817 protein-coding genes, 8 tRNA genes, 3 rRNA genes, 15 pseudogenes and 2 riboswitches (2 of these 845 only partly in view) are annotated in these 922746 nt (G+C 70.5%); of the genes and pseudogenes, 521 read left to right on the top strand and 322 right to left on the bottom strand.

All coding sequences use genetic code 11. From position 1 onward, the window contains the following. Both OG780_RS20470 and OG780_RS20465 read right to left on the bottom strand, forming a co-directional pair. On the bottom strand, positions 1–1252 hold the 5' end (the start) of the coding sequence (locus OG780_RS20470) for a S8 family peptidase (RefSeq protein ID WP_328450244.1). The gene continues 2483 nt to the left of window position 1, outside the view; the window shows 1252 of its 3735 coding nt (coding positions 1–1252); it begins with the start codon at positions 1250–1252; its stop codon lies off the left edge, out of view. A 305-nt stretch (positions 1253–1557) separates the two neighbouring features. Then, positions 1558–2901, bottom strand: coding sequence for a COG1470 family protein (locus OG780_RS20465; RefSeq protein WP_328450242.1), 1344 nt, complete (start codon positions 2899–2901; stop codon positions 1558–1560). Positions 2902–3181: 280 nt separating this feature from the next. Between OG780_RS20465 and OG780_RS20460 the strand changes: the two genes are divergently transcribed. The 4 genes from OG780_RS20460 (at position 3182) to OG780_RS20445 (ending at position 10070) form a co-directional block, all read left to right on the top strand. Next, on the top strand, positions 3182–3850 hold the full coding sequence (locus OG780_RS20460) for a helix-turn-helix transcriptional regulator (RefSeq protein WP_328458258.1): 669 nt from the start codon (positions 3182–3184) through the stop codon (positions 3848–3850). A gap of 192 nt (positions 3851–4042) precedes the next feature. Next, complete coding sequence (locus OG780_RS20455; RefSeq protein WP_328450240.1) at positions 4043–7252, top strand: hypothetical protein; 3210 nt, start codon at positions 4043–4045, stop codon at positions 7250–7252. Further along, the gene (locus tag OG780_RS20450; RefSeq protein WP_328450238.1) at positions 7249–7956 is read left to right on the top strand and encodes a DUF4255 domain-containing protein; all 708 of its coding nucleotides are present in this window, start codon (positions 7249–7251) and stop codon (positions 7954–7956) included. The genes OG780_RS20455 and OG780_RS20450 overlap by 4 nt, the downstream gene beginning before the upstream one ends. Positions 7957–8030: 74 nt before the next feature. Next, positions 8031–10070 (top strand): AAA family ATPase, encoded by a 2040-nt coding sequence (locus OG780_RS20445; RefSeq protein ID WP_328458256.1) that lies wholly within the window; start codon positions 8031–8033, stop codon positions 10068–10070. Positions 10071–10094: 24 nt separating this feature from the next. Here the strand turns inward: OG780_RS20445 and OG780_RS20440 are convergent, their stop codons facing one another. Continuing rightward, positions 10095–12116: an eCIS core domain-containing protein gene (locus OG780_RS20440; RefSeq protein WP_328450236.1), complete on the bottom strand. Its 2022-nt coding sequence runs from the start codon at positions 12114–12116 to the stop codon at positions 10095–10097. Between the two features lie 247 nt (positions 12117–12363). Here OG780_RS20440 and OG780_RS20435 point away from each other — a divergent pair, with 247 nt between their 5' ends. The 17 genes from OG780_RS20435 to OG780_RS20355 all read left to right on the top strand — a co-directional run bounded on the left by OG780_RS20435 (position 12364) and on the right by OG780_RS20355 (position 32031). Next, positions 12364–13920, top strand: a complete 1557-nt coding sequence (locus tag OG780_RS20435) for a phage tail sheath family protein (protein WP_328450234.1) — start codon at positions 12364–12366, stop codon at positions 13918–13920. Positions 13921–13977: 57 nt separating this feature from the next. Continuing rightward, positions 13978–14418 (top strand): phage tail protein, encoded by a 441-nt coding sequence (locus OG780_RS20430; protein ID WP_189151609.1) that lies wholly within the window; start codon positions 13978–13980, stop codon positions 14416–14418. Beyond that, positions 14415–14909: a zinc-ribbon domain-containing protein gene (locus tag OG780_RS20425; protein WP_261706760.1), complete on the top strand. Its 495-nt coding sequence runs from the start codon at positions 14415–14417 to the stop codon at positions 14907–14909. The genes OG780_RS20430 and OG780_RS20425 overlap by 4 nt, the downstream gene beginning before the upstream one ends. After that, positions 14906–15064, top strand: a complete 159-nt coding sequence (locus OG780_RS20420; RefSeq protein ID WP_189151611.1) for a DUF6760 family protein — start codon at positions 14906–14908, stop codon at positions 15062–15064. Before OG780_RS20425 ends, OG780_RS20420 begins: the two co-directional genes overlap by 4 nt. A gap of 4 nt (positions 15065–15068) precedes the next feature. Further along, complete coding sequence (locus tag OG780_RS20415) at positions 15069–18074, top strand: hypothetical protein (RefSeq protein ID WP_328450231.1); 3006 nt, start codon at positions 15069–15071, stop codon at positions 18072–18074. 23 nt (positions 18075–18097) lie between these two features. Further along, on the top strand, positions 18098–18523 hold the full coding sequence (locus OG780_RS20410) for a phage tail protein (RefSeq protein ID WP_261704786.1): 426 nt from the start codon (positions 18098–18100) through the stop codon (positions 18521–18523). A gap of 58 nt (positions 18524–18581) precedes the next feature. Further along, positions 18582–19301, top strand: a complete 720-nt coding sequence (locus OG780_RS20405) for a CIS tube protein (protein WP_326786600.1) — start codon at positions 18582–18584, stop codon at positions 19299–19301. After that, positions 19298–21121, top strand: a complete 1824-nt coding sequence (locus OG780_RS20400; RefSeq protein ID WP_328450227.1) for a VgrG-related protein — start codon at positions 19298–19300, stop codon at positions 21119–21121. The genes OG780_RS20405 and OG780_RS20400 overlap by 4 nt, the downstream gene beginning before the upstream one ends. A 60-nt stretch (positions 21122–21181) precedes the next feature. Further along, positions 21182–21499 (top strand): PAAR domain-containing protein, encoded by a 318-nt coding sequence (locus OG780_RS20395; protein WP_328450225.1) that lies wholly within the window; start codon positions 21182–21184, stop codon positions 21497–21499. Positions 21500–21611: 112 nt separating this feature from the next. Beyond that, complete coding sequence (locus OG780_RS20390; protein ID WP_261704782.1) at positions 21612–22034, top strand: GPW/gp25 family protein; 423 nt, start codon at positions 21612–21614, stop codon at positions 22032–22034. After that, positions 22034–24007, top strand: coding sequence for a putative baseplate assembly protein (locus tag OG780_RS20385; RefSeq protein WP_328450222.1), 1974 nt, complete (start codon positions 22034–22036; stop codon positions 24005–24007). The genes OG780_RS20390 and OG780_RS20385 overlap by 1 nt, the downstream gene beginning before the upstream one ends. Continuing rightward, positions 24004–24567, top strand: a complete 564-nt coding sequence (locus OG780_RS20380; RefSeq protein ID WP_328450220.1) for a phage tail protein — start codon at positions 24004–24006, stop codon at positions 24565–24567. Before OG780_RS20385 ends, OG780_RS20380 begins: the two co-directional genes overlap by 4 nt. A gap of 12 nt (positions 24568–24579) precedes the next feature. Then, positions 24580–24960 (top strand): hypothetical protein, encoded by a 381-nt coding sequence (locus OG780_RS20375; protein ID WP_328450218.1) that lies wholly within the window; start codon positions 24580–24582, stop codon positions 24958–24960. Between the two features lie 466 nt (positions 24961–25426). Beyond that, on the top strand, positions 25427–26128 hold the full coding sequence (locus tag OG780_RS20370) for a zinc ribbon domain-containing protein (protein WP_328450216.1): 702 nt from the start codon (positions 25427–25429) through the stop codon (positions 26126–26128). Positions 26129–27056: 928 nt separating this feature from the next. Next, positions 27057–29069: a YncE family protein gene (locus OG780_RS20365; RefSeq protein ID WP_443062182.1), complete on the top strand. Its 2013-nt coding sequence runs from the start codon at positions 27057–27059 to the stop codon at positions 29067–29069. A gap of 807 nt (positions 29070–29876) precedes the next feature. Further along, entirely contained in the window at positions 29877–31007 is a 1131-nt protein-coding gene (locus tag OG780_RS20360) for a hypothetical protein (RefSeq protein WP_328450212.1), read from the top strand. A 457-nt stretch (positions 31008–31464) separates the two neighbouring features. Continuing rightward, on the top strand, positions 31465–32031 hold the full coding sequence (locus tag OG780_RS20355) for a GNAT family N-acetyltransferase (RefSeq protein WP_328450210.1): 567 nt from the start codon (positions 31465–31467) through the stop codon (positions 32029–32031). A 351-nt stretch (positions 32032–32382) separates the two neighbouring features. Here the strand turns inward: OG780_RS20355 and OG780_RS20350 are convergent, their stop codons facing one another. After that, positions 32383–33312 carry an alpha/beta hydrolase gene (locus OG780_RS20350; RefSeq protein WP_328450208.1) on the bottom strand — a complete coding sequence of 310 codons (930 nt, stop codon included), beginning with the start codon at positions 33310–33312 and terminating at the stop codon, positions 32383–32385. A gap of 109 nt (positions 33313–33421) precedes the next feature. On the opposite strand from OG780_RS20350, the gene OG780_RS20345 reads away from it, so the two are divergent. Next, the gene (locus OG780_RS20345; protein ID WP_328450206.1) at positions 33422–33868 is read left to right on the top strand and encodes a MarR family winged helix-turn-helix transcriptional regulator; all 447 of its coding nucleotides are present in this window, start codon (positions 33422–33424) and stop codon (positions 33866–33868) included. Positions 33869–34019: 151 nt separating this feature from the next. Here OG780_RS20345 and OG780_RS20340 read toward each other — a convergent pair whose 3' ends face one another. Next, positions 34020–34517 carry a hypothetical protein gene (locus OG780_RS20340; RefSeq protein ID WP_328450204.1) on the bottom strand — a complete coding sequence of 166 codons (498 nt, stop codon included), beginning with the start codon at positions 34515–34517 and terminating at the stop codon, positions 34020–34022. A gap of 319 nt (positions 34518–34836) precedes the next feature. Between OG780_RS20340 and OG780_RS20335 the strand changes: the two are divergent. Continuing rightward, positions 34837–35034: pseudogene (locus OG780_RS20335) on the top strand (integrase); the annotation flags it as partial. An 89-nt stretch (positions 35035–35123) separates the two neighbouring features. Here the strand turns inward: OG780_RS20335 and OG780_RS20330 are convergent. Further along, positions 35124–35197, bottom strand: a tRNA-Gly gene (locus OG780_RS20330). A gap of 500 nt (positions 35198–35697) precedes the next feature. Here OG780_RS20330 and dcd point away from each other — a divergent pair. Further along, a complete protein-coding gene (gene dcd / locus OG780_RS20325) occupies positions 35698–36273 on the top strand; it encodes a dCTP deaminase (protein ID WP_328450202.1) in 576 nt (191 codons plus the stop codon). A gap of 10 nt (positions 36274–36283) precedes the next feature. Continuing rightward, entirely contained in the window at positions 36284–36781 is a 498-nt protein-coding gene (locus OG780_RS20320) for a phosphoribosyltransferase (RefSeq protein WP_328450200.1), read from the top strand. A gap of 106 nt (positions 36782–36887) precedes the next feature. Here OG780_RS20320 and OG780_RS20315 read toward each other — a convergent pair whose 3' ends face one another. The 3 genes from OG780_RS20315 to OG780_RS20305 form a co-directional block, all read right to left on the bottom strand. Beyond that, positions 36888–37937, bottom strand: coding sequence for a Yip1 family protein (locus OG780_RS20315; protein ID WP_328450198.1), 1050 nt, complete (start codon positions 37935–37937; stop codon positions 36888–36890). A gap of 114 nt (positions 37938–38051) precedes the next feature. Continuing rightward, on the bottom strand, positions 38052–39545 hold the full coding sequence (locus tag OG780_RS20310; RefSeq protein ID WP_328450196.1) for an FG-GAP and VCBS repeat-containing protein: 1494 nt from the start codon (positions 39543–39545) through the stop codon (positions 38052–38054). A 458-nt stretch (positions 39546–40003) separates the two neighbouring features. Continuing rightward, positions 40004–42280 carry a (Fe-S)-binding protein gene (locus OG780_RS20305; protein WP_328450194.1) on the bottom strand — a complete coding sequence of 759 codons (2277 nt, stop codon included), beginning with the start codon at positions 42278–42280 and terminating at the stop codon, positions 40004–40006. Between the two features lie 266 nt (positions 42281–42546). Between OG780_RS20305 and OG780_RS20300 the strand changes: the two genes are divergently transcribed. The 7 genes from OG780_RS20300 (at position 42547) to OG780_RS20270 (ending at position 51568) form a co-directional block, all read left to right on the top strand. Then, positions 42547–43662, top strand: coding sequence for an undecaprenyl/decaprenyl-phosphate alpha-N-acetylglucosaminyl 1-phosphate transferase (locus OG780_RS20300; protein WP_328450192.1), 1116 nt, complete (start codon positions 42547–42549; stop codon positions 43660–43662). Positions 43663–43809: 147 nt separating this feature from the next. Then, the gene (gene dnaK, locus OG780_RS20295; RefSeq protein WP_328450190.1) at positions 43810–45654 is read left to right on the top strand and encodes a molecular chaperone DnaK; all 1845 of its coding nucleotides are present in this window, start codon (positions 43810–43812) and stop codon (positions 45652–45654) included. Next, entirely contained in the window at positions 45651–46310 is a 660-nt protein-coding gene (gene grpE / locus OG780_RS20290; RefSeq protein WP_328450188.1) for a nucleotide exchange factor GrpE, read from the top strand. The genes dnaK and grpE overlap by 4 nt, the downstream gene beginning before the upstream one ends. Before the next feature lie 33 nt (positions 46311–46343). Further along, complete coding sequence (gene dnaJ / locus OG780_RS20285; protein ID WP_328450186.1) at positions 46344–47531, top strand: molecular chaperone DnaJ; 1188 nt, start codon at positions 46344–46346, stop codon at positions 47529–47531. A 7-nt stretch (positions 47532–47538) separates the two neighbouring features. After that, on the top strand, positions 47539–47991 hold the full coding sequence (locus tag OG780_RS20280; RefSeq protein WP_328450184.1) for a heat shock protein transcriptional repressor HspR: 453 nt from the start codon (positions 47539–47541) through the stop codon (positions 47989–47991). A 703-nt stretch (positions 47992–48694) separates the two neighbouring features. Continuing rightward, positions 48695–49777, top strand: coding sequence for a sugar ABC transporter substrate-binding protein (locus OG780_RS20275; RefSeq protein ID WP_328450182.1), 1083 nt, complete (start codon positions 48695–48697; stop codon positions 49775–49777). 726 nt (positions 49778–50503) lie between these two features. Further along, on the top strand, positions 50504–51568 hold the full coding sequence (locus tag OG780_RS20270) for a helix-turn-helix transcriptional regulator (protein WP_328450180.1): 1065 nt from the start codon (positions 50504–50506) through the stop codon (positions 51566–51568). A 67-nt stretch (positions 51569–51635) separates the two neighbouring features. On the opposite strand, the gene OG780_RS20265 is transcribed toward OG780_RS20270, so the two are convergent. After that, positions 51636–52628, bottom strand: a complete 993-nt coding sequence (locus OG780_RS20265) for a helix-turn-helix transcriptional regulator (protein ID WP_328450178.1) — start codon at positions 52626–52628, stop codon at positions 51636–51638. 182 nt (positions 52629–52810) lie between these two features. Here OG780_RS20265 and OG780_RS20260 point away from each other — a divergent pair, with 182 nt between their 5' ends. Continuing rightward, entirely contained in the window at positions 52811–53107 is a 297-nt protein-coding gene (locus OG780_RS20260) for a hypothetical protein (RefSeq protein WP_328450176.1), read from the top strand. Beyond that, a complete protein-coding gene (locus OG780_RS20255; protein WP_326786561.1) occupies positions 53104–53439 on the top strand; it encodes a hypothetical protein in 336 nt (111 codons plus the stop codon). The genes OG780_RS20260 and OG780_RS20255 overlap by 4 nt, the downstream gene beginning before the upstream one ends. 161 nt (positions 53440–53600) lie before the next feature. On the opposite strand, the gene OG780_RS20250 is transcribed toward OG780_RS20255, so the two are convergent. Beyond that, a complete protein-coding gene (locus tag OG780_RS20250) occupies positions 53601–54014 on the bottom strand; it encodes a pyridoxamine 5'-phosphate oxidase family protein (RefSeq protein ID WP_328450172.1) in 414 nt (137 codons plus the stop codon). Between the two features lie 130 nt (positions 54015–54144). On the opposite strand from OG780_RS20250, the gene clpB reads away from it, so the two are divergent. Next, complete coding sequence (gene clpB / locus OG780_RS20245; protein ID WP_328450170.1) at positions 54145–56757, top strand: ATP-dependent chaperone ClpB; 2613 nt, start codon at positions 54145–54147, stop codon at positions 56755–56757. 185 nt (positions 56758–56942) lie between these two features. Further along, positions 56943–57491 carry a YbjN domain-containing protein gene (locus OG780_RS20240; RefSeq protein ID WP_328450168.1) on the top strand — a complete coding sequence of 183 codons (549 nt, stop codon included), beginning with the start codon at positions 56943–56945 and terminating at the stop codon, positions 57489–57491. 70 nt (positions 57492–57561) lie between these two features. Here the strand turns inward: OG780_RS20240 and OG780_RS20235 are convergent, their stop codons facing one another. Then, on the bottom strand, positions 57562–58761 hold the full coding sequence (locus OG780_RS20235; RefSeq protein WP_328450166.1) for a hypothetical protein: 1200 nt from the start codon (positions 58759–58761) through the stop codon (positions 57562–57564). A 397-nt stretch (positions 58762–59158) separates the two neighbouring features. Between OG780_RS20235 and OG780_RS20230 the strand changes: the two genes are divergently transcribed. Next, positions 59159–61102, top strand: a complete 1944-nt coding sequence (locus OG780_RS20230) for a hypothetical protein (RefSeq protein WP_328450164.1) — start codon at positions 59159–59161, stop codon at positions 61100–61102. 19 nt (positions 61103–61121) lie between these two features. On the opposite strand, the gene OG780_RS20225 is transcribed toward OG780_RS20230, so the two are convergent. Further along, a complete protein-coding gene (locus OG780_RS20225) occupies positions 61122–62330 on the bottom strand; it encodes a pyridoxal phosphate-dependent aminotransferase (protein ID WP_328450162.1) in 1209 nt (402 codons plus the stop codon). A gap of 324 nt (positions 62331–62654) precedes the next feature. Between OG780_RS20225 and OG780_RS20220 the strand changes: the two genes are divergently transcribed. The 20 genes from OG780_RS20220 (at position 62655) to OG780_RS20125 (ending at position 85602) form a co-directional block, all read left to right on the top strand. Then, on the top strand, positions 62655–63020 hold the full coding sequence (locus tag OG780_RS20220) for a hypothetical protein (RefSeq protein WP_328450160.1): 366 nt from the start codon (positions 62655–62657) through the stop codon (positions 63018–63020). 709 nt (positions 63021–63729) lie between these two features. Then, entirely contained in the window at positions 63730–64236 is a 507-nt protein-coding gene (locus tag OG780_RS20215; protein ID WP_328450158.1) for a hypothetical protein, read from the top strand. 915 nt (positions 64237–65151) lie between these two features. Beyond that, entirely contained in the window at positions 65152–65682 is a 531-nt protein-coding gene (locus OG780_RS20210; protein WP_328450156.1) for a DUF2617 family protein, read from the top strand. 255 nt (positions 65683–65937) lie between these two features. Continuing rightward, the gene (locus OG780_RS20205; RefSeq protein ID WP_328450154.1) at positions 65938–67605 is read left to right on the top strand and encodes a polyamine aminopropyltransferase; all 1668 of its coding nucleotides are present in this window, start codon (positions 65938–65940) and stop codon (positions 67603–67605) included. A gap of 67 nt (positions 67606–67672) precedes the next feature. Beyond that, entirely contained in the window at positions 67673–68824 is a 1152-nt protein-coding gene (locus tag OG780_RS20200) for a carbon monoxide dehydrogenase (RefSeq protein WP_328450152.1), read from the top strand. A gap of 55 nt (positions 68825–68879) precedes the next feature. Continuing rightward, the gene (locus tag OG780_RS20195) at positions 68880–69674 is read left to right on the top strand and encodes an aldose epimerase family protein (RefSeq protein WP_328450150.1); all 795 of its coding nucleotides are present in this window, start codon (positions 68880–68882) and stop codon (positions 69672–69674) included. Positions 69675–69684: 10 nt separating this feature from the next. Next, positions 69685–70233, top strand: a complete 549-nt coding sequence (gene pyrE / locus OG780_RS20190) for an orotate phosphoribosyltransferase (RefSeq protein ID WP_328450148.1) — start codon at positions 69685–69687, stop codon at positions 70231–70233. Positions 70234–70418: 185 nt separating this feature from the next. Further along, positions 70419–71441: a class II fructose-bisphosphate aldolase gene (gene fbaA, locus OG780_RS20185; protein ID WP_328450147.1), complete on the top strand. Its 1023-nt coding sequence runs from the start codon at positions 70419–70421 to the stop codon at positions 71439–71441. 117 nt (positions 71442–71558) lie between these two features. After that, positions 71559–73142 carry an MFS transporter gene (locus OG780_RS20180; RefSeq protein ID WP_328450145.1) on the top strand — a complete coding sequence of 528 codons (1584 nt, stop codon included), beginning with the start codon at positions 71559–71561 and terminating at the stop codon, positions 73140–73142. A gap of 227 nt (positions 73143–73369) precedes the next feature. Further along, entirely contained in the window at positions 73370–73783 is a 414-nt protein-coding gene (locus tag OG780_RS20175) for a DUF3151 domain-containing protein (protein WP_328450143.1), read from the top strand. A 233-nt stretch (positions 73784–74016) separates the two neighbouring features. Continuing rightward, entirely contained in the window at positions 74017–74862 is an 846-nt protein-coding gene (locus OG780_RS20170) for a tryptophan 2,3-dioxygenase family protein (RefSeq protein WP_328450141.1), read from the top strand. Beyond that, positions 74855–76057, top strand: coding sequence for a kynureninase (kynU, locus tag OG780_RS20165; RefSeq protein ID WP_328450139.1), 1203 nt, complete (start codon positions 74855–74857; stop codon positions 76055–76057). The genes OG780_RS20170 and kynU overlap by 8 nt, the downstream gene beginning before the upstream one ends. 273 nt (positions 76058–76330) lie before the next feature. After that, entirely contained in the window at positions 76331–77320 is a 990-nt protein-coding gene (locus OG780_RS20160; protein WP_328450137.1) for an alpha/beta hydrolase, read from the top strand. Between the two features lie 219 nt (positions 77321–77539). Next, positions 77540–78544 carry an alpha/beta hydrolase gene (locus tag OG780_RS20155; RefSeq protein ID WP_328450135.1) on the top strand — a complete coding sequence of 335 codons (1005 nt, stop codon included), beginning with the start codon at positions 77540–77542 and terminating at the stop codon, positions 78542–78544. Further along, positions 78537–79796 carry an acyltransferase family protein gene (locus OG780_RS20150; protein WP_443062181.1) on the top strand — a complete coding sequence of 420 codons (1260 nt, stop codon included), beginning with the start codon at positions 78537–78539 and terminating at the stop codon, positions 79794–79796. Before OG780_RS20155 ends, OG780_RS20150 begins: the two co-directional genes overlap by 8 nt. A gap of 292 nt (positions 79797–80088) precedes the next feature. Next, entirely contained in the window at positions 80089–81423 is a 1335-nt protein-coding gene (locus tag OG780_RS20145; RefSeq protein WP_328458252.1) for a sensor histidine kinase, read from the top strand. A 24-nt stretch (positions 81424–81447) separates the two neighbouring features. After that, on the top strand, positions 81448–82128 hold the full coding sequence (locus OG780_RS20140) for a response regulator transcription factor (RefSeq protein ID WP_326786538.1): 681 nt from the start codon (positions 81448–81450) through the stop codon (positions 82126–82128). Between the two features lie 137 nt (positions 82129–82265). Further along, positions 82266–83633: a sensor histidine kinase gene (locus OG780_RS20135; RefSeq protein WP_328450133.1), complete on the top strand. Its 1368-nt coding sequence runs from the start codon at positions 82266–82268 to the stop codon at positions 83631–83633. Further along, a complete protein-coding gene (locus OG780_RS20130; protein WP_326786536.1) occupies positions 83630–84313 on the top strand; it encodes a response regulator transcription factor in 684 nt (227 codons plus the stop codon). The genes OG780_RS20135 and OG780_RS20130 overlap by 4 nt, the downstream gene beginning before the upstream one ends. A gap of 68 nt (positions 84314–84381) precedes the next feature. After that, positions 84382–85602 (top strand): cytochrome P450, encoded by a 1221-nt coding sequence (locus tag OG780_RS20125; RefSeq protein WP_328450130.1) that lies wholly within the window; start codon positions 84382–84384, stop codon positions 85600–85602. Positions 85603–85810: 208 nt separating this feature from the next. Here OG780_RS20125 and OG780_RS20120 read toward each other — a convergent pair whose 3' ends face one another. Both OG780_RS20120 and OG780_RS20115 read right to left on the bottom strand, forming a co-directional pair. After that, positions 85811–87424, bottom strand: a complete 1614-nt coding sequence (locus OG780_RS20120) for an ABC transporter permease (protein WP_328450128.1) — start codon at positions 87422–87424, stop codon at positions 85811–85813. Further along, positions 87421–88416 (bottom strand): ABC transporter ATP-binding protein, encoded by a 996-nt coding sequence (locus tag OG780_RS20115; protein WP_328450126.1) that lies wholly within the window; start codon positions 88414–88416, stop codon positions 87421–87423. The genes OG780_RS20120 and OG780_RS20115 overlap by 4 nt, the downstream gene beginning before the upstream one ends. Positions 88417–88518: 102 nt before the next feature. Between OG780_RS20115 and OG780_RS20110 the strand changes: the two genes are divergently transcribed. Next, a complete protein-coding gene (locus tag OG780_RS20110) occupies positions 88519–89019 on the top strand; it encodes a GbsR/MarR family transcriptional regulator (RefSeq protein ID WP_328450124.1) in 501 nt (166 codons plus the stop codon). A 236-nt stretch (positions 89020–89255) separates the two neighbouring features. Here OG780_RS20110 and OG780_RS20105 read toward each other — a convergent pair whose 3' ends face one another. Beyond that, positions 89256–90113, bottom strand: a complete 858-nt coding sequence (locus tag OG780_RS20105; protein ID WP_328450122.1) for a diacylglycerol kinase family protein — start codon at positions 90111–90113, stop codon at positions 89256–89258. A 200-nt stretch (positions 90114–90313) separates the two neighbouring features. On the opposite strand from OG780_RS20105, the gene OG780_RS20100 reads away from it, so the two are divergent. Continuing rightward, a complete protein-coding gene (locus OG780_RS20100; protein WP_328450120.1) occupies positions 90314–91597 on the top strand; it encodes an adenylosuccinate synthase in 1284 nt (427 codons plus the stop codon). A 119-nt stretch (positions 91598–91716) separates the two neighbouring features. Here the strand turns inward: OG780_RS20100 and OG780_RS20095 are convergent, their stop codons facing one another. The 5 genes from OG780_RS20095 to OG780_RS20075 all read right to left on the bottom strand — a co-directional run bounded on the left by OG780_RS20095 (position 91717) and on the right by OG780_RS20075 (position 98833). Then, entirely contained in the window at positions 91717–93543 is a 1827-nt protein-coding gene (locus OG780_RS20095) for an RICIN domain-containing protein (protein ID WP_328450118.1), read from the bottom strand. Between the two features lie 38 nt (positions 93544–93581). Continuing rightward, the gene (locus tag OG780_RS20090; RefSeq protein WP_328450116.1) at positions 93582–94403 is read right to left on the bottom strand and encodes a carbohydrate ABC transporter permease; all 822 of its coding nucleotides are present in this window, start codon (positions 94401–94403) and stop codon (positions 93582–93584) included. Then, on the bottom strand, positions 94400–95290 hold the full coding sequence (locus OG780_RS20085) for a carbohydrate ABC transporter permease (protein WP_328450114.1): 891 nt from the start codon (positions 95288–95290) through the stop codon (positions 94400–94402). Before OG780_RS20085 ends, OG780_RS20090 begins: the two co-directional genes overlap by 4 nt. Positions 95291–95603: 313 nt before the next feature. Beyond that, complete coding sequence (locus OG780_RS20080; protein WP_328450112.1) at positions 95604–96842, bottom strand: sugar ABC transporter substrate-binding protein; 1239 nt, start codon at positions 96840–96842, stop codon at positions 95604–95606. A 53-nt stretch (positions 96843–96895) separates the two neighbouring features. After that, positions 96896–98833 (bottom strand): glycoside hydrolase family 127 protein, encoded by a 1938-nt coding sequence (locus tag OG780_RS20075; RefSeq protein ID WP_328450110.1) that lies wholly within the window; start codon positions 98831–98833, stop codon positions 96896–96898. Between the two features lie 343 nt (positions 98834–99176). Here OG780_RS20075 and OG780_RS20070 point away from each other — a divergent pair, with 343 nt between their 5' ends. Then, a complete protein-coding gene (locus OG780_RS20070) occupies positions 99177–100247 on the top strand; it encodes a LacI family DNA-binding transcriptional regulator (RefSeq protein ID WP_328450108.1) in 1071 nt (356 codons plus the stop codon). A 180-nt stretch (positions 100248–100427) separates the two neighbouring features. Here the strand turns inward: OG780_RS20070 and OG780_RS20065 are convergent, their stop codons facing one another. From OG780_RS20065 to OG780_RS20055, 3 genes are all read right to left on the bottom strand, one after another. Then, complete coding sequence (locus OG780_RS20065) at positions 100428–101078, bottom strand: hypothetical protein (protein ID WP_328450106.1); 651 nt, start codon at positions 101076–101078, stop codon at positions 100428–100430. 204 nt (positions 101079–101282) lie between these two features. Further along, a complete protein-coding gene (locus OG780_RS20060; RefSeq protein WP_328450104.1) occupies positions 101283–101978 on the bottom strand; it encodes a GntR family transcriptional regulator in 696 nt (231 codons plus the stop codon). 192 nt (positions 101979–102170) lie between these two features. After that, a complete protein-coding gene (locus OG780_RS20055; RefSeq protein WP_328450102.1) occupies positions 102171–103526 on the bottom strand; it encodes an aspartate aminotransferase family protein in 1356 nt (451 codons plus the stop codon). A 260-nt stretch (positions 103527–103786) separates the two neighbouring features. Here OG780_RS20055 and OG780_RS20050 point away from each other — a divergent pair, with 260 nt between their 5' ends. After that, complete coding sequence (locus tag OG780_RS20050) at positions 103787–105853, top strand: serine/threonine-protein kinase (RefSeq protein ID WP_328450100.1); 2067 nt, start codon at positions 103787–103789, stop codon at positions 105851–105853. 167 nt (positions 105854–106020) lie between these two features. After that, a complete protein-coding gene (locus tag OG780_RS20045; protein WP_328450098.1) occupies positions 106021–107553 on the top strand; it encodes a substrate-binding domain-containing protein in 1533 nt (510 codons plus the stop codon). 17 nt (positions 107554–107570) lie between these two features. Here OG780_RS20045 and OG780_RS20040 read toward each other — a convergent pair whose 3' ends face one another. Continuing rightward, entirely contained in the window at positions 107571–108314 is a 744-nt protein-coding gene (locus OG780_RS20040) for an SLATT domain-containing protein (protein WP_328450096.1), read from the bottom strand. 306 nt (positions 108315–108620) lie between these two features. On the opposite strand from OG780_RS20040, the gene OG780_RS20035 reads away from it, so the two are divergent. The 7 genes from OG780_RS20035 (at position 108621) to OG780_RS20005 (ending at position 115279) form a co-directional block, all read left to right on the top strand. Then, on the top strand, positions 108621–108965 hold the full coding sequence (locus OG780_RS20035; RefSeq protein WP_326786519.1) for a YbaB/EbfC family nucleoid-associated protein: 345 nt from the start codon (positions 108621–108623) through the stop codon (positions 108963–108965). A 99-nt stretch (positions 108966–109064) separates the two neighbouring features. After that, the gene (gene recR, locus OG780_RS20030) at positions 109065–109664 is read left to right on the top strand and encodes a recombination mediator RecR (protein ID WP_328450093.1); all 600 of its coding nucleotides are present in this window, start codon (positions 109065–109067) and stop codon (positions 109662–109664) included. Continuing rightward, entirely contained in the window at positions 109657–110316 is a 660-nt protein-coding gene (locus OG780_RS20025; RefSeq protein ID WP_328450091.1) for a DUF5063 domain-containing protein, read from the top strand. The genes recR and OG780_RS20025 overlap by 8 nt, the downstream gene beginning before the upstream one ends. Positions 110317–110619: 303 nt before the next feature. Beyond that, on the top strand, positions 110620–111912 hold the full coding sequence (locus OG780_RS20020; RefSeq protein ID WP_328450089.1) for an aspartate kinase: 1293 nt from the start codon (positions 110620–110622) through the stop codon (positions 111910–111912). Next, the gene (locus OG780_RS20015) at positions 111909–112970 is read left to right on the top strand and encodes an aspartate-semialdehyde dehydrogenase (RefSeq protein ID WP_328450085.1); all 1062 of its coding nucleotides are present in this window, start codon (positions 111909–111911) and stop codon (positions 112968–112970) included. The genes OG780_RS20020 and OG780_RS20015 overlap by 4 nt, the downstream gene beginning before the upstream one ends. Before the next feature lie 552 nt (positions 112971–113522). Then, positions 113523–114149, top strand: coding sequence for a SigE family RNA polymerase sigma factor (locus tag OG780_RS20010; protein ID WP_326786515.1), 627 nt, complete (start codon positions 113523–113525; stop codon positions 114147–114149). Beyond that, the gene (locus tag OG780_RS20005) at positions 114146–115279 is read left to right on the top strand and encodes a hypothetical protein (protein WP_328450083.1); all 1134 of its coding nucleotides are present in this window, start codon (positions 114146–114148) and stop codon (positions 115277–115279) included. The genes OG780_RS20010 and OG780_RS20005 overlap by 4 nt, the downstream gene beginning before the upstream one ends. 54 nt (positions 115280–115333) lie before the next feature. Here OG780_RS20005 and OG780_RS20000 read toward each other — a convergent pair whose 3' ends face one another. Next, positions 115334–116191, bottom strand: coding sequence for an SURF1 family protein (locus OG780_RS20000; protein ID WP_328450081.1), 858 nt, complete (start codon positions 116189–116191; stop codon positions 115334–115336). A gap of 49 nt (positions 116192–116240) precedes the next feature. Beyond that, positions 116241–116615: a nuclear transport factor 2 family protein gene (locus OG780_RS19995; RefSeq protein WP_328450078.1), complete on the bottom strand. Its 375-nt coding sequence runs from the start codon at positions 116613–116615 to the stop codon at positions 116241–116243. Between the two features lie 207 nt (positions 116616–116822). On the opposite strand from OG780_RS19995, the gene OG780_RS19990 reads away from it, so the two are divergent. After that, the gene (locus OG780_RS19990) at positions 116823–118652 is read left to right on the top strand and encodes a S9 family peptidase (protein ID WP_328450076.1); all 1830 of its coding nucleotides are present in this window, start codon (positions 116823–116825) and stop codon (positions 118650–118652) included. A 297-nt stretch (positions 118653–118949) separates the two neighbouring features. Here OG780_RS19990 and OG780_RS19985 read toward each other — a convergent pair whose 3' ends face one another. Continuing rightward, positions 118950–120884 (bottom strand): potassium channel family protein, encoded by a 1935-nt coding sequence (locus OG780_RS19985; protein WP_328458250.1) that lies wholly within the window; start codon positions 120882–120884, stop codon positions 118950–118952. A gap of 271 nt (positions 120885–121155) precedes the next feature. On the opposite strand from OG780_RS19985, the gene OG780_RS19980 reads away from it, so the two are divergent. The 7 genes from OG780_RS19980 to rarD (OG780_RS19950) all read left to right on the top strand — a co-directional run bounded on the left by OG780_RS19980 (position 121156) and on the right by rarD (OG780_RS19950) (position 129207). Then, positions 121156–123111: an Ig-like domain repeat protein gene (locus tag OG780_RS19980; protein WP_328450074.1), complete on the top strand. Its 1956-nt coding sequence runs from the start codon at positions 121156–121158 to the stop codon at positions 123109–123111. A 1091-nt stretch (positions 123112–124202) separates the two neighbouring features. Continuing rightward, the gene (locus OG780_RS19975) at positions 124203–124385 is read left to right on the top strand and encodes a lysine biosynthesis protein LysW (RefSeq protein ID WP_443062180.1); all 183 of its coding nucleotides are present in this window, start codon (positions 124203–124205) and stop codon (positions 124383–124385) included. A 127-nt stretch (positions 124386–124512) separates the two neighbouring features. Continuing rightward, positions 124513–125244, top strand: a complete 732-nt coding sequence (locus tag OG780_RS19970) for a TauD/TfdA family dioxygenase (protein WP_328450070.1) — start codon at positions 124513–124515, stop codon at positions 125242–125244. After that, positions 125241–125951, top strand: a complete 711-nt coding sequence (locus OG780_RS19965; RefSeq protein ID WP_328450068.1) for an aspartate/glutamate racemase family protein — start codon at positions 125241–125243, stop codon at positions 125949–125951. The genes OG780_RS19970 and OG780_RS19965 overlap by 4 nt, the downstream gene beginning before the upstream one ends. Next, positions 125948–127369 carry a DUF6025 family protein gene (locus OG780_RS19960; protein WP_328450066.1) on the top strand — a complete coding sequence of 474 codons (1422 nt, stop codon included), beginning with the start codon at positions 125948–125950 and terminating at the stop codon, positions 127367–127369. The genes OG780_RS19965 and OG780_RS19960 overlap by 4 nt, the downstream gene beginning before the upstream one ends. A gap of 66 nt (positions 127370–127435) precedes the next feature. Further along, positions 127436–128158, top strand: coding sequence for a hypothetical protein (locus tag OG780_RS19955; protein WP_328450064.1), 723 nt, complete (start codon positions 127436–127438; stop codon positions 128156–128158). After that, positions 128155–129207 carry an EamA family transporter RarD gene (rarD, locus tag OG780_RS19950; RefSeq protein ID WP_328450062.1) on the top strand — a complete coding sequence of 351 codons (1053 nt, stop codon included), beginning with the start codon at positions 128155–128157 and terminating at the stop codon, positions 129205–129207. Before OG780_RS19955 ends, rarD (OG780_RS19950) begins: the two co-directional genes overlap by 4 nt. Before the next feature lie 67 nt (positions 129208–129274). On the opposite strand, the pseudogene OG780_RS44655 reads toward rarD (OG780_RS19950), so the two are convergent. Then, positions 129275–129349: pseudogene (locus OG780_RS44655) on the bottom strand (NADPH-dependent FMN reductase); the annotation flags it as partial. Between the two features lie 45 nt (positions 129350–129394). Between OG780_RS44655 and OG780_RS19945 the strand changes: the two are divergent. Continuing rightward, positions 129395–130483, top strand: a pseudogene (locus OG780_RS19945) (LacI family DNA-binding transcriptional regulator); the annotation flags it as partial. Between the two features lie 121 nt (positions 130484–130604). Here the strand turns inward: OG780_RS19945 and OG780_RS19940 are convergent. From OG780_RS19940 to OG780_RS19930, 3 genes are all read right to left on the bottom strand, one after another. After that, a tRNA-Pro gene (locus OG780_RS19940) sits at positions 130605–130678 on the bottom strand. A 28-nt stretch (positions 130679–130706) separates the two neighbouring features. Next, positions 130707–131507, bottom strand: coding sequence for a Pr6Pr family membrane protein (locus tag OG780_RS19935; protein WP_328450060.1), 801 nt, complete (start codon positions 131505–131507; stop codon positions 130707–130709). Between the two features lie 461 nt (positions 131508–131968). Beyond that, a complete protein-coding gene (locus OG780_RS19930; RefSeq protein ID WP_328450058.1) occupies positions 131969–132895 on the bottom strand; it encodes a metallophosphoesterase in 927 nt (308 codons plus the stop codon). A 292-nt stretch (positions 132896–133187) separates the two neighbouring features. On the opposite strand from OG780_RS19930, the gene OG780_RS19925 reads away from it, so the two are divergent. Beyond that, on the top strand, positions 133188–133904 hold the full coding sequence (locus tag OG780_RS19925; protein WP_328450056.1) for a maleylpyruvate isomerase family mycothiol-dependent enzyme: 717 nt from the start codon (positions 133188–133190) through the stop codon (positions 133902–133904). A 448-nt stretch (positions 133905–134352) separates the two neighbouring features. On the opposite strand, the gene OG780_RS19920 is transcribed toward OG780_RS19925, so the two are convergent. Both OG780_RS19920 and OG780_RS19915 read right to left on the bottom strand, forming a co-directional pair. After that, positions 134353–135234, bottom strand: a complete 882-nt coding sequence (locus OG780_RS19920; protein ID WP_328450054.1) for a metallophosphoesterase — start codon at positions 135232–135234, stop codon at positions 134353–134355. 141 nt (positions 135235–135375) lie between these two features. Then, a complete protein-coding gene (locus OG780_RS19915) occupies positions 135376–135744 on the bottom strand; it encodes a recombinase family protein (RefSeq protein ID WP_328450052.1) in 369 nt (122 codons plus the stop codon). A 22-nt stretch (positions 135745–135766) separates the two neighbouring features. On the opposite strand from OG780_RS19915, the gene OG780_RS19910 reads away from it, so the two are divergent. After that, positions 135767–136231: a GatB/YqeY domain-containing protein gene (locus tag OG780_RS19910; RefSeq protein ID WP_328450050.1), complete on the top strand. Its 465-nt coding sequence runs from the start codon at positions 135767–135769 to the stop codon at positions 136229–136231. A 138-nt stretch (positions 136232–136369) separates the two neighbouring features. Here OG780_RS19910 and OG780_RS19905 read toward each other — a convergent pair whose 3' ends face one another. Further along, a complete protein-coding gene (locus OG780_RS19905) occupies positions 136370–138655 on the bottom strand; it encodes a transglycosylase domain-containing protein (protein WP_328450048.1) in 2286 nt (761 codons plus the stop codon). A gap of 405 nt (positions 138656–139060) precedes the next feature. Between OG780_RS19905 and wblA the strand changes: the two genes are divergently transcribed. After that, the gene (gene wblA, locus OG780_RS19900) at positions 139061–139399 is read left to right on the top strand and encodes a transcriptional regulator WblA (RefSeq protein ID WP_028799159.1); all 339 of its coding nucleotides are present in this window, start codon (positions 139061–139063) and stop codon (positions 139397–139399) included. Positions 139400–139562: 163 nt separating this feature from the next. On the opposite strand, the gene OG780_RS19895 is transcribed toward wblA, so the two are convergent. Together OG780_RS19895 and OG780_RS19890 are read right to left on the bottom strand one after the other, a co-directional pair. Then, on the bottom strand, positions 139563–141020 hold the full coding sequence (locus OG780_RS19895) for an ArsA family ATPase (protein ID WP_328450046.1): 1458 nt from the start codon (positions 141018–141020) through the stop codon (positions 139563–139565). After that, entirely contained in the window at positions 141017–141994 is a 978-nt protein-coding gene (locus OG780_RS19890) for an ArsA family ATPase (RefSeq protein WP_328450044.1), read from the bottom strand. Before OG780_RS19890 ends, OG780_RS19895 begins: the two co-directional genes overlap by 4 nt. Positions 141995–142109: 115 nt before the next feature. Here OG780_RS19890 and OG780_RS19885 point away from each other — a divergent pair, with 115 nt between their 5' ends. From OG780_RS19885 to OG780_RS19870, 4 genes are all read left to right on the top strand, one after another. Continuing rightward, positions 142110–142271, top strand: a complete 162-nt coding sequence (locus OG780_RS19885) for a DUF4177 domain-containing protein (protein WP_261704751.1) — start codon at positions 142110–142112, stop codon at positions 142269–142271. Then, positions 142268–142738, top strand: a complete 471-nt coding sequence (locus OG780_RS19880) for a RidA family protein (RefSeq protein WP_326786491.1) — start codon at positions 142268–142270, stop codon at positions 142736–142738. The genes OG780_RS19885 and OG780_RS19880 overlap by 4 nt, the downstream gene beginning before the upstream one ends. Before the next feature lie 352 nt (positions 142739–143090). Continuing rightward, positions 143091–143960, top strand: coding sequence for an NUDIX hydrolase (locus OG780_RS19875; protein ID WP_326786490.1), 870 nt, complete (start codon positions 143091–143093; stop codon positions 143958–143960). Next, a complete protein-coding gene (locus OG780_RS19870; RefSeq protein ID WP_326786489.1) occupies positions 143957–144787 on the top strand; it encodes an MBL fold metallo-hydrolase in 831 nt (276 codons plus the stop codon). The genes OG780_RS19875 and OG780_RS19870 overlap by 4 nt, the downstream gene beginning before the upstream one ends. A gap of 66 nt (positions 144788–144853) precedes the next feature. Here the strand turns inward: OG780_RS19870 and OG780_RS19865 are convergent, their stop codons facing one another. Next, on the bottom strand, positions 144854–145672 hold the full coding sequence (locus tag OG780_RS19865) for a nucleotidyltransferase domain-containing protein (RefSeq protein WP_328450040.1): 819 nt from the start codon (positions 145670–145672) through the stop codon (positions 144854–144856). A gap of 109 nt (positions 145673–145781) precedes the next feature. Continuing rightward, positions 145782–146456: a Crp/Fnr family transcriptional regulator gene (locus OG780_RS19860; protein WP_006382668.1), complete on the bottom strand. Its 675-nt coding sequence runs from the start codon at positions 146454–146456 to the stop codon at positions 145782–145784. Between the two features lie 336 nt (positions 146457–146792). Between OG780_RS19860 and nth the strand changes: the two genes are divergently transcribed. From nth to OG780_RS19845, 3 genes are read left to right on the top strand one after another with little or no spacing between them, the layout of a single operon-like run. Then, entirely contained in the window at positions 146793–147851 is a 1059-nt protein-coding gene (nth, locus tag OG780_RS19855; RefSeq protein ID WP_328450038.1) for an endonuclease III, read from the top strand. Between the two features lie 52 nt (positions 147852–147903). After that, positions 147904–148614, top strand: a complete 711-nt coding sequence (locus tag OG780_RS19850) for an NUDIX hydrolase (protein WP_328450036.1) — start codon at positions 147904–147906, stop codon at positions 148612–148614. A 13-nt stretch (positions 148615–148627) separates the two neighbouring features. Next, a complete protein-coding gene (locus tag OG780_RS19845) occupies positions 148628–149827 on the top strand; it encodes a MarP family serine protease (protein WP_328450034.1) in 1200 nt (399 codons plus the stop codon). A 67-nt stretch (positions 149828–149894) separates the two neighbouring features. Here OG780_RS19845 and OG780_RS19840 read toward each other — a convergent pair whose 3' ends face one another. The 6 genes from OG780_RS19840 to OG780_RS19815 form a co-directional block, all read right to left on the bottom strand. Further along, positions 149895–150074 carry a hypothetical protein gene (locus OG780_RS19840; protein WP_328450032.1) on the bottom strand — a complete coding sequence of 60 codons (180 nt, stop codon included), beginning with the start codon at positions 150072–150074 and terminating at the stop codon, positions 149895–149897. A 150-nt stretch (positions 150075–150224) separates the two neighbouring features. Beyond that, complete coding sequence (locus tag OG780_RS19835) at positions 150225–151172, bottom strand: alpha/beta fold hydrolase (RefSeq protein ID WP_328450030.1); 948 nt, start codon at positions 151170–151172, stop codon at positions 150225–150227. Beyond that, positions 151169–151645: a phage holin family protein gene (locus OG780_RS19830; RefSeq protein WP_326786482.1), complete on the bottom strand. Its 477-nt coding sequence runs from the start codon at positions 151643–151645 to the stop codon at positions 151169–151171. Before OG780_RS19830 ends, OG780_RS19835 begins: the two co-directional genes overlap by 4 nt. Positions 151646–151688: 43 nt before the next feature. Further along, the gene (gene nhaA / locus OG780_RS19825; RefSeq protein WP_328450026.1) at positions 151689–153083 is read right to left on the bottom strand and encodes a Na+/H+ antiporter NhaA; all 1395 of its coding nucleotides are present in this window, start codon (positions 153081–153083) and stop codon (positions 151689–151691) included. Positions 153084–153409: 326 nt separating this feature from the next. Next, positions 153410–155410, bottom strand: a complete 2001-nt coding sequence (acs, locus tag OG780_RS19820; RefSeq protein WP_328450024.1) for an acetate--CoA ligase — start codon at positions 155408–155410, stop codon at positions 153410–153412. Positions 155411–155794: 384 nt separating this feature from the next. Then, positions 155795–158182 carry a SulP family inorganic anion transporter gene (locus OG780_RS19815; protein WP_328450022.1) on the bottom strand — a complete coding sequence of 796 codons (2388 nt, stop codon included), beginning with the start codon at positions 158180–158182 and terminating at the stop codon, positions 155795–155797. Positions 158183–158510: 328 nt separating this feature from the next. Here OG780_RS19815 and OG780_RS19810 point away from each other — a divergent pair, with 328 nt between their 5' ends. Further along, entirely contained in the window at positions 158511–159803 is a 1293-nt protein-coding gene (locus tag OG780_RS19810) for a hypothetical protein (protein WP_328450020.1), read from the top strand. A 93-nt stretch (positions 159804–159896) separates the two neighbouring features. On the opposite strand, the gene OG780_RS19805 is transcribed toward OG780_RS19810, so the two are convergent. After that, positions 159897–160877, bottom strand: a complete 981-nt coding sequence (locus OG780_RS19805) for an ATP-binding protein (protein ID WP_328450018.1) — start codon at positions 160875–160877, stop codon at positions 159897–159899. Positions 160878–160978: 101 nt separating this feature from the next. Between OG780_RS19805 and OG780_RS19800 the strand changes: the two genes are divergently transcribed. Continuing rightward, a complete protein-coding gene (locus tag OG780_RS19800; RefSeq protein ID WP_328450016.1) occupies positions 160979–161803 on the top strand; it encodes an oxidoreductase in 825 nt (274 codons plus the stop codon). A 366-nt stretch (positions 161804–162169) separates the two neighbouring features. On the opposite strand, the gene OG780_RS19795 is transcribed toward OG780_RS19800, so the two are convergent. Beyond that, positions 162170–163003 carry an HAD family hydrolase gene (locus OG780_RS19795; protein WP_328450014.1) on the bottom strand — a complete coding sequence of 278 codons (834 nt, stop codon included), beginning with the start codon at positions 163001–163003 and terminating at the stop codon, positions 162170–162172. Positions 163004–163575: 572 nt separating this feature from the next. On the opposite strand from OG780_RS19795, the gene ssd reads away from it, so the two are divergent. The 5 genes and pseudogenes from ssd to OG780_RS19770 all read left to right on the top strand — a co-directional run bounded on the left by ssd (position 163576) and on the right by OG780_RS19770 (position 172874). Continuing rightward, positions 163576–164670, top strand: coding sequence for a septum site-determining protein Ssd (ssd, locus tag OG780_RS19790; protein WP_328450012.1), 1095 nt, complete (start codon positions 163576–163578; stop codon positions 164668–164670). Positions 164671–164762: 92 nt separating this feature from the next. After that, positions 164763–165824: pseudogene (locus tag OG780_RS19785) on the top strand (TadA family conjugal transfer-associated ATPase); the annotation flags it as partial. Between the two features lie 1034 nt (positions 165825–166858). Beyond that, entirely contained in the window at positions 166859–167116 is a 258-nt protein-coding gene (locus tag OG780_RS19780; RefSeq protein ID WP_328458248.1) for a helix-turn-helix transcriptional regulator, read from the top strand. A gap of 225 nt (positions 167117–167341) precedes the next feature. Continuing rightward, positions 167342–168880, top strand: coding sequence for a UvrD-helicase domain-containing protein (locus OG780_RS19775; RefSeq protein ID WP_328450010.1), 1539 nt, complete (start codon positions 167342–167344; stop codon positions 168878–168880). Positions 168881–169346: 466 nt separating this feature from the next. Further along, the gene (locus OG780_RS19770; RefSeq protein ID WP_328450008.1) at positions 169347–172874 is read left to right on the top strand and encodes an NB-ARC domain-containing protein; all 3528 of its coding nucleotides are present in this window, start codon (positions 169347–169349) and stop codon (positions 172872–172874) included. 194 nt (positions 172875–173068) lie between these two features. Here OG780_RS19770 and OG780_RS19765 read toward each other — a convergent pair whose 3' ends face one another. The 5 genes from OG780_RS19765 to OG780_RS19745 all read right to left on the bottom strand — a co-directional run bounded on the left by OG780_RS19765 (position 173069) and on the right by OG780_RS19745 (position 177181). Beyond that, positions 173069–173704: a hypothetical protein gene (locus OG780_RS19765; protein ID WP_328450006.1), complete on the bottom strand. Its 636-nt coding sequence runs from the start codon at positions 173702–173704 to the stop codon at positions 173069–173071. Between the two features lie 140 nt (positions 173705–173844). Further along, complete coding sequence (locus tag OG780_RS19760; RefSeq protein WP_328450004.1) at positions 173845–174357, bottom strand: hypothetical protein; 513 nt, start codon at positions 174355–174357, stop codon at positions 173845–173847. Positions 174358–174384: 27 nt separating this feature from the next. Beyond that, on the bottom strand, positions 174385–175059 hold the full coding sequence (locus OG780_RS19755; protein ID WP_328450002.1) for a hypothetical protein: 675 nt from the start codon (positions 175057–175059) through the stop codon (positions 174385–174387). A gap of 250 nt (positions 175060–175309) precedes the next feature. After that, the gene (locus OG780_RS19750; RefSeq protein ID WP_328450000.1) at positions 175310–175768 is read right to left on the bottom strand and encodes an ArsI/CadI family heavy metal resistance metalloenzyme; all 459 of its coding nucleotides are present in this window, start codon (positions 175766–175768) and stop codon (positions 175310–175312) included. Positions 175769–175819: 51 nt separating this feature from the next. Next, a complete protein-coding gene (locus tag OG780_RS19745; protein ID WP_328449998.1) occupies positions 175820–177181 on the bottom strand; it encodes an NAD(P)-binding domain-containing protein in 1362 nt (453 codons plus the stop codon). A gap of 112 nt (positions 177182–177293) precedes the next feature. On the opposite strand from OG780_RS19745, the gene OG780_RS19740 reads away from it, so the two are divergent. Both OG780_RS19740 and OG780_RS19735 read left to right on the top strand, forming a co-directional pair. After that, entirely contained in the window at positions 177294–177659 is a 366-nt protein-coding gene (locus OG780_RS19740) for an ArsR/SmtB family transcription factor (RefSeq protein WP_326785211.1), read from the top strand. Next, positions 177656–178150, top strand: coding sequence for a GNAT family N-acetyltransferase (locus OG780_RS19735; RefSeq protein ID WP_328449995.1), 495 nt, complete (start codon positions 177656–177658; stop codon positions 178148–178150). The genes OG780_RS19740 and OG780_RS19735 overlap by 4 nt, the downstream gene beginning before the upstream one ends. On the opposite strand, the gene OG780_RS19730 is transcribed toward OG780_RS19735, so the two are convergent. From OG780_RS19730 to OG780_RS19715, 4 genes are read right to left on the bottom strand one after another with little or no spacing between them, the layout of a single operon-like run. Then, a complete protein-coding gene (locus OG780_RS19730; protein ID WP_328449993.1) occupies positions 178143–178682 on the bottom strand; it encodes a DinB family protein in 540 nt (179 codons plus the stop codon). The genes OG780_RS19735 and OG780_RS19730 overlap by 8 nt on opposite strands. Positions 178683–178726: 44 nt before the next feature. Continuing rightward, entirely contained in the window at positions 178727–179767 is a 1041-nt protein-coding gene (locus tag OG780_RS19725) for an ArsO family NAD(P)H-dependent flavin-containing monooxygenase (RefSeq protein ID WP_328449991.1), read from the bottom strand. Continuing rightward, positions 179764–180558, bottom strand: coding sequence for an MIP/aquaporin family protein (locus tag OG780_RS19720; RefSeq protein ID WP_328449990.1), 795 nt, complete (start codon positions 180556–180558; stop codon positions 179764–179766). The genes OG780_RS19725 and OG780_RS19720 overlap by 4 nt, the downstream gene beginning before the upstream one ends. A 43-nt stretch (positions 180559–180601) precedes the next feature. After that, on the bottom strand, positions 180602–180916 hold the full coding sequence (locus OG780_RS19715) for an ArsR/SmtB family transcription factor (RefSeq protein WP_328449989.1): 315 nt from the start codon (positions 180914–180916) through the stop codon (positions 180602–180604). A 71-nt stretch (positions 180917–180987) separates the two neighbouring features. On the opposite strand from OG780_RS19715, the gene OG780_RS19710 reads away from it, so the two are divergent. Both OG780_RS19710 and trxB read left to right on the top strand, forming a co-directional pair. Further along, positions 180988–181410, top strand: a complete 423-nt coding sequence (locus tag OG780_RS19710) for an arsenate reductase ArsC (protein ID WP_328449988.1) — start codon at positions 180988–180990, stop codon at positions 181408–181410. Between the two features lie 7 nt (positions 181411–181417). Continuing rightward, positions 181418–182416, top strand: coding sequence for a thioredoxin-disulfide reductase (gene trxB / locus OG780_RS19705; RefSeq protein ID WP_328449986.1), 999 nt, complete (start codon positions 181418–181420; stop codon positions 182414–182416). An 89-nt stretch (positions 182417–182505) separates the two neighbouring features. Here trxB and OG780_RS19700 read toward each other — a convergent pair whose 3' ends face one another. Genes OG780_RS19700 through OG780_RS19690 form a run of 3 tightly spaced genes read right to left on the bottom strand, consistent with a single transcriptional unit; the run spans position 182506 to position 185926 of the window. Then, positions 182506–183195: an ATP-binding cassette domain-containing protein gene (locus OG780_RS19700; RefSeq protein ID WP_328449984.1), complete on the bottom strand. Its 690-nt coding sequence runs from the start codon at positions 183193–183195 to the stop codon at positions 182506–182508. Next, positions 183183–185015, bottom strand: coding sequence for a phosphate ABC transporter permease subunit PstC (pstC, locus tag OG780_RS19695; protein ID WP_328449982.1), 1833 nt, complete (start codon positions 185013–185015; stop codon positions 183183–183185). Before pstC (OG780_RS19695) ends, OG780_RS19700 begins: the two co-directional genes overlap by 13 nt. Before the next feature lie 2 nt (positions 185016–185017). After that, complete coding sequence (locus OG780_RS19690) at positions 185018–185926, bottom strand: phosphate ABC transporter substrate-binding protein (protein WP_328449980.1); 909 nt, start codon at positions 185924–185926, stop codon at positions 185018–185020. A gap of 263 nt (positions 185927–186189) precedes the next feature. On the opposite strand from OG780_RS19690, the gene OG780_RS19685 reads away from it, so the two are divergent. Next, a complete protein-coding gene (locus tag OG780_RS19685) occupies positions 186190–186615 on the top strand; it encodes an ArsR/SmtB family transcription factor (protein ID WP_328449978.1) in 426 nt (141 codons plus the stop codon). Positions 186616–186639: 24 nt separating this feature from the next. On the opposite strand, the gene OG780_RS19680 is transcribed toward OG780_RS19685, so the two are convergent. From OG780_RS19680 to OG780_RS19660, 5 genes are read right to left on the bottom strand one after another with little or no spacing between them, the layout of a single operon-like run. After that, on the bottom strand, positions 186640–187347 hold the full coding sequence (locus OG780_RS19680) for a glutamine amidotransferase-related protein (RefSeq protein ID WP_328449976.1): 708 nt from the start codon (positions 187345–187347) through the stop codon (positions 186640–186642). Further along, positions 187344–187688 carry a hypothetical protein gene (locus tag OG780_RS19675; RefSeq protein ID WP_328449975.1) on the bottom strand — a complete coding sequence of 115 codons (345 nt, stop codon included), beginning with the start codon at positions 187686–187688 and terminating at the stop codon, positions 187344–187346. The genes OG780_RS19680 and OG780_RS19675 overlap by 4 nt, the downstream gene beginning before the upstream one ends. Continuing rightward, positions 187685–189223, bottom strand: a complete 1539-nt coding sequence (gene gpmI / locus OG780_RS19670; RefSeq protein WP_328449973.1) for a 2,3-bisphosphoglycerate-independent phosphoglycerate mutase — start codon at positions 189221–189223, stop codon at positions 187685–187687. Before gpmI ends, OG780_RS19675 begins: the two co-directional genes overlap by 4 nt. Continuing rightward, positions 189220–190530: a 3-phosphoshikimate 1-carboxyvinyltransferase gene (aroA, locus tag OG780_RS19665; protein WP_328449971.1), complete on the bottom strand. Its 1311-nt coding sequence runs from the start codon at positions 190528–190530 to the stop codon at positions 189220–189222. Before aroA ends, gpmI begins: the two co-directional genes overlap by 4 nt. A gap of 34 nt (positions 190531–190564) precedes the next feature. Then, positions 190565–190876: a hypothetical protein gene (locus OG780_RS19660; RefSeq protein WP_328449969.1), complete on the bottom strand. Its 312-nt coding sequence runs from the start codon at positions 190874–190876 to the stop codon at positions 190565–190567. A 552-nt stretch (positions 190877–191428) separates the two neighbouring features. Here OG780_RS19660 and OG780_RS19655 point away from each other — a divergent pair. Continuing rightward, positions 191429–192400, top strand: a complete 972-nt coding sequence (locus tag OG780_RS19655; protein ID WP_328449967.1) for a helix-turn-helix transcriptional regulator — start codon at positions 191429–191431, stop codon at positions 192398–192400. Between the two features lie 105 nt (positions 192401–192505). Here OG780_RS19655 and OG780_RS19650 read toward each other — a convergent pair whose 3' ends face one another. From OG780_RS19650 to OG780_RS19640, 3 genes are all read right to left on the bottom strand, one after another. After that, positions 192506–194107, bottom strand: coding sequence for a GNAT family N-acetyltransferase (locus OG780_RS19650; RefSeq protein ID WP_328449965.1), 1602 nt, complete (start codon positions 194105–194107; stop codon positions 192506–192508). 73 nt (positions 194108–194180) lie between these two features. Further along, positions 194181–194462 (bottom strand): hypothetical protein, encoded by a 282-nt coding sequence (locus OG780_RS19645; RefSeq protein WP_328449963.1) that lies wholly within the window; start codon positions 194460–194462, stop codon positions 194181–194183. Between the two features lie 240 nt (positions 194463–194702). Beyond that, positions 194703–195074, bottom strand: coding sequence for an ArsR/SmtB family transcription factor (locus OG780_RS19640; RefSeq protein WP_328449961.1), 372 nt, complete (start codon positions 195072–195074; stop codon positions 194703–194705). A 96-nt stretch (positions 195075–195170) separates the two neighbouring features. Between OG780_RS19640 and OG780_RS19635 the strand changes: the two genes are divergently transcribed. Continuing rightward, complete coding sequence (locus tag OG780_RS19635; protein WP_328449959.1) at positions 195171–196235, top strand: permease; 1065 nt, start codon at positions 195171–195173, stop codon at positions 196233–196235. A 108-nt stretch (positions 196236–196343) separates the two neighbouring features. Here OG780_RS19635 and OG780_RS19630 read toward each other — a convergent pair whose 3' ends face one another. After that, positions 196344–196664: an ArsR/SmtB family transcription factor gene (locus tag OG780_RS19630; RefSeq protein WP_328449958.1), complete on the bottom strand. Its 321-nt coding sequence runs from the start codon at positions 196662–196664 to the stop codon at positions 196344–196346. A 189-nt stretch (positions 196665–196853) separates the two neighbouring features. Between OG780_RS19630 and OG780_RS19625 the strand changes: the two genes are divergently transcribed. Further along, a complete protein-coding gene (locus tag OG780_RS19625) occupies positions 196854–197027 on the top strand; it encodes a hypothetical protein (protein ID WP_328449956.1) in 174 nt (57 codons plus the stop codon). Between the two features lie 41 nt (positions 197028–197068). Then, positions 197069–198316 (top strand): pyridoxal phosphate-dependent aminotransferase, encoded by a 1248-nt coding sequence (locus OG780_RS19620; protein WP_328449954.1) that lies wholly within the window; start codon positions 197069–197071, stop codon positions 198314–198316. Here the strand turns inward: OG780_RS19620 and OG780_RS19615 are convergent. After that, positions 198316–198461, bottom strand: a pseudogene (locus OG780_RS19615) (cation transporter); the annotation flags it as partial. The gene OG780_RS19620 and the pseudogene OG780_RS19615 sit on opposite strands and share 1 nt — an antisense overlap. Beyond that, positions 198461–198774, bottom strand: a pseudogene (locus tag OG780_RS19610) (ArsR/SmtB family transcription factor). The pseudogenes OG780_RS19615 and OG780_RS19610, both read right to left, overlap by 1 nt. A gap of 302 nt (positions 198775–199076) precedes the next feature. Between OG780_RS19610 and OG780_RS19605 the strand changes: the two are divergent. The 13 genes and pseudogenes from OG780_RS19605 to OG780_RS19545 all read left to right on the top strand — a co-directional run bounded on the left by OG780_RS19605 (position 199077) and on the right by OG780_RS19545 (position 212199). Continuing rightward, positions 199077–199583 (top strand): DUF6932 family protein, encoded by a 507-nt coding sequence (locus OG780_RS19605; protein WP_443062179.1) that lies wholly within the window; start codon positions 199077–199079, stop codon positions 199581–199583. Next, complete coding sequence (locus OG780_RS19600) at positions 199580–200542, top strand: hypothetical protein (RefSeq protein WP_328449950.1); 963 nt, start codon at positions 199580–199582, stop codon at positions 200540–200542. Before OG780_RS19605 ends, OG780_RS19600 begins: the two co-directional genes overlap by 4 nt. A 143-nt stretch (positions 200543–200685) precedes the next feature. Continuing rightward, entirely contained in the window at positions 200686–202500 is a 1815-nt protein-coding gene (locus OG780_RS19595) for a TniQ family protein (RefSeq protein WP_328449948.1), read from the top strand. After that, complete coding sequence (locus OG780_RS19590) at positions 202497–203264, top strand: TnsA-like heteromeric transposase endonuclease subunit (protein WP_328449946.1); 768 nt, start codon at positions 202497–202499, stop codon at positions 203262–203264. The genes OG780_RS19595 and OG780_RS19590 overlap by 4 nt, the downstream gene beginning before the upstream one ends. Then, positions 203261–205351 (top strand): transposase, encoded by a 2091-nt coding sequence (locus OG780_RS19585; RefSeq protein WP_328449944.1) that lies wholly within the window; start codon positions 203261–203263, stop codon positions 205349–205351. The genes OG780_RS19590 and OG780_RS19585 overlap by 4 nt, the downstream gene beginning before the upstream one ends. 17 nt (positions 205352–205368) lie before the next feature. Continuing rightward, positions 205369–206481 (top strand): TniB family NTP-binding protein, encoded by a 1113-nt coding sequence (locus OG780_RS19580; protein WP_328449942.1) that lies wholly within the window; start codon positions 205369–205371, stop codon positions 206479–206481. Positions 206482–206564: 83 nt separating this feature from the next. After that, a complete protein-coding gene (locus tag OG780_RS19575; RefSeq protein ID WP_328449940.1) occupies positions 206565–208328 on the top strand; it encodes a TniQ family protein in 1764 nt (587 codons plus the stop codon). 382 nt (positions 208329–208710) lie between these two features. Next, positions 208711–209172 (top strand): annotated as a pseudogene (locus OG780_RS19570) (hypothetical protein); the annotation flags it as partial. A gap of 1 nt (position 209173) precedes the next feature. Next, complete coding sequence (locus tag OG780_RS19565) at positions 209174–210031, top strand: type II secretion system F family protein (protein ID WP_328449938.1); 858 nt, start codon at positions 209174–209176, stop codon at positions 210029–210031. Then, entirely contained in the window at positions 210028–210807 is a 780-nt protein-coding gene (locus OG780_RS19560; RefSeq protein WP_328449936.1) for a type II secretion system F family protein, read from the top strand. The genes OG780_RS19565 and OG780_RS19560 overlap by 4 nt, the downstream gene beginning before the upstream one ends. Before the next feature lie 75 nt (positions 210808–210882). Next, positions 210883–211146, top strand: coding sequence for a DUF4244 domain-containing protein (locus tag OG780_RS19555; protein ID WP_328449935.1), 264 nt, complete (start codon positions 210883–210885; stop codon positions 211144–211146). Beyond that, positions 211133–211603 (top strand): TadE family type IV pilus minor pilin, encoded by a 471-nt coding sequence (locus tag OG780_RS19550; RefSeq protein WP_443062178.1) that lies wholly within the window; start codon positions 211133–211135, stop codon positions 211601–211603. Before OG780_RS19555 ends, OG780_RS19550 begins: the two co-directional genes overlap by 14 nt. Continuing rightward, on the top strand, positions 211600–212199 hold the full coding sequence (locus OG780_RS19545) for an Rv3654c family TadE-like protein (RefSeq protein ID WP_443062177.1): 600 nt from the start codon (positions 211600–211602) through the stop codon (positions 212197–212199). Before OG780_RS19550 ends, OG780_RS19545 begins: the two co-directional genes overlap by 4 nt. Positions 212200–212212: 13 nt before the next feature. Here OG780_RS19545 and OG780_RS19540 read toward each other — a convergent pair whose 3' ends face one another. Then, positions 212213–214738 carry a DEAD/DEAH box helicase gene (locus OG780_RS19540; protein WP_328449932.1) on the bottom strand — a complete coding sequence of 842 codons (2526 nt, stop codon included), beginning with the start codon at positions 214736–214738 and terminating at the stop codon, positions 212213–212215. An 80-nt stretch (positions 214739–214818) separates the two neighbouring features. Here OG780_RS19540 and bldG point away from each other — a divergent pair, with 80 nt between their 5' ends. The 11 genes from bldG (at position 214819) to OG780_RS19485 (ending at position 231982) form a co-directional block, all read left to right on the top strand. Continuing rightward, the gene (gene bldG / locus OG780_RS19535) at positions 214819–215172 is read left to right on the top strand and encodes an anti-sigma factor antagonist BldG (protein WP_037625427.1); all 354 of its coding nucleotides are present in this window, start codon (positions 214819–214821) and stop codon (positions 215170–215172) included. A gap of 99 nt (positions 215173–215271) precedes the next feature. After that, positions 215272–215697: an ATP-binding protein gene (locus OG780_RS19530; protein ID WP_328449929.1), complete on the top strand. Its 426-nt coding sequence runs from the start codon at positions 215272–215274 to the stop codon at positions 215695–215697. A gap of 351 nt (positions 215698–216048) precedes the next feature. Further along, positions 216049–218457 carry a sodium-translocating pyrophosphatase gene (locus OG780_RS19525; RefSeq protein WP_328449927.1) on the top strand — a complete coding sequence of 803 codons (2409 nt, stop codon included), beginning with the start codon at positions 216049–216051 and terminating at the stop codon, positions 218455–218457. Positions 218458–218687: 230 nt separating this feature from the next. After that, the gene (locus OG780_RS19520) at positions 218688–219284 is read left to right on the top strand and encodes a small secreted protein (protein WP_328449925.1); all 597 of its coding nucleotides are present in this window, start codon (positions 218688–218690) and stop codon (positions 219282–219284) included. A gap of 154 nt (positions 219285–219438) precedes the next feature. Next, positions 219439–220968, top strand: a complete 1530-nt coding sequence (locus OG780_RS19515; protein ID WP_328449923.1) for a class I SAM-dependent methyltransferase — start codon at positions 219439–219441, stop codon at positions 220966–220968. 617 nt (positions 220969–221585) lie between these two features. Further along, positions 221586–221783, top strand: a complete 198-nt coding sequence (locus OG780_RS19510) for a hypothetical protein (RefSeq protein ID WP_328449921.1) — start codon at positions 221586–221588, stop codon at positions 221781–221783. A 248-nt stretch (positions 221784–222031) separates the two neighbouring features. Further along, positions 222032–224830, top strand: a complete 2799-nt coding sequence (gene topA / locus OG780_RS19505) for a type I DNA topoisomerase (RefSeq protein ID WP_328449919.1) — start codon at positions 222032–222034, stop codon at positions 224828–224830. Between the two features lie 268 nt (positions 224831–225098). Beyond that, complete coding sequence (gene tmk, locus OG780_RS19500; RefSeq protein ID WP_328449917.1) at positions 225099–228437, top strand: dTMP kinase; 3339 nt, start codon at positions 225099–225101, stop codon at positions 228435–228437. Positions 228438–228829: 392 nt separating this feature from the next. Next, positions 228830–230035, top strand: a complete 1206-nt coding sequence (locus tag OG780_RS19495; RefSeq protein WP_328449915.1) for a DNA polymerase III subunit delta' — start codon at positions 228830–228832, stop codon at positions 230033–230035. 178 nt (positions 230036–230213) lie between these two features. Further along, entirely contained in the window at positions 230214–231800 is a 1587-nt protein-coding gene (locus tag OG780_RS19490; protein WP_328449914.1) for an alpha/beta hydrolase, read from the top strand. Positions 231801–231908: 108 nt separating this feature from the next. Continuing rightward, positions 231909–231982 (top strand) — tRNA-Thr (locus OG780_RS19485). A 126-nt stretch (positions 231983–232108) separates the two neighbouring features. On the opposite strand, the gene OG780_RS19480 is transcribed toward OG780_RS19485, so the two are convergent. Next, a complete protein-coding gene (locus OG780_RS19480) occupies positions 232109–233422 on the bottom strand; it encodes a tyrosine-type recombinase/integrase (protein WP_328449912.1) in 1314 nt (437 codons plus the stop codon). Continuing rightward, positions 233419–234099, bottom strand: coding sequence for a hypothetical protein (locus tag OG780_RS19475; RefSeq protein WP_328449910.1), 681 nt, complete (start codon positions 234097–234099; stop codon positions 233419–233421). Before OG780_RS19475 ends, OG780_RS19480 begins: the two co-directional genes overlap by 4 nt. Before the next feature lie 105 nt (positions 234100–234204). Between OG780_RS19475 and OG780_RS19470 the strand changes: the two genes are divergently transcribed. The 13 genes from OG780_RS19470 (at position 234205) to OG780_RS19410 (ending at position 241292) form a co-directional block, all read left to right on the top strand. Further along, positions 234205–234459, top strand: a complete 255-nt coding sequence (locus OG780_RS19470) for a helix-turn-helix domain-containing protein (RefSeq protein ID WP_443062176.1) — start codon at positions 234205–234207, stop codon at positions 234457–234459. A gap of 128 nt (positions 234460–234587) precedes the next feature. Then, a complete protein-coding gene (locus OG780_RS19465; protein ID WP_328449908.1) occupies positions 234588–235223 on the top strand; it encodes a hypothetical protein in 636 nt (211 codons plus the stop codon). Between the two features lie 105 nt (positions 235224–235328). After that, complete coding sequence (locus OG780_RS19460; protein WP_328449906.1) at positions 235329–235862, top strand: hypothetical protein; 534 nt, start codon at positions 235329–235331, stop codon at positions 235860–235862. Further along, entirely contained in the window at positions 235859–237082 is a 1224-nt protein-coding gene (locus tag OG780_RS19455; RefSeq protein WP_328449904.1) for an AAA family ATPase, read from the top strand. Before OG780_RS19460 ends, OG780_RS19455 begins: the two co-directional genes overlap by 4 nt. A 393-nt stretch (positions 237083–237475) precedes the next feature. Then, on the top strand, positions 237476–237676 hold the full coding sequence (locus OG780_RS19450) for a hypothetical protein (protein WP_328449902.1): 201 nt from the start codon (positions 237476–237478) through the stop codon (positions 237674–237676). 56 nt (positions 237677–237732) lie between these two features. Further along, the gene (locus OG780_RS19445; protein WP_328449900.1) at positions 237733–238104 is read left to right on the top strand and encodes a hypothetical protein; all 372 of its coding nucleotides are present in this window, start codon (positions 237733–237735) and stop codon (positions 238102–238104) included. Between the two features lie 116 nt (positions 238105–238220). Continuing rightward, the gene (locus tag OG780_RS19440; RefSeq protein ID WP_328449898.1) at positions 238221–238640 is read left to right on the top strand and encodes a hypothetical protein; all 420 of its coding nucleotides are present in this window, start codon (positions 238221–238223) and stop codon (positions 238638–238640) included. Then, positions 238637–239491: a hypothetical protein gene (locus OG780_RS19435; RefSeq protein WP_328449896.1), complete on the top strand. Its 855-nt coding sequence runs from the start codon at positions 238637–238639 to the stop codon at positions 239489–239491. The genes OG780_RS19440 and OG780_RS19435 overlap by 4 nt, the downstream gene beginning before the upstream one ends. Before the next feature lie 116 nt (positions 239492–239607). Continuing rightward, positions 239608–239820 carry a hypothetical protein gene (locus OG780_RS19430; RefSeq protein WP_328449894.1) on the top strand — a complete coding sequence of 71 codons (213 nt, stop codon included), beginning with the start codon at positions 239608–239610 and terminating at the stop codon, positions 239818–239820. A gap of 51 nt (positions 239821–239871) precedes the next feature. Beyond that, positions 239872–240279, top strand: a complete 408-nt coding sequence (locus OG780_RS19425; RefSeq protein ID WP_328449892.1) for a helix-turn-helix domain-containing protein — start codon at positions 239872–239874, stop codon at positions 240277–240279. Then, positions 240248–240595, top strand: coding sequence for a hypothetical protein (locus OG780_RS19420; RefSeq protein ID WP_328449890.1), 348 nt, complete (start codon positions 240248–240250; stop codon positions 240593–240595). Before OG780_RS19425 ends, OG780_RS19420 begins: the two co-directional genes overlap by 32 nt. After that, positions 240592–241068: a hypothetical protein gene (locus OG780_RS19415; RefSeq protein WP_328449888.1), complete on the top strand. Its 477-nt coding sequence runs from the start codon at positions 240592–240594 to the stop codon at positions 241066–241068. The genes OG780_RS19420 and OG780_RS19415 overlap by 4 nt, the downstream gene beginning before the upstream one ends. Next, positions 241068–241292 (top strand): hypothetical protein, encoded by a 225-nt coding sequence (locus OG780_RS19410; RefSeq protein WP_328449886.1) that lies wholly within the window; start codon positions 241068–241070, stop codon positions 241290–241292. Before OG780_RS19415 ends, OG780_RS19410 begins: the two co-directional genes overlap by 1 nt. 778 nt (positions 241293–242070) lie before the next feature. On the opposite strand, the gene OG780_RS19405 is transcribed toward OG780_RS19410, so the two are convergent. Further along, a complete protein-coding gene (locus OG780_RS19405; protein ID WP_328449884.1) occupies positions 242071–242433 on the bottom strand; it encodes a helix-turn-helix domain-containing protein in 363 nt (120 codons plus the stop codon). A gap of 257 nt (positions 242434–242690) precedes the next feature. On the opposite strand from OG780_RS19405, the gene OG780_RS19400 reads away from it, so the two are divergent. From OG780_RS19400 to OG780_RS19390, 3 genes are read left to right on the top strand one after another with little or no spacing between them, the layout of a single operon-like run. Beyond that, positions 242691–242915 carry a helix-turn-helix transcriptional regulator gene (locus OG780_RS19400; protein ID WP_328449882.1) on the top strand — a complete coding sequence of 75 codons (225 nt, stop codon included), beginning with the start codon at positions 242691–242693 and terminating at the stop codon, positions 242913–242915. Then, on the top strand, positions 242915–247564 hold the full coding sequence (locus OG780_RS19395; protein WP_328449880.1) for a hypothetical protein: 4650 nt from the start codon (positions 242915–242917) through the stop codon (positions 247562–247564). The genes OG780_RS19400 and OG780_RS19395 overlap by 1 nt, the downstream gene beginning before the upstream one ends. Before the next feature lie 6 nt (positions 247565–247570). After that, entirely contained in the window at positions 247571–247870 is a 300-nt protein-coding gene (locus tag OG780_RS19390) for a hypothetical protein (protein WP_328449878.1), read from the top strand. A 90-nt stretch (positions 247871–247960) separates the two neighbouring features. On the opposite strand, the gene OG780_RS19385 is transcribed toward OG780_RS19390, so the two are convergent. The 4 genes from OG780_RS19385 to OG780_RS19370 all read right to left on the bottom strand — a co-directional run bounded on the left by OG780_RS19385 (position 247961) and on the right by OG780_RS19370 (position 249658). Further along, on the bottom strand, positions 247961–248614 hold the full coding sequence (locus tag OG780_RS19385; protein WP_328449876.1) for a class I SAM-dependent methyltransferase: 654 nt from the start codon (positions 248612–248614) through the stop codon (positions 247961–247963). A 77-nt stretch (positions 248615–248691) separates the two neighbouring features. Continuing rightward, entirely contained in the window at positions 248692–249192 is a 501-nt protein-coding gene (locus OG780_RS19380) for a hypothetical protein (RefSeq protein WP_328449874.1), read from the bottom strand. Positions 249193–249270: 78 nt separating this feature from the next. After that, entirely contained in the window at positions 249271–249474 is a 204-nt protein-coding gene (locus OG780_RS19375; RefSeq protein ID WP_328449872.1) for a hypothetical protein, read from the bottom strand. Between the two features lie 4 nt (positions 249475–249478). Then, positions 249479–249658: a hypothetical protein gene (locus OG780_RS19370; protein WP_328449870.1), complete on the bottom strand. Its 180-nt coding sequence runs from the start codon at positions 249656–249658 to the stop codon at positions 249479–249481. A 117-nt stretch (positions 249659–249775) separates the two neighbouring features. On the opposite strand from OG780_RS19370, the gene OG780_RS19365 reads away from it, so the two are divergent. Further along, positions 249776–250537: a helix-turn-helix transcriptional regulator gene (locus tag OG780_RS19365; RefSeq protein WP_328449868.1), complete on the top strand. Its 762-nt coding sequence runs from the start codon at positions 249776–249778 to the stop codon at positions 250535–250537. Positions 250538–250659: 122 nt separating this feature from the next. Here OG780_RS19365 and OG780_RS19360 read toward each other — a convergent pair whose 3' ends face one another. From OG780_RS19360 to OG780_RS19285, 16 genes are all read right to left on the bottom strand, one after another. Further along, on the bottom strand, positions 250660–250830 hold the full coding sequence (locus tag OG780_RS19360; protein ID WP_328449866.1) for a DUF397 domain-containing protein: 171 nt from the start codon (positions 250828–250830) through the stop codon (positions 250660–250662). Next, positions 250827–251438, bottom strand: coding sequence for a DUF5753 domain-containing protein (locus OG780_RS19355; RefSeq protein WP_328449864.1), 612 nt, complete (start codon positions 251436–251438; stop codon positions 250827–250829). Before OG780_RS19355 ends, OG780_RS19360 begins: the two co-directional genes overlap by 4 nt. Positions 251439–251627: 189 nt before the next feature. Continuing rightward, positions 251628–253778 carry a cell division protein FtsK gene (locus OG780_RS19350; RefSeq protein WP_328449862.1) on the bottom strand — a complete coding sequence of 717 codons (2151 nt, stop codon included), beginning with the start codon at positions 253776–253778 and terminating at the stop codon, positions 251628–251630. A gap of 95 nt (positions 253779–253873) precedes the next feature. Continuing rightward, positions 253874–254050 carry a hypothetical protein gene (locus OG780_RS19345; protein WP_328449860.1) on the bottom strand — a complete coding sequence of 59 codons (177 nt, stop codon included), beginning with the start codon at positions 254048–254050 and terminating at the stop codon, positions 253874–253876. Between the two features lies 1 nt (position 254051). Further along, the gene (locus OG780_RS19340; RefSeq protein ID WP_328449858.1) at positions 254052–254264 is read right to left on the bottom strand and encodes a hypothetical protein; all 213 of its coding nucleotides are present in this window, start codon (positions 254262–254264) and stop codon (positions 254052–254054) included. 76 nt (positions 254265–254340) lie between these two features. Next, positions 254341–254772, bottom strand: coding sequence for an HNH endonuclease signature motif containing protein (locus OG780_RS19335; protein ID WP_328449856.1), 432 nt, complete (start codon positions 254770–254772; stop codon positions 254341–254343). Between the two features lies 1 nt (position 254773). Continuing rightward, entirely contained in the window at positions 254774–254959 is a 186-nt protein-coding gene (locus OG780_RS19330) for a hypothetical protein (RefSeq protein WP_328449854.1), read from the bottom strand. Positions 254960–254978: 19 nt separating this feature from the next. Further along, positions 254979–255380: a hypothetical protein gene (locus OG780_RS19325; protein WP_328449852.1), complete on the bottom strand. Its 402-nt coding sequence runs from the start codon at positions 255378–255380 to the stop codon at positions 254979–254981. After that, positions 255377–255550, bottom strand: coding sequence for a hypothetical protein (locus OG780_RS19320; RefSeq protein ID WP_328449850.1), 174 nt, complete (start codon positions 255548–255550; stop codon positions 255377–255379). Before OG780_RS19320 ends, OG780_RS19325 begins: the two co-directional genes overlap by 4 nt. A gap of 5 nt (positions 255551–255555) precedes the next feature. After that, positions 255556–256854: a hypothetical protein gene (locus OG780_RS19315; RefSeq protein WP_328449848.1), complete on the bottom strand. Its 1299-nt coding sequence runs from the start codon at positions 256852–256854 to the stop codon at positions 255556–255558. After that, on the bottom strand, positions 256851–257105 hold the full coding sequence (locus OG780_RS19310) for a hypothetical protein (RefSeq protein WP_328449846.1): 255 nt from the start codon (positions 257103–257105) through the stop codon (positions 256851–256853). The genes OG780_RS19315 and OG780_RS19310 overlap by 4 nt, the downstream gene beginning before the upstream one ends. Positions 257106–257298: 193 nt before the next feature. After that, a complete protein-coding gene (locus tag OG780_RS19305) occupies positions 257299–257670 on the bottom strand; it encodes a DUF6907 domain-containing protein (RefSeq protein ID WP_328449844.1) in 372 nt (123 codons plus the stop codon). Next, positions 257667–257882, bottom strand: coding sequence for a hypothetical protein (locus OG780_RS19300; protein ID WP_328449842.1), 216 nt, complete (start codon positions 257880–257882; stop codon positions 257667–257669). The genes OG780_RS19305 and OG780_RS19300 overlap by 4 nt, the downstream gene beginning before the upstream one ends. Then, on the bottom strand, positions 257879–258055 hold the full coding sequence (locus tag OG780_RS19295) for a hypothetical protein (protein ID WP_328449840.1): 177 nt from the start codon (positions 258053–258055) through the stop codon (positions 257879–257881). The genes OG780_RS19300 and OG780_RS19295 overlap by 4 nt, the downstream gene beginning before the upstream one ends. Next, positions 258048–258749, bottom strand: a complete 702-nt coding sequence (locus OG780_RS19290) for a DUF6907 domain-containing protein (protein ID WP_328449838.1) — start codon at positions 258747–258749, stop codon at positions 258048–258050. The genes OG780_RS19295 and OG780_RS19290 overlap by 8 nt, the downstream gene beginning before the upstream one ends. Before the next feature lie 108 nt (positions 258750–258857). Next, entirely contained in the window at positions 258858–259325 is a 468-nt protein-coding gene (locus OG780_RS19285; RefSeq protein ID WP_328449836.1) for a hypothetical protein, read from the bottom strand. A gap of 255 nt (positions 259326–259580) precedes the next feature. On the opposite strand from OG780_RS19285, the gene OG780_RS19280 reads away from it, so the two are divergent. From OG780_RS19280 to OG780_RS19265, 4 genes are all read left to right on the top strand, one after another. Then, a tRNA-Pro gene (locus OG780_RS19280) sits at positions 259581–259680 on the top strand. Between the two features lie 647 nt (positions 259681–260327). Beyond that, positions 260328–260738, top strand: a complete 411-nt coding sequence (locus tag OG780_RS19275; RefSeq protein WP_328449834.1) for a hypothetical protein — start codon at positions 260328–260330, stop codon at positions 260736–260738. Between the two features lie 75 nt (positions 260739–260813). Beyond that, positions 260814–261488, top strand: coding sequence for an ABC transporter ATP-binding protein (locus OG780_RS19270; RefSeq protein WP_328449832.1), 675 nt, complete (start codon positions 260814–260816; stop codon positions 261486–261488). After that, positions 261485–263776, top strand: a complete 2292-nt coding sequence (locus tag OG780_RS19265; protein WP_328449830.1) for an FtsX-like permease family protein — start codon at positions 261485–261487, stop codon at positions 263774–263776. Before OG780_RS19270 ends, OG780_RS19265 begins: the two co-directional genes overlap by 4 nt. Before the next feature lie 346 nt (positions 263777–264122). On the opposite strand, the gene OG780_RS19260 is transcribed toward OG780_RS19265, so the two are convergent. The 4 genes from OG780_RS19260 to OG780_RS19245 all read right to left on the bottom strand — a co-directional run bounded on the left by OG780_RS19260 (position 264123) and on the right by OG780_RS19245 (position 267045). Further along, complete coding sequence (locus tag OG780_RS19260) at positions 264123–264863, bottom strand: beta-ketoacyl-[acyl-carrier-protein] synthase family protein (RefSeq protein WP_328449828.1); 741 nt, start codon at positions 264861–264863, stop codon at positions 264123–264125. 283 nt (positions 264864–265146) lie between these two features. Next, positions 265147–266343 (bottom strand): acyl-CoA dehydrogenase, encoded by a 1197-nt coding sequence (locus tag OG780_RS19255; protein WP_328458244.1) that lies wholly within the window; start codon positions 266341–266343, stop codon positions 265147–265149. After that, the gene (locus tag OG780_RS19250) at positions 266344–266493 is read right to left on the bottom strand and encodes a hypothetical protein (RefSeq protein WP_328449826.1); all 150 of its coding nucleotides are present in this window, start codon (positions 266491–266493) and stop codon (positions 266344–266346) included. It lies immediately after the preceding gene. Positions 266494–266694: 201 nt separating this feature from the next. Continuing rightward, positions 266695–267045 carry a hypothetical protein gene (locus tag OG780_RS19245; RefSeq protein WP_328449825.1) on the bottom strand — a complete coding sequence of 117 codons (351 nt, stop codon included), beginning with the start codon at positions 267043–267045 and terminating at the stop codon, positions 266695–266697. A gap of 504 nt (positions 267046–267549) precedes the next feature. On the opposite strand from OG780_RS19245, the gene OG780_RS19240 reads away from it, so the two are divergent. Both OG780_RS19240 and OG780_RS19235 read left to right on the top strand, forming a co-directional pair. Next, positions 267550–268041 (top strand): MarR family winged helix-turn-helix transcriptional regulator, encoded by a 492-nt coding sequence (locus OG780_RS19240; protein WP_328449824.1) that lies wholly within the window; start codon positions 267550–267552, stop codon positions 268039–268041. A 223-nt stretch (positions 268042–268264) separates the two neighbouring features. Then, a complete protein-coding gene (locus tag OG780_RS19235) occupies positions 268265–269878 on the top strand; it encodes an MFS transporter (protein WP_328449823.1) in 1614 nt (537 codons plus the stop codon). Between the two features lie 96 nt (positions 269879–269974). Here the strand turns inward: OG780_RS19235 and OG780_RS19230 are convergent, their stop codons facing one another. After that, positions 269975–271537 (bottom strand): APC family permease, encoded by a 1563-nt coding sequence (locus OG780_RS19230; protein ID WP_328449822.1) that lies wholly within the window; start codon positions 271535–271537, stop codon positions 269975–269977. A 345-nt stretch (positions 271538–271882) separates the two neighbouring features. On the opposite strand from OG780_RS19230, the gene OG780_RS19225 reads away from it, so the two are divergent. From OG780_RS19225 to OG780_RS19215, 3 genes are all read left to right on the top strand, one after another. Further along, a complete protein-coding gene (locus tag OG780_RS19225) occupies positions 271883–272308 on the top strand; it encodes a DUF3052 domain-containing protein (RefSeq protein WP_328449820.1) in 426 nt (141 codons plus the stop codon). 113 nt (positions 272309–272421) lie between these two features. Next, positions 272422–273336 (top strand): glycosyltransferase family 2 protein, encoded by a 915-nt coding sequence (locus OG780_RS19220; RefSeq protein WP_328449818.1) that lies wholly within the window; start codon positions 272422–272424, stop codon positions 273334–273336. A gap of 428 nt (positions 273337–273764) precedes the next feature. After that, the gene (locus OG780_RS19215; RefSeq protein WP_328449816.1) at positions 273765–277847 is read left to right on the top strand and encodes an AfsR/SARP family transcriptional regulator; all 4083 of its coding nucleotides are present in this window, start codon (positions 273765–273767) and stop codon (positions 277845–277847) included. Between the two features lie 108 nt (positions 277848–277955). Here the strand turns inward: OG780_RS19215 and OG780_RS19210 are convergent, their stop codons facing one another. Continuing rightward, positions 277956–279647: a bifunctional 3'-5' exonuclease/DNA polymerase gene (locus OG780_RS19210; RefSeq protein WP_328449814.1), complete on the bottom strand. Its 1692-nt coding sequence runs from the start codon at positions 279645–279647 to the stop codon at positions 277956–277958. Positions 279648–279740: 93 nt separating this feature from the next. Then, positions 279741–280514: a Clp protease N-terminal domain-containing protein gene (locus OG780_RS19205; protein WP_328449812.1), complete on the bottom strand. Its 774-nt coding sequence runs from the start codon at positions 280512–280514 to the stop codon at positions 279741–279743. Positions 280515–280771: 257 nt separating this feature from the next. Between OG780_RS19205 and OG780_RS19200 the strand changes: the two genes are divergently transcribed. Continuing rightward, entirely contained in the window at positions 280772–281899 is a 1128-nt protein-coding gene (locus tag OG780_RS19200) for a DUF2786 domain-containing protein (protein ID WP_328449810.1), read from the top strand. A gap of 139 nt (positions 281900–282038) precedes the next feature. Here OG780_RS19200 and OG780_RS19195 read toward each other — a convergent pair whose 3' ends face one another. Further along, on the bottom strand, positions 282039–282596 hold the full coding sequence (locus OG780_RS19195; RefSeq protein ID WP_328449808.1) for a DUF4232 domain-containing protein: 558 nt from the start codon (positions 282594–282596) through the stop codon (positions 282039–282041). A 176-nt stretch (positions 282597–282772) separates the two neighbouring features. Further along, a complete protein-coding gene (locus tag OG780_RS19190; protein WP_328449806.1) occupies positions 282773–283282 on the bottom strand; it encodes a hypothetical protein in 510 nt (169 codons plus the stop codon). A gap of 207 nt (positions 283283–283489) precedes the next feature. On the opposite strand from OG780_RS19190, the gene OG780_RS19185 reads away from it, so the two are divergent. The 4 genes and pseudogenes from OG780_RS19185 (at position 283490) to OG780_RS19170 (ending at position 285562) form a co-directional block, all read left to right on the top strand. Then, entirely contained in the window at positions 283490–283876 is a 387-nt protein-coding gene (locus OG780_RS19185; protein WP_328449804.1) for a VOC family protein, read from the top strand. 281 nt (positions 283877–284157) lie between these two features. Continuing rightward, a pseudogene (locus OG780_RS19180) lies at positions 284158–284487 on the top strand (ArsR/SmtB family transcription factor); the annotation flags it as partial. Positions 284488–284591: 104 nt separating this feature from the next. Then, positions 284592–285071 carry an SRPBCC family protein gene (locus OG780_RS19175; RefSeq protein ID WP_328458242.1) on the top strand — a complete coding sequence of 160 codons (480 nt, stop codon included), beginning with the start codon at positions 284592–284594 and terminating at the stop codon, positions 285069–285071. A 206-nt stretch (positions 285072–285277) separates the two neighbouring features. Continuing rightward, the gene (locus tag OG780_RS19170) at positions 285278–285562 is read left to right on the top strand and encodes a DUF397 domain-containing protein (RefSeq protein ID WP_037625978.1); all 285 of its coding nucleotides are present in this window, start codon (positions 285278–285280) and stop codon (positions 285560–285562) included. A gap of 138 nt (positions 285563–285700) precedes the next feature. Here the strand turns inward: OG780_RS19170 and OG780_RS19165 are convergent, their stop codons facing one another. Beyond that, entirely contained in the window at positions 285701–286222 is a 522-nt protein-coding gene (locus OG780_RS19165) for an ATP-binding protein (protein ID WP_328449802.1), read from the bottom strand. A 338-nt stretch (positions 286223–286560) separates the two neighbouring features. Here OG780_RS19165 and OG780_RS19160 point away from each other — a divergent pair, with 338 nt between their 5' ends. The 4 genes and pseudogenes from OG780_RS19160 to OG780_RS19145 all read left to right on the top strand — a co-directional run. Further along, on the top strand, positions 286561–287385 hold the full coding sequence (locus OG780_RS19160) for a helix-turn-helix domain-containing protein (protein WP_326790861.1): 825 nt from the start codon (positions 286561–286563) through the stop codon (positions 287383–287385). Positions 287386–287520: 135 nt separating this feature from the next. After that, a complete protein-coding gene (locus tag OG780_RS19155) occupies positions 287521–288981 on the top strand; it encodes an aldehyde dehydrogenase family protein (RefSeq protein WP_328449799.1) in 1461 nt (486 codons plus the stop codon). A gap of 114 nt (positions 288982–289095) precedes the next feature. After that, on the top strand, positions 289096–289644 hold the full coding sequence (locus tag OG780_RS19150) for a DinB family protein (protein ID WP_328449797.1): 549 nt from the start codon (positions 289096–289098) through the stop codon (positions 289642–289644). Between the two features lie 25 nt (positions 289645–289669). Further along, positions 289670–289818, top strand: a pseudogene (locus OG780_RS19145) (PadR family transcriptional regulator); the annotation flags it as partial. A gap of 220 nt (positions 289819–290038) precedes the next feature. On the opposite strand, the gene OG780_RS19140 reads toward OG780_RS19145, so the two are convergent. Continuing rightward, positions 290039–291445, bottom strand: a complete 1407-nt coding sequence (locus tag OG780_RS19140) for a glutamate decarboxylase (RefSeq protein WP_328449795.1) — start codon at positions 291443–291445, stop codon at positions 290039–290041. A 68-nt stretch (positions 291446–291513) separates the two neighbouring features. Beyond that, on the bottom strand, positions 291514–292800 hold the full coding sequence (locus tag OG780_RS19135; RefSeq protein WP_328449793.1) for an ion channel protein: 1287 nt from the start codon (positions 292798–292800) through the stop codon (positions 291514–291516). A gap of 152 nt (positions 292801–292952) precedes the next feature. Between OG780_RS19135 and OG780_RS19130 the strand changes: the two genes are divergently transcribed. After that, positions 292953–293720, top strand: a complete 768-nt coding sequence (locus OG780_RS19130; protein ID WP_328449791.1) for a MerR family transcriptional regulator — start codon at positions 292953–292955, stop codon at positions 293718–293720. Between the two features lie 185 nt (positions 293721–293905). Here the strand turns inward: OG780_RS19130 and OG780_RS19125 are convergent, their stop codons facing one another. Beyond that, complete coding sequence (locus OG780_RS19125) at positions 293906–294271, bottom strand: YbjQ family protein (protein WP_326786343.1); 366 nt, start codon at positions 294269–294271, stop codon at positions 293906–293908. 140 nt (positions 294272–294411) lie between these two features. On the opposite strand from OG780_RS19125, the gene OG780_RS19120 reads away from it, so the two are divergent. Then, a complete protein-coding gene (locus OG780_RS19120) occupies positions 294412–295635 on the top strand; it encodes a VTT domain-containing protein (RefSeq protein ID WP_328449788.1) in 1224 nt (407 codons plus the stop codon). Positions 295636–295711: 76 nt separating this feature from the next. Here the strand turns inward: OG780_RS19120 and OG780_RS19115 are convergent, their stop codons facing one another. Together OG780_RS19115 and OG780_RS19110 are read right to left on the bottom strand one after the other, a co-directional pair. Next, complete coding sequence (locus OG780_RS19115) at positions 295712–297370, bottom strand: threonine/serine ThrE exporter family protein (protein ID WP_328449786.1); 1659 nt, start codon at positions 297368–297370, stop codon at positions 295712–295714. 155 nt (positions 297371–297525) lie between these two features. Beyond that, on the bottom strand, positions 297526–298017 hold the full coding sequence (locus OG780_RS19110; RefSeq protein WP_328449784.1) for an inorganic diphosphatase: 492 nt from the start codon (positions 298015–298017) through the stop codon (positions 297526–297528). A 127-nt stretch (positions 298018–298144) separates the two neighbouring features. On the opposite strand from OG780_RS19110, the gene dacB reads away from it, so the two are divergent. The 6 genes from dacB (at position 298145) to folE (ending at position 305993) form a co-directional block, all read left to right on the top strand. After that, a complete protein-coding gene (gene dacB / locus OG780_RS19105) occupies positions 298145–299653 on the top strand; it encodes a D-alanyl-D-alanine carboxypeptidase/D-alanyl-D-alanine endopeptidase (RefSeq protein WP_328449782.1) in 1509 nt (502 codons plus the stop codon). Positions 299654–299781: 128 nt separating this feature from the next. Next, positions 299782–300930, top strand: coding sequence for a zinc-dependent metalloprotease (locus OG780_RS19100; RefSeq protein ID WP_326786338.1), 1149 nt, complete (start codon positions 299782–299784; stop codon positions 300928–300930). A 193-nt stretch (positions 300931–301123) separates the two neighbouring features. Continuing rightward, on the top strand, positions 301124–302287 hold the full coding sequence (gene tilS, locus OG780_RS19095) for a tRNA lysidine(34) synthetase TilS (RefSeq protein ID WP_328449779.1): 1164 nt from the start codon (positions 301124–301126) through the stop codon (positions 302285–302287). A gap of 166 nt (positions 302288–302453) precedes the next feature. Next, positions 302454–303014 carry a hypoxanthine phosphoribosyltransferase gene (gene hpt / locus OG780_RS19090; RefSeq protein ID WP_261704688.1) on the top strand — a complete coding sequence of 187 codons (561 nt, stop codon included), beginning with the start codon at positions 302454–302456 and terminating at the stop codon, positions 303012–303014. A 200-nt stretch (positions 303015–303214) separates the two neighbouring features. Beyond that, entirely contained in the window at positions 303215–305242 is a 2028-nt protein-coding gene (gene ftsH / locus OG780_RS19085; RefSeq protein ID WP_328449777.1) for an ATP-dependent zinc metalloprotease FtsH, read from the top strand. A 145-nt stretch (positions 305243–305387) separates the two neighbouring features. Continuing rightward, a complete protein-coding gene (folE, locus tag OG780_RS19080; protein WP_328449775.1) occupies positions 305388–305993 on the top strand; it encodes a GTP cyclohydrolase I FolE in 606 nt (201 codons plus the stop codon). Between the two features lie 84 nt (positions 305994–306077). On the opposite strand, the gene OG780_RS19075 is transcribed toward folE, so the two are convergent. The 6 genes from OG780_RS19075 to OG780_RS19050 form a co-directional block, all read right to left on the bottom strand. Continuing rightward, a complete protein-coding gene (locus tag OG780_RS19075) occupies positions 306078–306566 on the bottom strand; it encodes a DUF3180 domain-containing protein (RefSeq protein ID WP_328449773.1) in 489 nt (162 codons plus the stop codon). Between the two features lie 72 nt (positions 306567–306638). Continuing rightward, complete coding sequence (gene folK, locus OG780_RS19070) at positions 306639–307250, bottom strand: 2-amino-4-hydroxy-6-hydroxymethyldihydropteridine diphosphokinase (RefSeq protein ID WP_328449771.1); 612 nt, start codon at positions 307248–307250, stop codon at positions 306639–306641. After that, entirely contained in the window at positions 307247–307606 is a 360-nt protein-coding gene (gene folB / locus OG780_RS19065) for a dihydroneopterin aldolase (protein ID WP_037625942.1), read from the bottom strand. The genes folK and folB overlap by 4 nt, the downstream gene beginning before the upstream one ends. A gap of 246 nt (positions 307607–307852) precedes the next feature. Continuing rightward, the gene (locus tag OG780_RS19060) at positions 307853–308347 is read right to left on the bottom strand and encodes a nuclear transport factor 2 family protein (RefSeq protein WP_328449768.1); all 495 of its coding nucleotides are present in this window, start codon (positions 308345–308347) and stop codon (positions 307853–307855) included. Next, complete coding sequence (folP, locus tag OG780_RS19055; RefSeq protein WP_328449766.1) at positions 308344–309255, bottom strand: dihydropteroate synthase; 912 nt, start codon at positions 309253–309255, stop codon at positions 308344–308346. Before folP ends, OG780_RS19060 begins: the two co-directional genes overlap by 4 nt. 99 nt (positions 309256–309354) lie before the next feature. Next, positions 309355–311184: a phosphatidylglycerol lysyltransferase domain-containing protein gene (locus OG780_RS19050; protein ID WP_443062175.1), complete on the bottom strand. Its 1830-nt coding sequence runs from the start codon at positions 311182–311184 to the stop codon at positions 309355–309357. A gap of 198 nt (positions 311185–311382) precedes the next feature. Here OG780_RS19050 and OG780_RS19045 point away from each other — a divergent pair, with 198 nt between their 5' ends. Together OG780_RS19045 and OG780_RS19040 are read left to right on the top strand one after the other, a co-directional pair. Then, positions 311383–312513: an alpha/beta hydrolase gene (locus OG780_RS19045; protein WP_328449762.1), complete on the top strand. Its 1131-nt coding sequence runs from the start codon at positions 311383–311385 to the stop codon at positions 312511–312513. A 339-nt stretch (positions 312514–312852) separates the two neighbouring features. Further along, positions 312853–314580 (top strand): hypothetical protein, encoded by a 1728-nt coding sequence (locus tag OG780_RS19040; protein WP_328449760.1) that lies wholly within the window; start codon positions 312853–312855, stop codon positions 314578–314580. A gap of 180 nt (positions 314581–314760) precedes the next feature. Here OG780_RS19040 and OG780_RS19035 read toward each other — a convergent pair whose 3' ends face one another. Further along, positions 314761–316080, bottom strand: a complete 1320-nt coding sequence (locus tag OG780_RS19035) for a PH domain-containing protein (RefSeq protein ID WP_328458238.1) — start codon at positions 316078–316080, stop codon at positions 314761–314763. Between the two features lie 68 nt (positions 316081–316148). Beyond that, on the bottom strand, positions 316149–316652 hold the full coding sequence (locus OG780_RS19030; RefSeq protein WP_328449758.1) for a PH domain-containing protein: 504 nt from the start codon (positions 316650–316652) through the stop codon (positions 316149–316151). 31 nt (positions 316653–316683) lie between these two features. On the opposite strand from OG780_RS19030, the gene OG780_RS19025 reads away from it, so the two are divergent. After that, positions 316684–317835, top strand: coding sequence for an NADH-quinone oxidoreductase subunit D (locus tag OG780_RS19025; RefSeq protein WP_328449756.1), 1152 nt, complete (start codon positions 316684–316686; stop codon positions 317833–317835). Here the strand turns inward: OG780_RS19025 and OG780_RS19020 are convergent. Then, on the bottom strand, positions 317800–318954 hold the full coding sequence (locus OG780_RS19020; RefSeq protein ID WP_328449754.1) for an SAM-dependent methyltransferase: 1155 nt from the start codon (positions 318952–318954) through the stop codon (positions 317800–317802). The two genes, OG780_RS19025 and OG780_RS19020, sit on opposite strands and share 36 nt — an antisense overlap. 183 nt (positions 318955–319137) lie before the next feature. Between OG780_RS19020 and OG780_RS19015 the strand changes: the two genes are divergently transcribed. The 3 genes from OG780_RS19015 to OG780_RS19005 all read left to right on the top strand — a co-directional run bounded on the left by OG780_RS19015 (position 319138) and on the right by OG780_RS19005 (position 321818). Next, the gene (locus tag OG780_RS19015; RefSeq protein ID WP_328449752.1) at positions 319138–320340 is read left to right on the top strand and encodes a sensor histidine kinase; all 1203 of its coding nucleotides are present in this window, start codon (positions 319138–319140) and stop codon (positions 320338–320340) included. Between the two features lie 52 nt (positions 320341–320392). Next, complete coding sequence (locus OG780_RS19010) at positions 320393–321064, top strand: response regulator transcription factor (protein WP_328449750.1); 672 nt, start codon at positions 320393–320395, stop codon at positions 321062–321064. Between the two features lie 121 nt (positions 321065–321185). After that, positions 321186–321818, top strand: coding sequence for an AAA family ATPase (locus tag OG780_RS19005; RefSeq protein WP_328449748.1), 633 nt, complete (start codon positions 321186–321188; stop codon positions 321816–321818). A 60-nt stretch (positions 321819–321878) separates the two neighbouring features. Here the strand turns inward: OG780_RS19005 and OG780_RS19000 are convergent, their stop codons facing one another. Then, positions 321879–322988, bottom strand: a complete 1110-nt coding sequence (locus OG780_RS19000) for a DUF5937 family protein (RefSeq protein WP_328449746.1) — start codon at positions 322986–322988, stop codon at positions 321879–321881. A gap of 160 nt (positions 322989–323148) precedes the next feature. Here OG780_RS19000 and OG780_RS18995 point away from each other — a divergent pair, with 160 nt between their 5' ends. After that, positions 323149–323370 carry a hypothetical protein gene (locus OG780_RS18995; RefSeq protein WP_328449744.1) on the top strand — a complete coding sequence of 74 codons (222 nt, stop codon included), beginning with the start codon at positions 323149–323151 and terminating at the stop codon, positions 323368–323370. A gap of 47 nt (positions 323371–323417) precedes the next feature. Here the strand turns inward: OG780_RS18995 and OG780_RS18990 are convergent, their stop codons facing one another. Continuing rightward, positions 323418–324653, bottom strand: coding sequence for a threonine aldolase family protein (locus OG780_RS18990; protein WP_328449742.1), 1236 nt, complete (start codon positions 324651–324653; stop codon positions 323418–323420). 218 nt (positions 324654–324871) lie between these two features. On the opposite strand from OG780_RS18990, the gene OG780_RS18985 reads away from it, so the two are divergent. The 10 genes from OG780_RS18985 (at position 324872) to OG780_RS18940 (ending at position 333138) form a co-directional block, all read left to right on the top strand. Continuing rightward, entirely contained in the window at positions 324872–325810 is a 939-nt protein-coding gene (locus OG780_RS18985; protein WP_328449740.1) for a Rossmann-like and DUF2520 domain-containing protein, read from the top strand. Next, positions 325807–326799: a pantoate--beta-alanine ligase gene (gene panC, locus OG780_RS18980; protein WP_328449738.1), complete on the top strand. Its 993-nt coding sequence runs from the start codon at positions 325807–325809 to the stop codon at positions 326797–326799. Before OG780_RS18985 ends, panC begins: the two co-directional genes overlap by 4 nt. Further along, the gene (locus tag OG780_RS18975) at positions 326796–328565 is read left to right on the top strand and encodes an L-aspartate oxidase (RefSeq protein ID WP_328449736.1); all 1770 of its coding nucleotides are present in this window, start codon (positions 326796–326798) and stop codon (positions 328563–328565) included. The genes panC and OG780_RS18975 overlap by 4 nt, the downstream gene beginning before the upstream one ends. 5 nt (positions 328566–328570) lie before the next feature. Beyond that, positions 328571–329548, top strand: a complete 978-nt coding sequence (gene nadC / locus OG780_RS18970; RefSeq protein WP_328449734.1) for a carboxylating nicotinate-nucleotide diphosphorylase — start codon at positions 328571–328573, stop codon at positions 329546–329548. Positions 329549–329556: 8 nt separating this feature from the next. Next, the gene (locus OG780_RS18965) at positions 329557–330354 is read left to right on the top strand and encodes a type III pantothenate kinase (RefSeq protein ID WP_326786315.1); all 798 of its coding nucleotides are present in this window, start codon (positions 329557–329559) and stop codon (positions 330352–330354) included. 225 nt (positions 330355–330579) lie between these two features. After that, positions 330580–331206 carry a hypothetical protein gene (locus tag OG780_RS18960; protein WP_328449731.1) on the top strand — a complete coding sequence of 209 codons (627 nt, stop codon included), beginning with the start codon at positions 330580–330582 and terminating at the stop codon, positions 331204–331206. Positions 331207–331219: 13 nt separating this feature from the next. Continuing rightward, entirely contained in the window at positions 331220–331405 is a 186-nt protein-coding gene (locus OG780_RS18955; RefSeq protein ID WP_328449729.1) for a hypothetical protein, read from the top strand. A gap of 137 nt (positions 331406–331542) precedes the next feature. Beyond that, positions 331543–331995, top strand: coding sequence for a BlaI/MecI/CopY family transcriptional regulator (locus tag OG780_RS18950; protein ID WP_328449727.1), 453 nt, complete (start codon positions 331543–331545; stop codon positions 331993–331995). Positions 331996–332004: 9 nt separating this feature from the next. Further along, positions 332005–332574, top strand: coding sequence for an amino-acid N-acetyltransferase (locus OG780_RS18945; protein WP_328449725.1), 570 nt, complete (start codon positions 332005–332007; stop codon positions 332572–332574). A 228-nt stretch (positions 332575–332802) separates the two neighbouring features. Next, positions 332803–333138: a histone-like nucleoid-structuring protein Lsr2 gene (locus OG780_RS18940; RefSeq protein WP_326786311.1), complete on the top strand. Its 336-nt coding sequence runs from the start codon at positions 332803–332805 to the stop codon at positions 333136–333138. Here the strand turns inward: OG780_RS18940 and OG780_RS18935 are convergent. Beyond that, on the bottom strand, positions 333117–333848 hold the full coding sequence (locus tag OG780_RS18935) for an SCO3374 family protein (RefSeq protein WP_328449723.1): 732 nt from the start codon (positions 333846–333848) through the stop codon (positions 333117–333119). The two genes, OG780_RS18940 and OG780_RS18935, sit on opposite strands and share 22 nt — an antisense overlap. A gap of 430 nt (positions 333849–334278) precedes the next feature. Here OG780_RS18935 and OG780_RS18930 point away from each other — a divergent pair, with 430 nt between their 5' ends. Next, positions 334279–336804, top strand: coding sequence for an ATP-dependent Clp protease ATP-binding subunit (locus OG780_RS18930; protein WP_328449721.1), 2526 nt, complete (start codon positions 334279–334281; stop codon positions 336802–336804). A 97-nt stretch (positions 336805–336901) separates the two neighbouring features. Here the strand turns inward: OG780_RS18930 and OG780_RS18925 are convergent, their stop codons facing one another. After that, entirely contained in the window at positions 336902–340033 is a 3132-nt protein-coding gene (locus OG780_RS18925) for an NACHT domain-containing protein (protein ID WP_328449719.1), read from the bottom strand. A gap of 558 nt (positions 340034–340591) precedes the next feature. On the opposite strand from OG780_RS18925, the gene OG780_RS18920 reads away from it, so the two are divergent. After that, the gene (locus OG780_RS18920; RefSeq protein ID WP_328449717.1) at positions 340592–341278 is read left to right on the top strand and encodes a M23 family metallopeptidase; all 687 of its coding nucleotides are present in this window, start codon (positions 340592–340594) and stop codon (positions 341276–341278) included. A gap of 213 nt (positions 341279–341491) precedes the next feature. On the opposite strand, the gene OG780_RS18915 is transcribed toward OG780_RS18920, so the two are convergent. Then, a complete protein-coding gene (locus tag OG780_RS18915) occupies positions 341492–342085 on the bottom strand; it encodes a TetR/AcrR family transcriptional regulator (protein WP_326786306.1) in 594 nt (197 codons plus the stop codon). A 171-nt stretch (positions 342086–342256) separates the two neighbouring features. Between OG780_RS18915 and OG780_RS18910 the strand changes: the two genes are divergently transcribed. Continuing rightward, the gene (locus tag OG780_RS18910) at positions 342257–343870 is read left to right on the top strand and encodes an MDR family MFS transporter (protein ID WP_328449714.1); all 1614 of its coding nucleotides are present in this window, start codon (positions 342257–342259) and stop codon (positions 343868–343870) included. A gap of 138 nt (positions 343871–344008) precedes the next feature. On the opposite strand, the gene cseC is transcribed toward OG780_RS18910, so the two are convergent. The 5 genes from cseC to OG780_RS18885 form a co-directional block, all read right to left on the bottom strand. Then, on the bottom strand, positions 344009–345556 hold the full coding sequence (cseC, locus tag OG780_RS18905; RefSeq protein WP_328449712.1) for a two-component system sensor histidine kinase CseC: 1548 nt from the start codon (positions 345554–345556) through the stop codon (positions 344009–344011). Positions 345557–345563: 7 nt separating this feature from the next. Next, the gene (gene cseB / locus OG780_RS18900; RefSeq protein WP_328449710.1) at positions 345564–346268 is read right to left on the bottom strand and encodes a two-component system response regulator CseB; all 705 of its coding nucleotides are present in this window, start codon (positions 346266–346268) and stop codon (positions 345564–345566) included. A gap of 19 nt (positions 346269–346287) precedes the next feature. Continuing rightward, complete coding sequence (locus tag OG780_RS18895; protein WP_328449708.1) at positions 346288–346938, bottom strand: hypothetical protein; 651 nt, start codon at positions 346936–346938, stop codon at positions 346288–346290. After that, positions 346926–347465, bottom strand: a complete 540-nt coding sequence (locus tag OG780_RS18890; RefSeq protein WP_328449706.1) for a SigE family RNA polymerase sigma factor — start codon at positions 347463–347465, stop codon at positions 346926–346928. The genes OG780_RS18895 and OG780_RS18890 overlap by 13 nt, the downstream gene beginning before the upstream one ends. Positions 347466–347718: 253 nt before the next feature. Continuing rightward, on the bottom strand, positions 347719–348636 hold the full coding sequence (locus OG780_RS18885) for an A/G-specific adenine glycosylase (protein WP_328449704.1): 918 nt from the start codon (positions 348634–348636) through the stop codon (positions 347719–347721). A gap of 191 nt (positions 348637–348827) precedes the next feature. Here OG780_RS18885 and OG780_RS18880 point away from each other — a divergent pair, with 191 nt between their 5' ends. After that, positions 348828–349667: a hypothetical protein gene (locus OG780_RS18880; protein ID WP_328449702.1), complete on the top strand. Its 840-nt coding sequence runs from the start codon at positions 348828–348830 to the stop codon at positions 349665–349667. Between the two features lie 115 nt (positions 349668–349782). On the opposite strand, the gene disA is transcribed toward OG780_RS18880, so the two are convergent. Together disA and radA are read right to left on the bottom strand one after the other, a co-directional pair. Then, a complete protein-coding gene (disA, locus tag OG780_RS18875) occupies positions 349783–350907 on the bottom strand; it encodes a DNA integrity scanning diadenylate cyclase DisA (protein ID WP_326786298.1) in 1125 nt (374 codons plus the stop codon). Positions 350908–350975: 68 nt separating this feature from the next. Further along, entirely contained in the window at positions 350976–352385 is a 1410-nt protein-coding gene (gene radA, locus OG780_RS18870; protein WP_328449701.1) for a DNA repair protein RadA, read from the bottom strand. Positions 352386–352724: 339 nt separating this feature from the next. Here radA and OG780_RS18865 point away from each other — a divergent pair, with 339 nt between their 5' ends. Beyond that, complete coding sequence (locus OG780_RS18865) at positions 352725–354527, top strand: BACON domain-containing protein (protein ID WP_443062174.1); 1803 nt, start codon at positions 352725–352727, stop codon at positions 354525–354527. Positions 354528–354615: 88 nt separating this feature from the next. Here the strand turns inward: OG780_RS18865 and OG780_RS18860 are convergent, their stop codons facing one another. Next, positions 354616–355455 (bottom strand): hypothetical protein, encoded by an 840-nt coding sequence (locus OG780_RS18860; protein ID WP_328449699.1) that lies wholly within the window; start codon positions 355453–355455, stop codon positions 354616–354618. 125 nt (positions 355456–355580) lie between these two features. On the opposite strand from OG780_RS18860, the gene OG780_RS18855 reads away from it, so the two are divergent. The 4 genes from OG780_RS18855 to ilvD all read left to right on the top strand — a co-directional run bounded on the left by OG780_RS18855 (position 355581) and on the right by ilvD (position 360652). Then, on the top strand, positions 355581–356513 hold the full coding sequence (locus OG780_RS18855) for a Ppx/GppA phosphatase family protein (protein ID WP_328449698.1): 933 nt from the start codon (positions 355581–355583) through the stop codon (positions 356511–356513). Between the two features lie 653 nt (positions 356514–357166). Next, positions 357167–357991, top strand: a complete 825-nt coding sequence (locus OG780_RS18850) for a sugar phosphate isomerase/epimerase family protein (protein ID WP_261704640.1) — start codon at positions 357167–357169, stop codon at positions 357989–357991. Further along, a complete protein-coding gene (locus OG780_RS18845; RefSeq protein WP_328449696.1) occupies positions 357988–358605 on the top strand; it encodes a TetR/AcrR family transcriptional regulator in 618 nt (205 codons plus the stop codon). The genes OG780_RS18850 and OG780_RS18845 overlap by 4 nt, the downstream gene beginning before the upstream one ends. Before the next feature lie 193 nt (positions 358606–358798). Further along, on the top strand, positions 358799–360652 hold the full coding sequence (gene ilvD, locus OG780_RS18840; protein WP_328449694.1) for a dihydroxy-acid dehydratase: 1854 nt from the start codon (positions 358799–358801) through the stop codon (positions 360650–360652). A 144-nt stretch (positions 360653–360796) separates the two neighbouring features. On the opposite strand, the gene OG780_RS18835 is transcribed toward ilvD, so the two are convergent. Continuing rightward, positions 360797–362959: a serine/threonine-protein kinase gene (locus OG780_RS18835; protein ID WP_328449692.1), complete on the bottom strand. Its 2163-nt coding sequence runs from the start codon at positions 362957–362959 to the stop codon at positions 360797–360799. Positions 362960–363093: 134 nt separating this feature from the next. Here OG780_RS18835 and OG780_RS18830 point away from each other — a divergent pair, with 134 nt between their 5' ends. The 3 genes from OG780_RS18830 (at position 363094) to OG780_RS18820 (ending at position 365047) form a co-directional block, all read left to right on the top strand. Then, entirely contained in the window at positions 363094–363414 is a 321-nt protein-coding gene (locus tag OG780_RS18830; protein WP_328449690.1) for a peptidase, read from the top strand. A gap of 67 nt (positions 363415–363481) precedes the next feature. After that, positions 363482–363979 (top strand): EamA/RhaT family transporter, encoded by a 498-nt coding sequence (locus OG780_RS18825; RefSeq protein ID WP_328449688.1) that lies wholly within the window; start codon positions 363482–363484, stop codon positions 363977–363979. A 243-nt stretch (positions 363980–364222) separates the two neighbouring features. Beyond that, positions 364223–365047 (top strand): class I SAM-dependent methyltransferase, encoded by an 825-nt coding sequence (locus OG780_RS18820; RefSeq protein WP_328449686.1) that lies wholly within the window; start codon positions 364223–364225, stop codon positions 365045–365047. On the opposite strand, the gene OG780_RS18815 is transcribed toward OG780_RS18820, so the two are convergent. Next, positions 365011–366432, bottom strand: a complete 1422-nt coding sequence (locus OG780_RS18815) for a SulP family inorganic anion transporter (RefSeq protein WP_328449684.1) — start codon at positions 366430–366432, stop codon at positions 365011–365013. The two genes, OG780_RS18820 and OG780_RS18815, sit on opposite strands and share 37 nt — an antisense overlap. 308 nt (positions 366433–366740) lie before the next feature. Between OG780_RS18815 and OG780_RS18810 the strand changes: the two genes are divergently transcribed. From OG780_RS18810 to proC, 3 genes are all read left to right on the top strand, one after another. Beyond that, positions 366741–367607 (top strand): ABC transporter ATP-binding protein, encoded by an 867-nt coding sequence (locus tag OG780_RS18810; protein WP_328458236.1) that lies wholly within the window; start codon positions 366741–366743, stop codon positions 367605–367607. Further along, positions 367604–368437, top strand: a complete 834-nt coding sequence (locus OG780_RS18805; RefSeq protein WP_328449682.1) for an ABC transporter permease — start codon at positions 367604–367606, stop codon at positions 368435–368437. The genes OG780_RS18810 and OG780_RS18805 overlap by 4 nt, the downstream gene beginning before the upstream one ends. Positions 368438–368627: 190 nt before the next feature. Continuing rightward, positions 368628–369437, top strand: coding sequence for a pyrroline-5-carboxylate reductase (gene proC, locus OG780_RS18800; RefSeq protein WP_328449681.1), 810 nt, complete (start codon positions 368628–368630; stop codon positions 369435–369437). 99 nt (positions 369438–369536) lie between these two features. Here the strand turns inward: proC and trpS (OG780_RS18795) are convergent, their stop codons facing one another. Then, complete coding sequence (trpS, locus tag OG780_RS18795) at positions 369537–370541, bottom strand: tryptophan--tRNA ligase (protein ID WP_328449679.1); 1005 nt, start codon at positions 370539–370541, stop codon at positions 369537–369539. A gap of 837 nt (positions 370542–371378) precedes the next feature. On the opposite strand from trpS (OG780_RS18795), the gene OG780_RS18790 reads away from it, so the two are divergent. The 12 genes from OG780_RS18790 to OG780_RS18735 all read left to right on the top strand — a co-directional run bounded on the left by OG780_RS18790 (position 371379) and on the right by OG780_RS18735 (position 384670). Then, a 16S ribosomal RNA gene (locus OG780_RS18790) occupies positions 371379–372904 on the top strand. Positions 372905–373218: 314 nt separating this feature from the next. Continuing rightward, positions 373219–376341, top strand: a 23S ribosomal RNA gene (locus tag OG780_RS18785). A gap of 89 nt (positions 376342–376430) precedes the next feature. Then, positions 376431–376547, top strand: a 5S ribosomal RNA gene (gene rrf, locus OG780_RS18780). The 16S, 23S and 5S rRNA genes sit together here, the layout of an rRNA operon. Before the next feature lie 85 nt (positions 376548–376632). Continuing rightward, positions 376633–377277 carry an HAD family hydrolase gene (locus tag OG780_RS18775; protein ID WP_328449677.1) on the top strand — a complete coding sequence of 215 codons (645 nt, stop codon included), beginning with the start codon at positions 376633–376635 and terminating at the stop codon, positions 377275–377277. Between the two features lie 134 nt (positions 377278–377411). Further along, positions 377412–378143: a VC0807 family protein gene (locus tag OG780_RS18770; protein WP_328449673.1), complete on the top strand. Its 732-nt coding sequence runs from the start codon at positions 377412–377414 to the stop codon at positions 378141–378143. Positions 378144–378273: 130 nt separating this feature from the next. Then, positions 378274–379497: an MFS transporter gene (locus tag OG780_RS18765; RefSeq protein WP_328449671.1), complete on the top strand. Its 1224-nt coding sequence runs from the start codon at positions 378274–378276 to the stop codon at positions 379495–379497. Next, positions 379448–380620, top strand: coding sequence for an acetoin utilization protein AcuC (locus tag OG780_RS18760; RefSeq protein WP_326786280.1), 1173 nt, complete (start codon positions 379448–379450; stop codon positions 380618–380620). Before OG780_RS18765 ends, OG780_RS18760 begins: the two co-directional genes overlap by 50 nt. 128 nt (positions 380621–380748) lie before the next feature. Continuing rightward, positions 380749–381564, top strand: a complete 816-nt coding sequence (locus tag OG780_RS18755) for a phosphatase (protein WP_328449669.1) — start codon at positions 380749–380751, stop codon at positions 381562–381564. A gap of 129 nt (positions 381565–381693) precedes the next feature. Next, the gene (locus tag OG780_RS18750) at positions 381694–381903 is read left to right on the top strand and encodes a helix-turn-helix domain-containing protein (protein ID WP_093781815.1); all 210 of its coding nucleotides are present in this window, start codon (positions 381694–381696) and stop codon (positions 381901–381903) included. Positions 381904–382045: 142 nt separating this feature from the next. Continuing rightward, positions 382046–382144, top strand: coding sequence for a 30S ribosomal protein bS22 (locus OG780_RS18745; RefSeq protein ID WP_003948845.1), 99 nt, complete (start codon positions 382046–382048; stop codon positions 382142–382144). Positions 382145–382544: 400 nt separating this feature from the next. Beyond that, the gene (locus OG780_RS18740; protein WP_328449666.1) at positions 382545–383606 is read left to right on the top strand and encodes an NAD-dependent epimerase/dehydratase family protein; all 1062 of its coding nucleotides are present in this window, start codon (positions 382545–382547) and stop codon (positions 383604–383606) included. Between the two features lie 14 nt (positions 383607–383620). Continuing rightward, positions 383621–384670: a lysophospholipid acyltransferase family protein gene (locus OG780_RS18735; RefSeq protein ID WP_328449664.1), complete on the top strand. Its 1050-nt coding sequence runs from the start codon at positions 383621–383623 to the stop codon at positions 384668–384670. A 106-nt stretch (positions 384671–384776) separates the two neighbouring features. Here the strand turns inward: OG780_RS18735 and OG780_RS18730 are convergent, their stop codons facing one another. The 3 genes from OG780_RS18730 to OG780_RS18720 all read right to left on the bottom strand — a co-directional run bounded on the left by OG780_RS18730 (position 384777) and on the right by OG780_RS18720 (position 388580). Beyond that, positions 384777–386006 (bottom strand): DUF5667 domain-containing protein, encoded by a 1230-nt coding sequence (locus OG780_RS18730; protein ID WP_328449662.1) that lies wholly within the window; start codon positions 386004–386006, stop codon positions 384777–384779. Positions 386007–386260: 254 nt separating this feature from the next. Continuing rightward, positions 386261–387031 carry an ECF subfamily RNA polymerase sigma factor, BldN family gene (locus OG780_RS18725; protein ID WP_326786275.1) on the bottom strand — a complete coding sequence of 257 codons (771 nt, stop codon included), beginning with the start codon at positions 387029–387031 and terminating at the stop codon, positions 386261–386263. A gap of 607 nt (positions 387032–387638) precedes the next feature. Beyond that, complete coding sequence (locus OG780_RS18720) at positions 387639–388580, bottom strand: HAD family hydrolase (RefSeq protein WP_328449658.1); 942 nt, start codon at positions 388578–388580, stop codon at positions 387639–387641. Positions 388581–388763: 183 nt separating this feature from the next. Between OG780_RS18720 and OG780_RS18715 the strand changes: the two genes are divergently transcribed. From OG780_RS18715 to OG780_RS18695, 5 genes are all read left to right on the top strand, one after another. Then, positions 388764–389063: a glutaredoxin family protein gene (locus tag OG780_RS18715; RefSeq protein ID WP_328449656.1), complete on the top strand. Its 300-nt coding sequence runs from the start codon at positions 388764–388766 to the stop codon at positions 389061–389063. 342 nt (positions 389064–389405) lie between these two features. Continuing rightward, complete coding sequence (locus OG780_RS18710) at positions 389406–390164, top strand: redox-sensing transcriptional repressor Rex (RefSeq protein WP_328449654.1); 759 nt, start codon at positions 389406–389408, stop codon at positions 390162–390164. Then, positions 390161–391870 (top strand): glutamyl-tRNA reductase, encoded by a 1710-nt coding sequence (locus OG780_RS18705; protein ID WP_328449652.1) that lies wholly within the window; start codon positions 390161–390163, stop codon positions 391868–391870. Before OG780_RS18710 ends, OG780_RS18705 begins: the two co-directional genes overlap by 4 nt. Beyond that, complete coding sequence (gene hemC, locus OG780_RS18700; protein WP_328449650.1) at positions 391867–392826, top strand: hydroxymethylbilane synthase; 960 nt, start codon at positions 391867–391869, stop codon at positions 392824–392826. Before OG780_RS18705 ends, hemC begins: the two co-directional genes overlap by 4 nt. Beyond that, positions 392823–394526: a bifunctional uroporphyrinogen-III C-methyltransferase/uroporphyrinogen-III synthase gene (locus OG780_RS18695; RefSeq protein WP_328449648.1), complete on the top strand. Its 1704-nt coding sequence runs from the start codon at positions 392823–392825 to the stop codon at positions 394524–394526. Before hemC ends, OG780_RS18695 begins: the two co-directional genes overlap by 4 nt. A 77-nt stretch (positions 394527–394603) precedes the next feature. On the opposite strand, the gene OG780_RS18690 is transcribed toward OG780_RS18695, so the two are convergent. Then, positions 394604–394798, bottom strand: a complete 195-nt coding sequence (locus OG780_RS18690) for a DUF397 domain-containing protein (RefSeq protein WP_328449646.1) — start codon at positions 394796–394798, stop codon at positions 394604–394606. Further along, positions 394795–395637, bottom strand: coding sequence for a helix-turn-helix domain-containing protein (locus OG780_RS18685; RefSeq protein WP_328449645.1), 843 nt, complete (start codon positions 395635–395637; stop codon positions 394795–394797). Before OG780_RS18685 ends, OG780_RS18690 begins: the two co-directional genes overlap by 4 nt. A gap of 151 nt (positions 395638–395788) precedes the next feature. On the opposite strand from OG780_RS18685, the gene OG780_RS18680 reads away from it, so the two are divergent. From OG780_RS18680 to hemB, 3 genes are all read left to right on the top strand, one after another. Then, the gene (locus OG780_RS18680; protein ID WP_443062173.1) at positions 395789–396223 is read left to right on the top strand and encodes an ATP-binding protein; all 435 of its coding nucleotides are present in this window, start codon (positions 395789–395791) and stop codon (positions 396221–396223) included. 288 nt (positions 396224–396511) lie between these two features. Further along, positions 396512–397609, top strand: coding sequence for a helix-turn-helix domain-containing protein (locus OG780_RS18675; RefSeq protein WP_328449642.1), 1098 nt, complete (start codon positions 396512–396514; stop codon positions 397607–397609). Between the two features lie 19 nt (positions 397610–397628). Next, positions 397629–398621: a porphobilinogen synthase gene (hemB, locus tag OG780_RS18670; protein WP_328449640.1), complete on the top strand. Its 993-nt coding sequence runs from the start codon at positions 397629–397631 to the stop codon at positions 398619–398621. A gap of 58 nt (positions 398622–398679) precedes the next feature. Here the strand turns inward: hemB and OG780_RS18665 are convergent, their stop codons facing one another. Next, on the bottom strand, positions 398680–399426 hold the full coding sequence (locus tag OG780_RS18665; protein WP_328449638.1) for a DUF4232 domain-containing protein: 747 nt from the start codon (positions 399424–399426) through the stop codon (positions 398680–398682). A gap of 229 nt (positions 399427–399655) precedes the next feature. Between OG780_RS18665 and OG780_RS18660 the strand changes: the two genes are divergently transcribed. The 4 genes from OG780_RS18660 to OG780_RS18645 all read left to right on the top strand — a co-directional run bounded on the left by OG780_RS18660 (position 399656) and on the right by OG780_RS18645 (position 403558). Continuing rightward, positions 399656–401164 carry a transcriptional regulator gene (locus tag OG780_RS18660; protein WP_328458234.1) on the top strand — a complete coding sequence of 503 codons (1509 nt, stop codon included), beginning with the start codon at positions 399656–399658 and terminating at the stop codon, positions 401162–401164. 74 nt (positions 401165–401238) lie between these two features. Then, on the top strand, positions 401239–402141 hold the full coding sequence (locus OG780_RS18655) for an SAM-dependent methyltransferase (protein ID WP_328449636.1): 903 nt from the start codon (positions 401239–401241) through the stop codon (positions 402139–402141). Between the two features lie 14 nt (positions 402142–402155). Further along, positions 402156–402347: a hypothetical protein gene (locus tag OG780_RS18650; RefSeq protein WP_328449634.1), complete on the top strand. Its 192-nt coding sequence runs from the start codon at positions 402156–402158 to the stop codon at positions 402345–402347. After that, the gene (locus tag OG780_RS18645) at positions 402344–403558 is read left to right on the top strand and encodes an aminotransferase-like domain-containing protein (RefSeq protein WP_328449632.1); all 1215 of its coding nucleotides are present in this window, start codon (positions 402344–402346) and stop codon (positions 403556–403558) included. The genes OG780_RS18650 and OG780_RS18645 overlap by 4 nt, the downstream gene beginning before the upstream one ends. Here OG780_RS18645 and OG780_RS18640 read toward each other — a convergent pair. The 5 genes from OG780_RS18640 to OG780_RS18620 form a co-directional block, all read right to left on the bottom strand. Continuing rightward, the gene (locus OG780_RS18640) at positions 403488–404648 is read right to left on the bottom strand and encodes a CU044_5270 family protein (protein WP_328449630.1); all 1161 of its coding nucleotides are present in this window, start codon (positions 404646–404648) and stop codon (positions 403488–403490) included. The two genes, OG780_RS18645 and OG780_RS18640, sit on opposite strands and share 71 nt — an antisense overlap. Then, positions 404641–405300, bottom strand: a complete 660-nt coding sequence (locus OG780_RS18635; RefSeq protein WP_443062172.1) for an RNA polymerase sigma factor — start codon at positions 405298–405300, stop codon at positions 404641–404643. The genes OG780_RS18640 and OG780_RS18635 overlap by 8 nt, the downstream gene beginning before the upstream one ends. Before the next feature lie 167 nt (positions 405301–405467). After that, on the bottom strand, positions 405468–406346 hold the full coding sequence (locus OG780_RS18630; RefSeq protein ID WP_328449628.1) for a DUF4253 domain-containing protein: 879 nt from the start codon (positions 406344–406346) through the stop codon (positions 405468–405470). 282 nt (positions 406347–406628) lie between these two features. Then, positions 406629–406730: a DUF397 domain-containing protein gene (locus OG780_RS18625; protein ID WP_328449626.1), complete on the bottom strand. Its 102-nt coding sequence runs from the start codon at positions 406728–406730 to the stop codon at positions 406629–406631. Positions 406731–406916: 186 nt separating this feature from the next. Further along, a protein-coding gene (locus OG780_RS18620) for an IS5 family transposase (protein WP_328458229.1) occupies positions 406917–407716 on the bottom strand; the annotation gives its coding sequence in 2 pieces (ribosomal slippage) (positions 406917–407378 and positions 407381–407716; 798 coding nt in all). 379 nt (positions 407717–408095) lie between these two features. Between OG780_RS18620 and OG780_RS18615 the strand changes: the two genes are divergently transcribed. Both OG780_RS18615 and OG780_RS18610 read left to right on the top strand, forming a co-directional pair. Next, positions 408096–409604 (top strand): RHS repeat domain-containing protein, encoded by a 1509-nt coding sequence (locus OG780_RS18615; protein ID WP_328449624.1) that lies wholly within the window; start codon positions 408096–408098, stop codon positions 409602–409604. 7 nt (positions 409605–409611) lie between these two features. After that, the gene (locus tag OG780_RS18610) at positions 409612–410097 is read left to right on the top strand and encodes a hypothetical protein (RefSeq protein WP_328449622.1); all 486 of its coding nucleotides are present in this window, start codon (positions 409612–409614) and stop codon (positions 410095–410097) included. A gap of 169 nt (positions 410098–410266) precedes the next feature. Here the strand turns inward: OG780_RS18610 and argS are convergent, their stop codons facing one another. After that, positions 410267–412036 carry an arginine--tRNA ligase gene (argS, locus tag OG780_RS18605; protein WP_328458226.1) on the bottom strand — a complete coding sequence of 590 codons (1770 nt, stop codon included), beginning with the start codon at positions 412034–412036 and terminating at the stop codon, positions 410267–410269. Positions 412037–412202: 166 nt separating this feature from the next. Between argS and lysS the strand changes: the two genes are divergently transcribed. Continuing rightward, positions 412203–413945, top strand: coding sequence for a lysine--tRNA ligase (gene lysS / locus OG780_RS18600; protein WP_328449620.1), 1743 nt, complete (start codon positions 412203–412205; stop codon positions 413943–413945). 131 nt (positions 413946–414076) lie between these two features. On the opposite strand, the gene OG780_RS18595 is transcribed toward lysS, so the two are convergent. The 3 genes from OG780_RS18595 to OG780_RS18585 all read right to left on the bottom strand — a co-directional run bounded on the left by OG780_RS18595 (position 414077) and on the right by OG780_RS18585 (position 417638). Beyond that, the gene (locus OG780_RS18595) at positions 414077–415576 is read right to left on the bottom strand and encodes a DUF2637 domain-containing protein (RefSeq protein WP_328449618.1); all 1500 of its coding nucleotides are present in this window, start codon (positions 415574–415576) and stop codon (positions 414077–414079) included. A gap of 163 nt (positions 415577–415739) precedes the next feature. Further along, positions 415740–416645, bottom strand: coding sequence for a DUF3558 domain-containing protein (locus tag OG780_RS18590; protein ID WP_328449616.1), 906 nt, complete (start codon positions 416643–416645; stop codon positions 415740–415742). A gap of 147 nt (positions 416646–416792) precedes the next feature. Continuing rightward, positions 416793–417638, bottom strand: coding sequence for a DUF3558 domain-containing protein (locus tag OG780_RS18585; protein ID WP_328449614.1), 846 nt, complete (start codon positions 417636–417638; stop codon positions 416793–416795). Positions 417639–417840: 202 nt separating this feature from the next. Here OG780_RS18585 and OG780_RS18580 point away from each other — a divergent pair, with 202 nt between their 5' ends. Further along, positions 417841–419034, top strand: a complete 1194-nt coding sequence (locus tag OG780_RS18580) for an RtcB family protein (RefSeq protein WP_328449612.1) — start codon at positions 417841–417843, stop codon at positions 419032–419034. A 41-nt stretch (positions 419035–419075) separates the two neighbouring features. Here OG780_RS18580 and OG780_RS18575 read toward each other — a convergent pair whose 3' ends face one another. From OG780_RS18575 to OG780_RS18560, 4 genes are all read right to left on the bottom strand, one after another. Continuing rightward, a complete protein-coding gene (locus OG780_RS18575; protein ID WP_443062171.1) occupies positions 419076–419945 on the bottom strand; it encodes a hypothetical protein in 870 nt (289 codons plus the stop codon). A gap of 190 nt (positions 419946–420135) precedes the next feature. After that, complete coding sequence (locus OG780_RS18570) at positions 420136–420318, bottom strand: hypothetical protein (RefSeq protein ID WP_328449608.1); 183 nt, start codon at positions 420316–420318, stop codon at positions 420136–420138. Next, positions 420315–421082 carry an SDR family NAD(P)-dependent oxidoreductase gene (locus tag OG780_RS18565; protein ID WP_328449606.1) on the bottom strand — a complete coding sequence of 256 codons (768 nt, stop codon included), beginning with the start codon at positions 421080–421082 and terminating at the stop codon, positions 420315–420317. Before OG780_RS18565 ends, OG780_RS18570 begins: the two co-directional genes overlap by 4 nt. 87 nt (positions 421083–421169) lie before the next feature. Next, positions 421170–421505 (bottom strand): YnfA family protein, encoded by a 336-nt coding sequence (locus tag OG780_RS18560; RefSeq protein WP_328449604.1) that lies wholly within the window; start codon positions 421503–421505, stop codon positions 421170–421172. A 343-nt stretch (positions 421506–421848) separates the two neighbouring features. On the opposite strand from OG780_RS18560, the gene OG780_RS18555 reads away from it, so the two are divergent. After that, positions 421849–422352, top strand: coding sequence for a MarR family winged helix-turn-helix transcriptional regulator (locus tag OG780_RS18555; RefSeq protein WP_328449602.1), 504 nt, complete (start codon positions 421849–421851; stop codon positions 422350–422352). Here the strand turns inward: OG780_RS18555 and OG780_RS18550 are convergent. Then, positions 422325–422738, bottom strand: coding sequence for a winged helix-turn-helix transcriptional regulator (locus tag OG780_RS18550; RefSeq protein ID WP_328449600.1), 414 nt, complete (start codon positions 422736–422738; stop codon positions 422325–422327). The two genes, OG780_RS18555 and OG780_RS18550, sit on opposite strands and share 28 nt — an antisense overlap. Positions 422739–422860: 122 nt before the next feature. Between OG780_RS18550 and OG780_RS18545 the strand changes: the two genes are divergently transcribed. After that, the gene (locus OG780_RS18545; RefSeq protein ID WP_328449598.1) at positions 422861–423751 is read left to right on the top strand and encodes an NADP-dependent oxidoreductase; all 891 of its coding nucleotides are present in this window, start codon (positions 422861–422863) and stop codon (positions 423749–423751) included. 15 nt (positions 423752–423766) lie between these two features. On the opposite strand, the gene OG780_RS18540 is transcribed toward OG780_RS18545, so the two are convergent. Further along, the gene (locus OG780_RS18540; RefSeq protein WP_328449596.1) at positions 423767–425188 is read right to left on the bottom strand and encodes an MFS transporter; all 1422 of its coding nucleotides are present in this window, start codon (positions 425186–425188) and stop codon (positions 423767–423769) included. Between the two features lie 264 nt (positions 425189–425452). Between OG780_RS18540 and OG780_RS18535 the strand changes: the two genes are divergently transcribed. Continuing rightward, positions 425453–426544, top strand: a complete 1092-nt coding sequence (locus tag OG780_RS18535; RefSeq protein WP_328458224.1) for an LLM class flavin-dependent oxidoreductase — start codon at positions 425453–425455, stop codon at positions 426542–426544. Then, positions 426541–427257: an FMN reductase gene (locus OG780_RS18530; RefSeq protein WP_328449594.1), complete on the top strand. Its 717-nt coding sequence runs from the start codon at positions 426541–426543 to the stop codon at positions 427255–427257. The genes OG780_RS18535 and OG780_RS18530 overlap by 4 nt, the downstream gene beginning before the upstream one ends. A gap of 183 nt (positions 427258–427440) precedes the next feature. On the opposite strand, the gene OG780_RS18525 is transcribed toward OG780_RS18530, so the two are convergent. The 3 genes from OG780_RS18525 to OG780_RS18515 form a co-directional block, all read right to left on the bottom strand. After that, the gene (locus OG780_RS18525; protein ID WP_328449592.1) at positions 427441–428961 is read right to left on the bottom strand and encodes a sensor histidine kinase; all 1521 of its coding nucleotides are present in this window, start codon (positions 428959–428961) and stop codon (positions 427441–427443) included. Then, the gene (locus tag OG780_RS18520; RefSeq protein WP_328449590.1) at positions 428962–429675 is read right to left on the bottom strand and encodes a response regulator transcription factor; all 714 of its coding nucleotides are present in this window, start codon (positions 429673–429675) and stop codon (positions 428962–428964) included. 148 nt (positions 429676–429823) lie between these two features. Continuing rightward, positions 429824–431785, bottom strand: coding sequence for an amino acid transporter (locus tag OG780_RS18515; protein WP_328449588.1), 1962 nt, complete (start codon positions 431783–431785; stop codon positions 429824–429826). Between the two features lie 664 nt (positions 431786–432449). On the opposite strand from OG780_RS18515, the gene OG780_RS18510 reads away from it, so the two are divergent. Next, entirely contained in the window at positions 432450–432644 is a 195-nt protein-coding gene (locus OG780_RS18510; RefSeq protein ID WP_328449586.1) for a hypothetical protein, read from the top strand. 17 nt (positions 432645–432661) lie between these two features. Here OG780_RS18510 and OG780_RS18505 read toward each other — a convergent pair whose 3' ends face one another. Together OG780_RS18505 and OG780_RS18500 are read right to left on the bottom strand one after the other, a co-directional pair. After that, positions 432662–433366 carry a class F sortase gene (locus OG780_RS18505; RefSeq protein WP_328449584.1) on the bottom strand — a complete coding sequence of 235 codons (705 nt, stop codon included), beginning with the start codon at positions 433364–433366 and terminating at the stop codon, positions 432662–432664. A 304-nt stretch (positions 433367–433670) separates the two neighbouring features. Then, the gene (locus OG780_RS18500) at positions 433671–434339 is read right to left on the bottom strand and encodes a hypothetical protein (protein ID WP_328449582.1); all 669 of its coding nucleotides are present in this window, start codon (positions 434337–434339) and stop codon (positions 433671–433673) included. 463 nt (positions 434340–434802) lie between these two features. Between OG780_RS18500 and OG780_RS18495 the strand changes: the two genes are divergently transcribed. Next, the gene (locus OG780_RS18495) at positions 434803–435540 is read left to right on the top strand and encodes an SDR family NAD(P)-dependent oxidoreductase (RefSeq protein WP_328449580.1); all 738 of its coding nucleotides are present in this window, start codon (positions 434803–434805) and stop codon (positions 435538–435540) included. Between the two features lie 110 nt (positions 435541–435650). Here OG780_RS18495 and OG780_RS18490 read toward each other — a convergent pair whose 3' ends face one another. Continuing rightward, complete coding sequence (locus OG780_RS18490; RefSeq protein WP_326790851.1) at positions 435651–436088, bottom strand: hypothetical protein; 438 nt, start codon at positions 436086–436088, stop codon at positions 435651–435653. A gap of 578 nt (positions 436089–436666) precedes the next feature. On the opposite strand from OG780_RS18490, the gene hemL reads away from it, so the two are divergent. From hemL to ccsB, 7 genes are all read left to right on the top strand, one after another. Continuing rightward, positions 436667–437983, top strand: a complete 1317-nt coding sequence (gene hemL / locus OG780_RS18485; protein ID WP_326786238.1) for a glutamate-1-semialdehyde 2,1-aminomutase — start codon at positions 436667–436669, stop codon at positions 437981–437983. Next, on the top strand, positions 437980–438681 hold the full coding sequence (locus OG780_RS18480; protein ID WP_328449577.1) for a histidine phosphatase family protein: 702 nt from the start codon (positions 437980–437982) through the stop codon (positions 438679–438681). The genes hemL and OG780_RS18480 overlap by 4 nt, the downstream gene beginning before the upstream one ends. 151 nt (positions 438682–438832) lie before the next feature. Continuing rightward, positions 438833–440095, top strand: coding sequence for a hypothetical protein (locus OG780_RS18475; RefSeq protein ID WP_328449575.1), 1263 nt, complete (start codon positions 438833–438835; stop codon positions 440093–440095). Positions 440096–440161: 66 nt separating this feature from the next. Beyond that, positions 440162–440779: a TlpA family protein disulfide reductase gene (locus OG780_RS18470; protein WP_328449573.1), complete on the top strand. Its 618-nt coding sequence runs from the start codon at positions 440162–440164 to the stop codon at positions 440777–440779. Positions 440780–440829: 50 nt separating this feature from the next. Continuing rightward, on the top strand, positions 440830–441567 hold the full coding sequence (locus tag OG780_RS18465) for a cytochrome c biogenesis CcdA family protein (protein ID WP_328458222.1): 738 nt from the start codon (positions 440830–440832) through the stop codon (positions 441565–441567). Between the two features lie 3 nt (positions 441568–441570). Further along, positions 441571–443409: a cytochrome c biogenesis protein ResB gene (resB, locus tag OG780_RS18460; RefSeq protein WP_328449571.1), complete on the top strand. Its 1839-nt coding sequence runs from the start codon at positions 441571–441573 to the stop codon at positions 443407–443409. Further along, positions 443406–444524 (top strand): c-type cytochrome biogenesis protein CcsB, encoded by a 1119-nt coding sequence (gene ccsB / locus OG780_RS18455; RefSeq protein WP_328449569.1) that lies wholly within the window; start codon positions 443406–443408, stop codon positions 444522–444524. Before resB ends, ccsB begins: the two co-directional genes overlap by 4 nt. 79 nt (positions 444525–444603) lie before the next feature. Here ccsB and OG780_RS18450 read toward each other — a convergent pair whose 3' ends face one another. The 5 genes from OG780_RS18450 to OG780_RS18430 all read right to left on the bottom strand — a co-directional run bounded on the left by OG780_RS18450 (position 444604) and on the right by OG780_RS18430 (position 451140). Then, a complete protein-coding gene (locus OG780_RS18450; protein WP_328449568.1) occupies positions 444604–446148 on the bottom strand; it encodes a hypothetical protein in 1545 nt (514 codons plus the stop codon). Next, complete coding sequence (locus OG780_RS18445; protein ID WP_328449566.1) at positions 446148–448268, bottom strand: hypothetical protein; 2121 nt, start codon at positions 448266–448268, stop codon at positions 446148–446150. Before OG780_RS18445 ends, OG780_RS18450 begins: the two co-directional genes overlap by 1 nt. Before the next feature lie 136 nt (positions 448269–448404). Continuing rightward, on the bottom strand, positions 448405–449355 hold the full coding sequence (locus OG780_RS18440) for an isopenicillin N synthase family dioxygenase (protein WP_328458220.1): 951 nt from the start codon (positions 449353–449355) through the stop codon (positions 448405–448407). Between the two features lie 82 nt (positions 449356–449437). Continuing rightward, positions 449438–449896, bottom strand: a complete 459-nt coding sequence (locus tag OG780_RS18435) for a nucleoside deaminase (protein WP_328449564.1) — start codon at positions 449894–449896, stop codon at positions 449438–449440. A gap of 260 nt (positions 449897–450156) precedes the next feature. Next, entirely contained in the window at positions 450157–451140 is a 984-nt protein-coding gene (locus tag OG780_RS18430) for a quinone oxidoreductase family protein (RefSeq protein ID WP_328449562.1), read from the bottom strand. A 109-nt stretch (positions 451141–451249) separates the two neighbouring features. Between OG780_RS18430 and OG780_RS18425 the strand changes: the two genes are divergently transcribed. Beyond that, positions 451250–451588, top strand: a complete 339-nt coding sequence (locus OG780_RS18425; RefSeq protein WP_328449560.1) for an ArsR/SmtB family transcription factor — start codon at positions 451250–451252, stop codon at positions 451586–451588. A gap of 98 nt (positions 451589–451686) precedes the next feature. After that, the gene (locus OG780_RS18420; RefSeq protein ID WP_328449558.1) at positions 451687–452727 is read left to right on the top strand and encodes a DMT family transporter; all 1041 of its coding nucleotides are present in this window, start codon (positions 451687–451689) and stop codon (positions 452725–452727) included. Here OG780_RS18420 and OG780_RS18415 read toward each other — a convergent pair. Further along, on the bottom strand, positions 452612–453517 hold the full coding sequence (locus tag OG780_RS18415; protein ID WP_328449555.1) for a LysR family transcriptional regulator: 906 nt from the start codon (positions 453515–453517) through the stop codon (positions 452612–452614). The two genes, OG780_RS18420 and OG780_RS18415, sit on opposite strands and share 116 nt — an antisense overlap. 1 nt (position 453518) lies before the next feature. Continuing rightward, entirely contained in the window at positions 453519–453917 is a 399-nt protein-coding gene (locus OG780_RS18410) for a PLD nuclease N-terminal domain-containing protein (protein WP_326786224.1), read from the bottom strand. Between the two features lie 89 nt (positions 453918–454006). Between OG780_RS18410 and OG780_RS18405 the strand changes: the two genes are divergently transcribed. From OG780_RS18405 to OG780_RS18370, 8 genes are all read left to right on the top strand, one after another. Continuing rightward, positions 454007–455458, top strand: coding sequence for a menaquinone biosynthesis decarboxylase (locus OG780_RS18405; RefSeq protein WP_328449553.1), 1452 nt, complete (start codon positions 454007–454009; stop codon positions 455456–455458). Continuing rightward, positions 455455–456357 (top strand): menaquinone biosynthesis prenyltransferase MqnP, encoded by a 903-nt coding sequence (mqnP, locus tag OG780_RS18400; RefSeq protein WP_328449551.1) that lies wholly within the window; start codon positions 455455–455457, stop codon positions 456355–456357. Before OG780_RS18405 ends, mqnP begins: the two co-directional genes overlap by 4 nt. Before the next feature lie 31 nt (positions 456358–456388). Continuing rightward, positions 456389–457078, top strand: coding sequence for a UbiX family flavin prenyltransferase (locus tag OG780_RS18395; protein WP_328449549.1), 690 nt, complete (start codon positions 456389–456391; stop codon positions 457076–457078). 63 nt (positions 457079–457141) lie between these two features. Further along, positions 457142–457597: an Lrp/AsnC family transcriptional regulator gene (locus OG780_RS18390; RefSeq protein ID WP_328449547.1), complete on the top strand. Its 456-nt coding sequence runs from the start codon at positions 457142–457144 to the stop codon at positions 457595–457597. 83 nt (positions 457598–457680) lie between these two features. Continuing rightward, positions 457681–458844 (top strand): aminofutalosine synthase MqnE, encoded by a 1164-nt coding sequence (gene mqnE, locus OG780_RS18385; RefSeq protein ID WP_328449545.1) that lies wholly within the window; start codon positions 457681–457683, stop codon positions 458842–458844. 1 nt (position 458845) lies between these two features. Next, entirely contained in the window at positions 458846–459379 is a 534-nt protein-coding gene (locus OG780_RS18380; protein WP_328449543.1) for a GNAT family N-acetyltransferase, read from the top strand. 106 nt (positions 459380–459485) lie between these two features. Beyond that, positions 459486–459791, top strand: a complete 306-nt coding sequence (locus OG780_RS18375; RefSeq protein ID WP_328449541.1) for a DUF4229 domain-containing protein — start codon at positions 459486–459488, stop codon at positions 459789–459791. A gap of 47 nt (positions 459792–459838) precedes the next feature. Beyond that, a complete protein-coding gene (locus OG780_RS18370) occupies positions 459839–460513 on the top strand; it encodes a TetR/AcrR family transcriptional regulator (RefSeq protein ID WP_328449539.1) in 675 nt (224 codons plus the stop codon). Positions 460514–460552: 39 nt separating this feature from the next. On the opposite strand, the gene OG780_RS18365 is transcribed toward OG780_RS18370, so the two are convergent. Together OG780_RS18365 and OG780_RS18360 are read right to left on the bottom strand one after the other, a co-directional pair. Beyond that, positions 460553–461845 (bottom strand): DUF6716 putative glycosyltransferase, encoded by a 1293-nt coding sequence (locus OG780_RS18365; protein ID WP_328449537.1) that lies wholly within the window; start codon positions 461843–461845, stop codon positions 460553–460555. 216 nt (positions 461846–462061) lie between these two features. Beyond that, positions 462062–463123, bottom strand: a complete 1062-nt coding sequence (locus tag OG780_RS18360) for a MaoC/PaaZ C-terminal domain-containing protein (protein WP_328449536.1) — start codon at positions 463121–463123, stop codon at positions 462062–462064. A 497-nt stretch (positions 463124–463620) separates the two neighbouring features. Between OG780_RS18360 and OG780_RS18355 the strand changes: the two genes are divergently transcribed. Beyond that, on the top strand, positions 463621–465525 hold the full coding sequence (locus OG780_RS18355; RefSeq protein WP_328449535.1) for an AMP-dependent synthetase/ligase: 1905 nt from the start codon (positions 463621–463623) through the stop codon (positions 465523–465525). A gap of 125 nt (positions 465526–465650) precedes the next feature. On the opposite strand, the gene OG780_RS18350 is transcribed toward OG780_RS18355, so the two are convergent. Further along, positions 465651–465854, bottom strand: a complete 204-nt coding sequence (locus tag OG780_RS18350; RefSeq protein WP_010986243.1) for a cold-shock protein — start codon at positions 465852–465854, stop codon at positions 465651–465653. A 343-nt stretch (positions 465855–466197) separates the two neighbouring features. Between OG780_RS18350 and OG780_RS18345 the strand changes: the two genes are divergently transcribed. Together OG780_RS18345 and OG780_RS18340 are read left to right on the top strand one after the other, a co-directional pair. Continuing rightward, the gene (locus tag OG780_RS18345; protein ID WP_328449533.1) at positions 466198–467046 is read left to right on the top strand and encodes a menaquinone biosynthetic enzyme MqnA/MqnD family protein; all 849 of its coding nucleotides are present in this window, start codon (positions 466198–466200) and stop codon (positions 467044–467046) included. Positions 467047–467130: 84 nt separating this feature from the next. Continuing rightward, a complete protein-coding gene (locus OG780_RS18340; protein WP_328458218.1) occupies positions 467131–468984 on the top strand; it encodes a protein kinase domain-containing protein in 1854 nt (617 codons plus the stop codon). Between the two features lie 108 nt (positions 468985–469092). Here OG780_RS18340 and OG780_RS18335 read toward each other — a convergent pair whose 3' ends face one another. The 4 genes from OG780_RS18335 to OG780_RS18320 all read right to left on the bottom strand — a co-directional run bounded on the left by OG780_RS18335 (position 469093) and on the right by OG780_RS18320 (position 476264). Next, complete coding sequence (locus OG780_RS18335; RefSeq protein ID WP_328449531.1) at positions 469093–470190, bottom strand: CU044_5270 family protein; 1098 nt, start codon at positions 470188–470190, stop codon at positions 469093–469095. Beyond that, complete coding sequence (locus tag OG780_RS18330) at positions 470187–470885, bottom strand: RNA polymerase sigma factor (protein WP_326786212.1); 699 nt, start codon at positions 470883–470885, stop codon at positions 470187–470189. The genes OG780_RS18335 and OG780_RS18330 overlap by 4 nt, the downstream gene beginning before the upstream one ends. 142 nt (positions 470886–471027) lie before the next feature. Continuing rightward, the gene (locus tag OG780_RS18325; RefSeq protein ID WP_328449528.1) at positions 471028–471630 is read right to left on the bottom strand and encodes a hypothetical protein; all 603 of its coding nucleotides are present in this window, start codon (positions 471628–471630) and stop codon (positions 471028–471030) included. 68 nt (positions 471631–471698) lie between these two features. Beyond that, positions 471699–476264, bottom strand: a complete 4566-nt coding sequence (locus OG780_RS18320; RefSeq protein ID WP_328449526.1) for an FtsK/SpoIIIE domain-containing protein — start codon at positions 476262–476264, stop codon at positions 471699–471701. 277 nt (positions 476265–476541) lie between these two features. On the opposite strand from OG780_RS18320, the gene OG780_RS18315 reads away from it, so the two are divergent. After that, positions 476542–476847, top strand: a complete 306-nt coding sequence (locus tag OG780_RS18315; RefSeq protein ID WP_164369568.1) for a WXG100 family type VII secretion target — start codon at positions 476542–476544, stop codon at positions 476845–476847. Between the two features lie 68 nt (positions 476848–476915). On the opposite strand, the gene OG780_RS18310 is transcribed toward OG780_RS18315, so the two are convergent. Beyond that, a complete protein-coding gene (locus OG780_RS18310; RefSeq protein WP_328449524.1) occupies positions 476916–477608 on the bottom strand; it encodes a hypothetical protein in 693 nt (230 codons plus the stop codon). 84 nt (positions 477609–477692) lie between these two features. Here OG780_RS18310 and OG780_RS18305 point away from each other — a divergent pair, with 84 nt between their 5' ends. The 10 genes from OG780_RS18305 to OG780_RS18260 all read left to right on the top strand — a co-directional run bounded on the left by OG780_RS18305 (position 477693) and on the right by OG780_RS18260 (position 485202). Beyond that, entirely contained in the window at positions 477693–478007 is a 315-nt protein-coding gene (locus OG780_RS18305; protein ID WP_328449522.1) for a hypothetical protein, read from the top strand. Next, positions 478004–479287: a putative T7SS-secreted protein gene (locus OG780_RS18300; protein ID WP_328449521.1), complete on the top strand. Its 1284-nt coding sequence runs from the start codon at positions 478004–478006 to the stop codon at positions 479285–479287. The genes OG780_RS18305 and OG780_RS18300 overlap by 4 nt, the downstream gene beginning before the upstream one ends. Before the next feature lie 12 nt (positions 479288–479299). Beyond that, the gene (locus tag OG780_RS18295; RefSeq protein ID WP_328449520.1) at positions 479300–479872 is read left to right on the top strand and encodes a hypothetical protein; all 573 of its coding nucleotides are present in this window, start codon (positions 479300–479302) and stop codon (positions 479870–479872) included. Then, positions 479869–480570 carry a hypothetical protein gene (locus OG780_RS18290; RefSeq protein WP_328449519.1) on the top strand — a complete coding sequence of 234 codons (702 nt, stop codon included), beginning with the start codon at positions 479869–479871 and terminating at the stop codon, positions 480568–480570. The genes OG780_RS18295 and OG780_RS18290 overlap by 4 nt, the downstream gene beginning before the upstream one ends. Further along, positions 480567–481112 (top strand): hypothetical protein, encoded by a 546-nt coding sequence (locus tag OG780_RS18285; protein WP_328449518.1) that lies wholly within the window; start codon positions 480567–480569, stop codon positions 481110–481112. The genes OG780_RS18290 and OG780_RS18285 overlap by 4 nt, the downstream gene beginning before the upstream one ends. Before the next feature lie 205 nt (positions 481113–481317). Beyond that, positions 481318–481632: a hypothetical protein gene (locus OG780_RS18280; RefSeq protein ID WP_328449516.1), complete on the top strand. Its 315-nt coding sequence runs from the start codon at positions 481318–481320 to the stop codon at positions 481630–481632. After that, the gene (locus OG780_RS18275) at positions 481629–483032 is read left to right on the top strand and encodes a hypothetical protein (protein WP_328449514.1); all 1404 of its coding nucleotides are present in this window, start codon (positions 481629–481631) and stop codon (positions 483030–483032) included. The genes OG780_RS18280 and OG780_RS18275 overlap by 4 nt, the downstream gene beginning before the upstream one ends. Before the next feature lie 69 nt (positions 483033–483101). Then, positions 483102–483920, top strand: a complete 819-nt coding sequence (locus OG780_RS18270; protein WP_328449512.1) for a hypothetical protein — start codon at positions 483102–483104, stop codon at positions 483918–483920. Then, positions 483917–484603 carry a hypothetical protein gene (locus OG780_RS18265; protein WP_328449510.1) on the top strand — a complete coding sequence of 229 codons (687 nt, stop codon included), beginning with the start codon at positions 483917–483919 and terminating at the stop codon, positions 484601–484603. The genes OG780_RS18270 and OG780_RS18265 overlap by 4 nt, the downstream gene beginning before the upstream one ends. Further along, positions 484603–485202 carry a hypothetical protein gene (locus tag OG780_RS18260; protein ID WP_326786199.1) on the top strand — a complete coding sequence of 200 codons (600 nt, stop codon included), beginning with the start codon at positions 484603–484605 and terminating at the stop codon, positions 485200–485202. Before OG780_RS18265 ends, OG780_RS18260 begins: the two co-directional genes overlap by 1 nt. A 207-nt stretch (positions 485203–485409) precedes the next feature. On the opposite strand, the gene OG780_RS18255 is transcribed toward OG780_RS18260, so the two are convergent. Next, positions 485410–486390 (bottom strand): hypothetical protein, encoded by a 981-nt coding sequence (locus OG780_RS18255; RefSeq protein ID WP_328449506.1) that lies wholly within the window; start codon positions 486388–486390, stop codon positions 485410–485412. Positions 486391–486440: 50 nt separating this feature from the next. Continuing rightward, complete coding sequence (locus OG780_RS18250) at positions 486441–487094, bottom strand: hypothetical protein (protein WP_328449504.1); 654 nt, start codon at positions 487092–487094, stop codon at positions 486441–486443. 382 nt (positions 487095–487476) lie between these two features. Between OG780_RS18250 and OG780_RS18245 the strand changes: the two genes are divergently transcribed. The 13 genes from OG780_RS18245 (at position 487477) to OG780_RS18185 (ending at position 501102) form a co-directional block, all read left to right on the top strand. After that, positions 487477–488127, top strand: a complete 651-nt coding sequence (locus tag OG780_RS18245; RefSeq protein ID WP_328449502.1) for a hypothetical protein — start codon at positions 487477–487479, stop codon at positions 488125–488127. 95 nt (positions 488128–488222) lie between these two features. After that, positions 488223–492821: a DUF6531 domain-containing protein gene (locus OG780_RS18240; protein ID WP_328449500.1), complete on the top strand. Its 4599-nt coding sequence runs from the start codon at positions 488223–488225 to the stop codon at positions 492819–492821. Between the two features lie 11 nt (positions 492822–492832). After that, the gene (locus tag OG780_RS18235) at positions 492833–493417 is read left to right on the top strand and encodes a hypothetical protein (protein ID WP_328449498.1); all 585 of its coding nucleotides are present in this window, start codon (positions 492833–492835) and stop codon (positions 493415–493417) included. A gap of 99 nt (positions 493418–493516) precedes the next feature. After that, a complete protein-coding gene (locus tag OG780_RS18230) occupies positions 493517–494137 on the top strand; it encodes a hypothetical protein (RefSeq protein WP_328449497.1) in 621 nt (206 codons plus the stop codon). 383 nt (positions 494138–494520) lie between these two features. Next, complete coding sequence (locus tag OG780_RS18225) at positions 494521–495252, top strand: RcpC/CpaB family pilus assembly protein (RefSeq protein ID WP_328449495.1); 732 nt, start codon at positions 494521–494523, stop codon at positions 495250–495252. A 20-nt stretch (positions 495253–495272) separates the two neighbouring features. Then, positions 495273–496133 carry a hypothetical protein gene (locus OG780_RS18220; protein WP_328449493.1) on the top strand — a complete coding sequence of 287 codons (861 nt, stop codon included), beginning with the start codon at positions 495273–495275 and terminating at the stop codon, positions 496131–496133. Further along, the gene (locus OG780_RS18215) at positions 496130–497440 is read left to right on the top strand and encodes a CpaF family protein (protein ID WP_328449491.1); all 1311 of its coding nucleotides are present in this window, start codon (positions 496130–496132) and stop codon (positions 497438–497440) included. Before OG780_RS18220 ends, OG780_RS18215 begins: the two co-directional genes overlap by 4 nt. Positions 497441–497559: 119 nt before the next feature. Further along, on the top strand, positions 497560–498489 hold the full coding sequence (locus OG780_RS18210) for a type II secretion system F family protein (RefSeq protein WP_328458215.1): 930 nt from the start codon (positions 497560–497562) through the stop codon (positions 498487–498489). Beyond that, entirely contained in the window at positions 498486–499409 is a 924-nt protein-coding gene (locus OG780_RS18205) for a type II secretion system F family protein (protein WP_328449489.1), read from the top strand. Before OG780_RS18210 ends, OG780_RS18205 begins: the two co-directional genes overlap by 4 nt. A gap of 63 nt (positions 499410–499472) precedes the next feature. After that, positions 499473–499724 (top strand): hypothetical protein, encoded by a 252-nt coding sequence (locus tag OG780_RS18200; RefSeq protein WP_328449487.1) that lies wholly within the window; start codon positions 499473–499475, stop codon positions 499722–499724. Between the two features lie 9 nt (positions 499725–499733). Continuing rightward, on the top strand, positions 499734–500195 hold the full coding sequence (locus OG780_RS18195; RefSeq protein ID WP_328449485.1) for a TadE family protein: 462 nt from the start codon (positions 499734–499736) through the stop codon (positions 500193–500195). Further along, the gene (locus OG780_RS18190; protein ID WP_392964220.1) at positions 500192–500638 is read left to right on the top strand and encodes a TadE/TadG family type IV pilus assembly protein; all 447 of its coding nucleotides are present in this window, start codon (positions 500192–500194) and stop codon (positions 500636–500638) included. The genes OG780_RS18195 and OG780_RS18190 overlap by 4 nt, the downstream gene beginning before the upstream one ends. Further along, positions 500635–501102, top strand: coding sequence for a pilus assembly protein TadG-related protein (locus OG780_RS18185; RefSeq protein WP_328449483.1), 468 nt, complete (start codon positions 500635–500637; stop codon positions 501100–501102). The genes OG780_RS18190 and OG780_RS18185 overlap by 4 nt, the downstream gene beginning before the upstream one ends. A gap of 72 nt (positions 501103–501174) precedes the next feature. On the opposite strand, the gene OG780_RS18180 is transcribed toward OG780_RS18185, so the two are convergent. The 9 genes and pseudogenes from OG780_RS18180 to OG780_RS18140 all read right to left on the bottom strand — a co-directional run bounded on the left by OG780_RS18180 (position 501175) and on the right by OG780_RS18140 (position 505316). Then, the gene (locus OG780_RS18180) at positions 501175–501558 is read right to left on the bottom strand and encodes a hypothetical protein (RefSeq protein WP_328449481.1); all 384 of its coding nucleotides are present in this window, start codon (positions 501556–501558) and stop codon (positions 501175–501177) included. A gap of 44 nt (positions 501559–501602) precedes the next feature. After that, positions 501603–501932, bottom strand: coding sequence for a hypothetical protein (locus tag OG780_RS18175; RefSeq protein WP_328449479.1), 330 nt, complete (start codon positions 501930–501932; stop codon positions 501603–501605). A gap of 34 nt (positions 501933–501966) precedes the next feature. Beyond that, positions 501967–502182, bottom strand: a pseudogene (locus OG780_RS18170) (hypothetical protein); the annotation flags it as partial. A 44-nt stretch (positions 502183–502226) separates the two neighbouring features. Further along, positions 502227–502688, bottom strand: a complete 462-nt coding sequence (locus OG780_RS18165) for a DUF4279 domain-containing protein (RefSeq protein WP_328449477.1) — start codon at positions 502686–502688, stop codon at positions 502227–502229. An 8-nt stretch (positions 502689–502696) separates the two neighbouring features. After that, a complete protein-coding gene (locus tag OG780_RS18160; RefSeq protein ID WP_328449475.1) occupies positions 502697–503119 on the bottom strand; it encodes a DUF4279 domain-containing protein in 423 nt (140 codons plus the stop codon). Continuing rightward, a complete protein-coding gene (locus tag OG780_RS18155; protein WP_328449473.1) occupies positions 503116–503814 on the bottom strand; it encodes a hypothetical protein in 699 nt (232 codons plus the stop codon). The genes OG780_RS18160 and OG780_RS18155 overlap by 4 nt, the downstream gene beginning before the upstream one ends. 54 nt (positions 503815–503868) lie before the next feature. Continuing rightward, positions 503869–504228 (bottom strand): toxin-antitoxin system YwqK family antitoxin, encoded by a 360-nt coding sequence (locus tag OG780_RS18150; RefSeq protein WP_328449471.1) that lies wholly within the window; start codon positions 504226–504228, stop codon positions 503869–503871. Between the two features lie 24 nt (positions 504229–504252). Then, on the bottom strand, positions 504253–504456 hold the full coding sequence (locus tag OG780_RS18145) for a DUF397 domain-containing protein (protein ID WP_328449469.1): 204 nt from the start codon (positions 504454–504456) through the stop codon (positions 504253–504255). 8 nt (positions 504457–504464) lie between these two features. Continuing rightward, the gene (locus OG780_RS18140; RefSeq protein ID WP_328449466.1) at positions 504465–505316 is read right to left on the bottom strand and encodes a helix-turn-helix domain-containing protein; all 852 of its coding nucleotides are present in this window, start codon (positions 505314–505316) and stop codon (positions 504465–504467) included. A 236-nt stretch (positions 505317–505552) separates the two neighbouring features. Between OG780_RS18140 and OG780_RS18135 the strand changes: the two genes are divergently transcribed. From OG780_RS18135 to OG780_RS18115, 5 genes are all read left to right on the top strand, one after another. Beyond that, positions 505553–505957: an ATP-binding protein gene (locus OG780_RS18135; protein ID WP_328449464.1), complete on the top strand. Its 405-nt coding sequence runs from the start codon at positions 505553–505555 to the stop codon at positions 505955–505957. A 527-nt stretch (positions 505958–506484) separates the two neighbouring features. Continuing rightward, on the top strand, positions 506485–509517 hold the full coding sequence (locus tag OG780_RS18130; protein ID WP_328449462.1) for a BTAD domain-containing putative transcriptional regulator: 3033 nt from the start codon (positions 506485–506487) through the stop codon (positions 509515–509517). 118 nt (positions 509518–509635) lie between these two features. Continuing rightward, positions 509636–510373, top strand: a complete 738-nt coding sequence (locus OG780_RS18125) for a prepilin peptidase (protein WP_328449460.1) — start codon at positions 509636–509638, stop codon at positions 510371–510373. 187 nt (positions 510374–510560) lie between these two features. Further along, on the top strand, positions 510561–511760 hold the full coding sequence (mqnC, locus tag OG780_RS18120; protein WP_328449458.1) for a cyclic dehypoxanthinyl futalosine synthase: 1200 nt from the start codon (positions 510561–510563) through the stop codon (positions 511758–511760). A 7-nt stretch (positions 511761–511767) separates the two neighbouring features. Continuing rightward, positions 511768–512367, top strand: a complete 600-nt coding sequence (locus tag OG780_RS18115; RefSeq protein WP_328449456.1) for a hypothetical protein — start codon at positions 511768–511770, stop codon at positions 512365–512367. Between the two features lie 20 nt (positions 512368–512387). Here the strand turns inward: OG780_RS18115 and OG780_RS18110 are convergent, their stop codons facing one another. Further along, the gene (locus OG780_RS18110) at positions 512388–513431 is read right to left on the bottom strand and encodes a chitinase (RefSeq protein WP_328449454.1); all 1044 of its coding nucleotides are present in this window, start codon (positions 513429–513431) and stop codon (positions 512388–512390) included. A gap of 348 nt (positions 513432–513779) precedes the next feature. On the opposite strand from OG780_RS18110, the gene OG780_RS18105 reads away from it, so the two are divergent. The 4 genes from OG780_RS18105 to OG780_RS18090 all read left to right on the top strand — a co-directional run bounded on the left by OG780_RS18105 (position 513780) and on the right by OG780_RS18090 (position 518954). Next, complete coding sequence (locus OG780_RS18105; RefSeq protein WP_328449452.1) at positions 513780–514229, top strand: hypothetical protein; 450 nt, start codon at positions 513780–513782, stop codon at positions 514227–514229. Positions 514230–514248: 19 nt separating this feature from the next. Then, the gene (locus OG780_RS18100) at positions 514249–516573 is read left to right on the top strand and encodes a bifunctional polysaccharide deacetylase/glycosyltransferase family 2 protein (protein WP_328449450.1); all 2325 of its coding nucleotides are present in this window, start codon (positions 514249–514251) and stop codon (positions 516571–516573) included. After that, entirely contained in the window at positions 516574–517989 is a 1416-nt protein-coding gene (locus tag OG780_RS18095; protein WP_328449448.1) for an acyltransferase family protein, read from the top strand. A gap of 269 nt (positions 517990–518258) precedes the next feature. Then, positions 518259–518954: a demethylmenaquinone methyltransferase gene (locus tag OG780_RS18090; protein ID WP_328449446.1), complete on the top strand. Its 696-nt coding sequence runs from the start codon at positions 518259–518261 to the stop codon at positions 518952–518954. A gap of 41 nt (positions 518955–518995) precedes the next feature. On the opposite strand, the gene OG780_RS18085 is transcribed toward OG780_RS18090, so the two are convergent. After that, on the bottom strand, positions 518996–519328 hold the full coding sequence (locus OG780_RS18085) for a PASTA domain-containing protein (protein ID WP_328449444.1): 333 nt from the start codon (positions 519326–519328) through the stop codon (positions 518996–518998). An 81-nt stretch (positions 519329–519409) separates the two neighbouring features. After that, on the bottom strand, positions 519410–519916 hold the full coding sequence (locus tag OG780_RS18080; protein ID WP_328449442.1) for a GNAT family N-acetyltransferase: 507 nt from the start codon (positions 519914–519916) through the stop codon (positions 519410–519412). Between the two features lie 98 nt (positions 519917–520014). Between OG780_RS18080 and OG780_RS18075 the strand changes: the two genes are divergently transcribed. Then, entirely contained in the window at positions 520015–521316 is a 1302-nt protein-coding gene (locus OG780_RS18075; protein ID WP_326786165.1) for a geranylgeranyl reductase family protein, read from the top strand. Between the two features lie 200 nt (positions 521317–521516). Here the strand turns inward: OG780_RS18075 and OG780_RS18070 are convergent, their stop codons facing one another. Further along, the gene (locus OG780_RS18070; protein ID WP_328449439.1) at positions 521517–522350 is read right to left on the bottom strand and encodes a C40 family peptidase; all 834 of its coding nucleotides are present in this window, start codon (positions 522348–522350) and stop codon (positions 521517–521519) included. Between the two features lie 724 nt (positions 522351–523074). Between OG780_RS18070 and OG780_RS18065 the strand changes: the two genes are divergently transcribed. From OG780_RS18065 to nuoN, 14 genes are read left to right on the top strand one after another with little or no spacing between them, the layout of a single operon-like run. Continuing rightward, a complete protein-coding gene (locus OG780_RS18065; RefSeq protein WP_037627175.1) occupies positions 523075–523434 on the top strand; it encodes an NADH-quinone oxidoreductase subunit A in 360 nt (119 codons plus the stop codon). Positions 523435–523447: 13 nt separating this feature from the next. After that, positions 523448–524002, top strand: a complete 555-nt coding sequence (locus OG780_RS18060) for a NuoB/complex I 20 kDa subunit family protein (RefSeq protein WP_003998928.1) — start codon at positions 523448–523450, stop codon at positions 524000–524002. Beyond that, positions 523999–524739 carry an NADH-quinone oxidoreductase subunit C gene (locus OG780_RS18055; protein ID WP_328449433.1) on the top strand — a complete coding sequence of 247 codons (741 nt, stop codon included), beginning with the start codon at positions 523999–524001 and terminating at the stop codon, positions 524737–524739. The genes OG780_RS18060 and OG780_RS18055 overlap by 4 nt, the downstream gene beginning before the upstream one ends. Then, positions 524736–526076 (top strand): NADH-quinone oxidoreductase subunit D, encoded by a 1341-nt coding sequence (locus OG780_RS18050; protein ID WP_328449431.1) that lies wholly within the window; start codon positions 524736–524738, stop codon positions 526074–526076. Before OG780_RS18055 ends, OG780_RS18050 begins: the two co-directional genes overlap by 4 nt. Continuing rightward, positions 526073–526915 carry an NADH-quinone oxidoreductase subunit NuoE gene (gene nuoE / locus OG780_RS18045; RefSeq protein WP_328449429.1) on the top strand — a complete coding sequence of 281 codons (843 nt, stop codon included), beginning with the start codon at positions 526073–526075 and terminating at the stop codon, positions 526913–526915. The genes OG780_RS18050 and nuoE overlap by 4 nt, the downstream gene beginning before the upstream one ends. Beyond that, a complete protein-coding gene (gene nuoF / locus OG780_RS18040; RefSeq protein WP_328449427.1) occupies positions 526912–528264 on the top strand; it encodes an NADH-quinone oxidoreductase subunit NuoF in 1353 nt (450 codons plus the stop codon). Before nuoE ends, nuoF begins: the two co-directional genes overlap by 4 nt. After that, on the top strand, positions 528261–530765 hold the full coding sequence (locus OG780_RS18035; RefSeq protein WP_328449425.1) for an NADH-quinone oxidoreductase subunit G: 2505 nt from the start codon (positions 528261–528263) through the stop codon (positions 530763–530765). Before nuoF ends, OG780_RS18035 begins: the two co-directional genes overlap by 4 nt. After that, positions 530762–532141, top strand: coding sequence for an NADH-quinone oxidoreductase subunit NuoH (gene nuoH / locus OG780_RS18030; RefSeq protein WP_328449423.1), 1380 nt, complete (start codon positions 530762–530764; stop codon positions 532139–532141). The genes OG780_RS18035 and nuoH overlap by 4 nt, the downstream gene beginning before the upstream one ends. Then, the gene (gene nuoI / locus OG780_RS18025; RefSeq protein ID WP_328449421.1) at positions 532134–532763 is read left to right on the top strand and encodes an NADH-quinone oxidoreductase subunit NuoI; all 630 of its coding nucleotides are present in this window, start codon (positions 532134–532136) and stop codon (positions 532761–532763) included. Before nuoH ends, nuoI begins: the two co-directional genes overlap by 8 nt. After that, complete coding sequence (locus OG780_RS18020) at positions 532760–533575, top strand: NADH-quinone oxidoreductase subunit J (RefSeq protein WP_328449419.1); 816 nt, start codon at positions 532760–532762, stop codon at positions 533573–533575. Before nuoI ends, OG780_RS18020 begins: the two co-directional genes overlap by 4 nt. Then, positions 533572–533871, top strand: a complete 300-nt coding sequence (gene nuoK, locus OG780_RS18015) for an NADH-quinone oxidoreductase subunit NuoK (RefSeq protein ID WP_009190046.1) — start codon at positions 533572–533574, stop codon at positions 533869–533871. Before OG780_RS18020 ends, nuoK (OG780_RS18015) begins: the two co-directional genes overlap by 4 nt. Positions 533872–533885: 14 nt before the next feature. After that, positions 533886–535799 (top strand): NADH-quinone oxidoreductase subunit L, encoded by a 1914-nt coding sequence (gene nuoL, locus OG780_RS18010; RefSeq protein ID WP_328449416.1) that lies wholly within the window; start codon positions 533886–533888, stop codon positions 535797–535799. A 5-nt stretch (positions 535800–535804) separates the two neighbouring features. Further along, a complete protein-coding gene (locus OG780_RS18005; RefSeq protein WP_328449414.1) occupies positions 535805–537376 on the top strand; it encodes an NADH-quinone oxidoreductase subunit M in 1572 nt (523 codons plus the stop codon). Next, the gene (gene nuoN, locus OG780_RS18000; RefSeq protein WP_328449412.1) at positions 537373–539031 is read left to right on the top strand and encodes an NADH-quinone oxidoreductase subunit NuoN; all 1659 of its coding nucleotides are present in this window, start codon (positions 537373–537375) and stop codon (positions 539029–539031) included. The genes OG780_RS18005 and nuoN overlap by 4 nt, the downstream gene beginning before the upstream one ends. 61 nt (positions 539032–539092) lie before the next feature. Here the strand turns inward: nuoN and OG780_RS17995 are convergent, their stop codons facing one another. Continuing rightward, positions 539093–539731 carry a hypothetical protein gene (locus tag OG780_RS17995; protein WP_328449410.1) on the bottom strand — a complete coding sequence of 213 codons (639 nt, stop codon included), beginning with the start codon at positions 539729–539731 and terminating at the stop codon, positions 539093–539095. A 290-nt stretch (positions 539732–540021) separates the two neighbouring features. On the opposite strand from OG780_RS17995, the gene recQ reads away from it, so the two are divergent. Then, a complete protein-coding gene (gene recQ, locus OG780_RS17990; protein ID WP_328458211.1) occupies positions 540022–542031 on the top strand; it encodes a DNA helicase RecQ in 2010 nt (669 codons plus the stop codon). 249 nt (positions 542032–542280) lie between these two features. On the opposite strand, the gene fahA is transcribed toward recQ, so the two are convergent. Further along, entirely contained in the window at positions 542281–543510 is a 1230-nt protein-coding gene (fahA, locus tag OG780_RS17985; protein WP_328449408.1) for a fumarylacetoacetase, read from the bottom strand. A 614-nt stretch (positions 543511–544124) separates the two neighbouring features. On the opposite strand from fahA, the gene OG780_RS17980 reads away from it, so the two are divergent. Continuing rightward, positions 544125–544934, top strand: a complete 810-nt coding sequence (locus tag OG780_RS17980; RefSeq protein ID WP_326786150.1) for an HAD family hydrolase — start codon at positions 544125–544127, stop codon at positions 544932–544934. A gap of 198 nt (positions 544935–545132) precedes the next feature. On the opposite strand, the gene OG780_RS17975 is transcribed toward OG780_RS17980, so the two are convergent. Together OG780_RS17975 and OG780_RS17970 are read right to left on the bottom strand one after the other, a co-directional pair. Next, positions 545133–545894, bottom strand: coding sequence for a transglycosylase SLT domain-containing protein (locus OG780_RS17975; protein WP_328449405.1), 762 nt, complete (start codon positions 545892–545894; stop codon positions 545133–545135). Positions 545895–545898: 4 nt separating this feature from the next. Further along, a riboswitch (cyclic di-AMP (ydaO/yuaA leader) is annotated at positions 545899–546059 on the bottom strand. Between the two features lie 441 nt (positions 546060–546500). Further along, a pseudogene (locus OG780_RS17970) lies at positions 546501–548475 on the bottom strand (CocE/NonD family hydrolase). Between the two features lie 345 nt (positions 548476–548820). On the opposite strand from OG780_RS17970, the gene OG780_RS17965 reads away from it, so the two are divergent. Then, complete coding sequence (locus OG780_RS17965) at positions 548821–549831, top strand: polyprenyl synthetase family protein (RefSeq protein WP_328449403.1); 1011 nt, start codon at positions 548821–548823, stop codon at positions 549829–549831. Between the two features lie 151 nt (positions 549832–549982). Here OG780_RS17965 and OG780_RS17960 read toward each other — a convergent pair whose 3' ends face one another. After that, positions 549983–550576: a hypothetical protein gene (locus OG780_RS17960; protein WP_328449401.1), complete on the bottom strand. Its 594-nt coding sequence runs from the start codon at positions 550574–550576 to the stop codon at positions 549983–549985. Positions 550577–551016: 440 nt separating this feature from the next. Here OG780_RS17960 and OG780_RS17955 point away from each other — a divergent pair, with 440 nt between their 5' ends. From OG780_RS17955 to OG780_RS17945, 3 genes are all read left to right on the top strand, one after another. Next, positions 551017–552282, top strand: a complete 1266-nt coding sequence (locus tag OG780_RS17955; RefSeq protein WP_328449400.1) for a LolA family protein — start codon at positions 551017–551019, stop codon at positions 552280–552282. A gap of 32 nt (positions 552283–552314) precedes the next feature. Further along, complete coding sequence (locus OG780_RS17950) at positions 552315–553358, top strand: ABC transporter ATP-binding protein (RefSeq protein WP_328449398.1); 1044 nt, start codon at positions 552315–552317, stop codon at positions 553356–553358. 85 nt (positions 553359–553443) lie between these two features. After that, on the top strand, positions 553444–554328 hold the full coding sequence (locus OG780_RS17945; RefSeq protein ID WP_328458209.1) for an ABC transporter permease: 885 nt from the start codon (positions 553444–553446) through the stop codon (positions 554326–554328). A 9-nt stretch (positions 554329–554337) separates the two neighbouring features. Here OG780_RS17945 and OG780_RS17940 read toward each other — a convergent pair whose 3' ends face one another. Both OG780_RS17940 and OG780_RS17935 read right to left on the bottom strand, forming a co-directional pair. Beyond that, entirely contained in the window at positions 554338–554922 is a 585-nt protein-coding gene (locus tag OG780_RS17940) for a flavodoxin family protein (RefSeq protein WP_328449396.1), read from the bottom strand. A 420-nt stretch (positions 554923–555342) separates the two neighbouring features. Beyond that, positions 555343–557790 (bottom strand): hypothetical protein, encoded by a 2448-nt coding sequence (locus tag OG780_RS17935; protein WP_328449394.1) that lies wholly within the window; start codon positions 557788–557790, stop codon positions 555343–555345. A 382-nt stretch (positions 557791–558172) separates the two neighbouring features. On the opposite strand from OG780_RS17935, the gene OG780_RS17930 reads away from it, so the two are divergent. Further along, positions 558173–558730 (top strand): hypothetical protein, encoded by a 558-nt coding sequence (locus tag OG780_RS17930; RefSeq protein WP_328449392.1) that lies wholly within the window; start codon positions 558173–558175, stop codon positions 558728–558730. Positions 558731–558798: 68 nt separating this feature from the next. On the opposite strand, the gene OG780_RS17925 is transcribed toward OG780_RS17930, so the two are convergent. The 11 genes from OG780_RS17925 to OG780_RS17875 form a co-directional block, all read right to left on the bottom strand. Then, on the bottom strand, positions 558799–559923 hold the full coding sequence (locus OG780_RS17925; protein WP_328449390.1) for a zeta toxin family protein: 1125 nt from the start codon (positions 559921–559923) through the stop codon (positions 558799–558801). Beyond that, the gene (locus tag OG780_RS17920) at positions 559920–560228 is read right to left on the bottom strand and encodes a hypothetical protein (RefSeq protein WP_328449388.1); all 309 of its coding nucleotides are present in this window, start codon (positions 560226–560228) and stop codon (positions 559920–559922) included. The genes OG780_RS17925 and OG780_RS17920 overlap by 4 nt, the downstream gene beginning before the upstream one ends. Before the next feature lie 17 nt (positions 560229–560245). Continuing rightward, entirely contained in the window at positions 560246–560683 is a 438-nt protein-coding gene (locus OG780_RS17915) for a DUF4913 domain-containing protein (RefSeq protein WP_328449386.1), read from the bottom strand. Continuing rightward, complete coding sequence (locus tag OG780_RS17910; RefSeq protein ID WP_328449384.1) at positions 560680–562437, bottom strand: type IV secretory system conjugative DNA transfer family protein; 1758 nt, start codon at positions 562435–562437, stop codon at positions 560680–560682. Before OG780_RS17910 ends, OG780_RS17915 begins: the two co-directional genes overlap by 4 nt. Positions 562438–562572: 135 nt before the next feature. After that, on the bottom strand, positions 562573–564105 hold the full coding sequence (locus tag OG780_RS17905) for an ATP/GTP-binding protein (protein WP_328449382.1): 1533 nt from the start codon (positions 564103–564105) through the stop codon (positions 562573–562575). Next, entirely contained in the window at positions 564102–565595 is a 1494-nt protein-coding gene (locus OG780_RS17900; RefSeq protein WP_328449380.1) for an SCO6880 family protein, read from the bottom strand. The genes OG780_RS17905 and OG780_RS17900 overlap by 4 nt, the downstream gene beginning before the upstream one ends. A 200-nt stretch (positions 565596–565795) precedes the next feature. Then, entirely contained in the window at positions 565796–566926 is a 1131-nt protein-coding gene (locus OG780_RS17895; RefSeq protein ID WP_328449378.1) for a hypothetical protein, read from the bottom strand. 13 nt (positions 566927–566939) lie between these two features. Further along, positions 566940–567716, bottom strand: coding sequence for a hypothetical protein (locus OG780_RS17890; protein ID WP_328449376.1), 777 nt, complete (start codon positions 567714–567716; stop codon positions 566940–566942). A gap of 39 nt (positions 567717–567755) precedes the next feature. Beyond that, positions 567756–568055, bottom strand: coding sequence for a hypothetical protein (locus OG780_RS17885; protein WP_328449374.1), 300 nt, complete (start codon positions 568053–568055; stop codon positions 567756–567758). A gap of 496 nt (positions 568056–568551) precedes the next feature. Continuing rightward, entirely contained in the window at positions 568552–568809 is a 258-nt protein-coding gene (locus OG780_RS17880) for a hypothetical protein (protein ID WP_328449371.1), read from the bottom strand. Further along, entirely contained in the window at positions 568806–569426 is a 621-nt protein-coding gene (locus OG780_RS17875) for a hypothetical protein (RefSeq protein WP_328449369.1), read from the bottom strand. Before OG780_RS17875 ends, OG780_RS17880 begins: the two co-directional genes overlap by 4 nt. Positions 569427–569599: 173 nt before the next feature. Here OG780_RS17875 and OG780_RS17870 point away from each other — a divergent pair, with 173 nt between their 5' ends. The 3 genes from OG780_RS17870 to OG780_RS17860 are packed head-to-tail and all read left to right on the top strand — an operon-like array spanning position 569600 to position 573440. Further along, positions 569600–570634: a peptidoglycan DD-metalloendopeptidase family protein gene (locus tag OG780_RS17870; RefSeq protein WP_328449367.1), complete on the top strand. Its 1035-nt coding sequence runs from the start codon at positions 569600–569602 to the stop codon at positions 570632–570634. Between the two features lie 14 nt (positions 570635–570648). Beyond that, the gene (locus tag OG780_RS17865; protein WP_328449366.1) at positions 570649–571404 is read left to right on the top strand and encodes a hypothetical protein; all 756 of its coding nucleotides are present in this window, start codon (positions 570649–570651) and stop codon (positions 571402–571404) included. 8 nt (positions 571405–571412) lie between these two features. After that, positions 571413–573440: a hypothetical protein gene (locus tag OG780_RS17860; RefSeq protein ID WP_328458207.1), complete on the top strand. Its 2028-nt coding sequence runs from the start codon at positions 571413–571415 to the stop codon at positions 573438–573440. 37 nt (positions 573441–573477) lie between these two features. Here OG780_RS17860 and OG780_RS17855 read toward each other — a convergent pair whose 3' ends face one another. The 3 genes from OG780_RS17855 to OG780_RS17845 form a co-directional block, all read right to left on the bottom strand. After that, the gene (locus OG780_RS17855; RefSeq protein WP_328449365.1) at positions 573478–573954 is read right to left on the bottom strand and encodes a VOC family protein; all 477 of its coding nucleotides are present in this window, start codon (positions 573952–573954) and stop codon (positions 573478–573480) included. 136 nt (positions 573955–574090) lie between these two features. Continuing rightward, on the bottom strand, positions 574091–575191 hold the full coding sequence (rarD, locus tag OG780_RS17850) for an EamA family transporter RarD (protein ID WP_328449363.1): 1101 nt from the start codon (positions 575189–575191) through the stop codon (positions 574091–574093). Between the two features lie 189 nt (positions 575192–575380). Next, positions 575381–576235, bottom strand: a complete 855-nt coding sequence (locus OG780_RS17845; RefSeq protein WP_328449361.1) for an SDR family oxidoreductase — start codon at positions 576233–576235, stop codon at positions 575381–575383. Positions 576236–576364: 129 nt separating this feature from the next. On the opposite strand from OG780_RS17845, the gene OG780_RS17840 reads away from it, so the two are divergent. After that, positions 576365–576781: a winged helix-turn-helix transcriptional regulator gene (locus tag OG780_RS17840; RefSeq protein WP_328449359.1), complete on the top strand. Its 417-nt coding sequence runs from the start codon at positions 576365–576367 to the stop codon at positions 576779–576781. Between the two features lie 19 nt (positions 576782–576800). Here OG780_RS17840 and OG780_RS17835 read toward each other — a convergent pair whose 3' ends face one another. From OG780_RS17835 to OG780_RS17815, 5 genes are all read right to left on the bottom strand, one after another. Beyond that, entirely contained in the window at positions 576801–577880 is a 1080-nt protein-coding gene (locus tag OG780_RS17835) for a 2-oxoacid:ferredoxin oxidoreductase subunit beta (protein ID WP_328449357.1), read from the bottom strand. Continuing rightward, positions 577873–579816, bottom strand: a complete 1944-nt coding sequence (locus OG780_RS17830) for a 2-oxoacid:acceptor oxidoreductase subunit alpha (protein ID WP_328449355.1) — start codon at positions 579814–579816, stop codon at positions 577873–577875. Before OG780_RS17830 ends, OG780_RS17835 begins: the two co-directional genes overlap by 8 nt. Positions 579817–580052: 236 nt before the next feature. Beyond that, positions 580053–580712: a response regulator transcription factor gene (locus OG780_RS17825; protein WP_276313648.1), complete on the bottom strand. Its 660-nt coding sequence runs from the start codon at positions 580710–580712 to the stop codon at positions 580053–580055. A 359-nt stretch (positions 580713–581071) separates the two neighbouring features. Then, a complete protein-coding gene (locus OG780_RS17820; RefSeq protein ID WP_328449351.1) occupies positions 581072–582427 on the bottom strand; it encodes a sensor histidine kinase in 1356 nt (451 codons plus the stop codon). Between the two features lie 241 nt (positions 582428–582668). Beyond that, positions 582669–583868, bottom strand: a complete 1200-nt coding sequence (locus OG780_RS17815; protein ID WP_328449349.1) for a sensor histidine kinase — start codon at positions 583866–583868, stop codon at positions 582669–582671. 306 nt (positions 583869–584174) lie between these two features. Here OG780_RS17815 and OG780_RS17810 point away from each other — a divergent pair, with 306 nt between their 5' ends. The 13 genes from OG780_RS17810 (at position 584175) to OG780_RS17750 (ending at position 596428) form a co-directional block, all read left to right on the top strand. Then, entirely contained in the window at positions 584175–584588 is a 414-nt protein-coding gene (locus OG780_RS17810; RefSeq protein WP_328449347.1) for an NADH-quinone oxidoreductase subunit A, read from the top strand. Further along, the gene (locus OG780_RS17805) at positions 584579–585226 is read left to right on the top strand and encodes an NADH-quinone oxidoreductase subunit B (RefSeq protein WP_326786119.1); all 648 of its coding nucleotides are present in this window, start codon (positions 584579–584581) and stop codon (positions 585224–585226) included. The genes OG780_RS17810 and OG780_RS17805 overlap by 10 nt, the downstream gene beginning before the upstream one ends. Then, positions 585223–586521, top strand: a complete 1299-nt coding sequence (locus tag OG780_RS17800; RefSeq protein WP_328449345.1) for an NADH-quinone oxidoreductase subunit C — start codon at positions 585223–585225, stop codon at positions 586519–586521. Before OG780_RS17805 ends, OG780_RS17800 begins: the two co-directional genes overlap by 4 nt. Further along, a complete protein-coding gene (locus tag OG780_RS17795; RefSeq protein WP_328449343.1) occupies positions 586518–587486 on the top strand; it encodes a complex I subunit 1/NuoH family protein in 969 nt (322 codons plus the stop codon). Before OG780_RS17800 ends, OG780_RS17795 begins: the two co-directional genes overlap by 4 nt. Before the next feature lie 2 nt (positions 587487–587488). Then, positions 587489–588181: a NuoI/complex I 23 kDa subunit family protein gene (locus tag OG780_RS17790; RefSeq protein WP_328449341.1), complete on the top strand. Its 693-nt coding sequence runs from the start codon at positions 587489–587491 to the stop codon at positions 588179–588181. Continuing rightward, positions 588178–588843 carry an NADH-quinone oxidoreductase subunit J family protein gene (locus tag OG780_RS17785; RefSeq protein ID WP_328449339.1) on the top strand — a complete coding sequence of 222 codons (666 nt, stop codon included), beginning with the start codon at positions 588178–588180 and terminating at the stop codon, positions 588841–588843. Before OG780_RS17790 ends, OG780_RS17785 begins: the two co-directional genes overlap by 4 nt. Beyond that, a complete protein-coding gene (gene nuoK / locus OG780_RS17780) occupies positions 588843–589223 on the top strand; it encodes an NADH-quinone oxidoreductase subunit NuoK (RefSeq protein ID WP_328449337.1) in 381 nt (126 codons plus the stop codon). The genes OG780_RS17785 and nuoK (OG780_RS17780) overlap by 1 nt, the downstream gene beginning before the upstream one ends. Further along, a complete protein-coding gene (locus tag OG780_RS17775; protein WP_328449335.1) occupies positions 589220–591211 on the top strand; it encodes an NADH-quinone oxidoreductase subunit 5 family protein in 1992 nt (663 codons plus the stop codon). Before nuoK (OG780_RS17780) ends, OG780_RS17775 begins: the two co-directional genes overlap by 4 nt. Before the next feature lie 6 nt (positions 591212–591217). Then, positions 591218–592792, top strand: a complete 1575-nt coding sequence (locus OG780_RS17770) for a complex I subunit 4 family protein (RefSeq protein ID WP_328449333.1) — start codon at positions 591218–591220, stop codon at positions 592790–592792. After that, on the top strand, positions 592789–594288 hold the full coding sequence (locus OG780_RS17765; protein WP_328449332.1) for an NADH-quinone oxidoreductase subunit N: 1500 nt from the start codon (positions 592789–592791) through the stop codon (positions 594286–594288). The genes OG780_RS17770 and OG780_RS17765 overlap by 4 nt, the downstream gene beginning before the upstream one ends. A gap of 208 nt (positions 594289–594496) precedes the next feature. Further along, complete coding sequence (gene htpX, locus OG780_RS17760) at positions 594497–595360, top strand: zinc metalloprotease HtpX (protein ID WP_328449330.1); 864 nt, start codon at positions 594497–594499, stop codon at positions 595358–595360. Then, positions 595357–595749, top strand: a complete 393-nt coding sequence (locus tag OG780_RS17755; RefSeq protein ID WP_328449329.1) for a YccF domain-containing protein — start codon at positions 595357–595359, stop codon at positions 595747–595749. Before htpX ends, OG780_RS17755 begins: the two co-directional genes overlap by 4 nt. Positions 595750–595861: 112 nt before the next feature. Further along, positions 595862–596428: an SMI1/KNR4 family protein gene (locus tag OG780_RS17750; protein ID WP_328449327.1), complete on the top strand. Its 567-nt coding sequence runs from the start codon at positions 595862–595864 to the stop codon at positions 596426–596428. Between the two features lie 99 nt (positions 596429–596527). Here the strand turns inward: OG780_RS17750 and OG780_RS17745 are convergent, their stop codons facing one another. Further along, positions 596528–597772 carry an APC family permease gene (locus OG780_RS17745; RefSeq protein ID WP_328449325.1) on the bottom strand — a complete coding sequence of 415 codons (1245 nt, stop codon included), beginning with the start codon at positions 597770–597772 and terminating at the stop codon, positions 596528–596530. A gap of 188 nt (positions 597773–597960) precedes the next feature. Here OG780_RS17745 and OG780_RS17740 point away from each other — a divergent pair, with 188 nt between their 5' ends. Beyond that, the gene (locus tag OG780_RS17740) at positions 597961–598227 is read left to right on the top strand and encodes a GlsB/YeaQ/YmgE family stress response membrane protein (RefSeq protein WP_326786102.1); all 267 of its coding nucleotides are present in this window, start codon (positions 597961–597963) and stop codon (positions 598225–598227) included. A gap of 121 nt (positions 598228–598348) precedes the next feature. On the opposite strand, the gene OG780_RS17735 is transcribed toward OG780_RS17740, so the two are convergent. Beyond that, positions 598349–598837 carry a YajQ family cyclic di-GMP-binding protein gene (locus tag OG780_RS17735; RefSeq protein WP_328449323.1) on the bottom strand — a complete coding sequence of 163 codons (489 nt, stop codon included), beginning with the start codon at positions 598835–598837 and terminating at the stop codon, positions 598349–598351. Positions 598838–599037: 200 nt separating this feature from the next. Here OG780_RS17735 and OG780_RS17730 point away from each other — a divergent pair. The 3 genes from OG780_RS17730 to OG780_RS17720 all read left to right on the top strand — a co-directional run bounded on the left by OG780_RS17730 (position 599038) and on the right by OG780_RS17720 (position 601314). Next, positions 599038–599119 (top strand) — tRNA-Tyr (locus OG780_RS17730). 443 nt (positions 599120–599562) lie between these two features. Beyond that, positions 599563–600390, top strand: coding sequence for a hypothetical protein (locus OG780_RS17725; RefSeq protein WP_328449320.1), 828 nt, complete (start codon positions 599563–599565; stop codon positions 600388–600390). Between the two features lie 711 nt (positions 600391–601101). Next, positions 601102–601314 (top strand): hypothetical protein, encoded by a 213-nt coding sequence (locus tag OG780_RS17720; RefSeq protein ID WP_328449318.1) that lies wholly within the window; start codon positions 601102–601104, stop codon positions 601312–601314. A 75-nt stretch (positions 601315–601389) separates the two neighbouring features. Here OG780_RS17720 and OG780_RS17715 read toward each other — a convergent pair whose 3' ends face one another. Continuing rightward, entirely contained in the window at positions 601390–602046 is a 657-nt protein-coding gene (locus OG780_RS17715; RefSeq protein ID WP_326786096.1) for an SDR family oxidoreductase, read from the bottom strand. A gap of 162 nt (positions 602047–602208) precedes the next feature. Here OG780_RS17715 and OG780_RS17710 point away from each other — a divergent pair, with 162 nt between their 5' ends. Then, on the top strand, positions 602209–603264 hold the full coding sequence (locus tag OG780_RS17710; RefSeq protein ID WP_328449315.1) for a hypothetical protein: 1056 nt from the start codon (positions 602209–602211) through the stop codon (positions 603262–603264). Positions 603265–603518: 254 nt separating this feature from the next. Here OG780_RS17710 and OG780_RS17705 read toward each other — a convergent pair whose 3' ends face one another. Then, positions 603519–604766: an amidohydrolase family protein gene (locus OG780_RS17705; protein ID WP_328449313.1), complete on the bottom strand. Its 1248-nt coding sequence runs from the start codon at positions 604764–604766 to the stop codon at positions 603519–603521. A 490-nt stretch (positions 604767–605256) separates the two neighbouring features. On the opposite strand from OG780_RS17705, the gene OG780_RS17700 reads away from it, so the two are divergent. The 8 genes from OG780_RS17700 to OG780_RS17665 all read left to right on the top strand — a co-directional run bounded on the left by OG780_RS17700 (position 605257) and on the right by OG780_RS17665 (position 610619). Then, positions 605257–605329 (top strand) — tRNA-Thr (locus OG780_RS17700). Positions 605330–605375: 46 nt separating this feature from the next. Beyond that, positions 605376–605448, top strand: a tRNA-Met gene (locus tag OG780_RS17695). Between the two features lie 87 nt (positions 605449–605535). Then, a complete protein-coding gene (gene rpmG / locus OG780_RS17690) occupies positions 605536–605700 on the top strand; it encodes a 50S ribosomal protein L33 (RefSeq protein WP_003948671.1) in 165 nt (54 codons plus the stop codon). A gap of 188 nt (positions 605701–605888) precedes the next feature. After that, complete coding sequence (locus OG780_RS17685) at positions 605889–606341, top strand: MaoC family dehydratase N-terminal domain-containing protein (RefSeq protein ID WP_328449311.1); 453 nt, start codon at positions 605889–605891, stop codon at positions 606339–606341. 1 nt (position 606342) lies between these two features. After that, a complete protein-coding gene (locus OG780_RS17680) occupies positions 606343–606771 on the top strand; it encodes a MaoC family dehydratase (protein ID WP_328449309.1) in 429 nt (142 codons plus the stop codon). Between the two features lie 221 nt (positions 606772–606992). Further along, positions 606993–607562 (top strand): TetR/AcrR family transcriptional regulator, encoded by a 570-nt coding sequence (locus OG780_RS17675; protein ID WP_328449307.1) that lies wholly within the window; start codon positions 606993–606995, stop codon positions 607560–607562. A 244-nt stretch (positions 607563–607806) separates the two neighbouring features. Continuing rightward, on the top strand, positions 607807–609372 hold the full coding sequence (locus OG780_RS17670) for a DHA2 family efflux MFS transporter permease subunit (RefSeq protein WP_328458205.1): 1566 nt from the start codon (positions 607807–607809) through the stop codon (positions 609370–609372). 191 nt (positions 609373–609563) lie between these two features. Continuing rightward, entirely contained in the window at positions 609564–610619 is a 1056-nt protein-coding gene (locus tag OG780_RS17665) for a UDP-N-acetylmuramate dehydrogenase (RefSeq protein WP_328449305.1), read from the top strand. A 47-nt stretch (positions 610620–610666) separates the two neighbouring features. On the opposite strand, the gene OG780_RS17660 is transcribed toward OG780_RS17665, so the two are convergent. Then, the gene (locus tag OG780_RS17660) at positions 610667–611299 is read right to left on the bottom strand and encodes an NAD(P)-dependent oxidoreductase (protein ID WP_328449303.1); all 633 of its coding nucleotides are present in this window, start codon (positions 611297–611299) and stop codon (positions 610667–610669) included. A 125-nt stretch (positions 611300–611424) separates the two neighbouring features. Between OG780_RS17660 and OG780_RS17655 the strand changes: the two genes are divergently transcribed. Beyond that, positions 611425–612069: a TetR/AcrR family transcriptional regulator gene (locus tag OG780_RS17655; protein ID WP_328449301.1), complete on the top strand. Its 645-nt coding sequence runs from the start codon at positions 611425–611427 to the stop codon at positions 612067–612069. A 4-nt stretch (positions 612070–612073) separates the two neighbouring features. On the opposite strand, the gene OG780_RS17650 is transcribed toward OG780_RS17655, so the two are convergent. Next, a complete protein-coding gene (locus OG780_RS17650) occupies positions 612074–613093 on the bottom strand; it encodes an adenosine deaminase (RefSeq protein ID WP_328449299.1) in 1020 nt (339 codons plus the stop codon). Positions 613094–613266: 173 nt separating this feature from the next. Further along, entirely contained in the window at positions 613267–614493 is a 1227-nt protein-coding gene (locus OG780_RS17645; RefSeq protein WP_266761701.1) for a pyridoxal phosphate-dependent aminotransferase, read from the bottom strand. A 248-nt stretch (positions 614494–614741) separates the two neighbouring features. Here OG780_RS17645 and OG780_RS17640 point away from each other — a divergent pair. From OG780_RS17640 to OG780_RS17590, 11 genes are all read left to right on the top strand, one after another. Then, positions 614742–614814, top strand: a tRNA-Trp gene (locus OG780_RS17640). A 109-nt stretch (positions 614815–614923) separates the two neighbouring features. Continuing rightward, entirely contained in the window at positions 614924–615205 is a 282-nt protein-coding gene (gene secE, locus OG780_RS17635) for a preprotein translocase subunit SecE (protein WP_103549158.1), read from the top strand. A gap of 77 nt (positions 615206–615282) precedes the next feature. Next, positions 615283–616188 carry a transcription termination/antitermination protein NusG gene (gene nusG, locus OG780_RS17630; protein ID WP_328449294.1) on the top strand — a complete coding sequence of 302 codons (906 nt, stop codon included), beginning with the start codon at positions 615283–615285 and terminating at the stop codon, positions 616186–616188. Between the two features lie 192 nt (positions 616189–616380). Beyond that, complete coding sequence (gene rplK / locus OG780_RS17625; RefSeq protein ID WP_261705301.1) at positions 616381–616815, top strand: 50S ribosomal protein L11; 435 nt, start codon at positions 616381–616383, stop codon at positions 616813–616815. A 94-nt stretch (positions 616816–616909) separates the two neighbouring features. Then, positions 616910–617635: a 50S ribosomal protein L1 gene (gene rplA, locus OG780_RS17620; protein WP_328449291.1), complete on the top strand. Its 726-nt coding sequence runs from the start codon at positions 616910–616912 to the stop codon at positions 617633–617635. Positions 617636–617835: 200 nt separating this feature from the next. After that, positions 617836–618783: a hypothetical protein gene (locus OG780_RS17615; RefSeq protein ID WP_328449289.1), complete on the top strand. Its 948-nt coding sequence runs from the start codon at positions 617836–617838 to the stop codon at positions 618781–618783. Positions 618784–618986: 203 nt separating this feature from the next. Next, a complete protein-coding gene (locus OG780_RS17610) occupies positions 618987–619835 on the top strand; it encodes a DUF1396 domain-containing protein (RefSeq protein ID WP_443062321.1) in 849 nt (282 codons plus the stop codon). 323 nt (positions 619836–620158) lie between these two features. After that, a complete protein-coding gene (gene rplJ / locus OG780_RS17605) occupies positions 620159–620689 on the top strand; it encodes a 50S ribosomal protein L10 (protein ID WP_326786081.1) in 531 nt (176 codons plus the stop codon). 110 nt (positions 620690–620799) lie between these two features. Continuing rightward, positions 620800–621180, top strand: coding sequence for a 50S ribosomal protein L7/L12 (gene rplL, locus OG780_RS17600; protein WP_328449285.1), 381 nt, complete (start codon positions 620800–620802; stop codon positions 621178–621180). A gap of 639 nt (positions 621181–621819) precedes the next feature. Beyond that, a complete protein-coding gene (gene rpoB, locus OG780_RS17595) occupies positions 621820–625305 on the top strand; it encodes a DNA-directed RNA polymerase subunit beta (protein WP_326786079.1) in 3486 nt (1161 codons plus the stop codon). Between the two features lie 114 nt (positions 625306–625419). Continuing rightward, entirely contained in the window at positions 625420–629319 is a 3900-nt protein-coding gene (locus tag OG780_RS17590) for a DNA-directed RNA polymerase subunit beta' (RefSeq protein ID WP_328449281.1), read from the top strand. A 119-nt stretch (positions 629320–629438) separates the two neighbouring features. On the opposite strand, the gene OG780_RS17585 is transcribed toward OG780_RS17590, so the two are convergent. From OG780_RS17585 to OG780_RS17565, 5 genes are all read right to left on the bottom strand, one after another. Further along, positions 629439–630812, bottom strand: a complete 1374-nt coding sequence (locus OG780_RS17585; protein ID WP_328449279.1) for a M48 family metalloprotease — start codon at positions 630810–630812, stop codon at positions 629439–629441. Between the two features lie 81 nt (positions 630813–630893). Then, positions 630894–632369 carry a PE-PGRS family protein gene (locus tag OG780_RS17580; RefSeq protein WP_328449277.1) on the bottom strand — a complete coding sequence of 492 codons (1476 nt, stop codon included), beginning with the start codon at positions 632367–632369 and terminating at the stop codon, positions 630894–630896. A gap of 3 nt (positions 632370–632372) precedes the next feature. Further along, positions 632373–634550, bottom strand: a complete 2178-nt coding sequence (locus OG780_RS17575; protein WP_328449275.1) for a hypothetical protein — start codon at positions 634548–634550, stop codon at positions 632373–632375. Continuing rightward, complete coding sequence (locus OG780_RS17570; protein ID WP_328449273.1) at positions 634547–635536, bottom strand: hypothetical protein; 990 nt, start codon at positions 635534–635536, stop codon at positions 634547–634549. Before OG780_RS17570 ends, OG780_RS17575 begins: the two co-directional genes overlap by 4 nt. 281 nt (positions 635537–635817) lie before the next feature. Next, on the bottom strand, positions 635818–636531 hold the full coding sequence (locus tag OG780_RS17565; protein WP_328449271.1) for a Crp/Fnr family transcriptional regulator: 714 nt from the start codon (positions 636529–636531) through the stop codon (positions 635818–635820). Between the two features lie 431 nt (positions 636532–636962). On the opposite strand from OG780_RS17565, the gene rpsL reads away from it, so the two are divergent. The 5 genes from rpsL to gdhA all read left to right on the top strand — a co-directional run bounded on the left by rpsL (position 636963) and on the right by gdhA (position 643052). Beyond that, positions 636963–637334 (top strand): 30S ribosomal protein S12, encoded by a 372-nt coding sequence (gene rpsL / locus OG780_RS17560; RefSeq protein ID WP_003948652.1) that lies wholly within the window; start codon positions 636963–636965, stop codon positions 637332–637334. A gap of 2 nt (positions 637335–637336) precedes the next feature. Next, positions 637337–637807 carry a 30S ribosomal protein S7 gene (gene rpsG, locus OG780_RS17555; protein WP_003992340.1) on the top strand — a complete coding sequence of 157 codons (471 nt, stop codon included), beginning with the start codon at positions 637337–637339 and terminating at the stop codon, positions 637805–637807. Between the two features lie 39 nt (positions 637808–637846). Further along, positions 637847–639976: an elongation factor G gene (fusA, locus tag OG780_RS17550; RefSeq protein ID WP_328449269.1), complete on the top strand. Its 2130-nt coding sequence runs from the start codon at positions 637847–637849 to the stop codon at positions 639974–639976. A gap of 143 nt (positions 639977–640119) precedes the next feature. Next, positions 640120–641313, top strand: a complete 1194-nt coding sequence (tuf, locus tag OG780_RS17545) for an elongation factor Tu (RefSeq protein WP_326786071.1) — start codon at positions 640120–640122, stop codon at positions 641311–641313. A gap of 383 nt (positions 641314–641696) precedes the next feature. Next, a complete protein-coding gene (gdhA, locus tag OG780_RS17540; RefSeq protein ID WP_328449266.1) occupies positions 641697–643052 on the top strand; it encodes an NADP-specific glutamate dehydrogenase in 1356 nt (451 codons plus the stop codon). Between the two features lie 86 nt (positions 643053–643138). Here the strand turns inward: gdhA and OG780_RS17535 are convergent, their stop codons facing one another. From OG780_RS17535 to OG780_RS17525, 3 genes are all read right to left on the bottom strand, one after another. Continuing rightward, positions 643139–643522, bottom strand: a complete 384-nt coding sequence (locus OG780_RS17535) for a hypothetical protein (RefSeq protein ID WP_328449264.1) — start codon at positions 643520–643522, stop codon at positions 643139–643141. A 60-nt stretch (positions 643523–643582) separates the two neighbouring features. Next, positions 643583–644545, bottom strand: coding sequence for a helix-turn-helix domain-containing protein (locus tag OG780_RS17530; RefSeq protein ID WP_328449262.1), 963 nt, complete (start codon positions 644543–644545; stop codon positions 643583–643585). A 250-nt stretch (positions 644546–644795) separates the two neighbouring features. Continuing rightward, a complete protein-coding gene (locus tag OG780_RS17525) occupies positions 644796–645272 on the bottom strand; it encodes an ATP-binding protein (protein WP_328449260.1) in 477 nt (158 codons plus the stop codon). Positions 645273–645447: 175 nt separating this feature from the next. Between OG780_RS17525 and OG780_RS17520 the strand changes: the two genes are divergently transcribed. The 3 genes from OG780_RS17520 to OG780_RS17510 are packed head-to-tail and all read left to right on the top strand — an operon-like array spanning position 645448 to position 647173. Beyond that, a complete protein-coding gene (locus OG780_RS17520; RefSeq protein WP_443062170.1) occupies positions 645448–646260 on the top strand; it encodes a helix-turn-helix domain-containing protein in 813 nt (270 codons plus the stop codon). Further along, the gene (locus OG780_RS17515; protein ID WP_328449256.1) at positions 646257–646526 is read left to right on the top strand and encodes a DUF397 domain-containing protein; all 270 of its coding nucleotides are present in this window, start codon (positions 646257–646259) and stop codon (positions 646524–646526) included. Before OG780_RS17520 ends, OG780_RS17515 begins: the two co-directional genes overlap by 4 nt. Before the next feature lie 41 nt (positions 646527–646567). Further along, positions 646568–647173, top strand: a complete 606-nt coding sequence (locus tag OG780_RS17510) for a hypothetical protein (protein ID WP_328449255.1) — start codon at positions 646568–646570, stop codon at positions 647171–647173. Between the two features lie 18 nt (positions 647174–647191). Here the strand turns inward: OG780_RS17510 and OG780_RS17505 are convergent, their stop codons facing one another. Then, positions 647192–648211 carry a hypothetical protein gene (locus OG780_RS17505; RefSeq protein ID WP_328449253.1) on the bottom strand — a complete coding sequence of 340 codons (1020 nt, stop codon included), beginning with the start codon at positions 648209–648211 and terminating at the stop codon, positions 647192–647194. A 647-nt stretch (positions 648212–648858) separates the two neighbouring features. On the opposite strand from OG780_RS17505, the gene rpsJ reads away from it, so the two are divergent. The 31 genes from rpsJ to truA all read left to right on the top strand — a co-directional run bounded on the left by rpsJ (position 648859) and on the right by truA (position 666470). Continuing rightward, positions 648859–649167: a 30S ribosomal protein S10 gene (rpsJ, locus tag OG780_RS17500; protein WP_003948644.1), complete on the top strand. Its 309-nt coding sequence runs from the start codon at positions 648859–648861 to the stop codon at positions 649165–649167. A gap of 17 nt (positions 649168–649184) precedes the next feature. Continuing rightward, positions 649185–649829 (top strand): 50S ribosomal protein L3, encoded by a 645-nt coding sequence (gene rplC, locus OG780_RS17495; protein WP_037627001.1) that lies wholly within the window; start codon positions 649185–649187, stop codon positions 649827–649829. 4 nt (positions 649830–649833) lie between these two features. Continuing rightward, positions 649834–650490 (top strand): 50S ribosomal protein L4, encoded by a 657-nt coding sequence (gene rplD, locus OG780_RS17490; protein WP_037627000.1) that lies wholly within the window; start codon positions 649834–649836, stop codon positions 650488–650490. After that, on the top strand, positions 650490–650906 hold the full coding sequence (gene rplW / locus OG780_RS17485; protein WP_103549184.1) for a 50S ribosomal protein L23: 417 nt from the start codon (positions 650490–650492) through the stop codon (positions 650904–650906). The genes rplD and rplW overlap by 1 nt, the downstream gene beginning before the upstream one ends. Before the next feature lie 39 nt (positions 650907–650945). After that, positions 650946–651782 carry a 50S ribosomal protein L2 gene (gene rplB / locus OG780_RS17480; protein ID WP_153289116.1) on the top strand — a complete coding sequence of 279 codons (837 nt, stop codon included), beginning with the start codon at positions 650946–650948 and terminating at the stop codon, positions 651780–651782. 12 nt (positions 651783–651794) lie between these two features. Continuing rightward, on the top strand, positions 651795–652076 hold the full coding sequence (gene rpsS, locus OG780_RS17475) for a 30S ribosomal protein S19 (RefSeq protein ID WP_024755409.1): 282 nt from the start codon (positions 651795–651797) through the stop codon (positions 652074–652076). Between the two features lie 42 nt (positions 652077–652118). Next, positions 652119–652466 (top strand): 50S ribosomal protein L22, encoded by a 348-nt coding sequence (gene rplV / locus OG780_RS17470; RefSeq protein WP_006604878.1) that lies wholly within the window; start codon positions 652119–652121, stop codon positions 652464–652466. Next, the gene (gene rpsC / locus OG780_RS17465; protein WP_326786061.1) at positions 652466–653314 is read left to right on the top strand and encodes a 30S ribosomal protein S3; all 849 of its coding nucleotides are present in this window, start codon (positions 652466–652468) and stop codon (positions 653312–653314) included. The genes rplV and rpsC overlap by 1 nt, the downstream gene beginning before the upstream one ends. Before the next feature lie 5 nt (positions 653315–653319). Further along, positions 653320–653739 (top strand): 50S ribosomal protein L16, encoded by a 420-nt coding sequence (gene rplP, locus OG780_RS17460; protein WP_010986348.1) that lies wholly within the window; start codon positions 653320–653322, stop codon positions 653737–653739. Continuing rightward, positions 653739–653963 (top strand): 50S ribosomal protein L29, encoded by a 225-nt coding sequence (gene rpmC / locus OG780_RS17455; protein WP_003998824.1) that lies wholly within the window; start codon positions 653739–653741, stop codon positions 653961–653963. Before rplP ends, rpmC begins: the two co-directional genes overlap by 1 nt. Beyond that, positions 653963–654247, top strand: coding sequence for a 30S ribosomal protein S17 (gene rpsQ / locus OG780_RS17450; RefSeq protein WP_181863401.1), 285 nt, complete (start codon positions 653963–653965; stop codon positions 654245–654247). The genes rpmC and rpsQ overlap by 1 nt, the downstream gene beginning before the upstream one ends. A gap of 118 nt (positions 654248–654365) precedes the next feature. Beyond that, positions 654366–654734 (top strand): 50S ribosomal protein L14, encoded by a 369-nt coding sequence (gene rplN / locus OG780_RS17445; protein WP_003998823.1) that lies wholly within the window; start codon positions 654366–654368, stop codon positions 654732–654734. Between the two features lie 2 nt (positions 654735–654736). Continuing rightward, a complete protein-coding gene (gene rplX / locus OG780_RS17440; protein ID WP_328449240.1) occupies positions 654737–655060 on the top strand; it encodes a 50S ribosomal protein L24 in 324 nt (107 codons plus the stop codon). Beyond that, the gene (gene rplE / locus OG780_RS17435) at positions 655060–655617 is read left to right on the top strand and encodes a 50S ribosomal protein L5 (RefSeq protein ID WP_328449238.1); all 558 of its coding nucleotides are present in this window, start codon (positions 655060–655062) and stop codon (positions 655615–655617) included. Before rplX ends, rplE begins: the two co-directional genes overlap by 1 nt. A gap of 5 nt (positions 655618–655622) precedes the next feature. Next, positions 655623–655808, top strand: coding sequence for a type Z 30S ribosomal protein S14 (locus tag OG780_RS17430; protein ID WP_261705331.1), 186 nt, complete (start codon positions 655623–655625; stop codon positions 655806–655808). 210 nt (positions 655809–656018) lie between these two features. Further along, complete coding sequence (rpsH, locus tag OG780_RS17425) at positions 656019–656417, top strand: 30S ribosomal protein S8 (RefSeq protein ID WP_261705332.1); 399 nt, start codon at positions 656019–656021, stop codon at positions 656415–656417. Positions 656418–656438: 21 nt separating this feature from the next. Further along, positions 656439–656978: a 50S ribosomal protein L6 gene (rplF, locus tag OG780_RS17420; RefSeq protein WP_269247080.1), complete on the top strand. Its 540-nt coding sequence runs from the start codon at positions 656439–656441 to the stop codon at positions 656976–656978. Positions 656979–656981: 3 nt separating this feature from the next. Continuing rightward, on the top strand, positions 656982–657365 hold the full coding sequence (rplR, locus tag OG780_RS17415; protein ID WP_060901491.1) for a 50S ribosomal protein L18: 384 nt from the start codon (positions 656982–656984) through the stop codon (positions 657363–657365). Positions 657366–657431: 66 nt separating this feature from the next. Further along, positions 657432–658034: a 30S ribosomal protein S5 gene (rpsE, locus tag OG780_RS17410; RefSeq protein ID WP_055513610.1), complete on the top strand. Its 603-nt coding sequence runs from the start codon at positions 657432–657434 to the stop codon at positions 658032–658034. Beyond that, positions 658034–658216, top strand: coding sequence for a 50S ribosomal protein L30 (rpmD, locus tag OG780_RS17405; RefSeq protein WP_055553514.1), 183 nt, complete (start codon positions 658034–658036; stop codon positions 658214–658216). The genes rpsE and rpmD overlap by 1 nt, the downstream gene beginning before the upstream one ends. Positions 658217–658218: 2 nt before the next feature. Next, positions 658219–658674 carry a 50S ribosomal protein L15 gene (gene rplO / locus OG780_RS17400; protein ID WP_190037513.1) on the top strand — a complete coding sequence of 152 codons (456 nt, stop codon included), beginning with the start codon at positions 658219–658221 and terminating at the stop codon, positions 658672–658674. Between the two features lie 244 nt (positions 658675–658918). Further along, entirely contained in the window at positions 658919–660232 is a 1314-nt protein-coding gene (gene secY, locus OG780_RS17395; protein ID WP_328449232.1) for a preprotein translocase subunit SecY, read from the top strand. After that, a complete protein-coding gene (locus tag OG780_RS17390; RefSeq protein ID WP_328449230.1) occupies positions 660232–660888 on the top strand; it encodes an adenylate kinase in 657 nt (218 codons plus the stop codon). Before secY ends, OG780_RS17390 begins: the two co-directional genes overlap by 1 nt. 220 nt (positions 660889–661108) lie before the next feature. Then, a complete protein-coding gene (map, locus tag OG780_RS17385) occupies positions 661109–661948 on the top strand; it encodes a type I methionyl aminopeptidase (RefSeq protein WP_328449228.1) in 840 nt (279 codons plus the stop codon). A 263-nt stretch (positions 661949–662211) separates the two neighbouring features. Beyond that, on the top strand, positions 662212–662433 hold the full coding sequence (gene infA, locus OG780_RS17380; RefSeq protein WP_003948620.1) for a translation initiation factor IF-1: 222 nt from the start codon (positions 662212–662214) through the stop codon (positions 662431–662433). Positions 662434–662502: 69 nt separating this feature from the next. Then, on the top strand, positions 662503–662616 hold the full coding sequence (gene rpmJ, locus OG780_RS17375; protein ID WP_003998809.1) for a 50S ribosomal protein L36: 114 nt from the start codon (positions 662503–662505) through the stop codon (positions 662614–662616). 217 nt (positions 662617–662833) lie between these two features. Next, positions 662834–663214, top strand: coding sequence for a 30S ribosomal protein S13 (rpsM, locus tag OG780_RS17370; RefSeq protein WP_081218901.1), 381 nt, complete (start codon positions 662834–662836; stop codon positions 663212–663214). Positions 663215–663283: 69 nt separating this feature from the next. Then, the gene (gene rpsK, locus OG780_RS17365) at positions 663284–663688 is read left to right on the top strand and encodes a 30S ribosomal protein S11 (RefSeq protein WP_003956432.1); all 405 of its coding nucleotides are present in this window, start codon (positions 663284–663286) and stop codon (positions 663686–663688) included. 176 nt (positions 663689–663864) lie between these two features. Further along, the gene (locus OG780_RS17360) at positions 663865–664887 is read left to right on the top strand and encodes a DNA-directed RNA polymerase subunit alpha (RefSeq protein WP_003966937.1); all 1023 of its coding nucleotides are present in this window, start codon (positions 663865–663867) and stop codon (positions 664885–664887) included. 126 nt (positions 664888–665013) lie between these two features. Continuing rightward, a complete protein-coding gene (gene rplQ, locus OG780_RS17355; RefSeq protein WP_266761767.1) occupies positions 665014–665511 on the top strand; it encodes a 50S ribosomal protein L17 in 498 nt (165 codons plus the stop codon). A 92-nt stretch (positions 665512–665603) separates the two neighbouring features. Next, positions 665604–666470 carry a tRNA pseudouridine(38-40) synthase TruA gene (gene truA, locus OG780_RS17350; RefSeq protein ID WP_328449226.1) on the top strand — a complete coding sequence of 289 codons (867 nt, stop codon included), beginning with the start codon at positions 665604–665606 and terminating at the stop codon, positions 666468–666470. 112 nt (positions 666471–666582) lie between these two features. On the opposite strand, the gene OG780_RS17345 is transcribed toward truA, so the two are convergent. Next, positions 666583–667470, bottom strand: a complete 888-nt coding sequence (locus tag OG780_RS17345) for a hypothetical protein (protein ID WP_328449224.1) — start codon at positions 667468–667470, stop codon at positions 666583–666585. Positions 667471–667544: 74 nt separating this feature from the next. Between OG780_RS17345 and OG780_RS17340 the strand changes: the two genes are divergently transcribed. From OG780_RS17340 to glmM, 4 genes are all read left to right on the top strand, one after another. Further along, positions 667545–668741, top strand: coding sequence for a glycosyltransferase family 87 protein (locus OG780_RS17340; RefSeq protein ID WP_328449222.1), 1197 nt, complete (start codon positions 667545–667547; stop codon positions 668739–668741). A 223-nt stretch (positions 668742–668964) separates the two neighbouring features. Continuing rightward, positions 668965–669408: a 50S ribosomal protein L13 gene (gene rplM / locus OG780_RS17335; RefSeq protein ID WP_168529673.1), complete on the top strand. Its 444-nt coding sequence runs from the start codon at positions 668965–668967 to the stop codon at positions 669406–669408. A gap of 42 nt (positions 669409–669450) precedes the next feature. Then, on the top strand, positions 669451–669972 hold the full coding sequence (gene rpsI / locus OG780_RS17330; protein ID WP_261705341.1) for a 30S ribosomal protein S9: 522 nt from the start codon (positions 669451–669453) through the stop codon (positions 669970–669972). A gap of 195 nt (positions 669973–670167) precedes the next feature. Further along, on the top strand, positions 670168–671526 hold the full coding sequence (gene glmM / locus OG780_RS17325; RefSeq protein ID WP_328449216.1) for a phosphoglucosamine mutase: 1359 nt from the start codon (positions 670168–670170) through the stop codon (positions 671524–671526). Positions 671527–671643: 117 nt separating this feature from the next. Here the strand turns inward: glmM and OG780_RS17320 are convergent, their stop codons facing one another. Both OG780_RS17320 and coaA read right to left on the bottom strand, forming a co-directional pair. Beyond that, positions 671644–672597 carry a DUF389 domain-containing protein gene (locus OG780_RS17320; protein WP_328449214.1) on the bottom strand — a complete coding sequence of 318 codons (954 nt, stop codon included), beginning with the start codon at positions 672595–672597 and terminating at the stop codon, positions 671644–671646. A 42-nt stretch (positions 672598–672639) separates the two neighbouring features. Further along, entirely contained in the window at positions 672640–673629 is a 990-nt protein-coding gene (coaA, locus tag OG780_RS17315; RefSeq protein ID WP_328449212.1) for a type I pantothenate kinase, read from the bottom strand. Positions 673630–673797: 168 nt separating this feature from the next. Here coaA and glmS point away from each other — a divergent pair, with 168 nt between their 5' ends. From glmS to OG780_RS17275, 8 genes are all read left to right on the top strand, one after another. Then, positions 673798–675645, top strand: a complete 1848-nt coding sequence (glmS, locus tag OG780_RS17310) for a glutamine--fructose-6-phosphate transaminase (isomerizing) (RefSeq protein ID WP_328449210.1) — start codon at positions 673798–673800, stop codon at positions 675643–675645. 52 nt (positions 675646–675697) lie between these two features. Further along, the gene (locus OG780_RS17305; protein WP_326786047.1) at positions 675698–676069 is read left to right on the top strand and encodes a holo-ACP synthase; all 372 of its coding nucleotides are present in this window, start codon (positions 675698–675700) and stop codon (positions 676067–676069) included. 316 nt (positions 676070–676385) lie between these two features. Next, on the top strand, positions 676386–677816 hold the full coding sequence (locus OG780_RS17300) for an NAD(P)H-hydrate dehydratase (protein ID WP_328449208.1): 1431 nt from the start codon (positions 676386–676388) through the stop codon (positions 677814–677816). Positions 677817–677972: 156 nt separating this feature from the next. Beyond that, positions 677973–679049, top strand: coding sequence for a L,D-transpeptidase family protein (locus OG780_RS17295; RefSeq protein WP_328449206.1), 1077 nt, complete (start codon positions 677973–677975; stop codon positions 679047–679049). A gap of 81 nt (positions 679050–679130) precedes the next feature. Further along, a complete protein-coding gene (alr, locus tag OG780_RS17290) occupies positions 679131–680303 on the top strand; it encodes an alanine racemase (protein ID WP_328449204.1) in 1173 nt (390 codons plus the stop codon). A gap of 141 nt (positions 680304–680444) precedes the next feature. Further along, the gene (locus OG780_RS17285) at positions 680445–681680 is read left to right on the top strand and encodes an alpha/beta fold hydrolase (protein ID WP_328449202.1); all 1236 of its coding nucleotides are present in this window, start codon (positions 680445–680447) and stop codon (positions 681678–681680) included. After that, positions 681646–682179, top strand: coding sequence for a tRNA (adenosine(37)-N6)-threonylcarbamoyltransferase complex ATPase subunit type 1 TsaE (gene tsaE, locus OG780_RS17280; protein WP_328449200.1), 534 nt, complete (start codon positions 681646–681648; stop codon positions 682177–682179). The genes OG780_RS17285 and tsaE overlap by 35 nt, the downstream gene beginning before the upstream one ends. Positions 682180–682388: 209 nt before the next feature. Continuing rightward, positions 682389–682574: a hypothetical protein gene (locus OG780_RS17275; RefSeq protein WP_326786041.1), complete on the top strand. Its 186-nt coding sequence runs from the start codon at positions 682389–682391 to the stop codon at positions 682572–682574. Between the two features lie 29 nt (positions 682575–682603). Here the strand turns inward: OG780_RS17275 and OG780_RS17270 are convergent, their stop codons facing one another. Next, positions 682604–683158, bottom strand: coding sequence for a hypothetical protein (locus OG780_RS17270; protein ID WP_328449198.1), 555 nt, complete (start codon positions 683156–683158; stop codon positions 682604–682606). A 111-nt stretch (positions 683159–683269) separates the two neighbouring features. Here OG780_RS17270 and tsaB point away from each other — a divergent pair, with 111 nt between their 5' ends. From tsaB to OG780_RS17250, 4 genes are read left to right on the top strand one after another with little or no spacing between them, the layout of a single operon-like run. Then, on the top strand, positions 683270–683923 hold the full coding sequence (tsaB, locus tag OG780_RS17265; protein ID WP_328449196.1) for a tRNA (adenosine(37)-N6)-threonylcarbamoyltransferase complex dimerization subunit type 1 TsaB: 654 nt from the start codon (positions 683270–683272) through the stop codon (positions 683921–683923). Positions 683924–683940: 17 nt separating this feature from the next. Continuing rightward, positions 683941–684414 carry a ribosomal protein S18-alanine N-acetyltransferase gene (rimI, locus tag OG780_RS17260; protein WP_326790839.1) on the top strand — a complete coding sequence of 158 codons (474 nt, stop codon included), beginning with the start codon at positions 683941–683943 and terminating at the stop codon, positions 684412–684414. Beyond that, positions 684407–685510, top strand: a complete 1104-nt coding sequence (tsaD, locus tag OG780_RS17255) for a tRNA (adenosine(37)-N6)-threonylcarbamoyltransferase complex transferase subunit TsaD (protein ID WP_328449194.1) — start codon at positions 684407–684409, stop codon at positions 685508–685510. Before rimI ends, tsaD begins: the two co-directional genes overlap by 8 nt. Then, positions 685507–685764 (top strand): hypothetical protein, encoded by a 258-nt coding sequence (locus OG780_RS17250; RefSeq protein WP_326786037.1) that lies wholly within the window; start codon positions 685507–685509, stop codon positions 685762–685764. Before tsaD ends, OG780_RS17250 begins: the two co-directional genes overlap by 4 nt. Positions 685765–685962: 198 nt before the next feature. Here OG780_RS17250 and OG780_RS17245 read toward each other — a convergent pair whose 3' ends face one another. Genes OG780_RS17245 through OG780_RS17230 form a run of 4 tightly spaced genes read right to left on the bottom strand, consistent with a single transcriptional unit; the run spans position 685963 to position 691454 of the window. Then, positions 685963–688281: a glycoside hydrolase family 3 N-terminal domain-containing protein gene (locus tag OG780_RS17245; protein ID WP_328449191.1), complete on the bottom strand. Its 2319-nt coding sequence runs from the start codon at positions 688279–688281 to the stop codon at positions 685963–685965. 50 nt (positions 688282–688331) lie between these two features. Beyond that, positions 688332–689231: a carbohydrate ABC transporter permease gene (locus OG780_RS17240; RefSeq protein WP_328449189.1), complete on the bottom strand. Its 900-nt coding sequence runs from the start codon at positions 689229–689231 to the stop codon at positions 688332–688334. 4 nt (positions 689232–689235) lie between these two features. After that, a complete protein-coding gene (locus tag OG780_RS17235; RefSeq protein WP_328458202.1) occupies positions 689236–690144 on the bottom strand; it encodes a carbohydrate ABC transporter permease in 909 nt (302 codons plus the stop codon). 2 nt (positions 690145–690146) lie between these two features. After that, complete coding sequence (locus OG780_RS17230) at positions 690147–691454, bottom strand: ABC transporter substrate-binding protein (protein ID WP_328449187.1); 1308 nt, start codon at positions 691452–691454, stop codon at positions 690147–690149. 138 nt (positions 691455–691592) lie between these two features. Here OG780_RS17230 and OG780_RS17225 point away from each other — a divergent pair, with 138 nt between their 5' ends. From OG780_RS17225 to OG780_RS17195, 7 genes are all read left to right on the top strand, one after another. After that, positions 691593–692621 (top strand): LacI family DNA-binding transcriptional regulator, encoded by a 1029-nt coding sequence (locus tag OG780_RS17225; RefSeq protein WP_328449186.1) that lies wholly within the window; start codon positions 691593–691595, stop codon positions 692619–692621. 355 nt (positions 692622–692976) lie between these two features. Beyond that, complete coding sequence (locus OG780_RS17220) at positions 692977–694353, top strand: endo-1,4-beta-xylanase (protein ID WP_328449184.1); 1377 nt, start codon at positions 692977–692979, stop codon at positions 694351–694353. Between the two features lie 116 nt (positions 694354–694469). Then, positions 694470–695555: an LCP family protein gene (locus OG780_RS17215; RefSeq protein WP_443062169.1), complete on the top strand. Its 1086-nt coding sequence runs from the start codon at positions 694470–694472 to the stop codon at positions 695553–695555. Positions 695556–695860: 305 nt separating this feature from the next. Then, positions 695861–696727 carry a hypothetical protein gene (locus OG780_RS17210; RefSeq protein WP_328449182.1) on the top strand — a complete coding sequence of 289 codons (867 nt, stop codon included), beginning with the start codon at positions 695861–695863 and terminating at the stop codon, positions 696725–696727. Between the two features lie 59 nt (positions 696728–696786). Then, on the top strand, positions 696787–697365 hold the full coding sequence (locus tag OG780_RS17205) for a Uma2 family endonuclease (RefSeq protein ID WP_328449180.1): 579 nt from the start codon (positions 696787–696789) through the stop codon (positions 697363–697365). A gap of 171 nt (positions 697366–697536) precedes the next feature. Continuing rightward, the gene (locus tag OG780_RS17200) at positions 697537–697893 is read left to right on the top strand and encodes a YciI family protein (protein ID WP_328449178.1); all 357 of its coding nucleotides are present in this window, start codon (positions 697537–697539) and stop codon (positions 697891–697893) included. A gap of 63 nt (positions 697894–697956) precedes the next feature. Further along, positions 697957–699240, top strand: a complete 1284-nt coding sequence (locus OG780_RS17195; protein WP_328449176.1) for an RNA polymerase sigma factor — start codon at positions 697957–697959, stop codon at positions 699238–699240. 175 nt (positions 699241–699415) lie between these two features. Here the strand turns inward: OG780_RS17195 and OG780_RS17190 are convergent, their stop codons facing one another. After that, positions 699416–700609: a class I SAM-dependent methyltransferase gene (locus OG780_RS17190; protein WP_328449174.1), complete on the bottom strand. Its 1194-nt coding sequence runs from the start codon at positions 700607–700609 to the stop codon at positions 699416–699418. A gap of 258 nt (positions 700610–700867) precedes the next feature. Between OG780_RS17190 and OG780_RS17185 the strand changes: the two genes are divergently transcribed. The 3 genes from OG780_RS17185 (at position 700868) to groL (ending at position 704039) form a co-directional block, all read left to right on the top strand. Continuing rightward, complete coding sequence (locus OG780_RS17185) at positions 700868–701620, top strand: polysaccharide deacetylase family protein (protein WP_328449172.1); 753 nt, start codon at positions 700868–700870, stop codon at positions 701618–701620. Positions 701621–701949: 329 nt separating this feature from the next. Further along, positions 701950–702258, top strand: coding sequence for a co-chaperone GroES (gene groES / locus OG780_RS17180; protein ID WP_266761820.1), 309 nt, complete (start codon positions 701950–701952; stop codon positions 702256–702258). Positions 702259–702413: 155 nt separating this feature from the next. Then, a complete protein-coding gene (groL, locus tag OG780_RS17175) occupies positions 702414–704039 on the top strand; it encodes a chaperonin GroEL (RefSeq protein WP_326786024.1) in 1626 nt (541 codons plus the stop codon). 402 nt (positions 704040–704441) lie between these two features. On the opposite strand, the gene OG780_RS17170 is transcribed toward groL, so the two are convergent. From OG780_RS17170 to OG780_RS17150, 5 genes and pseudogenes are all read right to left on the bottom strand, one after another. Continuing rightward, positions 704442–704891: a hypothetical protein gene (locus tag OG780_RS17170; protein WP_328449167.1), complete on the bottom strand. Its 450-nt coding sequence runs from the start codon at positions 704889–704891 to the stop codon at positions 704442–704444. 165 nt (positions 704892–705056) lie between these two features. Further along, complete coding sequence (locus tag OG780_RS17165; RefSeq protein WP_328449165.1) at positions 705057–705230, bottom strand: hypothetical protein; 174 nt, start codon at positions 705228–705230, stop codon at positions 705057–705059. A 646-nt stretch (positions 705231–705876) separates the two neighbouring features. Then, positions 705877–706170: pseudogene (locus OG780_RS17160) on the bottom strand (ester cyclase); the annotation flags it as partial. Between the two features lie 157 nt (positions 706171–706327). Continuing rightward, complete coding sequence (locus OG780_RS17155) at positions 706328–707101, bottom strand: SDR family NAD(P)-dependent oxidoreductase (protein WP_328449163.1); 774 nt, start codon at positions 707099–707101, stop codon at positions 706328–706330. A gap of 150 nt (positions 707102–707251) precedes the next feature. After that, positions 707252–707920 (bottom strand): MOSC domain-containing protein, encoded by a 669-nt coding sequence (locus OG780_RS17150; protein ID WP_328449161.1) that lies wholly within the window; start codon positions 707918–707920, stop codon positions 707252–707254. Positions 707921–707999: 79 nt separating this feature from the next. On the opposite strand from OG780_RS17150, the gene OG780_RS17145 reads away from it, so the two are divergent. Next, positions 708000–708896 (top strand): LysR family transcriptional regulator, encoded by an 897-nt coding sequence (locus OG780_RS17145; RefSeq protein ID WP_328449159.1) that lies wholly within the window; start codon positions 708000–708002, stop codon positions 708894–708896. 213 nt (positions 708897–709109) lie between these two features. Here the strand turns inward: OG780_RS17145 and OG780_RS17140 are convergent, their stop codons facing one another. Further along, positions 709110–709439 carry a WhiB family transcriptional regulator gene (locus OG780_RS17140; protein ID WP_328449157.1) on the bottom strand — a complete coding sequence of 110 codons (330 nt, stop codon included), beginning with the start codon at positions 709437–709439 and terminating at the stop codon, positions 709110–709112. 389 nt (positions 709440–709828) lie between these two features. On the opposite strand from OG780_RS17140, the gene OG780_RS17135 reads away from it, so the two are divergent. The 4 genes from OG780_RS17135 (at position 709829) to OG780_RS17120 (ending at position 714662) form a co-directional block, all read left to right on the top strand. Continuing rightward, the gene (locus OG780_RS17135; protein ID WP_003948568.1) at positions 709829–710440 is read left to right on the top strand and encodes a response regulator transcription factor; all 612 of its coding nucleotides are present in this window, start codon (positions 709829–709831) and stop codon (positions 710438–710440) included. A 432-nt stretch (positions 710441–710872) separates the two neighbouring features. After that, positions 710873–711448, top strand: coding sequence for a sigma-70 family RNA polymerase sigma factor (locus tag OG780_RS17130; protein ID WP_326785994.1), 576 nt, complete (start codon positions 710873–710875; stop codon positions 711446–711448). A gap of 444 nt (positions 711449–711892) precedes the next feature. Beyond that, the gene (gene guaB / locus OG780_RS17125) at positions 711893–713401 is read left to right on the top strand and encodes an IMP dehydrogenase (RefSeq protein ID WP_328449156.1); all 1509 of its coding nucleotides are present in this window, start codon (positions 711893–711895) and stop codon (positions 713399–713401) included. Positions 713402–713537: 136 nt separating this feature from the next. After that, entirely contained in the window at positions 713538–714662 is a 1125-nt protein-coding gene (locus tag OG780_RS17120; protein ID WP_326785992.1) for a GuaB3 family IMP dehydrogenase-related protein, read from the top strand. 123 nt (positions 714663–714785) lie between these two features. Here the strand turns inward: OG780_RS17120 and OG780_RS17115 are convergent, their stop codons facing one another. Continuing rightward, positions 714786–715394, bottom strand: coding sequence for a hypothetical protein (locus OG780_RS17115; RefSeq protein WP_328449153.1), 609 nt, complete (start codon positions 715392–715394; stop codon positions 714786–714788). A 151-nt stretch (positions 715395–715545) separates the two neighbouring features. Further along, on the bottom strand, positions 715546–716754 hold the full coding sequence (locus OG780_RS17110) for a nucleotide sugar dehydrogenase (protein WP_328449150.1): 1209 nt from the start codon (positions 716752–716754) through the stop codon (positions 715546–715548). A gap of 270 nt (positions 716755–717024) precedes the next feature. Between OG780_RS17110 and OG780_RS17105 the strand changes: the two genes are divergently transcribed. Then, a complete protein-coding gene (locus OG780_RS17105; protein ID WP_328449148.1) occupies positions 717025–718731 on the top strand; it encodes a glycerol-3-phosphate dehydrogenase/oxidase in 1707 nt (568 codons plus the stop codon). A gap of 91 nt (positions 718732–718822) precedes the next feature. On the opposite strand, the pseudogene OG780_RS17100 reads toward OG780_RS17105, so the two are convergent. After that, positions 718823–719536, bottom strand: a pseudogene (locus tag OG780_RS17100) (serine hydrolase domain-containing protein); the annotation flags it as partial. A gap of 304 nt (positions 719537–719840) precedes the next feature. Between OG780_RS17100 and OG780_RS17095 the strand changes: the two are divergent. The 7 genes from OG780_RS17095 to OG780_RS17065 all read left to right on the top strand — a co-directional run bounded on the left by OG780_RS17095 (position 719841) and on the right by OG780_RS17065 (position 734503). Next, the gene (locus OG780_RS17095) at positions 719841–721925 is read left to right on the top strand and encodes a serine/threonine-protein kinase (RefSeq protein WP_328449146.1); all 2085 of its coding nucleotides are present in this window, start codon (positions 719841–719843) and stop codon (positions 721923–721925) included. Between the two features lie 167 nt (positions 721926–722092). Further along, a complete protein-coding gene (locus OG780_RS17090; RefSeq protein ID WP_328449144.1) occupies positions 722093–725140 on the top strand; it encodes a protein kinase in 3048 nt (1015 codons plus the stop codon). A 188-nt stretch (positions 725141–725328) separates the two neighbouring features. Beyond that, on the top strand, positions 725329–726963 hold the full coding sequence (locus tag OG780_RS17085; RefSeq protein ID WP_328458198.1) for a serine/threonine-protein kinase: 1635 nt from the start codon (positions 725329–725331) through the stop codon (positions 726961–726963). A gap of 108 nt (positions 726964–727071) precedes the next feature. Further along, positions 727072–728727, top strand: coding sequence for a serine/threonine-protein kinase (locus tag OG780_RS17080; RefSeq protein WP_328449142.1), 1656 nt, complete (start codon positions 727072–727074; stop codon positions 728725–728727). Positions 728728–728834: 107 nt separating this feature from the next. Then, positions 728835–730637 (top strand): serine/threonine-protein kinase, encoded by a 1803-nt coding sequence (locus tag OG780_RS17075; protein ID WP_328449140.1) that lies wholly within the window; start codon positions 728835–728837, stop codon positions 730635–730637. Between the two features lie 145 nt (positions 730638–730782). Then, entirely contained in the window at positions 730783–732594 is a 1812-nt protein-coding gene (locus OG780_RS17070; protein ID WP_328449138.1) for a succinic semialdehyde dehydrogenase, read from the top strand. A gap of 88 nt (positions 732595–732682) precedes the next feature. Further along, on the top strand, positions 732683–734503 hold the full coding sequence (locus OG780_RS17065) for a GMC family oxidoreductase (protein ID WP_328449136.1): 1821 nt from the start codon (positions 732683–732685) through the stop codon (positions 734501–734503). A gap of 138 nt (positions 734504–734641) precedes the next feature. Here OG780_RS17065 and OG780_RS17060 read toward each other — a convergent pair whose 3' ends face one another. Continuing rightward, a complete protein-coding gene (locus OG780_RS17060) occupies positions 734642–735628 on the bottom strand; it encodes an LAETG motif-containing sortase-dependent surface protein (protein WP_328449134.1) in 987 nt (328 codons plus the stop codon). Positions 735629–736375: 747 nt separating this feature from the next. Continuing rightward, complete coding sequence (locus OG780_RS17055; RefSeq protein ID WP_326785978.1) at positions 736376–736660, bottom strand: chorismate mutase; 285 nt, start codon at positions 736658–736660, stop codon at positions 736376–736378. 329 nt (positions 736661–736989) lie between these two features. On the opposite strand from OG780_RS17055, the gene guaA reads away from it, so the two are divergent. Beyond that, complete coding sequence (gene guaA, locus OG780_RS17050) at positions 736990–738570, top strand: glutamine-hydrolyzing GMP synthase (RefSeq protein ID WP_328449131.1); 1581 nt, start codon at positions 736990–736992, stop codon at positions 738568–738570. A 41-nt stretch (positions 738571–738611) separates the two neighbouring features. Here guaA and OG780_RS17045 read toward each other — a convergent pair whose 3' ends face one another. After that, positions 738612–739082 carry a pyridoxamine 5'-phosphate oxidase family protein gene (locus tag OG780_RS17045; RefSeq protein ID WP_328449129.1) on the bottom strand — a complete coding sequence of 157 codons (471 nt, stop codon included), beginning with the start codon at positions 739080–739082 and terminating at the stop codon, positions 738612–738614. A gap of 154 nt (positions 739083–739236) precedes the next feature. On the opposite strand from OG780_RS17045, the gene OG780_RS17040 reads away from it, so the two are divergent. Next, the gene (locus OG780_RS17040; RefSeq protein ID WP_326785975.1) at positions 739237–740031 is read left to right on the top strand and encodes a class II aldolase/adducin family protein; all 795 of its coding nucleotides are present in this window, start codon (positions 739237–739239) and stop codon (positions 740029–740031) included. Between the two features lie 71 nt (positions 740032–740102). Here OG780_RS17040 and OG780_RS17035 read toward each other — a convergent pair whose 3' ends face one another. Next, a complete protein-coding gene (locus OG780_RS17035; RefSeq protein ID WP_328449126.1) occupies positions 740103–740999 on the bottom strand; it encodes a DUF4429 domain-containing protein in 897 nt (298 codons plus the stop codon). Between the two features lie 267 nt (positions 741000–741266). Between OG780_RS17035 and OG780_RS17030 the strand changes: the two genes are divergently transcribed. Continuing rightward, positions 741267–742562, top strand: coding sequence for a hypothetical protein (locus OG780_RS17030; RefSeq protein ID WP_328449124.1), 1296 nt, complete (start codon positions 741267–741269; stop codon positions 742560–742562). A gap of 486 nt (positions 742563–743048) precedes the next feature. After that, positions 743049–743573: a DoxX family protein gene (locus OG780_RS17025; RefSeq protein WP_328449122.1), complete on the top strand. Its 525-nt coding sequence runs from the start codon at positions 743049–743051 to the stop codon at positions 743571–743573. A 66-nt stretch (positions 743574–743639) separates the two neighbouring features. Here the strand turns inward: OG780_RS17025 and OG780_RS17020 are convergent, their stop codons facing one another. Together OG780_RS17020 and OG780_RS17015 are read right to left on the bottom strand one after the other, a co-directional pair. Continuing rightward, positions 743640–743864: a hypothetical protein gene (locus OG780_RS17020; protein ID WP_328449118.1), complete on the bottom strand. Its 225-nt coding sequence runs from the start codon at positions 743862–743864 to the stop codon at positions 743640–743642. After that, a complete protein-coding gene (locus OG780_RS17015; protein WP_328449116.1) occupies positions 743851–745236 on the bottom strand; it encodes a PspC domain-containing protein in 1386 nt (461 codons plus the stop codon). The genes OG780_RS17020 and OG780_RS17015 overlap by 14 nt, the downstream gene beginning before the upstream one ends. Before the next feature lie 140 nt (positions 745237–745376). Here OG780_RS17015 and OG780_RS17010 point away from each other — a divergent pair, with 140 nt between their 5' ends. Both OG780_RS17010 and OG780_RS17005 read left to right on the top strand, forming a co-directional pair. Further along, positions 745377–746702 carry an ATP-binding protein gene (locus OG780_RS17010; RefSeq protein WP_328449114.1) on the top strand — a complete coding sequence of 442 codons (1326 nt, stop codon included), beginning with the start codon at positions 745377–745379 and terminating at the stop codon, positions 746700–746702. Continuing rightward, on the top strand, positions 746699–747463 hold the full coding sequence (locus OG780_RS17005) for a response regulator transcription factor (protein WP_328449112.1): 765 nt from the start codon (positions 746699–746701) through the stop codon (positions 747461–747463). Before OG780_RS17010 ends, OG780_RS17005 begins: the two co-directional genes overlap by 4 nt. An 84-nt stretch (positions 747464–747547) precedes the next feature. Here OG780_RS17005 and OG780_RS17000 read toward each other — a convergent pair whose 3' ends face one another. Continuing rightward, on the bottom strand, positions 747548–748651 hold the full coding sequence (locus OG780_RS17000) for a C40 family peptidase (protein ID WP_328449110.1): 1104 nt from the start codon (positions 748649–748651) through the stop codon (positions 747548–747550). A gap of 537 nt (positions 748652–749188) precedes the next feature. Between OG780_RS17000 and OG780_RS16995 the strand changes: the two genes are divergently transcribed. Further along, positions 749189–749542, top strand: coding sequence for a hypothetical protein (locus OG780_RS16995; RefSeq protein ID WP_328458196.1), 354 nt, complete (start codon positions 749189–749191; stop codon positions 749540–749542). A gap of 115 nt (positions 749543–749657) precedes the next feature. Here OG780_RS16995 and OG780_RS16990 read toward each other — a convergent pair whose 3' ends face one another. After that, positions 749658–750620, bottom strand: a complete 963-nt coding sequence (locus OG780_RS16990; RefSeq protein ID WP_328458194.1) for a tellurite resistance/C4-dicarboxylate transporter family protein — start codon at positions 750618–750620, stop codon at positions 749658–749660. Between the two features lie 150 nt (positions 750621–750770). Next, positions 750771–751949 carry a C40 family peptidase gene (locus OG780_RS16985; protein ID WP_328449108.1) on the bottom strand — a complete coding sequence of 393 codons (1179 nt, stop codon included), beginning with the start codon at positions 751947–751949 and terminating at the stop codon, positions 750771–750773. A gap of 8 nt (positions 751950–751957) precedes the next feature. Next, positions 751958–752126, bottom strand: a riboswitch (cyclic di-AMP (ydaO/yuaA leader). A 373-nt stretch (positions 752127–752499) separates the two neighbouring features. On the opposite strand from OG780_RS16985, the gene pcrA reads away from it, so the two are divergent. Continuing rightward, positions 752500–754986, top strand: coding sequence for a DNA helicase PcrA (gene pcrA, locus OG780_RS16980; protein ID WP_328449106.1), 2487 nt, complete (start codon positions 752500–752502; stop codon positions 754984–754986). Positions 754987–755128: 142 nt separating this feature from the next. Here pcrA and OG780_RS16975 read toward each other — a convergent pair whose 3' ends face one another. Both OG780_RS16975 and OG780_RS16970 read right to left on the bottom strand, forming a co-directional pair. After that, positions 755129–756937, bottom strand: coding sequence for a peptidoglycan DD-metalloendopeptidase family protein (locus OG780_RS16975; RefSeq protein ID WP_443062168.1), 1809 nt, complete (start codon positions 756935–756937; stop codon positions 755129–755131). 139 nt (positions 756938–757076) lie between these two features. Beyond that, positions 757077–757940 (bottom strand): esterase/lipase family protein, encoded by an 864-nt coding sequence (locus OG780_RS16970; RefSeq protein ID WP_328449102.1) that lies wholly within the window; start codon positions 757938–757940, stop codon positions 757077–757079. Positions 757941–758724: 784 nt separating this feature from the next. On the opposite strand from OG780_RS16970, the gene OG780_RS16965 reads away from it, so the two are divergent. Continuing rightward, positions 758725–759141, top strand: a complete 417-nt coding sequence (locus tag OG780_RS16965; RefSeq protein WP_326785961.1) for a cobalamin B12-binding domain-containing protein — start codon at positions 758725–758727, stop codon at positions 759139–759141. A 429-nt stretch (positions 759142–759570) separates the two neighbouring features. On the opposite strand, the gene OG780_RS16960 is transcribed toward OG780_RS16965, so the two are convergent. Both OG780_RS16960 and OG780_RS16955 read right to left on the bottom strand, forming a co-directional pair. Beyond that, the gene (locus OG780_RS16960; protein ID WP_328449099.1) at positions 759571–761184 is read right to left on the bottom strand and encodes a DUF5691 domain-containing protein; all 1614 of its coding nucleotides are present in this window, start codon (positions 761182–761184) and stop codon (positions 759571–759573) included. Between the two features lie 153 nt (positions 761185–761337). After that, on the bottom strand, positions 761338–762693 hold the full coding sequence (locus OG780_RS16955; protein WP_328449097.1) for an SWIM zinc finger family protein: 1356 nt from the start codon (positions 762691–762693) through the stop codon (positions 761338–761340). A gap of 133 nt (positions 762694–762826) precedes the next feature. Between OG780_RS16955 and OG780_RS16950 the strand changes: the two genes are divergently transcribed. From OG780_RS16950 to sucD, 5 genes are all read left to right on the top strand, one after another. After that, positions 762827–763972 carry an ATP-binding protein gene (locus OG780_RS16950; RefSeq protein WP_328449095.1) on the top strand — a complete coding sequence of 382 codons (1146 nt, stop codon included), beginning with the start codon at positions 762827–762829 and terminating at the stop codon, positions 763970–763972. Further along, complete coding sequence (locus tag OG780_RS16945; RefSeq protein WP_443062167.1) at positions 763969–766686, top strand: DUF5682 family protein; 2718 nt, start codon at positions 763969–763971, stop codon at positions 766684–766686. Before OG780_RS16950 ends, OG780_RS16945 begins: the two co-directional genes overlap by 4 nt. Continuing rightward, positions 766683–767846, top strand: coding sequence for a VWA domain-containing protein (locus tag OG780_RS16940; RefSeq protein ID WP_328449093.1), 1164 nt, complete (start codon positions 766683–766685; stop codon positions 767844–767846). The genes OG780_RS16945 and OG780_RS16940 overlap by 4 nt, the downstream gene beginning before the upstream one ends. A 426-nt stretch (positions 767847–768272) precedes the next feature. Next, a complete protein-coding gene (gene sucC, locus OG780_RS16935) occupies positions 768273–769451 on the top strand; it encodes an ADP-forming succinate--CoA ligase subunit beta (protein WP_328449091.1) in 1179 nt (392 codons plus the stop codon). Between the two features lie 21 nt (positions 769452–769472). Continuing rightward, entirely contained in the window at positions 769473–770357 is an 885-nt protein-coding gene (gene sucD, locus OG780_RS16930) for a succinate--CoA ligase subunit alpha (RefSeq protein WP_261705930.1), read from the top strand. Positions 770358–770491: 134 nt separating this feature from the next. Here sucD and OG780_RS16925 read toward each other — a convergent pair whose 3' ends face one another. After that, on the bottom strand, positions 770492–771688 hold the full coding sequence (locus tag OG780_RS16925) for a helix-turn-helix domain-containing protein (protein WP_328449084.1): 1197 nt from the start codon (positions 771686–771688) through the stop codon (positions 770492–770494). A 108-nt stretch (positions 771689–771796) separates the two neighbouring features. On the opposite strand from OG780_RS16925, the gene OG780_RS16920 reads away from it, so the two are divergent. Next, positions 771797–773737 (top strand): cell division protein PerM, encoded by a 1941-nt coding sequence (locus OG780_RS16920; protein ID WP_328449082.1) that lies wholly within the window; start codon positions 771797–771799, stop codon positions 773735–773737. An 82-nt stretch (positions 773738–773819) separates the two neighbouring features. Here the strand turns inward: OG780_RS16920 and OG780_RS16915 are convergent, their stop codons facing one another. Next, positions 773820–774698 (bottom strand): hypothetical protein, encoded by an 879-nt coding sequence (locus tag OG780_RS16915; protein ID WP_328449081.1) that lies wholly within the window; start codon positions 774696–774698, stop codon positions 773820–773822. A 471-nt stretch (positions 774699–775169) separates the two neighbouring features. Between OG780_RS16915 and purN the strand changes: the two genes are divergently transcribed. Continuing rightward, entirely contained in the window at positions 775170–775790 is a 621-nt protein-coding gene (gene purN / locus OG780_RS16910; RefSeq protein ID WP_328449080.1) for a phosphoribosylglycinamide formyltransferase, read from the top strand. Beyond that, positions 775787–777376 carry a bifunctional phosphoribosylaminoimidazolecarboxamide formyltransferase/IMP cyclohydrolase gene (gene purH, locus OG780_RS16905; protein ID WP_328449079.1) on the top strand — a complete coding sequence of 530 codons (1590 nt, stop codon included), beginning with the start codon at positions 775787–775789 and terminating at the stop codon, positions 777374–777376. Before purN ends, purH begins: the two co-directional genes overlap by 4 nt. A gap of 88 nt (positions 777377–777464) precedes the next feature. Here purH and OG780_RS16900 read toward each other — a convergent pair whose 3' ends face one another. Continuing rightward, positions 777465–778100, bottom strand: a complete 636-nt coding sequence (locus tag OG780_RS16900; protein WP_328449077.1) for a hypothetical protein — start codon at positions 778098–778100, stop codon at positions 777465–777467. 334 nt (positions 778101–778434) lie between these two features. Between OG780_RS16900 and OG780_RS16895 the strand changes: the two genes are divergently transcribed. The 4 genes from OG780_RS16895 to OG780_RS16880 all read left to right on the top strand — a co-directional run bounded on the left by OG780_RS16895 (position 778435) and on the right by OG780_RS16880 (position 783193). Beyond that, the gene (locus OG780_RS16895; RefSeq protein ID WP_081218974.1) at positions 778435–779289 is read left to right on the top strand and encodes a bifunctional methylenetetrahydrofolate dehydrogenase/methenyltetrahydrofolate cyclohydrolase; all 855 of its coding nucleotides are present in this window, start codon (positions 778435–778437) and stop codon (positions 779287–779289) included. Positions 779290–779671: 382 nt separating this feature from the next. Next, positions 779672–780250 (top strand): DUF3017 domain-containing protein, encoded by a 579-nt coding sequence (locus OG780_RS16890; RefSeq protein ID WP_328449074.1) that lies wholly within the window; start codon positions 779672–779674, stop codon positions 780248–780250. Positions 780251–780621: 371 nt separating this feature from the next. Next, on the top strand, positions 780622–781539 hold the full coding sequence (locus tag OG780_RS16885; RefSeq protein WP_328449072.1) for a helix-turn-helix domain-containing protein: 918 nt from the start codon (positions 780622–780624) through the stop codon (positions 781537–781539). A 664-nt stretch (positions 781540–782203) separates the two neighbouring features. After that, positions 782204–783193, top strand: a complete 990-nt coding sequence (locus tag OG780_RS16880; RefSeq protein WP_326785946.1) for a malate dehydrogenase — start codon at positions 782204–782206, stop codon at positions 783191–783193. Positions 783194–783278: 85 nt separating this feature from the next. Here the strand turns inward: OG780_RS16880 and OG780_RS16875 are convergent, their stop codons facing one another. The 4 genes from OG780_RS16875 to OG780_RS16860 are packed head-to-tail and all read right to left on the bottom strand — an operon-like array spanning position 783279 to position 790187. Beyond that, entirely contained in the window at positions 783279–786611 is a 3333-nt protein-coding gene (locus OG780_RS16875) for an SAV_2336 N-terminal domain-related protein (protein WP_328449069.1), read from the bottom strand. Positions 786612–786613: 2 nt separating this feature from the next. Next, positions 786614–787564: an AAA family ATPase gene (locus OG780_RS16870; RefSeq protein ID WP_328449067.1), complete on the bottom strand. Its 951-nt coding sequence runs from the start codon at positions 787562–787564 to the stop codon at positions 786614–786616. 52 nt (positions 787565–787616) lie between these two features. After that, positions 787617–789764, bottom strand: a complete 2148-nt coding sequence (locus OG780_RS16865) for a VMAP-C domain-containing protein (protein ID WP_328449065.1) — start codon at positions 789762–789764, stop codon at positions 787617–787619. Between the two features lie 3 nt (positions 789765–789767). Beyond that, entirely contained in the window at positions 789768–790187 is a 420-nt protein-coding gene (locus OG780_RS16860; protein WP_328449063.1) for a CU044_2847 family protein, read from the bottom strand. A gap of 395 nt (positions 790188–790582) precedes the next feature. On the opposite strand from OG780_RS16860, the gene OG780_RS16855 reads away from it, so the two are divergent. Further along, entirely contained in the window at positions 790583–791590 is a 1008-nt protein-coding gene (locus OG780_RS16855) for a hypothetical protein (protein ID WP_328449061.1), read from the top strand. A gap of 20 nt (positions 791591–791610) precedes the next feature. Here the strand turns inward: OG780_RS16855 and OG780_RS16850 are convergent, their stop codons facing one another. Continuing rightward, on the bottom strand, positions 791611–792525 hold the full coding sequence (locus tag OG780_RS16850; protein ID WP_328449059.1) for a bifunctional helix-turn-helix transcriptional regulator/GNAT family N-acetyltransferase: 915 nt from the start codon (positions 792523–792525) through the stop codon (positions 791611–791613). A 252-nt stretch (positions 792526–792777) separates the two neighbouring features. On the opposite strand from OG780_RS16850, the gene OG780_RS16845 reads away from it, so the two are divergent. Genes OG780_RS16845 through OG780_RS16825 form a run of 5 tightly spaced genes read left to right on the top strand, consistent with a single transcriptional unit; the run spans position 792778 to position 799944 of the window. After that, positions 792778–794289 (top strand): aldehyde dehydrogenase family protein, encoded by a 1512-nt coding sequence (locus OG780_RS16845; protein ID WP_328449057.1) that lies wholly within the window; start codon positions 792778–792780, stop codon positions 794287–794289. Positions 794290–794341: 52 nt separating this feature from the next. Next, positions 794342–795874 carry a GMC family oxidoreductase gene (locus OG780_RS16840; protein WP_328449055.1) on the top strand — a complete coding sequence of 511 codons (1533 nt, stop codon included), beginning with the start codon at positions 794342–794344 and terminating at the stop codon, positions 795872–795874. Beyond that, entirely contained in the window at positions 795871–797034 is a 1164-nt protein-coding gene (locus tag OG780_RS16835; protein WP_328449053.1) for a quaternary amine ABC transporter ATP-binding protein, read from the top strand. The genes OG780_RS16840 and OG780_RS16835 overlap by 4 nt, the downstream gene beginning before the upstream one ends. After that, positions 797034–798983 (top strand): ABC transporter permease subunit, encoded by a 1950-nt coding sequence (locus OG780_RS16830; protein WP_328449051.1) that lies wholly within the window; start codon positions 797034–797036, stop codon positions 798981–798983. The genes OG780_RS16835 and OG780_RS16830 overlap by 1 nt, the downstream gene beginning before the upstream one ends. 1 nt (position 798984) lies before the next feature. Then, positions 798985–799944 (top strand): ABC transporter substrate-binding protein, encoded by a 960-nt coding sequence (locus tag OG780_RS16825; protein WP_328449049.1) that lies wholly within the window; start codon positions 798985–798987, stop codon positions 799942–799944. 67 nt (positions 799945–800011) lie between these two features. Here the strand turns inward: OG780_RS16825 and OG780_RS16820 are convergent, their stop codons facing one another. Further along, positions 800012–800728: an isocitrate lyase/PEP mutase family protein gene (locus OG780_RS16820; protein WP_328449048.1), complete on the bottom strand. Its 717-nt coding sequence runs from the start codon at positions 800726–800728 to the stop codon at positions 800012–800014. A 32-nt stretch (positions 800729–800760) separates the two neighbouring features. Continuing rightward, positions 800761–801324: a carboxymuconolactone decarboxylase family protein gene (locus tag OG780_RS16815; protein ID WP_328458192.1), complete on the bottom strand. Its 564-nt coding sequence runs from the start codon at positions 801322–801324 to the stop codon at positions 800761–800763. A 62-nt stretch (positions 801325–801386) separates the two neighbouring features. Here OG780_RS16815 and pdxR point away from each other — a divergent pair, with 62 nt between their 5' ends. Next, positions 801387–802778, top strand: a complete 1392-nt coding sequence (gene pdxR, locus OG780_RS16810; protein ID WP_328449047.1) for a MocR-like pyridoxine biosynthesis transcription factor PdxR — start codon at positions 801387–801389, stop codon at positions 802776–802778. A gap of 172 nt (positions 802779–802950) precedes the next feature. Here pdxR and OG780_RS16805 read toward each other — a convergent pair whose 3' ends face one another. Continuing rightward, positions 802951–803805 carry a hypothetical protein gene (locus OG780_RS16805; RefSeq protein WP_326790832.1) on the bottom strand — a complete coding sequence of 285 codons (855 nt, stop codon included), beginning with the start codon at positions 803803–803805 and terminating at the stop codon, positions 802951–802953. Between the two features lie 129 nt (positions 803806–803934). Between OG780_RS16805 and OG780_RS16800 the strand changes: the two genes are divergently transcribed. Both OG780_RS16800 and OG780_RS16795 read left to right on the top strand, forming a co-directional pair. Further along, positions 803935–804276, top strand: coding sequence for a hypothetical protein (locus OG780_RS16800; RefSeq protein WP_328449046.1), 342 nt, complete (start codon positions 803935–803937; stop codon positions 804274–804276). 96 nt (positions 804277–804372) lie between these two features. Continuing rightward, positions 804373–805557, top strand: coding sequence for a glutathionylspermidine synthase family protein (locus OG780_RS16795; protein WP_328449045.1), 1185 nt, complete (start codon positions 804373–804375; stop codon positions 805555–805557). Between the two features lie 91 nt (positions 805558–805648). On the opposite strand, the gene rocD is transcribed toward OG780_RS16795, so the two are convergent. Further along, positions 805649–806863 carry an ornithine--oxo-acid transaminase gene (rocD, locus tag OG780_RS16790; protein WP_443062320.1) on the bottom strand — a complete coding sequence of 405 codons (1215 nt, stop codon included), beginning with the start codon at positions 806861–806863 and terminating at the stop codon, positions 805649–805651. Between the two features lie 305 nt (positions 806864–807168). Between rocD and OG780_RS16785 the strand changes: the two genes are divergently transcribed. Further along, positions 807169–808614, top strand: coding sequence for a glycine hydroxymethyltransferase (locus tag OG780_RS16785; protein ID WP_328449041.1), 1446 nt, complete (start codon positions 807169–807171; stop codon positions 808612–808614). 50 nt (positions 808615–808664) lie between these two features. On the opposite strand, the gene OG780_RS16780 is transcribed toward OG780_RS16785, so the two are convergent. Then, on the bottom strand, positions 808665–809405 hold the full coding sequence (locus OG780_RS16780) for a hypothetical protein (protein ID WP_328449039.1): 741 nt from the start codon (positions 809403–809405) through the stop codon (positions 808665–808667). Between the two features lie 387 nt (positions 809406–809792). On the opposite strand from OG780_RS16780, the gene trpS (OG780_RS16775) reads away from it, so the two are divergent. Together trpS (OG780_RS16775) and OG780_RS16770 are read left to right on the top strand one after the other, a co-directional pair. Further along, the gene (trpS, locus tag OG780_RS16775; protein WP_328449037.1) at positions 809793–810806 is read left to right on the top strand and encodes a tryptophan--tRNA ligase; all 1014 of its coding nucleotides are present in this window, start codon (positions 809793–809795) and stop codon (positions 810804–810806) included. A gap of 230 nt (positions 810807–811036) precedes the next feature. Continuing rightward, a complete protein-coding gene (locus tag OG780_RS16770) occupies positions 811037–811618 on the top strand; it encodes a 2'-5' RNA ligase family protein (protein WP_326785929.1) in 582 nt (193 codons plus the stop codon). 13 nt (positions 811619–811631) lie between these two features. Here OG780_RS16770 and OG780_RS16765 read toward each other — a convergent pair whose 3' ends face one another. Next, positions 811632–812387: a decaprenylphospho-beta-D-erythro-pentofuranosid-2-ulose 2-reductase gene (locus OG780_RS16765; RefSeq protein WP_328449034.1), complete on the bottom strand. Its 756-nt coding sequence runs from the start codon at positions 812385–812387 to the stop codon at positions 811632–811634. Between the two features lie 82 nt (positions 812388–812469). Beyond that, complete coding sequence (locus OG780_RS16760; RefSeq protein WP_328449032.1) at positions 812470–813819, bottom strand: FAD-binding oxidoreductase; 1350 nt, start codon at positions 813817–813819, stop codon at positions 812470–812472. Positions 813820–814009: 190 nt separating this feature from the next. Here OG780_RS16760 and OG780_RS16755 point away from each other — a divergent pair, with 190 nt between their 5' ends. The 4 genes from OG780_RS16755 (at position 814010) to OG780_RS16740 (ending at position 817047) form a co-directional block, all read left to right on the top strand. Then, a complete protein-coding gene (locus tag OG780_RS16755; RefSeq protein WP_328458191.1) occupies positions 814010–814540 on the top strand; it encodes a phosphatase PAP2 family protein in 531 nt (176 codons plus the stop codon). Further along, a complete protein-coding gene (locus tag OG780_RS16750) occupies positions 814533–815477 on the top strand; it encodes a decaprenyl-phosphate phosphoribosyltransferase (RefSeq protein WP_328449030.1) in 945 nt (314 codons plus the stop codon). The genes OG780_RS16755 and OG780_RS16750 overlap by 8 nt, the downstream gene beginning before the upstream one ends. A gap of 134 nt (positions 815478–815611) precedes the next feature. Next, positions 815612–816025, top strand: coding sequence for a GtrA family protein (locus OG780_RS16745; RefSeq protein WP_328458189.1), 414 nt, complete (start codon positions 815612–815614; stop codon positions 816023–816025). After that, positions 816013–817047: a YihY/virulence factor BrkB family protein gene (locus tag OG780_RS16740; RefSeq protein ID WP_328449028.1), complete on the top strand. Its 1035-nt coding sequence runs from the start codon at positions 816013–816015 to the stop codon at positions 817045–817047. Before OG780_RS16745 ends, OG780_RS16740 begins: the two co-directional genes overlap by 13 nt. Here OG780_RS16740 and OG780_RS16735 read toward each other — a convergent pair. Beyond that, positions 817001–818230: a D-alanyl-D-alanine carboxypeptidase family protein gene (locus tag OG780_RS16735; protein WP_328458187.1), complete on the bottom strand. Its 1230-nt coding sequence runs from the start codon at positions 818228–818230 to the stop codon at positions 817001–817003. The genes OG780_RS16740 and OG780_RS16735 overlap by 47 nt on opposite strands. Here OG780_RS16735 and OG780_RS16730 point away from each other — a divergent pair. The 4 genes from OG780_RS16730 to OG780_RS16715 all read left to right on the top strand — a co-directional run bounded on the left by OG780_RS16730 (position 818154) and on the right by OG780_RS16715 (position 821731). After that, positions 818154–818312 carry a hypothetical protein gene (locus tag OG780_RS16730; RefSeq protein WP_328458780.1) on the top strand — a complete coding sequence of 53 codons (159 nt, stop codon included), beginning with the start codon at positions 818154–818156 and terminating at the stop codon, positions 818310–818312. The genes OG780_RS16735 and OG780_RS16730 overlap by 77 nt on opposite strands. An 87-nt stretch (positions 818313–818399) precedes the next feature. Further along, positions 818400–818642 carry an SCO4848 family membrane protein gene (locus tag OG780_RS16725; protein ID WP_328449026.1) on the top strand — a complete coding sequence of 81 codons (243 nt, stop codon included), beginning with the start codon at positions 818400–818402 and terminating at the stop codon, positions 818640–818642. 16 nt (positions 818643–818658) lie between these two features. After that, positions 818659–820029, top strand: coding sequence for a metallophosphoesterase (locus OG780_RS16720; RefSeq protein ID WP_328449024.1), 1371 nt, complete (start codon positions 818659–818661; stop codon positions 820027–820029). A 145-nt stretch (positions 820030–820174) separates the two neighbouring features. Further along, a complete protein-coding gene (locus OG780_RS16715; RefSeq protein WP_328449022.1) occupies positions 820175–821731 on the top strand; it encodes an ABC transporter substrate-binding protein in 1557 nt (518 codons plus the stop codon). 98 nt (positions 821732–821829) lie between these two features. Here the strand turns inward: OG780_RS16715 and OG780_RS16710 are convergent, their stop codons facing one another. The 3 genes from OG780_RS16710 to OG780_RS16700 all read right to left on the bottom strand — a co-directional run bounded on the left by OG780_RS16710 (position 821830) and on the right by OG780_RS16700 (position 826467). Continuing rightward, positions 821830–824013, bottom strand: a complete 2184-nt coding sequence (locus OG780_RS16710; RefSeq protein WP_328449020.1) for a sulfatase-like hydrolase/transferase — start codon at positions 824011–824013, stop codon at positions 821830–821832. A 313-nt stretch (positions 824014–824326) separates the two neighbouring features. Further along, on the bottom strand, positions 824327–825781 hold the full coding sequence (locus OG780_RS16705) for a sensor histidine kinase (RefSeq protein WP_328449018.1): 1455 nt from the start codon (positions 825779–825781) through the stop codon (positions 824327–824329). Beyond that, positions 825778–826467, bottom strand: a complete 690-nt coding sequence (locus OG780_RS16700) for a response regulator transcription factor (protein WP_328449016.1) — start codon at positions 826465–826467, stop codon at positions 825778–825780. The genes OG780_RS16705 and OG780_RS16700 overlap by 4 nt, the downstream gene beginning before the upstream one ends. Positions 826468–826626: 159 nt before the next feature. On the opposite strand from OG780_RS16700, the gene OG780_RS16695 reads away from it, so the two are divergent. Further along, on the top strand, positions 826627–829041 hold the full coding sequence (locus tag OG780_RS16695) for an MMPL family transporter (protein ID WP_328458185.1): 2415 nt from the start codon (positions 826627–826629) through the stop codon (positions 829039–829041). A gap of 57 nt (positions 829042–829098) precedes the next feature. Here OG780_RS16695 and OG780_RS16690 read toward each other — a convergent pair whose 3' ends face one another. The 4 genes from OG780_RS16690 to OG780_RS16675 form a co-directional block, all read right to left on the bottom strand. After that, the gene (locus OG780_RS16690) at positions 829099–829923 is read right to left on the bottom strand and encodes a TetR/AcrR family transcriptional regulator (RefSeq protein ID WP_328449014.1); all 825 of its coding nucleotides are present in this window, start codon (positions 829921–829923) and stop codon (positions 829099–829101) included. Positions 829924–829932: 9 nt separating this feature from the next. Next, positions 829933–830463: a thiol-disulfide oxidoreductase DCC family protein gene (locus tag OG780_RS16685; RefSeq protein WP_328449012.1), complete on the bottom strand. Its 531-nt coding sequence runs from the start codon at positions 830461–830463 to the stop codon at positions 829933–829935. Between the two features lie 5 nt (positions 830464–830468). Beyond that, a complete protein-coding gene (locus OG780_RS16680) occupies positions 830469–830876 on the bottom strand; it encodes a hypothetical protein (RefSeq protein WP_328449009.1) in 408 nt (135 codons plus the stop codon). Between the two features lie 159 nt (positions 830877–831035). Next, positions 831036–831461 carry a VOC family protein gene (locus tag OG780_RS16675; RefSeq protein WP_328449007.1) on the bottom strand — a complete coding sequence of 142 codons (426 nt, stop codon included), beginning with the start codon at positions 831459–831461 and terminating at the stop codon, positions 831036–831038. A gap of 169 nt (positions 831462–831630) precedes the next feature. On the opposite strand from OG780_RS16675, the gene OG780_RS16670 reads away from it, so the two are divergent. Together OG780_RS16670 and OG780_RS16665 are read left to right on the top strand one after the other, a co-directional pair. Continuing rightward, entirely contained in the window at positions 831631–832023 is a 393-nt protein-coding gene (locus OG780_RS16670) for a hypothetical protein (protein WP_328449005.1), read from the top strand. Beyond that, complete coding sequence (locus tag OG780_RS16665) at positions 832020–834485, top strand: DUF4132 domain-containing protein (RefSeq protein ID WP_328449003.1); 2466 nt, start codon at positions 832020–832022, stop codon at positions 834483–834485. The genes OG780_RS16670 and OG780_RS16665 overlap by 4 nt, the downstream gene beginning before the upstream one ends. Here the strand turns inward: OG780_RS16665 and OG780_RS16660 are convergent, their stop codons facing one another. The 6 genes from OG780_RS16660 to OG780_RS16635 all read right to left on the bottom strand — a co-directional run bounded on the left by OG780_RS16660 (position 834486) and on the right by OG780_RS16635 (position 839424). Then, positions 834486–835097, bottom strand: a complete 612-nt coding sequence (locus OG780_RS16660) for a Uma2 family endonuclease (protein WP_328449001.1) — start codon at positions 835095–835097, stop codon at positions 834486–834488. A gap of 152 nt (positions 835098–835249) precedes the next feature. Beyond that, on the bottom strand, positions 835250–836029 hold the full coding sequence (locus tag OG780_RS16655; RefSeq protein WP_328448999.1) for a succinate dehydrogenase iron-sulfur subunit: 780 nt from the start codon (positions 836027–836029) through the stop codon (positions 835250–835252). After that, a complete protein-coding gene (sdhA, locus tag OG780_RS16650; protein WP_328448997.1) occupies positions 836029–837783 on the bottom strand; it encodes a succinate dehydrogenase flavoprotein subunit in 1755 nt (584 codons plus the stop codon). The genes OG780_RS16655 and sdhA overlap by 1 nt, the downstream gene beginning before the upstream one ends. Before the next feature lie 23 nt (positions 837784–837806). Beyond that, on the bottom strand, positions 837807–838298 hold the full coding sequence (locus OG780_RS16645) for a succinate dehydrogenase hydrophobic membrane anchor subunit (RefSeq protein WP_328448995.1): 492 nt from the start codon (positions 838296–838298) through the stop codon (positions 837807–837809). A gap of 5 nt (positions 838299–838303) precedes the next feature. After that, entirely contained in the window at positions 838304–838684 is a 381-nt protein-coding gene (gene sdhC, locus OG780_RS16640; protein ID WP_078943667.1) for a succinate dehydrogenase, cytochrome b556 subunit, read from the bottom strand. A 167-nt stretch (positions 838685–838851) separates the two neighbouring features. Further along, positions 838852–839424: a 2-oxo-4-hydroxy-4-carboxy-5-ureidoimidazoline decarboxylase gene (locus OG780_RS16635; protein ID WP_328458183.1), complete on the bottom strand. Its 573-nt coding sequence runs from the start codon at positions 839422–839424 to the stop codon at positions 838852–838854. A gap of 393 nt (positions 839425–839817) precedes the next feature. Between OG780_RS16635 and OG780_RS16630 the strand changes: the two genes are divergently transcribed. From OG780_RS16630 to OG780_RS16595, 8 genes are all read left to right on the top strand, one after another. Then, on the top strand, positions 839818–841452 hold the full coding sequence (locus OG780_RS16630; RefSeq protein WP_443062166.1) for a beta-N-acetylhexosaminidase: 1635 nt from the start codon (positions 839818–839820) through the stop codon (positions 841450–841452). Positions 841453–841640: 188 nt separating this feature from the next. Next, the gene (locus OG780_RS16625) at positions 841641–842402 is read left to right on the top strand and encodes a DUF4328 domain-containing protein (protein ID WP_328448992.1); all 762 of its coding nucleotides are present in this window, start codon (positions 841641–841643) and stop codon (positions 842400–842402) included. A gap of 178 nt (positions 842403–842580) precedes the next feature. Then, complete coding sequence (locus tag OG780_RS16620; RefSeq protein WP_328448990.1) at positions 842581–843153, top strand: hypothetical protein; 573 nt, start codon at positions 842581–842583, stop codon at positions 843151–843153. A 176-nt stretch (positions 843154–843329) separates the two neighbouring features. Beyond that, the gene (locus OG780_RS16615; protein WP_328448988.1) at positions 843330–843710 is read left to right on the top strand and encodes a hypothetical protein; all 381 of its coding nucleotides are present in this window, start codon (positions 843330–843332) and stop codon (positions 843708–843710) included. Between the two features lie 196 nt (positions 843711–843906). Continuing rightward, a complete protein-coding gene (locus OG780_RS16610; RefSeq protein ID WP_326785905.1) occupies positions 843907–844524 on the top strand; it encodes an RNA polymerase sigma factor in 618 nt (205 codons plus the stop codon). A gap of 291 nt (positions 844525–844815) precedes the next feature. After that, positions 844816–845616 (top strand): hypothetical protein, encoded by an 801-nt coding sequence (locus OG780_RS16605; RefSeq protein ID WP_328448985.1) that lies wholly within the window; start codon positions 844816–844818, stop codon positions 845614–845616. Between the two features lie 546 nt (positions 845617–846162). Further along, the gene (locus OG780_RS16600; protein ID WP_326785903.1) at positions 846163–846825 is read left to right on the top strand and encodes an RNA polymerase sigma factor; all 663 of its coding nucleotides are present in this window, start codon (positions 846163–846165) and stop codon (positions 846823–846825) included. Next, positions 846825–847913, top strand: a complete 1089-nt coding sequence (locus OG780_RS16595) for a hypothetical protein (RefSeq protein ID WP_328448982.1) — start codon at positions 846825–846827, stop codon at positions 847911–847913. The genes OG780_RS16600 and OG780_RS16595 overlap by 1 nt, the downstream gene beginning before the upstream one ends. Positions 847914–848284: 371 nt before the next feature. Here the strand turns inward: OG780_RS16595 and OG780_RS16590 are convergent, their stop codons facing one another. Next, entirely contained in the window at positions 848285–849175 is an 891-nt protein-coding gene (locus OG780_RS16590) for a L,D-transpeptidase family protein (RefSeq protein WP_328448980.1), read from the bottom strand. Between the two features lie 286 nt (positions 849176–849461). Between OG780_RS16590 and OG780_RS16585 the strand changes: the two genes are divergently transcribed. The 3 genes from OG780_RS16585 to leuE are packed head-to-tail and all read left to right on the top strand — an operon-like array spanning position 849462 to position 852034. Next, entirely contained in the window at positions 849462–851042 is a 1581-nt protein-coding gene (locus OG780_RS16585; protein ID WP_328448978.1) for an acyl-CoA mutase large subunit family protein, read from the top strand. Then, positions 850988–851332: a Uma2 family endonuclease gene (locus OG780_RS16580; RefSeq protein ID WP_328458179.1), complete on the top strand. Its 345-nt coding sequence runs from the start codon at positions 850988–850990 to the stop codon at positions 851330–851332. The genes OG780_RS16585 and OG780_RS16580 overlap by 55 nt, the downstream gene beginning before the upstream one ends. A 51-nt stretch (positions 851333–851383) precedes the next feature. Further along, positions 851384–852034 carry a leucine efflux protein LeuE gene (gene leuE / locus OG780_RS16575; protein ID WP_328448976.1) on the top strand — a complete coding sequence of 217 codons (651 nt, stop codon included), beginning with the start codon at positions 851384–851386 and terminating at the stop codon, positions 852032–852034. Positions 852035–852056: 22 nt separating this feature from the next. Here leuE and OG780_RS16570 read toward each other — a convergent pair whose 3' ends face one another. Continuing rightward, positions 852057–853478, bottom strand: a complete 1422-nt coding sequence (locus OG780_RS16570) for an FAD-dependent oxidoreductase (protein WP_328448974.1) — start codon at positions 853476–853478, stop codon at positions 852057–852059. A gap of 62 nt (positions 853479–853540) precedes the next feature. Here OG780_RS16570 and OG780_RS16565 point away from each other — a divergent pair, with 62 nt between their 5' ends. Next, on the top strand, positions 853541–854200 hold the full coding sequence (locus OG780_RS16565) for a TetR/AcrR family transcriptional regulator C-terminal domain-containing protein (protein ID WP_328448972.1): 660 nt from the start codon (positions 853541–853543) through the stop codon (positions 854198–854200). 151 nt (positions 854201–854351) lie between these two features. Here OG780_RS16565 and OG780_RS16560 read toward each other — a convergent pair whose 3' ends face one another. The 4 genes from OG780_RS16560 to OG780_RS16545 all read right to left on the bottom strand — a co-directional run bounded on the left by OG780_RS16560 (position 854352) and on the right by OG780_RS16545 (position 859078). After that, on the bottom strand, positions 854352–854759 hold the full coding sequence (locus tag OG780_RS16560; protein WP_328448970.1) for a hypothetical protein: 408 nt from the start codon (positions 854757–854759) through the stop codon (positions 854352–854354). A gap of 601 nt (positions 854760–855360) precedes the next feature. After that, positions 855361–856524 (bottom strand): acyltransferase family protein, encoded by a 1164-nt coding sequence (locus tag OG780_RS16555; RefSeq protein WP_328448968.1) that lies wholly within the window; start codon positions 856522–856524, stop codon positions 855361–855363. 242 nt (positions 856525–856766) lie between these two features. Then, positions 856767–858101 carry a polysialyltransferase family glycosyltransferase gene (locus tag OG780_RS16550; RefSeq protein WP_328448966.1) on the bottom strand — a complete coding sequence of 445 codons (1335 nt, stop codon included), beginning with the start codon at positions 858099–858101 and terminating at the stop codon, positions 856767–856769. Further along, positions 858098–859078 carry a glycosyltransferase family 2 protein gene (locus tag OG780_RS16545; RefSeq protein WP_328448964.1) on the bottom strand — a complete coding sequence of 327 codons (981 nt, stop codon included), beginning with the start codon at positions 859076–859078 and terminating at the stop codon, positions 858098–858100. The genes OG780_RS16550 and OG780_RS16545 overlap by 4 nt, the downstream gene beginning before the upstream one ends. 198 nt (positions 859079–859276) lie before the next feature. On the opposite strand from OG780_RS16545, the gene OG780_RS16540 reads away from it, so the two are divergent. The 21 genes and pseudogenes from OG780_RS16540 to OG780_RS16440 all read left to right on the top strand — a co-directional run. Continuing rightward, positions 859277–860611, top strand: a complete 1335-nt coding sequence (locus OG780_RS16540) for a DUF6716 putative glycosyltransferase (protein ID WP_328448962.1) — start codon at positions 859277–859279, stop codon at positions 860609–860611. A 77-nt stretch (positions 860612–860688) separates the two neighbouring features. Next, positions 860689–861996: an N-acylneuraminate cytidylyltransferase gene (locus OG780_RS16535; protein WP_328448960.1), complete on the top strand. Its 1308-nt coding sequence runs from the start codon at positions 860689–860691 to the stop codon at positions 861994–861996. Between the two features lie 13 nt (positions 861997–862009). Beyond that, on the top strand, positions 862010–862945 hold the full coding sequence (locus tag OG780_RS16530) for an N-acetylneuraminate synthase family protein (protein WP_328448958.1): 936 nt from the start codon (positions 862010–862012) through the stop codon (positions 862943–862945). 38 nt (positions 862946–862983) lie between these two features. Next, complete coding sequence (locus OG780_RS16525) at positions 862984–864063, top strand: hypothetical protein (protein WP_328448956.1); 1080 nt, start codon at positions 862984–862986, stop codon at positions 864061–864063. A 260-nt stretch (positions 864064–864323) separates the two neighbouring features. Next, on the top strand, positions 864324–865445 hold the full coding sequence (gene pstC, locus OG780_RS16520; protein ID WP_328448954.1) for a phosphate ABC transporter permease subunit PstC: 1122 nt from the start codon (positions 864324–864326) through the stop codon (positions 865443–865445). 1 nt (position 865446) lies between these two features. Next, complete coding sequence (gene pstA, locus OG780_RS16515) at positions 865447–866742, top strand: phosphate ABC transporter permease PstA (protein WP_328448952.1); 1296 nt, start codon at positions 865447–865449, stop codon at positions 866740–866742. Beyond that, positions 866742–868511, top strand: coding sequence for a phosphate ABC transporter substrate-binding protein PstS (locus OG780_RS16510; protein ID WP_328448950.1), 1770 nt, complete (start codon positions 866742–866744; stop codon positions 868509–868511). Before pstA ends, OG780_RS16510 begins: the two co-directional genes overlap by 1 nt. Then, a complete protein-coding gene (locus OG780_RS16505) occupies positions 868508–871261 on the top strand; it encodes a hypothetical protein (protein WP_328448948.1) in 2754 nt (917 codons plus the stop codon). Before OG780_RS16510 ends, OG780_RS16505 begins: the two co-directional genes overlap by 4 nt. Positions 871262–871398: 137 nt before the next feature. Further along, entirely contained in the window at positions 871399–873393 is a 1995-nt protein-coding gene (locus OG780_RS16500; protein ID WP_328448946.1) for an Ig-like domain repeat protein, read from the top strand. 120 nt (positions 873394–873513) lie between these two features. Beyond that, a complete protein-coding gene (locus tag OG780_RS16495) occupies positions 873514–874422 on the top strand; it encodes a sortase (RefSeq protein ID WP_328448944.1) in 909 nt (302 codons plus the stop codon). Positions 874423–874682: 260 nt separating this feature from the next. Continuing rightward, positions 874683–875465 carry a phosphate ABC transporter ATP-binding protein PstB gene (gene pstB / locus OG780_RS16490; RefSeq protein ID WP_328458176.1) on the top strand — a complete coding sequence of 261 codons (783 nt, stop codon included), beginning with the start codon at positions 874683–874685 and terminating at the stop codon, positions 875463–875465. 582 nt (positions 875466–876047) lie between these two features. Beyond that, complete coding sequence (locus OG780_RS16485) at positions 876048–877271, top strand: M20 family metallopeptidase (protein WP_328458174.1); 1224 nt, start codon at positions 876048–876050, stop codon at positions 877269–877271. 339 nt (positions 877272–877610) lie between these two features. Next, positions 877611–878669 (top strand): BMP family lipoprotein, encoded by a 1059-nt coding sequence (locus OG780_RS16480; RefSeq protein WP_328448942.1) that lies wholly within the window; start codon positions 877611–877613, stop codon positions 878667–878669. A gap of 338 nt (positions 878670–879007) precedes the next feature. Next, positions 879008–880060 carry a BMP family lipoprotein gene (locus tag OG780_RS16475; protein ID WP_328448940.1) on the top strand — a complete coding sequence of 351 codons (1053 nt, stop codon included), beginning with the start codon at positions 879008–879010 and terminating at the stop codon, positions 880058–880060. Between the two features lie 243 nt (positions 880061–880303). Further along, complete coding sequence (locus tag OG780_RS16470) at positions 880304–881995, top strand: ABC transporter ATP-binding protein (protein WP_328458172.1); 1692 nt, start codon at positions 880304–880306, stop codon at positions 881993–881995. Next, positions 881995–883119 (top strand): ABC transporter permease, encoded by a 1125-nt coding sequence (locus tag OG780_RS16465; RefSeq protein ID WP_326785888.1) that lies wholly within the window; start codon positions 881995–881997, stop codon positions 883117–883119. The genes OG780_RS16470 and OG780_RS16465 overlap by 1 nt, the downstream gene beginning before the upstream one ends. Beyond that, entirely contained in the window at positions 883116–884381 is a 1266-nt protein-coding gene (locus OG780_RS16460) for an ABC transporter permease (protein WP_328448937.1), read from the top strand. Before OG780_RS16465 ends, OG780_RS16460 begins: the two co-directional genes overlap by 4 nt. Beyond that, on the top strand, positions 884378–884791 hold the full coding sequence (locus tag OG780_RS16455) for a cytidine deaminase (protein WP_328448935.1): 414 nt from the start codon (positions 884378–884380) through the stop codon (positions 884789–884791). The genes OG780_RS16460 and OG780_RS16455 overlap by 4 nt, the downstream gene beginning before the upstream one ends. Positions 884792–884856: 65 nt before the next feature. Next, positions 884857–886140, top strand: coding sequence for a thymidine phosphorylase (locus tag OG780_RS16450; RefSeq protein ID WP_328448932.1), 1284 nt, complete (start codon positions 884857–884859; stop codon positions 886138–886140). 95 nt (positions 886141–886235) lie between these two features. After that, positions 886236–886820 (top strand): Uma2 family endonuclease, encoded by a 585-nt coding sequence (locus OG780_RS16445; protein ID WP_328448930.1) that lies wholly within the window; start codon positions 886236–886238, stop codon positions 886818–886820. 54 nt (positions 886821–886874) lie between these two features. Further along, positions 886875–887114: pseudogene (locus OG780_RS16440) on the top strand (STAS domain-containing protein); the annotation flags it as partial. A gap of 39 nt (positions 887115–887153) precedes the next feature. On the opposite strand, the gene OG780_RS16435 reads toward OG780_RS16440, so the two are convergent. Both OG780_RS16435 and OG780_RS16430 read right to left on the bottom strand, forming a co-directional pair. After that, a complete protein-coding gene (locus OG780_RS16435) occupies positions 887154–888212 on the bottom strand; it encodes a sigma-70 family RNA polymerase sigma factor (protein ID WP_328448929.1) in 1059 nt (352 codons plus the stop codon). Positions 888213–888416: 204 nt separating this feature from the next. Then, positions 888417–889724, bottom strand: a complete 1308-nt coding sequence (locus OG780_RS16430; protein ID WP_328448928.1) for an MFS transporter — start codon at positions 889722–889724, stop codon at positions 888417–888419. Between the two features lie 62 nt (positions 889725–889786). Between OG780_RS16430 and OG780_RS16425 the strand changes: the two genes are divergently transcribed. Beyond that, positions 889787–890749 (top strand): LysR family transcriptional regulator, encoded by a 963-nt coding sequence (locus OG780_RS16425; protein WP_328448926.1) that lies wholly within the window; start codon positions 889787–889789, stop codon positions 890747–890749. A gap of 63 nt (positions 890750–890812) precedes the next feature. Here the strand turns inward: OG780_RS16425 and OG780_RS16420 are convergent, their stop codons facing one another. Next, positions 890813–891574 carry an alpha/beta hydrolase gene (locus OG780_RS16420; RefSeq protein ID WP_328448925.1) on the bottom strand — a complete coding sequence of 254 codons (762 nt, stop codon included), beginning with the start codon at positions 891572–891574 and terminating at the stop codon, positions 890813–890815. Between the two features lie 113 nt (positions 891575–891687). On the opposite strand from OG780_RS16420, the gene OG780_RS16415 reads away from it, so the two are divergent. Together OG780_RS16415 and OG780_RS16410 are read left to right on the top strand one after the other, a co-directional pair. Next, positions 891688–892842 (top strand): adenosine deaminase, encoded by a 1155-nt coding sequence (locus tag OG780_RS16415; protein WP_328448924.1) that lies wholly within the window; start codon positions 891688–891690, stop codon positions 892840–892842. Between the two features lie 143 nt (positions 892843–892985). Continuing rightward, complete coding sequence (locus tag OG780_RS16410; RefSeq protein WP_328448923.1) at positions 892986–893342, top strand: ATP-binding protein; 357 nt, start codon at positions 892986–892988, stop codon at positions 893340–893342. Between the two features lie 190 nt (positions 893343–893532). On the opposite strand, the gene OG780_RS16405 is transcribed toward OG780_RS16410, so the two are convergent. From OG780_RS16405 to afsQ1, 5 genes are all read right to left on the bottom strand, one after another. Next, on the bottom strand, positions 893533–893736 hold the full coding sequence (locus OG780_RS16405) for a PspC domain-containing protein (protein WP_328448921.1): 204 nt from the start codon (positions 893734–893736) through the stop codon (positions 893533–893535). An 84-nt stretch (positions 893737–893820) separates the two neighbouring features. Continuing rightward, on the bottom strand, positions 893821–894402 hold the full coding sequence (locus tag OG780_RS16400; protein WP_328448919.1) for a VanZ family protein: 582 nt from the start codon (positions 894400–894402) through the stop codon (positions 893821–893823). Between the two features lie 63 nt (positions 894403–894465). Beyond that, positions 894466–895044 carry a hypothetical protein gene (locus OG780_RS16395; RefSeq protein WP_328448917.1) on the bottom strand — a complete coding sequence of 193 codons (579 nt, stop codon included), beginning with the start codon at positions 895042–895044 and terminating at the stop codon, positions 894466–894468. Between the two features lie 248 nt (positions 895045–895292). Then, positions 895293–896882 (bottom strand): HAMP domain-containing sensor histidine kinase, encoded by a 1590-nt coding sequence (locus OG780_RS16390; RefSeq protein WP_328448915.1) that lies wholly within the window; start codon positions 896880–896882, stop codon positions 895293–895295. Next, positions 896879–897556, bottom strand: a complete 678-nt coding sequence (afsQ1, locus tag OG780_RS16385) for a two-component system response regulator AfsQ1 (protein ID WP_037625670.1) — start codon at positions 897554–897556, stop codon at positions 896879–896881. Before afsQ1 ends, OG780_RS16390 begins: the two co-directional genes overlap by 4 nt. Before the next feature lie 297 nt (positions 897557–897853). On the opposite strand from afsQ1, the gene OG780_RS16380 reads away from it, so the two are divergent. Next, on the top strand, positions 897854–898648 hold the full coding sequence (locus OG780_RS16380) for a SigE family RNA polymerase sigma factor (protein ID WP_328448912.1): 795 nt from the start codon (positions 897854–897856) through the stop codon (positions 898646–898648). A 279-nt stretch (positions 898649–898927) separates the two neighbouring features. Here OG780_RS16380 and OG780_RS16375 read toward each other — a convergent pair whose 3' ends face one another. Beyond that, positions 898928–899566 (bottom strand): uridine kinase family protein, encoded by a 639-nt coding sequence (locus OG780_RS16375; protein ID WP_328448910.1) that lies wholly within the window; start codon positions 899564–899566, stop codon positions 898928–898930. A 249-nt stretch (positions 899567–899815) separates the two neighbouring features. Between OG780_RS16375 and OG780_RS16370 the strand changes: the two genes are divergently transcribed. After that, positions 899816–900223 carry a hypothetical protein gene (locus OG780_RS16370; protein ID WP_328448908.1) on the top strand — a complete coding sequence of 136 codons (408 nt, stop codon included), beginning with the start codon at positions 899816–899818 and terminating at the stop codon, positions 900221–900223. A 154-nt stretch (positions 900224–900377) separates the two neighbouring features. Here the strand turns inward: OG780_RS16370 and OG780_RS16365 are convergent, their stop codons facing one another. From OG780_RS16365 to OG780_RS16350, 4 genes are all read right to left on the bottom strand, one after another. Next, positions 900378–901283 (bottom strand): aldehyde dehydrogenase family protein, encoded by a 906-nt coding sequence (locus OG780_RS16365; RefSeq protein ID WP_328448906.1) that lies wholly within the window; start codon positions 901281–901283, stop codon positions 900378–900380. Then, entirely contained in the window at positions 901284–902741 is a 1458-nt protein-coding gene (locus tag OG780_RS16360; protein ID WP_328448904.1) for an aldehyde dehydrogenase family protein, read from the bottom strand. It lies immediately after the preceding gene. Between the two features lie 6 nt (positions 902742–902747). After that, complete coding sequence (deoC, locus tag OG780_RS16355; protein WP_328458170.1) at positions 902748–903743, bottom strand: deoxyribose-phosphate aldolase; 996 nt, start codon at positions 903741–903743, stop codon at positions 902748–902750. A gap of 452 nt (positions 903744–904195) precedes the next feature. Next, positions 904196–905053, bottom strand: a complete 858-nt coding sequence (locus tag OG780_RS16350; RefSeq protein ID WP_328448901.1) for a class I SAM-dependent methyltransferase — start codon at positions 905051–905053, stop codon at positions 904196–904198. An 89-nt stretch (positions 905054–905142) separates the two neighbouring features. On the opposite strand from OG780_RS16350, the gene OG780_RS16345 reads away from it, so the two are divergent. Both OG780_RS16345 and OG780_RS16340 read left to right on the top strand, forming a co-directional pair. Next, on the top strand, positions 905143–905583 hold the full coding sequence (locus tag OG780_RS16345; protein WP_328448899.1) for a helix-turn-helix domain-containing protein: 441 nt from the start codon (positions 905143–905145) through the stop codon (positions 905581–905583). A gap of 52 nt (positions 905584–905635) precedes the next feature. Beyond that, a complete protein-coding gene (locus OG780_RS16340; RefSeq protein WP_328448897.1) occupies positions 905636–906313 on the top strand; it encodes a PH domain-containing protein in 678 nt (225 codons plus the stop codon). Positions 906314–906480: 167 nt separating this feature from the next. Here OG780_RS16340 and OG780_RS16335 read toward each other — a convergent pair whose 3' ends face one another. The 4 genes from OG780_RS16335 to OG780_RS16320 form a co-directional block, all read right to left on the bottom strand. Further along, on the bottom strand, positions 906481–907701 hold the full coding sequence (locus OG780_RS16335) for a hypothetical protein (RefSeq protein WP_328448895.1): 1221 nt from the start codon (positions 907699–907701) through the stop codon (positions 906481–906483). Positions 907702–907876: 175 nt separating this feature from the next. Then, positions 907877–909508, bottom strand: coding sequence for a phospho-sugar mutase (locus OG780_RS16330; RefSeq protein ID WP_328448893.1), 1632 nt, complete (start codon positions 909506–909508; stop codon positions 907877–907879). Between the two features lie 82 nt (positions 909509–909590). After that, on the bottom strand, positions 909591–910415 hold the full coding sequence (locus OG780_RS16325) for a purine-nucleoside phosphorylase (RefSeq protein WP_328448891.1): 825 nt from the start codon (positions 910413–910415) through the stop codon (positions 909591–909593). A 284-nt stretch (positions 910416–910699) separates the two neighbouring features. Further along, complete coding sequence (locus OG780_RS16320; protein ID WP_328448889.1) at positions 910700–911137, bottom strand: gamma-glutamylcyclotransferase; 438 nt, start codon at positions 911135–911137, stop codon at positions 910700–910702. Positions 911138–911244: 107 nt separating this feature from the next. Between OG780_RS16320 and OG780_RS16315 the strand changes: the two genes are divergently transcribed. Continuing rightward, positions 911245–912693, top strand: a complete 1449-nt coding sequence (locus OG780_RS16315; RefSeq protein ID WP_328448887.1) for an NAD(P)H-quinone dehydrogenase — start codon at positions 911245–911247, stop codon at positions 912691–912693. A 167-nt stretch (positions 912694–912860) separates the two neighbouring features. Beyond that, complete coding sequence (locus OG780_RS16310; protein ID WP_326785860.1) at positions 912861–913826, top strand: DeoR/GlpR family DNA-binding transcription regulator; 966 nt, start codon at positions 912861–912863, stop codon at positions 913824–913826. Between the two features lie 251 nt (positions 913827–914077). Here the strand turns inward: OG780_RS16310 and OG780_RS16305 are convergent, their stop codons facing one another. Next, positions 914078–914623, bottom strand: a complete 546-nt coding sequence (locus OG780_RS16305) for a TetR/AcrR family transcriptional regulator (protein WP_328458168.1) — start codon at positions 914621–914623, stop codon at positions 914078–914080. 314 nt (positions 914624–914937) lie between these two features. After that, positions 914938–916710: an acetyl/propionyl/methylcrotonyl-CoA carboxylase subunit alpha gene (locus tag OG780_RS16300; RefSeq protein ID WP_328448882.1), complete on the bottom strand. Its 1773-nt coding sequence runs from the start codon at positions 916708–916710 to the stop codon at positions 914938–914940. Between the two features lie 355 nt (positions 916711–917065). Here OG780_RS16300 and OG780_RS16295 point away from each other — a divergent pair. After that, a pseudogene (locus OG780_RS16295) lies at positions 917066–917506 on the top strand (hypothetical protein); the annotation flags it as partial. Between the two features lie 421 nt (positions 917507–917927). Here the strand turns inward: OG780_RS16295 and OG780_RS16290 are convergent. The 4 genes from OG780_RS16290 to OG780_RS16275 form a co-directional block, all read right to left on the bottom strand. Continuing rightward, positions 917928–918548 carry a Maf family protein gene (locus tag OG780_RS16290; RefSeq protein WP_328448880.1) on the bottom strand — a complete coding sequence of 207 codons (621 nt, stop codon included), beginning with the start codon at positions 918546–918548 and terminating at the stop codon, positions 917928–917930. 52 nt (positions 918549–918600) lie between these two features. Further along, on the bottom strand, positions 918601–918729 hold the full coding sequence (gene mmpB / locus OG780_RS16285) for a morphogenic membrane protein MmpB (protein WP_328448878.1): 129 nt from the start codon (positions 918727–918729) through the stop codon (positions 918601–918603). 194 nt (positions 918730–918923) lie between these two features. Further along, entirely contained in the window at positions 918924–919133 is a 210-nt protein-coding gene (locus OG780_RS16280) for an acyl-CoA carboxylase epsilon subunit (protein ID WP_328448876.1), read from the bottom strand. Positions 919134–919162: 29 nt separating this feature from the next. Then, positions 919163–920755, bottom strand: a complete 1593-nt coding sequence (locus tag OG780_RS16275) for an acyl-CoA carboxylase subunit beta (RefSeq protein ID WP_328448874.1) — start codon at positions 920753–920755, stop codon at positions 919163–919165. Positions 920756–920918: 163 nt separating this feature from the next. On the opposite strand from OG780_RS16275, the gene OG780_RS16270 reads away from it, so the two are divergent. Both OG780_RS16270 and OG780_RS16265 read left to right on the top strand, forming a co-directional pair. After that, a complete protein-coding gene (locus OG780_RS16270) occupies positions 920919–921788 on the top strand; it encodes a biotin--[acetyl-CoA-carboxylase] ligase (RefSeq protein WP_328448872.1) in 870 nt (289 codons plus the stop codon). Positions 921789–922249: 461 nt separating this feature from the next. Then, positions 922250–922746: the 5' end (the start) of an adenylate/guanylate cyclase domain-containing protein gene (locus OG780_RS16265; protein ID WP_328448870.1), read on the top strand. The gene runs 901 nt beyond the window's last position; only the first 497 of its 1398 coding nucleotides appear in the window; it begins with the start codon at positions 922250–922252; its stop codon lies beyond the right edge, outside the window.

The following is a 922746-nucleotide window of genomic DNA, read 5'->3' as shown; positions in this document are numbered from 1 at the left end:
CGATGTCCGGCTTCATGCCGCCGGAGTAGGCCAGCGGGCCGGTGCTGGAGAAGGACGCGAGCTGGTCCTGCTTGTCCGTGGCGGCCACGGTCAGCGCCGAGGCGGCCGCACCCGGGGCGGAGACGCTCTCCGGGCCCGCGTTGCCGGCGGCTATGACGAACAGCGTGCCGTACTGCGCGGACAGCGCGTCGACCGTCTGCGACATCGGGTCGCTGCCGTCCGTCGGGTAGGTGTCGCCGAGGCTCATGTTGACGACGTCCGCACCGGACTCGGCGGCCCACTGCATGCCGGCCATGACCCAGGAGTCCTGGCCGTAGCCCTCCGCGCCGCCGAGCACCTTGCCGACGAACAGGTCGGCGCCGGGGGCGACACCCTTGTAGTCGCCTCCGGAGGCGGCGCCGGAGCCGACGATCGTGCTGGCCACATGCGTGCCGTGCCCGTTGACGTCCGTGACGCCCTCGCCCGGCACGAAGCTCGTCGTGCCGTCGATCACGCCCGCGAAGTCGGGGTGGTTGACGTCGATGCCGGTGTCGAGCACCGCGACCTTGACGCCCTTGCCGGTGTAGCCGTCCTTCCAGGCCTCGGGCGCGCCGATCAGCGGCACGCTCTCCTTCAGGCTGGCCTTCACACGTCCGTCGAGCCACAGCTTCGACACACCCGCGCCCAACTTCGCGCCGCCCCGCGGCGCGACGGTGGTCCAGAAGGTGCGGGCCCGCCGCTTCTCGGTGCTCAGCGCGGCACCGTGGATGCCCTTGAGTTTGCGGGTCAGCCTGCTGCCGCGGGGGGCCGTCGGCTCGACGGCGGAGCGGGACTTCGGCCGGGTGTACGCCGCGATCAGCGGCACCGCGGCCGACTTCGCGTCGTCGTAGCCCATCTTGATCAGGGCGGTGACGTCGAACAGCCGCCGGTCCAGCTTCCCGGCGCCCAGCAGCGGAGCCGCCTCGTCCGGGACGACGAACAGGTCGCCCTTGATCTCCTGGATCTTCACGCCTCCGACGGCGCTGTCCGGACGGTGGACGTCGGCGGTCTGCCTGCCGTCGGCCATCGTGGTGACGGTGACGACGTCGCCGGTGACCAGGGTGACCTTGTGGGTCGCCGAGGGCCTGGCGGGAACCGTGGGCTTGGCCGGAGCGGCTTGTGCGGGCGCTTGCAGAAGCGCGAGCCCCGACGCCAGCAGCGGCAACGCGGTGGCGGCGGACACGAGCCGCCGGCGTCTGCGCCGAAAGGCGGAGGACTGAGAGGGGGAGGACATGCCATGGGTCTATCGGCCGGTTCACACCGACGTGAAGGCCGGACGGCGGCAAGTCCTCGCCATGGCAAGGACTTGCCGCCCGCAAACCACGCACGCCCAGGCGACCCGAACTTTTCGGACACCGGCGCTCGCGTTACTTGCCGGTAATCGTGGCGATGCCGTCAGTCCGACTGCTGTATGTGTGCCGTCTGTGACTGGATGTCATTTTTGAGACCAGGATTATCGGATTCTGGACAGAATCGATGGCCACTATTTACAGATGTAGTCGACATCAATCGAAAATGATCGAGAGTTTGAAGTGCGGTTCACTCGGTGCGGCTGACCACGCCGCTCACGTTCAGGACTTCGTGACATCCCTGTGCCTGGCGGCCGGTGGCCGGAGTGCCCGGCTTCGTGCAGGTCACTTCGATGGTCACGGTGTTGTTCGCGGGGATCTTGATGGGGGTGACCCAGTGGTAGTCCTGGTTGCGGAAGGTTTCCAGGGCGATCGTGGTGATCTTGCGGTTGCCGAAGCTGATCGTCATCACCCCTTCATCGCCCTGGAAGTTGGCGACGACGATGTCCGTCACACCGAAGACGCTCTTCTCGGGCACCTTGTAGGTGCCGGCCTCGGTCGCCCCGCCGGAGGTCTTCAGGTCGATGGTCGCCGAGCTCTGCTGACCGCCGCCGACCGCGGTGCCGTCTCCGGTCGAGGTGCCGTCGCCGCCCGCTCCGGAACCGTTGCCGGTGCCCTTGCCCTGACCGTCGGGCGAGGCGCTCGCGCCGCCGGAACCGTTGCCGGGTGTCTGCCCGTTGCCGCCCTGCTCTCCTGCGGGCGTGGGGCGCGGCTGGACCACCTCGTTGGCCGCCTCCTTCGCGGCGCTGCGCACCGCCGGGCGGACCAGCGTGAACCAGGCGAGCAGCAGCGCGAGCAGCACCGCGAGCACGGCGAGCAGCCACTTCGGGAAGATGGGGATCTGGACGAACTCCGCGTCCAGCGGCGGCCGGTCGGCGGTCTCGTCCGGCTGGGTCCCGTCCCGGTCACCGGTCTCGGCGGTGGCCAGGGTGAACGGCCACACCGCCGGGGAGCCGAACCACACGGGCTTGCCCGTACGGACCCGCAGCCCGACCTCGACCGACTCGCCGGGCTCCAGCTTCGGCTCGGCCGAGTTGAAGGCGAACGCCAGCTCCTCGCCCGCCTGGCCGGGGGTGAAGCCCACCTGCACCGGGGTGTTGCCCTGGTTGCGTACTGCAAGCCGGTAGCGGCCGCGCAGCCAGCCGCGCCGGCGGCGCGGGGCCAGCTCGGTCCGCAGCTCGTGGAACTCCTCGATGTGCACGGTGGTCTCGGGGACGGTCACTGCGTCGGGATGCTCGGTCGGCAGGACCCGTACGCCCAGAGGCAGCTCACCGGCGCGTATCTCCGGCGAGCGCGGCGGCTCCAGACGGATCGTCACCGTCTCGGAGGTGCCGGGGTAGAGGGAGACCCTAGGGGGTTCCACGGTGGCCCAGGAGGCGCAGTCCCCGACGACCTCCAGGCTGTACGCCTCGACGATGTCGCTGTCGTTGCGGACGGTCAGACTGGTCGTGGCGGTGCTGCCGGGCGCCACCGTCACGGCCGGGATGTCGAGGCTGGGCGCACCGGGGCCGGAAGAGGCTGCAGAAGGCGTCACGCGACCACGGTAGGAGCGGGCCCGGGCCGCCACGAGGGATACGAGGGCAACACGCGGGCAGTCGTGATGCCTTTGAAGCCCAAGTCAACTCCTTTACGTTTGTAAGCCGTTGATGTGGCCCGCCGTCGTGCCCACTCCGCTTTCCGGCCTTTCCGGCCTTTCCGGCGATCGCCCCGCCCGCCGCGTCCATGCCCCCCCACGCACTCATGAATCAGGTGGTAATACGGCCATGTTCCGTTCGGACGAGCACAATCCGGCCTCATCGGCCCTCACGGCGCCTATGGTCGCCCCGGCCCGGGCCACGCACCAGTCCTCCCACTCCGATCGTCCGGTCCGGGTGACCCTGGCCGTCTACGCCGCCGATCCGGTCCTGCGCGTCGGCGTCGTCCAGCAGTTGCGTCAGCGCCCCGAGATCGACCTGCTCGACGACGCCGACGTGGAGCAGGCCCAGGCGTCGCTGGTGGTCGTGGACCACGTCGACGACGATGTGGCCGCCCTGCTGCAGCGGCTGCGGCACACCGGCAGCCCTACGGGCCTCGTGGTCGGCACCCTCGGTTCCGGCGCACTGCAACGCGTCATCGAGTGCGGCGTGTCGGCGGTGCTGCGGCGCGCCGAGGCCGACCAGGAGCGGCTCCTCCACCTGGTCCTGGCGATAGCCAACGGCGAGGGCGTGCTGCCCGGCGACCTGCTCGGCAAACTGCTCAGCCACGTGGGCAGCCTCCAGCGCTCGGCGCTCGACCCACGGGGCCTGTCCCTGTCCACACTGACCACCCGCGAGGCGGACATGCTGCGCCTGGTGTCGGAGGGCCTGGACACCGCGGAGATCGCCCGCAAGACCGCGTACTCCGAACGGACCGTCAAGAACGTCCTGCACGAGGTCACCACCCGGCTGCAACTGCGCAACCGGGCCCACGCGGTCGGCTACGCACTGCGCAACGGACTGATCTGACAACGGCCCGCGACGAGCCGGTCCGACGACGCCCGGGCACCCCGGCGCTGCCTGAGGGCTCACCGCACTGCCCGAAAGCACACCCCGCGCTTCCCCCGGGTACGGCCCCGCCGCCCTGCCGCGCCGCGTGCGGCCGTCGCACAGTGGCAGGGGTACGTCCAGATGCTGCACCAGACTGCGAGGTGGACCGTGATGCGCACCGCCGGCCCCGGTGGGCGGTACCGCCCGGGGAGACTCGGGGCGTCGTTGTTGCTGGTGATCCCGCTGTTCGTGGTGACGGCGGCCTCCGGACAGGGCAGCGCCGAACCCCGGCCGCAGCCGACGGCCGGCACCACCGGCACCCGGATCGCCTACGCCGGTACCGGGCACCGCAGCCTCGGCACGGTCGCCACCACCACCTCCAGCAAGCCGTTGTTCGCTGCGAGCCCGGCCCACTACGACGTCCAGCCGTCCGCCCTCGGTGACCAGATGGTCTTCGCGAGCCGGCGCGACGAGAAGACCCCGCAGATCTACCTCCGCGCCGCCGACGGTTCCGTACGACGTCTCACCTTCGGCATGGACGCGGCGCACCCCCGGCTGACACCGCGCGGGCAGTCCGTGGTGTTCGACGCGGCCGGGTCCGGGGGCCCGGACGGCGGGACGCAGCGCGACCTGTGGCTCGTACGCACCGACGGCACAGATCGTCCGACGCGGCTCACCGACACCCCCGCCGACGAGGAGGGCCCGACGGTCTCCCCCGACGGGAAGCAGCTGGCGTACTCCAGTGACGGCGACGTGTCGGTGGGACGGCAGATCTACGTACGGCCGCTGGCGGGCGGCACCCCCACCCGGATCACCGGTCCCGCGAACGGCACGGCGTCCGAGCCGGCCTGGAACCCGGTGAACGACGACGAGAACCGGGACTGGATCGCGTACACCGCCACGACCACCGTCGACGGGAAGAGCGTGCCCCGGCTGCGGGTGGCGAACGCGGCCGGGACCGCCGACGAGCCGCTGTTCGGGGGTGCATACGCGACCTGGCGTGCCCACGGGGCGGCGTGGAAGCCCGACGGGGACGGGGTGGTGTTCCTGAGCCCCGAGGTCACCTGCACGTGCGAGGGCGACTACGACCACGTGTTCGGTTCGCTCGCGCACTCCGACCAGGAACCCGCGCTGGTGCTCAACGAGGACCGGGAGGTCCTCTCGCCCACCTGGCTCGGCCCGCTCGACGGCGGCGGCGTGGTGGTGGAGCGCACCTCGGCGGCGGCCCCCGACAAGAACCACCCCGGCGCGCACGTGGTGACGCTGCAGGACGTCCGGGCGGACGGGGCCGACCCCCGCGACCTGGGGCTGACGATCCTCAACGAGGACCCGGCGGCCGACACCAACACCGATCCCGCCAAGGACCCGCTGTTCCGGCCGGCGTCCGGGTACGACCCGTGGACCGAGCGGCAGAGCTACACGCCCGACGGACGCCGGATCGTCGTCACCCGCTTCGAGACCGACGCCGACGGCCGGCGGATCGAGCGGATCTGGATGGTGGACGCCGACGGTTCCAACGCGGTGCCCATGCCGCTCAAGGACCGCGCCGCGACGGACTGGGACACCGACCCGACGTTCTCCCCGGACGGCAAGTACCTTGCCTTCACCCGGACTTCGCCGGGCGGCGTCGGTGAGGCCGCGGGTCCCAGCAGCATCCTCATCGCGGACGCGACCACCGGGGAGATCGCCGGCGAGGTCACCCCGCCGGCCGGACAGCTCCAGGGCCAGGACGCCCAGCCCACCTGGTCCTCCGACGGCACCACCCTGGCCTTCACCCGCAACATGGAGATCAACGGGGGCGGCGGCAACAAGCACATCTGGACCGTGCCCGTGAACGCCCTGACCCGGCAGGACGACCTGAGCGCCAGGATCTGCCCGGGCGACTGCGAGGTCATCGACGACAGTCCGGCGTTCTCCCCGGACGGTCTGCGTATCGCCTTCAACCGCAAGAACGGCGCCGGCCGGATCGACGAGCAGAACGGCATCCTCCTGACGTCGCTGTCGGGCGACGACTGCCGGGTGCTGCTGCCCACCGCCGCCCGTGGCCTGCCCGGCGCCTGCGGCCGGGAACTGCCGGAGAACACCGGTCCGTTCCAGCCCCGGGACGCCGCCTGGACGGCCGACGGCAAGGGGCTGGTGATCAGTGCCCGTCCCAGTCGTCCGGTCAACACCCCCGAGAAACTGAAGCTCCTGGACATCGCGTCCGGCACGCTCACGAAGCTCACGACCGAGCTCCCGGGCCGGCACAAGGAACCCAGCGTCCAGCAGTCCGTGGACCTCGCCGTCAAGGCGCCCGGCACCGCCCCGGAGGTGACCGTCGGCGACTCCACCACGGTCCGCGTCGACGTGGTGAACAACGGCCCCGCCGCCTCCCCCGGCACCACGCTCACCATCGCCCCGCCGGCCGGTGTGCAGGTCACCGAGGTGACCCGGCCCGGGGGCACCTGCGTCGCGGCCTCGCTCCAGTGCGACGTCGGCGTGGTGGAGCCGGGCAGCACCGTCCCGGTGACCGTCACCCTCACCGGGGTCACCGCCGGCGACCAGCCGGTCGACTGGTCGGTCGCCGGTACGGTCCTGGACCCGGAGCCCAGCGACAACGCCGGCCGGACCGTGGTGCCGGTGCGCGAGGCCACGCCGCCCCCGGCGCCCACCCCGACGCCCACGCCCACCCCGACGCCCACTCCGACTCGGACTCCGACGCCGACACCCACCGTGCCCCCGCAGGCGCCCGAGCCCGACGCCGGGCCCGGGGTGAGCGTTTCGGCCCGGCCGAACCCCGGCTACGTCGGCGGCCGCGTCGTGGTGACGTACACCGTGCGCAACGGCCGCAACGCGCTGGCGACCGGGCTGCGGCTGCGCATCGGCCTTCCCGGCATCCCGAACAGCGGGCCGCCGGCGGGCTGCGATGCCTCCTGGGTGTGCGCGCTGCCGGATCTGACGCCGGGCGCGAGCACCGTCGTACGGGTCGTCCTCAGCCCCGACAAGGCGCTGACCGGCCGTGTCACCGGCGTCCTCACCACCACCGGCACGGACGCCAGTAAGAGCGACAACACCGCACGGCAGCGGCTGCGCATCCTCCAGCCCCGCATCGTCGCGGTACCGGCGATCGGCAGGCCCGGCTTCGTCACCTCGGTGCGCGGCAAGGACTTCCCGCCGGGAGTGCCGGTGCGGTTCACCTGGAATCCGGGGATCACCGCGGCGGCGGCGCCGACCGTGCCGAAGCCGGACGGCACCTTCATCGGCCAGCTGCTCATCCTCGCCAAGGACCAGACCGGACCGCGCACCATCACCGCCAAGGGCCCCGGGTTCTCACCGGTGAAGACCGACTTCCTGGTGGTCAGCGGCAGCGTGCAGCCGCCCGACGAGGTGACCCGCCGGTGATCCACGAGGTCGACGAGGGGCTGCGCCGGCTGCTCGGCGAGTCCGGCCTGCAGACGTCGGGCATCGACGTGGTGTTCGACGCCCCCACCCGGGACTGGGCGGCGCGCCGCAGCGCCCCGACGGTCTGCGTCTTCCTGTACGACATCCGCGAGGACGCCGTCCGGCGCGGCAGCGGCGCCGGGGAGGTGTACGACGCGGACGGGCACCTGGTGGCGCGGCGCACCCCGCCCCGCTGGTTCGAGCTGACGTACCTGGTCACGGCGTGGGCGAGCCGCCCGCAGGACGAGCACCGGCTGCTCTCGCAGGTGCTCGCGACTCTGGTGGCCACCGACACGCTGCCCGCGCGGCTGCTCACCGGCACGCTCGCCGAACTCGGCCTGACCGTGAGCCTGGACGCCGGAGGGGCCGGGCTCGACGCGCCGGCCGCCTCCGATGTGTGGTCGGCGCTCGGCGGAGAGCTGAAGGTGTCGCTCGGGGTACGGGTACGGGCCCCGCTCGCCGGGGTGAGCACGGTCGTCGCGCCGCCGGTCACCGAAGGGCTCGTCGTGCGCTCCGCCGCCCGCGGCGAGGACGGCGAACCGGCGCCGGGACGTCGGCTGCGCTACAGGGAGACGACGGACCCGGGCCAGGACGGCTTCGCCGGCCCGCGTGAGCGGGGCCCCGCCCCGGCCAGGCGGCGCCACCGGGGAGACCGCCAGCCGTGACACACACCGCCGAACCCGTTGTCGTCACCGAACCCGCTGCCGTCACCGAACCCGTATCCGTCGACGCGGACCACCTGTGGGCGCGACTTCGCGTGGTCGAGGGACGGGTGCGGCACGCCGTGGCCGTCCGTCGTGCCGTCGATCCCGATCCCGACGACCCGTACCGGGGGCAGTACCTCAGCCCCGAGGCGGTGGCTCGCATCCTGGACGAGCCGGGTGGTCTCGACGTACCCGCCCAGGAGCCGTGGCGCCCGCCGGCCGGGTCCGTTCTCGACGGCCTCGCCCGGCGGTTCGGGCTGTCCCCGCTGGATCTGGACCTGCTGCTGGTCGTGGTGGCGCCCGACCTGGACGCCCGGTTCGAGCGGCTCTACGGCTATCTCAACGACGACCTGACGCGCCGTCGGCCCACGGTCGGGCTCGCCCTGGAGCTGTGCGGGCTCGCCGGCGCGTCAGCCGCCCGGTTCCGGCTCGCCCCCGGGGCGCCGCTCGTCGAGGGCGGTCTGGTGGAGATCGCCGATCCGGAACGGCCGCCGCTGTCACGGGTGCTGGCGGTCCCCGACCGGGTCACCGCGCACCTGCTGGGCAGTGCGCGGCCCGACGCCCGGCTCGCCGGGGTGCTCGGCGAGACCCGCGAGGACCCGACCGCCGAGGCGGCGGAGGTCCACCGGACGGCGGCCGCGGCCGGGACCGGTACAGGCCTCGTCCATCTGCGCAGCCTGGGCGGCGACGCCGAGGGGCTGGCCATCAGCGCCCTGCACACGGCCGGGCTGCGCCCGCTCGTCCTCGACGCGGTGGCCCTCGCCCGGCGTCCCGGCGACGTACCGGAGTTCGCCCGGGTCGCCGCCCTCGAAGCCCGTCTGACCGGTGCCGGGGTCGTTCTCGGCCCGCTGGAGTCGCTGCCCGCAGAACCGGGCGAACGGGCCCGGACGCTGGGGGCGTTGTGCGCGGCGCTGCGCGGGATTCCCCTGCTCACGCACGGCACCGGCACCTGGGACCCGCTGTGGGCGGCCGACACCCCCGTCGTCCTGAACGTGCCGGCGCCTTCGCCCGAACGGCAGGCCGAGCGGTGGCGGCACGCCCTGGACCGGGCCGCCGGTGACGGCTCGGCGACCGGCACCGGCGACGCCGACGAGCTCGCCCGGGCCGTCGCCGCGCACCGCCTGGACTCCGGGCAGCTGCGCCGCGCCGTCGACGTGGCGACGCGTACGGCCGCCCTCGCGGGCCGCCCGGTCCGCGCCGACGACCTGCGCACCGCCGTACGTGCCCAGAACGGCGCGGGGCTCGACCGGCTCGCCCGCCGGGTGGAGCCGGGCGTCGGCTGGGACGACCTGGTGCTGCCGCCGACCACTCACCGGCGGCTGCGCGAACTCGCGCTGCGGGCCCGCCACCGCGAGCAGGTGCTCGGGCGGTGGGGGATGCGGCCCGGTGGCGGCCGGGGGCGCGGCGTCATCGCGCTGTTCGCCGGCGAGTCGGGCACCGGCAAGACCATGTCCGCCGAGGTCGTCGCGGCGGACCTGGGCATGGACCTGTACGTGGTGGACCTGTCCACAGTTGTGGACAAGTACGTCGGGGAGACCGAGAAGAACCTGGAGCGGATCTTCACCGAGGCGTCGGCGGTCAACGCGGTGCTGCTCTTCGACGAGGCCGACGCGATCTTCGGCAAGCGCTCGGAGGTGAAGGACGCGCACGACCGGCACGCCAACATCGAGTCGGCGTACCTGCTCCAGCGCATGGAGTCCTTCGACGGCATCGCGGTGCTGACCACGAACCTGCGGGCCAACCTGGACGAGGCGTTCACCCGACGCCTCGACGTGGTGGCCGACTTCCCGGTGCCCGACCCCGGCCAGCGCCTCGCCCTGTGGGAGCGCTGCCTGGGCGAGCGGCTGCCCCGGGCCGACGACCTGGACCTCGCCTTCTGCGCGGACCGCTTCGAACTCGCCGGCGGCTCCATCCGCGCCTGCGCGGTGACCGCGGCCTACCTCGCGGCGGAGTCCGGCGAGCCCCTCACCATGCGGCAGGTGGTGACGGCGGTCGCCCAGGAGTACCGCAAGCTGGGGCGGCTGGTCCTGGAGGGCGAGTTCGGGCCGTACCTGGCGACGGCCAACGACGCCTGAGGCCGGTGGGGTCCTGCCGCCCCGTCAGGACTTGACCCGCAGCGTGGCGTTGCTGAGATCCACGCTGTTGGGCAGCATCGCCTGCGGACGCAGGAGGTCCTTGAGGAGGAACTTCATCAGTTCCGTACCGGACATGCTCTTCAGCCGTTCCGCCAACGCGGGGTTGACCTCCTCCAGCCGCATGATCTCCAGCACCGCGCGGTCCACCAGGCCGGGCACGATGTCCCTGCCCTTCAGCGTGTTGGAGCGGAGCCGCTCCTTGTACTCCTTCTTCCGGTCGCCGGAGCCGTAGGTCATCGTGCTGTGCTCGTCCGCCGCGGCCTGGGTCTTCGCGTACATGATCTGGGCTCCGCGCTCCGGGTCCGGCTCCTGCTTGGACAGCTCCATGATCTTCATGAGGTCCACGTCCGCCTTGCCGGCTCCGAGGTCGAAGTTCCGCACGGGCAGGGAGAATTCGGCGGGCATCTTCTCCTGGCGGGTGGGCAGCTCGCTCTTGGTGGCCGAGGGGTCGGTGGGCTTGGCGTTGATCGTCGGATACTCCCGCTGGGCGAAGTCGCTGAGCATCAGCCAGCCCTGGGACTCCAGGGGTGAGTCCGCGAGCGGAATATCGAAACGGGCCTTTCCGAACCGGGTGTCGCGGAACTCGCTGTCGGGCGCCTCCAGGAAGAAGAAGACGAAACCCTCGTTCGCGAGGACGTGCTTGTCGTAGCCCTCGGAGTTGTTGGGCGCGGCGGGGTCCGCCTTCAGCAGCTCTGTCTTCGACTTGATGTGGCCTGCCTGCTGCAACTGCCGTGCGCGGTCCTCGTCCTTGGTGTAGTGGACCAGCACGCTCTGCCGCAGCGCGGTGCCCAGCGCCTGCCCGACGCCGCTCATCCAGTCCTTGCGCCCGCGGCTCGTGATCTCGTTGGCCATTCCGGCCCGGTTCATCTCGGAGAGCTCGCGGAAGTAGCTCGGCCCGCTCATGGCGAACGCCACGGCGCTGTCGGCCCAGTCCTCCTCGTTCCAGAGCAGGCCGTTCGCGGTCATCGCCTCGAAGGGGGCGCGGGCCTCCGCGGGGAAGTCGGCGTCCCGGCCGATCTGTTCGGTCACCCGGTCGTTCTCGGCCCTGAGAGCCGTGCGGGCCGCGGTCAGGAAGTGCCTGGCGGACGCGGTCTCCCGGTCGGGCTTTCCTTCGAGGTCCTCCTCGGCGCTGCTGACGGCCAACAACAGGCCGACCACCTGCTGTATACAGTGCATGGGGTCACGCTTGGGATCCCCGTCGTACCCCGCGATGGCCTGGCGGATCTCCGTCAGTTCCGGAGACTCCTGCGCGGGAGCGCGCGAGAAGGACTTGAGGAAGGACGACAGGGGGTTGCCGCCGGCCCCTACGGCAGGCAGCTTGCCCGAGAGTTCCTCCGTGCCCTTGCGCTGGATCACCGCCGCACCGGAGGACGCGGGCGCCGCGGTGTCCGCCTCGGCCCGTTGCACGGGCGCGGGCCCCGCCATGATCCGGTGCGCGTTCGTCTCCGCCTCCCGTTCGAAGCGGTCGGAAGGGTCGGACACGCGCAGGCCGTTGCCGTGGTCCGTGCCCGCGACCGGACCCTGCCGCTGCTGCACGACGTGGGTGAGTTCGTGGGCGAGGGTGTGCTTGTCGCCGCCCCCGGCGCCGAGGACGACATGGCTGCCGGAGGTGTAGGCGCGTGCCCCGACGGCGCGGGCCGAACGGGCGGCGGCCGCCCCGGTGTGCAGTCGCACGTCGGAGAAGTCGGTGTCGAACCGGGACTCCATGTCCTGGCGCACCGGCGCGGCGAGGGGTTTGCCCGCGGAGCCCAGGACCTCGTTCACTCCGTGGTCGGGCCGATCCGGGGCGGCCGTGGGGCGGACGCGGCGGGCGATCATGGCGGCCACCGCGGCGTTGCCCGCGCCGCGCTGGGACGCGCGGAGCGCGTCGGCGGTGAGCGGGGGCGGTACGGCGCTGCCCGCGGACGTCTCCCGGCGGGCGGCGGCGGTGCCGCGCGTCGGCTGCAGCGCCTCGTTCTGCTCGGCGTGCGCCCCGGACTTCCGCATCTGCTGCCTCCTCATGGGCGCACCCCTGCCGCCGCCACCAGTGGACCGTCCGGGCGAACGGGATGTCCAGGTCCGTACGGGCAGAACGAGGGCAAGTCCGGGCGGCGGCCGGTCGGTTCGCACAGGCAGCGAAAGGCAGTGATCCTGCCCCTCACCAGGTCCCCGCGGCCCTGTCGTCCCGGCGGATACCCGCGCAGACTCGCCCTGGACACAGGTGAACCGACCCGCAGGACGCGAAGGAGCAAGCATGCCGACGTACCTCACCCCGGGCGTGTACGTGGAGGAGGTGCAGTCCGGTGCCCGACCGATCGAAGGGGTCGGCACCGCCGTCGCCGCGTTCGTAGGGTTCGCCGAGAACGGCCCGTTCCACACGCCGACTCTGGTCACCAGCTGGGACCAGTACACCCAGCAGTTCGGCGGCTTCACCGAGGGCGCCTACCTGCCCCTCTCGGTCCACGGCTACTTCGCCAACGGCGGCGGCGCCGCGTACATCGTGCGGATCGGCGGCCAGGCCGAGGACGCCTCCGCCCCGTCGGTCAACGGCGGTCGGCGCGGCGACAAGGCCGCGGAGCCGGTGGCCCTCGGCGGCTTCCTCGTCGCGGCCAGGCCGGGCGTCACCGGGGTGTCGGTCGAGGTCGCCGACGCGGACGGCGAGAACACGCCGGAGGACCGCTTCAAGGTCCTGGTCCGCCAGGGCGACCAGGTCGCGGAGACGTACGAGGCCTCCACCCGCAAGAACGTCAAGGGCTACCTGGTCAACCAGGCCCGCGCCTCCAAGCTGATCCAGGTCACCGAGCAGCAGGCCGCCGCCCAGACCAGGCCCGCCGCCCAGACCCTGGCCGTGCCCGACGCCCCGGCCGCGCCCGCCGCGAACGGCTCCGGCGAGGTGGCCCGCCTCAACCCGGCGGAGTACGTCGGCGACGCCGCCGCCCGCACCGGGTTCGGCGGTCTGGAGACCATCGACGAGATCACCATGGTCGCCGTGCCGGACCTGATGAGCGCCTACCAGCGCGGCGACATCGACGCCGAGGGCGTGCGCACCGTGCAGCTCGCGGTGATCTCGCACTGCGAGCAGATGGGCGACCGCGTCGCCGTCCTGGACGCCCCGCCCGGACTGGGCGCCCAGCAGGTGCGCACCTGGCGCAACGACGAGGCGGGCTACGACTCCCGGTACGCCACCCTCTACTACCCCTGGATCCGTGTCTTCGACCCGGCCACCGGACGCAACACCACCGTCCCGCCGAGCGGCCACATCGCCGGTGTCTGGGCGCGCAGCGACGGCGAGCGCGGTGTGCACAAGGCGCCCGCCAACGAGGTCATCCGCGGCGCGGTGGACCTGGAGCTCCGGCTCAGCAAGGGCGAGCAGGACCTGCTCAACCCGATCGGCGTGAACTGCGTACGGGCCTTCCCCGGCCGCGGCATCCGCATCTGGGGCGCCCGCACCCTCTCCTCCGACCCGGCCTGGCGCTACCTGAACGTGCGCCGCCTCTTCAACTACCTCGAAGAGTCCATCCTGCTGGGCACCCAGTGGGTGGTCTTCGAACCGAACGACGACCGGCTGTGGTCCAGCATCCGGCGCAACGTCACCTCCTTCCTCACCGAGGAATGGCGCCGGGGCGCGCTGTTCGGCCGCACCGCCGAAGAGGCGTTCTACGTGAAGTGCGACCGGGACAACAACCCGCAGGAGTCCATCGACCAGGGCCGGGTCATCTGTGAGATCGGCGTCTCGCCGGTCAAGCCCGCGGAGTTCGTGGTGTTCCGGCTGGCCCAGTTCTCCGACAGCACCAGCCTCGTCGACGAGTGACCACGGGTCAGTAGAGAAGCAGAGAAGAAGACCCGTAAGGAAAGGTGACAGACAGTCATGGCAACGGGCGATGCTCTTTCCACCCACGTCTTCGGCGTGCAGCTCGGCGGCTATCTGGTCGAGTCGATCCAGGAGATCAGCGGACTGACCGTCGAGGAGGAGGTCGTCGAGGTCAAGCAGGTCAGCGCGGAGGGCAAGCAGATCATCCGCAAGCAGCCCGGCGCCCGGCAGGCAGGTGAGATCACGATCACCCGGGGACTCGACCAGAGCAGCGAGTTCACCAAGTGGATCAAGGAGACCCTGAACAACGGCGCCGTGAACTCCGCGCGGCAGAACCTCACCATCGAGATCAAGGACACCGAGGGCAACACGGTCCGCCGTATCCAGCTGATGCAGGGCTGGGCCTCCAAGTGGGAGGGCCCGTCCCTGAAGGCGGGCGAGTCGTCTCCGGCCACCGAGTCGGTCACGATCGTGTTCGAGGAGATCATCGTCGAATGAGGCGTCGTACGGTGACGGCGGGCAACCTGGAGGAGATCCTCCAGGCGACGGAGCCCGCCCAGGCGCCGGAGCGGACGGCGGCACCTCCCGCCGCCGCCCCGCCGCGCCGCGAGGACCACGGGCTGCGCACCGAGTTCGAGTTCGAGCTGCCGCGCGGGTACGTCGACGAGGCGGGCACGGTGCACCGCCACGGCTCGATGCGCCTGGCCACGGCCCGTGACGAACTGCGGCCCCAGATCGACCTGCGGGTCAAGGAGAACCCGGCGTACCTGAGCGTGGTGCTGCTGAGCCAGGTGATCACCCGGATCGGCTCGATCAGCGATGTGCACGCCGGGATCGTGGAGCGGATGTACGCCACCGACGTCGCCTTCCTCCAGGACTTCTACCGCCGGGTCAACAGCGAGGGCCACACCCGCGCTGCGGTGACCTGCCCGCACTGCGAGGGCGGCTTCGAGGTCGACCTCTCGGGTGGGCGCCTGGGGGAATCGTGACGTACGCCCTTCCCCGGCTCCGGGAGGAGATCGCGTACATCGCCTACCACTTCCACTGGCGGCGCGAGGAGATCCTCGACCTGACCCACGACGAGCGCCGGCAGTGGGTGGCGGAGATCGCCCGTATCAACACCCGTGTGAACGAAGGCGGTTGAGCACATGGCATGGCGGGACAGGCTGCGCCGCCGGGCCGCCGCGCCGGACATCGCGGGACCCGGGTCGCCGGGCGCGACCGGCACCCCGGGGCCGTCCGTGACCGGCACCCCGGGTCCGTCCGCGGGCGGCGACCCGGGCTCCGCCGTGCCCGGCGACTGGGACGGCGGCTGGCGCCGTACCGTCGCGCCGGAACTCACCGTTTCCCGCGCCCCGTTGGGCGTCAGCGACGGCCTCGCCTTCCGTGCGGGCCTCGCCGCCTGGCAGAACCCGTCCTTCGACGCCGGCCTCGGCCACGCCCTGCTGCCCACCGCCCCGACCGGCCTGGTGAGCGGCGTCACGCGCCCGGCCGCCGCCCCGCGGCACACCCACAGCGCCGGGGGTCCGCTGCTGCTCCGGGCACTGCGTCCGGAGGGGGCGGACGGTCCGGGGGAGAGCGAGGGCACGGCGGACGCGCCGACAACCCAGGTCTCACGCCGGACCCGTCCGGGCGCACGGCCATCCGGTCCGGCACCCCTCGCGCGGTCATCCGGTCCGACACCCCTGGGGGAGCGCTCCGGCGACAACAGCACTGCGGGGAAGGCCCGTTCGGGCGAAGCCGGGCGGGCCCGCGGCCTCACGTCCGCGCACGCGCCCGCCGTGCTCTCCTCGTCGCCTCCCGCTGTCCGACGAGCCGGGCGGCCGGACGCCGGCCCGGTCGTGACGCCGGCCGCTCCCGCGACTTTGCCGGTACGACGTGTGGCCGTGGTCCCGCCCGCGGCCGCTGACGGGGTCATGGCCCGGTCCTCTGCCAGGACGCGGCCCGCCCCGGCCGAGCCGTCCCGTCCGCCGGCCGGTTCCGGGGGCCGCACGCCTTCCGGACCGGCCGTCCAGCGCACCGCGGCGGGGCCGCAGCCCGCCGGGGGAGCCAGGCAGCCGGAGGCATCCCGTGCCGCCGGCTCCGACGTGTCCCACCCGGCCGTCCGGCTCCGCCCGGTGGGGCCTGCGCTGACCGTCGCCCGGCGCCCCGCCGGACCCGCGCGCCGGGTTCCCGCCCTGCGGCCCGCCGCCGCACCGGCGCCCGGCAGCGCCACCACCCCTGACCCGTCCGGCCCGGCCTCCGCCCCCGTGCAGCGCGCCGCCACGCGCGAGGCCGGCCGCGGGCCCCTCGGTACCCCGCTGAGTGAACTGCCCTCCACGGCGACACCGTTGCCGCAGAGCACCCCCGCGCCCGGCGCCGGATCCGCGACCGGTCCGGCGCTGCCCGTCGTCCAGCGCCAGGCGGAAGGCGGGAGCGGCACTCCGGGACCGTACGACGGCGGTACGAGGGGAACGGCGCCCGCCGCCCCGCGCCGGACCCCCGACCCCGGCAACCGCGGGGCACGCGCGCGTGGCGGCCTCGGTGCGCCGCTGTCCGCGCTGCCGCCGAGCGCCGAGGTGCCCGGTACCAGCGCGTCCGGTGCCCGAGCCTCCCGCCCGGACATCCAGCGCGCTACGACACCTCAGGAACCGGGGTCCGGCGCCGCTCCGGCGCCGCCCACGCCGGATCGCGACCGGACGCCCACCGAGGCCGCACCCCGCACGCCGGGCGCGCCGCTGCTGGGGACGGGCGACGTCCAACGCCGCCTCGCGAACCCGTCCGCCACCGGGGGCACCATGCCGCCCGGCCCCGCGGACCACGGAAACGGGCCCGCCACACCGCTGGTGACGCCGTCCGCAGCCGCCCCGGCCCGCGGTCCGGCGGGCGCCGTGAGCCCGGAAGGCCCGGCCGGGAACGCGCCACGACCCGGCCCGACGTCCGGCGGGCAGCAGCCCCAGGGCCCCTCCGTTCCGGGCCCGGTCGTCGTCGCCCGGGCCGTGGCCGACGCCGCCGGGGGCGACCGGACTCCCGGCGGGCCGGGCGCCGACGGACAACGGCCCCGGGACGCCGCTGTCCAGGGCCGTGCCGCCCAGGGCCCGGCCGTCGTCGCGCGAGCGACGGAAGGCACGGGATCCGGCTCCGGCAGGCACCGGTCCCAGGGCCCCTCCGTTCCGGGCCCGGTCGTCGTCGCCCGGGCCGTGGCCCGAGGCACCGGAGGCGCCCAGCCCTCCGGCCCGGCAGACCCGCACGGGCTCCCCGTGACCCGCTCCACAACGCACTCCGCCCCGGCGGCACCCCGCACCCTCTCGCTGCTGGCCGAGCGTCGGCTCACCCTGAACACCCGTGCCCCGGAAGGGGTGGCACAGCCCGCCGTCCCCCGCTCCGGCGGCCGCCCCGTGGTGGCGGCGCGCTGGCCCGGCGCACCGGCCGCGCCCCGGAGCGACTCCACGCCGGCCGCCGAGCCGTCCGCGCGCCGGTCCGGCACATCGGCGCCCCCGCCGGGCGGCCCCGGGACCCGCGCGCGCCCGGCGCCCGGTCCGTCCTCCCTCGCCCCGGCCACGCCGCAGGTCCAGCGGGCAGCAGCCCCGTACCCCGGACCGGAGGGTCCGGGCGTACCGACGGCCGGCTCCCCGGCCCCCGTTCAGCGCGTCCCGGTCGTCCGGCCCGCGCCGCCCCGCCAGGGGGCGGCCGCCCCGGTCGCCGCCGTACCGGCGAGGCCCCTGCCGGTGACCGCCCCGCAGGCGCCGCCGCTCGCGGACCGTCCGCCGGCCGGCCCGGCACCGGGGGGAGCCGTCCCCGTGGTCCGGCCGAGGACCGTTACGGCCGCCGGTGGGACCGGTGAGGCGGCACTCGCGGTGCAGCGCGACGCACGCGGCCGCACGCGGTCGTCCTCCGCGCCCCCCGCACCGTCGGCAGGCGCACCGGCCAAGGAGGTTCCGGCACCCGGCCGGAAGCGGTCGTCGTCCGTGTCCTCCGCGGCCCCCGCGGCCACCGCTTCATCCGCCGCCTCCGGCGAGAAAGCGGCCCGCCGCACCGAGACACCCCAGGACGACCCCGGCCTGGACCTGGACGACCTGGCGCGCCGCCTGCTCGACCCGGTGGCCCGACTGCTGCGCACCGAGCTGCGCCGCGGCCGGGACCGCACGGGCCGCCCCTACGACGGACGCCGCTGAGAGCCGGAACGGATGACGGACGAATGACGGACAACATCTTCGCGACGAGCGTTTTCTTCCGGCTCGCGATCGGCGGCAACGACCTGGGCGCCTTCCACACCTGCTCCGGCATGGGCGCCGAGGTGGAGATGGAGAGCTACGCCGAGGGCGGCAACAACGGCTTCACCTGGCAACTGCCCGGACGCGTGACCTGGTCGAACATCACGCTCACCCGGCCGGTCACCGCCGACACGGCGAAGATCGCCCGCTGGCTCGACGAGACGCTGAAGCGGGTGGAGCCCAAGGACGGCGAGATCGTGGCCCTGAAACCGGACCTGACGAAGATCATCAGCTGGCAGGTGTTCGGGATCGTCCCGGTGCGCTGGCAGGGGCCGTCCTTCGACCCCGCCAGTTCGCAGGCCGCGGTGGAGACCCTGGAGATCGCCCACGAGGGGCTGCGCCCGTCCTGACACGCCCTCATCGACCAGTTCCCCAGCACGTATCGGCCCCCGGAAAGGAGGTCCCGCCATGTCATCAGCGCGCGCCAGTCGGGCCAGGGCCAAGCTGACCCTGAAGGAGCCCCCGGCGTCGGTCGGCGCGAAGCCCGGCGGGACCGTCGCACAGCTCGACCTCCAGTTCAACCCCTCCACCCTGCAGTTGAGCAAGACCACCGAGTGGCGGCGCTCCCCGTCCCGGATGGCGGGGCAGTCGGCACTGCCCGAGTTCGTCGGCAGCGGCCCGCGCACGCTGAGCCTCGAGGTGTTCCTGGACGCCACCGCCCGGCACGACAACTCCGTGGAGCAGGCGGTGGAGAAGCTGATGAAGGCGTGCGTGCCGACCCCGGCCAGCCTGGGCCGCAAGAAGCCGGCCAGCCCGTGGGTCCGGTTCACCTGGGGCACCGCCCGGACGACGTCGTTCGACGGGGTGCTCTCCAGCCTGTCGGTGTCGTACACGCTGTTCGACGTCGACGGCAGGCCGCTGCGGGCCACCTGCGCGCTGTCGATCGAGGAGGCGAGCGTCGACCCGCCGGGCCAGAACCCGACGTCCGGCTCGCGCACCGCCCGCAGTACGCACACCGTGGTGGCGGGCGACAGCCTGGCCATGCTGGCCTGGCGGGAGTACGGCGACGCGACGGCCTGGCGGGTCATCGCGGAGGCGAACGGAATCGACGACCCGATGGCGCTCGCGCCCGGCACCGAACTGGTGGTGCCGGGGCTGCGGGACGCGGACGGTGAGGAGGAGCGATGACCGCCGAGGCAAGGGGCCGGTTGTTCGCGGCGGACCCCGTGGTGGAGACGCCCGCCGAACTCCCGCAGATCTGGGCCGCCCAGCTGGTCAGCTGTGTGGTGGACGAGAACGTGGGCCTGCCCGACGCGGCACAGCTCACCTTCCGCGACCCCGACCACGAGTTCCTGCAGGCGACCGGCATCACCATCGGCACCCCGCTGAAGGTGTCGGTGGTGACCGTGTCCGGGCAGGCGCGCGAGCGGCTGTTCAACGGCGAGGTGACGGCCCTCGAACTGGACCGGGACAGCACGGGCTCGTTCACCGTGGTGCGCGCCTACTCCAAGGCGCACCGCCTCCAGCGGGGCCGGAAGGTGGTGGCGTACCGGAACATGACGGCGTCGGCGATCGTCCGCAAGGTGGCCGCCGGGGCCGGGCTGGCCTGCGGCACCGTGCAGGCCGCGCCGGTCACCTACAAGCAGCTCTCGCAGGCGAACGTGTCCGACTGGGACTTCCTGCAGTTCCTGGCGGGGGAGAGCGGCGCGCTGGTGCGCGTCGACGACAAGGGGCTGCTCCAGTTCACCAAGCCGGTCAAGGCGTCCGGCGCGCCCGCGCCGTCGACCTCGTCGTCCCGCGACCCGATGGTGCTGGAGTACGGGGCGAACCTGCTCGCGCTGCGGGCCTCGCTGTCGGCGGCGGACGGGGCGTCGCAGGTGGAGGTGCGCGGCTGGGACGTCACCACCAAGAAGCCGCTGGTGTCCCGGCAGCCGTCGGTGATCAGTGACACGGTGGTTCCGGGCCTGAGCCCGGCGCTCGCGGCCGCCCGGTTCGGCAAGTCGGCGAAGCTGACCGTCACGGACACCCCGTACCGCACCCTGTCCGAGACGACCGCGGCCGCGGACGCGGTGTCCGATCAAGTCAGCGCTGGTTTCGGTGAGTTGGAGGCGGTGGCCGAGGGAAACCCGCAGCTGCGGGCGGGCAAGCCCGTGGCGCTCGGCAACGTCGGGCAGGCGTTCTCCGGCAAGTACACGGCGACGGCGGTGCAGCACGTCCTCGAACCGCACGGCGGGTACCGGACGACGGTGTGGGTGAGCGCCGGCCCGGACCGCTCCCTGACCGGCCTGGTGACCGGCGCCGACGCGCCCGGCCGCGGCTCGCGCCTGCCGGGCCTGGCGATCGGCGTGGTGACGGACATACGCGAGACCGGCGGCGCCGAGAACGGCTCGGTGAAGCTGAAGTTCCCCTGGCTGGACGACACTTACACCACCGACTGGGTGCGCACCGTGCAGTGGGGCGGCAAGGGCGGCGGAGGCGTGTTCAGCCCCGAGGTCAACGACGAGGTCCTGGTCGGGTTCGAACAGGGTCTGCTGGACAGCCCGTACGTCATCGGCGGGCTCTACAACGGCGTCGACAAGCCGTCGCCCCACAAGGTCCCGCTGATCGACAAAGCCACCGGAAAGGTCAACCGCCGCTCCGTCGTGTCGCGTTCGGGACATCGGATGGAGCTCCTGGACGCGAGGGCTCCGGGCCAGTCCGGCCTCAGGCTCGTGAGCGGTGACGAGCGCCTCGAAGTAAGCCTCGACCAACGGCGGGGCCGGATCGAGCTGACGGTGTACGCCGGGAAGGGCAGACAGCCCCTCACCTCCGTCCTGCTCGACAAGAAGGGCATCACCCTGGACGCGGGACGGGGCGACGTGAGCATCTCGGGCGGGAACGTGGACATCCAGGGCCGGGTCGGGGTGAAGATCGGCGGCCGCACGGTGAGCGTCACCGGCAGCTCCGACGTCACCGTCGACGGCGGTCTGCTCGGCGTCCTCAAGGCCAAGCTCATCCGGATCAACTGAGGCTCGACACCGTGACCAGCGAATGAGGATCGACACCGTGACCAGCGAAAGGAGCACCGCATGCCGGCCGCAGCCCGTACCGGTGACCCCACCAACCACGGCGGCGTGATCGCCACCCCGCCGCCCGGCGCCGCCGCGGCGGTGGCCCGGGTGCTGATCGGCGGCCGTCCCGCCGCCGTCGTGGGCAGCCTGCACGCCTGCGTCATTCCCCCGCACGCGCTCCTGGGACCGGGCAACGTGATCATGCCCGACCTGGCCGGGCTCGCCTCGGGCCAGGTCCTCATCGGCGGGCTGCCGGCCGCGCGGGCGCGCGACAAGACGACATGCGGCGCGATGATCGTGACCGGCGCCCTCAACGTCCTGATCGGGGGCCTGTGATGAGCGAGCGGTTCGATCGGCGTGGGTGTCCGCTCCCGACGCGGGCCGGGCGCCCCGCGTGCGGTGGCGTGGTCCTGCCCGGCGCTCCGGGCGTCCGGACCGGGAGCGTGTCATGAGCGACCGGTTCATCGGCCGGGGCTGGGCGTTCCCGCTGCGGGTCGGGCCGACCGGCGGGATCGGCATGGTCGAACGGGAGCGGGAGATCGAGGAGGCGATCCGCCTGGTACTCGGCACCGCACCCGGCGAGCGCCCCATGCGCCCTGAGTTCGGCTGCGGCATCCACGACTACGTCTTCGCCCCCGGCGACGGCGCCACCGCCGGACTCGTCGCACAGCAGGTGCGCGAGGCCCTGGAACGGTGGGAGCCGCGCATCGCGGTGGACGACGTGGTGGTCGCCTACGACGCCGTCGAGGCCGGAACCCTCTACATCGACGTGCGCTACACCATGCGTTCCACCAATGACCGGCGCAACCTGGTCTTTCCCTTCTACACGATCCCCTCCGAGGAGGGGGCCGAGGAATTGGTCGCCGACTGATGGCCCTGCCCTCCCCCAACCTGGACGACCGGCGGTTCCAGCAACTCGTCGACGAGGCGAAGCGGTACGTGCAGCAGCGCGCCCCGGAGTGGACCGACCACAACGTCTCCGACCCGGGCGTCACCCTGATCGAGACGTTCGCCTACCTCGTGGACCAGTTGCTGTACCGGCTGAACCGGGTCCCGGACAAGAACTACACCGCGTTCCTCGACCTGTTGGGCATCCGGCTGTTCCCGCCGGCCGCGGCCGCGGCCGAGGTCGACTTCTGGCTGTCGGCGCCGCAGCCCGACACGGTGACGCTGACCCCGGGCACCGAGGTGACCACCGCGGGCGGCGAGGGCGACGAGGCCGTGGTGTTCACGACCGTGGACGAACTGCGCATCGTGCCCAGCGAGTTGGTACGGCTGGTGACCGCGCCCCGGACCGGTGAGCAGACCGACCGGACCAGGACGCTCGCCGAGGCCGGCGACGTACGGTGCTTCCAGCCGGCACCGGAGCCGGGCGACGCGCTGCTGTTCGGCCTGCCGACGGCGGTACCGCGCTGCGTGGTCGCCGTACAGCTGGACAGCCGCACGGAGGGCGTCGGCGTGGACCCGCGCCAGCCCCCGCTGGTGTGGGAGGCGTGGGCCGGCGGCGGCTGGCAGGTGTGCGAGACCGGTGAGGACACCACCGGCGGCCTGAACCGGCCCGGCGAGGTCATCGTGTACGTACCGGCCGGGCACACGGCGTCGGTGATCGGCGGGACCCGGGCCGGCTGGCTGCGCTGCCGCGTCACCGAGCCGGAACCGGGCCAGCCGTTCTACTCGGAGTCCCCGACGGTGCGCGAGGCGGCGGTGTTCACCGTGGGCGGCACCATGTCCGTCGAGCATGCCGAGACCGAGACCGACGTACCGCTCGGCACCTCGGAGGGGGTCTCCGGGCAGACGTTCCGGCTCGGCCGCCCGCCGGTCCTCCTCGACGGCGAGCCCCCCGTGGTGGAGGTGTCCTCGGAGGAGGGCTGGCAGCGCTGGGAGGTGGTGGAGCACTTCGGCCGCTCCGGCCCCGCCGACCGGCACGTCCGCGCCGACGCCACCACCGGCGAGTTCAGCTTCCCGCCGGTGCTGCGCGAGCCGGACGGCACGCTACGGCAGTGCGGTGCCGTGCCGCCCAAGGGCGCCCAGATACGGGTGGCCCGCTACCGCACCGGCGGCGGACCGGCCGGCAACGTCGCCCGCGGCGCGATCTCCGTGCTGCGCAGCTCCGTTCCCTACGTCGCCCGGGTCGTCAACCGGGAGGCGGCGCTCGGCGGTGTCGCCGGCGAGACCATCGACAACGCCAAGCTGCGGGCACCGGACGCGCTGCGGATGCAGGAACGCGCGGTGACCGCCGAGGACTACGAGATCATCAGCCGTCAGGCGGCACCCTCGGTGCGCCGGGTCCGCTGTCTGTCCGCGGCGGAAGGCGCGGGCGCGGTACGGGTCCTGGTGGTGCCGGACGCGGTGGCCGACGAGGGCGACGACCGGCTCCGCTTCGAGCAGTTGATCCCCTCCGACCAGGTGCTCGAAGCGATCACCGCGAGCCTCGACGAACGGCGCCTGATCGGCACCCGCCTCGTCGTGGAGCCACCGGCCTACCAGGGCGTCACCGTGGTGGCCCGGCTCGCGGCGGCGCCGGGCGACACCGACCGGGTGCGCGACGCGGCGCTCGCCGCGCTGTTCCGACACCTCAACCCGCTGCACGGTGGTCCGGACGGCACCGGGTGGCCCTTCGGACGGCCGGTGCAGTACGGCGACGTGTTCGGCGTGCTGCAACGCGCCACCGGCAACGCGCTGGTGGAGGAGATCCTGCTGTTCGCCGCCGACCCGATCACCGGGCGGCGAGGAGCACCGACGGACCGCGTCGACGTGGCCGCGGGCGCGCTGGTCTTCTCCTACCAGCACCAGGTGGTCGTCACGGCGGTCGGGCCGGACGCGGGGACAGGGATCCGGGGATGAGCCGCGCCGCCGTACCCGGCCTCCCCAGCCAGTACCCGATCGGCGGGCAACTGCCCGCCCTGTACGCCGACGACGACTTCGCGCAGCGGTTCACGTCCGGCCTCGACACCGTCCTCGCCCCGGTGTTCGCGACCCTCGACAACCTGCCCGCCTACCTCGACCCTCGGGTGGCTCCGAGCGACTTCCTGGCCTGGCTGGCGTCATGGGTGGGCGCCGCCGACCACCCGCAGTGGCCGGTGGAGCTGCGCCGCGAGGCGGTGGTCCGCGCGGTGGAGCTGCACCGGTGGCGCGGCACCAGGCGCGGCCTGGTCGAGGGACTGCGGCTCGCGCTCGGCGTGCACGCCGAGGTGAGCGGGGACGGCGGCGCGGCGTGGTCGAGCACCGCCGGTACCGACCTGCCGCCCGAGCCCCCCGCCGAGACCCTGGTCCGGGTGTGGCCGGGCCGCGAGGCGCGGGTGGACGAGCGCCGGGTCCACGAGGTCGTCCGGGCCATGTGCCCGGTGCACACCGTCTGCCGGGTGGAGATCCTGCCCGGCCCGCCCACCGACGAAGGGAGGTGATGTCATGCGCGCATGTCCCGTGTGCGGGGCATCCAACGGCTCCACGGACGACTTCTGCGGCAACTGCGGTTCGTACCTGGGCTGGTCGGACAGTACGTCGCCTTCGGGTACGCCTGCGGAGCCGTCGCCTTCGGGTACGCCTGCGGAGCCGTCGCCTCCGAGTACGCCTGCGGAGCCGCCGGCATCGAGTACGCCTGTGCCCCGGCCCACGGCTTCAGAGCCGCCGGTATCGAGCACACCTGCCGAACCCTCGGCGGCACCGGATACCACCCGGCCCGAGCCGCCGGCCGCCGCTCCGGCGCCCTCGTCACCCCCGGCCGAGGAGCCGGCGTCCGCCGCGCCCGCCCGCGGTTCGTCGCTGCGCACCCGGCTGACGGGTCGCGGCCGCGGTGAGGAGCGGCGGGCGAGCACGGCGTCGGCCGCGGGCTCACGCGACCGCGACGGCGATGGCGCGGGCTCACGCGACCGCGACCGCGAGGGTGAGGGCGCGGGCTCCGGGACCACCTCCGGCCAGTACGGGGAGACGGCAAGCCCCGCACCCCGGCCCGGCCCCGACGATGCCGGTGCCGAGCTCTCCGCTCCCGCCCCCCGCCCGACCACCCGCGAGGCCTCCCACACCGATGAGGCCGCCCCCACGAGCACGGCGCCCGCGGCCCCTTTCCCCCACCCTGCTCCGGCCACTCCACCCGCTCCGGCCACTCCACCCGCTCCGGCTCCTCGGAACTCGCCGGGCCCCCGCCCCCCGGTCGTCCCCACCCCCACCCCCGACACGCCGACTCCCGCGCCCATCCAGCCCGTACGCCCCGCGAAGCCGGTGGCCCCCCGCCCGGTCGTACGCCCCGCAGAGGTCCCCGACGAAGTGGCAGGCGCCCCCTGCCCCTCCTGCGGCACCCCCAACCCGCCCGGCCGCCGGTTCTGCCGGCGTTGCGCCACCGCGCTGAACCCCGCCGCGAAGCCCGAACCGCTGCCGTGGTGGCGGACCGTGTGGCCGTTCCGCCGTCGGGTGCGGGCGGGTTCGGGCAGGGCGGTGCGACTCCTGGTGATCCTGGCCGTGGTGGTGGCGCTGTGCGCCGGCGCTCTCCTGCTGCTCCCGGCCGGGCGTGCCCTGTTCGAAGACACCCGGGACAAACTGGGCAAGCCCGAGCCCGTGACCCCGGTGGGCGTCAGGGCGAGCGCCGAGATCCACGGGCACCCGGCGAAGAACACCACGGACGGACTGAGCAACAGCTACTGGGGCGCGCCCGCGCCCGGCGCCTCGGTGACCTACACCTTCGGCAAGCCGTTCCGGATGGTCGACCTCCTCATCACCAACGGCCCGTCCAAGAACCCGGAGGACTACCACAGCCAGGCACGCGCACTCCAGATGGACCTGGAGGTGACGACGTCGGACGGCGAGCGGCAGAACAAGCGGCTCACCCTCAGCGACAGACCGGGCGACCAGACGATCCCCACCGGGATCAGCGACGTGAAGACGGTACGCCTGACCCTGCGCTCGCCCGTCGGCCTGACTTCGGGCCGGCAACTGGCCCTCGCGGAGGTGGAGTTCTTCCAGCGGAGCTGACTCGACGCCGATGGCGAACGGCCCTACGAGGACTGCTCGGCCGGCCCGTCCGTGACAGGCCGGCGAGCGCGGCTCCGGCGGCCGTACGCCGCCTGGGCCGCCTTCTGGGCATCACCGGCCGGCACGCGAAGGCCGAGGTCGGGGTTCTTCCGAGCGGGCAGACCGGTGCGGCCTCGACGCGACCGCACGCCAGGAAGCTGCTGCCGTGCCAGTAGAGGGCACCGATGATCCGGACGAACACCGTTCTGGCACGGATCCGGCACGCGGCGAGTGATCACAGCGGACAGCAAAAAGGCCCGGGTCGATGACCTGGGCCTCTGTCATGGAGCGGGTGACGAGAATCGAACTCGCACTCTCAGCTTGGGAAGCTGAGAGCATCTAGGGCTTGCTCTCGGACTGACCTGCGGTGGAGGAACGCAGGCGCGCTGTAGACGGCAGATCGGTTCCCTGCTGTTCCCCGTGGTTCCCCGCACGATCTGGCACAGGTCTGGCACGACCTCTTCGTCCCGAACTATGGGCGGGACGGTCGTTGAGGTCTGCTCGGCAGATCACGTGGGTGTTCGGAGACATTGACGGCCGACTGCGGTCGTGGTGGTTGCTGTACAGCCCCGCTGTACTGCGGTCGGGGCCTGGGGCACTCTCCTGCCGCACCGCTGGGCACTGCTGTGATTCAGCAGCCGTTGAGTGCCGTCCCTGGGCATCGTCGGTCGCGTGTCTGAAAAGTGCTTCGGACACCCACGGCTGGCCGCGATCTACGACCCGCTCGACTCCGATCGCAGTGATCCGAGTGCGCGCCTGCGAAGGTGTCCGGCTTCTCGGCAGCAACCGGCGGGACCTGCGGAAACTTGCGCAGGTGTGCCGTGCAACCCTGAAGGGTCTCCAGGGGTCTTGTGGGCGGTCTTGTCTTCCTAGTGGGGGTTGTATCACTGTGCGTGTGCGCAGCATTTCGGCCGTGACGGCGCTCGCGGTCGCTTTCAGTTCTGTCGCCCTGATCGGGTCGGTCGCGGGTCCTGCCGTCGCCGACAGCAGCGCCGCACTGCCCATCAGGTCCAGCGGCGACATCATCGTGGACGGCGTTCACCAGCGGGTCTTCATCAGTGACCCGTCGGGAGGCAAGGTCGTCGCCACCGACTACAACGGCACCGTCATCGGGACGGTCACCTCGCTGCCGGGGGCTGACGGCCTGGAGCTTTCCGCCGACTCGGCAACGCTCTACGTCGCCGTGCCGGGAACTGATGAGATCGTGGCCATCGACACGGCGACCCTCACCAAGGCCGGGCGGTACGCGACGGGCGACGGCACAGATCCGCAGCACCTGGCGCTCGCGGGCGGCAAACTCTGGTTCGGCTATGGCGGCATCGGTCACGGCAACATCGGCTCTCTCGACCTGTCCGGCGGGCAGGCGCGGGTTTCGCTCGCCCAGGAGGCCGAGGGGACTTGGAAGGACGCGCCCCTGCTGGACTCGGCACCCGGCGCTCCCAATACCCTGGCGGCGGGCTCGCGCCAGTACTACTTCACCCTCGGAATCTATGACGTGTCGTCCGGCACGGCCGGCCGGACCGCGTTCCTCGGCGGTCAGGACGCAGCCATCGGCGGCACTGCGGAGGACCTGGCGCTCACCCCGGACGGCACAGAGCTCGTGGTGGCCAGCTCATCACGCGACTTCCAGCAGGTCTACCGGACATCGGACTTGTCGGAGACCATCAGGTATCCGAGCAGCTACTGGGAACAACGGTCGGTGGACGTCGCGCCGAACGGCCTCGTCGCGATGGGCACCGACACGTACGCCTCCTTCAACCTCCCCCAAGTATCCATCTACAAGCCGGGCGGCACGGCACCGAGGCGGACCTCCAATTTCACCGACGAACAGGGTGGAGTCGCCCAACAGACCTTGCTCGACCACGGCGACCTCGCTTTCGCGCCGGACAGCAGCCGGCTCTTCGCGGTCACACGCGACCTCCAGAGCTATTACCGCCTGCGCGTTGTCACCGACCCCGCCAAGGCCGTCACCACCATGACGGTGAACGCCCCGGCGACCGCCGTCCGTGCCAAGTCGCTGACCGTCTCCGGCAAGGTCACGAACACGCTCGGGCTGCCCGCGGGGGCCACCGTCGCAGTCACCCGAACGGACCTGGAGTCCCCGAACGGCAAGGCGCTCCCGGCCGCGACGGTGAAGGCGGACGGGACCTTCTCCTTCACCGACACCCCGCCCGCGGGCAGCAAGGTCACGTACAAGGTCTCCTATGCCGGCGGCGCCGATCGCACGACTGCCTCCGCCTCGGACACAGTCGAGGTCTCCCGGACCTCGCCGACCCTGACCGTGAACAAGAACGGCACCGTCTACGACTACGCCAGCAACGTGACGTTCACCGCCCACCTTGGCACGACGTACAAGAACCGGACGCTCTCGCTCTACGCGGACACCGCGGGCGACGGCAAGGGCAAGTACCTGGTCAAGACTGGCACGGTCAACAGCGCGGGCAACCTGGCGGTCACCTTGCCCCTGAAGCGCGACACCACGGTGAGCGCGTCCTTCTCCGGCGACGCGCGGACCGCCCCGAAGACGGCCTCCAGCTGGGTGGGCGCGAAGGTCAAGGTGTCGCTGAGCCTGAGCCGCCACTACAAGACGGCCACGGTCAACGGGTACACCAAGTACTACTTCCGGAAGACGACCAACCCGCTTTTCACGACCACGATGACGGCCTACCCCAGCCGCGCGCAGAAGCTGGAGTTCCAGATCTACTCCGGCGGAGCCTGGCGGTCGGCGGGATACAACTACTTCAACCTCGACTCAACGGGCAAGTCGGTGGTGCAGCTGGGCGGCACGCACCAGACCGGCTACACGATGCGCGTGCGGTCGTCCTACATCAACAACTCCTCGAACGACACCGTGAACTCGACCACGAACGGCTCCTGGAAGTACTTCACCTTCACCAGCTGAGACCGCCCACCCCCCAGGCCCGGCGCATCCGATGACGCGTCGGGCCTCGGGATGTGACGATCGGGCTGGATCGGATGTCCGAGGGCAGGGCAACGAGACGGCTGAGCGAAGCAAATGACCCCTTGCCTGCGGGAAGGCCGCAGGCAAGGGGTCATTGATGATGCGGGTTACTTCTTCCTGCCCTGGGTCTTGCCGGAGATCTCGGCGGCCTGCTTTTTCGCAGCTCAGGGACGGTGGGCTTGTACGCTTGGCCGTCGTGTTAGTCGTCATTGGCCGCTGTTGAGCAACGTCGGACGGCCCAGAGACGGCCCAGGCGCGCGCTGACTGACGGTCCGCACCCCCGATGCGCGCCCTCTGAACCTCAGCCGAAGACAGTCAGCCACGGCGGCGTGTGCGCCGACCGATCAGGCGCGCGTATGCCTCCCTGCACCCCCACCAATCCCAGCCACGCTATCGCCCGTCGACCAGCGCATACCTCGACAGCCGATCCGGGACGACGATGCCGGAGCCATCAGCTTGGGAGGCTTGGGTCGTCCGGAGGCGGATACCCGGATAACCTGCCGGCGAAAAGGCAACGAGGCCTGACCGGCCGGCGCCCTGTTTTTCGCCAGCCTCCGTCGTTCCCTGCACTCTCTGGCGCGACGTCCTCGGCCATGAACTCCCGCTTCGCCCTCCCTCGCACGTTGGGGGGCCCGTGGCTTTCGTCGGTGTCCGCCGCTTCACCGCCCAGCTGATCCATGCCGCTTGATCTTCGTGAAACGATGCGGCAACCGTGGCAGGGGGCGGTCCAACGACATGGGGGGTTCCATGACATCCATACCACCGAGATCCCGGAGTGCTGCTCGCAGAACAGCGCTCGTTCTGGCGGCAACAGCGACCGGCGGGCTGTTGTTCGCGACTCCGGCACGAGCTGCTTACGACGACACCGAGTTCCGCAGCGTCTCCATCAACAACGGCAAGCCGATCGTCCTGGGCACGACCGACTCGGTGACGGTGCCGGTCAGCGCCCAGATCTACGACGATTCCGGGGGCATCGACACCATCGACGCGGCCGTGGCAGGCACCTTCCTCGAAGGTCCCGTGGACCACAACATGACATGCGTGCATACCACCGCCACCGTGTCCACCTGTACCGGGACGGCGATTCTCTACCCAGGGGGCAATCCCGGACGTATCGGGCTGCGGGTATCGGGCTATGCATATGACGGCGGCTACTACCTGGAGTCCACCCTTTACCCGCAGTACGAGAACCTGCCGGGTAACAATGCGCTGCTGCTGATGAAGACTGGGCTGGCAGCGATGAATGCCACTCCTGAGCCGGCCCGTAAGGGCGGTACCCTCACCTTCGCCGGTCGCCTGACACGTCCTGACTGGCACGCCACAGAAGTGGATGGTTCGACGAAGGCTACGGTCGGATATCCAGACCAGCCGGTGAAACTGCAGTTCAAGAAGAACGGCGCTACGTCCTACGCCACTGTCAAAACAGTCACCTCAGGGACGGACGGCAAGCTGAAGACGACCGCTACGGCGAACAACTCGGGCTCTTGGCGCTGGCTGTTCGCCCAGAACACCACGTCTTCCTCTGCCGCGTCGACGGACGACGCTGTCACGCTGTTGAAGGCGTCGAAGCTGACAGTAAATGCTGGCCCGGAACCCGTAGCGAAGGGTGCCAGACTGACGGTTGACGGCCGCCTCACCCGCGCGACGTCGGACGCGGCCACAACGTTCACCGGCTACGCGAGCCAGCCTGTGAAACTGCAGTTCAGGAAAACGGGCAGCAGCACATACACGACGATCAAGACCGTCCGCACGGACGCAACAGGCCGCTTGAGCACTACGACGACGGCCAACGCTACAGGCTACTGGCGATGGTCATACGCAGGGAACGACACAGTGGCCTCCGTCAATGCCACGGCAGACGGAGTCTCTTTGAAGTGAGCTCCATTGCCCCACCCGGTACCAGAAAGCTCACGAGCTTCGGCCGAGGGTGACCTCCTGTGTAGAGACCGACGGCCCCGGACCAAGATCGGTCCGGGGCCTTTTGGCTGGTGCCCCGGCAGGATTCGAGCCTGCGACACCCGCTTTAGGAGCGAGGTTGGGCCATGCCTTGGCTGACCTGCGACATCATCGCCTGTGCTGGTGTCGGTCTGAGATGCCATCAGGCACCGGGATTCCCCGTGGCTCCCCGCTCCATCTGGCACGGTTGTGGCACGGGCCGACCGGCGAGTTGGTGGCCACCGCGGTGGCCTTGCATCCCTCGCGTCCGGTGAAGCAAGTGGGTCACGACATCGAAGCAGCACCTACTCAGCACCTCGCGGACGCATGCCTCTACCGTGATGCATTTGGAGTGCATGGCCGCCTGCGCCTGCACATCGGCTGAGGTGGCAGGGGCGATATGAGCGACATTTGGGTGGGCGAGAAGGTGCGCTTGCGGGGCGTCGAGCCGGACGACTGGGAGAGCTTCCGCGCGTTTGCCCAGCACACCGTCGACGTTCGCAATGCGGATCTCGTCGAGCCGCCCCGCTCGGGGGAGAGTTTCCGGTCCTGGACCGCCGAGCGTGCTGGACGTGCACCAGGAGGCGAATCCTTCCGGCTGGTAATCGAGACAGTAGCCGATCAGACCTTCGCAGGATCTGTGACGGTCGGGGAAACCGACCCCCGCGCAGGACGATTCAAGACAGGGATTGCGATCACCCGCGATCATCGCGGCAACGGTTACGCTACGGAAGCCACTGAGCTGATCCTTACCTACATGTTCGCCGAGCAGCGGTACAACAAATGCGAAGTCGAGGTCTACGCATTCAACGATGCCTCGCTCGCCCTCTATCGCAAGTCCGGCTTTGTCGAAGAAGGACGGCTGCGGCAGCACGAATTCTTCGCGGGCAGCTACCACGACCTCGTGCTGATGGGCATCACTGCCGACGAACACTGGGCCGCTCACCGACGCCCGTCAGTGCGCTGACCGGCAGGGCAGCCTGATCACGACAGGGGCACGGCCGGCTTGTGGCCGACGACGGCGAGAGGTTGGCTCCGAGGCTTTGGGCGGGAGCTGCCATGGGGCGAGTGATCATGGCCCCTTGAGCTTCCGGCGAGTCGGGCAGTATGTGGACCTGCCCGGTAAAGCACGAGGTTGGGGCCATGACCTTCGAGGCTCGCCCCAAAGTGGCTGCGTAAAGCCGTGGAGCCGACCGCCCCAGCCAGATCGGGTGTCCCCCCTCACGCCCGCAGCTCGCTAATGAAGTTGAACCCGTGATGTCGGCGACGGTGCTCCTGTGGCCGTCGCCGACATCACGGGGAGGCCGCCGGGTCGGTGTCAGTGGACCGGTTCGAGATGGTCGGCGCCCGGGCGGGTGGCGCTCAGGTGGGCGGTGAGGAAGCGGGCGGCGCGGTCGAGTGCGGCGTCCGCCTCGTCGAGGCGGCCGTAGTGGTGCTGGAAGACGTGGGGGAGGCCGGGGCCGACTTCGAGTGTGACCTCGACGTCGTCGGCGCCCGCGCGGCCGGCCAGTCGGACCGCGTCGTCGAGGAGTACCTCGTTCGCCCCGACCTGCACAAGGAGTGGGGGCAGTCCGGTGAGGTCGGCGAACACCGGGCTGGCCAGGGGATGCGACCGGTCGCCTGCGCCGACGTAGAGATCGGCGCAGGCGCGCACGTCGGCCGCTGTGAAAATGGGGTCGGCGCCCTCCTTGGAACGGATGCTTCCGCCTGTGAGGGTGAGGTCGGTCCAGGGGGAGAAGACGACCACGGCGGCTGGTTGCGGCAGCCCGGCCTCCCGGGCGGCGAGCAGCGTGGCGATGCTCAAGCCGCCTCCGGCGGAGTCACCGGCCATGACGAGGTCCCGTGGGTCGGTGCCCGACGCCAGCAGCTCGCGGTAGGCCGCGAGCCCGTCGTCGAGAGCCGCGGGGAACGGGTGCTCGGGCGCCAGCCGGTAGTCCACCGACGTCGCGCGCAGCCCGGTGCGGCGGGCCAGTTCACCGACCAGCCCTGCGTGGGTGTCTGGTGAGCCGACGACGTAGCCACCGCCGTGCAGGTAGAGCAGCCGGCCGCGGCCGGAGGCTCCGGCCGGTTCCAGCTCCAGGGCCGGCCGCCCGCCCAGGACGGTCCTGCGGGTGACCACGTCCTCCGGCGCGGGGCGGGTGAGGGCCGCGGCGAAACCGCTGCGCTGCTCCTCGGGAGTGGGCTGCTTCTCGCTGCGGGGGGCGGAACGGAGTATGGCGTCCAGTGCGTCGCGCTGCTGTCGGGACATGTGGGGCCTCCATGGGTCGGGGTGCGAGGATGGATTCCTGGGAATCCACCTGCCCGCCTCAACCGGATTCCAAGGAAGATGATTCCCAGGAATCTACTGGAAGGCCAATGTGAGCCACATCACCCCGATCTTCATCGACCTGGTCCGCGTCGAGACCCGGCTCTACAACGCGGTGAGCGCCCGGCTGCGCGCCGAACAAGGGCTGGGGCTGGGACAGTTCGAGTTTCTGGAGATCATCGACCGCGTGCCGGGGTGCCGTGTGCTCGACATCGTCGGCGAACTGGCGATCACTGTGGGGGCCGTCAGCAAGGCGGTCGACCGGCTGGTGGCTGCGGGCTGGTGCCTGCGGGTCGCGCACCCCCAGGACCGTCGCTCGTCCGTCCTCCGCCTCACAGCCGCGGGTGAGGAGCGGTTGGCCGCCTCCCGCCCCATTGTCGAAAGCGAGCTCATCTCACTGACCGCGGCGGTTCCCCCCGACGACCTGGCCCGCATCGGCTCAACCGTGGCCAGCCTTCGCGCAACCCTCGAGGCGGGCCCCCACGGCCGGCCGGAATGACGGGACATGGCCCGCGAATGACAGCCGACCTCCCAGAGTCGAGTGACACTGTTTGGCCCCGCAAGGCCGACATCACGAATTCAACTTCAAGCCAGTAAAGAAGATTGTTGCTCGGCAGCCGGCAGACGCTGGTGATCACGGGCCGGTCGGGTCAGAGCGGCGGATCTTCGGTCCAGCCTTCGGTGTTGCTCGTGCCTGAACGCCGTGAGGAGCTGTCCGGCGATAGGTCGGTGTCGCAGAGCAGGAAAGGATTCCGTCGGCCCTCCAGCCCTGAGGAGTCCTCGTCCCATGCGTCGAGGGCATCGATGGCCCGTTCCCGGTGCTGCCAAAGCTCGCTGGTTCCGAGCACCTGACGGACCGGGGGAACCAAGACTGCACGGTGGTGCCGCAACCGGACGTCGTCCAACAGTGGGATGCATGCGGCGATCGCCGCTTCGCTTACGTGGCGGTCGACGTCGTGGAGGCAGGGGACGGCGACTGAGAACAGAAGCGGTCGCATCTCCTGCATGGCTACGGCCGGCGGGTGATCGTCGAGAGGGAATCCGTACTGCCGGTGTATGGCATCAGCCGCGTCGGTCACCTCGTTGGCGACCGATCCGATCCGATCCAAGCCGATCCGATCCAAGCCGGCAGCTCGGCGCGCATACATCCGGGAAAGGCTCCTCGGATCTTGTCGACCGGAAGCAGCGTCCTCGGATCGGAGAGGATCGAGGCTACGTACCGGGCCGTGGGCACCGTCGCCTCATGGATCGCGTTCTGGTGGTGCAAGACGCCGTGCAGGTCGCCCAGTGCCTGGGTTCTCACGCCCTGATCGGTATCCGGTAGCGCGATCAGCATCTCGGGTGCATCCGAGGCTGGTCCATAAGCATGTTGCGGCGCAGCCCAGTTGGGTCGGGTGACCATCCCGTGGGCACTGGGCAGGGCGGAGTCGGCCGGAAGCCCATGGTCGTCACTCACGTGATGCGCCACAGCGGGGCGCCACCCTCAAGGACGCGATGGTCCGCGCCGGCCAGTCCTCCGAGAAGGCCGCGCTGATCTATCAGCACTCCGACGACGGGCGGCAACGGGACGTGGCGGCCGGGCTCGACGACATGGTGCGTGCCGAGCGGGCGAAGCACCACGACGACGACCGGGCGCACCACAAGGAGGACTCCACAGGCACCTAGTCGGTCGTTATGGTGCGGTTGTGGTGCGCGCCCCGCTCATCGGTTTGGGCAACAAAGAACCCCCGGGTCATCGACCTGGGGGTTTCACATGGAGCGGGTGACGAGAATCGAACTCGCACTCTCAGCTTGGGAAGCTGATGTTCTACCACTAAACTACACCCGCGTAAGACGCCGGTTTCGGCCGGTGTCGAATGCTCGCTCACTGTACCTCATGCCCGACCACCGGCGTCGAAGCCGCGGGGCCCGTTCGCGTTTCGGAGGGTGGACGCGGCTGCGGGAGACGGGAGTTGGGGCGTACGGTGGGGACGTTGAAGTGGGTCCCGGCGGGGTCGGAGTGCCGCCTGGAGAGCCATCCCTTTCATCCCGTAATGTGGCTTCGCGGTCAGGGCATCAGCCTGACGCGGCTCTTGGGGAAGGGACTCTGGGACTTGATGGAGCGCACCGTCGTCCGTTGTGCCGAGGGGCACGTGTTCAGCACCGCTTCGTTCCCGATGCAGCAGGCCGAGCGGCTCGGCCCCGGCCGGCTGCTCCGGTGTCCACGGTGTGCCCGGCTCCGCAGTGTGGTGCCGGTGGCCTTGGAGAAGACAGTGTCGGAGCGCTAGTACGAGCGCGCGGGGCCGTCACGATTGTGGTGGCTCCGCCCGCCTTGCGTATCCTCAGGACGTGCTTCTCTCAGACAAGGACATCCGGGCCGAGATCGACGCCGGGCGGGTCCGGATCGATCCCTACGACGAATCCATGGTGCAGCCGTCGAGCATCGACGTGCGCCTCGACCGCTACTTCCGGGTGTTCGAGAACCACCGCTACCCCCACATCGACCCCGCGGTCGAGCAGGCGGATCTCACGCGGCTCGTCGAGCCCGAGGGTGACGAGCCGTTCATCCTCCACCCCGGAGAGTTCGTCCTCGCCAGCACGTACGAGGTCATCTCGCTGCCCGACGACCTTGCGTCACGGCTTGAGGGCAAGAGCTCGCTGGGACGGCTGGGCCTGGTCACCCACTCCACCGCCGGGTTCATCGACCCCGGGTTCTCCGGGCACGTCACCCTCGAGCTGTCCAACCTCGCGACCCTGCCGATCAAGCTGTGGCCGGGGATGAAGATCGGGCAGCTGTGCATGTTCCGGCTCAGCTCGCCGGCCGAGTTCGCGTACGGCAGCGACCGGTACGGCTCCCGTTACCAGGGCCAGCGCGGGCCGACGGCCTCGCGGTCCTTCCTGAACTTCCACCGCACCCAGGTCTGAGGCGATACCCATGTCTCCCGTGCGCGAGAACCTCACTTACGAAGGGTTCGGCGTCGCCGTACGCGAACTCGCCCGGACCATCGCCGCCGACGGGTACGAGCCGGACATCGTGCTCTCCATCGCCCGGGGCGGCGTCTTCGTCGCGGGTGGGCTCGCCTACGCCCTCGACTGCAAGAACATCCACCTGGTGAACGTCGAGTTCTACACCGGGGTGGGGACGACGCTGGAGATGCCGGTCATGCTGGCCCCCGTCCCCAACGCGATCGACTTCTCCGACAAGAAGGTCCTGATCACCGACGACGTCGCCGACACGGGCAAGACACTCAAGCTCGTGCACGACTTCTGCGTCGGCGAGGTCGCCGAGGTCCGCAGCGCCGTGATCTACGAGAAGACCCAGTCGCTCGTGAAGTGCGAGTACGTCTGGAAGCGGACGGACGAGTGGATCAACTTCCCGTGGAGCTCCGAACCTCCCGTCGTCCGGCGGTCCGGGCAGGTGCTCGACGCGTAGGCGCGGCATGCGCCCATGACGGTTCGCGGTCATGTGACGTGAGAGGGACCCCCGGCGGTGTGCCGGGGGTCCCTCTTTGTCGGTTCCGGGGGTGTGCCCTACGGCGTCAGAACGTGCCGAGCTTGATGATCGACAGGATGGCGATCAGCTGGATGGAGGACGCGGCGAGGGCCTTCGGCCAGGGAAGGTCGTGGGACTTGCCGACCATCAGGGTCAGCAGGGCGCCCGCGGCGACCCAGGTGATCCAGCCGAGGAGCTTGACGAAGGATGCGTCGCCGCCGAGGAACATGGCGAGGAGCAGCCGCGGGGTGTCCGTGATGGACATGATCAGCATGGAGAGGCCGACCGTGGGCTGCCAGGCACCGTCGCCGCCGAGCTGGCGGGCCAGGGTGTGGGTGACCACGCCCAGGACGAACGTGCTGAGCACGAGGGCGACAGCGGTCGTCAGGACGATCGGGACGGCGTTGGAGAGGGTCGCGTTGATGGCGTCCTCGCGGGCGCCGTCGAAGCCGAAGACCGCCAGCAGGCCGTAGAGGAACGTCACGATCAGGGCCGGGGCCCACATCGTGTAGTCGCGCATCTGGAGGAAGGTCCGGTTCGGGGCCGTCACTATGCCCTTGAGCAGGTCCTTCCAGTGCAGCCTGGGGCCGACCGGCGGAGCGGCCGCCTGACCCGCCCGGTAGACGTCCCCCTGGTTGTAGGGGTCCTCGCCGATCGAGAAGGCCTGGGTATGGCCGGGGCTGTTCGCGGCGTACGGGTCCGGGCCCTGCTGCGGGTGACCGTCGCCGAAGTACTCCGGCTCGCCGTGCCCGCCGGCATGTCCGCCGCTCTGGGGCCAGCCGCCCTGCTGCCCACCGCGGTAGGGCTGACCGCCCTGCTGTCCGCCGTACGGCTGCTGTCCCCCGTACTGCGGCTGCGATGGCGCGGGCGGATAGCCGTACGGCTGCTGCCCGCCTCCCTGGGGGGACTGCTGTCCACGTCCCTGGGAGGACTGTCCGTACGACGGTTGTTGTTGCGGTCGCCCTTGCGAGGCACGGTTGTCCCGGCCCCCGCGTCCGATCCTGAATCCAGCCACGTCATCGAACGTACCTGGTCCCGGAGAGTGACGTGGCGGAGCCGGGGCAACGGGCCCGGCATTGGGTCCGAGCTGTGACATCCCCTAAGGGGCACCGCGAGCGGGGCCCCTACGGGAGGGTCTGTTCGACGGAATGCCACGTGGAGGGGCCGTCCGGGGACGGTCGGCCCCTCGGCGGCGGTCAGTCGGCGGCGGTCAGTCGGCGAAGACGGCGCCGAACTGCGGGGTGCCCGATGTCGAGACGCCCGACGTGCTCGGCGAGACGGTACGGGAGCCGGTCGTGGTGATCTTGCCGCCGCTGGAGGGCAGGTAGGTGACCGCGCCGTCGGCGGCGTTCTCGTACGAGCCGACGATCAGGTCGGCCCTGCCGTCGCCGGTGACGTCGTCGAGCTTGACGTCCGCGCCGAACAGGTCGCCCTTCTCGTCGCTGCCGGGGACACCCGCGGTGCTCTGCGCGAACGCCTGGGTGCCGGAGGAGACGTTGATGCCGGCCGCGGAGCCGTACAGGACGGTGACCATGCCGGTGTTGGTGACGCCGCCGATGTCCTCGTTCGGGGCCGAGACGACCAGGTCCTGGTAGCCGTCTCCGTTGACGTCGCCCATGTCCAGGTCCCAGCCGAAGCCGTCGCCCTTCTCCGAGGTGCCCGGGACGCTGCCGCTGTTCTGGGTGACCCCGGTCGTGCCGGCCGGGCCGGACGCCGAGCCGTAGGTGATGTTCACCTTGCCGCCGTTGGCGGAGTCCGGGACGGGGGTGCCGTCGTCCAGGGCGGAGTCCCAGCCGGCGCCGCTGACGATGTCGCCGAAGCCGTCGCCGTTGATGTCGCCGATGCCGGTGACGATGCCGGGCTTGAGGGCCTTGGCGGACGCCACGCTCAGACCGCTCGCCGTGCCGGGTACGTAGTAGTTCGTGTTCCAGCCGTAGTCGGAGTTCGTCTCGAAGCCGTCGACGATCAGGTCGGTCCTGCCGTCGCCGTTCACGTCGCCCGCGGTCAGGCTGAGCGGGCCGTAGGGGTTGTCGTTGGTGCCCGACACGATCGGGGGCTTGATCGTCGTACGGGCGCCGGGGGTGCCGGCCGTGGTGAAGCCGCCCTTGTAGACGTAGACCGTGCTCGCGGAGCTGCCGACGGCGAGGTCTGCCTTGCCGTCGCCGTCGAAGTCGCCGGCGGCCAGGTCCTTGCCCCAGTAGTCGTGCGAGGAGGGGGCCGGGTCCGGGACGCCGACGCCCTTGCCGGTGAGACCGCTCGCGGAGCCCCACAGGATGGCGAGGCCGCCGCCGTTGGTGTCGGTGCCGACCTTCTCCGACGGGGAGGCGACGGCGAGGTCGTCGTACCCGTCACCGTTGAAGTCCGCGTACGCCGACTCGGCGCCGAAGGCGTCGCCGGCCTCGGCGGTGCCGGGCACGCCGGTGGTGTTCTGGCTGATCGTGCTGCGCTTGGCGGACGAGACGCCGGTGGCCGTGCCGTAGAGGGCGACGATCTGGCCGGCGCCCGCGTGGCCGCTGACGTAGGCGCCGTGGGCCGAGAGGGCCACGTCGCCCTTGCCGTCGCCGTTGAAGTCGGCCTGCGGGACCGTGGTGGAGTCCGCGGCGGTCGCGGTCGCGGCCGAGAAGGTCAGAAGACCGCCCGTCAGAGCGGCGGCCGTCGCCGTCGCGAGGGCGAGACGCACGTGGTGCGGGTGACGCATGTGCATGCGGGATTCTCCTGCGGCATGCGGGGACGCTGGGCACACGTCCCCTGTCAATAGGGATCCGAGCGTCTGTGTTTGCCTGGAGTTGTCCGGCAGTTCACTGGCCGATCGGCGAACAGGAGACCGCTGGTGGGCCTCAAGGGTTGTACGTGAGTTCGGTTGTTTCCGTGGACAGATTTCGCAGACAGGTTCCGCGGACGGCATCGGTGGACGGCATGCGTCGCCAGGTCGCGTGGACGGTATCCGCGCTCGGGTCCGGTGGACGGCGGCCGCGGCCCGGGGCGAGGGCGCGCGGGGGCCGGGACACGGCGACACCCCCGTGCTCCGCGGAGCACGGGGGTGTCGGTCGTACCGATCCGGACCGGGCCGGTCGGCTGTGCCTGACGGCCGGGTCAGGCGGCTGTGTCAGACATACGTGTCGTCGGACGGTCGTGCGGGACCGCCGGGCCGGACGGGGCCGGCTACTTCACCGGCTCCGGCTCCGGCTCGCTCTCCGACTCGGCCGCGCCCGCCGGGGGCTCTTCCTCGACCGGGGTCCTGACGGATTCGAGGAGGAGCTGGGCGACGTCGACGACCTGGACGGACTCCTTGGCCTTGCCTTCGTTCTTCTTTCCGTTGACCGAGTCGGTCAGCATGACGAGGCAGAACGGGCAGGCGGTGGAGACGATGTCGGGGTTCAGCGACAGAGCCTCGTCGACACGCTCGTTGTTGATGCGCTTGCCGATCCGCTCCTCCATCCACATCCGCGCGCCGCCGGCGCCGCAGCAGAAGCCGCGTTCCTTGTGGCGGTGCATCTCCTGCTGGCGCAGGCCCGGGACGGCGGACATGATCTCGCGCGGGGGCGTGTAGATCTTGTTGTGCCGGCCCAGGTAGCACGGGTCGTGGTACGTGATCAGACCCTCGACCGGGGTCACCGGCAGCAGCTTGCCCTCGTCGATGAGGTGCTGGAGCAGCTGGGTGTGGTGGATGACCTCGTAGTCACCGCCGAGCTGCGGGTACTCGTTGCCGATCGTGTTGAGGCAGTGCGGGCAGGTGGCGACGATCTTCTTCGCCGTCTTCGGCTTCTTGGTGGACTCGTCCTCGTCGTCCTCGCCGAAGGCCATGTTCAGCGCCGCGACGTTCTCCATGCCGAGCTCCTGGAACAGGGGCTCGTTGCCGAGACGGCGGGCGGAGTCACCGGTGCACTTCTCGTCGCCGCCCATGATCGCGAACTTGACGCCCGCCATGTGCAGCAGCTCCGCGAAGGCCTTCGTGGTCTTCTTGGCCCGGTCCTCCAGGGCGCCGGCGCAGCCGACCCAGTACAGGTACTCGACCTCGCTGAGGTCCTCGATGTCGCGGCCGACGACGGGGATCTCGAAGTCGACCTCCTTGGTCCACTCGAGGCGCTGCTTCTTGGCCAGACCCCAGGGGTTGCCCTTCTTCTCCAGGTTCTTGAGCATCGTGCCCGCCTCGGACGGGAACGCGCTCTCGATCATCACCTGGTAGCGGCGCATGTCGACGATGTGGTCGATGTGCTCGATGTCGACCGGGCACTGCTCGACGCAGGCGCCGCAGGTGGTGCAGGACCACAGGACGTCCGGGTCGATGACGCCGTTCTCTTCCGCGGTGCCGATCAGCGGGCGCTCGGCCTCGGCGAGGGCGGCCGCGGGGACGTCCTTGAGCTGCTCCTCGGACGCCTTCTCCTCGCCCTCCATGGTCTTGCCGCCGCCGGCCAGCAGGTACGGGGCCTTGGCGTGCGCGTGGTCGCGCAGCGACATGATGAGGAGCTTGGGGGAGAGCGGCTTGCCGGTGTTCCAGGCGGGGCACTGCGACTGGCAGCGGCCGCACTCGGTGCAGGTGGAGAAGTCGAGCAGGCCCTTCCAGGAGAACTGCTCGACCTGGGAGACGCCGAAGACGTCGTCCTCACCGGGGTCGGTGAAGTCGATGGCCTTGCCGCCGCTGGTCATCGGGAGCAGCTCGCCGAGGGCGGTCGCGCCCTTGGCGTCGCGCTTGAACCAGATGTTGGGGAAGGCGAGGAAGCGGTGCCAGGCGACACCCATGTTGGTGTTCAGGCCGACCGTGATCGCCCAGCCCATGGTGACGCCGAGCTTGATCATGGCGGTCAGGTAGACCAGGTTCTGCAGCGTTCCGTAGCTCAGGCCCTTGAAGGCGGCGACCAGGGGGTACGAGGCCCAGTACGCGGCTTCGTAGTGGTCGACACCGTGGATCGCGCCTTCCAGGCCGCGCAGGGTCATGATCGCGAGGCCGATGACGAGGATCACGGCCTCGACGAAGTAGGCCTGGCCGGTCTTGGAGCCGGCGAAGCGCGACTTGCGGCCCGGCTTCGACGGCCGGTTCAGCTGCCGTACGGCGATCAGTACGAGGATGCCGAGCGTCGTGAACAGGGCGATGAACTCGGTGTAGAGCTCGTACGGAAGCCAGCCGCCGAGGACGGGAAGCGTCCAGTCGGCCTTGAAGAGCTGGCCGTAGGCCGTGACGATCGTCAGGCCCAGGGTCAGGAAGCCGACGGCCACGAACCAGTGCGCGACGCCGATGATCCCCCACCGGTTCATACGGGTGTGGCCGACGAATTCCTTGGCCAGCGTGACGCTGCGGGCCTTCCAGTCGTCGGTGCGGCTGCCGGCGGGTACGGGCTGGCCGAGCTTGATGAACCGGTAGATCTGCGCGACGGCCCGTGCGATCAGGGCGACGCCGACCACGGTCAGGACCAGCGACACAATGATCGCGGCGAGTTGCATTCGGGGGCTCCTCGGGCCTGCGAGGTGTTGCTTCGAGGGTGACCTCGAAGGTGATTACTAAGCGGTAACTTATGCAGTCCGTCTGAGACTACCCACTTCCTCCGCCGCACTGTAGTCAGAGGTGCGGTGATCTGCGTCGCTGAGGGAAGCCTGAGTGGCCGCCCGGGAGGCGGGCAGTAGCTCCGTTTCGCCCGGGGCTGACAGGACACGTAAACCCGATCGTGTTATTCACCCAATACTGTGACAATTACCCCTAAATTGGCGACGTGCTGTACGGAATCACGGCCGCCACCGCCGCTCTGCTCCTGACCGCCACGCTCACCGCGCTGCTGCGGTCGTTCTCCCTGCGCCCCGGCCCGGCCGAAGGGAGGGGGCTTCCCGCGCGCCGGGCGAAACCGCGGGCCCCCGGAAGAGGGAGGCCGGTTCCGCTCCTCGGCGGGGTCGCCGTGGCCGGCACGACGGCGCTCGTCGGCTGGGCCGGGGACTGGACGGGCGCCGCCCCGCTCGGGCCGGAGACCGGCCGGCTGCTGGTCGCCGGGATCGCGATCGCCCTGCTCGGCCTGGCCGCCGATCTGCTGCCCGTACCCCCGGTGGTGTGCGGGGCGGGCGTCGCCGTCGCCGCCGCGCTGACCGTCCCCTACGACGAACTCGGCATGCCGGCCGGAGTGCTGGCGGTGGCCTGGGTCGTCCTCGTCACGCAGGGCTTCCGTTCGCTGGACCACGCCGACGGGGTGATGGGGACGGTCGGCGTCATCACGGCGTTCGCCCTCGGCGCGTGCGCGGCCGCCGAACTCATGGACGGTCTCGCGGCGCTGCTCAGCGTGCTGGCCGCGGCCCTCACCGGCTTCCTGATGCACGGATGGCCGCCCGCCAGGATCGCGCCGGGGCGGTGCGGGTCGCTGTTCACCGGCTTCGTGCTGGCCTCGGCGGTCGTGCTGGTGCACGCGGAGCGGCCCGCCGGGACCGGCCTCGGCGCCGCCTTCGCGCTGACGGCCGTGGCCAGCGCGGACGCCGTCCTCGTCCTGGTGTCGCGGCGGCGGGCGGGGTGGCCGCTGCTGCGCCCGGCGCCGGACCATCTGGTGCACCGGCTGCGGCGGGCGGGACTCACCCGTCAGGGGGTCATGGTCGTGACGGGTCTTGCGGCGTTCGCGGCTGCGCTCGTGGGGGTGTGCATCGACCTCGGGTGGCTGGGGGCGGGGGCCGCCTGGTGGGTGGCGGGCGCGGTGGCCGCTGTCGCGGTTGTGGGGGCCGTACGTCCCGGGGTCCGCCCGCGCCGTGTCCATCCGCATGCGATTCCCGCCCCCGGGGGACCCGTCCCGAGGTCGCTGGGGCGTCCGGGGCGCCCCCGTCCGGAGGCTCCGGGTGCAGTAAAGGTGCACTGACTCTGCGAGAAAACAGCAGCTCAGAGGCTCCATGCGTGTAAGGAGCGGATAAGAGTTGAGCCCCCACGACTCAGGTCTGTTGACCGAGAGGCGGACGTCGTGCACACTTGAGTCCGTTCCACTCAAGTCATTGCTGGAGGAATCGAAATGGCACGTGCGGTCGGCATCGACCTGGGCACGACTAACTCCGTCGTCAGCGTTCTCGAAGGCGGCGAGCCCACCGTCATCACCAACGCCGAAGGCGCCAGGACCACGCCGTCCGTCGTCGCCTTCGCGAAGAACGGCGAGGTGCTCGTCGGCGAGGTCGCCAAGCGCCAGGCGGTCACGAACGTGGACCGGACCATCCGTTCGGTGAAGCGTCACATGGGCACGGACTGGAAGATCGAGCTCGACGGCAAGAGCTTCAACCCGCAGCAGATGAGCGCCTTCATCCTGCAGAAGCTGAAGCGCGACGCCGAGGCGTACCTGGGCGAGAAGGTGGCCGACGCGGTCATCACCGTTCCCGCGTACTTCAACGACTCCGAGCGTCAGGCGACGAAGGAAGCCGGTGAGATCGCCGGTCTCAACGTCCTTCGTATCGTCAACGAGCCGACCGCCGCCGCCCTGGCGTACGGCCTCGACAAGGACGACCAGACGATCCTCGTCTTCGACCTCGGTGGCGGCACCTTCGACGTGTCCCTCCTGGAGATCGGCGACGGCGTCGTCGAGGTGAAGGCCACCAACGGTGACAACCACCTCGGTGGTGACGACTGGGACCAGCGTGTCGTCGACTACCTGGTGCAGCAGTTCCGCTCCGGTCACGGTGTGGACCTCGCCAAGGACAAGATGGCGCTCCAGCGTCTGCGCGAGGCCGCCGAGAAGGCCAAGATCGAGTTGTCCTCGTCCACCGAGACCTCGATCAACCTGCCCTACATCACGGCCTCCGCCGAGGGCCCGCTGCACCTGGACGAGAAGCTCACGCGCGCCCAGTTCCAGCAGCTGACCGCCGACCTCCTGGAGCGCTGCAAGACGCCGTTCCACAACGTCATCAAGGACGCCGGCATCCAGCTGTCCGAGATCGACCACGTCGTTCTCGTCGGCGGCTCCACCCGTATGCCCGCCGTCGCCGAGCTCGTCAAGGAGCTGACCGGCGGCAACGAGGCCAACAAGGGCGTGAACCCGGACGAGGTCGTCGCCATCGGCGCCGCCCTGCAGGCCGGTGTCCTCAAGGGTGAGGTCAAGGACGTCCTGCTCCTCGACGTGACCCCGCTGTCCCTCGGTATCGAGACCAAGGGAGGGATCATGACCAAGCTCATCGAGCGCAACACCACGATCCCGACCAAGCGCTCCGAGATCTTCACGACGGCCGAGGACAACCAGCCGTCCGTCCAGATCCAGGTCTACCAGGGCGAGCGCGAGATCGCGGCGTACAACAAGAAGCTCGGCATGTTCGAGCTGACCGGTCTGCCGCCGGCCCCGCGCGGTGTCCCGCAGATCGAGGTCGCCTTCGACATCGACGCCAACGGCATCATGCACGTGACCGCGAAGGACCTCGGCACGGGCAAGGAGCAGAAGATGACCGTCACCGGCGGCTCCTCGCTGCCGAGGGACGAGGTCGACCGGATGCGCCAGGAGGCCGAGAAGTACGCGGACGAGGACCACGCCCGCCGCGAGGCCGCCGAGACCCGCAACCAGGGCGAGCAGCTCGTCTACCAGACGGAGAAGTTCCTCAAGGACAACGAGGACAAGGTCCCCGGCGAGATCAAGACCGAGGTCGAGGCCTCCGTCGAGGAGCTGAAGGCCGCGCTCAAGGGCGAGGACGCCGCCGAGATCCGCACCGCCACCGAGAAGGTCGCCGCGGTCTCGCAGAAGCTCGGCCAGGCCATGTACGCCGACGCCCAGGCCTCCCAGGCCACGGGCGGCGACGCCCACGGCGCCGAGGCCCCGAAGGCCGACGACGACGTCGTCGACGCCGAGATCGTCGACGAGGACCGCCGGGACGGTGCCGCGTGACGGAGGAGACCCCGGGCTTCGAAGAGCAGCCCGACGTCCCTTCCGGCGCCACCTCTGACGACGCCGAGCCGCAGTCCGCCACCCCCTCTGCGGAGGGGGCGGCGGCCCCGGACGGGGACGCAGCAGCACAGGTGACCGGCCTGACGGCACAGCTGGACCAGGCCCGCATGGCGCTCACCGAGCGCACCGCGGACCTCCAGCGGCTCCAGGCCGAGTTCCAGAACTACCGCCGCCGTGTCGAGCGCGACCGGATCGCGGTCAGGGAGGTCGCCGTGGCGAGCCTCCTGACCGAGCTCCTGCCCGTACTCGACGACATCGGCCGCGCGCGGGACCACGGGGAGCTCGTCGGCGGATTCAAGTCCGTCGCCGAATCCCTCGAGACCGTCGCGGCGAAGATGGGGCTCCAGCAGTTCGGCAAGGAGGGCGAGCCCTTCGACCCGACGATCCACGAGGCACTGATGCACTCGTACGCGCCGGACGTCACGGAGACGACGTGCGTGGCGATTCTGCAGCCGGGGTATCGCTTCGGCGAACGCACCATCCGCCCCGCGCGGGTGGCCGTCGCCGAGCCGCAGCCCGGGGCGCAGCCGGTCAAGGCCGAGGATCAGGCCGAGTCGGCTGAGGACAAGGAGAGCGGTGGCCCGGACGAGGGCTGAGCTTGAACGGACGAGGAAGGAGGGACGTCGGGGATGAGCACCAAGGACTTCATCGAGAAGGACTTCTACAAGGTCCTCGGCGTCCCCAAGGACGCCACCGAGGCCGAGATCAAGAAGGCGTACCGGAAGCTCGCCCGCGAGTTCCACCCGGACGCCAACAAGGGCAACGCCAAGGCCGAGGAGCGCTTCAAGGAGATCTCCGAGGCGAACGACGTGCTCGGCGATCCCAAGAAGCGCAAGGAGTACGACGAGGCACGCGCCCTCTTCGGCAGCGGTGGCTTCCGGCCGGGTCCCGGCGCGGGCGGCGGCAACTTCAACTTCGACCTGGGCGACCTCTTCGGAGGCGGTGCCCAGGGCCAGGGAGCGGGAGGAGCTGGCGGCTTCGGCGGCGGCATAGGTGACGTCTTCGGGGGCCTGTTCAACCGCGGCGGTCCCGCCACGGGCACGCGTACACAGCCCAGGCGCGGCCAGGACATCGACACCGAGGTCACACTCTCCTTCACGGAGGCGGTGGACGGCGCGACCGTTCCGCTGCGCATGACCTCGCAGGCGCCCTGCAAGGCCTGTTCGGGAACCGGCGACAAGAACGGCACACCGCGCGTGTGCCCGACCTGTGTCGGCACCGGCCAGGTGGCGCGGGGCTCGGGCGGCGGGTTCTCGCTCACGGACCCCTGCCCGGACTGCAAGGGCCGCGGCCTGATCGCGGAGCACCCCTGCATGGAGTGCGCGGGCAGCGGGCGGGCCAAGTCGTCCCGCACGATGCAGGTCCGCATCCCCGCGGGGGTCAGCGACAACCAGCGGATCCGGCTGCGGGGCAAGGGCGCGCCGGGCGAGCGGGGCGGCCCGGCCGGTGACCTGTACGTCACCGTCCACGTGGACGCCCACCCGGTCTTCGGCCGCAAGGACGACAACCTCACCGTCACCGTGCCCGTCACCTTCGCGGAGGCGGCACTGGGTGGCGAGGTGAAGGTTCCGACGCTGGGCGGCCCCCCGGTGACCCTGAAGCTGCCGCCGGGCACGCCCAACGGACGGACCATGCGCGCCCGGGGCAGGGGCGCGGTCCGCAAGGACGGCACGCGGGGCGACCTCCTCGTCACCGTCGAAGTGGTGGTCCCCCAGGACCTGTCCGGCAAGGCTCGTGACGCTCTGGAGGCGTATCGCGAGGCGACCGCGGGTGAGGATCCGCGGGCGGAGCTGTTCCAGGCCGCGAAGGGAGCATGACGGAGCCATGGACACGACCGGTCGTCGACGCAACCCCTATGAACTGACCGAGGAGACCCCGGTCTACGTCATCTCGGTGGCGGCCCAGCTCTCCGGACTGCACCCGCAGACCCTGCGTCAGTACGACCGGCTCGGTCTGGTCTCCCCCGACCGCACGGCCGGCCGGGGCCGCCGTTACTCGGCCCGCGACATCGAGCTGCTGCGCACCGTCCAGCAGTTGTCGCAGGACGAGGGCATCAACCTCGCCGGCATCAAACGCATCATCGAGCTGGAGAACCAGGTGGTCGCGCTCCAGTCCCGTGTCGCGGAGCTGGAGTCGGCCCTCGACGGCGCCGCGGCCGCCATGCAGCAGCGCGAGGCCGCCGTGCACGCCTCCTACCGGCGTGACCTGGTCCCGTACCAGGAGGTCCAGCAGACCAGCGCGCTGGTGGTGTGGCGCCCCAAGCGGGCGGCCGACTAGAACCCGGTCGCCCGGGCGGTACCGGACGAACCCGAAGGGCCCGGAGGTCATCGACCTCCGGGCCCTTTCGCGCGCCCGCGCTTTCCGGCCGGAACGGCGAGGTTGACCGTTTTTGACCGAGTGGCTGAAACATTCTCCCCGAGGTCCGTTTTGCGCATGTCGTCCCCGTAAGCCCGATAGTGGGAGTTCGGGCTGCCCTTTTCGTCAGGCGTGAGCGGGCGGCGATAAGGGCTGTTCGTGTTGAAATGCCGTCAATGAAGCGGTGGTGTGCGCTTGGTCACTATGGGGGCGGCCGTGCCGGCCGCGCCGAGTGGTCCGCTCGCGGGGGCGGGCGCGGGGGCCGAGGTGGGGGCGCCTCGCGTGGGAGTGCCCTTGTCCATGTGTTCCTTCGGGTCTGACCGATCGTCAACGGCGGTTAAAAACCGTCGGCGATCGCGACTCCTGTGAACGGACGTCGGATGTCCTTGTGAATGACAGAAGGTGAAGCTGAGGGGATCGGTCGATGGATGGGCGTAGTCTTTTCCCGTCGCGTTCACTTGTGGAACACGAAACGCCGTTGCCATCTCGTTAAGTGGTTACTCCTTGACGCTGAGGTGATCGCCGCGTTGGCTTTCAGCCACCTGGGTCGCAATGCTGCAACCTCGCCCGGAAGGCACCTGATGTGAAGACTCGTAACACCGGCCTCCGCCGTACCGTCATAGCCGTGGCGTCATCCGCCACGGCCCTCACCCTCGCCGGATGCGGCGTGGTCGACTTCGGTGGGAGTGGCAGCACGGCCAGCGCCACGAAGGGCGACGACATCACGGTCGGTCTGCTCCTTCCGGAGAAGGAGAACACCCGTTACGAGAAGTTCGACTACCCGATCATCCGGGAGCAGGTTCAGAAGCTCACCGAGAAGAAGGGTGACGTCCTCTACCTGAACGCGGAGCAGGACGCCGCCAAGCAGCTCCGTCAGATGCAGCAGATGATCGACGACAAGGTCGACGTCATCCTCGTGGACGCCGTGGACTCGGTGTCGATCGCGAAGGGCGTGCGCAAGGCCAAGGAGGCCGGGATCCCGGTCATCGCCTACGACCGCCTGGCGCAGGGTCCGATCGACGCGTACATCTCCTTCGACAACGAGCTGGTCGGCGAGACCCAGGGCAAGGCCCTGGTCGCCGCGCTGGGCTCCAACACCGCCTCGAAGAAGATCATCATGATGAACGGCTCGGTGACCGACCCGAACGCCGCGCAGTTCAAGAAGGGCGCCGAGTCCGAGCTCAAGGACAAGGTGATCGTCGCCAGCGAGTACGACACCAAGGACTGGAACCCGGTCAACGCCAAGGCCAACATGGAGAAGTCCATCCAGGCCGTGGGTCTGAGCAACATCGCCGGTGTCTACGCCGCCAACGACGGCATCGCGGGCGCGGTCATCGACGTCTTCAAGTCCGCGGGTGTCAGCAAGGTGCCGCCGGTCACCGGCCAGGACTCCGAGCTCATCGCCGTGCAGCGGATCATCAAGGGCGACCAGTACATGAGCGTGTACAAGTCGTACCCGGAGGAGGCCAACGCGGCCGCCGAGATGGCCGTCGCCCGGGTCCAGGGACGGACGATCGAGTTCGACGCGCTCACCCGCGACAAGGTCAGCAGCCCCACGAACAAGGACGTCCCGTCCCAGCTCGTGCCCGTGGTGGCCCTCACCAAGGAAAACATCGAGAACACGGTCGTCCAGGACGGCATCTACGCCGTCGACAAGATCTGCACGACGCCCTACAAGGCGCTCTGCAGCTCGCTCGGCATCAAGTAGGACGCTCCGCCCGGTCGTCTCGGCACCGAGACGGCCGGCGAGGACGGTTCCGGCCCCGCTCGCGGGTGCGCGCCGACGGCGCGCACCCGCGAGCGGGGCCGTTCCTGTAACCACCCCGGTCCGGAAAGCCCCCAGGGGCGCGCTGTACGGCCTCCCGCCGTTCCGGAGCCCCGCACCGCCGCCCCGGCGCGCCCCGGCCCCCACGGCGCCCTCTGGGGTCGCACGCCCCCTTTCGGCATGATCGCCCCGCGCCCACCGCCCCGCGCCCACCGCCCCGCGCCCACCGCCCCGCGCCCACCGCCCCGCGCCCACCGCCCCGCGCCCACCGTGGGTGCCGTTCAGGCGGTCTGCGGGTCCGGTGGACTTTCGTCGCGGTGTCCGGTCCCGCGCAGCCTCCGGTTCCTGGGGCGGAGTGCCGTCGGCGGCTGCGGCCGGGGCGGGTGAGCTCGCTGCAAGTCCCCCGAAAGTGAACGGAGTTGGGGCTTCGAGGGGAGCGTCTCGGAGTGTGCTCCGGGGCGTGTCCGGGGGGTCCGGGGGCGGCCCTTCAGCTTGTTGCAAGGGGCGCGGCGGAGGTCAGGATTTATGAGGACGAGCAGGGGCGAACGGACACTCCTCGGCCGCACAGCCTTGTTGCGATGCCGGTCGCGTCCGCGCATAGTTGCGCTGCGGAGGACGCCCTGACGCGGGGCTCACGCCAGGGGTTGGAGCTGGAGCCAGGGGTGGGAGATGGCCGGGCACGGGACGGACAGGCATCCGCACGGCGCTGACCGGCTGTGCGATGCGGGCGACCGGGTGTACTCCCGGGCCGTGCGCCGGGGCCGGGTGCCCCGCGAGGACGCCGAGGCGGTGCCCTGCCTGCTGGAACTGGCGCTGCTGCACCCCGATCCGGACGACATGGACTGGCTGGTGCCGACCTCGCCCCAGGAGGTCATGACCCGGCTCCTGCGGGGCGTGTACGAGGAAGTCAGCGCGAGCCAGGCGCGGGTGGGCGACGCGGTGTCGGCCTTCGAGTGGTACGCGGGCCTCGGCGGCCGGGTGCGGGCGCCGGCCGAAGGGGTGGCGATCCGGGTCCTGGACGGGCTGCCGCGCATCCACGCCGCCATGGACAAGGCGACCGAGGAGTGCACCCGTGAGGTCCTGACGGTGCAGCCGGGCGGCATCCGGCGCGAGGACGAACTCGTCGAGGGACTGCACCGGGCGCTGGAGATGCGCCGGCGCGGGGTGCGGATGCGCGATCTGTACACCCACGTGGCCCGGCACGGCCAAGGCCTCCTGAACTACATGGAGTTGATGGGCGACGCCGCCGAGGCCCGTACCCTCGACGAGGTCGTGGAGCGGCTCATCCTGTTCGACCGCACGGTCGCCTTCATCCCCGCCAACTCGGACCGCACGATCGCGCTGGAGCTGCGCCACCCCGCGCTGGTGGACTACCTGGTGACGGTCTTCGAACGGCTGTGGCGCCTCGGGATCCCGCTGACCTCACCCATGCCCTCGACGGGCATCGAGGGCATCACCCACCGGGAGCGGTCCATCGCGGCCTTGCTGGCCGAGGGGCATCAGGACGCGGTCGTCGCGGAGCGGCTGGGCATCAGCGTGCGGACCTGCCGGGCGCACATCGCCCGGCTCTCGGAGACGCTGGGCGCGGCGAGCCGGACGCAGCTGGGCGTGCGGATCGCCCAGGCGGGTCTCGACGGGCCGCAGCGTTCCCCCGGATTCGAGCCGGTCCCCGTCGCGGAGGCCACGTCGGGAGCGCCCGCCGTCCCCGACCGCGGATCCCCGGCCGGCCGCTGAGAACGGCGGTCCGGGCGAGGCTTCCGGAGCCCGGCCGGGCGCGCCGGACGATCTGGCGCCAGCGGGGTCACTCCCCTCCCTCGGGCTGGTCCAGGAGTCGCGACTGCGCTATCAGGAAGCCGAGTTGGGCCCGGCTCCCGCTGCCGAGGGCGGAGGCCAGCTTGGCGATGTGGGCGCGGCAGGTACGGACGTTCATGCCCAGGCGGCGGGCGATGGCCTCGTCCACGTGCCCCTCGATGAGCAGTTTGGCGATGGAGCGCTGGACGCCGGTGATGCCGTTGGGGCCGACATCGTTCGGGACGTCCTCGGTGAGCGGGACCGCCCGCTGCCAGAGCTGCTCGAAGACCTTGCTCAGGTACAGCACGAGTCCGGGGTGGCGGAGTTCGAGGGCGACCCGCCGGTCGTCGCTGGCCGGGATGAAGGCGACGGTCCGGTCGAAGATGATCAGCCGCTCGATGAGTTCCTCGAGGGTGCGCACCTGGATCCGGCCGCCGGATATGCGTTCCACGTAGGCGAGCGTCCCCTGGCTGTGCCGCGCGGTGTGCTGGTACAGCGTGCGGATGCGCACGCCCCGGTCGGTGAGCGGCCTGTCGCGCTCCAGGGCCTGCATCAGGGCGTCGGCGGGCCGGCCGCCGCCCGGCTGGATCGTCAGCATCTCCGTCTGGCACTCGGCGGTGGCCGAATTGAGTGCCGCGTTGATCCGGTCGAATCCCTCCAGGACGGTGATCGCGTGGATACTCGCGGTGCTCTGTGTGCTGATCGAGATGAACGGATCGAAGGAGTCGGTCAGTTCGATCGCGAGCCGCCGGCGTTCCTGGATCTCCCGTTCCAGGGGCTGCAGGCGCTGGGCGAGCGCGACCGACGGCGGGACGGGACGCAGCCACTTCTCGTCGTCGGGGTCGGGATGAAGCAGCGCGAACTCCAAGAGGCAAGGGGCCGTTTCCACTTCGACCCGGGTGATGCGGCCGGAGTGCAACGCACTGGCGTAAAGGCGTGTTCCTTCGTCACACAACGTGGTGACAGCGTGGGGATGTGTCGGTTGTGAGTTGTTTGTGGGCAAATCTCCACCCCCCAGGGTCCTGAACGTGCAGGAACATGATGCATCGCTGCTGTGGCATTGACGTGCCTGAATGAGCCATCGTCTTGTGACGACGGGGGAGAAGATTCCATCAAGTGAGGACGAAGCCGACTATGCGAGCGAGATTGCTTGGTTCAGTGCTTGCCGCAGTCTTCTCTGTCGCTGTGGCGTCCGGCTCTCTGGGAGCCTCGGGTCTTGATGCCGGGGGTGCCCGGACCTGGGCCGGCCCGGACAGCGGTTGGACCAGTGTGAAGGCGGCCCTGGCGGACAGCGGCTGGACCTCCGCCGAGGCGGTCCCCGGGGACAGCGGCTGGACCGACGTCGAGGCGGCGGCGCTCCCGGGCGACAGCGGCTGGACCAGCGTGGAGGCGACTCCGGCGGACAGTGGCTGGAACGATGCCGAGGCCTCGGTGCCGGCGGACAGCGGCTGGACGGTCATCTCCGCGAGCGCAGAAGCATGAGCATTCCGCCCGACGACCGCTCCTTCCGCCGAGAGATGGCCACCGCCTACCGGTCCGGCTGGCACTTCATCGACCTGGTCACCGCCATCCCGTACAGCGGCGACTCGCTGATGGTGACCGTCTTCGGAGAGCCCGTCGTCGTCACCCGCGACGACGACGAGGACGTACGGGCCTACCGCTGTCTGCGGCGGCCTCGGGGGGCGCCGCAGCCCGTCCGGTGCGCCATCCGGTATGGAATGATCTTCGTGAACCTCGACCAGCGTGACCACCAGCTCACCGGGCCGGACGTCCCGGACATCGAGACCATCGCAGCCACCCCCCGCAGTGCCTGACGCGATTCCCCCGTCGTAGTAGATCGCGCAGGTACTTCCCCCCGCAGCGGCGTCACCGTGACCTGAACACGGTGACGCCGCTGCAGTTTCCGGGGAAATCTCCGGGTTTCGGTCCGTCCTCGCCAGGGTCGGCAGTGGCCGTGGGATGCCCGCCGGTGGCCTCATCCGCGGCCCATCGCCGCCGTGAGCTCGATCTCGATCGCCACCCGGGACGGGTTCGGCGACGGCACGCGCTCGTAGCGTTCCGTGTAGCGCCGCACCGCCTCCGCGACACGCGCCGGGTCCGTGGAGACCCGTGCCCGCCCCTCCAGCGTCGCCCAGCGCCGGCCGTCCACCTGGCAGACCGCCACGCGGGCCCCGTCCGGCCCGGCCGCCAGTACGTGGGCTGCCTTCCGGCTGGACTTGTCGGTGATGACCCGAGCGAGACCGGCCTCGGGGTCGTATGTAACGCCGACGGGCACCACGTGCGGGCTGCCGTCGGGCCGGAGGGTGGTGAGCGTGCACAGATGGCGCTCGCGCCAGAAGCTCAGGTAGGCGGCGTCGGGCTGCCGCGGGTCCACCGGATAGGAAGCCATGAGGCCTGAATCTACGCCTGGTGGGCGTCTCTTTTCCCGTCCTTGCAGACTTGAGTGGAATAGACTCAACTTTGTGTACGCTAGATGAGTCAGGGAACCGTCAGGACGCCAGGAGGAGGAGAACGCGAACGTGGACGCCGAGCTGACCAACAGGAGCCGGGACGCGATCAACGCGGCCAGTAACCGGGCCGTGCGGGAGGGGCACCCGGACCTCACCCCCGCCCACCTGCTGCTCGCTCTGCTCGAGGGGCAGGACAACGAGAACATCATCGATCTGCTGGCGGCCGTGGACGCCGATCAGGCCGCGGTCCGCTCCGGCGCCGAGCGCGTGCTCACCGGTCTGCCCAGCGTGACCGGCTCCACCGTCGCGCCCCCGCAGCCGAACCGTGAGGCGCTCGCGGTCATCGCGGACGCCGCCGGGCGCGCCAAGGAGCTGGGCGACGAGTTCATCTCCACCGAGCACCTGCTCATCGGCATCGCCGCGAAGGGCGGAGTGGTCGCCGACGTACTCTCCCAGCAGGGCGCCAGTGCGAAGAAGCTGCTGGACGCGTTCCAGAAGACACGGGGAGGGCGCCGGGTGACGACCGCGGATCCCGAGGGCCAGTACAAGGCGCTCGAAAAGTTCGGCACGGACTTCACCGCCGCGGCGCGTGAGGGCAGGCTCGACCCCGTCATCGGCCGGGACCACGAGATCCGCCGGGTGGTGCAGGTCCTGTCCCGCCGTACGAAGAACAACCCCGTCCTCATCGGCGAGCCCGGCGTCGGCAAGACCGCCGTCGTCGAGGGGCTCGCCCAGCGGATCGTGAAGGGCGACGTCCCCGAGTCCCTGAAGAACAAGCGGCTCGTCTCGCTCGACCTGGGCGCGATGGTGGCCGGCGCGAAGTACCGGGGCGAGTTCGAGGAGCGCCTGAAGACCGTGCTCGCGGAGATCAAGGACTCCGACGGGCAGATCATCACCTTCATCGACGAGCTGCACACCGTCGTGGGCGCCGGCGCGGGCGGCGACTCCGCGATGGACGCCGGCAACATGCTCAAGCCCATGCTCGCCCGCGGTGAGCTGCGCATGGTCGGCGCCACCACCCTCGACGAGTACCGCGAGCGGATCGAGAAGGACCCGGCGCTGGAGCGGCGCTTCCAGCAGGTGCTGGTCGCCGAGCCGACGGTCGAGGACACCATCGCCATCCTGCGCGGACTCAAGGGACGCTACGAGGCCCACCACAAGGTCCAGATCGCCGACAGCGCGCTGGTCGCCGCGGCCGCCCTGTCCGACCGCTACATCACCTCCCGTTTCCTTCCCGACAAGGCCATCGACCTCGTCGACGAGGCGGCCTCACGGCTGCGCATGGAGATCGACTCCTCCCCGGTCGAGATCGACGAGCTCCAGCGGGTCGTCGACCGGCTGAAGATGGAGGAGCTCGCGATCGGCAAGGAGACGGACGCCGCCAGCAGGGAGCGCCTGGACCGGCTGCGCCGCGACCTCGCCGACAAGGAGGAGGAGCTGCGCGGTCTCAACGCCCGCTGGGAGAAGGAGAAGCAGTCCCTCAACCGTGTCGGTGAGCTGAAGGAGAAGCTCGACGAGCTGCGCGGCCAGGCCGAACGTGCGCAGCGGGACGGCGACTTCGACACCGCCTCCAAGCTGCTCTACGGCGAGATCCCCACCCTGGAGAGGGACTTGGAGGAAGCCTCGCAGGCCGAGGAGGAGGTCGCCAAGGACACCATGGTGAAGGACGAGGTCGGACCGGACGACATCGCCGACGTCGTCGGCGCCTGGACCGGCATCCCCGCCGGCCGCCTCCTGGAGGGCGAGACGCAGAAGCTGCTGCGCATGGAGGAGGAGCTGGGCCGCCGGCTGATCGGCCAGACCGAGGCCGTGGGGGCGGTGTCCGACGCCGTGCGCCGCACCCGTGCCGGGATCGCCGACCCGGACCGGCCCACCGGCTCCTTCCTCTTCCTCGGCCCGACCGGCGTCGGCAAGACCGAACTCGCCAAGGCCCTCGCCGACTTCCTCTTCGACGACGAGCGGGCGATGATCCGCATCGACATGTCGGAGTACGGCGAGAAGCACAGCGTGGCCCGGCTGGTCGGCGCGCCGCCCGGGTACATCGGCTACGAGGAGGGCGGCCAGCTCACCGAGGCCGTGCGCCGCCGCCCGTACAGCGTGATCCTGCTCGACGAGGTGGAGAAGGCGCACCCCGAGGTCTTCGACATCCTGCTCCAGGTGCTGGACGACGGCCGGCTGACGGATGGTCAGGGGCGGACGGTCGACTTCCGCAACACCATCCTGATCCTCACCTCGAACCTGGGAAGCCAGTTCCTGGGCGGGCAGAGCCTCGCCGATCCGCTGTCCTCCGAGGAGGACAGGAAGGGGCAGGTTCTGGACGTCGTCCGAGCCTCCTTCAAGCCGGAGTTCCTGAACCGGCTGGACGACCTCGTCGTCTTCTCCGCGCTCGACCAGCGGGAGCTGGAGCGCATCGCCCGGCTCCAGATCGACCGCCTGGCCAAGCGGCTCGCCGAGCGCCGGCTCACCCTGGAGGTCACCGACGCGGCGCTGGCCTGGCTCGCCGAGGAGGGCAACGACCCGGCGTACGGAGCGCGCCCGCTGCGGCGCCTCGTCCAGACCGCCATCGGCGACCGGCTGGCCAAGGAGATCCTGGCGGGCGAGGTCACGGACGGTGACACGGTCCGCGTGGACGCCTTCGGCGACGGCCTGATCGTGGGACCGGCCACGGGCAAGACGCTGTAGCCGGCTCCGGAACCCGGTACAGGAGGGCCCTCGGCACACCTGCCGTGGGCCCTCTCCCTTTGCCGGTCCGAGGCCCGTACATGACCGGATCTTGTCAGCCCCCGGCGGACAGGGACCGCCAGAGGTTGCCACTCCCCGCCCCGCATGAGAGAGGATGGCAGCATCCGTACGAAGGGAAATACACGGTGAGCATCGACCCGTCCTCGATTCCGAATTTCGGGGGCCAGCCCGAGCCGCAGCCCGGCGGCCCCGCCGGCCCCGTGGTCCCGGATCAGGACCTCGTGAAGCAGCTCCTGGAGCAGATGGAGCTGAAGTACGTCGTCGACGACGAGGGTGACCTCGCGGCGCCGTGGGAGGAGTTCCGTACGTACTTCATGTTCCGCGGCGAGGGTGACCAGCAGGTCTTCTCGGTGCGGACGTTCTACGACCGGCCGCACCAGCTCGAGGAGAAGCCCGCGCTCCTCGAGTCGATCGACGACTGGAACCGTCGCACGCTGTGGCCCAAGGTCTACAGCCACACCCACGACGACGGCACCGTCCGCCTGATCGGCGAGGCGCAGATGCTGATCGGCACCGGCGTCAGCCTGGAGCACTTCGTGTCCTCCACGGTCAGCTGGGTGCGCGCCGCCATCGAGTTCGACAAGTGGCTCGTCGAGCAGCTCGGCCTGGAGCAGGAGATCAACGAGGCGGAGAAGCCCGAGGACGACGGCGAAGCCGAAGCCGAAGACGAGTAGGCCCGTCCTCGCAGCGGCGCTCCTCCCGCGTGCACCGGCCCCCTGGGACAGGTCCCCTCCGGGACAGGTCCTAGAGCGGGGTGTGCGCGATGACGACCAAATACGCGCCGTAGGCGAACGAGAGCCCGGCCAGGGCGCCGACCACCAGGGTCGCGTGCCAGGGGCGGGCTCTCGCCGTTCGCACCAGGGCGCGGGCCAGCGGCAGCAGCAGCGGGAACGCCGGGATCAGGAACCGCGGCTTCGACTCGAAGAATCCCGAGCCGCCCACGGCGATGAGCAGCAGGATGCCGCTGTGGACGAGCAGCGGCAGGGGCGCCCGGTCCGCGATCAGCAGCGTGTACAGGAGCACGGCCGCGGCGACGATCACCATCGTCATCGGGAACACGAACCGGTCCCCGTGGAGCAGCAGGTGCTTGGCGAAACGGAGCGACCCCTCGCCGAGGTCGAAGCGCGAGCCCCACAGCCGCTGCACCTGGAAGTAGCCGCCGAGCCAGTCGCCCTCGCGGTGTCCCACCCACAGCACGTAGCCGGTCCAGCCGGCCGGCGCGAGCGCGGCGCCCGTCCACACCCTGTGGGAAACTTTTCCGCGGCTCCGCCAGACCTCCTGCGCCGCCGCCACGAGGACCGCCGCGGCCACCGCGAAGCCGTTCGGCCTGGCCAGCCCCGCGAGCGCGGCCAGCGAGCCGGCCCACAGCCAGCGTCCGTCGAGCACCGCGTACAGCGACCAGGCGGCGAACGCGGTCAGTACGGGCTCGGTGTACGCCATCGACAGCACCACGGAGTGCGGCAGCAGCCCCCACAGCACCACCAGCGCCGTACCGACCGCCCGGCCGTGCAGCCGGGCTCCGATCGCGTACACCCCGCACGCGGCGGCGGCCGCCGCGGCCCAGGAGACCAGCAGCCCCGCCGAGCCCCCGGTCAGCGGTGTCAGCGCGGTGACGGCCCGTACGAGGGCGGGGTAGAGCGGGAAGAACGCGAGGTCGCTGTGGACGACCGTGGGACGGAAGTGGAGCGTCCTGCCGTATCCGTGCGCGGCGATTCCCAGGTACCAGGCCGAGTCCCAGGACCGTGCGAGCAGGGCGACCGGGTGCCTGCCGGTGGCCCAGGCCGTCCCGGCGAGCACGAGCAGGCCGGCCAGGCGCGCGGCGGCGAACAGCCCGAGCGCCGTGATCGCGGCGGACGGCAGGCTGCGTGCGGCGCGGGACGGGCGGACGGCACGGTCGCCGGGCTCGGGGAGAGCGGGGCGAGCGAGGGTACTCGGGTGGGTCACACCCCGAACTGTGCGTTCCCCACGGGGCATTCGCGAGCTTTGCTCGTCCGTGCGGGTTCCGTTGCGAGGCCTCCGGCGCGCCGCCCGCACCCGGGGTGCGCGCGATGCTAGACGGCTCGGCCGGGGGCATCTGCCGCGAGGCCGCTCCGGAGCTTTTGCCGGCTTGCTCCGGGACCTTCGCCGGGTCGTTCCGGGGCCGGCTGCCGGGCTGGCCTGCCTGGGCTGTGAGTCCGCTTCGCGTCGGCGGGGACGCCGCCTCCGGCTCGTCCTCCCGGGCTGTCGGCGACGGCTCCTCCTCCGGAGCCCTTCCGCCCGCTGTCACCGGGCGGCTCCGGGGCCCGGAACGCTGCCGCCGCCGGGGTGTGGCAAGCGGGCGGCAGTCCCGCATAATCCTCGCGTGTCACAGACCCCGGCCCCGATACCGGCCCCGCCCTCCCGCTTCGCTCCCGCGGGCACCCCTGTTTGGACCTCGGAAGAGGCGGCCCGGTGGTCGCACCTCCGCCCCGCGTCCTGGGCGCGCCCCCTCTGGTCCGTCCTCGCGCTGCTGATCACCGTGGCGTGGGCGATCGCGGCGGCGCCGGAACCGCCGTGCACCGATGCCGCGCCTTGCGGTGCGGACTGGCCGGGCATGGTGGAGATGGGCCTGGCGGTGGGGCTGCTGTACTGGCTCGCCCGGCTGCCGGAGCTGACGCTGGTCGCCGCCCCCGTGCTGGCGGCGGTCGTGGCCCGGGTGGAGCTGCCGGACGCGGAGCCGAACTCCCTCGCCGCGAACCTCTGCGTCCTCGCCGCTCTGGGATTCGGGTGGGCCGCCGCCTGTGAACGGGTCGCCGCCCGCCGACGGCAGCGCGACCTGGTGGAGCGCGCCGCGGGCGTACGGCATCCGCTGCCCGGACCCGTCGCCCCCCTGCGGCGCGGAACGATCCCGATCGCGGCGGGGCTGGTGCTCGTCGCCGTCGCCGCCTTCAGCGTGGTTCAGGGGCTCGCGGGCATCCGGGACGACGGGCAGCACGCGGACCGCGCGGTCCCCGCCGTGGCGAGGGTGATCGACCGCGACGACGAGTCGGTCCGGGTGCGCGGCGGCGACGGGCGGCGGCTGACGCTCGACTCGCTGTATCCGGAGGACCACCGCGTCGGCGGCACGGTGACCGTGCTGGAGGACGGGGCGTGGCGGCGCCTGGCGTCCGAGCCGTACGACGCCATGGGCCCGCAGCTGGCGGTTCTGGCCGCCGGTCTTCCCGGGCTCTCCCTGCTCGTCACCGGTCTGCTCGCCCGGCGCCGCGCCGCCGCGCTGCGCCGGGGACCGGTTCCGGTCCTGCGCGTGCTGGAACACATGGACGAGGACGGTCTGATCCGGATCTACGCGGGCGACGACACCGTCGGCCTTCGGCCCCTTCTCGCCGCGAGCTTCGCCGCCGAGGCCCCGGGCGGGGACGAGCGCGGAACCGCGCACCCTGCGGACGACGAGCACGAATCCGCGCACTCTGTCGAGGAGGAACACGAGGCGGCGCACTCCGCGGACGACGATCACGGGCCGGCGCACCCGGCGGACGACGAGGACCGGGAGGAAGAGCGGATCCCGGCCGGCACGCGGCCACGTGAGGCCGTCCTGTTCGGATCCCCCTGCGAAGGCGGCGAGCTGCTCCTCGTCACCACGTCCCGGGACGACGTGCCGGCCGTCCTCCGTACGAGCGGCTCCGTCCGGCTGCCGAGCCCCGGCGGGCGACCGGAGTCCGCCCCGGAAGAGGAGGCGTACGCCGCGACCGGCGGCGTCGCCACCGCGGTCCCCGCGACGCTGGTCACGACCGGACGCCCGCTGCGCTGGGGGCCCAGCGCCCTGGCGCGCGCCGGTGGTGCGGCCCTGGCCCTGATCGTGATCGCGGGCGTCGCCTTCAACGCCCGTACTCTCGTGACGGACGGGATCGGCCTGAAGGCGGTCTTCTTCCTGCTCTGCCTGCTGACCTGGCTCGAGAATGCCGCGGAACTGCTCAACTGGCGTGTCACCGCCGACAGTTCGGGGCTGTGGCTGGCAGGGGGCTGGAGGGTGCGGCACGTGCCGTGGAACCGGCTGCGGTCGGCCCGCTGCACCAAGGACGGGACCGTGCAGATACGCATGCCGGACGGCGACGAGTGGAGACTGCGCGGCCTGGGAGTGCCGAAGCTGGAACGGCGTCTCGGCCTGGCGCCGTCCCACCTCCGCATGACCCGGGAGGTCACCGCGCTCCGCGACCACCCCGAACTACGGCCTGCCGAACCGGCCTCCCGCCGCGACCGGGGCTTCTCCCTCGGCCCCGTCCTGCTCGTCGTCACCGTCGTCGTGGCCTCGGCCTGGGCCCTTCACTGAAGCCTGCGTCGCCCCTCCGTCAGGACGAGAGGCGACGCAGCCGCCCCGCGGCCTCGTGGAGCACCTCGTCCCGCTTGCAGAACGCGAACCGTACGAAGGGCGCGCCCGCCTCGCGGTGGTCGTAGAAGACGGCGTTCGGGATGGCCACGACGCCGGCTCGCTCGGGCAGGGCGCGGCAGAACGCGAAACCGTCGCTCTCGCCGAGCGGCCGGATGTCGGTGGTGATGAAGTACGTCCCCCGCGGCCGGTAGACCGCGAAGCCCGCGTCGGCGAGGCCCGCCGCCAGCACGTCGCGCTTGCGCAGCATGTCCGCGCGGAAGTCCTCGAAGTACGCGTCCGGCAGCGCGAGCGCCTCGGCGACGGCGTACTGGAACGGCCCCGACGCCACGTACGTCAGGAACTGCTTCGCCGACCGTACGGCGCTGACCAGGGCCGGCGGCGCGGTCACCCAGCCCACCTTCCAGCCGGTGAACGAGAAGGTCTTGCCGGCGCTGCCGATGGTGACCGTCCGCTCGCGCATGCCCGGCAGGGTCGCCAGTGGTACGTGCTCGGCGTCGTCGAAGACGAGGTGTTCGTAGACCTCGTCCGTCACCACGAGCAGATCCCGCTCGACGGCGATCCGCGCGATCTCCGTCAGCTCGGCGCGGGTCAGGACGGTGCCGGTCGGGTTGTGCGGGGTGTTGACCAGCAGCAGCCGGGTCCGCTCGGTGACCGCGTCGCGCAGCTCGTCGAGGTCGAGCCGGAAACGCCGGTGGCCGTCCCCGTCGGCCTCGTCGGGCCGCAGCGTCACGGGCACGCGCGTCCCGCCCGCCATGGCGATCGAGGCCGCGTACGAGTCGTAGTACGGCTCCAGGGCGATCACCTCGTCGCCGGGCTCCAGGAGCGCGAGCAGCGCGGCGGCGATGGCCTCGGTCGCGCCCGCAGTCACCAGGACCTCGGTGTCGGGGTCGTACGACAGGCCGTAGTGGCGCTTCTGGTGCGAGGCGATCGCGGTGCGCAGCTCGGGGACGCCCGGACCCGGCGGGTACTGGTTGCCGCGGCCGTCCCGCAGCGCGCGGACGGCCGCCTCCCGGATCTCCTCGGGACCGTCCGTGTCCGGGAAGCCCTGTCCGAGGTTGATCGAGCCGGTGCTCATCGCCAGGGCGGACATCTCGGCGAAGATCGTCGTCCCGAACTCGGCGAGCCGGCGGTTCAGAAAGGGGCGCGCGCTGGAGGTCATGCCGGCCATCCTGCGCCCAAGCTCCGGAGTTCCTCAACTCACCTTCACGGACAGGCACCCGCGCAAGCGCAGTGTGCGCCGTCTCCGAGCAGGGGAGAGTTGTCGCCGACCGGCGTCGTCTGTCGTCGTCGGCCCCCTCGGACGGCCCGGAGACGGCCCCAGGGACAACCTCGGGGCCGGCAGTTTCCCGTTGCCTGCGGCAACCTCAAATATTGATCAATTGAGTTGATCTTGCGTGTGTGATCTCCCTAGGTTTGATCTCGTCCACTGCGCCGCTGACCACGGTGCAGTACAGGCGTCATTCGCGCCATGCAATAAGAAACTGGGGGAAAGTTGAAGACCAAGCTCGTCTCGGTGGCCGTATTGGGTGCGCTGGCGTTTGGGGTGACTCCTGCGTATGCCCAAACTCAGGAGGAAGTGTCCGGCAGGCAGACCTCTTCTGTCGTCGCCGCGCCGGCGATCGACACCTGGCAGGATATTGCGGCAGGGAAGTGCTACTACGGCGACAAAGAGTCCTGCGAGATCATGATCAAGGGTCTCAAGATGTCCAAGAAGGCCAAGGACTGCTTGATCAAGGGAGCCGTCGCAGGGGCCGGAGCTCTCATAGTGGGGCGGTTCAACAAGGACCTGGCCGAGAAGATAGCCCGCAACACGGTGGCCGCCGGTGCGACCGCCTGCGTCGCGGCCCTCGCCGGCTAGAGCCTGCTCTCTTCTCTATGGCGCTGGGCTCGCTCCGGCAGGCCCCATCCTGCCTGCCGGGGCATCTGGCCATAGCGCAGTCGCACCCACGGACGTGTCTCCGGCTCGCGGAACGGCTGGGAGACCATGAAAGGCGGCAACTATGTTGAGGATCGCAATATTCGCCGCATGGGCGGCAATTCTCTTCTCTGTCAACAAGTTCATACTTGCGGACGGATGGCCGGAATATGCATTCACGTTCGCTTCCAGTCTGCTCGTGTTCATCTTGTTCGCGATGGTGAGTCGGGCCAGGGGTAAATCGGTCTCCAGTTGATCGAGAACTGCTTGGGTATTCGGATTGAAGTCTCTCGCAGGGTGCGCTGTCTGTCTTTCTTTTGAGAGACCCAGGGTAATTAAAGGCGTCACCCGGTCGTGGCCTTCCGGGTGGCGCCTTTCGTGTTGTCGGTGCGAAGCTTCCGCAACGCCTTTTCGGCGGTCGCGGAGCTGACTCTCCACTCCTGCGCATCCGTACTGCCGGACGCGGGGGAGAACATCGAGGCTGTCGGCGATTACGTGGGGCACGCCGACCCGGCGTTTCCGTATTACCGGTGGATGCCGGTGGATGCCGGTGGATGCCGGGGTGCCTCCGGCCATGCCGTGACCGTCTGCCATGCTGCGCGGGCAATCATGCGCAGACCGGCCGCGTACGGCCGGGGGAGGCGGGACGGACATGTCGGAATCCCAGGTGAGCGGGGCCCCGGCCCTGGAGGAGATCCGCTTCCGGCTCGGCATCTGGCAGTGTGTGCCGCCCTTGCTCCTCATGACCGCGTGCCTGTGGTTCGGCCCCGTCCTGGGGGCGGTCACCGGTGTAGGCCGGCCGTCGTTCGATGCGTGGACCCTTGCCATGTGGATCGTGTTGGTGGTGTTGGTGGTTTCACCCTTCGGGGTCACGTTGACCCCGTCGGCGGCCCGGGTGCACGACCTCCGCCGCCGCACCGTCCCGTGGGCGTCCGTGCAGAGTGTCCGCGTCGAGCAGGTCATGGGCGGCCGGGTCGTCGTGCTGTACGAGGCCGACGGCCGCCGCACCCGACTCCGGGCACCGGTCACCGGATTCCTTCAGCGGGACCGCGGCTTCGAGGAGAAGTTCCACGTCATCGGCCAGTGGTGGCTGGCGTACCGCGGCACCGACTGGGTTCCCGTTCCACCTCCCGGAAGCGGCACGCCGACCCGGCGTTGACGCTGCGGGCCTGTGCCCGCCCGATGTCCGACGGCTGGGAGCGCTCCCGACACGCAGGTCAGGGGTCATCCCCGCATTTGCATGCTCAGGAGTTCCTCAACTCTGCTTTGCGTCGCGGGGCGTGGGGGCATCCCCCTGTCACGCAAGGCCGGAACCGAGAAGCACGGCCCACGGGGGGCTGTTTCGGGGGAACGAAAGGAGGGTGACGCCATGTTCATCGGCATCATCCTGGCGGTCGTCCTGCTCGTTGTGATCATGGGGGTCGTCGGCGGGAGCAGGACTCGAGGGCGCCCGTCCAGGGGCGCGGCCGGGGTCAGGAGGGGACGTCGCTCCTCCCGGGGCTCCGGTGGCAGCGACAGCAGCTGGTGGGCCGGCGGCGCGGGCGGTGCCGCGTCCTCCTGTTCGTCCGGCGGTTCCTCGGGCGGTCACGGGGGTCACTCCTGCGGGGGCAACTCGTCGTGCGGAGGCTCGTCCTGCGGAGGCGGGTCCTCGTGCGGCGGCGGAGGCGGATGCGGCGGAGGCGGCTGACACGGGGCGGCCAGGCTCCTGGCGGGAACCGCAACCGAGTACGAACGCGCCCGTCGGCCGGTGACTGCCGACGGGCGCGTTCGCGCGCCGGGCGCACGTCGTGGTTGAACAGTTGAACTGTGGAGCCCTCGGGGGGATGGAAACCCCACGAAGTTGGGTAAAAACGCTGTGGCGGCACCACAGTTCATGATTCCCTCTAAACCACCAAAGCGGCCCTGGTGCATCACCAAGCAGCCCTGGGCCGACAGGCCTCGGAAGTCCATCGGATGGTCGTATCGGACGCGTCCGCCGGATGTCCTTCCGGCCGGGCCGGCCGGGCCGTTCCCCCGGTGCTGACCGGGTGCGCAGGAATCCCACCTCACCTTTGCGTGCTAGCGGAGCCGACCCATGCTCACGACCCTGAAAACCTCGTACACCGACACGCGCGCGGCCGATCTCGCCTGGGCTCTGGGCCGCGAACCGCTGCCGGCCCTCGCCACCCTCGATCTCGAACTCGCCGGGGCGAAACTCCAGTTGAGACTTCTCGGCGCGTCCCACCAGGTCCTTCTGGAGGAGAAGCGGGGCAGTTGTTCGGAGACCGTCGCCTGTATCGCAGGCAGCAGCACGCCCCTGCCGCTCGGCGTCGCGAAGAGGTTCGACGACTGGGAGTACGAGTTCGCGGCCCGTGTCGAGATCATGTCGCCCGGCTCCTTCGCGGGCCGCGCCCAGGAGTTGCTGGCTCTCGTCTCCGACCACCCCCAGGGTCTGGCCGGCGTCTTTCCCGGCAGCCCGCACGCGTTCACGGCGATGCTCGCCCAGCGTCATGAGGGCCAGGTCCACTGGCGTACGTGGCACGCGTACCCGCAGGACGGCCAGTTGGTGGCGACGCGTACGCGAGTCGGCGTACGGACGGGAGCCCTCAGCGCGTCCGGTGCCTGACGGTGCAGAGCGCGAACGGGCACGTGCAGGTGTCCCGTGCGGGGGCAGGGCAGGGCAGCGCGGGGCGGGCGGGCGTAGGGGGCGTGTCCGGCGCCGACCCGCGGTTCGGGGGCGGGGGCGGCTCGGCGGCGATCCGCGGTTCGGGGGCCGTGTGCCGGGAAGATGCCCAGGTCAACTCCGTACACCAGGAAGAGCAAGGGTTTCCACACGTGTGGGTGACGTGACGTGGTGGCGGCGTGACGTAGCGTTCACGACGTGATCGAACCGCACGCGCCAGCCCCACCCGGCGCGCCGCCGCCCTGGGGCGTCCAGGGCCAGGCGCGGCTGCCCGTCCGGCCGGGCATCGGCAGGTTCCTCGTCCTGGCGGGAGTGTTCGTCTGCGCGGCCTGCGGACTCGTGTACGAGCTCGAACTGGTCGCCCTCGCCTCGTACTTGATCGGTGACTCGGTCACCCAGACATCCGTCGTCCTCTCCGTCATGGTGTTCGCCATGGGTGTCGGTTCCCTCGCGGCGAAGCGGCTGCGCCCGTGCGCCGCAGCCGGGTTCGGCGCCATCGAGGCGACGCTCGCCCTCGTCGGCGGATGCAGTGCGATGGCGTTGTACGCGGTGTTCGCCTGGACGGGCGGATGGGGCGGCCTGTGGGCGGACGGGCCCCGCTGTCTGCTGGTGGTCTTCTCGCTCACCATCGGCCTGCTCATCGGCGCCGAGGTCCCGCTGCTCATGGAGCTGATACAACGCATCCGCCGCCAGGACCCCGGCGGCGCGGTCGCGGACCTGTTCGCGGCGGACTACGTGGGCGCCCTCTTCGGCGGCCTCGCCTTCCCGTTCCTGCTGCTGCCCCAGCTCGGCCAGCTGACGGGCGCGCTGCTGACCGGAGCGGTGAACGTGATCGCCGGCGGTGCCCTCGTCCTCGGGCTGTTCCGGAACGACCTGACCCGCCGGGCACGCTGGACCCTGATCGTCGCCAACGTCGTCGTGCTCGGTCTCCTCGCCTCCGCCGCGCTGCTGGTCGGCGACTTCGAACGGGCCGCGCGGCACGCCCTGTACGGGGCGGACGCCCGTGTCGCGCTCCGCACCGGCGTCCAGGAGGCCGTCCTCACCGGAGGCACCCACGGCCGTCCGCTCCGCTTCTTCCTCGACGGCCGGCTGCGCTTCAGCGGCCGCGACGAACGCCGCTACCACGAGGCGCTCGTCCACCCCGCGATGAACGGACCGCACGCGCGCGTGCTCATCCTCGGCGGCGGTGACGGCCTCGCCGCCCGTGAGGTGCTGCGCCACCCCGGTGTGCGCCGCGTCGACATCGTCGAACCCGACGCGGACGTGGTCCGGCTCGCACGCCACGACGTCGCGCTGTCCGCCCTCAACCACCATGTGTACGACGACCCCCGGGTCCACGAGGTGACGGCGGACGCCTTCAGCCGGCTGCGTCACGCGCGGTCGACGTACGACGTCGTCATCTCGGACCTGCCCGACCCGTGCGTCACCGCCGCCACCAAGCTGTACTCGCAGGAGTTCTACGGCCTCGCGCGCCGCGTGCTCGCCCCCGGCGGACGTCTCGTGGTCCACGCGGGGCCGCTGGCCGGCCGGCACCGGGCCTTCTGGACGGTCGACGCGACGATCCGTGCGGCGGGCCTGTTCACCAGGCCCTACCGCGTCGGCGGCCGGGACTCCGGCTTCACGGCCCGGCCCGGCGGCCACGCCGGTCGGCTCACGGGGCCGGGGGGCGCGGCGGGATCCGTGGGCGACTGGGGTTTCCTCCTCGCCTCCCGCGCGCCCGAGCCCCTGCGGCTGGACTCCTCCTGTCCGCGGCTGCGCACCCTCACCCAGGCGGCCCTGACGGTGGACGCGCGCGCCGCCTCCCGCAGCCGCCTCCACCCTTCGCTCCCGCCCTCCACGCTGGTGCGTCCGCGCTACACCGACTGAGGGGTCGGGCCGGAAATCCCGTGATAGGCGGGTGCGGTCCGGTTCGTGCTGGGTAGGCTCGGCTGACATGGAGCATGAGGTGTTCGTTCCGTTTCCGGCCGGGCGGCTGAGAGAGGCGCTGGCCGATCCCGTCCGGGTCGCCCGCGCGGTCCCCGGTCTCCAGCAGGACGCGTCGGCCGTCGCCGACAGCGCGGCGGAGACGGACGGGGGCTCGCCGCCCGTCTCCGGGGCCGGGCAGGACGCAGTCGGCGGGTCCGCGGCTGCCCGGCGCGGACGGGACACGGGGGTCGCGCGGGTCGCCGGGCGGCTGAAGGTCCGCGTCGCCGGCCACACGATCACCTATCGCGGCGCCTTCTGTGTCACCGCCCAGGCCGACGGCTCGTACGCCGTCGAGGGCGACGCCACGGAGGTGCGCGGCGCCGGTGCCGTGAAACTGGCGCTGACCCTGCGGCTTCTCCCCGCCGAGGGCGGTACCGCCCTCGCGTTCGACGGCACGGCCTCCGGCGACGGCCGCCTGGCGGAACTCCCGCACGACGCGGTGACGTCGACGGGCGCGCGCCTGCTGACCCGCTTCGGCGAGGCCCTGACCACGGACCTCGCGTCACGGCCCGGCTCCGAGCCGGGAACCGGAGCCGAGCCCGCGCACGGAGCCGCCGAGTCCGGCCACCGGGCCGAATCCGAAACCGGTCCGTCAGCCGGAAACGTGCCCGCGGCCGGATCAGAACGCGAACCTGCACCCGAAGCCGAAGCCGAAGCCGAAGCCGAAGCCGAAGCCGAAGCCGAAGCCGAAGCCGAAGCCGAAGCCGAAGCCGAAGCCGAAGCCGAAGCCGAACCGGAAGCCGGCCTCGGACCCGACGCCGAAACCGACGCCGACGCCGAGGGCGAGGCGGTTCCCGGGTTCGAGGCGGACGTGACGTCCTCCTCGTTCGATTCGTCCGGCGAGGACGACGAGTTCGGCGGGGAGGACTTCGTGGCGGAGGCGGAGGCCAGGGAACCGGGACGGGCGGACGCCATGGCCGAGGCGGCGCACGCGCGGCGGACGATGATCGGGCGGAGCGCGGAGGAGGTCGACCACGCCCCTCCGCGGGGCCGCTACGCCCCCGTCCCGCCCCCGGAGGCCACCGCCGCACGCGCCACCCTCCGCTGGGCGGCTCCCGCGGCGGCCCTGGCGCTGGCCTCGGCGATCGCCCTGACCCGGGTGCTGCGCAAGCGTCGTTGAGACGGTTCCGAGGTCGGAAAGCACACAGCGCTCCCGCCCCAGTAGGGTCGGCTCCGTGAGTAACGAAGACATCACGCTGACCGCGGGTGACGCGGAGGTGACCGTGTCGCCGGGAAACGGCGGCCGGATCGGCAGTCTGCGGGTCGGCGGCGTCGAACTGCTGCGGCAGGGCGCGAAGTTCGGGTGCTTCCCGATGGTCCCGTGGTGCGGACGGATCCGCGACGGCAGGTTCCTGGACGGCGCCGCCGTCCGGCAGATGCCGCTCAACTCCCCGCCGCACGCCATCCACGGCACCGCCCGCGACGGTGCCTGGAGGACGGCCCGCGTCACCGCGGACGACACCGTGATCACGTACGACCTGGTCGAGCCCTGGCCGCACCCCGCCCGTGTCACCCAGGCGTTCACCCTCACCGAGGACACGCTGACGATCACCATGGCGGTGGAGACGTACGGGGAGTCGTTTCCGGCCCAGATCGGCTGGCACCCCTGGTTCAACAGGAACCTGGGAGACGGCGGCGAGGACGTCCGCGTCGACTTCCGGCCCGCCTGGCAGGAGGAGCGGGGCGACGACCACCTGCCCACCGGCCGCCGCGTCGACCCGAAGCCCGACCCCTGGGACGACTGCTTCGGCATGCCGGAGGGCGTCGACGTCACGCTCACCTGGCCGGGGCGGCTGGAGCTGAAGGTCGCGAGCCGTGAGCAGTGGGCCGTCGTCTACGACGAGCAGGAGGCCGCCGTGTGCGTGGAGCCGCAGACGGGTCCGCCGAACGGGCTCAACACCCACCCCCGGCTGGTCACACCCATCGAACCCCTCGAAGCCACCACGACCTGGAGCTGGCGGCGGCTCTAAGCTGGCGTCCATGAGTGATGTACGCGGCGCGCTGCTGCAGCAGATCAAGGACAAGGCCGTGGTGCACGGCAAGGTGACCCTCTCCTCGGGTCTTGAGGCCGACTACTACGTGGACCTGCGCCGGATCACGCTGGACGGTGAGGCCGCCCCGCTCGTCGGGCAGGTTCTCCTCGACCTCACCGCCGGCCTGGACTTCGACGCGGTCGGCGGGCTGACCATGGGCGCCGACCCGGTCGCCGGGGCGATGCTGCACGCCGCCGCCGCGAACGGGCGCAGGCTCGACGCCTTCGTCGTCCGCAAGGCCGCCAAGGCGCACGGCCTGCAGCGCCGTGTCGAGGGTCCCGAGATCAAGGGCCGGCGTGTCCTCGTGGTCGAGGACACCTCGACCACGGGCGGCTCCCCGCTGGAGGCCGTCCAGGCCGTCCGGGAGGCCGGGGCCGAGGTCGTCGGCGTCGCCACGATCGTCGACCGCGCGACCGGTGCCGCCGAGAAGATCGAGGCCGGCGCCGGTGTTCCGTACCTCTTCGCCTACTCCAAGGGCGAGTTGGGGCTCGACTGACGAAGCTCCCGCGGGGCCCCGCCGACGGCAGGGTCCCGCATGTCGGATGGGGGTCTGGAGCATCCGGCGATGTCTGGAAAGATGGGGCCGACGATGATGTCGCCCCCCTAGGTCAGGGCCATAAGCACCAGTCCCGTCGTACCGCAGCAGCAGTACGCAGACCCGCACATACAAGGAGCGGACAGATGCCCATCGCAACCCCCGAGGTCTACAACGAGATGCTCGACCGGGCGAAGGCAGGCAAGTTCGCCTACCCGGCCATCAACGTGACCTCGTCCCAGACCCTGCACGCTGCGCTGCGCGGCTTCGCGGAGGCGGAGAGCGACGGCATCATCCAGATCTCCACCGGTGGTGCGGAGTTCCTGGGCGGTCAGCACAAGAAGGACATGGTGACGGGCGCCGTCGCGCTCGCCGAGTTCGCGCACATCGTCGCCGCGAAGTACGACATCACGGTCGCGCTGCACACGGACCACTGCCCCAAGGACAAGCTGGACGGCTACGTACGTCCGCTGCTCGACATCTCCGCCGAGCGCGTCGCCAAGGGTGAGAACCCGCTGTTCCAGTCCCACATGTGGGACGGTTCCGCCGAGACCCTCGCCGACAACCTGGCCATCGGCCAGGAGCTGCTCGCCAAGGCCGTCGCCGCGAAGATCATCCTCGAGGTCGAGATCACCCCGACCGGTGGCGAGGAGGACGGCGTCAGCCACGAGATCAACGACGAGCTGTACACGACCGTCGACGACGCGCTGCGCACCGCCGAGGCCCTCGGCCTGGGCGACAAGGGCCGCTACCTGCTCGCCGCGTCGTTCGGCAACGTGCACGGTGTGTACAAGCCGGGCAACGTCGTCCTGCGCCCCGAGCTCCTCAAGGACCTCCAGGAGGGCGTCGCTGCCAAGTACGGCAAGGCGAGCCCGTTCGACTTCGTCTTCCACGGCGGCTCCGGCTCCACCGCCGAGGAGATCGCCACCGCGCTGGAGAACGGCGTCGTGAAGATGAACCTCGACACCGACACCCAGTACGCCTTCACCCGTCCGGTCGTGGACCACATGTTCCGCAACTACGACGGCGTCCTGAAGGTCGACGGCGAGGTCGGCACCAAGTCGAAGTACGACCCGCGCACCTGGGGCAAGCTCGCCGAGGCCGGCATGGCCCAGCGCGTGACCGAGGCCTGCGCCGCCCTGCGTTCCACGGGCACCCGGCTCAAGTAGTCGTCCGGTGGTCCGCCGGTAGGCCTCCGGCGCTCCTTCGCCGGTCCTCCGGCAGTCATCCCTGCGCAAGGGCCCGGCACCTCCCACGGTGCCGGGCCCTTCCGTATGCTCCGAGGTATGGCTGTGCCGGCGCGGGACGCATCGGACCTGTCGGACGGCAGATCCGCGGTACGGATCGCCTCCCCCAAGGGGAAGTGGATCCTGCTGACCACCGTCCTCGGCTCCAGCATGGCCCTGCTGGACTCGACCGTCGTCAACGTCGCTCTGCCGACCATCGGCCGTGACCTGGACGCGAGCCTCGCCGCCCTCCAGTGGACCGTGAACGGCTACATGCTGTCGCTGGCCGGGCTGATCCTGCTGGGCGGCTCGCTCGGGGACCGTTTCGGGCGCCGGAAGATCTTCGTCATCGGCGTGGTGTGGTTCGCCGCCGCCTCGCTGCTGTGCGGGCTCGCGCCGAACGTGGGCGTGCTCATCGCGGCCCGTGTCCTCCAGGGCGTCGGCGGGGCGCTGCTCACCCCCGGCTCGCTGGCGATCATCCAGGCCTCCTTCCACCCGGACGACCGGGCCCGCGCCATCGGCCTGTGGTCGGGCTTCGGGGGTGTCGGGGCCGCCGTCGGGCCGTTCCTCGGGGGCTGGCTGGTGGACGGGCCCGGCTGGCGCTGGGTCTTCCTGCTGAACATCCCCGTCGCGCTGGTCTGCGCCCCGATCGCCCTGCTGCACGTTCCGGAGTCGGCCGGCGGAACCTCCCGCCCGGCCGAGGCCGGGAGCGGGGGAGGTGGGTCGCACCGCGGCTTCGACGTCCTCGGAGCCGTCCTCGGAGCGCTCTCGCTCGCCCTGGTGACGTACGCCCTGATCGAGGCCCCGGGCGGTTCCCCGCTCGTGTGGGCGGCCGCGGTCGCGGGCGTGGCGGCGGGGGTGGCCTTCGTGTACGTCGAGCGGCGGCGACCCGATCCGATGATGCCGCCGGACATCTTCGCCTCGCGTCAGTTCACGGCCGTCAACCTGGTGACCCTGTGCGTGTACGCGGCTTTCGGCGGCTTCTTCTTCCTGACCGCGCTCCAGCTCCAGGTCGTGGCGGGCTACTCGGCGCTCCAGGCCGGCACGGCACTCCTGCCCACCACCGCCTTGATGCTGCTCTTCTCCGCCCGCTCCGGCGAACTCTCCCAGCGCATCGGCCCGCGCATCCCGCTGACGGTCGGGCCGCTGCTGTGCGCGGCGGGCATGCTGCTGATGCTGCGGGTCGGCGAGGACGCGTCGTACGTGACCGACGTGCTGCCCGCGCTGCTGGTGATGGGGCTCGGCATGGTCACCCTGGTCGCGCCGCTGACCGCGACCGTCCTGGCCTCCGTGGACACCGGGCGGGCGGGTCTGGCCAGCGGGATCAACAACGCGGCGGCCCGCGTGGCCGGGCTCCTCGCCGTGGCCGCGCTGCCGCTGCTCACCGGGATGGGAGAGGAGGCGTACCGCTCGGCGGCGGCCTTCGACGCCGCCTTCCGCCGGGCGATGCCGCTGTGCGCGGGTGTGCTGGTGGTCGGCGCGGTGCTGGCCTTCACGACCGTACGACGCCCGCCGCCCGGCTGCCTGCGCCCCGAGTGCCGCAGGCACGGTTCGCTGACGGCACCCCCGCTGGAGCCGGAGCGCTCCCGGGGCGTCCTCGGCGCCCAGGAGTCCCCGGGCCCGCCGGGATCCCCGGGGCGTTAGGGCGTGCCAGGCGTCGCCGGGCAGGCGCGACTTTGCGGACACGCCCTAGGCCGTCCGGCGCCGGTCCGGCTTCGTGATCGCGGCGGTGCCGTCGCGCCTGACGACTGTCCCGTTCGGCGTGAACGCGATCGGCGGGCACTGATCGCGGTCCGGCCGCGGAACGGATCCTTCCCCGGGCGCCACGGGCAACCGTTACCGATCACGGAGAATGCAGCAGACTGGAACCCATGACGATTCACGAGAACCTTCTCGGGGGACCGCCCCCGACCCGTCTCCCCGACGACCCGGAGCCGCGCGAGCTCCTCGCCAACGGCACGGCCCCCGCCGATGTCGCCGCGAAGTACCCCACCTCCTCGCTCGCCTGGGCGCAGCTCGCCGACGACGCGTTCGAGCGGGGCGGCGTCGTCGAGTCGTACGCCTACGCCCGTACCGGCTACCACCGTGGCCTGGACGCGCTGCGCCGCAACGGCTGGAAGGGGCACGGTCCGGTGCCCTGGGACCACGAGCCGAACCGCGGCTTCCTGCGTGCCCTGCACGCCCTCGCCCGCGCCGCGCAGGCGATCGGAGAGCAGGAGGAGTACGAGCGCTGCAGCCAGTTCCTGAAGGACTCCTCGCCGACGGCGGCCCAGACCCTGGGCTAGGGCGGACGGCGGGCCAGGACCGGCCCTGGGCCGGGGCGGACCGGCCCTGGGCCGGGACAGAGCCTTCACGCGAAGCCCCGTCGGTGGGGCTTCGACGCGGGTCCGCCTGGTGTGACCAGGCGGACCTTGCGGTTTCGGGGGACGATTGTGGAGGATGCCCGGTGGGGACCGGGGCCCCCGTGTCGGTAACGGCAGGGGCGGACCGCTACCCGGAGCACAATCAGGAGACAGCGATGTCCCACCAGGCTCAGCCCGCGCAGGCTCAGGAGCCCGAGACCCCGCATCTCGACTTCCAGGGCACGACCCCGTACGAGGACTACGTACAGGCGGACGTGCTCACCCACCTCCAGCACACCCTCTCCGACGACCCCGGAGAGATGGTCTTCCTGGTGACGACCCAGGTCATGGAGCTGTGGTTCACGGTCATCGTCCACGAGTGGGAGACCGCGGCCAAGGCACTGCGCGCCGAGGACGTCCCCGTCGCGGTGGCCGCGCTGAAGCGGTCCGTACGGGAGCTCGAGGCGCTGAACGCGTCCTGGCGCCCCCTCGGACAGCTCACGCCCGCGCAGTTCAACGCCTACCGGTCGGCCCTCGGCGAGGGTTCCGGCTTCCAGTCGGCGATGTACCGGCGCATGGAGTTCCTGCTCGGCGAGAAGTCCGCGTCGATGCTCGTCCCGCACCGGGGCGCGCCGCGGGTGTACGCCGAGCTGGAGAAGGCACTGCACGAGCCGAGCCTGTACGACGAGGTGCTGCGGCTGCTCGCCCGGCGCGGGCACGCGATCCCGGCCGCCGTGCTGGAGCGTGACGTGTCGCTGCGCTACGAGCCCGTGCCCGAGGTGCAGGCCGTGTGGACGGCCCTGTACTCCGGTGACGACACCGACGAGCTCGCCCGTCTCGGCGAGGCGCTGACCGATGTCGCCGAGCTGGTGTGGCGCTGGCGCAACGACCACCTCGTCGCCACCCGGCGGGCGATGGGATCGAAGACCGGCACCGGCGGCAGCGCCGGGGTGGCCTGGCTGGAGAAGCGCGCGCAGAAGAACGTGTTCCCCGAGCTGTGGACGGCGAGGTCCTATGTCTGAGCGAGCCTCTGTGTCCGCGCCGGCCGCGCGGGCGGCGGAACTGGACGCGGCCGACGAACTCGCCGGGCTGCGCAAGCGGTTCGTGCTCGACGACGTCGTGTACCTGGACGGGAATTCGCTCGGCGCGCTGCCGGCCGAGGTCCCCGGCCGGGTCGAGGACGTCGTCCGCAGGCAGTGGGGCGAACTGCGCATCCGCTCCTGGGAGGAGAGCGGCTGGTGGACCGCGCCCGAGCGGATCGGCGACCGCATCGCCCCGCTGGTCGGCGCGGCGGCCGGACAGATCGTGGTCGGCGACTCGACGAGCGTGAACGTCTTCAAGGCCCTGGTGGGCGCGGTACGGCTGGCGGGCGAGGGGCGCGACGAGATCCTCGTCGACGCGACGACGTTCCCGACGGACGGGTACATCGCGGCGTCGGCGGCCCGTATGACGGGCTGTGAGCTGCGTCCGGTCGACCCCGCCGAGGTGCCCTCGGCGCTCGGCCCCCGCACGGCCGCGGTGCTGCTCAACCACGTCGACTACCGCACCGGCCGGTGCTACGACCTCCCGTCCCTCACCTCCGCGATCCACGCGGCGGGTGCGCTCGCCGTCTGGGACCTGTGCCACAGCGCGGGCGCCCTGCCGGTCGGGCTGGACGAGCACGGCGTCGACCTGGCGGTCGGCTGCACCTACAAGTACCTGAACGGCGGACCGGGTTCGCCCGCGTACCTCTACGTCCGCGCCGGGCTCCAGGACCGCTTCGACTCCCCGCTGCCCGGCTGGAACTCGCACGCCGAGCCCTTCGCGATGAGCTCGTCGTACGAGCCCGCGCCGGGTGCGCTGCGCGGACGGGTCGGCACGCCGGACATCCTCTCGATGCTGGCCCTGGAAGCGGCGCTCGAGGTGTGGGACGGCGTCTCCATCGACAGCGTGCGCGCCAAGTCGCTCGCCCTGACCGACTTCTTCCTGGAGTGCGTCTCGGCGTACGTCCCCGAGGGCCGGGTCGAGTCCGTGACCCCGTCCGCCCACGCGGAACGGGGCAGCCAGGTGGCCCTGCGCTGCGCGGACGCGGGTGCCGTGATGAAGCGCCTGATCGACAAGGGCGTCGTCGGCGACTTCCGCCACCCGGACATCCTCCGCTTCGGCTTCACCCCCCTGTACGTCGGCTTCGCGGACGCGGAGCGGGCGGCGAGGGTCCTGGCGGAGACGCTGAGCTGAGAATTTCAGCCCCTCCGGCGTTTGAGGAGCGGGGTCTGGGACGGAGCCCCAGATATGGGACGGGCAGGGGCGGAGGGGGCGGAATTCCCTCCGCCCCTACCCGTACGCCGGGTACCTGGCCCGCCCGGGGGCCACGGAAAAGGAGAGCCGTTCCCCCTTGACCGAGAGTGACAGCCCGCTGCCGACCCATGGCACCGGCCTGATACCGTCCCCGCAAACGGCCGAATTGTTCCCTCGCCCGCCAAATCCGTTTCACCGCTGAGAGGTTGGAGCATGCAGGACGACGCCGCACCCCGGGACGGCGACGACGACGCCGTCGCGCGCGACGCAGCCGAAGAGGCGTCCGCCTTCTCGCACCCGGAGGTGGCCCCGGACGTCACGATGGCGTACGGCGACCACCCCGACCAGGTGATCGACTTCTACGCCCCGCGCGATCCCGACCCGGCGGTCCCCGCCCCGGTCGTGGTCGTCCTGCACGGCGGCGCCTGGCGCGCTCCGTACGACCGCCGCCACATCACGCCGTTCGCCGACTTCCTGACCCGCCGCGGATTCGCCGTGGCGAACGTCGAGTACCGCCGGGGAGAGGCGGCATCACCCGCTCCGCGCGGGCCCGTGATCCCCGCGCAGGGCGGCCCCACGGATCCCGGGCGGGACGACGCGGCCTCTTCCGGGGCCGGCGGCACCGCCACCGGGGGTCCGGTCGCCGGCCGCTGGCCCGACACCTTCGACGACGTGGCGGCCGCACTCGACGCGCTGCCCGCACTCGTACGCCGGGCACTTCCGCAGGCCGACCCCCTGCGCATGGTGGTCACCGGCCACTCCGCGGGCGGTCACCTGGCGCTGTGGGCCGCGGCGCGCCACCTCCTGCCGGCCGACGCGCCCTGGCACACCGACCGCCCCGCACCGCTGCGCGGCGTCGTCGCCCTCGCTCCGATCGCCGACTTCGAGGTCGCGGAGAAACTCGACGTGTGCGGCGGGGCCTCCCGCCAACTCCTCGGCGGGGAGGTCACGTTCGCGGAGCGTCTGCCCTACGCCGACCCGGTGCGGCTGCTCCCCACCGGCATCGCCACCACGCTCGTCCAGGGCCGTACCGACATCGTCGTCCCACAGGCGGTCGCCGAGTCCTACGCGGACGCGGCGGCCAAGGCAGGCGAGGTGGTGGGTCTCACCCTGCTGGAGGACGTCGGCCACTTCCCCCTGATCGACCCGGCCGCCGACGCCTGTGCCGTGGTGGCGGAGGAGATCGCCCAACTGGCCTGGTAGCAGGGTCCGGACCCCGGTGCCGTCGGCCGAAAGTTCCTCTCCAAGAACGCGGCCGATCAAGGGAGTTGACCCGCCCTCACCGAACCCCGGTCATACCCGTAGTACCTGAGAGCTACCTCTCGGATGGGGCCCACAGCGGGACGCGGGCGACGGGTGGCGATCCGTAATTTCCCTTCCAGTGACGCCCGATGAACGGGCGCACGGGGAGGGACGGACACCATGGATTTCCGGGCGAAGCCGATCGTCAGGGGGAACGCGGACACCTCACGACAACGGCCGCGGCGACTGCGCCGGCGGCTGGGCCGCACGCTGCTCGCCGCGCTCGTCACGGCCGCGGTCGTCGTCCCCTTGTCCGGCGCCGCCCGCCCGGAGATCCCCGCGCCGCCACCCGCGGTCCTCGCACCGCTGACGGCGTCGACCCTGGATGCGGCGTACGCGGCGAACCGGGCCGACGCCGCGGAGGCCGCCCGGATGGCCGCGGACCACGGCGACCGCACCCGGGCAGCCGCCGACCGCGCCATGGCCGCACCCTCCCGCCGTTTCCTCTCCTTCGACGGCCGGGGTTCCGGCCGGGCCGTCGAGGTCTTCGGCGACCTCGCCCACGTCGACCGCGTGGCCGTCCTGGTCCCTGGCTCGGACACCACGCTGGAGACGTACGGCCGTTTCCGCGCCGGCGCCCTCGCCCTGTACGACCGACTCGGCCCGCGCGGCGCCGTCGTCGCCTGGCTCGGGTACGAGACGCCGGGCACGGTGAGCACCACGGTCATCACGCCGGACCGCGCCGAGCAGGCGGCCCCGCTGCTGAGGGCGTTCCTGCACCGGCTGCACGGCGTCGTAGGCCGGTCGGCGCACATCTCCCTGCTCTGTCACTCGTACGGCACGGTGGTCTGCGGCCGCGCCGCCCCCGGCCTGGACGTGAGCGACATCGTCGCCTTCGGCAGTCCGGGCACCGGCGCGTCCTCGGCCGCCGCGCTGCGCACCCCCGCCCGTGTCTGGGCGGCCCGCGGCTCCGCCGACTGGATCGCGTACGTCCCGCACACGAGCGTCGGTCTTTTCGGTACGACCGTCGGCCTCGGCCCCGACCCGGTGTCCCCGTCCTTCGGCGCACGGGTCTTCCGGGCGGGCACCGCCGGCCACAGCGACTACTTCGCCCCGGGCTCGGTGTCCCTGGCCAACCTCACCCGCATCGTCCTCGGCGACACCTCGGAGGTCACCCGTGCGTGAACCGACCGGCACGACCGCCCTGACGGGCAGCACCACCCCGGCCGGCAGGACCGCCCTGACCGGTGTGCGGACCGCGATCCACCGCGTCGACCGGGCCACCCCCGCCGAACGGGACCGTTCCGTGGACGCCCTGCGCGCCCTCGCGATCCTGGGTGTGGTCCTGGGCCACTGGCTGGTGACGGCGCTCGTCGCGGACGGCGGCGCGCTGCGGACCGCGAGCCCCTTACAGCACATGCCGTGGCTGACCCCGGTCTCCTGGGTCTTCCAGACACTCGCCGTGTTCTTCCTGGTGGGCGGTCATGTGGCGACGAAGAGTTACGCGTCGGCGCGGGCGCGCGGCACGACGTACGGGCAGTGGCTGCGCGCCCGGGCGGTCCGTCTGCTGAGGCCGGTGGCGGCGGTGCTGACGCTCTGGACGGTGGCGACCGTTTGTCTGCTCGCCTCCGGCGCGGACTTCGGCACGGTACGCACGCTGGTGAAGCTGGCCCTGTCCCCGCTCTGGTTCCTGGTGGTGTTCGCCGGACTGACCGCGGCGACACCGCTGTTGACCCGTCTCAGCCCGCTGTGGCCGCTGGCCGTCGTTCTCCACGTCGACGTCATCCGTTTCGGCCTCGGCGGCCCGGCATGGCTCGGCTGGGTGAACCTCGCGGCGGGCTGGATGGTGCCGTACACCCTGGGCGCGGCCTGGACCCGTGGCGAGCTGGAGGGACGGCGCGCGGGATGGGTGCTGTTCGGCGGGGGCGTGTCGGCGACAGTGGTGCTGGTGGCGTGGGCCGGCTATCCGGCGTCCATGGTCGGCATACCGGGGGCCGCGGTCTCCAATCTGGACCCGCCGACACTGGCCGCGGTCACGTTCGGCCTGGCCCAGTGCGGACTCGCCCTGCTGCTGCGCGAGCCGCTGCGCCGGGTGATGCGGCGCCCGGTGCTCTGGGCGGGCACGGCCTTCGCCAACCTCTCAGCGATGACGATATTCCTCTGGCACCAGAGTTCCCTGATGGTGGTGACCGCCCTCGGCCTGCTCGCGGGCCGGCTTCCCGGCCTGCACACCACCCCCGACTCCCTGGCCTGGGTGGCCGCGAGAGTCGCCTGGCTGCCCGTCTTAGTGTGCGCCCTCACCTTGTGCTGGTTCGCCTTCAGCGCCCACGAGCGTGGACCCCGCCGCCCCACCGGCCGTCCTTCCCGGGTCGTCCGGGTCCACCGCGTGCGCCGCGGCCCCGGCCCGGCCACGCCCAAGGCGGCACCTCGTGCCTAGGGTTGACGGCGTGACCAGCGAGGAGCACAGCCCCCGGGACGACGAGCCCGCAAGGCTCCCTGACGTGCCCTCAACCTCACCTTCACCCTCACCCACGCTCGAGCCACCCGAGCTCGCCACCGCGCCGACCACGCCCGTCGACCACGCCTCCCGCACTCCCCGGACCTCCCGCGGGACGCGCGCCGTCCACGCGATCCGCGCCATCCGCGTCCAGACCCTCGCGCGGACCCTCGCACAGACCTCTCTTCCCTTCCTGCGCGGGATTCTGGGCGAACTGGCGGTGCCGGCAGCCATGCCGCTGCCGCCGTTGTCCCGGCCCCGGCGTCTGCGCCGACTGCCGCATGTCGTGGTGTGCCTGGTCGCCTTCGGGCTCGGGCTGGCGGCCATGGACGAGCTGAGCGGCAGTTATCGACTGGGTTTCCCGCTGGGCACGGCGAGCGGGTTCGCGCTGGGGGCGGCGGTCGCGCTCGCGCTGTGGCGCCCGATTCCGGCCTGGTGGCTGTCGCTGGGCTCGACCGTGGTCGCCGCCGCTGCCGCTGTCCGTACGGACCCGGTGGCGGGCTTCCCGGGATCGGGACCGGACTGGCCCTGGAGCGGGCCCGCGATCACGGCGCAGGCGATCGTGCTCTTCCTGCTGGCCCTGCGGACGCCCACACGCGTCGCGGTCGGCGCGCTGTCGCTGACCGGCCTGGCCACCTACGGGCTGCAGGGCCTGGCCGGCGGCCCGTCGTACCTGCGGCCGGGCATGCTCGAGGGCCCGTCGTACCTGCGGCCGGGCACGCTCGGGGGCCCGTCGTACCACCCGACGGGAGCGACGGCGGTGATCGTCTTTGCCATCGTCGTCCTGCTCGGTACCGCGCTGCGCGGCCGCCGCGAGGCGCGCAGCCAACTGGTCGAGCAGGCCTCGCTGACCGAGGAGGAGCGCGCCCGCCGCACGGTTCTGGAGGAGCGCAGCCGTATCGCGCGCGAGCTGCACGACGTGGTGGCCCACCACATGTCGGTGATTTCCATCCAGGCGCAGGTCGCCCCGCACCTGGTGGAGAATCCGACGGACGAGCTGAGGGAGAACCTCCACGGCATCCGGCAGAACGCCCTGGAGGCGCTGACCGAGCTGCGCCGGGTGCTCGGAGTGCTGCGTTCGGAGAATCCGGAGGACCCGTACGGCCTCGGTGCGAGTGCGGGCGTGGCGCCGGACGCCCCGCAGCCCACGCTGGACCGGCTCGACGCCCTGGTCGAGAACACGCGCGCCGCGGGACTGGACGTGACCACGGAGATCGCCGGGGAACAGCTTCCCCTGGCCCCGGGCGTGGAGCTGTCGGCGTACCGGATCATCCAGGAGGCGTTGAGCAACGCCCTGCGCCACGCGCCGGGTTCGGCGGTCAAGGTGGAGCTCTGGCACTTCCCGCGGGGCCTTCAGGTGAGGGTCGTCAACTCACGGCCCGCGTTTCCCGCCCCGCCGTCCCCGGGTGCGGGGCACGGACTGCTCGGTATGCGCGAGCGCGTCGCGATGCTGGGTGGCACTCTCGTGACCTCGGAGACGTCCTGCGGAGGTTTCGCGGTGGCGGCCTTCCTCCCGGGCAACGGCGTCGAGCCCACCGACGACGTCACCCGGACGACGACACCTTGACCGGCCTCCCAGGAGAAGAGACGTATGACGACCGTGAGCGGCACCATCCGCGTTCTGATCGCCGACGACCAGCAGATGGTCCGCCAGGGATTCACCGTGCTGCTCAACGCGAACCCGGGCATCGAGGTGATCGGCCAGGCGGTCGACGGACTCGACGCGGTCCGCCAGGTCGCCGAACTCGCGCCGGACGTCGTCCTGATGGACATCCGCATGCCCGAACTCGGCGGCATCGAGGCGACCCGCCGCATCACGACCGAAACCCCGCACATCAAGGTCCTGGTGCTCACCACGTTCGACCTCGACGAGTACGTCTACGAAGCCCTGCGCGCCGGTGCCTCCGGCTTCCTCCTCAAGGACGCCTCGGCCGATCAACTCGCCGAGGCGGTCCGTGTGGTGGCCGCCGGCGACGCCCTCCTCGCCCCCGGCATCACCCGCCGTCTCATCGCCGAGTTCTCCCGCCTCGACTCCACCCCGCGCGCTCCCCTCAAGCAACGCGTGGGTGATCTCACCGAACGCGAGACCGAGGTCCTGGCCCATATCGCCCAGGGTCTCTCCAACGCCGAGATCGCCCAACGTCTGGTGGTGGCCGAGCAGACGGTGAAAACCCACGTCGGCCGCATCCTCGTCAAACTGGGCCTGCGCGACCGCACCCAGGCGGCGGTCTTCGCCTACGAGTCGGGGCTGGTCCGCCCCACCGGCTACTGATCGCCATACGGGCCGGCCGAAGACCGGCCACCACCTCCTCGCGAGCCCGGCCCTACCCGTAGTACCTGAGACGGACCCCGAAGGACCCTCCTAGCAGGTGACGACCCCACCCCCCGCCCGGGCCTACCGTTCTGAGCGTGACCGAGACGACCCACACGCAGACGACGTCCCCGCCCCCCGGCGGTGCCAGGGCCAAGCCCCGCAGCCCGGAGTACCGCCTCGCGGCGGACGCCGTGCGCGGCCTGCGGCAGGACATGTTCCACGACGCCTTCGCCTACCGCCCCCTTCGCCGCATGCGCACGGACGGCCCCATCACCCGCCGCCTCCCCGGGACCCTGCGCGCGTACGCGGCCTGGACCCCGCACGCGGCGGTGGTGGCGGCCGGCCTGCTCGCGATGACCGCGGCCTACAGCGCCGAGACCGGTTTCGGCCCCGGCGGCGGCACGGTCGCACCCCTGCTGTGCGGGTTCCTCGCCCTGCTTCCGGTCCTGGCGACCCTGGTCCGGCCGGTCGGCGCCTTCTGGTTCTCGATCGCGGCGGCCCCGGCCGTCGCCATGTTCGGCAGCGCCTGGAGCGACTGGCCGTGGGCGCCCGGCAGCTTCATAGCGCATGTCACGGTGCTGACGGTCGTGGCTCTGCGCTCACGCCCTCGCGTCGCGGCGTGGATGTGGCTGCTGACCGCGGCGTACGGCCTGATCACCGAGACCCTGTTCGGAGGGGGCTACTACAGCGTCAACACGTTCCCGCTGCTCTTCGTCTCCGCTCTGGCCCTCCTGGTCGTCACGGTGCTGAACATCCGCAGGGAGGCCGAGCAGGAGGTGACGGCCCACCAGTCGGAGACGGCCCAGGAGCGTTCCAAGCGCACGCTGCTCGAAGAGCGCACGACGATCGCCCGCGAGCTGCACGACGTGGTCGCCCACCACATGTCGGTGGTCGCCATCCAGGCGGAGGCGGCGCCCTACCGGGTGGAGAATCCGCCCCCGGAGCTGGAGCAGGCGTTCGTCACGATCCGGGAGAACGCGGTGGCGGCGCTCACCGAACTGCGCCGGGTGCTGGGCGTGGTCAGGGCCGAGGACTACGAGGCGCCGGACGCGCCGCAGCCCACCCTCGCCGATCTGGACGGGCTCCTCGCCAATGTGCGGGACGCGGGTCTGACCGTGGACAAGGCGGTCACCGGTGCGGTGCGCGAGCTTCCGCAGGGCGTCGAACTGTCGGCGTACCGGATAGTCCAGGAGGCCCTCAGCAACACCCTGCGGCACGCGCCGGGCGCGCCGGCCCGCGTCGAGATCGGCTATGTCCTCGGCGGGCTCGGCCTGCGCATAGTCAACGGGCCCGCGCCCGTGACGACCTTGGAGAAGTCCACGCACGGCGCGGGGCACGGCATCACGGGCATGCGCGAGCGCGTCACGATGCTGGACGGCGAGATGACGACGGGCACCATGGACGACGGAGGGTATGAGGTGGTGGTGTTCCTGCCCGTGCCGTCGGGGGAGGAGACCGGATGACGGACGGTACGAGTCGCGCGATCCGTGTGCTGATCGCCGACGACCAGATGATGGTCCGCGAGGGCTTCTCCGTGCTGCTCGGCGCGATGCCGGACATCGAGGTGGTCGGCGAGGCGGTCAACGGCCGGGAGGCGGTCGACCGGGTCCGTGAGCTGCGCCCGGACGTCGTGCTGATGGACATCCGTATGCCGGAGATGAACGGCATCGACGCGACCCGGGAGATCGTCGCCGCGGACGGTGCCGCGAAGGTGCTGGTGCTGACGACGTTCGATCTCGACGAGTACGTGTACCAGGCGCTGCGCGCGGGGGCGTCCGGGTTCCTGCTCAAGGACGCCTCGGCCCGCCAGCTCGCCGACGGGGTGAGGGTCGTGTCGGCCGGGGAGGCGCTGCTCGCCCCCTCGGTCACCAAGCGGCTGATCACGGAGTTCTCCAAGCTCGCGGAGGAGCCCCGGCTGTCGGCGACGGCGCACGGGGCGTACGGGGATCTCACCGACCGCGAGACGGAGGTGCTGGTGCTGATCGCGCAGGGGCTGTCGAACGCGGAGATCGCCGGGCGGCTCGTCGTCGCGGAGTCGACGATCAAGACCCATGTGAGCCGCATCCTGGTGAAACTGGGCCTGCGGGACCGGACACAGGCCGCGGTGTTCGCTTACGAGGCCCGGCTGGTCACCCCCAGGTGACGGCGTCCGGCGCCCCCGGAACGGGTCGGCCCTGGTCAGCGGGGGGTGGGTCGGGCTAGCGTCCGTTCATGGCAGCTTTGGAGAGTTCGCGGGCCTTCGACCCGTGGGATCCGGCCTTCGTGGCGGACCCGTACCCGGCGTACGAGGAACTGCGTGCGCGGGGCCGGGTGCACTACTACGAGCCGACGAACCAGTGGCTGGTGCCGCACCACGCGGACGTGTCGGCACTGCTGCGGGACCGCAGGCTGGGCCGGACGTATCAGCACCGGTTCACGCACGAGGACTTCGGGCGGACGGCACCGCCGCCGGAGCACGAGCCGTTCCACGTGCTCAACGATCACGGGATGCTCGACCTGGAGCCTCCGGACCACACGCGGATCCGGCGGCTGGTGTCGAAGGCGTTCACGCCCCGCACGGTCGAGCGGCTGAAGCCGTATGTGGAGGGGCTGGCGGGTGAGCTGGTCGACCGGCTGGTCGAGGCGGGCGGCGGGGATCTGCTGGCCGATGTGGCGGAGCCGCTGCCGGTGTCGGTGATCGCGGAGATGCTGGGTGTCCCGGAGTCCGAACGGGCGCCGTTGCGGCCCTGGTCGGCGGACATCTGCGGGATGTACGAACTGAATCCGTCCGAGGAGGTGGCGCGGAAGGCGGTGCGGGCGTCGGTCGAGTTCACCGAGTACCTGCGGGGCCTGATCGAGGCCCGCCGCAAGGAGCCCGGGGACGATCTGATCTCGGGGCTCATCGCGGCGCACGACGAGGGCGACCGGCTCACCGAGCAGGAGATGATCTCCACGTGCGTGCTGCTGCTGAACGCGGGGCACGAGGCGACGGTCAACGCCACCGTGAACGGCTGGTGGACCCTGTTCCGGTATCCGGAGCAGCTCGCGAGGCTGCGGGCCGACCACACCCTGATCCCCACGGCGGTGGAGGAGCTGATGCGCTACGACACCCCGCTCCAGCTGTTCGAGCGGTGGGTGCTGGACGACATCGAGATCGACGGTACGACGGTTCCGCGGGGTGCGGAGATCGCGATGCTCTTCGGTTCCGCGAACCGTGACGCCGAGGTGTTCGCGGACCCGGAAGCGCTGGACCTGTCCCGGACGGAGAACCCGCACATCTCCTTCAGCGCGGGTATCCACTACTGCATCGGCGCTCCGCTCGCCCGGATCGAACTGGCCGCGTCCATGAGCGCGCTCCTGACCAAGGCCCCCGGTCTCCGGCTCGCCCAGGAGCCGGTCCGCAAGCCGAACTTCGTGATCCGCGGACTGGAGGGTCTGTCGGTGGAGGTCTGACAACCGTCACCGCTGCCCGTCCGGCGGGCGCGACCGCCCGTTCCTGCCGGTCCGGCGGCGCGACCGCCCACCGCTGCCCGCCCGGCGGCGCGACCCCGACACCGAAGTCCTGGTGACGGCGGGCGCGACCGCTCGTCTCGGCAGGTCGCGCCGCCGGGGGCTCGTCAGCGGCCTGGCCGCCTTCCGGCTCGGCCGGGCGGCCCGCCTCTCATGTCGCCAGGTCGCGGCGGCGCAGGGACACCAGTCCCGCTGCCGTCAGGGCCACAGCGATCGCGGTGAGGACGAGGACCGGTGTCCAGGCCATGTTTCCGCCCGGCAGCTTCGGCAGGTGGCCGAAGGGGGAGAGGTCCATGACGGCCTGCGGGATCTTCAGGGCGGGCCCGATCCAGCCGAGGAGGAGGGCGAGGCCCGCCGCGGCCCAGGCACCGGGGGCGATCCGGGGGGAGAGGCCGTGGAGCAGGACGGCGAGGCCGCCCAGGGTCCAGACCGCCGGGACCTGGACCAGGCAGGCGCCGAGGATGGCGCCGAGCTCGGCGCCGTAGCCGAGAGCGAGGCCCAGCCCGCCGAGCAGCATGATCAGGACCGTGCCGCCGAAGGCGAGGACGAGGTGTCCGCCGGCCCAGCGCAGCCGGCCGACGGCGGCGGCGAGGAGGGGTTCGGCGCGCTGCGAGGTCTCCTCGCCGTGCAGCCGCAGCACGGAGGCGACGATGTAGAGCGCGGCGACCATGCCCAGCATGTTCACCATGGCGGCGAGGAACGCGTCGGTGATCCCGGCCTGCCCGCCCATCCGCTCGATGATCTCGCGGGTCTTCGCGTTGTCGCCGACCAGGTCCGCGGCCCCCTTCGTGATGCCGCCGAACGCGGCGCCCGCCGCGAGGAATCCGAGGCTCCAGCCGAGCACCGCGCCGCGCTGGAGACGCCAGGCCAGCGCCCCGGCCGTGCCGAGGCGTCCGGTCGCGGGTCCCGGCCGGGTGGGCAGGAAGCTCATGCCCACATCGCGCCGCCCGGCGAGCGCGTAGGCCGCGGCGCCCTGGGCGGCGACGGCGGCGGCGAACAGCAGCAGGACCCACCAGCGTTCGTCCGCGAAGGCGCGGACGTTCTCCAGCCAGCCCACCGGTGAGATCCAGGTCAGCGCCGACGAGCCGTCGTCGGTCGCGGAGTCGCCCGCCGCCCTGAGGACGAAGGCGGCGCCGATCAGCCCGCCCGTCAGTCCCTTGGCGAGCCGCGCGCTCTCCGTCAGCTGGGCGACGATCGCGGCCATGGTCGCGAAGACCATCCCGGTCGCGCCGATCGCGAGCCCCAGCGCCAGGGCCCCGGCACCGCCCTGTCCGGCGAGGCCGATCGTGATGAGGAGGGCGAGAACGCCGTTGGCGACGAGCGCCGCGAGCAGGGCGGCGGTCAGCGGCGCCCGCCGTCCGACCATCGCGGCGGAGACGAGTTCCTGGCGTCCGCTCTCCTCCTCGTCCCGGGTGTGCCGTACGACGACGACCAGGCTCATGACGGCGGCGAGCACTCCGGCGTAGGCGCCGATGCGCCAGGCGGTGAGTCCGCCGAGCGAGTCGCCGAACACCGGTCCGTAGGTGGCGCGCAGGGAGCTGTTGGCGAGCATCTGCCGTGCCAGGGAGGCGCGTTCGGCCGGGGTGCTGTAGACGGACTTCAGCGAGGCCGGCAGGGAGAGCACCATCAGGGCGATGACGCCGATCCACAGCGGCATCACCACCCGGTCGCGGCGCAGCGCGAAGCGCAGCAGGGTTCCGGTGCCGGCCAGGGGGCGGGAGCCGCCGACGCGTGCGGCGAAGGGGCCGGCGGTCGTGGCGGTCATCGGGCCATCGCCCCTTCCTCGGATCCGTCGGCCCGTACGTCGTCCTGGTAGTGCCGCAGGAACAGCTCCTCCAGGGTCGGCGGGGTCGAGGTCAGGGACCGTACGCCGGAGTCGGTCAGCGACCGCAGGACCGCGTTCAGCTTGTCGCTCTCGACGTGGAACCGGACCCGGCAACGGACGCCGTCCTGCCGGACCCCGGTGTCCTGGACGTCCAGTTCGTGGACTCCGGGCAGGGACGCCAGTCCGTTCGGCGGGCCGGTGAGTTCGGCGGTGACGCTGGTGCGCGTGAGGTGGCGCAGATCGGCGAGGGAGCCGCTCTCGACGGTCCGGCCCTTGCGGATGATGCTGACGCGGTCGCAGAGCTCCTCGACCTCGCTCAGGATGTGCGAGGACAGCAGGATCGTGCGGCCCCGGTCGCGTTCCTCCCGGACACACTTCTGGAAGACCTCTTCCATCAGCGGGTCGAGGCCGGAGGTCGGCTCGTCCAGGATGAGCACGTCGACGTCGGAGGCGAAGGCGGCGACGAGGGCGACCTTCTGGCGGTTGCCCTTCGAGTAGGTGCGCCCCTTCTTGGTGGGGTCGAGTTCGAAGCGCTCGATCAGCTCGGCGCGCCGCGCCGGGTCGAGGCCGCCGGTCCGCCCGCCGCCCGGTCCGCCGCGCCGGGCGCGGCCCCCGTCGTGCAGCCGCCCGTAGAGATCGATGACCTCGCCGCCGGAGAGGTTGCGCCACAGGGTGACGTCTCCGGGGACGTAGGCGACCCGGCGGTGCAGTTCGACGGCGTCCGCCCACGGGTCCATGTCCAGCATCCGGGCCGTGCCCGAGTCGGCGCGCAGCAGGCCGAGCAGGACCCGGATGGTGGTGGACTTCCCGGAGCCGTTGGGGCCGAGGAAGCCGTGCACCTCACCGGCCTCGACCTCCAGGTCCAGACCGTCCAGTGCGTGCGTCCTGCCGAACGACTTGTGCAGTCCGGCGACGCTGATTGCCTTCGTCATGACCCGAACGTACGCTTCTTTCAGAAATTTGTGAAGTTAAGGAAACGTATAAATCCTGGATACACTCGACGGTGACGCGTGAGCAGGGGAGATGATCGACAGATGGCGGAACCGAGTGCGGCGGAGCGGGACCCGGAGGCGGTCTCACGGTTCGTCGAGGGCTTCGCGGCCCAGCTCGTCGAGGCCGGCATGCAGCGGATGCCCGCCCGCGTCTTCGCCGCCCTGCTGGCCTCCGACTCCGGTGCCATGACCTCCGCCGAACTCGGCGAACAGCTCCAGGTCAGTCCCGCCGCCGTCTCCGGCGCGGTGCGCTATCTCGCGCAGCAGCACATGGTCTCGCGCGAGCGGGAGCCGGGCTCACGGCGCGAGCGGTACCGCGTGCACAGCAACCAGTGGTACGAGGCGCTGACCAACCGTGACGCGGTGCTCAAGCGCTGGGAACTCGCCCTGCGCGCCGGTGTCGACTCCCTCGGTTCCACGACCCCCGCCGGGCGGCGGCTCTCCGAGACCCTCGCGTTCTTCGAGTTCGTCGACGGTGAGGTCGCCGCGATGATGGAACGCTGGCGCGCCCACCGCGAGACGCTGTTCGGCGACGACGTCTGACCACCGGACCGCTCCCGGTCCCGCCGGAGGACCCCGCCTCCGTCCCCCAAAACACCCGCCCCGGTTCCGCCGGAGCACCCGCCTCCGGCCCGCCGGAACACCCGCCCCGGTCGCGTCGGAGCACCCGCCCCTTCCCGCCGGAGCGGATCCGCGTTCCGTCCCGCCACCCGGTCGCCAGGGCGCTGGGGCCACCGGGGCGGCCAGGGGCCCGCCCCCGCCTCCCGCCCCTCACACCGTCAGGGTGTCGCCGGCAGGGTCAGGCCCCAGGCCGACTCCCGTACCGTCCACGTCCGGGTCCGCACCGGGCCGCTCACCACGGAGTCCGCGCCGTAGCGGAAGTCGGCGCCGGAGACGGTGACCTTGTGGCCCAGCAGCCGCAGGGGCGAGGACCCGGCCCCCACGGACGCCGCGCGGACCTCGATCTCGGCGCCGGTGCCCGAGCCCCCCGGTGTCACCGACACGGTTTCCACGGGCTGGTCCAGGTCCACCACGCACACCCCGTCGACCTCGATCCGCAGCCGGGAGGGCCCCGTCGCCGGTGCGGAGGCGAGCCGGGACGGCCGGGAGGCGATGGTCCGTACCAAGGACTGGCAGGTGCGCAGCCACGGACGCGCGCCGGCTTCCTCCCCGGGCACTCCCACGGGCACCGGAGCGGACGGCCGGGAGGGCAGCGAGGGGATGCGCAGCGCGCCGAGCACCACACCGTCACTGTCGTCCACGAGCAGGTCGAGCCGCCGTTCGGCCCCGTCGAGGACCGCCCTGGCCGCCGCGACGGTTCCGATCGGCACCCCGAGCGAACGGGACAGCGACAGCGCACCGCCCACGGGCACGAAGGACAGCGCGCACGCGGCGAGTTCCCGCCGCCGGTGCAGCAGGGACACCGCCCGCAGCAGGGCACCGTCGTCACCGATGACGACGGGTCGGCGCGCACCCCGTCGGATCAGCGCCCGAGCGAATTCCTCGGGCCCTTCCGGGAGGCACACCTTCGTCGCCGCACCCGCGCTGAGCACGTCTTTCGCGATCCGGACGGACTCGCCGTCCGTCCGTCGGGCGACCGGGTCGATGACCACCAGGAGCTGGTCGGAAGCCGCCACCTCGGTCCTGCCTCGCTTCCTCGGGTAGCATCTTTCTGCAAGAGCCCCTTGCGCCTTTGCGCCAGGGGCTTCGTCTATTCCGGGGCATCCGGTCCGACGGTCGCGGCCAATGGTGGTCGCCGGTGTACGCAGCCGTAGCCACAAACGGCCACGTACGTCCCCGACCTTGGACATGCCCCGCCCGGAAGGGGTGTACGCCTGTGCCCGCACTTGTGCTGCTCGGTGCTCAGTGGGGTGACGAAGGCAAGGGAAAGGCCACCGATCTGCTCGGTGGATCCGTGGACTATGTGGTGCGCTATCAGGGCGGCAACAACGCCGGCCATACGGTAGTCGTTGGCGACCAGAAATACGCTCTCCACCTCCTCCCTTCCGGAATCCTCACGCCGGAGTGCACTCCGGTGATCGGCAACGGAGTCGTCGTCGACCCGTCCGTCCTGTTCTCCGAGCTGAACGGACTGAACGAGCGCGGCGTCGACACCTCCAAGCTGCTGATCAGCGGAAACGCTCACATCATCACGCCTTACAACGTCACTGTCGACAAGGTGACGGAACGCTTCCTCGGAAAGCGGAAGATCGGCACCACCGGGCGCGGAATCGGCCCGACCTACGCGGACAAGATCAACCGCGTGGGCATCCGCGTCCAGGACCTCTACGACGAGTCGATCCTCGTCCAGAAGGTCGAGGCGGCGCTGGAGGTCAAGAACCAGCTGCTCACCAAGCTCTACAACCGCCGCGCCATCGAGGCGAGCCAGGTCGTCGAGGAGCTGCTGGGCTACGCGGACCGGCTCAAGCCGTACGTCGCGGACACCGTCCTGATCCTCAACCAGGCGCTGGAGCAGGACAAGGTCGTGCTCTTCGAGGGCGGCCAGGGCACGCTCCTGGACATCGACCACGGCACGTATCCGTTCGTGACGTCGTCGAACCCGACCGCGGGCGGCGCCTGCACGGGTGCCGGCGTCGGCCCGACCAAGATCAGCCGGGTCATCGGCATCCTCAAGGCGTACACCACCCGGGTCGGCTCGGGTCCGTTCCCGACCGAGCTCTTCGACGCGGACGGCGAGGCGCTGCGGCGCATCGGCCACGAGCGCGGTGTGACGACCGGCCGTGACCGGCGCTGCGGCTGGTTCGACGCGGTCATCGCCCGCTACGCGACCCGCGTGAACGGTCTGACCGACTTCTTCCTCACCAAGCTGGACGTCCTGACCGGCTGGGAGGAGATCCCGGTCTGCGTGGCGTACGAGATCGACGGCAAGCGCGTCGAGGAACTCCCGTACTCCCAGACCGACTTCCACCACGCGAAGCCGATCTACGAGACCCTCCCCGGCTGGTCGGAGGACATCACCAAGGCGAAGACCTTCGGTGACCTCCCGAAGAACGCGCAGGACTACGTGAAGGCGCTGGAGGAGATGTCGGGCGCCCCGATCTCCGCGATCGGCGTCGGACCGGGCCGCACCGAGACGATCGAGATCAACTCGTTCATCTAGCGCGGAGCGGTATCCGCGGCGGTGCCCGAACCGGGTCCGCGGCGGTGTCCGAAGCGGTTGTTCCACGAGTGCGCCCCCGGCCGACATCCGGGGGCGTACCCGTACCCGGGGAGCCGGCCTCAGCGCGAGGTCAGCCTCCACAGGTGGTCGGCGGTGCCGTTGTCGTCCCACTGGAGGACCTGGGCGCCGGTGGAGGTGCTCATGCCGTTCACGCCGAGCAGCAGACCGCTGTTGTAGTTGGCGATCTTGTAGTAGCCGTCACCGGCCGGGATCAGCTGCCACAGGTGGTCGGCGGTGCCGTTGTCCGCCCAGATCAGCGCGGTCCCGCCGGCCGCCGTGCTCGCGTTCGTGATGCCGAGCAGCAGACCGCTCGCCTTGTTGGTGATCTTGTAGAGGCCGGATCCGGCGGAGGAGAGGGTCCACGACTGGCCGGCGCCGGTGGTGGACGTCGCCTGGACGACCGCGGTGCCCTGGGCCGTGCCCGCGCTCTGGGTGTCCAGGGCGAGGGCGCTGTTCCTGTTGGTGATCTGGTAGGTCCCGGCGAGCGAGGTGGAGCTGCCGCTGGGGGTGATCACCAGGTGGTAGCCGTCCGAGGCGTTCATGGCCACGGGCACGGTGACGGACCCGTTCGAGACCGTGTAGTCGGCCTCCGAGATCGTGTACGGCGCCGCGACGGCGGTGGTGCGGCCCTTGGACGGGGTGTACTCCAGCCTGGCGTGCACCGTGCTGCCGAACGCGGACAGCGAGCCCAGGCCCTTGACGGTCACGGCCGTCGAACCGGTGCCGCCGCCGAAGACGACGCTGATCTGCCGGCCGTCCCCGGTGCGGGACGCGGCTCCGTCGATGCCCGTCTGGGCCGGAGGCGTGGTGGGGACCATGCTGCCCGACATGTCGCCGTACCACTTGAAGAGCCAGTACGAGCCGTTGGGCGATCCGCCGGTGTCCGTGAGGGTGTCGCCGAGGGTGCCGTAGTGGTTCCAGAAGGCGAGCTCGGCGTCATGGACGCCCGTCCGCTCGAACTTGGCGACATACCCGACGAGTGAACCCGGCACCCCCACCTCCGTCGGCGTCCCGTACTCCTCGATGGAGATCGGCCGGGCGCTGATGCCGAGGCCGCTCTCCAGGGAGCGGTACGCCGCGACGTGCGCCGCGATGTCCTGGGAGCCCTGGAGTTCGTGCCAGGCGACGATGTCGGGGACGGTGCCGGCGGCCTTGGCGGCGGTGAGGAACGTGCTCATCCAGCTCTGGTTCCAGGCCGAGTGGCTGGGCCCCTGGATCGGCGTGGTGGTGTCCTTGGTGCGGACCTCCTTGAAGGTGCGCGTCCAGCCCGCCTCGAACGTACCGGCGTTCGTGGTGTCCCAGGTCCAGTCGGGTTCGTTCCACAGCTCGTAGGCGCGGATGTTCGTGGCCGAGGAAGACCTGACCGACGCGATCTGGGTGTCCACCGCGGACAGCCAGTTGCTCCAGCTCACCCACTTGTAGGGGAAGTTCGGGTACCAGTCGGGCATGCGGACGACGACCCCGGCGCCGGCCCGCGCCGCCTTGGAGGCCACCTTCAGCGCGTCGCCCCCGGGCGCGGGTTCGCCGTTGGGGAGCTGGGAACCACCCGGTGCCATCTGTACGAAGGTGTTCGGCTTGAGCGGGGTGACCAGGCTGTCGGCCGGGGTGCTCGCGTCGGCGAGGCCGTACAGACTGCCGCTCGCCGCATGGGTCACGGAGCGGAGGGTCTGGTCGGCGTTGACGACCAGGGTCGTGGCCGCGGTGGGGGCGGCCTGGGCGGGGGGTGCGGCGAGCAGGGCGGTGGTGGCCAGGGCGACGGCGCCCAGGGTGGCCAGGGCACGGGCGCGGTGGTGTCCGGCGGTCGGGGTCGGTACGGCGGTGGGGGTGGCCGGCGGGGTGATGCGTAACGTCCGGGTCGTGCGGCCTGAGCGGCTCGTGCGGCTCATGGTGGAGCCTCCTGGAGGTGGGAGCGGGTAACGCCTGCTCAGTCCTTCACGGCGCCCGCGGTCACACCCGCGGCCACATAGCGTTGCGCGAGGACGAGCAGGACAGTGGCGGGGACGGACGCGACGACGGCGGTGGCCATGATCGCGTTCCATTCCTGGTTGTTGTTGCCGATGTAGTGGTAGATGCCGAGGGTGATGGGGCGCATGTCGCCGCCGCCGTCGAGGGTGTTGGCGAAGATGAAGTCGGACCAGGCCCACAGGAAGGCGAAGAGCGAGACCGTGACGATCGCGTTGCGGCTCACCGGCAGGACGACGGAGCGGAAGATCCGCCAGGTGCCCGCGCCGTCGATCCGGGCCGCGGAGATGAGTTCGCCGGGGATGCCCGACATGAAGGCGGCGAAGATCATGACGCCGAACGGCACGGAGATGGTGGAGTCCGCGACGATCAGGCCCCACCAGGAGTCGATCAGCCCGAGGTCGAGGAAGAACCCGTAGAAGCCCATCGCCATGACGATCCCCGGGATCATCTGGGCGACCAAGAGGGCGAGTCCGAGCGGGCCCGCGCCGGGCGGGCGCAGCCGGGCCAGGGAGTAGCCCGCCGGCGCGGCGAGTGCCAGCGTGAGGGCGACCGTGCCGAGGCCGATGAGCAGGCTGGTGCCCAGGTAGGGCAACTGGTCGTTCAGGACGGCCCGGTAGCCCTCGAAGGTGGGGTGCAGCGGGAACAGGTCGGGCGGGCTCTTGCGCATGTCGCGCTGCGGGGTGAGGGACACGTTCAGCATCCAGTACACCGGGAAGAGCATGAGAGCGGTGAGGGCGACGCCGATCACGGTGTGACGGCGGCCGGTCGTACGGGACTTCACGGCTCCTGCCTCCTCTGGACGCGGATGTGCAGCAGCCCGAAGGCGAGGGCGATGACGATGAGGATGTTGCCGACGGCGGCGCCGGGGCCGAACTTGGGCAGCAGGGTGCCGAATCCGAGCTGGTAGGACCAGGTCGCCAGGGTGGACGAGGAGTCGCCGGGGCCGCCCTTCGTCATGATCCAGATCAGGTCGAAGACCTTGAGGGTGTAGACGAGACCGAGCAGCAGAGTGATCGCCGAGACCGGGCGCAGCAGCGGGAACGTGATGCGGCGGAACTGCTGCCACGTGCCCGCTCCGTCCAGGGCGGCGGCCTCGTACAGCTCGGCGGGGATGTTCTGGAGGCCGCTGTACAGGATGACCAGGTTGAAGGGGATGCCGATCCAGATGTTGGCGACGATGACCGAGGTCAGCGCCCAGTGCGGTGAGGTGAGCCAGCCGACGGGGTCGACGCCGATCAGATGCAGGGCGTAATTCACCACGCCGGACTCGCTGTTGAACATCCAGGACCAGGTCGACGCCGACACGATCAGCGGCAGCAGCCAGGGGATCAGGAACAGTGCCCGCAGGGTGGGGGCCAGCGGGAAACGGCGGTCGAAGAAGACGGCGAGGGCGAGTCCGGCGGCGTACTGGACGGCGATGGAGGCGAAGGTGAAGATCATCGTGTGCCGCATCGCCGGGGCGAAGGACGGGTCGTCCAGGACCGTGCGGAAGTTGTCCCAGCCGCTGAAGGGGGCGTCGCCCGCGACGAAGGACCTGACCGTGTAGTCGCGCAGGCTCAGGTCGAGGTTGCGGTAGAGGGGATAGGCGTAGAAGGCGGCGAGGTACGCGGCCAGCGGCGCGAGAAAGGCCAGCGCCGTCAGCCGGCTCCGGCGATGGTGGGTGAGCATGCGGGGGCCTCTGCGGTTTCCGGGTGCGGTGTCGGTCCGGTGGGGGGTCGGGGCCGTGCCGGTACATCCGCCCGTCGCCGTTGGATCAGACGTCAGTCCGGGAGGGAGCCGCTGCTCGATCCGAACGTAAGCGACGGGCATGTGATGTACCGGCACGGCCCCTTCCGCCGGATCCCGGCTGCGGGTGTGCGGTGGCTCGGGCGCCGTTCCTCGCGGGCGTGATTTTCAGCCCCTCCGGCGTTTGAGGAGCGGGGTCCGGGGCGGAGCCCCGGGTACGGGTCGGGTAGGGGCGGAGGGGGCGAGGGAACGCCTGCTAGCCCTTGGACGCGGAGGTCTGGGCGTCGGACAGGGCGGCGGCGGGGGCCTTGGAGCCGGAGAGGGCGGCCTGGACGGCGGTCCACAACTGCTGGGAGATGGTGGGGTACTTGGTGCCCAGGCCGCCGCTCGTGCGGCCCCGCGCCGACGCCACCGCGTCCACCCACGGCCCGAGCTTCGCGTTCGCCTTGACCTGCTGGGCCTGGACCGCCGCGGTGGGTGCCACATAGGTCAGCGTCGTGTCGCTCGCCAGGAGGTTCTCGGCGCTGGTCAGACAGGTGACGATCTTCTTGGTGGTGTCGTAGCGGCCGGTGTCCTTCTGCACGGGAACGGTGACGAACTCCCCGCCGGTGGGGACCGGCGCCGAACCGCCTTTCTGCGCCGGGATGTTGACCACTCCGTACGGGAACCCGGCCTTCTCCGCGTTGGCGAGCTGCCAGGTGCCGTTCTCGCCGAAGGCGTAGTCCCCGGTGGCGAACTCCTGCCAGCTGGTGGTCTGGGTGTTGTTCAGTACGTCCTTGGGGGCGTAGCCCGCGTCGACCCACTGTTTCCACAGGGTGAGGGCGGCCACGCCCTTGGCGGAGTCGAGCCGGGTGAGGTCCGCGCCGGCGCCCCAGAACCAGGGCAGGAACTGGAAGCTGCCCTCCTCGGTGTTGATCGCCGAGAAGGTGATGCCCTTCTTGCCCGCCGCCTTGATCTGCTTGAGGGCCGCCGTCAGGGACGCCCAGTCCTTGATGCCGGCCGGGTCCACGTGCGCGGCGGAGAGGACGTCCTTGTTGTAGTAGAGGGCGAGGGTGTTGGCGCCGATGGGGACGCCGTAGGCCGCGTCGTCGAGGGTGCCCGCGCCGATGATGTTCTTCTGGATCGAGGCCGTGTCGAGCCCGAGGTCGCTGGTTCTGGTGAGGATGCCGGCCTCCACGAGGGTGGAGACGACCGGGTTGTCGACCAGCATCACGTCGGGCGCGTTGCCCTGCTGGGCGGCGAGCAGCGCCTTGTTGCCGAGGTCCGTGGTGTCGTACGCGGTGCGCTTGATCTTCACCCCGGCGCCGGTGCCGCAGGCGGTGACGCGCTTGCCCCAGTCGGACGAGGCGTCGAACTGCGGGTACGGGTCCCAGAAGGTGTACGTCGAGGACGTACCGGACGAGGAGGAGCCGGAGCCGCCGCCGCACGCGGTGACGGAGGCGAGGGCACAGGCGGTGGCTATGGCTGCGGTCAGGGTGCGGCGGGTGCTTCTCACGGGGTGACCTCGTTGTCGGGAGACGGGGAGAGAGGTGTGCGCGGGTGCGCGGATCAGGACGTGGGCAGCCAGACGCGCATCGCGCCGTCCTCGCGGTTGGCCCAGGCGTAGTAGGGGATCGCGGTGAGCTCGACCGGGTCCCCGGCCGGGGCCGCCGTGTGACCGGCGGGGCGGTAGGGCCACCAGGAGCCGTCGTCGGGGAGCTCGCGGCGGTGTCCGGCGGCCAGCACGGTGGTGACGCCGCCGAGCAGTTCGGGGCGCTGCTTGACGGCGAGCGGGCGGGCGGTGTCGAGGACGATGCCGTCCAGGCCGCCGCCCGGGTGGTCGGCCTGCTCCAGGCAGTACACGAGCGGGCCGCGTTCGATCGCCGCGCAGCCGCGTACGGCGTCCACGCGCGGGTCGGCGGCGGTGAGCCGGGCGTCCAGGGCGAGTTCGAGGATCACCCGGTCGCCGGGGGTCCAGGTCCGCTCCAGGCGCAGCCAGCCGTCCCGGACGGGCGCGTTCGTGCCGTCGTAGGTCCGTTCGCCGTCGTGGACGCGGAAGGAGCCGCACCACTGGGGGATGCGCAAGGAGAGGGTCCAGGGGGCGTCGGGCGTCTGCTCGACGGTGAGGGCGACCGTGCCGTGCCAGGGGTAGTCGGTCTCGGCGCGTACGACGACGGGGGCGCCGGCCCGTTCGGCACGGTACTCGCCGGTGACGTACTGGTGGATCTGGAGACCGTCCGGGCCGGTGGAGGCGAGGTAGTGCTCCAGGGAGGCCAGCAGACGCATGACGTTGGGCGGGCAGCAGGCGCAGCGGAACCAGCGGGTGCGGCGGGCCGACTGGTCGCCGCCGGGGTCGGTGTGGCCGTCGCGGACCTGGAGCGGGTTGACGTACAGCCAGCGCTCGCCGTCCAGGGAGACCCCGGCCAGGAAGCCGTTGTAGAGGGTGCGTTCGATCAGGTCGGCGTAGCGGGCCTCGCCGGTGAGCAGGGCCATGCGCCAGCTCCACTGGACGGAGGCGATGGCCGCGCAGGTCTCGCAGTAGGCGCGCTCGTTGGGGAGTTCGTAGGGATCGCCGAAGTCCTCCTCGTCGTGGTGCGCGCCGAGCCCGCCGGTGAGGTGGGTCTTCGTCGCCACCATGGCCTGCCACAACCGCTCGGTGGCCGCGCGGAGTTCGGCGTCGGCGGTCTCGGACGCCAGGTCCGCCGCCGCGGCCAGCAGATACAACTGCCGTACGGCGTGGCCCTCCACGGTGGTCGCCTCGCGCACCGGGACACGGTCCTGGCAGTAGGCCTCGCCGCCGAGCAGGCCGTGGCCGTGCCGGTCGACGAAGTAGCCGGCCAGGTCGAGGTAGCGGCGTTCGCCGGTCTCCCGGTAGAGCTCGACCAGGGCGGTCTCGATCTCGGGGTGGCCGTCGATGCCGTCCAGGGGTTTCCCGCTGTCCGGGACGCCGAACACCGTGTCGATGTGGTCGGCGAAACGGCGGGCCACGTCGAGGAGTTCGGGGCGCCCGGTGGTGCGGTGGTGGGCCACGGCCGCCTGGATGAGGTGGCCCGCGCAGTACAGCTCGTGGCCCCAGCGCAGATCCTGGTAGCGCTCGCCGTTCCCGCGCAGCTGGAACCACGTGTTGAGGTAGCCGTCGGGCTGCTGGGCCGCGGCGACCAGGGCGATGATCCGGTCCACCTCGGCGGCGAGGGCGCCCGTGGGCTCCCCGGCCAGCCGCCAGGCGGCGGCCTCCAGCCACTTGTAGACGTCGGTGTCGAGGAACGGGTACGCGCCCTGGAACACTCCCTCGGCCGTGCCCGCCGCCAGCCGCAGGTTGTGCAGGTTGCCCGCCGACTCCAGCAGGTCCGGGCCCTGGGGGACGGAGGTGCGCGCGTTGACCTCACGGCGGGTGTGCCAGAAGCCGCCGCCGATGGTGGCGGGCGCGGGGCGCAGTGCGCCACGGGCACCGGGAGTGGGGTGGACGGGTCCCGTGCCGGGGCGGGCGGCGGAGCGTGTGCGGGGCATGGTTCTCCGGTTCTCGTCGGAACGCGTTCGACAGGTCGTGACGTGTTCGAGGACGGGTACGGCAGGGCGCTCGGGTACAGGCAGGGGCGCGGCCGACTGCTCGACCACGGGCGGCACGGTGCTCGGGCGGGAGCCCGGCCGATTGCTCGGAGCTCGTTTGAGCAACCGTTTTCCTGCCCGAAAGTAGAGGGGAGGCGGCGGGAGGGGTCAAGGGTCGCGGCGCAATATTTTCTCTGCTGCTCCGGCTCTGGCTCGGATCCCTGGCCGCTGGCACGATGGGGTAGCCAATGTCGTCGACGAGGGCCGGTGCCGTCCTGGTCGACGCGAAGGAAAAGGATTGCCCGTGACTTCTGCTCCGCGTTCGTCCTTCGCAGGCCGGGCCAAGCTCGCCGACGTCGCCGCCCTCGCGGGGGTCAGTGTGGGCACGGCGTCGAAGGCGCTGAACGGCGGCGGGCGGATGCGGCCCGAGACCCGCCAGCGGGTTCTCGACGCCGTCGACTCGCTTGGCTTCCGGCCCAACCAGCACGCCCGGAACCTGCACACCGGCCGAAGCTGGACGGTCGGACTGATGACGACGGACGGCATCGGCCGCTTCTCCACCCCCGTGCTGCTCGGCGCCGAGGACGCGCTCGGCGCCGGGAAGATCTCCGTGCTGCTGTGCGACACCCGGGGCGACTCGATCCGTGAGCAGCACCATCTGCGCAACCTGATGGACCGCAGGGTGGACGGCATCATCGTCACCGGCCGCCGCACGGACCCGCGCCCGCCGCTCACGGGCGTCGACCCGATCCCCATCGTCTACGCGCTCTCCCCGTCCACCGACCCGGCCGACACCTCCGTCGTCTCCGACGACCGGGGTGGCGCCCGGCTCGCGGTGGAACACCTGCTGGCGGCGGGCCGCACCCGGATCGCGCACGTCACCGGCCCGGAGCACCACGCCGCCGCCCGCGACCGGGCCCGGCACGCGGCCGAGCACCTCGGGCGTTCCTCGCTGAGGCTTGCCACCGGACGCGTCCACTTCGGCGAGTGGAGCGAGGCATGGGGGCGCCGGGCCGCCGACGCGGTGCTGCGCACGGCCCCGGACACCGACGCCTTCTTCTGCGGCAACGACCAGATCGCCCGGGGTGTCGCCGACGCGCTCCGCGAGCGGGGTGTGGACGTTCCCGGTGACATCGCCGTCGTTGGCTACGACAACTGGGACACCATGGCGCTGGCCTGCCGTCCGCCGCTGACCACCATCGACATGGACCTCAGCGAGATCGGCCGGATCGCCGCGCTGCGCCTCCTGGAGGCCATCGACGCCGACGCCGAGACCGAGACCGGTACCGAGGACGACGCCGGGGACGGCGAGGAGCCGGGGCGCGGGGGCGTCCACACGGTTCCCTGCCGGCTTGTGGTGCGCGAGTCGAGCTGACGGGTCGGATTTCCGCTTCCGGTCCGGTCCGGCTCGCTCGGTGCGCCGGCCCTACGAGCGAGCACCCGCCCTACGAGCGCCCGCCCCAGCTGGGCTGACGACCGGCCGGGCGGACTCCGTCCCCGCCGGTGCGGGGCCACGCGGGCACGCGGCCGGGCCCCGCACCGTGGGACGGCCGGATCAGCTGAAGACGATCATGGAGCCCTGGGCGAGACTCCGGGTCGCGGCTGCGTGCAGGCCCAGCCAGACGTGACGCTCACGGGCGAAGGGGCTGGAGTCGTAGGGGGACGGAGCGGCGGGTTCCTCCAGCTCCGTCGGGGCGCTCGGGGGCTGTGGTGGGGCCGGCGGATTCGCCGGGTCGATGCCGATCGAGGGGGCCACGAACTCGAGTTCGCGCAGGAGAGCCTGGGACGAGCCCAACGGCCCGCCGCCCGCGAGGAGTTCGTCGTTGGCCAGCGGGTGCGGGAACTCCACCGGAACGTAGGCGCCCGCGTGGTCGTAGTGCCAGACCAGATGGGACTGCTGGGCGTTCGTCTCGAACATCTCCAGCAACTGCTCGTAGTCGCCGCCGAGTTCATCGACCGGCGCCACCGCGAGCCCGCACATCTGGAGCAGGTACGCGCGGCGCAGGAAGTGCAGCGCGTCGTAGTCGAAGCCGGCGACCGGGGCCACGTCACCCGACAGGCCCGGCATGTACGCGTACACCGGCACCGGGGGAAGCCCGGCCTCGGCGAGCACCTTGTCGTAGAGCGCCAGTTCCTCGGCGAAGGGGTTGTCGGGGGTGTGGCACAGCACGTCGACGAGCGGGACCAACCACAGGTCACAGGCCAACAGACGGCTCCTCTTGCTCCTTGGGGTGCAGGGTGGTCAGGGCAGCGTAATGCGCGTGGCGGTCCTGTGAAGAGGCCGGTACGCAAGTAGGCCTCCCGATGGCCGGGGTCGACCGCTCCCCGGGGACACCTCCCCATCCCCCCGATCGCCCGCGGGGGGTGTCCTCAAACACGGGAACGGGACGATCCGCGTCCGGACCGCGGCTCAGGGGGCGTCGAGGCGCTCGATGAGGGTGAGCGCGTGCTCGTTGTACGCCGTCACGATCGCCCGCGCCCCGTCGGCGTCGCGGCGCGCGAGGGCGTCCACCAGCTCGGTGTGGCCGGACCACAGATGGCCCTTGAGATCGGAGACGTGGCGCAGATGCTGGACCGTGCAGACCCAGGACTGGACCCGCATCCGGTGCAGGAAGTCGGCGAGATAGGCGTTGCCGAACAGGTTGCTGAGCTCGCGCCAGTAGCGGAGGTCGTAGCCGATGAGGATCTTCAGGTCGCCGGCGGTGGCCGCGCGCTGGGCCTCCTCGCCGCGGCGCCGGACGGCCGCGAGCTGGGCGAGCGCGCGGGGGTCGTCCGCCTGGGGCATGCCGGTGGCCACGAGGCTCTGGAACATGCCCTCCGTGATCAGACTGCGCGCCTCGATCATGCCGCGGTAGTCGGCGCCCGAGTACTCGTGGACGCGGAAGCCGCGGTGCTGGTCGGCGTCCAGGAGGCCCTGGGCCGACAGGTCGACCAGGGCCTCGCGGACCGGGGTGGCGGACACGCCGTACTGCTCGGCGATCTCCTTCACCGTGAACTCCTGGCCCGGCCGGAGGCGACCCCCGAGCACCTCGTCACGGAGCGCGTCCGCGATCTGCTGCCGCAGGGTGCTGCGTGTTACGGCGCCACTGCCGCCGATGCCGGCCATGGTGGTGGTCTCACTCCCCGTCGCGTGGGTTGGGTGCGCGTATCTACTCGCGTATCTCTACGAGCAGGACACCATACGCCGTGGGGGCCGGCGGACGGACTCCCCGGCACCCCCGAAGGGGCGCGGGGAACCGGTACGGCCGACCCACCAGGGACGGGAACCCCCTGAGGCCTGTCAGACAGGCCCCGGACCTCACACCGTGTGCTCGTCCGCCACCGACAGTGCCGCGTCCAGGGCCGCCAGGCCCTCCTTGGCCTCGGCCTCGGTGATGTTGCACGGCGGTACGACGTGGGTGCGGTTCATGTTGATGAAGGGCCACAGACCGCGGGCCTTGGCCGCGGCACCGAACGCCGCCATCGGCGCGTTCGCCTCGCCCGACGCGTTGTACGGGACCAGCGGCTCCCGGGTCTCCCGGTTCTTCACCAGCTCCAGCGCCCAGAAGACACCCGTGCCGCGCACCTCGCCGACACTCGGGTGCCGCTCGGCCAGGTCGCGCAGCCCCGGGCCGAGGACGGTCTCGCCGATGGAGGCCGCCTGGCCGACGATCCCCTCCTCCTCCATGACGTTGATCGTCGCGACGGCGGCGGCGCAGGCCAGCGGGTGCCCGGAGTAGGTGAGCCCGCCCGGGTAGGGCCGCCTGGCGAAGGTCTCGGCGATGGCGGCGGAGATCGCCACGCCGCCCAGCGGCACATAGCCGGAGTTCACGCCCTTGGCGAAGGTCATCAGGTCCGGCGTCACCTCGTAGTGGTCCGCGGCGAACCACTTGCCGGTGCGGCCGAACCCGGCCATGACCTCGTCCAGGATGAAGACGATTCCGTAGCGGTCGCAGATCTCCCGCACCCCGGTCAGGTAGCCGGCCGGCGGCGTCATGATCCCCGCGGTGCCCGGGATCGTCTCCAGGATCAGGGCCGCTATGGTCCCCGGTCCCTCGAAGGCGATGGTGTCCTCAAGGTGCTGGAGCGCGCGCTCGCACTCCTGCCGCTCGCTGTCGGAGTGGAAGGGGCTGCGGTACAGGAACGGCGCCCAGAAGTGGACGACACCGGCCGCGCCGCTGTCGTTCGGCCAGCGCCGGGGGTCGCCCGTGAGGTTGATCGCCGTGGAGGTGGCCCCGTGGTACGAGCGGTAGGCGGAGAGCACCTTCGGACGGCCGGTGTGCAGCCGGGCCATCCGCGTGGCGTTCTCGACGGCCTCCGCGCCGCCGTTGGTGAAGAAGATCTTGTCCAGGTCGCCCGGGGTCCGCTCGGCGATCAGCCGGGCCGCCTCCGAACGCGCCTCGACGGCGAAGGCCGGCGCGAACGTGGACAGGGTCGCGGCCTGTTCCTGGATCGCGGCGACGACCTTCGGGTGCTGGTAGCCGATGTTGGTGAAGACGAGCCCGCTGGTGAAGTCCAGATACCGCTTGCCTTCGTAGTCCCAGAAGTACGACCCCTCGGCGCCTGCGACGGCGAGCGGGTCGATGAGCTCCTGCGCGGACCAGGAGTGGAACACGTGCGCGCGGTCCGCGGCCTTCACGGCGGCGCCGGCCTGGGGGTTGGGCTGAGGGGTCATGCGGCGAAGCGTAAATGTCCGCCGGCCGGGCGCGACATCGGCGTCCTGTCTGCGGTCGGGGGCTTTCCGCGACAGTCTGTCGGGCTTGGCCGGGAGGCAGCCCGGGGCGGTCCCCGGCGGGGACGGCAAGGACAACGGTGGGACCCGTTACCAAAACGGCACCAGTCGTGACGGAACCGTGGACACTGCCCCGCCCGATGCCCGGTACGGCGCACTATCCTCGGTCTGTTGCACACGTACGGGGGAGGGTGGGCACTGCCATGGAGAACCTGGGGGCGGGGGATCCGCAGCAGATCGGGGCGTACCGGCTGCTGGCGAGACTCGGTGCCGGAGGGATGGGCCACGTCTATCTCGCACGGTCCGACCGGGGACGTACCGTCGCGGTCAAACTCGTCCGGCCGGAACTCGCCGAGCAGGAGGAGTTCCGGGCCCGCTTCCGCCAGGAGGTGCGGGCCGCGCGCCGGGTCGGCGGGCTGTGGACCGCACCCGTCCTGGACGCGGACACCGAGGCCCCGATCCCGTGGGTGGCCACCGGCTATGTCGCGGGGCCCTCGCTCCAGGCCGTCGTCGGACGCGACCACGGCGCGCTGCCCGAGCGTTCCGTGCGCATTCTCGCCGCGGGCCTCGCGCACGCGCTGAAGGACATCCACTCCGCGGGCCTCATCCACCGTGACCTCAAGCCCTCGAACGTCCTCGTCACCATCGACGGCCCCCGCGTCATCGACTTCGGCATCGCGCGCGCCTTGGAGACGCTGACCGAGGGCGGCCTCACCCACACCGGGGCCCTCGTCGGCTCACCCGGGTTCATGGCCCCCGAGCAGGTGCGCGGCGACCGCGTCACGCCGGCGTGCGACATCTTCTGCCTCGGCTCGGTCCTGTCGTACGCGGCCACCGGCGCCCTTCCGTTCGGCGCGGCCAACAGCGGTGTGCACGCCATGATGTTCCGCATCGCGCAGGAGGAGGCCGACCTCACGGGGGTGCCCGAGGGGCTGGCCGACCTCGTGCGGGACTGTCTGCGCAAGGATCCCGGCGCCCGGCCCGGTCTCGACGAGATCCTGGAGCGCACGGGCGCGGAGGAGACCGTCGCGGAAGGACGCACCCTCGACCCCTGGCTGCCCGGCTCGCTGGTGGCCCAGCTCGGGCGGCACGCCGTGCGGCTGCTGGACACGGAGAACCCGGACGGGGGACCGGAGCGGCCCCGGGCGGGTGCTCCGGCCGCCCTGCCGCCCGCGCCCGGTGCCGCCCCCGCCCTGCCGCCGGCACCCGTCGCCGCCCCCGATTTCTCCAAGCCCCCCACCGGCTCGCCCTCCGCCTCCTCCTCGGCTTCCGCCGCCTCCTCGACGCCCTCCGCCTCCTCCTCGGCGCCCGCCGCGTCCAGCGAGGCCTCCCCGGAGCACGCGCCCGCCGAGGGGGGCGCCAACCCGCCCCTTCCGGGGCAGCCCGGCCCCGTGAACCACCTCCCGACCGTGATCGCGGGCCCGGGCGCGACGCCTCCCCCGGCGGCGCCGGCCGGCCCGCACCCCGCGTACGGCTATCCGCAGCAGCACCCGCAGCCCCCCGTCCAGGGCCCGGCCCACCCCGCGTACGGCTACCCGCAGGCCGGCTGGGGCTCGGCCCAGCCGCCCTACGGCTCGACGCCTCCCTACGGTCCGGGTGCGGCCGCCCATCCGTACGGGCCCGGCGGCGCGACTCCGCCCTACGGCGCGACCCCTCCGTACGGTCCCGGCGTCGCCCCGCTCGGACCGGAGCCCCCGCACCGGAGCGGCCGGTCCACGGCCCTGCTCGTGGTCGTGGCCCTGGTCGTCGCGCTCGGCGCTGGCGGCAGCGTGTTCGCGCTGCTGAACGGCCGGGGCGGCGGAGGCGGCCAGGACGACCCCAAGGCGTCCGCCACGGCCTCCGGCGCGACGACACCGGGGCAGAGCGCGTCGCAGCCTCCGGCCACCGCCTCCGATTCGCCCAGCGACCCGGCGACACAGGGCGGCACCGTCCCGGAGGCGTTCCTCGGCACCTGGGACGCGGTCATCGACAACGACAGCGGACACCACACCCGCCGGATGACCATCCAGCAGGGCGAGGTCGGAGACCCGGTGCTGACGGTCACGGCGGACGGCGGCAACTACCACTGTGTCTTCCAGGCCGCCCTCGCCACGGCCCCGGGAGCCGGCGGTCCGCTGGAGATAGGCCCCTCTCAGGTCACCGTCGGGGAACCGCCGTCCTGCAAGCCGGGCGACGCCTCCGAGGTCACCCTCCTGCCGGACGGCCGGCTGCGGCGGGCGAAGACCGGCTCGGCGGCCGAGGCCGAGCTGACCTACACGAAGACCGGCTGAGCCCGGAACGCGCCGGGGGTTCCGCGGGCTGTGGCCCACGGGACCCCCCCCGGGAACGCTCCGGCCGCCGTACCGGCCACGGCCGTCGAAGTTCACTTCCCGTATGTGGGTTGTTTCCGGCCAGAGCCGTACGGTGACCGCACCGCAGGCTCGGGGGAGTGGCTCACGTGGAGTGGCTGAGCGCAGAGAACGTCGTGGCCGTCGGGACGGCCGTCATCGGTGTCGTCGCCTCCGCCGTGATGGTCTGGTACGAGCGCAGGGTGCCGCGCCGCAAGAGGGTCGGCTACCGCGTGCAGATGGACAATCCCATCGGCGACGACGTGCGCTCGGGACGCGCGAACGTACGGCTCGGGCTGTTCGACGAGGCCCCCGGCATGTCCGACGCCACCCTCGTGCTGCTGCGGATCGAGAACGACGGCTCGCAGAGCATCGCCGGGGACGACTACACGAGCCGTGAACGGCACGGACTGACCGCGGTGTTCACCGACCGCACCATCCGCGGTGTGTCCGTGACCCAGCCGCCCGGCACCGACCACCTGATGGACCACTTCACCCAGGCCGCCGGGCTCGGCTACGAGGACGGCACGCTGCGCATCCCGAGGGTCCCGCTCAACCGGGGCGAGCACTTCAAGCTGCTCGTCCTGCTGTCGGGCGGCGACGTGGGATGTCCGATACGGATCGTCGGCGGCATCCGGGACGGTGAGGTCCGGCCCAACCGCAGTACGACACCGGACGACCAGCCACCGCTGTTCAGCCGCGCGGCCCGGCTCATCACCGTGCTCCTGACGGTCTGCGTCGTCGCTCTCGCCCTGATCGTCGTCCTGCGCGACGACTCCCCGCCGCCGATCGGCTGCGCGCAGGGCACGCTGACCGTCACCGGCTCGACCGCCTTCGCGCCCGTGATGCGCGAGCTGGCCGAGAAGTACGAGCACGCCTGCCAGGGCTCCGCGATCACGGTGGACGCCCACGGCAGCACGGCCGGCGTGCGCGAACTCGACGCGGCGGGGCAGGCGTCGAAGAAGGGGTCCCCGGCCCTCGTCGCCCTCTCCGACGGTCCCAAGCCGGGTGTCTTCCCGCAGTTGCGGGAGAGCCGGATCGCGGTGTCGGTCTTCGCGCTGGTCGTCAACGACTCCGTCCCGGTCAGGAACCTGTCGCTGACCGACGTGCGGCGGCTGTACCGCGGCGAGATCAGGAACTGGAAGCAGCTCGGCGGACCCGACCGGCCCGTCCTGCTGGTCAGCCGGGACGCCAACTCCGGTACGCGGCAGGTGTTCCAGCGCCGGGTGCTCGGGCGCGGCGAGATCGCCAACTCCTCGCTGGACTGCGCCCACAAGGACGACGCGACGGCCCCGGTCGTGCGGTGCGAACTCGACTCCACCGAGCAGGTGCTGAACGCGGTGGCCGAGCTGCCCGGCGCGATCGGCTACAGCGAGCTCAACGGCGCCGCCGGCCACAAGAGGCTGCACAGGATCAGCCTCGACGGCCACACCGCCTCCGTCGAGGACCTGGAGCGCGGCACCTCGGACTATCCGTACCGCGAGATCGAGTACGCCTACACCTACGGACAGCCGCCCGCCGACTCCCTCGCCTCCAGCTTCCTCTCCTACATCACCCGGGGCAGCGGCCAGGACGTCGTCCGCACCCACGGACATCTCCCCTGCGGGACGCCGGTCGGGCTGAGGATCTGCGGAGCCGGCTGACGCCGTGGCACCGGCCGCTACCGGGGCTCGGGCGGGCGCTGGCGGGGCATGTTCGGGCGGGTTCCCGGCGGCAGCGGGGTGCGCCCGTTCAGCGGCGGTCCCTCGGGCCGGGGCGCTCCCGCCGACGACGACTGGATCCCCAGTGGCGCCGGTCCCGTGCGGAACTCCACCATCCAGTCCGCCGTCTCGGTGCGCACCAGTTCCGTGATGTCCTCCGAGAACCTCCGCAGCACCCCGATGCACCGGTCGGCCGCCTCGCTGGCCGTTCCGTCGGCGGGTCCGAGGACCTCCCGGACGCTCTCGGAGGCCCAGTCGAACTGAAGTGCCTGGAGCCGCCGTTGCACGGCCTGCGCGGTGGCCACGTCCCTTATCCATCCGGAGGTCACACCGAAGAACCGGTCGACGGCGACACAGGAGACCGCGAGCAGCAGCGCCAGATAGCCCCACGGAGCCGCCCCCCGCACCGCTCCGGTGAGGTCGAGCAGCGGCAGCGCGGCCCCGGCGACGGCCCCCAGCGTCGCGCCGGACCGCAGCACCCGCGCCGTCCGTCGCTTCCACACGCGGTCGGAGAGATACCAGGCGGCCGTGTCGAGCGCCCCCTGTTCCACCCAGCGGTAGAGCTCGTGGAGCCGCTCGGCGGGCTCCCCCCAGTCGCCGAGCGGAAAGGGCCGACCGGTCAGGTCACCCGGCCGCAGCCCCGCCGCGCCCTCGCTCCGCCCGTCCTGGAGCGGCCCCTCCGGCTGCATCTCCGGCTGACTCACCCGGCACTCCCTAGTTGACGACGGTGATGGGGACGACGCTGACGACCGTGACGACGGCGACGGCACCGACAGCGCGTGACGTCGTGTGACGCGTGGTGCGAATGCGCGGCCCCCTTCCTACCGCTCAATGGGTGGCGATGGACCGGCTTTACCGGCTTTTCCGCCCGGAAGTGGGCCTTGATCAGGTATAGGCGCTGCTGTGATGTCACTCGAAAGAGTGCTTGGGCGACGGGCCCGTCGACCACGTAGGCTCATGCTGGACAGGAGAAAACGCTCGGACAGCCGTACTCGAACCAGGAGCTGATCGTGATTCCCGGTGGTGGCCAGCCCAATATGCAGCAGTTGTTGCAGCAGGCCCAGAAGATGCAGCAGGACCTGGCGAACGCGCAGGAGGAACTGGCGCGGACCGAGGTCGGGGGCCAGGCGGGCGGCGGCCTGGTGAAGGCGACCGTGACGGGCTCCGGAGAGCTCCGCGCCCTGGTGATCGACCCGAAGGCGGTCGATCCCGAGGACACCGAGACACTCGCCGACCTGATCGTCGCGGCCGTCCAGGCGGCGAACGAGAACGCGCAGGCGCTCCAGCAGCAGACGCTCGGCCCGCTCACCCAGGGGCTCGGCGGCGGCAGCGGCATCCCCGGTCTGCCTTTCTAAGACCGGCGGCATCCAACTACCGTACGCACCAGGAAGAAACAGTAGGAAGAACAGCGGGACGGGACCAGGCGGTACCGGAGCACTCGGAAAGGCAGTCCGTTGTACGAAGGCGTTGTTCAGGACCTCATCGACGAACTGGGGCGGCTCCCCGGCGTCGGTCCCAAGAGCGCGCAGCGGATCGCCTTCCACATCCTGCAGGCGGAGCCGACGGACGTCCGTCGGCTCGCGCAGTGCCTGATGGAGGTCAAGGCGAAGGTCCGCTTCTGCGCGACCTGCGGCAACGTGGCGCAGGAGGAGCTGTGCAACATCTGCCGCGACCCGCGCCGCGACCTCTCGGTGATCTGCGTGGTGGAGGAGCCCAAGGACGTCATCGCGGTCGAGCGCACCCGTGAGTTCCGGGGCAAGTACCACGTGCTCGGCGGCGCGATCAGCCCGATCGAGGGCGTCGGCCCGGACGACCTGCGGATAAGGGAACTCCTGACCCGTCTCGCCGACGGAGCGGTCACCGAGCTCATCCTGGCCACGGACCCGAACCTGGAGGGCGAGGCCACGGCCACGTATCTCGCCCGCATGATCAAGCCCATGGGCCTCAAGGTCACCCGCCTGGCCAGCGGCCTCCCGGTGGGCGGCGACCTGGAATACGCGGACGAGGTCACGCTCGGCCGCGCCTTCGAGGGGAGACGACTTCTAGATGTCTGACGCCACGCTGCACGCGACCAGCCCGGACCCCGACGACTTCGTCGTTCAGATCGCGGACCAGGTGGAGAGCTTCCTGGTCGCTGTCAACGAGGTGGCCAAGGGCGACGAGCCGGACTCGGCCGTGCCCTTCCTCCTGCTGGAGGTCTCCCAGCTCCTCCTGGCCGGCGGCCGTCTCGGGGCGCACGAGGACATCGTTCCCGACGAGCGCTACGAGCCGGACCTCGGCCCCGAGGCGGACGTGGACGATCTCCGCGAGCGTCTCGCGGTGATGCTGGAGCCGATCGACGTCTACTCCGAGGTCTTCGACCCCTACGAGCCCCGCAAGGCCCCGGTCCCGGCCCGTATCTCCGACGACCTCGCCGATGTCATGACCGACCTGCGCCACGGCATGGCCCACTACCGCGCGGGCCGCACCACGGAGGCCCTGTGGTGGTGGCAGTTCTCCTACTTCTCGAACTGGGGCTCCACCGCCTCCGCGACGCTGCGCGCCCTGCAGTCCGTGGTGGCCCACGTCCGGCTGAACCAGCCTCTGGAGGAGCTCGACGGCCTCGACACCGACCAGGAGATCGGCGAGGAAGCGCTCGCGGAAGAGGCCGGCAAGGTGATGGCGGAGGAGATCGCGGGGCCGCTGGGCCTGCGCACGGTCAAGTGACCGACCGCGCTCCGGCGGGGCCCCGCCGTGCCGACGGGCGCGGGAGAGAGCCCGCCGTGCCGACGGCCGCGTCCCGCCCGTCCGTGGTGTGACCTGGGGCACGTTCGGAGTGGCGGGGCTCCGGCACGGGCAGGTGCCGTCTCGGAGCGGCCGGATCTCCCTTACCGACCTGACAGCCCGGAGTGATCACGTCGTGAGCGGGACATCTCACGATGCGATACCCCGGAAGGGAAATCCGGCCGCTCGTTAGACTGAGCCGACCGCAGTATTGCGGTGCAGAGACGGACTGAGCGAGGAGCGCACGTGGGCCTTGTCGTGCAGAAGTACGGAGGTTCCTCCGTAGCCGATGCCGAGGGCATCAAGCGCGTCGCCAAGCGGATCGTGGAAGCGAAGAAGAACGGCCACCAGGTGGTCGTGGTCGTTTCCGCGATGGGCGACACGACGGACGAGCTGATCGATCTCGCCGAGCAGGTGTCTCCGATGCCCAGCGGCCGGGAGTTCGACATGCTGCTGACCGCCGGAGAGCGGATCTCCATGGCCCTGCTGGCGATGGCGATCAAAAACCTGGGCCACAGCGCCCAGAGCTTCACCGGCAGCCAGGCAGGCGTCATCACCGACTCGGTCCACAACAAAGCCCGGATCATCGACGTCACCCCGGGCCGTATCCGTACGGCGCTCGACGAGGGCAACATCGCCATCGTCGCCGGCTTCCAGGGCGTCTCGCAGGACAAGAAGGACATCACCACGCTGGGCCGCGGCGGGTCCGACACCACGGCCGTCGCGCTGGCCGCGGCGCTCGACGCCGAGGTGTGCGAGATCTACACCGACGTGGACGGCGTGTTCACCGCCGACCCGCGCGTGGTGAAGAAGGCGAAGAAGATCGACTGGATCGCCTTCGAGGACATGCTGGAGCTCGCCGCCTCCGGCTCGAAGGTGCTGCTCCACCGCTGTGTGGAATACGCCCGCCGCTACGACATCCCGATCCACGTGCGCTCGTCCTTCAGCGGACTTCAGGGCACCTGGGTCAGCAGCGCACCACTCGTTCGAAAGACACAGCAGCAAGGGGACCAGAAGGTGGAGCAGGCCATCATTTCCGGTGTCGCTCACGACACCTCCGAGGCCAAGGTCACGGTCGTCGGCGTCCCGGACAAGCCGGGCGAGGCCGCCGCGATCTTCCGCGCCATCGCCAACGCCGAGATCAACATCGACATGATCGTGCAGAACGTGTCGGCGGCGACCACGGGCCTGACGGACATCTCCTTCACCCTCCCCAAGACCGAGGGCCGCAAGGCCATCGACGCCCTGGAGAAGGCGAAGAGCGTGATCGGCTTCGAGTCGCTGCGCTACGACGACCAGATCGGCAAGATCTCGCTCGTCGGCGCCGGCATGAAGACGAACCCGGGTGTCACGGCCGGCTTCTTCGAGGCGCTCACCGACGCCGGGGTCAACATCGAGCTGATCTCGACCTCCGAGATCCGTATCTCCGTGGTCACCCGCGCCGACGACGTCAACGAGGCTGTACGCGCCGTGCACAGCGCCTTCGGGCTCGACTCCGACAGCGACGAGGCCGTCGTCTACGGAGGCACCGGGCGATGACCCGACGACCGACGCTCGCGGTCGTGGGAGCGACCGGAGCCGTCGGCACGGTCATGCTCCAGATCCTGTCCCAGCACGCGGACATCTGGGGTGAGATCCGACTGATCGCCTCGCCGCGCTCGGCGGGCCGCAAGCTGGCCGTGCGCGGTGTGGAGGTCGAGGTGACGGCCCTGTCGGAGGACGCCTTCGACGGGGTCGACATCGCCATGTTCGACGTCCCGGACGAGGTGGCCGCCCAGTGGGCGCCGATCGCCGCCGCCAAGGGCGCGGTCGTCGTCGACAACTCCGGCGCCTTCCGGATGGACCCGGAAGTGCCCCTGGTCGTCCCCGAGGTGAACCCGCACGCCGCGCGTGTGCGCCCGCGCGGGATCGTCTCCAACCCGAACTGCACGACCCTGTCCATGATCGTGGCGCTGGGTGCCCTGCACGCCGAGTTCGGACTGCGTGAACTCGTCGTCTCCTCGTACCAGGCGGTCAGCGGCGCGGGCCGCGCGGGCGTCGACACGCTGCGCCGGCAGATGTCCCTCGTCGCGGGCACGGCACTGGGGAACAGCCCCGGTGACGTACGCCGGGCCGTGGGCGACGACACGGGCCCGTTCCCGGAGCCGGTCGCCCTGAACGTGGTGCCGTGGGCCGGGTCGCTCGCCGAGGACGGCTGGTCCTCGGAGGAGATGAAGGTACGCGACGAGACCCGCAAGATCCTCGGGCTGCCCCGGCTGAAGGTCGCCGTGACCTGCGTCCGCGTTCCCGTCGTCACCACGCACTCCCTGACGGTGCACGCCCGCTTCCAGGACGAGGTGACCGTCGACAAGGCCCGGGAGATCCTGGACACCGCGCCCGGCGTCGTGCTCTTCGACAACCCGGCCGCCGGCGAGTTCCCCACGCCCGCCGACGTGGTGGGCACCGACCCGACCTGGGTGGGCCGGGTCCGCCGGGCACTGGACGACCCGACGGCCCTCGAACTGTTCGTGTGCGGGGACAACCTGCGCAAGGGCGCCGCCCTGAACACCGCTCAGATCGCCGAGCTGGTGGCGGCGGAGATCAGCAGGGCCTCGTAGACCGTCAGGACCCGGTGGATCGCCAGGACCCGATGTCTCATCAGGACCCGATGGATCACCCGGACCCCCTGGATCCGGTTCTCCGCCGGGGCGTAGGCTCCGCAGGTTCTGCGCTCCCGGAGCCTTCCGGCCGTAAACCCGGTGCCCCGCGGCGGGCGGGTTTGTAAGATTCCTGTCGGTTCAGTGATCAACTTAATGGTCCTGACCACTTGAACGGACCCGTATCGGCGTTCGAAGATTTTGCTACCGCCCCGCCGCAACCGCGCGCGGGGCCGTGAGCGTCTTCGCCGTCGCCATTCAGGGGCGTCCGGGGGGCGGCAGAGCATTGGGCACAGGGGAAGAGCTGTTACGCATGAGGGCATCTGGTGCACTGTCGCGCGCGCGGGTCCGTGTGACGGCGGGGGGCCCGGGCGGCGTTCCGAAGGGCGTGACTCCGGCGGATGTGGCACACGAAACGAATGTGATGACATTCGCGTACAACCCTCCTGGGGGGACGTGTGTCCAACTGGCGTGGCAGAGGTACTCGAATTCACCGCGGTCCAGACAAGGGGCATGGCCCTGCGTCCACCCCGCCGACTCCGCAGCCCCGGCGCGCCCGGCGGCATGCCGGTGATCGCGCCCATGCCCTCAGCGCGGCCCGCCCGCATCCCGAGTCAGCGTGACGGCGCCGAGGACAGCCTGGCGGCGGGCACGACCGTCGACCATCTGACCGAGACCTACCGGGCGCACTACCGGTCCCTCCTCGGTCTCGCGGCACTCCTCCTCGACGACACGGCCTCCTGCGAGGACGTCGTCCAGGAGGCCTTCATCCGGGTGCACTCGGCGCGCAAACGCGTCCGGGACCCCGAGAAGACGCTCGCCTATCTGCGTCAGACCGTCGTCAACCTGTCGCGTTCGGCCCTGCGCCGGCGCATCCTCGGCCTCAAGCTCCTCTCGAAGCCGATGCCCGACATGGCGAGCGCCGAGGAAGGCGCGTACGACCAGTTGGAGCGCGACGCCCTGATCAAGGCGATGAAGGGACTCCAGCGGCGCCAGCGCGAGGTCCTGGTGCTGCGCTACTTCGCGGACATGACCGAGGCCCAGGTCGCCGAGACGCTCGGTGTCTCCCTGGGTTCGGTGAAGGCGTACGGCTCGCGGGGCATCGCCGCGCTCCGCGTCGCCATGGGGGCTTCGGCATGAGCGAGCACGACGACCGGCGGCACCCCGAGGACGAGGGGCGCCCGGACCACGAGCACAAGCAATCGCACGCTGGGAACGGAAATGTGAACCACGGCCCCGACGAACAGCCCGGAACACCGGACGTGGACGGACTGGGACCCGAAGGGCTCGGGAGCGACGAGCTGGCACTGCGCCGGCTGTTGCACCAGGCCGTTCAGGAGATCGAACCCACCGACGGCACCCTGGACCATCTGCGCCGGGCGGTACCGGCGCGGCGCGCCCGCAAGCGGCAGGCCGTGGTCGGCATGGCGGCGGCGGCGCTCTTCATGGGCACGGCGATCCCGGCGTTCGTCCACGTCTCCAACTCCTCGGGGTCGAACCCCGACCCGTCCATCGCGGCCAACAGCTCACAGGCCCAGGGCGGCGTGAGCCAGGGCAAGGGCTCGGGCGGCAGCTCCGGAAAGGACACGGGCGGCTCGGCCGGCACGTCCGCGGGCGACGGCGACAGCGGCAAGACCGAGTCACCGGGCGACAAGGACAAGAACACGGGCGGCGCGGGCACGGGCGGCACCGACCCCTCGGCCTCCGCCCCGGCCGCCCTCACCTGCACCGCGGACCAGCTCGGCGGGGCTTTCGGCACGGCCGCGGCACCGGACGCCGCCGGCGCGGTCTACGGCTCCTTCACCGTCTCGAACGTCTCCACCTCCGCCTGCACGGTCACGGGCGCCGGCAAGGTCGACACGCTCGCCCAGGGCGCGGCGGACGGCGCCAACGTCGGAGTGGCGACGCACGTGGGGGGCGACGCGGCCGCCGGGCTGCCCGACCCCTCCACGGAGGTCACCTCCCTGGTGCTCCAGCCGGGCACCTCGTACGTGGTGAAGTTCGCCTGGGTGCCCTCGTCGACGTGCCCCACCGCGGCGGAGCCCACACCGGACCCGACCCCGACGCAGGGCACCGGCGAAACCGGCGGCACGACCTCCGACTCCGCGGTGGCCGGCACCTCGCCCCAGCTTCTCGTCGAGGACGGCACGCTGGACGGCAGCGTCGTCGTCTCCAGCACGGCGGCGACGGGTGGCGCGACGGCATCGGTCACCGTGTCCAACGCCTGTGCGGGCACGGTGTACCACACGGGGATCCTGGCCTCGTCCTGACGGACCGGTGACCAGCACGGCATCGGGCGGCGGCGCTTGTGCGACGCCGCCCGGTCAGGCCCTCGTCGACGGCTTGACCGCGGTGACGCCGGCCTCCTCGGCCCCGTCCGCCGGGGTGGCCGGGGTTTCGGGGGTGCCCGAGGCCTCCTGGGTATCCGGGAGCAGTCCCAGTTCGGCGTCGCGGACGAACTCCACCTCGCGGCGCAGCAGGCGGAACCACATGAAGACGACGAAGCCCGCGAAGACGAACCACTCGCCGGTGTAGCCGAGGTTCTGGAACGCCTTGAGATCGAGGCCGGTGTTCGCCGGCGCGGACGGAGGCACCGCCTTCATTCCGGCGTCGGCCTTGTCGAGCGTGATCCACGCGTCGTACGGGGTGTACGGCACGAGGTTGACCAGCGACGAGGCGCTGATCGCGGCCGTCTGCCCCGGGGGAAGCCCGCCGACCGCGCTGACACCGTTCGAACCGGGACTCTCGGACGCCTGGAGGGCGCCCGTGACCGTGACCTCACCGGTCGGCGCGGCCGGGGCCTTCGCCGCGTCCGCCGTACCGGGCAGCCAGCCCCGGACGACGGGCAGTGCCTTGCCGCCGTCGACCCGCAGCATCGTCAGTACGTAGTACCCGCTCCTGCCGTCCAGTTCCCGGCCCGGCACCAGCAGCTGCTTGTCGTACCGGCCCTTCGCGGTGGTCTGCCTGCCGGACGTCTGCATGGTCACGGGCAGCATCGAGGCCAGCGGCCGGGCCGGGTCCGTCTTGGCCGCCGAGGCCGCCGCGTCCGCCGTCCGGTGGTCCTGCACCCGGTCCTCGAACCGCCCCAACTGCCACGACCCCATGAAGACACAGAAGGGGATGGCCAACAGCACGAAGACGTTGATCCCCCACCAGCGGGGCGTCAGCAGGAACCGGTACACGCCGTCCACGGTACGGGGCCCTTGAGCCGGACTCGTCCCTGGGGCCCGCTCAGTACCGCTCGGCAAGATGGTCCCGGCCCGCCGGAGGCTCGTACGGCTCGGGCCAGAAATCGGTCACCGTGGAGATACGGCCCGACGCGTCCGCCGTGAAGAACGTGATCGCGTGCATCTTCTCCAGGCCCACCGTGACGTGGGTCCAGGTGACGGCCTGACCGGCTTCGGCTATGACGCGCTCGATCTGGACGTGCCAGTCGCCCGGATACTCGCGGTTGAACTCGACGTACCGCTCCCGGCCGCTGATGCGCTCCCGTGTCTGCGGCAGGGTGTAGACGACGTCCTCGGCGAGCAGTTCCGCGAACGCTTCCCAGTCCCGGGCGTCCGCGGCGGCCCAGTAGCTCTCGGCGGCCTTGCGTAGATCGGTCATGCGAAAAAGTCTGCACCCCGCCACTGACAACGGCCCTGACCTGCGCACACGGCCCTGCGGAACGACCGGCCTCGACTTCGTTCCCGGAGCGCCGGGGCGGCTTCCTGCGCCGTTCGGCGGCTTGTTGAGTACGCGGGGGCCGCGAGGTTGTCCACAGGCTGGGGGCCTCTCCGGCGCGAGGCGGGCCGGGCCAGGCACTATGGGGCCATGACTGAGAGCACCAGGTCCATCGAGCCGCAGCAGGCAGACATGCCCGACTGGGAGAAGCGCTTCCGGGCACCGCGGGTGTCGCTGCCGGACTGGGCGGAGGACGCCCCGCACCGTTCCCTGTTCGTCTCGAACGCGACGGGGACGTACGAGCTGTACGCATGGGACCGCGCGACGGGGGAGCAGCGCCAGGTCACCCACCGGGCGAACGGCACGACGGACGGGGTGCTCTCGCCCGACGGCGAGTGGATCTGGTGGTTCGACGACAAGGACGGCGACGAGTTCGGCATCTGGCGTCGCCGCCCGTTCGACGCCGCCCTGGTCGTGGGCGGTGCCGACGAGCCGGCGGTTCCCGGCCTCGACCCCTCCTACCCGGCGGGCCTGGCCATCGCCCGCGACGGGCGTACGGCCGTCGTGGGCCGCTCGACGGACGACGACGGATCGACGATCCATGTGGCCCGCGCCGGTGAGGCCACGGTGGAGATCTACCGGCACCGCGAGTCGGCCGGGGTCGGTGACCTCTCGCACGACGGCTCGCTGATCGCCGTCGAGCACACCGAGCACGGCGACGCGATGCACTCGGCGCTCAGGGTGCTGCGCCCGGACGGTTCGGCGGTCGCCGAGCTCGACGACACCGAGGGCGGCACGGTCGAGCTGGGCCTCGAGGTGCTGGGCTTCGCCCCCGTCGACGGGGACAGCAGGCTGCTCATCGGGCACCAGAGGCGCGGCCGCTGGGAACCCCTGGTGTGGGACGTGGTCACCGGCGAGCAGACCGACCTGGGCCTCGACCTGCCCGGCGACGTGGCGGCGGAGTGGTATCCGGACGGCTCCGCCCTTCTCATCGCGCACAGCTTCGAGGCGCGCAGCGACCTGTGGCGCTACGACCTCGCCTCCGGTGAGCTGACCCGGGTCCCGACCCCGCCCGGCACGGTGTCAGGGGCGACGGCCCGCCCGGACGGCACGGTGGAGTACCTGTGGTCGTCGGCGGCCGAGCCCTCGGCCGTCCGTTCGACGACCGGCGAGATCGTCCTGGACCCGCCCGGCCAGAAGTCCCCGGGATCCGTCCCCGTGGAGGACGTCTGGGTCGAGGGCCCCGGCGGCCGCATCCACGCCCTGATCCAGAAGCCGGCCGGCACCACCGGCCCGCTGCCCACCGTCTTCGATATCCACGGCGGTCCGACCTGGCACGACAGCGACTCGTTCGCGGCGGGCCCGGCGGCCTGGGTCGACCACGGCTACGCCGTGGTCCGGGTCAACTACCGCGGCTCCACCGGCTACGGCCGCGCGTGGACCGACGCGCTCAAGCACCGCGTCGGCCTCATCGAGCTGGAGGACATCGCGGCGGTCCGCGAATGGGCGGTCACGTCCGGCCTGGCCGACCCCGACCGGCTGATCCTCACCGGCGGTTCCTGGGGCGGCTACCTCACCCTCCTCGGCGTCGGCACCCAGCCCGAGGCCTGGGCCCTCGGCATCGCCGCCGTCCCGGTCGCCGACTACGTCACGGCGTACCACGACGAGATGGAGGCGCTGAAGGCCATGGACCGCACGCTCCTCGGCGGCACCCCGGAGGAGGTCCCCGAACGCTTCGAGGCGTCCTCCCCGCTGACCTACGTCGACGCGGTCAAGGTCCCCGTGTACATCTCGGCCGGTGTCAACGACCCCCGCTGCCCCATCCGCCAGATCGACAACTACGTCACCCGCCTCGCCGCCCGCGCAGCCGTCCACGAGGTCTACCGCTACGACGCGGGCCACGGCTCCCTGGTCGTCGACGAACGCATCAAGCAGGTCCGCCTGGAACTCGACTTCGCGGAACGACACCTGGGCAGGTGACACCGGCGTGCCGCCGGGCGTCCCGGGGCTCCGACAGAGGGCCCCGGGACCGGGGTGGTGCCGGTTGTCCCGGTCCCGGGGTTGCGCCGGTCGTGCTCTGGGACCTGGCTCGCACCGGTTGCAGCCCGGGACCGGCCTGGCGTCGTTCGTGCCCCGGGCCGGGGCGGGCCGACGCGGTACGGGCGAGAACGTGCCGACGACCCCGACGCGTCGGCCTCGACGTGCCGATGCGTCGGGGCGCCGGCGGACAGCGTGCCCGGCGTACCGCGGTCGCGACGGCCGACAGAGCGCTCCCGTCTACGCCCCTGCGCGCTGCAGGGGCCGTCGGCCGAGCAGTTCCGCCAGGCCCCGCCGCGTCGCGGCGAGGACCACGCGGTCCTCGGGCCGCAGGACATAGGTGGAGGGCAGGTCCCACACCAGCCGGGGACCGCGCGCGCCGGACGCCTGGTCCGCCCGGCGCTCCTCGGGAGTCGCCGTGTCCAGCGCGAGCACCCGCCAGGCCCCCGCCCGGAACGCCTCACCCACCGTGCGCCCCTCCAGCTGCGGATGCCCGCCCACGTCCACCGCGGCGAACAGCAGCACCCGCCGCTCGACGGGAATCGCCCCGAGGATCTGTCTCCCCAGCATCGCCCCCGCGAACGCGGGCGCAGCCAGATGGGACACGCTGCGGCTCCGGGTGAGCGCGCCGGGATGCGCGGCCCGGAGGGTGCGGTAGACCGCGGTCGCGAAGTCGTCGTCGTACAGCCGAAGGACGACGCGCAGGTCCGGGTTCAGGGTGCGGGCGGAGAGTACGGCCTCCAGGTTCATGGTGTCCGCGCTGGTCAACGCGAGCAGCGCGTGCGCGCGGTGGATCTTGGCGGCCTCCAGCACCCCTTCCTGCGTGACGTCCCCCAGCACCACGGGCACGCGCAGACTCCGTGCCAGCGCGAGCCCCCGGGCCTCCGGATCGGCCTCCACGCACACCACGGGGATGCGCAGCTCACGAAGCCGCGCCAGCACCCGCGTACCGATCTTGCCGACCCCGAGCAGCACCACATGCCCGGACAGCCCGCGTGGCGGCTTCCGCAGGGCGGTCCCGCTGCGGAAGGTGCCGAGCGCCTCGAGCACGGCGGCGAGCAGCACCGGCAGGAGCAGCAACCCGACCATTCCCGAGCAGAGTTGGAGGATCTGGCGCCCGAGCGGCTGCCCGATGGCCGGATCGTTGATGGCGAAGAGATCGAGCAGCGTCAGATAGGTCGCCTGGAGCGGGGGCTCCCCGGTGACCAGCATCGAGGCCACGGCGAGCCCGACCACACACGAGACGAGCCCCACGAACGACCAGCGCAGCCTCCGGGACAGCAGCGAGCCGAACCACGGGACGACCCCTCGTCCGGGGTTCAGTTCGGGACCGGAGTACGACACGTTCTCCAGGACGACGGTGCCGCGCCCGGTGGCGGCGGCCACCGCCCTTTCGTCGGGCAGGAGTTGAGGTCCCTGCGCACCACTGCTCTCGGAACCGTCGGCGCCGGCTGGGTCGTTGGTCGTGGCGGAGAGCAACGCCAGTGTGCACAGCCCCGGATCGGCGACCTCGCCCGGACCGGGCGGCGGCCGCTCCACCGCGCGCAGCATCAGTCCGTCGGTCTGGACGACCTTGCTGGTACCGGTCATGGCGGTCGCGGAGAGAGCGGGCGCGGCCGTGTCGGCGTCGGACAGCACGGTGGTGGAGGTGTCGTAGACCTCGGTGTTCCCGTCCGCCGGCGGGGCGTTCGTCCCCGGGGCTCCTCCGGCGGCCAGGGCCGAGGCCTGGTCGAGGAGGGCTTCTATGTGCTGTCCGAGACGCCGGTTGTAGAGCCGCAGAACCAGCCGGATCCGCGGGTTGAGCCGCCGGGCGGTGAGGGCGGCACGGATGTTGGTCTCGTCGTCGTCGTACACGAGGGCGAGGGCGGTGGCCCGATCGACACCCGCGTGGGTGAGCGTGACCTCGGTGAGCTCGGCGACCTCCACGAGCCGCTCGGATCCGGGCGGCTCGTCGCCGGGGCCGCCCCCTCCCCCTCCCCCGTTGCCGTTGCCGGAGGCCCGGTTGACCGCCGCGGACACCCGGTCGAGCAGGGCGGTGGCCCGCGCCCGCCCGACGACCGGCAGCCGCACGCCGCCCTGCGCGGGCGGCACCACAAGGGTCACCCGCTCGCCGTACACCCCACGCAACTCGGCGGCCAGCCGCTGGGCCAGGGCGTCGTCCCCGGCCACCACCATGTGCTCGGCGGCGTCGCTCGACGCGCTCTGAGACGGAAGATTCCCCACGAAGGAGAAGACTGCCGTACGGATACGGGTGGTTCCAGCGAGGAGGCCCGGCAACAAGGGCCGCCGCCGAGCCCGGAAGAGACGAAGGGGCCCCCTGTGCCGCGGTTCCCCGCAGCATGATTTATTCTTCGCTCACTTGCCACACGCGGTACACGGGTTTTCACAGACCGGACGCATGGGTGGCACCCTCTCGCGCTCACCTTCATTCCGGGGGTTCGACACTGTGCGTCTGCGCACTCTTCCCGTCGCCGCAGCCCTGGCGGCCCTGTTCGGCTCGGTGGTGCTCGCCGTACCGGCGTCCGCCGACTCCAGCCGGTCCATAGCGCTCTTCGGAGTGAACGACACCGTGGTGGACGGCGTCCACCAGCGGGTCTTCATCAGCGACGCCTACAACAACCAGATCGTCGTCACCGACCTCACCGGGAAGGTCGTCAAGACCCTCGCCGGCCTGTCCCAGGTCCGCGGCCTGGAGCTGAGCCCGGACTCCGGCACGCTGTACGCCGCGCTCTACGGCGCCGACAAGATCGTCGCCATCGACACCGGGCAGCTCACGCAGACCGCCGAGTACCCGACGGGCGACGGAACGACCCCCTCCGGAGTCGTCTACGCCGACGGCAGGCTGTGGTTCGGCTACGGCGACCAGTGGGAGTCCGGGCTCGGCGAGGTCGACCTGACCGCCGAGACGCCCACGGTGACCCTCGACCTGGCGGCCGGCCACGACTTCGCGAGCCCGCCGGCGCTCTACGCCGACCCCGACAACCCGGGCACGCTGCTCGCCCTCGACGCCGGGATCAGTTCCGGGCCGATCATCGTCTACGACATCTCCTCGGGCACCCCGGCGATCCGCGTCTCCGCCGAGAAGGGCGGTTTCTACAACGACGCGGCCCTCACCCCGGACGGCCAGAACGTCGTCGTCGCGGGCCCCGGGAACCGGGCGCTCACCGAGTACCGCCTCTCCGACCTGTCCGAGGTGCGCACGTTCCCGACCGTCTCGGAACCGGAGACGGTCAGCATCGCCCCGGACGGCACCGTCGCGGCGACCGTCCTCGACACCGACAACGTCGGCGACACCCTTGTCTTCAGCAACGACCCAGCCCGCCCGGCCGGCGTCCGCAACCTGTCGCGCGACTGGATGCCCTGGGGCGGACACTCCACCAACTGGTCGGCCGACGGCTCGAAGCTTTACGTGCTGACCGGGAACAGCAACACCATGCAGTTCCAGACCGTCGACGAGCCCCGCAAGTACGCCTCCACCCTGACGGTCGACGCCCCGACGAAGGCCACCCGCGCCGCTTCCCTCACGGTGAAGGGCAAGCTGACCGCGAACCTGGCGCTGCCCGCGGGCACCCCGCTCCAGGTCACCCGCACCGACCTGGAGTCGCCGAACGGCAAGTCCCTCGGCACCAAGTCCCTCGGCACGGGCGGCGCGTACTCCTTCACGGACATCCCGCCGGCCGGCGGCACGGTCAAGTACACGGTGACGTACGCCGGTGACACCACGCACACCGCCGCGACGGCCACCGACACCGTCGACGTCTCGCGCGCCACGCCCACGCTGACGCTGAACAACAACGGCAAGGCGTACGACTACGCGCAGTCCGTCACCTTCACCGCACACCTCGGCACCACGTACAAGAACCGCACGGTCGAGATCTGGGCCAACCCGTACGGCGCCGACAAGCCCAACAAGCTGGTGAAGTCCGGCACGGTCAATTCCAGCGGCAACCTGTCCGTCACCCTCAGCCTGACGCGCAAGACCGAGCTCACGGCGAAGTTCACGGGCGACGCGCGCTACGCGCCGAAGACGACGACCAGCACGGTCGGCGCCAGGGTGAAGGTGTCCACGGCGCTCGGCGGCTCCTACAAGACCCAGTACACGTGGAGCCACACCTACTACTACTTCCACCAGTCCAAGGACCCGGTCGTCACGACCACGATGACTCCGTACCAGGGCCGCAAGCAGCTGCTGCAGATCCAGGCCTATTCCGGCGGTGTCTGGCAGACGACGGGCAAGGAGTACTTCAAGCTCGACTCCGCGGGCAGATCTGTCGTCACGCTCACAGGCACCCCGCCCACCGGCCGGCGCTTCCGGGTCCGCGACTCGTACGTCAGCGGCTCGGGCGACAGCGTGAACACGACGACGTACGGCGCCTGGAAGTACTTCACCTTCACACACTGAGGTCCCTGCGCCGGCGGCCACGGACGGCATCTTCGGCTCAGACCGACGCGGGTCGTAGGCACTCAGGAATCGACAGTCACGCAGTTGGCGACAGCAGCAACGCCAGAGGGCCCTCACCGATCCGGTGAGGGCCCTCTGAACTGCTGTCCAGCTGTCGGGGCGGCGGGATTTGAACCCACGGCCTCTTCGTCCCGAACGCGACCGGGCCCCTCGTGACCTTGATCCGGAGGCATTGACCTGCCAGTTCGACTTCGGCGCTGTCCATCACTGTCCGGGACGGTCCTGGCGTGGTTACCGTGTTTGGCCCCCCGACTGTCGCTTTTCAGGCCGTGTCTGGGCTGGTGAGGGGATGCTCACGAGGCGAGCGGATGCCTTCGGTCGCTTGTGGTTGTGCGCCGGTGCCGGCGTACAGCGATTCGTCGTTGTTGAGTTCTCGCCGAACGACGGACGCGAATGCCCCCACCCGGACGGCGCGTTCCGGAGACCAGCGCATTCACGTTCCGACGGAAGAAGGCTCCACCCCCATTGCTTCGGGGGCAGAGCCTTGGTGGGCCATCCCGGCCTCGTCCGGACGTCAGCCCATCCAGCCGGAGGCTCCGTGTCTGCCTCATCGGCAGAGAAGGCCAGGTCGCCAACTGGTACAGAGCCTGACGCGAGCGGCGCCAGGAGAGCCGCCGATCCGCCGAATATGGAGCCGGCCGATGTCCTGGCTCCCGCCTGCCGGCACGTCCGCATCCGGAGCCGGTGGATCACGCCTCCCTCGCCGCGGGTGGCGTGGAGCTGGTGGGTCCGGCCTTCGACGTCGATAGCCGAGACGCATCGCTCCTGGAGTCGCCCAGGGACGTCCGCGATGCGGGGCCCGGAGTCCCCAGGATGACGTTGGTGCCACGTCTCATGGGCCTCAGGGGCGAGGCGAGATCCTCTCGCACCTCCGCGGCGGTAAGCGAGACGCTTAGGCGCGGGAGAGAAGGGGCAACACGGCGCGTCTCCGTGGATGCCTTCGTCGCGGACGCACGCGACGTGGGCACGGTCGTACCGTCCTTTCGAAACGGCATTCCGGCGGTGTTCTCCGGAACAACCGATCGAAAGGAATGCGTCCTGTGCCCACCGTGCAGGCCTGTCCCGAGTGCGAGGACGAGGTGCGGGTCAGCCAGACGGCGCGGCTCGACGAGATCATCGATTGTGCCGGGTGCCGGAGCCAACTGGAGACCGTGGCCCTGAGGCCGACGGTGCCCGCCCGCGCGCCCGAGGTCGAAGAGGACTGGGGAGAGTAGCAGTCGGCATCACTTGTCCGTGCCACCTGGAAATGAGAAGAGTCCGGGAAAGCCCAGAGCATTGATCTTCCGCTCGGAATTCTGCCCGCAGTTCACCAAGTGGGTTTTCAACTGAAAGGAACATGCAATGACACAGCTGATTGCCATGGAGCCGATCGAGCTGACCGAACAGGACTCGGCCGGCGCCGGCACAGACCTGGTGGCCGGCCGACTGGCCACGTACGGCTGGGCGTATGTGGGTTCCGTTCCCCGCGGCTTCGACTACGTCGGCTTTCTGCAGCAGTTCGGCGACCTCCTGCCGCAGTACCGCGGCGAAAAGGTATGGGACCTGAAGCCGGAACCCGACATGGACGACGTCTATCACTCCAACAACACCAGGGCCCTCATGCCGCACACCGAGGGCTATGAACAGCCCGGCCTTCCGCCGCGGTACGTGGCGCTGTGGTGCGTTACTCCGTCCACCGGACCGGGTGGGGAGACAACCCTGGCGGACGGCTACGAGATGCTGGGTGGCTTGACGGAGCGGGACAGGGAGTTGCTGCGCGAGCGCCAGTACGAATGGCACTGCAGCGAGGGTCTTGCCCGCCAGGGCGTCCACCTCAGCAACAGCCATCCGGTCCTGGAGTCCTACGCCGGCGTGGACGTGCTGCGCTACTCGTACAACAACGTCGAGTGCGTGCCCGACGGACTGCTCATCCCCTACCTCGAAGCCGGCAAGGAGTTCTTCGATCGCGAGCACTCCTCCGTGCTGATGGCACAGGACGCACTGCTGATCTGGGACAACTGGCGCATGATGCACTCGCGGAACGCCTTCACCGACCGCGGCCGCCACTTCAAGCGGGTGCTGATCGGAGCATGAGCGCCACACAGGTCGCGGCAGGGACGTACCGCAGACGTATCGGTGTCATCGCGGGCCTCGGACCACTGGCCGGCGCCAACTTCTACATGCGCCTGGTGACGGCCACGCCGGCAGGCAGCGACCAGGAGCACCCGGATGTCGTTCTCCTGTCCGACCCGGCCGTCCCCAGCCGCCTCGACCATCTCCAGGGGTGCGGCCCGTCGCCTGTCCCGCAACTGCAGGCCATGGCCCGGCGACTCGAGGCGGCCGACTGCGAGCTGCTCGTCCTGACCTCCGTCACCACCCATGCCTACTTCACGGACATCGCCGCGGCAGTGACCGTTCCGGTGGTCAACGGCCTCACCGCGACAGCGCATGCGCTGCGGTCCGCCGGCATCGTCCGGCCGGCGTTGGCCGTGACGACGCCGGCCCGGTCGCTGGGCATCCTCGATGCGGCGTTGCGCGAGGCGGGGATGGAGCCGTGCTACCCCGATCCGCAGACCCAGCACGAGATCCAGTCGCTGGTGGAGGCGGTGAAGGGCGGACGCCCGCTTCCCTGGCTCGCACGCGACCTGGATGCCGCCCTGGACCGGGACTGGACCCGGGGAACGGACGCGGTCCTCGTGGGCTGTACGGACATCTCGCCGCTCGTGCCGTACCTGCGGGGCGAGGTCCATGACGTGGCGGCGATCCTCGCCGAAGCAGCCCTGGCGGAGGCGCGGCGATGACGGCCGAGGGTGGCTACCGGCTCGTGGTCGACCTCGGCCTGGACAGCGTGCGGGCCCAGGAGGAGTGGGCCGCGCTCAACGCGCGCGAGACCGGCTTCGCCTGGAATCACCTGGGGAACTCGACCGTCCCCCTCGACCAGGTGCCCGGCACCCTGCTCACGGCGGGTGTGCGCCCGCCTCGCACCGGCCACATCGGGGACTGGCGGGACATCTGGGCCGGGCGCAGCACCGTACTGGACTACAACGCGGTCGTCTGCCGGGACGTCGACGCGGGATACCCGCTCCTCTACGACCTCACCCAGACCGAGACCGCCGCGCTGGACGCCGGGGACACCCTCTTCCAGCCCGGCGCGCTGTTCCATGACGGACGGCGCGAAACCCTGAACCTGCTCCGCTGGAGCGACGGCGGGTTCGTCCCGCACGACGGCAGCACGCCTCTGTTCGTCCCCTTCACCGCAGTGGAGTACGAGGGACGGCGCCTTCCGCTGGCCGCCCTGCACCGGGACCGCAACGGCACGGCGCACGGCCTGCGGTACCACTCCGACCTGCTGCTCCACCACCGTGGTCGCTACCGGGAGCTGCTGCTGTGCCTCATCGACGCCGCCGAGGACGACCGGCGGCTGGGGGCGGTCTTCAACCGTGTCGCGTCCAAGGACGGCCGCCTGGAGCGCCGCCCGGTGACCCGGAACGGAAGGGGATTTCGGGCAGGCGACCAGTACTACCCCGACGCGGAAGCACTGGTCGACGCGAGTCTGATCCCGGCCGAGGCGGCCACGCGCCAAGGAGGGCTCGCGGACCTTCTCAAGTGCACCCCACAGGAGGTGCCGCTCGTCTCGGTCGAGGTGGTGGCGTTGTGCCATGCCTTTCTGGGCGCGCACCGGTCACCGCCGGGGCCGTCGGAAACCGGCGCGGCCGAGGTCCATGTCCACTGGGGTGCGCTGGCCATGGCCGGTGCCCCGCCCCGTCGGCGCGGGTACTTCGGCAAACAGGTCAAAGCGGTCCGCTGGATGTACGACGCGGTGGTCGCTGCGTTGCCGTGGACGTCGCCGGTCTACTTCGTGCTGGCGCCCGTGGCTCCGTACTTCCTGTGGCTGCCCGAGACCGATCAGTCGAGCCGCGAGGCGCTGGGCGAGTTGGTCCGGCGGACGCGGCACGCAGTGGCTCGGTGGCCGGACCGCTTGGACCTGATGGTCCCGGCGTTCGACCATGTCCTGGAGAGCTGGATTCTGGAAGGGCACCTCAGCCCGGACCTGAGCCGCAGATTCCAGTGGGCGGACCGGGAATCCCCGCATCCCGCGGACTGCGACCCCGTGCGTCTGGCGCCTGTCGACGCTGCCGGCCGACTGACCGTCCAGCAAGCGTGCCTTCTGGTCGGCGGACTCACGCGGGCGGCGCAGCGTCAGCCCCTTCCGGCCTGAGCTCTTCCCCGCTGATCACCTCCCCTGATCCCCCCAGCCCGTGACAGACGAACAGAGGATGCCGAAGTGACCGACACAGTGAGCGCCGAGCCGATCCACAGGATCCTCACCACTTCGCGAGACCACGCCGAGTACAGGGACATGTTCGCCCTCGACGAGGCAACCCTCCTTGCCGGTCCGGTACTCGACTGCGCCGCCGGGGCGAGCGACTTCGCGCTCCGCGCACGCGCGGTCGGCGCCACGGTCGTCAGCGTGGATCCCCTGTACGACTCGCTTCCTCACCACCTGTCGGCGACGGTCATCGACGAGCTGGAACGGGGGACGCGACGAGCGGCGCAGGTCCCCGACCTGTACGACTTCTCATGGACCGGCGGGCTGGACGCGTACCTCGCACGCAGGCGGCACGCTGCCGAGTCCTTCCTCGACGACTACGCCGAGAACTGGTCGAGGCCGGACGGCGGCTCAGGCCACTATGTTGCGGCGGCCCTTCCGCAACTCCCCTTCACGGACGGCTCCTTCGCCCTGGGCCTGGTGCCCAACCTGCTGTTCACCTACGCCAACCTCTTCGACCGGGCCTGGCACGCGGCGTCCGTACGGGAGGTACTGAGGGTCGCCCCCGAGGTGCGGATCCATCCCGTCACGGACACCAACGGACGCCCGTACGGCGAGCTCGCACTGCTCCTGGAAGAACTTGCCGCCGAAGGAATCGACTCCCGCCTCATCGACGTGGACTACCGGCTGCACCAGGGGCCCAGCCACACCCTCGTATGCCGGAGTGCGCGACGATGACCCGCCAACGGCAAGGAATGGCGGCCGCCGTCGCGGCCTATGCGGCGTGGGGATTGTTCCCCCTCTACTGGCCGCTGCTCAAGCCCGCGGCCGTGGGCGAGATCCTCGCCCACCGGGTGGCCTGGTCCGCGATGGTGGCAGTGCTGCTGACGGCGGCGTGGCGGCGGGGGCCCGCGATCAAGGCCGTCCTGAAGTCTCCCGCCCGGCTCGGACTGATGAGCCTCGCGGCCGTGCTGGTGGGCGCCAACTGGGGCATCTACATCTGGGCGGTCAACGCGGACAAGGTCGTCGAGACGTCGCTCGGCTACTTCATCACTCCCCTGGTGACGATCGCCCTGGGAGTCGTCTTCATGGGCGAACGGCTGCGCCGCGCCCAGTGGGCAGCCGTCGTACTGGGCCTCGTCGCGGTCGTGGTCCTGACGATCGGCTACGACACGGTGCCGTGGACCGCACTGTCACTGGCGGGGACCTTCGCGACGTACGGCGCGCTGAAGAAGAAGGCGAACGTGCCGGCCCTCGAAGGCTTCACGATCGAGACGGCCGTACTGTTCCTGCCGGCTGTGGTGGCAGTGACAGCCTTCCAGGTGACGGGCAGCGGCACGTTCGTCAACCGGGGCCCGAGCCATGCTCTGCTCCTGGCGGGCGCGGGCCTGGTGACCGCGGTCCCCCTGCTGTGCTTCGGCGCCGCCGTGGTGCGGATGCCACTCTCGCTGCTGGGGATGGTGCAATACCTCGCGCCTGTCTTCCAGTTCATTCTCGGCGTCCTGCTCTTCGGGGAGCCGATGCCCCTCGCCCGCTGGCTGGGCTTCCTGCTGGTCTGGGCCGCCGTGGTCGTCCTGCTCACAGACGCCTGGCGCCAGCACATCCGGCACCGGAAGCAGACGCCCGGCGGCGCCCCGGCCCGCGTCGGGCGGACCGTACCCTCCCCGCGTGGAGCGACCGGCCCCGGCAGTCCAGGAAGGCCACACGGAACGGTCGCGGTTCTGAAGCCGCGGGCGGCCGGTCGTGACCGGGCCGGTTCCCGGGTGGAACGAGGGGTGTCGAGATGACGGGCCGCGCGCGGACCGTGGCTACCTGGAGTTCGGCCAGGACGAACCGCAGCGCCTCGGCGGCCCGGGCTCCGGCGCCCCAGCCGCCGTGGCTGATGATCCCGGCGGCCTTGCCGTCCCACTCCCGGTAGACGTAGTCCAGGGCGTTCTCCAGGGCTCCGGGGCAGGAGTGGTTGCACTCGGGGACGAGGACGCTGTCGACGAGGGGCTGCGCGACTCCAACCCGGCAACCAAGCGCCGCGGACGAGGAAAGCGCGCCGGCCGCTCACGCAATCGGGGCCCGGAAAAGGCGGTCACGACCGCACTCGGCATCCTGCTGCTCGCCGAGAGAATGGCGCTGCTGTCCGGCTGCGACGACGAGTTCGTCGCCGGCGTCAATCAAGGGCTACACCGGCATGCGCTGGGGCGAGATCGTGGGCCTTGAGCCCTAGTTCGTCCGGCCGAGGAGCATCCGCGTGGAGTGGCAGCTCTACGAACTGGACACCGGCGAACTGCACCGCTGCCCGCCCAAGGACGACTCCTACCGCGACATCGACACTCCCGATTTCCTCGCCTCGCTGCTTGCCGGCCACATCGCCCGGACGAGACCGAAGCCTTGCGAGTGCCACGGACTGGCCTGCGTCTTCCGCGGCCACGGAACCGCCAACGGGTCCGCAAGCCGCCCCGGGGCGAGGCTGGTCGACGTGGCACGCCGCTCCGGCGTGTCGACCGGCACCGTCTCCAACGTCCTCAACCGCCCGGATGCCGTGGCGGAGCCGACCCGCCTGAAGGTGCTGGAAGCCGTCAGCGATCTCGGATACATCCGCAACGCCGCATCGGGGGAGTTGGCCGCTCACTGGCGGCGCTCCGGTTTCGCCACGTGGCTCTTTCGCCCGGCCGCGACAGGGCGGTACCCGGGGAGGGGCACTCAGGAAGAGCGGCTGGTGCCCGTCGTTGCCGAGCCGTGGCCTGGCATACCGGCGCGTGGGCGAGGAGCCTCCAAGCGGGCTGAGGCGTGCTGGGTGCCGATCGCCCCGGGGCTCACCCCGCACGGCCTGCGCCACACGCACAAAACCCTGATGAGAGAAGTGGGGACCCCGCCAAAGCTCATGGACGAACGCATGGGCCACGAGGACGGCTCCGTCCAGTCGCGCTATGACCACACATCACGCCGGGGATGCGGCAGGCGCTGATGGCCGCGCTCACCGGGATGTGGGAGGAAGCGTTGGACGCGCGCCGGACGATGAGTCTCGGCTCGCCCGTGACCGCTCTGGATGCGTTGCTGAAAGCCCGCTAGCAGGCGCCGATCCGGAGACGGATTCCAAGATCTTCTCCAGGATTTCTCCAGAGAGCCCCTGGAGAACGAGACAGGCCCGGTGCTGATTACTCAGCACCGGGCCTGACCTGCGATTTAGCTGTCGGGGTGGCGGGATTTGAACCCACGACCTCTTCGTCCCGAACGAAGCGCGCTGCCAAGCTGCGCTACACCCCGATTGTCGCTGCTCTCGCGGCGACGTCGTTTACTTTAGCCCACCGTTGGCCTGAGACGAAATCCGGTTTTCTGGGCGTCGGAGGCGGCGTCGGACCGGGTCGGGGCGCACGTGGTCGAGGACGACGATGAGGAGGGCCAGGGCATAGAAGGCGACGCCGAGGATGGCGGTGTTGCCGAGGACGCCTCCGTAACCGTGCTGGTCCACGTCGGCGAAGGGGTAGAGGTAGCGCGCCGGGGTTCCGGGCGTCAGCATCGCGCCGCGGGCGAGGCAGAAGGCCAGATAGGCGAGGGGATAGATCAGCCACGTCGCCGCGTTGCGCAGCGCCAGCGGGGTCGGGCGGGTCAGCAGCAGCCAGTCGAGGACCACGGCGATCGGCGTGACCGTGTGGAGGAGCTGATTGGCGACCGCGTGCCAGCCGGAGAGCGTGTCGTTGCCTCCCGTCATGGAGAACGGGATCGACTGGTTCGCCAGGATCAGGTGATAGACCAGGCCAGTGATCGAGATGTAGATCAATGTGCCGCCGGTCAGCACCCCGGGCAGGGGCCTGCGTGCCGACCAGGCCCGGCGGGCGGATGCCGCGAAGACCACGGCGACGAGCAGATTGGTCTGGATCGTGAAGTAGCTCAGCACCCGGCCCGGGGTGCCCAGCTTCATCTCGATGGCCACGCCCGTCGTCGCCGCGAGGGCCACCAGGACGCGGTAGGCCGCCGTGGCCGGGCGGCGGGAGGGAGCCACCACCGCCGTCGCGGGGACGAAGGAGCGGGTCGACGGGAGGATGCCCGGTATCGCGGGGAGATCGGGTATGTCCCTGGGCATGGGGGTGATCATGCCCTCACGCTAAGCGGATCGGGGCATTTGGGCGATATGAGTCGACTGGGTGGGTTACGCGGCCGTTCTGTGACGTCCTGCGGTGACGGCGTCCTGCAGTGACGGCGTCCTGCGGTGACGCCCTACCCCAGCGGTGATGTCGCCCGGTGGCGTCGCCATGTCGACGTCGGCGCCGGCCGTCGGCCCCTGTGGTGACGGTTCGTGTTGTTGGGATGGCTCTGTGGCGTCTTCGGTCTGTGGCAGTCGAGCCCGCGTCCTCACGGTTCGGACCGGCCCGGTTCGGCAGAATTCATCCCCGTTCCGGGCCGCCCGGCCATGACGTGACCGGGCCCTGAGCCGGCCATGGTGCGCCCTCGACCCTGACCCCGACCAGGGCACCGACTCCGACCTCGACCGGGGCCCACCTGCCGTTCCCCGTCTGCCGACCCGCGACCGGCTTCGCCCCTGTGCCCCCGGAACCCCTACGCCCGCTCCACCAGCGTCAGCAGTGACGCCTCCGGCGGGCAGGCGAAGCGGACCGGTGTGTAGCGGCTCGCGCCGCAGCCCGCCGAGACGTGCATGTACGAGGTCCGGCCCTCCGCCGTATGCCTGGAGAGGCCCTTGACGCGGTCCGTGTCCAGGTCGCAGTTGGTGACGAAGGCGCCGTAGAAGGGGAGGCAGATCTGGCCGCCGTGGGTGTGGCCCGCCAGGATCAGGGGGTAGCCGTCGGCCGTGAAGGCGTCCAGGCTGCGCAGGTACGGGGCGTGCACGACGCCCATCGAGAAGTCGGCGGACGCGGACGGGCCGCCGGCCACGCGGGCGTAGCGGTCGCGCTTGATGTGCGGGTCGTCGAGGCCGGTCAGCTCGATCTCCGTGCCCTCTATCTTCAGCGTCCCCCGCGTGTTCGTCAGGTTCAGCCAGCCCGCGGTGTCGAAACCGTCGCGCAGGTCCTCCCACGGGTTGTGGACGGCGCCCACGACCGGCTTGTTGCCGTTCAGCCCGTGACGGCCCGCCGCCTTCTCGAACAAGTAGCGGGCGGGGTTGCGGAGTGTGGGGCCGTAGTAGTCGTTCGAACCGAAGACATAGGCGCCGGGGAGTTCCATCAGGGGGCCGAGTGCGTCCAGCACCTCGGGCACGCCCTCCGGGTCCGAGAGGTTGTCCCCGGTGTTGATCACGAAGTCGGGGCGCAGTCCGGCCAGGGAGCGCAGCCAGCGCTGCTTCTTGCGCTGTCCGCTCACCATGTGGATGTCCGAGACCTGAAGAATGCGCAACGGCCGCATACCCGGAGGCAGGACCGGAACGGTCACCCGCCGCAGGCGGAAGGAACGGGCTTCGAACCCCGCCGAGTACAGCAGACCGGCGGCGCCCACCGCCGTGATTCCCAGGGGTACTCCGTATCGCGCGCGCATAGTCCCATCGTGTCAGACTCCGGTGAGCGCTCTTGACCGCCTGTGGACAGCCCCGGCAACCCCGTCCGGGACAGCGGGGGAAGGCGGTTGCGGACGGCCGCCGGCCCCTCGGTCGGGCGGCGCCGCGAGATCAACGGGCGTCCGCATCACCGCACCCGCGACACTTGACGGCATGACCACAGTCAAGGCTCTTTCAGCTGCCTATTGGCTGGGGTGACTGCCGGACCTGAGAAGCCGTTGCTCAGGTCCGCCCGTTGCTCGGCGACGACTGCCCCGCCACTACGGTACGAGCATGCTCGACACATCCGAGGAAGTCGCCCGCTCCGGTGCTCGGATCACCGCAACCCTCGACGCGCTGACCGACCTGGAGATGCGTGCACCCACGACGCTGGTCGGCTGGACCCGCGGCCACGTCATCACCCACTTGTCTCACAGCGTCGGCGCCTATCAGCGGCTGCTCGCCGGGGCCCGTACCGGCATTGAACCCGCCCCGAGGACGGATGCCAAGGCGCTCGCCCGTGCCGTCCGTGAAGGCGCCGACCGCCCCGCGGCCGAACTCGTCGCCGATCTGCGCAGCCGTCTTGCGTACCTGGCCGAAGACGTCACATCGATGCCCGCGGAACGTTGGGACACCCTGGTCACTGCACTGGCGGGGTGGCGTCACCCGGCCTGGTACACCCTCCACCGCTGTTGGCGCGAGCTCGAAACACACCACGTCGACCTGAACGTCGGCTACCGCACGACCGACTGGCCCAGCACGTACGTGACCTGGGCCCTCGACGACACCATCACCGCGCTCGCCGCGCTCGACTTCCCCGTCGCCCGAGTCGAAGCCCTCGACCTCGGCCGATCCTGGACCCTGTCCCCGACCGGCCCCGACATCACCGGCTCCGGCCACGCCCTGCTCGGCTGGCTCAGCGGCCGCGCGCTCGATTCCCCGCTCACGTCCGACCATCCACTGCCGGTCCCGCCCGACTGGCCCCTGCCACCAGCCCCCGGCTGGCGCTGATCGCGAAGACCTCCCTAGGGGGCGTCGAGTTGCTCGGAAGACCCTGCCTTCATGCCCGACCACGGGAAGATCGTCCAACCGGGACCCCGTGTCCGGCCGCCGGACGAACTTGGCGGTACGACAACGGCTTCTGATGCTTGCACCAGACATGGGCCCGCCCGCCCTCCTGGACGACGAGGGGGAGCGAGCGGGCGGGTGTCTGTTGCAACCCTGACCCTGCGGTTGCCGTGGGGCCCCATCTCGCCGGGGCGGGGTGGCTGGATCAGTCGTCCGGCTTTGTCCACGGGATTGGGCAGCAGTCGTTCAGCACTTCGGACATCACCCCAGTGGGCTTTCGATGCGAACAGTCGATGGTGACAGCGGGGTGCTGGAGGCAGCAAGCAACCGGGCTGTGCCTGGCGGAGTGCCGCTCGCGGGAGTGGCAGACGGGGCCGGTGCAGCGCCCACCTCAGTTCGAGCTCACGGTGGAGGAGGGGCCGAGCCTCCCGATGACTTCGCGCATTTCCTCCTCGTCTGCCTCGTAAATCGTCTCCCCGATACGCGGGTCGCGGACGTGGAGCGTGTGGATGAGTGGCCCGTGGGGTGCTCCGAGGTGGACGAGGGAGGCCGACGGGCCGTGGACGGCGCGCTCGGTGCCTGGGCGGGCGGTCAGGTCGATGCGGCTGACGACGCCGGGCGTGACCCATACGGTCGCCTGTTCCAGACGCGCCAGAATCTGCAGGTGGAAGTGCCCGCACAGGATGAGTTGGACGTCGGTCCCACGTATCGTCTCGGCCAGCTCAGCGCTGTTCTGCAGGCCCAGCGCCCGCTGGACATCGACGTCCATGGCGATCGGCGGGTGGTGGAAGGCCAGGACGGTGCCTAGCGGTGCCGGGGTGGCGAGCAGTTCGCCCAGCCAGTCGAGCTGGCCTCGGTCCAGTCGACCGTAGCCCTTGCTCGGAACGAGTGTGTCCAGAGTGATCAGCCGCCACCCTCCGACGACGCTCGCCCCCGCCCGCTCGCCCGCCGTGCCCTGGTACACCGCCTCAGGCTGGACATGGCCACTGCCGAGCACGTCGGCGAACGCGGTGCGGTCGTCGTGGTTGCCGGTCGTGTAGAAGACCTCCGCACCTCTTCGGCCGGCGTATCCGGAGAGGAGTTCACGCGCCCGCACGTACGCCTCGCGGGAACCGTCGTCCGCCACATCGCCGGTGACCACCACCGCGTCGAGATCGTGCACGTGGGCCAGTTCGGCCAGCAGGCAGCGCAGTGCAGCAGTGCCGTCAGCCCCGTCGGCGTCGGGGCCGCCGGACCGGTCGAGATGAGTATCGGAGAGATGCAGGATCCGCATCGTCAGAAGATAGACCCAGCACCCGTGTCCTGGGGGAGGCTCTATTCACTACGGTCCGCCCCTCAGGCTGTCCTTGGACCAGCCCACGAAATCGAATGGGCGGCAGAGCCGGGTGCTGTCCAAGATCGCGCGGCTGCCGCGTCAGGCGATCCGAGTGAATGTCAGGATGTGGCGGACGTGGCCGGACCGTGCGGCCTCCAGCAGCTCGTCCCAACCCCTGCGCTTTCGGTTGCGCTGCCAGGCTGATCGGATGTTGTCCACGTAGATCATGTCGTGGGTGACAGTCACTCCGAGCTGTTCCGTGATGTCACGGCAGATACGCTCTTGTCGGTCGACGCCCGTTTGGTCGTCATCGTTCACGTGGGAGATCCGGCAGTGGATCGCCGCCGGTCCTCCCGTCCAGTCGGTACGTCCGCGTCGTCGGGCCTTTTGAGTTTCGGTCATCCGGGCCAACTTGCGGAGGCGTGCCGAGTCGCTTGTGACCTGCGATATCTCGTTGACCGGGTCCATGACAAAAGGCTATGAATAAACCATGACCACGCTCAAGTCGAAGTTGCAGGAAGACCTCAACGCCGCGATCAAGGGGCGCGACGAGCTCCGCTCCTCGACGATCCGGCTGACCCTCTCCGCGATCACCAATGAGGAGGTCGCGGGCAAGACCAAGCGCGAACTCTCCGACGACGAAGTGCAGAAGGTGATCGCCCGCGAGGCGAAGAAGCGTCGTGAGGCCGCCGAGGCCTTCACACAGGGCGGGCGCTCCGAGTCGGCCGAGCGCGAGCGGGCGGAGGGCGAGATCCTCGCCGCGTATCTGCCCAAGCAGCTTTCCGACGAGGAGCTTCAGCAGATCGTCGCCCAGGCCGTCGAGGAGGCCAAGGCGGCCGGAGCCGAGGGGCCGCGCGCGATGGGCGCCGTCATGAAGATCGTGAGCCCGAAGGTGGCCGGGCAGGCCGAGGGCGGCCGTGTCGCCGCCGTCGTGAAGCAGTTGCTCGCGGGCTGACGCCATCGCCGATGGGGCCTGTACGGGTCCGGTCGCGCCCGCCGCGCGACACCCGAAGCCCCTGACGCCGAACGCCCCGTGGGCCAGGATCGATTCCTGGCCCACGGGGCGTTCGCGCGTCTGCTCCCGGCGTACGGGTCAGCGTTGGCCGCCGTCGCCGCCGTTGCCGCTGTTCGTGTTGCCCTGGATGAACCCGTCGGGGAGGGAGAAGGAAGGCGTCGGGAACACCACTCCGCCGTCGCTCTGGCCGCTGATGGTGCTGCCGTCGGTGGTGTTGCCGTTGCCGTTGCCGTTGCCGCCGTGCCGGCCGCGGCCGCGGTTGTCGTCGTCCTGGCCCTTGTCCTTGTTCCTGTCGGGGTCGGGAATGTTGACCAGATTGAAGGACGGGGCGTCCTTGCCCGTGAGAGCGCCCGTCATCAGGTCCCGCCAGATCGGCCCGGGGACCTGACCGCCGTACACCTTGTCGTGCCAGACGCCGCCGATCTGGATGCCGCTCATCTTGACCTGCTGGGTGGCGCTGCCGACCCAGACGGCGCCGGAGAGGTTCGGCGTGTAGCCGACGAACCAGGCGTTCCTGCGCTCGTCGGTGGTACCCGTCTTACCGGCGTTGGCGCGGTCGGTGAGACCGGCCTGCTGGCCCGTACCGGAGTCGATCACGCCGCTCAGCAGGCTGTTGACGGTGTCCGCGGTCGTCTCGGACATGGCCCGCGAGCAGGTCGACTTGGGCACGTCCAGGGACTTCTCACGGCCGCCGATCTGCTGGCTGATCGACTCGATGGCGACCGGGGTGCAGTACATGCCGCGGGAGGCGAAGGCGGCGTAGGCCGTGGCCATCGTGAGCGGTGAGATGCCCTTGGCGCCCAGGGCGATGGAGGGCACCTGGGGGAGCTTGTCGCCGTTGCCCTGGACCACGCCGAGCTTGCCGATCTGGTTCATGACCGGGCACAGGCCGATGTCGGAGATCATCTGCACGAAGTAGGTGTTGACCGATTTGGCCATCGCCTCCTTCAGCTGGTACGGGCCCTTCTCGGACTCGCTCTCGTTCGGGACCTTCTCGTTCCTCTGGTTCGTCCACGGCTTGCTGCCGCAGGTCTGCACCGGGCTGGGGTAGGGCATCGAGTTCGGCGAGGAGTACTCCTGCGTCGCCGGCCGGCCCTGTTCCAGCGCGGCCGCGGCCACGAACGGCTTGAACGTCGAACCGGTCGGGAAGCCGAAGTTCGAGCCGCCCATGTCGTAGTTGACCGAGTAGTTGTACTCGGTCTCGTTCTTTCCGTAGCCGAACGGCTTCGACTGGCCCATCCCGAGGATCTTCCCCGTGCCGGGCTCGACCAGGGTGGCCGCCGCCGCGACCTTGTCGGACTTGTAGACGTGGTCCTTCAGCGACGCCTGGATCGACGCCTGGGACTGCGGGTCGAGCGTCGTACGGATCGTCAGGCCGCCCTGGTTCCAGACCTTCGCCCGGTCCTCCTTGGTCTTTCCGAAGACCGGGTCGCTCAGGAAGACCTTCTCCACGTACTTGCAGAAAAAGCCGGCGCCCTTGATCGCCGTGATGCAGCCGTTCTTCGGCTGGCTGACGTGCAGTCCGAGCTTCGTCTCCTTGGCGGCGTCGGCCTGCTCCTGGGAGATGTCGTGCACCTCGGCCATGCGCTGCAGCACGGTGTTGCGGCGCTTGATCGCCTCTTCCTCGTCGTTCACCGGGTCGTACCGGCTCGGCGACTGGACGATGCCCGCGAGCAGCGCGGACTCCTGGAGGTTCAGTTTCTTGGCGGGTTTGGAGAAGTAGCGCTGGGAGGCGGCCTCGACGCCGTACGCCTGCTCCCCGAAGAACGTGATGTTCAGGTAGTTCTCGAGGATCTTCTTCTTGCCCAGCTTCTCTTCCAGCTGGATCGCGTACTTGAGCTCGCGGATCTTGCGGCCGATGGTCTGCTGGGTGGCCTGGGCGACCTTGGTCGGGTCGTCGCCGGCCTCTTCGACGAAGTAGTTCTTCACCAGCTGCTGGGTCAGGGTGGAGGCACCCTGGGCCACGCCGCCGTTCTGCGCGTTCTGGTTGACCGCGCGCAGGATGCCCTTCAGGTCGATCGCGCCGTGCTGGTAGTAGCGCGAGTCCTCGATCGCGACGATCGCCTTCTGCATGTAGGGCGAGATGTCCTTGAGGCCGACCACGGTGCGGTCGCGCGAGTAGACGGTCGCGATCTGCCCGCCCTTGCTGTCCAGGATCGTGGTCCGCTGACTCAGCGACGGACTCTTCAGATTGTCCGGAATGTCGTCGAACCCCTGGACCGAGCCCTTGGCCGCCAGGCCGAGCGCGCCCGCGGCGGGCAGCGCGATTCCGGCCATGACGGCGCCCGCGAGCACGCTGACACCGAGGAACTTGGCGGCCTGCTGCGTAGAGGACAGACCACCGCCCGAGCGCTTCTTTGGCATGAGGGCAGCCTACGTTCTCATTCGCCGGACACGCGTATATGCCTTGGCCTAAGCTGCTCTCAACTGTCACAGCAGTGCGGCCACGTATCAATACGTCCGGCGACCCCGAATCGTTCCGGAGGTTCCGCGTTCTTGTGGAGCGCGTGTCCGAATCAACCTTGTGTGTCACATGGTGCCCGTTGTGACTCGACCCAACTGTCCTGGTTTGCCGGGATGGTCGCGCATGTCCTCGGCTCACTCCCCCGGGTGATCTGCCGCTTACGCATAGTCCGTTCGGGCCATTCAAGATTGGGCCCGAAGGGGGTGTTGCGCTGTGCCCACCTTCCGTAACGTCCTCAACTGGCGGCGGTGAATATGCCGCTGCCGCCGTGGGGGAGCCTCGATTCGGGAGAGGACGGCGCCGGTATGGGCTGGGTAACCGACTGGAGTGCGCAGGCGGCCTGCCGCACTACCGATCCAGATGAACTGTTCGTTCAAGGAGCAGCGCAGAACAGGGCCAAGGCGGTGTGCACCGGATGTCCGGTTCGCACGGAGTGCCTCGCCGACGCGCTCGACAACCGCGTCGAATTCGGCGTGTGGGGTGGCATGACCGAGCGTGAGCGCCGCGCATTGCTGCGCCGGCGGCCGACCGTCACCTCGTGGCGTCGCCTGCTAGAGACCGCGCGTACGGAGTACGAGCGCGGGGCGGGCCTGCTGCCCCTCGACGAGGAAGAGGTGTACGAGCGCTACGCGGCCGTGGGGTGAGGGAGCCGCCCGGTGCGGCCAGGACGTCGCTCTCGGGCCCCTCAGGCCCGCGCGGACCCTTACCCGGGCCCGCTCGGTGGTCGCGGGGGCCGGGCAGGGACTGAGCGTCCCCGCGGGGTCTCCGCACTCGGCTTTCGGGGAGCTCCGGCCGGTGGGCCGCGGCTCAGCTTTCGGGGAGCTCCGGCCGGTGGGCCGCGAGCCGGTTCCCGATGTCCCGCAGCCCCGCGAGATCGTGCACGTCGCCCGGCAACGCGGCCACTTCGGCCACCGGCACCTCCGGGTGGCGCGCGGCGAAGCGGTCACGTGTGCGCTGCTCGCGGGAGAGCAGCTGCATGCGCTCGGCGTGCAGTCGCAGCAGGCCTGCGGTGAGCTGGTCGATGGATCGCTCGGGGTCCGTGGCGGCGGTCCTGTCCGTGGCGGTGGTGTGGTCCGTGCCGGCCGTTCTGTCCGTGATGGCGGGGGAGCCTTCGTCGGGAGCTGATGCACCGGAAGCCGGTGATTCTGAACTGCCGTACGTGCCGGGAGCGTTACGAAGTCCAGCTTTCCCGTCCGCCTGATCCACAATGCGGGCCTCGGCAAGATTTTCCGCGGTGTCGGTTTCCGGGTTTTCCGCTGCGGCGGCCTCAGCGGTCTCCCCGGTGGATTCCGGGTTCTCCGGGTCGGCGGAGTCGGTGGCGGAGTCGTCGGCGGAATCAAGATCCTCCGCGGCGGCGAGCGCCCGCTCGGCGGACAGCTGGGTGGCCCCGCTGCCGTGCACCCGGTTGAGCACCAGCCCGGCGAACGGCATCTCCTCCGCGGCCAGCCGCTGCACGAAGTACGCGGCCTCGCGCAGCGCGTCCCGCTCGGGCGCCGCCACCACCAGGAACGCGGTGCCGGGCGCCTGGAGCAGCTTGTAGGTGGCGTCGGCCCGCGTACGGAAACCGCCGAACGTGGTGTCCATGGCAGCGACGAACGTCTGCACGTCCTTGAGGAGTTGGCCCCCGAGCAGCTTGCCCAGGGTGCCCGTCATCATCGACATCCCGACGTTCAGGAACTTCATGCCCGCCCGGCCGCCCAGCTTCGCCGGCGCCGTCAGCAGCCGGATCAGCCGCCCGTCGAGGAACGAACCGAGCCGCTTCGGGGCGTCCAGGAAGTCCAGTGCCGAGCGCGACGGGGGCGTGTCGACCACGATCAGGTCCCACTCGTCGCGCGCCCGCAACTGGCCCAGCTTCTCCATCGCCATGTATTCCTGCGTGCCCGCGAAGCCCGCCGAAAGCGACTGGTAGAAGGGGTTGCCGAGGATGGCCGCCGCCCGGTCGCCGTCCGCGTGCGCCTCGACGATCTCGTCGAACGTGCGCTTCATGTCGAGCATCATGGCGTGCAGCTCGCCGCTCCCCTCGACGCCCTTCACCCGGCGCGGAGTGTTGTCGAGGGAGTCGATCCCCATCGACTGCGCCAGCCTGCGCGCGGGGTCGATGGTGAGCACGACCACCTTGCGGCCGCGCTCCGCGGCCCGCAGCCCGAGAGCCGCCGCCGTGGTCGTCTTGCCGACGCCGCCCGAGCCGCAGCACACCACGATGCGGGTCTCAGGGTCGTCGAGCAGCGGGTCGAGATCGAGGACGCGGGCGGGGTCCAGACTCATGACATCCCTTGCTTACGCAGCTGTGCGGCCAGTTCGTACAGTCCCGCCAGATCCAGGCCCTCGGCGAGCAGCGGGAGTTCGTGCGACGGCAGGCCCTGCTCGGCCAGTACGCTCCGCTGCTCGGTCTCCAGCGTGTACCGCTCCGCGTACTCGTCGGCCTGCTGGAGAAGAGGGTCCACCAGCCGCTCGGCGAGCCCGCCGCGACGCGCGCCGCCGAGGCCGGCCGAGGAGAGCGACTTGGCGATCGCCGAACGGGGAGCCGCCTTCGCCAGCTCCAGGTCGACACCGTCGAGGAGTGCCGGGCGCACCATGTTCACGACGATCCGGCCCACGGGAAGCTTCGCCGCGCGCAGCTCCGCGATCCCGTCCGCGGTCTCCTGTACGGGCATCTCCTCCAGCAGCGTCACCAAGTGGACCGCCGTCTCCGGCGACTTGAGGACACGCATGACGGCCTGGGCCTGATTGTGTATCGGGCCGATCTTCGCGAGGCCGGCGACCTCGTCGTTGACGTTCAGGAAGCGGGTGATGCGGCCGGTGGGCGGCGCGTCCATCACCACGTAGTCGTACGTGAAGCGGCCGCTCTTCTCCTTGCGCCGTACCGCCTCGCAGGCCTTGCCGGTGAGGAGCACGTCCCGCAGTCCGGGCGCGATGGTGGTCGCGAAGTCGATCGCGCCGAGTTTTTTGAGGGCCCGGCCGGCTCCGCCCAGTTTGTAGAACATCTGGAGGTAGTCCAGCAGCGCCAGTTCGGGGTCGATGGCGAGGGCGTACACCTCCCCGCCACCTGGAGCGACGGCGATCTTCCGCTCCTCGTAGGGCAGCGCTTCTGTCTCGAAGAGCTGCGCGATGCCCTGTCTGCCCTCGACCTCGACGAGGAGGGCACGCTTGCCCTCTGTCGCGAGGGCGAGCGCGAGGGCCGCGGCCACCGTGGTCTTGCCGGTACCGCCCTTGCCGCTGACGACCTGGAGCCTGCTCACGTATTCGAGCCTAACCAGTCCGCCGCCGGAGTAAGCAGGAGGCTGTGGACAAGTGGTGCCGGCGGCGGGTGGCTCGGGCGGGAGCGGGTGGTCGCCAACGGCTACAGTCGGCCACATGACCAAATGGGAATACTCCACTGTGCCGCTGCTCGTCCACGCCACGAAGCAGATTCTGGACACCTGGGGCGAGGACGGCTGGGAGCTGGTCCAGGTCGTGCCCGGCCCCAACAACCCCGAGCAGCTCGTGGCCTACCTGAAGCGCGAGAAGTCCGCGTGAGCGGGGCTGTCGAGGCGAAGCTCGCCGAACTCGGACTGAGCCTTCCGGGCGTCGTTCCGCCGCTGGCCGCGTATCAGCCCGCGGTGCAGTCGGGCGTGTACGTGTACACCGCGGGCCAGCTTCCGATGGTGGACGGGAAGCTTCCGGTCACCGGGAAGGTGGGGGCCGAGGTCACGGCCGAGGAGGCCAAGGAACTCGCCCGTACGTGCGCGCTGAACGCCCTGGCGGCGGTGAAGTCGGTCGTGGGCGACCTCGATCGCATCGCGCGTGTCGTCAAGGTCGTGGGGTTCGTGGCCTCGGCGTCGGACTTCACCGGGCAGCCGGGTGTGCTGAACGGCGCAAGTGAGCTGCTGGGCGCCGTACTGGGCGACAAGGGTGTGCACGCGCGGAGCGCGGTCGGCGTGGCCGTGCTGCCGCTGGACGCGCCGGTCGAGGTCGAGATCCAGGTGGAGCTGACGCACGCGTAGCCCTCCGGGCATCTTCGGGTGCCTGGTTCGTTGTGGGTCGGGGCCGTGCCAGTACATCCGTCCGTCGCCGTTGGACCAGACGTGGGCTTCGTAGGGAGCCGCTGTTCGATCCGGACGTGAGCGACGGGCATCCGATGTACCGGCACGGCCCCTTCCGTGCGTTTCCGGCTGCGGGTGCGCGGTGGTTCGTGTGCGGCCCCTCACTTGCGTGATCTTCAGCCCCTCCGGTGTTTGAGGAGCGGGGTCCGGGGCGGAGCCCCGGGTATGGGTCGGGTACGGGCGGAGGGGGCGAGAAGGGCTTGTGGGGCGGTGAGGCCTCGAACATCCGCCCGGCTCGGGATAGCCTCCGGCCATGGGGAATGGGCAATGGTTTCCGGCGGAGTGGCCGGAGCGGATTCGGGCGCTCGCCGAGGGCACGCTGACGCCGGTCACGCCCCGGCGCGCCGCCACGGTGATGCTGGTCAAGGACAACGAGGCCGGCCCCGTGGTCCACATGCTGCGCCGACGCGCCTCCATGGCCTTCGCCGGAGGCGCGTACGCGTATCCGGGCGGCGGCGTGGACCCGCGCGACGACGAGCAGCAGATCCGCTGGGCGGGTCCCACGCGCGCGTGGTGGGCGCGGCGGCTCGGCGTGGACGAGACCTCCGCGCAGGCCATCGTCTGCGCGGCCGTACGGGAGACGTACGAGGAGGCGGGCGTCCTGCTCGCCGGCCCCAGCCCGGACAGCGTGGTCGGTGACACCACGGGGGACGACTGGGAGGCGGACCGGGCGGCCCTGGTCGCCAGGGACCTGTCCTTCGCGGAGTTCCTCGACCGCAGAGGGCTCGTGCTCCGCTCGGACCTGCTCGGGGCCTGGGCCCGCTGGATCACTCCGGAGTTCGAGTCCCGCCGCTACGACACGTGGTTCTTCGTGGCCGTCCTCCCGGAGGGCCAGCGCACGCGGAACGCCTCCACGGAGGCCGACCGCACCGTGTGGATCCGTCCCGCCGACGCGGCGGCGGGCTACGACAAGGGCGAGCTGCTGATGATGCCGCCCACCATCGCGACCCTGCGCGGGCTCGTGGAGTACGAGAGCTCCGCCGACGCCCTCGCCGGCGCGGCCGCCCGGGATCTGACCCCCGTCCTGGCCGAGGCGCGCCTGGAGGGCGGCGAGGTCGTCCTCTCCTGGCCCGGACACGACGAGTTCACCAAGCACATCCCGACCGGCGGAGCATCCGCATGACCGAAGCAGCGGCGCTCCCCGGCCAGCCGCGAGGAACGGTCCTCTCCGGCCCCGCCACCGCGCGCGCGGTGAACGTCCTCGCCCCCAACGCCTCCGCGATGACCCTGGACGGCACGAACACGTGGATCGTGTCCGAGCCGGACTCCGAGCTCGCGGTCGTCATCGACCCGGGCCCTCTGGACGACGTACATCTGCGCACGGTGCTGGACACGGCCGGGAAGGCGGGAAAGCGGGTCGCGCTGACCCTGCTCACGCACGGGCATCCCGACCACGCGGAGGGCGCGTCGCGCTTCGCCGAGCTGTCGGGGACCGCCGTCCGCGCCCTGGATCCCGCGCTGCGGCTCGGGGACGAAGGGCTGGCCGCGGGAGACGTGATCAGCCTCGGCGGGCTCGAACTGCGTGTCGTGCCGACTCCCGGGCACACCGCCGACTCACTGTGCTTCCATCTCCCGGCCGATCGGGCCGTGCTGACCGGGGACACCGTCCTGGGGCGCGGGACGACCGTGGTGGCCCACCCGGACGGGCGTCTGGGCGACTATCTCGACTCCCTGCGCCGCCTTCGCTCGCTGACGGTCGACGACGGCGTCCACACCGTCCTGCCCGGTCACGGACCGGTCCTCGACGACGCGCAGGGCGCGGTCGAGTTCTATCTGGCCCACCGTGCCCACCGGCTCGCCCAGGTCGAGACCGCCGTCGAGAGCGGCCTCCGGTCCCCCGAAGAGGTCGTCGCCCGCGTCTACGTGGACGTGGACCGGTCGTTGTGGCCCGCGGCCGAGCTGTCGGTGCGGGCCCAGATGGACTACCTGCGGGAGCACGGCCTCATCTAGGGGCGTGTGTCCGTGGTTAGGGGGCTGTGTCCGTGGCGCCGTTTTCCGGGGTTCTGGAGGAGGCCTTCAGGGGCGGGGCGCCTTGATGCCGTGCACGCGCGCGTACTCACCGGCCAGCCATGGCCCCAGGTCGTCCGCGTACGAGCGGAGCACGGCGGAGTCGCCGGTCGGCTCGTACCCGCGTACGGCCGCGCCGCGCAGGTCGGCGGCCCGCTCCGGGTAGTACGCGCCGAACGCCTCGGCCATCTCCCCGAGGTCGCTGGTCCAGCCTTTCCAGCGCGGCATGACGAGCGTGAAGCCGGTGCGCACGAGATGCCGGGACATCGAGCGGACCAGCGGGCGCCTGGCGTCGTCGGTGTCCGCGGCCGCGGCGATCCGCTCGCGCCAGCGCGGCAGCAGCAGGGCGAGGTCGCCGTTCGTCTCGCGGGCCAGCAGCGTGTCGGGGCGGTAGCGCGGCAGGTGTCCGGCCAGGTCCTCGCCCAGGAGGGGGGTGCACAGGCAGGCGACGAACCAGCCGAGGTCGTGGGTCTCCAGGTCGCTCAGCAGCCGTGTACGGCTGAACAGCAACGTTCCCACACCGTCGATCTCGGCGAACTCCTTGTCGAGCGCCGCTTCGAGCGCGCGGGCGTCCGTGCGGTCGGTGCCGGTCGGCTCCTCGCGCAGCGACAGCAGCAGGTCGAGATCGGAGCGTCCCACGCGCGCGGTGCCGCGTGGGATCGAGCCGTAGAGGTACGCGCTGTCCAGCCGCATCCCGAACATGTCCTGAATCCGGTCGCTGGCCGCCGCGACGACGGTCCTGAAGGCGTACGGGACGCGCGCGAGTGACCCCTCGCGCTCGATGTACCCCTGGGCGTCGAGCCCTCTGCGGTGCCCCTGTGCGGCCATGCGCCCACTGTGCGGGGAAGGGCCGCCGCGGCGCAGGTCATTTACGGGTGACGACGACGGGGTCCCGCCTCGGTGAAGGCGGGACCCCGTCGTCGTACGGCCAAAGGCGTCAGCGCGAGCGCTTGGCGAGCCGCTCGACGTCCAGGAGGATCACCGCGCGGGCCTCCAGGCGGAGCCAGCCGCGGCCCGCGAAGTCGGCGAGCGCCTTGTTGACGGTCTCGCGGGAGGCGCCGACCAGCTGGGCCAGCTCCTCCTGCGTGAGGTCGTGCACCACGTGGATGCCCTCTTCGGACTGCACACCGAAGCGGCGCGACAGGTCGAGCAGGGCGCGCGCGACACGGCCGGGCACGTCGGAGAAGACCAGGTCGGACATCTGGTCGTTGGTCTTGCGCAGGCGCCGGGCGACGGCGCGCAGCAGGGCGGCGGCCACCTCGGGGCGGGCGTTCAGCCAGGGCTGGAGGTCGCCGTGGCCGAGGCCGAGCAGCTTGACCTCGGTGAGCGCGGTGGCGGTCGCCGTGCGCGGGCCCGGGTCGAACAGCGACAGTTCGCCGATCAGCTCCCCGGGGCCGAGGACGGCGAGCATGTTCTCGCGCCCGTCGGGGGAGGTGCGGTGGAGCTTCACCTTGCCCTCGGTGACCACATAGAGGCGGTCGCCGGGGTCGCCTTCATGGAAGAGGGCGTCGCCTCGCGCGAGGGTCACCTCACTCATGGAGGCGCGGAGCTCCGCGGCCTGCTCGTCATCGAGCGCCGCGAAGAGCGGGGCGCGCCGCAGAACGTCGTCCACGAGTTCTCTCCTTGTCGACCTGCTCAGGGGACCGTGCTCCCCCTTGGTACCAGGGGACCGTGTTCCCCATCTTGCCGGACGGTCCAAACAGTGTGATCAGTCACAAGTCTGCCGCACTGGCGTCCCGACGAGTGCGGCAGGGGGCCAATTGGGGGCCGATCTTCAGGGTCCGGGGCGGATGTCGGTGCCGGGCTTTAGGCTGGCCGGGTGTCCAAATCGCCGGTGAGAGCACAGGCCAAGGGGGCTGGACGGGTGGGTGTACGTCGCGATTCCGCTGTGGGCGAACAGGCCCTCGACGGAACCAAAGAACAGGCGAAAGCGACAAAGTCGACGCCGGTGAAGGCGGTACCGGGGGCGGCGTCGAAGGCGGCATCGACGACCGCCGGCGGGAAGAGCGCGGAGAAGGCGGCCCCTCGGACCGCCAAGAAGGTGATACCCGCGAGAACGGCCGCCAAGAAGGCGACCCCGGCCGAGGCGGTGCGGGCCGAGGTGTCCTCCGGAAGGACGGCCTCCGGGAAGTCTGCCTCGAAGAAGGCCGTTCCGGTGAAAGCCGCGTCCAAGAAGGCGTCGCCCGGCGGGGCCGTCTCCAAGAAGACGACGGCCGCCCCCGTGCCGCCGCGGAACGAGTCGCACACCGCCCTCGTCCGCCGCGCCCGCCGTATCAACCGCGAACTCGCCGAGGTGTACCCGTACGCCCACCCGGAGCTGGACTTCGAGAACCCCTTCCAGCTCGTCGTCGCCACGGTCCTGTCCGCCCAGACCACCGACCTGCGGGTGAACCAGACGACGCCGGCGCTCTTCGCCAGGTACCCGACCCCCGAGGACCTCGCCGAGGCCAACCCGGAGGAGGTCGAGGAGATCCTGCGCCCGACCGGGTTCTTCCGGGCCAAGACCAAATCCGTCATAGGGCTCTCCAGGGTCCTGAGGGACGACTTCGGGGGCGAGGTGCCCGGCCGCCTCGAAGACCTCGTGAAACTGCCCGGAGTGGGCCGCAAGACCGCCTTCGTCGTGCTCGGCAACGCCTTCGGGCGGCCCGGGATCACCGTCGACACCCATTTCCAGCGGCTGGTGCGGCGCTGGCAGTGGACCGCGGAGACCGACCCGGACAAGATCGAGACGGCCGTCGGCGGGCTCTTCCCGAAGAGCGAGTGGACCATGCTGTCGCACCACGTGATCTTCCACGGCCGCCGCATCTGCCACGCCCGCAAGCCCGCCTGCGGCGCCTGCCCCATCGCCCCCCTCTGCCCGGCGTACGGGGAGGGCGAGACGGACCCCGAGAAGGCGAAGAAGCTCCTGAAGTACGAGAAGGGCGGCTTCCCCGGACAGCGGCTCAACCCCCCGCAGGCCTATCTGGACGCGGGCGGCAGGCCGGCACTCCCGCTGGGCACCGGATGACGGAACGAACACGGTCCCGGCGGGCGTTGGGAACAGCAGAACGGGGGTGGCGATGAAGCACGCAGGCAACACGCAGAACACGAGCGACGCACAGGGCGGGCCGGTGCTCAGCAAGGACGGTCTGCCCGGCTGGCTGGACCCGGTCGCGCAGGTCGCGGAGACCGTGGAACCGCTCCAGCTGAGCCGCTTCCTGCCGCCGGCGAACGGCGCGGGCCGCCAGTCCGCGGTGCTCATCCTCTTCGGTGAGGGCCCGCGCGGCCCCGAGCTGCTGCTCATGGAACGGGCGGGCACCCTCAGATCGCACGCCGGGCAGCCGTCCTTCCCCGGTGGCGCCCTCGACCCCGAGGACGGCGACCCGAGGACCGACGGGCCGCTGAACGCCGCCCTGCGCGAGGCCGAGGAGGAGACCGGCCTCGATCCGAGCGGCGTCCAGCTCTTCGGCGTACTGCCCAAGCTGTACATCCCGGTCAGCCGGTTCGTGGTCGCCCCCGTCCTCGGCTGGTGGCGCCGCCCGACGCCGGTCGGCGTCGTCGACCCGGGCGAGACGGCCCGGGTCTTCACCGTCCCCGTGGTGGATCTCACGGATCCCGCCAACCGCGCGACCACCGTCCACCCCAGCGGTCACCGAGGCCCGGCATTTCTGGTCGAATCGACCCTGGTCTGGGGTTTTACGGCCGGAGTGATCGACAAGATCCTGCACTTCGCGGGCTGGGAGCGTCCGTGGGACCGCGAGAAGCAGGTCCCGCTCGACTGGCGCGCGTGACAAGGTGACCTTCGTGAATGTGCTGGACATCCTGTTGCTGGTCGCCGCCGTGTGGTTCGCGATCGTGGGCTATCGCCAGGGCTTCGTCGTCGGCATCCTGTCGGTGATCGGCTTCCTGGGCGGTGGTCTCGTCGCCGTCTACCTGCTCCCGGTCATCTGGAGCTGGACGACCGACGACAGCAAGGTGAGTACGACCGCCGCCGTCGTCGCCGTGGTCGTCGTGATCGTCTGCGCCTCCGTCGGCCAGGCCCTCACCACCCACCTCGGCAACAAGCTCCGCCGGCACATCACCTGGTCCCCGGCCAGAGCCCTGGACGCGACCGGCGGTGCCCTGGTGAACGTCGTGGCGATGCTGCTCGTCGCCTGGCTGATCGGCTCCGCCCTCGCCGGCACGACGCTGCCGACGCTCGGCAAGGAGGTCCGCAGCTCCAAGGTGCTGCTCGGGGTCTCCCGCGCGCTGCCCGCCCAGGCCAACACCTGGTTCGCCGACTTCTCCTCGGTCCTCGCGCAGAACGGCTTCCCGCAGGTCTTCAGCCCGTTCGCCAACGAACCCATCACCGAGGTCCAGCCGCCCGACCCCCAGCTCGCCGCCGGCCCCGTCGCCACCCGCTCGCAGAACTCCATCGTCAAGGTCATGGGCACCGCCCAGAGTTGCGGCAAAGTCCTCGAAGGCACCGGTTTCGTCTTCGGCGACCGCCGCGTGATGACCAACGCGCACGTGGTCGGCGGAGTCGACGAACCCACCGTCCAGATAGGCGGCGAGGGCAAGAAGTACGACGCCACGGTCGTCCTGTACGACTGGGAGCGCGACATCGCCGTACTCGACGTACCGAATCTGAAGGCGCCCGCGCTGCGGTTCAGCACCCAGGACGCGACCAGCGGCGACAGCGCGATCGTCGCCGGGTTCCCGCAGAACGGCTCGTACAACGTCCAGCCCGCGCGCGTGCGAGGCCGCATCACGGCCACCGGCCCGGACATCTACCACCGCAAGACGGTGCGCCGCGACGTCTACTCGCTCTACGCGACGGTCCGTCAGGGCAACTCCGGCGGACCGCTGCTGACACCCGACGGCAAGGTGTACGGCGTGGTCTTCGCGAAGTCGCTCGACGACGCCGAGACCGGTTACGCGCTCACCGCGGACGAGATCCGGCAGGACATCGCCAAGGGGCGTACGGCCGACCAGCAGGTGGACAGCGACAGCTGCGCGCTCTGACCGGTGGGCGGGACCTCAGCCGGCCGCGTGTGCGGCGACGGCTGCCCGTTCTGACAGGTGGCGGGACTCAGCCGCGTGGATGGCGCAGCCGCACGGATACCCAGCGAGCCCGGCGCCGCAGAATATGCGGAATCCCCACACGCGGATCCGTGCCCGTCAATTGCGGGTAGCCCCCCTGACGAGAGCTCAGACCCGAGGCCGAGCGGCGATTGCGTGCTGCGTCACTGTAGTCGTGCGTCCAGCCCATACCCCGACGTCTGCCCCTGCCCCAAGGTCGATAACCTCGCCCCGGCCCCTCAATTGGCCTATGCGCCAGGCAATTGGCCGTTCGGAGGACAGGTGTTCGCCGTCCGCGTTCCGGACGCGTTCGCGCGGTCACGCCGGGCTGACCGAGGTGTCACCGATCGGGTTCCGGATCCTTCAGCCAGTTGATCAGTTCGGTGGAGAAAGCGACCGGATCCTCTTCGTGCGGGAAGTGGCCGAGCCCGTCGAACAGCCGCCAGCGGTACGGTGCTTCGACGTACTCTCCCGAGCCCGCCGCGCTGCGCGTCCGCATCACAGGATCGAGTGAGCCGTGCAGATGCAGGGTCGGCACCCGCACCGGCGGCTTCATGCGCCGGTTGAACTGGATGCCGTCCGGGCGCGCCATGGACCGCACCATCCACCGGTACGGCTCGATGGAGCAGTGCGCGGTCGACGGGATGCGCATGGCCCGGCGGTACGTCTCCAGGGTGTCCTCGTCCGGCTGCCGGGGGCCCGACCAGTCGCTCACCAGACGGCCAACCAGGGCGGCGTCCTCGGCGAGGAGTTGGCGTTCGGGGATCCAGGGGCGCTGGAACCCCCAGATGTACGAGCCGGCCGTCGTCTGCCTGATGTCGGAGAGCATCGCGGAACGCCAGCGCCGCGGATGCGGCATGGACGACACCGCGAGCCGGCGGACGAGCTTGGGTCGCATGGCGGCCGCCGTCCACGCGAGATAGCCGCCGAGGTCGTGCCCGACCAGAGCGGCGTCGGGCTCGCCGAGGGAACGTACGACCCCGGTGATGTCGAGAGCGAGGTTGGCGGGGTCGTAGCCGCGCGGGGTGCGGTCGCTGCCCCCGACGCCCCGCAGATCCATGGCGACGGCCCGGAAGCCGGCGTCGGCGAGCGCGACGAGCTGGTGCCGCCAGGTCCACCAGAACTGCGGGAAGCCGTGCAGCAGCAGGACGAGCGGCCCGTCGCCGAGCTCGGCGATGTGGAAACGCGCGCCATTGGCGGCCACGTCCCGGTGGATCACTTTGTGTCCGGGAAGGTCGATCCGTACGGCCGAGGTGGGTTGCGCCGGAGATGTGGCGGGGTCCGTCATGAGGATGAGCGTGCCACAGCCTTGACGGCGTCCTCGACCGGTTCGGGCCGGGGGTGCGGCTTGGCGTTCGGCAGAACACCCGCCGTCTCCTTCACGGAGGCGGCCACCTTCTGCGGGCCCTGGCTCTTCTTGACCTTCTTCGCGAAGATCACGCCGATCAGCGCGAGCACGGCCGCGACCAGCACGTTCGCCGCGAACGACAGCAGGAAGCAGATCGCGAGGTTCCAGTCGCTCCAGGTCCGGATGCCGTACGCGAGGGCGAAGCTGAGCATCGGCAGGGAGAAGATCAGGGTCATGCCGGCCGCCGAGAACGCCCCGCCGCTGACCGCACCGCGCTTGACGTCCTGCTTGAGCTGAGCCTTCGCCAGCGCGATCTCGTCGTGCACCAGCGCGGACATCTCGGTCGTCGCCGCGGCGACCAACTGGCCGATGCTGCGTTCGGCACCGACCGGGCTCCCGTCGGGTGCGCTCATCGCGATCTCCCTCTTCTGCATGTGTTTGTACGGTCCTGTCAGATCATGCCGGACCGTCGTCCCCCTCGCTTGCCCCACCCGCCACTTCGGCAAGCCTGCGGTGTTCCGCGGCTTTCCGCTCGTAGATCGCGGCCATGCGCAGGTGGTACGCCGGCTTGTCCTCTTCGTAGATGTCGGGGATGCCGTCGTGGTCCTCGTCGCGCTCCTCGGCCTCGCACAGCGAGCGGTACTTGGAGTTGCGCATCTTCAGCATCGCCGTGGCGAGTACGGCCGCGATGAACGAGCCGATCAGGACGGCGGCCTTGGTCTCGTCGGTGAGGCTCGTATCGCCTTCGAAGGCGAGCTCACCGATGAGCAGGGAGACCGTGAAGCCGATGCCGGCGAGGGTGGCGACGGCGGCGACGTCGGCCCATTCCAGTTCGTCGCTGAGCGAGGCCCGGGTGAACCGGGCCGTCAGCCAGGTACCGCCGAAGATGCCGACCGCCTTGCCGATGACGAGTCCGAGCACCACGCCGAGCGTCTCGGGCCGGGTGAACACATCGTGGATCGCGCCGCCGGAGACCACGACGCCGGCGCTGAACAGGGCGAACAGCGGTACGGCGAGTCCCGCCGACACCGGGCGCACGAGGTGCTCGATGTGCTCGCCGGGGGAGTGCTCCTCGCCTTCGTGCGGATGGCAGCGCAGCATCAGGCCCATGGCGACACCGGCGATGGTGGCGTGGATGCCGCTGTTGTACATCAGGGCCCAGACGACCAGTGCGAGCGGCACGTACACGTACCAGCCGTGCACGCCCTTGCGCAGCAGCAGCCAGAAGAGGCCGAGACCGACGAAGGCTCCGGCGAGCGCCGCGAAGTTGATGGTGTCGGTGAAGAAGAACGCGATGATCAGGATCGCGAACAGGTCGTCGACGACGGCGAGGGTGAGAAGGAAGGCGCGCAGGGCGGACGGCAGTGACGTCCCGATGACGGCGAGCACGGCGAGCGCGAAGGCGATGTCGGTGGCGGTGGGGACGGCCCATCCTTTGAGCGAGCCGTCGCCGGCGATGTTGGTCAGGACGTAGACGATCGCGGGCACGGCCATGCCGCAGACCGCGGCGACCACGGGCAGGACCGCGGCCTTCGGATCCCGCAGGTCCCCGGCCACGAGCTCGCGCTTCAGCTCGATGCCGGCGACGAAGAAGAAGACGGCGAGCAGTCCGTCGGCCGCCCAGTGCTCCACGGAGAGATCGAGCCCGAGGGCGGCCGGTCCGAAGTGGTAGTGCGAGACGGTCTCATAGCTGTGCGGCAGGGTGTTCGCCCAGATCAGTGCCGCGACCGCCGCGATCAGCAGGAGCACGCCGCCCACCGTCTCGGTGCGCAGCGCGTCCGCCACGAAGTTCCGCTCGGGCAGAGACAGTCGGCCGAAGAACTTGTGGTTGGTGTTGGGGGGCGCGGCCACGGGGAGGACCTCCGGTCGAGCAGGCAGGACGGAGTACTCGCCGACCAGACTTCCCGGCACACCATGAACGATCTTGTCGCGTCTTTGACGCTTTGCTTACTTTACCCATGGTGCGGCCGGCTCGGTGGGGGATCTTCACGGTACGGCCGAACCGGGCGCGGGGCCCGCTGGATGGGCCGATGGGGCACCGGGCTGATCGGCATCGGCGGTTGGCGGCCGGGGGCCACGAGGTTCGGCGGTGGTACGGGGAAATGCGTGAGGGGTGCGGGAGCACGGTGAGCGTGCTCCCGCACCCCTCAGGGCCGGGCCGGCGGGGTGTTCCCGCCTCAGTCCTCGCTGGGCGCGGCCGGCAGCTTCGCCTGGATCAGATCCATCACCGTGGAGTCGGTGAGCGTGGTGACGTCACCGAGCTCGCGGTTCTCGGCCACGTCGCGCAGCAGTCGGCGCATGATCTTCCCGGACCGGGTCTTCGGCAGTTCGGCCACCGGCAGGACCCGCTTCGGCTTGGCGATCGGGCCGAGGGTGGTGCCCACGTGGTTGCGCAGGTCCGCCACCAGTCCGGCGTCCTCGGCGGAAGCCGTCCCGCGCAGGATGACGAAGGCGACGATCGCCTGCCCGGTGGTCTCGTCCGTCGCACCCACGACCGCCGCCTCGGCGACCGACGGGTGGGAGACGAGGGCCGACTCGACCTCGGTCGTCGAGATGTTGTGCCCGGACACGAGCATCACGTCGTCGACGCGCCCCAGAAGCCAGATGTCACCGTCGTCGTCCTTCTTGGCCCCGTCCCCGGCGAAGTACTTGCCCTCGAAGCGCGACCAGTACGTGTCGAGGAACCGCTGGTCGTCACCCCAGATCGTGCGCAGCATGGACGGCCACGGCTCGGTGAGTACGAGGTAGCCGCCACCGCCGTCGGGGACCTCGTTCGCCTCGTCGTCGACCACCGTGGCCGAGATGCCGGGCAGCGCCCGCTGCGCCGAGCCCGGCTTCGTCTCGGTGACCCCGGGCAGCGGCGAGATCATCATCGCGCCGGTCTCGGTCTGCCACCAGGTGTCGACGATCGGCGTACGATCCCCGCCGATGTGCTTGCGGTACCAGATCCACGCCTCGGGGTTGATCGGCTCGCCGACCGACCCGAGCACCCGCAGCGAGGACAGGTCGAACTTCGCGGGGATGTCGTCGCCCCACTTCATGAACGTACGGATGGCCGTGGGTGCCGTGTAGAGGATCGTCACCCCGTACTTCTGCACGATCTCCCAGAACCGGCCCTGGTGCGGAGTGTCCGGCGTCCCCTCGTACATGACCTGTGTCGCGCCGTTCGAGAGCGGTCCGTACGTGATGTACGAGTGCCCGGTGACCCAGCCGACGTCGGCCGTGCACCAGTACACGTCGGTCTCCGGCTTGAGGTCGAAGACGGCGTGGTGCGTGTACGAGGCCTGCGTGAGGTAGCCGCCCGAGGTGTGCAGGATGCCCTTCGGCTTCCCGGTGGTCCCGGACGTGTAGAGGATGAACAGCGGCTGCTCGGCGTCGAACGCCTCCGGCGTGTGCTCGGCCGACTGCCGTCCGACGATGTCGTGCCACCACACATCGCGGCCCTCGGTCCAGGCGACGTCCTCGCCGGTACGGCGCACCACCAGCACCTTGTCGACCCCGTCGACCCGGCTCACCGCGTCGTCGACGGCCGGCTTGAGCGCGGACGGCTTCCCCCGCCGGTAACCGCCGTCGGAGGTGATGACCAGCTTGGCGTCGGCGTCCTGGATGCGGGTGGCGATCGCGTCCGCGGAGAATCCGCCGAACACCACCGAGTGCGCGGCGCCGATACGGGCGCAGGCCAGCATCGCGACGACGGCCTCGGGGATCATCGGCAGGTAGACGGCGACCCGGTCGCCCTTTTCGATACCCAGCTCGGTGAGGGCGTTCGCGGCCCTCGACACCTCGTCCTTGAGCTCGGCGTAGGTGATGGCCCGGCTGTCGCCCGGCTCGCCCTCGAAGTGGATGGCGACGCGATCGCCGTTCCCGGCCTCGACATGCCGGTCCACGCAGTTGTACGCGACGTTCAGCTTTCCGTCGGCGAACCACTTCGCGAACGGCGGATTGGACCAGTCCAGTGTCTCGGTCGGCTCGGTGGCCCAGGTCAGCCGGCGGGCCTGCTCGGCCCAGAAGCCGAGCCTGTCAGCCTTGGCCTGCTCATACGCCTCCGCGGTGACATTGGCGTTCGCCGCCAGGTCGGCGGGCGGCGCGAACCTGCGCTCTTCCTTCAGCAGGTTGGCCAGGCTTTCGTTGCTCACGACATCTCCCTTTCCCAGGGTGTCCGTTGTGTCCCAGGCCACAGCTCATCAGACCGGGGGGCCTGGTGACAAGGGCCGACCTGGAATTGGTTTAGACCTATCCTGGTCACCGACCCGGGCTCTCGCTCCACACGGCACACCCGCGCCCCGAGGTACGGCCCGTCGGCCTTCAGGCGACCACCCGGGTCCGCACGAGTCTGCCCCCTTGTGACACGCACGTACCGGCCACCGGGTTCATTCGGGGGTATCCGGCCCACCTGGCGCCCCGGTCACCTCCACGCCCGTTCGTCGGCCGGGGGGTGTCGACTTCCTTGGCCAGGCGTGTCGGAGCCCCGCCCCGCGACCGCGAGCGGGGCCGGAGCTCGGGCAGCGGACGCTGCGCGTGGTGCGCGGCCCCGCCGACCGGGACCGCGCACCACCGTGCGATCACGCCGGATGCCGCAGCTCCTCCGCCGCGCCCGCAGGATCGAACGCGCCTACGTGATCGAACAGTTCGTCGCCATCGGCCTCGGCCAGCAGATAAGCCTGGGCCTCCCCGACGTGGAAGTACATCCCCTGCAGTTCGAGCACGCCCTCCCGGAGGGCGCGTGCCACGGACTCATGTGCCCGCAGGTGCTCCAGCTGCTGCACCACGTTGGTCAGGCAGAGCTGCTCCACCGAGTCGGCGGGTGCCCGTCCGGCGATCCGCGCCCACGGTCTGCCGTCGGCGGCCATCCGGTCCAGGCTCGGCCGCCCGTGCCGCAGCCACCGCTTGAGCGGCGTGAGCGTCCCACCCGGCTCCGACGCCAGCAAGGCCTGCATGGCGCCGCACCCGGAGTGCCCGCACACCGTGATGGACCGCACCTTCAGCACGTCCACCGCGTACTCGATGGCCGCGGCCACCGAGTCGTCCCCGCTCTCCTTTCCCGGCAACGGCACGAGGTTGCCGACGTTGCGTACGACGAAGAGGTCTCCCGGACCACTGGACGTGATCATCGAGGTGACAAGCCGGGAGTCGGCACAGGTCAGGAACAGCTGGGACGGCTGTTGCCCTTCCCTGGCCAGGCGGGCCAGCTCATCGCGCACCAGGGGTGCGGTGTTGCGCTGGAACGCGCTGATTCCGCGCGCCAGTTGATGTCCGCTCGGTCTGGCCTCGCCCGGCTCCTCCTCCTGTCCGTCCGAAAGCGCCTCCGAGGGCAGGGGCCCCGGCTCGGCGGCGGCATGGCACTGGTGGTTCCGCCAGGGTGTCCAGGGCCGGCAGCGGCAGTGTCCGGAGTTCGCGGGTTCGGCGATCCGCGTTCCGGTCCGCCCGCCGAGATCGACGGTGCCGCCCTGGGCGACGTGGGTGCTCTGCCAGTCCTGCAGTGACTCGTATGCCGCGTGGTCCATGAACGAGCCGTCCAACCGCACGACGGCGTCCGCCCCTTGGGGCACGAGGTGCAGGGTGCGGCTGAGCCGGGGCACCGCCAGGAACGTCAACTGGCCTCGTACGTGTACGTGATGGACTCCTTCCCTCTCTTCGTGTGTGATGCGGGTGCGGCCGAGACGCTGCAGGGCGACACCGACGGCGACGGAGATCCCCAGCGCCACGCCCTCGAGAACGCCGAGGAACACGACGCCGAGCGTGGTGACGGCGTAGACCAGCACTTCGCGGTGACGGGTGACCGTGCGGATGTGGTGCAAGGACACCATCTGGATGCCGACGGCCATCACCAGGGCGGCGAGCGACGCGAGGGGGATCAGCTCGAGGATCGGGACCATCAGCAGCGCGGCAATCACTACGAAAACGCCGTGCAGGATCGTGGAGTTCCGGCTGACGGCGCCCGCTTGCACATTCGCGGAACTTCGCACCGCGACCCCGGCGACGGGCAGTCCGCCGAGCGCGCCGGAGACGACATTGGCAGCGCCCTGCCCGAGCAGCTCCCGGTCGAGGCGGGAACGCCCCACACGACCCTGGAGTTCCGGGCGGCCGCCCACCAGCTTGTCGACGGCGACGGCCCCGAGCAGCGACTGCACGCTGCACACCAGCGTCACGGTGAGGACGGCGGCGACGACGCCGAGCACCGGGCCCTCGGGCAGCCCGGCCAGCGCGTGGCTGCTCCAGGACGGCAGTTCGACCCTCGGCAGCGTCAGTCCCGCGAGGGAGGCGGTCAGGGTGGCTCCGGAGACGGCGACCAGCGCGGCGGGGACCTTGCGCAGCACCCGCCCGGTCCGTCCGGGAAGGCGCGGCCAGGCGAACAGCAGCACCAGCGTCAGCACGCTCATCGACACCGCCGCGGAGTGCAGGCGGGCCACCTGGTCCGGCAGTCCGACGAGGTTGTCGAGGACGGAGCTCTGCGGGATGCCTCCCAGCACGATGTGGAGCTGGGCCACGGCGATGGTCACCCCGATGCCGGCGAGCATGCCGTGCACGATGGCGGGGCTGACGGCCAGGGCCGTACGGGCCACGCGCAGGCAGCCGAGACCCAGCTGGGTGATTCCCGCCAGCACGGTGATGGCGCAGGTCGTGCGCCAGCCGTAGCGCTGGATGAGCTCGGCCGTGACGAGGGTGAGCCCGGCGGCGGGCCCGCTCACCTGGAGCGGTGAGCCGCCGAGCCGTCCCGCGACAAGTCCGCCGGCGGCGGCGGCGACAAGGCCGGCCTGGAGCGGCGCGCCGGTGGCGAGGGCGATGCCGAGGGACAGGGGAAGGGCGATCAGGAAGACCGCGATCGAGGCGGACAGATCGGCGCCCGCGACACGGAAGCGTCGGGGCGGGGTCGGCGGGGGGCTGTGGGACTGGTGAACCTGCGCGGGCCGAGTCGGGTCGGCGGCGCGGGTGGGGACGCAGGCAGACATGGTTCCCGTCTCCTCCGGGGCAGCGCGGTCGCGGAACAGGTGATCCCCCGTCCTGAGGCGGCGGGGGGCGGGTCGCGGCCGTGGGTCACGGCGTGCAGCGGCGGGATTCTTCAACGCTCGGTAAACGGATCGTAATGCAGAGTAAAGGGTCGATGCTGAAAATGGGGGCAAATGGGGTATTAATTCACCCTCTGGAGTGAAGTGAGCTTTTGATCGGCTTGTCGTACTTATTTCTTTTCGGTCCCGTGAAACCTTGGCGGCGCTGCCGGTGCACAGCCGAGCCGGCGCCCCGACCGGCGCCGCCCGACCGAGGAGAAGAGGGCGGGACATGGCCGTCACCCAGAGGATCGCCGCGGGTGTGGCAGTCGCCGCGGCCTGCGCCACGGCGCTCGCCGGTTGCGCGGGCGCCGGCACGCCTTCCCGCGAACGCGCGCACGGCGCGAAGAGGACGGCGGGGGCCCCGGCGCCCAAGGCGGCGGTCCGCCTGATCGGCGACGGTTCCACCTCGTACACCGGGGCGCAGCCGCATCTGCCGCGGCCCGAGCGGCTGAAGCCGGGCCACGAGCCACCGCAGTTCGTCGTCTTCTCCTGGGACGGTGCCGGCGAGGACAGCCAGAAGCTCTTCTCCCACTTCCGGAAGCTCTCCAAGGCCAACCGGGCGACGATGACGTACTTCCTGAGCGGCGTGTACCTGCTGCCGGAGGACAAGCGCGACCTGTACCGGCCGCCACAGCACTCGCCCGGCAGCTCGGAGATCGGCTTCAACGACCTGCAGGGCATCTCGGACACCGTGAAGCAGCTGCGCGGCGCGTGGCTGGAGGGCAACGAGATCGGCACGCACTTCAACGGCCACTTCTGCGGCACGGAGGCCGGGGTCGGCCAGTGGTCGGTCGCGGACTGGAAGAGCGAGATCGCCCAGGCGAAGTCGTTCGTGAAGTCCTGGAGGACCAACGCGGGCCTGAAGGGCGCGGCTTCGCTGCCCTTCGACTACGACAAGGAACTCGTCGGCGCCCGTACCCCCTGCCTGGAGGGCCGGGAGAACTTCATGAAGGCGGCCCGCGAGCTGGGCTTCCGCTACGACACCAGCGGCGTCGGCGACCAGGTCTGGCCGAGGAGGAAGGAAGGGCTGTGGGACCTGTCGATGCAGCTCGTGCCCTTCCCCGGGCACTCCTACGAGCAGCTCACCATGGACTACAACTTCATGGTCAACCAGTCGGGCACGCAGACTCAGGGCGACCCGGGCAAGCAGGAGCTCTGGGGCCGTCAGATGCGTGACGGGCTGCTGAAGGGCTTCGACCGAGCCTACGACGGCAACCGCGCGCCACTGATCATCGGCAACCACTTCGAGTCCTGGAACGGCGGCACCTACATGCGTGCCGTCGACGAGGTCGTCGAGCGGGTCTGCACCAGGGCCGAGGTGCGCTGTGTCTCCTTCCGTCAGTTGGCCGACTGGCTCGACGCCCAGGACCCGGCCACCCTGGCCAAGCTCCGCGGCCTCCAGGTCGGAGAGGCCCCGAAGCAGGGCTGGGCGTCGTTCCTCTCCGGACGCCCGGCCCCGGCCCCGAAGGGTGTCCCCGGGGCGCCCGCGCTCAGGCCCGGGATGCCCGCGCCCAAGCTTTAGCGGTGCCCCGGGCCGGCCCGTCGCCGAGGCCGAAGCGGCACTTCGGGCGGTCTGTCCCTCAGCCCGAAGCGGCGCTGTCGGCCGACCGGCCGCTCACGCGGTGGCCATGGGGCTCTCGCCGAGCACGAAACCGGGGTCGACCTGTCCGGTGAGGTCCGCCCCGGTCTTGGCGTTGCCCCAGCCGGCGGCGTTCTTCAGGTGGAACTGCACCATTTGGCGCGTGTACCGCTCCCAGTCGCGCAGCTCGTACGTGGCGTCGGCGGCGGTCCGCAAGGCGTGCAGCGAGCGCCGGTTGTTCTCTTCCAGAGCCTCGAACCGGGGCGGGCGGCCCTTCTCCATGGCGCGCACCCAGTCCGAGTGCCCGACCGTGACCAGGAGGTCGTCACCGACCTCCGCCCGCAGGAAGTCGATGTCGTCCTGGTTCTGCACCTTGTTGCCGACGACTCTCAGGGCGATGCCGAAGTCGCGGGCGTACTCCTTGTACTGGCGGTAGACGGAGACTCCCTTCCGGGTCGGCTCGGCGACGAGAAACGTGATGTCGAAGCGGGTGAACAAGCCGGACGCGAAGGAATCGGAGCCCGCCGTCATGTCGACGACGACGTACTCGCTCCGGCCGTCGACGAGATGGTTCAGGCAGAGCTCCACGGCACCGGTCTTGGAGTGGTAGCAAGCCACCCCCACATCGGCCTCGGTGAACGGGCCGGTGACCATCAAACGGATGACGCCACCGTCGAGTTCCACCGGCCGGGCGCAGGCGTCGTACACCGGATTGGTCTCACCGACCCGCAGCAGCCGGGAGCCTTCCCCGGGTGGGGTCGTCTTGATCATCGTCTCGGCGGACGCGATACGCGGGTTGGAGCCGCGCAGGTAGTCCTTGATGAGCGGAAGACGCTCACCCATGGCGGGGAGCGCCGCGGCCTCCGTCTCTTCGAGCCCGAGCGCGGCCCCCAGATGCTGGTTGATGTCGGCGTCCACGGCGACGACAGGTGCCCCCGAGGCGGCGAGGTGGCGGATGAAGAGCGACGACAGGGTGGTCTTGCCGCTGCCGCCCTTCCCGACGAAAGCAATTTTCATGTTCACCAAGAGTAGTGCGATCGTCGCTACAGGTGCTCGCGCCGCGTGAAGAAGACCACTCCTTCGTGGGGCGCGGGCCCGGGGTGCGTAATGTCGTACTCATGAGTACGACAGGTGCGGCCGCCGATCCGCTCGCGGCCCTCGGTTCACTTCCCGGGGTGGCCGATTCCGTGGAGTCCGTGCGCAAGGCTGTGGACCGGGTCTACGGACACCGGATCATGCGGCGCCGCGGCAACGAGATCACGTCCGAGGCGGCGTTGCGCGGGGCCCGTGGTTCCGCGGCGCTGTCCGGTGCCGACTGGGCCCTCGAAGAGGTGCGCCGGCGTACCGACTTCAGTGCGGGGGAGGGGGACCGTACGGTCGGAGCCGCCCTGCGGCTGACCGCCGAGGCGGGCCAGCTCCTGTCCATCTGGCGGCAGTCGCCCCTGCGCGTGCTGGCCCGGCTCCACCTGGTGGCGGCGGCCGACCGGGGCGACGCGGTGGGCCGGCCGAGGCGGAGCGGGGAGAAGGCCGATGAGCCCCTGGTGGAGCTGCCGCTGCCGGACGCGGACGAGGTCGCGGGCCGTCTCGAAGGGCTGTCCCAGCTGATCATCGCCGGCGGTTCCGCCCCGGCCCTGGTCACGGCGGCCGTCGTTCACGGCGAACTGATCGCCCTGCGCCCCTTCGGCTCCCACAACGGACTGGTCGCGCGCGCTGCCGAGCGCATCGTCCTGATCGGCAGCGGTCTCGACCCGAAGTCCATCTGCCCGGCGGAGGTCGGTCACGCGGAACTCGGCCGGGCGGCCTATCTCGCGGCCCTGGACGGTTACGTCTCCGGCACTCCGGACGGCATGGCCGCCTGGATCGCGCACTGCGGCCGGGCCGTCGAGCTGGGCGCCAGGGAGTCCGCCGCGGTCTGCGAGGCGTTGCAGCGCGGCGCCGCGTAGCGGGGTCCGATCGCCTGGAAAAGGGTTGCGGCGGTACGAGTTCTCGTACCGCCGCTGGCATGTTCACCGGGTTACCAAGCGTCCTCGAGATATTGCCCATCAGGTCGGGAACTTTGCCCGTCACCTGGTGCGGCTGGCCCGTAATCGACGGGTCGACGTCGCGTGGGTGCTCGATGTTCATGCTCGGTCCGTGGGGCCTGGTTGCGTTTGAAGGTGATCCTCGCGGATGTCCTTGGTCTCGCGGGCCGTTAAACCCTTTGTACTCCAGGTCCGGAGGAAGCGGAACCCCTGACCACACTTCTTTACTTTTAGGTTCAAAAGGGTGAGAAATGGACTTCAATGGAATCGTCGCGCGCGCGTGACGATTCACACCGCCGTCGCGCGGCGCCGGCTGGCGTACCAGACGAGCCCCGCGGTGGCCGCCGCGGCTCCTATGGCGGCCGCTGCCACGAGAGCGGGGCGAGGAGGTACGGACAGGGCGGGCAGTCGTTGCTTCAGTCGGACCGGGCGGTGGAAATCCAGAATCGGCCATGAGCGGGCAAGCGCCTCGCGGCGCAGTGCGCGGTCCGGATTCACCGCGTGCGGGTGTCCGACGGACTCCAGCATCGGCAGATCGGTCGCCGAGTCGCTGTAGGCGTAACAGCGAGGCAGGTCGTACCCCTCGGAGGCGGCCAGCTCCTTGATCGCCTCGGCTTTGGTCGGCCCGTAGGCGTAGTACTCCACCTCGCCGGTGAAGCAGCCGTCCTCTCCGACGACCATGCGGGTCGCCACGACCCGGTCGGCACCGAGCAGTTCACCGATCGGCTCCACGACCTCGGCGCCGGACGTGGACACGATCACGACGTCGCGACCGGCCTTGTGGTGCTGCTCGATGAGTGACGCGGCCTCGTCGTAGATGATCGGGTCGATGAGGTCGTGCAGGGTCTCGGCGACGATTTCCTTGACCTGCTGGACGTTCCAGCCGCGGCACATCGAGGACAGGTACCTGCGCATCCGCTCCATCTGGTCGTGGTCGGCGCCGCCCGCCAAGAACACGAACTGGATGTATGCGGTGCGCAAGGCCGCCCTGCGGTTGATCAGTCCGCCTTGGTAGAACGACTTGCTGAAGGTGAGCGTGCTCGACTTCGCAATGACCGTCTTGTCCAGGTCGAAGAAGGCCGCTGTGCGAGGCAAGGAGTGGTTTTCCACGAGGTTGAGCATAGGGCCCACCATTCGGCGTAAGGTGAGGCGCGTGGGTTTGCCTGAGAAGGCTCTCGGGTACACCATGGAAGTCACGGATCGTTCGCGACCGTGCTAACCCGGTCCGACTCCTCCCCCCCCGAGTCGGCCGTGGGGACGACCCCCGCTCTCCCCCCCGGCGGGGGTCGTCGCATGTCCGGATGGGTTTTCTCCTCTTCTGCGCGGCCCCGGAGCCTTCTCGGCGCCCTCGGTTCCGCGCTCTTCGCATGCCCACGATCCGTCACTGTGTGTAGTTGTCAGGATGCTCTGCGGAAGTCGTTGAGCGTTCACCGGTAGGCGTGAAGGCGATATTCACAGCCGCTGAGTTGTCCACAGTTTTCGACCAAGATCCACATGATTTCCGGGATCGCTGCACCGTGATTCTCACGCGCTCCGTTCGCGGCCGGTTCATGGCCGGGTTCCGTTTGTCGGACGCGTTCGGCCGGTTCGTATCGGCCGTGCATATGGAGGCCGCTTGCCGGCTCTTCACACGAGCGGGATTCACGGGGTCCTGGAGGGCCCCGCGCAAGAAGCAGCGAAGGGGGCTGGAGATCGTGGCAGGAGCCATCATCCATGACCGGCCGCCCACCGCCGAAGGGCGGCAGGGCGGACCATTGATCGTCACCGAGGATGTCGACCTCCTCGACGACCTGTTGCGCCTGTGCGCCGCCGCGGGCGCGCGGCCCGAGGTCCATCACGGGATTCCGGAACGCAGGGGCAGCTGGGAGGCGGCACCTCTCGTCCTGGTCGGCGACGACGCGGCACCGCGCGTGCGGGGCGCCGCGCGGAGAAGGGGAGTCGTCCTGGTCGGCCGGGACCAGGACGACTCCGGAGTCTGGCGGCGGGCCGTCGAGATCGGCGCCGATCACGTCCTGGTGCTGCCGGACGGCGAGCAATGGCTCGTCGACCGCATCGCGGATGTGGCCGAAGGAGTCGGCCGGCCCGCTCTCACCGTCGGCGTGCTCGGCGGCCGCGGCGGGGCCGGTGCCTCCACGCTGGCCTGCGCGCTCGCCGTCACCTCGGCGCGTGAGGGGAAGCGCACCCTGCTCGTGGACGCGGACCCTCTCGGAGGCGGACTCGACGTACTCCTCGGCGGAGAGACGGCCGAGGGGCTGCGCTGGCCGGCCTTCGCGGCCTCCCGCGGCAGGGTCGGCGGAGGCGCCCTGGAGGAGTCCCTGCCCCGACTGCACGCCCTGCGGGTTCTGAGCTGGGACCGGAGCGACGCGGTCACCGTTCCCCCGCAGGCGGTCCGCGCGGTGCTGGCCGCCGCCAGGCGGCGCGGTGGTGCGGTGGTCGTCGACCTGCCCCGCCGCATCGACGAAGGGGTCGCCGAGATCCTCGCCCAGCTCGACATGGGGCTGCTGGTCGTCCCCGCCGACCTGCGCTCCATCGCGGCGGCCGGGCGGGTGGCGTCCGCGGTCGGCATGGTTCTGCGCGATCTGAGGATCGTGGTCCGCGGACCCTGCGCGCCGGGCCTCGACGACCGCGAGGTCGCCCGTCTGCTCGACCTGCCGCTGGTGGGTGAACTGCCGGCGGAGTCCTTCCCGATGGACGGCGGGCCGCCACCGGGGAGCGCGGCGAAGGGTCCTCTGGCCCGGTTCTGCACGGCCTTCTGGGAGCGGGTTCCGGTCGAAGGAGGGGACGTATGAACTGGGACGCGACCCGAGTCACGAACCACGGTGCGGGAACCGACAGCCGACCGGGAGCCCGGCCTCAGGGCGCATACGCGGGCCACGCGCCCGTGCGGACGGACACATGGGAGGGACATGCGGCTTCTCCGGCCGGCCCGACGGACACGCGGGACGGGCCCGGGCCGCATCCGCCCGGACGAGCCGACGCGCGGGACGGACCCCGGCCCTATCTCTCGCGGCGGAAGGAAACGCGAGGCGGCCCCGCAGGCTTCGTGCCCGCAGGAACGGAGACGTGGGACGGGCCCGGGGCCGGCCCGGACGGAGGCGCGGGACTGCTGGACGGCGTGCGCCAATGGCTGGCCGAGAACGGATCCGAACCCACCCCCGCGCGCGTGGCACAGGCGCTGCGCGAGCAGGGGCGGGTGCTCGGGGACGCCGAAGTCCTGGGCGCGGCCGAGCGGTTGCGCTCCGAGCTGGTCGGCAGCGGTCCGCTGGAACCGCTGCTCGCCGATCCGTCGGTGACCGACGTGCTCGTGTCGGCGCCCGACCGGGTCTGGGTGGACCGCGGCGGCGGCCTGGAGCTGACCCCCGTGTCCTTTCCGGACACGGCAGCCGTACGACGTCTCGCGCAGCGCCTCGCGGCGGTGGCCGGCCGACGGCTCGACGACGCCCGCCCCTGGGTGGACGCCAGGCTGCCGGACGGAACCCGTCTGCACGCGGTGCTGCCACCGGTCGCGGTCGGCTCCACCTGCCTCTCCCTGCGTGTCGTACGGCCACGCGCCTTCACCCTCGACGAACTGGTGGCGGCGGGAACGGTGCCGCCCGGCGGGGACCGGGTGCTCAGAGCGCTGCTGGACGCCCGGCTGTCCTTCCTCATCAGCGGAGGCACGGGCTCGGGCAAGACGACCTTGCTGAGTGCGCTGCTGGGACTCGTGGGTCCAGGAGAGCGGATCGTGCTCGCCGAGGACTCGGCCGAGCTGCGGCCCGACCATCCGCATGTGGTGCGCCTGGAAGGGCGGCCCGCGAACCAGGAGGGCGTCGGCCTCGTCTCGCTCCAGGATCTCGTCCGGCAGGCCCTGCGGATGAGACCGGACCGACTGGTGGTCGGCGAGGTGCGCGGTCCCGAGGTCGTCTCGCTGCTGGCCGCGCTGAACACAGGACATGAGGGCGGTGTTGAACGGCGCTGAATAGTTCAGTCGCGCGCGAAAGAGTTCAGTGAGTCGTTCAGTAGCGCATTGAACTGTTCAGTGCCGCGGCGTACATGCGGGGAAGCCCCGAGGGGACCTGTAGGGAGCGTCGACCCGCGTCGGTTGGACCGTCGGCCCTGGGTCGAAATGAACAACCCGCTCACGGTGGAGGTCCGAGCCGATCTCGCGGTAGCCATCGCCGGACGTGAAGGCCGCCATGGGGCGTCGTGGTCGTTGTGCCGCAAGCATGATTCGGGTTCAGGGGTTCGATGCCCACATGGATCACGTTCTGGCAGGTCTGTCTGGGGTAAATCCCGGTGCCGCAACGAAGTTCCAGAACCCATTCAGCAACGTCAGGGGGGGCAGCGGCACGCAACTCGGCTCCACTCCGGTTCAGTTCGCTTCGACCCACTCCCCAGGTTCACTGGGATGTTCCGCCAAGAGCATGTCCATCGAAACCGGCTGACTTGGCGACGTGGTCCTGGGTGCAATGGGCTCCGGGACGGTAGCTGCATGAGGGATGGCTGTGGCGCAGCCACCGCAGGTATCGGCAAGATGCCAAGTCCGTCCACGGTCCGCGCGGATGAGCAGGAGTCGCAGCGGTCCGGAACAGGGCCCCACGCGTCGGTGCCACGCACAGAGCCCCTCGCGGCATTGGCAGGTACGCAAGTGTGGAGGCAGTTGAGCCTGCAGCAAATGGCGCGCAAGGTGCCGACGAATCGCCTGGAGGCCGACACCCTCCGCGGCTGAGGCCCTGAGTGAGCAGGCGCTGCATGTAAGCACTGGCCGCCCGGCTGGACTGCTGATTGTCAAAGTCCAGGCACGCGAAGGCGGGGCGGTGTTCATCGGTCCTCCAAGCCGTATTCGATGAAGCCGAGTCCCCCGTCGACGGCGGCTCGGAGCGCGGACACCGTAGTGCAGACCTGTGCCCTGGCGAGGATGCCTCCGTACCCCCGCAAATAGGGCAGAGGTCTACACTGTCAGGGCAGTGGTCTGCACCGTCGGATGGTCGGGTGAAGATCTCCCCGCCGCCGGATCCCGACCCGACGGCACTGCGGCAGTCCCTCGCCCGCCGGCGTGCGGAGCAGGGCTGGAGCTATGACCAACTTGCCGCACACAGCGGCTTGTCCCGCCGCACTCTCATCGAGATCGAACAGGGTCGTACCGTCGGCTCGCTGGCCACCTGGCACGCCCTTGCACACGCCTTTTCTGTTCCGCTGGGTGAGCTCCTCGACCCGCTGTGTGCCCCTCACGATCCGCCTGGCTCGGCAGGCTGACCCACGGCATTCGACGGCACCCGAAAGGGATCACGCTCCCGTACGCCAGTTCCCGATTCGAGCGTGTGTCGCGCCTCCGTCACCGCATCGAGGGGATAGTGCGGCGCGTGCGAGGGTGGCGGGCGTGTCTGCTGGCACTTTTACTCCGGCACCTGCCCCACGGCAGGTCTCTACGGTTCGCCCGCTCCGCCGAGCGGGCCGCTACCTCTCCCGGAGAGCCCACCCATGTCCTACGCCCCCACTGATGAACAGTCCGCCGCCGCTGAGGCATTCACCAGTGGTGAACCGCTTGCTATCCAGGCCGGAGCAGGCACCGGCAAGACCTCCACGCTGGCCTTCCTGGCCGAGCAGACGCCGGGCCGCCGCGGTCGCTATCTCGCCTTCAACCGTGCTATCGCCCTGGACGCGGCCAGTCGGTTCCCCGCGACCGTGGCCTGCAAGACGGCCCACTCTCTGGCCTACGCGGCCATCGGCTACCGCTTCCGGGACCGTCTCAACAGCCCGCGCAGGCCCGGTTGGCAGGTCGGGCAGGATCTGGGGCTCCACACCCCCGCCCGCATCCACGGCCGTGATCTTCCAACATCGACCCTGTCCAATACGACCCTGCGGACGGTGACGCGCTATTGCCAGTCTGCCGACAGGGAACTGGCCCACCACCATGTTCCGCGCCTACGAGGTCTTGAGAGTGAAGACGCCCACGAAGAACTGGCCAACCTCGTCATTCCGTACGCGATGAAAGCCTGGGCGGACCTGCAGTCTCCCCAGATGGGCATGGTGCGTTTCGAGCACGACCACTACCTGAAGATGTGGGCCCTCACGGACCCTGTCCTGCACGGTGACTACCTCTTGCTGGACGAGGCCCAGGACACCAACGGCGTGGTGGAGCAGATCGTCCTGGCTCAGAGGGGCCACAGCCAGATCGTGATGGTCGGCGACTCGGCCCAGGCGATCTACGGCTGGCGCGGTGCCCGCGACGTGATGGCCGACTTCGACGCCCGTCACCTCACCCTCACCCGATCCTTCCGCTTCGGTCCTCTCCTCGCCGACGAAGCCAACCGCTGGCTCACGATCAGCAAGGCTCCGATCCAGCTCACCGGGTCCGCTGACATCTCCACCTCGGTTGGCCCGCACACCGGCCACCCGGATGCCGTCTTGTGTCGCACGAACATCGGGGCGGTCAGCGAGATTCTCAGCCTCCTGAAAGACGGAATCCGCCCAGCGCTGGTGGGAGGCGGCGAGTCACTGCGAGGGCTCGCCCAGGCCGCCCATGACCTCATCCAGGGACGGCGCACCCACCACCCAGAACTCGTACTGTTCACCACCTGGGCGGCCCTGCGTGAATACGCCGAGCATGATCCCGCCGGCAGAGACCTGCAGCCATTCGCCAACCTCGTCGATGAGCACGGCCCCGATGCCATCCTCCAAGCCGTCGGTCGACTCCTCCCCGAGGAACAAGCCCAGGTCGCCGTTTCCACCGCACACAGAGCGAAAGGCCGGGAGTGGGCTCGGGTACGCATCGCCCCCGACTTCACCCCGCCGCCTGACACTGACGAAACCGATGCCACTGGCCGCCCCGTTCCGGGAGCGATCGACGAAGCAGAAGCCCGCTTGGCCTACGTTGCCGTCACCCGCGCCCGACGTCATCTCGACCCCGCTGGCTTGGCCTGGATCAACCAGCATCCCGACAACCCGGAGCCCGCGAGCGTTGAGCCAAAGCAGAGCAGGGCACAACCTCATGCGACGGGGCGAATTCTAGGCAGTTAATGGGAGTTCCCACTGGCAGCAATCTCTCCTGTCGCCATACGGCTTTGCACCCAGTGGTGGCTCGTTTGAGCGCTTTCGCGAGTACGCCGACACCGTCTGAACGTTAACGCCCGCACCGAACGCTTGCTTCTTGGACCGTCATCCAGACTTCGACCTCCACTGAGGGCCTCCCCGGAAACGCGAAAGGCCCGGGCCTTACGGAAAATTCTCGAGCCGTAGGTCAGCGGCTCCCCTCAGTCACCTCGGGGAACGCTCCTCCTCGATTCCGGGAATGCCCGAGGTGGCATCGCAAGTCGACGCCACCGATCAAGGCGGCGACAGCGGGGCGCGGGGGCCAAACACTGCGGTGATCGGCGGAACTCGAAGCCCGCCACGCCACGGTGGCCGACCAATGTACTGCCCTTTCGCGTGGGCTCTGAGGCCTCGCAGTGTTTTGCTGATGGCGGGCGGGGTTGCCGCTAGCGTCGTGCAGAAGAACGTTGCCGGGGGTGGCGAGGTGCGTGTGCGATTGTGGTCGGCGGGAGTGGTAGCGCTTGCCGTTTTGGGCATCGTCTTGTCGTTACTGCTGGCTCTGGCAGGTAACCCCGCCACGGCTGCTGACCACTGGCCCTGGCCCCTGGATGAGCTGCGTCAGCATTCGTGGCGATCCGTCGCCGTCTTCGGGACGCTTGCAACCGTGGCAGGCGGCACTGCGGCGTGGCTGCAGCTGCGACCGCCGGCGGTCGTGAACGACCCCCTGCCTCCATCGCCGGTGACGATGCCCGACTGGTTCGTGGACCGCTCCCAGACCCGCGCCACGGTGTCGGCGGTATGCCGTAGAGGTCGGGCCGTGGCTATCACCACCGCACTGTTGGGAGCGGGAGGGTTCGGCAAGACCACGCTGGCGGAAGCGGTGTGCGCCAACAGGCGGGTACGGCAGTACTACCGCTCCCGGATCTACCTCGTCACCATTGGCCGGGACGTTCGCGGACGAGCAGCGGTCGCGGCCAAAGTCTCCGAGGTCACCCGGTTCATCACTGGCGACACCGAGGAATTCGACGACCCCGCCCTGGCTGGCGCCCACCTCGGGCGGCTCTTGGATCAGCGGCCCCGCACCCTTCTCGTCCTCGACGACGTATGGGAAACGGAGCAGCTCGAACCCTTCCTGCACGGGGGGCGCTCCTGCGTACGGCTGGTTACCACGCGTAAACCAGACCTGCTACCGCCCGGTGCCCGCCGCATCCAGGTCGACCAGATGTCACACGCCCAGGCCAGGAATGTGCTGACCTGGAACCTGCCATCCCTACCCGCAGCCTTGGTGGACGCCTTGCTGCAGGCCACCGGACGATGGGCTCTGCTGCTGCGCCTGACGAACCGCCTGATCACCGAGCAGTGCGCCAGCGGCGCTGACCCCACCTCGACCGCCGAGCAGATCCTTCACCGGCTGTGCAGCAACGGGCCGGCAGCTGTGGACGACCCGGCCGGCACATGGAATCTTGACGACCCCCACCTGCGCAACCAGGTTGCCCAGGCGTCGATCGAAGCCTCAACTACCCTGCTGCCCCCCGGTGGCCCGGACCGCTTCACCGAACTCGGCATCTTCGCGGAAGACGAGTCCATTCCTGTTCCTGTCATCGCCCTGCTGTGGCAGGCCAGCAGTGGGTTGACCGAGGAGCAGGCGCGCACCCTGTGCCGCAACTTGGAACGCCTGTCCCTGCTTACCCTCAGCCAGGTGAACGGCGGCACGATCAGCCTCCACGATGTCGTCCGCGACTACCTCCGCAACAAACTCGGTGCGGACGGCTTGGCGCGTGTCAACCGTCTCCTGCTTGACACGGTCGCCGCCACCCTGCCCCCTGCCCAAGCCCTCGCTACGAGGCAGCCCAACCCCGAACGCGCCTGGTGGCGCCTCACCGACGGCTACCTGCTAGACCACCTCATCAGTCATTTCCTCGCAGCTGGACACACCACCCTGGCCGAGGCCGTGGCCGGCGACCTGCGGTGGGTGGAAACCCGTCTTATCCACCGCGGACCCACTGCCCCCTGGAGCGACCTCGCCCGCATCGATACCCCCCACACCCGCCCCCTGGCCCGCAGTCTTGCCCAGGCCGCCCACCTCCTCACCCTCACCGAACCTTCCCGAGGCCTCACCAACATCCTCCACACCCGCCTCGACAGCCACCCACACTGGCGTCCCCAGATCACCGCACATCACTACGACCCAGCCCAACGCCCCTGCCTCGCAACTCGCTGGCCCCTGCCCGACGCACCCTCTTCCGCCCTCCAGCGAAACCTGACTGGCCACACCAGCTTGGTGAGAGCGGTTGCGGTTGGTTCGGACGGCACCTGGCTGACCACCGGAAGTGGCGACGGGACGGTGCAGGTGTGGGACCGAGTCACCGGAACCTGCATCGCCATCCTCACCGGCCATACCGGCTGGGTGTGGTCGGTTGCGGTTAGCCCGGACGGCGCCTGGCTCGCCAGCGCCAGCGAAGACCGGACTGTGCGAGTGTGGGATCGAGCCACCGGAACCTGCATCGCCATCCTCACCGGCCACAGCGACGCGGTGAAAGCGGTGGCGTTCAGTCCGGACGGCGCCTGGCTGGCCACTGCTAGCGACGACCGGACGGTGCGGGTGTGGGACCGGGTTACCGGAAGCCGCATCACCACCCTCACCGGCCACACCAAGGCGGTGAACGCGGTTGCGGTCAGTCCGGACGGCGCCTGGCTGGCCACTGCTAGCGACGACCGGACGGTGCGGGTGTGGGACCAGGTCACCGGAACCTGCACCGCCATCCTCACCGGCCACGCCAACGCGGTGAAGGCGGTTGCGGTCAGCCTGGACGGCACCTGGTTGGCCACCGGAAGTTCCGACCGGACGGTGCGGGTGTGGGACCGGGGCACCGGAACCTGCATCGCCATCCTCACCGGCCATAGCGGCTGGGTGTGGTCTGTTGCGGTCAGCCCGGACGGCGCCTGGCTGGCCACTGCAAGTTCCGACGGGACGGTGCGGGTGTGGGACCGGGGCACCGGAACCTGCATCGCCATCCTCACCGGCCATAGCGGCTGGGTGTGGTCGGTTGCCGTCAGCCGGGACGGCACCTGGCTGGCCACCACCACCGACGAGACGGTGCAGATCTGGGACCCAGAGGTCGCTGCCCATATCTCCTCTACTTCTGCCCACACCGGCTGGGTGGACGCAGTGGCGGTCGGCCCGGACGGCACCTGGCTGGCCATTGGAGGTGGCGACGGGATGGTGCGGGTGTGGGACCGGGTCACCGGAACCTGCACCGTCACTATCACCGCCCACATCCTCGGGGTGAAGGCGGTTGCGGTCGGCCCGGACGGCACCTGGCTGGTCTCCGCGGGCGACGGGATGGTGCGGGTGTGGGACCGGGTCACCGGAACCTGCACCGTCACCATCACCGACTCGGTGAATGCGGTTGCGGTTGGTTCGGACGGCACCTGGCTGGTCTCCGCCGGCGACGGGATGGTGCGGGTGTGGGACCGGGTCACTGGAACCTGCATCGCCATCCTCACCGGCCACACCGACGCGGTGAACGCGGTTGCGGTCGGCCCGGACGGCACCTGGTTGGCCACCGGAGGTATCGACCGGACGGTGCGGGTGTGGGACCGGGTCACTGGAACCTGCATCGCCATCCTCACCGGCCACACCGACGCGGTGAACGCGGTTGCGGTCAGTCCGGACGGCACCTGGCTCGCCACTGCCAGCGACGACCAGACGGTGCGAGTGTGGGACCGAGCCACCGGAACCTGCATCGCCATCCTCACCGGCCACACCGACGCGGTGAACACAGTTGCGGTCAGTCCGGACGGCGCCTGGCTCGCCACTGCCAGCGACGACCAGACGGTGCGGATCTGGAGCACGGCTGATCGACGCACCGTGGCTGTAACCCGAGCCGAAGAGCGCCTGACCTCATGTGCATGGGGGGCTGGCCACGAACTCGCAGTGGGAGGGGTACGAGGGCTGTACCTTTTCGTCCTCCTCACCTGAAGTACCGCCCCTACGTTGCGACTGATCGCATGCGCCACGCCACACTGACGCGGGTGTCCAGCCACGTTCTACGCAAGGCCGGAAAGGGCACGGTCTCCAGGGGAGTCGGGGCCCGCACGTGAATGCAGCGGTCCTGCTGATCGCGATCAAGCGGTTGCGGTCGTGCAATGAGTGAGTGCCTGTTCTGGCGGGCGTCAAGCGGAGGGTGACGCGCTGTCCAGAACGGGCGTCGAGCTGTCCTCCCAGTCGTCTGGCAGGGGATTGTTGTCCATCACTGCGATCGTCCGCTGGTAGGCCTCCTGGGAAGCCTTGTCCCAGGCGTTTCGGATCTCGGACTGCTCGGGGCTGCGCGTCACCTCGTCACCGTTCATGTGGCCACCGATGACGTGGAGGGCCCCGTTGGTCATCTTGATCTTGTCCTGCTTGAACTCGGCAGTGGAGTAGTTCTCGGGACGCTTGCGCTTCAAGTCCACCAAGAATTCGAGGAGGAGCTCGCGGTGTCGGCCCTCGGGGAGGACTCGGGCGTACGACCGGATGCGGTCGATGACCGGGGCCTGATCCTCCAGCCACTGTGGGTCAGTTCCGTGCTTCTGCAGATCCGCTCGGTGCGTCAGCAGGAGATCCATGATGGCCATCCCGGCCTCCCGGGCTTGCACGGCCTCCCGCTCATCCTTCGCGAGTTCTCGGGCGTCATTGCCCTGTATCCGCAGGGCTTCCAGCGACTTCCGAGCCTGATACATCGCCACCACGAATGTGGCCACCCCGCCGACGAGGGCGCCCAGCAGTGCAGATACGAAGTCTTTGGACCACAGGTCCTTCAACACGTCCATGCGGGTCATCATGCCGACGGGGCCAACCGCTGTGGGGCTGATCCCGTCAAGTCCATCCTGGCCGGCTCAGCTCCGACAGCTTGACTCCACCTGCCACGACATCGTGGCGCAGGCACTCACTGACGGGTTGCAAGACGGGGCTATACGAACGGGGAGATGGCCTCCACCATGGCCTGCTGATCAAGGAAGAAGGGGGAGGGGCGCGGGAGCGGATCCTCCCGAAGAAACGCGGAGAGGACCGCAACGGCCTCCCTGCATAGGGCGTCGATCCACAAGTTGGATTCTTGGCGTGTTTGGCCAAGCGCCTCGTAGTACCCGATGAGCCTCACGACCTCGAAGACCTGCTCGCGCATCTGGTCGCCGTCGGGCACGACGTGGAGAGCGGCGTCGAAGGTCACCGTCCAGTCGATGAACGCGTCAGTCCAGGCGCTCTCGCTTTCCGGGGTATCAGTTCGGTTCGCGGCGGCCTGGCGGAGGCGGATGAGCATTTCCAGCGCGGTTTGGCCTGCTGCGTACCGGCGCCCCTCACGGCGCTCGGCCTTGGCGGTGTTTGCCTGGTGTCGCTGCTGGAGCCATCCTCCGAAGACCGCACCGCCGGCACCGATGACGGCTCCGCCGAGACCGATCAGGCCCACCAGTGTCTCTGTCTGCATAGCTCCCCCCTCAGGTCCTTACGAACATCACGACGCGGCTTCGGGCTCGTCAGCTGAGGGCTGGGCAGGATGCGGGATACCGAGGTACTCCCGGATCTTTCGGGCTTCCTCCTTGTCCGCTTCATCCAGTTCGCCATGCTCCGCCGCGGCGTTGAGCGAGTCCAGTGCCTTCTGCGCTCGCTCGCGGCTGTGGGCGTCGATCGCCTGTGTGAGCACCGCGTCCATGTCCCGTGCCTCCGGAGCCTCCGACCCTCGGACAAGCAGCCCCAAGTGCTTGATGGACTCCGTCAGCAGGAGCCTGGTAGCAACCTTGTATTCAGCCCAACCGAACAGGCCGTTGAAGTTGGTGATCATGTTGAGTGCCGTCATGGCGGGTGTCCGCGTCTTCTCATACTGATCCGGCAACAGCATGATCGCGCTCTTGGCCGTGGTGAGCTGTGTCCGCAGTTCCCGGTTCCACGCTGATCGGGTTTCTGCCGTGCCTCTTCCCTGGAAAGTTTGGGCTTCCAGATGCGCCCTGAGCGTGGTGATCGCTTCGAACCCGCGTAGCGCATGCCCCTGTGCCTGAACGCGAGCTGTGGCTTTGTTGCTCACGGACGTCTGCCACCAGGCACCGAGGATGCTGAAGGCTCCACCGGCTACGGCACCGAGCAGCGCGGCGCCGAACTCCATCGACCAGACCTTGTCAAAGAACTCGTTCATGCTGGTCATCATGGCGACGGGAACAACCTGCATGGGGGCTGTTTCCGTCAACTCCTCGGTGGCGGACTCGCGTCAGGCGCGGGCAGGCTTCCATCTGTCAGGTATCGAAGTGTCACTGTCGCCCTTGGGTGTCGTAACCGCGCTTAAGTGTGCAGCTGCTGAGGCACCGGGCAGGCAACGCGGCGCGGGGCCGCGACCGGTCCCCCGTTCCGGTCGCGGCCTCGCTGGTCTGAAGGTTGGTCGTCAACGGTCAGCAGCTTGCCGATGAGTCCGTCGACTCGCCCGGCGCGTCCTCGCTCGGGCCGGTGCAGCAGGTGCTGCCCTGTTGCTTGGTGAGAGTGTCGGCGTCTGCCTTCACGACGTAGACCTCCCAGGGTTCCTGTCCTGGGCCGTGGACCCAGACCTTGTCCTGGAGGGCGTAGCAGCAGGTGGTGTCGTTTTCCACGTCGGTGGCCAGGCCGGCCTCGGCCAGGCGGGCGGTGGCGCCGTGCACCGCTTCGGTCGTCTCCACCTCCACTCCGAGGTGGTCCATGCGCGTTGCCTCACCTGCGGCGCCTTCGATCAGGACGAGCTTCAGCGGCGGCTCAGTGATGGCGAAGTTGGCGTAGCCGTCGCGGAGTTTGGCGGGCTCGGTGCCGAAGAACTCGGTGTAGAAGGCGATGGACGCGGCGAGGTCGGGGACGCGGAGGGCGAGCTGTACGCGGGACATGGCGAGCCTCCTGCTGGGTGATGGGTGGGGTGGCGGGTCTGGAGCTGTGGGTCAGCAGCCGCCGGACTGGGCCGGGGCGCCGACGCCGATCTGGAGGGTGGTCGGGGCCGCGCAGCAGCCTCCGCCGGCGTTGTCCTGGGCGGCGGTGGGGTCGTCGAAGAGGCCGGCGCCGCCGCAGACTCCGGTTTCCGGCAGGGTCAGTTCGACCCGCTCGGCGGCTTCCTGGTCGCCTGCGAGGGCGGCGGCGATCGAGCGGACCTGCTCGTAGCCGGTCATCGCGAGGAAGGTGGGGGCGCGGCCGTAGGACTTCATGCCGACGAGGTAGACGTCCTTCTCCGGGTGGGAGAGCTCGTTGACTCCGTGGGGGTAGACGGTGCCGCAGGAGTGCTGGTTGGGGTCGATGAGCGGGGCGAGTTCGGTCGGGGCCTGGAGGCGTTCGTCGAGGCCGAGGCGCAGCTCGTTCAGGAAGGAGAGGTCGGGGCGCAGGCCGGTGAGGACGATGACCTCGTCGACCGGGTCGAGGCGGTGTCCGTCCTCGGCGACCAGGACCAGCCGGCCGCCGTTGCGTTCGACGGCGGTGGTGCGGAAGCCGGTGACCGCGTCGGCGTGGCCGTTGTCGACGGCTGCCTTGGCGGCGAGGCCGAGGGCGCCTCGGGCGGGCAGCTGGTCGGCGGTGCCGCCGCCGAAGGTGGAGCCGCTGATACCGCGCCGCAGGATCCATACGGCGTGGGTGCCGGGGGTCTTCTCGGCGAGGTCGGCCAGGTGGGCGAGGGCGGTGAAGGCGGAGGCGCCGGAGCCGATGACGGCGGTGCGCTTGCCCGCGTACCGGGCTCGGACCGCCGGGTCCTTGAGGTCGGGGATCCGGTAGGAGATCCGGGCGGCCGCCGCCTTCTCGCCGAGCGCGGGCAGACCGTCGCCGCCGATGGGGCTGGGGGTGGACCAGGTGCCGGAGGCGTCGATGACGGCGCGGGCGGTGATCCGCTGCTCGGTGCCGTCGGCGTTCAGGATGCTGATGGTGAAGGGCTGCCGCTCGCGGTCGGCGTCGACGATGCGGTCGCGGCCGAGGCGGGACACACCGGTGACCTGGGCGCCGTAGCGGACCTTGTCGCCCAGGACGTCGGCGAGCGGCTGGAGGTACTTCTCGGCCCAGTCCGCCCCGGAGGGGTAGGTCGAGCCGTCGGGGGCGGTCCAGCCGGTGGGCGCGAGGAGCTTCTCGGCGGCCGGGTCGACGAGCTCGGACCAAGTGGAGAAGAGTCGTACGTGACCCCACTCGCGCACCGCGCTGCCGGCGGCGGGCCCGGCCTCCAGGACCAAAGGCGCGATGTCGCGTTCGACCAGGTGTGAAGCCGCAGCGAGGCCGGCAGGGCCGGCGCCGATCACGACGACGGGCAGAGCTTCGGTGTGTGTGGTCACGGCGGACTCCCATTGATTTGACGGACGTCGATATCTCGATGCCACCAGAGTGGACCACGAATCGACGTTCGTCAATATAGACATCTGTCGAATCTCGCCGCATGATGGATACATGTCCACTGTGAAGGTGCTGCCGCTGCTGGAGCCGGAGGCCGTGGCCCCCTGCTGCCCGCCACTGACCGAACGCCCGCTGACGGCCGACGAGGCCGAGCGGAGTGCCGTGATGTTCAAGGCGCTCGGCGATCCCGTACGGCTGCGGCTGTTCTCGTTTGTCGCCTCGCACGAGGGCGGCGAGGTCTGCGTGTGCGACATCTCGGACGTCGGTGTGTCCCAGCCGACCGTCTCCCACCACCTGAAGAAGCTCAAGGAGGCCGGGCTGCTCTCCTCCGAGCGCCGAGGCACCTGGGTCTTCTACCGGGTGGAGCCTGCGGTCCTCGCCGCCATGGGCCGGCTCCTGACCCGCGCGGGTGCCGCGTGAGCGCGGTGATCACGCCTCTCGGCGAGGTGCACGCCGAAGAGGCCCTCGCGATCTACCAGGCGGGCATCGACGAGGGAAACGCCACCTTCGAGACCACGGCCCCCACCTGGGCGGACTTCGATGCGGCCAAACTCTCGGATCACCGCTTCGCCGCACTCGACGAGTCGGGCAAGGTCCTGGGCTGGGTGGCGGCCGCCAAGGTCTCCGACCGCTGCGCGTACGCAGGCGTGGTCGAACACTCCGTCTACGTCCACCCCGGCGCCCGCGGACAAGGCGTCGCCAAGGCGCTTCTGCACGCGCTGATCGCCTCCACCGAAGCAGCGGGGATCTGGACGATCCAGTCCGGGATCTTCCCCGAGAACGCCGCCAGCCTCGCCGTCCACGAGCGGGTCGGCTTCCGTGTCATCGGTACCCGTGAGCGCATCGGCCGCCACCACGGCGTGTGGCGCGACGTGGTCCTGCTCGAGCGCCGGAGCCCGCGGATCAGCTGACCTCGCCGTTCAGGGTGAGCTGGCGGCGGTGGAAGTCGAAGTGCCGGGTCGGGTAGCGGTAGATGTCGGCGAGCGTCATGAAGTCCTGGAAGAACGGGTCCCAGCGGACGGGGTAGTGCATGCCGCGGGCCAGGTCGGCATCGGATTCCACCGCGAGCCGGCGGTGCAGGGAGTCGATGACCCGGTCGAACGCGGCGCCCGTCCGGCGTGGCCCGAAGACCTTCACGGCCCCGCACGGGCCGACGTGGTTGACCCAGTGGAACGGGACCGTCGCAGCATTCAGCGCGCGGGCGAAGACCCTGCTGGCGCTGCGGGGCAGCCGCCCGAAGACGCGGGCGAGGACCAGCAGCACCCGGACGACCATGTAGCCGAAGAGCATGTGCCACAGCAACTGCTCGTTGGTCCACCGGGTACCGCGGGTGGGGCGGGCGAGGTCGGCTTTCGTGGCGGCGTCGAGCAGGTCGTGGAAGGTCTGCCGTGCGTGTTCGTAGTCCGCGGACACGGCCTGCCGGTCCATCGCCATCTCGTTCATCGTTCGCGCCTGTCCACTGCGATGATTCCCGCCCCTGGGCGGTTTCAGGCGCCGAGGAGTTCGGCGATCTCGCGGGTGGCTCCGCGGGCTGTGCGGCCGACGCCGATGAGGGTGGCGGAGGCGGGGCCGGTCCAGTCGCCGTAGCCGAGGAGGTGGATCCGGGGGTCGGCTACGGCGCGGGTGCCCTCGGTGGGGATGCGGCCGCCCTCGGTGCGCAGGCCCAGGGGCGACAAGTGCGAGAGGGTGGGGCGGAACCCCGTGCACCAGATGATCGCGTCGCAGGGCCAGCTGCCGCCGTCGGCCCAGCGGGCTCCGTCGGCCGTCAGGCTGTCGAACATCCGGTGGTCCGGGATGAGTCCGGCGTCGCGGGCGGCGCGTACGGGCGGGACGGCGACGATGTCGCCGAGGTCTGAGATGCGGGGGCCGCCGGACTGGACGCGCCGGGTGGCGAGTTCGAAGAGGGCGCTGCCGTCGATCTCGTCCGGGAGATAGCGGGCTGGGCGCTGGGTGACCCAGCGGACGGTGGCGTGCGGGGCGAGGTCAGCTGCGACCTGGGCGCCGGAGTTGCCGCCTCCCACCACGATGACGCGCTGTCCCGTGTAGTCCCGCGGGCTGCGGTAGTCCACCGTGTGGCGCCGGCTGCCCTGGAAGTGCTCGCGGCCGGGAACGGCCGGCAGGAAGGGACGCCACCAGGTGCCGGTCGCGCTGATCACGGCGCGGGCCGTGAAGGCGCCGGAGTCCGTTTGGACGTGCAGGAGAGGTGCCTGGTCGTGGACGGCCTCGACGCGGACGCCCCGCTGGATGGGGAGTTCGTACCGCTTCTCGTAGTCGGCGAGGTAATCCAGTACGTGGGACACGTCCGGGAACGTCTTGCCTGCCTGCGCCGGCATGAGCCGGCCGGGCAGGGAGGAGTAGGCGGCCGGGGAGAACAGGTGCAGCGAGTCCCAGGCGTGCTGCCAGGCTCCGCCCGGGGTGGCTTGGGCGTCGAGGATGGTGAAGTCGATGCCCGCCCGGCGCAGGTAGTAGCCGGCGGCGAGCCCGGCCTGGCCGCCGCCGACCACCACCACATCCGCGTGCCGCGTCATGCGGCGGGCTGCCCGCTGCCGGTCTTGCCGCGCATGAAGATGACCGCCACCAGGGCCAGGCCCGCGACCGCACCTGCCAGCTGCGCGCCGATGAACGCCGGGACTGAAGCGGGGGCGATGCCGGCGAAGGTGTCGGTGAAGGCGCGGCCGATGGTGACGGCCGGGTTGGCGAAGGAGGTGGAGGAGGTGAACCAGTAGGCGGCGCCGATGTACGAGGCGACCGCGACGGGGGCGAAGCGCAGCCGGTCGGTGCGGGCCAGCCCGAAGATCAGCAGGATCAGCCCGGCCGTCGCGACGACCTCGCCCAGCAACAGGTGCCCCGCCGAGCGATCGTGCGTGGACCACTTCACCAACGGCTCGCCGAACATCGCGTCGGCCAGAACGGCGCCCGCGATCGCACCGACAATCTGGGAGGGCACGTACACGGCGAGCTCGCGGGCGTTGACGCCGGCGCCGCCGCGGCGGGCGGTCCACCACTCGGCCAGGGTGACGGCCGGGTTGAAGTGGGCGCCGGAGACCGGGCCGAGGAGGGCGATCAGTACGCCGAGGCCGAAGACCGTGGCGGTGGAGTTGGCCAGGAGCTGGAGGGCCACGTCCTGGGTGAGCTCGGTGGCCTGGATGCCGGAGCCGACCACGACCGCCACGAGCGCGGCGGTGCCGACCAGCTCGGCGGCGGCCCGGGCGATGAGCGGGGTGCGGGGCGGGGTCGCGCCGGGTGCGGGCTGGGGCGCGTCGGCGGCTATGACGGTCTCCGCCGCGGGGGCGGTGCCGACGGGCTCGGTGGCGGTCAAGGCAGGTTCTCCTCGGGCAGGTGAGGCAAAAGAGCGACCCGGGCTACGGGCAAGACCGCTTGATGTTCGCTTCGGCGGTGGCACGCGCGGTCTGAGCGAGGTCGGCGAATTGACCGGCGATGGCTTCGATGACCTCAGGACGCACGCGGTAGTACACGAACCTTCCGCACGGCTCCGTCTCCACGACCCCCGCCTCGCGCAGCACCTTCAGGTGGTTCGAAAGGTTCGTCTGCTTGGCGCCCGTCTCCTCCACGAGGTGGGTGGCGCACAGCGTCTCCTTGGCCAGGAGGGTCACGATCTGGAGCCTGAGCGGGTCGGCCAGAACCCGGAACAGATCAGTGTCGACTGACATCATCATGTGCTGATACTCTCACATCACTCGGGGCTGATACCAGTCCGGGCTGAGTCATTGGATTGAAGGAAGAGACGATGTCCTCCACCCCGCTCGCATCCGTGCTGTTCGTCTGCATCCACAACGCGGGCCGATCGCAGATGGCCGCCGGATTCCTGCGCCACCTCGCGGGCGACCGGGTCGAGGTCCGCTCCGCCGGCTCCGTGCCCGGAGACCAGATCAACCCCTCCGCCGTCGCGGCGATGGCCGAGCTGGGGATCGACATCTCCGACCAAAAGCCGAAGGTCCTCACCACCGAGGCCGCCCAGGCCTCCGACTACATCATCACCATGGGCTGCGGAGACGCCTGCCCGTACTTCCCCGGCAAGACCTACCTGGACTGGCAGCTGGAGGACCCGGCCGGTCAAGGCGTGGAGGCCGTACGCCCCATCCGGGACGAGATCAAGGGCCTGATCGAGGGCCTCATCGCCGAGATCGACGCGAAGAAGCAGGAGAGCTGACCGCATCATGACGACCAACCCGACAGGCGCCCAGGACGTGCGCGAGGTCATCATCATCGGCTCCGGCCCGGCCGGATACACCGCGGCTCTCTACACCGCCCGCGCACAACTGAAGCCGCTGCTGTTCGGCAGCTCCATATTCGTCGGCGGCTCGCTCACCACGACCACCGAGGTCGAGAACTTCCCCGGCTTCCCCAGCGGCATCGACGGCCCGGACCTGATGGACAACATGCGGGCCCAGGCGGAGAAGTTTGGCGCCGAGATGATCGATGACGACATCGTCTCCGTCGACCTCAGCGGCGACATCAAGCTGCTGACCGACTCCGAGGGCACCGTCCACCGCGCGAAGGCCGTGATCATCGCGACCGGCTCCGGCTACCGCAAGCTCGGCCTGCCGAACGAGGACACGCTCTCCGGCCGCGGAGTCTCCTGGTGCGCCACCTGCGACGGGTTCTTCTTCCGCGACCGCGACATCGTCGTGGTCGGCGGCGGCGACACCGCCATGGAAGAGGCCACCTTCCTCACCCGCTTCGCCCGCTCGGTCACCATCGTCCACCGCCGCTCCACCCTGCGCGCCTCCAAGGCCATGCAGGACCGGGCCTTCGCCGACGAGAAGATCTCCTTCGCCTTCGACAGCGAGGTCGCCGAGATCAAGGAGAGCGGCGGCATGCTCTCCGGCCTGGTCCTGCGCGACGTCCTGACCGGCGAGACGCGCGACCTCGACGCGACGGGCCTGTTCGTCGCCATCGGCCACGACCCCCGTACGGAACTCTTCGCCGACCAGCTCGAACTGGACGACGAGGGCTACCTCAAGACCCAGGCCCCCACCACCCGCACCAACATCCCCGGCGTCTTCGGCGCGGGCGACGTGGTGGACCACATCTACCGCCAGGCCATCACCGCGGCCGGCTCCGGCTGCGCCGCCGCCCTGGACGCCGAGCGGTACCTCGCAGCCCTCGGCGACGCTGCGCTGACCGGCGAACCCGAGCTTGTAGCGGCGGGCTGAAAACAGACGCCGGGCCCGGTCCGTCGTGATTGCGACACGACGGACCGGACCCGGTTCCGATACCTGCTGCGGTTCTCTGCGCCCCGTGCTCAGACGGCTGCCGAGGAGACTGCCAGGGTTTCCGGCAACTCCAGACGTACCGTGCGGTCACAGAGCCGCTCCACCTGCGCCGGATCGTGTGAGACGAGGAGGACCGTGCGGTTGCCGCGAAGGGCGGCCACCGACTCCTCGACCGTGTCCCGGCTCCGCTCGTCCAGGGCACTGGTGGGTTCGTCCAGCAGGAGGGCCGCCGGTTCCAGGGCCAGGGCACGGGCCAGGCACAACCGCTGGCGCTGTCCGTTCGAGAGCGTTTGAGCCGGGGTGTCCAGCCGGTCGCGGACCTCGTTCCACAGACTCGCCTCCCGCAGCGCCTGCTCCACACGGTCGCGCATGTCCGCTCGGGAAGCACGCACCAGGTGCCGGAGGCCGAAGAGCGCGTTGTCCAGGATGCTGCCGCCGAAGACCACGGGTGTCTGCGGCACCAGGACGACCGTGCTCCGCAAGCCCGCGTCCCCCTTGCCGCGGCGGATGGTTCGCCCCTGAACCTCCACATGGCCGTCGCGGGTGAGGCCGTGGGGCAGCAGGTCGACCAAGGCCCGCAGCACCGTGGACTTGCCGGCGCCCGAGGGGCCGCACAGGCCGGTGGTCGATCCGGCTGTCAGCTCGAAGGTGACCGGGCCCACGAGAGTCTTCTTGCCGTCGAGAACCCGCAGGTCGCGGACGGTTATCACGTTGTCCATCGTGCTCCTTCGAAGCGGTTGCGCAGTGCCACCGCCAGGCTGAGAAGTGCTGCGGTGATCAGGACCAGGACCAGTGCGCTGCCCCATGCCTGGTTGATCGCCTCCGGGGCATTCGAGTCCTGGGACAGGGTGAAGATGTGGGTCGGCAGCGCTTGCACCGGGGAGTCGACGATCCCGGTCGGCAGGGCGGGTGCTCCGAAGAACACCGTGGCGGTGAAGATCAGGGGGGCTGTCTCGCCCGCTGCCCTGGCCAGGCCGAGCAGGAGACCGGTGAGTGTGGCCGGCCAGGTGTAGGGGATGACCACGGAGCGGATGTACTGCGCCCGGGTCAGGCCGAGTGCCAGGGCGCTCTCGGTGAGTTCGCTCGGCATGCTCCGGATGCGGCCTGCGGTGGTCAGCGCGATGACTGGTACGACCACGGGGACCAGGACGATGGCCCCGGCCAGCCAGGACCGGCCCCATCCCATGGTCATGGAGAAGAGGACGTATCCGGCCAGGCCCAGCAGGATGGTCGGTGTTCCGCCGATGGCCACGGTGACGGTCTCCAGCACGCGCGCTGTCCGCGGGGAGGCGTGGGCGCCGATCAGAATGCCGGCGCCGTAGCCGAGGGGCAGCGCGATCAGGGCCGCGGTGGCCAGTAGCAGGAGTGTCCCGAGGATCTGGCCGCTCACACCGCCACTGGCCGCACCGGTGGCGGGGGAGAACCAGAAGGCCGGGTTGAGCGCGGAGCTGCCCCGTGTCACGAGGATGGTGAGCATCCCGACGAGGAGTGTTCCCGGCAGGAGCAGGGCTCCCAGTCGCAGCAGCGTCGCGAGCCGGTCCCGCGGAATGCGCAGCCACGTGGTGGCCCGGTGGGCGCGCAGCCCGCGCTTCGTGGCACGGCTCGATGTCCTTCGGGTGCCCCACACCGTGGCTGCGGCCACCAGTGCGAGCAGGATGATGCCCAGACCGCACAGCGCCGCGAAGTAGGGGCCGGAGGTTCCCGCGAGCATCGGCTCGGGGCCCGCGAGTTTGGTGGTCAGGGTCTGACCGGGGTGCACCAGGGAGGAGAAGAAGCCCCCGAGCGACTCCGGAAGCCTTCCGTCGGCCCGTCCCACGACCAGGAAGACCGCGATCGCCTCGCCGAGGGCCCGGGCAAGACCGAGCAGGACGCCGGCGCGCATCCCCGATCGTGCCTGGGGCAGCACAGCCGACCGTACGACCTCACGGCGCGTCAGGCCGAGGGAGTAGGCGGCTTCCCGGTAGCGGCTGGGTACGGCGGCGAGGGCGTCCACGCTCACAGCCACGATCGTCGGCATGATCATTACGGCGAGCACGATGCCCGCGGCGAGCAGACTGTCGCCGCCCGGTACGTCACCCAGCGCGGCGACGAACGGGCGGACGACCATGACGCCGATGAGGCCGTAGACGATGGAGGGGACTGCCGCCAGGAGCTCGACGCTCAGCCTCAGGGGCTTGGCAAGGCGGGGTGGCAGGTATTCCGTCAGTGCGATGGCCGCCGCCCAGCCGACCGGGACGGCCAGCAGCAGGGCGAGGACACACACGACGGCCGAGCCGTAGATCATGGCCAGGGCACCGAAGGTGCCGCTCACCGGGTCCCACGTCGGGTTGGTGGCCAGGTCGGACCAGTCGACATGGCCGCTCGCGATGCCGGTGGCCAGGTATCCGATCAGCACCGTCAGGATGAGGGCGACCGAGAGCAGTCCGGTGTAGACCCATCCCCAGACCCATCGTGCCCGCCCGGGGCGGCCGCCCTGGGCGGGCGGCCGCGGCGTGGCGGGTCCGGGCGCCTGGGGAGGGCGCTCCAGAGTGAGACTCACGGTCACTTCCCCATCTGCTTGAGGGTCAGGTAGCCGTGCTTGGGCAGCAGCTTCTGGCCTTCCGGCGAGAGGACGTAGTCGATGTACTGCTTGGCGGTGCCCTGCGGCTTGCCATCAGTGATCATGAACAGCGGTCGGGTCATCGGGTACTTGGAGGACTTCACGTTCTCGAGGGTGGGAGCGGTGCCGTCCAGGGCCACGGCCACCAGGTCGTCATGGCCCGCGATGAAGCCGGTCGACAGCGGGCCGATGGAACCCGGGGTGGACTCCAGCTTGTTGAGGGTCTCCGTGTTGCCGCCGACGATGGCGTAGTTGTCGGACTTCGGGGGCGGCGGGGCCTTCTCCTCGCCGTAGACGAACTTGTCGAGCACCTCGCGGGTGCCGCGGCCGGGCTCCTTGTCGTAGACGAAGACCTTCAGGTCCGGGCCGCCCACCTGCGACCAGTTGGTGATCTTCCCTTCGAACAGGCCCTTGACCTGCTCCTTGGTGAGGCTCTTGACTCCGGCGTCGGCGACCTTCTTGCTGATGATGACGCCGACCGCGTCCGCGCCGATCTGCGTCGGGACGAAGTCGGTGTCGGGGTAGGCCTTGCGGTCCTCGTCCGCCAGGGGCTTGGAGCTCAGTGCCATATTGATCTGCTTCGAGCCGAGCTGGGAGATGCCGCCGGCCGATCCGCCCTGGGTGGCCACCGTGATGTTCAGACCCTTGGACTTGAGAGCCTCGGCGGCGTCGGCCGCGACGGGGGCGACGGTGGTCGATCCGCTGGCCTGCAGTGCGGCCGAGTCGGCCTTGGCGGAACCCGCGCAGCCCGTCAGCGCGGTTGCGAGGAGCAGCGCGGCGGAAGCGGCGAACCCGAGCTGCCTTCGCTTTCCGATGCGGAGTGACGGCGCCTGGCGGGGCTCAGTGGTCATGACAGACATGGCGGTGCCTTTGCTAGTGGACAGTGAGTTGACTGAGAGTTGAGGGCGGGTGAACAACCCTGACGATCAAGAGTCTGCTCGGCCGGAAGCCGCAGCAGAAGGGGTTACGGGTGGCATCAAACGCGTGCGGCACCCACCTGCCTGGCAGGTCGTCCGGAGCGTGGTCCGGGCCAAGTTGAACGGCAGGCAAATAATGGCTGAATAGGATCATCTGTGCTGCCGGACGCTGTAGCCGCGGCCGTAGGGTGAATCGCATGTCCGCAGATCAGGCGACCGGCCGCTCCTCAGGCCTCCTGCCCTTCATCGACGAGGATCCGTCCTGCGGGCCGCCCCTTGAAGTGGATCCCCTGCCCCGGGAACGGGCGGAGGCGCTCGCAAGGAATCTGAAGGGCATAGCCGACCCGACACGGCTGCAGATCCTCAGCGTCTTGCTCGCGGCCCCGGAGGGTGAGGCGTGCGTATGCGATCTGACGCCGCTCCTGGGACTGGCCCAGTCCACCGTCAGCCAGCACATGAAGATCCTTGTGGACGCCGGCCTGGTGAGCCGCAGGAAGCGCGGCACGTGGGCCTGGTATGCGGTCAGGCCGGAGCAGCGCGCCGTACTCGACGCTCTGATCTGGGGCGATGAGGAGACAGCCGGGGGAACGCAGAACCCCGGGCGGGTCATGTCGGTGACATGACCCGCCCGGGGTGCGGTAGGAGTGTCAGGCGCTGATGGCTGCGCGGGCGGCCACCTCGGCCGCGAACGCCTTGATCAGCGCATGGACGTTGCCGGGGCCGGAGACCAGCTCCGGCTGGAAGAGCGTGCCGATGAAGAACGGGTGACCGGGGACCTCAGCGGCGCGCGGGGCGCCCTCGGTGTCCCAGCCGCTGAACAGCACGCCCGCGTCCGTGAGGCGCTCGACGAACTCGCCGTTGAGGCCGTACTTGCAGTGGTACGTCTCGGTGGTCAGCTCCACGTTGTCATAGACGGCGGCCAGCCGGCTGCCCGCCGTGAGCAACAGCGGCGCCTGCTCGCCCGCCAGGCAGCAGGTGAGCGGCACGATCAGCGGGGTCGGAGCCTCCGGGTCGTACTGCACGTCGTCGGCGTCGGTGAGCCCGACGACCGTACGGGCGTACTCGATCAGCGCGTGCTGGAAGCCGCCGCAGGTGCCCAGGTAGGGGATGCCGTTCTCCCGGGCGTGCCGGACGGCTGACAGCACGCCGTCCTTGTTCTCGTACGGGGAGCCGGGCACCACCCAGATGCCGTCGAAGCCTTCGAGGGACTCGGGGCCGGTGACGGTTTCGGTGGGGACCCACTCGGTGTCCACATCGAGCTCGTGCCGGAAGCTGTCGAGCCGGGCGTGGGCGGGGGACTTGCCGTGGTCACCGATCAGCGCGATGCGCGGCCGGGGTCCGAGGGCGGTGGTCATGCGTGCTCCTGCGGGCTGTCGAGGATCCGTCCGAGCTGGACGGAGCCGTGGGGCGCGAGGCGGGCGACGAGCCGGCCGTCGCGCTCCTCGGTGGTCGATCCGCCTCCGAGGAACAGAAGCGGGCCGTCGGTCTGCGGGAGCAGGGCCTCGGGCTGGAACTCCTGGATCTCGTCGGTGGTGTTGTGGACGCTCAACACGTGGACGGTGCCCGCCGTGTTGGTGCGGATGTCGGCCTTGAGAGCCGGACCGAGGTCCAGGTCGCGCAGCGCGGCCTCGGTGGCGAAGGCGGAGGCGAAGGCGGCGCCGCCGGGGGTGGGTGCGATCAGCTGGGCTGCGGTCACAGGAGACTCCGGCCGGTCATGGCTGGGCCGCTCGGGCGGCCCAGCAGGTGCAGGACGGTGGGTGCGATGTCGGCGAGGCTGCCGCCGTCGGCGAGGTGCTGGGGAAGGAGCTGCCCGGGGGCCGGGACCACGGCCGCCGGCACGGGGTTGGTCGTGTGACCGCCGTACGGGAGAGGGGTGCCGTCGGGACCGGGCTTGGACATGCGCTCGGCGTTGCCGTGGTCGCCGACGAGGAGGACCCAGCGGCCTGTTGCCGCGGCGGCGGTCAGGATCTTCTCGACCTCGCTGTCGGTGTGTTCGGCGGCCTTGACGGTGGCGTCGTGGTTGCCGGTGTGGCCGACGACGTCGATGTTGGCGAGGTTGGCGATCACCAGGGCCACGTCGTCGCGCCGGGCGGCGGCGGTGATGGCTTCGGTGACCCGGGCGAGGTTCATCTCGGGTCGGGTGACGTAGTCGGGGGTGGTGTCCGCGGTGATGCGGATGTGCTCCTCGACTTCGCGGGCCCGGTCGTCGCGGCCGTTGATGTAGTAGGTGACGTGCTCGAACTTCTCCTGTTCCGCGATGCGTACGGAGCGCAGGCCGTGCGTTTCGAGCGCGTCGGCCAGACCGCCCGAGGCGTCGGCCCGTCCGACCAGGGCGGGGATGGCCGCCTGGGTGTCGTACTGGGTCAGGGACAGGATGTCGACGTCCGTGTCGGTGAGGATCTGGACGAGATCGTCTGCGAGCTGCTGGATGCGGTCGCTGCGGAAGTTGGTGAACAGGATCGTGTCGCCGTCGTGGACGGTGGCCAGCGGCTCACCGTCCGCGTCGGTGAGGACGGTCGGGGTGACCCACACGTCCCCGTTCTGGGCGCCGGCCAGGACCTGCTGGTAGTCGCGGGCGGTCGCGCCCTTGCCGTCGGTGATGGCCTCGCTGACCTTGGCGGTCAGCTCCAGGTCGCCGCTCTTGTCGAGGCCGTAGCCGCGACCGGAGACGGTGGCCAGGGCGCCCGTGCCGGTGGCGGCGAAGAACTCCTCGACCCGGCCCAGGTAGTGGCCGGCGGTGCGGTCGGCGACGTCGCGGCCGTCGGTGATGGCATGCACCCACACGCGCTTCACACCGCGGGACGCCGCGATGGACAGGAGCTCGTGGAGGTGGTCGACGTGGGAGTGGATCATCCCGTCGGAGACCTGGCCGATGAGGTGCAGGGCACCACTGTTGGCGGCGAGCCGGTCGAGGGCTTCGGTCAGGCGCGGGTTGTCCCGCAGCAGGCCGGAGTCGATCTGCCGCTGGACCAGGACGCTGTCGTAGTCGAGCGGCCGGCCGGCTCCGATGACCATGTGGCCGATCTCGGAGTTCCCGACGGTGCCGGGGAGCAGGCCGACGTGCTCGCCTGACGCTTCCACGAAGGTGGAGGGGTACTTGGCTGCGATGGCGTCGAGGACGGGGGTGTGGGCGTTGGTGAGCGCGTTGCCGGGCCCGGGGGCGGCGTGGCCCCAGCCGTCGAGGACGAGCAGAATCCCGGAGGTTCCGGCAGAGGTGTCGGAACCGGTCACCGCAGGGTGTCCAGGGTGTTCCAGAAGGCCGGGAAGGACTTGGCGACGCAGCCGGGGTCGTTGATGACGACGCCGGGGGTGCGCAGGCCGATGATCGCGAAGGTCATGGCGATGCGGTGGTCGTCGTAGGTGTCGATGACAGCGCCGTGCGGGGTGCCGCCGTGGATGGTCATGGCGTCGTCGTACTCGTCGACGGTGATACCCATCTTGCGGAGCTCGGTGGTGACGGCCGCGATGCGGTCGCACTCCTTGACGCGCAGGCTGGCGATGTTGGTGATGTGGGTCTTGCCCTTGGCGAAGGCAGCGACAGCGGCGAGGGACGGGACGACGTCGGGCATGGCGTCCATGTCGACCTCGATGCCGCGCAGGTCGCCGCCCTTGACGGTGATCGAGTTCTCGGTGATCTCGACGTGGGCGCCCATCCGGCCCAGGACCTCGGCGAGGCCGACGTCCCCCTGGTGGGAGGTGGAGCCGATGCCGGGGATGGTGACCCGGCCGCCGAGTATCGCGGCGGCGGCGATGAAGTAGGACAGGCCGGAGGCGTCGGGCTCGACGACGGCGTGGCCTCCCTTGAAGGACTGGCCGGCCGCGATCTTGAAGCTGCGGTAGCCGTCGCGCTCGACGGTGATGCCGTGTTCCGCGAGGGTGGCCAGGGTCATCTCGACGTACGGCTTGGAGACCAGTTCGTCGACGATCTCGATCTCGGTGTCCTGCTGGGCGAGGACGGAGCTGATCAGGATCGAGGACGTGTACTGGGAGGAGATGGCGCCGGAGATCTTCGTCTTGCCGCCGACGAAGTTGCCGCCGGTGACCTGGATCGGCGGGGAGCCGTTGCCGCGGACCGCGACCGCCTCGACGCCCAGGCCCGGCAGGGCCGCAAGCAGGTCACCGAAGGGGCGCTCCTGCATACGGGTGTTGCCGGTGATGGTGGTGACGCCCTCGGCGAGTCCCGCCATGGAGATCAGGAAGCGCAGCGGGGTGCCCGCGCCGCCGACGAAGATGTCGTCCTCGGGGGCGACCATCGGCTTGCCGGTCGGAGTGAGGGTGAAGCGGTAGTTGTCGTGGTCGATCTCGACGCTGACGTGCCCGAAGGAGGCCACGGCGTCGGCGAAGTAGATGGTGTCGTCGGAGACGAGGGCGCCGTCGATCACACCGGTCTTGCCGTCGAGGGCGGCCAGAGCCGCGATCGCGATCTGGCGGTTGGTGTAGGACTTGGAGCCGAGGACCTTCACCTCGTGGTCGATCGAGTCGATGGTCTCGACGGTGAGCTGCTCGGCCTTCAGCCGCGGGTCGTTGATACCGCTCATGAGTGGGACTCCTGGTGATGGTGTGTGATCTGCGTCACGCGAATACGGCACCCGGGCCGGGCAGGGCATCGGGAAGCTGAGGGCCGGCGGAAATTCGCCAATTGGCCAACGTGGGACTGGAATTCAGTGCGCGGCGGCAAATCTCGGCCGCTGCGAACAATGCGCCGTCGGGACTGCTGGTTTGGTGAAAGAACGTCAGCTCGATGCGTCCGGAAGCCGTCTTGGCGTGGACGTGTTCGAGGTCGTCGCCCGGCATTGCGGCAGCCCACACGATGTCGGTGACCACGGCCGATTCCAGCTTCGCGGCCTCGGCTTCCCTGGCGGCGACGAGCGTGGTGGTGGCCATGAACATGGGGCCTCCAGGCCGGGCGGTAAGCCCTGGTACGGACCACACGTGCTGGTCGGCTTCAGCCTGGGCGACGGCGCTGTAGAGCTCCGTGTGGCGGCACCTGGGACCGCAGCCGTGCCCGCCGGCGGGGGAAAAGCCCAGCGCGACCGCGGCGGCTCTGTTGATCAGGCGCAGGGCTCTCCGCGCAGCAGGCATGGCTGTCCTCCGTGTGGTGGAATGAAGGTTTTTCGCATGGATCAGGGGGCGTTCTCGACGCGCTGCGGATTCCGTGGTCGAGGATCTCCGCCGTCCTGTGATCACTATTTTGCTGACCATTTCCAGGGGGCGGAAGAGTTCCCCGCTGGCACGAAGTGCGACCGGCAGGCACCTGCCTATAAGTGGCCTGAACTGCGATCCCCGAAGACTCGAAGGGTGTCCACACTGGTGATCACTCTGCGAACATCCCTTGTCGCACAGGCCCCTGACCTGCCAAGATCGGCGCCCGCCGATGTATTAACGGATCGTCTCGATGTATGAGACGCCAAGCGGGGGGTCGCTGTGCTGGCAAGTTTGGGACTGGATGCCGAAGCCGAGTCTGTCTACCGGTTGATGCTCACCCAGCAGGACTGGGGAGTTGCGGAAATCGCAGTCCACCTGGCCTGCTCGGAGGAGTCCGTACGGTCCTCGCTGGACCGGCTGGCCGAACTGAACCTGCTGCGCCGCTCCATGCAGGCACCCGGCGGACTCAGACCCGTCAGCCCGGATCTCGGTTTCCAGCTGCTGCTCCAGCGCCAGCAGGCTCATCTGCTCGCCCAGCAGCAGCAGTTCACCGAGAGTCAGGCGGCTATCAGCAAGCTCCTGGGCGAGTACTCCGAGCTTCGGACGGGTGAGCGGCACGGCGTCGAGTACCTCCAGGGCATCGACGCCATCCAGGCCCGCCTTGAAGAGCTCGCCCATCGCTCCACCAGCGAGTGCCTGTCCTTCATGCCTGGCGGCGCGCAGTCCGCGGCGAGCCTGGATGCGAGCCGGCCGCTGGACAAGGACCTGATGCGCCGGGGTGTACGGGTCCTGACCGTTTATCTGGACAGCGTCCGCAACGACAACCCCACGGTCGAATACGCCCGGTGGCTCCACAGCGACGGCGGCGAGGTCCGCACCGTGCCGGCCCTGCCGCTGCGCATGGTCCTGTTCGACCGCGAAGTGGCCCTGCTGCCGGTGGACCCGAACAACACCAAGAAGGGCGCGGTCCAGCTGACCGGCCCTGGTGTGCTCACCGCCCTTGCCGCCCTGTTCGAGCAGGTGTGGGAGTGCGCGGCCCCGATCGGCAGCACCCGAGACCGCGACGAGGCCGGCCTCACAGCGCAGGAGCGTGAGCTGCTGCGCCAGCTCACCCAGGGGGCCACCGACGAGATCGCGGCGAAGAGGCTCGGCATCGGCCTTCGCACGGCCCGCCGCATGATGTCGGAAATGATGGCCCGCCTTGGTGCGCGCAGCCGCTTCGAGGCCGGCGTCCTGGCGTCGAAAGCCGGCTGGACGAGCTGAGACTCCCTCCCCTCGCGCTGCACCCCCCTCCGCAGCGCGAGCAAGGCCCGGTGTGCGACGAGTCGCACACCGGGCCTTGTGGGGTGTTGAGTTGTGGATCAGGGGTCAGCCGCAGCAGCCGCCCTCCGGCTGGAGGGGCTGGATCGGCTCGTAGGCGTTGCCGCCGAGCAGCTTGGCCTTCAAACGGCCGATGGTCGTGGTCGGCGCCTCTTCCGTCGTCGCGCCCAGTGCCTCGCGGCGGGCCTGCCCGAAGGCAGCGTGCAGCTTGGCGACCTCGGCACGCAGGTCGGTGTCGGCGACCAGGATCGCCGAGCGGATCTGGCGGGGCTTGAAGCCGCGCAGTCGCTTGGCCTCGTCCGCACCCGGGCCGGCCTCGATGGATGTGACGCCTTCGGCGTACGCATCGCGCAGCGGGCGGTCCAGGACGATCTCGAAGTAGATGCCGCTGCGCTCACCGAGCGCCTCGTAGTCGAAGCCTGCCCACTTCACGAACAGGCGCTTGCCCTGGCGGACGGTCACCGAGACGGCCACGACCTGCTCGTCCTTGTGGACCAGGTACGCGCGGACGTCGGCCTCGCCCTCGACGAGCGCACTGAGCAGGGCCTCGATGTGCGCCTCGTCCTCGCCGCCGCCGTACTTCTGGCGGTTCTGGGTGATGAGTTCGGAGACCCGGCCGACCAGCGGGCGCAGCTCCTCGCGGTCCTTGCGCTCGATGCGGGTGCCGGAGCCGTCGGCCCGGTCGCGGTCTTCCTTCACGCGGCGGCGTTTGCGGGCCGGGAGCGAGGCCAGGTAGGCGTCGTAGCTGTCGTGCTGGAGATCCAGAAGGTTGTTCTCGCCGTGGAAGGCGATGTCACCGCCGTACGCCTGAAGGGCGAGCGCGAGGACCTCGCTGTGCGGGCTGTCGTGCAGCCAGGGGGCGACGATCGACCGTACGCCCGCCTCAGTGGCAGCCGGAACTATGCGGTCGATCAAGTCAGCGACCAGCAGCGGATCCTCGACCGAGGCGGAGGCCTCGGAGCGGTAGCCGAGCGGGGAGCCGAGCAGCAGCGCCGGGAAGAAGGCGTCCGCGCCGAGCACCTCGACGGTGTCGTTGGTGGTGTCGCAGCAGGCGGTGGCCGAGCAGCAGGCCACGGCGCCGTCCTTGGGCTGCCAGCCCAGGTAGGTGCGCGGATCGGCGTCCACGATCGGGGCGGCGTCGAAGAGGAAGCCGGGCAGGAAGGCGAGCTCGCCCTCGCCGCGGTCGGCCACGGTGTACCAGGGCTTGGCGCCTTCGAGGCTGGCCTCGGTGGCCCGGAGCCAGTGCGGAAGGACGTACGGCGCGGGGTCGGTGACCTGCGGGACGCTGCCGCCGAGGGCCGCGATCGCGTCGTCGAGCGACAGGCCCGTCCGTACGTCGGCCGGGTCCTCCTGCTCGGTGCTGCCGCAGCAGGAGACGGGCTCGGGCTTGGCAGGACCGCAGCATCCGGTGGCGGCCGCGACCGGCTCCGGCTCGGGGTCTGCGGCCGGGCCGCAGCAGCCGGAGGGCTCCTCGGCCTTCGCGGGTGCGGCTTCCTCCGTCGCGCCGCAGCAGGAGGATTCCTCCTGCCCGGAGGCCTCGGGCGTCTCAGTGGCCTCGGGGGCCGAGCAGCAACCGGTGGTCGGCTTTTCCAGCACCACGAGCGCCGGAGCCGGCTCCTCAATGGTGGCGCTGTGGCGGGTGGTGCTCATCTCTTCTTCTCCTCGGATGGTGGCTCTGGGGTGTCAAGCCGGGTCAACGGGTCGTGGCTGCGAGGGCAGGAGGTCAGTCCCAGCCCGCGCCGTCGGTGGAGGGGTCGATCGGGGCGGTGTCCCAGCCGGCACCGGTCAGGGTCACGGGGGCGGTGTCCCAGCCGGCGCCGGTGGCCAGGGTCTTGGGGGCGGTGTCCCAGCCGGCGCCGGTGGCCAGGGTCGCGGGGATGGTGTCCCAGCCGGCGCCGGCCCGGGAGCCGAGCTGCGAGGAGCCCAGCGCGGAGGCGGAGCCGAGTCCGATCACGGACACCAGGACGGCGGCGGCAAGGCTCATCGAGGTACGTGAAACAGACATGGCTATCCCCTTGAATTGACAGTGGCTTTTTGGCGACCGGCGGCCTGGTGGCCGGTTCCGGTAGTCCTGGGGGCTTGTCGCCCTCCCGGTGTTCATGAGTCTGTCCGAGGTCACCCAGGGTGTGGAAGAGATCACTGCTGGCATGAAGCGCGCCCGGCACCCTCATGCCTGAACATGCCAAAGGGCTGGTCACCTGTGCGCGGCGCGCAGGTAACCAGCCCTTGGCTGAAGCGAGTTGGGTCAGGCGGGGAGAAGATCCGGCGAAGGGTCCAGAGCCTGGCACAGCACGGTCATGCTCCCCGGCGCGATCCGGTAGTACGTCTGACGCCCGCGCCGCTCACGCTCCAGGAAGCCGGCCTCGAAGAGCACCTTGAGGTGATGCGTGACGGTCGGCTGGGTCAGTCCCAGGGGCTCGGTGAGGTCGCAGGTGCAGGCCTCACCTCCCGACTGGGTGCGGATCAGCCCGAGCAGCCGCAGCCGGGTGGCATCCGCGACGACCTTCAGCGCGGCGGCGAGGTCATCGGCGGCCTCCGGGGTGAGCGGGCCGGCGAGCACGGGGGAGCAGCAGAGCTCCGAGATGGGCGTAGGCATACCCGATTCAACGACGGTCATCTATGGATTGTTCCCCAAACACATTGACAGTCATCTATGAGTTCGGGCAGAGTTCAACCCATCGACAGCCGTCTATGAGTTGAGTTGGAGCTCTCCGTGTTCGACACCGTCCTTGACGTCCTGGGCCGCACGGCCTCGGACGTTGGCCACTCCCTCTCCGCGAACTGGCCCTTCCTGCTGATCAGTGTGGTCGTGGCCTCGGCCATCCCGGTGTACATCGGAGCGGACCGGCTCTCCTCCTGGCTGCGGCGCAAGACGCTCTGGGCAGTCATCGGGGCGGTCGTCCTGGCCACGCTGACGCCGTTCTGCTCCTGCGGAACCACCGCGGTCGTCCTCGGCGCCCTCGCCACGAGCGTCCCCTGGACCCCAGTCGTCACCTTCATGGTTGCTTCACCGCTGACCAGCCCGGAGGAACTCGTCTATTCCACGGGCCTGTTCGGCACCAGCTTCGCCATGACCTTCTTCGTGGCGGCGATCGTCATCGGCCTCTTCGCCGGTCTCGTGACCTGGCTCATCGAAAAGACCGGTTGGCTTGAGGGCCAGGCCCGCCTGACCTCCACCGAGGCCGAGAAGAAGGCCGAAGAAAGCTGCTGCACCGGCGGCGACGCCGAGGCCGACGACGTCTCGGGCGGCGGTGGCATCAGCGCCCCGGCCGGCTCCGGCGGTGGCGGCCTGGCCCGTACGGCCCTGCTGAACCGGCCCATCGCCCCGGCGCCGGCCCCCGCCCCGGTCGAGACCAGCCTGGTCAAGCGGTGGAAGCTCGACGAGTTCGGCAACGAGCTCAAGGTCACCAGCAAGCGCCTCGCGCTCTACTTCCTCGGCTTCGCAACCCTGGGCTTCCTGATCATCAACTCGATCCCGACCCGCTACCTGACCGATTACCTCGGCGGCGGCCACTGGTACTCCGTCCCGCTCTCCGCACTCATCGGCATCCCGGTCTACCTGAACTCCGACGGCTCGCTGCCGCTCGTCGCCACCCTGATGAAGGGCGGCATGGGCCCCGGCCCGGCGCTCGCCTTCCTGATGACCGGCGCGGGCACCAGCGTCGGCGCCATCAGCGGCATGCTCCTCATCGCCCGCTGGCGCGTCGTGGCCCTGGTCGTCAGCATCCTCTTCACCGGTGCGGTCATCCTCGGCTACACCGCCCCGATGTGGCTCTGATCCACCTGGCCTGAGCGCCAACGCAACAGACGGCAACGGCCCGCCCCCTGCTCCGGGGCGGGCCGCAGCCGTGTTCGGGGGTGAGGGTGCACATCAACTCCCCGCCGGTCAGGCGGGGACGGCGCAGGATTCCTGCCCGACCATCGCCTTCATCATGGAGAGCTGACCGATCAGTGCGTCCAGCCGGTCGGAACGCACCTGGTAGTACACCTCGTTCGCCCTCCGTTCGGAGGACAGCACCCCGGCCTCCCGAAGCTTCCGCAAGTGATGGCTGATGGTCGGCCCCGAGACGGAGAACTCTGCGGCGATCTCACCCATGCGGACCTCGCCGCCCGGACAGCAGGCCACAATGCTGGCGATCCTCAGCCGTACCGGATCCGCCAGCGCCTTGAACGCGGCTGCCAGGTCGGCCGCTTCGGCAGCGGTCATGGGTTCAGGGCAGCAGGGTGCGGATGTCCCAGCAGGCGCAGGCTCGATCATGCGCCCAATCTGGCCGATCGGAGCCCCCTCCGTCCAGATCCGCCCGAGAGTCGGGACACAACGCCAAACCCATTGACGAGCATCTATGCGTTCTGTCATCCTCAAGCCATAGACACTCATCTATGAATCGAGGATGTCATGCCGTCCATTCGCCGCTCCATCCGCAAGTTCCGCCGAGCCCGCAACGACGCGTTCGTTGCCGGCGTCCGCTTCTGCGACGGATGCGCTGAAGTCAGCGATCCCGCAAGCCGCTCCGACAAGTTCCGCCGCGTCCAGAACTCTGCAATCACCCTCCACGGCGCACGCATCTGAACCCCGTCGCACCCGCACCGAACCCCACCCCGAGGAACGCCGTGAGCACTGCAACGCCCACCCCCGAAGCGATCAGCCACGTCCGCCTGGCCCGACGGGCCGCGCAGGTCCCGCCGTCCGCGACCGCCGCCCTGGACGCCCAGGCGAAGGCGCTGATCGCCCAGGGGGTGGACGTCATCAACCTCACGAGCGGCGAGCCGGCCTTCCCGACCGTCGAACCCGCGAGCCAGGCCGCCCTCGATGCCGTCGCCGCCGACTTCACCCGCTACACCCCCGCCGCGGGCATCCCTGAACTGCGCGCGGCGGCTGCGGAGTTCCTCAACCGGCACGGAACGACGTACGAGCCGGGGCAGGTGGTCATCACGGCAGGCGCCAAGCAGGCCCTCCACTACGCCTTCACCACCCTGGTCGAACCTGGCGACAAGATCCTCATCCCGGCCCCCTACTGGGTCAGCTACCCCCATCTCGCCGCCTTGGCCGGAGGCACCCTGGTCCCCGTGCAGCCCACCCCCGGCGCAGGACTGAAGGTGACCGCGGACCAGCTGCGAGCCGCGGTCACCGACCGAACCCGAGTCATGCTGCTCAACAACCCGGCCAACCCTTCCGGCGTCGTCTACGACCGGACCGAACTGGCTGCCCTCGTCCAGGTCGCCATCGACCACGACCTGGCGATCATCAGCGACGAGATCTGCGACCACTGGGTCTTCGGCGCCGCCGAACACGTCTCCGTCGCCGCCCTCAGCCCCGAGGCCGCACAGCGCACCCTCACCGTCGGCGGCGTCTCCAAGACCTTCGCCATGACCGGCTGGCGCATCGGCTGGATCGCCGCCCCCACCCCCGTGGCCCAAGCCATCACGGCAATCCAGAGCCACACCGCCTCCGCCCCGTCCTCCATCTCCCAGAAGGCAGCCCACGGCGCCCTGACCGCAGACCTCACCACCGAGCTGGAACGCCGGCGACTGGAGCTGGACGAGCGCCGCCGGACCACCATCAAGGCCCTCGCCGACATTCCCGGCATCGAGGTCGACGGCAATCCGGAGGGCGCCTTCTTCCTCCTTGCCGACGTCTCCGGGACTTACGGCCGCACGCTGGCGGGCCGCACCATCACCTCCGCCGCGGACTTCGCGGAACTGCTCCTCACGGAGGCCAACGTCGCGGTCGTCCCGGGCGCCGACTTCGCGGCCCCGCACCACGTCCGCATCTCGTACACGGTCCCGCCGGACCGCCTCACGGAGGCGCTGGCACGGCTCGCGGCCTTTGTGGACGGACTCGGGAGGAGGACTGCGTAGGCTCGCCTCATGGCCGGGGTGTCGGCGGTGATTGCGACGACGGCCTCGATGACGTTGTAGGTGATCGTCCCAGCGACGAGCAGCCGTATGCGTCTGGCGAGCACGTTGCGGCGGGCTGGGGACGGGCGAGGGATAGCGCGGTCATCAGCAGCAGCCTTCGGTGGCGGCATCTGGGCAGGTCTTGTCGGACTCGACCGCGACCACCGCGGCGAGCAGATGCTCCAAGGCGTGGCCGAGGCGTTCGTCGGCGAGCTCGTAGCGGGTGCGGCGCCCGTTCGGAGCGGTGACGACCAGGCCGCAGTCGCGCAGGCAGGCCAGATAGTTGGACAGCCGAGTGCGGGAGATATCGAGCGTGTCGGCGAGAACGGCGGGGTAACCGGGGCCTCGCGCAGGGCGAGCAGGATCCGGCAGCGGATCGGGTCGGCGAGCGCGCGGCCGAAGCGGGCCAGCACGTCGATGTCGGAGGGACTTCTCGGCGACCTGGGAGTTCCGGCACAGCGTTGACCGGCGCATTCCGTCGGTTCCCCATCCCGTGGCCTTTCCTGCCAACGCGAGCCGGACACAGTCGCTCACCAAGTTGCCGCGACCGGCGGCAGAGCGGATTCACTTGCAGCCATCGCTCTATCCAGCGGCAGGTATCGCCTTGGCTAACGCATCCCACCTGGCACGTACGTTCCTATTTATGTGCGCTTGCGTGACGGCTATGGTGATCGGCCAGGGCTGAGGGGCTGTCGGCTTACCTCGGCGTGAGAGGGGGACCGTGATTCCAGCGCTCACCGACGGTGGCCTCCTGCCGCCGGGTCGTCATGCTGCGACGATGGCTGAGATCGAAGAGATCTTCGTGGAGCAGGCGCCGCATTCTGACCGCCGCAGGCGCATCTTCCGCGCCTTCCAGCTCTATGCGGACATGATGAGCGACATTCTTGAACGAGGAACCTTCTGGGTGGATGGCGGCTTTTGCACCTACAAGGCGGAGCCCCCGGACGACCTCGACCTGGCTGTTCTCATCGACCCGATGCTTCCTCTGACTGGCAAAGATCACGAACGACTGATCCCGTTGTTCACTCTCCAGGGTGTGCAGGTGGGGAGCCCCCTGCTTGCGGCTAGTCGCGTTCAGCCCATGGGCGGTCTAATTGACAGCTTCGCCATCGTCGCGGGAGTTGTCGAGCAGGAGGACTATTGGGACGGAACATGGTCGAAGGTGAAGGGCCCTGACGGGGAACCCATTCCTGGAGCGGTCAAGGGATATCTGGAGGTGAGCTGGTGAGCAACGAGCTTCGCGACAAATATGTCCGCGCCCTCCAGACGGCCGAGGGAAGCGATCCTCTCTCCCGGCTTGCTCGGGCTGGCCTTCAAGCATCAGCCATGAAGTTCAGTGGGCTTGGCCTCCAGGAGGCGGCCGCTGGCCCAGGTCTCAACTTTCGGCTTGCCGACTCCTCTGTCAGCGGTCTGATCTCCGCCCACGAGGTAGGAGATTTCCTGCAACGCGTGCAGCGTGCTGTCGCGCGGTTGGCCAAAGCTCGCCGCGCCCGCCTCGCCGACGTGGCCAAACTGCTGCCCTTGGATCTGGAACTGGCGCGCCTTGACGTGGCCGCCTCTGCCCCTGGATCCGTCATCGTCGATCTGCAGCCCCACGCTCACTCGGTCGATAGGGACAAAGGGGAACTGCAGCCTCCGGGTGGTGTCTCCTGGGCTGAGATCGGTGCGGTGGAGTTGGTTCGAGCACTGCCGGAGGGCCCTGAGGACGAGGCCTCGATGGATTCGCTCTTCAGCGCTTCCCCCGTCGTGCGCCGTGCCGTGGCCGACTTGATCTTTAAGCTGCCGAACCCGAACCTGGACATCAGCCTGGCTGTGCAGCGTGGGACGGGCGAGCGCATCGTCTCTAGTATTTCCGCAGGTCAAGCCCAGTCACTTCGTGAGCGGCTCGACATCGTCCGTGAAGAACGCGAGATCATCCGGCTCCAAGGCCGACTCGACGGCCTCCGCACCCGCAGGCAGATTTTCTACTTCGAAACTCAGGCTGGTGCAGAGATCCACGGCTTCGTGGACGAATCTCTGGTCAATACGGTCAAAGCTCACCTCGATCAAGAGGTCGATGTGGCACTTGAGAGTTTTGTTCTGCGCTCAGCCGCAGGCAAACGCAGCCAGCGTCGCTATCGGCTGATCGAGGTGGCCGGCCAGCTTTCCCAGTTCCCGCCGGGAAGCGAGCTGGACGAAGAGGAGTAAGGCCTGTCGTTTGGATCAGACCAGCCTGGGCCGCAGTGCCTTGCTGGGCCCGATACGAGGCGTGATCCGCACGACAGGTCCGGGGTGAGGGTTGACGATCCGCGGCTCAGGCCGGGGATGTCGCAGAGCACAAGGCTGGCTCGATGCACGTACGACAGCAGGCGACGGCTGGAGCGCACGGTCGTGTAGTACCGCCCGCCCTTGTCGCCGTTCCCCGGGTGCGCCGCCTGCCTGTGGTCCCCCGACCGGTCGCAGGGGAGGCATTCGCTTCCTGGCTAGACCGCGTCGCGGGCAAGCTGGATGTGCCACCCGGCCAGGCTGCCCTCGCTCTGGGGCTGGAGTGCCGCACAGGGTCCTCTTCCACCCATCCCGTGTTCTTCGGCGTCACGCTCACGCCGAACAGCTTGGCTGGCCTTCGGCAGGCCACCGGGCTGCCGGCTCGTGACCTACTGCAGATGCAACTCGCCCGCTACGGCAAGACGGCACTGGACCTCACCGGCCTGGACTTAGCCAGGGAGGGGTCGCTAACGGCTGTGGCAGCCCGCGAATGGATGATGACGACCTGGAGCAGGGCCTGCCCGTCCTGTCTCGAAAAGAGTCCGGTGTGGCCACTGTGGTGGCGTCTGGGCGTCGCCGCGGTCTGTCCCGTCCACCGGTGCCTGCTGATCGATGTGTGCCCCCGGTGCAGGGTGCGGCTGAGGCGCGGGAGTGAGCGTGCCGCTCGTGGGCTGCTGACCCGGCCGCCGCTGCCCGAGGCTGGCGAATGCGCCAACCGGCCACCGGACGGCCCTAAGGGCCGCGCGGGCCTGTGCCGGCAGCTACTCGCCGCCATCCCCACCAAGGCTGTTCCCGAAGACTTGGTGGACCTTCAGCACCGTGTGCTGGCCATTGCTCACGGCTCGCCAGCCCATATTGCAGGCGAGCTGGTCTGTGGCGCCGACTGGTTCGCGGCTCTGCGCTATCTGACCGCCATGGCCCGCCTCGCAGCCACCGGTGAGGAAGTCAAAATCCTGCCTGGCTTTGCGGCCGAAGCGTTCGACCGGGAGCGGCAGCGGCGCGCGACCCGGCCGCGCGGGGGCGGTGGCAGTCAGCTGGGAGCGATGCCTGCCACTGCCGCTCAGACTCTGGCCGTGCTTGCCCTCGTGGACCGGTTACTGAATGGACCCAGCGTGGACGAGGGGGCCCATCGGCTAGCCCCGTGGGTCCGGCGCCTGACCACACACCGCCGTTCCCTGCGCGGAACCGATCCGTTGCGGCACCTGCCCTGCCCCGCTGTCATCGACCTCATGAAGGCAGCCGTCGCCCCGCGCCCTTCGCGTATCGCAGGAGCCCTGACTACCACCGGAAATTCTGTTCTCCGATCCCAGCACATTCCGCACCTGGCCGATCTGGATGATTACCGGGAACTGATCGCTGCCCACCTGCCTGGCACCGCCGAAGTGTCCGGGCGCCGTTTGGCTGCGCTTGCACTCGCCCGCCTGAGCGGGGCCAGCAGCTGGGCAGCGGCCGCAGCTGCAATCGGCATGGACCCTCAAAAGGCCGCTCGGGCCTCCAACACCCTCGTCCAGCGGATCGCAGACCCCGACGCCTTCTGGAGAGCGGCACGTACGGCAGCAGAGCGGATACAGGGGCGAGGATTTGTGGACTACGCCGAACGTCGGGATGCGCTCGCCGACCTGCGAGAGATCCCCCGCATCGACCTCACACCCATCTTTCACCCGCTGGGCCGCGATGTGACCTGGCAGCGCCAGCGGCACGCCGCTGCGTGGGTCTGGGAGCACTTCACCAGCGGCGATGTCCGCGAAGCACCCGCGTACGCACTGGGGTGGGAGGACGGAACAAGCAGCGCATCGATACGCGAGGGCTGGAGACGCTTTGAAACCCGACTACCCGCACCGGCTGCCGACGCTCTGAGCGCCTGGGGGACGGCCCGCCTGGCTTGGAGAGGAAGTACGTGAACGCAGCGAGGCCTCGCATCCTGCGCTCGGTCCGGATAGCCCCGGGGCTGGCCTACATCCACTATCTCGAACCCGCGGGCATCGAACGCCTCGTTTCCGCCGATCACGCCGCATCCGTTTTGTTCGAGGACGCGCTACCTATCCGCGACATCCCCTCCTACGCGGGGCAGCGCCACACCCCTGGCCACTACTGGTCGGCCACCACCGGTCTCATGATGGGTTACGAGTCCTACCTGGAGTCGAAGTGGATGAAGCTGCTCGATTTCGACCCCGACGTGGCGGCCTTCAGCGCCCAGCCCTTCACCATCGAAGCCCGGGATGCCGAAGGCTCCTGGGAACACACCCCAGACCTCTTTGTCCGCCGCCGCGACGGATCGGCGCTGCTGTTGGACGTGAAAGACGACAACCGCATGGCGGTGCCCGCAGTCGCACTGCAGGCACGGCGGACGGCTCGCTTGTGCCAGCAGATCGGTTGGGGTTACGCCATGGTGGGCGAGCCTGATCCACTGCGCTGGGCCACCGTCTCCTGGCTTGCCGGATACCGCCGTCCGCTGCGAGCTGGCAAAGGCCTGACCGATCCCCTGTTGCAGCTCGCCCAAACCCCCCTGCCCATCGGCGAGCTAGTGAGCTTCCAAGCCGTGCCCGAGCTGGCCCGTGCCGTGGTCTACCACCTGATGTGGCACCACCAGCTCGTCTTCGACCAGTCGCTTGCCTTACAGGACCACACCCACGTGCAGACCGCCGACGTCTGGAGCGACGGATGAGCAGCCACCGGCTTGCGGTCACGGACTGGATCGAATTCGAGGAGGAACGGCATCAGGTTGCCGGGCTCAACGGCGCCGTCGTGCGCCTGCGCTCAGAAAACGGCCGAACGCAGACGGTCATGCTCTCCGTGCTACTGGCGGATACGACCTTCCGGACAGCCGTCGAGCCGCCGCCCGCAACAGCCGTGGACTTCGACGGCGTCCTCGACCCGGCCGGGATCCTGGCAGGCCTGGACGATGCCGTGAAAGACGCAGCGCTGAAGCTGGAGGCTCACCTGCTGGAAGCCATGACAGGCCACCGCTCCGGTGATCCTCTCAGCGCTGCACCAGGCGAACCCCGCCACCAGTACGACCCGGCCACCCCGCAGCACATCCGCTTCAAGGCGAAGGCCGAAGAGCTGGGCATCACGGAACGATGGCTGTGGAAACTGTGGGCACAACGAGCGGAACACGGACTCTGGGGTCTTGTGGACAAACGCAAGACCCGCGTACGCAACCCGCTGAGAAATCTCGACCCGCGCGTGATCCAAGCCATCCGCGACCAAGCCGCCGCCGAGCGCGCGGACAGCTCCGCGACCGTGGGCAACCGCTTCTACCGCCGCACCCAGAACCGTCTGGACGCTGAACACGGTCCCGGCACCGTCCCGCTCCCCAAGCGGGACGCCTTCCGCGGGGCAGTCGGCCATCTGCTGGACATCAGCCCTTCCGCCCCCGCATTCCAACGGGCCTCAGCCGCCAACCAGCCAGACCGGACCTTCGGCAACGTCATCGCCACCCGGCCCGGCGAAGTCGTCATGCTCGACACCACCCCACTGGACGTCCTCGCCTACGACCCCGGCACCGAGACCACGATTCGTGTGGAACTCACCGTTGCCCTCGACGTGGCCACCCGCTCCATCCTTGCCTGGCGGCTCACTCCCGAAGGGACCAAAGCCATCGACATCGGCCTGCTCCTAGCCGATGTGATGACCCCCGAAATGATGCGTCCCGCATGGAAGGACGCCCTGCGCTACCAGATGCTCCGTCTGCCGTACGACCGGCTGCTCACTGTGGACGAGCGCCTAGCTGAAGCCGCTGCCCGGCCAGTCATCTATCCCGAGACGTTGCTGTATGACCACGGCAAGCCCTACAAGTCCGACGTTGTCCAGCGCGCGAGTGCCCGCTGGAAGATCGACCTGCAGGATGCGTGCAAGCTCAAACCAACCGACAAACCGCATGTGGAACGACTCTTCAAGACCGTCCGCGAACAATTCACCGAGCATGTCGCCGGATACAAGGGCTTCAACGTCGCCCACCGAGGTCGCACTGCCGAAGAACAGGCCCGATGGACCATTGACGAACTAGCCGAATTCTTCGCCGAATACGTCATCGCCGTCTACCAGCGCAGACACCACCGCGGGCTCACCCTTCACGGCTTCCCAGAACTACGGGTCTCCCCGAACGAGGCGTACAGCATGGCGCTCGGCTCCGCCGGCTACGTGGACTGCCCCCGCGAAGCCAACGTGTACTTCGAGCTGTTGCCGATCGCCAGACGGGTCATCCACCCCTACGGCATCGAACTGAACCACCTGACATACAACGCTGACATCCTCTACCGCTATCGCAAGGCCAAAGCGCCATACCCCGACGGTCTGTGGCCCATCCGCCATGACCCTCGCAACCTGCTGCACGCCTACTTCCTCGACCCCGCCGACGGCTCATGGAACGTCCTGCGCTGGACCCATGCCCTCGCCGAGCACCAACCGTTCACCGACATCACGCTCCGTGAAGCCAAGCGGCTCATCACCCTGCGGGGCCACGCTTCCGAGGACCAGGAAGCAGTGGCCCAAGCGCTCGCGGAACTCCAAAACCGCACAGACGCCCCCGAAACCTGGGCGCCGGGCAGTCGCAAACGCCTGACACGCGACCAACACCGAGGTGCAGCACAGAACCGCGATATGCAGCGCGGCGAAGCCCCCGTGAACAACCACCTGCCACTGACCGTCTTGCCCGCCCCGTCCGAGGAGAGCGAGGAACACGGGGATTGGAGCGGCCTTGACCTCAGCGAGGTCACCGCCGCAGAAGTCTGGGACCCCGACGCCGTCTAACGATCCAGGAGACGACTGTGAGTACCTTCCGACACCCCGGCCTGGCCGAACCCCGCACCAAGGAAGAGTGGCGACGCTACCGCGACAGCCGGCCACCCCAACGTCCCAACATGCCCTCATACAACGCCTACTTGAAGCTGCCAGAAGACGACAGAGATGACCTGAACGAGGCTCGCGACATCTACCACAGTGCACTCGCGATCGTCGATACCGCCCAGGTCAAGCGCCTGCACTACCTCCTGGAACGCAGGATGAAGGCCAACGCACGTCGGGCCGCCGGAGCCAGAGCGGGCCTCGTTTTCGACGGCCCGCCAACCGTCGGAAAGTCCACCCTCGTCAAGCTGTTCGGCGCACGCCACGAGAACCGACTGCGCCGAAAGAACCCAGAGAAGTTCCAGGACGGCTACGAAGCCAACGGAATGCTCATCGACTTCACCCCAGTCGTGTATCTCAGCATCCCGGCCCGAGCCACCCCCAAAGACCTGTCCGTGCTGCTTGCCGACTACCTCGGTATGGTGCAACGAGGCCGGGGAACACAGACAGACATCACCAACCACGTGCTTTCTGTTCTGGCGGACGTTGGCACGGAACTTGTCATCATTGACGATGTGCACTTCCTGGACCTCTCGGCAAAGGAAGGCCGTGTGGTTAATGACCACCTGAAGTACATCGCCAACGAGACCGCGGCAACCTTTGTCTATACCGGAGTCAATCTCAAAAAATCCGGACTCTTCCTCGAAGGACAGGCAGACTCGCGCGCAACTCAGACATCGGGTCGAAACACGCGTCACGCGGTCAGTAAGTTCGGATGCGTGACAGACAGAGAAAAGATCGAATGGGCCAAGACTGTCATGGCCTTGGAAGACACCCTTGTGCTCTACCGGCACAACCCCGGCCACTTGGTGAAGCTGTCGTCATATCTATACGACCGGACAGCCGGAAGTATCTGTGCCCTGACAGACCTGGTCCGTGAATCTGCGATCGAGGCCGTCATGAGCAAGGAAGAGACAATCACCCGCAAACTCATGGACCGGATCGAAATCAGCGAGTACGCCCAGGATTCGTACCGGAATATTGTCCGGCAGCGGCGGAATGCGGCATCTAGGCGAACGAAAGAGGTGGCGAGTTGACAGTTGATTCCGCACACTCCTCGAAATCTGATTCCTCCCGTCAGGCCGACGGTGCAAACTCTCTTTCGAGGCTCAGTGCTTCGATGCGTCGCCTTCCCGCGGTGCCGGCACCATTGGATGGAGAAGCGTTCAGTTCATGGGTGGATCGAACGGCTATCAAACTGGATGTGGCACCAGGACTAGCCGCCCGGGCGCTCGGTCTCGAATTCAGCAGCAATGATGCGTGGCCTGCCCTTTTTGGTCTCAGTCTTACACAGGCTAGCTTGGATGGCCTGCAGGCCGCGACTGGATTGTCGGCCCGCGTCCTGCTGCCAATGCAACTCGAACGGTACAACGGGACTGCGTTAAACCTGCCCAAGCTTGACGTTACGAAGGAATCAGTAATGCAGATTGCATTGGGTCACCAGTGGATGACCATCAGCGGCAGTAGGGCGTGTCCGCGCTGCCTTTTAGTCAGCGATGCTTGGCCTCTTTGGTGGCGCCTGGGAATCGCTGCCGTCTGTCCAATCCACCGTTGCCTCCTGATCGATACGTGCCCCGCCTGCGGTATCGGACTGCGACGTGGCTGCAAATTCCAACCACGACGATTACTGAGGCGCACACATAAGAATCCGGACCTGAAAGAATGCGGCAACCGGCCGAAGACTGCAGGCGGCCCGAGGCCGAGGGATGTATGCCGACAACGGATCACAGAGATCCCCACCCGTGATGTTCCGCAAGCCCTGGCTGACTTCCAGAAGCGAGCCATCTCCATCGCTGATGGAGGGAATGCCCTGATCGCAGGAAAGTCTGTGACGGCCGCCGATTGGTTCGCCACTGTGCGATACGTAGCCGCTGCTGCACGACTGACTGCGCATGACGGCGAACTTATTGCACTCCCTGACTTTGCCGCAGAATCCCTTGCCAGGGCGCGCGACGCACGCCACGAAAGCCGCGTCAAGCATTCACATGGAGGTGTGAGCGACCCTGGTGCGAAGCCGGAAACAGCCGCCGAGGCGGCAGCCGTCCTGGGCCTCGCGGAACCTGTCGTGGACGCACCCGATCGTGATTCCTGTCCTAATTATCTTGCCCTTTGGGCGCGACGGCTTTCGGGAGAACGGCAAACTCGACATCACGGGATGGATCCGCTGCGCAAAATCTATCGACCATCGATTGTGGACGAAATGGCAGTTGTGGACGAAAAGGTGGCCGCCACTACGCCCTGGTCTCAGCGCGCCGCCAGTGTGAAGCCTGCCTTCGCAGCAACCGACTTCGAAATCAGACACGTCCCTCACCTGATTGACATCGATGACTATCACGACTTAGTAGCCGCACACCTTCCCGGCATGAAGGTTTTGGTGGGCAGATATTTTGCAGCTCTCGCACTAGCCCGCTTCGCAGGGGCCGGCACCTGGATTCAGGCCGCGCAGGCGCTCAACACAAAGACTCGAACGGACTATTCGTTCAAACGCCTTGCCAGCCGAAGCCCAGAACCGGAAGCATTCTGGGTCGCGATCCGGACCTTGGCGGCACGGATGACGGCCCGCGGACCGATCGACTACGAAGCCCGTCGGATGGTGCTGTCCAGCTTGCGAGAGGTACCGCACGGCGTACTCTCCCCTCTTCTCCACCCAGCAGGTATGAGCGTTACGCTGCGGCGACAACGACATGCGGCTGCCTGGATCTGGGAACGACTTACAGGTGGTCGAGCGCAAGACGCACCAACCTACGCTGAAGGCTGGGAGGGCGTCCGGCCAGCCTCGGTCGGCATCGCACGACTGCGGTTTCACCAAGAGCTACCGACAGCGGCTGCAAACGGTCTGACGGCTTGGGGATTGGACTGGTTGGCAGCAAGCGGGATCCAGTGATTCCCGTCGGCGAGATACGGGTATTCATCGACGCGACGCGTCTGCAGGCGAGGACGTGACCGTCAGTTCTTGCGGTACTCAAGGTCGCCAGGGCGACGGTGCCGCACCTGCCGTGGCACACGACGCGGGTCGGCGCTGCCGGCGGCCCCACACGTGGCACCGCTTTCACTGCCTGACGCGCCAGCACTCACCCTGCCACTGCACTCCTGATTGGCGGCAGCGTCACCCACGCCCTGTACCTGACGGCTCTCAGCGCCTTCCACTAATCAAGGTCTGCGCACTGAACAGATCAGTGCGCAAAACGTCGATGTTCGCTGCTCAGAAAAGAGTTCAGTGCCCAGGTCAGAGCCTCGGGCACTGAACTCTTTTCTTCTGTCCGACAGGCGGTTCGGGAACTCTTCATGCCAACGCGGCGGCCCAGGTCCCGGCCCGGCTGGAGGCCTTGGGCACGGCGGCCGGGCTCGACAGGGCCGCGCTGCACAGCCAACTGGCGGCGGCACTGTCCGTGGTCCTGCACCTCGTGCGGGACCGGGCCGGACGGCGCCGGATCGCCGAGGTGCATGTGCTGGAACGCGACGCGTCGGGGCTGGTGGTGACGGTGCCGGCGCTGCGGTGGGGCGAGGACGCCTTCGCGTACGAGCGGGGGTGGGAGCGGCTGAGGGAGCTCCTTCGGGAGGGAAGTCAGGGATATCGAAGCCAGGAATGTCGCGAGCCGATCGAGCTCGGGAGGGGAAGCGCCGCCGGACCGGAGGAGTACGGGAGCCCGTCCGAGGCTGTGGACGCCGGGGTTCTGACAGGGGCCGGACGTCGGGATGCGAACGGGGAGCGGGATGAGGGTCGGTGAGATGGCGGACGCGCCCGTGGGAGCGGCGATGGCGTGTGCCGGGATCGCGGCCTGGCTGATCGGCGAGCACGGCTCGGGCGCGCGCAGAGCCAGGGTGCTGTTCGCCGGCGGTGGGGCGGTGATCGGTCCGCCTCTGTGGCAGCGGGCCCGTGTGGACTGGCGCCGGTTGCGCGGGCGGCTGCGGCCCGAAGCCTGGTCGCTGGTGGCGGGAACGGTGATCGCGGTACTGGGCACGTCGGTCCTGCCCCTCCTCCTCGGAGCCGCCGGCATGCCCTTGCTGCGCCGGGTACGGCGAGCGGGGGAGGTCCGGCGCGAGCGGGAGCGACGTGGCGACGCGGTGATCGCCCTGTGCGGCGCACTCGCCGGTGAGGTGCGGGCGGGACGTCAGCCCGGTGAGGCACTGCTCGCGGCCGCACGCGACTCGGACGGACTCGCCGACGCACAGCCGTTGGTCCTGGCCGCGGCGAGATTCGGCGGGGATGTACCGGGTGCGCTGACCGAGGCGGCACGGCAGCCCGGCGCCGACGGACTGGTGGGGCTCGCCGCGTGCTGGCGTGTGGCCGTGGACCGGGGTGCGGGGCTCGCGGCGGGACTGGACCGGCTGGAGGCCGCGCTGCGAGCCGAGCGTGATCAACGAGACGACATGCGCGCCCAGTTGGCCGGATCGCGCTCGACGGCCTCCATGCTCGCGGGCCTGCCGGTCCTCGGCCTTCTGCTCGGCACCGCGCTCGGCGCGGCCCCCCTGCACGTGCTGCTGCACACCGGTCCCGGGCTGGGCTGCCTGCTCGTCGGCGGGGTGCTGGAGGGCGTGGGGCTGTGGTGGGCGCTGCGGATCGTACGAGGAGCGGAGACGGCATGAGCGCGGAAGTTGTCCACAGACTGGGGGTGCTTGTGTGCGGAGTGCTCCTGGTCGGCGCACCGGCCCGCTGGCTCGGGACGGTGCGGCGGGCGAGGCGAGTGCGCGGACGGCTGGCCGCGTTGCTGCTCCCGGAACCCGCGCCGTCACCGCCGCGCCACGAGGTACGGGACTACAGCAGACGGTGGCTGCCTGTGGTGGGTGTCGGATGCGCCGGCTGGGTCCTGATCGGCGGCGTTGTCGGAATTCTGGTCGGACTGGCGGCCGGCTTCGGAGTCCGGTGGTGGCTCCGGCGGAATCCGGCACCTCAGGAGGAGTACGACGTGGCGTCGGCCGTCCGCCAACTGCCCCTAGCAGCCGACTTGGTGGGCGCCTGCATCGCGGCCGGGGCGAGTCCGGTGGCAGCGGCCCAGGCCGTCGGTGAGGCGCTGGGCGGGCCGGTGGGTGAGCGGCTGGCCCGGGGCGCGGCGGAGGTGCGGCTCGGCGGTGAACCGGTCGACGCATGGCGGAGGTTGGCGTCGCTTCCGGGCGCTCAGGGGCTGGCGCGGCTGCTGGAACGGGCGGGCGAGTCGGGCGTGCCGGCGGCCGTGCCGGTCGGCCGGCTCGCGGCGGAGGCCCGCGCCGAGTGGGCGCGCACCGCGACGGCGCGGGCACGCCGGGCGGCCGTCATGGTCACTGCCCCGGTGGGGCTGTGCTTTCTGCCCGCCTTCCTCGCGATCGGGGTGCTGCCCGTGGTGATCGGGCTGGCCGGCGGATTGCTGCGAGGGGGTGGGGGGTGACGGACGGCGGCAGTGGTGATGGGTGAACGGCAACCGGCGAAGTGCCCGACAGGGATGAATCCCAAGGAGGTTGGAATGAGCAGGACGGTGCGAGTTCTCGGACTGGAACGAGGGCGAGGACACGGGCAAGGACAACGGCAACAGCGTGCGCGGCTGCGGGCCTGGATGCTCGCGTCCATCGCGGCGCGGAGGGACGCGGGGATGGTCACGTCCGAGTACGCGGTGGGTGTCATCGCGGCGGTGGCCTTCGCGGCCGCGCTCTACAAGGTGGTGACGAGCGGGCAGGTCGGTGAGGAGCTGCAGGGCATCGTGGGGCGGGCCCTCAATGTTCAGATGTGAACGCCGTTTGAGCCAGGACCGGTTGAGGGCGGGTCGGGCTCTGCGCCGGGACTGGTTGAGGGTGGGTTCGGCTCTGCGCCGGGACGGTGGATTCGTCACCGCGGAGGCCGCCGTGGTCCTGCCCTCTCTGGTGCTCGTCGGCATGGCGCTGGTCTGGGCCCTGCTCGCCGCGTCCGCGGAGATCCAGTGCGTGGACGCGGCGAGGGCGGGCGCTCGGTCGGCGGCGCGCCAGGACCCGGCGGAAACGGTCCTGGCGACGGCCCGTCGCGCGGCCCCGCCCGGGGCGAAGGTCACGGTGGGCCGGGAGGGCGATCTGGTCCGGGTCACTGTCGGCGCGAGGACACCCGGTCCCGCCGCGCTGTCCCTTGAACTCAAGGACGAGGCGGTGGCGCTGGCGGAGGAGACGGTGGGGGACACGGACACGGGGGATACGGCTGCGGGGGTGGACGGGAGATGAGGAGCCGAAGTCGCCGGCGGAACCGGCGATGGGTGTGGTCAACCGTTGGGAGGGGCTGTCGTGGACGGTGGCGTGCGTCCCCCGACAGAGGATCGGCGACGGTGTGGACGGTGGGGGCGATCGCTGTGCTGTGTGCCGTCTTCGGAGCGGTGCTGTCGATGGGACAGGCCGTCGTGGTGCGGCACCGGGCGGCAGGGGCCGCGGACCTGGCGGCCCTCGCCGCGGCGGATCACTGGAGCGACGGTGGCACGGCGGCCTGCGCCCGCGCGGACCGCGTGGCCCGAGCACAGGGCGCGCGGCTCGTGCGGTGCGCGGTCGAGGGCCAGATCTTGGACGTGACGGCCTCGTCCGGAACCGGACCGATCACCGCCGAGGTCAGATCGAGGGCGGGGCCACCGGGATCTCCGGGTTCTGACGGTTCTCCGGGGCCTGTGGAGACTGTGGGACCCAAAGGTTCCTCAGAACCCTCAGGGCGCCCCGCCCTCACTCCGCCGAACCCGGCTCCTGGCCGTCACGCGCCGGACGTTCACCCGTTCAGCCCTGACGCCTCCGACTTTCACTCTTCCGGTCCTCCGCCCCCGCGCATGCCGCCGTGACTCCCCGAACGGACTACCGCGGACGCGGCTCCTTGGGGCCCGACTCCTTCTGACCCGACTCTTTCTGACCGGGCTCCTTCGGAGCGGGTTCCTCGGGTGCCGCTCGCAGGAGTTCCGTGAGCAGGCGTACGGCGCCTCGCTTGTGGAGTGGATCGTTGCCGTTCCCGCATTTGGGGGACTGGATGCAGGAGGGGCATCCGGCGTCGCACTCGCACGAGGCGATGGCCTGGCGGGTGGCCGTGAGCCAGGAGCGGGCGGTGTGGAAGGCCCGCTCGGCGAATCCGGCGCCGCCCGGGTGACCGTCGTACACGAAGACGGTGGGAAGCAGCGTGTCCGGGTGGAGCGGGACGGAGACGCCGCCGATGTCCCAGCGGTCGCAGGTGGCGAACAGCGGCAGCATGCCGATCGAGGCGTGCTCGGCGGCGTGCAGGGTGCCGCCGAGGATCTCCGGGTTGATCCGGGCCGCGTCCAACTGGTCCTCGGTGACCGTCCACCAGACGGCACGGGTACGGAGCGTACGGGGAGGGAGGTCGAGTTTGGTCTCGCCGAGCACTTCACCGGTGATGACACGCCGGCGCAGGAAGGAGACGACCTGGTTGGTGACTTCCACGGAGCCGTAGCACAACCGGCCAGCACCCCAGGGGACTTCGACATCGGTCTCGAGGACGGCGATGGTGGTCGTGTCACGGGCGACCGTCGAATACGGCGGGCTGGCCTCCTCGACCAGTGCGACCGAGTCCTCCAGGTCCAGCTTGCGCACCAGGTACGTACGGCCCTGGTGCAGATGGACCGCGCCCTCGTGGACCGCCGTGTGCGCGGCGCCCTCGTCGACCGTGCCGAGCAGGCGGCCGGTTCCGGCCTCGACGACCTGCACCGGGTTGCCGCCGCCCCCGCGGATGTCGGTCAGGTCGACGGCCCGCTCCCGGCGCGTCCAGTGCCAGGCCGTGGTCCGGCGGCGCAGCAGCTTCGCGGCCTCGAGCTGCGGCAGCAGTCCGGCGGCGGCGGGGCCGAAGAGTTCCAAGTCGTCGTCCGTGAGAGGGATCTCGGAGGCGGCGGCACACAGGTGCGGGGCCAGGACGTAGGGGTTGTCCGGGTCGAGGACCGTGGATTCCACCGGTTGGTCGAACAGGGCCTCGGGGTGATGGACGAGGAAGGTGTCCAGTGGGTCGTCGCGGGCGACCAGGATCGCCAGCGCGCCTTCGCCGGACCGGCCCGCACGGCCGGCCTGTTGCCAGAGGGAGGCGCGGGTGCCCGGGTAGCCGGAGATGACGACGGCGTCGAGGCCGGAGATGTCGACGCCGAGTTCGAGGGCGGTGGTGGCGGCGAGGCCGAGGAGCTCTCCGGAGTGCAGCGCGGCCTCCAGGGCACGGCGTTCCTCGGGGAGGTAGCCGCCGCGATAGGCGGCGACGCGCCGGGCCAGCGAGCGGTCGATCTCGGTGAGGCGTTCCTGGGCGATGAGCGCGATCAGCTCGGCGCCACGCCGGGACCGTACGAAGGAGATCGAGCGCATGCCCTGGACGGTGAGGTCGGTCAGGAGGTCGGCCGTTTCGGCGGTGGCGGTGCGCCGGACGGGTGCACCTTTCTCGCCGTGCAGTTCGGTGAGCGGGGGCTCCCACAGGGCGAACACGAGTTCCCCTCGCGGGGAGGCGTCGTCGGCGACCTCGACGACGGGGAGGCCGGTCAGGCGGCGCGCCGCGACCGAGGGTTCGGCGGCGGTCGCGGAGGCCAGCAGGAAGACGGGGGAGGCGCCGTAGCGGGCACAGATGCGGCGCAGACGGCGCAGCACCTGGGCGACGTGGGAGCCGAAGACGCCGCGGTAGGTGTGGCACTCGTCGATGACGACGTAGCGCAGGGCGCGCAGGAAGGAGGACCAGCGGGGGTGGGAGGGCAATATCCCGCGGTGCAGCATGTCGGGGTTGGTCAGGACGTAGTTGGCGTACTGGCGTACCCATTCTCGTTCCTCGAAGGGTGTGTCGCCGTCGTACACGGCTGGGCGTACGGCATTGCCCAGCGGTTGTGAAAGTTCCTTCACCGAGCGGCGCTGGTCTGCCGCCAGGGCCTTGGTGGGAGCCAGGTAGAGGGCGGTGGCGCCCCGGCCGTTCGGGGCCTCGGAGCCCTCCAGGAGGGCCGTCAGGACCGGGGCGAGGTAGGCCAGGGACTTGCCGGAGGCGGTGCCGGTGGCGACGATCACCGACTCGCCGTCCAGGGCGTGCTCGGCGACGCGTGCCTGGTGGGCCCAGGGGTGTTCGATGCCCGCGGCCTGCACCGCGGCGATGACCTCCGGACGGATCCGGTCGGGCCAGACGGCATGGCGACCCTCTCGCGGGGGCAAGTGCTCCGTATGAGTGATGCGCGAAGCCCGGCTCGGCCCCGAGGCGAGCCGGTCCAGGACGGTGCTCGGCGAGGGGCGGGAAGCGGTGTCCGCCGTGGATCGATCGGATCGGTGATTCTTGGCCATCGGCATCGAGTGTGTCACTGGCGTGACGGACAATGGGCCCAAGGCGTCGTGCACGCCTGCCGGTAAGTGATTGAATGCCATCGCGGCTGGCGAACCGTCCCGGGGGCTCTGCCGAGGTGTCCCATGGGGCGACCGCTCGATAGCAAGGTGCTGGAGGATCCGTGGACCTGTCCCTGTCGACTCGCAATGTGTCCGGCCCTAATGGCGACCGTACGGTCGTCGAGGTCGGCGGCGAAATCGATGTATATACCGCGCCCAAGCTGCGAGAGCAGCTGGTCGAGCTGGTGAACGACGGCAGTTTCCACCTTGTCGTCGACATGGAGGGCGTGGACTTCCTCGACTCCACCGGTCTCGGCGTGCTGGTGGGCGGCCTGAAGCGCGTCCGGGCCCATGAGGGCTCGCTGCGTCTGGTCTGCAACCAGGAGCGCATTCTGAAGATCTTCCGTATTACCGGTCTCACCAAGGTGTTCCCGATCCACACCTCGGTGGACGAGGCGGTCAACGCGACCGACTGACGACCGGTCTCCCGGGTCGTGGGCCCGGCATCGCACACATGGGGACCGGGCCCACGGCCCGGCCCCCAGACAGCACGCCCGTAGTTCAGAGGGGGATGCATGGCCACCGTTGAACTCCGCTTCAGCGCGCTGCCCGAGCACGTCAGGACCGCCCGACTGGTGGCGGCAGCGGTGGCGCGCAGGGCCGGAGTGGACGAGGCCGTCCTCGACGAGGTCAGGCTCGCCGTCGGCGAGGCCTGTACTCGTGCCGTCGGACTGCACCAGAGCGGCGGAATCGCGGCGCCGGTGCAGGTGACGCTGATCGAGGAGGAGAAGCAGTTCTCCATCGAGGTCGGTGACGAGGCGCCGGGTTCGGTGCCCGGAGGGGCATCCGGCACCGCCTCGGACGCGGAGGTCGAGGAGGACGAGATGGGCCTCGCGGTCATCAGCGGCCTCGTCGACGACGTGGAAGTCATCGCCGGAGAGCACGGCGGACTGATCAGGATGAGCTGGCCCACCACGCCGCCGGCCGTGGCTCTTTCCTGACAGCCGTCCCTCTTTAATTTGTCCCGAAGGGCCCTACTCGGTGGGGCCCTTCGGCATGTCCGGGGCAGGTCCGGGGTATGTTCGGCTGCGCTCGCTCGCCCATATGGTGATCATTTACTCCGGTGATCGCGTACGGCGTTTCGTGAATTGGTTCACGATCATTCGCGCGATAATTGGATCAAGCGTCAACGCTTCTGGGGCATTACTGCATTTGGGTCCGTAGACGCTTGTCGATCATTTGCTGAAGAGCAAGTGAAGATTAATTCCGCTTACCGCGGACTGTTTTGATCAGGTTCCGGTACCTAGAATCCGTCCACATCTTGAGCTCAGCCCAAGCGTCAAGGAGGACGAATGGCGGGGCTTTCTACCCCTCATCAGTTTGACCACCCCACAACCTTCGCAGCCGCGGTTCTGACGGACGGCAACCGTCTCATCGTGACGGTCATCGCGGTCGTCGCCGTGGCAGCGCTCGTGGTCGCCGGGATCCTGGTGCGCCAGGTTCTCGCGGCCGGCGAGGGCACCGACAGCATGAAGGAGATCGCGACGGCGATCCAGGAAGGCGCGAATGCCTACCTGGGGCGCCAGATGCGCACGCTCGGCGTATTCGCCGCCGTGGTGTTCTTCCTGCTCATGCTGCTTCCCGCGGACGACTGGAATCAGCGCGCCGGACGGTCGATCTTCTTCTTGATCGGCGCGGCGTTCTCGGCGACCACCGGCTATATCGGTATGTGGCTCGCCGTACGGAGCAATGTCCGCGTGGCCGCGGCCGCACGGGAAGCGACCCCGGCGGAGGGTGAGCCCGAAAAGGATCTCACCGCCGTCTCGCACAAAGCCATGAAGATCGCTTTCCGCACCGGTGGCGTAGTCGGCATGTTCACGGTGGGGCTCGGTCTGCTGGGCGCCTCCTGTGTGGTGCTCGTGTACGCGGCCGACGCGCCGAAGGTCCTGGAGGGCTTCGGTCTCGGCGCGGCACTGATTGCCATGTTCATGCGTGTCGGCGGCGGCATCTTCACCAAGGCCGCCGACGTCGGGGCCGACCTGGTCGGCAAGGTCGAGCAGGGCATCCCGGAGGACGACCCGCGCAACGCCGCGACCATCGCCGACAACGTGGGCGACAACGTGGGCGACTGCGCCGGTATGGCCGCGGACCTCTTCGAGTCGTACGCCGTCACGCTCGTCGCCGCGCTGATCCTCGGCAAGGTGGCGTTCGGCGACGCAGGGCTCGCGTTCCCGCTGATCGTCCCCGCCATCGGCGTAATCACCGCGATGATCGGCATCTTCGCGGTGGCGCCCCGGCGGTCCGACCGCAGTGGTATGTCCGCGATCAACCGCGGGTTCTTCATCTCCGCGGTGATCTCGCTCGTACTGGTAGCCCTCGCCGTCTACATCTACCTTCCGGGGACCTACGCCGAACTGGACGGGGTCACGGACGCGGCGATCAAGGCCAAGGGCGGTGATCCGCGGGTCCTCGCGGTGATCGCCGTCGCGATCGGCATCGTGCTGGCCGCGCTCATCCAGCAGTTGACCGGCTACTTCACCGAGACCACTCGCCGTCCCGTCCGGGACATCGGCAAGAGTTCACTCACCGGCGCGGCCACCGTCGTCCTCGCCGGCATCTCCATCGGTCTCGAATCGGCCGTCTACACCGCCCTGTTGATCGGCCTCGGCGTGTACGGGGCGTTCCTGCTGGGCGGTACGTCGATCTTGCTGGCGCTGTTCGCGGTGGCGCTCGCCGGAACGGGCCTGCTCACCACGGTCGGTGTCATCGTCGCGATGGACACCTTCGGCCCCGTCTCCGACAACGCGCAGGGCATCGCCGAGATGTCCGGTGACGTCGAGGGCGCGGGCGCGCAGGTACTCACCGACCTGGACGCCGTCGGCAACACCACCAAGGCCATCACCAAGGGCATCGCCATCGCCACCGCCGTTCTCGCGGCCTCGGCCCTCTTCGGCTCGTACCGTGACGCGATCACCACGGCCGCGAGCGACGTGGGCGAGAAGGTCTCGGGTCCCGGCGCGCCGCTGAACCTGATGATGGACATCTCACAGCCCAACAACCTGGTGGGTCTCATCGCGGGCGCCGCGGTCGTCTTCCTCTTCTCGGGGCTGGCGATCAACGCGGTGTCGCGGTCCGCCGGGGCGGTGGTCTACGAGGTGCGGCGGCAGTTCCGCGAGCACCCCGGGATCATGGACTACTCCGAGAAGCCCGAGTACGGGCGCGTCGTCGACATCTGCACCAAGGACGCGCTGCGCGAACTGGCCACACCCGGCCTGCTCGCGGTGCTCACGCCGATCGCGATCGGGTTCACGCTCGGCGTCGGCGCGCTCGGTTCGTTCCTCGCCGGCGCGATCGGCACCGGCACGCTGATGGCGGTCTTCCTCGCCAACTCCGGTGGCGCGTGGGACAACGCCAAGAAGCTGGTCGAGGACGGCCACCACGGCGGCAAGGGCAGCGAGGCCCACGCCGCTACGGTGATCGGCGACACGATCGGTGACCCCTTCAAGGACACGGCGGGTCCCGCGATCAACCCGCTGTTGAAGGTCATGAACCTGGTGTCGCTGCTGATCGCTCCGGCGATCGTCAAGTTCTCGTACGGCGACGACAAGAGCGTCGGCGTACGGGTGTTCATCGCCCTTCTCTCGCTCATCGTGATCGTGAGTGCCGTGTACATCTCCAAGCGGCGCGGGATCGTCATGGGTGACGAGGAGGGCAACGACGAAGGGGTCGCCAAGTCGGCCGATCCGGCGGTGGTTTCGTAGCTCACAGGTTCCACGCCTGATCCGGCACGGAAATGAGTGCCGGGTCGGGGAGTGAACCAACGGGCGGGTGTACGGCGCGTGTTGACGTGCCGTACACCCGCCCTGTGTGTGTTCACGCCGTTGTCGTGAGCCTTCTCTCGCTTGGTGCAAACAGTTTCAAAAGCTGTCGTAGTGGACATTCGCCATACGGGTGTCGCCCACATGGCGTGTATGTTCCGGGGCCGAGGGCCATGGAAGGGACCGAACCGGTGAACAAGAAGCTCGCGGCCGCACTGTCCGGCGGTGCGGTACTGGTGCTCGCGCTGTCGGGATGCGGCAGCAGCGAGGACAGCGGCAACGACAAACTGAACTCCTGGGCGAAGCAGGTCTGTGACGCGGTGAAGCCGCAGGCGCAGAAGATCGAGGAGGCGAACGCCGCGATCCAGAAGCAGACCTCGGACAACAGCACGCCGGAGGACGTCCAGAAGACCGACGCACAGGCCTTCCAGGACATGTCCGACGCCTACGAGGCGATCGGTACCGCCGTCTCCAACGCGGGACCGCCGGACGTCGAGGACGGCAAGACGAAGCAGACCAACGCGGTCAAGGAGCTCAACGACATCTCCAAGTCGTACGCCAGCCTGAAGACGCAGGTCGCCAAGCTCGACACCAAGGACCAGGCCAAGTTCGCCGAGGGCCTCAAGGGCATCGCGACCCAGCTCGGCCAACTGAGCCAGAGCGGGAGCGACGCCCTGAAGAAGCTGGAGGAGGGTGACGTGGGCAAGGCGATGGCGCAGCAGGAGAGCTGCAAGTCGGCGTCCGGGTCGCCGGGGGCCGCCAACAGCTGAGGCCGTCCGCAGGATCGAAGGAGAGCCCGGTACGCAGGCGCGCCGGGCTCTCGGCCTGTGCTGCCCGTGCCGCGCTCGCTGTCCACAGGGGAAGCTCGGTCCGCAGGGAGGCTCTGTCCACAGGTGTGGGTGCCCGTAGGCGATAGCGGACACAATGGGAGGCGTGAGTCACACCAGCCTGTCACCGTTGCCCTCGTCCGATCGTGCCGACATCACCGCACGGCTGCGGAGCGCGCTCCTCGGCGCCTCCTTCACCGCGGACGGTCTCCTCGACCTGCTCGGCGCCCCCGCGTACGCGGCCCTGGCACGCAGTGAGACCGTGCCCGCCCTCCGGGCGACCCGGGGAGACACACCGCTGGAGACGCTCGTTCGGCTGTTCCTGCTGCAGCAGCCCGTGCCGTACGCGCGTGTGGCGGACGTGCTGCCCGTCGAGGACGCCCTGGAATGCGGCTGGCTGATCCGGACGGGCGGGGACGAGGTCGCGGCGAGTGTCGACATCCGGCCATACGGCGGGCCCGGTGGCGAGGACTGGTTCATCGTGTCCGACCTCGGATGCGCCGTCGGCGGCGCGGGCGGCATCGGCAGCCGGGAGGAAGGTGTCGTCCTCGGAGTGGGAGGCGCCTCCACGACCCTCGCCGGCATCACCGTGCGCACACCCGTCGACTCCGCGCTCGATCTCGGCACCGGCTCCGGAATCCAGGCCCTGCACGTCGCGCAGCACGCCACACGCGTGACGGCGACCGATCTGAACCCCCGTGCCCTGCACATCACCGCGCTCACCCTCGCGCTCTCCGGAGCCCCGGCCGCCGACCTGCGCCAGGGCTCCCTCTTCGAGCCGGTCCGAGCCGACGAGACGTACGACCTGATCGTCTCGAACCCGCCCTTCGTGATCTCGCCGGGCGCGCGGCTGACGTACCGCGACGGCGGGATGGGCGGGGACGATCTGTGCCGCACGCTCGTTCAGGAGGCGGGGGACCGGCTGAACGAAGAGGGGTACGCCCAGTTCCTGGCCAACTGGCAGCACGTGGAGGGCGAGGACTGGCAGGACCGGCTGCGTTCCTGGGTGCCGCGTGGCTGCGACGCGTGGATCGTGCAGCGCGAGGTGCAGGACGTCACGCAGTACGCGGAGCTGTGGCTGCGCGACTCGGGCGACCACCGGGCCGACCCGGCCGACTATCAGGCACGGTACGACGCGTGGCTCGACGAGTTCGAGGCCCGCAAGGTGAAGGCTGTCGGCTTCGGATGGATCACCCTGCGCAGGACGGCGGCGGCCGAGCCCTCGATCACGGTCGAGGAGTGGCCGCACTCCGTCGAGCAGCCGCTCGGCGATGCCGTACGTGAGCACTTCGAGCGGGTCGACTATCTGAGACGGCACGACGACGCGGGTCTGCTCGCCGGTCACTTCAGACTGGTGGCGGAGGTCGTGCAGGAGCAGGTCGGACTGCCCGGCGCCGAGGACCCGGAGCACGTGGTGCTGCGTCAACACCGGGGAATGCGCAGGGCCACCAAGGTGGACACGGTCGGCGCGGGCTTCGCCGGTGTGTGCGACGGCACGCTGAGCGCGGGGCGGATCCTGGACGCCATCGCCCAACTGGTCGGCGAGGATCCGGTGTTGCTGCGAGACCGGACACCCGCACAGATCCGCCTGCTGGTCGAGCAGGGATTCCTGGAGCCGGTCGAGTAGCTGGTGATGCCGGAGCGGGCGCGCCGGGGCGCTGACACGCCTTCTCCGGCCCTCTGGCCTCTCCGGTCCTCCGGCCCCTCTCCGGTCCGGTCCAGTCCTCCGGTTACCTTCTGCCGGGGTGGCAGGAGGTACGGGGCCGGCCCGGGAGGTCCGTCGTCCGCTCGTGCCGGCGCTGGTCGCGCTCGGCCGGATACCCGATCGGGATCTTCCAGGAGGCGAAACCGGCCAACATCCGATGGACGACGAATGCTTCCGCTCAACCCTCAACCCCCCAGCCCGAGCCTCCAGCCCGAGCCCCAGCGCCTGTGCCTGCGGCAGCACCCGTGGCTGTCCTTCCCGTCCGCTCATGCAGCCCTTTCCCGGCCCTGGGCTCTGCCCTGTCCATTTCGAGGCCTGTGGCGTGGGAGTAGCGGGGGACGGGAAGGACGGATTCGCCACAGTGGGGAGCACCGGGGCGCGTCGGCAGGGCGGGGAGGGCAGGGGGCGCGCGACGTCGGGTGAGGGTGTGGGCGCCCCATGGGGTGCTGGTTGCCCGGCGTTCACCGTGGGTTCGTGTGTCGGCTGCCGGGGCGTGTCAGCCTCCCGAGCCTGAGGACGCGGGGCGAAAGGACAGAGCCATGGAAAGCGGGCCGGCGGTCTTCGCGGGGATGGTGTTCGCCCTGTTCGGAAGCGGGATCCTGGCCTGGACGGTGGTCCGGGTGCGGCAGGGCGAGCCGGTCGCCCACGGTGTGAACCGCGTCGCATCGGCGACCCTCGCGAGCGTCGCCGGAAGCGGGGCGCTGGCGCTCGGAGTGTGGTGCTTCACGCGCGTGTGAGACCGCGCGTGAAGACCCCGGCTCGGGTAACTGGAAAGTTACCCTCCGGATGGGCCCGGAAGGGCAGGTCGGCACTCCGGGCGGCAGGAATGGCGGTAGTCGGGTTACCGTTCGAGTGGCCGTTGCGGGCTTTTCCCGTTTGACACGGGGGCGGGATGTACCGTCACACTCCGCAGCGTCAGCATGACCCGATCCCTCGGGAGCCAAGCCCCGGGGAGATTCCGCGTCGACCGGAGAGAAGAGCGAAGTTGTCCCCGACCAGCGACACCGCACACGGCGGCCGCCGACTCGTCATCGTCGAGTCGCCTGCCAAGGCGAAGACGATCAAGGGCTACCTCGGCCCCGGCTATGTCGTCGAAGCGAGCGTCGGGCACATCCGTGACCTTCCCAACGGCGCCGCGGAGGTGCCCGAGAAGTACACCGGCGAGGTCCGCCGCCTCGGCGTCGACGTCGAGAACGACTTCCAGCCCATCTATGTGGTCAACGCCGACAAGAAGGCCCAGGTCAAGAAGCTCAAGGACCTGCTGAAGGACTCCGACGAACTCTTCCTCGCCACCGATGAGGACCGCGAGGGCGAGGCCATCGCGTGGCACCTCCTGGAGGTGCTGAAGCCCAAGGTTCCCGTCCACCGGATGGTCTTCCACGAGATCACCAAGGATGCGATCCGCAGCGCCGTCGCCAACCCGCGCGAGCTGAACAAGCGCATGGTCGACGCGCAGGAGACCCGCCGCATCCTCGACCGTCTCTACGGCTACGAGGTCTCGCCGGTCCTGTGGAAGAAGGTCATGCCGCGGCTGTCGGCGGGCCGCGTCCAGTCCGTGGCGACCCGGCTCGTCGTCGAGCGGGAGCGCGAGCGCATCGCCTTCCGCTCCGCCGAGTACTGGGACCTGACCGGCACCTTCGGCACCGGCCGCACCGGTGACGCGAGCGACCCGGCCAACCTCGTCGCCCGTCTGACCTCGGTCGACGGCAAGCGTGTCGCCCAGGGCCGCGACTTCGACTCGCTCGGCCAGATCAAGAGCGCGAACACGCTCCACCTGGACGAGACGAACGCCCGCGCGCTCGCCGCCGCCCTTCAGGACACGAACTTCGCCGTCCGCTCGGTCGAGTCCAAGCCCTACCGCCGCTCGCCGTACGCGCCGTTCCGTACGACGACGCTCCAGCAGGAGGCCTCGCGCAAGCTCGGCTTCGGCGCGAAGGCGACCATGCAGGTGGCGCAGAAGCTGTACGAGAACGGCTTCATCACTTATATGCGTACGGACTCCACGACCCTCTCGGACACGGCCGTCACGGCTGCCCGTGCCCAGGTCACCCAGCTGTACGGCGCCGACTATCTGCCGGCGCAGCCGCGTACGTACGCCGGAAAGGTCAAGAACGCGCAGGAGGCGCACGAGGCGATCCGTCCCTCGGGCGATCGTTTCCGCACTCCCGCCGAGACGGGACTGACCGGCGACCAGTTCAGGCTGTACGAACTGATCTGGAAGCGCACCGTCGCCTCTCAGATGAAGGACGCGGTCGGCAACTCCGTCACCGTGAAGATCGCGGGCACCTCCGCCGACGGCCGGGACGCCGAGTTCAGCGCGTCCGGCAAGACGATCACCTTCCACGGCTTCCTGAAGGCGTACGTCGAGGGCGCGGACGATCCGAACGCGGAGCTCGACGACCGTGAGCGTCGCCTTCCGCAGGTCAACGAGGGTGACCCGCTGTCCGTCGAGGAGATCACGGTCGACGGCCACGCCACCAAGCCGCCGGCCCGCTACACCGAGGCCTCCCTGGTCAAGGAGCTCGAAGAGCGCGAGATCGGCCGCCCGTCGACGTACGCGTCGATCATCGGCACGATCCTCGACCGCGGTTACGTCTTCAAGAAGGGGACGGCCCTGGTGCCCTCCTTCTTGTCGTTCGCCGTGGTCAACCTCCTGGAGAAGCACTTCGGGCGGCTCGTCGACTACGACTTCACCGCCAGGATGGAGGACGACCTCGACCGCATCGCCCGTGGTGAGGCGCAGGCCGTGCCGTGGCTGAGGCGTTTCTACTTCGGCGAGGGCGACGCGGCCGGTGCCGCCGGCGCGGGCAACGCCGACGGTGACCACCTGAGCGGTCTCAAGGAACTCGTCACCGACCTGGGCGCCATCGACGCCCGCGAGGTGTCCTCGTTCCCGGTCGGCAATGACATCGTGCTGCGCGTCGGCCGCTACGGTCCGTACGTCGAGCGCGGGGAGAAGGACGCCGAGAACCACCAGCGCGCCGACGTGCCCGAGGACCTGGCCCCGGACGAGCTGACGGTCGACCTGGCCGAGGAACTGCTCGCCAAGCCGAGCGGTGACTTCGAGCTCGGCGCCGACCCGCAGTCGGGTCACCAGATCATCGCCAGGGACGGCCGTTACGGACCGTACGTCACCGAGGTGCTCCCCGAGGGCACCCCGAAGACGGGCAAGAACGCCGTCAAGCCGCGTACCGCCTCGCTCTTCAAGTCGATGGCGCTCGACACGGTGACCCTGGACGACGCCCTCAAGCTGATGTCCCTGCCGCGTGTCGTCGGCAAGGACGCCGAAGGCGTCGAGATCACCGCGCAGAACGGGCGCTACGGGCCGTACCTGAAGAAGGGCACGGACTCGCGGTCGCTCACCTCCGAGGACCAGCTCTTCACCATCACGCTGGAAGAGGCTCTGGAGATCTACTCCCAGCCCAAGCAGCGGGGCCGCGCGGCCGCCAAGCCGCCGCTGAAGGAACTGGGCACCGACCCGGTCAGCGAGAAGCCGGTGGTGGTCAAGGACGGCCGCTTCGGGCCGTACGTCACCGACGGCGAGACCAACGCGACCCTGCGCTCCGATGACAGCGTCGAGGACATCACGCCGGAGCGCGGCTACGAGCTGCTCGCCGAGAAGCGTGCCAAGGGCCCGGCCAAGAAGACCGCGAAGAAGGCGCCCGCCAAGAAGGCGCCGGCCAAGAAGACCGCCGCCAAGAAGACGACGGCTTCCACCGCGGCTGCCAAGAAGGCGCCCGCCAAGAAGACCGCCGCGAAGAAGACGGCGGCCTCCGAAGGCTGAGCCACCGGCCGGACCCGCCCGGTTCCCGGGCCACCGGCCGGACCCGCCCGGTTCCCGGGCCACCGGCCGGACCCGCCCGGGTCCTGCCCCTCCGGTGGGATCCGGCGGCTCCCGAGCCTCAGGCCACCGAAATTTCCGCGATTCCGGTGGCCTCCGACGGGACCGGACCCACGTCAGAGAGCGGAAGCCCCTACACCATTTGGTGTGGGGGCGTCCGTTTGTTCGGGCACCCCTTCGGGGAGTCAGTGGGTCCGGATAGGCTGGCAGGATGACGCGAGCCGAGCAGCCAACGGCCCACAATTGGGCCCCCGACGAAGCCCTGGTCGCGGATTCGCGCGAGCGTGCCGTCCGCGCACTGCTGCGTCAACCGCAGCTGAAGCGGTTGTGGAGCGCACACCTCGTGGGGAGTGTCGCGGACGTACTGGCCCTGCTCGTCCTGGTCGTCCTCGCCCTCCAGGCGGCGATCTCCGAGGGTTCCTTCGGCGGTGGCGCCCGCGGGGCCGCCCTCGCCGTGGCGGCCGTCTTCGGGGCGCGCGTCCTGGCGACCCTGCTCTTCGGAGCCGTGCTCCTGGGGCCCCTGACGTCGCTCACCTCCCCCGACGGACCCCTCGACCGGCGCTGGACCATGCTCGTGGCCGACGGCCTGCGGGCAGCGCTCCTGATCGTCGCGCCCCTGTTCATCGACTGGACCCCGGACAACGCGCTCGCCGTGGTCCTGGTCATCGTCTTCGTGTCCGGAGTCGCCGAGCGGTTCTGGACGGTCTGCCGGGAGAGCGCGGCGCCCGCGCTGCTGCCCGCGCCGCCGCTGGAGGGCGCCACCGTGCGCCCGCTGCCGGACCACATGGACGCGCTGCGGCGGCTGTCCCTGCGTACCGCCTTCGCCGCGGTGCCGATCGCGGCCCTCGCCCTGGTCGCCGTCTCCCTCGTCAGCAACATGCTGGGCGCGGGGATCGACTGGTTCCACCTCCACCAGGCCGCCCTCGCCTCGTACGTGGCGGCCGGACTGTTCGCGGCCTCCCTGTCGGTGGTCACCTTCCTCGAACTGCCCGACGCCCGCACCCCGCGCGCGCGGTCGCCGCTCGAAGGACTGCGCCGTCCGAAGACGGGCACGGCCGACGACAGGGGCCGCACCGGCGCGATCCCGCTCCTGGTGCCGGCCTGCGCGGCCGTCGCCGGGGCGATCTCGGCCGCCGTCGCCGTCGCCGTGCTGGACGCCATCGACCTGGGCGGCGGACCGGTGCTCTACGGGCTGCTGGTGCTGGCCCTGACCGGCGGCGTCGTCGCCGGTATCCGCACGGCCCCCTCCCTGCTCCCGTCGCTGTCGCGGCGCAGGCTGCTCGCGCTCGCCATCGCCTTCACCGGGATCGCGCTGCTGGCCGCCGGTCTCGTCCCGGACGTCACCACCGTGCTGCTGATCCTGGCCTTCGCCGGTGTGGGCGCGGGTGTCGCGGCGAACACGGGCCACGCGCTGCTCGACCAGGAGTCCGAGGACTTCCGGCGGGCCCGTACGACCGAGCACCTCCACGCGGTGGTACGGGTCTTCGTGGCGGTCGGCGCGATCGTGGCGCCGCTGGTGGCCGCGGCGATCGGCCCGCACCGCCTGGAGAACGGCAAGTTCGTGTTCGCGCACGGCGGCGCCGCCTTCACCCTGATGCTGGTCGGCGCCCTTCTGCTGCCCGTCGCCGCCCTGGTGCTCGCCAAGGTCGACGACCGTTCCGGCGTGCCGCTGCGCAAGGACCTGCTGGACGCGCTGCGCGGTGGCGACGACCCGGCGCAGGTGCCCGCCACGAGTGGCTTCTTCATCGTCCTGGAGGGCGGCGACGGGGCCGGCAAGTCCACACAGGCGCAGGCTCTCGCCGACTGGATCCGGGCCAAGGGCCACGAGGTCGTGGTGACCCGCGAGCCGGGCGCCACGCCGGTCGGCAAGCGGCTGCGCTCGATCCTCCTCGACGTGTCGTCCACGGGCCTCTCGCACCGCGCCGAGGCCCTGCTGTACGCCGCCGACCGGGCGGAGCACGTCGACACGGTCGTCCGTCCCGCGCTGGAGCGGGGCGCCATCGTCATCTCCGACCGCTACATCGACTCGTCCGTGGCCTACCAGGGCGCGGGCCGCGACCTGTCGCCCACGGAGATCGCCCGCATCAACCGATGGGCGACGGACGGGCTCGTACCGCATCTGACCGTGCTGCTGGACGTGTCGCCGGAAGCCGCCCGTGAGCGGTTCACCGAGGCGCCCGACCGGCTGGAGTCGGAGCCGGTCGAGTTCCACGCGCGCGTGCGGTCCGGTTTCCTGACGCTCGCCGCCGCCGACCCGGGCCGCTACCTGGTCGTCGACGCCGCGCAGGAGCCCGAGGCCGTCACCACGGTCGTACGGCACCGGCTCGACGTGATGCTGCCCCTCTCCGAGGCCGAGGTGAAGGCCCAGGAGGAGGCGCGCAGGGCGGCCGAGGAGGAAGCTCGGCGCAAGGCCGAGGAAGAGGCCGCCCGCAAGGCGGAGGAGGAGCGCCTGGAGCGCGAGCGTCAGGCCCAGCTCGCGAAACTGCGCGCCGAGGAAGAGGAGCGCAAGCAGCGCGAGCTGGAAGAGGCCCAGCGGCGCGAGGCCGAGCGCCAGGCGGAGGAGGCCCGGCAGCGCGCCGAGGAGGCCCGCCGCCGCGCCGAGGAGGAGCGGGTCCGGCTTCTCGCCGAGGAAGAGGCCCGCGCCGCGGAGCAGGAGCGGGTGCGCAGGCAGGCCGAGGAGGAGGCGCGGCTGCGGGCCGAGGCCGAGGCGCGCCGCCTGGAGAAGCAGCGGAAGGCCGAGGAGGCGCTGCTGCGGGCCGAGGAGGCCCGGCGGATCGCCGCGGAGGCCGTCGCCGCTTCGGCGGCCGCGGCGGCTTCGGCCGAGGCCGCGGTGTCGAGCGCCGGTACGGCTCCGAAGCCCGGCGTCCCGACGGGTTCGCAGACCGGTGCAGGGACGGGACGCGGCGCCGATGAGGCCTCGAAGCCCTCGGCATCCCCGTCCGCTTCCGCCTCCGCGTCGGCCTCCAGGCCTTCATGGGCGGTTTCCGTGCCGGACAACGAGCCGACGGTGCCCACGCCGGTCGTGACCGACCCGGCGGCGGTCGACGAGACCGCCGTGCTTCCGCCGGTACGACCGGGGGAGGGCCGCTCGGGCAGCCGCCTGGGATCCCGCTCCGACGTCGAGGACACGGCCACGCTGCCGAAGCCGCCGGTTCCGGGCGGGGCGGCGGACGAGACGGCGGTGCTGCCGCCCGTCTCCCCGGACCCGGGTGCGGCCGACGAGACGGCCGTCCTTCCTCCGGTACGGGGCAGGGGTGCGGGGGCGGCCAGGGCCGACGGGTCGTCCGCTGACCCCGCGGACCGGATGCCCCGGGGCTTCTTCCGCGACGAGCGGCCGGCGGCGGGACCCGAGGGTCCCTCCGACCGCACGCGGGAGCTGCCGCAGGTGGACGAGACGGGCGCCCCGCGCCGCAGGCCGCGCCCCGACTGGGCCGAGGAGACCCCGCTCGACGACCTCCCGACCCTGGCGGACGAACTGCTCGGCCCGCGCGAGGACGAGGACGACTGGGACGAGGGTCCCGGCCGCGGCCGGGGCGGACGGCGACGCTAGTCCGGCCGACGCCCGGGGCTACGGCCTGGCAGGCGGTAGGGCGGTAGGGCGGTAGGGCGGCAGGCGGCGGTGACGCGGGGAACGTGGAGCCGGCGGCGCATGCTCCGGCTGACGGCTGACGGCTGACGGCTGACGGCTGACGGCTGACGGCCGATGGCTGATGGCTGGCGGCAGGCAGCTGATGGGTGACGGCCAATGGCCGGGATCGGGCCGTCTGCCGGTCGGTGTCCGGTGGGCCGCGGTCCACCGGACCACGGGGGCGGTGCGACCCCGGCGCGGTCGGCGGTCGGCGGTCGGTTCGGAGCCGGTGCACGGGCGGGTGTGCCCCGGTTGTCAGTGGCGACCCGCACAATGGACGACGCGAGACAAAGTGCGACGGAAAGGCGGAGCCCATGCCTGTGTGGGACGACCTGGTGGGCCAGGAGAAGGTGAGCGAACAGCTCGCCGCCGCTGCCCGGGACGCCGACGCCCTCGTCACGGCGGTCGCCGCGAGGACCCCGCCTCCCGAGGCGTCCAAGATGACGCACGCCTGGTTTTTCACGGGCCCGCCCGGATCGGGCCGCTCCACGGCCGCCCGCGCGTTCGCGGCCGCGTTGCAGTGCGTGAGCCCCGATCGCGCGCTCGGCGGAATCCCCGGCTGCGGGTTCTGCGACGGCTGTCATACGAGCATGGTCGGCACCCACGCCGACGTGGAGATCGTCCGCACCGACCTGCTCTCCATCGGTGTCAAGGAGACCCGCGACCTGGTCCGCCGCGCCCAGCTGTCCCCCGCGGGCGGCCGCTGGCAGGTCATCGTCCTGGAGGACGCGGACCGTCTCACGGAGGGCGCGGGCAACGTCCTGCTCAAGGCGGTCGAGGAACCCGCCCCCCGTACGGTCTGGCTCCTGTGCGCGCCGTCCATCGAGGACGTACTGCCCACCATCCGCTCCCGCTGCCGGCTGCTCACGCTGCGCACCCCGCCGGTCGACGCCGTGGCCGACATCCTCATCCGCCGTGACGGCATCGAGCCCGACGTCGCGGCGGCCGCCGCGCGCGCGACGCAGGGCCACATCGGGCGGGCCCGCCGCCTCGCGACGGACCCGAGCGCCCGTCAGCGCCGGGCCGCCGTCCTCAAGCTCCCGCTGCGGATCGACGACATCGGCGGCTGCCTCAAGGCGGCCCAGGAGCTGATCGACACGGCTTCCGAGGACGCGAAGCAGCTCGCCGAGGAGGTCGACGTCAAGGAGACGGACGAGCTGAAGGCGGCGCTCGGCGCGGTGCAGGGCGGCCGGATGCCACGGGGTACGGCGGGCGTCATGAAAGATCTGGAGGACCGGCAGAAGCGCCGAAGAACGCGGACGCAGCGGGACAGCCTGGATCTGGCGCTGATCGACCTCACCGGCTTCTACCGCGATGTGCTCGCCCTTCAGTTCGGTTCCCGTCTCGCCATCGCCAACGCGGAGGCGGAGGACACGCTGGAGCGGCTGGCCCGCGGCAGTTCGCCGGAGTCGACCCTGCGCCGTATCGACGCGATCGCCGCGTGCCGTGAGGCACTCGACCGCAACGTGGCTCCGCTGCTGGCGGTGGAGGCGATGACGATGGCGCTCCGCGCGGGCTGACCCCCTCCTGCCAGCTCTGCCGGGGCGACCCGTCCGGTGGCGGGATCCGTTCAGAACGACCTGTCCGGGGTGACCCGTTCGGGGCGATCTGGAGGGTGGGCGGTTGACCGGGTCACTCGTACGAGGCGCTTCGGCGACTGAAGGTGATCAATTGATCGCGCAAGGTTACGCTCGCGAGATGCACATGAGGCGCACCACACGGCCGACCCGACCCCTCCGTGCGAGCGGCGTGCTGCTGGCCGCCGCGGCGCTGCTCATCTCCGCCTGCTCCTCCTCGGGAAGTTCCACGACGACGGCCGCGACGACCGAGGCGGTGCTCACCGCGCTGCCGCGCGCCACGCCCTCGGCACTGGCGCCGTACTACGAGCAGAAGCTGAACTGGCGCAGCTGCGGTGTCCCCGGCTTCGAGTGCGCCACGATGAAGGCGCCGCTCGACTACGCGAAGCCGGGCTCGGGCGACGTCCGGCTGGCGGTTTCCCGCAAGAAGGCCACAGGTCCGGGCAAGCGGCTCGGTTCGCTGCTGGTCAACCCGGGAGGGCCGGGCGGTTCGGCGGTCGGCTATCTCCAGTCGTACGCCGGGATCGGCTATCCGGCGGATGTCCGTGCCCGCTACGACATGGTCGCGGTCGACCCGCGGGGAGTGGCCCGCAGCGAACCGGTCGAATGCCTCAACGGCCGCGCGATGGACGCGTTCACACAGACGGACACCACGCCGGACGACGGCCGGGAGACGGATCAGCTCGTCGAGGCGTTCAAGAAGTTCGCCGAGGGCTGCGGCGCGCACTCGCCCGATCTGCTCCGGCACGTCTCCACGGTCGAGGCGGCCCGTGACATGGACATCCTGCGGGCCGTGCTGGGCGACGAGAAGCTGACGTACGTGGGGGCGTCGTACGGGACGTTCCTGGGGGCGACGTACGCGGGCCTCTACCCGGACCGGGTGGGCCGGCTGGTGCTGGACGGCGCGCTGGACCCGTCACTGAACGCGCGCAAGCTCAACGAGGAGCAGACGGCGGGGTTCGAGACGGCGTTCCAGTCCTTCGCGAAGGACTGCGTGCGGCAAAGCGACTGCCCACTCGGCGACGCGGGCACGAGCCCCGACGAGGTGGGCAGGAACCTGAAGGCGTTCTTCCAGCAGTTGGACAAGGAGCCCATCCCGACGGGCGACCCGGACGGCCGCAAGCTCGGAGAGGCGCTCGCGACGACCGGGGTGATCGCGGCGATGTACGACGAGACGGCCTGGCCGCAGCTGCGTGACGCGCTCACCTCCGCGATGAAGAACAACGACGGCGCGGGTCTGCTCGCCCTCTCCGACAGCTACTACGAGCGGGACGCCGACGGTCGGTACGCGAACCTGATGTCCGCCAACGCCGCCGTGAACTGCCTCGACCTGCCGCCCGCCTTCTCGGGCCCGGACCAGGTGGAGCAGTCGCTCCCCTCCTTCGAGAAGGCATCCCCCGTCTTCGGTGAGGGCCTGGCCTGGGCCTCGCTGAACTGCGGGTACTGGCCGGTCAGGAACACCGGCGAGCCCCACCGCATCGAGGCCAAGGGCGCGGCGCCGATCCTCGTCGTCGGCACCACCCGGGACCCGGCGACCCCGTACCCCTGGGCGCAGTCCCTGGCCTCCCAGCTCTCCTCCGGCACGCTCCTGACCTACGTCGGCGACGGTCACACCGCCTATGGGCGCGGCAGCACCTGCATCGACTCCACGATCAACCGCTACCTCCTCCAGGGCACCCCTCCAGAGAAGGGAAAGCGCTGCTCATAGCCCTGCCGGGCACGTGCGGAGCGCATGCCCCGGGGCATGTACGGAGCACTCCGGGAAACTGTGTAGACTTACCGACGTTGCTGATCGCACCATAGGTGTGGACAGCGCGCCGCCTTAGCTCAGATGGCCAGAGCAACGCACTCGTAATGCGTAGGTCTCGGGTTCGAATCCCGAAGGCGGCTCTGTGGAAGCCTCAGGACTCACTCGCCGTGACCTGGGGCTTTTGCTTTTTTCTGACGCGATTCGTTGGTGAGCGCGGGATGTTGCCGTCCGCCTAGTTGCAGCGCTAGTTGCGATAGAACGTTTGTTCACCCCCACAATGCGTCTCCCATCCGCTTCGCCGCATCGTTCGCGAGGACCGACGCGACGTGCGTATAGCGCGTCATCATCCGCATCGAGCTGTGGCCGAGGATCTCCATCACGACGCGGGGACTCACCCCAGACTCGATCAGCAGGGTGCCGGCCGTGTGCCGGTTGTCGTGCACCCGGGCATCACGCAGACCCGCGGCGGCGAGGATGTCCTTGAACTCCTCCCAGTCCATGCGCGGATCGATCGGCTTGCCGTTGGGCTGGCAGAACACGAGGTCGCTGTCCTCCCACAGTTCGCCGGCCGCCAGGCGCTCGCGCAGCTGCTCCTTGCGGTGCGCCTTCAGCAGGGGGACCAGTGGGGGAGGGATCGGCGCGAGCCGCTTGTTCTTCCCCTTCGGCTCCCGGAACACCAGGCCGCCGCCCGTGCGCTCCGGACACGTCTTGGCGTGCGCCGTGCAGCCCTTGGGGCACGGCTTGGGGCACCCGTTCTTCAACTTGGCGTGCTGCTTGCACGTGGCCCTGCAGCCCTTCCGGTGGTGCTCGGCACCGCAGGCGTGCGCGTCCTCGCATCCGTGCTGCCACGTCAGGCGCTGGAGCTGCCACCAGATCTTCATGACCCCGGTGTCCAAGTCCACGTACTTCCAGCGCAGTCCGAGCGCCTCACCCTGCCGTAGGCCCTCGGCAAGCGCGACCGACCAGCGGGCTCCGTTGCGGCGTTCCGCAGCCTCGGCGAGCAGGGCGCGGGCCTCCGCCTGGTTGAAGGGTTCGATCTCCCCCTCCGCGGCGGAGGGCGGCTCAACGAGGGTGGCGACGTTGCGCGCCACAATGTCCCGCTGCATCGCCACCCGAAGTGCTCGGGCGATGATCCTGTGCGTCTTCAGCACGGTGCCGGACGCCAAGCCCTGCTTGATCATGCGGAGGTACAGGGCGTCGAGGTGCTCGGCGGCGAGCTTGTCGACGCGGTGCTTCCCGACCCCCGGGAACAGGTACAGGCGGCACTTCGACCGGTAGTCGTCCAGTGTCCGCGGGCTCATGGTCCCGTCGGCCACCTTGCGTGCGCAGGCCGTGTCCATCCATGTCGTGAGCCACTGCTCGACGGTCGGCGGCCGGCCGGCCTTCTTGGTCTTGCCCGCGTCGCGTTCACGCTCCAACTGGCGCACCTTGGCGCGCACGACGTCTTCATCGGCGCCCATGCGGTGACGCCGGTCAGGTGCGCCGTTCGGCTTCGTCCCGACGGTCACCCATCCGTGCCACTTCCCGTCCGCCTCCGAGAAGTAGACCGAGGACTCTCCGTTCCCGCGTCGACCGCTCATCCCGCCCTCCCTGGTCGTGCAGGCGGAAGGATGCTTCGCTTCCGCGCCTCGTAGATCCAGCGGTGCACGGTGCGCACCGGAACGTTCGTCATCTCGGAAATCGCCGGAGCAGGAGCCTTCTTGGCGTCCGTCAGCCACCGATAGACCTCGGCGACGTCGCCGAGGAACTCGTCAGTGAGGCGGCCCTCTGGGGCTTTGATCTTCGGAATCTTGCCTGCGGGCAGGCCCTCGGTCCCGTCGCTGACAAGCGAGTTGCTGGGCATGGGCTTGAAGAACATCGTCGCGAGATCTTCGGTCTGGTCGAAGTACTCGTCGAGGAAGTCGAGGGAAGGGGACTCCACTTCGGACATGTCTGAGCCTGACATGAACGACTCGCGCGCCTGAGCGGCATTCCGCGCCACTGCCTCGGTCGGGGCGTTGAACGGCATCTGTACCAGCCAGGACGTCAGAGCCTCCTCGATCTGTGAGAGAGGGATGCGCCGCCAGACCCGCCCGCTAAGCGCCTCACTGCTGCCGCCTTGCATGACTACCGATTGCAGTTCCAGGCGCTCCTGCTTCGGGGGGCCGGCCAGTTGGTAGCGCAGGAATACCGAGGGCCCTTCACCCGACTGCTCGCGTAGCCGCAGCCATCCCCATGGGCGCACTTCGATATCCCACTGATCAATCCCAAGAGCCATGTTCCTGAGCATGGCAGTGTGCCACTCCGTGAGCAAGTGGCGCCACGCGCTTGCGTATGTGGCACCACGTACTTGCGCGACCGTCAGCGACCCTCTAGAGTTCGGATGAGCAAGCGGCGACAGGTACGCGCCGCCACCTACTCGGGAGACTCCATGGCTCGCATCCTGTACCCCGTCGACGAGGTCGCGCAGCAGCTCGGCGTCGGGCTCACCACCGCCAAAGCCCTCATCAAGAGCGGCGACCTGCGCAGCGTGAAGATCGGTCGAGCCCGCCGCGTCCCGGCGGAGGCCCTGCACGACTACGTGCAGAGGCTCGACGCCGAGCAGAACGACACCGTCGGCGCGGCCAACGTCGCATGAAAGCGGCCCCCATCAGGCCGGCGTTGACGCGCCGACCGACAGGGGCCAGATCCCACCCGCACATGCCGAAGCCCCGGCGCCACCTCCACAGCAGGCCAGGGCTTCAACAACAGATAGGACTCCCACCAGTGAACCAGAAGAAGCCCGACGTCTCCACCGTCGTCCGCCTCGCCCTCTCCGAATCCTCCGGCGCCATCCCCGGCGGATTCCGCGAGGACACCGCAGGCCGCGCCCTCAAGATGTCCGACTGGGGCACCACCTGCCCCGGCTGCGACAAGGTCCCCGCCGCGGGCCAGCGCATCACGAAGATCTTCCACAGTTGGTGGCACGCCACCTGCGGCGCCGCCTACTTGCGGTCGACCGCGGCCGACGAGGCCTGGCTCGCCCTCGCCCACCAGCTGGAGCGCAGCCCCTCCCGCTTCTGCAACGCCGAGACCAAGGCCATCACCCGCAACCTGCTCCGCATCGCCGGACGCTCCTTCACCATCCCCGAGCAGGCATGGGGCGACAGCGTCCACGGCAAGCACGTGGCCGTGAAGTCCGAGACGGACGACGAGACCAAGTTCGCCGACGCCATCGCCGGCCTCGACCACGACGACCTGCACGCCGCGGTCCTGCAGGAAGAGCAGCTGAACCCCGGCGCGACCGCGCAGACCGTCGGAGTCCGGGCCTGGGCGCAGCTCGACGAGCAGCAGCAGGACCGGCACCTGCCCGAACTCCTCGCCGCCTACGTCGAACTGCAGCGCATCGAACGCGTCATCTGAGCAGCCCGGCCGCGTCCACCCGGGCGCGGCCACCCGACCAAATCCCTCGCGAGACGACCCCTAGGGCACCCGCACCGTCTTGCATACTCGCGATCGGAAATCCGCGTGAGCACTACAAGCAGCACCCCGGAGCAGCTGCGCCGCCGCAGGGAGGCGGCAGGCCGCTTGGAGCCCATGCCGTGCGGGCACCAAGACCCCCTCGACTGCCAGGCCGAAGCCTGCCGCGAGACGGGTCCCGTCGTAACGGAACCCGCGGACGAGGCTTCCGTATTCGACCCCAGCGACATCGTGCAGCTGTGGGCGGATGCCCGGTCCCTCTATCTGACCGGTGAGTTCCCGAGGTACGCCTCGCCCGGCTGGATGGCGCTCCACCCCGATGACCCCCGTCGCCTCGCTGCTGCTCTCGCTGCCGCTGAACTCTGGCGGAAGTACGGCGACGAGGAAGCGCTGCTCGCCTGGTTCCGCGAGGCATCGCGGGCGCGGCCGTCGATCGCCGACCGTCGTATCCGCGCCGAGCTCGACCAGGCCGCCAAGCCCAAGCCTCCACACCAGCTGCGCGCTACCCCTGGCTGGCCGCCCATCGCGATCCCCGGACAGCCCGGCCGCTACCTCTACGCACGACAGGAGAAGGCGGCTTGACCACGCAACTCGACCCGACGCGGTTCTGTGTCCATCCGGTCAACGGCAGGCCGTGCGACATGACCGAGGCGACCCACGCTGGTGGCCAACTTGGCCACCACTTCACGCCTCCAACGGCTGACCTTTGGCATGACGACGAGGCGGAGCGCGAGCCCGAAAGTCAGGCAAGCCGCCGATCGTGGCGCGCTCAGGATCTGTCCTCGTTCGTGGACGGCACACACAAGCCTGCTCTGCCCACGGTGGGCGCGCGGGCGGACGGCGTTGGCGTTCTGTACCCGGGCCGTATGAACTCGATCGCAGCAGAGTCCGAGGCGGGTAAGACGTGGCTGGCCCTGGTCCTCGTGCTGCAGGAGCTGAACCGCGGCAACCACGTGGTCTATCAGGACTTCGAGGACGAGGCCGCTGGCGTGGTTGGACGCCTGCTCAACATGGGCGCGGACATCGGCGACGTCTTGGAGCGGTTCCACTACATCCGCCCGGAGGAGCCACTCAGCGCGGTTGACCTGATGGACCTCGGCGAGGTCCTCCGACTCAGGCCGACGCTCGCGGTCGTCGACGGCGTCACCGAGGGCATGTCGCTGCACGGCCTCAACATCAACGACAACAAAGACGTCGCCGTGTTCGGCCGGCGCATCCTTCGCCCGCTGCAGGAAGCAGGCCCGGCGGTGCTGACGCTCGACCACGTGGTCAAGTCGGCGGACAGCCGGGGCCGGTACGCGATCGGTGGCGTGCACAAGCTCAATGGCCTCAACGGCGTGATGTACCTGATGGAGAACGTCAAGCCCTTCGGCATCGGGGTCAAGGGCAAGTCACGCGTCCGCGTCGCGAAGGACAGGCCCGGCCGGCTGCGGAAGGAATCACTGCCCCACGAATCAGGCCTGTACTGGTTCGCGGACCTCGTGGTTGACGCAACCGAGCCGGGTCTCGTCGAGGCGGTGCTGTATGCGCCGAACGAGACAGGCCTCGATGCGGCCCGCGCGGCACGGGAGGACGCCGAGGGGAGTCGACTACAGCAGGAGGTTGTCGCGGCCATTCAGCGGGCCCCCGGGCCGCTCACAACCCGGGACATCGAGGACCGAGTAAAGGGGCGCGGTGCCGACATTCGGGCCGCTACGGCAGCCCTGGTGGATGCGAAGCGCATCGTGGTCGATCCGGGGCCGCGAGGCTCGAAGTTGCACCGGCTGCCTGACGAGGCCGCACCCGAGGAGGGGGCGGCGTGATCGCGTCCGAATCTCCGCGACCGTGTCCCACCGTGTCCCAGACCTCGAAAGCCGTCGAGGGTGGGTTCGTTAAAAGGGCTGGTCAGCGCCACATTGACCGTGTCCCGGATCTTGAAAATCGGAGCGGAAGTCCCGCGTCATTCCTCAACAAGATCACGGACACGCGACGCAAGCCGCTGATCTGGGAAAACGTAGTCCTGTGTCCCGTGTCCCACCGTGTCCGACCGTGTCCCGGACGCGGTCCCCACTGTGCGTCCCGTGTCCCCCCCTTTAAAGGGGGACGCGAGGACACGCTGTACCTGCCAGATCAGGGGGGCGTCAGTGGCTGATGAGCGAGATTCCTTCAAGGCTGTTGCTGGCGCTCTGATCGAACAACACGGCTGGCAACGGGCCGTGCTTATCGCCACCGCGGTACGCGGCTTCGTCTACGACCGGCCCGACCCCGGGCCGTACCGCGACGACGCGCAGCAGATCTACAACCGCCTCGGCTGGGAGCAGGCCGCCCTGCTCGCCGCATGGTTCCGAGACTCCCGCAACTGGCCCCAGAGCAGAGCCAAGAAGCGCGCCGCCGGCTGGCCCGGCCCAACCCAGTGACCCCCCTCCACCCGTCCCTGCACGTCCCAGAAGACCCAGCCGAAGGAGACCGTCAGATGACCGAACGCACTCTCACGCACGGCGCCCCGACCGCGCTCACCGACGACATCCGCGACCACGGGTACGCCATCCTCCAGACCCGCATCGAGCGCATCCCGAAGCTCATCAGGGGCCTCCCCTGCCAGGAACCCGACGGCTGCACCAAGCCCGCCACCCTCGCGACCCTCGCCATCGAGGAGACCACGGACGACGACGACGTGCTCGGCCTCTACCTGGCGAAGGAAAACGGACTGCCGCTCTGCATCGTCACCTGCGACGACCACCGCAGCGAAGCGAGCCACGACCTGTACCGCGAACTGACAGGCCGGGAGCGACCGGACGGAATCCGCGCCTTCGACATGCCCGGCCAGCACCTCAGTTGGCACTGACAACGGCGGCCGGGCCCGCGGGCGCCCGTACCTGGCCAATCCAACTTCCGGACGGGCGAACCCTCGCGGCCGTAGCGTCACCCCACCAGACCAGCCCATACCGCACAGGAGGACGAGTGCCGGACCTTCAACTCATCTGCGACACCTGCAAGAAGCCGATCGAAGGCGCCAGCGGATACCTCTGGGTCGACAACGACAAGGTCAACACCGCACTCGCGGACGCGGCCAAGTGGAACCGCAAGCACACCATCCCCGAAGGCGAGCCCCTCGCCGGCGGACAACTCTTCAGCGGCGCCGACCTTTTCGACTACCCCGAGGCCATCCAATGGCAGGCCCACCACCACGCCTGCGACCCCAACCAGGACGCCAACGCCTACAGCATCCAAGCCAACCGCATCGACACCTGGGCCGAACTCCTCGACTGGACCGCCCACCTCATGGAAAAGGACTGGCTCAACCACACCGACTGGGACGAACTCCTCCGCGGCGTCCACGGAGGAACCGCCCGGCTCGTCATCTGCAAGGAGACCGCGTGACAGGCAAGCAGCTCACCACTCAGAACGCGACGATCACCACGGCCACGGTCGAGGTGAAGACCCTCACCATCAGCGGCAAGCAAGTCACCCTCGCCGTCTTCCGCCAGCTGCGAGAGGAACCCGTCATCAGCAGCGACGGCACCCTCAACGGCGAACCCTGGGGAACCGTCAACTACCACCCAGACAAGTGCGGAGACGAGCCCGACCACTGGCACGTCGTCTGGCAGTCCGGCGGCGAACTCCTCCGGTCGCTCGTCGACAAGAAGGCCGACTTCGACTTCACCACGGCAACCGGCAACCGGCTCTCCCGCCACTGGCACAGCGGCGACACCGCAGACCGCTACCTGACCGCGTTGGTCTACATGGGGCTGATGGCCGGCGGGGACCCGGTGCTCGACGTCAAGCGGCAACTGCCAGCGACCTACTGGACCGAAGGTGCCCCCGACTCCTACGCAGCAAAGTGCGTGCTGTCGGAAGCGCTCGCGGGTACCGATGTCTTTCCCGTTCAGGCGACTGCTGTGGAGGGCGCCGTCGACGCAGCGAATCTTGCGTCGCGCCTCCGGGTAGCGAAGGTCACGGCCAGCAAGGAACTCACCGAGGCCGAGAAGTCTCGCTCCGAGGAGTGGCGGGCGACCTTCACCGCCAACCGCCGGTACGCCGTCGAGGAAGCCGAGCGCAAGTTCGCCGACAGCATGGCGGCCGTGAGGGCTCTCATCGAGGAGTGGGGCGGCTTCGACGCGATCGACAGCGCCTACACCTCCGCGATCGAGACGGAGGGAGCCCGCCGCCAGGCCCACCGCGGGTCGCGCGCCGCCATCGCTGAACTCCCGCAACTGTTCATCGCGGTCTGAGAGCCGGCCCCGTCCCTATCGGGGCCGGCCTCACCGTCCGAGGTTAGCCACCCAGCTCACAGGGACGGGCCAGTAAGACGCTGGCCCGTCCCTCACCCAGAAGGAGTCCGCCATCCATGGACGTCAACGACATAGTCGCGGCCCGCATAGAGGCCGCCCGCCGTAAGGCCGAGCAGCAGAAGCAGGCACGAGCAGAGCTCGCCCGACGCCGCACGGCCGGCCTCGCCCGACGGCACGCCGCCAAGCTCCGCCACCTCGCCCAGCGCGGCCTCGACCTGGTCCCGCCCACCGACCTGTCCAACGAGTCCTTCGCCGCCAGCGGCGCCTAACCACCCCAGCCAGGCCACCAGCGCCCGGCACCGGCACGAAAGGAGGACGGCATGGCGAAGGACACCACCCCTGGCGCCCACGCCCGCAAACTCCAGCAAGCCCGCGCCCTCGAACTCAGGTCCCGCGGCCTCGGGGTACGCGCCATCGCCGTGGACCTTGGCGTGGGACGTTCAACAGCCGCCCGCCGGCTCCGAGACGCCCTCCAGGACCTCGGCACCGAGACGTCCGACCAGATGCGCTCCACCATCGAGACCCGCCTCGACGGAGTCCTGCAGCGCCTCCACGAGCTCCTCGACGGCAACACCGACCCCCGCCAGGAGCTGAAGATCCTCAGCGCGATCCTCGCCTGCGAACGCGACCGGGCGCGGCTCCTCGGCCTGGCCCTGCCCGCCAACCTCGTACTCAGCCTGGAAGGACTGATCACCGATGCCCCTCGCACTTCACCGCGATACGGCTGACCTGCCCGTGTGCCGCTTCCACGGCGTGCACTGCCGCATGGGCGCCAGATGGCCCACCGAACGGCCCGACCAGGAGATGGACGAGCTGCTCGACCTCATCGCCTCCGGGCGCCGTAAGGCCGGTCTGCCGGTCGAGCCGCACCCGCGGGACGTGTGGGCCACCGACCGGCACGAGAAGGTCCCGAGGGCCGAACTGCGGCAGCAGGCGCAGGAGGCGCAGGAGCTCCTCGCCGAGGCGCGGGTCCGCAACGACCAGATGGAGGCCGCGATCATCGCCGGCCTCGACGTAGATCTCAACAACCAGGAGACAACATGATCGACTTCAATGGTTCGCCGGTATCGGCCATGGTGCCGGGCGACCGCGAGCACTGGTTCCGCCTGCCGCGCGACAGGGCCAGCATGCCCCCGAAGACGCTCGCCGCCCTCGACGCGGTCCAGCAGGCGACGAAGGGCGCCGCAGACGCGCAGACGCCGAAGGCGCAGCAGGCGGCCACGGAAGCCGTCAGGGCCGCCGTGGGCGACCTGTACGACCGGGTCGCGTCGACGAGCAGGGCGGACCGGGAGCACCACCGCGAAGGGTTCGCCTACGCCGGGGCGAAGTTCGATCGTGCGATCGGGGAGGCGCAGGCCGCGCTGCAGCTGCTCGCCGACCATGCCCAGCAGTTCGGCAACCCGGGTGGCGTCGGCTTCCCGGAAGACCCGCGCGCCAACTCATCGGCCGTGATGCAGCTGCGCCTCATCGCCGACGCCCTCAAGAACCTTCCGGCCGTGCCCGAGCTGGAGGCGTGATGGAGCGCAAGACGAAGACCCGCCCCGCGACGTCGGCGGAGCGGCATGCGGCCCGTGCGCTGGGCAAGGGTGAGCTGACGGAGGTTACGGAGGACGTGACGCCCACTGCGGTGCTGCACGCGGAAAGGGTGGTCCCGCTGGCGAAGTCGTCGAAGCCGGCCGGGATGAGCACGGCCGAGTGGTACGCCCGCCGCGACACAGGCGGGCCGGACGACGCAGCCTGAAAATCAGCACCTGGTGAATAGTGCCCGGCCGTACCCCATGGCGGCCGGGCACCGTCACGTCCGGGTTCGGTCCGTGGCACGGAGGAACCTCGCGCTGCCATATTCGCGGCGCCGCGAAGAAGGTCCACAGCGTGGAGGCCCTTGGCGTTCCCGCGAGTTGCTTCTTTCCCTGATCGGGGGAAGAAGGGGTTCGCTGCTGCCGAGACCCTTGAGGCTGACCTGCGTAGCCCAGACGGCCACGCAGACCCCGCCAGTCGTGGCGATATGACCACGACTGGCCCGGCAACCATGGTGCAGGCCACCACGGTTGCGACTCCGTAGGCCGGAGTCGCAGTTGCGGGCCAGCCGCCCACAACTGTTGCTCAGACGGCAACGGTTGCGGATCACGAGCGCGGCAACCGTGTCGATATCGACACGGTCCACGGCCTGCGTGGGGCAGCAGCCCACGCAGGTGTGACCGAGACGGACACGACTGCCGCGGCCGTCAGTCGTTGCTCGGAAGGCAACGACTCCGATGGTCGGCCTAACCAGTGGAACCACGGCCGTGACGACCGTGGTTGTCTCCGTCAGCCTGACGGAGACAACTATGGCGCAGGCCACCAGGGTTGCCGGGTCCCAATGGGACCTCGCAAACGACAGGGGTCCTGCCGGGCCCTCTGTGGGGGACAGCCTGTCCTTCGCAACAGACTGTCAGCCTGACGGTCTGTTCGGGCGAAAGGTGTCCATGGCCACGGGCACCCGACCCCCTAACCGCATAGACGATGCGGTGTGCGGCCTCTCACCTGCACGTATCCAGGGGTGTTGGCACTGTGATGGCACGCGTGGGGGAGAGGCTTCGGGGTCGCCGCTTCTGGACGTGCCGGGTGCCGGCCCGGGTCCGGAGGGCCTGCTCGTCGACTGCCGCGGCCTGCACGACTGCCGCCTCCCACGGGTCGAGGCGTAGAACCTCACAGAGCCGGTCGGCCATCGAGGCCGACGGGGGCCGCCGTGACTGCTCCAGCGCCTGCAGGCAGCTGGGCGAGACCCCCGCCTCGGCGGCGAGCTGCTTTCGGGTGAGGTCGACACGGCGGCGCGCCTGGCGGAGCAGGTCGCCGAAGCCGTCAGGCAGGGGTGTCCAGCGGGGTGAGGTGGTGGATGCCATGCCGTACAGCATCCGCCCGGCATCGATTGCAAGGCAAGACGCAAGCGGAACCTGTGAATCATAGGTTCACTGGCGTATCCTGCCAGTAGAGGACGACCGCACACCTGGTGCCAGCCGAGGAACCGAAGGCAGATGCCACGCCCGAGATGGGCGACCGGAACCGAAGCGCACGGCACGAACGCGTCAGCCCGTGATGGGCGGCCGAGCAACAGGGGTCCTGCACCCGCCGCTTGCCGCCACTCACGAAAGCCGCCCCCATGGCTCGTACCTTCTCCGGGCGCCAACTCCGCGCAGCTCGCCGCGCCGCCGGCCTCACCGCCGAACAGGTCGCCGACGCGGTCGGCCGCAGCCCATGGGCCGTGTGGCGGTGGGAACGCGGCGTCGCTCAGCCCGGCATCGGCACCGCTGACCGACTGGCCGACGCGGTGGGCGTGACGCTGCCCGACCTGCTCGCCGACGACCGCCAGGCGGTGAGCGCCTGATGGCCGGCAGCTTTAGGATCGCCGAGGGGTACGTCGAAGTAACCGCCGACGAGTCCAACTACGACCGTGCGATGCAGCGGCTGCGGTCGAAGAAGAACACGGTCGACGTCGGCGTCCAGCTGGACGACAAGGGCGCGCTCGCCCAGCTCGACCGGTTCATGCGGGACCGTGTCCTCAACGTCAAAGTCGACCTCGACCGGACGGCACTGTCCCGGCTGCGCCTCGACGACCTGACGGTCAAGGTCGCCCCCGAGATGACAGAGGCTGCCTACAACCGGGTAAAGGGGCAGCTCGACCGGCTGACGAAAGAGCGCACCGTCCAGATCCGCGCCAACGCGGACACCCGGGTCGCCGCCGACGAACTCCGCAACTTGGTCCGGCGCCAGAAGGTCAACATCGGCATCGACGTCGACACCCGCGTCGCTGCCGACTCCCTAGCCAACCTGACCCGGCGCCGCAACATGACCGTCGGCGTCAACCTCAACGACACTGCCGCCCGCACCCGCCTCGATGCCCTGACCCGCAACCGGACCGTCAACGTCCGTGCGGACGTGGACCGCTCCGCCGCGTCCCGGCTGTCCAGCATGTTCTCCGGTGGCCTGTCCGGCGCGTTCTCCGCGATCAAGGGCTCCTTGACGAGCATCGTCGGCCTGGCGATCCAGGCTCTGCCCACGCTCGCGTCCCTCGGGGCGTCCATCGCGGCGATGGCCCCGGCCGCGGCCATCGCGGTTCCCGCAGTCCTGTCTCTGGGTGCCGCGTTCGCTGCGATCAAGCTCGGAACGTCCGGTATGGGCGACGCCTTCAAGCAGGCTTTTGCACCAGCCACGGCGAGCGCGGGCGCCGCCTCCAAGTCGATCCGACAGGTCGAGAACGCGGAGCGGTCCCTCGCCAAAGCTCAGCAAGGTGTGAGGGACGCCGAGGTCGCTGCCGCAGCGGCCCGGGTGCAGGCGGCCCGGCAGATCGCAGATGCCCAGCAGAACCTCAAGAACACCGTCCAGGACGTCGCCGACTCGACCCGGCGCGCCCTGGAGTCCGTCGAGTCCGCAGAGCGGGACCTCGCGGACGCGCAGCGCGCCGCGCAGCAGGCCCAGGAAGACCTCACCGGGGCGCGGAAGGAAGCCGCCCAGGAGCTGGAAGACCTCAACGCCCGGCTGGCCGATGCCCAGCTCGACCAGCGGCAGAAGGTCTTGGACCTCCAGGACGCTGAGCAGAACCTGGCCGCGGTCAAGGCCAAGGGTGCGAAGGCCACGGCGGAGGAGCTCGCCAAAGCACAGTTGGAGTACGACAAGGCGGTCCAGGCCCTCGGCGAGCAGCAGACCCAGACCGCCCGCCTCCAGGACCAGACGGACGCCGCCAACGCCGCCGGCGTCGAGGGCTCCAAGACGGTCACGGACGCGAAGCAGAAGATCTCCGACGCGAACCAGCAGGTGACCGACAAGACCCGGGCGTTGAAGGACGCGGAGATCGAGCAGGCCCGGACCGCACAGGACAACGCACAGAAGCTCGCGAAGGCCCAGCGGGACGTCGCGGACGCGCAGGCCGCTGCGGCGAAGGCTGCGACGGATGGGGCGCGGCAGGTCGCGGACGCGCAGCAGGCGGTCGCGGACGCGGCGAGGAGTGTCGCCGAGGCGCAGACCGCCGGTGCCGCGGCTACCGCGAAGACCGCGGACGCCCTCGCGAAGTTGGCGCCGAACGCGAGGGCGTTCGTGGCCTCGGTCGTAGCTCAGCGCGCAGCGTGGCGCGGTCTGAAGCTCGACGTCCAGAACACGCTGTTCGCGGGGCTTGGGCAGAAGTTCACGACGATGTCCACGGCCATCCTGCCGTCGCTGAAGACGGGGCTCAGCGGTACGGCCGGGGTCCTGAACACGATGGCGAAGAACGCGTTCAACGCCGTCACGAATCTCGGCAAGACCGGCCAGCTCCGCAAGCTGTTCGACGGCCTCAACGGCAGCCTCAAGCCGCTCTCGAAGATCCCGGGCCAGTTCATCACCGGCCTCACGCAGATCGGCATCGCTGCGTCCCCGGCGTTCGCGAGGATCACCAGCGCGGCTGGCTCTGCGGCGGACCGGATCTCCAAGAAGATCAGCGACGCGTTCAAGTCCGGCCGGATGGAAGACGCGATCAACACGGCCGTGAGCGTGGCCAAGCAGTTCGGGCACTTGATCGGGGACATCTTCGGCACCCTCGGCAACGTCATGAAGGCCGCCGCGGCCGGCGGCGGTGACGCGCTCGGTGCGCTCGGTGCGACGTTCAAGGAGCTGCGTCGGATCACCGCTCTGCCCGAGGTGCAGGCTGCACTGAGGTCAATCTTCACGGCCGTCAACGCCATTGCCAAGCTGTTCGCCGGCACCCTCGGCGCGGTCATCCAGGCGCTGCTACCGCTCCTCGCGGCGCTGGCCCCGGTCGTCACCGAGCTGGCCACGAAGTTCGGGCCCGTCCTCGCCCAACTCGCCGGAGCCCTGGGCAAGGCGCTCATGCCGATCATGACGGCGCTGCTCCCGATCATCGGCGACCTGGGAGACCTGCTGATCAGTCTGGTTCAGGCGGTCATGCCGCTGCTCCAGCCCATCGGCGACCTGCTGGCCGTGATCATCACGGCGCTCGCGCCGTTCCTCAAGCTGTTCGCCAGCAACCTCCAAACGATGGTCACGGCGCTGGTCCAGTTCCTGGCGCCCGTGATCACGGCGCTCGTGCCCGTGGTGCAGATGTTCGGCCAGGTCTTCGCCCAGCTCACGCCCATGTTCCAGCAGCTCTACCCGGCGCTGCTGCCGCTGATCCCGCCGCTCGCGCAACTGACCGTGGCTCTGGTGAACCTGGCGATGCAGGTGCTGACGCCACTGATGCCGCTCATCGTCGGCCTCGCGCAGCTGCTCACGGGCACCTTGTCTGTCGCCATCAGCTTGCTTGTGCCGGTGATCAACGTGGTCGTGGGCGCGATCACTGGCTTCGTGAACGCCATGAGCGCGGGGGTGAAGGCGATCGTCGCGGGGTTCCAGTGGCTGTATGACGTGCTGGTCGGGCACTCGATCATCCCCGACCTGGTCAAGGCAATCACCGCTTGGTTCACGCAGTTGTGGACGAACACGAAGAAGATCTTCACCGAGCTGAAGAACTGGACGGTCGGCCTGTGGAACGACCTGTGGAAGGCCCTCAGCAGTAGGTGGAACACCTTCTGGACTGGTCTCAGGTCGGCGATGACCGGGGCGTGGAAGTCGTTCCGTGACAGCTTGACCGGCCTGAAGACGTCGATCACCAACACGTGGAACGCGATGTGGAACGGAGCCCGCGACAAGATGTCGTCGGTCTTCACCGCCATCAACGGGAAGATCACCAACTTCAGGAACGGCATGAAGTCCGCCTTCAGCTCGCTGCGGGACAGCCTCGGCACGATCTGGAACGGCGTGAAGTCGAAGATCGGCGCGCCGATCACATGGGTCATCGACCACGTCTACAACAACGGCCTCCGCAAGATGTGGAACAGCATCGCGGGCAAGATCTCCAGCAGCATCACGCTGCCCAAGGTCTCCCTGGGCTTCAACCGCGGCGGTGTCGTCCCCGGTAGCGGCAACACCGACACCGTCCCCGCGATGCTGACCCCCGGCGAACGCATCCTCTCCAACCAGCAGGTCGCATCCCTCGGCGGGCACCGCGGCATCGACGCCATGCTCGGCAAGGACAAGCCCACCAAGACCGGCGGCAACCCGTCCCGGCAGGAGGAGCGGGCCCGCTACCAGGGCGGCACCCAGCACTACGGGTCCGGCGGCATCATCGGCAAGGTCACCTCCGGCATCGGGGGCGCCGTCAGCGGTGCTTACGACTGGGCCAAGGACGTCGTGGTCGGCGGACTGAAGAAAGCGGCACAGGCGGCCATCAACTCGCTGGTGCGTCCGCTCATCAACCAGATCCCCGGGAGCGGCGTCGGCAGTCTGCTCAAGGGCTTGTCGAACAAAGCGGTCGATTCGATGCTCGGCTGGTTCGGCGCCGAGGACAAGAAGGCCACTGGCGGTCCGGCGGTGCAGCGCGCCCTGTCGTGGGTGAAGACGCAGGACGGGAAGCCGTACCAGTGGGGCGGAAATGGGAACCCCAGCTTCGACTGCTCGGGTCTGATGTCCGCGATCGAGTCCGTCATCCGGGGCCAGAAGCCGCATCGCCGGTGGGCGACGGGGGCGTTCGGGGCGTCTGCTCCGTCGGGCTGGGTGAGGAACCTGAACAGCCCGTTCATGATCGGCATCACGAACGCGGGCGTCGGCCACACCGCAGGCACCCTCGCCGGGATGAACGTCGAGTCCAGCGGCGGGCGCGGTATCCATATGGGCAAGAGCGCCCGCGGCTACAACGACCCGATGTTCACCAGCCGGTGGGGGTTCGCCCCGGCCGCGAAGTACGACTCGGGCGGCCTGCTGGCCAAGGGCGCGACCATGGCCGTGAACAACACGGGCCGGCCAGAGCGCATCCTCGACCCGCGGCAGACCGAGCTGTTCGAGCAGCTGGTCGCCCGGAGCGGCGGCGGAGGAACGCAGGTGGCGCTCAACCTGACGGTGAACTGCGCGACGCTACCGAGCCAGTCGGAGCGCAGGCGCTTCGCCACCATGATGGCGGAGGACACGAAGGAAGCCCTGCGCAAGCTCGACAACAGCAGGAGGAGGTAGACACCGATGCGACTTCGACCTCGCCGAGACCGGCGACCCCGACCGACGGAGAACAGCATCAGCGTTCAGGGCCTGACAGCCCAGTACCCGCTGCCCTGCCGGGTGTCCAAGGGCGGTGCCCTGATCGCCTGCCCGGAGTGCGCAGCTGCGGACGATCTGGTGCTGTCCGTCGACGGCGATGACCGGAGCGAGTCTGCTTCGTTCGTGCGGTGCCCAGACGGGCATCTGTGGGCGGAGCCGCTGATCTCTCGCCGGGTCGGTGTCGAGCTGCTGGAGAGCTACGTCGCGGCGGGGAAGCACCTGTAGCCCGTCTTGCTGACGGCCCTCGTGTCGCCTGGGAACGGGAAGGCCCCGGCCGGATCGACGTCCGGCCGGGGCCTGGTCCCGCGTAGAGGGCTAAGCCCGGGCCCTGACGATGAGGGTGCCGATGTGGTCCTCCTTCGGGGCCTCCACCATTCGGGCTTTCGCGGTGGCGAACCCGGCCCGGAACAGGTGTCGCTCCCACACGGCAGGCTTGTAGCTGTACCGGTAGGTGAACATCGCCTTCCCCGCGAACCCGCCCTTGTACATACCCTGCGGGCCGTAGGCGCCCGGGATCGCCGGCGGCTGGGAGAACACGAACACCCCGCCCGGCACTAGGCGCTCGCGAACCAGCGGGAAGAGGCGGGACGGGTCTGTGAACCAGGCCGCGCCGAAGATGGAGTACACCGCGTCGTAGCGGGCCTCGTCGGCGGCAAGCCACTTGAGGATCTCGCCCTGCTCGATTCGCACACCGAGCGGCGCCCACTTCTCCCCGGCGCGTTCCACCATGCGGGGCGAGAGGTCGACACCGCAGGCCTTGACGCCCTGCTGTGCGAGATGGGCGAGGGCGCGGCCGGTGCCGCAGCCGATCTCCAGCACCGATTCCGGGTTGTCGAGCAGTTCGGGGCCGGGGCCGTGGCCGGCGTACTGCGTCCAGCAGAACGAGGGCTCGGCGTCGTCCTTGAACGCCGACTCGGCGAAGGCGTCCCAGAGTTCGGTCTCGGCGGGGATGTCGTGGGGTACGGGCACGGAAGTTCCTCTGGTCGTCGGGATGCGGGAGCCCCCGCCCTCGGGAGCCGTGAGGACGGGGGCGACTGTAGCGGGGGTCAGTGGCTGTCGGGGACCTTGTCGTCGCACGGCGAGCAGTCGGCGCCGTCGATGGCCCACAGCTCCTCGTCGATCGCCCAGTCCTGGCTCTTCAGGAAGTCGCCAGTACGCAGGCACAGGCCGTCGTTGCGGCGCTCGATGAACGGGGCGTGGTGCTTGAAGCGGCCGCCGTTGTAGAGGCGGCAGATGCCCCACCAGACGGGTGTATCGAGGATGAGCTGGTGGACGCCGATGTCGACGAGCTTGCCGACGCCGAGGTGTACGTCCGGGTTCTCGATGGAGCCCATGACGTACATGACGGCGTTGCCGAGGATCCGTTCGGCCATGTCGCGGACCATCGTGTGGTCGCGCAGCAGGAGCGCGATCTCGCGGTCCCAGAGGGGCATGCCGGAGTCGAAGACGTTCGTGGTGAGTTCGGTGATGTGCGGGGCTACCGCGTTGAGGAGTCCCTCGGGATCGCGGCTGGCGGTTGTGGCGGGACGTTCTAACGCGACGGTCATGTCGTCCTCCTGTAGTGGACGTGTGCCCCGGTCGGGGCACTGGCCCGCCGTCCCTGCGGTGCAGGGCGGACGGGAGTCTCAGGGCGCGGTACGGCGAAGGGCGGCCCGGACGGGCTCGGTGGGCGGCGCTGCGCAGTCCTGCGCTCGGGTGTGAACGATCAGGCGGACGTCGGGGCCGGAGGCGCGCGGCAGCCAGCGGACCACGCCGTCGTCGGTGTGCCGGCCGCAGGCTATGCAGATGCCCGCGTCGTACTCGGGTTCGTTGTCCCACATGGGGCTCATCGGCTCATCCGCGCTTCGTGCAGCGGCTGCACTCGCAGGGCGGGAACGCGAGGCTGAACACGGGCTCCTTGGCCGGTGGGAGCGAGCGGGAGCGGACGGGGGTGCGCTCCATCGTCTTCGGGTCGACGCGGTAGACCGTGATGGTCAGACCGGGGTGCATGCTGTCGCTGCCTGTAGCGGTCACGAGTTCAAGGTGGCCCCGTCGCGGCGGGTTGCGCGGCGTCAGTGCAGGCGTCAAACCGGCGACATAGGGGGCGTCATTTCGGTGTCATTCCCAGCCGTTGAGGTCTACCGTTTCCGCATGGCCACACCGAACAGCGCCCTGCGAGCAGTACGCATGGGCATGCTCCTGTCCCAAGACGACTTCGCTCGCGCGGTCCGTGAGGCCGGCGCCCGCGCAGGCGTCCCCAACGATGCGAACAAGCGGCTCGTACAGCGCTGGGAAGCCGGCACCACCACCGCACCCCGCCCCGTGTACGCCCGCGCCCTTGAGGACGTCACCGGCCTGCCCATCGAATCGCTCGGCTTCACCGTGAGCGTGCCCCTGGCGCGCGTCTCGGACGACGGCCAGGGTGGGCACGACATGGAAGCAGTCGCCAACGGCGTCGCCCCTGCAGTCAGCGGGCCGCAAGGTGTCCCGCAAGCCTCGTCACGCAACTACTCGGGCGTCTGGCTGTCCAAGTACGAGTACTTCTCCAGCGGCCGGGACGCCGCGTTCGTCGGGCTGCACTACGTGGTGCTGCTCCAGCACGGCAACCGGCTCACGGTCCGCTCCCTGCCGGGCTCGTCGGATTCGCCGCTGGCCATGGACCTGGAGGTCGACGGCCACGTCGCCACTGGCACATGGACGGAGCAGACCGCGAGCGAGGGCTACTACCTCGGGGCCCGGTATCACGGGGCGATCCAGCTGCTCGTCGAGCCGACGGGCCGTCGTATGACGGGCAAGTGGGTTGGCTTCGGTAAGGAGTTCGACGTCAACACTGGACCGTGGGAGCTCGTCTTCCAGGACCCGTCCACGAACAAGGCCACGCTCGCCGCCTATGACCGGCGGCCCGTGGCCTGACCCTCGGACTCGACGAAAGGCCCCACGCGTGGCCGAGTGGGCCACGCATGGAGCCTTCGCTCGATTGGCGAGCTGGACCTTCGTCGTAGAGGTCCAGCTCTGCGACCAGCGTTTTCGCTCGGCTATGCGGGCGTGTCCTTCACCCAGTCGACGAAGCCCTGCCACGCGTCCTCGGCGAGCGGCACACGGGCGCCGGCTGGCCGTTTGGAGTCCCGCACCAGGACACTGCCCGCAGGCCGCGCCCACTCCACGCAGGCGGTGGAATCGGTGAACGTCGACTTCGTCCAGATCAAAGACTCGTTCGGAGTCTCCGGCAAAGCGTCCCCCTCGTCGCGTCGATCAGGTCAAGGGACTCCTGCTCGGAGAGAGCGAGCCCCTCCAGGCGATCCCATGCCGCACTGTAGGCGGCGACATCGTCCGGCCGGGTCGAGATCGCCGAGCCCGTCAACGCCTCGACGAGCACCGCCCGCTGCCGGTTCGACCGGTACAAGCTGAACGCCCCGGCGAGCCCCGGGTGCGCCTCGATGCCCTGCGGCAGGATCCGCAGCGTCAGACGCGGCTGCAGCGCCGCGACGGTGAGCAGCCGGTCGAGTTGGTCGACGAGCGCCGCGGGCCCACCCAGAGGGCGATACAGGGCGCTCTCGTCGACGATGAACGAGGCGGCGGCGCAGAGCCGGTCGACGCGCTGGGTACGCGCCTCGGCGCGGGCGGGGACGTCCTGGAGCGGCACGGCGAGGCTCGCCCCGTGAATGGCGGCGCACGCGTAGGCGAACGCCTGCAACGCGCCAGGTACGACGAGCGGCTGCCAGGTCTGCACGGTCTCGGCTTCCGCCTCGATGGCGGCCAGGCGCTCGATGTGCTCGCCGAGCGACTCGGCCGGTGACTCCCAAGTGGTGGCCACGGTGTCCTTTCGGAAGTGGGGAGGGAGGCAAGGAAGGGGAGTCGAAAGCGGCGATACCCGGGGTTCGGGGCCGCTCGCGAACTGCCTCCCTTGCCTCCCTCGGTGGGCATATGTGCAGGTCACGTACAGGGAGGCAGCGGAGGGAGGCGGGTAGGGAGAACTCCCCGAGATCCCGCTGCCTCCCTCCGGTCAGATCTCGTCGTCGGTGTCGTCCGGCAAGGTCTCTTCGCGGTCGGCGATGGCGTCGAAGATGCGTTGCCGGCTGACGTGCATCACGCCGACCGTCTTGTACTCGCCGTGCCCGCAGTCGTTGAGGACGCGCGCCAGGTCCCGGGGCGACCAGCCGCCGTACTCGGCCGGATTGTGGTCGATCAGCCGGTGCAGCACGTCCTGTGTCCGCATCCGCGGCGCCTGGCCAAGGACGGTGAGGATGTCGGCGAGGTGGTCGGCCGGCTCGAACGCGGGTGTCTCCGGGGCGGCGGTTCCCTCGTACAGAGCCATCGCCCGCTCGACGACCGGCGTGACCTCGTCAATGCCCTTCTCGGGCTCTCGGGCGACGTAATGGCAGCGGATGACTTCGAACGGCTTCTTGCTGAAGCCGGTGGTCACGGCGGTACCGATGTCCTCGCCCGAGATCAGCGTGGTGGCAGTGATACCCACCCGATGCTTTCCCGTTCCCAGCAGGCCATCGTTGGCGACGTGGTCGCCGACCGCGAACGCCACGTTGTTGCCGGTGTTGCGGGTGACGTCCTTCGGGATGCTGTCGGCGGTCGGGGACACGGTCGTGAAGATCAGCGTGATCCCGCACTTCCGCGCCTTTTTGATCACCTTGATGGCCAGTTCACCGGCCTCTTTGCCGTACTCCTTATGCATGAACAGCTCGTGCACCTCGTCGAACACGACGACCTTGGGCCGCATCCGAGGGTCCTTCAGCGCGAGTTCGCGGTTCAGCTTGGTGGCCTCGCCGCCGAGTTCCTCCAGTAGTTGCCCGCGCAGGCTGACCTCGTCGGCAAGGCGGCGCAGCGCGTCGAACGCGGCCTTGATCTGCTCGTCGTCGTCACCCTTGACGAACACCTTCAGCCTCGGCTTGAGCGGGTCGTAGTCGACGTTGTACGCCATCACGTACACCTCGGCGATGACGAGCGGGTCGAGGATCGCTCCGAGCAGCAGGGCGACCACCAGGGACGTCTTGCCGTTCCCCATGATGCCGCCGACCAGGTAGTTCTTGCCCATAAGCTGACCGATGATGGGCTCTCCGCGCTGCGAGACGGCGACGGGCACGCCCTTGAAGTAGTCCACGGTTCCCTCGGTGAGCAGTGGCCACGGCGGCACCGGCCCGGACAGGGAACCCTGGTCGGCGACCCACAGGTCGAGGGTGCCGGGCTGCTTCGGGGGCTCGGTTGGCCACACCTCGACGGGCTTACGGAGCAGGTTGTGGGCCAGCACCTTCTTCTTCCCGTTGATCATTTCAACGGTGACGCCCATCGGAAGCTGAACTTGCGTGTGGTAGCCGTTCCCCGAGCGGGTCGTGGGCGACACCCAGCGCGGCACCCAGCCGTCCTTGATGGCCTTGTTGAGCGGGGCGATGCCGAGGTTGCCCAGCGCCCGCAGGATGGCGCCCTCATCAGGGACGACGTCGCGCTGCTCCGGGTCGACAGGCAGGGCCCACACGGGCGCCGTCTGCCGGTGCCGGCCGACAGCCCACACCCCAGCCAGGGCGAGCCAGGGCAAGGCTGTGAGCAGCGGATCCCACACGATCCCGGCGATGAGCGCGACCCATGCGATCAGCTCGACCACGGTGTTCATCGGGGTCAGCACGTCGTGCACGTCGTGGTTCGCCAACGCCAGCATGATGCCGATCATCAGCAGGATGCCCGCCCCGCCGGCTGCGCCCATGGCCACGGCCTTGGGGGCGTTGATGGCCAGCTGCAGCAGCTCCATCCGGCGGCGGTGGCGGGACTGCCGGAAGATGTACGCGCGCTGCTCCCAGTCGCGGGCGACGTCCTCCTGCCCGGCCGCTTCGGCGGCGCGCATCATCCGCTCGTGCCGGGCGGTGGTGCGGGAGTCCCAGGCGCGGCGGGTCAGAAGGCGGGTGCCGCCGACGATGTACGCGCCGTGCCGGACGGTGAAGCGGTAGGCGGGGTTCGTGCGGGTCTCGACGACGACGCGGCGCAGGGAGTCGATGCGCACCCTGCGCCTGACCTGCGGCTTGCTCTCGGATGCCGGGGCAGGAGTAGCAGGCGGCGGTGCCGGTACGGGCTCCTGCTCGGGCGCCAACTTGAGGATGGACACCTTGGGTTCGGCGTGCCCGTTGACGCGCTCGGGTGCGGTCTCGGTCATGCTGGTCTCCGGGTTTCGTGACGTATTTCGTGACGGGACTACAGGGCCCGGGGACGGCGGTCTGCTTGGCGGCGGGATGCCGTCCCCGGGGCTAGCTACTTCTTGCGCTTGCCGTTCTCGCGCTCCTGCGCCTTCTCGCTGATGCGGTCGACGCGGGCCTCCAGGCGCTTGACGGGCTTGCCGCGGGCTTTACGGCGCTCGATGCGGATCCCGAGACCGATGACCTTGAGGATCTCGGTGGCGCTGTGCGGGTCCTTGTTGGTGAACGCCATGTCAGGCCTCCGGGGTGATGTCGTCGGTGCTGGTCATGGCGGCGGCGATGGCGGCGTGACTACTGGCCACCTGCGCCCACAGTCCGCCGGCGGCGGCGAGCGGTACGGCGATGGCTCGGGCGTCACCGCGGGCCGCACGCTCGGCGTCGCGGGCGAGGGTGGCGGCCCGGGTGTTGGCGGCGTCCGCCATGCTCAGTCGCTGCTCTCGGGTCACGGGTTCCTCCTGGTCACGGGCCGGACTGTTCCGGCTCCCCTCACCGCCCGTCACACCCGGGCGGATCGGGCAGCCGTCAGGCCGACTTGCTGGCAGCTCGCTTGTCCCTGCGGGCCCGGTTGTGGCAGGTGCGGCACTCCCGTTTGCCGTTCTTGATTCGGGTGCTGGCCGCGGTGTAGGCGTGCCCCTGGGGGCAGCGCGTCCGCTTCACCTGGTCCGCGACGTGGTTCACGCCGCGCAGGGTGTTCTCCCGCGGCGTCACGGCTTCCAGGTGATCCGGGCGGACGCAGTGTCGGACCCGGCAGAGATGGTCCAACGAGAGGCCGGCGGGGATTTCACCGACGAGCGCGAGGTATGCGAAGCGGTGAGCAGGGATGTTCCTGCCGGCCCAGTAGAACTTGCCGTATCCGTAGGAGTTCCGGCCAGCCGTCCACGCGAGGCAGCTGGTGGGTTCGATGGCGACCTTGGCCCAGAAGCGGGCGACGTCCTTTTCGGCGATGTCGACCATGTCAGCGGTGCAGGCCGATGCGGGCGAGGACGGTGCACACCTCGGGGTACGACGTCTTCAGTCCGGTCGATGCGGCGAGCGCGGCGACGTCGGCGGCGCGGACGTGACCGTGCTGGCGCTTGATGCCGCGGGCGATCCGGGCGATGTACGTCTTGCGCTCGCGGGCGGCACGGGAACGAACACTCATGGGGGTAAGTCCTTCCTGGTCAGCGGCGCTTTTTGGTGGGCTGGATCTTGGAGGCGGCCCATCCGGCGGCAAGGATCACGGCGCCCAGGGAGAGGCCGATCATGGGGAGGTTGGCGGAGACGGTGCCGATGATCCCGATGAGCGTTCCGCCGACGAGGACGACGACCGCGCAGATGGCGGCCGTGCAGACGACGACCACGGCGAGGATCAGGAACGTGATGATGATCAGCCGCTGCAGGGCGGGGTCCATGCCCTGCTGGACGGGTGCCTGGACAACGACCGGGGCCGGCGGCTGGCCGATGGTGAAGTGGACGGGGCGGCCCTGCTGGTCGTAGAGGACGTTCGGCGGGCGGTGGTGGGCGGCCGGCTCGATGTACTGCCGGTACGCCTCGGGCAGGTTGGAAGGGTCGGGCTGGTTCATCGGACACGCCTCCGCAGACGGGGCAGGGTTACGCGGACCGCGAGGCCGAGGCCGAAGGCGACGAGGACGGGCTTGGACAGGAGCGCCGCGGTCGCGGTGACGACCAGGGCGAGGAGCGGCGGGAAGGCGATCAGGAGCCCAAGCAGGGCACCGAGGAGAAGCCACTTCATGACCACTACCGCCCTTCCGGCGTGACCACTTGGCGGCGCAGATCGGTCGCCTCGCGGCGGCTGAGTCCGAACTCGTCCTGCAGCTGGGCGATGGTCACGCGGCGCCCGGCAGTCGATGACCGGTCGCGGTCGAGGCGCTGTGCCCTTTTCAGCAGCTCACCCGGGGTGAGGGCGATCACCTGAGTGACCACCTCGCGGGGTGCCTGTACGGGTACGGCGGCGGTCACCTTCGGGGCGTCGTCACTCTGGAGGCCGGTACCGGTGCTGGCGTCCTTCCAGTGCCAGGGCACCGACTCGGGGATGACCACCTCCGGGTTGGTGACCAGGCGTCCGCGGATGTGGTCCCACCGGTAGAGCGGCGGGCCCGAGTTGATGACGGGCCGGGCCGTGAGCGGCAGCAGGCGGACACCGGGCGGGACGACCGGCGGCCGCGCGGGAGGCAGCTCCTTCCGCTCCTCCGGAATCTGCTCGACGGTCACCTCGACGGCGTCCTCCCACGGCGAGGCGAGGTCGATGGTGGCGAGGGATGCGGCGTGGCGGCGGGCGGCCAGTAGGTCGAGGAGCTTCGCCCGCTGCTCCGCGCTCGCGCCGGCCTGCGCCTTGCCCACCGCCACCGACAGGCGACGGGACAGCCGGGCACGGCCGCGGCCCTGGGGCGGGGTGTCGGCGAGCTTGGCGGCCAGGCCTACCGCCTTCACGGTCCATCGGTCCCGGGAGATCTGCTCGGCGCTCCGGTCGCGGACGGCGAGACCGAGCCGGGACAGCAGCCGCTCCCGCAGCTCCCGGGCCAGCAGCGCGGGCAGGCTGCCCGAGTCGGCGCCGGGCTTGGCGTGCCGCAGCTCGATACCCATCGCCAGGTGCCACAACAGGGCTGCCATGACCGGGCCGACGACGGCGCGGACGGTGCCGCCAACGATGCCGGACTCGGCGTATGCCGGGATGACCTGCACTCCGGTGATGAACCAGACCAGCAGGCCCGGAGTGCCCGGGGCGCCGGCGGTGCGCAGGTTCTGGCGGGCCATCAGCGCGCAGGAGAACAGAGCCAGCTCGGCGGCGAGGAACATCACGGAGCGTTCCTGGACGGCGGTCATGCCAAGGCGGTCGCGGGCGAATCCCCACGAGGTGTCACCGCTGTACGCGGTGCAGACGAGGGCGCCGATCGCGGCGACGAGGACGGCGGCCGGCGGCCGGGTGGTGGTCTTGCGGACGACGCGGGCGGCGAGCGTGACGGCGACGAGGAGGAGCACCGTGGCGCCGACGACGGCCGTCGGGTGGGCGTGTGCCCACATCAGGAGGGAGCTCATCGCTTCCCGTCCTCTCGGAAGGTGGCGTAGTCGCCGGGCGGATAGACGTAGTTGGAGAGGGCGCCTTCGGCGGCCACCGCGGCGGCGCCGAGACCAGCGATCACCGCGGCGGTTCCGGTGTGGCCGTGCTCGGCGGCGGCGTGCGCAGCCACGGAGGCGACCTGGGTGGCGCGGCGAGCGGAGGCGGGCGAGCCGTCGGCGGTGTTCATCGCCCCGTACAAGGCGTCACGGGCGCGGTCACGGAGACTCACGGCTTCACCACCCCGGGGGCTGCGGCCCGCACCACTCGATGCGAGGCCAGGCACATGCCCTCCCGGTCACGGCGGTCGACTGCTTCGACCAGCGCGGCCATCAGGGCGGGAACAGCGGGGAGACGACGCGGACTGCGGTCGCAGGCCCTCAACGCGGCGTGCTCCGTCGGACGGGGGATGGGCCAACGGGCGCTCACGCGAGGTCACCTCGCAGGCGGATCGCCTCGGCGGCGACCTTCTCCATCCGGCCGGCGGCCGTCCGCAGCACACCGGCCAGATGCGAGACCTCCTCGGCCTCGAAGTCGCCGTGCAGGTCGAGGACGACGGACACCCGCGGGACGAGCTCGGCGAACGGCGCCCACGTGATCCACACCCGCATCAGCGACTGGAAGCCGTGGGAGTACGTGTCGGCCGCGGCCTTCACCCGCACCGAGTTGTGCGCGATGTCGTTCCGGCCGATCTGCCCGTCGGGCTGCCAGCCGTGGCCGATGCACCAGGCGGGGCAGTCGAAGGTGACCGGCCCGTGGTCCATCGTGTTCAGCGTGACCGTGCGAGGGGCGCTCACTGTCCCTCACCCCGCTCGGCGTCGAGGGCGGCGAGCAGGGACCGGATCCGGTAGTTGAGGCCGGTCGCGGCCTTCAGCATCGCGGTGTGGTCGTGGATGTTGGCGACGGCGACCTTGTCGAGGTACTCGCGGGTGAGCTTCAGCTCATCGTCGAGGGGCGCCGGGAACGGAGGCTCTTCGTCGGGGCCGTGCAGCGGGTTGTAGGCGGTCATTGCTGCTCCTCGGTGGTGGCCTGGTCGATGACCTTGAGGGCGGCGCGCATCGTGGCGCGCAGCTCACCGATCCGGCCGGCGAGGTCACGGACGTAGGTGGTGGGCTGGCCCGGCTGGCCCAGAGCCTCCGTGAGGAGACTCCGGACCAGCGCCAGCGCTTCGTCCTCACGCACGGCGGGCACCGGCGGCGTACTCGGCGAGCAGGCGGCGGGCCTCGCTGTCACGCAGCTGCTGCCGGGTGGCGCGGCCGACGCGGAACTCCATCGCGCCCGGCTCCCCGAACAGTTCCGCCCCGTTGCCGTCGGCCTCGGTGACCGTCACCCCGAACGCCTTCAGCAGGCGGTCGATGGGCATGGCCTCGATGTCACTGCTCTGGACCGAGGCCCCCAACCGCACACGGCGCAGCGCCTCGTCCATGTCCGGATCCGAGTCGCCCGTCACCTGGTTGGCGAGGCGGCAGGTACGGGCCTGGTGCCGCAGCTGGGCGGCGAACCCGACGACCTCGTCGGCCAGGCGCTCCGCCATCTCCGGGGTGAGGTGCGAGTACGAGTTCCCGCCGGCGTCCTGCACGGTGATGTGCGCGGCCTTGAACTCCGGCTCCGTCGCCACCGGGTCGCTCTCGACGGTGGCGTGCATCTGGATCGGATAGGCGCCGTACCCGAAGGTGGGGACGTACACGGCGGCGATGTCGCCGCGGTGCATGACGTCCTCGATGTCGCGGACGGGCTCGTCGACGTGGTCCTCGGTGCACCAGGTCGGGCACTCGATGTAGACGGTCACGGACGTGGCGTTGGTGCGGCCGACGGTGGCCGGCATCAGGCGATAGCCGGGCTTGACGGTGGGCGTTGCGGCTACGGTGCTGTTCACGGTCGTTCTCCCTGTTGAGTAGGGGTTCGGCCACAGGCCCCGGCGGGAAGGTCAGAGCTCCCGCCGGGGCCGTCCGCTTCTGCGGAGGCCGTGGAACGGTGGAGAGGGTCAGGCGGTGAGGGCCGGGACGTCGACGCGCTCGACCTTCAAGGACGGCGCGGACTGCTTCATCGGCACCGGGCCGAGGCCGAGGCGCTCGTAGGTGGCGCGGATCGCGTCGAGGTCGGCGGTCTGCCGGCTGGACGGGGTCCGGGAGACGAGCCATCCGCCGTACAGGCCGGCCGGGAGGCGGTCGAGGAGCTTGCGGGTCTTGCGCTTGGCGCGGTCCGCGGTGCGGGCCTGGTCGGCGGCAGCCGCGTACTCGGCGGCGGCGGTCTCGATGGCCTCGACCTCCGGCAGCTCGTCGGCGCTGTACGTGTCCGTCGGGTCCGGGGCGGTCTCCGTCTCGATGGTCTCCAGCTGCTGCGCCTCGACGAGGGCGGCCGGAGTGACGATCGAACGGACCGCGTCGGCGACGACGCCGATCAGGCCGCGGACAGTGCGGGCGGTACGAGGGGACGTGAGAAGCTGAAACACGCGGGGCTCCTGGTTGCTCAGGTAGTGCCGTAGGCCCCTTCTCGGTGTTGGTAGCACCGGGTTGGGGCCGCTTGCGTAAGCGGTGTCGCTTACTCGAATCGTAGAGGGTCGCGATGGGTCGCGCAAGTACGTGGAGCCACTTGCTCGAACCGTTCGCATGCCAAGGACCCCTCGCGGCCGAGGGGTCGGGGGTGGGTAGTTGCGTTGCTAGTTGCGGTTCGCCCTCGGTCGCACACGGACGCGGAGGGGAAATATGCCGTCTGACCAGCGATTATGACCGGTGGCGATCCATGCCGACCAGCCGTCACGGAAACTCGTAATGCGTAGGTCTCGGGTTCGAATCCCGAAGGCGGCTCTGTGGAAGCCTCAGGACTCACTCGCCGTGACCTGGGGCTTTTGCTTTTGCCGGATGCGGCGGCGGGCGCGGGCGCGAGCCGCGCGGCGGTCTCCGGTCTCCGTTCCAGTCTCAGTCACGCGCTCCGCGCAGGTTCCGGGGCGCGGGTACGAAGGTGTCTCCCGTGCGGCGCGGGTCCTTCCCGGACACGAGCGGCTCTTGACGTAGCGCGTCGGACTGATCCGGGTGTGCCGCAGGATTTCCGTGATCGTCGACAGGTCCGCCCCCAGCGCGTCCAGGATCGTGCCCTTCGGGCTGTCCCGTACGGCCCGGCGGCCACAATGCTGTCCCTCGCTCCGTCGGCTGCCGCAGCCGATCCGTCGTCGACCACGGTCCAGGCCACTCCCTGTTCGGCGACGACCGGGCAACTGGTGACCTCCCGCAAGTGAGCCCGGCTCCCCGGCCGCTGGACGCGCGTGAGGGTGCCACGGGCCCGTGGCACCCTCACGCGCGTTCACAGAGAGCGCGCCCATCGGCGCCGTCGGAATCCAGCCAAAGCAGCAAGGTGTCGCTTAATTCAACTTCGGTCGTGATTACTCCCGTTACGATCATCGACGGCCCTGGAAGCATCATGACCAACCAGGGTGAACAACCAAACGGGAGAAAAAATGCGCAAGTTGGCAGTCGGCGTGCTCGCCGGCGGAATCTTCGCCCTGAGCGCCGGGACCGCGATGGCGGTCTCGTGGCACGACATTCCGACGCTCACCACGGGGGGCGCAAGCTTCAAGGACGGCCAGTACGCGTTCTGGCCGTCCGGGCAGAACCACGGTGCCTTCGAGTGGAAGGGCAACCTCAAGGACACCGACAACGGCGACGGGCACAACGTCTACATCCAGGTGCGGGTCGAGGGCTACGACTGGAGCCGGTACAACGGCAAGCAGAGGACGTCCGTCCCCCTCGACAAGCTGAACTGGGACGGTGCCGCGCAGTACACCAGCAACGCGTACATACGCGTCTGCCGTGACAAGGGTTCGCTGAACCCTGACAACTGCTCGCCGACCAAGCACTACCAGAGGTAGTCGGCCGCTCAGGCAAGACCGCGGGTCCAGGACGTCTTCCTGGGCCCGCACGCTTCTTTGGGGGAAGCCAACAGCATGTCAGAAATACTTGTCGCCACGGGAGTCGACCTCTCCTACGGCAATCAGCCGGCCGTTCTCGACGCCCATCTCTCGGTGTCCGTCGGGGAAGTCGTGGCGATCACCGGACAGAGCGGTTCCGGAAAGTCCTCGCTGCTCTACTGCCTCGCCGGGGTTCTGCCCGCCGCGCGCGGTCAGGTGCGGTTCGAAGGGCGGGCGCTCGGCGGTCTCGGCGACGACGAGATCAGCACGCTCCGTCGGGAACGGTTCGGATTCGTCTTCCAGTACGGCGAGTTGCTGCCGGAACTCACCGTCGAGGAGAACACCGCCCTGCCTCTGCGCCTGGCCGGACAGCGCAAGGGCCCCGCACTCGCGGCGGCCGGCGAGGTGCTCGAACGCCTCGGGCTCGGCGAGCTGCGCGAGCGCCGTCCCGGGCAGGTGTCCGGTGGGCAGTGCCAGCGTGTCGCGGTCGCGCGTGCCTTGGTGCACCGGCCGGCGATCGTCTTCGCGGACGAGCCGACGGGGTCGCTCGACAGCGCCAACGCCTCCGCCGTGCTCAAGGAGTTCCTCGGCCTGGCCCGGTCGCAGGGCACCGCCGTGATTCTGGTGACGCACGACCCCGCCGTCGCGGCCCAGGCCGACACCCACTACACGATGGCCGACGGAGTCCTCAGCCCGCGGGGTGCGGTGTGAGGGAGTTCCTGCTCGGTCTGCGCCTGCTGTTCGGGGCGGGACGCGGCAACCGCATACGTTTCTACCTCATGGCCGTCGGCGGTTCGGTCGGGGTCTGCTGCCTCGCCCTCGTCCTCACCGTTCCGGCGATCCTCGACGCGCACGACGGCCGCGCCGCCGCCCGCCAGGCCATCACCTCCGCCAAGGGGCCGGCGAACGGCACCCTCGTCCTCCAGCGCGACGACGCCTACGGCTCCCGGTCCTTCACCCGGGTGTTCGTCGCCGAGGGCACCGGGGGCCCGCGGCAGGTGCCTCCCGGGCTGAGCGAACTCCCCTCTCCCGGTGAGGTGTTCGTCTCCCCGCGCGTGCACGACCTGCTGCGCTCCGCACCCGGCGTCAAAGGCCTGCTGCCCGGCCGCGAGGCGGGTGTGATCGGTCCGGCCGGACTCGCCCATCCCGACGAGCTCTACGCCTACGTCGGGACCGACCGGGCCACGCTGGCCCGTGAGGGGCGGACCCTGAAGGGGTTCGGCTACAGCTACGCGCCGTTCCCGGCCGTCGAGCCGTCCACTCTCACCGATGTGCGGTTCGCCCTGGCCACACTGGTCCTGCTGCCCCTGGTCATCTTCCTGTCGGTCTGCGCCCGGCTCTCCGCCGCCAGCCGGATGCGCCGCCTCGCGGCCCTGCGGCTGCTCGGCCTGAGCGTCAAGGGCACCCAGCGGGTGAACGCCGCCGAGACCGTCGTCGCGGCGCTGCTGGGCGCGGTGCTGGGACTCGGCGAGTACTGGGTGCTCAACCAGGTGATGGCACGGGCCGGTCTGCCGGGGCTGAGGTGGTATCCCGGTGACGGCGCCCTGTCCGCCGTCACGATCGCCGTCTGCCTGGTCGGCTGCCCGGTCCTCGCCTGGCTCGTCAGCCGCAGGAGCGCGCGGGACGCGACCGCCAACCCGCTCGCGGTGCGGCGCACGGCGGTACCGCGGCCCCCGTCGAAGTGGGTCGGCCTGCTGCTGCTCAGCGGCCTGGGCATCGTGTGCGGCTTCTGCGCCACGGGCCTGATGGGGCATCCCGCCTCCAGCCTCGGTGTCAACGCGCTGCTGGTGGTCGCCGGCGTCGTCCTGACCGGAGTCGGACTGGTGCTGACGCTGCCGCTGCTGTCGTACGCGCTGGCCAGACGAGTGGCGCGGACCACCGGGTCCCTGACGCTCAACCTGGCGATGCGGCGCAACGAGGCCGAGCCGGGCAGCACGATGCGCGTGGTCACCAGCCTCGTCCTGCTCGTCTACGTCGCCTCACTGGCCCAGGGTGTCCTCATCCAGTTGGAACAGGTCACCCGCCCGTCCGGCGCGGTACAGGACTACTCCCTGCCCCTGTCGGGACTCAGCACACGACAGCAGCGGGATCTCGACGAGGTGTCCGGGGTCCGGGCACACGCCCTTCTGATGAACTCCTGGGTCGACCTGAACACCAGTGAGCCCGGCGTCGTCCTCTCGTCGGCCACGGCCCTGGTGGGCACCTGCGCGGACCTGCGACGGATGACCGCGCACACCGACGGCTGTGTGGACGGCAAGGTGCTGCGCCTGGTGGACCCCAACTCGAGCGTGGGATCCGACATGCGGACCGGCACGTCCTTCCCGTTCCGCTTCCGTGACGGCGACGGGCGGGACAAGCGCCTGAACATCCCCGTGCCCGCGGGCCAGGTCGTCTACAGCGGGTACTCCGGTTCCGCCGTCGGCAGCGCCGAGCTCCTCGTCCCGCCGTCCGCCCTCCCCGCCGGCGCCCGCCCCCGCGACGCCGAGGTTCTCCTCGCCGGCGACTCCGACCCCGGACGGGTGCGTGCCGTCCTCGACGGGATCGCCGCCGTCGCCCCGATCGCCGAGATCGAGCTGGTCGGACTGAACATCCAGGGCCTGGAGCAGATCTCCGTGGTCGAGACCCTGCTCGCCCTGGGCATGATCATGGGTCTGGTCATCGGGGTGGCGGCCTTCCTCGTGTCCGTCACCGACCGGGCCGTCGAGCGCCGTGCCCAGGTCACCGCCGTGACGCTGATCGGCGCGCGGGCGAGAACCATGCGGGCCGTCCAGTGCGCCCAGGTCGTGCTGCCCCTGGGTCTCGGACTGGTCCTGGCCCTGGTCTCGGGCAAACTCGCCGAGTCCAGCTACCTGATCACCGGTGGCGGCGCGATCCGCTGGGACACGGACGGTGTGCCCCTGCTCGTGCTCGCCACGGTGGGTGTGGTGGCGATGGCCGCGGTGGGCTCACTGCCACTGGTGGGCCGCCGCATCGACCCGGAGCTGATCCGCCGGGACTGACGGGGGCGGCCCCGCGCGACCGACTCCGCTCCGGTGGTCTCCGGTCGCAAGGCCGCCGAAACGTTTGCCGAGGGGCTGTCCGGCCGTGGGCCGGGCGGCCCCTTCGCCGTACGGCCCTTTAGCTGTACGGCCTTTCGCTGTTGGGCGCACAGGGTTCGGGGCGCCGGCCCGCTGCCGCCTCGTGTCATGCCGCGGACACCCCCGCCGAGCTCACCCCCGACAGCGCCATCCGTTCCACCCGGCGCGCCTGGTCCAGGCCCCCGGCGTCGACGTAGGTGAAGGGGGTGACGGCGCACAGCCGCAGGCCGGTCCGGGCTCATGCCGTACGGGTCTTCCCGGTCCCGGCTCATGCCGTACGCGTCAGCACCAGGCTGACGTTGTGGCCGCCGAACCCGGCCGAGTTCTTCACCGCGACGTTCTGCTCGGGCCCCAGCTTGAGCGGGCTGCCGTGCACCACGTCGGCCGAGAGCCCCTCGTCGAGACGGGTGAAGTTGCGGGTCGGCGGCACCAGGCCGTGGTACAGGGAGAGGATCGTGGTGATCGACTCGATCGCGCCCGCCGCACCGAGGCTGTGCCCGGTCATCGACTTGTTCGCGGTCAGGGCCGGACCCCGCTCCGCGTCCCCGAACACGGCCTGCACCGCGCGCGCCTCGGACGCGTCGCCGGGGCCGGTCGCCGTGCCGTTGGCGTTGAAGAGCGCGACGTCCGCGGGGGTCACACCGGCGTCCGCGAGCGAGGTGCGGACGGCCGCGACGGTTCCGGTGCCGTTCGGCTCCGGCTGCACTATGTGGTACGCGTCCGACGAGATGCCCACCCCGGCGAGCTCGGCGTAGATCCGGGCGCCACGCTCGCGTGCGTGCCGCTCGGACTCCAGGACGAGGATGCCCGCGCCTTCGCCGAGGACCATCCCGTCACGGTCCGCGTCGTACGGGCGGCAGGCGGACGCCGGGTCGTCGGCCCGCTGCGACAGTGCCCGCATGAAGGGCCGGTCGGTCGCCAGCTCGGCGGCGGGGACGTCCGCCTCGGTGGCCACCGCTTCGAGGAGGACCCTCTTCACTTCGTCGATCGTCATGTCGGTGGTGCTCATCGCAGGTCGATACCTTCCGGTGTTCGGCAGTGAGGGAATGTCAGGCGGCGTTCGCCGCGTGGCCCCGGCGGGCCTCGCGCGCGCCGGGCGCGGCCATGCGCGTCCGGCGGATCGAGAAGAACTCGTCGGTGGCGTACTGGGAGTCGAGCTGGGCGAAGAGCCGATGGGCGGTCGCCGGGTCGAGGCCGCCGGACTCGTACTGGTGGACCTGCCGGCGGGCCAGCGCGGCCTGGAGCCACTCGCCGTCGGCGAAGAACTCGTCGAGGTGGTCCCGGTTGAACAGTCACACGCCGAGGGCCGCGACCTTGGCGTGCAGGGCGCTCAGTTCCTCCGCCACCCGGATCAGCCGCGGCGGGGTGGACTTGGCGGAGGCCGACGGCCGCGCGGGCAGCCCGGCGCTCCACCGCCGCACCTCGTCGACCCGCGCGAGCAGCGCGTCGAGTTCGTGGCGCAGTTCCTCGGCCCGGCCGCGCAGGTCGGCGAGCCGCTCCGCGTCACAGCCGGCGGACGGTGACACCTCCGCGAGGCGGGTGATCAGCGCGGGCAGGCCGGCGAACGTGGCGTCCCTGCCGCGCCCGAACACGCTCACCCGGTGCGGCTCGAAGAGGGGCAGTTCGGCCCGCAGGTCGTACAGCGCCCGCCAGTCCTCGTCCGGGGTGTGCCCATGTGCCTTGGCCAGGGCGGGCAGTTGGAGCGCGAGACTGTCCAGGCAGACCGGCTCGCTGCCGTCGAAGACGGACACGACGGCGCCGTCGCGGAGCATCTTCTGGAAGGTGCCCACGTGTTCGGCGGCGCGCATGAAGTACCGGGCGCCCAGCGTGCGGGTCAGCGCCTTGCTGTTGAAGTCGACCAGGCGGGCCACCCGCACCTTCGCCAGGTTCGCCCAGATGCTGAACTGCTCGGTGTACAGGTGCAGTCCGCGCATCGCGACGAGGCTCTCGCACTCCGCGACGAGCAGGCTCAGGTAGGCGTTGGCTAGGGATTCGGTGACGTACGGGATCTCGGTGGCGGGGCCGTCGTAGAGGACCCGCTCCGACAGGAACCCGGTCACCGTCCGCAGCATGGTGTCGCCCGTGCCGAGCGACAGGCCGGTGCAGAAGGTCCGGGTGATCAGGAGGCCGCGCAGGGCCAGTTCGAGCCCTTCGCCCTCGGCGCCGAGCCGGGCCGAGGCGTCCACCCGGGCGCCGTCGAAGGCGATTCCGCTGATGTCGCAGCCGCGCAGGCCGTAGGTGGGGACGCGGGGGACCCCGGTCACCTCGCCGGAGAGGATCTGCGACCGGTCCACGAGGAACATGGACTGCTGCCGCTTGGCCGGTGTGGTCTCGTCGCCGGTGGTTCCGAGCAGCACCACGTGGGTGGAGGTCCGGCCCCGGTTGATCGGCCACTTCTCGCCGGTCAGGACGTACTGTCCGCCGTCCGGGGTGGCGGTGAACCGGTTGGCGGCCAGGTCGGCGCCGTGTTCAGGCTCGGAGTAGGCCAGTCAGGGGACGACCCCGGTGCCCAGGATCGTGGCCGCGTGCTTCTCCTGCTGTTCGGCGTCCCCGCCGATCCAGGCGAGCATCATCCAGACCTGGGTGCTCTCGCTCACCGCGACGTTCATGCCCCGGCGGACGATCACCCTGGTCAGCATGAGGATGTCCTCGGCGGCCCGGAGATCCAGGGCTGATTCAAAGTCCTGGTGATCAAGCCCGTCGGCTGGTCAGAGGGCATCCAGGAGGTCGATCCTGGGAGAAGGATCGACTCATGGGGCGGAGGCCGGGCAGCGACTCAGCGGGCACATCCGCTGGGGGCTGACCCCATAATGCTTCGCAGCCCGGACCCGGTGCGGCCGTCAGTCCTCGGTCGGGGTGCCCTGGTGCTCGTGCCCGGTATCGAAGTAGTGGTCCAGATACGCTTCCTTGCCGAGGGGACTGTCGCGCAAGAGCGAGAAGACCTCGTCGCCGTCGTCCGGCCGTCCTGCCGTGGCCAGGCGATAGCACTGGGCCATCTCCAGGTAACGATGGCCGTTTTCCCCGGCATAGGTTCGTGCCTCGTCCTCGGCCCTGGCGATGGCCTGGTCCATCGAGACGGCCTGCCACAACGTCAGGCGCTCCTCGTACGGTGTGCCGTCCCAGGCATCCCACTGGAACACGCAGCGCACCGCATACCAGGACGTCTCGTCTGCCATGTCCGCGGCTGCCATGGTGATCTCCTTGAATGACACACCGCGATGGGCATGGCCGACCGGGTGCCCAAGACCTGGACAACCGACGATCCTCACCGCCGTGGCCCGTCCCTGCAAGCGAATACTTGCTGTTCAGGCGCCGTCTGCAGGGTCGCGAGGCGGCAGCACCTGCCCAGGGCCCGGGTGATCATGTGAAGCTGCAGGCAAGCGGCACGTGGCCCGTTGCCGGCAGACCGCCACGAAAGCAACGGAACTCCGGTTGGCCCAGGTGACCGCCAAGTCGCCCACGCCAGCCGGAGTTTCGATGTGCCGCCAGTCTGCCACCGTCTGTCTGACCAAGACTCCGACATGCGCCGAGCGCGGGGCCGGAACGCTGATGGGGCGACTGGTCGCACTTCCCGACCCGCGTGGCCGTCGAGGCCGGCGGCACTCCCTGCTCAGTGTGCTGGGGGAGGGGTTACCCGTCGGGAGAACCGTTGTATCTTCGATAGTGGAGACTGCCACGATCTAAGGAGTCGGCTCATGGTGCGCAGCGGTAACGCCGAGCAGCACGGGGCGTCCCCCCGGAAGGACTTCCTCATCGCCGAGCGGCCCGGCTACCTGCTGCACAAGGCGGGGCTGGTGCTGGTGGAGGACGTGGAGAAGGCGCTGGCCGGGGTCGGTATGCGCATCCGCGACTTCTTCGTGCTGGCCGCCCTGGCGGGTGGGCCCGAGCTCTCGCAGCAGGACCTGAGCCGGCTGCTCAACCTCGATCCGACCACGGTCGTGACGGTGATCGACGAGATGGAACGCAACGGGCATGTCGAGCGCCGGCGCAATCCGGCCGACCGGCGGCGCTACAACCTGATCCTCACGGACTCCGGCCGTGCGGCGCTCGCGACGGCGGACCGGGTGGCCACGGAGGTCGAGTCGGCGTTCTTCGGCGCACTCGCGGAGGACGAGCGCGACGCGCTGCGCAGGATGCTCGGCGTCCTGATGGCGGGCCGCTGGCCCGCCTCCGTCTGTTCCGACTGACGCCCGCTTCCCACCGAGAAGCCCGCGGTGCCGTGTCAACGGCGCCGCGGGCTTCTGTCGTTCCCGGCGGCTGTCGCTCCGGGTGACCGTGCTCCGGCGAAGGGCAGGCCGCCGGTCCGGCCGACCCGCCGGCCGCTACCGAACGTCACGAACGTTGACGTGTTGCTTTCCGATCATCTAGATTTCTATTATCTAAAGATCCCGTCGATTGGAAGGTTCTCGCATGTCCGCAGAACGCGCTCCGTCGCCCACTAGGTGGTGGACACTCGGGATCGTCGCGTTGGGCTCGTTCATGCTGATGCTCGATCTGAGCGTGGTCTCCATCGCGCTCCCGCAGATCCACCGGTCCCTGGGCGGCAGCTTCGCCGACCTGCAGTGGGTGTTCGACGCCTACGCCCTGACGCTGGCGATCTTCCTGGTGGCGGCGGGCTCGCTCGCCGACCGGATCGGCCGCAAGAAGGTCTTCCAGGTCGGCTTCGCCATCTTCACCGTCGCCTCGCTGGCCTGCGGTCTGGCCGACGGATCCGGGCAGTTGAGCTGGTTCCGCGCCATCCAGGGTGTCGGCGCCGCCATCATGTTCGCGGTCGGTCCGGCGATGCTCAGTCACGAGTTCCACGGCAAGGAGAGGGCGACCGCCTTCACCGCGTTCGGCGCCGCCGTCGGTCTCGCCGTCGCCACCGGCCCGCTCATCGGCGGCTCGCTGATCAACGCGCTGTCCTGGCGCTGGATCTTCTACATCAACGTGCCGGTCGGTGCGCTCGCCCTCCTCGTCGGTGCGCTGCGCGTGCGTGAGTCGCTCAACAAACGGGCCCACCCCACCGACTGGACCGGTCTCGCCACCTTCAGCATCGCGCTCGGGGCACTGGTCTTCGCCACCATCCGCGGGCCCGTGGAGGGCTGGACCAGCGGCACCACGCTCGGTCTGTACGCGGCCAGCGCGCTCTTCCTGGTGCTCTTCGTGGTCATCGAGCGCCGGCTGGGCGAGCGGGCCCTGATCGACCTCGCGTTCTTCCGCAGCCCCACCTTCGTGGGCATCTCCCTCGTCGCCATGATCGGCAACGCCGGAGCCCTTCCGTCGGTGTTCTTCGAGACCAGCTACCTGGAGAACATGCTGCACGTGGACGCCTGGGGCACGGGCCTGCGGTTCCTGCCGCTGACCGGCGCGATGTTCGTCGCCGGCGCGCTCGGCGGCGGGCTCATCGGCAAGGTCCCCTTCCGGGTGCTGCTGGGCGGCTCGACCGCGGTCATGGCCGTCGGCATCCTGTTCCTGAACCTCACCGAGGCCGATTCGTCCTGGACCGTGCTCGTCCCGGCGCTGGTCATCTCCGGCTTCGGCATGGGCGCCTTCAACCCGGCCAGGGCGGCGCTGGCCATCGGCGTCACGGAACCGGCCAGGGCCGGTGTCGCCTCCGGCATCAACGAGACCTTCCAGCAGGTCGGCATCGCGGTCGGTATCGCCGGCGTCGGCGCGTACTTCCAGCACGGCGTGGTCGACGACTTCACCTCCTCCGCGGTCGGCAGGCAGATGGGGAACGGCGCCGCCGAGGAGGCCGCGCACGGCATCAGCGCCGGCTCTCTCGACGCCGTCGCCAAGGCTTCGGGCCCCCTGCACGACAAGGTGCTGACCACCGGGCAGGACGCGTTCATGAGCGCCTTCCACGGCGCCATGACCCTGAGCGCGATCCTCGGATTCATCGCCGCGGTCATCGGCTTCACGATGCTGCGTACGAAGGATCTGCACGCCAGCGCGTTGTCGACCATTCCGCCGGACGTCGACGCGGACGGCGAAGCGCGGTCCGACGGTTTGCCGGACGTCGCGGTGGGCGCGTCGGCCTGACGCCACCGTCCTTCCGGAACCCCGCCACTGTGATCTCTTCCCCCGCGCCACCGGGGCGGCTCACCGCTGTCCTGACCCGCACCCCTGACGTGCGGGTCAGTGGCCGTCCCGGTCGTGGGACGAGACAGGGATCGTCTCCTTGCGGAAGTAGGACGGGCGGAACGCGCTGTACAGGAGCATCAGGACCGCTCCGAGCAGAAGGGCGCCGACGCCGGTGACGAAGACGCCGCCGAATTGCCAGTGCGGCGGGAACGGCAGGGTCCACGAGGTGCTGCCGTAGTCGGCGGCGGCGTACACGAAGCAGGCGTTGACGAAGAAGTAGAGGAGCATCAGGCCGCCCAGGCCCGGCATGATCCCGCGCGTCCAGAGGTCGTGGGGGCTGCGCGTGAGGACCTTGCGGTAGTACCAGACGCAGGCGAAGCCCGTGAGCCCGTAGTAGAAGGCGATCATCAGGCCGACCGAGCCGATGGAGTCGGCCAGCACGTTCTCGCTCGCCCTGGTCAGCAGGACGTAGAAGACGATCGAGGCGATGCCCATGCCCACGGTCGACCAGGTCGGGGTCAGGAACCGGGGGTGGATGCGGGCGAAGCGCTGCGGGATGGCCTTGAACGCGGCCATGGACAGCGTGGTGCGGGCGGTCGGCAGGATGGTCGTCTGCGTGGAGGCCGCCGCCGAGGTCAGGACCATCACGATCAGGAGCTTGGTGGCGACCGTGCCCCAGCCCCCGGTGCCGAAGACCTCGGCGCCGAGACTGGAGAGGACGTCTCCGGAGTTGTCCGGGTTGCCCAGGCCGATGCCTTGCTCGCCGACCCCCGCGAAGGCCTGCGCGGACGTGGTGACCATGAGGTAGACGAGCAGCAGGATGACGGTCGACATGACGGCCGCGCGGCCGGGAGTGCGGTCGCGGTCGACGGTCTCCTCGTTCACGGACACCGCGGTGTCCCAGCCCCAGTAGATGAACACTCCGGCGAGGATGCTCTTGGTCAGGTCGTCGAACGAGTTGATCTCGAAGGGGTTGAACCACGACCACGAGATCTCCGAGGAGACGTCCGGCGCCGTGCCGCCGTACACCTTGACCAGCGCGGTCACCGCCAGCAGACACAGCACCACGATCTCGATGCTGAGCAGCGCCTTCTGGAGGTTGGCCGAGAGCTCGATGCCGATGTAGCAGACCAGGGTCATGACGGCGATCCACAGCACGCCGACGAAGGTCACCCAGAACGTGTCCTGCGCCAGCCCGTCCGCGCCCACGAGCTGGAAGCCGTACGCGCCGGCGATCTGGGCCAGGTTGGCCATCACGATGATGTCGGCCGCGACGATGCCCCAGCCGCCCAGCCAGCCGGTACGGGGGCCGAAGGCCCTGGCCGCCCAGGTGAACGTGGTGCCGCAGTCGGGATCGGCCCGGTTCAGCTCCTTGTAGCCGTAGGCGATCAGGAACATCGGGACGAAGGCGAGGACGATCACGATCGGCGACTGGAAGCCCACGATGCCGACGATGATGCCGAGGGTCGCCGCGAGGCTGTAGGCGGGGGCCGTGGAGGCCAGCCCGATCACCGTGCTGGAGAACAGGCCCAGGGCGCCGCCCTTGAGACCCTTGTCCGTGGCCCCGGGGCCCAGCGGTGGCAGTGGCGTGGGCGGCGGGACGGATGGTGAGCTCATGACGCCCTCCGGAACCTGGTGGCGCCCGCCCGCCGAGGTGGACCGGGCGCACGCTGTCCCCGGCCCGGGGAGCCTCGCGCATCCCGGGGATCACCGGGGACGTCCGGGAGACCGGGCCGCTCCCACCAGCATGAACCCGCTCGCCGACAACCGGTAGTCGAGCCGCGTCCGGGGCGGCTGTCACACCTTCGCGCTCCCGCGCGTCGGACGGGACGGAGAACCCGCTGCCGGCGATGGAGGAGTTCCGGGCGGGCCTGAGGAACCGGATGGCCGGCCCGCCCGTCGTCGAGCACCTCGACGTCAGGGCGCGTACACGGGTCGGCCGGGCGGTGTCATCCTGCGGGGATGACGGGATCCAGCGCGGCGGGCGGCGGGTACTCGGGTACCCCGTTGGCCCGGAAGATCGGCATCAAGGCGGGGTACCGGGTACGGCTCGTCCACGGCCCGCGGGACTGGGAGATTCCCGGGCTGCCCGAGGACTGCGAGGTCGGGGAGAGCGGCCCGGAGGGGGCGGACGTCACCGTCGCCTTCTTCCGGGAGCGCGCCCGGCTCGCGGCACAGGCGGCCGGACTGGTTGCCGGCCTGTCCGACGAGGCCATGCTGTGGATCGCCCGGCCCCGCCGCGCGGCCGGGCACCGCAGCGACATCACGGAGAACGATCTGCGGGACCTCTTCCTGCCCCTCGGTGTCGTCGACGTGAAGGTGGCGGCCCTGGGGGAGGACTGGTCGGGGCTGAAATTCGTCCGTCGCAAGGAGAACAGGCGCCCCTGAACACGGACGTATGCGCCTAGATCAGGATGTACGCGCGGCGGACCTCACGGCGTACGTGAGGGGTCGTCCCGGTGAACGACTAGCATCGCGGCACAGTTGTCGGCCGGGATGGGGTGGGTGTCGTGTCGCAGGCGGAGGAGGGGCCACGGATCGCCGTTGCCGTGGTGACCATGGGCAACCGGCCCGTCGAGGTCGACGCGCTGCTCACCTCCGTGGCCAAGCAGGACGTGGCCCCCACCCGGATCGTGATCGTCGGCAACGGCTGCCCGCTGCCGGAGTTCGCCGAACGTCTCGGCCTGCCGGGCGAGGTGACCACGGTCGAACTGGACGACAACCTCGGCTGCCCCGGTGGCCGGAACGTGGGCCTGAGCCGGCTCCGTGAGTTCGGGGACGTGGACGTGGTCGTCGAACTCGACGACGACGGTCTCCTGGTGGACGGCGACGTGCTGCGCAAGGTGCGCGATCTGTACGCCGCCCGGCCGCGGCTCGGCATAGTCGGCTTCCGCATCGCCGACGAGCACGGGGAGACGCAGCGCCGCCATGTGCCGAGGGTCGGGGCCAAGGACCCCATGCGCGGGGGGCCGGTCACCGGCTTCCTCGGGGGCGGTCACGCGCTGTCCATGCCGATGCTCGCCGAGACGGGGGACTGGCCCGCCGAGTTCTTCTTCGCGCACGAGGAGACCGACCTCGCCTGGCGGGCGATCGACGCCGGCTGGACCGTGCTGTACGAGCCCGGACTGCTCCTCCAGCACCCCAAGACCTCGCCCGCCCGGCACGCCATCTACTACCGGGTGACCGCCCGCAACCGGGTCTGGCTCACCCGCCGCCGCCTGCCCCTGGCGCTGATCCCCGTGCACCTGGGGATCTGGATCGTGCTCACGCTCCTGCGGACGCGGTCGGCCGGCGGGCTGAGGGCCTGGTTCGGCGGATTCGCGGAAGGGCTGCGGCGTTCCGGCGGAGAGCGGCGCCCGATGCGGTGGCGGACGGTCTGGCGGCTCACCCGTCTCGGTCGTCCGCCGGTCATCTGAACCCTGCTCGCCGGTCCCGTACGCCGGTCCTGTGCGGGATTCCTCCACGGGAATCCTGCCGGGGGTGCGGTACGAGGGTTCTTGTGCGGGTTCCGTGCGGGGGTTCGGTACGGGATTCCGTACGGAACCCGCACGGGAATTTCATACGGACGGAGGCCCCGGTCGATCACCTCGACGACCGGGGCCTCTCACGTCCCCGGATCCGGCCGCGGCGGCGACACTCCCCCGAGTTACGCGTAGTACGCGCGCACCGTCGGGCCAGATCCGATGAAATGATCAAATCAGCCTGCGCCAACGGATCGCTAACATGAGGCCAACGGTTCCCTCGGGAACGATCACTTGATCGGCGTGAACTCGTCCTGGGAGGGCGTGAAACCGCCGTGGTGCGCGGCCGGCGCGGCCGGGCGGAGAGGCGATGGGGCGGCGTGATGCGGAACGGGCTGCGGTTCGGGCTGCTGGGGCCGCCGGTCCTGTACGGCGCCGAAGGCGAGATCGGCTCGATCGGCAGCCGGAAGATGCGTGTCCTGCTGGCCGCGCTGCTCCTCGAACCGGGCCGGGTCGTCTCCGTCGACGTGCTCAGGGACGCGCTGTGGGGCGGGGCCCCACCCGTCTCCGCCCAGGCGTCCCTCCAGAACCACGTGACCCGGCTGCGCCGTCTCCTCGATGATCCGGAACGCCTGCGCGCGGTACCGCCGGGATACGTCCTGCGGGTCGGCGAGGGCGAGTTGGACGTCCGCGTCTTCGAGCGGCACGCCACCGTCGCGCGCGACGCGTACGCCGAGCGTGACTGGGAGCGGGCGCTGCGCGAGTCCACCGCCGCACTCGCGCTGTGGCGTGACACCCCGCTCAGCGGCCTGCCGCCCGAGACCGGCGGGCACGCCTTCGTCCAGCGGCTGGAGGAAGCCCGGCTGCTCGTCCTGGAGTGGGGGTACGAGGCGGAGCTGCGCCTCGACCCGGCGGCCTCCCGGCTCGACCGGCTGGCACCGGAACTGGCCGCCCGCACGGCCGAGCATCCGCTCCGCGAGTCGTTCCACCGGCTTCTCATGCTCGTGCTGCACCGCACCGGACGCCAGGCCGAGGCCCTCGCCGTCCACCGCGACCTGCGGGCCCGCCTGCTCGACGAACTCGGCATCGAGCCGGGACCGGCCGTGCGCAGGGCCCACCTGGAGATCCTGCGGGACAACGACCGGGTCCCCGGTGACGTCCACGCCGACGACGCGACCTCGGGCGGGTCTGACGCCGGAGACCGCGCCACGGGCGGGAGCGGACCCCGGGGCGGTGCGGGGCGCGGGGGCGGCGACCGGGGTCGGGACGAGGGCCGGGAGAGGGACGGCGACCAGGGGCGGTACGACGGCCGTGACCAGGGCCGGGACCGGAGCGCGGACGGCAACGGTGACCGGACTCGGAGCAGGGTCGGCGACGGGGGCGGCCATTGGGCCTGGAGCGGCGACGGCGACAGCGACGGGGACAGGGACGGTGATCGGGCTCGGAACAGCGACGGCGACGGTGACGGGACCGTGGCCGCCGACAGGGACAGGGGCAGGGACAGGGGCAGCGACGGGGACACCGGCCGGAGCGTCGGCCGCGAGGACGACGGTGGCCGGGGCGGGAATGTCGGCCGGGTCGGCGGTGATGGTGACCAGGGCGGGAACGGTGGCGGCGACGGCGACGGGGGCCGGTTCGGGAACGGTGGCCAGGTCGGTGGCCGGAACGGAAGTGTCGGCCTGCACGGCGATGGCGTCGGTGGCCGGGACGGGAACGCCGACCGCGACGGTGAAGGTGGCGGGGACCGCGACGGTGACGGTGGCGGGGACGTGGACGCTGGCGCGGCCGAGTCCGCGGCCGAGTCCGCCCGGGTCGAACAGGGCATCACCTCGCCTCCCCGTCCCGCCCAACTCCCGCCGCCCCCGGCACACTTCACCGGACGCGAGGACGTCCGCGACCGGCTGCTCCAGATCCTGGACCCGGAACACTCCGTGCGTCTCACGCACCCGGAGGACCCGGCACACCCGGACTGCGGGCCCACCGCGAGAGCATCCGCAGGTGCGTCCGCCCGTGCATCCGCCCGTGTGTTCATGGCGCCCGGATTCGGTGCCACGCCGATCGCCGGGGCGCCCGGCCCGGCGATCGGCGGGACAGCCGGTGGGGCAGTGGGCCGGGCGCCCGCCGGGGTGAACTCCGGTCGGGCAAACGGCGATACGCGGGGCGCGGCGTACGGCCGCCCCTTCGGCGGTGACCCCGTCACCGGGCTGCCCCGTGTCGTGGTGATCAGCGGAATGGCGGGCGTCGGCAAGAGCGCGCTCGCGCTGCATGTCGCGCACGGACTGCGGGAACGTTTCGCCGACGGCCAGCTGTACGTCAACCTGCACGGCGCCACCCCCGGCATGACCCCGCTCACCGCCGGTCAGGCGCTCGCCGCGCTCCTGCGCGACCTGGGGGCGGAACCCCGGCGCATCCCCGAACACCCCGACGCGGCCGCGGCGTTGCTCCGGTCGATGCTCGCGCCCACCCGCACCCTGATGGTGCTGGACGACGCGGCGCACGCCGCCCAGGTGCGGCCGTTGCTGCCGGCCGGCGCGGGCTGCGCGGTGATCGTGACGAGCCGCTCGCCGCTCACCGCGCTGGACGGCGCCGACCGTTTCCCGCTCGCGCCGCTGACGGACGAGGACAGCGCGGCCCTGCTCCGCGCGGTCTCCGGCCGCCGGGACGGACTCGACGGAGGTCATCCCCTCGTCGAACTCACCGGTCGGCTGCCGCTCGCCCTGCGCGTCGTCGCGGCCCGTCTCGCCGCCCGCCGCGCGCTGACCCCCGACGTTCTCGCCGGTCAACTGGCCGCTACGGAAGGCCGGTTGCATCATCTGGAGTACGACGACCTGAGCGTGCGCCGCTCGCTCGCCGTCGCGCACGACGCGCTGCGCGCCTCCGAACGCGAGGCCGACCGGGACGCGGCGCTCGCCCTGTGCCGTATCGGCGCGCTCGACCTGCCCGCCTACGGAGCCGCCCTCGTCGCCCGCCTCACCGGCACCGACGAACGTCGCGCCGAGGCCGCGCTCGACCGCCTCGTCGATGTCGCCCTCCTGGAGGAGACCGCGTACGGGCGGTACGCGCCGCACGATCTCGTACGGGATTTCGCCCGGGAGATCGCGGGCGCGGCGGAGTGCGTCCTCACGACAGCGACAGCGACAGCAGCGGCAGCGCTTGCGTCGACAGCGGCCGTGGGTGCGGGTGTCGGTGCGAGTGTCGGCGCGGGCCTCGCGGCTACCGGGGCCGCTCCCGGAGGTGCGGCCGTCGCCGTCCGGGGCGGAGAGTTCGCCGCCGGTTCCGGTGGTGACGGTCCGGCCTTCCCGGGCGGTCACGGCGGTGCCGTACCTCCCGGTCATGACGCGGTCGTCGCCGAGCGTGCCCTGCGCTGGTACGCCGGTGTCGCCGCCCGCTCGCTGGAGGCGATCCTCGAACCCGGTCTCGACAGGGAGGACCGCGGCAGGCCGACCCCCTCGCAGCCGTCCGGGCACGCGGCGGACGTGGCGGCCACGCCCCCGTTCCGCTCCGGGCGGGAGGCCTTCGCCTGGGGCGACACGGAGCTGGCGAACGTGGTCGCGCTCGCGGAGCGGCACGCGCACGGCTCGCCGTACTTCCCCCTGCTGGCCCGCTTGCTCAACCCGTACGTCCAACGCAGTGGCCGCGTCGCCGAGCTGGAGGTCCTTCAGCGGGCCGCGCTCGCGGCGGCGCGTCTGCTCGGCGACGAGGCCGCCGAGGCGTACGCGCTCGGCGACCTCGGGGGCCTGCACTTCATGACGGGCCGGGTGGGCGAGGCCCTCACCCTGAACGACGAGGCGCTCGCGATCTGGAGCCGCCTCGGGGTGCGCTCCTGTCAGCGGCGGGCGCTGAACAACCGGGGCATGCTCCTGGAATCCCTCGGCCGTCATGCCGAGTCCGGCGAGGCTCTGCTGCGAAGCCTCGAGTTCTCGCGGGAGTTGGGCGACCCGCACATGGAGGCCATCACCTACAGCCACCTCGGCAACCTGTACGAGCACACCGATCCACGGGCCGCCATCGACCACCACAAGCGCAGCCTGGCCATCGGCGACGCCGTACAGGACGTGATCATCCGGCACTCGGCGCACTGCAACATCGGCTACGCCCACCTCACGCTCGGCGAACCGGCCGCCGCCGTACCGCACTTCGAGGAGAGCCTGCGCATCCTGGGCGGCCACGGCGACTGGCACGGCGAGTCACAGACCAGGCTCGGCCTGGTGCGGGCCCTGCGCGGTGTCGGTCAGTGGGAACGGGCCGCGCGCGAGTGCGATCTGCTGCGCTGCCGCGCCGACCGCCGTGCCGACCGGTACACCGGAGGCCTCGCCCGTCACCAGGCGGGCCTGCTGCTGCGGGAACGCGGCGACGCCGAAGCGGCCTACCGGGAGTGGACGTCGGCCTTGGAGGCCCTGGAGGAGACGGACAGCCCGGTGACCGGCGAACTGCGGGAGCTGCTGGCACGGCAGACCACCCGGTGACGGGCGGACCCGACGGTGAAGCGCGGGCGGACCGACGGTGAAGGCGGCGGGCCGACCGACGGTGAAGGCGGCCTGCGTCTCAGACCGCCCGGTGGCGGGCCGACCGCGTCATTTCGCGTCCGCGTAGCACCGTACGACCGCCGTCGTGAAGGGAAAGCGCACCGGTGTCTGCCCGAACGTGAGGCGTCCCGCGACTTCGGCCGCGTCGCGGATGGCGGCCACCACGGTGTCGGCCTCCTCGGCGGGGCAGTGCACGATCACCTCGTCGTGCTGGAAGAAGACCAGCTCGGCGGCGAGCCCGGAGCAGGTGCGGCGCAGTGCCGCCAGCACCAGCAGGGCCCAGTCGGCGGCACTGCCCTGCACGACGAAGTTGCGCGCGAACCGTCCGCGGGCGCGGGAGTCGGAGGACGCGTAACCCGGTACCCAGCCCTGGTCGACGATGGTGTCGACGGGATCGTCCTGCGGGATGCCCGCCTCCTCCCCGCTGCCGTCGCCCGTCCCGGCCGCCGGAGGACAGGTCCGCCCCAGCCAGGTCCGCACCAGGCGCCCCTCCTCGCCCGCGCGGGCCGCGTCGTCGACGTACGCGACCGCCTTGGGGAAACGGCGGCGGAGGAGGGCGAGGTTCTTCAGGCCGTCGCCGGAGGTCTGGCCGTAGACGGCGCCGAGCACGGCGAGTTTGGCCTGCGCCCGGTCGCCGGAGAACGCGCGGTCCGACACCGCCTGGTAGAGGTCGCTCTCCCGGCCCGCGACCTCCATCAGGCCGGGGTCGCGGGAGATGGCCGCGAGGATGCGTGGCTCCATCTGGTCGGCGTCGGCGACGACCAGCCGCCAGCCGGGGTCGGCGACGACGGCACGCCGGATCACCTTGGGGATCTGGAGCGCGCCCCCGCCGTTGGTCACCCAGCGTCCGGTGACCGTCCCGCCCGGCAGGTACTCGGGCCTGAACCGTCCGTCGCGCACCCAGTCCTGGAGCCAGGACCAGCCGTGGGCGACCCAGATCCGGTACAGCTTCTTGTACTCGATCAGCGGTTTCACGGCCGGATGGTCGATCGACTCGATCTCCCACCGCCGGGTGGACTTGACCTTGATGCCGGCCTGCGCGAACGCCTTGACGACGTCGGCCGGCAGGTCGGGTCTGACCCGCCTTCCGAACGCGGCGGACACTTCGTCGGTGAGCTCGGCGAGGCGCCGGGGCTCACCGCCTCCGGTGTACCGCTCGCCGAGCAGTTCGTGCAGCACGTCCCGGTGGACGTCCGCGCTCCACGGCAGCCCCGACTGGTTCATCTCGGCGGCGACCAGCATTCCCGCGGACTCGGAGGCCGTCAGCAGTCGCATGCGGTCCGGGTGAGCGGTCGCGCCATGGCGACGCTGCTGGTCGGCGTAGACCGTGAGGAGATCCGCCAGCGGCACGTGCACCGGGCGGGGTTCGAAGAGGGAGGACTGCGAACCGGGCTCGGCGGAACGCTGCGGCGGGTCGGGCGGCACGGGGCCGCCGCGCAGTCTCGCCAGCGCGGCGGCCGCCGACCGGGGCTCGCCGAGCCGCCCCTCGTGTCCGAGCAGCAGGGTCTCGGAGGCCTCCATGTCGTAACACCGCTCCACTCGCACCCCCGTGGCGAGCAGTCGCGGATAGACATCGGCCGTCGACCGCCACACCCACCGGCTCACGTCCGGCCGGGCCCGTACGGCCTCCGCGAGGTCCGCCTCCCGGCGGACCTCCCCCGCGGGCAGCCCGTCCGGGCCGAGGGCGGCGATCTCGACGCCACCGTCCTCGGCCGGCGCGAGAGCCCAGCGCTCGGTCATGCCTCCGAGTCTCGCAGGGGGGTCTGACAATGCCGTCCGGCCACGCGGACCTCCCGGTCCTTCGGGCGTCCTTCGGGCGTCCTTCGGGCGCCGCTACGGCCGCTCCTCGGACCGGACCTCCGTCTTCGCCTGCGCTTCCTTCTGTTCCAGGAGCTCCACGAGCTCCGTGAGCATGCGCCCGACGTGCGCTTCGGTCGCCGCCTTGTCGACGCCCGCGCCGCTGAGAACGCCCTCGCCGTTCTCGAACTCCAGCAGGGCGAGCAGGATGTGCTCGGTGCCGACGTAGTTGTGGCCGAGGCGGAGGGCCTCGCGGAACGTGAGTTCCAGGACCTTCTTGGCGGCCGGTCCGTACGGGACCAGTTCGGGGACCTCGTCGGCGGCCGGCGGGAGCGCGGCGACGGCCGCCTCGCGGACGGCGTCCAGGGAGACTCCCTGCGCGGTGATCGCCCGTGCGCCGAGCGCGTCGGGCTCGCTGAGCAGGCCGAGGACGAGGTGCTCGGGCAGTCCCTCGGTGCCGCCGAGGGCCTTGCACTCGTTGTGCGCGACCATGACCACCTTGCGGGCCCGCTCGGTGTAGCGGCCGAACCCCTGGCTGGGGTCGAGGTCCGCCTCCGCCTTCGGCACGAACCGCTTCTGCGCGGCCTGCCGGGTGACGCCCATGCTCCTGCCGATGTCCGTCCAGGACGCCCCCGAACGCCGGGCCTGGTCCACGAAGTGCCCGATCAGATGGTCGGCCACGTCGCCCAGGTGATCCGCCGCGATCACCGCGTCCTGGAGCTGGTCGAGCGCGTCGCTGTGCACCTTCTTGATGGCCTCGATGAGGTCGTCGAGACGCACGGATGCCTTGCCTGGTGAGTTCGTCGTCATGTGTCAACGTTAGGTTGACAGTGCGGGAGTGTCAACCCGGAGTTGACACCTTGCGCGGTGTTGACGCTCCTGCGTGGTGCGGAACGTCCGCGTGGCATCGGCGGGGAGTCCGGGGAGTCCTCGGAGGGGGAGCGTGGACGGGTGTCCGCCGCTCCGATTCCGGCGGGCGGCACGTTGTCCACAGGGTGTGGACGAGTCGGCGGCCACGGTGCCGGGGCGTACGTCGGCCCTCGGTCCGCCCGTGACACGATCGGGGGATGAGTACGTCCAGCACCGTGGAGCGCGCCTTCGCGGCCGCCCTCTACGCCGACACCGACACCTCGCTCGACACCGGAGCCTCCGCGCTCGCCGCCGATCCGGCCTGCGACGCCGAACTAGCCCGCCGCGGTGCCGAGTTCGTCGCGGCGGCCTGGCGGCGCGGCTGGCAGCCCGCCGATGTCGTACGGATCGTGCGGCGCGACCTGGACGACGTGCACGTACGCCTGCTGATCTCCCTGGTGCTCGAGGAGAGGGAGGGCGACCGCGCGCCCCGGGGTGCGCGCTGGGCGGCCCAGCTCGACGAGCTGGAGGCCGAACCCCACGACCTCCGGGCCGACCGTTTCTCGCGCGCCACCGCGACCCTGGAGCTCTACCGTCTGCTCCTGCGCCTGCCCTCCATCGAGCCGCTGGACCCTCCCAGGGCGCCGGTCACGGCCTCCGCCCCGCAGGAGACCCGCATGCTCACCCGCATCCGCGCCCTGCTGGCGAAGGCGGAGGCGACCGGGTTCCCGGAGGAGGCGGAGGCGCTCAGTGCCAAGGCGCAGGAGCTGATGGCACGGCACAGCATCGACGAGGCCCTGCTCGCGGCGCGGACCCACGCGAAGGACACGCCCGGTGCCTGCCGCATCGGTGTCGAGCCGCCGTACGAGACGGCCAAGGCCGTGCTCCTGGACGCGGTCGCGGGGGCGAACCGCTGCCGGGCCGTGTGGAACGACGCCCTCTGCTTCTCGACCGTCGTCGGCTTCGAACCCGATCTGGAAGCGGTCGAGCTCCTCTACACCTCGCTCCTCGTGCAGGCCACGGCGGCGATGGCGAAGGCGGAGGCGGCGCAGCGGGCGGGCGGCCGCAAACGCACGAAGACCTTCCGGCAGTCCTTCCTGGCCGCGTACGCGCACCGGATCGGCGACCGGCTCGCGTCGGTCGCCGAGGAACAGGTGACCGCCACGGAGGGGGAACTGCTGCCGGTCCTGGCGGCCCGTGACGTGGCGGTCACGGACCACCTGGACCAGATGTTCCCGGAAACCGTGACAACCAGGATGCGCGGGGTCACCGACGAGGCCGGATGGCACGAGGGTGCCGCGGCGGCGGACCGGGCCCAGGTCCGGGGCAGGCGCCCGCTGCCGTAGGGCGAGCCACGGCCACTGGAGGGGCGCCGGCTGCCGTAGGACGGGCGCCAGCTGCCGTAGGACGGGCGCCCCGGCCGTCGCCGGGGCGCCCGCTGCCGCGGGGCCCCACGGCCACAGCCCCGGGCAGGGGGCTCGCTCGTCAGTCGCCCGCGTGCTGGAACGGCGTCACGGAGGCGTTCGGCTCGGTCGCCGATCCCTTTCCGGCCACCGGACCGAACGACCACGGGTAGCTCTGCGTGGTGTCGGCGCCGGGCAGGCTGATCTTCAGCGTCTTCGCGGCGAGGGTCTTCGCGTCGCCCTCCGCGCCGCGCACGTAGGTGATGGTGAAGGACGCGGTGTCGTCCTTGGCGAGGGTGAGCTCCTGCGGCGCCGCGGACTCGTCCGCCGCGATCTCCGCGGAGGTGCCGCCCGCCTCCACAGTGAGTCCGGGGAAGCCCTTCAGGGTGCACCGGGCGCCCTTGTTGGTCAGGGTGACCGGGATGTTGCCCGTGTCCCCGGCGGCCGTCGCGGGGTTCGCGGGACCGACCTGGATTCCGGCGTCACCGATCACACAGGCCGCGACGGCGGCCTTCTTCGCCGAGCCGGACGTGTCACCGGACTTCCCGGAACCGCTGGAGCTGCCGGAGCCGCCGCCGTCGCAGGAGGTCAGAGCGAGGGCCGCCGCGAGGACGGTGACGGCGATGGGCAGAGCGCGCATGGGTTCCCCTGGGAGTCGTGACGATGTGCATGGATCATCACGCACGGAGGTCCGCCGAGGTTGCGCACCCCTCCCCGTTCACCCGCACGGGACCGGTATCGCCCGATATTGATCGCGGACTTTCCCGCTGTGCCGGAATGGGTCGGCGCGATCCCGTGGGGTGCGCGGTCGGGCGATCAGGAGCCCAGGCCGGCCGTGGGCAGACCCGTGGGCAGCTTTCCGCCCTCGCTCCTGGTGTACGTCTCCTTGCCGAGGTCGCCCTCCCAGGTGACCGTCAGAGTCGTACCGCTGACGGAGTCGACCATGCCGACGGCGCGCTTCTTGCTGCCGTCCGTGCAGGTCAGGCGGATCATCTGCATGCTCGCCTCGTCGGACGACGTTCCGCTGCACACGGTGCCGCCGGTCGCGAAGAGGCCCGCCTGCTTGCCGTTGACCATGAGCACCACGGCCTTGCCGTCCGCGGTGGTGAGCCAGCTCCCCTGGAGTTTGCCGCCCGCCGCGGACGTGGCACCGGAGCCGCCGCCCGTCCCGGCGCCGTCCGTCGTCGCGGACGTGCTCGGGCTCGCCGACGGCTCCCCGGAGTCGTCGCCCCCGCCGCTGCAACCGGTCAGCACGAGCGCCGCCGCCAGTCCCGCGGTCGCGGCCGCGGTACGCGCGTGGCGGGACGGGAAGGTCGCCGTAGTCACTGAAGCCCCCAAGGGTGGGATGGATGCGGGTCGCCCGAACGGTCGCAGCAAGCTATCAGGAGGACCTGGGGACCCCCTCAGGGAATCCGGCGTGCGGTTGCTCACGGGCGTGTGCCGGGGACGGGGACGAGAGGACGTCAAGAACGCCATAGGTAGGAGATTCCCTACGGTTGACGCGTAGGGAATCTCCTACCTATGCTGCGGACCATGAACATCACTCACGCCTCCTTCGTCACCCTTCCCGTCACCGACCAGGACCGGGCCCTTCGCTTCTATCGGGACGTCCTCGGATTCGAGGTCACCGCCGACCTGGACATGCCGCCCGGCCGGTGGCTCCAGGTGGCGCCGAAGGGGGCGCAGACCGTCTTCACGCTCTCGGGTCCGGGAATGGGGGATTTCACGCCCGGGGAGACCCGGGGGATCATGTTGGTGACGACCGATGTCGACGCCGACTGCGCGCGACTCGCCGCCGCCGGTGTCGCGGTGGAGGGTCCCGACGACCTTCCCTGGGGCCGCATGGCCTCGTTCCGGGACCCTGACGGCAACGGTCTGATGCTGGTCACGGAAAAGGCCCTGGAGTCGGCCTCGGAGTAGGGACGGAAGGTGCTGAGCGCGCCATGACGGGGATCGGGGCCGGACCGGGGGACGCAGTCGGAGTGCGTGCCGGAACGGGAGCCTCCGCCGGAGCCGGAGCTCCCGCCGGAGCCGCTGTTGCCGCCGCGACTCCCGCCGGAGTCGGATCTTCGGCCGAGGCCGGACCTTCAGCCCCGGCGGGATCTTCAGCCGCGGCCGAGGTCAGGGCCGGATCTTCGACCGGCTCCGGAGCCGGCTCCGGCTCCGGCTCCGCCGCCGGTGTCGCCGTCGACGCTCCCGCGGCCCGCGAGGACCAGCTCTTCGCGGCGCTCGCCAACTCCACCCGCCGTGAGGTGCTCCGGCTGCTGCGTGAACAGGGGCCCCAGCCCGTTCAGGCGCTGGCCGACCACTTCGCCATGCGGCGCCCCAGCCTCTCGGAACACCTCAAGGTGCTCCGGGAGGCCGGGCTCGTGTCCGAGGAGCGCGCGGGCCGGCAGCGCATCTACCGCCTGGAGGCCGCCCCGCTCGCCGACGTCCAGGACTGGCTCCATCCGTACGAGCGGTTCTGGCGCGACAGGCTGAAGGGCCTCGGCGACCTCCTGGACCGCATGCCCGACGATGCCGAGACATGATGAACCCCGATCCGCAGGACGCGAACCCTGACCCGCAGGACGTGAACCCCGACGTGGAGGGCGTGAACCCCGACCCGGAGAGCGCGAACCCCGACGTGGAGGGCGTGAACCCCGGTGCGCGGGGTCCGGTCCCCGCCGACGACGACCTGACGACCATCCGCGTCGCCCAGTTCCTGCCGCATCCGCCCGCCAAGGTCTGGCGGGCGCTCACCGAGCCCGAACTGCTCGCGCAGTGGCAGATGCCGGGGTCCGAGAACTTCCGCCTCGAAGTCGGTCACCGGTACACGCTGACCGCCGTCCCGCGCCCCAACACGAACTTCTCCGGCACCGTTGACGTGCGCGTCCTCGCCTACGAGCCGCAGCGGATGCTGAGCGTCCGCTGGGCCGACGCGGACGCGCGGCGACCGGCGGACTGGACCATTACCTGGACGTTGGAACAGGAAGGGCGCGGTACGCGTCTCTTCCTAGTACACGAGGGATTCGATCCGGACGATCCCGCACAGATGATGGCGCGGAAGATCATGGACGGGGGCTGGAGATCGCATGTGATGCGATCTCTGGGGAATGCGCTGGACAGGATGTAGGCCCGTACCGCACTCCGGTGAGGTGCAGGCCGTAGTCGGTCGAACGACAGCCGGTAGTCAAGGGCCGGTAAAAGCTGTAACCGCAGGACCACCCCGCGTGCACGTGCATCTGCCCATGCATCTGCACATGAACAGAGCTATGATCCGAGTCAGTTGACTACTGCATCTATGGCCACCTCAGCCACTGCACGACCGGGGAGCGACCTGTGGACCACGACGTGTTCGACGTGGATGACGTGTACGACGGTATGGCTGAATTCGTGTACAACGGCATGGCTGCGACCGAGCTTGACGGCGTCGCCTGGCAGAAGAGCAGGCACAGCAACTCACAGGGTTCCTGCGTGGAGTTCGCGCGGCTGCCCGGCGGTGACGTGGCCGTGCGGAACTCGCGGTTCCCCGAGGGGCCCGCGCTCGTCTACACACGCGCCGAGATCGAAGCCATGCTCCTGGGCATCAAGGACGGCGAGTTCGACCACCTGATCGCGGGCTGACCGCAGTGATCGCGAGCTGTCCCGAACCGGCCGGTCACGGGAGGGTGGCCACGGTACGGATGACGTAAACCGAGGGTGAAGTTCACTCAGCGTTCCGTAACGCGCGTAGAACCGCGGCGCCAAAAGGCGCCGCGGTCGTTATTCGGAGTTGAGCGCGGCCGTCCCCGGCTGTGCTCCCAGCCGGAACAGCGCCCAGACGACCTTGCCGCTGAGCGTTCCGGCGAGCGGGTGCCAGCCCCAGCTGTCCGAGAACGAGTCGACCAGGAAGAGGCCGCGCCCCGACTCCGCCGCGAAGTCGTCCGAGTCGCCGGCGACCGGACTCTCGTGGCTGGGATCGCGCACCGCGCACACCAGTCGCGAGGTCCACCTCATCAAGTGCAGCCGTACGGGCGGCCCTTGGTCGTCCGTACGAGGGGTGTCCGCGGGCAGCGCGTGCCGCAGGGCGTTGGTGACGAGTTCGGAGACCACCAGGCAGACGTCGTCGAAACGGTCGCCGATCTCCCACTGTTCCAGCGTTCCGCGGGTGAACTGCCGGGCCTCGCGCACCGCTTCGTAGCGGGCGGGCAAGGCGCACGAAGCGGCGCCGGACACGGCCGCGGGATCGAGAGGCGGAAGTCCCTGCCGTAAGGGTTCGAGCATGGTCGATCCATTCGTCCCCATGCGAGGCACTCCCGGGTGTTCGCGGTCGATGCGATGCAGCGGTGGCGCGGGGACCATGGTTCCGAATGCGTACAGCAGATGCAAGGGCAGATGCACGTGCACGCGCCCGAATTGGACCTTCCTCTGCTACTTCTTGCTCATTTCTTCCTTCACCTTATTCTCAGTTGTCGACGCTTCACTGATCCTTTCCTGTGCGTCAGCTTTGGCTGCTTTCCGTTTCCGTAACTGAACGAGTACTGCTTGAAGTGTTTTAGTGGCAGACTTCGGCGTCTGGAAGACGGTTGGGGAGGCTGACGAACGTGAGCGCTGGTGAGTCGAGCGGCTCGGTGGTGCGGCGCATGCTGCTGGGGTCACATCTGCGGCGCCTGCGTGAGGCGCGTGGCATCACCCGTGAAGCGGCCGGCTACTCGATCCGTGCCTCCGAATCGAAGATCAGCCGTATGGAGTTGGGAAGGGTGAGCTTCAAGACCCGCGATGTCGAGGATCTGCTGACGCTCTACGGCATCACCGACGAGGCCGAGCGCAAGTCCCTGGTCTCGCTCGCCAAGGAGGCCAACGTCGCGGGCTGGTGGCACAGTTACTCCGACGTCCTGCCCAGCTGGTTCCCCACCTACGTCGGCCTGGAGGGCGCGGCCCACCTGATCCGGGTGTACGAGGTGCAGTTCGTGCACGGACTGCTCCAGACCGAGGCGTACGCCCATGCCGTCGTCCGGCGCGGGATGAAGGGCGCCTCCGCCGCCGACGTCGACCGGCGGGTGGCCCTGCGCCTGGAGCGGCAGAAGTACCTCGTCTCCGAGAACGCCCCCGAGTTCCACATCGTCCTCGACGAGGCCGCGCTGCGCCGCCCGTACGGCGACCGCGAGGTGATGCGCGGACAGCTCCAGCACCTGATCGAGGTATCCGAGCGGCCCAACGTGCGGCTTCAGGTCATGCCGTTCAGCTTCGGCGGGCACTCCGGCGAGAGCGGCGCCTTCACCATCCTGAGCTTCCCCGAGTCCGATCTGTCGGACGTCGTCTATCTGGAGCAGCTCACCAGCGCGCTCTATCTGGACAAGCGCGAGGACGTCAACCAGTACGAGGGCGCGCTCAAGCAGCTCCAGCAGGACAGCCCCGGGCCGGACGAGAGCCGCGATCTGCTGCGAGGACTGCTCCAGCTCTCCTGAGAGCGGCCCCGGACTTCCCTGGTATCCCTCAACTCCCTTGAAACACAAGTACGATGACATGTGATCAGACCGTGATCGGATGTCTGCTGACCCGGGCCAAGGACTGCCTCGGCAGCACAGGGATTGAGGGAGCACATGTCGTCCTACTTCACCGACCTGGCCCAGCAGTACATCGACGGCGAGTGGCGCCCGGGAACGGGCTCCTGGGACATCATCGATTTCAACCCGTACGACGGCGAGAAGCTGGCATCGATCACGATAGCCACGGTCGACGAGGTCGATGACGCCTACCGCGCCGCCGAGCGCGCCCAGAAGAAGTGGGGCGCGACGAACGCGTACGCGCGCCGCGCGGTCTTCGAGAAGGCGCTCGCCGTCATCGACGAGCGCGAGGAAGAGATCACCGAGGTGATCATCGCCGAGCTCGGCGGCACCCGCCTCAAGGCGGCCTTCGAGCTGCACCTCGTCCGGGAGTTCCTGCGCGAGTCGGTCCAGCTCGCGCTGCGTCCCGAGGGGAAGATCATCCCCTCGCCGGTCGACGGCAAGGAGAACCGCCTCTACCGCGTCCCGGTCGGTGTCGTCGGCGTCATCAGCCCTTTCAACTTCCCCTTCCTGCTGTCGGTCAAGTCCGTCGCCCCCGCCCTCGCGCTCGGCAACGGCGTGGTCCTGAAGCCGCACCAGAACACCCCGATCGCCGGCGGTTCCCTGGTCGCGAAGATCTTCGAGGAGGCGGGCCTGCCCGGCGGTCTCCTCAACGTCGTCATCACCGACATCGCCGAGATCGGCGACGCCTTCATCGAGCACCCGGTGCCGAAGGTCATCTCCTTCACCGGCTCCGACAAGGTCGGCCGGCACGTCGCCACGGTCTGCGCCGCGAACTTCAAGCGCTCGGTGCTCGAACTGGGCGGCAACAGCGCCCTGGTGGTCCTGGAGGACGCGGACATCGACTACGCGGTCGACGCGGCGGTCTTCAGCCGTTTCGTCCACCAGGGGCAGGTCTGCATGGCCGCCAACCGCGTCCTGGTGGACCGGTCGATCGAGGCCGAGTTCACCGAGAAGTTCGTCGCCAAGGTCAAGAAGCTGAAGACCGGCGACCCCAGGGACCCGCAGACGGTCATCGGCCCGGTCATCAACTCCTCCCAGGCGGACGCGCTGTCGGGCGTCGTCGAGCAGGCGATCACCGAGGGCGCCACCGCCCTGCTGCACGGCACCACCACGGACAACCTGGTCGAACCCTCCGTCCTGACCGGCGTCCCCGCCTACTCGGACCTGCTCCGCCAGGAGGTCTTCGGCCCGGTCGTCTTCCTGGTCCCGTTCGACGGGGAGGAGGAGGCGGTCCGGATCGTCAACGACACCCCGTACGGCCTCTCGGGCGCCGTCCACACGGCCGACATCGAGCGCGGCGTGAACTTCGCCAAGCAGATCGACACCGGCATGTTCCACGTCAACGACGGCACCGTCCACGACGAGCCCCTCGTCCCCTTCGGTGGTGAGAAGCACTCCGGCATCGGCCGCCTGAACGGCGAGACGACGGTCGACTCCTTCACCACGACGAAGTGGATCTCGGTGCAGCACGGGCGGAGCCGCTTCCCCTTCTGAGCCGCCTTCGCGTGATCGTCCAGCGCGCCCGGACCCTTGCGGACAGAAACTGACCGCAAGGGTCCGTAGCGTCATCGGTGTCATCCGGAAGGACCCGATGAAAGGCGGCCGGTCATGGTCACGCATGTGCGAGCGGAAGAACGGGGCGACGAGTGCGGGGCACTGCTCGCCTTCATCGAGGAACAGCGCGGCGGTATCCGCCGGTCGTTGCTCGGGCTGACCGAGGAACAGGCGGCGAGCAGGCCGAGCGCGAGTGAACTCTCCCTCTCCGGGCTGCTCAAGCATGTCGCCGAGGTCGAGCAGGGCTGGATCGCGCGGGCCAAGGGCGAGCCGCCCGCCGTGCGGCGGGACGAGTCGAACTGGCACGAGTGCTTCGTCCTCACCGACGGCGAGACGGTCGCCTCGCAGCTCGCCCACTGGGAGAAGGTCGCCGCCGAGACGGAGGCCTTCCTGCTCTCGGTGCCGAGCCTCGACGACACCTTCGCGCTTCCGCCCGACCCCTGGTTCCCGCCCGAGGGCCGTGTCTCGATGCGCTGGGTGGCCCTCCATCTGATCCGCGAGACGGCCCGGCACGCCGGGCACGCCGACATCATCCGCGAATCCCTGGACGGCAAGACGGCCTTCGAACTGGTGGCGATGGAACAGGGCTCCTCCGGGGGCTGACCGGGGCACCCCTAGGCTGGCCGGTATGTCAGCGATCCGTCTCCTCGTGCTCGGCGCGGTCCGCCAGCACGGGCGGGCCCACGGCTATCAGGTGCGCAACGACCTGGAGTGCTGGGCGCGCACGAGTGGTCCAACGCCAAGCCCGGCTCGATCTACCACGCCCTCAAGGCCCTGCTCGTGGTCTTCTTCCCGCTGGCGGTACGGCGGTTCGCCCGCCTGAGCCGCTGACGAAGCACCACAGGGGCGTGGTCGCCCAGGATTCCGGTGGGTGTGCTCCGGGTGTCCGGGGCTGGGTGCTCCGGCCCCGGGGAAGGCCCGGCCCGAGGCTCCTGCCCCCGGGGCGACCCGGTGCCTCGTCGGGGCCGGCTGCCTGGAGGGGGAGCCGGGCGGGCCCTCAGTGGTGGAAACTCGTCTCCGCCCCCTTGTCCCGGGTCAGCGGATGGGGCTGCCGGCGCAGTTCGGGCAGCAGTCGCGTCAGGTCCTCGATGAAGAGTTCGGCGAGGTCGGAGGTGAAGCCGTTGCGGCACACCACGCGCAGCACGGACAGGTCCTCGCGGTTCTCGGGGAAGGTGTACGCGGGCACCAGCCAGCCGCTCTCGCGCATTCTCCGGGACACGTCGAAGACGTCGTACGCCGTCACCTCGGGCGCCGTCGTGAAGGCGAACACCGGCAGTTCGTCCCCGCGGGTGATGAGCCGGAAGTCGCCCAGGCAGTCCACGCGTTCGGCGAGGGCGCGGGCCACGTCCCTGGTCGTCTGCTGCACGGCCCGGTAGCCGGCCCGGCCCAGCCGCAGGAACGTGTAGTACTGCGCGACGACCTGCGCTCCGGGGCGGGAGAAGTTGAGCGCGAAGGTCGGCATGTCGCCGCCCAGGTAGTTCACCCGGAAGACCAGTTCCTCCGGCAGCTCGGCAGCCGTCCGCCACAGCGCCCAACCGACACCCGGGTAGACCAGGCCGTACTTGTGCCCCGAGGTGTTGATCGACGACACCCTGGGCAGCCGGAAGTCCCAGATCAGGTCCTCGTCGATGAACGGCGCGACCATCGCCCCGGACGCGCCGTCGACGTGGACCGGGATGTCGAGGCCCGTGCGCTCCTGGAGCCGGTCCAGCGCCGCGCACAGTTCCTCGATCGGTTCGTACGACCCGTCGAAGGTGGAGCCCAGGATGCCGACCACCCCGATCGTGTTCTCGTCGCACAGCTCCGCCGCCGCCTCGGGGTCGAGATGGAACCGATCGCCCTCCATGGGGATCTGACGGGCCTCGACCTCCCAGAAGTTGCAGAACTTCTCCCAGCACACCTGGACGTTCACGCCCATGATCAGGTTGGGCCGCGCGCCCGGGTAGCGGTCCGCGTTGCGCTGCGCCCAGCGCCGCTTCAGCGCCATGCCGGCGAGCATGCACGCCTCGCTCGACCCGGTCGTGGAACAGCCCACCGCGGCCGCGGGATCCGGCGCGTTCCACAGGTCGGCGAGCATCGCCACGCACCGCCGTTCCAGTTCGGCCGTACGGGGGTACTCGTCCTTGTCGATCATGTTCTTGTCCCGGCACTCCGCCATCAGGACCCCGGCCTGCGGTTCCATCCAGGTGGTGACGAAGGTGGCCAGGTTCAGCCGGGAGTTCCCGTCCAGCATGAGCTCGTCGTGGACGAGCTGGAGCGCGGTCGTGGGTGGCAGGGGGCCGTCCGGGAGGCGGTGCTTCGGCGGTGCCTCGATCATGCCGCTGACCGGATTGGCCTGTCCGTAGAAGGGGTTGACGGAGGCGGGGCGTTCATCGGGCTTCTGGCGGCCCTGGTGGAGCGGCATGGGCTTCTCCCAACGGTCGGCGGGACGGGGGTCCCATTCTGCTCATCGGCTGAGGGCGCCCCGTCGGTTCACCGGACCGAACTTCCGTCGTCGCGCAGTTGCAGCTGCGGCCGTCCGGTCACCAGCAGCCAGGCCGGCAGCGAGGCGATGCAGAGCAGGGCGATGATCGTGGGCGAGGACACCAGGACGGCGGCCGTGAACAGGCTCACCCAGCCCTGCCGGGTGGTCGCTAGGAGCACGCCCAGCACTCCGGCGGCCAGGCCCAGCGAGGCCGGGACCGAGGACACGAGCGCGTGGGCGCACAGACCGAACGAGGCACCGGCGAAGACGGCCGGGAAGATCCGGCCGCCCCGGAACCCGCAGGACGTCGCGACGACCAGCGCGGCCAGCTTCACCACGGCCATCAGCGCGTACCGGCCCGCCGAGTAGTCGTCCGGGTGCCGGGCGATCTCGGCGACCTCGTCCAGGCCCTTGAACAGCGTGAGCGGCCCGCCCAGACAGCCCAGCAGGCCGAGGACGAGCCCGCCGACGGGCAGGGCGATCATGGGGTGGCGCAGGAGCGAGAACACCTTGTGGACGTAGGGGAACACGTAGACGGCGGCCATGCCGAGCACCGCCGCCGCGGAGGCGATCACGAGGGCGGACAGCACGTCGGCCCAGCCGGGATCACCGAGCGGGGGCAGATCCAGGTCGAAGCTCGGATGGCCGATCAGCGACGTGGTGATCGAGCCCACCGCGGCCGCCGTCAGCGGCGCGAAGAGGTTGTCCCACAGCAGGCCCTTGATCTGCCGTCCGGCGAGCGCCTCGGAGATGACCAGCGCCGCCGCGACCGGTGTACCGAACAGGGCGCCGATCGTTCCCGCCTCGGCCAGCATCACCCACAGCGCGCCGGGCGCCGCGGGCGCGAACCTGCGGCCCGCCCAGAACGCCAGCGCGACGTTGGTGGCGATGATCGGGTTCTCGGGACCGAGGCTCGGGCCGCCCGCCAGCATCAGCGCGGTCGCCACCAGCAGTCCGGGCAGGATGAAGGGGGCCATCGGCTCCCCCTGGATCCCCACGGTGGCCGGGTCGGGCCCCGCGTGCCCCGGCGCCTTCCACACCACCAGACCGACCAGGATGCCGGTCGTGGTGAGCATGACGATCATCCAGAGCGAGGAGTACCCGCCGATGCCGAGCGCGTCCGGCAGGTTCGTCCAGAGCACGTCCTTGAGCTGGTCGGCGAGCTTGCTCACCCCCACGTAGAGAAGGCTCGAGACGGCGCCGACGGCCGCGGCGGGGAGGAAAAGCGGCAGCAGAGTCCGTGCGGGCGTCGCCCGGGTCGGGGCCGGTCCCGGGGGAGCCGCTTCGTGGGTCACGGGCTCACCCTAAGCGCGCGAATCGGACATAACATCCCGAGCGTCGCCGCCGGACGCCGCCCGAACCGCATCGCCGGGCCCCTGGACTCCGGGCTTGCACCTCACGTCGCGTCAGGCCCCATCGTGAAGGGCGTACCGAGGAAGGAGCGGAAGTGGGCTATTCAGTGGGACAGGTCGCCGGGTTCGCCGGAGTCACGGTGCGCACGCTGCACCACTACGACGAGATCGGTCTGCTCGCGCCCGGCGGACGCAGCCACGCGGGTCACCGGCGCTACGACGACGCCGACCTCGACCGGCTGCAGCAGATCCTGTTCTACCGGGAGCTCGGCTTCCCGCTCGACGAGGTCGCCGCCCTGCTCGACGACCCGGAAGCGGACCCGCGCGCGCATCTGCGCCGCCAGCACGACCTGCTGACCGCCCGGATCGAGAAGCTGCAGAAGATGGCCGCGGCCGTGGAGCACGCCATGGAGGCACGCACGATGGGCATCAACCTCACGCCCGAGGAGAAGTTCGAGGTCTTCGGGGACAAGGACCCCGAGGAACACGCGGAGGAGGCCGAACGTCGCTGGGGCGGCACGGAGACGTACGCCGAGTCGCAGCGCCGCACCGCCCGCTACACCAAGGACGACTGGAAGCGCATGCAGGCCGAGGTGGCCTCCTGGGGTGAGCGGTACGACGCCCTGATGGCGGCCGGGGAGCGGCCGGACGGCGCGCGGGCCATGGACATGGCCGAGGAACACCGGCAGCACATCACCAAGTGGTTCTACACCTGTACGTACGAGATCCACCGGGGCCTCGGTGACATGTACGTCGCGGACGAACGGTTCAAGGCGTTCTACGACTCCATGCGGCCGGGGCTGGCCGAACACCTCAGGGACGCGATCACGGCGAACGCCGCCCGGCAGACCGGGGAAGCCTGACAGGTAAACCGGGGAAGCCCGACAGGTAAGGGGCGCCGACAGGGGCGGGCGCCCCTTACCTGTACGAAGCGGCCGCCGGGGGGACCTGTACGGAGCGGTCGTCCCTTAACCCGTACGGAGCGGTCGCCGACGGAGTCCGGGGCCCGCCGCCTCCACCGGTACGGGCCACTGTCCTGCGGCGTGGGCTATTCCTTCACCAGGACCACGGCCGTGCCGTAGGCGCAGACCTCCGTGCCCACGTCCGCCGCCTCCGAGACGTCGAAGCGGAACATGAGCACGCCGTTGGCGCCACGCGCGCGTGCCTGCTCCACAAGCCGCTCCATGGCCTGGTTCCGGGTCTCCACCAGCGTTTTGGTGAGCCCCTTGAGCTCTCCGCCGATCATCGACTTCAGGCCCGCGCCGATCTGGCTGCCCAGATGGCGTGAGCGGACCGTGAGACCGAAGACCTCGCCGACGACCTGCTCGACGCGATGACCGGGAACGTCGTTCGTCGTGACGACCAGGACGTCCGCGTGGGGACTCTGGCCGCCGCCGTATTCATCGATGCCCATGGTCCACAGCTTTGTCCCAGTCGTCGCACAGTGCATCCTGGAGTCACGGGTGGAACCTGGCGTCGGCACATCGCGTTGATAGCTTTGGCCGGCCGTACAGGACTGCCGCACCTCCCTTCACCCCTCAGGAGTCCGGACCCGTGATGACGCTTGCCCTCGGTCCCAGCTGGCTGGATCCGAACACGCTCCTGGACAATTTCGGCATATGGGGCCTGCTGCTGGTGGTGTTCGCCGAGTCCGGCCTGCTCATCGGCTTCTTCCTGCCGGGTGACTCGCTGCTGTTCACCTGCGGTCTGCTGATCGCCACGGACGCCATGGACTTCCCGCTGTGGGCGGCGATCCCGCTGATCTGTCTCGCCGCGGTCCTCGGCGACCAGGCGGGTTACCTCTTCGGCAAGAAGGTCGGACCCTCGCTCTTCACGCGCCCGGACTCCCGCCTGTTCAAGCAGGAGAACGTGGTCAAGGCCAACGAGTTCTTCGAGAAGCACGGCCCCAAGTCCCTGGTGCTGGCCCGCTTCGTGCCCATCGTCCGCACGTTCACGCCGATCATCGCGGGCGTCAGCGGCATGAAGTACCGCCCCTTCCTCACCTTCAACGTCATCGGCGGCGTCCTGTGGGGCGCTGGTGTCACGCTGCTCGGTGCCTGGCTCGGCAAGATCGAGTTCGTCAACAAGCACATCGAGCTGATCCTGATCCTGATCGTGCTCGTCTCGGTCGTCCCGATCATCATCGAGTTCCTGCGCGCCCGCTCCCAGGCCAAGAAGAACCCGCCCCAGCAGGCGGAGGACCCCCAGGACTTCCAGGAGCCCTTCCCGGCCCGGCCCGGGGCCGCCCGCACCCGTCCCGCCGCGCCCGTCATGGACGACGCGACCAGGCCGCTGCGCGTGCCGCCGGTCCACGGGGGCCAGGACTCGTCGTACGGCAGCCAGAACCACGGCGGTCCGTACGGCAACCAGGGCCACGGGCAGGGCTACGGGAATCAGGGCCAGGATCAGTCGTACGGGGACCAGGGCCAGGGGCAGTCGCAGTCGTACGGGAACCAGGGGCAGGGGCAGCCGTACGGCAACCAGGGACACGGCCAGGCTTACGGGAACCAGGGCCAGGCCTACGGGAACCAGGGCCAGGGCTACGGGAACCAGGGTGACCCGTACCCGGCCCAGCGGCAGCCCCAGCCCCAGCAGCAGTACCAGCAGCCGTACGGCCAGGACCAGGGCTACGGCTACGACCAGCAGCAGTACGACCAGGGTTACCAGCAGGGCTACGACCAGGGCGAGGCCCACCCGCAGCAGCACCCCCAGGGCCACCCCGGGCGTCAGTACGGTGCCGAACAGCACCCCTACGGCCAGGGTCCCGCGCAGAACTGACGCACCCGCCCGGTTTTCCTGAGCCCGGTCCTCCCGAGCCCGGTCCTCCTCGGACCGGGTTTTCCGGGCCCGGGCCTCAGAAGCCGCGTGTCCGCTTGGCGGCCCGCCGCCCGCCGGCGGAGCCGCCCGGCAGACGCAGGAACAGCCTCGAGATCTCCGAACCCAGGTTCACGCCGATCGCGATGGCCATGGCGAGGGCCGCGGCCTTGGTGAGCGACACCAGTCCCTTGTCGACGTTGTTCTGGGCGATCGACAGCAGCCCGAAGTACGTCGCCGAACCGGGCAGCAGCGGGCCGATCGCGGCCGTCGTGTAGGGCAGCGCGGAAGCGAACCGGTAGCGCGAGAGCAGCTGCCCGAAGAGGCCCACCAGGCCCGCGGCGACGGCCGTGGAGGCCACCGGCGAGAGGCCGCCCGCGTAGTGCATCGCCCCGTACACCGACCAGGCCACGCCTCCGTTGAGGGTCACCGCGAGGACGGTGGATCGTTCCTGCTGGAGCAGGACCGCGAAGGTGAGCGACAGCAGCATGGACGCGGCGATCTGGATCAGGGGCCGCTCGGAGAGGCTCAGCGCCGCGTCCGGGTTGAGCTGCGTGCCCAGCTTCACGCCGAAATAGAGCACCAGCAGGACGCCGGAGACGATCCCCACGAAGAAGTACATGACTTCGAGCAGCCGCGCGGACGCGGTGATGTAGAAGCCGGTCAGCCCGTCCTGCACCCCCGCGACGAGCGCCCGCCCCGGCAGCAGCGCGAAGAGCCCACCGGTGATCACCGCGGAGGCGTTCACGTCGACGTGCGCCAGCGTGAGCGCGACCCCTATCGCAGCCGGCGGCATCGCGGCCACCGTGAACTGGTAGAACTCCGGCAGCCCGCGTCCGGCGCACAGCCAGGCGAGCCGGTCGCCGAGCATCGCGCCGAGCGCGGCGGCGACGAACACGATCGCGTCACCGCCGACGAGCACGGAGGCCGCGCCGGCCAGCAGCCCTCCGGAGGCCGTCAGCACCCAGCCGGGGTACGGGTGCCGGTTGCGCCGCATCTCCGCGAGCCGCCTGTAGGCCTCTTCCAGGGGGATCGTCGTCTCGGGGTCGCTCAGGTCGTCGACGAGCCGGTAGACGGCCGCCAGGCGCGTGTAGTCGGTGCCCCGGCGGCGCACCGTCCGTGACGCCGTCACCGGGTCGTCCACCAGGGACGGCTGGTGCGAGATCGACAGCAGGGTGAAGGTGACGTTCGGCTCGCAGCGGTCGAGCCCGTAGGAGCGGCAGACGGCGAACATCGCCGTCTCCACGTCCTCGGCACCCTCGCCGCCTGCGAGGAGCAGCTCGCCGATGCGCAGGGTCAGGTCCAGGACGCGCGGGACGGCGGGCGCCGACTCGTCCTCCTTGTGCACGGGCTCGGGCGCGGGCCGCTCGGTCACCGGCATGCGCAGCATCGTGCGCATGCGGTCCTGCCACGGCGCGTCCTTGGTCAGGCTGACCAGGGGGATGCCGGTCGCCGGTGTGAAGGCGGGAGGCGCGTCCCGGGCACTGTAGGTGCGCGGTGTGCTGAACGCCGAGCCCCCGCGCTCCGGCCCGGCGGGATGCGGTGCGTCGAGGCCCTGGGGGAGCGCGAACTCCGAGGTCGTCGACGATTCCTCGTCGGCCGCCGCCGGGCCCGGCGGTGCCACACCCGTGGGCGGGCTGAAAGCACTCCTCGCCTCGTCCGAGTGCGGCTTGCGGTCTTCCGCTTCCGGGTCCGCCACCAACTCCAGCCTCGCCTTTCCCGTCTGTGTCGTTCTCCTTCTTGCCTTCCGTATGCCTCAGTATGCGTACGGACACACGGACGGGCCGCGTGGCCCCAGGGGGATCACGCGGCCCGTTCGGAAGAGGGGGAGGTCAGCGACCGCCCGCAAGGAGGTCAGTGACCGCCCTGGTCCTTGAGGCGCTTGTAGGAACGCTCGATCTCGGCCTCGGCGTCCGCGCGGCCGACCCAGTCGGCGCCCTCGACGGACTTGCCCGGCTCCAGGTCCTTGTAGACCTCGAAGAAGTGCTGGATCTCCAGGCGGTCGAACTCCGACACGTGGTGGATGTCGCGCAGGTGCTCCACACGCGGGTCGTGCGCCGGGACGCACAGCAGCTTGTCGTCGCCGCCGGCCTCGTCCGTCATACGGAACATGCCGATCGCGCGGCACTGGATGAGGCAGCCCGGGAAGGTCGGCTCGTCCAGGATGACGAGGGCGTCCAGCGGGTCGCCGTCCTCGCCGAGGGTGTTCTCGACGAAGCCGTAGTCGGCCGGGTAGCTGGTCGAGGTGAAGAGTCGACGGTCCAGACGGATCCGACCGGTCTCGTGGTCCACCTCGTACTTGTTCCGTGAACCCTTCGGAATCTCGATCGTGACGTCGAACTCCACCGGTGGCTCCTCCATGATCAGCACATAGTTCTGGTGATTAAGTGTCCCTCACGCAGGTGGGTGATCGCGAAAGGGGCTGGTGGTCGTGCCAGAGCTGAGAGCTTGGCGGGCCGCGAGACCGCATGTGATGCGGGTCGCGCGAATGGTGAAACCGCATGTGGCGCGGGTCACACGAGCCGTGCGGCCGCGTGCCGTGCGGATGACGACGCCGCAGCTCACAGCGGTCGCGACCACCGTCGGCCTGGCACTCGCGGCCGGGGTGGTGACCTCGGCCGGTCCCTGGGACTCCACCGGTCAGCGTACGGCCGAGCGGGACTGGGCCGCATCGCGGACGCCCGAGGGTGGCACAGATCACGCACGTACGTCCGGTACGCACCGAACGTCACCCCGGCCCGCGCCCAGCGCCGCCTCCGTGCTCGCCGGGCTCGGGGGCGAGGCGGGCACCACGCCCGCGCCCGCCGGGAAGGCCCTCGCGGAGGTCCTCGACCCGCTGCTGGCCGATCCCGTCCTCGGCTCGGTGCGCACCGCCGTCGTGGTCGACGTGGCGACCGGCAAGCGGCTCTACGGCAAGGGCGCCGACCAGGTCCAGACGCCGGCCTCCACCACGAAGATCGCGACCGCGGTCGCCGCCCTCACCGCGCTGGGCCCCGACCACCGCGTCCAGACGCGCTCGGTTCTGGAGCCCGACACCAAGGAGGTCGTGCTCGTCGGCGGCGGCGACCCCACGCTGACCGCCCGCAAGCCCGCGGACGGCTGGGCGGACCTGAGCACCCTCGCCGAACGGACGGCCACCGCCCTGAAGGCCCGTCACATGGACCATGTGACGCTCTCCTACGACACCTCGCTGTACTCCGGCCCCGGCCTTCACCCCATCGGCGTGAACGACAACATCGCGAAGGTCACCCCTCTGATGGCCGACGAGGGCCGCCTGGACCACTCGACCAGCGGGCCTGCCGGGCGCGCCATGGACCCGGCGGCGGACGCCGCGCGGGCGTTCGCGGACCTGCTGCACGACCACGGTGTCACCGCCACGGCGCCCGGCCCCTCGAAGGCGACGAGCCGCTCCCAGGCCCTCGCCTCCGTCTCCTCGCCGCCGCTGTCCGCCCTGGTCGAGCGGATGCTGACCAACAGTGACAACGACATCGCCGAGGCGCTGGCCCGTCAGGTCGCCCTCGCGGCCGGCGAGGAACCCAGCTTCGACGGCGACGCGAAGGCGATCCGCGCCCAGCTGAAGAAACTCGGACTCCCGCTGACCGGGGCGCAGTTCGCCGACGGCAGCGGCCTGAACCGCGCCGACAGGCTTTCCGCGGACCTGCTCACCGCCCTGCTGGCCAAGGCCGGCGACCCGGCCCACCCCGAGCTCCGGCCGGTCCTCACCGGCCTGCCCGTCGCCGGCTTCACCGGCACCCTCAGCGCCCGGTACACCGACGCTCCCACCGCCACCGGGGTCGTCCGCGCCAAGACGGGCACCCTGACCGGGGTCAACACCCTCGCCGGCACCGTCGTCGACAAGGACGGCCGCCTGCTGGCGTTCGCCTTCCTGACCTCCGACGCCGCCAACCCCCCGAACCCCCTGGAGGCCCGGGCGGCCTTGGACCACGCGGCGACGGCACTCGTGGCGTGCGGCTGCCGGTAGCGCGCGCCGGACCGGGAACCGAACCCCCTCCGGCCCGTGGGAACCAGGAGCACCACCAGCCCCTCGGCCGGGACGCATACGGTGTCGGACCCTCACCGCAGCCGGACCCGCTCACGTACGGTTGACGCATGACGAGCATCGGTGGTGCTGCATCTACTGGGATGGTCGACTGGAATCTCGCGGTGGCGACCGCGACCCGGCTCGTACGGCCGGGCCCGGAGGTGAGCCGCGACGAGGCCCGGGCGATCGTCGCCGAGCTGCGCCGGCACGCGAAGGCCTCGGAGGAACACGTCCGGGGCTTCACCCGTTTGGGTGCGGATGTCGTCCACGACACCCCCGTACTCGTCGTCGACCGCCCCGGTTGGGTCCGGGCGAACGTCGCCGGGTTCCGGGAGATCCTCAAGCCCCTTCTGGACAAGATGCAGGAACGACGCGGGAGCGGCACCGGCGGAGCCGTCCTCGGAGCCGTCGGAGGCAAGGTCACCGGCGTCGAACTGGGCATGCTGCTGTCGTTCCTGTCCTCACGGGTCCTCGGGCAGTACGAGACGTTCGCGCCCGCGACCCGGGACCTGCCCGCGGGGGCGCCCACCGCCTCCGGCAGTGGTGGCGGCAGGCTCCTGCTGGTCGCCCCGAACATCGTGCACGTGGAGCGTGAACTCGACGTCCAGCCCCACGACTTCCGCCTGTGGGTGTGCCTCCACGAGGAGACGCACCGCACCCAGTTCACGGCCGTGCCCTGGCTGCGCGACCACCTGGAGGGTGAAATCCAGTCGTTCTTGGGGGAGACCGAGGTCGACCCCATGACCGTCCTGGAGCGCATCAGGGAGGCCGCGCAGTCGCTCTCAGGCTCCCGCCCCGACACCGAGGAGGACGACGGCGGACGTTCCCTCGTGGAAATCGTGCAGACGCCTGCCCAGCGAGAGATCCTCGGCCGGCTCACCGCCGTGATGTCCCTCCTGGAGGGACACGCGGACTTCGTGATGGACGGCGTCGGGCCCGCCGTGGTCCCCTCCGTCGCCGAGATCCGCGAGAAGTTCCAGCAGCGCCGCGCCAAGGGCGCCTCCCGCCTCGACGTGGCCCTGCGCAAACTGCTCGGCCTGGACGCCAAGCTCAGGCAGTACAAGGACGGTGAGCGGTTCGTACGGGCGGTCGTCGACGAGGTCGGCATGGACGGCTTCAACCGTGTGTGGACCTCTCCGAACACGCTCCCGACCAAGGCGGAGATCGCCAAACCGGCGGATTGGGTCGCGCGGGTGCACCGCAAGACGGAGTCGTGAAGCCTCCCGGAGGGTGGTGAAACGAATCCGGCCGATGGCAGGCAAACGCGCCTGCTATCACCCATCCGAGGGACCGTGGAGCACGGGTAGGCGTGCAATGCTCGGGGAACGCCCCGGCTCTGTCACCATCTACACACTCTGAGTGACAGATCCCCGGGCTAACCCCCCGAAAACTTCATGAAGGGAACCGGACATGGGTCCCCATCCTGCGGTCGCGGCGATACGCCTGGCGGTCCGCCGCGTACTCCACGACATCCTGACCGAGCAACCGCCCGCCCACGACACCCGGCGCACGCCCGCACGCGGTGCCGCGCGCCCCTGCGCGCCCGACGCGGAACGCGTCCCCGCCCCCGGAACGCGGCGCAGCGTCGCCGCTCCCGCGCGCGCCCCGCACGACCAGACCCGCACGAGCGCCCGGCCCCGTCCCGGCGAGGACGTCGCCCCGGCGCCGCTCGTGCTCGTCGCCTGCTCCGGCGGCGCCGACTCCATGGCACTCGCCTCCGCCCTCGCCTTCGAAGCCCCCAAACTCGGCATCCGCGCCGGTGGCGTCACCGTCGACCACGGTCTGCAGCCCGGCTCCGAGCTGCGCGCCGACGAAGTCGTGCTGCGCCTCACCGAGCTGGGGCTCGCCCCGGCCGAGTCGATCGCCGTCACCGTCGGCCGTGACGGAGGCCCCGAGGCCGCCGCGCGCGACGCCCGGTACACCGCCCTGGACTCCGCCGCCGAACGTCATGGCGCCACCGCGATCCTCCTCGGCCACACCCGCGACGACCAGGCCGAGACGGTCCTGCTCGGCCTCGCCCGCGGCTCCGGCATCCGCTCCCTGTCCGGAATGGCCGCGGTCTCGGGGGCCGACGGCCGCTACCGCCGTCCCTTCCTGCACCTGGACCGGCAGACCGCCCGCAAGGCGTGCATGGTCCAGTCGCTGCCCGTCTGGGACGACCCGCACAACGCCGATCCGGCCTACACTCGTTCCCGGCTCCGCCACGAGGGTCTGCCCGCCCTCGAGAAGGCCCTGGGCAAAGGAGTCGTCGAGGCTCTCGCCCGTACGGCCCAGCTCTCCCGGGACGATGCCGACGCCCTCGACGCGTGGGCCAGCCAGGCCGAGGCGTCCGTACGTGACGCGGCCGGCCTTCTGGAGTGCGCCAAGCTCTACGTCCTGCCGCCCGCCGTACGCCGCCGGATCCTGCGCCGCGCGGCCATCGAGGCGGGTGCTCCGGCCGGTTCGCTGTTCGCCCGGCACATCGAGGAGATCGACCGGCTGATCACCGGATGGCGCGGTCAGGGGGCCATCAATCTCCCGGGCAAAGTCGTCGCCCAGCGCCAGGGTGGCAGACTGGTGATTCGGCAAGGCTGAAACCGGACCCTGCACCGGGGCCGCTCACGCGGCTCCCCGGGACCCCTTCACTCGGGTTCGCGGGCGGTCCGAACGGCCGCGCGGGAGAGCCGAAGGGGACCGTCGCCGGTTACATGGCGCCCTGTAGGTGACGAGCCCAAAAAAGTGGGACGGACGACCGAAAGTGATGCGGGTGGACGCGAAAGACATGGGCACCGACCTCAAGTCGGTGCTCATCACCAAGGAAGAGATCGACGCGAAGCTGGTCGAGCTGGCCGCGAAGATCGACGCGGAGTACGCGGGCAAGGACCTGCTGATCGTCGGGGTGCTCAAGGGTGCCGTGATGGTCATGGCGGACCTCGCGCGTGCGCTGTCCACCCCCGTCACGATGGACTGGATGGCCGTGTCGTCGTACGGCGCGGGCACCCAGTCCTCCGGCGTGGTGCGGATCCTCAAGGACCTGGACACCGACATCAAGGGCAAGCACGTCCTGATCGTCGAGGACATCATCGACTCCGGGCTGACCCTGTCCTGGCTGATCTCCAACCTCGGCTCCCGCGAGCCCGCCTCGCTCAAGGTGTGCACGCTGCTGCGCAAGCCGGACGCGGCCAAGGTCGCGATCGACGTCGAGTGGGTCGGCTTCGACATCCCGAACGAGTTCGTCATCGGCTACGGCCTGGACTATGCCGAGAAGTACCGCAACCTCCCGTTCGTCGGTACGCTCGCGCCTCACGTCTACGGCGGCTGAGCACCCTCTTCCTGAGGGCGGCTCAGTCCTCGTGGGACGGATCGGGAACCCCAGCGGGTTTCGCGCCGTTGGAGCATGCGTGGACGGGATTGCCAGCAGTCCCCTGCGGCTTCGGGTGACAATGCTGGGGTACCGTCCGAAGAACAGTCTTTATCAAACTCACTATGGCAGGAGGGACGGGGCGGCTCCGCTCCGTATGGATGGACGTGAAGCGATACTTCCGTGGGCCGGTCATGTGGATCGTGCTGGCCGTCCTTGCCGTGGTCGTGTTGATGCAGGTCGTCGGTTCGTCCGGCGGCTACAAGACGGTGGACACCGGCCAGGTCGTCAAGGCGATCAATGACAACCAGGTCGAGTCGGCCAAGATCACCACTGGTGACGAGCAGGTCATCAAGGTCTCGCTGAAGGACGGCGAGAAGGTTGACGGCAGCTCGAAGATCCAGGCGAGCTACATCGGCGACCAGGGCGTGGCCCTGGCCAACACACTGCAGGACAAGTACCAGAACAAGCAGATCCCGGACGGCTACACCGTTTCGCCGTCCAAGCAGAACCCCTTCGTGGGCATCCTGCTGTCCCTGCTTCCCTTCGTCCTCATCGTCGTCGTCTTCCTGTTCCTGATGAACCAGATGCAGGGCGGCGGCTCCCGGGTCATGAACTTCGGGAAGTCCAAGGCGAAGCTCATCACCAAGGACACCCCGAAGACGACGTTCTCGGACGTCGCGGGCTCGGACGAGGCCGTCGAGGAGCTCCAGGAGATCAAGGAGTTCCTCCAGGAGCCGGCGAAGTTCCAGGCCGTCGGCGCGAAGATCCCCAAGGGCGTCCTGCTCTACGGGCCTCCTGGTACGGGCAAGACGCTGCTCGCACGCGCCGTCGCGGGCGAAGCCGGCGTTCCCTTCTACTCGATCTCCGGTTCCGACTTCGTCGAGATGTTCGTCGGTGTCGGTGCCTCGCGAGTCCGTGACCTGTTCGAGCAGGCCAAGGCGAACGCCCCGGCGATCGTCTTCGTCGACGAGATCGACGCGGTCGGCCGTCACCGCGGCGCCGGCCTCGGCGGCGGTCACGACGAGCGTGAGCAGACCCTCAACCAGCTGCTCGTCGAGATGGACGGCTTCGACGTGAAGGGCGGCGTCATCCTGATCGCCGCCACGAACCGGCCCGACATCCTCGACCCCGCCCTCCTGCGCCCCGGCCGCTTCGACCGCCAGATCGCGGTCGACCGTCCGGACATGCAGGGCCGTCTGGAGATCCTCAAGGTTCACCAGAAGGGCAAGCCGGTCGCTCCGGACGTCGACCTGTCCGCGGTGTCGCGCCGGACCCCCGGCTTCACGGGCGCCGACCTGGCGAACGTGCTGAACGAGGCGGCGCTGCTCACCGCGCGCAGCAACCAGAAGCTGATCGACAACTCCATGCTGGACGAGGCGATCGACCGCGTGGTCGCGGGCCCGCAGAAGCGGACCCGGATCATGTCGGACAAGGAGAAGAAGATCACCGCGTACCACGAGGGCGGACACGCCCTGGTCGCGGCGGCTTCCCCGAACTCCGACCCGGTTCACAAGATCACGATCCTGTCGCGTGGCCGTGCCCTCGGCTACACGATGGTCCTGCCGGACGAGGACAAGTACTCCACCACGCGCAACGAGATGCTGGACCAGCTCGCGTACATGCTGGGCGGCCGCGCGGCGGAGGAGCTCGTCTTCCACGACCCGACCACCGGTGCCGCGAACGACATCGAGAAGGCCACGGCCACCGCTCGCGCGATGGTCACGCAGTACGGCATGACCGAGCGTCTCGGCGCGATCAAGTTCGGCGGCGACAACACCGAGCCCTTCCTGGGCCGGGAGATGTCGCACCCGCGTGACTACTCGGAAGAGGTCGCCGCGCTCGTCGACGAAGAGGTCAAGAAGCTCATCGAGAACGCGCACAACGAGGCCTGGGAGATCCTGGTCGAGAACCGCGACGTCCTCGACGCGCTGGTGCTCCAGCTGCTGGAGAAGGAGACGCTGAGCAAGGAGCAGATCGCCGAGGTCTTCGCTCCCATCGTGAAGCGCCCGGCCCGCCCCGCGTGGACCGGCTCCTCCCGTCGTACCCCGTCCACCCGCCCGCCGGTGCTCTCCCCCAAGGAGCTGTCGCTGACGAACGGTGCGAACGGATCGACGGCGGCCATCGCCACCGCCACGGAGTCCGTCCCGGTCACGGAGACGGCCCCGGAGGACCGCACCGACAGCTGAGTCCGCTCGGCTCCGGGCGGCCTCACCAGGCCCGGAATGGATGCCGCGCCCCCCAGGTTCTAGCCTGGGGGGCGCGGCATTTTCGTGTGCCCGCACCTTTTGGACGCGTCGAGGCACGCGCAGGATCCACAGGAACGAGGACCAGATGACCGACCCCGTGACGCTGGACGGCGAGGCCGTGATCGGTGAGTTCGACGAGAAGCGTGCCGAGAACGCCGTACGGGAGCTTCTGATCGCGGTCGGCGAGGACCCGGACCGCGAGGGCCTGCGAGAGACACCCGGACGGGTCGCGCGGGCGTACAAGGAGATATTCGCGGGCCTGCTGCAGCGGCCGGAGGACGTGCTGACGACGACGTTCGACCTGGGCCACGACGAGATGGTCCTGGTGAAGGACATCGAGGTGTTCAGCACCTGTGAGCACCACCTGGTCCCGTTCCGGGGTGTCGCGCACGTCGGCTACATCCCGTCCACCAGCGGCAAGATCACCGGCCTGTCCAAGCTGGCCCGTCTCGTCGACGTCTACGCCCGTCGTCCCCAGGTCCAGGAGCGGCTGACGACGCAGATCGCCGACTCCCTGATGGAGATCCTGGAGCCGCGCGGTGTGATCGTGGTCATCGAGTGCGAGCACATGTGCATGTCCATGCGCGGCATCCGCAAGCCCGGTGCGAAGACCATCACGTCGGCGGTGCGCGGACAGCTGCGGGACGCCGCGACCCGCAACGAGGCGATGAGCCTCATCATGGCCCGCTAGACCCCGCTAGACCCCGGCCCGCTCCGGGCGATCCACCGAACCGATCCGAACGACACCCGCGGGGACTTCGCGCCCGGTGCCGGACTACGTCACCGGGGCCGTCCCGTTGCGGTGCTGGTCGTCGTCCTCCGGGAGTCTGCAGACGCGTTCCAGGAAGAAGGCGGCCGCTATCACGCCGATTCCGGCGAGGACGGAGAGGCCGGCGTAGATGGCCTGGTCGCGGCGGGCGGGGTCCTCCAGCCATCCCAGGAGGAAGACGCCGGTGCCGCCGTACATGCCCGCCACCAGGGCGGCCACCAGGGCGCTCGCCTGACCGAAGACGACCGCGCGGGCGGCCATCAGCGGATCGACGCCCTTGGCGCCGGGGCGGCGCTCGCGCTGGGCCTTGAGGCGGGCGCGCAGCGACAGGGCCGTGGCGAGGAGGACGATCGCGATCAGGGCGAGGACGATGGGGGCGGCCAGCGGGACCCGGGGAAGTGTGCCCACCGCGTTCCACAGGCGGGCGCCCGCCCAGGACAGCACTCCGGCCACCACGAACACGGCAGCCAGTGTCCTGATCCGCAGCTGTTTCACGTTGCCCCTTCGGTAGCCCGCGTACGGCCGGGGCCCGTCGGGGCCGGCCAGTGGTCGTCTTGACCTTAACGACTACTCGGGCAGCCGGAGTTCCAGGTCGGCGCGGGCCGTGACACCGTCCCGGGCGATGGTGTCGAGGAGCCGGGCGACGGCGCCGTGGCCGGCGAGCTGTGCCTCGGGATCCACGTCGTGCCAGGGGGCGAGGACGAAGGCCCTCTCGTGGGCGCGGGGGTGAGGGAGGGTCAGCACCGGGTTGTCGGAGACGACATCGGCGTACGCCACGATGTCCACGTCGATCGTGCGCGGGCCCCAGCGCTCGTCCCGTACGCGGTGGAAGGCCTCCTCGACCGCGTGGGCCCGCTCCAGGAGCGAGGACGGCGGGAGGGTGGTCCTGAGCACCACGACCGCGTTCAGGTACGAGGGCTGGCTGCCCGGTTCGACGCCCCACGGCTCGGTCTCGTAGACGGGGGAGACCGCTTTGACCCGGACGCCCGGGGTGTCCTCCAGGGCGTCGACGGCTCCCTGGAGGTTCTCCAGGCGGTTGCCCAGGTTCGAGCCGAGGGAGATCACCGCGCGCTTGGGGTTGCTCAGGGTCGTGTCGGCGGCGTCGACCTGCTCGACCACGGAGGCGGGCACCGGCTGGACGGTCGGGTCGCTCTGACCCTCGGTGAAGGACGTGGTCATACTCGGCTCCGGATGATCGTGACGGTCACGTCGTCGAAGGGGACCGTGATGGGCGCGTCCGGTTTGTGGACGCAGACCTCGACCTCCTGGACCCCGTCGTGCTTGAGACACGTCTGGGCGATGCGCTCGGCGAGCGTCTCGATGAGATCGACCGGCTCGCCCTCGACCACGGCGACGACCTCTTCCGCCACGATGCCGTAGTGCACGGTCTTCGCCAGGTCGTCGTCGGCCGCGGCCGGGCGGGTGTCCAGGCCCAGCGTCAGGTCCACGATGAAGGTCTGGCCCTCCTCGCGCTCCTTCTGGAAGACGCCGTGGTGCCCGCGGGCCTTGAGGCCGCGCAGCGCGACACGATCCACGCGAATCACTCCTGCAATTGTCGGGGAAGGCCGTCGTACGCCGAATGCGGTCGGCACACCGGCCTCGAACGAATCTACCTGCGGGCACTGACAACGCTCGCCCGCGAGGACGGCGCCCCGGTGAAGGCCACAAGCCTTCACCGGGCGTTTCCCCCGGGGAACGCTGCGGCTCACGGGCTGGTAGCCGCCCCTACCCCGGACCAAAGATTCCAATCACCTATTGGTCTCCCCGGGCCGCATACCCACTCAACCGGCGCTGTCCTCGTCTTCTTCCTCACCGGACTCGGCCAGTACGGGGGAGGCGTGGTGGGACCAGAGTTTCCAGCCGTCGGGGGTGCGGCGGAACACGTTCGTGGCGACGACCAGCTGGCCGACGAGCGGGCCGAGCTCTTCGCCCTCGTCGGGGGCGGGACCGCCGCTGAGGATGTTCTCGGTGCAGGTCACCAGGGCCGTGTCGCCGGACACGGAGACGCGCACGTCGGTGAGGAAGAACTGGATGTACTCCGTGTTCGCCATGATCAGCGCGTACGAGCGGAGCACCTCGCCGCGACCGTTGAGGACGGGCCAGCCGGGGTGGACGCAGGACACGACCGCGCCCTCGCCCTCGAAGTCGTCGTCGGAGGTGTCCAGCGGGGCCAGCCACAGCGAGGTCAGTTCCTCGAAGTCACCCCGTTCCATCGCCTCGTAGTACGCCGTGTTGGCGAGTTCGACCTGCTCGATGTCGGTACGGGGTGTGCTCACCGGGCGCCCTCGACGGCCGGACCGCCGGCGGCGTCGGGTGCCTCGCCGGTGCGGGCGCCCTCGACGGCGCGGGCGACCCGTACGGCGTCGGCGGTGGCCCGTACCTCGTGCACGCGGACCGCCCAGGCGCCCTGCCGGGCGGCGATCGCCGAGACGGCGGCGGTGGCGGCGTCGCGCTCGCGCGCGGGAGGCGGGGCGCCTTCGGGGCCGGCCAGGACGCGGCCGAGGAAACGCTTGCGGGAGGCGGCGACCAGCAGGGGGTGCCCGAGGCCGCGCAGGCGGTCGAGGTGGGCCAGGAGGGCCAGGTCGTGCTCGGGGTCCTTGGAGAAGCCGAGCCCTGGGTCGACGACGACGCGGTCGGGGGCGATGCCGCCCTCCAGGACGGCCTCCACGCGCGCGTGGAGTTCGTCGAGGACCTCGGAGACGACGTCCTCGTACGTCCCCTGGATGTTGCCGCCCGCCAGGAGGCCGCGCCAGTGCATGACCACGAAGGGGGCGCCCGCGGCCGCCACGGCCGGGATCATCGCGGGGTCGGCGAGGCCGCCGCTGACGTCGTTGACCAGGGCGGCGCCCGCGGCGAGCGACCGCTCGGCGACGGAGGCGCGCATCGTGTCCACGGAGACGGTGACGCCCTCGGAGGCGAGGCCGCGGACGACGGGGATGACGCGCTTGAGCTCCTCGGCCTCGTCGACGCGGGTGGCTCCGGGGCGGGTGGACTCGCCGCCCACGTCCACGAGGTCGGCGCCCTCGGCGACCAGGCCGAGGCCGTGCTTGACCGCTGCCGTCGTGTCGAACCAGCGGCCGCCGTCGGAGAAGGAATCGGGGGTGACGTTCACGACCCCCATGACCGCGCAGCGGTCCCACGTCGGCAGTCCCGCGACTCGGCCGCGCCCGCGCTCAATACTCATACGTCCAGCCTAGGCCTCTTACGGGAAGCCTCATCGCCCCTTGACGGGCCCCGTGGCCTCCGCCGGTCCCGGGGGCGGGGACAGGCGGATCCCACCCGGCTACGCCGCCCTGATCCCTCGTTCCGTCGCCGCGTGGGCGCAGGGACGCGGGGCCGGTGCCCGGCGGCGCAGGATCCGGGGCAGGGCGAGGTTCACGAAGCCCTCGGCCTGCATGGCGGCGAGGCCGATGCGGGGGAGGTCGCGTGAGGCGGCGTAGACCACGAAGCGCGGCTCCCAGCGCGGGCGGAACTTGGCGTTGAACTTGTACAGCGACTCGATCTGGAACCAGCGGGACAGGAACACGAGCAGTCCGCGCCAGGCGCGCAGCACCGGCCCCGCGCCGATCTTCTCGCCGCGCGCGAGGGCCGAGCGGAACATCGCGAAGTTGAGCGAGATCCGGTCGATGCCGAGGCGGGGTGACGCCTGGAGCGCCGCCACGATGAGGAGTTCGTTCATACCGGGGTCGGCGGCGCGGTCGCGGCGCATGAGGTCGAGCGACACGCCGTCCGTGCCCCACGGGACGAAGTGCAGGACCGCCTTCAGATCGCCGTACGGGCCGGGCGGATCGTCGGCCTTGTGCGCCGTGGCGATCAGACAGTCGCCGTCGGACGGGTCACCGATCCGGCCGAGCGCCATGGAGAAACCTCGCTCGGTGTCGGTGCCGCGCCAGTCCTCCGCCGCGCGCCGTATCCGCTCCAGTTCGCCTTCGCCGAGGTCACGGATGCGCCGTACCCGGGTCTCGTAACCGGCGCGCTCGATGCGCTTGACCATCTGGCGCACGTTTCGCATCGCGCGCCCGGACAGGGAGAAATCCACGACGTCCACCACCGCCTCGTCGCCGAGTTCGAGGGCGTCGAGGCCGGTTTCGCGGGTCCACACCTCGCCGCCGGTCTCGGAGCAGCCCATGACGGCGGGTGTCCAGGAGTGTGCCCTGGCCTCGTCCATGAAGCGCTCGATCGCGCCGGGCCAGGCCTCCACGTCGCCGATGGGGTCACCGCTGGCGAGCATCACCCCGGAGACGACCCGGTAGGTGACCGCCGCCTTGCCGCTGGGCGAGAAGACGACCGCCTTGTCGCGGCGGAGCGCGAAGTGGCCGAGGGAGTCGCGGCCGCCGTGCCGGTCCAGGAGGCCGCGCAGCCGGGCCTCGTCGTCCTCCGTGAGGCGGGCGGCGGGGTGTTCGGGCCGGAAGGCGAGGTAGACGGTGGTGACGGCGGTGAGCCAGCCGAGCGCGCCGAGGGAGAAGGCGACGGTCCAGGAGGTGGGTCCCGCGTAGTCGACGGGGCCCTCGAAGCCGACCAGGCCGTACAGGACGTGACTGATGCGGTCGGCCAGGCTCGGGTCGCCGATCATGCGGTCCTCGTGGACGCTGACGATGACGAGTCCGAGGACGAGGGAACCGGCGCCCATGAGAACGAAGTTGGCGAGCGCGCGCCAGCGGCTGCGTGGATCGGGCAGCGCGGCGAACTCGTCGCGGTGGCGCAGCAGCGGGGCGAGCAGCGCGACCGAGATGACGACGCCGATCACCGAGTGGCGGTACGCGAACTGCGCGGCGGCACCCGCGGGCAGCAGCAGGACCGCCGCGCGCCATGCCCGGCGCTTGCGGCGCCGCAGCCCGTGGGCGAGCAGCAGCAGGAGCACGCCGGCGCTGAGCGACAGCGCCGCGGCGAAGGGCCCGAACGAGCCGGGCAGCACCTCGGCCAGGGCGTGCATACGGCTGTGACGGAAACGCGGGAAGACGCCCGCGGCGATGTCCAGGAGCCCTACGAGTGTGCAGGCCCTGGCGATCAGGGCGGGGACGGCCTCCGGGCTCGGACCGCGCAGTACGCGCCGCGTCCGGCCTGTCTGGCCTGGAACCCCACCCGACAATTCCCCATCTACCCTGACAGACATCGCATCCCGTGGTTCCGCGAGAGATCTTGAATCCGGTGCCATTCCGGCATCCGGCGACATTGCGCCCTCTAGGACGGTGTCTTGGGGAGACAGGTTCACTCCCTTCAGGAAAGCCGGTTCAAAAGGCAAGGAAAGTCCAGGGCAAGCGCTCGCCAATGGGCGGGACGGCCGGGACGGAAAGCGCAGGCGGAGCAGCCCATGGGTCTCACGAGCAACAAGGTTCTGGTACTGGTGATCCTGCTCGCCGTACTGCTCTTCGTCGGCACGGTGTGGTGGTGGCCGCGGCTCGCCAGACGTACCTGGCGGTCCGTCAGCGGACGTGTCGGGCTGCTGCTGGCGACCCAGGTGATGCTGTTCGCGTCGGTCGGGCTGTCGGCCAACCAGGCATTCGGGTTCTACGCCAGCTGGGCGGATCTTCTCGGCAGGGAGAGAGGCGAGGGCGTGGTCGTCGACCACAACGGCGCGAGCGGTCCGGGCGGCGGCCCCCTCCAGGTCGTGGACACCGAGCAGGTGACCGTCTCGGGCGGTGCCCGGCCGCGGAGCGGCGGCCAGATCCAGAAGATCGACATCGTCGGCCGTACGACCCGCATCGCCACACCGGCGTACGTGTATCTGCCGCCGGAGTACTTCCAGCCGCGGTACCGGACCCGTACGTTCCCGGCGGTGACCGTGCTGACGGGCTATCCCGGCACGGCCCGGGCACTCATCAAGGCCCTGCATTTCCCGCAGACGGAGAATCGTTTGGTCAGGAGCGGCAGGAGCCAGCCGATGATCCTGGTGATGCTGCGGCCGACCGTCGCTCCGCCGCGGGACACCGAGTGCGTGGACATCCCCGGCGGCCCGCAGACGGAGTCCTTCTTCGCCAAGGACCTCCCCGACGCCGTGTCGGCCCATTACCGGGTGGGCCCAAAGCCCCGGAGCTGGGGCATCATCGGCGACTCGACGGGCGGGTACTGCGCGCTCAAACTCGCCGTCCACCACCCCGGGACGTACGCGGCCGGCGTGGGCCTGTCGCCGTACTACAAGGCGCCGATCGACCGCACGACGGGCGACCTCTTCCGGGGCGACAAGGCCTTGCGCGACAGCGCCGATCTGCGCTGGTACCTGAGGAACAAGCCCGCCCCGGACACCTCGCTCCTCGTCACCAGCAGCAAGGTGGGCGAATCCAACTACAGGGCGACGCTCGACTTCATAGAGCTGGTGAAATCGAAGAAGCCCACCAGGATCTCGTCGATCATCCTCGACAGCGGTGGCCACAACTTCAACACCTGGCGGCGGGAGATTCCGGGTGCCCTTCAGTGGCTCAGCGGACGCCTGAGCGACCGCTGACGCGTGCCGCGCCGGGGCCGAGCGGCCCGGACGCCGTGCGGTCCCGTGCGGTCCGTGGCGTGCCCCGCCGGGCCGTGACGTGCCCCGCGGACGAATTGGACTGTCCGGTACGGAGAAAGGCGCTCCCCGGGGGGAATGCCGCGCCCGAAGATGACGATTCGGGAACCGTTCGGAGGCGGCGGAATTGATCGGGGAGCCGGTGCGATCGGGGGCGTGACGGGCTTTGTGGGACAAGCGGTGTGCCCTGTAGGCGCTTGGTACAGGACAAAGCCTCCGGGGAGACTGTGTTTTTACCGTGCGGGCCACCAAGATTCGCCTACGCGCGGTAAGTTTCTGGCCATGCCACGTGGACGCCACCGCCATTCCCCGCCCTTGCACAGGGTGCTGCCTTCTTCGGCGATCGCCGGCGTGTCGCTCGTCTGCGCCATAGGACCCTGGCTGTTCACGGATGCGTTCGCGCTCCGTGTCCTGGCCGCGGGTGCCGCGGCGACGGCGGTCGTCAGCGCGGTCGTCCTGCGCCAATGGGACACCGCGGCGGGCAAACGCGTCGCGGACCTCACGCGCGCGCGGGCGAGCGACGAGTGGCGTTATGAGGAACGCGTCGCCGAGCTGGAGACGGACCTCGAGGAGTCGCGCGAGCTGCGCGCCAAGCTGGAGCAGAAGCTGCGCGCCAAGCGCACCGAGCTGGCCGGCCTGCGCAACGAGCACGCGGCGCTGCTGCGGCGGTACGCCACGGCCGAGACGGAGCGGGCCACCGCCCTGGAGGGGCGCCGGCAGCTCGCCATAGAGGCTTCGGTACCGGCCCGTGCCCTGCCGGCCGCGCGGACGGCTCCGGACGAGGTCGAGATTGACGACCCCTCCGGCACGCCGGAGGCCCACGACACGGACTCCATGGACTCCACGGACTCCTCCGGAGCGCCCGAGGCGGGCGGGACGTCCGGAGGACCGGACGCGTCCGAGGAGCCGGCGAAGTCCGAGGCGTCCGGAGAGACCGCACAGTCCGAGGGTTCCGGGGGCGGGGTGCCCGCGTCCGCAAGCGGGTCGGATGCCATCGAGGCCTTCATGGCGCCGGACGAGGACACGGTCGCCCCGGACGCGGAGGACGACGAGGACGACGAGGACGCGAGGGCGGAGGCCGGAACCGGGACCGACGAGTCCCCCGAGGTCTTCTCCCCGGCCGGGTCGTCGCTCTTCCTGCGGGCCGGAGCGACGTCGAGCCGGGTCGCGGGCGACGGCCGGGAGGCGGAGGGCGCCGAGGCCCGGACGGCCTCGACATCCGTGGCCCTCGCGCTGCCGGACGCGGACCCCGACACCGACTCGGTCCAGGCCCCCGACGCCCGCTCGTCGACGGCCAGGTCCCTGAACGACGTGCCCGCGCCGGGCGGGTCCGCGCTGGACGCGGCCGTCAGGAGGGACGCGGCGGCGAAGCAGCGCGCGGCGATGCGGAAGGGCGCGGCCGCCACGAAGGCCCTGGTCGCGACCAGGGACCTGGCGGCCGAGCGGGACGCGGTCACGCACGGCGAGGCTGCCCCGCACAGAGCTCCGGCCACCGAGACGGGTCCGTCCGCGGATTCCGTCGCGGAGGCGGGTGGGGCGCAGGGGAAGCCCGAGGCGGCCCGCGAGCACCAGCGCGCGGCCGCCGAGGCTGAGTCTCCGACCGCCGCCACACCCGAGACGTCCCGCCGGGCCGTGACGGCACCGCCGGCGCGGGCGGCGCTTCCGCCCGCCAAGCCGGCCCAGCGCTCGGGGCACTTCACCGTGCCGACCGCGGTGGCCGTCGTCCCGCACACCGCGCCCGTGCGGCGCCCCTCGGCCGAGGGAGGGTTCGACTTCTTCGGTACGCAGGCGGAGCAGTCCGAGGCCGCCGCGATGGAGGCCGTGCAGAACGAGGACCTCGCCGACGTGGTCGGCCAGGAGGCGCTCGCCGTGCACAAGGCCGAGTCCGAGTCCGGGTTCAAGCCCGCGGGCGAGGCCACGGACGGTGCCGACCGCCAGGTCATCGACCTGACCGAGCACGACGAGACCGAGCACATCGACATGACCGGGCTGCGGAGCGCGGCTTCCTGAGCCGCACGCTCCCGCCGGGCAGGCGTGACGAAGTGAGGGCAGTGGCGTGACGCCACTGCCCTCACCCGTTCCCTGACCCGTTTCCTGACCCGTTCCCGCTCCCTCGGCGGAGACCCGCGTCACCCGGCCCGTCCCCACCGGACGTCCGCGGCACCTGCACCGACCCCGCCCCGGCGGCCCTCAGGCCATCCACCGGTCCGGCCGGGCCTCCCGCCGTCCCGTGCGGGACCGGTCCGCCTGTGCCTGGAGGAGCTCCGCCGCCTCGGCGGCATCCCGCAGCCGCGCGGTCACCGTCCTGCCGGCACCGGCGTCGATGTGGACGTCGGCGAGCCCCTTGAAGCGCTCCCAGGGCCCCTGTGTCAGCCGGACGCTCTGCGCCTTGGCGTGCGGGACGAGGTAGAGGCGGCGCCGCAACAGCCCGCGGCGCGCGGCGAACACGGTGCCGGTGACGGCGAGTCCGTACCCGCGCCACCAGAACGGCACGCACCAGCCGGCCCGCCGTGGCGGCCGGTCCAGTGACGCGGGAACGGTCACACCGGGCAGCACGGCGGCGATCACGGCCTCGGCGACCTCGCGCGGAGCGACGGGCACGAGGACCGAGTTCGAGGACCCGGCCACGTCCAGCTCGACCCGCACCCATCTGCCGCGCCACAGCAGGGGTTCGACGATCCGTACGGTCTGCACGCGTCCGGGCGGCACCGTCTCGTGCGTCCGGTCCAGGAGCCCGTGATCGATGCGCAGGCCGTCGGGCGACTCGCCCACCGTCCAGTCGTACTCACCGACGAACCGCCCGACGCTGCTCGCGCCCGCCGCGCCGAGCAGGGGCAGTCCGGTCGCGAGGACCGTCCAGACGCTGTGCGTGGCGAACCACAGCAGCGTGGGCACGACGAGCGCGGCGACCAGGGAGGCCCAGGTGGCACCGGTGAGCAGCAGGGAGGCGGCCAGGACGCCGGGCGGGACGTGCAGCAGCTGCCGGACCGGTGCCTCGCCGACCTCGTGGGCCGACTCGGGTGCGAACCCGGCCGCCCGGGCGAGGAGTTCGGCACGCAGCCTGCGGGCCTCGCCCTCGCCCAGATAGGCCAGCTCGTCCTTCTTGTCGGTCCCGACGACATCGAGCTTCAGCTTGGCGACGCCCGCGACGCGGGCCAGCAGCGGCTGGGTGATGTCGACGGCCTGGAGCCGTTCGAGCCGGATGTGCGCGGTGCGGCGGAACAACAGGCCGGTGCGGATGCGCAGTTCGGTGTCGGTCACCGCGAAATGCGTGAACCACCAGCTCATGAAGCCGTAGAGGGCGGCGCCCGGGACGATCACGGCGAGCCCCAGGAGCAGCACGGTCGTCGTGAGCCGGGCGAGCTGTTCCTGCGCCTGGCCCGGGTCGTGGACGGCCCAGCCCGCGAGGACGGCCACCGGTGCCCAGGCTCGCCGGAACGGGGTCACGGGGTGCAACCGCCGTTCGGACAGCGGCCTCTCCTCCGGTACGGGACCCTCGTCGTCCGGCACGGCCGTCGCGCCGGGGAGGGCGCCGGGCGCGGCGGACGGGTGTCCCGGGGAGTCCGGGGAGGCCGTGCTCACAGGCCCGCCGATCGTGCCTCGCCCAGTTCGGTCAGCCGGTCGCGCAGTCGCTCGGCCTCGCCCGGGTCGAGACCCGGGATGCACGCGTCGGTGGCCGCGGCGGCCGTGTGCAGCTGCACGCTGGCGAGCCCGAAGTGGCGTTCCAGGGGCCCGGAGGTCACCTCGACGAGCTGCATGCGCCCGTACGGCACCACGGTCTCCTCACGCCACAGCACCCCCCGGCTGATCAGCAGGTCGTCCGCGCGTTCCGCGTACCGCCAGGAGCGCCAGTTGCGCCCCAGCATGTGCCAGCCCCAGGCGGCGAGGGCGGGCGGCAGCAGGGCGAAGGCCGCCCAGCCCGGACCGGCGAACAGAGCGAGGAGCAAGCCGACGGCGATCGTCAGGAGTCCCAGCCACACCACCAGCAACAGTCGTCGCATGCGCAGCAGCCCCGGAGGCAGTCCGGTCCAGACCGGCTCCCCCGGCGCGCTCTCCTCGGTCCGCGTGCTCCCCGTCTCCATGGAGCAAGCGTACGTACGAGAGACTGTGGCCATGACTCCCACGACGGAGACCATGGTCGGCATCGGCGGCGCTGCCGAGAGCACCGACATGGTGCTCAACATCGGCCCCCAGCACCCCTCGACCCATGGCGTGCTGCGCCTGCGGCTCGTACTCGACGGTGAGCGGATCCAGCACGCGGAGCCGGTCATCGGCTATATGCACCGCGGCGCCGAGAAGCTCTTCGAGGCGCGCGACTACCGCCAGATCATCATGCTCGCCAACCGCCACGACTGGCTGTCGGCCTTCTCGAACGAGCTGGGCGTCGTCCTCGCCGTGGAGCGGATGCTCGGCATGGAGGTCCCCGCGCGCGCGGTGTGGATGCGCACGCTGCTCGCGGAACTCAACCGGGTCCTCAACCACCTGATGTTCCTCGGCTCCTATCCCCTGGAGCTGGGCGGGATCACCCCGATCTTCTACGCCTTCACGGAGCGCGAGGAGCTCCAGCACGTCATGGAGGAGATCTCCGGCGGGCGCATGCACTACATGTTCAACCGCGTCGGCGGTCTCAAGGAGGACCTTCCGGCCGGATGGGCCGCCCGCGCGCGTGCCTGCGTCGCCGCGCTGCGCGCGCGGATGGGCGTGTACGACGACCTGGTGATCGGCAACGAGATCTTCCGGGGGCGTACGCGCGATGTGGGCGTCCTCTCGCCGGAGGCCGTGCACGCGTACGGCGTCAGCGGTCCCATCGCGCGGGCCTCCGGCGTCGACTTCGACCTGCGCCGCGACGAGCCCTACCTCGCGTACGGGGAGCTCCAGGACACCCTGAAGGTCGTCACGCGAGAGGAGGGCGACTGCCTGGCCCGCTTCGAGTGTCTCCTGGAGCAGACGCACAACTCCCTGCACCTCGCGGACGCCTGTCTCGACCGGCTGGCCGAGCTGCCGCCCGGCCCGGTCAACCAGCGTCTGCCGAAGGTCCTGAAGGCGCCCGAGGGACACACGTACGCCTGGACCGAGAACCCCCTCGGCATCAACGGCTACTACCTCGTCAGCAAGGGCGAGAAGACTCCGTACCGGCTGAAGCTGCGCTCCGCCTCCTTCAACAACATCCAGGCGCTCACCGAACTGCTGCCCGGGACGCTGGTCTCCGACATGGTGGCGATCCTGGGGTCACTGTTCTTCGTGGTCGGGGACATCGACAAGTAGGGCGTCGCGCAGGACGGCGTCGGGGGAGTCCGGGAACCCGTCGGGGAAGCCGACGGGCTGGAGCAGCCAGCCGAAGTCGCCCAGCCCGCCCGGCGCGGTGAGTTCCGCCGCCTGCCCGGCACCCGCGAGGGCGCGCACATAGGCCGCCGGGTCCGTCGTCGCCAGGGCGAGCGGGGGGCGGGCGCCGCTCACGCCCAGCGCGCGCAGCGCCGCGCGCTGGGTCACCACGCGGCCCCCGGGCAGCGCGCACGCGTCGAGCGCCACATGCGCGGTGATGTCGCACGAGCCGTCCGGTACCGGTGCCGTCCCGCGTCCCTCCCGGAAACCGGTGAGTGTCCCGAAGGGCGGCCGCCCGCCCGCGACGTGCGCGTAGTCGACGGCGACGGCGAGGCCCCGGTCGAGCGTGGCCACGGCGGAGGCCCAGGCGAGGTCCCGGGGGAGCCCGATCTCGGCACGGGCCCCCTCGGCGGGCGCGAGGGGCGCTTCGGGAGAACCGTCCGCCCCCGGTGTTCGGGGTGCTTCCTGTGCGGGCTCGGGGACCGGCCGCGCTCCCGGTGCGGGCCGGTCGCCGGCCGGCGGCCACCACCAGTTCCGCAGCCACCGGGCGTCCTCCCCGGTGACGGGCTCCCCGAGGCGTTCGGTTCCGTCGCCGCGGACGAGGACCCGCCGCGGCACCCGGTCCGGGCCGGCCTCGGCGACGTCCACGGGCACGTTGTCCAGCCACTCGTTGGCGAAGAGCAGCCCGGTGATCCCGCGCGGCGGCTCGGTGAGCCAGGAGATCCGCCGGTCGAGGCCGGCCGGCCTCTCCGCCCGCTCGACGGCGTACCCGCGCACACGGCCGGCCACGTCGGCGGGGAGAGCGGCGAGGACCCCGGTCACCAGCTCGCCGCGGCCGGCGGCCATGTCGACGAAGGCCAGCGGATCCGGGTGGCCGAGGGCCGCGTCGAGGCGGCACAGCAGGCGTGCCACGGCCCCCGCGAACAGCGGGGAGGCGTGTACCGAGGTCCGGAAATGCCCGGCCGGGCCCTCGGGCCGGCGGTAGAAGCCCCCCGGGCCGTACAGCGCCGTTTCCGTCGCCTCGCGCCACCCACGCCACTCACCCGCCGCCGCACGTTCCACGGGGTCAGGCTAAGCGGTGCCGTTCCGCTGGTCCGGCCGGGCGGTCCGGTCCGGATCGGTGCGGAAGGCACCTTTTGGGCGTCCCGGAGGGAGGGGCATCCACCTTGGGGAGTACGAGGGGCGGCCCCGGATCGGTCCTCCGGTTGACCCGGGCACACCGCGCGCCTCCCTACTCTGGGTTACGTGCAGCGCCTCTATGACCTTCTCCGCAGGTACCCGACATGGGTCGACAGCTTCTGGGCCGTCGCCCTCCTCGGGATCTCCTGGGTGAGCATCAGCAATGTCAACGGCGCCGCGACGGGTCCGTCGTCGACCGCCACGGCGCTCCCGATCGCCGTCGTGCTGAGCGTGGTCGTCGCGCTGCGCCGCCGCATGCCGGAGAAGATGCTGATCCTGGCCGTGGCGGCGGGCCTCGCACAACTGGTCCTGGACGTCCCGTCGGCGGCCGAGGACTTCGCGATGCTGGTGATCATCTACACGGTCGCCGCGGACGGTGCCCGCTGGGCCTCCCGGCTCGCGCTGATCGGCGGCCTGTGCGCGGGCACCCTTTCGCAGCTCCGCTGGCCCACCGAGGCCAGCGGGCCGGGCGGCGTCTTCATGGCGATCTTCCAGACCGTTCCGTTCGCGCTCGCCTGGGTGCTCGGCGACTCGATCCGCACCCGCCGCGCCTACTTCGCGCAGCTGGAGGAGCGGGCCGCCCGTCTGGAGAAGGAGCGCGAGGCGCAGGCCAAGGTCGCGGTCGCCGCCGAGCGCGCCCGGATCGCGCGCGAGTTGCACGACGTCGTCGCGCACAACGTCTCGGTGATGGTGGTTCAGGCCGACGGCGCCGCGTACGTCATGGACACCGCCCCCGACCAGGCCAGGAAGGCGCTGGAGACCATCTCGGGAACCGGCAGGCAGGCCCTCGCCGAGATGCGCCGGCTGCTCGGAGTGCTGCGCACCGGCGAGCACCAGGAGGGCGGCGAATACGTGCCGCAGCCCGACGTCGAGCAGCTCGACGACCTCATCGAGCAGTGCCGCACCTCGGGTCTGCCCGTCGACTTCAAGGTGGAGGGCACCCCGCGCCCGCTGCCCAGCGGTGTGGAGCTCACGGCGTACCGCATCGTCCAGGAGGCGCTGACCAACACCCGCAAGCACGGAGGCCCGAACGCGGGCGCCAGCGTCCGTCTGGTGTACTTCGACGACGGCCTCGGCCTGCTCGTCGAGGACGACGGCAAGGGCGCCCCCCACGAGCTGTACGAGGAGGGCGGCGCCGACGGGCAGGGCCACGGCCTGATCGGCATGCGGGAGCGTGTCGGCATGGTCGGCGGCACCCTGGACGCGGGGCCGCGGCCCGGCGGGGGTTTCCGCATCAGCGCCCTGCTGCCGCTCAAAGCGGCCCACTGACACCTGTACACACCGGTCCCGACGACCGGCCCGACGAAGTGAAAGGCCCCCGATGGCGATCCGCGTGATGCTCGTCGACGACCAGGTGCTGCTGCGCACCGGCTTCCGGATGGTGCTCGATGCCCAGCCGGACATGGAGGTCGTGGCCGAGGCGGGCGACGGCGTCGAGGCCCTGCAGGTGCTGAGCGCCACCGAGGTCGACGTGGTCCTGATGGACGTACGCATGCCGAAGCTCGACGGCGTGGAGACGACCCGCCGCATCTGCTCGGACCCGAACCCGCCGAAGGTCCTGATCCTCACCACCTTCGACCTCGACGAGTACGCGTTCTCCGGTCTGAAGGCGGGCGCCTCCGGCTTCATGCTCAAGGACGTGCCCCCGGGAGAGCTGCTCGCCGCCATCCGTTCCGTGCACAGCGGCGACGCCGTGGTCGCGCCGTCCACCACCCGGCGCCTGCTCGACCGGTTCGCGCCGCTGCTGCCCAACGCCGGCAAGGAGCCCCGGCACAAGGGCCTGGAGCGGCTCACCGAGCGCGAGCGCGAGGTCATGATCCTGGTCGCGCAGGGCCTGTCCAACGGGGAGATCGCGGCCCGTCTCGTCCTCTCGGAGGCCACCGTGAAGACCCACGTCGGGCGCATCCTCACCAAGGTCGGCCTGCGCGACCGGGTCCAGGTGGTCGTCCTCGCCTACGAGACGGGGCTCGTCCGGGCGGGCGGGCTCGGCTGACGCCCGAAGGCACACCCCGCGGCCGGTGCCGTACGAGCGACTGCCGGGGCGGGGCCCGGTTTCCCGGTGGCGCCGGCCTTCGCGTGACCGGGACGTGACCGGCGCGCACTAGGGTCGGCGCATGCTCCTGTGGATCAACGGGCCCTTCGGGGGCGGCAAGACACAGACCGCGCACGAGATCCAGCGCAGGCTGCAGGGCAGCGTCATCTGCGATCCGGAACACGCCGGTTTCGGCCTGCGCCGCATGCTTCCGCCCGAACTCCGCGGCGATTTCCAGGACTTGGTGTCCTGGCGGCAGGGTGTGGTCGAGGTGCTCGACCTCGCGCTCCGCGAACGGGACGGTGTGGTCATCGCCCCCATGACGGTCACGAACCCCGTGCACTTCGCGGAGACGGTCGGGCGGCTGCGTGAACTGGGCCACGACGTACGGCACTTCACGCTGCTGGCCGAGCGCGAGACCGTCCTTCGGCGGCTGCGCGAACGCGGCTTCGGGCACTTTGTGGGCCACGTCGCGGGGAAGGACACCCCGCTGCGGCGCGAGAGCTGGGCCGTGGGGCAGCTCGACCACTGCCTGGAGCGGCTGCGCGAGCCGGAGTTCGCCGAGCATCTGTGGACCGACGGGACGACCGTCGCCAGGACCGCCGACCGGATAGCGGTCCTCGCGGGGCTGACGCTCGAACCGAACCGGGACGGGGCCCTGCGCGGGCGCCTGCGGCGGGCACGGACGAGCGTGCGCCACATCCGCCTCGACTGAGTCGGCCGCGCGGACCGGGCAGCACCCCGGTCCCCGGTCCGGGGCGTCACCCGCGGACCCTCAGCGCAGGATCCCCTCCAGGAAATCGCTGCCCAGCCGGGCCACCACGCCGACGTCGAGCTGGTGCAGCACATAGCGGCCGCGGCGCCGCGTGGTGATCAGGCCGGCCTTCTTGAGCACGCTCAGGTGCCGGGATATCTCCGGCGCGGTCATCCCGTGCACCTGGGCGAGCTCGCCCGTGGTGTACGCGCTGCGTGCCAGATGGCGGCAGATGCGCATCCGGACCGGGTGGGACAGGGCGGTCATCCGCAGGGTGAGCTGCTCGACGGAGGGCGGGGCGGAGAGCTCGGGGGAACTGACGGGGTAGTGCAGCACCGGCTGCCACCGATAGCGGTGCAGCACCATCAGGTGCGGACGGCCGAGGCTGGTGGGGACCAGCAGCAGACCGCCGTCCGCCGTGACCACCGTGCCCCCCTCGGTCAGCTTGTCGACGGTGATGATCCGCGCCGTCTCGTCCAGGGACAGGGCGGAGGAGACGGAGGCCAGCGCCTCGGGCAGGCCCTTGTGCCGGAGCAGATCCGTCTTGTGACGGGCCTCCGCGGCCAGCGGGTGGCGCAGCCGGGACCAGGTCTCGGCGAAGAAGGCCTCGTCGCAGTCCTCCAGGAACTGCCGCAGCCAGGCCCGCACGCCCGGCGGGTCCACCAGCAGCCGCTCGGTGAACCGCGTCTGCTGCGGCCCGCGCGAGGCGGCCAGATCGACGGCACGCCGCTGCACCTCGGGATCGGAGAGGGCGTGCGGCCCCTCGGAGCTGTACGCGAGCGCGCAGGTGAACTCCAGGGCCGCGTCCACGAACTGCTCGTCGGTGAGCTTGTCCAGCAGGTCCAGGTCCTCGGCGAGCGTCGCGCCCGGCACCGAGACCCCGCCCGGGATGCCCGCGCACGGCAGGAACAGGTCCGAGAACGTCGTACGCCACAGGAAGTCCGCCTCGCACATCCGGTCCGCGAGATGGGGATCGAGCCCGGCGGTCACCCCCGTCGCCCAGCCCTGGAGCCCGGGGTGGTGCCCCGGCTCCGCCAGCGCGTGCAGCGCCATCCCCAGCTCGGCCAGCGGCGACGGCACGACGGCGACCCGCTCCGGCCGCAGGCCGCGGATGTCGATGTGCACGCTCATGTCCCCATGGTGCACCTCGCCACCGACAGCGGCCGCCGCCGATTGACGACGGCCGTCAATCGAGGCGACAGCCGTTGTGATCAGGCGCAGCCTGGGACGACCGGGGCAGTTCGCGCGGGGCCTTCGGATCCCATCCCTCGTTCCCGAGAGGCGATCGGTCATGAGCATCACCCAGCAGTACCTCCTGGACAGCTACCGGGCCTCGCAGCACGGGGAGGCCGCTCCACCGGCACCCGGCAGCCACGACCGGGAGGTCGCGCGGGAGCTGCGCGACTACCGGCGGTTCCGGGCCGTCGTGGCCGGACATCCGGCGCACGGCCGGCTGCGCGGTGCCCTGAGCCGGTGGCTGCACGGCCGGCACCGGTGGCCGGCCCGCCGATAGCCGCGCCGCCGGGCCCTCCCGGGCCCCGTGCCGTGCGTGCCCGCGTCCTACGAGGTGATCCGGTCCGGCAGCCGTTCCACGAACGCGCGGACCGCCGCCTTCACGTCGTCCGCCGTCCACTCCAGACCCGGCCCGGCCACCGTGACCTCCGTGTACGCGAGTCCCGGGCCGCCCCGGTTCCAGCCCTGGGCGAACAGGCCCGTCCTCGTCTCCTCGACCTGCCGCAGCGCCGCGTCCCCGAGGACGTCCGGTTCGTACGGCAGCCAGACCTGGAACTGGTGGGTGTGCGGCTCCTCCGGGTGGACCCGGGCCCAGGGGACCCCGGCCTCGGTGAAGCCCTCGCGCAGCGCGCCGGCCACCACGCGCGCGTGGGCGACGTACTCCGGCAGCCGGGGCAGCTCCCGCTCCAGGCCGATCAGCGCCGACAGGACGGTCGGGAACTGCTGGATGATCATGCCGCCGTACCGGTGCCGCCAGGTCTTCGCCTCGTCCACGAGCGTCTTCGGCCCCGCGACGGCGGCACCGCCGAAACCGCCGAGCGACTTGTAGAACGAGACGTACACGCTGTCCGCGAGGCCGGCGATCTCCTCCAGGGGGCGGCCGAAGCGCGGGGTGCACTCCCACAGCCGGGCCCCGTCGATGTGGACGACCGCGTCACGCTCCCGGGCCGCCTCCACGACCTCGGTGAGCTCCTCCCAGGTCGGCAGGACGAACCCGGCGTCCCGGAGCGGCAGCTCCAGCAGCAGCGCGCCAAATGGCTCGGGGAAGTCCCGCACCTCCTCGGCGGTCGGCATCCGGGGCTCGTTCGTCAGACGGACCGGGCGCAGGCCGCTGACCCGGCTGAACGCCTGCCGTTCATGGACTTCGGGGTGGCTGAGCCCGTGCAGGGCCACGGTCGCGTCACCGGTCCGGCCCGCCCAGCAGCGCAGGACGACCTGCTGCGCCATGGTCCCGGTCGGGAAGAAGACCGCCGCCTCCGTGCCCAGCAGCGCGGCGACCCGCTCCTCCAGGTTCTCGACGAGGCCGTCGCCGTACATGTCGACCCGCTCGTCCAGGTCGCACACGTCACCGGCGCCCTCGTTCAGCCAGGCCAGGCGCTCGCGGAGCGACAACTGGTAGCCGGGCCGCCACAGCACCCGCCCGGCCGCCTTCCAGGCGACCGCGCGCCGCTCGAACCGCTCCTCGGGAGACAGCCCCGCCGTCCCCTCCCCGCCCCGCTCCACGGGCTCCGTGCCGACCCGCTCCGCAGGTTCTCCACCGCTTCGTGCCGCCGTATCGCTCATCCCAGGATCATGTCCCGGGCGGGCCCGGCCGGGCACCTCGAATTCCACACGCCGGTGACCTGTGGATATCTCGTTCACCCGGCCAGGGCACTCATCGCGTTCCGGCGCGCGGAAACCCACAGCCTGTGGACGGCCGGACTCCCGTCGGACCAATCGCGTTAACATGACGAGAAATCGTCCGGTACCCCGAGCGGACTGGAACGGAAGGCCGCCGTCGCGTGAGTACGTATCTCCAGCCAGAGCCCAAGGACCGCCCCGCGCGGCTGACCGTCGGCGTCGTCGGTGCCGGCCGTGTCGGACCCGCGCTCGCCGCCGCGCTCCAGCTCGCCGGACACCGCCCGGTGGCCGTCTCCGGCGTCTCCGACGCCTCCAGGCGGCGTGCCGCGCAGCTCCTGCCCGACGTTCCGCTGGTGTCCCCGGCCGAGGTCCTGGAGCGCGCCGACCTCGTGCTGCTGACGGTCCCCGACGACGCGCTCCCCGGGCTCGTCGAAGGACTCGCCGAGACGGGCGCCGTCCGGCCCGGACAGCTCCTGGTGCACACCTCGGGACGGTACGGCGCGCGCGTGCTCGACCCGGCCCTCAGGGCGGGCGCGCTGCCGCTCGCCCTGCACCCCGCGATGACGTTCACGGGCACCGCCGTGGACGTCCAGCGGCTCGCCGGATGCTCCTTCGGCGTCACCGCCCCCGAGCAGCTCCGGCTGGCCGCCGAGGCCCTCGTGATCGAGATGGGCGGCGAGCCCGAGTGGATCGCCGAGGAGTCCCGGCCGCTCTACCACGCGGCCCTCGCGCTGGGAGCCAACCACCTGGTGACCCTGGTCGCCGAGTCGATGGAGCTGCTGCGCACCGCCGGTGTCGCGGCCCCCGACCGCATGCTCGGCCCGCTCCTCGGTGCCGCTCTGGACAACGCGCTCAGGTCGGGCGACGCGGCCCTGACCGGACCCGTCGCGCGCGGGGACGCGGGCACGGTCGCCGCGCACGTCGCCGAACTGCGCCGGCACGCCCCGGGGACCGTCGCCGGCTATCTGGCGATGGCCCGCGCGACCGCCGACCGCGCGCTCGCCCACGGACTGCTCAAGCCGGAACTCGCCGAGGACCTCCTGGGAGTACTCGCCGCCGGGACGGACGCGACCCAGGGGACCGAGGGAGACACCCGATGACCACCGCCCTGCTGCGCACCGCCGACCAACTGTCCGCGCGGGCCCGGACCGGCCGCAGAGCCGTCGTGATGACCATGGGCGCCCTCCACGAGGGCCACGCCACCTTGATCCGCACCGCCCGCGAGGTCGCGGGAGACGCGGGCGAGGTGGTCGTCACCGTCTTCGTCAACCCCCTCCAGTTCGGGCAGGGCGAGGACCTCGACCGCTACCCGCGCACCCTCGACGCCGACCTGAAGATCGCCGAACAGGCGGGTGCCGACGTCGTGTTCGCGCCCTCCGTCGACGAGGTCTACCCCGGTGGCGAGCCCCAGGTCCGGATCTCCGCGGGACCGATGGGCGAGCGCCTGGAAGGCTCCGTGCGGCCCGGTCACTTCGACGGCATGCTCACCGTCGTCGCCAAACTGCTGCACCTGACCCGGCCCGACGTGGCCCTGTTCGGCCAGAAGGACGCCCAGCAGCTCGCCCTGATCCGGCGCATGGCACGCGACCTGAACTTCGGCGTGGAGATCACCGGCGTCCCCACCGTGCGCGAGGAGGACGGACTCGCCCTCTCCAGCCGCAACCGCTACCTCTCGGCCCAGGAGCGGCGCACCGCGCTCGCCCTCTCCCAGGCCCTGTTCGCGGGCCGTGACCGGCACGCCGCCCAGGAGGCGCTGCGCGCGCGGGCCCTGGAGGTGCCCGCCACGCGCGAGCGTGCCGAGGCCCTCAGCGCCCTGGGCGAGTCCCGGGCCGCGGCCGACGCGCACGCCGTCGCCAAGGCCGTCCCCGGCTGGCCCGGCGGGGTCCGCTCGGCCGCCCGGCTGGTCCTCGACGAGGCGGCCCGCCTGCGGCCGCCGCTGGCCCTGGACTATCTCGCACTCGTCGACCCCGACGACTTCACCGAGGTCCCGGACGACTTCACCGGCGAGGCGGTCCTCGCCGTCGCCGCCCGGGTCGGCACGACCCGGCTGATCGACAACATTCCCCTCACCTTCGGAGCCGCCTCGTGACCGGCAAAGGCACAGGTTCAGACACCGCCACTGGCACCGGTATACGCCTGCACGCGCCCGCCCCGGGCTGGGCCCTGACCGCGGACGTCGTCGTCGTCGGTTCCGGCGTGGCCGGGCTCACCGCGGCCCTGCGCTGCGAGGCCGCGGGGCTGCGGACCGTCGTCGTCACCAAGGCCCGCCTGGACGACGGCTCCACGCGCTGGGCGCAGGGCGGCATAGCCGCGGCCCTCGGCGAGGGCGACACCCCCGAACAGCACCTCGACGACACCCTCGTCGCGGGCGCGGGCCTGTGCGACGAGGAAGCCGTCCGCATCCTCGTCACCGAGGGCCCCGACGCGGTGCGCCGACTCATAGCGACCGGCGCCCACTTCGACGAGTCCTCCGAGGGCCGCCTCGAACTCACCCGTGAGGGCGGCCACCACCGCCGCCGCATCGCGCACGCGGGCGGCGACGCGACGGGCGCCGAGATCTCCCGGGCCCTCGTCGAGGCGGTCCGCGCGCGCGGCCTGCGCACGGTCGAGAACGCGCTCGTCCTGGACCTCCTCACGGACGCCGAGGGCCGCACCGCGGGCGTGACCCTGCACGTCATGGGAGAGGGCCAGCACGACGGTGTCGGCGCCGTCCACGCCCCCGCCGTGGTCCTCGCGACCGGCGGCATGGGCCAGGTCTACTCCGCGACCACCAACCCGTCCGTCTCCACGGGCGACGGCGTGGCCCTCGCCCTGCGCGCGGGCGCCGAGGTCTCCGACCTCGAATTCGTCCAGTTCCATCCGACCGTGCTCTTCCTCGGAGCCGACGCGGAGGGCCAGCAGCCGCTGGTCTCCGAGGCGGTACGGGGCGAGGGCGCCCACCTGGTCGACGCGGGCGGCGTGCGCTTCATGGTCGGCCAGCACGAGCTGGCCGAACTGGCCCCCCGGGACATCGTCGCCAAGGGCATCATGCGCCGCATGCAGGAGCAGGACGCCGAGCACATGTTCCTCGACGCCCGGCACTTCGGCGCCGCCATGTGGGAGCACCGCTTCCCCACGATCCTCGCCGCCTGCCGCGCCAACGGCATCGAGCCGGTGACCGAGCCCGTCCCGGTCGCCCCGGCCGCCCACTACGCCTCCGGCGGCGTACGCACCGACGCCCGGGGCCGCACCACGGTCCCCGGTCTGTACGCGTGCGGAGAGGTCGCCTGCACGGGCGTCCACGGCGCCAACCGGCTCGCCTCCAACTCCCTGCTGGAAGGCCTCGTCTACGCCGAGCGGATCGCCGCCGACATCGCGGCCAGCCACGCCGAGGACGGTCTGCACGCGCGCGTGCCCCAGCCGGTCCCGCACCCCGAGACGCCCGCGCACCCGCTGCTCGCCCCCGAGGCCCGCTTCGCGATCCAGCGGATCATGACGGGCGGCGCCGGTGTGCTGCGCTCCGCCGAGTCCCTTTCGACCGCGGCCGAGCAGCTCCAGCGTCTGCACACCGACGCTCGGGACGCCCTCGACGAGAACGGCAAGACCTCCGAGCCCGGCGTCGACACCTGGGAGGCCACCAACCTGCTGTGCGTGGCCCGCGTCCTTGTCGCCGCCGCCCTGCTGCGCGAGGAGACCCGGGGCTGCCACTGGCGGGAGGACCACGCCGACCGCGACGACGAACAGTGGCGCCGCCACATCGTCGTACGGCTGAATCCCGACCGGACGCTCGCCGTCGGCACCACCGATACCGCAGACTTCCCCCCGACATCCCGGCAGCCCCACCCGGCGCCCCCGTCCCGTACCCAGGAGCAGTGACCGAAGTGAGCACCCACGACCTTCCCCTCGCCGAGAGCGGCGGCTGCGGCGACGGCTGCGGCTGCGGCGCAGACATGGACGAGGCGTACATGGAGTGCGGCCTCGATCCCGCTCTGGCCCAGCTCCTCGCCGACGCCGGCCTCGACCCCCTGGAGGTCGAGGACATCGCGAACGTGGCGATCCAGGAGGACCTCGACCACGGCGTGGACGTGACGACGGTCGCGACCATCCCCGAGGACGCCGTCTCCACCGCGGACTTCACCGCCCGGGACGCGGGCGTCGTCGCGGGCCTGCGCGTCGCCGAGGCCGTCCTGTCCGTGGTCTGCACGGACGAGTTCGAGGTCGAGCGGCACGTCGAGGACGGCGACAGCGTCGAGGCCGGCCAGAAGCTGCTGAGCGTCACCACGCGCACCCGCGACCTGCTGACGGCCGAACGCAGCGCCCTCAACCTCCTGTGCCGCCTGTCCGGCATCGCGACCGCCACGCGCGCGTGGGCGGACGCCCTGGAGGGCACCGAGGCGAGGGTGCGGGACACCCGCAAGACCACGCCGGGCCTGCGCTCCCTGGAGAAGTTCGCGGTGCGCTGCGGCGGAGGCGTCAACCACCGCATGTCGCTGTCCGACGCGGCACTGGTCAAGGACAACCACGTGGTCGCCGCCGGCGGCGTGGCCGAGGCCTTCAAGGCCGTACGGGAGATGTTCCCGGAGGTCCCCGTCGAGGTCGAGGTCGACACCCTGCACCAGCTCCGCGACGTCGTCGACGCGGGCGCCGACCTGATCCTGCTGGACAACTTCACGCCCGTCGAGTGCGAGGAGGCGGTCGCCCTCGTCGCGGGCCGTGCCCTGCTGGAGGCGTCCGGCCGGCTCACCCTCGCCAACGCCGGGGCCTACGCGAAGACGGGCGTCGACTTCCTCGCGGTGGGCGCGCTCACGCACTCCTCCCCGATCCTCGACATCGGCCTCGACCTGCGAGCGGCGGAGTAACCCCGGCCATGCTGCTGACCATCGACGTAGGCAACACCCACACGGTCCTCGGCCTCTTCGACGGGGAGGAGATCGTCGAGCACTGGCGCATCTCCACCGACTCGCGCCGCACCGCCGACGAACTCGCCGTGCTGCTCCAGGGCCTCATGGGCATGCACCCGCTGCTCGGCGAGGAGCTCGGCGACGGCATCGACGGCATCGCGATCTGCGCGACCGTGCCGTCCGTGCTGCACGAGCTGCGCGAGGTGACGCGGCGCTACTACGGCGATGTCCCCGCCGTCCTCGTCGAACCCGGTGTCAAGACGGGCGTGCCGATCCTCACGGACAACCCCAAGGAGGTCGGCGCCGACCGGATCATCAACGCCGTGGCGGCCGTCGAGCTGTACGGGGGACCGGCGATCGTCGTCGACTTCGGCACCGCGACCACCTTCGACGCGGTCAGCGCGCGGGGCGAGTACGTCGGCGGTGTCATCGCTCCCGGCATCGAGATCTCCGTCGAGGCGCTCGGTGTCAAGGGCGCGCAGCTGCGGAAGATCGAGGTGGCCCGGCCGCGCGCGGTGATCGGCAAGAACACCGTCGAGGCGATGCAGTCCGGCATCATCTACGGGTTCGCCGGCCAGGTCGACGGCGTCGTGAACCGGATGGCGCGCGAGCTCGCCGACGACCCCGAGGACGTCACCGTCATCGCCACCGGCGGACTGGCTCCGATGGTCCTCGGCGAGTCCTCGGTGATCGACGAGCACGAGCCGTGGCTCACGCTGATCGGGCTGCGGCTGGTGTACGAGCGGAACGTCTCGCGCATGTGAACTCCGCCCGCGTGACGCGGGCAGCCGGTACCGAAGGGGCCCCGCGTGCGCGGGGCCCCTTCGGCTTCCCTTCCGGGGCGGGGTGGCGGCCGGCTTTCCTTCCGGAGGGGCGGCGGCCGGGCGCTCTTCCGGAATCCGGGACGCAGTTCCGCTCTCGTCGAGACAGGACGCGCCACATTTCTTCTGCTATGCGGATTTTGTCTGATTAGCACGTATCGTCGCCCCATGCCCACGCCCTACGGATCCCACGGCGGCATGGCGTTCGGCGCGGAGGAGCTGCGTGTGCTCCGCCGTGTCCTCGCCCTCGCCCTGCACCCCAGCCCCGTCTCGGCCGAGGACGTCCAGGACTGCCTCCGCCTCGCCGGGTCCCTCGACGAGGCGGCCCACGAGGGGGCCAGGCTCCGGGCCTTCCTGCTGGCCGACCTCGCCCGCTACCGGGCCGCCCTGCCGGGCACCGTCACCGGCTACCTCCCCCGCCTGGAGGAGGCCCTGGCTTCCGGATACCGGCCGAACGCCGACGACCTCGCCGCGCTCCGCGCGCTGCGTGGCAATCCCGCCGCGGCGGCTCTCCTGGAGCGCTGCCAGGTCCTCGCCGAGCGGGACGTGCGGACCCGGCTCTCGGGCCGCGCGCTCGCCTCGGTCCCCCCGTCCCGCACCCGTCTGCTGGCCCTGCCCGGCGGCCGCGCCGCCGAGGAGCCCGACAGGAGGTCCGAGCCGGAACCGGGGCCCCGGCCGCCTGCCGGGCCGCCCCGCCCGGACCGGCCCATCCCCACCCCGGGCGAGGTCTTCCCGCCGCGGCGCAAGCCCGGCCCGCCCCCGGCCGACCCGCCGCAGCAGCTCGCGGCGGGCTAGCTACTCTGGGGGCATGGACTATGTCTCCGCGCTCGTGCCCCCGGTAGTGATGGCCGTGTTCTTCATCGGGCTCATCGTGACGATCGTGAAGAGTCAGGGCGGGGCCAACAAGGCCAAGGAGGACGGGGTCGTCGACGCCGCCCTCGCGCGCGTGGAGGCCGCTCAGCAGGCCTCGGCCCGCAAGGACACCGGGGCCTGAGCCCCGGGCGAGCCCTCTTCGGCGTACGCCCGCCCCGTGCCCGGCCGCGCTGTCACCGGCGTACGACTCGGACGTTTCCCGCGTCCTTCGAGTCGTACGCCCTTTTTGTTGGCCATCTCCCACTATTGTTCTGAACTGTGCCTCGCCCATTGGGAGAACTCGAAGACGCGGTCATGACGCGGGTGTGGAAGTGGAACCGCCCGGTGACCGTTCGGGAAGTCCTGGAAGACCTTCAACAGGAACGGTCCATCGCCTACACCACGGTGATGACCGTTTTGGACAATCTCCATCAGAAGGGCTGGGTCCGCCGCGAGGCGGAAGGCCGGGCCTATCGATATGAGGCCGTCTCCACACGGGCCGCCTACTCGGCGGCGCTGATGAACGACGCCTGGTCGCAGAGTGACAACCCAGCGGCCGCTCTCGTCGCCTTCTTCGGGATGATGAGCGAGGAACAGCGGGTAGCCCTCAGGGATGCCGTACGCATGGTGCAAGGGCCGGAACCGCAAGCCCCCGAAGCGGCCGAAAGGCCACCGGCGCCCGGGCCCTCCGGGGAGAACCCCGCCGCTGACGGGGACGCCTCCGGACGATAGCGTCCGCTCATGTCAGCAGAGCATCCCGCGGAGGTTCCGGCAGGGCTTCCGGCGGAGCATCCCGAAGTCACCGCAAAAGCCGTCACCGTCCGACGGGCCAGGACCAGCGATGTCGCGGCCGTACGAGGACTCCTCGACGCGAACGTGCGCCGCCGTATCCTGCTCGACAAAGCCACCGTCACCCTTTACGAGGACATCCAGGAGTTCTGGGTCGCGGAACGCGACGACAACGCCGAGGTGGTCGGCTGCGGCGCCCTGCACGTGATGTGGGAAGACCTCGCGGAAGTCCGCACTCTCGCGGTGAACCCCACGGTCAAGGGCCTGGGCGTCGGTCATCAGCTGCTGGAGAAGTTGCTCCAGACCGCCCGCTGGCTCGGTGTTCGACGGGTTTTCTGTCTGACCTTCGAAGTCGGCTTCTTCGCGAAGCACGGCTTCGTGGAGATCGGTGAGACACCCGTCGACACCGATGTGTACGCCGAGCTCCTGCGTTCCTATGACGAGGGCGTCGCGGAGTTCCTCGGTCTCGAACGAGTGAAACCGAACACCTTGGGCAACAGCCGGATGCTTCTGCATCTGTGATCGCGACCGGCTATTCCGGCGGAGTGCGCTGCCCGCGTTCCCTATGTCCGAAACGCGCACGTTTCCGGGCGGGCGGAGTCCGGTGAGTCTCTGCCAGGGGTTTGTGTTTTTCCAGCAAAAGCGGTTTGCTTTCCGACGTACTGCAGTACTGCATATAACAAGGGACGGCGAAACGGCGGACGCCGCGGGACCCTCCTTGCCCTGAAGTTATCGATGAAAGGAAATCCGGTGGCACAGAAGGTTCAGGTCCTTCTTGTCGACGACCTCGACGGTGGCGAGGCGGACGAGACCGTGACGTTCGCGTTGGACGGCAAGACGTACGAAATCGATCTCACGACCGCCAATGCGGACAAGCTCCGTGGCCTTCTCGACGCGTACGTGAAGGGTGGCCGTCGTACCGGAGGCCGTGCTTCGGGCGGACGCGGAAAGGCCCGCGTCGCTTCCGGTGGCAGCCAGGACACCGCGCAGGTCCGTGCCTGGGCGAAGGAGAACGGCCTGGAGGTCAACGACCGCGGCCGCGTTCCCGCGTCCATTCGCGAGGCCTACGAGAAGGCCAACGGCTGAGCGGGCGCTCGCCGCAGCCTCACGCGGTGGCACTGTGTCGCCATCGTCTGCACCAGTCGTACGAGATCGGGGGCGCCCCCAACGCCCCCGCCGACGGTCCCGCCGCCCAGCGCCGACAGTGTCGGCAATGCCGACTCCACCGCGCGGCCGGGCATCGGGGGCCGCAGCCAGCGGGCGGCCCCTCGTGGGCGTCTCCGCGTTTCCGGACCGGCCGGCCGCCGGTCGCCGGGACGGGCTCGCGGACCGTCTTCGGGCCGGCCTTCGGGCCGGGCCCCGAACCCGGCCGGCGGAGCGAGGGGACCCGGCGGCGCCGGAGCCCCGGGATCCGGCGCCACCGCGCCGCCGGGATCCGGCGGCGGGGGAGCCTCGATGCTTCCGCCCGCGCCGATCGCCGTGAGATCCAGCGCGAGAGTTCCCCACTCCAGCCAGTCGAGCAGCCCCGGCAGCTCCTCCGCGCTCCCCGTGGCCACCAGCAGCCGCATCCGCTCCCCGTGCAGGGCCACCGGAGAAGCCGGTCCCAGATGCCGCAGGGCGGGGAATCCCGCCTCCGCCGGCACCTCCAGGACGTCGAAGCGCAGCCCCGTGACCAGCCGTACCGGCAACCCGGGCACTGTCGTCCAGTCCAGTTCGTTCTCGTACCACTGACGTACCGGATCGACCGGATCACCCGGATCGGACGGTCGACGGGGGACAGGGACGGTGGGAACCATGCAAGGAGCAACCGTCAAAAGACCCCCCGAGTTACGCTGGGTATTTCCGTGAACGCTCAGAGTGCCGGGAAAAGGGGCGTGCGGGAGCGTTCCGCCGGGCATGGATGTTCGCCCGTAGCGGAGGGAACCGGTGCGCGCGGCATGGACTGTCAGTGAGCACGGGTAAGACATGCCTAGTGGGAGAGGCGACACGCAGGGCTCGGGCATCTCACGTTCGCCATCGGCGTACAGCGGGAGAGGGTATCTGCCTGGCCTGCGGGAACATCGTCTCGCACCATCAGGTTGGAGCAGATGTCGGCGTTCGGGGTCAGGAGGCCAAGGACGGTGTCGGCAGTTGGAATGAGCGGTCCCCGCTTGCGGGACTAAGCTGCGGAAGGACAGGGAGGGGAGCGTCCCCTTACTGCCTGACCGCTCTGAGGAGCGATTAACGATGTTCGAGAGGTTCACCGACCGCGCGCGGCGGGTTGTCGTCCTGGCTCAGGAAGAAGCCCGGATGCTCAACCACAACTACATCGGCACCGAGCACATCCTCCTGGGCCTGATCCACGAGGGTGAGGGTGTCGCCGCTAAGGCCCTGGAGAGCCTCGGGATTTCGCTCGAGGCGGTCCGCCAGCAGGTGGAGGAGATCATCGGGCAGGGCCAGCAGGCCCCCTCCGGCCACATCCCCTTCACCCCCCGTGCCAAGAAGGTCCTGGAGCTGTCGCTCCGCGAGGCCCTTCAGCTGGGCCACAACTACATCGGCACGGAGCACATCCTGCTCGGCCTGATCCGCGAGGGCGAGGGCGTCGCCGCCCAGGTCCTGGTCAAGCTGGGCGCAGACCTCAACCGTGTGCGGCAGCAGGTGATCCAGCTGCTCTCCGGTTACCAGGGCAAGGAGACCGCCACCGCCGGCGGTCCTGCCGAGGGCACCCCCTCCACGTCCCTGGTCCTCGACCAGTTCGGCCGGAACCTCACCCAGGCCGCTCGTGAGTCCAAGCTCGACCCGGTCATCGGGCGCGAGAAGGAGATCGAGCGGGTCATGCAGGTGCTGTCCCGCCGTACGAAGAACAACCCGGTGCTCATCGGTGAGCCCGGCGTCGGCAAGACCGCCGTCGTCGAGGGCCTCGCCCAGGCCATCGTCAAGGGCGAGGTGCCCGAGACCCTCAAGGACAAGCACCTCTACACCCTCGACCTCGGCGCGCTGGTCGCCGGCTCCCGCTACCGCGGTGACTTCGAGGAGCGCCTGAAGAAGGTCCTCAAGGAGATCCGCACCCGCGGCGACATCATCCTGTTCATCGACGAGCTGCACACGCTGGTCGGTGCGGGTGCCGCCGAGGGCGCCATCGACGCCGCTTCGATCCTGAAGCCCATGCTGGCCCGCGGTGAGCTCCAGACCATCGGTGCGACGACCCTGGACGAGTACCGCAAGCACCTCGAGAAGGACGCGGCCCTCGAGCGCCGCTTCCAGCCGATCCAGGTGGCGGAGCCTTCCCTCCCCCACACGATCGAGATCCTCAAGGGTCTGCGCGACCGGTACGAGGCCCACCACCGTGTGTCCATCACGGACGAGGCCCTGGTGCAGGCGGCGACGCTCGCCGACCGGTACATCTCGGACCGCTTCCTGCCCGACAAGGCGATCGACCTGATCGACGAAGCCGGCTCCCGGATGCGCATCCGCCGGATGACCGCGCCGCCGGACCTCCGCGAGTTCGACGAGAAGATCGCGGGCGTGCGCCGCGACAAGGAGTCGGCCATCGACTCCCAGGACTTCGAGAAGGCGGCCTCTCTCCGCGACAAGGAGAAGCAGCTGCTGGCGGCGAAGGCCAAGCGCGAGAAGGAGTGGAAGGCCGGCGACATGGACGTCGTGGCCGAGGTCGACGGCGAGCTCATCGCCGAGGTCCTGGCCACCGCCACCGGCATCCCGGTCTTCAAGCTGACCGAGGAGGAGTCCTCGCGTCTGCTGCGCATGGAGGACGAGCTCCACAAGCGGGTCATCGGCCAGAAGGACGCCATCAAGGCGCTCTCGCAGGCGATCCGCCGTACGCGAGCGGGTCTGAAGGACCCGAAGCGTCCCGGTGGTTCCTTCATCTTCGCCGGCCCCTCGGGTGTCGGTAAGACGGAGCTGTCGAAGACCCTCGCGGAGTTCCTCTTCGGTGACGAGGACGCGCTGATCTCCCTCGACATGTCGGAGTTCAGCGAGAAGCACACGGTCTCGCGTCTCTTCGGTTCGCCCCCCGGATACGTGGGCTACGAAGAGGGCGGCCAGCTCACCGAGAAGGTCCGCCGCAAGCCGTTCTCCGTCGTCCTCTTCGACGAGGTGGAGAAGGCCCACCCGGACATCTTCAACTCGCTGCTGCAGATCCTGGAGGACGGTCGTCTGACCGACTCCCAGGGCCGGGTCGTGGACTTCAAGAACACGGTCATCATCATGACGACCAACCTCGGCACCCGGGACATCTCCAAGGGCTTCAACCTCGGCTTCGCGGCCGTGGGCGACGTCAAGTCCAACTACGACCGGATGAAGGCCAAGGTCAACGAGGAGCTGAAGCAGCACTTCCGCCCCGAGTTCCTGAACCGTGTCGACGACACGGTGGTCTTCCACCAGCTGACCGAGGAAGACATCATCCAGATCGTCGACCTCATGGTCGCGAAGGTGGACGAGCGTCTGAAGGACCGGGACATGGGCATCGAGCTCAGCCCGAGCGCCAAGTCCCTCCTCGCGAAGAAGGGCTACGACCCCGTGCTGGGCGCCCGGCCGCTGCGCCGGACCATCCAGCGCGAGATCGAGGACGTCCTCTCCGAGAAGATCCTCTTCGGCGAGCTCCGTCCCGGCCACATCGTGGTCGTCGACACCGACGGCGAGGGCGAGGCCAAGGCCTTCACCTTCCGCGGTGAGGAGAAGTCGGCGCTCCCCGACGTCCCGCCGATCGAGCAGGCCGCCGGCGGTGCCGGTCCCAACCTGAGCAAGGAGGCGTGACCTCAGGGTCCGCCTGGAAAAGGGGCTGCCCCGGGACTTCGGTCCCGGGGCAGCCCCTTTTCCAGGTCCCGGAGCAGCCCTTTCGGCCGGGCGGGAGTCACAGAACGTTGTGGGTCGTGGTCGTCGTGTGTTCGCCCGGCAATTGACCCGAGAGCTGTTCCGGCACGGTTCCGGTGCCCGAAGTGAGGGCGAAATTGACCGTCCGCAGGTTCGGCAGCAGGGTCCGGAGTCCGGAAAGGTCCTCGTTCCCCGCCATTTTTCTCAGTTCCAGGTGTTCGACGGACGGCAGCGGCGGCGCCGACACGAGGGATCCCAGGGCGGCCCGGTGGATCCGCAGTTCCCTGAGCGCCGGCAGCGCGGCGACCTCGGACCAGTCGTCGGGGGTGAGCTCGCCGGGCTCCCGGCTCAGCCACAGGGTGTGCAGCGACCGCCAGTGGCCCAGCCCCCGCATCCCGGTGTCGCGGAGCACGTCCAGCCCGAAGCAGATGACTTCCAGCGGCGCGTCCAGGGGGAGGGTCTCGCTCAGCGACCGGCCCGTGAGCCGGTGTCCGACGTTCAGTTCCCGCAGCGAGGCCAGCCCCGCCAGACCGTCGGGGACCGGGGGCCGTCCCGAGTCGGACATCAGGTACAGCCCCCGCAGCGGCAGCTCCGCGAGCGGCGCGAGATCACCGATCCCCGTGCACCCATCGAGGTTGAGCTGCTCCAGCCGCCGCTGTGCCGTCAGGAAGCCCAGATCCCCCAGGCGGTTGTTGTGCCGCAGCATCAGCCGGGTCACCTGGTCCGGGAGCAGGCAGGTGCGCAGCTCCGCCGGGTCGATGTCTCCTACGATCTGCAGCCGGGGCCGGCCGCCCAGGTCGCGCAGCACGTGGAGCTGGGCGGTCGAGTGCGCGGAGAAGTACAGGCCGGCCGGGTCCAGCCGGGCGATGATCTCGGACGCGTACCGCTCGGTGTCGAACCTGTGCCATCCCCAGGCGAGTTGGGCCCGTACGGATCGGGCCGGGTGCGAGCGGAAGCGCGCCAGTACGGGGATGGCCGCGTCGGTGCCGATCAGGGAGGCGGTGACCACGACGCCGTGGGCCTCGTCCTCGGTGAGACCCTCCGGTCCGGGCAGCAGTTCCAGGACGAGGGGGCCCGCCTCGGCCAGGGCGCGGGCCTCCGCCGACGTTCTCGGCGGGATGAGCGCGGCCGCGTCGCCTTCCACGGCGGCCCGCACCTCGGGCGCGAGCTGGGTGGAGTGTTCCAGCGAGGCGAGGGCGAGCAGCCGTACACGCGTCGCGGACGCCTCGTCGAGCCGTGCCGCCGCGCCGGTCATGGAGCCCAGCAGCTCGGCCCGTTCCCGTGGCCGGGCGTGGGCGACGGCCATCCGGATCACATCCGCCCACTGGGACTCCCCGGCGTTGCGCACCAGCAGCCCGAAGTCCCCGTCCTCCACGGCGGCCTTGGCGCCCAGGTAGTCCTGGAAGGTGCGGTGGACGAACTCGACGGTTCCCGGGGTGGGTTCACGGAGAAGGCCGCTGCGGACGAGGAGGTGGCGCAGGATCTGCGCGGCGTCGCCCTGCCGGGCGGCGGCCGGGAGGGAGGGCAGGACGTCGGCGACGATGCGTTCGGCGCGGGCGCGGTCCATCTCCGCCCGGTTGTTGCGGATCAGCCAGTAGGCGAGCCGTTGCAGGAGCTGGATCTGCGGAAGCTCCGTGAGGTGGATGCCGTCGTGACCGCTGCCCCGTACGAACATGTCGCGTTCCTCGTCGCGGCGCGACAGCAGCATGGAGAGCGCGGCGTCGTACAACTCCTGTCTGCCGTGCGGCAGATAGCCCCGCCGGTCCCGGTGCAGCGCGCAGATCAGACCGCACATCAGGGGATTGGTGGCGAGGCGGCCGAGGTCCGGCTTGGTCCGGACGGCGTCGAGGAGGGAACGCTCGTAGCCGTCGAGGCGGTCCGTGTCGGAGGCGTCGAGGCGTGCCGCGGCGTGCCAGCGGCGGATGAAGGCGGCCACGTCGTCGCCGGTCATCGGCGAGAGGACGAGTTCGGTGAATCCGTCGGGCGCGAGCCAGTCCTCCCGTACGGCCGAGGGGCGGGACGTGACCAGCCACTGGTTGCCGGGGTAGGCGTCGAGGAGTTCGCGCAGCCAGCGGCGGGTGTGTTCGCGGTCACGTTCGGGGATCTCGTCGAGGCCGTCGACGAGCAGCAGTCCGCGGCCGTGGCCGAGCACCCTGTCGGTCCAGCCGTCCGGCTGGGTCGCGTGGAAGGGAAGCCGCACGGCGGACAGGAAGGCGTCGGGGGCCGGAAGGCCCTCGGGGCGGCGGACGAGGGTGCGCAGCGGGAGGACGAAGGGGATGCGGTCTCCCCGCTCGCCGCGCGCCGCGGTCACCGCCAGCCACTGCACCAGCGTGGTCTTGCCGGATCCGGCCACACCGCGCAGCAGGACGAGGTCCTGTTCCGACAGGGCCTGTTCGGCGGGCAGGGAAGCGGCCGCGGGGGCGATGCGCACACCGTCCGACGAGGCCGGCTCCTCGTCCTCCATGGGGCGTAAGGCCTGGAGGCTGAGGTAGGCGGCGTCCAGCGGCCAGCGTTCCGGGGAGTTGACGAGGTCGATGCCGTAGATGGTGAGGTGGCTGTGCCTGGTGGCGAGATGGGCGAGATAGCGCTGCTCGAAGGCCTGGTCCGTGCCGCCCGTCATGGGGGTGCGGGCGATCAGTTCGTCCACCTTGGCGATGAGCTCGCGCTGTCTGCGGCTCTGCTCCACGAGGGTGCGGGGGACAAACGCCGAGCGCTGCGTGAAGAAGTGCAGGATGTGGAGGCAGGCGGTGTCGAGCAGCCCCTCGTAGAACACGGTCGCGTCGAGGGACAGGTCCCGGTCGGGGTTCCCGGCGGCCGCGCGCAGCCGCAGGGCGAGCGTCCGGTGACCGAGCTCGACCGCCTGGACGTCCGTCATGGTGAGGTCGCCCAGGGCGTGCAGCGTGGTGCCGAGGGCGTGGACGACGGCCTGTTCCTCGTCGGCGGGGAAGGGGCGCTCCCCACCACACAGCGCCCGCCCGACCAGGGCGGCCGAAAGACGGGTCAGTTCCTTCTCTCCGACGGCCCGTTTCTCGCCCTTGAAGGAGACGAGCGCCGAGATCCGTACGGGCTTGTCCACGAGGCCCGCTCCCGGGCCCTCGGCCACGAAGAGCTTCCTGACCAGCGGCGCGGCCACGCTGGAGGCCAGGCGCGTGCCGACGGTTACTGGGTCCATGACGATCCCCCGGGAGAGCGTTGAGTCAGGAGGACAACCGTATGTTCTGACAGCCGTTCGGCACAGAGGCGCCGGAGGCGCCCGCGAAGGGTCTGCGAATGCCCCCAAGACCCTTGAAAACAGGGGCCGGCGGGGTAGCCCGCGTCACATTCCGGGGGTCCCGGATCCGGCCCCCCGGTGACATGAGGCACAGGCGTTTTGTCCGGTACTAGAGCGAGTAGTAGATACGCGAAAACGGACAAAAAGGACCTTTGGCCCGGGGTGGAGAGGGCTGTCGGCAGGTCGTCCGGACGGGTGGGCCGGGAGCAGGTTTAGCAGGGATATGCAGGCCTGAAGTGGGGTTAAACCCTGTTTTCCGGGCCAAAGGGACAAGATCCCTCGTCAGGTGTCCGAGGTGTCAAGGTTCGGGAAGTTTGGGGATGAAGTACTACTTCGCACCGTAGATGGGGGGTTTGAGTGCGGCTGGGGGCGCGGGTTACCAATGAATGGCCAACACGGCGGCAGGCAGTTCGCCGGAGTGGTTGCTCAGTCCCTTGTCCCCGTCTCCACGAGGTATTCATGTCGAAGCGCGTCACGTCCCGCAAGTCCCTTACGTCCATGGTCCGCACTCGGGCGGCCGTTCTGACCGTCGGTCTGGGAGCCTCGGTCGTGCTGGGCGCAGGGGTCGCGACCGCCGCCGAAACGGGCGTCAGCACCAGCGCCACCGTCACCGCGGCCAGCGCCGTTCACACCCAGGCCGCCGCTCAGGCCAAGGCCGCCGTCGCGAAGAAGGCGGCCGTCACCAAGGCGGCTGTCGCCAAGAAGGCCGCGGCGAAGAAGAAGGCCGCTTCCTGGATCGACCCGGTCGCGAAGTACTCCCTGTCCGCCAGCTTCAACCAGGCCGGCGGCATGTGGGCCCACAAGCACTCCGGCCAGGACTTCGCCGTGCCGACGGGCACCAACGTCATGGCCGCCCACGGCGGCACCGTCGTCAAGGCGGGCGGCAACGGCGCCGGTGACGGTCCGGCGTACGGCAACGCCGTCGTCATCAAGCACGCCAACGGCACGTACTCGCAGTACGCCCACCTGTCGCGCATCGACGTGCACATCGGTCAGGTCGTCTCCACCGGTCAGCACATAGCCCTTTCCGGCAACACCGGTAACTCCAGCGGCCCGCACCTGCACTTCGAGATCCGTACGACCCCCAACTACGGTTCGGCCGTCAACCCCGTGGCGTTCCTGCACACCATGGGCGTCAAGGTCTGACCCGCCCGCGCCGGTGACCCGGCGCGCGGCCCCGGCGCGCAGCGCCGGAGAGCGGAACCAGAAGCGGAGCCCCGCTGCCGGAGACGGCAGCGGGGCTCCGCTTTCGTACGAGGGGGCGGCGCCGGGAAACCCTGCGTGCGGGGCCGGCCCTGGGCGGCCTGTCGTTTCGGATCATGCGGCGGGACACGGGCCACCTGATCCAAACGTCCGGTCCTAGGAGGCTCCGCCCCCGTGGGCCTGGGTCACCAGGTCGATCGCGACCTCCAGGACGGCCTTGCGCTTGTCCTCGGGGTCGCCTTCGACGTCTTTGAGCACGAACATGCCGGCGTGCATCGTGAAGAGCGCGCTGACGCAGCGGACCTGGTCGGTCAGCGGCGACTCGGGCTCCTTGATGATCTCCAGCATGCTGATCATGCGGTCCTTGAAGGTCTCGCCGATGCTCAGCTCGCGAACCGTCGCCTGGTTCTCCTGCATGAAGCGGAAGAGCGGGGACGCGCCGCCGAGTGCCTCGCTGTAGCGGCGCAGCACCTCCTGCTTGGTCTCCAGGCTGTGCGGCTGCTGCTTGCCCCACTCGATCAGCTCGTCGAGCGGCCGCGTCAGATCCTGGAAGAGACTGATCAGGATCTCTTCCTTGGTCTTGAAGTGGTAGTAGAGCGCGGCTTTCGTGACATCGAGGTGCTCGGCGATCTCGCGCAGCGAGGTCTTCTCGTAGCCGTGCTCGGAGAAGAGTTCGAGAGCAACGTCCTGGATGCGCTGCCGGGTGTCGCCCCGGCGCTGCCGCTTGATGCCGTCCATGGTGCCGCCCATCCTCGTACTCCTCGCGCTCCCTGGAAACTTACCTGTCGACCGGCTGGTAAAACTAGTGTTGCTTACTTGACGCCCGGCTAGTTGCGAAGCTATTTTCCTGAGTGTAGTCAGCTTGCCGGTCGGCAAGTAAGTAGCCGGACGGCGGCGGAAGTACTCAGGGGAGTGGAAGCGATGGCGGACAAGACGAAAGCGGCCGAACCGGCCGCGGAGCAGACCGGGAAACCGGCCGAGGGCGAGAAGCGGCAGCGCAGCGTGCGTGTGGTCCTGCTCGCGCTGATGCTCACGATGATGCTGGCGATGCTCGACAACATGATCGTCGGCACGGCCATGCCGACCATCGTGGGTGACCTCGGCGGACTCGAACACCTTTCCTGGGTCGTGACGGCGTACACCCTCGCCACCGCGGCCTCCACCCCGATCTGGGGCAAGGTCGGCGACATGTACGGGCGCAAGGGCGCCTTCATGTCGTCGATCGTGATCTTCCTGATCGGCTCCGCGCTGAGCGGCATGGCCCAGAACATGGGCGAGCTGATCGGGTTCCGGGCCATTCAGGGTCTCGGCGCCGGCGGTCTCATGGTCGGCGTCATGGCGATCATCGGTGACCTGATCCCGCCCCGTGAGCGCGGCAAGTACCAGGGCATGATGGCCGGCATCATGGCGCTGGCGATGATCGGCGGTCCGCTGATCGGCGGCACCATCACCGACAACTGGGGCTGGCGCTGGTCCTTCTACATCAACCTGCCGCTCGGCGCGGTCGCGCTCGCCGCGATCAGCATCGTCCTGCACCTGCCGAAGAAGCGGTCCGAGACGCGCATCGACTACCTCGGTGCCGTGCTGCTGACCATCGGCATCACCTCCATCGTCCTCGTCACCACCTGGGGCGGCACGGAGTACGCCTGGTCGTCCGCACGGATCATGGAGCTCATCGGCCTCGGTGTCGCCGCGCTGGTCGGGTTCGTCTTCTGGCAGACCAAGGCCGCCGAGCCGATCCTGCCGCTGCACATCTTCCGCAGCCGCAACTTCACCCTGATGTCGATCATCGGCTTCGTCACCGGCTTCGCCATGTTCGGCGCCACGCTGTTCCTGCCGCTGTACCAGCAGGCGGTACAGGGCGCGTCCGCGACCAACTCCGGTCTGCTGCTGCTGCCCATGCTGGGCGCGATGCTCGTGACGTCGATGGTCGCCGGCCGGGTCACCACCGCCACCGGCCGCTACAAGATCTTCCCCGTCCTCGGCGGTGTGCTGATGGTGATCGGCCTCTACCTGCTGTCGACGATGGACACGGACACCACCCGTTTCATGTCCGGCGTCTACATGGCCGTCCTCGGCCTGGGCATGGGCTGCCTGATGCAGGTCACCATGCTGGTGGCGCAGAACAGCGTGGAGATGAAGGACATGGGCGTCGCGTCCTCCTCCTCCACCCTGTTCCGTACGCTCGGCTCGTCGTTCGGTGTCGCCGTCATGGGCGCGCTGTTCAACAACCGCGTCAAGGACGTCATGGCCGAGAAGGCCGGCGCGCTGGGCTCGAAGATCACCGAGCAGTCCCCGCAGCTGGACGCGGCGAGCCTGGCGAAGCTGCCGGCGGCGGCGCGCGAGGCCTACCAGCACGCGGTGTCGGCCGGTACGCACTCGGCCTTCCTGCTGGGCGCGTCGGTGGCCGTGATCGTGATGATCTCGTCGGTGTTCGTCAAGGAGGTCGCCCTCAAGGGAGCGGGCGCGCCCAAGCCCGGCGAGGGCGGCGCGTCGGACGAGGCACCCCAGGTCCAGCTCGCCGAGCCGGTCTGACCTGATCGCGGGGCCGGTCGTCCCGGCCCCTGAACTCCTCACACCGAAGGCCCCCGGCGTTGTCCGCCCCGGGGGCCTTCCGCTGTGCCCGGTGACGGTCACACCGAGGCGGCGAGGACGGGCCCGGCCGGGGGCCGTCTACTTCCCGGACGCCGGCAGCATCGGATAGCTCCCCGTGCTCGTCGGTGCGTGTTCCGGCAGCCACAGCACCGCGACCGCGCCCTCGGCGGGCACGTTTTCCGGAGCCCCGGCGGGCCGTACGTTGCGGAAGGTCAGCCGTGCGCCGAGCACCCGGGCCTGGCCGGCGGCGATGGTGAGGCCCAGTCCGTGGCCGTCGCCCGCCCGGTCGGCGCTGCCGGTGCGGAAGCGGCTCGGCCCCTCGGCGAGGAGCTTCTCGGGGAAACCGGGGCCGTGGTCGCGGACGCGGATGACCCTGCCCTCGACGGTGACCTCGATCGGCGGCCTGCCGTGCCGGGCCGCGTTCGCCAGGAGGTTGAGCAGGACGCGCTCCAGACGGCGCGGGTCCGTCGTGACCTCCGACTCGTGCACCACCCGCACCTCGACGTCCGCACCCTTGGCGGCGATCCGCCGGGCCACGAACTCGCCGAGCATGAGGTCCTGCAACTCGGCCCGCTCGGAGGCCCCGTCGAGCCGGGCGACCTCCAGGACGTCCTCGACCAGCGTGCGCATGGCCTGCGCGCGGTCCCGTACGAGCTCGGTGGGGCGGCCGGGCGGCAGGAGTTCGGCCGCCGTGAGCAGCCCGGTCACCGGGGTGCGCAGTTCATGGGCGATGTCGGCGGTCACCCGGCGCTCGGCCTCGATGCGCTGCTGGAGCGCGTCGGCCATGGCGTCCACGGCCCGTGCCAGGTCGTCGGTCTCGTCGAGCACGACACCGCCGATCGCGTCCCGCACCCGGACGTCCGGTTCCCCCTTGGCGACCCGGTTCGCCGCGGCCGCCGCCTTGCGCAGCCGGCGCGACAGCTGGCCGCCGATCAGCACGCCGAGCGCGCTGCCGCCGAAGACGACCGCGATGGAGCCGATGATCAGCGCCTGGTCGAGGTCCTTCATCACGTCCGCGTTGCGGTCCGTGAACCGCTCGTGCCAGGACAGCACCTGGCCGTTCCTGAGCGGTACGGCGGCCCAGATGTCCGGCACGCCGTTGGAGCTGTCGGAGACGTAGGTCGCCCGCCGTCCCTCCGAGACCTTCACCATCAGGTCCGACGGAATGGAGGGATCGTCTATCTTCGCCCCGAACGACGGCGGCCGGCCAGGCCCGTACATGCGCTCGGCGAGCTGGATGCGCTCGTCGGCGAGGTCGCGCGAGTTGTCCAGCATCGAGACGCGGGCCGCGTTGTGGACGACCAGGCTCAGCGCGACGGCGACCAGCGCGCCGACCAGGGCGATCGCGGTGCTGAGCTTCCAGCGGATGCCGGTACGGATGCTCGTACCCGAATCCGTGCCCCGGTCTATCCCGATGCCGATGCCCCGGCCCCGGCCGGTGACCGCGCCGGGCCTCCTGCCCCCGCCGAGAACCTCTCCCCGGCCGGCACCTGACCCGGCACCGACCCCCTCGCGCGTACCCGTGCTCACGCCGACCCCCGCTTCCGCACGTCCGCCCGGAACCGGCCCCCGCCCCGCGGCCGAAGGGTTCCCCGCAGCAGCGGAACGCTGAAATATCCCCCGCATGGTGTGCTCAGGCCTTCAACTTGTAGCCGAAGCCGCGGACCGTCTCGATACGGTCCTGGCCGATCTTCGTACGCAGTCGCTGCACATGGACGTCGACCACCCGGGTGTCCCCGCCCCAGCCGTAGTCCCACACACGCTCCAGCAGCTTGTCGCGGCTCAGCACCGTCCCCGGTGCGGACGAGAACTCCAGGAGCAGCCGCATCTCGGTGGGCGTCAGCGCCACCGGCGTACCGCCCCGGGTCACCTCCATGCCCTCGGTGTCGACCTCCAGCTCACCGAAGACGAGCACCCCGCCCTCCACCGGAGCGGCCCCCTCGGCCGCGCCCGCGCCGCCGCTCGCGTGCCCGAAGCGGCGCAGCACCGCGCGGATACGGGCGACCAGTACGGCACCGTCGAAGGGCTTGGTCACGTAGTCGTCGGCGCCGGCCTCCAGGCCGAGCACGATGTCGATCGAGTCGGCGCGCGCCGACAGCATGATGACCGGCACGGTCGACTCGTCGCGGATACGGCGGCACAGCGACACACCGTCGAGCCCGGGGACCATCACGTCCAGCAGGGCGATGTCGGGACGGTCGGCGCGGAACGCCTCCAGACCCGAGAGCCCGTCGGGCATGGCCGTGACCGCGAAGCCGTCGCGCTCCAGGGCGAGTTGTGTGGCCTCGCGGATGACGTCGTCGTCCTCGACGAACAGGACGTGGGTCTGCTCTGCCATCCGGCTGCTCCGCCCGCTCTCAGTTCGCGTCCGGGGCGGGCGAAACGGAGCCGCCCACCGCGTTGCTGTAGTCGTTGTGGATCCTGGACTGTTCGGCGAAGCGTGTCGAGGACCAGCCGTAGGTGATCACTTCCTCGCTGGACGGGTACGACACCGGGTCGCCCTTCTCGTACAGCTGCTGGGTGACCACCAGATCGCCCCGGTCGATCTCGGCGTAGACCGGAGGCTCCTCGGCCTTGAAGACATTCTGGTACCGGCCGTTCTCCTCGCGATAGACGTAGCTGCCGACACCCACGGCGTCGGCACAGGTCATCACGTTGATCACGATGTCGTTCGCGGATCCGCCGGTCAGCTCCCCGTACGACACGTCGACCGGGTACTCGTCGGCGACGCACGGCTTCAGGTCGCGCTTGACCGCCGCGCTGACCGCCGGATCGCCCTTGACGAGCTTGACCGCGTCCACGCGCCGGGGGGCCTTGGACGGCGAGCCGGAGACGACCGGCTTGATGCTGCCCTTGGCGACCGCGTCGCTGCCCGCCGGACCCTCGTCGCGGGCACCGGTGCCGCCGGTGGCGCACGCGGTCACGAAAAGGCCGAGGGCGGCGAGCCCGGCCGCCGCCGAACTCCCCGCCTTCAGGGCCGTTCTGCCTCGGACTCCTAGGCCGCGCAACGCTCCCGCTCCTCACGTTCGAGCGCGCGGGCGTCCAGGTCGCGGCTCTCCAGCTCCTCGCGGAGCCGGGCCAGCGCCCGGTGCAGCGTGCTCTTGACCGTTCCGGCCGACATGCCGAGCGCGGCGGCCGTCTCCTCCGTGGACATCTGCTCCCAGTGTCGCAGCACCACGACACTGCGCTGCTTGGGTGCCAGCACCTTCATGATGTCCATCAGCAGCGCACGGTCCGCGTGCTGTTCGGTGGCGTCCTCCACACACGCGTCCGGCAGTTGCTCGGTGGGCACCTCCTCGAGCTTGCGGGCCCGCCACCACTCGGTACGCGTATTGATCATCACGCGGCGCAGATAGGCGTCGGCGAGACGCTTGTCCGCGATGCCGTCCCAGCGGCCGTACGTCCGCACGAGCGCGGTCTGGAGCAGGTCCTGGGCGTCGACCGGGTCGGGGACCAGACGGCGGGCACTGCGCAGCAGCGCGTCCTGCCGGGTTCGGACGTACTCCTCGAATTCGAGCACCTCGCCCTGCGCCATGATCAACCGCCTCCGTCCCCGTTTCCGGCCTGCCTGCTGCCGGTTCTCCGTTGCCTGCGAACCGCCGCTCCCGTGCCGCCGGTCGGGCGGCACTCGCTGCGGTACGGCACTGAAGCTACGGAGCCGTTGTCACGGGGTTGTCCGAGACAGCCTGCGGCCAGCACTCGGCTGTCCGTCGGTTGTGTAACGGCTATGGAAACGGGGTAGGAGAACGTGCCTCTATGGCCTGGTTGATCCGGTTATGGCGCCTGTTCTAGGTGAGGGGCAACCGATACAGACCGCCGGGGAGCGGTTCGACGAGTCCGTCGGCGACGAGTCCGTCGAGCGCGCGGCCCCGCTGCACCGGTTCGTCCCACACCCGGTCCAGCGCGGTCCCGGGAACCGGCACATGCGACTCCCGCAGGACGGCCAGCAGCTTGCCGCGCACCTGGCGGTCCGTACCCGCGTACGTCTGCCCCTTGCGCGGCGGTCCGTCGTGCTCCGGCTTGCCGGCCAGCCGCCAGGCGCACTGCGCGGCGATCGGGCAGCGGTGGCACGTCTCGTTCCTCGCGGTGCAGATCAGCGCGCCGAGTTCCATGGAGGCGGCGGCCCAGCGCGCCGCCGTGCTCTCGCTCTCGGGCAGCAGGGCGCGGGCGAGCTTGCGCTCGGCGGCCGTGGTGGCGTTCGGCGGGTACTGCACGCCGCTGACGGCTCGGGCGAAGACCCTGCGGACGTTCGTGTCCAGGACGGGATGGCGCTGGCCGTACGCGAACGACGCGACCGCCGCCGCCGTGTACTCGCCGATGCCGGGCAGCGCCAGCAACTGCGCGTGATCGGTCGGTACGTCGCCGCCGTGCCGTTCCGCTATGGCCACCGCGGCGCCGTGCAGACGCAGGGCGCGGCGTGGATAGCCGAGCCGCCCCCAGGCCCGGACCGCCTCTCCGGGCGCGTCCTTCGCCAGATCGGCGGGGCGCGGCCAGCGGGCCAGCCACTGCTCGTAGACGGGCAGGACGCGGTTGACGGGGGTCTGCTGGAGCATGAACTCGCTGACCATCACCGCCCAGGGGCCGGCATCGGGATGCCGCCAGGGCAGATCGCGGGCGTGCTCGTCGAACCAGGCGATGACGGGGGTGTGGAGGTCCTCGCCGGGGGCGTTCCGGGTGGGCCCGGTGGGCTTGGTGGGTGCAGTCATGGCGATATCGATCCTGCCATGCGGCGGTGGGGATGCGGGGACGACGCCGGGGGCGGGCGGTGGTGAAAGACCGCACCCGGCGGTCGTCACGGCGCCGGGATGGTGTCCGCCGGGATGATGATCCGGAAAAGTTGGTACCGGGGCGGCGGGTGGGGCCTGTGGCGCGGTCGATCTCTCGTAGAGTTTGCGCCGTGGGATCTCTGCGCAATCCGGTCGGGCCGCTACCCTCCACCATCTACTGGCGTCGGAGGGCCGTTCTGCTGTCCGTACTAGGGCTGTTGGCGCTTCTGACGGTCTGGGTGGTCGGCACCGGAGGCGGGGGCGGCAACAACGGCGCCGGCGGGTCGAACGGCAAGAATCCCGCTTCCTCGATCACACCGGGACCCTCCGGTTCGGGCCCCGCGATCAGCCAACACCCGGGCGGCCGCGACGAGTCGAGCGGCGGCGGTGACGGCGGCGGGAGCGGAAGCGGCGACGGCGGCGCGTCGGACGGCGGTTCCGGGGACGGCTCGGGCGACGGTTCGGGCGACGGCTCCACGGGATCCGGCACCGGGACCGGGGGCGGTTCCGACGACGGGTCCAAGAACGGCGGCGAGGCGGCCGACCGGCTTCCGGCCGGTTCCACCGTCCCCAACTGCACCCCGGGCAACGTCAAGTTGACGCTCAAGAGCGTGCGCAACACCTACGCGCCCGGAGAGCAGCCCGAGATCCAGCTCATCGCCAAGAACACCTCGGGCAGCGACTGCAAGGTCGATCTCGGCCCGAAGAGCGCTGTTCTGACGATCACTCAGGCAGGCGGCGACGAGGACATCTGGGCCTCGGACGACTGCCCGAAGGGCGCCGCAGGCATCCTCTTCCGCGTGCCGGCCGGCGGCCAGACCGTCCACACGGTGAAGTGGGACCGCAGGCCCGGCGCCCCCGAGTGCGCCACGCCCCCTTCGGGTTCGGCTCCCGCGGGCACCTACCTGGTCGAGGCGAAGGCGCCGGGACTGGCGAAGGCGCAGACGTCGTTCGTCCTGTCCAAGGACTGAGCGCCCTCGGTCCCGACGGGACTGCACCCCGGCGGCCCCGGGGTCCCGGATTCCCGACGAGGACTCCTGGTGCCCCGACAGGCAACGTTCGCCCCGTTGCGCGGGCGCCGGGGTACTAGACGTAGCGCTCCAGGATCGACGACTCCGCGAGACGGGACAGGCCCTCGCGGACACTGCGGGCCCGGGCCTCGCCCACGCCGTCGACCGTCTGGAGGTCGTCCACGCTCGCGGCGAGCAGCTTCTGGAGACCGCCGAAGTGCTCCACGAGCCGGTCGATGATCGCGCCGGGCAGCCGCGGCACCTTGGCGAGGAGGCGGAACCCGCGCGGAGAGACCGCGGAGTCGAGCGCCTCGGGGGAGCCGGTGTAGCCCAAAGCCTTTGCCACCGTGGACAGTTCGAGGAGCTCGGCGTGACTGAGCGCGTCCAGCTCGGACAGCGCCTCGTCGACCGTGCGGGAACGCTTGGCGGTCGGCTCGGGCACGTAGTCCCGGACGACCAGCTCACGGTCGGGCTCGACGCCGGCGATCAGCTCGTCGAGCTGGAGGGTCAGCAGCCGCCCGTCCGTGCCCAGTTCCACCACGTACTCGGCGATCTCGGTGGCGATACGGCGCACCATCTCCAGACGCTGGGCGACCGCGGAGACGTCCCGGACCGTGACGAGGTCCTCGATCTCCAGCGCCGACAGCGTGCCCGCGACCTCGTCCAGGCGGAGCTTGTAGCGCTCCAGGGTGGCGAGGGCCTGGTTGGCGCGGGAGAGGATCGCGGCGGAGTCCTCCAGGACACGGCGCTGACCGTCGACGTACAGAGCGATCAGGCGCATCGACTGGGAGACCGAGACGATGGGGTAGCCGACCTGCTTGCTCACCCGGTCCGCGGTGCGGTGCCGCGTGCCCGTCTCCTCCGTCGGGATCGTCGGGTCGGGGACCAGCTGCACGCCCGCCCGAAGGATCTTGGTGATGTCCTTGTCGAGCACGATGCCGCCGTCGAGCTTGCACAGTTCACGCAGACGGGTCGCGGTGAACTCGACATCCAGGACGAAACCGCCCGTGCACATCGCTTCGACGGTCTTGTCGGAGCCGAGCACGATGAGTCCGCCCGTGTTGCCGCGGAGAATCCGTTCAAGCCCGTCGCGCAGTGCCGTACCGGGTGCCACGGCGCTGAGTGCGGCGCGCATCAGGCCATCGGCACCGGAGCTCCCGCCGGACTTTCCGGGAGCTGCTGCCCGGTCGTTGGCTGCCACTGCACTCCTCCGGTCGCGGGTTTCCGGTCGCGCTCGGTTCGTACGGACGGGCGAGACCAGGGCAAAGTCTACCGGCGCTGCTCCTCGTCCCGTGGGGCCTCTCTGCGACGCGAGCGCGGAAGGACACTCAGAGCCGCGCCGATGTCGGCCACTTCCAGGACCTTCATGCCGGCGGGAACCTTGCCCGGATCGGTCGGTACGAGGGCGTGGGTGAAGCCCAGACGGTGGGCCTCGGCCAGCCGGCGCTGGACGCCCGTGACCCGTCTGACCTCGCCCGCGAGCCCCACCTCGCCGATCGCCACGAGGTTCTTGGGCAGCGGGACGTCACTGGCGGCGGACGCCAGGGCGAGCGCGACGGCGAGGTCCGCGGCGGGCTCGGTGAGCTTCACACCGCCGACCGTCGCCGAGTAGATGTCCCGCTTCCCGAGAGCGCTGATCCGGCCGCGCTGCTCCAGGACGGCGAGCATCATCGAGACGCGGGAGGTCTCCAGACCGGATGTCGTACGGCGCGGGGAGGGGATCTGGGAGTCCACGGTGAGCGCCTGGACCTCGGCGACCAGGGGACGGCGGCCTTCGAGAGTGACGGTCAGACAGGTGCCCGGGACGGCCTCGGCGCGGCGCGTCAGGAAGAGCCCCGACGGGTCGGCGAGCCCGGTGATGCCCTCGTCGTGCAGCTCGAAACAGCCGACCTCGTCCGTCGTGCCGTAGCGGTTCTTGACCCCTCGGACGAGCCTCAGGCGCGCGTGCCGGTCGCCCTCGAAGGACAGGACGACGTCCACGAGGTGTTCGAGCAGCCGAGGTCCGGCGATCGCGCCGTCCTTGGTGACATGGCCCACGAGCAGGGTGGACATGCCGCGCTCCTTGGAGGCCCGGATGAGCGCGCCCGCCACCTCCCGGACCTGGGCCATGCCGCCGGGCGCGCCGTCGATCTCCGGGGAGGCGACGGTCTGGACGGAGTCCAGGATGAGCAGCGACGGCTTCACCGCGTCCAGATGACCGAGGACGGCGGACAGATCCGTCTCCGCGGCGAGATAGAGGTTGTCGTCGATGGCCTTGATGCGGTCCGCGCGCAGCCGCACCTGGCTGGCCGACTCCTCGCCCGTCACATACAAGGTGCGGTGTTCGTCACTCGCCGACTTGGCCGCCACGTCCAGCAGGAGGGTGGACTTGCCGACGCCGGGCTCGCCCGCGACGAGGACGACGGCTCCGGGCACGAGACCGCCGCCGAGGACACGGTCCAGCTCGGGCACGCCGGTGCTGCGGGCGGTGGCCTGACGGACGTCGACCTGCCCGATGGGCACCGCGGACGTGGTGACCCGGCCCGGTGCCGTCGTACGGACAGCGGGCGCGCCGTACTCCTCGACCGTCCCCCATGCCTGGCATTCGGCGCAGCGGCCGAGCCATTTGGCCGTCTGCCAGCCGCACTCGGTGCAGCGGTAGGACGGACGGTCCTTCGCGGATTTCGTACGGACAGCCATGACCGAACCGTAGCCGTAGCCACTGACAACGCGGCACGCGACGGTACGGCCCCGCCCGGGCCCGGATCCGGCCCCCGCCCCCGGACCTTCGTGACAGGGGCCCCGTTCCTCGGGGAAAGCGGCGGCGCGAACCCCCGTGCTCCGTTCCCACCCCCGCGCGACCGGGCCCGCGCCGGCCCGTGGCCGTCCCATCTGCCATGGACTGCCATCGCCACCGGTGACGGCCCAGGCCAGGGGTCGAGGGTTCCTGTCCCCTTATGAGGGATCGTTTCACCCGTACGGATTAAATGTGCTCAAGGGGGAGGAAGGGGCCGGGTCCGGGCACCTACGGTCGCACGGGTGATGAGCAGCAGTCCGGAGACCTCCACGCACACCACCGGCGCACACCGGGCGCACGGAGCCGCGCGCAAGCGGGCGGCCGCGCCCCGTGGCGCGACCCCTCACACCCTGGTCCAGCGTCCCCCCGCGCGTTACGAGCCCTACCTGGACGGCCTGTTCACCTACTGCCTGTCCGTACTGTGCGACCACGACGCGGCCACCGCCGCCCTGGGGGACGCCCTGGCGCTCGCCGAGCGGCGCGGCCCGCGCGGACCGGAGGCGGCCGGCGACCGCAGGGCCTGGCTCTACGCGCTCGCCCGCTGGTCCTGTCTGCGCAAGCTCACCGAAGCCCGGCGCAAGCGCCAGGCCGCGCACGCCTCCGGGCGGCAGGCGTCTCGCAGGGGCGGCCTTCAAGGACCTGCGGGCGGACCCCGTGAAGGGGCTGTCCTCGACGCGGCGCACAAGGCCGCCGCCGACCGGCGCGCGGCCGAGGCGGTGAGTGCCGCTCCCGTGTCCGAGGAGGTCCAGGACCACCGCCGTCGAGAACTCTCCCTGCTGGCCTGGCCGGAGGCCGCCGGGACCACCCCCGAACAGCGCGAGGCGCTCGAACTCGCGGTGCGCCACCAGCTCGCCGCCCGCGAGGTCGCCGCCGTCCTCGGCATGGACCTGGTCGTGGCGCGCGAACTGCTCGCCTCCGCCGCCTGCGAGGTCGAACGCACCCGGGCGGCCCTGGCCGTCGTGGAGACCGGCGCCTGTCCGAGCGTCGCCCGGCTCACCGGAGACAGCCGGCTCGTGCTGAGCACCACCCTGCGCGGCGAGCTGGTCCGGCACGTCGACGACTGCCCGCGCTGCCGCCGCACCGCCGAACGCGCCGCCCCCGGCGCCTGGCCCGGCACGAGCGTCACGCCCGCCGCGCTTCCCGTGCTCCAGGCCCCGCACGCGGCCCTGCGCACCGCGATGGCGCACGCCCCCCGCGCGCGGAGCAGCGCCCCGCGCTTCGACCGGCGCGGCTTTCCGATGGACCCCAAGGACCACGCCGCCCGAAGAGACCGCCTCCGCGCGCGGGCCGTCACGACGACGATCGTCGCCACCGTCGTCGCCGCACCCGTTCTCGCCCTCTGGGCCGCCTACCGGGGCGCGCCCCTGACCGGTGAGGGCGTGGACGGCCGTCCGGCCAGCACGAGCGAGGCCCAGGATCCCGAGGGTCTGGACGGCGGGCAGGCGGGCGGCTACGAGAACGCCGGGAACGCCAGTGCGGGACCCGGCTCCCGCGTCACCAAGGGCGGCTCCTCGGACGTCTCCGTCGAGGTCGTCAGCGCCCGCGGAACGACCCCGGGACACCTGGCGGTGGCGGCCGGAACCAGCGGGGACACGACGCTGGTCACGCTGACCGCGTCCGGCAGCTCCCCGGTCCGCTGGTCCGCGCGCACCGGCGCGGCCTGGCTCTACCTCAGCCGGTCCTCGGGAACGCTCGAACCGGGCGAGTCGATGACGGTCAAGGTGTACGTCGACCACCTCCGCGAGCCGGCGGGCCGCTGGACCGCGCGGGTGGCGATCGCCCCGGCGGGCACGGTGGTCACGATCACCGGGTACGGGAAGGCGGGCTCGTCCTCCCGCCCCGGCGGGAAACCGGACCCCACCGCGAGCACCCCGACCCCCTCGGGGCCGGGCTCCACCCCGGCCGCGACCCCCAGCCAGGACCCGTCCCCGACTCCGGCGGACCCGACGCCGACGGCCACCGCCACCGAGACGTCCTCCCCGGACCCGGGAACCTCTTCGGCGCCGCCAGGGGAGGGCGGCGACCCGGGAACGGGCACGTCGTAGCGCCCGGACCCGCCGGTCGTACGGCCCGAAGCGGACGCAGTCCACCGGGCATCCGCAGGATGCCCGGCTCACCGGATCCGCGGGCTGCTCAGTCCACCGGATCCGCGGGATGCGGTGCCAGCAGCGGAAGCTGCGAGGCCAGCCGCTCCTCGCAGAGCTGGACCAGGCGGTCGTACCCCGCCTCGCCCATCAGCTCGATCAGCTCCGGACGGTACGAGACGTACACCGGGTCGCCGGCGCCGTGTGCCGAGGTCGCCGACGTGCACCACCAGTGCAGGTCGTGACCGCCCGGTCCCCAGCCGCGGCGGTCGTACTCGCCGATGGACACCTGGAGCACCCGGGTGTCGTCGGGCCGGTCGATCCACTCGTACGTGCGACGCACCGGGAGCTGCCAGCAGACGTCCGGCTTGGTCTCCAGCGGCTCGCGCCCCTCCTTGACGGCCAGGATGTGCAGCGAGCAGCCCGCGCCACCCGCGAAGCCGGGACGGTTCTGGAAGATGCAGGAGCCCTCGTACGGGCGGGTCTGGCGGTCACCGTCCTCGTCCTTGGACACCCAGCCCGTCTCCGTGCCGACGTCATGGTGCTGCCAGATCTCCGGCGTGAGCCGGGCCACGTGCCCGGCCACTCGCTTCTCGTCGTCCTCGTCGGAGAAGTGGGCGCCCAGCGTGCAGCAGCCGTCGTCGGCGCGGCCCGCCTGGATGCCCTGGCAGCCGCTTCCGAAGATGCAGTTCCACCGCGAGGTCAGCCAGGTCAGATCGCACCGGAAGACCTGCTCGTCATCGGCGGGATCAGGGAACTCCACCCACGCGCGAGCGAAGTCGAGCCCCTTCTCGTCGCCCTTCTTCACGGGCTTCCTGGACTTGGTGGCCTTCGCTTGCGCGGAGCCCGTGGCCGATTTGTCGGACTTCGCCTTTTTCGTCTTTGGCACGGGTCCAGGGTAAGTCGCTTCCGCCCGCTCCGGGGACGCCCCGGCGGCCGCCCGGAGATCACCGTTCGACGTGGGCTTACGCCCCACCCCTCGTGTTTCGTCGTGTGGGCAGTAGCGTTCCGCACATGAGACTCGGTGTCCTCGACGTGGGATCGAACACGGTGCATCTGCTGGTGGTGGACGCGCACCCCGGCGCCCGGCCGCTGCCCGCCCACTCGCACAAGGCGGATCTGCGGCTTGCCCAACTGCTCGACGAGAGCGGGGCGATCGGCCCCGAAGGCGTCGACAAGCTGATCGAGACGGTCCAGGACGCCCTGGAGGCGGCCGAGGACAAGGGTGTCGAGGCTCTGCTGCCCTTCGCGACGTCGGCGGTGCGCGAGGCCAGCAACGCCGACGAGGTTCTCGCCCGGGTGCAGGCCGAGACCGATGTCGAGCTCCAGGTCCTCACCGGCGCCGAGGAGGCGCGGCTCACCTTCCTGGCGGCCCGCCGCTGGTTCGGCTGGTCCGCGGGCAAGCTGCTCGGCCTCGACATCGGCGGCGGCTCCCTGGAGATCGCGTACGGCATGGACGAGGAACCGGACGCGGCGGTGTCGCTGCCGCTCGGTGCCGGCCGGCTGACCGCGGGCTGGCTGCCCACCGACCCGGCGGACCCGGCGGCCGTTCGGGCGCTGCGCCGGCATGTGCGGGCCCAGATCGCCCGGACGGTCGGGGAGTTCAGCCGCTTCGGCGCCCCCGACCACGTGGTCGCCACCTCCAAGACGTTCAAGCAGCTCGCCCGCATCGCCGGTGCCGCCCGCTCCACCGACGGCCTGTACGTCCAGCGCGAGCTCAAGCGCCGCTCGCTGGAGGACTGGGTCCCGCGCCTCGCGTCCATGACGGCCGACGAACGGGCCGAGCTGCCGGGCGTCTCCCCGGGCCGCTCCGGCCAGCTCCTCGCCGGCGCCTTGGTCGCCGAGGCCGCCATGGACCTCTTCGGCGTCGAAACCCTGGAGATCTGCCCCTGGGCCCTCCGCGAGGGCGTCATCCTGCGCCGCCTGGACCAGATGGCCTCGGAGTAACAGGGGCCGCACCGGCCAGGCCGACCGACGGGGCGCCCACACACGGCGCCTTGGAACGCCCTGGGGCCAGGCGCCCTGAAGGGGCGCGGGGAACGGCGCGCCCAGCCCCCGCATGGGAAGCCCGCCGATGCTCCGGGCCCCCACGGCGATGGGGCGCCCACGCGCAGGGCCTCCTTGGAACGCCCTGGGGCCAGGCGCCCTGAAGGGGCGCGGGGAACGGCGCGCCCAGCCCCCCCGCAAGGGAAGTCCGCCGACGCTCCGGGCCCCCACGGCGATGGGGCGCCCACGCGCCGGGCCTCCTTGGACGCCCTGAGCGGCAGGCGCCCTGAAGGGGCGCGAGGAACGGCGAGCCCAGCCCCCCCCCGCAAGGGGAGCCCGCCCACCAACACAGACCCCAACGGCGACGGGGCGCCCCCAGAACGCCCGGCAGGGCCGTGGCATCGATCACAAGCGCGCCCCGCCCCGAGCCCCCGCCCCCGCCCGCCGGGAGCCGGACCCCACCCCCGGCCGGAGCCCGCAGCGTCCCAGGCCGGCAGCCCCGTACGCCCCCGGGCGGCAGGCCCTGGAAAGCCCCACCGGGGCCGAACAGGAGCCCCTCGGCCGAGCTCGCCACCCCCGCCCAACCGCCGGAGGCACCCCGTACGCTGTCCCTCGTGGCAGAACCAGTCGTGCGGATCCCGGATGCGAAGGTCGCGCTGTCCACGGCGTCCGTGTACCCGGAGTCGACGGCGACGGCCTTCGAGATCGCCGCGCGCCTCGGCTACGACGGCGTCGAGGTCATGGTGTGGACCGACCCCGTCAGCCAGGACATCGACGCGCTGCGGCGCCTCAGCGACTACCACCGGATGCCGATCCTCGCCGTCCACGCACCCTGTCTGCTGATCACCCAGCGGGTCTGGTCCACCGACCCGTGGACCAAGCTCCAGCGCGCGAAGGCGGCCGCCGAGAAGCTCGGCGCGAGCACCGTCGTGGTCCACCCCCCGTTCCGCTGGCAGCGTCAGTACTCCCGTGACTTCGTCACCGGGATCTGGCGCATGGCCGACGAGACGGACGTCCGGTTCGCCGTCGAGAACATGTACCCGTGGCGCTACCGCGACCGCGAGATGCTCGCGTACGCCCCCGACTGGGACGTGACGAAGGACGACTACCGGCACTTCACGATCGACCTCAGCCACACGGCGACCGCCCGCACCGACGCCCTCCAGATGATCGACCGGATGGGCGACCGCCTCGGACACGTCCACCTCGCCGACGGCAACGGATCCAACAAGGACGAGCACCTGGTCCCCGGCCGCGGCACGCAGCCCTGCGCCGAACTCCTGGACCGCCTCGCGCTCTCCGGCTTCGACGGCCATGTCGTCATCGAGGTCAACACCCGCCGCGCGATGTCCAGCGCCGAACGCGAGGCCGACCTCGCCGAGGCCCTCGCCTTCACCCGGCTCCACCTCGCCTCGGCCGTGAAGGTGCCCCGCGGATGACGGACGCCGCCCCGCGCCGTGGCCGGGGACGCCCCACCCGTACACAGACCGAGGCGGCCCCCGCCACCCGTGACCGCATCCTGGAGGCGGCCCGCGAGGAGTTCTCCGAGCGCGGGTACGAGAAGACGTCGATCCGCGGCATCGCCAGGTCCGCCGGTGTGGACTCGGCCCTCGTGCACCACTACTTCGGCACCAAGGAACAGGTCTTCGAGGCGGCCGTCGAGGGAGCCATGGCCCCCGCGCTCGGCGCCCCCGAGGCGATCGTCGAGGGCCCTCTCGACGGCGTCGGGGAACGCCTGACCCGCTTCTTCCTCGGCGTCTGGGAGAACCCCACGAGCCGCACCCCCCTGCTGGCGATCGTCCGCTCGGCGGTGAACAACGACACCGCGGCCGCCGTCTTCCGCCGCCTCGTCGCGGCCCAGCTGCTGCGCCGCGTCGCGGCCCGGCTCGACGTCCCGGACGCGGAGCTGCGCGTGGAGCTGGCGGCGGCCCAGCTGGTCGGGGTCGCCATGCTCCGCCATGTGATCAAGGTGGAGCCGCTGGCCTCGGTGGACCTGGAGCGCATCGTGGCCAGGGTGGCGCCGGTGGTGCAGGGACACCTGACGAACCCATGAGCGAGCGGAACCGCCGCCGAGGTGGTTCCACCCCGTCAGTACGCCGCTGACGTGCGGGTATGCCATGCGGAGGTGGCCGCTGGTCGAGACGTATGTTCCGAGATGCGGACGGCCTGTCCGGATCCTGGAGCACCGGCGTACGCTCGACTTCAGTCATAACCCTCCTCATACCTCCCCGAAGGAGCGAGCGACGATGCCCGAGCTGAGGTCCCGCACAGTCACCCACGGCCGCAACATGGCGGGCGCACGCGCCCTTATGCGCGCCTCCGGTGTACCCGGCGCGGACATCGGACGGAAGCCGATCATCGCGGTCGCCAACTCCTTCACGGAGTTCGTGCCGGGGCACACCCACCTCCAGCCCGTCGGCCGGATCGTCAGCGAGGCCATCACGGCCGCCGGCGGCATCGCCCGCGAGTTCAACACGATCGCGGTCGACGACGGCATCGCGATGGGCCACGGCGGCATGCTGTACTCCCTGCCCTCCCGCGACCTGATCGCGGACTCGGTGGAGTACATGGTCGAGGCGCACTGCGCCGACGCCCTGATCTGCATCTCGAACTGCGACAAGATCACGCCCGGCATGCTCATGGCCGCCCTGCGCCTGAACATCCCGACGGTGTTCGTCTCCGGCGGCCCGATGGAGTCCGGCCGCGCCACCCTGGTCGACGGCACGGTCCGTACGCTCGACCTGGTCGACGCGATCTCCGACGCCGTGAACGACAAGATCTCGGACGAGGACATCCTCCGTATCGAGGAGAACGCCTGTCCGACCTGCGGCTCCTGTTCCGGCATGTTCACCGCCAACTCGATGAACTGCCTGACCGAGGCCATCGGCCTGAGCCTGCCCGGCAACGGCTCGGTCCTCGCCACCCACACCGCCCGCAAGGGCCTGTACGAGGACGCGGCCCGCACGGTCGTCGACATCACGCGCCGCTACTACGACCAGGACGACGAGTCGGTCCTGCCGCGCAACATCGCCACCCACGCGGCCTTCGAGAACGCCATGGCCCTCGACATCGCCATGGGCGGCTCCACCAACACGATCCTGCACCTGCTGGCCGCCGCCCAGGAGGCGGGCGTCCCCTTCGGTCTGGACGAGATCAACGAGGTCTCGCGCCGGGTGCCGTGCCTCGCCAAGGTCGCCCCGAACGTCGCCAAGGACCGCACGTACTACATGGAGGACGTGCACCGCGCCGGCGGCATCCCCGCCCTGCTCGGCGAACTGCACCGCGCGGGCCTGCTCAACGAGGACGTCCACTCCGTCCACAGCCCGTCCCTGTCCGACTGGATGAAGACGTGGGACGTGCGGGCCGGCTCCCCCTCTCCCGAGGCGATCGAGCTGTGGCACGCGGCCCCCGGCTGCGTCCGCTCCTCCGAGGCCTTCTCCCAGTCCGAGCGCTGGGAGGCCCTCGACGAGGACGCCGAGGGCGGCTGCATCCGCTCCGCCGAGCACGCCTACTCCCAGGACGGCGGCCTCGCGGTCCTCAAGGGCAATCTCGCCGTCGACGGCTGCGTCGTGAAGACGGCCGGCGTCGACGAGTCCATCTGGACCTTCGAGGGTCCCGCGGTCGTCTGCGAGTCCCAGGACGAGGCCGTCGACAAGATCCTCAAGAAGGAGATCACGCACGGCGACGTCGTGGTCATCCGCTACGAGGGCCCCAAGGGCGGCCCCGGTATGCAGGAGATGCTCTACCCGACCTCGTTCCTCAAGGGCCGCGGCCTCGGCAAGACCTGCGCGCTGATCACCGACGGCCGCTTCTCCGGCGGGACTTCGGGCCTGTCGATCGGTCACGCGTCCCCGGAGGCGGCGTCCGGCGGCACCATCGCGCTCGTCCGCGACGGCGACCGCATCCACATCGACATCCCGAACCGTTCGATCGAACTGCTCGTGTCCGACGAGGAGTTGGCCACCCGCCGCGACGCCCTGAACGGCGTCTACGCCCCCGCGAACCGCGAGCGCAAGGTCTCGGCCGCCCTGCGCGCGTACGCCGCGATGGCGACGAGCGCGGACAAGGGTGCGGTGCGCGACGTCTCGAAGCTGGGCTGACCTCGAAGAAGGCTGAGCCGGCTCCGAAGCCGGGCCGGCTTTCGAGCCGGGCAAGGCTTCAAAGCCCGGCTCCGGCAGCCCGTGATCGGCAGCCCGTGCAGCGTGTGAAGGGGCCGTCCCCGCCGGGACGGCCCCTTCACCCTGTCACCACCCCGAGGGGTCCCGCCCGTCGACGGCGAAGAGGGTGCCGTCGGGGGAGGTGGCGTAGATGTGGGTGCCGGCGGCGAGGGGTGCCGGGAGCACGCTGACGAGTGAACCCCGCCGGTCACCGAGGCGGGCCCGGGTCTGTCCGAGCAGGACGCCCTTGTCGGTGTCGACCGCTATGAGACGCCCGTCCACCGCGCTCAGGTAGAGACGGTGGCCGGACACGACCGGCGCCGACGCCTTGGTGACGGACGTCTCCACCCGCCACAGCTCCTTCGACGTACGGGTGTCCACGGCGACCAGCGAACCCTCGCTCCCCAGCAGGTAGGCCGTGTCCCCCCGGAGCACCGCCTGCGCCTGCGCCTGCGGGATGCGCAGCGCGGTGCGGTGGAGCGTGCGGGCCGTCACGTCGTAGCGCAGGACGTCGTCGGTGTACTGGTCGACCGTGGCCGAGGTGAACCACGCGGCCCCGTCACGGGCGGCCACCAGGTTCAGCCGCCCCTCGACGCGACGCTGCCACTTCACGGCGCCGGTCTCCGGATCCACCGCGGTCACCCGCGTCCCCGCCCCGGCGTACGGCGCCACGGCGTAGGCCAACCCGTCTCCGTACGTGTGGAACTGAGGCACGGTCAGCCCAGGGATCGCGTGCCGCCACTTCTGCTCGCCGGTGGCGGCGTCCAAGGCGGTGACCCGCGAGTCGGAGCCGCTGAGCAGGACGACGCCGGCGACGTGGGCGACGCCGCCCGAGTAGCGCGAGACGTCACGGCTCCAGCGCGTCGCGCCCGTGACGGGATCCAGCGCCGTCAGCTGCCGTCCGTTGCCGCTGCCGACCAGCAGGAGTCCCCCGGACAGGACCGGAGCCGGGGTGGCGTAGGCACTCGCCTCCCCCGGATCGCTCCGGGACCACAGCACCTTGCCGTCGTCCGGATCGACCGCGGCGGCCAGGACACCGGGCCGGACACAGAGCAGCGCCTTCCGTGCGTACGTGCATTGCGGCTGCCCCTCCGCTCTGGCGCCGGAGGCGCTCAGGTCGCGCTCCCACGGCCGGAAGGTGCTCCTGGCGGCGGACGCGGCCGACCGCGCCGGTGCGGGGTCGTGCGGGTCCCCGCGCAGACCGGGGACGGCGAACACGCCGGCGGCCGCCGCGGCGGCGACGGCCACGGCAACCGCCGGCAGCCGCCAACGCCGCCGGGACCGCTGCCGCCCGGCCATGTGGGTCGGATCCTCGGAACTCTCCGGACGCCCGGGCGCGACCGGCCGGACCGGGAAGACCGGCTGCGCCGACTCCCCGTTGCCGACGCGCTGTTCGGGGATGAACGCCCGGGTGTCGTACGACGCCGAGACCGAACGCAGTGCCGTCATGAGCTCGTCCGGGGTGGGCCGGTCCTCCGGCTCCTTGGCGAGACAGCGCCCGACCAGCTCGACCAGTTCGTCGGGCACGCCCGTCAGGTCGGGCTCGTCGTGGACCACTTGATACGCGACCAGATACGGACTGTCCGAATCGAAGGGGCCGCTCCCGGTGGCGGCGTGCACGATCAGCGAGCCGAGCGCGAACACATCGGCGGCCGGGCCCACATGCCGTGGCTTGCGGAACTGCTCCGGCGCCATGAACGGCGGGGTGCCGATCAACTTGCCGGTCTCCGTCCGCAGTTCACTGTCCGAGGGGCGCGAGATGCCGAAGTCGATGACTTTCGGACCGTCGTCCGCCAGCAGGACGTTGCTGGGCTTGAGGTCGCGGTGGACGACCCCGGCCCGGTGGATGTCCCGCAGCGCCTCGGCGAGTCCGGCCATCAGATGACGCAGCCGCGCGGTGGACATCGCGCCGTTCCGCTTCACGTGCTCGGCGAGCGTCGGCCCGGGGATGAACAGCGTTGCCATCCAAGGGCGTTCGGCCTCGGGATCGGCGTCCACGACAGGTGCGGTGAAGGCACCGCTGACCCGGCGGGCGGCCGCGATCTCCTGACGGAACCGCCCCCGGAACTCGGGGTCTTGGGAGAACTCGGCGTGTACGACCTTGACGGCCAGCCGCAACCCGGAGGCGGAGCGCGCCAGATGCACGATTCCCATGCCACCGGAGCCGAGTCTGGACTCCAGCAGGTACTGGCCGGTGTAACGCGGCTGTTCCGCTTCCGATTCCGTACCAGTGCTGCGCTGTGGCGGCATCACTCACCCCCGTGGGTTCGACCGCGTGCGCGACGCGCAGAGCCTAGTCGATTCTTCGTGCGAAACCCCGGCGGCTTGCTAGCCTCGGCGCGCGTCCTGCATTTGGCGTGAATCAATCAACGGGGGAGATCGAAATGACCACGGAAGACATCGCTTTCACGGATTCGGCAGAAGCGGCGGAAGCCGAGACGCTGACCGCCCAGGCGCTCCGCACGTACCCGCTCGCACCGGGTCACAACGTCAACGTCAGAAGCGGCCCCGGCACCCACTTCAGCATCGTCCGCACCCTCGCGGCGGGATCGCGCGTCCCGATCTACTGCCAGTGCCCCGGAGAGTCGGTCAGCGGCCCCTACGGCACGAGCCAGATCTGGGACAACATCTCGAACGGCCAGTTCGTGTCGGACGCGTACGTGCAGACGGGCACCGACGGCTACGTCGCCCCGAAGTGCTCCTGACCGACGCCTCCGCCCAAGGGCACCCCGCGGCGGCCGCCGGAATCCTGACCGGGGCGATAATCGTCGGGTGAGCGACGAGACCAGCACCGGAACCGGCACCCCCGTGGGGCCCCAGCCCGAGCCCCTGCGCTTCTTCGGGACGACCTGGGTGGAGCACGACGGCGGCTACACCGGCCGTCGGATCGGCGTGGCCGTCGGCTCGCTCGCCGCCGCCGTGGCCGCCTGCTTCGTGCTCCGTTTCGCCTACCAGGGCCTGGCCATCGCGGACGTGGGAACGCCCGTGACCGTGATGGTCGTGGTGATGTTCACGGTGTGCAGCGCGCTCGCGTTCCGCCACACCTCGGACGCCTTCTCCAAGCGCCCCGACCCCGACCGCCAGGCGTCCCTGCGCGGTCTGCTCGCCATCGGTTTCGTCGGCTCCCTCCTCGCCTACTGCTTCCGCTCGCTCACCGAGGCCCCGGGCGAGAAGCTCCACCGCGAGGAGTACGAGGCGGCGAGAGAGCAGTACACCCGCCGCACCACGCGCCGCGCAGGCAACCCGGCGAAGAAGCGTCGCCGCGCCTGACCGGCCCCGACCAGCCTCTGGCAGCGCCCAAGCCACCACGCGCCCGCAGCCGGGATCCGGCGTGAGGGGACGTGCCGGTACATCACATGCCCGCAGGCCGGACGGATCGGAACCCACGCCCACTTCGCAACGCCGATGGGATCCGTCCGGATGCGGCCCCGCCCACCGGCGCGGCCCCGCCCACCCAGGGCGCGGCGGGAAACCTTCTACCCCGGCCCCGTACGCACCCGCGATCATGACCCCATGACGCCTTCCTCGTCGCCCTCCCCTTCCACTCCTCCCGGAGCCCCCCGACACTCCGCGCGCGCCCACTCCTTCAACGCCGCCGCGGCGCAGTACGCGGCCAACCGTCCCTCGTATCCGCCCGCCCTCTTCGACGCCGTCGAAGACCTCGCGGGCCGGTCGCTGAGCGGTGCCAAGGCCGCCGACGTGGGAGCGGGCACCGGCATCTCGACCGGCCTCCTGCACGACCGCGGCGCGGACGTCCTGGCCGTGGAACCCGGCCCCGGCATGGCCGACGAGTTCCGCCGCGTCCACCCCCGCATCCCGATCGTGCGGGGCAGCGGCGACGCCCTGCCCCTTGCCGCCGCCTCCATGGACTTCCTCACCTACGCCCAGTCCTGGCACTGGACCGAGCCGAGCCGCTCGGTGCCGGAGGCGTTGCGCGTGCTGCGTCCCGGCGGGGCGCTGGCCCTGTGGTGGAACACCGAGGCGCTCGACGTCCCGTGGATCGAGGCGGCGGCCCGGCGCGCCGAACGCTTCCTCGGCCTGGACGAGAAGGACCGGAAGACGGGGAAGAGCCCCAGCGTCGCCACGCCCGCGCACTCCCTGGCCGCCGACCCCAGCGGCAGCCTCTTCTTCGACCACCGCCAGGTCCGCTGGAGCCGGCGCGTCCCGGTGGACACCCGCCTCGCCAACGTCGGCAGCCACTCGCAGTTCCTGGTCCTCGGCGAGGAGGCCACCGAGGCGTTCTTCGCCGAGGAACGGAACCACCTCCTCCAGGCCTTCCCGGGAGGGTTCGTGGAGGAGACCTACGTCGTGGAGCTGCTGGTGGCGATCCGTTCGTGATCCCGCCCGGCGGCCCACGTGTCGAGGGCCGCCGCGCACGCGTGGTCCACATGCCGCAGTCCGCCCAGCTCCAGCCGTACGACACGGTCGTGAGGCAGGGCCTCCAAGGCGTCCAGCAGCTTCGGCAGCCTCAGGAAGGTGGCGTTGCCGATCACCCGGACGACCATGCCCGCGGCGCCCCGGTCCTCGGTCTCCACGTGCACATGGCTGATGTCCCAGGCGGTCTTGGCCACGGCGAGCGCGAGCCCGACCAGCACTCCCTCGAACAGGTTCCCGGCCACGATCGCCACCGCGGTCACCACGAGGACGGCCACCTCACCGCGATGCCCGCGCCACAGCGTCCGTACCTCCCGCACCGGCACGAGCTTGCACCCCGCGTGCACCAGCAGCCCCGCCAGCGCCGCCACCGGAATCAGACCGAGCACCGCGGGCACCACGGCCGTGAAGAGCAATAGCCACACCCCGTGCAGCACCCGCGACACCTTGGTCTGCGCCCCCGCCTGCACGTTGGCCGCGCTCCGCACGATCACGGCGGTCATGGGCAGCGCCCCGAGCATGCCGCACACGGTGTTCCCGGCGCCCTGCGCGATGAGCTCCCGGTCGTAGTCGGTACGCGGCCCCTGGTGCAGCCGGTCCACCGCCGCCGCACTGAACAACGACTCCGCCGACGCGATCAGCGCGAACGCCAGTACGGTCCCGATCACGCCCACTTCCGTGAGCCGGCCCAGGTCGGCGACGGCCGGCAGCCGTACGGCATCGAACAGCCCCTGGACCTCGACCCGTCGCACGGCGAGATCGAAGACCCCGGTCACGGCCGAGGCGAGCCCCACCGCCAGCAGCGGCGCCGGGACCAGCCGGGCCCCCCGCCGCCACCGCGGCCACAGCAGGAGTACGGCCACGGTGGCGGCGCCGATCGCCAGCGCCACGGGATCGGCGCCGCCGGCCAGCGAAACGATCCCGGCGATCTTCCCGAGCCCGCCGGAGGGCGCGGCCGTGTCGCCCATCGCGTACACCTGGCCGGCGATCAGCACGAGCCCGATCCCGGCGAGCATCCCCTGCACGACGGCCACGGACACGGCCCGGAACCACCGCCCGAGCCGGAGGACCCCGAGCCCGAGCTGTACGAGGCCGGCGCCGAGCACCAGCACGCCGAGCGCCTGGACCCCGTACGCCTGCACGGCTTCGTACACCAGCACGGTCAGCCCGGCCGCGGGCCCGCTCACCTGGAGGCTGCTTCCGGGCAGTATCCCGGCGACCAGCCCACCGACGATTCCGGTCACCAGCCCCAGCTCGGCCGGCACACCGGACGCTATGGCGACCCCGACACACAGGGGCAGCGCCACCAGAAAGACGACGAGGGACGCGAACAGATCGGCTTTGCGCATCACGACAGCACCTCCGGTCGACAGTGGGAGATGCGTGGGTGCCGTGCCGGGGGAGGGCACGGCGGACCAGGCGACTCGGCACGAAGCCGTTTCGCGCAGTGAAATCCATTGTCAGGTAAGCCCGTTGATCGCACAGCCCCTCCGGGCCGCTGTCACGCGAACGCGGGAGCGCATGGCTCGGCGATGCCGCGGACGATTCCGTTCCGTTCGCGCCGACGCACGCCTGCGCCGCCCGGCGCTCCGGCCGTTCGGCCGGTACCGCCCGGCCCTTGACCGGCGCACCCGGCGAGAGCAATATTCATCACGTGATGATTATTCGTTCACGTCCGCCCGACCCCACAGGAACGCCCGTGTCCCTCTCCCCGCCCGCCGTCCGCGCCGAAGGCCTCACGGTCGTCCGCGGCACCCGCACCGTTCTGCACGGACTCGACTTCACCGTCCCGCGCGGCCAGATCACCGGCCTGCTCGGCCCCTCCGGCTGCGGCAAATCCACCCTGATGCGCGCGACGGTCGGCACCCAGGCCAAGGTCGACGGCACCCTCGAAGTCCTCGGCCGCCCCGCCGGCGACGCCGCACTGCGCTCCCGCATCGGCTACGTCACCCAGGCGCCCTCCGTCTACGACGACCTGAGCGTCCGCCAGAACCTCGCCTACTTCGCCGCGATCCTCGACCCCGGCCGGGCCGCCGCCGAACGCCGGCACGCGGACGTCACCCGGGTCATCGCCGACGTCGACCTCGCCTCGCACGCCGACTCCCTCGCCGGGAACCTCTCGGGCGGCCAGCGCAGCCGCGTCTCGCTCGCCGTCGCCCTCCTCGGAGCCCCGGAACTCCTCGTCCTCGACGAACCGACCGTCGGCCTCGACCCCGTCCTGCGCCGCGACCTGTGGAACCTCTTCCACTCCATCGCCGAACAGCGCGGTACGACCCTCCTGATCTCCTCCCACGTCATGGACGAGGCCGAGCGCTGCCACCGGCTCCTCCTGATGCGCGAAGGCGGGATCCTCGCCGACGACACCCCCGACGCCCTCCGCGAACGGACCGGCTCGGACACCGTCGAAGCCGCGTTCCTGCACCTCGTGGACGAGGCGGTCGCGGCCGCGCACCTGCCCGCGCCGACCCAGGCCGCGAAGTCCACGGTCACCGGCCCCGACTCCCGCGAGGAGACCGCCCGATGAGTTCCACCGCGGCCACGAGCCCCACTCCGCCCACCGCGCCCGAGGGCCCGGACGCCCCGGGGCAGCCCGCACCCGCGTCCCGCCCGAGCCCGCTCAACCTCTCCCGTACGACAGCCACCGCGGCCCGCGCCCTGCGCCAGCTGCGGCACGACCCGCGCACCATCGCGCTGATGATCCTCGTCCCCTGCGTGATGCTGGTCCTGCTCCGCTACGTCTTCGACGGCAGCCCGCAGACCTTCGACTCCATCGGCGCGTCCCTCCTCGGGATCTTCCCGCTGATCACGATGTTCCTGGTGACCTCGATCGCGACCCTGCGCGAGCGCACCTCCGGCACCCTCGAACGCCTCCTCGCCATGCCCCTGGGCAAAGGCGACCTGATCGCCGGCTACGCCCTCGCCTTCGGCGCGATCGCCATCGTCCAGTCGGCCCTGGCCACCGGACTCGCGGTCTGGCTCCTCGGCCTGGACGTCACGGGCTCCCCCTGGCTCCTCCTGCTGGTCGCCCTCCTCGACGCGCTCCTCGGAACGGCCCTCGGCCTCTTCGTCTCGGCGTTCGCCGCCTCCGAGTTCCAGGCCGTCCAGTTCATGCCGGCGGTGATCTTCCCGCAGCTCCTCCTCTGCGGCCTGTTCACCCCGCGCTCGAACATGCACCCCGTCCTGGAGGCCATCTCCGACGTCCTCCCCATGTCGTACGCGGTCGACGCCATGAACGAGGTCCTCAAGCACACGGACATGACCGCGACCTTCGTACGCGACGCGCTGATCGTCGCCGGTACCGCGCTGCTGGTGCTGGGCCTCGGAGCGGCGACCCTGCGACGCAGGACGCCGTAGGACGCCGTACGAGCCCGCGACCGTACGAGCCCGCGACAGGGCGGACGGCCGGGCGACCGGATGTACGGGTGGGATGTCCGGTGGGCGGGCGGCACGGGGTCCGTCCGCCCACCGGACATCCCACCCGCCCCCATGACCCCGGTGGGAGGATGAACACGGACGACTCAACCCCCGGAGGGCACCCGCAACCATGCCTCAGAAAGTCGCAGTCCTCGGCACCGGCAAGATCGGCGAAGCCCTGCTCAGCGGAATGATCCGAGCCGGCTGGGCCCCCACCGATCTCCTGGTCACCGCCCGCCGCCCGGAACGGGCCAGGGAACTCCAGGAACGCCACGGCGTCACCCCGGTCGGCAACGCGGAAGCGGCGAAGACCGCCGACACCCTGATCCTCACGGTCAAGCCCCAGGACATGGGCGCCCTCCTCGACGAACTCGCCCCGCACATCCCCGCCGACCGCCTGATCATCAGTGGTGCGGCGGGTATCCCGACCTCCTTCTTCGAGGAGCGCCTGGCCGCCGGCACCCCCGTCGTCCGTGTCATGACGAACACCCCCGCCCTCGTCGACGAGGCCATGTCCGTCATCTCCGCCGGGAGCCACGCCACCGCCGAGCACGTGGCGTACGCCGAGGAGGTCTTCGGCGCCGTCGGCAAGACCCTTCTCGTCCCCGAGTCGCAGCAGGACGCCTGCACCGCACTCTCCGGTTCGGGACCGGCGTACTTCTTCTACCTGGTCGAGGCCATGACGGACGCGGGCATCCTGCTCGGCCTGCCCCGCGACAAGGCGCACGACCTGATCGTGCAGTCCGCGATCGGTGCCGCCGTGATGCTCCGCGACAGCGGCGAGCACCCCGTGAAGCTCCGCGAGAACGTCACGTCTCCCGCGGGCACCACGATCAACGCCATCCGCGAACTCGAGAACCACGGCGTACGCGCCGCACTCATCGCGGCGCTGGAAGCGGCCCGCGACCGCAGCCGCGAACTCGCCTCCGGCAACAGCTGACGCCCGCCCCCGCTCCGACCGGCCCTCGGCCTCGGTTCTCGGACTCGGCCGTCGCCGAGCCCTTGAGTCCGAGGCCGGGCGTCCGGCCACCCGGCCGAGTCACCCGGCCGAGGGCGGGAGCAACCCGATGGCGTCGTACGCCGAGTCCACCGTCGGCCGCGCCATCTCCCTGGCCCGCCGCGCACCGTCCCGCAAGACCCCCTCCACGTAGGCGGAATCCGTGCACAGCTCCTTGTGCCTCTCCTGCACGGGCCTGAGGAGCTCGACCACGGCGTCGGCGGTGTCCTTCTTCAGAGCCCCGTACGAGTCGTACCCACCGCTCAGGGTTTGGGGGTCGCCGCCCTCGCACGCCGCGAGGATCTCCAGCAGATTCGAGACCCCGGGCCGCGTCTCCGGGTCGTAGGCGACGTCCTGCCCGCTGTCCGTCACCGCGCGCATGATCTTCTTCCGTACGGCTTCCGGCTCATCGAGCAGATAGACGGCGCCCGGTCCGACATCGTCACTCTTGCCCATCTTCGAGGTCGGCTCCTGAAGATTCATGACCCGTGCCGCGACCTCCGGCCGGGTCGCCCGGGGCACCACGAACGTGTGCCCGTACCGCTGGTTGAACCGCACGGCCAGATCCCGGGTCAGTTCGACATGCTGCGCCTGGTCGTCCCCGACCGGCACCTCGTCGCTCCCGTACGCCAGGATGTCGGCCGCCATCAGCACGGGATACGTCAGCAGGGACAGCCGCACGCTCCCCCCGCGCTTCCGTTCCAGCGCGGCCTTCTCCTTGTACTGGATCATCCGCCGCATCTCGCCGTCGGTCGCGACGCACTCCAGTACGTACGACAGCCGCGCGTGCTCATCCACATGACTCTGTACGAACACGGTGCACAGCTCTGGATCGAGTCCCGAGGCCAGCAACAAGGTCGCCGCCTGCCTGCTGAGCCTGCGGACCCGCCCCGGATCGTGGTCCACGGTCAGCGCGTGCAGATCGACGATGCAGAACAGGGCCTCGGCCCGGTGCTGGTCGACCTCGGCCCAGCGGCGTACGGCGCCCAGATAGTTCCCCAGCGTCAGATGCCCGGTCGGCTTGACCCCACTGAAGATCCGCGTCATCACTCAACCTCCTGGTCGAGGCCGCCGCGTTCGCCGGCCGGCTCCCCAGGAGGGACACAAAAACGGCCGCCGAGGCGGCGGCCGTTGGGTACATACGTGTGTACGGCCGCCGTCAGGCGGCCCACCACTGCTGGGTGCACGTACGCGTAGTCATGGACGTCAGCGTACGCCTCGGCCGGCCCCTCCGGACCGCAGTTGACACGACCCGGGCCCGTCCGTAGTGTTCTCCGAGTTGTCCGACGTGAGCGTCGACTCCGGTCGGTCCCCGGACAGCCATTCCGCACCACCATTCAACGATCGACGACTCGTCGTCGGCTCGTTTTCATGCGTGTTTGCGAAATGAGGATTCCGCGTTCGAAAGGGCGCCACCCCGATTAGCTCGGGAGCCAGGAATCCGCTAATGTCTCACTCGTCGGAACGGCCCAACGGCCGCGAGGACAAACCCCGCTGACTGGGGGTCAGGCCCGAAAGGTTCTGATAGAGTCGGACTCGCCGGAAAGGGAAACGCGAGAGCGGATTACCTGGAAAGCGCCGAGGAAATCGGATACGGAAACGGTCTGATAGAGTCGGAAACGCAAGACCGAAGGGAAGCGCCCGGAGGAAAGCCCGAGAGGGTGAGTACAAAGGAAGCGTCCGTTCCTTGAGAACTCAACAGCGTGCCAAAAATCAACGCCAGATTTGTTGATACCCCGTCTCCGGCCGTTCGGCCGGGACGAGGTTCCTTTGAAAAAGTCCTGCCCCTCGGGGTAGGCGCATCAGCGAGGACGCTGTGAACCGGGGGATTATTCCTCCCCTTGGTTCCGCTCTCGTGATGTTCCACCGGATTACCGGTAAACATTCACGGAGAGTTTGATCCTGGCTCAGGACGAACGCTGGCGGCGTGCTTAACACATGCAAGTCGAACGATGAAGCCTTTCGGGGTGGATTAGTGGCGAACGGGTGAGTAACACGTGGGCAATCTGCCCTTCACTCTGGGACAAGCCCTGGAAACGGGGTCTAATACCGGATAACACTCCTGCCTGCATGGGTGGGGGTTAAAAGCTCCGGCGGTGAAGGATGAGCCCGCGGCCTATCAGCTTGTTGGTGAGGTAGTGGCTCACCAAGGCGACGACGGGTAGCCGGCCTGAGAGGGCGACCGGCCACACTGGGACTGAGACACGGCCCAGACTCCTACGGGAGGCAGCAGTGGGGAATATTGCACAATGGGCGAAAGCCTGATGCAGCGACGCCGCGTGAGGGATGACGGCCTTCGGGTTGTAAACCTCTTTCAGCAGGGAAGAAGCGAGAGTGACGGTACCTGCAGAAGAAGCGCCGGCTAACTACGTGCCAGCAGCCGCGGTAATACGTAGGGCGCAAGCGTTGTCCGGAATTATTGGGCGTAAAGAGCTCGTAGGCGGCTTGTCACGTCGGGTGTGAAAGCCCGGGGCTTAACCCCGGGTCTGCATTCGATACGGGCTAGCTAGAGTGTGGTAGGGGAGATCGGAATTCCTGGTGTAGCGGTGAAATGCGCAGATATCAGGAGGAACACCGGTGGCGAAGGCGGATCTCTGGGCCATTACTGACGCTGAGGAGCGAAAGCGTGGGGAGCGAACAGGATTAGATACCCTGGTAGTCCACGCCGTAAACGGTGGGAACTAGGTGTTGGCGACATTCCACGTCGTCGGTGCCGCAGCTAACGCATTAAGTTCCCCGCCTGGGGAGTACGGCCGCAAGGCTAAAACTCAAAGGAATTGACGGGGGCCCGCACAAGCAGCGGAGCATGTGGCTTAATTCGACGCAACGCGAAGAACCTTACCAAGGCTTGACATACACCGGAAAGCATTAGAGATAGTGCCCCCCTTGTGGTCGGTGTACAGGTGGTGCATGGCTGTCGTCAGCTCGTGTCGTGAGATGTTGGGTTAAGTCCCGCAACGAGCGCAACCCTTGTTCTGTGTTGCCAGCATGCCCTTCGGGGTGATGGGGACTCACAGGAGACTGCCGGGGTCAACTCGGAGGAAGGTGGGGACGACGTCAAGTCATCATGCCCCTTATGTCTTGGGCTGCACACGTGCTACAATGGCAGGTACAAAGAGCTGCGAAGCCGTGAGGCGGAGCGAATCTCAAAAAGCCTGTCTCAGTTCGGATTGGGGTCTGCAACTCGACCCCATGAAGTCGGAGTTGCTAGTAATCGCAGATCAGCATTGCTGCGGTGAATACGTTCCCGGGCCTTGTACACACCGCCCGTCACGTCACGAAAGTCGGTAACACCCGAAGCCGGTGGCCCAACCCCTTGTGGGAGGGAGCTGTCGAAGGTGGGACTGGCGATTGGGACGAAGTCGTAACAAGGTAGCCGTACCGGAAGGTGCGGCTGGATCACCTCCTTTCTAAGGAGCATCTAGGCCGCCGGGCTTGCCCGGTGGTCCAGGGCCATTACGTCGGCAGATGTCCGACGGTGGTTGCTCATGGGTGGAACGTTGATTATTCGGCACTCTCAGTCATCTCGGGCTGCCAGTACTGCTCTTCGGAGCGTGGAAAGCTGATCATGAGTGGCGAGGGTGTCGGGCACGCTGTTGGGTGTCTGAAGGTACGGCCGATTACGGCTGCCTTCAGTGCCGGCCCCAGTGCACTCCGGTGGAAACCGGGGGTGATGGGTGGTTGGTCGTTGTTTGAGAACTGCACAGTGGACGCGAGCATCTGTGGCCAAGTTTTTAAGGGCGCACGGTGGATGCCTTGGCACCAGGAACCGATGAAGGACGTGGGAGGCCACGATAGTCCCCGGGGAGCCGTCAACCAGGCTTTGATCCGGGGGTTTCCGAATGGGGAAACCCGGCAGTCGTCATGGGCTGTCACCCATACCTGAACACATAGGGTATGTGGAGGGAACGCGGGGAAGTGAAACATCTCAGTACCCGCAGGAAGAGAAAACAACCGTGATTCCGGGAGTAGTGGCGAGCGAAACCGGATGAGGCCAAACCTCAAGCGTGTGAGACCCGGCAGGGGTTGCGCTTGGGGGGTTGTGGGATCTCTCTTTCACAGTCTGCCGGCTGTGAGACGAGTCAGAAACCGTTGATGTAGGCGAAGGACATGCGAAAGGTCCGGCGTAGAGGGTAAGACCCCCGTAGTCGAAACATCAACGGCTCGTTTGAGAGACACCCAAGTAGCACGGGGCCCGAGAAATCCCGTGTGAATCTGGCGGGACCACCCGCTAAGCCTAAATATTCCCTGGTGACCGATAGCGGATAGTACCGTGAGGGAATGGTGAAAAGTACCGCGGGAGCGGAGTGAAATAGTACCTGAAACCGTGTGCCTACAAGCCGTGGGAGCGTCGCGCATTGAGTTTACTCAGTGCGTCGTGACTGCGTGCCTTTTGAAGAATGAGCCTGCGAGTTTGCGGTGCGTTGCGAGGTTAACCCGTGTGGGGAAGCCGTAGCGAAAGCGAGTCCGAATAGGGCGATTCAGTAGCGCGCTCAAGACCCGAAGCGGAGTGATCTAGCCATGGGCAGGTTGAAGCGGCTGTAAGAGGTCGTGGAGGACCGAACCCACCAGGGTTGAAAACCTGGGGGATGACCTGTGGTTAGGGGTGAAAGGCCAATCAAACTCCGTGATAGCTGGTTCTCCCCGAAATGCATTTAGGTGCAGCGTCGTGTGTTTCTTGCCGGAGGTAGAGCACTGGATAGGCGATGGGCCCTACCGGGTTACTGACCTTAGCCAAACTCCGAATGCCGGTAAGTGAGAGCGCGGCAGTGAGACTGTGGGGGATAAGCTCCATGGTCGAGAGGGAAACAGCCCAGAGCATCGACTAAGGCCCCTAAGCGTACGCTAAGTGGGAAAGGATGTGGAGTCGCACAGACAACCAGGAGGTTGGCTTAGAAGCAGCCACCCTTGAAAGAGTGCGTAATAGCTCACTGGTCTAGTGATTCCGCGCCGACAATGTAGCGGGGCTCAAGCGTACCGCCGAAGTCGTGTCATTGCAGCAATAGGGCCAACGCCCGCTGTGATGGGTAGGGGAGCGTCGTGTGCCGGGTGAAGCCGCGCCGGAAGGCAGTGGTGGACGGTTCACGAGTGAGAATGCAGGCATGAGTAGCGATACACACGTGAGAAACGTGTGCGCCGATTGACTAAGGGTTCCTGGGTCAAGCTGATCTGCCCAGGGTAAGTCGGGACCTAAGGCGAGGCCGACAGGCGTAGTCGATGGATAACCGGTTGATATTCCGGTACCCGCTGTGAAGCGTCAAACATCGAACCAGGCGATGCTAAGTCCGTGAAGCCGCCCCGGAGCCTTCGGGCAAAGGGGAGTGGTGGAGCCGACGGACCAGACCTGTAGTAGGTGAGTGATGGGGTGACGCAGGAAGGTAGTCCATCCCGGGCGGTGGTTGTCCCGGGGTAAGGGTGTAGGCCGTGTGATAGGCAAATCCGTCACACATTAAGGCTGAGACCTGATGCCGAGCCGATTGTGGTGAAGTGGATGATCCTATGCTGTCGAGAAAAGCCTCTAGCGAGTTTCATGGCGGCCCGTACCCTAAACCGACTCAGGTGGTCAGGTAGAGAATACCGAGGCGTTCGGGTGAACTATGGTTAAGGAACTCGGCAAAATGCCCCCGTAACTTCGGGAGAAGGGGGGCCATCACCGGTGATTGGATTTACTCCATGAGCTGGGGGTGGCCGCAGAGACCAGCGAGAAGCGACTGTTTACTAAAAACACAGGTCCGTGCGAAGCCGTAAGGCGATGTATACGGACTGACGCCTGCCCGGTGCTGGAACGTTAAGGGGACCGGTTAGTCACTCTTCGGGGTGGCGAAGCTGAGAACTTAAGCGCCAGTAAACGGCGGTGGTAACTATAACCATCCTAAGGTAGCGAAATTCCTTGTCGGGTAAGTTCCGACCTGCACGAATGGCGTAACGACTTCTCGACTGTCTCAACCATAGGCCCGGTGAAATTGCACTACGAGTAAAGATGCTCGTTTCGCGCAGCAGGACGGAAAGACCCCGGGACCTTTACTACAGTTTGATATTGGTGTTCGGTTCGGCTTGTGTAGGATAGCTGGGAGACTGTGAAGCTTGGACGCCAGTTCAGGTGGAGTCGTCGTTGAAATACCAGTCTGGTCGTGCTGGATGTCTAACCTGGGTCCGTGATCCGGATCAGGGACAGTGTCTGATGGGTAGTTTAACTGGGGCGGTTGCCTCCTAAAGAGTAACGGAGGCGCCCAAAGGTTCCCTCAGCCTGGTTGGCAATCAGGTGTTGAGTGTAAGTGCACAAGGGAGCTTGACTGTGAGACCGACGGGTCGAGCAGGGACGAAAGTCGGGACTAGTGATCCGGCGGTGGCTTGTGGAAGCGCCGTCGCTCAACGGATAAAAGGTACCCCGGGGATAACAGGCTGATCTTCCCCAAGAGTCCATATCGACGGGATGGTTTGGCACCTCGATGTCGGCTCGTCGCATCCTGGGGCTGGAGTCGGTCCCAAGGGTTGGGCTGTTCGCCCATTAAAGCGGTACGCGAGCTGGGTTTAGAACGTCGTGAGACAGTTCGGTCCCTATCCGCTGCGCGCGTAGGAATATTGAGAAGGGCTGTCCCTAGTACGAGAGGACCGGGACGGACGAACCTCTGGTGTGCCAGTTGTCCTGCCAAGGGCATGGCTGGTTGGCTACGTTCGGGAGGGATAACCGCTGAAAGCATCTAAGCGGGAAGCCTGCTTCGAGATGAGTATTCCCACCCCCTCGAGGGGTTAAGGCTCCCAGTAGACGACTGGGTTGATAGGCCAGATCTGGAAGCCCGGCAACGGGTGGAGGTGACTGGTACTAATAGGCCGAGGGCTTGTCCTCAGTTGCTCGCGTCCACTGTGTTGGTTCTGAAACCACGAACAACCCCACGTTTGTCACAGAGCGTGGTCTGGTTGACAGTTTCATAGTGTTTCGGTGGTCATAGCGTGAGGGAAACGCCCGGTTACATTCCGAACCCGGAAGCTAAGCCTCACAGCGCCGATGGTACTGCAGGGGGGACCCTGTGGGAGAGTAGGACGCCGCCGAACAAATCTTGAAGAAAACCCCCGGACCGGGGACACCGGTCCGGGGGTTTTCTGCGTTCAGGGGGCTTCTGCGTTTAGGGTCTTTGCCATGCGCTACGACCTGATTATTTTCGACAATGACGGTGTCCTCGTGGACAGCGAGCCGATCTCCAATACCCACTTGGCCGCTTACCTCACCGAGTTGGGGCACCCCACCTCGTACGAGGACTCCCTGCGTGACTACATGGGATCCGCGATGCACCGCATCCACGACTTGGTCCTGGAGCGCACCGGGCGGCGGCTGCCCGACGACTTCGACGACGTGTTCCACGCCCGCGTCTTCGCCGCGTTCGAGCGGGAGCTGAAGCCCGTTCCCGGAGCCGACCAGGTGCTGGAGAAGCTGGCCGCGGACGGCGTGCCGTACTGCGTTGCCTCCTCCGGGAGCCATGAGCGGATCCGGGTCGGGCACCGGACGACAGGGCTCGACCGCTGGTTCGACGAGGGACGAGTCTTCAGCTCCCAGGACGTCGGGCGGGGCAAGCCGGCACCCGATCTGTTTCTCCACGCCGCCGAGCGCATGGGCGTACGGCCGGAGAAGTGCGCTGTCGTCGAGGACAGCCCCCTGGGCGTGCAGGCGGCCAACGCGGCCGGGATGGACGTGTACGGGTTCACCGCCATGACACCCGCCGACAGACTGACCGGTGCCACCCAACTCTTCTCCGACATGGGGGAGTTGGCTGACCTGCTGGTATGACGGCACCCATCGTCGGGCGCTGACATTTGTCATGCCGAGCTCCGGACGATCGTTTCTGTCGGCGGGCGGGGTCCGACCGCGAAGCTGAGTACATCGAAACGGGACGTACACAGTGACGACGGAGGGACCCGATCATGAGCATCACCGCCACCGAGATCAGCACCGGAGAGACCACCCGCGCTGCCCTGGCGGAAACGGTCACCACCCCGGAGACCGCCGGTGCCCGGCCGAGCTTCCTGCCGCTGATCGTGGACGTGGCGGTGCCCATCGGGTCGTACTACCTGCTCAAGAACGGGTTCGGGATGAGCACGATGGCGGCCCTCGGCTGGAGCAGTGTCGTGCCGGCCGTGCGGACCGTGTGGAGCGTGGTGAAGGAGCGCAAGGCCAACGCCCTGGCCGGGCTGATCCTCTTCGTCAACGTGGTCGGGCTCGCGCTCAGCCTGGTCGCCGGTGACCCGCGGCTGATGCTGGCGAAGGACAGCGGGGTCAGCAGCGCGATCGGGATCGGTGTCCTGGTGTCCGTGAGGCTCGGGCGGCCGATGATGACGCAGGGCATGAAGCCGTTCCTCGTGAAGGGCGACGCGGCGCGGGCCGCGGCCTGGGACCGGCTGGCGGCCGGCTCCGAGCCGTTTCGGAAGGCCGAGCGGACGTTCTCGCTGGTGTGGGGCACGGTCCTGCTCGGTGAGTGCGTCGCGCGGGTCGTGGGTGCCTACACGCTGCCGATCGACACGATGGTCTGGCTCGGCACGGTCGTCATGATCGCCTCGATGGTCCTGGCCTTCCTGCTCAGCGGGCGCTTCGCGGTCGTCCCGATGGAGAAGATGCTGGAGCGGGAGCTCGCCGCCGGGGCCGGGACGCACCGCTGAAACAGCCCCGCGCCGAGGGCCCGGAGGGGTCCGCCACGAAGAGCTCGACAGTGCCTCCCCGAAGAGCTGAGCAAAATTCACCTTCGGCTTGATCTACCCACCGGTAAGCCGGGGCCCTACGCTCGCCGCCATGACAGATGTGCTGCGGCGCGGTAGGGCCTCTTTGGCGTTCAGCTTCTTCGCTCAGGGTGCCGCCTTCGCGCTGCTCGTGACGCGTATCCCGGCCATCCAGGACCGCTACGGGATCTCCGACGCGCTGCTGCCGGCGTTCCTGGCGGCCGTCCCGGTCCTCGCCGGGCTGGGCAGCGTCGCCACCGAGCATCTGGTCAAGCGCATACGTCCCAGCCGCGTCCTGCGGTGGTCGCAGCCGGTCGTGCTGCTGGCCCTGCTGGGTGTCGGCGCCGGTGACCAGCTCGTCGAGGTGGCTGTCGCCCTCGGGGCCTTCGGCCTGGCGGTCGGCGGTCTCGACGCCTCGATGAACATGCTCGGGGTGAGTCTCCAGCGGTCGTACGGGCGCAGCATCATGCTCGGTTTCCATGCCACGTACAGCCTGGGCGGGATCGTGGGCGCCTCGCTCGCGTGGGCCGGGGCGCACTGGCACATGTCGCTCTTCGTGTCGTATCTGCCGGTCGTGCTGGTGCTGCTGCCGCTCGCCCTGGTGGGGAGCCGGTGGTACGTCGACGCGGGCGCGGACACGGAGGGGAAGGAGGAGGCGGTGGGCGGCGCGGGTGCCGGTCCGCTCGTCTTCCGGCTGCTGCTGCCGCTGTGTCTGGTGATGACGTTCGCCTACATCGGTGACTCGACCGTCTCCAACTGGAGCGCGAAGTACCTCAAGGACGTGCTGGGCAGCTCGGAGCAGACGGCGACCGTTCCGTACAACGTCTACATGGTGATGACGCTGGTGGGGCGTGCTGTCGGGGACTTCGGGGTGCGGCGGTTCGGGGCCGTGGCGGTGGTGCGGCTGGGTGCCGTGGTCGCCGCGCTCGGGTTCGGGGTGGTGGCGGTCGCGCCGGGAGCCGGGGTGGGCATGCTGGGGTTCACGCTGCTGGGGCTCGGGCTGTGTGTGATCGTGCCGCAGACGTTCGCGGCCGCGGGGCGGCTCTTCCCCGGGGCGTCGGACACGGCGATCGCGCGGCTGAACATCTTCAACTACGTGGGGTTCCTGATCGGTTCTCCGTTGGTGGGCGCGCTGGGCGACGCCTGGAACTACCGCGGAGCCATGCTCGTGCCGATGGTGCTGGTCCTCGCGACCTTGGGGTATGCCCGCTCGTTCGAACCTCAACCGGACCGATACGGTGAGGTGCATGAGCGGCCGCGCACAGCTGATGTGGGACGAGGCAGTAACGGGGTATGACTTCGGTCCGGAGCATCCGATGGATCCGGTCCGGCTCCGGCTGACCAAGGGGCTCGTCGACGCCTTCGGGCTCGACCGGGCCGTCGAGGTCGTCGCGGCGAAGCCCGCCGGGGATTCGACCCTGCGGCTGGTGCACCGCGAGGACTATGTGGCGGCGGTCAGGTCCGCGTCGGCCGACCCCGTGTCCGCCGACGCGTCGTACGGCCTCGGGACCATGGACGATCCCGCGTTCACCGGGATGCACGAGGTGTCCGCGATGATCGCCGGGCAGTCCGTGGGCGCCGCCGAGGCCGTGTGGCGCGGGGAGGCGCTGCACGCGGTGAACTTCGCGGGCGGGCTGCACCACGCGATGCCCGGCGCAGCCTCCGGGTTCTGCATCTACAACGACGCCGCTCTCGCCATCGCCCGCCTTCTGGAGCTGGGTGCCGAGCGGGTCGCGTACATCGATGTCGATGTGCACCACGGTGACGGTGTCCAGGCGGCCTTCTGGGAGGATCCGCGGGTTCTGACGATCTCGCTGCACGAGCACCCGCGGACGCTGTTCCCGCAGACCGGGTGGCCCGAGGAGACCGGGGCGGGCAGTGCGGAGGGTACGGCCGTCAATGTCGCGTTGCCGGCGGGTACCGGGGACGCGGGCTGGCTGCGGGCGTTCCACGCCGTGGTGCCGGAGCTGATCGCCGACTTCCGGCCGCAGGTGCTGGTCACCCAGCACGGCGCGGACACCCACTTCGAGGACCCGCTCGCGCACCTGGCCGTATCGCTCGACGCGCAGCGGGCCGTGCAGGTTGCCTGCCACGACCTGGCGCACACGTACGCCGACGGACGCTGGGTCGCGCTGGGGGGTGGCGGATACGCGGTGGTGGAGGTGGTGCCGCGCTCGTGGACGCATCTGGTGGCCGTGGCGGCGGGCCGTCCCGTCGAGCCCGAGACGGTGATCCCGGAGAGCTGGCGGCAGGAGGTCTTCGCCCGCACCCGGCAGTTGGCGCCGATGCGGATGACGGACGGACGGTGGCCGGTGTCCTGGAAGGACTGGGAGTCGGGGTACGACCCGGCGGACCGTCTCGACCAGGCGATCGTGGCGACACGCAAGGCCGTGTTCCCGCTGCGGGGGATGCTCCCTTAGCCGGGGTCTCCGTGTCGGGGGCCGGTACCGTCCTTCCGCCGCCGTCATGGGTGGACCTTTAGGCCAACTGTGGGGCATATGGCCCATGTTGCGCATCCAGCGCCGGCGGATGCGCCAGCATCGCAGACGTGTTGAGCACCGGCGCTTTGCGTGCCCATCTTCTGGCCGCCCGGCTCGCCGGGCCCGTGGCCACCTCGCGCGAGGAGAGCCTGCGCAGCTACCGGCTCTTCGCCGCCCGCGACCCCCGCCTGATGCTTGGACTTGATCCCGAATGGACGTGGTGTCAGCGGGATTTGATCGAGTTGATGGCCGACAAATGCGGAGTTTCGGCCGATCCATTACATACTTCGGGGCATGATGTGATCGACCCGGAGCGGACGCTGGCGGCCCTCGACGCCTTCGCGGAACGGCTCGGCGAAGCCGCCCGGCATCGTCACCCTGTGCTTCTCGGTACGGGTCACCCGCACCGGCTGATCGATTTCTACGCCGCACTCGCGGACGCCCTGTCAGCGGCGGGGTGTGCCGTCCTCACCCCCGCGCAGGGTAGCTCTATCGACATAACGACCCGGTTCGGTCTACGCACGTACAGCCTCGACTACGTACAAGGTGTCGCGCTGGTGCGCGAACCCGAGGGGGGAGCCGCCGGTCGTGCGACCGGCGCACACACCCATTCACCCCTCCCGGTCCGGACCGTTCTGGCGGCCGCCGCCGCGGGCGGAGGGCCCCTCCCGGAGCTGGTCATCGGGGACCACGGATGGGTCTGCGGAGCAGGTCAGCTGGGGTTCGAGGCCATCGGTCTCGCCGATACGGACGATCCCGCGCTGTTCGTCGGAGAGGCAGAGGGGCGGGTGTCCGTCGCCGTTCCCCTAGATGACGCTGTGCGGTCTGATTACTACCGACCGCTTACTCGCTATGTACTCAATCGAGCGTGTCTGTCACAGTAGGCGGCCGATGGCATCTCCTCTTCCCCACTCGCATCACCCGCCCCTACATTGGGGAGTGAGTGCGCAACGACGAAGAGTCACCGGAAGGGGAAGCCGGTGGCCGTCGAGTGCGGAAGGTTCAGGTGTGACATGGCTGCAGGCGAGAGGCCTCTGAACGAGGTCCAGTTCCTTACCGTGGCGGAAGTCGCCTCGGTGATGCGAGTGTCGAAGATGACCGTGTACCGATTGGTGCACAGCGGTCATCTGCCGGCGATCCGGGTGGGGAGGTCCTTCCGGGTGCCGGAGCAAGCGGTTCACGAGTACCTCCGCGAGAGCTACGTGGGGGTGGAGACCGCCTGACGGCGTTCCGGGAGACCGTTCGCGATCTCCCGGAAACACCTCGATTACGACCTCGGCTCTCGGGCGGGTAGGCTGGCCCCTCATAGGTCGTGTGGGCCCATGCAGCCCAGCACCGAGTAAAGAGAAGTGAGCGAGGGTAGTCGTGGGCTCTGTTATCAAGAAGCGGCGCAAGCGGATGGCGAAGAAGAAGCACCGCAAGCTGCTCAAGCGCACTCGCGTTCAGCGTCGCAACAAGAAGTAAGCGACGCCGCGGAAACGCGTACTGTGGCCTCTCACCAGCAGGTGGGGGGCCACAGGCGTATCCGGCCGGGGAAAGGCGGCTCAAGGGCCGGAGAAGGGTCGGTGAAGGCCGCGCGGCGGCCGGCCGAGGCTTCTGCGCGGCGGCCGGGTACTCCCGGCGCGGCGGTGGCCCGGGAAGAGGAACCCCGAAAAACCGCTCGACCGTCGAACATCTTCGGCCATATGCGCGGTGTCCGTCTGTGGGCCGAATGGCTGGGTCTGGTCACAGGTCCACGGCTGTCGTCACTTCGTGCATCGGGCGGTCATCACAGCGCAACATCAACCCGCTAAGTTGGCCGCACACGGGGAACCCGGCAGGTACGAGCGGAGCTACGTCCAGTTCTGGAAGGAAGGCGCTGATCTTGGGGAAGGTCGTGCTCGTGACCGGGGTGGCCCGGCGGCTCGGGGGGCGGTTCGTACGGCAGATCCAGCGCGACCCGCAGGTGGACCGGGTGATCGCCGTGGACGCGGTGCCTCCCGAGCACCACATCGGTGGCGCCGACTTCGTGCAGGCCGACATCCGCCAGCCCACCATCGCCCGGCTGCTCGCCGAGTACTCCGTCGACACGGTCGTCCACATGGATGTGACGGGCACGGCGCTGGGCTCCGGCAGCCGGACCACGGTCAAGGAGACCAACGTCATCGGCACCATGCAGCTCCTCGGTGCCTGCCAGAAGTCCCCGACGGTCAAGCGGCTCGTCGTGAAGTCCAGCACGAACGTCTACGGCTCGGCGCCGCGCGACCCCGCCGTCTTCACCGAGACCACCTCGCCCAAGTCACTGCCCAGCGGCGGCTTCGCGAAGGACACGGTCGAGGTCGAGGGCTACGTACGCGGCTTCGCGCGCCGCAGGCCCGATGTCGCCGTGTGCGTGCTGCGGTTCGCCAACATCCTCGGCCCGAGCGCGGATTCGCCGCTCGCCTCGTACTTCTCGCTGCCGGTGCTGCCGACGGTGTTCGGCTACGACCCGCGGCTCCAGTTCGTCCACGAGAGCGACGTCATCGAGGTACTGCGGCTCGCCGCGCACGACCCGCGGCGGGGCACGCTCAACAGCGGCACGTTCAACATCGCCGGGGACGGCGTCCTGCTGCTCTCGCAGTGCGCGCGGCGGCTCGGACGGCCCACGGTCCCGCTCCTGCTGCCTGCCCTCAGCTGGGTCGGTACGGCCGTGCGTACCCTGGGGGTGACGGACTTCTCGCCCGAGCAGCTGCGGCTGCTCACGCACGGCAGGGTGGTCGCGACGGTCCAGATGCGCGAAACCCTGGGCTACCAGCCGAAGTACACGACGGCGGAGGCCTTCGCGGACTTCGCCCGGAGCAGGGGTCCCGGACTCCTGCCCCCGGAGGCCCTTGCGGGGGCCGTGGACAAGATCGCCGCGCTGCCTGCTCTGGGCGGCGGCCACCCCCCGACGCAGAGCGCCAACTGAGGAGCGCATCAACGATGGCGGACGCCAAGGTCATTCCGTTCGACGACGACCGCTCGCGCGGGGCTGCGGCGCAGCGCCCGGCGAGGCGCCGGGCCGGGGGAAGCCGGCGCAAGGGTGAGCCCGTGGTCGTGCGCGAGGTCCAGCCCATGCCCGGGCGGACCCTTCCGCAGGATGATGTTCCCGTGACGCAGGAGGAACAGCCCCGGAAGCCCCAGCAGGGCGGTACGAGCCTGGAGCAGCGCATCGCGGGGGGCCTGTCCTTCCTGCGCCGCAGGCTCACCGGCGACTACGAGATCGACGAGTTCGGGTACGACCAGGAGCTGACCGACCAGGTCCTGATGTCACTGATCCGGCCGGTGTACGAGAAGTACTTCCGCGTCGAGGTGAAGGGCATCGAGAACATCCCGTCCGACGGTGGTGCCCTGATCGTCGCCAACCACTCGGGCACGCTTCCGCTGGACGGCCTGATGATGCAGGTCGCCGTCCACGACAACCACCCCGCGAACCGTCATCTGCGTCTGCTCGCCGCAGACCTGGTGTTCATGCTGCCGGTCGTCAACGAGCTGGCCCGCAAGGCCGGTCACACCCTGGCCTGCGCGGAGGACGCCGAGCGGCTGCTGGAGCGCGGTGAACTGGTCGGTGTGATGCCGGAGGGCTTCAAGGGCATCGGCAAGCCGTTCAGCGAGCGCTACAAGCTCCAGCGGTTCGGCCGGGGCGGCTTCGTCTCGACGGCGCTGCGCGCCGGCACCCCGATCATTCCGTGCTCGATCGTCGGGGCGGAGGAGATCTACCCGATGATCGGCAACGCGAAGACCCTCGCGCGGCTGCTGGGATTCCCGTACTTCCCGATCACGCCGACCTTCCCGTGGCTGGGCCCGCTCGGTGCGGTCCCGCTGCCCACCAAGTGGACGATCCAGTTCGGCGAGCCGATCCGCACGGACGGTTATCCGCCGGAGGCGGCGGACGATCCGATGCTGATGTTCAACCTGACCGACCAGGTCAGGGAGCAGATCCAGCACACCCTGTACAAGCTGCTGGTCCAGCGCAGGTCCGTTTTCTTCTGATCATGCAGTTACGATTCTGTTGATCATGTACTGATATGCCGGTACGTCGATGGGGGCGCCCTCCCCGAGGAGGGCGCCCCCATCGACGTACCGCGTGGTGGTCCGGTCAGTCGCTGTCCTGCGTGCCGATGCCGAGGCCCGGCAGGAGGCCGGGGAGCAGCGGCGGCAGGGTGACATCGGGTTCGCTCGTCGCACTGCTCTTGCTGCTGCCGGACGACGGAGAGGTGCTGGTGTCGTCCTGCGGCGGGTCGAGCAGACCCCCGGTGCTGCCGCCGAGCAGGCCCTCGCCGCTGCTGCCCGAACTGGACGGCTTGGGCTTGCCGCTGCTGTGGCTCTCGCCCGTCGATCCGCTGCTGGCGCTGGGTGCCGGAGTCTCCGTACCCGGCGAGGCGGTGGACTCCTCGCTCTTGCCCCGGTGACGGCCGGTGCCCTCGGGGGCGGGCGTCTTGGGCAGCAGCGAGCGCAGCGGGTCGACCTCGTCGTCTATGGCCTCGAAGACCGACGAGACCTGGTCACTGACGTCACCGAGCTGCACGGGCAGTCGGTCGCGCAGTGCGCCCCAGGCCTCGCGGTGCGACTGGGAGAACGCGGACAGGGTCTGGATGGGGCCCAGTGAGCCGTCCCGTTCGTACGCCTCGTGCAGCAGCCGGTGCCCCTCGGAGGCGTCGTGCTGCATGCCGGACAGAGCGCGGCGGATCTCGCCCATGGACTCGTGGTCGAGTTGTCCCGAGCGGCCCCGCTCCATCAGCCGACGGGCTTCGCTCAGGCGGTTCGAGGCCTGGTCGAGATAGAGCTCGCCCCGGTCGCTGTCGCCGTCGGCCAGACCCAGCTTGATGTCTTCCATGCCGCGCTTGAGCCCGTAGAGCGAGTCACCGGGCAGGGCGTCGGAGCTCGCGGCGGCCACACCGCCGAAGGCTCCGGCGGCCACACCGACGGTGAGCCCGCCCGCGGCCAGTCCTTTGGACAGCCGGGACCGGGGCCGCAGCTTCCCCAGTCCGGTCGCCCGGTGCGAGCCCTTGGCCCTATGGGACCGCTGTTCGGGCAGGCCACGGCCCGGACCCTCGCCTCCGGCGGCGGTGCCTTCCTGCAGCATGGCCTCCATCGCGGCGACGAGCTGGGCTCGCTGCACGATCTTGACCTCCGGGTCCAGCTCCGGTTGGGGCAGCTCGCCGAGACCGGTGGCGAGGGCCAACAGCAGCCCTTGCCCGGTCTGTTCCGCAGCAGCCCGGGACGGTGCCGACCCATCGGGCTGCTCGGCCGCCGTGCCCTGGTCGATCTCCTCCAGGGCCTGGGCGAAGGCGTTCGCCCGCCGGTGTGTTGATACGTTCGCGATCACTGGCGGCACCTCCTCTCGTCATGACGGTCGACTCCCCAGGGGGTCCTGAGGGTTGCACCCCCTGGCCGTGTCCACACGATCGGGTGATCGGCGACGGCCAAGGCGTGACCACAGGGAGCCTGTATCCCGCACAACGAGCGTCACGGCACTTGGGTTACGGACGACAGATGTGCGGACCGCGAAGTCAACAGACTTTTACAGAAGGTGAGTTGGACGTCGCTGAGCGTGCGGGGCCACTGTGGTCGAAAGCGGGCTCAGCGGACGTCTTCGGGCAGGAGCCGGGCCAGCGTGCGGACGGCCCGGTACTGGAGGGTCTTGATGGCGCCCTCGTTCTTGCCCATCACCCGGGCGGTCTCGGCGACCGAGAGCCCCTGGAGGAAGCGGAGTGTCACGCACTCCTGCTGCTGAGGGTTGAGCCGTTTCACGGCGTCGAGCAGTGCGGCGTTCGACAGGGACTCCAGGACGGAGTCCTCGGGAGAGCGCTCGACCTCGTTGGCGTCGAGCATCTCGCCGGTGGTCACTTCCAGCCGGAAGCGGCTGGACTTGAAATGGTCGGCCACCAGGTTCCGGGCGATGGTCACGAGCCAGGCGCCGAAGTCACGCCCCTGCCAGGTGAAGGTGCCGATCCGTCGCAGCGCCCGCAGAAAGGTCTCACTGGTGAGGTCCTCGGCGGTCGCCTTACCTCCAACCCGGTAGTAGATGTAGCGGTACACGGTGTCGCTGTACTGGTCGTAGAGCCGTCCGAAGGCGTCGGCCTCGCCGGCCTGGGCGCGCTCCACGAGATCCATCATCCGGGCGCTGTCACTGTCCGCGGCCGGACGGCGTGCGGTGGTGGCCGAGCCTGAGCGGCCCCGCCTGCCGACCGCCGCGTTGCCGTCGGCCAGGGCGTAGCAAGGTCCGACGGGCGCGGGGAGGGCGAAGGCGGGGACGGCGTACGCGGTGGGGACGAAGCCGCGCAGACGGTCCAGGACCGTTGCGCGCAGCGTAGCCAGGCCCGAGGCGTCAACCCCGACGTGTGAGTACACGGGACTCCCAGAGGCAGAGCTTCCATCACGTGCAGTGCGGGACCTTTCACCCGTCGTGGCGACGGAAGGGCACCGGTTTGCGTCTGAGGAGAATAACGCTTCGTACAGGCAGCACTACACCCAGTTGCTAAAATCATCGATTACGACGGTTTTGGCACGGATCGATGCCTGTTCAAGTGCCGATCGGCGATCGCTTGTTGATCGCATCGGTTCGTGTTCCGTCTGAGTGCAGGGCGTGTTGTGCCCGCCTGCGGAACGCGCGACTGAGTCGCCCACCACGTGGGTATGACGATGTGATTGCCTTCGCGGCCGACGGCCCCACCCCAGGTCCGGACAGGTTTTCGCCCTCTCCGCCCCTACCCGTCCCTTACCTGGGGCTCCGCTCCGGACCCCGCTCCTCGAACGCCGGAGGGGCTGAAACTCACGCCCGCACGCACCCAAGCGGGCCCGTACCCGCAGCCGGGATCCGGCGGAAGGGGCCGCGCCGGTACATCGATGCCCGTCGCCACCGACGGCCACGCCTCACCCAACGGCGACGGGCTGATGCACCGGCACGGCCCCGACCCCCCACCGGACAGGAAGCGCGCCCGCAAACGCCAGAGGCGAGCTACCGGCGGCGACGGTGCAGCGCGATCGCGGCGGCCGTGCCGCCGGCCACCGCGCCGACCCCGGCCGCGGCGGGAATCCCGACCTTCGCGGCCTTGCGCGCCGTGCGGTAGTCCCGCAGCCGCCAGTCGAAGTCCCGCGCGTGCTTGCGCAGTTTCGAGTCAGGGTTGATCGCGTACGGGTGTCCGACCAGCGAGAGCATCGGAATGTCGTTGTGCGAGTCGCTGTAGGCCGCGCAGCGGGACAGGTCCAGGTCCTCCGCGGACGCCAGCGCCCGTACGGCTTCCGCCTTCGCCGGACCGTGCAGGGGCTCGCCGACCAGCTTGCCCGTGTAGATCCCGTCCACCGATTCCGCGACCGTGCCCAGGGCGCCCGTGAGGCCGAGCCGCCGTGCGATCACCGTGGCGATCTCCACCGGTGCCGCCGTGACGAGCCACACCTTCTGGCCGGCGTCCAGGTGCGCCTGGGCGAGCGCGCGGGTGCCGGGCCAGATCCGCTCGGCCATGTACTCGTCGTAGATCTCCTCGCCGATCGACATCAGCTCGGAGACCCGGTGGCCCTTCACGATCGACAGCGCGGAGTCACGCGCTTCCTGCATGTGCTCGGGGTCCTCGACACCGGCCAGCCTGAACCACGCCTGCTGCCAGGCGAACTTCGCGAGGTCGCGGGTCTCGAAGAACTTCCGCTTGTACAGCCCGCGTCCGAAGTGGAAGAGGGCAGCACCTTGCATCACGGTGTTGTCGAGATCGAAGAACGCGGCGGCCCTGTCGTCGCCGAGCACCGGGAAGTCCGGTTCCTCCACGGCGTCCGGTGGTGCCAGTTCTTCCAGTTCCTGCAGTTCCTGCGAGGACTTGCGCGCTGCCTCCGCAGAGGCCTCGCCTGCCAACACGCTCCGCGCGGTTGCGGAGCGCCTACGGGGAGTGAGCCATCCGAGAGCGGCCATGTCGTGAGCATAGCCAGTCTGTTCGGCGCTTCCGGAGTCGACAGGATTCGGTGCTGTGAACTCTCCGAGGCCATGCCGTTAAACGAGCGGTCCGGCGCGCCGCCGGCCGGCGCGCCGGACTCGTGCGCGGGTCCGGACCGCGCGAGGCGCCGGGCGTGCCCGCCGGGCGTCCGGGGCGGGAGAATGGCACGCATGAGCCCCATGTTCCGGCGCAGCGACCGCCGTACGGAGACGAAGGCGCCCGCGGAGCACCTGGTCACGCTGATCAGGAAGCCCGGGTGTCATCTGTGTGATGACGCACAGGAAGTGATCGAGAAGGTGTGTTCCGATCTCGGGGTTCCCTGGGAGGGGAAGGACATCACCGAGGACGAGGAGCTGCACCGCCGGTACTGGGAGCAGATCCCGGTCGTGCTGGTGGACGGCGCGCAGCACACCTTCTGGCGCGTGAACGAGGAACGCCTTCGCAAAGCCCTGACGCGGTGAGCCGTGAGCGGGGAGGCCGGGCGCGCCCGTGATGTATCCCGACTTGTGACCTGCCCGAGCAGCCCAAGGCGTCCGGAAAGTCGCCTAGGATCGACGGCGATTGGTCTCGGGGGCGGGATTCGTTGAGGAGAGTGTGCGGTTTTGCCCCCTTCAGGTGCGGAGCGGAGTCGTCCGCGCGCCGGTTGCATACGGGCGTGCCGGGCATGCGTGACCCCGGTCACGTTGGCCGGGCAAATCGGACACCGTCTTTGTGCACGCGTTCACAAAGACATAGCCTGCATTCGACGGGGCGGTCTGGGAACGTGTGACCGCCTGCAGCCCCGCTCTACCCGCAGGAGCACCGTGGCAACTGGCCGAACTCACCGACCGGCGACCCGCAGCCGAGGAATTCCCGAGGCCACCGTCGCCCGGCTTCCGCTGTACCTCCGAGCCCTCACCGCACTGTCGGAGCGCTCGGTACCCACGGTCTCATCCGAGGAACTCGCGGCCGCGGCGGGGGTCAACTCCGCGAAGCTGCGCAAGGACTTCTCCTACCTCGGCTCCTACGGGACGCGTGGTGTGGGGTACGACGTCGAGTATCTCGTGTACCAGATCTCCCGGGAACTGGGCCTGACCCAGGACTGGCCGGTAGTGATCGTCGGCATCGGCAACCTCGGTGCGGCACTGGCCAACTACGGAGGGTTCGCGTCCCGCGGATTCCGCGTGGCCGCGCTCATCGACGCCGACCCCGCGATGGCCGGCAAGCCCGTCGCCGGGATTCCGGTGCAGCACACGGACGACCTGGAAAAGATCATCGACGAGAACGGTGTCTCGATCGGTGTCATCGCCACCCCGGCCGGGGCCGCCCAGCCCGTCTGCGACCGCCTGGTCGCCGCCGGAGTCACCTCCATCCTGAACTTCGCGCCGACCGTCCTGTCCGTCCCGGACGGCGTCGACGTGCGCAAGGTCGACCTCTCCATCGAGCTGCAGATCCTCGCGTTCCACGAGCAGCGCAAGGCCGGCGAGGAGGCCGAGGCGCAGGCCGGTGCCGCCGCCCAGGCCGAGCGGGAGAACAACGGCAAAGGGCCCGACGGGGACGTTCCCGCCGTGATGCCGGCATGAGTCTCCTCGTCGTCGGGCTGAGCCACCGCAGCGCTCCGGTCAGCGTCCTCGAACGGGCCGCGCTGTCCGCGGACGCGCAGGTCAAGCTGCTCCAGGACACCCTCGCCACCGAGCCGGCCACCGAGGGCGCGGTCCTCGCGACCTGCAACCGCATCGAGCTGTACGCCGACGTGGACAAGTTCCACGCGGGCGTCGCCGAGCTGTCCACGCTCCTCGCCCAGCACAGCGGCGTCGGCCTGGAGGAGCTCACTCCCCATCTGTACGTGCACTACGAGGACCGGGCCGTCCACCACCTCTTCTCGGTGGCCTGCGGCCTGGACTCGATGGTCGTCGGCGAGGGCCAGATCCTCGGCCAGATCAAGGACGCGCTCGCCACCGCGCAGGAGCTGCACACCGCGGGCCGCCTCCTGAACGACCTGTTCCAGCAGGCCCTGCGGGTCGGCAAGCGCGCCCACTCCGAGACCGGTATCGACCGCGCCGGACAGTCCCTGGTCACCTTCGGCCTGGAGCAGCTGTCCGCCGGACGGGCGGTCGAGGCCTGGGCCAAGGGCAAGAAGGCCCTCGTCATCGGCGCGGGCTCGATGTCCTCGCTGGCCGCCGCGACGCTCGCGCGCATCGGCGTCGGCGAGATCGTGATCGCCAACCGCACCCCCGACCGCGCCGAGCGCCTCGCCGAGATCCTCACCGGCGGCGACGACACGGACGTGCTGGCCCGCGCGGTACCGATGGACTCGGTGCCGGTCGAGCTGACACGTGCCGACATCGCCGTCTCGTGCACCGGGGCGACCGGGCTCGTCCTGACGGCCGAGACCGTCGCGGCCGCCGTCGAAGGACGTACGGGAACGCCCGCGGCACGGCGCGAGACGGCGGCCGGCCCGGCCGGTCACCTCGCTCCCGCCGGAGCCGAGGACGCCTGCCCGCTGGACCTGTCCGCCGTGCAGGGCGCCACCGGCTTCTCCGTCATGGGAGAGGCTGCCGTCGCCGGCATGGACGCGGCCACCCTGGAGCAGCACGCCGCCTGGGTGGACAAGGGCACCGGAACCGTCGAGCGCCGCGACAGCCGTCGTACGCCCGCCGAGGACGCCGAAGCCGACGCCGAGATCATCGCCGCGCTGGCCGTCTCCGCGGCGACGGCGGGCCGCATCCCCGAGCGCCGCAGGCCCGAACCCGTCGCCGAGGCGCCCCGCCCCGCGCCGGTGCTCGCGCTCCTCGACCTCGCGATGCCCCGTGACATCGACGCGGCCGTGCACCGGCTGCTCGGTGTACGGTTCGTCGACCTGGAGACGCTTGCCGAAGCTTCCGCGGACGCGCCGATGGCCGCCGATGTGGACCAGGTGCGCCGGATCGTCTCCGACGAGGTGGCCGCGTTCGGCGCCGCCCAGCGGGCCGCGCACATCACGCCCACCGTCGTCGCGCTGCGAGCCATGGCGGCCGACGTCGTCGCGAACGAGATCTCGCGGCTGGACGGACGGCTGCCGGACCTCGACGACAAGCAGCGCGGCGAGATCACCCAGACCGTGCGGCGCGTCGTCGACAAACTGCTGCACGCGCCGACCGTACGGGTCAAGCAACTCGCCGCCGAACCCGGCGGCGCCGGGTACGCGGACGCGCTGCGGACCCTGTTCGACCTGGACCCGGAGACGGTCGCCGCCGTCTCGCGGGCCGAGAACAACACCGAGAACGCCAAGAACCGAGGGCGAGCATGAGTGAGCAGGCTTTGAGGCTGGGGACCAGGCGCAGCAAACTCGCCATGGCCCAGTCCGGGCAGGTGGCGGATGCCGTGAGCCGGGTGACCGGACGGCCCGTCGAGCTCGTTGAGATCACGACGTACGGCGATGTCTCCCGCGAGAACCTCGCGCAGATCGGCGGCACGGGCGTCTTCGTGACCGCGCTGCGCGAGGCACTGGTGCGCGGGGAGGTCGATTTCGCCGTGCACTCCCTCAAGGATCTGCCGACCGCGCAGCCCGAGAACCTCGCGCTGGCCGCCGTGCCGGTGCGCGAGGACGTCCGCGACGTGCTCGTCGCCCGCGACGGACTGACCTTCGAGCAGCTTCCGGACGGCGCGCGCGTCGGCACCGGTTCGCCGCGTCGTATGGCCCAGCTCAACGCGTACGCGCGCAGTCACGGCATGTCGATCGAGACGGTCGCCATCCGAGGCAACGTCGACACCCGAATCGGGTACGTCCACTCCGGGGAGCTCGACGCCGTCGTCCTCGCCGCAGCCGGACTGAACCGGATCGGCCGAATAGACGAGGTCACCGACTTCCTGTCGGTCGACACCGTTCTGCCCGCCCCCGGCCAGGGGGCCCTGGCGATCGAGTGCGCCGCGGACAACGCGGACCTCGTCGCCGCGCTCGCCGAGCTCGACGACCCGTTCACCCGGGTCGCCGTGACCGCCGAGCGATCTCTGCTTGCCGCCCTGGAGGCCGGCTGCAGCGCTCCTGTGGGCGCGTACGCCGACCTGCTGGCCGACGGGCAGATTGTCAAGGAGATGCGCCTGCGCGGCGTCGTCGGCATGACCGACGGCTCGACGCTGGTGCAGCTGTCCACCACCGGTCCCGTGCCCGAGACACATGACCAAGCGATGTCGCTCGGCCGTGAACTCGCTGCCGAGATGCTTGCCAAGGGCGCGGCCGGTCTGATGGGGGAGCGAGCACTGTGAGCCCCACCAAATTTCCCACCGGTCCGGTCCATGGGCACGTCACCTTCCTGGGTGCCGGACCCGGAGATCCAGGGCTGCTGACACTGCGCGCCGTCGAGGCGCTGGCGAACGCGGACGTCCTCGTCGCCGAGCACGACGTGCTCGACGTGGTGCGCGTTCACGCCAGACAAGGCGTCGCCGTTCTGAACACGGATCCGGACACTTCGCCGGTTCCGTACCCGGGCACAGGCACGCCTCAGCTGACGGTTGTTGACGGCGTGTCAACGACCGTTGGTGACCCCGCGTCGAGGGACGCTGCCAATCTTGTCATGACGGCCGCGCGGGGCGGCAAGCGGGTCGTACGTGCGGTGTCCGGTGACCCCGGGCTCGACACCTACGCCGCCGAGGAGATGCTGGCCTGCGTCGCCGCGGGTGTTCCGTTCGAGGTGGTGCCCGGCATCGCGGCCGCCGTCGGTGTGCCCGCGTACGCGGGTGTGCCACTGCGGGACGCCCAGGGCGCGGACGTCCGGTTCGTCGACGCGCGGACCGCCTCGAACCGCTGCTGGACCGAGGTCGGAGCCTCCGACGGCACCGTCGTGGTGTCGTCGACGCTCGACTCGGTGGCCGCGGCCGCGGGTGAGCTGGTGGCCTCCGGCCGCAAGCCCGACACCCCGATCTCCGTGACGATCGCCGGTACGACGACCCGCCAGCGCACCTGGTCGGCCACCCTCGGCACGATCGCGCAGACGCTGAAGCAGGCGAAGGTGCTGCCGTCCCCGGACGGTGGCCGCCCGGTCATAGCCGTGGTCGGTGAGCGTTCCTCCGCCGCCCAGCGCGACCAGCTGTCGTGGTTCGAGTCCAAGCCGCTGTTCGGCTGGAAGGTGCTCGTGCCGCGTACGAAGGAGCAGGCGGCGTCGCTCTCCGACCAGCTGCGGTCGTACGGGGCCGTGCCCTACGAGGTGCCGACGATCGCCGTCGAGCCTCCGCGCACGCCCCAGCAGATGGAGCGCGCGGTCAAGGGTCTGGTGACGGGCCGCTACGAGTGGATCGCCTTCACCTCGGTCAACGCCGTCAAGGCCGTGCGGGAGAAGTTCGAGGAGTACGGGCTCGACGCCCGTGCTTTCGCGGGCATCAAGGTCGCGGCGGTGGGCGAGCAGACCGCGAACGCGCTCGTCGCCTTCGGCGTGAAGCCGGACCTGGTGCCGAGCGGTGAGCAGTCGGCCGCGGGCCTGCTGGAGGACTGGCCACCCTACGACCCGGTCTTCGACCCGATCGACCGTGTCTTCCTTCCCCGGGCCGACATCGCCACGGAGACCCTCGTCGCCGGGCTCATCGAGCTGGGCTGGGAGGTCGACGACGTCACGGCGTACCGCACCGTGCGCGCGTCGCCGCCGCCGGCCGACACCCGTGAGGCGATCAAGAGCGGCGGCTTCGACGCGGTGCTCTTCACCTCGTCGTCGACCGTGCGGAACCTGGTCGGCATCGCCGGCAAGCCGCACAACGTGACCGTGATCGCCTGCATCGGTCCGGCTACGGCCAAGACGGCCGAGGAGCACGGGCTGCGGGTGGACGTGATGGCTCCCGAGCCCTCCGTGCACAAGCTGGCGGAGGCACTGGCCGAGTTCGGCCTGCGCCGCCGTGCCGCCGCGCTGGACGCCGGTGACCCGGTGACCCGCCCGAGCGAGCGCCGCCCGGGCTCGCGTAGGCGCCGGACCACCTGACGCCCCGCGCCCTCGAAGCGCACACGCCCCGCCGCCTCCTACGGGAGACGGCGGGGCGTGCTTCGTTGTGCGGCCGGTCAGACGGACGGCAGGAAGGCCGCCCAGGCGGTCGGGGCGAGGCTGAGGCGGGGGCCGCCGGGGTTCTTGGAGTCCCGGACGAGGATGCGGTCCGGGACGACGGCCATCTCGACGCAGTCGGGGCCGTCAGCCGTGCTGTAGCTGCTCTTTATCCACTCCGGCCTGGCGTCGGCCGCGGAAGCCTTGAGCGTCATGTCTTTGTGTCTCCCAGTGCTTTCTCGATGAAGGCCAACGACTCCTGAGGGCTGAGAGCCTGCGCGCGAAGGACTCCGTAGCGGATGTCGAGGACCGTCGTTTCCTTGGGGTCGGTCATCACCCGGCTGCTGAGAGGCGCCTCACTGAACGCGACGGTGCCCCCGTCTCTGAGCTTGAGGAGCCTGAACGAACCGTCGGTCCCCGCGTTCTCCTCGCGGTCGAGGGGCAGGACTTGAAGGTCCACGTTGCGCCACTGGCTCACCTCCAACAGCCGTTCGAGCTGCTGTCGCATCACCATCTTGCCCCCGATGGGCCTGCGCAGAGTCGACTCGCACTGAACGAAGCTGAAGACGCGCGGTCCCGCCGAGGGATCGAGGATCTTCTGACGTGCACAGCGTGCCGCGACCTGCTGCTCCACCTCGTCCTCGGTGAACGGCGGTCGCCGTGCGTCGAAAATTGCCCGCGCGTACTCCACGGTCTGCAACAACCCATGAATCACCGAGTTGTTGTAGGCGCAGAGCTCGATCGCATCCGCCTCCAGCCTCTTCAAGTCCCGTACCTTCTTCGGATACCGGACCTCCGCCAAGTCCTCCTTCAGCGCCGCGAGTCTGCCGCCCGCCGACAGGATCTCGTCCGCGCGGTCCAGGTACTCGGGCCGGGGGATGCGCCGACCCCGTTCCACGGAGGACACCTGCTCCTCCCCGTACCCGATGGCCGTCCCGAACTCGGCCTGGGTGAGCCCGGCCGACTCCCGCCAGAGCTTCAGCTGACGCTGGACGGTCCTCATCACGGCCCCGGCCTCTTCGTCGTCCTCCAGCCCCGCGTCCCCGTCGCTCACGCCCGCCGACCTCCCGCCACGCGCTTCCCTGCCCAACACCGACACCCGCTCCCCGGTCACCCCGGACAGCCCGGACAGAACCGGACGCCACCCGGACAGACACCGTCCGCACGGGCTGCCGTCCTTCACAGATTAGGTACGTGAGAACACGTTGAGTCACGTGAATCAGCGAACCGCGCACTCTCCGCTCCACCATTTCTCGGTCCCGCTCTCCGCCACCCGGCGCGGCGCCCGCCTCGCCCGGCTGCTCGCGGCCGGGCAACTGCACGACTGGGGACTGCCCTTGGACCCGGCCCGGCTCGTCGTCGCCGAACTCGCCTCGAACGCCGTCCTGCACGGCCGCGTCCCCGGCCGGAGTTTCCGTCTCACCCTGTCCGTCTTCGCTCCCCGGACACTGCGCGTGGAGATCGCAGACGCCCGGGGCGAACGGTGGCCCACCCGGATGCGGGACGGCGCCGGAGGGCAAGCCGAGTCCGGCTACGGGCTGCTGATCGTGGAGGAGTTCGCGGACCGTTGGGGCGTTCGGTCGGGGCCGGTGCCGTGCAAGACGGTGTGGGCGGAACTCGATCTCGGGCCTCGCCGGTGACGAGCGAACCGGAGCCCGGCGAGGAGTACTTCGGTGGCCGGTGCTTCGGGGCGGCGGGCGGTAAAAGACCAAAGAACCCGGGGGGAAACCGACCAACCGACCAAACCCGGCTCATGTCACACGAGCGGGTGAAACAGGCCGGTACGGGTGGCGCGCGGGCGGTCCGGACCTGCACGCTCACCGCAGGCAACGTCCACAACTCCACATGCCCACACATGCTTCGGCCCCCGCCGGGACGGCAATCCCAGTGCGAGGGCCTGACCAAAGAGGAAGCCAAACCCTTCCCCCATGGCTGTGACCAAGCTTATCGATGCGCTGCTCCCGAAGCAGGGAGTACGCCGCAACGCCACCCACTCCGGCGTTACGCACGTACGTGAGTACCAGCCCGACCGGTACACGATCGTCGGCAACCATCTTGCCCAGCACCGGGGGCTCTCCGCGACCGCGATCGGGATCGCCGTGCACATCCTGTCGCTGCCCGAGGGCTCGCGGGTCGACATCCGCAGCCTCGCCGAGTGGTTCCCCGAGGGGCGGGCCCGGATCGCCTGCGCGCTGCGGGAGTTGGAGGCGCGAGGCTATGTCGAGCGGGTCCGGGAACGGCTCCCGTCCGGGCAGATGATCACCCGTACGTACGCCTTCCACGCCCCCGCGCTCACCCGGGCCCGGCGGGAGGGAGAGCCGGAAACGGCCGCCGCCCCGGCGGCCCCTCCGATGAAGGCTGCCCCGCCCCCGAACCGAGCGGCCCCGTACCGCACGGCCCCGGACCTCCCCGCCTCCGGCGGCCTGCCCTGCGACGCCGTGCCCGAGCCGGTCATGGCACCCGACGCCGTGCGCGTCGGCACATCGGCCACCGAGGCCGAGACCGCCGAGCCCCCGAAGCCGTCCCGCGACGAGCACCACGACGAGGCCGAGGCGCTGCTCGCCGGGCTGCGCCGGACCGACATCCGGTTGACGCTGTCCGGGCGGGAGGTACGGCGTCTGGCTCCGCTGGTCGTCGCCTGGTTCGAGAACGGTCTCGGCAGGGCGTCGGTGATCCATGCCCTGACGGATGGCCTTCCCCTCCATGTGCGGCACCCGGCCGGCTTCCTCCGCAACCGTCTGCTGGACCTGCTCCCACCAGCGCTGCCATCCCTTCCGGGGGCAGGCGAGGCCGAGCCGCTCCCGAGCCGGCCCCTGCCCCCTCCACCCGCCATGGCGACCTGCGAAGGGGGCTGCGACAGGGGCTTCAGAGCGCCGTTCCGGGGAGCGTGGTGCCGTGACTGCCGTGCCGCCCGGCCCGGCGAAGCTCCGGTGGCTCCGGTGGATGTCACCGCCCTCGGCTCTCTCCCGACGTGGCGCGGAGGCCCCTCGGGCTCCGACGCCGAGTCGGTAAAGGTGCTCCCGTGACGGGCGTAGCGTAGACGGTATGACGAAGTACGGATCCTTCCCCGGTACGCGTCCGCGGCGGCTGCGCACCACGCCCGTCATGCGCCGGATGGTCGCCGAGACCCGGCTGCACCCGGCCGACTTCATCCTCCCCGCGTTCGTCCGCGAGGGTGTGAGCGAGCCGGTGCCGATCAGCTCGATGCCCGGGGTCGTGCAGCACACGCGGGACAGTCTGAAGAAGGCGGCCGTGGAGGCGCTGGAGGCCGGGGTCTCCGGGATCATGCTCTTCGGGGTTCCCGAGGACGAGAAGAAGGACGCCGTCGGGACGCCCGGCACCGACCCGGACGGGATTCTGCAGGTCGCCCTGCGCGACGTCCGCGCCGAGGTCGGCGACGAACTGCTCGTGATGTCCGACCTGTGCCTCGACGAGACCACCGACCACGGGCACTGCGGTGTGCTCGACGATCAGGGCAGGGTCGACAACGACGCGACCCTGGAGCGCTACGCCGAGATGGCCCAGGTGCAGGCCGACGCGGGCGCCCATGTCGTGGGCCCCAGCGGGATGATGGACGGTCAGATCGGCGTCGTCCGTGACGCGCTCGACCAGATCGGCCGCGAGGACGTGGCGATCCTCGCCTACACCGTCAAGTACGCCTCCGCCTTCTACGGCCCGTTCCGGGAGGCCGTCGGCTCGTCCCTGAGGGGCGACCGCAAGACGTACCAGCAGGACCCGGCGAACGCACGGGAGTCGCTGCGGGAGTTGGCGCTGGACCTGGAGGAGGGCGCCGACATGGTGATGGTGAAGCCCGCCGGTCCCTACCTCGACATCCTCGCCCGCGTCGCCGACGCGTCCGACGTGCCGGTCGTCGCCTACCAGATCTCCGGCGAGTACTCGATGGTCGAGGCCGCCGCCGAGAAGGGCTGGATCGACCGGGACAAGGCCATCCTGGAGTCCCTGACCGGCATCAAGCGCGCCGGTGCGCAGAACATCCTCACGTACTGGGCGACCGAGGTCGCGCGGAACCTCCGCTAGCCTCCCCGCGGGGCGGGGCGGGACGGTTCCGCGCGACCTCGGCCGGGGTCGCGCCCGCTCAGTACGCGAGCGCGTCGTCCAGGCCCTGCTGCCAGTACGTCACCGTGAGCTTGTCGTCGATGTAGACGCCCTTCGCGGGGAGGGCCGGAGTGGCGCTGCGGCCCTTGTCGAAGCCGATCTCCAGAGTCTTGGCGGTGTAGCCGTTGGTCCCGCTGCCGTCGGCGGCCGACAGCAGCACACCGGCGTAGCCGGACTCGCCGGGGGCGAGGGTCACGACCGCCTGTGGGTGCGTCTCCTCCGCGACCGGCGGGACGGACTGGGCCTCGGCGAACCGGGCGATCGGATAGCCGGTCAGGTCGCAGTTCCTCGTGCCGGTGTTGGTGACGGTGAGCAGCAGGTGGTTGAGCGGACGGGACACCGCGGTCGCGGTGGTCTTCGTCGTGGAGCCGTCGCAGGCGACGTTCCTGGTGCCGGCCTGCCCGGTGGAGCCGGTCTTGGAGCCGGTGCCGTTCTTCTTGCCGGAGCCCTGTGTGGAGCCGGCGGCCGTGGACGTGCTCTTCGAGCCGCCCGTCGAGCCGCCCGAGCCGCCCGTCGAGCTCGCGGTGCCGTTGCCCGCGGGCTTCGCCGTCGAACTCGCGTCTGCCGCCGGTCCGCTCGGCTGCGCCGAGGAAGCGGACGTGTCGGACGGGCCTTCGCCGCGTACGCCGTTGCCGTCGTTGCACGCCGTCAGCGTCAGCGCGGCGAGTGTGATCGCCGTGGCGGCGAGGAAGCGGGTACGGGCAGTACGTGCGGTGCGTGCGGACATGGTGATCCCCCTGTGGATGTCGCTGTGGGTGTGGCTATGGGTGTGGGTGTCCTGATGCAACGGCCGCCCGGCCGGTCGGGAAGGGCGGCGTGCTTGGATGGCCACAGCTTGGGCGGTGATCCGTCCCGGCCGCCACAACCGGCGGCGGATACGGGACGCCGGAACGCCGGCATCGGGTCTGACCTGGGGGAATGACATGCCCCTGGAACACCGGCCCGGAACACGGGGGATGGAGGAACGGGTGGCAGGGAACGAGTTCGCGGGCCTTCTGGGGGAGCTGAAGGAGCGGTCCGGGCTCAGTTACGGGGTGCTCGCCAAACGGCTGCACGTGAGTACGTCCACGTTGCACCGGTACGTCAACGGGGATGCCGTACCGACGGATTACGCGCCCGTGGAGCGGCTCGCGCGCGCGTGCCGGGCCACTCCCGAGGAGCTCGTGGAACTGCATCGCCGGTGGGTCCTCGCGGACGCGCTGCGGGGACAGGCGAACAGCGCTGAGTCGAACGGGGCCGGGGCGAATCGGGCCGGAGCGAATCGGGCTGGGGCGAACAGGGCTGAGGCGGACGGGACTTCGGGTGGCTCCTCCGGGGCGGTCGACGGTCCGGACGGCGGCGCGGCGGATGCGCCGGGGTCCGCACCGGCGGCCGGGCCAGGCAACGGGCGGGGGACCAGGCCGGGTTCCGAGTCCGGAAACAGGCAGGAGAGTGGGCCGGGTTCCGAGTCCGGGAGCGGGCAGGGGAACCGGCCCGGGGACGCGGTCAGGGGCGAGACCGGTACCGGGCGGAAGCCGGCTCGCGACGCCGCTGCTTCGGCGCCGGTGCGGTGGAGCCGCCGGGCCGTGGTGCTCGCCGGAACCGGGGCCGTCGTGGCGGCCGCGGTCGTGTCCACCGCGCTGACCGCGCGGTTCGGGTCCGGAGGCGGTGAGGACGACACGAAGGGGAAGGCCGTCGCCATCGGCGTCCCGTCCCTCCCGAGCGCGAGCCGGACCGGTGCGACACCCGGCGCGCACCACGGGTCCACCTCGGCCTCCCCGTCGCACGGCACCCGCCCCCGGCCGACCGGTTCGACGATCGCCGGGGCCGTCGACGAGCACGGCACGGCCGACGGCGGCACGTCAGGCAAGGGCGAGGAAGGGGCCGGAGCGCCGACCGTCGTGGCGAACGCGTACAAGTGGGACAGCCCGTGCAGCCAGCACTACTTGGTGAACCGGGACGCCCCGCAGGTGCCGCCGCCGCCGTCGAGCGAGTCGGACGCGCGCGGCTGGGTCACCGCGCTCGGCGGGGTCGCGAGCGGGGAGCAGATGCTCGCCCTGACGGTGCAGGGCACGGGCAGGGCGACCGTCGTCGTGGAAGCACTGCACGTGCGGGTGGTGCGGAAGGACGTTCCACTCGCTTGGAACGACTACGCGATGGGCGTGGGCTGTGGCGGAGGTGTCGAGACGAAGTCGTTCACCGTGGACCTCGACGCGGGGCGGCCCGTGACCGGGCTCAAGGGCGGACAGCGGGACTTCCCGTACAAGGTCAGCGAGTCCGACCCCGAGGTCTTCTACGTGTTCGCGGACGCACGGGCGCACGACGTGAGCTGGTACCTGGAACTCGACTGGTCCAGCGGGACGAAGAGCGGCACGGTGCGCGTCGACGACCACGGGAAGCCGTTCCGGACGAGCGGGAACACAGGCCGGCCCGCGTACAACCATCCGCTGGGCGGCAGCGAGTGGGTATCGGCTCCCTCCGAGTGATCGGGGCGCGATCAAGTCCCTTCAGGAGTTAGGTTGTTGGCCGTTGGACGACGCGACTCTCCAGGGAGATGCCCATGTCAGGTGACGCCCTCAGCCAGGACCCCGCCGAGCTGAGAAGGAGGATCGACACCAGCAAGGCGCACCCCGCCCGGGTCTACGACGTCCTCCTCGGCGGCAAGGACAACTACCCCGTCGACCGGAACGCGGCCGCCGCCGCGCTCGCCGCCAACCCGCGCGGCTACCTCGACGTCCGGCACAACCGGGACTTCCTGCGCCGCGCCGTGACCGCGCTCGCGACGGAGGACGGCATCCGGCAGTTCCTGGACATCGGCACCGGACTGCCCACGCAGGAGAACGTCCACCAGATCGCCCAGCGGATCACCCCGGATTCGCGGGTCGTGTACGTCGACAACGACCCGGTGGTCCTGGCCCACGCGCGCGCCCTGCTCACCAGCGGACCCGAGGGGCGTACGGACTACATCGACGCGGACCTCAAGGAGCCCAAGCAGATCCTCGAACAGGCCGCCGAGACCCTCGACTTCGCGCAGCCCGTCGCCCTGGTCCTGGTCGCCATCCTGCACTTCGTCGAGGACGCGGAGGCCTACCCCATCGTGCGCGGGCTCGTCGACGCGCTGCCGTCCGGCAGCCGCCTGGTCCTCAGCCACCTCACCGAGGACCTGAACGCGGAGAACATTCGCGCGGTCCAACGGACCTTCACCGAGCGGGGATTCACCTTCGTCCTGCGCTCGAAGGCCGAGGTCGAGCGCTTCTTCACCGAGAACGGCCTGGTCCTGGACGAGCCCGGTGTCGTCCCCGCCCACCACTGGCACCCCGACGGCAACATCCCGGCCCCCGAGACCGCCGAACCCGCCTTCCTCGCCACGCTCGACGCCGTCGACAAGGTCCGCTACCTCGACATCAACGACGTCACGGACGCGGACATCAACGTGTACGTCGCCACGGGAGTCAAACCCTAGGCGCCATAGGTGAGTTGCGATCCGTCCGCATCGCGGAACCGGCGGGTGTAGAGGCCACGTACCTGCCTAGGGTCGGTCAGGGGCGGCCCCGGCACGACGGGGCCGCCCGCAAGCGCGCCCGCAAGGACGTCGTCCCCGAGGGCGCCGTCCCCGAGGGCACCGCCCGCAAGGACGCCGTCGCCAAGGACAAGGAGCCGTCACCGTGACCGTCACCGAACCCGCCGCCACGACCGCACCCGTGCCCCCGCTCGCCGCGAGAGCCACCGCGATCGGCGGCTCGCCGGTACGGGACATCCTCGCGGTCACCGCACGCCCCGAGGTGATCAACTTCGCGGGCGGGCTGCCCGCTCCGGAACTGTTCGACGCGGACGGCATCGCGGCCGCGTTCCGGGACGTCCTCGCCGAGGAGCCCGAACGGGCCCTTCAGTACTCGACGACCGAGGGCGAACCATCGCTGCGGACGGCCCTCGCCGACCGCACGAGCGCGCGCGGACTGCCCACTGGGCCGGACGACATCCTCGTCACCACCGGCTCGCAGCAGGCCCTGTCGCTGCTCGCCACCGCCCTGCTCGAACCCGGCGACACCGTTCTCGTCGAAAGCCCCTGCTATCTGGCGGCACTTCAGGCGTTCGCCTTCGCGGGCGCGCGCGTGCTGGCCGTGCCGGGCGACGACGAGGGCATCGACCCCGACGCCCTCGGTGAACTCGTGGCCCGCGAGCGCCCGAAGCTGCTCTACACCGTCCCCACCTTCCAGAACCCGACCGGACGCACGCTGCCGGCCGACAGGCGGGCCGCCGTCGCCCGCGCCGCCGCCGCGCACGGCCTGTGGATCGTCGAGGACGACCCGTACGGAGAACTGCGCTTCGAGGGCGAGCGGGTCCCGTGGATCGCCTCCCACGACGGCGCCGGGGACCGGACGGTCCTCCTCGGCTCGTTCTCCAAGGTGATGGCGCCCGGCCTGCGGCTGGGCTGGCTGAGGGCACCCGCGGCACTGCGGCGCGCGTGCGCCGTCGCCAAGCAGGCCGCCGACCTGCACACCCCGACCGTCAACCAGCTCGCCGCCGCCCGCTATCTGGCCGACCGCGACCTGGACTCCCACGTGGCCCAGGTCGCGGCCGTCTACCGCGAACGGCGTGACGCCATGCTCGCGGGAATCGCCGCCGCCCTCCCGGCCGGATCCACCTGGACCCGCCCGCAAGGCGGCATGTTCCTCTGGGCCCGCCTGCCCGAGCGCTACGACACCACGGCCCTGCTCCGCCCGGTGGTGGACCAGGGCGTGGCCTACGTCCCCGGTGCCCCCTTCTACGCGGGCACACCGGAGACGTCGACCCTGCGCCTGTGCTTCGTCACCCAGACGCCGGAGGAGATTGCCGAGGGCTTGCGGAGGCTGGGGACGGGGTTGCGGAAGGAGAGGTAGGGGACGGGGTGGCGGACGGGGCCGCGGAGGTAGGAGACGGGGTCGGGGTTGCCGAGGTAGGGGACGGGGAGGCAGGAGACGGGGTCGCTGAGCCAGGGGACGTGGACGGGGTCGCGTCGCTCGGGGACGGGGCCGCGGAGGTGGAGGGAGTCGTCCGGACCGTGTCCCGGACGGCCGGCCGCTGGCCGATCCTGTCCACCACCCCTTGCGCCACGACGGCTCTGACCTGTGAGAACCTCCCGTTCTTCTCCGAGATTCCCCGCTCGAACATCCCGAGGTAGGCGTAGGTCGTCGGGTCGAAGATGAGGCCGAACGACTCTCCGGGGTAGGAGACCGCTACGCCGTGCCGGCCGAGCGCGTCCACATGGTCGTGGTCGATCCTGACGGCGGGCATCTTCGCGATGGCCTCGAACGCGGCGGCCCGCAATCCCGGAGGCGGGACCCGGGGCCCCCGCAGGAACATGCACGCGTCCATGTACGCCCCCGAGTCCGGGTCCGTCCCAGGGATCTTGCTGCCCCGGAACCACTTGAGGAGCTCGTCGGGGTCGGTCGGCCACTTCTTCAGCTTCGAGTACTGGAGGGGGATCGACTGCATCTGGTGCTTGGTCAGCGGTGGTTCGTCCTGAATCCTGCCGTTGTAGATGGACCGGCTGGTCTTGGAGCCGTCCACCGACAACCAGTACTCGTCGACGAGCCGCAGCTTCCGCCCGCGCCGGTCGTAGGTCCGATGGGTGATCTCCTTGGCGTACATGTACTGGTCGTCGCGAGGGATCGGCAGAGTGTCGTCCGCACGTGACCGGTCCGCGGCCCTGCGCAGCACCTGGGCGGCGTTGAGCTCGGTCAACTGTGGTCCCCCGGCGCGGACGGCGAGGAGCGTCGTGCCGGCCACCGCCGCGGTGCCGGTGGCCGCGATCGCCGCGCGGAACATCAGCCGCCGGGACAGCGGACGCTGCCGCGCGAGGGCTCCGCTCCCGTCGCCGGTCTCCTCGCCGATGGCGGTCTGCAACCGGGCGAAGGCCACGGCGCGCGCCCGGTCGGTCGGTGCGGCCTGCTCGGCCGCGAGGTCGCGTACAAGGCTGAGGTCATCCACGGCGGGGTTCCTCCTGTTCCTCTCGAAAGGCTGTGGGATCCGACCCGCCCAGTGCTTCGCGCAGCTTCTTCCGGGCCCGGTGCAGCCGTGAGCGCACGGTGCCCACCGGTATGCCCAGGGCCTCGGCGGCCTCCGCGTAGTCGAGGTCTCCCCAGGCGATCACCAGCAGGACGTCCCGGTGGCGCGCGGGCAGCTTCGCCAGGGCCGCCGACAGGGCGCCGCGCGTGCCCTCGGCACTGATCCGGGCGGCCACCCGCTCCGCCAGCGGCTCGCCGCCGCCCTCGTCGCCGGGAGCCGTGGAGACGACCCGCGACAGCGCCCGCAGGCGCCGTGCCTCGGCCCGCCGGTGCCCGCCGATCAGACGCGTGACGATGCCGTACAGCCAAGGGCGCGCGTGCGGCTTCGACAGGTCGTAACGGCGGCGCCGCTGGAAGGCGACCACGAAGGTCTCGGCCATCAGATCGTCGGCCGCCTCGGTGCCGAGCCGCCTGGCCGCGTACCGGTGGATGTCGTCGGCGTAGCGGTGGAACAGCTCGGCGAACACATCGGGTTCGGCCCAGGACCGCTCGATCACCGAGGCGTCGGAATCGCCGTCCGCGCCCACGCCCGCACCGGCACCGTCGCCGGGGTCCGAGCCGGTGTCGGTGGCCAAGGCCCTGGGCGGACGGTGGACTCCGACGCTCGGTGAGACGGTCATCGGTCGCCTCTCAGGCTCATGGATCTCCTCGAAGAGGGGGCAGGGTCACCCGTTGTCCGCCGAAGCCCGCTTTCGAGTTCCTGTTTCGGACCGAGGAATTTCCCGACGGCCGGACGAACCGCTCAGTCCCACCAGAAGGACCACACCCGCTCGTTCAGCACCTCCTGCTCGGCGTACTCGCGCAGGGTCTCGTGGTCGCCCTGGGCGATGTTGTCCGGGCAGAACGCGAAGTGCTCCGCCGCGACCGCCTCGGCCTCGGCCACCGTGGTCGGCGGAGCCGCCACCGAGAGCACCAACCGGTCGGGGGTGAGTGCCACCACGCGGATGCCGAAGCGGTCCTCCCACGAGCGCAGCACGGCGCACAGACGCGCCACGTCGTTCTCGTGGTTCAAGGGTGCCGACCAGCCGATCGACGCCGGGATGTCGGCACTGCGGCGCGCCGGGACCAGGGCGAGCCGGGGCTGTCCCAGCCAGGAGCCGGGCCGGGCCAGGAAATCGGCGGTCTCGGCGGCGCGGGCGTCCGGATCCGCGTCGAGCGGGGTCGCGGCGGCCAGGCCCGGCCACAGCGGCCCGTACGGCGCGACCATCTCGGCGATGGTCGGCCCTGGCCCGAAGATCTTGTCGGCCTCCTCCTCACCGGGGCAGTCCTCGTCCGCGCCGGGTTCGTGCGCCGCGTGCTCCTCCCAGAACTCCGCCAGCACCTCTTCGGCGTCGTGATCCCCGGCGTACGACATCTCGTCGGGCGCCAACCCCCATTCCTCCAGGCCGCTCTGCGGGCCGTCCAGGCCCAGCAGCACCGGCAGCAGACCCGAGGCACGGGCGGGGGACAGGACCGCCCAGCCCCCGGGAGCCCCCCGGTCCTCGGCGTGCCACAACAGAGGCTCGTGCCACGGGCCGTCGACCGTCACGTCGATCAGTCTCCCGGGCGGGAGGTCGAGTCCGAGCACACGCCCGCTAGGGTCTGCCGCCAGCCGAGGCAGCGGATTGGGAAGAGTCGCCATGCCGGTGACTGTAGGGGCCGCCACTGACAACGCGCCCCTGGACCTGCCCCGTTGTTTGGATCATGCGGCGGGACGCGGGGCAGGGCACGCACTCCCCCAAGTTCTGTGAGCAGGGGGGACCCGCAACGGCGTTGTCGTCGGTCGACGACGTCCCCCAGCCTTCGGCCGGGAGGTGCCCCCACCGCGTCGTCGCCCTCCTCCGCCTTGCAGCCGCACGCACCCTGCCCCGCTCGGCCCGACAACGCACCGCGCCTCGGCGCCACCTGATCCAAACGACAGACCCTAGCGGGCGGCGAACACAGTGAACGCAGACCAGGCTCCCGGCGAGGTGCGGAAGGCCGGGCCCGCGGGGATTTTGGAGTCCCGCACGTGGATCGCACTCACTTGGCTGAACTCGGGCCTGGTGCAGGCGACTGAGGCGGCACGACAGATCCCGTACGAACAGGACCGCGACGATCAACACGGACTGCTCCCCGAGTCGGTGCGCTTCCGTTGGCCACCGACTACACCTGACGGGCCGTTCGAGGCTCGAGTTGCCGGCAGGGGTGTGGACACAGCTAAGAAGTCATCTCATTTGGTGAGTCGGCGGTAGCAGATGAGGGTGCAGGCGATGGCGGCGAAGGCGAGGAAGTGTTCGGCTTTGCGCTCGTAGCGGCGGTGGAGTCTGCGGCAGCCGGCGAGCCAGGCGACGGACCGTTCTACGACCCAGCGGTGGCGGCCCAGGTGGGTGGAGGACTCGATGCCGCGCCGGGCCAGGCGATGGGTGATGCCCCGGCTGCGGAGCCATTGCCGCAGGTGGCGGTAGTCGTACCCCTTGTCGCCGTGCAGCTTGCCGGGCCTGCGGCGGCGCGGACCGCGTCGCGAGCGGATCGGCGGGATGCCCCGCACGAGCGGCTGAAGGCCCTGACTGTCGTGCATGTTCGCACCCGAGATGCCGACCGACAGGGGCATCCCGGTCCGTTCGGTGATCAAGTGGATCTTCGACCCGTACTTGCCGCGATCCACAGGATTCGGACCTGTCAGATCCCCCTTTTCGTGGCCCGCATGTTCACCGAGTCGATCACACAGCGGGACCAGTCCAGTTCCCCGCAGGAACCGAGTTCGTCCAGGACCAGGCGATGGAGTTTCGCCCACACCCGGGCCTTGGACCACTCGGCGAAACGCCGGTGGGCTGTCGCTCCCGAAGGTCCGAACGAGGCGGAGGGCAGCTGCTGCCACGTGCAGCCCGACGTGGCCACGAACACGATCGCGGCCAGCACCTCCCGGTCCCCGTGCCGACGCCGACCGCCTCCCTGAGGCCGACTCGGCGCCTCCGGCACCACCCGCTGGAACAACTCCCACAACTCATCCGGCACCAGCCGCTCAACGATCCCCACACCGGAAGCCTACCGAACACTCCAAATGAGATGACTTCTTACCTACACATCCGACGGCAATCGGGATTCCAGCACCACCGGCGGCGTCAAGACCACGTATGGCTATACCGCTGCGGCTCAGCTTTCCCGCACCACCCTGCCGGGCGCCAACGGCTACGTCCAAACCCGTGTCTATGACCCGGCCGGACGCCTGACCGACATCAACTCCGCCAAATCGGACGTCACGCTGACGTCGACACACGCCGAGTACTACGCCGCAGGTCAGCCGAAGCGAGTCGACACCATCCGTGGCACCGCTGCAACTTCGCATTACTACACGTATGACGAGGCCGGACGACTCCTCCGCGACTGCGAGTCGCCGACCAGAGCCGACATGTGCCCGTCCGGAGCGACCGAGACCGCCTTCACCTACGACAAGGTGGGCAACCGTCTGACCCAGGCGAAGGCCGGCAAGAGCACCGCATACTCCTACGACGCCGCCGATCAGCTCACCCAGACCACTGTCGGTGCAACCACGACGTCATACGGATACGACGCCGATGGCAACCAAACCGTTGCTGGCGCCAACAAGTTCACCTACGACGCGGCCAACCGCCTCACCAGTGCCACCGTCGGCAGCAGCACGTACGGCTACACGTACGACGCTGACGGCAACCGCGCAGCCGCCTCGAAGAACGGCGCGGGGCTACGCACCATGACCTGGGACCTCAACTATCGGCTGCCCTTGCTGGCCACGGAGAACGGCAGCAGTGGCAGCCTTATCGCCGACTACCAGTACAACCCGGTCAACCAGATCCAGGGTGAAACCACGGGCGCCGGAACCTTCTACTACCACCACGATCTGCTCGGCTCCGTAACCGACATCACCGACGCCAACGGCGCCCTGCAGACAAGCTATAGCTACACCGCTTTCGGTGAGGTCACGCAGACCGACAGTGCCACCAGCCCGCCCACGAACCGCTTCACCTATACGGGCGAGTACAAAGAGCCCACCACCAGCGCCGCCGGCTACTACCTCCGGTCACGCAACTACGCGCCAGATACTGGCCGATTCACCAGCCGCGACTCCTACACGCCGACGCAGGACACCCCGGCCGAGTCCTCCTACGCCTACGTAGGAAACGGGCCGACCCACCGATACGACCCCGCAGGCACCTGCTGGTGGATCCCCGGCAGCGGCGACGAGAGCTGCTGGACAGCTGAAATCCCCGGGACTCAGTTCATCCCCCTTGAGCCGGCCATGAACTGGATTGGCGACGGCATCGCCGACTCCTGCAGTTCGGGGTATGACTACGCCAAGGCCAATGGTCGATGGGGCTGGACCGGATGTGTCGATGAGTTCACCGGAGTCGGCTCCATGCGTCGAGGCGCCGACTCGTTCCAGCAGGGTGACGTCGCAAACGGTACATCCCAATGTCTTGGTGGGATCGGTCAATTCGGACTCTTCTTCCTCCCTGGCCCGAAGGCGCCGATCGAGAACCCATGGGGGACTCCAGCTCTCCGTCCGGGGACCGGAGCAGCCGAACAAGGCGTAGGGCATGCCACGGGGACGGTATGGGACAGAATCGCGGCCACCCAGCCAGTGTATTCCGGGACGCATATTCCCAAGTCCTTCAATCTGACTACGCAAAGTGGACGACAGGTTTGGGTTGCGCCGAACTCCACAAAGCATATCGTGGAGGAGATTATGCATAATGGGTTCTCCCGTGACCTGAAGACGGAAGATCTTCTTGGTAGTCTGGTGCGATCGGTCGATGCGGCTACTGCGCACGGCATCCAGTATGGGAGGCGGACTCTCGAGAAGGGGTGGGAGCTCATAATTGTCCCACCGAGAGGCGGAGTCGGGAATCCGGTGCTGAAGCATGCACGCAGGCTGGGGTGAATAGAAGATGAAGCTGGAATTGACGGGCGTAGTGTCGAACAATGGTCCTCGCGTGGAGATTGACGAATACGTCCCCATCACGGTCCATTGGTCGACCTATGAGTCACTGCGGCGAGCGCCCAGGTGTCTCATGATTGACGCCGGAGGGTCAACAATTGAACTGAAACTCGACGCTGAAAGCGGCGTGGTTGCTGAATGCATCCTTGTCGATGCGAGAGGGGTGACGCGAGTGGACCTTCCAATCGCGCTGCCCCCTGAGATCGAAGATGGAATTCCGGTGATCGAAATCAGCGACCCGGCGGACGAGGAGAGTCCGGGAGGCGTCTATCTCCATGAAAACGGGCTGGATATCCGTCTCTCGGAAGGGTTGATCGAGAGGGGTGTCCGGGCCGGCGGGGTGATTTTCGGGTTCTCCGCGCAACGGCAGCTGCTCGGCGTGACAGTGAGACTGGGAGCCGCAGACTTGCACCAGCTCGGCAAAGTGATCCTGTGAGTCTGGCCGCACGCGTGCGTCGTTCTCGCAGTGGTCAGACAGTGCTCACGTTCAGAGGGATCAGAACGCTGGGCGGATAGGCGATCTGCTTCGGTGGGACGGCGTGAACCGTCCCACCGAAGCCGCGGGCCCCGTCCTCCTCGGAAGGACGGGGCCCGCGGCAGACGTGTCAGAGGCGCTCGGGCGTCCTGATGCCCAGCAGGGCCATGCCCTGGTGGAGCGTGCGGGCCGTCAGGTCGCAGAGGAACAGGCGGTTCTCCGCGACCTCTTGCTCCGGAGCCGGCTTGATGACCGGGCACTGGTCGTAGAACGTCGTGTACAGCGAGGCCAGTTGGTACAGGTACGCCGCCAGCTTGTGCGGGGCGTACTCGGCGGCGACCTCTTCCAGCGTCTCCCCGAACCGGTCCAGGTGCAGACCCAGCGCCCGCTCCGCCGGGGCCAGTTCGAGCTCCGGGTGCGCCAGCGGAGCCCGCTCGCCGGCCTTGCCGAAGATCGACCGGATACGGGCGTACGCGTACTGGAGGTACACGGACGTGTCACCGTTCAGCGAGACCATCTGGTCCAGGTCGAACTTGTAGTCCCGCACGGCGGAGGTGGAGAGGTCCGCGTACTTCACGGCACCGATGCCGACGTACCGGCCGTTCTCCTCGATCTCCGGCTCGCTCAGGCCCACCTTCTCGGCCTTCTCCCGCACCACGGCCGTCGCCCGGTCGATCGCCTCGTCGAGGAGGTCGACCAGCCGGACCGTCTCGCCCTCACGGGTCTTGAACGGCTTGCCGTCCTTGCCCAGCACCGTGCCGAACGCGAGCTGGTGGGCCTTGACGTCGTCGTTCAGCCAGCCCGCCCTGCGAGCGGTCTCGAAGACCATCTTGAAGTGCAGGGACTGCCGGGCGTCCACCACGTAGATCAGGCTGTCGGCCTTCAGGTTGACGACACGGTCACGGATCGCGGACAGGTCGGTCGCCGCGTAGCCGTAGCCACCGTCCGACTTCTTCACGATCAGCGGCACCGGGTTGCCGTCCGGGCCCTTCACGTCGTCGAAGAACACGCACAGCGCGCCGTCCGAGCGGACCGCCACGCCCGACTCCTCCAGGAGGCGGCACGTCTCGTCCAGCATGTCGTTGTAACCGGACTCGCCGACGACGTCCGGGTCCCGGATCTCCATGTCCAGCTTGTCGAAGACCGAGTAGAAGTAGATCTTCGACTCGTCCACGAACTTCTGCCACATGGCCAGCGTCTCGGGCTCACCCGCCTGGAGGTCCACCACCCGGCGCCGCGCCCGCGTCTTGAACTCCTCGTCGGAGTCGAAGAAGGTCCGCGCCGCCTTGTAGAGCCGGTTCAGGTTCGACATGGCCTCCTCGCCGGAGACCTCGCCGCCCTTGTGGTCCAGCTCGTGCGGGTGCTCGATCAGGTACTGGATGAGCATGCCGAACTGCGTGCCCCAGTCGCCGATGTGGTGCCGGCGCACGACGGACTCGCCGGTGAACTCCAGGATCTGCACCACCGCGTCACCGATCACCGCGGACCGCAGATGACCGACGTGCATCTCCTTGGCCACGTTCGGCTGCGCGTAGTCGATCACCGTCGTGCCCGGGTGCTCCGCGAGGGGCACCCCGAGGCGCTCACCGTCCGCGTACCGCTCCGCCAGGTTCTCGACGATCGCCCGGTCGGTGATCGTGATGTTCAGGAAGCCGGGCCCGGAGACCTCGATGTCCTTGATCACCTCACCCGACTCGACCCGGGCCACGACCTGCGTCGCCAGCTCGCGCGGGTTCGCCTTCGCCTTCTTGGCGAGGGCCAGGATCCCGTTGGCCTGGAAATCGGCCCGGTCGCTTCGGCGCAGCAGCGGGTCCGCGGAGCCGGCCTCCGGCAGAGCTGCCGAGAGGGCGTCCGCGAGGCGCTGATGGACGGAAGCGGTGAGGGACGTGACCGAGGCCATGGAGTGGCTGCCGTTCTGCTCGGGTTCCGGAGTGTGCGCGTACAAGCAAGTACAAGCTGAGTACAGGAAAGCCAGTATCCCACGCGGTGAAAAGCCGTTTTCGCGGTTGAGGGCCGAGCTGGGAGAATGGTCGCGTCAGCTGTACCGGCGTATGAGAAAGAAGGACGTGCGCATCGTGGCTCAGAGCACCGAGACCACCGACTGGGTCTCCCGTTTCGCGGATGAGGTCATCGAGGAGTCGGAGCGTCGGGCCCCGGGCAAACCTGTCGTCGTCGCGTCCGGGCTCTCCCCGTCCGGCCCGATCCACCTCGGCAACCTCCGCGAGGTCATGACCCCGCACCTCGTCGCCGACGAGATCCGCCGCCGCGGGCACACCGTGCGCCACCTGATCTCCTGGGACGACTACGACCGCTACCGCAAGGTCCCGGCGGGCGTCGCGGGCGTCGACGAGTCGTGGGCCGAGCACATCGGCAAGCCGCTGACCTCCGTCCCGGCCCCCGCCGGCTCCGCGTACCCGAACTGGGCCGAGCACTTCAAGGCCGCCATGACCGAGGCACTGGCCGAACTCGGCGTCGAGTACGACGGGATCAGCCAGACGGAGCAGTACACCGCGGGCACCTACCGCGAGCAGGTCCTGTTCGCGATGAAGCACCGCGGCGACATCGACGCGATCCTCGACCAGTACCGCACCAAGAAGGCCCCCGCCAAGAAGCAGCAGGGCCAGAAGCCGGTCGACGAGGCCGAGCTCGAAGCGGCCGAGGGCTCCGGCGCCGCCGCCGAGGACGACGGCAGCTCCACCTCCGGGTACTACCCGTACAAGCCCTACTGCGGGCAGTGCGAGAAGGACCTGACCACCGTCACGGCCTACGACGACACGACGACCGAGCTGGCGTACACCTGCTCCGCCTGCGGCTTCGCCGAGACCGTCCTGCTCAGCGAGTTCAACCGCGGCAAGCTGGTCTGGAAGGTCGACTGGCCCATGCGCTGGGCCTACGAAGGCGTGATCTTCGAGCCGAGCGGTGTCGACCACTCCTCCCCGGGATCCTCCTTCCAGGTCGGCGGGCAGATCGTCGGGATCTTCGGCGGCAAGCAGCCCATCGGCCCGATGTACGCCTTCGTCGGCATCTCCGGCATGGCCAAGATGTCCAGCAGCAAGGGCGGGGTCCCGACCGCGTCCGACGCGCTCCAGATCATGGAGCCGCAGCTGCTGCGCTGGCTGTACGCCCGCCGTCGTCCCAACCAGTCGTTCAAGATCGCCTTCGACCAGGAGATCCAGCGGCTCTACGACGAGTGGGACAAGCTCGCCGGCAAGGTCGCCGACGGCTCGGTCCTCCCGGCCGACGCCGCCGCGTACAGCCGTGCCGTCGGCACCGCCGCCGGGGACCTGCCCAGGACCCCCCGCCCGATGGCGTACCGCACCCTCGCCTCCGTCGCCGACATCACCGCCGGCGCCGAGGACCAGACCCTGCGCATCCTGAGCGAGCTCGACCCCGAGAACCCGCTCGCGTCCCTGGACGAGGTCCGGCCCCGGCTCGACAAGGCCGAGACCTGGATCAACACCCAGGTCCCCGCCGAGGAGCGCACCGTCGTCCGCGACGAGCCCGACGCCGAGCTCCTGAAGTCCCTCGACGACCAGGGTCGCGAATCGCTGCGCCTGCTCCTCGAAGGACTGGAGGCGAACTGGTCCCTGGACGGCCTGACCCACCTCGTCTACGGCGTTCCCAAGGTCCAGGCGGGCTTCCCCGCCGACGCCACCGCCAAGGAACTCCCCGCCGAGATCAAGGTCGCCCAGCGCACCTTCTTCGCCCGGCTCTACCACCTGCTCGTCGGCCGCGACACCGGGCCGCGCCTGCCCACGCTGCTGCTGGCCGTGGGACAGGACCGGGTGCGCAAGCTGCTCAGCGCGTAACCAGCCAAGGCCAGGCCGGGCCAGCCAGGGCCAGGCTGTAAGAGGCACGACGAGGAAGGGGCGCCCGGTGATCACCGGGCGCCCCTTCCTCGTACACGCTCACACGCTCACACGCGCCTGTGCCGACGTGCTCAGGCGATGTGGTCCTCCTCCAGCTCCGTGTTGAAACGGTTCTGGAAGCGGCTCATGTAGCGCCGCAGCTCGCTGTCCGTCAGCGTCACGCCGTACGTGGCCTCGACGTTGCCGCCGAACTCACCCTTCGTCGGCAGACCCTGGCCGGGCATTATCGACTGGCGGAACACCTGGTAGAAGCTCTCCTCGCGGGACTTCTCGTCGGCCAGCGGCGACTGCTCCTCGCGCGGGGACGGGATGGGAAGCTGCTCGGGACCGCCGCCCTCACCCAGCTGGCGCGTGCGGCCGGGGCCCGCCGGGATGGGGAAGGTGCCGGTCTCCTCCGGTCCGGGCTCGTAGGCCTGCGCCTCCTGCTCGGCGAACCACTGCTGGTACTGCGCCTCCGTCCCGTACGACGGGTCGTAGCCGCCGCCGTACGGGATCTCCTGGGGATCGACCGGGGGGGCGAACCAGGGGTTCAACTCCGGCTCCTGCGCCTGCCCCTGGTACTGGCCCTGCCCCTGGTACTGGCCCTGCCCCGGGTACTGACCCTGTCCCTGGTACTGACCCTGTCCTTGGTACTGGCCTTGGCCCGGTCCCTGGCCCTGGCCCTGATACGGACCCTGGCCCTGACCCGGTCCCTGGCCCTGATACGGACCCGGCCCCTGTCCCTGGCCCTGACCCGGTCCCTGCTGGACGTACTCGGCCTGCGGCTGCCGCTCGCCGCCTCCGTTCGACTCCAGCTCCAGATGCTCGGGAGCCGCCGGTGCCGCGGCCGGGACGGACGCCTGGACCGGTGCGGGCGCGGGCGCCGGAGGCAGCAGCGCGGGCTCGATGCCGGCCGCGGCGAGACCCGCCGGGGCCGTCTCCGCGAGGGGCACGCCGTAGCGGGCCAGGCGCAGCGGCATCAGCGACTCGACGGGGGCCTTGCGGCGCCAGGCGCGGCCGAAGCGGGAGTGCAGGCGGGCCTGGTAGACCAGACGGTCCTGCTCCAGCTTGATGACCTGCTCGTAGGAGCGCAGCTCCCACAGTTTCATCCGGCGCCACAGCAGGAACGTCGGGATGGGGGAGAGCAGCCAGCGGGTGAGGCGGACGCCCTCCATGTGCTTGTCGGCCGTGATGTCGGCTATGCGGCCGATCGCGTGGCGGGCCGCCTCGACCGAGACCACGAACAGGACCGGGATGACGGCGTGCATGCCGACACCCAGCGGGTCCGGCCAGGCCGCCGCGCCGTTGAACGCGATCGTCGCCACCGTCAGCAGCCAGGCCGTCTGGCGCAGCATCGGGAACGGGATGCGGATCCAGGTCAGCAGCAGGTCGAGGGCGAGCAGGACGCCGATACCCGCGTCGATGCCGATCGGGAAGACGTACGAGAAGTTCCCGAACCCCTTCTGGAGCGCCAGCTCACGGACCGCCGCGTACGAACCGGCGAAGCCGATTCCGGCGATGACGAGCGCACCGGCGACGACCACGCCGATGAGAATCTTGTGCATCCGTGTGAGCTGTATGGGCGCGGCCACCTGTACTCCCCTCCCCTTGCATGTTGTTGCGCGCAACAGAGTGGCACATGTGTGTGGCGTACGGATGCGCGGTATGGAAGGAGCCCGGCTCCGGAGGGAACCGGGCCCCGTGAACTTGTCTGCCGGGGCCCCGAACAGGTCCCCGTCTCCGGTCGTGGCCGGGTCAGCTCTTCTTCGCCGCCGACTGCGACGGCGAGGCGCTCTTGGAGCCGGTCTGGGACGTGCTCCCGGCGGCGCTCTTGGACGGCGAGGCCGACGGCGTCTTCGAGGAGGACGGAGCCTTCGACGAGGAGGCCGGATCCGGCGAGCCCGTGCTCGCCGCGGCGCCGTCCCCGTTCGCGGCGGCCACCGAGGCCACCGCCTCCTTCGTGGCCTTCTCGGCCGCCTTCAGCAGCGTGGCCGGGTCCGGGGTCTTCTCACCCGCGAGTCCGGCGCCGTTGTAGTCGAGCGTCACGACCACGTTCTCGACGCGGGCCACGATCGTCTGCTGCTTGAAGGAGCCTTCCTTCTTCTTCAGGCCGTACCGCACGGCCGTCGCCTCGTCGCCCGTACCGGCGACCGGCGCGGACTTGCTGTCCAGCGCCCCCGTCACCGTCTGGGCGGCCGCTACCTGCTTCTGGAAGTACGCGTGAGCCTGTTCGTCGCCCGAGCCGCGCGCGTCCGAGTCGAAACGCAGCAGCGCCACGTTCAGCCAGCGGAACTGAGAGCCCTTCACCCCGTTGTTGTCGAGGCTGGTCCAGTTGCAGTTGCCGCGCTGCTTCGGCTCGTCCAGCTTGCCGGACTTGCCCGACTTGGAGCCCTTGGGTATGAGTTCGTCCAGCGTCTTCTTCGACAGTACCGAGCACGCCTTGGGCAACGTCGTGTACGCGGCGGGCTGGACGGCGGGGGTCGAGGGGCTCTCGGACACCGTCGCTCCCGGAGCCGCGCTCTCGTCCTTCTGCGCGTCGTCACCGGAGCCGGAGTCCGAGGAACAGCCCGCGACGACGAGTATCACCGGGACGGCGGCCGCGCTGACAAGGATGCGGGTGAGTCGCTGTGCTCGGCCTGCTCGCTGTACTGGTCGGTGCATGGTTCCTTCACTCGTGGCGCTCGTGGTACGGCCGCACATGGGGCGTGCGACCGCTCGGGTCCGAGGGGCCACGGTACGCGGTGGGGCGCCAGGGCGGTTCCCGTTCGGGGGGTTTGCGCCGGGGTGCCCCCAGCGGCCGCGGGGCCGCTAGCCGTTGAGCCGGGAGGCCAGCTCCTGGGCCAGTTTCCGCGCCCTGTCCTGCATTTCCTTGCTGTCGGGGGTGTCCGTGGAAGCCGTCGGCTGCTCGGAGTATTCGATCGTCACGATCACGTTGGACGTGCGGAACACCACAGTCACCGTGCGCTGCTGAGCCGTCGACGAGCCGGTGCTCAGCTTGTCGTCGAGGAACGCCTCGTCGCCGAGGTCGTCCAGTACGCGCGGCTGGAGATCGGCCGGGGGCCGCGAGGCGGAGGGGGACGAGGGGGAGGAAGGGGTGCCGGAGGCGCCGTCGCCGGCGGCACCGCTGCCGGCGTCGGCCGGGCCGACGGTGCTGCCGCTCGGGCTCGGGGTGGCGTCGCCGGACGCGGACGCGGACGCGGCGGGCTCCGGGAGGTCGGCCGCCGTCTGCCTGGCGGAGTAGAGCTCCTCGGCCTTGTCCTCGTCGCTCACCGTGTTGTCGTACGAGACCACGCGCTCGAAGTCGACGAAGAGGTGATCGGTGGCGGCGGCGGAGGCCACCTTCCAGTCGCAGCCGTCGCGCCGGTCCGTGTCGTACGTGAGCGTGGCCTCACCCGCGTACGCCTTCTCCTGCTGGGTCTCGTCGGTCGTCTCCTGGATGCCGGGCAGCAGCGCGTCGAGCGTGTCGTGATCGGCCGCGCCGCACGCCTCGGGGAGGGTGCGGTACCTGCCGGGCTGGGCCACCGCGGCCGTCGTGCCCGTGTCGCCGCCCTTGGAGTCCGGAGCCGAACTCCCCACGCCGGAACCGCCTGTGCAGCCCGCCAGCACTGCCGCGAGGAGCACGGCGGCGCCAGATACATACGCCTTCCGCTGCACGGTCAGGCTCCTCTCGACGGTTCCCGACGGCGCTTCGGCCCGGGTGTCCTGTGGTTATTCGGTTGCCGCACGGGGGCGACCCCTGGAGACAATGTGTATCGCACGCACAGCCGTGGACGCCGGTCCGTTGTCCTATACGTCGACCTAGGCGCCGGTTTTGCGATTTAAGACTTCTGCTGTTTTTCTGGGGATAGAGGACGATATGTCGTACGTAGAGATGCCGGGGGCGCAGGTACCCATCCGCATGTGGACCGACCCTGCCTCGGTCGAGGACGTCGCGCTCCGCCAGCTCCAGAACGTGGCGACTCTTCCCTGGATCAAGGGCCTCGCCGTCATGCCGGACGTTCACTACGGCAAGGGCGCGACGGTCGGCTCCGTGATCGCGATGCAGGACGCGGTGTGCCCGGCGGCGGTGGGTGTCGACATCGGCTGCGGAATGTCCGCGGTCAAGACCTCCCTCACCGCCAACGATCTGCCCGGCGACCTCTCGCGGCTCCGCTCGAAGATCGAGCAGGCGATCCCGGTGGGCCGGGGGATGCACGACTCCGCGGTCACCCCGGACGGCTTCCACGGTCTGCCCACCGCCGGGTGGGACGACTTCTGGCGGCGGTTCGACGGGGTGGCGGATGCGGTGAAGTTCCGCCAGGAGCGGGCTGTGAAGCAGATGGGAACGCTCGGATCCGGAAATCATATGATCGAAACCTGTCTCGATGAGTCAGGTTCGGTCTGGCTGATGCTGCACTCCGGTTCGCGGAACATCGGCAAGGAGCTGGCCGAGCACCACATCGGTGTCGCTCAGAAGCTCCCGCACAACCAGGGCCTGGTCGACCGAGACCTCGCCGTCTTCGTCTCCGACACGCCCCAGATGGCGGCCTACCGGAGCGACCTCTACTGGGCCCAGGAGTACGCCAAGTACAACCGCACGCTCATGATGGCGCTTCTCAAGGACGTGATCCGCAGGGAGTTCAAGAAGGCGAAGCCGACCTTCGACACGGAGATCTCCTGCCACCACAACTATGTGGCGGAGGAGCGGTACGAGGGAATGGACCTGCTCGTCACACGCAAGGGAGCCATTCGTGCAGGCTCCGGCGAGTACGGGATCATCCCGGGCTCGATGGGCACCAGCTCGTACATCGTGAAGGGGCTCGGGAACGAGAAGGCCTTCAACTCGGCTTCGCACGGGGCGGGTCGGCGCATGAGCCGGAACGCCGCGAAGCGCCGGTTCACGACGAAGGACCTCGAGGAGCAGACGCGGGGCGTGGAGTGCCGCAAGGACTCCGGCGTCGTGGACGAGATCCCGGGTGCGTACAAGCCGATCGAGCAGGTGATGGAGCAGCAGCGCGACCTCGTGGAGGTCGTGGCGAAGCTGAAGCAGTTCATCTGTGTGAAGGGCTGATAACAGCGAGACCCCGGACCGGGGCCTCGCCGTTCGTTCGGTCAGGCGGAGGCGGGCAGGGGGGTCTTGCCCGTCCGTAGACGCCAGAGGCGGACGTAGCAGCTCTTCTCGGTCCTGCCGAGTTCCTCGGCGGCCGCCGCGTCGTTGTTCAGTGCCAGCAGCAACCGGTCCTCCGACGGCGTCCAGCGACGGCGGTCGGGCGCTACGCGCATGCCGGCCGGGCGCGTCCAGGTATGGAGAGACTCGGCGGCGGTCCGCTTGCGGTCCAGTGACAGGCAGTCCGGGTAGTAGAGATGGGCGCCCAGCTTCTGGGCTGCTTCCTTCGTGTACAGGATGTTGAAGACGCCGTCGCGGGCATTGCGCTTGAGGGACCGTTCAGCGCCGGCGATCCTGCCCGCGTAGAAGCACAGATACGCGCCGATGGCAGCGCTGGCGGTGGTGAGGGAGACGAAGGGAAAACCCTTGGCCGTGAAGCCCACTGAGCCGTCCGCGTCGATCACTCCTCGGAGATAGTCGCGTTGCGAGAACGGGACGCGAGGGGGCGTGATGGTCCTGGACTTGGGGCCGTACGGCAGACCGAGTTCGTTCAGCTTCGTCCTTGCTTCGAGGGCACACAAGGTCCAGATCGCGGACGTGTGGCTGGCGGCGAAGTTGGTCGACCGGGTGCGTCCGCTGATGTTGCTGTGGTACGGGGTCAGGCGTTGGAACTCGTGCAGAATGCCGACGTCGCGAGCACTGAGCTCGACGGTCACGCGCCCTTTCTGGCCTGTCTCCTTGGAGAGGTGCCCGTCGGCTTGCAGGAAGCCGAACATGTAGGCGTAGTCGGGGACTTCGAGATCCATGAACTCTGTTGTCGCGCTGCGGGATTCGTCCGGAGCGCAGGGGAGCGCGTTAGGCTCGCGTTCAGCCATCAGGAAGGCTCACTTCCGTGCTGGTCAGGCCCCCGGCCGGGATGGCAGTCCCGGCCGGGGGCCGTCGTGTTTGATGTTGTGGCGCGAGCCTAGGTCGGGCGTTCGGAAGGCGTGCGGGTGATCGACTGACTTCACCCGTGTGAGGTATGTGCCGGGCTGCTGAGGTGGGGTGTTGTCCTCGGGTGGTGAGTCACTTCGTGGACAGGACCGCGTAGATCATGACGAAGGCCACGATGTGGATGCCGAAGAGGAAGTACGCCAGGTAGTACCAGACGTAGCGTTCGCGCTTCTTCTCCAGGGCCAGGCGCGCCTGTTCGCCGGCCGGGGGTGGTGGCTTCGGCGGCTGGGGCGAAGGTGACTCGTCCGTGGTCACAGTTCCCGGTGGACCTTCGTGTTCGACGCCTGGGCGCGGGGGCGGACGACGAGCAGGTCGATGTTCACGTGGCTGGGACGGGTGACGGCCCACGTGATGGTCTCGGCGACGTCGTCGGCGGTGAGGGGCTGGGCGACGCCCGCGTAGACCTTGGCCGCCTTCTCGGTGTCGCCGCCGAAGCGCGTGAGGGCGAACTCCTCGGTCTTGACCATGCCGGGGGCCACCTCGATGACCCGGACCGGCGTGCCGACGATCTCCAGGCGCAGCGTCTCCGCGAGCACGTGTTCGGCGTGCTTGGCGGCCACGTAGCCGCCGCCGCCCTCGTACGTGCTGTGGCCCGCCGTGGAGGACAGGACGACGACCGTGCCGTCGCCGCTGGCGGTGAGCGCCGGGAGGAGGGCCTGGGTGATGTTCAGGGTGCCGATGACGTTCGTCTCGTACATCTGGCGCCACTGGGCCGGGTCGCCCGTCGCGATCGGGTCGGCGCCGAGTGCGCCGCCCGCGTTGTTGACCAGCACGCCGATCGTCTTGAACGCCGTCGCGAACTCGTCGACCGCGGTGCGGTCCGTGACGTCCAGGGCGTACGCGGTCGCCTGGCCGCCCGCCGCGGTGATCTCCTTCGCCAGCGCCTCGATGCGGTCCTTGCGGCGGGCCGTGAGGACGACGCGGTAGCCCTCGGCCGCGAGCTGCCGGGCCGTCGCGGCCCCGATTCCGCTGCTTGCACCGGTGATGACGGCTATACGGGACGCGGCGGCGGGGGTCATACGGCTGCTCCTTGGCGGTGTCTGTGGTGTCTGTGGTGTCTGCGTGTCTTCGGTCTCTGTGGTGTCTCCGGCCAGGATAGGTGGGAGTCAGTTGCCCCGTGGGGCGTACATGATCACCGCTGCTCCGGCCAGGCAGATCAGGGCGCCGGTGATGTCCCAGCGGTCGGGGCGGTAGCCGTCGGCGATCACGCCCCAGGCGAGGGAGCCGGCCACGAAGACTCCGCCGTACGCGGCCAGTACGCGGCCGAACTCGGCGTCCGGCTGGAGGGTGGCCACGAAGCCGTACAGGCCCAGGGCCATGATCCCGGCGCCGATCCAGAGCCCGCCGCGGTGTTCGCGTACGCCCTGCCAGACGAGCCAGGCGCCGCCGATCTCCAGGAGCGCGGCCAGGACGAAGAGGAGGGCGGAGCGGGCGATCAGCATGCCGTCACTGTGTCAGGAGGCGGTTCGGGCCGGTGGGTGGGTCGGGGCCGTGCCGGTGCATCAGCCCGTCGCCGTTGGGTGAGGCGTGGCCGTCGGTGGCGACGGGCATCGATGTACCGGCGCGGCCCCTTCCGCCGGATCCCGGCTGCGGGTACGCGCCCGCTGGGGTGCGGGCGTGAGTTTCAGCCCCTCCGGCGTTCGAGGAGCGGGGTCCGGGGCGGAAGCCCCAGGGTGGGCCGGGTAGGGGCGGAGGGGGCGAAAGAAGGCCGGCGGGAACGCTGGTTGCCAGGGGGCGGGGGCGGTGCGGCGTACGATTTTGGCTGGGCTGGTGGAAGGGGGCCGTATGGCCACGGCTGGGGAACGGCGAGGGCGGCTGCTGGGGGAGCTGACGGTCGTGTCGCGGCGGTACATGGCCTCGTACGCGCTGTTCAACCAGGCTCTCGCCGACCACGTAGGGCTGCATCCGACGGACGTGCAGTGCGTGAACCTGCTCAGCCTGGAGGACGGGCCCGTGACCACCGGGCGGATCGCCGAGATGACGGGGCTCACGACCGGGTCGGCCACGCGGCTGGTGGACCGGCTGGAGAAGGCGGGCTATGTCGTGCGGGAGCGCGATGTGGTCGACCGGCGGCGGGTGCTGGTGGCGACCGTGCCGGAGAAGATCGCCGAGTTCGGGCGGATGTGGGATCGGCTGGGCGCCGGGTGGTACGGCCTGTTCGACGGGCTCGACGACGACGAGGTGGCCCTGATCATCGGGCACATGCGGCGCACGGTCGACCTCAGTGCCGAACAGGTCGCGCGGCTGCGGTCCGGGGACCTTCAGGACGCCTCGGACGAGGCGTCGTAACGCTCGCGGGCCTCGGCGACCTCCTCGATGTGGTGCTCGGCCCAGTCCTTGACGGCGGTGAGCAGGCAGCTCAGGTTCGTGCCCAGCGGCGTGAGTTCGTAGTCGACGCGGACCGGCACGGCCGGGGTGACCGTGCGGGAGACGATGCCGTCGCGCTCCAGGGAACGCAGGGTCTGCGTCAGCATCTTGGGGCTCACTCCGGCGATCTTGCGGCCGAGGTCGCTGTAGCGCATCGGTCCGCCCGCTTGGGCGAGCGCGCTCACGATCAGGCTGACCCACTTGTCGCTGATGCGGTCCAGGAGCTGGTTGGTGGGGCAGCTCTTGAGGAACGCGTCGTACTCGACGCGGGCCTGGTGGCGCCGCTGGGCCGCCGTCGTGGTCGCCATGACTCACCTCCGGGTGACGTACGCACCTTCAGGTGCCTACTTACCAATGGATAGTAGCTCTTCCTAGGGTTGTTGCAGCGGGAAAGAGACCCGTGGATGACCTGCAGATGGGGTGAGCTGGGATGCGTGCAGCGGTTGTGTCGTCGTTCGGTGGTCCGGAGGCCGTCGAGATCGTCGAGGTCGCCCTGCCGGAGCCGGGGGCCCGGCAGGTGCGGATCAAGGTGGCGGCCGCCGGGGTCAACCCCGTGGACGCCGGGGTGCGCGCCGGTGTCTTCGGGGGTGCCGGGAAGCGGCTGGGGCTCGGCTGGGACGTGGCGGGTGTGGTGGAGGCGGTCGGGGTCGCCTCGGGGTGGAACGTGGGTGACGAGGTGGTGGCGCTGGCGTACGGGACCGCCAAGACCCTCGGCACGCACGCCGATCTGGTGGTCGTCGACGCCGGCGCGGTGGCCGCGGCGCCCCGCTCGGTCGACGTGGTGCACGCGGCGAGCCTGCCGCTCAACGCGCTGACCGCGGCCCAGGCCCTGGACCGGCTGGGCCTGGAGCCGGGGCAGAACCTGCTGATCACCGGTGCCGCGGGGGCGGTCGGCGGTTATGCCGTGCAGCTCGCCGCCCGGCTCGGGGTGAGCGTGACCGCGCTGGCCCGCGAGGGTGACGAGGAGCTCGTACGGTCCCTGGGGGCGGACCGGTTCGTGTCGGACGGGGTGGCTCCGCGGAGTGTGGACGCGGTGCTGGACGCGGCGGTCCTGGGCGCGGACGCCCTGGAGTGGGTGCGGGACGGGGGCGCCTTCATGGGCGTCATCCCGGGGGCCCACCCGGCGTCCGTGCGCGGGGTGCGGACGAGTGCCGTGGAGGTCGCCGCCGACGGGGCCCGGCTCGCGGAGCTGGTGGCGCTCGTCGACGAGGGGGCGCTGACGACCCGGGTCGCCGGGACGTACGCGCTCGACGAGGCCGTCGAGGCGCACGCGCGGCTCGCGGAGGGCGGACTGCGCGGCCGGCTGGTCCTCGTGCCTTAGCCGGCGGCCGGGGCCCTAGTGGTGCTGCTCCGGTGCCTTGAGCGGGAGCAGGGCTACGAGGGGGCAGCACAGGAGGGTGATGGCGGCCACGACGGTGAGGCTCACGGTGGTGGCGTGGGTCCCGCCGCCGTCGGTCCGGAAGTAGACGGTGGTGACGGCGGCGGCTCCGATCGCGTTGGCGAGCTGCTGGACCGCGCCGAGCGAGCCGCCCGCGCTTCCGGCCTCCGCGGGTGCGATGTCGCCGATGGTGACGTCGTACAGCGAGCCGAAGCAGGCGCCCATGCCGAGGCCGATGACGAGCAGCGGGGGGACCAGGGCCCAGCCGCCGGTGTCCGTGCCGGAGACGGTGATCAGGGTGAGCAGGTGGGCCGTCCCGGCGAGGGTGACGAGGAAGCCGATGAGGACGAGGCGGCGGCCCAGGCGGGCGATCAGGCGGTAGCAGGCGATCGAGGCGATGACGATGCCCGCGGACAGGGGCGTCAGGGCGAGCGCGGCAGCCGCGGGGGAGCGGCCGAGGCCCTGCTGGAGGAAGAGGGAGACGACGTAGAGGAGGCCGGCGACCGCGGCGAAGAAGACGACGCCGAGGACCAGTCCCGAGGTGAAGCCGCGGTTGTGCAGGAGGGAGGGCCGGATCAGGGGGTCGGGCGCGGTGCGCTGGCGGTGGCAGAACGCCGCGAAGAGCGCGAGGCCGGCGAGCAGGAGCAGGACGGGGACCGCGTTCCAGCCGTGGGCGGAGCCCTCGATGAGGCCGGTGAGCAGGGCGAGCATGGTGGCGGCGAGGAGGGCGGAGCCGGGGATGTCGACGGTGGTCGAGCGGTCGCCGGTGTCGCGGGGGAGCAGGCGGGCGGCGGCGAGGAGCGCGGCGCCGCCGAGGGCGAGGTTGATGAGGAACATCGGGCGCCAGCCGAGACCGGCGAGGTCGGCGTCGATGAGGAATCCGGCGAGGACCGGGCCGCCGACGGCGGACAGGCCCATCACCGGTCCGAACAGGCTGTAGGCCTTGCCGATCTGGTCCCGGGGCCAGGTCGCCCCGAGGATGCCGAAGCCCTGGGGGATGACGAGCGCGCCGAACGCGCCCTGGAGGAGACGGGCGGCGACGAGGGTTCCCGGCGTGGGTGCGAGGCCGCAGGCGACCGAGGCCGCGGTGAAGCCCGCGAGGCCGGTCAGGAAGAGCCGGCGGCGGCCGTACTTGTCGCCGAGCCGTCCGCCGAGCACGAGCAGGACGCCGAGCGCGAGGGCGTAGGACGCGCCGAGCCACTGGATGAGGGTGGTGCCGCCGCCGAGGTCGCGGGCGATGGTCGGGGCGGCGATGTTGGTGATGGTGCCGTCGAGGAGGTCCAGGACGTCGGCGGCGAGGACGACGCCGAGGATCGCCCAGCGGATGGGGGCGGGCGGGTGCTCCGTCACTTCATGAGCGTCATGCAGTATCTGTGTCACGCAGATAAATGTCGGGCATGGGGTGCGGTGCGGTCAAGTGGGATATCGGACGGGTGTGCCGGCCGTCGTGGTGCGGCGGGTGCCGCAGGCCTTGGGGGCGGGCTGTGCGGTGCGGCCGGCTTCGTGGCCCTTCGGGGTGGGCTGCGCGGCGTGGGCCGCGTCATGGTTCTCCGGGCCGGGCTTCCGGCGGGGCCGGAATAGCCGAGGTGAGGTGGTGGTTCGAAGGTATAGTTGAACAATCAACAAGGTGGAGGGTGAGTGACCATGCAGTTCGGGATCTTCAGCGTCGGTGATGTGACACCGGACCCGACCACGGGCCGGGAGCCGAGCGAGCACGAGCGCATCAAGGCCATGGTCGCCATCGCGCTGAAGGCCGAGGAGGTCGGCCTCGACGTCTTCGCGACCGGCGAGCACCACAACCCGCCGTTCGTGCCGTCGTCCCCGACCACGATGCTCGGCTACATCGCGGCACGCACCGAGAAGCTCGTCCTGTCCACGTCCACGACGCTGATCACCACCAACGACCCGGTGAAGATCGCCGAGGACTTCGCGATGCTCCAGCACCTCGCGGACGGACGGGTCGACGTGATGATGGGCCGCGGCAACACCGGGCCGGTCTATCCCTGGTTCGGGCAGGACATCCGGCAGGGCATCAACCTCGCCGTCGAGAACTACGCGCTGCTGCACCGCCTGTGGCGTGAGGACGTGGTGACGTGGGAGGGCAAGTTCCGTACGCCGCTCCAGTCGTTCACGTCGACCCCGCGCCCGCTGGACGGTGTCGCGCCGTTCGTCTGGCACGGCTCCATCCGCTCGCCCGAGATCGCCGAACAGGCCGCGTACTACGGCGACGGCTTCTTCCACAACAACATCTTCTGGCCCGCCGACCACACCAAGAAGATGGTCGAGCTCTACCGCGAGCGGTACGCGCACTACGGGCACGGAACGGCCGAGCAGGCGATCGTCGGCCTCGGCGGCCAGGTGTTCATGCGGGCCAACTCGCAGGACGCCGTACGGGAGTTCCGGCCGTACTTCGACAACGCGCCGGTCTACGGGCACGGGCCCTCGCTGGAGGACTTCACCGAGCAGACGCCGCTGACCGTCGGCTCGCCGCAGCAGGTCATCGAGAAGACGCTGGCGTTCCGCGAGTACGCCGGTGACTACCAGCGCCAGCTCTTCCTGATGGACCACGCCGGGCTGCCGCTCAAGACGGTCCTGGAGCAGCTCGACCTCCTCGGCGAGCAGGTCGTGCCGGTGCTGCGCGAGGAGTTCGCCAAGAACCGGCCGGCCGGTGTGCCGGACGCGCCGACCCACGCGGCCCGGGTGGCCGCCGCCAAGGAAGAGGTGACCGCCGTATGAAGCTCGTCGTCGTCTCGGCGGGGCTGAGTGTTCCGTCGTCCACGCGGCTGCTGGCCGACCGGCTGGCGGCCGCGACCGCCGGCCGGGCGCCCGGTCCGGTGGACCTGCGGGTCGTCGAACTGCGCGACCTCGCCGTCGAGATCGCCCACAACTTCACCAACGGCTTCCCCGGACGGGCGCTGTCCGCCGCGATCGACGACGTGACCTCGGCGGACGGGCTGATCGTCGTCACGCCGGTGTTCTCCGCCTCCTACAGCGGGCTGTTCAAGTCCTTCTTCGACGTGCTCGACAAGGACGCGCTGGCGGGCAAGCCCGTGCTGATCGGGGCCACCGGGGGGACCGGACGGCACTCGCTGGTCCTCGAACACGCGCTGCGGCCGCTGTTCGCGTATCTGCGGGCGGTGGTCGTGCCCACCGGGGTGTACGCGGCTTCGGAGGACTGGGGGGCGGAGGGGCTTGCCGAACGGATCGAGCGGGCGGCGGGTGAGCTTCTTGCCCTGATGACAGCGCTGACCGTCGCCTCGACGCCCGGCCCGTCGACGCCTGGCCTGTCGACGCCCGGCCCGTCGGCCCCGGCTCCGGTCTCGGCAGCCGCTTCAGGTGCGGTTCAGGCCGGGCCCGAAGTGGCTGTTCCGGCTCAGCCTGCGCCTGGCCGGGCGGACGGTTTCCACGTGGTGCCGTTCGAGGAGCAGCTCGCGGCGCTTCGGGCGTAGCGGGTTTCTTCGCCCCCTCCGCCCCTGCCCGACCCGTACCCGGGGCTCCGCCCCGGACCCCGCTCCTCGAACGCCGGAGGGGCTGGGAGTGCCCCTGCGGCCGAAGGGTGGGTGGAGGGGTGGGTTCTTGGAACCCGCTCCTCAAACGCCGGAGGGCTGGAACTTGGCCCCCGGAGGGGTGTCTCAGTCCAGCCCCTGTGCGCCTTCCACCGTGAAGCCGATCACCGTGCCGCCGCCCTTTCGGGGGTGGGCGAACGGGGTGCCTCCGTGGGCTGCGGAGATCTCGCGGACGATCGACAGGCCCAGGCCCGAGCCGGGGAGGCTGCGGGCGTCGGCGGCCCGGTAGAAGCGGTCGAAGACGCGCACGAGGTCGTCGTCGCCGATGCCGGGACCGCGGTCGAGCACCTCGACGCGGACCGGGGCGTGACCGCCCGTGGAGCCCGTGGAGCCCACTGAGGTGGCAGAGGCGCCAGAGGCGGCGGAAGTGGCTGAACTCGTGGGGCTCGTAAGGGGTGCGGGGTTGTCGGTGGGGCCCGGGCCCGTCACCACGACCTCGATCGGCGCCGTTCCGCCCCGGTCGAACTTGCTGGCGTTCTCCACGAGGTTGGAGACCGCGCGCTGGAGGGCGGTCGGGCGGCCGTCGACCGCGGTGTCTCCGGTGGCCCGGACGGTGATGTCCCGGCCGGTGCGGCGGCGCGCGACGACCGCGACGTCCTCGGCGAGTTCGGCGAGGTCGAGCCGCCGTACGGGCTCGGTGTCCGACCGGCCGGCCGCGAGGGCGACCAGTTCGTTGACCAGGTCGGTCAGTTCCCGGGACTCCAGCGCCAGATCGGCGACGAGTTCCTCACGGGCGTCGGGCGGCAGTTCGTCGATCCGGCGGAGCATCGAGATGTTCGTACGCAGGGAGGTCAGCGGCGTGCGGAGTTCGTGTCCCGCGTCCTGGACCAGGCGGCGCTGGTCCTCCTCGGACTGGGCGAGACGGCCGAGCATCCGGTCGAAGGACCGGCCGAGCCGGGCCACCTCGTCGTACCCGGTGACCGGCACCTGGATGCCGAGACGTCCGGTGCGCGCCACGTCCTCCGCGGCCCCGGCGAGCCGCACCAGGCGCCGGGTGATGCGCCGGGCCAGCCACCAGCCGAACAGCCCCGCGGCGATCACGACGGCCCCGACGAGCAGCACCGTGCGCTGCTGGAGCTCCCGGAGCAGATCCTCGGTGTCGCTGAACTGCTGGGCCACCTGCACCGCACCCCGTCCGCCGCCGAGCGAGACGGTCGCCAGCCGGTAGCGGTCGCCGGTGACGTCGACGTCCTTGTGCTCCATCAGCCCGCCCGCCTCGGCGGCGCCGGCGACCGCCCGGTCCCGGCCGTCCACGGGCAGGGGCGGAACGCCGTGGTCGACGATCACGCCGCCGGGTCCGAGCACCTGCACGTCGGTGCGGCTGGGCCGGATGATGTCGTTGAGGGGCCCGTCGTGGTCCAGGTCCGAGGAGGCGAAGTCACCCGGGTGCAAAGGATGTTCACGGACCTGGTCGCGCAGGTCCTGCACCACCTCGGCGAAGACGGTCTGCTGGTCGACCCGCACCAGCCGCGCGGCGGCGTCGTAGCTCAGGAAGCCGACCAGGACAGTGACGGCGGCGGCGACGGCCGCGAAGGACACGGTGAAGGTGGCCCGCAGCGAGGACACCTGCCGCAGCCGTCGGCGCACTCAGTCCTCCCTCAGGACGTATCCCACGCCCCGCACGGTGTGGATCAGCGCCGGGGCGCCCGGCTCGTCGAGCTTGCGCCGCAGATAGCCCACGTACACGGCGAGGTTCTTGGAGCCGGGGCCGAAGTCGTAGCCCCAGATCCGGTCGTAGATGGTGGAGTGGTCGAGGACGATGCCCGCGTTGCGGACGAGCAGTTCGAGGAGCTCGAACTCGGTGCGGGTCAGTTCCAGCTCGCGCCGCCCGCGCCAGACGCGGCGGGCCTGGATGTCCATGCGCAGCCCGGCCGCGGAGAGCTGTGTACCGGACGTCCGGGGCGCGGGGGTCGGCGCGTCGTCGAGGGCGCTGTTCCCGGTGCGGCGCAGCAGGGCGCGCAGCCGGGCGAAGACCTCCTCGACGTCGAACGGCTTGACGACGTAGTCGTCGGCTCCGGCGTCGAGGCCGGCGATGCGGTCGGCGGTCTCGACGAGCGCGGTGAGCATCAGGATGGGGGTGCGGTCGCCCTCGGCGCGCAGCACGCGGCACACCTGGAGGCCGTCGATGCCGGGCATCATGACGTCGAGGACGAGGACGTCCGGCGGGGTGCGGTGGGCCTGGGCCAGCGCTTCCACGCCGTCGGCCACGGCGGTCACCGTGTAGCCCTCCAGTGTCAGTGCCCTTTCCAGGGCGTGGCGGATGGCGCGGTCGTCCTCGGCGAGCAGTACGTTCTGGGGCACCTGACCAGTCTGCCAAGCCGTCGGCGGCGTGCGACCTGGTGAGCGGGTCCGCGACGGGCCTTCATACCGGCCTCTCACCTCTTCGCGGTGTGTCGGATGCGGCTGCTCCGGACTTCACCGGGCCTGACCGGGCCCGGCCCCGGGCGGGTCAGCCGACGTGCACCCGCGGCCGGCGCGCGCGGTCGGGTTCGGCCTCGCGCAGTACTTCCCTGGTGACGGGGGCGACCTCGCCCTGGCCGAAGAGGAAGAAGCGCAGGAAGTTGGTGAAGGGGCTGCCCTCGGTCCACTCGAAGTAGATGTGCGGGATGCCGCCCGTGGTGTCACGGACGTAGAGCAGCAGGGCGGCGAGGGCGTTGGGGATGGAGGCTGACTCCAGGGTGATGACGCGGTAGCGCCCGTGCAGCACCTCGCCGCGTACGTTCATGACGGACTCGAACTCGGAGGGGTCGCCGACGGTGACCTCCAGGAAGACGAAGTCCTCCTGGGGCGGGAGGTCGTGGTCGGCGCGGATCTGCTCGATCTTCTCGCGGTACTCGGTGATGTCGCGCTTGTCGGGCTCGTTGGCGATGAAACGGATCCGCCGGCTCGCGATGTCCCGTACGAACCGCTCGGCCATGTCGTCCATGGTCATGCTGGTCACGCGCAGTTCGAACGCGCGGGCGAGCCGGGAGAGCAAGGAGACGAGCATGATGCCGGCGATGAAGCAGGCGCCGATCTTCACACCGTCGGGGCGTTCGATGACGTTCACGACGGTCGTGTAGAGGAAGACCGCCGAGATGACGGCGAAGGCGATGGTCCAGTGTTTCTGGCGGGCCTTGCGGGCGGCGATGGTGACGGCGATGGCGGCGGAGCTGATCAGGACGAGGACACCGGTGGCGTACGCGCCGCCCTGCGCGTCGACGTCGGCGTCGAAGATCCAGGTGACCAGGAACGCGATCAGGATGAAGACGATCACCATGGGGCGGACGGCGCGGGCCCAGTGCGGGGCCATGCCGTAGCGCGGGAGATAGCGCGGCATGAGGTTGAGCAGCCCGGCCATGGCGGAGGCGCCGGCGAACCACAGGATGCAGATCGTGGAGACGTCGTAGACCGTGCCGAAGGCGTTGCCGAGGTACTCGTGCGCCAGGTAGGCGAGGGCGCGGCCGTTGGCCTGGCCGCCCGGCTCGAACTCCTTCTCCGGGATCAGCACGGTGGTGATGAAGCTGGTCACGATCAGGAAGACGCTCATGATCACGGCGGACGTCGTGAGCAGTTTCTTCGCGCCGCGGATACGGCCCGCCGGCTTCTGTTCGGTGTCGCCGGGGTCGCCCTCCACGTGCGGCATGACCGCCACACCGGTCTCGAAGCCGGACAGGCCGAGCGCGAGCTTGGGGAAGACCAGCAGGGACACCCCGATCATCGCGAAGACGTTCCCGTGTTCGGCGGTCAGGGCGGTGGTCCAGTCGGTGACGACGTACTCGTGGGTGATCACCTGCCAGACTCCGGACGCCGCGACCACGACGTTGAGCCCGAGGTAGATGGCCACCAGGACCACCGCGACGCCGATCGCCTCCAGGAAGCCCTTGAGGAAGACCGCGCCCAGCAGGGCCACCAGGAACAGGGTGATCACCATCTGCTTGTCGTGCAGGGCGCTGTTCAGATGGGGGTTCTCCACCAGGTGGGTGGAGGCGTCGGCCGCCGAGAGGGTGATGGTGATCAGGAAGTCGGTGGCGGCGAAGCCGAGCAGGGTGAGGACGAACAGCTTGCCCTTCCAGAAGGAGAGCAGGCGTTCCAGCATCGCGATGGAGCCCTCGCCGTGCGGGCTCTCCTCCGCGACCCGGCGGTAGACGGGCAGCGCCCCCGCCAGGGTGACGATGACGAGCACGATGGTCGCGATGGGGGACAGCAGTCCGGCCGCGAGGGCGGCGATGCCGGGCTGGTAGCCGAGGGTGGAGAAGTAGTCGACGCCGGTCAGGCACATGACGCGCCACCAGCGCTGCCCCTTGTGCACGGGCGCGGGCTCGGCGGCCGGCCGCGGCAGCTGGCGGCCCTTGCCCTTGCCCATGTCGGACAGGCCCTCCAGCATCCACGCCCGCAAGCGACTCGGCGGGGCGGGCTCGGTGCTGGCCATCGGTGGCTCTCCTGACGTACGTCTCTTCGAACGGTTCCGGCCATCGAGGAGACGGCGCCCATCAGCGTATGCAGAGAGTGATCCACGGGCCCAAGCGTCCATGGGCCTCAGGCGTCAAGCTTGCGTTAAGACCTGTTGGTCGCGCATCACGAGAGCGCCGAGTGGCAGGTGTTCGTCGCCCGTTCAGGGGTGTCGGCCCGCTCATGGATCGGCCGCCCGGCCTGCTCCCCGCGACTTACTCGGGCCCCGCGACCCATTCCCCGCCCGCGAATCGCTTCTGCCTGGCGGCTCGCTTCTGCCTCGCGATCCGCTCCGGCCCCGCGGCCGACTACGGCCCGACGCCTTGAACTCCGTTCGCGCCGTCCCGTCTGTACGGACGCGCTGTCCGAGCCCCTTCGCCGCAGAGTGACGGGGCCGGTGACTCAACTCACGGATTCCTGGCGTGACCTGATGTCCCGGCGGTCCGTCTTGCGGGAGCGACCGGAGGGCCGGCCTGACCGTCGGGTGACTGTCCGACAGGGGGCGAATGCCCGAAGTGGTTCGGGCGGCGGCAACTGGAACGACAAGGTCGACGCCATCAAGTACTGACCTGACCCTGACGGCCCACCCCTGACGGCGGAGGCCCCGACCGGGCCCCGCCGTCTCCCTCGACAAGGAGATGATCGTGATCATCCGCCGTGCCGCCGCCCTCATGGCTCTTCCTGTCCTCGCCGTGTGCCTGCCGGCCACGGCCTGCACCAGCGAGGCGTCCAAGGAGTCGGCGATCCCGGAGAAGTTCCCCGCGTCCGGCGACAGCGGGGACATGAAGTCCGCCGCGAAGGCACTCCGCGACTACGGCGACTCGCTCGTGACGCGGTAGCCGGACCGCCCGCCCGCTCAGACGAGATGGGCGAAGACCACCAGGTTGTCGGTGTAGTCCATGACGGTGCGGTCGTAGGTGCCTGCGCAGGTGATGAGGCGGACCTCGGCGTCGGGAGTGTCGGCGTACACCCTGTCGTCGGGGAAGGCGTCCTTCGCGAAGGTCTCGGCGCTGTCGACGACGAAGGACGCCGTCCGGCCGTCGGACCGTTCGACGCTGAACTTGTCGCCCTTCTCCAGGTCTCCGAGACCGGCGAACACGGCGGCGGAGGTCTTCGTGTCGACGTGCCCGGCGATGACCGCCGTCCCCACCTCACCGGGGGAGACGCCCTTGGAGTACCAGCCGACCAGATTCGTGTCGTTGGCGGGCGGGGCCTCGAGCTTGCCCGTGGCGTCGATGGCGAGGTCGGTGAAGGGCGCGTCCACCGAGATCTTCGGGATGTGCAGCCGGGTCGGCTCGGCCCGCGGGAGATGCTTCGCCGCCGGGCGGTCGTTCGAGGGCGAGGCAGAGGCCGAGGACACGGGCGCCTGCGAGTGCGAGTGCGTGGGGGCCGCCGCGGCAGGGGAGGCGGGATCGGACGACTGGTCCTGGCGGTGGAGCACGTTCGTGGCCACCAGGACCGCGAAACCGGCGCACCACACGACCCATGTGGCACGACGCCTGAAGGTCCGCTCGGGTGACGGGTGCGGGGTCTCGGCGGGAGAGGACAACCGGGCTGCCATCGGGCACCACCTCATCGGGTCGGGGCAGCGGAGCGGACTGGGCGGGAGCGGCGGGAACAGCAGGACGGGCAACAGAAGCAGTAGCAGCAGCCGGACCGGCTACAGCAGGAGAGCCGACAAGAACGGCAAGGTCGGCAGAAGCAGAAGCAGAAGCAGAAGCAGAAGCAGAAGCAGAAGCAGAAGCAGAAGCAGAAGCAGAAGCAGAAGCAAGACCGGCAACGTCGTCAGAAGCCGGGGGAGAGACCGGCCGGGCCGCCACGGGGTGAATGGGCGGCGGCCCGGACCGCTATGTCGTCAGGCATGGTCAGGCCACACCACCCGCGGCGTTCCTACGGCGCAGCATGTACACGCCCGCGGCCGCGAGGCCCAGGACGCCGACTCCGCCGGCCGTGACACCGGAGGACGTGGCGAGACCGCCGCCGCCGGTGTGCACGCCGCCGTGCGGCTTGTCGCCGGACTCCTTGCTGCCCGAGTCCCACGAGCCCTTGCTGCTCGAGTCCCACGAGCCCTTGTCCGTCCCGGAGTCCCAGGAACCGCTGCTGTGGTCGGAGCTCGAGGAGTCCTTGTCCTTGTAGGTCTCCGGGTCGTACCTCTTGTCGCCCTTGGCGGAGTCGTCTGTCTTGACGGACGTCAGCGCACCGCCGCCGGTGTGCACGCCGCCTTCCGGCTTCTGGTGGTGCCAGGTGGGCTTGCCGTGGTCGCTCTCGTGCTCGGTGCCGTATCCGGAGTCCTCCTTCTCCTTGCCGTATCCGGAGTCTTCCTTCTCCTTGCCGTACCCGGAGTCCTGCTTCTCCTTGCCGTATCCGGAGTCCTCCTTCTCCTTGCTGGAGGAGGACGAGGAGGACGAGGAAGAGGAGGAAGAGGAGTCGCTGTGGTCCCAGTCGCCGGCCGCGACGGCGTACGCGCCGGGGGCGGCGACCGCGAGAGCGGCGGTGGCCGTCGCAGCGGCCAGGAGCATGCGGGCAGATCGCATTATGGGAGTCCTTCCGTCAGAACCAGGCAGCTGACCTCTTGTCAGCAGGCGAAAACCCGGTGCGACGTGATCCACCGTCAATCCGATGGGGCGAGCGCACCACCCGGGAAGCTCGCCCGGCCCATGGCCGGGACCTCGTCCTGCGGCCGCCCTGACGATCGCCCGAGGGCGGTCCGGCTTCTCTGACCTGCCGATTCGTCGCGCTCGCCCGGAGGGGAGCCGTCCTGAGCGGTGTTCTTCGTATGACCCGATCGGCGGCGACACGTCTGCTTCGCCGGATGAGCCGTGCGAGGTGCTCACCGTCAGTTCCCGTTGCCCTGAAGGTTCTTGTCCTGAGCGAGCCGTGGGAGATTCTTGGGCGAGTCATGTCCTGGCGGCGACCGATGGTGCCGTGGGCGCGGGAGAGCGGGAGTGGCCCCCTCTGCCGTCACACTGATGGTTCGTGTCGTGAGGAGAGGCGATCGTGCGGAACGGGCGGAGGATCACGGTGGTGACCGGCGGCAGCCGCGGGATCGGCGCCGCCGTCTGCCGGCGGCTGGCTCTGGAGGGCCATGACGTCGTCATCGGCTACCGGTCCGACCGTGCGGAGGCCGAGAAGGTGGCGGACGCCGTCGTGGACGCGGGCCGACGCTGTCTGACGGTGGCCGTGGACACCTCCGACGCCGCCGCGGTCGACGGGCTCTTCGACGCGGCGGCCGCCGAACTCGGCCCGGTCACCGGGCTGGTGAACAACGCGGGCGTCAGCGGACCCAATGGACCACTGGCCGACGCCGACCCCGACGGCATGCGGGGCGCCCTCGCGGTCAACGTCCTCGGCTATCTGCTGTGCGCGCGCCGTGCCGTACGGGAGATGACCGCGTCCGGCGGGGGTGCGATCGTCAACATCTCGTCGTCGGCGGCGACCCTCGGCAGTCCGGGGCAGTACGTCCACTACGCGGCGACGAAGGCGGCGGTCGACGCCCTGACCGTCGGCCTGTCCAAGGAGGTGGCGGCGGACGGCATCCGCGTGAACGGTGTCGCTCCGGGGGTGATCTGGACCGACTTCCACGAGGACCCGCAGCGCCCGGCCTGGATGGCCGACGCCATCCCCATGGGCCGCGCGGGCCGGCCGGAGGAGATCTCCGGTGCGGTGGCCTGGCTCCTGTCGGACGACGCCTCGTACACGACGGGAGCGGTCCTGCGGGTCGCGGGCGGGCTGTAGCCGGGGTTTCCCGGTGCCTCCGTACCCCGGGCCGGTGATCGTCCGCGACCGTGCCCGGGCATGAAAAAGGCGGGGTCCGGGAACCCCGCCCGCTGCTCAGGAAGCCCGGATCAGGGCCACACCAGGCAGTACGGCTGATGCCCCGCCTCGTGCAGGCGGTGCGAGAAGTCCTGCCACTCGTGCAGGAGCTGGTAGACGTTGAAGGCGTCACGGGGGCCGCCCCGGTCCGGGACGGTGGACCATATGAAGGCGGCCGCGCCCACGGCCTCCTCGCCCAAGCCGCGCAGCGGGTCGACGACGGTCATGGGGAGCTTGACCACGGCGTAGTCGGGGTGCAGGACGACAAGCTCCAGAGGCGGAACCTTGTTCAGGGGGACGCCTTCTATGCCGGTGAGGACCATCGCGGCCATCGTCTCCGGCTTGATCTTGGTGAACATGCCGTTCATGCCGAGTTCGTCGCCGCCGAGTTCTTCGGGGCGCATCGAGATCGGGACCCTGGCGGCCGTCGCGCCGTCGGGCGCGCCGAAGTATTTGTACGTCACCCCCACTCGGCCACCATTCCCGCTCTCCGCCCGCAGTCGTTCGACCGCGCGGTCGATCCGCTCGTCGGGGTCACCCTGCGATCCCTGTACCTGTCCCGCTCTGCCGGCCGCTTCCTCCGCCTCACGCCGGTGCTTCCCCCGCCGGGCACGCCGAGGGTTGAGGTCGTCGGTCCCCTCGCCCAGTCCACCGCGATGCATATCTCCACCCGACTGCTTTTCTAAGTCGCGCGACCCCCGCCACGCAACCCGATCATCGTGACAGTGACCTCCCCCACGGTCGCACGCCGAAACGTACGCCGAAACACCTGTCCGCGGGATCTTCGCGGCCCCTGAACACCGTCGTTCATGTGAGCTGTCCGTTCTGGTCCCAGTTTCGCAGATGGCCGGGCGAAGAGACCCGGTTGTCATACCGGGCTGCGTCACACCGGCCCGGCGATGGCCGGGATCATTCCTCTGTGGAGAGCCGTACGTCGGGCCGGGGCCGTCCGTTCAGGGCGCCCCGGTCTTCCCCTCGCGGCTCACCGGACCCCCTGGCCTACCCTGAGGAGGTCACTAGCCCCCCGGAGTCGGAGACGTCGCAGGTCATGACCGAACTGCCTTATCCCTACGAAGCCCCAGCCTCGCAGTCGCTGTTCGACCGTGCGGCGGCCGTCACACCAGGTGGCGTGAATTCTCCGGTGCGCGCCTTCCGTGCCGTGGGCGGTACGCCCCGGTTCATGGTGTCCGGCACCGGTCCGTATCTGACCGACGCCGACGGCCGTGAGTACGTCGACCTGGTCTGTTCCTGGGGTCCGATGATTCTCGGGCACTCCCGCCCCGAGGTCGTCGCCGCCGCTCAGGAGGCCGTCGCGCGCGGTACGTCCTTCGGTACGCCCGGTGAGGGGGAGGTCACCCTCGCCGAGGAGATCGTCGCCCGCGTCGAGCCCGTCGAGCAGGTCCGGCTCGTCTCCAGCGGCACCGAGGCGACCATGTCGGCCATCCGGCTGGCCCGCGGGTTCACCCGGCGCACGAAGGTGATCAAGTTCGCCGGCTGCTACCACGGCCACGTCGACTCGCTGCTCGCCGCGGCGGGCAGCGGGGTCGCGACCTTCGCGCTGCCCGACACGCCCGGCGTCACCGGCGCTCAGGCCGCCGACACCATCGTCCTGCCCTACAACGATCTCGAAGCCGTGCAGGCCGCGTTCCACGCGCACCCCGGCGAGATCGCCTGTGTGATCACCGAGGCCTCGCCCGGCAACATGGGTGTGGTGCCGCCGGCGCCCGGTTTCAACCAGGGCCTCAAGGACGCCTGCGCGAAGAACGGCGCCCTGTACATCTCGGACGAGGTCATGACCGGCTTCCGTACCAGCAGAGCCGGCTGGTACGGGATCGACGGTGTGCGCCCGGACCTGATGACCTTCGGCAAGGTGATGGGCGGCGGCTTCCCGGCCGCCGCGTTCGGTGGCCGCGCGGACGTGATGGCGCACCTCGCGCCGGCCGGGCCGGTGTACCAGGCGGGCACGCTCTCGGGCAATCCCGTCGCCACCGCCGCCGGGCTCGCGCAGCTGCGGCTGCTCGACCAGGCCGCGTACGACAGGATCGACGCGGTGTCGGGGCGGATCCAGGCGCTGGTGACCGAGGCGCTCACCAAGGAGGGTGTGACCCACCGTCTGCAGAGCGCCTCCAACATGTTCTCCGTCTTCTTCACGGGACGTGAGGTGCGCGACTACGAGGACGCGAAGGCGCAGGAGTCCTTCCGCTACACCGCGTTCTTCCACTCGATGCTGGCGCAGGGTGTCTACCTGCCGCCGTCCTCGTTCGAGTCGTGGTTCGTGTCGACGGCCCATGACGACCAGGCGGTTCAGAGGATCGCCGACGCCCTTCCGGCGGCGGCGCGGGCAGCGGCGGAGGCCACGGCATGAGCGGGACCAGCGACAAGAACGGCGCGGGGGACATCACCGTCGTCCACCTGATGCGGCACGGCGAGGTCGCCAACCCGGACGGGGTGCTCTACGGGCGGCTGCCCGGGTACCACCTGTCCGAGCTCGGGCGGCAGATGGCCGACCGGGTGGCCGAGCACCTCAGCTCGCGCGATGTCACGCATGTCGTGGCCTCGCCGCTGGAGCGGGCGCAGGAGACGGCCACGCCGATCGCGAAGGCCCACGGGCTCGACCTGGCGACGGACGGGCGGCTCATCGAGGCCGACAACGTCTTCCAGGGCAAGACCTTCGGGGTCGGGGACGGCGCGCTGCGGCGGCCGGAGAACTGGAAGCACCTCGTCAACCCCTTCAAGCCGTCCTGGGGCGAGCCGTACGTGGACCAGGTCGTCCGCATGATGGGTGCGCTGGACGCCGCCAAGGACGCCGCGCGCGGCCACGAGGCGGTGCTGGTGAGTCATCAGCTGCCGATCTGGATCGTCCGCAGCTACGCGGAGAAGCGGCGGCTGTGGCACGACCCGCGCAAGCGGCAGTGCACCCTGGCGTCCCTGACCACCTTCACCTACCGCGGTGACAAGATCGTGTCCGTGGGCTACACCGAGCCCGCGCGCGATCTGGTGCCGGTTCATCTCCTCGCGGGCGCCAAGCCGGTGAAGGGCAAGGACAAGGCATTCGGGGCCTGACGGTCGAAAGCGAAGAGTCGGGCCAAATGGGCGCATCTTCGTAAAATCACATAAATCTGCGCGCGTTAAGGGGAACCCGCGACTTCATCGCGCCCTCTCATGGGATACAAGCTGAGAGTCAGCTGAGAGGGTGCGATGAAAAGAGGACCGTATGCGCGACGTCAGCCGAAGGGGAATGATCGGCCTCGGTGCGGGTGCGGCGACCGCGCTCGGACTCGCCGCGTGCGGCACCACCTCGGGCAAGGAAGCCAAGCGGCATCCTGACCCTTCCCCCACCGGCGGCACCGGCCGTCCGGGCGCCCCGAAGAAGCCGGCCGTACGTCTCATCGGCGACGGGTCCACCGCCTACACCGGCAAGCAGCCGCGCCAGCCGCTGGCTCCCGTGCCGCTCGAACCCGGCGAAACCCCGCCGCAGTTCGTGGTCTTCTCCTGGGACGGAGCCGGAGAGGTCGGTACCGGCCTCTTCGACCGCTTCCTCCGGCTCGCCAGGGAGAACGACGCGCACATGACGTTCTTCCTCTCCGGGCTGTATCTCCTGCCCGAGTCGAAGAAGCGCCTCTACGACCCGCCGAACAACCCCCGCGGCGCCTCGGACATCGGTTATCTGAGCGACGATCACGTCCGCTCCACCCTGAAGCTGGTCCGTCAGGCCTGGCTTGACGGCCACGAGATCGGCACCCACTTCAACGGCCACTTCTGCGGCGGCTCCGGCTCGGTCGGCAACTGGACGTCCCGGCAGTGGGCCAGCGAGATCGAGCAGGCCAAGTCGTTCGTCACCGAGTGGCGCACCAACACGGGCTGGACCGACCTGCCCCCGCTGCCCTTCGACTACGAGAAGGAGCTCATCGGCGCCCGCACCCCGTGCCTGCTCGGCCAGAACAGCCTGCTGCCCGCCGTCAAGGAACTCGGCTGGCGCTACGACGCCTCCTCGCCCGGCGGTGTCCAGCGCTGGCCGCAGAAGAAGGAAGGGCTGTGGGACCTGCCCCTGCAGGCGATGCCCTTCCCCGGGCACCGCTTCGAGGTCCTCTCGATGGACTACAACATCCTCGCCAACCAGTCGGTCGCCACCACCCGGGCGCCCTCGTACAACTACCCGGGCTGGCGCACGCAGGCGTCCGCGTCGTACGTGGCGGGATTCAAGCGGGCGTTCGAGACGAACCGGGCACCCTTCTTCATCGGCAACCACTTCGAGGAGTGGAACGGCGGCATCTACATGGACGCCGTCGAGCACGTCTTCACCCACATCGCACAGGAGAAGCAGAAGGGCTCCGACGTGCGCATGGTCTCCTTCCGGCAGTTCGTGGACTGGCTGGACGTCCAGCGGCCCGAGGTGCTGGCGAAGCTCCAGGCCATGGACGTGGCCGAGGAGCCCGTCGGCGGCTGGCACCGCTACCTTCGGGGACAGGCCGCCTGAAATGCGGGTTTCCACCCGCAAGGGGGGTGCGGAAGATCCCCGAATCGGGCATGCGAAACTTTTCACATGAGTGCCGCCTGCCGCGCAGACCAGCGTCCGAACCGCACCCGCGCCGCCCTGTACGCCGCGGGGGCCGCCGTCGCCGCGCTCGTGCTGTCCGCGTGCGGATCCGGCGGTACCTCCGGCGGCGCGGGCAACAGCAACTTCGTCGCCGGCAAGAACGGCATCTCCACCGTCGCCAAGGGGTCCAGGGACGCCGCCCCGGACCTCTCCGGCAAGACCGTCGACGGCAAGCGGCTCGACATCGCGGACTACAAGGGCAAGGTCGTCGTCCTCAACGTGTGGGGATCCTGGTGCCCGCCGTGCCGCGCCGAGACGCCGAACCTCGTCAAGGTCGCCAAGGAGACCGCCGCCCAGGGCGTGCAGTTCGTCGGCATCAACACCCGTGACCCCAGCACCTCCCCGGCCAGGGCCTTCGAGAAGCAGCAGGGCGTTCCGTACCCCAGCCTGTACGACCCGAAGGGCAAGCTGATGCTCCGCTTCGAGAAGGGCACGCTCAACCCGCAGACGATCCCCTCCACGATCATCATCGACCGGGACGGGAAGATCGCGGCCCGCACGCTCCAGGCGCTCAGCGAGGCCAAGCTGCACGAGATGCTCGACCCCGTCCTCGCGGAGAAGTGACCGACGTGTCCCTTCTCCAGACGTCCACGAACCTCGCCGCCTCGACCGGCATGAACACCACGGTCTACAGCGGCGCTCTGCTGCTCGCGCTGCCCATCGCCGTGCTCGGCGGGCTCGTCTCCTTCTTCTCGCCCTGCGTCCTGCCGCTGGTACCCGGCTATCTGTCGTACGTCACCGGGGTCAGCGGCACGGACCTGGCCGAGGCCAGACGGGGACGGATGGTCGCGGGGGCCAGTCTGTTCGTGCTCGGCTTCACCGCCGTGTTCGTCTCCGGCGGGGCGCTGTTCGGGTACTTCGGCTCGACGCTGCACGAGTACAACGGCACGCTCAGCAAGGTCCTCGGCGCGCTGATGATCGCGCTCGGGGTGTTCTTCATGGGGCTGATGCCCTGGCTCACCCAGCGCGAGTTCCGCTTCCACCGGCGGCCGGTGACCGGGCTCGCCGGGGCGCCGATACTGGGCGCGCTCTTCGGCATCGGCTGGACGCCGTGTCTGGGCCCGACGCTCACCTCCGTCAACATGCTCTCCATGGACCAGGCGAGCGCCGGGCGCGGGGCCATACTGACGGTCGCCTACTGCCTCGGACTGGGAGTGCCCTTCGTCCTCGCCGCGGTCGCCTTCCGCAAGGCGCTCGGCGCGTTCGGCTGGGTGAAGCGTCACTACGCCTGGGTGATGCGGATCGGCGGCGGAATGATGATCGTGACCGGCCTCCTCCTGCTGACCGGTGCCTGGGACGGCATCGTGCAGCAGATGCAGACCTGGTCCGACGGCTTCACGGTAGGGATCTGATCCATGAGCACGACCGACACCGGCAACACGTCCGAGTCCGCCGCGACGCCGGAGGACGACGGCACGCCGGACCCGGCGAGCACCAAGCGGCACATCGGGGTGAGCGCCGACGGCGAACTCGGCGAGGCCGCCTCGCAGCTGTCCACCGCGCCCGTGGAGACGGCGGTGCCCGGCTCCTTCGGCGGCGCGCGCACCCCCGGCGCCCTGGGATGGATCGCCTGGACCGGCCGCGAGGTCACCGGCTGGGTCCGCTGGATCTGGCGCCAGCTCACGTCGATGCGGGTCGCGCTGATCCTGCTCTTCCTGCTGTCGCTCGGCGCGATCCCCGGATCGCTGATCCCGCAGTCCGGCACCGACGCGGCCAAGGTGCAGGAGTTCAAGGACGCGCACAGTGTGATCGGTCCGCTCTACGACCGGCTCGGCCTGTTCCACGTGTACAGCTCGGTGTGGTTCTCCGCGATCTACATCCTGCTGTTCGTCTCGCTCATCGGCTGCATCGTGCCCCGCACCTGGCAGTTCGTCGGACAGCTGCGCGGCCGTCCGCCGGGCGCCCCGAGGCGACTGACCCGGCTGCCCGCGTACACGACCTGGCGCACCGCGGCGGAGCCCGAGCAGGTCCGCGAGATCGCGCTGAAGGTGCTCAAGCAGAAGCGGTTCCGGGCGCACGTCGACAAGGACGCCGTCGCCGCCGAGAAGGGCTACCTCCGCGAGACCGGCAACCTGCTCTTCCACATCGCGCTGATCGTGATGCTCGTCGCCTTCGCCTGGGGCCAGCTCTTCAAGTCCGAGGGCGACAAGCTGATCGTCGAGGGCGACGGCTTCTCCAACACGCTCCTGTCCTACGACGACTTCAAGTCCGGCAACCTCTTCAGCACCGACGACCTGACACCGTTCAGCTTCGACCTGAAGAACTTCACCGGCACCTACGAGCGGAACGGCCCCAACAAGGGCACGGCCCGCACGTACCAGGCGGCGATCACCTACAGCAAGGGCGCCTACGGCAAGGAGCGCGAGGGGCTCGTCAAGGTCAACGAGCCGCTCGTGATCGGCGACACGAAGGTCTATCTGACCGCCCACGGCTACGCGCCCACCGTGACCGTCCGGGACGGCAAGGGCGACATCGTCTTCCACGACGCCGTGCCCCTGCTGCCGCTGGACTCCAACGTCACCTCGCAGGGCGCCGTCAAGGTCATGGACGGCTACAGGAACGCGCAGGGCAAGAGCGAACAGCTCGGCTTCTCCGCCTTCTTCGTGCCGACCTTCGCCGGGGCGGGCAAGGGCGACATGTTCTCCCAGTTCCCCGCGCTCGACTACCCGGTGCTCGCGCTGAGCGGCTTCCACGGCAGTCTGGGGGTCGACGCGGGCCTCCCGCAGAACGTGTACCAGCTCGAGACCTCCCACATGAAGCAGTTCAAGGACGCCAAGGGCGAGATCCTCAAGTCGCGGCTGCGGCCCGGCGAGACGATGACGCTGCCGGACGGCGCCGGTTCGATCACCTTCGACAAGGACATCAAGGAGTGGGCGAACTTCCAGGTCACCCAGCAGCCCGGCAGTGACTGGGCGCTGGCCGGGGCGTTCGCCGCGATCCTCGGACTCGCCGGTTCGCTGTTCATCCAGCGCCGCCGCGTCTGGGTGCGGGCGACCACCGGCGACGACGGTGTCACCGTCGTCGAGATGGCCGGGCTCGGCCGCAGCGAGTCCGCGAAGCTTCCCGAGGAGCTCGGCGACCTGGCCGCGCTCGTGCACGAACAGGCACCCACCAAGCCCGACGAAGACGCGGCACCCACCGACGCCGACGCCGAACCCCCCGTACCCGCCGCTGAAGGGTCCAAGAAGCAGTGACGCTCGCCACCGCACACGACCTGGGCGCCGTGACCGAACTGGCCACCGCGACCAACGAACACCTCGCCAACATCAGCAACACGCTGATCTACTCCGCGATGGCCGTCTACACCCTGGCCTTCTTCGCCTTCATCGCCGAGTGGCTCTTCGGCAGCCGCAGCAAGGTCTCCCGCACCGCGAGCGCGCTCACCGCGGACGGTGCGAAGGCGGCCGCGGCCCCCGAGGTCACCGTGCGCAAGGCCGGCGGGACCACCGTGCTGGAACGGCCGACGGTCGTCACCCGGTCCGCGGCGGGCGCGCGGGACGTGCCCGACGGGCCCGGCGCTCACGGCGGGGACGAGCAGGGCGACCTCTACGGGCGGATCGCCGTCTCCCTCAGCGTGCTGGCCTGGGGTGTCGAGGCGGCCGGAGTGCTCGCCCGCGCCATGTCGGTGCGGCGTGCCCCCTGGGGCAACATGTACGAGTTCAACATCACCTTCTCCACCGTCGCCGTCGGGGTCTTCCTCGTCCTGCTCGCGCTGAAGAAGAACGTCCGCTGGCTCGGCCTCCCGCTGATCACCACGGTCCTGCTCGACCTCGGTCTCGCGGTCACCGTCCTGTACACCGCGAGCGACCAGCTGGTCCCCGCGCTGCACTCGTACTGGCTGTACATCCACGTCTCGACCGCGATCCTGTGCGGCGCCGTCTTCTACGTGGGCGCCGTCGGCACGGTGCTGTACCTCTTCAAGGACTCTTACGAGAACAAGCTCGAGAACGGCGGAAAGCCCGGCCGGTTCGCCACCTCCGTCATGGAGCGGCTCCCCGCCTCGGCCTCGCTCGACAAGTTCTCCTACCGTGTGAACGCGGCCGTCTTCCCGCTGTGGACGTTCACGATCATCGCGGGCGCGATCTGGGCGGGCGACGCCTGGGGCCGCTACTGGGGCTGGGACCCCAAGGAGACCTGGGCGTTCATCACCTGGGTCGCCTACGCCTGCCACCTGCACGCGCGGGCCACGGCCGGCTGGAAGGGCCGCAAGGCCGCCTACATCGCCCTGGTCGCCTTCGGCTGCTGGCTGTTCAACTACTACGGCGTCAACATCTTCGTCAGCGGCAAGCACTCCTACGCGGGAGTCTGACCCGTCCGGACGCGATACGGCCGGCCCCGGTGACCTGTGTGTCACTGAGGCCGGCCTTCGTCGTATGCGCGGCCGACGGCTAGGACGGCGGCAGGCACTGGGCAGCCGGTGGCCCGCCGTCCGGCCAGGCGATCTTCACGAAGCGGGCGCGGCTGTCGTGGGTCAGTTCCACGATCGGCACGGCTTTGTCGTACGGATTCCCGTGGACGTCCAGGCAGATCCACCCGCTCGCCCCGTTCACCCGGAGCTGGGCGCCCTTGACCTGGGGCCACTGGAGGCCGACGTCCGCGAGCGCGGGGATCCGCCCGGTCGGCGAGGCCCCGCGGATACCGCGCACCGCGAGCCGCATGGCGTCATACGCGATGATCAGCTGGCCGTCGTCGAGGGCCACCGGGCCGATGGGGCCGACCGGCTCCCGCGTGGCGTCGGCCAGCAGCCGCCCGAGCACCTTCGCGTCGGCCGCGCTGCCGCCGGTCCGCGCGCCGTCCTTCGGCCAGGCGTCCGGATGGGCGAGGGCCGTGTAGCGCACGGTCAGCAGCGGGTCCTTCAGAGCGGCCGGGTCGAGGTCCTTGTCACCCGCGAGGTACGAGCCCTCGTCGCCGGTGAGTACGGTGAAGCGGCGGTCGGAGCAGCCCCGGGCGCCCAGCGCGTTGATGAACTGCCGCAACTGGGTGTGCCGACCGGCGAACAGGACGGTGTTCGTGGTCTTCGGCGTGTTGCACAGGATGTTGGCGATCTGCGCGAAGACGTTGGCGGTGCTTCCCTCCTTGCTGCGGTCGGCGGGCGGGGTGAACGGCTGGGCCTCGGAGCGCGCGCCCTTGAGCATCTTCTCGAACGAGGTCTGGAGCGTGCGCGTGTAGGGATCGCCGGTCCGGTCGTAGACCAGGAAGGCGTTGACCGCCGACACCTTGGCGAAGGAGGCGAGGGCGCGCGCCTCGTCGGTGTTGGTGGGGGAGACACGGGCGAGCCCGGGGAAGGGGTCCTTGCCGCCCTGCCCGTTGGCGAGGCTGTCGGCGGTGATCGAACTCCCTATCACCGGGATGCCCCGCCGGGTGAGCTCCGCGACCGCCTTCTTGTTGTTGTCGGTGCTCACCCCGACCCCGGTGACCGCGCGCAGCCGGTCCGGGCCCTTGGTCATCCGGTCGAGCTGGTCGACGGTGTGCCGCCAGGAGGCGCCGGTGGCACCGGGGTTGGCGAGCACGAGCCGTATCTTCGGCTTCAGCCCGGTCGTGTCGTGGTTGGCCTGGTACTGCGCCAGGTAGGCGCCCTGGAGTTCGTGAAGGACGTCGGCGAGGTTGTCGGCGTCGGTCGCGGTGAAGGGTTCGAGCAGGGCGACGGTGACGTAACTGCCGGGAGCCAGACGGTGGTTCTCGCGGTCGATCGCCCGCACGGTCTCGGTGAACCGCGACCGCCCGAAGGCGTACGCCGTCCAGGAGACGCCCACGCACTCGTCACCGTCCTTCGGCTGGACGACCCCCGGAGCGCACGACCGGTCCACCTTCGCCGCCGTCATGCCGCCCCAGACACCGAGGCCCACGAGGGCGGCGGCGAGAGTCAGCGCGACATACCTGCGGAAACGAATCTCCCAGATGTCCTCGCGCAGCCACACCCATAAGCGAGCCATCACCGTCCTCCGTCCTCGTCGTCCGGGACGCGCAGCGGCCGGCCGGCCAGGGCGTCGGCGGGCCAGTCCCGCGAGGCCCGCCACAGCAGGGCGTTGCCCGCGGGCCGCAGGTTCGAGAGCTGCTCCAGCTCGAAGCGCAGCCGCTCGGCCACCCTCGGGTCGGGCAGCACCAAGGGGTCGGTGAGCTGCCACACCGCGTGCAGCAACCGCCTTACCCGCAGGTGCAGTACAGGGTCCACGCCCTCCGGCGGCCGGTGCGTGGCGTCCGTGCGGCCGAGGGCGACGGAGGCGCGGTGGTCGTGGCCCTCGAAGTCGCGGCCGTCCGGATCATGGGCGTGGTAGTAGGGCGCGGAGGCGATGAAGAGCAGTGCGGACAGCCAGCCGCGGGTGTCGGAGCGGGGGAAGTCGTCGCGCAGATGCGCCACCGCGAAGTCCGCTTTTCCTAGGGCGAGTTCGTGGTGCAGTCGATAGCGGTCGCTGTCCGCCGGGGCCGTCTCGCCCAGGTCCTGGTAGTGGTCGACGAGGGTGCGGTGCACCGCCCGCCATCCTTCGTGGTCCGCGCCGTCGTGGTGCAGCCTGAGCAGCAGGAGCGCGCGCAGGAACGGGTCGCCGACGAACTGTCCGGCCGCCGTCGCCCAGCCCTCCGACGCGAGCCGTTCCTCCAGATCGAGGACGCCGGACGCGCCGAAGTCCTCCGGAAGCCGCGACTGGGCGAGCGAGCACGCCGAGTCGCGGTCGTGGGCCGCGGCCAGCACGGTCAGTTCGTCGAGGCGGCCGCCGGGGACGAGCCGGCCGAGGAGTTCCTGATAGGCGGGGCGGCCGGCCTGGTCCTCGTGCGGGGTGATGTCGGCGGTCAGCAACGTGCCGAGCGAGTCGGCGCCTTCGGGCAGGTTCTGCCGGACCGAGGCGGCCAGCAGGGTGATGCCGAGCGGGCTGCCTCCCGTCAGCCGATGTGTGGCGTGCGGGAGTTGGGGCGGTACGGCGGTCGGTGCCGCGGGTCCGGCACCGAGGCCGCCGGACGCGGTGTCCATGATGTGCAGGGTGTCGTCGGGGGTCAGCGGCGGCAGCGGGACGAGCAGGGCGCGCGAGGACGGTGAGGTGCCGGGCTGCCAGCCGGTGGCCCGGGCCGTCTCGGGCAGGGTGTGGCGGCCCGCGTTGCGCAGCGCCGGATGCGAGTCGCCCCGTAGCGTGGCGAAGAACACGGCCTGGTCCTTGATGCCGTCGGCGCGGTCGCGCAGGACCGGCTCCAGGAGTCCGAGGCCCGCGGGCTCCTGGACGTTGTCGATCAGCAGGACCGGACGTCCCCGCCGGTGCGAGCGCTGGACGACGCCCGCGTAGGCGTCGTCGAGGTCGGCCAGCAGGGCGCGTACGAGATGGCGTTCGGCGTGTCTGCGGGAGTCGCCGCCCGCCCGGAAGTGCCGGGAGAGCAGGATCAGCGCGAGCTTGGGGCTGCCGCCCGCGTTCGGGTAGTCCCGGTACCAGGTGGCGGCCCTGCGCAGCCGGCGGTGGGCCGGGGAGACGCCTTCCGCGAAGGCCTCCAGGGTCGCCTCGATGATGGGCTCCACCACGGGGCCGGTCCCGCTCATGGACGCGACGAGCTTGGAGATCACCTTGCTCACCCAGCGTCCCGCGAATCCCGACAGCCAGGACTCGGTCTCGCTCAGCAGCAGGATGCGCTCCGCCTCCTGCCGGATGCGTGGCACGTCGCGGTCGCTCCAGCCGCCCGCCGCCACGGCCAGCAGGCCGGACGACAGCCGCGGGAAGCCGATGCGTCCGGCGCCCTTCACCGGTTCGGCGAGCTGTTCCGCGGCCGTGGTGAGCGCCTGCGCCACCGGTGACCAGGACTCGGCCGGACGGTCCGGGGGCGGCGCGGCGAACTGCCGTTCCTCGCCGTCGATCAGGGCGACGGGGGTGTGACCGCGGTAGGCCTCGCGCAGGGCGAGGAGCACGGCGGTCTTGCCCAGCCCCCGGCCGCCCGTGAAGACCACGAAGGGCGGTTCCCCGGGGTGTTCGTACGGTGTGGCGCGCAGCTGGTACGGACGCAGGCCGACCAGTCGTGACGCGAGTCCGGGCGGATCGGTGTCGAACAGTGCCCCCCGGCCGTGCAGCCCTGTGTGCACCGCATCTCCCCCTGGTCCGCGGTCCGGTCCATTCCATATGTGCTGCTGTGAGGTGTATCAACAACAGTTTAAGAAGGGGGGGTTGGTTCGGGATAGGCCGTCCGGTGTCCGTTCAGTTACGAAAACGTTCAACCGTTCAACCGACAGTGATCGAATCGAGTTTCCGGCGCAGGTATGCGTGGGAATCCACCGGTTCGTACATGACGCGGCCGACCGGGGCGGGCACCGACTCGACCAGCGTTCCCGGCGTGCACTCACCGAAGTACACGAGCGAGATCAGCTCCTCGGCGGGCGCGTCGGCCGGCGGCGGCAGCACCCGGTGCCGTCCCGAGCGCCAGCGGTCGCCGGTCCAACGGGCCATGAGATCACCGATGTTGATCGTCAGCGCCGCCGGGTCGAACGGAGCGTCCTGCCAGCCGTCCGCGTCCGTGAACACCTGGAGCCCGCCCTTGCCGGCCTGCCGGTCGAGGATGGTGACGGTGCCGAAGTCGGTGTGGGGCCCGATGCGGAACTGGCCCGGCTCGGGCTCGCCGACGACCTCCGTCCCCGGATACCAGTTGATGTTGAAGCCGTACGTCGGATGCCGCATGTGGCGGGTGAAGAAGTCCGGTCCGAGGCCGAGCGCCTCGCCGAGCAGCTCCAGAAGTTCGTTCTCCAGCCGGGCCATCTCGGCCAGGTACTCCTGGCAGAGCGCCCGCAGCCGAGGAGCCTCGGCGGGCCAGACGTTCGGCGCGTACCACTGCGCGTTGATCTCCGGGTCCTCGAACGGCTCGTGCGTCGCGAACGTCAGCGACTCCTTGAGGTCCGGCGGCGTCTTCGTGCCCTCCGCGTAGCCGTTGGCCTCGGCACCGGGCCCGAGCCAGCCGCGCCCGCCGACCCGGGCGGCGTACGGCTGCTTGGTCCCGGCGGGCAGCGCGAAGAAGGCGCGGGCGGCTTCCCGCAGGCCGCGGCGCAGCCCCGGGTCCACGCCGTGGCCGGTGACGAGCAGGAACCCGGCGGTTCGCAGGGCGTCGTCGACGGTGCGGACGAGCACGGCACGGGCGGCACGGTCCCCGGAGAACCAGGGCCGCAGATCGATGGTGGGGATGCCGGGAGCCGCCGGGTGTGCGGGTCCGGCCGTCGCCGTCCCCGGGGGATCCGCCGGGGTGTCCGCCTGGGTGTTCGCCGGGTCATTCACCGATGTCCTCGTTCCACAGGGCGGGGTTCTTCTCGATGAAGTCGCGCATCAGCGCGGTGCACTCGGGATCGTCGAGCAGCACGATCTGCACGCCGTGCTCGGCGAGCCAGTCGTGGCCGCCGTGGAAGGTGGCCGCCTCGCCGACGACCACCCGGGAGATCCCGAACTGCCGGACCAGCCCGCTGCAGTACCAGCACGGCGACAGGGTGGTCACCATGGTGGTGCCGCGATACGTCCGCTGCCGTCCCGCGTCGCGGAAGGCGGCCGTCTCGCCGTGCGCCGAGGGGTCGCCGTCCTGGACGCGGCGGTTGTGGCCGCGGCCTAGCAGGGTGCCGTCCGCGCCGTACAGCGCGGCCCCGATGGGGATACCGCCCTCGGCGAGCCCGGCGCGTGCCTCCGTCAGGGCGGTCGCGAGCCACGCGCGGGCCTGTACCTGATCGATGCGCTCCATGACTCCACTGTCCCCCGGGCCCCCCTCCCGCGTCGCCGGAACACGAAGGGCGCGTCGGGGAAGCGCTCGGAGGACCGTCGCGGCCCCGGCCCGCACCCGCGGCGAACGCCGCCGGCATCGCCATGTCCAGCGGTCTGCCCAACCCGTCCTTGAGCAGCCCGGCGTAGCCGGCGGCGACGGTGTCGTAGGAGGTGCGGGTGGCGTGCAGGCGAGTCGTCAGGGCGGCGAAGGGCAGACCGGAGCTCGGACACCCACGGCCGTCACCGGCCGGAATCCGCCACCCGCAGCAGCAGCTTCCCCGTGCTGGTTCGTGAGCCCATCAGCGCGTGTGCCTCCGCGGCCGCTTCGAGGGCGAACTCAGCCGTCACCGGCAGGGTCACCGTGCCGTCGGCCACCGTCTCGAACGCGCGCGAGGCGATGTCGCGGAGGGCCGCCGGGGCCGTTCGGGCCAGGCCGAGGATCGAGAACCCGGCGACCGACAGGCCGGTCGGGTAGAGCTCCGGCTGGCCCACCGTCCAGGGCTCCGCCGAGCTCGCGTTGCCGAAGGAGACCAGGCGTCCGAAGGGGGCGAGGGAGGCGAGGCCGCCGCGGAGGGTCTCGCCGCCGACCGGGTCCAGGGCCAGGTCCACCCCGCGGCCGGCGGTCGCCGCGCGGACCTCGTCCTCGAAGGAGCCCACGAACACCTCGTCGTAGCCGTGGCCGAGGGCGTACTCGGCCTTCGGCGCGCTGGACACGACGCCGTACACCGCGCCCGCCCCGGCCGCCTTCGCGAGCCGGCCCAGGACCGTGCCCACGCCGCCCGCCGCACCCTGGACGAGCACCGTCTCGCCGGGCTGGAGCCGGCCCACCGTGTGCAGGAGCGCGTACGCCGTGGGCACGACGGTGGGGAGCGTGGCGCCGGTGCGCAGTCCGACGCCGTCGGGAAGCGGGAAGACCGTCACGGCGTCGGCCACGGTCACCTCCGCGTACGCCCCGCCCTCCGTCAGCGCCGCGACCTCCTGGCCCACCCGCAGTCCCGTGACGTCCGGGCCGACCGCCCGGATCCGGCCCGAGACCTCGAGCCCGGGCACGAAGGGGAGGCCGGGGACGCGGTAGCCCTCCGACCTCGCCTTGAGGTCGGCGAAGTTCACGCCCGCGTAGACCACGTCGATGCTCACCTGCCCCGGGCCCGGATCGGGGACCTTCGCCTCGGCGACCCGCAGGACCTCGGGACCGCCGTACTCCTGGAATTCGACCGTACGCATGGCACACCCCTGATCGGCGCTCGACTGTTCAATGAAAAGCGAACACTCGGGAGTGTATGGTTTTCATCGAACACTCGGCAAGCGGATCGGGAAACCCAGGGAGGCCGGCGTGGCGGAGCGCACCAGTCACCGGGCGGCGCCCGAGCACACCCACCCCGACGAGGTCCCCGTGCCGGCCGCCCTCGCCGCCCTCGCCGATCCCGTGCGCATCCAGCTCGTCAGAGAGCTGGCGGGGTCCGCGGAGTGGAGCCGCAGCTGCGGCAGTTTCGACGTGCCGGTCGGCAAGGCGGCTCTCAGCCACCACTTCGCCGTGCTGCGCGGCGCCGGTCTCGTCGAGCAGCGCGACGAGGGCCCCAAGCGGGTCAACCGGCTGCGCCGGGCCGAGTTCGACGCCCGCTTCCCGGGCCTCCTCGCCCTCGTCCTGCGCGAGGAGCCGGACCGCCGGTAGTCCCCCGCCAGGGATCATCGACGATGCCGATGGGGGCATCGGCAGGACGCCCCGGTGGGCCGTGGCCCGGCAGGGGGTCCCGCTCCTACCTTCGGCACATGACCTCAGCCACCGCAGTCGAGAACAAGGGCGCCGTCCAGCTCACCGCCGCCATGATGCTCTCCGGCACCCTCGGCGTCTTCGTCGTCGAGTCCGGCGCCTCGCCCTTCAACGTCGTCTTCTTCCGCGTCCTGTTCGGCGCGCTCGCCCTCGGCGGCTACGCGCTGGCCCGGGGATACTTCCGGGGCCACGGCTTCACCCCGCGCACGCTCGGACTCGCCGCGCTCGGCGGGGTGTTCATCGTCTTCAACTGGGTCCTGCTCTTCCAGTCGTACGAGAACACCTCGATCTCCGTCGCCACCGTCGTCTACCACACGCAGCCGTTCTACGTGGTGCTGTTGGGCGCCCTGCTCTTCCGCGAGCGGCTCACGGCCGCCAAGGCCGGGTGGATCGCGCTGGCCTTCGCCGGGCTGGTCCTCGTCTCGGGCGTCTCCCCGGCCGACTTCACGAACGGCGGCTCGTATCTCATCGGCGTCGGACAGGCGCTCCTCGCCGCGCTGCTCTACGGTCTGTCCACCCTGGTCACCAAGCGCATCACCGGCGTCCGGCCGCACCTCATCGCACTCGTCCAGGTCCTCGTCGGCATCCCGCTGCTGCTTCCCTTCACCGACTTCGGCGCGATGCGAGGGACCGGCGCGGACTGGGGCTGGCTGGTCGGTCTCGGAGTGGTCCACACGGGGCTGATGTACGTCCTGATGTACGCCGCGTACGCCAAGCTCCCGACCGCGAAGATCGCCGTGCTCGCCTTCACCTACCCGGCCGTCGCGATGGTCATGGACTGGGCGGTGTACGGCCACCACATCGACCTCGTCCAGGCCCTCGGCGTCCCGCTGATCGTGACCGCCAGCCTGAAGGTGACGCTTCCCAGGAACACCGAGAGCGCCAGGAGCATCATGGCCCGCCGGATCGCCGAGGCCGCTTCGGTCACCCCTGCGGGCCGGACTCCTCGGACACCAGTTGCCGGGCCCGCTCCACGAACAGTCGCGCATGGGACGGGAGCCGCTTCCCGGCTCGCCAGGCCAGTTGCGTCCAAAGCGTGAACGGCGGCTCCCAGTCCAGCCGTACGAGCTCACCCCGCTCCAGTTCAGCGGCGACCGTCACCTCGGGCAGCAACGCGATCCCGAGGCCGGCCGCCGCTGCGCGTTTGGTCGCCTCGATCGTGCCGAACTCCATGAAGTCGACGAAGGAGCCGTCCGGGACATGGGAGTTGAGCTCCCGTTCGAACAGGTCCCGGTAGGCGCAGCCGGGTTCCGTGGCGAGCAGCGAGCAGCCTGCGAGATCGGCCGTGTCCGGCGCCGTACCGACGAGAGGACCGCCGGGTGCGACGACCAGCGCCAGTGGCTCCACCGCGAGCACCGCGATCTCCAGACCCGGGTGCTCGGTCTCCGCCTCCATCAGGAAGCCGACGTCGTACGTGCCCTGGCGCAGTGCCTGACGGGTCTCGTCGCCGATGGTCGTGCGCAGCGACAGCCGCACCCGGGGGTGGCGGTGGTGGAAGAACTCCAGGAGCGGCAGCAGCCGGTACGACGTGAGGGACTCCATCGTGCCGACGGTGAGCGCCCCGGAGGGCTCCTCGGCGTCGACGACCGCAGCCCGCGCCTCCTCCGTCAGCTCGATGATCTGCCGGGCGTAGGGCAGCAGTCTCTCGCCCGCCTCGGTCAGCCGGATCCTGCTGCCCAGCCGGTCGAAGAGCTCCGTACCGAGCGAGGACTCCAGGGCGCGGATCTGGCTGGTCACACTGGACTGCGCGTACGCCAGATCGGCCGCGGCCCGGGTGAAGCTCAGCACGGTCGCGACCTTCTCGAAAGTCACCAGCAGGCGCAGTTCCATGTCAGGACTCTTCGTCGGACCTGCTCTGTTCCTCGCGCCGCTTCAGCTCCTCCTCGCGGCGCCGCAGGTCGGCCTCCCAGTCCTTCAGGAGGGACTCGTCCTTGCGGTTCTCGGCCTTGAGCGAGTTGAGGAACTCGGGGTTGTCGTCGGGCGCGACGAACGGCGTGCGGTGGTTGCGGTGCCACTCGGAGGGCGTGGAGCCGCCTGCCGGACCCCGGCGGTTGCGGCCCGCGACCAGCCAGGCGACCGGACCGACCAGCACCTCGCCGAAGAGCAGGATGATGATGACCCAGACCACCTTGGGCAGGCCTCTGACCTCCTCCTCCGGCGTGTTCAGGCAGTCGATGAAGGCGTAGATCCACAGCGCCAGGACCAGCAGGAAGGGCAGATACCTGAGCATGGCCGAACGATCCCCCAGTGAGCGACGGCGGGGCGGCACGGGCCCCCCGGTGACGGGCACAGGGTAGCGGGTGGCCGATACTTGGACACATGGCTTACGACGATCTTCGCTCCCTGCTGAGGGCGCTGGAGCGCGAGGGAGACCTCAAGCGCATCAAGGCCGAGGTGGATCCGTACCTGGAGGTCGGGGAGATCGTCGACCGGGTCCAGAAGGCGGGCGGCCCCGCGCTGCTCTTCGAGAACGTGCGCGGGTCGGCGATGCCGCTCGCGATGAACGTCTTCGGCACCGACCGGCGACTGCTGAAGGCTCTTGGCCTGAAGTCGTACGCCGAGATCTCCGAGAAGATCGGCGGACTGCTCCGGCCGGAGCTGCCGCACGGCTTCGTGGGAGTGCGCGAGGCCTTCGGGAAGCTCGGCGCGATGGCGCACGTTCCGCCGAAGAAGGTCAAGGACGCGCCGGTGCAGGAAGTGGTGCTGCGCGGCGAGGACGTCGACCTCGACGCCCTGCCCGCCCTGTTCACCTGGCCCGACGACGGCGGCTCCTTCTTCAACCTGGGCCTCACCCACACCAAGGACCCCGAGTCCGGCATCCGCAATCTCGGTCTGTACCGCCTCCAGCGCCACGACAAGCGCACCATCGGCATGCACTGGCAGATCCACAAGGACAGCCGGAACCACTACCAGGTCGCGGCCCGCCGGGGCGAGCGGCTGCCCGTGGCGATCGCCTTCGGCTGCCCGCCCGCCGTGACGTACGCCTCCACCGCCCCGCTGCCCGGTGACATCGACGAGTACCTCTTCGCCGGGTTCATCCAGGGCAAGCGGATCGAGATGGTCGACTGCAAGACCGTTCCGCTCCAGGTGCCCGCGAACGCCGAGGTCGTCCTGGAGGGCTGGCTGGAGCCGGGCGAGACGCTGCCCGAGGGGCCGTTCGGCGACCACACCGGGTTCTACACCCCGCAGGAGCCGTTCCCGGCGCTGACCATCGACTGCGTGACGATGAGGAAGCGGCCGCTGCTCCAGTCCATCGTGGTGGGGCGGCCCCCGACGGAGGACGGGCCCCTCGGCCGGGCGACGGAGCGGTTCTTCCTCCCCCTGCTGAAGATCATCGTGCCGGACATCGTGGACTACCACCTGCCGGAGGCGGGCGGTTTCCACAACTGCGCGATCGTCTCGATCGACAAGAAGTACCCCAAGCACGCCCAGAAGGTGATGCACGCCGTCTGGGGCGCCCACATGATGTCCCTGACGAAGCTCATCGTGGTCGTCGACGCGGACTGCGACGTCCACGATCTGCACGAGGTGGCCTGGCGCGCGCTCGGCAACACGGACTACGCACGTGACCTCACCGTCGTCGAAGGCCCGGTCGACCACCTCGACCACGCCTCCTACCAGCAGTTCTGGGGCGGCAAGGCGGGCATCGACGCGACGAAGAAGTGGCCCGAGGAGGGCTACACCCGGGACGGCGGCTGGCCCGAGATGGTGCTGTCCGACCCGCAGACGGCGGCGAAGGTCGACCGCCGTTGGAAGGAGTACGGGCTGTGAGTTCAGCTTCCGCGGCGCTTCCGCAGCCGGGCCGCACCAAGGCGTTCCTGCGCCTCGTCATGATCGAGCACTCGGTGTTCGCGCTGCCCTTCGCGTACATCGCCGCGCTGACGGCGATGTACGAGGTCGACAAGAACATCCACTGGGCGAAGCTGCTCCTGGTCACCGTCGCGATGGTGGGCCTGCGCACCTTCGCCATGGCGGCGAACCGGATCATCGACCGCGAGATCGACGCCCGCAACCCCCGTACGGCCCATCGTGAACTGGTCACCGGCGCGATGAGCGTGAAGCACGCCTGGACCGGCGCGCTGGTCGCCCTGGTCGTCTTCCTCGGCGCCGCGGCCCTGCTCAACCCGCTGTGTCTCGCGCTGGCGCCCATCGCGGTCATCCCCATGGTCGTCTACCCGTACGGCAAGCGGTTCACGAACTTCCCGCAGGCCATCCTGGGTCTCGCCCAGGCGATGGGCCCGGTCGGCGCCTGGATCGCCGTCACCGGCACCTGGTCCTGGGACGCGGTCGTCCTCGGCCTCGCGGTCGGCGTCTGGATCGGCGGCTTCGACCTGATCTACGCCTGCCAGGACGTCGAGACCGACCGCGAGATCGGCGTGATGTCGGTCCCGGCGCGCTTCGGCATCCCGGCCGCCATCCGGGGCGCGCGAGGCTGCCACGCGGTGACGACGGCGCTCTTCGTCTGGTACGGGGTGGCCACCGGCGCCGGCGCCTTCTTCTGGCTGGGTCTGGTGATTGTCGCGGGTGCCTTCCTCTACGAGCACTCCATCGTGAAGCCGCACGACCTCAGCCGTCTGAACCGGGCGTTCTTCCAGGTCAACGGCTTCATCGGGATCGCCCTGTTCGTGTGCGCCCTGCTCGACCTGCTGGTGCGCGGGCTGACGGTCTGACCATGGGCGGTGGCCGGATAGGCTCGACATCATGAAGCCAGGACAGACGCAGCGCCGGCCTTGGATCGTGGGGGTCTCCGGCGCGTCCGGTACGCCGTACGCGGCCGCGGTGCTGCGTTCGCTGCTGGAAGCGGGGGAGAGTGTCGACCTGGTCGTCAGCAGGGCCTCACGGCTCACGCTGCTCGACGAGACCGGCCTCCCGTTCCGCGACGCCCACTGGCGGGGCGACCTGCGCGCGTGGCTGGAACGGGGCGCCGACGGCAAGCCCGGCACCTTCGACGTCCCCGAGGAACATCTCGACGGCGTACGGCACTGGAGCGCCGGCGACCTGGCGGCGGGCCCCTCGTCCGGCTCGTACCCGGCCAAGGGCATGCTGATCGTGCCCGCGTCCACCGCCTGCGTGGCCGGAGTCGCCCTGGGCCTCTCCAAGGATCTGCTGCAACGGGCCGCGAGTGTCACCCTCAAGGAGGGGCGCAAGCTGGTCGTCGCCGTGCGGGAGACCCCGCTGAACGGGCAGACACTGCGTCACCTGGTCTCCCTGGACGACGCGGGCGCCACCGTGCTGCCCGCCTCGCCGGCGTTCTACGCGGGAGCCACGCACATCCAGGACCTGGTGGACTTCGTCGCCGGACGGGCCCTCGACGCGGCGGGCGTCGAACACGGCCTCTACCGGCGGTGGAAGGGCGAACTCGGGAGCGGTTCCCGGGGCGCCACCACCTGACCTCTCACGACCTCTCGACCTCTCACGACTTCTCAGACCTTTTCAGCGGAAGGCTTCGATCGCATGGACGCGGTGGACAGGCAGCTCATCCAGGCCCTGAGGGAGAACGGCCGGGCCTCCTACGCGGAGCTGGGGCGTCTCGTCGGACTGTCGGGACCCAGTGTCACCGACCGCATCAACCGGCTGGAGGCGGCCGGCGTCATCACCGGGTACCGCGCGACGGTCGACTCGGCCTCGCTCGGTCTCGGCGTCACCGCCCTGATCGGCATCTCGCTCTCCGACGCCGCCGACCACGAGGACGTGGCCCGGCGGCTGCGCGACCTCAACGAGATCGAGGACTGCTGGTTCATCGCGGGCGACGACTCGTTCATGCTCAAGGTGCGCTCCAGCGACGTCGACGGACTGGAGAAGACCATCCGGCGGCTGTCCGGGACCAAGGGCGTCTCCCGCACCCGTACGACGATCGTGCTCTCCACGAAGTGGGAGAACCGGGTCGGAGAGCTGCCCGAGGAGGAGTAGGCGCGAACCCCCTGGTGGGGGCCCTTCGCCGGAAAGGCGGGGGAGTACGGTTGGCAGCGTTCGTCACAGGGAGAGGTAATCGCATGGATGTCGGGCTCAAGCGCGAGCTGGAGGACAAGGTCCGGGCCGGTGAGCGGCTCAGCCGCGAGGACGGCATCGCGCTGTACGAGTCGGACGACCTGGCCTGGCTCGGCGGGCTCGCGCACGAGGTGCGCACGCGGAAGAACGGCGACGTCGTCCACTTCAACGTCAACCGTCACCTCAACATGACGAACGTGTGCACCGCGTCCTGCGCGTACTGCTCGTTCCAGCGCAAGCCGGGCGAGAAGGACGCGTACACGATGCGCATCGAGGAGGCCGTCCGCCTCGCCAAGTCGATGGAGGGCGAGAACCTCACCGAGCTGCACATCGTCAACGGCCTGCACCCCAGCCTGCCCTGGCGCTACTACCCGCGCTCGCTCAGCGAACTGAAGAAGGCCCTGCCGGACGTCTCGCTGAAGGCGTTCACGGCCACCGAGATCCACCACTTCGAGACCATCTCCGGGCTGTCGGCCTCGGAGATCCTCGACGAGCTGATCGAGGCCGGTCTGGAGTCGCTGACCGGCGGCGGCGCGGAGATCTTCGACTGGGAGGTCCGGCAGCACATCGTCGACCACCGCACCCACTGGGAGGACTGGTCGCGCATCCACCGCCTCGCGCACGAGAAGGGTCTCAAGACCCCGTGCACGATGCTCTACGGGCACATCGAGGAGCCCCGTCACCGGGTCGACCACGTGCTCAGGCTGCGTGAGCTCCAGGACGAGACCGGCGGCTTCCAGGTCTTCATCCCGCTGCGCTACCAGCACGACTTCGTGGACATGAAGGACGGCAAGGTCAGGAACCGCCTCCAGGCGCGCACCCAGATGGCGACCGGCGCCGAGGCCCTGAAGACCTTCGCCGTCTCCCGGCTGCTCTTCGACAACGTCCCGCACGTCAAGGTCTTCTGGGTCATGCACGGAGTCCAGACCGCCCAGCTCGCGCTCCAGCACGGCGCCGACGACATGGACGGCTCGGTCGTCGAGTACAAGATCACGCACGACGCGGACAACTACGGCACGCCGAACAAGCTCACCCGCGAGGACCTGCTGGACCTCATCCGGGACGCGGGCTTCCGCCCGGTGGAGCGCAACACGCGCTACGAGATCATCCGCGAGTACGACGGACCGGACCCGGAGCGCCGCGAGTCGCCGCAGGCCATGCGGGTCTGACGTGGCGCTGGTCTTCGAACTGGACCCGGCGGTCACCCCTGCCCTGCGGGACGGGGTGGTCGCCCTCTGGGTGGACGTCTCGAACGCGGGCGGCTCCGTCGGCTTCGTCCCGCCGGTGGCCGCCGGCGACGTACGCTCCGAACTCGTGAAGCACTTCGTCGCCATGACGGAGGGCCGCACCCGGCTGCTGGTCGGCCGGGACGAGGAGGGCGGCGTCGCCGCGACCGCCTTCCTGACGTACAACACCCACCGGCTGATGCGGCACTGGGTCTGGCTGTACACCGTGATGGTGCACCCGCGGCACCAGGGCAAGGGATACGGCCGGGATCTGCTCGCCGCCGCCGAGGAGGCCGCGGGCCGCCTCGACGGCATCGAGGCGATACGGCTGACCTGCCGGGGTGGCGAGGGCCTCGAACGCTTCTACTCCTCCTGCGGCTACAAGGAGGTCGGGCGGGTGCCGGGCGCCATCCGCGTCGCGCCCGGCGACGAGCGGGACGACATCACGATGCTGCTGCCCCTTCCCCGCCGCGCCTGACCGCCCTCCCGCTCCGCGACCGAGGACCCCCTGCAAGATCGCTGTTCCGGCGTGCTTCACTGGACAGGGTCCTTTGGGAACGTTCGGAACGGAAGAGTGGATTGAGATGCTCCGCTACACACTGATGCGCCTCGGTATCTTCGTGGGCTGCCTCGTGGTCGTCTGGGGCCTCGTCTACTCGGGCATCGCCCCGCGCGGCCTCGGCGACTCCAACTACATGTGGGTCGTCCTGCTGGCCCTGGTGATCTCCGCGCCGATCAGCTTCGTCGTCCTGCGCGGCGAGCGCGACCGCGCCTCGGCCGAGGTCGTCGCCCGCGTGGACCGCGCCCGGGCGAACCTGGACCGCAACCGCAGCCAGGAGGACGCCGTCCTGGACGAGACCGCCCAGGGCACCCCGAACCAGACTTCCTGAAACCGCCGCGCGCCCGGCCGCCCGGCGCTCCCTCGTAGGCTGGGCGCATGGGTGCTGTGAAGAGCAAGCGGATGCCGCGTGCGGTACGCGAACAGCAGATGCTGGACGCGGCTGTACGGACCTTCGGGCAGCGTGGGTACCGGGCCGCGTCGATGGACGAGATCGCCGAACTGGCGGGCGTGTCCAAGCCGTTGGTGTACCTGTACCTGAACTCGAAGGAAGACCTGTTCACCGCGTGCATCCGGCGTGAGGCCAAGGCGCTGACCGTGGCGGTCCGCGCCGGAGTCCGCCCCGAACTGCCCGCCGACCGGCAACTGTGGGAAGGGCTGCGGGCGTTCTTCACCCACACCGCCGAGAACCCGGACGGCTGGGCGGTTCTGCACCTCCAGGCGCGTACGCACGGCGAGCCCTTCGCCGCCGAGGTCTTCGCGATGCGCGAGGAACTGGTCCACTTCGTCACGCAGTTGATCGTCGTCGCCGCACGCGAGGCGCACCGTGACCCGTCGCTGCCCGCGCGCGAGGTCGCCGGGCTCGCGGAGGCGCTGGTCGGCGCCGCCGAGTCGATGGCCGCGTGGGCCAACGCCACCCCCGGCGTCTCGGCCCGGCAGGCCGCCGCCACCCTGATGAACTTCGCCTGGACGGGGCTCGGCACCCTCATGCAGGGCCGGCCCTGGTCCCCGCCGGCCACGGCGATCCCGGCCCAGACCGCCGCGGAGGCCTGACACCCCGGGCCGGGCGGGACCCGTCCGTTCCGGGCGGGGTCAGTTCTGGCCCCAGCGGCGCAGCGCGGGGGCGACCCGCTCCCGGCCCACGCGGTAGAGCGACTTGGCGCCGCCGCGTGCGGCCCGGCGGATCACCGTCCGCAGCGGGCCCGCTTCGCTCCCGACCGGCGCGAGCGCCGACGGCCTGCCCTTGTCGTCGAGGCCGTTGCGCTCCAGGATGCCGCCGAGATACGCCCCCGCCCGCTGCGGCGAGTAGTACGGCCGCAGCGCCGGCAGCCGCCCCGCCGCTTCCAGTGCGGCGACCCGGGCGCGGGCCGCGGCGTACGGATCGCTCTTGCCGACGCCCTGCCGTGCCGCCCAGGCCGGGTCGACACGGGGCGCCGCGCCGGCGTCCAGGTCGTCCCAGGAGGCGAGGCAGCCCGAGTGCACGAAGTAGTGGTTGCCGTGCGCCTCGCGAACCCCGAAGTCGGTGAGGATCGCGGTCGGGATGCCGCGGTGCATCGACTCCAGGGCGGCCGTGGAACTGACCGTCACCAACAGGTCGGTGCGGTCCAGGACTTCGCCCATGTTGCCGTAGACGAGACGCAGGTTGGCCGGGGCCGGCTCGGCCATCCTCTCGACGAGGAGCTGGTAAGGATCGGCCTCGACGTGCGTGGTGTGCTCGCCCGGCAGACTGCGCAGCTTCATCAGCACCAGCCGGTCGGGGTGCCGTCGCGCGTGGGCCGCCGCCCGCTCCAGCAGCTGGAGCCGGGACGCCCGGCCCTTGGGCACCGACGGCTGGACGGCGAAGGTGAGCGTGAAGGGCCGTTCCGCGGACGGCGCGTACGGCTCCCCGCCGAGGAAGGGCAGGGCGCACTCCACGACCGAGTCGGGGTCGACGCCGACACTCGCGAACGCGGCACGGAAACGGTCGGCGTCGTACCCGCTGTTGGCGAGGACGAGGTCGGTGCCGGCCCGGGTCATCAGCCCGTCGACCATCTTCTCGTACACGACCCCGACATATCCCGTGACCGTGACCGGCCGCCGCTCCCGCCCCTGCCAGGCGATGCCCAGGCCGTGGGTGAGCGCGAGTGTCGTTCCTCCCGCGGTGGCCAGGACGAGCACGTCGGCGGCGGCGAGCTCCTCGTCGTCGACCAGTTCGGCGACCGTGACGTCGCGCCGGGTGTCCGGCACGATCCCGATCTCCGTGAGCTGGCGTTCCGTCGGGGTGGCGCGGGTGCGCAGGAAGAGCGCGTCGAGGGCGTGCCCGGGGGCGATCTGCCGGGCGACGGACGCGCCCCACTTCCAGCGGGTGTCGGAGTCGGCGATGACGGCGATACGTCTGGGGGGCATGGTTCGGGAGCCTTTCCTGGCGGCGGCCGGGGGTGGACCGAGGCTAGGAACGCTGTCTGAGGACGGGATGAGGGGCTGCTTGACGGCGCCTTGGCGCGCTGGGTGAACACTGTGAGGGCTTTCTCGACAAAGCTGTCCCACCTGGGAGTTGTCGGCGGCGGGAGTGCGCGGCGGGTGCCTTCCGTCATGCGGTGTTCGCCCGAAGTTCATTCCGTCTCACGCGCGCGGTGGCCTTACGTCACCGGTCAGATGGAGCCGCCCGCCCGAGCGGAGCTCGAACGACGGCCCCCGCGCGGCGTACGTCACCGCCCCGGGCAGCAGTACCGGCGCCCTGAACTCGGCCTGTACCTGCGCCGGTTGCCCCGGCCCGTACTCGGCGAGGCAGCGGGCGACCGTCCACATGCCGTGCGCGATGGCACGGGGGAAGCCGAAGAGGCGGGCGGTGAGAGGGTGCAGATGGATGGGGTTGCGGTCGCCTGAGACGGCGCCGTAGCGGCGGCCGACGTCCGGGGCGAGGTGCCACTCGGCCAGGGCGGGCAGCGGCTCGGAGCCCTGGCGGCGGCCCGGACCTTCGCCCCGATCCGGCTCTCGGTCCCGATCCAGGCCCCCGCGCTGATGCGGGTCCCCGCCCCGATCCCGGTGCAGGTCCCCGGCCCGGTGCAGGTCCCCGGCTCGGTTCAGGTCCCGGTCCGGGTTCAGGTCCCCGCGCCGATCCAGGTCCCGGTCCAGGTCGTGCCCGTGGTCCCGGTCGGGGTTCTTGTCCGGGTTCCGGGGCCTGTGCCGGGCGAGGTAGGTGCTCCTCGACTCCCATACGAGCCCGCCGTGGACCCTCGCCTCGGTCAGCACGGTCGCCTCCGTGCCCCTGCGGTGCGGCGCCAGCTTCTCCACCAGCACCGCGAGTTCGTACTCCGCGCTCGCGGCGCACTCCTGGCGTCCGGTGATCTCGATCGAGGTGTGCACGAGCCCGAGCAGCGGAAGCGGGAACGCGCGCCCCGCGAGGATCCGCATCGCCAGCGGAAAGGCGAGCACATGCGGATACGTGACCGGAAGGGCGTCCGCCCCGGTCGTGAACCCGCACACCCGCTCGTACGCGGCGAGGTGGGCGAGGTCGATCCGCACGCCGGGGAGGACGAACCGGGTGGCGGGGACGGGGGCGTCCGGGCGGGGCCGCTTGAAGGGGGAGAGCAGGGCGCCGCGGGCCAGCAGCGGGACGAGCGAGGGGGGAGCGGCGAGGGTGCGGGTCCCAGGCTCGGGGCGGACGGGAGGCTGAACGCGCATCGGAGTCTCCAGGCGGGCGGAAGGGTGCGGCTCTCGGCGGGCGGGGCGGCGCGGGGTTCGGCGGGCGGGATTGTCCGGCGTGGGGGCGGGCATGAGGTGACTCTGGAGTAAGTTACCGAGGGTAAGGCTACGTCGGGGAGGGGGCGGGGGTCGAGATGGACCACGGCGGTCTCCTGGGGGCGGGGTGTTCGGGGTGGGCCGCGAAGGCCTCGGCGTGCTGCCGTCGGGTGCTCCGGCGCCGGGGCGGCCAGGGCGTTCGGCGTCGCCGGCCGCGAGGGCGAAAAGGGCACAGCTACCCCGGGTAACCCGCACTTTGCCTGCGGCAAAGCGTCACAAACCCCACACTTCGGCATCGTAGGATCCCCGTCTCACCGGGTTGCCGAGACCCCTGAACCCCCCACTCCCCAGGGCCGTATGAGGATTCGCGCCCCCGCGCTCCTCCGAGCCCGAACACGCTTCGCACCCGCCCCGGCCTTTGGCCGACAAGGAGCCGCCCCGTGTCCAGCCCGTACTCGTCCGACTCCGCCCCTTTCCTTCCGGAGCCCGAGATCAGGCGGCTGGACGGTGTCGTGCGCGAGGTCGCGGTGCCGCCGATCGTGGGACAGGTGACGCACGGATCCCTCGCGGACATCCCGTTCGACAACGCGGCCGCCGCCCCGCTGGAGCCGGTCCTCAGCCGGAAGACCCCGGACGGCGAGGGCTGGACGGACGTGACCGCCGCCGAGTTCGCCGAGCAGGTCCTGGCGGTGGCCAAGGGGCTGATCGCGGAGGGGCTGGTGCCGGGCGACCGGATCGCCATCATGGCCCGGACGACGTACGAGTGGACACTCCTCGACTTCGCCGCCTGGGCCGCGGGTCTGGTCACCGTGCCGGTGTACCCGACCTCCTCCGTCTTCCAGACCCGCTGGATCCTCCAGGACTCGGGAGCCGTCGCGCTCGCCGTGGAGTCCGTGGCGCAGGCGGCCGCGCTCGGCCCCGAGCGCGGACACATACCCGACCTGCGGCACATGTGGATCTTCGAGAAGGGTCATGTGGAGCGTCTCGCGGAGCTCGGCCGCGATGTCCCGGACCAGGAAGTGGCCGTACGGCGCGGGGTGCTGGGCCCGGACACGCTCGCCACCCTCATCTACACCTCGGGCACCACCGGCCGCCCCAAGGGCTGCGTCCTGACCCACGGCAACTTCTTCGCCGAGGTCGACAACGCCGTCGAACTGCTCTACCCGATCTTCAAGGCCCGCACCCGGGATCCCGCCTCCACCCTTCTCTTCCTCCCCCTCTCGCACGTCTTCGGCCGCATGGTGGCCGTGGCCTGTCTGCGCGCGCGAGTCAAACTCGGCCACGCCCCGAGCCTCCAGACCGAGGAACTCCTCGCGGACCTGGCCTCGTTCAAGCCGACCTTCCTGCTCGCCATCCCGTACGTCCTGGAGAAGGTCTTCAACACCGGCCGCGCCACGGCCGAACGGATGGGCCGCGGTTCGTCCTTCGACCGGGCGGCGCGGATCGCCCAGAAGTACGGCGAGGCCGTCGAGGCCGAACAGCACGGCACCGGTCCCGGCCCGAGCCGGGCCCTGCGCGCGGCCCGGGCCCTCTACGACCCCCTGGTCTACCGGCGTATCCGCAACGCCCTCGGCGGCAGGGTCCGGCACGCCATCTGCGGCGGGTCCCCGCTCGGCCGCCGGCTCGCCGCCTTCTACGCGGGAGCCGGCATCGAGATCTTCGAGGGGTACGGCCTGACGGAGACCACGGCCGCCGCGACGGTCACGCCTCCGCAGAAACCGCGCCTCGGCACGGTGGGCCTGCCCCTGCCGGGCACCCGGGTACGGATCGCCGCCGACGGGGAGGTCCTGCTGTGCGGCGCGCAGGTCTTCCGCGGCTACTGGGACCCGCACGCGGGCGGTGTCGTCGACGCCGCCCCGGACGGCTGGTTCGCGACCGGCGACATCGGCGAACTGGACGACGGCGGCTACCTCGCCATCACCGGCCGCAAGAAGGAGATCCTGATCACCGCGGGCGGCAAGAACGTCGCCCCGGCGCCCCTCCAGGACTGGCTGCGCGCCCATCCGCTGATCGCCCAGTGCATCGTCCTGGGGGACCGCCGCCCGTTCGTCTCCGCCCTCATCACCCTCGACCCCGAGGGCATCGCCCACTGGCGCCGGATGAACGGCAAGCACCCGGTTCCCCCGGAACTCGTCATGGACGACCCGGAGCTGCTGGCCATCCTGCAGCGCGCCGTCGACGAGGCCAACCGACTCGTCTCGCGCCCCGAATCCATCCGCCGCTTCATCGTCCTGCCCGTCGACTTCACCGAGGAGGCCGGCCACCTCACCCCCTCCATGAAGCTGCGGCGCACGGCGATCGAGAAGGACTTCAGCAGGGAGATAGAGGCCCTGTACGCGACGTAGTCCCGGGCGGGGACGGCGTGGTCCCCGGGCGGAAAAGGCAGGAGCCCCGCGACCGGCTGGCGCGGGGCTCCTTGGGTACTGCTATCCGTTCCGGATCAAAGCATTGGGCTCATGGAGCCGAAGGCTTAGAGCGGGGTGACGTTCTCCGCCTGCGGGCCCTTCGGACCCTGCGTGACGTCGAAGGAAACCGACTGGTTCTCTTCGAGAGAGCGGAAACCGCTCGCGTTGATCGCGGAGTAGTGGACGAAGACGTCCGGGCCGCCGCCTTCCTGGGCAATGAAACCAAAGCCCTTTTCGGCGTTGAACCACTTCACGGTTCCGGTAGCCATAAGCCCTCCTTGGGCCCAAAGGGTTGCCCTGCTCCAGAACCTGCGATTGTGTAAACAACTGCATACGTCTGAAAACGACGAGAGCCCGCGGTCACATGCTCCGCAGGCTCTGTACTGCAAGGGAAACCAAACTGCAACTTGCGGCGAGCCTAGCACGCAGGCAGCCGAAAGCAATAGAGGCAAAGATCACGTCATCCGGACGGGTGTCCCCATGAGGTCAGGGGCCTGACGTGCGTTGACTTCGAGGTGTCACAACCGTTGACACGGGGAGTCGGGATGGTTTCCACCAGCACGCGCCGACCCTGAGACCTGCGCGCTATCGCATGGGGTCTAGCCTCACGATGTGGACAATTCTCGCACCCGGCCGCGCGTCGGCCACATCCAGTTCCTGAACTGCCTGCCCCTGTACTGGGGGCTCGCGAGAACGGGCACACTCCTCGACTTCGAGCTCACCAAGGACACCCCCGAGAAGCTCAGCGAGAAGCTGGTGCGAGGGGATCTCGACATCGGGCCCATCACGCTCGTCGAGTTCCTCAAGCACGCCGACGACCTTGTCGCCTTTCCGGACATCGCGGTCGGCTGCGACGGTCCCGTGATGTCCTGCGTGATCGTCTCGCAGGTTCCCCTCGACCAGCTCGACGGTGCCCGCGTCGCCCTCGGTTCGACCTCGCGCACCTCCGTGCGGCTCGCCCAGCTCCTGCTGGCCGAGAAGGTCGGGGTCCAGCCCTCGTACTACACGTGCCCGCCCGATCTGAGCCTGATGATGCAGGAGGCCGACGCCGCCGTCCTCATCGGCGACGCGGCGCTGCGTGCCAACCTGCTCGACGGACCGAAGTTCGGGCTCCAGGTGCACGACCTCGGCGCGCTGTGGAAGGAATGGACGGGCCTGCCGTTCGTCTTCGCCGTGTGGGCGGCCCGGCGCGACTACCTGGAGCGCGAACCGCTCGTCACCCGCAAGGTGCACCAGGCCTTCCTCTCCTCCCGTGACCTCTCCCTCGACGAGGTCTCCAAGGTCGCCGAGCAGGCGGCCCGGTGGGAGGCGTTCGACCAGTCCGTCCTGGAGCAGTACTTCACGACGCTCGACTTCCGCTTCGGCGGCCCGCAGCTGGAGGCCGTACGGGAGTTCGCGCGCCGGGTCGGCTCGACCACCGGATTCCCGGAGGACGTGAGCGTACGGCTCCTCCAGCCGTGAGGCGCCGATAGTCGGGCGGCTCCGGGCGCGCACGGCACTACGCTGCTGGGCAGTGTGTACGGGGGAGGGGGAACCGTGAGTGCCATGCAGTCGCTCGGAGCCGACGAACCCACGGTCGTGGGGCCCTACCGGCTGCTCGGCCGGCTGGGGTCCGGCGGCATGGGGCGCGTGTACCTGGGACGCAGCGCCGGCGGACGTACGGTCGCGGTCAAGATCGTGCATCCGCACTTCGCGCTCGACGAGGAGTTCCGCGCCCGCTTCCGCCGCGAGGTCGAGGCCGCACGTCGGGTGGGCGGCGCGTGGACGGCCCCCGTCCTGGACGCGGACCCGGAGGCGCCGGTCCCCTGGGTCGCCACCGGCTACGCGGCCGGTCCCTCACTGACGGCCGCCGTCGCGGACGGCGGACCGCTCCCGGTCCACTCCGCGCGCGTCCTCGGCGCCGGTCTCGCCGAGGCGCTCACCGCGGTCCACGCGCTGGGCCTCGTCCACCGCGACGTCAAACCCTCCAACGTGCTGCTCACCCTCGACGGTCCGCTCCTCATCGACTTCGGCATCGCACGGGCCACGGACGGCACCGCCTCCCTGACCTCGACGGGGGTCTCGGTCGGCTCGCCCGGTTACATGTCCCCCGAGCAGATCCTCGGCAAGGGCGTCACCGGAGCCGCGGACGTCTTCTCGCTCGGCGCGGTCCTCGCGTACGCCGCCACCGGCGAACCTCCCTTCCCCGGCGACTCCTCCGCCTCCCTCCTCTACAAGGTGGTCCACGAGGAACCGCGACTCGACTCCCTGGAAGGCGAGTTGCGCGAGCTGGTGGCGGCCTGCCTGGCCAAGTCGCCCGCGGCGCGGCCCACTCCGGGAGAGGTGGCCGTCCGGCTCGCACCGCAGGGTGCCGCCCGGCTGGTGTCGGCGGGCTGGCTGCCGGGCGCCCTGGTCGAGCGGGTGAGCCGAAGTGCCGTACAACTGCTGAACCTTGAGGCGGTGGGGGCCGTGGAGGCCACGCCGTCCGGGCCGGTGGGCTTCAGCAGTCCGTCGGTGGAGGACGGCCGGGGCGCCGGGAGCGGGGCCGGAGCCGGTTCGGGGAGCGGGAGCGGTGGTGTGTCCGGCGCGCCGGGGTCCGCTTCCGGGTTCGGGCCGCCCCCGCCGGGTTTCGGGCCGCCGCCCCCGATGCCCACGTACGTACCCGGCCGGCGTGAGAGCCGGGCGGCCGGACCGCAGGACGCCGTACACCGGGAGGGGGCGCCGGAACAGCAGCCGCACGACCGTCCGGGCAAGGTATCCGTCAGCGTGGCGGCGACCTCCGTGCCGGGGGCCGGCGGACAGGGCCGCAGGATGAGCTGCACGGTCGCCCTCGCCGTCGCGGGGGCGCTGGCGGCGGTGACCGTGGGATCGGCGTTCCTCTTCGACCTGCTGCCGGGCAGCGGCAAGGACGACGAGGGGAACGTGGCGGGCGGGCGTCCGTCGGCGACGGCGAGCGGGAGCGACCCCGCCACCGATCCGGCGGCGAGCGCCACGCGGCCGGGCTCCACGGCGAGCGCCCCGGCACCGGGCCCGACGGAGAGCGCGTCCGACCCCGGAGATCAGCAGTCCACCGTCCCGGCCTCCTACCTCGGCACCTGGGAGGGCGACGGCCTCGGCCTCGGCGGCGCCCTCCCCATGGGCACGTTCCGTGTCACCGTCCATCAGGCGGCCGTGGGCGAGGAGTTGGGCACCTTCCGGCAGACCGACCAGATCGGCGGCATCTGCGACGACGTCCTCGTCCTCAAGAAGGTCACGAGGAAGCAGCTCGTCGCCACGAGCGTGGCGTCGGAGTCCAACCGGGACGTCTGCACCAAGGGCCGGCACGAGGTCCGGCTGACTCCCGCCGGCAGCGTCCTCACCTACGACACCGACAACGCCGAGGCGGGGGACCCGGTGGCCCGGATGACGAAGGTCGGCTGAAGCCCCGCGCCGGAAGCCGAGGCCCGCACCGCCCCGTGGCCGCCGTCCTGGGACGGCGGCCACGGGGCGGATGGACGGCCATGAGCCGCAGCCTGCGGCGGCGGGGTCTCAGCCCTTCTGCCCGGGCGTCTGCTTCATGCCGTCGACGATCGCGCGCTTGGTGATGGCGTGGGTGAAGCGGACGGTGCCGGGCTTGATGACGACGCCGTCCTGGGTGACCGACTTGACCTGCACGGTCCGCTCGCCGAGGAAGACGTGGGTCTTCTTGTCGAAGATCCACTCCTCGCGTTCGCCGCTGGTCTCGTCCAGCCGCGCCACCGCGACGCCCGAGCGGCCGAGCGCGTCCTTGGCGTCGTTCACCACGACCACGCCCGGGATCTTCGCGGCGGCCTTGAACAGGGCCGGGTAGAGCTTCGCGGGCGGGTAGCTCTCGCCGAGCAGGTCACCGATCGTGGTGAACGCCTCCTGGTCGGGGGTGTTGCCGTGCCCCGCGGTCTCCTTGTAGATCACCTTCAGCAGCTCGTCGGGGTCGGTGGTCAGCCCGGCCAGGAGGTCGTACGACGGGTGGTTCAGGCCGGCCTCGGGGGTGTTGCCCTGCTCGTCGGGCAGGCTCAGCGTCTCGCCCTCGGCGCTGTCGTTGACGGCCGCGTCGATCAGCCAGCCCTTGGTGCCGTCGGCGGACCGCCAGATCTGGCGCCGGTGCAGTACGTAGCTGGCGAGGCTGCTGTCGTCGCCGTCCGTCTTCACGAAGGTGTCGGCCGTCTGGGACTCGATGTAGACGTACTGACCGGGCGCGACCGTGGGGTGGGTCTCCTCGGCCGCCGCCAGGGAGACCTGGTCGATCAGCTGCGGCAGGCCCTTGGTGGTCGTGGCGCCGACGGGGATGACCGCCGCGGGTCCGGTGGCGAGACCATCGCTGTGCACGCCGCTGTCGATCAGCAGCGTCCCGGCGACGACCGCGGCGGTCAGCGCCATCGCGGGCAGCACGAACGCCGGGCGCAGCAGGCGGAGTCCTCGGGGCTTCGGCAGGGCGGGGGCGGCCTTCGTGGTGTTCGCGTCCCGCTGGGTGTCCTGCTGGATGTGGGCCATCAAACGCTCCTTGTGGAACTGGTGACGGCCCGCCGGGAGATCGCGCGCAGTCTGCGGGAGGAGAGGCGCGCTCTCCTCCCACTCGGCCGGACTCTGCCGGGACTGGGTCGCTTTCATCGATTTCCTTCCGATACGGGCCGGATCGAGTGGATGTGTTCTCCTCTTGTCTGTCGATCCGGCCGGCCGAGTTCCCGATTTCCCCGTACGGGTTTTCCCGCGCGTTCTTCGGCGTGGTCGTCCGTGTACGGGACCGGCGCCGCCCGGGCGGCGGGTCGGCCGCCGAGTTCGGCCTCGGTGAGTTTGCGCAGCTTGGCGCGTGCCCGGGAGAGACGTGAGCGCACCGTTCCGACGGCGATGCCGAGCGCCTCGGCCGCGGCCGTGTACTCCAGCCCCTCCCAGAGGCACAGCGTCAGGACCTCGCGCTCGGGTCTGCGCAGTGCGGCGAGCGCGCGCAGGGCGGCGGCGATACGCCGTCGGTCGTCGAGCCGGCCCGCCACCTCGTCGGCATGGTCGGGCAGCGTCGTCTCGGCCTCCGCGGCGGCGTTCGCCGCCGCCCGGTAGCGCCGGTTGCTGCGATGGTGGCCACGGGCGATGTTGATCGCCACGCCCAGCAGCCACGGCCGCAGGCTGCCGCCCTCGGCGCTGACCCGGTCGCGCAGCCGCCACGCTTCCATGAAGGTCTCGGCCATCACGTCCTCCGCCGCGGACCAGTCGGCGGTGAGGCGGAAGGCGTGGTTGTAGACGGCGCGGGCGTAGCTGTCGTACAGCTCGGCGAACGCGCTCGGATCCCCGGCACGTATCCGGGTACGCATGTCAGTGCTCACCCTCATTAACTGACGATCCGCCCACTCCGGGTTCCCGTGATCCGCGTCACACGGGACGGCGGAGGTGCTGGCCGGCCACCGGACCCCGGTCCGAGGGGCGGGCTCGGAGCGGGGGCGGGAGACGCGGGGTTCAGGCGGACGGGGTCTTCTCGCGGGCGTTCGCGATCCTGATGAGCACGGTGATCAGCGCGGCGGCGACGAGCACGGTCGAGAGCAGGCCGACGGCCCAGACATACGGGTACTCGGCGTGGACCCAGCAGGGGTTGCCCCGGCTGTAGCACCCGGAGTCCCAGTCGCGCCGGTGCTTGGGGCGGAAGGCGGCGAACACGACCACGGCCCACAGGAAGCAGGCGGCAACTCCGGGCAGCGAGGCGAGCACCCAGCCGAGCGAGCGGAGTGGGCTCGTCCTCCACTTCGTCCTGTCGAGTGTCACGATCACCGCGGCCAGTCCGAGGGGCAGTACGGCCCCGACGGTGGCTGCGAAGCCGTAGCCGTCGCCCGGCCAGGCGGGGGCCGTGTCGCCCCAGAGTTCGGATCCCCAGGTCATGACCATGAGCGCGAACCCGACGAACGCCGCCATGGCGGCCAGAAGGATCAGACAGCCACCGAACGCCTCCCCTCGGGACGCCTTCTCCCTCGCCTGCGCCCACGCGGACGGCCGCTGCCGCACGTGCTCGTAGCGCAGCGCCGCCCCGGCGGCCCTCCGCCGCTTCGGCTTCGCCGATCCGCTCACCGGACCCGCCCCCTCTTCCTTCTGTTCCTTCTGTTCTTCCGTGCCTCTTCCTTGCCCGGCCCGTCCGGTCACATCGGTGTCGTCACCGTCATCGGTTCCCCGTCCCCGAGGTGAAGCAGGCCCTTGCCGGGGGCGACCGGTCCGCCGACCATGCTGCGGTTCGTCCGGATGCCGATCAGCTCGCCCGCGGAGGAGTCCTGCGGAGAGAGCAGGATGCCGCGGCGGCCCTTCTTCATCTCGACCTGCCAGCCGGAGAACCCGCTGCACACGTCCTCCTCGTCACCGGCGATGACCAGTCCGAGACCGCGTTCGGCGCCGCGCTGCACGATCCGCTTGAAGACGGTCTCGGCATCGCAGTCCTCCAGGACCTCGCCGTCGTCGACCAGGACCACGACCGGCTCCTCGGGCGTGGCCGAGTCGATGGCCTCGCGCAGCTCGTCGCTCTCGATGTCGTCCTCGTCGAAGACCTTCAACACGCCGTCCTGGCCGTCCAGTTCACGCAGTGGCGACGGGCGGGGCGCCGCGATGACCAGGCGTACGCCCTGGGCCAGATACGACCGAGCCATGTTCATCAGGGTCGTACTGCGGCCGGACTTGGCCGGGCCCGCGACGACGAAGGTCGGAACACCCCGGGAGAGGTCCGGGCCGAAGCCCATGACGTCGTCGCCGCCGATGCCCACCAGGCTCCACAGCTTGGAGCGGGAGGCGTCCGCGTCGCGCATCTCCCACGCGTCCGCGAAGCCGATCCGGGTGGGCAGCACGTCGACCCGGAACGGGCGGCGCTCGCGCGGCAGTCCGGCGTCGCGGGCCGCGGCCGTCTCGCCGATCGCCGTGAGGGCCGCGGCCTGGCCCTGACCGGTGGAGTCCTCCGTGAGCAGGGCGAACTGGGTCTCGGTGCCGTGCTCGTTGCGGTAGCCGCGGCCGGGCGGGATCTCCTCGGGGATCTTGCGCGCGTTGACGCCGATCAGCGAGAAGTCGGAGCGGTCGGCGAGCCGCAGGGCGTACTTGTCCTCGGTGAGCGAGCCGATCCGGGTGGAGAGGATCTGGCGGTCGCCCGTCATCACCAGGTGCACTCCGACGCTCGCGCCCTCGCGCATCATCGCGGTGAGCTGGTCGGTCAGATCGCCGTGGTCGTACTCGCCGAGCGTCGGCAGCCAGCCCTCCCACCGGTCGAGCAGCACCACGATGTGCGGGAGCCGCTCGCCCTCCGGCTCCGCGGCCCGCTGCTCGCCGATGTCCGCGAAGCCCTTGTCGGCCAGCAGATCCTGCCTGCGGGTCAGTTCACCCTTCAGGCGGGCGATGAGGCGGACCACGCGCTCGGTCTGGTTGCGGCCGACGACGGCGCCGCAGTGCGGCAGCCGGGTCAGCGCGTTGAGCGCGCCGTTGCCGCAGTCGATGCCGTACAGATGGACGTCGGCCGCCGAGTGGGTGCGGGCCAGCGAACCCGCGATCGTCCGCAGGATCTGCGAACGTCCGCTGCGGGGCGCGCCGCCGATGAGCAGGTGCCCGAAGGAGGCGAAGTCCACCACGACCGGGCGGCGGGCCTGGTCGGCCGGCAGATCCTCGACGCCGTACGGGGCGGGCGGCAGCTTGCCGGGACCGCCCGCGAACGCGGGCACGGTGATCTCGTCGAGCAGCAGTGTCTCGGAGAGGGCGGGCAGCCAGGGGCTGTGCTGGGGCGGGATGCCGAGGGAACGGTTGGCCTCGCGCACGGCGTCGACCAGCACCTTGAGGTCGGTGATCTCCTCCTCCTCGCGCTGTTCGGCCTTCGGCTTGACCAGCGCGGCCCGCCCCAGGTCCGCCCAGCCGAGCGGTCCCGCCCAGGGCGCGAGCGCCGCCGGGTCGGCGGCACCGGGCCGGCGGCCACCGACGCGTCCCGACTGGAACGGTACGAGCGAGGCGTGCCCGAGACGGACGTAGGCGCGGCCCGGTGTGCTCTTGGAGATGTGTCCGGCCTCGGGGGAGTCGATGACATCGCTCGACTCGCCGCCGTCGGTCACACGCAGCGCTATCCGGAGGTTGGTGTTGGCCCGGATCTCGGGGGAGACGACACCGCTCGGACGCTGGGTGGCGAGCAGCAGGTGGATGCCGAGCGAACGGCCCCGCTGGGCGATGTTGACCAGTCCCGTCACGAAGTCGGGCAGGTCGCGCACCATGGAGGCGAACTCGTCGATGACGATGAGGAGCCGTGGCACGGGCGCGTGCGAGGGATCACGGCGTACGAGATCCTGGTAGTCCTCGATGTCCTTGGCGTCGGCGGCGGCGAGGATGTGCTCGCGCCGCTTGAGCTCCGCGCCGAGCGATTCCAGCGCGCGCTCGACGAGATGGGCGTCGAGGTCGGTCACCATGCCGACCGTGTGCGGGAGTTTGACGCAGTCCTTGAACGCCGAGCCGCCCTTGTAGTCGACGAGGACGAAGGTCATGTTCTCGGGGGTGTTGGCCACGGCCAGCGACGCCACGATGGTCTGGAGCAGCTCCGACTTTCCGGAACCCGTCGTACCGGCGATCAGGCCGTGCGGGCCGTCGCGCCGCATGTCGATGCCGAACGGGCCGTCGTACGACTCGCCGATGACCGCCGTCGTCGACTGCCCGCCCATCCGCCAGCGCGCGCTGATCGCGTCCCCGGTCGGCGGTTCCAGTTGCAGTACGTCGAGCAGCCGGCTGGCACCGGGGAGGGCCGAGTCCTCGGTCTCGCCGCTGATGTCGCGCAGCGCGGACAGGGCACGCGCGAGCCGGGAGCACCAGGCCGCCGACACGAAGTCGGGCCGTACGTCCCGTACCCGCGCGACGCCCGTCTGCTGTACCCGCAGCCGCAGTTCGAGCGCTTTGGACGTCCCGGAGGCGGAGCCGTCGGTCTCGGTGGCGTGCCAGGCGTGGAAGGAGGGGAAGCCGCCGGGTGCGGCCGGCGCGGTCCGGACGGGCGCCTGCGCGCCCGCGTGCTCCTCGGGCTTCGGCTCCGCGATGACGATGGCCTGGCACTCGCCGGGCAGGAACCGCTCCTCGGCGTCCAGACAGATCGCGTACATGGCCATGGCCGGGCCCTCGCGCAGCAGCCGCACCACACCCGGCATGGACCGCAGCCGCCGGGAGCCGTCCCACACGACGACGATGTCCGGATCGCTGAACGAGGCCTTGTTGCCGTTCTGCCTGGCGGCCTTCTGGCGGGCGTCGAGGAGCTGGGTCAGCTCACCGATGCGGGCGCCGACGGTCTCGGCGTCCGTGCCGATGAGAACGTTGGCGTCCTGGGCGCCGGCGGGCCTGCTGTGCGGGAGCCAGCGCACCCAGTCCCAGCTGTCCTGGCCGCTGTTCTCCGTCAGGACGTAGAACTGGACGTCCAGCGGGCTGTGCAGGACCGCGGTCTGCGCGACGGCCCAACGGCCCAGCGCCTGGGCCGAGTCACCGGGTCCGGCGATGCCGACGACACCGCGCTCGGCGAGCGGCAGGGCGACCGGCGCGTCCTCGATGTTCCAGGTGACCTGGCGCTTGTGGTCGTCCTGCTCGGGGTCGTCGAGCACGACCTCGGACGGCATCCGTCCGGTGCCGACGCGCAGCAGCAGATGGTCCGCGTCGGTGCGCCGCCGTTCCCACAGCCGGGTGCGCGGACCGGTGCCCAGCGACAGCACGGCCGCCGGATCGGGGATCGCCCGGCGCCGGTCGAGGCGCTCGGCGAGCAGGGCCTCCTGGGCGTCCTTCTCGATCCGCGCCTTGTGCTCGTTGTACTCCTTCACCTGCTTGGCATGGGACTTGCGGCCCTGCTTCTTGTCCATGAGGTAGTTGCCGAGCATGATCAGCGGGCTCAGCAACGCCATGATCATGTAGTACCAGCGTCCGAAGACCATCACCATGACGACGGCGCTGACCAGCGGCGTCAGCGCCATCAGCCAGGGCAGCGGCCGGGCCTCGTAGTCCCGTACCGGGCTCGGCAGCCGGAACTTCGTCTCGCGCTCCGGCGGATGCAGCCGCGGCGGCCGGTTGTAGTCGAGTGCGGCGCCGTCCTCCGACCACTTGAGCGCTGCGTCGGGCTGCGTGTAACGGTCGAGCTGGAGAAGGGTGTTGCCGACCGCGACCTGGCTGCCGAGCGGCCAGCCGTCGTCCTCGCGCTCCTCGAAGGCCGCCCCGTCGAGGGTGACGTCCTTCTTCTCCCCGTGCGCGACGACACCGCAGGTTCCGTCCGTTGCAACTGACAACGTCAGCGCCCTTTGCGGAAGTTCGGGATCGTCGATCCGGATGGACGAGGCCGCCCCGGAGCCGATGTCGTACCGGCCGATCCCGAGCCGGTGCACGGCACCGGCCGACGGGCCGCCGGCCACCCGCAGTTCGACCAGTCCGGTCGGCTCGCCGGGCAGACATCCCGCGGGGTCGTGCAGGCTCACGACGGCGCCCTCGCGCAGCGGCGAGGTGGCGATGGTCGCGGCGGGATCGACGGGATACCCGTCGACGTACGCGACCGGCGCGCCGCCGCCCGCGGCCCCCTGATGATGTCCGAGGGGGATGATCTGCGCACCGCCGCCGTAACCGACGTGCTCCGCGAGTTCTTTGGCGATGTCCCCCACCGAGGACTCGGGATCCGCGTCGAGAACCACGTCGGCGGTGGCGCCGCCGAGCGGGTCGACGACGGTCAGAGTCAGCCGCACGCTCGTCCTCCCCCAGACACCGAGGGCCGCTTCCGGAACGCGGGCCACAGTGCTCCCGACGATAGCCGCTCCCCCCTTCCCGCAGGCAACGGCCCGTGTGAGGGAACCACGAAGGCCCGGGACGGGAAAGGTCCTTGGTGCGGGCTCGTGACAGAACCGGGGTGTGCTCCTGCAAGCGCCGTAAGTAAGCTGCTTGCTCGATACGGACGATCGCACCATCCGTATCAGGAGCCACGGGGGTTGGCCCTGCGGCGAGTTGAAGCATGGAGGACGCCACATGGCCGGCGGCAAAGACGCGGACATCACTTACGAGAAGATGCGGGGCGCTGCCAAGCGACTGGGCCACGAGAAGGAGAAGATGGAGGACAAGCTCCACGGCCTCGACAGCTACATCGACGGCCTCGTCGCGGACGGTTACACCACGTCCAAGGGCTCCCAGGCCTTCGACGACTCCTTCAAGGAGTTCACCAAGGGTATGAAGGAAACCCTTGAGGGCCTCAAGGGCATGGCCAAGTTCCTGGAGGACGCGGCGAAGGCCTACGAGGATCTGGACGACCAGCTGGCCAAGGGTGTCAAGGGCTAGAAGCGCCCGCGAACCACGTGCCGTCTGCGTGCGATGGGGCACATGCCGTGTCCCATCGCACCGTCATGTCAGACGTCGGAGGTGTGGGACCCCTCGGCCCGTGTCCGCCGCATCAGATACATGTGGAGTTCGCTGCGCTGCTCCTCCGTGGTGAGCATCAGCCAGGAGCCGTCGGTGAAGTGGACGCGCAGCTTTCGGTTGTCGTACTCGGGCAGAGGGTCCTCGATGACCGCCGTTCCCGCGGGAATCTCGGCGACGACGCGCATGCGGTCCTCTCTGCGGACGGACACGCGCTTCGGCGGGGCGGCCAGCACGATGCGGCCCTCGGCCAGCATGACGAAACGTTGGTGGTGGGAGGAACGGCCGTACCAGCGCAACAGGAACTGTCCCGCGGCCTTGTCCCAGTCGCCGTCGAAGGTGTCGTCGAGGCCCTGCTCGACGATGGCCTTGTCCCGTCTGTCGGTGGCCAGGTCGTCCGCTCGGCCCCGGTCGCGCTCCTCCTTCGTCGACAGAAGGCGCTTGAGGGCCTCCTCGCCGGAGGCAAGGAGGCTGAACAGCATGGCGATGGGCATCAGCGGTGCGACGAGCACGGAGCCGAGGATGCCGAGCGGCCGGAGGAACGCGGGTCGCAGCGGGCCCGCGCCGGCCGCCTGGTGAACGTCCGCCGGAGGTTGGGGGATCCGGCCTATCGCGCACCACGCACCGGCGTCCGGAACGACGCCGAGGCGGTTGCGTGCTGTGCGGTCGCTGCTCCTGGACAACTCGTCTCACCTTCCTCGCTGCTTGCGGGGCGAAGTGGCGAAGTATCGCAGCAGTGTTATGTGTTCACGATGGAGAATTAATCGATGGGTGACAGAACCGCTTACGATCTGGATCTGATCAAGGATTGCTCGGACTCGCTCTACCGTATTCACCGTGAGTTCGACCAGCACGGCAATCCCGCTGACGGCTACGGCGACGACCTGGGCAGCGACAGACTCCGGGACGTGTTCGACGACTTCTCGGACACCTGGAAGAAGAACCGCAAGAAGCTGATGAAGGACATCGAGAACCTCGCCAAGTACACCGCCGAGGCGGCCAAGGCGTACGAGGACATCGACCACCAGCTCGCGGAAGCGCTCAGGAACGCCAAGAAGAGCGATCAGAAGGGGAAGCCGTGACAGCCCGTCCCAGGGACTGGACACCGATGTACGACTCCGACCCCGTGCCCGGTGACCCGCACGAGGTGGCACGGCTCGGCAAGGAGCTGCGCGGCATGGCCGAGGAGATCGACAAGCAGGCCCGGAACATCCGGGCGCTGGCTTCCGTCGACGGCTGGGACAGCGACGCGGGCCGCGCCTTCCACGAGACCGCAGGCGACACGGCCGGGCGGCTGAAGAAGGCGTACGACCGCTACGACGAGGCTTCGAAAGCACTCGGGACCCAGGTCAGGGACGGCGAGTCGGATGAGTACGCCGGCGAGCTGCACCGCGCGCAGCGCATGGCGGACGGGGCCCTGGACGATTTCCGTGCCGCGGAGGTCGATCACAAGGCGGCCCTCAAAGTGCTGGAGCCGTACACCGGCACCGTTCCGTCCCAGGACGACCACGTCGAGCGCACGAAGCAGGAGAAGAAGAGGGACGACGCCGCGCGTCTCATGGCGGTGGCGCGCAGCAAGATCGAGTCCGCCAAGGAGATCCGGGACGACGCGGCGAAGCGGGCCGCCCACCGGATCAAGAACGTGATTCATCACGACGGGGTACACGACCCCGGCGGCATCATGAACTGGATCGCGGATCACGCGGACTGGATCTCGACCGCCGCCACGGTTCTGGCGGTGGCGGCGCTGATCGCGGCAGTCGTTCTGTCGGGCGGCACACTCGCCATCGCTCTTGTCGTGCTGGCTTCCGCGGTCAGCGCCACCGCTCTGTCGGGCCGGCTGTACGACGTCTTCGCCCGGGGCGGGAAGTTCGACTGGCTGAAGATAACGTTTGACGTCCTCGGGATCATCCCGGGCCTCGGTGCGCTGAAGGGACTCTCGGCGGCGGCCAAGGGCTCGCGGCTCCTCGTCGCTCAGGAGGCCGTCTGGGCCGGCTTCACCAACGGCTTCGCCGTGAAGAGCATCAACCGAGGTGTCGGCCTCGCTTCCAAATACCTTGCCAAGAAGGGCATCACGAAGGTGAAGCTGCCCGCGGACGGGTTCGACCCCGAGGGCGTCACTCGCTTCATCAAGGGCGCCGCGTTCGGCAACGCGTATGTGCAGAGTTTGATTCGGCTCCGCGGCAAGTTCGGGGCGGACGACACGACGCACCCGGTCAGCCCGCCGCCCGGTGACACGCGGCCCACCCCCGCACCGGACGTGAGTCCCAGACCTTCGGGCCCGTCCGGAACTCCTTCGCCGACGCCGCGGCCAAGCCCTTCTCCGACTTCGTTTCACGCTGCACTGGCGCCTACTGGATAGGGAGAAAATCACGTGGGTGACTATCACGCCCTCAATCCCGGACAATTCGTCGACGACCGGGGAACCGTGCATGACATGGTCCCTTCGGAGGTCATCGCCGCCGTCCCCGCCGCCCAGGCGGCGGCCGAGCGGTTCGGGCGAGAGGTGCGCTTCGACTTTCTGGATGACCGGGCCGTCCACTGGATGCTGTTCCAGCGGCGCCAGGACACGGAGAAGGCGAGTGTTCTCGGCTGTCTCGCCGCGATTCCGCTCTTCGTCTTCGGATTCGGCGCGTGGCCCTTCTGGGACCTGGTCGCGTCCGGCAAGTCCCGTCAGTTCCAGATCGCGTTCATCGCCGTCGACGCGCTGATCGTCTGCGCGTCGCTGGTGGGGACCTATCTGGTGCGGCGCCGGAGCCTGCTCGACCCGACCGACAGGAACGTACGGTGCAGGGCCCGCCTCTATCGCAAGATCGCCGCGATCGCCCGGCAGGGCGGTGCCGACGTACCGCGCCTGTATCCCTACTACGGGATGTACGCGACGTCACGTACGTTCTACCCCGATGCCCCTGAGCGTCCCGTCCCGCAGAAGGAACAGGCTCCATGACCACCGACCTCGAGTTGTCGGCGTTCACACCTACGCACTCCGCGCCGCCCGCGCTTCGTGCCGACGACATCCACGTCCGTTGGGTGATGCCGGAGATCTTCCATGACATCCCGGTCCACGAGACGGACGACGACGAGGCCGTACGACTCCTGGAGGAACTCGCGGAGAAGGCGCTTCCGGAAGCGGCGGACGACGACAGGACGAGGTTCGCGGTCATCTGCGCACTCGGATTCGACGACCTGCTGGCCGCTGGTGTCGAGTACGCAGGGATCTGCGTGACGGCCGTCGACGAGACCCCCTGCACCGCGACGGTATTCGCGTCCCTGATGGACAGCCCGGAGGTCGACGGGGGTGTCCCTGCTGTGGTGAAAGTGCTCGCGTCGACGTTCCGCCGGCTCGACGGAGCCGACGTTTCCGAGGTGGAACTCCCCTGCGGACCCGCTGTGGTGTGCATCGGAACGCGCGAGTCGAAACTCACGGGTGAGCTGACCGAGTCGGGTCAGAGCCTGGCCTTCCCGACCGGGTACATCCGTGTCTACGTGCCCCTCCCGAACGGCACCACGGTCGCCATGGAGATGTCGACACCCACGATGGAGGGCTGGGACGTGTTCTCCACCATGTTCGGCAACACGGCCAGCAGCATCCGCCTCTTCACGGCCGACGGCTCGCCACTGATCACCGCAGGGACCGGTCGGTGAGTGTCACCGATCCGGCTCCCTCGGACTACCGGCTCCTCGTACCCCGGGACTGGTTCCGTGTCGATCTCACGCACGACCGCTGGCGCCGCCAGTTGAAGACCTTCGTGGACAAGGAGTCGGAGGGAAGCCGTGTCCCGGCGGAGGCTGCCCGGAACCTGTGGGCAACGCTCCGCAACACCGCCGAAGGCAGCCTTGCACGGGGCGGTCTGGAGTTCTTCCTGAAGACCGAGTCGCCCGGTTCGGCCCTCCCCGCATCCCTCCTGATCTCGTTGGCCGCAACGCCCCGTGGGTCGGCGCCGGAGCTGGTCGGCTTCGCCTCCGAGCTGGCCCGACGGCTCGGTCCGGAAGCGGAGGTGGACGTTCTGACACTGCCTGCGGGCGGGACGGTCCGAGCGATCACCAAGACGGCCATGGACTTCCACGTACACATGCCCGGTGGTATCGGCTACCTGCACCTGGCCTTCTCTCTGCCGCTGAGCGGTACCGAGAGCCCGATGGGTGAGCTGTGCGACGCCATGGCCCACTCCCTGCGCTGGGTCTGACCGTGCCCGACGGCCTCGCCTGACGACCGAGCACGTGCAAGGCCTGCGCCCAGACGCCGTTACCCGTTGCGGGCCCTCCCTTTGCTCTCAATTGGTTGCCTGTTCGAAAACCCGTGCAAGAGGGTGGAGGGCGGCCGCCGCGAGGTGGGTGTGCCGGACGGGGCGGTCGCGGTGGTTGTCGGGCAGCGGGCGCACGGGGGTTGCGGTGGCGGATCACATAGCGGTGTCCACGACGGAACTGCGGGACATCAGCCGCTCCGTCGCGAAGCTGAGGACGCACTTCGAGCAGGCCAAGGACATGGTCGACTCCTATGACGCCGAGATCGGTTCGGGTGAGGTGGCCGAAGCGCTCGACGCCTTCGCGGACGACTGGAAGAAGAAGCGCAAGGAGCTCTGCGACGGCCTGGACTTCCTCGGCAGGACGGCCGAGGAGGCGGCCAAGGCGTACGACGGCCTCGACCAGCATCTCGCCGACGCCCTGCTCAAGTCCCAGGACGGCAAAGGCGGCAGTGGCAAGTGAGCGACGACTTCTCCGGCGTGGACTGGCAGACCGCCCGCTACGACGACAGGGAACTGACCCCGGGTGACCCCTACGAGGTCGCCCGGCTCGGCAAGCGCATCGCCGATACCGCCGTGCTGATCCAGGAGCAGGCCACCAAGCTGCACAACCTGGTCGACGGCAATGGCTGGGACTCCGACGCGGGCCGTGAGTTCCAGAAGAAGACTGAGGACACGGTCGGACTCCTCACCAAGTCGCACCAGCGCTACGCGGCCGCCGCCGAAGCCCTGGGCTCCCAAGTGGGCGCCGCCCCCGCCGGCGAGCACCAGCACACGGACTGGGCCACCGCGCTCGACCACGCGCAGAACCTCGTACAGGCCGCCCTGAAGAAGGCCAAGGCCGCAGACGCGGACCGCAGCCACTGCCAGAAGCAGATGGACCAGCATCCGGGCCCCGACGATCATCCGGACAAGCAGCGGCTGGACAAGCAGAAGGAGTGCGCCGACACGGACCTGGAGGATGCCAAGAAGGACCTCCGCAAGGCGCTGGCGTACCGGGACACCCAGGCCGGGTACGCCAAGGCGGCCATCCATGACGCCGTGGAGCACGACGGTCTGAAGGATCCCCAGCACCACTGGTGGGACAACTGGAAGGACTGGGTCGCGGACATCGGGCACTGGGCCGGAGTCGCGGCGGCCGTCCTCGGTGTGCTGGCCCTGGTCCTGAGCTGGGTGCCGGTGCTCGGCGAAGTGCTCGCCGCGCTGGCCCTGATCGCCTCGGTCGTGGCCCTGGTCTGCGACACGATCTCCGCCCTCGACGGCAAGGGCACCTGGCTGGACGTCGCCATCGACGCGATCGGCGTACTGTCCTTCGGCGCCGGACGCCTGCTCGGCACCACGGCCAAGGAGGCGGCCGTCGCCGCGCGCGGGGCCTCCGCTCTCAAGGACGTAGGCCTGGCGCGGGAGGTGGGGCTGAACCCCGCGGCGGCCCGTGGACTCGCCGAAGCGCTCAACGGGGTCAAGCCGGGCCAGATCGGAAAGGCGCTGGCCGAGGGGCCGGCCGAACTCCTGCCGCGCATGCGGTCGGTGGTCAAGGAGTCGCTGGACGTCAAGGCGTACGTGGACGACATCCGGGTGGCCGCCGGTCAACTGCCCGGCGAGGAGAGCCTTCTCGCGGAGGGCGCACCCAAGCTGGCCCTGATCTCCGGGTCTTCGTTCAAGACCATGGCGGGATTCGGCAAGGCCCTCTACATCGGCAGCCAGACCCTGCCGCTCGGGCTCGGCTGGTCCAACCTGGCCCCGGTCGGCGCTGGGGAATCGAAGGCCACGGGACCGAACCTCCTGAGCGGACTGAAGGAGATTCCCGGGATCGGCGCCGGTGGTATCCCGTTCTACAACTGGACTTGGCACGCGGGTGGTTGAGTCGGACGGCGGCGAAAACTCTCGAGGAACGGGCAACGCGGGCCGCTCCGCGGAACAGAGGACCAAGTGGTGAACGAGGAAGAGGCGTCCGTCGACGACCTGTTCGCGCGGCTGCCCGAGGACGGGCGGCGGACGCTGGAACAGATCGGCATGGGCCTGCCGGAACTGCGCCGGATGGCCGCCCGCGACGGCGGGATGCGGCAAGTGCGCGGTGTCCTCTCCGAGTTCACCACCGAGCCGGACCCACGCCGTCCCGGCGATGACGAGGGGCCGGCGGAACGGGCCGACGTACGGCCGTGGGCGCTGCTGTTGGCGGCGGCCGTCGCCGGGGTGGTCCTGACCGAGTTCTCCACCCTCGCACTGCACGAGACGGCGCTGCTGGTGGGAGCGGTCTGGGGGGCGGTCGTCCTGTTCGCGGCCTTCAGGACCCGTGAGTCGCGCGGAGGGCTCGTCCTGCGGTGGATCACGGTGGCGGCGTACGTCGTCCTGGTGATCGTCGGTTCCTTCGGCACCCAGCAGTGGTACTTGAGGCTCCGCGGGGTGGAGCAGCCGGTGACGATCGCCGAGCCGCTCCATCAGTGGACCCACGGGACCCGGGAGACGTACTGCCGGGTCCGGCTGCGGGACGGTTCCGTCCGCCAGGTGCTCGGCAACCGGGAGGACTGTGCCGACCGGGTCGGTCTGAAGGACAGGGCCGTCGTCGACACGGCGGACCACTACCGGCCCTTCCTCGGCACGAAGGCCGACATCGGGGGCGCACCCGGCGGAATCGTCGCCCTCGGCGCGACCGCCGTTCTGATTCTGGCTCCGGCGAGCGCCGTGGCCCTGGGGCTGGGTCCGCGGGCGAAGCGGCACCGCGGAGAGCGGACGGGTGGGGTAGCGGCATGACCGGGCCATCGGACAACAGCACGGTCCCCGAGGCGGAGCCGAGCCCGACACGGGATCACGCACCGGCACCGGATCACGCACCAGTCCCGGTGTCGGCACCGGGACTGGCACCCCCTTCCGACTACCGTCTGGCCGTCCCCGAAGGCTGGGAGCGGGTGGTTCTGGACCCCGGTCGCTGGCCCCACCGCATCGACAAGCTCGTCAACCGGGGACTGCGCAGGACCCAGGCGACCCCGCAGCTCAAAGCGGCCCTGGCGGAACGGATCCGGGAACAGGCCGAAGCCGCGCACGCGAACGGCGGGGTGGAGATGTACCTCGTCAACCAGGTCATCGGCCAGGTCCCGGTGTCCGCCGGACTGGTCGTGACTCTCCTTCTGCGACCGCCAGGCGCCGCCCGCGGGGATCTGTCCGACACTGCCGTGTCGCTGGCGGCCCGTGGCGCCGACGTCACCACGATCGACCTGCCCGCCGGCCCGGCCGTACGCCACCTCTACCGCCGCCGCCCCGCACCCGACGACCCGGACGGCAACAGGCTCACGGTCACACACCTTGACGTCCACCTAGCCGTACCGAACAGCGACCAGCGTCTGCTGCTCTCCTTCTCCACCCCGGTGGAGCCGCTGGCGGACGCGCTGGTGACACTCTTCGACTCGATCGCCCGCACACTCCAGTGGATGGCCTGATGCCCGAGTACTCCGAGTCCACCGTCCATATGCAGGCGCCCGACGCCGCCGTCTCCCTCCCCGTGCACGGCCCGGTCGACCTGGACGCCTGGGCGGTGGACGCGGCCCGTCTGCGCGCGGGCCGGGACGGCGACGCGAGGCTGATAGAGGCGCTCGCCGTCGAACTGGGCGAGGCGGCGGCCGACGCGCGCGGCCGTGCGCCGATCGTCGCGCTCTCGTACGTCCCCGAACCCCGGCTGGGGGAGCTGGCCCGCATCGAACTGTCCCCGCTCGTCGCCGACGAGACGTACCCGGCCGTCACCGTCGACCTGCTCCACCGCTATCTCGCCATGCCGACGGACCTCTCGTTCCGTCCGCCCGAGGCCGAGCGGCGCACTCTGTCGGCCGGTCCGGCGGTCCGCGTCCGGCACGCGTACGTCCAGGAGCCCGACCGGGACGGAACGGGCACCATCCTGGAGACCTGCGCGTACGGCATCTGCCCGGACGAGAAATGGGGCCTCGTCCTGCTCGCCTCCTGGCGCGCCCTCGCCCACACCGACGCCCTGTGCGCGCTGACGGACAGCCTCGCGGAGACGATCACGGTGACTGCCGCCCGCTGACACCTCCGCCGGCCCTCACCGCGACGATCGCGGGCCCGCGCTTCCGGTCGGCCGGCGCCCGTCGTACAGGACGTCGTCACGGCGTGCACTTGGAGTTCCCCTGTCGGAGACGAGCTCTGTCGTCCGCCAGACGCCGTCCTCGGTCTTCTTCAGGTGCGTGCTGTCGTAGAGCGTCACCTTCGGCGCTCACACCCAAGCAGGGTGATGTCACCGGTTGACGGACTGGATCTCCTGCACGGTGATGTCCTGCGTCGTTCCGAAGGTGCCGTCGGGCAGGTCGCCGCCTGCTCCGCCGGTGCCGGTCCAGGTGACGTCCCAGGTGATGGTCGCGCGGAGTCGGAACGTGCCGTCGCCTGATGAGCGCAGGTACTTGATGCCACACGGCGGCGTCTTGCCGGCCTTGCCCTTGGCGTACGGGGTGCCGATCGAGTGGTCGTCGTTCAGCCGGCATTCTCCGGAGGCCGGGTAGGTCTCGGCGTCGCTGGTGCCGGGTTCCAGCTTGAGGGAGACGGGCTTCGCGGTGGTGGTCGCCGAGATGTCGAGACCGGCGACGTCGAGGGAGGCGGTGACGGACACGTCCGTGAAGGTCGCCTTGTCGAGCCAGGCCCAGGTGGGCAGGTTGACCTTGGTGATGTCCCGGGGGGCGAGGGTGACTTTGGTGTCGGGGAGCTGGATGGCGTTGTAGGCGGCTTCGGCGAGAACCCTGGGCGTGACGGCCTGGGGGACACCGGGATCGTCGTTGTTCGCCACCCAGAAAGGAAGTTCACCGCATTCCATGCTCGCGGGGTCGTCGAGACGGTCGGGATTCTGGACGGCCACCCACCAGGCCCCCTCGTCTGACTTGTCCCCGTTGTAGTCCTTGTACTTGCCGTCCTTGTAGATGTCCCGGAACTGACCGACCGCCGACTTGGCGTAGTTGGCCTGGCCCGGGGTGTTGATCGTCTCCTCGTACATGGTCTCGACGTACTTCTTGAACTCGGCGACAGAGCGGGGCTCGTACCAACACGCGGGCGGGGTCCAGTTACCCACCGGCTGAACGGTGGCGCCGTTGCTGCCCCGAGGGCGGACGGAGCCGGAGTAGGTCACCTGCGAGACAAGAGTTCCGGCGTCGGAATGGGCGCTCTGCTTGGTGTGGCCCTGCGTGCCCGCGCTGGGAGGCCAGTCGGCGAAGGCGGTCCCAGGAATCATCGCGAGCGTCCCCGCCACGGTTCCGACGACGAGGATTCGACCGGGCGTGGCTACGAGGTGCACGACTTGTGTCCCCTCTGCGACGTGAGCTTCGTCGTCTGCCAGACGCCCTTCTTGTTCTTCTCGAGTCGCGTTGTGTAAAGGACGTAGGACTTGTCCGTCACGGCTGTCTTGATGACCTTGCCCGACTTCCGGTCCTTCGCGAAGGCCTTGGACTGGTCCTCGCAGTACACGACGCCGGCCGAAGCGGAGTCGAAGAGGTCGATCTTGGCGTTGTAGTAACGGTTGACACCGGTGATCGAGTAGCCGTCCTTCACGATGGACGTGACCCAGTCTCCGGCGTCGGCCAGAGCGGTGCCGCTGTAGTAGTAGCCGAGGGCAGGCAGTTCGGCGTCGCCCTTGGCGATGGCGTAGTTGGTCGCATCGATCCTCCGCCCGGCATCCGCGAGAACCGCGTCCTTTGCGGCGTCGCCGGTACTCCAGTTCTCGAACCTGTCGCTGAGGTCCTTCGGAAGAGTGATGTCCGGCCGGTCGACATCGGCCGGAGCGCTCGCGCTCGGCGATGCCGAACCGGTCTCCCCCTGGTCCGCGCCCGCGATCTTGTCGTTCGCCTTGGGGGCGTCGTCCCCGCCGCCACAGGCCGTCAGCAGCAGGGCTGTTGTCGCGGCGAACGCGGCAGCAACGGGCAAAGAGCGGCGCTTCAAGTGGACTCCCCGTGGGACATCGGTCGATCGAAGTCGGTCAAGGGCAATGACGGTATCCGTGGGGCGCTTGGTTTCGCCAGGCCGAAACCATGCCGTGGATGGGGTCATACGGGGCTGTTCCAGTCCGAACCGGAGCTCTGTTGCCGCCCGATCGTGTTCCTGGACACATCCGCCCGTGCGGCGACGGGTTCGATTCCACACCGTGCCCCCACATTTGCGTTCGGCACCTTCACGCCGTCCCGCGAGCGGGGCCGCGGCCCGGGGTCGCGGGTCGTGTCGAGTCCGCGCCGCCCCTGCCTCGTAGGCTGAGCCGAGCCGAACAGGTCGAACAGACAGGGCCGGTTCGCGCAGAAGGACGGACCACGAACCCAAGGGGCGCGCCATGGACCGCTACATCGAAACGCTCACCGTCGAGCGCGGCGGATTCCGTATCAAGGTGCCGGAGTCCTGGTGGGAGTTCGACGTACGGCCGGAGTCACGGGACGACTCGATCCGGCGGATGGTGAACGAACGGGTCGAGGGACGACCGGAGTTGGCGCGGCATCGCGACACCTACATCGGCTTTCTGCGCAGAGCCGCCGCCGACGCCTGGAAGTCCGGTGCCCTGTACTGCGGCTGCATGGCCGAGTCCTTCGGCGGTGACACCCCGATCACCGGCTCGGTCACCGTCTCGATCGTCGGCGGCCGCTCGCGGACAGGCGAGCCCCTCCCCACCGACCCGGGGACCATCGCGGGCCAACTCGCCGTGCGGGAGGCGAAGAAGGAGGGTGACGCCTGGCGCAAGGTGACCACCGTCGAGATACCCGGCGTCGGGCCCGCCGCGAGGACGTACGGCATCGAGGACATCGCCGTCCCCGACGACAGCCTCCAGCGCACGATCCGAGCCGTGCTCATGCAGACGTTCATTCCCGTGTCCGGCCAGGAGGGCAAGGTCGCCCTGGTCGCCGGCAGCAGCCAGGTCCTCGACCTCGCCGACTCCTTCTTCGACATCTTCGACGCCGTCACCTCGACGTTCCGCTTCGCAGACCGGTAGACCCACGACGGCTTCCCTTTCTCACCTCGCGCCCATCCAGTAACTTCGCTTGTGCGTACGGGTATTGCCGAACTGGACGTGACGGGGGTTGCGGCATGGCGGGGAATCGGCCGGGGGACTGGCATGTCCTGGATCTGGACAAGGACCCGACGCCGGGGGATCCGGACCGGGTGCGGCAGCTCTCGAAGAATCTGCACGACTTCGCGGACGATGTGTCGGACGCGCTGCGTCTGATCAAGGGGATGGCGGACGAGGACGCGGTTCTGCAGTGGGCGGGGAAGTCGGCGAAGGCGTTCCAGGGTGAGTTCTCGGGTGTACCGAAGCAGCTGAAGAAGCTGAAGAAGTCGTACGAGATGGCGGGGGACGCGCTCGCCGACTACTGGCCGAAGCTGGAGCGGGCGCAGGCGCTGGCGGACAAGGCTCTCGCCAAGGGCCGCGAGGCCCAGTCCGACCTGACCTCCGCCAAGTCCCGTCTGTCGTCCGCCGATTCGTGGGTGACGCGGGCCGGTAAGGAGGCGGACAAGTACAAGGACGATCCGACCGGCAGCAAGGACGCGGAGAAGCCGGACGAGGCGAAGGTGCGGGCCGCGACCCGGGACGCCCAGCACGCGAAGTCGGCGCAGACGAGTGCCCGGTCGGATGTGACGGACGCGAACAGTGCGCTGGACGCGGCGAAGAAGATGGCCGCGGATGCCCGCAGGATGCGGGAGGAGGCGGCGCGGGACGCCAAGAGCAAGATCGATGAGGCGTCCGATGCCGGTATTCACAATCGGAAGTGGTGGGAGGAGGTCGGGGACTGGTTCTCCGACAACTGGGACACCATCGTCGCGGTGTGCAAGGTCGTCGTGGCCGTGGTGGGGATCATCGCGATGATCATCGGGGGGCCGATCCTCGGCGCGATCGTGCTGATCGCTGCACTCGTCGTCCTGGCCGACACGCTCAACAAGTACGCGAAAGGCCAGGCGTCCCTGTGGGATGTGGGCTTCGCGGCGCTGGACTGCATACCGGGCATGAAGGGGATCACCACCCTCGGCGGGCTCGCCAAGGGGCTCAAGGGCCTCAGGGCCTTCGGCAAGACCGGCCTCAAGGGCATGGCGCTGGGGATCAAGGGGTTCGGCAAGGGCACACGCTCTCTCGGACGGCCGATGAAGAAGCTCTTCACCTGCGGCGATCCCATCGACATGGCGACCGGCCAGATGGTGATGTCCGAGACCGACGTGGCGTTGGACGGGGCGCTGCCCTTGGTGCTGGAGCGCGGCCATCGCACCGGACTGACCGGCGGCCGGTACTTCGGGCGGGCCTGGAGCTCCACTCTCGATCAGCGGCTGGTCCTCGACGCCACGGGCGTGCGGTTCTTCACCGCCGACGGCATGATCCTCACCTACCCCGTGCCGGAACGAGACGTGCCCGTCCTGCCCGTGGAAGGCCCGCACTGGCCGCTGAGCTGGGACGGGGGTCCCGCCGGGACACTCTCGGTGAACCAGCCGGAGACCGGTCGGGCGCTGAGCTTCCGGCCGCTGAAGGGCCTGCCGGCGCACGAACTGCCCCTCGCCGTGATCGGTGACCGGAACGACAACACGATCACGATCGCGTACGCCGCCGACGGCAGCCCGGCCGAGATCGCCCACCACGGCGGCTACCGCGTCGGTGTGACCTGCGAGGCGGGGCGGGTCACGAACCTGACCCTGCTCAGCGACCCCGCGCGGCCGACCCTGATGACGTACGGCTACGACACGCAGGGGCGTCTCACGGAGGTCCGCAACTCCTCGGACCGGCCCCTGAAACTGGCCTACGACGACCGGAACCGTCTCACGGGCTGGGAGGACCGCAACGGCGCCTGGTACCGGTACACGTACGACGAGCGGGGCCGGTGCGTCGCTGTCAGCGGTGTGGACGGGATCCTCGACTACACCTTCGCCTACGACGACGAGCGGCATCTGACCCGCGCCGTCAACTCCCTCGGGCACACCACCTCCTACCAGTTCAACGACGCCTACCAACTGGTCGCCGAGACCGACCCGCTGGGTCACACCGTGCTCCGCGAATGGGACAGGCGGGATCAACTGGTCGCCCGTACGGATCAGTTGGGCCATGTGACCCGTATGGAGCGGGACGCCTTCGGGCGCCTCACCGAAGTCCGTCTGCCCGACGGGACCGTCTCCGGAGCCCGCTACAACACCCTGGGGCTGACCGTCGAGCTCACCGGTTACGACGGCACGGCCGTACGGCAGGAGTGGGACGAGCGGGGCAACTGCACCTCGCTCACGGACACCGACGGGACGACCACGGTGTTCACCCGGGACCGCGCCGGTGCCGTCACCTCGGTGACCGATGCCCTGGGAGCAGTCCAGCGGTTCGTCAACAACCCGGCAGGGCAGGTCGTCTCCGCCGTCGATCCCCTGGGGGCGGAGACCCGATTCGCGTACGACTCCTTCGGGCGGGTCACCGCCGTCGTGGACCCGCTCGGGGAGACGACGCGCCAGGAGTGGACCGTGGAGGGGTACCTGGCCGCCCGGACCGGCCCGGACGGGGCGACCGAGACATGGACGTACGACGACGAGGGGAACCGTCTCACGCACACCGACGCGCTGGGCCGGGTCACCCGGTTCGAGTACGGTGCCTTCGACCTGCCGGCGGCGCGCACGACACCGGACGGGACGCGGTACGCCTTCCGCCACGACAGCGAGCTGCGCCTCTGCCAGGTCGTCGGCCCCCAGGGGCTGACCTGGGACTACACCTACGACGCCGTGGGTAACCCGACGTCCGAGACCGACTTCGACGGCCGGACCGTCGGCTACGCCTACGACGCGGCGAGCCGGCTCATCGGCAGGATCAACCCGTTGGGGCAGAGCACCACGTTCGCCTACGACGCCGTCGGCAACCAGGTCGAGAAGACCGTGGACGGCCGGACCACGGTGTTCACGCACACCCGGGCCGGCCGTCTGCTGCGGGCCGCGGGCCCGGACGCCACGCTCACGCTCCGCTACGACGACTCCGGGCGCATCGTCGGAGAGGCGGTGGACGGACGGGAACTCGCCACGTCGTACGACGCCGCGGGTCGGCCGGTCCGCCGCACCACACCGGCCGGTGCCACGACGACGTACACCTACGACGCCGCGGGGAACCGCACCGCGCTCAGCGCCTCGGGCCACGTCATCACCTCGTCCTACGACGCGGCGGGACGCGAGACGGCCCGTGCGTTCGGGCACGGCCTCACTCTCGGTTTCGGATGGGGCGCCGGGGACCGCCTCGGCTCCCAGACCCTGGAGGACTCCGGTGCCTCCCGTCCGCTCGCGCGCCGGACGTACACCTACGGCGCGGACGGGAACCTGACCGGGGTCGACGACCCGGCCGCCGGCCGCCGCACCTTCGACCTGGACGCCCTGGGCCAGGTCACCGAGGTGCGGGCCGCGGACTGGACCGAGTCGTACGCCTACGACGCGACGGGCAACGTGACGAGCGCGGACTGGCCCGGACACCGCGACCAGCCCGAGGCGCGGGGTGCGCGTGCCTACACGGGCAACCGCCTCGTCCGTGCCGGTTCCCTCCGCTACGAGTACGACGCCGCCGGCCGCGTGATCCTGCGGCGCCGGACCAGGCTGTCGCGCAAGCCGGACACCTGGCGCTACTCCTGGGACGCCGAGGACCGGCTCGTCGGTGTCACGACCCCGGACGGCACGCGCTGGCGCTACCTCCACGACGCGCTCGGCCGACGGGTGGCGAAGCAACGGCTGACGGCGGACGGGGTCACGGTCGCCGAGGAGACCCGCTTCGTGTGGGACGGCCCGCATCTCGTCGAGCAGACCGGCCGCGCGGCCGGCACTCCCGGGGGAACCGCCCGGGAGACGACGCTCACCTGGGAGCGCGACGACACCCGTCCCTTGACCCAGATCGAGCGCACGACCGTGACCGGCGCGTCTCAGGACGTCGTCGACGAACGGTTCTTCGCCATCGTCACGGACCTGGTCGGCACCCCGACCGAACTCGTCGACGAGACCGGCGGGATCGTCTGGCGCGGCGACACCACACTCTGGGGACTGGGGTCCTACCCGGATCCTGGTTCCCGCCCCGATCCTGGTTCTCGCCCCGGCCCGGGCTCCGGCGCGTCCACCCCTCTGCGCTTCCCCGGCCAGTACCACGACCCCGAGACAGGGCTCCACTACAACTGCTTCCGGACGTACGACCCGGCGTCGGCCGTCTACCTCAGCCCCGACCCTCTGGGCATGGACGCCGGACCCAACCCGCGCCGCTACGTCCTCAACCCGCTGCTGTGGTCCGACTATCTGGGCCTGAAGCAGTGCTCCAAGATCCTCGGCGACAACATGGCGAAGGAGGGCCGCACGGTGGGAGCCGGAAACGCGGCGGCCCACATCGTCCCCTCCGGGTTCTCCCGAGGCGGCGGCCCCCGGATGCGGACGCTCCTGGCGAAGTACAAGGTCGACATCAACGACGCGGCCAACGGCATCGCGCTCGGACATCCGCGGCCGCACAACTTCACCCACAGCAACCGGTTCCTCGGCCGGCTCGACGCCCATCTGCACAACGTCGTCGCGGACCGTGTCGCCCGGGGCTTCGGGGACCGCGCGATCCGCACCGTGCTCCGGCGGGAACTGCGCAGTATCGGCCGCCAGATCGAGGGGGAACTGGCGGGCGTCACCACCGCGGTGCCGAGCACCGCCTACTGGACGGCGTGATGATGTCCCTCATGAACTCGAAGCCCCTGGCCGTGTACCGCCTGATGCCGAGCGCGCGGAACCTGCGCACTCTTCGTCTGGACGACTCGCTCGTCGACCTCAAACGCTGGCAGTTCCAGGGCGATCGGGCCCCGCGGCCCACCGCGTTCGCCGCGGAGTGGACGGGTGACCCGAAGGCCCGCGAGGCCGAGTTCGCGTCCGACTACCCGGGCGCCCCGATCCTCGGCGGCCGGCTCGCGGACCGCCTGCGGGACGACCTGGAGAAGTCGGGTCCGCTGCTTCCGGTCCGCGTCGAAGGGCCGGCCGCGGACACGTACCTCCTCCACCTCGTGGACCGGATCGTCGACTGCGTGGACACCCGCGCGTCCTCGCAGCCGAAGAAGGCCACCGGCGAGATGCAGAAGACCGTCTTCCGCCCGGACGCGCTCCCGCTCGCCCTGCCTTCCTTCCGCGTGCCGCAGTTCCCCGTCGGGGTCCAGTGGAACGGCTGGGCCGTCGACCGCCTGACCGGGCTGCTCGGGGACGACGTCGAGGCCCGCCTGGTCTGGTCGGAGGACCCGGCCGTCAGGCCTCATCCCCACCCATGGGGGTTCTGAGTCCGCCGACGGCGGTCGTTCAGGGGCTTCGACGTCCTCGCCGCAGCCTGGCAGACCGACCGGCGTGCCTGACCGACCGCAGTCCGGACGGGACCGTAAATGACCGACAGCACCTCACACCCCCTCGCCGTCTACCGCCTGCTTCCGGGCATGGGTGAGTTCCGGACACTGCTCCTCGGCGCTTCCCTCAGAAAACTCGTCCGCCGGCAGATCACCGGGTCCGCGACGGATCTGCCGTCCTCGTTCAGCGGCTCGTGGGACGGCAACCCCGGCTGGCGCAAGGGCGAGTTCCCGAGCGGCTATCCGGGCGCTCCGATCCTGAGCCGACGTGTCGCGGACCTGCTCGCCGCGGACCTGTCGGAATCGGGACCCTTCGTGCCGGTCGTCATCGAAGCAGCCGATCCGGCCTTCCCCGCTGACGCCGACGGCTCGGACGACTACGTCCTCCACCTCGTGGAGCAGGTCGTCGACTGCCTGGACACACGCCGGTCGTCCAAGCCGAAGAGGACCACCGGCGAGATCACCAAGGCCGTCTTCCGCGCGGAGGCCCTGCCCGTGGGGCTCGCCGCGTTCCGGGTCCCCGAGTTTCGCGGCGGCGTCTACTGGAACGCTTGGGCCGTCGACCGCCTGACCGGACTGCTAGGGGACGACGTCGAGGCCCGCCTGGTCTGGTCGGAGGACCCGGCCGCCAGGCCTCATCCCAGTCCCTGGGGGTTCTGAGTCCCGTCCTGGGTCCGGCCCTTCTCCCGCCCTGTCCGTGAGCACCTCGTGCAGGCATCGTGCACGGTCCGTGACGGAAGTCCCGGACCATGGCGGTGATTCGCTGGCGCACAGGCGACGGACCGGCCGACTGGCGGGCCCAACACGGAACCGGACGACTGTCGTTGCGCGTCGATAACGTCGAGTCGGGTGCGCTTCAGGGGCCTTGGAGCTCCTTGAGGGGCTTATGCGCGGCTGATACGGTGCCATGGCTTGACACTCGCTCCAGCGCCGGCCGTCCGGCCAGGTCGCACGGTACGTCCCGTAAAGGGACTCGGGAGTGAAGTGTCCTACTTGGCGCATGAATTGACAGACATTTTCTTGGGTGTACGGGGAGCGGTCGCGTGAGGATCCAAGAGCGTACGGGGGCGGGCAACAACCGTTCCGCCACGTCGGCTCACCCGGCGATGGGCGAGCGTCTCCCCACCCCGCCTCGCGAGCGCAAACCCGCGTTGGCCGCCCTCGCGGTGCTCCTCGTCCTCGTCGGCGCGCTCGGCGCCACCATGCTGGTGCTGCGCGCCGGTGACCGGGTCGAGGTCGTGAAGGTGACGAGCGACATCCAGGCCGGTGAGTCGGTCGGCGATCACGCGACCTCCGTCCTGGTCGCGGACGATCCCTCCATCCACTACGTCCCGTGGGAGCAGGTCGGACAGCTCAAGAAGCTCAAGGCCAAGTCCCCGATCTACAAGGGGACCGTGGTCATCGGCGAGATGTTCGCCTCAGGCTCCGCGCTTCCCGACGGCAAGGCCTCCGTGGGCGTCTCCCTCAAGGAGGGCCAGTACCCCGCGGGCATCAAGTCCGGTGACACGGTGGCCGTCTACCGCGTCGGCGACACCGGAACCAGCGGCAGCCGCTCGTCGGGTTCGTCCAACTCCTCCGGTTCCGGCTCGTCGAGCGCGGACGCCGCGCCCATCGTCGAGCAGGCGAAGGTCATTTCGGTCAAGAACGACACGGACAGCACGATCAGCAGCACCAACCTGCCCGTCACCCTGATGGTGGACAACGGCCAGGCGGCCTCCGTCACCGCCGCGGCCTCGGCGGGCCAGGTCGCCCTCGTCATCGTTCCCGGCAACTAGAGGCGAGTGAGTAGACAGACATGGCGCTCATCGTCCTCGCCGCAGACAAGGGTTCCCCCGGAGTCACCACCGCGGCGGTGGCACTCTCCGCGGTCTGGCCCCGCAGGGTCCTGCTCGCCGAGACCGACCCCGCCGGCGGCGACCTCGTGTACCGGAGCGCGGCGGCCCACGGCGGCCCGCTGAACCCGAACACCGGCCTGCTGTCGATCGCGGCGACCGCCCGGCGCGGCCTCGTCCCCGACCAGCTGTGGGACCACGTCCAGCCGCTGAGCGGTGGACTCGACGTCCTCGTCGGACTCGGGATCGCCGAGCAGGCCGCCGGTCTCGCCGGGCTCTGGCCCACCCTGGGCAGGGCGTTCGCGCAGCTCGCCGACTCCCCGGACGCGCCCGCCGACGTCATCGCCGACTGCGGCCGGATCAGCGGGGACACCCCGGCGGCCGAGCTGTTCCCGCACGCCGCCCTGGTGCTCCTGGTCTCCCGCACCGAGCCCGAGGCCATCGCCCGCGTCCGCGACCGTGCCGCCGCCCTGACCGCCAAGCTGCACGGCGGACCGCGAGGCGCCGGCGGACTCGCCACCCCGTTCATCGGCGTCGTCCTCGTCGCCGACCCGGGCGACTCCGCCAAGCTCGTCCACCAGGTCAACGACATGCTCGTGGCGGCCCAGACCGGAGCCCGCGTCGTGGGCACCATCGCCGACGACCCGGCGGGCGCCGCCCAGCTGGCCGGCCGCCGGCGAGGCCGCCTCGACAAGTCGCTGCTCATCCGCTCGGCCCGCAAGGTCACCGCGGATCTGTACCAGCAGTACGGCGCCGCGTGGTCCGTACCCGCCGACGGGCCCGGTGCCCCGCACGGACAGCCCGCCGCCGGAGCCGGCCGATGACCGCCGTCGACCATCAGCTGGTCAAGCGGTTCCGGCAGGACGCCGGTGACCGCATCTCCGAACAGCGCCGCGAGGACCAGGTCCGCGGTGTCACCCCGATGTCCGGCGAGGACGAACGGCACTACGCGCGCGCCGTCATCGCCCAGATACTCGAGGACCACGCCCGCACCGAGATCAACCTCGGCCGGACCCCGCTCGACGCGGAGACCGAGGAGCAGTACGCGGCCGCCGTCCACGCCGCGCTCTTCGGCGTGGGCCGTCTCCAGCCGCTGCTCGACGACCCGGAAGTCGAGAACATCGACATCAACGGGTACGACGAGGTCTTCATCGGCTATGCCGACGGCCGGGAGACGAAGGGGGATCCCGTCGCCGAGACCGACGAGGAACTCATCGAGCTGATCCAGGTCCTCGGCGCGTACTCGGGTCTGTCCTCCCGGCCCTTCGACTCCGCGAACCCGCAGCTCGACCTGCGGCTGCCGGACGGTTCCCGGCTCTCCGCCGTCATGGACGTGACCCGCCGGCCGGCCCTGTCGATCCGCCGCGCGCGCCTCGGCAAAGTCTTCATGTCCGACCTCGTGGGCAACGGCACCCTGACCCCCGAGGTCGCCCACTTCCTCGCTTGCGCCGTCCGGGCCCGCAAGAACATCATGATCGCGGGCGCCACCAACGCCGGCAAGACGACCCTGCTGCGCGCACTCGCCAACGAGATCCCGCCGTACGAGCGGCTCATCACCGTCGAGCGCGCACTGGAACTCGGCCTCGACACGTTTGCCGAACTGCACCCGAACGTGGTGGCCTTCGAGGAGCGCCTGCCCAACTCCGAGGGCCAGGGCGCCATCACCATGGCCGAACTGGTGCGCCGTTCGCTGCGCATGAACCCCTCGCGCGTCATCGTCGGCGAGGTCCTCGGCGACGAGATCGTCACGATGCTCAACGCGATGTCGCAGGGCAACGACGGCTCGCTCTCCACGATCCACGCGAACAGCTCCAGCGAGGTCTTCAACCGCATCTCCACGTACGCGCTCCAGGCGACCGAGCGGCTGCCCATCGAGGCCAGCCAGATGCTCATCGCGGGCGCCGTGAACTTCGTGGTCTTCGTCCAGCGGCGCAACGACTTCGAGTCCGGGGGCCGCCTCCAGCGCATGGTGACCTCCGTGCGCGAGGTCAACGGCGTCGACGGACGGGTGCTGTCCAGCGAGGTGTTCGCCGAGGCCCCGGACGGCCGGATCGTCCCGCACGCGCCCATCGCCTGCCTCGACGACCTCATCGCGCAGGGCTACCGGCTGCCCGGCAGCGGGAATTGGTGACGACGATGACCCAGGACATGACGACGACGGCCGCGGCCGTGCCGCACCTGGCCACGGCCGCGACGCCGGTCAGGCCCTCGGGCACGACATCGCTCGCCGCCCTCGACTCGCTCGGCTCCATGGGCGGACTGTTCTCCCTGCCCGTCCTGTACGCCCTCGGGTGCGGGATCGCCGTCGGCGGCGGCCTCGCGCTGTTCGCCGTCGCCGTGCGTGGACTGCCCGCCAAGCCCGAACACGAGAAGCACAAGGCGAGCGAGCGCGCGGACGAGCTGATCCGGTTCGCCGGACAGCGCGGCTCGATCGCCGCGATCGCCGGCCTTGTCGTCCTCCTCCTCACCCGCTGGGCCGTCGCCGGTATCGCGGCCGGCATCCTCGTCTTCTTCTGGGACAAGCTCTTCGGCGGCGCCTCCGAGGAACGGGCCGCGATGCGCCGGGTGGAGGCGCTGGCGTCCTGGACCGAGTCGCTGCGCGACACCATCGCGGGCGCGGTCGGCCTCGAACAGGCCATCCCGGCCTCGGCACGCGCCTCCGCCCCCGTACTGCGCCCGCATCTCGACGCGCTGGTGGACCGGCTGCGTTCCCGGACACCGCTGCCCGAGGCCCTCCAGCAACTGGCCGACGAGATCGACGACGCGTCCGCCGACATCATCGTGGCCGCGCTCATCCTCAACGCGCGGCTGCGCGGTCCCGGTCTGCGCCAAGTACTGGGCGCGCTGGCCAAGTCGGCGCGTGAGGAGGTCGACATGCGGCAGCGCGTGATGGCCCAGCGCGCCTCGACCCGCCGTTCCGTGCAGATCGTCGTCGCGGTGTCCATCGCCTTCGTCCTCGGACTGTCGATCTTCAACCGTGAGTTCGTCGAGCCGTACGGCACCGCGGTCGGCCAGCTCGTCCTCACGTGTGTCTGCGGCCTGTTCGGCCTCGGCTTCTGGTGGCTGCGCAAGCTGTCCACGATCGAGACGCCGGAGCGGTTCCTGGTACGGGACGAGTCGTCCGTGCGGTTCGTGCGGCCCCGTACACCGGTTTCCGGGGATGAGGCGGTACGCCGATGAACCTGACCATGCCGATCCTGATCGGCGCCGTCCTGGGCCTGGGCGTCTACACCCTCGTCCGCGCGCTGATGCCGTCGAAGCGCAGCGCGGTCGCGCAGGTCGCCCGTATCGACGCGATGCGGGCCCGCGGGGCGGCGTACGAGTCCGCGCACCACGGACAGCAGGACAGCGGACGCCTCGGCAGCGTGCGCGCCCAGGTCGGCGCCCGCGTCGCCGAGCTGTATCTCCAGCAGGGCTGGGAGCAGCGCTCGCTGCGCGCCGACCTCGCGGTCCTGGACCGGAGCTGGGAGCGGTTCCTGGCGACGAAGGTGCTGCTGGCCGCGGCCGGTGTCTTCTTCGGCCCGTTCCTCTTCGCCGTCGTCTGGACGCTCGGCGTCGGCCGCAGTCCGATCATCCCGGTCTGGCTCGCGCTGCTCTTCGCGATCGTCTTCTTCTTCCTCCCCGATGTGGAGGTACGGCGGGACGCGGTGGCCAAGCGGCGCGATCTGCGGCGCGTGATCGGCGCGTATCTGGACCTGGTGTCGATGAGCCTGGCCGGCGGGCGCGGTCTGCCCGAGGCGCTGATGGCCGCCGCCGAGATCTCCGACGGCTGGGCCACCCAGCGCATCCGCAACGCGCTCGCCGACGCCCGGATCACCGGCATCAGCCAGTGGCAGGCGCTCGGCTCGCTCGGCGAGGAACTCGGCGTCGAGGAGCTGAAGGACCTGTCGGCCTCCCTGGCGCTGGTCGCGGACGACGGCGCCAAGGTGCGGGAGTCGCTCGCCTCGCGTGCCGAGACGATGCGCCACCGCGAGCTTTCCGAGATCGAGGGCAGCGCGGGCGAGAAGTCGCAATCGATGCTCGTCGCCCAACTGCTGCTGTGCGCGGGCTTCCTGGTCTTCCTGATCTTCCCGGCGGCGATGCGTGTGTTCCAGGTCTGATCGTCCACCGTGCCCGAAGGGCCACCAGTCGGTCACCACTATTCTTCGAGAGGACAACTCACCATGAACGGACGGAACTTCAGTACCGGGATCCCGGGGGTGGACTTCCTGATCACCTTCCTCCAGGGCCGGGTGCAGCGTGCCCGCTCCGGCGAACTCGACCGGGGCGCGTCCGCGGTCGAGTGGGTCATCATCTCCGCCGTCGTCGTCGCCATCGTCGGCGTGGTCGCCGCGATCATCAACACCGCGCTGAGCGACGGCGCCAACAAGGTCGGCAACTGCATCAAGGGCGCCGACGCCGGCAAGACCTGCTGAGTTCCGGGGATGCGAGTGCGCGAACGTCGAGGGGTACGCCGCTGGGTGCGCCGCAGGGTGGAGGCAGCCTCCGCCCGCGGTGACTCCGGCATGACCGCGATCGAGTTCGTGCTGCTCACTCCGGTGCTCTTCTTCATGATCTTCGCGACGGTGCAGTTCGCGCTGTACTTCTTCGCGGACCATGTCGCCCAGGCGGCGGCCCAGGCGGGCGCCCGCAAGGCCCGCGCCACCGCGGACGCGCAGCCCGGCGGGTGGCGCGGCGAGGCGGGTGACGTCGTCGACAGCTACATCCGCCAGCTCGGCCCGAATCTGGTGCTGTCCCCGGACGTGACGATGCTCCAGCCGGAGCCGGACACCGTGGGGGTCGAGATCACGGGGAGGGTCCCCTCGGTCTTCCCGGGCCTGAACCTGACCGTGCACGCGCAGTCGTCGGGGCCGGTGGAGAGGTTCGTGAAGGAGGAAGGGCCGTGACGGGACCGAAGGCCCTGCTCGCCGCGCTCCCGGACCGTGTGTCCGGGTACCGGCGCGACCGGGGGCTGTCCACCATCGAGGTGGTCATCCTCGCGCCGGTGATGATCCTTTTCATTCTCGTCCTGGTGGCCTTCGGGCAGCTCGTCGACGGGCGCGGCGCGCTGGACGGCGCGGCCCGGGATGCCGCGCGGGCCGGTTCGATCCAGAAGGACCACGCGACGGCCATGGCCGAGGCGAGGAAGGCGGCCGAGGCCGACCTCGGGGACGTCTGCTCGGGTCCGGTGAACGTGACGCAGACCAGCACGGGCTTCGAGCCGGACACGCTCTTCACCGTCGAGGTGAGCTGCGAGGTACGGGGCCTCGCGATGATCGGCCTCGACGTGCCGACCACCCTGGAGGCCTCCTTCAGTTCCCCGCTGGACCCGTTCCGGAGGACGGCATGAAGCTGAACTCCGCCCTACGCGGCTGGGCCGTCGGGCGCCGGGAACGGCTCGACGACCGCGGCTCGGGCGCCGGCGCGGTCATCATCTTCGCGCTCGTCTTCCTGTCGCTCTCGGCCTTCGTCATCGACGGGGGCATGTCCATCTCCAAGCGGGAGAGGGCCGCGGACATCGCCGAGCAGGCGGCCCGTTTCGCCGCCCAGGACATCGACCTCGAATCCCTCTACGAGAACGAGAACGGCCCGGCGCCCATCAACTTCGAGAACTGCGGCGCGCGGGTGAAGGCGTTCGCCCGGGAGATGGGCATGTCCGGCGCCGACATCGCGGCCACCCACTGCGTGACCGCCGACGCCGATCAGGTGGAGGTCGAGGTCCAGCTCACCTACTCGCCGGTCTTCACCGGCATGTTCTACGGCGGTGACGTGACCGTCCACGGGCGGGCCGTGGCGGAGAACGAGGTGGGCTGAGACGGGCGGGAGCCGTCCTGGTGGCACGGTCGGCCGGTACACCGCTCAGCCCGCTCAGCCCGCTCAGCCCACTCAGTCCACGGCGATCCCGAGATCCCGCGTCAGGATCTCCAGCAGCCGTGTCTCGGGCACGGCCGGAACCCGGTACCGGGCCTTCCTGACGTGCGTGAGGAAATCCCGGGGCAGGGTGACGTGGTACGTGCCGAGGTAGTACGGCAGATCCTGACGCCACAGCCAGGTCCCGTCCGTGAAGAGCGAACCGACGCCGGACAGGACGGGGGCCTCCGGGTCCAGGACGTCGGGTCCGGCGCTCATCTCGGCCCAGATCCCGGCACCCCGTCCGAGATAGCCGATGATCTCCGCCTCGTCCGGCTCACCGGCGGGATGGACGGACTCCCGCAGAAGCCCGTCCAGGGGGAGCCCCCACCCAGGCCCGAGCTCGGAAAAGAACCCCACGGTCCGGATCACCCCGGCACCTCCGTCACGGTTGGGCCCTCGGGCTACTTCGCCCCGTCCTGCTTCTCCGTCTTCACGCCCTCGGAGACGTCCTTGGCCAGTTTGTCGTCGAGCTTCTTGAACTCGCGGACCACGGCGTCGGACATCTCCGCGAGGGCGTCGAGGGCCTGGCCGATGTCCTCGCGGCCGTCCTCCCAGCCGGATTCGAAGTCGTCCAGGGCGTCGTAGACGGTGTGATCGCCCAGGTCGTCCCTGTACGACTCGAAGAGCTTCTTGGTGTGGTTCAGCCGGGTCTTGATGTCCCGCAGCCGCCCGCCGTAGTCCTCCAGCTCGCTCAGCGGGAGCGCGAGGTCGCTCTTGCCGCCACCACCCATGCCGGTTCCCCCTCCTGGAGTCCTGAAGTCCCGGTCAGACGAACCGGAACGTGCCGGTCACCGCGTCGAAGATGTCGTGGAACGCCTCGGCCAGGTCGAGCACCGGGCTGGCTCCGGAGACGAGAACGACCTGGTCGGTGGTTCCCGGGACCGGAATGTACGTCTGGGTCAGCACCATACGAAGGGTACGGGTGTCGCCCTGGGCGACGGGTAAGTCCTCCACGCCGAACGTCCGGGCGGCAACGCCGACTCGGGCGGGAGGTGGAGCTTGCGGTCAAGGACGGACGCCTTCCTTCAGGTAGCCCGGTGCGATCCGTCCGGGGCCGGCAGCCAGTCCAGCAGATCCTCGGACCGGGCGGGGGGATCGGCGTCCGTGGTGAGGGACACAGGCAGGCCGAGCTGGGCAGCGCGCGCCAGCGCATGAGAGGAGAGGAAGGTCCGCGAACCGCTCCGCACGTGGCCGCTCAGGTCCAACCGCGCGGAGTGTCCCCGGCGGCGGATGCCCTGGATCTCTTCCAGAGCGGGGGAAATGAGCGCGACCAGTTCGTCGACGAGCCCGTCGAATCCCCGCTCCGGCGCACCGGTCACCTGGAGTGCCCAGCATCCCTCACCGGGCCGGAACGGCGCGTCGCGCGTCGCCTCCCTGGAGAACGTGGGAGTGATGCCCAACTCGGCCGTGACGTTCCGCGGTTCCAGGTTCCGCCCGGTGATGAGCAGGGCGGCTCGGGGGGTGCCCCATGAAGAGAAGAGTTCCATGCGGATCCTCACCGTTCGCCGACGCTGGTGGTGACCGTGACGGGCACGCGGAGAGCGGCCGCCTTCCTGACGACCTCGGGAGCCAGGACCAGCGTGGCCCCGCGGCCGACGAATCCGAAGAGGTCGAGGTGGATGTCGTAGCCCTGTGAAGTCAGTTCGGCCAGCGAGGAGGAGCGGGGCTCGACCATGTCCATGAGGGTGCGGAGCTGATCACTCAGTCCTCCCGGCAGTCTGTCGTGCACCTGGAGTGCCCACAGTCCGCCCTGGGGCGGTGACACCCGATCGCGGTGAGCGCTTCCCGGCCTGCGGACCGACGTCGGAGCAAGAGAGACGGTCCGGGTCACGAGATCGACGTCCAGGTCCTGCTTGCGGACGACCAGCGTCACCGCGGTCTCGACCCACGGGCCTTCCTTGTACGTGTACTCGATCACGCGTCCTCTTCGCCGAAGGTGACGGGGGTGTACGTCTTCGCGTGGGCGGCGAGGAAGGTTCGGGCTTCCTCGGGCAGCGGCAGGGGCGCCACGGCTACGTAGTCGATGAGCCTCTTCGGCGCGTAGTAGTCGCGGAAACGGTATTTCACGCGGGCCAGTTCAGCCGCGTCGGCGTACCGGTGCGCCACTCCGAGGGACTCCAGAAGTTCGGAAAGCCCATACCTGCCGACCTTGTCTCCAAGGTCGACGGGAAGCCGGTATCGGGTCACCTCGGAAGCCGAGACCGGAAGCTCGTCCGAGCCGATGGCCCGGAGCTGGGGAAGGCCGAAGCCGAACCACGGGCCGGTCTTCTTCACGAGCATCCAGCGATCGGACATCCGGCTCTGGAAAATGTCGCACTCGTCTCCCGAGAAGACAGGGCGCATGCTCAGGCCCATCCTTGTCAACGGCGGGTGCGACGCTTCCAGGCCGGGGATCTCTTCGTGTCCGGCCTGAACGAGGTGGACGAACTCCGCGTGGAACTCGCCACGTTCGTCTGATTGCTCAAGGCAGGAGAAGTGGAGATTGCCGTCGAGGAAGGACGGAGAATCGGACCAGGGATCCCGAACCAGGCGGTATCCGATGATCTCTCCACACCGGCCGTCGATCGGGGGAGCCGGATCACCGCAGATCCGGCAGCGATTGCTGTAGTCCATGGGGCTCCTGACGGCGGTCGGCTTGGCGGGAGGTGAGGGAAGCCGGGGTCGGCCTCACACGTCGAAGGTCCGGTCGTCGACGAGTTCGCCGCTCTCCGACCACTTCTTGATCGATCTCACCATTCCGCGCGCGCCGTATTCCTTCTGGAGGGCCGGCCGGCCGTTCTGGTGCCAGCCCCGCCAGCGGCCGTACGGAATTCCTCGCCGGCATTGACCTTCCGCTCTGCCCGCTCCATCCGCATACCATTCGCGGCTGGGACCGTCCTCCAGGCCTTCGGTATAGGTGGTCATGGCGACCACCTGACCCGTCCGGGGATTCTTCTCGACGGTCTCTCCGGTGAACAGTCGACCCTGATAGGTCAGGGACTGGTCGATTCCCATGTCCAGTTCGGGGTCGTCGACGTCGATGCGCATCAGTAAGACCGAGGCCGGCAGGGGTTATCGCCGGGGTTGGGTGACCGTTCCGGTGCGTATGGCCTGGAGGAGGTGGCCGACGGGGGCGGGCGTGGTGGTGAGCACGGTGCCGGGGGCGTCGGATTCTCGGAGGTGGAGCGCGACGGGGGTGGAGGCGAGCTCGACGCAGGCGTTGCCTTCGCCGCCGCCGGAGAAGGAGGACTTCTGCCAGGTGTAGGGGGTGCTCATGCCGTGCCTCACAGTTCTTTTGTCAGCTGGTGGATGAAGTCGCGTGATCGCTCGGGCTCGAACGACACACTCTTCACCTTACGGAACAGCGTTCTGAGACGTCCGAGTTGAGCTTCCGCATCGATGAACGCCGTGCCGTACGGCGCGTCCCGAACGAAGGTGTCCAGGCGGGGCACGGTGCCGCCCATGTGGACCATGGCGCTCCCGGCGCCGGCGAACCCGTCCAGGTCGTACGGAATGACGCGTACCGTCACGTGGTCGGCTTCGGACAGGTCCAGAATTCTTCCGAGCTGGACCCGAGTCGCCGTGCGGTCGCCGACTCTGATCCTGAGTGCTGACTCGTGGATCACCGTTTCGTAGGGAATCATCCTCGGCCCGTCCAGGACCGCGCGACGTCGCATCCTGTGTTCCACCCATGACTCCAACTGATCTGTGCGCAGTTCGGGAGTTGTGAACGAGAACAGGGCGCGGGCGTAGTCCTCCGTCTGGAGGAGCCCGGGTACGTGAAGGAAATCGACGTCGCGACGGAAGGTGGCGTGGTGCTCCAGCTCCGCGAGGTCCAGGAAGGGAGAGGGGAGGCTTCCTCGATACTCCTCCCACCATCCGCGCGTGCGGTCCGTGGCCAGCTTTGCCAAGCCGTCGATCAGGGCCTCGTCGAGACAGGCGTAGTGGGCGGCCAGGCGGCGGAGGCGCGCTTCGCTGACGCCCGACAGCCCTGACTCGATGTGCGTCATCTGGGACGAGTTCACTCCGAGGAGTGCGGCTGTCTCCCGTGCCGTCATGCCTGCCGATTCGCGCAGCCTGCGCAACTCCGTGCCCAGGCGCAGCTGTCTGGCGGTGGGGTGGCTCCGCAGCGGCATCAACGGCTCCTTCTCTGCAACTTGGCGCTCTGGGTGCCTCGTTCGGGTGTCAGGCTACGGCAACGGCTTGCGCTACCTCAAATTAGAGGTCTACCGTCGGTGATGCGAACGTCACTCTGCGATACCCCGGGACCCCGGAAGCGCACCACTCCGTCCTGCCGTGACGGCTGTGACACTGCCACCGCCCGGAATCGCCGGCCCTGATCGACTCCCCCTCCCACGAACGGAGTTCACGCATGCCTGAATCCGAGCCCTGGAACTACACCCTGTACATCCCGCAGGACACCCGGGCGGTGACCGTCTGCCGTCGTACCGTCCGCCTGGTCCTGACCCTGCACGGGCTGATCCGTCTCGTGGACGTCGCCGAGCTGATGGCGGCGGAGCTGGTCTCCAACGCCGTACGGCACACGAAGGGGCCGGCGGCCCTGCGGCTGCACTGGCGGGACGGGGTGCTGCGGATCGGCGCCTGGGACGCGAGCCCGGTGCCGCCGCCGTACGACGTGGAGGTGGCCTCCGGTGAGGAGGAGACGGGCCGGGGGCTGTTCCTCGTGCGGGCCTGCGCCGACGACTGGGGCTGGCACCCTCTGCGCCAGGGCGGCGACATCGGCAAGTACGTGTGGTGCGATCTGGTGGCGGCGTAGGTGCGACGCGGGCTTTCGGAGCCCTCGCGAACGCGTGGACGTGGACCCCGGCCCGAACCGGGGGGCTTCTCGGTGGCACGGTGGGGCCGCCGAGATGCTCTGATAATATTGATCTCGAGCTGGTCGGCGGAAGTCGCACAGGCCGGTCACGCGTTGGTGGTCCAAGGAAAGACGCCCCGCTTCCTGCGGGGAAATGCAGGTGCAAGGCCTGCCCGGCGCTCCACGAAGACCCTGTCCCGAATCCTCGGGGCAGGGTCTTTTTTTTCGTCCGGACACCGGCACCGGCACCGGTGTCCGGACCCACCCCGGGAGCGTCCCGCAGATGCTGTGAAGGATGTGAGGGTCCGACGGGGGTGACGGGCCCCGGGGCGGGACGGCAACTCGGCTGTCCCGGGTGGTTGGTGACGAAACGGGCGGGCGGTCGTCAATGCCGTCTGCCCGACCTTCGACACCCTCCCTAGACTCTCAGTAGGCTCGGGCCACCCCCCGAACTCACGCCCTCACCAAACGACCCCAGGACACCCGCCATGGCGCGACGCACCAACTCCAGTTCGACGGGCGGCTCGCCGGGTCCGAGGAATCGGACGCCGCAGCCCCTGCCCCGGCGTCGTCGGACGTTCGGGGACTTCGTGAAGGCGTTCGGGGCGTTCGTCGCCCTGCTGGTGCTGCTCGTCGGCGTGCCCGGCGCGCTGGTGGTCGCCGTGGGCTGGCCGCTGCCGCACGGGGCGCCCTCGGTGGACTGGCTCCAGCAGGAGATCACCGTCGGCACGTTCATCCACGTGCTGACGGTCCTCGTGTGGCTTGCGTGGGCGCAGTTCACCGCGTGCGTCCTCGTCGAGATGAAGGCCGCGCTGTCGGGCGTCGGGCTGCCGAACCGCGTACCGGGCGCCGGGGCGAGCCAGTTGCTGGCCCGTCAGCTCGTCGCGGCACTCCTGCTCGTCGGCGCCGCCGCCGCGAGCTTCACCCCGGGACTCTCCCAGCTCGGCCAGAGCCTGGAAGGCAGCCGGCACGGCTCCGTCGCCGCCGCCCAGCAGACCCCGGGCGGGCTGTTCGGGCAGCAGCAGGAGCGGGCCGCCGCCGAAGCGGCCGCGGCCGTCGCCGAGCAGGCCGCCGACGCCGCGTCCCAGGCCGCGTCGCGGCCGGACGGCGGCACCTCCGCCCGGCACGGCGACACGAAGTACTACCGGATCCAGCCGCCCGAGGGCCGTCACCACGACTCGCTCTGGGAGGTCGCGCAGCGCCACCTCGGCGACGGGCGCCGGTACAAGGAGATCTACGAGCTCAACAAGGACCGTACGCAGCCCGACGGGTCCAAGCTGTCCGAGGCCAGCCTCATCCGGCCCGGCTGGATCATGGAGATGCCCGGCGACGCCCACGGCGGCGAGCTCGTCGAGATGCCGGACGCCGAGCCCGGGATCCCGGAGCAGGCCCGGCAGCCGATCCAGCAGCAGATCCACGACTACGCGAAGACCGGCGATCACCAGCAGGCCGGCGGCCGGCAGGACAGCGGTGCCGACCGGGGAGACCGGGACACCGCGCACTTCCGCGTGCCCCAGCAGCGGGCCGGCGGCGACCACGGCCAGGAGCGTGAGCGCGCCGCCTCCGACGAAGCCGCCGCGGACTCGCGCGACGGACAGAGCTCGCAGCCGGCCGCCGCGGAGAGCGGGCCCGCCTTCGGGCTGCCCGAGGCACTCGTCGGCGCGCCCCTCCTCGCCGCGGGCCTCCTCGGCGCCCTCGGCCGGCGCCGCCGTCAGGCCCTGTGGCAGTCGGCGCTCGGTGCCGTCCGCGGACACCGGGGCATGGAGCCGCCGGTTCCCACCGGATCCGCCCAGGACGCCCAGGACGCGCTGCTCGTCGGCGCCGACCCCGACGGCGTACGCCTCCTCGATCTGTCGCTGCGCGGACTCGCGGCCGCACTCGCCGCCGAGTCCCGCCCGTTGCCGACCGTCTACGCGGCCTGGCTCGGCGGCGACGGCGATCTGCACCTCCAGCTCGCCCAGCCGGCCGGAAAGCCGCCCGCGCCGTGGCAGCTCGGCCAGGACCAGACGTTCTGGATGCTGGCACGCGCCGACGCCGAGCGGTACGAGGAGACCGACACCGCCGCCCCGTACCCCGGCCTCGTCAGCCTCGGCACCATGGACGACTCGCGGCTGCTGCTCAACCTGGAGGCCGTGCCCGGCATCGTCTCCCTGAGCGGAAGCGCGACCGACCGCGCGGCCGTCTTCGCCTCCGTCGCCGCCGAACTGGCCACCAACGGCTGGTCGGACCGCATGACGATCACGCTCGTCGGTTTCGGCGAGGACCTGACGCCGCTCGCGCCCAACCGGCTGCGCCACCTCGACGACATCGAGGCGCTCGTCGAGACCATGGAGGCCGAGACCCGGCAGCGGCGCGGCGCGCTGGGTGCCGCCGGACACGACTCCGTGCTCACCGGCCGTACCGGGCCCGCCCAGCACACCCGTTGGGCCCCGCACCTCGTCCTCCTCGCCACCGAGCCGTCCCCCGTCGACGCCCTCAGGCTCGCCGAACTGGCCGCCGATGCAGGACGGTTGGGCATCGGCTATCTCGTCGGCACCGAGAGCGGCGAACTGCCGGGTGCGGCCTGGGAGATGGAGATCACCCGCGAGGGCAAGCTGCTCGCTCCGCTCCTCGGACTCGAACTCGACGCGCAGATGCTGCCGGTGGCCCAGCAGCGGGCGGTCGTGGAACTCTTCGTCGAGGCGGACCCGGAGGGCGGACCCGACGGGCCGACCAGTTCCCCGCCGTTCCTCGTCGACATCAGCGAACAGGGGCGGCCCGCCGTGTACGCGCGGCTCGTGGGCCCGTACGAGATCATCGGCCTGGAGACGCCCGAGGGCGAACGCAGCCCGCTGCTGCACGAGGCGCTGGCGCTGCTCCTGCTGCACCGCGAAGGCGTGCACCCGCGCGTGCTGTCCTCCGCGCTGTGGCCGCGCGGTGTCACCGAGGACGTGCGGGACGCGCTCGTCGAGCGGCTGCGCGACTGGCTCGGCACCGACCCCGACGGCACCCCCCGTCTCGGCGCCGACGCGACCGGGCGGCTCACGCTCGCCAAGTCCGTCGTCTCCGACCTGGACGTGCTGCGCTCCCTCTACCACGAGGCGACGCAGGGCAAGGGCGTCAACAGCCGTGTGGTGCGCGGGCGGTTGCTCACCGACGCCCTCGTCCTCGTCCGCGGTCCGCTGCTCGCCGACCGCCCCGAGGGACGTTACGGCTGGCTCACCCACGAGATCATCGACGCCCAACTGCCGCTGCTCGTGGCGGACATCGGCCTCGCGCTCTCCGCGTTCCATCTGGAGAAGGACCGGGCGGAGAAGGCGATCGAGGCGCTGAACGCGTCGATGAACTCGGCGCCGACGGACGAACGGCTGTGGAACGAACTGCTGCGCGCGACGCACGCGACGGGGGACGAGGACAAGGTGAAGCGGCTCGCTGCGGACCTGGTGGCCCGCAGCGGGGCGCGGGGGCTGCCGCCCCGCACCGAGGCGCTGCTCGACGAACTGCTGCCGGCCTGGCGGAGCGGCACGGCCGCGGTGAGCTGACCCCACCGACCCGGCCGCCGGATCCGTATCGAGGCGGCCCGCCGACGGTACGGGTTCCGCGGCTGTCGTGGCCGTCGCACCGGAGACACTCCGGAGTCACACTTCCTGGGGGGAACGCGTGGATCTCGACCTCTGGCTCGTCGCCGTCGCCGCACTCTGGGGCGCGGCGGCGGGGCTCCTGGTGCCCCGGCCCGCGTACCGCTTCGCCGTCGACCCCGACGAACCGTGGCGGGACCGCTGTCCCGAAGGGCAGCCGATCACCGGGGCCGCGCGCGGATGGCTGGGGCTCGCCCGCTCGCCGGGCGGAACCCGTTACGGCCCCGGCGTCCTCCTCGTCGCTCCGGTCACCGCCCTGCTCTGCGCCGGGCTCGCCGCCGCGACCGGTACGCGCCCGGAGCTGGGCGTCTGGCTGCTGCTCACGCCGCTCGGCGTCCTGCTCGCCGTGGTGGACTTCCGGGTGCAGCGGCTGCCGGACGCGCTGACCCTGCCGCTCGCGGCGGCGGCGCTCGTGCTGCTCGGGGCGGCCGCCGCGCTGCCCGAGCACGCGGGGGACTGGCCGACCGCGCTGTTCGGGGCGCTCGCGCTCGGGGGCGGGTACTTCGTGCTCTTCCTCGTCAACCCGAACGGCATGGGCTTCGGCGACGTGAAACTCGCCCTCGGTCTCGGCGCGGTGCTCGGCTGGTACGGGTGGAGCGTGGTCGTCCTCGGGACCTTCGCCGGGTTCCTGTTCGGCGCGCTGTACGGGACGGCGCTGGTGATCGCGCGGCGCGCGGGGCGCAAGACGTCGATCCCGTTCGGCCCCTTCCTGATCGCGGGGGCGTACGTGGGGCTGCTGATCGGGGCTTACGCGGCCTGACGCCGGCCGGAGCGGTCGGTTCGCGTGGCCGAAGCCGCACGGCCGAACGGCCCCGGCGTGCCGGGCCGGTCGAGTGGGCCTGGCCTCGGTCGGCGCGGCGGGCCGGCGGGCCTGACGTCGGCCGCTGCGGCGGGCTGGCGTAGGGTGGTCGGGTCTGTCCACAACCCTTACGAAAGGGACGCTCCCGGTGACCGAGAAGGCCGACCTTCAGTCCGTGCTGGACCGTGCCGCCGAGGGTGGGCGGATCACTCCGGAAGAGGCGCTCGTCCTCTACCGCGACGCCCCGCTGCACGCGCTCGGCGCGGCCGCCGACGCCGTACGCCGCCGCAGGTACGCGGGTACCGAGCACATCGCGACGTACATCATCGAGCGCAACATCAACTACACGAACGTGTGCGTCACGGCGTGCAAGTTCTGCGCGTTCTACGCTGCCCCCAAGGACACCGCCAAGGGCTGGACGCGCGACCTCGACGACATCCTGCGCCGCTGCGCCGAGACCGTCGAACTGGGCGGCACCCAGATCATGTTCCAGGGCGGGCACCACCCGGACTACGGCGTCGAGTACTACGAGAAGCACTTCGCCGCGATCAAGGGCGCGTACCCCGAGCTGGTCATCCACTCCCTCGGCGCGTCCGAGGTCGAGCACATGGCCCGTATCTCCAAGGTGAGCGTGGAGGAGGCCATCCAGCGGATCCACGCGGCCGGTCTCGACTCGTTCGCGGGCGCGGGCGCCGAACTGCTCCCCGCCCGTCCGCGCAAGGCGATCGCCCCGCTCAAGGAGTCCGGCGAGCGGTGGCTGGAGATCATGGAGATCTCGCACGGGCTGGGCGTCGAGTCGACGTCCACCATGCTGATGGGCACCGGCGAGACCAACGCCGAGCGCATCGAGCACCTGCGGATGATCCGTGACGTACAGGACCGGACGGGCGGCTTCCGCGCCTTCATCCCGTACACCTACCAGCCCGAGAACAACCACCTGAAGGGCCGCACGCAGGCGACGCTCTTCGAGTACCTGCGGATGATCGCGATCGCCCGCCTGTTCCTCGACAACGTGGCGCACATCCAGGGCTCCTGGCTGACCACCGGCAAGGAGGTCGGACAGCTCTCCCTGCATTACGGCGCGGACGACCTCGGCTCGATCATGCTGGAGGAGAACGTCGTCTCCTCCGCCGGTGCGAAGCACCGCTCCAACCGCATGGAGATCATCGACCTCATCCGCAAGGCGGGCCGCGTCCCCGCGCAGCGGACCACGACGTACGAGCACATCGTCGTCCACGACGACCCGGCGAACGACCCGGTCGACGAGCGCGTGATGTCCCACATCTCCTCCACGGCGATCGAGGGCGGCACAGCGCACCCCGAGCTGAAGCTGCTGGCCTCCAACTAGCCGCGCCGTGCTGACACTTCACGTAGCCGAGCAGTCGGCCGGGACCTCGGTCCTGGTCGACGGGGCAGCCGTCGCCGCCGTCGGCCCGTACGAGGAACTGGCCGCCGACCGTCCGGACGCGAAGGTGCGGCGCTGGCCCGGCATCCTGACGCCGGGGCTGCTCAACCCGTACGGCCCGGAGCTCCTGGAAGGCATGTACCACCCGGACCCGCGCGAGGCCGAGGGCTTCGGCACCGAGCCCATCGGCGGGGAGCGGGCCAAGCGGATCTTCCGCGCCGATCCCGCACGCGTCGGCGCGAGCGCGCGGCGCGGGATCCAGCGGCTGCTGGCGCACGGCACGGTGGCGGTGGCCGGGGAGCTGCGGTCGCGAGCCGTGGTCGACGCGGTGCGCAGGGCCGGTCTCGCGGTGGGTCGGCGGCCGGACCGGCTCGCGGGGCCGGCGTCGCTGTCCCCGACCCCGCTGATCATGCTGCCGGGGCTCGCGCCGGGCGGTCCCGCCCGGTTCGCCGTGTTCGACGTGGCGGACCGCGCCGAACTGGTCCGGCTCGGTCCGGGAACCTGCGTGGCGACCGTGATCGGCGGGCGGCTGGTGTACCGGAGCCGCTGATCACGGCACGTGCCGCCGGCTCAGCCCGCGAACGCCTTCGCGAACGCCCCCGCACTCTGCCGCACGCCGCTGCAGTCGGTCGCCGCGTCGCCCGCCGTGGCGCTGCCCTTCTCGCACTGCCGGTCCCGGAACGTCGACCACATCGACACCCAGGCCACCCCCTTCTTCTCGGCGAACTCCCGTACCTGCGCCGCGTCCGAGAGTCCGAACGTCTCGTTGTCCACGTCGTTGACGCCGATCATCGAGGTGAGCGCGAGCCCCTGCCAGGCGTCGGTGGCCGACAGTCCGAACACCTTCTTCAGCTGCTCGTGGGCCGCTTCGGCGGACGTGATCGCGTAGTCACCCATGTCGTCGGCGTACGAACTGCCGTAGTTCATGGTCATGATGTTGACCGTGGAGACGTCCACCGAGTGGTCGTTGGCTGACTCCAGGAGGGCCAGGCCGTCGGCGTCGAGGCCCGACGGCATCACGGGCAGGGTGAAGGACACCGTCAGTCCGGGACGCTTCTTCTGGAGCAGCGCGATGGCCTCGGAGCGCAGCGCGACCGAGTCGGAGTCGCTCAACTGGGCGCCCTCGACGTCGAAGTCCGCCTGGGTGGAGCCGGCCGCGTCCAGTGCCGCCCCGTAAGCGGCGGCGAGGTCGCTCGCGTTGTCGCACGTCGACGCCAACTCCTTGCCCGAGGCGCCTCCGAACGACACCCGCACCCGCGCGCCGGACTTCTTCAGCGCCGAGACCCGGGACTTCACGGCCGTGTCGCCGATCGCGTACATGCCGTCCCACTCCGGTGTGCAGCCGCCGCCGTCCGAGATCACGAAGGCCAGGTTGTACGTGGTCGGCGACCCCGCCGCATCGGTGTCGGCGGTGGTCGTGGCGCTCACGTAGGGGGCGTACGAGGTGGCCGACGACTTCGTCGTGCCCGGGTTCGGTGACGCCGCCGCGGCCGTCGTCCGCCCGGCTCCCGCGGACGCCGGGTCCGAGGCGCCGCCGCCCCCCGAGGAGCACCCCGCACAGGCCAGGGCCACCACGCAGACGACCCCCGCGGCCGGCCTCAGGAAACTCCGCATTCCGCACGCACCCACTCTCGTGATCTCTTGTGATCTCTCGCGACATCTTGTGGCGCCTTGTGATGTCCGTCTCAGGACAGAAACAAACGGTTGTTCCCCGACTGGAAATGTGTCACATCCGGAACGGAATGCGGAATGGAGACCGCGAAGGAGGATCGTGAGCGAATATGCCGACAAAGAGGGTGATTCGGGCTCTGGAAGGGTGCATATCTCCCATATTCATCAGGGCTGAGCTGTGCGGGCATTTCTCGATTCTCATAGAGAAAATACAGGTTGGGGCCTCTCTCATGGTTCGTTCATACGGAACTCGGAGTTTCTGACACATAAACGCGTCCTACCGTCTGGGGAATGCAATCCGAGTCCGCCGTCGAAAACCGTGCCCAGATGCGTGGCCGCCGCCGCAAACGCGGCAGCGGGGCCGAGGCCGGCCCCGTGTTCGTTGACAACTCCGGGCGCCGTGCCCGCCTGCTGAGCAGAGTCGGGATGCTCGTCTGCGTCGGCTGCCTCGGCTACGCCGTCGTGCTCGGCATGGCCTTCATGGGCTGGGGCACCTCGCTGACGCCTTCCTCGCTCCTCCCCTTCGACGGCGGCCGGGCCGGCTCCGCCCCCGACGGGGGCTACGGCGGACCGCGCGCCGGCACCGCCCCGAGCGGAGCGCCGGACGGAGCGCCCACCGGCACCCCGCCGTCGGGTCCGCCCACCGGGTCCACGCCCTCCTCCGCCTCCACGGCGACGGCCGGGGCGTCCTCCACCGCCACGACAACCGCCGGGGCTTCCGCCTCCACCGGCACCGAGTGACGGGGGCGCACCCACTCTCATGACCACGACGACACCGGCGCGCGGCCGTCGGCGGGCCCCCTCCAAGCTGGAGCGGGCCGCCGGGAAGGCCGCCGCGCTGCAGAAACCCCGTGTCATCCTCGCCCTGATGCTCCTGCTGGCGCTCATCAGCGTGATGCTGCTCGACGGCTATCTGCGCTCGGAGATCGGCAACGACGCCCGCGTGCGCGACGGCGCGGCCTACGACAAGGTCCCCCAGAAGATCCTCGACGGCGGGCCCATCCTGACGTTCACCGGCGGCACCGCGAAGACGCAGTCCGTGCCGAAGAAGACCATCGTGCTCACCTTCGACGACGGGCCGACCCCCAACTGGACGCCCGAAGTCCTGAAGGTCCTGAAGAAGAACGACGTCGACGCCACCTTCTTCCTGGTCGGCTCGATGGTCTCCCGCTACCCCGGCGTGGTGAAGAACATGGTGGACCAGGGCAACGAGGTCGGCATCCACACCTTCACCCACGTCGACCTCTCCTACCAGAGCACCGCGCGCCTCCAACGTGAGCTGAAGCAGACGCAGTTGGCCCTCGCGGGCGCGGCCGGCATCACCACCACGCTGTTCCGTGCCCCGTACTCGTCGGAGATCAGCGCCGTCGACAACTACAGCTGGCCCGTCTACAAGGAGCTCGGCGGCCTCGGCTACACCAGCGTCTTCGTCGACACCGACAGCGACGACTGGAAGAAGCCGGGCGTCTCGAAGATCGTGCAGTGGGCGACACCGAAGAAGAACCAGGGTGCCATCGTCCTCATGCACGACGCGGGCGGCGACCGCTCGCAGACGGTCGAGGCGCTCGACACGTACATCAAGAAGATGAAGGCGAAGGGCTACACCTTCACCACCGTCAGCGGCGCCCAGGCCGAACTGAACCGGTCGGCGTCCGGAGCCGCACCGGACCGGGGCGCCTCCGCGGCCGCTCCGAACCAGGGTGCGTCCGGGTCCGGCGGCACCTCCGCGGCCACCGGTCCGGCGGCGGGTGGCATCACGAGCGCCGCCGCGCAGGCGGGCCAGCGGAAGGCCGACGGCGCGACCCTCTACGAGGGCAGGGCACTCGTCTACGCCGTGGCGGTCGCCGAATGGGTCGTCCCGGCGCTGTCCTGGTTCCTCGTGGTCGTCGGCGTCGCCGTCATGGGCCGCTTCGGGATGATGCTGATCCTCGCCCGCCGTCACTACCGGCAGCGCAACCGCAAGCGCGGAGGCGGCCGGGGCGGGAAGTTCAGCTGGGGACCGACGGTCACCCGGCCCGTGACCGTGATCGTGCCCGCGTACAACGAGAAGGAATGCATCGCCAACACCCTGAAGTCGCTGGCGAGGAGCACGCATCCGATCGAGATCATCGTGGTCGACGACGGCTCCGACGACGACACGTCCGAGATCGCCGAGTCGCTCGGCATGCCGAACGTCCGGGTCATCCGGCAGGAGAACGCCGGCAAGCCCGCCGCCCTCAACAACGGCGTACGCAACGCCCGTCACGACATCGTCGTGATGATGGACGGCGACACCGTCTTCGAGCCGGACGCCGTGCACCAGCTCGTGCAGCCCTTCGCGGATCCGGAGATCGGGGCGGTCGCGGGCAACGCCAAGGTCGGCAACCGCGACACCGTGATCGGCGCCTGGCAGCACATCGAGTACGTGATGGGCTTCAACCTCGACCGCCGCATGTACGACCTGCTGCGCTGCATGCCCACCATCCCCGGCGCGATCGGCGCGTTCCGCCGGGACGCGGTGCTGGGGGTCGGCGGCATGAGCGAGGACACGCTCGCCGAGGACACCGACATCACCATCGCCATGCACCGCGCGGGATGGCGGGTCGTCTACCAGGAGCACGCCAAGGCCTGGACGGAGGCGCCCGGTTCGCTGAAACAGCTCTGGTCGCAGCGCTACCGCTGGTCGTACGGCACCATGCAGGCACTGTGGAAGCACCGCAAGTCCCTGACGGACAAGGGTCCTTCGGGCCGCTTCGGACGCGTGGGCATGCCGCTGGTGGTGCTCTTCCAGATCGTCACGCCGGTCTTCGCGCCGCTCATCGACGTGTTCACCCTGTACTCGATGATCTTCGTGGACTTCCGGGCCGCGCTGATCGCCTGGCTGGCCGTCCTCGCGGTCCAACTGGTCTGCGCGGCCTACGCGTTCCGGCTCGACCGGGAGAAGTACCGCTACCTCGCGATGCTGCCGCTCCAGCAACTCGCCTACCGCCAGATGATGTACCTGGTCCTGATCCACTCCTGCGTCACAGCCCTGACCGGCGGGCGGCTCCGCTGGCAGAAGCTCAAGCGCACGGGCGAGGTCGGAACCCCGGCGGGGGTGAGCTAGATGACCTGGGGCGCGGAACAGCAGGGCCAGGGGTACGAGGGCGAGTACGGATACGGGTACGGGCACAGCTCCGGGTACGACGGCGGGTACGGTCACGGCCCCGCGTACGGGTACGACGGCGGGTACGCCCACGATCCCGGGCAAGGGCTCCCGTACGACCGGACCCCGTCGTACGAGCAGCCGGTGGCGTACGGGCAGTCGGCTCCGTACGCGGAGCAGTGGCAGTACGTTCCCGAGCCGGAGGACCCCGTCTTGACGGAGACGGATACGGAGACCGCGGCGACGGCGGCGGAGGAGGCGGCGGCGGAGGAGGAGGCGGCGGCGGAGGCGGCGGCGACCGGGCCGGCCCCGGTCCCGTCCCCTTCCCGCAAGAAGGGAGCGGGGGGCGGCCGGGACCGGTACTTCGACGCCCTCCGCGCTGTCGCCCTGGTCCGTGTCGTCACCTATCACACCTTCGGCTGGGCCTGGGCCGGACTGGTCTTCCCGTCGATGGGCGTGATGTTCGCGCTCGCCGGCACGCTGATGGCCAAGTCCCTGGAGCGCCCCGCCCTCACCGTGGTCCGGAGCCGAATACGGCGCTTGCTGCCGCCGTTCTGGTTCTGGGGCCTCTTCGTCGTGGTGGCGATGCTGATCCACGGCTGGATGCCGGGCTGGCAGATAGTGTTCTGGGTCGTCCCGGTCGGCGACCCTCCGGGGAACCAGTGGGGCGTGCAGGCCTGGGAGATTCTCTGGTACCTGCGCACGTACCTCTGGTTCGTCCTGCTCTCCCCGCTGCTGCTGAAGATCTTCCGCAGGGCCCCGATCCCGGTGCTGCTCCTCTCGCTCGTCCCGGTCCTCGTCCTCCAGTACGGCCCCCACCTCCCGGACGGCCGCCTCGGCAGCGCCCTCACGGACCTCGCCACCTACCTCTTCTGCTGGCTCGTCGGCTTCGCCCACCGCGAGGGGGTGCTCCAGCGTCTGAAGCCGGCCGCGGTGGTCCTCGCCTCGGCGGCCGCGCTCGCGTACGGCGGCTGGTACGCCCTCGCGCACCGGTCGGAGTACGGCACGTACGACCTCGACGAGATCCCTCTAGCCCAGGCCTTCTGGTCGGCGGGCTTCGTGACGCCGCTGATGTACTTCAAGGCGTACTACGACGTCGACTTCGCCTGGCTGGCCCGCTTCAGGCGGCTCGACCGCACGGTGACGGTCTTCAACGGGCGGGCGGTGACGATCTACCTCTGGCACGAGATCGCGCTGATCCTGGCCGTCCCGCTGATCGACCAGTTCTGGAAGGTGCCGGCCTTCGAGAAATGGCTGCCCCTGGAGAGCCAGTGGTTCATGTTCGCCGTCGGCTGGGTGCTGATCTGGATCGCGATCCCTCTGTTCGGCTGGGTCGAGGACGTGGCCGCCCGGAAACGACCCCGGCTGCTGCCGTAGCGGCTCGAACCTCATCATCACCGCGCCGTTCACCGAGATCCCGGAGCCTGTGCGGTAGTGCCCGGCCCGCGACAGCAGCCCCTCGGACCGACGGCGGGAGCCCGCAGTCCGCCGGGCCGACGGCGGACACCGGAGTCGTCGGACAGCGCCGTACCCTCCCCGTGGTCCACGGGGGCGGGTGCGGCGCTTTTCCCGTACGCGGGGAACAGAGCCCGTTTCCCGGCCGGGCGCCGGAGAGCCGTCGGGCCCGTACTGCCACAATGGGGACCGTGACCCGCGCATCCCTGGACAAGCAGCCGCACGAAGTCGCCTCGATGTTCGACGACGTGGCGGAACGGTACGACCTGACGAACGACCTGCTGTCGCTCGGACAGGACCGGGCGTGGCGCAAGGAGGTCGCGAAGGCGGTCGACGCGCGCCCCGCGCAGAAGATCCTGGACCTCGCGGCCGGCACCGCGACCTCGTCCCTCCCCTTCGCCCGCACCGGCGCGTACGTCGTCCCCTGCGACTTCTCCCTCGGGATGCTCCGCGTCGGCAAGCGCAACCACCCCTGGCTGCCGATGACCGCCGGTGACGCGACCAGACTGCCCTTCAAGGACGACACGTTCGACGCCGTCACGATCTCCTTCGGACTGCGCAACGTGCAGGACACCGACACCGCGCTCCGCGAGCTGTACCGCGTGACCAAGCCGGGCGGACGCGTCGTGATCTGCGAGTTCTCGCACCCCACCTGGGCGCCGTTCCGTACGGTCTACACCGAGTACCTGATGCGCGCGCTGCCCCCGGTCGCCCGCGCCGCCTCCTCCAACCCCGACGCGTACGTCTATCTCGCCGAGTCCATCCGCGCCTGGCCGACCCAGCCCGAACTGGCCGAGCGGCTGCAGAAGGCCGGCTGGTCGAAGGTGGCCTGGCGCAACCTGACGGGCGGCATCGTGGCCCTCCACCGGGGCTACAAGCCGGCCTGACCCCGCTCGGCGTCCACCCGCCGGGAACCCGTCCGGGCCGGCTACCTGAGGACCGCGAACGGGTCGCCGGGCAGGTCGAGTTCGCGGCGCAGCCCGCCCGACGGCGGACGGGACGGACGTGGTTCACGCACTCCGGCGCCGCCCTCCGCGTCCCCCAGGTCGAACCACACCGTGACGACGGCTCCGCGCGGCACCTCGGCACCGGGCTGCGGAAATTGCCGTACGACGTAGTCGACGACCGTCCGAGGGAAATCGGGCCGGTCGGGCGCGGCGAGCAGAACACCACGCGCCTCTGCCGTCTCACGCGCGTCCACGGCCATCAGGCCGACGAGCCGCGGTACGCGCACTTCGGGTGTCTTGGGTGTTATGCGCACAGACGTCACCCCCAGCGGTACCGGAAGGGTAAGCCTCGTCCGTGCCCTTCCGGAAGCCATGAGGAGACGCGCCGGAATCCGTCACAGGGCCAGTCGGTAGCGGTGGCCCTCCTGCCGCGACGCGGGCAGCGTGAACCGCTCCGCGAGCTCCATGCCGAGCCGTCTCGTCACCGCGATGGAACGGGCGTTGCCCGCGTTGACCATGGCGACGACGTCCGTGACGCCCGCCGCGCGGACCCGCTCCAGCGTGGTTCGCGCCGCCGCCGTGACGTACCCCTTGCCCCAGTGCGCCCGCCCCAGCCGCCAGCCGATCTCGATCTTCCCGGCCGGACCCCAGGCGTGCGGCCACGGCTGCGCGCCCGTGAAGCCCAGTACCTCGTCCCCGGGACCGACCACCGTCCACAGGCAGAACCCGTACTCCGCGTCGTGCCGCCGCTGGCGGGCCGTGAGCTCCTCGTAGACGGACCGCTCGGCCGCGCGGCCCCCGTGGAACTCCATGACCTCGGGGTCGTCGAAGACCCGGTGCCAGGCGAGGGCGTCCTCGTCGGTGGGAACGCGCAGGCGTACATCGGGGAGAGCTCGGTTCACGGGGCAGCCCTTCAGCCGGGTGATCGGTACCGCTGCATAGACTGCCCATGTCCAGTGCCCGTCGGCACGTTGATTTCGAGTCTTGGGGAGAACCCGCCGTGACCGAGCCCCAGCCGCTCTCCGAAAACACCGCCGACGTCATCGTCGTCGGGGCCGGGCCAGCCGGTTCGACCACCGCGTACTACCTGGCGAAGGCGGGACTCGACGTCCTGCTCCTGGAGAAGACGGCCTTCCCGCGCGAGAAGGTCTGCGGCGACGGTCTGACCCCGCGCGCCACCAAGCAGCTCGTGTCGATGGGCATCGACATCTCCGAGGAAGCCGGCTGGCTCCGGAACAAGGGTCTGCGCATCATCGGCGGCGGCGTGCGCCTCCAGCTCGACTGGCCGGATCTCGCCTCCTTCCCCGACTACGGACTCGTGCGCAAGCGGGACGACTTCGACGAGCAGCTCGCACGCCAGGCGCAGAAGGCGGGCGCGCGGCTGCACGAGCGCTGCAACGTCGGAGCCCCGATCATCGACGAGCGCACCGGCCGTATCACCGGCGTGCACGCGAAGCTGGGCGACGCCGACTCCAAGGAGAAGCGGGAGGTGACCTTCCACGCCCCTCTGGTGGTCGCGGCCGACGGCAACTCCACCCGTCTCTCCCTCGCGATGGGCCTGCACCGCCGCGAGGACCGCCCGATGGGCGTCGCCGTCCGTACGTACTTCACCTCGCCGCGCCACGAGGACGACTACCTGGAGTCCTGGCTGGAGCTGTGGGACCGCCGGGGCGCCGAGGACCGACTGCTGCCCGGCTACGGGTGGATCTTCGGCATGGGCGACGGCACCTCGAACGTCGGCCTCGGTGTCCTCAACACCTCCGACTCCTTCAAGGAGCTCGACTGGCGCGAGGTCCTGAAGGCCTGGTGCGCCTCGATGCCGGAGGACTGGGGCTACACCCCCGAGAACATGACCGGCCCGATCCGCGGCGCGGCCCTCCCGATGGCCTTCAACCGTCAACCGCACTACACCAAGGGCCTGCTCCTGGTGGGTGACGCCGGCGGTCTGGTGAACCCCTTCAACGGCGAGGGCATCGCCTACGCCATGGAGTCCGGCCAGATCGCCGCCGACGTCATCGTCCAGGCCCACGCGCGCGCCACCCCGGGCCAGCGCGAACTGGCCCTCCAGCGCTACCCGCGTGTCCTCAAGGACACCTACGGCGGCTACTACACCCTCGGCCGCGCCTTCGTGAAGCTCATCGGCAACCCGAAGGTCATGAAGATCGCCACCCAGCGGGGCCTGACCCACCCGATGCTGATGAAGTTCACCCTGAAGATGCTCGCGAACCTCACCGACCCGACGGGCGGCGACGCGATGGACCGCATCATCAACGGTCTCTCGAAGGTGGCCCCGAAGGCCTGACCGAACGGGACCCGCGCGGCCCCCGACGGTCACCTGCCGGACGGGGCCGCCCGAGCGGTCACCCGTCCGCACGGGGCTGCCCGGGCGGTCAGCGCGACAGCTCCGCCCGAGCCGGTCCGGAACAGGCTCCCACCCGCTCCGGAACAGCCCGAAGGACCGCTCCCCGCACAGGAAGCGGTCCTCCGGAAGTCACCCGTGGGTCAGAGCACGCGCACCGCGCCCGTGGCCGGGTAGCCCGAGAGGTCCTGGATCACGACGCCCTTGGAGGGGTTGGCCGCGTCGAGGTACTGCCCGTTACCGATGTACACCCCGACGTGGTACGCCGAACCCGCCGCACCCCAGTACAGAATGTCGCCGACCTGGACATTGGACAGGGAAACCGGCGTACCGGACACCGACTGGTCCTGCGAGACGCGCGGCAGGTCGACGCCGACCTGCTTGAACGCCGCCTGCACCAGCCCGGAACAGTCCCACGCGTTGGGTCCGGTGCCGCCCATGACGTACGCGTCGCCGACCTGGGCCTTCAGGAAGGCGACGACGGTCGCGACGCTGCCGCTGGCCGGCGCGGCGACGTTCGTGGACGTGGACGCGCTCGCCGACAGGACGGTCCGCGCCGAAGAACGCGAGACGGCGTCGGCCGCCGCGGCCTTGCGCGCGGCCTCGGCCTTCTTCTTGGCCTCAGCCTTCGTCTTGGCGTCGGCCAGGTCGGCCTTGGCCTGCTTGGCGGCCTTGGCGGCCGCCGCGTCGCGCTCCGCCTGAAGCTGGTAGTTGGCCGCGGTCTGCTGGGTGGCGTCCGCGGACTCGGCGACCTGGGTGGCCAGATCGGCCGTCAGGGTCGGCAGTTCCATGGTCTGCGTCACGGGCTCGGCGGCGCTCGCCGAACCCGCCGCGCCGGCCACTGCCAGGGTGCTGAGGACGCCACCGGCAACTCCGGCGCGCATCGCGAGCGACGGAGCGTTGCGACGGGGCTTCCGGTGGCTTCGTATGTGTGCGGTGTGGGACATGGGTACTAGCGGTACCAGGGGCTCCTCCATACCTTCAAGAAACGTGTGGTGCGCCACAGTTGTTCAATCGGCCGCCGAATTCGTCGCCCGTCACTCTTTATTGACGCCGTAACGGGCATTGCGGACACTGTCCATCAGGCCCGTGATCATGGCCTTTCAGCATTACGTCCGAATTGCCCGCGACCTACCACCGGTTGAAGTCGATGGCCAAGCCCGGCTTATCTGACCCATAGGTAGATGTGGCGCAGGTCACGGAACGGTCACCCGGGCCCCCGCGTCCCGCGCGTGACCCCTCCCCGCCGTCGCGTCGCCCCCGCTCGTGAACGCGTGCACGTGTCCACATCGGCCCCTCCGGTCCCCCCGAAGTGTGAACGCCGTCCTCTATCAAGGGGGTGCGTCCAACGCGAATTTGCATGCGGCGGAAGTCTCTTGATATGGAGACGACCCCCTGGGCCTGCGGCGATGAGCGAAAATGTCACGTCTGGTGATCGACCTGACGCTTCGCGTGTGAAGATCACTGCTCATCCGACTTCATGATCGTTCGTCAGGTGGTGGAGATCACAAAGCTAAGGCAATACCCCGTGTCGCAGATCACAGACCGCCGGGCATAAGATGCGAGGCAGTTGGGCTTGTGACCTGCTTCACATGTCCGCGATCTTCGCCGGGACGGGTGGGGTTCGCGGTGCTGACGAGGCAGGGGTGCAGGCTCGCCGAAACCGCCACCAGTCAGTGCCGACTGAGAGGAGCGAGGAGCGTGAACGCGTATGCGCCGATCCTCGTACTGGGAGCCCTCGGGGCAGGCTTTGCGATCTTCTCCGTGGTCATGGCCACGCTGATCGGTCCGAAGCGGTACAACCGCGCCAAACTCGACGCGTACGAGTGCGGCATCGAGCCGACCCCCACGCCGGTCGGCGGTGGGCGCTTTCCCATCAAGTACTACCTGACGGCGATGCTCTTCATCGTCTTCGACATCGAGATCGTCTTCCTCTACCCCTGGGCCGTCACCTTCGACGCCCTGGGTGTTTTCGGGCTCGTGGAGATGCTGCTCTTCGTGCTCACCGTCTTCGTCGCCTACGCGTACGTATGGCGGCGCGGCGGCCTGGAATGGGACTGAGGGGCCTTTAAGCATGGGACTCGAAGAAAAGCTGCCGAGTGGATTCCTGCTGACGACCGTCGAGCAGGCCGCGGGCTGGGTGCGCAAGGCGTCCGTCTTCCCCGCGACATTCGGACTCGCCTGCTGTGCCATCGAGATGATGACGACCGGCGCCGGGCGTTACGACCTGGCGCGCTTCGGTATGGAGGTGTTCCGCGGGTCGCCCCGCCAGGCCGACCTGATGATCGTGGCCGGCCGGGTGAGCCAGAAGATGGCGCCGGTGCTGCGGCAGGTCTACGACCAGATGCCCAACCCCAAGTGGGTCATCTCCATGGGGGTTTGTGCGTCATCGGGCGGAATGTTCAACAACTACGCCATTGTGCAGGGAGTTGACCATATCGTCCCGGTCGACATCTATTTGCCCGGATGTCCGCCGCGGCCCGAGATGCTGATGGACGCGATTCTCAAGCTCCACCAGAAGATCCAGACCTCCAAGCTCGGCGTGAACGCCGAGGAAGCGGCCCGCGAGGCGGAGGAAGCGGCGCTCAAGGCGCTTCCCACCATCGAGATGAAGGGCCTGCTGCGGTGAGCGACGCGAACGGCAACGGGGTCAACCCCGAGAAGGACCTGAGCGCCTCCAACCTTCCCGGCCAGCGAGGCGACCAGGGTGAGGAGATCCGCGTCCAGCGCGGCATGTTCGGCGCCGACAACGGCGGCGACACCTCCGGCTACGGCGGCCTGGTCCGCTCGATCCGGCTGCCCGGCGCGGCCACCCGTCCCTACGGCGGCTGGTTCGACGAGGTGGCCGACGAGCTGGAGGGTGCTCTGGAGGAACAGGGACTCGTGCCCGAGAACGTCATCGACAAGACGGTCGTCGACCGCGACGAGATCACCTTCCACGTCGAACGCGAGTACCTGCTCCCCGTCGCCCAGACCCTGCGCGACGACCCGGCCCTCCGGTTCGAACTGTGCACCGGCGTCTCCGCCGTCCACCACCTGCACGACAAGGGCCGCGAGCTGCACGCCGTCTACCACCTGCGCTCGATCACCCACAACCGGCTGATCCGGCTGGAGGTCAGCGCCCCGGACGCGGACCCGCACGTCCCCTCGCTCGTCAGCGTCTATCCGACGAACGACTGGCACGAGCGCGAGACGTACGACTTCTTCGGCCTGATCTTCGACGGCCACCCCGCGCTGACGCGGATCATGATGCCGGACGACTGGCAGGGCTTCCCGCAGCGCAAGGACTATCCCCTCGGCGGCATTCCCGTCGAGTACAAGGGCGCCCAGATCCCGGCTCCGGACCAGCGGAGGTCGTACTCATGAGCACGCAGACCCCTTCCGGGGCATCGGCCGCATCGCCCCGCGAGACGACCGAGGGCACCGTATATACGGTCACCGGCGGTGACTGGGACGAGATCGCCCAGTCGGCGGCCAAGTCCGACGACGAGCGCATCATCGTCAACATGGGCCCGCAGCACCCGTCCACCCACGGCGTGCTCCGGCTCATCCTGGAGATCGACGGCGAGACGGTCACCGAGGCCCGCTGCGGCATCGGCTACCTCCACACCGGTATCGAGAAGAACCTCGAGTTCCGCACGTGGACCCAGGGCACCACGTTCGTGACGCGCATGGACTACCTGACGCCGTTCTTCAACGAGACGGCCTACTGTCTCGGCGTCGAGAAGCTCCTCGGGATCACCGACCAGATCCCCGACCGCGCCTCGGTCATCCGCGTGCTCCTCATGGAGCTGAACCGACTCTCCTCCCATTTGGTGTGCATCGCCACCGGAGGCATGGAGCTGGGCGCCACCACGATCATGATCTACGGCTTCCGTGACCGTGAGCTCATCCTCGACATCTACGAGCTGATCACGGGCCTGCGGATGAACCACGCGTTCATCCGCCCCGGCGGACTCGCCCAGGACCTGCCCCCGGGCGCGGTGGACCAGATCCGCGAGTTCGTGAAGAAGATGACGAAGAACCTTCCCGAGTACGACAAGCTCGCCACCGGGAACCCCATCTTCAAGGCCCGCATGCAGGACGTCGGCTATCTCGACCTGGCCGGCTGCATGGCCCTCGGCGCCACCGGTCCGATCCTGCGGTCGGCGGGCCTGCCGCACGACCTGCGCAAGTCCCAGCCGTACTGCGGCTACGAGAACTACGACTTCGAGGTCCCGACCGCCGACACCTGCGACTCCTACGGGCGCTTCCTGATCCGCCTGGAGGAGATGCGCCAGTCGCTGCGGATCATCGAGCAGTGCCTGGACCGGCTCCAGCCCGGCCCGGTCATGGTCGCCGACAAGAAGATCGCCTGGCCCGCCCAGCTCGCGCTCGGCCCCGACGGTCTCGGCAACTCGCTCGACCACATCAAGAAGATCATGGGCACCTCCATGGAGGCCCTGATCCACCACTTCAAGCTGGTGACCGAGGGTTTCCGCGTGCCGCCGGGACAGGTGTACACGGCGATCGAGTCGCCCAAGGGCGAGCTCGGGGTGCACGTCGTCTCCGACGGAGGCACCCGCCCCTACCGGGTCCACTTCCGGGACCCGTCCTTCACCAACCTGCAGGCCATGGCGGCGATGTGCGAAGGCGGCCAGATCGCCGACGTCATCGTCGCCGTCGCGTCCATCGACCCCGTGATGGGAGGCGTCGACCGGTGACCACCACCCCCGAGGGCGTCAGCCTGGGCATGCCCCAACTGCCCGCGCCCGACTACCCGGCCGACGTCCGGGCCCGGCTGGAGGCGGACGCGCGCGAGATCATCGCCCGCTACCCCGACTCCCGCTCGGCGCTCCTTCCGTTGCTGCATCTCGTGCAGTCGCAGGAGGGCCACGTCACGCGCACGGGACAGCGGTTCTGCGCGGAGGTGCTGGGCCTGACGACGGCCGAGGTCGCCGCCGTCGCGACCTTCTACTCGATGTACCGGCGCAAGCCGAGCGGTGACTACCAGGTGGGTGTCTGCACCAACACCCTGTGTGCCGTCATGGGCGGCGACGCCATCTTCGAGGCCCTCCAGGACCACCTGGGCGTCGGTAATGGGGAGACCACCGGTGACGGCAAGGTCACCCTGGAGCACATCGAGTGCAACGCGGCCTGCGACTTCGCGCCGGTCGTGATGGTCAACTGGGAGTTCTTCGACAACCAGACCGTGGACTCGGCCAAGCGGCTCGTCGACGACCTGCGCGCGGGCGCGGACGTCGACCCGACCCGCGGCGCCCGTCTGTGCACGTTCAAGGACACCGCCCGGATCTTGGCGGGCTTCCCCGACGAGCGCGAGGGCGCGGTGGAGGCCGGCGGCAGCGCGGGCCACGCGTCCCTGGTGGGGCTGCGCCTGGCCAAGGGGGAGAGCGCCCCCGCGCGCGTGGTGCATCCGCGAGGCGGAGGAGCACCTCAGAACCAGCGGCCCGCCGAGCACCCCAGCTCGCACGACGCGCCGCAGGACACGTCGGCCTCCGACCCGTCCCACCCGGCGGGTCCTGTGGCAGAGGAGGGGGAGTGATGACCTTGGCAGCAGAGATCAACGAGACGAGTCCCGAAAAGCTGCTCGCACCCGTGCTGTCGGCCTTCTGGGACGAGGACAGGTCCTGGTCGCTGGACGTCTACCGGAGGCACGAGGGGTACGAGGGCCTGCGCAAGGCACTCGCCATGTCACCGGACGACCTGATCGCGTACGTCAAGGACTCCGGGCTGCGGGGCCGGGGCGGTGCAGGATTCCCGACCGGAATGAAATGGCAGTTCATTCCCCAGGGAGACGGCAAACCTCACTATCTAGTTGTCAACGCCGACGAATCGGAGCCGGGGACCTGCAAGGACATCCCGCTCCTCTTCGCGAACCCGCACAGCCTCATCGAGGGCATTGTGATCGCGTGCTATGCCATCCGGTCTTCGCATGCCTTCATCTATCTCCGCGGTGAAGTGGTCCCCGTGTTGCGGCGGTTGCACGAGGCCGTACGTGAGGCCTACGCGGCGGGCTACCTCGGCGAGAACATCCTGGGCAGCGGACTCGACCTCCAGCTCACCGTGCACGCGGGCGCCGGCGCGTACATCTGCGGTGAGGAGACCGCGCTGCTCGACTCGCTCGAAGGCCGCCGTGGTCAACCGCGGCTCCGTCCCCCTTTCCCTGCTGTCGCGGGCCTCTATGCGTGTCCAACTGTTGTAAATAACGTCGAGTCGATCGCGTCAGTTCCCGCAATTCTCCAAAACGGCAAGGAATGGTTCAGGTCGATGGGAAGCGAGAAGTCCCCGGGCTTCACGCTCTACTCGCTCAGCGGCCATGTCACCAGCCCCGGCCAGTACGAGGCACCGCTCGGCATCACGCTGCGCCAACTCCTCGACATGAGCGGCGGGATGCGCCCCGGTCACCGGCTGAAGTTCTGGACGCCGGGCGGCTCCTCGACCCCGATGTTCACCGACGAGCATCTCGACGTCCCTCTTGATTACGAAGGAGTGGGCGCCGCGGGTTCCATGCTCGGCACGAAAGCACTCCAGTGCTTCGACGAGACGACCTGCGTCGTCCGCGCCGTCACCCGCTGGACCGAGTTCTACGCCCACGAGTCCTGCGGCAAGTGCACGCCGTGCCGTGAAGGCACGTACTGGCTCGTCCAATTGCTGCGCGACATCGAGGCCGGCAAGGGTGCCATGTCCGACCTCGACAAACTCAACGACATCGCCGACAACATCAACGGCAAGTCCTTCTGCGCCCTCGGCGACGGTGCCGCCTCGCCGATCTTCTCCTCGCTCAAGTACTTCCGCGAGGAGTACGAGCAGCACATCACGGGCCGCGGCTGCCCCTTCGACCCCGCCCGCTCCACGGCCTGGGCGGACAAGCACACGGAGGTGAACGCATGACAGTGACCACCAGCGCTCCCTCCGGAGGCGGGGAAGCGGCGGTCCCGCCGGAGGATCTCGTCTCGCTGACGATCGACGGCGTCGAGATGAGCGTGCCCAAGGGCACCCTGGTCATCCGGGCCGCCGAACAACTCGGCATCGAGATCCCCCGCTTCTGCGACCACCCGCTCCTCGACCCGGTCGGCGCCTGCCGCCAGTGCATCGTCGAGGTCGAGGGCCAGCGCAAGCCCATGGCGTCCTGCACGATCACCTGTACGGACGGGATGGTCGTCAAGACTCAACTCACCTCTCAGGTGGCCGAGAAGGCGCAGCACGGTGTGATGGAGCTGCTGCTCATCAACCATCCGCTGGACTGCCCGGTCTGCGACAAGGGAGGCGAGTGCCCCCTGCAGAACCAGGCGATGTCGCACGGCAACGCCGAGTCCCGGTTCGAGGGCAAGAAGCGGACCTACGAGAAGCCGGTCCCGATCTCCACACAGGTGCTGCTCGACCGCGAGCGGTGCGTGCTGTGCGCGCGCTGCACCCGCTTCTCGAACCAGATCGCGGGCGACCCCATGATCGAGCTGGTCGAACGGGGCGCGCTCCAGCAGGTCGGCACCGGTGACGGCGACCCGTTCGAGTCGTACTTCTCCGGCAACACGATCCAGATCTGCCCGGTGGGCGCGCTCACGTCGGCGGCGTACCGCTTCCGCTCGCGCCCCTTCGACCTCATCTCCTCGCACTCCGTGTGCGAGCACTGCTCCGGCGGCTGCGCGACGCGCACCGACCACCGGCGCGGCAAGGTCATGCGGCGTCTCGCTGCGCCCGACCCCGAGGTCAACGAGGAATGGGTCTGCGACAAGGGCCGGTTCGGGTTCCGGTACGCGCAGCAGCGCGACCGCCTCGACACCCCCCTGGTGCGCAACGCCGACGGCGTCCTCGAACCCGCGTCCTGGCCGGAGGCCCTGGAGGCCGCCGCGCAGGGGCTGACCGCCGCCCGCGGCCGGGCCGGTGTCCTCACCGGCGGCCGGCTCACCGTCGAGGACGCCTACGCGTACAGCAAGTTCGCGCGCGTGGCCCTCGACACGAACGACATCGACTTCCGCGCGCGCGTGCACAGCTCCGAGGAGGCCGACTTCCTGGCCGCCCGGGTCGCCGGACGCGGCCGGGATCTCGACGGCACGGGCGTCACGTACACCGCCCTGGAGAAGGCGCCCGCCGTCCTTCTCGCGGGGTTCGAGTCGGAGGAGGAGGCACCCGGCGTCTTCCTGCGGCTGCGCAAGGCATGGCGCGGGCACGGACAGAAGACGTTCTCCCTCGCCACGCACGCCACCCGCGGACTGGAGAAGGCGGGCGGCACGCTGCTGCCGGCCGCGCCCGGCACCGAGACCGAGTGGCTGGACGCGCTCGCGAGCGGCGTCGGTCTGGAGGGCGACGGCGCCAGGGCAGCCGAGGCGCTGCGCGCCGAGGGTGCCGTGATCGCCGTCGGTGAGCGGCTGGCCGCCGTGGCGGGAGGGCTGACCGCCGCCGTGCGGACCGCCACCGCCACCGGCGCCCGACTGGTGTGGATCCCGCGCCGGGCCGGGGAACGCGGTGCGATCGAGGCCGGCGCGCTTCCGTCGCTGCTGCCGGGCGGACGCCCGGCCACCGACCCGCGCGCGCGGGACGAGGTCGCGGCCGCATGGGGCGTCTCCGAACTCCCGCACCGCTACGGCCGTGACACCGGCCAGATCGTGGAGGCCGCCGTCGGCGGCGAACTTCGCGCCCTGGTGGTGGCGGGCGTGGAGGTCGCCGACCTCCCCGACCCCACGCGCGCGCGTGAGGCCCTGTCCGAAGTCGGCTTCCTGGTGTCGCTCGAGATGCGGCCCAGCGAGGTCACCGAGCACGCGGACGTCGTCCTTCCGGTCGCCGCGGTCACGGAGAAGGCCGGAAGCTTCCTGAACTGGGAAGGCCGGGTCCGCTCCTTCGAGGCCGCCCTCAAGCCCGACCAGATGACCCGGCGCCTCGCGCCCGCCGACGCGCGTGTCCTGCAGATGCTGGCCGACGCCATGGACGTCCACCTCGGGCTGCCGGACCTGCGCACCACGCGCGGGGAACTCGACCGGCTCGGCGCCTGGGACGGGTCGCGGGCCGCCGAACCCCGGGAGACCGGGGTGCAGATGCCCCGTCCGGCCGCCGGGGAGGCCGTACTGGCCGGGCACCGGCTGCTGCTCGACCAGGGGCGTCTCCAGGAGGGCGACGAAGCGCTCGCCGGAACCCGGCACGCCGCACGCGCGCGCGTGTCGGCCGCCACCGCCGCCGAGGCGGGCGTCAAGAACGGCGATGTCATCGCCGTGACCGGTCCGGGCGGAGCGGTCGAACTCCCGCTGCAGGTCACCGAGATGCCCGACCGCGTGGTCTGGCTCCCGCTGAACTCGACCGGAGGGGGCGTCGCCTCCGACACCGGGGCGCTGCCCGGCGCACTCGTCCGCATCGGCCCGGCGACGATCGCCGCCGAGGCCCCCAAGGAGGTGGAGGCATGACGCCGTACCTCGCCGCTGAAGACCTCTCGATGTTCGGCCACGACCCCTGGTGGCTGGTCGTCATCAAGGCGGTGTTCTGCTTCGCCTTCCTGATGGTGACCGTGCTCTTCTCCATCGTGTGGGAGCGCAAGGTCGTCGCCTGGATGCAACTGCGCATCGGCCCCAACCGGCACGGGCCCTGGGGCATGCTCCAGTCGCTCGCCGACGGTGTGAAGCTGATGCTCAAGGAGGATCTGATCGTCAAGCGCGCGGACAAGGTGGTCTACGTCCTCGCGCCGATCGTCGCGGCCATCCCGGCCTTCATGGCGATCGCGGTGATCCCCTTCGGACCCGCGGACAACGAGATCTCGATCTTCGGTCAGCGCACCACGATGCAGCTCACCGACCTGCCGATCGCGATGCTCTACATCCTCGCGGTGGCCTCGGTGGGCATCTACGGGATCGTGCTCGCCGGCTGGAGCTCCGGATCCACCTATCCGCTGCTGGGCGGTCTGCGCTCCTGCGCCCAGATGATCTCCTACGAGATCGCCATGGGTGCCGCGTTCGCCTCGGTGTTCCTCTACTCCGGGTCGATGTCGACGTCGACGATCGTCGAGCAGCAGCAGGACCGCTGGTACATCGTCCTGCTGCCGGTCTCGTTCCTCATCTACATCGTGACGATGATCGGCGAGACCAACCGGGCCCCCTTCGACATGCCGGAGTCCGAGGGCGACCTCGTCGGCGGCTTCAACACCGAGTACTCGTCGATCAAGTTCGCGCTGTTCATGCTCGCCGAGTACGTGAACATGGTGACGGTCTCGGCCGTGTCGACGACGCTCTTCCTGGGCGGCTGGCGTGCGCCCTGGCCGATCAGCAGCTTCTGGGAGGGCGCCAACCACGGCTGGTGGCCGATGCTCTGGTTCGTGGTGAAGGTGCAGCTCCTGCTGTTCTTCTTCATCTGGCTGCGCGGCACGCTGCCGCGCGTCCGCTACGACCAGCTGATGAAGCTCGGCTGGAAGGTGCTCATCCCGGTCTCCGTGGTCTGGCTGATGCTCGTCGCGACGGTACGGACGCTGCGCAACGAGAACTACGACTTCGCGGACATCGCCCTGTACGTCGGCGGAGGCGTCCTCGCCCTCCTGCTGCTGTCGTTCGTGGCGGACATCTTCCGCGACAAACAGGGCCGGCAGGGCCAGGAGACCCCCGCCGAGCCCGCCGCTTTCGACCCGATGGCCGGCGGATTCCCCGTGCCCCCGCTGCCCGGACAGGAGCTTCCGCCGGTACCGCGGCGCCGTCCGCGCCGCGAGCGGGAGCTGATTGTCAGTGGCGGGTCCGATACTGCGAGTGATGGACCGGTCACCGGATCTCGTGACGGAAAGGAGGGGTCCGATGGCTGAGGAGCCGAAGGAGACCAAACCTGGTTTCCAGAACCCCGTCGCCGGTTTCGGCGTGACCTTCAAGGCCATGTTCAAGAAGCGGCTGACCGAGCAGTACCCGGAAGAGCAGAAGACCACCGCACCGCGGTTCCACGGCCGGCACCAGCTCAACCGTCACCCGGACGGCCTGGAGAAGTGCGTGGGCTGTGAGCTGTGCGCCTGGGCCTGTCCCGCGGACGCCATCTATGTGGAGGGCGCGGACAACACCGAGGAGGAGCGCTACTCCCCGGGCGAGCGCTACGGCCGCGTCTACCAGATCAACTACGCCCGCTGCATCCTGTGCGGCCTGTGCATCGAGGCGTGCCCCACGCGCGCGCTGACGATGACGAACGAGTTCGAGCTCGCGGACAGCAGCCGCGCCAACCTGATCTACACCAAGGAGCAGCTGCTCGCCGGGCTCCAGGAGGGCATGGTCGACACACCGCACTCGATCTTCCCGGGCACGGACGAGCAGGACTACTACCGAGGTCTGGTCACCGAGGCGGCACCCGGCACCGAGCGTCAGGTGGCGGTCTCCCAGGGAGAGTTGCATCCCTCGGCGAGTCCGTCGGGCGGGCCCGCCGGAGAGGGGGCGGAGGCATGACCGGCCTGGCCGCGTACTCCACCTCCACCGGAGAGGCCTTCCAGTTCTGGGTTCTCGGCACCGTCGCGGTGATCGGCGCCCTGTGCACCGTCTTCATGCGCAAGGCCGTGCACAGCGCGCTGTGTCTCGCCGGAACCATGATCATCCTGGCGGTGTTCTACCTCGCCAACGGCGCCTACTTCCTGGGCATCGTCCAGGTAGTCGTCTACACCGGCGCGATCATGATGCTGTTCCTCTTCGTCGTCATGCTCGTCGGTGTCACCGCGGCGGACTCGCTGAAGGAGACCATCAAGGGGCAGCGCTGGCTGGCCCTGCTCTGCGGACTCGGCTTCGGCATCCTGCTGTTCGCCGGTATCGGCAACGCGTCCGTCCAGGACTTCGACGGCCTGTCGAAGGCCAACGCGAACGGCAACGTGGAGGGCCTCGCCGCCCTCATCTTCACGAAGTACGTGTTCGCCTTCGAGATCACCGGCGCGCTGCTCATCACGGCCACCATCGGCGCCATGGTGCTCACCCACCGCGAGCGCACCGAGCGCGCCAGGACCCAGCGCGAGCTGTCCGAGCAGCGGGTGCGCGAGGGCAAGCACATCCCGCCGCTGCCGGCTCCGGGTGTCTACGCCCGGCACAACGCGGTGGACATCGCGGGCCTGCTCCCCGACGGCACTCCGTCCGAGCTGACCGTCAGCAAGACGCTGCGCGACCGCGGGCAGATCCGTGACGTGTCGGCCGACGCGCTGAAGGATCTGAAGGCGCTGGAGCAGCGTGCCGAGGAGCGCCTGGAGCGCACGAAGCCGGAGGAGGCGTCCAAGTGAATCCGGTCAACTACCTCTACCTCGCCGCTCTGTTGTTCACGATCGGCGCCACCGGTGTCCTGATCAGACGGAACGCGATCGTGGTGTTCATGTGCATCGAGCTCATGCTCAACGCCTGCAACCTCGCCTTCGTCGTCTTCTCCCGGATGCACGGCAATCTCGACGGCCAGATCATCGCCTTCTTCACGATGGTCGTCGCCGCCGCGGAGGTCGTGGTCGGGCTCGCGATCATCGTGTCGCTGTTCCGTTCCCGCCACTCGGCCTCGGTCGACGACGCCAGCCTGATGAAGCTGTAAGGGGTCGCTGAATCGTGGAGAACCTGATTGCGCTGCTGATCGCGGCGCCTCTGCTCGGAGCGGCCGTACTGCTGTGCGGCGGACGGCGGCTGGACGCCGTCGGTCAGTGGATCGGTACCGCGCTCGCGGCCGCCTCCTTCGTGATCGCCGTCGTGCTCTTCGCCGACATGCTGGGCAAGGGTCCCGAGGACCGGACCTTCACCCAGCATCTGTTCAGCTGGATCGCCGTCGGGAACTTCCGGGCGGACGTCGGCTTCCAGCTCGACCAGTTGTCGATGACGTTCGTCCTGCTGATCACCGGCGTCGGCTCGCTGATCCACCTGTACTCGATCGGGTACATGGAGCACGACGAGCGCCGCCGCCGCTTCTTCGGCTATCTGAACCTGTTCCTGGCGGCGATGCTGCTGCTCGTCCTCGCCGACAACTACCTTCTGCTGTACGTCGGCTGGGAAGGTGTCGGTCTCGCCTCGTACCTGCTGATCGGTTTCTGGCAGCACAAGCCCAGCGCGGCCACCGCCGCCAAGAAGGCCTTCCTGGTCAACCGTGTCGGCGACATGGGCCTGTCCATCGCCATCATGCTGATGTTCACGACCTTCGGGACCTTCGCCTTCGGTCCGGTGCTCGGCACCGAGGGACACCCCGGGATCGCCGGGGACGCCACCGAGGGCAAGCTCACGGCCATCGGGCTGATGCTGCTGCTCGCGGCCTGCGGCAAGTCGGCCCAGGTGCCGCTGCAGTCCTGGCTCGGGGACGCGATGGAGGGTCCGACCCCGGTCTCGGCCCTCATCCACGCCGCCACGATGGTGACCGCGGGCGTGTATCTGATCGTGCGCTCGGCCGCCGTCTTCAACGCGGCACCGGACGCACAGCTCGTCGTCACCGTCGTGGGCGGGGTCACGCTCCTGTTCGGTGCGATCGTCGGTTGCGCGAAGGACGACATCAAGAAGGCGCTCGCCGGCTCGACCATGTCGCAGATCGGCTACATGGTGCTGGCGGCGGGCCTCGGCCCCATCGGCTACGTCTTCGCGATCATGCACCTGGTGACGCACGGCTTCTTCAAGGCCGGGCTCTTCCTCGGTGCCGGTTCGGTCATGCACGGCATGAACGACGAGGTCGACATGAGGAAGTTCGGCGGCCTCAGGAAGTACATGCCGATCACGTTCGTGACCTTCGGCCTCGGCTATCTCGCGATCATCGGCTTCCCGGGCCTGTCCGGCTTCTTCTCCAAGGACAAGATCATCGAGGCGGCCTTCGCCAAGGGCGGCACCGAGGGCTGGATCCTCGGCAGCGTGACCCTGCTGGGCGCGGCGATCACCGCGTACTACATGACGCGCGTGATGATCATGACCTTCTTCGGGGAGAAGCGCTGGCAGCCCGACGCCGAGGGCCACGAACCGCACCCGCACGAGTCGCCCAGGTCCATGACGATCCCCATGATCGTGCTGGCCTTCGGGTCGGTGTTCGCGGGTGGCTTCTTCAGCATCGGCGACCGCTTCGTGCACTGGCTGGAGCCGGTCACCGGGCACTCGGAGGGCGACTCGCCCGTGAGCGCCCTCACGGTCACCCTCGCCACCATGGTGCTGCTGGTCGTCGGCGTCGGAATCGCCTACCTCCAGTACGGACGCAGCTCTGTCCCGGTCGTCGCCCCGCGCGGCTCCCTGCTCACCCGCGCCGCCCGGCGCGACCTGTACCAGGACGACTTCAACCACGTCGTCCTGGTGCGCGGCGGTGAGCACCTCACCCGCTCCCTGGTCTACGTCGATCACACCCTGGTCGACGGAGTCGTCAACGGGACGGCGGCCTCCGTGGGCGGCCTCTCCGGGCGGCTGCGCAAGCTGCAGAACGGCTATGCGCGCAGTTACGCGGTCTCGATGTTCGGCGGCGCGGCGATCCTCGTCGCCGCGACCCTGCTGATGAGGGCGGTCTGATACCGATGTCCTTTCCTCTGCTGACAGCGACGGCGGTGCTCCCGGCCCTCGGGGCGATCGCCACGGCCGCCGTGCCGGCCGCGCAGCGCGTCGCGGCCAAGTGGCTGGCGCTGCTGGTCTCCCTCGGCACGCTGGCGCTCGCCGCGGTCACCCTGGTGCGTTTCGACCCCGGCGGCGACCGCTACCAGCTCACCGAATCCCACGCCTGGATCCCGGACTTCGGGGTGCGCTACCAACTGGGCGTGGACGGCATCGGGGTGGCGCTCGTCGCGCTCACCGCGCTGTTGATGCCGTTCGTGATTCTGGCGGGCTGGCACGACGCCGACCCGATGGAGACCGGAAGCAAGCGCTGGCGTCCCACCCAGGGCTTCTTCGCCCTGATCCTGGCCGTCGAGGCGATGGTGATCATCTCCTTCGAGGCCACCGACGTCTTCCTCTTCTACGTCTTCTTCGAAGCCATGCTGATCCCGATGTACTTCCTCATCGGCGGCTTCGGGGACCGTGCCCACGAGCACGGCGACGAGGCGGCGGCGACACAACGCTCGTACGCCGCGGTGAAGTTCCTCCTCTACAACCTGGTCGGCGGCCTCATCATGCTGGCCGCCGTGATCGGCCTCTACGTGGTCGCCGGAAGCTTCTCGCTCCAGGAGATCGTCCAGGCGCGGGCCGACGGCTCGCTGCACATGGCGACCAGTACCGAGCGGTGGCTCTTCCTCGGCTTCTTCTTCGCGTTCGCGGTGAAGGCGCCCCTGTGGCCGCTGCACACCTGGCTGCCCAACGCCATGGGCGAGGCCACCGCGCCGGTCGCCGTGCTGATCACGGCGGTCGTCGACAAGGTCGGCACCTTCGCGATGCTCCGCTTCTGCCTCCAGCTCTTCCCGGAGGCGAGCAAGTGGGCGACGCCCGCGATCCTCGTACTGGCGCTGATCAGCATCGTCTACGGGGCACTGCTCGCGGTCGGACAGCGGGACATCAAGAGGCTGGTCGCCTACGCGTCGATCTCGCACTTCGGGTTCATCATCCTGGGCATCTTCGCGATGACCACTCAGGGCCAGTCCGGTGCGACGCTCTACATGGTCAACCACGGGATCTCGACCGCCGCCCTGATGCTGGTGGCCGGCTTCCTGATCTCGCGGCGCGGCTCGCGTCTCATCGCCGACTACGGAGGAGTGCAGAAGGTCGCCCCGGTGCTCGCGGGCACCTTCCTGATCGGCGGCCTCGCGACGCTGTCGCTTCCGGGTCTCGCGCCCTTCGTGAGTGAATTCCTGGTCCTGGTGGGCACGTTCACGCGCTACCCGGTGGTCGGCATCATCGCCACCTTCGGCATCGTCCTCGCCGCGCTCTACACCCTCGTCCTCTACCAGCGGACGATGACGGGCCCGGTCAAGGCGTCGGTGGCCGAGATGCCGGACCTCAGGGTGCGTGAGCTCCTGGTGGTCGCCCCGCTGATCGCTCTGCTGATCTTCCTGGGCGTCTACCCGAAGCCGCTCACCGACATCGTCAACCCGGCGGTACAGCAGACCATGTCAGATGTACACAAGACGGACCCCCAGCCCGAGGTGGAGGCGGCCAAGTGAGCGCATCAGCCGTCCACAGCCTGTGGACAACAGCCGCGACCGCGGCCGAGCCGATCTCCAAGATCGATGCACCTAAGATCGAATATGGGCAATTGTCGCCCACCCTGATCGTCATCGGTGCGGCGGTCGTCGGGGTTCTGGTCGAGGCCTTCGTGCCGCGCAAGTCGCGTTACTACGCACAGGTGTTCGTCGCCGTCGTCGCTCTGGTCGCGGCCTTCGCCGCGGTCGTCGCGCTCGCGGCGGGCGGATACGGCACCACGAAGGCGCACATCGCGGCGATGGGCGCGGTCGCGGTCGACGGACCGGCCCTGTTCCTCCAGGGCACGATCCTGCTCGCCGGAATCCTCGGCGTCTTCACCTTCGCCGAGCGGCGCCTCGACCCCGAGGCACACGGGAACCGGGTCGACGCGTTCGCCGCGCAGGCCGCGTCGGTACCCGGCAGCGACAGCGAGAAGGCCGCCGTGAAGGCGGGGTTCACCACCACCGAGGTGTTCCCGCTGCTGCTCTTCGCGATCAGCGGCATGCTCGTCTTCCCCGCGGCCAACGACCTGCTGACGCTGTTCGTCGCGCTGGAGGTCTTCTCCCTGCCGCTGTACCTCCTGTGCGCCGTGGCCCGCCGCAAGCGGCTCATGTCGCAGGAGGCGGCGGTCAAGTACTTCCTGCTCGGCGCCTTCGCCTCCGCGTTCACGCTCTTCGGCATCGCCTTGCTGTACGGCTACGCCGGCTCGGTGTCGTACGCGACCATCGCGCACGTCGTCGACGGCACGGTCACGAACGTCGACCCGGCCCTCGCCGGCACCATGGGCAACGACGTGCTGCTGCTCATGGGGATGGCCCTGGTCGTCATGGGCCTGCTCTTCAAGGTCGGCGCGGTGCCCTTCCACATGTGGACGCCCGACGTCTACCAGGGCGCGCCGACCCCGGTCACCGGCTTCATGGCGGCGGCGACGAAGGTGGCGGCGTTCGGCGCGCTGCTGCGCCTGCTGTACGTCGTCCTGCCGGGTATGCGCTGGGACTGGCGGCCGGTCATGTGGGCCGTGGCGATCGTCACCATGCTGGGCGGCGCGATCGTCGCGATCACCCAGACCGACATCAAGCGGCTCCTGGCGTACTCGTCGATCGCGCACGCCGGATTCATCCTCGCGGGTGTCATCGCGACCTCGCCGGACGGTGTCTCGTCGGTCCTCTTCTACCTGGGCGCGTACTCCTTCGTCACGATCGGCGCCTTCGCCGTCGTCACGCTCGTACGGGACGCGGGCGGCGAGGCGACGCACCTGTCCAAGTGGGCCGGTCTCGGACGCAGGTCCCCACTGGTGGCCGCGGTGTTCGCGGTCTTCCTGCTGGCCTTCGCGGGTATCCCGCTCACTTCGGGATTCGCCGGAAAGTTCGCCGTGTTCAAGGCGGCTGCCGAGGGCGGCGCGGGCGTGCTGGTCGTGGTCGGTGTGATCTCGTCGGCGATCGCGGCGTTCTTCTACATCCGCGTGATCGTGCTGATGTTCTTCAGCGAGCCGAAGCCGGAGGGGCCGACGGTCGCCGTGCCGTCGCCGCTGACGACGACGGCGATCGCGGTGGGTGTGGCCGTCACGCTGGTGCTCGGTGTGGCGCCGCAGTACTTCCTGAACCTGGCGAGCCAGGCCGGGGTCTTCGTGCGCTGAGCGGTTCCTCGCGAGGCTCGGGCCCCGCTCCCCCCTCGGGGGAGCGGGGCCCGAGCCGTTCTCAGTGGGCGGTGTGGGCCGTGCCCGCGGAGCCGGTGTGGACCATGCCGGACGAGCCGGTGTGGGCCGTGCCCGACTTGCCGGTGTGCGCCGGGGCGGCCGGGCACTTCACCCTGGGGTTCCAGCGGTCGAACAGCCCGTTGGGGTTCTGCTTCCACAGCCAGACGTGCAGGTCGTAGTGGATCGGCATACCGGGGTAGTGACCCGGCATCGGACCCTCGAACTTCTGGCCGCCGAACATCGACGGCCGGTCCTTGCTGGTCTTCAGGTTCTGGTCCGAGTCCAGGACGATCCACTCGACCCCGGCGAGCCTGCGCTTTCCGTTCTTGCCGTCCTCGAACAGGAGAGCCGAGGGCTTCGCCGGATCGAGTGAGCCGTAGCGGGACTCGTTGAAGTAGTGGTAGCCCATGCTGCCGTGCCCCGCGGGGTCCGAGGAGCACTGGCGGGGCACGTATCCGTCGGCGAGGGCGACCTTCTCGTCGAGGTACTTCACGCTGGCCAGGTACGCCGTGGCCAGATCCCGCAAGGCTTTCGGGTCGGCCGGGCGGTCCGCGGCCGGGGCGGGGCCGGCGGACAGGGCGAGCGACGCGGCGGCGGCTGTCACGAGGGTGATGGCGGTCCGGAGGGGACGCTGGGACATGCGAGGACTCCTAGGGAAACGAGAGAGGCGTACGGACTGCACGGGTCCGTCGGCTGCGGGCCCCCTCCTCCCGCCCGAGCAGCATGGCCCCGGGTCCCGAAGCGCCGCCATGCAAGCGGGGCCAACGGGTTGAACCCCGTGGGGGCGCGCCGCGCGGCGGAGTGAGACGGGACAAGCGCCGATACGTAGGGAAGCCGGTCCCTCGCAGCCTGTGGACAACTCTCGGACTGTCGGCGCGGACCCCTATCGTGGACGCAGTGGTCGAGGCGCGACGTACGGGGGACGAAACGATGGGCGGGACGGGTGTGATGACCGAAGCGGACGCGACGGAGACACTGGGCGGGAGCGAGGCACTGGCCGCTCTCCACCGGGTCTTCGGGTACGGCGCCTTCCGCGGCGAGCAGGAAGCGATCATCGAGCACGTGGTGGCGGGCGGTGACGCCGTCGTCCTGATGCCGACCGGTGGCGGAAAGTCCCTCTGCTACCAGATCCCTTCCCTGGTCAGACCGGGTACGGGCGTTGTGGTCTCCCCACTCATCGCGCTCATGCAGGACCAGGTGGACGCGCTGCGGGCGCTGGGCGTGCGTGCCGGGTTCATGAACTCCACGCAGGACTTCGACGAGCGGCGCGTGGTCGAGGCGGAGTTCCTGGCCGGAGAGCTCGACCTCATCTACCTGGCCCCCGAGCGGCTGCGTCTCGACAGCACGCTGGACCTGCTGTCCCGCGGGAAGATCTCCGTCTTCGCGATCGACGAGGCACACTGTGTGGCCCAGTGGGGCCACGACTTCCGTCCCGACTATCTGGCGCTCTCGCTGCTCGGCGAACGCTGGCCGGACGTCCCGCGCATCGCGCTGACGGCCACCGCCACGCGGGCGACGCACAAGGAGATCACCCAGCGCCTGGGCATGCCCGCGGCCCGTCATTTCGAGGCGAGCTTCGACCGCCCCAACATCCAGTACCGGATCGTTCCCAAGGCCGACCCGAAGAAGCAGCTGCTGTCCTTCCTGCGCGAGGAGCACGCGGGTGACGCGGGCATCGTGTACTGCCTCTCGCGCAACTCCGTGGAGAAGACCGCCGAGTTCCTCGCCCGCAACGGCATCGAGGCGGTGCCGTATCACGCGGGCCTGGACTCGGGCACCCGTGCCGCGCACCAGTCCCGCTTCCTCAGGGAGGAGGGCCTCGTGGTGGTCGCCACGATCGCCTTCGGCATGGGCATCGACAAGCCGGACGTCCGCTTCGTCGCGCACCTGGACCTGCCGAAGTCGGTCGAGGGCTACTACCAGGAGACGGGCCGCGCCGGCCGTGACGGACTGCCCTCCACAGCGTGGATGGCGTACGGCCTTCAGGACGTGGTCCAGCTGAACAAGATGATCCAGGGCTCGGAGGGTGACGCGGCCTTCAGACGCCGGGCCACCGCCCATCTGGACTCGATGCTCGCCCTGTGCGAGACGGTCCGGTGCCGGCGCTCCCAGCTCCTGGCCTACTTCGGCCAGGACCCCGACACCCCGGACTGCGGCAACTGCGACACCTGTCTGACGCCTCCGGAGACCTGGGACGGTACGGTCGCGGCGCAGAAGCTGCTGTCCACGGTGGTGCGCCTCCAGCGCGAGCGGGGCCAGAAGTTCGGCGCGGGCCAGATCGTCGACATCCTGCTGGGGCGCAAGACCGCCAAGGTGATCCAGTTCGACCACGACCAGCTGTCCGTCTTCGGTATCGGTGAGGAGCTGGCGGAGTCCGAATGGCGCGGTGTCGTACGGCAGTTGCTGGCCCAGGGGCTGATCGCGGTCGAGGGCGAGTACGGCACGCTGGTGCTGACCGACGAGAGTGGGACCGTGCTGCGGCGCGAGCGCGACGTGCTGCTGCGCAAGGAGGCGCCGAAACCGGTCACATCCCGGTCGTCGGTACCCAAGGGCGAGCGCAAGGCCAAGGCGGCGGTGGCCGAACTGCCCGCGGAGCTCGTTCCCGTGTTCGAGGCGCTGCGCGCCTGGCGGGCGGAGCAGGCGCGCGAACAGGGAGTCCCGGCGTACGTCATCTTCCATGACGCCACGTTGCGGGAGATCGCCACGGTGTGGCCCACCTCTGTGAAGGAGCTGGGCGGTATCGGCGGGGTGGGCGAGAAGAAGCTGGCGACCTACGGGGAGGGTGTCATCGGGGTGCTCGCCTCGCTCGCCGACGGTACGCCCGCTGCCCCGGGGGACGGCGGCAGACCCGAGACGGCGCCGGTTGCGGCGGCCGCTGCGGCACCGGACCCGGACTGGCCCGAGCTGGACCAGGAGCCGGAGCCAGAGGACTGGATGTAGTCGGCCCGAGGCGGACGACCGGGAACGGGGGCGACGCCCCGCCGGCCCTGCCGACCCCGCCGACCCCGCCGGGCCAGCCAGGCTCCGCGGGGCACGGTGGCCAGGATCCTGGCCACCGTGACACGGACACTCGTTCCCGCCGGGGGACCTCCGCGGGAGCCTCGGCCGAGGTATCCCGAAGGCATCCCCCGAAGGCGTCCCCCGAAGTCTTCTGCCGGAGCCTCCTGAGGGGGCCTGCCCCGGGGAGTCCTACAGGGAGACGGCCGGTGTGATGCGGCCCCGGACCTCGCCGAGGCCCACCCGGGTCCCGCCCGGACCGGGGGCCCAGGCCGTCATGGTGACCTCGTCGCCGTCCTCGAGGAACGTGCGCTTGCCGTCGGGGAGTTCGAGGGCCTCGCGCCCGTTCCAGGTGAGTTCGAGCAGCGAGCCGCGCTCGCCCTCCGAGGGGCCGCTGACGGTTCCGGAACCGTAGAGATCACCGGTGCGCAGGGAGGCGCCGTTGACCGTCATGTGGGCCAGTTGCTGGGCGGCCGTCCAGTACATGGTGGAGAAGGGGGGTTCCGAGACGACGTGGCCGTTGATGGCCACGGAGATCCGGAGGTCGTAGCCGCCCGGCTCCTCGGAGGCGTCGTCGAGATAGGGGAGGAGGGGGTGCGTGCGGACGGGCGGGGCCACCAGGGCGTCGTCGAGGGCGTCCAGCGGGGTGATCCACGCCGACACGGACGTGGCGAAGGACTTGCCGAGGAAGGGTCCGAGCGGGACGTACTCCCAGGCCTGGACGTCGCGCGCCGACCAGTCGTTGAGCAGGCAGAGACCGAAGACGTGGTCGCGGTAGTCGCCCAGGGGCACCGGACGGCCCTGTTCCGAGGGGGTGCCGACCACGAAGCCGACCTCCGCCTCGATGTCCAGGCGGACCGAGGGGCCGAAGACCGGGGCGGCGTCCGCGGGGGCCTTGCGCTGGCCCGACGGGCGGACGACATCCGTGCCGGACACCACGACCGTGCCGGAGCGGCCGTGATAGCCGATCGGCAGGTGCTTCCAGTTCGGCGTGAGGGAGTCGGCGGCATCGGGACGGAAGATCTGGCCGACGTTCCGGGCGTGGTTCTCGGAGGCGTAGAAGTCGACGTAGTCCGCGACGGTGAAGGGGAGGTGCAGCGTCACGTCGGTGAGCGGGTGGAAATGGGAAGCGAGGGTCTCCCGGTGGGCCGGGACGGTCACCCAGGCCGTCAGCGCGCGCCGGACATCGGACCAGGCGGTGCGGCCCGCGGCGAGCAGCGGGTCGAGGGTCGGCTGCGCGAGCAGCCCGGCGTAAGGGGAGCCGAGGGTGCGGGCCGCCGCGCCCGCGTCGAGCACGTGGTCGCCGAGCCGTACGCCGACGCGCCGCTCGGGATCGCCGGCCGGGTCGGTCAGGGAGAACACGCCGTACGGCAGGTTGTGCGGGCCGAAGGGGTCGCCCTCGGGGACATCGAAGGGGGGCATCGGTAGGTGCCTCGCTTTCGGATTCGTACTCGCCATGTGATCCATGCGTTCCACGCGTTTCAATGTGGTCGGGGCACACGTTACGGGGGACTGTCCCCGCTGCGGCAGGGCCTAAAGGGTTTGCAATGTCCGTATTGGTTCCGCGCGGAGCCGGAGGTCCGTGGGCGGCGGGTGCGCCGGACCCGGGTGACGGGTGCCGCTTCTCGGTTCCGTGGCCGCGCTTCACGGACCTGCTCACGGCTGCCCGAGACTGCCCGCGGCTGTCTTGTACGGTTCCGTGGCGTGCCCCCCCCAAGGGGGGAGGAGTTCGCCTCTGCCCGGCCCAACGGGCTTCTCCGCGAACGGACTTGTCGATGTCCGGCCCCGATGGCCGACGTGGTGCGGTACGGCGGTCGAGGTGGTCTTTCGGTGAGCTGGCCTTTGTCCAGGGGGTGTTGGGGAGTTGTGGTCGGTCGTGTGCGGGAAAGTCGGTGTGGACGGAAGTGGAGCGTGGGTGATCCGAAGCGGTCGCAACGCGCTTACCACCGTGCGGTGAACGGCGTTGCTGACGGGATACCGGACGTCGTCCGGTTCAGGCCGGGCCGATGAGTCGTTCGATCCGTATTCTTCGGATCATGGCCGCTCCGACTGCATATTCACTCATCGCCACTGACCTGGACGGAACGCTGCTGCGCGGCGACGACACACTCTCCGACCGGTCACGCGCCGCGTTGGCGAAGGTGACCCGGGCGGGTGCCCGTCATCTCGTGGTCACGGGCCGACCCGCACCGCGTGTGCGACCGCTTCTCGACGAACTCGGCGGCGAGGGACTGGCGGTGTGCGGGCAGGGGGCGCAGCTGTACGACGCCGGCGCGGACCGCATGCTGTGGTCGGTGACCCTGGACAGGGAACTGGCGGAGACGGCGCTCGGCAAGATCGAGGCGGAGGTCGGGCTGCTGTACGCGGCGGTCGACCAGGACGGCGTGGACGGGCTGACGCTCATCGAGCCGGGCTATGTCATGCCGCATCCGACTCTGCCGGCGGTGCGGGTGCCGCGCCGGGACGACCTCTGGGCGGAGCCGATCAGCAAGGTGTTGCTCCGTCACCCCTCTTTGTCCGACGACGAGTTGGCGTCGGCGGCACGGGGAGTGGTCGGTTCGCTGGCGACGGTCACCATGTCCGGTCCCGGCACCGTCGAACTCCAGCCATGCGGGGTGACCAAGGCGACGGGCCTGGCTCTCGCCGCGGCGCACCTCGGGCTCACCCCGGACGCGACGCTCGCCTTCGGTGACATGCCCAATGACATCCCGATGTTCGACTGGGCGGCCCGAGGTGTGGCGATGGCCAACGCTCATCCGGAACTGAAGGCGGTGGCCGACGAAATCACCCTGTCGAACGAGGACGACGGGATCGCGGTCGTGCTGGAGCGCCTCTTCGGCTTCTAGCGGCGCCGACACGCCCGCCCGGCGCACCCACGAACGCACACCCGCCGACACATTCGGAGCGGACCCGCCGCCGCGCCCACGGACGCACACCGGCTGACGCGACCGCAACCCACCCGCCGACGCGACCGCAACGCACCCGCCGACGGGCCGGGAAGGCGCCGTCGGCGGGTGCGGATGAAGACGGGGTGCGGGGTGGGATCAGTAGGCGCCGTTGACGTTGTCGATGGAGCCGTACTTGTCGGCCGCGTAGTTGCAGGCCGCGGTGATGTTGGCGACCGGGTCGTAGATGTTCGACGACGTGCCGGCGACGTGGTACGCCTGGAACGTGGGGTCGATCACCTGGAGCAGGCCCTTGGAGGGGATGCCCGCGGCGGCGTTGGAGTCCCAGTTGTTGATGGCGTTGGGGTTGCCGGAGGACTCGCGTATCACGTTGCGGTGGATGCCGTCGTAGCTGCCCGGGATGCCCGCCTTGGCCATGACGTCCAGGGATTCCTTGATCCAGCCGTCGAGGTTGTTGGAGTACGTCTTGGCGGAGGCCTGGGTGACGGTGGTCGCCTTGGACTTGGCGACGGCGGTGGTCGCGTTCGCCGTGGTGCGGACGGTCGTCGACTTCAGCGTCTTCGTGCCCACGGTCAGCTTCAGGCCCGGACGGAGGTGGGCGGGGTTGTCACCGATGACCGCGCGGTTCGCCGCGTACAGCTTCTTCCAGCCGCCGCTCTTGGGGTACTTCTGCGCCACCTTGGAGAGCGTGTCGCCGGCGACCACCTTGTAGGTGACGAGCTGCACGTTGGGGACCACCGCGGTGTGGGCGGCCTGCGGGGCCTGCGCCGGGGTGGCGGCGCTGGCGCCGGTGGCGCTCACGAGCGGGAGGGCGAGGGCGATGCCGCCCGTTCCGGCGGCGATCATGCCCCGGGTGATGACGTTGGTCTTCTTGCGGCGGTGCTTGGCACGTACGGGCATGACGAAATGTCCTCTCCGACGCCTGCGAGGTGAGCTGTCGGGTTCGGGCGGGAGATGCCCGGCCGCGCTGTGGGCGCGGCTTCACCCCAAGCCGGTCCGGTGTGCCCGGATCGGCGGCTTACCTGTGGTTCCCCCGCTCCTGCCGTGCGTGGGTCGATGGGTTGCCGGGCGGCGGCAGGATTCGGCGATCCGCCCGGGGTCGACCAGAACGTATGCGAGAGCACATGTCCGAAACAAGATGAGATTTGACTGCGAAGATCGCTTTCTCCTGGTTAATGCGTGGGTAAAAAGTCCGATTGCGCCGGAATTGGATCCTCAACTTGCCTTTGGCAAACGGGTTGGGCCGGAGAGGGTGTGCGGCGGGGGTCCGGCTCGCCGGTGACCCAACTCACGAGACCAAAGAGCATCAAGGCGGCATGAAGGGTAATTCGGGCATTGCGCTTGCGGTGGAAGCCGCCGTTGAGCCCTTCGCGGGGTGCTGAGCGGCCCCTGGCGCGGCGGGAATTGTGGCGCGGGACACATCGAGGAGCGCGGCCGCCCGGCGGCGGGAGCGCCGCCCGGACGCGGTCCGAACCCGGGCCGGTGCGCGGTGAAGTGCGCCTCGCCTCACCGGTGTTCGGCACGAGAGTGTCCTGTCGCCGTCCGGCGCGCGGCGATATGCCAGGGCCCGCGCCGTGAGCGGGTGGCGCAGGCCCGGGCCTGGGGCGCGTGTGGATGCGTAGCGGTCCGGGGGAGTGAACTCCCGTGCCGGTGGGCCCAGTCGGCCGGCTGTGCGCGGGCGGACAGCGGGTCCGAGGTGTCGATCGTGTACGTCTCCCGGGCCTCCTCCGTGCATTCGAGGCCGTCGGGGTACACGCGGGTGCCGCCGCGCCCCGGGTCCACCTCGAGGCGCCAGGTCTCCGCGGCCACGTCGCGCAGGGCCAGACGCCGGGGGCGGGGCTCGTCCAGGGTGCCCGAGACGGTCGCGCCGAGGGGTGCGAACTGCTCCGGTTCCTCGAAGGCGACCGAGGCGTCCGACTCCGTTGCCCGTAACGGGAGTTCCAGGACGCTGCCGATCGGCTCCAGGGTGAAGCCCGCCTCCGAGCCCGGCTGGGGCCAGATCCAGGCCGGTACGCGGAGGAGAGGCCCAGCCGGATCCGGTGGCCCACCGGGAACGCGTGGCCGATGGCGTTCAGGTCGAACACCACGTTCTCCGTGGTGCCCGGTTCCCGGGGAACCGCCCGGTCGGGGCCCCGGCGCGCCGAGAGGTTCAGGGCGCCCCGGGTGGCGAGCGTGGACGCTCCGTCCGGGGCGACGTCGCACAGCCGGGCGATCACCTGGCTCCTGGGTGACGCGGACGTCAGCCGCAGATTGACCCGGGGGCGGCCCAGGACCCAGGTCTCCTCCGGCGCCTCGAACTCGAAGCAGGCCGAGCGGGTGTCCTCCTCCCGTTGGTCCGGCGGCAGGCCGGCGTCGTCGCCGGAAGGGAACAGCCGGCCCGCGTCGACCCCCGTGTGCTGCGGGGACCGGACCGGCAGCGGGGCGTCCTGGAGCGCGTACACGACCGGGGTCACCGAGGGTGAGGGCCAGGCCGGGTCACCCACCCGGCGGCCGGGGATCCGCGCGTACACCGTCGCCGGAGGGTGCGCGTCCATCACGTACGAGCGCAGAAGGGGGGACGGAGAGCGCGTCCGTCTCCTCGTCCCTGAGTCAGTGGTCCCACCGGCGCAGCGTCTCCTGGAGGAAGCCGATGGCCGGTCCAGGGGGCAGGCCCCGGTCCGGGTACTGGCGGGACCAGGGGCCGATGAGACCTCGTACGCGATCCGGCGGCAGGTTCCGCACCGGACGCAGCACGGTGTCGCGGTGCGGGTCGTGCCGGACGCCGACCGCGAGGACCGCGGCGCGGATGGCCCCGTACTCCTCGCGGAGGCTGCCGTGGCGCCAGTACGCGTCCCTGGTCCGGTGCGCCGGCCAGGTGTGCGCGGCGGGGCCGATCGCCCCCAGCCGTTTCTCCCACCTGCTCCGCCACATGCCCTCGCCCACGTGCGCGGGGTCCGGCGGGCGGGCGGCGAAGGCGAGCAGTCGGGCCGACCGGGCGTGCGTGTCGAGGGTGAGGACGGAACCTCCCGCATGGTGCACGTCGTTGTCATAGAGGTCGTCGGTCGAGCAGACCGTGACGATCACCTTGAGCGGCTCGGGCGCGCGGGCCGCGATCCGGAGGGAGTCGAAGCCGCCCCAAGCGATCCCGAACATGCCGACCCGGCCGGTGCACCAGGACTGGGCCGCCGGTCAGGAGGCCACCTCCACCCCGTCGTCCGGCTCGTTCCCCGTGTGTTCGTCCCCCGGCATCCCCTCCGAATTGCCGTGGCCGGGCACGTCCACGCGGACGGAGGCGTAGCCGTGCCCGGCGTACCAGGGATGGCACTGCTGGTCGCGCGGGGCTCCAGTCGGTCAGGCGGTACGGGAGGTGCTCCAGGAGCGCGGGTACGGGCTCCTCGGCCGGCGGCCGTCAGATCCGGGCGTACAGACGGGTGCCGTCCGAGAGAGGGATGAGGACGTCCTCGTGAGTGGTCTCGTAAGGGAAGGACGTACGGATGTGCATGAGCGTCACCCCAGAGGACGTAATGCCGGTCATTTCATCGGAAGTCATCGCAAGTCGGTTCACATCATCTGATCATGAACATACAGTCGGTGGTGGGGTGGTGCCCGTGAGCCGGGGTACCCGCCGTTGGGGCACGCAGGTGCTTCCCGTGTGCCTTCCGGGTGTACTCGCACCCACCACCTGGCGGAGCGAAGTGGACCGGGGGACGGTGGGCGCTCGTGGTGATCGAAACGTGACCGGATACGCTGACTTGAGTGATGGCAGCGACACATCGACAAACCGTGTCATCGACCAAATGATCGACCGAGTTCGCCATGTGATCGTCAGCAGACAGGAGAACCTCTCGTGACCGTCGTCGGGCCGTTCGGGCTGAGCGTGCGGGACCAGGCTCTCGAAGCCGATGTCCAGGCCGGATTGACGGCTGTCGAGGAGGGTTTGCTCGAAGCCACCAAGAGCGAGGTCCCGTTCATCACGGAAGCCGCCCAGCACCTCGTGCGGGCCGGCGGCAAGCGGTTCAGGCCGCTGCTCGTGATGCTCGCCGCGCAGTTCGGCGACCCCTACGCGCCGGGTGTCGTGCCCTCGGCCGTGGTCGTCGAGCTGACCCACCTCGCCACGCTGTACCACGACGACGTGATGGACGAGGCCGAGGTCCGGCGCGGGGTGGACAGCGCCAACGTGCGCTGGGGCAACTCGCTGGCCGTCCTCACGGGTGACTTCCTCTTCGCCCGCGCCTCGTACATCCTGGCGGACCTCGGGCCCGAGGCCGTCCGGATCCAGGCCGAGGCGTTCGAACGGCTGGTGACCGGGCAGATCCTGGAGACCGCGGGGCCGCGCGACGGCCGCGATCCGGTCGACCACTACCTCGACGTGCTCGGCGGCAAGACCGGGTCGCTGGTCGCGGTCGCGTGCCGGTTCGGCGCGATGATGTCGGGCGCCGACGAGACGGTCGTGGACGTGCTCACGCAGTACGGCGAGCGGCTGGGCGTCGCTTTCCAGCTCGCGGACGACGTCCTCGACATCGCGTCCGACTCGCACGAGTCCGGCAAGACGCCGGGGACGGATCTGCGCGAGGGCATCGCCACGCTGCCGGTGCTGCGGCTGCGTGAGCGCGCGGAGCGGCTGGGGCTCGCCGAGGACATCGCGCTGTGCGAGCTGCTCGACTCGGACCTGACGGACGACGCGCGGCACGCGGAGGCGCTGGCCCGGCTGCGGGAGCACCCCGCGCTGGAGCAGGCGCGCCGGGACACCGTGCGCTACGCGGAGGAGGCGCGCGCCGCGCTGGCCCCGCTGCGTGAGTGCGACTCGAAGGCCGCGCTGGTCGAGCTGGTGGACGCCGTGGTGCACCGGGCGGGCTGAGACGCCGGTTCCGGTGTCACCGGTCGCGGGCTGACTGGGACGCCGGCTCGCGTGTCAGCGGTCGCGGGCCGGTTGGAACCGGTCCGTACCCGCCGGGCTGGGACCGGCCCCGTACCGGCCAGGCTGGGGCCGGCCCGTGCCGGGGCGGCTGTCAGTAACCTCCACCGCCTCCCGTGCTCGTCGTGGCCGGTGTCGGTGTCGACGACGTCGAGGCGGGTGTGGTGATCTTCGCTCCGCCCGGCGTCACCGCGAACCACGTTCCGTCCACTCCCTGGCCGTAGGCCTCCTTCGGCTCGTCGTCCTTGGCGTACCGGTAGAGGGGCCAGCCGGCGAGGGTGACCTGGGTGCTGCCGTCGGCGCGTTTCACCGTGGAGACCAGGCTCTTGTCGATGCCCTTCGTGGTCACCCCGCCGTGGGCCGTGGCCGCCGGCCAGACCGTGGCGCAGGTGTCGTAGCAGGTGACCTTGGTCGGGTTCGCCGAGTCCGCGTCGAAGCGGTACAGGACGTACCCCTTGTCGTCGGTGACGACCGTGCCCAGTTTCGCGACCTTGGCCGTGGTCAGCATGGACGTCGCCGATCCCGTGGTGCCGCTCTGCGTCGTGCCGCCGCTGCTCTGCGAGGGGCTGGTCCCGCTCTTGCTGCTGCCGCTGCTTCCGCCGCCGCCCCCTCCGCATCCGGCGAGCGTGAGCGCCAGGACGGCGGTGCCCGTGGCGGCGTATCCCGCGGCGTACCTGATGGCGATCATGGCAATCCCTCGATCCTGTGGTCCCTGGAGTACTGGGTGCTCCGATCGCTGCCACCTGTACGTACGGATTCGAGCCGCTCTTTGCTCGAATTGTCGCCACATTTAATATCTTTTGGGTAATACGGCGAAGTGTCCGTCGAGGGCGGCCTCCCCGTCGGGAATCCGGGCGGGTGCGACAGGCCGGGTTCCCCACGAGCTACCCCACGTGCGACCCCACGTACGACCCCCACGAGCAACCCCTACGGGTCGGGGGTAGGCACCGCCCTGTCACGTCATACCGCAGGACTACGTGGAGTTGAGCCCGGGGGTTGACGCTTTCATCCCGCGTATTTGGTCAGATGGAGAACACCACTCCTCACCGGTCCGGGTGAGAATGGCGGCTTAGGAGTGGAGCACGGAACGAGGGCAGGGCCGCCGCCGACGACGGAGGTAACGCACACATGGCACCGTACGAATCCGACGACAGCGCGAGGGCCGCGGAGGCCGACGACAGGCTCGCCGGGCGACGCAAGGCCGCGCGGTACGTCGTTCCGGTCGCGGTGGTGGGGGTGGCGGCGGCGACGATCGGACTCGTTCCGGCGCTCGCCGACTCCGGAGACCCCGACCTGCCGAAGGTCACCGCACAGCAACTCATCGAGAAGATCGCCGGGTCGGACGTCCAGCAGCTCTCCGGCACGGTCAAGATCAGCACCGATCTGGGGCTGCCCGACCTGGGCGGTCTGGAGAGCGGCCTGCTGTCCGGCGCGGCCGAGGGGCACGGCGGCTCCTCCGCCGACCCGCAGTCCAAGCTCCTCGAACTGGCCTCGGGCACGCACACGCTGCGCGTCGCGGCCGACGGCCCGGACAGGGGCAAGGTCTCCCTGCTGGACAACGCCGCCGAGTACAGCGTCATCCACAACGGCAAGGACGTGTGGGGGTACGACAGCAAGTCGAACGAGGTCTTCCACTCGACGTCCGCCGAGTCCGAGCACGCCGACGAGGGCGCCAAGGGCAAGGCGCCGCGGGATGTCCCGGCCACTCCGAAGGACTTCGCCGAAGAGGCTCTCAAGGCCGTGGACGACACGACCTCCGTGACCGTCGACGGCACCGCGCACGTCGCGGGCCGCGACGCCTACAAGCTGGTCATCAAGCCCCGGCAGTCCGGCACCACGGTCGGCGCGATCAGCATCGCGGTGGACGCGAAGACGGGGCTGCCGCTGAAGTTCACGCTGACCCCGGCGAGCGGCGGCGCGGCCGTCGTGGACGCGGGCTTCACCCAGGTCGACTTCTCCCGGCCGGCCGCGTCGACGTTCGCCTTCACCCCGCCGAAGGGGGCGAAGGTCACCGAGGGCGACGACCTGAAGGGCGCGAAGGGCGGCGAGTCGAAGGGCGGCGAACCGAAGGACTTCGAGAAGGCGCTGCCGAAGGGACACGAGGGCACGGCCGACGGCCTCGGCGGTCCGAAGACCATCGGCGAGGGCTGGAACTCGATCGTCGTCCTCGACACCGGTGGTGAGGGCATGCCGTCCGGCGCGTCCGGCTCGACCGGCAACAGCGACGTCGACGGGTTCCTGAACTCCCTCGGCGATCACGTCAAGGGCAAGTTCGGCTCGGGCACGGTCTTCTCGACCCGCCTCGTCAACGCGCTGATCACGGACGACGGCAAGGTGTACGCCGGTGCCGTCACCAAGGCCGCGCTGGTGAAGGCGGCCGACGCCGCCCAGTAGGCGCGGTCGGGCGAACCGAACCGAGGGAGTCCATGGAGGAGCTGTCCGCCGACGAGCCCGATCCGGCGAGGGCCGAGGGCGTCGCCGTCCCCGCGGGGCGGACGGGGAGCGCCGGTGCCGTGTCGGCCGGTGCCGTGTCCGCCGAGGACGCGGTGATCGCCACCCGCGCGCTGAGCAAGCGGTTCCGCGGCGGACAGCTCGCCGTCGACGGCCTGGACCTCACCGTCCCGGCGGGCAGCGTCTTCGGCTTCCTCGGGCCGAACGGCTCGGGCAAGACCACCACCATCCGCATGCTGATGGGCCTGATCGAGCCGACGTCGGGCACGGCGAGCGTGCTGGGGCGGCCCATGCCCCGGTCGGCGCGCGCCGTGCTCCCGCACGTCGGGGCGCTGATCGAGGGCCCCGCCCTGTACGGCTTCCTCTCCGGTCGGGACAACCTCGTCCGGTACGACGCCGCCGACCCGACCGCCGATCCCCGGACCCGCAGGACACGCGTCGAGACCGCGCTGGACCGGGTCGGGCTGACCGCCGCGGCGGGAAAGAAGGCGAGGGCGTACTCGCTGGGCATGAAGCAGCGGCTCGGACTCGCGGCCGCGTTGCTCCAGCCCCGTCGGCTGCTCGTCCTGGACGAGCCGACCAACGGTCTCGATCCCCAGGGCATGCGCGAAATCCGTTCGCTGGTCAGAGAGCTGGCCTCGGACGGAACGACCGTCTTCCTCTCCTCGCACCTCCTCGACGAGATCGAGCAGGTCTGCACCCACGCGGCCGTGATGGCCCATGGGCGGCTCCTCGTCCAGGGTCCGGTGGCCGACCTCGCGGCCGGAGCCCGGGGCCGGCTGGTGGTGACCACGCCGGACACCGGGGAGGCGGCACGGATCCTCAAGGAACAGGGCGTCATGGATCTCGTCGTGACCGAGACGGGGGTGACCGCGGAGCCACCCGGCCGTGAACTCGCCGAACTGAACGCCGCGTTGGTCATGGCAGGCGTCCGGGTCCGCGGCTTCGGAGTCGAACGGGCCTCGCTGGAGGACGCGTTCGTGGCACTGACCGGGGAGGGTTTCGATGTCGCGGGCTGAACATCTGCCGAAGCGGGACGCCGAGGCCGAGGCCGCGACGGGGACGGCGACGGGAACGGCCACGGGGACAGGGACGAAGACGCGGATGGCCACGGCGCCGTCACCGGAGCCGGGGGCCGTGCGCGGGCCGAGCCCGCTGTGGACACTCGGACTCTTCCGCGACGAACTCGTCACCACGTTCCGCCGGTGGCGCACGATCGCGCTGCTCGGTGTGCTCGCGGCCGTGCCGGTCCTCATCGGCATCGCCGTCAGGGTCGAGACGGGCGGCGGCTCGACCGCGGGCGGTGGCGGCGGCGAGGGTCCCGCGTTCATCGCGCAGATCACCAACAACGGGCTGTTCCTGGTGTTCACCGGGCTGGCCGCGACCCTTCCGTTCTTCCTGCCGATGGCGATCGGCGTCATCGCGGGCGACGCGATCGCCGGTGAGGCCAACGCCGGAACCCTGCGCTATCTCCTCGTCGCGCCCGCCGGCCGCACGCGGCTGCTGCTCACGAAGTATGCGACGACGATGACGTTCTGCCTGGTGGCGACCCTGGTGGTGGCGGTCTCCGCGTTCGCGGTCGGCGCCCTGCTGTTCCCGCTGGGCGAGCTGACCACGATCTCCGGAACCCGCATCGGTTTCGCCGAGGGGCTCGGCAGAGCGCTGCTCATCGCCCTGGTCGTCGCCGCGTCACTGACCGGTGTCGCCGCGCTCGGCCTGTTCGTCTCCACCCTCACCAACAGTGGCATCGCGGCCATGGCGACGACGGTCGGCCTCTTGATCACCATCCAGATCCTGGACCAGATTCCCCAGCTGCACGCACTCCAGCCGTACTTCTTCTCCCACTACTGGCTGTCCTTCGCCGACCTCATGCGCGACCCCGTCTACTGGGACGACCTGGTCCGCGACCTCGGCATCCAGGGCCTGTACGTCGCCGTGTTCGGGTCGGCCGCGTGGGCCCGGTTCACGACGAAGGACATCACTGCCTGAGCGGCCGCGTCAGCGCTCGTAGGGGAAACGCGCGAGCGGTGCCTCCTGGGCGAAGAAGGTCTTCGCCCGCGTCAGTGCCTCGGTGTCGTTCAGTACGTCGCCGGGCCGGCTGCCGTTGCCGAGCAGGACCCCGCCGAAGCGCATCTTCATGTAAGCCGCCGAGTGGTTCAACGTACCGACCAGCGGGTCGGCGACCTCCGGCTCCTCGTGCGCGAGCGCGGTGACGCCCCAGAGTGTGCGCCCGGCCAGAGTGGCCTTGAAGTCGGCGCCGGGCGTGCGCAGCCAGCCCGACCAGTAGTCCAGGTAGCGCTTGGTCAGTCCGGACACCGAGTACCAGTACAGCGGTGAGGCGATCACGATGTCGGTGGCGGCGAGGGTGGCGTCGAGCAGGAGGGCTTGGGTGCTGGAGGCGGGAGGACGTACGTGGTCGCCGTCCCGGCGCAGGTCCACGAAGTCGGGGAGCGGGTGCTCGGCCAGGGACAGCCAGCGCTGCTCCGCGTCGGCGGGCAGTTGTTCGGCTGCCTTGCGGGCCAGCGACTCGGTGTTGCCGCCGGGGCGGCTGCTGCCGAGCACGAACAGGAATGTGCGGGTCATGGCTCCCCCTGAGATACGCCGGCGTCGATTACAGGCGTGGACAATATATGCATGCGCATGCACTTGTCCAGGGCGGGGTCCCTCGCCGGCCCCGGGCAGGTGCTTCCGCCGCAACGACTCTCTCTCGCCCCCTCTGCCCCTACCCGACCCGACCTGGGGCTCCGCCCCGGACCCCGCTCCTCAAACGCCGGAGGGGCTGAAAATCACGCCCGTGAGGGACGACACCCAAGCCACCACGCACCCGCAGCCGGGATCCGGCGGAAGGGGCCGTGCCGGTACATCACATGCCCGTCGCTTACGCCCGGATCGAGCCACGGCGCCCAGAAACTCACGTCTGATCCAACGGCGACGGGCGGATGTACCGGCACGGCCCCGACCCACCCACCGAACCGACACCGCAAACGCCAGCGCAAGCGTGTCTCACCGACCCGGGCGTGGAGGCCTCTGTACCCGAGGTGCCGGACCCGGTGCCGGGCCGGGTGCGGCACCGGCCGGGGAAGCGGAACCCCGGCCGGACTGGAGGCGGGCCGCGCTCGCCACGGGGTTCGTGGGCCCACCGGACGGCGTGGTCGTCGTCGCGCCCGCCACAGCCGGCCTGCGCCAGCTCTCCGGAACCGACGCGTGCCGCTCCACCGTCCCCTGCGCACGCGCCTCCGCGAGCCGGGCCGTCTGCTGGGCCACAGGAGCGAAACCCGGAGCCGCGTTGCCGCTCTGGGAGGGCACCTGGCGGGCGGCCATGGCACCCAGAGCGGCCTGGGTTTCCCGAGGAAAGACATCGCGGGGCAGCAACTGCGAGGCCGCACCGGTCACCTCGACACGGTGCTGCCTGCCCCCCGACTCGAAGGTGACGCCGTAACCGAGGTACTGCCGGTCCCGGTCGAACATCAGATCCCCCCGCACCTGTCCGCCCCCGGCCCGGGTCCGCTCGCTCAGCTCCTGGAGGGACTCCGGCATCGGCGCGGTCCGCCCGAGGCTCGCCACGTACGCCTCCGCCTCCACCCGTCCCTCCCGGAACCGGGCCTTTCCGTCGGGCCCGGTGGACATCTGCACGGCACCCACCCGGTTGTCGGGGTGGATGTCGATGGTGAGGCGGCCGTCACCGCCGTACTCGCGGACGAACCGCTCCCGCAGCGCGGTGAACTGCACCTGGTTCTCCAGCGCGGGAGGGAGGTTCGGCCCGTAGATGGTGACCCGTGCCTCGGGGTCGGCCTCCAGGATGATCTCGGCGTTGGCCACGCCCGTGCCGCCGGCGCCCGCGACCAGCCATGTCTTCGGGGCGTCCTCCGCACCCGCGGCATGCGCGTCGAAACGGTTCTCGGCGATCTCGTCCCCGATGAAGACCCGTCCGGGCGCGGCGGCCCTCGCCCGCTCCCACTGGGCGGTCGCGTCCAGCGTCTGGAGCGCGGCCCGCGCCCCGCCGCCCGAGCGCAGCCCGTCCAGCACGCCCTCCTCCCGCAACACCTGGAGTGCCCGCTCCGCGCTGATCTCCCCGGTCAGCCGGGCGTGCGCCGGCGAATCGGCGGGGAGCTGTCCGCGTACGGCGTCGAGGGCCTCCGGCAGATTCACCGCGTCCCGGCGGTCGACGCCCGGCACCATCTCCGGCGGCAGCCCGGTGGCCACGGTCGGCGTGCCCGCGACCTTCACATAGACGTCCGGGGAACCGTCGCCGGGCCGGATGTGCGCGTAGAGGTGACCGTCCTGCCCCGGGACCAGCGCCGCGGCCCCGTCGACGACGGGACCGCGCACGGCGAGCTGGTCCTCCCACAGGCGTACGGCGTCGCGCGGCACCCGCGCGGTCGGCTCGGCGAACTGGTGGGCGTCGCCGAGCCCGTTGGCCCGCATGTCCCTCGTCTGGTCGGGGGACTGGACGATGCCCTGGCCGGGGTCCAGGTGCCAACGGCCGCGGGCGTCGACGAGCAGGGCCTGGGGGTCGCGTCCGACGAGGCTGGCGCCCCCGCCGATGACGACCTGGCGGGTGGGCCACTCGCCGGTCGTGGCGATCTCCGCGCGCAGCTCGGCCAGGGTGGCGGCACCGGCCCGGGTGCGCTGGTCGGCCGCCTGGGCCGTCGCCGCGGCGAGCTCCTCGCGCGGGACGGGGGAGCCGTCGGGCCGGAACCCCGGCAGGGGAGGGGCGTGGGCGGACGCCCCGAGGGGGCGGGTGTGTTCGGCCCGCGACCGGAACTCCCGTAGTTCGGCGACATCGGCCGCGCTCAACCGCTCGACGGGGACGGCCAGTTCGCGCAGGGCGCCGACTGCCATCGGGGTCAGGTGCGGGTCGATGATGTCGCGGCGGACATCGGCGGCCCGGAGCTCGGGCGCGAAGCGGTCGGAGTCGGCCGGGGCCTGCGGCCGCAGCCCGGCGTGGTCGATGAGCGTCGACAACTCACTCCGGGATTCGGCGCGTTGGGTGGCATCGAGGGTGGCGTCGTTCATGCGGGCGGCCAGGTAGTTGAGTTCGCCGACCCGGCCGAGGTCCTCCTCGGTGAGGCTCAGACGCCGGTCCGCGCTTCCCAGTCCGCCGCGGGCCAGCAGTTCGTCACGGTTCGGCGCGACGCCCGCGACCTCGGGGTCACCGGCGGCGGCACGGGCCGCTCGGTCGCGCACCGCGAGCAGTTCGCCGACCTCGTGGCTCAGCGCCCGGCCCACCTGGCGCGGGTCCATCCGGTCGGAGAGCTGGACGACGTGCTGGTCCGAGGTGGTGTTGACATGGGTCCGCGCGACCGTGCCGGAAGGGAGCGGAACGGCGTCCAGACGCAGGGTGAGGTCCCTGCCCCGGTCGTCGGTGAGCGCGAAGAAGCGGTCGCCCGCGGCACCGGACCGCAGCTCGGCCGAGTTCAGCCGCTGCGCGTACAGGCTCCGCACCACCATCGGCAGGGTGCTCTCCGCCTGTGCGATGACGGCCGCCTGCCGCCCGGGACCGGGCGCGGCGCCGGTGCCCGAGACGAAGCGGCTGCCCGCGACGTCGGTCGCGGTGATGACGACGGGCTCCGCGCGCGGCCCCGTACCCGTGCCGGAGAGGCCCGAGCGGACATCCCCCTGGACCTCAGGCGGGGCACCCCCTTGAGAATGCCCCTGGACATGCCCTGGGGCAGTCCCCGGGACCTCCCCCCGGACATCACCCCGAGGATCCCCCTGGGTATCGCGCCGGGCGTCCGCCCGGTCGGAACGGCCGGCGTTCCCGCGGTCGAGCGGCTCCTGGCCCACTGGCACTTTCCCCCTTGAACGGCCTAGTGGCACGTAAGATCTCGGCATGCTGATCGCCCGTTCGACGCAGGAAGCACACCTCTACATGGACCTGCACGCGTGCGCGTGCGGGGCGGAGAGCTTCGAGCGCGAGCACCGTCTCGACGAGCGTGACGGTGTCCTGGTCGCGGTGTACGAGGGCGTCTGCCCCCGGTGCGGCCGCGCCCGTTCCTTCGCCTTCCGGCTCACCGACGAACTCCCGCCCGCGCCACCGGCGTTCGGCGGGTCCGAGCCCTCGCGGATCATCGACCCCGGGGAGTTCCTGTGGGTCAGTGACCAGGTCGCCACGGACACGGGACTGAGGCTGCTGCACACCCCGCCCGCCGAGCGCCATCAGCAGCGCGAGGGCTCCGCGTTCGCGCTCGCGGCGGTCGAGGAAGTCCTCAAGTTCCTTCCGCGGGGCGCCGACAGCGTTCCCGGGGAACTGTTCACCTCGGAGCGCGGCCGCGAGGTGTACGACAGGACCCCGCACCGCTTCGAGCGGGCCGCACTCCTGGAGAACATCGCCCGCAAGCGCCGCATCCTGGAGAGCGTCGACCACGTCGGCCCGCAGCCGGGCGCGTAGCCGCTCGACAGCGCTCCTGGCGCTCCTGGCGCTCCCGGCGCACACCGGGCGCACGGCGCTCATGGCGTTCACCGCGTTCGCGGGGGCCGGGGCGCGGCGCGCGGTACGGCGGAAGCGGCCGGAGTCGCGGCGCCCGCCGTGCCCGGTGCGCCCGGTGTCCGTCCGGCCGCCGGGGCGGTGCTCCCGACGCCGGACCGCAGACGTGCCGCGGTGGCGACCCGGATCGTGGCGTCGCCCTGTTGGTGGGCGGGCGAGGCGCCGAGCCCGGACACCGGGGCCGTGCCCGTGGGCCGCCCGGTGGCGAACACACCCCGTTCCGAGGTGATCAGCGCGGTGGCCAGCCCTCCCTCGACCAGCTTCTCCGCGTTCTCGCGGCCGACGGAGAAGCCGCGTCCCGAGGTGCTCCGCGCGTACAGGTCCTCGATCATGACCTCGGGGGCCATGCGCCCGCCGTACCGGTCGCGGCCCGCGTCGAATTCCGTGCGGCCGTGCTGCCAGCGGCCGGCGTTCTGGGCGAGGCACTGCTCGACGGGGACCTCGACCGAGAGCAGGACGCGCCGGTCGTAGCCGTCGGCCCGCAGATCGCCGAGGAGCTTCTCGTTCCAGCGCTGGTCGCGAAGGGTCGCGTCGTAGAGGAGGTTGTAGCCCTCGGCGCGGGCCCACTGCTCGAAGACGTCCTGGAGGAACGCCGACTCGCGGTGGGTGAGCGAGGCCGTCTCGGAAGGCGCTACCGGCCGCCCGTCGGACAACTCGCGTGCGTGTGGCGGCAGATGGGGCGATCCTCCGTGCTCGAAGATCGCCACCTTGAAGTCGTCCGGGTCCAGGACCACGTAGTCGCGTACGTCGATGCCGTGCGCCCGCTTCAGAGCCCGCCCCAGTTCGTCGTCGCGCCCCTGCCATTCGCCGAGCCCGCGCAGCGCTCCGCCCTTCCCGGCACCGGGCGCCCCGGCGGTGAGCAGGGCGGCGTGGCCGTCGCGCGGCAGGCCCGCGCAGCGCGCCGTGAACTCCTCCAGGATCGCGGAGTGCATCCGCTCGCGTTCCGGCGTCCACAGCGCACCGCGCCGGAACTGTCCGAACGTGTCCGTGCCGCCCGGCGCGAGATCGCCGCCCGGTGACATCCGGGTCTGCAACTCCCTGTACAGCGCCCGGTATTCGGGTCTGAGCCCCGCCTCCGGCCTTTCGCCCGTGGTCATGGCCGCCCGACCCCGTCCGCCGGGCCGTCCGGCCGGCTGTCGACCCTGCGCTGGATCTCCTCCACGTCTTCGCGGGTCACCTGCCCGAGCAGGCGCGCCGCGGCGAGCACGGAGAGCGTGTTGTCCTGGTGGGTCGGCTCGGGGTGGCCCTCGTCCAGACCCTCCTCGGTCTCGAAGGGCCAGGCGGCGACGGTCGTGATCATCTGCTCGCGCTCCACGAATCCGGCGGCGTAGAGGCCGAGGTAGGCGCGCAGGGAGGGAGCCGAGTCGGCGGCGGACGTGCCGGGTGCGGGGGTTTCGTTCATGGCGGGGTATTCCTCGTCTACCAGAGACTGGTCTCGTACGGATCCGGGTCGATCTGCCGGGATGCGGCGACGGCGTCCTCGTACGACTCGGCCGCGGGCGGCGTCTTCGGGCGGTGGCTTCCACTTTTGCAGCCCGCGAACGGGCCGCTGGGAGAACGCAGTTCGGACAGTACGGCGCCGAGGTGGTCCCGGTGCCAGACGGCGGGCCCGGATGCGCCCGCCGCCGGGGCGGTGTGCTCCTGCCAGGCCAGCCACAGCCCGTGCAGCCGGGCGACCGCCTCCGGATGCTCCCACCAGCGGGGGCACCAGGGCTGCTGCGAGGTGACCTCGCGGCCGTAGACGGGAAGGAGCAGGTCGCTCACCCAGACGGCCAGCCGGCTCATCTCCTCGGCGTACTCGGTTCCGTCGAGGAAGAGGATGAACGGCGGGGCGTCGGAGGACTGTTGCTCGTTCATCGGGTCGTGATCCTCTCGGCCGCGCGGGCGGTGATGGCCCTCACCTCCGCCTGGGCCGCCGTCGCGATGCGGTCGGCGCCCGGTTCGGCGTACCAGGGGCGGAGCCGGACCAGGGCGGGTCTGATGCCGGTGGCCAGGAGCAGGGCGGTGCCCTTGGGCAGCGCGCGGATGCGGTCGGCGGGCAGGATGCGCTCCAGGCGGTACGACGTCGACCGGGACCGCCCGTCCCTGCTCCTGGACCAGCTGACCGTCGACACGTCGTGCTCGCCGACCAGCCGGGAGATCTTCTCCACGAAGTCGGCGTCGTCCAGACCCGCGCCGAGCAGCTTGATGGTCGAGGCCGACCAGAGCGCGTCCATGCCCGCCTCGCCCCAGACCCGTGAGCCCTGCCGGTAACTCTGGAGCAGGGTCACGATGTTGATGCCGCGTGAGCCGAAGTGCGAGTACAGGTCGGGGAGATCGGAGATCCGGCAGACGTTCGCCGCCTCGTCGAGTACCGCCGTCATCGGCGGTTCGAGGCGTCCGCCCATCCGTTCGGCGGCGACGACTCCCGCGCGCAGCACGGAGTCCGCGGTCGCGGCGATGACCCCGGCGGCCGAACCGCCGCCGTCCTTGGAGAGCAGGTAGAGCGTGTCGGCGGAGAGCACATGGCGGTCGGGGAAGAACTGCGGCAGTGCGGGATCCGGGGTCACCCACGCGGCGATCGCGGGGTCGAGCAGACAGGCCACGCACTGGCGGCTGGTCTCGTAGATGCCGTCCCGGGTCTCCACCGCGCCCAGCACGGTGCCCTGCAACTGGTCGGCGAGCGCCGTCATCCCGGCGTCGCGCAGCAGGTCGACCGGGGTGCGGTCGGCCGGGTCGGCCAGCCAGGCGAGTACCTCGCCGATCGGCCGCCCGCCCCGGTGGGCCGCGTGGAAGAGGGCGGTGAGGGTGTTCTGGGCGGCCGAGATCCAGAAGTCGCGGCGGGACGCGTCGTCGTTGACCGCGCCGACGAAGTGCCCGGCCAGCCTGCGGGCGCCCTCGATCGTGGCCGCCTCCGCGAGCATGTCCCACCACAGGCCGCGCGGGGTGTGGGCGATGCCCTGGGGGTCGAACGTCCAGACCCGGCCCACCTGTTCGCGTTCGGCCCGCGTCACGCTGTACACGTCCGCCTTGTTCGACGTCAGCAGCACACTGCCGCGGGCCCGCAGGACGCGCGGGACCGCGATGCCGGTGGACTTGCCCGCGCGGGGCGCCATCAGGTCGAGTTCGACGTCCTCGTAACTGGAGCGCAGTTCCGGGCCGCGGGGTTCCAGGTCGCCGATCAGGTTCCCGGTGTCGTCCGCGGTGACCTTGCCCAGTTTGGCCAGTCCCGGGCGGAGCTCGCGGGCCCGCCGCGCGGCGCCCTTGGGCAGGAGCCCGGCCAGTTCCTTGCGGCCTGCGAGACCGGTGGGCGCGGTCAGCCGGCGTCGTACGAGCGCGATCAGGACGGTGATCACCGCCACGACGGCCCCGAAGACCGTGGCCATGCCCGCGGCGAGCGCGGTGGGCGAGGCCGTCGGCCACAGCGGGCCGGGGCCGTCCTTCACCAGGGTCGAGAGGGTGGACAGGGCGAACGGCGGCGGATGCCAGCCGGCGCCGCTCACCGCCGCGCCCAGCGTTCCGCCCAGCCATGCCCCCAGGAACACGGTGCCGATGAGGAACGCGGCCCCCGGCACGATCCAGGGGAGGAGGTCCTCCCCGGCTCCGGGTCCTGTCCTGCGTGTGCTGCTCATCTCTGCTCCCCCCGTTGGATGTCTCTCGCCCCCGCCGCCCCTGCCCGTCCCATCCCGGGGGCGCCGCCCCCGGCCCCCCGCCGCGCTCCGCGCGGGTCCTCGAACGCCGGACGGGCTGGAATGTCCCCTCGGCCTTCAAGTCCCGGAGGGGCTGGAGTTCGGGCCGGGATTCTTGTGCAGGGACGGCTTGCCCGCCTCCGACCAGCGGGTGTTCGTGTTGTGCAGTGCGCGCTCGGTGTCGGTGATCGACACCTTGATCGGGATGCCGGGACGGCCGCCGACCTTGATCAGGAAGCGTCCGCGTCCCGGCGGCTCCTCGTTGCCGCCGGTGCTGGCCCAGCCGGGCGGGGACGACCACGAGGACACGAGCTCGATCTCGCGTTCGGACATGCCGACGATCTGGCCGAGTTCCCGCATCTCCGACCGCGGAAGACCGGCGCAGACGACCATGCCCGCCCGCTCCACGAAGCCCCGCGCCTTCGCCCGGTCGGACTCGCTGCCGAGGGCCTCGGCGTCCTTCAGCGTGTGGGTGATCTTCGCGTCGCCGAGGCCGAGCGAGCGGTTCAGCCGGGTCAGCGCGTCGATCCGTTCCACGATGCCGGAGGCCGCCCGCAGTGGGCGCCACAGCTCGTCGAGGACGGTGAAGAACCAGCGCTGCGGGGCGAGTCCGGCGTCCGCGAGCGCGTGCGCGGCGGCCACCGTGCCGAGCCCGTCCGACCAGGCCGCGAGCATCGCCGCGGCCGTCAGCTGGGTGTCCGCCTCGCCGATCCGGGAGATGTCCACGCAGACCGCCGGCGACGACGGGTTGATCCGGGTGGACGTCTCGGTGGCGAAGGTGTCGCCGAGCGGGCCGTCGAGCACGCCGAGGAGCGAGCGGTGCAGCGGGTCCACGGCCTCCTGGTAGCGGGCCACGTTCCCGCGGTCCAGCGTCACCGCGCGGACCCGGTCCGGCCCCTCGTCCAGCACTTTCAGCAGATCCGGCAGGAGCGGCGGCCGCCCCGGCTTCGTACGTTCCGCGAGATGGTGCAGACAGGCCGACAGCACCGACTGCTCGTGGTCGTCCATCGGACGCCCGCGCACGATGGTGATCAGCGCCGCGACCATGTTCAGGACCCGGCCGTGCGCCTCCGCGGCCAGGATCCGGCCGCGCTCGCCGCCGATCCGGGCCGCCGCCTCGCCCATCGCGCCCGGGTCGAGGACGTTGATGCCGCCGACCCCGCGTCCGATCGAGATCACCTGGCCGCCCAGTGCCCGTACGGTGTCGGCGTAGTCGGGCTTCAGGTCGCCGAGGACCAGGGGCGTGATGCCCGTGGCGGACATCCCGATCAGCATGCGGTTGACCAGGGTCGACTTGCCGAGGCCCGGCATGCCCAGCATGAACAGCGACGGGTTGGAGATGTAACGGGCCCGGGTGAACCAGGAGATGGGGTCGCCGCACACCGTCGCCCCGGTGTGCAGATGCTGCCCGAGCGGAACCCCGGTCATCGGCGCGCCGGAGCCGGCCGCGAACGGCCACAGCCCGCACGCCTGCACGGTGGTCGCGCGCCACAGCGCGGGCGGGTCGACATGCCCGACCTGGCCGCCCGCGGGGCCGTACCAGCCGCGCGGCGGCGCGGTGGCCGGTGCTCCCAGGACGCCCGGTGTCCCCTGTGCCTGCCGCCTGCTCACAGTGCCTCCCTGATCTGGTACGGAACGAGGGTGTGCTCCCACGGGAGCAGGCCGACCGGCAGGGTGCAGGTGAAGGCCGCGGCCTGCATACGGTCGGCCGGGCGCATCAGGATGCGGGACGAGGCCTGGAGGTTGCGCACGGTGATGCCCGCGTCCTGCAACTGCTCCTCGTCGTCCACGGTGACCGTCACCATCAGCGAGAACTCCACGAGCCCCGCGCCCGCCGCCTCCTCGGCCGCGGTCTGCTCGGCGGCCTGCATCTCCGAACTGGCCCGCGCCTGCACGAGACCGCGCCGCGATCCCGCCATGAAGTGCGCGGTGCGCCGGTCGGACTCGACGATGCGGGCGGAGGTGGCCGGGTCGATGGGCCGGTAGACCAGGGAGACCCGCTTGCGCCGGGTGCCCGGGGCTGGTTCGAGGAGCCCGCGCAGCACGCTGGAGCGGACCGTGCCGCGCGGCGCGAGCGTCAGCATCCAGGTGCGCGAGATACCCGAGTCGTGCTTGTACGAGGTGACCGTCTCCACCGCCGCGGCCGGGCCCGCGTCGCCCCACTCCACTCCGGTCGTGGCGTGCTCGGCGCGGGCGCTGAGCACATCGGGCGCGATGGCGGGGTCGTACGCCACCCGGACGATCTCGGCGAGCCGGTCGGCGGGCAGCGGGTAGGCACTGCCGCCGCCCGCCGCGACCAGACCGGACAGCAGTCCGGGCAGCCGCATCGACAGATCGGTGACGATGTCGTCCGTGCCCCGCTTGGGGCCGCCCGTCGGGCCGTAGGTCAGGGCGATGTACGTGTGCATCTCGGAGGACGCCGACGGATAGCGCTGGACGACCTCCTCCATCACGGCGCGCGCGGCGGCCGGCGCGTCGGGGGAGATCCGGGGGAGCACCTCGGCCGCGAGCCGGGTCCCGGTGTCCGGGGCGGTCTCCACGACCACCTGGGCGCCGCGCAGGCCCGGCTCGTGCGAGAGCCGCGCGAGCCAGTCGCCCCAGGAGGCCACCCAGATGTCGACCTGGGAGGGGTCGACCAGCGAGCCGCCGTCCGGTTCACAGGCCAGCACCACCGTGTACAGGCCGCGGCCCGGGTGGTGCAGCACGCCGAAGGAACGGTTGTAGGCGTCGCGGCCCTCGTGCATCCGGGTGCGCGCCAGCAGTCCGGGCGGCTGGTAGCGGCCGCCGGGGCGCTTGGACAGCGGCCCCGAGAGGTAGGTGTGCGAGCCGGCCGACTTGCGCCGCGCCCAGCCGATCCGGATCGCGAGGACCTGGTAGACGTTGCGGCCGTCGACCGTGCGCAGCGCCAGCGGGGCGAGGAAGAGCGCGACCGGTACGAGGACGACGATCGCGGCACTCAGCGAGACCAGCGAAGCCAGCAGCGCCACCAGCAGCCCCCCGAAGGCGACGACGGTGCCGAGCAGACCCAGCGGACCGAGTCCGGGACGGCGGGGCCTGCGCCAGTTCCCGTACGTGGGACGCGTCATGGCGTCGGTGGACATGGGGTTCCTTCTTCCGGCTCGAAGCGCTGGATACGTGACTGGGGGAGTTCCGGGGCGGCGGCGGCCGGCCCTGCGACGGCGGCTCGCGCGCCGCCCCGGCCTCCCGGAGGCTCGGACCGGCCGGCACCGGAGTCGCGGGTCCCGGACTTCCGAAGCCCCGGAACTCCTGGAGCCTCATGGCTCCACGGCCTCGTGGCCGCCTACTGGTTGTGGCCCTTCATCCCGTCGTTGTCGTTCAGGGAGTTGGCCACCTCGCCGGCCGCCGCGACACCGGTCTGCGCGGCGACCGCCACGGCCTGTACGGCGAGGGTCGCGCCGCCCGTGGCCGCGCCCGCGCCCGCGGCGGCCGCACCGCCCGCCGCCGCGCCACCGCCCGCACCCGCGCCGCCGGCGCCACCGCTCGCCGGAGCTCCGGCGCCCGCGGACGGCGAGCCCTGCGGACCGGCGGCGCCCCCGCCGCCGGCACCGCCCGCGGCGATGCTGACGGCGCCGGTGGCGACGTTGTTGACCGCGTTCACCGTGACCGTGCCGCCCGAGGTGCCGCCCAGGGCCGCGGTCGCCGGAACGATCAGCTTGAGCAGGGCCGGCAGGGCGAACACCGCCATGATCAGCATGCCGAGGCCGGCGATGGTCTGGGAGAGGTTCGCGGTGCCGTTGGTCATCGACGCGGCCGAGTAGATGATCAGCGCGGCCGCCGGTTTGTACAGCAGCCAGGCCGCGAGCCAGCCGATGTGCTTCTTCCACCAGCCCTCGCCCCACCCGGTCATCGAGGAGGCCGCGGCCAGCGGCAGCGTGCCGACGAGCATGATCAGGACGCCGATGCGGATGTACATCAGACAGATCTGCACGAAGCCCGACAGCATCACCAGCAGGCCGAAGACGATGATGAGGCCCGGCTGTTCGAGGGACAGCACACCGAGCATCTTCTCGGCCTTGTCGCCGAGAGCGGCCCTGTTGTAGACGTCCTGCGCGTACAGATCGGAGGCCGCCGTGAGCGCCCGGACCACCGTCACCGCGACGGCGCCGACGAGGATGACCTTCCACATCCCCATGAACGCCTGCTTCATCGGCTGGCCCTTGCGCTCCAGCGCCATGCGGATCGCCGCGATCAGCAGCGAGGCCACGGCCACGTAGCCGACGAGCCAGTCCACCTCCGCATCGATCTTGGCGATGGGCCCGGTGGTGTCTCCCGCGTTGACGTTTATCCATACGCCGTTGAGCGCCTTGAGCACTTCCGAGGTCGCGTCGCCGATCGCCTTGGCGAAGGCCACGACGGCACCGTCGGTGAACTGCGAACCGACCTCGTCGATCACGCAGTCGTACAGTCGCAAGGAACAAGACATCTCACGCCTCCCAGGTGACGAAGCCCTTGGTGCCGCTGATCTGCGACATGCCCGAATAGACGGTCCCGTCGGCGTCGGGCGAGAGCTTCCAGTCGCCGTCCAGCCAGCGCAGCGTCACCGACGCGGTGCCGTAGGAGCCCTTGCCGGGGACCCGCACCACGAACATCACGGTCGACTTCTCCTTGTCGTACGACAGGACGGTGAAGCCGGCGTAGCCGCCTCCGTCGGCCTCGCCCGAGGCCGGCCTGTCGCCCGCCGCGGCACGGCTCGCGACGAGCGCGTCGCGGCCCGCGCCGGGAACGACCTGCCGGTCGACGACCTGGCGCCAGCCCGAAAAGCTCAGATGGTCGGTGATGGTGTGGGCTGCCATGACGGAGCCCATCGGCGTGTGGGCGAAGCAGGACCAGACGGGTCCGTCGAACGTGAGCGGGCCCACCGTTCCCGAGACCGGCACCAGACCCGTCCCGTTGGCCTTCCACTTGAAGTCCTTCGGGGCCCGGGTGGGCTTGGCCTGGTCGCTGTCGTCGGTGCGGCAGCCGGCGGGGCGGGTGTCCGCCCGCCCTCCGCGGTCCCGGTCCGCGTCCGCGTCCGCGGAGGGGACCGGCTTGCCGCCGTCCGACGCGTCGGACGGTGTCCCGTCGCCTCCGCTGAGCATCGTGGCACCGGCGAGCACGAGCAGCACCAGCAGGAACCCGGCCGACAGGACCCAGCTCCGCTGCTGCCAGAACGGCTGCTCCCACTCCCCGCTGCCCCCTTGGGGCCGACCGGAGTTCAGCATGGTTGCGCTCCCTTCGCTCAGGCTCTGACGAGGCGTCGGTCAGGCGAAGACGAAGGTGACGACGGGGCCCGCGGTGGCCACCAGGACACAGCCGCCGAGCACCATGCCGAGGCGGCCCATGTGCTCGGAGCCCTCGCCGCGGCGCATCGAGATCGCCATCATGGCGCCGGTGATGAGCACACCCGCGACGCCCGCCGCGGTGCCGGCCCAGGCGAGGATGCCGAGGACGGTGTCGACCTTGCCGGTCAGCGCGTTCGGTGCGTCGCGGTCGGGATTGGGGATCTTCCCGTCCGCCAGATAGACGTACTGGTGGGCCTGGGCTGCTATCGCCTTGAACATGGTCTCTCCCCGATGTGGCCGGCTGCCCGCGCACACGTCCTGGACGGGTGCGGAACTGGCCGGGTCTGAACGGCACTTGCCCGGTACGAGCGGTACGTGCTTGCCGTGAGCGGTACTTGAGGGCGGTGAAGATCCGTGGGACGCCCTGGGTTCCCGGTGCACAGTGAGCTTGGCGACTTCCGTGGGCCGGGGCCAAGCGATGTGGGAATCCAGCACCTGTCGGTGACGTGTCCGTGACAGACGGGAAGAGACCGTCATGAAGGACGAGGTGGGAGGCGCGGGAAAAGCTGAGGCACCATCAGATGTGATGGCGCCTCGGGGGATCCCCGCGACGCGCGCGAGCATTCGGACGGTATCCGGCGGACGGCAGATGGCAGACCTGTCCGCCAGGGGGTGGATGGCGTCCGCCGGGGGGATGGAGTCGCCGGAGGGTGGATGGTCTCCGCCGAGCGGCGTCCTCCGTGCCGCGGGTCGCCTCCGCCCGGCGACGGACGGCTCAGAGCACGAAACCGACGATCGGTCCCGCCGTGGCGCCGATGACACAGGCGCCCAGCACCATCAGGAACTGGTTCAAGTGCTCCTCGAACTCACCGGTTTTGACAGCCAGCGCCATTCGGGAGCCCACGATCATCAGTCCCGCCACACCGGCGGCGGTCACGAGCCAGGCGATGATGCCGAGGATCTTGTCGAGCTCCTTGGTGACGTCTGTGTTCACGGCCAGCTGGGTGGCGGCGAGCGCATGCAGGGCGGTCATGGCGCGGTCCTTCCCGTCAGCCGGGCCAGGGAGGCCGCCTCGCGGGGCAGCGGTCCGGTGAGGTCTCCGGTGCGCCACGCGGGCATCCACGGCACCCGGTAAACGTCGATGACCGAGTTGATCACCTTGACGCGCTGGGTGAGTTGACGCGGCAGCCGGCCGGGCGCGTCCGCGACCAGGACGATGGCGTCGAGATCGAGTCCCGGCGGTGCGTCGCCCCGGCGGAAGATGTCGAGGGTGTGCGACACGGCGTCCAGGCCCGCCGCGTGCGTACGGCCGACGAGCAGGACCGAGGCCGGATCGCCCCGGTCCGGCCGGGGCCAGTCGCGGCCCGCGTCATGGCCGCCGAAGACGGTGGCGAGCGTGGAGGAACCGGCTCCGCCGTGCGTGGCGACCCAGGAGAACTGCCGTGAGCGTGCGACGAGCCGGTGGTCCTCCTCGTACTGCTGCGGCGGCTGTTCCGGTTCTCCGGCCGCCCCGCGTATCCATATCTCGGGCCCGCCCGGCCCGTTCCCGTACGGCACCGCGCCGTCGCTCCCGCGCGGCGGCACTCCCTCGCTCCCGCGCACGGCCACCCCGTCGTTCGCCCGCATCGCCACCCCCTCGATCCCCTGCATGGGTGCTCTCTTTCCTCGTCGGTGCATCGATCCTCCCGGCGTCCGGGCGAGTTGGGTAACGGGGCGTGAGTTCCTGGGACGAGTCTGTGACGCCGTGGTGACGCGGGAATCGGGTGGGAACCGAGAGACTCGACAGCATGTACACGACCGGAACATGAGGCTGAGGGGGGCCGATGTCCAACGGGGGCGGATCCACCATGACCTGGGTGGTGGGCGGCTGCCTGGCCGCCGTGCTCATGCCGGTGGTCATGATGGTCGCGGTGAGCGGGGCGTCGAGCGAGGAGGGTCCGGGGTACGGCGCGGGCGGGGGTCTGAAGGACGGTGCCGTGCCCGCGAGTTACGTTCCCTGGGTGCTCAAGGCGGGTGCCATGTGCGACGTCATCAAGCCGGCGGTCATCGCCGCGCAGATCGAGGCGGAGTCGGGCTGGAACCCCAACGCCCGTTCCCCCGTGGGCGCCGAGGGCCTGTCGCAGTTCATGCCGGGGACCTGGCCCAACTGGGGCAAGGACGACGACGGCAACGGCCGGGCCTCTCCGTACGATCCCGGTGACGCGATCATGGCCCAGGGCCGCTACGACTGTGCCCTCGCCAGGACGGTCGAGGGGTACAAGAACCGCGGCGAGGCGAGCGGCGAGACCCTCGACCTCGCGCTCGCGGCGTACAACGCGGGCCCCGGCGCGGTGCACCAGTACCACGGCATGCCGCCGTACACCGAGACCCGGAACTACGTCGCCCGCATCAAGTCCCTGATATCCAAGTACGAGTCGGTGGACGATCCGCCGGGCACGATTCCCGCCGGGCAGGAGCTGGCGATGCCGCTCTCCGGCCACCCGCGCGTGACCTCGCCGTTCGGTATGCGCATGCACCCGATCAAGCACGTCTACAAGCTGCACACCGGCATCGACTTCGCGGCGCCGCTGGGTACGACGTTCAAGGCGGCCCGGGACGGCACGGTCACCTTCGCGGGCTGGTCCAACGGTTACGGCAACCGCGTGGTCATCTCGCACGGGACCATCAACGGCGACCGCGTCTCGACGACCTACAACCACATGCGGAGCCTCAGCGTGCACGTCGGCCAGCACGTGCAGGTCGGCCAGAAGGTGGGCGAGGTGGGCTCCACCGGTCTCTCGACAGGGCCGCACGCGCACTTCGAGGTCCAGCGGAACGGCACGTACGTGGATCCGGCACCCTGGCTGGGACTGAAGTGAGGAGGGAGGCGAGTATGAGGACGACACGGACGGGTACAGCGGTCCGTACGGGGGCACGCGGAACGTTTGCCGCGCTGGCGGTCGTGTCCGTGGCCGGGGTCCTGGCGTTGACGGGCTGTGGCCTGCGGGACCATCGTGATGACGTGGGCGTGCCGGGTTCGTCGCCCTCCGTGGTGCCGTCCGTGGCACCGAAGGCGTCCCTCCCGCCGGGCAGGCCGCTGGGCACGGACGCACACGTGCCGAGCCCGTCGGGTGTCGACGGGACGGACGCGACGGCAGTATCGGAGGCGTGGGCGGAGGTGGCGTACGGCTATGACACGAAGTACGACTACGGTCCCCACGACGCCGTGCTGCGTTCCGCGCGATGGTTCACCGCGTCCAAGGCCGCGGCCGAGCGGTCGTACCACCCCGCGAGCGGGGCGGGCGCCGAGTGGAACACCTGGGCGGGCCACCGGGCCTGGATCACGGTGGACGTGACCGCGGACGACGACGCCGACGGTCCCGCCGACACGTCCGTCCTGGCCTACCGCGCTCTCTTCGTGGAGGGCACGGCCCACGGCCGCGACGGCTGGACGGGCACGGGTCCGCGCGCCAACGTCTACCTCAAGCTCACCCGGGCGGGTGGCGGCCGTCCGTGGCACGTCGCCGAGGTGACGACCGTGGAAGCGGCGGACCCGCCTCTCTCGCCGTCGGCCTCCCCGTCCTCGACGCCGGTCTCGCCCTCGGCCTCGACGATGTCCTCGAACCCGTCCTCGACCACCCCTTCGTGAGGGAACCGATGTCTCGACTCAGCCGCGAACAGAAGCGGGAACTCAAGCGGCAGCGCTCGACGGCCGGTGCCGGGGGGCAGCCGACCGCCGGGATGACGCCGATCGAGGTGCACGTACCGGCGTCCGCTGACGCCGCGGTGGCCCCTGGGTCCGCCGGGGTACGGGGCTGTGCCACGGTCGGCGGGATGCCGGTCGTGGCCGCGCCCGGCGAGACGGTCCAGGGCGCGATCCTGAACTACCTGCACCGCCTCGCCCTCGCCACCGGCCACCCGGTGCTGGCCAGCATCCACGACGAACGCATCGGCTTCGTCGTACCGCTCCAGGTGCACGTCGACGGTTCCAGCCGCTATACGGCGGAGCCGGTACGTGTGGCACCTCCCGCGCCGCCCGTGCAGCCGCGCGAGCCTCGGCCCGAGGGGCGCCCGCACCTTCCGCCCCAGGAACACCGCCACACCCCACCCGAGGGCCACCCCCGCCCCCCGGCCCACACCTTCACCGAGCCCCCGCCCCATGAGCGGCACCCGCAGCCGCCGGTTCGGGAGCAGCGCCCGGAGCCGCCCGCTCAGCGGCGTCCGGAGGCGCCGGCTCCGCCGCTTCCGCCCGTCCCGGTGTCCGCCGAGCCACCTGTACACGTTCCGCGGGCTCCGGAGGTCCCGGAGGCACCGGCCGTTCCGCGCCGGGACAAGGCGACGTTCCTCCTGCGCGCGGTGCCGGAACCACCTGCGCGCCCGCTCCCGGGACCGGAGACCGGGACACCGTCTGCCCCGGCGACGACGTCCGAGGCGGTGCCCGCACCCGCACCCGCACCCGCACCCGAGTACCCGCCCACGGCACCGCCCGCGCCCGAGCCGTCGGTGCGCCCGGAGTCCGTCGCGGAGCCGCGGCCCGCGCCGGTGCGCAGGCCGGAGCCGGCGGTGACCGCCGAGTTCGTGCCGCAGCCGCAGCTGCAGCCGCAGCCCCTGTCCCTGTCCCAGCCGCAGCCGCAGTCCGTGCGGCCGGCATCCCCGGAATCCGTGCCCGCCACTGCGCCCGCGCCGATGCCCACGCCCGTTCCCGCCCCCGCGGCGATGGCCGAGCCGGTCGTCACCGCGGATCCCGGCAGGGGCGCCGGTGCGGTGGCCGGCCCGGCGAACGGTGGTGCCGTCGCTCCTGCCCCGGGCCCCGACCTGGTGCCCGCGGTCGACCCCGCCGTGCCCGGTACTCCCACGCCGTCCACCTTCGTCCTGCGGGCGGTACCGGAACCGAAGCCGCTGCCCGGGGCCGCGTCGACGCGTGTCCTGCGGGCGGTGCCGGAGTCGGCGGCCGCCGCGGCGCCCGCTCCGGCGGGGGAGTTCGGCCCGGCCCCGGAGCCGGAGCGCGCCCCCGAGCCGAAGGCGGCCGCTCCATCGCGGAAGCCCGCTTCCGCGATGGAGGCCCTGTCACTGCTCGGCCCGGAGCCGGAACCGGATCCGAAGCCGACCCCCGCCCGCGGCTTCGACGCCGTGGCCGAGGCGGTGCTCGCGCCGAGTCCGCAGGAGCCCGCCGCGGAACGGGACGCCGCGTCGGCGTTCCTCGCCGCACCCGTCGCCCGGATCAACGAGGCCGTGAAGATGGGCCGTATCGAGGCCGCCGCGGGCATGGCGGAGCGCGCCGTCGCGGAGGCGGCGCAGTCGCTGGGCCAGGAGCACCCCGAGGTGCTGAAGCTGCGCGAACTGACCGCGTACATCGCCTACCTGGCCGGTGACGCGCTCAGGTCGTTCCATCTGTCGCTGGACCTCGCGAGGGTTCGCCGACGGCACCGGGACTCCGGGGCCGCCTACGGCAACGTCCAGAGCGCGGCCGCCGCGTGGCGCGCCGTCCGCGATCCCCTCCAGGGCCTGCACCTCGGGCGGGACCTGATCGGACTGTGGACCGAGCTCGCGGCCGACGACGGCCCCGCCGCCGACGACCTCGAACAGCTCGAATCGGCCCGCACCCGCATGGTCCGCCTCGCGGAACGAGCCCGTCTCGCCGCGGACAACCCGTACGCCAGGGCGCCCCGCGCCCACGGTGAGTGAGGAGCTGAGCGGCCGGGGCGGAGCCGCCGCCCCGGTCTCAGTTGACGCAGAACTCGTTTCCCTCGGGGTCCGTCATCACGACCCACTCGCCCGCGGGTTCCTTCACCTCTCGCAGGACGCCGGCGCCCAGCGACGTCAGACGCCCGACCTCGGCGGCGCGGCGCCCGTCGCCGGGATGCAGGTCGAGGTGGAGCCGGTTCTTGTGCGTCTTGGGTTCGGGGACCCGCTGGAACAGCAGGCGCCGCCCGAGGCCGGTACCGCGTTCCTCGTCGTACGGGTCATCGGGATGCCGTACGGCGATCAGGTCCCGGAAGGCCCGGCGGCCGTGGAAGTCGACGGTCGCCTCGGCCGGCAGTGCGCCGAGGCTCAGCAGCCGCTCGATGAAGGCGCTGTTGTCCTCGACCGTGTACCCGAGCGCGGCGGACCAGAAGTCGGCCTGCGCGTGCGGATCCGCGGAGTCGATGACGAGTTTCCAGTGGACGGGTGTGGGTGCGGGCACGGGAGTCGGCGTCATGGAGCCACTCATAGTGGGTGTCCGGTGGGCGGGCAAGGTCACGCGCCGGGCCCGCCCTCATGCCGTACGGGGGAGGGTCCCGCCGGTTTCGCCCCGGGCGCGGCCGTGACCACCGGCGGTCACGGCCGCCCGTTCGTCACGAGGTGCCGCGTGTACCGGCCCGACCGGTGGATCCGACGATGTCGGCGGCGATTCCCGCGGCCTCGGGCGCCGTACCCGCGGCGACAGCGGCGACCTCCGCGATCTCGGCGGTGGTAGCCACGGGGACCGCCCCGGTGCCGGCGGCGGTACCCGCGGCGGCCGTCGCCGCCGAGTCCGCGCGGGCCGCTTCCCGTAGGGCACGCGCACCCCGCCGCGCTGCGCGCAGCGCGTCGAACGTCAGGAGCGACAGCGCGAGCCACACCAGCGCGAACCCGGCCCACCGCTCGGCCGGCATGGCCTCGTGGAAGTAGAAGATGCCGAGGAGGAACTGGAATACGGGCGCCATGTACTGGAGCAGGCCCAGGGTGGACAGCGGCACGCGGATCGCGGCGGCACCGAAGCAGATCAGGGGGATCGCGGTGACCACACCGGTCGCCGCGAGCAGCGCGGCGTGCCCCGGCCCCTGCGCGGTGAACGAGGCGTCGCCCCGCGAGCCCAGCCACAGCAGATACGCCAGCGCCGGCAGGAACTGGATCGTGCTCTCGGCGGCGAGCGATTCGAGGCCGCCGAGGTTGACCTTCTTCTTCACCAGGCCGTAGACGGCGAAGGAGAAGGCGAGACAGAGGGAGACCCAGGGCGGGCGGCCGTAGCCGATCGTCAGGACGAGGACGGCCGCGGCGCCGACGCCCACGGCGGCCCATTGCACCGGCCGCAGCCGCTCCTTGAGGAGCAGCACGCCCATCGCGATGGTGACCAGGGGGTTGATGAAGTAGCCCAGCGAGGCCTCGACCACGTGCCCGGAGTTGACCGCCCAGATGTAGACGCCCCAGTTGACGGTGATGACCGCCGCCGCGACCGTGATCAGCGCCAGCTTGCGCGGCTGCCGCAGCAGTTCGCCCGCCCAGGCCCAGCGCCGTGTCACCAGCAGCAGGACCCCGACCACCGCCAGCGACCACACCATCCGGTGGGCGAGGATCTCGATCGCTCCGGCGGGCTTCAGCAACGGCCAGAAGAGGGGGACGAGCCCCCACATTCCGTACGCCGCGAAGCCGTTCAGCAGACCTATGCGCTGCTCGCCCCTCGACTTCCCGGCCACCGGCGTCTCCTTCTCCCACGGTCTCGGACGACTGTCGCGTCCCGCGCTCCGGAGCTCCCGTGCGGTCGGGGAACTTCCGTGCAGCATGAAAGAAGGTAGCGCCGCACGCCTCCGCCCGTCATGTCCGTATCGCCATACGGTCATGACAGGCGAGGTGCGCGGGGCAGGCGCCCGGCGCCCGCCGGGACGTCAGCCCTTCAGCGCCGCCGCGACGGACTCGCTGATCGGCGTGGTCGGGCGGCCCGTGAGCCGGGACAGGTCGCCGGTGGTGACGGCCAGCTCGCCCTTCTCGATGCAGACGTCGACACCCGCGAGGATCCCGGCGAGGACCTCGGGCAGCCCGGCTCCGGTCAGGATGGAGGCGAAGGTCTCGGGGGAGACCTGGTTGTAGGTGATCTCCTTGCCGGTCTGCCGGCTCAGCTCGGCGGCGTACTCGGCGAAGCCCCACGCCTCGTCGCCGCTCAGCTCGTACGTCTTGTTCTCGTGCCCCTCGCCGGTCAGCACCGCGACCGCGGCGGCCGCGTAGTCGGCGCGCGCGGCGGAGGCGATCCGGCCCTCGCCGGCGGCCTGGACGACGGCGTCGTGCGCGAGTACCGGGGCGAGGTTCTCGGTGTAGTTCTCGTGGTACCAGCCGTTGCGCAGCAGCGCGTAGGGCAGCCCGGAGGCGAGCAGGACGTCCTCGGTGGCGCGGTGGTCGTCGGCCAGTGCGGCCGTCAGGCTGCCGGGGGCGCTGGTGTAGGCGAGCAGCGAGACACCGGCCGCCTTGGCCGCGTCGATGACGACCCGGTGCTGTCCTACGCGCCCCTTGTCGAACTCGTTGCCCGAGATCAGCAGCACCTTGTCACCGGCGGCGAACAGGCCGTCGAAGGTCTCGGGAGTGTTGTAGTCGGCGACCGCGAGCCGTACGCCGCGGGCCGCGAGGTCGGCGGCCTTGGACTCGTCCCGCACGACGGCGGTGATCTCCTCGGCGGGGACCTTCTCCAGCAGCTGCTCGACCACGTGACGGCCGAGGTGTCCGGTGGCTCCGGTGACGACGATGCTCATGGCGTACATCTCCTTGTGGGGTGCGGATGTCACTCACCCTAAGAGCTGCACTAACTGATGGAAAGTACCCACCTTGAAGTAAGGTGCCCACCTCTGAGTAAGGTACCAACCTTCAAGTAAGGTATTGGCATGGCCGTAAACAGCGTCAAGGCAGCGGACGGGTACGACGTCGGCGAGGCGATGTGCCCCTACCGCCTGGTCCTGGAACACGTCACCAGCCGCTGGGGCGTCCTCGTCCTGATCGAGCTCCTGGAGCGTTCGTACCGCTTCAGCGAGCTGCGCCGGGCGATCGGCAGGGTCGGGAAAGGGGTCAGCGAGAAGATGCTCACCCAGACCCTGCAGACCCTGGAGCGGGACGGGCTCGTCCACCGCGACGCCAAGCCGGTCATTCCGCCGCGCGTCGACTACTCCCTGACCGACCTGGGCCGCGAGGCCGCCGAGCAGGTGCGGTCGCTGGCGCTGTGGACCAATGAGCGCATGGCCGACGTCGAGCGGGCCCGCGGCGCGTACGACGAGGCCCGGGGACTCGGGCCCCGGGCCTCCTGAGAACCGCCTGCGGACGGGTTCAGCCGACGACCGTCCAGGTGTCGCCGCCGGCGAGGAGCGCCGCGAGGTCGCCCTTGCCGTTCTGTTCGATGGCGGCGTCGAGCTGGTCGGCCATCTGCGTGTCGTAGACCGGCCGGTCGACCGAGCGGAACACCCCGATGGGCGTGTGGTGCAGGGTGTCGGGGTCGGCGAGACGCGACAGCGCGAACGCGGTGGTCGGGGACGTGGTGTGCGCGTCGTGGACGAGGACCTGCGAGGCGTTGTCGGGGGTCACGGTGACGACCTGGAGGTCACCGGTGCGCGGGTCGCGGACCACACCGCGGGAGCCGTCGGCGCCGAAGCGGATGGGCTGTCCGTGCTCCAGGCGGATGACGGCTTCCTCGGCCTGCTGTCTGTCCTTGAGGACCTCGAAGGCGCCGTCGTTGAAGATGTTGCAGTTCTGGTAGATCTCCACCAGGGCGGTGCCGGGGTGGGCGGCGGCCTGCCGCAGCACGTCGGTGAGGTGCTTGCGGTCCGAGTCCACGGTCCGGGCCACGAAGGACGCCTCCGCGCCGATCGCCAGGGACACCGGGTTGAAGGGCGCGTCCAGGGAACCCATCGGCGTCGACTTGGTGATCTTGCCGACCTCGGAGGTCGGGGAGTACTGGCCCTTGGTGAGACCGTAGATCCGGTTGTTGAAGAGCAGGATCTTCAGGTTCACGTTGCGGCGCAGGGCGTGGATCAGGTGGTTGCCGCCGATGGACAGGGCGTCGCCGTCGCCGGTGACGACCCAGACGGACAGGTCGCGGCGGGAGGAGGCGAGCCCGGTCGCGATGGCCGGGGCGCGACCGTGGATGGAGTGCATCCCGTAGGTGTTCATGTAGTACGGGAAGCGGGACGAGCAGCCGATGCCCGAGACGAAGACGATGTTCTCCTTCGCCAGGCCGAGTTCGGGCATGAAGCCCTGGACGGCGGCGAGGATCGCGTAGTCACCGCAGCCGGGGCACCAGCGCACTTCCTGATCGGACTTGAAGTCCTTCATGGACTGCCTGGCCTCGGCCTTGGGGACGAGGGAAAGCGCCTCGACCGTGCCCGGGCCTTCCGTTGACGTGTCAGCCATCGATGGCCTCCTTGAGAGCTGTGGCGAGCTGCTCGGCCTTGAAGGGCATGCCGTTGACCTGGTTGTACGAGTGCGCGTCCACCAGATACCTGGCCCGGACGAGGGTGGCGAGCTGACCGAGGTTCATCTCGGGGATCACCACCTTGTCGTAACGCCTCAGCACCGCGCCCAGATTCCGCGGGAAGGGGTTGAGGTGACGCAGATGCGCCTGCGCGATGTGCTCCCCGGCGGTGCGCAGCCTGCGGACCGCGGCGGTGATCGGCCCGTAGGTCGAACCCCAGCCCAGGACAAGGGTGTTGGCCGTCTTGCCGGTGCCCGAGGCGGGGTCGTCGACCTCCAGGTCCGGAACGTCGATGCCGTCGATCTTGGCCTGCCGGGTGCGGACCATGAAGTCGTGGTTGGCGGGGTCGTACGAGATGTTGCCGCTGCCGTCCTGCTTCTCGATACCGCCGATCCGGTGCTCCAGGCCGGGAGTTCCCGGGATGGCCCACGGGCGGGCAAGGGTCTGCGGGTCGCGTTTGTAGGGCCAGAACACCTCGGTGCCGTCGTCCAGCGTGTGATTGGGGCCTTGGGCGAACTGCACGCGCAGGTCGGGGAGTTCGTCGGTGTCCGGGACGCGCCACGGCTCGGAGCCGTTGGCGAGGTAGCCGTCCGACAGCAGCAGGACGGGCGTCCGGTACGTCAGCGCGATCCGGGCCGCCTCCATCGCCGCGTCGAAGCAGTCGGCGGGGGTCCGCGGCGCGACGATCGGCACCGGGGCCTCGCCGTTGCGCCCGTACATCGCCTGGAGCAGGTCGGCCTGCTCGGTCTTGGTCGGCAGGCCGGTCGAGGGCCCGCCGCGCTGGATGTCGATGACGAGCAGGGGCAGTTCGAGGGAGACGGCGAGCCCGATCGTCTCCGACTTCAGCGCCACACCGGGACCGGACGTCGTCGTCACCGCGAGCGAGCCGCCGAACGCCGCCCCGAGTGCCGCGCCGATGCCCGCGATCTCGTCCTCGGCCTGGAAGGTGCGCACTCCGAAGTTCTTGTGCTTACTCAGCTCATGCAGGATGTCCGAGGCCGGGGTGATGGGGTATGAGCCCAGGTAGAGCGGCAGATCGGCCTGCTGGGAGGCGGCGACCAGGCCGTACGACAGGGCGAGGTTCCCGGAGATGTTCCGGTAGGTGCCGGTCGGGAAGGTCTTCGACGCCGGCGCGACCTCGTAGGAGACGGCGAAGTCCTCGGTCGTCTCGCCGAAGTTCCAGCCGGCCCGGAACGCGGCGAGGTTGGCGGCCGCGATGTCGGGCTTCTTGGCGAACTTGGTCCGCAGGAACTTCTCGGTGCCTTCGGTGGGCCGGTGGTACATCCACGACAACAGGCCCAGCGCGAACATGTTCTTGGAGCGCTCGGCCTCCTTGCGGGTGAGCTCGAACTCCTTCAGCGCCTCGACGGTCATCGTCGTGAGCGGGACGGGATGCACGTTGTAGCCGTCCAGCGAGCCGTCCTCCAGCGGGCTGGCCGCGTAGCCGACCTTCTGCATCGCCCGTTTGGTGAACTCGTCCGTGTTGACGATGATCTCGGCGCCGCGCGGCACGTCGGCGATGTTCGCCTTCAGGGCGGCCGGGTTCATGGCCACGAGGACGTTGGGCGCGTCGCCCGGCGTGAGGATGTCGTGGTCGGCGAAATGCAGTTGGAAAGACGAAACGCCCGGCAGTGTGCCTGCGGGCGCGCGGATCTCGGCAGGGAAGTTCGGCAGGGTCGAGAGGTCGTTGCCGAAGGAGGCAGTCTCCGAGGTGAAGCGGTCGCCGGTGAGCTGCATACCGTCACCGGAGTCCCCCGCGAACCGGATGATGACCCGGTCGAGCCGACGGACGTCCTTCGCCCCCGGCGGTTTGCGCTGTTCTCCTACGACGGCTTCGTCGGCCTGTTCCGTTGGGCTGCTGACCTTGCTCGTCACTGAACTGGACCTCCTTTGAGGCGGCTGTCCGGGAGTGGCCTTCCCGCAGACCCTTCCTTTTCCAACCCTACGTCGGTAAGGGTCGCCTTCCTTGGGCCATTCGCATAGTGGACGTTGCTTTGAGACGTCCTGATATCCTGACGTGTCACGATTTTTCCCGCCCCCGGTCTCTTCCTCGTACGACGTTCCCCGCTCACCCTTTGGTTCTGCTCGACAACTGACAGACTGTCAGTCCGTCACGAGTTCAGGTACGTGAGGACGGCCAGAACACGCCGATGATCCCCGTCACTTTGTGACAAGCCGAGTTTCTGGAAGATGTTGCTGACGTGCTTCTCGACGGCGCCGTCGCTGACCACGAGCTGACGGGCGACGGCGGAGTTCGTCCGGCCCTCGGCCATGAGTCCCAGGACCTCGCGCTCCCTCGGCGTCAGCCCGGCCAGCACGTCCTGCTTGCGGCTGCGGCCCAGCAGCTGCGCCACCACCTCCGGGTCGAGCGCGGTACCCCCCTGGGCCACCCGCACCACCGCGTCCACGAACTCGCGCACCTCGGCCACCCGGTCCTTGAGCAGGTAGCCCACGCCACGGCTCGAACCGGCCAGCAGTTCGGTGGCGTACCGCTCCTCCACGTACTGTGACAGTACGAGCACACCGAGTCCCGGGTGCGCCTTGCGCAGCTGCACGGCCGCCCGCACGCCTTCGTCGGTGTGCGTCGGCGGCATCCGTACGTCCGCGACGACGACGTCCGGCAGCGCGTCCTGCGCCGCGAACTCCGTGATGGTCTTGATCAGCGCGTCGCCGTCCCCGACCCCTGCCACGACATCATGCCCGCGGTCGGTCAGCAACCGGGTCAGGCCCTCCCTGAGCAGCACTGAATCCTCGGCGATGACGACTCGCACCCTGTCCTCCACGATTCCTCGGCCCCCCAGAGCCCGCCCCCGGCCGCCCCCGGCTCCACCGGGTTCGTGCCCGTTCGTACGACAGACCCCAGCATTCCAGCATTCGGACCCGGATGCGCCCGGGCGACGTGAAGAGGGGTCCGGTGGCGCGAGGCAGGGCTACCCCGGTGGGGTACAGGGGCCCGGTGCTCACGCCTCCTGCTCCCGGTGGGGTACGCGGGTCCGGTGCTCACGCCCCACCCTCGGCGGGTACGCGGTCTTGCTACCCGGTGAGTACGCGGTCCCCGGCTCCTGTCCCGACGCAGCCGGGGACCCCGGTGGTGTGCACCGGGGTCCCCGCGTGCGTGCGGTCTGGAGTCTCAGCCCCGCCAGGGCAGCTCCGCCGTGATCAGGGTGGGCCCGGCCGGCGGCGAGTCCACCACCAGGATCCCGTCCACCGCGTCGAGCCGTTCCGTGAGCCCGGCCAGGCCCGACCCCTCGGTGACGGCGGCCCCGCCGACCCCGTTGTCGCCGACCTGGATCATCAGCCGGTTCTCCACCCGCCACACATCCACGGTCGCCCGCGTCGCACGGGAGTGCTTGCTGATGTTCTGGAGCAGTTCGGAGACGGTGAAGTAGGCGATCCCCTCGATCGCGGGCGCCGGCCGCGCCGCCAGATCCACTTCCACCCGCACCGGCACCGTGCACCGCGAGGCGACCGAGGACAGGGCGGCGTCGAGCCCGCGGTCGGTCAGCACCGCCGGATGGATGCCGCGCGCGAGATCCCGCAGCTCCTGCAACGCCGTCTTGACCTCGCCGTGCGCCTCGTCCACCATCCGCGCCGCGGCCTCGGGGTCCTCGGCCAGCTTCTCCTTGGCGAGCCCCAGGTCCATCGCCAGGGCGACGAGCCGGGCCTGCGCCCCGTCGTGCAGATCGCGCTCGATACGGCGCAGGTCGGCGGCGGCCGTGTCGACCACGACCCCGCGGTCGGACTCCAGCTCCACCACACGCGTGGCCAGCCGCGAGGGGCCGAGCAGCCCGCGCACCATCAGCCCGTCCACGCTCGTCAGCGCCCGCACGATCCACGGGGTCGCCATCGTGAAGAGCAGTCCCACCAGGGCGGTCACCGCGATCTCGAACGGGTTGTCCAGATAGACCGAGTGCGTGGTGTCGCCGTACAGCTGGAGTCCGTCCTGGCCGCCGTACATCGGGAAGACCCAGAACCACAGCGGATACGTCAGCAGCGCCCACCCGTACACCCAGAAGTTCACCGCGACGACGAAGGAGAACACCGACCACGGGAACTGGACCACCGCGTACAGCAGGTGCCGCCACGACGTCCCGCTCTTGAGCACGGCGCCCATCCACGCCATCGCCCCCTGCTTCTTCGTCCTCAGCGGCTCGGGCTCGGCCACCTCGACACCGAGCAGCCCGCGCGCCCGCGCCCGCTCCAGCGAGCCGAGGCCGCGGCAGCCGGCCAGCGCGGCCGCGAGCACCGGAACGCCCAGGAAGGTGACCAGCAGGCCCGCGCCGAGCGAGACCATCGTGACGGCGAACGTGAACATGAGGATCCCGAGCGGCAGGCCCAGCAGCACGTAGCCGAACTCGCGCAGGCTGCGGGCCTCGAACGGCGCCCGCAGCGGGGCCGGGAGACGGTGCCGCCGCCCGGCGGCGCCCGTCTCGTCGAATCCGGGCCCGTCGCGGTGCCCGTATCCGTGTCCGTACTCCGTGGCCATCGGTTCGTCCGTTCTCTCGTCTCGTCCTGTGCCTCGTCGCGTTCCGCGCGCACCTCGGTCCGCGCGTCGGCTGCTCCCTCTCCTCCAAGCGTGCCGCCTGGCAGGTCCGCGGGACATGCGGCGGATCGGCGTCTTGAACGGGGGGTTTTCCCTACCTCGGTACCCCGGCGGACCGGCGGGGACCACCGGCCGACGTCCTCACGGTCTGCCGGCCGGAGGTCTCCGTCGAGTCGGCCGTGGGCTACGGCGCGGGCTCGTTCTGGCGGTTCCGCCACGGCAGTTCGGCCGTGATGACCGTCGGGCCGCCCACCGGTGAGTCGACGATGAACAGTCCGTCCACCGCGCCGAGCCGGTCCGCGAGCCCCGCCATGCCCGTACCGCCGCCGACGCCGGCCCCGCCGCGGCCGTCGTCCCGGACCTGGATGAGCAGACGGTCGTCCGACCGCCAGAGGTCGACCGACGCGGACCTCGCCCCGCTGTGCTTGCTGACGTTCTGGAGCAGTTCTGAGACGGTGAAGTACGCGATGCCCTCGATGGCGGCGGCCGGACGCGTCTCCAGCTCGGTGCTCACCTTCACGGGCACGGTGCACCGCGAGGCGATCGAGGACAGGGCGGCGTCCAGACCCCGGTCGGTCAGGACCGCCGGGTGGATGCCACGGGCCAGATCACGCAGTTCCTGAAGGGCGAGCTTCACCTCGCCGTGCGCCTCGTCCACCATCGACGCCGCCGCGTCGGGGTCCTCCAGGAGCTTCTCCTTCGCCAGGCCGAGCCCCATCGCGAGGTTGACGAGCCGGGCCTGCGCCCCGTCGTGCAGATCGCGCTCGATACGGCGCAGATCGGCCGCGGCCGTGTCGACCACCACCCCGCGGTCCGACTCCAGTTCGGCGATGCGCCGCTCCAACTCGTCGGAGGGCGACAGCAGTCCGCGCACCATCGCCCGGTCGACGTTCGTCAGCCCGCGCGCGATGAACGGCAGCACCGGCCACAGCACGAACAGCGACACGAGCGTCACCGTGAAGGTGGCGATGCCCCAGGGCAGCCGTATGAGGCCGTACAGCACCGCCCGCCAGCCCACCGGGTCCTTCAGGCTCGACCACAGCCAGCCGAAGAAGCCGGTCCGGCGCACCGGCAACGGGCTCGGTTCGTCGATGCGCAGCCCCAGCAGCCGCCGCGCCCGCCCCCGCTCCAGCTTGCCCAGCTGCCGCGAACCGCGCAGCCCGGCCGCGAGCAGGGGCAGTCCGACGACGGTCACGGCGAGCCCCGCGCCCGTGGCGAGCATCGTCACCACGTACACGAACCCGATGATCGAGGCCGGCAGATTCGCCAGAAGGTGGGAGATCTCCTTCCAGGTCCCCGGGTCCAGGGCGAGACGTACGGCGGGCGGCCTGTCACCGTCGGACGGGGCGTCCGACGGATCGGCGGGCGGGATGCGTTCGGTCATATCCGCTAGCCTGCCCGGCGGCGCGCCGCCGCGCCATGAGGTGGGCCGCCGCGATGCACTGGGGATAACCCCACCCCCGGGGGGTGATGGCCGGACGTGACGCCGAGGTGCTCCCGGGACCCGTTCACACCGTGAGACGGGAACGCGTCACCGGTGGTCGAGGGATGGTCGAGGTGTGACGGGCTGCTTACGCTCTCTTTAGCAGGCCCTAGACTCCCGTCCGTACAGATCGTCGAACATGGCGCATCACAGAGTGCGCGACGGCGCACGACGGGGCGCAACGAGGTCAGGGAGTGAGGGGCTGACGTGCCGGAACCGACCGTTGTCACGGCGACCGGAACCGTCGTCGCGGCGGACTACTTCCAGTCCTACTCGATCGTCGGGCTGCTCGCCGTCGTGGGCGTGCTGTTCGTCGCCGTCGCCTTCGGAGCGGGCCGCCTGCTGCGGCCCGTGGTCCCCACCCCCGAGAAACTCCTGACGTACGAGTGCGGCGTCGACCCCGTCGGCGAGGGCTGGGCCCACACCCAGGTCCGCTATTACGTGTACGCCTTCCTCTACGTAATCTTCGCCGTCGACTCGATCTTCCTCTTCCCCTGGGCCACGGTCTTCGCCGCTCCCGGCTACGGCGCCGCGACGCTGGTCGAGATGTTCATCTTCCTCGGCTTCCTGGCCGTGGGCCTGCTGTACGCATACAAGAAGGGCGTCCTGACATGGACGTGACCCCCTCCGCCCCGGACCAGCCGGTGCTGCTGCCCGAGCCCAAGCGGCTCGGCGCGCTCGCCCGCCTCGCCCCCGAGCCCATGAAGGTGGTCCTGAACTGGGGCCGCCGCTACTCGCTCTGGGTCTTCAACTTCGGCCTCGCCTGCTGCGCGATCGAGTTCATCGCCGCGTCGATGGCCCGCCACGACTTCATCCGCCTCGGCGTGATCCCGTTCGCGCCGGGCCCCCGTCAGGCCGACCTGATGGTGGTGTCGGGCACGGTCACGGACAAGATGGCGCCCGCCGTCAAGCGCCTGTACGAGCAGATGCCCGAGCCGAAGTACGTCATCTCCTTCGGCGCCTGCTCCAACTGCGGCGGCCCGTACTGGGACTCCTACTCCGTCACCAAGGGCGTCGACCAGATCATCCCCGTCGACGTCTACGTCCCCGGGTGCCCGCCGCGCCCCGAGGCACTGCTCCAGGGCATCCTCAAGCTCCAGGAGAAGATCGCCCGGGAATCGCTGGGGGAGCGCTACGGGTCCGACGCGCCGCGCCCGTCGACCGCCGCGCTCCAGAGCGGCCTGGTGAAGCCACCGGCCCCTTCGGCGACGAGCGTTCCGGGGACGGATCCGACCGCCCCCGGTGAGGAGGACCGATGACCGTCGGCTGGCTTCCCGGTCCCGCCGGGGAACTCTTCGGCCCCGACGCCACGGCCGAGGAGTCGTACGAGGTCCTGACGGTCGACGTACCGCCGGCGTCCTGGATTGCGACCCTGGAGACGGCCCGCGACACCCTGGGCTGCACCTACTTCGACTGGCTGAGCGCCGTCGACGAACCCGGCACGGGCTTCCGCGTCTCGGCCCACGTCGTGGCGCTGTCCCCGGTACGCCGCCTCCTTGTCCGTACGACCGTCCCGCACACCGCCCCGGCGCTCCCGTCGGCGGTCACCGTCTACGCGGGTGCCGCCTGGCACGAGCGCGAGACGCACGAAATGTTCGGAGTGACGTTCGAGGGCCACCCCGGCCTCGACCCCCTGCTTCTGCCGGACGGCTTCGAAGGCCACCCTCTCCGCAAGGACTTCGTCCTGGCCGCCCGCGTCGCCAAGGCCTGGCCGGGCGCGAAGGAGCCCGGCGAGTCCGAGCACGGTGGCCCCAAGCGCCGCCAGATGCTGCCACCCGGCGTTCCCGACCCCAACGAGTGGGGCCCTCTCAAGGGCCAGCTCCCCCCGGCTCCGTCCCGCCCGGCCCGCGGCGCGGCCCGCCCCGCCGGCGACCGCCCGGTCCGCAGGGCCCGTACGGCGGGGGAGGGCTCGGCCGGCCAGACGCCCACCGCCCCTGCCGCCGCGGACACCGTGGCGCCCGCAGGTGCTGCGGGAGCGGACGCGGCGTCCGCCGGCGCGGGTGCTATCTCCGGTGCCGAAGCCGCGCGCCCCGCACGCCGATCGCGCAGCGCGAGCCAGGGCTCCGCCAGCCAACGTGCCCAGGAGACGCCCCCTCCGCCCCCGACGCCCACCCCGCAGCCGACGCCCGCGAACGAGCCGACGCCCGCGAACGAGCCGACAGCCGCGACGGAACCGGCGGCCGCGAACGAGCCGGCGGCTGCCACGGAACCGGCCGCTTCCTCCGAACCCGCCGCTCCGGCGAGCGCCTCGCGGGCAGCCGAGCCCGACTCCGCGACGAAGCCGGTCGGAAGGCCTGCCGCACCGCCCAGCTCCGACGCGCCGTGGCACCAGCCGAAGCCCGCGTTCGACGACTCGGAGCCGAAGCCGGAACAAGCCGCGAAGCCCGAGCCGACGCCGGAGCCCGAGGCCACTTCTGCCCCGGCCCCCGAGTCGAAGCCCGAGGCCACTTCTGCCCCGGCCCCCGAGTCGAAGCCCGAGGCCACTCCGGCCCCGGCCCCGACCCCCCAGCCGAAGCCACTCAGCCCCGACGACCCCTCCGGAGGTACGCAGTGAACGACGCTCTCGACGTCGCCCTACGCCTCCTCGTCGTCTTCGTCGTGTTCCTGACGTTCCCCCTGATCGTCGGTCAGACCGAACACAAGGTGATGGCCCACATGCAGGGCCGGCTCGGCCCGATGTACGCGGGCGGCTTCCACGGCTGGGCCCAGCTCGTCGCGGACGGCGTGAAGTTCGCGCAGAAGGAGGACATCGTCCCCGCGGGCGCGGACCGGCGCATCTTCCAGCTCGCCCCCGCGGTGGCCCTCCTCCCGTACCTCCTGGTCCTCCTCGTCATCCCGATCGGCCCGGGTGAGGGCGCGGTCGGCGAGGTCGTCGACGCGGGCATCTTCTTCGTCCTCGCCGTCATGGGCGTGGGCGTCCTCGGCTCGCTCATGGCGGGCTGGGCGTCGGCCAACAAGTTCTCCCTTCTCGGAGGCCTGCGCACCGCCGCCCAGCTCCTCGCGTACGAGCTCCCGATGCTTCTGACCGCGGCCTCGGTCGCGATGGCGGCCGGCACGGTCTCGCTCCCGGGCATCGTGGACGCCTTCCAGTGGTGGTGGCTGCCCTGGCAGATCGTCGGCGCGATCGTGTTCTTCACCGCCGGTCTCGCCGAACTCCAACGGCCTCCCTTCGACATGCCCGTCGCTGACTCCGAGATCATCTTCGGCGCGTACACCGAGTACACGGGCCTCCGTTTCGCCCTGTTCCTGCTCGCCGAGTACGCGGGAATCGTCGTCCTGTGCGGTCTGACCACCGTCCTCTTCCTGGGCGGCTGGCACGGTCCCTGGGGCGCCGACGGCCTCGGCTGGGTCTGGACGCTCCTGAAGGCCGCGATCCTCGCCTTCGTCGTCATCTGGCTCCGCGTCACCTACCCCCGACTGCGCGAGGACCAGCTCCAGAAACTCTCCTGGACCCTCCTCGTCCCTCTGTCCCTCGCCCAGATCGCCCTCACCGGCATCGTCAAGGTGGTGATCGCGTAACCATGGCCCCCATTCCTGGCTCCGGCCTCGCCAAGGGCCTGGCCGTCACCCTCCGCACGATGACGAAGAAGACCGTCACCGCGCAGTACCCGGACGTCCAGCCCGAACTCCCGCCCCGCACCCGTGGAGTCATCGCCCTCTTCGAGGAGAACTGCACGGTCTGCATGCTGTGCGCCCGCGAGTGCCCGGACTGGTGCATCTACATCGACTCCCACAAGGAGACGGTCCCGGCCGCCGCCCCGGGCGGCCGCGAGCGCAGTCGCAACGTCCTCGACCGCTTCGCCATCGACTTCTCCCTGTGCATGTACTGCGGTATCTGCATCGAGGTCTGTCCTTTCGACGCGCTGTTCTGGACCCCGGAGTTCGAGTACGCGGAGACCGACATCCACGAACTCACCCACGAACGCGACAAGCTCCGCGAGTGGATGTGGACCGTCCCGGCCCCGCCCGCCCTCGACCCCGGCGCCGAGGAGCCCAAGGAGATCGCGGCCGCCCGCAAGACCGCCGACAAACTCGCGGCCGAACAGGCAGCCGAGGCCGAGCGAACGGCCCAGCCACCGCAGCCATCGCAGGCAGCAGAGGCAGCAGAGGCAGCCGGGACAACTGAGGCAACCGAGGCAGCGCAGGCCGAAGACGCCGGGCGGCCGGAGCCTCCGGTCACACCCTCCTCCGGCCCGCAGGAGGGACAGTCGTGACCTTCGCAGCAGCCACGGCCACGGCGGCCCACGCGGCCACCGTCGTCGCCGCCGAGCACCACGGCTTCCTCTCTCCCACCGGGGTCGAGATCGCCTTCCTCCTCGTCGGCCTGCTCACCTTCGGCGCCGCGGTCGTCACCGTCACCACCAAGCAACTGGTGCACGCCGCTCTGTGGCTGGTGGTCGCCCTCGGCGGCCTCGCCGTCGAATACCTCCTGCTGACGGCCGAGTTCATCGCCTGGGTGCAGGTCCTCATCTACGTCGGTTCCGTCGTCGTCCTCCTTCTGTTCGGTCTGATGCTCACCAGGGCCCCGATCGGCCGCTCCCCGGACGCCGACTCCGGCAACCGCTGGGCGGCCCTGACCGTGGCCCTCGCCTCGGCCGGCACCCTGGTCTGGGTCGTCGTCGACGCGTTCCGCGCGACCTGGGTCGATCTGAACGGTGCCGCCGCCGGTTCCACCGAGGTGACCGGAGCCAGCCTCTTCCAGAACTGGGTCCTTCCCTTCGAAGCGCTCTCCGTTCTCCTCCTCGCCGCCCTGGTCGGCGCGATCGTCCTCTCCCGCAAGGCGAAGGCGGACACCGCCGCGGCGACCAAGACCGCCACCGCTCCGCGTGTCCCCGGAAGCCGCGACGGCGAGCAGGACAAGGAAGGTGTCCGCTGATGCACCTCGCCTATCCCGCCGTGCTCGCCGCCCTCCTGTTCTGCACGGGCCTGTACGGAGTCCTGGCGCGCCGCAACGCGATCCTGGTCCTGATGTCCGTCGAGCTGATGCTCAACGCCGTCAACCTGAACCTCGTCGCCTTCGACGTCTGGCTCTCCAGGGCCGCCCGCGACACCCTGCACTCCGGCCAGGCCCTGACCCTGTTCACGATCGCCATCGCCGCCGCCGAGATCGGCATCGGCCTGGCGATCGTCCTCGCCGTGTACCGCAACCGCGGCACCTCGGACATCGACAAGCTCCGCGACACCGCCGAGGGCCACGGCCCCGACGACCCCGACAGCGACGCCCCCGCGGCCGAGAAGGCTGAGGCCACCGCGTGACCACGACCACCCTCGCCGTCCTCGTCCCCCTCCTTCCCTTCCTCGGCGCGGCCGCCGGACTCCTCCTCGGCCGCACGGCCCCGGGCTTCGTCCGCCCGCTCGCGGTCCTGCCCGTCCTCGCCTCGCTCGTCCTCGCCGTGACGGTCGCGGTCGACCAGGGCGGCGGCCAGGCCATCGACTCGCGCACCGAACTCACCCCGACCGGCTCGGTCCCCATCGAACTGGGCCTGCACATCGACGGCTTCGCCGCCCTCGTCGCCGTACTCGTCGGCGTCGTCGCCACCTGTGTGCAGATCTACTCGACGGGCTACCTGCGCGACGATCCGCGCTACCCCTCGTACGCCGCTCTCGTCTCCCTGTTCACCTCCGCGATGCTGCTCGTCGTCTACTCCAGCGACCTGATGGTGCTCCTGGTCGGCTGGGAGATCATGGGCATCTGCTCGTACTTCCTGGTCGGCCACTACTGGGAGACCCCGGAAGCCCGCGCCGCCTCGCTCAAGGCCTTCCTGGTCACCAAGCTCGGCGACGTCCCCTTCCTCATCGGTCTGTTCGCGCTGGCCACCGACGCCGGCTCCTTCCGGATCACCACGGTCCTCGGCACCGTGGCGAGCGGCGGACTGCACCACCCGACCCTCGTCGCACTGCTGCTCCTCGCGGGCGTGGCGGGCAAGTCGGCACTGTTCCCGCTGCACACCTGGCTGCCCGACGCGATGGCCGGCCCCACGCCCGTCTCCGCGCTGATCCACGCCGCGACGATGGTCGCCGCCGGTATCTACTTCGTCGCCCGGCTCCTCCCCGTCTTCCAGGCCTCCGCGGCCGCGATGGTCGTCCTCGCCGTCATGGCCGGTGTCACGATGGTCGGTTCGGGTCTCGCGGCACTCGCCCAGGACGACATCAAGCGGGTCCTCGCCTACTCGACGATCGGTCAGCTCGGCTACATGGCCGGTGCCCTCGCCGTCGGCGACCGCGGTGCCGCCGTCTTCCACCTCCTCGCTCACGGCGCCTTCAAGGCGCTGCTGTTCCTCGCCGCCGGCGTGATCATCCACGCCTCCGGCACCAACTCGCTGTCCGCCATGTCCCGGATGAAGGACCTGCGCATCCGAGTCCCCGACGCCTTCTGGACGATGACCGTGGCGCTGCTCGCACTCGCCGCGATCCCTCCCTTCAGCGGCTTCTTCTCCAAGGAGGCCGTCCTCGGCGCTGCCGAGCACGTCGCCACCGGTCACACCGAGCAGGCCCCCGGTGCCGCGGGCTGGATCGTCCTGGTCACCGGGCTGGTCACCGCCGTGCTCACCGCCGCGTACGCGACCCGGCTGTGGCTGCTGGCCTTCCGCGGCCACGGAGCCGAGGCCCCCGACCACGGCAGGCAGCCGGTCACCATGACGGCCGTGCTGTGGGTGCTCGCCATCCCCTCGCTCGCGTTCGGCCTGGCGATCGGCCCGCTGCCCGACTGGTTCGACGGCCGCGACCTGACGCCGGCCCTCACCACCTCCGTGCTCGGCACAGGACTCGCCCTGGTCGGCGGGATCGTCACCTACGGAGCCTGGCGGCACACCACGGCCCTGGCGGCCCGCGTCCCCCTGGGCGCGGTCGCGGCCCACCCGGACGCCGACGCCGGACACGTCGAGGCCGAGGCCATCGCCGCGCACGAACCCGTCTTCGGTGACGTCGCCCACGCCCCCGACCCGGCGGACCCGGGCCGACTGCTGCTCGGCCCGCTGCACCGCCACGCGGCCGTCGGCTTCCACCTCGACACCGTGTACTCCGTGCTGTTCGTCCGCCCGGTCCAGGCCGGAGCCTCGCTCGTACGGTTCCTCGACCGAGAGGTCGTCGACACCTACGTACGCGGCGCGGGCGCCCTACCCCGCTGGCTCGGCACCGCCGTAAGGCGTGCGCAGACCGGCAACGTGCAGACCTATGTGAGCGCGCTGCTCGCCGGCACCGTCGTCCTGGTGGTCGCCGCCCTCCTCGTCGCCACGGGAGCGTGAGCAGGCGTGATCGATATCAGTGAATCCGTGATGCAGATTCTTCTCGCGTTGATCGTCGTCGGCCCGCTCATCGGGGCCGCCGCCGCCCTTCTTCCGGCCCCGCCGGGACTGAAGGGGAAGTCGCCCGAACAGGCGGTGCTGCGGCACGGCGTGACCGTCACGGGCGTGGTCCTCATCGCCGCGATCGTCCTCGCGCTCGGCTTCGACCACGACCACCCGTCGAAGATGCAGGCAACGACGGACATCAGCTGGATCCCCGCACTCGACGTGCGGATCCACCTCGGCATCGACGGCATTTCCCTCCCCCTTCTGGTCCTGACCGCGCTGCTGACCTTCCTCTGCGCGCTGTACTCCTACTTCAAGATGCCCGCGGGCCCGACCCCGAAGGCGTTCGTCGCGCTGCTGCTCGTCCTCGAGTCCGGCACACTCGCGACCTTCGCCGTCCTCGATCTGCTGCTGTTCTTCCTCGCGTTCGAGACCGTGCTCATCCCGATGTACTTCCTCATCGCACGGTGGGGAGGCGCCCAGCGCCAGGCCGCGGCCTGGAAGTTCATCCTCTTCACCCTGCTCGGTTCGGTCGTCATGCTGCTGGGCCTGCTCCTGATCGGAATCAAGGCGGGCACATTCGACATGGTGGCACTCGCCACTGACAACGGCCGGTCGCTGAGCACATCCGTGCAGGTCACCGCCGTTCTGGCGATCGGGATCGGACTCGCGGTCAAGACGCCGATGTGGCCGCTGCACAGCTGGCTGCCCGACGCCCACACCGCCGCCCCGACCGTCGGCTCGGTCCTGCTGGCCGGCGTGATGCTGAAGATGGGCACGTACGGGTTCGTCCGGATCCTGCTGCCCATCACACCGGACGGATTCCGGACCTTCGCCCCCTACCTCGCCGCCTTCGCCGTGGTCGGGATCATCTACGGTTCCCTGGCCTGTCTGGCCCTCGCCAAGCAGGGCGCGAAGGGCGACCTCAAACGGCTCATCGCCTACTCCTCCGTCGGCCACATGGGCTTCGTCCTGCTCGGCATCTCGACGATGACCCCGACCGGCGTGAACGGCGCGCTGTTCGCCAACATCGCCCACGGCCTCATCACCGGCCTCCTCTTCTTCATCGTCGGAGCGCTGAAGGACCGCACGGGCACCACCGACCTCGACACCCTCGCCGAGGGGTCCGGCGCCGCGCTGTACGGCAAGGCACCGCGCCTCGGCGGCCTGCTCGCCTTCGCCGCCGTCGCCTCGCTCGGACTGCCTGGCCTCGCCGGTTTCTGGGGCGAGATGCTGGCGCTGTTCGGCGCGTTCGAGCCCGCCTCCGGCCTCAGCCGTCCCGCCTACCTGACGTTCATGACGATCGCCGCGTTCGGCACGCTGCTCACCGCCGCGTACATGCTCGTCGTCGTACGCCGCGTCTGCATGGGCGCGACGCCCCGGGAGTCGCCGGAACTCGCCGACGTCCAGACCTACGAGTTCGCCGCCTGGACACCGCTCGTCGCCCTCACCGTCATCGCCGGTCTGTGGCCCCGGGCCCTGCTCGGCCTGACCGACCCGGCCGTACAGCAGCTCCTCGCAGGAGGCACCCGATGAGTTCCCTGGTCCAGTCCGTCGACTGGCTCGCCATCGCGCCGCCCACCCTCGCGGTGGTCGTCGGACTCGTCGTGCTCGTCACCGATCTGTTCATCGGGGACGCGAGGAAGGCCGTACTCGGCTGGATGTCCGTCGCGGGCCTCGCCGCGTCCGCGCTGTTGCTGCTGCCCCTCCGGGACGGCGACCGGGCCACGTTCTGCCCGACGGGTGCCACCGACACCTGCAGTTACGTGGCGGACCGCTTCACCCTGGTCATCCAGCTCCTGGTTCTCGGCGGCGCGCTCCTCGTCGCCCTGCTGTCGGTCACCGCCCTGAAGGACGCCGACAGGGAACTCCCCGAGGGGGAGTACTGGTTCCTGCTTCTCTCCTCGGCCGCCGGCGCCGCTCTCCTGCCCGCCTCCCGCGACCTCGCGACCCTCATCGTCGCCCTGGAAGTCGCCTCGCTGCCCGCCTTCGCGCTCGTCGGCATCAGACGCGGCGACAAGAAGTCCTCGGAAGCGGCCCTGAAGTTCTTCCTGTCCTCCGTCACCGCGACCGCGGTCAGCCTGATGGGTGTCAGCTTCGTCTACGCGACGACCGGCACCCTCTATCTCACCCGGATCGCGGACCGGATCCAGCATGTCGACGGACAGTTCCACACCCTGGCCCAGACAGGCGTCGTCCTCACCCTCGTCGGCTTCGCCTTCAAGACGGCCGCCGTGCCCTTCCACTTCTGGGTGCCCGACACCTACGTAGGGGCACCCCTGCCGATCGCCGCCTACCTGTCGGTCATCGGCAAGGCCGTCGGCTTCTCCGGGCTCATCCTCGTCACCGTCGTCGCCTTCCCCTCGTACGCGGACGTCTGGGGCCCGGCGCTGGCGGCGCTGGCGGCCCTCACCATGACAGTCGGGAACGTCGGCGCCCTGCGACAGCGGTCCACGCGCGCGTACAGCGCGGTGCGGCTGCTCGCCTGGTCCTCCGTCGGCCAGGCCGGCTACCTCCTGGTCCCGATCGCGGCCGCCGCCTACTCCAAGGACGCCCAGCAGGCCATCGGTTCCACGGTCGCGTACGCCCTCATGTACGCCGCCGTGAACCTCGGTGCCTTCGCCGTGGCCGCTCTGGTGGCCCGCCGAAGCCCCCTGAACCGCATCAGCGACTACCGCGGCCTGTACGCCGAGAGCCCCCTGTCCGCGCTGGTCCTCGGCTTCTTCCTGCTCTGCCTCGCGGGTCTGCCGCCGGGCATCATCGGCCTCTTCGCCAAGGTGACCGTCTTCTCGGCGGCCGTCGACGCGGGGCTCGGCTGGCTGGCCGTCGTCATGGCCGTCAACGTGGTCATCGCGCTCTTCTACTACCTCCAGTGGACGGCTCTGCTCTTCCGCGCTCCCGAAGGCGAGCCGGGCACGCACCGCGCACCGGTTCCGCTCACCGCGGCCATCGCCCTGACGGCCGTCCTGGGCGTCGTCCTGTCCGGGGCGCCCCAGCTGATCCTCCGCTTCTCGGAGACCGTTCTCTTCTGAAGCGCCATCCCCGGAGCGGCTCTTCAAAGAGGAACGCGCGCGTGGACCGCCGTCCGAATCACCCGGACGGCCCACGCGCCGGGCAGTGCGCACAAGGGAACTAGTGCTTCCCGTCTGGCGTTGACCAGTACGGGAGGGTCCACTGAAGAGTGGAAGCAGAGCATCAGCAAGCAAAGGGTTCCCCCGCCGCACGACTTGGAGGGCTACCGTGCACCGCCGGCACAATGGGCTCAGGACAGCCGTACTCCTCGGGGGACTGTCCGCACTCATCATCGTCATCGGCAGCTTCTTCGGACGCACAGGCCTGATCGTCGCGCTGTTCATCGCGATGGGGACGAACGCGTACGCGTACTGGAACAGCGACAAGCTGGCTCTACGCGCGATGCGCGCACGCCCGGTGAGCGAGTTCGAGGCCCCGGCCCTGTACCGCATGGTCCGCGATCTCTCGACGCAGGCCCGCCAGCCCATGCCGCGCCTGTACATCTCGCCGACGGAGGCTCCGAACGCCTTCGCGACGGGCCGCAACCCGCGCAATGCCGCCGTGTGCTGCACCGAGGGGATCCTGCGCATCCTGGACGAGCGCGAGCTGCGCGGCGTCATCGGTCACGAGCTCAGTCACGTCTACAACCGCGACATCCTGATCTCCTCCGTGGCCGGCGCCCTCGCTTCCGTGATCATGTTCCTGGTCAATTTCGCCTGGCTGATCCCCGTCGGCCGGTCCAACGACGACGACGGTCCCGGCATTCTCGGGCTGATCCTGGTCATGATCCTGGGCCCGATCGCCGCTTCCCTCATCCAGCTCGCCATCAGCCGCTCCAGGGAGTACGAGGCGGACGCGTCCGGTGCCCAGCTCACCGGCGACCCCCTCGCCCTCGCGAGCGCGCTGCGCAAGCTCGACGCGGGCACGAAGCAGCTTCCGCTGCCTCCCGAGCCGCGCATCGAGACGGCGAGTCACATGATGATCGCGAACCCCTTCCGCCCGGGACAGGGAATGTCAAAGATGTTCTCTACGCATCCGCCGATGGCGGAACGCATCGCCCGGCTCGAGCAGATGGCAGGTCGTCAGCAGTGAAGACAATTCTGAACGTCATTTGGCTCATCCTGAGCGGCTTCTGGCTGTTTCTCGGGTACCTTGCCGCAGGCATCATCCTGTGCATCACGATTATCGGAATTCCGTTCGGCATTGCCGCGTTCCGTATCGGCATCTACGCGCTGTGGCCGTTCGGCTATACGACGGTGGAGCGCCACGACGCCGGCGCTCCGTCCTGCATCGGCAACGTCCTGTGGCTCATCCTCGCGGGCTGGTGGCTGGCCCTGACCCACATCGTCACGGGCATCGCCATGTGCCTGACGATCATCGGCATTCCGTTCGGCATCGCCAACTTCAAGCTCATCCCGATCTCGCTGTTCCCGCTGGGACGCGACATCGTGCGCACCGACGAGCCGTTCGCGGGGCGTTAGCGGTACGGGACCACGCGCCGTACTCCTCGCCGGAAACGGGGCCGGTGTCCGTCTCGCGTGAGGGTTTTCCACAGGCTGTCCGATTGTCAGTGGCGCGCTGCATCATGAAGCCATGACCGAAATCGAGCAGTTGCTGGCACGGGTCGCTACGGAGGCCCGCAACACCCGCCCGTGGGGCTGGCCTTCGCTCCCGGCGCCCGTGGGCCCGGCAGAGGTCGCCCGCGCCGAGGCCGTCCTCGGTTTTCCCCTGCCCGCACTGCTCGCCTCGCTCTACCTTCGGATAGGGGACGGCGGATTCGGTCCGGAATACGGCCTGTTGCCCCTGCTCGACGGTCAGCCGTCGGGTGAACCGGCGGCTGTTCCGCAGTACCTCGCCAGCCGCGAAAGCGGCCGCAAGGACCCCGACTGGCCCTGGCCCGAGGGTGTCCTGCCCATATCCCACTGGGGCTGCGGAATGTACGCGTGCGTGGACTGCCAGAGCCCCGACGGCACGGTCCTGCTCTTCGAGCCGAACGCCGACCGGGCCGACCACGCCTGGTACGTGGACGCACCCGACCTCGCGACCTGGCTGCTCGCGTGGCTGGAGGGAACGGGCTGGTACGAGGAGTCCAGCGACGACGCGGACCTCCCCCTCTGGCCCGACTTCCCCATACGCGCGACGGCGACCCGGGCTTCCTGACCTGCCCGCCCGAACGCGCCGAGCAGGGCGACCACTGTCCGCCCGGCGATGCACGACAGCTCACGCGGGCGCTGACCCACGGGGACCACGGGACAGCGCTCAGCGCGAAGCCGCCCACAGCCGTACGCCGTACGCAGCCGCCCCCACCGCAAGCACGGCCGCGCCGACGACCACCGAAACCCCCGGCAGCGCGCAGGCCAGCGTCACGCAGCCGAGGAGGCCCAGCACCGGCACGAGCCGCGATGCCGGGGCCGGACTCAGCGTCCACGCGGAGGCGTTGGCGATCGCGTAGTACGCCAGCACACCGAAGGAGGAGAAACCGATCGCGCCGCGCACGTCCACGGTCGCGGCCAGCACGGCGACCACCGTGCCCACGGCCAGTTCCGCCCGGTGCGGGACCTGGAAGCGCGGATGCACGGCGGCCAGGGCGCCCGGCAGACGGCGGTCGCGGGCCATGGCCAGCGTGGTCCGTGAGACACCCAGGATCAGGGCGAGAAGCGAGCCGAGCGCGGCCACGGCGGCGCCCGCCCGCACGACCGGCACGAGTCCCGGCAGTCCGGCAGCTCGTACAGCGTCCGCCAGCGGCGCCGGGGCAAGCCCCAGCCCGTCCGTTCCGAGCACTGAAAGGACAGAGACAGCGACCGCCGCGTACACCGCGAGCGCGATGCCCAGGGCCAAGGGGATCGCGCGCGGAATGGTGCGCGCCGGATCGCGTACCTCCTCGCCGAGTGTGGCGATCCGCGCGTACCCGGCGAACGCGAAGAAGAGCAGCCCGGCCGCCTGAAGCACCCCGCCCGCGCCGGACGACAGTCCGATGCCCAGCCGCCCGGCATCGGAGACGTCGGACCCGAGACACCCCACCACCACGGAAGCGAGAACCCCCAGGACCACCGCCACGATCACCCGCGTCAGCCAGGCCGACTTCTGCATGCCGCCGTAGTTCACGGCGGTCAGCGCGACCACCGCGGCGACCGCCACCGCGTGTGCGTGTGCGGGCCAGACGTACGCGCCCACGGTGAGTGCCATCGCCGCACAGGAGGCCGTCTTGCCGACGATGAACGACCAGCCCGCCAGATATCCCCAGAAGGCCCCCAGCCGCTCGCGCCCGTAGACGTACGTGCCGCCGGAAGCGGGATACAGGGCGGCCAGCCGGGCCGAGGACATCGCGTTGCAGTAGGCGACGACGGCGGCGACCGCGAGCCCGAGCAGGAGCCCGGATCCGGCCGCCCGTGCGGCGGGACCGAGCGCGGCGAAGATCCCGGCACCGATCATCGAGCCGAGCCCGATGACCACGGCGTCGCCGACTCCCAGCGTGCGGCGCAATTCGGGACTGGACGGTGTCATGCGCCGCACCCTACTGATCGTCGCAACCGGCGGGAGCCCCAGCGACGTCCTGTTCATCAGAGCGGCGTCGACACGACATCGGCACCCGCGACCCGTACCGGATACGGACAGCACGGACACGGCCGGCCCGGACCGAAGTCGCAGGGCCGGGACAGCGTGAGTACAGGACGGAAGGGCAGGCTCAGAGCATGGGCATCATCAGCTGGATCATTCTGGGGCTGCTGGCCGGCGCCATCGCCAAGTTCCTGCTCCCGGGGCGCGATCCGGGAGGCTTCGTCGGAACGACCGTCATCGGTGTCGTGGGCGCGTTCGTCGGCGGCTGGATATCGGCCCGCTGGCTGGACCACCCCATCAGCAAACACTTCTACGACGGTGCCACTTGGGCCGCCGCCATCGGCGGCTCGCTCGTGCTGCTGATCCTGTACCGCGTTCTGTTCGGCGACTCGCGCCGCTGAGCCTGCGTCACCGGGATCGCGGCCGCGGTACGAGGAAGGCTGGACACCAGGGGTGTCCAGCCTTCCTCGTACCGTCGGCACGCCATCGCGCGGGGTGTCGGCGGGCGTCCCGCCGGTCGCTCTACCGGTAGTTCACGTACTGCAGGGCGAAGTCGAAGTCCTTGCCCTTGAGGAGGGCCTGAACGGCCTGCAGGTCGTCGCGGCTCTTCGAGCTGACCCGCAGTTCGTCACCCTGCACCTGGGCCTTCACGCCCTTGGGGCCCTCGTCGCGGATGATCTTCGCAACCTTCTTGGCGTTCTCCTGCGAGATGCCCTCCTCGATCGTCGCGAAGATCTTGTACTCCTTGCCGGAGAGCTGGGGCTCACCGGCGTCCAGCGACTTCAGCGAGATGCCGCGCTTGATCAGCTTGGTCTCGAACACATCGAGGATGGCCTTCACCCGCTCCTCGGAGTTCGCCTCCATGAGGATCTTCTCGCCGGACCAGGAGATGGAGGCGCCGACGTTCTTGAAGTCGTAGCGCTGCGAGATCTCCTTGGCGGTCTGGTTGAGGGCGTTGTCGACCTCCTGCCGCTCGACCTTCGAGACGATGTCGAAACTGGAGTCGGCCATGTCCTGTGGCTCCTTGTATCGGGGTGCGTAGGGGCGGCCGTCGAGCCCGGCGTAGGCCTCCGGCCGCATCCGCATAAGCCTAGCCACCCCCCTCCCCCCAAGCGTCGATCAATTGGGTGGCGAAGCATCCCCGAGCATCAGGTATCGTTTACGTCGTTGCCAGGGAGCACCGCGAACGCGAGGCTCAGGGCAGCAACCCCGGCGGTGTGCCCGAGTGGCCAAAGGGAGCAGACTGTAAATCTGCCGGCTTAGCCTACCCAGGTTCGAACCCTGGCGCCGCCACATGAAGGTAAACCCCCTTCGACCTGCTTAACCGCAGGTCGGAGGGGGTTTCTTCGTTCCCGCTCCTGTTCGATTCGGCATGGACGGGAAGTGGACGTGTCTCACCTCGTACCGCCTGAATCCCACCTCTGATCAGTGCGTGTCCCCCAGGCGCCCCCCGAGGGAGAGCATGATCACTCCGGCTCGTACGTCCCTGCCGGGGTGGTGACGCCGGCGGCGACGCATACGCCCCATGCACGGGCGTCGACCGAATCGGCTACGGCGCCTTGGGGGTTGGTCGTCCGGATGCCGGGCGGGGCGGGGCGGTGAAGTGCAAGTGGGTTCACCGCTCGCGGTCCGCACCCGGTCGCGTCGGGGACGAGTGCCCGGCGCGCTCGCAGAGGCCATGAACCTGCCAGATAGGCTGCCGCTTCTTGTAACGACATACTCCTGAAGAGGTGTGAATGAGGACAGGCAGACGAACCGTCGCGGTGGCCACGTTCGTGGGGGCGTTGGGGCTCTCGGTGTTGAACGCGCCGACAGCTCAGGCGGCGGACACCGGTATCACCGTGTCGGACATCGTCATCAACAAGGGCAGGCCGATCGTCGTCGGCACGTCGAAGGAGGTGGAGCCGCCCATCAGTTTCAACGTCGCGCTGCCTTCCGGGTACAGCACCGCCGATTCCTCCCGCTACGACGCGTACCCCTTCCTCTACCGCGGCAGCATCACGACGGCGGCCGACACCGGAGAGAACTTCATTCAGCCGGGCAGCTACACCTGCTATGAGATCGACTCCAAGCACGCTCGCTGCGAGGGCAACCTCTACATCGACCCGCACCCGAGCCAGGAGCACGTCGACTCCAACAGCGACGCCACGACCTGGAAGGTCGGCGTCTCGCTGAGGCTGTGGAAGGCCGACGGCGGTCTCAAGACCGGGGAACGGGAGACGCGGTCCACGACCGCTCAGCTCAAGCGCGCGGCCAAGGCAACCACCGACGCCTCGCCGGAGCCGGTCACCAAGGGCAAGTCGATCACCGTCACGGGCAAGGTGACCCGGGCGAACTGGAGCACGAAGAAGTACGACGCTTACAGCGGCCGTACGGTCAGCCTCCAGTTCCGCGCCAAGGGTGCCGAGACTTTCCAGACGGTCAAGAAGGCCACCACCAGCAGCACCGGGGGCTTGAAGGCCACCGTCACCGCCTCGGTCGACGGTTACTACCGCTGGGTGTACTACGGCAACTCGACGACCGGCGTCGCCACCAGCGCGGCTGACTACGTCGACGTGCGCTGACTCCCTCGGTGCGGGGGCGGGATCTCGCCGCCCTCGGCCTTGGCCGGCATGACTCCCGCCAAACCGCGTAGCCACCCATACCTTCGGCCGGGCCGAAGGTATGGGTGGCGGCCGAAAATGGCGGGCTGGGAATTGTCGTCGCAGTCGGTATCGCGATTGCGATCTGAATTGCCGGGGGCCGGGCCGGGAAGAAGCATAAGAGGGTCTTCTGGGGCACGTACGGATCCCTTTGAAGGGTTCCCGCGACCGGGTCGGCGCGGAACGCATCCAGGGGGTCCACAGGGCCAGTGGTGACGTCGTGACCGTCGAGGCGGTCCGGGGGACCGCCCCCACGTACCGCTCGTGACGGCGAAGCGCTGCGTGGGTGAACTGTCTTTCTGGAAAAGGGCAGTTGGGTTCGGGAGGGTCGGCGTCGGTGTCGGTCACGGCCTTGGGGGGCGGTCCGGCCGACCGGTGCGGTCCCGGTTCGGCGAGTGAGTCGTTCGCCGCGGCGTTGACGTCTTGATCCCGCAGGACGCGGCCGGTCGGCCGCGTCCTGTTTTCGTGCATCGCAATTCCTGGGATGTGGAGGGCGTATTGAAAGTCCCTCTAGAATTGTATTTCAGGTGGAAACCTTCATCGAGCGCCATCGAGTGCAGTTCATCGACAGGGCGGCCGGCTACGGGACGCGTGGGGTGACAGCGGTCGCGGCCGGCGGGGCACACTGATCCCATGTCATCGCGTCGCAGGAACTGCCCGGAGTGCCGTCGGGAGATCGCCGTCGTCGCGGGGCGGTTCGCTCGGCATGATCCGCCCGGCGCGCGGGGGACCGGGGAACTGGTCTCGTGTCCCGGTTCGCGCCGGGAAGCGTTCATCGGGGCGGCGCAGCCCACGCTGGACGGGTACACCGTCCCCGATTTCCCCGGCCAGCTCTCGTTGTTCTGAACGGAACGGGCCCTTGGACGGGCGCGGCCACGGCTGGGCGCGGGCCGGGGAGGCCCGCCACCGACCGGACAGTTCCTAGTTGCCCGCCACCGACTTCACCGCGACCGAGATCGGTGTCGAACCGCTGACGGCTTCCAAGGTCAGACCGGCGGTGGCCGGAGTGTCGACCAGTTCGGCGAGGACCGCGGCGACGTCGTCGCGGGGAATCATGCCGCGGCCGGTCGAGGCCTCCAGGCGTACGAGGCCGGTTCCGGCGTCGTCGATCAGGCCGCCGGGGCGCAGGATCGTCCAGTCCAGACCCGCACGACCGCGTACGTACTCGTCGGCCTCGCCCTTGGCGCGCAGGTAGGCGTCGAAGATGTCGTCACCCGGGTGGGCCGGGTCCGCGCCCATCGAGGAGACGACCACGTGCCGGCGTACGCCCGCGCGCTCGGCGGCGTCCGCGAACAGGATCGCGGCGCCCTTGTCCACCGTCTGCTTGCGGTCCGCGCCGCTGCCAGGCCCCGCGCCCGCCGCGAAGACGGCCGCGTCGGCGCCCTGCAGATGCGCGGCTACCTCTTCCACCGATGCCGACTCCAGATCGCACAGGACGGGCTCGGCCCCGGCCGCCCGCAGATCGTCCCCTTGCTCGGCACGGCGGATGATTCCCGCGACCTCGTCCCCGCGCGCGGAGAGCAGACGCTCCAGCCGCAGCGCGATCTGACCATGACCACCAGCGATGACAATGCGCATGTTTCCGACCGTACGCCCGGAAGACCGCGTTCGCCGCACAACCCTGTGGGCAACTCACGAGTCACATGGGTGATCACTGTGAACGCGTGGGTGATCGCCGCGAGAACGCGTCAGAACGAGTGAACACGCGAACGAAGCAACGCCGTGCGAGCCCGTGCGGCGTTGCAAGAGGAGACCATCATCACCGTCATACGCAAGACCGTCACCGCGGTCGGCTGCACCGCTGTACTTCTCACCGCGGCGGCCGCCTGTGGCACGGTCGAGAACCTCACGGCCGGGCAGAAGGTGGACCACGCCGCCTCCCGTCTCGGCGAACAGAAGTCACTCGCCTTCCAGTTGGACCTTGACGCCGACGCGGACGCGATCAACGCCCTTGCGGGCGAGGACGGTTCCGACGAATCCCTTCCCCCGACGTTCGCGAAGTTCGTCAGCGAGCTCCGTGTCGACGTCTCTGTCAAGTCCAGGAAGAAGCTGGCGGATTCGGGCCAGAAGGACCTCATCGGGACGAGCGTGAAGATCACGGGGACCGGCGGCGTCCTGGTCGAGTACCGGATCATCGGCGACTTCATGTACTACCGCAGCAACATGAAGGCCGTCGGTGAGGCGATGGGCGTTCCCATGCCGTCCGCCGACGATCTGCCGTCGGACCAGAAGGAGTTGAAGAAGGTCCTCGAAGGCGACTGGGTGAAGGTCGACACCAAGGAGCTGGAGGGCGCGCGGAAGTCCGCCGGGGGTGCCTCGAAGGGGGCCGCCGGTGAAGGGGACATCGACGCGAAGACCCAGAAGAAGGTCCTCGACGCCGTGCGCGGTGTCATCGGCCACAAGGTCACCTTCCGGACCAAGGGCGGCGCCGACGGTGTCGAGCACGTCGTCGCCTCGGGCAACGTCCGCGACCTGCTCACCGGTGTCTTCGACAAGCTCCGCCCGCTCCAGGGCGACCTTCCGGCGGGTGCGGAACTGCCCTCCGCCAAGGACCTCAAGGACGCGCCGAACAAGAAGGCCTCCGTCGACTTCACCCTGAAGAACGGCGACCTCCGGCAGATCGAGGTCGACCTTGCCGTCCTCGCCGACAGCCCGACGAAGGCCAAGCTGCCCCTCGTCCTGAAGTTCTCCGAAGCGGGTGACGTCAGCGCGCCGGCCGGAGCCACCGAGCTCCCTGTGGGCAAGATTTCCGAGGGCAGCCCGCTGGGCGGCGCCTTCATGGGCGGCGGGTTCTAGGAGCGGGTTCCAGGAGCGGGCTCTGGAGGGGCGGGTACGGGGGGTTCCAAGGGGTGGTTCCAGTGCGCCGGCCCCAGTGGGCCCCAGTGGGCCCCGGTCGGCCCCGATCGGGGCGTCGGCGCGGTCGGACGTGGTCTGCCCGGTCGGCTCTCTGGGGCCTCGGTGGCCGCCCCGGCAGGTCCATGAAGCCTGGCGCCCATGAAGCCTGACGCCCATGAGGCGGCCTGGCAGCACCCGAAGCCTCGGAGCCCCGGCTAGGACGGCTCTTCCCGTCCCTGTCGGGGCAGTTCCAGCGCGGAGTCGGCCGCCGAGTCGCAGTACTCCCTCACCGCGCTGGTCCGTGCCACCACACGCCCACGGTGGATCACGATCCGGCTGTACGCGAGGGACAGCACCCCGGCCAGGCGGTCCCCGCGTACGGCGAGCAACTCGGCCGGGAACCCAGCCTCCACGCGCACCTCAGGCAGCCCGAGCGCGGCTCTGGCGGCACAACTCACCGTGCCGTACGCCTCCTCGGGGCGCAGCCCGTACCGGGAGGCCAGCAAGTACGCGGCTTCCAGCGGGTCCCCGCGTCCCACCGGGTTGGACACGTCGCGCAGGGCGCCACTGCCCGCCGCGATCCGTACGCCGGCCGCCCGCAGCAGCCGTACGGGAGCCGTGCCGCGCCGGTCGGTGGAGCCGCAGCCGCCCTGCGGCAGACACACCACCGTCACTCCGGCCGCGGCGAGTTGGTCCGCGGCGCGGGAGGCCACCTCGGAGGGCAGCCGGCCGAGCCCACCGCACGGGCCGAGGGTCACCCCGGGCCGCAGGCCGCCCGCCATCGCGGCGAGCCGGGCGAGCCGGGCGGGATCGGCGGCGTCCGTGTGCAGATCGACCGGACAGCCGTGCTCGGAGGCGAGTTCCAGGACGGCCTCGACGTACCCCGTCGGATCGGGGTCGGTGTCCGGACAGCCACCCACCACGGAAGCGCCCATCTTCAGGGCGTCCCGCAGCATCGCGAGCCCGTCGGCACCGGCCGCCCCGGTCAGTACCCGTGGCATCGCGACCGTCGTCAGTTCGGCGAGCCCCCGCAACGACCGCCGTACCTCGAGCACCGCCGTCAGCGCGTCCAGTCCCTGCACGTCACCGACGCGCACATGGGACCGCAAAGCCGTGGTGCCGTGCCCGAGTTGCAGCAGGGCCGCCTCGGTCGCCCGGCGCTGGATCGCCCGCTCGTCGTACGCGTGAGGTCCGTGGCCGTCGGCCGTCAGAGCCGTGTCGCTGTGCGCGTGAGGCTCGGCGGGAGCCGGCAGGAGGAGGTAGCCGTCGAGGTCCACCCTCGCGGCGAGAGCCCCCGAGGCACCCGCCGCGAGGCTTCCCGCGGTGCCGACCGCCTCGATACGACCGCCGCCCAGCCGTACGTCCACGGTCCGGCCGTCGGTGAGCCGCGCCCCGCCGAGCAGGAGAGCGGCCGTGTCGGTCTGCCCCGAGGGGGAGCTGGGCTGCTGTTGGCTGTCGGGCATCGCGCTCCTGTGGCTCGGGGGCGGCTGCGGGAGGGACGACTGCGGAGCGTGGGGACACAAGATCACGCAGCGTGGGTCGAGCCTAGGGCGGTGACCCGTCAACCTCGGGGAGGAGCGCAATAGTCGTACCGGCGTGGCCCGTCGATCGGACGGCACCGGCCGTTCTTCGAGACCGGTCGAGAACCGGGCGCCCCGCACACGGTGACCCGCGAGCCGGGCACGACTGCCCCGGCCGCCCCCGCACCCACGTCGGCCACCACCGGGCCCGGCGCAGGCCCGCACCGGGCCCTGCGTACGTCCCCACGGGATCGGGCACACGCCCCCACCGTCCGACGGCCGGAGGGCCGTCACCCCCTGTGATCCATGAGTCCCGAGGGGCGTGTGAGCGCTTCCGGGAACGCCTGCGGGAACGCCTGTGATCAGGCCCGGGCGGGTGCCGCGAAACGGATTTGGGCGATCGGCGGAGGACCGTGTAATGTCTTCATCGCTCGCCCCAATAGCTCAGTCGGTAGAGCGTCTCCATGGTAAGGAGAAGGTCTACGGTTCGATTCCGTATTGGGGCTCTGGTGCGAAAGGTTCCCGTCGCAAGGCGGGACCCGATCGCATCAAAGCGGTGTAGCTCAGTCGGTAGAGCAAGCGGCTCATAATCGCTGTGTCACCGGTTCAAGTCCGGTCACCGCTACTGACAGTAGCCGATTGTGGGGTCGGTCCTTCGATCGGCTACTCTTCTATGCGTTAATGTCCCATCCGTTCGTCAAGGAGCACTCCTGTGGCTGCCACCGACGTCCGCCCGAAGATCACGCTGGCCTGCGTGGAGTGCAAGGAGCGGAACTACATCACCAAGAAGAACCGGCGTAACAACCCGGACCGACTGGAGATGAAGAAGCACTGCCCGCGTTGCAACGCGCACACCGCGCACCGCGAAACGCGATAATTTCAGGCTCGTACACGAGGCCGTCCCCTTCGGGGGGCGGCCTCGCGTCGTTGTGCAACCGACGTCCGGCGCGGACCCCGCGTCATAGGCGGACCAGCGACTTAGAGCGAAGATGGGCCGTCCGGCCAAGACGGTCGGTCCAGCTGTGACAACCAGCGCAGCGAAGACAACCAGGAGGTGCCGAGCCCATGGCGCTCGACCAGTCCTTCGTAGGGCGGTCCTACCCGCCCACCGACCCCTATGAGGTCGGCCGGGAGAAGATCCGCGAGTTCGCGGAGGCCGTGGGGGACAGTAACCCTGCGTACACGGACCCCGAGGCCGCACGCGCGCTCGGGCACCCCGATGTGATCGCCCCGCCGACTTTTGTGTTCGCCATCACGTTCAAGGCCGCGGGCCAGGTCGTCCAGGACCCGCAACTGGGCCTCGACTACAGCCGCGTGGTGCACGGTGACCAGAAGTTCGCGTACACCCGCCCGGTGTGCGCGGGTGACCGGCTCACGGTCACCTCGACCATCGAGTCGATCAAGTCCCTCGCGGGCAACGACATCCTGGACATCCGTGGCGAGGTCCACGACGAAGCGGGCGAGCACGTCGTGACGGCCGTCACGAAGCTCGTGTCCCGTGCGGCGGAGGTGGGCTGACATGACGGCGAAGATCTCTTACGCGGACGTCGAGGTCGGCACCGAGCTGCCGGCCCAGACCTTTTCCGTGACGCGTGCCACGCTCGTGCAGTACGCGGGGGCCTCCGGAGACTTCAACCCGATCCACTGGAACGAGAAGTTCGCGGTCGAGGTGGGCCTTCCCGACGTCATCGCGCACGGCATGTTCACCATGGCCGAGGCGATCCGCGTGGTCACCGACTGGGTCGGCGACCCGGGCTCGGTCCTCGAGTACGGCGTTCGCTTCACCAAGCCCGTCGTCGTCCCGAACGACGAGAAGGGCGCCACGATCGAGGTCAGCGGCAAGGTCGCGGCCAAGCTCGACGACAACACCGTCCGCGTCGACCTCACGGCGACCAGCGGCGGACAGAAGGTGCTGGGCATGTCGCGAGCGGTCGTACGACTCGCCTGACGCGCCGGATCGCGTAAGGGGCGCCCGCCATTGTGGGTGCCCCTTACGCGTGCCCGCCGTGGCGACCCAAGAGCCTCGCCTCAGGAACTCCGCGTCCAAGAGCCAAGAGCCAAGAGCCAAGGGTCAAGGGCCAAGGGCCTGAGAGCCGGGCTCCCGAGCGTCCCGCGCCCATGCCCAAGCCTCCCTTGACTTAGTTAGTGATTGAGTACTAACTTGGCTGCATGGTCAGGATGAGCGCAGAGGAGAGGCGCGAGAGCGTCATTCGCGCGGCGATGATCGAGTTCGCCCACGGCGGCTACCACGGCACGTCCACCGAGGCGATCGCCAAGCGCGTGGGTGTCTCGCAGCCGTATCTCTTCCGGCTCTTCCCGGGCAAGCGGGCGATCTTCCTGGCGGCCGCCGAGCACTGCATGGAACTCGCCCGGCGCAGCTTCGAGGAGGCCGCCGAGGGGCTGGAGGGCGAAGAGGCCCTGCATGCCATGGCGAAGTCCTACGTGAAGGTGATCGCGGAGCATCCTGAGCGGCTGCTGATGCAGATGCAGACGTACGTCGCGGTGGGGGCCGCCGAGGAGGCCGGCGATCACGAGCTCGGCGAGGCGGTCCGGGCCGGCTGGATGCGGCTCTGGGACACGGTTCACGTGCCGCTCGGAGCCGACGTGGACGGGACCACGACCTTCATGGCGTACGGGATGCTCGTCAACTGCCTGGTGTCGATGGGGTTCCCGCCCGAGCACCGGGTCTGGGAAGGGCTCTACCCGTCGGCGCGCGTCACGGGCCGGCTGGAGAAGTAGCGCGACGGTGAAGACGGTGTTCGGTGCGTCTTCATGACCTCAAAAGTTAGTCATCAATAACTAACCATCGATAGCGATCACATCACCTTCTGGGGGAGCGATGTCTCAGCGGACGGCACGGACAGCGAAGAACGGATCGGCGGCACCGGCCCCGACAGGGGCCGCAGGATCGCCCGAGACGTCGGCCCCGGCGTCGGCCGCAGCACCGGCCGGGAGGCGCGGCGGAGCCGGGTGGGCCCTTCTCATCACCAGCGTCGCCGGATTCATGGCGGCCCTCGACAATCTCGTCGTCACCACCGCCCTGCCCTCCATCCGCAAGGATCTCGGGGGAGCGCTGGGCGACCTGGAATGGACCGTGAGCGCCTACACGCTCACCTTCGCCGTCCTGCTGATGTTCGGCGCCGCGCTCGGTGACCGGTTCGGCCGCCGCAGGCTCTTCCTGGTCGGCCTGAGCGTCTTCACCGGCGCCTCGGCCGCCGCGGCCATGGCTCCCGGCATCGACTCGCTGATCGCCGCCCGCGCGGTCCAGGGCGTCGGCGCGGCGATCATGATGCCGCTGACCCTGACCCTGCTGACAGCCGCGGTCCCCGCCGCCAAGCGCGGGATGGCGTACGGGATCTGGGGCGCGGTCAACGGCCTCGCGGTCGCCTCCGGGCCCCTCATCGGCGGCAGCCTCACCGAACACATCTCCTGGCACTGGATCTTCTGGCTGAACGTTCCGCTGGGTCTCGCTGTGCTCCCGCTCGCCCGGCTTCGGCTGTCCGAGTCGTTCGGCGCCGGCGCACGGCTCGACTTCCCCGGCACCCTGCTCGCCAGCGGCGGTCTCTTCGGGATCGTCTACGGCCTGGTCCGCGGGCCCGCCGACGGCTGGACCAGTGCGTTCGTCCTGACCGGTCTGATCGCGGGCGCCGCTCTGCTCGCCGGTTTCGTCGTCCACGGCACCCGGGCCAAGAACCCGATGCTCCCGATGCGGCTCTTCCGCTCCCGCGCCTTCGCCGGAATCAACGCGGCCAGTCTGCTGATGTTCCTCGGGATGTTCGGCTCGATCTTCCTGCTCAGCCAGTACATGCAGGGCGTGCTCGGCTACTCGCCGACCGAGGCGGGGCTGCGGATGCTCCCCTGGACCGGTATGCCGATGCTGGTCGCGCCCATCGCCGGCTACCTGTCCGACCGGATCGGCGGGCGTCCCGTCGTCGCCACCGGGCTCTTCCTCCAGGCCGCAGGGCTCGCGTACTACGCCACCGTGGTCGCCGCCGACGCCTCGTACGCCTCCCAGCTGCCCGCGCTCATCATCAGCGGCGTCGGGATGTCGCTCTACTTCGCGCCGGCCTCCAACCTGGTCATGTCCAGCGTGCGGCCGCAGGAGCAGGGCATCGCCTCCGGCGCCAACAACGCGCTCCGCGAGGTGGGCGGGGCGCTCGGCATCGCGGTGATGTCCTCGATCTTCTCGGCGCAGGGCGGCTACGCGACCGCCCAGAGCTTCATCGACGGGCTGCGGCCCGCGCTCGTGGTCGGCGCCTCGGTCGTGGCCCTCGCGGGGATCGCCGCCCTGCTCATCCCGGCCGCCCGGCGCACGGCACGCACCGAGACGGCGGCCGAGGCAACTCCGGCGCACTCCCTGGACCGGGAGGCCGCTTCTCCCGAAACCGCCTCCCTGAAGACCACAACTTCCGAAACCGCCCCTCCGGAGAACACGTCTCCGGAGATCACCTCTTCGGAAGCGGCCTCTTCGGAAGCGGCTTCTTCGGAAGCGGCCTCTTCGGAAGCGGTCTCTACGGAGACGGCCCCTCTCGAAACCGCCTCCCGCTGACGCGCGGAACCGGGATCCCGGCGCTCCGGCCCGGCCACCAGGAGTACCTGACCGTTCGGTCGAACCCTCACGAGAGCCGCCTCGGCCGAGCGGTCAGGCGCGAGAGGCCCCGCCCCACGGGCGGGGCCTCTCGCATGTCCGGAGCACACCGGTGGCCGGGCGCCCCCGACCCTTCTCGTAGTCTTGGGCCCGTGCAGGAACTCCACGATGCCCCGCTCGCCCCGCTGACCACCTTCCGGCTCGGCGGCCCGGCCGCCCGGCTGATCACCGCCACGACCGACGACGAGGTCGTCGCCGCCGTGCGCGAGGCCGACGACGCCGGTACGCCACTGCTGGTCATCGGCGGTGGATCGAACCTGGTCATCGGCGACAAGGGCTTCGCCGGGACCGCCCTGCGCATCGCCACGAAGGGCTTCTCCCTCGACGGTACGAGGCTGGAGCTGGCCGCGGGCGAGGTGTGGACCGACGCGGTCGCCCGCTCCGTCGAGGCCGGGCTGGCCGGGATCGAATGTCTCGCGGGCATCCCCGGGTCCGCCGGTGCGACACCGATCCAGAACGTGGGCGCGTACGGCCAGGAAGTGTCGTCGACGATCACCGAAGTGATCGCCTACGACCGGAAGACGCGCGAGACGGTCACGCTGACCAACGCCGAGTGCGAGTTCTCGTACCGTCACAGCCGCTTCAAGGCGGACCCCGAACGCCATGTCGTGCTGCGGGTGCGCTTCGGGCTGGAGGACGCGCAGGGGCTGTCGGCGCCGGTCAAGTACGCCGAGACGGCCCGCGCGCTCGGCGTGGAGCCCGGCGACCGGGTGCCCCTCGACGCCGCCCGCGAGACCGTCCTGAAGCTGCGTGCCGGGAAAGGCATGGTGCTCGACCCCGAGGACCACGACACCTGGTCCGCCGGATCGTTCTTCACCAACCCGATCCTCACGGACGAGGCGTTCGCCGCGTTCCACGCGCGCGTGGGGGAACGGCTCGGCGCCGACGTCGTACCGCCTGCGTACGCCGCCGGCGAGGGCCACACCAAGACCTCCGCGGCCTGGCTGATCGACAAGTCGGGCTTCACCAAGGGCTACGGAACCGGGCCCGCCCGTATCTCCACCAAGCACACCCTCGCCCTGACCAACCGCGGCGGGGCCACCACCGAGGACCTCCTCGCGCTGGCCCGGGAGGTCGTCGCCGGGGTCCACGAGGCCTTCGGGATCACGCTCGTCAACGAGCCGGTGACGGTGAACGCGAGCCTCTGAAGGCGATCACCGGCGCGAACGGCGACTGGTAGGCCACTGGCAGGCCATCAGTAGGCGACGCCCACTCCCTGCTTCACGGTCCCCGGGTCGTCGATCATCGCCAGCATCGCGTGGGCCACGTCGGCGCGCGCGATGAAGCGGCCCTTGGGCGGGAAGCCTCCGAGGACCGTGCGGTACGAGCCGGTCAGCGGCTTGTTCTGGAGCCGGGGCGGACGGACGACGGTCCAGTCCGTGGAACTGGCCGCCAGTTCGCCCTCCATCTCCCGCAGGTCGGCGTAGACGTCCTTCAGGAGGCTGGAGATCAGGCTCCTCATCGCGCGGTCGAGTGGCGTGTCGTTCTCGGCGCCGGGTCCGACCGGACTCGCGCTGACCACCACCAGCCGGCGCACCTGCTCCGCCTCCATGGCGCCCAGCACCGTACGGGTGAGCCGGGCGGCGACTCCGGCGTCCTTGCGGCTGCGCGCGCCGAGGCCGGACAGGACGGCGTGCCGGCCCGCGACGGCCGGGCGCAGCGACTCCGGGTCGGTGAGGTCCGCGCGGAAGACCTCCAGATTCGCGCCCGTGACGGTGAGCCGCGCGGGATCCCGTACGACCGCCGTGACCCGGTGGCCCGCGCCCAGGGCCTGGCGGACGATCTCCTGGCCGATGCCTCCGGTGGCACCGAAAACGGTGAGTTCCATGACCTGCTCCCGCATCAGAGGGAATGAGGTGGGTGAGTGTTCACTCACCCTGCTTCCTCTAGAGTGAGTAAGTACTCACCCACCCGTCAACCCCGTAAGGGCGGGTCATGGAATCCTTGGGCCCCATGCAGCAGAAATCCGCCACGGAGACCACGCCGCCGAAGCCTGCCAGGATCCGCATCCTCGACGCGGCGCACGAGCTCATGCTCACGCTCGGTCTCTCCCGTGCCACCACCAAGGAGATCGCCAGGGCGGCCGGCTGCTCCGAGGCGGCGCTCTACAAGTACTTCGCGAGCAAGGAAGAGCTCTTCATCCGGGTCCTCCACGAGCGGCTGCCCCAGCTCGGCCCTCTCCTGGAGCGGCTGACGGCCGAGCCGCGGGAGCACTCCCTGGAGGAGAACCTCACGGAGATCGCCCGTCAGGCGGCCCTCTTCTACGAGCAGAGTTTCCCGATCGCCGCCTCCTTGTACGCGGAGACGCAGCTCAAGCGACGTCACGACGAGGCCATGCGGGCCATGGGCGCGGGCCCGCACGTGCCCATCCGGGGCGTCGCCGCCTATCTGCTGGCGGAACAGAGGGCCGGGCGTGTCCAGCCGGACACCGACACCTACGCGGCCGCGTCCCTCCTCCTCGGGGCCTGTGCGCAGCGGGCGTTCGCCTACGACGCCACCGAGGAGGGCGCGCCGCCGCCCCTGGACACCTTCGCCCCGGCGCTGGTCCGCACCCTGCTCGCCGGGATCGCACCCGCGGGCGGCCCTGCCGAGCTCTAGCGGGCTAGGCGGTCAACCAGCCGTCGACGCCGGCCAGCAGCTTCGCCCGGACGTCCTCGGGCGCGGCCGAGGCGCGGACGGACTGCCGGGCCAGCTCGGCCAGTTCCTGGTCCGTGAAGGCGTGATGGCGGCGGGCGATCTCGTACTGGGCGGCGAGACGGGATCCGAAGAGCAGAGGATCGTCGGCGCCGAGGGCCATCGGCACCCCGGCTTCGAACAAAGTGCGCAGGGGGACATCGGCGTGCTTCTCGTAGACGCCCAGGGCGACGTTCGAGGCGGGGCAGACCTCACAGGTCACCCCGCGGTCCGCGAGGCGCTTCAGCAGCCGGGGGTCCTCGGCGGCCCGCACCCCGTGGCCGATCCGGGAGGCGTGCAGGTCGTCCAGGCAGTCGCGGACCGAGGCGGGCCCGGTCAGCTCGCCGCCGTGCGGGGCGGACAGCAGTCCGCCTTCCCGCGCGATGGCGAAGGCCCGGTCGAAGTCCCGCGCCATGCCCCGCCGCTCGTCGTTGGAGAGGCCGAAACCGACGATCCCCCGGTCCGCGTACCGCACGGCGAGCCGGGCCAGTGTGCGGGCGTCCAGGGGGTGTTTCATGCGGTTGGCGGCCACCAGGACGCGCATCCCGAGCCCGGTCTCCCGCACGGCCGAGTCGACCGCGTCGAGGATGACCTCCAGGGCCGGGATCAGACCGCCCAGGCGCGGTGCGTACGACGTCGGGTCGACCTGGATCTCCAGCCAGCCCGAGCCGTCCTTCAGGTCCTCCTCGGCGGCCTCGCGCACCAGGCGCTGGATGTCCTCGGGCTCTCTGAGGCAGGACCGCGCGGCGTCGTACAGGCGCTGGAAGCGGAACCAGCCGCGTTCGTCGGTCGCCCGCAGTTTCGGCGGTTCCCCGCTGGTCAGCGCGTCCGGCAGCCGTACGCCGTACTTGTCGGCCAGTTCCAGCAGGGTGGTGTGCCGCATCGAACCGGTGAAGTGCAGGTGCAGATGGGCCTTCGGCAGTTCAGTTACATCACGTACGCGCTCCATTCAAAGATCCTGCCGTACGCGTGTGTCGTACCGGTAGCGCTTTCGCTGATCGGAGGCTCGCTCGAACGAACGAACGAGGGCCGGCCGCTCCTGAGAGTGGCCGGCCCCCGCACGCGCGCGTGGAGCGCGACGACGTCACCGGCGCCCCGTGGGGCGCCGGAGGACGCCGGAGGTCAGTCCGTCGCCTCGGCCAGCAGCTTCTGGATCCGGCTGACGCCCTCGACCAGGTCCTCGTCACCGAGGGCGTACGACAGGCGCAGGTAGCCAGGCGTGCCGAAGGCCTCGCCCGGGACGACCGCGACCTCGGCCTCCTCCAGGATGAGCGCGGCCAGCTCGACGGTGTCCGCGGGGCGCTTGCCGCGGATCTCCTTGCCGAGGAGCCCCTTCACGGAGGGATACGCGTAGAAGGCGCCCTCGGGCTCGGGGCAGAGCACGCCGTCGATCTCGTTCAGCATGCGCACGATGGTCTTGCGGCGGCGGTCGAAGGCCTCGCGCATCTTCGCGACGGCCGTGAGGTCGCCGGAGACGGCGGCGAGCGCGGCGACCTGGGCCACGTTCGAGACGTTCGAGGTGGCGTGGGACTGGAGGTTGGTCGCGGCCTTGACGACGTCCTTGGGGCCGATGACCCAGCCCACGCGCCAGCCGGTCATCGCGTACGTCTTGGCGACGCCGTTGACGACGATGCACTTGTCGCGCAGCTCGGGCACCACCACGGGCAGCGAGTGGAACTCGGCGTCGCCGTAGACCAGGTGCTCGTAGATCTCGTCGGTCAGGACCCACAGGCCCTTCTCGGCGGCCCAGCGGCCGATCTCCTCGATCTGCTCGCGGGTGTAGACCGCGCCCGTCGGGTTGGACGGGGAGACGAAGAGCAGCACCTTGGTGTTCTCGGTGCGGGCGGCCTCCAGCTGCTCGACCGAGACGCGGTAGCCGGTGGTCTCGTCGGCGACGACGTCCACGGGGACACCGCCGGCGAGACGGATGGACTCCGGGTAGGTCGTCCAGTACGGCGCCGGGACGATGACCTCGTCACCCGGGTCGAGGATCGCGGCGAAGGCCTCGTAGATGGCCTGCTTGCCGCCGTTGGTGACCAGGACCTGGGCGGCCTCCACCTCGTAGCCGGAGTCGCGCAGCGTCTTCGCGGCGATCGCGGCCTTCAGCTCGGGCAGCCCGCCGGCCGGCGTGTAGCGGTGGTACTTGGGGTTCGAGCAGGCCTCGATGGCGGCCTGGACGATGTAGTCCGGGGTCGGGAAGTCGGGCTCACCGGCGCCGAAGCCGATCACCGGACGTCCGGCGGCCTTGAGTGCCTTGGCCTTGGCGTCCACGGCGAGGGTGGCGGACTCGGAGATCGCGCCGACTCGGGCGGAGACCCGGCGCTCGGTGGGAGGGGTTGCAGGGCTCATGGGACCCATCGTTTCAGACTGGAAATGTCCCCGGCACACGGGTTTCACGGACTGAACAACAGCAGAACATCCGTCCGGATCCGCGCACCTCACCAGTGGATCTTCAGCGGAGCCGACTCGAGCGGACACTTTCTGTTCGACGCCCGGCTCCGGACCACGTACACTCTCACCTCGTTGGCCTTCACCGGCCGCGCTCAACCGGTGCACACCGAGCACCCGGTCGGATGCGGTACGTTGGGGGAAATCAAAGGGTCGTAGCTCAATTGGTAGAGCACTGGTCTCCAAAACCAGCGGTTGGGGGTTCAAGTCCCTCCGGCCCTGCTACACACTCCTTTCGCCAGGATGTGTGCGCATGTACGTACTGCAATGCACCGCCGTGCGGCTCAACCGGGCGCGGCACGGTCACGACCCGGGAATCAGGTGAGGACGAGTGACGGACGCCGTGGGCTCCATCGACATGCCTGATGCCGAGGCGCCGGAGTCCAAAAAGAAGGCCCGCAAGGGCGGTAAGCGTGCCAAGAAGGGCCCGCTGAAGCGCCTCGCCACCTTCTACCGCCAGATCATCGCGGAACTCCGTAAGGTTGTCTGGCCGACTCGCAATCAGCTGACGACTTACACCACAGTGGTGATTGTGTTCGTCGTCATCATGATCGGCCTGGTGACCGTGATTGACTATGGGCTCAACCACGCCGCCAAGTACGTCTTCGGCTGAGCCGAGAGCGAAGGGCGCCGTCACCGGCGCCCCTTTCGCGCGTTCCACCCCCATGTAACCAGGAAGAAGCAGCCACCGTGTCTGACCCGAACCTGAACGACACCTCCGAGTCGGTCGAGTCCGTAGACGACGAGCTCGAGGTCGTCGAGGGAGCGGACGTCGTGGACGAGTTCGAGGCTGCCGATGCCGCCGCCGGCGAGAACGCCGAGGACGCGGCCCTGCACGTCGAGGACGAGTCCGGTGAGGACGTCGAGGACGTCCAGGACGAGGACACGCCCGATGAGGACGAGCCCGAAGTCGAGGCCGAGCCCGAAGTCGAGGCCGAGCCCGAAGTCGAGGCGGAGCCCGAAGTCGAGGCGGAGCCCGTCGACCCCGTGACCGCCCTGCGCGAGGAACTGCGTCTGCTCCCCGGCGAGTGGTACGTCATCCACACCTACGCCGGTTACGAGAACCGCGTGAAGACCAACCTCGAACAGCGTGCCGTTTCGCTGAACGTCGAGGACTTCATCTTCCAGGCCGAGGTGCCGCAGGAAGAGGTCGCGCAGATCAAGAACGGCGAGCGCAAGACGATCAAGCAGAACAAGCTCCCGGGCTACGTCCTGGTCCGTATGGACCTGACGAACGAGTCCTGGGGTGTCGTCCGCAACACTCCCGGTGTCACCGGCTTCGTGGGCAACGCCTACGACCCGTACCCGCTGACCTTGGACGAGATCGTCAAGATGCTCGCCCCGGAGGCCGAGGAGAAGGCCGCCCGCGAGGCCGCAGAGGCCGAGGGCAAGCCCGCTCCGCAGCGCAAGGTCGAGGTCCAGGTGCTGGACTTCGAGGTCGGTGACTCGGTCACCGTCACCGACGGCCCGTTCGCCACGCTGCAGGCCACGATCAACGAGATCAACGCCGACTCGAAGAAGGTCAAGGGCCTCGTCGAGATCTTCGGCCGCGAGACTCCGGTCGAGCTTTCCTTCGACCAGATCCAGAAGAACTAGCACCTTCTGGACGTACGTCTTCCGATCAGGTCAGACGGGCTCTCGCAGCCGGTCTGACCTGCTCGGTTTTTAGCCGCGCACAGATACCCGTTATCGTTGTGCGGTATGCCTGCATCCGGATCATCACTCGGTTGAAGGCAGCCGTCCGGGGCGACTCGGACGTAGGAAGGCGAAAACGAAAGAGGACCCGGAATGCCTCCCAAGAAGAAGAAGGTCACGGGGCTTATCAAGCTCCAGATCAACGCCGGTGCGGCGAACCCGGCCCCGCCGGTCGGCCCCGCGCTCGGTCAGCACGGCGTCAACATCATGGAGTTCTGCAAGGCCTACAACGCCGCGACCGAGTCGCAGCGTGGCTGGGTCATCCCGGTGGAGATCACGGTCTACGAAGACCGCTCCTTCACCTTCGTGACCAAGACTCCGCCGGCCGCCAAGATGATCCTCAAGGCCGCGGGTGTCGAGAAGGGCTCCGGCGAGCCGCACAAGACCAAGGTCGCCAAGATCACCCAGGCGCAGGTCCGCGAGATCGCCACGACCAAGATGCCCGACCTCAACGCCAACGACCTGGACGCCGCTGCGAAGATCATCGCCGGCACCGCCCGTTCCATGGGCATCACGGTCGAGGGCTGACACCCACCTTCGTAGGAACCATGCGGCCGCGGCCGCACGTGGCAGGGCCTGCTCGGCCCGCACCACGACTCCTCAGAACACAACAGGAGCAGTAGTGAGCAAGCGCAGCAAGTCTCTCCGCGCTGCGGACGCCAAGGTCGACCGGGACAAGCTCTACGCCCCGCTCGAGGCCGTCCGTCTCGCCAAGGAGACCTCCACGAGCAAGTTCGACGGCACCGTCGAGGTCGCCTTCCGCCTGGGTGTCGACCCGCGCAAGGCCGACCAGATGGTCCGTGGCACCGTGAACCTGCCGCACGGCACCGGCAAGACCGCCCGGGTCCTGGTCTTCGCGACCGGTGACCGTGCTGCGGCCGCGGAGGCCGCGGGCGCCGACATCGTCGGCTCCGACGAACTGATCGACGAGGTCGCGAAGGGCCGTCTGGACTTCGACGCCGTCGTCGCCACCCCGGACCTCATGGGCAAGGTCGGCCGCCTCGGCCGCGTGCTCGGTCCCCGTGGTCTCATGCCGAACCCCAAGACCGGCACCGTGACCCCCGACGTCGCCAAGGCTGTCACCGAGATCAAGGGTGGCAAGATCGAGTTCCGCGTCGACAAGCACTCGAACCTGCACTTCATCATCGGCAAGGTGTCCTTCGACGACACCAAGCTGGTGGAGAACTACGGCGCCGCGCTCGACGAGATCCTTCGTCTGAAGCCGTCGGCCGCCAAGGGTCGCTACATCAAGAAGGCCGCGATCAGCTCCACGATCGGCCCCGGCGTTCCGGTCGACCCCAACCGCACCCGCAACCTCCTCGTCGAGGAGGACCCGGCCGCCGTCTGAGCCCTTCGCTCACCCCGGTGACCGCGTCGCGCACGCGTATCTGAGCGGGCCCCGCAACCTTTCGAGGTGCGGGGCCCGTCCTCATGTGCGGAGGTCTTTCCGGCTGCTGCGGGGCGAACGCCCCGGGCGGAATTCCGGACACGACTGTCAGTGGGTCGCGCTAGCGTGCGGTTCACAGAGTTCGCATAGGGGTGGGACGAATGAAGAGCACCATGGTGCGCCGTGTGACTGTCTCGATCGCGCTGACGACCGCGCTGGCGGGGGTGACGGCCTGCAACTCGTCGGATTCCGCAGGGAGTTCGGGCAACGGCGACAAGGCCGGCCACAAAGGCGTCACGCGCGTCAGCCCCATCGCGGCCCTGCGCTCGGCGCAGAAGTCCACCGACGGCGCCGACTCCGCGAGGGTCGAGTCCACGACGACCATGGGCACGCTGATGTCCATGAAGTCGGGCGGCGTCATGGCCTGGAGCGACGGCATCACCGGTGACCTGACGATCACGTACACCGGCGGCACGATGGCCGAGACGATGCGCCGGATCGGCAGCGACTCCATGGAGGCCCGCTATCTGTCCGACGCCTACTACGCGAACATGGGCGACGCCTTCGCCGCGCAGGCGGGCGGCAGGCACTGGATCAGGTACGGGTACGACGACCTGGCGAAGTTCGGGGGCGGCTCCGGCGCGCTCCTGAAGGACCAGATGCAGAACAGCTCGCCGAACCAGTCGGTGAAGCTCCTGCTGGCGTCCGGCGACGTCAAGAAGGTCGGCGAGGAGACGGTCCGCGGCAAGAGGGCCACGCACTACGCGGGCACGGTGGACGTGGGCGACCTCGCGGCCCGGAGCTCCCACCTCACCGCCGGCCAGCTCTCCGACATGAAGAAGCAGTTCACCCAGGCCGGCATCACGACCGAGGACGTCGACATCTGGGTCGACACCGAGGATCTGCTCGTCAAGGCCGTCACCAAGGGCGCGACGGCGAGCGGCACGGTGTCCTCCACGGCGTACTACAGCGACTACGGAGTGAAGGTCTCCGCCGTCGCGCCCCCGGCCGGTGACACCGAGGACTTCAAGGACATCCTGGCGAAGCAGGGCATGACGCCGGGCAGTGGCGACACGTCCACCGGCTCCGGTACCGGCTCGCCCTCCTGAGCACCGCTCAGCGCCTCCCCGGCCCGCCCCGCCCACCCGGCCCGCACCGCGCCCTCTCCGGGCCTCGCCGCACCTGCCCAAAGTCCCACGCACGCATCAGAGTTGCGTCAAAACCCAGGTGATCATCCAAGCCTCCTGGGCTACGCTCACGCAGAATCTGTGCATTGCCCAACTATTCCCTGGGGGGAACCTTGAAGCTTTCTGTGAATGACTCGGTACGGCGCCGGGCGACCGGAGCGGCACTCGCGGCTCTGGTCCTCGGCGGGGGCGCCGTGGGCTGTTCGAAGGGTGCGGCGGAGGAGTCGCCCGCCCTCACGCCCGCCGCGGCCGTGGCGAAGGCGGCGAAGAAGACCGACGACATCACCTCGCTCCGCTACCGGATGACCGGCAAGGTCCCGGAGGAGGGCCGCGTCAGCGGCGAGGCGGCGATGAGCATGAAGCCGCTGGCCATGAGCATGAAGATGACCGCCGAGGACCAGGCCGCCGACGGCCCGGTCGAGATCCGGCTCGTGGGCAAGGCGATGTACATAGGCGGGGGCGCCAAGGCCGCCAAGGAGATGGACGGCAAGAGCTGGATCAAGTTCGACATGTCCGCCCTGGGCGCGGACAAGGAACTGAACGCGAGCCAGCTGGGAGGCGGACAGGCCGACAAGAACCCGGCCACCGAGTCCACCTTCCTCACCGGCTCCAAGGACGTGAAGAAGGTCGGGACCGAGACCGTCGACGGTGTGAAGACCACGCACTACAAGGGGTCGATCACCCTCGACGAGTACCGCAAGTCGCTCAAGAGCGAGGACAAGGCCACGCGCGATAAGCGGGAGAAGGCCCTCGACCAGTACACGAAGATGGGCATCGACGCGATCACGATGGACATGTGGATCGACGGCGACGACCACACCAAGCAGTTCCGTATGCGCGGGACCGCCGACAAGGGTCCGCTCGACATGACCATCACCTTCCTGGACTACAACAAGCCCGTGACCGTGACCGCTCCGCCGGCCAAGGACACCGTCGACCTCGCCGAGATGATGAAGGACGCCCAGCAGGGCTGATCCGCGCCGTCGGACGCGCAGGCGCGTCCGACAGCCGGGCCGTTCGGCCGGATTTGCTTGACGGAGTCCAGTTCACGTACTCTCCTCGAGAAGCCAAAGACCGCTGGTCGTTGCCTCGCGCTCGCAAGAGGGTGTGGTGACCGAAGGATCCGCTGAAACTGCGGACGACCCGCGTAGGTGATCGTGGATGTGTTCCCGGAGTCCGCACGCCCAGCGTGTGGAGGAATCCGGTAGAGCTACGCCCCGTGCGCCTGCGCCGGGGCGTTTTGTTTTGTCAGTCCCTTCTGAGCGGTCCTCATCACCCGGAAGGAGGCCGACGCTCTATGGCAAGGCCCGACAAGGCTGCCGCGGTAGCCGAGCTCGCGGACCAGTTCCGCAGCTCGAACGCCGCCGTGCTGACCGAGTACCGGGGTCTCACCGTGGCGCAGCTCAAGACGCTGCGTCGTTCGCTCGGTGAAGACGCCCAGTACGCCGTGGTGAAGAACACGCTGACCAAGATTGCGGCCAACGAGGCCGGGATCTCTACGCTCGACGACCTGTTCAACGGTCCGACGGCGGTCGCCTTCATCACCGGTGACCCGGTGACGTCGGCGAAGGGTCTTCGTGACTTCGCCAAGGACAACCCGAACCTCGTCATCAAGGGCGGTGTCCTTGACGGCAAGGCGCTGTCCGCCGACGAGATCAAGAAGCTTGCGGACCTCGAGTCCCGCGAGGTTCTGCTCGCCAAGCTGGCGGGTGCCTTCAAGGGCAAGCAGACCCAGACTGCTCGCCTCTTCCAGGCCCTGCCCTCGAAGTTCGTCCGCACCGCGGAGGCGCTTCGTGTCAAGCAGGCCGAGCAGGGCGGTGCCGAGTAATTCGGCTCGCGCATTGACCGCCGCCTGAGGCGACGGTCGTAGCGGGCCGAACGTACGCCCGCCTCACCAGTACATCCCGGCACCTGCCGAATTAGTGGAAGGACGCCATCATGGCGAAGCTGTCCCAGGAAGAGCTGCTCGCGCAGTTCGAGAACCTCACCCTCATCGAGCTCGCCGAGTTCGTGAAGGCCTTCGAGGAGAAGTTCGACGTCACCGCCGCCGCCGCGGTCGCCGTTGCCGGTCCGGCCGGCCCCGCCGCCGTTGAGGCCGTCGAGGAGCAGGACGAGTTCGACGTCATCCTCACGGGTGCCGGCGAGAAGAAGATCCAGGTCATCAAGGTCGTGCGTGAGCTCACCTCGCTGGGCCTGAAGGAGGCCAAGGACCTCGTCGACGGCGCTCCGAAGCCCGTCCTCGAGAAGGTCGCCAAGGAGGCCGCCGAGAAGGCTGCCGAGTCCCTCAAGGGCGCCGGCGCCTCCGTCGAGGTCAAGTAACTCGACGAGTCCTCAGAGGACTCCTGTGAAGCTGTCACAGCCGCTCAAGTAGCGCTGTAACGCTGACGCACTGAAGAGCGATCACCCAACTGGGTGGTCGCTCTTCGGCGTTCCAGGGGGTCCCTGAAGCGGCAGCCTTGCGCTGCAGGCCGCGACGAGTATGGTGATCTTCGTTGTGCCTCCGGCCGCCCTGTGACAGGCAGAGGGACGGGTTGCAAGACGGGCCGCACGTGACGATCGCGGCACTTGCTTTGGGCATGGGGGGCCTTGACGAACCGCACGCAGCGCGCAATTCTCAGGACGCGTCGTCACAACGATCCGTATCCGAGGCATGGATCGCTGACGAAGAGGGCAGTATCGATGTGCATTGAGGGCGTGGCTTGCCGCAGGTGTTGAGAACAGTGAGAGTCTCAAGAAACCGGGACTGGACATCAGTGGGCCTAGTGGCTACACTGACCCTTTGCGCTGCCTGTTAGCTGCCTCCTGCCCGTCACCAGGGGCATACCCGTGTTTGAGCATCGACAGTTGGACTATCCCTGACCTGGCCTTTATCCGGCCGGATCGGGAACGGCCCGACGCTATGTCCGACATGGGACCGGTACGCGCGTAGTGAGTCCGAGCCCTCGGAAGGACCCCCTCTTGGCCGCCTCGCGCACTGCCTCGACCGCGAATACGAACAACGGCGCCAGCACCGCCCCGCTGCGCATCTCCTTTGCAAAGATCAAGGAGCCCCTCGAGGTTCCGAACCTTCTTGCGCTGCAAACCGAGAGCTTCGACTGGCTGCTCGGCAACGACGCGTGGAAGGCTCGTGTCGAGGCGGCTCTGGACAGCGGACAGGACGTCCCCACCAAGTCCGGTCTGGAGGAGATCTTCGAGGAGATCTCCCCGATCGAGGACTTCAGTGGGTCGATGTCCCTGACGTTCCGCGACCACCGCTTCGAGCCCCCGAAGAACTCCATCGACGAGTGCAAGGACCGCGACTTCACGTACGCGGCCCCGCTCTTCGTCACCGCCGAGTTCACCAACAACGAGACCGGCGAGATCAAGTCCCAGACGGTCTTCATGGGCGACTTCCCGCTCATGACCAACAAGGGCACCTTCGTCATCAACGGCACCGAGCGTGTCGTCGTGTCGCAGCTGGTCCGCTCGCCGGGTGTCTACTTCGACTCCTCCATCGACAAGACGTCCGACAAGGACATCTTCTCCGCCAAGGTCATCCCGTCCCGGGGTGCCTGGCTGGAGATGGAGATCGACAAGCGCGACATGGTCGGTGTCCGCATCGACCGCAAGCGCAAGCAGTCCGTCACCGTTCTCCTGAAGGCTCTCGGCTGGACCACCGAGCAGATCCTCGAGGAGTTCGGCGAGTACGAGTCCATGCGCGCCACCCTGGAGAAGGACCACACCCAGGGCCAGGACGACGCGCTGCTGGACATCTACCGCAAGCTGCGTCCGGGCGAACCGCCGACCCGTGAGGCCGCCCAGACGCTTCTTGAGAACCTCTACTTCAACTCGAAGCGGTACGACCTCGCGAAGGTCGGCCGCTACAAGGTGAACAAGAAGCTGGGCGGCGAAGCGCCGCTGGACGCCGGCGTCCTGACCGTCGAGGACATCCTCTCGTCGATCAAGTACCTGGTGAAGCTGCACGCCGGTGAGACCGAGACCGTTGGCAACAGCGGCACCTCGATCGTCGTCGAGACCGACGACATCGACCACTTCGGCAACCGTCGTCTGCGCAACGTCGGCGAGCTCATCCAGAACCAGGTCCGCACGGGTCTGGCTCGTATGGAGCGCGTCGTCCGCGAGCGCATGACGACTCAGGACGTCGAGGCGATCACGCCGCAGACCCTGATCAACATCCGGCCGGTCGTCGCCTCCATCAAGGAGTTCTTCGGCACCAGCCAGCTGTCGCAGTTCATGGACCAGAACAACCCGCTGTCGGGTCTCACCCACAAGCGCCGTCTGTCGGCTCTTGGCCCGGGTGGTCTCTCCCGTGAGCGGGCCGGCTTCGAGGTCCGTGACGTGCACCCGTCGCACTACGGCCGCATGTGCCCGATCGAGACCCCTGAAGGCCCGAACATCGGTCTGATCGGCTCGCTCGCCTCCTACGGCCGCGTGAACGCGTTCGGTTTCGTCGAGACCCCGTACCGCAGGGTCACGGGCGGCTTCGTCACCGACGAGGTCGACTACCTGACGGCCGACGAAGAGGACCGGTTCGTCATCGCGCAGGCCAACGCGCCGCTGACGGACGAGTTCCGCTTCGAGGAGTCCCGCGTCCTGGTCCGCCGTCGTGGCGGAGAGGTCGACTACGTCCCCGGTGACGACGTCGACTACATGGACGTCTCCCCGCGCCAGATGGTGTCGGTCGCGACCGCGATGATCCCGTTCCTGGAGCACGACGACGCCAACCGTGCCCTCATGGGCGCGAACATGATGCGCCAGGCCGTTCCGCTCATCAAGTCCGAGGCGCCGCTGGTCGGTACCGGCATGGAGTACCGCTGCGCGGTCGACGCCGGTGACGTCCTGAAGTCGGAGAAGGACGGTGTGGTCCAGGAGGTCTCCGCGGACTACATCACCACCGCCAACGACGACGGCACGTACACCACGTACCGCCTGCACAAGTTCTCCCGGTCGAACCAGGGCACCTCCGTCAACCAGAAGGTTGTCGTGGACGAGGGCGCCCGCGTGATCGAGGGCCAGGTCCTGGCCGACGGTCCCGCGACCGAGGACGGCGAGATGGCCCTCGGCAAGAACCTGCTCGTGGCGTTCATGCCGTGGGAGGGTCACAACTACGAGGACGCGATCATCCTGTCGCAGCGCCTCGTGCAGGACGACGTCCTCTCCTCGATCCACATCGAGGAGCACGAGGTCGACGCCCGTGACACCAAGCTCGGCCCCGAGGAGATCACCCGGGACATCCCGAACGTCTCCGAGGAGGTCCTCGCCGACCTCGACGAGCGCGGCATCATCCGTATCGGTGCCGAGGTCGTCGCCGGCGACATCCTCGTCGGCAAGGTCACGCCCAAGGGCGAGACCGAGCTGACGCCGGAGGAGCGCCTGCTGCGCGCGATCTTCGGTGAGAAGGCCCGTGAGGTCCGTGACACCTCGCTGAAGGTCCCGCACGGCGAGATCGGCAAGGTCATCGGCGTCCGCGTCTTCGACCGTGAAGAGGGCGACGAGCTGCCGCCGGGCGTGAACCAGCTGGTTCGTGTCTACGTGGCGCAGAAGCGCAAGATCACGGACGGTGACAAGCTCGCCGGCCGCCACGGCAACAAGGGCGTCATCTCGAAGATCCTGCCGATCGAGGACATGCCGTTCCTGGAGGACGGCACCCCGGTCGACATCATCCTCAACCCGCTCGGTGTGCCGTCCCGAATGAACCCGGGACAGGTGCTGGAGATCCACCTCGGCTGGCTCGCCAGCCGCGGCTGGGACGTCTCCGGTCTCGCCGACGACTGGGCACAGCGCCTGCAGGCCATCGGCGCCGACAAGGTCGCGCCGCGTACGAACGTCGCCACCCCGGTGTTCGACGGTGCGCGTGAGGACGAGCTCGCGGGTCTGTTCGAGCACACCCTGCCCAACCGCGACGGTGACCGTCTGGTCCTCCCGTCCGGCAAGGCGAGGCTGTTCGACGGCCGCTCCGGTGAGCCGTTCCCGGACCCGATCTCGATCGGGTACATGTACATCCTCAAGCTGCACCACCTGGTCGACGACAAGCTGCACGCCCGCTCGACCGGTCCGTACTCGATGATCACCCAGCAGCCGCTGGGTGGTAAGGCTCAGTTCGGTGGCCAGCGCTTCGGTGAGATGGAGGTGTGGGCGCTGGAGGCGTACGGCGCCGCTTACGCCCTCCAGGAGCTGCTGACGATCAAGTCCGACGACGTGACCGGCCGCGTGAAGGTCTACGAGGCCATCGTCAAGGGCGAGAACATCCCCGAGCCCGGCATCCCCGAGTCCTTCAAGGTGCTCATCAAGGAGATGCAGTCTCTCTGCCTCAACGTGGAGGTGCTGTCCAGCGACGGTATGTCCATCGAAATGCGTGACACCGACGAGGACGTCTTCCGCGCGGCGGAGGAGCTCGGCATCGACCTGTCCCGGCGCGAGCCGAGCAGCGTCGAAGAGGTCTGACGGGAGTCCGGCCGGGCCTTGGCCACCTGTGGAAAAGGTGATCAAGGCCCGCCGGCCCCAGGACCCCCGTATCAGACCCCTAAGACTTACAACCCTGAGAGGGATTGACGCATAGTGCTCGACGTCAACTTCTTCGATGAGCTCCGGATCGGTCTGGCCACCGCTGACGACATCCGTCAGTGGAGCCACGGCGAGGTCAAGAAGCCCGAGACCATCAACTACCGCACCCTCAAGCCCGAGAAGGACGGACTCTTCTGCGAGAAGATCTTCGGTCCGACCCGGGACTGGGAGTGCTACTGCGGCAAGTACAAGCGTGTCCGCTTCAAGGGCATCATCTGTGAGCGCTGTGGCGTCGAGGTCACTCGCGCCAAGGTGCGCCGTGAGCGGATGGGCCACATCGAGCTCGCCGCTCCCGTCACCCACATCTGGTACTTCAAGGGCGTTCCGTCGCGACTGGGCTACCTGCTCGACCTCGCCCCGAAGGACCTCGAGAAGGTCATCTACTTCGCCGCGTACATGATCACGTTCGTGGATGAGGAGCGCCGCACCCGCGACCTGCCCTCGCTGGAGGCCCACGTCTCCGTCGAGCGCCAGCAGGTCGAGAACCGCCGCGACGCCGACCTGGAAGCCCGCGCCAAGAAGCTCGAGACCGACCTGGCCGAGCTTGAGGCCGAGGGTGCCAAGGCCGACGTGCGCCGCAAGGTGCGCGAGGGTGCCGAGCGTGAGATGAAGCAGCTGCGCGACCGTGCGCAGCGCGAGATCGACCGTCTCGACGAGGTGTGGACCCGCTTCAAGAACCTCAAGGTCCAGGACCTGGAGGGCGACGAGCTCCTCTACCGCGAGCTGCGTGACCGCTTCGGCACGTACTTCGACGGTTCGATGGGTGCCGCGGCGCTGCAGAAGCGCCTGGAGTCCTTCGACCTGGACGAGGAGGCCGAGCGCCTCCGCGAGATCATCCGCACCGGCAAGGGCCAGAAGAAGACCCGCGCGCTCAAGCGCCTCAAGGTCGTCTCCGCGTTCCTGCAGACCAGCAACAGCCCCAAGGGCATGGTGCTCGACTGCGTGCCGGTCATCCCGCCGGACCTTCGCCCGATGGTGCAGCTGGACGGTGGCCGCTTCGCGACCTCCGACCTGAACGACCTGTACCGCCGTGTGATCAACCGCAACAACCGCCTGAAGCGCCTTCTCGACCTCGGTGCCCCCGAGATCATCGTGAACAACGAGAAGCGCATGCTCCAGGAGGCCGTCGACGCGCTCTTCGACAACGGCCGTCGTGGTCGCCCGGTCACGGGCCCCGGCAACCGTCCGCTGAAGTCGCTGTCCGACATGCTCAAGGGCAAGCAGGGTCGATTCCGTCAGAACCTGCTCGGCAAGCGTGTGGACTACTCCGCGCGTTCCGTGATCGTCGTCGGTCCGCAGCTGAAGCTGCACCAGTGTGGTCTGCCCAAGGCCATGGCGCTGGAGCTCTTCAAGCCGTTCGTGATGAAGCGCCTGGTCGACCTGAACCACGCGCAGAACATCAAGAGCGCCAAGCGGATGGTCGAGCGCGGCCGCACGGTCGTGTACGACGTCCTCGAAGAGGTCATCGCCGAGCACCCGGTTCTGCTGAACCGTGCGCCCACGCTGCACCGCCTCGGCATCCAGGCCTTCGAGCCGCAGCTGGTCGAGGGCAAGGCCATCCAGATCCACCCGCTCGTCTGCACCGCGTTCAACGCGGACTTCGACGGTGACCAGATGGCCGTGCACCTGCCGCTCTCCGCGGAGGCGCAGGCCGAGGCCCGCATCCTGATGCTGTCCTCGAACAACATCCTCAAGCCGGCCGACGGCCGCCCGGTCACGATGCCGACCCAGGACATGGTCCTCGGTCTGTTCTTCCTGACCACCGACGGCGACCTGCGGAACGTGAAGGGCGAGGACCGCTCCTTCGCGTCCGTGGCCGAGGCGATCATGGCGTTCGACGCCGGCGAGCTCTCGCTCCAGTCGCAGGTGGACATCCGCTTCCCGGTGGGCACCATCCCGCCGCGTGGCTGGACCCCGCCGGCGCAGGAGGAGGGCGACCCGGAGTGGCAGCAGGGTGACACCTTCCGCCTGCGGACGACCCTGGGCCGCGCGCTCTTCAACGAGCTGCTGCCCGAGGACTACCCGTTCGTCGACTACGAGGTCGGCAAGAAGCAGCTCTCCGAGATCGTCAACGACCTCGCCGAGCGCTACCCCAAGGTCATCGTGGCGGCGACGCTCGACAACCTGAAGGCGTCGGGCTTCTTCTGGGCGACCCGTTCCGGCGTCACCGTGGCCATCTCCGACATCGTCGTTCCGGATGCGAAGCGCGCGATCGTCAAGGGCTACGAGGACCTGGACGAGAAGGTCCAGAAGCAGTACGAGCGTGGTCTGATCACCAAGGAAGAGCGCACGCAGGAGCTCATCGCGATCTGGACCAAGGCGACCAACGAGGTCGCCGAGGCGATGAACGCGAACTTCCCGAAGACCAACCCGGTCTCGATGATGGTGAACTCGGGCGCCCGAGGCAACATGATGCAGATGCGTCAGATCGCCGGTATGCGTGGTCTGGTGTCGAACGCCAAGAACGAGACGATCCCGCGTCCCATCAAGGCGTCCTTCCGTGAAGGTCTGTCCGTGCTGGAGTACTTCATCTCCACCCACGGTGCCCGTAAGGGTCTGGCCGACACCGCTCTGCGTACCGCCGACTCGGGTTACCTCACCCGTCGTCTGGTCGACGTCTCCCAGGACGTCATCATCCGCGAGGAGGACTGCGGCACCGACCGTGGTCTGCGTCTGGCCATCGCCGAGCGCGGCGAGGACGGCGTGCTGCGCAAGACGGAGAACGTCGAGACCAGCGTGTACGCACGTGCGCTGGCCGAGGACATCACCGTCGACGGCAAGGTGCTGGCCCCGGCCAACACCGACCTCGGCGACGTCCTCATCGACGAACTCGTCAAGCACGGCATCGAGGAGGTCAAGACCCGTTCGGTCCTGACCTGTGAGTCCGCCGTCGGCACCTGCGCCATGTGCTACGGCCGCTCGCTGGCCACCGGCAAGCTGGTCGACATCGGTGAGGCGGTCGGCATCATCGCCGCCCAGTCCATCGGTGAGCCCGGTACCCAGCTGACGATGCGTACCTTCCACACCGGTGGTGTGGCCGGTGACGACATCACCCAGGGTCTGCCCCGTGTCGTCGAGCTCTTCGAGGCTCGTACGCCGAAGGGTGTCGCCCCGATCTCCGAGGCCTCCGGCCGCGTGCGGATCGAGGAGACCGAGAAGACCAAGAAGCTCGTCGTCACCCCGGACGACGGCAGCGACGAGACGGCGTTCCCGATCTCGAAGCGTGCCCGTCTCCTGGTGTCCGAGGGCGAGCACGTCGAGGTGGGCCAGAAGCTCACCGTGGGTGCCACCAACCCGCACGACGTGCTGCGCATCCTGGGTCAGCGTGCCGTCCAGGTCCACCTGGTCGGCGAGGTCCAGAAGGTCTACAACTCGCAGGGTGTGTCGATCCACGACAAGCACATCGAGATCATCATCCGGCAGATGCTGCGCCGTGTGACGATCATCGAGTCGGGCGACGCGGAGCTGCTGCCCGGCGAGCTGGTCGAGCGTTCGAAGTTCGAGACCGAGAACCGTCGTGTGGTCCAGGAAGGCGGCCACCCGGCCTCCGGCCGTCCGCAGCTGATGGGTATCACCAAGGCCTCGCTGGCGACGGAATCCTGGCTGTCGGCCGCCTCCTTCCAGGAGACGACCCGAGTTCTGACGGACGCGGCGATCAACGCCAAGTCCGACAGCCTCATCGGCCTCAAGGAGAACGTCATCATCGGTAAGCTCATCCCGGCCGGTACGGGTCTGTCCCGCTACCGCAACATCCGGGTCGAGCCGACCGAGGAGGCCAAGGCCGCGATGTACTCGGCCGTCGGCTACGACGACATCGACTACTCGCCGTTCGGCACGGGCTCCGGCCAGGCCGTCCCGCTGGAGGACTACGACTACGGTCCGTACAACCAGTGAGCGGCTGCCGGTAGGCGCTAGCTAGATCGAAGGGCGGTCATCCCCGGTGGGGGTGACCGCCCTTCGGCGTTCCCGGTCCGAGCTTCGGGTCCGCTTCCGGTGCGCTTCGGGACCCGGGCCTAGCGCGGGAGCTGGAGATACGGCTCCAGGGCGCGCAGCCGGGTGTAGTTGTCGGGGTGGGTGGACAGCAGCCTGGCAAGACCGGTGGGCTCCTGGAGCTTCTTGCCCTGGCCGGCGGCGGCCGCCTTGGCGGCGTTCTCCTCGGCCTGGAAGTGGTGCAGGACCTCGGCCATCTCGGGCGCGAACCCGAGGGCCGCGGCCTGCTGGTCGGCACGCAGTTCGCCGAGGCGGCCCGCCCAGGCGAGGAGGTAGGGCGCGACGACGAGGGGGATGGTGATGTACCAGGCGACGAGGAACCCGGCGAGCACGAACATCCCCATGAAGAGGATCAGCAGCCCGGTCGCGGCCGCGGAGAAGACCCCGGCGACGGCGAGCGCGATTCTGGCCATCCCCCGGGTGAAGGCCCAGGCGAGTCGGCCGGGCAGCGAGTACCAGTAGCCGAGGAGCCCGGCCCAGGCGTGACCGCCGGTGTGGTGGCCGAGTTCATGGGCGAGTACGGCGGCGAGGTTGCTGCTGGGAATCCGGTTGAGGGAGTAGGTGGTGACGCCGACGACATGGCCGGCGACGGCGACCGCGTTCAGGTCGTCGCTGTTCTCCACCATCAGCTCGTAGGTGTTCGCCTCGATGCCGGCACGGGCGGTGACCTCGCGCCAGATCGGCTCCAGCCGGGCGCGTTCCTCGGCCAGCGGTGTCCGCAGCCTGAGCGCGTGCCGGGCGAAGCGGAGTTCGGTGGGCCGGTGGAAGACGAGTGCTCCCGACGCCACCCAGGCCACGACGACCAGCCAGCCCACGACGCTGCCGAACAGCCCCAGCGCGAGGGCCGACACCACGGCGAGGCTCACCAGGGCCCCCGGGATCTGCGTGGCGAGCTGTCCGATGGCGGTGGCGTCCGCGCCCCGCTGATGGCCGGCCACATGGACGCGTGAGCCCTGGTGACGGTAGTGGAGATCGTCGGGCGCGACGGTGGGCCGCGGGACGAACGGCGCCGGCGCCGGCTGCGGCGGCTGCCCCGCGAACCGCGGGTCGGCCCCCGGGGCCCCCGGGTACTGGGGTGGTGCCGGGCTTCCGGCCGCCGCTCCCGGGTACTGCGCTCCCGGGTACTGCGCTCCCGGGTACTGCGCTCCCGGGTACTGCGGTCCCGGGTACTGCGGTCCCGGTCCGCCGGGGCCGGGGGCTCCCGGGTAGTGAGGGGGGTGCCCCGTACCCGTACCCGTACCCGGGTACTGGGGTGCCGGTCCGCCGGGGTACTGCGGCGGGGGAGCGGAGGTCACCGGGTACTCCGGGGGCGGGGTCGCGGCTCCTGGGTACGAAGGTCCCGGATACGGGGTTCCCGGGTACGGGGGTTCGTGGGCCGGACCTGGAGGCTGGGACATGACGGCTCCTTCGGTATGGCTGGTGGCTGTGCGGGGACGTCAGCCGGTGGGCGGCGGCCGACGGCGCCTCGGCGGGCGTGGTCAGGCGGGCCAGTCCTCCGGAGCGGGGTCCGGCGGCACGGCGGCTCGCGGGTCGTCGTGGCGGCCGGGCACCGGAGGTACGGCCGGAGCCGGTCCCGCGGTGGGGTAGGGCGTCGTGGCGGGCGGTCCGTACGGGGTCGCCGGGCTGTCGGGCCGACCCGGAGCCACGGGGGACCCGGCGCCCGGACCGCCCGTGTAGGGGGCTTGCCCGGCGTACGGGGGCCGATCGCCCGCGGCGGGGGGCTGCCCGGCGTACGAGGGCTGCCCGCCCGTGTCGCCCGTGTACGAGGGCTGTCCCGCGTAGGGCGGCTGTCCGCCCGTGTACGGGGTCTGGGGCTGCCCGGAGTACGGGGGGCGGCCGCCGTCGTACGGAGGCCGGTCGCCGTAGGGGGTCGGTTCCGTGTACGGCGGCCGGGGCGACGGGCCCGGGTACGGAGACTGGCCCGCGTACGGCGGCTGGGGCGGTGTCTGCGGCTGTCCGGGCGTCGCCCCGGGGGGCAGCGCCCCCTGACCGTCCCGAGGCGCCGGAGGCGTCTGCTGCTGGATCAGCTCGTCGACGGCCCGCAGGGTCGAGCGCGCCGACTCCGCCTTCTGGAAGTCCTCCAGGGTGTCCCCGGCGAGAACCTGCAGCTGGCCTCGGATGATGGACAGCTGGTCCTTCTGGATGGACCCGATGACCATCTTGGTGTCCTCGGGATGCTGGGACAGGTGCAGGGCCCAGGCGCCGACGCCTCCGTGCTGGAGGTGGTACTGGTAGAAGTTGATCTTCTCGGCGATCAGATGGTGGTCCTGCTGCTGGCGCAGCATCTCCAGTTCGTGCTGCTGATGGGCCAGCCGGAGCCGGAACTCGTGCTCGGGGTCGAGCATGTCCGACTCGTAGCGCAGGCTCCGCTGCCGTCGCCGGTGCGCGATCGCCTCGTCGTCCAGCCGCAGCCGTACGACACAGGTCACGGCGAGTCCGATGCCCGCGGCGAAACCGCCCTCGTCCACGGCCCGCTGGACCGCGCGCTCGGCGGCCGGGCTGTCCTCGATGGAGAAGGCGCGGCTCACCGGCCGCGCGAGCTGGTGCAGTTCACGGGTGAGCCGCGTCGGCACGTCACGCTCGCCGCTCGCCACGTACGCGATCGGGTCCGCGACCCGCCAGGTCAGGTCGGCCGTGGCGCCGAAGGCGAACGCGTCGTCGTCGCTCGGCATCTCCAGCGCGAGCTGCACGGGATGGCTGCCCATGTCCACCTCGTAGACGGAGGTGTAGCGGCGGGTGGCCGCGTCCGGGCGGCTCGGCCGGTGCGGCGGCATGTAGACGTCGTACGAGCCCTTCGCGGTGACGAAGACCAGCGCGTGGTCGATCGCGGTGACCGCGCGGCGGACGGTGTAGTCGAAGCGGGCGATGGGCCGCACCGTGAGCACCGGGTCGATGAGCGTGGTGTGCCGGTTGGCGTCCTGCTGCCACTCCGGCTGACGGCGGAACTCCGCCATGGTTCAACTCCTCGATGGATCTGGGGTGGAGGGGGTCAGAAGGCGGAGCAGACGGTCGGCCACGGCCGGCCGCGCGCCGCCGTCCGGGGTGCGCAGATTGACCAGATGGTGGCTCAGGCGCCTGTGGTCGTCCGCCGTGACGACGAGCGCGGGCAGCAGCAGCTCCAGGGCCTGCGCGACGTCCGCCCGGCTCTCGGCCAGCACGACCCAGGTGTGCAGGGCGGCCAGGGCGCCGCGGGTCTGCCCGGGGTCGCCGAGCGCGGTCCGCCAGAGGGTGGCCAGGTCACGGGCCGAGTCCGTCTCGTACATGCCGGTGTCGGCGTACCACTCGACGAGCGCGCCCTCCTCGGCGTTGTCGCAGGCGCGCACGAAGGCCCCCAGCGCGAGCGCGCGGACCGAGGCCGTGTCGTGGTGGAGCAGGCGCACCAGCTCGGAGAGCATCTCGCCGCGCCGTGCGCCCACCGAGAGCAGCAGGGCCGTCGAGTCGACCAGGTTGTTCGACTCGGTCCTGTTTCCGCCCCCGGCACGGGCGCGGGCGGCGAGCGCGCTCAGCGCCGTGCCCGCGAGGTCGGGGCGCAGCGGGGTGAGCAGGCCGAAGGCGCGGATCGCGGTCCAGCGGCGGGCCCAGTGGGTGTCCGTGCACCACTGGGTGAGCAGGCGCAGGACGACGGGCGTGTCGAGGAACTGGGCGAGCGTGAGCGTGTTCGCGGCGGTGAGCCGGGGACCGAAGGCCTTGGACACCGCCCAGCCGTCGATCAGCAGCTCCATCGCCGAGGGCAGGTCGGCGCGGGCCAGCAGCGCGGCGGCAGCGGCGGCCCGGGTCCGGACGACCGGACGTCTGTCACGGGCCAGTTCCTTCAGCCAGGAGACCAGCGCGGGCCGCGCCGACGGATGGCCCGTCCAGACCTCGCCGAGCAGTACCCGGGGGGTGTTCTCCTTCTTGAAGCGGGCCGTGAACTGGGGCACCGAGCCCCATTTGGTGGTCTCGACCCGTACCTCGCCCTCGGCCCACGCCCGCTCCAGCCGTGTTTCGGCGGGGAGTCCGAACACCGGGATCTCCGGCGGCTGCTCGGGATGCTGGAGCCGCTGGAAGTGCACGTACAGCGTGTCGGCGAGTTCGGCGGCGAGCACGTACGGCGCCTGGTCGAAGACGGCGAGGGAGATGAGGAAGGCCTTGTCGCGCAGGGTGGCCTCGGGGTCGCCGAGCCACTCCCGGCACTGCTGCTCGACGGCCGCGTGCCCGAAGTCGGCGAGGCGGGCCGCCGCCTGTTCGCCGCCGTCGTAGCGGGCGACCTCGACGGCGAACCGGGCCACCTCGGCGGGCCGGTGGGCGCCGCGCGCGAGGAAGTCGCGGACAGGGCCGAGGGCGAGCAGACCGGCGAGGTCTCCGGGCTCTTTCCGCAGGTCGGCCAGGTGGGCGCGCAGCACCGCGGTCGCCTGTGGGGGTTCCCAGGCGGAGGGGGCGACTCCCAGCAGGAACGGCGAGTTCTCCAGGGTCACGACCAGATACCCGCCGGTCTTCGCGAGCCGGTCGCGGGCCGCGTACAGGTGCGTGTCGCGCAGCGGGCGGTTGCGGCTCAGCGGCAGATCGCGCAGGACGTGGCCGCCGGGCGCGGTGAGCTGGGTGCCGAGGTTCGCCGGGCCGGTCTCGGCGGACAGCGCGTGGACGGCGGGCACGCCCAGGTGGTGCAGGAGCATGAGCGCCGCGGCGTGGCGGCCGGTGGAGTGGGCGCCGGAGAGGACCAGGACGCGCTCGTCGCGCAGCCGGGCCAGGGCGGCGGCGAAGGAGGGGCCCTCGACGAAGACCGAGGCGAGCGCGTCGAGCCGCTGCCGGGGGATCTCGCCGGAGACGTAGGCCGTCGAGGCGGAGGCCGTTCCGTGGTGGTGGATCTCCGTCTTGCCGCCCATGAACACATCACGGGCCGAGCCGCCGGCCGACACCCCGTGCTGGGCCCCGGCGACCAGGCTGCCGCCGAAGGACGCGGCCTCGTCGAAGATGAATCCCGGGGTGTGCGCGACGAGTTCGCGCTGTGCGGCCCTGGCCTCCTGGGTCTCCTCCTCGGGCTCGCCCGCGTCGCCGCCCGCCTCGGAGTCCGGGTGCGGCCCGGGGGGCCATGGCGCGTCCGGCGGTGGTGCGTCGTCGGGGGGGCCGCCCCGCATCGGGGGCGCGGGGGCCGTCACGCGGGCTCACCCCCGCTCCTGCCCAGGTGGACGTCCCCGGTGACCTGCCCGCCGGACACCCCGTGCTGATCCCCCGCGACGAGGCTTCCGCCGAAGCTGGGGGAGCCGCCGCCGAAGGTGAAGACGACGTTCGCGGGCGGCGCGGCGGGCTGGGCGGGCTGCTGCGCGGGCTGCGCGGACGGTCGGGGCTCCCGGGGCTCCCCGGGCTGTTCGGTCCGGGAGGGCTCCTGCGGGCCGGGGATCGCGACCGCATCCGCCGCGGTCGCCGCCGCGTCCGTCGCGGCGGTCGTCGTCGGATCGGTCGCCGCCGTCGGTTCCGCCCGGGGTGTGGAGGTGTCCGCCCCCGGCGCCGGGCTCTCCCCCGAGCAGTCCGGCGCCGGGACTCCCCCGCTTTCACCGGGGCCATGAGCCCCGTGCGGAACCGGGCCGTGCAGCCAGGCCCGCAGGGGTCCGTTCTTGCTGTCCACCGTCACCGCGTGGAAGCCCTGTGCCGGGATGCCCGGGTGGTCGTGCCGCACGATCCCGGCGTGCACGCTCTCGGAGACGCACAGGGCGAAGTCGTCCGGCCGCTCCCGCAGGGCGGCGCGCAGCAGCCCGGCGTCGAGGAGCCGGCAGGCGTGGTTGAGGTCGGAGCCGACCCAGCCGTCGTGCTCGTCCACGGCGATGTAGCCGGTGGCGACGACACCGCGCAGCCGGATCTGGGCGGAACTGGACGCCATCCGGTTGACCGCGCGGAGCTGGTCGGGCACCTCGGTGAGCAGGGCACGCAGCAGCGCGGTGACCGAGGCGTTGGCGTCGATCAGCTCCATCACCGAGTCGCCGCGGTCCGCCCGCAGGCGCAGCCGTTCGTCGATGCCGGCGCTCTCCAGCGCGCGGTCCGTGATGTCGTACAGCATCCGGCGCAAGTAGGCCTGCTCCACGTCGTCCCGGTCGCTGTACCTCTCGATGTCCAGCAGAAGGATCGTCCGGCTCACGGGGTCGGTCATGGTCGCCTTTCGGTGGGGGCCTCGCCTGGCAAGCAGGGTGGCGTCACCGGTGGGCCGGGTGTGAGGGCGGATGTCCCACTCGAAGTGTGACCGTGTGCACAGAAGCCGTCCGCAGTCACGGGAGTCCCGGCCGTCAGGGGAGTCACCTCCGCGCGGTCGGCGCGGGCGGGGCCGGGGCCGCGAACCGGTACGCGGACGGGGCTGTCGGCGCGAACCGGTACGGGCTGAACGGTCCGCGCGGGCGGGGCGGTCGGCGTGTCCCGGTGCGGGGAGCTGACGGTTCATCGCCGGGCGATCCGCCGCAGGACGTCCATGCGCAGGATCACCATCGTCCGCCGGCCCGTCAGCACCGCTTCCCGCTCCCGGAGTTCCTTCAGCAGGCGCTGGACCATCTCCCGGGACGCCCCCACCGAGCCCGCCAGCTCCTGCTTGCTCAGCGGGACGGAGAGCTCGATGCCCTCCTCAGTGCGGTGGCCGTTCGTGCGGGCCAGGTCGAGCAGGAGCGCCGCGAAGCGTTCGCGGACGCTCATGGAGGCGAACTCCAGGCGGCGCCGGTCGGCGGCGCGGGTGCGGTCCGAGGTGAGGCCGAGCAGGGCGAAGGAGACCGCGGGGGAGCGGGCGAGGAAGTCCCGGAAGTGTTCGCGTACGAGCGCGACCGTACGGACCGGCTCCAGGGCCGTCACCGTCGCGGAGCGCGGCCGGCCGGTGAGCGCGGCGGACTCCCCGACGATGTCGCCGGGGCCGCGCAGCGCGAGCAGCGCCTCGTAGCCGTTGGCGGCGGCCGCCGTCACCTTCGTCCAGCCGTGCGTCACGATCAGTACGTGCGAGGAGGGCTCGCTCTGGTGCAGGAGCACCGTCCGGGGCGCGTAGGACAGCTCGTGGCCGAGGGACAGCAGCGCGGAGCGGTCCTCGCTCTCCAGGCGTGCCAGGAAAGGCACCCGGTCGTCCAGGCTCTCGTCCCCGCCTGAGGGTGCGCCTAAGGGTGCAGCCGCCATGAGTCCATCCCCCGTCCCCCGATCAGCCCCTGTGGCCGACGCACAGTGACCGGTGCGCGGCAACGGGTCAACGTACTCACCCAGTGTGTGCGGTGCGGACCGAATCGTGGACTTTCATCGCGGAACCGATGACAAGCTGCGCCAAGTGTGAAGTGCCCCGAGAATGGATCGGGAGAAGTCCGGCGTGTCGGGCACCACGGCATTTGTTTTGACCGAAGTCCATGAGGTAGGTACGCTCTTACCTTGTGCCTGGGGTGTGCCCTGGCTCTCGTGCGTGCCTTCAGACCGCAAGGGGAGCCGTAAGCGGCCACCGCAATCTGCGCCCTTTTCGCCTCGCGGCGAAGGTCTGCAGTATTCGACACACCCGACCGCGTGGGTCGGTGGCGTTCCAGGTTAGCTTCACCATTCGGCACACAGAAACCGGAGAAGTAGTGCCTACGATCCAGCAGCTGGTCCGGAAGGGCCGGCAGGACAAGGTCGAGAAGAACAAGACGCCCGCACTCGAGGGTTCGCCCCAGCGTCGCGGCGTCTGCACGCGTGTGTTCACGACCACCCCGAAGAAGCCGAACTCGGCCCTGCGTAAGGTCGCGCGTGTGCGTCTGACCAGCGGGATCGAGGTCACGGCTTACATTCCGGGTGAGGGACACAACCTGCAGGAGCACTCCATCGTGCTCGTGCGTGGCGGCCGTGTGAAGGACCTGCCCGGTGTTCGTTACAAGATCATCCGCGGTTCGCTTGACACCCAGGGTGTCAAGAACCGCAAGCAGGCCCGCAGCCGCTACGGCGCCAAGAAGGAGAAGTAGAAATGCCTCGTAAGGGCCCCGCCCCGAAGCGCCCGGTCATCATCGACCCGGTCTACGGTTCCCCTCTGGTGACCTCCCTCATCAACAAGGTGCTGCTGAACGGCAAGCGCTCCACCGCCGAGCGCATCGTCTACGGCGCCATGGAGGGTCTGCGTGAGAAGACGGGCAACGACCCGATCATCACGCTGAAGCGCGCGCTTGAGAACATCAAGCCGACCCTCGAAGTCAAGTCCCGCCGTGTCGGTGGTGCGACGTACCAGGTTCCGATCGAGGTCAAGCCCGGTCGCGCCAACACGCTCGCGCTGCGCTGGCTCGTCGGTTACTCCCGCGCCCGTCGCGAGAAGACCATGACCGAGCGTCTGCTCAACGAGCTTCTCGACGCCTCCAACGGCCTTGGTGCCGCTGTGAAGAAGCGTGAGGACACCCACAAGATGGCCGAGTCCAACAAGGCCTTCGCGCACTACCGCTGGTAGTCGTTACCCACATCGAGACCGAGAGAAGACTGAAGCCTTATGGCTACCACTTCACTTGACCTGGCCAGGGTCCGCAACATCGGGATCATGGCTCACATCGACGCGGGCAAGACGACCACCACTGAGCGGATCCTCTTCTACACCGGCGTCAGCTACAAGATCGGTGAAGTCCACGACGGCGCCGCCACCATGGACTGGATGGAGCAGGAGCAGGAGCGTGGCATCACGATCACCTCTGCTGCCACCACCTGTCACTGGCCGCTTGAGGACAACGACTACACGATCAACATCATCGACACCCCGGGGCACGTCGACTTCACGGTCGAGGTGGAGCGTTCGCTCCGCGTCCTCGACGGTGCCGTCACGGTGTTCGACGGTGTCGCCGGTGTCGAGCCGCAGTCCGAGACGGTGTGGCGTCAGGCCGACCGTTACGGCGTGCCGCGCATCTGCTTCGTGAACAAGCTGGACCGTACCGGCGCCGAGTTCCACCGCTGCGTGGACATGATCAAGGACCGCCTCGGCGCTGTCCCGATCATCATGCAGCTCCCGATCGGTGCCGAGATGGACTTCAAGGGCGTTGTGGACCTGGTCCGCATGAAGGCGCTCGTGTGGTCCGCCGAGGCGGCCAAGGGCGAGATGTACGACGTCGTCGACATCCCGGCCACGCACGTCGAGGCCGCTGAGCTGTACCGCGGTCAGCTGGTCGAGACCGTCGCGGAGCACGACGACGAGATCATGGAGCTGTTCCTGGAGGGCCAGGAGCCCACCGAGGAGCAGCTGTACGCCGCGATCCGTCGCGTCACCATCGCGTCCGGCAAGTCCACCGATGTCACGGTCACCCCGGTGTTCTGCGGCACCGCGTTCAAGAACAAGGGCGTTCAGCCCCTGCTCGACGCGGTCGTGCGCTACCTGCCGACTCCGCTTGACGTCGAGGCCATCGAGGGCCACGACGTGAAGGACCCGGAGCTGGTCGTCAAGCGCAAGCCGTCGGAGGACGAGCCGCTCTCCGCCCTCGCGTTCAAGATCATGAGCGACCCGCACCTGGGCAAGCTCACCTTCGTCCGGGTCTACTCGGGCCGCCTGGAGACTGGCACCGCGGTGCTGAACTCCGTCAAGGGCAAGAAGGAGCGCATCGGCAAGATCTACCGCATGCACGCGAACAAGCGTGAGGAGATCGAAGCGGTGGGCGCCGGCGACATCGTCGCCGTCATGGGCCTGAAGCAGACCACCACCGGTGAGACGCTGTGCGACGACAAGAACCCGGTCATCCTGGAGTCCATGGACTTCCCGGCGCCGGTCATTCAGGTCGCCATCGAGCCCAAGTCCAAGGGTGACCAGGAGAAGCTGGGTGTAGCCATCCAGCGTCTCGCGGAGGAGGACCCCTCCTTCCACGTTCACTCGGACGAGGAGACGGGCCAGACCATCCTCGGCGGTATGGGCGAGCTGCACCTCGAGGTGCTGGTCGACCGTATGAAGCGCGAGTTCAGGGTCGAAGCCAACGTCGGTAAGCCGCAGGTCGCCTACCGTGAGACGATCCGCAAGACCGTCGAGCGTCACGACTACACCCACAAGAAGCAGACCGGTGGTACCGGTCAGTTCGCCAAGGTGCAGATCGCGATCGAGCCCATCACCGAGACCGACGGTCCGGCGTACGAGTTCGTGAACAAGGTCACCGGTGGCCGTATCCCCCGGGAGTACATCCCGTCGGTGGACGCGGGTGCGCAGGAGGCCATGCAGTTCGGCATCCTGGCCGGCTACGAGATGACGGGCGTCCGCGTCATTCTTCTCGACGGTGGCTACCACGAGGTCGACTCCTCCGAGCTCGCCTTCAAGATCGCCGGTTCGCAGGCGTTCAAGGAGGCCGCGCGCAAGGCCAGCCCCGTGCTGCTCGAGCCGATGATGGCCGTCGAGGTCACCACGCCCGAGGAGTCGATGGGTGATGTCATCGGCGACCTCAACTCCCGCCGTGGCCAGATCCAGGCCATGGAGGAGCGCAGCGGCGCTCGCGTCGTGAAGGGCCTCGTGCCCCTCTCGGAGATGTTCGGCTACGTCGGAGACCTCCGCAGCAAGACGTCGGGTCGCGCAAGCTACTCGATGCAGTTCGACTCCTACGCCGAGGTTCCCAGGAACGTCGCCGAGGAGATCATCGCGAAGGCCAAGGGCGAGTAACACACCCCGTTTACACGCTTTAGGCTTGACACCGACCGCCGGGGATGACCCGGGAGGGAAAATCCCGGCGGGCGGCATCCCAGCAAAGATCACCTGGCGCCGATGAGTAAGGCGTACCAGAACCACTCCGCAGGAGGACCCCAGTGGCGAAGGCAAAGTTCGAGCGGACTAAGCCGCACGTCAACATCGGCACCATCGGTCACATCGACCACGGTAAGACGACCCTCACGGCCGCCATTACCAAGGTGCTGCACGACGCGTACCCGGACCTGAACGAGGCCTCGGCCTTCGACCAGATCGACAAGGCTCCCGAAGAGCGCCAGCGCGGTATCACCATCTCGATCGCGCACGTCGAGTACCAGACGGAGGGCCGTCACTACGCCCACGTCGACTGCCCCGGTCACGCTGACTACATCAAGAACATGATCACGGGTGCGGCGCAGATGGACGGCGCCATCCTCGTCGTCGCCGCGACCGACGGCCCGATGCCGCAGACCAAGGAGCACGTGCTCCTGGCCCGCCAGGTCGGCGTTCCGTACATCGTCGTCGCCCTGAACAAGGCCGACATGGTGGACGACGAGGAGATCCTGGAGCTCGTCGAGCTCGAGGTCCGTGAGCTCCTCTCCGAGTACGAGTTCCCGGGCGACGACCTTCCGGTCGTCAAGGTCTCGGCGCTCAAGGCGCTCGAGGGCGACAAGGAGTGGGGCCAGACCGTTCTGGACCTCATGGCCGCCGTCGACGAGGCCATCCCGACCCCGCCGCGTGACACCGAGAAGCCGTTCCTCATGCCCGTCGAGGACGTCTTCACGATCACCGGTCGCGGTACGGTCGTCACCGGCCGTATCGAGCGTGGTGTCCTGAAGGTCAACGAGACCGTTGACATCATCGGCATCAAGCAGGACAAGACCACGACCACGGTCACCGGCATCGAGATGTTCCGCAAGCTGCTCGACGAGGGCCAGGCCGGTGAGAACGTCGGTCTGCTCCTCCGTGGCATCAAGCGCGAGGACGTCGAGCGCGGCCAGGTCATCATCAAGCCGGGTTCGGTCACGCCGCACACCGAGTTCGAGGCCCAGGCCTACATCCTGTCCAAGGACGAGGGTGGCCGCCACACGCCGTTCTTCAACAACTACCGTCCGCAGTTCTACTTCCGTACGACTGACGTGACCGGTGTTGTGACCCTCCCCGAGGGCACGGAGATGGTCATGCCGGGCGACAACACTGAGATGACCGTTTCGCTCATCCAGCCCGTCGCCATGGAAGAGGGCCTGAAGTTCGCCATCCGTGAGGGTGGCCGGACCGTGGGCGCCGGCCAGGTCACCAAGATCACCAAGTGATCTTGAGCCTGACCCGGTAGCTACAGCCTGAGCTGAGCTCCAGAAGGGGCCCGTACGACTTCGGTCGGACGGGCCCCTTCGCCGTGTCCGGCAACGCATGTCCGTCCACCTCGCGAAGTGTCCGTCCACCTCACGAAGCGATCGCATTCGTATACGAAATCCGAACTTTGTTGCGATGCAAAAGAGGTTCTTCCAGGTGAAACGATTCTTGGTGCGTGTCGGCATAATCACGTAACGCGTCCGTAATTGAGGAGGAAGACTGTAGGGACGGTCTCCCGCCCGCGGGCGGGGGCTCGACTGGTCTGCGCACCGATGCCGCCGGAACCGACCGGTCGAACCGACTCCGGTCGGCCGTTCCGGCAACCCCGTCTGAAGGGACCCCAGTGACCCGCCCTGACACGAAGAGCCGTATCGCCGCCTTGCTCGCCGACATCGAGCGGCGCAATCCGGCGCAGCCCGAGTTCCTCCAGGCCGCGAACGAGGTGCTCGAAACCCTGGCTCCGGCCCTCTCGCAGCGTCCGGAGCTCGCGGACGCGGCCCTCGTCGAACGGCTGGTGGAGCCCGAGCGGCAGATCATCTTCCGTGTCCCGTGGCAGGACGACCACGGCAAGGTCCACGTCAACCGGGGCTACCGCGTGGAGTTCAACAGCGCGCTCGGCCCGTACAAGGGCGGTCTGCGGTTCCACCCGTCGGTGAACCTGGGCATCGTGAAGTTCCTCGGCTTCGAGCAGATCTTCAAGAACGCGCTGACCGGTCTCGGCATCGGCGGCGGCAAGGGCGGCAGCGACTTCGACCCGCGCGGCAGGTCGGACGCCGAGGTCATGCGGTTCTGCCAGTCGTTCATGACGGAGCTGTACCGGCACATCGGTGAGCACACGGACGTGCCGGCGGGCGACATCGGCGTGGGCGGCCGGGAGATCGGCTACCTGTTCGGCCAGTACCGGCGCATCACCAACCGCTGGGAGGCCGGTGTCCTCACCGGCAAGGGCACGCACTGGGGCGGTTCGCTGATCCGGCCCGAGGCGACCGGGTACGGCAACGTCCTGTTCGCCGCCGCCATGCTGCGGGAGCGCGGCGAGGACCTGGAGGGCCAGACCGTGGTCGTCTCCGGTTCCGGCAATGTCGCGACCTACACCATCGAGAAGCTCGCCGCCCTCGGCGCCAACGCGGTGACCTGCTCCGACTCGACGGGCTACGTCGTCGACGACAAGGGCATCGACGTCGAACTCCTCAAGCAGGTCAAGGAGGTCGAGCGCGGCCGGGTCTCCGACTACGCGGCACGGCGCGGCGCGTCGGCGCGGTTCGTCACGAACGGCAGCGTCTGGGACGTGCCGGGCGATGTCGCGCTGCCCTCGGCCACCCAGAACGAGCTGGACGCGGCCGCGGCGGCCACTCTGATCGGCAACGGCGTCAAGGCGGTCTCCGAGGGCGCCAACATGCCCACCACCCCCGAGGCGGTCCACCTCTTCCAGAAGGCGGGCGTCGCCTTCGGCCCCGGCAAGGCGGCCAACGCGGGCGGTGTCGCGGTCAGCGCGCTGGAGATGAGCCAGAACCACGCCCGCACCTCGTGGTCGCGGGAGCGGGTCGAGGACGAGCTGACCCAGATCATGAACAACATCCACGCCATCTGCCACGAGACCGCCGACCGCTACGGCGTCCCGGGCGACTACGTCAGCGGCGCGAACATCGCGGGCTTCGAGCGGGTCGCGGGCGCGATGCTGGAGCAGGGCGTGATCTGACGGACCGCGTGGTCCGACGGACCGGACTCAGGGAAGGGGCCCGTACGACGTCGGTCGTACGGGCCCTTCCCGCGTTCCGTGCCGGTTCAGGCGGCCTCGGGAACCGGTTGCGGGCCGATCGCCATCACGGCGAGGGTCGTGAGACGCATGACGGCGCCGCCGGCCAGCGCCGCGAGGAAGCCGTCGACACGGACGCCGTAGTCCATCTGCGAGCCGATCCAGGAGACGAGCAGCCAGAGCAGCGCGTCCTGGGCGATCCCGATCGCGGCGAGTGCGAGCACCGCGCCCGGGGGAGCGGTGCGGACGGCGCTGGGGTAGGTGTGGATGAGCTGGTTCACGAGGAGGAAGACGACACCGCTCAGGACCACTTCCCAGGGCGGGTCCTCGACGATCAGAGAGATGCCGGGCAGCGCGGTGACGGCGAGGGCCGCGCCGAGATACGTGCCTACTATGCGTCTTCGTTTGTACATGGACCGGATCATCGAACCGGCACGGCGGTCTCACAAGCCCTTGTCGTCGTCCCGTTCATGCTAGGCGGCCTCCGGGAGATCGGACCGGCGTCCACAGCGGGCGCAGCGGCCCGGTTCGGGTGCGCGGAAGGCGCGGTCGCAGCCGTCGCAGTTCTGGAGCGGGTGCGGGCGAGCTGCCACCGGGACGGTGGGTGTCCGGGGCGGCAGCGACTCCGTGAGCCGGTGCGACATGACGCCCGCCGGATGGCGCAGCGGCTCCCGGGGCAGGCCCGAGGTCAGCGTGGCCCGTACGGCCTCGGGCGCGACACCGCGTTCCAGCCAGGCGCTGACGGCCGGAGCGAGGCGGTTCACGTCGCGCTCCGAGAGCAGGAGACGCGGGTCCTCCCGGTGGAGGCTCGTGAGGAGCACGGTGGCCGTGAGGTGGCGGCTCGGGTCGTGGGTGCCGGGGGTGGGGAGGGGGCGTTTTGGCATCGGTGCTGGTGCCGGGCCCGGTGCCGGTGCCATGTGCGGTGCCGGTGTGGCTGCGGTCGTGGGCGCCGGTGCGGGAGGGAGTCCGGCCGCCGGTGGCACGGCCGCGCGCTCGCGCTCGGGTTTCCGGGGCGCTCCCGGTGCCGGGTCCGGCTCGGGTGCCGTCGGCCGGGGGGCGGGAACGGCGAGCCTCTGTGGCTGGTCCCTCTGCGGCTGGTTGTACGACACCGTGTGCGTGACGACCCGGCCGCTCGGCAGCCGCTCCCGCCTGCGGGACAGATAGCCATGGGCCTCCAGCTCCCGCAGACCCGCCGCGATGCGCGTCTCGCCCTCCCGGAAGCGCGCGGCGAGCGACTTGATGTCGACGCGGGCCCCTTCGGGCAGCGACTGGATGTGGGCGGCGAGCCCGATCGCGGTGAGGGACAGCTCGCGGTGCTGCGCGAGGTGGTTGCCGATCACCGTGTAGCGGGTGGCGTGCCGGACGTTGATGTGGGTGACGCCCCGCGGAATCCGGGGCTGGGCGCACGGGGGCGCGCTAAAGTTCTGGGTACCCATCGGGAAGTGGTTCTTCCTTGTTGGTGAGGCCCTCGATCGGGATGCCAGTCCCGGCCGGGGGCCGTTGTCTGTCTGCGGTTGTGTTGCCGCCGCGAGCATATGCCCGGCAATGGCCTCTAAATCCAGCTCAGTTGCTGATTGTCACCCTTGCGGGTGATGGGTCGGCCGCGGGGAGGCTGGTGGGGTTGGTGGGTGGTTCTCACCTCGGGCTTTTAAGAGCCTTTGACGTCGTGCGTGACCGCGTCGTCGATCACCGGGTCGTGACATTCCGCGATTCGGCGGGTGCCGGGACGGATCCGCCAGGCACGAGAGACAGTTCGGCCCAGACGGTCTTGCGTGGGGCGGGTCCTGGTGTCACGCCCCAGCGGTCCGCGAACGCGTCCACGAGGAGCAGGCCGCGGCCCGAGCCGATGCCGGCCTCCGCCGCACCGAGTCGGGGAAGCCGGTCACCCACGGTGTCCGTCACCTCGATGCGGAGGGTGTCGCCGACGACGTACAACGTGAGCCGGAAGTCGCGTCCCGCCACGCGACCGTGTGTCGCCGCGTTCGTCGCGAGCTCCGCGACGATCTGGTCGGCCGGGCTCAACGGCAGCTCCCAGGAGCGGAGTTGTTCGGTGGCGAGCAGCCTGGCCAGACGGGCACCGCGTGACGTGGGGGACAGCAGCACGCTGAAGTTGCGGACGGGTTCGACGCGTGGGGCCTCGGGCCCGGCGGTTTCCTGATTCACGTCACTCAGCGTGTCCGACTCCGCCTGCGGTGAGCTGCGGTGACGTCGGTGCGTACAGGGTTTGTCCGGTCGTTGTCCCGATCTGTCCCGGCTGTCCCGGGTGTCGTACGGGAACGGTGGGCGTTGGAGGTGAGTGGGTGTGAGCAGCGAGAGTGCGGACGAGCCGGGGTGGGACGTGAGCCCCGAGGACGAGATCGCCCCGGTGGTCGAGGCGACCGGCCGCCAGGTCAGGCTCTGGCGGGAAGCGGCCGGGATGCGGGTGGTCGAGTTCGGGCGGGCGATCGGCTACGGGGAGGACCTGGTCCGGAAAGTGGAGCGGGGCGCGCGGATTCCCCGGGCGGACTTCCTGGACCGCGCGGACGACGTCCTGAATGCCGGCGGGCATCTCCGGGCCTTCAAGGAGGACATGGAGAAGGCCCGGTACCCGAAGAAGGTCCGCGAGCTGAAGATGCTGGAGGAACGGGCGGTCGAGCTGTTGCTGTACAGCAACCACAACATCCATGGGTTGTTGCAGACGGCGGAGTACGCGCAGGCGCTGTTCGAGACACGTCAGCCTGCCTATCCGCAGGAGGTGGTGGAGCGTGAGACCGCTGCGCGCATGAGTCGGAAGGTGATCTACGAAAGGTCGCCTGCTCCAGCGCTCAGCTTCATCCAGGAAGAGGTGACACTACGGCGCCCGATCGGGGGGAAGATGAAGCTGCGCCGCCAGCTCGAACACCTTCTGCACGTGGGTCAGTTGCGGAACGTGTCGCTTCAGATGATGCCGACCGACCGAGAGGATCACGCCGGGATGCAGGGGCTCATCGAGGTGCTGAAGTTCGATGACGGTACGGCGGTCGGGCGATCCGACGGCGCGTTCAACGGTCGCCCTGTCTCGGACCCCAAGGACTTGCGGATCTTGGAGTTGCGCTATGGCATCATCCGGGCCCAAGCCCTCACTCCGAGGGAGTCGTTGACCTTCATCGAGCAACTGCTGGGAGAGACATGATCCATGTGACCTCCCCCGAGGACCCCTCGGGGCTGATCTGGTTCAAGAGCAGCTACAGCAGCAGCAGCGAAGCCGGCGACTGCGTCGAAGTCGCCCTGGAGTGGCGCAAGAGCAGCTACAGCAGCAGCAACGGAAACGACTGCGTCGAGATAGCCCCCACCCTCACCACGATCCACATCCGCGACTCCAAGAACCCGGGCGGCGCCCGGCTGGCGATGGCCCCCGCCGCCTGGACGGCGTTCATCGGGTTCGCCGCTCAGGACTGACCGAGGGAGCGGCGATCCACCCGCAGAGCTACGCCCGTACCGTGTTCGCCGCCCTGGGCGGAGTCGTCGAGATCGGCGCGGTGAACCACACCGGCACCTGGGACCTGGCCGACGTCTCGGTGGGGGACTTTCTGGCGCCCAGGGGCGAGGACATCGCACGGATCATGGCGGCGGTCCGGACGATCGGCCGGTTCGACGTGCCCGTCATGGCCATCTCGGACGAGCTGGGATATCTGCGCGAGCACCCGGTCGAGGCACCGTTCCTGCTCCTCTGGTCGGCGGGCGTCACCTGGGTTCCGGAGTCGGCGGAGAACGTCGCCTATCTGGAGGAGCCGCACGTGGTGCGCCGGATGTGCCGTATGGGCGCGGACCTCCAACTCACCCGTCTGCTGGACGCTTTGGTGACCGCCGGCATCGCGGCCGGAGTGGACGCCGAGGAGGGCGGGAGCCTGGCCGCCGGGATCATCCGCATCGCCTGTGACCTGGTGGACGATGCCGGGCGCAACACTCCGGAAGGCGTCTTCCGGATGTGGCGGGTGGCCGAGCTACCGGACACCCTGCGCCCGGACTCCGGTGCGCCGGAGCAGGGCAAGGCGGGATACAGGGCGTACGACGCGGAGCTGGAGCGGTTGCTCGCGCCGTTCTGAGGCCCGCCAGGAGAGCAGTCACTGCATGTTCTGGACGTGCGGATGGTCGTACGAGGACACGCACACGTAGATCTGCATGGTGTAGCCGCGGCCGATGTTGAGCTGGGTGGCGCAGGCCGGGCCGAGGAAGTGCAGGCCGTCGTAGTCGGCGTCCTCCAGCGGGCGCCAGCTGCCGCTGCCGCCGTCCCATTCGGTGCCGTCGACGGTGAGCAGCGGGCGGACGTCCGAGCCGCACTCGGGGCAGGACATCGGGAACGGGTCGCTGAAGCTCCAGGGGCCGTGGCCGCCGAGCTTGCAGCCGGGGGCGACGCTGAGGTCGTACTGGTAGCCGACGACCTCGATGCCGTCCTCGTCGTCCGGGTTCTGTTCCTCTTCCCAGGCGTGGATGCGGTCCGCCAGTTCCTCGGGGAGTTCGTGCGGGGCCGGGTACTCGGTGACCGTCTCGGGGTGGAGGAGACAGGGCTCGGGCAGGTAGTCGTCGTTGCCGATCACCGACGGCTCCGGGGGTGCGGGGAGCGGGTCGGTGACGTCGGTGGAGGCCCGCCAGTACAGCTCGGCGGCGGGGAGGTAGTCCTCGTCGTGGTCGAAGGGGCACCAGAGGACTTGCAGCAGGTCGGTGCCGGCCGGGCGGGGCAGCGTGGGGATGTCGGCGGCGTAGAGCTGGGCCACGGGGATGAGGGGGACCGGGCCGTCCTGCGGTATCCGCGTCTCCGCGCCGGCACGGTCGACGATCACGCGCTCCTCGGGGGTGAGGAAGTCGGCGCCCTCGGCGCGAGGCCGGGTCCAGCCGTCGGCGAGGATGCGCCGCCGCAGCCGTACGTCGCCGGGGGCCAGACCGCTGTGCGTGGGCGCGTCGTGATCCGGGCAGGTGGGCCACGGCTCGTCGGCCGGCCACAGCAGGGGGCCGCCGATCGAACTGTCCCTGACCGTAGGGGTACTTGGACGCGGATGCAGTCGGACGGCGGTACGGGCCAGGGGTGCGAGCTCGGGGAACAGAGCGGTGATGTCCAGGGGCCGCGGGGGAGTGGTGCGAGACATGGGGTGAGGCTACGAGCCCAACGGCAGCCGGAACCAGGGGAGGTTGCGGTATGGCGGCACGGACGGCGTCACGCTTCCGGCGGAGACCGCGGATCGAACGCTGGAAAAGCCGGCCGAGGGAATCCGACGACGGGGACTCCGTGGCCTCGCCGCGGATCGTCACCAGCGGGGGTGTGCTTTCTGGCGGTTTTGTCCCGAGCGGAGATTTCGGCCGACCCGCCCGCGTGCCCGGGGTTTGATCTGCGTCACCTTAGGGGTACGATCCCTGGCTCGATTGGCCAGGGGGCCGTCCGGTATGGCAGACTAACGGGGTTGCTCGGTCGAGTGCCGATGCTGCGCGCCTCCCGTCGGGAGGACTGGAAGCGAGTCCCACAGTACTCGTCGCTCGATCTGCCGTAAGGCAGCGCTCGGGCGGACGTACGGGAATCTTCCGGGAAGTGTCAGCGGGGTGCAGGCCAGGCGCCCGGTGGGTGTTCAGCCCCCGGTCCAGCGGTTGCTTTCGGGCGAGCCGCGTCCCTCGTAGGGAAATCCGCTTACGGATATCTGTGCGGCAGGAGCGCGACACACCCGACCGCGTGGGTCGGAGAGCAGGACGCGAACCCCCGGGTTCCAGAGCGTTTCACTAGACAAAGGACTACTGAGTAGCCATGGCGGGACAGAAGATCCGCATCCGGCTCAAGGCCTACGACCACGAGGTCATCGATTCGTCGGCGAAGAAGATCGTCGAGACGGTGACGCGCACTGGTGCGTCGGTCGCGGGCCCGGTGCCGCTGCCCACTGAGAAGAACGTGTACTGCGTCATCAAGTCGCCGCACAAGTACAAGGACTCTCGCGAGCACTTCGAGATGCGCACGCACAAGCGCCTCATCGACATCCTCGACCCCACGCCCAAGACCGTTGACTCCCTGATGCGACTCGACCTCCCGGCCGGTGTCGACATCGAGATCAAGCTCTAGGGATCGGTGATCTGAGAATGGCTAAGCAGATCAAGGGCATCCTCGGCGAGAAGCTCGGCATGACGCAGGTGTGGGACGAGAACAACCGTGTTGTTCCCGTCACCGTCGTCAAGGCCGGCCCGAACGTCGTGACCCAGGTCCGTACGAACGACGTCGACGGCTACGAGTCCGTCCAGATCGCGTTCGGCGAGATCGACCCGCGCAAGGTGAACAAGCCCCTCAAGGGCCACTTCGCGAAGGCCGACGTCACTCCCCGCCGCCACCTTGTCGAGATCCGTACCGCTGACGCCAGCGAGTACACCCTCGGCCAGGAGATCACCGCTGAGGTGTTCGAGGCCGGCATCAAGGTGGACGTGACCGGCAAGAGCAAGGGCAAGGGCTTCGCCGGTGTCATGAAGCGTCACAACTTCAAGGGCCTCGGCGCCGGACACGGTGTCCAGCGCAAGCACCGCTCCCCCGGCTCCATCGGTGGCTGTGCCACCCCGGGCCGTGTGTTCAAGGGCGTCCGCATGGCGGGCCGCATGGGCAACGAGCGGGTCACCACCCAGAACCTGACCGTTCACGCCGTTGACGCGGAGAAGGGCCTGCTCCTCATCAAGGGAGCGATCCCTGGTCCGAACGGCGGCCTCGTCCTGGTCCGTACCGCGGCCAAGGGGGCCTGAGGACATGAGCACCATTGACATTCTGTCGCCCTCCGGCGACACCGCCGGGACCGTTGAGCTCCCGGCGGAGATCTTCGATGTAGAGAAGATCAGCATCCCGCTGCTTCACCAGGTTGTCGTCGCGCAGCTGGCCGCGGCCCGTCAGGGCACGCACAAGGTCAAGCGTCGTGGCGAGGTCCGTGGTGGTGGCCGCAAGCCTTACCGCCAGAAGGGCACCGGCCGCGCCCGTCAGGGTTCGACCCGCGCGCCGCAGTTCGCCGGCGGTGGCGTCGTCCACGGCCCCACGCCGCGTGACTACTCGCAGCGGACCCCGAAGAAGATGAAGGCCGCGGCCCTGCGCCACGCCCTCACCGACCGGGCCCGCAACGCTCGCATCCACGTCATCACCGGCGTGATCGAGGGCGAGACCCCCTCCACCAAGGCCGCGAAGAGCTTCCTCGGCAAGGTCAGCGAGCGCAAGAACGTGCTCCTGGTCATCGAGCGCTCCGACGAGGCCGCGCTGCTCTCCGCGCGCAACCTGCCCCAGGTCCACATCCTGGAGCCGGGCCAGCTGAACACGTACGACGTTCTCGTCTCGGACGACGTGGTCTTCACCCAGGCCGCTTTCGAGTCCTTCGTGTCTGGCCCCCAGGCCGCTGACACCGAAGGGAGCGAAGCCTGATGGCTACGCGTCACCCGAGCATCGCCTCGAAGGCCGCCAAGGCCAAGAAGGTCGCGCGCATCGCCAAGGCGAAGCGCCACGAGGCCGAAGGCAAGAACACCGTCGAGACCCCGCTGAGCAAGAGCTTCACGGATCCCCGTGACGTCCTCCTCAAGCCGGTCGTCTCGGAGAAGAGCTACGCGCTCCTCGACGAGGGCAAGTACACCTTCGTCGTGGACCCGCGGGCCAACAAGACCCAGATCAAGCAGGCCGTCCAGGCGGTCTTCTCGGTCAAGGTCACCGGGGTCAACACGATCAACCGTCAGGGCAAGCGCAAGCGCACCAAGACGGGCTTCGGCAAGCGTGCCGACAGCAAGCGCGCGATCGTGACCCTCGCTGAGGGCGACCGTATCGACATCTTCGGCCAGGCCTCCTAACGGAGTGCCCTGGTCCGAATATCGGACGAGGACTGAGAAATGGGAATCCGCAAGTACAAGCCGACTACGCCGGGCCGTCGTGGCTCCAGCGTCGCCGACTTCGTCGAGGTCACGCGGTCCACGCCGGAGAAGTCGCTGGTTCGCCCCCTGCACAGCAAGGGCGGCCGTAACAATTCCGGTCGTGTGACCGTTCGCCACCAGGGTGGCGGACACAAGCGCGCCTACCGAGTGATCGACTTCCGTCGTCACGACAAGGACGGCGTGCCGGCGAAGGTCGCGCACATCGAGTACGACCCCAACCGCACCGCGCGCATCGCGCTGCTGCACTACGCGGACGGCGAGAAGCGCTACATCCTCGCCCCCCGCAACCTGTCGCAGGGTGACCGCGTCGAGAACGGTCCCGGGGCCGACATCAAGCCGGGCAACAACCTGGCGCTCCGCAACATCCCGGTCGGTACCACGATCCACGCGATCGAGATCCGTCCCGGTGGCGGCGCCAAGTTCGCCCGCTCCGCCGGTGCCTCGGTGCAGCTGCTCGCGAAGGAGGGCACCATGGCCCACCTCCGCATGCCGTCCGGTGAGATCCGTCTGGTCGACCAGCGCTGCCGCGCCACGGTCGGCGAGGTCGGCAACGCCGAGCAGAGCAACATCAACTGGGGTAAGGCCGGCCGTAAGCGCTGGCTGGGCGTTCGCCCGTCCGTCCGCGGTGTGGCGATGAACCCGGTCGACCACCCGCACGGTGGTGGTGAGGGCAAGACCTCCGGTGGTCGCCACCCGGTCTCCCCGTGGGGTCAGAAGGAGGGTCGTACTCGTTCGCCGAAGAAGGCATCGAACAAGTACATCGTCCGCCGCCGCAAGACGAACAAGAAGCGCTAGGAGCGGGTTTAGATGCCGCGTAGTCTCAAGAAGGGACCCTTCGTCGACGGACACCTCGTAAAGAAGGTGGACGTACAGAACGAAGCCGGTACCAAGAACGTCATCAAGACCTGGTCCCGTCGCTCGATGATCATCCCGGCCATGCTCGGCCACACGATCGCGGTGCACAACGGCAAGACCCACATCCCGGTGTTTGTCACCGAGTCGATGGTCGGCCACAAGCTCGGCGAGTTCTCGCCGACGCGCACCTTCCGGGGTCACGTCAAGGACGACCGGAAGTCGAAGCGCCGCTAACGCGGGGTGGAATCGACCATGACAGACACTGGAAGGACAACCATGGAAGCCAGGGCCCAGGCGCGGTACATCCGCGTTACGCCCATGAAGGCCCGCCGAGTGGTGGACCTTATCCGTGGCATGGATGCCACGGAGGCTCAGGCGGTCCTGCGTTTCGCCCCGCAGGCCGCGAGCGTGCCCGTCGGCAAGGTGCTTGACAGCGCCATCGCCAACGCCGCACACAACTACGACCACACCGACGCCGGCAGCCTCGTCATCTCCGAGGCCTACGTCGACGAGGGTCCGACCCTGAAGCGGTTCCGTCCGCGTGCCCAGGGCCGTGCCTACCGGATCCGCAAGCGGACCAGCCACATCACCGTGGTCGTCAGCAGCAAGGAAGGAACCCGGTAATGGGCCAGAAGGTTAACCCGCATGGGTTCCGGCTCGGCATCACCACGGACTTCAAGTCCCGCTGGTACGCCGACAAGCTGTACAAGGACTACGTCAAGGAAGACGTCGCCATCCGTCGGATGATGACGTCCGGCATGGAGCGCGCCGGCATCTCGAAGGTTGAGATCGAGCGCACCCGTGACCGCGTGCGGGTGGACATCCACACCGCGCGTCCCGGCATCGTCATCGGCCGCCGTGGCGCCGAGGCCGACCGCATCCGCGGTGACCTCGAGAAGCTCACGGGCAAGCAGGTCCAGCTGAACATCCTCGAGGTCAAGAGCCCCGAGACCGATGCTCAGCTGGTTGCGCAGGCCGTTGCCGAGCAGCTCTCCTCCCGCGTCTCCTTCCGTCGCGCCATGCGTAAGAGCATGCAGGGCACGATGAAGGCCGGCGCCAAGGGCATCAAGATCCAGTGCGGTGGCCGTCTCGGCGGCGCCGAGATGTCCCGCTCGGAGTTCTACCGCGAGGGCCGTGTGCCCCTGCACACGCTCCGCGCGAACGTCGACTACGGCTTCTTCGAGGCCAAGACGACCTTCGGCCGTATCGGTGTGAAGGTCTGGATCTACAAGGGCGACGTCAAGAACATCGCCGAGGTCCGCGCCGAGAACGCCGCTGCCCGTGCGGGTAACCGCCCGGCCCGTGGTGGCGGCGCGAGCGACCGCCCGGCCCGTGGTGGTGGCCGTGGTGGCGAGCGTGGCGGCCGCGGCCGCAAGCCGCAGCAGCAGTCCGCGCCGGCTGCCGAGGCCCCCAAGGCCGAGGCTCCCGCCGCCGCTGCCGCTCCGGCTGAGAGCACCGGAACGGAGGCCTGACCGACATGCTGATCCCCCGTAGGGTCAAGCACCGCAAGCAGCACCACCCGAAGCGCCGTGGTCAGGCCAAGGGCGGTACGCAGGTTTCGTTCGGCGAGTACGGCATTCAGGCCCTCACGCCGGCGTACGTGACGAACCGCCAGATCGAGGCCGCTCGTATCGCGATGACCCGCCACATCAAGCGTGGCGGCAAGGTCTGGATCAACATCTACCCGGACCGCCCGCTCACGAAGAAGCCTGCCGAGACCCGCATGGGTTCCGGTAAGGGTTCCCCCGAGTGGTGGATCGCGAACGTGCACCCGGGCCGGGTCATGTTCGAACTGTCCTACCCCAACGAGAAGATCGCCCGTGAGGCCCTCACTCGCGCAGCCCACAAGCTGCCGATGAAGTGCCGGATCGTCAAGCGCGAGGCAGGTGAAGCGTGATGTCGGCCGGTACCAAGGCGTCCGAGCTGCGCGAACTGGGTGACGAGGAGCTTCTCGCGAAGCTCCGCGAAGCCAAGGAAGAGCTGTTCAACCTCCGTTTCCAGGCGGCGACCGGTCAGCTCGAGAACCACGGTCGGCTCAAGGCCGTCCGTAAGGACATCGCGCGGATCTACACCCTGATGCGTGAGCGCGAGCTGGGCATCGAGACGGTGGAGAGCGCCTGATGAGCGAGAGCAACGTGACTGAGCAGAAGACCGAGCGTGGCTTCCGCAAGACCCGTGAGGGTCTGGTCGTCAGCGACAAGATGGACAAGACCGTCGTCGTCGCTGTCGAGGACCGCGTGAAGCACGCGCTGTACGGCAAGGTCATCCGCCGTACCAGCAAGCTCAAGGCCCACGACGAGCAGAACGCCGCCGGCGTCGGCGACCGCGTCCTCCTGATGGAGACCCGGCCGCTGTCCTCGACGAAGCGCTGGCGCATCGTCGAGATCCTCGAGAAGGCCAAGTAAGTACCTCAGGCCCTGGAAAAAATTTCTAGGGGCCCCTGAGGTTGGTTCCGCCAGGCTCGGGGCGGGGTCGTGCTGAACGACCCCGCCCCGGGAACCGGCAGACAAACAGGAGATAGACGTGATCCAGCAGGAGTCGCGACTGCGTGTCGCCGACAACACTGGTGCGAAGGAAATCCTTTGCATCCGTGTGCTCGGTGGCTCCGGTCGCCGCTACGCGGGCATCGGTGACGTGATCGTCGCCACCGTCAAGGACGCGATCCCCGGCGGCAATGTGAAGAAGGGTGACGTCGTCAAGGCTGTCATCGTTCGCACCGTCAAGGAGCGTCGCCGTCCGGACGGCTCGTACATCCGCTTCGACGAGAACGCCGCTGTCATTCTGAAGAACGACGGCGACCCTCGTGGCACCCGTATCTTCGGCCCGGTCGGCCGTGAGCTGCGCGAGAAGAAGTTCATGAAGATCATCTCGCTCGCGCCGGAGGTGCTGTAAGCATGAAGATCAAGAAGGGCGACCTGGTTCAGGTCATCACCGGTAAGGACAAGGGCAAGCAGGGCAAGGTCATTGCCGCTTACCCGCGCGACGAGCGCGTCCTGGTCGAGGGTGTCAACCGGGTCAAGAAGCACACGAAGGCCGGCCCGACCGCCAAGGGCTCGCAGGCCGGTGGCATCGTCACGACCGAGGCGCCCGTCCACGTCTCCAACGTCCAGCTGGTCGTTGAGAAGGACGGCAACAAGGTTGTCACGCGCGTCGGTTACCGCTTCGACGAAGAGGGCAACAAGATCCGCGTTGCCAAGCGGACGGGTGAGGACATCTGATGGCGACCACCACCACTCCGCGTCTCAAGACGAAGTACCGCGAGGAGATCGCGGCGAAGCTGCAGGAAGAGTTCTCCTACGAGAACGTCATGCAGACGCCGGGCCTCGTCAAGATCGTGGTCAACATGGGTGTCGGCGACGCCGCCCGTGACTCGAAGCTCATGGACGGTGCCGTCCGTGACCTGACCACGATCACCGGTCAGAAGCCGGCCGTCACCAAGGCTCGCAAGTCCATCGCGCAGTTCAAGCTGCGTGAGGGTCAGCCGATCGGTGCCCACGTCACGCTCCGTGGCGACCGCATGTGGGAGTTCCTGGACCGCACCCTGTCGCTCGCGCTCCCGCGCATCCGCGACTTCCGTGGTCTGTCCCCCAAGCAGTTCGACGGCCGTGGCAACTACACCTTCGGTCTCACGGAGCAGGTCATGTTCCACGAGATCGACCAGGACAAGATCGACCGTACCCGGGGCATGGACATCACCGTGGTGACCACGGCGACCAACGACGCTGAGGGCCGCGCCCTTCTCCGTCACCTCGGCTTCCCCTTCAAGGAGGCGTAAGCGAGATGGCGAAGAAGGCTCTGATTGCCAAGGCTGCTCGTAAGCCCAAGTTCGGTGTGCGTGGCTACACGCGCTGCCAGCGCTGCGGTCGTCCGCACTCCGTGTACCGCAAGTTCGGCCTGTGCCGCATCTGCCTTCGTGAGATGGCTCACCGTGGCGAGCTGCCGGGCGTGACCAAGAGTTCCTGGTAGTCCCTGTAATTCAGGGATCCAGGACTCTCGGTAAGTAAAGGGTTCTGTCAGGTGCCCATCTCTCCATGGCTTAGGCTAGGAGGGTTGGGCGCCTGACGCCCAGACGACTTACTACGCCGTAGGTCCCCGCACCGCACCCGTCCCGCCACTGAGTGGGGAGAGGGATGGCGCATACAGGAAACCCCGGCGAGAGAGGCCGAAGGCCAATTCATGACCATGACTGATCCCATCGCAGACATGCTTACCCGTCTGCGTAACGCGAACTCGGCGTACCACGACGATGTCGCGATGCCGCACAGCAAGATCAAGTCTCACATCGCGGAGATCCTCCAGCAGGAGGGCTTCATCACCGGCTGGAAGGTCGAGGACGCCGAGGTCGGCAAGAAGCTCGTCCTCGAGCTGAAGTTCGGCCCGAACCGTGAGCGCTCCATCGCGGGCATCAAGCGGATCTCGAAGCCGGGTCTGCGCGTGTACGCGAAGTCCACCTCCCTGCCCAGGGTGCTCGGTGGCCTCGGCGTGGCGATCATCTCCACGTCACACGGTCTCCTCACCGACAAGCAGGCCGGCAAGAAGGGCGTAGGCGGAGAAGTCCTCGCCTACGTCTGGTAGAAGGGAACGGAGGAAACAGCTATGTCGCGTATTGGCAAGCTCCCCATCACGGTTCCCGCCGGCGTGGACGTCACCATCGACGGCCGTACGGTCCAGGTGAAGGGTCCCAAGGGCTCCCTCTCCCACACCGTCGCGGCGCCGATCGAGGTCGCCAAGGGCGAGGACGGCATTCTCAATGTCACCCGCCCGAACGACGAGCGTCAGAACAAGGCCCTCCACGGCCTGTCCCGCACGCTGGTGGCGAACATGATCACCGGCGTGACCACGGGTTACGTGAAGAAGCTCGAAATCAGCGGTGTCGGTTACCGCGTCCTGGCGAAGGGCTCCAACCTGGAGTTCTCGCTCGGCTACAGCCACTCGATCACGGTCGAGGCGCCCGAGGGCATCTCGTTCAAGGTCGAGAACCCGACGCACTTCTCGGTCGAGGGAATCGACAAGCAGAAGGTCGGCGAGGTTGCGGCCAACATCCGCAAGCTGCGCAAGCCCGACCCGTACAAGGCCAAGGGCGTCAAGTACGAGGGCGAAGTCGTCCGGCGCAAGGTCGGAAAGGCGGGTAAGTAAGCCATGGCATACGGTGTCAAGATTGCTAAGGGCGACGCTTACAAGCGTGCTGCCATCAAGCGTCGTCACATCCGGATCCGTAAGCACATCTCGGGTACGGCTGAGCGTCCGCGCCTGGTCGTGACGCGCTCCAACCGTCACATCGTGGCCCAGGTCATCGACGACGTTAAGGGTCACACCCTCGCGTCGGCGTCGACCCTGGACACCACGATCCGCGGTGGCGAGGCCGACAAGTCGGCTCAGGCGAAGTCGGTCGGCGCCCTGGTCGCCGAGCGCGCCAAGGCCGCCGGTGTCGAGGCTGTCGTATTCGACCGTGGTGGCAACCAGTACGCCGGGCGCATCGCCGCCCTGGCGGACGCCGCCCGCGAAGCCGGACTCAAGTTCTGAGTCGCCCGTCGCGCTAGCGACTTCATTGTCGCTGCGTAGCTAGCGGAAAAAGAGAGAGGTAATCCAATGGCTGGACCCCAGCGCCGTGGAAGCGGTGCCGGTGGCGGCGAGCGGCGGGACCGGAAGGGCCGTGACGGCGGCGCTGCTGCCGAGAAGACCGCGTACGTTGAGCGCGTTGTCGCGATCAACCGCGTCGCCAAGGTTGTGAAGGGTGGTCGTCGCTTCAGCTTCACCGCGCTTGTCGTGGTAGGCGATGGTGACGGCACCGTCGGTGTCGGTTACGGCAAGGCCAAGGAGGTGCCGGCCGCGATCGCCAAGGGTGTTGAAGAGGCCAAGAAGCACTTCTTCAAGGTCCCCCGTATCCAGGGCACCATCCCGCACCCGATCACGGGCGAGAAGGCCGCGGGCGTCGTCCTGCTCAAGCCTGCTTCCCCCGGTACCGGCGTTATCGCCGGTGGCCCGGTGCGAGCCGTCCTGGAGTGCGCCGGCGTTCACGACATCCTGTCGAAGTCGCTCGGTTCTTCCAACGCGATCAACATCGTGCACGCGACCGTGGCGGCCCTCAAGGGCCTGCAGCGTCCCGAGGAGATCGCGGCTCGCCGTGGTCTGCCCCTCGAGGACGTCGCCCCCGCGGCTCTCCTTCGTGCACGTGCCGGGGCGGGTGCGTAATGGCTCGCCTCAAGGTCACGCAGACGAAGTCGTACATCGGCAGCAAGCAGAACCACCGTGACACCCTGCGTTCCCTTGGTCTCAAGGGCATCAACACGCAGGTCGTCAAGGAGGACCGCCCCGAGTTCCGCGGAATGGTTCACACCGTCCGCCACCTCGTGACGGTCGAGGAGGTCGACTGATCATGGCGGAAAACAAGCCGCTCAAGATCCACAACCTCCGTCCCGCCCCGGGCGCCAAGACCGCCAAGACCCGTGTTGGTCGTGGTGAGGCGTCGAAGGGTAAGACGGCTGGTCGTGGTACCAAGGGCACGAAGGCCCGTTACCAGGTTCCGGAGCGCTTCGAGGGTGGCCAGATGCCCCTCCACATGCGCCTTCCGAAGCTGAAGGGCTTCCGTAACCCGTTCAAGACCGAGTTCCAGGTCGTGAACCTCGACAAGCTGGGCGCGCTGTACCCGGAGGGTGGCGAGGTCACCGTCGAGGGTCTCGTCGCCAAGGGTGCCGTTCGCAAGAACAGCCTCGTCAAGGTCCTCGGCCAGGGCGAGATCTCCGTGGCGCTGCAGGTGACGGTCGACGCCGTCTCCGGCTCCGCCAAGGAGAAGATCACCGCCGCCGGCGGTACCGTCACCGAACTCGTCTGATTTCAACAGGCGTCTCGATGACCTGAACGATCCCAACCGGGGATGCCCACAAAAGGGGCATCCCCGGTTGGTCGTTCCAAGGGGGGCAGTGTCGCCGGTAAGGTGGCCTGCACTGTTGATTTTCGTCCGGCGTGCCTCACGGGAACTCCGGGCGGTCTTTGACTGTTGGTTAGCTGTCAGTCATCCGTCGAACCTCAAGACCGTCACCCTCTGACGCTGTAGCGCGGGGGTCGCAGGAGGCACCGTGCTCACCGCGTTCGCCCGGGCGTTCAGGACGCCCGACCTGCGCAAGAAGCTGCTCTTCACGCTCGGCATCATCGTGGTCTACCGCGTCGGTACCCACGTTCCGATCCCCGGCGTGGACTACAAGAACGTCCAGACGTGTATGGACGTGGCCGACTCGAACCGTGGGCTGTTCAGCCTGATCAACATGTTCAGTGGCGGCGCGCTGCTGCAGATCACGATCTTCGCGCTCGGCATCATGCCGTACATCACGGCGAGCATCATTCTCCAGCTGCTCACCGTGGTGATCCCGCGACTGGAGGCCCTCAAGAAGGAGGGTTCGGCCGGTACGGCGAAGATCACGCAGTACACCCGCTATCTGACGGTCGCGCTCGCCATCCTGCAGGGCACGGGCCTGGTGGCCACCGCGCGCAGCGGCGCGCTGTTCTCCGGCTGCCCCGTGGCCAACCAGATCGTTCCGGACCAGTCGATCTTCACCACGATCACGATGGTCGTCACGATGACCGCCGGTACCTGTGTCGTCATGTGGCTCGGTGAGCTGATCACCGACCGCGGCATCGGCAACGGCATGTCGATCCTGATGTTCATCTCGATCGCGGCGACCTTCCCGAGCGCTCTGTGGACCGTCAAGGTCCAGGGCAAGCTGGCCGATGGCTGGATCGAGTTCGGCACGGTCATCGCGGTGGGTCTGTGCATGGTCGGCCTGGTCGTCTTCGTCGAGCAGGCGCAGCGCCGGATTCCGGTCCAGTACGCGAAGCGCATGATCGGCCGCCGTTCCTACGGCGGTACTTCGACCTACATTCCGCTGAAGGTCAACCAGGCAGGTGTGATTCCTGTCATCTTCGCGTCGTCGCTGCTCTACATTCCGAGCCTGGTCGCCCAGTTCTCGAAGAGCAACTCCGGGTGGAAAACGTGGGTCACACAGAACCTGACCAAGGGTGACCACCCGATTTACATCACCTTGTACTTCCTTCTGATCGTGTTCTTCGCGTTCTTCTACGTGGCGATCTCGTTCAACCCCGAGGAAGTCGCCGACAACATGAAGAAGTATGGTGGCTTCATCCCGGGCATCCGGGCTGGCCGGCCGACCGCTGAGTACCTCAGCTACGTACTCAACCGGATCACCTGGCCGGGTTCGCTGTATCTGGGGCTGATCGCTCTCGTGCCGACGGTCGCGTTGGTTGGTTTCGGGGCAAACCAGAACTTCCCGTTCGGTGGCACCAGCATCCTCATCATCGTGGGTGTGGGCCTTGAGACGGTGAAGCAGATCGAGAGTCAGCTTCAGCAGCGCAATTACGAAGGGTTCCTCCGCTGATGCGAATCGTCCTCGTCGGGCCGCCCGGTGCCGGGAAGGGAACGCAGGCCGCGTTCCTCGCCAAGAATCTGGCGATCCCGCACATCTCAACGGGCGACCTGTTCCGCGCCAACATCTCTCAGCAGACGGAACTCGGCAAGCTGGCGAAGTCCTACATGGACAAGGGCGAACTGGTACCGGACGAGGTCACCATCGCCATGGCCAAGGACCGCATGGAGCAGCCCGACGCGGAGAACGGCTTCCTGCTCGACGGCTTCCCGCGCAACGTCTCGCAGGCCGAGGCGCTGGACGAGATGCTGAGCACCGAGGGCATGAAGCTGGACGCGGTGCTGGACCTGGAGGTCCCCGAGGACGAGGTGGTCCGCCGTATCGCGGGCCGGCGCATCTGCCGCAACGACTCGGCGCACGTCTTCCACGTGTCGTACAAGGCGCCGAAGCAGGAAGGCGTCTGTGACGTCTGCGGCGGCGAGCTGTACCAGCGCGACGACGACTCCGAGGACACCGTCCGTACGCGGCTGGAGGTCTACCACACGCAGACCGAGCCGATCATCGACTACTACCGGTCGCAGAGCCTGGTCGTCACGATCCCGGCGCTCGGCAAGGTCGAAGAGGTCACGGCGCGCGCGATGGGGGCCCTGGCCCGCGAGGACGCCTAGTCCCTGCGGTCCGTTCCGTGACGCACGCGTGTCGCGGGGGAGCGTGAAGCAGTACGTCGCATCGGCCGCGGCACCCTCACCGGGTGCCGCGGCCGACGTGCGAGGCGGACAGGGCGAAGGTCCTGTGCGCGACGGGGTCCCAGGACCCCGGGCGGGGTGGGGCGAGTCCCCCGTATCGTTGGAGTAGTCCGTCTTCCGGTCCAGAAAGGCCGCAGCCACCATGGTGCAGATCAAGACCCCCGAGCAGATCGCCAAGATGCGTGAGGCGGGGCTGGTCGTCGCGGCCATCCATGCGGCCACGCGGGAAGCGGCGGTGCCCGGCGCGACCACCCGGGACCTGGACGAGGTCGCGCGCAAGGTGCTGGAGGAGCACGGCGCCAAGTCGAACTTCCTCGGGTACGGCGGCTTCCCCGCGACGATCTGCACCTCGGCCAACGAGGTCGTCGTCCACGGCATCCCGGACGACAAGACCGTCCTGAAGGACGGCGACATCATCTCCATCGACGCCGGCGCGATCGTGGACGGCTGGCACGGCGACGCCGCGTTCACCGCGTTCGTCGGCTCCGGCCACGCCCCGGAGCTGATCGAGCTCTCCCGGGTGACCGAGGAGTCGATGTGGGCGGGCATCGCGGCCATGAAGGTGGGCAACCGCCTGGTCGACATCTCCCGCGCCATCGAGACCTACATCCGCCGCCAGCCCAAGCCGGGCGGCGGCAAGTACGGGATCATCGAGGACTTCGGCGGCCACGGCATCGGCACCGAGATGCACATGGACCCGCACCTGCTGAACTACGTCGAGCGCAAGCGGGGGAAGGGGCCGAAGCTGGTCCCCGGGTTCTGTCTCGCGATCGAGCCGATGGTGTCGCTCGGCACCCCGCGGACCGAAACGCTCGAGGACGACTGGACCGTGATCACCACGGACGGGACCTGGTCCTCGCACTGGGAGCACTCCGTGGCGCTGACGGCGGAGGGACCGCTGGTCCTCACGGCACCCGACTGCGGCCGGGCGAAGCTCGCCGAGTACGGGGTCACGGCGGCGCCCGACCCCCTGGCGGGCTGAAGCGCCCGCCCCTCGCGGGCGCCGGAGCCCCCGTCCGCGGGGGAGCCCGCTCGCTCTCTTCGCCGGCGGTGCAATCGGTCAGCCCCGCCCCTCGCGCATACCGCGCCGACGGGTGGGGCATCGTCATGAGTGGCGGGAAGGACCGAGGCTGATTCGTCTTTCCGGGAGCCCTGACGTAGACTGACTCGTCGGCTCTCGTGCACCCGCATGTCTGCATGCGCTCGCACGAAGTCGATCAAGGTAGTCGATTCGAAGGGCAAAGCGTGGCCAAGAAGCAAGGTGCCATCGAGATCGAGGGCACTGTCGTCGAGTCTCTCCCGAACGCCATGTTCAAGGTAGAGCTCCAGAACGGCCACCAGGTCCTGGCGCACATCAGCGGCAAGATGCGCATGCACTACATCCGCATCCTCCCTGACGACCGGGTCGTGGTGGAGTTGTCTCCGTACGACCTGACGCGCGGCCGGATCGTCTACCGCTACAAGTAGATCTTGCCTTGCTCCGTGTTCCCGTTCCGGGAGCGCGGGGGGTGGCACTGACCCGGAGAACCTCACCTAATGAAGGTCAAGCCGAGCGTCAAGAAGATCTGCGACAAGTGCAGGGTGATCCGCCGTCACGGTCGGGTCATGGTCATCTGCGAAAACCCGCGCCACAAGCAGCGCCAGGGCTGACGCACGACCGCACCTTCTGCACCCCGCAGATACTTCGCGCGACGCAGCAGTACATGTTCATACGCAGGATCCAGGGCTGAGTCTCATCAGGCCTGACACCCCCGGTCGGAGGCCGGGGACCCGGTTCGTACCGACTCCTCGATCCCTGGATCAGAGGACGACGGCGGGCGGGATCCGGTTCTGCGGAAGACCTCCGAACGACAACTGGAGCCATTGAATGGCACGCGTTTCCGGTGTTGACATCCCGCGCGAAAAGCGCGTGGAGGTCGCCCTCACCTACGTGTTCGGCATCGGCCGGACCCTTTCCCAGCTGACGCTGGCCGAGACTGGCGTGAACCCCAACACGCGCGTTCGTGACCTCTCCGAGGAGGAGCTGGTCAAGATCCGCGAGTACGTGGACGCCAACATCAAGACCGAGGGTGACCTCCGTCGCGAGATCCAGGGCGACATTCGCCGCAAGATCGAGATCGGCTGCTACCAGGGCATCCGCCACCGTCGTGGCCTGCCCGTGCACGGTCAGCGCACCAGCACGAACGCTCGTACCCGCAAGGGCCCGCGTCGCGCGATCGCCGGCAAGAAGAAGCCGGGCAAGAAGTAGTCCTCAGCGGACAACGCTTCACCAGCGGTCTTCGCTGTAGGACCGACCACCTCCCCGTAGGAGAAATAGATGCCCCCCAAGGGTCGTCAGGGCGCTGCCAAGAAGGTGCGCCGCAAGGAAAAGAAGAACGTCGCTCACGGGCACGCTCACATCAAGAGCACGTTCAACAACACGATCGTCTCGATCACGGACCCCTCGGGCAACGTGATCTCCTGGGCCTCCGCCGGCCACGTCGGCTTCAAGGGTTCGCGCAAGTCCACCCCCTTCGCCGCGCAGATGGCCGCCGAGTCGGCCGCCCGTCGCGCGCAGGAGCACGGCATGCGCAAGGTTGACGTCTTCGTGAAGGGCCCGGGCTCCGGTCGCGAGACCGCGATCCGCTCCCTCCAGGCCACTGGCCTCGAGGTCGGCTCCATCCAGGACGTCACCCCCACCCCGCACAACGGCTGCCGTCCGCCGAAGCGCCGCCGCGTCTGACGCACGGCCGCTCGGCCGTCGTTCCTGACGGCCCTGTGCTGGTTCGAGGTTTCCGGGCGGTACGGCTCCGTAAAAGGGCCGTATCGCCCGTACCCTTGCTGTACCCGTCTCTTCGGAGACGCGGTTTTGTCGGGCGTCAAATAGCGGGCGTCCACGAATGAAGGACTGATCACCACATGCTGATCGCTCAGCGCCCCTCGTTGACCGAAGAGGTCGTCGACGAATTCCGCTCCCGGTTCGTGATCGAGCCGCTGGAGCCGGGCTTCGGCTACACCCTCGGCAACTCCCTGCGCCGCACCCTCCTCTCGTCGATCCCCGGCGCTGCTGTCACCAGCATCCGCATCGACGGTGTCCTGCACGAGTTCACCACCGTGCCGGGCGTCAAGGAGGACGTCACCGACCTGATCCTCAACATCAAGCAGCTGGTCGTCTCCTCGGAGCACGACGAGCCGGTCGTGATGTACCTGCGCAAGCAGGGCCCGGGTCTGGTCACCGCCGCCGACATCGCGCCCCCGGCCGGTGTCGAGGTCCACAACCCCGACCTCGTCCTCGCCACGCTCAACGGCAAGGGCAAGCTGGAGATGGAGCTGACCGTCGAGCGCGGTCGCGGCTACGTCTCCGCCGTTCAGAACAAGCAGGTCGGTCAGGAGATCGGGCGCATCCCGGTCGACTCGATCTACTCGCCGGTGCTGAAGGTCACGTACAAGGTCGAGGCGACCCGTGTCGAGCAGCGCACCGACTTCGACAAGCTGATCGTCGACGTCGAGACCAAGCAGGCCATGCGTCCCCGTGACGCCATGGCGTCGGCCGGTAAGACCCTGGTCGAGCTGTTCGGTCTGGCCCGCGAGCTCAACATCGACGCCGAGGGCATCGACATGGGCCCGTCCCCCACGGACGCCGCCCTCGCCGCTGATCTCGCCCTGCCGATCGAGGAGCTCGAGCTCACCGTTCGGTCGTACAACTGCCTCAAGCGTGAGGGCATCCACTCCGTGGGTGAGCTCGTCGCCCGCTCCGAGGCCGACCTCCTGGACATCCGCAACTTCGGCGCGAAGTCCATCGACGAGGTCAAGGCGAAGCTGGCCGGCATGGGCCTGGCCCTCAAGGACAGCCCGCCCGGATTCGACCCGACCGCCGCCGCCGACGCCTTCGGCGCCGACGACGACGCGGACGCGGGTTTCGTGGAGACCGAGCAGTACTGAGCCCGGTACTGGGACGGCTTCCGTCCTCCGGGGTCCCTCGGGACCCCGGATCTTCGACGGGCAATCGCCCGCTCGGACACTGTCCCCGGTACCTGATACGGCCGGGGCAGACACCTAGGAGAAACCATGCCGAAGCCCGCCAAGGGTGCCCGTCTGGGCGGCAGCGCCGCGCACGAGAAGCTGCTCCTCGCGAACCTCGCGAAGTCGCTCTTCGAGCACGGCCGCATCACCACCACCGAGGCCAAGGCCCGTCGCCTGCGTCCCTACGCGGAGCGTCTGGTCACCAAGGCGAAGAAGGGTGACCTTCACAACCGCCGTCAGGTGCTCTCGGTGATCACGGACAAGAGCATCGTGCACACGCTCTTCACCGAGATCGGCCCGCGTTACGAGAACCGCCCGGGTGGCTACACCCGTATCACCAAGATCGGTAACCGCCGTGGCGACAACGCGCCCATGGCCGTCATCGAGCTGGTGGAGGCCCTGACCGTGGCCCAGCAGGCCACAGGTGAGGCCGAGGCGGCCACCAAGCGTGCCGTCAAGGAGACCGAGGCCCCGGCCAAGGTCGAGGACACCAAGGTCGAGGACGCCGCCGAGGCTCCCGCCGAGGAGTCGAAGGACGCCTGAGGCACTGCCTTGCTGTGAGCGGGTCCGTCCCTTCGGGGGCGGGCCCGCTTTCGCGTTTCCGGGGAGGAACCCGGGCTTGAGAGGATCTAGGTGTGAGTGACGAAGCGGAGCCCGGGTTCGTGCGGGTGCGGTTGGACCTGTCGTACGACGGGAGCGAGTTCTCCGGGTGGGCCAAGCAGGCCGGGGGACGCAGAACCGTCCAGGGGGAGATCGAGGACGCGCTGCGGACGGTGACGCGGACGAAGGACACGACGTACGAGCTGACCGTGGCCGGGCGGACGGACGCCGGGGTGCACGCGCGCGGCCAGGTGGCCCACGTCGACCTGCCCGAGGAACTGTGGGCCGAGCACCGGGAGAAGCTGCTGAAGCGGCTGTCCGGGAGGCTGTCCAAGGACGTGCGGGTGTGGTCGCTCACCGAGGCGCCCGCCGGCTTCAACGCGCGGTTCTCGGCGGTCTGGCGGCGCTACGCCTATCGCGTGACCGACGAACCCGGCGGTGTCGACCCGCTGCTGCGCAGTCATGTCCTGTGGCACGACTGGCCGTTGGACGTTGAGGCGATGAACCAGGCCGCCGAACGGCTGCTGGGGGAGCACGACTTCGCCGCCTACTGCAAGAAGCGCGAGGGTGCGACGACCATCCGCACGCTCCAGCAACTGAGCCTGGTACGGGGCGAGGACGGCGTCATCACCGCCACCGTGCGGGCCGACGCCTTCTGCCACAACATGGTGCGGTCGCTGATCGGGGCCCTGCTGTTCGTGGGGGACGGGCACCGCGGGCCCGACTGGCCGGGCAAGGTGCTCGCCGCCGGCGTACGGGACTCGGCCGTTCATGTCGTACGGCCGCACGGGCTGACGCTCGAGGAAGTCGGCTACCCCGCCGACGAGTTGCTGGCCGCGCGGAACAAGGAGGCCCGGAACAAGCGGGCGTTGCCGGGTGCGGGCGGATGCGAGACCTGCTGACACCCGGGTGCCTGTGCGGGCCCGCTGACAGCCCGTCCGCCTGAGCGGGCGTCAACTGCCGTGTACGGGGCGGCGCGGCGGCCGGTGTTCGTCGGCCGCCGCGCCGCAACCGCTACTGGCTGGCCGCGGCCGACGCCTGGGCCTGTCCCCGCCGGCCGATCTGACGGAACGCGAACTCCGCGAGATCGTCGCCGGTCGTGAACACCGCGGTGTCCTTCGTCGTCACGTCCTTGCCGTTGGTGAAGCCGGAGAGCGTGAAGTAGGCGTAACGCCCGTAGGCGTTGGTGGTCGACCGGCAGACGGCCGCGTCGCAGAACGCCTTGATGCCGTTGCCCGGGAGCGAGGCGATGATGCTCTTGCTGTCCGCGTCGGCCTTGGCCTTGCTCGCCTGGGCCTCGGTGCCGAAGACCGCGACGCCGACCGTCACCGCCACCCCGTCCTTGACGTAGGTGACCCGCATGAAGCGGGTGCAGCCGTCCTTCTTCAGAACCGGCGGCAGCGTGCCCTTCACGGCCGAGACGCAGTCCTTCGTGTCGGCCGTCGGACCCTTGCGGTACACACGGTTGCCCACGGTGAGCTGCGTACCGGGGAAGAGGATGTCCGGGCTCAGCGGCGCGGTGTCCTTCTGCGCGCTGGCTATGAACTGCTTCGGATCCAGCGGCGGCGGAGCCGAGGTCGGCTCGAAGGACGGCGTCGGTGTCGTGGCGCCGGGGATGTCCGCGCTGGCGGGCAGCTGGGACGGCTGGTTCGTGGCCTGATTGTTCCCGTTCGCGTTGGCGACGGCCATGGCCACGGCAGCGCCGACCGCGACGGTGGCCATGGCCCCGCCCACGATGAACAGCACTTTGCGGCGCTTGTTGCGCGTTTCGGAAGCCTCCGCCATGGCGGCCCAGTCGGGATTCCCGCCGGAACGCTGGTTGTTCCACTGAGGCGTTTGCTGAGAACCCGGCTTCCAGGGGTCCCACGGGGGCTGCCCCTGCCCACCCTGCCCATAACTCATGCGCCGCATCTTAGACGGGGGTTGGGGGGTGCCGGTCAGCTCCACCGGGCACTTGAGCCCCTAGCGTGATCTGAATGCGCAAGGGCAAAAGTGACATCTCCGGGTGGTTGGTGCGTAGGGCCTCCTGGCACGCGTGGGCGGTCTCGGGCGCGGTGCTGTGCGCGCATGCCGTGGGTGTCGCGCTCCGCACCTCGGACGGGGGGATGGACAACGCGATCGTCGTACGGGCGGCGCGGACCTGGCTGGACGGCGGTTCGCCTTACGCCGACCGGCACTTTCTCTATCTCCCGAGCGCGGTGCTCGCGGCGGTGCCGCAGACACTGCTCCCGGCGTACGCGCTCCGCGTGCTGGTCCCCCTGACGGTGACCGCGCTGCTGGTGACGGGCTGGGCCTGCGCGCTGAGCGTCCACGGGATCCCCTGGCGCAGCCGCCTCGCGGTGCTCGGCCCGCCCGGGCTCGCGCTGGGCTTCGCACCCTTCGGCCACCTGGTCTCGCTCGGCAACTGGACCGTGACCGCCGCGGCGGCGCTGCCGCTCGCCCTGCTGCTGGCCGCGCGGGACCGGTGGGGGTGGGCCGGAGCGGTCATCGGCGCGGCCCTCGCCCTGAAGCCGCTGCTCGTGCCCGTGGCGCTCCTCTTCCTCTTCGCGCGCCGATGGCGGGCGCTGGCCGCGATGTTCCTCGTGCCCGCCCTGGCGTCCGGCGGGGCGGCGCTGCTGATGCCCGATCCTGCGGCGTTCGTCACACGGACGCTGCCGTTCCTGCTGCGCGGCCACGACGGCTTCGTACGCCTCTACGAGGCCTCTCCGGCGGCCGTGCTGCCGCGTCTCGGGGTGCCGTCCCCGGTGGCGGTCGCGCTGGCCTGTGCGGCGGCCTGTGCCGGGGTGCCGGCCGCGTACCGCCGCTGGTCGCGCGGTGTTCCCGGGCCGCTGCGGCTCGTCGAGACCGCGGTGCTGCTGATGCTCTCGGCGTTCCTGGTGTCCCGGCCGTCCTACGACCACTATCTGCTCGTCGTGGTGCCGCTGCTGCTCGCGGGGCTGCCGTATCCCGGTGCGGCGGCCCGTGGGCCCTGGTTCTGGCTGGCGCTGGTGCCGCAGGTGCCCGGCGCGGACTGGCCCTGGCTGGAAGCGGTGACCCGGCGTTCCTTCCGTGACTGCTTTACCCTGTGTGTGATGACTGCATCGGTGGCGCTCCCGCGTCGCCGTCACCTGCCGCTCGCCGGCCCGGACCACTTCGTCGCCCAGCGGCGCGGACGACGGGCCACGAGGGTGTGAGGACTCGCGTTTTGACCCTTCCGGGCCGCCACGGGTAAGCTTGCAGTTCGTTATGTGTATTGGCTTGCTCATTCTCACGTGAGGGGCCCTTACACCGGTCCACCGGGGCTGATGACCAGCGACCAGCACGCGGTATGCGTCACCGCAGTGCGGTCAGGGCTGTCGTGATCGTCCGTGGTGGCCATGTCAGGACCCACTCACTGAAGAAGCGAAGGCTACGACCGTGCGTACGTACAGCCCCAAGCCCGGCGACATCACTCGCCAGTGGTACGTCATCGACGCCCAGGATGTCGTCCTGGGTCGTCTGGCGACCACTGCCGCGAACATTCTGCGCGGCAAGCACAAGCCGATCTACGCGCCCCACGTCGACGCTGGTGACTTCGTCATCATCATCAACGCCGACAAGGTGCACCTCTCCGGCAACAAGAAGACCCAGAAGCTGGCGTACCGCCACTCCGGTTACCCGGGTGGTCTGCGCTCCGTCCGTTACGACGAGCTGCTGGCGAAGAACCCCGAGAAGGCCGTCGAGAAGGCCATCAAGGGCATGGTTCCCAAGAACACCCTGGGCCGTCAGGTGCTCTCGAAGCTGAAGGTCTACGCGGGCGAGAACCACCCGCACGCTGCGCAGCAGCCGGTCCCGTTCGAGATCACCCAGGTCGCGCAGTAGTTCCGGCCACCCCCTAAGACATAAAGAAATCTGAGGAGAATCGTGGCCGAGACCACCGTTGAGCAGCCGGTCGAAGAGACTGAGCTCGTCGACATCGAGAGCTACACCACCGAGTCCGAGGTGCCCGTCGAGGGCGAGTACACCTCGGAGTCGCTCGAAGGCCGCTTCGGCGACCCGCAGCCGGCCGCCGGCCTGGGCCGTCGCAAGAACGCCATCGCCCGCGTCCGGATCGTCCCGGGCACCGGCAAGTGGAAGATCAACGGTCGCACCCTTGAGGACTACTTCCCCAACAAGGTGCACCAGCAGGAAGTCAACGAGCCCTTCAAGGTGCTCGAGCTCGACAACCGCTACGACGTTGTCGCCCGCATCTCGGGTGGCGGCGTCTCGGGTCAGGCCGGTGCCCTGCGCCTCGGCGTGGCCCGTGCGCTGAACGAGGCCGACGTGGACAACAACCGCGGCGCCCTCAAGAAGGCCGGCTTCCTCAAGCGCGACGACCGTGCGGTCGAGCGCAAGAAGGCCGGTCTCAAGAAGGCCCGCAAGGCCCCGCAGTACAGCAAGCGTTAATCTTCGCCGCTTGCTTCTGCGCGTAGTACGCGTAGCTCCGAACGCCCCGGCTGCACGCCACAGTGCCGCCGGGGCGTTCGTTTATCACAGTGGTTGGGCGTATAACGGCACAAGGTGCTCAAAGGCTCATGTGATCGGATGACTCCGTATCCTTCGGGGGACTTCCGTACTCTGCAGCTTTTCTCAGGAGGACAAGTGGGACGACTCTTCGGCACGGACGGCGTGCGCGGTGTCGCCAACGCGGATCTGACGGCCGAGCTCGCGCTCGGGCTTTCCGTGGCAGCGGCGCACGTACTCGCCGAGGCGGGCACGTTCGAAGGCCACCGGCCCGTGGCCGTGGTCGGGCGGGATCCGCGCGCGTCCGGGGAGTTCCTGGAGGCCGCGGTGGTCGCCGGCCTCGCCAGCGCCGGTGTGGACGTCCTGCGCGTCGGCGTGCTGCCCACCCCCGCGGTGGCGTACCTCACCGGAGTGCTCGGCGCCGACCTCGGCGTGATGCTCTCCGCGAGCCACAACGCCATGCCCGACAACGGCATCAAGTTCTTCGCCCGCGGCGGGCACAAGCTCGCCGACGAGCTGGAGAACCGGATCGAGGGCGTCTACGAGGAGCACCGCACCGGCGCTCCCTGGGACCGCCCGACCGGCTCCGGCGTCGGCCGGGTGAACTCCTACGACCAGGGCTTCGACCAGTACGTCGCCCACCTCATCGGTGTCCTCCCGAACCGCCTCGACGGTCTGAAGGTCGTCCTCGACGAGGCGCACGGCGCGGCCGCCCGGGTCTCGCCCGAGGCCTTCGCGCGGGCCGGTGCCGAGATCGTCACGATCGGCGCGGAGCCCGACGGGCTCAACATCAACGACGGCTGCGGCTCCACCCACCTGGAGCTCCTCAAGGCCGCCGTCGTCGAGCACGGCGCCCACCTCGGCATCGCGCACGACGGCGACGCCGACCGCTGCCTCGCCGTGGACCACACGGGCGAGGAGATCGACGGCGACCAGATCCTGGCCGTTCTCGCGCTGGCGATGCGGGAGCGTTCCGCACTGCGCTCCGACACCGTTGTCGCGACGGTCATGTCCAACCTGGGCTTCAAGCTCGCCATGGAGCGCGAAGGCCTCGCCTTCGTCCAGACCGCGGTCGGCGACCGCTACGTCCTGGAGGAGATGAAGCGGCACGGCTACGCGCTCGGCGGCGAGCAGTCCGGGCACGTCATCATCCTCGACCACGCCACGACCGGCGACGGCACGCTCACCGGCCTGCTGCTCGCCGCCCGGGTCGCCCAGACCGGCCGTACGCTCCGGGACCTCGCCTCGGTCATGGAACGGCTGCCGCAGGTCCTCATCAACGTGCCCGACGTCGACCGGACACGGGTGAACACCTCCGCCGAGCTCGCCGCCGCGGTGGCCGACGCCGAGAGCGAACTCGGTACCACCGGACGGGTGCTGCTGCGCCCCTCCGGCACCGAGCCGCTCGTCCGCGTCATGGTCGAGGCCGCCGACATCGACCACGCCCGCTCGGTGGCCGCGCGTCTCGCCGACGCCGTGAAGTCGGCGCTCGGCTAGGACAGGTCCTGGGCCTCTCCGCCTGAATCCGTGAGGCCCGCTGAATCCGTGAGGCCCGGCACCCCAGGGGTGCCGGGCCTCACGGATTCAGCGGCGGTGCCTTCGCCGGGCGGCTCGTTACCGGGCGGGGTCCGGACGGGCGACCTGGCGCTTGCGCTGCATCGCCCAGAACCACTTCTGGGCGAGCAGCGTCAGCGTGCCGGCGACCACGATGCCGAGCAGGTTGAACAGCAGCTGCTTGGTGGAACCCCAGGTCTGGGAGTAGTCCGTGTAGCTGAGGGCCACGGCGGCGTTGGCGGCGGCCGGGACCGTGGTCACCGAGATCGCGACGCCGATCAGGGCGCCCGACTTGGCGGACGTGAGGGACAGCGTTCCGGCGATCCCGGCGAGGAACGCCACCACGAACGACATCCAGTCCGGCTGCCAGATGAACGCCGTGTTGGGCCGGTCCGCCTCCACCATGGACTTCGAGAACAGCCCGAACACGTCCATCAGCCAGCTGAAGCCCGCCGTCATGATCATCGCCGCCGCGAAACCCGCGAGCAGTGCCCACAGCGACCGCCACACCAGGTGCGGGGCACGTTCCACCAGCGCCGTGGAGATGCCCGCCAGCGGTCCGAACTCCGGGCCCACGGCCATCGCGCCGACGATCAGGATCGCGTTGTCGAGCATCACACCGCAGGCCGCCAGCATCGTGGCCACGGTGAGGAACGCGAGATAGGTGACGTTGAGGGTCGACTCCTCGTGCGTCGCGTCCCGCAGCTGCTCCCACAGCACCGCGTCCGCGCCCTCGCCCGGGGCTTCCTCCTCGGCCTTGTCGGCCCGCTTCGACAGCGACAGGTCGATGTTCTCGACGGCGATCGACCCGGTCCGGTCGAGCCCGGCCTCCCGGAGCCCGCCGATGAGTTCGTCGCCCGCCTCGCGCGCGACATCGCACATCACGACGTCGCCCGCCGGATTGCGGGCGGCACCCGGAAGCACGACGAGGTGTGCGGTGCCGACCGTCCCCTCGATCAGGCGTACGACGTCGTCGGTCCGGTCCGAGGGAGTGATCAGGCGCAGGTGCAGCATGGCCGCAGAGTAGCCGCCGCCCACGAGGAGGCGTCCGCCGGACTACAGCTTGCGCAGGCTCAGGCGCTGCACCTTGTGGTCCGGGCCCTTGCGCACGACGAGGGTCGCCCGGCCGCGGGTGGGAGCCACGTTCTCCAGCAGGTTCGGCTTGTTGATGGTGCGCCAGGTCGTACGGGCGTAGTCGAGGGCCTCCTCCTCCGAGACCTGGGTGTACTTGAGGAAGTACGAGTCGGGCTTCTGGAAGGCCGTCGCGCGCAGCTTGCGGAAGCGGTTCAGGTACCAGCGCTCGATGTCCTCGGGGCGGGCGTCGACGTACACACTGAAGTCGAAGTAGTCCGCGAGGCCGACCCGCGTGCGGCCGTCCTTGCCGGGCAGCGCCGGCTGGAGCACGTTCAGGCCCTCGACGATGAGGATGTCGGGGCGGCGGACGGTGAGCCGCTCGCCCGGCACGATGTCGTAGATCAGGTGCGAGTAGACGGGTGCCGTCACCTCGTCCTTGCCCGCCTTGATGTCCGCGACGAACCGGGTCAGGGCCCGGCGGTCGTACGACTCGGGGAAGCCCTTGCGCGACATCAGTCCGCGCGCTTCGAGGTCCTTGGTGGGGAGCAGGAAGCCGTCCGTGGTGACCAGTTCGACGCGGGGGTGCTCGGGCCAGCGGGAGAGCAGCGCCTGGAGCAGCCGGGCCACGGTGGACTTGCCGACGGCCACGGAACCGGCGACGCCTATGACGAACGGGGTGCCGGACTGCGAGCCCTTCTCGCCCAGGAACGTGTTGAGAGCGCCTCTGAGTCCGTCCGTGGCGCCGACGTACAGGTTCAGCAGCCGGGACAGCGGGAGATAGATGTCCCGCACCTCGTCGAGGTCGATGACATCGCCCAGGCCGCGCAGCTTCTCGAGCTCCTCGGCGTTCAGCGTGAGCGGCGTCTTCTCACGCAGCGCGCTCCACTCGGCGCGGGTGAGATCGACGTAGGGAGTCGCCTCCGGCTTGGACCGGTGGGCGCTCCGCGGCAACGGGGAGACCGGAGAGATCACAGTCCATTGTTACGGGAGTATGGACGGGATGGAGGGTGGGGTCCGTCACGCCAGGTGACTCCGGCGGGGCCGAGGAGCCCTGCGGGCGGCTCCGAAAGGGCGCCAGAATTTCCGATATCGGGCACGGTGAGCCTGATTCGGACGGGCGATGGACCGTACGCTGCCGCCATGTGCGGAATCGTGGGTTATGTGGGGTCGCAGCCGGCGCTCGACGTGGTGATGGCCGGACTGAAGCGACTCGAGTACCGGGGATACGACTCGGCGGGTGTCGCCGTCCTCGCGGACGGGGGACTCGCCGTCGCGAAGAAGGCCGGGAAACTGGTCAACCTGGAGAAGGAGCTGGGCGGCAGGCCGCTGCCGGCCGGAACGACGGGAATCGGGCACACCCGCTGGGCCACCCACGGAGGCCCCACGGACGCCAACGCCCATCCGCACCTCGACAACGCGGGCCGGGTCGCCGTCGTCCACAACGGCATCATCGAGAACTTCGCCCTGCTCCGCGCCGAGCTGGCCGAGCGGGGGCACGACCTGGCCTCCGAGACGGACACCGAGGTGGTCGCCCATCTGCTCGCCGAGGAGTACTCCTCGTGCGCGGACCTGGCGGAGGCGATGCGGCTGGTGTGCCGGCGCCTGGAGGGCGCGTTCACGCTGGTCGCCGTGGACGCCGACGAGCCGGACGTGGTCGTCGGGGCACGACGGAACTCGCCGCTGGTGGTCGGTGTCGGCGACGGCGAGGCCTTTCTCGCCTCGGACGTCGCCGCGTTCATCGCCCACACCCGCTCGGCGATCGAACTGGGACAGGACCAGGTGGTCGAACTGCGCCGCGACGGCGTGACCGTCACCGGGTTCGACGGCAGCCCCGCCGAGGTCCGCTCTTACCACGTCGACTGGGACGCGTCGGCGGCGGAGAAGGGTGGCTACGACTACTTCATGCTCAAGGAGATCGCCGAGCAGCCCAAGGCGGTCGCCGACACGCTGCTGGGGCGGATCGACGCGGCGGGCTCGCTGTCGCTCGACGAGGTGCGCATCCCGGTCCAGGTGCTGCGGGAGGTCGACAAGGTCGTCATCGTCGCCTGCGGGACCGCCTTCCACGCCGGGCTGATCGCCAAGTACGCCATCGAGCACTGGACGCGCATCCCGTGCGAGGTGGAGCTGGCCAGCGAGTTCCGCTACCGGGACCCGATCCTGGACCGCCGTACGCTCGTCATCGCGATCTCGCAGTCCGGCGAGACCATGGACACGCTGATGGCGCTGCGGCACGCCCGCGACCAGGACGCCAGGGTGCTGGCGATCTGCAACACCAACGGCTCGACGATCCCGCGCGAGTCCGACGCGGTGCTGTACACGCACGCCGGCCCCGAGGTCGCCGTCGCCTCCACCAAGGCGTTCCTCACCCAGCTCGTGGCCTGCTACCTGGTGGCGCTGTACCTGGGCCAGGTGCGCGGCACCAAGTGGGGCGACGAGATCCAGGCCGTCATCCGGGAGCTGTCGCGCATCTCCCGCGAGGTCGAGCGGGTCCTGGAGACCATGGAGCCGGTACGGGAGCTCGCGCGCTCCCTCGCCGACAAGAACACCGTGCTGTTCCTCGGCCGGCACGTGGGCTATCCGGTCGCGCTGGAAGGCGCCCTGAAGCTGAAGGAGCTGGCGTACATGCACGCCGAGGGCTTCGCGGCGGGGGAGCTCAAGCACGGCCCGATCGCGCTGATCGAGGAGGACATGCCGGTGGTGGTCGTGGCCCCGTCGCCGCGCGGCCGCTCGGTCCTGCACGACAAGATCGTCTCCAACATCCAGGAGATCCGGGCCCGGGGCGCCCGCACGATCGTCATCGCGGAGGAGGGCGACGAGGCGGTCGTCCCGTACGCCGACCACCTCATCCGCATCCCGGCCACCCCCACCCTGCTCCAGCCGCTGGTGTCGACGGTCCCGCTCCAGGTGTTCGCCTGTGAACTGGCGACGGCCCGGGGCAACGAGGTGGACCAGCCGCGCAACCTGGCGAAGTCCGTGACGGTGGAGTGAGCGCCGTCGCCGTGTCAGGCCGCGGAGTGGCCCCGCCCTCTAGGGTGCGGACATGAGCATCATCGGGGTCGGTATCGACGTGGCCGAGATCGACCGGTTCCGGGCGTCGCTGGAGCGGACGCCCGGGCTGGCCGAACGTCTCTTCGTGGAGAGCGAGTTGCTGCTGCCCAGCGGCGAACGGCGGGGCATCGCCTCGCTCGCGGCCCGCTTCGCGGCGAAGGAGGCGCTCGCCAAGGCGCTGGGCGCCCCGGCGGGACTGCACTGGACGGACGCCGAGGTCTACGTGGAGGACAGCGGCCGGCCGAGGCTGCGCGTGAAGGGCACGGTGGCGGCCTGCGCGGCCGAACTGGGCGTGGCCTCCTGGCACGTGTCGCTCAGTCACGACGCCGGGGTGGCCTCGGCGGTGGTGGTGGCGGAGGGATAGCCGGGCCGTCGCCTCCGGGCGGAGGGTACGGAGGCCGCGGGCCCGCCGGAGGGCAGGAAGGCCGCGGGCCCGCCGCCTTCGGGCGGAGCCGTACGGGACTTGCCGGGACCGCTCCGGACGGTGATCGCGGGCCCGCCGGAGGGCAGGAAGGCCGCGGGCCCGCCGCCTTCGGGCGGAGCCGTACGGGACTTGCCGGGACCGCTCCGGACGGTGATCGCGGGCCCGCACGGCGCCGCCCGGGTTCCGGACAGGGCTCGCAGGCCCGCACGGTGCGGGGAGCGCGCACGGGACGTGCCGGTGCGGGAGACTCGGCGTCATGCGTACTGCGTACAGCGTGGAGACCGTGAGGGCCGCCGAGCGGGAGCTGATGGAGCGGCTCCCCGAAGGGGCGTTGATGCAGCGGGCGGCCGCCGGGCTCGCCGCCGCCTGCGCGGACCTGCTGGGCCGGGTGTACGCCCGCCGGGTGGTGCTGCTGGTGGGCAGCGGGGACAACGGCGGCGACGCCCTGTACGCGGGGGCGCGCCTCGCCCGGCGCGGGGCCGGTGTCACCGCGGTGCTGCTCGCCCCCGAGAGGACCCACCCGGGAGGACTGGCCGCGCTGCTGCGCGCCGGAGGCACCTCGGCCGCGCCCGGCGCCGCCGAACCGCTCCTGCGGCGGGCCGACCTCGTGGTCGACGGCATCGTCGGGATCGGCGGCAAGGGCGGCCTGCGGCCGGAGGCCGCGCGACTCGCCGAACTCGCGCACGCCTCGCGGGCCGCCGTCGTCGCCGTCGACCTCCCGTCCGGTGTCGAGGCGGACACCGGGGAGGTGCTCGGCGCGGCCGTCCGCGCCGACCTCACCGTCACCTTCGGCACCCACAAGCCGGGGCTGCTCATCGACCCGGCGCGCGGGTACGCCGGTTCCGTGCGCCTCGTCGACATCGGGCTCGACCTGCCGGACCCGGCCGACGTGGAGGCGCTCCAGCACGCCGATGTCGCGGCCCGGCTGCCCTTTCCGGGGGCGGAGAGCGACAAGTACCGGCGCGGTGTCGTCGGGATCGCCGCCGGGTCCGCCCGCTATCCCGGGGCAGCGGTCCTCGCCGTGGCCGGGGCGCTGCGCGGCGGCGCCGGTGCGGTGCGGTACGTCGGGCCCGCCGCGGACGCCGTCGTCGCCCGCTTCCCCGAGGCACTGGTGTCCGCGGCGGGACCTTCGAAGGCGGGGCGGGTGCAGGCCTGGGTGGTGGGCCCCGGGGCCGGGGACGACGCCTCGGCGGTCGCGGAGGTGCTCGCCGCGGACGTGCCGGTGCTGGTGGACGCGGACGGGCTGCGGCTCGCCGACCGGGGGGCCGTGCGGGCCCGTACCGCGCCGACGCTGATGACCCCGCACGCCGGGGAGGCCGCCGCGCTGCTCGGGGTCGCCCGGGAGGCGGTGGAGGAGGCCCGGCTGGCCTCCGTACGGGAACTGGCGGGGCTGTACGGGGCGACGGTCCTCCTCAAGGGGGCGACGACCCTGGTCGCCGGTCCCACGGGCGGCGCGGTGCGGGTGAACGCCACCGGGACGGCGTGGCTGGCCACCGCGGGGAGCGGGGACGTGCTGTCGGGACTCGCGGGGTCGCTGCTGGCGTCGGGGCTCTCCGCGCTCGACGCGGGCAGCGTCGCCGCGTATCTGCACGGACTCGCCGGCCGCTTCGCGGCGGACGGCGCCCCCGCGGGTGCCCACGACGTGGCCGAGGCCCTGCCGGAGGCCTGGCGCGACATCCTCGACTGACCCCGCCCCGACAGGCCCCGCCTGGACCGACCCCACCTCGACCGGCCCGGGGCGGCCGGGCGGGGAGCGGGTGTCGTGGGCGTTGCACAGATCGGGGGACCTTGTGCGTGTGGCGCCCCCGGGGCGCGCGTGATGTTGCGTATGTCTGTTCGCGTGATGAGCAGACGAAGGGTGTGCCGGGGGATCGCGGTGCTGCTGGCGGTGGTTGCGGCCGTGCCCGTGGGGGCGGTGGCGGCCACGTCCGCTCCGCTGCCGCCCGACTCCGGGCGGGTGGGCGAGCCGTGGCCCGGTTCGGCGGGAGGACCGCGTCCGTCCTGGCCGGGCGACGCCCCGGGCGGCCGGCTGCCGTCGGCGGCCTCGGCCGCCATGGGCATGCCCCTCGCGGGGCGGGGCGTGCGGGACGTGCCCGGGGGCATGCACAGGCCGGCCACGACTACGCCGGTCACGTCCGGGCCGCTCGGGTCCGGGCCGGTCACGTTCGCGCCGCTCGGGTCCCGGCCGCCCGGGTCGACGCCGATGGATCCCGCGTCGGCGGGGCCCGCGTCGGCCGGGTTCGAGCCCGCCGGGCCGGGGCCGGTCACGTCCGGGCCGGGCGCCTCCCCCTCGTCCGGCGCAGCGGGTGCCCGGCCCGCGGTGGCGTGCGGCGGGCGCGGGGGTCCGTACCAGCGGCAGGCCGAGCGGTGGCTGGGGCTGAGGGTGGACGGGAAGCAGTCGGCGGCCGACTGCCGGGCCATCCGCGCCTTCCAGAGGAAGCACGGGATCGAGCCCGCCACCGGGACCGCCGGACCGGCGACCTGGGCCCGCATGCGGACACTGTCGGCCCCGGCCCACAGCGCCCCGGGCACCCGCCCCCTTCGCGGCTGCCCGGTCCGCCCCTACCGCGTCGCCTGCGTCGACCTCACCCACAAGCGCACCTGGGTGCAGCAGCGGGGCCGGATCCTGTACGGCCCGGTGCCGATGCGCAGCGGCGGGGTCCGGCACCCCACCCGCACCGGCTGGTTCAGGATCTACTGGAGGCACCGTCACCACTGGTCCACCCTGTACAACAGCCCCATGCCGTACGCCCAGTTCTTCAGCGGCGGGCAGGCATTCCACGCCGTCCGCGGCAGCATCCGTACCGTCGGCGGCTCGATGGGCTGCGTGAATCTGCGGCTCGCCGACGCCCGAGGGCTCTGGAAGGTGCTCAGGAAGGGCGACCACGTCTACGTCTGGGGCCGGAGGCCGCGCGGCTGAGGGCGCGGCCAGGAGCGGGGGCCGCCCGTCCGGGGACCGGCGCCGGGAGGCCGCCGTGCGCCTCTGAGAGACTGGGGCGCGATGACAGAGACAGCACACCCGCGGACGGCACCCCTGCGCGCCCGCGCCGAGATCGATCTGGCCGCCCTGCGCGCCAACGTGCGGGCCCTGCGTGCCCACGCGCCGACCGCGGCCCTGATGGCCGTGGTCAAGTCCGACGCGTACGGCCACGGCGCGGTCCAGTGCGCCCGCGCCGCGCGCGAGGCGGGCGCCACCTGGCTGGGCACGGCCACCCCGGAGGAGGCGCTCGCCCTGCGGGCGGCCGGCCTGCCGGGACGCGTCATGTGCTGGCTCTGGACCCCGGGCGGTCCCTGGGCCGAGGCCGTCGAGGCCGACATCGACGTGTCGGTCAGCGGGATGTGGGCGCTCCGGGAGGCCGTGGCGGCCGCCGAGGCCGTCGGGACGCGGGCCCGGGTGCAGCTCAAGGCCGACACCGGCCTCGGCCGTGCCGGCTGCCAGCCCGCCGACTGGCCGGAGCTCGTCGCCGAGGCCCTGGCCGCCGAGGCGCGCGGGCTGATCACCGTGACCGGACTCTGGTCCCACTTCGCCTGCGCCGACGAGCCGGGCCACCCCTCGATCCAGGCCCAGCTCGCGCTGTTCCGCGAGATGGTGTCGTACGCCGAGGAGCAGGGGGTGCGCCCCGAGGTGCGGCACATCGCCAACTCGCCCGCGACCCTGACCCTCCCCGAGAGCCACTTCGATCTCGTACGGACCGGGATCGCGGTCTACGGGATCTCGCCGAGCCCGGAGCTCGGTACCCCCGCCGACTTCGGACTGCGCCCGGTGATGACGCTGAGCGCGTCGCTCGCGCTGGTCAAGCACGTTCCGGCCGGCCACGGCGTGAGCTACGGCCATCACTACGTCACCCCGGGCGAGACCACCCTCGGCCTCGTCCCCGTCGGCTACGCGGACGGCGTCCCCCGGCACGCCTCGGGCACCGGCCCCGTCCTGGTCGGCGGCAAGTGGCGTACCGTCGCGGGCCGGGTCGCCATGGACCAGTTCGTCGTCGACCTCGGCGGTGACGAGCCGGAGCCCGGCACCCGTGCCGTCCTGTTCGGACCCGGCGACGGCGGTGAGCCCACCGCCGAGGACTGGGCGCGCGCGGCGGGCACCATCGCGTACGAGATCGTTACGCGCATCGGAACCCGCGTTCCGCGCGTCTACGTGAAGGTGAAAGAGGAACAAGACGGGTAGCACTCTGGAGCCGAACAGGCGCGCGGGGCCCGGCGGGTGGAGAGTGGCGGGCGGAACACGGCAGGCGGGAGCCGGGCCGACGCGCGCACAGCCCAGAGCCGACAGCGGAAAGCCGAGATCCGGAGCGAAGAGGAGCGGGACGTGAGCGAGACCAGTGCGGAGGCCGTCGTGAGCGCGGCCTCGGCAGCCGCCGCCTCCGCCGGGAACTGGCGCAGGGCCGGTGTCGCCGGCGCCGCGATAGGCGTGGTCGCGGCGGGCGCCGCGGCCGGAGTCGCGATCGAGCGGCTGACCGTCGGGCGCGGCATGCGCAAGAAGGCGCGTCTCGCCCTCGACTCGACCGGCCCGTACGGCACGCTGCGCGGCACGCCCGGCAAGGCGTACGCGGACGACGGAACCGAGCTGTACTACGAGGTCGACGAGGCCGAGCCCGAGGCATCGCTCGCCCCGCGCCGGCGTCGGCTCTTCGGCCGCAAGGCCCCCGCCCCTGTCACCGTCGTCTTCAGCCACGGCTACTGCCTCAACCAGGACTCCTGGCACTTCCAGCGCGCCGCGCTGCGCGGTGTCGTGCGCACGGTGCACTGGGACCAGCGCAGCCACGGACGGTCCGGGCGGGGTGTGGCCCAGCTGGAGGACCGCAAGCCGGTCACCATCGACCAGCTCGGCCGCGATCTGCTGGCCGTCATCGAGGCGGCGGTGCCCGAGGGCCCGATCGTGCTCGTCGGGCACTCCATGGGCGGCATGACCGTCATGGCGCTCGCCGACCAGTTCCCCGAGCTGATCCGCGACCGGGTCGTCGCCGTCGCCCTGGTCGGTACGTCGTCGGGGCGGCTCGGCGAGGTCAACTTCGGGCTGCCCGTCGCGGGTGTCGCCGCCGTGCGGCGGGTGCTTCCCGGTGTGCTGAAGGCGCTCGGGCAGCAGGCGGCCCTGGTGGAGCGGGGACGGCGGGCCACGGCCGACCTGTTCACCGGGGTCATCAAGCGGTACTCGTTCGCGGGCCGGGACGTCGATCCGGCCGTCGAGCGGTTCGCCGAACGGATGATCGAGGGCACGACGATCGACGTGGTCGCCGAGTTCTACCCGGCGTTCACCGACCACGACAAGACCGCCGCACTCGCCCGTTTCACCGAGATGCCCGTTCTCGTCCTCGCCGGGGTCAAGGACCTGGTGACACCGAGCGAGCACAGCGAGGCCATCGCCGACCTGCTGCCGGACGCCGAGCTCGTGCTCGTCCCCGACGCGGGACACCTGGTCATGCTGGAGCATCCCGAGGTCGTCATAGACCGCCTCGCCGACCTCCTCGTGCGCGCCGGAGCCGTGCCGGCAGGGGCTACCGTTGGCGGCTATGGAAGCACCAGCAGCAGCGCACAACCCGGCTGAGCCCGCCCAGGACGGCGTCGGCGTGCAGATCACCGTCAACTCCCCCGAGCAGATGCAGGAGTTGGGCCGCAGGCTCGCCAAGCTGCTGCGCGCGGGCGACCTCGTGATGCTGAACGGCGAGCTCGGCGCGGGCAAGACCACGCTGAGCCGCGGACTCGGCGAGGGGCTCGGTGTCCGCGGCGCGGTCACCTCGCCGACCTTCGTCATCGCCCGTGTGCACCCCTCCCTCGGCGACGGACCACCGCTCGTGCACGTGGACGCGTACCGCCTCGGCGGCGGGCTCGACGAGATGGAGGACCTCGACCTCGACGTCTCGCTCTCCGACTCCGTGATCGTCGTGGAGTGGGGCGAGGGCAAGGTCGAGGAGCTGACCGACGACCGGCTGCACGTCGTCATCCACCGGGCCGTCGGGGACACCACCGACGAGGTGCGGCACGTGACGGTCACGGGACTCGGGCGGCGCTGGGCCGCCGCCGATCTGACGGTGCTCGCGGCCTGAGCGGGGCGGGCCCGTGTCCCGGCGCCGCACATGCCCGGTTTCGCCGGGTCGTCGTGGCGCGGGCGGCCTTCGCTCGTACATTCGGCCAACGTTTCCGACAGGACGTCGGCAAAATATTGCGTTCGGCGTCCCGGCCGTGGTCACATGGACATCAGTACGTAGTTAGGTCTACCTAACCACGCTTGCCCCCGAAGCCCGAGGAGGCGTCCATGTCGGCATCAGAGTCGGCTGCAGTGCCGGCTTCAGAACGTGACGTGCCGGCCGCGCCGCGCGCGGTGGCCGGGGTGTCGATGCGGGATCTGCTGGCGGCGTGCGCCGCGGCGGAGGCGGTGTCCAGACCACCCGTCGCCCCCCTGGCCGACCCCGGCGCGGAGCGCCCCCGCAGGGCCGCCTGACACACACGCGGACCGGGGCACCGCCGCGGTCACTTGACGACGACGACCTTCGCGCCGACGGTCGCGAACCCCCACATCGCGTCGCCGTCGGCGCGCGAGGAGCGGATGCCGCCGAGCTTCTTCTCCGGGTCGGGAGCCTCCGTGGAGCCGTTCACCGCGGCGCTGAAGCCGATCGCGACACCGTTGACCAGGGTGAACCGCACGATGTGCTCGATCTGCGTCCCGTCGGACCCGGGGGCCGCGCCCGTCCGCGACGTGACGGCGTAGGTACCGGCGCCCGGGTCGACCGTGCCCGGGGTGACCTTGAAGGTGCGCTTCACCTTGTTGCCCGCGCCGACGAGCCAGATGCGGTCGGAGCCGGTCGAGTACACGACCCGCACACCGGTGCCGGACGAGGCCGGCAGCGCCGCGGGGTCCTTCTTGGCCCGGGGTGCCTTGGAGACGGAGGGCTTGGCCGACACGCTCGCGCTCGGTTCGCTCAGGGCGTCCGGAACGTTCGCGGATGCCTGGAAAGCGAGGAAGCCGACTGCCGCGAGCGCCGCCACGGTGAGCCCGGCCACGATTCCCGAGCTGCTCCTAGCCACCTTGTGTGCCCACCTCTCGACCTTCGTACGTCCTTGCTGTTGACGGTAGCAGCCGAGGGACGGGAGTCCCGGGCGGCCTTGCGTCGGGCTCCGGCGCCGTACGCTGTTTGCGTGCTCTTGCTCGCTCTGGATACCGCCACCCCCGCCGTGACCGTCGCCCTGCACGACGGCACGTCCGTCATCGCCTCGTCGAGCCAGGTGGACGCGCGCCGGCACGGGGAGCTGCTGCTGCCGGCCGTCGACCGGGTGCTCACCGAGGCAGGCCTCAAGCTGGACGCCGTCACCGGCATCGTCGTGGGCGTCGGCCCCGGCCCGTACACGGGGCTGCGCGTCGGCCTCATGACCGCCGACACCTTCGGAGTCGCGCTCGGCGTGCCCGTGCACGGTGTGTGCACCCTCGACGGGCTCGCGTACGCGGCCGACGTGGAGGGACCGTTCGTCGTCGCCACGGACGCCCGGCGCAAGGAGGTCTACTGGGCGCGGTACGCCGACCGCCGTACCCGGCTGTCGGAGCCCGCCGTGGACCGCCCCGCCGAGATCGACGAGGCCGTCACCGCGCTGCCCGCCGTCGGCGCGGGCGCGCTCCTGTACCCCGGCACCTTCGCCGACGCCCGCGCCCCCGAGAACGTCTCGGCCGCGGCCCTCGCCTCCCTGGCCGCCGGGAAACTGGCCGCCGGTGAGGAACTGGAGCCGCCCAGGCCGCTGTATCTGCGCCGCCCGGACGCCCAGGTGCCCAAGAACTACAAGGTGGTCACCCCCAAGTGACCTTCGTACTGCGCGAGATGCGCTGGTGGGACATCGATCCCGTACTGGAGCTGGAGAAGGAACTCTTCCCCGTCGACGCCTGGTCCCGGGGCATGTTCTGGTCCGAGCTGGCCCACTCCCGGGGACCGGAGGCCACCCGGCGCTATCTGGTCGCCTGTGACGGCGACCGGCTCGTCGGATACGCCGGGCTCGCCGCCGCGGGAGACCTGGGCGACGTGCAGACCATCGCGGTGCGGCGGGACCAGTGGGGCACCGGACTCGGTGGCCGGCTGCTCACCGAACTGCTGCGGGCCGCCAGCGACTTCGACTGCGCCGAGGTGATGCTGGAGTGCCGCGTGGACAACGTCCGCGCGCAGAAGCTCTACGAGCGCTTCGGCTTCGAGGCCATCGGCTTCAGACGCGGCTACTACCAGCCGGGGAACGTGGACGCCCTGGTGATGCGGCTGCACGACCCATCGACCTCCGTACAAGGAACAGAGACCCATGGCTGACGAACCACTCGTCCTCGGCATCGAGACCTCCTGCGACGAGACCGGTGTCGGCATCGTCCGCGGGCACACCCTGCTCGCGGACGCGATCGCGTCGAGCGTCGACGAGCACGCGCGCTTCGGCGGGGTCGTTCCCGAGGTCGCGTCCCGGGCCCACCTGGAGGCGATGGTCCCGACCATCCAGCGGGCGCTGAAGGACGCGGGCGTGTCGGCCGGGGACCTGGACGGCATCGCGGTCACCGCCGGACCCGGGCTCGCCGGGGCGCTGCTCGTCGGGGTCTCGGCCGCGAAGGCGTACGCGTACGCGCTCGGCAAGCCGCTGTACGGCGTCAACCACCTCGCCTCCCACATCTGTGTGGACCAGCTGGAGCACGGCGCCCTGCCGGAGCCCACGATGGCCCTGCTGGTGTCCGGCGGGCACTCCTCGCTGCTGCTGTCCACCGACATCACCTCCGACGTACGGCCGATGGGCGCGACCATCGACGACGCGGCGGGCGAGGCCTTCGACAAGATCGCGCGGGTGCTCAACCTCGGCTTCCCGGGCGGCCCGGTCATCGACCGGTACGCCAAGGAGGGCGACCCGAACGCCATCACGTTCCCGCGCGGTCTGACCGGGCCGCGCGACCCGGCCTACGACTTCTCCTTCTCCGGTCTCAAGACCTCCGTGGCCCGCTGGATCGAGGCCAAGCGGGCGGCCGGGGAGGACGTGCCGGTGCGCGACGTGGCCGCGTCCTTCCAGGAGGCCGTGGTGGACGTGCTCACCCGCAAGGCCGTCCGCGCGTGCAAGGACGAGGGCGTCGACCACCTCATGATCGGCGGCGGTGTGGCCGCGAACTCCCGGCTGCGCGTGCTCGCCCAGGAGCGCTGCGAGGCCGCCGGCATCCGGCTGCGGGTGCCGCGCCCCAAGCTGTGCACGGACAACGGCGCGATGGTCGCCGCGCTGGGCGCCGAGATGGTCGCCCGGAACCGGGCCGCCTCCGACTGGGACCTGTCGGCGGACTCGTCGCTGCCGGTGACCGATCCGCACGTGCCGGGGCGCGGGCACACGCACACGCACGAGCACGTGCACGAGGTCGCGAAGGAGAACCTCTACCCGTGACCGTCGCGCTGATGTGGGAGGCACGGGCCGTCGCCGGCCGGGGCGAGGACCTGCTCGCCTGGGTGCGCGGGCAGGAGATCCCCGGGAACCCGGTGCGGCGGGAGATCCTGCGGGCGCCCCAGGACCGGGTCCTCGTCATCACCTGGTGGGACGCGGAGTACGACGCGGAGCTGCCCGAACTGCCGGAGCCGGACGGTGAGTTGGTGACTCGGGCGGTGCACCGGTGGCGCTTCGAGTCGGTCCACACAGACTGACCGCCGCCCTTCGGCCGACGGGCACCGGTGGGTCCCGCTGCCCCTGCGGTTGACCACTGGTGGGTCCCGCGCCCACGCGGCTGACCGCCGTGGGTCCCGCCGCCCGGGGCGCGGGCCGGATGCTGGGGCTGGATCCCCCGGGGGCCGGTCGCCGAGTCCTCACCCGGCTACCGCCCCCCGGGAGTGCCCTCCGTCGGATCAGGACACCTGCGCGACCTCGGTCTCGCAGCGCATGCGCCGGTCCGTGCCGAGCTTCCGCACCGGACCCGTCAGGTTCAGCCGGGCCGTGTGGCGCACGTCCGCGCTGGAGGCGGCGAGCCGCAGCTCCAGGGCGCCCGGTTCGACGATCCGGGTGCCGGTGCGGTCGGTGAACGCCGAGAGGTCCGCGTGGAAGCGGAAGGTCACCCGGCGGGCCTCACCCGGTGCCAGGTCCAGGCGCCGGTAGCCGATCAGCCGCACGTCCGGGCGGGTCACCGAGGCCACCGGGTCGTGCAGGTAGAGCTGGACGACCTCGGCGCCCGCGCGCTCACCGGTGTTGCGGACGGTCACCGACACGTCGTACGAACCGGCGGTGCCGATCTCGGTGCCGATCCCGGTCTCGGGAACCTCGGTCGGCTCCCAGGCGAACGAGGTGTACGAGCGGCCGTGGCCGAACGGGTACAGCGGCGTGGGGTCCAGGCTGCTGACCTCGCCCGCCAGGCCCAGCGGCGGCTGGAGATACGTCCACGGCTGGCCGCCCGGGTCGCGCGGCACGCTCACCGGCAGCCTGCCCGAAGGGCCGACCCGGCCGGACAGCACGCCCGCCACCGCGGGGCCGCCCTCCTCGCCCGGGAAGAACGCCTGGACCACGCCGCCGAGACGGTCCTGCCAGCGGCCCAGCGCGTAGGGGCGACCGGTGAGCAGCACCAGGACCACCGGGACCCCCGTGGCGACCAGGGCGTCCAGCAACTCGCCCTGCACACCCGGCAGGCCGAGGTCGGCCACGTCGCAGCCCTCGCCCGAGGTGCCCTGGCCGAACAGCCCGGCCCGGTCACCGAGCACCGCCACGCACACGTCGGCCTCGGCGGCCCGTGCCACCGCCTCCTCGAAACCGGACCGGTCCGCGTCCGAGACCCCGCAGCCCTGCGCGAACGTCACCTTGGCGTCCGGCAGTTCGGCGCGCAGCGAGTCGAGGACGGTCGGTATGTCCACGCCGGCCGGCACCTCGGGGTGGTGCGTGAGCACGTGCGAGGGGAACGAGTAGCAGCCGAGCATCGCCAGGGGGTCCGCCGCGCGGGGACCGACCACCGCGATCCGGGTGTCGGGGGCCAGCGGCAGCATGCCGTCCGCGTTGTCCAGCAGGACCACCGACTCCTCGGCGAGCTTGCGGGCGAGTGCCCGGTTGCCCGCGGAGTCCAGGTCGACGCTCCGGCCGGTCTCCGGCCGCCAGTCCTCGTCCAGCAGGCCGAGTTCGCACTTCTGGAGCAGCACCCGGCGGGCCGCCCGGTCGATCAGCGACTCGGGGACGGTGCCCGAGCGGACGGCGGCCACCAAGGGCTCGCCGTAGCACTTCAGCGTGGGCAGCTCGACGTCGATGCCGGCCTCCAGCGCCTTGTGCGCCGCCTCGGCCTCGGTGCCGGCCACCCGGTGCAGCGTCTGGAGGAAGCCGATGCCGAAGTAGTCCGAGACCACCGTGCCGGTGAAGCCCCACTCGTCGCGCAGCAGCTCGGTCAGCAGCTGCGGGTCGGCCGACGCCGGGACGCCGTCCGTGTCGTTGTAGGCGGCCATCACCGAACGGGCGCCGCCCTCGCGCAGCGCCATCTCGAACGGCGGCAGCGTGATGTCGGAGAGCTCGCGCACCCCCGCGCGCACCGGCGCCAGGTTCCGGGCACCCGCCGAGGCCGCGTACCCGGCGAAGTGCTTGAGCGTGGCCACGATCCCGGCCGACTCCAGGCCCCGCACATAGGCGGTGGCGACGGTGCCGACCAGGTACGGGTCCTCGCCGATCGTCTCCTCCACCCGGCCCCAGCGCAGGTCGCGGACCACGTCCAGGACCGGGGCGAGGCCCTGGTGGACGCCGACCGAGCGCAGGTCCTCACCGATGCGCCGGCCCAGCTCCTCCACCAGCTCCGGATGGAAGGTGGCGCCCCAGGACAGCGGGACCGGGTACGCCGTCGCCTGCCATGCCGTGAAGCCCGCCAGGCACTCCTCGTGGGCGACCGCGGGTATGCCGAAGCGGCTCGCTTCGATGATCCGGCGCTGGGCGCGGGCAAGGGCCTGCGCGCCCAGCGCCGGGTCCACGGGGGCGGTGCCGAACGAGCGGGTGAGCTGGCCGAGACCGAGGGTGATCAGATCGTCCCAGTCGTAGTCGGAGGACATCTCGCTCTGGAGCGGGGCGACTCCGCCGCCGTCCGTGTCGGCGCCCACCCACACGCCGTAGAGCTGGGCGGTCTTCTCCTCCAGGGTCATCCGGGAGAGCAGGTCGTCGACGCGGGTCGCGGCGGGCAGGGCGGGATCGCGCCAGGGAGCGGTGGTCATGGAACTCCTGTCGGGGAAAGGGGGGTTCGAGCGCCCCTGGTCGTACACGTTCACTTGCCGCCCACACCCATGAGGCCGCCGACCAGCGCGCGGCGGGCCACCAGGTACACGATGAAGATCGGGACACCGGAGAGGACGACCGAGGCGAGGATCGCGGGAATGTTCACGCCGAACTCGCTCACGTAGTTGAACAGGCCGAGGGTCAGCACCCGTGGCCCGTCGGACTGGGTGAAGATCAGCGGGAAGAGGAAGCCGTTCCAGGCCTGGAGCGCCGCGTAGATGACGACGGTGCTGATGCCGCCCTTGGACATCGGGATGACGAGCTGGAACAGCATCCGGGTGGTGGAGGCACCGTCCAGCGCCATCGCCTCGTACATCTCCTCCGAGATGTCCCGCAGCGTGCCGGTGAGGATCAGCACCGACACCGGCATGGCGAACGCGGCCGTCGGCAGCACGATCGCGAGCAGGCTGTCGTAGAGGTTCAGCTTGGCGATCATCAGGTAGAGGGGCACCACGACGGCCTGCGCCGGGATCGCCACGCCCAGCAGGAACAGCCGGAACGCGGCCCCCGACCAGACGCTGCGGGTCCGCACGGCCACGTAGGACAGCGGGACGCACAGCACCAGGACGATCAGGACGACGCCGGCCGCCGCCAGCACCGTGTTCCACAGCAGGTGGCCGAAGCCGTTGTGCAGGACGGTGTTGTAGTTGTCCAGGGTCGGATGGGACGGCGGCTTCAGGGCGTTGTGGCCCAGCGCCTCGTCCTGGTGGGTGAGCGAGGCCGAGAACATCGCGTAGATCGGGATGATCACGACGGCCAGCCAGATCAGCGCCCCGGCGCCGGCGAGCGGGTTGGCGCGCCTGGCCCAGTGCCTGCGGCGGCGCGCGGGCCGCTCGGCCGTCGGGGCGGAGTCCGTCTTCACGGGACGGGGCAAAGTGTCGTGTGACATGACGTCACATCCCTTCCCTGGTACTGCGCATCGCGCCGAAGCCGGACAGCTTCACCATCAGCAGGGACAGCGCGGTCGCCGCGAGCACCAGGAACGAGGCGACGGCGCTCGCGTAGCCGAAGTCGTAGCTCTTGAAGCCCGCCTCGTACATCAGGTACGGCAGGATCGCCGTGTCGGTGCCCGGACCGCCCTGGGTGAGGATCAGGACCGTCTCGAAGTACGTCAGCGAACCGACGACCATCAGCACACCGGACGTCGTCGCCGTGTTGCGGAGCTGCGGCAGCGTGATCGAGAAGAACTGCCGCAGGCGTCCGGCCCCGTCGATCGCCGCCGCCTGGTAGAGCACCTCGGGGATCTGCCGTGCTCCGCCCTGGTAGATCAGGGTGTGGAAGGGGATGAACTGCCAGCCGCCGACGAACACGATCGCGAGGAACGCGCCGCTGGTCGTGCCCAGGGTGTCCTTGTGGATGATCCCGAAGTTCGGGTCAAGCAGCGCGTAGAACAGCAGGGAGATCGCCGTCGACGACAGCAGGAACGGCACGAAGAAGATCGCCGAGAGGACCGCGCGGTTGCGCTGCCTGCCCGCCGCCCACACCCCGAGCAGCAGGGAGATCACCGTCTGGAACGCCCAGCTCACCACGGTCAGTCCGACGGTGACCGTCAGGGACTGGGTGAGCCGGTCGTCACTCAGCAGCTTGCGCCAGTTGGCCAGACCGGCCGGCTGCGGATCGCCCAGGCCGTTCCACCTGGTGAACGACAGGTAGAAGGCCAGGACCATCGGGGCGAGTGCGAAGAACGCGAAGAACAGGACGCCGGGGAGGGCCAGCGCCGCGCTCGGGCGGCCGGCCCTGTTGCGTCGGCCGGAGCGGGGGCGGCCCGCGTCGTTCCGCGGGCCGCCCTTGACCTGCGACACGCTCACTTCAGCTCCTTGAGCGCCGACACGAACTGCGTCGGCGAGGACTTGCCCACGAACAGCTTGTTGACCTCGGTAAGCATCGGGGTGGACACGTCCGGGTCGACCGCCTGGTCCCAGCTCAGCGTGAACGCCGGGGCCTGCTGCACCATCTGGTACTGGAACTTCGCGAACTCCGGGTTCGGCGAGGCGTCCAGGAGGGTCGCCGCGTTCGAGGTGGCCGGGACGTCACCGTTGGCGATGAGTTCCTTCGTGTACGCCAGGGAGGCGGAGTCCCGCAGGAAGGCGATCGCCGCGTCCTTGTTGGAGGTGTGGGCGTTGACGGACCAGTAGTTGGTGGGGTTGCCGACCACGTTGCGGATGTCGCCGGCGCCGCCCTCGATCTGCGGGAAGGCGCACCACCCCATGTTCTTCTTGGCGAAGTCGGGGAACTTGCCGAGCTGCGTGGAGTACTCCCACGAACCCATCAGATGCATCGCCGCCTTGCCCTTGGCGAAGACCGCGGGAGCACCGCCGTTGCCGTACCCCACCGAGCTGTAGCCCTTGCCGAAGGCGCCGTCGTCGATCAGTTCCTTGACCGTCTGGGCGGCCTTGAGGACGGCCGGGTCGCCCCAGGCGGTGGCGTCACCGTTCTTGATCTTGTCGAAGACCTGGGGTCCGCCGATCCGGTCGACCAGGTACTCCAGCCACATCAGCTCGGGCCAGATGTCCGCTCCACCCAGTGCGAACGGGGTGATGTTCGCCTTCTTCAGCTTGGTGTTGATGTCCAGCAACTGGTCCCAGGTGGTGGGCGGCTGGAGCTTGTTCTCCTCGAAGACGGTCTTGTTGTAGAAGAGGATCACGGGCTGCATGCCACGCATCGGCACGCCGTAGTTCTTGCCGTCCAGTCCGCCCGACGCCAGCACCGACGGCAGGAAGCCGCTCTTGAGCACGGAGTCGGACGTGATGACGTCGGTCAGGTCGACGAGCTGGCCGGCCTCGCGGTAGGCCTTGATGGAGCCGCCGCCCCAGTTGAAGAACACGTCGGGGGCGTTGGGCGAGCCCATCGCCGTACGCAGCTTGGCCGGGTAGTCGGTGGCGGGCACCTTCTGGAGCTTGATCGTGCCCTTGGCCTTCTTCGCGGCGGCCGACGCGTTGAACCGGTTCACGGACTTGACCTGGATCTTCGCCGCGTCGTCGCCGTATACGAACGCGGTGAGCGTCCCGTCGGCACCCGAGCCGCCGCCGGAGCCGCAGGCGGTGAGCCCGCCGACAGAAGCCAGGGCTGCCGTGCCCGCGCCGAGGAACCAACGTCTGCTGTAGGACTCCATAGGACGGCACCTCTCGGTAGGCGCGAAGGATCGTCGGTGATCCATCGCGAATGTTTCGAGTTATTTTTCGAATGTTCCGGGAAGGTAAGGCGATCCGGTAGGTCCGTCAAGGGGTCGCGCAGAGATACGATCGCCGCCATGAAGCCTGGGAAGTCCGCAGAACCACAGACGGCGACGCTGGCCGAGATCGCCCGGGAGGCCGGTGTCTCGGCTCCGACTGTTTCGAAAGTCCTCAACGGCCGTGCCGACGTCGCCCCCGCGACCCGCTCCCGCGTCGAGGAGCTGCTGCACGCCTACGGCTACCGCCGCCGCCGTGCCGAGGCCTCCCGCTCGCCGCTGATCGACCTGGTCTTCCACGAACTGGAGAGCGCCTGGGCGATGGAGGTCATCCGGGGCGTGGAGAACGTCGCCAGGGACGCCGGCCTCAGCGTGGTGCTCTCCGAGTCCGCCGGGCGGCTCACCCCCGGCCGGACCTGGGCCGACCAGGTCGCCGCCCGCCGCCCGCACGGCGTGGTGCTCGTCCTCTCGGGCCTCGACGACTCCCAGCGCGCCCTGCTGAACAGCCGCTCCATCCCGTTCGTGGTCATGGACCCGGCGGGCGACCCCGGAGTCGACGTGCCCTCCATCGGCGCCACCAACTGGCAGGGCGGCCTCGCCGCCACCCGCCACCTCGTCGAACTCGGCCACACCCGGATCGGCGCCATCAGCGGGCCGTCACGGATGATGTGCAGCCGGGCGCGCGTCGACGGCTACCGCGCGGCGCTGGAGACGGCCGGGCTGCCGGTCGACCCTTCGCTGATCGTCGCCGGGGACTTCCACCACGAGGCCGGCCACCGGATCGGCCTCGACCTGCTGCGCCGCCCCGACCGGCCCACGGCCGTGTTCGCCGGCAACGACCTCCAGGCGCTCGGCCTCTACGAGGCCGCCCGCGAACTGGGGCTGCGCATCCCCGAGGACCTCAGCGTCGTCGGCTTCGACGATCTGCCGGTGGCGCGCTGGGTGGGGCCGCCGCTGACGACCGTACGGCAGCCGCTCACGGAGATGGCCGAGGCGGCGGCGAAGCTGGTGCTCGACCTGAGCCGCCAGGAAAGACCGTCGGCCGGGACGAGGATGGAACTGGCGACGAGCCTGGTCGTCCGCAGCAGCACGGCGCCGCCTCCGGCGTGAGGCCGAACACCTCCGGTAGCTCGCCCCTGTCGTTCGCGGTTCGGTCCGGTGGGTGGGGCGGGGCCGTGCCGGTGCATCAGCCCGTCGCCGTTGGATGAGGCGTGGCCGTCGGTGGCGACGGGCATCGATGTACCGGCACGACCCCTTCCGTGCGCTGCCGACCGCGGGTGCTTCGTGGTGGCCGTTCGGCCTTTCGGCCCCGGGGCGGGGGGCGTGGCCTGTGTGTGGCGTGGGGCCGAGGTGGCCGGATCGGCTCGAAGCCGGCCGGGGGACCGTATTGACGGGTGGGGCATCCGCCTCCACACTCCTCCGAAGTCAATCGGTTGTACAGCCGAAACTTTCGGAGGCACCCGCAATGAGAACCTCCCGAACCCGCTCCTTGACCCGTCCCTTATCCCGCCGCGTCGCCGCCCTGTTCGCGGGAGTCGTGACCGTGGGCGCCCTGCTCGCGGCCGGTACGACGGCGCACGCCGCCGGCACCCCGCTGCGCGACCTCGCCACCGCCAAGGGCAAGGTCATCGGCACCGCCGTCACCGGCTCCAAACTGACCGGGACGTACGGCGACATCGCCGGGGGCCAGTTCAACTCGCTGACCCCGGGCAACGCGATGAAATGGGGCACCGTCGAGCCCACCCGGGGCAGTTTCAACTGGGCCGAGGCCGACCAGATCGTCGCGTTCGCGCAGGCCCACAACCAGCAGGTGCGCGGTCACACCCTGGTCTGGCACAGCCAGAACCCGAGCTGGCTGGCCAACGGCACCTGGACGACCGCCGAGCTGAACGGTCTGCTCCAGGACCACATCACCACCGAAGTCACCCGCTACAAGGGGAAACTGGCCGCCTGGGACGTGGTCAACGAGCCCTTCAACGAGGACGGCACCTACCGCTCGACCCTCTGGTACAACGGCCTCGGAGCCGACTACATCGCCCAGGCGCTGACCTGGGCGCACGCCGCCGACCCGAGCGCCAAGCTCTACATCAACGACTACAACGTCGAGGGCGTCAACGCCAAGAGCACCGCCCTGTACGACCTGGTCAAGTCCCTGAAGGCGCGCGGTGTCCCGATCGACGGCGTCGGCCTCCAGGCCCATCTCATCCTCGGCCAGGTCCCCGGCACCCTCCAGCAGAACATCCAGCGCTTCGCCGACCTCGGTGTCGACGTCGCGATCACGGAGCTGGACATCCGGATGCAACTCCCCTCCGACAGCACCAAACTGGCCCAGCAGGCCGCCGACTACAAGGCCGTGTTCGACGCCTGTGTCGCCGTGACCCGCTGTTACGGCGTGACCGTCTGGGGCTTCACCGACTCCGACTCCTGGATCCCGGACGTCTTCTCGGGCTACGGCGCGGCGACACCGTACGACGAGAACTACGCGCCCAAACCGGCGTACGACGCGATCGCGGCCTCGCTCGGCGGAGGGACCACGCAGCCGCCCACGGGAGCGTGCACGGCGACGTACAGCGTCCAGAGCCAGTGGAACACCGGGTTCACGGGGCAGGTGCGCATCGCGTGCTCCGGGGCCGCGCTCTCCTCGTGGAAGGTCACCTGGACGTACGGCGCGGGCCAGCGGATCACCCAGGCCTGGAACGCGAACTGCACCCAGACCGGCGCGGCGGTGAGCTGCGCCAACGCCTCCTACAACGGGACGGTCCCGGAAGGCGGTTCGGTGACGCTCGGGTTCAACGCCTCGTGGAGCGGGAGCAATCCGGCGCCCACGGTGACGCTGGGCTGAGGTTGTACCGAGGCCGGTGTGAGTCTGTTCTGAGAAGGGTGAGAGTTTCCGAAGAAATTCGTTTCGCGCTTCTTTCCCTAACAGTCCCCTAATAATTCGGACTTACGTTCCTCCTCGTGACGGGACACAAGGACATCGGGGACGGGGTAGGGGTCGAGGGTGGGCCGGTCGGGGTCGGGCCGGTGGGCCGGCGGTCGCGGGTACTGAAGGCCGCCGGCCTCACCCTGGCGGGACTGCTGGTGCTGGGCGTCGGCACGGCGGGCTGGGCCTACTGGCATCTGAACCAGAACATCAAGAGCGTCGACATCAACAGCGCGCTCGGCGACGACCGCCCGGCGAAGGCGGTGGTGACGCCCTCGGCCCCGGCGTCCGCCTCGGCCTCCCCGCTTCCCAGCGGCGCCCTGAACATCCTGGTCCTCGGCTCCGACTCGCGCAGCGGCAAGGCGAACGCGAAGCTCGGCGGCGGGGACAGCTCCGGCGCCCGTTCCGACACGGCGATGGTCGTGCACATCGACGAGGGGCGCACCCGGGCGACCGTGGTGAGCATCCCCCGGGACACCCTGGTGACCCGCCCGGCCTGCCCGACCTCCTCCGGGGGGACGACGGCGGTGGCGTACAACGCGATGTTCAACAGCGCCTATGCGATCGGCGGCCCGGTCTGCGCGGTGAAGACGGTCGAGTCCCTCACCGATGTCCGCATGGACCACTACATCGAGATCGACTTCTCCGGCTTCGCCGCCCTCGTGGACGCGCTCGGCGGGGTCACGGTCACCACGGACGAGGACATCGACGACGACAAGAGCCATCTGCATCTCACCGCGGGCGAGCACCACCTCGACGGCACGAAGGCGCTGGCCCTCGCCCGAACCCGGCACGGCATAGGCGACGGCAGCGACCTGGGCCGCATAGGCCTTCAACAGAAGCTCGTGAAGGCGCTGTTGGGGCAGATCTCGTCGGCCGGTCTGCTCACCGACCCGGCCAAGCTCTACAGCGTCGCGAACGCGGTGACCGGCAGCCTGACGACGGACACGGGGCTGGACTCCCTGGGCGAGCTGATGAAACTCGGCCAGAGCCTGAAGTCCCTCTCCTCCGACGAGGTCACGACGGTGATGATGCCGGTGGTGACGGCTCCCTCGGATCACAACAGGGTGATCGCGAACGAGCCGGAGGCGAGCGACCTGTGGGCCTCGCTCAAGTATTGATCTCCGGGCCCCGCTCAGGTGACATCACGACTCAGGTGACACCCCCGGAGCCGGTTCGCGGGACTTGAGCTTCGGGGCCCGGGATTCGAGCCTCTTTTGTATGGAATGGGTGGGAGGTCCAACCCACCCTCCCTCCCTTGCTGACAGCCGAAGTACCGTCCGGGCCAGGGGATATGACTTTTCGTGATCGGGTGGCGGCGGTGCGTGGCGTCCGTATAGCGTGCGCCTCGAAACGCATCGACCCCCACGGGTGTTAGGCGCACCACGCGGGGGTCTGACCACGTAGATCGAAAGAGAGTCGATCCATGGCTGTCACTCAGCCTAGTGCTGCCCCGCGCCCGTCCGCCCATCCCCTCGCCAATCCGGGCTACGGAAAACGGTCGGCGCCCGACCAAACCCCACGGACGGGTCGCGACTTCGCACATCTGCCCACCCGCGAGGCATCGATCGCGGCGTACATCGACCGGCTCGCCGACGAGTCGGACCTCTCCATCAAGACCCTCGTCAAGCACCTCCCGTACGGCCAGTGCGCCCTCTCCACCGCCCTCAACAATCTCTCCGCGGCAGGGCATTTGCGCAGGGTGCGCCGCCCAGTCACCGTCGACGGCTGCCCCCGCTGGGTCTGGCACACCTTCTTCTCGCGCACCGCGCACGACGACACCTGGTGGAACTCCTTCCTCGCCGGGGAGACGCCGGTGACCGAGCGGCCCGTGGCAGCGGCGGCGCGATCGACCGCCTACGGCCTGCTGGCCCGGCTCGGCCGGATCGACGCCCGGCTGACGCTGTCGGCCGGGGAGTGCGCGGCACTGGAGGGGGAGGCCGCCGAGTGGTTCGCGCGGGGCGCGGGTGAGCCACAGCTCGTCCAGGCGCTGACGGCGGGGCTCCCGGAGCGCGTGGCGCACGCCTACGCCTTCGTGCGCGCCCGGCTGCTCGCCAAGCTGCCCCCGCGACCCGAACCGCAGCCACCGGCGCCCCGCTACGAAGTGGTGTGCACGGCGTGCGGGGAGCCGGGCGGGGACGGTGGCCAACTGCGGGGCGGCTTGTGCGGGGTGTGCCGGGGCGGGCGGCCCGCCCTCGCGGCTCATGAAGTGCGGGCCCATGTCGGACGACTGCGTGCCGCTCTCCGTTCCGGGACCTGCACAGAGGAAACCGAGAAAGGAGCAGGCACATGACGACCTTGCAGCACGGTCCGCCCGTGACCGGGGCAGGATGGAGGGGAGGAGGCGACGCCATGACCCCCAGCACGTCCGACCGGCCCCAGATGCTCGTCGAGGAGTTCGAGGAGCTCGCCCGCAACGCGCCCGAGCTTGTGCGGCTGGAGTTCATCAACGGAAAGGTCATGGTCAAGCCCATGCCGGACGGCAATCACGGCGAGATCGTCGCCTGGCTCCTCAAGCGGTGCATGCAGCACCGGCCTGAGCTGTTCCTCTATCCGGAGCAAGGGTTGAAGGTCGAGGCCTACCGCAAGGGGCGGGCCAAGCCGGACGGGGTCCTGGCGCCCGAGGAGTACTTCGCCGGAAAGGGCGAGTGGTCCGAGCCCTCGGGTGTCCTGATGGTCGTCGAGGTCACCTCCCACGACCGGGACGCCGACCGGCGCGACCGGATCGAGAAGCCAGACGGATACGCGGCCGCGGGCATCCCCGTCTACCTCCTCGTCGACCGGGACACGGACAGCGTCACCGTGCACTGCGACCCCGAGGGCGGCGTCTACCGCTCTCTCACCACGCGGGCGTTCGGAGCGGCGGTCGAGCTGCCGGATCCGGTCGGGTTCACGCTGGACACACAGAAGCTCAAGGACTTCGCCGACTGACCCGAATCCCCGATTCCCCCGATTGATTCGATTGATCCGTCCGGGCCCGCCCGGAGAAAGAATCCAAAGAAATCCGGGGACGGTGTCGAAGCAGGTGTCTCCCGTTCGACGCACGGGTGAGAGGCAGGGAGGAGCCCCGCCTCCGAGGCACCACAGACACGAGGAGTCACCATGCCCCGCTATCTTTCGCTGGTCCAGATCGACGAGAACACCGCGCCCGCCGAGGGTCCCAGCCCCGAACTGATGCAGCGGATGGGCGAGCTCATCGAGGAGGTCACCAAGGCGGGCGTCATGCTGGAGACCGACGGCCTGGCGCCCACCGCGCAGGGCAAGCGCGTCCACTGGTCGGGTGGGCAACTGTCCGTCACCGACGGTCCCTTCACCGAGTCCAAGGAGGTCGTCGGCGGCTACGCGATCATGCAGTGCAAGGACATGGACGAGGCCGTGGAGTGGACCAAGCGCTTCCTGAAGGTGCACGAGGATTTCTGGACGGTCACCTGCGAGGTGCGGGAGATCGCCGGGGGCTGAGCGGCTTCTCGGCCCGAGCGGTCTCCTTGGCCTGACGCCGCCGCGGGTGTCTGATGGTGAACTGTGGAACAGCAGCCCGGAGGAACCCCCGCCGGCGGCGTCGACACGGCCGTCGAGACCATCTTCCGCATCGAGTCGCCCCGCGTCATCGCGCGCGTCGCCCGGATCGTCCTCGACGTCGGCATCGCCGAGGAACTCGCCCAGGACGCCCTGGTCGCGGCGCTGGAGCAGTGGCCGCGGGACGGTGTGCCCGACAACCCGGGCGCCTGGCTGACGGCCACGGCCAAGCACCGGGCGATCGACCTCGTACGCCGCCGGGAGCGCTACGCGCGCAAGCTGGAGGAGGTCGGGCGGGACCTCTCGCTGTCGGCTCCGCACCACATCGACGAACCCTCCGATCCGGACGACATCGACGACGACCTGCTGCGCCTGGTCTTCACCGCCTGTCACCCCGTCCTGTCCGCCGAGGCCCGCATCGCGCTCACCCTGCGGCTCCTCGGCGGACTGACGACGTCCGAGATCGCGCGCGCCTTCCTCGTCCCGGAGTCGACGATCGCCCAGCGCATCGTGCGGGCCAAGCGGACGCTGGCGACGAAAGGGGTCGCCTTCGAGGTGCCGTACGGTCCTGACCGCGAGGCCCGGCTCGGGTCCGTACTGGAGGTCATCTACCTCGTCTTCAACGAGGGGTACGCGGCGACGGCGGGCGACGACCTGCTCCGGCCCGCGCTGTGCGAGGACGCGCTCCGACTGGCCCGGGTGCTCGCCGAACTGATGCCCAAGGAGCCCGAGGTGCACGGGCTCGCCGCCCTGCTGGAACTCCAGGAGTCCCGGGCGGCCGCGCGCACCGGGCCCGGTGGTGAACCGGTCCTGCTCAAGGACCAGAACCGCCGCCGCTGGAACCGGATGCTGATCCGCCGGGGCTTCACCGCGCTGGGCCGCGCCAACGCCGTCGCCACCGGCAGCCCGGGGCCGTACGTCCTCCAGGCCACCATCGCCGCCTGCCACGCGCAGGCCTACGCCTACGAGGACACGGACTGGCCCCGGATCGCCATCCTCTACGGCTTGCTGGCGGCCCGCTCTCCGTCCCCCGTGATCGAACTGAACCGCGCCGTGGCCGTCTCGATGGCCGAGGGCCCGGAGCCCGCGCTCGTCATCGTCGACGGCCTCGCCGGTGAACCCGCCCTGCGCGACTACCACTTGCTGCCCAGCGTGCGCGGCGACCTGCTCGCCCGGCTGGGACGTACGGCGCAGGCGCGGGCGGAGTTCGAGCGGGCGGCCTCGCTGGCGCGCAACGAGCGGGAGCGGGAATTGCTGGTGGCGCGGGCCCGTGAGCTGCGGGGTTCGTGAGATTCCCGTTCGGTAACTGCGTTCCCAACGTGATCGGCAAGGACGTACGCGCCCTACTGCAACGGCGTTGCGCCGATGGCGAGTTCGTCCTCCGTCGCCGGGCCGGCCGCGGGCGCCTCGGCGGTGCGGACGGGCACGGCGCCGCGGTCCGTCACCGGGCCGGACCTGGGTCCGCTCAGCACCCGCCACCAGCAGTAGGCGGCTTGGCGGGTGCCCCCACCAGCATGGTCGGGGCGCCCGCCACCCGGGTCAGGAACACCGTCGCGGAGTGCGGGCCCTGCGGTTTCACCTTGCGCCGCAGTTCCTCCGGCTCGACGGCCGACCCGCGCTTCTTCACGGTCAGCACGCCGACTTCCCGCTCCCGCAGCAGCGCCTTCAACTTCTTTACGTTGAAGTGGAGTTGATCGGTGATCTCGTAGGCGGAGGCGAACGGCGTCGGGCGCAGTTCGTCCGCCGTGACATAGGCGATCGTCTCGTCGACCAGCCCGCCGTCCAGGTCCTCGGCCACCTCGGCGACCAGGTGCGCGCGGATGACGGCGCCGTCCGGCTCGTACAGATAGCGTCCGACGGTCCTGACCGCCGGGTCCGGCAGGCCGCGGCCGCGCAGTTCGCGCGGGCCCGGCAGCAGGGTGGCGCGCACCAGGCCCGGCTCCGTGCCGAACCAGAGCACCGCCTCCTTCACGTCCCCGCCGTCCGAGATCCACTCGGCCTCCGCCTCGGCGGGGACCGCCTCGTGCGGGATCCCGGGGGCGATCTTCAGTGCGGCGACCGGAGCGCGCAAGGCCGCCCCGACCGCCCAGGACAGCGGCGGCGAGTACGCCTCGGGGTCGAAGATCCGGCCCCGGCCGCCCCGGCGCGCCGGGTCCACGAAGACGGCGTCGTACGACGTGGTGTCCACCTGCGTCACATCCGTCTCGCGTACCTCGATCAGGTCCGTGAGCCCCAGCGCGTCGGCGTTCGCGCGGGCGGCGGCGGCCGTCAGGGGGTCGCGGTCGACGGCCAGGACGCGGATTCCGGCGCGGGCCAGCGCGATGGCGTCGCCGCCGATGCCGCAGCACAGGTCGGCGACGGAGCGGACCCCCAGCGCGCGCAGCCGCTCGGCCCGGTGTACGGCCACGGTCGTCCGGGTGGACTGCTCGACCCCGTTCGGGGTGAAGAACATCCGTCCGGCGTCCTCGGCGCCGAACTTCGCCACCGCCCGTTGCCGCAGCCGTGCCTGGCCGAGGGCCGCCGAGACCAGTTCGGCGGGGTGGTCGCGGCGCAGCCGGGTGGCGACGGCCAGTTCCTGTGCCGGTTCGGTGGCGCGGACCTCGTCGAGCAGGGCGCGGCCCTCGGCGGTGAGGAGCGGGGCGAAGGAGACGTCGTTCACCCGGCCATTGTGGGCCAGTCGGTGGACGGTGTGCTTCCGGCGGCGGTGTCGGGGCCCTCGCGGGGGCGGTGAGCTGGGAGGATCCGGCTCCATGCGACACGTACGACAAAATGATAAAACCGGCGCAAACGGGGATGGTGCGCGCCGGGGAGTCGGCGTGCCCGCCCTCGCCCTCGCCGCCTGCGCGGACAGGCTGAGCCTGCCCCAGGCCCGGCGCGCCGGCCAGGGGTACGCGGTCGCGCGCCTGGAGGACTACCCGTGAGGGTGCGGGTGCCGGCCGCCGGGCTGCTCGTGGCGGTACTGCTCAGCGGCTGCGCGCAGTCCGTCGACCCCATCGAACGGCTCGGCAAGAAGGCGGCCCAGCGGGTGCACCCGACGGAGTCGGCGTACCGCCGTTGGGGTCTGGCCACCCCGCTCACCCCCGCGCCGGACGTGCCCGAGCGGACCACCGCGCGCACCGCGGACACCGGACTGCCGCCCGTCGTGAACCAGGTGCGCACCCGCGACAAGGTGGTCTTCCTGACGTACGACGACGGGGCGGAGCGCGATCCGCGGTTCGCCGACATGGTCCGCGAACTGCGCCTGCCGGTCAGCGTGTTCCTCACGGACCGGGTCGCCGGCCCCGGCTACGGGCGCTTCGCCCGGCTGCGCGCGGTCGGCGCGAGCGTCCAGAACCACACCCTCGACCACGCCACGCTGCGCGGTCTGCCCTACGCCGGCCAGCGTGCCGAGATCTGCGGACAGCAGGACAAGCTCACGCGGCGCTTCGGCGTCCGGCCCCGGCTGCTGCGGCCCCCGTACGGCCGGTACGACGACACCACCCTGCGCGCCGCCGCCGACTGCGGGGTCGCCGCGATCGTCCTCGGCAGGACGGCCGACGCGCACCCGCTCCGGCCGGGCGACATCCTCTCCGGCCCCGCCGAACCCGATCTCACGGGCGCCACGCTCCGCCTGCTCCGCCGGATCCAGCGCGAGGGCTTCACCCTGGCGCGGCTGGAGAACTACCTCTAGAAGGCGCCGACCGGAGAGCTGCCCCCCGGGGGGGGCGACCGGAGAGTTGCCCCGGGTCGACGGGAGAGCTGCCGCCGGAGCGACCGGAGAGTTGCCCCCGGGGAAGCGTCCATTCGGTGCGGTCCGGCACGTTCCGGCCCACGCCACGCCGACTGCCTTTGGCACTCCGCTTGACCGAGTGCTAATCACAGTCATAGTCTCAGGTCTGGCACTCCCCCCTGGAGAGTGCCAATAGCGACGGGCAGATCCGGCACCCGCGACGACGGATCCACCTGGTCGCCACCTCAGACAGTTAACCCCGTGAGATCTCCGAAGGGGGAGGTCGGATCGTGACGACCACCAGCTCCAAGGTTGCCATCAAGCCGCTTGAGGACCGCATTGTGGTCCAGCCGCTCGACGCCGAGCAGACCACGGCCTCCGGCCTGGTCATCCCGGACACGGCCAAGGAGAAGCCCCAGGAGGGCGTCGTCCTGGCCGTGGGCCCGGGTCGCATCGAGGACGGCAAGCGTGTCGAGCTCGACGTCGCCGTCGGCGACATCGTTCTCTACAGCAAGTACGGCGGCACCGAGGTGAAGTACAACGGCGAGGAGTACCTCGTCCTCTCGGCTCGCGACGTGCTCGCGATCATCGAGAAGTAATTCACCCGGTAAGGGCGTTCGGGGGCTTCCCCCGGACAACCCCGCACCAAGCATTGCAGTGAACTGCGCCCCTGGCCCCCGCTACTTTCGATGAACCGGGCGCTGGGGGCGCCGTTCGTTTCTCCCAAGTTTTCCGAGAGGGCTGAACCGCTCCCATGGCGAAGATCCTGAAGTTCGACGAGGACGCCCGTCGCGCCCTTGAGCGCGGCGTCAACAAGCTTGCCGACACGGTGAAGGTGACGATCGGCCCCAAGGGCCGCAACGTCGTCATCGACAAGAAGTTCGGCGCCCCCACCATCACCAACGACGGCGTGACCATCGCCCGTGAGGTCGAGGTCGAGGACCCGTTCGAGAACCTCGGCGCCCAGCTGGTGAAGGAGGTGGCGACCAAGACCAACGACATCGCGGGTGACGGTACGACCACCGCCACCGTGCTGGCCCAGGCGCTCGTGCGCGAGGGCCTGAAGAACGTCGCCGCGGGTGCCTCCCCGGCGCTGCTCAAGAAGGGCATCGACGCCGCGGTCAAGGCCGTCTCCGAGGAGCTCCTCGCGACGGCCCGCCCGATCGACGACAAGTCCGACATCGCCGCCGTGGCCGGGCTCTCCGCGCAGGACAGCCAGGTCGGCGAGCTCATCGCCGAGGCGATGGACAAGGTCGGCAAGGACGGTGTCATCACCGTCGAGGAGTCCAACACCTTCGGTCTGGAGCTGGACTTCACCGAGGGCATGGCCTTCGACAAGGGCTACCTGTCCCCGTACATGGTGTCCGACCAGGAGCGTATGGAGGCCGTCCTCGACGACCCGTACATCCTCATCCACCAGGGCAAGATCAGCTCCATCCAGGACCTGCTGCCGCTGCTGGAGAAGGTCATCCAGTCGAACGCCTCCAAGCCGCTGCTGATCATCGCCGAGGACGTCGAGGGCGAAGCCCTGTCGACCCTGGTCGTGAACAAGATCCGCGGCACGTTCAACGCCGTCGCCGTGAAGGCCCCCGGCTTCGGTGACCGCCGCAAGGCCATGCTCGGCGACATCGCCACCCTCACCGGTGGTCAGGTCATCGCCGAGGAGGTCGGCCTCAAGCTCGACCAGGTCGGCCTGGACGTGCTCGGCAGCGCCCGCCGCGTGACCGTCACCAAGGACGACACCACGATCGTCGACGGTGCCGGCAGCAGCGACGAGGTCGTCGGCCGCGTCAACCAGATCAAGGCCGAGATCGAGAACACCGACTCCGACTGGGACCGCGAGAAGCTCCAGGAGCGCCTCGCGAAGCTGGCCGGCGGCGTGTGCGTGATCAAGGTCGGCGCCGCCACCGAGGTGGAGCTCAAGGAGAAGAAGCACCGTCTGGAGGACGCCATCTCCGCGACCCGCGCCGCGGTCGAGGAGGGCATCGTCTCCGGTGGTGGCTCCGCGCTCGTCCACGCCGTGAAGGTCCTCGAGGGCAACCTCGGCAAGACCGGCGACGAGGCCACGGGTGTCGCGGTCGTCCGCCGCGCCGCCGTCGAGCCGCTGCGCTGGATCGCCGAGAACTCCGGCCTGGAGGGTTACGTCATCACCGCCAAGGTCGCCGAGCTCGACAAGGGCCAGGGCTTCAACGCCGCCACCGGCGAGTACGGCGACCTGGTCAAGGCCGGCGTCATCGACCCGGTCAAGGTCACCCGCTCCGCCCTGGAGAACGCCGCCTCCATCGCCTCCCTGCTCCTGACGACCGAGACCCTGGTCGTCGAGAAGCCGGCCGAGGACGAGGGCGACGCCGGCCACGGCGGCCACGGGCACTCCCACTGACGTACAGCGGGAACTCCCTGAGGACGGGGCCGATGCCCCTCAAGGGACGCCGTTCGTCGAACAGCGCTTGACCGCTTCGCCCCGCCGCACCGCGGCGGGGCGAAGTGCTGTCCGGCGGGCGCGCCGACGCGTCTTTGACGTCAGGAACGTCTTGCCTGGTCACGCGGGGGCGCCTTCCGGGAACTGCTGCCGCAGGAGTTCCCCGTCGAGACGGACCGGCATACGGGTGGGACACGGGCGGCGGCATCGGCGGGCACACACCGGCTGGTCTACCGGGCCACCGAGAAGGAAATCGTGATCATCAAGGCTCGCTACCACTACTGAGTGACCATTACGCAGAGGCCTGTGCGGGCTGCGGGCCGCACTGTTCGGCCGTTCCGGTCGCTTCGTCGGCGGTGTCACTCACATTTGGTGTCCCTTCCGGTAGTGGGTGACCGCGAGCGTGACCAGGCACACGGCGATCAGCCCGAAACCGATGAGGAACGCGGGGCTGATCCAGGGGGAGACGAGGTCCTCGGTCCGTCCGTCGTTCCAGTGACAGGTCGCGCGCGGAGGCAGGAACTGGTCCTCGTACCAGTCCCATTCCTCCATGACCGGCGCGGCCGGCGCGCACATACGTGCCGGATCGGCCAGCAGAACCTCTGCCTCGCCCAGAAGGAACGAGGGAACACTGACGATCACGCATCCGAGGATGATGTTCAGGGGGCGTGACGTCCCGGAGGATCTGAGGCACACCAGGCCCACGAGGACCACGAGCACGGTCCAGCTCGGCACGGAGGACTCCTGACGGAACGAACGTTGCTGGTCGGCGAGGTACTTCGCCCGGTTGCGGTCCTCCAGGTCCGAGGACATCCGCGAATCCCCGGCAGTATTCCCTGAGTTCGTCCGGCGGGAAAAGACTGGGAAGGATCACGCCTTCCTTCGCCGTGCCGAGCACGAGCCGGGCCCGGCCTGCCGCGATGAGGTTGTTCGGCGTGGTCAGGGCGTCGAAGGAGGCTCGACCACGACTCGGACGCGCTACATCCCCCGCTCGTGCTCACGGACGTAGGTGTAGCCGCGGGGCAGTACGTGAGGTCCCGCCAGACCGGCTCGTGCGTGATCCTCCCGGTAGGCGGCTTTCGCTTCCGTGCTCGCCTCTTTGCCGAGGTGCCCGATGCGCATCAGATGGCCCGCCACGCGGTGAGCGCTCATCGCGTGTCCGGCGCCGAAGATCCCCCGAACCCCTGTCCGGGGAACGCCATCGAGGCCGCGCGCAGGCGGACGTCCTACAGCCTGAACGGACACGAGGTCTCGTACGCGCGGATGCGGGCGGCCCTGCGCGGGCTCGCCCAGGACTGTGCGAGCCGTTACGGGTGGGACCACCGGCGGTACCGCGTCGACCTGGCCGGCGCGTTCTTCGACGGCGGTCAGCCCCCGCGAGGGCTTCCCGGGCGGCTCGTCGCCGACCTCCGGCACACCCTCGACCGGGGCGGCGTCGTACAGAGGAAGGCCGCGGAGCACAGGACGGCCCCGCGGCAGGTGTCCTCCAACCACGCCTCCGACCGCCGACGACCGGAACCGTCCCACCGCCGCAAGCCGTACAGGCCCCGGCCCGTAAGGCCCATGCCGATCACGGCGCGGCTGCCGAACCCGCAGAAGTCCGGCGAGCAGCCGGCCGACCGCGCCCGGCGCCGCCGTGCCGCGGAACTGGCGCCGGCCAGTGGGCCACCGACTTGGTGGATCTATGGAATCCGGGGGACCAGCCCTCCAGAGCGGCCGAGACGGTCATCGGAGCCACCCGGCCGTACGGTCGTCAGCCCCCGACGCTCCTGCGGAACCGGCGGATGCCCAAGGCTCAGAGCTTGTCGTCGCGCACCACGTCCAGGTCCGTGAAGGTCGGCATCCCGTCGCAGAGCGCCACCATCTCCTGGAAGATCTTCTCGGTCTCCGGCATCTTCGAGTTCTTCATCGCCTCCTCGTACGACGGGAACTCCACGATCTCCACGAAGTGGTTCGCGTCGGATCGGTCCTTGCCGATGACTCCGCGCGTCGCGGTCCGTTTGCCGTTGGTCTTCTCGACCCAGGTGTCCATCAGCTGGTTCATCTCGTCGAACCGACTGGTTCTGCCGTCAATCAGCTGTACGAAAGTCATGGCGCCGCCTCCGGCTCTCGCTCCGGTCGAATCACCTCAATCCTCTCACCGGAGGGGCGGCACCACCCACTGCACGATCATCGCGAGCGCCCGCCCCGAGCCTCCCGAGGCCCACTCGATCCGCTCTGCCGGGTCCCCGCTTCACCCGGTCCCCGCTTCACTGAGGTCCGTACTTCCGCCCGGTCTTCGACGAGATCCCGCCCAGCAGCGCACGCGGCGTCACCTTCACCACGCCCATGAGCACCTTGTAGCGCGGGTCCGGGACCGACAGGGTCCTTCCGCGGGCCAGGTCGGCAAGGGCCGCCGAGACCAGCTTGTCGGCGTCCAGCCACATCCAGTTCGGGATGTTGTCCGTGCCCATGCCGGCCCGCTCGTGGAACTCGGTGCGCACGAAGCCCGGGGCCAGCGCCATCAGCCGCACCCCGCTGCCCGCGAGGTCCTTCGCCGCGCCCTGCGTGAACTGCACGACCCACGCCTTCGACGCCCCGTACGTACCCCGCGGCACGAACGCCGCGACCGACGCCACGTTGACGACGCCGCCCCGGCCGCGCTCCCGCATCGCCTCGGTCGCCGCCGACGTCAGCCGGAGCACCGCCTCGCAGTGCACCTTGAGCATCTTCAGCTCGTCCGCCATCGACACGTCCAGATAGCGGCCCTTGTTGCCGAAGCCGGCGTTGTTGACCAGCAGGTCGACCGGGTTCTTGCGGTCGGACAGCCGGGCGGCGACCTCCTCGATGCCCTCGTCCGTCGCCAGGTCCGCGGTGAGCACCTCCGCCTCGATGCCGTGCCGGTCGTGCAGCTCGGTCGCCTGCTCGTGCAGCCGCTTCGTGTCCCGCGCCACCAGCACGAGGTTGTGCCCGTCCGCCGCGAGCCGCCGCGCGAAGGCGGCACCGATCCCCGCGGTCGATCCCGTAATCAGAGCCGTTGTCATGGCGCAAGGGTAGTGACCGGCCGCGACCCCCGCCCCCGGTGCGGCCGACCGCCCGCCCGCGCTCCGTAGGTACCTCGCACCAGGCCCCACATACGCGGGCACACCGTGAACACGGCACGGACATCGCCGCGGACGGTGCCCGGGCCGCCCCTATCCGCCGTACTTCGCCACGTACTCCCGCGCCTCCGCCAGCGACTCCGGGTGCAGGGCCTCACCCGCCGCCAACAGTCTCGGCAGCAGCTTCCGTTCGGTCGTCGCGGCGCGGAACTGGACGGCGACGGTGACATCGTGGCCGGGCCGGTGCACGATCTCGACCGGGTCCCCGGAGCGGATCTCACCGGGCTCGATCACCCGCAGATACGCGCCCGGCGCACCCCGGTGCGTGAACCGTCTGACCCAGCCCTTCTCGCCGAGGTGCTCCTGGAAGGTGCGGCACGGGATGCGCCCGCAGGTGACCTCGAGGACGAGGCCGGAACCCATCCGCCAGCGCTCACCGATCAGCGCGCCGGACACGTCGAGCCCCAGCGTCGTGAGGTTCTCGCCGAACCCGCCGTTCGGCAGCGTCCGGCCGAGCTCACGCTCCCAGTCGTCGAGGTCCTCGCGCGCCACCGCGTACACCGCCTGGTCGTCACCGCCGTGATGGCGCAGGTGGCACACGGCGTCCCCGGCCAGTCCGCTTCCGCCGGTCCCCTTGGGCCCCGGTGCCGTCACGCGGACCGGACCGTCGACCGGCCGCTTGTCGATGCCGGTCACGCCCTCCGGCTGGTCCGTGTACGGGACGGCCCGTGCCCGGCCCAGGTTCACTGACAGAAGCTTCATGCCATCAAGCTAGGCGATACAGGTCAAAGCGTCGACGTGATATTCGGCGCCACACCCAAGACGCGCTTATGCTCGAAGGGTGATCGAGGCTCGTCATCTCCGCGTTCTGCGCGCCGTCGCCACCACCGGATCCTTCTCGGCGGCGGGCCGTGAGCTGGGCTGCACCCAGCCCGCCGTCAGCCAGCAGATGAAGGCCCTGGAGTCCTCCGTGGGCACCCCGCTGCTCGTCAGGACGGGCCGCGAGATGCGCCTCACCCAGGCAGGTGAGGCTCTGGTCAAGCACGCGGCGAGCATCCTGGCCGGCCTCACGGCGGCGGAGGAGGAGGTCGCCGCGATCGCCGGGCTGCGGGCGGGCCGCGTCCGGCTGGTCTCCTTCCCCAGCGGCAGTTCCACCCTCGTTCCCACGGCCCTCGCCGCGCTGCGCGCGGCCCACCCGGGCACCCGTGTCTCCCTGGAGGAGGCCGAACCGCCCGAGTCCGTCGAGAAGCTCAGGGCCGGTGACTGCGACATCGCGCTCGCCTTCCGCTACGAGAGCGCTCCGGGCGCCGAGGAATGGGACGACCTCGTCGTACGGCCCCTGCTGATGGACCGACTTGTCGGCCTGGTGCCCGAGCGGCACCCGCTCGCGCGCGCGGAGTCCGTCTCGATCGGCGATTTCGCCGGTGAGTCGTGGATCGCGGGCTGCCCGCGCTGCCGCGGCCAGCTCGTCGAGGTCTGCCGCGGTGCCGGTTTCGAGCCTCGCATCGACTTCGCCACCGACGACTATCCGGCGGTGGTGGGGCTCGTGGGCGCGGGACTCGGCGTCGCCGTCCTGCCGGAACTCGCGATCGAGTCCGTACGTCCGAAGGGGGCCCGGACCGTGACGGTGGAGCCCGCGGTGCGCCGCGAGATCGTCGCCCTCACCCTCCCCGACCTCGCCGAGGTGCCGGCGGTGGCCGCGACGCTGGACCGGCTGGCACGGGCGGCGGCCCGCTAGCGGTTCGCCCGCTGGGGAGCCGGGCCGTCACGGACGGGCTCAACTCCTCCTGTGTTTCCCTGCACTGTTTCCCTGCACGTCCTGTGTTCCCCGCATGCGCCGTGCGCGTCTCCTCGTACGCACCCCGGTTTGTGCGCACAGGCCCGTACGTACCGTGTACCTCCGACCCGTACGTACTCAGCTCGTACGCGCCTTCAGGGCAGGAACGTTCCTTCAGCTGTTCGAGGCGGAAGCGTTTCCTGTGGCCGCCGCCGAGACCAGTCGGTTGCGTGCCCGTCCCATGAGCTCTTCACGCTCGTCCTCGGTCAGTCCGCCCCATACGCCGTACGGTTCGCGCACCGCGAGCGCGTGTGCCGCGCACTCCGCGCGTACCGGGCATCTCATGCAGACCTCTTTGGCCGAGTTCTCACGAGCGCTCCGTGCCGCACCACGCTCACCCTCCGGGTGGAAGAAGAGCGAGCTGTCGACCCCTCGGCAGGCCGCGAGGAGCTGCCAGTCCCAGAGGTCCGCGTTCGGACCGGGAAGGCGGGAGAAATCTGCCATTGCGTGTCCCCTTGCTGCCGTTCTGGGCTGCTCTGTGCCCACCGACCGTACATCTACGATCTAAGGAGATGAAAATATGACTCATTGCGAATCTAGTCTCAGACACCAGCAAATGGGAAGAAAACAGGCTGAATGGGGCATGGGTTGTGATGAAACGTTGAGGGTCGGCGCGCATGTCTCCACCGTGTCCGCGCCCTCACGTACAGTGCCGATGACGGCCGACCGCCCCGTAACTCTTTCGAGTGACCATCGTTGAGATGGCTGAGGCGGTTGAAGGAACAAGCGCTCGGGTAGGCGGTCATATCCGCCTGCGAGTGTCGACCGCACAGGTGACGATTCGTAACAGCCTGGAGGCTCAAGGTGACGCGCATCAGCTGCGGAGGACGGTCATGACATCCGTCCTCGTCTGCGACGACTCCCCGCTTGCCCGAGAGGCGCTCCGCCGCGCGGTCGCGACCGTGCCCGGTGTCGAGCGCGTGACGACGGCGGCCAACGGCGAGGAAGTCCTCCGCCGCTGGGGAGCCGACCGTTCGGATTTGATTCTGATGGACGTACGTATGCCCGGATTGGGCGGCGTGGAGACGGTCAGGCGGCTGCTGTCCGCCGACCCCGGTGCGCGCATCATCATGCTCACCGTCGCCGAGGACCTGGACGGTGTGGCGCTCGCCGTCGCCGCCGGCGCCCGCGGCTATCTCCACAAGGACGCCTCGCGGGCGGAACTGCGCGCCACGGTGACCCAGGCGCTCGCCGACCCGACGTGGCGGCTCGCGCCGCGCAGACTGCGTTCGGCGGAGATGGGCGCCGCGCCCACGCTCACCGCGCGGGAGATCCAGGTGCTCGAAGGAATGAGCCACGGACGCTCCAACGCGGAGATCGGCCGTGAGCTGTTCCTCTCCGAGGACACGGTCAAGACCCACGCACGGCGGCTCTTCAAGAAGCTCGGCGCCTCGGACCGGGCGCACGCGGTCGCGCTCGGATTCCGGTGGGGCCTGGTTCGCTGAGGGGTGGCCCGTGGTCCGGGGTGGATCGGCGCGCGCCGTCCGACGTGCGGCGTCGCACGGCAAAGGGCCGTCCTCGTACGAGGCATGCCCGCGCGGTCCGGCGAAGCGGCGAGGTGCGTTCGCTGTCATCGCGCGCCCGCCGGGGACCACGGGAGAGCCCTTGGGCGAACCGCCTCGCGGGTACGACGGCAGCAGTCCCTGCCCGCCGGACGGCGGGTGGGGCAGGGGCCTCGGAGAGAGCCTCCTCGGTGTCCGGACTCCGTTTCCCGGCGGATGCCGCATCCTTGAGGTGTGGAGTTCCTTGGGGACAAGTCGGTCGAGCGGAAGGGGAGGGCGCAGGAGATGAGTTCCGGCGCACCTGCTCATAACGCTTCGGTGCACAACTATGGACGCGGTGCCACGGACAGGACGACGTCGAGGCACCATGGACCGATGCGTGAAGACGAGACGACGGGGATCGGTGCGCTCGTCCTTCGCGCGGTCGACGGTGACGAACAGGCCACGCACGACCTGCTCGCCCACGTACACCCGCTCGCGCTGCGTTACTGCCGCGCCCGTCTGTCCCGGCTCCCGGGGGACGCGCGGCACTTCGTGGAGGACCTGGCGCAGGAGGTCTGTGTCGCGGTGCTCCTCGCGCTGCCGCGCTACAAGGACACCGGGCGCCCGTTCGAGGCGTTTGTGTTCGCGATCGCCGCGCACAAGGTCGCCGACCTCCAGCGTGCCGCGATGCGCCATCCGGGGTCCACGGTCGTCCCGTCCGACGAGATGCCGGAGCGGCCCGACGACTCCCTCGGCCCCGAGGAGCGCGCGCTGCTCAGCAGCGACGCCGAATGGGCGAAGAAACTCATGGCCAACCTTCCCGAGAACCAGCGCGAGCTGCTCCTTCTGCGCATCGCGGTGGGCCTCACGGCGGAGGAGACCGGCCAGATGCTGGGCATGTCACCGGGTGCCGTCCGGGTGGCCCAGCACCGTGCGCTCAGCCGGCTGCGGGCACTGGCGGAGCAGTAGGGATCCGGGTCCGGTCACGGTGACGCCGTGGCCGGGGTGGCGCGGTCCCGTCGTGTCCGTCGCACCCGTCGCGTCTCTGCCGGCAGGACACGTTCCGGTGATACCGGTCACCGCGGTCAGCCGGCGCCCCGCGCGCCGGAGCCCTTTTCCTCCGCAAATTGCAGGCAAAAGTTGGCGGACCCCGACGGCGTCGATCCGGCAGGCCGGGACGGCTGCGTGGCGCCCTTCGCGGGCGGGGCGGGGTGCCGGCCGGCGTCGGCCCACCCCGGCCGGGCTGCCCGAGCGGGCTCCGGGCCCTTCTCCGGGTACGGGTCTGAACGGGAACGACCGTCATCCCGTACGAACATACGAAGCCGAAGCCCACCCTCAACCGTGGAATGAGAGAGCCATGCTTCCCGTTAGCATGGACATCCGCACCGATCAAGGCCATTTGGGGAAGGTGTCATGACTGCCAACGTCGACGGAGTGCCCGCCAAATTCGCGACACTCGGGCTGACCTACGACGACGTGCTGCTGCTGCCGGGCTCGTCGGACATGGCGCCCGACCAGATCGACACCGCCTCGCACATCTCGAAGAACGTCCGGGTCAACATCCCGCTGCTCTCCGCCGCCATGGACAAGGTCACCGAATCGCGTATGGCGATCGCGATGGCCCGTCAGGGCGGCGTCGGTGTTCTGCACCGCAACCTGTCCATCGAGGACCAGGCCAACCAGGTCGACCTGGTGAAGCGCTCCGAGTCCGGCATGGTGACCGACCCGATCACCGTGCACCCGGACGCCACGCTCGGCGAGGCCGACGCGATCTGCGCCAAGTTCCGGATCTCCGGTGTGCCGGTCACGGACGGCGGAGGCAAGCTGCTCGGCATCGTCACCAACCGCGACATGGCCTTCGAGACCGACCGCTCGCGCCAGGTGCGCGAGGTCATGACGCCCATGCCGCTGGTCACCGGCAAGGTCGGCATCTCGGGCGGCGACGCGATGCAGCTGCTGCGCCGCCACAAGATCGAGAAGCTTCCGCTGGTCGACGACGCGGGCGTCCTCAAGGGCCTCATCACCGTCAAGGACTTCGTCAAGGCGGAGAAGTACCCGAACGCGGCCAAGGACGGCGAGGGCCGTCTGCTGGTCGGCGCGGCCGTCGGTGTCGCGGGCGACGCCTTCGAGCGGGCCCAGGCCCTGATCGAGGCCGGCGTCGACTTCATCGTCGTCGACACCGCGCACGGCCACTCCCGTCTGGTCGGCGACATGGTCGCCAAGATCAAGTCGAACTCCTCGGGCATCGACGTCATCGGCGGCAACATCGCCACCCGTGACGGCGCGCAGGCCCTCATCGACGCGGGCGTCGACGGCATCAAGGTCGGTGTCGGCCCCGGTTCCATCTGCACCACCCGCGTCGTCGCCGGTATCGGCGTACCGCAGGTGACGGCCATCTACGAGGCGTCGCTCGCCGCCAAGGCGGCCGGCGTCCCGGTCATCGGCGACGGTGGCCTCCAGTACTCCGGCGACATCGCGAAGGCCCTGGTCGCGGGCGCCGACACGGTGATGCTCGGTTCGCTGCTCGCGGGCTGCGAGGAGTCCCCGGGCGAGCTGATGTTCATCAACGGCAAGCAGTTCAAGTCGTACCGCGGCATGGGTTCCCTGGGTGCCATGCAGTCCCGTGGCGAGCAGCGCTCCTTCTCCAAGGACCGCTACTTCCAGGAGGGTGTCGCCTCCGACGAGAAGCTCGTCCCCGAGGGCATCGAGGGCCAGGTGCCCTACCGCGGCCCGCTCTCCGCGGTCGTCCACCAACTGGTCGGCGGTCTGCGCCAGTCGATGTTCTACGTCGGCGGCCGTACGGTGCCCGAGCTCCAGGACCGCGGCCGGTTCGTGCGCATCACCTCGGCGGGCCTCAAGGAGAGCCACCCGCACGACATCCAGATGACGGTCGAGGCGCCGAACTACAGCCGCCTCAAGTAGTCGTCCGTACAGCTGTACGGTCTCCACGCGCGCGTGGAGACCGCCACGAGGGCGGTCCCGGAGCTTCCGGGGCCGCCCTTGTCGTGGGCGTCGGGGATACTGGGAGGCGCAGAAGCGAAGAGGGAAAGGCCACAACGTGACTGAGATCGAGATCGGGCGCGGCAAGCGCGGCCGCCGGGCGTACGCCTTCGACGACATCGCCGTCGTCCCGAGCCGCCGTACGCGGGACCCGAAGGAGGTCTCGATCGCCTGGCAGATCGACGCGTACCGCTTCGAGCTGCCCTTCCTGGCCGCCCCCATGGACTCGGTCGTCTCCCCGGCCACCGCGATCCGTATCGGCGAGCTGGGCGGCCTGGGTGTCCTGAACCTGGAAGGCCTCTGGACGCGGTACGACGACCCGCAGCCGCTGCTGGACGAGATCGCCGGTATGGACTCGGAGACCGCGACCCGCCGTCTCCAGGAGATCTACGCGGCTCCCATCAAGGAGGAGCTGATCGGGCAGCGCATAAAGGAGGTGCGCGACTCGGGAGTCGTCACCGCCGCCGCCCTCTCCCCACAGCGCACGGCGCAGTTCTCCAAGGCCGTCGTCGACGCGGGTGTGGACATCTTCGTCATCCGCGGTACGACGGTGTCGGCCGAGCACGTCTCCGGTGCCGCCGAGCCGCTGAACCTGAAGCAGTTCATCTACGAGCTCGACGTCCCGGTGATCGTCGGCGGCTGCGCCACGTACACCGCGGCGCTGCACCTGATGCGCACCGGCGCGGCCGGTGTCCTGGTCGGTTTCGGCGGCGGTGCCGCGCACACCACGCGCAACGTGCTGGGCATCCAGGTCCCGATGGCCACCGCCGTCGCGGACGTCGCCGCGGCCCGCCGCGACTACATGGACGAGTCCGGCGGCCGGTACGTGCACGTCATCGCCGACGGCGGTGTGGGCTGGTCCGGCGACCTCCCCAAGGCCATCGCCTGCGGCGCCGACTCCGTGATGATGGGCTCCCCGCTCGCGCGCGCCACCGACGCGCCCGGCCGCGGCCACCACTGGGGCATGGAGGCGGTGAACGAGGAGCTGCCGCGCGGCAAGAAGGTCGACCTCGGCACCGTCGGCACCATCGAGGAGATCCTCACCGGTCCGTCGCACATCCCGGACGGATCGATGAACATCTTCGGCGCCCTCCGCCGCGCCATGGCCACCACCGGCTACAGCGAGCTCAAGGAGTTCCAGCGCGTCGAGGTGACGGTCGCGGACTCGCAGCACAAGCGGTAGCCACCACGGCTTCAGCAGCACTCACGCCCGCATGTGAGAAGGGCCCCACCGACTCGGTGGGGCCCTTCTCACGTGTTCGGGTCCTGCCGGCCGTTCATGAGCGGGAACAGCCGGACCGGCGTCTCAGTGGCCGTGCCCGGTCTTGCGGGCGCTCTGGAACGCCACGTAGGCCGCGATCGCGAAGAAGACGAAGGTCAGCGGGTCGGCCTCGTCCTTCCATGCCTGCTGGACCACGTCGAAGTGGTCGAAGAAGACGGTGGAGAAGCTGAGGCCGACCTGCTTGGCGCCGATCATGGCCTCGCCGATCAGCTGACCGAGGTAGATCCCGGCGACGGACACGATCACGCTGACGACCGGGAGCGTCTGGTTGCGGCCGCCGACGCGGCCCGCGGCGATGCCGACGAGGAAGCCGACACCGACGGCGGCGTAGCCGATCTCGTGCTTGGTGAGGCCGATGATCAGGCCGTACAGGATCGCGGAGACCACGCCGGCGCCGATGGCGGCGACGAGGCCGAGCGCGAAGTTGCCCTGCGCCGGGGCGGCCGGGGCGAAGGGCGCGACCGGGAAGCCCGGCTGGGGCGCGCCCTGCGGGAAGGCCTGCTGCGGGACGGGCGGCTGGTCGGCCGGAGCGGCGGGCGCGGTCGGCGCGGCGGCACCGGCGGGCGCGGGCGCGTCCGCGGCGTACGGGTTGTTGTCGACCGGTGGACCGGACGGCGGCGTCGACTGGCTCATGTGGTTCCCCCCAGGGATGCGGGCGCACTGTCGGTGTGCGCGTGGAGTGCCGCCGCACACCTGTCGACGCCCGGGGCATGGGCGCACGAGTGTGCGAGAGCTGCCGCAGATTAGCAGGGGGGAGTGACAATCGGTGAGGTAATTCCCCGGCTCAGAGCCGGTGTGCCGCTCCCGTCGGGGTCGCCCCCCTTGTGTCCAGGAGGAGTTGGGCCTTCACGGACAGTCCTTGCAGGTCGTAGGTGCGGTGTTGCTGGAGCAGGATCGTCAGGTCGGCGTCGGCCGCGGCCTCGTAGAGGGAGTCCGCGCGCGGTACGGGCCGCCCGAGGACGCTCCAGGCCGGTACGTGCGGGTCGTGATAGCTGACGGACGCGCCGAGTTCCATCAGCCGTACGGCGATCTCGTGGGCGGGGGAGCCCTGTTGGTCGGCGATGTCGGCCTTGTAGGTGACGCCGAGGAGGAGCACCCGCGCGGCCCGGGCGGACTTCCCGTGCTCGTTGAGCAGCGCGGCGGCGCGCTGGATGACGTACTGGGGCATGTGGTTGTTGACCTGCCGGGCCAGTTCGACCATCCGCAGCGGGCGTCCGGAAGGGCCGCCGAGGTCCTGGGAGATCCCGTGGCCGCCGACTCCCGGGCCGGGCCGGAACGCCTGGAACCCGAACGGCTTGGTCTCCGCGCAGCGGATGACGTCCCACAGGTCGACGCCCAGGTCGTGGCAGAGCACGGCCATCTCGTTGACGAGCGCGATGTTGACGTGCCGGAAGTTGGTCTCCAGGACCTGCACGGTCTCCGCCTCGCGGGGGCCGCGCGCGCGGACGACCTTGTCGGTGAGCCGGCCGTAGAAGGCGGCTGCCGACTCGGTGCACGCGGGGGTGAGACCGCCGATGACCTTCGGTGTCCCGGCGGGGGTGACGTCGCGGTTGCCGGGGTCGACCCGGCTGGGCGAGTACGCGAGGTGGAAATCGCGCCCGGCGCGCAGTCCGGAGCCGGTTTCGAGGAGCGGGCGGAGGAACGCCTCGGTGGTGCCGGGGTGCACGGGCGATTCCAGGATGACCGTGGTGTGCGGGCGCAGCCGTGCGGCCAGGGTGCGGGCCGCCGACTCCACCTGGCCGAGGTCCAGGGTGCCGTCCGCGCCCCGTGGGGTCGGTGCGCAGATGACGGCGGTGCGGACACGGCCCAGCTCGGCCGGGTTCGTGGCCGGCCGGAAGCCGCGCGCGAGCATCCGGCGCAGCTCCGCGGGGGTGAGGGAGCCGCCTTCCGGTCCGGTTCTGTAGCCGAGGGTGGAGATGCCGGCGGCGACGGCGGCCTGGGCCAGGGGCAGGCCTAGGTGACCGAGTCCGATGACGGCGAGGTCTGCGGGCATGGAGTGGGCCGTCCTTCCCAGTAACCGATGCGGGACAGGTGCGCAAGCCCTGTGGACAGGATGGGCGAGAGCAATGTCAGACTAGGAGTAAATATGACCGATTTACGGGATTGATCGATCAAGATTCCTTGCGCGTCGCCCAGAGTTGTCCACAGGCTGAGGGCGGACGGTGGCCGATGAGGGGAGAGACGGTCAGACTTTGGGCAGGGGGGATGTGAGCCGGGCGTCGCCGGACGGTGCGGCCAGCGCGACCTACAGCGGGAGGCAGCGGTGAGGACAGCGACACTGGGGCCGGCGGAGCGCGCCGAGTCACTGGCGGGAATGGCCGAGCGTGAGCTGGACGTGCTGGTCGTGGGCGCGGGCGTGGTCGGCGCGGGCACCGCGCTGGACGCCGCGACGCGCGGTCTGTCCACCGGCCTGGTCGAGGCGCGTGACTGGGCGTCGGGCACGTCGAGCAGATCCAGCAAGCTGATCCACGGTGGCCTGCGGTATCTGGAGATGCTCGACTTCGCGCTCGTCCGCGAGGCACTGAAGGAGCGGGGCCTGCTCCTCGAACGGCTCGCGCCGCACCTGGTCAAGCCTGTCCCGTTCCTCTATCCCCTCCAGCACAAGGGCTGGGAGCGGCTGTACGCGGGCTCCGGCGTCGCGTTGTACGACGCCATGTCGATGGCCCGCGGTCATGGCCGCGGCCTGCCCGCCCACCGCCATCTGAGCCGCCGCCACGCCCTGCGCGTCGCACCGGCCCTGAAGAGGGACGCGCTGATCGGCGCCCTGCAGTACTACGACGCCCAGATGGACGACGCCCGCTATGTGGCGACCCTGGTGCGCACGGCCGCTTCGTACGGTGCGAAGGTCGCCAACCGCGCGAGGGTCACCGGATTCCTGCGCGAGGGAGAGCGGGTGGTCGGGGCCAGGGTGCGCGACGTCGAGGGCGGCGGCGAGTACGAGGTCCGCGCCCGCCAGATCGTCAACGCCACGGGCGTGTGGACCGACGACACCCAGGCCATGGTCGGGGAGCGGGGCCAGTTCCACGTCCGGGCGTCCAAGGGCATCCACCTGGTCGTGCCGAAGGACCGGATCCACTCCTCGACGGGCCTGATCCTGCGCACCGAGAAGTCCGTGCTGTTCGTGATCCCCTGGGGCCGCCACTGGATCATCGGCACCACCGACACCGACTGGGACCTGGACAAGGCCCATCCGGCCGCGTCCAGCGCGGACATCGACTATCTGCTGGAGCATGTGAACTCGGTGCTCTCCGTGCCGCTCACCCGTGACGACGTCGAAGGCGTGTACGCGGGGCTGCGGCCGCTGCTGGCCGGGGAGTCGGACGCCACCAGCAAGCTGTCGCGCGAGCACACCGTGGCCCACCCGGTGCCCGGACTCGTGGTCGTGGCCGGCGGCAAGTACACGACCTACCGGGTGATGGCCAAGGACGCGGTCGACGCGGCGGTGCACGGCCTCGACCAGCGGGTCGCCGAATGCGTCACCGAGGACACCCCGCTGCTCGGCGCGGAGGGGTACCGGGCGCTGTGGAACGCGCGAGCGCGGATCGCGGCGCGCACCGGCATCCACGTGGCGCGTGTGGAGCATCTGTTGAACCGGTACGGGGCGCTCGCCGAGGAGCTCCTCGACCTCATCGCGGCGGACCCGTCCCTCGGCGCGCCCCTGCCGGCGGCCGAGGACTACCTCCGGGCCGAGATCGTCTACGCCGCCTCGCACGAGGGCGCCCGTCACCTGGACGACGTCCTGACCCGGCGTACCCGCATCTCCATCGAGACCTTCGACCGGGGCACCCGCAGCGCCCGTGAGGCCGCCGAGTTGATGGCCCCGGTCCTCGGCTGGGACAAGGACCAGATCGAGCGCGAGGTGGAGCACTACGAGAAGCGGGTCGAGGCCGAGCGGGAGTCCCAGCGCCAGCCGGACGACCTGACGGCGGACGCGGCCCGGCTGGGGGCGCCGGACATCGTGCCGTTCTGACCGCCGCTTCCCGCCCGAGTCACCCGAACGGGTGTGGTGAGCCGGGATCCCTGCCCGCGGCCCGGCCGTTCTACGGGGTGCGGGAACAGAACTCGGCGGCGAGCAGGGCCGCGTAGAAGCGGTTCAGGTCGGCCGGCGTGATCACCAGCTCACCCGCCGCGCCGGCCACGTGCGGGTACCGGGGAACGAAGTACCGGTCAGACGCAGGGGGGTGATGATGCGCCGCCCGGCCTCGGTGGCGTACGAGTGGCCGGTGACCTGTTCGACGATCATGCCGAGCCGCACGTAGTCGGTGTTCGAGTGGGCGAAGCGGCCGCGGGCGGCCGGGGGACGGGTGAGTGCGATGCGCAGGGCCTGAAGAGGAGTCACGGGGACGGCGCCCCCGGGTCGTCGTGGTGAAGTCGTAGAGGCCGCTGGTGTGGTGGAGCAGGGTGCGCAGGGTGATGCGGCGGCCGTCGTTGCCCGCGCCGCGCACCAGGCCGGGCAGCTGGCCGTCGACGGAGTCGGACAGGGACAGCCGGTGTTCGGCGGCGAGTTGCAGGACGGCCGTCGCGATGAACGATTTGGTGATGTTCCCGGCACGGAAATGTTCGGAACGGTCAATTCTGTTTCCGGTGCTCGTGAAACGTGAACCGGACCGGTCGTCGGCGAGCAGGGCGGCCGCGGGGGCACCGCCACGCGTGACGAGGCGGGTGAGCGCGGTGTCCGGGACCCGGGTGACGACCGTTCGCGCGGCGGCCGGCGCCTGCCCCGGCGGGTCGGCCCGGACCGTCAGGAGCAGCGTCAGGGACACGGGTATGGCCAGAAGCGTCCGAAGTGTCCAGGGTGGTGGCGTCGCGGGGTCCTTCCTTGTCGCGGCCCATGGTGAGGCGCGTCCCTGTGCGGGGCGCCGTCGTTGGGGCCGGTCCTGGAAGCGGGCGCGGCGACCCGCGGGACCTCGGTCGTGGGGCGGCCGGCGTGCGCTGTGCACGGCCGCGGGAAGGCTTTCAGTGGGTTCCGGACGTCTCACTGGCTGAGCTGTTGCGGTTCCAGGGGCCCCCAGGGCGCTGGGCACTTGTCGGGTAGGGGACAATGGAGGCTCTGTCAGGGCGGGTTGCATGAGGGGACGCATGTCGGAGGCAGAGCGGACGGGAGCATCCCGTCAGGACAAGAGCGATCGTCTCCTCGCCGGGCGGTACCGGCTGGGGGATGTTCTCGGCCGCGGCGGCATGGGCACGGTGTGGCGCGCCGAGGACGAGACCCTGGGCCGTACGGTCGCCGTGAAGGAGCTGCGGTTCCCGTCGGCCATCGACGAGGACGAGAAGCGCCGGCTGATCACGCGCACGCTGCGGGAGGCCAAGGCCATCGCGCGGATCCGCAACAACGGCGCGGTGACGGTCTTCGACGTGGTCGACGAGGACAACCGGCCGTGGATCGTGATGGAGCTCATCGGGGGCAAGTCCCTCGCCGAGGTCATCCGCGAGGACGGAGTGCTCACGCCGAAGCGTGCCGCCGAGGTGGGTCTTGCCATCCTCGACGTGCTGCGATCGGCACACCGTGAGGGCATCCTGCACCGGGACGTGAAGCCGTCGAACGTGCTGATCGACCATGACGGCCGGGTCGTGCTCACCGACTTCGGCATCGCCCAGGTGGAGGGCGACCCGTCCATCACCTCGACCGGCATGCTCGTCGGCGCACCCTCCTACATCTCGCCGGAGCGGGCGCGCGGTCACAAGCCCGGCCCCGCGGCCGACCTGTGGTCGCTGGGCGGTCTGCTGTACGCGTCGGTCGAAGGCGTGCCGCCCTACGACAAGGGCTCCGCGATCGCGACGCTCACCGCGGTGATGACCGAGCCGGTCGAACAGCCCAAGAACGCGGGCCCGCTGGAGAACGTGATCTACGGCCTGCTCGCCAAGGATCCCGAGCAGCGGCTCGACGAAGCGGGCGCCCGGGCCATGCTCAACGAGGTGCTGCGCGAGACCGGGCCCGAGAAGAACCTGCCGGAGCCGCCGGACGCGACGAAGGTCGTGGCGATGCCGCCGCTGCCGGAGGAACCGGCGCGGCTGCGCGGGGCTCTGCGGTCGGTACGCAAGGCCGCGACCGCGGCCGGGGCCGCCACGGCGGCGGCCACCTCGGCGGCGGCCTCCCGCGCCAAGACGGCCGGCGGCCCGGGTTCCGGCCCTGCGGAGGGAGCGGCCAGGACGGTCTCCCCGCGCACGGGTCCGGGGTCCGGCGCGGCGGCCGGCCCGGTCGGCGGCGCCTCCGGGGCGACCGCCGCGGCGAGTCCTTCCGTGCCGGTACAGCCGAGCGGTCCCGACGGCAAGCCGGCGAACTCCGGTTCGGCCGGAGGCGGCGGAGCCGCGGGTACGCGCGGCGGTTCGGGGTCCGGATGGCCGGTGGCACCCGAGCGTCCGGTTCGCCCGGCGCCGAAGGCCTCGCTCACGGATGTCGTGCCGCTGCGCACCCTGGTGATCCTCGCGGTCGTCGTGGCGCTGGTCGTGGTCGGCACCGTGCTGGCCCTCACGTTCGGCGGCGGGGACGACGACGGCGCCAAGGGCGGCACCGGCGCCAAGGCGACCGCCTCCAGCGGAGCGGCCGCCGGCAGCGGGAAGAGCGGCGACGACAGCAAGGACGGCGGCAAGGACAAGAGCGACGCCTCGCACACCGACAGCGGCGACAAGTCGGGCTCCGGCTCGGACGACTCCGCGGACACCTCGTCGGACACGAGCAAGAGCGACTCGGCCGGTTCGAGCGGCGACGGCAAGGAGTCGGGCTCGGGTTCCGCCTCCGTGACGACGTACAAGAGCGGCCAGGGCTTCTCGATCGGGCTGCCGAAGGGGTGGGCGTACAAGTCCCAGGACGCCGCGGGAGCCCGGTTCACCGGTCCCGGCGGACAGAAGCTCCTCGTCGGCTGGACGTCGACTCCCAAGGACGACCCGGTCGCCGACTGGAACAACCAGGAGCGCTACATGACGCGCTCCCAGTACAAGAAGATCGTCATAGAGCACGTGAGCTACCGCGGCTGGAACACGGCCGACTGGGAGTTCACCTACGTGGACGGCGGCACGAAGTTCCACTCGGTCGACCGGGGTTTCGTGGTGAACGCGCATCAGGGCTACGCGCTGATGTACACGGCCAAGGACGCCGCGTGGAACAGCGCGCTGCGCAAGAGCACGTGGGCCACGCTGACCAAGACGTTCCAGCCGAAGTCATGACGTACCGCCGGCCGAGGTGACGTTCCGCGACGAACGGGGCCCGAGATCTCGCATCACCGCTCTGCGGGTTGCCTCGGGCACGTATCGTGAGTGGTTGCGGACCGAACGAAGCCACAACGGAACGCACGGCGAACGGAATTGACCAACCGGTCGGCTGGGGGAGCATCGTGGACGACTACGCGGGACGGGTACTGGCCGACCGCTACCGCCTGCCCCTGCCGCCGTCCGACGAGTACGAACTCGCCGAGAGCCGGGCCTTCGACACCTACAGCGGGCAGGAAGTCCTGGTACGGCAGGTGCCGTTGCCCGAGGTCGTCGAGGCCGAGGTGCTCGACGCGGACGGGTTGCCCGAGGGGTTCGTGGCCCGGGACGGCGGAGTGCGGCGGGCGTCCTCCCGCACCACCCGGCGGCCCACCGAACCGGCGGTGCTGCGCGCGATCGACGCGGCGCAGGCCGCCGCGCGGATCCCCGACCATCCCCGGCTCGACCAGGTTTTCGACGTGTTCGCCGAGGGCGGGTCGCTGTGGATCGTCAGCGAGTCGGTGCCCGCGAGGCCGCTGGCCGCACTGCTCGCCGACAAGCCGCTCAGCCCCTACCGCGCCGCGGAGGTGGCGGCCGACGTCCTCACCGCGCTGCGGGTCCTGCACGCGCACGGCTGGGTGCACCGGAACATCACCGCGCGCACGGTGCTCGTCTGCGACGACGGCCGCGTCCTGCTCACCGGACTGGCGGCCGGGGCCGCGGAAGAGGCGCTGTGCGGGTACGACCCGGTCCCCGCGCCGGAGGACGACTTCACGACCGGTCACGGATCCGGCCCCCGCGCCGGGCAGCCCGGTGACGCCGGTCCGGCAGGGACGGGCGTTCCTTCGGGTGTCGCCGGAGGTGGGCAGGGTGCCGCGGGCGGACGGGGGCCCGTCGGCGGTGTCGGATTCGGCGGCGGCGCGCGCGGTGTCGCCGTGGCGGCCACGAGCGGCGCGGACGCCGAAGCGGCCCGGCGGGCGGCGATCGAGGCCCGCGCGGAGCAGGGAACGCCGGTCCCGGGGGCGCCGGTGCCGGGGGCACCCGTGGCGGGCCGGGGACCGCGTGCCCTCGAAGCGGGCGGTCCGGCGGGTCCGGGCCGTCCGGCAGGTACGGCCGGGCCGGACGGCGGACCGGAGACGGGCGGGCAGGCGGAGGACGCCGGAGACGAGATCCGCGCCGCGCGCGCCGGAGCCATCGCCGCGTACCGCGCCGGAGCGCGTGCCGCCGCCCGCGTACAGGGGGAGCGCCGGGGCGACCCGCTCGCCCTGCCGGCACCCCGGCCCTCCGCACCAGGCGAGCAGACAGGCCAGGACAGCCGGTACGGCACCCCGCACGCCCCGCAGGCCCAGGCCCACAACCCGCCGCAACTGCCCGGCCAGGGCGGCCGGCAGCACCCGGCCGGCGCACCCCCCGGCCAGATAGCCGACCCGTACGGAGTCGGCGGCACCGGCAGGTACGGAGTCCCGCCGCCGGCCGCCGGAGCCCTCGGCGGGAACGACGGCCCGGCCCGCCCCACACTGCCCTCGGGATCGGGACAGGGACCGGTGCTGGGCCCGGGCGGCAGGCCGGCGCCGGGTGACACGGCGTACGGCCGTTCCGCGGTCGCGCCAGGACAGGACCCCTACGGCACCGGGCACGGCGGCCGTCCGGGCGTCCCCGCCCCCGGACGGCCCTTCGGCGGCGAGCGGGTCGCGGACGACGGCCGGCGCACCGGCGGATTCCAGGCGCCCGGCGACACCCGGGTACCCGTTCCTCCCGGCGGATTCACCGACCCCGGACACGCCCGCACGCCCGGCGTCTCCCCGGCCTCCGGCCACGTCCCGGTGCCCGGGACTCCGCGGAACCCCGCCCCCGCCCCGCACTCTTCCGGCCGTCCCGACGGTGGTTGGGGTGATCCGGTCGCCGGAACGCCGCCGCGCCGAGGGCCGGCCACCGCGCTCGCGGCCGAGCGGGCCCGGCAGGCGCGGATGGCCGTGGTCGGGCCGGTCACCGAGCGCTGGGCGCCCGAGCAGGCCGGACCGGTGCACGAGAACTGGCAGCTGGCGGCCCCGATCGGACCGGCGACCGACCTGTGGGCGCTGGGCGCGCTGCTCTTCCGCGCCGTGCAGGGACACGCCCCCTACCCGGAGGAGAACACCGCCGAACTGGTCCAGCTGGTGTGCGCGGAGCCGCCCGCGTTCGCCGAGGAGTGCGGGCCGCTGCGGCCCGTCGTCGAATCGCTGCTGCGCCAGGACCCCACGGAGCGGCTCGACTTCGAGGAACTGCGCGGCTGGCTTCGGTCGTTGGTTCGGTCCGCGCCGGAGCCCGAGGCGGGGGCGAACGTCGTGCCCGCACCGCCCGTCGACCCGAGCCGGCTGCCGATCGTACGGCGCCGGGGCGAGCTCGTCCGCAGGCGTCGCGCCGGACTGCCCGCGACCAGCCCGCACGCCCGCCACAAGCGGGCCAGGCGGGAGAACACGGCGGGCCCCCGACGGCTGGGCCGGAACCTGCTCCTGCTCGTCCTGCTCCTGCTGGCCGCGGCGGTCGCGTACGCGGTCGTCTTCATGCCCAAGGCGGACCGGAGCGGCACCGGCGACGGGCGCACCGGCGCCGCCGGACAGGCAGGCCCCACCACACAGCCCGGTGGCGACCCGACCGCGAGCAACGCGCCCGGGTCCGACCATGCCTCGCCGGACCCCGGCAGGAGCCCCTCGGGGAAGTCCAGTTCGACCTCCTCGCACACCACCGCCGATCCCGGCGTCGCCGACGGGTTCACCCTCCGCAAGGACCCCGAGGGATTCCAGGTCGCCGTGGCGAGCGGCTGGACGCGTTCGCCGAAGAACGGCAGCGGCCAGGTCGTCTACTCCCAGGGGGACTTCGAGCTCATCCTCGTACCCGGACGGGACGGCACGGCCACGTACGGCAGCGACCCGATGACCTATCAGCGGGAGAGCGAGAAGGAGTTGCAGCCCTTCCGGGACTCGACCTGGGCGACCTCCAGCGGGATGCGGCGGATCGACGTGGGCGGCAAGGTGATGGCCGAGGGCCAGTTCACCTGGCAGGACTCCGCGGGGCACTCGCTCTATGTGCGCAACCTCGCGATCCTCGTCGCCGGGCACTACCACGTGGTCCAGGTGCGCGGCCCGGACGCCGAGCGCGACGAGGTGTCGCGGCTGTACGAGCAGGCATCGTCGACGTACCAAGTCAGCCGCTGAGCAACCCTTTTGCCCTCCCCACGCCGTGTTTGGCCAGGCGGGAGCCGTTGAACACCAAACGGTTCCCTTCCGTACAGGGATGGGACAACCGTCACAGTGAGGTCTCCGTACGACCCCGCTTGTTCCCAGGGTGGGTACCGCTCCTTAGTCTGACCCTGTCAAGACCATTGCGGGGAAACGTGAATCAGATGCAGGGCCTGCTCCTCGCGGGCCGCTACCGGCTTGTCGAATCCATCGGCAGCGGTGGCATGGGCCGGGTTTGGCGCGCGCATGATGAGGTGCTGCACCGCGCCGTCGCGGTCAAGGAGCTGACTGCCGCGCTGTACGTCGCCGAGAGCGACCTGGCCCGGCTGCTCGCCCGGACCCACGCCGAGGCGCGGGCCGCGGCCCGGATCAACCACTCGGCCGTCGTCACCATCCATGACGTGCTGGAACACGACAACCGGCCGTGGATCGTCATGGAGCTGGTGGAGGGCAACTCGCTGGCCGACGAGGTCAAGGAGCAGGGGCGCCTCGAACCGGCCGAGGCCGCACGGATCGGGCTGTGGGTGCTGCGGGCGCTGCGCGCGGCGCACGCCGCCGGTGTGCTGCACCGGGACGTGAAGCCGGGCAACGTCCTGCTCTCGCCCGACCGCCGTGTCCTGCTCACCGACTTCGGGATCGCGCAGGTCGAGGGCGATACGACGATCACACGCACCGGCGAGATCGTCGGCTCCGTCGACTACCTCGCGCCCGAGCGGGTGCGCGGCCACGACCCCGGTCCGGCCTCCGACCTCTGGGCCCTCGGGGCCACGCTGTACACCGCGGTGGAGGGCCGGTCGCCGTTCCGCCGCACGTCGGCGCTGTCGACGATGCAGGCCGTGGTGGACGAGGAACTCACGCCTCCGCAGTACGCCGGCGCGCTGGAGCCCGTCATCACCGCGCTGCTCCGCAAGGACCCCGCGGGCCGTCCCGGCCCGCAGGAGGCCGAGGAGATGCTCGCCGAGGCCGCGGAGGGCCGCCGGCCGAGGACGGCACAGGCGTATGTGCCGACAAGCCAGGCGTCGTACGACTTCACGGAGACGGGGACCGGTACCGGTACCGGTACCGGCGGTACCCGCGCGCAGACGGCCCCCGCCACGCCGTATCCGCCGGTGACGATCGCACCCGTGCCCGCGCCGCCGAAGCGGCACCGCCTGCGTACGTTCACCCTGGTCGTCGCCCTCGCGACGATCATCGGCGGGGGCGTCGCGGTCGCGCTGCAGCACTTCGGCACAGGCGGCCCCGGCGGCTCAGCCTCCGGGTCGTCGACCCGGAGTGCCGACGCCAGGCCGAGCGACAAGCCGAGCGGCAAGGGCAGCCAGGGGGCGGTTCCCGCCGGCTGGGAGCGGCACACCGAGGTGGGCTTCAGCATCTCCCTGCCCAAGGGGTGGAAGTCGTCCGTCTCCATCGACCAGGACGGCCTCCGGCAGGTCGACTACTCACCCGACAAGGGCAAGCACCTCGTGCGGGTCGCCGTCGACACCGCTCCGGACTTCAGCACCTCGTACGACCACATGACCAACCTGGACGGGAACATCTCACGGCGGCTGCGGGACTACAGGCAACTGCTCCTCAAGGAGGAACTGTTCCGGGACCAGCCGGGTGCCCGCTGGGAGTACACGTGGGACGCCCTGGCCAAGGACCCGCCGCACTACTTCCCGGGGCCCTACCATGCGATCGACGTCGGGTACATGAACAGTGACGGCACCGAGTACGCCGTCTACGAGTCCTCGCCGGCCGACGAATGGACCACCACCAAAAAGCAGTTCGACACGATCCTGCGGAGCTTCCAGGAAGGCTGATCCGGGCTTGGGCTCCCTGGAGCGTGCCGCCGGACGTCCTGGGCCGGCGGCACACTTGGCCGGTCGCCGCCACGGAGGGGGTCCGTCCGGTGGGGCATGATGAGACCCATGGGGACCGAGGGGGAGAACGCCCGCGTGATCGCGGGCCGTTACCGGCTGGATGCCAGGATCGGCCGGGGCGGCATGGGCGTCGTCTGGCGTGCCACCGACCAACTGCTCGGCCGCCGGGTCGCGGTGAAGGAGCTGGCCCTCGACGACTCGCTCTCGGCGGAGGAGTCCCGGCTCCAGCGCGACCGCACCCTGCGCGAGGCACGGGCCGTCGCCCAGCTCCACCACCCGCACATCATCGTCGTCCACGATGTCGTCGAGGACGACGAACGCCCCTACATCGTCATGGAGTTGATCGACGGCGGCTCGCTCGCCGAACGGATCTCCGCGAACGGGCCGGTCGACGCGCGCGAGGCCGCCCGCATCGGCATCGACCTGCTCGGAGCGCTGCGCCGCGCGCACGAGGCGGGCGTCCTGCACCGCGACCTCAAGCCCGCCAACGTCCTCGTCGAGGCGGGCACCGACCGCATCGTGCTCACCGACTTCGGGATCGCCCAGGTCGCGGGCGCGACGACGCTCACGGAGACCGGCGCGTTCGTCGGCTCGCCCGAGTACACCGCGCCCGAACGGATGGCCGGGGCACGGAGCGGCCCCGAGTCCGACCTGTGGTCGCTCGGCGCACTGCTGTGCACGGTGCTGAGCGGGGCGTCGCCCTTCCGGCGCGACTCGCTCGGCGGCATCCTGCACGCGGTCGTCGTCGACGAGATCCGTCCGCCGGCCCAGGCCGCGCCGCTGCTGCCCGTCGTACGCGGGCTGCTGGAGCGCGACCCGGAGCGGCGGCTCGACGCGGCGGAGGCGGAGCGGATGCTGCGCGCCTTCCGGGACACCGGCCGTACGCCGCGGCTGCTGGTCCCGTACACGCCGACGCGGCGGGACGTACCCCATGTGTCCCTGCGCAGATCCGCGCCCGAGGCGTCGGGGACCTCCGCCGCCACCGTGGCCGACACCCCGCCCCGCCAGTCCACGCGCAGCCTCCTCGTCGCCGCGGCGCTGGTCGCCGCGATGGCCGGCGCGGGGGTGTCCGCGGCCGCGCTGCTGATGGGCGGCGGCGGAGACGGCGGACCGGCCTCGTCGAGTGCGCCGGGCACGCCCCGGGCACCGAGCACCTCCTCCACCTCGTCCCCGGCGTCCGGCACACCGTCGGCCCCGCCCCGGGGCGCCGGCCCCACCGTCACGGTGACCAGCCACGGCACTCCGTCCGCCCCCGCCCGCACGGCGCCCTCGGGCTACCGCGTCGCGGCGGATCCGAACGGCTTCTCGCTCGCCGTGCCCGACGGCTTCACGCGCGATCCGCAGGGCGAGCGGATCTTCTACATGTCATCGGGGGACGTCTTCCGCATCGGCATCAAGGTGGCCGATCCCGCGACGGGGGGTCCGCTGGGCGTGATGCGGCGGGCGGACGCCGACGGGCCCTCCAGCAATCCCGGCTACCGCGACGGCAGGGTCGCGCGGACGGTGCACGAAGGACACACCGCCGCCCTGTGGGAGTTCACCTGGGACGGCTTCACCGCGGCGGAGGGGCCACGGCACACCTACGACCTGTGCTGGGAGGAGAGCGGCCGGATGTACGACGTCTGGGTCTCCGCGCCGGTGGGCCGGGTGACGGAGGCCAAGGAGTACTTCGACGTGGCGGTGGACACCTTCGCGGTCTCGTGACGGAGTGATTCCGTAAACGGGAGATAAGGGATGCCCGCGTCACGGGTCTGTGACCGGTGGGCGCAGAGGCTGGATGACGTGGCGCCCGCCGCGATACAGATGGACGCATGAGCGACGACGGGGGAGTCCCTCTCGGGGGAGACGAGACGACGAGTTTCAGTCTGCAACCACCGAGACCTGTGACGCGGGAGCGGCAGCCGGGGGCCGTGGTGCCGGGGCAGCCGCCGGAGGGCCATGGGCGCGTCCGGCAGCCGGGGGCCATGGGGCCCGGACGGCAGCCGGAGGTTCCGGTCGCCGTCCCGTTCCCGGGCAATCCCTATGCCACACCCGACGTCACCGTCCCGGACCGGGCGGGGTCTTCGGCTCCGGGGCCCTCGGGGGAACCGGGGGCGGGCCGGCTCGTCGCCGGGCGTTATCGCCTGCTCGCCAAGCTGGGGCACGGCGGCATGGGCACGGTGTGGCGGGCCATGGACGAGACCGTGGACCGCGAGGTCGCCGTCAAGGAACCGCGTGTCCCGGACCATCTTCCCGAGCGTGAACGGGCCAACGTGTACGAGCGGATGCGGCGCGAGGCACGCGCGGCGGCGCGGCTCGACCATCCCGCCGTGGTGAACGTCCACGACGTCGCCGTCGTGGACGGGCAGCCCTGGATCGTCATGGAGCTGGTGCGGGGCCGCTCGCTCGGCGACGCCCTCAGGGAGGGCACCCTCGGCAGCCGCGAGGCCGCGCGCATCGGCCTGGAGGTCCTCGGCGCCCTGGAGGCGGCGCACGCGGCGGGCGTCCTGCACCGTGACGTCAAACCCGACAACGTGCTCCTCGGGCCGTACGACCGCGTCGTGCTCACCGACTTCGGCATCGCCCGGATCGAGGGCGACACGAACCTGACGGACACCGGCGGCTTCGTCGGCTCGCCCGAGTACATCGCCCCGGAGCGGGTGCTGGGAGTACGCCCCGGGCCCGCCTCCGACCTCTGGTCGCTCGGCGTGGTGCTCTACGCCGCCACCGAGGGCGTCTCACCGTTCCGGCGCAGCAACACGCCCGCCACGCTCCAGTCGGTCCTCAACGCGACACCGGCAGCGCCCGCCTCGGCGGGTGCCCCGCTCGCGGAGGCGATCAACGGCCTGCTCGCCAAGGAACCGTCCCACCGTCCCGCGGCGGCCGAGGTCCGGCGCCTCCTGGAGGAGGCCGTACGGCCTCCCGCCCCCGCGCCGACGCAGGTCGCGCGGATCGAGGGCGTCGCGGGCCCGGACGGAAACCCGGCGGCCGGTGGCGGGGGCATCCGTATCGGCCGCAAGGCCCTGGTCGGCCTCGTGGCAGCGGTCGCCGCCGTGGTCGTCGCGGCCGCGTCGACGGCGTACGTGGTGATCGCGGACCCGTTCGCCGGTCCGCTGCCGGACGGCTGGAAGAAGCGGCACGTGGCCGACGTCGCCGCGACGCTGGCGGTGCCCGCGGGCTACCAGCCGGGAACGCCGGACCGGACGCTGGACAAGGGGCACTGGGTCACGTACACCGACTGGAGCGGGAGCATCTGGATCGGGCTGAGCCTCGCCAGGAAGTCCGAGGACACCAGCAAGGTGATCAAGGACTCGGCGCGGGCCGAGATGTACGCGGACGACGGCACGTTCAAGACGAGCGGATCCTCCAACCTGGGCATGCCGGCGGGTCCGCGGACGAAGCCGGACGCCAGGGCGACGTACCGGGGCAGGGAGTCCGCCCAGAACACGGTGATCTACAAGACCGACGACAGCCGGAGTCCCCGTCCCCGCGAAGTGAGGCTCTTCTACTACAAGTCGAAGGCCGGCGACATGTACAGGCTCACGATCAGCTATCCGGGCGACGGAGACTTCACCGCGCGGGGCCGTGAGGTCGCCGACGCGGCGATCGCGAACCTGGACATCGACAAACCGTGAGAACCGATCCGCTGGTGATCGTCGGACCGACAACCCCCTGATCAGCGCATTTACTGCCAGTGATCACTGGCAGTGTGTGAGCACTCCGTGAAAGGCCATTACCGACGGGTACCCAAAGGGGGCGCGTAGGCATACTCTGCGGCTCATGACGGACTCGCAGGCCGCGGAGCAGGCCACGGACAGCACCGGCGCCGATGAGGCAGCCGGTACCGACGCGACGGCCGGCGCGGCCGCCGCGACCGACGCGGACCTGACGTCCGCCGCCGCGACCGACGCGGTGGGCGCAGACGAGACGGCCGCCGTCGCTGCCGCGGATGACACCGTCGCCGCGGACGAGGCCGCCGGGGACGAGACGGCGGCCCCCGCCGCCCTCGGCACCAACCCCCTCGCACCCGCCCCGGCCGGCGCGCGTACCGCCGCCGATGTCGTCACCCCCGAGCTCGTCGCGCAGCTCACCAAGGGCGTGACCGGTTCAGGGCGGACCGCCAACCACACGCCGTTCACCGGCGAGAAGCTCGCCGACGTGCCCGAGTCCACCCCCGAGGACGTCGAGAAGGCCTTCGAGCGGGCCCGTGCCGCACAGGGCGCCTGGGCGGCCACTCCGGTACGGCGGCGCGCCGCCGTCCTGCTCCGCTTCCACGACCTCGTGCTCGCCCGGCAGGCCGAGGTCCTGGACCTCATCCAGCTGGAGACCGGCAAGGCCCGGTTGCACGCCCACGAAGAGGTCCAGGCCGTCCTGGTCGCCGCGCGGCACTACGGACTCAAGGCACCCTCCTACCTGCGCCCCAAGCGCCACGCGGGCGCGATGCCCACCCTCACCAAGGTCACCGAGCTGCGCCACCCGCGCGGTGTCGTCGGGCAGATCGCGCCCTGGAACTATCCGCTGGAGCTGTCGGTCGGCGACGCGCTGCCGGCCTTCGTCGCGGGCAACGCGGTCGTCATGAAGCCCGACACCGAGACCTGCCTCACCGCCCTGTGGGCGCGTGACCTGCTCGTCGAGGCCGGGCTGCCCGCCGAGATTTTCCAGGTCGTCATCGGTGACGGGCCGGTCGTCGGACCCGAGGTCGTCAGGCACGCCGACTACGTCTCCTTCACGGGGTCGACCCGGACCGGCCGCGAGGTCGCGCAGGGCGCGGCCGCCCGTCTCGTCGGCGTCTCCCTCGAACTCGGCGGCAAGAACGCCATGGTGGTCCTGGAGGACGCCGACCTCGACAAGGCCGCCGCCGGCGCCGTCCGCGCCTGCTTCTCCTCCGCGGGCCAACTCTGCATCTCCATCGAGCGGTTGTACGTCCACGAGTCCATAGCCGACGCGTTCACCGAGCGGTTCGCCGCCCGGACCAGGGCCATACGGCTCGGCACGTCCCTCGCGTACGGGGCGGACATGGGCTCCCTGGTCGGGGAGCGGCAGTTGGAGACCGTGACGCGGCACGTCGAGGAAGCCGTCGCCAAGGGGGCCAGGGTCGTCGCGGGCGGTGTCGCCCGGCCCGACATCGGCCCGTACTTCTACGAGCCCACGATCCTCGACGGAGTCGAGGCCCCGATGGCCGTCTGCGCCGAGGAGACGTTCGGTCCCGTCGTCTCCATCTACCGGTTCACGACCGAGGACGAGGTCGTGGAGCGCGCCAACTCCACCTCGTACGGCCTCAATTCCTCCGTCTGGACGAAGGACGGCCGGCGCGGTCGCGCGATCGCGGCCCGGCTGCGGACCGGCACGGTGAACGTCAACGAGGGGTACGCGCCCGCGTACGGCAGCGTCCAGTCGCCCATGGGCGGCATGAAGGACTCCGGCCTCGGCCGCCGGCACGGCTCCGAGGGCATCCTCAAGTACACCGAGGCGCAGACCGTCGCCCACCAGAGACTGCTGCCGATGGCGCCGTCCCTGGGCATGGACGACGAGAAGTACGCGGCGTTCATGAGCCGGAGCCTGAAGCTGATGAAGGCGATCCGCCTGCGGTAGGGGCCGGGCCGGCGCCCTTCGCGGGTCCTCGCCAACGGTCCACGGTTCTCAAACAGTTCTCAAACGGTCTCGACGAGGAGAGCGGCACGTGTCACAGGAGAGCTCTGTCCAGGAACAGCCGGACGAGGGAACGTACGACTACGACTACGACGTCGTCGTCGTCGGCTCCGGCTTCGGCGGCTCCGTCACCGCCCTGCGGCTGACGGAGAAGGGGTACCGCGTGGGTGTCCTCGAAGCCGGCCGGCGCTTCACCCGCGACACGCTCCCGAAGAACTCCTGGGACATCAGGAACTACCTCTGGGCCCCGCGGCTCGGCATGTACGGAATCCAGCGCATCCATCTGCTGGGCAATGTGATGGTGCTGGCGGGCGCGGGCGTGGGCGGCGGTTCGCTCAACTACGCCAACACCCTCTACGTACCGCCGAAGCCGTTCTTCGAGGACCCGCAGTGGAAGGACATCACCGACTGGGAGGAGGAGCTGAAGCCGTACTACGACCAGGCCCGGCGCATGCTGGGTGTGCGGCTCAACCCGACCATGACCCCGTCGGACGTCCACCTCAAGGCCGCCGCGGAGCGGATGGGGGTCGGCGACACCTTCCACATGGCGCCGGTCGGCGTCTTCTTCGGCGACGGACAGGACGCGGACGGCTCCGTCGGCGCGAAGCCCGGTGAGGAGGTCGCCGACCCGTACTTCGGGGGCGTCGGGCCCTCGCGCAAGGCCTGCACCGAATGCGGCGAGTGCATGACCGGCTGCCGCCACGGCGCCAAGAACACCCTCAACGAGAACTATCTCCACCTCGCCGAGAAGGCGGGTGCCGTCGTCCATCCCATGACGACCGTCGTGTCCGTCACCGATGACTCGCGGGGCGGCTACGCCGTCCGGACCCTCCCGACGGACAACCGGCGCAAGGGCCGCGGGCGGACGTTCACCGCGCGCCGGGTCGTTCTCGCGGCCGGCACCTACGGCACCCAGACGCTGCTGCACCGCATGAAGGCCGGCGGTCAGCTCCCGTACCTGTCGCAGAGGCTGGGCGAGCTGACCCGCACCAACTCCGAGGCCCTGGTGGGCGCGCAGACCGACGACCGCCGCTACCGCAAGGCGCACGGGACACCCAGGGCCGACTTCACCCAGGGTGTGGCCATCACGTCCTCGATCCACCCGGACGAGAACACCCACATCGAACCCGTGCGCTACGGCAAGGGCTCCAACGCCATGGGCGGCATGTCCATCCTCCAAGTCCCCTACGCCGAGGGCTCGTCGAGGGTGGCCGGGTGGCTCGTCAACGCGGCCCGGCATCCGCTGCTGACGCTCCGGTCGCTCTCCAACCGCCGCTGGTCCGAACACACCATCATCGGGCTGGTGATGCAGTCGCTCGACAACTCCCTGACGACGTATCTCAAGCCCAAGGGCGCGGGCAAGGGGTTGTTGACGGCACGTCAGGGGCACGGCGCGCCCAACCCCAAGCAGATCGAGGCCGCTTCGCGCGCCGCCTCCGTCCTCGCCGAGGAGATCAACGGCTTCCCGGGCAGCAACGTCGGCGAGCTGATGGGCACCCCGCTGACCGCGCACTTCCTCGGTGGCTGTCCGATCGGCGCCGGTGCCGAGGAGGGCGTCATCGACCCCTACCACCGGCTCTACGGCCACCCCGGCATCTCCGTGGTCGACGGTGCCGCCGTCTCCGCGAACCTCGGCGTCAACCCGTCGCTCACCATCACCGCGCAGGCCGAGCGGGCCATGTCGTTCTGGCCCAACAAGGGCGAGGCCGATCCGCGTCCGGCGCCGGGAGCCTCGTACGAGCGTCTCAAGGCGGTGGAGCCGGGGCGTCCCGCCGTACCCGCGGACGCGTTCGGCGCGCTGCGGCTGCCGTTCCTGGGCATGCCGGCGATGCCGCCGAAGCCGAAGCCGTAGCCCGGGACCCGGCCCCGTAGAGCCGGGAACCGGCCGCCGACCCGTACAGCGAAAAGAAGGACCTGCGCCCCCCTCCGAGCGCAGGTCCTTCTCTTCGTATGTGACCGACGACCGCGTCAGTCGTGCCGTGCCGTGGTGTTACGCGCTCGCGCCGGACTTGCGGCGACGGACGACGACCAGCGCACCGGCACCGGCGACGACGGCGATACCGCCGGCGAGGCCGATCATCGGCAGCGCGGAGCTGGAGCCCGTCTCGGCGAGGCTTCCGTCGACCGAAGGCGTGTTGCTCTTGTCGGCCGGCTTGTCCGAGACCGGAACCTTGCCGCCGCCCTGCGGCTTGGTGCCGTCGGTGTCCGTGCCGGCCGCGACGATCTGGAACTTGTAGGCGACCTCGCCGTAGCCGGTGCACTCCGCGTCGGCGTCGCCGTAGATGCTGGCGCCGAGGGAGAAGCCGACGCCGACCGGGGCGCTGGACTTCACGTTGATGCGGAGCGGGAGGTCGACCTCGTAGTCGGGCTTGAGCTCGTCGGTGTAGCCGACGAAGCCGACCGCGTCACCGTTGTCGTCGAGGTCCTCCCAGACCTTGTCGTCCGGGTTGTACGCCTGGAGCTGGACCTGCTTGCTCTTGAACATGTCCTCGCCGTTCTTGTCGGGCGACGCGCCCGCGAAGAAGCCGAGGTCAGTCAGGGTGGAGTCGGAGTTGTTCAGGATGTCCAGGGAGAACTTGTGCCATCCGCTGCCCGCCGCGATCTTGCCGGGCAGGCCGTTGATGGAGACCTGGACCTTGGAGTCCGAGCAGTCGGAGGGCTCGGGCTCGGGGGACTCCTCCGGCTCGGACTCCGACGCGGAGACGCTCGGCGCGGGCGCCGACTCGGAGGTGGAGGTGCTCGGCGCGGGCGCCGACTCCGAAGCGGAGGAGGAGGCGGACGTGGAGGCCGACGCCGTGCCGGTCGGCTCGGCCGACTCGCTCTGGCTCGGCTCGGCCGACTCGGTTGCCGACTCGGACACGCTCGTACTCGGGGACGGGCTTTCTTCCGCGAACGCGGCCGGAGCGACCGACAGCAGCGCGAGCGGTGCTATGACAGCCGTCGCGGCCGCAGTGGCCATGGCACGGCGAAGCTTCATGAAGACCTCGGTGATCCTGTGCGCCGTGAACTCGCGGCGCGAATATGGAGTTTGTGGATGGTCCTCCGCGTGTGGACACGGATGTGACCGTTGGTTCTGCAGGTGAGACCGGCCGGGCCCGGGAATGGTTGTCCTGTACCTCACGGAATTCTTATGTGGGCTGGGTCACATCGGTGTGCGGCTCGCGTACGTCCGTTCGAGACGCCGGGAGAGGGAACCGTCCGCCCGGGCGCGCAGGGTGACGGGGCGGCAGGTTTCCCGCACTGACGTCTCCGTGCCCCGGCGTCCGCGCTCCGGGCACGGCGAAGGGCCCCGCGGACACGTGTCCGCGGGGCCCTTTCACGGCAGCACCGGCGTCAGGGCGGCACCGGTGCCTCGAAGCGGCGTCGGGGGTTGCGCCGCCGGTCGACGGGAGTTGGTCGCCGGTCCGTGCTGCGGCGCACGAGGGCGCGCACGTGACGGCGGCCTGAACAGGTTCCGTCGGACGGCCCCGGGCGTCCCCGGGGCCGACCGTTCTCTTGAGTGACCGGGCTGCTGTCCCCTGCCGTCCGGTCACACGACCTGGAGCGAGGTCCCACGACGCACGGCACGATCCGTACGTCTCATCGCTCCAGTGAAGCCACGCGTGGTTCTTTCGGGCCCGCCCCTGGCTGACACGGACACCAGAAGAAACGAAGCCCGCGGTACCCCGGATACGCGCCGTACGGGTGAGAGGGAATGCGTACGTGCGTACGCCGGGTGCGGGTCTCAGATCCGGCCGCGGCACAGTTCGAGCAGGATCATGGCCAGCGAGGTGCCCGGCTTGCCGAGCGCGTCCCGGTAGTGGCCGAGGATCTCCATCTCTCGGGAGAGGTTCACCCGGCGGCCGCCGGACGTGATCCGGGCCTCCTGGATCACGGCCGAGACGGCCATCCGTTCCTGCACGAGACCGATGATCCGGTCATCCAGGGCGTCGATGCGCTCACGGGCACCGGTGATCACATCGGCGGCCTCGTCGGTACGGGCGCCGGTCTTGTCGAGTACGTCGGCCATGGTGGGGCTCCTCGGTGGAAGGGGTGCCCCGGAGCGACCCGGCCCGGAAACGGCAGACGCCCCGGGCCTTGTCGGCCCGGGGCGCCTGGGAAGTCGCTTGTCAGTTGCTCAAGCAGCACGACCATGGCAGCCGGTGGGCCGGTTGCCATAGGTAAACAGGAAGGTCGTGTGCGTGAGCATGACGGCAGTATGCACGCCCGCGGCGGCGCCGGCCAAGACGGTTCGGATGGTGAGACCCGGTGTCCGGAACCCCGTCGGCGCCGGGCCCGCCGCGGCCCCCGGTAGAATCGGCCGTACACACCCTTTTGCTCACCGCCGGAAGGCAGACCGTGCCAGAAGCGTCCCCCGCCGCCCCCGACACCGTCCTGGTCGTCGACTTCGGTGCGCAGTACGCCCAGCTCATCGCCCGTCGAGTCCGTGAGGCCCGGGTCTACAGCGAGATCGTGCCGAGCACCATGCCGGTCCAGGAGATGCTCGCCAAGAACCCGGCCGCGATCATCCTCTCCGGCGGTCCCTCGTCGGTCTACGCGGAGGGCGCCCCGCGCCTGGACCGCGAGCTCTTCGAGGCGGGCGTCCCCGTCTTCGGCATGTGCTACGGCTTCCAGCTGATGGCGACCACCCTCGGCGGCACGGTCGACAACACCGGCGCCCGCGAGTACGGCCGTACGCCGCTGCACGTCTCGAAGTCCGGCTCCACCCTGTTCGAGGGCACCCCGGACGAGCAGCCGGTGTGGATGTCGCACGGCGACGCCTGCTCCGCCGCCCCCGAGGGCTTCACCGTCACGGCCTCCACGGACGTCGTCCCGGTCGCCGCCTTCGAGAACGACGAGAAGAAGCTCTACGGCGTCCAGTACCACCCCGAGGTCATGCACTCCACGCACGGCCAGCAGGTGCTGGAGCACTTCCTGTACCGCGGCGCGGGTATCACCCCGACCTGGACCACCGGCAACGTCATCGACGAGCAGGTCGCCCTGATCCGCGAGCAGGTCGGCACCAAGCGCGCGATCTGCGGTCTGTCCGGCGGAGTGGACTCGGCGGTCGCCGCGGCCCTCGTGCAGAAGGCCATCGGCTCCCAGCTGACCTGTGTGTACGTCGACCACGGTCTGATGCGCCAGGGCGAGACCGAGCAGGTCGAGAAGGACTTCGTCGCCGCGACCGGCGTGCAGCTGAAGGTCGTGGACGCGGAGGAGCGCTTCCTCACCGCGCTCAAGGGTGTCTCGGACCCCGAGGAGAAGCGGAAGATCATCGGGCGCGAGTTCATCCGCGTCTTCGAGCAGGCCCAGGCGGAGATCATCGCCGAGGCCGCCGAGGGCGAGGACGTCGCGTTCCTGGTCCAGGGCACGCTCTACCCGGACGTGGTCGAGTCCGGCGGCGGCACCGGCACGGCCAACATCAAGTCCCACCACAACGTGGGCGGCCTCCCCGAGGACCTGGAGTTCCAGCTCGTCGAGCCGCTGCGCCAGCTGTTCAAGGACGAGGTCCGGATGGTCGGACAGGAGCTCGGCCTGCCCGACGAGATCGTCCAGCGCCAGCCGTTCCCCGGCCCCGGCCTCGGCATCCGGATCGTCGGCGAGGTGACCAAGGAGCGTCTCGACCTGCTCCGCGCCGCCGATGCCATCGCCCGCGAGGAGCTGACCGCCGCCGGTCTCGACCGTGAGATCTGGCAGTGCCCGGTCGTCCTGCTCGCCGACGTGCGCAGCGTGGGCGTCCAGGGCGACGGCCGGACGTACGGCCACCCGATCGTGCTCCGTCCGGTGTCCAGCGAGGACGCCATGACGGCCGACTGGTCGCGACTGCCCTACGAGGTCCTCGCCAAGATCTCGACGCGCATCACGAACGAGGTCGCGGACGTCAACCGCGTCGTGCTCGACGTGACGAGCAAGCCCCCGGGCACCATCGAGTGGGAGTAGTCCCCTCCTGGGGGAGTCCCCAGGGGGAGTGACCCTTCCCTTCAGGTCCGCTTGAGCGTGCGCACCGGCGCGCCGGGCTTCCAGACCTGGACGACCAGATACGTGTCGTCCTCCACGTAGGTCCGCGTGACCTCCGTCAGCTCGGTGCGGAAGAGGTGGAACGGCTCCGGCGGTTCCACCTCTTTCACGTACGCCGCCTTCGCCGGGACGTCGTCGCCCACCTCGACCGCCCGCCCGCTGATCCGTACGTCGCCGCCGCCCATGTCGGTACCGGCCCCGGGGTTGGCCTGGAGCGCGAAGCGCGGGTCGCGGCGCAGGTCGAGCGTCTTGAGGGAGTCCGGCATCATGCCGAGCCACAGCTCGCCGTCCAGGAAGCGCACCTCGATGCCGGAGGTGCGGGGCGAGCCGTCCTTGCGGAGGGTCGCGAGGACGTGGTGGGTGAAGGCGCCGAAGCGCTGTTCGACGGTGCCGGCGAGGTCCGGTTCGGCGGTGGAGAGTGCTGCCCAGTTCATGCGGCGAGTCTGCCGCGTATACCCGACGTCTCCTGTCGGGTATTGCCTGTGTCCCCCGGCGTTCCACATTTTTCTCTCACGGAACACCCCTGTTCTCCTGCGCTGACCCCGGGTAACTTCCGCTCGTACCGAACACGCCAGTGCTGGAGGACATATGCACGGGCCCACTCCGCCGCTGCCCCGCCCCACCGACCAGCTCCGCTTCGCCATGCCGCCGATGCACGAGTCGACGGACGACGAACGGCGGCACCGCAAGGAGCGGCTGGCCGGCGCGCTGCGGCTGTTCGGACGGCTCGGCTTCGAGGACGGCGTCTCGGGACACATCACGGCACGCGACCCGGAGTACAGCGACTGCTTCTGGGTCAATCCGTTCGGCATGCCGTTCAAGCACGTCACCGTCGGCGACCTGGTCATGGTCAACGGGGAGGGCCAGGTGATCGAGGGCCGCTACCACGTGAACCAGGCCGCGTTCACCGTGCACTCCCAGGTCCACGCGGCCCGCCCCGACGTCGTCGCCGTCGCCCACTGCCACTCCGTGCACGGCCGTGCCCTCGCCGCCCTCGGCGACCTGCTCGACCCGATCACCCAGGAGAGCTGTGCCTTCTACGAGGACCACGCTCTGTACGACGCCTACACCGGGGTCAATGTCGACGCCGAGGAAGGCCGCAGGATCGCGTCCGCGCTGGGCAGCCGCAAGGCGCTGGTGCTGCGCAACCACGGGCTGCTGACCGTCGGGGACTCGGTGGACGCGGCGGCCTGGTGGTTCCTGTCCATGGAGCGGTCGAGCCAGGTCCAGCTCACCGCGAAGGCCGCGGGCCGGCCCCTCCTCATCGACCACAAGCAGGCGGTCGCCACTCGCGAACAGCTCGGCGGCGACCTGGTGGCGTGGATCAACTACCAGCCGCTGTGGCAGGACATCAGCCGCAGCGAACCCGATCTTCTCAGCTAGCCAGGTCCTGGAGTGGGAGACCTGGAGTGGGAGACCTGGAGTGGGAGCCCTGGGGTGGGAGGCCCTGGAGATCAGGGCTGGAAACCCCGCAGGACGGCCGCCTTCGTCAGGGTGAACTCCTCGTCCGTCAGGACGCCGTCGCGGTGCAGCTCGCCCAACTCCCGCAGTCGGCGCAGCAGTACGTCGTGAGGGTCGGACCGCGTCGGCACCACCCGCACCACCGGCGCCGGTCGGGGCCGTTCCTCGTACGCTCCCGTGCGGGTGGAGGGATGCGGCAGCCGGGCCGTGACCGCGGTGGCGATCAGCGCGGTGAGCAGGTCGCGGCGGGTGCTGCCCCACAGGTCGAGGGTGTACGGGTCCTTCTCGGGCGGCAGTTCGCAGAGGATCGCCTCGCCCGTCACGAAACGCAGGAAACCGTCCCCGTAACCGGAGTTGGGCAGCCATTCGACCCGCACGAGGTCGCCCAGGTCGATGATCCTGGGCCCCGTCGCCCGCTTGACCCGGTCCGAGGTGTCCGCCCAGTCGATGCGTACCCGCGTCCCGTCGAAGGAGACCGTGCCGTCGCTGGACCGGACCGACACCGGGACGGGCGGCCCCGTGAGCAGATACGTCGTCGCCGGTTCCTTGGGGACCTGGTCCAGGAGCAGCGCGCGGCGGATCTCCTCGGCCACGTACGCGGCCACACCGGAACGGTCCCTGCCGACCGACAGGTTGTAGGGGTCCGCAGCCTCGGGCAGCCGGCCCCCGGTCGCCTGGAGCAGCGGGTCGGCGCCCTCGCGCAGCCGCAACCGAAGGCGGCCGCGCTTGCGTTCGGGTTCGTGGACGACACCCGACACCGCCTCCAGAGGAACGGCGATCTCCCCGTACGTCTGCCGGAACAGCGGTACGGTTCGGTGCAGTCCCGGCGTGATCCTGACCGTGCTGCCGTCGAAGGCCCAGGTTCCGTCGCGCTGGATGATCTCGGCCATGGACGAATTCTCGCAGTCGGGTCAACGAGGGGTCGCCGGTTTCGCCCGCGCTGAGCCGACCTGACACATGCGCGCAGTGTTCCGTACGGCACAATTCGCTGTCGTCACAAGGAGAGTTGCCGGGCGGGCGTGCGGCAGCCGGGCATTCGTGACATACCGGCTGTACGGAGTTTTTTCTGGCGCGGGAAGGCGGCAGTGAGCGTGGCGGTGCAGGAGGCGAGACACGGTGCGGGGCACGGTGCCGGGCCGGGGTCGGGATCGGGCACCGTGCGGAGCGGTGGCCCCGGTGGCGGGCCGGGCGCGGAGCAGGGCGGGGGACCGGGCGGGCACGAGGGCGGCTGCACGTGCGGGGACTGCCCGCACGGGGCGCGTACGGGGCACCGGCGGGCCGTCGCCGCGTTCCTCGCCAAGCGCGACGCGCTGGCGGCCGGGCAGGGGCTGCCCGCCGGTGTCGCGCACTCCGCCTCGGCGTCCCGGCAGTGGGTGTCCGACGAACTCACCCAGTCCGCGGACCTCGTCGCCGAACGCGGCCGCCTCGAGGGCGAGGCATGGCTGGGCCGGCTGTGGCGGTACACCGCGTCCACCGTCTGGGCCGCCGTCGTCGTCCTCCTGCTCGTGCAGGCGCTCACCGCGATCGGGGCCGGCTGGACGGCGGCGCGGACGGCGGGGCTGCTCGCCGCGGTCGTGCTGGCCGGACTCCTGACCGGGGCGGCCTGGCTGCACCGGACGCGGGGCGGGGCTGTCGCGCCGGTCATCGGCGAGGACAACCGGCTCTCCACCTCCCGCGCGGTGGCCGCCGGCTGGGTGCTGCTCATGGTGTACGCGGTGCTCGTACTGGTGGGGCAGCTCGCGGCGGCGTCCACGCACGACCGCCGGGACGAACTCATCGCCGGGCTCGAACTCGCCCGGGCCGCCGGTGTCGTGACCGTCGTCGCGGTGGTCTGCGGGGTCGCCGTGCTGGTGCGGCGGGTGGTCGGCCTGAGGGTGCTCGGGCAGCGGCTGCAGAAGGTCCGCGCGGACCGGCCGCGGGCCGCGGACCTGCTGACCGACGACTCCGGGCGGGGTGGCTTCGCCGACATCCAGTACGTCGTGATCAGCGGGGTCGCTCTCGCCTTCGCGGCGGTGCGGCTGGCTCGGCGTCCGTCGCAGCTGCCCGATCTTCCGTGGGGGCTGGCCCTGTTGGTGCTGGTGTCGGCCGCGACCTATCTCGCCGGGAAGTACGCCGAGGGCGGGCGGCCGGTGATCCTCTCCGTGGTCCGGTCCCGTGAGGCGGGCGATCTGGACGCTCCCATTCGCACCGGGGACGACATCGAGATCCGGGGTGCCGGGTTCGTGCCGCCCGGGGCGCAGACCGCGGACCGGCTGTCACGGATGGTCGTGCGGATCGGGGCGGTGCATGTGCATGTGCCGTTGGTCCCGGTGTCCGGGGGGTTCAGCAATCCCACGGACGCCGTGCTGACGGTGCCTGTGCCGGTGGATGTGGAACCGGGGCGGGTGGAGGTGCAGGTGGTCACCGCGGCGGGGGTGGAGACGAACCGGTACGAGATCGACGTGACCGACTGAGGGGTCGCTTGCGCTGGCGTCTGCGGTGCGGGTTCGGTGCGCTGGCGTCTGCGGTGCGGGTGCGGGTGCGGGTGCGGGTGCGTTGTGGGTCGGGGCCGTGCCGGTACATCCGCCCGTCGCCGTTGGATCAGACGTGGGTCCAGGAGCGAACCGCTGCTCGATCCGGGCGTAAGCGACGGGCATGTGATGTACCGGCACGGCCCCTTCCGTGCGCTCCCGGCTGCGGGTGCGTCGTGGTGGCCGGTCCAGATTTCAGCCCCGGTCGGGGAAGTTTCAGCCCCTCCGGCGTTTGAGGAGCGGGGTATGGGGCGGGTAGGGGCGGAGGGGGCGGAAGTCGCTTGTGGGTGTGCCGGGAGAGGTGGGGCGAGCGGGGCATTCCGAGAGGTAGGGCCCGGAAAAGGTTCCGTCGGCTGAGTCGGGGAACCGATTCGTACGTATGGTCTGTTGAGTGGCCAACGGCACGCGGGTGAGAGGTGGCGGAGAGCGATGACTCACGGTATGCGGACGGATACTCACACCCGGTATCCGGGGGAGCGGCGGGACTGGCGGGAGACCGCGACGCGCTACGCCCTGCTGCCGCTGCGGATCTTCCTGGGCGTCACCTTCATCTACGCCGGCCTCGACAAACTGACGGACAGCGCCTTCATGAAGGCCTCCGGATCGGGCTCGATCGGCGACATGATGCGCACGGTGCGTGACTCCTCCGCCATACCGGCCCTCGTCGACCTGTCCCTGAAGAACCCCGTCGGCTTCGGCTACGCCATCGCGTTCGGTGAGCTGGCCGTCGGCATAGGCACCCTGATCGGACTGCTGGCCCGCCTCGCCGCGTTCGGCGGCGCGCTCATCTCGCTCAGCCTGTGGCTGACCGTGAGCTGGGCCTCCGACCCGTACTACTTCGGCAACGACCTCCCGTACCTGTTCTGCTGGACACCCCTCGTACTGGCCGGGGCGTCCTACTGGTCACTGGACGCCGTGATCAGGCGCCGACGCCGGCCACAGTCCGGCTACTGAGGCCCGGCGACGGTCTGATCACCGGGAGCGGCCGGAACAGGTCGCTCCCGGTGGTGCGGACACGCCCTAGGGGTTCACGCTCCGCGGCCTCCGGTTCGCACGGCGTCTGCGGACGGCGTGGTTCACGGACGCCACGGCGCCCGCCAGACAGAGGCCGACGACAACGACGGGGATGATGGCGAACCACTCGGTTTCCCACCAGCCGCCCGCGTCTCCGGCGTAGGCGATGCCCCCGGCGGTGAGGAAGAGGCCCACCACCAGCTTTCCGGGCTGGAACTCATGACGTGGCACGGGCCACCTCCGCCTGACCGAATCCGACTTGGAGGTCGAGGTCGAAGGTGCCGCCGTCCTTGCCGCCCGTCGCCGGCCGCAGGGTCACCTGCTGGTGCTTGCCCGGTTCCACGTCCACGTCCTTCTTGTCGTCACCCGGCAGCTGGATGTCTCCGATGCCCACCTCGACGGTCAGCCGCACGGTCGCGTCCTTGGGGACGATCACCTTCAGCCGGCCCGCGCCCACCTCGGCGTTCGTCTTCACCGTCTGTCCCCCGGCGAGGTCGACCCGGCTGAGGTCGAGGGTGCCCACGCCCGTGCCCAGGTCGTAGCTCGCCCGGACGTCGGCCGGGGTCGCCGGCGCCCATTCCGTCCGCACCCAGTGCGTGTCGATGTCCTTCGGCAGTGCCGAGGAGGCCGCGAGGAGCCCGGCCGTGATCACCGCCAGGAAGACCGTTCCCGCGCCCGTGCGGCCGCGGAACGAGCTCACGGCGATCCCCAGGCCGAACACGATGAGCGCGGCGGCCAGTCCGGCCTGGAGGCTGGTGCCGAGCGCCCGGTCGTGCCACTTCAAGCCCGTGGTCAGGCCGCCCGCCAGGAGGGCGAGCAGGAAGACACGGCCGCCTATGGGACGAGGGCCGCGCTGTCCGCGCTCCCGTTCCGTCCGAGGGACGGCGCGGGAGGTGCCGCGGGCGATGTTGAGCGCGGCCGTGACATCGCGGTCCAGGGTCTCCAGAGGACCCCACATATAGCCGGTGCCGCCGACGTGCGAACCGTCCTTGACGATCGGCTCGCGCCACCAGGAGGGATAGGAGTCGGGGACGGGCGGGGCCTTCGCCTCCGGCGGGGCGTCGGCGGCGGCCTGCGCGGCCAGGGGGTCCGGGTCGGCGGCGCCGCGGTTCCGCGACCAGTAGCCCGCGCCCGCCAGCAGCAGGGACAGGACGACGGCGAACGTCAGCACGCTGCCGTTCTTGAGCATGGACAGGAACACTCCGCAGCCGACCAGCGCGAAGAGCACGGCGGTCAGAGCGGGACCGTCGACCCGGCCGGTGAGCAGCTTGCGGACCTCGTTCTCCTCCTCCTCGTCGTCGTACGGGACGAAGAGCCAGGCGAAGCCGTAGAAGATGAGGCCGATGCCGCCGGTCGCGGCGAGCACCGCGAGCACGATGCGGAAGATCACCGGGTCCATGTCGCACTGCCGGCCGAGCCCGGCGCACACCCCGCCGAGCATCTTCTGCCGACGGTCGCGCCGGAACCCGCGCGGCGGCCCGGAGGACGGGTCGGCGCCGGAGTCCGCCGGCCGTGCCGCGGCCGCTTCTCCGTGGGCGCGCGGCTCGTCACCCGGAGCGGTGCCGGGATCCGGCCCCGCCGCCGCGTGCTGCTGATCTGTCATGCGTCCATGGTGACGGGCGGGACGGCGCGGCGGCAGTCGGGATGACCCTGGCCGAACCCTGATATCCGCCCGGAGGGGAGGGCGGGGACTGTTCGAACGGCGATTCCTGAAGATCAGGGGAGTTTCGGGGGCCGACCCTGATGCTCCGGTACGCCGGGCGTGTGACGATCGATGGCATGCCGGAAGCCGCAGCCATGCCCGCCGACGACCCGCGGCCCCCGCGCAAGCTCTACCGAAGCAGCGACGGACGCTGGCTCGGGGGCGTCGCGCGAGGGCTCGCCGGGCATCTCGGGCTGCCCGTGGTCTGGGTGCGGCTGGTGTTCGTCGGACTGTTCATGGCGGACGGGCTGGGCGCGCTCCTGTATGCCGCGTTCTGGTTCTTCGTGCCCCTCGGCGTCGGCGGCGTCGGCTCCGGCCGCACGCCGGCGTTCACCACCGAGACCTCGCCCGACGGCCGGCGCAGACTGGTGGCCCGCAAGCCGGACAAGGGCCAGATCGTCGCGCTTCTCCTCATGGTCGTCGTGGCCATGGTCTTCGTCGGCAACGTGAATCTCGGCGGCGGCACGAAGGCGTATCTGTGGCCGACGGTCCTCGTCGGCGCGGGAGTCGCCCTGGTCTGGCGCCAGGCGGACAACGCGCGCCGCGCCCGCTGGGCGGAGGTCGGCCGCCGTCGCCGTACGCTCTCGCTGCTGCGGTCCGCGGCGGGCGTGCTGCTCGTCACCGCCGGCGTCTCCGGGATCTTCGTCCTCCAGGGCTCCGCGGCCCACCTCGGCTCGGTGCTCCAGGCGGCGCTCGCGGTCCTCGTCGGCATCGCGCTGCTCGCCGGCCCCTATCTGATCCGGATGACCCAGGACCTCTCCGAGGAGCGCCTGATGCGCATCCGCGCGCAGGAACGGGCCGAAGTCGCCGCCCACGTCCACGACTCGGTGCTGCACACCCTGACCCTGATCCAGCGCAACGCGGAGAACGCGAACGAGGTGCGGCGCCTCGCCCGCGCCCAGGAGCGCGATCTGCGGGCCTGGCTCTACAAGCCGGACGGCAGCGGCAAGGACGAGGACGAGGAGCCCGCCACCCTCGCCGAGGCGGTCCGCGGCCACGCGGCCGAGGTCGAGGACAAGCACGGCGTCCCCATCGAGGTCGTCGTCGTGGGCGACTGTCCGCTCGACGACCGTCTGACCGCGCAGATGCAGGCGGCGAGGGAAGCGATGGTGAACGCGGCCAAGTACGGTGGCGAGGGCGGCGCCGTGCAGGTCTACGCCGAAGTCGAGGGCAGGACGGTCTTCGTGTCCGTCCGCGACCGCGGCCCCGGCTTCGACCTCGACGCGATACCCGCCGACCGCATGGGCGTCAGAGAATCGATCATCGGCCGTATGGAGCGCAACGGCGGCACGGCGCGACTGCGCGCGGTGCCGGACGGCGGCACGGAGGTCGAGCTGGAGATGGAGAGGGTGGAGAAAACGTCATGAGCGACACGAACGAGCCTGTGGAGTCCGGCGGTTCGGCCGCGGAGGCCTCCGGTGCCGCCGCATCCCCGGGCGCCGCCCCCGCGGCCGGTGCCGAGGGCGGGCGCCGGGTACGCGTGGTGCTCGTGGACGACCACCGCATGTTCCGTACGGGGGTCCAGGCCGAGATCGGGGAGACCGAGCGGACCGGCGTCGAAGTGGTCGGCGAGGCCGCGGACGTCGACCAGGCGGTCACGGTCATCACGGCCACCCGCCCCGAGGTCGTCCTCCTCGACGTCCACCTTCCCGGCGGCGGCGGAGTCGAAGTGCTGCGCCGCTGCGCCCCGTTGATGGCCGACGCCGAGCAACCTGTCCGTTTCCTCGCGCTGTCCGTGTCGGACGCCGCGGAGGACGTGATCGGCGTGATCCGTGGCGGCGCCCGGGGGTACGTCACCAAGACGATCACCGGCACGGATCTCGTGGACTCCGTCTTCCGCGTCCAGGACGGTGACGCGGTCTTCTCCCCGCGCCTCGCCGGATTCGTCCTCGACGCCTTCGCCTCCACCGACGCCCCGCCCGTCGACGAGGACATGGACCGCCTCACCCAGCGCGAACGCGAGGTCCTGCGGCTCATCGCCCGGGGGTACGCGTACAAGGAGATCGCCAAGCAGCTCTTCATCTCCGTCAAGACCGTCGAGTCGCATGTCTCCGCGGTCCTGCGCAAACTCCAGCTCTCGAACCGCCACGAGCTGACCCGCTGGGCGACGGCGCGACGACTGGTCTGACGCGGTCCGACCCGCTGGAATCGGGACGGGCGGGAGCCCCGGGCGACGGACGGCCCGGGGCCCGCGGCCTCGCCGCTCAGGCGATCACGCGACCCGGGTGGCTCCGGCGAAGGGCATCTCCGTGATCGGTGCCACCCGCACCGGCGCCGACGGATTCGGTGCGTGGATCATCTGGCCGTTGCCGACGTAGATGCCCACGTGGGTGATGCCCGAGTAGAAGAACACCAGGTCGCCGGGCTGGAGTTCGGACAGGGCGACCCGTCGGCCGGCGTTGATCTGGGAATAGGTCGTGCGGGGCAGGGAGACGCCCGCCGATCGGTACGCGGCCTGGGCGAGCCCCGAGCAGTCGAACGCGTTGGGGCCGGTGGCGCCCCAGACGTAGGGGCTGCCGAGCTTCGCGTAGGCGTAGGCGACGGCGGCAGCCGCCCGGGAGTTGGGCGCCACCGTACTGCCCGCTCCGGCGGCACCGGACGTGGCGGAGGCTCCCGACGCCGCGACGGGGGCCGGATCGCGGGCGGCGTCGCGCGAGGCATGCTGCTGGTCACCCGCGCCGCCTCGCTCCGCGTACTGCGTGCGCTGCTGCGGAGTGAGGCGGTCGAGCAACTGCCGTGCCGCGCCGAGCTTCTCGTTGACCGCCTTCTTCTGCTGCTTCAGCTCGGTCTGCCGCGACTTGAGAGCCGCCAGTTCGATGTGCGCCGCCCCACGCAACTGCTCGAGCTCACGGAGCTGTTTGCGTACCCCGGCGATCTTCGCCGACTGCCGGGTGCCGACCCGCTCGGCGAGCGCGGCCCCCTCCAGATACTGGTCGGGGCGGTCGGAGAGCGCGAGTTGCACCACGGGGTCGAGACCACCGCTGCGGTACTGCGCCGCGGCCATCGAACCCAGCGCGTCCCGGGCCGAGTTGAGCCGGTCCTCCCGGCGGGCCGCCTCGTCCCGGAGCTTGCTCAGGTTCGCCTCCGCCTGGCCGGCCTTCTCCTTGGCGCCGTCGTACTTCTGGGTGGCGGCCTCCGCCTCCTCGTACAGCTTGTCGACCCTTGCCTTCACCTGCGCCGCGGACAACTGGGGGTCTGCGTGCCCGACCCCGTCGAAGCCGGTGGCCGTCGCCGCGCCCGCGAGGGCGATGGTGACTGCTGTGCGGGCCGTGTTTCCGCCGACCGAGCGCTGTCTGGCCTTGCGGTGCGCTGCCACGAGGGCCCACATCCTTCCGTGCGACCGCCCTTGAGGTGCGGTCAAGCGGTGACACGTCCGGCGGCGGCTCACACAGGGGGAGCGTGCCGCCGCCGGACCTTCTCGGCGGTGGTGTCCGACTGCCGTCCCTGGCCCGGACGGTGGTGGGGAGCCGGTCACCTGGTGGAGGACGCTAAACCTGGGAGCGCGCTGTTGGTAACGCTATGTGTGGAACTATCGCTATTGGATCGCTGAGAGACCAAATGTGACCAAGATTCCGGCCGTACGTCACCGACTTCACGCAGGGTGATGACCGAAGCGGCGATTCCCGGACGGCCCGCGCGATGCCGGTGCTATGGCTGACGCGCGACGGTCCGGTGGCGAGGGAGTGCCGACCGGGGCCGGAGCGCGACGGGGGGCCGGTGGGGCGGGACGGCCCGGGGAACGGGGCCCCGGAGGGGGAGGGCGGTCGGCGGGCAGGGGTGGGTCCAGGGTGCCTGGTGGGAAGGGGTGGCCCGGTCGGGAGGGCCCTCGGGGGTGCGATTGGGCTCCGGCCCCATCGACGTGCTCATCCATCTCTTCGTCGGCCTGCACGTCATCGGCATCGCCGCGCTCCTCGGCGGCTTCCTCACCCAGATGAAGGCGATGGGCAAGGGCACCGCCCGCTTCGTCCCGGCGATGCTGCACGGCGCGCTGACCATGCTGGTGACCGGTGTCGCCCTGGTCGGGCTCAACCAGGCCGAAGGCGGCACGGTCAACACCGGCAAGATCGGTGTGAAGCCGGCCCTGCTGATCGTGATCCTCGGGCTCGGCTATGTGAAGCGGGACGACGAGACGGTGGACAAGCGTCTCTTCGGCCTGGTCGGGCTGCTGACCGTCGCGAACATCTTCATCGCCGTCCTGTGGACCTGACCGGCTGAGGCGGTCCCGCTCGCCGGGGGCCGGCGGCGGCCCTGACCGGCGGCGCTCCGCACGGGGCGGACCCGACGGCCGTGTCACCCCCGCGCGGTGGGCCTGCGGGACACCGTCACCCCCGCGCGGTGGACCTGAAGGCGAGAGCGGCGCCCGCGGCCACCGCGAGCCAGGCCGCCACCGCGATCCACAGCAGCACCTGTCCCGGCCCCTTGAGCCAGAAGATGTCGAGGGCGGCCGCGACCGCGAGGGTCGCCACCGCCGACATCCCCATCGGGAAGACGGTGGCCCAGCGCCGGATGTCGTACCGCGGGCGGGGCCACATCACCTCCGCGACGGCCAGGAGGAAGTAGCAGGCGAGGTCGAGCACGAGCAGCGCGCCCGTCGTATCGCGCAGGACGCCCTGGTCGTCGTTGTTCCACAGGTACGGATCCACGTGGTGCACCGCGACGAGTCCCGCCCCGGCCAGCGCCGAGATGCCCAGCGCGCCGGCCGCGATCCAATGGTCCCCGGCGCCCTTCCTCACCTCACCCGGGTCGAAGTACGCGAGCGAGAGCACGTAGAGCCCGATCCCCAGCCAGAACAGCACCAGCGCGGTGTGCGCGAGCCAGTCCGGGCCCACGGCGGCGGCGATCGTGGACGCGAGGACCGAGAGCCCCTGGGTGGCCACGCAGACGAGGAACACCTCTCCCGGCATACGGCGCCGCAGACGCCGCAGGACGGCCATCAGCAGAACCGGCCAGAGCACGGCCGACAGCGCGAGCAGGGCTTCGGCGAGCTCCTGCCGGCCCAGTGTGGAGAACCGGGTGCCGAGCACGGTGGTCGCCGCGACCGCGTCGAGCCCGGCGGGTGCGCCGGCCTGCCGCGCCCACCGCTCCCGGTCGCCCACCAGCCGGACCGCGAAGTCCGCGGCGAGCCCGGCCCAGGCGAGCGACGCGAGGACCAGCGCGATCCGGGAGAGGGCCTCGTGGCCGGTCAGGTGCAGCCCGATCGAGATGATGCCGGTGGCCATGACGGTGGTTCCGGCGGTGGCCGCCCACCCCGCCCGCCGGGCGCGGAACGACGTGCTGTCCGGCATGTCCGGTGTGTCTGACATGTTCTCGATGCTAGGGACCTCCGCACCGGGTTGCGGGCGGGCCACGCGCGGGCGGGGACGAAAACGCGGGGCACGCGTGGGGGCCGAGAAGGCTCCGCGCGTGCCCCGCGAGAGCGGCGCCCGTGTCCCGGTCTACGCCGGGCGCACCACGCTGTGGATCGCGGAGGTGCCGTCGTAGTAGATCGACTCCTCGCGGACGTACGCTCCCGGCTTCGGCGCGTGGATCATCATGCCGTCGCCGATGTAGAGGCCGACGTGGCTGATGTCGTCGTAGAAGAAGACCAGGTCGCCGGGCCGGGCATCGGTGAGGGAGACCGTCGTGCCCGCGTTCACCTGGTCGTAGGTGACGCGCGGGAGGCTGACGCCGGCGGCCTTCCACGCGGCCTGGGTCAGGCCCGAGCAGTCGTAGGAGTCCGGGCCGGTGGCGCCCCAGACGTACGGCTTGCCGATCTGCGCGCGGGCGAACGCGAGCGCCTCGGCCGCCTTCGACGAGGAGTCCGTGGCCGTCGATCCCGTCGATCCCGTCGCCGACCCGGAGGCCGAGCCGGAAGCCGTGCCGGTCGTGGTGCCGGACGACGACTCCTGCTGGGCGGCCTTCTCGGTGGCGGCCTGCTGCCGTGCCAGCTCCGCCGCCTTGGCCGCGGCCTGCTCCCGCTTCTTCTTCTCGATCGCCGCCAGCCGCGCCTTGTCCTCGGCGTTCAGCTTCGAGAGCAGGGAGCGGGCCTCGGTGAGCTTGTGCTGCACCGTGGCCTTGGACGTCTTGAGCGCCTTCTGCGAGGCGGTCAGGGACTCCAGGCTCCGGGTGGCCTCCGCCCGCTTCCTGGTGGTGGCGGCCTGCTCCGTGATGTAGTCGTCGACGGCCGCCTTCTGACGTGACGTCAGACGGCTCATCAGCTGGGTCTGGTCGAAGTAGTCCTGGGGGTTGTCCGCGAGCAGCAGGGTCGCGGTGTCGGGCGCGGAGGCCCCGGTGCGGTACTGCGCCGCGGCGAACGACCCCAGTTCCTCGCGCGCGGTGTTGAGCTTCTCGGTGCGCCGGGCGACGTCGTCGAGCAGGGTGTCGACGCGCTCGCGCTGCTCGGTGGTCTTCTCCCGGGTCGCGTTGTACTTGTCCGTGGCCGTCTCGGCCTGGTGGTAGAGGTCGTCGACCTTCTTCGAGACCGCTTCGATGCTGGGCCGGGGCTCGGCCGAGGGGGCGGCGTTGGCGGTCTGGGAGAGCAGGGCCACGGAGGTGAGGGCCGCTGTGGCGAGGGCCGGGGTCCGTATGCCTGCGATGCGCGCACCCGTGGGACGCGCTTTGCGGTGTGACGCCAAGAGAGGCGACTCCTTCCGTCATCCGCCTACCGAGTTAGCTGTCGGGTTCGGGCGGGTGGTTCCGGAAGGCTGCCCTACGGTCCTTGCCCCGCAAGGCGGTTGGACCGATTCACCCCAAGGTCGGTGGGTCCCCGGCTCCGGGGCCTCGCGGCGTACCGGACTCGGCGGAGGCCGCTCGGCCCGGCGAGGTTCGCCGGTCGCGGTCGAGCGGCCTTCCCGCACGCTAGCCAACCGGTGTGGCCCGTGTGAAGGTTGATGTGCGATATGCCCGATACATTTTCGTGACCATTGCCGTGTGTCCCGAGGGCGGCGACCCGCCCGTCCGGCCCGTCGAACGGGCCCCGCCCGCTCCGAACGGCTCGCCGGAGCCGCTCGCCGACGGGGTCTCGCGCCGGGTGACCGCTCGGCCGCTTCTCGTCACGGGGTGTGAGGTGTCATGGCCGGAAGGCCGCCTTCCCCGGGGTGTTCCGCCGGGACCCTGGTCACACTTGCGGCCGAGTTCTCGAGGTGGCGGCGGGCTGTCGGTGGGGCGGCCTAGACTCGGAGAGCGATGAGCAGCCTCTTTGACGACAGCTTCCTGGCGGACCTCAAGCCCTCCGCGGCCCACGAGGACGAACACCCGCCGCCGCCCGAGGACGATCACGTACCGGAGCCCGTTCCGGACGATCTGTTCGGCGGGAAGTTCGACATGCCGCCGAGCCGGGACGCGTACTACCGCGACGGCGCGCCCAGGCCCGCCGTGGACCCGGCGGCCCTGCTGGACGGACTGAACGAGAACCAGCGCGCGGCCGTGGTCCACTCCGGCTCGCCGCTGCTCATCGTGGCCGGTGCCGGCTCCGGCAAGACCCGCGTGCTCACCCACCGGATCGCGCATCTGCTCGGCGAGCGGAACGTCCACCCGGGCCAGATCCTCGCGATCACCTTCACGAACAAGGCCGCGGGCGAGATGAAGGAGCGCGTCGAGGCGCTCGTGGGCCCGCGCGCCAACGCGATGTGGGTGATGACCTTCCACAGCGCCTGCGTCCGCATCCTGCGCCGCGAGAGCAAGACACTCGGCTTCACCTCGTCGTTCTCGATCTACGACGCCGCCGACTCCAAGCGTCTGATGGCGCTCGTCTGCCGTGATCTCGACCTCGACCCCAAGCGGTTCCCGCCGAAGTCGTTCAGCGCCAAGATCTCGAACCTGAAGAACGAGCTGATCGACGAGGAGGACTTCGCCGCCCAGGCCTCCGACGGCTTCGAGAAGACCCTCGCCCAGGCGTACGCGATGTACCAGTCGCGGCTGCGCGAGGCCAACGCGCTCGACTTCGACGACCTGATCATGACCACGGTCAATCTGCTGCGCGCCTTCCCGGACGTCGCCGAGCACTACCGCCGCCGCTTCCGGCACGTCCTGGTCGACGAGTACCAGGACACGAACCACGCGCAGTACGCACTCGTGCGGGAGCTCGTCGGCAACTCCGAGCACCCCGCGGACGTACCGCCCGGCGGGTACGACCTGGCACCCGCCGAGCTGTGCGTCGTGGGTGACGCGGACCAGTCGATCTACGCCTTCCGCGGCGCGACCATCCGCAACATCCTCCAGTTCGAGGAGGACTACCCGAACGCGACGACGATCCTCCTGGAGCAGAACTACCGCTCCACCCAGACGATCCTGTCCGCCGCCAACGCGGTCATCGAGCGCAACGAGTCCCGCCGCCCCAAGAACCTGTGGACCAACGCGGGCGCGGGCTCGAACATCACGGGCTACGTCGCGGACACCGAACACGACGAGGCCCAGTTCGTCGCCGACGAGATAGACCGTCTCGCCGACGCGGGCGAGGCCAAGGCCGGCGACGTCGCGGTCTTCTACCGCACGAACGCGCAGTCCCGTGTCTTCGAAGAGATCTTCATCCGCGTCGGCCTGCCCTACAAGGTCGTCGGCGGCGTCCGCTTCTACGAGCGCAAGGAGGTCCGGGACGTCCTGGCGTACCTCAGGGTGCTGTCCAACCCCGAGGACTCCGTCCCGATGCGCCGCATCCTGAACGTGCCCAAGCGCGGTATCGGCGACCGCGCCGAGGCGATGATCGACGCCCTCTCGCAGCGCGAGAAGATCAGCTTCCCGGCGGCGCTGCGCCGCGTCGACGAGGCCTATGGCATGGCCGCACGCTCCACCAACGCGGTCAAGCGGTTCAACACGCTGATGGAGGACCTCCGCACGATCGTCGAGTCCGGCGCGGGCCCGGCCACCATCCTGCAGGCGGTCCTCGAACGCACCGGCTATCTCGCCGAGTTGCAGAACTCGACCGACCCGCAGGACGAGACCAGGGTCGAGAACCTCCAGGAACTCGCCTCCGTGGCCCTGGAGTTCGAGCAGGAGACCGGTGAGGGCGAGAATACGGGCGGACTCGCCGCGTTCCTGGAGCGGGTCGCGCTCGTCGCCGACTCCGACCAGATCCCGGACGAGGAGGACGGCAACGGCGTCATCACCCTGATGACCCTGCACACCGCCAAGGGCCTCGAATTCCCCGTGGTCTTCCTGACCGGCATGGAGGACGGCGTCTTCCCGCACATGCGCGCGCTCGGACAGGTCAAGGAACTGGAGGAGGAGCGGCGCCTGGCGTACGTCGGCATCACGCGCGCGCGGGAGCGGCTCTACCTCACCCGGTCCTCGGTGCGCAGCGCGTGGGGTCAGCCCTCGTACAACCCGCCCTCCCGCTTCCTCGAGGAGATCCCGGCGACCCATCTGGACTGGAAGCGCACGGGAGCGACGGCGTCCAGGCCCGCCGGTCCCGTCTCCGGTGTCGCCGCCTCCCTCTCGTCCTCGCGTTCGCGGTCCGCGGCCTCGGGTGCCTCCGGGTTCGCCACCCGCCGCGGTGCCACCGAGAAGCCGGTGGTCTCGCTGGCCGTCGGGGACCGGGTCACGCACGACCAGTTCGGCCTCGGCACCGTCGTCGGCGTGAAGGGGACGGGCGCGAACGCGGAGGCGACGGTCGACTTCGGAGAGCCCAAGCCGAAGCGGCTGCTGCTGCGGTACGCGCCGGTGGAGAAGCTGTAGTCCGCGAGACCGTTCGCGTGAACCGGTCGACGGGGATCGCGGTGACGGATCGCGGTGCCGGATCCGGGTGACCGATCGCAGGGCCCTTGGCCGTCCGGAGACGGCCGGGGGACCGCGGTCACGCGGCGTCCCGGCCGGGTTCCTACGTGGGGTCCAGGCCGTGGCTGCGCAGCCACGGCAGCGGGTCGATCGCCGCACCGCCGGCCGGGCGGACCTCGAAGTGCAGGTGCGGGCCGGTCGAGTTGCCGGAGTTCCCGGAGAAGGCGATCTGATCACCGGCCTTGACGGCGGTGCCGGAGGGGAGTTTGTACGTGGATAGGTGGCAGTACCACGTCTCGGTGCCGTCCATCGCGGTCACGATCATCATGTTGCCGTAGGCGCTGTTCCACTGCGTCCGGACGGTGCCGTCGGTCGCGGCCATCACCGGCGTCCCGTAGGAGACGGGGAAGTCGATGCCCGTGTGCACGGACATCCAGTTGACGCCGGCCTGGCCGAAGTAGGCGCTGAGGCCCTGCTGCACCACGGGAAGAGCGAACTTCGGACGCAGCCGCTCCTTGCGGGCCGCCGCCTCCGCCGCCTTCTTCTTCTCCGTCGCCTGCTGGGCCTTGAGGTCGATACGTTCCTGCGTGCGGCTCGCCCGGTCGGCGAAGTCGTCCGCGCCCGCGGACAGGCTCTGGAGCTGGGTGTCCAGCTTGATGTTGGCGGCCGAAGGCTTCACCGAGGTCACGTCGGAGGCGCTGGCGGTCGTGTCCTTCGAGTCGTCCCCGCCGAGGCCGCCGACACCGCCCACGGAGGCGGCGGCGATCCCCGCGACCCCCATGACACAGGCCGAGGGCACCGCGACGGTCAGCAGAGCGGAACGTTTCGCGGGGCTGCGGCGCCGGGCGCGGGAAGCACTGCGCGTCGCGGGACGCCGGACCGGGGTGATCTCTTCCATGTCGTCGAGCAGCGGCCTCTCGCGCCCCTCGTCGTACGGGTCGTAGCCGCCGTCGGGGCCGACCGGGTCCGCGAGGTCCTCGGCCGCGTCGGACTCGTCATCCTCCGCGGCGAGTTGACCGTGGGTCGCCTGGTCGAAGGTCGCGGTCGCCTGCTGGTCGAAGGGGACCGGGCCCGACGCGTCGGACGCTCCCTCGTACGTCATGTCGAGCTGCGTCAGCTCGTGGTGGTCGTACGACTCGGACGCCGCCTGCGGCTGTTCGTACGACTCGGGCTGCTGATGCTCGTAGGACTCGGGCTGCTGGTGCTCGTACGCCTCGGTTTGAGGGTGCTCGTACGACTCGGGCTGCGGGTGTTCGTACGCCTGGTACGTGTCCTGGCCGCCGGCGATGTTCCACTGCGTGGCGTCGTACGCGCCCGTTTCCTGCGTCGGCACGGTCCACTGCTGGGTCCCGTCGAGCGGCTGCTCGGGCTGGAGCCAGCCGTTCGCGTCCCACTGGCCCGAGGCGTCGGGGCCCGGATGCTGCGCGGGGATCCCGGCGTGCTGCTGATAGCCGTTCGTCCAGGCCGTCGTGTCGTGGGTTCCGGTGCCGTAGGTGGTGTGCTGCGCCGCGTACGGGTCGTAGCCCAGCGGCTGTTGGGCTCCGGCGTTCCACTGCGTGGAGTCGTACGAGCCGGTGCCGCCCGGCATGGTGCCGAAGAGCGGGTCGCCGGCGAAGTCCGCACCGGAGTAGGCGGCCGCGTTCGCCCCCGGGTCGGGGGCCGAGCCGGCGTAGTCGCCGTACGCGGTGAAGTCGCCGTACTGGGCTTCTTGCGCGCCGTAGGGCGCGTAGAGCGCCGAGGCGGCGTCGGAAGCCGGAGCCGGGGGAGTCGCGATCCCCGACGGGTGACGGTCGTTCACCAACTTCTCTTTCGCCTCGACAACAGGGGCTGGCAGAGCAGTGCGGCGACTGTACCCGGCGGTATGCGGGCGCGACAATCTTCGGCAGGTTTCCCCTTCGCGGGAAACGGGCATTCGGCCGTGTTTCGGGGGAGGGCGGGCAAGGGCTTGGCCTGGCGTTCGATAACTGTTCGAAGACTTCGGTTGCCGGGAGGGCCGTCGGGCGGCCGTCAGCCCTCCCGACGGCCGCCCTCGGACCGTTCCGTGCCGCCTCTCACGCCACCGTGAGGCCGCCGCTCCGGACCGCGGCCAGGGGCCCCGACATCTCGATGTCGAGTGCCTGCCGGATTCCGGTCGCGACGGCCGGATGCACGGGCAGCGCGAGATGGCCGACACCGCTCACGCGGACGTTCTGGGCGAGCAGGTCGGGATGCTCGACGCAGGCCGTCTCCAGCGGGTCCATCAAATGGTCGAGATCGCTCCAGAAGCTGACGAACTGCGTACGGCAGCCCGGAGCGGGGCCGGTCAGTTCCTCGATCACCGCGGAACCGGGGCGCATCTGGCGGACGATCGGGTGCGCGTTCATCAGGGGCGCGACGCGGGTGCCCGAGTGCGGGGTGCCGAGCGTGACGAGTGTGCGGACGTGGCTGTCGCCGCCGAGGCACTGCACGTAATAGCGCGCGATCAGCCCGCCGAGGCTGTGCCCGACGATGTCCACCCGCTCATGGCCCGTGCGCTCGCAGATCTCCTCGATGTGCCGGCCCAGCAGCTCCGCCGCCGTACGGATGTCGCAGGTCAGCGGCGAGTAGTTGAGGGACTCGATGTGCTGCCGGCCGTGCTGGGCGAGATTGCGGCGCAGCAGGACGAAGACGGAGCGGTTGTCGATGAAGCCGTGCAGCAGGACGACCGGGGGTTTGGCCTCGGTGGGCAGCGGGGCGGCGACGTCGGGCGAGGGGAGCGGGTGTCCGGTCCGGCGTTCCTGGGTGATGCCGGAGGGATAGAGGAGGAGGTGCCCGGCGAGGATCGCGAGCTCCAGGGCCGTTGCCTTCAACAGCGCCACCGACAGCCCGGCCAGTTTCGTCGGAAACAGGCGCTGGCACAGGGGGAGAAGGGGCGACGCAGCCTCGGTGACCTTCATGGCCGACCTCCAGTCGGCACGCGGGAGGACCACTCCGTCCCCCGTGTGCCCTAGTGGAAAGCCGTGAGGTCGGCGACGGTGGCGGCCGACGGAACGTCCCCGGTGTGGGAGACCGGTGACGCTACGGAGCGCTCGGCCGAAGGGCGCGGAATACGACGCCGACCCCGGCTCCCCGACGTCCGCCGTGCTGGGTGCACCGGCGTCGTGTCGTGGCGTGGAGTCGCCCTCGTGATTCCCGTGGTCCTGCTGCCCGGCCTCGCTCCCCGCTGTCGTGCCGTCGCCGATGTGCCCCAGCACCACGCCGTCCGCTGACGACGCGATGGTGCGGCCACCTGGTCGCGGCTCTTCTTGCGCCTGCTCCGGCCGTGGCCCGTACGCCGCAGGTCCCTGCGGCGCCAGTGCCGCCGTACGGAACCGTGCGCGGCGAACTTGTCCCAGTGTGTGATTTCCCCCTCGCTCTCCACCGCGAAACTGCCGCTTGCGGGATGCTGGCGATAACGTTCGTTCACTTCCCGGGCCGAAAGGGTCCGGGACGCCTGTGCCGCTTGGCGCGATCGGCGATCCGGAGCGATCCGGTGTGGCGAGCGGAAAACTGAGCGATATGTGTCGATGGTCAGTAGTCGGCGCGGTCGGCGGACGCTTGTTGGTGACAACGGGTAGTCAATACTGGTCAGTCCGTGAACCTTCGGCCAGTTGTCGGCCGTCGTCCGGCGGTGGTCGTCGCAGTCATGTGTCGGCAGTCCTCGTCGGTGCAGGTGGAAGTAGTCCGTTGATGGAGGCAGTGATGGGTGTGGCAGCCGGTCCGATCCGCGTGGTGGTGGCCAAGCCGGGGCTCGACGGCCACGATCGTGGGGCCAAGGTGATCGCGCGGGCACTGCGCGACGCCGGTATGGAGGTCATCTACACCGGGCTCCATCAGACCCCGGAGCAGATCGTCGACACCGCGATCCAGGAGGACGCCGACGCGATCGGCCTGTCCATCCTGTCCGGTGCCCACAACACGCTCTTCGCGGCCGTCATCGCCCTCCTCAAGGAGCGCGACGCCGAGGACATCAAGGTCTTCGGCGGCGGCATCATCCCCGAGGCGGACATCGCCCCCCTCAAGGAGAAGGGCGTCGCGGAGATCTTCACCCCGGGCGCCACGACGGTGTCCATCGTGGACTGGGTACGGGCGAACGTCAGGCAGCCGGCCGGCGCGTGACCGGGCGCCTGCGCCATCCCGGGTGACCGCCGGGCACCTGCGCCGCCCGCGTGACCGCCGGGTGCCCCGCGCTGCGCCCGGGTGACCGCCGGGCGCCTGGGCCTGCGTCGGCCCGCGTGACCGACTGGGTGCCCGCGCTGTTTCGCGCGGGCATCGGTGCCCTTCGGCATCTCCAGCGCCGGAGCGGTTCGGCGCTGGAGAGTCTCGGCCTTGCCGGGTTCTCCGAGCAGACGGGTTCTCCGAGTACCGGGTTCTCCGGCTCCTCGGGTTCGCCCGGCTTCTTCGTGTTGCGCGGTGCCCTGGGAGCAGGGAGCACGGCGCGGGCAGACCGGGGCGGGACCCGGCCGGGTCCCGGACGCCGTCCGCCCGGCCCACGGCGAGGGGACGTGCCGAGCCGGGCGGCCTTTCACCGCACGGCCGGAGTGGCGGTCATGGCGCGGTGAACTCGGCGGACATGGCCGCTCTCAGCCGCAGGGTCGTCACGAGCCGCTGGAAGGCCTCGGCCCAGTAGTCGCCGGACCCCGGTGCCGCGTGCTCCGACTCGTCGGGGACCGAGGTGAGTCCTTCGAGCCGTCCCGCCTCCGCCGGGTCGAGGCAGCGCTCGGCCAGCCCCATCACCCCGCTGAAGCTCCACGGAAAGCTCCCCGCGTCCCGCGCGATGTCGAGCGCGTCGACCACCGCCCGCCCCAGGCCTCCCGCCCAGGGCACCGCGCAGACCCCGAGCAGCTGGAACGCCTCGGACAGTCCGTGCGTACCGATGAACCCGGCCACCCACTCGGCCCGCTCCCCGGCGCCCAGCGTGGCCAGCAGCTTGGCCCGCTCGGCCAGTGACACCGCCCCAGGCCCCCCGGCCTCCGGAGCGGAGGGCGGCCCGAGGAGCGCCCTCGACCACGCGGGATCGCGCTGCCGCACCGCCGCCCGGCACCACGCCGCATGCAGTTCCCCCTGCCAGCCGTCCGTCACGGGCAGGGCCACCATCTCCTCCGGCGAACGGCCGCCGAGCCGCTCCCGCCAGGTCGCGAGCGGCGCCGCCTCGACCAGCTGGCCCAGCCACCATGACCGTTCGCCTCGGCCGCCCGGGGGTTTCGGCACCACCCCGTCCCGTTCCATCGCCGCGTCGCACTCGTGCGGCGCCTCGACCGTGATCACCGGTGCCCCCTGCGTATGGTCGACGGCCACGCACGAGGCGGCCCTGTCCGCCATCCTCGCGGCGAGCGCGGACCCCGGCAGGGAGGACAGCAGTTCGGCCGCCGTCGCCCGGACGTTGCGGCTGCGGTCGGCCAGCGCCCGCTCCAGGAACGTCTCGTCCTCGGCGCACAGTCCGGACCGCAGCGAGTCGAGGAACATCAGCCGGTCCTCGGCCCGCTCCGTCGCCCAGGTCGCCGCCAGCAAGGCGCGTCCGGCGGCCGGATCCTTGGCCCGTACCGCCGTCAGCAGCGCGACCCGCTCCGCGAACAGGCCCTCCTGCCACAGCCGTTGTATGTCGTCGACCTCCTCCGGCAGCGCGGCGGCGCCCGACGAGGAGCGCAGCGCGAACCGCCATTCGGGGTTCAGCCGGGCCAGCCACAACGCCCGCGGCCCGGCGAAGTCGAGCACGGCGGGCCGCAGGTCCGTGCGCCCCCGGGCCGCGTCGAGGAGTGCCGGAAGGGTCCCCGGGGGCGCGGCGAATCCGCGCGTGTTCGCCAGGGCCAGCCACTGGGGCAGCAGCTCCATGAGGTCGGGTGCCGTGCCTCTGCGGCCACCGCCGCCCGCGCCGGGGCGGTCCGCCAGCAGGGTCGCCAGCCTTCGGGCAGCGGCGGGCGGCAGCGCGGCCCGCGGGTCCGGTGCCGCGGGCTCCGGCCGGGCCGCCGCGCGCGCCGGCCGGACTCCGGCCCGCCGCCGTACGGTCTCCACGGCCGCCGCGTCCAGCAGCGCGACAGGAGCCTGTTGCCCGGGCCGTTGTCCCGGAAGCGTGCGCCGCTCGGTGCCGAGCAGCGCCACGGTGACGAGCTCCTCCCAGGAACCGCCGAAGGGCGCGCCCGCCGATGCCGGTGTCGTGGTCATGAGCGTCCTTTCCGTACGAAGGGCGTCAGCGGCGGCCGGGCGCCGGGCCGCTGGTCGGTGTGGCGAGGGTGATGAGGCCGCCGAAGGCGGCACATGTGGTGGAGGTGGCATATGCGGTGAGGGTGACGCATGCGGTGGGGGTGCTGACCGGGGTCAGCACAGCGGCACCGCCTCGCCCTCGCCCTGCGGCCACGCCGTGAGCGGAGTGAAGCCGCGGTGGCCGCACTCGCCGAAGACCGTGACCGGTGCGCCGCCGGACAGGGCGACCAGGCGCCACAGTTCGGGCCGGGATCGCGAGGAAGGGCTGAGAGGGAGAGCCGACTCCCCGTCGAAGTCGGCCAGTTGCCATGAGTCCCCGTCCGGGGTCGGGACGACCCGATCCAGGGTGACCGGGCAGGAGTCCAGCCAGGGGTCGGCGCGCAGCGCTTCTCCGTAACGGGCCGCCGCCTGGGGCGTGGTCAGCCCCGGCGGCCGTATCGCCGCGGGTGCCGGGGGAGTGAACCGCTCGCCCAGCGCCGCCCGCAGTTGGCCGGCGCCCGGGTACGCGGACACCTCCGCCTCGAAGACCAGCCCCACCGGAAGCGCCAGTTCGGGTGCCCGGCCCGCCGCGCCGTAGGAGAGGAGCAGGGCCGTACGGCCGGACTCGGCGCCGTACAGCCAGATCCTGCGGGTCGTGAGCCGGGCGTCCGCCGTGTCGTACTGCGCGAGGACCAGCCAGCGGTCACGCACCGGCGGGCCGTCCGGGGAGCCGGGCAGTCCGACACGGGAACGGACCGTCGTGGCCAGGCCGTCCGGCAGCCGCTCGCGCCGCAGCCAGCCCTGGTCGAGAAGGTGCAGCAACGCGCACTCCTCCAGCAGCCGCACGGGCCAGCCCGGCCCCGAGGACGGGATCGCCCCCAACTCCCTCACGCGCGCGGCCAGACCGGGTGCCTGCGCGTCGACCATCCGGGCCGCCGTCTCCTCCCACATCCCGTACCCCGCCCGCTCGGCGGAGGCGAGGCCGCCGCGCAGCAGGTCCGCCAGCCGCTGCTCCAGCTCGGCCGCCCCCGCGGTGATCCGCTCGGCCCGCCGCTCGGCCCTGCGCCGCGCCGCCTCGGGATCACCCGGCGAGGCGGCTCCAGATCCCCCGCCCGCCAGGCTCTTGCCCTCCGCGCGCCTGCGTCTTCCCTCCAGCCACTGGGCGGCCCAGTCCGGTGCCTGCGCGGACGGCACCGCTCCGTCCGCGCCCGCCCAGAGGAGCAGCAGCCCCAGCGCGTGCTTGCACGGGAACTTCCGGCTCGGGCAACTGCACTTGTAAGCGGGACCCGCCGAGTCCGCGATGTCGACGACCGTCTGATACGGCTTGCTGCCACTTCCCCTGCACAGTCCCCATACCGTCCCCTCCTCCGTACTGCCCGCCTCCGACCACGGTCCGGCCGCGCCGAGCTTGCTCCCCGCCTTGCGTGACGCGGCGTCAGGCGCCAGTGCCAGCACCTGATCCGCCGTCCAGCGCACCGCCTGCTGTGTCATGCCATCGAAGGTAGGACCCACCACTGACAATCGATCCTCGCGAGCACATTTGCGCAGGTCAGAGCGCATTGTCAGTGGCGTGGTGCACGGTGGAACCAGATCCGAACCGGCCGAGCTGGAGGGGGACCGAGGCATGTCCGTGTCCGTAGAACCGACGTCAGTTGACGCACCCGCGGGAGAGAAGGGGCCGAGCCGGCCGAGCGAGGCGCTGCGACCGCACGCCGAGCACGCCTTCGCCGCCGAACTCGCCGCGCTCGCCGCGCAGGACGACCGGCCGCGTCCGGAACGCTGGCTGCTGTCGCCCTGGGCCGTGGCCACCTATCTGCTGGGCGGCACACTGCCGGACGGCACCGTGATCACCCCCAAATACGTGGGGCCGCGGCGCATCGTCGAGGTCGCCGTCACCACCCTCGCCACCGACCGGGCCCTGCTCCTGCTCGGGGTGCCCGGCACCGCGAAGACCTGGGTGTCCGAGCACCTGGCGGCCGCGGTCAGCGGCGACTCGACCCTGCTCGTGCAGGGCACGGCCGGCACGCCGGAGGAGGCCATCCGGTACGGCTGGAACTACGCGCGGTTGCTCGCGCACGGGCCCAGCCGGGACGCGCTCGTGCCGAGCCCCGTCATGCGGGCCATGGCCGAGGGCATGACGGCCCGCGTCGAGGAACTCACGCGCGTACCCGCGGACGTGCAGGACAGCTTGATCACGATCCTCTCCGAAAAGACCTTGCCGATACCGGAGTTGGGCCAGGAGGTGCAGGCCGTCCGCGGGTTCAACCTGATCGCCACGGCCAACGACCGGGACCGCGGGGTCAATGAACTCTCCAGCGCCCTGCGCCGCCGTTTCAACACGGTGGTGCTGCCGTTGCCGGAGAGCGCCGAGGCCGAGGTCGACATCGTCTCGCGCCGGGTCGACCAGATCGGCCGGTCCCTCGATCTGCCCGCCGTGCCCGACGGCGTCGACGAGATCCGCCGTGTCGTCACCGTCTTCCGGGAGCTGCGCGACGGGATCACGGCCGACGGCCGGACGAAGCTGAAGTCGCCGAGCGGCACGCTGTCCACGGCCGAGGCGATCTCCGTCGTCACCAATGGCCTCGCGCTGGCCGCCCACTTCGGCGACGGCGTCCTGCGGGCGAGCGACGTCGCGGCCGGCATCCTCGGCGCTGTCGTGCGCGACCCGGCCGCCGACCGCGTCATCTGGCAGGAGTACCTGGAAGCGGTCGTCCGCGAGCGGGACGGCTGGAAGGACTTCTACCGCGCCTGCCGCGAGGTGAGCGTATGAGCGCCGGGCGGGACGCCGGGCCACCCGCGTCGGGGGGCGGGGCGATCGTCCGGGGTCCGGGGCCGTTGCTGCTCGGTGTGCGGCACCACGGGCCCGGGTCGGCGCGGGCCGTACGGGCGGCGCTGGAGGCGGCGGCACCCCGGGTCGTGCTCATCGAGGGGCCGCCCGAGGCGGACGCCCTCGTCCCGCTGGCCGCCGACAAGGACATGCGGCCGCCCGTGGCGCTCCTGGCCCACGTGGTGGACGAGCCAGGCCACTCGGCCTTCTGGCCGCTGGCCGAGTTCTCGCCGGAGTGGGTGGCGATCCAGTGGGCCCTGGAGCACGGGGTACCGGCCCGCTTCATCGACCTTCCGGCCGCCCACACCCTGGCCGGGCGGAGAGAAGGGACGGACCCCGACCGGGACGGGCCGGTGAGCGCCCCCTCCGACACCCCGCCCCCGGCCGGAGAGCCCGGCCCCCGCGGCCCCGGCCCCGGGGGCGAGCCTGCGCCGGAAGCCGATTCCAGCCTCTCGGACGAGTCGGGCCCTGCGGAAGCTCCCAGCCTCTCGGATGGTCCCGGCCCTGCGGGTGATTCTGGACCTGCGGATGGTCCCGGCCCCTCGGGTGATCCCGGGCAGCCGGAGGCCGCCGGTGGTTCCGGCCGTTCCGCCGACGGGACCGCCCTGCGGATCGACCCCCTCGCGGTGCTCGCCGAGACGGCCGGCTACGACGATCCGGAGCGCTGGTGGGAGGACGTGGTCGAGCACCGGGCGGGTGCGGCGGACGACCCGTTCGCTCCGTTCGCCGTGCTGGAGGAGGCCATGGGATCGCTGCGCGAGGCGTACGGGGCCGGCGGACACGACCGGGACCTGGTGCGCGAGGCGTACATGCGGCTCCAGATCCGGGCTGCGCAGCGGGAGTTCGGGGACGGCGTGGCCGTGGTGTGCGGGGCCTGGCACGTCCCCGCGCTGCGGCGGAAGGCCACGGTCGGCGCCGACCGGGCACTCCTCAAGGGGTTGCCCAAGGCCAAGGTCCAGCTGACGTGGGTGCCCTGGACGCACCGCCGGCTGTCCCGGGCCAGCGGCTACGGAGCGGGCATCGACTCGCCGGGCTGGTACGGGCATCTGTTCAGCGCCCCCGACCGCCCGGTCGAGCGGTGGATGACGAAGGTGGCCAGGCTGCTGCGCGACGAGGACCGGGGCGTGTCGTCGGCCCACGTCATCGAGGCCGTGCGACTGGCCGGGACACTCGCCGCGATGCGCGGTCGCCCGCTGCCGGGACTGACCGAGACCACCGACGCCGTCCGGGCCGTGATGTGCGAGGGCTCGGACGTTCCCCTGGAGCTGGTGCGCGACCGGCTCGTGGTCGGCGAGGTGCTCGGAGAGGTGCCGGAATCCGCTCCGGCGGTGCCGTTGCAGCGGGACCTCGCGCAGGCGCAGCGGCGGCTGCGGCTCAAGCCCGAGGCGCTGGAACGGGAGATGGAACTCGACCTGCGCAAGGAGACCGACGCGGGGCGCAGCACCCTGTTGCACCGGTTGCGGCTCCTGGGCATCGCGTGGGGCGAGCCCGCGGTGTCCCGCGGCAGCACGGGCACCTTCCGCGAGACCTGGCGGCTGCGCTGGGAGCCGGAGCTGTCGGTGCGGGTCGCCGAGGCCGGCGTGTGGGGCACGACCGTGCTGTCCGCCGCGACGGCCAAGGCCGAGGCGGACGCCGTCGGCGCGCCGTCCCTCGCGGATGTCACGGCCCTCGCCGAGCGCTGCCTGCTCGCCGAGCTCCCGGACGCGCTGCCCGTGGTGATGCGGGTGCTCGCCGACCGCGCCGCCCTCGACACGGACGTGGGCCATCTCGCGCAGGCCCTGCCCGCACTCGTCCGCTCCCTCCGCTACGGCGACGTACGCGGCACGGACACCCGTGCCCTCGCCGATGTCGCGGCCGGCCTCGCCGAACGCGTCTTCGTCGGCCTCCCCCCGGCCTGCGCCTCCCTCGACGGCGACGCCGCCGAGGAGATGCGCCGCCACCTCGACGCCGTGCACGGGGCCGTGGGACTGCTGGGGGAGGCGGCCCCGGAGGCCGCCGAGTCCGGGGGGATCCGCGGGCGCTGGTACGCGGTGCTGCGGGTCCTCGCGGCTCGGGACACCGTGCCGGGCGTGGTCAGAGGCCGGTCCGTCCGCCTGCTCCTGGACGAGGGGGAACTGGCGCAGGAGGAGGCCGCCCGGCTCATGGGCCTCGTGCTGTCGCCGGGCACGGAACCCGCGGACGGAGCCGCGTGGATCGACGGATTCGTCGGGGGCGGCTCCGGCGGCATGCTGCTCGTGCACGACGAGCGGCTGCTCGCGCTGGTGGACACGTGGCTGACCGGGGTTCCGGCGGACGCGTTCACCGATGTGCTGCCGCTGCTGCGCCGGACGTTCTCGGCCTACGAGACGGGAGTGCGCAGGACTCTGGGTGAACTCGTCCGGCGCGGCCCGGCGCCGCGGGCGAACGCCGAGGCCGCCGACTCGGGCTCCGGCATACCCGGGTTCGCCCCCGACCTCGACACCGGGCGCGCCGACGCCGTCCTGCCGATGCTGAGCCTGCTGCTGGGGCTGGCCGATCCCGGCGCGGACACCGGCAGCGACACCGGAACCGGCGCGGACACCGGTACCGGAACAGGCGCCGGAACCGACACCGACACCGATACCGGAATCAGCACCGGCACCGACATCGACAACGATCTTGTGAGGGTGGCTCCATGACCGAGATGGCGGCGGGTGCCGGAGACGAGCGGCTGCGGCGATGGCGGCTGGTGCTCGGCGGCGACGAGGCGGACGGCACCGGACGCGTGCTCTCCGGCCGGGACGCCGCCATGGACGGGGCGCTGAGCGCGCTCTACGGGAAGGGGAGCGGGGGGCGGCCGGGGCGGGACCGCTCGGCGGGGCTCGGGGCGTCGGCGCCGTCGGTCGCGCGCTGGCTCGGCGACATCCGGACCTACTTCCCCTCCTCCGTCGTCCAGGTGATGCAACGGGACGCCATCGACCGGCTCGGGCTCTCCGCCCTGCTCCTGGAGCCCGAGATGCTGGAGGCGGTGGAGGCCGACGTGCATCTAGTGGGCACCCTTCTCTCTCTCAACAAGGCCATGCCGGAGACGACGAAGGAGACCGCGCGGGCCGTGGTGCGCAAGGTCGTGGAGGACCTGGAGAAGCGGCTCGCCACCCGCACCCGGGCCACGCTCACCGGCGCCCTCGACCGCAGCGCCCGGATCAACAGACCCCGCCACCACGACATCGACTGGAACCGCACGATCGCGGCCAACCTGAAGCACTACCTGCCCGAGTACCGCACGGTCGTGCCCGAGCGGCTGATCGGCTACGGGCGTGCCTCGCAGTCCGTGAAGAAGGAGGTCATCCTCTGCATCGACCAGTCGGGGTCGATGGCGGCGTCGGTCGTCTACGCCTCCGTGTTCGGTGCCGTGCTGGCGTCGATGCGGTCCATCGCCACCCGGCTCGTCGTCTTCGACACGGCCGTCGTCGACCTCACCGACCAGCTCGACGACCCGGTCGACGTCCTCTTCGGCACCCAGCTCGGCGGCGGTACGGACATCAACCGGGCGCTCGCCTACTGCCAGTCGCAGATCACCAGACCGGCCGACACGGTCGTCGTCCTCATCAGCGACCTCTACGAAGGCGGGATCCGCAACGAGATGCTGAAGCGGGTCGCGGCGATGAAGTCGTCGGGGGTCCAGTTCGTGACGCTGCTCGCGCTGTCCGACGAGGGGGCGCCCGCGTACGACCGTGAGCACGCGGCGGCGCTCGCCGCACTCGACGCCCCGGCGTTCGCCTGCACACCTGATCTCTTCCCCGACGTCATGGCGGCGGCGATCGAGAAGCGGCCGATTCCGATTCCGGACACGAGGTGAGCGTTCCTGCCCTGAGCGTGAGCGTTCCCGTCCTGAGCGCGAACGACCGGTTCGGGCTGGTTCGGGAACCCGGACGGCCGAAAGCCGGCGGATCCACCCGACCGGACCCCTGCGCGCCCACCCGACAGGCTCCGCGCAGGGGTCCGGTCGGCCGCGCGGGGCGCTCAGTGGCTGCTCACAGGGGCCTCACCGGGTGATCCCCGGCCAGGTGAGGGCCCCTCCGGGCCGGATCTGTGACAGGTATCACCGCCGTCGTGTGAGCTGCGATTTAGGGACCCGTGCCCCACGGCGATAACCTGCGAGACGGACATGCCGCGCGCTCGGACATCGTGTGCGCCACCCTTGTGACAGCGGACGTCACGTTGCCCTTCGCGGCACGCCCACGCATCCAACGAACCGCGAGATCACTGATAGGGACGGACGCGCGTGGACCTGTTCGAGTACCAGGCGAGGGACCTCTTCGCCAAGCACGGTGTACCGGTGCTGGCCGGTGAAGTCATTGACACGCCTGAGGCAGCCCGCGAGGCGACCGAGCGTCTTGGCGGCAAGTCCGTCGTCAAGGCCCAGGTGAAGGTCGGTGGCCGTGGAAAGGCCGGCGGCGTCAAGCTCGCCGCCACCCCGGACGAGGCCGTCGCCCGCGCGACGGACATCCTCGGCATGGACATCAAGGGCCACACGGTCCACAAGGTGATGATCGCCGAGACCGCGCCCGAGATCGTCGAGGAGTACTACGTCTCGTACCTCCTCGACCGCACCAACCGCACCTTCCTCGCCATGGCGTCCGTCCAGGGCGGCGTGGAGATCGAGGTCGTCGCGGAGGAGAACCCCGACGCCCTCGCGAAGGTGCCCGTCGACGCCAACGAAGGCGTGTCGATCGAGAAGGCCCGCGAGATCGTCGCCCAGGCGAAGTTCCCGGCCGAGGTGGCCGAGCAGGTCGCCGAGATCCTGGTGACGCTGTGGGACACCTTCATCAAGGAGGACGCCCTCCTCGTCGAGGTGAACCCGCTCGCCAAGGTCGCCTCCGGCAAGGTCATCGCCCTCGACGGCAAGGTGTCGCTGGACGAGAACGCCGAGTTCCGCCAGCCCGACCACGCCGCGCTCGAGGACAAGGAGTCGGCCAACCCGCTCGAGGCCGCCGCCAAGGCCAAGAACCTCAACTACGTCAAGCTCGACGGTGAGGTCGGCATCATCGGCAACGGCGCGGGTCTCGTCATGAGCACCCTCGACGTCGTCGCGTACGCCGGTGAGAACCACGGTGGCGTCAAGCCCGCCAACTTCCTCGACATCGGCGGTGGCGCCTCCGCCGCCGTCATGGCGAACGGCCTGGAGATCATCCTCGGCGACCCGGACGTCAAGTCCGTCTTCGTCAACGTCTTCGGTGGCATCACCGCCTGTGACGAGGTCGCCAACGGCATCGTCCAGGCGCTCCAGCTGCTCGCCGACAAGGGCGAGGAAGTCACCAAGCCGCTGGTCGTGCGTCTCGACGGCAACAACGCCGAGCTGGGTCGTCAGATCCTGTCGGACGCCAACCACCCGCTGGTCCAGCGCGTGGACACCATGGACGGCGCGGCCGACAAGGCCGCCGAGCTCGCGGCTGCGAAGTAAGGGACGAGGGACTAAACAGCCATGGCTATCTTCCTCAACAAGGACAGCAAGGTCATCGTCCAGGGCATGACCGGTGCCACGGGTATGAAGCACACCAAGCTCATGCTCGCGGACGGGACGAACATCGTCGGTGGCGTGAACCCGCGCAAGGCGGGCACGTCCGTCGACATCGACGGCAATGAGATCCCCGTCTTCGGCACGGTCGCCGAGGCCATGGAGAAGACCGGCGCCAACGTGTCCGTCCTCTTCGTGCCGCCGGCCTTCGCCAAGGCCGCCGTGGTCGAGGCGATCGACGCGGAGATCCCCCTCGCGGTCGTCATCACCGAGGGCATCGCCGTCCACGACTCCGCCGCCTTCTGGGCGTACGCGAAGTCGAAGGGCAACAAGACCCGCATCATCGGCCCGAACTGCCCCGGTCTCATCACCCCGGGTCAGTCCAACGCCGGCATCATCCCGGGCGACATCACGAAGCCGGGCCGCATCGGCCTGGTCTCGAAGTCCGGCACGCTGACGTACCAGATGATGTACGAGCTCCGTGACATCGGCTTCTCGTCCGCCGTCGGCATCGGTGGCGACCCGGTCATCGGTACGACGCACATCGACGCGCTCGCCGCGTTCGAGGCCGACCCCGACACCGACCTGATCGTCATGATCGGCGAGATCGGCGGCGACGCCGAGGAGCGTGCGGCGGACTTCATCGCGAAGAACGTGACGAAGCCGGTCGTCGGCTACGTCGCCGGCTTCACCGCGCCCGAGGGCAAGACCATGGGCCACGCCGGCGCCATCGTCTCCGGCTCCTCCGGCACGGCCGCCGCGAAGAAGGAGGCCCTCGAGGCCGCGGGCGTCAAGGTCGGCAAGACGCCGACCGAGACGGCCAAGCTCGCGCGCGAGATCCTCGCGGGCTGAGCTGTCGCTCGACCGAACGCCGGTGGGCCCGCACCCTTTCGAGGATGCGGGCCCACCGGCGTTCCGCGTCACCGGCGTCACCGTCACGGGTGTTCCGCCTCGCTGGCCTCGCTGGCCTCGCGGGTGTCACGGCGTCAGCGGTTCTCCGGGATCAGCCGTTCCGGGCCGTTCATCTCCTGGGACCTCAGCCTGGCGCGCAGCTTCAGCTCCGCCGCGGACAGAGGCCCGGGGGCGGCCTTGGGCGGCAGGCCGTGAATGGTCTCCGGCGGCGCGAGGGGTTCCTCGTAGTGGTCCGGGGCAGTGCCCAGCGTCAGGGCGGTCACCCCGATCAGCAGGACCGTGAAGGCGATGGCCGCCCGGGTCCACTGCTGGGCCCGGCGCTCCCCGTACCAGCGGACCGTGCGGGGCTTCGCCGCGCGCAGCCGCTCCGCGCTCGCGAGTTCGGTGAGCCGCCGGTGCAGGTCCTCCGGCGACGACAGCTCCGGCAGCCGTGCGGCGACGGCCTCGCGCGCGTGCAGCACCCGGTTGGCCGCCGCGGGCGTGCTCGCCTCCGTCTCGGCCGCGGTCTCCGGCAGCCCGAGCCCCACGCCGTCGTACAGCACCAGGGTGCGCCGGTACACGGGCGGCAGTTCGAGGAGTACGTCGAGCAGGGCGCGGTCGGCGGCGCCGGAGGGTGGTGCTTCCGGGTGACGGTAGCGGGGGCGCAGCCGGTGCCAGGGGGAGAGCGCGTACTCGTAGGCCGTCGCGCGCACCCATCCGGCGGGATCCGGGTCCACGGCCACCTCGGGCCAGCGGTACCAGGCCTCCTGGAACGCCCGTTCCACGGACTCGCGGGCCAGTTCGCGCCGCCCGGTCAGCAGATAGGCCTGTCGTACGAGGGCGGGGGCGCAGAACGCGTAGAGGGCGTCGAAGGCTTGAGCGGGCGTCAGCGACGGCTCCGGGAGTCCGGAGTGTCCGTCCTCGGTGAGCCACCCCTCGGCGAGCCGCTCCTCGGTGAGACGCTCCTCGGCCCGGTTCCGCCGAGGCCGCTCCCCGACCCGGGCGGAACGTCTCTTTCCCGCTGCCCTCCCCGCCCCCACCAGCTCAGGGGTGACGTCCTCCTGAGGGGTGCTCATCTCCGGCCGGGCGTCGGCCGGATCGGCCGTGAGCAGCCTCGTGTACGCCTCCCGCATGCGGCCGCGCGGGGCCGAACGGCCGGCCTCCCAGGAGCGCACCGTCGCCCGGCTGACGCCGAGCCGGGTGGCCATGTCCGCCTGGGTCAGCGACCGGCTCTCGCGCAGACGGCGGCGCTCCTTGGGCGCCGGCAGCGGGGTGGCGGGGCTCTGTGTCATGTCGGGTTCCACAGATTGCCCCTTCGTACGAAAAAGTACATAACTGCATATTGAGCGACACATCCGGGGTTCGCCTGTTACGACGAGAAAGCGCGTGTCGTTGGGAGCATGAGAGCCGTGACTCAAATCACCGACCGCAGGCTCTCGTTGTCGCTCCTGCTCACCCGGATGCGCGACCGATCACCCGGACTGGCCGCGAGCCTCCTGGGCGGCGCCGTCGCCGCGGGGCTCGGGCTCGCCTCGTTCGCCATCCTCGTCATGGTGCTGTGGATCAGCTCGCCGTACCCGGACAGCGGGCCGGGCGGAGCGCTGCACGTCGCCGCCGCCCTCTGGCTGCTCGCCCACGGCGTGGAGCTGATCCGCACCGACACCCTGTCCGGCCTGCCGATGCCGGTGGGGGTGACGCCGCTTCTCCTGCTCGCTCTCCCCGTGTGGCTGCTGCACCGGGCCGCACGGGAGGCGGCCGACGTCTCGTCGGAGTCGTCGCCGCGCACGGCGTGGGCCGGCGTCGTCGCCGGCTATCTGTCCGTCGGCTGGGCCGCCGTGCTGTACGCCTCCGGCGGCACGCTGCGCCCCTCCTGGACCTGGGCGGTGATCTGCCTGCCCCTTCTGGCGGTGATCGCCGCGGGAGCCGGGGTCTGGACGGCGTACGGGAGGCCGTGGGGGCCGAGCCCGTTCCGGGGGAGGCGGGCCGAGAGGATGCTTCCGCGAACCGGAGGGCGCCCGGTCTCGGTCGTGCGCCGTCCGGCCGACGCCGACGACCGGGTGCTCGGCGGTGCGGCGCGGGCCGCCCTGGCCGGGGTCGCGGTCCTCGTCGGGGGCGGGGCCCTGCTCGTGGCGGCGTCGCTCGTGTGGCACGGGGACACGGCCCGCGCCTCGTTCGTGCAGGTCACCGGTGGGTGGTCGGGCCGGTTCGCCGTGCTGCTGTTGTGTCTGGTCCTGGTGCCCAACGCGGCCGTGTGGGGGGCGGCCTACGGGCTCGGGCCCGGTGTCGTCCTGAGTGCGGGTCATGTCGCCGGTCCGCTGACCGCGGGCGTCTCGGGGACGCACACGCCGGCCGATCCGCTCCCCGCGTTTCCCCTGCTCGCGGCCTTGCCGCAGACGGGATCCGCGGCGCCGTCGCCCTGGCTGAGCGCGCTGGTGCCGCTGGCCGCCGGGGTGACGGTGGCGTGGTTCGCGGTGCGGGCGGGGGCCGCGCGAGGAACCCCGGGCCGGGAGGAGGCCTGGCCGCTCGGGCGGACGGTGGCCGCCGTCTCGATCGCCGCCGGATGGTGCGGCGTCGCGCTCGGTGTGCTCGCCGGGCTGGCCGGGGGGCCGCTGGGGGTCCGTGCACTGACCCATTTCGGGCCGCTGTGGTGGCAGGTGGGGCCCGCGACGGCGGTGTGGACGGCGGCCGTCGGGATCCCCGTCGCGGCGGGCGCGGCCGTGCGGCGGGACCGGGCGCACGAGGCCGCCGGGGGCGCGGGTGCCCGCCGGGGCCCGCGAGGGATCGGGTGGACTCCGCGCCCACGGATGCGCGCCTGGCTGCCGGGGTGGAGGGGCAGTTCCGCGATGCCGCTGCCGACGCCGGTTCCGCTCCAGGGGGCGCCGTCCACCCCCGGCCGGGTCGACCCCGCGGTACTGGCGTCCGTCATCGAGAGCTTCGACCCCTACGACCCCTACGACCCGTACGACAGCTACGACCCCTTCGAGCCGTACGACGCTCTGCCGGGGGAACCCACGGCGGGCGCCCGGCACGGGGAAGCGTCGAGGGAGACCCGCTGGGAGGCCCTGCGAAAGGCGGGCGGCCCTCCTGAGCCGGAGTCGCAGGACTCGGGGGACCCCGGGGACGGGGAGGGCCCCGAGGGCCGGGGGGACCCGGCGGACGAGGGGAATCCCGAAGGCCGCCCGGCCCACCGGAACGGCCTGGAGCACCCCGAGGGCCCCGCACGCAGGAACGGGCTTGAGTACCTGGAGTCGTCCGGGAGTCCGGAGGGGCGGGGGCCTCGAAGCGAGGGCGGGCCGGAGAATCCCTGCCCGGACGGCCTGGGCAGCGGTTCGCCCCGCTGACCCGGGACCGGCCCTCGCCCTCGCGGGTTCCGGCGGCGGACCGGCCTCCGGCCCGGGGAAGGCCCGGGCGGGAGGCCGGTCGTCAGTTGTGGGTGCCCAGCAGCCCGCGCAGGTCCTTCGGGAGAAGGTCGTTGCAGGACTGCTTCGCGGCGGTCGTCAGGGCGTCGTTCGTGCAGGAGTAGTAGTCGCTGTAGACGAGGTGGGCGGTGAAGACCCCGGCGACCAGCACGATGGCCAGCGACGCGGTGACGATGCCGCTCACCGCGGCGGTCGTCTGCGGGCGGGTGTTCGGATCGGGAGCCGGGGTGTCGGGGTCCGGTGTACGCGCCTTGGAACGCAGCGCGCTGCTGCCCCAGTACAGGGCGAGCGCCCCGAGCAGCAGGGCCACGTACGGCCAGCCGAAGAGGACGAAGAAGAACGCCCACATGCCGGAGAGCAGCGCGTAACGGGCGCGGCGCTGGGCCGGGTCCGTGGGATCCCAGCGCATTCCTCCGCCCGGCGTGCCGCCAGGGCCTTCGGGGCCGCCCTGCTGCCCCTGCGGTGCGCCCGGCCGGTCGCCGAAACCGCCGCCGTTGGAGGGACCGGGCTGCCGGTCGCTCCACTGGCTGCCCCAGGGCGAGTGCCCGGAGCCCTGCTGTCCGTCCCCGTCGTTCTCACCGGAGCGCTGTCCGTGCCGGCGCGGCTGCCAGGGCCGGTCGGGTGTCCCCTCCGGCGGCGGCGCGAACGGATTGTCCTCCTGGCCGGAGGAGGCCGGGCCGGACGGGGGAGTGTCGGGCGCGTCGGGCATGTCGGGTCCGCGCTCGTCAGAGGGGCCGCCGCTGCCGCCCGCCGAGCCGCCGCCGTTCCCGTCCGCGGAGCCGGGCCCGCCTGTGGAGCCGTCCTCGCCCGGCCTCGGCGGGGTGGACGAAGAGCGCCGCTCGCGCAGCAGGAGCGGAGGGAGTCGGAGACTGCGGTCCGGCATCAGGTGAGCGTCTTCCCCTTGGTGGTTCTGGCAGGTGGCGTGTTCACACAGTTTCGCGCTCGCGACGCGCGCCCCGAGCCGGTCCTCCCGGGCTGACGCCTCGGGCCGGTCCGCCCCGGACTGACGCCCCGAGCTTCGCACTCCGGACTCGCGCCCCGAGTTTCGTACCCCCGGACGCGTGCTCCGGAGGTCTCCGGAACCCGAGCCGCGGGTGGTGCCGGGGCCATGCCCCGGACGTTCGTCCTGGTCCCAGATCAACGTCTCGCGCGCACAGGGCGTTCCCCGTGCCGGAGGCGTTCCCGGGTGGATCCTCCCCAGACGCTACCTTCCGGCCTCGCCCCCGTCCCGTGGGGGCCGCCCGGTGTGCCGGTATCGTTGCTGACGGTCGGCCGCTTCGTAGACTTCCCCGTATCCCGGGGCGTGAAGCATTCGTACGACCGTACAAACGCTCCCCCGAGAAAGGGCCCTCTCGTGGCCAAGACCAAGCGCCTCGTCGTGCTGGTCTCCGGATCAGGTACGAATCTGCAGGCACTGCTCGACGCCGTCGCGGAGGCCGGCTCAGCGGCCTACGGTGCTGAGATCGTGGCCGTCGGAGCCGACCGGGACGGCATCGAGGGGCTCGCGCGGGCCGAGCGTGCCGGGCTCCCGACCTTCGTGTGCAAGGTCAAGGACCACGGCAGCCGGGACGAGTGGGATCTCGCGCTCGCCGAGGCGACCGCCGCGTACGAGCCCGATCTCGTCGTGTCCGCCGGGTTCATGAAGATCGTGGGGAAGGAATTCCTCGCCCGGTTCGGCGGACGGTTCGTCAACACCCATCCCGCGCTGCTCCCCAGTTTTCCCGGCGCCCACGGCGTCCGTGACGCGCTCGCGTACGGAGCCCGGGTCACCGGCTGCACCGTCCACTTCGTCGACGACGGCGTCGACACCGGACCGATCATCGCCCAGGGCGTGGTCGAGGTCCGCAACGAGGACGACGAGAGCGCTCTGCACGAGCGCATCAAGGAAGTCGAGCGAAGGCTGCTCGTCGATGTCGTGGGGCGGCTCGCCCGCAACGGCTATCGCATTGAGGGACGAAAGGTAGTTATCCAGTGACCGCCGACAGCACAGTCACGGCCGAGAGCACCGAGGGCACCAAGCGGGTCATCCGGCGCGCGCTCGTCAGCGTGTACGACAAGACCGGTCTCGAGGAGCTGGCCCGCGGGCTGCACGCGGCCGGCGTCGAGCTCGTCTCCACCGGGTCCACCGCCGCGAAGATCGCCGCGGCCGGAGTGCCCGTCACCAAGGTGGAGGAGCTGACCGGCTTCCCCGAGTGCCTGGACGGCCGGGTCAAGACCCTGCACCCCAAGGTCCACGCCGGGATCCTCGCCGACCTGCGCCTGGAGAGCCACCGGCAGCAGCTCGCCGAGCTCGGTGTCGAGCCCTTCGACCTCGTCGTCGTCAACCTCTACCCGTTCAAGGAGACGGTGGCGTCCGGGGCGACCCCCGACGAGTGCGTCGAGCAGATCGACATCGGCGGCCCCTCGATGGTCCGCGCCGCGGCCAAGAACCACCCCTCCGTCGCCGTCGTCACCAGCCCCGCCCGCTACGGCGACGTCCTCACCGCGGTCCGGAGCGGCGGCTTCGACCTGCACACCCGCAAGCGGCTCGCCGGTGAGGCCTTCCAGCACACGGCCGCGTACGACGTCGCCGTCGCCTCCTGGTTCGCCTCCGCCTACGCGCCGGTCGACGACTCGCAGTTCCCCGACTTCCTCGGTGCCACCTGGGAGCGCGCGCACACGCTGCGCTACGGCGAGAACCCGCACCAGCCGGCCGCGCTCTACACCTCCGGCACCGGCGGTCTGGCCGAGGCGGAGCAGCTGCACGGCAAGGAGATGTCGTACAACAACTACACGGACACGGACGCCGCCCGCCGTGCCGCGTACGACCACGAGGACCCCTGCGTCGCGATCATCAAGCACGCCAACCCCTGCGGGATCGCGGTCGCGTCGAACGTCGCCGAGGCGCACCGCAAGGCGCACGCCTGCGACCCGCTGTCCGCGTTCGGCGGTGTGATCGCGGTCAACCGCCCGGTCACCAAGGAGATGGCCGAGCAGGTCGCGGAGATCTTCACCGAGGTCATCGTCGCGCCCGAGTACGAGGACGGCGCCCTCGAAGCCCTCACCAAGAAGAAGAACATCCGCGTGCTGCGGGCCCACCAGGCCCCGGCCGCCCCGGTCGAGATCAAGCCCGTCGACGGCGGCGCGCTGCTCCAGGTCACCGACCGGCTCCAGGCCGACGGCGACAACCCGGCGAGCTGGACCCTGGCCACCGGTGACGCCCTGAGCGAGGGCGAGCTCGACGAGCTGGCCTTCGCCTGGCGCGCCTGCCGCGCGGTGAAGTCCAACGCGATCCTGCTCGCCAAGGACGGCGCCTCGGTCGGCGTCGGCATGGGCCAGGTCAACCGCGTCGACTCCGCGAAGCTCGCGGTCGAGCGGGCCGGCGCCGAGCGCGCCCGCGGCTCCTACGCCGCCTCGGACGCGTTCTTCCCGTTCCCCGACGGCCTGGAGATCCTCGCCGACGCGGGCGTCAAGGCCGTGGTCCAGCCCGGCGGCTCGGTCCGCGACGAGCTGGTCGTGGAGGCCGCGAAGAAGGCCGGCATCACCATGTACTTCACCGGTACGCGGCACTTCTTCCACTGATCCGGCGCCGATACGCGAGGGCCGTGTCCCCCTTCACAGGGTGGGACACGGCCCTCGGCGCGTACCGGTGCGTACCGGAACGTTCGGTTCAGTAGCGGGGACGGTTGAACCACGCGGCGCCGGACGGCGCGATCATCGCCGCCGCCATCACACCGCCGAAGCCGACCCACAGCAGCGCGAACACCAGCGACGCGGAGGAGCCGATGTCCGCCGCGTTGATCAGGGCGAGGAAGCCGAGCAGGGCGCCCAGGATGCCGTAGACCATGGTGGTGATCCGGATGCCCTGGCCGCCTCTGGTGAACTTGACCCCCAGAGTGATCGACAGACCCGCGAGGCCGAGCACGATCAGGGCGATCACGAAGAAGATGCCCGCGGAGGCGTGGCCGATGTCCGACAGGCCGTTGTTGCCGAAGGTGTCCTCGCCCGAGTTGGAGACGTCGTTGATGGTCGCGGCGCCGAAGATGAAGCCGATGCCCATCAGGACCTGCACGCCCGCCACGATGAAGAGCAGCACGCGGGCGGTCATCATCAGGCCCGGCATGGTCTGCGGCATCATGTTGCCCGCCGGGTAGCCGGGGTATCCGGGCTGCTGCGGGTAGCCGTAGCCCTGCGGGGGCACGGTCGGCGGGGCCTGCGGGTACCCGTAACCGGGAGCGCCCGGCGGTGCGGCGGGAGGCTGCTGCGGCGGCGGGCCGTAAGGGTTGTTCGGGTCGCCGAAACTCATGGCGGGTTTCCTCCGTTGCCTGATGCGGGGACTACGCGCGGCACGGTTCGGAGGAATTTCTACAGAGCGGTCCGTCCCCCCGGTACTGCCCGCGACACTGTGGTTCTCATCGTTCTTTAGCACTCTCTTACTTGTCCAGCGCCATTCCGTATGTGTTGTCCAAGTGCAACATGAGTGATCATGGCCGGATACGGGTGAATCGGGCACGCGGCGACTTCCGGGAGGCGGCCGAAAGGCAACGGAAAAGCCACAGAACGGCCGCTGAACGGCTGTAGCGGGGTCCCCGCGGCCCCGGATTGGAACCTGGACCGCGTCATCCGGGAGGATGGGGGGCATGACCGCCCAGATTCTCGATGGCAAGGCCACCGCAGCCGCGATCAAGTCCGACCTGACCGTCCGCGTGGCGGCCCTGAAGGAGAAGGGCGTCACGCCCGGCCTCGGGACGGTCCTGGTCGGGGACGACCCCGGAAGCCAGAAGTACGTCGCCGGCAAGCACCGCGACTGCGCCCAGGTCGGCATCGCCTCCATCCAGCGCGAACTGCCCGCGACCGCGACGCAGGAAGAGATCGAGGCGGTGGTCCGCGAGCTGAACGAGGACCCCGCCTGCACCGGCTACATCGTCCAGCTGCCACTCCCCAAGGGCATCGACGAGAACCGCATCCTGGAACTGATGGACCCGGACAAGGACGCGGACGGCCTGCACCCGATGAACCTCGGGCGTCTCGTCCTCAACGAGCCCGCCCCGCTGCCCTGCACCCCCAACGGCGTCCTCACGCTCCTGCGCCGCTACGGCGTGGAGATCAAGGGCGCCGAGGTCGTGGTCGTCGGCCGCGGTGTGACCATCGGGCGTCCGATGCCGCTGCTGCTGACGCGGCGCAGCGAGAACGCCACGGTCACCCAGTGCCACACCGGTACCCGTGACCTCTCCGCGCACCTCAAGCGCGCCGACATCATCGTCGCCGCCGCGGGCTCCGCGCACCTCATCCGGGCCGAGGACGTGAAGCCGGGCGCCGCCGTCCTCGACGTCGGTGTCTCGCGCAGCGCCGAGGGCAAGATCGTCGGAGACGTCCACCCCGACGTCGCCGAGGTCGCCGCCTGGATCTCCCCGAACCCGGGCGGTGTCGGCCCGATGACCCGGGCCCAGCTGCTCGTCAACGTGGTGGAAGCGGCGGAGCGCAGTGTCGGCTGACGGCAACACCCACGAGTCCGGGGCCGGCGCGGCGCGCGGCGGCACCGAGTCGGCCGTACGGGAGGCGGAGAGCGCGCTGCGCGCCGCTGTCACCGGGGGGCGTGACCCGGGTTCCGCTTCCGCGGGGGCTTCCGATCCTGGCGGGGTCTCCGCTTCCGTGGCGGCTTCCGCTTCTGGGTCTGGCGGGGGTTCTGCTTCCGCGGGTGCGGGTGCGGGTGCGATGGTCGGTTCCGTGGCCGGGGGTTCTGACGGTCGGGGGGCCGGGGCCGGTGTGCGGTCCGCGTCCGAGAAGGAGAGCGAGATCGAGACCGAGTCGAAGACCGGGGTAGGGGCGGAGACCGAGGTTCATGCCGAGGCTGCGGTTGAGGCGGGGGCCGGGGCTGTGTCTGCGGCTGAGGCTGACGCCGGGTCTGGAGCCGAGGCCGGAGCCGAGTCCGAGTCCGGGGCTGACGCCGAGTCCGAGTCCGAGGCTGACGTTGCCGGTGGGGGCGCGGCTGAGGCTGAGGGTGACGAGTCGGACGGGATGACCGTCCGGGACGCGATCAGCGCGCCCGATGCCCAGGGCGAGCCGCGGCGCACCACACGGCGCTTCCCGCTGTTCACCCGGGACACGGCACGGCCCGAGGGCGGCGGCCGGGCCGCGTCCGGGGACGCCCCGGCGCCCGCGCGTCAGTGGCCCATCCTCACCGTGCTGTCCGCCGTCGCGCTCGGCCTGCTGCTCACCGCGCTCGACGTGTTCCGCGTCGGCACGATCCTGATCGGCGCCGCGCTGCTCGCGGGTGCCGTGATGCGATGGATGCTGCCCAGCGTCGGCATGCTCGCGGTCCGCTCCCGCTTCACGGACATGCTCACCTACAGCGTCCTGGGCATCGCCATCGTGGTGCTCGCGCTGATGGCCCAGCCCCACCCGTGGCTGGAGATCCCGTTCCTCGACGACACCCTGCACTTCACGGTCCGCTGAACCGCGGACGGCATGCGCGTGCGTGCCGGCCCGGCTGTGCGTGCCGGTGGCCCGTCCTCTCCTTCGAGAGGGCGGGCCTCGTCGTTCTCGGGAATGACGGCGGCCCGTCCCCTCCCCCGAGTCAAGGACGGGCCGCGATCGGGCGAGTGTTCCGCCCGGGGTCAACCCTTGTGCACGAGAACGGGCTGTTCAACAGCTTGCCGTCCGCTGTGGCACGGAAGTGACCATTCCGGCACGGTGTGCGCGCCGTATGACGGGAGCCGTACAACTGCGGCTCGCGCAGCTGTCGTTGCCGCCCTCGCCGCCCGGTCCTCTGCCCTGTGGTCTGTACTGGTGGAACACTGGCGTGTACTGGGGGAGTGGGGGAATCGATGCCTCGTTGGAAGGCCTTGCCGGGCGAACTCGACCCGCGGGTAACGGAGTTGGTCGAGCAACTTCGACTGCTCGTCGACCGGAGCGGGTTGGGTGTCGCGGCCGTGGCCGACCGTACGGGCTACAGCAGGACATCCTGGGAGCGCTACCTGAACGCCGGGTTGCTCGCTCCCAAGGGGGCGGTCGTCGCGCTGGCCGAGGTGACCGGGGCCAACCCCGTGCATCTGGCGACCATGTGGGAGCTGGCCGAGCGTGCGTGGAGCCGTTCGGAGACGCGCCACGACACGACGATGGAGGCGATACGGATCTCCCGGGCGCGGGCTGTGCCGGGGGAGTTCGGTCCGGTGGCGTCCGCTCCCGCGGCCGGGGCGCCGGAACCGCAGGACGCGCGGCCCGTCGGGGCCGGACGGGGTGAGGGCTCCGCGCGGCGGAAGCGGCGGTTGACGGTGTTCGTCGCCGCTGTCGTGGGGACCCTGGCCGTCGTCGCGGCCACTGTCTGGCTCACCCACGGTGCCGGGAGGAAAGACCCGGGCGCCGCGCCGAAGACGCCGACGGCCTCCGTGAGTCCGCGGCCCGTTCTGCCGCCCGGGGTGAAGTGCAGTGGGGTCTCCTGCGCGGGGAAGGACCCCGAGAAGATGGGCTGCGGCGGCCGGCTGGCCACGACGGCGACCAGCGTGACGGTGGGGACCACGCTGGTGGAGGTGCGGTACAGCAAGACGTGCGGAGCGGCTTGGGCCCGTGTCGCGCGGGCGGCGGCGGGGGACCGGGTCGAGGTGTCGGCGGGGGCCGGGGCGAAGCGGACGGCTGTGGTGGGCACGGACGTGGACACGTACACGCCGATGGTCGTGGTCAAGGGCGCCGCTGACGCGAAGGCTTGCGTGACGCTGGGGTCGGGGCGGGCGGGGTGTACCGCGTAGCGGTTCGCTTGCGCTGGCGTTTGCGGTGTCGGTCCGGTGGGTGGGTCGGGGCCGTGCCGGTGCATCAGCCCGTCGCCGTTGGGTGAGGCGTGGCCGTCGGTGGCGACGGGCATCGATGTACCGGCACGGCCCCTTCCGCCGGATCCCGGCTGTGGGTACGCGCCCGCTTGGGTGCGTGCGGGCGTGAGTTTCAGCCCCTCCGGCGTTCGAGGAGCGGGGTCCGGGGCGGAGCCCCAGGGTGGGTCGGGTAGGGGCGGAGGGGGCGAAAGAACGCCTGTGGGCCGGGGCGGAAGAAACTTCGGGTTTGGGGGATTGAGTTGGTTCTGCGGGGGCAGGCGGACCGTACCCCCACGGGATCCGGTGCTGTCGGGAAGGGGGGAGATCCCTTCCCGGAGTGTCCGGTAACCCCTTTGGCGGTCGCCGAGTTCACCCTCTCCCGAGCCCGGCGACCGCCTGCCCGGGGGATCCGCGGGCCATCTGTGGGGTGGGCCACACGGACCCTGACGTCCGGCGTCCCGGATGCGCGATAGCCTGGCGGCGGATCTCTCTTGACGCCGAGAGATCGATCATCGGGACCTTTGATCGATCATTGCGGTGGTTGCAGGGGACGATCCTGCACCCGGGGCAGGGACGCCCCACCGCCAGCTGTCATACGGAGAACGCCATGACTCGCACTCCCGTGAACGTCACCGTCACCGGCGCGGCCGGCCAGATCGGTTACGCCCTGCTCTTCCGCATCGCCTCCGGCCAGTTGCTCGGCGCGGACGTGCCGGTCAAGCTGCGCCTGCTGGAGATCACGCCCGCGCTGAAGGCCGCCGAGGGCACCGCGATGGAGCTCGACGACTGCGCCTTCCCGCTGCTTCAGGGCATCGACATCACGGACGACCCGAACGTCGCCTTCGACGGCACCAACGTCGGTCTCCTCGTCGGCGCCCGCCCCCGTACCAAGGGCATGGAGCGCGGTGACCTGCTCTCGGCCAACGGTGGCATCTTCAAGCCGCAGGGCAAGGCCATCAACGACAACGCCGCGGACGACGTCAAGATCCTGGTCGTCGGCAACCCGGCGAACACCAACGCGCTGATCGCCCAGGCCGCCGCGCCGGACGTACCCGCCGAGCGCTTCACCGCCATGACCCGTCTGGACCACAACCGCGCGCTGACCCAGCTCGCGAAGAAGACGGGCACCACGGTCGCCGACATCAAGCGTCTGACCATCTGGGGCAACCACTCCGCCACCCAGTACCCCGACATCTTCCACGCCTCGGTCGACGGCAAGAACGCCGCCGAGGTCGTCAACGACGAGAAGTGGCTCGCCGAGGAGTTCATCCCGACCGTCGCCAAGCGCGGCGCGGCGATCATCGAGGCCCGTGGCGCGTCCTCGGCCGCCTCGGCCGCCAACGCCGCCATCGACCACGTCTACACGTGGGTCAACGGCACGGCCGAGGGCGACTGGACCTCCATGGGCATCCCGTCGGACGGTTCGTACGGTGTGCCGGAGGGTCTCATCTCCTCCTTCCCCGTCACCACGAAGGACGGCCGGTACGAGATCGTCCAGGGCCTGGACATCAACGAGTTCTCCCGCACCCGCATCGACGCCTCCGTCAAGGAGCTCGAGGAGGAGCGCGAGGCGGTCCGCAGCCTCGGCCTGATCTGATCCGATCGGACCAGAACTGATCTGAACGTGCGATGCCCGGGTGGTGATGACCACCCGGGCATCGGTGTGTTCCAGGTCCGGTGGGTCACCCGCTTCCGACCACCAGCTCCGCGAGATCCAGAAAAGCCTCCGTCGTTCCCGTGCGCAGGCGGCCCAACTCCCGGAATCCTGGAGACCGCAGCGACATGTCGAACGGGACGACGACGATCTGCGCGATGGGGGTGCCGAGGCGCAGTGCCAGGTCGCCTGGGCGCACCCGTTGACCCGCGCCCTCGATCTCCGAAGCCACCACGATCGCCTGGTCCGCAAGCGTGCGGCGTCCCGAGTTGCGCAGCCCGTCGAGCAGGGAAGCGGAGGAGTCGAGGAACCACTCGGTGGTGCCGCAGCAGAGGATCAGCTGGTCCGTGAGGGTCAGGGCGACCTCGGCGGACCGGTCGAGCCGTGTGGGTGACCAGTCGGTCAGGACGAAGGAGTAGTAGGGCGCCGTCTGGGCCAGCACGCGCGCGTACTCCTGAGCGTGTACCGGGTTGGAATTGAAGTGGCCCGAACGGTGCGCGATCACTTCCAGGCCCGATGCGAAATGGCTGGTGAGGGCCTTGATTTCGTCGTACGTGACATCCGGCGCCAAGGCGGCGAGGTCGCGCAGAGTGGCTCGGTTGCGAGCGGTCAGGAAGGAGTCGAGCGCTCCTTCCGACGGCGCTCCGTCAAGGGCCAGGACAGGTTCGTCACGAACGGCGGCGAGCAGCGAGCCGAGGACCATGGTCGTGGTGGCCCGGCCGCTGTAGTGGTAGGCGCCCACGAGAGTGATGCGCCTGCTCCGGAGCAGCGGCTTGCGCAGCCGCTGCAGACGAGCGTCGCGGCCGGTGCCGCCGAACCGGGGCAGGCGGAGCGAGGGGGTACGCCGCTTCGGCCGGTTATCGACGGGCGGCAGAGCGAGCGGTATGTCCGTCAGGGCGTGGGCCGACGTCGCGACAGGCGCTTCCACGCTGTCCCGCGTCGCCCGGGCCATGGCGATGTACCGGGCCATGATGTCCGCGACCTCGCCGGCGATGGGGCGCTGCGCCGGATCGGGGTCCAGACAGCGGAGCACGAGCAGCCTGAGCTGCTCCCATGTGTCGCCCTGCCACATGTGCATGCCCTCGGGTAGACCCGGCATGTCCCAGCCCGCCTTACTGCTGACGAGCTGGAGCATCTCGCCGAGGGACCGGACGTTGTCCGCGGAGGTCGGCACGGGGCCCGCTCCGAGGTAGCGTCCGTCGACGACGCAGTCGGACAGGTTGCCAAGGATCACGGAGCGCCGTAGGACGAACACACTGTCGGGACTGAAGTCCGCGAGGACCAGGCCGTTGACGTGACAGACGGCGAGGGCGCTCGCCAGATGCCAGGCGACGACGAGGCCGGCGATCTTGTCGAACGGGGCCCTGTTGTCGAGCGAGGCCCGGCTGAAGATCTCCGACAGACGGGGCGGCTGCGCGTCGGGTGCGTCGGCATCGGCGATGGGTGCCATCGCCAGCCAGGGCGGGGCCGCGTCGAGCGCGGTGCCGTACAGCGCGGGCGCGTACTGTCCGCTGAGCCGGGTGAGAACCTCGGCCTCCACCTCGATCAACCGTGCGTTCGCCGCGGGGAGATCGGGGCGGGGGACACGGAGCACGGCCATCTCGTTCTGCGCGGTCGTACCCTGGTACACAACCGTCCGACGGCCCCGCCGCCGTCCTCGAAGCGTGTACGGCCCCAACTCGCGTGGGTCCTCGTCCGTCAGCGGCTTCCAGTCGTCCGGCCCGGCCGCGGGCGCCCCCTGCTCGGTGGGTTCGAGAGTGGCGGGTGGGCCGTCGACCGACACGCCGAAGCGGGTCAGCAGTCGCCGCTCGACACTGGTGAACGGACTTTGGGAAACGGGCAGTTGTGCGTTGCCGTCCGGGTGGGCCAGCCAGGCGGGAAAGTCGGGTGAATTGCCGGCGAGTTGCTCCAGGCGGAGGCCGATGCTGCGGCTCGTCTTCAGGAGTTCGGCCTGCGGGACCGCGTCGAGGAGTACGGATTTCGACTCGTCGGAGAAGTCGAAGACGAGGTGCTTGGCAGGCAGCGGGCCGGGTACGGGCGCCGGATGCGGCCGGATGAGGCCCCCCAGGAACACTTCGGCCAGGTGCGCTGTGCGAGCGGGCCACGGGACGGCCGTCTGCACCAGCCGCATCACCGGTACCGACAGCGGTGAGACGGCCGCCAGATGGGCGGCGAGGCGATACGCCTCGGGAGTCGCGGCGTCGCGGAACTGCTGGGTGTTGTTCAGGTCGCGGGAGGCGGCGACCACCGTGTATCGGCTGGGGCGAGCAAGCAGGGGGAGCTCCACGGTGGCCCCCGGCGAGGCGAGCAGATGCGCCCAGTCCCGCAGTGCGGCGGCCGTCGGTTCCAGGACCGGGACGCGTACGCCGGTGAACTCGGCGAGGTCGGGCGGCAGGACCCGGTCGGTGATCTCCCAGGAGGTGTTGGCGCCACCGACCCGCCGGGTGGTCGCCTGCCAGCGTTCGGCGTGGATGCCGGATGCCTCCCACAGCTCGGGTGGCAGGGTGTGCAACAGAGCGACTGGACCGCGTGCGGCCCACACCGCCAGAAGGTCGTGCATGGTCCCGTTGCGCCAGCCGGCGCCCATCCCGTCGCTGACGACCAGAATCAGGGTGCGGCCCGAGGGATCCCGTACGGTACTCAGCGGCATCTGCGCGCTGTCGTGCTGGAAGGGCCGGGCGCGGAGTCGCGGCTCGCGGGCGTCGCGGGTGTCCAGACCGAGGACGCGCGTCGTCGCGAAGGCGCCCAGTCGTTCGAGCAGGGTGCGCAGTTCGGTGCCGAGCCGGTTCCACAGCAGCATCGACAGGCCGTCGTCCACGAGCAGCACCAGATTCAGCCAGCGTTCCTGTACAGGCCGCTGCACCACGTCGGGGAGCCGCGTCTCGGCAAGTTCGGTGGCAGTGCGCTCCTCGTCGATCTCCAGTCGGTGCCGGCTGGCCAGTCGGCGACGCAACGGTCGTAACGCGCGTCCGAGTTCGAGTTCGTCGTCGAGGACCTTGCCCTCGGGAACCCGTATGGGCAGTGCTCTGCGCGCTTCCCGTTCGGGCCGACGCAGCCGGATCTCGGGGACAGGATTCTGGCGTGCCGCCGCGTACAAGGACGGCTCGGTCAGATCAGGCAGGTCCGGGGTGTCGGACTCGGGTCCCGGCCGTGACAGGGGCTGTTCCGCGGGCTCGGGGGTGTCGGCCCGTGGCGCGGGCTGTGGGGATGGGCGAAGGCCCCGGCTCAGGGGAGCCGCATCGGTGGCAGGCAGGCGGCGGGCGAGCCAGAGCACGTCGAGGACCAGGTCCGCGTCCAGCTCCTGGCCGCCGGCGGCGAGGACCCTGAGGGCCTCGCCGAGTCGCTCGCCCTCGCCCGCCATGGTCACATCGCCCCTGTGAGCTGGTGGAGGACGGCGTCGAGAAGGCCCTCGGCGTTCAGATCGACGCCGCCGACACGCAGGAAGACGGCGTTGAGGAGCTGGTCGGTGGCGAGTTCGCCCGGGGCCCGGCGGCGCAGGAACGCGTCCAGCAGGTCGTCCGCCTCCCGCAGCGCGTCCTCGCCCAGATGGGCCGCGACGATGGCACGCAGCCGGGCCTCGTCCGGCACCGGCAGTTCGAGGCGGACACAGCGGCGCAGGAACGCGGGCGGGAATTCGCGCTCTCCGTTGCTGGTGATGACGACGACCGGGAACTCCGCACACTGGATGCGCCCCTGGTGGATGCCCACGGTGCCGCGGTGGTCGGCGGTCTGCACCTCCACGTCGGCGACGTCCTCGGGGAGCCTGGTGAGCTCGGGGATGTCGAAGACCCCCTCTTCGAAGACGGTGAGCAGGTCGTTGGGAAGATCGACATCGCCTTTGTCCATCTCGTCGATGAGCAGGGCGCGGGGGGCTGCGGAGGGGACCAGCGCGGTGCCGAGCGGACCGAGCCGGATGAACGTGCCGATGGACGGCTCGCGTTCACCCCGGTCGCGGCTCAGCGTCGTCTCGCGCAGTCGGCCGATGGCGTCGTACTGGTAGAGGGCCTCGGGCACGGTGGAACGGCTGTTGATGGGCCAGCGCAGCAGCTCCCCCAGGTTCAACTCGTGAGCCACCGCTCGAGCCAGTGACGACTTGCCGGTACCGGCCGGGCCGGTCACCAGAAGCGGACGGCGCAGATGCAGTGCGGCATTGACGACGTCGGCGTGCTGCGGCTCGATCAGGTACGGCAGTTCGGGCCGGACCACGTGAGCCGGGGCGAAGCGCCGCCAGGGCGGCGCCGGCGGAAGGGTGACGGCTCGGGGCGCGCCGTTTCCGCGGAACAGGCGCCAGTCGGCGTCGGGAGCGGTCGTCATGCCCTCTCCTGCAGTTCGGAAGTCAGAGGTGGAACGGGTCCGGGAATGGGCTTCATGCGCTCTCCTGCGGTTCCGTCAGATGCAGTCGGGGCACGGTGCGGTCGGCGTCGGCCCAGGCGAGGACGGGGCGGCCGGGGAAGTCATGCGGGTTGACCATGGTCTTGGCGCGGTAGGAGCGGACGCCGTCAGGCAGTTCACGCGTGGCGACCCCCGCCATGTGCTTGACGACGTGCGAGTCCTTGTCCCGCCCCCGGTCCCACACCACTACTGGTACCCCGACAGCCAGGCAGACCTGCACGATGCCGTCGCGCAGACCCGGAGGTACGTCGACGGAGACGCGCACAGCGTCGAGCTTCTCCATCAGTTCGTAGTAAATCTGGTTCGGATCCTTGGACGCGTCCGAGAAGACCAGGGTTGCTCCGGAGTCGAGACGACTCCACCGGCGGCGCCATTCGGGGAGAAAACGCTCGTGGCGGCGCAGGAGTTCCGGACAGTGCACGACGAGAGGAAACTCCACCCCGAGCACACCGGGCACGATCTCGTCGGGGGCCCGGCCCTCCCATTCGTCGACAGGCAGGTTGAGGCTGGCGCGGTCCACCAGGACCTCTACGAGAGGGCGTTGGTCCTGGGGGGCGGACGGGGCGAGGGACTCCAGGACCCGCAGCAGCTCGCGGGCCGCCTCGGACGCCGTACAGGAGTCGGCTGTGGCCGAGACCTGCCGGGGCCCCGCGCCCTCGTCGCACCAGATCCGCAGTCGGTGGCGCCCTGCCTCGGCCCGCCGCACCTCGACCAGGACCCGCACCCGAGTCGAACGCGTACGTATGTCTCGGGCCCAGTCCTGGGCATCCGAGCGTCGCTCCGCGAGGGCCGAGCGCGGAATGCCGAGCCGGGCGGTCACTCCGTCCGACCAGAGACGAAGCTCGGCGCGTTTCGGTCCGGGGCACAGCATGGCCACGTACTCCATGACGCGCAGCAGGGCCGGGACCCGCGGCTCACCGCCGTCCGAGTGGCCGTCGCCGGGCAGCGTCTCCAGGTGGTCGAGCAGCGTGTCGAGGCTGCCCCCTCCGGAAAACGCGGCCACCAGCGGCAGCGCCGCGCGCACCGCTTCTCCGAACCGCCCGAGCACGGTGCGGTCGACGCCACGCAGCAGCTTGTGCAGGCGGGTGTGTTCGCGGGGGGAGAGGAGCCGGGGCCCACGTGAGAGATGGCCCGCGATCAGGAAGCGGTCGGCGGCTGCCGGGTCCCGGCGCCGCAGGGTCTCGGTGAACGCCGCGAGAGCCCGAGGATGGGTGAGGAGAAAGTCCGCGAACTCCTCGACCGTGGGCGGTGTCACCTCGCCGCCGTGGCCGACACCGCAGGCGCGCGTCAGCTGCCGGGCGGCGTCGCCGCGCCCGGACGGCGACGGGAACGCGGCCTCCAACGCCTCGACGAGCAGCAGGTGGGCCGGATCGTCGGGGTCGGAGGGGGCGACATCCTGGAGATGGAACGCGCCCACGGCACGCAGCTCGGTCTCGATGTGCTGCCAGGGGATGCCCCAACTGCGCCGGATCAGGTGCTGGGGGCTGTGCGCGGCGTGGCCACCGGTGCGCGGATCGTGGGGAGGCATGAAGTGCGCCACGACGAGACCGACCACGGCCCTGTTCCGGGGGCACCACAGCGGGCCGCCACTGTAGCCCGGGCCGACGGCCATTCCGGTCGCCTCGCCGTCGAGGTATCCCACAGGTCCGTCTGCGGACTTGACGGTCAGATCGGCGAACGTCGCTCCGCCCGCGCTGCCGTGCCAGGCCCGTACCTCCTGACCCGCCTCCATGGCGTTCCTCGGGGCCGCCGGACATACGGTGTCTTCAGGTGTGTCGACCCGTAGTACGGCGAGGTCGCCGAGCCAGTGGTCGTCGCCTGCGTGCACCGTGCCGCCATCCCGGGTTCGCGGCGCGATCCAGTGCGCCACGCGTGCGGCACGCCGCTGCTGCCCGTGCGGCCCTCTGAACTCGACGGTGATTTCATCCGGTCCCGGAGCCCGCGACTCGAACAGCTCTTTGCCCAGGGCGTCGTTGACCACATGCGCGCACGTCACCACAGTGTCGGGGCCGAGAATCAGCCCTCCCCCGGCCACCTTGCCGTCCCGCGAGCGACGGACCGACGCCAGGCACGCGACCGGGTTGCCGTCATCCGGGAACCCGAGGGGCCGAAACCACCCCACGGGTCACTCCCCGCCCGGCGCTGCAACACCGTCGTTGCCCGTCGTCGGTTTCCAGCTGGCGCTCACGGTGAGGTGGGCTTGGCCGTTGCCGCCGACGATCCCGAGCTTGAGGTCCTGTCCGACCTGGACGCCGAAGGTCACGCTCAGTTCGGCAGGCGGGTCAGGCGCGGCCGTCACCGCGTCGTGCACCTCTTGGAGCAGTGGACCGAGCGGCCGGAGCGCATGGCGCAGGGTGCCGACCGCGAACGCCGCGACTGCTCCGCCGCCGGAGGCCACGGGGACAGCGGTCCCCATGCCCTCGGGACGGTCTTCGTCCCCGCTCGGGCCGGAGACCGTCACGCCGCGGACGGGAGCGAGGAGGAACCGGACGGGCGTGCCGTCTTCGAACTGTTCCTCGAACTGCGATTCTGTTGAGGTGGACACGGTCAATATTGTGGCCGAGAGAGGCTCCCGGCAGCGGTACATCTGCCCAACTCGGTGGCCAATTCAATGCATTGAGCATCGGTAGGGGGCATTGCCCGTTCTCGGCGGGTCACCCGGCCACCGCCTCCCCGGTGCGCGGAACGGCTTCGTCCTGCCGGAACCCGCATGCTGCTGTCCGGGTCAGGGATTCCGGCCGACCGGGGGCGGAGAGGCGTACGGAAAGTACGTATCGAACGCATGTGCTTTGTCGGCATAAAAAGGGGTGCTGATGGCGGAAACCTCACTATCGTCGTTACGTACGGTCCGCCGGGGGGCAAGGGCGCGGCAGGGGTTCGGCGGGAAGCGCGCCGAGATCGGGCCGTCGGGTGGGGCCGACGGGGAGCGGGGGTGACGGGATGGCGCAGCGATGGGACGCGGACCGTCGGCAATGGGTCGACGACGGTACGGGCCGGACGGACGGGGTCCAGGACGGTGTGGACGCCGGCGGAGCGCCGCCGGCCGGGGACCAGTGGTGGGCGGCGGCCACGCAGGCGGGTCCGCCGCGGCCTGACGCCTATCCGCCCGCGGGCTCCGCGCCGCCACAGCCGCCGCACGGGCAGCAGCAGCAATGGATCCAGTCCCAGCAGCAGGCCCAGGCCGCCTGGTCGCACCAGCAGTCCCAGCCGCAGACATGGCCCGGCGGCGTCGTGCCGCCCGGGGGCGGTGGCCGGCCGCCGGGGTCCGGTGACTCGCGGCGGCTGCTCCTGGTGATCGTGGCCGTGGCCGTGTTGGCGGGCGGTGTGGGCGGCGGACTGTGGGCGTTGACCCGGGGCGACTCGGCGAGGCATCCGGGCGCGCACCCCTCCACTCCCTCGGTCACCGTCACGGCGTCGCAGCCCGGCTCGGTCCCGGAGACCTCGAACGGCTCCGGCGGCGAGGGCGTGTACACCGCCCCGGCCGTGACCACCGCCCCGGCACCGGCTCCCGGGTACAGCCGCTCGGTCGATCCGGTCGGCTACACCGTGGACGTGCCGGACGGCTGGGCGCGCGAGGAGAAGCAGGGCAAGCTGGCGCCCGTCGTCACCTACACGGCGCCCGACGGAAACCGCAGGCTCCTGGTGTTCGAGATCATGGAACCCTCGGCGGCGGAATCCTCGGCGCAGGCCGAGAGCATCGCGCGGGGGGCCAAGGACTACCAGTACCTGGACCGGCGGACCGGCACCGGCTGGACGGAGTTCAGCTACAGCTACTACGACAAGCGGTACGGAGCCACCCAGACCGTCGACCACCGTTTCCAGGCCGCCGACGGCACTCCGTACGCCATCGTCGCGAGCGGTCCGCCGGGCGCGGACATGTCCGGGCAGCTCGCGACGGCCGTGAACTCCTTCTGCCCGACCGGGGCCGCCTGCACGAACGCCGCCTGACGCCGACCAACCAGCCGCCGCTAGCGCGCGAGAGGTTCCTGGCCGGCTGCGGGCAGCCGCTTCTCGAACCAGTGCGCCGCGTAGACGTTGTCGTCGTAGCGCGGGATCTCCGTGTATCCGCACGCCCGGTACATCTGCTGGGCCTCGGTGAGCGCGGCGTGCGTGTCGAGGCGTACGACGGTGAACCCGCGCTCCGCGGCCCGCTGTTCGAGGCCGTCGAGGATGCGGCGCCCGAGGCCCAGCCGACGGGCCCCGGGGTCCACCCACACATGGCGGATCTCGCCCGCCCCCGGGCCGAGACGGCGCAGTGCGCCGCAGCCCACGGGGCGGCCCTCCTCGTAGGCGACGAGGAAGGCGCCCGCGTCGCCCGACACCTCGTGGGGCCGGACGAGGGTGGCGGGGTCGAAGCCCTCGGGGAACCGCTCGTCGATGTCGGCCGCGTAAGCGTCGAGGCAGGCGCGGGCGTCGGGGGAGGCGCCGTCGACCGTCTCGACGGTGATCGCGGCGAGCCGGAGCAGCCGGTGCGCGGTGTCCAGGGCCGTGGTCAGTTCCGCCCGCCGGGGAGCGTCGAGACCGCTGAGCAGTCCCGCGGCGAGTGCGTCGGCCAGCCGGTTCTGCTCCTTGATCTCGGCCCGCCCGGCGGCCGTGAGGTCGGCGACCCGCAGTCGGCTGTCACCGGGATGGACGCTCAACCGGACGAGGCCCTGCGTCTCCAGTGCCCGCACCATCCGGCTCAGGTACCCGGCGTCCAGCCCGAGTCTGGCCCGCAGTTCGCGCAGGGAGGTTCCCGTCCCGCCGATCTCGAACAGCAGCCGGGCCTCGCCGAGCGGGCGGTCCTGGCCGAGGTAGTGGTCGTCGAGGGCTCCGATGCGCCGCGTGAAGTAGCGGTTGAACCGCCGCAGCGCCGTCACCTGGTCCGCTGACACTGGCTCCATCTTCCTTCGGCTCTCTGTCCGGCTCGGTCCATGGCTGCCTCTTTCCTTGACTTTAGTCAAAGGAAAGAGCGGCTGTCCATCGGTGCCCGCGTCCCACCTTGTCGCTTTTCGGGGGATTTTTCAGTGACCCGGCGCACTTCGGGTGACGGATCGCGCATGTGGCCGGGGCGGAGGGGCAGGTGCTCACAGCTCACGGGGGCGACACCCGCGTGACGCAGGGGGATCGAACAGGAACGGAAGGCAACACCGACCATGGCCGGACAGCAGGCAGAACAGACCATCCACGTGGGCGGCGAGTGGCGCGCGGCGCTCTCCGGCGCGACGCGCGAGATCCTCGACCCCGCCGATGCCGAGCCGTTCGCCGTGGTCGCGGAAGGGGACGAGAAGGACGCGGACCTCGCGGTCGCCGCCGCGCGCCGCGCCTTCGACGAGGGGCCCTGGCCGCGGACCCCCGTCACCGAACGCGCCGCCCTGCTGCGCCGCGTGGCCGGCCTCCTCGTCCGCGACCGCGAGGAACTCGGGCTGCTCGAAAGCCGTGACGCGGGCAAGACCCTGGAAGAGGGGCGCATCGACATCGACTGTGTCGCCGACGCCTTCCGCTACTTCACCGACCTCGTGGTGGGGGAGGGCGGCGGCCGCGTCGTGGACGCCGGTTCGTCCGACGTCCACAGCGTCGTCGTGCACGAGCCCGTCGGTGTGTGCGCCCTGATCACCCCCTGGAACTATCCGCTGCTGCAGGCCAGTTGGAAGATCGCTCCGGCCCTCGCCGCCGGCAACACCTTCGTGGTCAAGCCGAGCGAGATCACCCCGCTGACGACCGTCGCCCTGCTCCGGCTGCTGGCCGAGGCGGGCCTCCCCGACGGTGTCGCGGGGCTCGTCACCGGCCCCGGGCACACCGTCGGCGCCCGCCTCGCCGAGCACCCCGACGTCGACCTCGTCTCCTTCACCGGCGGCCTGGCCAGCGGTACGAAGGTGGCGCGCGCCGCCGCCGACACGGTCAAGAAGGTCGCGCTCGAACTCGGCGGCAAGAACCCCAACATCGTCTTCGCCGACGCCTGTGCCACCGAGGAGGGCTTCGACACCGCTGTCGACCAGGCCCTCAACGCCGCCTTCATCCACAGCGGTCAGGTGTGCTCGGCCGGTTCGCGGCTCATCGTCGAGGAGACGGTGCGCGAACGCTTCGTCGCCGAACTCGCCCGCAGAGCGTCCGCGATCCGCCTCGGCCGCGGCACCGAGGACGGTGTCGAGTGCGGCCCGCTGGTCTCCGAGCAGCAGCGCGCGAAGACCGAGGCGTACGTCGCCTCCGCGCTGGCCGAGGGCGCGGTCCTGCGGGCCGGCGGCAAGCGGCCCGAGCCGTCCGAAGTCCGGCCCGCCGGCGGCTGGTTCTACGAGCCGACCGTGCTCGACCAGTGCCACCGCGGGATGCGGGTCGTCCGCGAGGAGGTCTTCGGGCCCGTTCTGACCGTGGAGACGTTCGCCACCGAGAGCGAGGCCGTCGCGCTCGCCAACGACACCGAGTACGGCCTCGCGGGCGCCGTCTGGACCGCCGACGCCGGCCGCGCCCGCCGTGTCGCGGGGCGGCTGCGTCACGGCACCGTCTGGATCAACGACTTCCACCCCTACCTCCCGCAGGCGGAGTGGGGCGGCTTCGGCCGCAGCGGCGTCGGGCGTGAACTCGGCCCCGCCGGACTGGCCGAGTACCGCGAGACCAAGCACATCTACCAGAACCTCGCGCCCGCGCCCGTCCGCTGGTTCGCCGGCTGACTCCGGTACCCGGCAAGAACCCCCCTTTCACGGCCTTTTGGAGCACCCCTTCATGTCCCAGCACGAGAACACGTACGACTACGTCGTCATCGGCGGCGGTACGGCGGGCTCCGTGATCGCGTCCCGCCTCACCGAGAACCCGGATGTCAGCGTCGCCGTCATCGAGGGCGGCCCCAGCGACGTGGGACGCGAGGACGTCCTCACCCTGCGCCGCTGGATGGGCCTGCTCGGCGGGGAACTCGACTACGACTACCCGACCACCGAACAGCCGCGCGGCAACTCGCACATCCGGCACAGCCGCGCCCGGGTGCTCGGCGGGTGTTCGTCGCACAACACGCTGATCGCGTTCAAGCCGCTGCCGTCCGACTGGGACGAGTGGGAGGCGGCCGGCGCCAAGGACTGGGGCGCGGTGCCGATGGAGGCGTACTGGACGCGGCTCCTGAACAACATCGTCCCGGTCGACGCGAAGGACCGGAACGCCATAGCGAGGGACTTCGTGGACGCCGCGCGGTCCGCTCTCGGCGTGCCGCTGGTCGAGGGCTTCAACCGGCAGCCGTTCACCGAGGGCGTCGGCTTCTTCGACCTCGCCTACCACCCGGAGGACAACAAGCGGTCGAGCGCCTCGGTGGCGTATCTGCACCCCGTGATGGACGAGCGGCCCAACCTGACGCTCCTGCTGGAGACATGGGCGTACAAGCTGGAACTGGACGGAAAGCGCGTCACGGGCGTCCACGTCCGCACGAAGGACGACGAGGAGGTTCTCGTCCGCGCGCGCCACGAGGTCCTGCTCTGTGCGGGCGCCGTCGACTCGCCGAGGCTGCTGCTGCACTCCGGCATCGGTCCCGCCGGTGACCTGGAGGAGCTGGACATCCCCGTCGTCCACGATCTGCCGGGCGTCGGCGAGAACCTGCTCGACCACCCCGAGTCGGTGATCGTCTGGGAGACGAACGGACCGATCCCGGAGAACTCGGCGATGGACTCCGACGCGGGCCTGTTCGTGCGCCGCGACCCCGAACAGCCGGGCCCCGACCTGATGTTCCACTTCTACCAGATCCCCTTCACGGACAACCCGGAGCGCATCGGCTACGAACGTCCCGCGCACGGCGTCTCGATGACCCCCAACATCCCCAAGCCGCGCAGCCGCGGCCGCCTCTACCTCACCAGCGCCGACCCGACCGTCAAACCCGCCCTCGACTTCCGGTACTTCACGGACGAGGACGACCACGACGGCCGCACCCTCGTCGACGGCATCAGGATCGCCCGTGAGATCGCCGCGGCCGAACCGCTCGCCGGCTGGCTCAAGCGCGAGGTGTGCCCCGGACCCGATGTCACCGGTGACGAGGAGCTGAGCGCGTACGCACGGCAGGTCGCGCACACCGTGTACCACCCGGCGGGCACCTGCCGGATGGGCGAGCTCTCGGACGAACTCGCGGTGGTGGACCCCGAACTGCGCGTCCGCGGACTCGACGGCATCCGGATCGCCGATGCCTCGGTGTTCCCGGCCATGCCCGCCGTGAACCCGATGGTCGGGGTGCTCATGGTCGGGGAGAAGGCCGCCGACCTGATCGGGGGTGGCGCGCGATGAACACGCCCACCGGCACCCCGAACGCGACGAACACGCCTGTCGGCGCCCCGAGCGCGACCGCCACGGCCGGCCCCGTCTTCTCCGTACGCGGCCTGTGGAAGGTGTTCGGCCCCAACGCCGACCGCGTTCCCGGCGACCCCGGACTCGCCTCCCTCGACGCCGCCGCGCTGCGGGCCGCCACCGGCTGCACCGCCGCCGTCCGTGACGTCGGCTTCGACGTGCGCAAGGGCGAGGTGTTCGTCGTCATGGGCCTGTCCGGTTCGGGCAAGTCCACCCTGGTGCGCTGTCTCACCCGGCTGATCGAACCCACCTCGGGCAGTCTCGCGATCGACGGCGAGGACGTCCTCGCGATGGACAAGGGCCGGCTGCGCGAACTGCGCCGCCACCGCGCCGCCATGGTCTTCCAGCACTTCGGCCTGCTGCCGCACCGCACCGTCCTCGACAACGTCGCCTACGGCCTGGAGATCCAGGGCGTTTCGCGCGAGGAACGCCGGGCGAGGGCCGCCGAGGTCGTCGCCAAGGTCGGCCTGGAGGGCCTGGAGCAGCGCAGACCGGGCGAGCTGTCCGGCGGCCAGCAGCAGCGCGTCGGGCTGGCCCGCGCGCTCGCCGTCGACCCCGAGGTCCTGCTGTTCGACGAGCCGTTCAGCGCGCTCGACCCGATGATCCGGCGTGACATGCAGGAGGAGGTCGTCCGGCTGCACCGCGAGGAGGGCCGCACGATGGTCTTCATCACCCACGACCTGACCGAGGCCCTGCGCCTCGGCGACCGCATCGCCCTGATGCGCGACGGGCGGATCGTCCAGCTCGGTACCCCCGAGGAGATCGTCGGCTCCCCGGCCGACGCCTACGTCCGCGAGTTCGTCCGCGACGTGCCCCGCCAGCAGGTCATGACCGTACGCACGGCCATGCGGCCCGGGGACTGCGGCGGGCCGGACCACCCCGGCTCCCTCACCCCCGACACCGTGGTCGCCGACGCCATCAGGACCGTGTCCGGCAGCGGGCGCGCCGCCTGCGTGGTCCAGGACGGCCGCTGCCTCGGTGTCGTCGACCACGAGCGGCTGCTCGCCGTCGTCGCCGGAGCGGACCCGCGTGCCGGAGCGGACCCGCGCGCGGAAGCGGACCCACGTGCCGGGGCGGGCCCGCGGAAGGAGGCGGTGTGATGGCCGCAGTCACCGCGTCCGCTCCCCGTACCGTCCTGCCCGCCCGGCTGCGGCACCCCGCCGTCGGCAAGCTCGTGCTGCTCGCCGTCCTCGCGGCGGTGCTCGTGCCCCTCGCCGACGCCCGCTGGTCCAGCGGAAGCTGGCCGCACGCCCTGACCGTCGACCTGACCGGACCGCTCGGCAGGGCCGGCGACTGGATCATCGACAACCGCGACAGCCACCCGCTGTTCCTGTACTTCTTCGGCTACGTCAGCAACGCCGTCGTCCTCTCCGTACGCGCCGTCTATCTGCTGCTCCTCGCGGGCGGCTGGGCCGGAGTGACCGCCCTGGCCGCCCTCGGGGCCTGGCGGGCCGCCGGGGTGCGGCAGGCCCTCGGCACCGGCGCCGCGTTCCTCGTCTGCGGACTGCTCGGCATGTGGGTACCCACCCTGCAGACGCTGGCGGTCATGGTCGTCGCCGTGCTCGCCTCCGTCGCGCTGGGCGTGCTGCTCGGCCTCGCCGCCGGGCTCTCCGACCGCACCCACCGCGCACTGCGCCCCGTCCTCGACACCATGCAGGTGCTTCCGGCGTTCGCGTACCTGCTGCCCGTCGTGCTGGTCTTCGGCATCGGCGTTCCCGCGGCCGTGCTCGCCACCGTCGTCTACGCCGCCCCGCCCATGGCCCGTCTCACCGCGCTCGGCCTGCGCGACGCGGACGAGGGCGTGATGGAGGCCGTCGCCTCGCTCGGTGCCACGGCCCGCCAGCGCCTGTTCACCGCCCGCCTCCCGCTGGCCCGCAGGGAACTCCTCCTCGGCCTCAACCAGACGATCATGATGGCGCTGTCCATGGCCGTCATCGCCTCCGTGATCGGTGCCGGTGGTCTCGGCGACCGCGTCTACCAGGCCCTCGCCTCCGTGGACGTGGGTGCCGCACTCGCCGCCGGAATCCCGATCGTGCTCCTCGCGGTCGTCCTCGACCGGGTCACGGCCGCGGCGGGTGAGCGGCTCGGGGCGGCCCGCGAGAACACCTCCCGGCTGTACGGGGCGCTCGCCGCCCTGGCCGTCCTCGCCGTCGTGCTCACCGGCCGCCTCGCGGGCCGGACGGAATGGCCCGACGCGTGGGCGGTGAACATCGCCGAGCCGGTGAACAGCACCGTCGACTGGATGACCGGCCACCTGTACTCGGGCGTCCCGTACATCGGCGGCACCGCCGACTGGGCGGGCCACTTCACCACCTGGGTCCTCGACCCGCTCCGGGACGGACTCCAGGGGCTGCCGTGGTGGGCCGTGCTGCTGGCCGTCGCCGCCCTGGCCTGGCTGATCGGCACCTGGCGCACCGCCCTGACCGCCGTCCTCGCGATGGCCGCGATCGGCGTGCTCGGCGTGTGGAAGCCGTCCCTCGACACGCTGTCGCAGGTCCTCGCGGCCGTCGCCGTGACCCTCGTGACCGGCTTCGCCGTCGGCGTCGCGGCAGCCCGCAGCGAACGCTTCGAGCGCCTGCTCCGGCCGGTCCTCGACGTCTGCCAGACCATGCCGCAGTTCGTCTACCTCATCCCCGTGGTCGCGCTGTTCGGCGTCGGCCGCGCACCCGCCGTCGCCGCCGCGGTCGTCTACGCGCTGCCCGCCGTGGTCCGCATCACCACCCAGGGGCTCCGCGCCGTCGACCCGGCCGCGCTGGAGGCCGCCCGCTCCCTCGGCGCGACCCCGGCGCAGCAACTGCGCCAGGTCCAGCTTCCGCTGGCGCGGCCCGCGCTGCTGCTGGCCGTCAACCAGGGCGTCGTCCTGGTCCTCGCCGTCGTCATCATCGGCGGCCTGGTCGGCGGTGGCGCCCTCGGCTACGACGTCGTGTTCGGCCTCGCCCAGGGCGATCTGGCCACCGGCCTGGTCGCGGGCGCCGCGATCGTCTGCCTCGGCCTGATGCTCGACCGGGTGACCCAGCCGACCGGACGCCGCGTGAAGAAGGGAGCCTGACATGCGAGTTCGTACGACATCCGCGGTGGCCGGCGCCTCGGCCCTGCTGCTGCTCACCGGCTGCGGCGCCGCCGACATGACCAAGCAGGCCTCGCCCTTCGCGAACGCCCAGGGCGCGAAGACGGTGACCCTGTCCGTGCAGTCCTGGGTCGGCGCCCAGGCCAATGTGGGCGTGGCGCGGTACCTGCTCGAACACGAGCTGGGCTACCGCGTCGACACCGTCCAGGTCGACGAGGTGCCCGCCTGGGACGCGCTCAGCCAGGGCCGCGTCGACGCGATCCTGGAGGACTGGGGCCACCCCGACCAGGAGAAGCGCTACGTCGAGGACAAGAGGACGATCGCGCCCGGCGGCGACCTGGGAGTGACCGGGCACATCGGCTGGTACGTCCCGACGTACTTCGCGAAGCGGCACCCCGACGTGACCGACTGGAAGAACCTCGGCAAGTACGCCGATCAGATGCGTACGCCCGAGAGCGGCGGCAAGGGACAGCTCCTCGACGGCTCCCCGTCGTACGTCACCAACGACAAGGCGCTGGTGACCAACCTGAAGCTGGACTACCAGGTGGTGTTCGCCGGTTCGGAGGCCGCGCAGATCACGCAGATGAAGCAGTTCGCGAAGGAGGGGAAGCCCTTCCTCACGTACTGGTACTCCCCGCAGTGGCTCTTCGAGAAGATCCCCATGACCGAGGTGAAGCTGCCCGCCTACAAGGAGGGCTGCGACGCCGACGCGGCGAAGGTCGCCTGCGCCTACCCGCACACCCCGCTGAAGAAGTACCTGAACGCCGACTTCGCGAGGACCGGTGGCAGGGCGGCCGCCTTCCTGAAGAACTTCAAGTGGACCACCGAGGACCAGAACGAGGTCTCCCTGATGATCGCCAACGACAAGCTGACGCCCCAGGAGGCGGCGAGGAAATGGGCGGACCGCCACCGGTCGACCTGGCGGTCGTGGCTGCCCTCGTGACGGTCGCCGTGACGGGTCACGGTGCGGCCGGCGCAAATTCACCGCACCGTGACGGGCCACCGTGCGGTTAGCGCAGCTTCGCCGCCAAGTCCCCCAGCGCCTCGGCCGCCCGGCGTTGCAGCCCGGGACCGAACGTGACCCGTGTGGCGCCCAGTTCACCCAGTTCGGCGGGAGACGTCCCGTCGAGCCGGGCGAACGCGTTCAGGGGCCCCTGGACACCGGACCGCAGCAGCGGGAGCACCTCCGTCGGGGCCCCGATCGGATACACGCAGTCCGCGCCCGCCGCGACGTACAGCGCGGCCCGGCCGATGGCCTGCCCGGGATCACCGTCCCCGTACGCGAAGACGTCGACGCGGGCGTTCACGAACAGCAGGTCCGCCGCCGCGCTCCGCACCTCGGCCAGCCAGTCGGCGTGCCGGGCCGCGTCCTTGAGGACCCCGCCCTCGGAGTCCTCGAGGTTGCAGCCCACGGCCCCCGCCTCCAGCAGTCGTTCCACCAGCTCCCGGGGCGCCAGCCCGTAGCCGCCCTCGACGTCCGCCGACACCGGCACGTCGACCGCACGGGCGATCCGCGCGACGGCGGCGAACATCTCGGCGGCGGGCGTCTCCCCGTCCGCGTACCCCAGCGACGCGGCCACCCCTGCGCTGGGCGTGGCCAGCGCCGGGAACCCCGCGTCCGCGAACACCCGGGCGCTCGCCGCGTCCCAGGGCCCGGGCAGCACCAGCGGATCGCCCGGCACCCGCCCGTGGTGCAGCGCCCGGAACCGCTCGGCCCCGCCCGCCACCGGATGCTCCCCGCCCGCGGCCGGCCGAGCCGTCACTTGTGCCCGCCCGGCCGGTAGTGGCCGGGCACCATGCGGCAGGTCACGGCGAACCGGTTCCAGGCGTTGATCATCGTGATCGAGGCGATCAGCTGGACCAGGTCGGCCTCCTCGAAGTGCCGGGCCGCGCGCCCGTACACCTCGTCCGGCACGAAGCCGTCCGTCAGGACCGTGACGCCCTCGGTCAGCTCGATCGCCGCGATCTCCCTCTCCGTGTAGAAGTGCCGCGACTCCTCCCACGCGCCGAGCTGCACGATCCGCTCCACGCTCTCGCCCGCCGCGAGCGCGTCCTTGGTGTGCATGTCCAGGCAGAACGCGCAGTGGTTGAGCTGCGAGGCACGGATCTTCACCAGTTCGAGGAGCGTGGGGTCCACCCCGCGCCGGGCCGCCGCGTCGAGCCTGACCATCGCCTTGTAGACATCGGGGGCGAGCTCGGCCCAGGCGAGCCGGGGCGAGTGTTCGGGCGCGTACGGCGCGGTTCCGGCGGCGGGCGCCGCGGAAGCCGGGGAAGTGGAGCCGGCGGGGGTCGCCGGGGCTGTCGGGGTGTGCCGGGTGGTCATGTCCTGCGTCGTCATGCCATCGACCCTACGAAGGGAATAGCCCAGGGGTATGGTCCATTCCCATGGGGAAAACGTGGGCCACTCTGGGTGTCGACCTCCATGTCGAGCCGACCGGGTCCGGTATCCGCAAGGGGCTGACGGAAGCGCTGCGCGAGGCCGTCCGCAGCGGCCGGCTGGCCCCCGGGACCCGTCTCCCGTCCTCCCGCTCGCTCGCCGTCGACCTCGGCGTCGCCCGCAACACGGTCGCCGAGTCCTACGCCGACCTCGTCGCCGAGGGCTGGCTCACCGCACGCCAGGGCTCGGGCACCCGGGTCGCCGAGCGGAGCGTCGTACGACCGGCGCCCCAGGCCGCGCCGCGCCGCCGCGAACAGGCCCGTCCCGCCTACGACCTCGTCCCCGGCCGCCCCGACCTCGCGTCCTTCCCGCGCGCCGCCTGGCTCAAGGCGGCCCGCCGCGCCCTGACCCGCGCCCCGCACGAGGCCCTCGGCTACGGCGATCCACGCGGCCGCCCCGAACTGCGCACCGCCCTCGCGGGCTACCTCTCCCGCGCCCGGGGCGTCCGCGCCGACCCGGAGCGCATCGTGGTCTGCTCCGGCTTCTCGGACGGCCTCACCCTGCTCGGCGCGGTCCTGCGCCGCCGGGGGCTCCGCTCGGTCGCCGTGGAGTCGTACGGGCTGGACGTGCACTGGACGCTCCTGCACCGGTCGGGCCTGCGCACGGTCCCCCTGCCGGTCGACGAACTCGGCACCGACACGCGGGACATGACGGGCGTGCGGGCCGTACTCCTCACCCCCGCCCACCAGTTCCCGACAGGTGTGCCGCTGCACCCGGACCGCCGGGCCGCCGTCATCGCCTGGGCCCGCCGCACCGGCGGGCTCGTCCTGGACGACGACTACGACGGCGAGTTCCGCTACGACCGGCAGCCCGTCGGCGCGCTGCAGGGACTGGACCCCGGCCACGTGGTCCATCTGGGCACCGCCAGCAAGTCCCTGGCCCCCGCGCTGCGCCTCGGCTGGCTCGTCCTGCCGCCGTCGCTCGTGGACGAGGTCGTCTCCCTGAAGGGGGAGGGAGGCTGGTCCACCGGGGCACTGGACCAGCTGACCCTGGCGGAGTTCATCACCTCCGGCGCCTACGACCGTCACGTCCGCGCCGCCCGCCTGCGCTACCGGCGCCGCCGGGACGCTCTCGTCGCGGCGCTCGCCACCCGCGCGCCCGACGTGCACGCCACCGGCATCGCCGCCGGACTCCACGCCGTGCTCCGTCTCCCGCCCGGCACTGAGCGGTCGGTCGTCCAGGCCGCCGCGTTCCAGGGCCTGGCCGTCCACGGCCTCTCCCACCACCGACACCCGGAAGCGGTCGGCCCGCACCAGGACGCCCTGGTCGTCGGCTACGGCACCCCGCCGGACCACGCCTGGTCGGGCGCCCTGGACGCCCTGTGCCGGGCACTTCCTTGAAGGAGCCTTGTCCGAGCCGGTTCCTGAGGGAGCCGTCAGGTTCCTTCAGGTTGCATCAGGGTTCACCAGGTTCCGGCAGCGTCCATCAGGGTCCGTCGGATTCCGGCAACGTCCGTCAAGGTCCGTCGGGTTCCGGCAGCGGCCATCCGGGTCGATGAGAGGCCGTGCCGTTTCACGACGACGCCGGCACGGACGTCTTCGTGGCCGGCGCCTCGCCGAACCGCGCGAGCGCCAGGGCCCCCGCCACCGCCACCGCGAAACCGAGGACCGCCAGCCAGGTCAACCCCTCGCGGGTACGGTCGCCCAGCCACACCACGCCCACCAGCGCGGGTCCGATGGTCTCCCCGATGACCAGCCCGGCGGTGGCCGTCGTGACCGAACCCCGTTCCAGGGCCGTGGTGAGCAGCAGGAACGCCGCACCGCCGCCGATCAGCAGCGCGTACGTCGCCGGATTGGCCAGCAGCGTCCCCGGATCGAGGTCGGCGATCAGCCGCACCGCCACCTCGACCACCCCGAACCCGAACCCCGAGCCGAGTCCCAGCGCGAGTGCCCGCCCCCGGTCGGGCAGCCGTCCGCCGACGAGGGCCAGCGCCAGGACGGCCACGGACGTCCCCAGCGTCGCGTACTTCAGTGCCAGGGACCCCGTCCGGTCGCCCTCCGCGCCGGACGCCAGCCCCAGCATCGCGAGACCGGCGCACACCACCGCCACCGCGCCCCACTCGACCCCGCTGAGCCGCACATGGAGCAGCCGCGAGGCGACCACCGCGGTGACGGCCAGGCTCGCCGCGAGGGCCGCGCCGACGGCGTAGATCGGAAGCGCCCGCAGCGCGATGATCTGCAGCAGGAACCCGACGCCGTCGAGGCCCAGTCCCGCCAGATAGCGCCACTGCCGCAGCGCCCGCATCAGCAGGACCGCCGCGCCGCCGGCCCCGCCGCCCGTCCCGCCCTCGCCCGCGGCCCGTGCGGCCATCGCCTGGAGAACCGTCGCCGTACCGAAACAGACCGAGGCACCAAGGGCGCACATCATTCCAAAGAGCACGAAGCGACTGTAGGGGACGGCACATCGCCGGGGGCCGTCGTGGACACATCGCGCGGGATCTCTAATCTGTCATCTTCAATCAAAAATGGTCGGCAGAGATCAAACGGGGGAACGAACATGGCAGACGTACGGCGCCAGCTGCGCTCGGGCACGGTCGTCCTCGGCGGCATGGGACTTCTCGCGGCGACGCTCACCGCCTGCTCCTCGGAGCCCGACAAGCGCTGCGTCGACCGCGACAGCTACAACCGCGGCAAGGGCTACGAGGTCGTCGCCGACAAGTACTGCAAGTCCTCCACGAGCACGTATCACGTCGGCTGGTACTACGGCGGCGACAAGAAGAGCAACCGGGTCGAGGGCGGTTCCTTCGTCAGGCCCAGCGGCTCCGGGGGTTCCGGCGGTTCGGGCGGCGGCGTCCACCGCGGCGGCTTCGGCGGCGGCAAGGGCGGCTCCGGCGGCTGACCCGCGGTCCCGCGGCCGGAGCGCGTGCTCCGGCCCCCGGCCCGCCGCCGAGACGGAGAACCCACCCGCCCGCCGAGACGGAGAACCCCGCACCCCATGGAACGCCGCACCATCACCCCCCGCCCCGGCTGGCAGCAGACCGTCGAGCGGCAGGGGCTGATCTACCCGCTCACCCGCCACCCCGACGACTCCCTGCGCCCCTACTGGGACGAGAGCGCCTACTACGCCTTCTCGCTGCCCGAGGTGGAGGCGCTGGAGGAGGTCGTCGAGGAACTGCACGCCATGTGCCTGACGGCCGCCGGTCACATCGTCGAGCGGGGGCGCTTCGCCGACCTCGGCATCGACGACCCCCGGGTCGTGGCGGCCGTCTCCGAGGCCTGGCACCGGCGTGGCGAGCTCCCCTCCGTCTACGGCCGTTTCGACCTCCGCTACGACGGAACGGGCCCGGCGAAACTCCTCGAGTACAACGCCGACACGCCGACCTCGCTGGTCGAGGCCGCCGGCCCGCAGTGGTTCTGGATGGAGGACCGCTTCCCCGGCGCCGACCAGTGGAACTCCCTCCACGAACGCCTCGTCGCGGCCTGGAAGAAGCAGGCCGCCCTCCTCCCGCCGGGCAGCCCGCTCCACTTCGCGCACTCCGCCGAGGACGAGCTCGGCGAGGACCTGATGACGGTCGCCTATCTGAAGGAGACCGCGGAGCAGGCGGGACTCGACACGGACTGGATCTCCATGGAGGAGATCGGCTGGGACCCCCTCTCCGGCCGCTTCGTCGACAACCGGCTCGGTTTCATCCGCGCCTGCTTCAAGCTCTATCCCTGGGAGTGGCTCACCACCGACGCGTTCGGCGGCCATGTCCTGGACACCCTCGACAACGGCGGCGGCACCGGTACGACCCTGTGGATCGAGCCCGCCTGGAAGATGCTCCTCTCCAACAAGGCCGTCCTCGCCGTCCTCTGGGAGCTCTACCCGGACCACCCGAACCTCCTCCCCGCCTACCTCGACGGCCCCCGCGAGCTGGCCCGTACGAACGGCTACGTCGCCAAACCCCTGCTCGGCCGCGAGGGCGCCGGTGTGACGATCCACGAACCCGGCGCCGCCCCCGTCGTACGCGAAGAGGCCTGCTGCTACCAGGAGCTGGCACCGCTCCCGTCCTTCGACGGCAACCGTGTCGTCCTCGGCGCCTGGGTCGTCGAGGACGAGTCGGCGGGCCTCGGCATCCGGGAGTCCTCGGGCCCGATCACGGACGAGTACGCCCGCTTCCTGCCCCACGTGATCCTCTAGGGGTGCCGTTCGCACAGGAGTGCCGTTCGGGGCGCCGTTCGAAGCGTCCGGGGCCGCGGGCGGGTGCCCGGGACGGTCTCCAGGCCGGTCTCTAGGCCCCCAGTACGGCCCGCAGCTGGGCCAGACCCCAGTCCAGGTCCTCCTCGGTGATCACCAGGGGCGGGGCGATCCGGACGGTGACCCCGTGGGTGTCCTTGACGAGGACACCCCGGTCCATCAGCTTCTCCGAGATCTCCCGGCCCGTGCCGTAGGCCGGGGCGATGTCGACGCCCGCCCACAGCCCGCGCCCGCGCACCGCGGTGACATGACCGGAGTCCTTCAACAGACCCAGTTCACGGTGCAGATGCTCACCGAGCTCGGCCGCCCGCCGCTGGTACTCGCCCGACCTCAGCATCGCGATCACCTCCAGGGCCACCGCGCAGGCCAGCGGATTCCCGCCGAAGGTCGACCCGTGCTCCCCGGGCCGGAACACCCCCAGCACCTCCGCGCTCGACACCACCGCCGACACCGGCACCACTCCGCCGCCGAGCGCCTTCCCGAGGACGTACATGTCCGGCACCACACCCTCGTGCTCGCACGCGAACGTACGGCCGGTGCGCCCCAGCCCCGACTGGATCTCGTCCGCGACGAACAGCACGTCGCGCTCCAGCGTCAGCTCCCGCACGGCCGGCAGGTAACCGGCCGGCGGCACCAGCACCCCCGCCTCGCCCTGGATCGGTTCCAGCAGCACGGCCACCGTGTTCTCCGTGACCGCCGACCGCATCGCCGTCAGGTCCCCGTACGGCACGATCTCGAATCCCGGTGTGTACGGGCCGAAGTCGGCCCGCGCCTCCGGGTCCGTCGAGAAACTGATGACCGTCGTCGTGCGCCCGTGGAAGTTGTTGCCCGCGACCACGATCTTCGCCATCTCGGCCGGGACGCCCTTGACCCGGTACCCCCACTTCCGGGCCGTCTTCACCGCCGTCTCCACCGCCTCCGCCCCGGTGTTCATCGGCAGCACCATCTCCATGCCGCACAGCGAGGCCAACTCCCGGCAGAAGTCCGCGAACCGGTCGTGGTGGAACGCCCGCGACGTCAGCGTCACCCGGTCGAGCTGCGCCTTGGCCGCCTCGATCAGCCGCCGGTTGCCGTGGCCGAAGTTCAGTGCCGAGTATCCGGCCAGCATGTCGAGGAAACGGCGCCCCTCGACGTCCGTCATCCAGGCCCCGTCCGCCGTCGCCACGACGACCGGCAGCGGGTGGTAGTTGTGCGCGCTGTGCTCGTCGGCCGAGGCGATGTACGCCTCCGTCGTCTCCCTGGCATCCATGGTGGTCATGGGATCTCCGTTCTCCGGCCTCTTTCCTATCGTCGCTCGCATGGTGGACCGGGGACCCCGGTGATCCGGCGCGCCCGGTAGGCTGACCGGCGGGGCCGTGACTGGCGCGCTGGGATGGGACCGACCATCGGGGAGCGGCACCCGCGCTGTGGCTTCCCCGGGGCGATCCCGGACCTCTGGACGGAGAAGCAGGCCGTCGTGAGGGGCCCGGACCGTCCGGGCGAGGAGTCGTGGCAACCGAGTGCCGTGCGCCTGGGCCGACCCGTGAACGCTGAAAGCAACGTCCGGAGGCCGTCATGCCAGAGCCCCTTTCCACCGAGTCCACCGCCTTCCGCAGCGCCCTCGACGTGATCCGGGCCGTGGAGCCCCGTGTCGCCGACGCCATCGGCCAGGAGATCGCCGACCAGCGCGACATGCTCAAACTGATCGCGTCCGAGAACTACGCCTCCCCGGCCACCCTGCTGGCCATGGGCAACTGGTTCAGCGACAAGTACGCCGAGGGCACCGTCGGCCGCCGCTTCTACGCCGGCTGTCGCAACGTCGACACCGTCGAGGCCCTCGCCGCCGAGCACGCCCGCGAACTGTTCGGCGCCGAGCACGCCTACGCCCAGCCGCACTCCGGCATCGACGCCAACCTCGTCGCCTTCTGGGCCGTCCTCGCCGCCCGCGTGGAGGTCCCGGCTCTCGCCAAGGCCGGCGTCCGCAACGTCAACGACCTCTCCGAGGCCGACTGGGCCGAACTGCGCCAGGCCTTCGGCAACCAGCGCATGCTCGGCATGTCCCTGGACGCCGGCGGCCACCTCACCCACGGCTTCCGCCCGAACATCTCGGGCAAGATGTTCGACCAGCGCTCCTACGGCACCGACCCCGCCACCGGTCTCATCGACTACGAGGCCCTGCGCGCCTCCGCCCGCGAGTTCAAGCCGCTGATCATCGTCGCCGGGTACTCCGCCTACCCCCGTCTGGTGAACTTCCGCGTCATGCGCGAGATCGCCGACGAGGTCGGCGCCACCCTCATGGTCGACATGGCGCACTTCGCGGGCCTGGTCGCGGGCAAGGTCCTGACCGGCGACTTCGACCCGGTCCCGCACGCCCAGATCGTCACCACCACCACGCACAAGTCGCTCCGCGGCCCGCGCGGCGGCATGGTCCTGTGCGACGAGACCCTCGCCGAGCAGGTCGACCGCGGCTGCCCGATGGTCCTCGGCGGCCCGCTTCCCCACGTCATGGCCGCCAAGGCCGTCGCGCTCGCCGAGGCCCGCCGCCCCGAGTTCCGCGACTACGCCCAGGCCGTCGTCGACAACTCCCGCGCCCTGGCCGAGGGCCTGATGCGCCGCGGCGCCACGCTGGTCACCGGCGGCACGGACAACCACCTCAACCTCATCGACGTGGCCTCCTCCTACGGCCTGACCGGTCGCCAGGCCGAGTCGGCCCTGCTCGACTCGGGCATCGTCACCAACCGCAACGCCATCCCCGCCGACCCGAACGGAGCCTGGTACACCTCCGGCATCCGCATCGGCACCCCCGCGCTGACCACCCGTGGTCTCGGCGCGACCGAGATGGACGAGATCGCAGCCCTGATCGACCGCGTCCTCACCGCCACCGAGGCCGGTACCACCGCCAAGGGCGCCCCGTCCAAGGCGCAGCACGTCCTGGACGCGAAGATCTCCGACGAGATCGCCCACCGCGCGAGCGACCTGCTCACCGGCTTCCCGCTCTACCCGGAGATCGACCTCGGCTGACGCACCGCACCGGGGCCGGATCTCTCCGGCCCCGGACCGGGGGCGAGGTCCTAGACCTCGACCAGTTCCTGGCGCGGTTCCCACAGCGGTTCGGCGTTCCCGGCGTTCACGGCGTTCCCGGCGTTCACCTGCCGGACCTTCGCGCGGCGGATGAACCACGTGGCCCCGGCGCCGAGGGCCAGGCCCGCCGCGAGTCCGGGTACCGCCCACACCGCCGGGTCCGGCTCCACCCGGACGGCGGACGCGGCCGACCCGGAGCCGAACAGTTTTCCCTCCTGCGTGAGCTGGCCGAACACCGAGAGCGGCGCCCGGTGCCAGCGGAAGTCGCCGCCCACCAGGTCGGGAGCCAGATCCGACCGCACCCACGGCGCGCCGTCCGCGGTGAGGAACACCTGGTCCTGGCGTTCGATGGCGACGTCACCCCCGGCACCCGTGACTCCCCAGATCACCGTGACCTCAGGAACGGGAAGGTGGCCGTCCGCCCACTCGTCGGGCGTCTTCTTCGGCCCCGTGTACCGGGGGGACAGCAGCCGCCACAGCCGTCCGAAATCCGGATCGCCGCTGTGCAGGGTGGTCGTCCGTCCCGTGTCACCGGCGACGGTCAGGACGATGTCCGGGCTGTCGCCCGAGGAGCCCTGCGCGGCGTACTCCGCGCTCTCCCGGACCGCCGACGCGACCATCGGCGTGTTCGCCGGGGGGCCGGCCAGGGCGGACGGTGCCGCCGACACCACCGCCGCGGCGGTCGCCCCCAACGTCCCCACCACCGTGACCAGTTCACGAAGCCCGCGCATGGAACCCCCAAACGGCCGACGCAGAGCCGGCCCGCACACCGTTGTGCCAATTTCTGGGTGCGCCGAAGGACCCGCCGGGGTTCCCCTCGACGGCGACGTCCGAGCAGCGCTCCGCCCTGCCGAATACGGCTACCTGGGCGGATCGGCATTGTTAAGCGCCCGTGACGCCGAAAGCACCCCCTCCAGGCAGAACGTCACCTCACCGTTGCATTTTCATGACGGCGAGTGTTCAAAAGCCGCTCAGGTGAGCGAAACGGTCACCGTCTGTGCCGCCGAGCCGGAGGCTCGGAGGGCACGGTTCCCGGAACCGCGGCGCCGGCCCGCCCGGGTCACATCTCTTTCCGGCCAGTTCCGGAGCGGGCCCCGGCACCTGAGAGAATGGTGAACATGGCCTCTGACAGTCCTCGCGTGCTCTCCGGAATCCAGCCCACGGCAGGCTCGTTCCACCTCGGCAACTACCTCGGCGCCGTCCGTCAGTGGGTGGCGCTCCAGGAGTCCCACGACGCGTTCTACATGGTCGTCGACCTGCACGCGATCACGATTCCGCAGGACCCCGCGGACCTGCGCGCCAACACCCGGCTCGCGGCGGCGCAGCTCCTCGCCGCAGGACTCGACCCCGAGCGCTGCACGCTCTTCGTCCAGAGCCATGTCCCCGAGCACGCGCAGCTCGCCTGGGTGATGAACTGCCTCACCGGTTTCGGCGAGGCCTCCCGCATGACCCAGTTCAAGGACAAGTCCGCCAAGCAGGGCGCCGACCGCGCAAGCGTGGGCCTCTTCACGTACCCGGTCCTCCAGGTGGCGGACATCCTGCTGTACCAGGCCCACGAGGTCCCGGTCGGCGAGGACCAGCGCCAGCACATCGAGCTGACCCGCGACCTCGCGGAGCGTTTCAACGGCCGCTTCGGCGACACCTTCCGGATTCCCAAGCCGTACATCCTCAAGGAGACGGCGAAGATCTTCGATCTCCAGGACCCGTCGATCAAGATGAGCAAGTCGGCGTCGACGCCGAAGGGCCTCATCAACCTGCTCGACGACCCGAAGGTGACCGCCAAGAAGGTCAAGAGCGCGGTCACCGACACGGACACCGTCATCAGGTACGACGCGAGCGCCAAGCCGGGTGTCAGCAACCTGCTGACCATCTACTCGACGCTCACCGGCACGGGAATCGGCGAACTGGAGGAGAGGTACGCAGGCAAGGGCTACGGTGCGCTGAAAACGGACCTCGCCGAGGTCATGGTCGGCTTCGTGACGCCGTTCCGGGAGCGCACCCAGCAGTATCTGGACGACCCCGAGACGCTCGACTCGATTCTGGCCAAGGGCGCCGAGAAGGCGCGCGCCGTCGCCGCCGAGACGCTCTCCCAGGCGTACGACCGGGTCGGATTCCTGCCCGCCAAGCACTGACGGCCGAGGCCACCGCCGTACGCGGGGCCGCGCCCCGGCCCTCCGGCGGCGGCACAGTCCCTACCACACCACCTTCGGCAGTCAGTACGAGACGAGCGCGACACTCCTCCACACGCCGATTGCGGGTCATACCGCCGTACAGTCGAAAGCCGGGGGCGGGCCGAGCGATCGCCCCCCTCCCGCGCAGCACCACCGAACAGCCCTGACCATCGACAACGACAGGAGACGACGTGGGGACCGTAACGATCGGCGTGTCGATCGCGGTCCCGGAGCCTCACGGCAGCCTGCTCCAGGAGCGGCGCGCGGGCTTCGGCGACCCCGCGGCTTGCTGCATTCCCACCCACGTCACCCTGTTGCCGCCGACCGAGGTCGAGGAGTCGGCGCTGCCCGCGATCGAGACGCACCTCGTCGAGGTCGCGGCCGCCGGGCGCCCCTTCCCGATGCTGCTGTCCGGCACCGGCACCTTCCGCCCCCTGTCACCCGTTGTGTACGTCCGGGTCGCCGAGGGCGCCGAGGCCTGCACCTGGCTCCAGAAGCAGGTCCGGGACGTCTCGGGCCCCGTCGCCCGCGAGCTCCAGTTCCCGTACCACCCGCACGTCACCGTGGCCCACGGCATCGACGACGAGGCGATGGACCACGCCTTCGAGGCGCTCTCCGGGTACGAGGCCGGGTGGCCCTGCACCGGATTCGCCCTCTACGAGCAGGGCGCCGACGGTGTGTGGCGCAAGCTCCGCGAGTTCGCCTTCGGCGGCGCCGTGGTGCCCCCGCAGGCCACCTCGCCCGAGCGGGACACCACACTTCCGGCGCTCTGACGGGCGCGGAACGTCAGAGCGGCAGCCGCCTGAAGACCGCGCGCGGGGTGTGCCGCAGCGCGGACATGACCATCCTCAGCACCCCCGGCACCCACACCGTCTCCGAGCGGCGCCGCAGCCCCAGTTCGATCGCCGCGGCCACCGCCTCCGGGGTGGTCGACAGCGGCACCTCGGGCAGATGGGCCGTCATCCGCGTACGGACGAATCCGGGGCGTACGACCATGACGTGCGCGCCGGTGCCGTGGAGGGCGTCGCCCAGGCCCTGCGCGAAGGCGTCCAGGCCCGCCTTGCTGGAGCCGTAGATGAAGTTCGAGCGGCGGGCGCGTTCGCCCGCGACCGAGGACAGCACCACCAGGGAGCCGTGCCCCTGCGTCTGCAGCGCCCGCGCGCACACCAGGCCCGAGGACACCGCGCCCGTGTAGTTGGTCTGCGCGACCCGGACCGCCGCGACCGGCTCCTTCTCGTCCAGGGCCTGGTCGCCGAGCACCCCGAAGGCCATCAGCACCATGTCGATGTCGCCCTCGGCGAAGACCTTGCCGAGCACGGCCTCGTGGGACTCGGGATCGAGGGCGTCGAAGGCGAGGGTGCGGACGTCCGCGCCGAGCCGGCGCAGCCGCTCGGCGGCCTCTTCCAGGGCGGGGGCCGGCCGTCCGGCGAGCCACACCGTGCGGGTCCGCCGGGTGATCAGCCGGCGCGCCGTGGCCAGCGCGATCTCGGACGTGCCGCCGAGGACCAGCAGGGACTGGGGGGTACCGAAGGCGTCCTTCATGACAGCGAGCTCCTGGAGACGGGGACCGGAGGGGCGGGCGGGAACGGGGCGCGCTGCGGGCCGGGAACGGCGCCGGGGGCCACTACAGGCCGAGCCGGCGGGACAGGTCCGAGGTGAAGACCCCCCGCGGGTCCAGCTCCTGGCGCAGCGACCGGAACGTGCCGAGACGCGGATACATGACGTCCAGCAGCTCGGGCCGCAGCCGCGCGTCCTTGGCGAGGTACACGCGCCCTCCGGCCTCCGCCACCTCCTCGTCCAGCTCGTCGAGGAAGGCGGCGAGGCCCGGCAGACCCGCCGGGATGTCCAGGGCCAGGGTCCAGCCGGGCACGGGGAAGGACAGCCAGCCCGGATCGCCCTCTCCGAAGCGCTTGAGGACGGCGAGGAAGGACGGGCAGCGGCGTTCGGAGATGCGCCGCACGATCCGCCGCAGGGTCTCCTCCCGGCCGTGTCCGACGACGAACTGGTACTGGACGAAGCCGCCGCGCCCGTAGACACGGTTCCAGTGCGGCACCCCGTCCAGGGGATGGAAGAAGGCCGGGATCGGCTGGAGTTCACCGGTCCGCAGGCGGGGCGCCTTGCGGTACCAGAGTTCGTTGAAGAGGCCCACCGTCGTCCGTCCGAGGAGCCCTTCGGGCACGAAGGCGGGGGCGGCCGGCAGGCGCGACGGGCGGAACGCCAGCGGGTGTCTGCGGGCCCGCGCGGGGAGCGCGTCCAGCGGCGCGTGTTCGCCGCGGGTCAGGACCGAGCGCCCCGTCCCGGCCCCGCGCGCGAGGAGGTCGATCCAGGCCACCGAGTAGCGGTACCGGTGGTCGGTGGCGGTGAGGCGGGCCATCAGGTCGTCCAGGTCCGCCGCGCGTTCGGTGTCGACGGACATCAGGGCGGTCTCCACCGGCTGGAGGCGGACGGTCGCCGTCAGGATCACGCCGGTCAGGCCCATGCCGCCCGCCGTGGCGTCGAACAGCGGGGTGCCGGGCCCGACCGTCCTGATCTCGCCGTCCGCCGTCAGCAGTTCGAAGGACAGGACGTGACGCGCGAAGGAGCCCGACACGTGGTGGTTCTTGCCGTGGATGTCCGCGCCGATCGCGCCGCCCACGGTCACATAACGGGTCCCCGGTGTCACCGGCACGAACCAGCCGAGGGGGAGCAGGACCTCCATGAGCCGGTGCAGGGACACCCCCGCGTCGCACAGGACCGTGCCGCCGTCCGCGTCGATGGCGTGGATCCGGTCCAGGCCCGTCATGTCGAGCACCGCCCCGCCCGCGTTCTGCGCGGCGTCGCCGTAGGCCCGTCCGAGCCCCCGGGCGATCCCTCCCCGGGCCCCGCACCCCCGGACGGCGGCCGCCGCCTCCCCGTAGGTGCGCGGACGGACCAGACGGGCGGTGGTCGGGGCGGTGCGGCCCCAACCCGTGACGGAGACGGAGTCGGCAGGCATGACCGTGACCGTAGCGCCGCCGAGGGTGCGCAACGGGGCAATCTACCCAGCGCTCCCGGCTCCTCACCGAAATGGGTGATTAATGGGATGTCGTCCAAGATTGCCGTAGTTCTGCGACCACTCCCTAGAAGAGTGAGATCGCATGGACGACCTTGACGACCGTGACGAGATGGATCGGCGGCCTGACGGCATGGACCGTCCACCTGACGGCATCGACCGTCCGCCGGACGGCATGGACCGCCGGGTGCTGTCCGTACTCCACGCGTACGGCGGGTACCCGCGGGTCGCGGCCGTCGCGCGCGCCCTGTCCTGGAGCGGGGAACACGGCGCCCTGTGGCTCGCGGCGGGGCTCGCCGGGGCGGCCGCCGACCGCGGGCGGCGCGGCGCGTGGCTGCGCGCGACGGCGCTCACCGCCGGCGCGCACCTCGCGAGCATGGGGGTGAAACGGATCGTGCGCCGCCCGCGTCCCACGCACGTGGCACCCCGGGTGGGAACGGCGGGACGGCACTCCTTCCCCAGCTCGCACGCGGCCTCCGCCACCGCCGCGGCGGTCGCGTACGGCGCGCTCGGCGCGTACGCCGTCCCGCCGCTCGCCGCCGCGATGTGCCTCTCGCGCCTCGTCGTCGGCGTCCACTACCCCACGGATGTCGCCGCCGGCGCGGCCCTGGGCGCCGCGGCGGCCGGACTGGGCGCCCGCTGGATCGGGGCGGGCCATGGCTGAGCGTACGGCCCTTCTGGAGCGCACTCCGGCCCTCGCCCCGCCGCCGCGGAGCCTGAGCGGGCTGCTGCGGGGCCTCGTCAGGACCGCGCGTCCTCGCCAGTGGGTCAAGAACGTGCTCGTCGTGGCCGCCCCGGCCGCCGCCGGCCGGCTCTTCTCGCTGCACGCCTCCAGCCAACTCGCGCTGGTCTTCCTCCTGTTCACGGCCTGTGCCGCCGCCGTCTATCTGATCAACGACGCCCGGGACGCCGTCGCCGACCGCGCCCACCCGGTGAAGCGCCACCGCCCGGTCGCCGCGGGCCAGGTCCCCGTCCCGGCCGCGTACGCCGTCGGCGGCATCCTCGGGGTCCTCGCGCCCGCGACCGCCGCCTGGTTCTGCTCGCCGGCCGTCTGCGCGCTGCTGACCGCGTACATCGGCATGCAGCTCGCGTACTGCGTGAGCCTGAAGCACGTGCTCGTCGTCGACCTCGTCGTCGTCACGACCGGGTTCCTGATGCGAGCCATGATCGGCGGCCTGGCCCTCGGCATCCCGCTCTCGCGCTGGTTCCTGATCACCACCGGCTTCGGGGCGCTGTTCATGGTCTCGGCGAAGCGCTACTCCGAGGCCGTGCAGATGGCGGGCACGGCGGGCGCCACGCGCGCGCTGCTCACCGAGTACACGACCGGCTACCTGCGGTTCGTGTGGCAGCTCGCCGCCGGGGTCTCCGTCCTCGGCTACTGCCTGTGGGCCCTGGAGGAGGGCGGAGTGCCGAGCACCGGCCTGCTGCCGTGGCGTCAGCTGTCCGTGGTCGCCTTCATCCTGGCCGTCCTGCGCTACGCGGTCTTCGCCGACCGGGGTACGGCGGGCGAGCCGGAGGACGTGGTCCTGCGCGACCGTCCGCTCGCCCTCATCGGCCTGGTGTGGCTGGCCATGTACGGACTCGCCGTGGCGAACTGGTGAGCGTCACCGGGGACCGGCCCGGTCCCGGTCTCCTCGCCGGCCGCGGGGCGGACGCCGGGGCGCCGGACGCCCCGGGGCCCGCGGTCGCGGAACCGGCGGCGGCTCCCGGACGGGCCCGTCCCCGGAAGCGTCTCCTGCGCGAGCTCCTCGGGTTCGCGGCGGTCGGTGTCCTCGCCTACGCCGCCGACCTCGGCCTCTTCGTCTGGCTCCGCGGCCCGGCGGGTCTGGACCCCCTGACGGCCAAGTCGCTGTCCTTCGTCGCGGGCTGCTCGGTGGCGTACGCCGGGAACGCGCTCGGCACCTACCGGCACGCGGCGGCCTGGGGCCCGCGCCCCTGCCTGATCTTCCTCGCGGTGAACATCGCGGGTGCGCTCGTGCAGTTGCTGTCCATCGCCGTCAGTCACTACGGGCTCGGGTTCACCTCACCGCGCGCGGACACCGTCTCGGGCGCGGGAGTCGGGATGGCGCTCGCCACTGTCCTGCGATTCTGGGGTACCCGGTCACTGGTTTTCCGAGGCGAGGGCAGAGTCGGATCATGGACTGGCTGAAAAAGATTCCCGGCGTGGGGCCTTGGGTCGTACGCCTGATGGCCACGCACGCGTGGCGGTCGTACGAGCGCCTGGACCGCGTCAAGTGGACGCGGCTCGCCGCGGCGATGACCTTCATCAGCTTCGTGGCGCTGTTCCCGCTGCTGACCGTGGCCGCGGCGATCGGGGCCGCCACGCTCAGCACCCAGCAGCAGAAGGACCTCCAGGACAAGCTCGCCGAGCAGGTGCCGGGCATCTCCGACCAGCTCGACATCAACGGCCTCGTCCAGAACGCCGGCACCATCGGGCTCGTCGCGGGCGCCCTGCTGCTGGTCACGGGCATCGGCTGGGTCGGCTCGATGCGGGAGTGCCTGCGCGCGGTCTGGGAGCTTCCCGACAGCGAGGAGAACCCCTTCCTGCGCAAGCTCAAGGACGGCGGAGTCCTCGTCGGCCTCGGCGGCGCCGTGCTCCTCACCATCGTGGTCTCCACCCTCGCGTCCACGGCGATGGGCTGGTCGGCACGGCACCTGGGCATCGACGAGAACGGCTGGGGGAGCACCCTCCTCCAGGGCATCGCCTTCGCGGTGGCCGTGCTCGCCGACTTCCTCGTCCTGCTCTACGTCCTCACGCTGCTGCCCGGTGTCGAGCCGCCACGCCGCCGGCTGATCGTCGCCGCGCTGATCGGCGCCGTCGGGTTCGAGCTGCTCAAGCTGCTGCTCAGCGGCTACATGCGGGGGGTGGCGTCCAAGAGCATGTACGGCGCCTTCGGGGTGCCGATCGCGCTGCTCCTGTGGATCAACTTCACCTCGAAGCTGCTCCTGTACTCCTCCGCCTGGACGGCGACACCGAGCGAGGGGCAGGATCGGGAAGCGGCGGACGACGACGCACCGGCGGGTCCGGACGGACCGGCCGGCTCACGGGAACCGGCCGGCCCGCGGGACCGGAGGGACCCCGAGGCTCCGAAGAACGCGGAGGAGGCCCCCGAGCCCCGCGCGGTCAGCGGCGACGGCGCATCAGGTCCGGCAGTGGCCAGCGGCGGTTGACCAGGAAGATGCCCGCCGCGAGCAGGGCGACGAAGCCGCCCGTCAGGCCGAGCGCGACGCCGATGCCGGTCGAACCGCCCTTCGCCGCGGTGGAGGCCGCCACCGGCTTCGTGGAGGTGTGTGCGGCGCCCGTGCCCGGGCTCGCCCCGCCCGACGCGTTCGCACCCGGCTGAGCCGTGGTGTCCACGCCCTTGGGCGCGACCAGTTCGCCCACCGGCTCGACCTTGCCCGCGGACTGGAATCCCCAGTCGAGGAGCTGCGCGGCCTCCTTGTAGACCTCGTTGTGCTCCTTCTTCTCCGGGTTCATGACCGTGACGAGCAGCACCTTGCCGCCGCGCTCGGCGACGCCCGTGAAGGTGGCGCCCGCGTTGGTGGTGTTGCCGTTCTTCACCCCCGCGATGCCCTGGTACGGGGTGATGTCGCTGTCACCGGACAGCAGCCGGTTGGTGTTGCGGATCTCGGAGGACGCGCGGGCGGACGTGCCCTTCTTGTTCCCGGCCGTCGTGCCGGGGAAGGTGGCCCGCACCGTCGAGCAGTACTCCCGGAAGTCCTTCTTCTGGAGCCCCGAACGGGCGAACAGCGTCAGGTCGTAGGCCGACGACACCTGGCCCCCGGCGTCGTAACCGTCCGGGCTCACCACGCGCGTGTCGAGGGCCTGGAGGTCGTCCGCGTGCGCCTGCATGTCCTTGACCGTCTCGCGGACGCCGCCGTTCATCGAGGACAGCACGTGCACGGCGTCGTTGCCGGACTTCAGGAAGACACCGAGCCACAGGTCGTGGACGGTGTACGTCTCGTTCTCCTTTATGCCCACCACGCTGGAGCCCGCTCCGATGCCCGCCAGGTCGGAGGGGGTCACCTTGTGCGAGGTGGTCCTCGGGAACTTGGGCAGCACCGTGTCGGCGAACAGCATCTTCAGGGTGCTCGCCGGGGGCAGCCGCCAGTGCGCGTTGTGCGCGGCCAGGACGTCACCGGACTCGGCGTCGGCGACGATCCAGGAACGCGCGGTGATGTCCGCGGGCAGGACGGGAGCGCCGCCGCCGAGGTTCACCTGGTTGCCGGGCCGGCCGAGCCGCTCACCGCCGAGGCTCGACATGTTCGCCGGGGGCGTGGCCGAGGGGGAGGCTGTCGGGCTCGCCGTGGGGCTCGCGTCGGCGAACACGGGCGCAGTGAAGGAAAGGGTCAACAACGTGGCGGAAGCGATCAACAAGGATCGCTGGATGGTCTTTTTCGAGGCGGGCACGATCGAGAAAGTACAGGGGTTGTGACGGGAATTCCCGTCACCGTTCGGGGAGGCCCCTTCGCCCTCTCCACCCCGGCGCCGGATCACGGTGGGCGACGGCGATACTGAACGCATGAAGCTCAGCCGCCCCGTGTCCTGGTTCCTGCTCGCCTTCGGGGTGTGGAGTTGGGTCATTTGGGTCACTTTCGCTAAGAATCTCTGGGAAGACGCCAGTGGGCTCGCGTTCGACGACGCGGGTGATCCGACGGCGTACTTCTGGGTGCACCTGACGCTCACCGTCGTGTCGTTTGTCCTTGGGACGGTCGTCGGGGTCATCGGGTTGCGCGGCGTACGCGCTTTGCGCCAGACGTCATAACGGGGGATACGACGTCATGGTCATCTTGTTCGCGTTGGCGGGTGTGACCGCGCTGGCCGTGCTCGGCGGGCTGCACTGGTACGCCTGGCGCCGGCTGGTGCGGGACACCACGAGCGGCCCCGGACCGGTCCGCCGGCTGGGCACGGCCCTCTTCGTCGCCGGGCCGCTGCTGATGGTCGGTGCCATCGTGAGCGAGCGGGCGGGCGCTCCCTTCCTCCTCCAGCAGACGCTGTCCTGGCCCGGCTTCCTGTGGATGCCGCTGGGCCTCTACCTCGTACTGGCGCTGCTGGCCGGGGAGTTCGTACGGCCGGTCCTGCGACGGACCCTGGAGCGCCGGGCCGCCCGAAGCGCGGAGAGCGGCGGGGCCGCGTCCCCCGCCGTGACCGAGCCCGCGGCGTCGACGGAGCCGGCCGAATCGGTGGCGCCGACGGCACCGGCCGAATCGACGGGGCCCGCGGAACCGGCTGAATCAGCAGGACCCACGGAGCCGGCCCAATCGGTGGGACCCGCGGAACCGGCTGGTTCAGTGGGACCCGCGGAACCGGCGGGAGCCGTCCGGTCGCCGTCGCGGCGTCTGTTCGTCTCGCGGGTCGTGGGTGGCACGGCCGCGGCCGTCGCCGTGGGGACCGTGGGGTACGGGACGTACGGCGTGCTGCGCGGTCCCAGGGTGAAGCGGGTCACCGTACCGCTCGCCAAACTGCCCCGGTCCGCCCACGGATTCCGGATCGCCGTCGTGAGCGACATCCACCTCGGGCCGGTGCTCGGACGCGGATTCGCCCAGCGGGTCGTCGACACGATCAACTCCACACAGCCCGATCTGATCGCCGTCGTCGGTGACCTGGTCGACGGCAGCGTGAAGAACCTCGGCCCCGCCGCCGAACCCCTCGCCCGGCTGCGCGCCCGGCACGGCTCCTACTTCGTCACCGGGAACCACGAGTACTTCTCCGGAGCCGAGCAGTGGATCCGGGAGGTCCGGGAGCTGGGGATCCATCCCCTGGAGAACGCGCGGACCGAACTGGCCGGATTCGACCTCGCCGGCGTGAACGACCTCCAGGGCGAGAGCGAGGGGCAGGGGCCCGACTTCGGCAAGGCGCTCGGAGACCGCGACACGACACGAGCCTGTGTGCTGCTCGCACATCAGCCGGTGCAGATCCATGATGCGGTGCGCCACGGGGTCGACCTCCAGTTGTCCGGACACACCCACGGCGGACAGCTGTGGCCGGGCAACCTCATCGCGGCCGCCGCCAATCCGACGGTCGCCGGCCTGGAGCGCTACGGCGACACGCAGCTCTACGTCTCCCGGGGCGCGGGAGCCTGGGGGCCGCCGACCCGCGTCGGCGCGCCCTCCGACATCACGGTCGTCGAGCTGGCCTCGCGCGAAGCCTGAGAATCGGCTGTGAAGAGAGACGGAAAAGATCATTTTCGTCGGCCTTGAGCACTCTTCCCGATTCGCTTCCCCGGCCCAAACTCCTGTGATTAGGTGATCCGCGCCACTAAGGGAGTGGCGTGCGGGGCGCCTGGGGAGGGCACCGATGCGATCGGTTCGCTTATGGATACCGGCGGCGCTGCTCGTTGTGGCGGGCGCCGGTGTGGCCGGCTGGCAGCTCCTGCCGGCGAAGGGGAACGACAACCGCACCATCACGGTGGGCACCACGGACGCCGTCACCTCGCTCGACCCGGCCGGCGCCTACGACGCCGGGTCCTGGGCCCTGTTCAGCAATGTCTTCCAGTCGCTGCTCACCTTCGAGCCCGGCGGCGCCAAACCCGTCCCGGACGCCGCCAAGAACTGCGCGTTCACCGACACGGGGCTGCGCACCTATCGCTGCACACTCCGTGACGACCTCACGTTCCCCAGCGGGCGCACGATGACCGCGGCGGACGTGAAGTTCTCCTTCGACCGCGTCAAGCGCATCAACGACGAGGTCGGGCCCGCCTCTCTCCTCTCCACCCTGGGCAGCGTGGACGCGAGCGGCCGGACCGTCACCTTCCATCTGTCCTCGCCCGACGCGACCTTCCCGTTCAAGCTGGCCACCGGCGCCGGTTCGATCGTCGACAGCACCCGCTATCCCCGGCGCAGTCTGCGCACCGGCACCGGTGCCGACGGCACCGGGCCCTACGTCCTGAAGGCGTACACGCAGGGCGCGAAGGCCGTCCTCGCCCCCAACCCCGGCTACAAGGGCGCCGTCGACGACCTCGGCAAGCCCGTCGTGCTGCGCTACTACGCCAACTCGGGGGCGCTCCAGGTGGCCTGGAAGGCGAAGGAGCTCGACGTCGTGGCCCGTCAGCTCCCGCCCGCCGTGCTCGCCGCGCTCTCGCCGAGCGACCCCGCGCAACGCGTCACGGAGGCCGACAGCGCCGAGACCCGCAACCTCGTTCTCGACGTGCGCGAAGGGTCGCCGCTGCACGACAGGCGGGTCCGGCAGGCCCTCGCCTCGCTGGTCGACCGCGAGACGCTGGTCGACCGGACGTACCGGGGGACCACCGACCCGCTGTACGGGCTGATCCCGGCGGGGATCCCGGGGCACGCGACCTCGTTCTTCGACAGCTATCCGAAGCCCGACCCCAAGAAGGCGCGGGCCCTGCTGACCGAGGCCGGGGTCTCGTTGCCGGTGCGCTTCACCTACGGGTTCGCCGAGGGGCGGGGTGCCGCGGGCGAGGAGGCGGCCGAGCTCAAGCGGCAGCTGGAGGCGGACGGGCTGTTCAAGGTGACGACCGAGGGGTTCGAGTGGACCGAGTTCCAGAAGAAGTACGCGGGGGGCGGGCTCGACGCCTGGGCGGTCGGCTGGGTCGCCGACTATCCCGACGCGGACACCTTCGGCGCGCCGCTGGTCGGTACCGGCAACAGCATGAAGAACGGCTACACCGACAAGGATGTCGACCGTCTGATCAAGGAGACCCAGCAGGACGCCGACCGAAGCCGTACGGCGGACGCGTTCCGGCGGCTCCAGGCGCAGGTCGCCCAGGACGTCCCGCTGATCCCGCTGTGGCAGCGCAGGGACTACGTCATCAGCAGCGAGGACGCCAGCGGCGGCGAGTACCTGTCCGACGGGACCGGCGTCTTCCGCCTCTGGCAGCTGAGCTGGCTGTGACAAGCGGCCCCGGTGTCCGGGGCACTCGACTCCACGTGCGCGGGCGGCGGTCACGGCCCCGGCCGTGACCGCCGCCCGCCGACGCGGAGTCGGTCCTGTCAGGGGTGCGGAGTGGATCCGTACGCCGTCAGGAAGCGGTCGCGGAACGAGCTCATCTTCCACACCGGGGCGTCGTGCTCGGGCCGGAGGCCGTCCGTCCAGCCCCAGTCGGCGATCCTGTCGAGCACCTTCGGGTCCTTGGCGACGATCGAGACGGGCACGTCGCGGCTGGCGTGGTTGCCGCTGACCCGGGCGATCGGCTGGTGATCCCCGAGGTAGATCAGCACGGTGTTCTTGTTGCCGTGCTTCACCAGCCAGTCGATCAGGCTCGTCACCGAGTACGAGATGGACTTGCCGTACTCCACCTTCGACTTCTGCGAGTTGGTGATGATGTCGCCGGGGTTCTTGCCGGCCTTCTGGATGGCGTCGTAGACGGAGCCGTCGCCGACCTGGTCCTCGGGGACCGTCTTGGGGATGGGCGCCCAGGGCTGGTGGCTGGAGGTCAGGATGATCGTCGACATCAGCGGCTTGTCGTGCTTCTTGCCGTGCACCAGGCGTTCGAACGCGGTCAGGGCGTACTGGTCGGGCATGGTCGACCAGCTGAACTTCGGCCCCTTGTAGTCGAGATGGTGGGCGTCGTAGAGCTTGTCGATGCCGTAGAAGTTCTGCTCGGGCCAGTTCTTCTGGATGCCCGGCATGACGCCCACGGTGTCGTAGTCGCCGGTCTTCTTGAAGGCGCTGATCAGGGTGAGGTGGTCGCCGGCGGTCACGGTGCGGTAGCGCTGCTGGTTGTTGACCCACAGGCCCGACAGGAACGTCGAGTGGCCGAGCCAGCTGCTGCCGCCGTAGGTCGCCGAGGTGAGCCAGCCGCTCTTCGCCGCGAAACCGGCCTGGGTCAGCTTCTTGTTCTCCGCGGTCAGCGTCGCGTCGACGCCCGGTGCCATGACCGGGTCCTCGATGGCGCTGCGGCCGTAGCTCTCGATGAACGTGATGATCATGTCTTTGTCGCGCAGGTCCGTGAGCATCTGACCGGGCGGCGTGTTCGCGAAGCGGTCGTTCTTGGAGATCTCGGCGAACGCGGCCTCGTCCCGCAGCGTCTGCCGCACCCGCGCCGCCCGGTCCTGGACGACCAGCGCGGCGTGCTCGGAGGCGATGGGCACCCCGGTGTACTGCACGCCGAGCGCCGCGCAGGTGACCCAGGCGATGGCCAGGAACAGGGTCGTGCGGGTCGCCGTCTCGGTGTTCCTGGCCACCAGGTTGCCCAGCCGGACGACCGACAGGGTCATGAGCACCAGGATGGCGATCACGAGCGCCACGGCCAGCGCCGCGATGCCGAGCGCGCCGCCGTGGCCGAACGTGTCCTGGAGGTAGGCCTGCGCGTCGCCGAACAGCGACCAGTCGAGGACCACGTTGAAGCCGCGTCCGAGGTATTCGTTGAAGCCGATGTCGAGGATGTTCAGGACGGTCAGTACGCCCAGGACCAGCCCGGCGGCCACCGACAGCGCGATCCTTGGCCGGCGGGGCAGGACGATCAGCAGCGCGGCACCGAAGATCGCCTCCACCGGGAGCCGCAGGAATTCCGCCGGACGGAAACTGTCCGCCTGGCTCGGCATGAGCAGCGCGAACAGGACGAGCGCGGCGGCGACGAGGGTGGTCGTCCAGGCGAGGGTGCGGGCGGTGACGGGATACCGGTCCCGCCAGCCGCGCCACCGGCCGCGCACGGGCGGCTCGTCTCCCGGGGGCTCCTCCCCGCCACCGGCCCCGTCCCCGACGGCCACGTCGGGCGCGTCCTCGGGCACCTCCTCGGGCGAGACCGAGACCGAGACCGAGACCGAGGACGACGGCGAGGCCGCGTCCGCTGCTTCACCCGAGGCGGCGTCCGTGTCCGCGCCGACCACGTCGGGTGCTTCGGTCTCCGCCTCGGCCCGGACTTCGCTCCCGGCCGCGGCGGCGGACGTTCCGCTGTCGGTGCCCGCGGAGTCCGCCCCTTCGCCGGGGACGGCTTCCGCCGGCTTCTCCTGCGGGTCCTCGGAGCCGATCGAGGTGGCCCCCTCGGTCACGGCTGCCTCGGGGGCCGCCCCAGCCGCTGCCTCTCCCTCACCCGAGGCGGCGGCGTCCTCATCCGCGTCTGTGCCGGTGCCGATGACGGTGTCCGTGTCCGCGAGCGGCTCCGGTGTCGGCTCTTCGCGCGGAGGCGCCGCATCCGTGTTCGGCAGCTGTCGAGAGCTCGTGTTGAACGACAACCCGGCGGTCCTTCCGTGTGATGCGCGGTGGTGGCGTGACGGGTCGATCGAAGCGACCGACGCGCCCTCATCGTGGTGTACGGGGCCGCGGCGGCCCGTGTTCAACCGCCTCGGTCAGCTTCTGCCCAAGTCTGTTTCCACAGGTCACAGCGGTGCGTGAGGGAGTTCCCGGCCGGCACGGCAGGCGCTGGAGCGACACCGGCCCCGCCCGGCCGCCCCCACCCCGCCCGCGCCGCCGGTCGCACCGCGTCGGCGTCGTACCCGCATCCCCGCCGCAGGCCCCGCAGGTCCCTCCGTAGAGGCGTCCGCTTCCTCAGCGCACCGGCAGTGTCACCGTCACCGCCAGGCCCTCGCCGGGAGCCGTCCGTACCGTGACGCTCCCTCCGTGCGCCCTCACCACGCCCTCCACGATCGCCATGCCGAGCCCGCTGCCCGCACCGCGGCCGGCCCGGAAGAAGCGGTCGAAGACGCGCGCCGCGTCCTCCTCCGCGAGCCCGGGCCCCTTGTCCGCGACACACAGCCGCAGCACGCCGTCCGAGCGCTCCAGGCCGAGCCGCACGGGTACGTCGTCGGGTGTGTGGGTGCGTACGTTGCCCACGAGATTGCCCAGCACCTGCCGCAGCCCCGACTCGTCGGCCCGCACGAGGAGCGTGCCGTCGGCGTCCACGGTCACCGGGCGGCCGGGCTGCTGGGCGCGCAGATCCGCGGCCGCGTCCCGCACGAGCCGGCTCAGGTCGACGTTCCTGAACCGCAGCTCGGGCCGCTGGTCGAGGCGGGCCAGGGTGAGCAGCTCGTCGACCAGCCGGCCCATGCGGTCGGTCTCCGCGTTCATCCGGTCCCAGGCCCGTCTGCGCTCGACGGGATCGGTCAGCATCCCCTTCTCGTAGAGCTGGAGGTAGCCGCGGATCGCCGCCAGCGGGGTGCGCAGCTCGTGCGAGGCGTCCCCGACGAACCGGCGGAGCTGGGCGGCGCTGTCCTCGCGCGTCCGGTAGGCCGACTCGACCTGGTGCAGCATGGAGTTGAGCGCGAGCCGGAGCTGTTCGACCTCCTGGGTCGGATGCTGGCTGGAGGGAACGCGCCGGGTCAGATCGCCCTCGGCGATGGCGGACGAGGTCTCCACCATGGCCTCCAGCGGCAGCAGCCGGCGGCGCACGCTGAACATCGTCAGGCACGCGAGGAGCGCCAACAGCAGGGTTCCCACGGTCAGATCGAGCTTGAGCGCCTTGTCGATGCCCTTGTGCAGCCCGTCGGTCGAGCTGCCGAACAGGACGTAGGTCCCGTCGGCCAGCCGCGTCCCGGTCGCCCGGTAGTCGGCGCCGCGCACGGTGACGTCACGCGGGTCGACGGCGCGGGCGAGGCCGCCGGGGTCGCCCACGGCGGCGGCGAACGCGCGCTGGGTGTCGGTGGGTTCGTAGCCGCCCACCGCGACGGCCCGGCCGCTCCGGTCGACGGCCGCGAAGATCGATTCCGGCTTCGACGACCCGTCCGCGGTGGGTCCGATCCGCTCGTGCACGAACGCGAGGGCGCTCAGCGAGTCGATCTGGCGCATGGTGAGCTGCGAACCGCCCAGTGAGTCTCGGGTCTTGAGGAGCTGGGTGTCCACCTGGTCGAGCAGATAGTGCCCCATGCCCATCAGGCTCACGGCGGTCGCCACCACGATGCCCAGGGCCAGCAGTCCCACGTTCGCGATCGTGAGCTGACCGCGCAGCGAGTGGATGCCGTGCCTGCGGCGCGCGGGGCGGCAGCCGGGTTGGACGGACGCCTTCACGCGAGCCCGTATCCCACGCCCCGGCGGGTCTGGATCACCGGTGGGCCCAGCGGTTCGAGCTTGCGCCGCAGGTAGCTGATGTACGTCTCGACGACCGTCGATTCGGCCGGGTGCTCGTACTGCCATACATGGCGCAGGAGTTGCTCCTTGGGCACGATCCGGCCGCCGTTGCGGACGAGGAAGCGCAGCAGCGCGTACTCGGTGGGGGTGAGCTCGACCGTGGTGCCCGCGCGGTGGACGCGGTACGTCGTCTCGTCCAGCTCCAGGTCGCCGTAGCGCAGGGGCGGGCGCTGCGGCAGGACGTCGTCGGACCGGGTGCGGCGCAGGACGGCGGTGATGCGGGCGACGACCTCGTCGATGTTGAACGGCTTGGTGATGTAGTCGTCGCCGAAGCCGAGCGCGCCGACGATCTCGGCGGGCGCGTCCCGCGCGGTGAGGAAGACGACGGCCAGGTCCGGCTGCCGCAGGCGCAGTTCACGGCCGAGCGCCCGGCCGTCGCCGTCCGGGAGCATCACGTCGAGCAGGGCCGCGTCGGGGCGGGTGCGCTCGGCGAGGGCGAGCGCCTCGCGGACGGTCGCCGTCGCCATCACCTCGAAGTGGTGGTAGCGCAGCGCGATGGTGAGGACGTCCGCGATGCTCGGCTCGTCCTCGACGACGAGGACGGTGGCTCCGTCGTGAGCGGTCATGTCCCCAGTATCGACGGGGTCGTTGACGGTGAGCGCCGTTCGCGCCTTGGAGTTCCTTGAGAGTCATGGGCGGGTCGTGTCCACCCGTGCGCGTGACCGCGAATCCTGGTGCCAGGACCTGGGGGACCGACCGACTAAGGAGCGTTGAACGTGGCGGTATTGGCACGGTGGTGCTATCGGCACCGGCTGGTGGTCCTGTTGCTGTGGGTGGGCGCGCTGTTCGGTCTCGGCTTCGCGGCGACCACCGCGGGCACGGACTACGCGAACGTGTTCTCCCTTCCGAACACGGACTCCAAGCGTGCGTACGACCAGATGGAGAAGGCCTTCCCGGACAGCGCGGGGGACACCGACACGGTGGTGTGGAAGGTCACCGAGGGCACGGTCCGGGATGCTTCGGTGCGTTCCCGGATCCAGCCCGTGCTGGACGAGATCGCCGGCATGAAGGGTGTGGGCCAGGTCGCGGGTCCGTACCAGGGTGAGCGGGGCGCCGCGCAGATCAGCCGGGACGGCACGATCGCGTACGCCCAGATCACCTTCGCCGAACAGGCGAACGCCGTACCCAAGGAACTGGTGCAGGACGTCGTCGACACCGCACAGGGTGCCGAACGGGCCGGACTCCAGGTGGAGTTGGGCGGACAGGCGATCCAGCGGGTCCAGGAGCCGCCCACCGGGCTCGCCGAGATGGTCGGCATCCTGGCCGCGGCCCTCGTCCTCTTCCTCGCCTTCGGTTCCCTCTTCGCCATGCTGCTGCCGATCGGCATCGCGGTCTTCGGGGTCGGTACGGGGCTGTTCTCCACGCAGTTGCTCAGCCACACCACGGACATCCCGGACCTGGCCCCGCTGCTGGCCACCCTGATCGGCCTCGGCGTCGGCATCGACTACGCGCTGTTCATCGTCACCCGGCACCGGCGCGGTCTCCTGCGGGGCCTGGAGTCCGAGGAGTCGGCGGTCGTCGCCCTCAACACCTCGGGCCGGGCGGTGCTGTTCGCGGGCGGCACGGTGTGCATCGCGCTCGCGGGCATGCTGGTGACGAACCTGCGTTTCCTGGACGGCGTGGTCATCGGCACGTCCCTGACCGTCGTGTTCAGCGTGCTCGCCGCCACCACGCTGCTGCCCGCTCTCCTCGGCGTCCTCGGCACCCGGGTGCTCAGCCGCCGCCAGCGGCGCAAACTGGCCGAGCGGGGCCCGGAACCGGAGCGGGCGAGCGGGGCCGCGGCACGCTGGTCGATGAGCGTGCAGCGTCGCCCCCGTACGATCGCGGTCATCGCGCTGGCCGTGATGGCGGTCCTCGCCCTCCCCGTCCTGTCGCTGCACCTCGGCGCCACCGACCAGGGCAACGACGACAGCACGACGACGACCAGGCAGGCCTACGACCTGCTCGCCGAGGGCTTCGGACCCGGCTTCAACGGCCCCTTGCAGGTGGTCGTGACCGGCGGTGACACCGACGCCCTGGCGAAGAGCATCGGCGGCACGCCCGGGGTGGCCGCGGTCGCCGCGCTGCCGCCCGCCAACGGCGTGACGGTGATCCAGGTGGTGCCGACGACCTCACCGCAGTCGGTGAAGACCGACGACCTCATCGACACCCTGCGGGACCGGGTGATCCCGGACGCCGGGGCGAGCGCCCACGTCGGCGGCGTGACCGCCGTGTCGAAGGACTTCGCCACGATCACCGGCGACCGGCTGCCCTGGTTCGTCGCCACGATCATCGGCCTCGGCTTCCTGCTCCTGCTGATCGCCTTCCGTTCCCTGGTGGTCCCGCTGACGGCCGCCCTGATGAACCTGATCGCGGCCGCCGCGTCCTTCGGCGTCCTGGTCGCGGTCTTCCAGTGGGGCTGGGGCCTGGAACTGCTGGGTCTCGGCAAGGAGGGTCCGATCAACGCCTTCCTGCCCGTCATCATGCTCTCGCTGCTGTTCGGCCTCTCCATGGACTACCAGGTGTTCCTGGTGAGCCGTATGCACGAGGAATGGGTGCACACCAAGGACAACGCGCGCGCGGTGCGGGTCGGGCTGGCCGAGACCGGCCGGGTCATCAACTCGGCCGCCCTGATCATGGTGTGCGTCTTCCTCGCCTTCGTCCTGAGCGGTGACGCGGGAGCGGCGATGGCGGGCGTCGGCCTCGCGGCCGCGGTGGCCCTGGACGCCTTCATCCTCCGTACGGCCCTGGTCCCCGCCGCGATGCACCTGCTCGGCAACTCCAACTGGTGGCTGCCCGCGTGGCTGGACAAGCGGCTGCCGCATCTGGCGGTGGAGCCCGCGGAGGAGCCGTCCGAGGACGCGGCGCCGGCCGGCGGCGGTGCCTCGGCCGTGCACGGGTTCGTCCGGGACGCGGAGGGCGAGGCGGTCGACGGGGCGGTCCTCACGCTGCTGTCCAAGGGAGGCCGTCAGCTGGACCGGGTGACCTCGCTGGCCGACGGTTCCTACATCGTCTCGGTCCCGGCCCCGGGGACGTATCTGCTGTCGGCGACGGCCCGTTCGTACGGGACGCGGGCGCACCACGTCGTCGTCACGGACGAGCCGTTGGTGCACGACGTGGAGCTGCTCCAGGGAGAGGTGGACGCCGACGCGGTCAACTGAGGCCGCCGGACGCCGGATCTTCCCGGCGCGGGGGGCGCCCGCCTCGGCGGGCGCCCCTCAGCCCGTTTCCCCCGCCGGGTCGGCCGGGCCTCGGTCCGTCTTCTTCGCCGGGTCGGGCAGCGCCTTCGTCATCCCCGGCAGGAAGTCGGTGAACAGCTCGTGCACCTCGTGGACGAGGGGCCGCAGCAGACGGAAGCGGGCCAGTGAGACGCCGCGCGCCGTCAGACGCGCGCCGCGCTCGGCGAGCCGGTAGCTGCGTTCGCGGCTCTCGGTGCGGTCGAAGACCCAGTACAGGACGAGCCCCATCTGGGAGAGCCACATCAGCTCGGGCAGCACCTCGCGCAGTTCCTCCGGCACCTTGGTCTTCGCCCCGGCCAGCACTTCCTTGTGGACGCTGATGGCCTCCGCGCGCGCGTGCTCCGACTCGGGGGAGAAGGGGCTGAGCGGACTGTCCGGGTCGGCGGCGTTCTTGAAGAACTGCACGGCGAACTCGTGGTACGGCGTGGCGATGTCCAGCCACACCTTCAGGACACCGCCCAGCCGGGCCTCCAGGTCCGTCTCGCGGTCCAGCACCTCCCGGACCGCCTCCCGGTGTTCGGCGGCGATCCGGTCGTAGAAGCCCTGGATCAGGTGTTCCTTGCCGGCGAAGTAGTAGTACGCGTTGCCGACGGAGACCCCGGCCTCCTGGGCGATGGCGCGCATCGTCGTCTTGTCGTACCCCCGTTCCTGGAAGAGCCGCATCGCGGTCTCCAGGATCAGGGCCCGGGTCTGTTCGCTCTTCGCCGGGCTCTTCGCCTCCTTGCCCGGGGACTTGGCGGGTTCGGAGGCCGCGGTGGGCTCGGAGGATCCGGTGGGGCCGGGGCTGTCTGTCGGTGCTGGCACGGGACGAGCCTAACGAGTGGGAACGGTCGAACATTCGCCGCTGTCGCAGGCGGGGGGTGCGTACGTCCATCCCGCGGCCGGGTCGTAGCTCCACCCGTCGCCCCAGTGGTACGAGCCACCGCCCCATCGCCCCTGGGACGTCCGGGACGACGCCTGCGCCTCGCGCCACTTGGCGGCGGCGAGGGTCGCGCCCCTGGCCAGCCTCGCCCCCGTGGGAGTGCTCAGCCGATGGGCCAGCGCCCGGTACTCGCGCAGCGCCCACAGGGTGACGATCCAGGCGGCGGTTCCCTGGTAGACCTGCCCGGCGTCCCCCACGACGGTGATCTCGTCCAGGGTGGCGCGGTGGTCGAGCCGCGGATAGCTCCGGGCGGCCTCCTCCGAACCGGCCGGCACGAACCGCAGCGGTACGAGCTGTGCCTGCCCGGTGAGCCACTTCTTCAGGAAGGCGCACAGCGAGCAGCGCGCGTCGTAGAGGACGGTGAGCCCGAGGACCGGGACGCGTGCCGCGTCCCGGTCCCGGGTGGCCGATGCGCCGGTCACCGGTCTCACGCCCCGGCCGCGGGGGCGGCCCAGTCCGTCGGCCGCACCGGCGGAGTCTGCTCGCGCTCCATGACACCCCGCCGCCGGATCTTGTTGAGGGCGTAGACGTTGCCCAGGTGCATGACGCCGAGCACCAGCAGGACGACACCCAGCTTGGTCGACAGGGCCTCGAAGATCTCGCGGGCGTCGGTGATCTCGTCGCTCTGGTGCAGATAAAGGGCGACGAAGCCCAGGTTGACGAGGTAGAAGCCCACCACCAGCAGGTGGTTGACGGCGTCGGCGAGCTTCTCGTTGCCGTGCAGGACGTCCGACAGGAAGATCCGTCCGTTGTGGCTCAGCGTGCGCGCCACCCAGACCGTCAGCGCGATGCTGACCAGCAGGTAGATGACGTAAGCGACGACTGTGAGGTCCATGTCCCCACCCCTTCTTGAACGCGTTCAAAACGCTGTCTGGGATGAATGTAGACCTCCTTTTGAACATGTTCAAGTCGGATCGGGAGTGGGTGCCGGAAGAGCTCGGGCCGCACACCCCCCGCATGGCGGCCGAGGGTGGGGCGCGAGGGGGTGCCCCGGCTATCGGCGGGCCCGGCGGGCGAGTTCGGGCCGCTTGGTGTAGTCCGTCAGCCCGATGACATTGCCCCAGGGGTCCGCGAACTCGACCGTCCAGCCGGTGGCGCCGGAGAAGGGACCGTCGAGGGTCGCGATGCCCGCGGCGGCCAGCGAGCGGGCCGCCGCGCGGGCGTCCGGCACCTCCAGCCACAGCCGCGGCGACGCCCACGGCGGCGGCCGGTGGCTCAGCTCCTCGTCCAGCCGCAGCAGCACCCCGGGCGTCTCCTTGCCCACCTTCAGTACCGCGATCCCGGCCTCGTCCAGCCGGAACGCCGGCGGAAACCCGGCGCGCTCGTAGAAACCCACGGCCTCGCCGAGATCCCCGACGGGCAGCAGCACGTTGTCGAGCCCGAGCAGCTCGTACATCTCCTGTGACACGCCATCTGACATGTCATCAAGTTATGAGCGGGCGATGGGGGAGGGGGAAGGGCTGCCCGCGGGCCGAACGTGTGATCACCCGTTGAGGTCAAGCGCCCTGAGCGGTCGTCGCGGACGCGACCGTCCCGAACGACGTGGTCCCGGTGACCGATTGTCAGTGGGGGCTCGTACTGTCGTCCGCATGGGAATGGTGATGTTCGTCGACGAGACGACCAGTGGTGGCCGGGGCGCGGGCTGGGGGCTCGAGATCGCCGAGGAGCGGCTCGCGGTGCGCGAGCTGATCCGGCGGAGGGTCTTCCAGGAGGTCGCCGAGTACAACGCGGACATGCCGGAGGTGTTCCAGGGGCTCGTGCAGCCCGAGGACACCGAGCGCCTGCTGAACGGCTACGCGCTGCGCACGCCCCGCCGGATCGACCCGGAGGCACAGACCGAGCTGGCGCTCAAGGCCTTCGCCGGGAACGGCTTTCTGGTGCTCGTGGGGGAGCGTCAGGTGACCGACCTCGACGAGGAGATCGAACTGGTCCTGGGCACCGAGGTCACCTTCCTCAAGCTCGTCGCGCTGGTAGGGGGATGACGATGGCCGACACCAAGACGCATCTGGGGTGGATCCGCTCGAACGCGGCCAAGGGCAACATGGGCGGGCTCGCCACCGACCTCCTCAGAGCCGCACTGGTCAACACGGGCCAATGGGGCAGTGGCTGGGACGAGATCCTCGGCCTGCTGGGCGAACTCCCCGCCGACCAGCGGAAAAGGCTGGCCGACGCGCTCGCCGAGGGCTACTGCACGGTCGGCGGCAGATCGGAACCCCGCAACCACGTGCTGATCATGCTCGCCGCCGTCTCCCACGGCCTCCCGGAGTACCCGCTCGCCGACGAACGGGTAAGGCAGCTCGAGGAACTCGGCAGGCAGAACACCGTCTGGCACGCGACGCGGATGGACGTCCTGGCCGAGGCCGAACTGGCGGCCGGCCGCGACCTGGACCCGACTGTCGTCGCGGTCCTCCGCCGCACCGGCATGGACACCTACCGCCGCGGGTTCGTCGCGGCCCTGCTGAAGAAGCTCACGAGCCCCGTCCTCAACGTCGGTGAGGAATGGGCCGAGCAGGCCATGAGGGACGGCACCGGCCCCGACTGGCAGGCTCTGCTGACCCACCTGACGACCGCCACCGCCTCCAAGCCCTCCGCCAAGTGGGACCGGCAGGCCCACACTCTTGTCGACGCCCTCGGCGCCGACCGGGTCCGCGCCGCCGCGCTGTCCTGGCTCGCCCTCGTGGGCCGCCCCCGCACCCACCCACTGGAGGTCCGGGGACACGAGGCGGACATCAACAACGCCTACGACTCGTACAACGCCGACGCCCTGCGCGGCCTCGCCTGGCTGGTCTCCCTGCTGCCGCCCCACCCCGACACCGCCCGGGCCCTCGGCGCGCTCGTCGAGACCTCCCTGAAGAAGGTCGCCGGACTCGGCCCGCGCAACCCGAAGGTCGCCAACGCCGGTGTCATCGCGCTCTCCCGCGTCGACGGAGAGGCGGCCCTCGCCGAACTGGCCAGGCTGGCCACCCGGGTGACGTACAAGGCCACGGCCAAGCTCATCGACGGCTTCCTGGAGGCGAAGGCCACCGCCCTCGGGCTCACCCGGGAGGAGATCGAGGAACTGGCCGTCCCGGCGTACGGGCTCACCGAGGTAGGGCAGGCGCGTCACGAGTTCGGCGACAACACCGCGCTCCTCGAAGTCCAGGGCTCACGCGCCGTGCTGAGCTGGCGCAACGCGAGCGGCAAGGCCGTCAAGAGCGTGCCCGTCGCCGTACGGCGCGACCACGCCGAGGAGCTCAAGGAGCTCAAGGCGGCCCTCAAGGACATCGACAAGATGCTCTCGGCGCAGACCGAGCGCCTGGACCGGCAGTTCCTCGGCCGGCGCACCTGGACGTACGACACCTGGCGCAAGCGCTACCTCGACCACTCCCTCGTCGGCACCCTCGCCCGCCGGCTCCTGTGGACGGTCGACGGCACACCGGTCGGGTTCGCGAACGGCGAGCTGTCCACCCTGGCCGACGCCCCGGTGACGTCGGGCCAGGAGGTCACCCTCTGGCACCCGGCCGGCCGCGAGCCCGCCGAGGTCGTCGCCTGGCGGGACTGGCTGGAGCGGCACGAGATCACCCAGCCCTTCAAGCAGGCCCACCGCGAGGTCTACCTCCTCACCGACGCCGAGCGCGCGACGGGCACGTACTCGAACCGCTTCGCCGCGCACTTCGTGCGTCAGCACCAGTTCAACTCCCTGGCCGCCGTCAGGGGCTGGCGCAACAAGCTCCGCCTCTGCGTCGACGACGAGGCGCCCCCGGCCACCCGGGAACTGCCCCGGTGGGGGCTGCGCGCCGAGTACTGGATCACCGGTGACGGCGAGTACGGCGAGGACACCACCGAGTCCGGCAGCTATCTGCGGCTGCGCACCGACCAGGTGCGCTTCTACCCGATCGGCGCCCCGCAGAACTCGGCGCACTGCTACGGCGGCGAGTACCGCATGTGGCTGGGCTCCGACGAGGACCCCGTCGAGCCGCTGCCGCTCACCGGGATCCCGCCGCTCGTCCTGTCCGAAGTCCTGCGCGACGTCGACCTGTTCGTCGGAGTCTCCAGCGTCGGCAACGACCCGACCTGGCAGGACGGCGGCCCCGGCGGCCGCTTCCAGGAGTACTGGGCGTCGTACGGCTTCGGCGAACTGACCGAGACCGCGCAGACCCGCCGCGCCCTGCTCGACCGGCTGATCCCCTGGCTGGCGATAGCCGACCGCTGCACCCTGGAGGGCCGCTTCCTGCACGTGAAGGGCGAGCGGCACACGTACAAGATCCATCTGGGCTCGGGCAACATCCTGATGAGCCCGAACGACCAGTACCTGTGCATCGTCCCGAAGTCCGCCACGACAGGTCCCCAGGCCGGCTATCTGCCGTTCGAGGGCGACCGGATGCTGGCGGTGATCCTCAGCAAGGCGATGCTGCTGGCGGACGACCTGCGGATCACGGATCCGACGATCCTGAGCCAGTTGTGATCAGGAAGCCGGTTCGGGGCCGCCCGCTGCGAGGATCTCGGCCACGTCGAGGGTGACCTTGGCGCCGAGGGAGTCGGGGAGAGTGACGATTTCGCCGGGGGCGTGGATGCGGTGGTTGCCGTATCCGCCCTCGGCCGGGTCGGTGAGCACGTGGAGGCGCTGGTGCTTGCGGTCGACGACGACGTACACGGGCACGTCGGCGCCGGCGTACGCGGAGACCTTGGTGCGCAGATCGGACTGGTAGTTGCTGGACGTGACTTCCAGGACGAGGCGGAAGCAGATGGGGTCGTAGCAGTTGTTCTCGATGTAGCTGTCCCGGTAGCCGGCATCCACCACCGACAGGTCCGGAATCGCGTAGTCCTCCGTGCCACTGGGGAGCCACAGCCCGATCCCCTGGAGCACTCGTGTTCCCGAGGCGTGCAGCCCAGCCGTCAGGAAGGGGACGGTGAGACTGGTCAGGGCCTCGGCGTGAGGGCCGTCCGGCGGCGGGGACGCGAGGATCTGGCCTCCGATGACCTCGACGCGGTAGCCCGGGTTGCGGTCCATGAGACGGTTCGCCTCCGCGATCAGCGGACGGTCGTCGTGGGGCCGCTCGACGGATGCTGCGGACATCGCGTGCCTCCTGCGGGCTGGTGTCGAGAGCATCATCGTAGGACGGGCGGACCGCGCATGCCCCTTTCCCACCGCCTCACTCGAGCGTGCCACGACACGCCGAAGGGCCCCGCTCCAAGGAGCGGGGCCCTTCGGGCACATCGGGGTGACCGTCAGAAGCGGCGCGTGATCAGTGCGCGCTTGACTTCCTGGATCGCCTTGGTGACCTCGATACCGCGCGGGCAGGCGTCCGTGCAGTTGAACGTCGTGCGGCAGCGCCACACACCGTCCTTGTCGTTGAGGATCTCCAGGCGCTGCTCCCCGGCCTCGTCACGCGAGTCGAAGATGAAGCGGTGGGCGTTCACGATGGCGGCCGGACCGAAGTACTGGCCGTCGTTCCAGAACACCGGGCAGGACGACGTGCACGCCGCGCACAGGATGCACTTGGTCGTGTCGTCGAACCGCTCGCGGTCCTCGGCCGACTGCAGACGCTCGCGCGTCGGCTCGTTGGTCTCCTTCGTGATGAGGAAGGGCATCACGTCGCGGTACGCCTGGAAGAACGGGTCCATGTCGACCACGAGGTCCTTCAGCACCGTCAGGCCCTTGATGGCCTCGACCGTGATCGGCTTGTCGGGGTTGAGGTCCTTGATCAGCGTCTTGCAGGCCAGACGGTTCTTGCCGTTGATCCGCATGGCGTCCGAGCCACAGATCCCGTGGGCGCAGGAGCGGCGGAAGGTGAGCGTGCCGTCCTGGTCCCACTTGATCTTGTGCAGCGCGTCGAGGACACGCTCCTTGGGGTCGATCTCCAGCTGGAAGTCTTCCCAGACCGACTCCGCCGAGACCTCCGGGTTGAACCGGCGGATGCGGAACGTGGCGGTGATGTAGGGGGAGTCGGCGAAACCGGGCTCGGGTGTTCCGGCCGCGTCCGCCTTGTCCAGAGTGGGAGTAGCCATCAGTACTTACGCTCCATCGGCTGGTAGCGGGTCTGGACGACCGGCTTGTAGTCGAGACGGATGGACTCGGTGCCGTCGTCGCCGACCTCGCGGTACGCCATGGTGTGGCGCATGAAGTTGACGTCGTCGCGGTTCGGGTAGTCCTCGCGGTAGTGACCGCCGCGGGACTCCTTGCGGGCGAGCGCGGACACGGCCATGACCTCGGCCAGGTCGAGCAGGTTGCCCAGCTCGATGGCCTCCAGCAGGTCGGTGTTGAACCGCTTGCCCTTGTCCTGGACCGAGACGTTGAGGTAACGCTCGCGCAGCTCCGCGATCTTCTCGACCGCCGTCTTGATCGTCTGCTCGGTGCGGAACACCATCACGTTGGCGTCCATGCACTCCTGGAGCTCACGGCGGATGTCGGCGACCCGCTCGGTGCCCGTGGAGTTGCGCAGGCGCTCGACCTGGGACACGACCTGGGAGGCCGGGTCCTCGGGCAGTTCGAGGTAGCCGGCCTTCGCCGAGTACTCCGCGGCCGCGATTCCGGCCCGGCGCCCGAAGACGTTGATGTCCAGCAGCGAGTTCGTGCCGAGACGGTTGGCGCCGTGCACGGAGACACAGGCGACCTCACCGGCGGCGTACAGGCCCGGAACGACGGTGGTGTTGTCCGAGAGGACCTCACCCTGGACGTTCGTCGGGATGCCGCCCATGGCGTAGTGCGCGGTGGGCTGGATCGGGATCGGGTCCGTGTAGGGCTCGATGCCGAGGTAGGTGCGCGCGAACTCCGTGATGTCGGGCAGCTTGGCGTCCAGCTGCTCCGGCGGGAGGTGCGTGAGGTCGAGGTAGACGTGGTCGCCCTCGGGACCGCAGCCGCGGCCCTCACGGATCTCCGTGTAGATGGAGCGGGACACGACGTCACGGGACGCGAGGTCCTTCATGACCGGCGCGTACTTCTCCATGAAGCGCTCGCCGTCCTTGTTGCGGAGGATGCCGCCCTCACCGCGGGCGCCCTCCGTCAGCAGGATGCCCATGCGCCAGATGCCGGTCGGGTGGAACTGGAAGAACTCCATGTCCTCCAGCGGCAGCCCGCGACGGTAGACCGCCGCCTGGCCGTCACCCGTCAGGGTGTGCGCGTTGGAGGTCACCTTGAAGAACTTGCCGGTGCCGCCGGACGCGTAGATCACGGCCTTCGCCTGGAAGATGTGGATCTCGCCGGTCGCGAGCTCGTAGGCGACGACGCCCGCCGAGTGCTTGACCCCGTCGACCTCGACGATCAGCTGGTCGAGGACGTAGAACTCGTTGAAGAACTCCACGCCCTCCTTCACGCAGTTCTGGTACAGCGTCTGGAGGATCATGTGACCGGTGCGGTCCGCGGCGTAGCAGGACCGGCGGACCGGGGCCTCGCCGTGGTTGCGGGAGTGACCGCCGAAGCGGCGCTGGTCGATCGTCCCGTCGGGCGTCCGGTTGAACGGGAGGCCCATCTTCTCCAGGTCGAGGACCGCGTCGATGGCCTCCTTCGCCAGGATCTCGGCGGCGTCCTGGTCGACCAGGTAGTCACCGCCCTTGACCGTGTCGAAGGTGTGCCACTCCCAGTTGTCCTCTTCCACGTTGGCGAGCGCGGCGGCCATGCCGCCCTGCGCGGCGCCCGTGTGGGAGCGGGTGGGGTAGAGCTTCGTCAGCACGGCGGTGCGGCTGCGCTTCGTCGACTCGATGGCGGCGCGCATGCCGGCGCCGCCGGCGCCGACGATGACGGTGTCGTACTTGTGGATCTTCATGAGTGGTTGCCTCAGCCCCGTGCCTAGCGGATGTTCGGGTCGAAGGTGAAGATCACCAGCGTGCCCAGCAGGATCGTGAACACCGTGGCGGTGTACAGCAGGCCCTTCAGCCACAGGCGCGTGTTGGCGCGCTCCGCGTAGTCGTTGATGACGGTACGCAGGCCGTTGGAGCCGTGCAGCATGGCCAGCCACAGCATCGCGAGGTCCCAGGTCTGCCACCACGGGCTCGCCCAGCGGCCCGCCACGAAGGCGAAGCCGATCTTGGAGACGCCGCCGTCGAGGACGAGCTGGATCAGCAGGTGGCCGAGGACCAGGACGACCAGGACGATGCCGGACAGGCGCATGAAGAGCCAGCCGTACATCTCGAAGTTGCCGCGGGTCGACTTCGGGGTCTTCTTGGTGCGCTTGCGCGGCGCCTCGATGAACGGGGCCGGGTTGTCGACGCTGTAGGCCGAGTATTCTCCGGCGCCCTCCACGGGGCCGATGCCGGAAGCGGCGGTGTCAGTAGTGGACATCTGCGTCAGCTCCCGAATACTTCGCGGAATGCGTGACCGAGGACGGGGTAGAGCGCCCCGAACATCAGCACGACCCAGATACCGACGACGGACCAGAGCATCTGCTTCTGATAGCGCGGGCCCTTGGACCAGAAGTCGACGGCGATGACACGCAGGCCGTTGAGCGCGTGGAAGAGAATGGCGGCCACGAGGCCGTACTCCAGCAGCGCGACGATCGGCGTCTTGTACGTGGCTACGACCTTGTCGTAGTCCTCGGGGGAGACACGGACGAGAGCGGTGTCCAGCACGTGTACGAACAGGAAGAAGAAGATGAGGACGCCGGTGACTCGATGAGCCACCCAGGACCACATTCCTTCCCGGCCGCGGTACAGCGTTCCAGCCGGCACGGAAGAACCCTCCGGGAGCGGGGATTGGGGCCGCGCCGGCTTCTCTGTCGGTCGGGCCCGGCCGGGTACGGTCCACCGGCCCCGGCCATCGTAGCGACGTGTTGTCGGAACGCTTACAGCGGCCCTATCAATGTGATCAAACTGGCAATCAATCAGGCACGTTCGGGCTATTCCGGGCGCCGGATATCGGCGATTCGCGGCTGGTGGGCGAACTGACGGACGAGCCGGGTCAGCCGGCCGCGGGCCAGTCTGCGCAGCTCGTCGGCGGTGACGACCCGCTCCTCCTCCGGGTCGTTCGCCAGGCGTGACCGGATTCCGACGAGCACCTGGTCGAGAGCCTCCCCAGGGGTGAATTCGTCCAGACAGATGACGAACACGTGTCCGAATCTGCTCTCGTACGCGGCGTGCGCGGCGCTCAGCGCGGTGTGGGCGGCGGAGTACGCGCCGTCCGGGAGCGGTGCGAGCGATTCGCCGGCCAGGGCTTCCGCCAGGTCGGCGGGGGTCAGGTCGTACGCCGCCTCGTCGGCCGCGGCCAGCAGCGCGCCGAGGTCCGGGTAGGGGCGGTGGTCGGCCAGACGGTGGACCCAGCGCAGGCTGCGGCAGCAGGTGAGCAGGGCGCGGGTGACCTCTCCGGCGGGTGCGGAGTTGAACCCGTCGAGGCGGACCGGGGACGGAACCGCGCTCTTCTGCTCGGGGAGGGCGACCTGGCCGGGGAGGCGTGGGAGACGGTGCGACGTCAGCGTGGGTCCTCGGCGTGGGGGTGGGACGCGCGACGTCCGGTGAGCGTGACGTGCGTGCGATACGTGTGTTTCGGCAGGGGCGTAAGTGAAAGCTGTGCTGCTCACGCTATCGAGGTGTGTCCAGACCTGTCCGACGGATACCGGGATTTCACCCGCACGGGAGAGTTTCGGAGCGTGCGGTGGACGGTTGCGGTGACGGTCGGGGCAGAGTCTGCGGTGGGAGTGGGGCCGGTCCGGTGAGGTGTTCCGAAGGGGTGGAAGAGGTGGACACCTCGCAGGGGGAGTACACCTGAGGGGGGTACGGCCCGGTGACGGGCTGTGGAGTGGGCGCCGTGAAGCGGGCGCTGTGATGTGAGCGCCGCGAAGCGGGCGCGGTGAGACGAGGGTGGCGGAGTGAGTGGTGGCAGGCGGCGCGCGCCGCGGCGGCGGCGGGCAGGACGGGACGGGCGGGCCAAACTCGTCGCGAGCGGTCTGGCGGTCGCCGGTGTCGTCGCGGTGGCCGTGGCGGTCTGGCCCGACGGAGGCGGGGGGCCGGCCGGAGCGAAGGTGCCGTCCGGTGACCGGTCGGGGGTCGTGTCCGCCGCCAGCCCGTCGCCGACCCGGAGCTACCCCCTCTCCAAGGCGCCTCGCACCATCCCCGCCGTGCGTGAGCACACCGCGGCCCACGGTCCCGGCTGGCGCCCGGCCTCCGGTGCCCGGGTGGTCGTGAACGACGACAACCTCGCCGACGAGGGCAAACTGCTCGCCGGCGAGCTCAAGCTGACGTACGCGGGGCGGACCGCCGCCCGGGCCGGCGACGTCGAGCTGGGCCTGGACAAGGGGAACGCGGGCCCGGAGTCGTACACCCTCACCGTCAAGAACGGCCAGGTCAAGATCGCCGGGCCCGCCGAGGCCGGTGTCTTCTACGGCACGCGCACCCTCGAACAGGAGGTGCACGGCGGCGGTACGGCACCGGAGGGCGTGGTGCGCGACCGGCCCGCGAAGCCGGTTCGCGGGTTCATGCTCGACATCGCGCGCAAGCACTTCACGGCGGCCTGGATCGAGGACCGGGTGCGCGAGCTCGGGGACCTGAAGTACAACCAGCTCGGCCTGCACTTCTCCGACGACCAGGGCTTCCGCATCCAGTCCGACACGCACCCCGAGATCGTGTCGCAGCAGCATCTGACGAAGGCGGAGGTACGCCGGATCGTCGCCCTCGCGAAGAGCAGGCACATCACCGTCGTACCCGAGATCGACTCGCCGGGCCACCTCGGCGCGGTCATCGCGGCGCACCCCGATCTCCAGCTCCGCAACGTCTCGGGCGTTCCCGTTCGCGGCGCCGTCGACATCTCCAAGCCCGCCGCGGCGCAGATCGTCGACGACCTGCTCGACGAGTACGCGGGCCTCTTCCCCGGCACCGACTGGCACCTCGGCGGCGACGAGTACCAGGCCCTGACGGTGGCGAACCCGGCGGCGTCCTTCCCGCAGCTGGTCACCGCGGCCAGGAACAAGTACGGGGCGGGCGCGGGCGTCACCGACCTCACGACCGGCTGGCTGAACGACCGCGCCAAGGTGGTCCAGGGTCACGGCCGGACGGCGCGGGCCTGGAACGACGGCTTCTTCCGCGGGGGCACCGTCCAGGCCGACGGCAGCCTCCGGGTGGCGTACTGGACCGGCAAGGAGATCGGGGCCCGGCAGCCGGTGGAGTACCTGAGCACGGGCCGCAAGGTCATCAACTACAACGACGAGTACCTGTACTACGTCCTCGGCGAACCCCAGACCTTCGTCTACCCGACCGGGCAGCGCATCTACGAGCAGTGGACCCCCCTCGTCCTGCGCGGAACCACCCCGGTCCCCGCGAAGTACGACCCCCAGATCCTCGGCGGCTCCTTCGCCGTCTGGTGCGACCTCGCGAACTCCCAGACCCAGGACCAGGTCGCGGCGGGCATCCGCATGCCGCTGCGCGCCCTGACCCAGAAACTGTGGGATTCCCGTACGCCGTCCCTTTCCTGGACCCAGTTCAGGGCACTGGCGGGCCAGTTGGGCTGAGCGGCCCAGGTCCGGCGGGAACGGGGCCGGTCGCGGGGCGGTGGGGCTCGTCGGAGGGACTGGACGCGACAAGGTTCGGAACCTTATGTTCCGCCTACTTGTTCGCGGGCCGGGCGACACCTCTGGGGAGGGGTGCGTCCGGCTTCTTGTGCCGTCACCGTGACGTGACGGCAGATCTGGGGGGTCTCATGACCATGCCGCCATCGCCGCAGCCCGCCGAGCAGGGGGCCGCCGCACGGCCCCCTTTGCCCCCGCTGCCGCCGCTCCCGTCGCCGCACGGCCCCGCCTGGCTGCGTTCGCCGGTCGCCCTCGGAAGGGCCACCGCCGCGCTGCTCGGCCTGGTGATCGCCGCCGACCTCTTCGGGGTCTGGGCGGACTACAACGTGTACGACGTGACGAGCACGGCCACGATCGCCCTCGCGGGCGGCGAGTCCCTCGCCTCCCTCGTACGACGGGCCGATCAGGCGGACGCGCTCAACGCCGCCGCCGGATACGCGCAGACGGCCGCCCTGGTGGTGGCCGCCGCCGTCTACCTGGTCTGGTTCCTGCGGGTTCGCGTCAACGCCGAGGTCTTCAACCCCTTCGGGCACACCCATTCCCGGGCCTGGGCGGGCTGGGGCTGGTTCGTGCCGTTCGTGAACCTGGTGCGCCCGCGTCGGGTCATGGCCGAGATCTGGGACGCCAGCCGCCCCGCGGGCACCCGTAGCCGGCTCGGACTCGTCAACGCCTGGTGGACGTTCTGGCTCATCGGGCTGCTGGTGGGCCGCTTCACCACCACCGCCGCCCGCAAAGCCGAAACGGCCCAGCAGATCCAGGATGCCGCCTTCCAGCTCATGATCGCCGACGGCCTCGACATCGTGGCCGCCGTCCTCGCCATCGCCGTCGTCCTCAAGCTGACCCGGATGCAGGACCGGAAGGCGAAGGCGGACCCGGTCGCGGTCGACGGCTGACGAGGCGGAATGTGTGCCGGTCCCGGTGCGAGTGTTTGGCCGAAAACCTGTTCATTCGGCTCCTCGACCGGCAGGGTGGGATCGCACTGTGACACTCCTGGTCCGTTGCACGCAGTAAGGGGAAGTGCGGGCTCCGTAAGGTAAGGGCGCCCTGTCGAGGCATTTCGAGGGAGTCGCGATGAGTCTGGTGGAACTGATCGCTCGTGCCGACGAGCGAGGTCTGGCAGCCAGTGGTCTGGCTTGTTTGGATCGGTGTGTACCGCTGCTCGGCGGTGACGACGACGTCCTGCGGCCCCTGTGGGCCAGCCTGGCGGAGGCGGACACCTGGGCCGAGTGGGGAACGCGTCTGGAGGAGGCGCGCGCCAAGCTGGACACGGAGGACCCCGAGCCGGCCGTGACCGACGAGGACCACGCCGCCGAGCTCGCCCGCGGGATGCTCGAAGCGGTCCCCGCGAAGCCCTCCGAGGACGAGCTGCGGGCCTGGTCCGACGCCTGCTCGGTCGCGGCGCTCCAGGTGCACCGGTTCCTCGACCACGCCGACGACGCCGAGGCGTGCGTGACGGCACGCCGTGAGGGGCGCACCGAGGGCATGTCCCCGCTCGTCGCCGCCGAACTGCGCCGCCAGGTCTCCGTCCTGGAACTGCTCGCCGAGCACGGCAAGGGCGGACTGAGGTTCGCGCTGGACGCGTCGACGGAGGGGCGACGCGTCCTGCGGGCGGTCGTCTCACGCAGGGCACGCGGACGGGCCTAGTCCCGGGACGAACGCGCGAGGGTGCGCCGGAGGCGGTATGGCTCCGGCGCACCCCAAACCTTGTTCCTGAGGGGTTTGTGTGATCGTTCCGGGGCGGAGATGGCGGTCCTGGGCCGGTGTCGCGAACCCCCGCCCGAACGCGTGACGAATCCGGCCGCCGTCGCGCTCTATCGGGTGTGAACGCAACTCAAGCAACGCGGCCCTCGGCTGCGACGAAGCCCGTTCGCTGGGCGGCCGACACGGTCGCGGTCATGCGCGAGGGCGCCCGGCTGCGCCTCGACTACTCGGCACAGAGCCTGTGGCGTGTGGACCGCGTGATCGACGAGATACGCCGGGACGGCGCCCCGTACGCCGCCGTCGAGAGCGTGCTGCGCGGATTCGGGGCTTACGCCGGTGAGGTGGTCGCCCGTCACGGCGGTGCCGAGTGGTGGGAGACCGGCGGCGAGCACTGGCTCCGTACGCCCGACGGACGACTGTGGGACCCGATCGAAGAGGCCCGCCGCTGCTACGCGGGCGACGGCTCCCTGCGCCTGCTGTGCCGCGAGGCCACCCGCTGAGGGGTGCCCGAGGTCCCGTCGGCCGGGCGGCGAGGGCCCGCGGCGTCCGCTGCCGGTGGCCCGGCCGGTCCGGGCGGAGTGCCTGACGCCCTGTGACATTTCCGTGGGGCCCGACGCTGATGACCATGAGGGTGTCGGCGCGGACGGCCGCGTCGGCAGGCACATTCGGGCGAACTCGGTGCGAACGAGGACAGTGTTGGGCCAGGGAGGGGAACCCCGCCGCGCGCAGCCTTACGACGCGGAACTGGGCGTGGCCGTGGCGCGGGCGCAGGAGGGGGACGAGGTCGCTTTCGCGGCCGCGTACCGGATCGTGCAGCCCGGACTGCTGGGCTACCTGCGCGGCATCGTCGGCGACGACGCCGAGGACGTGGCGTCCGACGCCTGGCTGGAGATAGCCCGGGACCTGGGACGCTTCCGGGGAGACGGTGCGGGGTTCCGCGGCTGGACCGCGACCATCGCCCGGCACCGGGCGCTGGACCATCTGCGGCGGCTGCGGGTACGGCCACGGGGAACCGCCCTCGAGCAGGACGCGCTGGACCTGCCGGGCAGGCACAGCACACAGGACGAGGCACTGGAGAGCCTGTCCACCGAGTACGCCCTCGAACTGCTCGCGGGGCTGCCGCGCGACCAGGCCGAGGCCGTGCTCCTGAGGGTGGTCGTCGGCCTCGACGGGCCGGCCGCGGCGCGGGTGCTCGGCAAGCGCCCCGGTGCGGTGCGCACCTCCGCCCACCGGGGCCTGAAGCGGCTCGCGCGCCAGCTCGGCGTCGCGGGTGTGACGGATGAGGAGCCCCGGACGCTGGGGGAGTCGGGATGAACAGTGCGTCCGGAACGGCCGGCACCGCGCCGTCGTCCGGAACCGCGTCGGCGTACGGCGGAAGGAAATCGACCGGTGTACGGATGGTGCACGGCGGACGGCCCTCGCGCGGAGGACGGCTGCCGTACGGCGTCGGGCCGCGGTCCGCGGCCGGGGCGCCGGACGGGGTGTCGTCCCGCGGACACGGGACGCCGTGCGGAGCGCGGGCGTTGTACGGCGTGGAGCGCGGAGCGGAGTCCTGGTACGGCGAGGAGTTGCAGGGCGCAGCGGCAGTTGGAGAGGGAACCGGACGTGGAACCGCACAGGGAACCGGACGCGCAACCGGGCACGGGTGAACGGCACGTCGGCGACGGCGCGGCCTTCGGACCTCGCGTCGCTCCTCCGGCGGACCCCGGCGGCGGACAGACCCCCCTGGAGGGGCTCCTCGCCGCGGCGGTGCGCGGCCGGGCGGACGACGCGGCGGCGCGGACGCAGGCCGTGGCCGCCTTCCGCGCCGCGCGGGACGGCGGCGCGCACACCGCGCCCACCCGGCGGCGGGACGACTGGCGCCCCAAGGAGCAGGGGCGGCCGAGCCGTTCGCTGCGAGCCGTGTTCGCCGTACTGCTGGCCGGTCTGACGCTGGGCGGCGTCGCCGTCGCGGCCATCGGACCGGTCTCCCACGACGACGCCGGGCAGCGGGACCGAGCCGTGGCCCGCCCCTCCGCCGGTGTCCCCGACCGGTTCCCGGAGGCCGCGGCGCCGGTCGGTCCCGGTGCTCCCGGTGCCCTCGCCCCGGGCGGCTCCGTGAGCCGTCCGCCGTGGGCCCAGGACACGGAGGCCCACTGCCGTGCGTACGCGTCGGTGAGGGGCCGGGGCGACGCCCTGGACGCTCGCGTCTGGCAGCGGCTTGTCGCGGCCGCCGGCGGCGAGGACAGGGTCGAGGCGTTCTGCGCCGAACAACTGGCCGCGCGCGCCGGGACGAAGGGTGCGCGGGGGGCGGGGAGTACGGAGAACGCGAAGGGCGCGGAGAAGTCCGGGAAGTCGGACGGGACGCCGGTTCCGCGGAGTCCGGCCGCGACACCGAAGCCGGCGAAGACCAGGAGCGGGCGGTAGGCGCGGAGGGGCCGCGACAGGCGGGGCGGGCGGGGCCGGAAGGCCACCGGGCCGGGCCCCGAGTGCTTCGGCGGGGCGGGGCGGCTGTGAGGGCGACGGGCGTGTCCGCCGGGTGGCGGCAGGCGTCCCCGCCGATGGCAACGGCCGGGGCCGCCACCCCCCACAGGAGAGGCCCCGACCGTCGCGCGGCACGGGCCGCGCGGCGACCCGTACTCTCTACAGCGCCGTGACTGCGTTTTGTGTCACACCTCGCACGGTCACCGTGTAGTTGCACGTTGTACGAACATGGACGGGGAGCTGTTTCAGGCCGTAACGTGCCTTTCGCGCCGGTGCGGGGAGAGGACGACCGCAACCACGAGGAACCTGGGACCACGACTGTGCGGTCTCGGGAACCACGACCACGTGGGGCCTGTGACCAGAACCGCGTGGGGCAGCAGACCACGACCACGCGGACCTGAGACCACAACCGTCCATCGAGGAACGCACGACGGCGAGAACCCGGTCCGCGAGAGCGACACCGGTCGAGGCGCAAAGAGGGGCGCGGGGGTGCTGGGGGACGACGCGGAGCTGACCGCCGCGGTACTTGCCGCACAGGACGGGGACGAGACCGCGTTCCGGACTGTGTACCGAGCTGTGCACCCACGCCTGCTCGGATACGTTCGAACGCTGGTCGGTGAGCCGGACGCGGAGGACGTCACGTCCGAGGCCTGGCTCCAGATCGCCCGTGACCTGGACCGCTTCAGCGGGGACGCGGACCGCTTCCGAGGCTGGGCGGCGAGGATCGCCCGCAACCGCGCGCTGGACCACATACGGATGCGCGGGCGCCGGCCCGCGATAGGCGGCGACGAGACCGAGCTGACCGGCAAGGCGGCCGACTCCGACACCGCGACCGAGGCCATGGAGGCGCTGTCCACCGGCAGCACCCTCTCGCTCATCGCCCAGCTCCCGCAGGACCAGGCGGAGGCAGTCGTCCTGCGTGTCGTGGTCGGCCTCGACGCCAAGTCGGCCGCCGAGACCCTCGGCAAGCGCCCCGGAGCCGTTCGGACGGCCGCACACCGGGGTCTGAAACGGCTCGCGGAGCTGCTCGGCACCGATCCGGAATCCGTCGGCGCGCTCGACGCCGTTCCCCCGCAACGAGGTTCCCGCACCCGTGCGGTGACGTCCGCCGGTGTGACGCATACGCGTTCGCGGGCGCAGAAGGACATGTGATGGCCGACGAGCAGTACAGGTGGCTGGACCGGGACGCCGCGGAGCGTCTGCTGAACGGGGAGCCGCCGAAAGCCGTCGACCCCGGCACGCGTGACCAGGTGGACCGCCTCGCCGCGGCCCTTCGCGCACTCGCCGCCGAACCCGAGCCGACCAGCGACGAACTCCCGGGCGAGGCGGCCGCGTTGGCCGCGTTCCGCAAGGCGCGCGCGGACGGCGACGGCGCCGTCGCGCAGCTCGGCCACCGCCGCGCCCGCCCGGGCGGGCACGCCGCGGACGCCGGTCTCGTACGGATCGGACGCCCCGCCGCACACGGACGCCGGACGCGCTGGGGACGGCCCACCCGGTTCGGGCTCGCCGCCGTGCTGGCCGTCGGGATGCTCGGCGGGGTCGCCGTCGCGGCCGGAACCGGAGTCCTGCCGACCCCGTTCACCCGCGAACACCCGGGCCCGGCCGCGACGGTCACGGCGGTACGGACCCCGGACCGTCCGCTCGCCTCGGCCTCGCCCTCGCCGTCACCCGGGGTATCCGGCGGAAACGGCGCCGTGGTGCCGGTGCCTGACGGTCCGTCGGGCACACCGTCCGAGGACACCTCCTCGTCCGCGGGACCCGGCTACGCGAGTGGTCTGCCACGTCCCGACGACACCGGGAGCGCCGACCGCACCCGCGAATGGTGGTCCCGGACGCGTTCGTACTGCCGTGACATCCTCGACGGCAAGGACCTCGACGCGGACCGCAGGCGTGTCCTGGAGCATGTGGCGGGCGGTGGCGCCCGGGTGAGGCTGTACTGCTCGGGAGTCCTCGGCCGCGGATCGGGCGGAGGCACCGGCGAAGACGGTTCGGGCGACGGCGGCGAGCAGGGGTCGGGGCACGGCTCCGGCCGGGGCGATCAGGGGGACTCGGGCGGCGGTGACGACGACGGCCACCACATAGGGCCGGGCGGCGGCCATCCCCGGGACAACGGTGTCAGCGCACCGTCCGTACGGCGTCCGGGACTGACTCCGCTCCTGCCGGCCGCTCGGACGTGGCGCCCGCTGCCGAGCTTGACGCCGAGGACGATGCCCGGCCTGTCTGCCCGCACGTCTGCGTGAACGGCCGTTCCCACAGGCACTGATCGGGCGACGGGCTTCCCGGCCGGCACGCTGCCGCGCCGTCAGCTCCGTGGCGGACGCCCCGTCACGCTGTCAGCCCTTCGGCCCGACGTGCCGTCACGCTGTCTGCTCTCCGGAGCGACACGCCCCGGCACCTCTCTGACCTGCGCTTTCTTATTTCGTTGAAAATTCTATTGGCTGGGTGTGACGTTTTCGGCCGCCGCGACGCAGTACGTGATGAGCCGACTGGTCATCGGCCGTAGCACGGAGCCGGGGTTCCCCCCGTACCCATGGCTCTGTGCAACTGGCGCGGGCGGGACACGTTCCCCCGGTCCCGCCCGCGCCCCACTCTCTTTCCCGCGCCGGGCCCGTCACCAGTAGACGACGACCTTGTCGCCCGTGCGGACCTGCGCGAACAGCGCCGCCACCTTGCCCTCGTCCCGCACGTTGACGCAGCCGTGCGAGGCGCCGTAGTAGCCGCGGGCCGCGAAGTCCGAGGAATAGTGCACCGCTTGGCCACCGCTGAAGAACATCGCGTACGGCATCGACGTGTGGTAGATCGTCGACACATGGTGGCGCGACTTGAAGGAGACGCTGAACACCCCTTCGCGGGTGGGCGTGTACTGCGAGCCGAACCGGACGTCCATCTCCGAGACCGTCCTGCCGTCGATCATCCAGCGCAGGGTGCGGCTCGTCTTGCTGACGCACAGCACACGGCCCTTCATGCAGCGCGGGTCGGGCCTCGCGGCCGGCTGCCCGCCGTAGGGGTACAGCTCCCAGGCGACCGGTTCGTGCGTCATCCTCCGCAGCCGCTGCCAGGTCACGGCGTCCAGATCACCGGTGCGCGGCAGCCCCCGCTTGCCCTGGAACCCCTTCACGGCCGCGACCGTCCGGGCGTCGTACGTCCCCGTCGGCGGGGTGATCAGCCAGGCGACCTGGTGCAGCCGGGCCTGCGCCCTGCGGACGTCGTCGCCCCGGTCGCCCCGGGACCAGAGGACCTTGGCGGGCTCGGCGGGCTCGGCGGCGGGCCGCTCCTCGCCCTTACCCGCACCCGTGGAGCCGGACGTGCCGTCCCCGCCCTTCGAGGGGGAGGCGGGCTTGCCGTCGTCCTTCCCCCTCGCGCCGGGAGGCGAGCCGGCCGAACCGTCGATCCTCACCGGCGGCTTCTTCCCCTCCGCGTCCACCGCGTGTGCCGTGCAGCCGCTCACCACGGCGAACACCGCGAGCGCGGCCAGCGATCTCTTCAAGCCGGTCGTACGCATCCGTACCCCTGTTCCAGCCGTCCTGTCGTGCACATCAGGCCCCCGTCCCGCCGTCGTGTCACCTGAGATGCTCCCCGCGGGTGACCGGTTGCGAACTGGGCGGCATGTTGGAAGAGAACCACGGAACGAGCCGCCGTACGGCGGAAGAGCGGCGGGAAACGAGCTCGCGGACGAGTCCCTGGGTGATGTCCCGGCGCGGGTCCCTCCATAGGGTGCGCCCCGGCCGCTACAGTCCGTCGCCGAGGTCGTATTCCTGTCATCGGGCCGCTCCACGGGAGGCACAGCAATGACGCGCGAATCCGAGTCCGGACTGCCCATCGAACCGCTCTACGGCCCCGAGGCCCTGGAGGGCTGGGACCCGGACGAGAAACTCGGCGCGCCCGGCGGGTACCCCTTCACCCGCGGCGTGTACCCGTCGATGTACACGGGCCGCCCGTGGACCATGCGCCAGTACGCGGGATTCGGTACGGCCGTGGAGTCCAACGCCCGCTACCGGCAGCTCATCGCCCACGGCACGGCGGGCCTGTCGGTCGCCTTCGACCTGCCCACCCAGATGGGCCACGACTCCGACGCCCCGCTCGCGCACGGCGAGGTCGGCAAGGTCGGTGTGGCCATCGACTCGGTCGACGACATGCGTGTCCTGTTCGCCGGGATCCCGCTGGACAAGGTCTCCACCTCGATGACGATCAACGCGCCCGCCGCGCTGCTGCTGCTCATGTACCAGCTCGTCGGCGAGGAACAGGGCGTCTCCGCGGACCAGTTGACGGGCACCGTCCAGAACGACGTCCTCAAGGAGTACATCGCCCGCGGTACGTACATCTTCCCGCCCAAGCCGTCCCTGCGGCTGATCGCGGACATCTTCAAGTACTGCGGGGCCGAGATCCCGAAGTGGAACACGATCTCGATCTCGGGCTACCACATGGCCGAGGCGGGGGCCTCTCCCGCACAGGAGATCGCGTTCACGCTCGCCGACGGCATCGAGTACGTCCGTACGGCCGTCGCCGCCGGCATGGACGTCGACGACTTCGCCCCCCGCCTCTCCTTCTTCTTCGTCGCCCGTACGACGATCCTGGAGGAGGTCGCCAAGTTCCGTGCCGCACGCCGGATCTGGGCCCGGGTGATGCGGGACGAGTTCGGCGCGAAGAACCCCAAGTCGCTGATGCTGCGCTTCCACACCCAGACGGCGGGCGTCCAGCTCACCGCGCAGCAGCCCGAGGTGAACCTCGTCCGGGTCGCGGTCCAGGGCCTCGCCGCGGTCCTCGGCGGCACCCAGTCGCTGCACACCAACTCCTTCGACGAGGCCATCGCGCTGCCCACCGACAAGTCCGCGCGGCTGGCCCTGCGCACCCAGCAGGTGCTGGCCTACGAGACGGACGTGACGGCGACGGTCGATCCCTTCGCCGGCTCGTACGTCATCGAGAGCATGACCGACGACGTCGAGGCGGCGGCCGTCGATCTCATGACGCGGGTCGAGGACCTGGGCGGCGCGGTCGGGGCCATCGAGCACGGCTTCCAGAAGGGCGAGATCGAGCGCTCCGCCTACCGGGTCGCCCAGGAGACCGACTCCGGGGAGCGCGTGGTGGTCGGCGTCAACCGCTTCCGGCTCGACGCGGAGGAGCCGTACGAACCGCTGCGCGTCGACCCGGCCATCGAGGCACAGCAGGCCGAACGCCTCGCCCGGCTCCGCGCCGAGCGCGACCAGGAGGCCGTCGACACCGCCCTCGCCGCCCTGAAGAAGGCCGCCGAGGGAACGGACAACGTCCTGTACCCGATGAAGGACGCCCTGCGCGCCCGCGCGACGGTCGGCGAGGTCTGCAACGCCCTGCGCGAGATCTGGGGCACGTACGTTCCCTCGGATGCCTTCTGACCTGGCCGATTCCTTCGTACGCGCCGAACGTCTTCCGCCTGGTCGTCGAGGTCACCTCGGCGACCAGGTCCGACGGCCTCGGCCCCAAAGCCGAGTGCTACGCCGAGGCAGGTGTCCCCGTCTGCATCGTCGCCGAGCGCGAGCACGACGAGGTCCTGCTGTACCGGGACCCCGTCGGCGGCGAGTACGCGGCGTCCGAGCGCTTCAAGCGGGGCCGGAGCGTTCCGGTCCCCGAATCCGTCGGCGTCGCCCTCGACCTCTCCGTGGACACGCTCCTCGACGGTGACTGACCGGCGAGACACCTCTACTGGCTGTCGGAGGCCCGTGCGACACTCGCTCTCATGCTTGGTGTCATCGATCTCCCCACCTATCTCGCGGGTCTTGTCCTGATCGTCCTCCTGCCGGGACCGAACTCGCTGTACGTGCTGTCCGTCGCCGCCCGCAGGGGCGTCCGTACGGGATATACCGCCGCCGCGGGTGTGTGGTGCGGGGACACCGTGCTGATGACACTGTCCGCGGCCGGTGTGGCGTCGCTGCTCCAGGCGAACGCGGTGCTGTTCAGCATCGTGAAGTACGCCGGTGCGGGATATCTGACCTGGCTGGCGGTCGGGATGCTGCGCGCCGCGCGGGCGATGTGGCAGGACCGGCGGGAACCGGTCGCCGAGAGCGCGGAGACCGAGGCGGTGGCGGGGGAGCGGCCGTTCCGGCGGGCGCTGGTGATCAGCCTGTTCAACCCGAAGGCGATCCTGTTCTTCGTCGCCTTCTTCGTTCAGTTCGTCGACCCCGGCTATGCCTACCCGGCCCTGTCGTTCGTCGTGCTCGGCGCCTTCGCCCAGCTCGCGAGTGTCCTCTACCTGACCGCGCTGATATTCAGCGGTACGCGCCTCGCGGCCGCCTTCCGTCGGCGCAAGCGCCTCTCCGCGGGCGCCACGACGGCCGCCGGCGCCCTCTTCCTCGGCTTCGCGGTCAAGCTCACGCTCGCCAGCGCCTAGGGCGTGTCCGGTCGGGGATCGGTCAGCCGGCGCTCAGTCCCACCCGGGCCGCGTACTCCTCCAGGCCCCGCGCGTCGGTGCCCGCCCAGCCCACGTACCCGTCGGGGCGGACGAGGAAGACCCCGGTCCCGTACGGCCCGTACGACCCGGTCCGCGCGGTGCGGACGCCGGGGAGCACCGGTGTATCGGTGACCGTGCCGACCGTCAGCAGGGTCCAGTGCGGTCCCCGGAACACGTCGAAGAGGCGTACACCGTCCACGGTTCCGTCGGGGGCGCGGTCACCCGCCTGAAGGGCCTCGTCCGACAGGCCCGTACGGGTCTCCATCGCGAGGGAGGAGCCGCGGTAGCCGAGCCCGAGCTGCCGGGTCGCGCCCCCGCGGCGGGCCTCGCCGCGGTGGATCCGGGTGGACAGGCCGAGCATGTCGGCGGCGACGGGGAGCCGCTCCTCCTCGTAGGTGTCGAGGAGCGACGCGGGAGCCTCGCCGCGCAGGACCGCACCGAGCTTCCAGCCCAGGTTGTAGGCGTCCTGGACGCTGGTGTTGAGCCCCTGCCCGCCGGCCGGTGAGTGGATGTGCGCCGCGTCTCCGGCGAGGAGGACCCGCCCGGCACGGAAACGCTCCGCCAGTGCCGTGCGCGGCCGGAAGTCCGAGGCCCAGCGCACCTCGGTCACGGCCTCGGGCGCGAGGTGGGACCGTGAGGCGACGGTCTTGCGGATGCCGTCGAGGGACAGGTCGACGTCCGCGCCCTCCGGGAACTGCGCCACGACCTGGAAGTCCTCCGTACCGGCGAGCGGGCAGATCGCCAGGAAGCCGCCGGTGTCCTCACGCGGCGGGAAGACATGCCAGTTGTCGCGGTCCAGCCCGGTGATCCGTACGTCCGCGACGAGCATCGGGTGCGGGTCGACGGTCTCTCCGGCCATGGCGATCCCGAGCGCGCGCCGTACGGCCGAGCGGCCACCGTCGGCGGCGACGACGTACCGTGCGCGGACCGGTGCGCCGGAGGCGAACCCCACGGTCACGCCGTTCTCGTCCTGGGCGGCCGTGACGACCTCACGGCCGAAGGCGACCCGGCCCCCGAGCTCCTGAAGCCGCGCGAAGAGGATCTCCTGCGTACGCCACTGCGGCACCATCCACGGTGCGTTGTACGGCGAGTCGTCGCTCGGCTCCGCCGGGTCGAACATCTGGTGCTCGCCCACGCGCTCGCCGTCCTGCCAGATCATCCCGACCGGGTAGCCGCCGCCCGCCGCGTGGATCGCGTCGAGGACGCCGAGGTCGTCGAAGACCTCCATCGTGCGCGGCTGGATCCCCTTGCCGCGGGAGCCGGGGAACAGCCCGTCGGCCCGCTCGACGACGAGCGCGTCCACTCCGCGCCGGGCGAGATCGGCGCCGAGGGCGAGACCGGTCGGGCCGGCGCCGACGACGAGTACGTCCACGTCCACAGCCATTTCCTTAACGCTGTTAAGTTCCATGCCACGAGCATGCCCTTAACGGCGTTAAACTGTCAAGCGTGGTTACCCAGAGACCCCAGCGGTCCCCCAGGCTGGACAAGAAGCAGGTCGTCGAGGCCGCCCTGCGGCTGCTCAACGAGACGGGCCTCGACGGCCTGACCCTGCGGGTCATCGCCAAGGAGCTGAACGTCCAGGCGCCGGCGCTCTACTGGCACTTCAAGAACAAGCAGGAACTGCTCGACGAGATGGCCACGGAGATGTACCGGCGGATGGTCGACACCCCCGGAGCGGCGGAGGGCGACGGCTGGCGGGAGCGGCTGCTCGCCGTCAACCGCGGACTGCGCGCCGCCCTGCTGAGCTACCGCGACGGCGCCAAGGTCTTCAGCGGTTCACGCTTCACGGGCACTCTGCACGCCGTCGAGATGGAGCGGACGCTGACGCTCTTCACCCGGGCGGGATTCACCCTCACCCAGGCGGTGCGCGCGACCTCCACCGCGTACGTGTACACGATCGGCTTCGTCACCGAGGAGCAGGGCGTCCAGCCGCTGCCGGGCGAGCGCCGCGAGGGGTACGACATGGACGAACGAGCCCGCCGCATGGCCGACTTCCCCCTGTCGGCCGCGGCGGGCGCGGAGATCTTCGAGGACTACGAGCGGCACTTCGAGGAAGGGCTCAGCCTGATCGTCGCGGGCATCGAGGCGAGCTACGGGATCGGCTGAGCGGCGACTTGGATGGCGCTCTGCGGGGATCCGGCCGCGGAATCGGGGATTCGGCCGGGACCGAAGTCGGCTGTAATGTGCGGAGCAATTGAATTCGAGCGTCCCCGTTTCCGGGTGGCCTGCCGGCCACCCGGAAACGCCTGGACATGGATCAGCAGTGATCGGTGGACGTCCCGTACCAGCCACCCCATGTATTGGTCGCGTAGTCGTCGTAATTGCAGTAGTAGTTTCCGGACTCCGTCACGACCTTCACGGACTTGCCGACGGAGCTCTCGGAAAAGGCGGTGAAGGCTAACGCTCTGCCATTTCCGGGCATCTCCTTCCAGCCGCCCGCACCCGACCATGTGTGCCAGATGCTTCCTGAGGGTGCCACGCCGAAGCACTCGGACGGCCCGAATTGCCAACCGACCAGCTGTGCGCCGTACTGGTTGAGGTTCCCTGTGTAGCCCAGACACGTGGTGGACGCAGCGGCCGCTGGCGTTGTGGACAGCCCCACCGCGCCAGCGGCTGCCAGTGACAACGCGGCGACAGTGGCCGACAGACGGAAACGAGACTTCATCACTTCCCCTCCGTTCTGTTTGGCTTTGCTGGAGTTGTTCTGGCTCGCACGCTACGGAAGCAGAAGTGAATCTCACAAGGGCGGATTTCGGCTGTCCACAGGAACGGACTCAAGCACTCCATGTAGGGAGAGTGGCGCAAGAATTCAACTGTTCGTCATTCTTCGGTCTCACGTGATGCCCGCAATAAGGGCAGGAGTGGCTGTCTCGGACTATTTCGTGGCGGAATGGCGTGCCGAATCGTAGCGGGCCGGGGCGGTTATCAGTCGAGAGCCAGTTGTTTCGGGACGGGAAAGTCTTTTTTGGTGTCTGTGCTGCGGCCGGGCACTCTGTACCCGGCCGCAGCGCGCGCTCACCCGATGCGCGTCAGTCCACTCCCTCCGATGTGTCCGCCCGGGGTGCCGTCCGTGCCGGGCCGGCTGACAGGAAGGTGCTGCGGCCGACCAACCGGCCGTCCTCCTTGCCGCCCGCACTCCGAACGCAGCCGCCCCCGGTCATGGGTGACCGGGGGCGGCTGCGTTCGGAGTGCGGGCGATTCTCAGTCAGGGACGGGCACCGGACGTCCGGCTGTCACGGGTGCGTCGGCGGCCGCCGGAGGGCCGGCTACGGGCGCGGCTTGGCCAGCGCCGTGCGGAGCTTCGGGGTCAGCCGGTTCTCCACGAACCGGTTGAGCAGCCAGGCGAGCAGCAGCATCGTGGCGACCGTGGCCAGGAACGTTCCGTACGACGGGAGGTGCAGGGTCCGGTGGTAGGCCTTGATGACGACCCAGCCCAGATGTTCGTGGACCAGGTAGAACGGGTACGTCAGCGCGCCGGCGACCGTCAGCCAGCGCCAGTTCGCCCAGCGCAGCCAGCCCAGCGCGATCGCCGCGACGGCGACGTAGCCGAAGGTGACGACGAGGACGATGGCGTAGGACGAGCGGTTGGAGAAGAACTCCGGGTTCGGGGCGTGCCACAGGCGCTGGACCGCGTAGTGCTGGCCGATCAGCCAGCTCACGCCGACGATGCCCCAGGCGTACGCGTCACGCCGGTCGCGGTGGACGAGGTAGAGGCCGACGCCGCCGATGAAGTACGGGGCGTACTCCGGCATCAGGACCATGTTGAGCAGTGGCTCGTTCACGCCCTGCGCGATGGCCGCGGCCAGGGTCCAGCCGGCGCAGAACAGGATCACGCGCTGCCGGTTCGCCCCCGGCAGCACGATGCACAGCGCGAAGAGGGCGTAGAAGCGGACCTCCGCCCACAGGGTCCAGCACACGCCGAGCACCCGGTCGACGCCCAGCGGCTGCTGGAGCATGGTGAGGTTGACCAGCGCGTCGCTCGGGGAGACCGTCTTGTACGCGACCACGGGCAGGGCGAACACGGCCGTCACGATGATGATCGCGGCCCAGTACGCGGGCAGCAGCCGCGAGGCGCGGGACGCGAAGAAGGAGCGCAGCGGCCGGCCCCAGCCGCTCATGCAGATGACGAACCCGCTGATCACGAAGAAGACCTGCACACCCAGGCAGCCGTAGGCGAACAGATGGTGCAGCGTGGGGAACTGATGCCTGGGCGAAGTGCCCCAGGCCTGAACCACCTCGCCGTCCCGGCCGCCGTAGTGGTACCCCGCGACCATCAGGGCCGCGACGAGCCGGAGCCCGTCGAGGGCGCGCAGCCGGTTCTCCCGGGGCGCCGAGGGCTTGGGCGCGGCGGGCGTCTCGGCAGGTGGCAGGACGGTACGGACCGCGGTGCCGTTCAACGTCCCGCGGGCCTCCTCGGGCGTGTCGATCACAAGGTTCCCCTCAATGGGACTCAGCTGGCCCACAGCACGTTAGTCCGATAGTCGGGGATTCTTACGGCCTGGCGAGGCCGGTTCGTCGTCTCGTCCACGGGAGTTCATCTCTGTGATGCTCCCGCGTTGAGGACTCTTCCGAATCGTGACAAATCACCCTCGTCCGTGAAGGCCCGAAAACGGGGCGGGGCCCGGTCGTGTTCGACCGGGCCCTGCCCCTGTGTCCCGCGTGGGAAGCGGTCCTAGCGGCCCACCGCCCGCCTCAGTGAGCGTGCCCTCCGGGCGACCCGGCGCACGGTCGCGTTGCGCGGGATGAAGGCGAGCTGGGCCGGGACCGCGCCGGGCAGGGCCAGCGAGGTCAGGCGCTTGCGCTTGAAGTAGCGCCAGGTGTCCTGGGTGAGCTGGTTCGTCAGATAGCTCTCGGCCGCCGGACGCAGGTCCGGGTAGATCTTCGGCTGCATCGCGAAGCCGACGGCTCTCAGAAGCCTCGTCAGGTCCTCCACGCCCATGCCGGGGCGCCGCTCGGTGACCGCCGCGCCGTCCGAGAGGTCGGGCAGCAGCGCGTCGACGATGGTCACCGGGACGCGGTTGCTGTTCTCGTACGGGGTGAGCCGGTCCAGCAGCGGGCCGGTGCCGACGCGGGCGACCGGCAGGCCGTACAGCGCGGACGCCGTGAGCAGCGCCGTGGAGAAGCAGCCGACGACCAGCGCGGGACGCATCCGCTGGTAGAGAACCTCCGCGAGGACCGGGGTGTCGAGGACGGTGAGGTCGGCACCCAGCCTCTCGGCCTCCTTCTCCAGCATCCGCGACCAGCGCGCCGGGGCCGAGGGGTGCGGCTTGAACACCACGCGGGTGTGGCCGAGCGCGAGGGCCCCCTTCAGCATGCGTACGTGGAGCTCCTCCTCCTCCTCGGCGGTGAGGATCTCCAGCGCGGAGAGGTACTGGCCGAGCAGCAGGGCCGGCTCGTCGATCGACGGCAGTTCGTCACCGGTGTCGACGAGTTCGGCGAGCACCTTCACGAACGCGTCCGTGGGCACGATCTGCGGCTCGACGTCGAACTCGGTGAGCAGCAGCGGCTTCAGACCGGGGACCAGGTCCAGGTGGAGGAGCCGGGTCACCCGCGTGCCGACCAGCGGGTCGATCTTGTTGCGGGTGGGGCCGTAGCTCATCAGACCGTCGGCGTACACCGTGACGGGCGCGCCCATGAAGATCTGGGAGACGCCGAGCGCCGGGTTGACCTGGATCGACTCCACGGCCAGTTCGACGTCGTCGTCGCCGAGGTTCCAGGCGAGCCGCAGATGCCGCTCCCACAGGGGGACGTCGTCCGGGCGCGGAGCCCAGCCGCCCGGGTGGAAGGGGGAGATGGTCTCGTTCCACGAGATGACGTCGTCGAAGCGGCCGCGCAGCCGCTCGAAGCCGGGCATCTCGTCCACCGCGGACGTCGTCTCCGGCGTCGCCGCGTTGTTGGAGACGAGGAGGATGCGCCGGTCGGCGGGCCCGAAGCTGTCGGTGTCGAGGGCCGCGGCGAGCGTGGCCGTGCCGTACAGCGTGGACGCCATGAAGATCTGGGTGGTCACGCGGCCACCCCCGCGGCGGGCGCGGGCCGTCGGCGCAGCCGGCGCAGCCGGGTGGCGCGCTGGACGTCCATCGAGTCGAGTGCCTCGTCGAGCACGTCCTGGGGCATTCGGCGCAGTGCGACGGCACTCATGGACTTCAGTTTCCGTGCCACTGCCGGCTCGAACCTTTCGATGGATCCCAGGTGGTGGGAAATAATCGCGCAATAGGTGCGCACGGCCTTGGGCAGGAGTTTTTCCGCGTCCCGGTCCTCGGCTGTTTCCGCCACGACCTGGTCGAACGCGCGAATGAAATCGAGTTGGCGCACGTCCCCGATCTGGGTGAGGGAGGAGGCGACGCCACGCCGGTAGAACACGCCGAGCAGGCCCACCGTGGCGAAGGACTCCGCCTCCCGGTGCAGCTTCCAGATCCACGGCCGGTCCTCGGCCGTGCGCAGCCCGTCGGTGAAGTGGAGCAGGCCCCGGTCGACCAGCCGGCGGTGGTAGATGCCCGCCCAGGCGTAGGCGTAGTCGACGGAGGTGGAGCGGTCGGAGGGGAGGATGGCGTCGCGGGGGTTCAGGACGACTCCGCGGCGGCCGTGCGGAACACGGTGGACGGTGCGGGCCCGCGCGGTGCACTGGACATGGTCCGTACGGACGAAGTCGCAGCCCAGGTCCTCGATGGAGGAGACGAGTTGTTCGTAGTATCCGGGGGCGAGCCAGTCGTCCCCGTCGAGGAACGTGAGGTACTCGCCACGCGCTGTGTCGATCCCGGTGTTGCGGGCGGTGGCCAGTCCTCCGTTCTTCTCGTGTCTGACATACACCGCACCCGGGAGCTCGCGCTCGGCGCGCGCGAGGATGTCCGGTGTCTCGTCGCGCGAGCAGTCGTCGACGAGAATGAATTCGAAATCCTGCCGTGCGTTGGCACGCAGGCTCTTCAGGGTGTCGGGCGCGTATTGCTGCACGTTGTAGAACGGCACGATGACGGAGAGCTTGACCACCCCTGTGACGTTAGGGGGCGGCCCGGCATTCGTCTTTACCGTTGGTGAGATGCAAGGTGAACGACGCGTGGCGGTACCGTGAACCACGTCGTTTTCTCAGCCGTTCCCTGGCTGATTCCCCATTCGTCGACGCGCTGTTAACCGTTTGTTGTATTCAGGTTGGGCCGCTCCTCGGAATGGCTTCCTAGCGTCTAGGACGTGCCAGCAAGTACCTCGAAGTCGCTGCGAGTGGCCGTCCTCGCGGATTCCGACACCCGGTGGAAGTGGGGCTCGCTCACCGCGAACCGCGTCTCCCCCGCAGGATCGGACATCCGCCTCGACGGATTCCTCCTGCGCGGCCGTGCCACCCCGACCGCCCGCCAGCTCGAAGAGGTCGGCGTCCGAGCGGACTCCCTCCGCGAGGTCACCGCCCTCGAATTCCTGCGTGAGCTGGGCAGGGAGGACCGCGTCTACGACGTGGTCGTCCTCGCCCTGGTCGGCGGTGCCGTCCAGGCGGTCCTGCACGGCCTGTCCCGCGCCTGGGAGGGACAGGCGAAGCGGCCCCTGGTCGTCACCGGCTATGTCGGCGTCGTCTACGAGAAGCTCGCCGACGGGCTGCTCCTGCGGCACGGCGCGGACCTCGTCCTCGCCAACTCCCGCCAGGACGCGGACCGCTTCCGGGCCGTGTACGAGGGGGTCGGAGCGGACGCCGGGTCGGTGACCGAGGTCGCGCTGCCCTTCCTCGGCGGGGCCGCGTACGCGGAGCACGACCCGTCCGCGCGGCCGGGGCGGCCCTACACGGTCGTCTTCGCCGCCCAGCCCTCCGTACCGGAGAGCCGCAAGGACCGTACGTACCTGCTGGACCGGCTCATCGGCCACGCGCGGCTGCACCCGGACCGCGAGGTGCTGCTCAAGCTGCGCTCCAAGCCGGGCGAACACACCACGCACATCGAGGAGCTGCCGTACCAGAAACTGGTGCAGAAGGCGGATCCGCCGGCCAACTTCCGGCTGGTGTACGGGCACATGGGTGAAGTCCTCGACCGCACCGACCTGCTCGTCACCATCAGCTCCACCGCCGCCCTGGAATCCCTGCACCGGCGCATCCCCACCGTCGTCCTCAGCGACCTGGGGGTGCGCGAGGCGCTCGGCAACCACCACTTCGTGGGCTCGGGCTGTCTCGCCTCCTGGGACCAGCTCGACGCGGGGCACAGGCCGGTGCCCGACCCGGGGTGGGTGGCCCGGCAGGGCGTCGCCGCCGACGGATCGTACGAGACCGCCTTCGACGCGGCGCGACTGCGCATCACCGAGCTGCTGGCGGCGGACGAGCTGCCGCCCCTCGCTCCCTACTACACCCCCGTCACCGCGCCCGGCTATCTGCCCGGCATCCTCGCCCGCCACCACCTCGGCCCGGACGGCAGCCCGCTGCCCGGTGCCCCGGCGGCGGACCGGGAACCCAGCCCCGTACGGCAGTTCGTGCGCCGGGCCGCCCGCGGCGCCTACCGCCACGGCGTCCAGCGCGTGGCACCGGTGATCCGGCGGATGGGTGAACTGTGAGCGCCCCGACAGCGGGCAGCCTGCGGCCCTCCGCCCCCCCACGCCTCTCTCGCCTCCCTCGTCAAGGAGAACAGCGCATGACCAACTCCGAAGCGGGCCAAGCCGCGCCGGTGCGCCGCGTGCTCGCGGTGATCCCCGCGCGCGGCGGCTCCAAGGGCGTGCCCGCCAAGAACCTCCTGCCCGTAGGCGGGGTGCCGCTGGTGGCCCGCGCGGTGCGCGAGTGCCGCGCCGCCCGCCTCGTGACGGACGTCGTCGTCTCCACCGACGACCAGGCCATCGCGGCGGCCGCCCGCCAGGCCGGCGCCGAGGTCGTGCTGCGCCCCGCCGCCATCGCCGGGGACACCGCCACCTCCGAGGCCGCCGTCCTGCACGCCATGGACACCCATGAGGCGTTGCACGGCTCGCCGGCCGACGTGGTCCTGCTCGTCCAGTGCACCAGCCCGTTCATCATCCGCGAGGACGTGGACGGCGTCGTGAACGCGATCGTCGCGAACGGCGCGGACACGGCGCTGACCGTGGCCCCCTTCCACGGCTTCGTGTGGCGCGACGGCGACGACGAGCCCACGGCCGCGGTGACCGCCGAGACCGAGCGCGCGGCCGTCGACGGCGGCACCGGCGTCCTGGTCGCGGAAACCGCCGTCAGCGGCGGCTACGGCGTCAACCACGACAAGTCCTTCCGCCCGCGCCGCCAGGACCGCCCCCAGGACCTCCTGGAGACCGGAGCCGTCTACGCCATGGAGGCGAACGGCTTCCGCGTCGCGAAGCACCGGTTCTTCGGCCGCACCGAACTCGTGCGCACCGACCCGGCCCGCGTGCTGGAGATCGACGACCCGCACGACCTCGCCCGTGCCCGGGCCCTCGCGCCGCTCTTCGACGCGAACCGTCCCGGCACCCTCCCGACCGCAGCCGACATCGACGCGGTCGTCCTCGACTTCGACGGCACCCAGACCGACGACAGGGTGCTGATCGACTCCGACGGACGGGAGTTCGTCTCCGTGCACCGCGGGGACGGACTCGGTATCGCGGCCCTCCGCAAGAGCGGGCTGACGATGCTGATCCTGTCCACGGAACAGAACCCGGTCGTCGCAGCCCGGGCCCGGAAGCTCAAGATTCCGGTCCTGCACGGCATCGACCGGAAAGACCTCGCACTGAAGCAGTGGTGCGAGGAGCAGGGCATCGCGCCTGAGCGCGTGCTCTACGTCGGCAACGACGTCAACGACCTCCCGTGCTTCGCCCTCGTGGGCTGGCCGGTGGCGGTCGCGAGCGCCCACGACGTCGTGCGCGGCGCCGCACGCGCGGTCACCACCGTCCCCGGTGGCGACGGCGCGATCCGAGAGATCGCCAGCTGGATCCTCGGCCCTTCTCTCGACTCCCTCGACAAGTAAGGAACGTTTCACCATGAGCAACTCCCGTCTGCGCAACTTCGGTTCGAAGACCGCCGGCCCCGGCCACCCCGTCTACGTCGTCGGCGAGATCGGCATCAACCACAACGGTGAGCTGGAGAACGCCTTCAAGCTCATCGCCGCCGCCGCCGAGGCCGGCTGTGACGCCGTCAAGTTCCAGAAGCGCACCCCGGAGATCTGCACCCCGCGCGACCAGTGGGACATCGAGCGCGACACCCCCTGGGGCCGCATGACCTACATCGACTACCGCCACCGCGTGGAGTTCGGCGAGGACGAGTACCGCCAGATCGACGAGTACGCCAAGAGCAAGAACATCGACTGGTTCGCCTCCCCGTGGGACACCGAGGCCGTCGCCTTCCTGGAGAAGTTCGACGTCCCGGCCCACAAGGTCGCCTCCGCCTCGCTGACCGACGACGAGCTGCTCCGCTCGCTGCGCGCCACGGGCCGCACGGTCATCCTCTCCACCGGCATGTCGACGCCGAAGCAGATCCGCCACGCGGTCGAGGTCCTCGGCTCGGACAACATCCTGATGTGCCACGCCACGTCGACCTACCCGGCGCAGGCCGAGGAGCTCAACCTCCGCGTCATCAACACCCTGCAGGCCGAGTACCCGAACGTTCCGATCGGCTACTCCGGCCACGAGACGGGCCTGCAGACCACGCTCGCCGCGGTCGCCCTCGGTGCCACCTTCGTCGAGCGTCACATCACCCTCGACCGCGCGATGTGGGGCTCCGACCAGGCCGCCTCCGTCGAGCCGCAGGGCCTGACCCGCCTCGTCCGCGACATCCGCACCATCGAGGCCTCCCTCGGCGACGGTGTCAAGAAGGTCTACGACTCCGAGCTCGGCCCGATGAAGAAGCTGCGCCGCGTCACGGGCGTCGTCGCCGAGGCCGAGATCGCCGCGGCCGCGGGCGAGCCCGTCTCGGTCTGAACACCCTGAATTCCTTACGACGGGACGGTCGTACGTCGATGAGCCCCCGCGCCGGTTCCGCCGGCTCCACCACCCTCGCCTTCGTCGAGAGTCCGGTACAGCTCCTGAACGTGCTGGAGTGGGCGCACGCACACGCCCACAACGGTGCGGCGCCCGGCGCGGGGCTCACCCTCGTCGTCCTGTCTCCCAACGACCCGATGACCCGCGGTCAGCTCCGCCGGATGGCGGAACTGGCCCGCGACGAGGGCCACGCGGTCCGCTGGGAGGAGGCGCGCGGCGGCACCACGGCCCCCTTCCACACCATCGGGGGACTGGCACCGATGCTGCGCCGGGCCCGGCGCATCGTCATGGGGGACCCGTTCTCCCGCTACGTGCAGCTCCTGCTGACCATCACCCGGGCGCGCGACCTGGTCGTGGTCGACGACGGCACGGCGACGATGGAGTTCGTCGCCCAGCTCGCCCGCGGTGAACGCCTGGTGCGCTGGCACCGGCGCGGTGGCCGCCCCGGCCCGCGGGACGTGCTCTTCGCTCCCGTGTCCGCCTCGGCCCGCCGCCGGCTGACGCCCTCCGACCGCCGTACGGTCGAGGTCTTCTCCTCGATGCCGATCGAGTCGGCGCCGGACGGTGTCACCATCACCGCCAACGACTTCTCCTGGACCCGGGCCCGGTTCGGCCCGCCGCGCATCACCAAGAGCGCGGACATGGTCGGCACCTCGCTGGTCGAGACCGGCGTGGTCGACCCGGACCGCTATCTGGACGCCGTCCGCGCGCTCGCCAAGGCGCACGGCGCGACCCGCTACTTCGCGCACCGCCGGGAGAGCTCCGACAAGCTGCACCGGCTGGCCGTCGAGACGGGTCTGGAAATCGTCCGTCCCGACCTGCCGCTCGAACTGATCGCCCGGCGCGGCCCCATAGGCCGGACGATTCTGAGTTTCCCGTCCACGGTCGTGCACACGCTGCCGCTCGCCCTGGCCGGCACCGAGGTGCGCGTCGCGGTCTGCGACATCGACCCGAGCTGGCTGACGGAGAACGCCTCTCCGCGCGCCCAGGGTTTCCTGTCCGGGGTCACCGGTACGGCCCGGGACGTCCACCGTCTCTCGGCGGTATCCACCATCTAGTTCAAGCCACAAGTACATTCACGCGTTCAGAGCCCGGCGCACCGCGCCGGGCTCTTCTGTTGGTCCGTACCGCGATCTACGCGCATCGTCGGGCCGTCCTCCGTCCATCCTCCACGACGAACGCACCGAACAGTCGTGTGCTGTTCACCAGTTCTCCACAACGCACGCGTTGGGGGGACACGATCCGGCCATTGAATCGCAGCGCGCGGTACCGGCCGTCGGTCGCGCGGGGATTCCGTTTCGGAGTGGGGGGGCAGCACGTGGCGTCCGCGCAAGAGGAGCCCGACAGACCGGAGTCCGACAGACCGGAGTCCGGGAGATCCGAGTCCGAGAGATCGACGTCCGAGGGATCGACGTCCGACAGACCGGAGCCGGCCGGACCGGGGTTCGAGGCGGAGAGCCGCGCGCTCACCCCCCGGCGGCTCAACGCGGCCCGCGGCCTCGGTGACCGCGTCTTCCGGTACCAGCTCACCGCCACCGGCATCGCCGTCCTGGCCGTCATGGCGGGGGTCGGACTCTTCCTCCTCCTGAGGGCCGGTCAGGCGCTGCGCGCCCGGGGCTTCGCCTTCCTCACCACCGCCGCATGGCAGCCGGACGTCCACAACTTCGGCATCGCGGCCGTCATGACCGGCACCATCCTGATCGCCCTGGTCGCGGTGTCGATCTCCGTGCCGCTCGCCGTCGGAACCGCCCTGTTCATCACCGACGTGGCCCCGCCCGGACTGCGCCGCACCCTGGTGTCGATGGTCGACCTGATGGCGGCCGTCCCCTCGGTGGTGTACGGGCTGTGGGGGCTGTTCTTCTTCCAGCAGCACGTGATCGGCCTGTCGCGCTGGCTGTCCACCTGGTTCGGCTGGATCCCCCTGTTCCAGGTGGACGGTGCCCAGCCGGGCGAACCGCTCGCGTCGGAAAGCGTCTACACGGCTTCCACCTTCATCGCCGGGATCGTCGTCGCCCTGATGGTCGCGCCGATCCAGTGCTCGGTGATGCGCGAGGTCTTCTCGCAGGCTCCGGCGGGTGAACGCGAGGGCGCCTACGCGCTCGGCGCCACCCGCTGGGGAATGATCCGCGCGGTCGTCCTGCCGTACGGCAAGGGCGGAATCATCGGCGGCACGATGCTGGGGCTCGGCCGGGCGCTCGGCGAGACGATCGCGGTGTACATGATCATCTCGCCGGTCTTCACCATCCAGCTCCACGTCCTGCAGACCGGCTCGAACTCGGTCTCCTCGCTGATCGCCCTGCACTACGGCGACGCCTCCACCTTCGGTATGTCGGCGCTGATGGCGGCCGGCCTGGCGCTGTTCCTGCTCACCCTGGCGGTCAACTTCACCGCCTCCTCCGTGGTGGCACGCAGCCGCTCCGGCGCGCAGAGCGAGGCATGAGATGACCGTCATCGAAGAAACGCCCCTGTCCGGCGTCCACGGCGCCGCGCCGGCGCCCGCGGACATCGCGGTGGAACAGGCGCCGCACGCGCCGGAGCCCCCCCGGCCGCGCCGCATCGGCGGCGTCAGCCGCTCCGGGGTGCTGGCCCTGTGCGGTGCCGCCGCCTCCGGGCTCTGCGCCACCGTCCTGTTGTTCGGCCAACTCGCCCCGTTCTCCGGCACGCTGGGCTTCGCCGTCACCGCCTACCTCGTCTTCCTGGCGATCTACGCGGTGCTGACCGGCCTCGAGGAGGACGGCCAGGCCGTACGCGACCGGGTCATGACGGTCGTGCTGTGGACGGCGGCCTCGCTGCTGTTCTCCGGCCTGTTCATGGTCGTCGGCTTCACCGGCTGGCGCGGCAAGGACGCCCTGCCGCACGGCAACTTCTTCACCGAGGACATGCAGGCCTCGGGCCCGCTCGACCCGCTCACCCACGGCGGCATCGCCCACGCGATGCTCGGCACCCTCACCATGATCGCCATCGCCCTCGCGATCACCGTGCCGCTGGGCCTCGCCTGCGCCGTGTACCTGAACCAGATCCCGGGCCGGTTCTCCCGGTTCGTCCGGACGATCGTCGAGGCGATGACCGCGCTGCCCTCGATCGTCGCCGGTCTGATGGTGTACGCCACCTGGATCCTCGGCCTCGGTATGCAGAAGTCCGGCCTCGCGGCCGGCTTCGCGATCAGCGTGATGATGCTGCCGATCGTCATCCGGGCCTCCGACGTGGTGCTGCGTCTGGTGCCGGGCAACCTCACCGAGGCGGCCGAAGCGCTCGGCGCGCCGCGCTGGCGCACGGTGTGGCACGTCGTGCTGCCCACCGCCCGGTCCGGCCTCGCCACCGCCGTCATCCTCGGCACCGCCCGCGGAATCGGCGAGACCTCGCCCGTCCTGCTCACCGCCGGCTTCACGGCCGCGCTCAACGCGGACCCGACCAGCGGGCCGATGGTCTCGCTGCCGCTCGCGGTCTTCAACTTCGTCAAGTCGCCCGAGCCCACGATGATCGCCCGCGGTTTCGGCGCCGCCGCCGTCCTGATGGCCCTCGTCCTGGTGCTGTTCGTCATCGCCCGGGTGATCGGCGGGCGCGGTCCCGGTCACCAGACCAAGCGCCAGGCCCGCCGTACCGCCCGCGCCTCACGGCAGGACGTACGGCGCTTCGAGGACCTGCACGGGCCCGGCCTGTCCCTGTTCGACGGCCCCGGGGGATCGCCCCCCACGGGAACCGCCCTGTCCGCCCCCGCCACCGGAGAGACCGACTGATGCGCAGCCACCTCCACTCCGCCCTCGGGCGCCTTCGGGTACTCGGGACGCTCGGCGCGCTGCTCGGCGTGATCGCCGCGCTGCTGGCCGGTCCGCTGGCGGCCCCGGCCGCCGCCGACAGCTACACGCCGATATCCGGTGCCGGCTCCACCTGGGCCGAGAACGCCGTCGACGAATGGCGTCGTGCCGTCAACCAGTACGGCATGCGGATCAGCTACGCCGGCACCGGTTCCTCCGACGGCCGCCGTCAGTTCCTCAGCGGCACCGTCGACTTCGCGGTCTCGGACATCCCGTTCCAGACCCACCCGACCGACGGCTCGGCCGCCGAACGGCCCGCGTCCGGCTCGTACGCCTACATGCCGATCGTGGCCGGCGGCACCGTCTTCATGTACCACCTGACCGTCAACGGCAAGCGGGTCACCAACCTGCGGCTGTCCGGCGACGTGGTCACCAAGATCTTCACCGGCGTCATCAAGACCTGGGACGACCCGGTCATCAAGGCCGACAACCCGGGGCTCCAGCTCCCGCACCGCACCATCGTCCCCGTCGTACGCTCCGACGGCTCGGGCTCCACCGCCCAGTTCACGATGTGGATGGCCAACCAGCACAAGTCGCTGTGGCAGTCCTACTGCCGCAAGGTCGGCCGCTCCGGAGCCTGCGGGCAGACCTCGTACTACCCGACCGTCCCCGGCATGATCGCCCAGTCCGGCGACCTCGGTGTCGCGGGCTACGTCGCCCAGAACTACGGCGAGGGCGCGATCGGGTACGTCAACTACTCGTACGCCCTGAACGCGCACTATCCGGTCGCCAAGGTCCTCAACCACGCGGGCTACTACACCGAGCCGACCCCGCAGAACGTAGCGGTCTCACTGCTCAAGGCGAAGATCAACACTGACAGGAGCTCCGCGGACTACCTCACCCAGAAGCTCGACGGTGTCTACAACGACTCCGACCGGCGCAACTACCCGCTGTCCAGCTACTCGTACATGATCCTGCCCCTGAAGGTGCAGGGCACCTTCACCAAGGCCAAGGGCAAGACGCTCGGCGCGTTCTCGTACTACTTCATGTGCCAGGGCCAGCAGCAGGCCCCCTCGCTCGGCTACTCGCCCCTGCCGATCAACCTGGTGAAGGCGGGCTTCGACCAGATCCGCCGCATCCCGGGCGTGCAGGCCCGGAGCATCAACCTCAAGGGCTGCAACAACCCGACCTTCTCCAACGACGGGCACAACAAGCTCGCCGACACCGCTCCCTACCCGGCCGCCTGTGACAAGAAGGGCGCCCCGGCCTGCGCGACCGGCAGCGGCGGCGCCAAGGCGGGCGGCAGCACCGGCGGTTCGGGCTCCACGGGCGGCACGAGCGGTGGCTCCGCCTCGGGCGGTTCCACCGGCGGCAGCACGAACGGCGGTACCACCGGCGGGAGTTCGGGCGGTGGCGGCACAGCCGCGGGAGGCGGGACCGGCGGCGGCGCCGAACCGGTCGTCGACCCGGACACCGGACAGACGCTCTCGCCCGGTACGAGCGGCGGCTCGGGGTCGGGTTCCTCGGGCGGCAGCGGCGGAGGCGACGGCGGCACAGGCGCGCTGAACGACACCATCGCGCTCGCCCAGCCGGTCTCCGTGGCCGGCAGCCAGGGCTGGACCGGCACCCAGACGCTGATGCTGATCGCGGCCTTCCTGGTCCTCGGGCTCGTCCTGCTGCCCTCCGTGGTGTCCCGGGCGATCGCCGGGCGCGGCGCGGGCAAGGACGCCGGAGAGGGGCAGAAGCGATGAACTCCCGCAGCACGGGACCCCGCACCCCAAGACCCGCGGCCACGAGCCCGCGGACACGCGGGAGAGCACTGCTCCGCGTACGACGGCTGCTCCTGCGCGTCGTCGCCGGAGCAGCCGTGGGCGCCCTCGCCGGCCTCGGCGTGGCCCAGACGGCCGCCCCCGCGTCCGCCGCGGGCAGCGCGGACGCCACCTCCTCGGCCGTCACGGTCTCCGGCCGCGGCGAGTTCGAGGACCTGAGGTTCACCGTCGACCAGACCACCCACCTGACCAGTCAGGCGATCACGGTCTCCTGGTCGGGCGGCACCCCGACCACCTTCGCGGGCACGTCGTTCAACACCGACTTCGTGCAGATCATGCAGTGCTGGGGCGACGACGACGGCACGGTGCCGTCCAACCCGGGCCCCGCGCGCACCCAGTGCCAGTACGGCGCCTCCCCGACCACCGACCGGGGCAGCTGGCCGGGCAACGACTACGACGACACCCGCAAGGTCTTCTACAGCGCCGATCCCGCCAACTACGGCCAGGACAACCGGTACGGGGCGGCCAACCCCAACGCCCCGGGCGAGGTGCCCTTCAAGTCCGTCGACGGCACGGTGATCACCTCCGGCACCCAGAACAACGCCTTCTTCAACCGCAACACCACCAACGAGGTCGACTTCGCCCGCACCGGCGCCGACGGCACCGGCAAGGAGTACTTCGAGGTACAGACCGCCAACGAGGCCCCGCACCTGGGCTGCGGTCTGCCGGTCACCGCCAACGGCGGCACCAAGCCCCGCTCCTGCTGGCTGGTCATCGTCCCGCAGGGCCACCTCGACCTGGACGGCAAGCCGTACGCCGACCACAGCCAGGTCAACGCCGGCTCCCCGGTCTCCTCCACCAACTGGCAGAACCGCGTCGCGATCCCGCTCGGGTTCAACCCGGTCGGCACCAACTGCGCGCTCGGCGCGAAGGAACGCGCCACCACCGGCAGCGAGCTCGCCGCCGACGCGATGACCAGCTGGCAGGCGGCCCTGTGCCCGACCGGCACGGTGTACGGCTACACCGAGCTGGGCGAGCCGGACACCCGCGCCCGCCTCACCAGCGACGGATCCTCCGGACTCGCCTTCACCACCCGCGCCCTCGGAGCCGACACGGGGACCACAGCGCCCTCGGACCCGACCGTGTACGCGCCCGTCGCGCTCTCCGGAACGGTCATCGGCTTCACCGTCGAACGCAGACCCAAGGCGGGCGCGCCGGACTCCGTCCGCAGACTCGCGGGCACCAAGGTCGAGTCCGTCGACCTCACCCCGCGGCTGGTCGCCAAGCTGCTCACCGAGTCGTACCGCAACTCGCCCTGGGGAGCGGTGCTCGGCGACAACACGGCCACCGGCTACGGCTGGGCGAAGACCAACCCGGCCGGCCTGGCAAGCGACCCCGAATTCATCTCCCTCAACCCCGAGTTCGCCGACCTGTCGGTCTCCGAGACGCCGTCCACCGACACCGACCTGATCACCTCGCTCGGGCACAGCGACTCCGCCCGCGCGCTGTGGCAGTGGATCCTCGCCGACAAGGACGCCCGCGGCTTCCTGGCCGGTGACGCCGACGACTGGGGCACCCAGGTCAACCCGTACTACAGCACCACCGCGTCCCGTAACCCGACCGGCATCGCCTTCGACCCCGCGAGCGCCGACGACTACCCCAAGAGCGACCCCTGGTGCACGATCCCGCCGGGCACCGACGCCACCGTCAAGCAGTGCATGACCGACTTCCACCCCTACGTGGAGGACATGCACTCCGGCGCCCTGCACACCCGGCGCGCCGACACCCTCTGGAAGTCCAGCTGGGACGCGCTCGCCAACCCGCCCGCGTTCAAGAGCCCGGGACCCCAGACCGTCGGCTCCCGGTTCGTGATCACGGTCACCGACGCGGCCTCCGCCGCGCGCTACGGCCTCCAGACCGCCCGGCTGCGCAACACCGCCGGTAAGTTCGTGGGCCCCGCCGCGGCATCCCTGACCGCGGCGTCCGACGGCGCCACCGGCACCGGAGCCCCCGAGATCACCCCGGCCACGGCCGCCGCGGAGGGCGCCTACCCGCTCGCCCAGCTCGTCTACGCGGCCGTCCGCCCCGCCGGGATCGACACAGCCGCCCGCAAGGACTACGCGGCCCTGCTGCGGTACGCCGCGGGTGACGGACAGACCAGCGGCGCCGACCCGGGCCTGCTCCCGGCCGGCTACGCCCCGCTCCCGGCCGCCCTGCGCACCAAGGCGACCGAGGCCGCCGACGCCCTCGTCCACTACACCGCCCCCAGCTCGACGCCCTCGGGCGGCTCGGACTCCTCCGGCGGTTCGAACGGCGGCACCACGGGCGGCGGCGACTCCGCCGGCTCCGACGGCGGAGCGGGCGGCACCGGCACCGGCGGCTCCACGGGCGGCGACGGCGGCAGCGCCGCTGCCGCCGGCGGTGGCAGCGGCGCCACGCCGAGCGCCGGCGCGAGCACGAAGCCGAGCGCCGCGGCGTCCTACGACGGCGGCAAGGCCGTACAGACCACCGCGCTGGGCACCACGCCCGACGACCCGGCCAACTCCCTGCGGTACGCCGTCCCGGTCGGTGCCGCGCTCGGCGCCTTCGCGGGCATCGGCGCGCCGTTCGCCGGCGGCGGCAGGCTGCGGCTTCCGCTGCGCGTCCCGCTGCCCGGCGGCCGTGGAGTGACCATCCCCGCGTTCACCCTGCCCGAGTGGCTGCGCAGGCGGCTGCCCTCCGGCCGGAGCTGAGCCCGCGGAGCGCGGGCCCGCCGGGCCCGCGCTCCCCACAGACGGCCGCCCGCCCCGAAAGGCAGTCGGGGCGGACGGCCCGTACCACCCTGCCAGATCCTCCCGACGTCACGTCGCACACCCTCTGGAGACTCTCAATGCGCACGATGCGCCTTTCGGCGGCCATGGTCGCCGCCGCCGTGGTGTCCGGCACGCTGGCTCTGGCGAGCCCGGCGTCCGCCGACCCCACCCCCGCAGGCACCTTCCGCAAGCTGGTCGGCGTGGGCTCGGACACCACCCAGGACGTGCTCAACGCCCTCGCCGGTGACACGGTCAACGGCAAGGCCTACGCCGACACCGCCGTGAAGGCGGTGAGCGGTGCGGGCGTCGCCTCCTACGACGCGATCGAGCCCGGCACCGGCTCCACCACCTCGAACATCCAGACCCGCACGGGCGGCCCGTCCTTCCTGCGCCCCAACGGCTCCGGCAAGGGCCGCCTCGCCCTCAGCATGTCGCTGACCGGCGACAAGTTCCCCGACAGCTCGGGCGTCTCCATCAAGGGCCAGGTCGACTTCGCCCGCTCCTCCAGCGGCCCGAGCACCTCCGGCACCGCCTTCACCTACATCCCGTTCGCGCGTGACGCGGTCGGCGTCGCGGTCCACGGCTCGGCCCTGAACACGCTGACCGTCGACCAGCTCCACGACATCTACTCGGGCACGCTGACCGAGGTGAACGGCCAGACCGTGCACCCGAAGATCCCGCAGAGCGGCTCCGGCACCCGCAAGTTCTTCCTCGGCGCCATCGGCCTCACCGACGCCACGCTCTCCCCGAACGTCGCGACCGTCCAGGAGAACCAGGCCAACGGCGCCCTCGACGCGGACGGCGCGCTCGTCCCGTTCTCGGTGGGCAGCTGGATCGCCCAGAACAACGGCATCTCCCCGGACTTCAGCACCACCGCGGCCGCCGCCGGCGCCCACCTGGCCGCCGTGCAGCTGCCCGGTGACGAGGGCGCCACCACCCCGGTCGCCACCGTGAACGGCAAGCTCGCCCCGGTCGGCGCCTACTACGAGAACGCCACCTTCGGCCGCGACGTCTACAACGTCGTCCCGACCCGGGCGATCGACCCGACCGGCATCTTCTTCGACAAGGACCTCTACGACGTCTTCGTCACCAGCGGCACCCACGAGGCGGCCCTCGCCTCCGACGCCGCCGAGGGCGTCATCGCCAAGTTCGGCTTCGTGAACGAGTCCTACAACGGCTCGGTCAACCCGGCCAAGCACGCCAAGCTGGGCGGCCTGGAGGAGTCCGGCGTCGACGCGTCCACGCCGGCCGCGCCGGCCCTGAGCGGCACCCGCGGCGACGGGAGCGTCAAGCTCAACTGGACCGCCCCGTCCGCCACCGGCCTCCCGGTCACCGACTACCGCGTGACCCTGACCGGTTCGGACGGCGCCGTCGTGGCCGTCAAGGACGTCCCGGCCACCACCACGTCGTACACCTTCAGCGGTCTGGCCCTGGGCCACTACACGGCCGAGGTCTCCGCCGCCAACCTCAACGGCCTCGGTGCCGTCGCCACCTGGACCGGCGACATCAAGTACACGACCACCCTGAAGGCGACCACCGCGACGACCGCGTACGGCAAGACCCCGAAGGTCGCCGTCACGGTCACCGGCACGCACGGTGTCGTCCCGACCGGCACGGTCACCGTGAAGGAGGGCACCACCACCCTCGGCACGGGCACCCTGGACAGCACCGGCAAGGTCTCCGTCAGCCTCTCCAGCCACCTCAAGGTCGCCAAGCACAGCCTCACGGTGTCGTACGCGGGCAACGGCAAGCTGCTGACGTCCAACGGGACCGTCTCGCTGACCGTCTCGAAGGCGGCCCCGAGCGTCACCACCACGGCGCCGGCCTCGATCAGCCACCTCTCGCAGGCCAAGGTCACCGTCAAGGTCACCGCGACCGGCACCACGCCGACCGGCACGGTCCGCATCTACGAGGGCTCGCACGTCATCGCCACCGGCACCCTGAGCGGCGGCAAGGTGACCGTCAAGCTGCCGAAGCTGTCGCGCGGCACGCACACCCTGCACGCCTGGTACGTGGGTTCCACCACCGTGAACTCGAAGAACGGCGCCAACTTCAAGATCAAGTCCACCTGATCCACGGCTTGTTGAGTACCACCGGCAGTACCCCGCCGGGGGCGCCCAGCGCGGCGCTCCCCGGCGGGACCCCTTCCCGCCCCACCCGTTCCATGAGTTGAGTGAAGGAGACGTGCAGCCGTGACGGTCGCCGTACAGACCACGCTCGCAACACCCGTGCCGCGGCCGGTCGTCCGGAGCGTCACCGCCGTCCGGCATCTCGCCCGCGGCGGCCTGCTCACCCTCGCGGCCCTGCTGCTCGGCCTCACCGCGCAACTCCTGTTCGTCAGCGGTCTCCAGGAACGAGCGGCGCAGCACACCGCGTACGACTCCCTGCGCGCCCAACTGGCCCTGGGCACCGCCCCGGTGGCCCAGACCGACCAGCAGGGCGACCTGCTCGCCCCCGGCACCCCGGTCGCGATCGTCGACATCCCCGCCCTGCACGTGCATCAGGTGGTCCTGGAGGGCACCGACTCCGGCGTCATGACCGACGGCCCCGGCCACCGCAGGGACACCCCGATGCCGGGGCAGGCCGGCACCAGCGTGCTGATGGGCCGCGCCGCCGCGTACGGCGGTCCCTTCGAGCACCTCGACGAACTCGCCGCAGGCGACACGTTCAGCGTGACCACCGGCCAGGGCAAGGCGAAGTACCAGGTCTTCGGCGTCCGGCGCGCCGGAGACCCGGCGCCCGCCCCGCTCGACGCGGGCAAGGGCCGCATGGTCCTCCTCACGGCCACCGGGCCGGACTTCATGCCCGGCGGAGTGCTGCGCGTCGACGCCGAGCTGGTCTCCGCACCCGCGCAGACCCCCGCCGCGGTCATCCGCTCCGGCACGCTTCCCGAGTCCGAACAGCCGCTGGCCAGGCCCGGCGGAGTGCCGTGGCCGCTGGTGATGTGGCTCCAGGCGCTGATCGCCGTGGCGGTCGCCGCGGTGTGGGCCTGGCACCGCTGGGGCCGCCACCAGACCTGGATCGTGTTCGCACCGGTCGTCGCCGTTCTCGGCCTCCAGGTCGCGACCCGCGTCACCGAACTGCTGCCGAACCTGATGTGACACCGCCGACCGGCCCCACCCCCGTGCCCCAGCCGAGCCCGAACCGATCCCGCCATGAGGTGCCCGACGTGACCGATGCGACCGCCGCGCGTGACAACGCCGCGACCGAGACCGCCCCGACCGGCAGCGTGCCGGCCGCCATCGCCGGGACCGGCCGTGCGCCGGCCGGCGCGACCGCCGTGATCGCCCCGGGGACCGCCGTGGCCGACACCGTCGTGCTGCCGCCCGTCCCGTCGGACAGGACGCTCCCGGCCCGGCCCGTGGCCGCCCCCGCCGAGCTCGACGCGCGCGAGGTGTCGGCCTGGTTCGGCAGCCACCTGGTGCTGGAGCGCGTGTCCCTCACGATGCCCGCCGGACAGGTCACCGCCCTGATCGGCCCCTCCGGCTGCGGCAAGTCGACCTTCCTGCGCACCCTCAACCGGATGCACGAGCTGATCCCCTCCGCCGCGATGGCCGGCGAGGTGCTCTTCGAGGGCGAGGACATCTACGCCCCCGAGCGCCGGCTGACCGAGGCCCGGCGCCGGATCGGCATGGTCTTCCAGAAGCCGAACCCGTTCCCGGCCATGTCGATCTACGACAACGTGGTCGCGGGCCTGCGTCTGACCGGCACCCGCGCGGGCCGCCGGGAGAAGGACGAGCTGGTCGAGGAGAGCCTGGCCCGGGCCGGCCTGTGGAAAGAGGTCCGGGACCGGCTGCGGCAGCCCGGCGGCGCGCTCTCCGGAGGCCAGCAGCAACGCCTGTGCATCGCCCGCGCTCTCGCCGTACGGCCCCGGGTGCTGCTGATGGACGAGCCGTGCTCGGCGCTCGACCCGACGTCCACCCGCCGCGTCGAGGAGACCATCCACGAACTCGCCGGCGAGGTGACCGTCGTGATCGTCACCCACAACATGCAGCAGGCGGCCCGCGTCTCGCAGCGGTGCGCCTTCTTCCTCGCCGAACAGGGCACCCCGGGCGGCATCGTCGAGCACGGTCCCACCACCGACATCTTCGGCACCCCGAAGGACCGGCGCACCGCGGACTACGTGGCAGGCCGCTTCGGCTGAGCCGCCCGCCCGCACCGAGCCCGTCGGCGCCGACCCCGCCCGCACCGGGCCGCCCGCCCCGACCGCGCCCGCGCAGGCCCGCCTGTGCCGGTGCGCCCGCGCCGCCCCACGCGCGCCGAAGCGGGCCCGCCACCCGGGCGGGCCGGCGCGGCTCCCGCACCCGCCCGTGCCGGGAGCGCGAACGGTCCCGCCCGGCCCGGGCCCGTGGCGTCCGCCCGGCACCGGCGCCGACACGCCGGGCCCCATGACGGAACGTGACCCGAAAATGGCCGGAGACGGTGACCTCGCCGGGATCCGGGCGCGTCGGTGTGAGACCGTGGAGACCATGAAGGGGATCGAGCCCGGGAACCCCGGGCCTTCTCCGGTGCACATCGGCGGACGCCGCCCGCCGAGTCGGATCACAGCCGGTCACCCGCACCCGTTCAAGATCCAAACGCCCGAAGAGCCGGGCGAGTTTACCCATCCTCGTAGCCGACCATGCGCCGCGCGGCCAGATTTTCTTCCCCTAACGGGCTGAACTTTTGTTGATCGTGGGTTAGTTGGCCGCCCGATCGTCCTACCCTTCAAAGGGTGAACCAACTGATGTCCCGAGAGTCCGAGGCCGATCTCCCCGGGGAGCCGCTGCTCCCGGGCGCGCTGCCCGAGGCACTGCGCGCCGAACTCGTGGCGTTCCGTCGCGACTTGCACATGCACCCGGAGCTCGGCAACCAGGAGTTCCGCACCACCGCGGCGATCAAGGCGCGCCTGGAGCAGGCGGGCCTGCAGCCGCGGGTTCTCTCCATCGGCACGGGACTCATCTGTGACATCGGGGACGCGGACGACGTACGTCCCATGCTGGCGCTGCGCGCCGACATCGACGCGCTGCCCATCCCGGACACGAAGAGTGACTGCGCGTACCGCTCGACCGTGCCCGACCGCGCCCACGCCTGCGGTCACGACATCCACACGACGGTCGTGCTCGGCGCCGGTCTCGTCCTCGCCGACCTGCACGCCCAGGGCCTGCTGCCCCGGCGTGTCCGGCTGATCTTCCAGCCCGCGGAGGAGGTACTGCCCGGCGGTGCCCCGGACGCGATCGAGTCGGGCGTGCTCGAAGGCGTCGGGCGGATCGTCGGCGTGCACTGCGACCCGAAGGTCGACGCGGGGCGCATCGGACTGCGCCACGGCGCCATCACCTCGGCGTGCGACCGGCTCGAAGTCGCACTCGACGGCGCGGGTGGCCACACCGCGCGCCCCCATCTCACCACTGACCTCGTCACCGCCGCCGCGCGGGTCGTGACCGACGTGCCGGCGCTCGTCGCCCGACGCGTGGACGCCCGCAGCGGACTCGCGGTGACCTGGGGACGCATCGAGTCGGGGCACGCCTGCAACGTGATCCCCCAGCACGCCGAACTGTCCGGCACGATCCGCTGCCTGGACCTCGACGCCTGGCGGGCCGCCCCCGACCTCGTCCACGCGGCCATCGACGAGATCGCGAACCTCTACCGCGCCAAGTCCGAGATCAACTACATCCGGGGCGTCCCGCCGGTCGTCAACGACCCGGCCGTCACCGAACTGCTCCGCGAGGCCATGACCGCCCGGCGCGGCGCGCACTCCGTCGAGGACACCGAGCAGAGCCTCGGCGGCGAGGACTTCTCCTGGTACCTGGAGCACGTGCCCGGCGCGATGGCCCGGCTCGGGGTGCGACGTCCCGGCGACCGGACCACCCGCGATCTGCACCGGGGCGACTTCGACGCCGACGAGCACGCGATCACGGTCGGCGTCGAGATGTTCACCGCCGCGGCCCTCCTGGACCAGCCCCTTGTTTAAGGCCTGAGGGCGGCGGGACACGGCTGGGTGACTCCGGTCGCGTCCCCCGCCCCCCGGCAGTAGCGTGGTCCGCAGTTCTTCGACAACAGTCACTCCGTGATGCGGGAACCATCCGCTCCGTCACAGGGGGTCCGTTCTGCGGAATCGCCCTGTGGCGGCCGTGGTGGGCACTGCGTCCCCGAACACGGCTTTCGGCCGCGTGGTTCACAAGGACGTAACCGGCCACCGGCACGAATGGATAACGGCCAGGCGGAACCCCGTTCCCTGGACGGTCTACGCGCGTTAATGTGCGCCGAACTCAGCACCCACTGCGGGGCTTTGGAGAATGGGGAACTTCAGATGCGTCGGATAGCCAGCCTGACCCGAATCGCGGTGGGGGTCGCGTCGCTCGCACTCGCCGCCACCGCCTGCGGCGGGACCAGCAGCGACAGCAACAGCAGCAGCAACAGCAGCGAGAGCGGCGGGGACAAGGGCCTCGCCATCGCGTACGACGTCGGCGGCAAGGGTGACCAGTCCTTCAACGACGCCGCGTTCTCCGGTCTGGAGAAGGCGAAGAAGGAGTTCGGCTACCAGACGGCCGACGTCGAGCCCACCGACAACGAGACGGACGCCGACAAGCAGCAGCGTCTGGAGTCGCTCGCCAAGCAGGGCTACAACCCGGTCATCGGCATCGGCTTCGCCTACGGCCCCGCGCTGGAGAAGGCGGCCGCGAAGTTCCCGAAGACCACCTTCGGCATCGTGGACTCGGTCGTCGAGGGCAAGAACGTGGCCTCCCTGGTCTTCGCCGAGCAGGAGTCCTCGTACCTCGCCGGTGTCGCCGCCGCCAAGGCCACCAAGAGCAACACCGTCGGCTTCATCGGCGGTGTGGACGTTCCGCTGATCCACAAGTTCGAGGCCGGCTACACGCAGGGCGTCAAGGACACCAAGCCCGGCGTCAAGGTCCTCTCGCAGTACCTGACGCAGACCGCTGCCGAGGGTGGCTTCTCCAGCCCCGACAAGGGCAAGGCCGCAGCCGAGGGCCAGATCGAGAAGGGCGCGGACGTCCTGTACTCCGCGGCCGGCCTCTCGGGTCAGGGTGTCATCGAGGCCGCCTCCGCGGCGGGCGTGTGGGCGATCGGCGTCGACTCCGACCAGTACAAGCAGGAAGCGCTGGCCAAGTACAAGGACAAGATCCTGACCTCCGCGCTCAAGGACGTCGGCGGCGCGGTCTACACGCTGTCGAAGTCGGTCCACGACGGCAAGCCGCTGGCCGGCACGCAGACCTTCGACCTCAAGGTCAACGGTGTCGGCCTCGCCGACAGCAACCCGAAGATGGCGGAGATCGCCGGTCTCACCGCCGCCGTGGACAAGGCCAAGGCGGCCATCATCGACGGCAGCATCAAGGTCAAGACCTCGTAGTCGTGTGAGTGGCGGCTGACCGCGGCGGGCCCTGCCCGCCTTTGGACCGCCTCTCCCCGCCCCGGCGGGCCGGCACGATCGAAGTACAGCGGAACGGGCGGGCACCCCAGGTGCCCGCCCGTTCCGCTGTCCGCTCAGGGGCCGCTCGCGGGTTCACCCCCCCCCGCCACTTTTCCTTCGCGATCGGCGTGTCCCGGGCCCGTGGGCACGTGGCGTCGAGCACAGCCGGATAACAAGGTGGACAGAAGGGGTTTTCTAGTTGGTCTACGCGCGTTAATCTGCGGCGAAGCCAGCGCCGAAGCTGAACCGTCAGGCGCTGAACGACAGGAGCACATGTAATGCGCCGGGTTACCCGCATCGCGCTCGCAGGCACTGCGACCGCCTCTCTCGCCCTCGCTCTGTCCGCCTGTGGCGGCACCTCGACCTCCTCGTCCTCCTCGGACTCCAAGGGCGGTAACAAGGGCCTCGCCATCGCGTACGACGTCGGCGGCAAGGGCGACCAGTCCTTCAACGACGCCGCGTTCGAGGGTCTGAAGAAGGCGAAGGGCGAGTTCAAGTACGACACCGCTGACGTCGAGCCCACCGACGGTGAGACGGACGCGGACAAGACCCAGCGTCTGGTCTCCCTGGCCAAGCAGGGCTACAACCCGGTCATCGGCATCGGCTACGCCTACGGCCCGGCCGTCAAGGCCGCCGCGGCGAAGTTCCCGAAGACCACCTTCGGCATCGTCGACGACTCCTCCGTCGAGGCAGCGAACGTCGCGGACCTGGTCTTCTCCGAGCAGGAGGCCTCCTACCTCGCCGGCGTCACCGCCGCCAAGGCCACCAAGACCAACACCGTCGGCTTCGTGGGCGGTGTGGACGTTCCGCTGATCCACAAGTTCGAGGCGGGCTTCGAGCAGGGTGTCAAGGACACCAAGCCCGGCGTCAAGGTCCTCTCGCAGTACCTGACGCAGACCGCCCAGGAGGGTGGTTTCTCCAGCCCGGACAAGGGTAAGGCCGCTGCCGAGGGCCAGATCGAGAAGAAGGCCGACGTCGTCTACGCCGCGGCCGGTCTGTCCGGCCAGGGTGTCATCGAGGCCGCCTCCGCCAAGAAGGTGCTGGCGATCGGTGTCGACTCCGACCAGTACATGCAGGCAGCGCTGGCCCAGTACAAGGACGCGATCCTGACCTCCGCGACCAAGGACGTCGCCAAGGCGGTCTACTCCCTGGCGAAGTCGGTCGAGGACGGCAAGCCCGAGAGCGGTATCGTTCGGGGCGATCTGAAGTCCGGTGAGGTCGGCCTGGCCGACTCCAACCCGGCCTACAAGAGCAACACCGCGATCCAGGACGCCGTCAAGGCCGCCCAGGAGAAGATCATCAGCGGTGCGATCAAGGTCAAGACCAGCTGACGAGCAGTACCTCAGGAGCAGCCAATGCGGTCCCGGGGAAGTTCGGGCAAGTCTTCGTGCCGGCCGGCACGGAGAGGCGCCTGTTCTGCCCCGGAGCCGCTTGGTAACCGCGGGGTTACGTCCGCTCAACGGGATACGAGGAGTCTTGCTCCACGTATCCCGTTCTCGCGGCCTGTGGCCCCTTTCGTTGCCGTAGGGGCGCTACGCGCGTAGACGACCCCCTTTCCCTCAGGAGAGTGCGCCATCAACGCGTCCAGCAGCCCTCCGGCCGGCGCGGTCAACGGTCAGGCGACCGCTGTCGAACTCGCCGGGATCACGAAGCGATTCCCTGGCGTCGTGGCCAACCACGACATCCACCTCAGCGTCCGCAAGGGCACCGTGCACGCCCTCGTCGGCGAGAACGGCGCCGGCAAGTCGACGCTGATGAAGATTCTCTACGGCATGCAGAAGCCGGACGAGGGCACCATCGCCGTCGACGGCGAACAGGTCACCTTCTCGTCGCCGGGCGAGGCCATCGCCCGCGGCATCGGCATGGTCCACCAGCACTTCATGCTGGCCGACAACCTCACCGTCCTGGAGAACGTCGTCCTCGGCAGCGAGAAGCTGTACGGGATCGGCGCCAAGGCCCGCCGCAAGATCGTGGAGCTCTCCGAGCGCTACGGCCTCGGAGCCCGCCCCGACGTCCTCGTCGAGGAGCTCGGTGTCGCCGACCGGCAGCGTGTGGAGATCCTCAAGGTCCTCTACCGCGGTGCCCGCATCCTGATCCTGGACGAGCCCACCGCCGTCCTCGTGCCGCAGGAGGTCGACGCACTCTTCGACAACCTGCGCGAACTCAAGGCCGAGGGCCTGTCGGTCATCTTCATCTCGCACAAGCTGGGCGAGGTCCTCTCCGTCGCCGACGACATCACGGTCATCCGGCGCGGTACGACGGTCGGCACCGCCGTGCCGTCCGAGACGACCCCGCGTCAGCTCGCCGAGCTGATGGTCGGCAGCGAGCTGCCGACGCCGGAGACGTCCGAGTCGACGGTCACCGACCGGGCCGTGATCGAGGTCGAGGACCTGACGGTCTTCGCCAAGGGCTCGGTGTCGATGGGCAAGGGCTCGGCGGCCCTGCTCATGGACCAGGTGGAGCGCGGCGAAGTACGGCTCGTGCTCGACCATGTCTCCTTCACCATCCACGCCGGTGAGGTGATGGGCATCGCGGGTGTCGAGGGCAACGGCCAGACCGAGCTCATCGACGCGCTGATCGGCCTGAAGGCCGCCGACACCGGTGTCATCCGCTTCGCGGGCGACGACATCACCGGGATGTCCACGCGCAAGCGCCGCGAGAACGGCATCGGCTACATCCCTGAGGACCGCCACCGCCACGGCCTCCTCCTGGAAGCCCCGCTCTGGGAGAACCGCATCCTCGGCCATGTCACCGAGACGCCCAACGCCAAGGGCATCTGGATCGACATCAAGGGCGCCCAGCAGGACACCCGCCGCATCGTCGAGGAATACGACGTGCGCACCCCCGGCATCGACGTCACCGCGGCCTCCCTGTCCGGCGGCAATCAGCAGAAGCTGATCGTCGGCCGCGAGATGAGCCACAAGCCGAAGTTCCTGATCGCCGCCCACCCCACCCGCGGTGTGGACGTCGGCGCGCAGGCGCAGATCTGGGACCAGATCCGCGCGGCGCGCCGTGAAGGACTCGCCGTCCTGCTGATCTCCGCGGACCTGGACGAGCTCATCGGCCTGTCCGACACGCTCCGGGTGATCTACAACGGCAAGCTGGTCGCGGACGCGGACCCGGCCACCATCACCCCGGAGGAACTCGGCTCGGCCATGACCGGTGCCGCCTCCGGACACCTGGAGAACGAGGAGCTCGCCGAAGCGGCCGAGCTCGAAGAGCCCGCCGAGAACCCGGCGGACGCCCCGGAAGACGAGGCCCGCTGATGAAGAAGTTCGACAAGGAGCGCCTGCTCCTCGGGGTGGCCGGACCGGTCATCGCGCTCGTCGTCGCCGTGGCGCTGACCTCGATCGTGCTGCTCGCCTCGGGGAAGAACCCGATCGAGCCGTACACGATCATGTTCCAGCAGGCGACGTACTCCGACATCCAGGTCCTGATCATCAACCAGGCCTCGCTGTACTACATCGCGGCGCTGGCGGTGGCCATCGGCTTCCGGATGAACCTGTTCAACATCGGTGTCGACGGCCAGTACCAGCTCGCCGCCATGATGGCCGCGATCGTCGGCGCGCACGTCGCGCTGCCGGCCGTGCTCCAGGTCCCGCTGCTTATGGTGACCGCCATCTGCACCGGCGCGTTCTGGGCCGGTATCGCCGGTGTCCTCAAGGTCACCCGCGGGGTCAGCGAGGTCGTCGCGACGATCATGCTGAACGCGATCGCGACCTCCGTCATCGCCTACCTGTGGCTGCCCGACGTCTTCGGCGTCAAGCTCGGCAACAACAACACCACCGGCGAGATGCACAAGTCCGGCTGGATCCCCGGCTTCAGCATGGGCGACGCGGGCGAGATCTACGGTCTGGTCGTCCTCGCCGTGGTCCTCGGCATCGGCTACTGGATCGTCCTGAACCGCACCCGCTTCGGCTTCGACCTGCGCGCCTCCGGCGCCTCCGAGTCCGCCGCCGCGGCCAGTGGTGTCGACCCCAAGCGCATGGTGCTCACCGCGATGCTGCTCTCCGGCGGCATCGCCGGTCTCGCGGGTCTGCCGATCCTCCTCGGAGACACCCACACGTACAGCCTGAACTTCCCGACCGGCATCGGCTTCCTCGGTATCGGTATCGCGCTGCTCGGCCGCAACAGCCCCGTCGGCATCGCCTTCGCGTCCCTGCTGTGGGCCTGGCTCGACAAGTCCTCGCCCGAGCTCGACTTCCACGGGTACGACAAGGAGATCGCGGTCATCATGCAGGGCCTGATCGTGATCGCGGTCGTGGTCTCGTACGAGGCCGTGCGCGAGTGGGGTCTGCGCCGCCAGCAGCGCCGCGTCGGCGCCGAACTCGCCGCGGGCAACGTCCTCGGCGGAACCGACAACACCAAGAAGGAGGTGGCGGGCCGATGACCACCGCAACCGACGTCAACCAGCCCACGCTGCAGCCCGGGGCTCCCAAGAGCCGTCGGATGTCGCTCCCCGTCCTCCTGCTGGTGATCGCGGGCGGCCTGGCGCTGACCTCGATCGTCCGCATCATCACCGGCGCGGACGGCATCACCAACGTCAGCCAGATGTCGACCGCGCTCGAACTGGCCGTCCCGATCGGCCTGGCCGGTCTCGGCGGTCTGTGGGCCGAGCGCGCCGGCGTCGTCAACATCGGCCTCGAAGGCATGATGATCCTCGGCACCTGGTTCGGCGCCTGGGCCGGTTACCAGTGGGGCCCGTGGACCGGCATCCTGGTCGGCGTCATCGGCGGCGCCGTCGGCGGTCTGCTGCACGCGATCATGACGGTCAGCTTCAACGTCAACCACATCGTTTCCGGTGTGGCCATCAACATCCTGGCGCTCGGCGTCACCCGTTACCTCTCCCCGCTCGCCTTCGTGGGCGTCCCGGGCGGCTCGGCCAAGCAGTCCCCGCCGGTCGAGTCGCTCGGCCAGTTCACCGTGCCGGGGCTCTCCGACTGGCTCGCCACCCTGAACTCCAAGGGCTGGTTCTTCGTCTCGGACATCGCGGGTCTGCTCGGCGGTCTGGTCACCGACGTCTCCTGGCTGACCCTGATCGCCGTCGCGCTGATCCCCGCCACCTGGTGGATCCTGTGGCGCACCCCGTTCGGCCTGCGCCTGCGCTCCTGCGGTGAGAACCCTGTCGCCTCCGAGTCGCTCGGCGTGAACGTCTACAAGTACAAGTACATCGCCGTGATCATCTCCGGCGGTCTGGCCGGCCTCGGCGGAGTCTTCCTCTCCATCGTCGCCAACCCCTTCTACCTGGAGGGCCAGACAGCCGGCCGCGGTTACATCGGTCTCGCGGCGATGATCTTCGGCAACTGGATGCCCGGCGGGCTCGCCCTGGGCGCGGTCCTGTTCGGCTACACCGACAGCCTCAACCTGCGCGGCGGCTCCGAGAACGTCCACGCCCTGCTGCTGCTCGGCGCCATCCTGCTCGCCATCGGCGCGATCTGGCTCGCGGTCAAGAAGAAGTACGTGTCCGCCGTCATCACCCTGGTCATCGGCGTCCTCGTGTTCCTCTGGTACGCCACGACCAACGAGGTGCCCAGCCAGATCGTCTCCGCCACCCCGTACGTCATCACCCTCCTCGTCCTCTCCCTGTCGGCGCAGCGCCTGCGCATGCCGAAGGCGGACGGCCTGCCGTACCGGAAGGGACAGGGGAAGTGACGGCCGCCGGCGCGGACTCCGCGGACGTCGACTGGGAGGAGCTGCGGGAGGTGGCCCGTACGGCGATGAGCCGTGCGTACGCCCCCTACTCGGACTTCCCCGTCGGCGCCGCCGCCCGCGTCGACGACGGCCGGATCGTCTCCGGCTGCAACGTCGAGAACGCCTCCTACGGCCTCGGCCTGTGCGCCGAGTGCGGTCTGGTCTCCGAACTGCGGGCCACCGGAGGCGGCCGGCTGACGCACTTCACGTGTGTCGACGGGCAGGGCGAGATCCTCGTCCCGTGCGGACGCTGCCGACAGCTTCTGTTCGAGTTCGGCGGCGAGGAACTGATCCTGGAGACACCGGGCGGGCTCGTGCCCCTGTCCGAGATGCTGCCGCAGGCCTTCGGGCCGGGCCATCTCACCAAGTAATGCCCCGCGGCCCCTCCGACCGGCTGACGCCGGGGAGGGGCCGCTCATCTTTCGGAAGGAACGCCATGGCCATGGACGCCGTCTCCGTCATCCGCACCAAGCGGGACCGTGCCGAACTCAGTGATCCGCAGATCGACTGGGTCATCGACGCGTACACCCGCGGTGAGGTCGCCGACTACCAGATGGCCGCGCTCAACATGGCGATCCTGCTCAACGGCATGAACCGCCGTGAGATCGCCCGCTGGACGGCCGCGATGATCTCCTCGGGCGAGCGCATGGAGTTCTCCTCCCTGTCCCGCCCGACCGCCGACAAGCACTCCACCGGCGGCGTCGGCGACAAGATCACCCTTCCGCTGGCCCCGCTCGTCGCCGCCTGCGGTGCCGCGGTGCCCCAGCTCTCCGGACGCGGCCTCGGCCACACCGGCGGCACCCTGGACAAGCTGGAGTCGATCCCGGGCTGGCGCGCGCTGCTCTCGAACGAGGAGATGCTGCACGTCCTCGACACCACGGGCGCGGTCATCTGCGCGGCCGGCGACGGACTCGCCCCCGCCGACAAGAAGCTCTACGCGCTCCGCGACGTCACCGGCACGGTCGAGGCGATCCCGCTCATCGCCTCCTCCATCATGTCCAAGAAGATCGCCGAGGGCACCGGCTCGCTGGTCCTCGACGTGAAGGTCGGCACCGGCGCCTTCATGAAGACCATCGAGGACGCCCGCGAGCTGGCCTCCACGATGGTGGGCCTCGGCACCGACCACGGAGTGAAGACGGTCGCGCTCCTCACCGACATGTCGACGCCGCTCGGCCTGACCGCCGGCAACGCCCTGGAGGTCCGCGAGTCCGTCGAGGTCCTCGCCGGCGGCGGCCCCGCAGACGTCGTCGAGCTCACCATCGCCCTGGCGCGCGAGATGCTCGACGCGGCCGGGATCAAGGACGCCGACCCGGCGAAGGCCCTCGCCGACGGCTCCGCCATGGACGTGTGGCGCCGCATGATCGCCGCGCAGGGCGGCGACCCGGACGCCGCGCTGCCCGTCGCCCGCGAGCAGCACGTCGTGACCGCCTCGGCCTCCGGCGTGCTGACCCGCCTCGACGCGTACGACATCGGCATCGCCGCCTGGCGCCTGGGCGCCGGACGCGCCCGCAAGGAGGACCCGGTGCAGGCCGGCGCGGGTGTCGAGCTGCACGCCAAGCCCGGGGACACCGTCACGGCGGGCCAGCCCCTGCTGACCCTCCACACGGACACCCCGGACCGCTTCGACTACGCGCTCCAGGCCGTCGAGGGCTCGTACGACATCGCCGTGGCCGGCACCGACTTCAAGGCCACCCCGATCGTGCTGGACCGTATCGCCTGACCTGCGGTTTCCTCCTTCGGGCGAACGGGATCGGTGGACCTCCACCGGTCCCGTTCGGCATGCCGTGCTCGGTGACGCACCGATAGGAGACCGCCATGAGCGCACTCACCGTGAGCCAGGACCCCGAGCAGAGCTGGGACGACCTCGTCCGGTTCTGGGAGGAGATGGAATGGCCCGAGGGCAGCAAGGTGGAGATCATTGAGGGGATCATCACCGTGTCACCTGCTCCCGCATACCGTCACAACGTGATCGCGGCTCGCATCCAGCGTCGCCTCTACTCGGTGATCCCTGAGGACTGGGAGGTCTTCCAGACCCTGGCCATCGCCGTGCCGTCGCGTCTGGGCATGCTCGTCCCGGACATCGTGGTTGCTCCGGTGCGGGAAGGTACGGACACGGACACCCACATTCCGGCCGGGCTCGCCGAACTGGTCTTCGAGGTCACCTCGAAGACCAACGCCCGCCACGACCGCGTCAGCAAGCCCGCCGCCTATGCCGCCGCGGGCATCCCGCTCTACCTCCTCGTCGACCGCTGGGCACCCGACGGTCCCAGCGTGACCCTCTTCGGGGACCCCAAGGGCGATGTCCACCGCCCCCTCAACACCGCCAAGTTCGGCGAGCCCGTCAAGCTGCCCGCGCCCTTCGACCTCGTCATCGACACCGGCGAGTTCTCCGAGGACTGAGCGGAGCCCCGAGGCACGGAGCGCGGGTCGCGGCTTGCTTTCCGGGCGTCCGCGATGAGTTCGGAGTCCCCGGCCGGTCTACTGAGCGTGGATTCCGTCAAACCGGCCGTGCTCGTGATGCCCGGACTCGTCGCCCCGGGCGAGGTGCCCCGGCTCTGCGAGGCTGTCCGGGCGCTCCTCGGGACGACCGGCGCCGGGGTCGTGGTCTGCGATGTCGCGGGCCTCGGGCCACCCGGCCTCACCGCCGTCGACGCACTGGCCCGCATGGAACTGGCGGCCCGCCGGGCGGGAGGCCGGATACGCCTCGCCGGCCCGGACCCGGCACTGCGCGCCCTACTCGACCTCGTCGGCCTCCGCTTCGAGACCTGCGACGGCGCCGGTCCCGCCGACTCCGGGAGCTTCGGGCCCGTCGAGATGGAGGGGGAGTCCGAAGAGCGGGAACCAGCGGGCCGTGTCCAGGAAGAAGTGGAACCCGGAGATGCGGCCCTTTGAGATCTCCAGCACCTGCACCGACCAGGGCGTGTGGCCGCCCGCCTCCTCGTCCGGCTTGTACTGCGCGAACCCCGGCAGGCCGTTGACCTCCACCGGGATCAGGCGCGAGTCCGCGCAGGCCGCGCCCAGCGTCGTCATGAAGCCGGTGATGTCCTGCGGGCCCCGCAGCCACAGGTCGAACGGCGGCATCGTCATGACCGCGTCCTCGTGCAGGAGCGCCGTCAGAGCCGTCATGTCGTACCCCTCGAACGCCGCCACGTAGCGTTCGAGGAGCTTCTGCTGCTCCTCGTCGAGCGGGTCGGAGGTCGCGGCGTCCGCGCCCGTCCCGTCGTTCTCAGCGAGGGTGGCGCGGGCCCGCTGGAGGGCGCTGTTGACCGAGGCGACCGTGGTCCCGAGCAGTTCGGCGACCTCGCTCGCCCGCCACGCGAGGACCTCGCGCAGGATGAGCACCGCGCGCTGCTTGGGCGGAAGCTTCTGGAGGGCCGCCATGAAGGCCAGGCGCACGGACTCCTTGGCGACCGCGGCCTCCGCCGGGTCATCGCTCGACGGCAGCACACGGCCGTCGGGCATCGGTTCCAGCCAGGTGTTGTCCGGACGGGGGGTGAGCGCGGCCTGGGAGAGCGGCGAGGGAGCAGTGAGATCCATCGGACGAGCCCTTCGGTTGCCCGCGTTGAGCATGTCCAGACACACGTTCGTCGCGATCCGGTACAGCCAGGACCGCATCGAGGAGCGGCCCTCGAACTTGTCGTAGCTGCGCCAGGCCCGGACCATCGTGTCCTGCACCGCGTCCTCGGCCTCGAAGGACGAGCCGAGCATGCGGTAGCAGTACCCGGTCAGCTCGACGCGGTGTTTCTCCAGCCGGACGTCCAGGTCCGTCGTCGTCGCCGTACCCTCGCTCATCGCCAACCCACCCCTGTGGCCTTTTTGATTCGCGCGTCATCGCGCCGGCACTTCGGAAGCTACCGCAGCCCACTGACAATGGCTGGCGGAGCGGGGAAAGCAGCAGGTCACAGGGGTGTTCCAGAGAGTGATCCGGGTCTGATGGCCGTCCGGGACCTCAGCGGGCCCCGCCCCGGGCCTCAGTGGGTCCCGGACAGGGCGGCCTCAGTGGGCCGGCACGGGCGCGCGGCGCGAGGCGGTACGGGCCGCGCGGGAGCCGAACAGGGTGATCGAGACGACTCCGAGCACCGCGAACAGCCCCATGGCCACCGTGCCCGCCCATCCCCCCGCGTGGAAGGCGACCGCGCCCAGCGTGCTGCCGGCGCTGGAGCCGATGTAGTACGCGGACTGGTAGAGGGCCGAGGCCTGCGCCCGCCCGGTCTTCGCGGTGTGGCTCACCGACGACGACGCCACCGCGTGGCCCGCGAAGAAGCCCGCGGTGATCAGGACCAGGCCGAGCAGGACCAGCACCAGGGAACCGGCCAGGGACAGGAGCAGCCCGGCCGTCGTGGTGGCGCCCGCCAGATAGAGGGAGCCGCGGCGGCCGAGGCGGCCGGCGAGACGGCCCGCCGTCGACGCCGACACCGTACCGACGAGATAGACGAGGAAGACCGAGCCGACGATGCCCTGAGGGAGCGAGAACGGCGCCTCGCCGAGGCGGTAGCCGATGACCGTGTAGACCCCGCCGAACACCATCATGAACAGCGCGCCGATCGCGTACAGCCGGCACAGCAGCGGGTTCGCGAGGTGGTCGCGCACCGTGCGGGCCAGCACCCGGGGTCGCAGCGAACCCCGCGCGAAGTGCCGCGGTGCCGGAAGCAGCATCCGGAAGGCCACCGCGCAGCCCACGGCGATCAGCCCGATCGTGCCGACGGCCACCCGCCAGCCCCATTCCTGCGCCACCCAGCCGGTGATGATCCGGCCGCTCATCCCGCCGACGCTGTTGCCCGCGACGAACAGGCCGATCGCGGTGATCAGCGCCTTGGGGCGGACCTCCTCCGCCAGGTACGCCGTCGCCGACGCCGGGAGTCCCGCGAGCGCCGCGCCCTGCACCGCCCGCAGCACCACCAGCGCGCCGATCGACGGCGCGAAGGGCACCAGCAGACCCACGGTGACCGCCACCGCCAGGGACGCCGTCATCAACGTACGCCGTCCGAAGCGCTCCGACAGCGCGCTCATCGGCAGGACGAACAGCGCGAGCCCGCCCGTCGCGGCCGACACCGTCCAGCTCGCCTCGCTCGCGCTGACCCCGAAGTCCGAGGAGACCAGCGGGAGCAGGGCCTGGGTGGAGTAGAGGAGCGCGAAGGTCGCGACGCCCGAGAGGAAGAGCGCGAAGCTCATCCGGCGGTAGCCCGGCCCGCCGGGGGCCATGCGGGAATCCGCGGCGACGGTGGCGGTGGGGACGGAGACGGTGACGGGAGCGGAGGCGGCGGCGCCCACGGCGGTGGGCGCCCCGGTACTGGCGGAAGGCATGCCTCGAACCTAAGGACCCGTCGTTCATCCGTCCAATGCATGGAATCGCCATAATCGTTCCCATGGTGCATCAGCAGAGGTCACAGGCTCACCTGTCACCGTTCAGTGACACAGAAGACGGCGCGCACTTCGCGAGACTGCTCGCCCCGCGCCTGGCGTACTTCGCCGGTGTCGCCCGCACCGAGCACGTCACCCGGGCCGCGGAGCAGATGGGGGTCCCGCAGTCGACCCTGTCCCGGGCCATGGTCCGGCTCGAACAGGACCTGGGAGTCGACCTGTTCGCGCGCCGTGGCCGGACCGTGTCGCTGACCCCGGCCGGCCGCACCTTCCTCGCCTCCGTGGAACGGGCCCTCGCCGAGGTCGAGCGCGCCGCCGACGAGGTGCGCGCGGACGCCGACCCGGCCACCGGCAAGGTCGCCTTCGGCTTTCTGCACACGATGGGATCGGAGACGGTGCCGGGGCTGATCCGCGCGTTCCGCGCCGACCACCCGGGCGTCCGCTTCAGCCTCGTGCAGAACTACGGGGAGGCCATGCTGGAGCGGCTGCGGTCGGGCGAACTGGACCTGTGTCTGACCTCGCCCGTGCCGGACGCGCCCGATCTGGTGGGCCGCCGGCTCGACGAGCAGAAGCTCCGTCTGGTCGTGCCCGCCGACCACCCGCTCGCCGCGCGCAGGCGTGTCCGGCTCGCCGAGGCGGCCGACGAGACCTTCGTGACCCTGGAGCCCGGCTACGGGATGCGCCGCATCACCGACGATCTGTGCCAGGAGGCGGGGTTCCGGCCGCGCATCGCCTTCGAGGGGGAGGAGGCGGAGACGCTCCGGGGCCTGGTCGCCGCCGGCCTCGGCGTCGCCCTGCTGCCGCCACCGGCCGTCGCCCGTCCGGGAGTCGTCGAACTCACGGTCACCGCCCCGCGCGCCGTGCGCGAGATCGGCGTCGCCTGGCTGGACGGCCACCCGGACACCCCGCCGGTGGCCGCCTTCAAGAAGTTCCTGCTCTCCCGCCGCGGCCACCTGCTGCCCGACTGAGCCTCCGGGCGACTCCTCCACGAGTGACTCCGCTGCCTCGCTGCCGGGCCACCCGCTGCCGGGCTACCGGCGCAACGACTGCCCGAAGCCCGCCGCGAGCGGCATCCGCAGGCCCAGGGGCGGCGGTGCGGCGAAGGCGTCCTCGACCGGGCGCGAGTATGAGTGGCCGAACAGCGAGCCCAGCACGAAGTCCTCCGCGAGGGCGAGGACTTCGTGCCGGTGCTGGTGCAGCGCGTGCCCGTCCGAGTGGACCTCGAAGCGGCAGATGCCGTGGTTGGCCTTCTTCGCGCGCGCGGCGAGCCGGAAGGACAGCTCCGGGTCGGTGCGCGCGTCGTTGGTGCCGTGCACGATCAGCACGCGCCGCCCGGCGAGCTGTTTCACCGGTTCGGGTGGCGCCGCGACATCGTCCTCCGGCAGCCAGGGTGCCAGCGCCAGCACGGAGTTGACGGCCGCGTGTCCGCCCGCGCGCAGCGCCGCCCGGCCGCCCATGTCGATGCCCGCCAGACACACGGGCACGTCGCCGTAACGGCGGACGACCTCGTCCGCGGCCCAGTACGCGTCGGACGCGAGATGGGCCTCGCTGCCGTTCCAGCCGCGTACCCGGTAGTGCACCACGTGGCTGACCAGGCCTTCCGCGCGTCCGGCGCGGGTCAGCCGGCGCCCGAGCGCGCGTACGGAGGCGGTCGCCATCATGGGGGAGGGTCTTCGGGCCGAGGTCTCCTCGCCGCCCGGCAGCAGCAGAACAACTCCGCTGACCGCCGTCGGCTCGGGGCCGAGCGCCCTCCCCAGCCGGGCCCTGCGAACCGGCGTCGCTTGCTGTGCCATGACAGAACAGTGTCAGAAGCAAGGGTGTACGCCACCCGTCCGCACGGTCACCGTTACGTATCGACGGATTCGTACAACAGGAGATCTACGCGCGTAGGGGCTAGAGTGCGAAAATGACGAGCCAGATCCGGAACACCCCGAGCTCGGAGCAGATCCGCCGGGCGCCCAAGGTCCTGCTGCACGATCACCTCGACGGGGGCCTGCGCCCCGGCACGATCGTCGAACTCGCCCGCGACACCGGCTACTCCGGCCTCCCCGAGACCGATCCCGGCAAGCTGGGGATCTGGTTCCGCGAGGCCGCCGACTCCGGTTCGCTGGAGCGGTACCTGGAGACCTTCGCCCACACCTGTGCCGTCATGCAGACCCGCGAGGCCCTGGTGCGGGTCGCCGCCGAGTGCGCCGAGGACCTCGCCGAGGACGGGGTCGTCTACGCCGAGGTGCGGTACGCGCCCGAACAGCACCTGGAGGGCGGGCTCAGCCTCGAAGAGGTCGTCGAGGCGGTCAACGAGGGCTTCCGGGAAGGGGAACGGCTGGCCCGGGAGAACGGCCACCGCATCCGGATCGGTGCCCTGCTGACCGCCATGCGGCACGCGGCCCGCGCCCTGGAGATCGCCGAACTCGCCAACCGCTACCGCGACTCGGGCGTCGTCGGCTTCGACATCGCGGGCGCCGAGGCCGGCTTCCCGCCCACCCGGCACCTCGACGCCTTCGAGTACCTCAAGCGGGAGAACAACCACTTCACGATCCACGCCGGTGAGGCGTTCGGCCTGCCGTCCATCTGGCAGGCCCTCCAGTGGTGCGGCGCCGACCGGCTCGGGCACGGCGTCCGCATCATCGACGACATCCAGGTGCGCGAGGACGGCTCGGTGGAACTCGGCCGGCTCGCGTCGTACGTCCGGGACAAGCGCATCCCGCTGGAACTGTGCCCCAGTTCCAACCTCCAGACCGGCGCCGCGGACTCGTACGCGGCCCACCCCATCGGGCTGCTGCGACGGCTGCACTTCCGCGCCACGGTCAATACCGACAATCGCCTCATGTCGGGTACGAGCATGAGCCGGGAATTCGAGCACCTTGTCGAGGCGTTCGGTTACTCGCTCGACGACATGCAGTGGTTCTCGGTCAATGCTATGAAGTCAGCATTCATTCCTTTCGATGAACGCCTCGCCATGATCAATGACGTGATCAAGCCTGGATATGCAGAATTGAAGTCCGAATGGCTGTTCCAGCAGACCGCCTCCACCAGCGGTTCTACGGGAGAACAAGCCTGATCGGGGCGAATGCGAAGTGGCCGGGCCTTCACTTCTCCTCCATGACTCGGCCGCTTTTCGTTGTTTGCGGAGGGTGGGATTACGTGTTTACGGTTCTGGACCGCTCACATACCCGTCTCACCCACCCCAAGGACGCATTCACGATGAAGCAGTCTGCTGCCAAGACTCTCGGTGTCGCCGCTCTCGGCGCCGCTTTCGCCGCTGTCGGCGCGGGTGCCGCGAACGCCGCCCCGGCCGTGCCGGACGCCTCCTCGGCGCTGGACGCCGTCACCAGGACGCTGCCCGCCGAGACCGCCGCCTCGGCGCTGCCCGCTGCCGGCCAGGCGCTCGCCCAGGGCCAGAGCGCCGTCGGCACGGGTGTGGCCGCCGCGAATCCCGCCACCGCCGCGCGTCTGCTCGCCGACCAGCAGGCCGCGCCCATGGTCGGTCTGCTCGGAGGGATGCCGCTGCAGGGTCTGCCCACGCACGGCGTGCCGGTCAACGGGATTCCGCTGGGCTGACGCTCTCCGTCGGACGGAGGTCCCCCGCCTGTCCGGGCGCGGGGCCTTCCGGCCGTACGAGGACGGGCCGCGCGCATCGCGGCCGTGCCCGCTCCGGCTGTACGAACGCCGGTGGGGCACACCCTCCTCGGGTGTGCCCCACCGGCGTTCGCCGTGTCCCACGCCGGCCGCCGCCGGGTGCCCGCCCGGGTCACCAGGCGTTGCGGGAGACCTTGTCCTCGGACGGGAAGAGGATCCACAGCGCTATGTAGAGCAGGAACTGTGGGCCGGGAAGCAGGCAGGACACGACGAAGACGACACGCATCGTCGTCGCCGAGGTGCCGAAGCGCCGTGCCAGCGCAGCACAGACTCCGCCGATCATGCGGCCGTTCGTGGGGCGGGCAAGGGCGGTCATGGTGGCTCCTTCGCGAACCGTCGTCGAGTGCCGGCGGGACCGGCCTCGTCGTTCTCACCGGTGCCTTCACCGATGCCCTCAACGTTACGAGGACGACGTGCGCGAAACCTCGCTCCAGGGAGCGATCCCGACCCTGGGAATCGTCGGGGTCCGACCCTGAGCGTGGTCCTCCCGGCGGACGGCCGCGCGGCGCCGCGTCTCGGCCCTGCGACGGAGCCGGGCCCTGACGGCGGGCACGACCGCGAGATGCGCGAGGGTCACCCCGAGGGTGTTGAGCATGATCGAGTCGATGTCCACGACCTGGCCGGGCACCCCGGTCTGGAGCAGCTCTATGCCCAGGGAGAGCAGTACGCCGGCGGCGGTCGTCCGCAGGAGCGAGCCGAGGGGGGAGGCGGCGAGCCTGCCCCCCGCCATCGGGAGCAGCACACCCAGCGGGGCGAGCAGGCCGAGGCCCGCGGCGATACGCCGGGCCGCCACCTCGGGGCCCAGTGCGAGGTCGGCTCTGATACCCGCGAAGGGCCGCAGGTTGGCGGCACTCACCCAGGGGACGTCCAGCGGGCGCAGCGTGATCCAGGCGACGAGCGCCAGGTGTGCGACGAGGAGGACACCTCCTGCCACACGGACGCGGGTGACGGCGCTGCCGTCCTCTGAACCATGACGCTGCACGCCCCCCAAGACGCGGGCTCCGGCACGATCGGTTCCGTTGCGGTGGTTTTCAGCCTCGCAGCGTTACGAACTTCGGACAGCCGTCGACGTCGGGGACGTGTCGCCGGGCGCGGCGCGCACCTCGGGGGTGCACTCGTAACTGCGCAGACCGGAGGGAGCGGGACCGCCGAGGACGACACTCCCGTCGTCCCGTGCCGCGGCCGAGTCCGAGAAGGTGCAGACGATCTGGGCGAGGGCCGTCGGCGTGAGGTCCTGCGGCGGGGTGCTCAGCCGGAGCGTGTCCTCGGGGTCCCCTTCGCGGGGTCCGCCGACCGTCATGCCGCCGCGTACGTCCGTCGTGTACCCGGCCTGCTCCTCGGGCGTCGACGGTGCCTCGGCGAGCTCGTCCAGCAGCGCCTGGGCCACCAGGGCCCGGCGCGCCGACTCCGCCGTACCGTCCGCGATGCGCACCGACCGGTCGACCGTGACCAGTTGTTCCGAGCAGAGCAGGAAGACCTGGACCGGCACCCCGTGCGAGGACTGGGTGGCGATGTCGGGGCCGGAGAGCGCGCAGGGCACGCGGGAGGGCGCCGGACCGAAGTCGGTGGGCACCTGTGTGGGACGGATACCGCACCCGGTGAGCAGCAAGGCGAGCACCGCCACGGCCGGCCAGGGCCGTACCCGGCCCGGCCGCCGGGGCCGGAACGAGCGTCCCGGCCGCGCTGAACCCGCCGCCCGCCGACGCCCGAGGGCCGCGGAGCCGGCGGCCTGCGGGCGGGTGGTCCGTGGGGAGTCGGCAGCCTGTGGGCGGGCGGTATCCGGGGATGCGCCGGCCCGCGGGCGGGCGTTCTCCGGGGAGCCGGTGGGCCGGGAGGGGTGGGGAACCTCCGGGGCCGTGGGGTGTGCGGTGGTCATCCGGCGGTGCCTTCCGTGCCGTTCCCGTGCGCGGAGGCGTCACGGCCCCGCAGGTCGTCGGCGAGCAGTTCCGACGCGTCCTGGGGCAGGCGCAGCGTGAAGACCGCCCCGCCCCCCGGCGCGTTCGCCGCGGTGATCTCGCCGCCGTGGATGTGCGCGTTCTCCAGGGCGATGGAGAGCCCGAGGCCGCTGCCCTCGGAACGCGGGCGGGACGCGCTGGCCTTGTAGAACCGGTCGAAGACGTGCGGCAGGACGTCCTCGGGAATGCCGGGACCGTGGTCCTGCACCTCGATGACCAGTTCCTCGCCCTCGCCCTCCATGCGCACCGACACCCGGACCGGTGAACCACCGTGCTTGAGCGCGTTGCCGATCAGGTTCGCCAGGATCACGTCGAGGCGGCGCGGGTCGAGCCGCGCCGTCATGCCGCGCTCGGCGTCCAGGTCGACGGCGTCCAGCCAGGCGCGCGCGTCGATGCACGCGGTGATCTGGTCGGCGATGTCCACGGCGTCGAGGATGAGCCGGGCGGTGCCCGCGTCGAACCGGGTCACCTCCATCAGGTTCTCCACGAGGTCGCCCAGACGCCGGGTCTCGCTGACGACCAGCCGTACGGCCGGCTCGATCATCGGGTCGACGCTGCCGGTCTCCGCGTCCAGTTCCTCCTCGAGGATCTCGGTGACGGCGGTGATCGCGGTGAGCGGCGTCCGCAGTTCGTGGGACATGTCGGCGACGAACCGGCGGGAGGCCTCGTCCCGCGCGCTCATGTCCGCGACCCGCTTCTCCAGCGACTCCGCCGTCCGGTTGAACGTCCGTGACAGATCGGCGAGTTCGTCCGTGCCGGAGACCCGCAGCCGGGTGTCCAGCTTGCCCTCGCCGAGCCGGCGGGCCGCGATGCCCAGCCGGTGGACCGGCTTGAGGACCGTGGTCGCGGCGGCCTGGGCCAGCAGCGCCGAGCCGATCAGCGCGAGCCCCGTCGCGATTCCCAGCGACCAGGCGAGGGAGTTGAGGTCCTTGGCCTCCGGCTCCAGGGACTTGAGCATGTAACCGGTCGTGGAGCCGTCGATCACCCGGGCCCCGCCCACGAGGTACGACTTGTCGTGCTGGGTGATCCGCTGCCAGTACAGGTGGTACGCGGACTTGTTGGTCGAGGTCAGCGGCTGCTGCTTGTGCACCGCCTTCTGGAGGGACTTGGGTACGTCCTCCAGCGTGAACGTGTCCAGCTCGGAGTTGCCGGTGATCATCTTGCCGTCGGCGGCCTCGGCGGTCAGCAGCACGCTGAAACGCTGGCTGCTGTTCGCCATCTGCACGGCCGTGCGCTGGAGTTCGTCCTGCGCCGGATGCACGGGCAGCATGCTCGCGTGGTTGCGCATCTCCTGCTGGAAGTCGCGCAGCACCGCGTCCTGGGTACGCGTCAGCACGGCCTCGCGGTTGAGCCAGTACGCGATGCCCGACGCGGACACCGCGGCGGTGAGCGCGACGAGTCCGAACACCACGACCAGCCGCAGCCGCAGGCTGGTGAAGCGCAGACCGGACAGCAACGCCTTGCGCGCCGCGGCCCAGCCGCGGAGCTTGTCCTGCGGTTTGGTCACTGAGGATTGTCCAGCCGATAGCCGACGCCACGCACGGTACGGATCAGGGTGGGAGAGGACGGAACGTCCTCCACCTTGGCGCGCAGCCGCTGCACACAGGCATCGACCAGGCGTGAGTCGCCCAGGTAGTCGTGCTCCCACACCAGACGCAGCAACTGCTGCCGGGACAGGGCCTGTCCGGGCCTGCGGCTCAGCTCCAGGAGCAACCGCAGCTCGGTGGGTGTCAGTTGCAGATCCTCACCGTTCTTGGTGACCGTCATGGCGGCACGGTCGATGACCAGCGAGCCGAACGAAGCCGAGTCGTTCGCCTCCCGCTCGCCGCGGCGCAGCACGGCGCGGATCCGGGCGTCGAGCACCCGGCCCTGCACCGGCTTGACGACATAGTCGTCGGCGCCGGACTCCAGTCCGACCACGACGTCGATGTCGTCGCTGCGCGCGGTCAGCAGGATGATCGGCAGTTGGTCGGTGCGCCGGATGCGCCGGCACACCTCGAATCCGTCGATGCCGGGCAGCATCACATCCAGCACGATCAGATCCGGTCGCTGCTCGCGCAGCAGCTTCAGACCGTCCTCGCCGGTGGCAGCGGTGGCCACGCGGTGTCCCTGGCGCGTCAAAGAGAGCTCCAGGGCCGTACGGATGGCGTCGTCGTCCTCGATCAGCAACAGGGAAGGCACGGACGTCATTCTGGCCCATGTCATGCTCGTGTATCGACTGTTGGAGCGCTCCCACTCGTCTCCCGGCCACAACGAAAGCCCTCGCGGGCGGCGTCCGGGGCCCAAGTGGTCATCTGCGTAGTCGTACCGCTCTTCTCTGTGATCGCGCTGTGCCGCGCCTGGGGGCGACCCCTGTGACAGGTCTGTGACAGTCGGCGGACACGGCCATGAAGTGGGCCCGGCAAGCTTTTCGACACAAGGGCAGGACGCACGACGGAACGAACCGAAGATCCGGGACTCCACGACGGGGGGCGCGAGATGAACACGCTGCACAGCACCAGCACTAGCGCAGTTGTCACGCGGCTCCACGACGTCAACCGGGCAGCGGAGAAGTCCGGTGCTGTGAGCCAGCGGGGGTGCGCTCGTAGCGCCGGGCGTCAGCACACCGTGTACATGACGGTGGTTGACGGTTTCACGGGGGAGAAGACCACGGCGCCTGCCGCCGTGGGCACGACGGGGGAGAAGGCTCACGGGGGAGCCGCGTACGGGGAGGGCTCGGGGGAGCGTCGTTCCGGGGCGGGGAGTGTGGAGGCCGAAGCGGCTTTCACCGCCTACGTCCAGGAGCGCCGTGCCTCCCTGTACGCAACCGCCTACCACCTGACCGGTGACCGCTTCGAGGCCGAGGACCTGCTGCAGAGCGCGCTGTTCTCGACGTACCGGGCCTGGGACCGGATCAGTGACAAGGCCGCGGTCGGGGGCTACCTCCGCCGCACCATGACGAATCTGCACATCAGCGCGTGGCGCCGCCGCAAGCTGAACGAGTACCCGACCGAGGAACTGCCGGAGACGCCCGGTGACACGGACGCGATGCGCGGCACCGAACTGCGCGCGGTCCTGTGGCAGGCGCTGGCCCGGCTGCCCGAACTCCAGCGCACGATGCTGGTCCTCCGTTACTACGAGGGCCGCACCGACCCGGAGATCGCGGAGATCCTCGGCATCAGTGTCGGCACGGTGAAGTCCAGCATCTGGCGGTCGCTCCGCCGGATGCGCGAGGACGAGGTCCTCAGCTTCGGCCGTGACGAGGAGGAGTCCTTCGGGGAGCTTGTCGCCTGAGGGTCCGGGGGGAGCGGTAACAGAGAGACGGGGGCCGGCTCCGGGGGGAGCCGGTGACGGGGACGTCGGTTCCGGGGGGAGCCGACGCCGAACGGGGTCACGGGGAAACGGGTCACGGGGAAGTCGCCGTGTCACGGGGGACCACGGGGGAAACGAAGAAGGTCCAGGCGGTCGGGGGTCCGCTTGGACCTTCTTTCGTTCCCAGGAAGCCGGAGGGCGCGGCCCCGGCGTGAGCCGGGTCCCGAAAGCCCGCGCCGGAGCGTGACCGGCGGGGGCGGGTTACGCGGTCGCCGTGGGCGCGGACGCCTGGGGCACGGACGAGGCGGCCGCCAGCCGGCCGAGCGCCTCGTCCCGGTCGCAGGGGTGGGCGCCCAGGGCGGCCTGGCGCGCCACGATGGACCGCTCGGAGCGCATCAGCCGCCAGCCGCGCCGCAGCAGGAAGGGCACCGACTTGCGGCCCTCCTTCAGATCCCGCACGAAACGGCGCCGGAACGTGGTCACCGCGCCCCGGGACAGGCACAACGCGTCGGCGAGGACACCGAGTTCGCGGCAGCGCTCGACGATCTCGGCGGCGAAGATCCCCTCCGCGATGAACAGCGGTGCCCCGCCGATGCTCAGGGCCTCGGCCCCGGTACGGGCGCTCAGGGAGATGTCGTAGACGGGGATGGTCGTACGTCCCGTACGGCACAGGTCCTCGATCGCGGCGACGGCGGTGTCCGCGTCCCACGACTTCGGGTGGTCCCAGTCGATGTCCTCGCTGCCCTCGACCTGGGGCAGCGTCGGGTCCGTGGCCTCTTTGTAGAAGTCGTCGAGGCGGAGCACGGGGAGGCCGGAAGCGGCGGAGAGAAGGGACTTCCCGGAGCCGGAGGGGCCGCAGAGCAGCACCACGCGGGCGGGTATCGGGAGAGGGGAACCCAATGGTCTGTACCTTCTGTGACGGGTCCGGCGACACCGCGCGTCGGCACGGCTCCCGCCTATTATCCCCGGCTTTGCCGAATGTGCGGACGGATGTCGCGCGGATGTGACGAGTGGCGCTGATATGCCTGTTGCCCCGCAGGAGCGAATCCGTCGCGGGGACCGCCCGGCGCGGCACCCTGTCAACTACTCTGCGTGTCGCATCAATTGCACTCCGTTCTTCACTCTCCGCTAGTCAAAGAGGAAAACCTGATGGCGCGACACGCAGCCCAGCGGAACACCCTGGCCCGTACGACCGCGCGGATCGCCGCGGCGGTCGGCGTGGTCGCTGCCGGTGCGGCCGCGGCCACCCCGGCCTTCGCGGACACGGCTTCCGCCGTGGACGTCGTACGCACCCGGCCCGCCTCGCTCGGCGATCTCGACCCGCAGGCCGGACTCCAGGCGCTGACCGGGACCGTGGGGTATGTCACGGGTCCCGTCGAGAGCCTCAAGCCCAACCCGCTGGCCGGCACCGGTGTGGACCCGCTCGACAACGCCGTGGGCACCCAGGTCGCGGACTTCAAGCCGCTGACCTCCAAGGCGCTCACCGGGCCGGTGGCGCAGGCGCAGTCGATCGGCGGCATTCCGGTGCTCGGCCAGGCGGCCGGCCTCCTGCACTGAACCTCGCGCACGGGCCGTCCGCGGCCCCTGGACATGAAGGAGCCGCGCTCCCCCTGGACGGAGGGGAAGCGCGGCTCCTTCGTGTGCGGGGCCCCGGGGACACGGATCGGGGCCCCGACATCCCGGCGCGTGGTCGCGCGGTGGTGCGGGTGGCTCAGTAGGACGAGCCCGAGGCGCCCAGGGAGCCCGTGGGGTGCCAGACCGTCTTCGTCTCCAGGAAGGCCGTGAGGCGCCCGGTCCCGGGAGTCCGCGCGTAATCCACAGCCTGTGGACGAAGAACGCGCTTCAGGTTGTCCGCGGCCGCGATCTCCAGCTCCTTGGCCAGGATCTCGTCCGCGCCGGCCAGGTCGATCGCGTTGACGTCCTGGTGCGCGGCCAGCGGGGCCGCGATCTCCGCGGTCCGGCCGGACAGGATGTTCACGACACCGCCCGGCACGTCGGAGGTGGCCAGCACCTCGCCCAGCGACAGCGCCGGGAGCGGGGACTTCTCGCTGGCGATCACGATCACCGTGTTGCCGGTGGCGATCACCGGGGCGACCACGGACACCAGGCCGAGGAACGACGACTCCTGCGGGGCGAGCACGGTGACGACACCGGTCGGCTCCGGGGAGGACAGGTTGAAGAACGGGCCCGCCACCGGGTTGCCGCCGCCCACGACCTGGGCGATCTTGTCGGTCCAGCCCGCGTACCAGACCCAGCGGTCGATCGCCGCGTCGACGACGGCCGCCGCCTTCGCCTTCGACAGGCCCTCCGCGTCGGCCACTTCGCGGACGAACTGCTCCTTGCGGCCCTCCAGCATCTCGGCGACGCGGTACAGGACCTGGCCGCGGTTGTACGCGGTCGCGCCGGACCAGCCGCCGAACGCCTTGCGCGCGGCGACGACCGCGTCACGGGCGTCCTTGCGGCTCGACTGCGGAGCGTTCGCCAGCCACTTGCCCTTGGAGTCGCTCACCTCGTACACCCGGCCGCTCTCGGAACGCGGGAACTTGCCGCCCACGTACAGCTTGTAGGTCTTGAAGACGCTCAGGCGCTGCTGCTCGGACTTCTCGGCTGCACTCATTTATCGCTCGCCCTCCGGGCTAGACGGGGCGAGGTACGCCTCCAGGCCGTGACGGCCGCCCTCGCGGCCGAAGCCCGACTCCTTGTACCCGCCGAACGGCGAGGTCGGGTCGAACTTGTTGAACGTGTTGGACCAGACGACACCCGCGCGGAGCTTGTTCGCCACGGCGAGGATCCGGGAGCCCTTCTCGGTCCAGATGCCCGCGGAGAGGCCGTACGGGGAGTTGTTGGCCTTGGCGACCGCCTCGTCCGGGGTGCGGAACGTGAGGACGGACAGCACCGGGCCGAAGATCTCGTCGCGGGCGATGGTGTGCGCCTGGGTGACGTTCGTGAAGAGCGTCGGGGCGAACCAGTAGCCGGAGGAGGGGAGTTCGCAGGCCGGGGACCAGCGCTCGGCACCCTCGGCCTCGCCCTGGTCGACGAGCGTGGTGATACGGGAGAGCTGCTCGGCGGAGTTGATCGCGCCGATGTCCGTGTTCTTGTCGAGCGGGTCGCCGAGGCGCAGCGTCGACAGGCGCCGCTTGAGCGAGTCCAGCAGCTCGTCGTGGATCGACTCCTGGACCAGCAGCCGGGAACCCGCGCAGCAGACCTGGCCCTGGTTGAAGAAGATGCCGCTGACGATGCCCTCGACGGCCTGGTCGATGGGGGCGTCGTCGAAGACGATGTTCGCGCCCTTGCCGCCCAGTTCGAGGGTGACCTTCTTGTGCGAGCCCGCGATCTGCCGGGCGATCGCCTTGCCGACGGCGGTGGAGCCGGTGAAGGCCACCTTGTCCACGTCCGGGTGCGCGACGAGGGCCGCGCCCGCGTCGCCGTACCCGGGAAGGATGTTGACGACGCCCCGGGGCAGGCCCGCCTGGCGGCAGATGTCCGCGAAGAACAGCGCCGTCAGGGGCGTGGTCTCGGCGGGCTTCAGGACGACCGTGTTGCCGGTCGCGAGAGCCGGCGCGATCTTCCACGCCAGCATCAGCAGCGGGAAGTTCCACGGGATGACCTGGCCCGCGACACCCAGCGGGCGCGGGTTCGCGCCGAAGCCCGCGTGGTCGAGCTTGTCGGCCCAGCCCGCGTAGTAGAAGAAGTGCGCGGCGACCAGGGGGAGGTCCGCGTCGCGGGTCTCCTTGATCGGCTTGCCGTTGTCCAGCGTCTCCAGGACGGCCAGTTCGCGGCTGCGCTCCTGGATGATCCGCGCGATGCGGAACAGGTACTTGGCGCGCTCGGAGCCCGGCAGCGCGGACCACTTCACGAACGCCTTGCGGGCGGCCTTCACCGCGCGGTCGACGTCCGCCTCGCCCGCCTGGGCGATCTCGGAGAGGACCTCTTCGGTGGAGGGGGAGACGGTCTTGAAGACCTTGCCCTCGGCGGCCTCGACGAACTCACCGTCGATGAACAGGCCGTAGGAGGGGGCGATGTCGACGACGGAGCGGGACTCGGGCGCCGGTGCGTATTCGAATGCGGAAGCCATGATGGATCAGTCCACCGTCACGTAGTCGGGGCCGGAGTAGCGGCCGGTGGCCAGCTTCTGACGCTGCATCAGCAGGTCGTTCAGGAGCGAGGACGCGCCGAAGCGGAACCAGTGGTTGTCCAGCCAGTCCTCACCCGCCGTCTCGTTCACCACGACCAGGAACTTGACGGCGTCCTTGGTCGTGCGGATACCGCCGGCCGGCTTCACACCGACCTGCACGCCGGTCTGGGCGCGGAAGTCGCGGACGGCCTCCAGCATCAGCAGCGTGTTCGCGGGAGTCGCGTTCACGGCCACCTTGCCGGTGGAGGTCTTGATGAAGTCGGCCCCGGCCAGCATGCCGAGCCAGCTCGCCCGCCGGATGTTGTCGTACGTCGACAGCTCGCCGGTCTCGAAGATGACCTTCAGCCGGGCGGCGCCCGAGGCCTCCTTCACGGCGACGATCTCGTCGTAGACCTTCATGTAGTTGCCCGCGAGGAACGCTCCGCGGTCGATGACCATGTCGATCTCGTCGGCGCCCGCGGCGACGGCGTCGCGCACGTCGGCCAGCTTCACGGGGAGCGCGGCACGGCCGGCCGGGAACGCGGTCGCGACCGAGGCGACCTTCACCCCGGAGCCGGCGACGGCCTCCTTCGCGACGGCCACCATGTCGGGATAGACACAGACCGCCGCCGTGGTGGGCGCCGTGCGGTCGGTCGGGTCCGGGAGGACCGCCTTGGCGCCGAGTGCCCGGACCTTGCCCGGGGTGTCCGCGCCTTCCAGCGTCGTCAGGTCGACCATCGAGATGGCGAGGTCGATGGCGTACGCCTTCGCGGTGGTCTTGATGGAACGGGTGCCGAGCGAGGCGGCTCGCGCCTCCAGGCCGACCGGGTCGACGCCGGGCAGCCCGTGGAGGAAGCGGCGCAGCGTGCTGTCGGACGCGGTCACGTCGCCGAGTGCGTGGGTGGGGGCACCACCCTGCTCGAGCGGAGTCGAGAGCTTGGGGGAGGGTGCAGAGGTGGGCATGGTCACCAGCCGAGCATATCTACGCGCGTAGCGGCTGTACAGCCCTGGGTGCGGCCGAGGGATTTTTTGCCCGCGGGGGCGGGGCGCCGGGCTGACTTCCGGGAACGGTCCCTCCGCCCACTCGCAACGAACTGGATCCCCCGTTTCTTCCGCCCCCGGCCCACAGGCCTTCTTTCGCCCCCTCCGCCCCTGCCCGGCCCACCCCGGGGCTCCGCCCCGGACCCCGCCCCTCGAACGCCGGAGGGGCTGAAACTCACGCACGCACCCCAGCGGGCGCGTACCCGCAGCCGGGATCCGGCGGAAGGGGCCGCGCCGGTACATCGATGCCCGTCGCCACCGACGGCCACGCCTCACCCAACGGCGACGGGCTGATGCACCGGCACGGCCCCGACCCACCCACCGAACCGACACCGCAAACGCCGGCGCAGCGACCCGGCGCGGCCAGGACAGGCCTATCCGGCGTGGGCGTCGATCTGCCAGCAGGCCGCTGTGAAGCGGACCTCCGTGCCGTGGACGAACGGGTCGAACGCGGTGCGGACCGATGCGACGACCCGGGCCCGGGTCGTCTCGTCCGTCTCGCGCAGGGCGATACCGACCGGGCCGAACCGGCTGAAGTACGGGGCCAGCTCCTTCTCGGGCATGACGCACGCCGCGTCGACGGCCCGGACGCCGATCCCGGCCCACCCGCTCTCCTCCAGCAGACGGCGCACCTTGCCCGCGTCCGCCAGGGCGAACTGCCCCGGCGCGTCGGGATCCCGCGCGGGCAGGTCCGGCATGAGCGGTGCCGCGGCCCGCTCGGCCGTCGTCATGAACGGGTTCTCCGCGATGTCGCGCCAGACGACGAACCGCAGCACGGCGTTCTCCTTCGCGGCCCGCCGCAGGTTGGTGAAGGCCCGTACCGGATCCGGGAAGAACATGACCCCGAAGCGGGAGACGACCCCGTCGAAGGAGTCGGGCTCGAAGACGTGGTCCTGCGCGTCGGCGCGGACGAACGAGGCCCCCGCGCCCTCCCGCTCCGCACGGACCCGGGCCGCCTCCACCATCGGCTCCGAGATGTCGACGCCGACGCACCGCCCCCGGGGACCGAGCCGGCGCGCGACGGCCACCGTCGTGCCGCCCGTACCGCAGCCGACATCGAGGACCCTGCCCCCCTGCCCCGCCGGAAACGTCTCGACGAGGAGCCTCTCCAGCGGCGCGAACAACGCGTCCACCATGTCCTGGGCCTCGACCCAGGCGTTCCCCGCCGGTCCGTTCCAGCGCGCCACCTGTTCCTTGCCCACCGTGTCGCCCGCCCCGCGCCCGGATTCCATCGCGCCTCCTCTGGTTGCCCTCACGGCTGGTTGCCCTCACGGCCTGGAGATGACACCGTCCTCCTTCAAGCCGACTTGAGGTCAAGACGATGCCGGACCTGGATATCGCCGAAGTGGCACGCCGCGCCGGAGTGCCCGCTTCGACGCTGCGGTACTACGAGGAGCGGGGACTCATCGCCCCGACCGGCAGACGCGGTCTGCGCCGGCAGTACGACCCCGCCGTGCTGGAACGGCTGGCGCTCATCGCGCTCGGGCGTTCCGCCGGGTTCTCGCTGGACGAGATCGCCCGGACGTTCGCGCCGGACGGACGTCCGCGCATCGACCCTCAGGCCCTCCTCGACAAGGCCGACGAGCTGGACCGGACGATCCGCGAGCTCGAGGTCCTGCGCGACTCGCTGCGGCACACCGCCGCCTGTCCCGCGCCCAGCCACATGGAATGCCCGACCTTCCGCCGGATCATCGGGGCTGTCGTGTCCGGCGTGGTCACGGTGCCCGCGAGGCGGACGCCGCGGGCTCCTTCGCGACCATAGTGAGACCCCACCGAGCTCAAGCACGCGGCACACGTCGGGCACAATCGGGACCATGACGACCCCCGACCACCAGTCACCCCTTCCGGACGCCTCGCGACCCGAGGCCAGGGACCGGATCTACCGGTCGCCCGCCGGTATCGCGGGCGGCGTCCTCCTTCTGCTCATCGTCGGCTGGCTCGGTTTCGACGCACTGGTCTCCGGACACGGCCGCACCCCATGGCTGGCGCTCGCCGGAATGATCCTCATCGTCCCCCTGGTCGCCGCCTTCACCCTGCGCCCCGCCGTCTACGCCAACGAGGACCGGCTGCGCGTCCGCAACCCGCTGCGTGTGATCGTGCTCCCCTGGAGCAAGGTCGCCTCGCTGCGCTCGCACTACTCGAACGAGGTGGTCGACACCTCGGGCACGAAGTACCAGCTGTGGGCGGTGCCCGTGTCGCTGCGCGCCCGCAAGAAGGCGGCCAGGCAGTCGGCGCAGGGCGAGGCCGGCCGTGGAGGCGTCGGCCGTCCGTCGTCGCCGGGCCGCGCGTCCGCCTTCGGCCGGGGCACGGCCACCGACACGCCGGTCCGGCCCGAGACCGACCGGATCATGGACGATCTGCGCGAACTGGCCGAGAACCGGGCCTCCGCGGAGGGCGCGCAGGGGGAGGTCAGGGTGCGCTGGGCGTACGAGGTGATGGGCCCCGCGCTCGCCGGCCTCGTCGTCCTGGCCATCCTGCTGGCCGTGGGCTGACGCCCTGACCGGCCGCGGGTGCGTGCTCTCGGCGTGCCGGGCGAAGGCCCTCGTACTGGACGTACTCGGGTCTTCGCCCGGTGCGGCGAGTGGGGGTGCCCCCTGCTCGAAGAGCTTGGGGGAGCGTGCCAGGCGTCGCCGGGCAGGCGCGACTTTGCGGACACGCCCTAGGGCGCGCTCGGCCACACCAGGACCATGTACGCGCCGCAGTACGCCGAACCGAGTACCGCGGCCGTGAGGCACAGTGTCCGGAAGCGGCGGGAGGCGCGGGCCAGGTGCAGGGCCGCGGGGAGCAGCAGCGGGAAGCCGGGGAGAAGGAAGCGGGCCCGCGGGAAGTAGACGCCGCCGCTGCCGAGGACGATCAGCAGCAGGACCCCGGTGAACACGAGGAGGGGGAGCGGCTGGCGGTCCCCCGCCGAGAGCGCGTACAGCGCCACCGCAGCCAGCAGGGTCACGGTCACCATCACCAGGAACAGCTCCGGTGAGGAGTTCTGCGCGAGGACCTCCCGCAGCCGCCGTACGGTCTCCGCGCCGCCGTCCCACTCGTTGTGCCACAGCCGCTGTACGGCGAGGTAGCCGTCCCAGCGGCCCAGCCTGAGGCCCACCCAGCCGACGTACGCGAGCCAGCCGGCCGGGGCCAGGACGGCCGCGGCGAGCGCCCGGACGGTGAAGCCCCGGCGCAGCGACAGCAGCGCGGCGACGGTCACGGCGGCGGCCACCGCGACACCGGTGGGCCGGGTCAGCCCCGCCAGCGCCGCCAGCGAGGCGGCCCACAGCAGCCGGCCGGTGAGGACCGCGTACAGCGCCCACGCGGCGAGCGCGGTGAACAGCGACTCCGTGTAGCCCATCCACTGGACAAGGCCCACCGGCAGGGCCGCCCACAGCACGGTCAGCAGCACGCCCACGCGGCGGCCGTGCAGGTGACTGCCCACCGCGTGGACGCCCCACGCGGCGAGGAACGAGGACACGACCGCGATCGCCAGCCCGGTCGAGGCGCGCGAGCCGGGGGTCAGGACCGCGACGGCCTTGACCAGGACTGGGTAGAGCGGGAAGAAGGCCAGGTTGTTCGCGTCGAACGCGGTGCCCAGGTGGCGCGCGTACCCGTGGTCCGCGATGCCGAGGTACCAGTCCGCGTCCCACTGGGCCGCCAGGACCGGCCAGACACCGTGATGCCGTCGGTGCGCCCAGAGCGCGAGTACGGCCAGTCCGGTGAGGCGGACGGCCGCGTAGGCGAGGAGGGCGGGGGCCGCGTGCCGCAGAGCGGCGCGGACCGCGGTGAGGAGACCGGAGGCGCCCGGCCCGCGCCGGGCGGCCGGAACGCCGGGGGCGCTCCCGCCCGGGGCGCTTCGGGGCGGGGCGGACGTCGGCCGGGAATCGGTCGAGGGCACGCGGCGGCTCCTGGGACTCGATGGTGCGCTGCCGGTAACCGTTCCTCGGTCGTCCGGTGGCGCACGGGAGCGCTGCGTCAACTGCCGTGCGGAAATCACCCGTAAGGAGGGCGGATGTGCGTGTCGGGACTTCGGCGGGAGGCGGCGGACGGGCCGCCTCCCGCCGGGCGTGGGCTCAGATGCCGGCCGCGGCCGACAGGTCCCGCTTGATCGCCGTCAGCAGCTCGGCCGCCTTCGCGTGGGCCGCCGGGAGAGCGTCGTGGCCGGCGACGGGCACCACGACCTCCAGGTAGCACTTCAGCTTGGGCTCGGTGCCGCTCGGCCGGACGATGACCCGGGCGCCGTCCAGCGTGTAGCGCAGGCCGTCCGTGGGGGGCAGCCTGTCCGTACCCCGGGTCAGGTCCTCGGCGTTGGTGATGGCCAGACCCGCGAGTTCCGTGGGCGGCTGCTCGCGCAGCCGGCGCATGGCGTTCGCGATGACCGAGAGGTCCTCCACCCGCACCGAGAGCTGGTCGGTGGCGTGCAGCCCGTACGCGACGGCGATGTCGTCGAGGAGATCGAGCAGGGTCCGGCCCCGCTCCTTGAGCTCCGAGGCCAGCTCGGTGATCAGGAGGGCGGCGGTGATGCCGTCCTTGTCGCGTACGCCGTCGGGGTCGACGCAGTAGCCGAGCGCCTCCTCGTACCCGAACCGCAGCCCCTCGACCCGGGCGATCCACTTGAAGCCGGTGAGAGTCTCCTCGTACGGCAGGCCCGCGCCCTCGGCGATCCGGCCGAGCAGCGAGGAGGAGACGATCGACTCGGCGAAGACGCCGCGCGCGCCGCGCCGCACCAGGTGCTCGGCGAGCAGCGCCCCGACCTCGTCGCCGCGCAGCATGCGCCAGTCGGCGCCGGCCTTCACCGCGACGGCGCACCGGTCGGCGTCCGGGTCGTTGGCGATGATCAGGTCGGGTTCCGCCGCGCGGGCCGCCGCGAAGGCGAGGTCCATCGCGCCGGGCTCCTCCGGGTTGGGGAAGGCGACGGTCGGGAAGTCCGGGTCGGGCTCCGCCTGCTCGGCGACGAGCACCGGCTCCGGGAACCCGGCCCGCGCGAAGGCCGCGAGCAGTACGTCCTTGCCGACGCCGTGCATCGCCGTGTAGACGGTGCGGGCGGTGCGCGGCGAGCCCTCGGCGAGGACGGCGTCCGTACGGGCGAGATAGGCGTCCAGGACGCCCTCGTCGAGGGTCTCCCAGCCGGACTCGGGGCGGGGCACGTCGGCGAGCGCGCGGACCGCGTCGATCTCGGCGGCGATCTCCGCGTCGGCAGGCGGAACGATCTGCGAACCGTCGCCGAGGTAGACCTTGTAGCCGTTGTCCCGGGGCGGGTTGTGGCTGGCGGTGACCTCCACGCCCGCGACCGCGCCGAGATGCCGTATGGCGTAGGCGAGGACGGGTGTGGGCAGCGGCCGGGGCAGGACGGCGGCGCGCAGGCCGGCGCCCGTCATCACGGCCGCCGTGTCCCGGGCGAAGTCCGCGGACTTGTGGCGGGCGTCGTAGCCGATCACCACGAGTCCGCCGGTGTGCCCCTGGGCCTTGAGATACGCGGCGAGTCCGGCCGCGGCCCGGATGACCACGGAACGGTTCATCCGCATCGGGCCCGCGCCGAGCTCACCGCGCAGACCCGCGGTGCCGAACTGGAGCGTCCCGCTGAAGCGGGCGGTCAGCTCGGTGACGTCCTCCGCCTCGACGAGCTTCGCGAGTTCGTCACGGGTCTCCGCGTCGGGGTCCTCGGCCAGCCACGCCTTGGCCCGCGCGACGATGTCGTCCTGCACCTGGGGTGCACCTCTCTTCGGTCGTACGGTTCCGTGTGCCCGGGTCGTCGTGCCCCCGGTGCCGGGGGCGGACACCCGTCGCCTACAGACGATCCAGCACCTGGGTCAGAAGTTCCCCCATGCGCGTGGCCGAGTCGCGGCCCGCCTGGAGGACTTCCTCGTGGTTGAGGGGCTCGCCCGTCATGCCGGCGGCGAGGTTGGTGACGAGGGAGATGCCGAGCACCTCGGCACCCGCCTCACGCGCGGCGATGGCCTCGAGGGTCGTCGACATGCCCACCAGGTCGGCGCCGATGACGCGGGCCATCCGGATCTCGGCGGGCGTCTCGTAGTGCGGGCCGGGGAACTGCGCGTAGACGCCCTCCTCCAGGGAGGGGTCGACCTCCTTGCACAGCGCGCGCAGCCGCGGCGAGTACAGGTCGGTGAGGTCCACGAAGTTCGCGCCGATGATCGGCGAGGTGGCCGTCAGGTTGATGTGGTCGCTGATCAGCACGGGCTGGCCGGGGCGCATGCCCTCGCGCAGTCCGCCGCAGCCGTTGGTGAGCACGATGGTCTTGCAGCCGGCGGCGACGGCGGTACGGACACCGTGCGCGACGGCGGCGACCCCGCGGCCCTCGTAGAAGTGGGTGCGGCCGAGGAAGACCAGGGCGCGCTTGTCGCCGATCCGGTACGAGCGGATCGTGCCGCCGTGGCCCTCGACCGCCGGCGGCGGGAAGCCGGGCAGCTCGGTGACCGGGAACTCGGCCTCGGGGGTGCCGAGGGCGTCCACCGCGGGAGCCCAGCCCGAGCCCATCACGAGGGCGACGTCGTGGGTCTCGGCGCCCGTCAGCTCACGCAGGCGCGTGGCGGCGGCGTCGGCGGCGGCGTGGGGGTCGCCCTGGATGTCGTCCGGAAGAAGAGATGCGTTCACGCGCAAGAGCGTAGCCGGTTTGTTCCTACGCGCGTAGATGACGGTGCTCACGGTCTTGCGATCGTTGTCTTGTCGTTTCCGACAAATGGGTGGGGAGGGTGGGGGTGCGAGGACGCCCCTGCGACCGGGCGGGACGGGCGGGCGGGTGGGAAGGACGCCGCGGAGCGGCGGGGCGACGAGGGTGCCCTGGCGACGGAGCGAGCCGGGTCGGGAGGATGGGCGAAAGCGCCGCGGAGCGGCGAGGATTCCGCCGCGGAGCCCCGGCGCGTGCCGGGGGGCGGACCTCAGCAGGGCCGCTTGCGCAGCTCCATGACGTAGTCGTGCGGTGCGCCGGCCGACTCGGCGGCGTCCGCCAGTTCGCCCAGATAACGCGCCGAGGGCAGTCCCCCCTCGTACCCGTTCAGTACGTAGACCCACGCCGGTTCCTCACCCTCCAGAGTGTGCACACGTACACGCATCCGCCGGTATATGTCGAGGCCGACACCCTCCCAGCGGTCCATGGAGTCCTCGTCCGGCGGCGCAATGTCGTACAGCGCCACGAAGACCTGGGACCGGGGCGCCTCGACGATCGTCGCGAGCGCTCCTTCCCAGCCCATGTGCTCGCCGCCGAAGGTCAGCCGCCAGTCGTTCAGCCAGCCCGTGGCGCGCAGCGGCGAATGCGGGGCGCGGCGCGTCATGAGCCGCGGGTCGAGATTGCCGGCGTACGCGGCGTAGAGCGACATGGGGTCGAGGGTACGGCAGCGGCACGTACGCCTCTCGCGTAACAAAGTGGCTCGGATGCGCCGTACTCGGGGCCCCTGGGCGGAAGCACCTTGAAGCGTGCGGGACAATGGAGTACGTGACTCGGATCGTGATCATCGGTGGCGGACCCGGCGGATATGAAGCGGCCCTGGTGGCCGCGCAGCTCGGCGCGGAGGTGACCGTCGTCGACTGCGACGGTCTGGGCGGGGCGTCGGTGCTCACCGACTGCGTGCCGTCGAAGACTCTTATCGCCACGGCCGAGGTGATGACGACCTTCGACTCCTCCTACGAGGAGCTGGGGATCATCGTCGCCGACGACACCCCACCCATGGAGCAGGCGGCCAAGGTGGTCGGCGTCGACCTCGGCAAGGTCAACCGCCGTGTGAAGCGCCTCGCGCTCGCCCAGTCGCACGACATCACCGCCTCGGTGACCCGCGCCGGCGCCCGGGTGCTGCGCGGCCGCGGACGGCTGGAGGGCATGCAGGCCCTGGACGGCTCCCGCAAGGTCGTCGTGAGCGCCGCGGACGGCACCGAGGAGACCCTCACCGCCGACGCCGTGCTCCTGGCCACCGGCGGGCACCCGCGCGAGCTGCCCGACGCGCAGCCCGACGGCGAGCGCATCCTGAACTGGACCCAGGTCTACGACCTCGACGAGCTGCCCGAAGAACTCATCGTGGTCGGTTCCGGTGTCACCGGCGCCGAGTTCGCCGGCGCCTACCAGGCACTCGGCTCCCGCGTCACCCTCGTCTCCAGCCGCGACCGCGTGCTGCCGGGCGAGGACCCCGACGCCGCCGCCGTCCTGGAGGACGTCTTCCGCCGCCGCGGCATGAACGTCATGGCCCGCTCCCGCGCCGAGTCCGCCAAGCGGGTCGGCGACCGGGTCGAGGTCACGCTCTCCGACGGCCGGGTCATCAGCGGCACGCACTGCCTGATGGCCGTCGGCGCCATCCCGAACAGCAGCGGGATGGGCCTGGAGGAGGCCGGCGTCAGGGTCCGCGACTCCGGGCACATCTGGACGGACAGGGTCTCCCGCACGACCGCTCCGGGCGTCTACGCGGCCGGTGACGTGACCGGCGTCTTCGCCCTCGCGTCCGTCGCCGCCATGCAGGGCCGTATCGCCATGTACCACTTCCTCGGCGACGCGGTGGCCCCGCTGAACCTGAAGACGGTCTCCTCGAACGTCTTCACCGACCCCGAGATCGCCACCGTCGGCTACTCCCAGGCGGACGTCGACGCGGGCAAGATCGAAGCCCGGGTCGTGAAGCTGCCGCTGCTGCGCAACCCGCGCGCCAAGATGCAGGGCATCCGTGACGGCTTCGTCAAGATCTTCTGCCGCCCCGGCACCGGCATCGTGGTCGGCGGTGTGGTCGTCTCCCCGCACGCTTCGGAGCTCATCCACCCCATCTCGATCGCGGTCGACAACAATCTGACGGTCGAACAGATCGCGAACGCGTTCACCGTGTACCCGTCCCTGTCCGGCTCGATCGCCGAGGTGGCACGACAGCTGCACACCCGGAAGACCTCGGGCGAGGGCTGACACCTTTCGGTGACTCCCCGCTGGTCACGGGGAGTTGGTGACGCTGCGCAGGGAACGGGTGCCGCGAGTGGGCACGTATACCACTTAGCACCCTGCCATGCGAACAACTTCTGTTATTCGGCGCAAACTGCTGAAAGCAGACGGTCGTTGGGGTTACTGTCAGTTTCGTGTTCGCTGCAGAACGTCGCCAATTGATCCTCGAAATGGTGCGAGCAAACGGGGCCGTGTCGCTCCGTGAGCTCGCCCGCGTCGTCCAGACCTCCGAAGTGACCGTACGGCGGGACGTGCGCGCGCTGGAGGCAGAAGGACTCCTCGACCGCCGGCACGGCGGTGCGGTATTGCCGGGCGGGTTCACGCGGGAGTCCGGCTTTCCGCAGAAATCGCATCTCGCGACCGCCGAGAAGACGGCCATCGCCGATCTCGCCGCGGGTCTCGTCGAAGAAGGCGAGGCCATCGTGGTGGGGGCGGGTACCACCACGCAGGAGCTGGCCCGCCGGCTCGCGCGGGTGCCCGGTCTGACCGTCGTCACCAACTCCCTGCTGGTGGCCCAGGCGCTGGCCCATGCCAACCGCGTGGAGGTCGTGATGACCGGCGGCACCCTGCGCGGTTCCAACTACGCACTGGTCGGCTCGGGTGCGGAGCAGTCCCTCCAGGGGCTGCGTGTCTCCCGGGCGTTCCTCTCCGGGAGCGGTCTGACCGCCGAGCGCGGACTCTCCACGTCCAACATGCTCTCGGCGTCCGTGGACCGTGCTCTCGTCCAGGCGGCCGCGGAGGTCGTGGTCCTCGCCGACCACACGAAGCTCGGGACGGACACCATGTTCCAGACCGTGCCGACCGACCTCATCACCCGCCTGGTCACGGACGAGCCGCCCGCCCATGACGACCGTGCGGCCACCGAACTCCAGGCCCTGGCCGATCAGGGCGTGCAGATCGCGGTGGCCGGGTCTTCGGCGGGCGGTGCGGGAGGGGATCCGCTCCCGGCGGGGCGCCAGCCGCGTCGGGACGTACCTCTCCCGGGCCCGCGCCGCGGCCAGGTGGTCCCGGGCTCGGGACCGCAACTACGGAGTGCGACGGTGATGGGGGACCAGCCCCCGGCCGAAAGAGCACGGGTGGCCGATCTCCGACGCCGCTGAGCGGTGTCGGCGGGACGGTGACGCCGGGGGCTGAAATCCTCGGCGGACAGCCGGACAGCCGGACAGCCGGACAGCCGGACAGCCGGACAGCCGGACAGCCGGACAGCCGGACAGGTCGGCTGACGAGGTCGGGCGGCGGGCCGTGGGCCGGATCGGCTCACGGAGTCGGGCGGTGGGCCGGGTCGGCCGGCGCCATCGGGCCGCCGAGTGGCCGGGTGGGCTCACGGTCTCGGGCCGCGAGCCAGGCCGGCTCACGGTTTCAGGCCGCGCAGCGTCAGGCTCAGCAGACGGTCGGCCAGCGCGGGGTCGTCCGCGGTTTCCTCCGCCGCCAGCGCGATCGCGTTGGTCAGCTGGAGGAGATCACCGATCGAGACGTCGGGGCGTACGGCCCCCGACTCCTGGGCGCGCAGCAGCAGGGCGCTGCCCGCCTCACGCATCGGGCCACTGCACCGGGCGAGGTGTGAACCCTCGTCCCGCGAGGCCGACATGAGGGCGCGTGCGAGCCCTCGGTACTCACCCGCGTGCGCGATGATCTCGCGCAGCCACTCCACCAGGGCGGTGCACGGCTGCGGGGCGTCGAGCAACTCCCGCGAGCGGGCCAGCAGATCGTTCACGGCGTCCTCGAAGACCGCGCTCATCAACGCGTGCCGATTCGGGAAGTGCCGGTACAGCGTGCCGATTCCGACGCCCGCGCGCCGGGCCACGTCCTCCAGGGACGTGCCCGTGCCGCGCTCGGCGAACGCGGAGCGCGCCTCGGCGAGCAGTCGTCCGTAGTTGCGCCGGGCGTCCGCCCGCATCACGCGCGGGGTTCCCGGACCCGTGGCGGGTCCGGACGTGCCGGCCCGGTCCCTCGCGGTCGCGCCCACCATGGCTTCCACCTGCCCTCTCCCACCGCCCGGCTGTGCTCCAGAATGCCACCGGCGGCTCCCGGACGGACATCCGCGGGCTCCGCGCCGGACCGCTCGAAGCATCATGGACGGTTGCGCGGACGGGGACCCGAGCGCCGCCGTGGACGGGGTCCGCCCCGCACGGTGAAGCGCCCGGCGGGCCGCAGATGCGGTCCACCGGGCGCTTCGGACGCGATGACGGGCGCGTCACCCGTTCGTGCTGCTCAGTCCTTGATCTCGCAGATGGGGGCGCCGGAGGTGACGGAGGCGCCGACCTGTGCGCTGAGGCCCTTGACGGTGCCGGAGCGGTGCGCGTTCAGGGGCTGTTCCATCTTCATGGCTTCCAGGACGACGATCAGGTCGCCTTCCTTGACCTCCTGGCCCTCCTCGACGGCCACCTTGACGATGGTGCCCTGCATCGGGGAGGCGAGGGTGTCGCCGGAGGCGGCCGGGCCGGACTTCTTGGCGGCCCGGCGCTTGGGCTTGGCGCCGGCGGCCAGACCGGTGCGGGCCAGCGACATGCCCAGCGAGACGGGCAGCGAGACCTCCAGGCGCTTGCCGCCGACCTCGACGACCACCGTCTCGCGGCCGGGCTCGTCGTCGCTCTCGGTGTCGGCCGGGGCGGTGAACGGCTTGATCTCGTTGACGAACTCGGTCTCGATCCACCGGGTGTGGACGGTGAACGGGTCGCTGGAGCCGGTCAGCTCGGGGGCGAAGGCGGGGTCGGTGACCACCGCGCGGTGGAAGGGGATCGCGGTGGCCATGCCCTCGATCTGGAACTCGGCCAGCGCGCGGGCGGCCCGCTGCAGGGCCTGCTTGCGGGTGGCGCCGGTGACGATCAGCTTGGCGAGCAGTGAGTCCCAGGCCGGGCCGATCACGGAGCCGGACTCCACGCCCGCGTCCAGACGCACCCCGGGGCCGGACGGCGCGGCGAAGGCGGTGACGGTGCCGGGGGCGGGCAGGAAGCCCCGGCCCGGGTCCTCGCCGTTGATACGGAACTCGATGGAGTGCCCGCGCAGTTCGGGATCGCCGTAGCCCAGTTCCTCGCCGTCGGCGATGCGGAACATCTCCCGGACCAGGTCGATGCCGGCGACCTCCTCGGTGACCGGGTGCTCGACCTGCAGACGGGTGTTGACCTCCAGGAAGGAGATCGTGCCGTCCATGCCGACCAGGAACTCCACCGTGCCGGCGCCGACGTAGCCGGCCTCCTTCAGGATCGCCTTGGACGACGCGTACAGCTCGGCCACCTGCGCATCCGACAGGAACGGCGCGGGGGCCTCCTCGACCAGCTTCTGGTGGCGGCGCTGCAGCGAACAGTCACGGGTGGAGACCACGACCACGTTGCCGTGACTGTCGGCCAGACACTGCGTCTCCACATGGCGGGGCTTGTCGAGGTAGCGCTCCACGAAGCACTCACCGCGCCCGAAGGCCGCGACCGCCTCACGCACCGCCGACTCGTACAGCTCCGGCACCTCCTGCAGCGTCCGGGCCACCTTCAGACCACGCCCGCCACCACCGAAGGCGGCCTTGATCGCGATCGGCAGACCGTGCTCCTCGGCGAACGCCACCACCTCCTCCGCACCCGCCACCGGGTCCGGGGTACCGGCCACCAGCGGCGCGCCCGCGCGCTGCGCGATGTGCCGGGCGGCGACCTTGTCACCCAGGTCCCGGATCGCCTGCGGCGGCGGGCCGATCCAGATCAGCCCGGCGTCGAGGACGGCCTGGGCGAAGTCCGCGTTCTCCGAGAGAAAGCCGTAACCCGGATGGACGGCATCCGCGCCCGAGTCCTTGGCGGCCTGCAGCACCTTGGCGAAGTCCAGGTAACTGGAGGCCGGAGTGTCACCGCCCAGCGCGAACGCCTCGTCCGCCGCACGGACATGCAGAGCGTCCCGGTCCGGTTCCGCATACACGGCAACGCTCGCGATCCCGGCATCCCGACATGCTCGGGCCACGCGGACAGCGATTTCGCCACGGTTGGCGATGAGCACCTTGCGCACGATGGCTCCCTCCTTGAAAACAAGCCGAGTTTAGGGACAGCCAACACGACGTTTCGAGCTGTCCCCAGTGGTGAGCTTGCCCACACGGAGCGTGATACGAGGCTCGCCCTACCCGCGAAATCCCTTGTCGTGCCATGGCACGCGGGAATCCCTGCCTGAACCCTAGCCCTCAGGTGTGGTCAAGGTCTCTGTGGCTCCGTGCTGCGGCCCACAACGATTCTTTGTCGAGTCCCTACGAATGGCCCAACGATTCTTTGCCCTCGGCCGAACCCTTGTCCCCGGGTTTACCCGTTAGTAGCGTTCGGGATGTCTAAGACGTACTTGGGGTAACAGCACGCGGAAGTGGGTGGGGCCGGTGGTGCGCAGACCGCTGGTGTGGGTGGCGGCGATCGTGCTCTTCGTGGAGGCGATAGGTATCGCCCTCCTGAACTGGTTCCTCGGCGTGGTCGTCGACCGCCAGGACATGTCCATGGCTGGACTCGACTCCGACATGATGGCGCGGTCGTCGAAGATCGGCGGTCTGGTCTTCGGTCTCTACTTCCTGGCCTGTGCCGTGTCGGCCCTGCTGGTCGCGCTCCGACAGCGCCCACCGGGCCTTCTCGGGCGTCTCCTGCTGATCAGTGCCGCCGTGGTGCACGTCCTGCTCGGCGCCTTCACGGTGGGCCTGGTGGGCTGGGGAGCATTCACCTTCATGATGGTGGTGCTCGCGTTGATCGTGTTCACCCTCCTGGCGTACGACGGCCGCGAGACCGGCCCCGTCGACGCCGCGCCGGAGACCGGCGGGACGGGTGACGGCGAGGGGGACGCGGCCGAGGCGGGGAGCGCCGGCCTCGGGGAGGGCGTCGCCGCCGGGAGTGTCGACCTGGGGAAGGACGTCGGGGCGAAGGGCGCCGAGACGACGAGCACAGAGGCGACGAGCACCGACGTGACGAGCGCTGAGGTCACGGGCGCCGAGGCGAAGGGCGCCGGCGTGGAGGAAGCCGCGGTCGCGGTGTCTGCCTCTTCGGTGTCCTGACGGCTTTCTGATCGCTCCATCGGCCGTCCGGCCGCCCCGGGTGCAGACCCGCGGGCGACCGGGCGTCCGGGGGTTCAGGCGTCCGGGTGGCCGGCGGTTGAGGCATGCGGGTGTCCGGGGCCTCAACCGTCCTCTGCCGTACGGACGTTCCCGGAGTGGCCGGTCGGCGGGCTGCCTGACCGGACGCTCCGGTCCGTGGTCCTCAGGCCTCCCGGGGTGTCCACAACTCCGTGATGCCGACGCCCAGTTCACCGAGCAGCCGGCGCACCATCGGCAGCGAGATGCCGATGACGTTGCCGTGGTCGCCGTCGATGCCCTCGATGAAGGGCGCCGAGCGGCCGTCCAGGGTGAACGCGCCCGCCACGTGCAGGGGTTCGCCCGAGGCGACGTACGTGGCGATCTCCGCGTCCGTCGGTTCGCCGAAGTGGACCACGGTCGAGGCGATCGCGGACTCCCACCGCTTCTGCGCCGTGTCCCAGACGCAGTGCCCCGTCTGGAGCGTGCCCGACCGGCCGCGCATCGCCTTCCAGCGTGCGGTGGCCTCCTCGGCGTCGGCGGGCTTGCCGAGGGCCTGGCCGTCCAGGTCCAGCACGGAGTCGCAGCCGATCACGAGCGCGCCCTGGACCTCGGGCCGCGCCGCCACGACGGAGGCCTTCGCCTCGGCCAGCGCGAGGGCCAGTTCGGCGGGAGTGGGTGCGGTGACGGCGTCCTCGTCGAACCCGCTCACGATCACCTCGGGGGCGAGTCCGGCCTGCCGCAGCAGATTGAGCCGGGCGGGGGACTGGGAGGCGAGGACGAGACGGCGGCGCGGCTGATCGGTCATGCGATCAGGGTATCGGCGTCGATCCACCCGTGCCTCGGCTGCCGGGCAGGCATCAGCGGACGCCCACCAGGATCATCGCGACCACCATGGCCAGCGCCAGGAGAACGCCCAGGCGTCGCAACATGTCCTGCATGTCGCGGAGATCCTTGGGGGGTTCGTTCTCGGGGTCGGACCACAGCATGCTCCCGATCGTGCGACGACGGGGCGGCCGGACGCCTGAGTACGCGTACTCAACTTGCGCGCATCCTGTGAAAACGGCTCCCGTGCCGCCTTTGGAGGGCCAGGGCCGGGACGGCTGCCCCGGAATCCGAGATCCCCCTGGGACAGGGTCCACAGGGGGATCAAGGTCAAGGGTTCTCGCGTGCCGACGCGGGTCTAGCCCGGCCAGCAGCTGCGGCCCCACGACGTCGGGCCCGGCCGCGGGAGCCGGTGCGCGGCGATGCGGGCGGGGTCGGACCAGGAGTCACGCGGCCCGGACGCGCCGGACGGGGCGGACGCCACCGCCGCGGCGCGTGCGCGGACCACCGCCAGTGCGGCGGCCAGCTCCTCCGGGGTCGGATTGCCCCGTACGACCTTGATCGTCATGTCTGCTCCCAGGTCAGGGTCGGCGGGGTCTAGAGCGGGATGTTTCCGTGCTTCTTGGGGGGCAGTGATGCGCGTTTGGTGTGGAGCTGGCGCAGGCCGCGGACGAGGTGGGCGCGGGTCTGGGAGGGCATGATGACGGCGTCGATGTAGCCGCGTTCGGCCGCGGTGTAGGGGTTGAGGAGGGTGTCCTCGTATTCCTGGATGAGGCGGGCGCGGGTGGTGTCCTGGTCCTCGGCGGCGGCGATGGTGCGGCGGTGCAGGATGTTGACGGCGCCCTGGGCGCCCATGACGGCGATCTGGGCGGTGGGCCAGGCGAGGTTGAGGTCGGCGCCCAGGTGTTTGGAGCCCATGACGTCGTAGGCGCCGCCGAAGGCCTTGCGGGTGATGATGGTGATCAGTGGGACGGTGGCTTCGGCGTAGGCGTAGATCAGTTTGGCGCCGCGGCGGATGATGCCGGTGTGTTCCTGGTCGACGCCGGGCAGGAAGCCGGGCACGTCCACGAAGGTCAGCACGGGCACGTTGAAGGCGTCGCAGGTGCGTACGAAGCGGGCGGCCTTCTCGCTGGCGTCGATGTCCAGGCAGCCGGCGAACTGCATCGGCTGGTTGGCGACGATGCCCACCGGGTGGCCCTCGACGCGGCCGAAGCCGGTGAGGATGTTGGGGGCGAACAGTGCCTGGGTCTCGAAGAACTCGGCGTCGTCCAGGACGTGTTCGATGACGGTGTGCATGTCGTAGGGCTGGTTCGCGCTGTCCGGCACGATGGCATCGAGTTCGCGGTCCTCGTCGGTGAGGGCGAGGTCGGCCTCCTCGGGGAACACCGGGGGTTCGCTGAGGTTGTTGGACGGCAGGTAGGACAGCAGCTGCTTGACGTACTCGATGGCGTCTTTTTCGTCGCCGGCCATGTGGTGGGCCACGCCGGAGACGGCGTTGTGGGTGCGGGCGCCGCCCAGTTCCTCGAAGCCGACGTCCTCGCCGGTGACCGTCTTGATGACGTCGGGGCCGGTGATGAACATGTGCGAGGTCTGGTCGACCATGACGGTGAAGTCGGTGATGGCCGGGGAGTAGACCGCGCCGCCCGCGCAGGGGCCGACGACCAGGCTGATCTGCGGGATGACGCCGGAGGCGTGGGTGTTGCGGCGGAAGATCTCGCCGTACATGCCCAGCGCGCTGACGCCCTCCTGGATCCGGGCGCCGCCGGAGTCGTTGATGCCGATGACCGGGCAGCCGGTCTTGAGCGCGAAGTCCATCACCTTCATGATCTTCTGGCCGAAGACCTCGCCGAGCGCGCCGCCGAACACGGTGAAGTCCTGGGAGAACACCGCGACCGGCCGGCCGTCGACGGTGCCGTAGCCGGTGACCACACCGTCGCCGTAGGGGCGGTTGTGCTCCAGGCCGAAGTCGGTCGAGCGGTGCCGCGCGAACTCGTCGAACTCGACGAAGGAAGCGTCGTCCATCAGCAGTTCGATGCGCTCACGAGCCGTCAACTTGCCCTTGGCGTGCTGCTTCTCGACGGCGCGCTCCGAGCCGGCGTGCGTCGCTTCCTGGATGCGGCGCTGCAGATCCGCGAGCTTGCCCGCGGTGGTGTGGATGTCGGGGTGGTGCAGCTCTTCCGGCTCGGACATCGGGATGCGGCTCCCTGCCTGATCTAAGGGGACATGAGGGTGACTGCTCGGAAAACGCGGTGCTCAGAGCGGTGCTCAGAAGGGGGGCTTGCTACTCATCCGTAGCGTAGTGGCGTGCCTACCTATCGGCAGTGCGGCGTTTACCACACCTAGGGTGGGTTGCATGACGCCGCGAGATGCAGCAGACGCGAACGACAACCGGTGGTCCGACCTGGACCGTCCGCCGCTGAACGGGGCCGCCCTGCGCAGGGCACTGGTCCGCGACGGCGGCCTGTGGTCCGACGTGGAGGTGGTGGAACGGACCGGGTCGACCAACACCGACCTGGCGGGCATCGTCACGGGGGAGAAGGGGGCCGACGAGGGCGCGGTCCTCGTCGCCGAGGAACAGAACGCCGGACGTGGCCGCCTGGACCGCCGGTGGACCGCTCCGGCCCGCTCCGGCCTCTTCTTCTCCGTGGTGCTGAAGCCCACCGGAGTCCCCGTCGAACGCTGGGGCTGGCTGCCGCTGCTCACCGGCGTGGCCGTCGCGACGGCGCTCTCGCACTCCGCTGGGGTCGACACGGCACTCAAGTGGCCCAACGACCTGCTGGTCACCGTGGACGGAGAGGAACGCAAGGCCGGCGGCATCCTCGCCGAGCGCGCGGGCGCCGACGCGGTCGTCGTCGGCATCGGCGTCAACGTCTCGCTGCGCGCCGAGGAGTTGCCCGTACCGGGCGCCGGATCGCTGGCGCTGGCGGGGGCGACGACCACGGACCGTGACACCGTGCTGCGGGCCGTGCTGCGCTCCCTGGAGCAGTGGTACGTGCGCTGGCGGGACGCGGGCGGCGACCCCGTCGCGTCCGGCCTCCAGGAGAGGTACGCGGCCGGATGCGCGACGCTCGGGCGCACGGTGCGGGCCGAGTTGCCCGGCGGCCGGACGGTCGTCGGGGAAGCGGTGGCCCTGGACGGGGACGGGCGGCTCGTCATCGCGACCGCGGACGGCGTGCAGGAGCCGGTGGGGGCCGGGGACGTGGTGCATCTGCGGCCCGCGTGAGGCGACGGGCGCGGAGGGCCGTCACGACCCGAGCGCCCCGCGGCATCCTCGTCCGCCCGGTGTGCGGCGCCTCGGCCTGGCCCGACGGGCCGCGCGGGCCGGGGCGTCCGAGCCCGTCCGGCCCGCGTGGCCGAACCGCCTGTCGGCGTGTTTGTGGACAGCCCTGTGGGCGCCCCGGACATCGAGCGGGCGCGCCGGAGGCCAGAGGGGCGCGGTCCGGCGCGGTGGGTGGTGCGAGGGCGTGGTCCGGCGTAGCGGGTGGTGCGAGGCCGTGGCTTGGCGTGGCGGGCGGTGCGATGGCGTGGTCCGGTGAGGGGTGTGGCGGCCCGGACCCGCGAGTGGTCCAGGCCTTCGGCACCGTCCCCGGCCTCGGTCCCGCCGTCGGGAGTGAGCCAGCGCACACCTGCCGTAGAGTTGAGCGCGGTCGAACCTGACCGCGGCAGATCGGAAGGGCAGCAGGAGTGACCGTCGACGACACCGGCTCCGGCACGGGCGCCCACCCCGCCCCCGGCGGCGAGCCGGGCCGTACCGCCGGGCCGGTCACGGACGCGGCACCCGCAGGGGCCGCCGCGGACGGCGAGGCCCGGCAGGACGCCCGTCCCGACGCCGGGACCGGCACCCGCCCGAACCACCGCCCGGACGACCGCTCGCACACGGGAACCGGCCTCCACCGGGACGACCGTTCCGACACGGAGAGCGAGATCCGCAGGGACGACCACGGCGGCGACACCCGTCCGGACGTCCGGCCCGACGCACGTCACGAGGCGACCGGCCGGGTGGACCCCCAGTCCGAGCCGGACTCGGGGGAGGACCCGCTCGCGCTGCGCCTGGAGGGGCTGATCCTCGGCGCCGAGCGGAGGTACACCCCGTTCCAGGCGGCCCGCAGCGCGGGCGTCTCCATGGAGCTGGCCTCCCGCTTCTGGCGGGCGATGGGCTTCGCGGACATCGGCCAGGCCAA

It is taken from the genome of Streptomyces sp. NBC_00386, from assembly GCF_036063235.1.
GTDB lineage: Bacteria > Actinomycetota > Actinomycetes > Streptomycetales > Streptomycetaceae > Streptomyces.
Note: the sequence above shows the minus strand (reverse complement) of the source record. Positions and strands in the feature narration are given on the sequence as shown.

What these genes read in the sequence shown, in the direction of transcription:
- OG780_RS17390 (WP_328449230.1), top strand. Translation starts at nt 660,232, where the DNA reads ATGCGAATCGTCCTCGTCGGGCCGCCCGGTGCCGGGAAGGGAACGCAG.
- OG780_RS16340 (WP_328448897.1), top strand. Translation starts at nt 905,636, where the DNA reads ATGACGACCCCCGACCACCAGTCACCCCTTCCGGACGCCTCGCGACCC.
- OG780_RS17720 (WP_328449318.1), top strand. Translation starts at nt 601,102, where the DNA reads ATGTCATCGCGTCGCAGGAACTGCCCGGAGTGCCGTCGGGAGATCGCC.
- rplF (WP_269247080.1), top strand. Translation starts at nt 656,439, where the DNA reads ATGTCGCGTATTGGCAAGCTCCCCATCACGGTTCCCGCCGGCGTGGAC.
- OG780_RS18770 (WP_328449673.1), top strand. Translation starts at nt 377,412, where the DNA reads ATGAGCATCACCGCCACCGAGATCAGCACCGGAGAGACCACCCGCGCT.
- OG780_RS17150 (WP_328449161.1), bottom strand. Translation starts at nt 707,920, where the DNA reads ATGAAGCTTCTGTCAGTGAACCTGGGCCGGGCACGGGCCGTCCCGTAC.
- OG780_RS19160 (WP_326790861.1), top strand. Translation starts at nt 286,561, where the DNA reads ATGCTGCTGGGGTCACATCTGCGGCGCCTGCGTGAGGCGCGTGGCATC.
- OG780_RS19395 (WP_328449880.1), top strand. Translation starts at nt 242,915, where the DNA reads ATGGCCGGCAGCTTTAGGATCGCCGAGGGGTACGTCGAAGTAACCGCC.
- OG780_RS19960 (WP_328450066.1), top strand. Translation starts at nt 125,948, where the DNA reads ATGACGGCCGAGGGTGGCTACCGGCTCGTGGTCGACCTCGGCCTGGAC.
- OG780_RS18480 (WP_328449577.1), top strand. Translation starts at nt 437,980, where the DNA reads ATGAGCGGGACCAGCGACAAGAACGGCGCGGGGGACATCACCGTCGTC.
- OG780_RS17925 (WP_328449390.1), bottom strand. Translation starts at nt 559,923, where the DNA reads ATGACCACGGGCGAAAGGCCGGAGGCGGGGCTCAGACCCGAATACCGG.
- OG780_RS17565 (WP_328449271.1), bottom strand. Translation starts at nt 636,531, where the DNA reads ATGGCGGCTGCACCCTTAGGCGCACCCTCAGGCGGGGACGAGAGCCTG.
- OG780_RS19920 (WP_328450054.1), bottom strand. Translation starts at nt 135,234, where the DNA reads ATGCGGATCCTGCATCTCTCCGATACTCATCTCGACCGGTCCGGCGGC.
- OG780_RS20405 (WP_326786600.1), top strand. Translation starts at nt 18,582, where the DNA reads ATGTCATCAGCGCGCGCCAGTCGGGCCAGGGCCAAGCTGACCCTGAAG.
- OG780_RS16805 (WP_326790832.1), bottom strand. Translation starts at nt 803,805, where the DNA reads ATGATGTGCGCCCTTGGTGCCTCGGTCTGTTTCGGTACGGCGACGGTT.
- OG780_RS19650 (WP_328449965.1), bottom strand. Translation starts at nt 194,107, where the DNA reads ATGAGCACCACCCGCCACAGCGCCACCATTGAGGAGCCGGCTCCGGCG.
- OG780_RS19685 (WP_328449978.1), top strand. Translation starts at nt 186,190, where the DNA reads ATGTCCGCAGATCAGGCGACCGGCCGCTCCTCAGGCCTCCTGCCCTTC.
- OG780_RS18465 (WP_328458222.1), top strand. Translation starts at nt 440,830, where the DNA reads ATGAACACCACGGTCTACAGCGGCGCTCTGCTGCTCGCGCTGCCCATC.
- OG780_RS19240 (WP_328449824.1), top strand. Translation starts at nt 267,550, where the DNA reads ATGGTGCGCAGCGGTAACGCCGAGCAGCACGGGGCGTCCCCCCGGAAG.
- rpmC (WP_003998824.1), top strand. Translation starts at nt 653,739, where the DNA reads ATGTCGGCCGGTACCAAGGCGTCCGAGCTGCGCGAACTGGGTGACGAG.
- OG780_RS17025 (WP_328449122.1), top strand. Translation starts at nt 743,049, where the DNA reads ATGACTCACGGTATGCGGACGGATACTCACACCCGGTATCCGGGGGAG.
- OG780_RS16680 (WP_328449009.1), bottom strand. Translation starts at nt 830,876, where the DNA reads ATGGACCTCACAGTCGTCGCTTACGTCATCTACCTGCTGGTCAGCATC.
- rplK (WP_261705301.1), top strand. Translation starts at nt 616,381, where the DNA reads ATGCCTCCCAAGAAGAAGAAGGTCACGGGGCTTATCAAGCTCCAGATC.
- OG780_RS19420 (WP_328449890.1), top strand. Translation starts at nt 240,248, where the DNA reads ATGCCCCTCGCACTTCACCGCGATACGGCTGACCTGCCCGTGTGCCGC.
- OG780_RS20110 (WP_328450124.1), top strand. Translation starts at nt 88,519, where the DNA reads ATGGCGGAACCGAGTGCGGCGGAGCGGGACCCGGAGGCGGTCTCACGG.
- OG780_RS18660 (WP_328458234.1), top strand. Translation starts at nt 399,656, where the DNA reads ATGGAGGAACGGGTGGCAGGGAACGAGTTCGCGGGCCTTCTGGGGGAG.
- folP (WP_328449766.1), bottom strand. Translation starts at nt 309,255, where the DNA reads ATGAGTATTGAGCGCGGGCGCGGCCGAGTCGCGGGACTGCCGACGTGG.
- ilvD (WP_328449694.1), top strand. Translation starts at nt 358,799, where the DNA reads ATGCCCGAGCTGAGGTCCCGCACAGTCACCCACGGCCGCAACATGGCG.
- tsaE (WP_328449200.1), top strand. Translation starts at nt 681,646, where the DNA reads ATGGAAGCACCAGCAGCAGCGCACAACCCGGCTGAGCCCGCCCAGGAC.
- OG780_RS19325 (WP_328449852.1), bottom strand. Translation starts at nt 255,380, where the DNA reads ATGAACCAGCCCGACCCTTCCAACCTGCCCGAGGCGTACCGGCAGTAC.
- OG780_RS17535 (WP_328449264.1), bottom strand. Translation starts at nt 643,522, where the DNA reads ATGTACAAACGAAGACGCATAGTAGGCACGTATCTCGGCGCGGCCCTC.
- OG780_RS20225 (WP_328450162.1), bottom strand. Translation starts at nt 62,330, where the DNA reads ATGGCCGGCATGACCTCCAGCGCGCGCCCCTTTCTGAACCGCCGGCTC.
- OG780_RS17360 (WP_003966937.1), top strand. Translation starts at nt 663,865, where the DNA reads ATGCTGATCGCTCAGCGCCCCTCGTTGACCGAAGAGGTCGTCGACGAA.
- OG780_RS16290 (WP_328448880.1), bottom strand. Translation starts at nt 918,548, where the DNA reads ATGACCGATCAGCCGCGCCGCCGTCTCGTCCTCGCCTCCCAGTCCCCC.
- OG780_RS20055 (WP_328450102.1), bottom strand. Translation starts at nt 103,526, where the DNA reads ATGACCCCTCAGCCCAACCCCCAGGCCGGCGCCGCCGTGAAGGCCGCG.
- OG780_RS18210 (WP_328458215.1), top strand. Translation starts at nt 497,560, where the DNA reads ATGGGCGGACTGTTCTCCCTGCCCGTCCTGTACGCCCTCGGGTGCGGG.
- rpsM (WP_081218901.1), top strand. Translation starts at nt 662,834, where the DNA reads ATGGCACGCGTTTCCGGTGTTGACATCCCGCGCGAAAAGCGCGTGGAG.
- OG780_RS18655 (WP_328449636.1), top strand. Translation starts at nt 401,239, where the DNA reads ATGTCAGGTGACGCCCTCAGCCAGGACCCCGCCGAGCTGAGAAGGAGG.
- OG780_RS18265 (WP_328449510.1), top strand. Translation starts at nt 483,917, where the DNA reads ATGACCGGGCCATCGGACAACAGCACGGTCCCCGAGGCGGAGCCGAGC.
- OG780_RS18005 (WP_328449414.1), top strand. Translation starts at nt 535,805, where the DNA reads ATGTCCTTTCCTCTGCTGACAGCGACGGCGGTGCTCCCGGCCCTCGGG.
- OG780_RS20390 (WP_261704782.1), top strand. Translation starts at nt 21,612, where the DNA reads ATGAGCGACCGGTTCATCGGCCGGGGCTGGGCGTTCCCGCTGCGGGTC.
- OG780_RS18965 (WP_326786315.1), top strand. Translation starts at nt 329,557, where the DNA reads ATGCTGCTGACCATCGACGTAGGCAACACCCACACGGTCCTCGGCCTC.
- trpS (WP_328449679.1), bottom strand. Translation starts at nt 370,541, where the DNA reads ATGACGCGGATCTTCAGTGGGGTCAAGCCGACCGGGCATCTGACGCTG.
- OG780_RS19935 (WP_328450060.1), bottom strand. Translation starts at nt 131,507, where the DNA reads ATGATCACCCCCATGCCCAGGGACATACCCGATCTCCCCGCGATACCG.
- OG780_RS18375 (WP_328449541.1), top strand. Translation starts at nt 459,486, where the DNA reads ATGCTCCGCTACACACTGATGCGCCTCGGTATCTTCGTGGGCTGCCTC.
- OG780_RS19715 (WP_328449989.1), bottom strand. Translation starts at nt 180,916, where the DNA reads ATGATGATGTCAGTCGACACTGATCTGTTCCGGGTTCTGGCCGACCCG.
- OG780_RS17570 (WP_328449273.1), bottom strand. Translation starts at nt 635,536, where the DNA reads ATGACCGACCCCGTGAGCCGGACGATCCTTCTGCTGGACATCGAGAGG.
- rplL (WP_328449285.1), top strand. Translation starts at nt 620,800, where the DNA reads ATGGCGAAGCTGTCCCAGGAAGAGCTGCTCGCGCAGTTCGAGAACCTC.
- OG780_RS20385 (WP_328450222.1), top strand. Translation starts at nt 22,034, where the DNA reads ATGGCCCTGCCCTCCCCCAACCTGGACGACCGGCGGTTCCAGCAACTC.
- OG780_RS19805 (WP_328450018.1), bottom strand. Translation starts at nt 160,877, where the DNA reads ATGAAAATTGCTTTCGTCGGGAAGGGCGGCAGCGGCAAGACCACCCTG.
- OG780_RS16965 (WP_326785961.1), top strand. Translation starts at nt 758,725, where the DNA reads ATGGGTGTGGCAGCCGGTCCGATCCGCGTGGTGGTGGCCAAGCCGGGG.
- OG780_RS19690 (WP_328449980.1), bottom strand. Translation starts at nt 185,926, where the DNA reads ATGACCACTGAGCCCCGCCAGGCGCCGTCACTCCGCATCGGAAAGCGA.
- OG780_RS18720 (WP_328449658.1), bottom strand. Translation starts at nt 388,580, where the DNA reads ATGGCCGCTCTCGGATGGCTCACTCCCCGTAGGCGCTCCGCAACCGCG.
- OG780_RS18885 (WP_328449704.1), bottom strand. Translation starts at nt 348,636, where the DNA reads ATGACTGCACCCACCAAGCCCACCGGGCCCACCCGGAACGCCCCCGGC.
- OG780_RS16320 (WP_328448889.1), bottom strand. Translation starts at nt 911,137, where the DNA reads ATGTCGCTCTACGCCGCGTACGCCGGCAATCTCGACCCGCGGCTCATG.
- OG780_RS16345 (WP_328448899.1), top strand. Translation starts at nt 905,143, where the DNA reads ATGCCGGACCTGGATATCGCCGAAGTGGCACGCCGCGCCGGAGTGCCC.
- OG780_RS17645 (WP_266761701.1), bottom strand. Translation starts at nt 614,493, where the DNA reads ATGAGCCCTGCAACCCCTCCCACCGAGCGCCGGGTCTCCGCCCGAGTC.
- OG780_RS18230 (WP_328449497.1), top strand. Translation starts at nt 493,517, where the DNA reads ATGACCGACAGCACCTCACACCCCCTCGCCGTCTACCGCCTGCTTCCG.
- fahA (WP_328449408.1), bottom strand. Translation starts at nt 543,510, where the DNA reads ATGCCCCCCTTCGATGTCCCCGAGGGCGACCCCTTCGGCCCGCACAAC.
- OG780_RS18155 (WP_328449473.1), bottom strand. Translation starts at nt 503,814, where the DNA reads ATGGACTACAGCAATCGCTGCCGGATCTGCGGTGATCCGGCTCCCCCG.
- OG780_RS17035 (WP_328449126.1), bottom strand. Translation starts at nt 740,999, where the DNA reads ATGGCCGAGATCATCCAGCGCGACGGAACCTGGGCCTTCGACGGCAGC.
- rplX (WP_328449240.1), top strand. Translation starts at nt 654,737, where the DNA reads ATGAAGATCAAGAAGGGCGACCTGGTTCAGGTCATCACCGGTAAGGAC.
- OG780_RS17320 (WP_328449214.1), bottom strand. Translation starts at nt 672,597, where the DNA reads ATGCTGCACCTGCGCCTGATCACTCCCTCGGACCGGACCGACGACGTC.
- OG780_RS18835 (WP_328449692.1), bottom strand. Translation starts at nt 362,959, where the DNA reads ATGCCGCCACAGCGCAGCACTGGTACGGAATCGGAAGCGGAACAGCCG.
- OG780_RS16525 (WP_328448956.1), top strand. Translation starts at nt 862,984, where the DNA reads ATGAGCCCCCGCGCCGGTTCCGCCGGCTCCACCACCCTCGCCTTCGTC.
- OG780_RS16445 (WP_328448930.1), top strand. Translation starts at nt 886,236, where the DNA reads ATGAGCGCACTCACCGTGAGCCAGGACCCCGAGCAGAGCTGGGACGAC.
- OG780_RS19730 (WP_328449993.1), bottom strand. Translation starts at nt 178,682, where the DNA reads ATGAACGAGATGGCGATGGACCGGCAGGCCGTGTCCGCGGACTACGAA.
- OG780_RS20310 (WP_328450196.1), bottom strand. Translation starts at nt 39,545, where the DNA reads ATGCACATGCGTCACCCGCACCACGTGCGTCTCGCCCTCGCGACGGCG.
- OG780_RS20200 (WP_328450152.1), top strand. Translation starts at nt 67,673, where the DNA reads ATGGAGCATGAGGTGTTCGTTCCGTTTCCGGCCGGGCGGCTGAGAGAG.
- OG780_RS18185 (WP_328449483.1), top strand. Translation starts at nt 500,635, where the DNA reads ATGAAGCTGAACTCCGCCCTACGCGGCTGGGCCGTCGGGCGCCGGGAA.
- OG780_RS20375 (WP_328450218.1), top strand. Translation starts at nt 24,580, where the DNA reads ATGTCCCGTGTGCGGGGCATCCAACGGCTCCACGGACGACTTCTGCGG.
- OG780_RS19530 (WP_328449929.1), top strand. Translation starts at nt 215,272, where the DNA reads ATGGCCACCGTTGAACTCCGCTTCAGCGCGCTGCCCGAGCACGTCAGG.
- OG780_RS20315 (WP_328450198.1), bottom strand. Translation starts at nt 37,937, where the DNA reads ATGTCACAGCTCGGACCCAATGCCGGGCCCGTTGCCCCGGCTCCGCCA.
- radA (WP_328449701.1), bottom strand. Translation starts at nt 352,385, where the DNA reads ATGGCTGTCCGTACGAAATCCGCGAAGGACCGTCCGTCCTACCGCTGC.
- sucD (WP_261705930.1), top strand. Translation starts at nt 769,473, where the DNA reads ATGGCTATCTTCCTCAACAAGGACAGCAAGGTCATCGTCCAGGGCATG.
- OG780_RS18140 (WP_328449466.1), bottom strand. Translation starts at nt 505,316, where the DNA reads ATGCCGCTGCGGAGCCACCCCACCGCCAGACAGCTGCGCCTGGGCACG.
- rpsC (WP_326786061.1), top strand. Translation starts at nt 652,466, where the DNA reads ATGGGCCAGAAGGTTAACCCGCATGGGTTCCGGCTCGGCATCACCACG.
- OG780_RS17945 (WP_328458209.1), top strand. Translation starts at nt 553,444, where the DNA reads ATGGCCACGGCGCCGTCACCGGAGCCGGGGGCCGTGCGCGGGCCGAGC.
- OG780_RS18020 (WP_328449419.1), top strand. Translation starts at nt 532,760, where the DNA reads ATGACCGGCCTGGCCGCGTACTCCACCTCCACCGGAGAGGCCTTCCAG.
- OG780_RS19005 (WP_328449748.1), top strand. Translation starts at nt 321,186, where the DNA reads ATGCTCCTGTGGATCAACGGGCCCTTCGGGGGCGGCAAGACACAGACC.
- OG780_RS20060 (WP_328450104.1), bottom strand. Translation starts at nt 101,978, where the DNA reads ATGGCCGGCATCGGCGGCAGTGGCGCCGTAACACGCAGCACCCTGCGG.
- OG780_RS17890 (WP_328449376.1), bottom strand. Translation starts at nt 567,716, where the DNA reads ATGCTGAACTCCGGTCGGCCCCAAGGGGGCAGCGGGGAGTGGGAGCAG.
- OG780_RS18365 (WP_328449537.1), bottom strand. Translation starts at nt 461,845, where the DNA reads ATGCCCCCCAGACGTATCGCCGTCATCGCCGACTCCGACACCCGCTGG.
- OG780_RS18505 (WP_328449584.1), bottom strand. Translation starts at nt 433,366, where the DNA reads ATGGCAGCCCGGTTGTCCTCTCCCGCCGAGACCCCGCACCCGTCACCC.
- OG780_RS16670 (WP_328449005.1), top strand. Translation starts at nt 831,631, where the DNA reads ATGGGAATGGTGATGTTCGTCGACGAGACGACCAGTGGTGGCCGGGGC.
- OG780_RS19345 (WP_328449860.1), bottom strand. Translation starts at nt 254,050, where the DNA reads ATGGCGTTCACCAACAAGGACCCGCACAGCGCCACCGAGATCCTCAAG.
- proC (WP_328449681.1), top strand. Translation starts at nt 368,628, where the DNA reads ATGCCTCAGAAAGTCGCAGTCCTCGGCACCGGCAAGATCGGCGAAGCC.
- OG780_RS16975 (WP_443062168.1), bottom strand. Translation starts at nt 756,937, where the DNA reads ATGCCCGTTTCCCGCGAAGGGGAAACCTGCCGAAGATTGTCGCGCCCG.
- OG780_RS18960 (WP_328449731.1), top strand. Translation starts at nt 330,580, where the DNA reads ATGCCCACGCCCTACGGATCCCACGGCGGCATGGCGTTCGGCGCGGAG.
- OG780_RS18290 (WP_328449519.1), top strand. Translation starts at nt 479,869, where the DNA reads ATGACCACCGACCTCGAGTTGTCGGCGTTCACACCTACGCACTCCGCG.
- OG780_RS17865 (WP_328449366.1), top strand. Translation starts at nt 570,649, where the DNA reads ATGAGGACGACACGGACGGGTACAGCGGTCCGTACGGGGGCACGCGGA.
- OG780_RS17040 (WP_326785975.1), top strand. Translation starts at nt 739,237, where the DNA reads ATGCACGGGCCCACTCCGCCGCTGCCCCGCCCCACCGACCAGCTCCGC.
- OG780_RS19300 (WP_328449842.1), bottom strand. Translation starts at nt 257,882, where the DNA reads ATGACCGCCTACAACCCGCTGCACGGCCCCGACGAAGAGCCTCCGTTC.
- OG780_RS18920 (WP_328449717.1), top strand. Translation starts at nt 340,592, where the DNA reads ATGTCGAAGCGCGTCACGTCCCGCAAGTCCCTTACGTCCATGGTCCGC.
- OG780_RS19835 (WP_328450030.1), bottom strand. Translation starts at nt 151,172, where the DNA reads ATGACGGACCCCGCCACATCTCCGGCGCAACCCACCTCGGCCGTACGG.
- OG780_RS18500 (WP_328449582.1), bottom strand. Translation starts at nt 434,339, where the DNA reads ATGCGATCTGCCCGCATGCTCCTGGCCGCTGCGACGGCCACCGCCGCT.
- OG780_RS18760 (WP_326786280.1), top strand. Translation starts at nt 379,448, where the DNA reads ATGAGCGGCCGCGCACAGCTGATGTGGGACGAGGCAGTAACGGGGTAT.
- OG780_RS16625 (WP_328448992.1), top strand. Translation starts at nt 841,641, where the DNA reads ATGACCATGCCGCCATCGCCGCAGCCCGCCGAGCAGGGGGCCGCCGCA.
- OG780_RS17340 (WP_328449222.1), top strand. Translation starts at nt 667,545, where the DNA reads ATGCGCAAGGGCAAAAGTGACATCTCCGGGTGGTTGGTGCGTAGGGCC.
- OG780_RS18750 (WP_093781815.1), top strand. Translation starts at nt 381,694, where the DNA reads ATGGCTGCAGGCGAGAGGCCTCTGAACGAGGTCCAGTTCCTTACCGTG.
- OG780_RS16850 (WP_328449059.1), bottom strand. Translation starts at nt 792,525, where the DNA reads ATGGAGCCAGTGTCAGCGGACCAGGTGACGGCGCTGCGGCGGTTCAAC.
- OG780_RS17530 (WP_328449262.1), bottom strand. Translation starts at nt 644,545, where the DNA reads ATGGGTACCCAGAACTTTAGCGCGCCCCCGTGCGCCCAGCCCCGGATT.
- OG780_RS18095 (WP_328449448.1), top strand. Translation starts at nt 516,574, where the DNA reads ATGACCTGGGGCGCGGAACAGCAGGGCCAGGGGTACGAGGGCGAGTAC.
- OG780_RS18165 (WP_328449477.1), bottom strand. Translation starts at nt 502,688, where the DNA reads ATGGAACTCTTCTCTTCATGGGGCACCCCCCGAGCCGCCCTGCTCATC.
- OG780_RS19815 (WP_328450022.1), bottom strand. Translation starts at nt 158,182, where the DNA reads ATGTCTGCCTGCGTCCCCACCCGCGCCGCCGACCCGACTCGGCCCGCG.
- OG780_RS19475 (WP_328449910.1), bottom strand. Translation starts at nt 234,099, where the DNA reads ATGGCTCTTGGGATTGATCAGTGGGATATCGAAGTGCGCCCATGGGGA.
- OG780_RS19000 (WP_328449746.1), bottom strand. Translation starts at nt 322,988, where the DNA reads ATGAGCGTGCACATCGACATCCGCGGCCTGCGGCCGGAGCGGGTCGCC.
- OG780_RS17155 (WP_328449163.1), bottom strand. Translation starts at nt 707,101, where the DNA reads ATGACAACGGCTCTGATTACGGGATCGACCGCGGGGATCGGTGCCGCC.
- OG780_RS20270 (WP_328450180.1), top strand. Translation starts at nt 50,504, where the DNA reads ATGGCCGGGCACGGGACGGACAGGCATCCGCACGGCGCTGACCGGCTG.
- OG780_RS19725 (WP_328449991.1), bottom strand. Translation starts at nt 179,767, where the DNA reads ATGACGCGGCACGCGGATGTGGTGGTGGTCGGCGGCGGCCAGGCCGGG.
- OG780_RS18150 (WP_328449471.1), bottom strand. Translation starts at nt 504,228, where the DNA reads ATGCGCATCGACGTCGACGACCCCGAACTGGACATGGGAATCGACCAG.
- OG780_RS17935 (WP_328449394.1), bottom strand. Translation starts at nt 557,790, where the DNA reads ATGGTGGTGCGGAGCCTGTACGCGCAGCGGCTGAACTCGGCCGAGCTG.
- OG780_RS16570 (WP_328448974.1), bottom strand. Translation starts at nt 853,478, where the DNA reads ATGGCTGTGGACGTGGACGTACTCGTCGTCGGCGCCGGCCCGACCGGT.
- groL (WP_326786024.1), top strand. Translation starts at nt 702,414, where the DNA reads ATGGCGAAGATCCTGAAGTTCGACGAGGACGCCCGTCGCGCCCTTGAG.
- rpsS (WP_024755409.1), top strand. Translation starts at nt 651,795, where the DNA reads ATGCCGCGTAGTCTCAAGAAGGGACCCTTCGTCGACGGACACCTCGTA.
- OG780_RS16835 (WP_328449053.1), top strand. Translation starts at nt 795,871, where the DNA reads ATGAACACGCCCACCGGCACCCCGAACGCGACGAACACGCCTGTCGGC.
- OG780_RS18405 (WP_328449553.1), top strand. Translation starts at nt 454,007, where the DNA reads ATGGCTTACGACGATCTTCGCTCCCTGCTGAGGGCGCTGGAGCGCGAG.
- trxB (WP_328449986.1), top strand. Translation starts at nt 181,418, where the DNA reads ATGACGACCAACCCGACAGGCGCCCAGGACGTGCGCGAGGTCATCATC.
- OG780_RS18715 (WP_328449656.1), top strand. Translation starts at nt 388,764, where the DNA reads ATGGCACGCATGAGCCCCATGTTCCGGCGCAGCGACCGCCGTACGGAG.
- OG780_RS19165 (WP_328449802.1), bottom strand. Translation starts at nt 286,222, where the DNA reads ATGGGGACGAATGGATCGACCATGCTCGAACCCTTACGGCAGGGACTT.
- OG780_RS17675 (WP_328449307.1), top strand. Translation starts at nt 606,993, where the DNA reads ATGGTCAGGATGAGCGCAGAGGAGAGGCGCGAGAGCGTCATTCGCGCG.
- OG780_RS19335 (WP_328449856.1), bottom strand. Translation starts at nt 254,772, where the DNA reads ATGGTCGACATCGCCGAAAAGGACGTCGCCCGCTTCTGGGCCAAGGTC.
- OG780_RS16595 (WP_328448982.1), top strand. Translation starts at nt 846,825, where the DNA reads ATGGCCGACGAGCAGTACAGGTGGCTGGACCGGGACGCCGCGGAGCGT.
- argS (WP_328458226.1), bottom strand. Translation starts at nt 412,036, where the DNA reads ATGGCCTCGGTCACGTCCCTCACCGCTTCCGTCCATCAGCGCCTCGCG.
- OG780_RS19235 (WP_328449823.1), top strand. Translation starts at nt 268,265, where the DNA reads ATGTCCGCAGAACGCGCTCCGTCGCCCACTAGGTGGTGGACACTCGGG.
- tsaD (WP_328449194.1), top strand. Translation starts at nt 684,407, where the DNA reads ATGGCTGACGAACCACTCGTCCTCGGCATCGAGACCTCCTGCGACGAG.
- OG780_RS16350 (WP_328448901.1), bottom strand. Translation starts at nt 905,053, where the DNA reads ATGGAATCCGGGCGCGGGGCGGGCGACACGGTGGGCAAGGAACAGGTG.
- OG780_RS16795 (WP_328449045.1), top strand. Translation starts at nt 804,373, where the DNA reads ATGGAACGCCGCACCATCACCCCCCGCCCCGGCTGGCAGCAGACCGTC.
- OG780_RS18340 (WP_328458218.1), top strand. Translation starts at nt 467,131, where the DNA reads ATGCAGTCGCTCGGAGCCGACGAACCCACGGTCGTGGGGCCCTACCGG.
- OG780_RS17305 (WP_326786047.1), top strand. Translation starts at nt 675,698, where the DNA reads ATGAGCATCATCGGGGTCGGTATCGACGTGGCCGAGATCGACCGGTTC.
- OG780_RS18235 (WP_328449498.1), top strand. Translation starts at nt 492,833, where the DNA reads ATGAACTCGAAGCCCCTGGCCGTGTACCGCCTGATGCCGAGCGCGCGG.
- OG780_RS19390 (WP_328449878.1), top strand. Translation starts at nt 247,571, where the DNA reads ATGCGACTTCGACCTCGCCGAGACCGGCGACCCCGACCGACGGAGAAC.
- OG780_RS20400 (WP_328450227.1), top strand. Translation starts at nt 19,298, where the DNA reads ATGACCGCCGAGGCAAGGGGCCGGTTGTTCGCGGCGGACCCCGTGGTG.
- OG780_RS19800 (WP_328450016.1), top strand. Translation starts at nt 160,979, where the DNA reads ATGAGTACGACAGGTGCGGCCGCCGATCCGCTCGCGGCCCTCGGTTCA.
- OG780_RS17005 (WP_328449112.1), top strand. Translation starts at nt 746,699, where the DNA reads ATGAGCGACACGAACGAGCCTGTGGAGTCCGGCGGTTCGGCCGCGGAG.
- OG780_RS17015 (WP_328449116.1), bottom strand. Translation starts at nt 745,236, where the DNA reads ATGACAGATCAGCAGCACGCGGCGGCGGGGCCGGATCCCGGCACCGCT.
- OG780_RS16305 (WP_328458168.1), bottom strand. Translation starts at nt 914,623, where the DNA reads ATGCGGGCGGACGCCCGGCGCAACTACGGACGACTGCTCGCCGAGGCG.
- OG780_RS17140 (WP_328449157.1), bottom strand. Translation starts at nt 709,439, where the DNA reads ATGGCAGATTTCTCCCGCCTTCCCGGTCCGAACGCGGACCTCTGGGAC.
- OG780_RS19375 (WP_328449872.1), bottom strand. Translation starts at nt 249,474, where the DNA reads ATGAGCCCCATGTGGGACAACGAACCCGAGTACGACGCGGGCATCTGC.
- OG780_RS16800 (WP_328449046.1), top strand. Translation starts at nt 803,935, where the DNA reads ATGGCAGACGTACGGCGCCAGCTGCGCTCGGGCACGGTCGTCCTCGGC.
- OG780_RS19995 (WP_328450078.1), bottom strand. Translation starts at nt 116,615, where the DNA reads ATGACCGATCTACGCAAGGCCGCCGAGAGCTACTGGGCCGCCGCGGAC.
- OG780_RS17110 (WP_328449150.1), bottom strand. Translation starts at nt 716,754, where the DNA reads ATGCCCGCAGACCTCGCCGTCATCGGACTCGGTCACCTAGGCCTGCCC.
- OG780_RS16720 (WP_328449024.1), top strand. Translation starts at nt 818,659, where the DNA reads ATGGTCATCTTGTTCGCGTTGGCGGGTGTGACCGCGCTGGCCGTGCTC.
- OG780_RS18910 (WP_328449714.1), top strand. Translation starts at nt 342,257, where the DNA reads ATGGCGGACAAGACGAAAGCGGCCGAACCGGCCGCGGAGCAGACCGGG.
- deoC (WP_328458170.1), bottom strand. Translation starts at nt 903,743, where the DNA reads ATGCCCACCTCTGCACCCTCCCCCAAGCTCTCGACTCCGCTCGAGCAG.
- rplQ (WP_266761767.1), top strand. Translation starts at nt 665,014, where the DNA reads ATGCCGAAGCCCGCCAAGGGTGCCCGTCTGGGCGGCAGCGCCGCGCAC.
- OG780_RS18890 (WP_328449706.1), bottom strand. Translation starts at nt 347,465, where the DNA reads ATGGCGCAGGGCGAGGTGCTCGAATTCGAGGAGTACGTCCGAACCCGG.
- OG780_RS18555 (WP_328449602.1), top strand. Translation starts at nt 421,849, where the DNA reads ATGGCCACGGCTGGGGAACGGCGAGGGCGGCTGCTGGGGGAGCTGACG.
- OG780_RS16480 (WP_328448942.1), top strand. Translation starts at nt 877,611, where the DNA reads ATGCGTCGGATAGCCAGCCTGACCCGAATCGCGGTGGGGGTCGCGTCG.
- OG780_RS19510 (WP_328449921.1), top strand. Translation starts at nt 221,586, where the DNA reads ATGGAAAGCGGGCCGGCGGTCTTCGCGGGGATGGTGTTCGCCCTGTTC.
- OG780_RS16825 (WP_328449049.1), top strand. Translation starts at nt 798,985, where the DNA reads ATGCGAGTTCGTACGACATCCGCGGTGGCCGGCGCCTCGGCCCTGCTG.
- hemB (WP_328449640.1), top strand. Translation starts at nt 397,629, where the DNA reads ATGACGAAGTACGGATCCTTCCCCGGTACGCGTCCGCGGCGGCTGCGC.
- fusA (WP_328449269.1), top strand. Translation starts at nt 637,847, where the DNA reads ATGGCTACCACTTCACTTGACCTGGCCAGGGTCCGCAACATCGGGATC.
- OG780_RS18475 (WP_328449575.1), top strand. Translation starts at nt 438,833, where the DNA reads ATGCGCGACGTCAGCCGAAGGGGAATGATCGGCCTCGGTGCGGGTGCG.
- OG780_RS16270 (WP_328448872.1), top strand. Translation starts at nt 920,919, where the DNA reads ATGACGCCGCGAGATGCAGCAGACGCGAACGACAACCGGTGGTCCGAC.
- OG780_RS18530 (WP_328449594.1), top strand. Translation starts at nt 426,541, where the DNA reads ATGAAGCTCGTCGTCGTCTCGGCGGGGCTGAGTGTTCCGTCGTCCACG.
- OG780_RS19525 (WP_328449927.1), top strand. Translation starts at nt 216,049, where the DNA reads ATGGCGGGGCTTTCTACCCCTCATCAGTTTGACCACCCCACAACCTTC.
- OG780_RS18410 (WP_326786224.1), bottom strand. Translation starts at nt 453,917, where the DNA reads ATGCTCAGGTATCTGCCCTTCCTGCTGGTCCTGGCGCTGTGGATCTAC.
- rplD (WP_037627000.1), top strand. Translation starts at nt 649,834, where the DNA reads ATGAGCACCATTGACATTCTGTCGCCCTCCGGCGACACCGCCGGGACC.
- OG780_RS19225 (WP_328449820.1), top strand. Translation starts at nt 271,883, where the DNA reads ATGACGGGATCCAGCGCGGCGGGCGGCGGGTACTCGGGTACCCCGTTG.
- OG780_RS19400 (WP_328449882.1), top strand. Translation starts at nt 242,691, where the DNA reads ATGGCTCGTACCTTCTCCGGGCGCCAACTCCGCGCAGCTCGCCGCGCC.
- OG780_RS17875 (WP_328449369.1), bottom strand. Translation starts at nt 569,426, where the DNA reads ATGCAGGGGATCGAGGGGGTGGCGATGCGGGCGAACGACGGGGTGGCC.
- OG780_RS19515 (WP_328449923.1), top strand. Translation starts at nt 219,439, where the DNA reads ATGGGAGGCGTGAGTCACACCAGCCTGTCACCGTTGCCCTCGTCCGAT.
- OG780_RS16840 (WP_328449055.1), top strand. Translation starts at nt 794,342, where the DNA reads ATGTCCCAGCACGAGAACACGTACGACTACGTCGTCATCGGCGGCGGT.
- pcrA (WP_328449106.1), top strand. Translation starts at nt 752,500, where the DNA reads ATGAGCAGCCTCTTTGACGACAGCTTCCTGGCGGACCTCAAGCCCTCC.
- OG780_RS18260 (WP_326786199.1), top strand. Translation starts at nt 484,603, where the DNA reads ATGCCCGAGTACTCCGAGTCCACCGTCCATATGCAGGCGCCCGACGCC.
- OG780_RS19405 (WP_328449884.1), bottom strand. Translation starts at nt 242,433, where the DNA reads ATGGCATCCACCACCTCACCCCGCTGGACACCCCTGCCTGACGGCTTC.
- OG780_RS17900 (WP_328449380.1), bottom strand. Translation starts at nt 565,595, where the DNA reads ATGTCCACCGACGCCATGACGCGTCCCACGTACGGGAACTGGCGCAGG.
- OG780_RS18990 (WP_328449742.1), bottom strand. Translation starts at nt 324,653, where the DNA reads ATGAGCGATACGGCGGCACGAAGCGGTGGAGAACCTGCGGAGCGGGTC.
- OG780_RS16990 (WP_328458194.1), bottom strand. Translation starts at nt 750,620, where the DNA reads ATGCCGGACAGCACGTCGTTCCGCGCCCGGCGGGCGGGGTGGGCGGCC.
- OG780_RS20440 (WP_328450236.1), bottom strand. Translation starts at nt 12,116, where the DNA reads ATGCGGAAGTCCGGGGCGCACGCCGAGCAGAACGAGGCGCTGCAGCCG.
- OG780_RS20170 (WP_328450141.1), top strand. Translation starts at nt 74,017, where the DNA reads ATGTCCCACCAGGCTCAGCCCGCGCAGGCTCAGGAGCCCGAGACCCCG.
- OG780_RS17245 (WP_328449191.1), bottom strand. Translation starts at nt 688,281, where the DNA reads ATGACCACCGCTCCCTGGCGCGATCCCGCCCTGCCCGCCGCGACCCGC.
- OG780_RS19555 (WP_328449935.1), top strand. Translation starts at nt 210,883, where the DNA reads ATGAGCAGGACGGTGCGAGTTCTCGGACTGGAACGAGGGCGAGGACAC.
- tilS (WP_328449779.1), top strand. Translation starts at nt 301,124, where the DNA reads ATGGGTCCCCATCCTGCGGTCGCGGCGATACGCCTGGCGGTCCGCCGC.
- OG780_RS19195 (WP_328449808.1), bottom strand. Translation starts at nt 282,596, where the DNA reads ATGCGCGCTCTGCCCATCGCCGTCACCGTCCTCGCGGCGGCCCTCGCT.
- OG780_RS19765 (WP_328450006.1), bottom strand. Translation starts at nt 173,704, where the DNA reads ATGGACGTGTTGAAGGACCTGTGGTCCAAAGACTTCGTATCTGCACTG.
- OG780_RS16315 (WP_328448887.1), top strand. Translation starts at nt 911,245, where the DNA reads ATGGAGTACGTGACTCGGATCGTGATCATCGGTGGCGGACCCGGCGGA.
- OG780_RS18430 (WP_328449562.1), bottom strand. Translation starts at nt 451,140, where the DNA reads ATGCGTACGGTCGAATTCCAGGAGTACGGCGGTCCCGAGGTCCTGCGG.
- mmpB (WP_328448878.1), bottom strand. Translation starts at nt 918,729, where the DNA reads ATGCTGTGGTCCGACCCCGAGAACGAACCCCCCAAGGATCTCCGCGAC.
- OG780_RS19040 (WP_328449760.1), top strand. Translation starts at nt 312,853, where the DNA reads ATGCCACGTGGACGCCACCGCCATTCCCCGCCCTTGCACAGGGTGCTG.
- OG780_RS19870 (WP_326786489.1), top strand. Translation starts at nt 143,957, where the DNA reads ATGACCGAAGCAGCGGCGCTCCCCGGCCAGCCGCGAGGAACGGTCCTC.
- OG780_RS17200 (WP_328449178.1), top strand. Translation starts at nt 697,537, where the DNA reads ATGCCCCGCTATCTTTCGCTGGTCCAGATCGACGAGAACACCGCGCCC.
- OG780_RS19850 (WP_328450036.1), top strand. Translation starts at nt 147,904, where the DNA reads ATGAAGCACGCAGGCAACACGCAGAACACGAGCGACGCACAGGGCGGG.
- OG780_RS20025 (WP_328450091.1), top strand. Translation starts at nt 109,657, where the DNA reads ATGTCTGACGCCACGCTGCACGCGACCAGCCCGGACCCCGACGACTTC.
- OG780_RS16815 (WP_328458192.1), bottom strand. Translation starts at nt 801,324, where the DNA reads ATGACCACCCGGCACACCCCGACAGCCCCGGCGACCCCCGCCGGCTCC.
- OG780_RS17740 (WP_326786102.1), top strand. Translation starts at nt 597,961, where the DNA reads ATGGGCATCATCAGCTGGATCATTCTGGGGCTGCTGGCCGGCGCCATC.
- OG780_RS18930 (WP_328449721.1), top strand. Translation starts at nt 334,279, where the DNA reads ATGTTCGAGAGGTTCACCGACCGCGCGCGGCGGGTTGTCGTCCTGGCT.
- OG780_RS17060 (WP_328449134.1), bottom strand. Translation starts at nt 735,628, where the DNA reads ATGAAGCTTCGCCGTGCCATGGCCACTGCGGCCGCGACGGCTGTCATA.
- OG780_RS16425 (WP_328448926.1), top strand. Translation starts at nt 889,787, where the DNA reads ATGGTGCATCAGCAGAGGTCACAGGCTCACCTGTCACCGTTCAGTGAC.
- OG780_RS16870 (WP_328449067.1), bottom strand. Translation starts at nt 787,564, where the DNA reads ATGACGACCGCTCCCGACGCCGACTGGCGCCTGTTCCGCGGAAACGGC.
- OG780_RS16845 (WP_328449057.1), top strand. Translation starts at nt 792,778, where the DNA reads ATGGCCGGACAGCAGGCAGAACAGACCATCCACGTGGGCGGCGAGTGG.
- kynU (WP_328450139.1), top strand. Translation starts at nt 74,855, where the DNA reads ATGTCTGAGCGAGCCTCTGTGTCCGCGCCGGCCGCGCGGGCGGCGGAA.
- OG780_RS18845 (WP_328449696.1), top strand. Translation starts at nt 357,988, where the DNA reads ATGACGGACGCCGCCCCGCGCCGTGGCCGGGGACGCCCCACCCGTACA.
- OG780_RS16500 (WP_328448946.1), top strand. Translation starts at nt 871,399, where the DNA reads ATGCGCACGATGCGCCTTTCGGCGGCCATGGTCGCCGCCGCCGTGGTG.
- OG780_RS16645 (WP_328448995.1), bottom strand. Translation starts at nt 838,298, where the DNA reads ATGTCCACTACTGACACCGCCGCTTCCGGCATCGGCCCCGTGGAGGGC.
- OG780_RS19865 (WP_328450040.1), bottom strand. Translation starts at nt 145,672, where the DNA reads ATGGCCGCACAGGGGCACCGCAGAGGGCTCGACGCCCAGGGGTACATC.
- OG780_RS19640 (WP_328449961.1), bottom strand. Translation starts at nt 195,074, where the DNA reads ATGACCGTCGTTGAATCGGGTATGCCTACGCCCATCTCGGAGCTCTGC.
- OG780_RS19990 (WP_328450076.1), top strand. Translation starts at nt 116,823, where the DNA reads ATGACTGAGAGCACCAGGTCCATCGAGCCGCAGCAGGCAGACATGCCC.
- OG780_RS18935 (WP_328449723.1), bottom strand. Translation starts at nt 333,848, where the DNA reads ATGGTTCCCACCGTCCCTGTCCCCCGTCGACCGTCCGATCCGGGTGAT.
- OG780_RS16950 (WP_328449095.1), top strand. Translation starts at nt 762,827, where the DNA reads ATGTCCGTGTCCGTAGAACCGACGTCAGTTGACGCACCCGCGGGAGAG.
- OG780_RS18830 (WP_328449690.1), top strand. Translation starts at nt 363,094, where the DNA reads ATGACCACGGAAGACATCGCTTTCACGGATTCGGCAGAAGCGGCGGAA.
- OG780_RS17870 (WP_328449367.1), top strand. Translation starts at nt 569,600, where the DNA reads ATGTCCAACGGGGGCGGATCCACCATGACCTGGGTGGTGGGCGGCTGC.
- OG780_RS19965 (WP_328450068.1), top strand. Translation starts at nt 125,241, where the DNA reads ATGAGCGCCACACAGGTCGCGGCAGGGACGTACCGCAGACGTATCGGT.
- OG780_RS20355 (WP_328450210.1), top strand. Translation starts at nt 31,465, where the DNA reads ATGAGCGACATTTGGGTGGGCGAGAAGGTGCGCTTGCGGGGCGTCGAG.
- OG780_RS17835 (WP_328449357.1), bottom strand. Translation starts at nt 577,880, where the DNA reads ATGGCTGACACGTCAACGGAAGGCCCGGGCACGGTCGAGGCGCTTTCC.
- OG780_RS16895 (WP_081218974.1), top strand. Translation starts at nt 778,435, where the DNA reads ATGACCGCCCAGATTCTCGATGGCAAGGCCACCGCAGCCGCGATCAAG.
- OG780_RS17010 (WP_328449114.1), top strand. Translation starts at nt 745,377, where the DNA reads ATGCTCCGGTACGCCGGGCGTGTGACGATCGATGGCATGCCGGAAGCC.
- OG780_RS19185 (WP_328449804.1), top strand. Translation starts at nt 283,490, where the DNA reads ATGAACATCACTCACGCCTCCTTCGTCACCCTTCCCGTCACCGACCAG.
- OG780_RS19910 (WP_328450050.1), top strand. Translation starts at nt 135,767, where the DNA reads ATGACCACGCTCAAGTCGAAGTTGCAGGAAGACCTCAACGCCGCGATC.
- OG780_RS19260 (WP_328449828.1), bottom strand. Translation starts at nt 264,863, where the DNA reads ATGAGCACCACCGACATGACGATCGACGAAGTGAAGAGGGTCCTCCTC.
- OG780_RS17230 (WP_328449187.1), bottom strand. Translation starts at nt 691,454, where the DNA reads ATGGAGTCCTACAGCAGACGTTGGTTCCTCGGCGCGGGCACGGCAGCC.
- resB (WP_328449571.1), top strand. Translation starts at nt 441,571, where the DNA reads ATGAGCACGACCGACACCGGCAACACGTCCGAGTCCGCCGCGACGCCG.
- OG780_RS19680 (WP_328449976.1), bottom strand. Translation starts at nt 187,347, where the DNA reads ATGACCACCGCCCTCGGACCCCGGCCGCGCATCGCGCTGATCGGTGAC.
- OG780_RS17655 (WP_328449301.1), top strand. Translation starts at nt 611,425, where the DNA reads ATGCAGCAGAAATCCGCCACGGAGACCACGCCGCCGAAGCCTGCCAGG.
- OG780_RS18215 (WP_328449491.1), top strand. Translation starts at nt 496,130, where the DNA reads ATGACCGCCGTCGACCATCAGCTGGTCAAGCGGTTCCGGCAGGACGCC.
- ftsH (WP_328449777.1), top strand. Translation starts at nt 303,215, where the DNA reads ATGGACGTGAAGCGATACTTCCGTGGGCCGGTCATGTGGATCGTGCTG.
- OG780_RS16660 (WP_328449001.1), bottom strand. Translation starts at nt 835,097, where the DNA reads ATGTCCGCAGCATCCGTCGAGCGGCCCCACGACGACCGTCCGCTGATC.
- OG780_RS16875 (WP_328449069.1), bottom strand. Translation starts at nt 786,611, where the DNA reads ATGGCGGGCGAGGGCGAGCGACTCGGCGAGGCCCTCAGGGTCCTCGCC.
- rpsK (WP_003956432.1), top strand. Translation starts at nt 663,284, where the DNA reads ATGCCCCCCAAGGGTCGTCAGGGCGCTGCCAAGAAGGTGCGCCGCAAG.
- OG780_RS16430 (WP_328448928.1), bottom strand. Translation starts at nt 889,724, where the DNA reads ATGCCTTCCGCCAGTACCGGGGCGCCCACCGCCGTGGGCGCCGCCGCC.
- OG780_RS18810 (WP_328458236.1), top strand. Translation starts at nt 366,741, where the DNA reads ATGATTATTCGTTCACGTCCGCCCGACCCCACAGGAACGCCCGTGTCC.
- OG780_RS20010 (WP_326786515.1), top strand. Translation starts at nt 113,523, where the DNA reads ATGGCCCTGCGTCCACCCCGCCGACTCCGCAGCCCCGGCGCGCCCGGC.
- OG780_RS17705 (WP_328449313.1), bottom strand. Translation starts at nt 604,766, where the DNA reads ATGCCCGACAGCCAACAGCAGCCCAGCTCCCCCTCGGGGCAGACCGAC.
- OG780_RS19480 (WP_328449912.1), bottom strand. Translation starts at nt 233,422, where the DNA reads ATGAGCGGTCGACGCGGGAACGGAGAGTCCTCGGTCTACTTCTCGGAG.
- panC (WP_328449738.1), top strand. Translation starts at nt 325,807, where the DNA reads ATGACCACCGCCCTGCTGCGCACCGCCGACCAACTGTCCGCGCGGGCC.
- OG780_RS20395 (WP_328450225.1), top strand. Translation starts at nt 21,182, where the DNA reads ATGCCGGCCGCAGCCCGTACCGGTGACCCCACCAACCACGGCGGCGTG.
- rplE (WP_328449238.1), top strand. Translation starts at nt 655,060, where the DNA reads ATGGCGACCACCACCACTCCGCGTCTCAAGACGAAGTACCGCGAGGAG.
- pdxR (WP_328449047.1), top strand. Translation starts at nt 801,387, where the DNA reads ATGGGGAAAACGTGGGCCACTCTGGGTGTCGACCTCCATGTCGAGCCG.
- rplW (WP_103549184.1), top strand. Translation starts at nt 650,490, where the DNA reads ATGGCTACGCGTCACCCGAGCATCGCCTCGAAGGCCGCCAAGGCCAAG.
- OG780_RS18135 (WP_328449464.1), top strand. Translation starts at nt 505,553, where the DNA reads ATGCCTGAATCCGAGCCCTGGAACTACACCCTGTACATCCCGCAGGAC.
- rpsG (WP_003992340.1), top strand. Translation starts at nt 637,337, where the DNA reads ATGCCTCGTAAGGGCCCCGCCCCGAAGCGCCCGGTCATCATCGACCCG.
- dnaK (WP_328450190.1), top strand. Translation starts at nt 43,810, where the DNA reads ATGGCACGTGCGGTCGGCATCGACCTGGGCACGACTAACTCCGTCGTC.
- leuE (WP_328448976.1), top strand. Translation starts at nt 851,384, where the DNA reads ATGCTTGGTGTCATCGATCTCCCCACCTATCTCGCGGGTCTTGTCCTG.
- OG780_RS17275 (WP_326786041.1), top strand. Translation starts at nt 682,389, where the DNA reads ATGTCGGCATCAGAGTCGGCTGCAGTGCCGGCTTCAGAACGTGACGTG.
- OG780_RS19875 (WP_326786490.1), top strand. Translation starts at nt 143,091, where the DNA reads ATGGGGAATGGGCAATGGTTTCCGGCGGAGTGGCCGGAGCGGATTCGG.
- OG780_RS17820 (WP_328449351.1), bottom strand. Translation starts at nt 582,427, where the DNA reads ATGGCCACGGAGTACGGACACGGATACGGGCACCGCGACGGGCCCGGA.
- OG780_RS20460 (WP_328458258.1), top strand. Translation starts at nt 3,182, where the DNA reads ATGGTCGCCCCGGCCCGGGCCACGCACCAGTCCTCCCACTCCGATCGT.
- OG780_RS17585 (WP_328449279.1), bottom strand. Translation starts at nt 630,812, where the DNA reads ATGTCCCAGCCTCCAGGTCCGGCCCACGAACCCCCGTACCCGGGAACC.
- rplB (WP_153289116.1), top strand. Translation starts at nt 650,946, where the DNA reads ATGGGAATCCGCAAGTACAAGCCGACTACGCCGGGCCGTCGTGGCTCC.
- OG780_RS16900 (WP_328449077.1), bottom strand. Translation starts at nt 778,100, where the DNA reads ATGAGTTTCGGCGACCCGAACAACCCTTACGGCCCGCCGCCGCAGCAG.
- OG780_RS17800 (WP_328449345.1), top strand. Translation starts at nt 585,223, where the DNA reads ATGACCGTCGGCTGGCTTCCCGGTCCCGCCGGGGAACTCTTCGGCCCC.
- OG780_RS20120 (WP_328450128.1), bottom strand. Translation starts at nt 87,424, where the DNA reads ATGACCGCCACGACCGCCGGCCCCTTCGCCGCACGCGTCGGCGGCTCC.
- rpsE (WP_055513610.1), top strand. Translation starts at nt 657,432, where the DNA reads ATGGCTGGACCCCAGCGCCGTGGAAGCGGTGCCGGTGGCGGCGAGCGG.
- hemC (WP_328449650.1), top strand. Translation starts at nt 391,867, where the DNA reads ATGAGTGAGCAGGCTTTGAGGCTGGGGACCAGGCGCAGCAAACTCGCC.
- OG780_RS20340 (WP_328450204.1), bottom strand. Translation starts at nt 34,517, where the DNA reads ATGTATGCGCGCCGAGCTGCCGGCTTGGATCGGATCGGCTTGGATCGG.
- OG780_RS20140 (WP_326786538.1), top strand. Translation starts at nt 81,448, where the DNA reads ATGACGACCGTGAGCGGCACCATCCGCGTTCTGATCGCCGACGACCAG.
- OG780_RS19425 (WP_328449892.1), top strand. Translation starts at nt 239,872, where the DNA reads ATGGCGAAGGACACCACCCCTGGCGCCCACGCCCGCAAACTCCAGCAA.
- OG780_RS20095 (WP_328450118.1), bottom strand. Translation starts at nt 93,543, where the DNA reads ATGAGCCGCACGAGCCGCTCAGGCCGCACGACCCGGACGTTACGCATC.
- OG780_RS16365 (WP_328448906.1), bottom strand. Translation starts at nt 901,283, where the DNA reads ATGAGTGCAGCCGAGAAGTCCGAGCAGCAGCGCCTGAGCGTCTTCAAG.
- OG780_RS19755 (WP_328450002.1), bottom strand. Translation starts at nt 175,059, where the DNA reads ATGAACGAGTTCTTTGACAAGGTCTGGTCGATGGAGTTCGGCGCCGCG.
- OG780_RS17135 (WP_003948568.1), top strand. Translation starts at nt 709,829, where the DNA reads ATGACATCCGTCCTCGTCTGCGACGACTCCCCGCTTGCCCGAGAGGCG.
- OG780_RS18580 (WP_328449612.1), top strand. Translation starts at nt 417,841, where the DNA reads ATGTCGTACGTAGAGATGCCGGGGGCGCAGGTACCCATCCGCATGTGG.
- OG780_RS18945 (WP_328449725.1), top strand. Translation starts at nt 332,005, where the DNA reads ATGTCAGCAGAGCATCCCGCGGAGGTTCCGGCAGGGCTTCCGGCGGAG.
- OG780_RS16665 (WP_328449003.1), top strand. Translation starts at nt 832,020, where the DNA reads ATGACGATGGCCGACACCAAGACGCATCTGGGGTGGATCCGCTCGAAC.
- OG780_RS17910 (WP_328449384.1), bottom strand. Translation starts at nt 562,437, where the DNA reads ATGAGCAGCACACGCAGGACAGGACCCGGAGCCGGGGAGGACCTCCTC.
- OG780_RS17930 (WP_328449392.1), top strand. Translation starts at nt 558,173, where the DNA reads ATGCTGATCGCCCGTTCGACGCAGGAAGCACACCTCTACATGGACCTG.
- OG780_RS16360 (WP_328448904.1), bottom strand. Translation starts at nt 902,741, where the DNA reads ATGGCTTCCGCATTCGAATACGCACCGGCGCCCGAGTCCCGCTCCGTC.
- OG780_RS16590 (WP_328448980.1), bottom strand. Translation starts at nt 849,175, where the DNA reads ATGCGTACGACCGGCTTGAAGAGATCGCTGGCCGCGCTCGCGGTGTTC.
- OG780_RS17725 (WP_328449320.1), top strand. Translation starts at nt 599,563, where the DNA reads ATGAGGACAGGCAGACGAACCGTCGCGGTGGCCACGTTCGTGGGGGCG.
- OG780_RS18205 (WP_328449489.1), top strand. Translation starts at nt 498,486, where the DNA reads ATGAACCTGACCATGCCGATCCTGATCGGCGCCGTCCTGGGCCTGGGC.
- OG780_RS16415 (WP_328448924.1), top strand. Translation starts at nt 891,688, where the DNA reads ATGACGAGCCAGATCCGGAACACCCCGAGCTCGGAGCAGATCCGCCGG.
- pstA (WP_328448952.1), top strand. Translation starts at nt 865,447, where the DNA reads ATGACCGTCATCGAAGAAACGCCCCTGTCCGGCGTCCACGGCGCCGCG.
- OG780_RS17765 (WP_328449332.1), top strand. Translation starts at nt 592,789, where the DNA reads ATGAGTTCCCTGGTCCAGTCCGTCGACTGGCTCGCCATCGCGCCGCCC.
- cseC (WP_328449712.1), bottom strand. Translation starts at nt 345,556, where the DNA reads ATGCGGGGGATATTTCAGCGTTCCGCTGCTGCGGGGAACCCTTCGGCC.
- OG780_RS16760 (WP_328449032.1), bottom strand. Translation starts at nt 813,819, where the DNA reads ATGCCTGCCGACTCCGTCTCCGTCACGGGTTGGGGCCGCACCGCCCCG.
- aroA (WP_328449971.1), bottom strand. Translation starts at nt 190,530, where the DNA reads ATGAGCGGTATCAACGACCCGCGGCTGAAGGCCGAGCAGCTCACCGTC.
- OG780_RS19125 (WP_326786343.1), bottom strand. Translation starts at nt 294,271, where the DNA reads ATGGGCATCGATGAATACGGCGGCGGCCAGAGTCCCCACGCGGACGTC.
- OG780_RS16940 (WP_328449093.1), top strand. Translation starts at nt 766,683, where the DNA reads ATGACCGAGATGGCGGCGGGTGCCGGAGACGAGCGGCTGCGGCGATGG.
- OG780_RS17170 (WP_328449167.1), bottom strand. Translation starts at nt 704,891, where the DNA reads ATGTCCTCGGACCTGGAGGACCGCAACCGGGCGAAGTACCTCGCCGAC.
- OG780_RS17805 (WP_326786119.1), top strand. Translation starts at nt 584,579, where the DNA reads ATGGACGTGACCCCCTCCGCCCCGGACCAGCCGGTGCTGCTGCCCGAG.
- OG780_RS19410 (WP_328449886.1), top strand. Translation starts at nt 241,068, where the DNA reads ATGGAGCGCAAGACGAAGACCCGCCCCGCGACGTCGGCGGAGCGGCAT.
- OG780_RS18305 (WP_328449522.1), top strand. Translation starts at nt 477,693, where the DNA reads ATGGGTGACAGAACCGCTTACGATCTGGATCTGATCAAGGATTGCTCG.
- OG780_RS17980 (WP_326786150.1), top strand. Translation starts at nt 544,125, where the DNA reads ATGGCCGCTCCGACTGCATATTCACTCATCGCCACTGACCTGGACGGA.
- OG780_RS16885 (WP_328449072.1), top strand. Translation starts at nt 780,622, where the DNA reads ATGCCTCGTTGGAAGGCCTTGCCGGGCGAACTCGACCCGCGGGTAACG.
- OG780_RS17660 (WP_328449303.1), bottom strand. Translation starts at nt 611,299, where the DNA reads ATGGAACTCACCGTTTTCGGTGCCACCGGAGGCATCGGCCAGGAGATC.
- rplV (WP_006604878.1), top strand. Translation starts at nt 652,119, where the DNA reads ATGGAAGCCAGGGCCCAGGCGCGGTACATCCGCGTTACGCCCATGAAG.
- OG780_RS18070 (WP_328449439.1), bottom strand. Translation starts at nt 522,350, where the DNA reads ATGGAGGAGCCCCTGGTACCGCTAGTACCCATGTCCCACACCGCACAC.
- OG780_RS20320 (WP_328450200.1), top strand. Translation starts at nt 36,284, where the DNA reads ATGTCTCCCGTGCGCGAGAACCTCACTTACGAAGGGTTCGGCGTCGCC.
- OG780_RS19915 (WP_328450052.1), bottom strand. Translation starts at nt 135,744, where the DNA reads ATGGACCCGGTCAACGAGATATCGCAGGTCACAAGCGACTCGGCACGC.
- OG780_RS19365 (WP_328449868.1), top strand. Translation starts at nt 249,776, where the DNA reads ATGGCCACACCGAACAGCGCCCTGCGAGCAGTACGCATGGGCATGCTC.
- OG780_RS17735 (WP_328449323.1), bottom strand. Translation starts at nt 598,837, where the DNA reads ATGGCCGACTCCAGTTTCGACATCGTCTCGAAGGTCGAGCGGCAGGAG.
- OG780_RS17130 (WP_326785994.1), top strand. Translation starts at nt 710,873, where the DNA reads ATGCGTGAAGACGAGACGACGGGGATCGGTGCGCTCGTCCTTCGCGCG.
- OG780_RS19100 (WP_326786338.1), top strand. Translation starts at nt 299,782, where the DNA reads ATGACGAGCATCGGTGGTGCTGCATCTACTGGGATGGTCGACTGGAAT.
- OG780_RS20425 (WP_261706760.1), top strand. Translation starts at nt 14,415, where the DNA reads ATGAGGCGTCGTACGGTGACGGCGGGCAACCTGGAGGAGATCCTCCAG.
- OG780_RS16970 (WP_328449102.1), bottom strand. Translation starts at nt 757,940, where the DNA reads ATGAAGGTCACCGAGGCTGCGTCGCCCCTTCTCCCCCTGTGCCAGCGC.
- OG780_RS17055 (WP_326785978.1), bottom strand. Translation starts at nt 736,660, where the DNA reads ATGGCCGACGTACTCGACAAGACCGGCGCCCGTACCGACGAGGCCGCC.
- OG780_RS16510 (WP_328448950.1), top strand. Translation starts at nt 866,742, where the DNA reads ATGCGCAGCCACCTCCACTCCGCCCTCGGGCGCCTTCGGGTACTCGGG.
- OG780_RS16675 (WP_328449007.1), bottom strand. Translation starts at nt 831,461, where the DNA reads ATGTCAGATGGCGTGTCACAGGAGATGTACGAGCTGCTCGGGCTCGAC.
- OG780_RS16700 (WP_328449016.1), bottom strand. Translation starts at nt 826,467, where the DNA reads ATGACCGCTCACGACGGAGCCACCGTCCTCGTCGTCGAGGACGAGCCG.
- OG780_RS19010 (WP_328449750.1), top strand. Translation starts at nt 320,393, where the DNA reads ATGGCGATCCGCGTGATGCTCGTCGACGACCAGGTGCTGCTGCGCACC.
- OG780_RS19330 (WP_328449854.1), bottom strand. Translation starts at nt 254,959, where the DNA reads ATGAGTGTTCGTTCCCGTGCCGCCCGCGAGCGCAAGACGTACATCGCC.
- OG780_RS18360 (WP_328449536.1), bottom strand. Translation starts at nt 463,123, where the DNA reads ATGCGCGTTCAGCCTCCCGTCCGCCCCGAGCCTGGGACCCGCACCCTC.
- OG780_RS19710 (WP_328449988.1), top strand. Translation starts at nt 180,988, where the DNA reads ATGTCCTCCACCCCGCTCGCATCCGTGCTGTTCGTCTGCATCCACAAC.
- OG780_RS16465 (WP_326785888.1), top strand. Translation starts at nt 881,995, where the DNA reads ATGAAGAAGTTCGACAAGGAGCGCCTGCTCCTCGGGGTGGCCGGACCG.
- OG780_RS17430 (WP_261705331.1), top strand. Translation starts at nt 655,623, where the DNA reads ATGGCGAAGAAGGCTCTGATTGCCAAGGCTGCTCGTAAGCCCAAGTTC.
- rimI (WP_326790839.1), top strand. Translation starts at nt 683,941, where the DNA reads ATGCGCTGGTGGGACATCGATCCCGTACTGGAGCTGGAGAAGGAACTC.
- OG780_RS19470 (WP_443062176.1), top strand. Translation starts at nt 234,205, where the DNA reads ATGAGCAAGCGGCGACAGGTACGCGCCGCCACCTACTCGGGAGACTCC.
- OG780_RS18545 (WP_328449598.1), top strand. Translation starts at nt 422,861, where the DNA reads ATGCGTGCAGCGGTTGTGTCGTCGTTCGGTGGTCCGGAGGCCGTCGAG.
- OG780_RS18955 (WP_328449729.1), top strand. Translation starts at nt 331,220, where the DNA reads ATGGACTATGTCTCCGCGCTCGTGCCCCCGGTAGTGATGGCCGTGTTC.
- OG780_RS18590 (WP_328449616.1), bottom strand. Translation starts at nt 416,645, where the DNA reads ATGCACCGACCAGTACAGCGAGCAGGCCGAGCACAGCGACTCACCCGC.
- OG780_RS16450 (WP_328448932.1), top strand. Translation starts at nt 884,857, where the DNA reads ATGGCCATGGACGCCGTCTCCGTCATCCGCACCAAGCGGGACCGTGCC.
- OG780_RS17240 (WP_328449189.1), bottom strand. Translation starts at nt 689,231, where the DNA reads ATGTCACACGACACTTTGCCCCGTCCCGTGAAGACGGACTCCGCCCCG.
- OG780_RS17115 (WP_328449153.1), bottom strand. Translation starts at nt 715,394, where the DNA reads ATGAGCCAGTCGACGCCGCCGTCCGGTCCACCGGTCGACAACAACCCG.
- OG780_RS17685 (WP_328449311.1), top strand. Translation starts at nt 605,889, where the DNA reads ATGGCGCTCGACCAGTCCTTCGTAGGGCGGTCCTACCCGCCCACCGAC.
- OG780_RS16925 (WP_328449084.1), bottom strand. Translation starts at nt 771,688, where the DNA reads ATGACACAGAGCCCCGCCACCCCGCTGCCGGCGCCCAAGGAGCGCCGC.
- OG780_RS16785 (WP_328449041.1), top strand. Translation starts at nt 807,169, where the DNA reads ATGCCAGAGCCCCTTTCCACCGAGTCCACCGCCTTCCGCAGCGCCCTC.
- rpmD (WP_055553514.1), top strand. Translation starts at nt 658,034, where the DNA reads ATGGCTCGCCTCAAGGTCACGCAGACGAAGTCGTACATCGGCAGCAAG.
- guaB (WP_328449156.1), top strand. Translation starts at nt 711,893, where the DNA reads ATGACTGCCAACGTCGACGGAGTGCCCGCCAAATTCGCGACACTCGGG.
- OG780_RS19350 (WP_328449862.1), bottom strand. Translation starts at nt 253,778, where the DNA reads ATGACCGAGACCGCACCCGAGCGCGTCAACGGGCACGCCGAACCCAAG.
- OG780_RS16380 (WP_328448912.1), top strand. Translation starts at nt 897,854, where the DNA reads ATGAACACGCTGCACAGCACCAGCACTAGCGCAGTTGTCACGCGGCTC.
- OG780_RS18610 (WP_328449622.1), top strand. Translation starts at nt 409,612, where the DNA reads ATGAAGCTGGAATTGACGGGCGTAGTGTCGAACAATGGTCCTCGCGTG.
- OG780_RS19550 (WP_443062178.1), top strand. Translation starts at nt 211,133, where the DNA reads ATGTTCAGATGTGAACGCCGTTTGAGCCAGGACCGGTTGAGGGCGGGT.
- OG780_RS16920 (WP_328449082.1), top strand. Translation starts at nt 771,797, where the DNA reads ATGAGAGCCGTGACTCAAATCACCGACCGCAGGCTCTCGTTGTCGCTC.
- OG780_RS19625 (WP_328449956.1), top strand. Translation starts at nt 196,854, where the DNA reads ATGCCGTCCATTCGCCGCTCCATCCGCAAGTTCCGCCGAGCCCGCAAC.
- OG780_RS19250 (WP_328449826.1), bottom strand. Translation starts at nt 266,493, where the DNA reads ATGCTGACCAGGGTGATCGTCCGCCGGGGCATGAACGTCGCGGTGAGC.
- OG780_RS19215 (WP_328449816.1), top strand. Translation starts at nt 273,765, where the DNA reads ATGCGGAACGGGCTGCGGTTCGGGCTGCTGGGGCCGCCGGTCCTGTAC.
- OG780_RS16435 (WP_328448929.1), bottom strand. Translation starts at nt 888,212, where the DNA reads ATGAGCGAGGGTACGGCGACGACGACGGACCTGGACGTCCGGCTGGAG.
- OG780_RS19565 (WP_328449938.1), top strand. Translation starts at nt 209,174, where the DNA reads ATGGCGGACGCGCCCGTGGGAGCGGCGATGGCGTGTGCCGGGATCGCG.
- OG780_RS19050 (WP_443062175.1), bottom strand. Translation starts at nt 311,184, where the DNA reads ATGTCTGTCAGGGTAGATGGGGAATTGTCGGGTGGGGTTCCAGGCCAG.
- OG780_RS20115 (WP_328450126.1), bottom strand. Translation starts at nt 88,416, where the DNA reads ATGACGAAGGCAATCAGCGTCGCCGGACTGCACAAGTCGTTCGGCAGG.
- OG780_RS16655 (WP_328448999.1), bottom strand. Translation starts at nt 836,029, where the DNA reads ATGGCTACTCCCACTCTGGACAAGGCGGACGCGGCCGGAACACCCGAG.
- OG780_RS19885 (WP_261704751.1), top strand. Translation starts at nt 142,110, where the DNA reads ATGACCAAATGGGAATACTCCACTGTGCCGCTGCTCGTCCACGCCACG.
- OG780_RS18035 (WP_328449425.1), top strand. Translation starts at nt 528,261, where the DNA reads ATGACAGTGACCACCAGCGCTCCCTCCGGAGGCGGGGAAGCGGCGGTC.
- OG780_RS19490 (WP_328449914.1), top strand. Translation starts at nt 230,214, where the DNA reads ATGCACATGAGGCGCACCACACGGCCGACCCGACCCCTCCGTGCGAGC.
- OG780_RS16560 (WP_328448970.1), bottom strand. Translation starts at nt 854,759, where the DNA reads ATGAAGTCTCGTTTCCGTCTGTCGGCCACTGTCGCCGCGTTGTCACTG.
- OG780_RS18240 (WP_328449500.1), top strand. Translation starts at nt 488,223, where the DNA reads ATGGCGGGGAATCGGCCGGGGGACTGGCATGTCCTGGATCTGGACAAG.
- OG780_RS20015 (WP_328450085.1), top strand. Translation starts at nt 111,909, where the DNA reads ATGACCCGACGACCGACGCTCGCGGTCGTGGGAGCGACCGGAGCCGTC.
- OG780_RS18735 (WP_328449664.1), top strand. Translation starts at nt 383,621, where the DNA reads ATGGCGGACGCCAAGGTCATTCCGTTCGACGACGACCGCTCGCGCGGG.
- OG780_RS19315 (WP_328449848.1), bottom strand. Translation starts at nt 256,854, where the DNA reads ATGAGCTCCCTCCTGATGTGGGCACACGCCCACCCGACGGCCGTCGTC.
- map (WP_328449228.1), top strand. Translation starts at nt 661,109, where the DNA reads ATGGTGCAGATCAAGACCCCCGAGCAGATCGCCAAGATGCGTGAGGCG.
- OG780_RS17045 (WP_328449129.1), bottom strand. Translation starts at nt 739,082, where the DNA reads ATGAACTGGGCAGCACTCTCCACCGCCGAACCGGACCTCGCCGGCACC.
- OG780_RS18050 (WP_328449431.1), top strand. Translation starts at nt 524,736, where the DNA reads ATGAGCACGCAGACCCCTTCCGGGGCATCGGCCGCATCGCCCCGCGAG.
- OG780_RS20210 (WP_328450156.1), top strand. Translation starts at nt 65,152, where the DNA reads ATGCTCACGACCCTGAAAACCTCGTACACCGACACGCGCGCGGCCGAT.
- OG780_RS18100 (WP_328449450.1), top strand. Translation starts at nt 514,249, where the DNA reads ATGACCACGACGACACCGGCGCGCGGCCGTCGGCGGGCCCCCTCCAAG.
- OG780_RS19030 (WP_328449758.1), bottom strand. Translation starts at nt 316,652, where the DNA reads ATGGAGACGGGGAGCACGCGGACCGAGGAGAGCGCGCCGGGGGAGCCG.
- OG780_RS19245 (WP_328449825.1), bottom strand. Translation starts at nt 267,045, where the DNA reads ATGGCAGCCGCGGACATGGCAGACGAGACGTCCTGGTATGCGGTGCGC.
- OG780_RS18615 (WP_328449624.1), top strand. Translation starts at nt 408,096, where the DNA reads ATGTGCCCGTCCGGAGCGACCGAGACCGCCTTCACCTACGACAAGGTG.
- OG780_RS19970 (WP_328450070.1), top strand. Translation starts at nt 124,513, where the DNA reads ATGACACAGCTGATTGCCATGGAGCCGATCGAGCTGACCGAACAGGAC.
- OG780_RS16535 (WP_328448960.1), top strand. Translation starts at nt 860,689, where the DNA reads ATGACCAACTCCGAAGCGGGCCAAGCCGCGCCGGTGCGCCGCGTGCTC.
- folK (WP_328449771.1), bottom strand. Translation starts at nt 307,250, where the DNA reads ATGACCACGTCCTTCACCGAGGGTCAGAGCGACCCGACCGTCCAGCCG.
- rplO (WP_190037513.1), top strand. Translation starts at nt 658,219, where the DNA reads ATGGCGGAAAACAAGCCGCTCAAGATCCACAACCTCCGTCCCGCCCCG.
- OG780_RS17745 (WP_328449325.1), bottom strand. Translation starts at nt 597,772, where the DNA reads ATGACACCGTCCAGTCCCGAATTGCGCCGCACGCTGGGAGTCGGCGAC.
- OG780_RS20160 (WP_328450137.1), top strand. Translation starts at nt 76,331, where the DNA reads ATGCAGGACGACGCCGCACCCCGGGACGGCGACGACGACGCCGTCGCG.
- OG780_RS18775 (WP_328449677.1), top strand. Translation starts at nt 376,633, where the DNA reads ATGCGCTACGACCTGATTATTTTCGACAATGACGGTGTCCTCGTGGAC.
- OG780_RS18925 (WP_328449719.1), bottom strand. Translation starts at nt 340,033, where the DNA reads ATGGACCCAGTAACCGTCGGCACGCGCCTGGCCTCCAGCGTGGCCGCG.
- OG780_RS18565 (WP_328449606.1), bottom strand. Translation starts at nt 421,082, where the DNA reads ATGACCCCCGCCGCCGCGTCCCGTATAGCCGTCATCACCGGTGCAAGC.
- OG780_RS16740 (WP_328449028.1), top strand. Translation starts at nt 816,013, where the DNA reads ATGGACTGGCTGAAAAAGATTCCCGGCGTGGGGCCTTGGGTCGTACGC.
- hemL (WP_326786238.1), top strand. Translation starts at nt 436,667, where the DNA reads ATGACCGAACTGCCTTATCCCTACGAAGCCCCAGCCTCGCAGTCGCTG.
- rpsJ (WP_003948644.1), top strand. Translation starts at nt 648,859, where the DNA reads ATGGCGGGACAGAAGATCCGCATCCGGCTCAAGGCCTACGACCACGAG.
- OG780_RS18195 (WP_328449485.1), top strand. Translation starts at nt 499,734, where the DNA reads ATGCGAGTGCGCGAACGTCGAGGGGTACGCCGCTGGGTGCGCCGCAGG.
- folE (WP_328449775.1), top strand. Translation starts at nt 305,388, where the DNA reads ATGACCGACCCCGTGACGCTGGACGGCGAGGCCGTGATCGGTGAGTTC.
- OG780_RS19270 (WP_328449832.1), top strand. Translation starts at nt 260,814, where the DNA reads ATGTCAGAAATACTTGTCGCCACGGGAGTCGACCTCTCCTACGGCAAT.
- OG780_RS17085 (WP_328458198.1), top strand. Translation starts at nt 725,329, where the DNA reads ATGCAGGGCCTGCTCCTCGCGGGCCGCTACCGGCTTGTCGAATCCATC.
- OG780_RS16420 (WP_328448925.1), bottom strand. Translation starts at nt 891,574, where the DNA reads ATGGCACAGCAAGCGACGCCGGTTCGCAGGGCCCGGCTGGGGAGGGCG.
- OG780_RS17300 (WP_328449208.1), top strand. Translation starts at nt 676,386, where the DNA reads ATGCGTACTGCGTACAGCGTGGAGACCGTGAGGGCCGCCGAGCGGGAG.
- OG780_RS19205 (WP_328449812.1), bottom strand. Translation starts at nt 280,514, where the DNA reads ATGACGACGAACTCACCAGGCAAGGCATCCGTGCGTCTCGACGACCTC.
- trpS (WP_328449037.1), top strand. Translation starts at nt 809,793, where the DNA reads ATGGCCTCTGACAGTCCTCGCGTGCTCTCCGGAATCCAGCCCACGGCA.
- OG780_RS20075 (WP_328450110.1), bottom strand. Translation starts at nt 98,833, where the DNA reads ATGCCCCGCACACGCTCCGCCGCCCGCCCCGGCACGGGACCCGTCCAC.
- OG780_RS19895 (WP_328450046.1), bottom strand. Translation starts at nt 141,020, where the DNA reads ATGAGTCTGGACCCCGCCCGCGTCCTCGATCTCGACCCGCTGCTCGAC.
- rpsQ (WP_181863401.1), top strand. Translation starts at nt 653,963, where the DNA reads ATGAGCGAGAGCAACGTGACTGAGCAGAAGACCGAGCGTGGCTTCCGC.
- rarD (WP_328450062.1), top strand. Translation starts at nt 128,155, where the DNA reads ATGACCCGCCAACGGCAAGGAATGGCGGCCGCCGTCGCGGCCTATGCG.
- OG780_RS19700 (WP_328449984.1), bottom strand. Translation starts at nt 183,195, where the DNA reads ATGGACAACGTGATAACCGTCCGCGACCTGCGGGTTCTCGACGGCAAG.
- OG780_RS17750 (WP_328449327.1), top strand. Translation starts at nt 595,862, where the DNA reads ATGACCGAAATCGAGCAGTTGCTGGCACGGGTCGCTACGGAGGCCCGC.
- OG780_RS19545 (WP_443062177.1), top strand. Translation starts at nt 211,600, where the DNA reads ATGAGGAGCCGAAGTCGCCGGCGGAACCGGCGATGGGTGTGGTCAACC.
- OG780_RS19560 (WP_328449936.1), top strand. Translation starts at nt 210,028, where the DNA reads ATGAGCGCGGAAGTTGTCCACAGACTGGGGGTGCTTGTGTGCGGAGTG.
- OG780_RS18145 (WP_328449469.1), bottom strand. Translation starts at nt 504,456, where the DNA reads ATGAGCACCCCCTACACCTGGCAGAAGTCCTCCTTCTCCGGCGGCGGC.
- dacB (WP_328449782.1), top strand. Translation starts at nt 298,145, where the DNA reads ATGCGGGTCGCGCGAATGGTGAAACCGCATGTGGCGCGGGTCACACGA.
- OG780_RS20305 (WP_328450194.1), bottom strand. Translation starts at nt 42,280, where the DNA reads ATGCAACTCGCCGCGATCATTGTGTCGCTGGTCCTGACCGTGGTCGGC.
- OG780_RS20145 (WP_328458252.1), top strand. Translation starts at nt 80,089, where the DNA reads ATGCCGCTGCCGCCGTTGTCCCGGCCCCGGCGTCTGCGCCGACTGCCG.
- alr (WP_328449204.1), top strand. Translation starts at nt 679,131, where the DNA reads ATGACAGAGACAGCACACCCGCGGACGGCACCCCTGCGCGCCCGCGCC.
- OG780_RS17205 (WP_328449180.1), top strand. Translation starts at nt 696,787, where the DNA reads ATGACCCCCAGCACGTCCGACCGGCCCCAGATGCTCGTCGAGGAGTTC.
- OG780_RS18560 (WP_328449604.1), bottom strand. Translation starts at nt 421,505, where the DNA reads ATGCTGATCGCCCGCTCCGCCCTCCTCTTCGTCCTGGCCGCGCTCCTG.
- OG780_RS17860 (WP_328458207.1), top strand. Translation starts at nt 571,413, where the DNA reads ATGTCTCGACTCAGCCGCGAACAGAAGCGGGAACTCAAGCGGCAGCGC.
- OG780_RS18390 (WP_328449547.1), top strand. Translation starts at nt 457,142, where the DNA reads ATGGACGCGGTGGACAGGCAGCTCATCCAGGCCCTGAGGGAGAACGGC.
- OG780_RS18805 (WP_328449682.1), top strand. Translation starts at nt 367,604, where the DNA reads ATGAGTTCCACCGCGGCCACGAGCCCCACTCCGCCCACCGCGCCCGAG.
- OG780_RS20050 (WP_328450100.1), top strand. Translation starts at nt 103,787, where the DNA reads ATGGAGAACCTGGGGGCGGGGGATCCGCAGCAGATCGGGGCGTACCGG.
- OG780_RS19595 (WP_328449948.1), top strand. Translation starts at nt 200,686, where the DNA reads ATGCACGTACGACAGCAGGCGACGGCTGGAGCGCACGGTCGTGTAGTA.
- hpt (WP_261704688.1), top strand. Translation starts at nt 302,454, where the DNA reads ATGCGGGTGGACGCGAAAGACATGGGCACCGACCTCAAGTCGGTGCTC.
- OG780_RS20250 (WP_328450172.1), bottom strand. Translation starts at nt 54,014, where the DNA reads ATGGCTTCCTATCCGGTGGACCCGCGGCAGCCCGACGCCGCCTACCTG.
- OG780_RS19760 (WP_328450004.1), bottom strand. Translation starts at nt 174,357, where the DNA reads ATGCAGACAGAGACACTGGTGGGCCTGATCGGTCTCGGCGGAGCCGTC.
- OG780_RS19445 (WP_328449900.1), top strand. Translation starts at nt 237,733, where the DNA reads ATGACCGAACGCACTCTCACGCACGGCGCCCCGACCGCGCTCACCGAC.
- OG780_RS16750 (WP_328449030.1), top strand. Translation starts at nt 814,533, where the DNA reads ATGGCTGAGCGTACGGCCCTTCTGGAGCGCACTCCGGCCCTCGCCCCG.
- OG780_RS17995 (WP_328449410.1), bottom strand. Translation starts at nt 539,731, where the DNA reads ATGTCCCAGCGTCCCCTCCGGACCGCCATCACCCTCGTGACAGCCGCC.
- OG780_RS17650 (WP_328449299.1), bottom strand. Translation starts at nt 613,093, where the DNA reads ATGGAGCGCGTACGTGATGTAACTGAACTGCCGAAGGCCCATCTGCAC.
- OG780_RS18550 (WP_328449600.1), bottom strand. Translation starts at nt 422,738, where the DNA reads ATGGCGACCACGACGGCGGCCCAGCGGCGCCACCAGGCCCGCGTCGAG.
- OG780_RS17960 (WP_328449401.1), bottom strand. Translation starts at nt 550,576, where the DNA reads ATGATCGCCATCAGGTACGCCGCGGGATACGCCGCCACGGGCACCGCC.
- recQ (WP_328458211.1), top strand. Translation starts at nt 540,022, where the DNA reads ATGGGCGGGACGGGTGTGATGACCGAAGCGGACGCGACGGAGACACTG.
- OG780_RS16715 (WP_328449022.1), top strand. Translation starts at nt 820,175, where the DNA reads ATGCGATCGGTTCGCTTATGGATACCGGCGGCGCTGCTCGTTGTGGCG.
- OG780_RS18335 (WP_328449531.1), bottom strand. Translation starts at nt 470,190, where the DNA reads ATGAAAGCGACCCAGTCCCGGCAGAGTCCGGCCGAGTGGGAGGAGAGC.
- OG780_RS19985 (WP_328458250.1), bottom strand. Translation starts at nt 120,884, where the DNA reads ATGGTGGTGGCCGGGGACGACGCCCTGGCCCAGCGGCTGGCCGCCGAG.
- OG780_RS18315 (WP_164369568.1), top strand. Translation starts at nt 476,542, where the DNA reads ATGGCCGGCGGCAAAGACGCGGACATCACTTACGAGAAGATGCGGGGC.
- OG780_RS19740 (WP_326785211.1), top strand. Translation starts at nt 177,294, where the DNA reads ATGTCCACTGTGAAGGTGCTGCCGCTGCTGGAGCCGGAGGCCGTGGCC.
- OG780_RS20130 (WP_326786536.1), top strand. Translation starts at nt 83,630, where the DNA reads ATGACGGACGGTACGAGTCGCGCGATCCGTGTGCTGATCGCCGACGAC.
- OG780_RS18995 (WP_328449744.1), top strand. Translation starts at nt 323,149, where the DNA reads ATGAGCATCACCCAGCAGTACCTCCTGGACAGCTACCGGGCCTCGCAG.
- OG780_RS19930 (WP_328450058.1), bottom strand. Translation starts at nt 132,895, where the DNA reads ATGCGCGCGCGATACGGAGTACCCCTGGGAATCACGGCGGTGGGCGCC.
- OG780_RS17080 (WP_328449142.1), top strand. Translation starts at nt 727,072, where the DNA reads ATGGGGACCGAGGGGGAGAACGCCCGCGTGATCGCGGGCCGTTACCGG.
- OG780_RS17920 (WP_328449388.1), bottom strand. Translation starts at nt 560,228, where the DNA reads ATGAACGAAACCCCCGCACCCGGCACGTCCGCCGCCGACTCGGCTCCC.
- OG780_RS17225 (WP_328449186.1), top strand. Translation starts at nt 691,593, where the DNA reads ATGAAGCCTGGGAAGTCCGCAGAACCACAGACGGCGACGCTGGCCGAG.
- OG780_RS18665 (WP_328449638.1), bottom strand. Translation starts at nt 399,426, where the DNA reads ATGTCCGCACGCACCGCACGTACTGCCCGTACCCGCTTCCTCGCCGCC.
- fbaA (WP_328450147.1), top strand. Translation starts at nt 70,419, where the DNA reads ATGCCCATCGCAACCCCCGAGGTCTACAACGAGATGCTCGACCGGGCG.
- OG780_RS17615 (WP_328449289.1), top strand. Translation starts at nt 617,836, where the DNA reads ATGAAGAGCACCATGGTGCGCCGTGTGACTGTCTCGATCGCGCTGACG.
- OG780_RS19540 (WP_328449932.1), bottom strand. Translation starts at nt 214,738, where the DNA reads ATGGCATTCAATCACTTACCGGCAGGCGTGCACGACGCCTTGGGCCCA.
- OG780_RS17885 (WP_328449374.1), bottom strand. Translation starts at nt 568,055, where the DNA reads ATGTTCAAGGCGATAGCAGCCCAGGCCCACCAGTACGTCTATCTGGCG.
- OG780_RS20215 (WP_328450158.1), top strand. Translation starts at nt 63,730, where the DNA reads ATGTCGGAATCCCAGGTGAGCGGGGCCCCGGCCCTGGAGGAGATCCGC.
- OG780_RS20350 (WP_328450208.1), bottom strand. Translation starts at nt 33,312, where the DNA reads ATGTCCCGACAGCAGCGCGACGCACTGGACGCCATACTCCGTTCCGCC.
- OG780_RS18420 (WP_328449558.1), top strand. Translation starts at nt 451,687, where the DNA reads ATGACCTCAGCCACCGCAGTCGAGAACAAGGGCGCCGTCCAGCTCACC.
- OG780_RS18130 (WP_328449462.1), top strand. Translation starts at nt 506,485, where the DNA reads ATGGCGCGACGCACCAACTCCAGTTCGACGGGCGGCTCGCCGGGTCCG.
- OG780_RS19320 (WP_328449850.1), bottom strand. Translation starts at nt 255,550, where the DNA reads ATGAAGTGGCTTCTCCTCGGTGCCCTGCTTGGGCTCCTGATCGCCTTC.
- OG780_RS18575 (WP_443062171.1), bottom strand. Translation starts at nt 419,945, where the DNA reads ATGGCTGAACGCGAGCCTAACGCGCTCCCCTGCGCTCCGGACGAATCC.
- OG780_RS16830 (WP_328449051.1), top strand. Translation starts at nt 797,034, where the DNA reads ATGGCCGCAGTCACCGCGTCCGCTCCCCGTACCGTCCTGCCCGCCCGG.
- OG780_RS18690 (WP_328449646.1), bottom strand. Translation starts at nt 394,798, where the DNA reads ATGACGCTCAAGGCTTCCGCGGCCGACGCCAGGCCGGAGTGGATAAAG.
- OG780_RS17950 (WP_328449398.1), top strand. Translation starts at nt 552,315, where the DNA reads ATGGAGGAGCTGTCCGCCGACGAGCCCGATCCGGCGAGGGCCGAGGGC.
- OG780_RS19275 (WP_328449834.1), top strand. Translation starts at nt 260,328, where the DNA reads ATGCGCAAGTTGGCAGTCGGCGTGCTCGCCGGCGGAATCTTCGCCCTG.
- OG780_RS16475 (WP_328448940.1), top strand. Translation starts at nt 879,008, where the DNA reads ATGCGCCGGGTTACCCGCATCGCGCTCGCAGGCACTGCGACCGCCTCT.
- OG780_RS19795 (WP_328450014.1), bottom strand. Translation starts at nt 163,003, where the DNA reads ATGCTCAACCTCGTGGAAAACCACTCCTTGCCTCGCACAGCGGCCTTC.
- OG780_RS16405 (WP_328448921.1), bottom strand. Translation starts at nt 893,736, where the DNA reads ATGACCGCCCTTGCCCGCCCCACGAACGGCCGCATGATCGGCGGAGTC.
- OG780_RS20180 (WP_328450145.1), top strand. Translation starts at nt 71,559, where the DNA reads ATGGCTGTGCCGGCGCGGGACGCATCGGACCTGTCGGACGGCAGATCC.
- OG780_RS18435 (WP_328449564.1), bottom strand. Translation starts at nt 449,896, where the DNA reads ATGGAGCGCATCGATCAGGTACAGGCCCGCGCGTGGCTCGCGACCGCC.
- OG780_RS19810 (WP_328450020.1), top strand. Translation starts at nt 158,511, where the DNA reads ATGGCCGTCACCCAGAGGATCGCCGCGGGTGTGGCAGTCGCCGCGGCC.
- OG780_RS17070 (WP_328449138.1), top strand. Translation starts at nt 730,783, where the DNA reads ATGACGGACTCGCAGGCCGCGGAGCAGGCCACGGACAGCACCGGCGCC.
- OG780_RS20175 (WP_328450143.1), top strand. Translation starts at nt 73,370, where the DNA reads ATGACGATTCACGAGAACCTTCTCGGGGGACCGCCCCCGACCCGTCTC.
- OG780_RS19520 (WP_328449925.1), top strand. Translation starts at nt 218,688, where the DNA reads ATGGAAGGGACCGAACCGGTGAACAAGAAGCTCGCGGCCGCACTGTCC.
- nuoI (WP_328449421.1), top strand. Translation starts at nt 532,134, where the DNA reads ATGGCTGAGGAGCCGAAGGAGACCAAACCTGGTTTCCAGAACCCCGTC.
- OG780_RS17210 (WP_328449182.1), top strand. Translation starts at nt 695,861, where the DNA reads ATGGCTGTCACTCAGCCTAGTGCTGCCCCGCGCCCGTCCGCCCATCCC.
- OG780_RS17505 (WP_328449253.1), bottom strand. Translation starts at nt 648,211, where the DNA reads ATGTCTCGCACCACTCCCCCGCGGCCCCTGGACATCACCGCTCTGTTC.
- OG780_RS19025 (WP_328449756.1), top strand. Translation starts at nt 316,684, where the DNA reads ATGACTCCCACGACGGAGACCATGGTCGGCATCGGCGGCGCTGCCGAG.
- OG780_RS19660 (WP_328449969.1), bottom strand. Translation starts at nt 190,876, where the DNA reads ATGGCCACCACCACGCTCGTCGCCGCCAGGGAAGCCGAGGCCGCGAAG.
- rpmJ (WP_003998809.1), top strand. Translation starts at nt 662,503, where the DNA reads ATGAAGGTCAAGCCGAGCGTCAAGAAGATCTGCGACAAGTGCAGGGTG.
- OG780_RS18350 (WP_010986243.1), bottom strand. Translation starts at nt 465,854, where the DNA reads ATGGCTACCGGAACCGTGAAGTGGTTCAACGCCGAAAAGGGCTTTGGT.
- nuoK (WP_328449337.1), top strand. Translation starts at nt 588,843, where the DNA reads ATGCACCTCGCCTATCCCGCCGTGCTCGCCGCCCTCCTGTTCTGCACG.
- OG780_RS17220 (WP_328449184.1), top strand. Translation starts at nt 692,977, where the DNA reads ATGAGAACCTCCCGAACCCGCTCCTTGACCCGTCCCTTATCCCGCCGC.
- OG780_RS17915 (WP_328449386.1), bottom strand. Translation starts at nt 560,683, where the DNA reads ATGAACGAGCAACAGTCCTCCGACGCCCCGCCGTTCATCCTCTTCCTC.
- OG780_RS18415 (WP_328449555.1), bottom strand. Translation starts at nt 453,517, where the DNA reads ATGGAACTGCGCCTGCTGGTGACTTTCGAGAAGGTCGCGACCGTGCTG.
- OG780_RS16960 (WP_328449099.1), bottom strand. Translation starts at nt 761,184, where the DNA reads ATGACCACGACACCGGCATCGGCGGGCGCGCCCTTCGGCGGTTCCTGG.
- OG780_RS17075 (WP_328449140.1), top strand. Translation starts at nt 728,835, where the DNA reads ATGAGCGACGACGGGGGAGTCCCTCTCGGGGGAGACGAGACGACGAGT.
- OG780_RS19140 (WP_328449795.1), bottom strand. Translation starts at nt 291,445, where the DNA reads ATGCCGCTCCACCAGGGCCGCCAGAAGCCCGATGAACGCCCCGCCTCC.
- OG780_RS19200 (WP_328449810.1), top strand. Translation starts at nt 280,772, where the DNA reads ATGAGTACGTCCAGCACCGTGGAGCGCGCCTTCGCGGCCGCCCTCTAC.
- OG780_RS18370 (WP_328449539.1), top strand. Translation starts at nt 459,839, where the DNA reads ATGGGTGCTGTGAAGAGCAAGCGGATGCCGCGTGCGGTACGCGAACAG.
- OG780_RS17845 (WP_328449361.1), bottom strand. Translation starts at nt 576,235, where the DNA reads ATGAGCATCGTCGTCACCGGAGCCACCGGACACCTCGGCCGTCACGTG.
- OG780_RS16505 (WP_328448948.1), top strand. Translation starts at nt 868,508, where the DNA reads ATGAACTCCCGCAGCACGGGACCCCGCACCCCAAGACCCGCGGCCACG.
- OG780_RS16410 (WP_328448923.1), top strand. Translation starts at nt 892,986, where the DNA reads ATGAAGCAGTCTGCTGCCAAGACTCTCGGTGTCGCCGCTCTCGGCGCC.
- dnaJ (WP_328450186.1), top strand. Translation starts at nt 46,344, where the DNA reads ATGAGCACCAAGGACTTCATCGAGAAGGACTTCTACAAGGTCCTCGGC.
- OG780_RS16280 (WP_328448876.1), bottom strand. Translation starts at nt 919,133, where the DNA reads ATGACGATCAAGGTCGTACGGGGCAATCCGACCCCGGAGGAGCTGGCC.
- OG780_RS19045 (WP_328449762.1), top strand. Translation starts at nt 311,383, where the DNA reads ATGGGTCTCACGAGCAACAAGGTTCTGGTACTGGTGATCCTGCTCGCC.
- wblA (WP_028799159.1), top strand. Translation starts at nt 139,061, where the DNA reads ATGGGCTGGGTAACCGACTGGAGTGCGCAGGCGGCCTGCCGCACTACC.
- OG780_RS20005 (WP_328450083.1), top strand. Translation starts at nt 114,146, where the DNA reads ATGAGCGAGCACGACGACCGGCGGCACCCCGAGGACGAGGGGCGCCCG.
- nuoH (WP_328449423.1), top strand. Translation starts at nt 530,762, where the DNA reads ATGACGCCGTACCTCGCCGCTGAAGACCTCTCGATGTTCGGCCACGAC.
- OG780_RS19645 (WP_328449963.1), bottom strand. Translation starts at nt 194,462, where the DNA reads ATGTCTGTTTCACGTACCTCGATGAGCCTTGCCGCCGCCGTCCTGGTG.
- OG780_RS16765 (WP_328449034.1), bottom strand. Translation starts at nt 812,387, where the DNA reads ATGAAGGACGCCTTCGGTACCCCCCAGTCCCTGCTGGTCCTCGGCGGC.
- OG780_RS18105 (WP_328449452.1), top strand. Translation starts at nt 513,780, where the DNA reads ATGCAATCCGAGTCCGCCGTCGAAAACCGTGCCCAGATGCGTGGCCGC.
- OG780_RS16485 (WP_328458174.1), top strand. Translation starts at nt 876,048, where the DNA reads ATGTCCCGAGAGTCCGAGGCCGATCTCCCCGGGGAGCCGCTGCTCCCG.
- OG780_RS16620 (WP_328448990.1), top strand. Translation starts at nt 842,581, where the DNA reads ATGAGTCTGGTGGAACTGATCGCTCGTGCCGACGAGCGAGGTCTGGCA.
- pyrE (WP_328450148.1), top strand. Translation starts at nt 69,685, where the DNA reads ATGAGTGATGTACGCGGCGCGCTGCTGCAGCAGATCAAGGACAAGGCC.
- OG780_RS19150 (WP_328449797.1), top strand. Translation starts at nt 289,096, where the DNA reads ATGGTCACGCATGTGCGAGCGGAAGAACGGGGCGACGAGTGCGGGGCA.
- glmS (WP_328449210.1), top strand. Translation starts at nt 673,798, where the DNA reads ATGTGCGGAATCGTGGGTTATGTGGGGTCGCAGCCGGCGCTCGACGTG.
- OG780_RS18220 (WP_328449493.1), top strand. Translation starts at nt 495,273, where the DNA reads ATGGCGCTCATCGTCCTCGCCGCAGACAAGGGTTCCCCCGGAGTCACC.
- OG780_RS16780 (WP_328449039.1), bottom strand. Translation starts at nt 809,405, where the DNA reads ATGCGCGGGCTTCGTGAACTGGTCACGGTGGTGGGGACGTTGGGGGCG.
- OG780_RS17095 (WP_328449146.1), top strand. Translation starts at nt 719,841, where the DNA reads ATGTCGGAGGCAGAGCGGACGGGAGCATCCCGTCAGGACAAGAGCGAT.
- OG780_RS18395 (WP_328449549.1), top strand. Translation starts at nt 456,389, where the DNA reads ATGAAGCCAGGACAGACGCAGCGCCGGCCTTGGATCGTGGGGGTCTCC.
- OG780_RS17345 (WP_328449224.1), bottom strand. Translation starts at nt 667,470, where the DNA reads ATGAGTTATGGGCAGGGTGGGCAGGGGCAGCCCCCGTGGGACCCCTGG.
- OG780_RS19155 (WP_328449799.1), top strand. Translation starts at nt 287,521, where the DNA reads ATGTCGTCCTACTTCACCGACCTGGCCCAGCAGTACATCGACGGCGAG.
- OG780_RS18060 (WP_003998928.1), top strand. Translation starts at nt 523,448, where the DNA reads ATGGGACTCGAAGAAAAGCTGCCGAGTGGATTCCTGCTGACGACCGTC.
- OG780_RS19585 (WP_328449944.1), top strand. Translation starts at nt 203,261, where the DNA reads ATGAGCAGCCACCGGCTTGCGGTCACGGACTGGATCGAATTCGAGGAG.
- sdhA (WP_328448997.1), bottom strand. Translation starts at nt 837,783, where the DNA reads ATGAAGATCCACAAGTACGACACCGTCATCGTCGGCGCCGGCGGCGCC.
- OG780_RS20280 (WP_328450184.1), top strand. Translation starts at nt 47,539, where the DNA reads ATGGACACGACCGGTCGTCGACGCAACCCCTATGAACTGACCGAGGAG.
- OG780_RS19430 (WP_328449894.1), top strand. Translation starts at nt 239,608, where the DNA reads ATGGACGTCAACGACATAGTCGCGGCCCGCATAGAGGCCGCCCGCCGT.
- OG780_RS18915 (WP_326786306.1), bottom strand. Translation starts at nt 342,085, where the DNA reads ATGGGCGGCACCATGGACGGCATCAAGCGGCAGCGCCGGGGCGACACC.
- OG780_RS17790 (WP_328449341.1), top strand. Translation starts at nt 587,489, where the DNA reads ATGGCCCCCATTCCTGGCTCCGGCCTCGCCAAGGGCCTGGCCGTCACC.
- OG780_RS19415 (WP_328449888.1), top strand. Translation starts at nt 240,592, where the DNA reads ATGATCGACTTCAATGGTTCGCCGGTATCGGCCATGGTGCCGGGCGAC.
- OG780_RS17855 (WP_328449365.1), bottom strand. Translation starts at nt 573,954, where the DNA reads ATGACGCCGACTCCCGTGCCCGCACCCACACCCGTCCACTGGAAACTC.
- OG780_RS18765 (WP_328449671.1), top strand. Translation starts at nt 378,274, where the DNA reads ATGACAGATGTGCTGCGGCGCGGTAGGGCCTCTTTGGCGTTCAGCTTC.
- OG780_RS16945 (WP_443062167.1), top strand. Translation starts at nt 763,969, where the DNA reads ATGAGCGCCGGGCGGGACGCCGGGCCACCCGCGTCGGGGGGCGGGGCG.
- OG780_RS17840 (WP_328449359.1), top strand. Translation starts at nt 576,365, where the DNA reads ATGGCCGTAAACAGCGTCAAGGCAGCGGACGGGTACGACGTCGGCGAG.
- OG780_RS18705 (WP_328449652.1), top strand. Translation starts at nt 390,161, where the DNA reads ATGAGTCTCCTCGTCGTCGGGCTGAGCCACCGCAGCGCTCCGGTCAGC.
- OG780_RS19830 (WP_326786482.1), bottom strand. Translation starts at nt 151,645, where the DNA reads ATGAGCGCACCCGACGGGAGCCCGGTCGGTGCCGAACGCAGCATCGGC.
- mqnE (WP_328449545.1), top strand. Translation starts at nt 457,681, where the DNA reads ATGGATGTCGGGCTCAAGCGCGAGCTGGAGGACAAGGTCCGGGCCGGT.
- OG780_RS18820 (WP_328449686.1), top strand. Translation starts at nt 364,223, where the DNA reads ATGACGCCTTCCTCGTCGCCCTCCCCTTCCACTCCTCCCGGAGCCCCC.
- OG780_RS16755 (WP_328458191.1), top strand. Translation starts at nt 814,010, where the DNA reads ATGGACCGTCCACCTGACGGCATCGACCGTCCGCCGGACGGCATGGAC.
- OG780_RS20125 (WP_328450130.1), top strand. Translation starts at nt 84,382, where the DNA reads ATGGCAGCTTTGGAGAGTTCGCGGGCCTTCGACCCGTGGGATCCGGCC.
- OG780_RS18535 (WP_328458224.1), top strand. Translation starts at nt 425,453, where the DNA reads ATGCAGTTCGGGATCTTCAGCGTCGGTGATGTGACACCGGACCCGACC.
- OG780_RS18200 (WP_328449487.1), top strand. Translation starts at nt 499,473, where the DNA reads ATGAACGGACGGAACTTCAGTACCGGGATCCCGGGGGTGGACTTCCTG.
- OG780_RS16275 (WP_328448874.1), bottom strand. Translation starts at nt 920,755, where the DNA reads ATGTCCGAGCCGGAAGAGCTGCACCACCCCGACATCCACACCACCGCG.
- rplJ (WP_326786081.1), top strand. Translation starts at nt 620,159, where the DNA reads ATGGCAAGGCCCGACAAGGCTGCCGCGGTAGCCGAGCTCGCGGACCAG.
- OG780_RS17940 (WP_328449396.1), bottom strand. Translation starts at nt 554,922, where the DNA reads ATGACCCGCACATTCCTGTTCGTGCTCGGCAGCAGCCGCCCCGGCGGC.
- OG780_RS20255 (WP_326786561.1), top strand. Translation starts at nt 53,104, where the DNA reads ATGAGCATTCCGCCCGACGACCGCTCCTTCCGCCGAGAGATGGCCACC.
- OG780_RS18630 (WP_328449628.1), bottom strand. Translation starts at nt 406,346, where the DNA reads ATGGCGACTCTTCCCAATCCGCTGCCTCGGCTGGCGGCAGACCCTAGC.
- OG780_RS18855 (WP_328449698.1), top strand. Translation starts at nt 355,581, where the DNA reads ATGAGACTCGGTGTCCTCGACGTGGGATCGAACACGGTGCATCTGCTG.
- OG780_RS19210 (WP_328449814.1), bottom strand. Translation starts at nt 279,647, where the DNA reads ATGACCGAGCGCTGGGCTCTCGCGCCGGCCGAGGACGGTGGCGTCGAG.
- OG780_RS17680 (WP_328449309.1), top strand. Translation starts at nt 606,343, where the DNA reads ATGACGGCGAAGATCTCTTACGCGGACGTCGAGGTCGGCACCGAGCTG.
- OG780_RS17715 (WP_326786096.1), bottom strand. Translation starts at nt 602,046, where the DNA reads ATGCGCATTGTCATCGCTGGTGGTCATGGTCAGATCGCGCTGCGGCTG.
- OG780_RS16585 (WP_328448978.1), top strand. Translation starts at nt 849,462, where the DNA reads ATGACGCGCGAATCCGAGTCCGGACTGCCCATCGAACCGCTCTACGGC.
- OG780_RS20455 (WP_328450240.1), top strand. Translation starts at nt 4,043, where the DNA reads ATGCGCACCGCCGGCCCCGGTGGGCGGTACCGCCCGGGGAGACTCGGG.
- rplP (WP_010986348.1), top strand. Translation starts at nt 653,320, where the DNA reads ATGCTGATCCCCCGTAGGGTCAAGCACCGCAAGCAGCACCACCCGAAG.
- OG780_RS19575 (WP_328449940.1), top strand. Translation starts at nt 206,565, where the DNA reads ATGCGTCGCCTTCCCGCGGTGCCGGCACCATTGGATGGAGAAGCGTTC.
- OG780_RS16370 (WP_328448908.1), top strand. Translation starts at nt 899,816, where the DNA reads ATGGCGCGACACGCAGCCCAGCGGAACACCCTGGCCCGTACGACCGCG.
- OG780_RS16725 (WP_328449026.1), top strand. Translation starts at nt 818,400, where the DNA reads ATGAAGCTCAGCCGCCCCGTGTCCTGGTTCCTGCTCGCCTTCGGGGTG.
- OG780_RS18330 (WP_326786212.1), bottom strand. Translation starts at nt 470,885, where the DNA reads ATGCGTACCCGGATACGTGCCGGGGATCCGAGCGCGTTCGCCGAGCTG.
- OG780_RS16855 (WP_328449061.1), top strand. Translation starts at nt 790,583, where the DNA reads ATGGCGCAGCGATGGGACGCGGACCGTCGGCAATGGGTCGACGACGGT.
- OG780_RS20430 (WP_189151609.1), top strand. Translation starts at nt 13,978, where the DNA reads ATGGCAACGGGCGATGCTCTTTCCACCCACGTCTTCGGCGTGCAGCTC.
- cseB (WP_328449710.1), bottom strand. Translation starts at nt 346,268, where the DNA reads ATGGCAGAGCAGACCCACGTCCTGTTCGTCGAGGACGACGACGTCATC.
- OG780_RS18815 (WP_328449684.1), bottom strand. Translation starts at nt 366,432, where the DNA reads ATGCGCAAAGCCGATCTGTTCGCGTCCCTCGTCGTCTTTCTGGTGGCG.
- OG780_RS20380 (WP_328450220.1), top strand. Translation starts at nt 24,004, where the DNA reads ATGAGCCGCGCCGCCGTACCCGGCCTCCCCAGCCAGTACCCGATCGGC.
- OG780_RS18515 (WP_328449588.1), bottom strand. Translation starts at nt 431,785, where the DNA reads ATGGCCAGCACCGAGCCCGCCCCGCCGAGTCGCTTGCGGGCGTGGATG.
- OG780_RS17580 (WP_328449277.1), bottom strand. Translation starts at nt 632,369, where the DNA reads ATGGCGGAGTTCCGCCGTCAGCCGGAGTGGCAGCAGGACGCCAACCGG.
- OG780_RS18450 (WP_328449568.1), bottom strand. Translation starts at nt 446,148, where the DNA reads ATGGCTCGCTTATGGGTGTGGCTGCGCGAGGACATCTGGGAGATTCGT.
- OG780_RS18245 (WP_328449502.1), top strand. Translation starts at nt 487,477, where the DNA reads ATGGACCGCTACATCGAAACGCTCACCGTCGAGCGCGGCGGATTCCGT.
- OG780_RS19775 (WP_328450010.1), top strand. Translation starts at nt 167,342, where the DNA reads ATGTCCTACGCCCCCACTGATGAACAGTCCGCCGCCGCTGAGGCATTC.
- OG780_RS19495 (WP_328449915.1), top strand. Translation starts at nt 228,830, where the DNA reads ATGCCTGTGTGGGACGACCTGGTGGGCCAGGAGAAGGTGAGCGAACAG.
- OG780_RS19925 (WP_328450056.1), top strand. Translation starts at nt 133,188, where the DNA reads ATGCTCGACACATCCGAGGAAGTCGCCCGCTCCGGTGCTCGGATCACC.
- OG780_RS20415 (WP_328450231.1), top strand. Translation starts at nt 15,069, where the DNA reads ATGGCATGGCGGGACAGGCTGCGCCGCCGGGCCGCCGCGCCGGACATC.
- rpsH (WP_261705332.1), top strand. Translation starts at nt 656,019, where the DNA reads ATGACCATGACTGATCCCATCGCAGACATGCTTACCCGTCTGCGTAAC.
- OG780_RS20085 (WP_328450114.1), bottom strand. Translation starts at nt 95,290, where the DNA reads ATGCTCACCCACCATCGCCGGAGCCGGCTGACGGCGCTGGCCTTTCTC.
- OG780_RS16460 (WP_328448937.1), top strand. Translation starts at nt 883,116, where the DNA reads ATGACCACCGCAACCGACGTCAACCAGCCCACGCTGCAGCCCGGGGCT.
- OG780_RS18110 (WP_328449454.1), bottom strand. Translation starts at nt 513,431, where the DNA reads ATGCGGAGTTTCCTGAGGCCGGCCGCGGGGGTCGTCTGCGTGGTGGCC.
- OG780_RS17955 (WP_328449400.1), top strand. Translation starts at nt 551,017, where the DNA reads ATGGCACCGTACGAATCCGACGACAGCGCGAGGGCCGCGGAGGCCGAC.
- OG780_RS18175 (WP_328449479.1), bottom strand. Translation starts at nt 501,932, where the DNA reads ATGGGTGGTGGCGGCAAGAGCGACCTCGCGCTCCCGCTGAGCGAGCTG.
- OG780_RS19380 (WP_328449874.1), bottom strand. Translation starts at nt 249,192, where the DNA reads ATGACCGTCGCGTTAGAACGTCCCGCCACAACCGCCAGCCGCGATCCC.
- OG780_RS20410 (WP_261704786.1), top strand. Translation starts at nt 18,098, where the DNA reads ATGACGGACAACATCTTCGCGACGAGCGTTTTCTTCCGGCTCGCGATC.
- OG780_RS16955 (WP_328449097.1), bottom strand. Translation starts at nt 762,693, where the DNA reads ATGACACAGCAGGCGGTGCGCTGGACGGCGGATCAGGTGCTGGCACTG.
- OG780_RS17515 (WP_328449256.1), top strand. Translation starts at nt 646,257, where the DNA reads ATGATCCATGTGACCTCCCCCGAGGACCCCTCGGGGCTGATCTGGTTC.
- OG780_RS19975 (WP_443062180.1), top strand. Translation starts at nt 124,203, where the DNA reads ATGCGTCCTGTGCCCACCGTGCAGGCCTGTCCCGAGTGCGAGGACGAG.
- OG780_RS16880 (WP_326785946.1), top strand. Translation starts at nt 782,204, where the DNA reads ATGACTCGCACTCCCGTGAACGTCACCGTCACCGGCGCGGCCGGCCAG.
- OG780_RS16915 (WP_328449081.1), bottom strand. Translation starts at nt 774,698, where the DNA reads ATGCCGGACCGCAGTCTCCGACTCCCTCCGCTCCTGCTGCGCGAGCGG.
- tmk (WP_328449917.1), top strand. Translation starts at nt 225,099, where the DNA reads ATGACGCGAGCCGAGCAGCCAACGGCCCACAATTGGGCCCCCGACGAA.
- OG780_RS18255 (WP_328449506.1), bottom strand. Translation starts at nt 486,390, where the DNA reads ATGATTCCTGGGACCGCCTTCGCCGACTGGCCTCCCAGCGCGGGCACG.
- OG780_RS17880 (WP_328449371.1), bottom strand. Translation starts at nt 568,809, where the DNA reads ATGACCGCCCTGCATGCGCTCGCCGCCACCCAGCTGGCCGTGAACACA.
- OG780_RS19750 (WP_328450000.1), bottom strand. Translation starts at nt 175,768, where the DNA reads ATGTCCCGCGTACAGCTCGCCCTCCGCGTCCCCGACCTCGCCGCGTCC.
- OG780_RS20155 (WP_328450135.1), top strand. Translation starts at nt 77,540, where the DNA reads ATGGATTTCCGGGCGAAGCCGATCGTCAGGGGGAACGCGGACACCTCA.
- OG780_RS17295 (WP_328449206.1), top strand. Translation starts at nt 677,973, where the DNA reads ATGAGCAGACGAAGGGTGTGCCGGGGGATCGCGGTGCTGCTGGCGGTG.
- OG780_RS17975 (WP_328449405.1), bottom strand. Translation starts at nt 545,894, where the DNA reads ATGCCCGTACGTGCCAAGCACCGCCGCAAGAAGACCAACGTCATCACC.
- OG780_RS20360 (WP_328450212.1), top strand. Translation starts at nt 29,877, where the DNA reads ATGACATCCATACCACCGAGATCCCGGAGTGCTGCTCGCAGAACAGCG.
- OG780_RS18470 (WP_328449573.1), top strand. Translation starts at nt 440,162, where the DNA reads ATGAGTGCCGCCTGCCGCGCAGACCAGCGTCCGAACCGCACCCGCGCC.
- OG780_RS19630 (WP_328449958.1), bottom strand. Translation starts at nt 196,664, where the DNA reads ATGACCGCTGCCGAAGCGGCCGACCTGGCAGCCGCGTTCAAGGCGCTG.
- OG780_RS19230 (WP_328449822.1), bottom strand. Translation starts at nt 271,537, where the DNA reads ATGAGCTCACCATCCGTCCCGCCGCCCACGCCACTGCCACCGCTGGGC.
- OG780_RS19905 (WP_328450048.1), bottom strand. Translation starts at nt 138,655, where the DNA reads ATGCCAAAGAAGCGCTCGGGCGGTGGTCTGTCCTCTACGCAGCAGGCC.
- OG780_RS16530 (WP_328448958.1), top strand. Translation starts at nt 862,010, where the DNA reads ATGAGCAACTCCCGTCTGCGCAACTTCGGTTCGAAGACCGCCGGCCCC.
- rplR (WP_060901491.1), top strand. Translation starts at nt 656,982, where the DNA reads ATGGCATACGGTGTCAAGATTGCTAAGGGCGACGCTTACAAGCGTGCT.
- OG780_RS17815 (WP_328449349.1), bottom strand. Translation starts at nt 583,868, where the DNA reads ATGACCGAACGCATCCCGCCCGCCGATCCGTCGGACGCCCCGTCCGAC.
- OG780_RS17165 (WP_328449165.1), bottom strand. Translation starts at nt 705,230, where the DNA reads ATGAGCGCTCACCGCGTGGCGGGCCATCTGATGCGCATCGGGCACCTC.
- rplC (WP_037627001.1), top strand. Translation starts at nt 649,185, where the DNA reads ATGGCTAAGCAGATCAAGGGCATCCTCGGCGAGAAGCTCGGCATGACG.
- OG780_RS19840 (WP_328450032.1), bottom strand. Translation starts at nt 150,074, where the DNA reads ATGGGCTGGACGCACGACTACAGTGACGCAGCACGCAATCGCCGCTCG.
- rocD (WP_443062320.1), bottom strand. Translation starts at nt 806,863, where the DNA reads ATGGATGCCAGGGAGACGACGGAGGCGTACATCGCCTCGGCCGACGAG.
- OG780_RS18675 (WP_328449642.1), top strand. Translation starts at nt 396,512, where the DNA reads ATGGCTGTGACCAAGCTTATCGATGCGCTGCTCCCGAAGCAGGGAGTA.
- OG780_RS20435 (WP_328450234.1), top strand. Translation starts at nt 12,364, where the DNA reads ATGCCGACGTACCTCACCCCGGGCGTGTACGTGGAGGAGGTGCAGTCC.